The sequence below is a fragment of the Paenibacillus sp. PSB04 genome, from assembly GCF_025809195.1.
Classification (GTDB): domain Bacteria; phylum Bacillota; class Bacilli; order Paenibacillales; family Paenibacillaceae; genus Paenibacillus_AQ; species Paenibacillus_AQ favisporus.
This window is the reverse complement of sequence record NZ_CP081301.1, coordinates 1,425,001-2,347,746: the sequence shown is the minus strand read 5'-3', so window position 1 is coordinate 2,347,746 and position 922,746 is coordinate 1,425,001. Positions and strand designations below refer to the sequence as shown.

General features: G+C 54.7%; 790 protein-coding genes, 13 tRNA genes, 8 rRNA genes, 2 other RNA genes, 5 pseudogenes, 9 riboswitches and 1 other annotated feature (2 of these 828 cut by a window edge). Of the genes and pseudogenes, 230 read left to right on the top strand and 588 right to left on the bottom strand.

Going from position 1 to position 922,746, the window contains the following annotated elements; genetic code table 11:
- Nucleotides 1-142, top strand: partial view of a hypothetical protein gene (locus K2F33_RS10990; protein WP_089548960.1) — the 3' end only. The gene continues 452 nt to the left of window position 1, outside the view; 142 of the gene's 594 nt are visible here — the last part of the coding sequence; its start codon lies off the left edge, out of view; the stop codon is at nt 140-142.
- Nucleotides 143-539: 397 nt separating this feature from the next.
- Here the strand turns inward: K2F33_RS10990 and corA are convergent, their stop codons facing one another.
- The 4 genes from corA to K2F33_RS10970 form a co-directional block, all read right to left on the bottom strand.
- A complete protein-coding gene (corA, locus tag K2F33_RS10985; RefSeq protein ID WP_089548961.1) occupies nt 540-1,499 on the bottom strand; it encodes a magnesium/cobalt transporter CorA in 960 nt (319 codons plus the stop codon).
- Between the two features lie 219 nt (nt 1,500-1,718).
- Nucleotides 1,719-2,708, bottom strand: coding sequence for an inorganic phosphate transporter (locus K2F33_RS10980; RefSeq protein WP_076176784.1), 990 nt, complete (start codon nt 2,706-2,708; stop codon nt 1,719-1,721).
- 16 nt (nt 2,709-2,724) lie between these two features.
- A complete protein-coding gene (locus K2F33_RS10975) occupies nt 2,725-3,339 on the bottom strand; it encodes a DUF47 domain-containing protein (RefSeq protein ID WP_076176785.1) in 615 nt (204 codons plus the stop codon).
- Nucleotides 3,340-3,568: 229 nt separating this feature from the next.
- Nucleotides 3,569-4,681, bottom strand: coding sequence for a DUF3048 domain-containing protein (locus tag K2F33_RS10970; RefSeq protein ID WP_263881648.1), 1,113 nt, complete (start codon nt 4,679-4,681; stop codon nt 3,569-3,571).
- Nucleotides 4,682-5,162: 481 nt separating this feature from the next.
- Between K2F33_RS10970 and K2F33_RS10965 the strand changes: the two genes are divergently transcribed.
- Nucleotides 5,163-5,708, top strand: coding sequence for a DoxX family protein (locus K2F33_RS10965; RefSeq protein ID WP_076176787.1), 546 nt, complete (start codon nt 5,163-5,165; stop codon nt 5,706-5,708).
- Between the two features lie 240 nt (nt 5,709-5,948).
- Here the strand turns inward: K2F33_RS10965 and K2F33_RS10960 are convergent, their stop codons facing one another.
- The 3 genes from K2F33_RS10960 to K2F33_RS10950 form a co-directional block, all read right to left on the bottom strand.
- Nucleotides 5,949-6,731, bottom strand: a complete 783-nt coding sequence (locus K2F33_RS10960) for a DODA-type extradiol aromatic ring-opening family dioxygenase (RefSeq protein WP_076176788.1) — start codon at nt 6,729-6,731, stop codon at nt 5,949-5,951.
- Nucleotides 6,732-6,911: 180 nt separating this feature from the next.
- Nucleotides 6,912-7,742 (bottom strand): alpha/beta hydrolase, encoded by an 831-nt coding sequence (locus K2F33_RS10955; protein WP_076176789.1) that lies wholly within the window; start codon nt 7,740-7,742, stop codon nt 6,912-6,914.
- Between the two features lie 121 nt (nt 7,743-7,863).
- A complete protein-coding gene (locus tag K2F33_RS10950) occupies nt 7,864-8,340 on the bottom strand; it encodes a hypothetical protein (RefSeq protein ID WP_263881646.1) in 477 nt (158 codons plus the stop codon).
- Nucleotides 8,341-8,598: 258 nt separating this feature from the next.
- Here K2F33_RS10950 and K2F33_RS10945 point away from each other — a divergent pair, with 258 nt between their 5' ends.
- A complete protein-coding gene (locus K2F33_RS10945) occupies nt 8,599-8,721 on the top strand; it encodes a hypothetical protein (RefSeq protein WP_256992987.1) in 123 nt (40 codons plus the stop codon).
- A gap of 80 nt (nt 8,722-8,801) precedes the next feature.
- Nucleotides 8,802-9,467, top strand: a complete 666-nt coding sequence (locus K2F33_RS10940) for a DUF1129 domain-containing protein (protein ID WP_263881645.1) — start codon at nt 8,802-8,804, stop codon at nt 9,465-9,467.
- Nucleotides 9,468-9,635: 168 nt separating this feature from the next.
- Here the strand turns inward: K2F33_RS10940 and K2F33_RS10935 are convergent, their stop codons facing one another.
- Nucleotides 9,636-10,847, bottom strand: coding sequence for a chromate transporter (locus tag K2F33_RS10935; RefSeq protein ID WP_263881644.1), 1,212 nt, complete (start codon nt 10,845-10,847; stop codon nt 9,636-9,638).
- A gap of 280 nt (nt 10,848-11,127) precedes the next feature.
- Here K2F33_RS10935 and K2F33_RS10930 point away from each other — a divergent pair, with 280 nt between their 5' ends.
- Nucleotides 11,128-12,069 carry a hypothetical protein gene (locus K2F33_RS10930; RefSeq protein ID WP_263881643.1) on the top strand — a complete coding sequence of 314 codons (942 nt, stop codon included), beginning with the start codon at nt 11,128-11,130 and terminating at the stop codon, nt 12,067-12,069.
- 246 nt (nt 12,070-12,315) lie between these two features.
- On the opposite strand, the gene ilvA is transcribed toward K2F33_RS10930, so the two are convergent.
- The 8 genes from ilvA to K2F33_RS10890 all read right to left on the bottom strand — a co-directional run bounded on the left by ilvA (nt 12,316) and on the right by K2F33_RS10890 (nt 21,419).
- Nucleotides 12,316-13,548 (bottom strand): threonine ammonia-lyase IlvA, encoded by a 1,233-nt coding sequence (gene ilvA / locus K2F33_RS10925; protein ID WP_234489521.1) that lies wholly within the window; start codon nt 13,546-13,548, stop codon nt 12,316-12,318.
- A 432-nt stretch (nt 13,549-13,980) separates the two neighbouring features.
- On the bottom strand, nt 13,981-15,468 hold the full coding sequence (locus K2F33_RS10920) for a PH domain-containing protein (protein WP_263881642.1): 1,488 nt from the start codon (nt 15,466-15,468) through the stop codon (nt 13,981-13,983).
- Nucleotides 15,458-15,922, bottom strand: a complete 465-nt coding sequence (locus K2F33_RS10915) for a PH domain-containing protein (RefSeq protein WP_212985490.1) — start codon at nt 15,920-15,922, stop codon at nt 15,458-15,460. Before K2F33_RS10915 ends, K2F33_RS10920 begins: the two co-directional genes overlap by 11 nt.
- A complete protein-coding gene (locus K2F33_RS10910) occupies nt 15,919-16,551 on the bottom strand; it encodes a TetR/AcrR family transcriptional regulator (protein WP_263881641.1) in 633 nt (210 codons plus the stop codon). Before K2F33_RS10910 ends, K2F33_RS10915 begins: the two co-directional genes overlap by 4 nt.
- A 567-nt stretch (nt 16,552-17,118) precedes the next feature.
- Entirely contained in the window at nt 17,119-17,676 is a 558-nt protein-coding gene (locus tag K2F33_RS10905; RefSeq protein WP_076176797.1) for a flavodoxin family protein, read from the bottom strand.
- A gap of 26 nt (nt 17,677-17,702) precedes the next feature.
- Nucleotides 17,703-18,806: a spore germination protein gene (locus tag K2F33_RS10900; protein ID WP_263881640.1), complete on the bottom strand. Its 1,104-nt coding sequence runs from the start codon at nt 18,804-18,806 to the stop codon at nt 17,703-17,705.
- Between the two features lie 18 nt (nt 18,807-18,824).
- The gene (locus tag K2F33_RS10895) at nt 18,825-19,979 is read right to left on the bottom strand and encodes a Ger(x)C family spore germination protein (protein ID WP_076176799.1); all 1,155 of its coding nucleotides are present in this window, start codon (nt 19,977-19,979) and stop codon (nt 18,825-18,827) included.
- 9 nt (nt 19,980-19,988) lie between these two features.
- On the bottom strand, nt 19,989-21,419 hold the full coding sequence (locus tag K2F33_RS10890) for a spore germination protein (RefSeq protein WP_076176800.1): 1,431 nt from the start codon (nt 21,417-21,419) through the stop codon (nt 19,989-19,991).
- 167 nt (nt 21,420-21,586) lie between these two features.
- Here K2F33_RS10890 and K2F33_RS10885 point away from each other — a divergent pair, with 167 nt between their 5' ends.
- A complete protein-coding gene (locus K2F33_RS10885) occupies nt 21,587-22,012 on the top strand; it encodes a VOC family protein (RefSeq protein ID WP_076176801.1) in 426 nt (141 codons plus the stop codon).
- Nucleotides 22,013-22,093: 81 nt separating this feature from the next.
- Here the strand turns inward: K2F33_RS10885 and K2F33_RS10880 are convergent, their stop codons facing one another.
- From K2F33_RS10880 to K2F33_RS10790, 19 genes are all read right to left on the bottom strand, one after another.
- The gene (locus K2F33_RS10880) at nt 22,094-22,717 is read right to left on the bottom strand and encodes an alpha/beta hydrolase (RefSeq protein WP_212971186.1); all 624 of its coding nucleotides are present in this window, start codon (nt 22,715-22,717) and stop codon (nt 22,094-22,096) included.
- On the bottom strand, nt 22,717-23,661 hold the full coding sequence (locus K2F33_RS10875; RefSeq protein WP_263881639.1) for a ring-cleaving dioxygenase: 945 nt from the start codon (nt 23,659-23,661) through the stop codon (nt 22,717-22,719). Before K2F33_RS10875 ends, K2F33_RS10880 begins: the two co-directional genes overlap by 1 nt.
- Nucleotides 23,662-23,981: 320 nt before the next feature.
- Nucleotides 23,982-25,265 (bottom strand): phosphoribosylamine--glycine ligase, encoded by a 1,284-nt coding sequence (gene purD, locus K2F33_RS10870; protein WP_263881638.1) that lies wholly within the window; start codon nt 25,263-25,265, stop codon nt 23,982-23,984.
- A 320-nt stretch (nt 25,266-25,585) separates the two neighbouring features.
- Nucleotides 25,586-27,133: a bifunctional phosphoribosylaminoimidazolecarboxamide formyltransferase/IMP cyclohydrolase gene (gene purH, locus K2F33_RS10865; protein ID WP_076176805.1), complete on the bottom strand. Its 1,548-nt coding sequence runs from the start codon at nt 27,131-27,133 to the stop codon at nt 25,586-25,588.
- A 512-nt stretch (nt 27,134-27,645) separates the two neighbouring features.
- Nucleotides 27,646-28,263: a phosphoribosylglycinamide formyltransferase gene (gene purN, locus K2F33_RS10860; protein WP_163880686.1), complete on the bottom strand. Its 618-nt coding sequence runs from the start codon at nt 28,261-28,263 to the stop codon at nt 27,646-27,648.
- Nucleotides 28,263-29,303 (bottom strand): phosphoribosylformylglycinamidine cyclo-ligase, encoded by a 1,041-nt coding sequence (gene purM / locus K2F33_RS10855; protein WP_192717201.1) that lies wholly within the window; start codon nt 29,301-29,303, stop codon nt 28,263-28,265. The genes purN and purM overlap by 1 nt, the downstream gene beginning before the upstream one ends.
- Nucleotides 29,304-29,446: 143 nt before the next feature.
- Entirely contained in the window at nt 29,447-30,928 is a 1,482-nt protein-coding gene (gene purF / locus K2F33_RS10850; protein ID WP_076176809.1) for an amidophosphoribosyltransferase, read from the bottom strand.
- Complete coding sequence (gene purL, locus K2F33_RS10845; protein ID WP_089548981.1) at nt 30,913-33,156, bottom strand: phosphoribosylformylglycinamidine synthase subunit PurL; 2,244 nt, start codon at nt 33,154-33,156, stop codon at nt 30,913-30,915. Before purL ends, purF begins: the two co-directional genes overlap by 16 nt.
- Entirely contained in the window at nt 33,134-33,823 is a 690-nt protein-coding gene (purQ, locus tag K2F33_RS10840; protein ID WP_212985500.1) for a phosphoribosylformylglycinamidine synthase subunit PurQ, read from the bottom strand. Before purQ ends, purL begins: the two co-directional genes overlap by 23 nt.
- A gap of 5 nt (nt 33,824-33,828) precedes the next feature.
- Nucleotides 33,829-34,074 carry a phosphoribosylformylglycinamidine synthase subunit PurS gene (purS, locus tag K2F33_RS10835; protein WP_076176812.1) on the bottom strand — a complete coding sequence of 82 codons (246 nt, stop codon included), beginning with the start codon at nt 34,072-34,074 and terminating at the stop codon, nt 33,829-33,831.
- A 114-nt stretch (nt 34,075-34,188) separates the two neighbouring features.
- A complete protein-coding gene (locus K2F33_RS10830; protein ID WP_212970877.1) occupies nt 34,189-35,076 on the bottom strand; it encodes a phosphoribosylaminoimidazolesuccinocarboxamide synthase in 888 nt (295 codons plus the stop codon).
- Nucleotides 35,077-35,365: 289 nt separating this feature from the next.
- Entirely contained in the window at nt 35,366-36,661 is a 1,296-nt protein-coding gene (gene purB / locus K2F33_RS10825; RefSeq protein WP_076176814.1) for an adenylosuccinate lyase, read from the bottom strand.
- A gap of 3 nt (nt 36,662-36,664) precedes the next feature.
- Nucleotides 36,665-37,837: a 5-(carboxyamino)imidazole ribonucleotide synthase gene (gene purK, locus K2F33_RS10820; protein WP_076176815.1), complete on the bottom strand. Its 1,173-nt coding sequence runs from the start codon at nt 37,835-37,837 to the stop codon at nt 36,665-36,667.
- Nucleotides 37,834-38,319, bottom strand: a complete 486-nt coding sequence (gene purE, locus K2F33_RS10815) for a 5-(carboxyamino)imidazole ribonucleotide mutase (protein WP_076176816.1) — start codon at nt 38,317-38,319, stop codon at nt 37,834-37,836. Before purE ends, purK begins: the two co-directional genes overlap by 4 nt.
- 164 nt (nt 38,320-38,483) lie before the next feature.
- A riboswitch (purine riboswitch) is annotated at nt 38,484-38,585 on the bottom strand.
- Nucleotides 38,586-38,804: 219 nt separating this feature from the next.
- Nucleotides 38,805-39,239, bottom strand: coding sequence for a universal stress protein (locus K2F33_RS10810; protein ID WP_076176817.1), 435 nt, complete (start codon nt 39,237-39,239; stop codon nt 38,805-38,807).
- A 99-nt stretch (nt 39,240-39,338) separates the two neighbouring features.
- Entirely contained in the window at nt 39,339-39,602 is a 264-nt protein-coding gene (locus tag K2F33_RS10805) for a DUF1294 domain-containing protein (RefSeq protein ID WP_076176818.1), read from the bottom strand.
- 275 nt (nt 39,603-39,877) lie between these two features.
- A complete protein-coding gene (locus tag K2F33_RS10800; RefSeq protein ID WP_263881636.1) occupies nt 39,878-42,016 on the bottom strand; it encodes a DNA topoisomerase III in 2,139 nt (712 codons plus the stop codon).
- A gap of 169 nt (nt 42,017-42,185) precedes the next feature.
- Nucleotides 42,186-42,326, bottom strand: a complete 141-nt coding sequence (locus K2F33_RS10795; protein WP_163880674.1) for a hypothetical protein — start codon at nt 42,324-42,326, stop codon at nt 42,186-42,188.
- Nucleotides 42,327-42,405: 79 nt separating this feature from the next.
- On the bottom strand, nt 42,406-43,149 hold the full coding sequence (locus K2F33_RS10790) for an acyl-[acyl-carrier-protein] thioesterase (RefSeq protein ID WP_145028296.1): 744 nt from the start codon (nt 43,147-43,149) through the stop codon (nt 42,406-42,408).
- A gap of 275 nt (nt 43,150-43,424) precedes the next feature.
- On the opposite strand from K2F33_RS10790, the gene K2F33_RS10785 reads away from it, so the two are divergent.
- From K2F33_RS10785 to K2F33_RS10755, 7 genes are all read left to right on the top strand, one after another.
- Nucleotides 43,425-44,132, top strand: a complete 708-nt coding sequence (locus tag K2F33_RS10785) for a response regulator transcription factor (protein WP_263881635.1) — start codon at nt 43,425-43,427, stop codon at nt 44,130-44,132.
- A gap of 6 nt (nt 44,133-44,138) precedes the next feature.
- Nucleotides 44,139-45,368, top strand: a complete 1,230-nt coding sequence (locus K2F33_RS10780) for a sensor histidine kinase (RefSeq protein WP_263881634.1) — start codon at nt 44,139-44,141, stop codon at nt 45,366-45,368.
- 237 nt (nt 45,369-45,605) lie between these two features.
- Entirely contained in the window at nt 45,606-46,880 is a 1,275-nt protein-coding gene (locus tag K2F33_RS10775; protein ID WP_263881633.1) for an ArnT family glycosyltransferase, read from the top strand.
- The gene (locus K2F33_RS10770) at nt 46,855-47,607 is read left to right on the top strand and encodes a glycosyltransferase family 2 protein (protein ID WP_263881632.1); all 753 of its coding nucleotides are present in this window, start codon (nt 46,855-46,857) and stop codon (nt 47,605-47,607) included. Before K2F33_RS10775 ends, K2F33_RS10770 begins: the two co-directional genes overlap by 26 nt.
- Nucleotides 47,597-48,265: a DUF2304 family protein gene (locus K2F33_RS10765; RefSeq protein WP_263881631.1), complete on the top strand. Its 669-nt coding sequence runs from the start codon at nt 47,597-47,599 to the stop codon at nt 48,263-48,265. Before K2F33_RS10770 ends, K2F33_RS10765 begins: the two co-directional genes overlap by 11 nt.
- A 1-nt stretch (nt 48,266) precedes the next feature.
- On the top strand, nt 48,267-48,611 hold the full coding sequence (locus K2F33_RS10760) for an EamA family transporter (RefSeq protein ID WP_076176825.1): 345 nt from the start codon (nt 48,267-48,269) through the stop codon (nt 48,609-48,611).
- 51 nt (nt 48,612-48,662) lie between these two features.
- Nucleotides 48,663-50,468, top strand: a complete 1,806-nt coding sequence (locus tag K2F33_RS10755) for a copper amine oxidase N-terminal domain-containing protein (protein WP_263881630.1) — start codon at nt 48,663-48,665, stop codon at nt 50,466-50,468.
- A 71-nt stretch (nt 50,469-50,539) separates the two neighbouring features.
- Here K2F33_RS10755 and K2F33_RS10750 read toward each other — a convergent pair whose 3' ends face one another.
- The 11 genes from K2F33_RS10750 to K2F33_RS10700 form a co-directional block, all read right to left on the bottom strand.
- The gene (locus tag K2F33_RS10750) at nt 50,540-51,892 is read right to left on the bottom strand and encodes an MFS transporter (RefSeq protein WP_244867874.1); all 1,353 of its coding nucleotides are present in this window, start codon (nt 51,890-51,892) and stop codon (nt 50,540-50,542) included.
- A gap of 142 nt (nt 51,893-52,034) precedes the next feature.
- A complete protein-coding gene (locus K2F33_RS10745; protein WP_244867872.1) occupies nt 52,035-53,132 on the bottom strand; it encodes a DUF3626 domain-containing protein in 1,098 nt (365 codons plus the stop codon).
- 360 nt (nt 53,133-53,492) lie between these two features.
- Nucleotides 53,493-53,609, bottom strand: a 5S ribosomal RNA gene (gene rrf / locus K2F33_RS10740).
- A gap of 61 nt (nt 53,610-53,670) precedes the next feature.
- Nucleotides 53,671-56,598, bottom strand: a 23S ribosomal RNA gene (locus tag K2F33_RS10735).
- Nucleotides 56,599-56,879: 281 nt separating this feature from the next.
- Nucleotides 56,880-58,432, bottom strand: a 16S ribosomal RNA gene (locus K2F33_RS10730).
- The 16S, 23S and 5S rRNA genes sit together here, the layout of an rRNA operon.
- Nucleotides 58,433-59,105: 673 nt before the next feature.
- On the bottom strand, nt 59,106-60,476 hold the full coding sequence (locus K2F33_RS10725) for an NCS2 family permease (RefSeq protein WP_076175742.1): 1,371 nt from the start codon (nt 60,474-60,476) through the stop codon (nt 59,106-59,108).
- A gap of 156 nt (nt 60,477-60,632) precedes the next feature.
- Nucleotides 60,633-60,732: riboswitch (purine riboswitch) on the bottom strand.
- Nucleotides 60,733-61,073: 341 nt separating this feature from the next.
- Nucleotides 61,074-62,612 (bottom strand): glutamine-hydrolyzing GMP synthase, encoded by a 1,539-nt coding sequence (gene guaA, locus K2F33_RS10720; RefSeq protein ID WP_076175744.1) that lies wholly within the window; start codon nt 62,610-62,612, stop codon nt 61,074-61,076.
- Between the two features lie 78 nt (nt 62,613-62,690).
- Nucleotides 62,691-64,907: a transglutaminase-like domain-containing protein gene (locus K2F33_RS10715; protein ID WP_263881629.1), complete on the bottom strand. Its 2,217-nt coding sequence runs from the start codon at nt 64,905-64,907 to the stop codon at nt 62,691-62,693.
- Nucleotides 64,908-66,221, bottom strand: a complete 1,314-nt coding sequence (locus K2F33_RS10710) for a DUF58 domain-containing protein (protein WP_263881628.1) — start codon at nt 66,219-66,221, stop codon at nt 64,908-64,910.
- A complete protein-coding gene (locus K2F33_RS10705; RefSeq protein WP_263881627.1) occupies nt 66,218-67,201 on the bottom strand; it encodes an AAA family ATPase in 984 nt (327 codons plus the stop codon). Before K2F33_RS10705 ends, K2F33_RS10710 begins: the two co-directional genes overlap by 4 nt.
- 168 nt (nt 67,202-67,369) lie before the next feature.
- A complete protein-coding gene (locus tag K2F33_RS10700) occupies nt 67,370-68,707 on the bottom strand; it encodes a polysaccharide deacetylase family protein (protein ID WP_263881626.1) in 1,338 nt (445 codons plus the stop codon).
- Nucleotides 68,708-68,914: 207 nt separating this feature from the next.
- Here K2F33_RS10700 and K2F33_RS10695 point away from each other — a divergent pair, with 207 nt between their 5' ends.
- On the top strand, nt 68,915-69,541 hold the full coding sequence (locus K2F33_RS10695; RefSeq protein ID WP_076175754.1) for a DedA family protein: 627 nt from the start codon (nt 68,915-68,917) through the stop codon (nt 69,539-69,541).
- A 147-nt stretch (nt 69,542-69,688) separates the two neighbouring features.
- Here K2F33_RS10695 and K2F33_RS10690 read toward each other — a convergent pair whose 3' ends face one another.
- The 3 genes from K2F33_RS10690 to bcp form a co-directional block, all read right to left on the bottom strand.
- Nucleotides 69,689-71,200 (bottom strand): DHA2 family efflux MFS transporter permease subunit, encoded by a 1,512-nt coding sequence (locus K2F33_RS10690; RefSeq protein ID WP_076175756.1) that lies wholly within the window; start codon nt 71,198-71,200, stop codon nt 69,689-69,691.
- The gene (locus K2F33_RS10685) at nt 71,193-71,648 is read right to left on the bottom strand and encodes a MarR family winged helix-turn-helix transcriptional regulator (protein WP_263881625.1); all 456 of its coding nucleotides are present in this window, start codon (nt 71,646-71,648) and stop codon (nt 71,193-71,195) included. Before K2F33_RS10685 ends, K2F33_RS10690 begins: the two co-directional genes overlap by 8 nt.
- A 304-nt stretch (nt 71,649-71,952) precedes the next feature.
- On the bottom strand, nt 71,953-72,411 hold the full coding sequence (gene bcp, locus K2F33_RS10680; RefSeq protein ID WP_263881624.1) for a thioredoxin-dependent thiol peroxidase: 459 nt from the start codon (nt 72,409-72,411) through the stop codon (nt 71,953-71,955).
- 211 nt (nt 72,412-72,622) lie between these two features.
- Here bcp and K2F33_RS10675 point away from each other — a divergent pair, with 211 nt between their 5' ends.
- Both K2F33_RS10675 and K2F33_RS10670 read left to right on the top strand, forming a co-directional pair.
- Nucleotides 72,623-73,681: an LCP family protein gene (locus K2F33_RS10675; RefSeq protein WP_263881623.1), complete on the top strand. Its 1,059-nt coding sequence runs from the start codon at nt 72,623-72,625 to the stop codon at nt 73,679-73,681.
- Nucleotides 73,682-73,723: 42 nt separating this feature from the next.
- Nucleotides 73,724-75,034: a glutamate-1-semialdehyde 2,1-aminomutase gene (locus K2F33_RS10670; protein ID WP_263881622.1), complete on the top strand. Its 1,311-nt coding sequence runs from the start codon at nt 73,724-73,726 to the stop codon at nt 75,032-75,034.
- A gap of 147 nt (nt 75,035-75,181) precedes the next feature.
- Here the strand turns inward: K2F33_RS10670 and K2F33_RS10665 are convergent, their stop codons facing one another.
- The 5 genes from K2F33_RS10665 to K2F33_RS10645 all read right to left on the bottom strand — a co-directional run bounded on the left by K2F33_RS10665 (nt 75,182) and on the right by K2F33_RS10645 (nt 81,836).
- Complete coding sequence (locus K2F33_RS10665) at nt 75,182-76,642, bottom strand: ABC transporter substrate-binding protein (protein ID WP_263881620.1); 1,461 nt, start codon at nt 76,640-76,642, stop codon at nt 75,182-75,184.
- Nucleotides 76,643-76,758: 116 nt separating this feature from the next.
- On the bottom strand, nt 76,759-77,631 hold the full coding sequence (locus K2F33_RS10660) for a carbohydrate ABC transporter permease (RefSeq protein ID WP_094600071.1): 873 nt from the start codon (nt 77,629-77,631) through the stop codon (nt 76,759-76,761).
- Complete coding sequence (locus K2F33_RS10655; protein WP_240913475.1) at nt 77,632-78,534, bottom strand: carbohydrate ABC transporter permease; 903 nt, start codon at nt 78,532-78,534, stop codon at nt 77,632-77,634.
- 116 nt (nt 78,535-78,650) lie between these two features.
- Nucleotides 78,651-79,976, bottom strand: coding sequence for a response regulator transcription factor (locus K2F33_RS10650; RefSeq protein ID WP_263881619.1), 1,326 nt, complete (start codon nt 79,974-79,976; stop codon nt 78,651-78,653).
- A 51-nt stretch (nt 79,977-80,027) separates the two neighbouring features.
- Nucleotides 80,028-81,836 (bottom strand): sensor histidine kinase, encoded by a 1,809-nt coding sequence (locus K2F33_RS10645; RefSeq protein WP_212969851.1) that lies wholly within the window; start codon nt 81,834-81,836, stop codon nt 80,028-80,030.
- Nucleotides 81,837-82,249: 413 nt separating this feature from the next.
- Nucleotides 82,250-82,560 (top strand) — a binding site (T-box leader).
- 317 nt (nt 82,561-82,877) lie between these two features.
- Between K2F33_RS10645 and trpS the strand changes: the two genes are divergently transcribed.
- Entirely contained in the window at nt 82,878-83,891 is a 1,014-nt protein-coding gene (gene trpS / locus K2F33_RS10640; RefSeq protein WP_263881617.1) for a tryptophan--tRNA ligase, read from the top strand.
- Nucleotides 83,892-84,018: 127 nt separating this feature from the next.
- On the opposite strand, the gene K2F33_RS10635 is transcribed toward trpS, so the two are convergent.
- Nucleotides 84,019-84,885 carry a LysR family transcriptional regulator gene (locus K2F33_RS10635; RefSeq protein ID WP_076175781.1) on the bottom strand — a complete coding sequence of 289 codons (867 nt, stop codon included), beginning with the start codon at nt 84,883-84,885 and terminating at the stop codon, nt 84,019-84,021.
- 204 nt (nt 84,886-85,089) lie between these two features.
- On the opposite strand from K2F33_RS10635, the gene K2F33_RS10630 reads away from it, so the two are divergent.
- Nucleotides 85,090-86,004 carry an NADP-dependent oxidoreductase gene (locus K2F33_RS10630; protein WP_263882336.1) on the top strand — a complete coding sequence of 305 codons (915 nt, stop codon included), beginning with the start codon at nt 85,090-85,092 and terminating at the stop codon, nt 86,002-86,004.
- An 808-nt stretch (nt 86,005-86,812) separates the two neighbouring features.
- On the opposite strand, the gene K2F33_RS10625 is transcribed toward K2F33_RS10630, so the two are convergent.
- The 13 genes from K2F33_RS10625 to K2F33_RS10565 all read right to left on the bottom strand — a co-directional run bounded on the left by K2F33_RS10625 (nt 86,813) and on the right by K2F33_RS10565 (nt 101,737).
- Nucleotides 86,813-88,075 (bottom strand): SGNH/GDSL hydrolase family protein, encoded by a 1,263-nt coding sequence (locus K2F33_RS10625; protein ID WP_263881616.1) that lies wholly within the window; start codon nt 88,073-88,075, stop codon nt 86,813-86,815.
- A gap of 94 nt (nt 88,076-88,169) precedes the next feature.
- Nucleotides 88,170-89,777 carry a response regulator transcription factor gene (locus tag K2F33_RS10620; protein ID WP_263881615.1) on the bottom strand — a complete coding sequence of 536 codons (1,608 nt, stop codon included), beginning with the start codon at nt 89,775-89,777 and terminating at the stop codon, nt 88,170-88,172.
- Between the two features lie 15 nt (nt 89,778-89,792).
- Nucleotides 89,793-91,145: an ABC transporter substrate-binding protein gene (locus K2F33_RS10615; RefSeq protein ID WP_263881614.1), complete on the bottom strand. Its 1,353-nt coding sequence runs from the start codon at nt 91,143-91,145 to the stop codon at nt 89,793-89,795.
- A 30-nt stretch (nt 91,146-91,175) separates the two neighbouring features.
- The gene (locus K2F33_RS10610) at nt 91,176-92,900 is read right to left on the bottom strand and encodes a sensor histidine kinase (protein WP_263881613.1); all 1,725 of its coding nucleotides are present in this window, start codon (nt 92,898-92,900) and stop codon (nt 91,176-91,178) included.
- 99 nt (nt 92,901-92,999) lie between these two features.
- Nucleotides 93,000-93,866: a carbohydrate ABC transporter permease gene (locus K2F33_RS10605; RefSeq protein WP_145138069.1), complete on the bottom strand. Its 867-nt coding sequence runs from the start codon at nt 93,864-93,866 to the stop codon at nt 93,000-93,002.
- Nucleotides 93,863-94,816, bottom strand: a complete 954-nt coding sequence (locus K2F33_RS10600) for a carbohydrate ABC transporter permease (protein ID WP_089549008.1) — start codon at nt 94,814-94,816, stop codon at nt 93,863-93,865. The genes K2F33_RS10605 and K2F33_RS10600 overlap by 4 nt, the downstream gene beginning before the upstream one ends.
- Nucleotides 94,817-94,933: 117 nt before the next feature.
- A complete protein-coding gene (locus tag K2F33_RS10595; protein WP_076175796.1) occupies nt 94,934-96,280 on the bottom strand; it encodes an ABC transporter substrate-binding protein in 1,347 nt (448 codons plus the stop codon).
- Between the two features lie 276 nt (nt 96,281-96,556).
- Nucleotides 96,557-96,829: a hypothetical protein gene (locus K2F33_RS10590; RefSeq protein WP_263881612.1), complete on the bottom strand. Its 273-nt coding sequence runs from the start codon at nt 96,827-96,829 to the stop codon at nt 96,557-96,559.
- Between the two features lie 135 nt (nt 96,830-96,964).
- On the bottom strand, nt 96,965-97,825 hold the full coding sequence (locus K2F33_RS10585) for an inositol monophosphatase family protein (RefSeq protein ID WP_089549009.1): 861 nt from the start codon (nt 97,823-97,825) through the stop codon (nt 96,965-96,967).
- A gap of 239 nt (nt 97,826-98,064) precedes the next feature.
- Nucleotides 98,065-99,066 carry a UV DNA damage repair endonuclease UvsE gene (gene uvsE / locus K2F33_RS10580; protein ID WP_076175991.1) on the bottom strand — a complete coding sequence of 334 codons (1,002 nt, stop codon included), beginning with the start codon at nt 99,064-99,066 and terminating at the stop codon, nt 98,065-98,067.
- 36 nt (nt 99,067-99,102) lie between these two features.
- Nucleotides 99,103-99,423, bottom strand: coding sequence for a hypothetical protein (locus tag K2F33_RS10575; RefSeq protein ID WP_076175803.1), 321 nt, complete (start codon nt 99,421-99,423; stop codon nt 99,103-99,105).
- A gap of 139 nt (nt 99,424-99,562) precedes the next feature.
- Nucleotides 99,563-100,657, bottom strand: coding sequence for a D-alanine--D-alanine ligase (locus K2F33_RS10570; protein WP_263881611.1), 1,095 nt, complete (start codon nt 100,655-100,657; stop codon nt 99,563-99,565).
- Between the two features lie 69 nt (nt 100,658-100,726).
- Nucleotides 100,727-101,737: an amidase domain-containing protein gene (locus tag K2F33_RS10565; RefSeq protein ID WP_373319030.1), complete on the bottom strand. Its 1,011-nt coding sequence runs from the start codon at nt 101,735-101,737 to the stop codon at nt 100,727-100,729.
- A gap of 452 nt (nt 101,738-102,189) precedes the next feature.
- Here K2F33_RS10565 and acnA point away from each other — a divergent pair, with 452 nt between their 5' ends.
- Nucleotides 102,190-104,904, top strand: coding sequence for an aconitate hydratase AcnA (acnA, locus tag K2F33_RS10560; protein WP_076175809.1), 2,715 nt, complete (start codon nt 102,190-102,192; stop codon nt 104,902-104,904).
- A 65-nt stretch (nt 104,905-104,969) separates the two neighbouring features.
- On the opposite strand, the gene K2F33_RS10555 is transcribed toward acnA, so the two are convergent.
- On the bottom strand, nt 104,970-105,527 hold the full coding sequence (locus tag K2F33_RS10555) for a hypothetical protein (RefSeq protein ID WP_263881610.1): 558 nt from the start codon (nt 105,525-105,527) through the stop codon (nt 104,970-104,972).
- A gap of 226 nt (nt 105,528-105,753) precedes the next feature.
- Between K2F33_RS10555 and K2F33_RS10550 the strand changes: the two genes are divergently transcribed.
- The gene (locus K2F33_RS10550) at nt 105,754-105,894 is read left to right on the top strand and encodes a hypothetical protein (RefSeq protein WP_167372933.1); all 141 of its coding nucleotides are present in this window, start codon (nt 105,754-105,756) and stop codon (nt 105,892-105,894) included.
- A 132-nt stretch (nt 105,895-106,026) separates the two neighbouring features.
- On the opposite strand, the gene K2F33_RS10545 is transcribed toward K2F33_RS10550, so the two are convergent.
- Nucleotides 106,027-106,590: a DUF1700 domain-containing protein gene (locus K2F33_RS10545; protein WP_084204204.1), complete on the bottom strand. Its 564-nt coding sequence runs from the start codon at nt 106,588-106,590 to the stop codon at nt 106,027-106,029.
- On the bottom strand, nt 106,587-106,931 hold the full coding sequence (locus K2F33_RS10540) for a PadR family transcriptional regulator (protein WP_076175814.1): 345 nt from the start codon (nt 106,929-106,931) through the stop codon (nt 106,587-106,589). Before K2F33_RS10540 ends, K2F33_RS10545 begins: the two co-directional genes overlap by 4 nt.
- 291 nt (nt 106,932-107,222) lie before the next feature.
- Here K2F33_RS10540 and K2F33_RS10535 point away from each other — a divergent pair, with 291 nt between their 5' ends.
- The 4 genes from K2F33_RS10535 (at nt 107,223) to K2F33_RS10520 (ending at nt 112,749) form a co-directional block, all read left to right on the top strand.
- Nucleotides 107,223-107,621, top strand: a complete 399-nt coding sequence (locus K2F33_RS10535; protein WP_076175816.1) for a GntR family transcriptional regulator — start codon at nt 107,223-107,225, stop codon at nt 107,619-107,621.
- A complete protein-coding gene (locus K2F33_RS10530) occupies nt 107,621-108,724 on the top strand; it encodes a DUF1648 domain-containing protein (RefSeq protein WP_263881609.1) in 1,104 nt (367 codons plus the stop codon). Before K2F33_RS10535 ends, K2F33_RS10530 begins: the two co-directional genes overlap by 1 nt.
- Nucleotides 108,725-108,785: 61 nt before the next feature.
- Nucleotides 108,786-110,411, top strand: a complete 1,626-nt coding sequence (locus K2F33_RS10525; protein ID WP_263881608.1) for an alpha/beta hydrolase family protein — start codon at nt 108,786-108,788, stop codon at nt 110,409-110,411.
- 322 nt (nt 110,412-110,733) lie between these two features.
- Entirely contained in the window at nt 110,734-112,749 is a 2,016-nt protein-coding gene (locus tag K2F33_RS10520; protein WP_263881607.1) for an alpha/beta hydrolase family protein, read from the top strand.
- A gap of 191 nt (nt 112,750-112,940) precedes the next feature.
- Here the strand turns inward: K2F33_RS10520 and K2F33_RS10515 are convergent, their stop codons facing one another.
- A complete protein-coding gene (locus tag K2F33_RS10515) occupies nt 112,941-113,684 on the bottom strand; it encodes an IclR family transcriptional regulator (RefSeq protein WP_263881606.1) in 744 nt (247 codons plus the stop codon).
- Nucleotides 113,685-114,095: 411 nt separating this feature from the next.
- Between K2F33_RS10515 and K2F33_RS10510 the strand changes: the two genes are divergently transcribed.
- Nucleotides 114,096-115,160, top strand: coding sequence for an alpha/beta hydrolase (locus K2F33_RS10510; RefSeq protein WP_263881605.1), 1,065 nt, complete (start codon nt 114,096-114,098; stop codon nt 115,158-115,160).
- A 368-nt stretch (nt 115,161-115,528) separates the two neighbouring features.
- Here K2F33_RS10510 and folE read toward each other — a convergent pair whose 3' ends face one another.
- The 6 genes from folE to K2F33_RS10475 form a co-directional block, all read right to left on the bottom strand.
- Nucleotides 115,529-116,122, bottom strand: a complete 594-nt coding sequence (gene folE / locus K2F33_RS10505) for a GTP cyclohydrolase I FolE (protein WP_076175829.1) — start codon at nt 116,120-116,122, stop codon at nt 115,529-115,531.
- A gap of 57 nt (nt 116,123-116,179) precedes the next feature.
- Nucleotides 116,180-116,428, bottom strand: a complete 249-nt coding sequence (locus K2F33_RS10500; RefSeq protein ID WP_076175831.1) for a YneF family protein — start codon at nt 116,426-116,428, stop codon at nt 116,180-116,182.
- Nucleotides 116,429-116,524: 96 nt separating this feature from the next.
- Complete coding sequence (locus tag K2F33_RS10495) at nt 116,525-117,559, bottom strand: HD-GYP domain-containing protein (protein WP_076175834.1); 1,035 nt, start codon at nt 117,557-117,559, stop codon at nt 116,525-116,527.
- A 22-nt stretch (nt 117,560-117,581) separates the two neighbouring features.
- Entirely contained in the window at nt 117,582-119,357 is a 1,776-nt protein-coding gene (gene queG, locus K2F33_RS33620) for a tRNA epoxyqueuosine(34) reductase QueG (protein ID WP_076175836.1), read from the bottom strand.
- Between the two features lie 45 nt (nt 119,358-119,402).
- Nucleotides 119,403-120,008, bottom strand: a complete 606-nt coding sequence (gene lepB, locus K2F33_RS10480) for a signal peptidase I (protein ID WP_076175838.1) — start codon at nt 120,006-120,008, stop codon at nt 119,403-119,405.
- Nucleotides 120,009-120,163: 155 nt separating this feature from the next.
- Entirely contained in the window at nt 120,164-120,589 is a 426-nt protein-coding gene (locus K2F33_RS10475; protein ID WP_076175840.1) for a GNAT family N-acetyltransferase, read from the bottom strand.
- Between the two features lie 612 nt (nt 120,590-121,201).
- Here K2F33_RS10475 and K2F33_RS10470 point away from each other — a divergent pair.
- A complete protein-coding gene (locus tag K2F33_RS10470; protein WP_076175842.1) occupies nt 121,202-121,819 on the top strand; it encodes a superoxide dismutase in 618 nt (205 codons plus the stop codon).
- Between the two features lie 138 nt (nt 121,820-121,957).
- On the opposite strand, the gene mutY is transcribed toward K2F33_RS10470, so the two are convergent.
- From mutY to K2F33_RS10435, 7 genes are all read right to left on the bottom strand, one after another.
- Nucleotides 121,958-123,127: an A/G-specific adenine glycosylase gene (gene mutY / locus K2F33_RS10465; RefSeq protein WP_263881604.1), complete on the bottom strand. Its 1,170-nt coding sequence runs from the start codon at nt 123,125-123,127 to the stop codon at nt 121,958-121,960.
- Between the two features lie 43 nt (nt 123,128-123,170).
- Nucleotides 123,171-123,566 carry a holo-ACP synthase gene (acpS, locus tag K2F33_RS10460; RefSeq protein ID WP_076175844.1) on the bottom strand — a complete coding sequence of 132 codons (396 nt, stop codon included), beginning with the start codon at nt 123,564-123,566 and terminating at the stop codon, nt 123,171-123,173.
- Nucleotides 123,567-123,763: 197 nt separating this feature from the next.
- On the bottom strand, nt 123,764-125,830 hold the full coding sequence (locus K2F33_RS10455; RefSeq protein WP_263881603.1) for a beta-galactosidase: 2,067 nt from the start codon (nt 125,828-125,830) through the stop codon (nt 123,764-123,766).
- Nucleotides 125,831-125,852: 22 nt separating this feature from the next.
- The gene (locus K2F33_RS10450) at nt 125,853-126,899 is read right to left on the bottom strand and encodes a glycoside hydrolase family 53 protein (protein WP_263881602.1); all 1,047 of its coding nucleotides are present in this window, start codon (nt 126,897-126,899) and stop codon (nt 125,853-125,855) included.
- Nucleotides 126,900-126,909: 10 nt separating this feature from the next.
- Nucleotides 126,910-127,788: a carbohydrate ABC transporter permease gene (locus K2F33_RS10445; RefSeq protein ID WP_076175851.1), complete on the bottom strand. Its 879-nt coding sequence runs from the start codon at nt 127,786-127,788 to the stop codon at nt 126,910-126,912.
- Between the two features lie 18 nt (nt 127,789-127,806).
- The gene (locus K2F33_RS10440; RefSeq protein WP_263881601.1) at nt 127,807-128,703 is read right to left on the bottom strand and encodes an ABC transporter permease; all 897 of its coding nucleotides are present in this window, start codon (nt 128,701-128,703) and stop codon (nt 127,807-127,809) included.
- A 335-nt stretch (nt 128,704-129,038) separates the two neighbouring features.
- On the bottom strand, nt 129,039-129,293 hold the full coding sequence (locus K2F33_RS10435) for a hypothetical protein (protein WP_263881600.1): 255 nt from the start codon (nt 129,291-129,293) through the stop codon (nt 129,039-129,041).
- A 226-nt stretch (nt 129,294-129,519) separates the two neighbouring features.
- Here K2F33_RS10435 and K2F33_RS10430 point away from each other — a divergent pair, with 226 nt between their 5' ends.
- A complete protein-coding gene (locus tag K2F33_RS10430) occupies nt 129,520-129,978 on the top strand; it encodes a WGxxGxxG family protein (RefSeq protein ID WP_084204206.1) in 459 nt (152 codons plus the stop codon).
- A gap of 139 nt (nt 129,979-130,117) precedes the next feature.
- On the opposite strand, the gene K2F33_RS10425 is transcribed toward K2F33_RS10430, so the two are convergent.
- Both K2F33_RS10425 and K2F33_RS10420 read right to left on the bottom strand, forming a co-directional pair.
- A complete protein-coding gene (locus K2F33_RS10425) occupies nt 130,118-131,272 on the bottom strand; it encodes a carboxypeptidase-like regulatory domain-containing protein (RefSeq protein ID WP_076175857.1) in 1,155 nt (384 codons plus the stop codon).
- A 76-nt stretch (nt 131,273-131,348) separates the two neighbouring features.
- A complete protein-coding gene (locus K2F33_RS10420) occupies nt 131,349-133,085 on the bottom strand; it encodes a pyrroloquinoline quinone-dependent dehydrogenase (protein ID WP_212985102.1) in 1,737 nt (578 codons plus the stop codon).
- 223 nt (nt 133,086-133,308) lie between these two features.
- Here K2F33_RS10420 and K2F33_RS10415 point away from each other — a divergent pair, with 223 nt between their 5' ends.
- Nucleotides 133,309-133,707 carry a cupredoxin domain-containing protein gene (locus K2F33_RS10415; protein WP_263881599.1) on the top strand — a complete coding sequence of 133 codons (399 nt, stop codon included), beginning with the start codon at nt 133,309-133,311 and terminating at the stop codon, nt 133,705-133,707.
- 84 nt (nt 133,708-133,791) lie between these two features.
- Here the strand turns inward: K2F33_RS10415 and K2F33_RS10410 are convergent, their stop codons facing one another.
- From K2F33_RS10410 to K2F33_RS10360, 12 genes are all read right to left on the bottom strand, one after another.
- Nucleotides 133,792-134,733, bottom strand: a complete 942-nt coding sequence (locus K2F33_RS10410) for a dipeptidase (protein ID WP_263881598.1) — start codon at nt 134,731-134,733, stop codon at nt 133,792-133,794.
- Entirely contained in the window at nt 134,720-135,865 is a 1,146-nt protein-coding gene (gene pqqE, locus K2F33_RS10405) for a pyrroloquinoline quinone biosynthesis protein PqqE (protein ID WP_076175865.1), read from the bottom strand. Before pqqE ends, K2F33_RS10410 begins: the two co-directional genes overlap by 14 nt.
- A complete protein-coding gene (gene pqqD, locus K2F33_RS10400) occupies nt 135,856-136,134 on the bottom strand; it encodes a pyrroloquinoline quinone biosynthesis peptide chaperone PqqD (RefSeq protein WP_076175868.1) in 279 nt (92 codons plus the stop codon). Before pqqD ends, pqqE begins: the two co-directional genes overlap by 10 nt.
- Complete coding sequence (gene pqqC, locus K2F33_RS10395) at nt 136,131-136,841, bottom strand: pyrroloquinoline-quinone synthase PqqC (protein WP_076175870.1); 711 nt, start codon at nt 136,839-136,841, stop codon at nt 136,131-136,133. The genes pqqD and pqqC overlap by 4 nt, the downstream gene beginning before the upstream one ends.
- Nucleotide 136,842: 1 nt before the next feature.
- Nucleotides 136,843-137,766: a pyrroloquinoline quinone biosynthesis protein PqqB gene (gene pqqB, locus K2F33_RS10390; RefSeq protein WP_263881597.1), complete on the bottom strand. Its 924-nt coding sequence runs from the start codon at nt 137,764-137,766 to the stop codon at nt 136,843-136,845.
- Between the two features lie 51 nt (nt 137,767-137,817).
- Nucleotides 137,818-137,889, bottom strand: coding sequence for a pyrroloquinoline quinone precursor peptide PqqA (gene pqqA, locus K2F33_RS33690; protein WP_354499730.1), 72 nt, complete (start codon nt 137,887-137,889; stop codon nt 137,818-137,820).
- 229 nt (nt 137,890-138,118) lie between these two features.
- Nucleotides 138,119-139,810 (bottom strand): extracellular solute-binding protein, encoded by a 1,692-nt coding sequence (locus tag K2F33_RS10385; RefSeq protein ID WP_263881596.1) that lies wholly within the window; start codon nt 139,808-139,810, stop codon nt 138,119-138,121.
- Nucleotides 139,811-139,916: 106 nt separating this feature from the next.
- Nucleotides 139,917-141,557 (bottom strand): response regulator, encoded by a 1,641-nt coding sequence (locus K2F33_RS10380; protein ID WP_263881595.1) that lies wholly within the window; start codon nt 141,555-141,557, stop codon nt 139,917-139,919.
- A gap of 13 nt (nt 141,558-141,570) precedes the next feature.
- A complete protein-coding gene (locus tag K2F33_RS10375; RefSeq protein WP_263881594.1) occupies nt 141,571-143,322 on the bottom strand; it encodes a sensor histidine kinase in 1,752 nt (583 codons plus the stop codon).
- 373 nt (nt 143,323-143,695) lie between these two features.
- Nucleotides 143,696-144,505 (bottom strand): ammonia-dependent NAD(+) synthetase, encoded by an 810-nt coding sequence (nadE, locus tag K2F33_RS10370; protein ID WP_076175883.1) that lies wholly within the window; start codon nt 144,503-144,505, stop codon nt 143,696-143,698.
- Between the two features lie 116 nt (nt 144,506-144,621).
- Nucleotides 144,622-145,056, bottom strand: coding sequence for a BrxA/BrxB family bacilliredoxin (locus K2F33_RS10365; RefSeq protein WP_076175886.1), 435 nt, complete (start codon nt 145,054-145,056; stop codon nt 144,622-144,624).
- A gap of 121 nt (nt 145,057-145,177) precedes the next feature.
- A complete protein-coding gene (locus K2F33_RS10360) occupies nt 145,178-146,773 on the bottom strand; it encodes an ATP-binding protein (protein WP_244169441.1) in 1,596 nt (531 codons plus the stop codon).
- 393 nt (nt 146,774-147,166) lie between these two features.
- Between K2F33_RS10360 and K2F33_RS10355 the strand changes: the two genes are divergently transcribed.
- The gene (locus K2F33_RS10355) at nt 147,167-148,429 is read left to right on the top strand and encodes a BaiN/RdsA family NAD(P)/FAD-dependent oxidoreductase (RefSeq protein WP_263881593.1); all 1,263 of its coding nucleotides are present in this window, start codon (nt 147,167-147,169) and stop codon (nt 148,427-148,429) included.
- 24 nt (nt 148,430-148,453) lie between these two features.
- A complete protein-coding gene (locus K2F33_RS10350; RefSeq protein ID WP_263882334.1) occupies nt 148,454-149,533 on the top strand; it encodes an NAD(P)H-dependent flavin oxidoreductase in 1,080 nt (359 codons plus the stop codon).
- A gap of 128 nt (nt 149,534-149,661) precedes the next feature.
- Here K2F33_RS10350 and K2F33_RS10345 read toward each other — a convergent pair whose 3' ends face one another.
- The 10 genes from K2F33_RS10345 to K2F33_RS10300 form a co-directional block, all read right to left on the bottom strand.
- Nucleotides 149,662-150,927: an ABC transporter permease gene (locus K2F33_RS10345; protein WP_263881592.1), complete on the bottom strand. Its 1,266-nt coding sequence runs from the start codon at nt 150,925-150,927 to the stop codon at nt 149,662-149,664.
- Nucleotides 150,928-151,010: 83 nt separating this feature from the next.
- On the bottom strand, nt 151,011-151,721 hold the full coding sequence (locus K2F33_RS10340) for an ABC transporter ATP-binding protein (RefSeq protein WP_145138155.1): 711 nt from the start codon (nt 151,719-151,721) through the stop codon (nt 151,011-151,013).
- A 182-nt stretch (nt 151,722-151,903) separates the two neighbouring features.
- A complete protein-coding gene (locus K2F33_RS10335; protein ID WP_263881591.1) occupies nt 151,904-152,917 on the bottom strand; it encodes a S66 family peptidase in 1,014 nt (337 codons plus the stop codon).
- Between the two features lie 157 nt (nt 152,918-153,074).
- Complete coding sequence (locus K2F33_RS10330) at nt 153,075-154,616, bottom strand: MDR family MFS transporter (protein WP_244879416.1); 1,542 nt, start codon at nt 154,614-154,616, stop codon at nt 153,075-153,077.
- Between the two features lie 194 nt (nt 154,617-154,810).
- A complete protein-coding gene (locus K2F33_RS10325; protein ID WP_263881590.1) occupies nt 154,811-156,406 on the bottom strand; it encodes an ABC transporter ATP-binding protein in 1,596 nt (531 codons plus the stop codon).
- Complete coding sequence (locus K2F33_RS10320; RefSeq protein ID WP_089549034.1) at nt 156,387-157,004, bottom strand: ECF transporter S component; 618 nt, start codon at nt 157,002-157,004, stop codon at nt 156,387-156,389. Before K2F33_RS10320 ends, K2F33_RS10325 begins: the two co-directional genes overlap by 20 nt.
- 135 nt (nt 157,005-157,139) lie before the next feature.
- Complete coding sequence (locus K2F33_RS10315; protein WP_263881589.1) at nt 157,140-157,913, bottom strand: energy-coupling factor transporter transmembrane component T family protein; 774 nt, start codon at nt 157,911-157,913, stop codon at nt 157,140-157,142.
- Nucleotides 157,914-157,935: 22 nt separating this feature from the next.
- The gene (locus K2F33_RS10310) at nt 157,936-158,514 is read right to left on the bottom strand and encodes a GNAT family N-acetyltransferase (RefSeq protein ID WP_263881588.1); all 579 of its coding nucleotides are present in this window, start codon (nt 158,512-158,514) and stop codon (nt 157,936-157,938) included.
- Nucleotides 158,515-158,695: 181 nt separating this feature from the next.
- On the bottom strand, nt 158,696-159,133 hold the full coding sequence (locus K2F33_RS10305) for a disulfide oxidoreductase (RefSeq protein ID WP_076175915.1): 438 nt from the start codon (nt 159,131-159,133) through the stop codon (nt 158,696-158,698).
- Nucleotides 159,134-159,145: 12 nt separating this feature from the next.
- On the bottom strand, nt 159,146-159,868 hold the full coding sequence (locus K2F33_RS10300) for a thioredoxin domain-containing protein (protein ID WP_076175918.1): 723 nt from the start codon (nt 159,866-159,868) through the stop codon (nt 159,146-159,148).
- A gap of 304 nt (nt 159,869-160,172) precedes the next feature.
- On the opposite strand from K2F33_RS10300, the gene K2F33_RS10295 reads away from it, so the two are divergent.
- Entirely contained in the window at nt 160,173-161,177 is a 1,005-nt protein-coding gene (locus tag K2F33_RS10295; RefSeq protein ID WP_263881587.1) for an alpha/beta hydrolase, read from the top strand.
- A 116-nt stretch (nt 161,178-161,293) separates the two neighbouring features.
- On the opposite strand, the gene K2F33_RS10290 is transcribed toward K2F33_RS10295, so the two are convergent.
- The gene (locus K2F33_RS10290; protein ID WP_263881586.1) at nt 161,294-161,776 is read right to left on the bottom strand and encodes a hypothetical protein; all 483 of its coding nucleotides are present in this window, start codon (nt 161,774-161,776) and stop codon (nt 161,294-161,296) included.
- A 71-nt stretch (nt 161,777-161,847) separates the two neighbouring features.
- Nucleotides 161,848-162,156: a hypothetical protein gene (locus K2F33_RS10285; RefSeq protein WP_076175925.1), complete on the bottom strand. Its 309-nt coding sequence runs from the start codon at nt 162,154-162,156 to the stop codon at nt 161,848-161,850.
- 247 nt (nt 162,157-162,403) lie between these two features.
- On the opposite strand from K2F33_RS10285, the gene K2F33_RS10280 reads away from it, so the two are divergent.
- The 3 genes from K2F33_RS10280 (at nt 162,404) to K2F33_RS10270 (ending at nt 165,244) form a co-directional block, all read left to right on the top strand.
- A complete protein-coding gene (locus K2F33_RS10280; protein WP_263881585.1) occupies nt 162,404-162,883 on the top strand; it encodes a GAF domain-containing protein in 480 nt (159 codons plus the stop codon).
- 179 nt (nt 162,884-163,062) lie between these two features.
- The gene (locus K2F33_RS10275; protein WP_089549039.1) at nt 163,063-163,629 is read left to right on the top strand and encodes an RNA polymerase sigma factor; all 567 of its coding nucleotides are present in this window, start codon (nt 163,063-163,065) and stop codon (nt 163,627-163,629) included.
- The gene (locus tag K2F33_RS10270) at nt 163,577-165,244 is read left to right on the top strand and encodes a DUF4179 domain-containing protein (protein ID WP_263881584.1); all 1,668 of its coding nucleotides are present in this window, start codon (nt 163,577-163,579) and stop codon (nt 165,242-165,244) included. Before K2F33_RS10275 ends, K2F33_RS10270 begins: the two co-directional genes overlap by 53 nt.
- Before the next feature lie 131 nt (nt 165,245-165,375).
- On the opposite strand, the gene K2F33_RS10265 is transcribed toward K2F33_RS10270, so the two are convergent.
- From K2F33_RS10265 to K2F33_RS10255, 3 genes are all read right to left on the bottom strand, one after another.
- Entirely contained in the window at nt 165,376-165,795 is a 420-nt protein-coding gene (locus K2F33_RS10265) for a TipAS antibiotic-recognition domain-containing protein (protein WP_263881583.1), read from the bottom strand.
- A 173-nt stretch (nt 165,796-165,968) separates the two neighbouring features.
- On the bottom strand, nt 165,969-167,963 hold the full coding sequence (locus tag K2F33_RS10260; RefSeq protein WP_263881582.1) for an endonuclease MutS2: 1,995 nt from the start codon (nt 167,961-167,963) through the stop codon (nt 165,969-165,971).
- A 488-nt stretch (nt 167,964-168,451) separates the two neighbouring features.
- Nucleotides 168,452-170,149: a glycoside hydrolase family 13 protein gene (locus K2F33_RS10255; protein WP_163882902.1), complete on the bottom strand. Its 1,698-nt coding sequence runs from the start codon at nt 170,147-170,149 to the stop codon at nt 168,452-168,454.
- 347 nt (nt 170,150-170,496) lie between these two features.
- Here K2F33_RS10255 and K2F33_RS10250 point away from each other — a divergent pair, with 347 nt between their 5' ends.
- Together K2F33_RS10250 and K2F33_RS10245 are read left to right on the top strand one after the other, a co-directional pair.
- On the top strand, nt 170,497-171,819 hold the full coding sequence (locus K2F33_RS10250; protein WP_076175945.1) for an ArsB/NhaD family transporter: 1,323 nt from the start codon (nt 170,497-170,499) through the stop codon (nt 171,817-171,819).
- A gap of 130 nt (nt 171,820-171,949) precedes the next feature.
- A complete protein-coding gene (locus tag K2F33_RS10245) occupies nt 171,950-172,237 on the top strand; it encodes a hypothetical protein (protein ID WP_076175948.1) in 288 nt (95 codons plus the stop codon).
- A 240-nt stretch (nt 172,238-172,477) separates the two neighbouring features.
- Here the strand turns inward: K2F33_RS10245 and K2F33_RS10240 are convergent, their stop codons facing one another.
- Complete coding sequence (locus K2F33_RS10240; protein ID WP_145026614.1) at nt 172,478-173,407, bottom strand: hypothetical protein; 930 nt, start codon at nt 173,405-173,407, stop codon at nt 172,478-172,480.
- Between the two features lie 190 nt (nt 173,408-173,597).
- On the opposite strand from K2F33_RS10240, the gene K2F33_RS10235 reads away from it, so the two are divergent.
- Both K2F33_RS10235 and K2F33_RS10230 read left to right on the top strand, forming a co-directional pair.
- The gene (locus K2F33_RS10235) at nt 173,598-174,353 is read left to right on the top strand and encodes a peptidylprolyl isomerase (protein WP_076175953.1); all 756 of its coding nucleotides are present in this window, start codon (nt 173,598-173,600) and stop codon (nt 174,351-174,353) included.
- A 240-nt stretch (nt 174,354-174,593) separates the two neighbouring features.
- Nucleotides 174,594-175,328, top strand: a complete 735-nt coding sequence (locus tag K2F33_RS10230; RefSeq protein WP_212985080.1) for a ZIP family metal transporter — start codon at nt 174,594-174,596, stop codon at nt 175,326-175,328.
- Nucleotides 175,329-175,474: 146 nt separating this feature from the next.
- On the opposite strand, the gene K2F33_RS10225 is transcribed toward K2F33_RS10230, so the two are convergent.
- Nucleotides 175,475-175,948 carry a MarR family winged helix-turn-helix transcriptional regulator gene (locus tag K2F33_RS10225; RefSeq protein WP_263881581.1) on the bottom strand — a complete coding sequence of 158 codons (474 nt, stop codon included), beginning with the start codon at nt 175,946-175,948 and terminating at the stop codon, nt 175,475-175,477.
- 244 nt (nt 175,949-176,192) lie between these two features.
- Here K2F33_RS10225 and K2F33_RS10220 point away from each other — a divergent pair.
- Nucleotides 176,193-177,464: pseudogene (locus K2F33_RS10220) on the top strand (serpin family protein).
- 157 nt (nt 177,465-177,621) lie between these two features.
- On the opposite strand, the gene K2F33_RS10215 reads toward K2F33_RS10220, so the two are convergent.
- From K2F33_RS10215 to K2F33_RS10125, 19 genes are all read right to left on the bottom strand, one after another.
- Nucleotides 177,622-179,577 (bottom strand): ATP-dependent DNA helicase, encoded by a 1,956-nt coding sequence (locus K2F33_RS10215; protein WP_263881580.1) that lies wholly within the window; start codon nt 179,575-179,577, stop codon nt 177,622-177,624.
- 259 nt (nt 179,578-179,836) lie between these two features.
- Nucleotides 179,837-181,012 carry an AI-2E family transporter gene (locus K2F33_RS10210; RefSeq protein ID WP_076175973.1) on the bottom strand — a complete coding sequence of 392 codons (1,176 nt, stop codon included), beginning with the start codon at nt 181,010-181,012 and terminating at the stop codon, nt 179,837-179,839.
- Between the two features lie 2 nt (nt 181,013-181,014).
- Entirely contained in the window at nt 181,015-182,325 is a 1,311-nt protein-coding gene (locus K2F33_RS10205) for a hemolysin family protein (protein ID WP_076175976.1), read from the bottom strand.
- Nucleotides 182,326-182,800: 475 nt separating this feature from the next.
- Nucleotides 182,801-183,364, bottom strand: coding sequence for an NADPH-dependent FMN reductase (locus K2F33_RS10200; RefSeq protein WP_076175978.1), 564 nt, complete (start codon nt 183,362-183,364; stop codon nt 182,801-182,803).
- Nucleotides 183,365-183,563: 199 nt separating this feature from the next.
- Nucleotides 183,564-185,045 carry a DHA2 family efflux MFS transporter permease subunit gene (locus tag K2F33_RS10195; RefSeq protein WP_076175981.1) on the bottom strand — a complete coding sequence of 494 codons (1,482 nt, stop codon included), beginning with the start codon at nt 185,043-185,045 and terminating at the stop codon, nt 183,564-183,566.
- Nucleotides 185,046-185,092: 47 nt separating this feature from the next.
- Nucleotides 185,093-185,725, bottom strand: a complete 633-nt coding sequence (locus tag K2F33_RS10190) for a TetR/AcrR family transcriptional regulator (protein WP_084204210.1) — start codon at nt 185,723-185,725, stop codon at nt 185,093-185,095.
- A gap of 389 nt (nt 185,726-186,114) precedes the next feature.
- Nucleotides 186,115-188,415 (bottom strand): glycoside hydrolase family 3 N-terminal domain-containing protein, encoded by a 2,301-nt coding sequence (locus K2F33_RS10185; protein ID WP_412973976.1) that lies wholly within the window; start codon nt 188,413-188,415, stop codon nt 186,115-186,117.
- A gap of 279 nt (nt 188,416-188,694) precedes the next feature.
- The gene (locus K2F33_RS10180) at nt 188,695-190,314 is read right to left on the bottom strand and encodes an extracellular solute-binding protein (protein WP_076175986.1); all 1,620 of its coding nucleotides are present in this window, start codon (nt 190,312-190,314) and stop codon (nt 188,695-188,697) included.
- Between the two features lie 41 nt (nt 190,315-190,355).
- Entirely contained in the window at nt 190,356-191,264 is a 909-nt protein-coding gene (locus tag K2F33_RS10175; RefSeq protein WP_076173532.1) for a carbohydrate ABC transporter permease, read from the bottom strand.
- Between the two features lie 15 nt (nt 191,265-191,279).
- Nucleotides 191,280-192,203: an ABC transporter permease gene (locus tag K2F33_RS10170; RefSeq protein WP_244879424.1), complete on the bottom strand. Its 924-nt coding sequence runs from the start codon at nt 192,201-192,203 to the stop codon at nt 191,280-191,282.
- Between the two features lie 1,215 nt (nt 192,204-193,418).
- Entirely contained in the window at nt 193,419-194,456 is a 1,038-nt protein-coding gene (locus K2F33_RS10165) for a helix-turn-helix domain-containing protein (RefSeq protein WP_263881579.1), read from the bottom strand.
- Nucleotides 194,457-194,648: 192 nt separating this feature from the next.
- Nucleotides 194,649-195,068: a pyridoxamine 5'-phosphate oxidase family protein gene (locus K2F33_RS10160; RefSeq protein WP_076172938.1), complete on the bottom strand. Its 420-nt coding sequence runs from the start codon at nt 195,066-195,068 to the stop codon at nt 194,649-194,651.
- A 76-nt stretch (nt 195,069-195,144) separates the two neighbouring features.
- On the bottom strand, nt 195,145-195,594 hold the full coding sequence (locus tag K2F33_RS10155) for a Dps family protein (RefSeq protein ID WP_263882331.1): 450 nt from the start codon (nt 195,592-195,594) through the stop codon (nt 195,145-195,147).
- Between the two features lie 155 nt (nt 195,595-195,749).
- Nucleotides 195,750-196,862: a GerAB/ArcD/ProY family transporter gene (locus K2F33_RS10150; RefSeq protein ID WP_163880581.1), complete on the bottom strand. Its 1,113-nt coding sequence runs from the start codon at nt 196,860-196,862 to the stop codon at nt 195,750-195,752.
- A 19-nt stretch (nt 196,863-196,881) separates the two neighbouring features.
- Complete coding sequence (locus tag K2F33_RS10145; RefSeq protein ID WP_263881578.1) at nt 196,882-197,964, bottom strand: Ger(x)C family spore germination protein; 1,083 nt, start codon at nt 197,962-197,964, stop codon at nt 196,882-196,884.
- Nucleotides 197,957-199,432: a spore germination protein gene (locus K2F33_RS10140; RefSeq protein ID WP_263881577.1), complete on the bottom strand. Its 1,476-nt coding sequence runs from the start codon at nt 199,430-199,432 to the stop codon at nt 197,957-197,959. The genes K2F33_RS10145 and K2F33_RS10140 overlap by 8 nt, the downstream gene beginning before the upstream one ends.
- Before the next feature lie 158 nt (nt 199,433-199,590).
- Complete coding sequence (locus K2F33_RS10135) at nt 199,591-200,187, bottom strand: TetR/AcrR family transcriptional regulator (protein WP_244169329.1); 597 nt, start codon at nt 200,185-200,187, stop codon at nt 199,591-199,593.
- A gap of 68 nt (nt 200,188-200,255) precedes the next feature.
- The gene (locus K2F33_RS10130; protein WP_076172933.1) at nt 200,256-200,867 is read right to left on the bottom strand and encodes a VC0807 family protein; all 612 of its coding nucleotides are present in this window, start codon (nt 200,865-200,867) and stop codon (nt 200,256-200,258) included.
- Nucleotides 200,868-201,185: 318 nt separating this feature from the next.
- Nucleotides 201,186-201,482 carry a hypothetical protein gene (locus tag K2F33_RS10125; protein ID WP_076172932.1) on the bottom strand — a complete coding sequence of 99 codons (297 nt, stop codon included), beginning with the start codon at nt 201,480-201,482 and terminating at the stop codon, nt 201,186-201,188.
- Nucleotides 201,483-201,588: 106 nt separating this feature from the next.
- On the opposite strand from K2F33_RS10125, the gene K2F33_RS10120 reads away from it, so the two are divergent.
- The 11 genes and pseudogenes from K2F33_RS10120 (at nt 201,589) to K2F33_RS10070 (ending at nt 212,258) form a co-directional block, all read left to right on the top strand.
- Nucleotides 201,589-202,275, top strand: coding sequence for a TetR/AcrR family transcriptional regulator (locus K2F33_RS10120; RefSeq protein ID WP_089549055.1), 687 nt, complete (start codon nt 201,589-201,591; stop codon nt 202,273-202,275).
- Between the two features lie 5 nt (nt 202,276-202,280).
- The gene (locus K2F33_RS10115; protein ID WP_263881576.1) at nt 202,281-202,781 is read left to right on the top strand and encodes a hypothetical protein; all 501 of its coding nucleotides are present in this window, start codon (nt 202,281-202,283) and stop codon (nt 202,779-202,781) included.
- A 354-nt stretch (nt 202,782-203,135) separates the two neighbouring features.
- Entirely contained in the window at nt 203,136-203,864 is a 729-nt protein-coding gene (locus K2F33_RS10110) for an MgtC/SapB family protein (protein WP_263881575.1), read from the top strand.
- Nucleotides 203,865-203,950: 86 nt separating this feature from the next.
- Nucleotides 203,951-204,712 (top strand): DeoR/GlpR family DNA-binding transcription regulator, encoded by a 762-nt coding sequence (locus K2F33_RS10105; protein ID WP_076172929.1) that lies wholly within the window; start codon nt 203,951-203,953, stop codon nt 204,710-204,712.
- 111 nt (nt 204,713-204,823) lie between these two features.
- The gene (locus K2F33_RS10100) at nt 204,824-205,912 is read left to right on the top strand and encodes an alcohol dehydrogenase catalytic domain-containing protein (protein ID WP_263881574.1); all 1,089 of its coding nucleotides are present in this window, start codon (nt 204,824-204,826) and stop codon (nt 205,910-205,912) included.
- Nucleotides 205,913-206,078: 166 nt separating this feature from the next.
- On the top strand, nt 206,079-207,128 hold the full coding sequence (locus tag K2F33_RS10095; RefSeq protein ID WP_263881573.1) for an ABC transporter ATP-binding protein: 1,050 nt from the start codon (nt 206,079-206,081) through the stop codon (nt 207,126-207,128).
- Entirely contained in the window at nt 207,125-208,003 is an 879-nt protein-coding gene (locus K2F33_RS10090; RefSeq protein ID WP_263881572.1) for a carbohydrate ABC transporter permease, read from the top strand. Before K2F33_RS10095 ends, K2F33_RS10090 begins: the two co-directional genes overlap by 4 nt.
- 187 nt (nt 208,004-208,190) lie before the next feature.
- Nucleotides 208,191-208,929, top strand: a pseudogene (locus K2F33_RS10085) (carbohydrate ABC transporter permease).
- 46 nt (nt 208,930-208,975) lie between these two features.
- Nucleotides 208,976-210,310 carry an ABC transporter substrate-binding protein gene (locus tag K2F33_RS10080; protein WP_076172925.1) on the top strand — a complete coding sequence of 445 codons (1,335 nt, stop codon included), beginning with the start codon at nt 208,976-208,978 and terminating at the stop codon, nt 210,308-210,310.
- A gap of 42 nt (nt 210,311-210,352) precedes the next feature.
- The gene (locus tag K2F33_RS10075; RefSeq protein ID WP_089549058.1) at nt 210,353-211,141 is read left to right on the top strand and encodes a glycerophosphodiester phosphodiesterase family protein; all 789 of its coding nucleotides are present in this window, start codon (nt 210,353-210,355) and stop codon (nt 211,139-211,141) included.
- A gap of 43 nt (nt 211,142-211,184) precedes the next feature.
- Nucleotides 211,185-212,258 carry a phage baseplate protein gene (locus K2F33_RS10070; RefSeq protein WP_263881571.1) on the top strand — a complete coding sequence of 358 codons (1,074 nt, stop codon included), beginning with the start codon at nt 211,185-211,187 and terminating at the stop codon, nt 212,256-212,258.
- A 710-nt stretch (nt 212,259-212,968) separates the two neighbouring features.
- Here the strand turns inward: K2F33_RS10070 and K2F33_RS10065 are convergent.
- A complete protein-coding gene (locus K2F33_RS10065) occupies nt 212,969-213,100 on the bottom strand; it encodes a hypothetical protein (protein ID WP_256993005.1) in 132 nt (43 codons plus the stop codon).
- Nucleotides 213,101-213,425: 325 nt separating this feature from the next.
- On the opposite strand from K2F33_RS10065, the gene K2F33_RS10060 reads away from it, so the two are divergent.
- On the top strand, nt 213,426-214,952 hold the full coding sequence (locus K2F33_RS10060) for an FAD-dependent monooxygenase (protein ID WP_263881570.1): 1,527 nt from the start codon (nt 213,426-213,428) through the stop codon (nt 214,950-214,952).
- A gap of 191 nt (nt 214,953-215,143) precedes the next feature.
- Here K2F33_RS10060 and K2F33_RS10055 read toward each other — a convergent pair whose 3' ends face one another.
- Nucleotides 215,144-216,274: a Gfo/Idh/MocA family protein gene (locus K2F33_RS10055; RefSeq protein ID WP_263881569.1), complete on the bottom strand. Its 1,131-nt coding sequence runs from the start codon at nt 216,272-216,274 to the stop codon at nt 215,144-215,146.
- 18 nt (nt 216,275-216,292) lie between these two features.
- A complete protein-coding gene (locus K2F33_RS10050; protein ID WP_094599618.1) occupies nt 216,293-217,048 on the bottom strand; it encodes a sugar phosphate isomerase/epimerase family protein in 756 nt (251 codons plus the stop codon).
- A 155-nt stretch (nt 217,049-217,203) separates the two neighbouring features.
- On the opposite strand from K2F33_RS10050, the gene K2F33_RS10045 reads away from it, so the two are divergent.
- Nucleotides 217,204-218,034, top strand: coding sequence for a helix-turn-helix transcriptional regulator (locus tag K2F33_RS10045; protein WP_089549063.1), 831 nt, complete (start codon nt 217,204-217,206; stop codon nt 218,032-218,034).
- A gap of 24 nt (nt 218,035-218,058) precedes the next feature.
- Here the strand turns inward: K2F33_RS10045 and K2F33_RS10040 are convergent, their stop codons facing one another.
- Nucleotides 218,059-219,030 (bottom strand): alpha-L-fucosidase, encoded by a 972-nt coding sequence (locus K2F33_RS10040; RefSeq protein WP_076172917.1) that lies wholly within the window; start codon nt 219,028-219,030, stop codon nt 218,059-218,061.
- Nucleotides 219,031-219,171: 141 nt separating this feature from the next.
- On the opposite strand from K2F33_RS10040, the gene K2F33_RS10035 reads away from it, so the two are divergent.
- Both K2F33_RS10035 and K2F33_RS10030 read left to right on the top strand, forming a co-directional pair.
- Nucleotides 219,172-220,050 (top strand): AraC family transcriptional regulator, encoded by an 879-nt coding sequence (locus tag K2F33_RS10035; protein ID WP_263881568.1) that lies wholly within the window; start codon nt 219,172-219,174, stop codon nt 220,048-220,050.
- 112 nt (nt 220,051-220,162) lie between these two features.
- A complete protein-coding gene (locus K2F33_RS10030) occupies nt 220,163-221,257 on the top strand; it encodes a GntR family transcriptional regulator (RefSeq protein WP_263881567.1) in 1,095 nt (364 codons plus the stop codon).
- A 131-nt stretch (nt 221,258-221,388) separates the two neighbouring features.
- On the opposite strand, the gene K2F33_RS10025 is transcribed toward K2F33_RS10030, so the two are convergent.
- The 21 genes from K2F33_RS10025 to K2F33_RS09920 all read right to left on the bottom strand — a co-directional run bounded on the left by K2F33_RS10025 (nt 221,389) and on the right by K2F33_RS09920 (nt 257,884).
- A complete protein-coding gene (locus K2F33_RS10025) occupies nt 221,389-222,708 on the bottom strand; it encodes a family 43 glycosylhydrolase (protein WP_263881566.1) in 1,320 nt (439 codons plus the stop codon).
- A 107-nt stretch (nt 222,709-222,815) separates the two neighbouring features.
- The gene (locus K2F33_RS10020) at nt 222,816-224,633 is read right to left on the bottom strand and encodes a cache domain-containing sensor histidine kinase (RefSeq protein ID WP_076172913.1); all 1,818 of its coding nucleotides are present in this window, start codon (nt 224,631-224,633) and stop codon (nt 222,816-222,818) included.
- Complete coding sequence (locus tag K2F33_RS10015; RefSeq protein WP_263881565.1) at nt 224,626-226,263, bottom strand: response regulator transcription factor; 1,638 nt, start codon at nt 226,261-226,263, stop codon at nt 224,626-224,628. The genes K2F33_RS10020 and K2F33_RS10015 overlap by 8 nt, the downstream gene beginning before the upstream one ends.
- 18 nt (nt 226,264-226,281) lie before the next feature.
- Nucleotides 226,282-227,835, bottom strand: a complete 1,554-nt coding sequence (locus K2F33_RS10010) for an extracellular solute-binding protein (RefSeq protein ID WP_263881564.1) — start codon at nt 227,833-227,835, stop codon at nt 226,282-226,284.
- A 264-nt stretch (nt 227,836-228,099) separates the two neighbouring features.
- Complete coding sequence (locus K2F33_RS10005) at nt 228,100-229,467, bottom strand: ABC transporter substrate-binding protein (protein ID WP_076172910.1); 1,368 nt, start codon at nt 229,465-229,467, stop codon at nt 228,100-228,102.
- Nucleotides 229,468-229,587: 120 nt separating this feature from the next.
- Complete coding sequence (locus K2F33_RS10000) at nt 229,588-230,565, bottom strand: carbohydrate ABC transporter permease (RefSeq protein WP_076172909.1); 978 nt, start codon at nt 230,563-230,565, stop codon at nt 229,588-229,590.
- Entirely contained in the window at nt 230,562-231,458 is an 897-nt protein-coding gene (locus K2F33_RS09995) for a carbohydrate ABC transporter permease (RefSeq protein WP_143811899.1), read from the bottom strand. Before K2F33_RS09995 ends, K2F33_RS10000 begins: the two co-directional genes overlap by 4 nt.
- Nucleotides 231,455-233,608 carry a DUF5696 domain-containing protein gene (locus K2F33_RS09990; RefSeq protein WP_263881563.1) on the bottom strand — a complete coding sequence of 718 codons (2,154 nt, stop codon included), beginning with the start codon at nt 233,606-233,608 and terminating at the stop codon, nt 231,455-231,457. The genes K2F33_RS09995 and K2F33_RS09990 overlap by 4 nt, the downstream gene beginning before the upstream one ends.
- A 64-nt stretch (nt 233,609-233,672) precedes the next feature.
- A complete protein-coding gene (locus K2F33_RS09985) occupies nt 233,673-235,688 on the bottom strand; it encodes a YIP1 family protein (RefSeq protein WP_263881562.1) in 2,016 nt (671 codons plus the stop codon).
- Between the two features lie 26 nt (nt 235,689-235,714).
- Complete coding sequence (locus K2F33_RS09980; RefSeq protein WP_076172906.1) at nt 235,715-236,581, bottom strand: carbohydrate ABC transporter permease; 867 nt, start codon at nt 236,579-236,581, stop codon at nt 235,715-235,717.
- 4 nt (nt 236,582-236,585) lie between these two features.
- Nucleotides 236,586-237,557, bottom strand: a complete 972-nt coding sequence (locus tag K2F33_RS09975) for a carbohydrate ABC transporter permease (protein ID WP_244169327.1) — start codon at nt 237,555-237,557, stop codon at nt 236,586-236,588.
- Entirely contained in the window at nt 237,554-240,508 is a 2,955-nt protein-coding gene (locus K2F33_RS09970; protein ID WP_076172905.1) for an extracellular solute-binding protein, read from the bottom strand. Before K2F33_RS09970 ends, K2F33_RS09975 begins: the two co-directional genes overlap by 4 nt.
- Complete coding sequence (locus tag K2F33_RS09965; protein WP_076172904.1) at nt 240,505-241,623, bottom strand: ABC transporter ATP-binding protein; 1,119 nt, start codon at nt 241,621-241,623, stop codon at nt 240,505-240,507. The genes K2F33_RS09970 and K2F33_RS09965 overlap by 4 nt, the downstream gene beginning before the upstream one ends.
- Before the next feature lie 254 nt (nt 241,624-241,877).
- Complete coding sequence (locus K2F33_RS09960; RefSeq protein WP_084203994.1) at nt 241,878-243,560, bottom strand: carbohydrate-binding protein; 1,683 nt, start codon at nt 243,558-243,560, stop codon at nt 241,878-241,880.
- 373 nt (nt 243,561-243,933) lie between these two features.
- Nucleotides 243,934-249,522 carry a glycosyl hydrolase family 28-related protein gene (locus K2F33_RS09955; protein ID WP_144025462.1) on the bottom strand — a complete coding sequence of 1,863 codons (5,589 nt, stop codon included), beginning with the start codon at nt 249,520-249,522 and terminating at the stop codon, nt 243,934-243,936.
- Nucleotides 249,523-249,732: 210 nt separating this feature from the next.
- On the bottom strand, nt 249,733-250,593 hold the full coding sequence (locus tag K2F33_RS09945; RefSeq protein WP_076172901.1) for an NAD-dependent epimerase/dehydratase family protein: 861 nt from the start codon (nt 250,591-250,593) through the stop codon (nt 249,733-249,735).
- A 26-nt stretch (nt 250,594-250,619) separates the two neighbouring features.
- The gene (locus tag K2F33_RS09940) at nt 250,620-251,831 is read right to left on the bottom strand and encodes an enolase C-terminal domain-like protein (protein WP_263881561.1); all 1,212 of its coding nucleotides are present in this window, start codon (nt 251,829-251,831) and stop codon (nt 250,620-250,622) included.
- A gap of 30 nt (nt 251,832-251,861) precedes the next feature.
- Complete coding sequence (locus tag K2F33_RS09935; protein WP_263881560.1) at nt 251,862-254,618, bottom strand: alpha-mannosidase; 2,757 nt, start codon at nt 254,616-254,618, stop codon at nt 251,862-251,864.
- A 65-nt stretch (nt 254,619-254,683) separates the two neighbouring features.
- Entirely contained in the window at nt 254,684-255,502 is an 819-nt protein-coding gene (locus K2F33_RS09930; RefSeq protein ID WP_076172898.1) for a carbohydrate ABC transporter permease, read from the bottom strand.
- A gap of 13 nt (nt 255,503-255,515) precedes the next feature.
- Entirely contained in the window at nt 255,516-256,409 is an 894-nt protein-coding gene (locus K2F33_RS09925; protein WP_116232703.1) for a carbohydrate ABC transporter permease, read from the bottom strand.
- An 89-nt stretch (nt 256,410-256,498) separates the two neighbouring features.
- On the bottom strand, nt 256,499-257,884 hold the full coding sequence (locus K2F33_RS09920) for an ABC transporter substrate-binding protein (protein WP_076172896.1): 1,386 nt from the start codon (nt 257,882-257,884) through the stop codon (nt 256,499-256,501).
- A gap of 434 nt (nt 257,885-258,318) precedes the next feature.
- Here K2F33_RS09920 and K2F33_RS09915 point away from each other — a divergent pair, with 434 nt between their 5' ends.
- Complete coding sequence (locus tag K2F33_RS09915) at nt 258,319-259,458, top strand: GntR family transcriptional regulator (protein WP_263881559.1); 1,140 nt, start codon at nt 258,319-258,321, stop codon at nt 259,456-259,458.
- 88 nt (nt 259,459-259,546) lie between these two features.
- Here K2F33_RS09915 and K2F33_RS09910 read toward each other — a convergent pair whose 3' ends face one another.
- Nucleotides 259,547-261,037 carry a glycoside hydrolase family 43 protein gene (locus K2F33_RS09910; protein ID WP_263881558.1) on the bottom strand — a complete coding sequence of 497 codons (1,491 nt, stop codon included), beginning with the start codon at nt 261,035-261,037 and terminating at the stop codon, nt 259,547-259,549.
- Nucleotides 261,038-261,210: 173 nt separating this feature from the next.
- Here K2F33_RS09910 and K2F33_RS09905 point away from each other — a divergent pair, with 173 nt between their 5' ends.
- The 4 genes from K2F33_RS09905 to K2F33_RS09890 all read left to right on the top strand — a co-directional run bounded on the left by K2F33_RS09905 (nt 261,211) and on the right by K2F33_RS09890 (nt 264,733).
- Complete coding sequence (locus tag K2F33_RS09905) at nt 261,211-262,119, top strand: beta propeller repeat protein (RefSeq protein WP_263881557.1); 909 nt, start codon at nt 261,211-261,213, stop codon at nt 262,117-262,119.
- A gap of 155 nt (nt 262,120-262,274) precedes the next feature.
- Complete coding sequence (locus K2F33_RS09900) at nt 262,275-262,841, top strand: class I SAM-dependent methyltransferase (RefSeq protein ID WP_263881556.1); 567 nt, start codon at nt 262,275-262,277, stop codon at nt 262,839-262,841.
- Nucleotides 262,842-262,965: 124 nt separating this feature from the next.
- The gene (locus tag K2F33_RS09895; protein WP_076172890.1) at nt 262,966-263,646 is read left to right on the top strand and encodes a response regulator transcription factor; all 681 of its coding nucleotides are present in this window, start codon (nt 262,966-262,968) and stop codon (nt 263,644-263,646) included.
- Nucleotides 263,639-264,733, top strand: a complete 1,095-nt coding sequence (locus tag K2F33_RS09890; RefSeq protein ID WP_263881555.1) for a sensor histidine kinase — start codon at nt 263,639-263,641, stop codon at nt 264,731-264,733. The genes K2F33_RS09895 and K2F33_RS09890 overlap by 8 nt, the downstream gene beginning before the upstream one ends.
- Before the next feature lie 126 nt (nt 264,734-264,859).
- Here K2F33_RS09890 and K2F33_RS09885 read toward each other — a convergent pair whose 3' ends face one another.
- The 16 genes from K2F33_RS09885 to K2F33_RS09810 all read right to left on the bottom strand — a co-directional run bounded on the left by K2F33_RS09885 (nt 264,860) and on the right by K2F33_RS09810 (nt 279,156).
- The gene (locus K2F33_RS09885) at nt 264,860-266,065 is read right to left on the bottom strand and encodes a TraB/GumN family protein (RefSeq protein ID WP_263881554.1); all 1,206 of its coding nucleotides are present in this window, start codon (nt 266,063-266,065) and stop codon (nt 264,860-264,862) included.
- A 38-nt stretch (nt 266,066-266,103) separates the two neighbouring features.
- A complete protein-coding gene (locus tag K2F33_RS09880) occupies nt 266,104-266,286 on the bottom strand; it encodes a hypothetical protein (RefSeq protein WP_089549084.1) in 183 nt (60 codons plus the stop codon).
- Nucleotides 266,287-266,320: 34 nt separating this feature from the next.
- Nucleotides 266,321-267,610 carry an ABC transporter permease gene (locus K2F33_RS09875; protein WP_089549085.1) on the bottom strand — a complete coding sequence of 430 codons (1,290 nt, stop codon included), beginning with the start codon at nt 267,608-267,610 and terminating at the stop codon, nt 266,321-266,323.
- A complete protein-coding gene (locus tag K2F33_RS09870) occupies nt 267,603-268,505 on the bottom strand; it encodes an ABC transporter ATP-binding protein (RefSeq protein ID WP_263881553.1) in 903 nt (300 codons plus the stop codon). The genes K2F33_RS09875 and K2F33_RS09870 overlap by 8 nt, the downstream gene beginning before the upstream one ends.
- A complete protein-coding gene (locus tag K2F33_RS09865) occupies nt 268,483-269,421 on the bottom strand; it encodes an ABC transporter ATP-binding protein (RefSeq protein WP_263881552.1) in 939 nt (312 codons plus the stop codon). The genes K2F33_RS09870 and K2F33_RS09865 overlap by 23 nt, the downstream gene beginning before the upstream one ends.
- Nucleotides 269,422-269,832, bottom strand: a complete 411-nt coding sequence (locus K2F33_RS09860) for a GntR family transcriptional regulator (protein ID WP_116232716.1) — start codon at nt 269,830-269,832, stop codon at nt 269,422-269,424. It lies immediately after the preceding gene.
- 52 nt (nt 269,833-269,884) lie between these two features.
- Nucleotides 269,885-270,601, bottom strand: a complete 717-nt coding sequence (locus K2F33_RS09855) for a hypothetical protein (RefSeq protein WP_263881551.1) — start codon at nt 270,599-270,601, stop codon at nt 269,885-269,887.
- A 207-nt stretch (nt 270,602-270,808) separates the two neighbouring features.
- Nucleotides 270,809-271,753, bottom strand: coding sequence for a DUF4850 domain-containing protein (locus K2F33_RS09850; RefSeq protein WP_263881550.1), 945 nt, complete (start codon nt 271,751-271,753; stop codon nt 270,809-270,811).
- A gap of 403 nt (nt 271,754-272,156) precedes the next feature.
- Complete coding sequence (locus K2F33_RS09845; RefSeq protein ID WP_263881549.1) at nt 272,157-272,621, bottom strand: DUF420 domain-containing protein; 465 nt, start codon at nt 272,619-272,621, stop codon at nt 272,157-272,159.
- Between the two features lie 28 nt (nt 272,622-272,649).
- A complete protein-coding gene (ctaG, locus tag K2F33_RS09840; RefSeq protein ID WP_212969771.1) occupies nt 272,650-273,564 on the bottom strand; it encodes a cytochrome c oxidase assembly factor CtaG in 915 nt (304 codons plus the stop codon).
- A 98-nt stretch (nt 273,565-273,662) separates the two neighbouring features.
- The gene (locus K2F33_RS09835) at nt 273,663-273,983 is read right to left on the bottom strand and encodes a cytochrome C oxidase subunit IV family protein (RefSeq protein ID WP_116232720.1); all 321 of its coding nucleotides are present in this window, start codon (nt 273,981-273,983) and stop codon (nt 273,663-273,665) included.
- A gap of 4 nt (nt 273,984-273,987) precedes the next feature.
- Entirely contained in the window at nt 273,988-274,614 is a 627-nt protein-coding gene (locus K2F33_RS09830) for a cytochrome (ubi)quinol oxidase subunit III (RefSeq protein ID WP_116232721.1), read from the bottom strand.
- Nucleotides 274,611-276,461, bottom strand: a complete 1,851-nt coding sequence (ctaD, locus tag K2F33_RS09825; protein ID WP_076172975.1) for a cytochrome c oxidase subunit I — start codon at nt 276,459-276,461, stop codon at nt 274,611-274,613. Before ctaD ends, K2F33_RS09830 begins: the two co-directional genes overlap by 4 nt.
- A gap of 73 nt (nt 276,462-276,534) precedes the next feature.
- Nucleotides 276,535-277,578 carry a cytochrome c oxidase subunit II gene (coxB, locus tag K2F33_RS09820; protein ID WP_076172876.1) on the bottom strand — a complete coding sequence of 348 codons (1,044 nt, stop codon included), beginning with the start codon at nt 277,576-277,578 and terminating at the stop codon, nt 276,535-276,537.
- 414 nt (nt 277,579-277,992) lie between these two features.
- On the bottom strand, nt 277,993-278,745 hold the full coding sequence (gene map, locus K2F33_RS09815) for a type I methionyl aminopeptidase (RefSeq protein ID WP_263881548.1): 753 nt from the start codon (nt 278,743-278,745) through the stop codon (nt 277,993-277,995).
- Between the two features lie 222 nt (nt 278,746-278,967).
- Entirely contained in the window at nt 278,968-279,156 is a 189-nt protein-coding gene (locus K2F33_RS09810) for a hypothetical protein (RefSeq protein ID WP_036651115.1), read from the bottom strand.
- Between the two features lie 381 nt (nt 279,157-279,537).
- Between K2F33_RS09810 and K2F33_RS09805 the strand changes: the two genes are divergently transcribed.
- The 3 genes from K2F33_RS09805 to K2F33_RS09795 all read left to right on the top strand — a co-directional run bounded on the left by K2F33_RS09805 (nt 279,538) and on the right by K2F33_RS09795 (nt 281,454).
- The gene (locus K2F33_RS09805; RefSeq protein ID WP_263881547.1) at nt 279,538-280,557 is read left to right on the top strand and encodes a serine hydrolase domain-containing protein; all 1,020 of its coding nucleotides are present in this window, start codon (nt 279,538-279,540) and stop codon (nt 280,555-280,557) included.
- 94 nt (nt 280,558-280,651) lie between these two features.
- Complete coding sequence (locus tag K2F33_RS09800; RefSeq protein WP_076172873.1) at nt 280,652-280,945, top strand: transposase; 294 nt, start codon at nt 280,652-280,654, stop codon at nt 280,943-280,945.
- A gap of 170 nt (nt 280,946-281,115) precedes the next feature.
- Complete coding sequence (locus K2F33_RS09795) at nt 281,116-281,454, top strand: DUF4870 domain-containing protein (RefSeq protein WP_076172872.1); 339 nt, start codon at nt 281,116-281,118, stop codon at nt 281,452-281,454.
- A 157-nt stretch (nt 281,455-281,611) separates the two neighbouring features.
- Here the strand turns inward: K2F33_RS09795 and K2F33_RS09790 are convergent, their stop codons facing one another.
- Both K2F33_RS09790 and K2F33_RS09785 read right to left on the bottom strand, forming a co-directional pair.
- Nucleotides 281,612-282,970, bottom strand: coding sequence for a nucleobase:cation symporter-2 family protein (locus K2F33_RS09790; protein WP_263881546.1), 1,359 nt, complete (start codon nt 282,968-282,970; stop codon nt 281,612-281,614).
- Nucleotides 282,971-283,008: 38 nt separating this feature from the next.
- Nucleotides 283,009-283,587: a xanthine phosphoribosyltransferase gene (locus tag K2F33_RS09785; protein WP_263881545.1), complete on the bottom strand. Its 579-nt coding sequence runs from the start codon at nt 283,585-283,587 to the stop codon at nt 283,009-283,011.
- A 127-nt stretch (nt 283,588-283,714) separates the two neighbouring features.
- Nucleotides 283,715-283,814, bottom strand: a riboswitch (purine riboswitch).
- A 170-nt stretch (nt 283,815-283,984) separates the two neighbouring features.
- On the opposite strand from K2F33_RS09785, the gene mscL reads away from it, so the two are divergent.
- Nucleotides 283,985-284,476, top strand: coding sequence for a large conductance mechanosensitive channel protein MscL (gene mscL / locus K2F33_RS09780; protein WP_212969767.1), 492 nt, complete (start codon nt 283,985-283,987; stop codon nt 284,474-284,476).
- 128 nt (nt 284,477-284,604) lie between these two features.
- On the opposite strand, the gene K2F33_RS09775 is transcribed toward mscL, so the two are convergent.
- Complete coding sequence (locus tag K2F33_RS09775; protein WP_076172867.1) at nt 284,605-284,910, bottom strand: hypothetical protein; 306 nt, start codon at nt 284,908-284,910, stop codon at nt 284,605-284,607.
- 133 nt (nt 284,911-285,043) lie between these two features.
- Here K2F33_RS09775 and K2F33_RS09770 point away from each other — a divergent pair, with 133 nt between their 5' ends.
- Nucleotides 285,044-285,679: an NUDIX hydrolase gene (locus K2F33_RS09770; protein WP_200633172.1), complete on the top strand. Its 636-nt coding sequence runs from the start codon at nt 285,044-285,046 to the stop codon at nt 285,677-285,679.
- 138 nt (nt 285,680-285,817) lie between these two features.
- Here K2F33_RS09770 and K2F33_RS09765 read toward each other — a convergent pair whose 3' ends face one another.
- Both K2F33_RS09765 and K2F33_RS09760 read right to left on the bottom strand, forming a co-directional pair.
- A complete protein-coding gene (locus K2F33_RS09765; protein WP_089549098.1) occupies nt 285,818-286,678 on the bottom strand; it encodes a TrmB family transcriptional regulator in 861 nt (286 codons plus the stop codon).
- Between the two features lie 86 nt (nt 286,679-286,764).
- Nucleotides 286,765-287,565, bottom strand: coding sequence for a zinc ribbon domain-containing protein (locus K2F33_RS09760; protein ID WP_076172864.1), 801 nt, complete (start codon nt 287,563-287,565; stop codon nt 286,765-286,767).
- A gap of 304 nt (nt 287,566-287,869) precedes the next feature.
- On the opposite strand from K2F33_RS09760, the gene K2F33_RS09755 reads away from it, so the two are divergent.
- From K2F33_RS09755 to K2F33_RS09745, 3 genes are all read left to right on the top strand, one after another.
- The gene (locus K2F33_RS09755; RefSeq protein ID WP_263881544.1) at nt 287,870-289,996 is read left to right on the top strand and encodes an ATP-dependent helicase; all 2,127 of its coding nucleotides are present in this window, start codon (nt 287,870-287,872) and stop codon (nt 289,994-289,996) included.
- A gap of 135 nt (nt 289,997-290,131) precedes the next feature.
- The gene (locus K2F33_RS09750; RefSeq protein ID WP_089549100.1) at nt 290,132-290,500 is read left to right on the top strand and encodes a hypothetical protein; all 369 of its coding nucleotides are present in this window, start codon (nt 290,132-290,134) and stop codon (nt 290,498-290,500) included.
- 245 nt (nt 290,501-290,745) lie between these two features.
- Nucleotides 290,746-291,486: a GTP pyrophosphokinase gene (locus tag K2F33_RS09745; protein WP_076172861.1), complete on the top strand. Its 741-nt coding sequence runs from the start codon at nt 290,746-290,748 to the stop codon at nt 291,484-291,486.
- Nucleotides 291,487-291,621: 135 nt separating this feature from the next.
- Here the strand turns inward: K2F33_RS09745 and K2F33_RS09740 are convergent, their stop codons facing one another.
- The 7 genes from K2F33_RS09740 to K2F33_RS09710 all read right to left on the bottom strand — a co-directional run bounded on the left by K2F33_RS09740 (nt 291,622) and on the right by K2F33_RS09710 (nt 302,528).
- The gene (locus K2F33_RS09740) at nt 291,622-292,464 is read right to left on the bottom strand and encodes a M15 family metallopeptidase (RefSeq protein WP_263882330.1); all 843 of its coding nucleotides are present in this window, start codon (nt 292,462-292,464) and stop codon (nt 291,622-291,624) included.
- Nucleotides 292,461-293,243, bottom strand: coding sequence for a hypothetical protein (locus K2F33_RS09735; protein WP_263881543.1), 783 nt, complete (start codon nt 293,241-293,243; stop codon nt 292,461-292,463). Before K2F33_RS09735 ends, K2F33_RS09740 begins: the two co-directional genes overlap by 4 nt.
- A 102-nt stretch (nt 293,244-293,345) precedes the next feature.
- Entirely contained in the window at nt 293,346-296,438 is a 3,093-nt protein-coding gene (locus tag K2F33_RS09730) for a DEAD/DEAH box helicase (RefSeq protein ID WP_263881542.1), read from the bottom strand.
- Nucleotides 296,439-296,813: 375 nt separating this feature from the next.
- On the bottom strand, nt 296,814-299,264 hold the full coding sequence (locus K2F33_RS09725) for a glycoside hydrolase family 31 protein (protein ID WP_263881541.1): 2,451 nt from the start codon (nt 299,262-299,264) through the stop codon (nt 296,814-296,816).
- Between the two features lie 87 nt (nt 299,265-299,351).
- Nucleotides 299,352-300,638 (bottom strand): ABC transporter substrate-binding protein, encoded by a 1,287-nt coding sequence (locus K2F33_RS09720; RefSeq protein ID WP_076172856.1) that lies wholly within the window; start codon nt 300,636-300,638, stop codon nt 299,352-299,354.
- 172 nt (nt 300,639-300,810) lie between these two features.
- Nucleotides 300,811-301,647, bottom strand: coding sequence for a carbohydrate ABC transporter permease (locus tag K2F33_RS09715; RefSeq protein ID WP_145138380.1), 837 nt, complete (start codon nt 301,645-301,647; stop codon nt 300,811-300,813).
- On the bottom strand, nt 301,647-302,528 hold the full coding sequence (locus K2F33_RS09710) for a carbohydrate ABC transporter permease (RefSeq protein ID WP_076172854.1): 882 nt from the start codon (nt 302,526-302,528) through the stop codon (nt 301,647-301,649). The genes K2F33_RS09715 and K2F33_RS09710 overlap by 1 nt, the downstream gene beginning before the upstream one ends.
- 140 nt (nt 302,529-302,668) lie before the next feature.
- On the opposite strand from K2F33_RS09710, the gene K2F33_RS09705 reads away from it, so the two are divergent.
- Nucleotides 302,669-304,540, top strand: coding sequence for a sensor histidine kinase (locus tag K2F33_RS09705; RefSeq protein WP_263881540.1), 1,872 nt, complete (start codon nt 302,669-302,671; stop codon nt 304,538-304,540).
- Between the two features lie 5 nt (nt 304,541-304,545).
- The gene (locus K2F33_RS09700) at nt 304,546-306,174 is read left to right on the top strand and encodes a response regulator (protein WP_263881539.1); all 1,629 of its coding nucleotides are present in this window, start codon (nt 304,546-304,548) and stop codon (nt 306,172-306,174) included.
- A gap of 12 nt (nt 306,175-306,186) precedes the next feature.
- Here the strand turns inward: K2F33_RS09700 and K2F33_RS09695 are convergent, their stop codons facing one another.
- The 3 genes from K2F33_RS09695 to K2F33_RS09685 form a co-directional block, all read right to left on the bottom strand.
- Nucleotides 306,187-307,464, bottom strand: coding sequence for an ABC transporter substrate-binding protein (locus K2F33_RS09695; protein ID WP_145138389.1), 1,278 nt, complete (start codon nt 307,462-307,464; stop codon nt 306,187-306,189).
- 58 nt (nt 307,465-307,522) lie between these two features.
- Nucleotides 307,523-308,308, bottom strand: coding sequence for a carbohydrate ABC transporter permease (locus K2F33_RS09690; RefSeq protein ID WP_076172973.1), 786 nt, complete (start codon nt 308,306-308,308; stop codon nt 307,523-307,525).
- 104 nt (nt 308,309-308,412) lie between these two features.
- A complete protein-coding gene (locus K2F33_RS09685) occupies nt 308,413-309,294 on the bottom strand; it encodes a carbohydrate ABC transporter permease (RefSeq protein ID WP_116232741.1) in 882 nt (293 codons plus the stop codon).
- 161 nt (nt 309,295-309,455) lie between these two features.
- Here K2F33_RS09685 and K2F33_RS09680 point away from each other — a divergent pair, with 161 nt between their 5' ends.
- On the top strand, nt 309,456-310,217 hold the full coding sequence (locus K2F33_RS09680; protein WP_263881538.1) for a tryptophan-rich sensory protein: 762 nt from the start codon (nt 309,456-309,458) through the stop codon (nt 310,215-310,217).
- A gap of 218 nt (nt 310,218-310,435) precedes the next feature.
- On the opposite strand, the gene K2F33_RS09675 is transcribed toward K2F33_RS09680, so the two are convergent.
- From K2F33_RS09675 to K2F33_RS09665, 3 genes are all read right to left on the bottom strand, one after another.
- Entirely contained in the window at nt 310,436-310,816 is a 381-nt protein-coding gene (locus K2F33_RS09675) for a RidA family protein (RefSeq protein WP_076172848.1), read from the bottom strand.
- Nucleotides 310,817-310,996: 180 nt separating this feature from the next.
- Nucleotides 310,997-312,502 (bottom strand): sensor histidine kinase, encoded by a 1,506-nt coding sequence (locus tag K2F33_RS09670; RefSeq protein ID WP_263881537.1) that lies wholly within the window; start codon nt 312,500-312,502, stop codon nt 310,997-310,999.
- Nucleotides 312,503-312,868: 366 nt separating this feature from the next.
- On the bottom strand, nt 312,869-313,072 hold the full coding sequence (locus tag K2F33_RS09665; RefSeq protein WP_076172846.1) for a CsbD family protein: 204 nt from the start codon (nt 313,070-313,072) through the stop codon (nt 312,869-312,871).
- A 300-nt stretch (nt 313,073-313,372) separates the two neighbouring features.
- Between K2F33_RS09665 and K2F33_RS09660 the strand changes: the two genes are divergently transcribed.
- The 5 genes from K2F33_RS09660 (at nt 313,373) to K2F33_RS09640 (ending at nt 317,827) form a co-directional block, all read left to right on the top strand.
- Nucleotides 313,373-313,780 (top strand): GntR family transcriptional regulator, encoded by a 408-nt coding sequence (locus K2F33_RS09660; protein ID WP_076172845.1) that lies wholly within the window; start codon nt 313,373-313,375, stop codon nt 313,778-313,780.
- The gene (locus K2F33_RS09655; RefSeq protein WP_089549109.1) at nt 313,777-314,490 is read left to right on the top strand and encodes an ABC transporter ATP-binding protein; all 714 of its coding nucleotides are present in this window, start codon (nt 313,777-313,779) and stop codon (nt 314,488-314,490) included. The genes K2F33_RS09660 and K2F33_RS09655 overlap by 4 nt, the downstream gene beginning before the upstream one ends.
- On the top strand, nt 314,490-315,260 hold the full coding sequence (locus K2F33_RS09650; protein ID WP_084203988.1) for an ABC transporter permease subunit: 771 nt from the start codon (nt 314,490-314,492) through the stop codon (nt 315,258-315,260). The genes K2F33_RS09655 and K2F33_RS09650 overlap by 1 nt, the downstream gene beginning before the upstream one ends.
- A 351-nt stretch (nt 315,261-315,611) precedes the next feature.
- A complete protein-coding gene (locus tag K2F33_RS09645) occupies nt 315,612-316,586 on the top strand; it encodes an ABC transporter ATP-binding protein (protein ID WP_263881536.1) in 975 nt (324 codons plus the stop codon).
- A 95-nt stretch (nt 316,587-316,681) separates the two neighbouring features.
- Complete coding sequence (locus K2F33_RS09640; RefSeq protein WP_076172842.1) at nt 316,682-317,827, top strand: ABC transporter permease; 1,146 nt, start codon at nt 316,682-316,684, stop codon at nt 317,825-317,827.
- 97 nt (nt 317,828-317,924) lie between these two features.
- On the opposite strand, the gene K2F33_RS09635 is transcribed toward K2F33_RS09640, so the two are convergent.
- Together K2F33_RS09635 and K2F33_RS09630 are read right to left on the bottom strand one after the other, a co-directional pair.
- Nucleotides 317,925-319,469 carry an HD-GYP domain-containing protein gene (locus tag K2F33_RS09635; RefSeq protein WP_263881535.1) on the bottom strand — a complete coding sequence of 515 codons (1,545 nt, stop codon included), beginning with the start codon at nt 319,467-319,469 and terminating at the stop codon, nt 317,925-317,927.
- A 594-nt stretch (nt 319,470-320,063) separates the two neighbouring features.
- Nucleotides 320,064-321,056, bottom strand: coding sequence for a polysaccharide deacetylase family protein (locus K2F33_RS09630; protein ID WP_263881534.1), 993 nt, complete (start codon nt 321,054-321,056; stop codon nt 320,064-320,066).
- A gap of 92 nt (nt 321,057-321,148) precedes the next feature.
- Between K2F33_RS09630 and K2F33_RS09625 the strand changes: the two genes are divergently transcribed.
- Nucleotides 321,149-321,487 (top strand): L,D-transpeptidase, encoded by a 339-nt coding sequence (locus tag K2F33_RS09625; protein ID WP_076172839.1) that lies wholly within the window; start codon nt 321,149-321,151, stop codon nt 321,485-321,487.
- 15 nt (nt 321,488-321,502) lie between these two features.
- Here the strand turns inward: K2F33_RS09625 and K2F33_RS09620 are convergent, their stop codons facing one another.
- Nucleotides 321,503-322,219, bottom strand: coding sequence for a glycoside hydrolase family 73 protein (locus K2F33_RS09620; RefSeq protein WP_263881533.1), 717 nt, complete (start codon nt 322,217-322,219; stop codon nt 321,503-321,505).
- A 192-nt stretch (nt 322,220-322,411) separates the two neighbouring features.
- Here K2F33_RS09620 and K2F33_RS09615 point away from each other — a divergent pair, with 192 nt between their 5' ends.
- Entirely contained in the window at nt 322,412-322,963 is a 552-nt protein-coding gene (locus K2F33_RS09615) for a GNAT family N-acetyltransferase (protein WP_263881532.1), read from the top strand.
- 94 nt (nt 322,964-323,057) lie between these two features.
- Here the strand turns inward: K2F33_RS09615 and K2F33_RS09610 are convergent, their stop codons facing one another.
- The gene (locus K2F33_RS09610) at nt 323,058-324,512 is read right to left on the bottom strand and encodes a SulP family inorganic anion transporter (RefSeq protein WP_084203987.1); all 1,455 of its coding nucleotides are present in this window, start codon (nt 324,510-324,512) and stop codon (nt 323,058-323,060) included.
- Between the two features lie 343 nt (nt 324,513-324,855).
- Entirely contained in the window at nt 324,856-324,948 is a 93-nt protein-coding gene (locus K2F33_RS09605) for a sporulation protein YjcZ (protein ID WP_084203986.1), read from the bottom strand.
- A 284-nt stretch (nt 324,949-325,232) separates the two neighbouring features.
- Between K2F33_RS09605 and K2F33_RS09600 the strand changes: the two genes are divergently transcribed.
- Nucleotides 325,233-325,922: a class I SAM-dependent methyltransferase gene (locus K2F33_RS09600; protein WP_263881531.1), complete on the top strand. Its 690-nt coding sequence runs from the start codon at nt 325,233-325,235 to the stop codon at nt 325,920-325,922.
- Nucleotides 325,923-325,950: 28 nt separating this feature from the next.
- On the opposite strand, the gene K2F33_RS09595 is transcribed toward K2F33_RS09600, so the two are convergent.
- Nucleotides 325,951-326,661 (bottom strand): TetR/AcrR family transcriptional regulator C-terminal domain-containing protein, encoded by a 711-nt coding sequence (locus K2F33_RS09595; RefSeq protein WP_263881530.1) that lies wholly within the window; start codon nt 326,659-326,661, stop codon nt 325,951-325,953.
- Between the two features lie 154 nt (nt 326,662-326,815).
- On the opposite strand from K2F33_RS09595, the gene K2F33_RS09590 reads away from it, so the two are divergent.
- A complete protein-coding gene (locus tag K2F33_RS09590; protein ID WP_263881529.1) occupies nt 326,816-327,487 on the top strand; it encodes a DUF6022 family protein in 672 nt (223 codons plus the stop codon).
- Nucleotides 327,488-327,558: 71 nt separating this feature from the next.
- Here the strand turns inward: K2F33_RS09590 and K2F33_RS09585 are convergent, their stop codons facing one another.
- From K2F33_RS09585 to K2F33_RS09535, 11 genes and pseudogenes are all read right to left on the bottom strand, one after another.
- A complete protein-coding gene (locus K2F33_RS09585) occupies nt 327,559-328,206 on the bottom strand; it encodes a pyroglutamyl-peptidase I (protein ID WP_263881528.1) in 648 nt (215 codons plus the stop codon).
- 213 nt (nt 328,207-328,419) lie between these two features.
- Nucleotides 328,420-328,647 carry a phage holin gene (locus K2F33_RS09580; RefSeq protein WP_094599702.1) on the bottom strand — a complete coding sequence of 76 codons (228 nt, stop codon included), beginning with the start codon at nt 328,645-328,647 and terminating at the stop codon, nt 328,420-328,422.
- An 87-nt stretch (nt 328,648-328,734) separates the two neighbouring features.
- Nucleotides 328,735-329,206, bottom strand: a pseudogene (locus K2F33_RS09575) (DUF523 domain-containing protein).
- A 221-nt stretch (nt 329,207-329,427) separates the two neighbouring features.
- Nucleotides 329,428-329,874: a spore coat protein gene (locus tag K2F33_RS09570; RefSeq protein ID WP_263882329.1), complete on the bottom strand. Its 447-nt coding sequence runs from the start codon at nt 329,872-329,874 to the stop codon at nt 329,428-329,430.
- Nucleotides 329,875-330,005: 131 nt separating this feature from the next.
- Nucleotides 330,006-331,337 carry a voltage-gated chloride channel family protein gene (locus tag K2F33_RS09565; RefSeq protein WP_412973998.1) on the bottom strand — a complete coding sequence of 444 codons (1,332 nt, stop codon included), beginning with the start codon at nt 331,335-331,337 and terminating at the stop codon, nt 330,006-330,008.
- Between the two features lie 135 nt (nt 331,338-331,472).
- Nucleotides 331,473-331,533: riboswitch (Fluoride riboswitch) on the bottom strand.
- Nucleotides 331,534-331,670: 137 nt separating this feature from the next.
- Nucleotides 331,671-332,093 (bottom strand): CBS domain-containing protein, encoded by a 423-nt coding sequence (locus K2F33_RS09560; RefSeq protein WP_076172830.1) that lies wholly within the window; start codon nt 332,091-332,093, stop codon nt 331,671-331,673.
- A 107-nt stretch (nt 332,094-332,200) separates the two neighbouring features.
- Nucleotides 332,201-332,350: pseudogene (locus tag K2F33_RS09555) on the bottom strand (manganese catalase family protein); the annotation flags it as partial.
- A 105-nt stretch (nt 332,351-332,455) separates the two neighbouring features.
- On the bottom strand, nt 332,456-332,566 hold the full coding sequence (locus K2F33_RS09550; RefSeq protein WP_105445680.1) for a sporulation protein YjcZ: 111 nt from the start codon (nt 332,564-332,566) through the stop codon (nt 332,456-332,458).
- Nucleotides 332,567-332,828: 262 nt separating this feature from the next.
- Nucleotides 332,829-332,945, bottom strand: coding sequence for a YjcZ family sporulation protein (locus K2F33_RS09545; protein ID WP_208837126.1), 117 nt, complete (start codon nt 332,943-332,945; stop codon nt 332,829-332,831).
- Nucleotides 332,946-333,383: 438 nt separating this feature from the next.
- Nucleotides 333,384-333,455: transfer RNA gene (locus tag K2F33_RS09540), tRNA-Thr, on the bottom strand.
- Between the two features lie 81 nt (nt 333,456-333,536).
- On the bottom strand, nt 333,537-333,839 hold the full coding sequence (locus tag K2F33_RS09535; protein ID WP_212985014.1) for an MTH1187 family thiamine-binding protein: 303 nt from the start codon (nt 333,837-333,839) through the stop codon (nt 333,537-333,539).
- Between the two features lie 288 nt (nt 333,840-334,127).
- Nucleotides 334,128-334,351: riboswitch (cobalamin riboswitch) on the top strand.
- Between the two features lie 233 nt (nt 334,352-334,584).
- Between K2F33_RS09535 and K2F33_RS09530 the strand changes: the two genes are divergently transcribed.
- The 3 genes from K2F33_RS09530 to K2F33_RS09520 all read left to right on the top strand — a co-directional run bounded on the left by K2F33_RS09530 (nt 334,585) and on the right by K2F33_RS09520 (nt 339,305).
- Nucleotides 334,585-336,918, top strand: coding sequence for a ribonucleoside-diphosphate reductase subunit alpha (locus tag K2F33_RS09530; RefSeq protein ID WP_076172826.1), 2,334 nt, complete (start codon nt 334,585-334,587; stop codon nt 336,916-336,918).
- Nucleotides 336,919-337,431: 513 nt separating this feature from the next.
- A complete protein-coding gene (locus K2F33_RS09525) occupies nt 337,432-338,463 on the top strand; it encodes a ribonucleotide-diphosphate reductase subunit beta (protein ID WP_076172825.1) in 1,032 nt (343 codons plus the stop codon).
- Between the two features lie 143 nt (nt 338,464-338,606).
- Nucleotides 338,607-339,305: a M50 family metallopeptidase gene (locus tag K2F33_RS09520; RefSeq protein WP_076172968.1), complete on the top strand. Its 699-nt coding sequence runs from the start codon at nt 338,607-338,609 to the stop codon at nt 339,303-339,305.
- A gap of 122 nt (nt 339,306-339,427) precedes the next feature.
- Here K2F33_RS09520 and K2F33_RS09515 read toward each other — a convergent pair whose 3' ends face one another.
- Nucleotides 339,428-339,592 (bottom strand): DUF1328 domain-containing protein, encoded by a 165-nt coding sequence (locus K2F33_RS09515; RefSeq protein ID WP_076172824.1) that lies wholly within the window; start codon nt 339,590-339,592, stop codon nt 339,428-339,430.
- A gap of 154 nt (nt 339,593-339,746) precedes the next feature.
- Between K2F33_RS09515 and K2F33_RS09510 the strand changes: the two genes are divergently transcribed.
- The gene (locus K2F33_RS09510; protein ID WP_076172823.1) at nt 339,747-340,217 is read left to right on the top strand and encodes a MarR family winged helix-turn-helix transcriptional regulator; all 471 of its coding nucleotides are present in this window, start codon (nt 339,747-339,749) and stop codon (nt 340,215-340,217) included.
- A gap of 174 nt (nt 340,218-340,391) precedes the next feature.
- Here the strand turns inward: K2F33_RS09510 and K2F33_RS09505 are convergent, their stop codons facing one another.
- Nucleotides 340,392-340,568 (bottom strand): hypothetical protein, encoded by a 177-nt coding sequence (locus K2F33_RS09505; RefSeq protein WP_167372891.1) that lies wholly within the window; start codon nt 340,566-340,568, stop codon nt 340,392-340,394.
- Here K2F33_RS09505 and serS (K2F33_RS09500) point away from each other — a divergent pair.
- A complete protein-coding gene (gene serS / locus K2F33_RS09500; RefSeq protein ID WP_263881527.1) occupies nt 340,558-341,853 on the top strand; it encodes a serine--tRNA ligase in 1,296 nt (431 codons plus the stop codon). The genes K2F33_RS09505 and serS (K2F33_RS09500) overlap by 11 nt on opposite strands.
- A 167-nt stretch (nt 341,854-342,020) precedes the next feature.
- Nucleotides 342,021-342,527: a DUF1572 family protein gene (locus K2F33_RS09495; RefSeq protein WP_263881526.1), complete on the top strand. Its 507-nt coding sequence runs from the start codon at nt 342,021-342,023 to the stop codon at nt 342,525-342,527.
- 115 nt (nt 342,528-342,642) lie between these two features.
- On the opposite strand, the gene K2F33_RS09490 is transcribed toward K2F33_RS09495, so the two are convergent.
- The 9 genes from K2F33_RS09490 to K2F33_RS09450 all read right to left on the bottom strand — a co-directional run bounded on the left by K2F33_RS09490 (nt 342,643) and on the right by K2F33_RS09450 (nt 349,449).
- The gene (locus K2F33_RS09490) at nt 342,643-343,656 is read right to left on the bottom strand and encodes a HoxN/HupN/NixA family nickel/cobalt transporter (RefSeq protein ID WP_263881525.1); all 1,014 of its coding nucleotides are present in this window, start codon (nt 343,654-343,656) and stop codon (nt 342,643-342,645) included.
- Between the two features lie 27 nt (nt 343,657-343,683).
- Complete coding sequence (locus K2F33_RS09485) at nt 343,684-344,295, bottom strand: PadR family transcriptional regulator (protein ID WP_163880432.1); 612 nt, start codon at nt 344,293-344,295, stop codon at nt 343,684-343,686.
- Between the two features lie 184 nt (nt 344,296-344,479).
- Nucleotides 344,480-345,304 (bottom strand): urease accessory protein UreD, encoded by an 825-nt coding sequence (locus K2F33_RS09480; RefSeq protein ID WP_263881524.1) that lies wholly within the window; start codon nt 345,302-345,304, stop codon nt 344,480-344,482.
- A 3-nt stretch (nt 345,305-345,307) separates the two neighbouring features.
- Nucleotides 345,308-345,919: an urease accessory protein UreG gene (gene ureG, locus K2F33_RS09475; RefSeq protein ID WP_145026839.1), complete on the bottom strand. Its 612-nt coding sequence runs from the start codon at nt 345,917-345,919 to the stop codon at nt 345,308-345,310.
- A 31-nt stretch (nt 345,920-345,950) separates the two neighbouring features.
- Nucleotides 345,951-346,637, bottom strand: coding sequence for an urease accessory protein UreF (locus K2F33_RS09470; RefSeq protein WP_263881523.1), 687 nt, complete (start codon nt 346,635-346,637; stop codon nt 345,951-345,953).
- Entirely contained in the window at nt 346,630-347,085 is a 456-nt protein-coding gene (gene ureE, locus K2F33_RS09465; RefSeq protein WP_145138467.1) for an urease accessory protein UreE, read from the bottom strand. Before ureE ends, K2F33_RS09470 begins: the two co-directional genes overlap by 8 nt.
- A 17-nt stretch (nt 347,086-347,102) precedes the next feature.
- Nucleotides 347,103-348,815, bottom strand: coding sequence for an urease subunit alpha (ureC, locus tag K2F33_RS09460; RefSeq protein WP_263881522.1), 1,713 nt, complete (start codon nt 348,813-348,815; stop codon nt 347,103-347,105).
- On the bottom strand, nt 348,812-349,135 hold the full coding sequence (locus K2F33_RS09455; RefSeq protein ID WP_145138473.1) for an urease subunit beta: 324 nt from the start codon (nt 349,133-349,135) through the stop codon (nt 348,812-348,814). Before K2F33_RS09455 ends, ureC begins: the two co-directional genes overlap by 4 nt.
- An 11-nt stretch (nt 349,136-349,146) precedes the next feature.
- Nucleotides 349,147-349,449 carry an urease subunit gamma gene (locus K2F33_RS09450; protein WP_145026848.1) on the bottom strand — a complete coding sequence of 101 codons (303 nt, stop codon included), beginning with the start codon at nt 349,447-349,449 and terminating at the stop codon, nt 349,147-349,149.
- 235 nt (nt 349,450-349,684) lie between these two features.
- Between K2F33_RS09450 and K2F33_RS09445 the strand changes: the two genes are divergently transcribed.
- Nucleotides 349,685-350,629 (top strand): urea transporter, encoded by a 945-nt coding sequence (locus tag K2F33_RS09445; RefSeq protein WP_263881521.1) that lies wholly within the window; start codon nt 349,685-349,687, stop codon nt 350,627-350,629.
- A 125-nt stretch (nt 350,630-350,754) separates the two neighbouring features.
- Here K2F33_RS09445 and K2F33_RS09440 read toward each other — a convergent pair whose 3' ends face one another.
- The 8 genes from K2F33_RS09440 to K2F33_RS09405 all read right to left on the bottom strand — a co-directional run bounded on the left by K2F33_RS09440 (nt 350,755) and on the right by K2F33_RS09405 (nt 363,744).
- The gene (locus K2F33_RS09440; RefSeq protein ID WP_263881520.1) at nt 350,755-353,295 is read right to left on the bottom strand and encodes a LamG-like jellyroll fold domain-containing protein; all 2,541 of its coding nucleotides are present in this window, start codon (nt 353,293-353,295) and stop codon (nt 350,755-350,757) included.
- A gap of 439 nt (nt 353,296-353,734) precedes the next feature.
- A complete protein-coding gene (locus tag K2F33_RS09435; protein ID WP_263882327.1) occupies nt 353,735-354,874 on the bottom strand; it encodes a glycoside hydrolase family 88 protein in 1,140 nt (379 codons plus the stop codon).
- A 2-nt stretch (nt 354,875-354,876) separates the two neighbouring features.
- Nucleotides 354,877-356,736 carry a heparinase II/III family protein gene (locus tag K2F33_RS09430; protein WP_263881519.1) on the bottom strand — a complete coding sequence of 620 codons (1,860 nt, stop codon included), beginning with the start codon at nt 356,734-356,736 and terminating at the stop codon, nt 354,877-354,879.
- A gap of 33 nt (nt 356,737-356,769) precedes the next feature.
- Entirely contained in the window at nt 356,770-358,413 is a 1,644-nt protein-coding gene (locus tag K2F33_RS09425; protein ID WP_263881518.1) for a response regulator transcription factor, read from the bottom strand.
- Nucleotides 358,406-360,211 (bottom strand): sensor histidine kinase, encoded by a 1,806-nt coding sequence (locus K2F33_RS09420; protein WP_263881517.1) that lies wholly within the window; start codon nt 360,209-360,211, stop codon nt 358,406-358,408. Before K2F33_RS09420 ends, K2F33_RS09425 begins: the two co-directional genes overlap by 8 nt.
- A gap of 71 nt (nt 360,212-360,282) precedes the next feature.
- Nucleotides 360,283-361,674, bottom strand: coding sequence for an ABC transporter substrate-binding protein (locus K2F33_RS09415; protein ID WP_263881516.1), 1,392 nt, complete (start codon nt 361,672-361,674; stop codon nt 360,283-360,285).
- Nucleotides 361,675-361,947: 273 nt separating this feature from the next.
- Nucleotides 361,948-362,787, bottom strand: a complete 840-nt coding sequence (locus K2F33_RS09410) for a carbohydrate ABC transporter permease (protein ID WP_089549131.1) — start codon at nt 362,785-362,787, stop codon at nt 361,948-361,950.
- A 21-nt stretch (nt 362,788-362,808) separates the two neighbouring features.
- Nucleotides 362,809-363,744: a carbohydrate ABC transporter permease gene (locus tag K2F33_RS09405; protein WP_263882326.1), complete on the bottom strand. Its 936-nt coding sequence runs from the start codon at nt 363,742-363,744 to the stop codon at nt 362,809-362,811.
- Nucleotides 363,745-364,106: 362 nt separating this feature from the next.
- On the opposite strand from K2F33_RS09405, the gene K2F33_RS09400 reads away from it, so the two are divergent.
- A complete protein-coding gene (locus K2F33_RS09400; RefSeq protein WP_263881515.1) occupies nt 364,107-364,577 on the top strand; it encodes a hypothetical protein in 471 nt (156 codons plus the stop codon).
- 25 nt (nt 364,578-364,602) lie between these two features.
- Here the strand turns inward: K2F33_RS09400 and K2F33_RS09395 are convergent, their stop codons facing one another.
- The 3 genes from K2F33_RS09395 to K2F33_RS09385 form a co-directional block, all read right to left on the bottom strand.
- A complete protein-coding gene (locus K2F33_RS09395; protein WP_263881514.1) occupies nt 364,603-366,231 on the bottom strand; it encodes an NAD(P)H-hydrate dehydratase in 1,629 nt (542 codons plus the stop codon).
- Nucleotides 366,232-366,391: 160 nt separating this feature from the next.
- A complete protein-coding gene (locus K2F33_RS09390; RefSeq protein WP_263882325.1) occupies nt 366,392-367,024 on the bottom strand; it encodes an NAD(P)-dependent oxidoreductase in 633 nt (210 codons plus the stop codon).
- Nucleotides 367,025-367,103: 79 nt separating this feature from the next.
- Nucleotides 367,104-367,826 (bottom strand): DUF421 domain-containing protein, encoded by a 723-nt coding sequence (locus tag K2F33_RS09385; protein ID WP_089549134.1) that lies wholly within the window; start codon nt 367,824-367,826, stop codon nt 367,104-367,106.
- A 174-nt stretch (nt 367,827-368,000) separates the two neighbouring features.
- Here K2F33_RS09385 and K2F33_RS09380 point away from each other — a divergent pair, with 174 nt between their 5' ends.
- Both K2F33_RS09380 and K2F33_RS09375 read left to right on the top strand, forming a co-directional pair.
- Entirely contained in the window at nt 368,001-368,651 is a 651-nt protein-coding gene (locus K2F33_RS09380) for an MgtC/SapB family protein (RefSeq protein ID WP_145138500.1), read from the top strand.
- A 417-nt stretch (nt 368,652-369,068) separates the two neighbouring features.
- Entirely contained in the window at nt 369,069-369,932 is an 864-nt protein-coding gene (locus K2F33_RS09375; RefSeq protein WP_076172810.1) for a hypothetical protein, read from the top strand.
- Nucleotides 369,933-370,168: 236 nt separating this feature from the next.
- On the opposite strand, the gene K2F33_RS09370 is transcribed toward K2F33_RS09375, so the two are convergent.
- The 13 genes from K2F33_RS09370 to nirB form a co-directional block, all read right to left on the bottom strand.
- The gene (locus K2F33_RS09370) at nt 370,169-370,387 is read right to left on the bottom strand and encodes a YezD family protein (protein WP_076172809.1); all 219 of its coding nucleotides are present in this window, start codon (nt 370,385-370,387) and stop codon (nt 370,169-370,171) included.
- A gap of 125 nt (nt 370,388-370,512) precedes the next feature.
- On the bottom strand, nt 370,513-371,373 hold the full coding sequence (gene cysW / locus K2F33_RS09365; RefSeq protein ID WP_089549136.1) for a sulfate ABC transporter permease subunit CysW: 861 nt from the start codon (nt 371,371-371,373) through the stop codon (nt 370,513-370,515).
- 74 nt (nt 371,374-371,447) lie between these two features.
- A complete protein-coding gene (gene cysT, locus K2F33_RS09360) occupies nt 371,448-372,281 on the bottom strand; it encodes a sulfate ABC transporter permease subunit CysT (protein WP_076172807.1) in 834 nt (277 codons plus the stop codon).
- A gap of 41 nt (nt 372,282-372,322) precedes the next feature.
- The gene (locus K2F33_RS09355; RefSeq protein WP_089549137.1) at nt 372,323-373,447 is read right to left on the bottom strand and encodes a sulfate ABC transporter substrate-binding protein; all 1,125 of its coding nucleotides are present in this window, start codon (nt 373,445-373,447) and stop codon (nt 372,323-372,325) included.
- Nucleotides 373,448-373,725: 278 nt separating this feature from the next.
- The gene (locus K2F33_RS09350; protein ID WP_076172805.1) at nt 373,726-373,914 is read right to left on the bottom strand and encodes a hypothetical protein; all 189 of its coding nucleotides are present in this window, start codon (nt 373,912-373,914) and stop codon (nt 373,726-373,728) included.
- A gap of 128 nt (nt 373,915-374,042) precedes the next feature.
- Nucleotides 374,043-375,101: a lactonase family protein gene (locus K2F33_RS09345; RefSeq protein WP_306433700.1), complete on the bottom strand. Its 1,059-nt coding sequence runs from the start codon at nt 375,099-375,101 to the stop codon at nt 374,043-374,045.
- A 215-nt stretch (nt 375,102-375,316) separates the two neighbouring features.
- Nucleotides 375,317-375,727 carry a DUF4395 domain-containing protein gene (locus K2F33_RS09340; RefSeq protein WP_076172803.1) on the bottom strand — a complete coding sequence of 137 codons (411 nt, stop codon included), beginning with the start codon at nt 375,725-375,727 and terminating at the stop codon, nt 375,317-375,319.
- Between the two features lie 187 nt (nt 375,728-375,914).
- On the bottom strand, nt 375,915-377,312 hold the full coding sequence (locus K2F33_RS09335) for a DUF4179 domain-containing protein (protein WP_263881513.1): 1,398 nt from the start codon (nt 377,310-377,312) through the stop codon (nt 375,915-375,917).
- On the bottom strand, nt 377,305-377,829 hold the full coding sequence (locus K2F33_RS09330) for an RNA polymerase sigma factor (protein WP_263881512.1): 525 nt from the start codon (nt 377,827-377,829) through the stop codon (nt 377,305-377,307). Before K2F33_RS09330 ends, K2F33_RS09335 begins: the two co-directional genes overlap by 8 nt.
- A gap of 385 nt (nt 377,830-378,214) precedes the next feature.
- Nucleotides 378,215-378,982, bottom strand: coding sequence for a uroporphyrinogen-III C-methyltransferase (gene cobA, locus K2F33_RS09325; protein WP_263881511.1), 768 nt, complete (start codon nt 378,980-378,982; stop codon nt 378,215-378,217).
- Nucleotides 378,979-379,848 carry a formate/nitrite transporter family protein gene (locus K2F33_RS09320; RefSeq protein ID WP_263881510.1) on the bottom strand — a complete coding sequence of 290 codons (870 nt, stop codon included), beginning with the start codon at nt 379,846-379,848 and terminating at the stop codon, nt 378,979-378,981. The genes cobA and K2F33_RS09320 overlap by 4 nt, the downstream gene beginning before the upstream one ends.
- 23 nt (nt 379,849-379,871) lie before the next feature.
- Nucleotides 379,872-380,189, bottom strand: a complete 318-nt coding sequence (gene nirD / locus K2F33_RS09315; RefSeq protein ID WP_076172800.1) for a nitrite reductase small subunit NirD — start codon at nt 380,187-380,189, stop codon at nt 379,872-379,874.
- A gap of 12 nt (nt 380,190-380,201) precedes the next feature.
- Nucleotides 380,202-382,637: a nitrite reductase large subunit NirB gene (gene nirB / locus K2F33_RS09310; protein ID WP_076172799.1), complete on the bottom strand. Its 2,436-nt coding sequence runs from the start codon at nt 382,635-382,637 to the stop codon at nt 380,202-380,204.
- Nucleotides 382,638-382,981: 344 nt separating this feature from the next.
- On the opposite strand from nirB, the gene K2F33_RS09305 reads away from it, so the two are divergent.
- Nucleotides 382,982-383,605 (top strand): ANTAR domain-containing response regulator, encoded by a 624-nt coding sequence (locus tag K2F33_RS09305; protein WP_076172798.1) that lies wholly within the window; start codon nt 382,982-382,984, stop codon nt 383,603-383,605.
- Entirely contained in the window at nt 383,602-384,636 is a 1,035-nt protein-coding gene (locus K2F33_RS09300) for an anthranilate phosphoribosyltransferase (protein ID WP_263881509.1), read from the top strand. Before K2F33_RS09305 ends, K2F33_RS09300 begins: the two co-directional genes overlap by 4 nt.
- A gap of 275 nt (nt 384,637-384,911) precedes the next feature.
- Here the strand turns inward: K2F33_RS09300 and K2F33_RS09295 are convergent, their stop codons facing one another.
- The 3 genes from K2F33_RS09295 to K2F33_RS09285 all read right to left on the bottom strand — a co-directional run bounded on the left by K2F33_RS09295 (nt 384,912) and on the right by K2F33_RS09285 (nt 386,707).
- Nucleotides 384,912-385,190: a DUF2277 domain-containing protein gene (locus K2F33_RS09295; protein WP_076172796.1), complete on the bottom strand. Its 279-nt coding sequence runs from the start codon at nt 385,188-385,190 to the stop codon at nt 384,912-384,914.
- A 116-nt stretch (nt 385,191-385,306) separates the two neighbouring features.
- Nucleotides 385,307-386,110, bottom strand: a complete 804-nt coding sequence (locus K2F33_RS09290) for an N-acyl homoserine lactonase family protein (RefSeq protein WP_263881508.1) — start codon at nt 386,108-386,110, stop codon at nt 385,307-385,309.
- 159 nt (nt 386,111-386,269) lie between these two features.
- Nucleotides 386,270-386,707, bottom strand: coding sequence for an RrF2 family transcriptional regulator (locus K2F33_RS09285; RefSeq protein ID WP_076172795.1), 438 nt, complete (start codon nt 386,705-386,707; stop codon nt 386,270-386,272).
- A 446-nt stretch (nt 386,708-387,153) separates the two neighbouring features.
- Between K2F33_RS09285 and K2F33_RS09280 the strand changes: the two genes are divergently transcribed.
- Nucleotides 387,154-388,134 carry a putative RNA methyltransferase gene (locus K2F33_RS09280; RefSeq protein WP_263881507.1) on the top strand — a complete coding sequence of 327 codons (981 nt, stop codon included), beginning with the start codon at nt 387,154-387,156 and terminating at the stop codon, nt 388,132-388,134.
- A gap of 96 nt (nt 388,135-388,230) precedes the next feature.
- Here K2F33_RS09280 and K2F33_RS09275 read toward each other — a convergent pair whose 3' ends face one another.
- Together K2F33_RS09275 and K2F33_RS09270 are read right to left on the bottom strand one after the other, a co-directional pair.
- Nucleotides 388,231-388,704, bottom strand: a complete 474-nt coding sequence (locus K2F33_RS09275) for a hypothetical protein (protein WP_263881506.1) — start codon at nt 388,702-388,704, stop codon at nt 388,231-388,233.
- Nucleotides 388,705-388,726: 22 nt separating this feature from the next.
- Nucleotides 388,727-388,888 (bottom strand): hypothetical protein, encoded by a 162-nt coding sequence (locus K2F33_RS09270; protein WP_263881505.1) that lies wholly within the window; start codon nt 388,886-388,888, stop codon nt 388,727-388,729.
- Between the two features lie 574 nt (nt 388,889-389,462).
- On the opposite strand from K2F33_RS09270, the gene K2F33_RS09265 reads away from it, so the two are divergent.
- The 5 genes from K2F33_RS09265 to K2F33_RS09245 all read left to right on the top strand — a co-directional run bounded on the left by K2F33_RS09265 (nt 389,463) and on the right by K2F33_RS09245 (nt 393,497).
- Entirely contained in the window at nt 389,463-390,188 is a 726-nt protein-coding gene (locus tag K2F33_RS09265; protein WP_263881504.1) for an MBL fold metallo-hydrolase, read from the top strand.
- Nucleotides 390,188-390,754: a TetR/AcrR family transcriptional regulator gene (locus K2F33_RS09260; RefSeq protein ID WP_263881503.1), complete on the top strand. Its 567-nt coding sequence runs from the start codon at nt 390,188-390,190 to the stop codon at nt 390,752-390,754. The genes K2F33_RS09265 and K2F33_RS09260 overlap by 1 nt, the downstream gene beginning before the upstream one ends.
- A 124-nt stretch (nt 390,755-390,878) precedes the next feature.
- Nucleotides 390,879-391,397 carry a CcdC family protein gene (locus tag K2F33_RS09255; RefSeq protein ID WP_152399421.1) on the top strand — a complete coding sequence of 173 codons (519 nt, stop codon included), beginning with the start codon at nt 390,879-390,881 and terminating at the stop codon, nt 391,395-391,397.
- Between the two features lie 450 nt (nt 391,398-391,847).
- A complete protein-coding gene (locus K2F33_RS09250) occupies nt 391,848-392,279 on the top strand; it encodes a helical membrane plugin domain-containing protein (protein WP_076172788.1) in 432 nt (143 codons plus the stop codon).
- Nucleotides 392,280-392,318: 39 nt separating this feature from the next.
- Nucleotides 392,319-393,497, top strand: coding sequence for an NAD(P)/FAD-dependent oxidoreductase (locus K2F33_RS09245; RefSeq protein ID WP_076172787.1), 1,179 nt, complete (start codon nt 392,319-392,321; stop codon nt 393,495-393,497).
- 96 nt (nt 393,498-393,593) lie between these two features.
- Here the strand turns inward: K2F33_RS09245 and K2F33_RS09240 are convergent, their stop codons facing one another.
- Entirely contained in the window at nt 393,594-395,519 is a 1,926-nt protein-coding gene (locus K2F33_RS09240; protein WP_263881502.1) for an FUSC family protein, read from the bottom strand.
- A gap of 302 nt (nt 395,520-395,821) precedes the next feature.
- Between K2F33_RS09240 and K2F33_RS09235 the strand changes: the two genes are divergently transcribed.
- Both K2F33_RS09235 and K2F33_RS09230 read left to right on the top strand, forming a co-directional pair.
- Nucleotides 395,822-396,094 carry a hypothetical protein gene (locus K2F33_RS09235; RefSeq protein WP_076172785.1) on the top strand — a complete coding sequence of 91 codons (273 nt, stop codon included), beginning with the start codon at nt 395,822-395,824 and terminating at the stop codon, nt 396,092-396,094.
- A gap of 44 nt (nt 396,095-396,138) precedes the next feature.
- On the top strand, nt 396,139-397,092 hold the full coding sequence (locus K2F33_RS09230) for an L-lactate dehydrogenase (RefSeq protein ID WP_263881501.1): 954 nt from the start codon (nt 396,139-396,141) through the stop codon (nt 397,090-397,092).
- A 4-nt stretch (nt 397,093-397,096) separates the two neighbouring features.
- Here the strand turns inward: K2F33_RS09230 and K2F33_RS09225 are convergent, their stop codons facing one another.
- Nucleotides 397,097-397,549: a hypothetical protein gene (locus tag K2F33_RS09225; protein ID WP_263881500.1), complete on the bottom strand. Its 453-nt coding sequence runs from the start codon at nt 397,547-397,549 to the stop codon at nt 397,097-397,099.
- A gap of 94 nt (nt 397,550-397,643) precedes the next feature.
- On the opposite strand from K2F33_RS09225, the gene K2F33_RS09220 reads away from it, so the two are divergent.
- Entirely contained in the window at nt 397,644-397,919 is a 276-nt protein-coding gene (locus K2F33_RS09220) for a hypothetical protein (protein WP_263881499.1), read from the top strand.
- Between the two features lie 20 nt (nt 397,920-397,939).
- Here K2F33_RS09220 and K2F33_RS09215 read toward each other — a convergent pair whose 3' ends face one another.
- Nucleotides 397,940-399,427 carry an amidase family protein gene (locus K2F33_RS09215; protein WP_263881498.1) on the bottom strand — a complete coding sequence of 496 codons (1,488 nt, stop codon included), beginning with the start codon at nt 399,425-399,427 and terminating at the stop codon, nt 397,940-397,942.
- A 97-nt stretch (nt 399,428-399,524) separates the two neighbouring features.
- A complete protein-coding gene (locus tag K2F33_RS09210) occupies nt 399,525-399,944 on the bottom strand; it encodes a VOC family protein (RefSeq protein ID WP_076172780.1) in 420 nt (139 codons plus the stop codon).
- Nucleotides 399,945-400,009: 65 nt separating this feature from the next.
- On the opposite strand from K2F33_RS09210, the gene K2F33_RS09205 reads away from it, so the two are divergent.
- Entirely contained in the window at nt 400,010-400,426 is a 417-nt protein-coding gene (locus K2F33_RS09205) for a GNAT family N-acetyltransferase (protein ID WP_318672333.1), read from the top strand.
- 86 nt (nt 400,427-400,512) lie between these two features.
- On the opposite strand, the gene K2F33_RS09200 is transcribed toward K2F33_RS09205, so the two are convergent.
- Complete coding sequence (locus tag K2F33_RS09200) at nt 400,513-401,025, bottom strand: NUDIX domain-containing protein (protein ID WP_244364568.1); 513 nt, start codon at nt 401,023-401,025, stop codon at nt 400,513-400,515.
- Between the two features lie 146 nt (nt 401,026-401,171).
- Here K2F33_RS09200 and K2F33_RS09195 point away from each other — a divergent pair, with 146 nt between their 5' ends.
- Nucleotides 401,172-401,666, top strand: a complete 495-nt coding sequence (locus K2F33_RS09195) for a hypothetical protein (protein WP_263881497.1) — start codon at nt 401,172-401,174, stop codon at nt 401,664-401,666.
- On the opposite strand, the pseudogene K2F33_RS09190 reads toward K2F33_RS09195, so the two are convergent.
- The 9 genes and pseudogenes from K2F33_RS09190 to K2F33_RS09150 all read right to left on the bottom strand — a co-directional run.
- Nucleotides 401,663-401,890, bottom strand: a pseudogene (locus K2F33_RS09190) (GNAT family N-acetyltransferase); the annotation flags it as partial. The gene K2F33_RS09195 and the pseudogene K2F33_RS09190 overlap by 4 nt on opposite strands.
- Before the next feature lie 104 nt (nt 401,891-401,994).
- A complete protein-coding gene (locus K2F33_RS09185; protein WP_412973975.1) occupies nt 401,995-402,972 on the bottom strand; it encodes a potassium channel family protein in 978 nt (325 codons plus the stop codon).
- A gap of 81 nt (nt 402,973-403,053) precedes the next feature.
- On the bottom strand, nt 403,054-403,443 hold the full coding sequence (locus tag K2F33_RS09180; RefSeq protein WP_076172775.1) for a DUF350 domain-containing protein: 390 nt from the start codon (nt 403,441-403,443) through the stop codon (nt 403,054-403,056).
- A complete protein-coding gene (locus tag K2F33_RS09175) occupies nt 403,443-404,072 on the bottom strand; it encodes a hypothetical protein (protein ID WP_089549164.1) in 630 nt (209 codons plus the stop codon). Before K2F33_RS09175 ends, K2F33_RS09180 begins: the two co-directional genes overlap by 1 nt.
- Entirely contained in the window at nt 404,073-405,266 is a 1,194-nt protein-coding gene (locus K2F33_RS09170; RefSeq protein WP_263881496.1) for a glutathionylspermidine synthase family protein, read from the bottom strand.
- On the bottom strand, nt 405,263-405,958 hold the full coding sequence (locus K2F33_RS09165; RefSeq protein WP_076172772.1) for a hypothetical protein: 696 nt from the start codon (nt 405,956-405,958) through the stop codon (nt 405,263-405,265). The genes K2F33_RS09170 and K2F33_RS09165 overlap by 4 nt, the downstream gene beginning before the upstream one ends.
- A 29-nt stretch (nt 405,959-405,987) precedes the next feature.
- Entirely contained in the window at nt 405,988-406,203 is a 216-nt protein-coding gene (locus K2F33_RS09160) for a hypothetical protein (RefSeq protein WP_076172771.1), read from the bottom strand.
- Nucleotides 406,204-406,676: 473 nt separating this feature from the next.
- A complete protein-coding gene (locus tag K2F33_RS09155) occupies nt 406,677-407,534 on the bottom strand; it encodes a MurR/RpiR family transcriptional regulator (RefSeq protein ID WP_263881495.1) in 858 nt (285 codons plus the stop codon).
- A 379-nt stretch (nt 407,535-407,913) separates the two neighbouring features.
- A complete protein-coding gene (locus K2F33_RS09150) occupies nt 407,914-408,579 on the bottom strand; it encodes a GntR family transcriptional regulator (RefSeq protein WP_263881494.1) in 666 nt (221 codons plus the stop codon).
- Between the two features lie 171 nt (nt 408,580-408,750).
- Here K2F33_RS09150 and K2F33_RS09145 point away from each other — a divergent pair, with 171 nt between their 5' ends.
- Nucleotides 408,751-409,278, top strand: a complete 528-nt coding sequence (locus K2F33_RS09145) for a YbhB/YbcL family Raf kinase inhibitor-like protein (RefSeq protein ID WP_263881493.1) — start codon at nt 408,751-408,753, stop codon at nt 409,276-409,278.
- 409 nt (nt 409,279-409,687) lie between these two features.
- Here the strand turns inward: K2F33_RS09145 and K2F33_RS09140 are convergent, their stop codons facing one another.
- The 28 genes from K2F33_RS09140 to K2F33_RS09005 all read right to left on the bottom strand — a co-directional run bounded on the left by K2F33_RS09140 (nt 409,688) and on the right by K2F33_RS09005 (nt 444,582).
- On the bottom strand, nt 409,688-410,431 hold the full coding sequence (locus K2F33_RS09140; RefSeq protein WP_263881492.1) for a hypothetical protein: 744 nt from the start codon (nt 410,429-410,431) through the stop codon (nt 409,688-409,690).
- The gene (locus K2F33_RS09135; protein ID WP_200633128.1) at nt 410,428-411,126 is read right to left on the bottom strand and encodes an ABC transporter ATP-binding protein; all 699 of its coding nucleotides are present in this window, start codon (nt 411,124-411,126) and stop codon (nt 410,428-410,430) included. The genes K2F33_RS09140 and K2F33_RS09135 overlap by 4 nt, the downstream gene beginning before the upstream one ends.
- On the bottom strand, nt 411,104-411,520 hold the full coding sequence (locus K2F33_RS09130) for a GntR family transcriptional regulator (protein WP_076172765.1): 417 nt from the start codon (nt 411,518-411,520) through the stop codon (nt 411,104-411,106). Before K2F33_RS09130 ends, K2F33_RS09135 begins: the two co-directional genes overlap by 23 nt.
- A gap of 43 nt (nt 411,521-411,563) precedes the next feature.
- On the bottom strand, nt 411,564-412,319 hold the full coding sequence (locus K2F33_RS09125; RefSeq protein WP_263881491.1) for an ABC transporter permease: 756 nt from the start codon (nt 412,317-412,319) through the stop codon (nt 411,564-411,566).
- Nucleotides 412,312-413,289 (bottom strand): ABC transporter ATP-binding protein, encoded by a 978-nt coding sequence (locus K2F33_RS09120; protein WP_263881490.1) that lies wholly within the window; start codon nt 413,287-413,289, stop codon nt 412,312-412,314. Before K2F33_RS09120 ends, K2F33_RS09125 begins: the two co-directional genes overlap by 8 nt.
- A gap of 285 nt (nt 413,290-413,574) precedes the next feature.
- On the bottom strand, nt 413,575-414,918 hold the full coding sequence (locus tag K2F33_RS09115; RefSeq protein ID WP_263881489.1) for a glycoside hydrolase family 30 protein: 1,344 nt from the start codon (nt 414,916-414,918) through the stop codon (nt 413,575-413,577).
- A gap of 46 nt (nt 414,919-414,964) precedes the next feature.
- A complete protein-coding gene (locus K2F33_RS09110) occupies nt 414,965-416,611 on the bottom strand; it encodes a type 2 periplasmic-binding domain-containing protein (protein WP_263881488.1) in 1,647 nt (548 codons plus the stop codon).
- Between the two features lie 72 nt (nt 416,612-416,683).
- Nucleotides 416,684-417,568 carry a carbohydrate ABC transporter permease gene (locus K2F33_RS09105; protein WP_076172760.1) on the bottom strand — a complete coding sequence of 295 codons (885 nt, stop codon included), beginning with the start codon at nt 417,566-417,568 and terminating at the stop codon, nt 416,684-416,686.
- 23 nt (nt 417,569-417,591) lie between these two features.
- Nucleotides 417,592-418,581: an ABC transporter permease gene (locus K2F33_RS09100; RefSeq protein ID WP_263881487.1), complete on the bottom strand. Its 990-nt coding sequence runs from the start codon at nt 418,579-418,581 to the stop codon at nt 417,592-417,594.
- 127 nt (nt 418,582-418,708) lie between these two features.
- Nucleotides 418,709-419,728: a LacI family DNA-binding transcriptional regulator gene (locus tag K2F33_RS09095; protein ID WP_076172759.1), complete on the bottom strand. Its 1,020-nt coding sequence runs from the start codon at nt 419,726-419,728 to the stop codon at nt 418,709-418,711.
- Between the two features lie 192 nt (nt 419,729-419,920).
- Nucleotides 419,921-420,976: a glycoside hydrolase family 76 protein gene (locus K2F33_RS09090; RefSeq protein WP_263881486.1), complete on the bottom strand. Its 1,056-nt coding sequence runs from the start codon at nt 420,974-420,976 to the stop codon at nt 419,921-419,923.
- Between the two features lie 53 nt (nt 420,977-421,029).
- Nucleotides 421,030-422,016, bottom strand: a complete 987-nt coding sequence (locus K2F33_RS09085) for a carbohydrate ABC transporter permease (protein ID WP_263881485.1) — start codon at nt 422,014-422,016, stop codon at nt 421,030-421,032.
- 27 nt (nt 422,017-422,043) lie between these two features.
- The gene (locus tag K2F33_RS09080) at nt 422,044-422,913 is read right to left on the bottom strand and encodes a carbohydrate ABC transporter permease (RefSeq protein WP_263881484.1); all 870 of its coding nucleotides are present in this window, start codon (nt 422,911-422,913) and stop codon (nt 422,044-422,046) included.
- Entirely contained in the window at nt 422,910-425,159 is a 2,250-nt protein-coding gene (locus K2F33_RS09075) for a DUF5696 domain-containing protein (protein WP_263881483.1), read from the bottom strand. Before K2F33_RS09075 ends, K2F33_RS09080 begins: the two co-directional genes overlap by 4 nt.
- Nucleotides 425,160-425,169: 10 nt before the next feature.
- On the bottom strand, nt 425,170-425,817 hold the full coding sequence (locus K2F33_RS09070) for a Yip1 family protein (RefSeq protein ID WP_076172755.1): 648 nt from the start codon (nt 425,815-425,817) through the stop codon (nt 425,170-425,172).
- Entirely contained in the window at nt 425,814-427,238 is a 1,425-nt protein-coding gene (locus tag K2F33_RS09065; protein WP_212984981.1) for an NHL repeat-containing protein, read from the bottom strand. The genes K2F33_RS09070 and K2F33_RS09065 overlap by 4 nt, the downstream gene beginning before the upstream one ends.
- Nucleotides 427,239-427,247: 9 nt before the next feature.
- A complete protein-coding gene (locus tag K2F33_RS09060) occupies nt 427,248-428,105 on the bottom strand; it encodes a carbohydrate ABC transporter permease (RefSeq protein WP_089550416.1) in 858 nt (285 codons plus the stop codon).
- Nucleotides 428,106-428,125: 20 nt separating this feature from the next.
- Nucleotides 428,126-429,076, bottom strand: a complete 951-nt coding sequence (locus K2F33_RS09055; protein WP_212984980.1) for a carbohydrate ABC transporter permease — start codon at nt 429,074-429,076, stop codon at nt 428,126-428,128.
- Nucleotides 429,077-429,097: 21 nt separating this feature from the next.
- Entirely contained in the window at nt 429,098-432,070 is a 2,973-nt protein-coding gene (locus K2F33_RS09050; RefSeq protein ID WP_263881482.1) for an extracellular solute-binding protein, read from the bottom strand.
- A 122-nt stretch (nt 432,071-432,192) separates the two neighbouring features.
- Nucleotides 432,193-433,611: an ABC transporter substrate-binding protein gene (locus K2F33_RS09045; protein ID WP_263881481.1), complete on the bottom strand. Its 1,419-nt coding sequence runs from the start codon at nt 433,609-433,611 to the stop codon at nt 432,193-432,195.
- A 397-nt stretch (nt 433,612-434,008) separates the two neighbouring features.
- The gene (locus K2F33_RS09040; RefSeq protein WP_263881480.1) at nt 434,009-435,421 is read right to left on the bottom strand and encodes an ABC transporter substrate-binding protein; all 1,413 of its coding nucleotides are present in this window, start codon (nt 435,419-435,421) and stop codon (nt 434,009-434,011) included.
- Between the two features lie 63 nt (nt 435,422-435,484).
- Nucleotides 435,485-437,290: a cache domain-containing sensor histidine kinase gene (locus tag K2F33_RS09035; protein WP_263881479.1), complete on the bottom strand. Its 1,806-nt coding sequence runs from the start codon at nt 437,288-437,290 to the stop codon at nt 435,485-435,487.
- A gap of 15 nt (nt 437,291-437,305) precedes the next feature.
- Complete coding sequence (locus tag K2F33_RS09030; protein ID WP_263881478.1) at nt 437,306-439,027, bottom strand: response regulator transcription factor; 1,722 nt, start codon at nt 439,025-439,027, stop codon at nt 437,306-437,308.
- 274 nt (nt 439,028-439,301) lie between these two features.
- Nucleotides 439,302-440,543, bottom strand: coding sequence for a glycoside hydrolase family 125 protein (locus K2F33_RS09025; protein WP_263882322.1), 1,242 nt, complete (start codon nt 440,541-440,543; stop codon nt 439,302-439,304).
- 253 nt (nt 440,544-440,796) lie between these two features.
- On the bottom strand, nt 440,797-441,978 hold the full coding sequence (locus K2F33_RS09020; protein ID WP_244169325.1) for a GntR family transcriptional regulator: 1,182 nt from the start codon (nt 441,976-441,978) through the stop codon (nt 440,797-440,799).
- 218 nt (nt 441,979-442,196) lie between these two features.
- Complete coding sequence (locus K2F33_RS09015) at nt 442,197-442,940, bottom strand: ABC transporter permease (RefSeq protein WP_089549184.1); 744 nt, start codon at nt 442,938-442,940, stop codon at nt 442,197-442,199.
- Nucleotides 442,941-442,942: 2 nt separating this feature from the next.
- Nucleotides 442,943-443,662 (bottom strand): ABC transporter permease, encoded by a 720-nt coding sequence (locus K2F33_RS09010; protein ID WP_089550417.1) that lies wholly within the window; start codon nt 443,660-443,662, stop codon nt 442,943-442,945.
- On the bottom strand, nt 443,662-444,582 hold the full coding sequence (locus tag K2F33_RS09005) for an ABC transporter ATP-binding protein (protein ID WP_285855349.1): 921 nt from the start codon (nt 444,580-444,582) through the stop codon (nt 443,662-443,664). The genes K2F33_RS09010 and K2F33_RS09005 overlap by 1 nt, the downstream gene beginning before the upstream one ends.
- Nucleotides 444,583-444,730: 148 nt before the next feature.
- Between K2F33_RS09005 and K2F33_RS09000 the strand changes: the two genes are divergently transcribed.
- Complete coding sequence (locus K2F33_RS09000; RefSeq protein WP_186320250.1) at nt 444,731-445,180, top strand: GNAT family N-acetyltransferase; 450 nt, start codon at nt 444,731-444,733, stop codon at nt 445,178-445,180.
- 110 nt (nt 445,181-445,290) lie between these two features.
- Here the strand turns inward: K2F33_RS09000 and K2F33_RS08995 are convergent, their stop codons facing one another.
- On the bottom strand, nt 445,291-446,721 hold the full coding sequence (locus K2F33_RS08995) for a HAMP domain-containing sensor histidine kinase (protein WP_263881477.1): 1,431 nt from the start codon (nt 446,719-446,721) through the stop codon (nt 445,291-445,293).
- Complete coding sequence (locus tag K2F33_RS08990; RefSeq protein WP_076172743.1) at nt 446,718-447,392, bottom strand: response regulator transcription factor; 675 nt, start codon at nt 447,390-447,392, stop codon at nt 446,718-446,720. The genes K2F33_RS08995 and K2F33_RS08990 overlap by 4 nt, the downstream gene beginning before the upstream one ends.
- A gap of 291 nt (nt 447,393-447,683) precedes the next feature.
- Between K2F33_RS08990 and K2F33_RS08985 the strand changes: the two genes are divergently transcribed.
- Entirely contained in the window at nt 447,684-449,429 is a 1,746-nt protein-coding gene (locus K2F33_RS08985) for an alpha-glycosidase (RefSeq protein WP_263881476.1), read from the top strand.
- Between the two features lie 58 nt (nt 449,430-449,487).
- Here K2F33_RS08985 and K2F33_RS08980 read toward each other — a convergent pair whose 3' ends face one another.
- The 28 genes from K2F33_RS08980 to K2F33_RS08845 all read right to left on the bottom strand — a co-directional run bounded on the left by K2F33_RS08980 (nt 449,488) and on the right by K2F33_RS08845 (nt 475,967).
- Nucleotides 449,488-450,639, bottom strand: coding sequence for an ABC transporter permease (locus K2F33_RS08980; protein WP_263881475.1), 1,152 nt, complete (start codon nt 450,637-450,639; stop codon nt 449,488-449,490).
- A 1-nt stretch (nt 450,640) separates the two neighbouring features.
- On the bottom strand, nt 450,641-451,768 hold the full coding sequence (locus K2F33_RS08975) for an ABC transporter permease (protein ID WP_263881474.1): 1,128 nt from the start codon (nt 451,766-451,768) through the stop codon (nt 450,641-450,643).
- Between the two features lie 28 nt (nt 451,769-451,796).
- A complete protein-coding gene (locus K2F33_RS08970) occupies nt 451,797-452,732 on the bottom strand; it encodes an ABC transporter ATP-binding protein (protein WP_089549190.1) in 936 nt (311 codons plus the stop codon).
- A gap of 189 nt (nt 452,733-452,921) precedes the next feature.
- A complete protein-coding gene (locus K2F33_RS08965; RefSeq protein ID WP_263881473.1) occupies nt 452,922-454,028 on the bottom strand; it encodes a sensor histidine kinase in 1,107 nt (368 codons plus the stop codon).
- 12 nt (nt 454,029-454,040) lie between these two features.
- Nucleotides 454,041-454,853, bottom strand: a complete 813-nt coding sequence (locus K2F33_RS08960; RefSeq protein WP_263881472.1) for a response regulator transcription factor — start codon at nt 454,851-454,853, stop codon at nt 454,041-454,043.
- Nucleotides 454,854-455,126: 273 nt separating this feature from the next.
- A complete protein-coding gene (locus tag K2F33_RS08955) occupies nt 455,127-455,747 on the bottom strand; it encodes a type II toxin-antitoxin system VapC family toxin (RefSeq protein WP_263881471.1) in 621 nt (206 codons plus the stop codon).
- The gene (locus tag K2F33_RS08950; RefSeq protein ID WP_263881470.1) at nt 455,737-456,207 is read right to left on the bottom strand and encodes a helix-turn-helix domain-containing protein; all 471 of its coding nucleotides are present in this window, start codon (nt 456,205-456,207) and stop codon (nt 455,737-455,739) included. Before K2F33_RS08950 ends, K2F33_RS08955 begins: the two co-directional genes overlap by 11 nt.
- Nucleotides 456,208-456,338: 131 nt before the next feature.
- Nucleotides 456,339-457,166 carry an undecaprenyl-diphosphate phosphatase gene (locus K2F33_RS08945; protein WP_263882321.1) on the bottom strand — a complete coding sequence of 276 codons (828 nt, stop codon included), beginning with the start codon at nt 457,164-457,166 and terminating at the stop codon, nt 456,339-456,341.
- 31 nt (nt 457,167-457,197) lie between these two features.
- Complete coding sequence (locus tag K2F33_RS08940) at nt 457,198-457,818, bottom strand: DedA family protein (RefSeq protein WP_089549193.1); 621 nt, start codon at nt 457,816-457,818, stop codon at nt 457,198-457,200.
- A gap of 38 nt (nt 457,819-457,856) precedes the next feature.
- A complete protein-coding gene (locus K2F33_RS08935) occupies nt 457,857-459,806 on the bottom strand; it encodes an ABC transporter permease (protein ID WP_263881469.1) in 1,950 nt (649 codons plus the stop codon).
- Entirely contained in the window at nt 459,781-460,551 is a 771-nt protein-coding gene (locus K2F33_RS08930; RefSeq protein ID WP_212984966.1) for an ABC transporter ATP-binding protein, read from the bottom strand. The genes K2F33_RS08935 and K2F33_RS08930 overlap by 26 nt, the downstream gene beginning before the upstream one ends.
- A 90-nt stretch (nt 460,552-460,641) precedes the next feature.
- On the bottom strand, nt 460,642-461,631 hold the full coding sequence (locus K2F33_RS08925; RefSeq protein WP_263881468.1) for a sensor histidine kinase: 990 nt from the start codon (nt 461,629-461,631) through the stop codon (nt 460,642-460,644).
- On the bottom strand, nt 461,628-462,329 hold the full coding sequence (locus K2F33_RS08920) for a response regulator transcription factor (RefSeq protein WP_076172731.1): 702 nt from the start codon (nt 462,327-462,329) through the stop codon (nt 461,628-461,630). Before K2F33_RS08920 ends, K2F33_RS08925 begins: the two co-directional genes overlap by 4 nt.
- A 321-nt stretch (nt 462,330-462,650) precedes the next feature.
- Complete coding sequence (gene sda, locus K2F33_RS08915; RefSeq protein ID WP_089549197.1) at nt 462,651-462,857, bottom strand: sporulation histidine kinase inhibitor Sda; 207 nt, start codon at nt 462,855-462,857, stop codon at nt 462,651-462,653.
- Nucleotides 462,858-463,088: 231 nt separating this feature from the next.
- The gene (locus tag K2F33_RS08910) at nt 463,089-464,303 is read right to left on the bottom strand and encodes a M24 family metallopeptidase (protein WP_263881467.1); all 1,215 of its coding nucleotides are present in this window, start codon (nt 464,301-464,303) and stop codon (nt 463,089-463,091) included.
- A gap of 85 nt (nt 464,304-464,388) precedes the next feature.
- Nucleotides 464,389-465,141: an amino acid ABC transporter ATP-binding protein gene (locus K2F33_RS08905; RefSeq protein ID WP_105445771.1), complete on the bottom strand. Its 753-nt coding sequence runs from the start codon at nt 465,139-465,141 to the stop codon at nt 464,389-464,391.
- 13 nt (nt 465,142-465,154) lie between these two features.
- Nucleotides 465,155-465,799: an amino acid ABC transporter permease gene (locus tag K2F33_RS08900; protein ID WP_089549199.1), complete on the bottom strand. Its 645-nt coding sequence runs from the start codon at nt 465,797-465,799 to the stop codon at nt 465,155-465,157.
- Nucleotides 465,800-465,834: 35 nt separating this feature from the next.
- Nucleotides 465,835-466,698, bottom strand: coding sequence for a transporter substrate-binding domain-containing protein (locus K2F33_RS08895; protein ID WP_089549200.1), 864 nt, complete (start codon nt 466,696-466,698; stop codon nt 465,835-465,837).
- 33 nt (nt 466,699-466,731) lie between these two features.
- Nucleotides 466,732-467,376 carry a TetR/AcrR family transcriptional regulator gene (locus tag K2F33_RS08890; RefSeq protein WP_076172726.1) on the bottom strand — a complete coding sequence of 215 codons (645 nt, stop codon included), beginning with the start codon at nt 467,374-467,376 and terminating at the stop codon, nt 466,732-466,734.
- 156 nt (nt 467,377-467,532) lie between these two features.
- A complete protein-coding gene (locus K2F33_RS08885) occupies nt 467,533-467,910 on the bottom strand; it encodes a LytTR family transcriptional regulator (RefSeq protein ID WP_163880297.1) in 378 nt (125 codons plus the stop codon).
- A gap of 19 nt (nt 467,911-467,929) precedes the next feature.
- Nucleotides 467,930-468,070: an AgrD family cyclic lactone autoinducer peptide gene (locus tag K2F33_RS08880; RefSeq protein WP_089549203.1), complete on the bottom strand. Its 141-nt coding sequence runs from the start codon at nt 468,068-468,070 to the stop codon at nt 467,930-467,932.
- Nucleotides 468,048-468,596, bottom strand: a complete 549-nt coding sequence (locus tag K2F33_RS08875) for an accessory gene regulator ArgB-like protein (protein WP_263881466.1) — start codon at nt 468,594-468,596, stop codon at nt 468,048-468,050. Before K2F33_RS08875 ends, K2F33_RS08880 begins: the two co-directional genes overlap by 23 nt.
- Nucleotides 468,586-469,215 carry a hypothetical protein gene (locus K2F33_RS08870; protein ID WP_089549204.1) on the bottom strand — a complete coding sequence of 210 codons (630 nt, stop codon included), beginning with the start codon at nt 469,213-469,215 and terminating at the stop codon, nt 468,586-468,588. Before K2F33_RS08870 ends, K2F33_RS08875 begins: the two co-directional genes overlap by 11 nt.
- Before the next feature lie 271 nt (nt 469,216-469,486).
- On the bottom strand, nt 469,487-469,693 hold the full coding sequence (locus tag K2F33_RS08865; protein ID WP_263881465.1) for a hypothetical protein: 207 nt from the start codon (nt 469,691-469,693) through the stop codon (nt 469,487-469,489).
- 279 nt (nt 469,694-469,972) lie between these two features.
- Nucleotides 469,973-470,818: a sugar ABC transporter permease gene (locus K2F33_RS08860; RefSeq protein WP_076172723.1), complete on the bottom strand. Its 846-nt coding sequence runs from the start codon at nt 470,816-470,818 to the stop codon at nt 469,973-469,975.
- On the bottom strand, nt 470,815-472,116 hold the full coding sequence (locus K2F33_RS08855; RefSeq protein WP_076172722.1) for a sugar ABC transporter permease: 1,302 nt from the start codon (nt 472,114-472,116) through the stop codon (nt 470,815-470,817). The genes K2F33_RS08860 and K2F33_RS08855 overlap by 4 nt, the downstream gene beginning before the upstream one ends.
- 230 nt (nt 472,117-472,346) lie before the next feature.
- Nucleotides 472,347-473,669 (bottom strand): sugar ABC transporter substrate-binding protein, encoded by a 1,323-nt coding sequence (locus K2F33_RS08850; RefSeq protein WP_263881464.1) that lies wholly within the window; start codon nt 473,667-473,669, stop codon nt 472,347-472,349.
- 540 nt (nt 473,670-474,209) lie between these two features.
- The gene (locus tag K2F33_RS08845; protein WP_263881463.1) at nt 474,210-475,967 is read right to left on the bottom strand and encodes an alpha-amylase family glycosyl hydrolase; all 1,758 of its coding nucleotides are present in this window, start codon (nt 475,965-475,967) and stop codon (nt 474,210-474,212) included.
- Between the two features lie 459 nt (nt 475,968-476,426).
- Here K2F33_RS08845 and K2F33_RS08840 point away from each other — a divergent pair, with 459 nt between their 5' ends.
- From K2F33_RS08840 to K2F33_RS08820, 5 genes are all read left to right on the top strand, one after another.
- Nucleotides 476,427-477,464: a LacI family DNA-binding transcriptional regulator gene (locus K2F33_RS08840; RefSeq protein WP_089549206.1), complete on the top strand. Its 1,038-nt coding sequence runs from the start codon at nt 476,427-476,429 to the stop codon at nt 477,462-477,464.
- A gap of 92 nt (nt 477,465-477,556) precedes the next feature.
- The gene (gene pgmB / locus K2F33_RS08835; RefSeq protein WP_212969685.1) at nt 477,557-478,228 is read left to right on the top strand and encodes a beta-phosphoglucomutase; all 672 of its coding nucleotides are present in this window, start codon (nt 477,557-477,559) and stop codon (nt 478,226-478,228) included.
- 143 nt (nt 478,229-478,371) lie between these two features.
- Nucleotides 478,372-480,705 (top strand): glycoside hydrolase family 65 protein, encoded by a 2,334-nt coding sequence (locus K2F33_RS08830; RefSeq protein WP_263881462.1) that lies wholly within the window; start codon nt 478,372-478,374, stop codon nt 480,703-480,705.
- 252 nt (nt 480,706-480,957) lie between these two features.
- The gene (locus K2F33_RS08825) at nt 480,958-481,548 is read left to right on the top strand and encodes a TetR/AcrR family transcriptional regulator (protein WP_076172716.1); all 591 of its coding nucleotides are present in this window, start codon (nt 480,958-480,960) and stop codon (nt 481,546-481,548) included.
- Between the two features lie 261 nt (nt 481,549-481,809).
- Complete coding sequence (locus K2F33_RS08820; protein WP_263881461.1) at nt 481,810-483,201, top strand: MFS transporter; 1,392 nt, start codon at nt 481,810-481,812, stop codon at nt 483,199-483,201.
- 178 nt (nt 483,202-483,379) lie between these two features.
- Here the strand turns inward: K2F33_RS08820 and K2F33_RS08815 are convergent, their stop codons facing one another.
- Together K2F33_RS08815 and K2F33_RS08810 are read right to left on the bottom strand one after the other, a co-directional pair.
- Nucleotides 483,380-485,644 carry a bifunctional 2',3'-cyclic-nucleotide 2'-phosphodiesterase/3'-nucleotidase gene (locus K2F33_RS08815; protein WP_076172714.1) on the bottom strand — a complete coding sequence of 755 codons (2,265 nt, stop codon included), beginning with the start codon at nt 485,642-485,644 and terminating at the stop codon, nt 483,380-483,382.
- 241 nt (nt 485,645-485,885) lie between these two features.
- Nucleotides 485,886-486,305, bottom strand: a complete 420-nt coding sequence (locus K2F33_RS08810) for a pyridoxamine 5'-phosphate oxidase family protein (RefSeq protein ID WP_263882320.1) — start codon at nt 486,303-486,305, stop codon at nt 485,886-485,888.
- A gap of 134 nt (nt 486,306-486,439) precedes the next feature.
- Between K2F33_RS08810 and K2F33_RS08805 the strand changes: the two genes are divergently transcribed.
- The 9 genes from K2F33_RS08805 (at nt 486,440) to K2F33_RS08765 (ending at nt 494,472) form a co-directional block, all read left to right on the top strand.
- Nucleotides 486,440-487,747: an MFS transporter gene (locus K2F33_RS08805; RefSeq protein WP_263882319.1), complete on the top strand. Its 1,308-nt coding sequence runs from the start codon at nt 486,440-486,442 to the stop codon at nt 487,745-487,747.
- Nucleotides 487,748-487,898: 151 nt separating this feature from the next.
- Complete coding sequence (locus K2F33_RS08800) at nt 487,899-488,639, top strand: MBL fold metallo-hydrolase (RefSeq protein WP_212984958.1); 741 nt, start codon at nt 487,899-487,901, stop codon at nt 488,637-488,639.
- Between the two features lie 13 nt (nt 488,640-488,652).
- Entirely contained in the window at nt 488,653-489,252 is a 600-nt protein-coding gene (locus tag K2F33_RS08795; protein WP_263881460.1) for a CGNR zinc finger domain-containing protein, read from the top strand.
- 537 nt (nt 489,253-489,789) lie between these two features.
- Nucleotides 489,790-490,176, top strand: a complete 387-nt coding sequence (locus K2F33_RS08790) for a VOC family protein (RefSeq protein ID WP_089549216.1) — start codon at nt 489,790-489,792, stop codon at nt 490,174-490,176.
- Nucleotides 490,177-490,250: 74 nt separating this feature from the next.
- A riboswitch (TPP riboswitch) is annotated at nt 490,251-490,363 on the top strand.
- Nucleotides 490,364-490,580: 217 nt separating this feature from the next.
- The gene (locus K2F33_RS08785) at nt 490,581-491,630 is read left to right on the top strand and encodes an ABC transporter substrate-binding protein (protein ID WP_263881459.1); all 1,050 of its coding nucleotides are present in this window, start codon (nt 490,581-490,583) and stop codon (nt 491,628-491,630) included.
- Between the two features lie 54 nt (nt 491,631-491,684).
- Nucleotides 491,685-491,978, top strand: a complete 294-nt coding sequence (locus K2F33_RS08780) for a thiamine-binding protein (protein ID WP_076172706.1) — start codon at nt 491,685-491,687, stop codon at nt 491,976-491,978.
- On the top strand, nt 491,975-492,733 hold the full coding sequence (locus K2F33_RS08775; protein WP_076172705.1) for an ABC transporter permease: 759 nt from the start codon (nt 491,975-491,977) through the stop codon (nt 492,731-492,733). Before K2F33_RS08780 ends, K2F33_RS08775 begins: the two co-directional genes overlap by 4 nt.
- Before the next feature lie 30 nt (nt 492,734-492,763).
- Complete coding sequence (locus K2F33_RS08770) at nt 492,764-493,576, top strand: ABC transporter ATP-binding protein (RefSeq protein WP_263881458.1); 813 nt, start codon at nt 492,764-492,766, stop codon at nt 493,574-493,576.
- Between the two features lie 41 nt (nt 493,577-493,617).
- On the top strand, nt 493,618-494,472 hold the full coding sequence (locus tag K2F33_RS08765) for a TatD family hydrolase (RefSeq protein ID WP_412973997.1): 855 nt from the start codon (nt 493,618-493,620) through the stop codon (nt 494,470-494,472).
- Nucleotides 494,473-494,550: 78 nt separating this feature from the next.
- Here K2F33_RS08765 and K2F33_RS08760 read toward each other — a convergent pair whose 3' ends face one another.
- Complete coding sequence (locus K2F33_RS08760; RefSeq protein ID WP_263881456.1) at nt 494,551-495,006, bottom strand: SRPBCC domain-containing protein; 456 nt, start codon at nt 495,004-495,006, stop codon at nt 494,551-494,553.
- Nucleotides 495,007-495,111: 105 nt separating this feature from the next.
- Here K2F33_RS08760 and K2F33_RS08755 point away from each other — a divergent pair, with 105 nt between their 5' ends.
- Nucleotides 495,112-495,804 carry a VOC family protein gene (locus K2F33_RS08755; RefSeq protein ID WP_263881455.1) on the top strand — a complete coding sequence of 231 codons (693 nt, stop codon included), beginning with the start codon at nt 495,112-495,114 and terminating at the stop codon, nt 495,802-495,804.
- Between the two features lie 52 nt (nt 495,805-495,856).
- Complete coding sequence (locus K2F33_RS08750) at nt 495,857-496,306, top strand: nuclear transport factor 2 family protein (RefSeq protein ID WP_263881454.1); 450 nt, start codon at nt 495,857-495,859, stop codon at nt 496,304-496,306.
- A gap of 104 nt (nt 496,307-496,410) precedes the next feature.
- On the opposite strand, the gene K2F33_RS08745 is transcribed toward K2F33_RS08750, so the two are convergent.
- Nucleotides 496,411-497,226, bottom strand: a complete 816-nt coding sequence (locus K2F33_RS08745) for a hypothetical protein (protein WP_263881453.1) — start codon at nt 497,224-497,226, stop codon at nt 496,411-496,413.
- Nucleotides 497,227-497,482: 256 nt separating this feature from the next.
- Nucleotides 497,483-498,226, bottom strand: a complete 744-nt coding sequence (nfsA, locus tag K2F33_RS08740; RefSeq protein ID WP_263881452.1) for an oxygen-insensitive NADPH nitroreductase — start codon at nt 498,224-498,226, stop codon at nt 497,483-497,485.
- Between the two features lie 249 nt (nt 498,227-498,475).
- On the opposite strand from nfsA, the gene K2F33_RS08735 reads away from it, so the two are divergent.
- Nucleotides 498,476-499,138: a histidine phosphatase family protein gene (locus K2F33_RS08735; protein WP_263881451.1), complete on the top strand. Its 663-nt coding sequence runs from the start codon at nt 498,476-498,478 to the stop codon at nt 499,136-499,138.
- A 127-nt stretch (nt 499,139-499,265) separates the two neighbouring features.
- Here the strand turns inward: K2F33_RS08735 and K2F33_RS08730 are convergent, their stop codons facing one another.
- Complete coding sequence (locus K2F33_RS08730; RefSeq protein ID WP_263881450.1) at nt 499,266-500,306, bottom strand: NAD(P)-dependent alcohol dehydrogenase; 1,041 nt, start codon at nt 500,304-500,306, stop codon at nt 499,266-499,268.
- A 325-nt stretch (nt 500,307-500,631) separates the two neighbouring features.
- Here K2F33_RS08730 and K2F33_RS08725 point away from each other — a divergent pair, with 325 nt between their 5' ends.
- Complete coding sequence (locus tag K2F33_RS08725; protein ID WP_116232919.1) at nt 500,632-501,015, top strand: MerR family transcriptional regulator; 384 nt, start codon at nt 500,632-500,634, stop codon at nt 501,013-501,015.
- Nucleotides 501,016-501,204: 189 nt separating this feature from the next.
- Here K2F33_RS08725 and K2F33_RS08720 read toward each other — a convergent pair whose 3' ends face one another.
- The 3 genes from K2F33_RS08720 to K2F33_RS08710 form a co-directional block, all read right to left on the bottom strand.
- Nucleotides 501,205-503,643: a heavy metal translocating P-type ATPase gene (locus K2F33_RS08720; RefSeq protein WP_263881449.1), complete on the bottom strand. Its 2,439-nt coding sequence runs from the start codon at nt 503,641-503,643 to the stop codon at nt 501,205-501,207.
- Between the two features lie 186 nt (nt 503,644-503,829).
- Complete coding sequence (locus K2F33_RS08715; RefSeq protein WP_076172696.1) at nt 503,830-504,030, bottom strand: copper ion binding protein; 201 nt, start codon at nt 504,028-504,030, stop codon at nt 503,830-503,832.
- A gap of 47 nt (nt 504,031-504,077) precedes the next feature.
- Entirely contained in the window at nt 504,078-504,419 is a 342-nt protein-coding gene (locus K2F33_RS08710) for a metal-sensitive transcriptional regulator (RefSeq protein ID WP_116233140.1), read from the bottom strand.
- A 218-nt stretch (nt 504,420-504,637) separates the two neighbouring features.
- Here K2F33_RS08710 and K2F33_RS08705 point away from each other — a divergent pair, with 218 nt between their 5' ends.
- Nucleotides 504,638-506,521, top strand: a complete 1,884-nt coding sequence (locus tag K2F33_RS08705) for a bifunctional diguanylate cyclase/phosphohydrolase (RefSeq protein WP_263881448.1) — start codon at nt 504,638-504,640, stop codon at nt 506,519-506,521.
- 150 nt (nt 506,522-506,671) lie between these two features.
- Here K2F33_RS08705 and K2F33_RS08700 read toward each other — a convergent pair whose 3' ends face one another.
- The gene (locus K2F33_RS08700) at nt 506,672-506,842 is read right to left on the bottom strand and encodes a hypothetical protein (RefSeq protein ID WP_163880247.1); all 171 of its coding nucleotides are present in this window, start codon (nt 506,840-506,842) and stop codon (nt 506,672-506,674) included.
- Nucleotides 506,843-507,258: 416 nt separating this feature from the next.
- Between K2F33_RS08700 and K2F33_RS08695 the strand changes: the two genes are divergently transcribed.
- Together K2F33_RS08695 and K2F33_RS08690 are read left to right on the top strand one after the other, a co-directional pair.
- Complete coding sequence (locus K2F33_RS08695; RefSeq protein WP_263881447.1) at nt 507,259-508,926, top strand: copper resistance CopC/CopD family protein; 1,668 nt, start codon at nt 507,259-507,261, stop codon at nt 508,924-508,926.
- 59 nt (nt 508,927-508,985) lie between these two features.
- Nucleotides 508,986-509,687 (top strand): YcnI family copper-binding membrane protein, encoded by a 702-nt coding sequence (locus tag K2F33_RS08690; protein ID WP_263881446.1) that lies wholly within the window; start codon nt 508,986-508,988, stop codon nt 509,685-509,687.
- A 160-nt stretch (nt 509,688-509,847) separates the two neighbouring features.
- On the opposite strand, the gene K2F33_RS08685 is transcribed toward K2F33_RS08690, so the two are convergent.
- The gene (locus K2F33_RS08685) at nt 509,848-510,864 is read right to left on the bottom strand and encodes an ABC transporter substrate-binding protein (RefSeq protein ID WP_263881445.1); all 1,017 of its coding nucleotides are present in this window, start codon (nt 510,862-510,864) and stop codon (nt 509,848-509,850) included.
- 330 nt (nt 510,865-511,194) lie between these two features.
- Between K2F33_RS08685 and K2F33_RS08680 the strand changes: the two genes are divergently transcribed.
- The 3 genes from K2F33_RS08680 (at nt 511,195) to K2F33_RS08670 (ending at nt 514,401) form a co-directional block, all read left to right on the top strand.
- On the top strand, nt 511,195-512,244 hold the full coding sequence (locus K2F33_RS08680; protein ID WP_076172685.1) for a FecCD family ABC transporter permease: 1,050 nt from the start codon (nt 511,195-511,197) through the stop codon (nt 512,242-512,244).
- Nucleotides 512,244-513,281 carry a FecCD family ABC transporter permease gene (locus K2F33_RS08675; RefSeq protein WP_263881444.1) on the top strand — a complete coding sequence of 346 codons (1,038 nt, stop codon included), beginning with the start codon at nt 512,244-512,246 and terminating at the stop codon, nt 513,279-513,281. The genes K2F33_RS08680 and K2F33_RS08675 overlap by 1 nt, the downstream gene beginning before the upstream one ends.
- Before the next feature lie 76 nt (nt 513,282-513,357).
- Nucleotides 513,358-514,401: an NAD(P)/FAD-dependent oxidoreductase gene (locus K2F33_RS08670; RefSeq protein ID WP_076172681.1), complete on the top strand. Its 1,044-nt coding sequence runs from the start codon at nt 513,358-513,360 to the stop codon at nt 514,399-514,401.
- A gap of 191 nt (nt 514,402-514,592) precedes the next feature.
- Here the strand turns inward: K2F33_RS08670 and K2F33_RS08665 are convergent, their stop codons facing one another.
- Nucleotides 514,593-514,826: a cold-shock protein gene (locus K2F33_RS08665; protein WP_076172678.1), complete on the bottom strand. Its 234-nt coding sequence runs from the start codon at nt 514,824-514,826 to the stop codon at nt 514,593-514,595.
- A 156-nt stretch (nt 514,827-514,982) separates the two neighbouring features.
- The gene (locus K2F33_RS08660; protein WP_076172675.1) at nt 514,983-515,183 is read right to left on the bottom strand and encodes a cold-shock protein; all 201 of its coding nucleotides are present in this window, start codon (nt 515,181-515,183) and stop codon (nt 514,983-514,985) included.
- A 558-nt stretch (nt 515,184-515,741) separates the two neighbouring features.
- Here K2F33_RS08660 and K2F33_RS08655 point away from each other — a divergent pair.
- From K2F33_RS08655 to K2F33_RS08640, 4 genes are all read left to right on the top strand, one after another.
- The gene (locus K2F33_RS08655) at nt 515,742-516,470 is read left to right on the top strand and encodes an amino acid ABC transporter ATP-binding protein (protein ID WP_263882318.1); all 729 of its coding nucleotides are present in this window, start codon (nt 515,742-515,744) and stop codon (nt 516,468-516,470) included.
- Between the two features lie 38 nt (nt 516,471-516,508).
- Nucleotides 516,509-517,390: an ABC transporter substrate-binding protein gene (locus K2F33_RS08650; RefSeq protein ID WP_076172670.1), complete on the top strand. Its 882-nt coding sequence runs from the start codon at nt 516,509-516,511 to the stop codon at nt 517,388-517,390.
- A 72-nt stretch (nt 517,391-517,462) separates the two neighbouring features.
- Complete coding sequence (locus tag K2F33_RS08645; protein WP_263881443.1) at nt 517,463-518,128, top strand: amino acid ABC transporter permease; 666 nt, start codon at nt 517,463-517,465, stop codon at nt 518,126-518,128.
- A 36-nt stretch (nt 518,129-518,164) separates the two neighbouring features.
- Nucleotides 518,165-518,815: an amino acid ABC transporter permease gene (locus K2F33_RS08640; protein WP_076172665.1), complete on the top strand. Its 651-nt coding sequence runs from the start codon at nt 518,165-518,167 to the stop codon at nt 518,813-518,815.
- A gap of 108 nt (nt 518,816-518,923) precedes the next feature.
- Here K2F33_RS08640 and K2F33_RS08635 read toward each other — a convergent pair whose 3' ends face one another.
- The 5 genes from K2F33_RS08635 to K2F33_RS08615 all read right to left on the bottom strand — a co-directional run bounded on the left by K2F33_RS08635 (nt 518,924) and on the right by K2F33_RS08615 (nt 526,761).
- Nucleotides 518,924-522,148 (bottom strand): alpha-mannosidase, encoded by a 3,225-nt coding sequence (locus K2F33_RS08635; protein WP_263881442.1) that lies wholly within the window; start codon nt 522,146-522,148, stop codon nt 518,924-518,926.
- 212 nt (nt 522,149-522,360) lie between these two features.
- Nucleotides 522,361-523,485 (bottom strand): GntR family transcriptional regulator, encoded by a 1,125-nt coding sequence (locus K2F33_RS08630; protein ID WP_076172660.1) that lies wholly within the window; start codon nt 523,483-523,485, stop codon nt 522,361-522,363.
- Between the two features lie 96 nt (nt 523,486-523,581).
- Entirely contained in the window at nt 523,582-525,210 is a 1,629-nt protein-coding gene (locus tag K2F33_RS08625) for a YndJ family protein (protein ID WP_076172657.1), read from the bottom strand.
- On the bottom strand, nt 525,200-525,844 hold the full coding sequence (locus K2F33_RS08620) for a DUF4166 domain-containing protein (protein ID WP_076172655.1): 645 nt from the start codon (nt 525,842-525,844) through the stop codon (nt 525,200-525,202). Before K2F33_RS08620 ends, K2F33_RS08625 begins: the two co-directional genes overlap by 11 nt.
- Nucleotides 525,841-526,761, bottom strand: a complete 921-nt coding sequence (locus K2F33_RS08615; protein ID WP_076172654.1) for a DoxX-like family protein — start codon at nt 526,759-526,761, stop codon at nt 525,841-525,843. Before K2F33_RS08615 ends, K2F33_RS08620 begins: the two co-directional genes overlap by 4 nt.
- 206 nt (nt 526,762-526,967) lie before the next feature.
- On the opposite strand from K2F33_RS08615, the gene K2F33_RS08610 reads away from it, so the two are divergent.
- Complete coding sequence (locus K2F33_RS08610) at nt 526,968-528,197, top strand: aminopeptidase (protein WP_076172652.1); 1,230 nt, start codon at nt 526,968-526,970, stop codon at nt 528,195-528,197.
- A gap of 104 nt (nt 528,198-528,301) precedes the next feature.
- Here K2F33_RS08610 and K2F33_RS08605 read toward each other — a convergent pair whose 3' ends face one another.
- On the bottom strand, nt 528,302-528,766 hold the full coding sequence (locus K2F33_RS08605; protein ID WP_263882317.1) for a GlcG/HbpS family heme-binding protein: 465 nt from the start codon (nt 528,764-528,766) through the stop codon (nt 528,302-528,304).
- A 223-nt stretch (nt 528,767-528,989) separates the two neighbouring features.
- On the opposite strand from K2F33_RS08605, the gene K2F33_RS08600 reads away from it, so the two are divergent.
- Complete coding sequence (locus K2F33_RS08600) at nt 528,990-530,243, top strand: peptidase (RefSeq protein ID WP_263881441.1); 1,254 nt, start codon at nt 528,990-528,992, stop codon at nt 530,241-530,243.
- Between the two features lie 189 nt (nt 530,244-530,432).
- Here K2F33_RS08600 and K2F33_RS08595 read toward each other — a convergent pair whose 3' ends face one another.
- Nucleotides 530,433-532,097 (bottom strand): MFS transporter, encoded by a 1,665-nt coding sequence (locus K2F33_RS08595; protein WP_263881440.1) that lies wholly within the window; start codon nt 532,095-532,097, stop codon nt 530,433-530,435.
- Nucleotides 532,098-532,261: 164 nt separating this feature from the next.
- Here K2F33_RS08595 and K2F33_RS08590 point away from each other — a divergent pair, with 164 nt between their 5' ends.
- A complete protein-coding gene (locus tag K2F33_RS08590) occupies nt 532,262-532,861 on the top strand; it encodes a TetR/AcrR family transcriptional regulator (protein WP_263881439.1) in 600 nt (199 codons plus the stop codon).
- A gap of 82 nt (nt 532,862-532,943) precedes the next feature.
- On the opposite strand, the gene K2F33_RS08585 is transcribed toward K2F33_RS08590, so the two are convergent.
- Nucleotides 532,944-533,351, bottom strand: a complete 408-nt coding sequence (locus tag K2F33_RS08585; protein WP_263881438.1) for a nuclear transport factor 2 family protein — start codon at nt 533,349-533,351, stop codon at nt 532,944-532,946.
- Nucleotides 533,352-533,481: 130 nt separating this feature from the next.
- Between K2F33_RS08585 and K2F33_RS08580 the strand changes: the two genes are divergently transcribed.
- Nucleotides 533,482-534,489, top strand: coding sequence for a helix-turn-helix transcriptional regulator (locus K2F33_RS08580; RefSeq protein ID WP_263881437.1), 1,008 nt, complete (start codon nt 533,482-533,484; stop codon nt 534,487-534,489).
- 170 nt (nt 534,490-534,659) lie between these two features.
- The gene (locus tag K2F33_RS08575; protein ID WP_263881436.1) at nt 534,660-536,729 is read left to right on the top strand and encodes a HelD family protein; all 2,070 of its coding nucleotides are present in this window, start codon (nt 534,660-534,662) and stop codon (nt 536,727-536,729) included.
- Nucleotides 536,730-536,747: 18 nt separating this feature from the next.
- Here the strand turns inward: K2F33_RS08575 and K2F33_RS08570 are convergent, their stop codons facing one another.
- From K2F33_RS08570 to K2F33_RS08515, 12 genes are all read right to left on the bottom strand, one after another.
- On the bottom strand, nt 536,748-537,194 hold the full coding sequence (locus K2F33_RS08570; protein WP_089549238.1) for a Dps family protein: 447 nt from the start codon (nt 537,192-537,194) through the stop codon (nt 536,748-536,750).
- Between the two features lie 81 nt (nt 537,195-537,275).
- The gene (locus K2F33_RS08565; protein WP_263881435.1) at nt 537,276-537,719 is read right to left on the bottom strand and encodes a winged helix-turn-helix transcriptional regulator; all 444 of its coding nucleotides are present in this window, start codon (nt 537,717-537,719) and stop codon (nt 537,276-537,278) included.
- A 107-nt stretch (nt 537,720-537,826) separates the two neighbouring features.
- On the bottom strand, nt 537,827-538,864 hold the full coding sequence (locus tag K2F33_RS08560; protein WP_263881434.1) for a zinc-binding alcohol dehydrogenase family protein: 1,038 nt from the start codon (nt 538,862-538,864) through the stop codon (nt 537,827-537,829).
- A 93-nt stretch (nt 538,865-538,957) separates the two neighbouring features.
- Nucleotides 538,958-540,334 (bottom strand): NAD(P)/FAD-dependent oxidoreductase, encoded by a 1,377-nt coding sequence (locus K2F33_RS08555; RefSeq protein ID WP_263881433.1) that lies wholly within the window; start codon nt 540,332-540,334, stop codon nt 538,958-538,960.
- A gap of 325 nt (nt 540,335-540,659) precedes the next feature.
- Nucleotides 540,660-541,055 (bottom strand): VOC family protein, encoded by a 396-nt coding sequence (locus tag K2F33_RS08550; protein ID WP_263882316.1) that lies wholly within the window; start codon nt 541,053-541,055, stop codon nt 540,660-540,662.
- Between the two features lie 186 nt (nt 541,056-541,241).
- On the bottom strand, nt 541,242-541,625 hold the full coding sequence (locus K2F33_RS08545) for a hypothetical protein (protein WP_263881432.1): 384 nt from the start codon (nt 541,623-541,625) through the stop codon (nt 541,242-541,244).
- A gap of 51 nt (nt 541,626-541,676) precedes the next feature.
- A complete protein-coding gene (locus tag K2F33_RS08540) occupies nt 541,677-543,005 on the bottom strand; it encodes an MATE family efflux transporter (protein WP_244867494.1) in 1,329 nt (442 codons plus the stop codon).
- A 154-nt stretch (nt 543,006-543,159) separates the two neighbouring features.
- Nucleotides 543,160-543,639 (bottom strand): DUF6530 family protein, encoded by a 480-nt coding sequence (locus K2F33_RS08535; RefSeq protein WP_076172624.1) that lies wholly within the window; start codon nt 543,637-543,639, stop codon nt 543,160-543,162.
- A 2-nt stretch (nt 543,640-543,641) separates the two neighbouring features.
- Nucleotides 543,642-543,986, bottom strand: a complete 345-nt coding sequence (locus tag K2F33_RS08530) for a GIY-YIG nuclease family protein (protein WP_076172621.1) — start codon at nt 543,984-543,986, stop codon at nt 543,642-543,644.
- Between the two features lie 240 nt (nt 543,987-544,226).
- Nucleotides 544,227-545,777, bottom strand: coding sequence for an extracellular solute-binding protein (locus K2F33_RS08525; protein ID WP_076172618.1), 1,551 nt, complete (start codon nt 545,775-545,777; stop codon nt 544,227-544,229).
- A 37-nt stretch (nt 545,778-545,814) separates the two neighbouring features.
- Nucleotides 545,815-546,705, bottom strand: a complete 891-nt coding sequence (locus K2F33_RS08520) for a carbohydrate ABC transporter permease (RefSeq protein WP_076172615.1) — start codon at nt 546,703-546,705, stop codon at nt 545,815-545,817.
- On the bottom strand, nt 546,699-547,613 hold the full coding sequence (locus K2F33_RS08515; protein WP_089550423.1) for an ABC transporter permease: 915 nt from the start codon (nt 547,611-547,613) through the stop codon (nt 546,699-546,701). Before K2F33_RS08515 ends, K2F33_RS08520 begins: the two co-directional genes overlap by 7 nt.
- Nucleotides 547,614-548,016: 403 nt before the next feature.
- On the opposite strand from K2F33_RS08515, the gene K2F33_RS08510 reads away from it, so the two are divergent.
- Entirely contained in the window at nt 548,017-550,281 is a 2,265-nt protein-coding gene (locus K2F33_RS08510; RefSeq protein WP_263881431.1) for a helix-turn-helix transcriptional regulator, read from the top strand.
- A gap of 1,619 nt (nt 550,282-551,900) precedes the next feature.
- Here K2F33_RS08510 and K2F33_RS08505 read toward each other — a convergent pair.
- From K2F33_RS08505 to K2F33_RS08410, 20 genes are all read right to left on the bottom strand, one after another.
- Complete coding sequence (locus K2F33_RS08505) at nt 551,901-553,148, bottom strand: N-acetylglucosamine-6-phosphate deacetylase (RefSeq protein WP_263881430.1); 1,248 nt, start codon at nt 553,146-553,148, stop codon at nt 551,901-551,903.
- A gap of 10 nt (nt 553,149-553,158) precedes the next feature.
- The gene (locus tag K2F33_RS08500; RefSeq protein WP_263881429.1) at nt 553,159-553,932 is read right to left on the bottom strand and encodes a glucosamine-6-phosphate deaminase; all 774 of its coding nucleotides are present in this window, start codon (nt 553,930-553,932) and stop codon (nt 553,159-553,161) included.
- A 38-nt stretch (nt 553,933-553,970) separates the two neighbouring features.
- The gene (locus K2F33_RS08495; RefSeq protein ID WP_263881428.1) at nt 553,971-554,861 is read right to left on the bottom strand and encodes a sugar phosphate isomerase/epimerase family protein; all 891 of its coding nucleotides are present in this window, start codon (nt 554,859-554,861) and stop codon (nt 553,971-553,973) included.
- A gap of 211 nt (nt 554,862-555,072) precedes the next feature.
- Nucleotides 555,073-556,011, bottom strand: a complete 939-nt coding sequence (locus tag K2F33_RS08490; protein ID WP_263881427.1) for a Gfo/Idh/MocA family protein — start codon at nt 556,009-556,011, stop codon at nt 555,073-555,075.
- Nucleotides 556,012-556,030: 19 nt separating this feature from the next.
- Nucleotides 556,031-557,056: a Gfo/Idh/MocA family protein gene (locus tag K2F33_RS08485; RefSeq protein ID WP_263881426.1), complete on the bottom strand. Its 1,026-nt coding sequence runs from the start codon at nt 557,054-557,056 to the stop codon at nt 556,031-556,033.
- 222 nt (nt 557,057-557,278) lie between these two features.
- The gene (locus K2F33_RS08480; protein WP_145138815.1) at nt 557,279-558,139 is read right to left on the bottom strand and encodes a MurR/RpiR family transcriptional regulator; all 861 of its coding nucleotides are present in this window, start codon (nt 558,137-558,139) and stop codon (nt 557,279-557,281) included.
- A gap of 101 nt (nt 558,140-558,240) precedes the next feature.
- The gene (locus tag K2F33_RS08475) at nt 558,241-559,032 is read right to left on the bottom strand and encodes a hypothetical protein (protein ID WP_263881425.1); all 792 of its coding nucleotides are present in this window, start codon (nt 559,030-559,032) and stop codon (nt 558,241-558,243) included.
- A 60-nt stretch (nt 559,033-559,092) separates the two neighbouring features.
- On the bottom strand, nt 559,093-561,240 hold the full coding sequence (locus K2F33_RS08470) for a hydantoinase/oxoprolinase family protein (protein WP_089549249.1): 2,148 nt from the start codon (nt 561,238-561,240) through the stop codon (nt 559,093-559,095).
- 90 nt (nt 561,241-561,330) lie between these two features.
- Entirely contained in the window at nt 561,331-562,623 is a 1,293-nt protein-coding gene (locus K2F33_RS08465) for a citrate transporter (RefSeq protein ID WP_244169336.1), read from the bottom strand.
- 66 nt (nt 562,624-562,689) lie between these two features.
- Nucleotides 562,690-564,048: an FAD-dependent oxidoreductase gene (locus K2F33_RS08460; protein ID WP_234489547.1), complete on the bottom strand. Its 1,359-nt coding sequence runs from the start codon at nt 564,046-564,048 to the stop codon at nt 562,690-562,692.
- A gap of 438 nt (nt 564,049-564,486) precedes the next feature.
- Nucleotides 564,487-565,110: a flavin reductase family protein gene (locus tag K2F33_RS08455; protein WP_076172988.1), complete on the bottom strand. Its 624-nt coding sequence runs from the start codon at nt 565,108-565,110 to the stop codon at nt 564,487-564,489.
- Nucleotides 565,111-565,472: 362 nt separating this feature from the next.
- The gene (locus K2F33_RS08450; RefSeq protein WP_263881424.1) at nt 565,473-567,305 is read right to left on the bottom strand and encodes a glycoside hydrolase family 127 protein; all 1,833 of its coding nucleotides are present in this window, start codon (nt 567,303-567,305) and stop codon (nt 565,473-565,475) included.
- Between the two features lie 37 nt (nt 567,306-567,342).
- Nucleotides 567,343-568,173, bottom strand: a complete 831-nt coding sequence (locus K2F33_RS08445; RefSeq protein WP_076172990.1) for a carbohydrate ABC transporter permease — start codon at nt 568,171-568,173, stop codon at nt 567,343-567,345.
- The gene (locus K2F33_RS08440) at nt 568,170-569,117 is read right to left on the bottom strand and encodes a carbohydrate ABC transporter permease (RefSeq protein ID WP_373309604.1); all 948 of its coding nucleotides are present in this window, start codon (nt 569,115-569,117) and stop codon (nt 568,170-568,172) included. The genes K2F33_RS08445 and K2F33_RS08440 overlap by 4 nt, the downstream gene beginning before the upstream one ends.
- Before the next feature lie 16 nt (nt 569,118-569,133).
- The gene (locus tag K2F33_RS08435) at nt 569,134-570,549 is read right to left on the bottom strand and encodes an ABC transporter substrate-binding protein (protein ID WP_263881423.1); all 1,416 of its coding nucleotides are present in this window, start codon (nt 570,547-570,549) and stop codon (nt 569,134-569,136) included.
- 95 nt (nt 570,550-570,644) lie between these two features.
- A complete protein-coding gene (locus tag K2F33_RS08430; RefSeq protein ID WP_263881422.1) occupies nt 570,645-572,441 on the bottom strand; it encodes a sensor histidine kinase in 1,797 nt (598 codons plus the stop codon).
- Nucleotides 572,438-574,123, bottom strand: a complete 1,686-nt coding sequence (locus K2F33_RS08425) for a response regulator (protein ID WP_263882315.1) — start codon at nt 574,121-574,123, stop codon at nt 572,438-572,440. Before K2F33_RS08425 ends, K2F33_RS08430 begins: the two co-directional genes overlap by 4 nt.
- 263 nt (nt 574,124-574,386) lie before the next feature.
- The gene (locus K2F33_RS08420) at nt 574,387-576,729 is read right to left on the bottom strand and encodes a FecR domain-containing protein (RefSeq protein ID WP_263881421.1); all 2,343 of its coding nucleotides are present in this window, start codon (nt 576,727-576,729) and stop codon (nt 574,387-574,389) included.
- A gap of 48 nt (nt 576,730-576,777) precedes the next feature.
- Nucleotides 576,778-578,301: a stalk domain-containing protein gene (locus K2F33_RS08415; protein WP_263881420.1), complete on the bottom strand. Its 1,524-nt coding sequence runs from the start codon at nt 578,299-578,301 to the stop codon at nt 576,778-576,780.
- A gap of 207 nt (nt 578,302-578,508) precedes the next feature.
- Nucleotides 578,509-579,945 carry an NAD(P)/FAD-dependent oxidoreductase gene (locus tag K2F33_RS08410; RefSeq protein ID WP_163880177.1) on the bottom strand — a complete coding sequence of 479 codons (1,437 nt, stop codon included), beginning with the start codon at nt 579,943-579,945 and terminating at the stop codon, nt 578,509-578,511.
- 55 nt (nt 579,946-580,000) lie between these two features.
- Nucleotides 580,001-580,100: riboswitch (purine riboswitch) on the bottom strand.
- A 254-nt stretch (nt 580,101-580,354) separates the two neighbouring features.
- Between K2F33_RS08410 and K2F33_RS08405 the strand changes: the two genes are divergently transcribed.
- Nucleotides 580,355-580,762 carry a VOC family protein gene (locus tag K2F33_RS08405; protein WP_076172997.1) on the top strand — a complete coding sequence of 136 codons (408 nt, stop codon included), beginning with the start codon at nt 580,355-580,357 and terminating at the stop codon, nt 580,760-580,762.
- A 102-nt stretch (nt 580,763-580,864) separates the two neighbouring features.
- Here the strand turns inward: K2F33_RS08405 and K2F33_RS08400 are convergent, their stop codons facing one another.
- The 7 genes from K2F33_RS08400 to K2F33_RS08370 all read right to left on the bottom strand — a co-directional run bounded on the left by K2F33_RS08400 (nt 580,865) and on the right by K2F33_RS08370 (nt 596,424).
- On the bottom strand, nt 580,865-584,128 hold the full coding sequence (locus tag K2F33_RS08400) for a GAP1-N2 domain-containing protein (RefSeq protein WP_263881419.1): 3,264 nt from the start codon (nt 584,126-584,128) through the stop codon (nt 580,865-580,867).
- Nucleotides 584,128-585,387, bottom strand: coding sequence for a hypothetical protein (locus K2F33_RS08395; RefSeq protein WP_076172999.1), 1,260 nt, complete (start codon nt 585,385-585,387; stop codon nt 584,128-584,130). Before K2F33_RS08395 ends, K2F33_RS08400 begins: the two co-directional genes overlap by 1 nt.
- A gap of 1,327 nt (nt 585,388-586,714) precedes the next feature.
- The gene (locus K2F33_RS08390) at nt 586,715-587,380 is read right to left on the bottom strand and encodes a beta-mannanase (RefSeq protein ID WP_263881418.1); all 666 of its coding nucleotides are present in this window, start codon (nt 587,378-587,380) and stop codon (nt 586,715-586,717) included.
- 19 nt (nt 587,381-587,399) lie between these two features.
- The gene (locus K2F33_RS08385; protein WP_263881417.1) at nt 587,400-588,680 is read right to left on the bottom strand and encodes a vWA domain-containing protein; all 1,281 of its coding nucleotides are present in this window, start codon (nt 588,678-588,680) and stop codon (nt 587,400-587,402) included.
- Between the two features lie 37 nt (nt 588,681-588,717).
- Nucleotides 588,718-591,204 (bottom strand): transcription initiation factor TFIID, encoded by a 2,487-nt coding sequence (locus tag K2F33_RS08380; protein ID WP_263881416.1) that lies wholly within the window; start codon nt 591,202-591,204, stop codon nt 588,718-588,720.
- 3 nt (nt 591,205-591,207) lie between these two features.
- Nucleotides 591,208-594,597, bottom strand: coding sequence for a tubulin-like doman-containing protein (locus K2F33_RS08375; RefSeq protein WP_263881415.1), 3,390 nt, complete (start codon nt 594,595-594,597; stop codon nt 591,208-591,210).
- 42 nt (nt 594,598-594,639) lie between these two features.
- Nucleotides 594,640-596,424 (bottom strand): vWA domain-containing protein, encoded by a 1,785-nt coding sequence (locus K2F33_RS08370; RefSeq protein WP_076173004.1) that lies wholly within the window; start codon nt 596,422-596,424, stop codon nt 594,640-594,642.
- A gap of 342 nt (nt 596,425-596,766) precedes the next feature.
- On the opposite strand from K2F33_RS08370, the gene K2F33_RS08365 reads away from it, so the two are divergent.
- The 4 genes from K2F33_RS08365 to uvrA all read left to right on the top strand — a co-directional run bounded on the left by K2F33_RS08365 (nt 596,767) and on the right by uvrA (nt 602,372).
- Nucleotides 596,767-596,916 carry a hypothetical protein gene (locus K2F33_RS08365; protein WP_163880163.1) on the top strand — a complete coding sequence of 50 codons (150 nt, stop codon included), beginning with the start codon at nt 596,767-596,769 and terminating at the stop codon, nt 596,914-596,916.
- Nucleotides 596,909-597,844, top strand: coding sequence for a hypothetical protein (locus K2F33_RS08360; protein WP_263881414.1), 936 nt, complete (start codon nt 596,909-596,911; stop codon nt 597,842-597,844). Before K2F33_RS08365 ends, K2F33_RS08360 begins: the two co-directional genes overlap by 8 nt.
- A gap of 15 nt (nt 597,845-597,859) precedes the next feature.
- The gene (locus K2F33_RS08355; RefSeq protein ID WP_263881413.1) at nt 597,860-599,650 is read left to right on the top strand and encodes a hypothetical protein; all 1,791 of its coding nucleotides are present in this window, start codon (nt 597,860-597,862) and stop codon (nt 599,648-599,650) included.
- 178 nt (nt 599,651-599,828) lie between these two features.
- Nucleotides 599,829-602,372 carry an excinuclease ABC subunit UvrA gene (uvrA, locus tag K2F33_RS08350; RefSeq protein ID WP_263881412.1) on the top strand — a complete coding sequence of 848 codons (2,544 nt, stop codon included), beginning with the start codon at nt 599,829-599,831 and terminating at the stop codon, nt 602,370-602,372.
- A 115-nt stretch (nt 602,373-602,487) separates the two neighbouring features.
- Here uvrA and K2F33_RS08345 read toward each other — a convergent pair whose 3' ends face one another.
- Complete coding sequence (locus tag K2F33_RS08345) at nt 602,488-604,872, bottom strand: Ig-like domain-containing protein (protein WP_263881411.1); 2,385 nt, start codon at nt 604,870-604,872, stop codon at nt 602,488-602,490.
- 251 nt (nt 604,873-605,123) lie between these two features.
- On the opposite strand from K2F33_RS08345, the gene K2F33_RS08340 reads away from it, so the two are divergent.
- Nucleotides 605,124-606,179: a serine hydrolase domain-containing protein gene (locus K2F33_RS08340; protein WP_263881410.1), complete on the top strand. Its 1,056-nt coding sequence runs from the start codon at nt 605,124-605,126 to the stop codon at nt 606,177-606,179.
- Between the two features lie 153 nt (nt 606,180-606,332).
- Here the strand turns inward: K2F33_RS08340 and K2F33_RS08335 are convergent, their stop codons facing one another.
- From K2F33_RS08335 to K2F33_RS08325, 3 genes are all read right to left on the bottom strand, one after another.
- The gene (locus K2F33_RS08335) at nt 606,333-607,058 is read right to left on the bottom strand and encodes a DsbA family oxidoreductase (protein ID WP_089549267.1); all 726 of its coding nucleotides are present in this window, start codon (nt 607,056-607,058) and stop codon (nt 606,333-606,335) included.
- Nucleotides 607,059-607,247: 189 nt separating this feature from the next.
- Nucleotides 607,248-608,657, bottom strand: coding sequence for an MATE family efflux transporter (locus K2F33_RS08330; RefSeq protein ID WP_263881409.1), 1,410 nt, complete (start codon nt 608,655-608,657; stop codon nt 607,248-607,250).
- 149 nt (nt 608,658-608,806) lie between these two features.
- Nucleotides 608,807-609,754, bottom strand: a complete 948-nt coding sequence (locus K2F33_RS08325) for a helix-turn-helix transcriptional regulator (protein ID WP_263881408.1) — start codon at nt 609,752-609,754, stop codon at nt 608,807-608,809.
- A 558-nt stretch (nt 609,755-610,312) separates the two neighbouring features.
- Between K2F33_RS08325 and K2F33_RS08320 the strand changes: the two genes are divergently transcribed.
- From K2F33_RS08320 to K2F33_RS08295, 6 genes are all read left to right on the top strand, one after another.
- Complete coding sequence (locus K2F33_RS08320) at nt 610,313-611,203, top strand: carbohydrate ABC transporter permease (protein ID WP_240913327.1); 891 nt, start codon at nt 610,313-610,315, stop codon at nt 611,201-611,203.
- Nucleotides 611,204-612,088 (top strand): carbohydrate ABC transporter permease, encoded by an 885-nt coding sequence (locus tag K2F33_RS08315; protein ID WP_263881407.1) that lies wholly within the window; start codon nt 611,204-611,206, stop codon nt 612,086-612,088.
- Nucleotides 612,089-612,267: 179 nt separating this feature from the next.
- On the top strand, nt 612,268-613,653 hold the full coding sequence (locus tag K2F33_RS08310) for an ABC transporter substrate-binding protein (protein ID WP_076173015.1): 1,386 nt from the start codon (nt 612,268-612,270) through the stop codon (nt 613,651-613,653).
- A gap of 269 nt (nt 613,654-613,922) precedes the next feature.
- Nucleotides 613,923-614,921, top strand: coding sequence for a LacI family DNA-binding transcriptional regulator (locus K2F33_RS08305; RefSeq protein ID WP_076173016.1), 999 nt, complete (start codon nt 613,923-613,925; stop codon nt 614,919-614,921).
- Between the two features lie 70 nt (nt 614,922-614,991).
- Nucleotides 614,992-615,981: an N-acetylglucosamine kinase gene (locus K2F33_RS08300; protein WP_212984912.1), complete on the top strand. Its 990-nt coding sequence runs from the start codon at nt 614,992-614,994 to the stop codon at nt 615,979-615,981.
- 12 nt (nt 615,982-615,993) lie between these two features.
- Entirely contained in the window at nt 615,994-617,319 is a 1,326-nt protein-coding gene (locus K2F33_RS08295; protein WP_076173018.1) for a 6-phospho-beta-glucosidase, read from the top strand.
- Nucleotides 617,320-617,556: 237 nt separating this feature from the next.
- Here the strand turns inward: K2F33_RS08295 and K2F33_RS08290 are convergent, their stop codons facing one another.
- The 11 genes from K2F33_RS08290 to K2F33_RS08240 all read right to left on the bottom strand — a co-directional run bounded on the left by K2F33_RS08290 (nt 617,557) and on the right by K2F33_RS08240 (nt 634,415).
- Complete coding sequence (locus K2F33_RS08290) at nt 617,557-618,840, bottom strand: multidrug effflux MFS transporter (RefSeq protein WP_412973974.1); 1,284 nt, start codon at nt 618,838-618,840, stop codon at nt 617,557-617,559.
- A 414-nt stretch (nt 618,841-619,254) separates the two neighbouring features.
- Complete coding sequence (locus tag K2F33_RS08285) at nt 619,255-620,088, bottom strand: carbohydrate ABC transporter permease (protein WP_076173020.1); 834 nt, start codon at nt 620,086-620,088, stop codon at nt 619,255-619,257.
- 26 nt (nt 620,089-620,114) lie between these two features.
- A complete protein-coding gene (locus tag K2F33_RS08280; RefSeq protein ID WP_076173203.1) occupies nt 620,115-620,993 on the bottom strand; it encodes a carbohydrate ABC transporter permease in 879 nt (292 codons plus the stop codon).
- A 194-nt stretch (nt 620,994-621,187) separates the two neighbouring features.
- The gene (locus K2F33_RS08275; RefSeq protein WP_212984910.1) at nt 621,188-622,522 is read right to left on the bottom strand and encodes an ABC transporter substrate-binding protein; all 1,335 of its coding nucleotides are present in this window, start codon (nt 622,520-622,522) and stop codon (nt 621,188-621,190) included.
- A gap of 148 nt (nt 622,523-622,670) precedes the next feature.
- Entirely contained in the window at nt 622,671-623,489 is an 819-nt protein-coding gene (locus K2F33_RS08270) for a response regulator transcription factor (RefSeq protein WP_076173022.1), read from the bottom strand.
- The gene (locus tag K2F33_RS08265) at nt 623,467-625,152 is read right to left on the bottom strand and encodes a sensor histidine kinase (RefSeq protein ID WP_318672287.1); all 1,686 of its coding nucleotides are present in this window, start codon (nt 625,150-625,152) and stop codon (nt 623,467-623,469) included. Before K2F33_RS08265 ends, K2F33_RS08270 begins: the two co-directional genes overlap by 23 nt.
- A 343-nt stretch (nt 625,153-625,495) precedes the next feature.
- The gene (locus tag K2F33_RS08260) at nt 625,496-625,957 is read right to left on the bottom strand and encodes a pyridoxamine 5'-phosphate oxidase family protein (RefSeq protein ID WP_105445264.1); all 462 of its coding nucleotides are present in this window, start codon (nt 625,955-625,957) and stop codon (nt 625,496-625,498) included.
- A gap of 197 nt (nt 625,958-626,154) precedes the next feature.
- A complete protein-coding gene (locus K2F33_RS08255; RefSeq protein ID WP_076173024.1) occupies nt 626,155-626,568 on the bottom strand; it encodes a YugN-like family protein in 414 nt (137 codons plus the stop codon).
- A gap of 91 nt (nt 626,569-626,659) precedes the next feature.
- The gene (locus K2F33_RS08250) at nt 626,660-627,625 is read right to left on the bottom strand and encodes a LacI family DNA-binding transcriptional regulator (protein WP_263881405.1); all 966 of its coding nucleotides are present in this window, start codon (nt 627,623-627,625) and stop codon (nt 626,660-626,662) included.
- 301 nt (nt 627,626-627,926) lie between these two features.
- Complete coding sequence (locus tag K2F33_RS08245; RefSeq protein WP_263882313.1) at nt 627,927-630,533, bottom strand: xyloglucanase; 2,607 nt, start codon at nt 630,531-630,533, stop codon at nt 627,927-627,929.
- 285 nt (nt 630,534-630,818) lie between these two features.
- Complete coding sequence (locus K2F33_RS08240; RefSeq protein WP_263882312.1) at nt 630,819-634,415, bottom strand: copper amine oxidase N-terminal domain-containing protein; 3,597 nt, start codon at nt 634,413-634,415, stop codon at nt 630,819-630,821.
- A gap of 260 nt (nt 634,416-634,675) precedes the next feature.
- Here K2F33_RS08240 and K2F33_RS08235 point away from each other — a divergent pair, with 260 nt between their 5' ends.
- From K2F33_RS08235 to K2F33_RS08220, 4 genes are all read left to right on the top strand, one after another.
- Entirely contained in the window at nt 634,676-635,371 is a 696-nt protein-coding gene (locus K2F33_RS08235) for a response regulator transcription factor (protein WP_263881404.1), read from the top strand.
- A gap of 2 nt (nt 635,372-635,373) precedes the next feature.
- Complete coding sequence (locus tag K2F33_RS08230; RefSeq protein WP_263882311.1) at nt 635,374-636,378, top strand: sensor histidine kinase; 1,005 nt, start codon at nt 635,374-635,376, stop codon at nt 636,376-636,378.
- A 268-nt stretch (nt 636,379-636,646) separates the two neighbouring features.
- Complete coding sequence (locus K2F33_RS08225; protein ID WP_076173030.1) at nt 636,647-637,420, top strand: ABC transporter ATP-binding protein; 774 nt, start codon at nt 636,647-636,649, stop codon at nt 637,418-637,420.
- Complete coding sequence (locus K2F33_RS08220) at nt 637,395-639,329, top strand: ABC transporter permease (protein ID WP_076173031.1); 1,935 nt, start codon at nt 637,395-637,397, stop codon at nt 639,327-639,329. Before K2F33_RS08225 ends, K2F33_RS08220 begins: the two co-directional genes overlap by 26 nt.
- A gap of 87 nt (nt 639,330-639,416) precedes the next feature.
- Here K2F33_RS08220 and K2F33_RS08215 read toward each other — a convergent pair whose 3' ends face one another.
- Nucleotides 639,417-640,466, bottom strand: coding sequence for a CotH kinase family protein (locus K2F33_RS08215; protein ID WP_263881403.1), 1,050 nt, complete (start codon nt 640,464-640,466; stop codon nt 639,417-639,419).
- Nucleotides 640,467-640,790: 324 nt separating this feature from the next.
- Here K2F33_RS08215 and K2F33_RS08210 point away from each other — a divergent pair, with 324 nt between their 5' ends.
- The 4 genes from K2F33_RS08210 to K2F33_RS08195 all read left to right on the top strand — a co-directional run bounded on the left by K2F33_RS08210 (nt 640,791) and on the right by K2F33_RS08195 (nt 646,814).
- Nucleotides 640,791-641,612 carry a hypothetical protein gene (locus K2F33_RS08210; protein WP_263881402.1) on the top strand — a complete coding sequence of 274 codons (822 nt, stop codon included), beginning with the start codon at nt 640,791-640,793 and terminating at the stop codon, nt 641,610-641,612.
- Between the two features lie 205 nt (nt 641,613-641,817).
- Nucleotides 641,818-643,161: an arsenic transporter gene (locus K2F33_RS08205; RefSeq protein WP_263881401.1), complete on the top strand. Its 1,344-nt coding sequence runs from the start codon at nt 641,818-641,820 to the stop codon at nt 643,159-643,161.
- 13 nt (nt 643,162-643,174) lie between these two features.
- Nucleotides 643,175-643,837: a DUF2642 domain-containing protein gene (locus K2F33_RS08200; RefSeq protein WP_105445215.1), complete on the top strand. Its 663-nt coding sequence runs from the start codon at nt 643,175-643,177 to the stop codon at nt 643,835-643,837.
- A gap of 337 nt (nt 643,838-644,174) precedes the next feature.
- Nucleotides 644,175-646,814 carry a winged helix-turn-helix domain-containing protein gene (locus tag K2F33_RS08195; RefSeq protein ID WP_263881400.1) on the top strand — a complete coding sequence of 880 codons (2,640 nt, stop codon included), beginning with the start codon at nt 644,175-644,177 and terminating at the stop codon, nt 646,812-646,814.
- Here the strand turns inward: K2F33_RS08195 and K2F33_RS08190 are convergent.
- The 4 genes from K2F33_RS08190 to K2F33_RS08175 all read right to left on the bottom strand — a co-directional run bounded on the left by K2F33_RS08190 (nt 646,783) and on the right by K2F33_RS08175 (nt 650,682).
- Nucleotides 646,783-648,132, bottom strand: coding sequence for a sensor histidine kinase (locus K2F33_RS08190; protein ID WP_318672282.1), 1,350 nt, complete (start codon nt 648,130-648,132; stop codon nt 646,783-646,785). The two genes, K2F33_RS08195 and K2F33_RS08190, sit on opposite strands and share 32 nt — an antisense overlap.
- Nucleotides 648,129-648,803, bottom strand: a complete 675-nt coding sequence (locus tag K2F33_RS08185) for a response regulator transcription factor (RefSeq protein WP_076173037.1) — start codon at nt 648,801-648,803, stop codon at nt 648,129-648,131. The genes K2F33_RS08190 and K2F33_RS08185 overlap by 4 nt, the downstream gene beginning before the upstream one ends.
- 112 nt (nt 648,804-648,915) lie before the next feature.
- Complete coding sequence (locus K2F33_RS08180; RefSeq protein ID WP_094598014.1) at nt 648,916-649,713, bottom strand: ABC transporter permease; 798 nt, start codon at nt 649,711-649,713, stop codon at nt 648,916-648,918.
- Nucleotides 649,714-650,682: an ABC transporter ATP-binding protein gene (locus K2F33_RS08175; RefSeq protein WP_263881399.1), complete on the bottom strand. Its 969-nt coding sequence runs from the start codon at nt 650,680-650,682 to the stop codon at nt 649,714-649,716.
- Between the two features lie 446 nt (nt 650,683-651,128).
- Here K2F33_RS08175 and K2F33_RS08170 point away from each other — a divergent pair, with 446 nt between their 5' ends.
- A complete protein-coding gene (locus tag K2F33_RS08170) occupies nt 651,129-652,874 on the top strand; it encodes an ABC transporter ATP-binding protein (protein WP_263881398.1) in 1,746 nt (581 codons plus the stop codon).
- Nucleotides 652,871-654,676: an ABC transporter ATP-binding protein gene (locus tag K2F33_RS08165; protein ID WP_263881397.1), complete on the top strand. Its 1,806-nt coding sequence runs from the start codon at nt 652,871-652,873 to the stop codon at nt 654,674-654,676. The genes K2F33_RS08170 and K2F33_RS08165 overlap by 4 nt, the downstream gene beginning before the upstream one ends.
- 150 nt (nt 654,677-654,826) lie before the next feature.
- Here the strand turns inward: K2F33_RS08165 and K2F33_RS08160 are convergent, their stop codons facing one another.
- Complete coding sequence (locus K2F33_RS08160) at nt 654,827-655,828, bottom strand: NADP-dependent oxidoreductase (protein WP_263881396.1); 1,002 nt, start codon at nt 655,826-655,828, stop codon at nt 654,827-654,829.
- A 97-nt stretch (nt 655,829-655,925) separates the two neighbouring features.
- Here K2F33_RS08160 and K2F33_RS08155 point away from each other — a divergent pair, with 97 nt between their 5' ends.
- Nucleotides 655,926-656,330 (top strand): MerR family transcriptional regulator, encoded by a 405-nt coding sequence (locus K2F33_RS08155; protein WP_076173042.1) that lies wholly within the window; start codon nt 655,926-655,928, stop codon nt 656,328-656,330.
- A gap of 93 nt (nt 656,331-656,423) precedes the next feature.
- Here the strand turns inward: K2F33_RS08155 and K2F33_RS08150 are convergent, their stop codons facing one another.
- The 5 genes from K2F33_RS08150 to K2F33_RS08130 form a co-directional block, all read right to left on the bottom strand.
- Complete coding sequence (locus K2F33_RS08150; protein WP_263882309.1) at nt 656,424-657,653, bottom strand: family 8 glycosyl hydrolase; 1,230 nt, start codon at nt 657,651-657,653, stop codon at nt 656,424-656,426.
- 202 nt (nt 657,654-657,855) lie between these two features.
- Nucleotides 657,856-658,764 carry a phosphotransferase family protein gene (locus tag K2F33_RS08145; protein ID WP_263881395.1) on the bottom strand — a complete coding sequence of 303 codons (909 nt, stop codon included), beginning with the start codon at nt 658,762-658,764 and terminating at the stop codon, nt 657,856-657,858.
- 93 nt (nt 658,765-658,857) lie between these two features.
- Nucleotides 658,858-659,658, bottom strand: coding sequence for an inositol monophosphatase family protein (locus K2F33_RS08140; protein WP_263881394.1), 801 nt, complete (start codon nt 659,656-659,658; stop codon nt 658,858-658,860).
- Between the two features lie 91 nt (nt 659,659-659,749).
- Nucleotides 659,750-660,532 carry a TrmB family transcriptional regulator gene (locus K2F33_RS08135; protein WP_263881393.1) on the bottom strand — a complete coding sequence of 261 codons (783 nt, stop codon included), beginning with the start codon at nt 660,530-660,532 and terminating at the stop codon, nt 659,750-659,752.
- Between the two features lie 168 nt (nt 660,533-660,700).
- Nucleotides 660,701-661,510 carry an AraC family transcriptional regulator gene (locus K2F33_RS08130; protein ID WP_089549298.1) on the bottom strand — a complete coding sequence of 270 codons (810 nt, stop codon included), beginning with the start codon at nt 661,508-661,510 and terminating at the stop codon, nt 660,701-660,703.
- Nucleotides 661,511-661,626: 116 nt separating this feature from the next.
- Between K2F33_RS08130 and K2F33_RS08125 the strand changes: the two genes are divergently transcribed.
- Nucleotides 661,627-662,868 (top strand): MFS transporter, encoded by a 1,242-nt coding sequence (locus tag K2F33_RS08125; protein WP_263881392.1) that lies wholly within the window; start codon nt 661,627-661,629, stop codon nt 662,866-662,868.
- A 235-nt stretch (nt 662,869-663,103) separates the two neighbouring features.
- Here the strand turns inward: K2F33_RS08125 and K2F33_RS08120 are convergent, their stop codons facing one another.
- The 5 genes from K2F33_RS08120 to K2F33_RS08100 all read right to left on the bottom strand — a co-directional run bounded on the left by K2F33_RS08120 (nt 663,104) and on the right by K2F33_RS08100 (nt 671,449).
- Nucleotides 663,104-666,949: a discoidin domain-containing protein gene (locus K2F33_RS08120; protein WP_263881391.1), complete on the bottom strand. Its 3,846-nt coding sequence runs from the start codon at nt 666,947-666,949 to the stop codon at nt 663,104-663,106.
- A 458-nt stretch (nt 666,950-667,407) separates the two neighbouring features.
- Nucleotides 667,408-668,298 (bottom strand): anti-sigma-V factor RsiV, encoded by an 891-nt coding sequence (locus tag K2F33_RS08115; protein ID WP_263881390.1) that lies wholly within the window; start codon nt 668,296-668,298, stop codon nt 667,408-667,410.
- A 1-nt stretch (nt 668,299) separates the two neighbouring features.
- Entirely contained in the window at nt 668,300-668,806 is a 507-nt protein-coding gene (locus K2F33_RS08110) for an RNA polymerase sigma factor SigV (RefSeq protein WP_373309603.1), read from the bottom strand.
- A 119-nt stretch (nt 668,807-668,925) separates the two neighbouring features.
- Nucleotides 668,926-670,884, bottom strand: coding sequence for an acyltransferase family protein (locus tag K2F33_RS08105; RefSeq protein WP_412973973.1), 1,959 nt, complete (start codon nt 670,882-670,884; stop codon nt 668,926-668,928).
- 175 nt (nt 670,885-671,059) lie between these two features.
- The gene (locus K2F33_RS08100) at nt 671,060-671,449 is read right to left on the bottom strand and encodes an RsiV family protein (RefSeq protein ID WP_263881389.1); all 390 of its coding nucleotides are present in this window, start codon (nt 671,447-671,449) and stop codon (nt 671,060-671,062) included.
- Between the two features lie 282 nt (nt 671,450-671,731).
- Between K2F33_RS08100 and K2F33_RS08095 the strand changes: the two genes are divergently transcribed.
- Complete coding sequence (locus tag K2F33_RS08095) at nt 671,732-671,899, top strand: hypothetical protein (protein ID WP_163880096.1); 168 nt, start codon at nt 671,732-671,734, stop codon at nt 671,897-671,899.
- A 144-nt stretch (nt 671,900-672,043) separates the two neighbouring features.
- On the opposite strand, the gene K2F33_RS08090 is transcribed toward K2F33_RS08095, so the two are convergent.
- Entirely contained in the window at nt 672,044-673,342 is a 1,299-nt protein-coding gene (locus K2F33_RS08090; RefSeq protein ID WP_076173052.1) for an alpha-glucosidase/alpha-galactosidase, read from the bottom strand.
- A gap of 598 nt (nt 673,343-673,940) precedes the next feature.
- Here K2F33_RS08090 and K2F33_RS08085 point away from each other — a divergent pair.
- Nucleotides 673,941-674,786 (top strand): AraC family transcriptional regulator, encoded by an 846-nt coding sequence (locus K2F33_RS08085; protein ID WP_116233006.1) that lies wholly within the window; start codon nt 673,941-673,943, stop codon nt 674,784-674,786.
- A gap of 187 nt (nt 674,787-674,973) precedes the next feature.
- On the opposite strand, the gene K2F33_RS08080 is transcribed toward K2F33_RS08085, so the two are convergent.
- The 8 genes from K2F33_RS08080 to K2F33_RS08045 all read right to left on the bottom strand — a co-directional run bounded on the left by K2F33_RS08080 (nt 674,974) and on the right by K2F33_RS08045 (nt 684,227).
- On the bottom strand, nt 674,974-675,468 hold the full coding sequence (locus tag K2F33_RS08080; protein ID WP_256993024.1) for an SRPBCC family protein: 495 nt from the start codon (nt 675,466-675,468) through the stop codon (nt 674,974-674,976).
- 103 nt (nt 675,469-675,571) lie between these two features.
- Entirely contained in the window at nt 675,572-675,886 is a 315-nt protein-coding gene (locus K2F33_RS08075; RefSeq protein WP_263881388.1) for an ArsR/SmtB family transcription factor, read from the bottom strand.
- Nucleotides 675,887-676,094: 208 nt separating this feature from the next.
- Complete coding sequence (locus K2F33_RS08070) at nt 676,095-677,468, bottom strand: alpha-L-fucosidase (RefSeq protein WP_263881387.1); 1,374 nt, start codon at nt 677,466-677,468, stop codon at nt 676,095-676,097.
- Nucleotides 677,469-677,484: 16 nt separating this feature from the next.
- A complete protein-coding gene (locus K2F33_RS08065) occupies nt 677,485-679,158 on the bottom strand; it encodes an ABC transporter substrate-binding protein (RefSeq protein WP_263881386.1) in 1,674 nt (557 codons plus the stop codon).
- A 13-nt stretch (nt 679,159-679,171) separates the two neighbouring features.
- Complete coding sequence (locus K2F33_RS08060) at nt 679,172-680,071, bottom strand: carbohydrate ABC transporter permease (RefSeq protein ID WP_263881385.1); 900 nt, start codon at nt 680,069-680,071, stop codon at nt 679,172-679,174.
- Between the two features lie 12 nt (nt 680,072-680,083).
- Nucleotides 680,084-681,046 carry an ABC transporter permease gene (locus K2F33_RS08055; RefSeq protein WP_084204012.1) on the bottom strand — a complete coding sequence of 321 codons (963 nt, stop codon included), beginning with the start codon at nt 681,044-681,046 and terminating at the stop codon, nt 680,084-680,086.
- A gap of 222 nt (nt 681,047-681,268) precedes the next feature.
- Nucleotides 681,269-683,599, bottom strand: a complete 2,331-nt coding sequence (locus K2F33_RS08050) for a helix-turn-helix domain-containing protein (RefSeq protein WP_263881384.1) — start codon at nt 683,597-683,599, stop codon at nt 681,269-681,271.
- A gap of 175 nt (nt 683,600-683,774) precedes the next feature.
- Entirely contained in the window at nt 683,775-684,227 is a 453-nt protein-coding gene (locus K2F33_RS08045) for a VOC family protein (RefSeq protein WP_263881383.1), read from the bottom strand.
- 165 nt (nt 684,228-684,392) lie between these two features.
- Between K2F33_RS08045 and K2F33_RS08040 the strand changes: the two genes are divergently transcribed.
- Together K2F33_RS08040 and K2F33_RS08035 are read left to right on the top strand one after the other, a co-directional pair.
- Nucleotides 684,393-684,827 (top strand): Lrp/AsnC family transcriptional regulator, encoded by a 435-nt coding sequence (locus tag K2F33_RS08040; RefSeq protein ID WP_144025469.1) that lies wholly within the window; start codon nt 684,393-684,395, stop codon nt 684,825-684,827.
- 153 nt (nt 684,828-684,980) lie between these two features.
- Complete coding sequence (locus tag K2F33_RS08035) at nt 684,981-685,532, top strand: GNAT family N-acetyltransferase (protein ID WP_263881382.1); 552 nt, start codon at nt 684,981-684,983, stop codon at nt 685,530-685,532.
- A 14-nt stretch (nt 685,533-685,546) separates the two neighbouring features.
- On the opposite strand, the gene K2F33_RS08030 is transcribed toward K2F33_RS08035, so the two are convergent.
- The 4 genes from K2F33_RS08030 to K2F33_RS08015 all read right to left on the bottom strand — a co-directional run bounded on the left by K2F33_RS08030 (nt 685,547) and on the right by K2F33_RS08015 (nt 689,719).
- A complete protein-coding gene (locus K2F33_RS08030; protein ID WP_263881381.1) occupies nt 685,547-685,822 on the bottom strand; it encodes a hypothetical protein in 276 nt (91 codons plus the stop codon).
- Between the two features lie 49 nt (nt 685,823-685,871).
- A complete protein-coding gene (locus tag K2F33_RS08025) occupies nt 685,872-687,470 on the bottom strand; it encodes an ATP-binding protein (RefSeq protein ID WP_263881380.1) in 1,599 nt (532 codons plus the stop codon).
- A gap of 196 nt (nt 687,471-687,666) precedes the next feature.
- Nucleotides 687,667-688,515 (bottom strand): MurR/RpiR family transcriptional regulator, encoded by an 849-nt coding sequence (locus tag K2F33_RS08020; RefSeq protein ID WP_076173063.1) that lies wholly within the window; start codon nt 688,513-688,515, stop codon nt 687,667-687,669.
- A gap of 70 nt (nt 688,516-688,585) precedes the next feature.
- Nucleotides 688,586-689,719, bottom strand: a complete 1,134-nt coding sequence (locus tag K2F33_RS08015; RefSeq protein WP_263881379.1) for a serine hydrolase domain-containing protein — start codon at nt 689,717-689,719, stop codon at nt 688,586-688,588.
- Between the two features lie 352 nt (nt 689,720-690,071).
- Between K2F33_RS08015 and K2F33_RS08010 the strand changes: the two genes are divergently transcribed.
- Both K2F33_RS08010 and K2F33_RS08005 read left to right on the top strand, forming a co-directional pair.
- Nucleotides 690,072-690,389, top strand: coding sequence for an LSm family protein (locus K2F33_RS08010; protein WP_076173065.1), 318 nt, complete (start codon nt 690,072-690,074; stop codon nt 690,387-690,389).
- 46 nt (nt 690,390-690,435) lie between these two features.
- Nucleotides 690,436-690,726, top strand: coding sequence for a transporter (locus K2F33_RS08005; protein ID WP_076173066.1), 291 nt, complete (start codon nt 690,436-690,438; stop codon nt 690,724-690,726).
- A gap of 136 nt (nt 690,727-690,862) precedes the next feature.
- Here K2F33_RS08005 and K2F33_RS08000 read toward each other — a convergent pair whose 3' ends face one another.
- The 5 genes from K2F33_RS08000 to K2F33_RS07980 all read right to left on the bottom strand — a co-directional run bounded on the left by K2F33_RS08000 (nt 690,863) and on the right by K2F33_RS07980 (nt 695,946).
- Nucleotides 690,863-692,041, bottom strand: coding sequence for an MFS transporter (locus K2F33_RS08000; protein ID WP_318672271.1), 1,179 nt, complete (start codon nt 692,039-692,041; stop codon nt 690,863-690,865).
- A gap of 324 nt (nt 692,042-692,365) precedes the next feature.
- Complete coding sequence (locus K2F33_RS07995; RefSeq protein WP_263881378.1) at nt 692,366-693,037, bottom strand: peptide-methionine (S)-S-oxide reductase MsrA; 672 nt, start codon at nt 693,035-693,037, stop codon at nt 692,366-692,368.
- Between the two features lie 21 nt (nt 693,038-693,058).
- Complete coding sequence (locus tag K2F33_RS07990; RefSeq protein ID WP_076173067.1) at nt 693,059-693,565, bottom strand: DedA family protein; 507 nt, start codon at nt 693,563-693,565, stop codon at nt 693,059-693,061.
- Nucleotides 693,566-693,704: 139 nt separating this feature from the next.
- Complete coding sequence (locus K2F33_RS07985) at nt 693,705-694,805, bottom strand: threonine aldolase family protein (protein WP_263881377.1); 1,101 nt, start codon at nt 694,803-694,805, stop codon at nt 693,705-693,707.
- A gap of 238 nt (nt 694,806-695,043) precedes the next feature.
- On the bottom strand, nt 695,044-695,946 hold the full coding sequence (locus tag K2F33_RS07980) for a hypothetical protein (RefSeq protein WP_263881376.1): 903 nt from the start codon (nt 695,944-695,946) through the stop codon (nt 695,044-695,046).
- Nucleotides 695,947-696,110: 164 nt separating this feature from the next.
- Between K2F33_RS07980 and K2F33_RS07975 the strand changes: the two genes are divergently transcribed.
- Both K2F33_RS07975 and K2F33_RS07970 read left to right on the top strand, forming a co-directional pair.
- Complete coding sequence (locus K2F33_RS07975; RefSeq protein WP_089549320.1) at nt 696,111-696,848, top strand: response regulator transcription factor; 738 nt, start codon at nt 696,111-696,113, stop codon at nt 696,846-696,848.
- Nucleotides 696,826-698,235, top strand: a complete 1,410-nt coding sequence (locus tag K2F33_RS07970; protein WP_263881375.1) for a sensor histidine kinase — start codon at nt 696,826-696,828, stop codon at nt 698,233-698,235. Before K2F33_RS07975 ends, K2F33_RS07970 begins: the two co-directional genes overlap by 23 nt.
- A 41-nt stretch (nt 698,236-698,276) precedes the next feature.
- On the opposite strand, the gene K2F33_RS07965 is transcribed toward K2F33_RS07970, so the two are convergent.
- The 3 genes from K2F33_RS07965 to K2F33_RS07955 form a co-directional block, all read right to left on the bottom strand.
- The gene (locus K2F33_RS07965) at nt 698,277-698,876 is read right to left on the bottom strand and encodes a response regulator transcription factor (protein ID WP_089549322.1); all 600 of its coding nucleotides are present in this window, start codon (nt 698,874-698,876) and stop codon (nt 698,277-698,279) included.
- Nucleotides 698,873-700,015: a sensor histidine kinase gene (locus tag K2F33_RS07960; RefSeq protein ID WP_244879397.1), complete on the bottom strand. Its 1,143-nt coding sequence runs from the start codon at nt 700,013-700,015 to the stop codon at nt 698,873-698,875. The genes K2F33_RS07965 and K2F33_RS07960 overlap by 4 nt, the downstream gene beginning before the upstream one ends.
- Nucleotides 700,016-700,084: 69 nt before the next feature.
- Complete coding sequence (locus K2F33_RS07955) at nt 700,085-701,143, bottom strand: Delta(5) desaturase DesA (RefSeq protein WP_076173074.1); 1,059 nt, start codon at nt 701,141-701,143, stop codon at nt 700,085-700,087.
- Nucleotides 701,144-701,380: 237 nt separating this feature from the next.
- On the opposite strand from K2F33_RS07955, the gene K2F33_RS07950 reads away from it, so the two are divergent.
- On the top strand, nt 701,381-702,349 hold the full coding sequence (locus tag K2F33_RS07950) for a hypothetical protein (RefSeq protein WP_076173075.1): 969 nt from the start codon (nt 701,381-701,383) through the stop codon (nt 702,347-702,349).
- A 204-nt stretch (nt 702,350-702,553) separates the two neighbouring features.
- Nucleotides 702,554-703,297 (top strand): MBL fold metallo-hydrolase, encoded by a 744-nt coding sequence (locus K2F33_RS07945; protein WP_263881374.1) that lies wholly within the window; start codon nt 702,554-702,556, stop codon nt 703,295-703,297.
- A gap of 77 nt (nt 703,298-703,374) precedes the next feature.
- On the opposite strand, the gene K2F33_RS07940 is transcribed toward K2F33_RS07945, so the two are convergent.
- Both K2F33_RS07940 and K2F33_RS07935 read right to left on the bottom strand, forming a co-directional pair.
- Nucleotides 703,375-706,641: an S-layer homology domain-containing protein gene (locus K2F33_RS07940; protein ID WP_263881373.1), complete on the bottom strand. Its 3,267-nt coding sequence runs from the start codon at nt 706,639-706,641 to the stop codon at nt 703,375-703,377.
- Between the two features lie 463 nt (nt 706,642-707,104).
- Nucleotides 707,105-708,076 carry an acetylxylan esterase gene (locus K2F33_RS07935; RefSeq protein ID WP_076173215.1) on the bottom strand — a complete coding sequence of 324 codons (972 nt, stop codon included), beginning with the start codon at nt 708,074-708,076 and terminating at the stop codon, nt 707,105-707,107.
- A gap of 293 nt (nt 708,077-708,369) precedes the next feature.
- Here K2F33_RS07935 and udk point away from each other — a divergent pair, with 293 nt between their 5' ends.
- Nucleotides 708,370-709,005 (top strand): uridine kinase, encoded by a 636-nt coding sequence (udk, locus tag K2F33_RS07930; protein ID WP_076173077.1) that lies wholly within the window; start codon nt 708,370-708,372, stop codon nt 709,003-709,005.
- A gap of 196 nt (nt 709,006-709,201) precedes the next feature.
- On the opposite strand, the gene K2F33_RS07925 is transcribed toward udk, so the two are convergent.
- Both K2F33_RS07925 and K2F33_RS07920 read right to left on the bottom strand, forming a co-directional pair.
- A complete protein-coding gene (locus tag K2F33_RS07925; RefSeq protein ID WP_263881372.1) occupies nt 709,202-710,116 on the bottom strand; it encodes a polysaccharide deacetylase family protein in 915 nt (304 codons plus the stop codon).
- Complete coding sequence (locus K2F33_RS07920; protein WP_263881371.1) at nt 710,088-711,410, bottom strand: MFS transporter; 1,323 nt, start codon at nt 711,408-711,410, stop codon at nt 710,088-710,090. The genes K2F33_RS07925 and K2F33_RS07920 overlap by 29 nt, the downstream gene beginning before the upstream one ends.
- 244 nt (nt 711,411-711,654) lie before the next feature.
- Here K2F33_RS07920 and K2F33_RS07915 point away from each other — a divergent pair, with 244 nt between their 5' ends.
- Nucleotides 711,655-711,939 carry a hypothetical protein gene (locus K2F33_RS07915; protein WP_089549330.1) on the top strand — a complete coding sequence of 95 codons (285 nt, stop codon included), beginning with the start codon at nt 711,655-711,657 and terminating at the stop codon, nt 711,937-711,939.
- Between the two features lie 179 nt (nt 711,940-712,118).
- Here K2F33_RS07915 and K2F33_RS07910 read toward each other — a convergent pair whose 3' ends face one another.
- The 6 genes from K2F33_RS07910 to zwf all read right to left on the bottom strand — a co-directional run bounded on the left by K2F33_RS07910 (nt 712,119) and on the right by zwf (nt 720,920).
- Nucleotides 712,119-714,326, bottom strand: coding sequence for an ABC transporter ATP-binding protein (locus K2F33_RS07910; protein WP_263881370.1), 2,208 nt, complete (start codon nt 714,324-714,326; stop codon nt 712,119-712,121).
- Between the two features lie 41 nt (nt 714,327-714,367).
- Nucleotides 714,368-714,931: a DUF1854 domain-containing protein gene (locus tag K2F33_RS07905; RefSeq protein ID WP_089549332.1), complete on the bottom strand. Its 564-nt coding sequence runs from the start codon at nt 714,929-714,931 to the stop codon at nt 714,368-714,370.
- On the bottom strand, nt 714,928-717,222 hold the full coding sequence (locus tag K2F33_RS07900) for an ABC transporter ATP-binding protein (RefSeq protein WP_263881369.1): 2,295 nt from the start codon (nt 717,220-717,222) through the stop codon (nt 714,928-714,930). Before K2F33_RS07900 ends, K2F33_RS07905 begins: the two co-directional genes overlap by 4 nt.
- Nucleotides 717,223-717,549: 327 nt before the next feature.
- Nucleotides 717,550-718,215 (bottom strand): fructose-6-phosphate aldolase, encoded by a 666-nt coding sequence (gene fsa / locus K2F33_RS07895; protein ID WP_076173083.1) that lies wholly within the window; start codon nt 718,213-718,215, stop codon nt 717,550-717,552.
- A gap of 232 nt (nt 718,216-718,447) precedes the next feature.
- The gene (gene gnd / locus K2F33_RS07890) at nt 718,448-719,341 is read right to left on the bottom strand and encodes a phosphogluconate dehydrogenase (NAD(+)-dependent, decarboxylating) (protein WP_076173084.1); all 894 of its coding nucleotides are present in this window, start codon (nt 719,339-719,341) and stop codon (nt 718,448-718,450) included.
- Nucleotides 719,342-719,417: 76 nt separating this feature from the next.
- Entirely contained in the window at nt 719,418-720,920 is a 1,503-nt protein-coding gene (gene zwf / locus K2F33_RS07885) for a glucose-6-phosphate dehydrogenase (protein WP_116233160.1), read from the bottom strand.
- A gap of 300 nt (nt 720,921-721,220) precedes the next feature.
- Between zwf and K2F33_RS07880 the strand changes: the two genes are divergently transcribed.
- Nucleotides 721,221-721,538: a winged helix-turn-helix transcriptional regulator gene (locus K2F33_RS07880; RefSeq protein ID WP_076173085.1), complete on the top strand. Its 318-nt coding sequence runs from the start codon at nt 721,221-721,223 to the stop codon at nt 721,536-721,538.
- 190 nt (nt 721,539-721,728) lie between these two features.
- Here the strand turns inward: K2F33_RS07880 and K2F33_RS07875 are convergent, their stop codons facing one another.
- The 4 genes from K2F33_RS07875 to K2F33_RS07860 form a co-directional block, all read right to left on the bottom strand.
- Nucleotides 721,729-722,547, bottom strand: coding sequence for an SDR family oxidoreductase (locus K2F33_RS07875; RefSeq protein WP_263881368.1), 819 nt, complete (start codon nt 722,545-722,547; stop codon nt 721,729-721,731).
- A 75-nt stretch (nt 722,548-722,622) separates the two neighbouring features.
- On the bottom strand, nt 722,623-723,201 hold the full coding sequence (locus tag K2F33_RS07870; protein WP_076173087.1) for a TetR/AcrR family transcriptional regulator: 579 nt from the start codon (nt 723,199-723,201) through the stop codon (nt 722,623-722,625).
- A gap of 205 nt (nt 723,202-723,406) precedes the next feature.
- Nucleotides 723,407-723,982: an NADPH-dependent FMN reductase gene (locus K2F33_RS07865; protein ID WP_116233033.1), complete on the bottom strand. Its 576-nt coding sequence runs from the start codon at nt 723,980-723,982 to the stop codon at nt 723,407-723,409.
- Between the two features lie 172 nt (nt 723,983-724,154).
- Nucleotides 724,155-724,493, bottom strand: a complete 339-nt coding sequence (locus K2F33_RS07860) for an antibiotic biosynthesis monooxygenase family protein (protein WP_263881367.1) — start codon at nt 724,491-724,493, stop codon at nt 724,155-724,157.
- Between the two features lie 262 nt (nt 724,494-724,755).
- Between K2F33_RS07860 and K2F33_RS07855 the strand changes: the two genes are divergently transcribed.
- Nucleotides 724,756-725,832 carry an LCP family protein gene (locus tag K2F33_RS07855; RefSeq protein ID WP_076173090.1) on the top strand — a complete coding sequence of 359 codons (1,077 nt, stop codon included), beginning with the start codon at nt 724,756-724,758 and terminating at the stop codon, nt 725,830-725,832.
- 210 nt (nt 725,833-726,042) lie between these two features.
- Here the strand turns inward: K2F33_RS07855 and K2F33_RS07850 are convergent, their stop codons facing one another.
- The 11 genes from K2F33_RS07850 to K2F33_RS07800 all read right to left on the bottom strand — a co-directional run bounded on the left by K2F33_RS07850 (nt 726,043) and on the right by K2F33_RS07800 (nt 736,045).
- Nucleotides 726,043-726,636 carry a YdhK family protein gene (locus tag K2F33_RS07850; RefSeq protein WP_263882306.1) on the bottom strand — a complete coding sequence of 198 codons (594 nt, stop codon included), beginning with the start codon at nt 726,634-726,636 and terminating at the stop codon, nt 726,043-726,045.
- 311 nt (nt 726,637-726,947) lie between these two features.
- Nucleotides 726,948-727,733: an AraC family transcriptional regulator gene (locus tag K2F33_RS07845; RefSeq protein WP_263881366.1), complete on the bottom strand. Its 786-nt coding sequence runs from the start codon at nt 727,731-727,733 to the stop codon at nt 726,948-726,950.
- 7 nt (nt 727,734-727,740) lie between these two features.
- Nucleotides 727,741-728,337 (bottom strand): LysE family translocator, encoded by a 597-nt coding sequence (locus K2F33_RS07840; RefSeq protein ID WP_076173092.1) that lies wholly within the window; start codon nt 728,335-728,337, stop codon nt 727,741-727,743.
- A gap of 101 nt (nt 728,338-728,438) precedes the next feature.
- The gene (locus K2F33_RS07835; RefSeq protein WP_263881365.1) at nt 728,439-728,822 is read right to left on the bottom strand and encodes a VOC family protein; all 384 of its coding nucleotides are present in this window, start codon (nt 728,820-728,822) and stop codon (nt 728,439-728,441) included.
- Nucleotides 728,823-728,880: 58 nt separating this feature from the next.
- Nucleotides 728,881-729,159, bottom strand: coding sequence for an ArsR/SmtB family transcription factor (locus K2F33_RS07830; protein ID WP_076173094.1), 279 nt, complete (start codon nt 729,157-729,159; stop codon nt 728,881-728,883).
- 132 nt (nt 729,160-729,291) lie between these two features.
- Nucleotides 729,292-730,131: a phosphonoacetaldehyde hydrolase gene (phnX, locus tag K2F33_RS07825; RefSeq protein ID WP_263881364.1), complete on the bottom strand. Its 840-nt coding sequence runs from the start codon at nt 730,129-730,131 to the stop codon at nt 729,292-729,294.
- Nucleotides 730,128-731,225, bottom strand: coding sequence for a 2-aminoethylphosphonate--pyruvate transaminase (gene phnW, locus K2F33_RS07820; RefSeq protein WP_263881363.1), 1,098 nt, complete (start codon nt 731,223-731,225; stop codon nt 730,128-730,130). The genes phnX and phnW overlap by 4 nt, the downstream gene beginning before the upstream one ends.
- 54 nt (nt 731,226-731,279) lie before the next feature.
- Nucleotides 731,280-732,278 carry an extracellular solute-binding protein gene (locus tag K2F33_RS07815; RefSeq protein WP_263881362.1) on the bottom strand — a complete coding sequence of 333 codons (999 nt, stop codon included), beginning with the start codon at nt 732,276-732,278 and terminating at the stop codon, nt 731,280-731,282.
- 295 nt (nt 732,279-732,573) lie between these two features.
- Nucleotides 732,574-734,193, bottom strand: a complete 1,620-nt coding sequence (locus K2F33_RS07810; protein WP_263881361.1) for an ABC transporter permease — start codon at nt 734,191-734,193, stop codon at nt 732,574-732,576.
- A complete protein-coding gene (locus tag K2F33_RS07805) occupies nt 734,186-734,935 on the bottom strand; it encodes an ABC transporter ATP-binding protein (protein ID WP_263882305.1) in 750 nt (249 codons plus the stop codon). The genes K2F33_RS07810 and K2F33_RS07805 overlap by 8 nt, the downstream gene beginning before the upstream one ends.
- 216 nt (nt 734,936-735,151) lie before the next feature.
- Nucleotides 735,152-736,045 (bottom strand): LysR family transcriptional regulator, encoded by an 894-nt coding sequence (locus K2F33_RS07800; protein WP_263882304.1) that lies wholly within the window; start codon nt 736,043-736,045, stop codon nt 735,152-735,154.
- Between the two features lie 159 nt (nt 736,046-736,204).
- Here K2F33_RS07800 and K2F33_RS07795 point away from each other — a divergent pair, with 159 nt between their 5' ends.
- The 3 genes from K2F33_RS07795 to K2F33_RS07785 all read left to right on the top strand — a co-directional run bounded on the left by K2F33_RS07795 (nt 736,205) and on the right by K2F33_RS07785 (nt 739,496).
- The gene (locus K2F33_RS07795) at nt 736,205-737,587 is read left to right on the top strand and encodes an MFS transporter (protein WP_076173100.1); all 1,383 of its coding nucleotides are present in this window, start codon (nt 736,205-736,207) and stop codon (nt 737,585-737,587) included.
- Nucleotides 737,588-737,606: 19 nt separating this feature from the next.
- A complete protein-coding gene (locus K2F33_RS07790) occupies nt 737,607-738,545 on the top strand; it encodes an NADP-dependent oxidoreductase (RefSeq protein WP_084204016.1) in 939 nt (312 codons plus the stop codon).
- 186 nt (nt 738,546-738,731) lie between these two features.
- Nucleotides 738,732-739,496 (top strand): DeoR/GlpR family DNA-binding transcription regulator, encoded by a 765-nt coding sequence (locus K2F33_RS07785; protein WP_076173101.1) that lies wholly within the window; start codon nt 738,732-738,734, stop codon nt 739,494-739,496.
- 111 nt (nt 739,497-739,607) lie between these two features.
- On the opposite strand, the gene K2F33_RS07780 is transcribed toward K2F33_RS07785, so the two are convergent.
- On the bottom strand, nt 739,608-740,999 hold the full coding sequence (locus K2F33_RS07780) for an MATE family efflux transporter (RefSeq protein WP_089549346.1): 1,392 nt from the start codon (nt 740,997-740,999) through the stop codon (nt 739,608-739,610).
- A gap of 371 nt (nt 741,000-741,370) precedes the next feature.
- Between K2F33_RS07780 and K2F33_RS07775 the strand changes: the two genes are divergently transcribed.
- Together K2F33_RS07775 and K2F33_RS07770 are read left to right on the top strand one after the other, a co-directional pair.
- A complete protein-coding gene (locus K2F33_RS07775; RefSeq protein WP_263881360.1) occupies nt 741,371-743,278 on the top strand; it encodes an S-layer homology domain-containing protein in 1,908 nt (635 codons plus the stop codon).
- Nucleotides 743,279-743,422: 144 nt separating this feature from the next.
- Entirely contained in the window at nt 743,423-743,797 is a 375-nt protein-coding gene (locus K2F33_RS07770; protein WP_263881359.1) for a hypothetical protein, read from the top strand.
- Between the two features lie 54 nt (nt 743,798-743,851).
- Here K2F33_RS07770 and vanT read toward each other — a convergent pair whose 3' ends face one another.
- The 4 genes from vanT to K2F33_RS07750 form a co-directional block, all read right to left on the bottom strand.
- Nucleotides 743,852-745,063, bottom strand: a complete 1,212-nt coding sequence (vanT, locus tag K2F33_RS07765) for a serine racemase VanT catalytic subunit (RefSeq protein WP_263881358.1) — start codon at nt 745,061-745,063, stop codon at nt 743,852-743,854.
- Nucleotides 745,060-745,884, bottom strand: coding sequence for a D-alanyl-D-alanine carboxypeptidase family protein (locus tag K2F33_RS07760; RefSeq protein ID WP_244867434.1), 825 nt, complete (start codon nt 745,882-745,884; stop codon nt 745,060-745,062). The genes vanT and K2F33_RS07760 overlap by 4 nt, the downstream gene beginning before the upstream one ends.
- The gene (vanG, locus tag K2F33_RS07755) at nt 745,881-746,942 is read right to left on the bottom strand and encodes a D-alanine--D-serine ligase VanG (protein WP_263881357.1); all 1,062 of its coding nucleotides are present in this window, start codon (nt 746,940-746,942) and stop codon (nt 745,881-745,883) included. Before vanG ends, K2F33_RS07760 begins: the two co-directional genes overlap by 4 nt.
- Nucleotides 746,943-747,113: 171 nt before the next feature.
- Nucleotides 747,114-748,103 carry a zinc-binding dehydrogenase gene (locus K2F33_RS07750; RefSeq protein ID WP_263881356.1) on the bottom strand — a complete coding sequence of 330 codons (990 nt, stop codon included), beginning with the start codon at nt 748,101-748,103 and terminating at the stop codon, nt 747,114-747,116.
- A 132-nt stretch (nt 748,104-748,235) separates the two neighbouring features.
- On the opposite strand from K2F33_RS07750, the gene K2F33_RS07745 reads away from it, so the two are divergent.
- Nucleotides 748,236-749,102, top strand: a complete 867-nt coding sequence (locus tag K2F33_RS07745) for a LysR family transcriptional regulator (protein WP_263881355.1) — start codon at nt 748,236-748,238, stop codon at nt 749,100-749,102.
- A gap of 57 nt (nt 749,103-749,159) precedes the next feature.
- Here the strand turns inward: K2F33_RS07745 and K2F33_RS07740 are convergent, their stop codons facing one another.
- The 5 genes from K2F33_RS07740 to K2F33_RS07720 form a co-directional block, all read right to left on the bottom strand.
- Nucleotides 749,160-749,774: a DUF2812 domain-containing protein gene (locus K2F33_RS07740; protein WP_263881354.1), complete on the bottom strand. Its 615-nt coding sequence runs from the start codon at nt 749,772-749,774 to the stop codon at nt 749,160-749,162.
- Complete coding sequence (locus tag K2F33_RS07735) at nt 749,761-750,099, bottom strand: PadR family transcriptional regulator (RefSeq protein WP_089549353.1); 339 nt, start codon at nt 750,097-750,099, stop codon at nt 749,761-749,763. The genes K2F33_RS07740 and K2F33_RS07735 overlap by 14 nt, the downstream gene beginning before the upstream one ends.
- Nucleotides 750,100-750,301: 202 nt before the next feature.
- On the bottom strand, nt 750,302-751,411 hold the full coding sequence (locus tag K2F33_RS07730) for a hypothetical protein (protein WP_263881353.1): 1,110 nt from the start codon (nt 751,409-751,411) through the stop codon (nt 750,302-750,304).
- A 245-nt stretch (nt 751,412-751,656) separates the two neighbouring features.
- Complete coding sequence (locus K2F33_RS07725) at nt 751,657-752,385, bottom strand: amino acid ABC transporter ATP-binding protein (RefSeq protein WP_263881352.1); 729 nt, start codon at nt 752,383-752,385, stop codon at nt 751,657-751,659.
- The gene (locus K2F33_RS07720; protein ID WP_263881351.1) at nt 752,378-753,829 is read right to left on the bottom strand and encodes an amino acid ABC transporter substrate-binding protein/permease; all 1,452 of its coding nucleotides are present in this window, start codon (nt 753,827-753,829) and stop codon (nt 752,378-752,380) included. The genes K2F33_RS07725 and K2F33_RS07720 overlap by 8 nt, the downstream gene beginning before the upstream one ends.
- A gap of 377 nt (nt 753,830-754,206) precedes the next feature.
- Between K2F33_RS07720 and K2F33_RS07715 the strand changes: the two genes are divergently transcribed.
- The 3 genes from K2F33_RS07715 to K2F33_RS07705 are packed head-to-tail and all read left to right on the top strand — an operon-like array spanning nt 754,207 to nt 757,350.
- The gene (locus K2F33_RS07715) at nt 754,207-754,872 is read left to right on the top strand and encodes an ArsR/SmtB family transcription factor (RefSeq protein ID WP_263881350.1); all 666 of its coding nucleotides are present in this window, start codon (nt 754,207-754,209) and stop codon (nt 754,870-754,872) included.
- Nucleotides 754,845-755,990 (top strand): cysteine desulfurase family protein, encoded by a 1,146-nt coding sequence (locus tag K2F33_RS07710; protein ID WP_263881349.1) that lies wholly within the window; start codon nt 754,845-754,847, stop codon nt 755,988-755,990. The genes K2F33_RS07715 and K2F33_RS07710 overlap by 28 nt, the downstream gene beginning before the upstream one ends.
- Nucleotides 755,991-756,045: 55 nt before the next feature.
- Nucleotides 756,046-757,350, top strand: coding sequence for an MFS transporter (locus K2F33_RS07705; protein ID WP_263881348.1), 1,305 nt, complete (start codon nt 756,046-756,048; stop codon nt 757,348-757,350).
- A gap of 200 nt (nt 757,351-757,550) precedes the next feature.
- Here K2F33_RS07705 and K2F33_RS07700 read toward each other — a convergent pair whose 3' ends face one another.
- From K2F33_RS07700 to K2F33_RS07685, 4 genes are all read right to left on the bottom strand, one after another.
- On the bottom strand, nt 757,551-758,021 hold the full coding sequence (locus K2F33_RS07700) for an SgcJ/EcaC family oxidoreductase (RefSeq protein WP_076173223.1): 471 nt from the start codon (nt 758,019-758,021) through the stop codon (nt 757,551-757,553).
- A gap of 360 nt (nt 758,022-758,381) precedes the next feature.
- Nucleotides 758,382-759,770, bottom strand: coding sequence for an FAD-dependent oxidoreductase (locus tag K2F33_RS07695; RefSeq protein ID WP_263881347.1), 1,389 nt, complete (start codon nt 759,768-759,770; stop codon nt 758,382-758,384).
- 309 nt (nt 759,771-760,079) lie between these two features.
- Complete coding sequence (locus K2F33_RS07690; RefSeq protein WP_263881346.1) at nt 760,080-760,526, bottom strand: Hsp20/alpha crystallin family protein; 447 nt, start codon at nt 760,524-760,526, stop codon at nt 760,080-760,082.
- Nucleotides 760,527-760,724: 198 nt separating this feature from the next.
- Nucleotides 760,725-761,666, bottom strand: a complete 942-nt coding sequence (locus K2F33_RS07685; RefSeq protein ID WP_263881345.1) for a helix-turn-helix transcriptional regulator — start codon at nt 761,664-761,666, stop codon at nt 760,725-760,727.
- A 142-nt stretch (nt 761,667-761,808) separates the two neighbouring features.
- Here K2F33_RS07685 and K2F33_RS07680 point away from each other — a divergent pair, with 142 nt between their 5' ends.
- On the top strand, nt 761,809-762,987 hold the full coding sequence (locus tag K2F33_RS07680) for an epoxide hydrolase family protein (RefSeq protein WP_263881344.1): 1,179 nt from the start codon (nt 761,809-761,811) through the stop codon (nt 762,985-762,987).
- A 72-nt stretch (nt 762,988-763,059) separates the two neighbouring features.
- On the opposite strand, the gene K2F33_RS07675 is transcribed toward K2F33_RS07680, so the two are convergent.
- Entirely contained in the window at nt 763,060-763,947 is an 888-nt protein-coding gene (locus tag K2F33_RS07675; protein ID WP_089549365.1) for an ADP-ribosylglycohydrolase family protein, read from the bottom strand.
- Between the two features lie 252 nt (nt 763,948-764,199).
- Nucleotides 764,200-764,784 (bottom strand): TetR/AcrR family transcriptional regulator, encoded by a 585-nt coding sequence (locus K2F33_RS07670; RefSeq protein WP_089549366.1) that lies wholly within the window; start codon nt 764,782-764,784, stop codon nt 764,200-764,202.
- Between the two features lie 243 nt (nt 764,785-765,027).
- On the opposite strand from K2F33_RS07670, the gene K2F33_RS07665 reads away from it, so the two are divergent.
- The 4 genes from K2F33_RS07665 to K2F33_RS07650 all read left to right on the top strand — a co-directional run bounded on the left by K2F33_RS07665 (nt 765,028) and on the right by K2F33_RS07650 (nt 770,649).
- Nucleotides 765,028-765,462 carry a DUF6526 family protein gene (locus K2F33_RS07665; protein WP_116233065.1) on the top strand — a complete coding sequence of 145 codons (435 nt, stop codon included), beginning with the start codon at nt 765,028-765,030 and terminating at the stop codon, nt 765,460-765,462.
- Nucleotides 765,463-765,487: 25 nt separating this feature from the next.
- The gene (locus tag K2F33_RS07660; RefSeq protein ID WP_263881343.1) at nt 765,488-765,979 is read left to right on the top strand and encodes a DUF6022 family protein; all 492 of its coding nucleotides are present in this window, start codon (nt 765,488-765,490) and stop codon (nt 765,977-765,979) included.
- Nucleotides 765,976-766,386: a DUF6220 domain-containing protein gene (locus K2F33_RS07655; protein ID WP_263881342.1), complete on the top strand. Its 411-nt coding sequence runs from the start codon at nt 765,976-765,978 to the stop codon at nt 766,384-766,386. Before K2F33_RS07660 ends, K2F33_RS07655 begins: the two co-directional genes overlap by 4 nt.
- Before the next feature lie 216 nt (nt 766,387-766,602).
- Nucleotides 766,603-770,649 carry a glycoside hydrolase family 10 protein gene (locus tag K2F33_RS07650; protein WP_263881341.1) on the top strand — a complete coding sequence of 1,349 codons (4,047 nt, stop codon included), beginning with the start codon at nt 766,603-766,605 and terminating at the stop codon, nt 770,647-770,649.
- 79 nt (nt 770,650-770,728) lie between these two features.
- Here the strand turns inward: K2F33_RS07650 and K2F33_RS07645 are convergent, their stop codons facing one another.
- Nucleotides 770,729-771,514 (bottom strand): hypothetical protein, encoded by a 786-nt coding sequence (locus tag K2F33_RS07645; RefSeq protein ID WP_076173124.1) that lies wholly within the window; start codon nt 771,512-771,514, stop codon nt 770,729-770,731.
- Nucleotides 771,515-771,805: 291 nt separating this feature from the next.
- Between K2F33_RS07645 and K2F33_RS07640 the strand changes: the two genes are divergently transcribed.
- A complete protein-coding gene (locus K2F33_RS07640) occupies nt 771,806-772,498 on the top strand; it encodes a hypothetical protein (RefSeq protein ID WP_076173125.1) in 693 nt (230 codons plus the stop codon).
- A 132-nt stretch (nt 772,499-772,630) separates the two neighbouring features.
- On the opposite strand, the gene K2F33_RS07635 is transcribed toward K2F33_RS07640, so the two are convergent.
- From K2F33_RS07635 to K2F33_RS07625, 3 genes are all read right to left on the bottom strand, one after another.
- A complete protein-coding gene (locus K2F33_RS07635) occupies nt 772,631-773,707 on the bottom strand; it encodes a bifunctional glycosyltransferase family 2/GtrA family protein (protein ID WP_076173224.1) in 1,077 nt (358 codons plus the stop codon).
- 31 nt (nt 773,708-773,738) lie between these two features.
- Nucleotides 773,739-774,755, bottom strand: a complete 1,017-nt coding sequence (locus K2F33_RS07630; RefSeq protein WP_076173126.1) for a phosphodiester glycosidase family protein — start codon at nt 774,753-774,755, stop codon at nt 773,739-773,741.
- A gap of 288 nt (nt 774,756-775,043) precedes the next feature.
- Entirely contained in the window at nt 775,044-775,673 is a 630-nt protein-coding gene (locus K2F33_RS07625) for an HD domain-containing protein (RefSeq protein ID WP_076173127.1), read from the bottom strand.
- Between the two features lie 252 nt (nt 775,674-775,925).
- Between K2F33_RS07625 and K2F33_RS07620 the strand changes: the two genes are divergently transcribed.
- Nucleotides 775,926-776,255, top strand: a complete 330-nt coding sequence (locus K2F33_RS07620; protein ID WP_076173128.1) for an ArsR/SmtB family transcription factor — start codon at nt 775,926-775,928, stop codon at nt 776,253-776,255.
- Nucleotides 776,256-776,321: 66 nt separating this feature from the next.
- Here K2F33_RS07620 and K2F33_RS07615 read toward each other — a convergent pair whose 3' ends face one another.
- Complete coding sequence (locus tag K2F33_RS07615; protein ID WP_263881340.1) at nt 776,322-778,907, bottom strand: metallophosphoesterase; 2,586 nt, start codon at nt 778,905-778,907, stop codon at nt 776,322-776,324.
- A gap of 5 nt (nt 778,908-778,912) precedes the next feature.
- Nucleotides 778,913-780,178, bottom strand: coding sequence for a class I SAM-dependent methyltransferase (locus tag K2F33_RS07610; protein WP_076173130.1), 1,266 nt, complete (start codon nt 780,176-780,178; stop codon nt 778,913-778,915).
- A 232-nt stretch (nt 780,179-780,410) separates the two neighbouring features.
- On the opposite strand from K2F33_RS07610, the gene K2F33_RS07605 reads away from it, so the two are divergent.
- Both K2F33_RS07605 and K2F33_RS07600 read left to right on the top strand, forming a co-directional pair.
- Entirely contained in the window at nt 780,411-781,718 is a 1,308-nt protein-coding gene (locus K2F33_RS07605) for a helix-turn-helix transcriptional regulator (protein WP_263881339.1), read from the top strand.
- The gene (locus K2F33_RS07600; RefSeq protein ID WP_076173132.1) at nt 781,705-782,550 is read left to right on the top strand and encodes a WYL domain-containing protein; all 846 of its coding nucleotides are present in this window, start codon (nt 781,705-781,707) and stop codon (nt 782,548-782,550) included. The genes K2F33_RS07605 and K2F33_RS07600 overlap by 14 nt, the downstream gene beginning before the upstream one ends.
- A 22-nt stretch (nt 782,551-782,572) precedes the next feature.
- Here the strand turns inward: K2F33_RS07600 and K2F33_RS07595 are convergent, their stop codons facing one another.
- Nucleotides 782,573-783,463 carry a cation diffusion facilitator family transporter gene (locus K2F33_RS07595; protein ID WP_076173133.1) on the bottom strand — a complete coding sequence of 297 codons (891 nt, stop codon included), beginning with the start codon at nt 783,461-783,463 and terminating at the stop codon, nt 782,573-782,575.
- A 450-nt stretch (nt 783,464-783,913) separates the two neighbouring features.
- On the opposite strand from K2F33_RS07595, the gene K2F33_RS07590 reads away from it, so the two are divergent.
- Complete coding sequence (locus K2F33_RS07590) at nt 783,914-784,033, top strand: YjcZ family sporulation protein (RefSeq protein ID WP_208629353.1); 120 nt, start codon at nt 783,914-783,916, stop codon at nt 784,031-784,033.
- A gap of 365 nt (nt 784,034-784,398) precedes the next feature.
- The gene (locus tag K2F33_RS07585) at nt 784,399-784,635 is read left to right on the top strand and encodes a hypothetical protein (protein ID WP_076173134.1); all 237 of its coding nucleotides are present in this window, start codon (nt 784,399-784,401) and stop codon (nt 784,633-784,635) included.
- Between the two features lie 116 nt (nt 784,636-784,751).
- On the opposite strand, the gene K2F33_RS07580 is transcribed toward K2F33_RS07585, so the two are convergent.
- From K2F33_RS07580 to K2F33_RS07555, 6 genes are all read right to left on the bottom strand, one after another.
- Nucleotides 784,752-786,458 carry an ABC transporter substrate-binding protein gene (locus tag K2F33_RS07580; RefSeq protein ID WP_263881338.1) on the bottom strand — a complete coding sequence of 569 codons (1,707 nt, stop codon included), beginning with the start codon at nt 786,456-786,458 and terminating at the stop codon, nt 784,752-784,754.
- Between the two features lie 84 nt (nt 786,459-786,542).
- The gene (locus K2F33_RS07575; RefSeq protein ID WP_076173136.1) at nt 786,543-787,481 is read right to left on the bottom strand and encodes a carbohydrate ABC transporter permease; all 939 of its coding nucleotides are present in this window, start codon (nt 787,479-787,481) and stop codon (nt 786,543-786,545) included.
- A 10-nt stretch (nt 787,482-787,491) separates the two neighbouring features.
- Nucleotides 787,492-788,457, bottom strand: coding sequence for an ABC transporter permease (locus tag K2F33_RS07570; RefSeq protein WP_263881337.1), 966 nt, complete (start codon nt 788,455-788,457; stop codon nt 787,492-787,494).
- A gap of 85 nt (nt 788,458-788,542) precedes the next feature.
- Nucleotides 788,543-790,099, bottom strand: coding sequence for a response regulator transcription factor (locus K2F33_RS07565; protein ID WP_263881336.1), 1,557 nt, complete (start codon nt 790,097-790,099; stop codon nt 788,543-788,545).
- Complete coding sequence (locus K2F33_RS07560; protein WP_263881335.1) at nt 790,096-791,877, bottom strand: cache domain-containing sensor histidine kinase; 1,782 nt, start codon at nt 791,875-791,877, stop codon at nt 790,096-790,098. The genes K2F33_RS07565 and K2F33_RS07560 overlap by 4 nt, the downstream gene beginning before the upstream one ends.
- Nucleotides 791,878-791,987: 110 nt before the next feature.
- Nucleotides 791,988-794,171 carry an alpha-galactosidase gene (locus K2F33_RS07555; RefSeq protein WP_263881334.1) on the bottom strand — a complete coding sequence of 728 codons (2,184 nt, stop codon included), beginning with the start codon at nt 794,169-794,171 and terminating at the stop codon, nt 791,988-791,990.
- A gap of 387 nt (nt 794,172-794,558) precedes the next feature.
- Between K2F33_RS07555 and K2F33_RS07550 the strand changes: the two genes are divergently transcribed.
- A complete protein-coding gene (locus K2F33_RS07550; RefSeq protein WP_263882303.1) occupies nt 794,559-795,386 on the top strand; it encodes an AraC family transcriptional regulator in 828 nt (275 codons plus the stop codon).
- A 178-nt stretch (nt 795,387-795,564) separates the two neighbouring features.
- Here K2F33_RS07550 and K2F33_RS07545 read toward each other — a convergent pair whose 3' ends face one another.
- Complete coding sequence (locus K2F33_RS07545; protein ID WP_212984840.1) at nt 795,565-796,053, bottom strand: MarR family transcriptional regulator; 489 nt, start codon at nt 796,051-796,053, stop codon at nt 795,565-795,567.
- Between the two features lie 169 nt (nt 796,054-796,222).
- Between K2F33_RS07545 and K2F33_RS07540 the strand changes: the two genes are divergently transcribed.
- Nucleotides 796,223-796,966, top strand: coding sequence for an NADPH-dependent oxidoreductase (locus tag K2F33_RS07540; RefSeq protein ID WP_212984839.1), 744 nt, complete (start codon nt 796,223-796,225; stop codon nt 796,964-796,966).
- A gap of 154 nt (nt 796,967-797,120) precedes the next feature.
- Here the strand turns inward: K2F33_RS07540 and K2F33_RS07535 are convergent, their stop codons facing one another.
- From K2F33_RS07535 to K2F33_RS07505, 7 genes are all read right to left on the bottom strand, one after another.
- On the bottom strand, nt 797,121-797,384 hold the full coding sequence (locus tag K2F33_RS07535; protein WP_373309600.1) for a cold-shock protein: 264 nt from the start codon (nt 797,382-797,384) through the stop codon (nt 797,121-797,123).
- 28 nt (nt 797,385-797,412) lie between these two features.
- The gene (locus tag K2F33_RS07530; protein ID WP_076173149.1) at nt 797,413-797,613 is read right to left on the bottom strand and encodes a cold-shock protein; all 201 of its coding nucleotides are present in this window, start codon (nt 797,611-797,613) and stop codon (nt 797,413-797,415) included.
- A 791-nt stretch (nt 797,614-798,404) separates the two neighbouring features.
- Nucleotides 798,405-799,046, bottom strand: a complete 642-nt coding sequence (locus K2F33_RS07525) for a hypothetical protein (protein WP_212984838.1) — start codon at nt 799,044-799,046, stop codon at nt 798,405-798,407.
- 36 nt (nt 799,047-799,082) lie between these two features.
- Nucleotides 799,083-799,832, bottom strand: a complete 750-nt coding sequence (gene qatD, locus K2F33_RS07520; protein WP_212984837.1) for a Qat anti-phage system TatD family nuclease QatD — start codon at nt 799,830-799,832, stop codon at nt 799,083-799,085.
- 14 nt (nt 799,833-799,846) lie between these two features.
- Entirely contained in the window at nt 799,847-801,190 is a 1,344-nt protein-coding gene (gene qatC, locus K2F33_RS07515; protein WP_212984836.1) for a Qat anti-phage system QueC-like protein QatC, read from the bottom strand.
- A 2-nt stretch (nt 801,191-801,192) separates the two neighbouring features.
- On the bottom strand, nt 801,193-801,918 hold the full coding sequence (locus tag K2F33_RS07510; RefSeq protein ID WP_212984835.1) for a hypothetical protein: 726 nt from the start codon (nt 801,916-801,918) through the stop codon (nt 801,193-801,195).
- Between the two features lie 6 nt (nt 801,919-801,924).
- A complete protein-coding gene (locus K2F33_RS07505) occupies nt 801,925-803,883 on the bottom strand; it encodes a KAP family P-loop NTPase fold protein (protein ID WP_212984834.1) in 1,959 nt (652 codons plus the stop codon).
- Nucleotides 803,884-804,116: 233 nt separating this feature from the next.
- On the opposite strand from K2F33_RS07505, the gene K2F33_RS07500 reads away from it, so the two are divergent.
- The gene (locus K2F33_RS07500) at nt 804,117-805,034 is read left to right on the top strand and encodes a restriction endonuclease (RefSeq protein WP_212984833.1); all 918 of its coding nucleotides are present in this window, start codon (nt 804,117-804,119) and stop codon (nt 805,032-805,034) included.
- Between the two features lie 155 nt (nt 805,035-805,189).
- Here K2F33_RS07500 and ssrA read toward each other — a convergent pair.
- The 10 genes from ssrA to K2F33_RS07450 form a co-directional block, all read right to left on the bottom strand.
- Nucleotides 805,190-805,556, bottom strand: a transfer-messenger RNA (tmRNA) gene (gene ssrA / locus K2F33_RS07495).
- A 233-nt stretch (nt 805,557-805,789) separates the two neighbouring features.
- Nucleotides 805,790-806,272 carry an SsrA-binding protein SmpB gene (gene smpB / locus K2F33_RS07490; RefSeq protein ID WP_076173150.1) on the bottom strand — a complete coding sequence of 161 codons (483 nt, stop codon included), beginning with the start codon at nt 806,270-806,272 and terminating at the stop codon, nt 805,790-805,792.
- Between the two features lie 234 nt (nt 806,273-806,506).
- On the bottom strand, nt 806,507-809,122 hold the full coding sequence (gene rnr, locus K2F33_RS07485) for a ribonuclease R (protein ID WP_076173151.1): 2,616 nt from the start codon (nt 809,120-809,122) through the stop codon (nt 806,507-806,509).
- A 210-nt stretch (nt 809,123-809,332) separates the two neighbouring features.
- Nucleotides 809,333-809,566, bottom strand: coding sequence for a preprotein translocase subunit SecG (secG, locus tag K2F33_RS07480; protein WP_076173152.1), 234 nt, complete (start codon nt 809,564-809,566; stop codon nt 809,333-809,335).
- A gap of 420 nt (nt 809,567-809,986) precedes the next feature.
- Nucleotides 809,987-811,273, bottom strand: coding sequence for a phosphopyruvate hydratase (eno, locus tag K2F33_RS07475; RefSeq protein WP_076173153.1), 1,287 nt, complete (start codon nt 811,271-811,273; stop codon nt 809,987-809,989).
- A gap of 202 nt (nt 811,274-811,475) precedes the next feature.
- A complete protein-coding gene (gene gpmI / locus K2F33_RS07470) occupies nt 811,476-813,020 on the bottom strand; it encodes a 2,3-bisphosphoglycerate-independent phosphoglycerate mutase (RefSeq protein WP_263881333.1) in 1,545 nt (514 codons plus the stop codon).
- A gap of 1 nt (nt 813,021) precedes the next feature.
- Complete coding sequence (gene tpiA, locus K2F33_RS07465) at nt 813,022-813,774, bottom strand: triose-phosphate isomerase (RefSeq protein ID WP_076173155.1); 753 nt, start codon at nt 813,772-813,774, stop codon at nt 813,022-813,024.
- A gap of 63 nt (nt 813,775-813,837) precedes the next feature.
- Complete coding sequence (locus K2F33_RS07460; RefSeq protein WP_263881332.1) at nt 813,838-815,019, bottom strand: phosphoglycerate kinase; 1,182 nt, start codon at nt 815,017-815,019, stop codon at nt 813,838-813,840.
- A gap of 196 nt (nt 815,020-815,215) precedes the next feature.
- The gene (gene gap / locus K2F33_RS07455; protein ID WP_076173156.1) at nt 815,216-816,226 is read right to left on the bottom strand and encodes a type I glyceraldehyde-3-phosphate dehydrogenase; all 1,011 of its coding nucleotides are present in this window, start codon (nt 816,224-816,226) and stop codon (nt 815,216-815,218) included.
- A 79-nt stretch (nt 816,227-816,305) separates the two neighbouring features.
- Nucleotides 816,306-817,343, bottom strand: a complete 1,038-nt coding sequence (locus K2F33_RS07450) for a sugar-binding transcriptional regulator (RefSeq protein ID WP_116233090.1) — start codon at nt 817,341-817,343, stop codon at nt 816,306-816,308.
- A 240-nt stretch (nt 817,344-817,583) separates the two neighbouring features.
- Between K2F33_RS07450 and K2F33_RS07445 the strand changes: the two genes are divergently transcribed.
- The 6 genes from K2F33_RS07445 to K2F33_RS07420 all read left to right on the top strand — a co-directional run bounded on the left by K2F33_RS07445 (nt 817,584) and on the right by K2F33_RS07420 (nt 824,066).
- Nucleotides 817,584-817,658: transfer RNA gene (locus K2F33_RS07445), tRNA-Arg, on the top strand.
- Between the two features lie 208 nt (nt 817,659-817,866).
- On the top strand, nt 817,867-818,463 hold the full coding sequence (gene clpP, locus K2F33_RS07440; RefSeq protein WP_076173158.1) for an ATP-dependent Clp endopeptidase proteolytic subunit ClpP: 597 nt from the start codon (nt 817,867-817,869) through the stop codon (nt 818,461-818,463).
- A 425-nt stretch (nt 818,464-818,888) separates the two neighbouring features.
- Nucleotides 818,889-819,248, top strand: a complete 360-nt coding sequence (nrdI, locus tag K2F33_RS07435) for a class Ib ribonucleoside-diphosphate reductase assembly flavoprotein NrdI (protein ID WP_076173159.1) — start codon at nt 818,889-818,891, stop codon at nt 819,246-819,248.
- Complete coding sequence (nrdE, locus tag K2F33_RS07430; RefSeq protein WP_263881331.1) at nt 819,235-821,319, top strand: class 1b ribonucleoside-diphosphate reductase subunit alpha; 2,085 nt, start codon at nt 819,235-819,237, stop codon at nt 821,317-821,319. The genes nrdI and nrdE overlap by 14 nt, the downstream gene beginning before the upstream one ends.
- Before the next feature lie 78 nt (nt 821,320-821,397).
- A complete protein-coding gene (gene nrdF, locus K2F33_RS07425) occupies nt 821,398-822,354 on the top strand; it encodes a class 1b ribonucleoside-diphosphate reductase subunit beta (protein WP_263881330.1) in 957 nt (318 codons plus the stop codon).
- Between the two features lie 269 nt (nt 822,355-822,623).
- The gene (locus tag K2F33_RS07420) at nt 822,624-824,066 is read left to right on the top strand and encodes an MFS transporter (RefSeq protein ID WP_263881329.1); all 1,443 of its coding nucleotides are present in this window, start codon (nt 822,624-822,626) and stop codon (nt 824,064-824,066) included.
- A 162-nt stretch (nt 824,067-824,228) separates the two neighbouring features.
- Here K2F33_RS07420 and K2F33_RS07415 read toward each other — a convergent pair whose 3' ends face one another.
- The 12 genes from K2F33_RS07415 to K2F33_RS07360 form a co-directional block, all read right to left on the bottom strand.
- On the bottom strand, nt 824,229-825,332 hold the full coding sequence (locus tag K2F33_RS07415; protein ID WP_263881328.1) for a PdaC/SigV domain-containing protein: 1,104 nt from the start codon (nt 825,330-825,332) through the stop codon (nt 824,229-824,231).
- 373 nt (nt 825,333-825,705) lie between these two features.
- Nucleotides 825,706-826,743: a polyamine ABC transporter substrate-binding protein gene (locus tag K2F33_RS07410; protein ID WP_373319031.1), complete on the bottom strand. Its 1,038-nt coding sequence runs from the start codon at nt 826,741-826,743 to the stop codon at nt 825,706-825,708.
- Nucleotides 826,744-826,854: 111 nt separating this feature from the next.
- Nucleotides 826,855-827,661, bottom strand: a complete 807-nt coding sequence (locus tag K2F33_RS07405; RefSeq protein WP_263881327.1) for an ABC transporter permease — start codon at nt 827,659-827,661, stop codon at nt 826,855-826,857.
- Nucleotides 827,658-828,509: an ABC transporter permease gene (locus K2F33_RS07400; RefSeq protein ID WP_263881326.1), complete on the bottom strand. Its 852-nt coding sequence runs from the start codon at nt 828,507-828,509 to the stop codon at nt 827,658-827,660. The genes K2F33_RS07405 and K2F33_RS07400 overlap by 4 nt, the downstream gene beginning before the upstream one ends.
- A complete protein-coding gene (locus K2F33_RS07395) occupies nt 828,506-829,480 on the bottom strand; it encodes an ABC transporter ATP-binding protein (protein WP_280117387.1) in 975 nt (324 codons plus the stop codon). Before K2F33_RS07395 ends, K2F33_RS07400 begins: the two co-directional genes overlap by 4 nt.
- A 284-nt stretch (nt 829,481-829,764) precedes the next feature.
- Nucleotides 829,765-830,520, bottom strand: coding sequence for an SIMPL domain-containing protein (locus K2F33_RS07390; RefSeq protein ID WP_105445128.1), 756 nt, complete (start codon nt 830,518-830,520; stop codon nt 829,765-829,767).
- Nucleotides 830,521-830,706: 186 nt separating this feature from the next.
- Entirely contained in the window at nt 830,707-832,245 is a 1,539-nt protein-coding gene (locus K2F33_RS07385; RefSeq protein ID WP_263881325.1) for a methyl-accepting chemotaxis protein, read from the bottom strand.
- Between the two features lie 241 nt (nt 832,246-832,486).
- The gene (locus tag K2F33_RS07380; protein WP_076173171.1) at nt 832,487-832,756 is read right to left on the bottom strand and encodes an HPr family phosphocarrier protein; all 270 of its coding nucleotides are present in this window, start codon (nt 832,754-832,756) and stop codon (nt 832,487-832,489) included.
- A 100-nt stretch (nt 832,757-832,856) separates the two neighbouring features.
- On the bottom strand, nt 832,857-833,786 hold the full coding sequence (gene whiA / locus K2F33_RS07375; protein ID WP_076173172.1) for a DNA-binding protein WhiA: 930 nt from the start codon (nt 833,784-833,786) through the stop codon (nt 832,857-832,859).
- A 5-nt stretch (nt 833,787-833,791) separates the two neighbouring features.
- Nucleotides 833,792-834,778 (bottom strand): gluconeogenesis factor YvcK family protein, encoded by a 987-nt coding sequence (locus K2F33_RS07370; RefSeq protein WP_076173173.1) that lies wholly within the window; start codon nt 834,776-834,778, stop codon nt 833,792-833,794.
- Between the two features lie 14 nt (nt 834,779-834,792).
- Entirely contained in the window at nt 834,793-835,692 is a 900-nt protein-coding gene (gene rapZ, locus K2F33_RS07365; RefSeq protein WP_076173174.1) for an RNase adapter RapZ, read from the bottom strand.
- Between the two features lie 95 nt (nt 835,693-835,787).
- The gene (locus tag K2F33_RS07360; RefSeq protein WP_076173175.1) at nt 835,788-836,738 is read right to left on the bottom strand and encodes an ROK family glucokinase; all 951 of its coding nucleotides are present in this window, start codon (nt 836,736-836,738) and stop codon (nt 835,788-835,790) included.
- A gap of 288 nt (nt 836,739-837,026) precedes the next feature.
- Between K2F33_RS07360 and K2F33_RS07355 the strand changes: the two genes are divergently transcribed.
- From K2F33_RS07355 to K2F33_RS07340, 4 genes are read left to right on the top strand one after another with little or no spacing between them, the layout of a single operon-like run.
- Entirely contained in the window at nt 837,027-837,980 is a 954-nt protein-coding gene (locus K2F33_RS07355; RefSeq protein WP_212984823.1) for an ABC transporter ATP-binding protein, read from the top strand.
- Nucleotides 837,980-838,717, top strand: a complete 738-nt coding sequence (locus K2F33_RS07350; protein ID WP_263881324.1) for an ABC transporter permease — start codon at nt 837,980-837,982, stop codon at nt 838,715-838,717. Before K2F33_RS07355 ends, K2F33_RS07350 begins: the two co-directional genes overlap by 1 nt.
- A complete protein-coding gene (locus K2F33_RS07345) occupies nt 838,717-839,853 on the top strand; it encodes a sensor histidine kinase (protein ID WP_263881323.1) in 1,137 nt (378 codons plus the stop codon). The genes K2F33_RS07350 and K2F33_RS07345 overlap by 1 nt, the downstream gene beginning before the upstream one ends.
- Nucleotides 839,850-840,452 carry a response regulator transcription factor gene (locus K2F33_RS07340; RefSeq protein ID WP_076173179.1) on the top strand — a complete coding sequence of 201 codons (603 nt, stop codon included), beginning with the start codon at nt 839,850-839,852 and terminating at the stop codon, nt 840,450-840,452. The genes K2F33_RS07345 and K2F33_RS07340 overlap by 4 nt, the downstream gene beginning before the upstream one ends.
- Nucleotides 840,453-840,591: 139 nt before the next feature.
- On the opposite strand, the gene K2F33_RS07335 is transcribed toward K2F33_RS07340, so the two are convergent.
- Entirely contained in the window at nt 840,592-841,146 is a 555-nt protein-coding gene (locus tag K2F33_RS07335) for a helix-turn-helix domain-containing protein (protein ID WP_076173180.1), read from the bottom strand.
- 119 nt (nt 841,147-841,265) lie between these two features.
- On the opposite strand from K2F33_RS07335, the gene K2F33_RS07330 reads away from it, so the two are divergent.
- Nucleotides 841,266-841,850 (top strand): LysE family transporter, encoded by a 585-nt coding sequence (locus tag K2F33_RS07330; protein ID WP_263881322.1) that lies wholly within the window; start codon nt 841,266-841,268, stop codon nt 841,848-841,850.
- A gap of 161 nt (nt 841,851-842,011) precedes the next feature.
- On the opposite strand, the gene trxB is transcribed toward K2F33_RS07330, so the two are convergent.
- The 37 genes from trxB to ffs form a co-directional block, all read right to left on the bottom strand.
- A complete protein-coding gene (gene trxB / locus K2F33_RS07325; protein WP_076173182.1) occupies nt 842,012-842,959 on the bottom strand; it encodes a thioredoxin-disulfide reductase in 948 nt (315 codons plus the stop codon).
- Between the two features lie 40 nt (nt 842,960-842,999).
- On the bottom strand, nt 843,000-844,727 hold the full coding sequence (locus K2F33_RS07320; RefSeq protein WP_263881321.1) for a tetratricopeptide repeat protein: 1,728 nt from the start codon (nt 844,725-844,727) through the stop codon (nt 843,000-843,002).
- A 578-nt stretch (nt 844,728-845,305) separates the two neighbouring features.
- The gene (locus tag K2F33_RS07315) at nt 845,306-846,253 is read right to left on the bottom strand and encodes a ribose-phosphate diphosphokinase (RefSeq protein WP_263881320.1); all 948 of its coding nucleotides are present in this window, start codon (nt 846,251-846,253) and stop codon (nt 845,306-845,308) included.
- A gap of 165 nt (nt 846,254-846,418) precedes the next feature.
- Complete coding sequence (gene hisJ, locus K2F33_RS07310; protein WP_263881319.1) at nt 846,419-847,243, bottom strand: histidinol-phosphatase HisJ; 825 nt, start codon at nt 847,241-847,243, stop codon at nt 846,419-846,421.
- Nucleotides 847,244-847,255: 12 nt separating this feature from the next.
- A complete protein-coding gene (hisIE, locus tag K2F33_RS07305) occupies nt 847,256-847,957 on the bottom strand; it encodes a bifunctional phosphoribosyl-AMP cyclohydrolase/phosphoribosyl-ATP diphosphatase HisIE (protein WP_212984817.1) in 702 nt (233 codons plus the stop codon).
- On the bottom strand, nt 847,954-848,712 hold the full coding sequence (gene hisF / locus K2F33_RS07300; RefSeq protein ID WP_116233108.1) for an imidazole glycerol phosphate synthase subunit HisF: 759 nt from the start codon (nt 848,710-848,712) through the stop codon (nt 847,954-847,956). Before hisF ends, hisIE begins: the two co-directional genes overlap by 4 nt.
- Nucleotides 848,713-848,812: 100 nt before the next feature.
- Nucleotides 848,813-849,553: a 1-(5-phosphoribosyl)-5-[(5-phosphoribosylamino)methylideneamino]imidazole-4-carboxamide isomerase gene (hisA, locus tag K2F33_RS07295; RefSeq protein ID WP_076173188.1), complete on the bottom strand. Its 741-nt coding sequence runs from the start codon at nt 849,551-849,553 to the stop codon at nt 848,813-848,815.
- Nucleotides 849,554-849,597: 44 nt separating this feature from the next.
- Nucleotides 849,598-850,218 carry an imidazole glycerol phosphate synthase subunit HisH gene (gene hisH, locus K2F33_RS07290; protein ID WP_076173189.1) on the bottom strand — a complete coding sequence of 207 codons (621 nt, stop codon included), beginning with the start codon at nt 850,216-850,218 and terminating at the stop codon, nt 849,598-849,600.
- Between the two features lie 2 nt (nt 850,219-850,220).
- Nucleotides 850,221-850,823, bottom strand: a complete 603-nt coding sequence (gene hisB / locus K2F33_RS07285) for an imidazoleglycerol-phosphate dehydratase HisB (RefSeq protein ID WP_076173190.1) — start codon at nt 850,821-850,823, stop codon at nt 850,221-850,223.
- Nucleotides 850,824-850,826: 3 nt separating this feature from the next.
- Entirely contained in the window at nt 850,827-852,122 is a 1,296-nt protein-coding gene (gene hisD, locus K2F33_RS07280) for a histidinol dehydrogenase (protein WP_263881318.1), read from the bottom strand.
- 57 nt (nt 852,123-852,179) lie between these two features.
- Nucleotides 852,180-852,812, bottom strand: coding sequence for an ATP phosphoribosyltransferase (hisG, locus tag K2F33_RS07275; protein WP_076173192.1), 633 nt, complete (start codon nt 852,810-852,812; stop codon nt 852,180-852,182).
- 76 nt (nt 852,813-852,888) lie between these two features.
- Entirely contained in the window at nt 852,889-854,082 is a 1,194-nt protein-coding gene (locus K2F33_RS07270) for an ATP phosphoribosyltransferase regulatory subunit (RefSeq protein WP_263881317.1), read from the bottom strand.
- 205 nt (nt 854,083-854,287) lie between these two features.
- Nucleotides 854,288-854,827, bottom strand: a complete 540-nt coding sequence (locus tag K2F33_RS07265) for an acyltransferase (RefSeq protein ID WP_116233113.1) — start codon at nt 854,825-854,827, stop codon at nt 854,288-854,290.
- A 7-nt stretch (nt 854,828-854,834) separates the two neighbouring features.
- The gene (ppaX, locus tag K2F33_RS07260) at nt 854,835-855,476 is read right to left on the bottom strand and encodes a pyrophosphatase PpaX (RefSeq protein ID WP_076173195.1); all 642 of its coding nucleotides are present in this window, start codon (nt 855,474-855,476) and stop codon (nt 854,835-854,837) included.
- 7 nt (nt 855,477-855,483) lie between these two features.
- Entirely contained in the window at nt 855,484-856,515 is a 1,032-nt protein-coding gene (gene lgt, locus K2F33_RS07255) for a prolipoprotein diacylglyceryl transferase (RefSeq protein WP_089549417.1), read from the bottom strand.
- 12 nt (nt 856,516-856,527) lie between these two features.
- Nucleotides 856,528-857,469, bottom strand: a complete 942-nt coding sequence (hprK, locus tag K2F33_RS07250) for an HPr(Ser) kinase/phosphatase (protein WP_076173197.1) — start codon at nt 857,467-857,469, stop codon at nt 856,528-856,530.
- A 187-nt stretch (nt 857,470-857,656) separates the two neighbouring features.
- Nucleotides 857,657-858,781 (bottom strand): ABC transporter ATP-binding protein, encoded by a 1,125-nt coding sequence (locus K2F33_RS07245; protein WP_076173198.1) that lies wholly within the window; start codon nt 858,779-858,781, stop codon nt 857,657-857,659.
- A 105-nt stretch (nt 858,782-858,886) separates the two neighbouring features.
- On the bottom strand, nt 858,887-860,029 hold the full coding sequence (locus K2F33_RS07240) for a PucR family transcriptional regulator (RefSeq protein ID WP_263881316.1): 1,143 nt from the start codon (nt 860,027-860,029) through the stop codon (nt 858,887-858,889).
- A gap of 155 nt (nt 860,030-860,184) precedes the next feature.
- Nucleotides 860,185-860,257, bottom strand: a tRNA-Lys gene (locus K2F33_RS07235).
- A gap of 7 nt (nt 860,258-860,264) precedes the next feature.
- Nucleotides 860,265-860,350 (bottom strand) — tRNA-Tyr (locus K2F33_RS07230).
- 8 nt (nt 860,351-860,358) lie between these two features.
- Nucleotides 860,359-860,431: transfer RNA gene (locus tag K2F33_RS07225), tRNA-Phe, on the bottom strand.
- A gap of 115 nt (nt 860,432-860,546) precedes the next feature.
- Nucleotides 860,547-860,623, bottom strand: a tRNA-Asp gene (locus tag K2F33_RS07220).
- Between the two features lie 11 nt (nt 860,624-860,634).
- A tRNA-Thr gene (locus K2F33_RS07215) sits at nt 860,635-860,710 on the bottom strand.
- Nucleotides 860,711-860,716: 6 nt separating this feature from the next.
- Nucleotides 860,717-860,792 (bottom strand) — tRNA-Val (locus tag K2F33_RS07210).
- Nucleotides 860,793-860,801: 9 nt separating this feature from the next.
- Nucleotides 860,802-860,878 (bottom strand) — tRNA-Met (locus K2F33_RS07205).
- 30 nt (nt 860,879-860,908) lie between these two features.
- A tRNA-Ser gene (locus K2F33_RS07200) sits at nt 860,909-861,000 on the bottom strand.
- Nucleotides 861,001-861,108: 108 nt separating this feature from the next.
- A 23S ribosomal RNA gene (locus K2F33_RS07195) occupies nt 861,109-864,037 on the bottom strand.
- Nucleotides 864,038-864,227: 190 nt separating this feature from the next.
- Nucleotides 864,228-864,303, bottom strand: a tRNA-Ala gene (locus tag K2F33_RS07190).
- Between the two features lie 44 nt (nt 864,304-864,347).
- A tRNA-Ile gene (locus K2F33_RS07185) sits at nt 864,348-864,424 on the bottom strand.
- Between the two features lie 45 nt (nt 864,425-864,469).
- Nucleotides 864,470-864,586: ribosomal RNA gene (gene rrf / locus K2F33_RS07180) — 5S ribosomal RNA — on the bottom strand.
- A 109-nt stretch (nt 864,587-864,695) separates the two neighbouring features.
- A 16S ribosomal RNA gene (locus K2F33_RS07175) occupies nt 864,696-866,248 on the bottom strand.
- A gap of 290 nt (nt 866,249-866,538) precedes the next feature.
- Nucleotides 866,539-866,811 carry a pro-sigmaK processing inhibitor BofA family protein gene (locus tag K2F33_RS07170; protein ID WP_263881315.1) on the bottom strand — a complete coding sequence of 91 codons (273 nt, stop codon included), beginning with the start codon at nt 866,809-866,811 and terminating at the stop codon, nt 866,539-866,541.
- Between the two features lie 54 nt (nt 866,812-866,865).
- Nucleotides 866,866-867,177, bottom strand: a complete 312-nt coding sequence (locus K2F33_RS07165; RefSeq protein ID WP_076176969.1) for a DUF2508 family protein — start codon at nt 867,175-867,177, stop codon at nt 866,866-866,868.
- Between the two features lie 197 nt (nt 867,178-867,374).
- Complete coding sequence (gene recR / locus K2F33_RS07160; protein ID WP_076176968.1) at nt 867,375-867,974, bottom strand: recombination mediator RecR; 600 nt, start codon at nt 867,972-867,974, stop codon at nt 867,375-867,377.
- Nucleotides 867,975-868,001: 27 nt separating this feature from the next.
- Complete coding sequence (locus K2F33_RS07155) at nt 868,002-868,313, bottom strand: YbaB/EbfC family nucleoid-associated protein (RefSeq protein WP_263881314.1); 312 nt, start codon at nt 868,311-868,313, stop codon at nt 868,002-868,004.
- A 44-nt stretch (nt 868,314-868,357) separates the two neighbouring features.
- Nucleotides 868,358-870,079: a DNA polymerase III subunit gamma/tau gene (gene dnaX, locus K2F33_RS07150; RefSeq protein WP_263881313.1), complete on the bottom strand. Its 1,722-nt coding sequence runs from the start codon at nt 870,077-870,079 to the stop codon at nt 868,358-868,360.
- Nucleotides 870,080-870,303: 224 nt separating this feature from the next.
- An RNA gene (gene ffs, locus K2F33_RS07145) (signal recognition particle sRNA large type) lies at nt 870,304-870,571 on the bottom strand.
- A 181-nt stretch (nt 870,572-870,752) separates the two neighbouring features.
- On the opposite strand from ffs, the gene K2F33_RS07140 reads away from it, so the two are divergent.
- A complete protein-coding gene (locus K2F33_RS07140; protein WP_263881312.1) occupies nt 870,753-872,000 on the top strand; it encodes a stalk domain-containing protein in 1,248 nt (415 codons plus the stop codon).
- A 161-nt stretch (nt 872,001-872,161) separates the two neighbouring features.
- On the opposite strand, the gene rpmE is transcribed toward K2F33_RS07140, so the two are convergent.
- From rpmE to rpoE, 8 genes are all read right to left on the bottom strand, one after another.
- Nucleotides 872,162-872,359: a 50S ribosomal protein L31 gene (gene rpmE / locus K2F33_RS07135; RefSeq protein ID WP_076176964.1), complete on the bottom strand. Its 198-nt coding sequence runs from the start codon at nt 872,357-872,359 to the stop codon at nt 872,162-872,164.
- A gap of 122 nt (nt 872,360-872,481) precedes the next feature.
- Complete coding sequence (locus K2F33_RS07130; protein WP_116234523.1) at nt 872,482-873,756, bottom strand: radical SAM family protein; 1,275 nt, start codon at nt 873,754-873,756, stop codon at nt 872,482-872,484.
- A 24-nt stretch (nt 873,757-873,780) separates the two neighbouring features.
- A complete protein-coding gene (gene rho / locus K2F33_RS07125) occupies nt 873,781-875,127 on the bottom strand; it encodes a transcription termination factor Rho (RefSeq protein WP_076176962.1) in 1,347 nt (448 codons plus the stop codon).
- A gap of 197 nt (nt 875,128-875,324) precedes the next feature.
- Nucleotides 875,325-876,575, bottom strand: coding sequence for a UDP-N-acetylglucosamine 1-carboxyvinyltransferase (locus tag K2F33_RS07120; RefSeq protein WP_076176961.1), 1,251 nt, complete (start codon nt 876,573-876,575; stop codon nt 875,325-875,327).
- 196 nt (nt 876,576-876,771) lie between these two features.
- Nucleotides 876,772-877,626, bottom strand: a complete 855-nt coding sequence (gene fba, locus K2F33_RS07115) for a class II fructose-1,6-bisphosphate aldolase (RefSeq protein ID WP_263881311.1) — start codon at nt 877,624-877,626, stop codon at nt 876,772-876,774.
- A 183-nt stretch (nt 877,627-877,809) separates the two neighbouring features.
- A complete protein-coding gene (locus K2F33_RS07110; protein WP_076176959.1) occupies nt 877,810-878,193 on the bottom strand; it encodes a response regulator in 384 nt (127 codons plus the stop codon).
- A 175-nt stretch (nt 878,194-878,368) separates the two neighbouring features.
- Nucleotides 878,369-879,970 carry a CTP synthase gene (locus tag K2F33_RS07105; RefSeq protein ID WP_076176958.1) on the bottom strand — a complete coding sequence of 534 codons (1,602 nt, stop codon included), beginning with the start codon at nt 879,968-879,970 and terminating at the stop codon, nt 878,369-878,371.
- Nucleotides 879,971-880,389: 419 nt separating this feature from the next.
- Nucleotides 880,390-880,947, bottom strand: coding sequence for a DNA-directed RNA polymerase subunit delta (rpoE, locus tag K2F33_RS07100; RefSeq protein WP_076176957.1), 558 nt, complete (start codon nt 880,945-880,947; stop codon nt 880,390-880,392).
- A 386-nt stretch (nt 880,948-881,333) separates the two neighbouring features.
- Here rpoE and K2F33_RS07095 point away from each other — a divergent pair, with 386 nt between their 5' ends.
- Nucleotides 881,334-882,497, top strand: coding sequence for a S8 family peptidase (locus K2F33_RS07095; RefSeq protein WP_263881310.1), 1,164 nt, complete (start codon nt 881,334-881,336; stop codon nt 882,495-882,497).
- 155 nt (nt 882,498-882,652) lie between these two features.
- On the opposite strand, the gene argS is transcribed toward K2F33_RS07095, so the two are convergent.
- Together argS and K2F33_RS07085 are read right to left on the bottom strand one after the other, a co-directional pair.
- Complete coding sequence (gene argS / locus K2F33_RS07090; protein WP_076176955.1) at nt 882,653-884,332, bottom strand: arginine--tRNA ligase; 1,680 nt, start codon at nt 884,330-884,332, stop codon at nt 882,653-882,655.
- Nucleotides 884,329-884,754, bottom strand: a complete 426-nt coding sequence (locus tag K2F33_RS07085) for a YwiB family protein (RefSeq protein WP_263881309.1) — start codon at nt 884,752-884,754, stop codon at nt 884,329-884,331. Before K2F33_RS07085 ends, argS begins: the two co-directional genes overlap by 4 nt.
- Before the next feature lie 274 nt (nt 884,755-885,028).
- On the opposite strand from K2F33_RS07085, the gene K2F33_RS07080 reads away from it, so the two are divergent.
- Nucleotides 885,029-885,574 carry a GNAT family N-acetyltransferase gene (locus tag K2F33_RS07080; protein WP_089549427.1) on the top strand — a complete coding sequence of 182 codons (546 nt, stop codon included), beginning with the start codon at nt 885,029-885,031 and terminating at the stop codon, nt 885,572-885,574.
- 88 nt (nt 885,575-885,662) lie between these two features.
- Here K2F33_RS07080 and K2F33_RS07075 read toward each other — a convergent pair whose 3' ends face one another.
- Entirely contained in the window at nt 885,663-886,862 is a 1,200-nt protein-coding gene (locus K2F33_RS07075) for a WD40/YVTN/BNR-like repeat-containing protein (RefSeq protein WP_263881308.1), read from the bottom strand.
- A gap of 267 nt (nt 886,863-887,129) precedes the next feature.
- Here K2F33_RS07075 and K2F33_RS07070 point away from each other — a divergent pair, with 267 nt between their 5' ends.
- The 5 genes from K2F33_RS07070 (at nt 887,130) to K2F33_RS07050 (ending at nt 893,942) form a co-directional block, all read left to right on the top strand.
- Nucleotides 887,130-888,095, top strand: a complete 966-nt coding sequence (locus K2F33_RS07070; RefSeq protein ID WP_263881307.1) for a carbohydrate ABC transporter permease — start codon at nt 887,130-887,132, stop codon at nt 888,093-888,095.
- Nucleotides 888,092-888,928 carry a carbohydrate ABC transporter permease gene (locus tag K2F33_RS07065; RefSeq protein ID WP_145142724.1) on the top strand — a complete coding sequence of 279 codons (837 nt, stop codon included), beginning with the start codon at nt 888,092-888,094 and terminating at the stop codon, nt 888,926-888,928. Before K2F33_RS07070 ends, K2F33_RS07065 begins: the two co-directional genes overlap by 4 nt.
- Nucleotides 888,929-889,097: 169 nt before the next feature.
- Nucleotides 889,098-890,885, top strand: coding sequence for a cache domain-containing sensor histidine kinase (locus K2F33_RS07060; protein WP_263881306.1), 1,788 nt, complete (start codon nt 889,098-889,100; stop codon nt 890,883-890,885).
- Nucleotides 890,860-892,479, top strand: a complete 1,620-nt coding sequence (locus tag K2F33_RS07055; RefSeq protein ID WP_263881305.1) for a response regulator transcription factor — start codon at nt 890,860-890,862, stop codon at nt 892,477-892,479. The genes K2F33_RS07060 and K2F33_RS07055 overlap by 26 nt, the downstream gene beginning before the upstream one ends.
- A 173-nt stretch (nt 892,480-892,652) precedes the next feature.
- Nucleotides 892,653-893,942 (top strand): ABC transporter substrate-binding protein, encoded by a 1,290-nt coding sequence (locus K2F33_RS07050; protein ID WP_263881304.1) that lies wholly within the window; start codon nt 892,653-892,655, stop codon nt 893,940-893,942.
- Nucleotides 893,943-894,038: 96 nt separating this feature from the next.
- Here K2F33_RS07050 and speB read toward each other — a convergent pair whose 3' ends face one another.
- Both speB and speE read right to left on the bottom strand, forming a co-directional pair.
- A complete protein-coding gene (speB, locus tag K2F33_RS07045) occupies nt 894,039-894,908 on the bottom strand; it encodes an agmatinase (RefSeq protein ID WP_263881303.1) in 870 nt (289 codons plus the stop codon).
- Nucleotides 894,909-894,922: 14 nt separating this feature from the next.
- Nucleotides 894,923-895,750, bottom strand: a complete 828-nt coding sequence (gene speE, locus K2F33_RS07040; protein WP_076176946.1) for a polyamine aminopropyltransferase — start codon at nt 895,748-895,750, stop codon at nt 894,923-894,925.
- 398 nt (nt 895,751-896,148) lie between these two features.
- Between speE and K2F33_RS07035 the strand changes: the two genes are divergently transcribed.
- Together K2F33_RS07035 and K2F33_RS07030 are read left to right on the top strand one after the other, a co-directional pair.
- A complete protein-coding gene (locus K2F33_RS07035; RefSeq protein ID WP_412973971.1) occupies nt 896,149-898,197 on the top strand; it encodes a transglycosylase domain-containing protein in 2,049 nt (682 codons plus the stop codon).
- A gap of 255 nt (nt 898,198-898,452) precedes the next feature.
- Entirely contained in the window at nt 898,453-899,118 is a 666-nt protein-coding gene (locus K2F33_RS07030; protein ID WP_412973970.1) for a DNA-3-methyladenine glycosylase, read from the top strand.
- 130 nt (nt 899,119-899,248) lie between these two features.
- On the opposite strand, the gene K2F33_RS07025 is transcribed toward K2F33_RS07030, so the two are convergent.
- The gene (locus tag K2F33_RS07025; RefSeq protein ID WP_152399677.1) at nt 899,249-899,758 is read right to left on the bottom strand and encodes a YwhD family protein; all 510 of its coding nucleotides are present in this window, start codon (nt 899,756-899,758) and stop codon (nt 899,249-899,251) included.
- 152 nt (nt 899,759-899,910) lie between these two features.
- Here K2F33_RS07025 and K2F33_RS07020 point away from each other — a divergent pair, with 152 nt between their 5' ends.
- The 6 genes from K2F33_RS07020 to K2F33_RS06995 all read left to right on the top strand — a co-directional run bounded on the left by K2F33_RS07020 (nt 899,911) and on the right by K2F33_RS06995 (nt 905,880).
- Nucleotides 899,911-901,899, top strand: coding sequence for a M1 family metallopeptidase (locus K2F33_RS07020; RefSeq protein WP_263881302.1), 1,989 nt, complete (start codon nt 899,911-899,913; stop codon nt 901,897-901,899).
- A 10-nt stretch (nt 901,900-901,909) separates the two neighbouring features.
- Nucleotides 901,910-902,752, top strand: a complete 843-nt coding sequence (locus tag K2F33_RS07015; RefSeq protein WP_089549438.1) for a hypothetical protein — start codon at nt 901,910-901,912, stop codon at nt 902,750-902,752.
- 273 nt (nt 902,753-903,025) lie between these two features.
- Nucleotides 903,026-903,163: riboswitch (cyclic di-AMP (ydaO/yuaA leader) on the top strand.
- A gap of 4 nt (nt 903,164-903,167) precedes the next feature.
- Entirely contained in the window at nt 903,168-903,635 is a 468-nt protein-coding gene (locus tag K2F33_RS07010; protein ID WP_076176941.1) for a C40 family peptidase, read from the top strand.
- A 376-nt stretch (nt 903,636-904,011) separates the two neighbouring features.
- Nucleotides 904,012-904,151, top strand: a riboswitch (cyclic di-AMP (ydaO/yuaA leader).
- 3 nt (nt 904,152-904,154) lie between these two features.
- Nucleotides 904,155-904,646: a C40 family peptidase gene (locus K2F33_RS07005; protein WP_373309650.1), complete on the top strand. Its 492-nt coding sequence runs from the start codon at nt 904,155-904,157 to the stop codon at nt 904,644-904,646.
- 221 nt (nt 904,647-904,867) lie between these two features.
- Nucleotides 904,868-905,356, top strand: coding sequence for a GNAT family N-acetyltransferase (locus K2F33_RS07000; protein ID WP_263881301.1), 489 nt, complete (start codon nt 904,868-904,870; stop codon nt 905,354-905,356).
- A 164-nt stretch (nt 905,357-905,520) separates the two neighbouring features.
- The gene (locus K2F33_RS06995) at nt 905,521-905,880 is read left to right on the top strand and encodes a c-type cytochrome (RefSeq protein ID WP_089549441.1); all 360 of its coding nucleotides are present in this window, start codon (nt 905,521-905,523) and stop codon (nt 905,878-905,880) included.
- Nucleotides 905,881-905,963: 83 nt separating this feature from the next.
- Here K2F33_RS06995 and K2F33_RS06990 read toward each other — a convergent pair whose 3' ends face one another.
- Both K2F33_RS06990 and K2F33_RS06985 read right to left on the bottom strand, forming a co-directional pair.
- The gene (locus tag K2F33_RS06990; RefSeq protein WP_076176937.1) at nt 905,964-906,269 is read right to left on the bottom strand and encodes a 4a-hydroxytetrahydrobiopterin dehydratase; all 306 of its coding nucleotides are present in this window, start codon (nt 906,267-906,269) and stop codon (nt 905,964-905,966) included.
- 186 nt (nt 906,270-906,455) lie between these two features.
- Nucleotides 906,456-906,749 (bottom strand): hypothetical protein, encoded by a 294-nt coding sequence (locus K2F33_RS06985; protein WP_076176936.1) that lies wholly within the window; start codon nt 906,747-906,749, stop codon nt 906,456-906,458.
- Between the two features lie 346 nt (nt 906,750-907,095).
- On the opposite strand from K2F33_RS06985, the gene motA reads away from it, so the two are divergent.
- Together motA and motB are read left to right on the top strand one after the other, a co-directional pair.
- A complete protein-coding gene (gene motA, locus K2F33_RS06980; RefSeq protein ID WP_076176935.1) occupies nt 907,096-907,896 on the top strand; it encodes a flagellar motor stator protein MotA in 801 nt (266 codons plus the stop codon).
- Nucleotides 907,880-908,695: a flagellar motor protein MotB gene (gene motB / locus K2F33_RS06975; RefSeq protein WP_076176934.1), complete on the top strand. Its 816-nt coding sequence runs from the start codon at nt 907,880-907,882 to the stop codon at nt 908,693-908,695. The genes motA and motB overlap by 17 nt, the downstream gene beginning before the upstream one ends.
- Before the next feature lie 141 nt (nt 908,696-908,836).
- Here the strand turns inward: motB and rluF are convergent, their stop codons facing one another.
- Nucleotides 908,837-909,541, bottom strand: coding sequence for a 23S rRNA pseudouridine(2604) synthase RluF (gene rluF, locus K2F33_RS06970; protein ID WP_089549442.1), 705 nt, complete (start codon nt 909,539-909,541; stop codon nt 908,837-908,839).
- Nucleotides 909,542-909,589: 48 nt separating this feature from the next.
- Nucleotides 909,590-911,890: an ATP-binding protein gene (locus tag K2F33_RS06965; RefSeq protein ID WP_318672240.1), complete on the bottom strand. Its 2,301-nt coding sequence runs from the start codon at nt 911,888-911,890 to the stop codon at nt 909,590-909,592.
- Between the two features lie 298 nt (nt 911,891-912,188).
- On the opposite strand from K2F33_RS06965, the gene tadA reads away from it, so the two are divergent.
- Entirely contained in the window at nt 912,189-912,683 is a 495-nt protein-coding gene (gene tadA, locus K2F33_RS06960) for a tRNA adenosine(34) deaminase TadA (protein ID WP_263882300.1), read from the top strand.
- 61 nt (nt 912,684-912,744) lie between these two features.
- Here the strand turns inward: tadA and K2F33_RS06955 are convergent, their stop codons facing one another.
- The 12 genes from K2F33_RS06955 to K2F33_RS06900 all read right to left on the bottom strand — a co-directional run.
- On the bottom strand, nt 912,745-913,827 hold the full coding sequence (locus K2F33_RS06955; RefSeq protein WP_076176931.1) for a hypothetical protein: 1,083 nt from the start codon (nt 913,825-913,827) through the stop codon (nt 912,745-912,747).
- Nucleotides 913,828-913,997: 170 nt separating this feature from the next.
- Nucleotides 913,998-914,153 (bottom strand): small acid-soluble spore protein P, encoded by a 156-nt coding sequence (locus tag K2F33_RS06950; RefSeq protein WP_076176930.1) that lies wholly within the window; start codon nt 914,151-914,153, stop codon nt 913,998-914,000.
- 29 nt (nt 914,154-914,182) lie between these two features.
- Nucleotides 914,183-914,359 carry a hypothetical protein gene (locus K2F33_RS06945; protein ID WP_163883141.1) on the bottom strand — a complete coding sequence of 59 codons (177 nt, stop codon included), beginning with the start codon at nt 914,357-914,359 and terminating at the stop codon, nt 914,183-914,185.
- 16 nt (nt 914,360-914,375) lie between these two features.
- Nucleotides 914,376-914,720, bottom strand: a complete 345-nt coding sequence (locus K2F33_RS06940) for a hypothetical protein (protein WP_076176929.1) — start codon at nt 914,718-914,720, stop codon at nt 914,376-914,378.
- Nucleotides 914,721-914,851: 131 nt separating this feature from the next.
- Nucleotides 914,852-914,940 (bottom strand) — tRNA-Ser (locus K2F33_RS06935).
- A 67-nt stretch (nt 914,941-915,007) separates the two neighbouring features.
- Nucleotides 915,008-916,297, bottom strand: coding sequence for a serine--tRNA ligase (serS, locus tag K2F33_RS06930; protein ID WP_089549444.1), 1,290 nt, complete (start codon nt 916,295-916,297; stop codon nt 915,008-915,010).
- 225 nt (nt 916,298-916,522) lie between these two features.
- Nucleotides 916,523-917,101: a pyridoxal 5'-phosphate synthase glutaminase subunit PdxT gene (gene pdxT, locus K2F33_RS06925; protein WP_076176927.1), complete on the bottom strand. Its 579-nt coding sequence runs from the start codon at nt 917,099-917,101 to the stop codon at nt 916,523-916,525.
- 19 nt (nt 917,102-917,120) lie between these two features.
- Nucleotides 917,121-918,002: a pyridoxal 5'-phosphate synthase lyase subunit PdxS gene (gene pdxS, locus K2F33_RS06920; RefSeq protein WP_076176926.1), complete on the bottom strand. Its 882-nt coding sequence runs from the start codon at nt 918,000-918,002 to the stop codon at nt 917,121-917,123.
- A gap of 117 nt (nt 918,003-918,119) precedes the next feature.
- Complete coding sequence (locus K2F33_RS06915) at nt 918,120-919,442, bottom strand: D-alanyl-D-alanine carboxypeptidase family protein (RefSeq protein ID WP_263881300.1); 1,323 nt, start codon at nt 919,440-919,442, stop codon at nt 918,120-918,122.
- 223 nt (nt 919,443-919,665) lie between these two features.
- Nucleotides 919,666-921,123 (bottom strand): IMP dehydrogenase, encoded by a 1,458-nt coding sequence (guaB, locus tag K2F33_RS06910; protein ID WP_076176925.1) that lies wholly within the window; start codon nt 921,121-921,123, stop codon nt 919,666-919,668.
- Nucleotides 921,124-921,505: 382 nt separating this feature from the next.
- Nucleotides 921,506-921,622 (bottom strand): 5S ribosomal RNA (gene rrf, locus K2F33_RS06905).
- Between the two features lie 57 nt (nt 921,623-921,679).
- Nucleotides 921,680-922,746, bottom strand: a 23S ribosomal RNA gene (locus K2F33_RS06900); it runs 1,861 nt beyond the window's last position.

Sequence of the window (922,746 nt, the reverse complement as noted above, 5' to 3'; positions counted from 1 at the left end):
CGGTAAAGGCAAAACCAACAGCAGCAATGATGGCGAGTACAGACCGCGCCGGAGAAAGAAGTCCAAGAAATCGTCTTCCAAGAAAAAATCGTCGTCGAAGAAGAGCTCGTCGAAAAAAACATCCAAGAAGAAGCGCAGCTGACGCCAAAAAATCCACTACCATTGCCGTTTAAGTGTCGAACGAAGCCTTCGTTGGTGCGATGAGCCGGTGTCATGAACCGGTGCCATATCGTGTCTCATGCCCTATCGTACCTGATGCCCTATCGTACTCATCATTCACAGTATCGATACCCTCATGACGCCCATTTTACCGGAAGAATAACGATGAATCCCTCTTCGCCACCATATCATGCCCAAAGAACATACAAGCGCCAGGTCCCGGCTCAGAAGTCTCTCCACTTCCGTGCTTGGCCTGGCGCATTCCGTTCTACCATACGTTCTCTTGTCCTGCCGCCCGTTCTACTTTATCCTGCTCTTGGCCGATTGCCCCCGTTCTACCTGCCACACTCTTGGCCTGACGCAATCCCAGATAGTCCTCCCTATTTGAACCATCCGCGCTTCGTGAACCACAGCACCATGCCCGCCCCAAGCACGAACATGAGCAGCATAACAGCGGGGTAGCCGTACTTCCAGTTAAGCTCGGGCATATTGACGAAGTTCATGCCATAGATGCCGGCGATAAGCGTCAACGGCATGAAGATGACGGTAATGACCGTCAGCGTCTTCATGATCGCGTTTGCCCGGTTGGAGTTGAGCGAGATGTAGCTGTCGCGCAGGTCGGCGGTCATTTCGCGGTCGGCCTCGATCATGTCGGTCAGCTTGAGCAGATGGTCGTAAATATCGGCAAAATACACTTTGTGCTCGCTGTTGTTCTGGACATGCTGGGAGTTGACGACCCGGTACAGCAGATCGCGCATCGGCACGATCGTCCGCCGCAGCTTCAGCAGCCGGCCGCGCAGGTCGAACACCTGGTTCATCAGCTCCTCGACCGACTCTTTGCCGCCGCGGTTCTCCAGGTCGGCCAGCTCATCCTCGATTTTGTACAAACTCGGAAAATAGCGGTCCACCAGGTGGTCCATGATCGTATAGGCGCAGGATACCGGGCCGCGCGCCCAGATTTTGCGGTCATGGGCATGCTGGAGGATCTGCTCCCAGGCGTCGTCGACGACCGGCAGCTCTTTGAGATGAAAGGACACGAGCAGGTCGTGCCCGAGGAAAAGGTCCACCTCATCCACCCCGAGCGTATCGGGATCGAGCGCGTGCAGAACGAAGAACTGCAGATCCTCGTACATATCCAGCTTCGGCCGCTGCAGCACATGCATGCAGTCCTCGACCGCCAGCGGGTGAAAATGAAAATACGTATGTAAAAGGGCGGATTCCTCTTCGGTCGGACCGTTGAAATCCACCCACATCCAGGCATAGTCCTCCATCCGGGCTTCTTCCAGCGAAATTCCCGTCAGCACCTCATGGGTATGGGTAATGGCAAGCGTGCGTATCATCGGCGTTCAGCGAAACTCCCCTCTAGCGGCTTATGTTCCGGCTCCGGCAGAAGCGGAGCACTTCTATATGTATGTTCTGATCTATCTTAGTATTGTACAGCATCCGTTCGAATGAAGTCACGCAGTGATGTTTTTGCGCAACAAAAAAGCCAACCCTTTGACGATTGGCCCCCACTCTACTCCAAATGTGTACATCTATATATATGAGATTAACCAAGATTAGAAAAAGATTTTAAAGATAATGCCCGCCAGCACCGCTGAAATCGGAATGGTAATGAACCAAGTGATGACGATTCTTCCGGCCAGCGACCATTTTACTTCGGAAAAACGCTTCGCGCTGCCCACGCCTAAGATCGCAGACGTAATTGCGTGCGTCGTACTGACTGGCAGGTGCAGGAGCGTTGCCGTGAAGATGACGGAAGCGGACGAGAAGTCTGCCGCAAAGCCGTTGATCGGCTCGATTTTGAAAATTTTCGTCCCCATCGTCTTGATGATTTTCCAGCCGCCGATGGACGTGCCGAGCGCCATGGAGGTCGCCGCAGCGATTTTAACCCAGAGCGGAACTTCGAGCGTCTCCAGCCGGCCCGATGTCACCAGCGCCAGGGTGATGATCCCCATCGCCTTCTGCGCATCGTTGGTGCCGTGTGTGAACGACTGCAGCGCCGCCGTAATGATCTGCATAAACCGGAAGCCTTTATTGACCGTATGCGGACTGCGTTTGGCAAAGATCCACTTCAGAATCGTCATGACGATATAGCCGATTACAAATGCAATCAGAGGGGATAACAGCAAGCCTTCCACAATTTCCGTAAAGCCGCTCCACTTGATATGGCTTGAGCCTGCTCCGACGTACACCGCTCCGGCCAGCGCACCGATGAGTGCGTGTGACGAGGAGGACGGAATGCCGAGCCACCAGGTGACGAGGTTCCAAATGATCGCCGCCAGTAGCGTGGCTATGACGACTTCGAGCCCGTTATTCAGCGTCGAGGGGTCGGTGACACTGCCGCCGATTTTCTTCGCGACGCCCGTAAACATAATCGCGCCGACAAAGTTCATGACCGCCGCCAGAAGGATCGCCGTCCGCGGCTTCAGCGCCCGTGTCGATACGGACGTGGCAATCGCGTTCGCGGTATCGTGGAAACCGTTGATGAAGTCAAACGCCAGCGCCAGAATGATGACTATGGTAAGTACAAATAATGATGTCTCCATGTGTCTCCAAAACCCCTTACGAGTTGCTCATAATGATCGATTCCAGCATGTTGGCCACGTCTTCGCAAGCGTCGGTGGTCGTCTCAAGGCGTTCGTAAATTTCCTTGCGCTTGATCAGCTCGATCGGATCGGTCACTTTCGCAAACAGCTCTTTAATACAAATGCGAAGCAGCTCGTCGCCCTGGTTCTCCAGGTCGTTCAGGCGGATCGTATATTCACGCATGGCCAGCAGCTTCTTCTGGGACAGCAGGTGGATCGCTTTCTGAATTTCATAAGCCGACTGACGGAGAATTTCCGCGAATTGCACGATATACTCATCCGGATCCGGGAGATGGTACATGTCGAAACGGGAAGCGCAGGCCTCCAGCCCGTCCATCACATCATCCATGGTGGTTGTCAGGTCCATGATGTCGTCACGTTCGATGGGCGTAATGAATGTCTTGTTGAGTTCTGTAATAATCGTGTGCGTGTAATCGTCACATTGCGACTCGAATCTCTTCATTTCGTTGGCAAAAACAAGCACATCTTGCAGATTGTCCACATGCTGGGCGAAATAATCGGCAGCCTGCACAATCGTATCGGCCATATTCTCCAGGGTTTGGAAAAATATGTCCTTTTTCTTCAATCTCATACGATAACCCCTTTACATAAGTTTGCATAAACACCGCAAAAACATGAGAATGACAACCCTTGTTATCTTATCAATCCGTCCTACGGTTTGTAAAGATAAGCGGCTTTCAATTTTAATGCAATGTAAACTCGCTGCCGAATTTATATATTAAACTTACCCATTCCCTGCCAAAATATCCGGTGGAGTGACAATTCCCGCAAGGATTCTCCATCCTTTCCCTATTTTTCCGTCATTTGAGAAGCTGAAGATGGCTGTCGAAAGATGGCGCATTCGGCACGATGTTAAAATACGTGGTTCCCGGGTACAGCGGCACCTCTTGTCCGTCTTTTACAAAGCGGATGACATCCCCTTTGGCGCGCACCCACTTGCCCTCCAGCACCTTGCCCCGCTGCAGCAGCACGGCCTTCCCGCCGGAAGATACATCGATGTCCAGCCGGCCCACATCGTCCAGCACCTTCTGGTCGGCTCCCAGCACGATGACGTTCGCCGCGGTCAGCTGCTCGTTGTTGTTCAGGTCGATATGCGGCTTGCCGTTAATGAAGCGCTGATAGAGCTTGGTGGCGGTATCATATTTATAGGAAACTTTATAGCTCTGGAGCAAAAAGGTGACGTCGACGCCCGCAGCGTCCTCACCCTCAGGAACGCTGTCGTCCGCCGGATTGTGAAAAGGATACGACTTCAGCTCCACATGCTCCGCGTATCCGCGCTTGTCCGCTCCCTCGCGCAGCTTATCCGCGCTCGAATACAGATTGTGCGGCGCCTTGCGGCTCTTGTCGCGCCAGAAGTACGGACCGGCGTTGCTGATCTCGTCCAGGTCCTCCTTGTGCTGGCGCTGGATGATCGCGTAGGCGTCGTTGCTGCCCCCGGCATGCACCAGCACGCCGCCGTAGCTCTCGCCCAGATCGATCAGATACGGGCGGATGCTGCGGATCGGCCCGATCGTCTCCTCGGCGCCCCGGCTCTGGAAGATGCCGATCAGCCGCGTGATCCCGCCCTCAGCCAGCACTTCATAGACGATGTCGGCCTGGCTCAGGCCCGACTGCGGCCGTGCCGCCGGCGCGTTGTTGATCATCACCGCCAGCGGCCTCTTGTCTGCCGGCTGCTCCACCGGCAGCCCCGTCAGCGGCGCCGTATAGGCCGCCGGCTCCTGCTCCGCCGCATCCGGCGGCGCGGTCTCCTCGGGCGCCGGCTCGTCCTGCGCCGGCTCCTGCTCCCCGGCGGCGGGCGGCTGCGGCGCTTCCGCCGCTTTCTCGGTGCAGGCGGCCAAGAGCGCGCCGCTCAGCGTCAGGCACAGCAGCGTGCCTGCCAGCCTCCTCCAGCCTGTACTCCACGTATCGTTCATTCGCTTGGATTCATCCCTTCATCGTAAACTCCCGGTCATCCCCTGCTGTCTTTGTGCGGCTCGTCCACACATGCTTTTCTTCCATTTAATCACAAAAGGGCGGCATCTGTCTGTGTTTTCAGGCAGATTGGCGGGCCGACGGACTCGCACTAGCGGGCGTTTGATCCTGATCCCAAGCAGATTGACGGACCACATTGCAGCGGACTACAGGCATAACTTGAGAGACACGCGAGGGATTGTACTCCGAGACGGTTACACTGAAGGTTATTAATTCTTTCGACTGCTAAAACATCCCGTTTTTCGGATAAATCCAGCTTAGCGTCCGAATCTTAAACATAACTGAAATCTTTTTTCGTATTTTGTTGGATGTGTGATGTATATCACAGTTATTGTGAAATATTTCACTTATAATAAAGACATCAAAGATGATCATCTTCCAAAAGCAACATAACCTAAAGAAAATAAAGGAGTGGAACAAATCATGTTCAACCATTGGCTTAGAAATCACAAAGTAGCAAGCTGGCTGCTGACCGTCGTCCGGATCTACCTGGGGTACAGCTGGATCAAAGGCGGTATCGAGAAACTGACCGGAGGCTTCGATGCCGGCGGATTCCTGCAGGGGGCCATTGCCAAGAGCACCGGTGATCATCCGGCCGTTCAAGGCTGGTGGGCCGCCTTCCTGGAACACGCGGCCCTGCCGGGCGTCAAATTCTTCAACGTCCTGATCCCGCTCGGCGAAACGCTGGTCGGCTTGGGGCTGATCCTCGGCACCTTCACCACCTTCGCCGCCCTGATGGGTATGGTGATGAACGCGGCGTTCCTCTTCTCGGGCACCGTAAGCACCAACGCACAAATGCTGCTGCTTGAAATGTTCATCGTCGTCGCTGCCGCCAACGCCGGCCGGATCGGTCTGGACCGCTGGGTACTGCCTTACCTCCGCGGCTTGTTCCACCGGCATCATGACGGCATGGATCCCACGCCGGCACCCGCACCAGGCATGAATGGCAAGAGCAAGGGCGCCGCTTAACTTCAGGAGCAAGCGGACGGCCCGCAACCAGCACCGTCCACTCGGCTGAAGCGCGAATCCCGCGGACGGCCGGATGGACGGATGCGGACCGCCGCTTTCCCCATATACTGTTTTTGAACGTTCCCCCGTTCAAACAAGAAACGAGCCGGCAAGGATGCCGGCTCGTTTATATTTTACAGGACTTTCGGCGCTCGCCGGTCCACTTCAATATGCAATCTTGCTGCAAGTCTTCCGATCGGGTCAAGACCCGCCGAACATCCAGCAGTTCAGGCTGAGGCTTCCATATTGATACGTCTGGATCAGCCGTTTGGCCTTCGCCTCGTCGCTCGCTGCGCCCATCGCGTAGAACAGCGGAGCGAAATGCTCGGTCCCGTAGGACGGAACGGCTTCGCGTGCATGCGGTGCTTTTTTGTCATAGTTAAACAGCTCTTTCAGGTTCCAGGTCTCCAGATTCCGGGCAATCCATTCGTCGAATTCGACCGCCCAGGCTTCCGGTTCATCCGTCTGGCTGATCAGCCGCAAGTTATGAACGAGGCCGCCGCTGCCGATGATCAGGACGTTGTCCTGCCGCAGCTCCTTCAGCATCGCGCCAATGGCGTACTGCTCCTCAGGTGACCGCCGTGAATCCACGGACAGCTCGATGACCGGGATGTCCGCGTTCGGGTACATTTTGCTCAGGATGACCCAGGCGCCATGGTCCAAACCGCGTCCCAGAACGGGCTCGTAATGCAGGTTGCCCGCTTCGAACAGGCTGGCGATTCTTTGGGTGACGGCTGCCGACCCCTTAGCCGGGTAGCGGAGCTCGTACATCGCTTCAGGAAATCCGTAAAAGTCATGCATCGTATCGTGAGATTCGTCCACTGTCATCGATTGCTCAGGACTGTCCCAATGTGCCGAGAAGACGACGATGGCTTCCGGGGCAGGCAGCTCCCGTCCCAGTGACTCCAAAAACCGCGAGTACTCGTGATCCTCCAAAGCGAGCATGGGTGAACCGTGGGCTACAAATAGTGCTGGTAATGTCATCGATGTCAACCTCCACACGCCAGTATACGTTGCTGTTTCTATTGTACCGTGTATGCAGAGAGATTTCCAATTTCCGCCCGAACATACGGTCCGCCCGCCTGCCTTGGATCGCCGCCACGCCTCGTTATCCACGCCTACCCTGCCTGGTGTCTGCCTGGGATAACCGATCCTCGTAACGTTCTAGATCATCCAATGCTGCCATTCCTGTTGAACGGCTTCCTGGTCGTTCAGCCACTCCTTCGTGCAGTGGATCACCTGTCTGCGGTGGGGTCCGGAGGAATACGTATGGTCCGCCTGGAAAATGATCTCCTTATCGCAGCGCCCCTCGTTGCGCATCCAGAACACCTTTTGATACAGGAATGCATAGTCCACCGGGATGGTGTCGTCCGACGTTCCATGAATGATGAGCACGTCGCCGCCGAACTTCACCGCTTCCTGCAGCGGCTGATACTGGCCGAGCGAGTCGAAGAATCCCGGGGTGAAGTCATAACCCAGGTAATCCGAGTACCCGGATTTCACCGCGGTATCGTACACGTCTCTGCCGGTGATTTTCAAAATATCGCTGAGCGGATATCCGACCGACGACCACAGCACCAGGCTCTTGACGCGGCGGTCGCGGACAGCCGTCAGGATGGCCACCACGCCTCCCAGGCTGTGCCCGATCAAGGTGACGCGCGTCGGATCGACATCCACGCAGCTCATGCCGTAATCGAGCACCGTCCGGGTCTGGGCGATCATTGACTCCAGCCCTTCCATCCCGTAGCTCCCGCTGCTCTCGCCGCATCCGGCATAGTCAAAGCGCAGCACCATGTATCCTTCCCGCGCCAGCTCGCGCGCGGTCTTCACGAACAGCCGGTCCACGCCGATCCGGCTCCCGACGAACCCGTGGCAGATGATCACCAGCGGGACGCGGTCTTTGCTTCGGCCTTCCTTGCCTTCCTGTTTCACCGGATAATGCAGGCTCGCCGCCAGCTCCTCCTGTTCGTGCCGGATCGTAATATTCCGCTCCATCCTAACTCCCCCGTCCCCATAAAATTTATATATTGATAATTCCGATAAGTTTAATGTGATATCGGAATTTATCTTATCACCGCGGGGTGGAGAGTGTCAATTGAAAAAGCGGCTTATGCCTCTATTCGTAACTGCGGCGGAACATCGAATGGGTTTCCTCCCGGCCTTCCCAATCGGTCAGCAGGCTGTTCTCCGGACTTACTTCCAGCACGTTCTGCGGATGCCAGCTGCCGCGCTCCTCCTTGGACTCGGGTTCATTCAGCCAGCCGTAAGCTTCGATCGGCTCCTCGGCCATTTCGCTCGTGAATTCGCCCGCCGTCCGAGGCCCGATTCCGTTATCTTCGGCTGCCGGACCTACGCCCCGTATGCCGTTGCCGACATCGACCGGGCCAACGCCGCGAAGCTCTTGATCGCTGATGCGATTCGCTTGCCCTGCCTGCTGCCCGGATACAGACGGCTGCCCGCCTTCTTCTCCCTTTGTCCGCGCCTGTTCGGCCGCTGGTTCGGACCCGTTCAGTGACCCCAGCGCGGCCATTTCCACGATCCATCCTCTGCTCTTGCTGTCCCACACATATTTCTGCTTAAAGTTGTCGCTCACGACAAGGTCACCCCCTGGTCAGATAAAATTTTTGATGCATATTGACCTATTGTCACGCGCATCCGGGCGGATTATTCGGGGGTCGTTAAATGTTCACAAAATTGCGAAAGACGGGAGACTACTGCTGGGCTGTGGAGCGTCGCTGTGGAGCGTTGCTATGGACCATCGCTGCGCCTCATATCCCCTTGCCTGCATGGAAAACAGACGCGCGGCAGAAACTAGGTCTACTTATCATTTTCGCGAGGGGATGGATCATCCATGTGGGACCATGTCATGACGTTTGCCCAGGAAAAACCGCTGTCGATCGTCTTGATCGTCTGCGTCATTATCGCCATCATTTATGTGGCGGTGCACTATGAAATGCTCTTTTTCAAGGAATAGAGGGGCGGTATCCCTTGAAGGCTGCCTTGCAAACGGCCGGGGCTGTTCCTATACTTGTGGTATATGGAGGAGCGTACAGAATGACGATCAAGCAAATGATTCAAGAAAATAACCGGCTGCGCGAACGCATGACCCCGGCGAACCGGGATTACGTGGAGGATGTCATCATCGCGGTGCGCAGCACCCGGGCCGATCGGCAGCAGGCCGAGAAGAAGCTGCTCGAAGTGGCTTCGGACGTGCTGAAGGCCCAGGAAGCCGGCCGCACGGCATCCCAGCTGTATGGCGAAGATCCGGCGGCCTGTGCCCGCAGCATCGCGGATGCGCTGCCGAAGCGTAAAGCCATCGAGGGAGCCGCCTATTACATCATGATTCCTTGGGCGGCGTTCACGTTCTTGTTCTTGGTTGAGGCGGTGTTTGGACTGGTCGCCGAATGGAGCGGCTATGCAGGGGAACCGATCAATCGGATCAGCCTGCTGGCGCTGATCGTGTTGGCCGCAGGCTCGATTCTGCTGACCGAGCTCGTCACCAAGACCCTGAATAAACCGGGCAGCGATGAGGGCTCCAGCAAGCCCAAGATCGATTTAAAGGCGATCGGGGTGTACTTGATCATCCTGATCATCGTCATGATCATCGGGTTCTCGATGCGGACCATGCTGCCGGTCTTCACTGTCAACCCATGGGTGAGCCTGGTGATCGGATTGATTGGGCTGGCCGGGCTGCGGTTTATCTTTCTAAGAAGGGGCTGATTCGGCTAACGAGGTTGGCTGGACAAAGCGCCTTGGCCCCATATTTACGGATAGCCCGAACATAGTGAAAATCCCCTTTAAGCAGGCATGTGCTGAATGGCAGCGCTGCGCTTGCTCGAAGGGGATTTTTCGTTTTTGGCTATATATACGGCTGCCTCTAAGATCCACTCATATCCATCCGATAATCATCCCGGCTAACGCGCCGGCAAGAACGACAACCCAAGGCGGGAGCTTCCAGAAGACAAGCAGGATAAATAGCAATAGAGCCAAGGCAAAATCAACCGGTGCCGTAACAGCCGTCGTCCAGATCGGAACATAGAATGCCGCTAACAAGATGCCGACCACGGCAGCGTTAATCCCAATTAGCGCACCTTGCACCCTGGGGCTGTTTCGGAGGCCGTTCCAGAACGGCAGCGCTCCGGCAACCAGCAAAAAAGCAGGCAGGAAAATCGCCACTGTCGCTACAATTGCACCTGTGATTCCGCTGGCCATCGCCCCGAGGTACCCTGCAAAAGTAAACAGCGGTCCGGGAACAGCCTGCGCCGCCCCATAGCCGGCAAGGAAGTCTTCCGGATTCACCCACCCCGTCGGCACCACCTCGCGCTCCAGCAAAGGCAGTACGACATGTCCGCCGCCAAACACCAATGACCCCGAGCGGTAGAAGCTGTCGAACAGGGCAAGCCATTGGATGTCAAACGTTTGTCTTAGGAGCGGCAGCGCAGCGAGCAGGCCGAAAAACAGAACAAGGCAGCCGATCGCGAAAGGTTTGCCCACCGGCATCCGCAGACTTTGGCTGCCAGGATCCGGACCCCTCTTGTACAGCCACAGCCCGAGTATACCCGCGGCGGCAATGATGAGCACTTGTGTATAGGCTGTCGGCCATAGTAACACAAGCGCGGCAGCGCCGACCGCGATCGTGACCCGGGATCGGTCCGGAGTCAGCTTCTGGCCCATCCCCAGCACAGCCTGTGCGACAATAGCGACAGCCACGATTTTAAGCCCATGAATCCAGCCTGCATTTGCGATATCGAAGCCTTGTAGCAATAAGGCGAACAGAACCAACACGATCACGGAAGGCAGCGTAAAGCCTAACCAGGCCATCACACCGCCCCACAGGCCAGCCCGGAGGATGCCAATCCCGATTCCGACCTGGCTGCTTGCCGGACCGGGCAAGAACTGGCAGAGGGCCACAAGATCCGCATAGGCTTTTTCGTCCATCCACTTCCTGCGCCGGACGTATTCGTCATGGAAGTAACCCAGGTGGGCAATCGGACCTCCAAAGGAGGTCAGGCCTAATTTGGTGGAGACGCGAAGCACCTCCCAGAGTGAGCCTGATTTTGCATTAGTAGCTTCTAAGGTTTGTTGTGGTACAGGGTTCAAGCCAATCGCTCCCTAACGTTATTTATACGGTGCTTACTGCCGGCAAATCAAATCCATCATAAACGTTATATGTTGTATGTAGATTAATGGAGTATCAAAAAATTCAAAACACGTGAGTAAAAATACGAATCCCTGATATTTAGTTCTATGGAATACTGTGAAATTCCCCTGTCACCAAAATCAATCGCTAAAAGTTTACAAGTCGGAAACAAGTTGAGATCAAAGCGAAACAACCTTCGGGTAATATGTTCATATACCAAACAGGAGGTTGAACACACCTATGAAAAAAACAGTTACCGCGGCCACAGCCGCTGCCCTTATGATTGCCCTTACCTTGCAAACCGGAGCCGGAGCGGTTCATGCCGCCACCGCGCAGCCTGCCGCTACCAAACCGGCAGTTTCTGCCGCCGTCTCGGCCAAAACGAAGCACGCCAACGCCATTTACAACCACATGATGGAGCTGCTGAAGAAACCGGCGAAGCAGGCGGAAGCACTGGCCTACATGGAGAAAAACATGTATCAAGTAACGCCGTATCAAGCGATGCTGATGGCTCTCAAGATGGAGAATGCCGAAAACGCCAATCTGGAAGCATGGAACCAGAAATTTTACAAAGACAATGTACAGCGCAGCCTCATGAAGCTGATGAAGCAAGGCGACGACCTGACTTCCCTGATCAATAAGACGAGCGACAAAAACCTGAAAACCCTCTTCAAAGGCGCCCGCGACAGCGGCTATCGTCTCGAAACGGCTGAAGGCATGTTCTACCTGGTGCTGGACTACCCGCGTTTCCAGAAGGTTCGCCCTTACGTAACCAACGATATCAAGAGCTATATCGATATCATGACGGCGGAGACGAAAAACCGCTTTGCCAACGACGCGGCGCTGTCGATCAGCTGGCAGGAAGTTATCAAGCGTGCCCAGACCCAGGAAGCATTCGTAAAGTCGTATCCGAAATCCAACCGTGTGACCCAGGTCAAAGCGCTGTACCAGCTGTACCTGTCCATCAGCATGAACGGCCTCAACAACACGCCGATGTTCGACTATGACAGCAAGAAAATCGATCCGAAGGCCAAAGCCGCGCTGGAAGCTGCCGTCAGCAAAGGAAACCCGGCCACGAGCGGCTACCTGAAACGCATCAAGGGATTCCTTGACGTCGTGAACAAAAACAAAGACACCCTGACGCCGGAAGTCCGGAACTACATCAATTCCGCGCTGAAATAATGCCGCTCGTTCATCAGACGAAACTTTTATCGGCTGAATCATCAACCGGATAAAAAATCGTCTATCGACGTACATTCTCCGAAGCTGATCCTTTGTCATATTTAAAAATAGAAAAGGGAGACCGCTGCGATGGTTGCAGGGTCTCCCTTTTTGTAGTTTGGGCGGGCGAAAGCGGATTGCTCCCACGTTGGCACGGTGCACCAAGGGGCGAGCATATCAGCATCCGCCGCCGGGGATCGGCCGCTATTAAATCAGCATGTTATACAGGCTGGAATCCTTGTTCAGCTCCGTATATTTGAGACCTTTCCGGTTCATGCGCTCGATGAGCGGCTCATAATCCTCGCGGCTGTTCAGCTCGATGCCGACGAGCGCCGGTCCGTTCTCTTTGTTGTGCTTTTTCGTATATTCGAAGTTGGTGATGTCATCTCCCGGCCCGAGCACGTCCTCCAGAAATTCGCGGAGCGCGCCGGAGCGCTGCGGGAAATTGATCATAAAGTAGTGCTTGATGCCTTCGTACATGAGCGAACGCTCCTTGATCTCCTGCATCCGGTCGATGTCGTTGTTGCCGCCGCTGATGATGCAGACGACCGTCTTGCCGCGGATTTCATCCCGGTACAGGTCCAGCGCCGCGACCGGCAGCGAGCCTGCGGGCTCAACGACGATTGCATTTTCGTTGTACAGCTCCAGGATGGCCGTGCAGGCTTTGCCTTCCGGCACTTTGACGACGTCGTCCAGCAGGCGGGAGCAGATGTCGTACGGGGTGTCGCCCACCCTTTTCACGGCTGCTCCGTCGACGAACTTGTCGATCTCGTCCAAGGTGACAACGCCCTGCTGAGCCAGCGCCTCGCTCATCGATGCCGCGCCTTCCGGCTCGACGCCGATCACTTTGGTAGCGGGACTGACCGTCTTGATGTACGTCGCCACGCCTGCCGCCAGTCCGCCGCCGCCGATGGTGACAAACACATGATCTGCAGCCGAATCCAGGCTTTCCATCACTTCCATCGCAATCGTGCCGTTCCCTGCAATGATCTTAGGCTCGTCAAACGGATGGATAAACGTCATGCCCTCGCGGTCGCAGGCCTTGATCGCCTCTGCGTAGGCGTCGTCGAACGTGTCTCCGGTCAGAATGACTTCCACGTTGCTGCCGCCAAAGCGCTTGACCTGCTTCACCTTCTGGTTCGGGGTCGTACTTGGCATGTAGATTTTCCCGTGAATATTCAGCGCATGGCAGGAAAAGGCCACACCCTGCGCATGGTTGCCTGCACTCGCGCACACGATTCCCTTCGCCATCTCCTCCGGCGACAGGCTGCGGATCATATTGTAGGCCCCGCGGATCTTGAAGGAACGCACGACCTGCAGATCCTCCCTTTTCAAAAACACGTTGCATTCGTATCTCGCCGACAGGACCGGGTCCCGCTGCAGCGGCGTCCGTACGATAACCTCCCGCAGCACGTGGTGTGCCCGGACGATATCTTCCATGCTGACGGTGCGGGGCTTGTCTGCCGCGCTTTCTCTCTCAGCGTTCACGACAGTGACTCCTTCGGCGCCAGCTGAAGGCTGGGCCTGCGTTTCCTTACCGGTATCTTTCATCTCTTGTTCTCTCCTCACTCCGCTAACCCTCTTTTTAAACGGACGTTTTTATATTACTCAGTAACTTAACGCTTTTGCGGCTTTTTTTCAAGAGGCTCTCTCCCGGCGGGCGCCTATTTTTGAAGATTATAGAATTTATAAAATTCAGCGAAGCTGAACCATTCTATAATCGCAAGAAAAACTTCAGCTAACCGCGGTCTGTCTTCTTTGAAAGTACGTCGATAGACGTTTTTCTTATGGCGTTTTTCCCTAATTGCGCCAACCTTCGGTTTGATCGTAAAAAAAAGCCCTCCCACCCGCTTCGCGGTGGAAGGCCATCAGCTACTGTTTTCCGGAAAGCCAATCGGTGAGCATGTCGACATCGGAGGCCGAGGCATGCCGCAGCGAAACTTTGTCTCCGGATTTACCGGATGCTACCGCCACTTTCAGCGTGGCCAGCTCTTTTCCCGCCTGGAATGGAGTCTGCGAGGTTTTGTGCCACTGTACCTTGGAGATCGGGATCAGCACGGTTTTCTCGGAAAAGCTCCCATAGCGGATGTGAAGCTGGTTCTCCTCCCGGCTCCAGGCCGCCCTCCGGTATTCCATTGATGACGCTGCCCAGGCAAAGAGGGGAAGAACCCATGCAAGCCACCGCCACACGCCGGGCGCGAGCAACCAGGCGGCTGCCGCCAGGATGATACAGATGAGAACAGGCAGCACGGTGTAAGAACGGTAAGATTTACGGCTGACCGGGTTCCAGGTCTGCGGCAGGCGGAAGCCGGGCAAAAAAGCTGCCATCCGCAGAGGAAGCTCGTCATAGCGGACAAGCGGAAACAAATCGACGGCCTTTTTCTCCTCATCCGAGCTGCCTGCGATGACCATTCGAACCGAAGCCCGGCGAAGCAGCTTGTGCAGCGGGTTCTGGGTGATGCGGATCGCCTGAATCCGGTGCGGCTTGATGACGGTTCTTTTTCTTTCCAAAATGCCCCGCTCGATGGTTAACGTACGGCCCTCGGCCTCAACCCGAAAGCCGTACTCCAGTAAGAAGGCGCCTGCAAACGCGAGCAGCCAGGAAAGGATCGCAAGGATGAAGATGAGTCCCGGGATTCCGAAGACCATCAGCCGCGGGGACAGCTGATCCCATACCGGCGTATCCCTCACCCATTCATCCCACAGCTTCAAGCCTCCCCCTACGATCACCATCCAGAGGATCGAGAATTTGCCGCTCGTTGTGCTTAGAATCAGCGTTTGGCCCAGTGACAGCCGCATGCTGTTCAGGGGAGTAGCGTTCGGCTGTTCAGCGTGAACGAGGGAATCGCCGGACGGTTCGGACGCCGCTTTCTCCGGGTTTGCCATGCCGATCTCTCGCTGAATCCGGGCGGCTTCCGCGGCAGAAATCGAACTGAGCACGGCCTCCGGCTCATCTTCACCCCCGGACGTCTCCATTTCCAGGCGAACGAGCCCGAACATTCGATCATACAGGCTGACTGTGATATTCAGAGACTGAATGCGTTCCTTGGTGATCCATAGTTTTCGGCGGACCCACAGCCCGTGTTCCATATAAAGGACGCCGTCCTCCACCCGGTACACAAAACGGCGCCAGCGCAGCCAAGCGAACACGATCAGCATGAGCGCAGCCGCCGCAATCACGCAAGCGGTCAGCATGATGCGGTCGATCTCTTTTCCAAATACGCGATGGATCAGAAAAATACAGAATGGAATTAAAGGCAGCAAGCCCGCCAATTCCTTCCCGGAATGAATCAGAAAGTACAGAATGGATACGGGATGCAGCCGCCGGTTGGCCGGCAAGGGTCCTGGATTAGAGTTCACCGTCCGTCCCTCCTGCCCAATCCGAAATCTGCTTGCGAATATTCTCAGCTTCCTGCTCTGACAATGCAGGAATGCGATGGCTGCCGGCTGCGGTGGAGAACGTGACGGTGGACAGTCCATAAATCTTCTGGATCGGCCCTTGCTTGGAATCCACATGCTGAATACGCACCATCGGGATTAACGTTTTCCTGCGCACCCAGACGCCGTGATTCAGCTCTACGTTCTTTTCCGTAATCTCATATCGCCAGAACCGGTACAGCAAACCGGGCAGCACCGCCAGCTCAAGCACGATAAACAGCAGAACGGCGGCCGCACTCCATCCCGCAATCCAGACGGGCCAGCTGTAAGCCATTGTCAGCCATAGAAGCGCGATAATCAGCACGACACTGATCGCGCTGGCGATCCACCCTTCCATTCTTCGCGCTTTTACCGCCCTCGGATCGATCCGTTTCATGACTGCTCTCCTCCTTCCGCAGACGAATCCACTGGATGAGAGGGACGGTGGACGGCCGATAGAAACAGGTCGGCAAGTTCCGCCGCGTATCCCGAAAGGTCCAGGCCGGGATTGACGAGCAGCTGGCTTGCGACGCCATCAATGGCGCTGCGGATGGCCGCTGCAGTCACACGAGCGGAGCGTTCGGTAAACGGCTTGAACTCCCCGGCCTCCTGCCCCCATCGCAATATTTCGATAAGAGGCTCCAGGATCAAGTCATCGGCGGCTCCTCCGAACCGAAGCTTTCCGTCCGCCGTGCGCGCATTCGTGACAACTTCCGTTAAAGCTACGATATAGTCACGGTGCCCGCCCATAAATTCCAGGTTCGATTCGATATAGGTCTTCAACATATCGCTAGGTGTCGTTTGTCCCTCGACTCGTGGAGACATGAAGCGTGCTCCGGCATCAAAGACCTCATGGACGATTTGCTCCATTAACTCATCCTTGCTGGCGAAGTGGTAGGTGAACACGCCTTTGCTTACACTGGCACGCTTGACGATTTGTCCCACCGAGGCCTGGGCGTAACCAAGCTCGGCAATCGTATGGATTGCGACCTCCACGATTTGCTGCCTTCTCTTCGATTGTTCCATTGACTCCCCCGCCCCCTATTGGAGTTCAGCTGCTTCGTAGATTCTAACAAATCGTACGACTGTACTAATTAGTTTAGTACGTGTGTACTAAGTTGTCAATATCCAAACCGTTGAGGCAGTATGGATCCGCCAGAAAATTGGTGACTGGGGCAACTAAGGGCCTATACTGCTTGAAGACCTCACTATCATGATGCATGAAATGTGTGGATTTGTTTTGATGGGTAAGCATAAAAAAAAGCCCACCTTAAATGGGCCTTTTCTAAGTCTTTTATTCTCAGGTTAAACGTTACGTTAGCTCAGGTGATGCGAATGAACATTTCGTTTGGTGAAGTACTAACCTTCGGGATTTTCCTGGTAGCGTTACTCACTTACATCGATAAACGAAAATAACCCACTCTTAAGGTCGGCACCTAAGTGGGTTATTTTCAAGGTCAAGCTTGATCCTGGAGGGAAATCCCACTCAAGATGTTTGTGCTAGGGAGTAGCCTGGGCCGGCTGCTCCTTATTTATTGTTATCTTAGCATCCGGCAAGATATACCACAAGCTATGCAAAATGAAAAATATGACTTATTCTTGCACCTGCCGGATCAGACGGTCCCGGAGCTCATCCGCCAGCTTGATCGACGGAGTATCATGGATAACTGTCCCAGGCCGATTCCCCTCGCCCAGGATATAGCCCCCAAACTTTGTTCCGAAAAAGCCGAAAATATGCTGAAACTGCTGGATCAGCGGCAGTCCTTTCAGCTGTGGATCGTCGCCGCCGACCGCAATCACATAAGCGGTTTTGGACTTCATCGATTCCCGGAAATGCGGACGCTGATCGTCCCTGAGCGTTTGGGACCAGCGATCGATAAAGTTTTTCATATGGCCCGACATGCCGTACCAATACACCGGCGTGGCAAAAATCACAGTATCCGCGGCCAGCACGCGGTCAATCAGCGCGTTGTAATCGTCGCCCACATCTTGAAACCCCTGCTCGGTATGTCGAAGATCCTCAATCGGTTGAACGGTATACTCTTTCAGCACAATCCGGTCCACGCCGGCAAATCCCCGGACGACCCGCTCGGTCAGAAGCTCCGTATTCCCGTCTGGACGCGTACCCCCATAAATAACAGTGATGCTCATCGTATTTCACTCCTTGACGTTTACATTCAGGTCTGCTCACTCCACCATTTTTTTGACCGTATTCGTAACATGGCCACAATCCCATAATACAACGGAATCAGCTCGATAAATATCCACACCAGCACCGTAATAAAGGAGAAATAATGCTTCTGGTAGGCAGACAAGTGGTAGGCGTAATAAAACGCAATCCCCGCCGAAACGAGCGTCAGCGAAGGGACGATGATTCCCTCTCCTCTACCTTTCGTAAAATAGGACATGCACTTGGTCCCGGCATATATCAAAAAGGAGCAATGGATCAGCATCGAAGCCGTCCATACCCCGATCATAAATGGGGCGGAGTTTTCCAACAGGCCATCGTCTATTTTACCTCGGATAATTTCGAGGAATGGATATTGGATCTGCTTGGCATAATGCGGACTGAAATTAAGCAGCGTAAACATCCAGCCTGACAACAAGACGAAGGAATTTCCAATCGATGCAACCGCCAGCTTGGCGAACGTCCCTTTGCCGAATGTAAATTCCGGAGCAAGAAACAGAAAGACCACCCACTCGCTCACGACCGAAAACGTAGCCATTGTGTTGCTGAAAAAAGTAGGCAGGTCAAAATAATGAAAAAAAGCCGGAAGCATCTGCACACTGGCGTTTTCAGCATAAAAATAGGTGATCAGCAGCGTGGTTGCAAAGATCAGCAAAAAAAGGCCATCCGACATGTAGACAAGCGTCCTTGCCCCCAACCGGACGACGTAGAGGATCACGAGGCTGATAATGAGCTGGATGAACCAGGGCGGGGTTCCTTTCAAGTAATTGGTCCCGAAAAACAACACGAAGCTTTGGATATCGTAGGAGGCGTAGTACACCGTCCATACGAGCAGCATAATAACGAAGGCTCCATGTATCCCTTTACCCATGATTCGGTTTCCGAAAGTGACCCAGGAGGACGCGGGCTGAAGCTTGCCGACATAGACCACATAGAACAAAATGATGAAGCCCAGGAGGGAACCGAACACGATGCCCGCAATTCCTTGATAGCTTGACGTGGATACCAGCTCTGGAATAAGGAAGATGGACGCCTGGGAGTTAAAATAGACAAAGGCAAATCGGGCCAACCTCCAGTTGTTGTTTGAAGTCATTTCGCCTCGCTCCCCTTCTCAATATTCTTTCCCGTAATCGTCCAGGCTCAGCTTGGTAACTACGCGTACCTCGGCATCCTTCTTATAGTGTTCCGGCCATTTGCCTTTCACCTGCTGCCAGTACTGCGGGGCGTTCCACTCCAGAAGAAACCCGAGCTGAAGCACATCAGCTCCGATTTGTTGAGAGTAGGCAATGCTCTTCCGGAAGTCTTCGGAGACGGTTTCTCTCATTTGATTCATGATGGTCCCGCTGACGTCCTTCACGAAGCGGTGAGAAGCGTCCTTTTTGGCTATGATGCTGGCCCTGCCTTTGAGATGAACCGTGAAAACCGGGCCGTTTGGGGTCATTTTGACCGAAGTTTTGCCGTTCGTATAAGTGAATTTAAGATCTGCTTTGCTCTTGCCGTGATCCCATTGAACGGAATAAATCGGAAATTTGAGATGCCCATAGGCCCATGCGATCGTTTTGGCTTCTTCATAGGGAAGCGTGCCTTTCAATCGGCCTTGCTGAAACAAAGCCGCCCCTTTTATTCCCGTCCACGTTTCGCTTTTATGAGCATCGGCGGCGGAATGGATCTTGTCGTTCTGCAATAAGGTGGCGGCGTATCCCAATCCTGCCGCGTCCGCGACGAGACAGTCCTTAATGGTCGTATTCAGCATATAACCTTGGGTGGCGAAGCTTAGCAGCACCGTGGTGGGCAGCTGTTCAAAAATCGGCGTCAGGTGTGCGGCATCATCCAGCTTACCGGAAGCAACTAACAAGTATGCCCCGATCGGGACATCGGGTTCCCTCTTGATCCATTCCAGAAGATCGCCGATGCCCTGCTCGCCGTATTGCTCGCTGATCATCACGACTTTGATTTCGGACAGGCTGAGCTGGCGCGACAAATCTTTGTGGATATATTCCAGCGCCTTGCCGATGCTCGTGGATTGCTTGGTGATCAAGGAGTAGGGCTTATCCTTGCCGCCTCCCCCGCCGCTTAACTGGTCCGAATCCAGGCGGTTGGTCAGAGGGGTGCTGATCGAGACCTTCACCGTTCCGGGTTCTTCGCCGACATCGACAAACACCCCGTTTACGAAAATACGCTGATCCAGCTCGACTTTGGACCAGCATCCAGTGATGCTGCACAACAAGATTACCATCAGCCCAATTTTCATAAGTGTCGTTTTCATAGGAATCGATTATCTCCTCCGATGCCGGATTCTCGAAAAGGCGCTGCTGCGTTTGTTCATCAGAGGTGATGACAGCCGCAACAGCGTATCTTTCCAATCGGACAGGACGAGCGGTGCGACCGGCTGCAAATATGGGGCCCCGAAGGACCTTAAGTGCACCAGATGCGCGTACAGAACGAAAGTACCTGCGAATATGCCGATCAGCCCCATCGAACCACCCAAAATGAGAAACGGGAAACGGAGCATCCGAAAAATAAGCCCCAGCTCCAGATGGGGAATGATATAAGAGGCCACCCCTGTGATCGAAACGACGATGACCATGGGAGCGGAGACGATGCCTGCCTGAACGGCGGCTTGGCCGATGACGATCCCCCCGATGATCGAGACCGTCTGGCCGACAGGCTTCGGAATTCTCATGCCCGCCTCCCGCAGCGCTTCAAAGGTCAGCTCCATCAGCAGCGCTTCCGTTAATGCCGAGAACGGGATGCGTTCACGGGCCGATGCGATCGTAATCAGCAGATGAGCCGGAAGGACTTGAGGGTGGAACGTCGTAATCGCTACGTATAATGAAGGCAATAAAATCGACAGCAGTGAAAAAGCGAATCGGACCGTGCGAATCCAGCTGGCTGCAAAGGGACTCTGAAAATAATCCTCCGAGGCCTGCAATAACGAAAACAAGGTGACCGGAGCGATCACAGCATTGGGTGCCCCATCCATCAAAATGCAGACGCGCCCCTCGAGCAAAGAGGCTGCAACGGCATCAGGCCGCTCCGTATATTGAAATATCGGAAACGGCGTGGAGCTTTCCTTGAAATGCTCCACTACATAGCCAATACCGAAAATCCCATCGATGGATAGGCTTTGCAGCTTGCTGTCGATTTCGGCTAACACTTCGTTTTTGGGCAGGCCCTCGATATAAACCACATAAACCAACGTGTTGGTATAGTCGCCGATTGTATATTCCTTCATCTTCAGCTTCGGATGCCGGATCTTATGGCGCAGCAGGGACAGGTTGCTCTGAATATCCTCGATAAAAGCCTCTTGCGGACCCGTAACGACCAATTCGTTTTGCGATTCCGCAATCGATCTTTTCTGGTACTGTACGGTGTCAAAATAGTAAAAATCGTCCGTTTGATCCACATGCAGGACGGCCTTCCCTTGTACGACCAGGACGGATGCCTCTTCTGGGCCGGAAATGGAATGATAGACGATCGGAAACGCGTTTCCTTGCTGCAGGTTACGGCGAAAAGCATCCCAACTCCCCGTCCGGCTTTCGGCCAGCAAAAAACGGGCGATGTTCTTTTGAAGCATCGCTTGGTCTACAATGGAAGGTATATAAAATAACGTACAAGTTCTACCGTCAATGAGAAATGGCTGGCAAACCAGATCCGGGGAATCCTTCAGCTGCTGTTTGAGGATATCCAGTGCGGTTCCCTTCATAGTTTCCACCTCTTGTGTACGATGATCGGTTCTCATATCATGCCGGAAATGAAGTCAAATTATTCCTTAATGATGACAATCAAGCTGTCACCAATACATTGCTATAATCAAAAGTACCAGCCGAAGACATTGCACACACTTTAATCCAAGAAGGAGGATGTAACACGATGAAGCCAAGTATATCCGTTTTGACCCTGGGGGTAGACGACTTGGAAAGGGCGCTGGCCTTTTACCGGGATGGCTTGGGGCTGCCTACGGAAGGCATTATTGGAACAGAGTTTGAGCACGGCGCGGTCGCGTTCTTTGACCTTCAGGCCGGGGTGAAGCTGGCTGTCTGGAAAAGGGACGACCTTGTCCACGACGCCAACATCGAGCGCACGGCCCCCAGCAGTGCGGAGTTTACGATCGGCCACAACGTTACCAGCAAGGAAGAGGTCGATCAAGTGATGGAACAGGCGCGTCAGGCGGGAGCTACTATCACCTCACCCGCGCACGACACGTTCTGGGGAGGGTACTCCGGTTATTTTCAGGACCCTGACGGGCACCTGTGGGAAATCGTCTGGAATCCCGCTTGGGAGTTTCCGGCGGAGTAAAGAGAACGAAATTCCAACGCAACAAAAAAAGGCTGCCGGGATGAGTCCCAAGCAGCCTTTTCCTTATGTTCGATCAAATCATTATGCTTTGCTGTTAAAATGACGCTCAAACCAGGCGGTCGCCGCATCAATCTCCAGCTTGCTCAGCTGGTGTCCGTAATCTGCCCAATGCAGCTCGGAATCCGCACCGGCGTCTGACAGCAGCGAATGAAGCTCCTCGGTTTCGCTGATGGAGCAGATTGGGTCATTCGTCCCTGCCCCGATAAATACCGGAACGCCGGTTAGATCAGGCAGCTCCTTCCCGCGCAGCGGAACCATCGGATGCAGCAGTACTGCGCCCTGCAGGGCGTCGCTGTAATGGAACAGCAGGCTCGCGGCAATGTTGGCGCCGTTGGAGAAGCCGACAGCCACCATCCGGTTCCGGTCGATGGAATACTGCGCTGCCGCCTCATCCAAAAAGGCCTTCAGCTCATGCGTCCGCGCAATCAAATCTTCCTCATCAAACACCCCTTCGGCCAGTCTCCGGAAGAAACGCGGCATGCCGTGCTCCAGAACGTTTCCCCGCACACCAAGCACGGATGCCCCTGGTGCTATCATGTCTGCGATCGGGAGCAAATCCCGCTCATTCCCACCCGTTCCGTGAAGAAGAACCAATACGGGTGCCTCCGGCCGACTTCCTTGAACAAAAATATGCTTCATACTCATCATTGTACGCCTCCCAACGCACGGACCTGAATGTCCGGCAAAAGTTGTTCTATCACTTCACGCTGCGGCTCATACCACTCGGGCAGCATGAGATGTGTCCCCATTTCCGCTTCCGGCTCATCCCGTGCAAACCCTGGCGGGTCTGTGGCGATCTCAAACAAAATCCCGCCCGGCTCGCGGAAATACACCGCATTAAAATACTGACGGTCGACGATCTGCGTCGGACGAAGACCGGCTTCCTCCACCAGACTTCTCCATGCCTCATGCTCGGCAAAATCCTTGGCACGCCAGGCGATATGATGCACCGTACCGGCACCGGCGGTCCCCCGCTCTTCCTGACCGATATTCACGTCGATGATGTTGCCGATATCGCCGGTGCTGCGGTAACGGACCTGGCCTTGGTCTTCGCCGATTTTGGCCAGTCCGAGGATTTCTTCCAGAACCAGCATCGTCTGCTTAGGGTTATTGCTTCCCAAAACGGCGCCGCCAAATCCCTTAATGGCATGGTCCACTGGAACCCCGCTGAAGGACCAGCGGCTTGGCGCCCCCTCGGCCCGCTCCAGCAATTCAATCTGCAGACCGGAAGGATCTTTGAATTGAATGTACGTTTCTCCGAATCTTTCCGTCGTGCCGTACGCCAAATCCAGAGAGCTCAGACGCTGTATCCAAAAATCCAGGCTTCCCGGAGGAACGGCATACACCGTCGTTTTCACCTGTCCGCCGCCAACGGTACCTGTTCGGCTATTGTCCCTCGGAAAAAACGTAACAATCGTCCCCGGACTGCCGTGCTCGTTACCAAAGTACAGGTGGTACACGTTTGGTGCATCGAAGTTGATCGTCTTTTTCACCAGTCGAAGTCCGAGCACCCCTGCGTAAAAATCAACGTTTTCCTGAGCGTTGTTCACGAATGCGGTAATGTGGTGGATCCCTGTCGTCTGCAGCATGGTTTGAAACCTCCTCTATGCTCTCTGAATTTTAAACCTCTCATTGCGTTTACGACTTGCCAAACCTGATCTGAATTTATTTTAATATTAAGATTTATAAATATATAATATATGATTTCGAGACTTTTGGCAAGGGGGTATACGAAGAGTGATATGCTGAACAACAAAAGGCGCCCCTTCGGTCGTGTGCCGACCTCGGAACGCCTTCTATCTCAGACCCGGCAAAATGTACCGGGCAATATCCCTAGGGACATCCATAGGGACATCCATAGGGACATCCATAGGGACATCCATAGGGATGCATTTCTAGCGAAACATTTTTATTTCCCGCTCTTCACCAACGCCTTGGCGGCGATGTCCGTGCGGTTCTGCTTGCCCTCGAAGGTAATCTTCTCGGCCTGCGCGTATGCCTTCGCGCGGGCTTCGGCGATGTCGGCACCCAGGCCGACGACGCCCAGCACGCGGCCGCCGCTGGTGACGAACTCGCCCTGCCCGTTCTTTGCGGTTCCCGCATGGAACACGAGGGCGTCTGCCGCGTTGACTTGATCCAGCCCCTGTATCGGCAGCCCCTTCGGATACGAAGCGGGATAGCCGCCCGATGCGAGCACGACGCACACGGCGGCCTCATCGCTCCATTCGATGTCGATATCGGCCAGTGTACCGTTCACGACCGCGAGGAAAATGTCGAGCAGATCCGTCTTCAGCCGCGGCAGCACGACCTGGGTCTCCGGGTCGCCGAAGCGGGCGTTGAACTCGATCGTGGTCGGCGTACCATCCGGCTGGATCATCAGCCCGGCGAAGAGCACGCCGCGGAACGGCCGGCCTTCGGCGACCATCGCTTTGGCGGTCGGCTTGATGATATTTTCGACAGCGGCTTCAATAATCGCCGGATCCACATGCGGCAGCGGCGAATAGGTGCCCATACCGCCCGTGTTCGGACCCTTGTCCCCGTCAAACACCGGCTTATGGTCCTGCGCAGCCGCCATCGGCCGCACCGTCTCGCCGTCGACAAAGGACAAAATCGACATTTCCTGCCCCTGCAGGAACTGCTCGATGACGACCTGAGCGCCGGATTCGCCGAATACTTTGGCGACCATGATGTCGCGAAGCGCTTTTTCCGCTTCCTCCATCGTAAACGCCACGGTGACGCCTTTCCCTGCGGCAAGTCCGTCCGCCTTAATGACGATCGGTGCCTGCTGCGACTGCAGATATGCGGATGCTTCTTCGTAATTGTCGAATTTGCGGTAAGCCGCCGTAGGAATGTTGTATTTATGCAGCAGGTCCTTCATGAACGTTTTGCTGCCCTCGATTTCAGCCGCCTTGCGGTTAGGCCCGAATACCGGAATATTTTTCGCCTCAAAAGCATCCACGATGCCGTCTGCCAGCGGATCGTCCGGTCCGACGACGACCAATCCCACTTCTTTCGTCAAAGCAAAGTCCGTCAGCTTGTCGAATTCATTGACCTGAATCGGCACGCATTCGGCGATCTGCCCGATCCCCGCATTTCCCGGGGCGCAGTAGATCTGTCCCGCCTTCGGGCTCTTATGCAGCGCCCATACGATGGCATGCTCGCGGCCCCCGCCGCCAATCACCAAAATATCCATGTCCGCCTCCCGTTTCTTCGTTTATGCACGTTAATTTTTCCTCAGAACTTAAACATCCTGTCGTAATACCGCCGCCAAGATTACGGTGCCGACACCGTTTATAGCAGACAGCCGCGTTCAGCGGAGATTTTGATGACGGGAAGCAGCAGCTGGAGGTGACTTTTCCGACAACAGCCCAACTGTAGTCACCCTTCCCAAACGTTATCCCAAACCTCTTAAACGCGGCTATCTCAGCCTTTTTCACTTTTCAGTGCATAGCGGCAATGACTTTACATATGACGGTATTGACTTTCTCCCAGCCAGACCGGCGAGTTCCCGTCTTAGTGTTTAAAATGTCTGACGCCCGTAAATACCATCGCAATGCCGTACTCGTTGGCGACTTTAATGGACTCCTCGTCCTTGATGGAGCCGCCAGGCTGAATGACCGCCGTGATCCCGGCTTTGGCCGCCAGCTCCAGCGTATCGCCCATCGGGAAAAACGCATCGGATGCGAGCACCGATCCCTTGGCTTTGTCGCCCGCCTGCTCGATGGCGATTTTGGCGGAGCCGACGCGGTTCATCTGACCCGCACCCACACCAACGGTCATGTTGTCCGCGGCCAGTACGATCGCGTTGGACTTCACGTGCTTGACGACCTTCCAGCCGAACAGCAGCTGCTTCAGCTCCTCTTCGCTAGGCGCACGATCAGTTACGACTTTCAGATCGGCTTCGTCCAGCGAATGCACGTCGCTTTCCTGCACGATCATGCCGCCGTCGACCGACGTGACGACAAATTGGCTGGTCCGTTCCTTGGAAGAACCGAATTCGCCCATTTTCAGCAGACGGATGTTCTTCTTCTTCGTCAAAATTTCGAGTGCCTCATCGGTGAAGCCCGGTGCCAGCACGATTTCCAGGAAAATTTCGCTGAGCAGCGCCGCGGTGTCGCTGTCGATAATGCGGTTAGCTGCGACGATGCCGCCAAAAATGGAGGTCGGATCCGCGCTGTATGCTTTTTTATAAGCTTCCAAAATGCTTTCGCCTGTACCTACACCACAAGGGTTCATATGCTTGACAGCCACGACAGCCGGTTCGTCGAATTCTTTGACGATCTGCAGCGCCGCGTTGGCGTCGTTGATGTTGTTGTACGACAATTCCTTGCCGTGCAGCTGCTCGGCGGTTGTAATAGTGCCGGATGGAGCGAGCGGTTTGCGGTAGAACGCCGCTTTCTGGTGCGGATTCTCGCCGTAACGAAGGTCTTGGATCTTCTCGTAAGTAACCGTCAAACGCTCAGGAAGAGGATCGCCTGTGACGTTCGACAAATAATCGGAAATGAGGGCATCGTATGCGCCGGTGTGGCGGAAAACTTTGGCTGCAAGCCGTTTGCGCGTCTCCAGCGTCGTATCTCCGTTCTCGCGGATTTCCGCAAGTACAGTGCCGTAGTCGGCCGAATCGACAACTACGCTGACAAACGCATGATTTTTGGCTGCCGAACGAAGCATGGTCGGACCGCCGATGTCGATATTTTCGATCGCATCTTCATAGGTAACGTCCGGTTTGGCAATCGTCTCCTGGAACGGATACAGGTTTACGACCACCAGATCGATGTAGTCCAGGCCCAGCTCTTTCATCTGCTGCTGATGCTCTTCGCTGTCACGGACAGCCAGAAGGCCGCTGTGTACCGCCGGATGCAGCGTTTTGACGCGTCCATCCAAAATTTCAGGGAACCCGGTTACTTCGGAAATGCCGATGACCGGCACGCCTTCCTGTGCCAGCAGGCTTTTGGTGCCCCCTGTCGAAATGATCTCCACGCCCAATGCAGACAGCTCGCGGCAAAAATCCACGATGCCCTTCTTATCCGATACGCTGACCAGCGCTCTTTTAATACTCACGATATGCTCCTCCTTTATGTGTAAAAACGATAACTTTCGCTCGAAGCTCATTTATTTCCCGAGAAATATCGAAAAGATTCCCCGGCATCCGCCGGAAGCGGGCCGAGCCGACAAAACCGTCAAATCCCTCCACAAAGCGCACTTTTTGCTCGATAACGGCCGAAGTCTTTGCGGAAACACCGAAATTTATCATTTCTTATATAAGTTGAACGATTGAAATGGATGATAGGGGCAAGTACGTAAAACGTTCCTACGATCGCTCTTGTTTTCGTATTTCTTGATTGATGGATCCAACCTAATGGAGAAATCCGAAAGCCAAATGCGAACGCTTCGCTTCTTCAGAATCCTTTTACTCCCTTGCCCTGCATCCTATTCTTTTAATTCAACTTATATTATACGAAAAAGCCGCTGACAGCCGCCGCCATTCGTGTCGGAACCGCAGCAGGTGTCCTTTATCCCCTTACCGTATCTCTATATCTTTGTGTTGTTACATCTCCAACCACATCAAGGCATCATCCCTTAAGCAGCGTAACTTTCCGGCCCTCCAGCTTCACTCTACCCTGGGCAAAAAGAGCAACGACCTGCGGGTACAGCTCCTGTTCTACAGCATGCACCGCCTGCGCAAAAGACTCCTCCGTCTCATGCTCGGCCACCTCGATCGCCCGCTGGGCGATAATCGGTCCGGTATCCATGCCGCCGTCCACAAAATGCACGGTTACGCCGCTCAGCTTGACGCCATAGTCCAGCGCTTGCCCGATCGCGTTTGTCCCGGGAAATGCCGGGAGCAGCGACGGATGAATGTTGATCAGGCGACCTGCATATTTGTCGACGATCACGGAGGTCAGCAGACGCATGTAACCTGCCAGCACGACCAGATCGATGTCCAGCTCCTCGAGCTTGGCGACGATTTCCGCTTCATATTCCTCGCGCGATCCGTACTGTTTGGGAACGAACAGATGCGTGGGAATGCCGAGGCGCTCCGCCCGGCCGACGACAGGGGCCGCCGGTTTGTCGCAGACGAGCAGCTCCACCGTCGCGCCGCCGAGCCTTCCCTCAGCGGCCGCTTCGGCCAATGCCTGAAAGTTGCTTCCCGTTCCGGAAGCAAACACAGCAATCCGGTAGCCGCTCATTAGACATCGGCTCCCGTAAAGGTCACAACCGACTCACCCGGCGTTACCGACCCGATGATGTACGCTTCCTCGCCGCTCGCCTTGAGCAGCTCCAGCGCCTGCTGCGCATCGCCTTCGCTGACGACAAGGACAAGCCCGATACCCATGTTGAATGTGGTGAACATATCGCGGTTGGCAATACTGCCCTTGCTCTGCATCAGCTCAAAGATCGGCAGGATCGGCCAGGAACCGTAACGGATGTCCACGTTGACGTTCGCAGGCAGCATGCGCGGAATGTTCTCGATGAAGCCGCCGCCGGTGATGTGCGCCATGCCTTTCACGTTGACCTTTTCCAGCAGAGCCAGCAGGGGCTTCACATAGATTTTGGTCGGTGTCAGCAGGACGTCGCCCAGCTTGCCGCCCAGTTCAGGGATTTCATCGTGCAGGCTGTAGCCGGACTGCTCAAGCAGGAGCTTGCGCACCAGGGAAAAGCCGTTGCTGTGCACGCCGCTCGACGCGATGCCAATGACCGTATCTCCAGGGGCGATGGACGCGCCGTTGATGATTTTGCTTTTATCGACAACGCCGACGGTAAAGCCCGCGATATCGTATTCGCCTTCAGCATACATACCGGGCATTTCGGCGGTTTCGCCGCCGATCAGCGCGCAGCCGGACTGATGGCAGCCCTCGGCGATGCCGGCCACGATCGCTTCGATCTTCTCCGGCACGACCTTGTCGCATGCCAAGTAGTCAAGGAAAAACAGCGGCTCTGCCCCCTGCACCACGATGTCGTTGACGCACATGGCCACCGCGTCGATCCCGATCGTGTCATGGCGGTCCATGGCGAAGGCGATTTTCAGCTTGGTGCCGACCCCGTCCGTTCCGGAAACGAGCACAGGCTCCTCATATTTGTCCTTGTTCAGGCCGAACAGCGCCCCAAAGCCGCCAAGATCTGTCATCACTTCCGGACGGAACGTCCGTTTCACGTGCTTCTTCATCCGTTCTACCGCTTCATTTCCGGCCGCGATATCCACACCGGCATTTTTATAAGCCTCAGACACTCCAACGACACTCCTTTGTCAAATGCTCCGCCACTTTTTAAGCGGGTAAAGTATTCATATCCTGAATCGATCCACAGACACAGCCCAAACCTTCAGCCCGGCAATGCCATCGCGATCCGTAATCGCCCTGCATTCCAAGTCCATCAGCAGCTGCAGCCAAACTTCTCTTCACCGTTAAAATCCAGATGCGTCGGATAATCGTTGTCGAAACAAGCCAGGCACAGACCGCCCTTATAATCATCCGCATTGTTGCCTGCAATCGCAGTGATCAGACCCTCCGGGCTAAGGAACGCCAGCGAATCGGCGTTAATTTCCCGGCAGATTTCTTCCACCGACTTGCTTGAGGCAATCAGCTCGCGCCGGTCCGGCGTGTCGATGCCGTAAAAGCACGGATTTTTAAAAGGCGGCGACGTAATCCGCACATGCACTTCCACCGCCCCGGCTTCGCGAAGCAGGTTCACGATCCGGCGGGAGGTCGTGCCGCGGACGATCGAATCGTCGATCATGACGACCCGCTGGCCTTCAACCACACGCCGCACAGCGCTGAGCTTCATCTTGACGCCCTGCTCGCGCAGCTCCTGGCTTGGCTGGATAAAGGTGCGGCCCGTGTATTTGTTTTTGATGAGCCCCATCTCGTACGGGATCCCCGTCTGCTCCGCGTAACCAATCGCCGCGGAAATACTGGAATCCGGCACCCCGGTCACGATGTCGGCGTCGACAAACGATTCGATCGCCATCCGGCTGCCCATCCGCTTGCGGGCGGCGTGCTGGTTCGAGCCGTTCATGTCGCTGTCGGGACGGGCAAAATAGATGTACTCCATCGCACACAGCGATTTACGGTGCTTCTTCTCCTCGAACCGGTCTTCATGCAGGCCGTCTTTGTCGAGAATAAGCAGCTCGCCCGGCTCGATGTCGCGGATCAGCTCCGCGCCGATCGTCTCGAGCGCGCAGGTCTCCGAGGCGAAAATATACGCCTCACCGAGCTTGCCCATCGTCAGCGGCCGCAGCCCGTGCGGATCCGACGCGACCAGCAGCCGGTCGTTCGTCATGATCAGGAACGCGTAGCCGCCGACGATGCGGTTGAACGCGTCTTTGGCCGCAGAGACGAGATCCTTCGGCGAACGCGCGATCAGATGCGCGATGACCTCCGTGTCGCTCGTCGTCTGGAATATCGACCCGCCTTCCTCCAGCTCGCGCCGGATTTGCGGGGCGTTCACGATATTGCCGTTGGTCGCCACGGCCAGGTCGCCGTCACGGTACTTGAACACCAGCGGCTGCGCGTTCGTCAGCTTGCTGTCGCCGCTCGTCGAATAGCGCACGTGCCCGATGGAGATGTCCCCGGTCAGGGAAGCCATCATATCTTTGTCGAATACCTCTTTGACGAGACCCATGCCGCGGTGGTAGTGAAATTCCTCGCGGTCGCTGACACACATCCCCGCGCTTTCTTCCCCGCGGTGCTGCAGGGCATGCAGCCCGTAGTAGGACAAAGAAGCGGCGTCCGGGTGTCCATAGACCCCGAACACGCCGCATTCTTCTTTTAATTTGTCGAACAGCCCGTCTTTGCCCGAGCCTTCGTTATAGTAGTCTCCCGTCCACAGCGTTTGCGGTGTTACTTCATGAGACATGGAATCGCATCCTCCCAGACCTGCTTCAAGCCTCCTACACTTTCGTTCACGGCCGAAGCACCGTTGATGTCAACCACCAGACTGTCGCCTTCCACGATGCCGATTTCGGCAACCGGCACGCCTTGACCTTCAATATAAGCTTTCAGCTGCTCTGCCTTGTCCCGGGATGCCGAGAGCAGGATGCGGGATTGGGATTCGCTGAACAGGGCTACGTCCGGACGCAGGCCGGTTTCGACATGCACCTGGGCACCCAGCGAACCGCTGATGCAGGACTCGGCCAGAGCCACTGCAAGACCGCCCTCGGACAAGTCGTGCGCCGACTGTACGAGTCCTTGCTGGATCGCACCAAGCACGGAAGACAGCAGTTTTTTCTCCGTGTCCAGGTCGAGCGCCGGAGGACGTCCTTCCGTTGCCCCATGCACGACGTATTGGAACTCGCTGCCGCCCAGCTCCGCTTTCGTGTCGCCGAGCAGGAAGATGACGTCGCCTTCTTGTTTGAAGCCTTGTGTCGTAATATGATCCGTATCATGCACCAGACCGACCATGCCGACGACCGGCGTCGGGTAGATCGCTCCGCTGGCGTTCTCATTGTACAGGCTGACGTTACCGCCGATGACCGGCGTATCCAGCACGCGGCAGGCTTCGGCCATGCCGTCTACCGCACGCTCCATCTGCCAGAAAATATCCGGCTTCTCCGGACTGCCAAAGTTCAGGTTGTCCGTGATCGCCAGCGGCTCGGCGCCGGAGCAGACGATGTTGCGCGCGGCTTCACTGACCGCGATGCGACCGCCGACTTCCGGATCGAGATACACGTACCGCCCGTTGCAGTCGGTCGTCATCGCGAGGCCTTTGCGCGTGCCTTGGATCGTAACCACTGCCGCGTCGGAACCCGGACGGACCGCCGTGCTCGTGCGGACCATGTAATCGTACTGATTGTATACCCAGGCTTTGCTGGCAACCGTCGGGGAAGCCAAAACTTGCTTCAGGGCGCCGCCCAAGTCTTTCACTTCTTCATAGCGCAGCGTATCGACGCCGGCGTTTGCTTCGTAATAAGCAGGCACGCTCGACGGCTTGTTGTACACCGGGCACTCGTCAACGAGTGCCTTGACCGGCATGTCGCCAACGACTTCGCCATGGTGGAACAGCTTCAGGCGTCCATCGTCGGTCACTTTGCCGACCTTGGCGCAGATAACGCCCCAGCGCTCGAAAATTTCCATTGCCTGCGCTTCGTCCTTCGGCTCGACGACGAACAGCATGCGCTCCTGGGATTCGGAGAGCATCATTTCGTACGGCGTCATGCCTTCTTCACGCTGCGGCACCTGGTCGAGGTACAGCTCCAGGCCGTTGCCCGCCTTGCTCGCCATCTCCGCGCTGGAGCAGGTCAAGCCGGCTGCGCCCATGTCCTGAATGCCGAGCACGATCCCCGAATCGATCAGCTCCAGGGTCGACTCCATCACCAGCTTCTCCATGAACGGGTCGCCGACCTGAACGGCCGTCTTCTTCGCTTCCGACTCTTCGCTGAGCTCAACCGAAGCAAACGTCGCACCGTGGATGCCGTCGCGGCCGGTAGGAGGACCTACGTAAAAGACCGGGTTGCCCACGCCTTTAGCCACGCCGCGCTGAATTTTGTCGTGGTCGATCAGACCGACGCACATCGCGTTGACCAGCGGATTGCCGTCGTAGCTGTTGTCGAACATCACCTCACCGGCCACCGTCGGAATACCGATGCAGTTGCCGTATCCGGCGATGCCGGCTACAACATGCTCAAACAGATACTTCACGCGGTCGCTTTCGAGCTTGCCGAAACGCAGCGAGTTGAGCAGCGCCACCGGTCTTGCACCCATCGAGAAAATGTCGCGGATGATGCCGCCCACGCCGGTCGCGGCGCCTTGGTAAGGCTCTACCGCGGAAGGGTGGTTATGGCTTTCGATTTTGAACACGACCGCCTGGTTGTCGCCGATGTCGACGATCCCCGCGCCTTCGCCCGGTCCCATCAGGACCCGCGGGCCGCTGGTCGGGAAGCGGCGCAGCAGCGGCTTCGAATTTTTGTAGGCACAGTGCTCAGACCACATGACGCTGAACACGCCGATTTCGGTATAGTTCGGCTGACGTCCCATAAAGGAGCAGATCAGCTCGTATTCACTGTCCGATACCCCAAACTGCTGATAGATTTTCTGTTCCGCAATCTGTGCTGCGGTCGGTTCTTTAGCGGACACTTGCTGCGCCATGGGTATCCCTCCAAGCCTTCAAAATGGATGTAAACATACGCTTGCCGTCCTCGGAGCCGAGCAGGGAGTTCACTGCGCGTTCCGGGTGCGGCATCATGCCGACGACGTTGCCGCGCTCATTGCAGATGCCGGCGATATCCAGAACGGAGCCGTTCGGATTGCTGCTGTAGGTGAAGACGATTTGGTTATTATCCTGAAGACGCGCGAGCGTCTCTTCATCACAATAGTAATTCCCTTCGCCGTGGGCGATCGGAATGACGATTTCTTCATTTTCGCTAAAGTCGGTCGTGAACGGCGTGCGGTTGTTCGCCACCTTCAGCACTGTGTCATGACAGCGGAACTTCATGGACGTGTTGCGCAGCAGTGCGCCCGGCAGCAGACCCGCTTCCGTCAGGATTTGGAATCCGTTGCATATGCCCAGAATGTATTTGCCTTGCTCTGCAGCCTTGGCCACTTCACTCATGACTGGAGCAAACCGCGAGATTGCCCCGCAGCGAAGGTAGTCGCCGTAAGAGAAACCGCCAGGAACCAGAATGCAGTCGTAAGCGGACAGGTCTGTTGCGGTATGCCAGACGTAATCGACAGGCTCCCCGAGTGTTTCCTCTACCGCTTTGTAGCAGTCGATATCACAGTTGGAGCCGGGAAAGACGAGAACTGCAAATTTCATGGATGTTAGCCCTCCAATTCGTATCGGTAATCCTCGACCACCGTATTCGCCAGAAGCTTCTCACACATGGCTTTGACGCGTTGTTCCGCCTCAGCACGGTCATTCGTGTCCAGCTGAAGCTCCATGTATTTCCCGATGCGGAGGCTCGACACTTCCTCGAATCCCATCGAATGAAGCGCTCCCTGCACCGCAACCCCCTGCGGATCGAGTACGCCCTGCTTAATAGTGACATAGACCGTAGCTTTCATCATGTTCTTCTAGTTCCTCCTCTAGGAATGAGTGAATGAGTGAATGAATCTTTTTCAGGCCTGCATTAGCTAAAAAATCGTCTAAAACCTAAGTTCATTACTACAGCGGGTTCTATCTTAAACGCGCTTCGTCAGGCGTTCGTAAATATCCACGTATCTGCGGGTCGTTTCGTCTACTACCGGCTGCGGCAGCGGGTCCGGCTGGCTGTTCTTGTCCCATGGTGTTGAGGCAAGGTAGGATCGCACCGGCTCCTTATCCATACTGTCGATCTCGATGTCCAGCGCGTAGTTTTCCTTCGCCCAGAAGCGTGAGGAGTCCGGCGTAAAAATCTCGTCGATCAGGATTACCTTGCCGTCCAGTACGCCGAATTCGAACTTGCAGTCCGCCAAAATGATGCCGCGCTCATCGCAGTACCGCCGCGCGAAGTCGTACAGCTTCAGGCTTTTCTCCTGGAGCTCCTGCGCCAGCTCTGCGCCGATCAATGCCTTCATGCGCTCCATGGAGATGTCCTCGTCATGGCCGACATCGTTTTTGGCCGCCGGCGTGAAGATCGGCTCCGGAAACGCCTCGTTCTTGCGGATGCCCTCCGGCAGCTTGATGCCGTTCACTTCACCGCCCGCCTGGTACTGCCTCCAGCCTCCGCCGGTAATATAACCGCGCACGACGCATTCCATGTCGATACGCTCGGCTTTGCGGACCACCATGATCCGGTCCTTCAAGAGCTCCTTGTTCTTCGCCACGGCGCCCAGGCGCTCGACGTCCGTATGGACAACATGGTTGTCCATGAAGTCCTTCGTCATTTCGAACCAGAACGCGCTCAGCTTGTTCAGCACGTTGCCCTTCTCGGGCACCGGCGGCTCCAGCACATAGTCAAAAGCGGATATGCGGTCGGTGACCACGATCAGCACATGTTCTCCCAAATCGTAAAGCTCGCGTACCTTGCCTTTGTACAGCAGCGGCGCGTCTACCAGTTCGACCGCAGTCGATACAGCCGGTGATGTCATGCGAATCCTCCCCATTTTCTCGGCTCAACACTCGAAAATCCCCTCGTCGCCAGCGGTGCAGCCGCTGCAGTTACGGATCGTTCCGCCGATCGCTGTTGTCTCCAAATTTCTTGATCGGTCGCTCCTAAATAGCGTTGAAATTCGGAGACAAAGGCGAACGCTGTCGCTTCTCTGGATCGATTCCGTCCCTTTCGCTGCAATCGCTGAAGATGTGTGCCATGATGTTGAGTCCATCATTCTCCAAGCCTCTAATACGGGTTACTCACGATTAACTTCAAACCGAACGCTCTTATATCAAGCCAAGCTTTTTGAAAATTGTATCCACGTGCTTCAGATGCCACGACGGATTAAACGCATCTTCGATCTCTTCCGGGCTGAGCGCCTCCGTAATTTCCGGCGTCGCTTCCACGATGTCGCGGAACTGGCGCTGCTCTTCCCACGCCTGCATTGCCCGCGGCTGCACGGTATCGTACGCCTGCTCGCGGCTGAAGCCTTTATCGATCAGTTTCGTCATGACGCGGCCGGAGAACGGCACGCCGTAGGTACGTGCCATGTTGCGCTTCATGTTTTCCGGGAACACGGTCAGGTTCTTCACGATGTTGCCGAAGCGGTTCAGCATGTAGTTCAGCAGCATGGTCGCATCCGGCAGGATGATCCGCTCCACGGAGGAGTGCGAAATATCGCGCTCGTGCCAGAGCGCCACGTCTTCATAGGCGGTCACCATGTGGCCGCGGATGACGCGCGAGAGGCCCGAGATGTTCTCGCAGCCGATCGGGTTGCGCTTGTGCGGCATCGCCGAGGAGCCCTTCTGGCCTTTGGCGAAGGCTTCTTCAACCTCGCGCACTTCGCTCTTCTGCAGCGCGCGGATTTCCGTCGCGAACTTGTCGAGCGACGTCGCGATCAATGCCAGCGTTGCCATGTATTCGGCATGGCGGTCACGCTGCAACGTCTGCGTGGAGATCGGAGCCGGGCTCGTGCCGAGCTTCTTGCAGACGAACTCTTCCACGAACGGGTCGATGTTGGCATAGGTACCCACCGCGCCGGAAATTTTTCCGAACTGGACGCCGTTCGCCGCGTGGCGGAAACGCTCCAGGTTGCGCTTCATTTCTTCGTACCAGAGGGCCATCTTCAGGCCGAAGGTCGTCGGCTCGGCATGAACACCGTGCGTACGTCCCATCATCGGCGTGTCTTTGTAAGCTATAGCCTTGTCTTTCAGGATCTCGATGAAGTTCAAAATATCCTTCTCCAAAATTTCGTTTGCTTGACGAAGAAGATATCCGAGCGCCGTATCCACCACGTCAGTGGAAGTGAGTCCGTAATGCACCCATTTGCGCTCCTGTCCAAGACTCTCCGATACCGCGCGGGTAAAGGCGATGACGTCATGGCGCGTTTCCTGCTCGATTTCGTAAATCCGGTCGATGTCGAATTTGGCGTTCTCGCGAAGCAGCTTCGTGTCTTCCTTCGGAATGACGCCCAGCTCGGCCCAAGCCTCGCATGCGCACAGCTCGACTTCCAGCCATGCCTTGAATTTATTTTCTTCGGTCCAGATGGCCCGCATTTCCGGTCTGCTGTAACGTTCGATCATAAATTATCCTTGCCTCCAGATGTTAGTTTGTTCAACCCAGTCGAGTCCGTCCTGCACGTCCTTGCACAGCAGGTTGATATGTCCCATTTTACGGTCTTTCTTCACGTCGCTCTTGCCATATAAATGAAGCTTCGGCACCACGCCGTATTCGGTGACGGCGATGCTCGGTCTGCCGCTGGCGCGGATCACCTGCTCCAGATGCTGGCCGAGCACGTTGACCATGACGACCGGGGTCAGCAGCGTCGTATCGCCGAGCGGCATGTTGCACACGGCCCGAACATGCTGCTCGAACTGCGAGGTGGCGCAGGCCTCCATCGTGTAGTGGCCGGAGTTGTGCGGACGCGGCGCCAGCTCGTTCACGTACAGCTGCCCGTCCTTCGTCACGAACATTTCCACGGCCAGCAGGCCGACCGCGCCCAGGTGCTCCACGAGCTGCTCCGCCAGCTTGCGGGCTTCCCGCTGAACCTGCTCCTCGACTCTCGCCGGGACGATCGACAGGTGCAAAATGTTGTTCACATGAATATTTTCTGCCACCGGGAAGCTTTTTACTTCCCCTTTTGGACTGCGGGCGGCAATAACTGAAATTTCGCATTGAAAATCAACAAATTTCTCCAGTACCAGCTCGCGGCCGGTGGCAGCCAGTTCCTCGTAAGCCGTCTCGAGCTGATCCTCCGAGCGGAGAACGATCTGGCCTTTGCCGTCGTATCCGCCAGTGGCGGTCTTCAGCACGCCGGGAAGTCCGAGCTCGGCAGCCGCTTCTCTGAGGCTCTCCAGGCTCGTAATTTCGCGGTACGGCGCCACGGGCACGCCCGCAGCTTCGATCGCGCGCTTCTCCCGGAGGCGGTGCTGCGTCGTGTAGAGCAGCGCGCTTCCTTGCGGCACGCTGGATTCCTTCTCCAGCAGCGCCGCGACTTCTGCGTCGACGTTTTCGAATTCGTACGTAATGACATCCGATGCCGCCGCCAGCCGGCGGGCTGCATCAACGTCGTCGTAAGCCGCTTCAATCTGTCCTGCCACCTGCCCGCAGGGCGAATCCTGCGTCGGATCGAGCGTGATGAAGCGGTACCCCATAGCGGTCCCGGCCAGCGCCATCATTCGTCCCAGCTGGCCGCCGCCCAGAATGCCGATGGTGGAACCAGGGAGCCATGTCTGCTGCGATGCCTGATTGCTGCTCATAGCGAATCACTGCTTTCCAGCACTTCGTCGCGGATGGCATCTCTTCGAGCTTGCACCCGCGCTTGAACCTCGCTGTCATAGGCCCCGATGATTTGCGCGGCCAGGAGGCCCGCATTCGTGGCGCCCGCCTTGCCGATCGCCACCGTCGCGACCGGGATGCCGCCCGGCATTTGAACGATCGACAGAAGCGAATCCAGGCCGTTCAGCGCCTTGGACTGCACAGGCACGCCGATGACCGGCAGCGTCGTCTTGGACGCTACCATGCCCGGCAAATGCGCGGCACCGCCGGCTCCGGCGATGATGACCTTGAGGCCGCGCTCCGCCGCCTGCTCCGCAAAGGCGAACATCAGGTCCGGCGTCCGGTGCGCGGACACGACCTTTTTCTCATACGGAATTTGCAGTTCGTCCAGGACGAGACATGCATGCTGCATCGTTTCCCAATCCGATTTGCTGCCCATAATGACAGCGACCGCTGCTGACATGTTTCAACCCACTTTCCAAAAGTTTTTTATTCATTCGGGAGAGACCCAAAAAGGCCCGGTGCCCGAGAAATACGTTGACTTTCAGGATACCGGACCGGGTAAGGAATACCGCTGCCGCAAACGCAGCAAGGAGGGAAGCCTTTCCGTCCATCGGAACCGGCGACTCCTCAGCAGTATTCCCTCGTAGTCCGGACATTTACGGTATCCGGGTAGAAACTTCCGGGCCATATCCCCGGCATTATACGAGATCAATTCATTCGATTATTTGTTCATTCCCTTAACCATCCAGCGATGGTTCTCTGCCTCTTCCAAATCCCTTAAGGCTTTACACCTAACAGTTTAACAATCCCCTACACAACATGTCAACTAAAACACGAACAATTAAAACAGTGTAAAATCGAATGTTCGGATTTTGCCGCTGATCATTCCTAAAACAAAACCAGTGCACCCCATATTCGGGGCACACTGGCTTACAATTCCATCATTTATTTAACGACAAGCACCGGAATGGTCGCATGCTGCACAACGTTGTGGCTGACGCTGCCGAGCACGAACTCCCGGATTCCGCCCAAGCCGCGGCTGCCGATCACGATCAGATCATTGCCTTTTTCCTTGGCATATTCCAGAATGACTTCCGCAGGTCCACCCTGGATCATCTCCGCATTGTAGGCGACGCCTTCGCCGTCGAGGCGTTTCTTCACTTCCGCGACCGTCTGCTCAGCGAGTTCATAGAAGTCCTGGTTGACGGATGCCGGAATCGGAGCCATGCCTTCGCCAATGAATACGCGCGGGAAGTCAAAGACGTGTACGACGTCGATGACCGCGTCAGGCGCCGCTTTCGCCAGTTCGATTGCACGTTCAAGAGCCTTATTGGAAGCTTTGGAACCATCATAAGCTAAAAGAATTTTGGAAAATAACATGTGGACCCACCTGCGCTTTCTCTGTATGAAGTGTGAATTGAGATGTTATTAAACCGAATTAGCAAGAAATGAACCATGTTGTACCATCAAGCGATAAAATCAACTCATGAAAAATGCGTACAGAACTGCGTTGACGAACAGCAGCAGCGGTATCCCGACCCGAAAGCTCAGATGCCTGGTCTTATGGCGTTTGCGGTACATGGCGATCAATACGCCCAGCGCCCCGCCGATGGCGGCAAGCAGAAAGAGCGTTCTTTCCGGCACACGGTCACGCCTGTTTCTTGCCCTTCTTTTATCCTCGGACATGATCAGGTAACCTACCGCGTTGATAAAAATAAACCAGATCAAGAGCGCCGTCCTCACTTACACTACCACCCCCGTTCTACTGCTTGCTTCTATTATAAAACTTTACCAGCCAAGAGACAAACCGCCAGGCATCCGTCTGCCAGTATTCCCAGCAAAAACGCCTACCTGGCGGAGTTTTCCTAAATAAAGATGGAGCAAGTTTCCTCTCCATTATGAGAGATTACTCAGTCCGCTAGCCAGATTCTAGCTGTGCCGGCGATAGGCCAAATAGGTTTAATGCATGTATACTTAGGTCGATCAGCCAGAGCATGCAGCCCGGGTCTTTCAGGCTATTAACCGTTCTTTTTCTCCATCGCCGCTTTCAGCAGCTCGCCGAGGTTCGAGCCCATCGGCTCCTGCTTCTTGGCATACTGCTGCACCAGCTTGCGCTCCTCGCGCTTGTTGACGTGCTTGCTGTCCTTGTTGACTGTCTCCGTGATGCCGCAGGACAGGCACTGTACATACAGGCCGGCTTTGCCTTCCTTCATCTCCATCTTCTTGTGGCACTGCGGGCAGCGGCGGTTGGACAGGCGCTTCTCGTCCGAACGGCGGTAGCCGCAGTCCTCGCTCGGGCAGACGAGCATCTTGCCGCGCTTGCCCTTCTTCTCCAGCAGCCGGGTACCGCAGTCCGGACAGTGGCTGTTCGAGACGTTGTGCGGCTTGTAGTCCGCCTTGCTGTTCTTTACGCCTGCCACCAGATCCTTGGACATGCCGCGGATTCCCTTCAGGAACGGCTCCGGCTGCCCCTGGCCGCGGGCGATCTTCTCCAGCTCGGCTTCCCACTTGGCCGTCAGCTGCGGCGTCCGCAGCTCCGGCGCAACGAGTCCGATCAGCTGCTTGCCTTTGCCCGTCGGATGCAGCGCGTTCCCCTGGCGCTCGATCGTATCGGAGTTCACCAGCTTCTCGATAATGTCCGCGCGCGTCGCCGGGGTGCCGAGGCCGTGCTTCTCCATCTGGGACAGAAGCGTAGCCTCGGTATACCGCTTCGGCGGCAAAGTCCGGCCGCCCTGCATGATGACCCGCTGCACCTTGACGGCTTCGCCCTCGTTCAGCACGGGAAGCTGGGCTCCGCTCTCTTCGCCATCGGTATCAGCCGACGAATCTTCATCCGATTCGTCGGAGACATCTCCGCCGTATACCTCGCGCCAGCCGCTCTCCTTGATCGTCGTCCCTTTCACATGAAGGGACTCGCCTTCCACGTCGATCGTTACCGCGACCGCGTCGTACCGTGCCGGCGGGTAGAACAGGCTGATGAAGCGCCGGACGATCAGGTCGTACAGCTTGCGTTCTTCAGTGTTCAGCTGATTCAAAAGCACTGTCTCTTCCGTCGGGATGATCGCGTGGTGATCGCTGACTTTCGAATCGTCCACGACGCGTTTGGTGATATTCAAATTTTTCCGCAGCAGCGGACGCGCCAGGGAAGCATATGGTCCGATGGCCACGCTCTCCAGGCGTTCCTTCAGCGTGCCGGTCATATCCGACGTCAGATAGCGGCTGTCGGTCCGGGGATAGGTGACGAGCTTGTGCTGCTCATATAAACGCTGAAGCACGCCCGACGTCTGCTTCGCGGAAAAGCCGAACCGGCGGTTCGCATCCCGCTGCAGCTCGGTCAGGTCGTAAGCGAGCGGATGAGGCTCGACCTTCTCCGTCTTCTTCACCTTGACGATCCGGCCGGACGAGCCGTCCAGCTTGCGCTTCAAGGCTTCGGCCGCGCTCTTGTCAAAGATGCGGGCGTCACCATTGTTCCCCCGCCACACCGCGGCAAATCCGCCGAAGTCGGCCTTGATCGTGTCGTACTCCTCCGACCGGAAATTTACGATTTCATTTTCCCGGTCCATGATCATGCCCAGCGTCGGGGTCTGCACCCGTCCTGCGGAGAGCTGCGCCCCGAATTTGACGGTGAGCGCCCGCGTCACGTTCAGGCCGATCATCCAGTCTGCTTCAGCCCGGCAGCGCGCGGATTCGTACAGCCGGTCGAACTGGTTCCCCGGCTTCAACGAAGCAAAACCTTCCTTGATCGCATTGTCTGTCTGTGAAGATATCCAAAGCCGCTTGAACGGCTTGTTCCATTTTCCCATCTTCATGATCCAGCGGGCGAGGAGCTCCCCCTCCCGCGCGGCGTCCGTCGCCACGATCAACTCGCCGACGTCCTGGCGGCGGAGCTGCTGCTGCACAACCTTAAACTGCTGAGCGGATTCACGCAGCACCTTCAGCTTCATCGACTCCGGCAGGATCGGCAGATCCTCCAGGTTCCAGGTTGCGTATTTATTGTCGTAATCCTCGGGCTCCGCGAGTCCGACCAAATGGCCCAGCGCCCAGGTGACGATATATTTCGGACCTTCGATATATCCTTTATGCTTGTCGCGGCTTCCCATGACGCGCGCAATTTCGCGGGCCACGGAAGGCTTTTCGGCTAATACCAATGATTTCATGACGTACCACCCTTTCTTTCCGTCCTATTATAACATTGAATCCGGCAGCGGATGCAAAAGGAAGGTAACCCTGTTTTATCTTATCGCCTGTGCAAAATAAAATCCCCCAGCGGAACCTCGGCAGGAGCCGAGGATGCCACTGAAGGACCTGGGGTGGTGCGGTGAATGCCTAATCCTGTTCCTGCTTCGGAATTTGGTTCAGGCTCGGCGGAAATTTAGCAGCTTTATCCGGATGCAGCGTAGTGTATTCCTGTTTCCGGCTCGCTCTGTTTGGCAGGTTACTGTCTTTAACCGGTTTACGATGCGGCATGCTTATCCCCCCTTATCCTTTAACAATCCCCCGATCGGGACGGAATTATCCATGGGGCCCTTGGGATACCTTCGTTCGTTCAGTTCGTTTCTTTCAATAGTAGATACGCATCAAAATAATGCGACCCGTCCTCGGCTTGACCGCTCACGTACACCCGGCCGCCGGACAGCTCTGACCGTTTCACCACCATGTCATCCCCCAATCGGGCCTCGTGATGGTAGGTGATCCGAAAACCCGCGCAAGAATAACCCGTAAGCTCCTCCTTGGTCAGCGTATCCATACACAGATCGGCATAACGGGAATTGTTCAGATGCAGATTAGCGTCGATCCCGCTGTAGCGTACCACGGAGCGGTACGATTCATGCAGCGGCATATCCTCAGGTATAGTTACTTTATCCGGTGCTTCACCGGCCGAGTCCTCTTCATTAATGTAGACGTCAAAAGGAAACTTGGATGGTCGCAGCATTCTGCGTTTCTGGATATCCACGAGCGCCCAAATGCTGCACGCTTCGCCGAGAATCTCCCCGCCGCTGCCATAAATCACAAAGTCCCGCTGCCACAGGGCCCCTCTCGGGCCTTTGTTCCAGGTCTCGACGTTGATTTGCTCCAGTGCCTTCGGCATCCGGCTGATGCGCAGATCCATTGTAATCAGCATCCAACCCATGCCCGCTTCGATCATCTGGTCCCTCGTTGCCCCAAGCTGCTCCAGATCGGCGTCGGCCGTTCTCTGCGCCAAAGACAGCAGTACCGACAGCCGCGCTTCGGATTTAAAATCGATATCATTGGAATGAATTAAGTAGGTTTCAGTCCACTTGTTGCCCATACTATGCGCTCTCTCCTCTTTTTACGTTAAAATGATACTCGTACGTTGTTAGCCAGCCTTTCCATTTGGTGAAAAAGCCCGATCTTTCATCGGCTGCGCCCTTTCCCTGTATGTATAAGAAGCAGCGGAACGTTCATCCTAAGGCCACAACATCGGCGGAATTTAAGTTAATGTTAAGAAATTCGTGACCATAATGTTAAGGGTTTCGGTTTATAATGCTATACATCAAGCATACTCCTAGTTTCCACAATATTCAAAGAGGTGTGAATGCCCTAATGTCCAGAGAAGCGATCCTGCTCGTCGATGACGAGAAAGAAATTATCGAACTGATTGAAATTTATTTAAAAAATGAAGGATACACCTTATATAAAGCATCCAATGGACTGGAGGCACTCGAAGCGCTGCAGAGCCATCCGATCGACCTCATCATCCTTGATGTGATGATGCCCCAAATGGACGGGATTCAAGCCTGCATGAAAATCCGGAAAAAGAACAACACCCCCATCATCATGCTGTCCGCGAAAAGCCAGGATATCGATAAAATTTCCGGCCTGAGCATCGGTGCCGACGATTACGTCACCAAGCCGTTCAATCCGCTGGAGCTGGTCGCCCGCGTCAAATCACAGCTGCGCCGGTACAAGCTGTTAAATTACCGCGATACCACAGCCGAGGACGAAATCGTAATCGACGATTTGGTCATCAATACCGCCACCCATACGGTGACCGTCGGGGAGCAGGAAGTGAAGCTGACGCCCCGCGAGTTCGACATTTTGAAGCTGCTGGCCGTCAATCAGGGCATCGTGCTCAGCATGGACAAAATTTACGAAGAGGTCTGGAACGAGCCGTTCATGGAATCAAAAAACACGGTGATGGTCCATATCCGGAAGCTCCGCGAAAAGATCGAAAAGGATACTCAGCATCCGGCCTACATCAAGACCGTCTGGGGCATCGGCTACAAAATGAAATCGGCGAAGGAGGTGTAGAGCACCATGACCACCAAGGTATACATCGGCATCCGCTGGAAGTTCCTTGCCGTGTTTCTCGGCTGCACCGGGCTGACGCTGCTGTTCGTGCTGCTCGGCCGCCTGCTCGCCTCTTATATCATTGTGCGCCCGCCTTATAATGTGCCCCTGATTTGGGTGATCAACCATATCGGCTCAAGACCGACGATCGGGGTGTTCGGTGTCGTCTTTTTCCTGTCCCTCTACGTGGCTTCCACCCGGCCCCTCGTTCGTTATGCCAAAGAGCTGGCTGGAGTCCTGGAGGACATGGCCGGCGGCCGGCTCCAAGCTTCCGTTAGTGTGAAAGCTGCCGATGAGCTCGGAACGATCGCGGAAAACATGAACAGCCTGTCCGGGCAAATTCATACGTACCTGGAGGAAATCAGTTACGGGCTGGCGGAGATCGCCAAGGGACATTTCGATTACGAAATTCCGGTTCGGGAAAACCATGAGCTCGGCCGGATTGCCGACAGCATCAACCAGATGAGCGCTCAGCTGAATCGCTCCATTCAAGAGGAGCGTAACGCCGAGAAGACGAAAAACGATCTGATCACCGGCGTATCCCACGACCTGCGGACCCCGCTGACCTCCATTCTCGGATTTTTGGAAATCATCGATAAGGACCGTTATGCCGACGAGGTGGAGCTTCGCTATTACATGAATATCGCTTACGAAAAATCGCTCAGCCTCAAGAAGCTGATCGACGACCTGTTTGAGTATACGCGCATCAACAACGGCATGCCGCTGCACCTGCGCAAGCTGGATGTAACCGGATTGATCCGGCAGCTGGCCGAGGAGTTTGTGCCGAGCCTGGAGCAGGCGAACATGATTCTGCAGATTCACGCGCCGGAGCAGCCGGTCATCATTCAAGCCGACGGCGACCACCTCGTCCGGGCTTACGAAAATCTCATTTCCAATGCCATTAAATATGGAAGCCGCGGCAAATATATCGACGTTTATATCGAAAAGGAAGAAGCTTTTGTCCGCATACGCGTCTGCAATTACGGGGAGCCCATCCCCAAGCGGGATCTACCGTATATCTTCGAACGGTTTTACCGCGTAGAGCAATCGCGTTCCAAAGCGACCGGCGGTACCGGGCTCGGGCTGGCCATCACCAAGAGCATCATTGACGTGCACGGCGGCGACATCTCCGTGGAGAGCTCGACGAACCAGACCGTGTTTGAGACCCGGCTTCCCGATCCGGCTGTGCCGGCATAACCACTTTCCTTTCACCATACAAAAAGCAGATAACCTCATCCCATCTGGGGAGTGCGGCTATCTGCTTTTTTGGTGCACGCTTATACAGAAAAACTTAAGCGTTTGTTAAGCATTTGGGTAGGCTCCCGTTAAGAACTCTCCTGTAATCTTAGATTCAAGTTAGAAGGACAGCAGGCATCGTCCGTGAGGAGAGCTGTTTGTCTCCAATGTCTGTCAAGGAAGGAGCACGAAATCCGTATGTACACCATCACTTCAAAATTGTTTGCCCATAAAAAAACGCTGCTCATCACGATTTTCGTGCTGATCTTCGCGCTGGCTGCCTATGTTCGGCTGGACTTTTTGCTTTCGGTCAACCATAAGGTTTCGCATGACACGCTGAATTACGACATCATGGTCCGGCAGCTGCTTGAAAAAGGGATCTACGCTTACAAGGATACCCAGTCGAACGCCCAGGTCACGCCGGGGTATCCGCTGTTTATGGCGGCCATCTACAAGCTGGTCGATTACCAGCATCATGATCCGTTCCCCTACATCCGTTACATACAGGTCGTGATCAGCCTCGTCACCCTGTGGCTCATATACTCGGTGGCCCGAAAGCTCTCGGGTCGGACCGTTTCGATGATCGTGCTGCTCATCAGCAGCGTGTATCCGCCGTTTATTTGGAGCAACGGTGCGGTTCTGACCGAGACGCTGGCCTGCTTTTTCCTGATGCTGTATATCCGTCTGCAGCTTGAAGCCTTCGAGCGCAGAACACGAACCCTCGCTCTGCTTAGCGGGGCGGCAATGGGCCTGCTGGTGCTGACGCGTCCGGAGTTTTTAATTCTGATCGCGCCGGTGTACGGGCTGTATTGGCTCTGGAAAAAGGAATTCCGCCTCACGCTCAAGCTGCTGCTGTTCACCTGCATCGGAACAGGGATCGTCCTCGCTCCTTGGGTGATCCGCAACATCGTGACCCTGCACGAGGTCGTGATCGCCTCCACCCAGGTCAATCCGTTTGCCGCCGGCACCTATCCGGACAAAAATTACAACGACGGCCTGGTCGACCGGCATGGTAAAACGCAGATGGAAGTCGCCAAAGAGCGGCTGAAGATCGGTTTTACGCAGCACACATGGCAGTTCGTCAAATGGTACACCGTCGGCAAGCTCAAGTACATTTATTCAAATATGTACTTCGGCAGCGGCCACAGCCCGTTATACCGCGTGCTTCCGAGCCCGCTGGGCAGCCTGCTGCATGTGGCGCTCGTGTGGTTCTGTCCCGTGGCCCTGGTCGCATCGCTTCGGAAATGGAAGCAGCCATTAACGCTGATGATGCTGATTGTAGCAGTCATGACGGTTACCCGCCTGGCCTTCGTTCCTGAGTTCCGCTATAACTACACCGCCATGCCGCTGATCATCATGCTGGATGCGGCCGCGGGGATCGCCATCCTCCGTTGGGCGTGGCAGAAATGGACCCGCTCTTCAAATTCACGGAAAGGAGCTGTTACTTATGCTGAATCGACCGGAAAGCCATAACAAGCCGCACAGAGTGCTCGTGATCGTGCCCGCCTATAACGAAGCGGAGGGGATCGGGCAGGTCATCCGCCGGCTCCGCGAAGACGCGCCTTACGCAGAAGTGCTCGTCATCAACGACGGGTCGAGCGACGCCACCAGCCGGATCGCCCGGGACGCCGGGGCCAATGTCATCGACCTGACCTGCAACTTGGGCATCGGCGGCGCGGTGCAAACCGGCTACCGCTACGCGGCGGAGCATCACTACGACTACGCCGTGCAGATCGACGGCGACGGTCAGCACAATCCGTGCGATCTGCGCCGCCTCCTGTCCGCCCAGTTCGATACCGGCGCCGATATGGTGATTGGCTCCCGCTTTATTACCAAAGAGGGCTTCCAGTCGACTTTCGCCCGCAAAATGGGCATCGGTCTGCTGTCCGCCCTCGTGACCCGGCTCACCGGGCAGAACGTGACCGATCCGACCTCCGGCTACCGCCTGTGCGGGCGGCGCGCCATCTCCCTATTCGCCCGCGAGTACCCGACCGACTATCCCGAAGTAGAGGCGCTGATGCTGCTCTACAACCGGGAGCTGTCCTTTACGGAAATTCCCGTCGTGATGAATGAGCGTCAGGGAGGCGTCTCCAGCATCTCGGCCATGAAATCCGTGTATTACATGTCCAAGGTCATCCTGTCGGTCCTGCTCATGAAAACCAAGAAAAAGAGAGCGTGGGAAAACCGCTATGAATCTTAATATTTATCTCATCAGCTTTTGCATGAGCCTTGCCTTTGCCGGCACGATTTTATACTTGATCCGCAAGCACAGGCTGCGCGAGCAGTACGCCCTGCTCTGGCTTTTGATGAGCGTGATCATGATGGCGCTGTCCCTGTTTCCGTCCCTTTTGGACGAGGTCGCGCAGCGGATCCACATTTATTACGCCCCGTCGCTGCTCTACCTGCTAAGCGTAGTCGCGGTGCTGTTCATCCTGCTGCATTTGACGATGGCGGTCTCCACGCTCACGCACCGGGTCATCGTGCTTACCCAAACGCTGGGCTTGCAGGAACAGCGCATTCAAAAGCTTGAAGCCCAGGCGGAGGGAGGCTCAGAGGGCTCTATGGGGCTTGCTGCCGGTCCTGCCTTTGGATCGCGCCCGGGACAGACATCCGACCCGCATTTTGGACAGTCATCCGCGCCTCATGCTGAACAATCATCTAGACCGCATCCTGAGCAGCCATCTAGACCGCATTCTCAACAGCCCCCAGAAGCGCATACCCTGCAGCAATCCGGGATGCCGTCTGGGGAATTCTCCGGACTCCATTCCGTGGAGCCCTGTCAGCGAATTTCTGCGGCGGCTTCTTCCGAAGAGCAAATTATTGTGCCTTCTTCTTCGAGCACGGAGGTGAACCGCTAGTATGGCTTACTTGATGCTGCTTCTCAACATGCTGCTTCTGGTCGCCGGTCAAATCACCTGGAAAATCGGCCTGCAGCAGCAAGGTGGCATCCACCTTGGCAACCTATTGCAGGTATTATTTTCACCGCTGATTCTGCTTGGTATCGTTCTTTATGCAATCGCCACGGGATTGTGGTTCGTTGTGCTGTCCCGGCTGCCGCTCAGCCTTGCCTACCCGCTGCAAAGCCTGGCTTACGCCGCCGGAATTTTCGCCGCGTGGTATTTCTTCGGGGAAAGCGTTCCGCTGAACCGCTGGATCGGGGCCGCGGTCATCGTACTGGGAGCGGTCATCATTGCCGCCAAATAAAGCCCCCTGTTTGATTTTCAAATTTCAGAAAAGGAGTTCCATATCATTCCCATGAAAATACAAAAAACCGCCCTTCTGACTTCCGTTCTGCTTGCCGCCTACGGTGTGGTTCCGGCATCTGCCGCATCCGATCTGGAGCAAGAGCCTACGATCCCGCAGAAAGTGACTACGGCTCAAGCACCCGCAGCTCCTTCCGGAACGACGGTCATCTATTTAAACAGCAGCCGAATCCTGAATAGCGGCACCGAGTCCGCATTAAACCGTTCCACTGTCGTCAAAAAAGGAGTCACCTTTGTCAGCCTCCGCTCGCTTGCCGTCTCTTTGGGCTGTAAAGTGACTTACCAAGCCTCTACGAAAGAGACCACCGTATCCCGAGAAGGTACCGAGGCCAGGTACCGTGTACATACCAAGGCATATCAAGTCAACGGGGAGACAAAAACGATGAAAGGCGAAGCGTACGAGGACCGCGGCGTGTTGATGGTTCCCCTTACTTCGCTGACGGCTGCTTTTCATCTCCCTTATGTGCTCCAGGGAAACCAAATTACGCTATACCCTGGCGGTTCCGGATCTTCGGGGACGGACAAGCCGGAAAGTCCGCTAACGAACGAACCGCCGCAGGCCTATTTTACGACGGACAAAGATCAATACCGGATCGGCGAGCCGGTGACCCTGAGCGATCAAAGCACCGACGACGAAGACGCGATCACGAATCGCGAATGGACGAACAACGAACCGGCCTTTTTCGAGCCGGGTACGGTGGAAATCAAGCTTAAAGTCACCGACAAGCGCGGCCTGACATCCGAATACAGCAAAAAAATCGAAATCACTTCCGAGGTGTTGTACAGCAAAGAAGAATATGCCAAGCGCTTCACTCCGGCAGGCGGCACATTCCAGGTCAGCGGCAAATCGATCCTGTCCTACAAAGCGCTGCCCTACACCTACACGACCGAGCCGTATTTGCTGTTCCGGGCCAGCGGTCCGGAGACGGTCAACTCGGAAGGGAACCTGTACCAGGACATCCTGTCGGGACCGGCCCGGTTTCTGGTCCATCACAAAAACAACCTGGCCACAAAGGCACGCTTCTACCTGGTCGCCACCAATCCGAACGATACCGCGGCATCAATCCAGATCGAGAGCGCGGGCGTGGCGGGGCCCACTCCGTATCCTGAGCTATCCGGCAGACTGGCTGGCGTCCGGTATTTGGAGTCCACCTTGACCGGCAGTGAACAGCGAAGCGTGCAGATCGCCCCCGGCGAGAGCGTGGCCCTCTTTCCCAAGCTGAATGCTACCGCGGCTGCTCCCGGCGATGTCATCACGATGAATGCCGATGTCACCAGCGATGCACCCGTCGAATATACCATGCTGATGGTTCAGGCCGATCATGACCCGATTGCGGTCATGCCGTCTCTGCCTGATTTAAATCCGATCGAGTCCATCGTCCGCGGCACCTTTGCGGATTCGACGCGCGTGTTCGAATACGACGGCACGGTCGGAACGGAAGCGGAGCGCCTGCCGCTCACCGACAACACCACCGATCCTTTTCAGCGGGGGATGGACGGGATGCAGGACAGCGTTGCTATCAACTCCGGCAATTACGGTGTCCTGTATAAAATCATCCTGAACCATGTTGCGCCGGACACGCTCATCGCCTTTAACCCGCGTGGCGGTAGGTACTTCGGCTCGGCGAGGGTGAACGACCGGGTTGTCGAGATCAAGCACGGCGACGGCTCCCAGGACAGCGCCACCGTGCTGTACCGGACGCAGGCCCGGGAGGAGAAGGTGGAACTCTGGCTGTCCCCGGCCGCCGGCAGCAACCTGCCGTTTTCCCTGCTGTTTCTCCCTATTTCGGAAAAATAAAAAAGACCCGCAAAGCGTTTCAGCGCTTTGCGGGTCTTTTAGGCGGATCAAACTGCAGCTCTAACCGCACATTACACATTTTTCTGGACACTTCCCGTATTCGGCGGTCCGCCTGAAGCTGCACTCACCCCGGCTTTTGTATCCGTCCGAATCCACCAAAAAGCGAGCACTCCCGCAGCTAACGCTGCATATGCCGCCAAGCGGAACCCGCCTGCGAGCCCCCATGCCGAACTGATCCAGCCTGCGATAAACGGGCCCATGAACATGCCGATCGCATAGACTGCCTGATAAAAACCCATCGCCGTTGCCCTTTTGGATGGCTCGATGTGGGCCACCGATTTGCCCAAAAGTAGCGGAAAGACCAGTCCTTGTGCCAGTCCATTAAATATTTGCGTTACGCACAGCCAGCCAAAACTCGATGCCGCCGGGATACAAAACGTAAAAACGGCCGTTCCCACATACCCCACGGTTAGCACGGCCCTTGCCCCGAAACGGTTAACGAGGGTCCGTCCGGCAAACAGCGTAGCCGCCGCATGCGGCAGCATGAAAGACAGCGTCAGCCAAGCAAGGTCGTTCTTGCTTGCACCCAGGTCCAGCGCCTGATTCGGCGTATACCCAAACATCGTGATGAACAGAACGCAGTGCGCCAGGATCGACAGAAAAGAAACCCGAAACAGCATCCGGTCACGCATAACCGGTGCCAAATCCTGAAGCGACATGGGGGTGCGCCCGGGATCCGGCTCTTTTTCCCGCAAAAATAAAGCAAGTACAAGGGCTACCACCGCAACGATGCCTCCAAGCCAAAACGGCAGCTGCCAGCTCCAACGCTCCACCAAATATCCGCTGACGAGCATGCTCGTCAATTGGGCGGCCACGGTGGTGAACTGCATCATGCTCATTGCCCGGGTTACTTCATGTTTCGGGAAAAAGCCTGAGAACGCGACGGTGAACACCACCCAGGTCGACGCGGCGATCCCTGCCATGGCTCTTGCAGCCAGCGCCCATCCCAAATGTCCGAACGCAGCAAACATCAGCCCACTTACCGCACTGGCGGCCAACCCCAGCCAAATAAATGGACGGCGCTTTTCCATAAAATCCGATAAAATGCCGAGCGGCAGCCTGAACAAAATTTGCATCAAACCGTAGGAACCGAGAACGATACCCAGATAGGTATAGGATGCCCCCAAATGCTCGATATAAGGCGACAAAATCGGAACATAAATATAAGACGAGAACCAGTACAGGAAAACAACAGAGATAAACAGCACGACCTGTCTCCTGGAGAAGGAGTCGTCCTTTGTTTGAGGTCGCTGTATCTCGTCCAAAGTTTTCGATGCACCACGGGCAACGGATTCATACGAATCCAGAGGTTCGGTGGAACGCATTTTTTTATGTCGCTTGGATTCCTGCTTTTGAATGCTCAACCCGTCACCCTCCTTTCGTTCTTAGAAGTTGGGAGTTTTTTCGAGTATAAAAAGTCTGGAAGACAAAGAAAGTCATCAAATGGATAGAAAGCAATATAAGTCTGATCCTTTTATATGTTCACCGATTCTATATTGCGTGACATTACGTAACAAAATAATGTGGTGAACCAAATCGGACAAGGACATGCCATAACTGCTTCATGTGCTGTAACGTTTCATCGTATGATCCCCAGTCCTGCCACTCTTCGGGATGATTGTGCAGCGATGCCGCTGCCAAGCCTAATACTGCCGCGTCAATCCGCCCCCTATCGTTCCCGAACCTTTGGTCGATCCTGAGTGCAAGCGGCTGCATTGCAGGCCCCCGAAAATCGCCCGGTACCGATCCAACCTCTAACTGAAAACCCGCATGCCAACCAAGCCGCAAATCATATTTATAGCAGGTCTCTTCCAATAGGTTCCCCGTTGGCGTGCCTTTGAACGAGGGATCAGCAATCAGGGCTTCCGCGTCATTCGCCAAATCCACCACAGCATGAACCTGTGCTTCAATGTAGTCATCGAGTGACCTTCCTAAGGCTTCGGGTATAAACTCGCTGGATCTGGTGTTTAGCGATTGAAGCAGCTCCACCAACAGCCGTACGTTGATGTGATCCGAACCGAGCACCTCCTGTGTGCTGACAGCCGCCTCAAACATAGGAGCCAACAATGGAGAAAAAACGTCGATCGTTCCTTTTCGCTCCGGACCCGTAAAGCTATCCCCAAACGTAAAGGTGCAGCGCTCTGAAACATGCGGGCGAAGGACGAGGTGGCACGAGCCAAACCGCGGTGACGCACCGTCCGCATAATTCATCAGGTTAAGCCCACCATACTTCGGCCGTTCTTCGTTGGTTACTCCGGGTGCCTGGTATGCTTTTCCAAATAGATGCTCTTCCCAGCGGTCACGATCACCACCAGCAAATGCCGTTCGGCTCCCGTTGGAGATCGAGGTCTCAAACTGTCCCCGGTACACCCCTTCCTGAAGCAGTCCCTCAACCACCGAACGGCCGGTAGCGAGCAGACGATCGGGATGAAAATTGAGCGTAACCCGAGCAAAACGGCGAATATGATCAATAAGCAAGTCAACATCAATCGCGCTAAGTCCTTCTGCAGCCAAAATCCGGTCAATTACGCTGCGGGAAAGGCACTGCACATCCAAAGCATCCGTACGTACATACTGTACAGCTCGAGCTTGTGCTTCGGTCAAACTTACTCCTCCTTTATCGATCCCGGGGCAATCATACGAAGAGCCCTTGGCATGAACTTACAAACTTATGTACATGTGAATAACATTTAGACAAAAGTCAACTTAACATCACCACATGAATCATTTATGCCATAAAGCACACTTCAATTGTGAGTACTGGGGATGAAACTGTGAATTATGGGAATATAATTTATGATTATAATCCAAATTGCGCGGGGATGGTTCTCTTTTTTGTGCATAACCTTTGGAAAATCGACCAGGGAATATGTATTTGTGGATGAACGGACAAAACGGATGTGTTGTCCACATTGGGGATAAGAAATAAAAAACCACTGTCGATGTTATCAACAGTGGTTCTTCGCTTGGCAACGTCCTACTCTCCCAGGACCCTTCGGTCCAAGTACCATCGGCGCTGGAGGGCTTAACGGTCGTGTTCGGGATGGGTACGCGTGGAACCCCTCCGCTATCGCCACCAAACGTTCAAGTGTTTTGATCACTTGAAAACTAGATACGAAACGAATCTGTGTTTTATATTTTTTTGGATAAGCCCTCGACCGATTAGTATTGGTCAGCTCCATGCATTGCTGCACTTCCACCTCCAACCTATCTACCTCGTCGTCTACAAGGGGTCTTACATACTGGGAAATCTCATCTTGAGGGGGGCTTCACGCTTAGATGCTTTCAGCGCTTATCCCGTCCGTACGTAGCTACCCAGCCATGCTCCTGGCGGAACAACTGGTGCACCAGCGGTACGTCCATCCCGGTCCTCTCGTACTAAGGACAGCTCCTCTCAAATTTCCTACGCCCACGACAGATAGGGACCGAACTGTCTCACGACGTTCTGAACCCAGCTCGCGTACCGCTTTAATGGGCGAACAGCCCAACCCTTGGGACCTACTTCAGCCCCAGGATGCGATGAGCCGACATCGAGGTGCCAAACCTCCCCGTCGATGTGGACTCTTGGGGGAGATAAGCCTGTTATCCCCAGGGTAGCTTTTATCCGTTGAGCGATGGCCCTTCCATGCGGTACCACCGGATCACTAAGCCCGACTTTCGTCCCTGCTCGACTTGTAGGTCTCGCAGTCAAGCTCCCTTCTGCCTTTGCACTCTTCGAATGATTTCCAACCATTCTGAGGGAACCTTGGGGCGCCTCCGTTACTCTTTAGGAGGCGACCGCCCCAGTCAAACTGCCCACCTGACACTGTCCCCATACCGGATTACGGTACCAGGTTAGAACCTAGATACGATCAGGGTGGTATCCCAACGGCGCCTCCACCCAAGCTGGCGCTCAGGTTTCAAAGGCTCCCACCTATCCTGTACAGATCGTACCCAAATCCAATATCAAGCTGCAGTAAAGCTCCATGGGGTCTTTCCGTCTTGTCGCGGGTAACCTGCATCTTCACAGGTATTAAAATTTCACCGGATCTCTCGTTGAGACAGCGCCCAAGTCGTTACGCCATTCGTGCGGGTCAGAATTTACCTGACAAGGAATTTCGCTACCTTAGGACCGTTATAGTTACGGCCGCCGTTTACTGGGGCTTCGGTTCACAGCTTCGGGATTACTCCCTAACCGCTCCCCTTAACCTTCCAGCACCGGGCAGGCGTCAGCCCGTATACTTCGCCTTGCGGCTTCGCACAGACCTGTGTTTTTGCTAAACAGTCGCTTGGGCCTTTTCACTGCGGCCCCCTCGTGCTATTCACACTACCGGGGCACCCCTTCTCCCGAAGTTACGGGGTCATTTTGCCGAGTTCCTTAACGAGAGTTCTTCCGCGCGCCTTAGAATTCTCTTCTCGCCTACCTGTGTCGGTTTGCGGTACGGGCACCTTCACCTGGTTAGAGGCTTTTCTTGGCAGTGTGAGATCATGACCTTCGGTACTATAATTTTCCCTCCCCGTCACAGCCCAGCCTTAAAGTGTGCGGATTTGCCTACACACCAGCCTCACTGCTTGGACGAGCATCCATCAGCTCGCGTCACTACCCTCCTGCGTCACCCCATCACTCATAACGGTTTACGGTGGTACAGGAATTTCAACCTGTTGTCCTTCGATTACGCCTGTCGGCCTCACCTTAGGTCCCGACTTACCCTGAGCGGACGAGCCTTCCTCAGGAAACCTTGGGCTTTCGGCGGATCAGATTCTCACTGATCTTTTCGTTACTCATACCGGCATTCTCACTTGTATACGCTCCAGCACTCCTTACGGTATACCTTCAACGCTGTATACAACGCTCCCCTACCCCTGATGCAAGCATCAAGCCATAGCTTCGGTGGTGTGTTTAGCCCCGTTACATTTTCGGCGCAGAGTCACTCGACCAGTGAGCTATTACGCACTCTTTCAATGGTGGCTGCTTCTAAGCCAACATCCTGGTTGTCTGTGCAACTCCACATCCTTTCCCACTTAACACACACTTGGGGACCTTAGCTGATGGTCTGGGCTGTTTCCCTTTTGACAATGGATCTTAGCACTCACTGTCTGACTCCCGGTCGATCAGTCGATGGCATTCGGAGTTTGACTGAGCTTGGTAACCCTTGCGGGCCCCGCACCCAATCAGTGCTCTACCTCCACGACTGCAAAACCGAGGCTAGCCCTAAAGCTATTTCGGGGAGAACCAGCTATCTCCGAGTTCGATTGGAATTTCTCCGCTACCCCCACCTCATCCCCGAATTTTTCAACATTCGTGGGTTCGGGCCTCCAGTGCGTGTTACCGCACCTTCACCCTGGACAGGGGTAGATCACACGGTTTCGGGTCTACGTCCACGTACTCATTCGCCCTATTCAGACTCGCTTTCGCTGCGGCTCCGGCTTCTCACCTTAACCTTGCACGGGAACGTAACTCGCCGGTTCATTCTACAAAAGGCACGCCATCACCCATAAACAGGGCTCTGACTTCTTGTAAGCACACGGTTTCAGGTTCTATTTCACTCCCCTTCCGGGGTGCTTTTCACCTTTCCCTCACGGTACTGTTTCACTATCGGTCGCTAGGGAGTATTTAGCCTTAGCAGATGGTCCTGCCAGATTCATACGGGGTTTCACGTGCCCCGCACTACTCGGGATCCGTCTCGGAGGGAACTGACTTTCGGCTACAGGGCTTTTACCTTCTATGCCGGGCCTTTCCAGACCTCTTCGCCTAACCAATTCCTTTGTAACTCCATGTGAGACGTCCCACAACCCCGGCCAGCAAGCTGACCGGTTTAGGCTGTTCCGCGTTCGCTCGCCGCTACTGACGGAATCACTCTTGTTTTCTCTTCCTCAGGGTACTTAGATGTTTCAGTTCCCCTGGTATGCCTCAATCTGTCCTATGTATTCAGACAGAAGTGACTGACTATTACATCAGCCGGGTTTCCCCATTCGGACATCCCCGGATCAAAGCTTGCTTACAGCTCCCCGAGGCAGTATCGTTGTTCGCCACGTCCTTCATCGGCTCCTAGCGCCTAGGCATCCTCCGTGTGCTCTTAGTAGCTTAACCATGCTACTTTTTACTTCTTGGTCTTACAATGAAGACACAAGCAGCTAAAAGGATATTTCTAAAACGCAGATTCGTTTCGTTATCTAGTTTTCAAGGATCAAATCATCCAGTCTCGCGACCGGACTTATATCATACCAAATCCTGAATTGCTTGGCTACAAGCAAGTTCTGGAAATCGTATGTGAGAGTTTGAACTCTCAAAACTGACCAACGAGTGAGTAACTAGCCGACCGGCTAGATTTGTATTTGAATGCTTCCATCGCAGGAAGCGATTCTCCATAGAAAGGAGGTGATCCAGCCGCACCTTCCGATACGGCTACCTTGTTACGACTTCACCCCAATCATCTACCCCACCTTCGGCGGCTGGCTCCTTGCGGTTACCTCACCGACTTCGGGTGTTGTAAACTCTCGTGGTGTGACGGGCGGTGTGTACAAGACCCGGGAACGTATTCACCGCGGCATGCTGATCCGCGATTACTAGCAATTCCGACTTCATGCAGGCGAGTTGCAGCCTGCAATCCGAACTGAGACCAGCTTTGATAGGATTGGCTCCACCTCGCGGCTTCGCTTCCCGTTGTACTGGCCATTGTAGTACGTGTGTAGCCCAGGTCATAAGGGGCATGATGATTTGACGTCATCCCCGCCTTCCTCCGGTTTGTCACCGGCAGTCATTCTAGAGTGCCCACCCGAAGTGCTGGCAACTAAAATCAAGGGTTGCGCTCGTTGCGGGACTTAACCCAACATCTCACGACACGAGCTGACGACAACCATGCACCACCTGTCTCCTCTGTCCCGAAGGAAAGGTCTATCTCTAGACCGGTCAGAGGGATGTCAAGACCTGGTAAGGTTCTTCGCGTTGCTTCGAATTAAACCACATACTCCACTGCTTGTGCGGGTCCCCGTCAATTCCTTTGAGTTTCAGTCTTGCGACCGTACTCCCCAGGCGGAATGCTTAATGTGTTAACTTCGGCACCAAGGGTATCGAAACCCCTAACACCTAGCATTCATCGTTTACGGCGTGGACTACCAGGGTATCTAATCCTGTTTGCTCCCCACGCTTTCGCGCCTCAGCGTCAGTTACAGCCCAGAGAGTCGCCTTCGCCACTGGTGTTCCTCCACATATCTACGCATTTCACCGCTACACGTGGAATTCCACTCTCCTCTTCTGCACTCAAGTCACCCAGTTTCCAGTGCGAACCAAGGTTGAGCCTTGGCCTTAAACACCAGACTTAAATGACCGCCTGCGCGCGCTTTACGCCCAATAATTCCGGACAACGCTTGCCCCCTACGTATTACCGCGGCTGCTGGCACGTAGTTAGCCGGGGCTTTCTTCTCAGGTACCGTCACTCCGATAGCAGTTACTCTATCGGACGTTCTTCCCTGGCAACAGAGCTTTACGATCCGAAAACCTTCATCACTCACGCGGCGTTGCTCCGTCAGGCTTTCGCCCATTGCGGAAGATTCCCTACTGCTGCCTCCCGTAGGAGTCTGGGCCGTGTCTCAGTCCCAGTGTGGCCGTTCACCCTCTCAGGTCGGCTACGCATCGTCGCCTTGGTGAGCCGTTACCTCACCAACTAGCTAATGCGCCGCAGGCCCATCCGCAAGTGACAGATTGCTCCGTCTTTCATCATTCCCTCAGGAGAGGAAATGAGATATCCGGTATTAGCTCACGTTTCCGTGGGTTATCCCGGTCTTGCAGGCAGGTTGCCTACGTGTTACTCACCCGTCCGCCGCTAACCATCAGGAGAGCAAGCTCTCCATCAAGTCCGCTCGACTTGCATGTATTAGGCACGCCGCCAGCGTTCGTCCTGAGCCAGGATCAAACTCTCCAAGAAAGTTGGAAGAATCTGCTCACCCGAAGGGAGTAGCTTTCCAACGAAAGTTTGTAGCTCATTTTGAATCTGACGAGATTGATTTAATCTCAATCGCTCCGGTCATAAGACCATCGCGTTTATACTCACTCGTTGTTCAGTTTTCAAAGATCAAACTTCGTTTCATTACCGCCCCGTGTTTCAGCAGCAACTCTTATATTATATCAAGTCCGACTCAGTTTCGCAAGCTTTTTTTAAATCCTTTTTTCAAGCTTGCTGTCCAGCGCTTAAAGCGATGTTTTCTTGGCCGGAATTAGAATATACCATGTTTATAATTCTATTGCAAGCTTTTTCGACAAAAAATATATATTCCCAATTATTCCATTTGCTCTGGTTCTATTCGTGGCACGCTGCAAACCATGCACAACCTTCATATATACTATCAAACTTCTACCCGGTCTCCAAGCACGTCTTAATGGTTAGATTAACTTCCCTCCTTATCATGGTGCGCCTGCTCGCTCGAGCAACAGCGATCCACACAGCATTCCCCAATTATTTTCTACAACATTATATATTCCCCCCATCCACACATTTCTTTGCGTTATATAGATACTTTTCAATTTTGCCATAAATAAAAAAGCCCTCATCCGCTCTAAAGCAGACAAGGGCAAACCATTCAACTCATCCATTCTTTAACTTACTCGGCACCGAGGAATGCGAACCGGCACACCACGATGATGGCTAGCACCCACATCAGCCAGTGAACTTTCTCTTTGCGCTTCCCGAAGATGTTGGAGAAAACCGCAAGGATCACATAGGACAGGATCCCTGCCGAAATCCCGTTGGCGATCCCGCCGGAGAACGGCATCAGGACGATCGTCAGGAAAGCCGGGAAAGCTTCAAAAAAGTCGTCCCACTCGATGTGGCGAACCTGGCTCATCATCAGCACCCCGACGATGATCAGTGCCGGCGCGGTAGCTGCCGAAGGAACCACCAGTGCGAGCGGAGCGATGAACAGGGACAGCAGGAACAGAACGCCTGTGGTAATAGCCGTCAAGCCTGTGCGTCCGCCTTCCTCAACGCCTGCCGTGCTTTCTACAAAGGAAGTGATCGTACTCGTACCCAGAACGGCACCGGCGCTGACGCCGACCGCATCGACGAGCATCGCTTTACCGACGATTTTCTCGCCTTTCTCTTTATCCTTCATGATGCCCATCCGAGTCGTCGTACCCACGAGCGTTCCAAAGGTGTCAAACAGCTCCACGAACGTGAAAATAAAGACGATATCGAACAATCCGATGTGCAGCGCGCCCTTCAGATCCAGATCTCCGACAGCCAGGTTGGAGAACGAAGGCAGCCAGTTGGCATGGGACAAGCCGCTGAGGTCCGTCACGCCCATTGGAATGCCGATCAGCGTCGTTACGATAATGCCGATCAGGAGTGCCCCTCTTACTTTCAGCACCATCAGAATGGCGATAATCAAAAGTCCGATCAAAGCAAGCAGCGCATCTTTATGTGTAAAGAAATCGCTTAGTGCCAGGTTGAAGCTTCCGCCGCCGATCGGCTTGCTGATATCGGTACCAGCGTTCACGGTGATCGAGATCAGGTTGGCGAGCTTGAAGCCGATGATGGCGACGAACAGGCCGATCCCCACCGTAATGGCGGTCTTAATGTTTTTCGGAACGGCGACCATCAGCATTTGCCGGACGCGCGTTACCGTCAGAATGATAAAAATAATCCCCGAAATAAATACGGCGCCCAAAGCAGCCTGCCAGGTAATTTGACCATTGGATCCAAGCACGACGGTCATAAAATAAGCGTTCAGACCCATACCCGGCGCCAAGGCGATCGGGATATTGACAAACAATCCCATCAGGATGGTAACGAGGCCTGCGCCGACTGCGGTGGCGAAAAACACGCCTTCATGAGGGATACCCGCACCGTCCGGCCCGAGAAACAGATTGTTGACGAACAGGATGTACGCCATCGCCATAAACGTCGTGAGACCGGCGATCATTTCTGTTTTTACATTTGTGCCGCGTTCCTTTAATTTAAAGAACCGTTCCATTTTCAAATAATCCCCCTTAGAAATTTGAGTCAGAACGACAAAAAAGCCCGGCAGACCGCAAAGCGACCACCGGACATTATGAATGAAAGAAAGAGATATCCCGCCAGCATCAGCTTGGACTTACCATGGTCAAGGCAAGCTGCGCTGCGAGTTGGACATCATCTCTTCTAAATTCGTAGCCAGATCATTACGGTGATCTCGTAGAGACTCCCGGGCCAATTCCCGGGATTATACGAAAGAACATATGTCGTTTCTCACATCATTCATTGTATGGAGACAAGCTTCACTTGTCAACAGAAAAAACGAATAATCGAGAGTATGACATGATTCAATGTTCGGAAATTTACATATTTCTCCCATGGAACGATGGAGCCTTATACAGAACATTTTCTCTAACTAGATAGATTGAACTAAAGTTTTGCACTGAACTTTCTGTTATAACGGCCCACTGCGGCCCTGTAACGTTCATTTCTTTAGTTCATTCTATATAGGGCTTAGCTTTTGGAATCGACCCGGAAATTATGTAAAAAACAAAAAAGACCCGCACCTGCCTAAGCAGATACGGATCTTGAACCTTGAAAAGGATAACGATTAACCTTACTCCCACTCGATCGTGGCCGGCGGCTTGGAGGTGATATCGTACACGATGCGGTTAACGTTCTCCACCTCGTTGACGATACGCACCGAAATTTTCTCCAATACGTCCCACGGAATGCGGGCCCAGTCGGCGGTCATGCCGTCGATCGAAGTTACCGCGCGGATGCCGACGGTATACGAATACGTACGTGCGTCACCCATGACGCCCACACTCTTCATGTTCGGCAGAGCCGTGAAGTACTGCCAAATTTCCCGGTCAAGCCCGGCTTTGGCGATTTCTTCGCGCAAAATGTAGTCGGAATCCCGAACGATCGTCAGCTTCTCTTCCGTCACTTCGCCCAGCACGCGGATCGCAAGGCCCGGACCCGGGAAAGGCTGGCGATAAACGATTTCATCAGGCAGACCGCATTCCTCGCCGACTTTGCGGACTTCGTCCTTGAAGAGCGTTTTGAGTGGCTCGATCAGTTTAAATTTCATATCCTCCGGAAGGCCGCCCACGTTATGGTGCGACTTGATCGTCTGAGCCGTTGCCGTTCCGCTCTCGACGATATCCGTGTACAGCGTTCCTTGTGCCAGGAAGGCAAAGTCGTCAAAACGCGCAGACTCTTCCTCAAACACGTAAATGAATTCGTTGCCGATGATTTTCCGTTTTTGCTCGGGATCGTCCACGCCGGCCAGCTTGGACAAGAAACGCTCGCGGGCGTCGATTTTGACAACCTTCATATCGAATTTGCCTACAAAGGTATCCATTACGCTCTCGGCTTCGCCCTTGCGCAGCAGGCCGTGGTCGATAAACATACAGGTCAGCTGATCGCCGATCGCCTTGTGGATCAGCATCGCAACGACAGAGGAATCCACGCCGCCGCTCAGCGCGCACAGCACTTTCTGGTCACCGACGGTTTCGCGGATTTCACGAACCTGATCCTCGATAAAGGATTCCATCGTCCAGTTACCCTCACAGCCGCAAACTTCATAAAGGAAGTTGCGGATCATTTCGTTGCCGTTCACGGAGTGGCGTACTTCCGGGTGGAACTGCACCGCATACAGCTTCTTCTCGCCATGGCTCATCGCCGCGATCGGAGCCGACTCCGTACCCGCGTCGAGCTGGAAGCCGGACGGAAGCTCAACGACATGGTCCCCGTGGCTCATCCATACGACCTGACGGTTGTCCAATCCTTGGGTAAGCGTCGTGTTCGGTTTGAACTCAAGCTCTGCTTTTCCGTACTCGCGTTTGTGCGCGCGCTCCACTTTGCCGCCGAGCTGCTGCGCCATCATCTGCATGCCGTAGCAAATGCCGAAGATCGGCAGCCCCAAATCGTACACAGCCGGGTCCACATGGGGTGCGTCTTCCGCATACACGCTAAGCGGTCCGCCAGAGAACACGATACCCTTCGGGTTCAGCTCCCGGATCTTCTCGATTGGCGTGTTAAAAGGCAAGAGCTCGCTATATACTCCCAGATCGCGGATGCGTCTTGCGATTAATTGGTTATATTGTCCCCCGAAATCGAGGACAACGATGATTTCATTTGGCTTATTCATTACCGTGCCTCCCTCAATTAATGAAATCAATTATACGCAACGATAATTCATACCGTCAAGGAAGCCGCAGCACCTAAGTTATGCCAGCCTGCCGGCGATCAAAAGGCATCTTCGCAGGAAAGCGCTCCCTTGGCTGCGGCTTACGGGAACCTGACCATAAGCTATCTTTTCCCATTCCGCAACAAAATCGTACATTTCTTTGCGCATCATTTCATCATCGACCTGTAGGGACTGCACGTATTCCCGAACGGTGGCCCCCGGCGGAGCCGCGCCATAGCGGCGGGTAATGCCCTTCCAGGCCGGAAGCGCCGCCCGGAGCAGCTGCTCCTTGCCCGGAAAGGTCCGCCGCGATAAATACACCAGGCACCACAGCCAAATCAGGCCGCGATACATCCAGACGCAGCGGACGGCGGCGGCCAGCAGCAGAGCGGTGGCAGCTGCTCCAACCGCGATCCACGCATGCTTGGCTATAAAAGACGCGATCCCGAGCGTGATGTTCTTCAACTGGAGGGCGGCGCGAACCCAATCCCAGGTCCCCCCTGAATGAACATCCTGTGCCTGGACCGTTCCGCTGTCAGAAGGCAGCGCGAATCCAGGCGTCGGGTCGAACGGAATCCAGCCGGAGCCGGGGAAATACACCTCGACCCAGGCGTGAGCGTCGCCTTCGCTGATTTGATAGCGTCCCGGGTGGCTGCTGTCCTCTTTTCCCGGGGCAAATCCTCTGACATACCTTGTTGGAATTCCCTCGCTTCGCAGCAGTACCGCCATAGCGGTCGAAAAGTGGTTGCAGTATCCTTTCCTTGTCGTAAACAGGAAGTCATCCACAAAGTCCTCGCCTTGGGGCGGAACGCGGGTATCCATCGTGTAGGCGTAGTAGGTTTTCAAATAGTCTTCCACCGCGACGACCGCGTCATATCGTGTGAGCGACGCCGACGTAATCCGGTCGGCCAGCTGCTTCACGCGTTCGGGCAGCTTGTCCGGCAGCTGAAGGTATTCGTCCTTCACCCGCGCCGGATCCGCGCCCTTCTCTTCCCGCAGCACCTGAGGATCCACGGCGGGAATGTCCGCCTTGATCCGGTAGCCGTTCACCTCCGGCACGCCCGAAATCAGCGGCACCTTGACCGTTCCCGCATCTTCGTCGGCGATCACGGTCAGGGACACCGATTTCCGGCTCGACTCCAGGTCGAGCACCTCGGCGATGGGACCGCCGGCAAAGAGAGGGAAGCTCTCGGTCATGGGCCGGCTGAACATGATTTGCTGGGTAACGGTCCGGTACTCGGCCATCGGAGCGGCCGGCTCCTCTGCTTCCGGGTCTGAGCCTTCAGGCCGGACCGCGCCCGGAATGAACAGGGTGCGGGAATCGGCCTCCTGGCCGGCCCATTTACGGCCGTCATAGAGGCTGAGCGTTTCCCCGCGCCAATATGTAGGGACAGGGCTCTCCGCTTCAAAATAGAGCCTGCCCCCTTGGCTCAGGGGCATTCCCATGTCCTGATCGTCCCCGCTCAGGTTGTAGCCCGTCACGGCTGTGGCTGAGGCGTCGCCGTAATTGTCCCGGATCCAGGATTCCAGCCGGCCGGCCGCCTGCTCCAAGGATAACCTCCCCGGAGGCTTGGCCTCGGCCGCATATCCCAGTCCCCAGCTGCCGCCGAGGACCAGGAGGGACAGCAGGCTGAGCGACACGATCCAGGTGCCGTACACCTTGCCGCCAAACCTCCCCGACGTATCGCTCTCGCGCAGTCCGGACAGATGCAGCATCCCTTGAAGCAGCAGCAGCAAACCGCAGGTGCGGATCATATCGGCGTAAATATGGATGCCGAGCAGCGTCTCAAGGCATATCAGGTAGAGCAGGGTGGCCGCGGCGAACAGAAAAATGCTGCGCCGCGACAGGGCGAGCGATTGCACGGAATAAACCAATAAGGACCAGCCGACAATCAAAACCAGCGTCCGGGTCTCCGAGCTGGTCTCGGCAAAGTGCCCGGTGGACAGCAGCAGCAGAATATCATCGCGGCATTGCGATATCCAGGAAATCAGCCAGCTAAAGGGCTGACCCTCTCCGGAAACGCTATACCAAGCGGCGCCGACCAGCAGGAAGTACACCGGGAGGGTCAACGTCCACCTCGCCAGCAGGGTTCCCCACAGCAGCAGAAGCGCTGTCAGCCACAACAGCGTCGTCATAAATCCGTCGTCCGCGGAACCCGTCAGCGGCCGGAGCGGAATGAGCCATTCGGCGAACAGCCCCATAAAGGGCAGAGAGATGATGAGTCTGTACAGAAGCGGATCCGTACGCTCCTCCATCTATACCGCCCCCTCTCCGGGGAAGTTCGACTCCACGTGACCGACGCGGGATACGCGGCCGCCGTGCACGATAAATACGCCGGCCCCGAGACGCGAAAGCAGCGCCGCCCGGCGGAACAGGCCGGGATCGTGAACCGCCGCAGCGTACGATGCCGAATCGCTGCTGTCATTTCTTTCCGAAGCGCCTGCGCAATAGATATCCACATATCCCCCGGAGGAGATGATTCCGGATACGGCGCGGAGCAGCTCGTCGGTCAGATAGCCGGTGACGACGGCCGTTCTTTTGCCTTTCAAGTTCCCGGCGGCTTCCTGAAGCTGTGCAGGCAGCGGCATGCCGCCGGCCAACGTCAGTCCCGACAAGGCTGCGAGCATGCCGGTGATCTCCGGCCCGGTCTCCTGCCTTGACGCAGGGCCGGTTCCTCCGGCTTCTCCCGGCATATCGGCACGAAGCCCGGAGCCGAGCAGCACCGCCTTCTCGCCGGCACGCCCGGCTTCAACGAGCAGCCCTGCCGCCGTCGATACGGCGGTCTCGAACCCCCGCTGCGCGGCCTCGCCGCTGACGTCGCCTGCCCGGGCGCCGTCCGGCATATAGCCGCTGAAGGAGCGGTCGATCATGACCGCGTAAGAGGACTGCTGCGCCTCCTCCGGCAGGCTCGTATGCAGGCGGCCCCACCGGGCAAGGTGCTTCCAATGGATACGGTTCGGCGGATCCCCCGGAACGTATTCCCGCACCTCCATCCCCTTCATGCCGTCCGCAAACCGGGGAGGCCGGAGACTGGCCTCTTCGCTGTAAGACAGCGAAGCCGCCGGCCGCCATTCCTGTCCGACGGGCAGCGGCTCCGGCAGCACGATAAACCGGCCTTCTCCCTTAACGACCTTCCTTCCCTGGAACCAGCCGAACAAGCCGCCCCATTCCAGCGCACAGGCTTCAAACCCGTAATGCCCCCGCGGAAGAGCGGGAATCTCATAGCGATACGTTAAGGAGCGCCGAAATCCCGGAAAAAGCACGCGGCGTAAGCTCCCGCCGGTATAATAATCCTCCACAGCCATCCAGGGGAGGGGCAGCGGTGAGCGGAAATGAATCCGCAGGGTCACGGGCACCGCCTCCCCCGCCGGAATCAGGCTTTGGGGCAAGCTGCGTTCCACAAGAATTTGCCGGGGGCCGAGCAGCTGAACCAGCATGCCGCCGGCCAGCACCAGGCAGGTCACAAACATCATGAACCATAAGGCCTCGCCTCCGTGCAGCCGGTACATGGCCACCAGACCGCCCAGCACGGCCAGCCCGATCCCCCATTCGAGGACCCGCCGCATCATAAGCGGCCTCCTTTGCGGGAGTGAACGGGCAGCACGAGCTGCTGCAGCAGCTCCCGGACCAGCTCCTCGCCGCCGGCCCCCGCAAGAAGTGCGGCATGGTTCAGCATCAGCCGATGGGCGAGGACCGGCACGGCGGTATCCTTGATGTCATCCGGGATGACATAAGAGCGGCCGGCCATGTAGGCCGAGGCCTGGGATGCGTTCATCCAGGCCAGCGTCCCCCGCGGGCTGATGCCGAGCTGAACGTTCGGATGCCGGCGCGAGGCGTCCGCCACCTGGACGAGGGCCAGCTTGATGGACTCGTCTACGAAGACGCCGCGGACGGCGCGCTGCATGCTCGCCATTTCTTCCGCCAGCATGACCGGCTTTATGGCGTCCAGCGGATGCTCCTGCTGCATTCGCGTCAGCAGCTCCACCTCTTGAGCCGGCTCCGGATACCCCAGGCTCAGCCGCATCATGAACCGGTCCATCTGCGCCTCAGGCAGGCGGTAAGTCCCTTCGAAATGCAGCGGGTTTTGCGTCGCCAGCAGCAGGAACGGGCGCGGAAGCGGATAGGTGGTGCCGTCCACGGTCACCTTCTTCTCTTCCATCGCCTCCAGCAGGGCGGATTGGGTCCGGGGCGAAGCCCGGTTGATTTCGTCAGCCAGCACGATATTGGAGAGAACCGGCCCAGGCCGGAACTCGAAGCTTCCGCTGTGCGGATGGTATATCGAAGTGCCCGTTACGTCGCCGGGCATCAGATCGTATGTGAACTGGATCCGGCCAAACGTGCAGCCAAGGCAAGCGGCGATGGCCCGGACCAGCATTGTTTTACCTACCCCTGGAACATCCTCCAGCAGAATATGGCCGCCGCTAAGCATGGATATTAGGGCCAGGCGTATTTCCTTTTCTTTACCGACGATAACGGATCCGACGCGCGATAAGACGCGGTTCAATAATTCCGGGGCAACATCATCATGAAACACCGATGGAGTCGACATAGTAACAACCTCCGTTTCCAATCATGGCTTGTTCCCGTCAAAACAGGGAATCTATCAATATTCTCTCCATGTAGAAAAGGAAGTAGACCTGCCGCACCGGCTCATTTTTTAAGAGTGACGAAACTCTCTGCAAAAATCGTAGATTCGCTCCATTGGGCACCCAGACCGTTAAAATACTGTGACCCGCCGCTCCTCTTCATTAACCGATGCCGTGATTCCGGCATATCCGGAAGCTTCAAACAAGCTGCGCAGAGGCACCCACAGCGATCCATTGACCGTCAGCACCTGCAGCGTCTCCCTAGAGACCACCTGATTGCCCTCCACCGCCTCCAGCCTGCCCGTGTCCGCATGGATCCGCAGCGAAACCGCGGCGTCTGCCGACAAGGACGCGACCCAGGCCGCCCCGGCCGAATCCCAGACCGTATTGCCCCCAATCCGCTCGGTCAGCGCGCGCAAAGGCACCATGTAATGTCCGTCAACAATGCTGTACTCGCCGGTATCCAGCGTGGTCTCGAGCCCGCCGACATCCAGGCGGAGCGGTTTGCCAGGCTCGAACAATGCGGCATTCTGCGCAATATGCGACTGAATCCAGGCGGCGCTTGGCGCGCTTCGCTTCAGTCCGCGGGCTGTGGCATTCACTTTAAATTGAACCGGCGGGTCTTGCGGTGACAACACACCGAACTGATATCCGCGGGCCTTGTACCAGCTAATTATTTGCGGGAGGGCCTTCACGCTTTCCGAATGGCCGGGACCGTCATGCATAAGAAGAACTACCTTGCCTCCCGGGACATCCGTCGTGGCACCCTTCACGATCTCCGCAGCCGGGACATCACGCCGCTTGGAATCGCCGCTGTCCACGTTCCAATCCGTCACGACGTACCCTGCCTGCTGCAGCAGTTTAAAATACGTGTCGTCAAAATGCCCGGCCGTCCCCCCGGGGGCCCTGACCAGCTGCGGCCTTTCTCCCGTGATCAGGCGTATCTCCTCTTCGGTCTCTTTGATTTGGTCCCAGAACGCAGGAAAAGATTGATAGAGTTCGGTATAATTATGGTCATATGTATGATTGCCAATGGCATGGCCTTCCTCGTAGATCCGCGAAATGAGCTGCGGATATTTCTTTACCTGCTCACCGAGAACAAAGAAGGTTGCGCCAATCTTGTTTTTCTTTAAAATATCCAGCACCTGGCCCGTTAAATCGCTGGGGCCGTCGTCAAAGGTCAGATACACCGTTTTGGGACTGACCGGAGCGGGTTTCTTCGTCGTATTGGAGACAAGCAGCCCCGCTTGGCCCACATGGACCGGATCGGTTTGCCGTCCGATGACAGCAGAACTCTTTTCGCTTGCAGATTCATTGTCCGGAGCCGTCTTGACCGCATTCTGAACCAGGGGCGTCATAGGCTGAAGCAAGGTTCGCCCTTCCCAGACGCTTGCGCAGAATATGAGAGCCATCACCGCCAATACGACCCCGATCGATCCCAGAACAACGCTGAATGTCTTCTTCACCATGTACCTTCTACCTCCACTATTTCTATGAGTTCTGCTTTCTGGTAGATTATATGGTGAGAGAAGTGGAAATAGACTTAAGGAAAGCCGAATCTTTCAAGAGCTTAATCATTCTTGCTTCCGGATGGCATTCCATCGGAGTCCGTTGTAACTCGTTGGAGTCCGGTTGTGTGATCTTTGGGGCCCGACCTGAATTGGAGTGAAAACCTTTTGGAATTGTTAAAATGGATACATTTGATGTTCGAGCAGTACGGCTACCTCGTGCTTTTTCTCGGACTGGCTTTGGAATTTATCGCCCTCCCCTTTCCCGGAGAAACGACGATGGCCTATGCAGGCTTCCTGTCCTACGACGGCATGCTTCATTACGGGTGGCTGCTGATTATTGCATTTGCCGGAACGACCCTGGGGATGACCATTACATACTTTATCGGCCTCAAGGCAGGCCTCCCTTTTCTCCAGCGCTACGGCAAATGGTTCCTGCTCTCCGAGCATAAACTTGAACGGGCCAGCCGCTGGTTTAACAAATACGGGCAAAGCCTGGTCTTTATCGGATACTTCATCCCCGGCGTCCGCCATTTTACCGGCTACTTCGCCGGCATGATTGCCCTGCCCTTCCGCAAGTTTGCGCTGTTCGCCTACAGCGGAGCGCTGGTTTGGGTCTTGTTGTTTATCAGCATCGGCAAAATATTCGGGCCGCAGTGGAAGTTCGCTTTTCACCTGGTGGAAAAGTACTCCTTCTGGATCGTCGGCGCTGTCATTATCGCTGCTGTCGGGTTTCTTGTCTACCGTTACCGCAAAAAAATGCGCTCGCTGCTGTCCAAACTGCATGTCAGCTGACATGCCGGGCAGTGAACGGCCACGGCAAGGAAGCGATCAGCTCCGTCCAGTGACGTCTTCCTCTCCCGTTCCCACAAATAAAAAAAGACGCACGCTGCATGAAATGCAGTGCGCGTCTTTCTTTTACATCCTAAAAATATAAGTTCATTAACCCTCCGCGTTTGCGGTGCTGACGCTTTGTCCTTGAAGCTCGTTCTTGAGCTCGGTGTGCGGCTTCGTTCTCTTAATAAAGAAAGCGAGAGCCAGCGCGGCAACACTCAGCCAAGTGGCCACGATGAACGCATAGTTAATGCCGTGAACCATCGAATCGGCGGTCAGCTTCGCCATAGCGGCTTTGTCGGCCGGATTGACTGTACCCCCGGCAAGAACGTCCTTGACATGACTCTTCGTTTCATTGGTCATGACTGTCACCAGGATCGCCGTACCGATCGAGCCCGAAATCGTACGCAGCGTGTTGGACATCGCCGTACCGTGGGCGTTCATGTTCCGCGGCAGCTGGTTGAGACCGGCGGTCTGAATCGGCATCATCAGCATCGACATACCGAACATCCGAATCGTGTAAATGACGATCAGATGGGTGTACGATGTTTCAACCGTCAAACGGCTGAATTCATAAGTCATGATCACCGTGATGATCAAGCCGACGACGGCCAGCCATCTTGCGCCGATTTTATCAAAGACCGCGCCGGTAATCGGCGACATGATCCCCATCAGAATCGCGCCGGGCAGCATCATGAGGCCCGACTCGAGCGGCGTGAAGCCGCGGATGTTCTGCAGGAAGATCGGCATCAGGATCATGCCCGCGTACATCGCCATCGTGATAATGACGTTAATGATCGTCGTCAGCGTAAACATGTTGTATTTAAAAATCCGGAACTCGAGCATCGGAATCTTGGATACGAGCTGGCGCCATACAAAGAGGATCAGACCTACCGCACCAACAATCAGCGTGGAAATAACGGTCGCGCTTCCCCATCCGTCGGTACCCGCGTCACTGAAGCCATAGAGCAGGCCGCCGAAGCCGATGGTCGACAGAACCACCGACAGGAAGTCGAATTTCGGTTTGGTCACGCTCGTTACGTTCTTCAAGAAAAATACGCCGATTAACGTGGCGATGATCGCTACCGGCAGGATGATGTAGAACAGAACCCGCCAGGAGTGATGTTCAACGATGTACCCCGACAACGTCGGTCCGATAGCCGGAGCCAGGATCATGGCGATCCCCATCATGCCCATCGCAGAGCCCCGTTTTTCGATCGGGAAAATGTTCAGGAACACGACGGTCATCAGCGGCATCAGAATGCCTGCGCCAGCCGCCTGAATGACGCGTCCGGCCATAAGTATCCCAAAATTGGGTGATATCGCGCATATCAGCGTTCCCAGCGAAAACATCGTCATCGCCGAAATAAACAGCTGGCGGGTTGTAAACCGTGCGATCAAAAATGCCGATACTGGAATCAATACGCCGTTAACCAGCATGAAGCCGGTCGTAAGCCATTGGCCTGTCGTCGGCTGAATGCCCAAATCATCCATAATTTTGGGCAGGGCAATATTCATCAAGGTCTGATTCAAAAATGCCACGAATGCGCCGAGGAGCAGTGCGGCAATGATCGGCCCTTTCCGGATATGCTCCATTGATTGAGCTTGACTGCTATTCATAATTTCTTTCTCTCTCTCCCTTTTGGCTGAAAATCTGAATAATTTGCTGGTGTGTCGCTAGTAAATGGCTTCTGTCCTCCTGTTTGATCTGTAAAAGAGGCAGCAGGCAGCCCATGCTGACTTGCTCGGTCTGCTGTCTAAGTTCATCTCCCTTCTCAGTTATCCGCAGCGCGATCGACCGCCGGTCCGACTGGAGCCGTCTGCGTTCAACGAGCCCGGCCTTGACGAGCCGATGGACAACCCCGCTGGTGGCGCTGTTCCCCATAAGAATTAAATCTGCCAGCTCGGAGAGTCCGATGTCCGGATGCTCGCGGAGCGTGTGCAGGACAAGATATTGAATCCAGGTGGTCTCAAGAGCATCGGCATGCTTCCAGAAGATTTGGTAAAACGTGAGATTGACCTGGCGAAAAGAGTACAACAGTTCGAGAATTTCTTCTTGAGGACCCAAAATCATTCTTCACCCTGTTTCTATTTCCATCTCTTAATATTTCGCATACGAATTATTTTAAAACCAACATGTTTACGTGTCAATAAAAACATAAGAATAAATTTACATATATTTTTGCATTTCATTTTCAAAAATATCCATGAAATTTACCGGAATCGCTTTCATTAGAAGAGCGGTACCCGGAGCGGCTGCAGACCAAAACTGGGCCCCCGAACCATTCCGGGCAGCCCAGCTCCTATTCAATGCTTTACTTCCTATAGTTATGATCATGCGTTTTAATATTTGTACGGCGAGCTACATAAAATTAAAGGACTGACACGACGTCGCCGGCATGGCCCGCCACCCGGAGCTTCCGCCATTCCTTGATGAGCCTTCCCTCTTCATCGATCAGGAACGTCGAACGGACGACACCCCAGAACTCGCGCCCGTACATTTTCTTCAGCTGCCATACGCCGTACATTTCGCTCACATTGTGGTCCTTGTCAGACAGCAAAGGAAACGGCAGGCTGTATTTTTCGGCAAATTTGCCATGGGATTTAAGCTCGTCCGGGCTGATCCCGAGCACGACCGCGCCTTTCGCTTCAATCTGAGGAAGTGCGTCGCGGAAATCGCAGGCTTCCTGCGTGCACGCGGGTGTATTGTCCTTCGGGTAAAAATACAGCACCACCTTGCGTCCCCTAAAGCTGCTGAGGGTGATCTCCTCCCCTGTAGAAGCCGGAAGGGTAAAATCGGGAACCATGTCTCCAACTGCAAATTGTGTCATATGTATCACTTTCTCCTTTCAGAGGCCAAGCACTGCATCTATATAAATTGAACACTTTCGTTCATTTTATCTTGGTGAAATGCTTTCCAGAATGTAAAATTGATTGTATTGTCAAAAAAAATTATAATAAATGAATCCTTACTCTACAAATGTCTGAACATGTCGAAGACAAGCACTCTCCTTCAACAGGATAGCGAAAGGAAGAAAAGGAATGACTCCAAGGAAAAAAACAATATTATGGATTGTAGCCATTATCGTATTAGCCATCATCGGTTATGCGGTCTATTATTTCGCATCGATTTATAATGGCCTGCAGGGATTGCAGAAGTCCGCTGAAAACTCTCCTTTTAAATCGGTTACCCCCGTCGAAGTCAAAGTTCCCGATCCTCCCAAATGGGAAGGCACCGAACCGGTCAACATCCTGCTGATGGGCGTGGACGCCCGCGGCATCAAGGAAGGTGAAGTTCCCAGGTCTGACAGCATGATGGTCGCCTCCCTGGATCCCGTCAAGAAGCGCATCAATGTCTTTTCGATCCTCCGCGATACGTACACCGACATTCCCGAACACGGCCAAGACCGCATCAATACAGCGATTACCCATGGACCGAATACGGCAATGAAGGCGGTCGGCGATCTGCTTGGCATTCCTATCCAGTATTATGTCTATACGGACTTTCAAGGATTCATCAAGCTGGTGGACGCCGTCGGCGGCGTAGATTTTTACGTGGAGAAGGATATGTATTATCCGAGCAACGCAGACAACCATGAATACGATATCGACCTGAAAAAGGGCCAGCAGCATCTCGACGGCACAACGGCTTTGCAGTACGTCCGTTTCCGTCATGACGCAACATCGGACTTCACGCGGACGGAGCGGCAACGGGCCTTCCTGAAGGCGGTCGCCCAAAAAATGCAGTCCACGACGTCCATCATGAAGCTGCCGAACATTTTGGAGCAGGTCAGCCCATATATAGATACGAACCTGTCCGTCAATGACATGTGGAAGCTGGCTACGGTCGGTTACCAGAGTCAAATGGCCGGCAGCGAGCAAATTCCGCCGATGAAGCTGCTGAAAGAGGAAAAGATCGGCAGTGCTTCCGTCCTGACCGTTTCCAGCGAAAGCAAGCTGAAGCAGTATATCCAGGACATTATGAACAAGCCGGAGACGGTGCCGGTATCCAGCGAAGGCAAAACAGGCACCCCAACCAATACCAATTCAACAACCTCCGGAGAGACCGGGGAGAACGGCAGTACGGGCAGCAGCAACTAGGCTGCCCGCCTGCTTTTTATTTGAGAAAGGAAGTTATCCGTCATGAATCGAACACGTTCCGAACAATTATATCAGGAAGCACTGCAGCACATCGTCGGCGGCGTCAACAGCCCCTCCCGCTCGTTTAAGGCGGTTGGCGGCGGGGCGCCCGTCTTTATGAAGCGGGCGAACGGAGCCTACTTCTGGGATGAGGACGACAACCGTTATATCGACTACCTCGCCGCTTACGGCCCGATCATTACCGGGCACGCCCACCCGCATATCACGGAAGCCATTACGCGTGCCGCTCAGAACGGCACCTTGTACGGAACGCCGACGCAGCTCGAAATTCAGCTCGCCCGGATGCTGAAGGAAGCGATCCCGTCGATGGACAAGGTCCGCTTCGTCAACTCCGGCACCGAGGCCGTCATGACGACGATCCGCGTCGCGCGTGCCTACACGAAGCGCAACAAGATCATCAAGTTCGCCGGATGCTATCACGGCCATTCGGACCTCGTGCTCGTGGCAGCCGGTTCGGGCCCTTCCACGCTCGGCATCCCAGACAGCGCCGGCATCCCGACGAGCATTGCGCACGAGGTCATTACCGTGCCTTATAATGACCTCGACGCCCTTCAGGCGGCGCTGGCCAAATGGGGCGACGACGTGGCGGCCGTCATGGTCGAGCCGATCGTCGGCAACTTCGGCATGGTTATGCCGAAGGAGGGCTTCCTCGAGGGCCTCTGCCGCATGGCTCGTGACAACGGCTCCCTCGTCATCTATGACGAGGTGATCACCGCCTTCCGCTTCCACTACGGCAGCACGCAGACCTTTGCGGGCCTGCAGAACCATGACGCGATCCGGCCGGATCTGACCGCTCTCGGCAAAATCATCGGCGGCGGGCTGCCGATCGGAGCCTACGGCGGCTCCAAAGAAGTGATGGAGCAGGTCGCGCCGCTCGGCCCAGCCTACCAGGCCGGCACGATGGCGGGCAACCCGGCCTCCATCTCGGCGGGCATCGCCTGCCTTGAAGTGCTTCAAAGCGAGGGCGTCTATGAAGAGATGGACCGTCTCGCTGCGAAGCTCGCGGACGGACTGCAGGCGTCGGCCGGCCGGTACGGCGTGCCGCTGACGATCAACCGCATCCGCGGCTCGCTGTCCACGCATTTCTGCGACCATCCGGTGACTAACTACGACGAAGCGCAGGATACGGACGGTGAAGCTTTCGCCGCCTTCTTCCGCGCCATGCTAAACCGTAATATCAATCTCGCGCCGTCCAAATACGAGGCCTGGTTCCTGACCACGGCCCATACTGAAGCGGACATCGACGCGACGCTGGAAGCGGCAGAAGCCTCCTTCAAGGAGATCAGCAAGTAAAAGAGGATCCGGGGATTATTGGAATCCACCCCGATTATAACGAAAAACCCTGCCTGCGGCTGTTATGCCGTGGACAGGGTCTTTTTTTGTATTTATGATAAGTACCTCTAAGCTAACATCTGGCCACAATCCCGGCCGTCCGCTTCCTTACTGCTGAGGCTTGATCTCATCGAAAAATTTGGTTTGCACCAGTTTGGCCGCGTCGTCCAGCTGCTTCTTGGAATCCGTGTCTTTCTTCGAGAACAGCTCCTGTACGACGTTGGACATCGCGCCATAGTAATCCTGGGTGCCGTACTGGGCTTCAGGCTTGCCGTCCAACAGTCCGAACAGGTTTGGATCGTACTTGTACACGTTGTCGTACTTGTCGTAAATCGCGGCCACCTTTTTGCCGTACTCCGAATCGTCCTTGAAGTAGTTCAGTGGTGCCGGCACGAAATATTTATTGTTGGCCTTACGCTCCTGAATGTTGCCTTCGAGCGCTTCCAGCCCTTTATCCGTAAAGTAGTCGAACGTGATGTAGCGGAACGCCATTTCCTGCTCATCCTTGGTGGCGTTCGGATTAATGACGAGATAGTTGCCGCCGAGAATCCCGTAATGCTTGCCGCCTTTCTCGGCCGCCGGCATCGGATAGGCCAGCACGTTCTCCGGCTTCAGCCCGCCCTGGTTGAGCGCGGCGTCAATGACGTCATACGCGCCTGCGATGACCATCGCCGTCCGTCCCTGCTGGAACGCGTTCAGGGCATCGCTCCAGCCAAGAGCCCAATCCTTCGGAATGGCGTTGGCTTCCCATCTCAGCTTTTTATAGAAATCGAGCGCCTTCACGCCGGCATCCGAATTGAACACCGCCGTATATTTCCCGTTCTCCACCTTCTGAATTTCCCCGCCCGCTTCGAACAGGAAGTTCGTCCAGTTCCATCCGGCTTCATTGCCTTTCCCCATCGGTGCAATGCCGGAGATGCCCTTCTTCACATCAGCCGCGCCTTTGGCCGTGTTGTACATATCGTCCCACGTCCAGTCCAAGGGCGGCACCGGAACCTGCTTGGCGTCAAGCAGCGCTTTGTTGATCATGGTCGACGTGATATATCCGTTCTGGGTGACGCCGTAGACCTTGCCGTCCACCATGAACTGGTTTTGCAGCAGCGGATTCATTTCGTCCTTGTATTCCCACTTGTTGTACAGGTCCGAAATGTCCGCGACCCAGCCGCGTTCCACCAGCATCTGCGCTTCGGTCGCAAACGTGTTGTAGAACGTCGGGGCTTCGTTCGAAGCCATTTTGATGCCGATTTCGTTGACGCTGTACTGCCAGTCATCCTTCACGATCGTCACGTTCGGGTATTTTTCGGTGAACCGTTTGATCTTGTCGTCTTCCTGCGCCCGCAGATCTTTTTGGTCCGGGAGCGGGTAGTGGATCTTGATCGTGATTTTCTTCTGGGTAATATCGTCCTCCGATTTCCCCGCATCCGTCGTCGCCGTCGTTCCCCCAGATCCGGATCCCTCGGACCCGCCGCCCTGATTGTCGCCGCCGGCCGTTCTGCCGCCGCCGCTGCAAGCCGCAAGCACCGAGGCCGACAGCAGGAGGCACATCAGCACCATGGAAAACTTACGCATTGAAACTCCCCTTTTCGTCAAATGGTATGGTTTACCCTCTCATCATAAGAGAGGATGGTTCATCAATCGATGTGTAATCGTATGCCCTTCATGTGCATGCCTACGATGTTGGCCGGTCAGCCTTTGACCGCCGACAAACTGACGCTCCGCATAATGAACCTCTGGAACACGAGGAACACGAAGATCGGCGGGATCATGACCATGAACAAAATCGTGAATTTGATATTGTTGTCCATGCTCCGCGCATTGATAACGTATTTGTAGATCGCCGTGGCCAGCGTATACTTCTCCTCGCTGTGCATCACGAGCGACGGCCAGAACCAATCGTTCCATGCCGTGGAAAAGATAAAGATGGCCAGCGTGGCGAAGATCGGCACGGACAAAGGAACGGCGATCCTGACGTAGCTTGTGAGCTCGGACGCTCCGTCGATACGGGCCGCTTCGAAGATCTCCGGATGAATGCCGTCGAAGAAATTTTTCATCAGCAGAAAATAGTAGGCGCTCGCTCCAGCCGGCAGCCAGAACGCCCAGTACGTATTGAGCAGGCCCAGCTCCTTCAAATTCACGAAGTTCGGAATGATATAGCTCGACGCCGGGATAAACAAGGTCATCAGGATGAAAAAGTAGATTCCCCTGCGGAACGGCACATTCAGCTTCGAGATGCTGAACGAGGCCAAGCCCAGCACCAGCACAGTCATCAGCAGATTGCCGACGAAGATCAAGATGGTGTTCTTCAAAAACATCGGCAGATTGATATAGTCCCAGCCTTCCGAGAAATTGTCCCAATTCCACGTTTGCGGAAAGAAATGCGGCGGGAACGAGTTCACTTCCTGGTTCGTCTTCAGACCGTTAAACATCGTCATCAGAATCGGGTACAGCATCGTGACGACCATCACCGCGATGCCAAGCACCATGATGCCGTACACCACTTTGTTTAGCGGCTTCCTCAAATCGGAAGAAGAAAGGATTCCTCTGTCATGCTGGCTCATCTAGTAATCCTCCTTGTTCATCTTGAATTGAAGCAGTCCGAGCAGGCTGAGTACGATAAACATCAGCATGCCCAGCGCCGTCGCCGAGCCGTAATCCAGCTGGTTGAACGCGTACTTCACGATAAGCAGCGCATAAGTCAGCGTCGTGTTGTTCGGTCCCCCGTCCAGCAGGGCGAGCTGGGATTGGTAGGCTTGGGACGTCCCGATGATTTGCAGGATAAACATCAGCACGATCAGATTCCGTATGGAAGGGATCGTAATGTAGCGGATCCGGTTCCATACGCCGGCCCCATCGATCTCGGCGGCTTCATACCAGTCTCTCGGAATGCTGAGCACGCCGGCCAAATAGATCAGCATCGCCGATCCGAACTGCTGCCACGTCTCCATGAACACGATCGAGATCATGGACCAGCGCCCGTCGGAGATAAAGGACACCGGTTCCACACCGAAGCTGCTGAGCAGCCCATTGATCGGACCGACCGGGTCATACATCCACCGCCACATGCCGTACAGCACCACACCCGGTACGACAAATGGCAGGTAAGCGGCAATCCGGGCAAAGCCCTGAAAAAAACGCAGCTCCGAAATCGCAATCGATGCCACGATCGGCACCCAGAAGCCGATGATGACCGTTAAAAACATGTAATACAGCGTATTTTTAACGGCTGTCCATACATCGGGATCGTGCAGCACCCTGGCGTAATTATCGAAACCGACAAAGGTGTTGCCTTTGACGAAATCAATCGTAAAGAAGCTGTACACCGCTCCTTTGATAATCGGCACCCACAAAAACAAAATGAAAATGACAATGGCCGGCAGGATGAACAGGTATCCCCAAAGATGCTTTTTCCACCTGCTCGTTCGTCTGCCCGCCGGCTCGCTCTTCGCTTCCGGCTTTAACATAGCTGTAGCGGGTTCCCCCATCTGTCTCCCTCTTTCCTCTAATGTTTCTTAAGGATCATTGTAGAAAATCGGGCTGCCCGCGCACATGTCTAGTTCTATGGAAATGATAGCTGTTCTTACTTCTTCATCTCGCTCGGGCTCATGCCGAAATACTTTTTGAATATTTTGCTGAAATGCTCCGGCGACTCGTACCCCACCCGCTCGGCGATTTCATAGCGGCGCAGGTCCGTGTTCTGAAGCAGGTGGCGGCTCTCCTCCATCCGCAGCTTGATGACGTACTCCCACAGGTTATGCCCGGTAATTTTCTTAAACAGGTAGCTCAAATAGTTCGGACTGACATGGTTCTTCTTCGCCACCTCGTGAATGGTCAGCCCCTTCTGGTTGTAGTTCTCTTCGATATAGCGCCTCGTGCTCTCCACAATCCGGTTACTCTGCGTCGACAGCTCTTCTGCAGACGGATCTTCAGCGTAGTTATGCCAATTGAAGTCCCCGTAATAAAAAACGTGGTAGTCCGGGTAGTGCCGGCTCCACAGCATCGCTTTATCGGCCTGGCGGCCGAGTACGGAAAGAAAAGGAATGCCCTTCAGGATCTGGCTGATGGCGACTGTACATTCCAGCTTCAAATATTTGCGGATATGATGGTACACGCTCCGGCCGGCCATTTCGAGCTGGCTGAGCTTGTTCTCGCCGGTTTCGGCATTCGCCGCCTCGCTCCACTGGATAATCGCATGGATGTCGTCATCCGGCGAGTAAAACAGAAGCGCATCCCATTCCTGATCGAGCAGTTCCTTCATAATATTGAGCGAGGCATACCGGAGAAGTCGCCGATCCCTGTCGGTATAGGAAGGACTGCCGGAGGAAAGGTCCAGCCTCATTTTCATGACGGCAAAATACGGACCCTTCAGCCCAAGCGCCCCATATTCACTGCCCGCATCAAGATCCCCCGATTCGTGGCCCGCTTCTTCCGACAGCAGCCGGTTCAGAAGCTCGCTCTTGTAGGGCTTGGGTTCCTCCATGCGAAAATCCTCTTGCGTGGCTGTCAAAAGCTCATTCACCTGCGGTATCCGTTTATCCATCTTGAGCAGCACGCTCCCGACGGAGTCCAGAAACTGCTCGCTGTTCAGCGGCTTCAGCAAATAGTCCTTGGCTCCGAGCCGAATCGCACTTTGCGCGTACTGGAACGTTTCATGCGCTGAAATAATAATCGTCTGCACCCACGGCTTGATGATTTTCGCCTGGTGCATCAGCTCGATTCCGTTCATCTCCCCCATCTGAATATCGGTGACGAGCAGGTCGACCTCCTCCATCCGGACGATATCGAGCGCCTCATGGCCGCTGCCCGCCGTGTAGACTTGACCGATGTCGAGGCCCGATGTGCTCAGCAGCCCGGCTAATCCCTTGCAGATGAGCGGCTCGTCGTCGACGACCAAAATATTGAACATGGATGCTCCCCCTTGTATGTACTTTGTAAATATTTGTTTATCCCCTGTTTGTCATGAACCGCCTGCCGTTTCGACGGGAAGCGTGATCGTGACCAGCGTCCCCCCGCCCGGGCGAACGCTGTAGACAAGGCCGTACTCCTTGCCGTAGTGAAGCTGTATCCGCTGATGGATGTTCCGGACCCCGTAACCGGCCGCAGGATCGTCTGTTTCACTGTTTAAGTTCCGGTTGATGGCTTCGATGTCCACCGGTTTATAGCCGTTATCGGAGATGCGAATGCGCAGGATGCCCCCGGACGCCTCCGCTTCGATGCGGATTTCGCCGTCCTCGCCCATATTTTTAATGCCATGAATGATTCCGTTTTCGATCAAAGGCTGCAGCGTAATTTTCGGAATGCTGAACGGGTGCAGCGATTCCGGGACGTTGATGTCCACCTGGAACACATAATCGTATCGGTTCTGCTGCAGCTTGATATAGGCGGTCGCATGCTCCAGCTCCTCCCCGAGCGTAATCAGCTCCCTCCCGCGGCTCAGGCTGATTTTCATCAGCTTAGACAGGTCCTTGATCATCTCGGCCGACACGTGGTTGCCTTCCATCTTGCTTTTCCAGTAGATGCTCTCCAGCGTGTTGTACAGTAAATGCGGGTTGATCTGCTGGTACAACAGCGACAGCTGCGCTTCCTTTTGCTTTAAGTCCATGTCGTATTTGTAATGAATCAGATCGTTCAGGCGCCGGGCCATTTCGTAAATGGTGGAGATCAGCACGCTGACCTCGTCGTTACGCTTCCGGTGCGGCGTTTCGGGCACGGCATTCCCCGGCTCATAACGCCGGACGAAGGTAACCAGCTTCTGCAGCGGGGTCATCAAGGACCGCCAGAAATATAAAATGATGATCAGACCGGCGGCGAAATACGCGACCGAGATGATCTGGATGACATGCTTCATTTCGTCCTGCTGCTGCAAAAGCGCTTTGACCGGCACTTTGTACACCAGCTTCTGCTGGAGCACATAGTTATAATCCACAACATAGATAAAATCCTTTGTAATGACGTCCTTAACGCCCATGGGCGAATTCCCCGGCTCTACTTCGGGAGGAAGGCTGAGCACGCCCTCGGCATCCGGCTGGGTAGAGGTCAGAATGTGATTGTTCCAATCGGTAAAATACAACTCGCCTTCCGGCAGCGACACGGTCTTCAACGATTCGCCGATCCGCGCGTCGACGTTCGTTACCATCAGCACGCCGATCGTACCGCCCTGATCAATGTTGTTGATTGCGCGGACATAGCCGAGCGTCTTCTGGTCATACTGCCCCTTCGCTGGCGGGGATAAATGATCGGTGAGCCGCAAATAGCCGTTCCCTTTACGGGCTACCGCCTCATCAAACCATTCCGGCTTCTCGGCCTCGTTCGAAAAGAAATAAACCCCGGACTTTTTGGACTCCGGATAATAAGGGGCAAAAAAGTAATGGTTGCCGGGATCGTACACGTACAGCGAATAGTACAGCGGCTCGCGCTCATCGCTCTCCTGCGAGTACGAGCTCAGCATGCGCTCCAGCTTCTCGTAGGTTTTCACCCGCTGCAGCACCGTGTCTTTCCCCGTCGTATCCAGCTGCTGGACCACCGAATTCTGAAACACCGTCGCCGTCACCTTGTTAACGGTTTCAATATCGCGGCTGATCAGTTTGAAATTTTGCTTGTTCAGCTCTATATAAGCATTGGTTACATGGCGTTTTAAAATCTGGCCCGCCCTGTTGTTGCCGTACCCGTTCAGAATAAACACGGGAATGACGAGAACCAGAAACAGCAGGATCATCTGCTGCCTGACGTTCATTCTCGCCAGCGGATTGCGGATCCCCCGCTTCATCAGTCATAACACCTCCGGCTTTCCTTCAATATACCAACAATAAAAATGGGGAAGTATGTGCGTTTCTACGACAATCATTCGCGATTGTAAGATATGCCCCAGTAGACAGGCCCATGGGCGATTAGTCCTAGTGTAATTTATTTTCGACGGCTTGCCAGTAAAATTTTACGGCAGCGTTATTGGCGGGCCGCGGCGGTGGAATAACGACGGGATGACAACGGAATAGCAAAAGGTTAACCACGGTGTCGTGACCGAATAGCACCGGGATTACAATGGGAGTGCAACGGGATGGGAGCGGAACAGCAAAAGGTTAGCAACGGTGTCGTGATCGAAATAGCACCGGGATTGCAACGGAATAACGGCAGATGCCCTCTTTCCTTCCTCGAAAAAATGAGCTACAATAATTCAAATCCATTTTCACGATGATGAAGAAGAGTACGCGCGAATTGCGGCCTCACAGAGAACCGGCGGGTGGTGCAAGCCGGTGGCGGCGCGCGCGGAAGTGGGCTTCGGAGTGCCCCGTCTGAACAGGAACGCTTCCCCAAAGAAGCGGACAGTAGGATGGGCGGCTGGTCCCCACCGTTAACCGGGGCAGGGTATCGAGGAAGGCATACGCAATTTCTTTTCGTTTAGCGCCGAAATCCGTACCTGTTGAGCAGGGCTGCATCCCTAGAGGATGGCGGCCAATCAAGGTGGCACCGCGGGCTAGAGCCCCGTCCTTGGATAGATCTCCGTCTGGAAATTTTTCAGCATGGAGATCCCAAGGGCGGGGCTTTTTTGGCGTTGAAATGCGCATGGGGACTGGAGACTTGTCTTGAGCTTGACCTAAGGAAGGCATGAGCTTAAGACCCAATCCCGAGCGTGGTATCGGCGTCTATCGCCGGTCCTTCTGCCCGATCAACTTAAGCAAAACTGTATGACTGAAGGAGGTGATGGCCATGGATGACGGCTGGTGGTGGCGTCCCGGGAAGACCGGGTTACTAGACATGATCGCAAATGAAGTCCCGTATACAAAACAATTTCAATTCAGGAGGAATAACCATGACAATTTCAACAAACTCACAACCCAAGGACATTGTCCTCACCGGAGACCGGACGACCGGCAAGCTGCATCTGGGCCATTACGTCGGCAGCCTGAAGAACCGGGTGCAGCTTCAGCAGCAGTACGAAACCTATATCATGCTGGCGGATGTGCAGGCGCTGACCACCCATTTTCATACGCCGGAAATGCTGGCCGGAAGCGTGCGGCAGGTGGCGCTGGACTATTTGTCGGTAGGCATTGATCCCGACCAGGCGACGTTGTTCGTGCAGTCGATGATCCCCGAGATCGCCGAGCTGACGGTGTTTTATTCGATGTTCGTGTCAGTCAGCTCGCTGCGCCACAACCCGACGATCAAGAGCGAAGCGGCCGAGCGCGGATACGAGGATCTGTACTACGGTTTCCTCGGATACCCGGTCAGCCAGGCGGCGGACATCACCTTCTGCAAAGCCACCCTGGTTCCCGCCGGCGATGACCAGATCCCCCATATCGAGCAGACGCGCAAAATCGTCCGGCGCTTTAACGAGCTGTACGCCCCCGTCCTGGTGGAACCGCAAATTATCGTGGGTGAGCGGCTGGATGGGCTCGACGGTTCGAGTAAAATGAGCAAAAGCCTCGGCAACGCCATCTCCCTCGATTCCACCACAGACGAGGTCCGCAGCCGGATTCGCAAGGCCCCAACCGATCCGGCGCGCGTGCACAAAACCGATCCCGGTCATCCGGAGGATTGCACGATTTACGGGTATCACCGGATTTTTCGCCCGGAGGACTGCGGCAATATTCATGACATGTGTACCCGGGGCACGCTCGGCTGTGCCGCCTGCAAAGCTAAAATCACCGGTGCGATCGAAGAGGTGCTGGAGCCGATCCGCGAACGCCGCGCCCGGTATGAACAGCGTCCCGGCGACATCGACGACATCCTGATGGCAGGTACCACCAAAGCCCGCGAGGCCGCGCGCCAAACGATGGGCGAAGTGCGGGAGGCTATGGGGATCAACTATTTTGCCCGGAGATAAAATAGCAATAAAAATGGGCTGCCCGGAACCCTCCGGTTAGCCCATAGGAGAATATCCGTCCAAGGTGATACGGCAGAAGCCGTTTCTTGGGCGGTTTTTTTGATTGGTAATAGCGAAGCGGCACACTTTAAAAGCTCTGGACCAAGAAGTCCCGAAATTCGCGCGCAGCTTGGGATAAATAGCGCTCCTTTTGCCATGCGATTTGGTAAGTACGCCGGCAGACCGGTTCCTCGATCCGCAGCACATGAAACGAAAATCCGATCCGGTCTACCAGCGTCTCAGGGATAAAGGCGATGCCTACCCCCGCCCGGATAAAATGGCCAACGGCCGAATGCTCATCCACCTCGCACACAATATCCGGCGCAAACCCGGCCTGCCTGCAAAACTGATCCGTCATTTTCCGAAATGGATTGCTGCTCTGGATGCAAATAAAAGCCTCCCCCGCTGCCTCGCTTAACCGGATGCTGCTGCGGCCCGCAAACCGGTGTGACGAAGGTACCGCCAGCAAAATTTCTTCCGTCAAAAAGGAAATTCCCTCGATGCCCGGCTGCTCGATCGGTGGGAACGTGATGCACAGGTCCAGCTCCCCGCTCAACAGCTTATCCCGCTTCTCCTGCTCTCCCGCCTGGGAAATTTGCAGCCGGATTCCCGGATGCATCCCCAGAAAATCTCCGATCCGGTCGGAGAAGCATTTATGCGTGGTCGTCGCCAGATTCACCCTGCCCTTCTCCGCTCCCGCCAGATCTTCGAGTTCCCTTTTCCCGTCTTCCAGGGCGTTCAGCGCGGTCTCCACCCTGCGCAAATATGCCCGGCCGAAGGCGTTCAGCTGGATCTGCCGCCCCTTCCGGTCAAACAGCGGCACGCCCAGGTCCTCTTCCAGCCGTGAAATCGTCTTGCTGAGGGCAGGCTGGGCAATGCGCAGCTCCTCCGCCGCCCGGGTCATGTGCTCAAGTTCGGCAACTTTGCGAAAATATTGAAGCTGCAGCAGTTCCATCGAAATCCCTCCTTATATACCAAAGGTTATTAATAAATAGCATTATATATATTTTTTATTATTTATGATCGATTATAGAATAAATACAGGCCGAAGGCGAGAGAGGCTGCTCAAACTCACCGCAGGAGGCATGAAATAAAAGCTCTGATATTACTATATTCAATGACCGAAAGGATGATCGATAGCATGACAGAACAACAGACAATGAAAGCGGCGGTGATCCGCGCGTTCGGTCCGCCGGACGTACTGCATACGGCGGATGTGCCGCTCCCCTTACCCGGCCCTGATGAAGTCAGGGTTCGCGTAAAAGCGGCCGGCGTTCAACCGTTCGACCTGGCCGTCCGGGAAAGGGGATGGGTCCCGACTGGTCTAAGCATCCGGTTTCCGCAAATTCTCGGCAATGACTTCGCCGGAACGATCGAGCAGGCTGGAGACCACGTAACGGACTTCGCGGCTGGCGATGACGTGATCGGCTGGGCTCTGCTGGCCAGCTACGCCGAATACGTCGTCGTTCCCGCCAGCCAAATCGTACGTAAGCCGCCGGGCATCCCTTGGACAGAAGCCGGGGCGCTCGCAGCTTCGGGGCAAACCGCCCACACCGCCCTGCAGGAGCTTCGCGTCAGCGAGGGCGATACCGTCCTGATCCATGGCGCCGCCGGCGGGGTCGGCACCATGGCCGTCCAGCTTGCCCGCGCCTTGGGCGCCACGGTTATCGGGACCGCCAGCGAGCGGAACCACGACTACCTGCGCACACTGGGGGCCATCCCCGTCGCCTATGGCCCCGGCCTTGGCGATCGGGTGCGTGCCTTGGCTCCCGGCGGCGTCGATGCGGCCCTCGACGCTGCCGGGAGGGATGCGCTCCGCGTGTCCGTGGACCTCGTCCCGGACAGGGAGCGCATCGGCACGATCGTGGACGGCGAGCTTGCAGCGGAGCTCGGCGTCCGCATGATCCGCAGCCAGCGCTCGGCCGCGCGGCTGGCCGAGCTGGCGGAGCTCTGCGCCGCGGGCAAGCTGAAGGTCCACGTCCGCAGGACCTTCCCGCTGGAAGAGGCCGCCGCGGCGCATCACGAGCTGGCCAGCGGGCATGGCCAAGGCAAGATCGTGCTAGTGATCGGGTAAGGGAGGCTCCTGTTGGAGTCCCCGCCGTTCGCAGCAGACTCGGCCGGCGTTGCCCGGCTGTCCGGCCAATTGGGGTATCCGTCGCATGGGCGTGGGCCAGAGGGTGGTTGGCCGGTGAATCGGTTGGGCGAGGTTAAAGGCCTATGCGCAGATCGGTGTGCATTAGAAGAGAGTAGAAGCGAGTTTTGAGATTACGAGGTGGCAGCAGATGCGATAGCTGATGTGTAGGGGCTCCAGTCGGCTCGCCTTCACAGGTGCCCCCCTTCCCCGATTCCAGCGGGGCTGGCCGGATTCATGCTGGAGAAGCGGCAGCGGCCGCCTTTGTGAGCGAATTTCTTCCTCATCGTCCATTCCCAGAAATTCGCGAGCAACAGCGGCCGGAAGCATGAGCCGGACGCGTAGCGGGCTTACAGGATGGCTTCGGAGCGATGGCATGGATCAGAGATGTGGGCGTCGGAGAAATCCCACCAGAGGTCCGAGCGCCGGAGCCCCGGCCTTCACAGCTTCGAAGTGATGCTCTCCCTGCCATAATTAGGTGCCTTAGCGCAGCAGGCATAGCTACCTCCACTTCCCCGATTTCAGCGGAGCGGCCGGATTCATGCTGGAGAAGCGGCAGCGGCCGCCTTTGTGAGCGAATTTCTTCCTCATCGTCCATTCCCAGAAATTCGCGAGCAACAGCGGTCGGAAGCATGAGCCGGACGCGCAGCGGGCTTGCAAGAAGACTTCGGAGCGACACAACCAGAGGCTAAGCCTCGAAGCGCAATAAACAAGGGCTCCCCCATCACCAGGGAAGCCCTTCTCGTGCTTATTATGGATTGATAAATGCCGTTCTCAGCTTCGCCACGTACTGGACGTCGAAGCCGAGGCCTTGCGCCAGCGCTGCCAGCGGTACGTACGTCTTCGATTCCTTGCCAACCTTGTTCAGGAACGCCGGTGCGCCGACGGCGACCGGTTGGCCGTTCACCTTCACGGAGCTGGCACCGATCGTGATCACGACTGTGTTGCCCGCGTAACTGATCGTCGCGCTGGACGTCTTGCTGTCCCACTTGGAGGTGGCGCTGACCGCGTTCACGATGTCTTGGATGGCCACGAAATTCGCGCCGTTCTTGATGACCGGCTTGTAAGGCGTATTCAGCTCCTTGCCGCCAACGATGATGCCCATCGGCGCGCCCGCCTCGTGAACAACCAGCTTGGTGTAGCCGCCCCAGATCACTTCGGAGAAGACTTTGGCCATCGCCTCATACCCCATCTGGTTCGGGTGGATGTCCCGATCCGCGATGATATGCGTCATCGTGCCCTCGCCGCCGACGAACTCCTTGGCCACATGGGCCACCTTGACATTGACGCCCTGCGACTGATAGGAGGCCGCCATCTTGTCAATGACGTCCGTAAAAGCCTGGGCTGCCTGCCCCAGCTTCGGATACAGCGCCTTGTCGGCGATTTCCGGCATCGGCTGGTACTGGTCGGCGACCACGATCAGCGCGTCCGGATTCAAGCCGTGCAGGTCGTCCAGCACGACCTTCATGCTGTCCGAGTACAGTTTGAACAGCTCCTGTACGCGGTCGGACAGCTGCTGGTCCGTCATTTGGCTCCCGGTCTCAAGCAGCTGGGACATGTCGTTGCCGCCGATCGTGATCGTAATGGCGTCCGCGTCCTTCACGGCCGCTTGGGTCTGTGGAGCCGCTGCGCCGATCTGGGCGGTCCGGGGATCCGGCAGGTTCGGTTGAATCGCCTCGGCACCGATCGGCTGTCCAGCTGTGACGGCTTCCACAAAGTTTTGGAGCCCTTGGCTCTTCAGCCCGGCAATCCCCACGTTCAGCGTTTCCGTCCGGCCGTGAAGCAGCCCCTGCTCCTGCAGGCGGTCCACAAAACCGTAAGGAACGTCCTTCTCTCCCTTGCCGGGCTCATAGCCGACGGTTAACGAATCGCCGAAGGCGACGATCCGGTAGGGCTCTTTCGCCGCCGCTTGCGGTGAAGAAGCGGGTGCCGCTCCCGCCGCGCTCAGCACCAGGGCCGAAGACAGCAGCGCAGCGGACAGCGAGCCTATGTACTTGCGAACAGTTCGAAGCATGTGATCACTCCTTATTCAATGGAACAAGCCTCCGGCAGGACGCCAAAGGCTTGCTTGCTAACTTCAGTTTACCACCATTTACCGGTTTGGGGGATTAGTTTTTCCCCGAAATGGCGGCATGCGATTCCCGGTATTCCGTCGGGGTTTGGCCCGTGGCCTTTTTAAAAACCTGAGTAAAATATTTCGGATCCTGATACCCCACCAGCGGCGCGATTTGATACACTTTTACGCTCGTATGGCTCAGCATGTACTTGGCTTTGTCCATCCGGCACTCCGTTAAATACTCAAGGAATGTATAGCCCGACACCTGCTTGAACAAGGTGCAGAAATGGCTGATGCTCAGGTCTGCGACTTCCGCAACCTCCTCGATGCTGAGATCTTGATGATAATGGTTCGAGATATACTGCTTCGCCTTTTCAACCACGGTTGGCCCGTCTTCACGCTGCTGGCTTTTCAGGTGATCCGTCAGCTGCACCGCAAACGCTTCTTTAAGCAGAGCGATCGCGTCATGCAGGCTTCCCTGGTCATGCAGCTCATGAATCAGGCCGTCCAGGCGCCAATCCATCGGCGGATTTCCCTGCTCCAGCTGGCGGCACAGGACGATCGTCAGCTCGATGAGCAGCCGCTCGGCTCCCTCCTTCGGATAGGCCTGTTCTTCCAGATATCCCTTCAGCTCATCCCAGCATGCGTTCAGGAGCCCCGTATCGAGCGTCCGGATGGCGTCCAGCAGCTGTGATTCCAGATGCTTCGGATATTTTAAATCCGGATGCCCGGCCATATCCTTATGTTCCGTATCGGCAAACACACCCTCCTGCTCGGAGTAAAAGCGCTGGTACAGCGCCCGGGCTGCCCCGTCATAGGCTCGGCTCAGCTGATGGATTCCCCGGGTCGTCCGGCTGAGGCCCACCGAGCACTTCAGCTTGGAATACGTACGGATCCGGTCGATCAGGTCGTGGCCAAGCGTGATTTTCCGCGGCTGCAGCGCATCGGGGAACAGCACGATCCATTCTCCGCTGTGAAAAGGAAATACCGCCAGGCAGCCGTACTGCTGCGACCACTCCTCCAAAATGTTGCGGACCGCAAACAGCCACAGCCGCTTTTCGGCCATCGACCACCGTTCGGTCAGCTGATGGTAATGATCCAGCTGCACAACGGCCATAAAGTAGTCCTCATCCAGTTCGTGGCTCTCCAGCCAATCCAGCGGTCCGCGCGGACGGTCGTTGCCCTCGATCCATTCCGCGTACATCCGCTCGCGGGCCATCACGGACAGCACCTGAACCGAGTGCAGCAGTCTGTCGTCGGCCCGCTGCGCGTCCAGCCGGGCAGCGGCCCGCTTCAGCATCTCTGTCAATTCGTCGTGATCGATGGGCTTCAGCAGATAGTCGAAAGCCCCCTGCCGAAGCGCCTCCCTGGCATATTCAAATTCGCCATAACCGCTGATCACGATGAAAATGCGTCCAGGGTTCTCCGTAAGCACTTCCTTCATCAGCGTAATGCCATCCATGCCGGGCATGCGGATATCGCTGATGATGATGTCCGGCGCATGCTCCCGGATCAAATCGAGAGCCCCTTCCCCGTTCTTCGCCACCCCGGCCACCTCGATGCCCAGCTCCTCCCAAGGGATGGCAGCCTTCAGACTCCGCAGAATAATCGGTTCGTCATCCACCAATATGGCTGTGTAATGCCGGCCTGAACCTTCCACTTCCTATCCCTCCTTTCATTTCACTGCCGTGCTGCGCCTCAGATTCCAGTACTGCTGTGAGGAGACGTCCAGCTCCTGCAATGCGTCTCCTGCCGAAATGCCTCCGTGAATCATCTCTGCGATGACCGCCAGAAACGATTTGTTCACTTCCGGGGACAGCATATTGTCATAAGGAACGAAGGTTTGCGGATCCTGCTCCATTAAGGCGGTCACCTGCGGAAAAACCGGTCCGGTCCGCTCGGCATCAAAAGGAATACGCATGGACGGAATCCGCAGGCCCTCGTACACAATCCGTTCCTGCACTTCGGTCGTGTACAAGCTCTTCATCAGCTCCAAGGCCGCCTTTTTTTGCGCTTCGCTTAAATTGGAAGACAAGCCGATTCCGATCGTATAGCCTCCCGCAAGCGACTTGGAGCCGCCGAGCTCAAGGGACGGGAACGGAATCGCCTTGATATCGTTCTGAAAATCAGCCGGCGCCCGCTCATTATGAAACAGCGTAATGTCCCAGTTGCCGTTTAAATACATGCCCGCTTTGCCATGGCTGAACAGATCAATCGCTTCTTCGGTCGAGATATCGTTGGGATGGGGGCCGAATGCCCCCTTTTCCGCCCAGGCCTCGATCTGGTTAAATGCCTTCAGATAAGCCGCATTTTGAAAAGCGCTGCCGCTGTTTCCCTCGACGAGGTTTTCGATCATTTGCGGATTGCCGTAGCGGTCCATTAAATAATGGGCAAAAATAGCCGCCGGCCAGCGCTCCTCGTTGCCGAGGGCAAACGGGATATAACCGCTTTGCTGCAGCACATCCACCGCTTCGTTTAACTCGCTTAACGTTTCCGGAATGGCGATCCCGAGCTTGCGGAACAGCGCGGCGTTCACATACAGCGGCTCGGCGTTGCCTTCAATCGGCAGGCCGTAGACATGGCGGTCGAAGGTCCACAGCTTCAAATCTTTAAATTCGTTCCCCAGGTGGTTACCTTTCACGAACTCTGTCAAATCGAGCAGCCGGTTCGACCTGACGTACGGTTCGATTTCGGCGCCGCCGAACAGGACGAACATGTCCGGAGGTGTTCCGGTCACCATCTCGCTCTTGAGCTTCTGCTCCCGGTGGATCGTTTGATCCATCCCGTCGAAGTTGACCTTGACGTTGGGATGGGCCTCCTCAAAATCGCGCACGACATCTTCAAAAATGTTCAGCATCGGCCGGTCATGCTCGCTGATCCAAAAATGCCGGAAGGTCAGCGTGACCTTATCGGTGGCGTCCTCCTCGATCGGCTCATGGTTGGCATGCGCCACAACGACGACCGTGCCGGTCAGTACGACCGCATAGAGGAGCACCCAGCCCCAGCTTCGCAGTTTTCTTCTTAACATCCGTTTTTCTCCTCCCCTGACGCACCGGTCCTATGGCATAATCTTCGGCACCCGGATCCGGACGACCGATCCGCCGCCGGGAGAGGAGCATATGAGAATGCCGTAATAGCCTCCGAACCGAATCCGCAGTCGTTCATGGACGTTTTTCAGGCCCACGCCGCTGTCATGGTACTTTTTCGATCCGGCGGACTCCTTGTTCCAAATACGAAGCAGCGATTCCGGGTCAAAGCCCGGCCCGTTGTCCGTCACGTCGATGACGATGTCCCGGCCGGCTTCAATGGCCTGGATGCGGATATATCCTTTGTCCTCCATCGGCTCAATGGCGTGGTACAAAGCGTTTTCAACAATCGGCTGTACGATCAGCTTCTGGGTCATATACGATCGCAGCGTCTCGGGAATGTCGATTTCATAGTCGAACCGGTCTTCGAACCGGTATTTCTGAATGTTCAAGTAATGGCGCACATGCTCGAATTCCATATACAGGGGAATAAGCTCCTGGTTCTCGCTGATGCTGATCCGCAGCAGCTTGCCGAGGGAAATGACCATTTTGCTGATATCCCTGTTCCCGGCCAGCACCGCCATCGAGTTGATCGACTCCAGCGAATTGTAAATAAAATGGGGGTTGATCTGGGCCACCAGCGCCTGCAGCTCGGCTTCCTTCTTACGGGTCTGCTCCGTCTCGACCTGCTGGATCAGCTCCTGGATCTGCGAGCTCATCCGATTAAAGCCGTCGATCAGCAGATCGGTTTCATCATCGCTTTGCGTATGGGATGTGATCGGCACGAAGATGCCCTGCTTAACCCGCTTCATGCCGTTTACGGCGCTGATCAGGCTGCGGACCAGCCTGCGGATAAAAAATTGGTCGAACCAAAGTGCCGACAGCAAAGAAAACAGGCCTAAAATAATGGCAATATTCCGAATGGAAACGGATTCAGAACGAATCAGCTTCAGCGGCGTCACCGCAACCAGATACCACTGTTCGTTGTGGGACGGCAAAAAGGTAATGAGCGATTTTTCATGATGAAAGGAATCTACGTAATAGTCCTTCGTCTTGGTGAACGTGTCTGACAGAAAAGGAAAAGAAATGTTCTCCCCGATCCGGTCTCCGGATTTGTTAAATACGACGCTGCCCTCTTTGTTCACCAGCAGAATGTCCCCGTTCTTCAGCGTCGCGGCTTCCCAGAATACCTGATCCAAAATATCCGGCTTCACATAGATGACCAGATAGCCGATCGTCTCCAGCGAGTAGTAGTCTTTGATGACGCGGGCATGAATCATGACGGGACGGCCCGCTGCCGCCGAACCGTTCTCCCCCGGCCCGGACCATACCGGGCGCCCTTCGGCGCCCAGCATGGACGCATACCAGGTTTGCCGCTTCAAATCGCCGAATGACATCGGCGCATTGTATTGATAAATCAATTGGCTGGTGGAGTACAGGCTGAACGAAGTAATCATCGGGTGGTTGATCAGCAAATTGTTGATCTCCTGCTTGCGGTCGTACGTCACACTTACGTCCGGATTTTTCAGAAACTGCTGAATGACCGGCTGGGTAATCGCCGCATTGGAGACGGAGTTGATCTCATTCAAGGCGAACTTGAGCTTGCGGTCCGTCTCCAGCAGCGAAATCCAGTAGAAATTGTTCGACTTCTTCTCCATGGCACTGGAAAAGTTGTAATAGGTGACCACGCCCATGATGATGACCGGTATGAACACCAGAAGAATAATAGCCAGTAATATTTTGCGGCGGAGCTTCATGGCACTTGGGTCCTCCTGCCTCCTGCTTCTATGTCTTTAGATCTATTCATTCTTCATGGCATGAAATAATTCCTTCGTGTCTGGCAGATTTTAGGGGGATCAGCTTTTGATGGCCCCGGAGGTCAAGCCTGCAATGACCCAGCGGCTGAAGAGCAGGAACACGATCAGAAGGGGCAGCGTCGCCGTAAACGTCGCGGACATGATCATGCCGTAATCGAGCCCGTCGCGGTTGGAGAATAGCTGCTGCAGTGCGATTTGGATCGTAAAGTGCTCACTGTTCTTCAGCACAACGAGCGGCCAGAAGAAGTCGTTCCAAACGTTCATAAAATTAAGAATGCCAAGCGTCGCCATGGCCGGCGTAATGACAGGGACCGCTATGCTCCAGAAAATCCGGAAATGCCCGCCGCCGTCGATCCGTCCGGACTCGATCAGCTCGGAGTGGACCGCCGTGGAAATATACTGCCGCATCCAGAAAATCCCGAAGGCGTTCACCATCGCCGGGACGATCAGCGCCTTGTACGTATCAATCCAGTGCAGCTTCGCCATGATGATGTACGTCGGCAGCACGCTCAGCTGGGTCGGTACGAACAGGGTCGCGATGACGAAGTAAAAGAGCGCATTTTTCAGCGGAAAATCGTACTTGGCAAAGGCGTATCCGGCCAAGGTGCAGAAGAACACCACCGACACGGTCACCATGGAAGAGACAAAAAGCGAATTGAGCAGCGCGCGAAAGAAGTCCGTCCGCTCCAGCACCCGCTGGAAATTGTTCAGAAACTCGCCGCCGATGGACAGCATCGGGGGAATATGAAATACCGCCCCGCGGTCATTCGTCGCAATGACAAACATCCAGTAAAAAGGAAAGATCGAGACCAGCGCCCCGAGCACGAGCAAAATGTAAAAGAGGGTTTTGCCGATGATTCCCGTATCCCCCGGCGTCCGGGAAGAAGCCGTATGAAGTGAACTCATGCCTTACCACCTTCCGTATCTCCGTTCATCCGTCCCGACACCCACATGTTAATCATGGAGAAGATGATCGTAATGATAAACAGCATGACCGCCGTGGCTGCCGCTGTTCCGAAAAATCCGTTCCGGAAAGCCTCGCTGTACAAATAAGTTACCATCGTGATCCCTTCCTGGCGGGTCGATCCCGTTCCGGACTGCCCCAAATAGACGTACGGCTCGGTAAACAGCTGGAGCGCGCCGATGGTCGATATCAGCGTCACGAAGACGATAAACGGCTTGAGCAGCGGCAGCGTAATATAAGCCAGCTGCTGGCGGCGGTTCGCCCCATCGATCCGCGCGGCTTCGTACAGGTCCATCGGAATGCTCTGCAGGCCGGACAAGAAAATGATCGCGTTGTAGCCCGTCCAGCGCCACATGACCATGGTGGAGATGGCGATTTTGACGCCCCACCAGCCGGAGTTAAAGGCCACGCTCTCCAGCCCCAGGCCGTTCAGCATCCAGTTGATCATGCCGTTGTTGCCGAACAGGGTGCTGAATACGAGTGTCACCGCAACGATCGACGTAATGTTGGGCATGAAAAAGAGAACCCGGAACGTCTTCTTGAACCGGGTCATCGCCGAGTTGAGCATGACCGCCAGCAGAAGCGCAATAATCAGCTGCGGGACGGTGCCCATCACGCCCATGATGAGCGTATTGCCGAACGAGATCCAGAAGGTCGGATCGCTCGTGATCAGGTCGTAGTTTTTCATCCCGACGTATTTCATCGGGCCGAGCGCATCCCACTTGTAGAAGGAAAGATAGATCGTAAAGAATATCGGGTACAACCCGAAAATGGCGAACAAAATAAAAAAAGGCGAAATAAACGTATAGGCTGTCATCCGGCTCCGCCTTTGCTCCGTCAGAAAAGGCTTCTTGCTGCTCCGGGCCTGCGAAGCGATTACGGTTTCTGCCATGCTGCACCTCCGCGGTTCTCATAGGATCATCCAAACCCGCCAGGCGCGGCGCTGCGGCCGTCCTGACGAATTTGGATGCAGAATCAATGCTTTAACATTTGAATTTCCGAAAAATGGTTAGCTGCGTTCCGCCAGCGTTTTGGCTTTCTCGACGGCAGCGTCCCATTCTTTGGCTGGGTCGGCTTTTTTCTCAAGGACGTTCTTCAGTGCATCCTTGAAGAACGTATCCGTCTGGTCATGCAGCGGACCGTAGTAGACCGGTTTGACCCGCTGTGCGGCTTTACCGTATTCCACGGCCGTCGCCTGTCCGCCGAAGAAGTCGTCCTTGAAGCCGGTGAAGGCCGCATCCGTATACAACGCAGGAATCGAAGGCATCAAGCCTTTGGATTTAAACGATTCCAGCTGATTCTCCTTGCTGTCTAGCCAGGCGATGAATTCGTAAGCTTCCTTCGAATGCTTGCCCTGCTTCGGCAGCGTCAGGAAGGAACCGCCCCAGTTGCCCGCGCCTTCAGGCAGCTGCGTAATTCTCCACTTGCCGGAGGAGTCCGGTCCGTTGGTCTTGATGTTGCCGGCCATCCAAGCCGGTCCGAGCATGACGCCGAATCCGCCGTCGTTGGTCGCTTGACCCCATTCCGGAGACCACAGCAGCGTATTACCGATCCAGCCTTCCTGAATGCCTTTGACCGTAAAGTCATAGGCTTTCTTCACCATCGGGTTTTTGTCGCCGATGAAGGAGCCGTCCGCCTTGCTGAAATAAATCTCGCCGTCGGATTGGTCACGAACGCCGTTGTAGACCAGATCCGTCAAATCCGCAAACGGCTTGCCGGTTTTCTCTTTGAACTGCTTGGCCACGGCAGCGAATTTATCCCACGTATCGATCGCCTTGCCGAATTCTTCCGGATCGGTCGGCAGCCCCGCCTTCTCCATCAAATCGGTGCGGTAATACACGACGGTCGGGCCGATGTCGGTCGGAAGCCCGATCTGGAAGCTGCCGTCCTTGGACGAGCCCTGCTTCCATTTCCAGTCCAAGTAATTGGCTGCGATATCTTTAGCCCCTAAATCATTCAGGTTGTAAAATTTGTCCTCCGCCGTAATGAACCGCTCCATGAAGCCGATCTCCAGCATGAAGATGTCCGGAGCTCCGGATCCGGCGGACAAAGCCGTCGTCAGGTTGTTATGGTGCGCAGTCTGGTCCGACGTGTTCTGGAATTTGATCGTAATGTTGGGATGCTCTTTGGTGTATTCTTTGCCAAGTTCCTCATAGTTGGTCGTGCCGAGCGACCAGAAGGACAGTTCGATCTTCTCGTCCGAACTTGTCTTTGAGGAATCGTCCGTCGTGGCCGCTGGCTCCGCTGTTCCTTCCGAGGTACCGCTGCCGCTTTTACTGCCCCCGCCGCAGGCGGACAAGGATACCATCAGGATGAGCGCAAGCAGCATGACCGGCCATTTCTTGCCTTTTCTCATTTGTTTAATGCCCCTCTCGAAAATAGGTTGATTTACAAGGATCAGTCTACCGGATCGCTTTCCAAATTTTGAGGAGGCAATATTGCGATTTAGGGTTGAAATTATTACGGTGGGGATGCGCTCTACAAAATGATGGGAAAGTATGTTGGAGAGGAATCTCAGCTTGGAGGTAAATTTCGGAGCCTTAACAAACGACAAAAGACCTGTACGGCCTCTCTGCCGGAACCGGCAGCTGCCACACAGGTCTAATTTGGGCTGATCAAGCGATACTGTTCTCTACGACTTTTCGTCCTCCAGGGATTTGCTATCGGAAGCCCCGTCCCCTTCGGCTCTCTTCATATATTTATCATACCGGTCATCAAGCTCCTTCGCCATGCCCCGGTAAATCTTCGTCTCTTCCACGATCGGGTCCATCTTCGTCTGGATCCGGATTTCATATCTCGGAGAAATGAGCTCGCGCTCCTTCTCCTCACGGTCTTGCTGCTGCTGCAGCTCGCCTTCGGTCAGCATGTCACTGAGCTGCCGCTCCAAATTGTCCTTCTCACTCATGGGTTGACACTCCTTTGCGCTGTACCGGTGGCCTGCCACCGCGTGAATAAGATCGATTACGTCCTTTGTTTGGTTACCCCGATTCAAGCCTAATGAAACAGCCTGACGGTCAGGCTCAGCCTCTGAATCTCCGAACTATTCGCCGGTCCCCTTCGCTTCCTTCAATGCGCCGACCAGCTCCTGCTGGATCAGCCCGTTCGTGGCGACCACATGGCGTACGCCCAGATGATAAGGATTGCCGAGCGTATCGGTGATGCTGCCGCCGGACTCGGTGATCATCAGTGATCCCGCCGCCAGGTCCCAGGCGTTCAAGCCGACTTCCCAGTAACCGGTAAGCCGCCCGCTGGCAACATAAGCCAGATGCAGGGCTGCGGAGCCCCCGGAGCGGATGTTGCGCACCCGCGGCGCAAGGTAATTGAGTCCGGCCATATTTTGCGGAAGCGTCGTATCTCTGCCCACCGGAAAGCCTGTTGCTAGAAGGCTCTCATTCAGCGTTCCCTGCTGGGAAACGGACATGCGCTTGCCATGCACATAAGCGCCCTTGCCCTTCTCGGCCACAAACATTTCATCGCGTGAAGGATCATAAATGACGCCGACGATCACTTCTCCTTTATGCGCCAAGGCAATGGATACGGAAAAGAACGGATACCCGTGAACATAGTTCGTCGTTCCGTCTACCGGATCCACAATCCACAAGTATTCTTCATCCAGCGCCTGCTCAAGCGCTTTCTTGGAAGCCTCCGGTCCGGGCTCGACCCCTTCCTCGCCAAGAAGCGCATGATCCGGAAAATGAGTGAAAATCAGCTTGCGGATCATTTGCTCGGCGCCCTTGTCCACTTCGGTGACCAAATCCGGCGCTCCGGACTTGGTATCCAGCTGTTTTACCGTGCCCAGTTTACTCTTAATCCATTCGCCTGCTTTCGAGGCGGCGTTAATCGCTACAGCCGTAAAGCTCTTGCTGGTTACGACATATGGTACCTTACCCTCTTGGTTCAAAGCATTCACTCTACTTTCTGATTAGATCTGTACTTTGGGGGCCCCGTCCGCGGGCGGAGCCAAGACGACTCATGAACACAGCTCCCGTCCCCGTGTGGATCAGCTTATAACGTCACACCGCTGATTCTATCTCCTAAAACTATACGTATAGACTCCGGCAAAGTTTCGCCCGATTCGGACCGGGAAACCGATTTCCACATTGGCCCCAAAGGTGATGCCCGTAAAGAGATTAGCCTTATCTAGGGTGTAATCTCAATACTCGCACCATCCAGAATACGCACCCCGTCACCCTGATATGCCTGCAAATCCTCCATCAGCTTGAACAGCGCCCCGTCTTTGGCTTTGGCTTCAATCATGACATCCACGGCAGGTGTATCTCCCGCAATCTTCCGTAAAAAGGTCAAGAGCGGCTCCATCTCGACGTGATCGGCATGGCCGCGCGGGTCCGACTCGCTCTTGGGGCTGGACACGTGAATTTTCGGCGGAAGAGGCTTGTCCGCCGCCGCATCGGCCTGCGCCAGCGGCGTCGACCAGGTCTGCAGGATATCAGGCCACAGTTCCCAGGGCTTCTCCCCATCATTATTGACCCATTGGTGGTGAATATCCAGCACCATCGGCAGTCCGACATGCTGACAGACCTCAAGCGTCTCGGCGGCCGTAAACGTCTTGTCGTCGTTTTCCAGCGTCAGCCGCTGCTTGATGTCTTCGTCCAGCGCGGCAAAATGCTCCTCAAACCGCTGCGCCGCAGCGGTTTTGTCACCATAAGCTCCGCCGATATGTATGTTGTTCTTCGCTGTCGCGTTCAGCCCCATCGCCTTCAGCATCGTAACATGGTGGCGGAGGTCGCGAATGGAGCTCTCCAGCACCTCGGCCCGGGGCGTGCTGAGCACCGTGAAATGATCCGGGTGAAAAGACACCCGCATGTCATGCTGCTTGACGTAATGGCCTACCTCGGCAAACGGCTCGCGAAGGGCCTCATATGGGCTCCAATCGCTTAGGTCCGAATGGGTCGCCAGCGGAATCAGTTTGGAAGAAAACCGGTACACATGAATGCCGCTGCCATGGTTATGCTTTAGCAGCCGCAGCGTGTTATGCAAATTTTCGGCCGCAATCCGCTCCAGTTTGCGAATGGCCGCCTCCCGGTCGTTCAGTTTGGTGAAACTGGCCATCGTCATCGTTTTGGAGGGAGACGCATCTTTTATTTCGGTTGACATCGCCACGTATCCGAAACGGACCCTCATCATCGGCTTCTACTCCTCTTGGTTATAAAATCATCCTTAAGAAGTATGTTCCCCAAAAAACATTTCGTAAGCCAAATCGGTCTGAATCCGCGACTCCTCGTCGGTCAGCTTGCGGATGAGCTCCATTTCGACCTCCGTGACCTCCTGCCCCTGAAAATTGATCTCGGCGATGCAGCCGACGATCTTAACGATCGCCACCGCCACGTTGTTTGGGGTATAGGCAATCACTTTCTGGCCTGTCGGGAAGACGCGGAAGCCCTGCTTAACCATTTTGCCGCGTCCGTATTCGAGCAGCTCGTACAGCTCCTGGTCGCTTTTGAACTTGCACACGGAATTAAATTCGGTCTGGAAACCCATCATTTCATCTCCTTCTCCTGATTAAAATGGAAAAGGTACCCGGCCTATACTGCAGAGCCGGCCGGATACCTTATATTGTTGCTATACGTCTAAATCGCTCACGTGGCGGATATCTCACGAAAGCATCTGCCGCGCCAAGTTAAATGTCGTTGGCAAATACCAGCGCCTGCTTGCTGTTGTAGCGCTCCAGCGCCAGCTCGATCATCCGGTCCAGCAGCGCCTGATAGCCGAGACCCGTTTCACGCCAGAGCAGCGGATACATGCTGTACGGAGTGAAGCCCGGCATCGTGTTGACCTCATTGATGAAGATGGCGCCGTCCGATTTGCGGATGAAGAAATCCGCCCGGGTAATGCCGCTGCCTTCGATCGCCTGAAAAGCAATCAGGGCGAGCTCCCGCAGCCGGTCCGCCGTTTCGGCATCCAGCAAAGCCGGAATGACCATTTCGGATTGCCCATCCGTATACTTCGCCGCGTAGTCGTAATAATCGCTGGAGGAAATAATTTCTCCCGGCACAGATGCCATCGGCTCGTCATTGCCGAGCACAGCCACCTCCACTTCGCGCGCGTCCACAAACTCTTCGACGATGACTTTGAGGTCATAGCGGAAAGCGAGCTCAATCGCCTGCTCCAGCTCCTCGCGGTTTCTCGCCTTGGAGATGCCTACGCTCGACCCCAAATTCGCCGGTTTTACAAAGCATGGGTATCCAAGGTCGTCTTCGACGCCCATGATCAGATTGAAGCTGCTGCGCTCCCACTGCGATTTCGTGAAAAAACGGTAGCCGCATTGAGGCAGGCCCGCCTGCGCAAACAGCTTTTTCATTACGGCCTTATCCATTCCGGCTGCGGAAGCCAGAACTCCGGCGCCTACGTAAGGAATGTTCGCCATTTCGAACAGACCCTGGATGGTTCCGTCTTCCCCAAAGGTTCCGTGAAGTAGCGGGAACATCAGGTCGATGCCGGCCTCGCCGCCGTACAATCTGCTGAAAATTGCTCCCAACGCCGCTTCTGTACCTTCCTGGCTCTGTTCCAGCTTCAACTGGTCCAGCTTGCCGAGGGGGGCTTGCAGCGTCGTTCCTTTTCTCCACTCGCCCTGCTTCGTAATATAGAATGGAATAAGTTCGTATTTATCGTAATCAAAGGCGTTCATCACCGCAAAGGCCGTCTGCAGCGATACCTCGTGTTCTCCTGATTTACCGCCGTACACAAGGCCTACGGTTGTTTTGTTGTTCCCCATGCCAAACCTCTCTTTTTCCTCATGATTGCAGGTGTCCTCCTGCCGCTGTTCATATACCATTATAATGGCTTAGAAGTAGTCCGGGATATGTAAAAAACGGTATACGGTGTTCTCCGACCAGGCGTAGGAGTCCTTGTAATCCCAGAAACGGTGCTTGCTGCTGACCGTATGGGCGTTGACCAGCGGGCTGCCGCCGGCATCAAACGCCGTGACGATCGTGCTGTGCTGGAAGGAGCCGTCGCCGTCCCAGTCATAAAAAATGACATCGCCCAGCATCAGCTGCTCGGGCCGCTCCACCAGCTCTCCGCGGAGCCCCCAGCTGCTTGACGACAAAAAGGACTGCAGCGCGTTCGAAACCGCCCAGCTGTAGCTCCACCACTCTTTGCTCCCGACATATCCTTTGTACCACCAGCCCGATTCTCTTTTACCAGTATAGTGGATCGGAGCGCCCCCTGCAAAGAGGCATTGCGAGATGTAATTGGTGCAGTCCACCTCGAATGCGGCAAACTCCGGATTGCTGGTTTCCCACCACTCGTCGGCATAAGCCGCCGCTGCCGCGCGGTTGTAGCGCGATGTTTTGCGGCCAGGGCCACCTTGCAGCACCTCGGCGTTCAGGTATGGCTTCGACCCGCCGCTCGAATAGGCGTAGGCCGGCTGCCCGGTGTGCACGGCAGGGATGCCGGCGGCCGGATGCTTCTCCGGCGTCAGCTGCTCCACCGACACGATCACCCAGGCGTCCCCATCCCGAATCAGGGTCAGCCTCTCCCGCTGGATCATTTCCTCCACATGATTGACGCCGCCCTTTTCGTAGAACAGCTGCACATACAGCTGCACGTCGATGACCGCCTCCTTCGGGGTATCGCGGATCGTCCGCAGCAGCTTGGCCCTCGTCTCGCTGCGAAGCGGCCTTGCCCCCCTTGCGGCATACCATTGTGACAGCCGGGAAGCCCGCTCACTCCTTGCCAATAAATAAGCCGGATCCGTCACGACCTGATCTGTATGTTGTGACCGGTAATCGATCTGATGCTGGTTGTATTGATTTACATAGGCGTACAGCGTCTGCTTCCATTCCTTCTCCATTCCCATGCATTCCCCTTTCACCCGTTTCGTTAACCCGAAATATGTTGTTTCGGCTGCGTATATTCCACTATATGAAAAAAAGGGAGCACCTATGAACCCTGGTCCATTTTCGCGCGGAAGAGGTCCGCCGGAAGGCCGGAAGCGGACAAGCTGCGCACTCCGTCCCGCCAGTGCGCGGAACCAGTCCAGGCGCAGATCGGGGGAACGTTTTCCCGTTCTTTTGCCGCCTCGGTCTCTTCATATAAATAGACGCAAAAAGTACTTTACTCCCCGGCTTGTAAACGGTATACTAAAAGCGAACCTCACTATTTTGAAATTATGTTTCATCTAGTGAAACAAGGAACGGCAAAGTGATCGCCCTTATCGCTCTCACCCAAGCCACCTGAATGATGACTGATTTGATGAACCACAGTAAGCAGAGGAACCGAATTACGATCAAGGAGGTACATGTAATGACAGCAAAGGATCAATTCTCCACGGCCCGCAGTCTGGAAGTCGGAGGCAAAACCTACCGTTACTACAGCCTGCAGGCTCTTGAGGAGCAGGGACTCGGCAGCATTTCCAAGCTTCCGTTCTCCATCAAGGTGCTTCTGGAAGCCGCTGTCCGCCAATTCGACGGACGTGCCATTACCCAGGAGCATGTATCGCAGCTGGCCAAATGGAATGAAGGACGTGACGATAACAAGGAAATCCCGTTCATTCCGGCCCGTATCGTATTGCAGGACTTCACCGGCGTACCGGTCGTCGTCGACCTTGCGGCTATGCGCGACACCGTGAAAAAAGCCGGCGGGGATCCGAAGAAGATCAACCCGCTCGTACCGGTCGATCTCGTTATCGACCACTCCGTTATGGTTGATGCGTTCGGTACCAGCGACGCCCTCAACTACAACATGCAAGTGGAGTTTGAGCGCAACGAGGAACGCTACCGCTTCCTGCGCTGGGCCCAAACGGCATTTAACAATTTCCGCGCCGTTCCTCCGGGAACCGGGATCGTTCACCAGGTCAACCTGGAATATCTCGCATCCGTGGCGGCGACCAAGACAACCGACGGAGAAACGGTCGTATATCCGGACTCCCTCGTTGGTACGGACTCCCATACTACGATGATCAACGGCCTCGGCGTTGTCGGCTGGGGTGTCGGCGGGATCGAAGCCGAAGCGGGCATGCTCGGACAGCCGCTTTACTTCGTAACGCCTGACGTTATCGGCTTTAAACTGACAGGCAGCCTGACGGAAGGCGCTACGGCGACCGACCTTGCGCTGACCGTTACCCAAATGCTCCGCAAAAAAGGCGTTGTCGGCAAATTCGTCGAGTTCTTCGGACCGGGTCTGGCCAACATCAGCCTCGCGGACCGCGCAACGGTAGCCAACATGGCACCGGAATACGGCGCAACCATCGGCTTCTTCCCTGTCGATGACGAGACGCTGGCTTACCTGCGCAACACCGGCCGTACCGATGAGCAGGTTGCTCTGGTAGAAGCCTACTACAAAGCACAGAACATGTTCCGCACCGCGGAAACCGAAGATCCTGAATTTACGGACATCATCGAACTCGACCTGGCCTCGGTCGTACCGAGCCTTGCCGGACCGAAACGCCCGCAGGACCGCATCGAGCTGACTCATATGAAGGACGCCTTCAACGATATCGTCCGCACGCCGATCGAAAAAGGCGGATACGGCCTCAGCGATGCCAAGATTGAAGAAAAAGTGTCCGTGAAGCATAAAGACGGATCCGTCAGCGAAATGGGAACCGGCGCAGTCGTTATCGCGGCGATCACCAGCTGTACGAATACGTCGAACCCAAGCGTTATGCTGGGTGCAGGTCTCCTGGCGAAGAAAGCCGTGGAACGCGGCCTGAAGAAACCGGGATACGTGAAAAGCAGCTTGACGCCGGGCTCCCTCGTCGTTACGGATTACCTGGAAAAAGCCGGTCTGCTTGAGCCGCTGGAAGCCCTTGGCTTCTACGTAGCGGGCTACGGCTGCGCAACATGTATCGGTAACTCCGGTCCGCTTCCGGACGAAGTAAGCCAGGCTATCACCGACAACGACATGACCGTCGCTGCCGTGCTGTCCGGTAACCGTAACTTCGAAGGACGCGTCCATGCGCAGGTTAAAGCCAACTACCTGGCTTCGCCGCCGCTCGTCGTCGCTTACGCGCTGGCAGGTACGGTCAACATTGACCTGCAGAACGATCCGATCGGTTACGATCCGAACAACCAGCCGGTTTATCTGAAAGATATCTGGCCGACTTCCGCGGAAATCAGAGAAGCGATCGGGTTGTCCGTCAGCCCTGAAGCGTTCCGCCGCAAATACGAAAACGTGTTTACTGCCAACGAGCGCTGGAATGCGATTCCGGTTCCGGAAGGCGAGCTGTACGAGTGGGACGACAAGTCCACGTACATTCAGAACCCTCCGTTCTTCGAGAATCTCGCAAACGGCTTGGCCGACATCGAGGATATCAAGTCCGCACGCGTGCTTGCCCTGCTGGGTGACTCCGTCACGACGGACCACATCTCCCCTGCCGGCAACATTTCGCCGACCAGCCCTGCAGGTCTGTACCTGAAGGAGCATGGCGTTGAACGCAAGGACTTCAACTCTTACGGTTCCCGCCGCGGTAACCACGAGGTCATGATGCGCGGTACGTTCGCGAACATCCGCATCCGCAACCAAGTGGCACCGGGCACCGAGGGCGGCGTTACGACTTACCTGCCTACGGACGAAGTCGTGTCCATCTATGATGCTTCCATGAAGTATCAGGATAACGGACAAAACCTGGTCGTTATTGCCGGTAAAGAATACGGTACGGGAAGCTCCCGCGACTGGGCGGCAAAAGGTACGTTCCTGCTCGGCGTCAAAGCCGTTATCGCCGAAAGCTTTGAGCGGATTCACCGCAGCAACCTTGTCGGCATGGGCGTGCTTCCGCTGCAGTTCCAGGAAGGCCATGGCTGGAGCAGCCTGGGCCTCACCGGCCGCGAAACGTTCGACATTGTCGGACTCAGCAACGACATCAAGCCGGGCGAGAGCCTGACCGTCACCGCTACACGCGAAGACGGCACCAAGTTCGAATTCCCGGTAACGGCCCGTCTGGACAGCATGGTCGACGTGGATTACTACCACAACGGCGGCATTCTGCAAACCGTGCTGCGTCAAATGATCGCCAACCAATAATTTAGGTTTAAATAGGAAAGCCCCGCAGTGCCATGGACATGGCCTGCGGGGCTTTTTTATAATACCTATTCTTTGATACCATGGGACGTTGAATAACTGTCGATGATGACGATCGTATCCACGATTCCGTCGTACTCCAGCGCACTGAAGATCAGCAGATTTTTGGCTTCCTTATCGTTCTTGGGCTTGTTCTCCTTCAGAAGCACCTGCTTTTTCATATCAAAAACATACGTTAATTGGGAATCCGGTATGGTCGGCATATGAACATCCCCGTAAATACTTTCAAACTGGTCTTTGTGCATGCCGATCTCGGCATCTAATGCAGTTTTATAATGATTCTTCGCTTCTTCCTCGAGCCGGATAGCGGCAACCTTGCCGTCCCGATAAAATGCGTAGACACCGAAGGCATATTCAAACTCTCCCTTTCTCCTTTCTTTACCTTGGCCCAATACGGCCTCAGCGTCCGCCTGCTTCATTCCATAATACACCTTTCGTCCATCCGCCTTGCTGACGATGCCCAAATCCTCCACGGTGAACTTTTTTTCATCCTTCTTTTCGCTGCTGCTGCAGCCTCCCAATGCCAGGATAAACAAGATCATTAGAGCGCAAGCGGTTCTCATCATTTCCCCCCTCGTTTGGATTTACTAAATTTTACAACAGCTGGGGCGGTTCGCCAATCACGATTCCGGGATGATGACACTACGTCATCTGATGTTTCATTCACCTAGCAACAGGGTAAAAAAGATACAAAAACACTGTGACGGACTTTTGCGTCTTCAGATTAGCTCTTAATTAAACTTGCTTCACGAAAATACGTTTCAAAATCCCTGGCATAAGGAGGCCTGCAGAATGATCCATATGCACGGCATCATACCCTATCACCCGTCTTACCCTAAGCCGCAGCCCGTTAACCGGCCGGTGAAGGAAGATGCGGACAAGAATAGGAGCTTTCAAGAGATTTTGCAGGAGAAAATCAGCCAGAACCGCTGATGCACCAAGGTCGGTGTTAGTCGGGCGCCAGGCGGAATCACAATCACGGCGATCCGCTGTATAAATGAAAAAGACCGTGCGCATGATGCGTACGGTCTTTTTCCGTTCCGGTTAACAATTAATTGCAAATACCTATGCTGACACCCGTCCGCCCGGCAGTGATCTTCGATACTGGGTAGACAAAAAAGCCATATACTTTTTAAGACCTACCCAGCTGAAGTATGCGATCCCTCCAATGATGGCGCCAATGATCGCCGCGACCACCATGCTGTATTCTGTCGGGACCTCCATGCCAGGCACGCCCATATTGATCCAGGTCGCGCCGAAAGTACGTATGGCGCCTGCGATCAGTATCAACAATGTGCAAAAGCCAAAGCCGTAGGCAATCACGGCTAAGACCGGGATGACCATGATGCTCAGCAGCCCTGTCGTGCAGTAGAACAACGCCATAGCCAAAATATCGCGGAAAGATCCGCTCCGATGCCCCTCGACGAAGTGCTGGCTCCGGTACGCCTTGGCGAGCTTGCGGGGATCGCCCAAACGCGACAGGATCGCCGCCTCCGGCTGCCCGTTCGCGATGCCCTCTGCAATATGGCTCTCGATTTCCATAACAGCATCCATCCGCTCTTCATCGGGAAGCTTCTCCAAGTACTTGTTCAATTTCTCCAAATAAGACCTTCCATATGTGCTGATCATAAGATCTCTCCTCCATAGATTTGAATTTGATCGACGCTCCGGCTGATCTTGTTCCACTCCGCAGACATCATCTCCACAAGCTGGTGCCCCGAAGGGGTCAGGCTGTAATATTTGCGCGGCGGACCTGACTCCGATTCCTTCCAGAACGATTCAATGTATTGATCCTTTAGCAGCCGCCGAAGCAGCGGATAGAGCGTTCCCTCCGTCACGGCAAGCGGCTCCCATTGATCCAGCAGCGTCACAAGCTCGTATCCGTATCTCGGCTGCTTGGCGATAAGCTGCAAAATGCAGTATTCCAGGATACCTCTGCGGACCTGTGAAGTCCATTCCGACATTTCCATTTCGTTCGTCCGCTCCCTTCGTCACTATAATAACACCAGGTACTTTGCATTGCAAGGTACTATGTCAAAATAGTTCCGAAAACTAATTACAGTCATGCGTGCAATGGTTCTGCGAACTATTTACAACGATATGTCCATTAGTTTGGCGAACTGATTTCAGTCATACGTCCATTAATTTGGTGAACTATTTACAATCACACGCGCATCTGTTATATTTGTTGTATAACAGTTGTTCATACTCTAACAATAAATATGACCTAAGCAGCATGTTGATGAAAGGAGGGCTCATCATTGATTATCCGGTTGGATATGCAGTCCGACGTGCCCATTTACACACAGCTCATGAATCAGATCATCGAAGGAATCGCCAGCAAACAGCTGGCCCCGGGCGAGTATCTTCCCTCCGTCCGCAGCCTTGCCTCGGATATCGGCGTGAACCTGCACACCGTCAATAAGGCTTACACGCTGCTCAAGCAGGAAGGATTTATTCAAATTCACCGGCAAAAAGGGGTCGTCGTGAACCCGGACGGCATGCCGGGAATCACCCCGGACTATCAGCACAAACAGGAAGCCCAGCTTAGACCCGTCATCGCCGAAGCCATCTGCCGGGGCATGGATAAAGCGGAGCTGCTGCGGATCGTGGAAAGCTTTTACGACGAAATCACCCAAGAACCAAAGGAGAATGCCTAATGTACTGGATATCCGTTTTGTTTCTGATCGCCATGTTCGTTCCCCTGTCGCTGTCTCTGATCTGCATGCCTTATTTGACGCGCGAAACCGTCAGCTTCGGCGTATCGGTCAGCGAAGCCGTGTATCACAGCGCTCCGCTGCGCCGCATGCGCAGGCAGTATGTATGGACCGGTTCAGTCGCATATGGCGTGCTGCTGATCGCCTGCCTCCTCGCCATGCTGACTGTGCCGGAAAAGCAGCAGCCTTCCATCATCTCGGGATTCGTAGTACTGCTGGTAGCTGCTTCGGCAGTTATCAATCTGATTTTTTATACGAAAATGAAACGGTTCAAAGCCACGCTTCCCCCGGAGACGTTGAACCCTTCCGTCGTGGCCGTGGATACGTCATTCCGCAGCGGGAACAAGCTGGTCTGGTCGAATAAATGGTTTCTGATCCATGGAGCCGTTGCATTGATCAGCGCCGCCCTTGCCCTGGCTTACTACGATAAAATTCCCGACACGCTGAACATGAAGTTCAACTGGCAGGGCGAAGTGACCCGAACGGCGGCCAAATCGTACCGGACGGTTCTCGGCCTGAACTTGATGCAGCTGGTAATGATCGGAATCTTTATGACCACGAACTGGTCGATCCTCCGCAGCAAGCAGCAGCTTGACCCGGCCAATCCGCAGCAGTCGGTACGCCGTAACGCCGCCTTCCGCCGCAGATGGTCCATGTTCAACGTCGCGGCCGGCCTCATGATGGTGCTGCTGTTCTCGTTCGTTCAGTACAACATGATCTATCCGCTGAGCCGGGAGGTTATGATGCTTGTCAGCCTGATGATGCCCCTTCTGATCGTCGTGCTGGCCATCGTGCTGGCCTTTTCCACCGGCCAGGGCGGACGGCGGATCGGCGGTCCATCTTCCGGTTCCGGGGCAACACATGTCGTTAATGATGATAAATACTGGAAGCTCGGCAATATTTATTTCAATCCGCAGGACCCCGCCCTGTTCGTGGAAAAACGGATGGGCATCGGCTGGACGGTCAACTTCGGCAGACCCGGCGCCTGGATTTTCCTGGTCGGTATCTTAGCTGTGATCATCATCGCTGCCCGAGTTGCAAGTTAACCCGCCGGAACGCGATATGTCATATTTACATTCGGGGATATCCCCTTTAGGAGGAATGTTTATGAAAAAGAAACGAACCCTAAGCGCGGTGGCTGCTGCTTCCCTGACCGCCATCAGTCTGTCTGTCCCTGCGGCGGCCGCTGCCGAAACTCCGGACGCCGCATCCTACGTCTCCATTCGCGAAACCGCAGTTCGATTGGGCGCCGAAGTCAGCTGGGACCCGAATCAGCGCTCGGTGACCGTCACAAAAGAAGGCACGAAGCTGGTACTGACCATCGGGCGCTCCACCGCCGTACTGAACGGCAAAACCGTGCCAGCCGGAGGAACTGTCCGGATTACCGGCCAACAAGCGATGGCTCCGGCCGCCCTCCTGTCGGCAGCATTGGGCGGCACAGAGAGCGCCGAAGGCCCTTCTGAAGCCGCCGACAATGCCGACTTGTTCCTCCAGGCCTTAAGGGCCGGGAACGGAGCTGAGGCGGCCAAGGTCATGAGCCCCGCCCTGCAGCAGGCCCTGCCCGCTCAAACGCTGAGCGGCCTGTGGAAGAACTACGAGAGCGTCTACGGCCAAGTATCGTCAGTAGGCGGCAAGCAGGAAAGCGACAACGCCGTCCACCATAATGTGGCGTATACGCTGCAGACGGCGGCCGTACCGCTTCAGATCACCCTTCGCCTGAATGCAGACGGCCTGGTGGACGATCTGAACATCGGCCCGGTCTCGGCTGGAGGATACCGGCCTCCGGCTTATGATCGCCCGGAGGCCTATACCGAGCGGGAGGTCCAAATTGGCGAAGGGGAATGGGCTCTTCCCGGAACGCTGACCCTGCCTGTGGGCCAAGGACCGTTCCCTGCCGTCGTGCTCGTTCACGGCTCCGGCCCGAACGACCGGGACACCTCCATCGGCGGAGCCAAGCCGTTCCGCGACCTGGCGGCGGGATTAGCCGCCAATGGCATCGCCGTCCTGCGCTACGACAAGGTCACGTTTGAGCATACCTTTAAAATCGCCGCCAACCCGAAATTAACCGTCAAAGAAGAGACGGTTGACGATGCGCTGTCGGCGGTGAAGCTGCTGACCCAAACACCGGGAGTTGATCCCGCCCGGATTTACGTGGCAGGGCATAGTCAAGGCGGTTATGCGATGCCGCTCATCGTGGATGCCGACGCCAATGCCGGCCGGAACATCGCCGGCACTATCCTGCTGTCCGGCCCGAGCTCTTCATTTATCGACGTTGTCGTGGAGCAGCAGGCGGAATTGGTTTCCCGCGTAAAACAGCTGGGTCAGGATCCTGCGCCTTACGAGCGGCAGGCTGCTGTGTGGACCCAGGCCGCCAAGCTGCTGGACGACCCGCAGTATTCGGTCTCACACCTGCCGGAGAGCTTTCCGATTCCACCGGCTTACTGGTGGTACGATAAGAAGGATTATAAGCCAGCCGAATTAGCTAAAACGCAGAGCGGCCCGATGCTCGTCCTGCAGGGCGAAAACGACTGGCAGGTGCCGATGCATGAATTTAAGCAGTGGAAGGAAGCATTAAAAGGCCGCGCCGATGTGGAGTATAAGTCATTCCCGAAAGTAAACCATCTGCTTGCCGAATATGACGGCCTCTCCACCGGCGCGGAATACGCGCAGCCTTCCAACGTGACACCGGCAATCATCGATACGATCGCAAGCTGGATCGGCAAACAGAAATAGACCGGACGTAATCCGTCGGCCGGCAGCGGGAACCCCGACACTAAATAGCTGAGACGCCTGCCAGCTGATAACGTCACTAAAATACACGGCAAGCCCCTTGAACTAGATCAAGGGGCTTGTTTTTTTTGTCTTCCTATTGAGGTTGCTAAACCCATCGATGTTTGGGATGTTTGGGGTGTGTGGATTTCTGGATTTGTGGTCACGCCCCCCCTCCCCTGCGCGGATTCGCGGATGGATTTCCCGCCGGAACTCTGGGATAATGTGGTTTAGAATCTGATTGCTTCATACCCTATTCCAATTTCATGCTTAGGAGGCCCTGTCCATGAGTGAAAAACGTCCCATTACCGCCGATGACTTGTACCGGATGCATTGGGTCAGCGACCCTGCCGTATCCCCCAAGACCGGCGCTGTCGCGTACATATCGAAAACCGTTAACGACCAGCATGGGGGCTACACCTCCCATATTCGCCTGATCTCGCCGGACGGCCGGGAGGATACCGCCTTTACCGCCGGCGAGCAGGACGCCTCGCCAGCATGGTCTCCCGACGGCTCCAAGCTTGCCTTTCTGCGCAAGAAGGGCGATGCCCGCCAAGTCTGGGTCATGCCCGCGCACGGCGGCGAAGCCCAGGCCGTAACGGAGCTGAAGCACGGCGTCAGCGCCTTCAAATGGGCGCCCGACGGCAGCGCCCTTCTGCTCCGCGCCGAGGCTCCTTCGGCCGATGAGGCCGTCGTTGCGGAGGACCCCGGAGCCCAGGCGGAGAAAGCCGGCAAGGACAAACAGCCGGACGAAAAAATCATTCATCGTATAAAATACAAGGCTGACGGCGCCGGGCTGTGGAATGATCGAAGAACGCATCTGTTCGTTCACGATCTTGCCACTTCCGCATGTACGCCGGTCACTTCAGGCGACTTCGATGTGTCTTCGTTCCATTGGTCGCCGGACGGCAGCCGCATCATCTATACCGCCACACATGCCTCCGCTTCCTTCCCGGATCCGGACCTCCGCCTGACCAACGATTTATTCGTGGCGGAGCGGGACGGCGGAAACGTCCGCCAATTGACGGACGGGCGCCTGAGCATCGGGCCCATCGCCTACACGCCGGACGGCAGCCATATCCTGATGCTGGCCGACGACTTGAACTGCGGCTTTGCCACGCTGACACGCATCTACCTGATTCCCGCTGAGGGCGGCGAGGCACGCGTCTACTATGAGGACCTGGACGTACAGCTCGGACACGCCTGCGTTGGCGATATGCGCGCGGGAGCCGGCAGTCCGCCCGCCTTCAGTGAAGACGGCAAGTACGTCTTCCTGCAGCTGAGCGAGGACGGCGGCGTCAAGGTCGCCCGCTTTGCGCTGGACGGCTCCGATTACGAAATCATCGCCGGCGGCGACCGGGAAATTTACCAGTTCGCCCTGGCACCGGAAGGCAGGCTGATTCTTGCTTCCGCAGATACGCTTCATCCGGGAGATCTGTTTTCCTTTGACATGGCAAACGGTGAGGAGACCCGGCTGACCGACTGCAACAAAGAGCTGTTCAGCGAGCTTGTGCTGAGCGAGCCGGAAGCCTTCCGCTTCGAAGCCTCGGACGGCTGGCCGATCCAGGGCTGGATCATGAAGCCGGTCGGCTTCAAGGAAGGCTCCAAGGTGCCGGCCATCCTGGAAATCCACGGCGGACCGCAGGCGATGTACGGCTGCACGTTCATGCACGAGTTCCAGCTGCTCGCCGCGGCCGGATTTGCCGTGTTCTACACGAACCCGCGCGGCGGCCACGGGTATGGCCAGGTCCATGTCAATACGGTCCGCGGCGATTACGGCGGACGCGACTACCAGGACCTGATGGATGCGGTGGACTATGTCCTGTCCGCCTATGACTACATCGACGACGCCCGGCTCGGCGTCACCGGCGGCAGCTACGGCGGCTTCATGACGAACTGGATCGTCGGGCATACCGACCGGTTCCAAGCCGCCGTCACCCAGCGTTCGATCTGCAACTGGGTGTCGTTCTACGGCGTCAGCGATATCGGGTACTATTTTACCGAGGATCAGATTTGGGGCAATCCGTGGGACGATCTGGAGAAACTGTGGAAGCATTCCCCGATCGCTTACGTGAAGCAGGTGAACACGCCGCTCCTGATCCTGCACGGGGAGCAGGATCTCCGCTGCCCGATCGAGCAGGGAGAGCAGCTGTTCGTGGCGCTCAAGCGCCTTGGCAAGGAAGCGCAGTTCATCCGTTTTCCGGGAGCCGACCATAACCTGTCCCGCAGCGGCAATCCGCATCTGCGCACCCGCCGGCTGACCCATATCGTACGCTGGTTTGAAGAGCATATCGAGCACTGATTTCACTGATTTCACTGACTTCACTGACTTCACTGATGCCACTGATTTCTAATTCATAAATTCTATAATCTAAAACAAGCCCGCCATACCGGATTTCCCCGGTATGGCGGGCTTTCTCTATAACGATGACGCAGACTGTTTGTTTTCTTATTCTCTTCATCCGTTCATAACCTCAGTAGGCTTACTTCCGTTTACGGAATCATCAGCCCCATTTCCCGCGCCGCTTCGATCAGCACGGGAGCGAACTCATTCAGCGTTTCGCTGGACAGCCGGCTCACCGGACCGGATACGGACAGGGCGGCGGCGATGCGGCCGTTCCGGTTCACGATCGGCACCGCCACCGCGGCGGCGCCGGGCTCGCGCTCCTCGATGCTCGTCGCATAGCCCCGCTCGCGGATGTCCTGCAGCTGCCGCACATAGCTGCCGCCCTTCACCAGCTCCGCCCAATCCGGATCGCTCAGGAGCTCCTCCTGATCGGCAGGCGCGGCAAACGCCACCAGCACCTTGCTCGACGCTCCCACCGTAAGCGGCAGGCGCGCTCCGACCTGCGCCACCCTCCGGATGGCCTGGTTGCTCTGCACCGCCTGGATCCGCAGACGGTCCTTCCCGTCCCGCAGGTACAGGCTGACCGTCTCACCCAGCCGGTCACGCAGCCGCTCCATCGCCGGCAGCAGCAGCACCGCCGGATCGTCGCTTTGCGATAAATGTGTGGACAGCTCCCACACTTTAATGCCAAGCCGGTATTTCTCCGTCGCCGCATCGCGGACGACGAAAGCCTTCTCTTCAAGAGTCGTCATCAGCCGATGGACGGTGCTCTTGTGCAGTCCGATCATTCCGGCGATTTCGGTCAGTCCCAGCTCGCTGTTCTGTGTAAAACACATCAATATATCCAGTGCCCGTTCAACGGCACGAACCGTTAATTTGCGGTCTTCCATTCCGATCCCGCCCCTCAAATGTTTCACCACATGAAACATGGTTACATAAATTATAAGAAATTCGCCGGATAAAGTCTATATTTTCTTCTTTGACCCTTTCGCAAGAAGACGCCAATACGTAGCTAGGGCCAATGTCCGGCTTCGCTGCACTCGCGCACCACCGGGTGCCCATCTGCATGTGCAAGTTCATGCCGCCGGGCATTCTATGCTCATGTCCGCATCAGGAGGACAAGGGTAGCCGGCAGGTGAACTATGGAGCGGTTCACTATTACAATTGTCTAACAATTGTCCGCCCCGGATTGACTTTGACCTCAGGCTTGCATAGGATATAGAGTAAAATTTTATATGTTTCGTAAACGAAGCCCGGAAGTTAAACTTAATATAGTAAAGTATTTATAAGGAGGGGCACGCATGAACATGACATCCCGTAACGACATACATCTTCCCCGCCCCCTGCCCGATACACCATTACCGTTATCTACGCGAATGATTCGCTTTAAGCATATTTTGGTGGCACTGCTCTTGTCCGTTATATTTTTCCTGCTCTTCTGTTTCATTGCGCTGCATGCCTACATCGCCTGGGTGTTGTCCAATCCGACAGTCGCCCCCTTGTACTCCAATCCGATGCAGGCCAAGTCCATGAAATACGAGGACGTCACTTTCCCGGCCCATGACGGCAGCCGGATGATGCAGGGCTGGTACATTCCGGCCGCAGGATCAACCAAGACGATCGTGTTCAGTCACGGGTACGGCGCCAACCGGGAGGAAACCTGGATCCCGATGTACGATTTGGCGCATTTCGCCCACCGCTTAAATTTTAACGTCATTATGTTCGATTACGGTTTCGCTTCCCAGAACAGCAAAGCCGTCGCGACGGGCGGCAAGGTGGAAGCCCAGCAGCTGCTGGGGGCCATCGATCTGGCCAAGCAGCGCGGGGCCAAGCAGATCGTGGTATGGGGCTTCTCGATGGGCGCCGGCACGGCCCTTCAGGCCGGACTGCAGACCAAGGATGTCGACGCCATGATTCTCGACAGCACCTTCCTGCTCGAGCCGGATACGCTGTACCATAACATCAAAAATCAGATCGACCTGCCGCGGCATCCGTCGCTGGAAATTCTGCAGCTGCTGTTCCCGGTACTGAACGGCACGAGCCTGAACCAGATTCCATACCAGCAGGTCAAAAAAGAGGATTATCCGTTCCCGATTTTCTTTATCCACGGGACGGAGGACGAGAAGGCGCCTTATCCAATCGCGGAGAAGCTTGCCTCCAACCAGACCAATCCGTATTCGGACGTCTGGATCGTGAAAGGCAGCCACCACGAGCTGATCTTCCGCGAACACTCGCGTGAATACCTGCGCCGGGTGTCCACCTTCCTTGGCAATATCAAGCTGGCTGAGCAGAAGGATATCGACAATGACCCTATGATAAGAAAAACGTCTATCGACGTACCTTCAAAGAAGACAGACCGCGATTAGCTGAAGTTTTTCTTGCGATTATAGAATGGTTCAGCTTTCGCTGAAATTTATAAATTCTATAATCTTAAGAAAAATGTCTATCGACGTACCTTCAAAGAAGACAGACCGCGATTAGCTGAAGTTTTTCTTGCGATTATAGAATGGTTCAGCTTTCGCTGAAATTTATAAATTCTATAATCTTAAGAAAAACGTCTATCGACGTACCTTCAAAGAAGACAGACCGCGTTTAGCTGAAGTTTTTCTTGCGATTATAGAATGGTTCAGCTTTCGCTGAAATTTATAAATTCTATAATCTTCAAAAAATAGCTGGTACAAACAAAAGAGGGCACGCCCCCTTCCGGGCGTGCCCTCTTTCTATGTTGCCGTCATTATTCTTTGATCAAAGACAGAAACTCCGCTCTCGACGCCGGGTCTTCACGGAAAATGCCGCGTACGCCGGAGGTCACCGTCTTGCTGCCCGGCTTCTTCACGCCCCGCGAACACATGCACAGATGCTCGCCTTCCACGACGACCATCACACCATGCGGCTGCAGCACATCGACCATAATGTCGGCTATCTGGGACGTAATCCGCTCCTGTACCTGCAGACGGCGGGTGACCGCCTCGACCAACCGGGCCAACTTGCTGAGTCCGGCAATTTTCCCGCTCGGAATGTAGCCGATATGGACCTTGCCGAAAAACGGCGCCATATGATGCTCGCATTGGCTGTAATACACGATATCCTTGACGATCACCAGTTCCTCATGATTTTCGTCAAAGGTCACGCCCAGCACATCACGCGGGTCTACCTCATATCCGGCAAAAATTTCCTCATACATCCGGGTAACGCGGGCGGGTGTCTCTAGAAGCCCTTCCCGCTCGGGATTTTCACCGATCAGCTTCAAAATTTGCTCGATATGGTACTCGATCTTCTCGCGGTTTTCACCAACCCGCGTGTTCACGTAATCTTTAACGCCAGCCACAGCACTTCCTCCTATCGCTACCCCCTGCTTCTCTGTAGACGTTCTATGCTGAGGGGATTATTTCTTCTTGCGGCCTTGACCTTGTGCCGGGCCCTTCTTGCCGGAAAACTGCTGATTTTTCATCATCTGCTGCGCTTTCTGCATCTGGCGCCCGTTCAGGTTGTAACCCATTTGCTTGGCCATCTTTTGAAGCATTTGCGGGTCATTTTGCATTTTTTCCATTTGCTTGCGCAGATAATACACGCCGATAAAAAACCCGCCGACCAAGCCGACGATCAGCGTAATAATTGGAATTACATATTGCATATTCCGCCACCCCTATAAGTATAAATCGATTCCTTGCGCGTGCCTGAGCAGCACGAACCTATCATAGCATGTCCAAATGCGGCTCGCAAATGAATTCTAGGCCAATACAGCCTCGATAAATACGGTCGTTTCCTGCGCCAAATCCAGCTCTTTAATATCCAAATGACCCGCTTCGCCGCGCACGATCCGGACGACCGGACGTCCCGGCAGCCCCCGGTGCTGACGGACGACAAGCCCCGTCTCCTTGTTCGACAGCCTGACGGCCGTCCCGTTGGGATAGATCGACACCATCCTCGTAAACTGGACCAGCACGCCGTGGTCGAGCTGCTTTTCCGACATGGCCATCATTTGCTCGCAAGCTTCATGCGGCATCAGCCTCCGGCCCGAAGGCTTCAGCGGATGAATCATCCGGTCGTAAGCGTCCGCAGCGGCGACGATTTTGGCATATAAATGAATCTCGTCTCCGGTCAGTCCCCGGGGAATGCCCAAGCCGTCTACCCGCTCATGATGCTGAAGGGCGACGTGGGCGATCAGCAGGCCGAACTCCCTTTTGTTCTTGAGCTTCTCGAAACCGCGCCAGGTGTGATGGCTCTTGGAATCCGGGAACAGCTCGTCTCCCTCCCGCATGCCGTTCTTGCCGATATCATGCAGCAGGGCGCCCGTAGCGAGCTCTTTGACCTGCTGATAATTCAGGCCCATATTGACGCCCATTACCGTGGACAGCAAGCATACATTCATCGCGTGAACATACTGGGCGTTGTCTGCGGTCCGGACATCCGTAAGCTGCACGAGCAGCTCCTTGTTATCCATCACGTCCTCGAGGAGATGGTCCACACTCGCGCCGATCAGCTGGGTGTTCCATTCCTTCCCGGACCGCACCGCTTCAAAAGCGTCACTCATCTCCTGAATCAAGCCCTGTTTGGTTGCCTCGCTGAGAATGTCCTCCGTCTCCACGTCCGCGTACAGCGGATCCTGGATGTAGAGCATCGTGACCCCGATTCGGTTCAGCGTACTGATCATATACACGGTAAGCTGGACTCCCGCCGACAGCAGTACCGTCCCATTCCCGGAATAGATGGTTTTCCCCAAAAATTGCCCGGGCTCCACACTTTCAATGCCTACATACCTCATGAACGTTCCCCCGATTGGTTACTTAATCGGCCCATCCCTTTCTTTCGGGCAGGGAGTTCTCCAAGGTCAAGAGATGGCGCTTGATCTCCATCCCTCCGCCATATCCTACGAGACTGCCGTCGGCGCCGATCACCCGGTGACACGGGACGATCAGCGGTACGGGATTTTTGTTGTTGGCTCCGCCGACGGCACGGACGGCCTTCGGTCTGCCAATCGCATTTGCGATATCTGCATAGGATCGGATCTCTCCATAAGGAATATCGGCAAGCGAGCTCCAAACCTGAAGCTGGAACGGCGTTCCCCGCATATCCAGCTGCACGTCGAACGTCTTGCGTTCCCCGGCAAAGTACTCACCCAGCTGGCGCTTCGCCTCTGCCAAACGCTCGTCGTCCTGAACGAAATCACCGCCGCCGCACCAGGTGCGGGACCATTTCTGGAGAACCGCCTCCTTGACGTTAAACGGTCCGAACTCGATCAGGCACAGCCCTTTCTCCGTTGCGCACAGCGTCAGCGGGCCGATCGGAGAAATCATCTCCGAATAATAGACCGTTTCCTTCTCGCCTCCCAAACCGGGAGAAAAATCATCCGCAGCCATTTCGGCATCTGCGGGTTGTCCGCTTCCAGCGGGCTGAAGCTTTTCCTGCGCTTCGCTCATCATGTCTATCACCTTCTCGTCTTGTTCTGAAGCCAGACCTTTATTCAGCCAATTCAAAGCTTCTTCCCCTCCTATCCGGCCCAAAGACCACGCTGCGGCACCCCGCAGTTCCGGTCTTGGGTCTTCCAGCAGCACCCGGCCGAGGCGGGGCACCGCCGATGTATCCTTGAAGTTGCCGAGCGCAATCACGGCGTTGCGCTGAATCGGCTTGCGGCCGCGCCAGGCGGCTGCGCTTTCCCCAAACTTCTCCTTGAACTCCTTATTGCTCAGATCCAGAATAGGCAGCAGCAGCGGCTTGTCCTTCTCGGGATCCGGCAGCAGATAATCATGATGCGTCCAGTTCTTCCCCTTGTTCTTTGGACAGATGACCTGGCAGGTATCGCATCCATACAGCCGGTTGCCGATCTTGCGCATCACCTCGTCCTCCAGAAAGCCCTTGGTCTGGGTCAAAAAGGAGATGCACCGCTGCGCATTGAGCTGGCCGGGGCCGACCAGCGCTCCCGTCGGGCATGCGTCGATGCACATCGTGCAGTCGCCGCAGTCCTCCGTGACGGGCGTATCCGGCGGAAACGGAATGTTGGTGACCATCTCCCCGAGGTAGATCCATGAGCCCCATTTGGGCGAAATGATGCAGCAGTTCTTCGCGCTGAAGCCGATGCCGGCCCGCTCCGAAACCGCCCGGTCCACCAATGCCCCGGTATCCACCATGCTCTCCATCACCGCATCCGGCACCCGCTCCCGGATGAACGCCTCAAGCTTGCCCATAGCGTCCCGCAGCACCTGATGGTAATCCCGCCCCCACGCGGAACGGGCAAGGATTCCCCGGTATTGTCCGGGCACCTGCTTGGGCTTGTGTTCCATTTTGGATGGATAGGCTACGGCGATAGCAATGAGGGAGGCAGGCTGTGCATCGGGGAGTGCCGGGGTGACGCGTTTGTCCAGATCCGGCTCTTCAAAGCCGGATTCGTAACCAAGCTTGCGGTGGTTCTCGAGAATCGATTTCAGAGAGACAAACGGGTCAGCCGAAGCAAAACCGATATCGTCAATGCCGAACCCGGCCGCAGCCTCTTTAATGTCTTGTTTCAGCTGCTCCCACGGCGAAGCCGAAGGAGCGTACGCAGCCTGTGGTTTACCTGATGTCATTTCTCCTTGCGGCCTCCTTTCCGTTAAGAGTCGTTCCATAATGTCTTACAGCGATCTCGCTTTGGACAACGGCCAGAAAATAAATTCAGCCCGCCCCACGATGGCGCTCGCTTCCACGCTGCCGAAGGAACGGCTGTCCCGGCTTGCGCCGGCATGCCGGTTGTCCCCCATCACAAAATAGTGATCCTTGTCCAGCTTGACCGGGCCGAAATCCGCATCCTGAATTTCCACCTCGGTGTAAGGCTCGCTCTGCTCCTTACCGTTCACGTATAGCTTGTGGCTCTTCACTTCCACGGTGTCACCCGGCACGCCGATGATCCGCTTTACCAGAAATTCCTTTTTCTCCGGACCGTTGCTCGGATCGCGAAGCACGACGACCTCGCCATGCTTCGGTGCGGTAAAATCATATACGATCTTATCGACAAACAGCCGTTCCTGCTCTACAAGCGTCGGCTGCATCGACTGCCCGCGGACCATGGACAGATTAAAAACGAATAAATTCAGCAGCATCATAATGACAAATGCGATAACCAGTGTTTTGGCCCAGTCCCAAAATTCGGACAGCCAGCCGCGCTTGCCTGCCTGCTCTCCCGGCGTTGTAACCGGAACCGGCTCGGGGCGGCCTTGCTCCCGCTGATCGACTTGATTCATGCTACACCTCATTTTTATGACAAATTCCCATATATACAGAAAAGCATATCTTCGGGCCTTTTGCAACGCCACAAAGATATGCTCAAGTATAGTAAATATTGCTTATTAACGATATGGATGTAGGTTTTCTCCATAATACCAAAGGGTCGTTATCTCTATTGCGGCGCGACAATGCTGAGTTTCTGGAATGCCTGCAGCACCTTGTTGGCCCCGTAGCCCATCGCCTCATACAGAGGCATCGCGGCCTTGTTATGCTCGTCTCCTGCAATCATAATTCCGCTGACCTTACGCTGCTGGAACCGGCCTTCCATCATGGTGACCAGTGCCTTGCCAATTCCCTTGCGGCGGTAATCCGGATGGATGGCAATACGATAGTAGAAGCCGTGGTTATGCTCGATCGTGCCGATCAGGGCACCGACGATCTGTTCATCCTCTTCTGCAACCATAATCAGGTCAGAATCCCAGTAGAGCTGCCTGGAGAAAGGTTCGATCGTATTCTCGTAGCATTCTTCGGATAACGCGATTTGCAGCAGCTCGTTGACACGAGTCGCATCACTTAACTGAAAGGAACGAACATGCATGTTTAAATCTCCCTTTTCGTTAGCTTTATAGGATTAAGGGGATTTTCAGGGAAAACAAAAAAACCCTCTAATCCAAGGTATAGTATTACGACAAAAACCGTGAAAATCCTTCTTTATCATCCATTAAACCATAGTTTACTTTAAAAAACACGCGTTTTCTTTTGAAAGCGCTTTATGGCAAGCGTTTTCATTCTATCATCTGTAAATTTCCCATATAATGGACTAGTTTTGCGGCATAATCCTTCGGGATTTGGGTAAAGGATAACAAATGCGTCTTTCGACGTGCCTTCATGGAATCCAAAAAAGTTTTTTTTCTCGCGATGAAAGAATGGCACTTCCCGCCTGGATCATTTGAGGTTCTCACTGGAAAAGGCTGCGGTTAAGTCCGTTCCAATACAGCTGGCAAGCCCGCCTCAGGATTAATTCGACTTTGTAAACATAAATGTTGATTTAATCGAAAAAATACGGTTTAATAGAAATGGAATCACGTTCCATGCTACATACCTATGCCGATAAAGGGCTCTTTTGGACAACAAAAGCGTTCCTTTATTCATATGAATCAACCGCCTGCGTTGATTCTACCCAAAAAAACATTAACAGGAGGTATTTATTATGGCATTTCAATTACCACCACTTCCATACCCGAATGATGCGCTCGAGCCGCACATCGACGCTCAAACGATGGAAATCCATCACGACCGTCACCATAACACTTATGTAACGAACCTGAACGCGGCTCTGGAAAATGCTCCTGAACTGCAAAACAAAAGCCTTGAAGAGCTGATCTCCAACCTGGACAGCGTACCTGAGAACATCCGTACAGCCGTTCGCAACAACGGCGGCGGACACGCTAACCACTCCCTCTTCTGGGAAATCATCGCCCCTAAAGGCGGAGACAAGCCAAACGGCCTTCTGGCTCAAGCGATCGACAGCGAGCTTGGCGGCTTGGACAAATTCAAGGAAGAATTCACCAAAGCGGCTACAACCCGTTTCGGCAGCGGCTGGGCATGGCTCGTCGTGGACAAGAACGGCAAACTGGCTGTAACTAGCACGCCTAACCAAGACAACCCGCTGATGGAAGGTCAAACACCGGTCCTCGGTCTGGACGTTTGGGAGCATGCTTACTACCTGAAATACCAAAACAAACGCCCTGACTACATCGCAGCGTTCTGGAACGTTCTGAACTGGGATGTTGTCAGCAAACGTTACCAGGAAATCGTACAGCCGTAAGCTGTACCTTCCCGGAAATAAAGGGGCTGCCCCCAAGAACTGCATTGCAGTTTCTTGAGGGGCAGCCCCTTTTGCTTGTCTCTCAGCGAGTTGATTCCCGGCTGGAGAACAGCACGCTTTGGTTAACATTTTAAATGATTAATCGGATGAATGTTTGAAATAGTTCTGTAAAATTTTTAAAAACACATTGGGAAAGGCGTAATGCTGCATATCCTGCTCATCGATCCATCGGTACTCCGTCTGGACGGACGGCTCGCCGCTGTCCCCGGCCGCGTACATCGCCTTCAGCTCGGCTGCCTGCGGCAGGTCCTCTTCGCGGCAGCGGTAGACCTGCAGGTTCCAGTGAATATGGCTGAAGGTATGCTCCGCGTCCGTTAAATGCGCGATCGGCCGCGCAGCGATTCCTTCCTCGAGCAGCGCCCCGGCGAGGATATCCATCGCCGGCTCGTCCGGCAGACGCCCACTGCGCGCCGCCGGCGTCTGCAAATGCGGCAGCTCCCACATGCGGGCGAGCAGCCCTTCCTGCGGACGCTGGCGGATCAGAACGCGGCCGCTATGATCGCCGCGGCCCTCCACGAGGGCCACCACCCGGTACTCGGGCCGCGGCGGCTTCGCCTTGGTCTTGATCGGCAGCTGCTCCTCCTTGCCTTCCTGCCTGGCGGAGCAGTGCTCCATCACCGGGCAGGTCAGGCAGTGCGGCGACTTGGGCGTGCACACCAAGGCGCCCAGCTCCATGAGCGCCTGGTTGAAGTCCGATGCCCGGCCGTCCGGGATCAGCTCCACGACCAGGCTTTCCATAAAAGCGCGGGTGCTTCCCTTCATGATATCTTCCTCAATCAGGAAGTATCGCGACAGCACCCGCATCACATTGCCGTCAACGGCCGGTTCCGGCTTGTTGAAGGCAATGCTAAGTATCGCGCCGGCCGTATACGGGCCGACCCCCTTTAAGGCGAACACGGACGCCTTGTCGTCCGGCACTATACCGCCGTGCAGCTCCTTCACCTGCTTGGCCGCAGCCTGCAAATTGCGCGCCCGGGAGTAATACCCCAGGCCTTCCCAGCATTTGAGCACATCCTGCTCAGGGGCGTCGGCCAGGTCCTCCACCGTCGGAAACCGCTCGATGAACCGGTTGAAGAACGGAATGACCGTGTCCACCCGCGTTTGCTGCAGCATAATTTCCGACACCCAAATATAGTAGGGATTGCGGTGGCGCCGCCACGGCAAATCCCGTTTATGCTTGTCGTACCATTCCAGCAGGTTGATGCTGAAATGCCGTTTCTGCTCCATTGAACTTATCGAACTGCTCATGAGGTCCTTCATACCTTTCTGGCTGGCTTGATCATGAGCCGGCCTATTCCCGCTTCTCTACAACAGCGAAGGCGGAAGCCAGCTCGGTCTGGTGGGAGATCGATAGATGGATTACATATTCCGGCTCGCCCGGCAGCTCGAGGCGCTCCCAAGCCTGCTCGTTCAGCACCACGACGGGTTTGCCGCTCTCATCGGGAAGCACTTCCATGTCCACAAAGCCGATTACCCCGCCGATGCCGCAGCCAAAGGCTTTGGAGATAGCCTCCTTTGCGGCGAAGCGCCCGGCGACAAACTCGGTCAGGTTTCCGCCGCGTTTCTTGGCTTCCTCCCTTTCACGGGCCGTCAGCACCCGCTCCATAAAACGGAAGCCCTGACGGCTGCCGAGAAGCAGCCCAACCCGCTTGATTTCCAGCACATCGTGCCCGATTCCGTAAATCAATGCCCCGCACCTTCCCTTCCATGACATACAAATCCTATTGTAACAGGTGCACGTCCCAAAAACGAGCCGCTTGTGAAGAGGCGGCTTTTACCAGCTGTTCTTCCTGGAACGATCCCCGGCAATACCTCAAAAGCTGTAGCGCACACGAAAAATGCGGAGCCCTTCGCCAGGCTCCGCATTCTTGTTACCGTCTACGATTATACGGTGCTCCGCGCCAGCAGCCGCGCACCGTATCCCTCCAGCTTGATGCTTCCGGCGGCGGGCTCGCCGCCAAGCAGATCGCGGTATTCCCGCTCATCCAGATCCACTTGCTTGTCCTCACCCGTGAAGTTCAGGACAAACACATAGTCCGTGCTGCCGTCCGACCTAAGCTGGACCGTAACTCCTTGCGGAAGCTCGGTATCCAGCACCGGGCTGACCCCCGCTTCCCGAATAAGGCGGGCATAGAAATCGCCGTAGAACGGCTCCTTCGCGCGTGAGGCAAGGTAATAGGCCTTGCCTTGTCCGAACGAATGTACCGTCAGCACCGGACGCCCCGCGTAAAAATCGTCACCGTACTCCGCCAGCACCTGGGCGCCTTCAGGATGAATCAGGTCGCACAGGTCGTACAGCTCATAATCGCCTTCGAGGCCCAGGCCGTTGTTCTGGACGGGGATCATCCGGTTGAGCTCGCCCTCATGCAGGCCGTCGATCTCTTCGGACCAGATGCCGAGCGTCTTGCGAAGCGGTCCAGGGAATCCGCCCAGATGGCAGAGGTCGCTCTCATTGACGATGCCGGACCAGTAGGTCGCCACCAAGGTGCCTCCGCTGGCCACAAACGCCTCCAGCGCGGCACCGGCTTCCGCCGTGCACAAATACATCATCGGGGCGACAATCAGCTTATACCGGGAGAAGTCGTCGCCCGAACCGATGACATCCACGGGCACGCCCATGTTCCAGAAGGCGCGGTAATGCTGCATCACCGTTCCTTCGTAGTCAATTCCCCGGTTCAGCGGCCCCTGAGAATCTTTCACGGCCCAGCGGTTGTCCCAATCCGCGATAATGGCCGTCTCCGCTGGCACCCCGGAACCGGTCACCACGGCGATTTGCTCCAGCAGGCCGCCCAGCCGGGCTACATCCTGGAACACCCGCGTGTGCTCGTGCCCGGCGTGGTCGACGACGGCGCCGTGAAACTTCTCGCTGGAGCCGCGGCTCTTGCGCCATTGAAAATACTGCACGGTGTCCGAGCCATGAGCTACAGCCTGCAGCGAGGAGAGCAGATGCATGCCCGGGCGCTTCAGCTTGCTGACCGGCTGCCAGTTCGTCAGGCTCGGCGTGCTCTCCATCAGCATGAACGGCTGCCCGCCTTTCAGTGAACGAAACAGATCGTGGTTAAAGGAGAACCAGGATGCGAGCTTGCCCGGGTCCTGCTTGTCATGCCACGTCGGATAGGCGTCCCAGGAGATGACGTTCAGGATATCCGCGAATTTGCGGTAATCCAGCCCTTCGAACCAGTCCATCATATTCGTGGTCGCAGGAAGGTCCGGCCGGATCGCCTTGAGCGGAGCAATTTCCTGTTTGCAGAAGTCCACGGTTTGGTCCGTGACGAACCTTCTCCAGTCCAGATTGTGGCCGTGGACCATCTTTTCCCCGTGCCGGGCGGGAGATTCGATCTGGGACCAGTCCGTATACGTATGGCTCCAGAACGACGTCCACCAAGCCTGATTCAAAGCCTCCAGCGATCCGTAACGCGCCTTCAGCCACTCGCGGAACGCTTCCTGGCAGTAATTGCAGTGGCACTCTCCGCCGTATTCATTGGAAATATGCCAGCCGATCACGGCCGGATGGTTCGCATACCGCCCCGCCAGCTTCGTATTGATGATCCGGGTCTTCTCCCGGTATACGGGCGAAGAATAGCAGTGGTTATGGCGCCCGCCATGCAGATTGCGCACCCGGTTCTCCTCTACGCGCAGCACTTCGGGATACTTCTGCGACATCCATGCAGGCCTTGCGCCGCTGGGGGTTGCCAGCCATGCATAAATTCCGTTTGCTGCAAACCGGTCCAGCACCTGGTCAAGCCAATCGAACGTAAATACGCCTTCCTCCGGCTCCAGTGCAGCCCAGGCAAAAATGCCGATGGCCATCACGTTGCATTTGGCCAGCTTCATCAGCCGGATGTCCTCTTCAAGCACGTCCGGATCGTGCTGCCATTGGTCCGGGTTATAGTCGGCACCATGCATGAATCCTGAAATTTCAGGGCTGATCGGTGGATAGGATTTCTTCATATGAATACAAGCCTCTTTTCTGTTATGGGATATAAAGCGCCGGGAGCGGATAACCGTCATGATCAAACAGCGTCAGATTGCTCCAATTGTTGGCATGGCCGACAGACCACACCTGCTGCGACGGGATCCAGCACGGCTCCCAATAATAGAAGCCCAAGCCCCGGCCGTCCGGCGTGCGGCGGATGATGTCGGTTAGCGCTTTCAAATAAGCCTGCTGGCCTTCCGGCGAAACGGGGAACGCGGACGGCAATGCTTCATCATTCTCCACGATGAGGGGAAATCCTTCCCTAGTCCGAAAAGTCCAGGGGTAAGCCGTTTCCACGACGACGATGTCCCGCCCAAACCGCAGAGACAAATCCTGCAAATTCCGTTCGAGCTGCTCCAGCGGACCGTGCCACCATGGATAGTACGATAATCCGATCACGTCATGAGGAACCCCCTGCTCCTCCATCCGCTCAAAAAAGGTCAGGCTGCCTTCCGGATCCCCGCCGCGGTCGATGTGCAGCATCACCCGGACTGATCGGTCCACCGCCTGCACAGCGCTTGCACCGGATTTGAGAAGCCCGCACAAGCGGGCCCATGGCTCCTCATCCGCATCGGCCTCCGCTCTCGGATCCACCTTCGCATCCGGCCAGAGCATGCCGTTAGTAATCTCATTTCCGATCTGAACCAGATCCGGCAGGGCACCGCCGGCGCGCAGCACCGCCATCACTTCGTACGTATAATCGTAAACGGCCTGTTCCAGCGCCGCCCCGCGCAGTCCTTCCCAAGCGGCCGGCTTCCACTGGTTCGCCGGGTCGGCCCACTTGTCCGAGTAATGAAAATCCAGCAGCAGATGCATGCCGAGCTCCTTGACCCTTTTGGCCATTATCAGAGTCCGCTCCAGATTGCAGTAGCCTCCCGGCGGGTCGTTCCAGATCCGCAGCCGGATGGAGGTGGTGCCCCTGCGCTGTAAAAGCTCAAGAACGTCCACCTTGTCCGAGCCCTCATGAAACGTGCCTCCCCCCTGTTCGATCTCATCCAGGAAGGACACGTCCATGCCCTTGATCCACATCTTTTCGATTTCCATGCCCTGCCTCCTATTCCTTAACCGAGCCCATGACAAGGCCCTTGACGAAATATTTTTGCAAAAACGGATAAACCAGCAGCACCGGCACCGCGCCGATGAAGATCTGGGCGGCGTTGACCGTTTTCTGCGAGAGCAGCGCCACCTCTTTCGGATCAATGCTCATGGTGCTCATATCCTTCTGCACAATGACCGTCTGCAGGAAGGTCGCCAGCGGAAACTGCTTGGCATTGTTCAGATACAGCAGCCCGTCGAACCACGAGTTCCAGTGGAACACCATACTGAACAGGGCCAGCGTTGCGATCGAAGGAAGCGATACCGGCAGAAAAATCGAGAAGAGGGTGCGGAAATGCCCGGCACCGTCGATAAACGCCGCTTCCTCCAGCTCTTTCGGGATTCCCCGGAAAAAGTTCAGCAGCAATATCGTGAGATACACGTTGACCGCTCCTGGCAGAACGAGCACCCAGAAGGAGTTGATGAGATGCAGCTTCTGGATGACGATATAGAACGGCACCAGCCCGCCGCTGAAGATCATCGTGAACACGAACACCCAGGAGTACACGTTTCTCGCCCGGAAGACCGAAGCTTCCTTCGACAGCGGATAGGCCGCCAGAAAGGCCAGCAGCAGCGTGAGCGCGGTGCCCAGCACCGTTCGCTTTACCGAAACCCAAATGGAGTGCAGGAACACGGGGTTGTCGATCGTTTTTTTGTAGGCCTCCGTCGAGAACTGCACCGGCCAGAGGCCGACCAGATTGGCGTCCGCGGCCGACTTGGCGCTGAACGACACCGCCAGCACATGCAGCAGCGGAATGATGCACATCAGCGACAGGCACAGCAGCACCAGGGTATTGGCGACCGAAAATATGCGGTATGAAGCGGTTTTATGATACATCCTTCTGATATCCCCCTCTTAAAAAATCCGGTAGTTCGCCAGTTTGTAGGCCAGCCGGTACGAAATGAGGATCAGGATCATCGATATGACCGACTTGAACAGACCGATCGCTGTGCCAAGCCCCATCTCTCCGTTCAGAATCGCGGTACGGTACACAAACGTGTCGATGATATCCCCTTTCTGGTACACAAGCGGATTGTACAGGTTGAAAATTTGGTCAAAGCCCGCGTTCAAAATGTTGCCCAGCGCCAGCGTTCCGACGACCACTGCGATCGGCAGCATGGACGGAATCGTAATATGGAGCGTCTGCTTCCAGCGGGTTGCCCCGTCTACCTCCGCCGCTTCGTAAAGGGACGGGTTCACGTTCGCGAGCGCAGCCAGGAATACGATCGTGCCGAAGCCGAACTCCTTCCATACGTCCGAGGCAATGACGGTAAACCGGAACCAGTTGTTATCGCCAAGGAAAAAGATCGGCTGGATGCCGAACCAGGAGCTCAAGATGCGGTTCAGAAACCCGCCGTCCGTGGACAGAAAATCCAGCAGAATGCCGCCCAGAATGACCCATGACAAAAAGTGGGGCAAATAGACCAGCGTCTGCACGAAACGCTTGAAGAACGCCCTGCGCACCTCGTTGAGCAGCAGCGCAAACGTAAACGGCGCCAGCAGGTTCAGCACGATCTTGAGTGCGGAAATGATCAGCGTATTCCAGATCACCTCCATACTGTCCTGCCGTTCAAACAGCATGCGGAAGTTGTCCAGTCCAACCCACTCGGAGTGGGCAAAGCCCAGCCAGGGCTTGAAATTTTGAAAGGCCATGACGATCCCCGCCATCGGCACATAGCTGAAAATGACCAGAAACACCAGCGCCGGCAGCAGCATGACGTGCAGCGGCCAGGTTCTTTTTAGACGGTTCATAAAAGGTCGTTCCCCCTCTTGGAATGCCAATTTCTCTTTTGGTACCGTCATTATAGCAACCGCCCAAATGTCGTCGTAGCTCATAAAACCAACATAAATGGCACTATTGCAACCAATTGCAGGCATGAATTCGCGAAGGGCTTGTCCCTCTGCTGAGCCTTGCCTCCGCCAATGGAGAGTTCATGAAGCCAGGCCTGCCGACTACAAAAAAACCGGCAAAAATCAAATGATTGATTTTCACCGGTTTCCAGGCGACGGACTCTTCCATTGAAACGCCGATACAACGGAGTTACAGCGTATTGTGAGACGGTGATTCCCGCTCATCCATTCTGTTGTTATTGGGACTCCAGGCTGGCCGGGCTGTTGGCATGCGCCGCCTCGCTATGGGTGCCGGCTTCCTGCGTTTCGCGCTGTTCGAACATTCTGCCGATTTTCCAGCCGATGCCTATATTCAAAACCGCCATCGCTCCAAATAAAACCACATCACCCCAGGGCTCCGGCAGCAGCAGATCAGCAAGCAGCCACCCTCCGGTCATGGCAGCCCCCATCACTGCGCCCTTTACGGATGACCTTAAATTGATTTTTCCCATTCGACACACTCCCCCGCCTGATTCCTTATAATCTGAATCGACAAGCAATAGGCCTGCACGCCAAAGTTCTTTGTTTCCTGCCTTTTGTGATATATATGTCGTGGACAAAATCGAATATTCCCGAATAACCGTTAAAAAGCCCCTGGCTCCCTATCTGTATAAGCTCACTTCTTCCGTGACACAATAACGTAAGTTTAAAAACATACTCCGAAGGAAGGTAGCCTCAATGAGACAACAGTTAAGAATCGGTGTATTGATTGCAGGCATGTCTTTGATGCTGGCTGCTCCGGCCTTTGCTTATGGGGCGGCTGGAACGGCGCAAGACGGCGGAAATGGCGGCATGGGCACAGGTATGGGCACGGGGACCCTCGGAACCGAATCCACCGGTGGTTCGCATTACCGGGTGAACAATGTCGGAACGACATCCCACTATCATGTCAGCGTATATGGCACTGGAACAGGAAGCCAATACTTGAATACGAATTACGGAACGAACAACACCGGCCGGATGGGAACAAACAACTACACCGGATCCAATACGAATATGCTGACTGACAATAACCGAATCCGGACGAACGCAGCGACGGACACGAACCGCGGCGGAGGCTGGGGCTGGCTCGGACTGCTGGGTCTAATCGGATTAGCCGGCATGCGCAAAGGAAACCCGGAACGAGACCGCGGTTAGTTTGCCCAAGTGCATGGTCAGCCATCATAAAAATCCCTGACTTACTTCAAATGTAGGTCAGGGATTTTTAGTGCTTCGACTCCCGGTCGATCAATCAACAGCACATTCTGTTGTCTATCGCTATCTAAAATGTCCTATCCTAAATGGCTGTAGAGTGAGCCGGACGTTCATCATATTTAAAAGGGATATGTTTCGGATCTTCAGCGGCAGGCTGAACAAAACCGGCCGGAAGGGTATCGCCCCAAGTTAAGCGCCCCTCGACGAATTTGGACATCCGGGTCTCGAAAAAGGCCGGCCGCTGCTTCCACACCTTTTTGGCAACGGTCACGGTAAATTCCCCTCGCTTGTTCGGAATGGTGACGGAATAAGGGACATCCTTGGGCAAACTCAGTCCGACCAGCACTCCGGTGTACATCGCGCCAGACGATGTCCGGCTCACCAGATACGGTGGACGATCCGTGATGACCGTGCCCTCTTCCGGCAGTGTGATGTCGATCTCCACGCTTGTGTTCTCGGGCATCTTGAATACCCTGCCTTCCGGAAGCGTGTACCTCTTGGTGCCGATCGTGACCGACAGATTTGTTTCTTCATCCTCTGGCCAATAGAAAATGGAATATCTGCCGTCCTGATCGGTCGGCGTCGATTTCCCGAAGCCTTCGCCTTGATCCCGGTCAAACCAGACCACCGCGTTCTCGACCGGTCTGCCGTTCGCGTCTTTGACAACCCCGCCCATCCGGTATTTATCCACTTGAAAATAAGATACGACGTCACCGCTGCCGGCGATGACCCGTCCGTGAACCTGGACCTTGGATGCATCTTCAGGATCGTCTTCCACCTTCAGCACCTCAATCGGATAATTTACGCTGAGCATGGCCGAAGCAGTAAGAAGCCGCTTCGACATTTCCGGCGTTAGATGTTTCCCGGATACGGTGGCGTCCTTAAGGGAAGCGATACTGATTTTAGTCTCAGCCAGGAGGCTCTGGTCAACGGTCAGGGTGAACGATCCGTCCTTCCCTGTGGGAGCGTCAATTTGGCTCTGGCTCGTATGCACCGTGGCGCCGGCCACAGGCTGATTGTCGAGGAGCAGCCTGCCGTGAACGGAGGTCATATGGGACCCGTCCGACTTCCACTGCTTAAGCCGCAAGGACGGCGAATCAACCGTCAGCTGTACGCCTTGGTCCGCCGCTTGCGCCGATGCCGGAGCCTCCGAGGATACCGGCTTCGAGGGCAACCCGGCACATCCGGCAAGACATACCGTCATGATCAAAATGGACAGTCGCTGCAAATACCACATGGATTCGATTCCTCCCCTTTACTTTTGCGCAAATAAACAGGGGCAAAGCCATAGGCTCTGCCCCGCTTCATGAACCTTATTTTTTCTGGTGAGCGTTCGTGTCTTCCGCTGTACCCGCTTTGCCTTGGGTTTTATCGCCGCCAAGACCGAACACGAACACTTTCGGTTTGGGACCGCCGGATGTAAAGGCCATATATTGTTTGTCGTCGACGACGAAAATCGCCGGCGCTGCTTGAATGCTGCTGCCCGTCGTCTGGAAGGTCCAGATGACCTTGCCGCTTTTAATATCCAGGGCGTTGATCTTCCCGTCGAGCTCGCCGTAGAAAGCCAGTCCCGTCGTCGTGCTCGTAAAGCCTCCGCGCATCGGATCCTTCGTCTTGATTTGGTAGGCTTTTTTGCCGGTATTCACGTCCATCGCCGTGATGGTGCCGTACGGTACATCCTTCGCTGGCGCCGAGGTCGTCGTACCGAACGCGGCCGCTCCGGGCATGTCCGGTGTCGAGGCTTCCGTCTGGCTTTTCGCAGACTTGATGACGGCCCCCTGTTCCACGCCCGGAATCAGCACATAATTTGTTGCGGGATCATACGTTTCGGGAGCATAGTTCTCGCCTCCGAGCACGCCCGGGTACACGGTAACCCCCTCCGGTGTCGGCTTCGGATGATCGATCTTGGCAAAAGGAACCCCGTCCCAAACGACAGCTCCGGTCTTGGCGTCCCATGCATACCATTGTCCCGACTTCCCGCCCTGCACGACGATTTTTTGCTGCTTGCCTTTGACGGTGGCATTCAGGATCATCGGCGAAGCCGCGGCGTCATAATCCCAGAGGTCATGGCTGATTTCCTGCTTCGCCCAAATCAGCTTGCCCGTAGCAGCGTCGACGGCAACCACCGAGTCCGTGTGCGGATTGTCTCCCGGCCGGGATTCACCGTAAAAGTCAGGCGCCGGGTTGCCCACGGCAAAGTACATGATCCCTGTCTCCTCATCGATGGCCGGCGGGTTCCATACCGCGCCTCCGCCCTGGAACTTGCTGTTGGCGAGCCAGTCCTGGCCTTTAGGCGGGACCGTGTAGAAAGGAGAAGCCCAGGCCGGCGACAGGTCGCTCGCTTTATACGCGTTGACAAACCCGCGGATGCCGTTGTCCCCGCCGCTGCTGCCGATATAAATGTTGCCTTTGTAATACACAGGCGCGGTCGTTTCGTAATAACCGTTCTCCAGCGTCACACCTTTGATGGACTCGGAGATCGGCACCATTTTGATCAGCTTGCCGGTCTTCTGGTCCAGGGACACAATCTGATTGTCGACCGTCAGCATGAACACTTTGCCTTCCCCAACAGCGACGCCGCGGTTGGCAATGATCCCCGACTTGCTGAATGTCGCAGCTTGCTCTGCGGACGGCTTCCAGTGCCAGATTTGACTGCCGGTTGCGCCGTCGAAGGCGAATACCTGATTCCCGGCGGTCGTAATGTACACGATGCCGTCGACGAACACCGGATAGCACTGATTCCCGTTCTTGACGTCTTTGTCAAGCTCCTTCAGGTCCGCGCTCCAGATCACGCCCAGGTCCTTGACGTTGGCCGCGGTCACCTCTTTATAAGGGACATGGCGGGTATTTTTCAGATCGAATCCATAGGTGCCGAAGTTTTTAAAAGAGGTGCCCGTCACTTTTCCCGGCGTCGTGGAAGGTTTGTTTTCGTTTGTATTTTGCGCCGGAGCCGGTGTCGCTGCGTTATTGTTCTTATTCGTATTACAGCCGCTTAGAGCCAGGCTTGTGCTTAAAAGGGCTGCGCCAATCATCACGTGAGTTTTTCTCATGTTGGAACGATCTCCTCATTTTTTCATTAGAAGCGTTGTAACGTAATATTTCCAGCAAGACCAAAAATCATGCAGAAAAAATATACAGCCCTTCGTACATACACCTGGTTTGCACCCAAGCAGCATTTCCGGCTGATGTCATGCAGGTATAAAAGCGGCTCAAATCGGTCATCTTGAAGGAGAAGAATCACACCACCCAGATTTGCATTCAAGGAGGACGACGATGAAACCGAAATTCCGTTTGATCTTTACGATGGCGCTGCTCTCGATCGTATTGGTATTAAGCGCATGCGGCAAAAGCAATAACGGTACGGCGGCTCCGCCTGCCAACAATACAGCCCCGTCCACCGGCGGCGGACAAACCAAAGAAATTACCGTAACGGCGAAAAACTTCGCTTTCGACCCGCCCAATATCGATCTGAAAGCCGGCGATACGGTCAAGCTGACCTTTAAAAACGCGGACGGCGTACACGGCTTCGAAATTCCTGACCTGAACGTCAATCTTCAGGACGGACAAACGGCCACCTTTACCGTAGACAAGGCCGGGACTTACGACTTCAACTGCTCGATCCAATGCGGCTCAGGCCACGACAATATGACGGGTACGATTACGGTATCCTAAAGACAAAACAAAAAAGGAGCCCATCCCAAGATGGAACTCCTTTTTTTCGATTTATGGCTTGTGGAAAGCTGCAGGAAGCAGACATTAGGTCGCCGGGGGCAGGTGCTTCAAATAAAAACGATACCAGTTGCCGCAGATAAAGCCTTCCACGTCTTCCTCGCTGTAATGCTTCTGCAGTAAATTGACCAGATCATGATATTTACCCGCATGCTCCAGACCGATGATCTTTTCACGGATACCGTCAAAATCCGATCCCAGCCCGATATGCCGGCGGCCCCCAAGGGAGCAGATATGGTCGATGTGCGCGAGCAGCCGGTCCATCGTTACCGGTTCCTCCGCATGGACAAAAGGCGGCACAAAGGTGACCCCGATGACGCCATCCGCCCGGATGATGGAGCCAATCTGCTCATCGCTCAAGTTTCTGCGGCGCGGGCATATTTTACCGGCATTGGAATGGGAGGCGATAAGCGGCTTCGCGGACAGCGACGCCAGCTCCCAGAACGCTTTTTCCGAGAGATGGGACACGTCCAGGATCAAGCCCAGACGGTTGCATTCCTGAATCAGCTGCCGGCCTTTCTCGGTCAATCCCGCTCTCCTGGACTCCATGACGCCGTCCGCCGCCCAATTGGCGTAATTCCAGGTGATGCCGATACTCCGGACGCCCAGATGATGCAGGATCCGCACATAAGCCAGGTTTCCCTGCAGCGCATCGACTCCTTCAAGCGATAGCAGCGCCCCGGTCAAGCCGTTCTTCTCTGTGTATTCGAGGTCCTCCTTGGACCGGATAAAATGGATGGGGCCGCTTGCGAGCACCTTCTCATGAAACAGGTCAATGCTCTCCAGCACATAACGAAACTCTCCGGCATACTTCTCAGGCAAGTAGACGGCAAAATTCTGGAACCCGATGCCGGCTTGTTGCATGCGTTCCAGCGTGACATCCAGCAAATCCTGTTCGTGCACAAAATCCAGCTGCGGATGCTCAAGCAGTTTGCTCAGCACATCGCAGTGGGCGTCAAATATGGTCACCGGTCATTCCTCCGTTCTTCTTGAACCTGCCGCGATAGGAATAAGAAGGCACAGGGCGATGAGGCACAGTAACAGATGGTTCATCGTGGTCTTGATTGAGGGAAGATAAAATATCGGATATCAGTTCGTGATGAGGCGACCACTGGCAGACAGGATCCGCCTGCCGCGCGTCGCCGGCCAACAGGTAAGCTTGGCAGCGGCATCCGCCGAAATCGCGGAAACGGTGTTCACAGCTCCGGCAGGGCTCCGCCATCCAGTCGAAGCCGCGGAAGCTGTTGAATGCTGCGGATTCCCGCCATATCCATTCGAGGCTCCGCTTTTTAACGGATTCGAAGGTCAAGGTATGAATGCTGGATGCCGCGGTGCAGGGCAGCACGGTTCCGTCGGGCGTCACCGTCATCGAAATTTCGCCCCACCCGCCCATGCAGGGTTTTGGGAAATCCTCATAGTAATCCGGGAGAACCCAGATCAGTTCAATCTGGCGGTCAAAGCGCGCTTTGGCCCGAAAAAAAGCTTCCTCAGCCGCCGCGAGCTGCGCTCTGGTCGGCAGCAGATGCTGGCGGTTAAGCAGCGCCCAGCCGTAGTACTGGGTATTCGCCAGCTCCAGCCGAACGGCTCCCCATGACACACACATCTCGATGATTTCCTCTACGAGGTGGATATTTTGCCTGTGCAGGACCACGTTCATATGTAAGGGGATCCCCGCCTCCCGGATCAAGGCAGCCGTTTTCTGTTTGAATTCATGTGCCCGGGAGCCGGCAATCGCATCCGCCAGGCCTGGCTCGGACGCCTGTACGCTGAGCTGCATACTGTCGACCCCCGCGTCCACCAGCTGCTGCATGCGTTTCTCTGTCACGCCAACCCCGCTGGTAATGACATTTACAAAAAAGCCCAGTTCACGGGCCTGCCGGATCAGCTGGTCCACGTCCGGTCTCATGAGCGGCTCGCCGCCTGTCAGGTGAAGCTGCACGACCCCAAGCTCACTGGCTTCCGTGAATACTCTGATCCATTCCTGCGTGCTCAGCTCATGCTCCCTTTTGGCGAGCTCTACCGGATTCGAACAGTAGGCGCAGTGAAGGGGGCACCGGTGGGTAATTTCCGCCGACAGGGCATACGGTATGCTTACGGACACTTTTCGATCCACCCCCGCTCAATGGCTTGCGTGAGAAACTCGAGAACATCCTCCTGCAGATTGGATTGATTGTATTTCGCCTCAAGCTCCCCGATAATTTGGTGAGCCGACCGTGTCCCGTCACACAGCCAAAGAATGGCCCCGGCCGTCGGATTCAGGTTGACGACGCGTTCGGGGAGCAGGAGCATATCGGTTTGCCTGGCTTTATCGAACTTCAGCCGTGCGGGACTTCGCAGCCTGAGCTGCTCCGACTGCCCCCAAGCGATCATCGCTGTGCCTCCGCATCGGGATACGCCAGACTTAACGCATCCAGAATGGCCCAGAGGACATCGCATTTAAAGTGCAGGGCGGATATGACCTGCTCCTGCTCGCCGCGGTCTTTGCATTCACGCAAAACGAGTTCCAGACCGTGGTCCGCGTCACGCGGTGCCTGATGCAGCCTCGCCTGGAAATACTCCAGTCCTTCCGGACGGATCCATGGATACAGCTGTTCAAACACGGCGATTCGCTGGGAGATGAGGACGGGAGCGAACAATTCCGTCAAAGAGGAAGCTACGGCAATGAGCCACGGCTGCAGGCGGCAGAAATTCACGTAGGCATCGACCGCAAACCGGACGGCGGGAAGGACATGGCGCTCATCCAGCATCTCCTCTCTCGGAATGCCGACGGCTTCGCCGAGGCGGATCCATGCTTCGATCCCTCCCTCGCTCCCTTCCGTTCCGTCATGGTCTACAATGCGCTGTATCCAGTGGCGGCGCTCCTCCCTGGAAGGCAGCTTCGAAAGGATGATGGCATCCTTGACGGGGATATTTTTCTGATAATAAAACCGGTTCGCCACCCAAGCCCGAAGCTGCTCGGGACTCAGCTTTCCTTCATGCATGCGTACGTGATAAGGATGCTTGTCGTGATAGCGCTGTTCCCCGACCTGGCGCAGCCTCATCGTTAATTCTTCGTTCGAGAGCAAATGCTGGTTCATGTTAGACCTCCAATTCCAATCCGTCATAACCGACCTCGATCCCCAGCTCCCGAAGGCTGCGATTCTCCGCAGAAGCCTCGTCAAGGATCGGATTGGTATTGTTGATATGGATGTAAATTTTTCGCCCAACCGATATACGGGAAAGGTGCTCCAGGCTTCCACCCGGTCCGGCAATGGGGACATGCCCCATATCGGATGCCACTAATCGGGAAATATCCAGCCGCCGAAGCTCATCCGAATGCCAAAAGGTGCCGTCCACAAGGACGCAGTCGGCTGCTTCCAATTGGGTATGAAGCTCGTTCGACCAGGACTCGACACCGGGCGCGTATACAGCAGTCCCTCCGGTCCGCTGGTCTACCATGCGGTAGCCGACGACCCAAGGGGATGTGGACGCCCCATCCGTAAGGGGATTCCGAAGGACGGACGCATACCTTGGCGGCTTGGAGCCCAGGAAGAACGGATATACCATTACTCTGCCCCCAAATAGTGGAAAAGATTCCTGCGGCCGGACTTCGTGCCACCGGTATGAAGCATAGGGCTCCAGGATTTGCCTGACCGGGAAGGCTTCCATCAGGGCGTCCAATATGGGAGCTGCGGCGTAAACGTCGATTGCCGAAGACTCCCTTAAGTGGAGGAGGCCCATCGTATGATCCAGCTCCCCGTCCGTCAGCAGCACGGTTGAAATAGGCGAATGCCGGATCGTGGAACCCGGAGCAAGCTCGGCATGGGCCTCGATCTGTGCACCGATATCCGGCGTGGCGTTGATGAGAACCCAATCGCAGCCATCATCGCTGACGGCCAGCGAATTATGCAGCCGGGCACGTAATGAGGGATCCTGCATCCGCACGCGGCGGCAGTTCGGACAGCCGCAGTTCCACTGCGGGAAGCCTCCCCCCGCCGCCGATCCCAGCACCTTCAACAGCATGTTCCTGCCCCCCTCAAAAAAATAGATGCCGGATTGCTCCGGCATGGTTCGTCACTTCTGATAAGCGTATGCGGTAACCTCTGCACAAACCTCTATGACTTCAAAATCGGGTTTAACCCACATGCCGCCACCCCCTTTGATGAAATATCCCACCATGCCTGCCAGTAGAGAGCACAAGTCTGTTTAATCATATGTTGTATTTTGGCATTCTATAACACGTAACCATGCGAAGGGGTGTTCTCTTAAGCGTTCTCTCCCAAAGTCAAAATTCGCGAGGTTCGCCAATAGGCTTCGCAGACGGCAGCAAAAAAAGCGGCATGCCTCAGCATGCCGCTTCCCTTCTGTGCGCCGGTTATTGCCCCAGCTTGGAATACCAATCATTCACTTCGTTTGTCATTTGGTCGCCGCCCGAAGACTTCCAGGTCTCGACGAATTTATCAAACGCATCCACGCCTTGCTTGCCGTAGATAATTTCGTTAAAGGTCTGATTTTCGATTTTATTCAAATAGTCCAGCTTGGATTTCATAGTTGCCGTGGTTGGGCCGGTGTACAGGTTCGGATAAGCGATGTCCTTCTGGGACATCAATACCTTGGCCGCTGCCGGCGTATCCAGACCGTAGTTGAGCTTCACTTCTTTTTCCAGGCGGGTTGTCGCTTCCTTGCCGTCCGCCAGGTTCAGCAGCGCCTTCATCTGCGCGTCCGGAATCCGGGCCCCGTCGCGCACCAGCAGGTAGCGCAGGCTGTTCACGAATCCACCGGGAATGTCCTCATACCGGAGCGGTTTGCCGCTGGCGTCCAGATCGTAATCGTATCCCTTGAAGAGGCCGTTGTCGAACACGCCTCCCGGCTGGGAATTGGCCAAATTGTCGAACATGTAGTTCTGGTAGGTAAAGAACGCTTCGGGATGCTTCATGTCCTTGTTGATCAGCGTCACGCCGTTCGTGAACAGGGTGCCGTGGCGCCCGGCTTTCCCGTCCGGCCCAGCCGGCAGGGCAATCGGCTTCCAGACCGCCGTCTTCACGTTCTTCACCGTGTCGCTCAACGGCCATCCGCTCATCCAGTAAGGTCCAGGGATAATTCCGGCTTTGCCGGCGACGGCCGGTTCGGACGTCTTGTTCTCATCCCAGAGCGCCGCTTCCTTCGGAATATAGCCTTTGGTGAACCATTCGTTCAGCTTTTGCAGCCCCGGCTTCATACCCGGGTTGATCGAGCCATACTCCAGTTTCCCGTCCGCGCCTTTGTTCCACTGCTGCGGGATGGTGCCGTAGGCGCCGAAGATCCAGGACGGATCACCCATCCAGGTATTCATCGTGGTCTTGAATCCGATGCTCAGCGGGATGACCTCGTCCGGCTTCAGACCGTCCGGATTGTTGTTTTTGAAGGCGTCCATGACCTTCTCCAGCTCATCGACCGTTTTCGGCGCGGCAAGTCCCAGCTTGTCGAGCCAATCCTGACGGATCCACAGCAAATAATCGTGGTTGTAGGCGTAATCGAGCACCGGGATGCCCATTCTTTTGCCATCGCGGATATAGGGGTTCCATACGTTCTTGTCCTGATCGATCGCCTGCTTCCACGTGTCGTTGGCATACTTGTCGAACAGCGCGCCCGCATCCTGGAACATGCCCGAATCGATCAGGTCCTGCGCCAGCTGCGCATCGCCGACGGTGACCACATCCGGCATTTCCTGGCCGGAAGACATCGCCAGCCGGAGCTTGGTTGCAAATGCGCCGTTCGTGTCGGTCACCGACCACAGCGATTTGATCTCGATGCCCAGCGTGTCCTTGGCCCACTTGGTAGCCACGTTATTTTCGATCGACTCTCCGTTCTTGAACTTCAGCTCCGGATCGACGCCCCACACCGTGCTGATCGTCACCGGCGGGTCGTATTTGTCTTTATAAGCGTTTTCATTTTCGGCTGCAGCCGGCGGGTTCTGGGCCGAATCCGCAGGAGTTCCTCCTTTGGACCCCGAGCATCCGGTGAACAGCGCGCTGACCAGCACCAGGCTGCATGCAAGCGTCAATGCCTTTTTCGTATATGCCTTCATGTCGCTCCCCCTTAAATCTATATTCCTTCTACATGTTTCATTATAGAGGTGCCCCAATCGGCGTCCTATGTCATTCTCCGAACATTTCTGCACCTTTTGCAACCTGTTACTGGTCCCGGAATTCGTTTGGATTCAGCCCGTAATGCTTCTTGAACATTTTGCTGAAGTACTGCGGGTTTTGGTATCCGAGCTCGGCGGTAATCTCGTATATTTTTTTGTTCGTCTTCTTCAGCAGATAGAGCGCACGTTCCATCCGCATCCGGATAATATAATCGCCCAGGCTCTCGCCGGTTTCGGCTTTATAGATTTTGGACAAATAGACCGGATGCAAAAAGACTTTGTCGGCAATCGTCTTCACTGACGTGTCCTGCCCCAGATCGCGGGAGACGAGCTCCTGCACTTGGTGGATAATGTAGCTGCGCGTATATTGATCGCTGGCTGACAGCTCCGCCCGGAGCTTGTCCAGCATCCGCAAGGCCCAGCTTCGCAGCTTGTCCAGCGACAGAATCATTCCCTGGTCATGGACCAGGTCAAAGCCCGACTGGTCGATTTGATAGGCAAACTGGCCCTGCTTGTGCACCATATACATGAACGCATTCGTCATCAGCAAATACACCTCGTACAGATGCTCACGGGAGTAGCTCGTCCCTTCCAAATCGGCAAAAACTTCGTCAAGCTTGTTCCGCGCGGCATCCCACTGCTTGGATTCCAGCAGGTGAATCAGCGTCGGCGGCTTATACAGCGATTCCATCGATTGGACCGGGCTGACAGGCTGTGACCGTACATCATCGAGGTACAGGATGCCCCCGGACTCGCCCCCGCCGGACATCATAAAGGAGCCGAGACCGGCCCGGTAAGCCTGGGCGATGCCATCCGGGAACGGAAACCAGTCGGTGATGACCAGCGTGATATCGCCCTTCAAGTAACTGCTCACCTGCGTGCGGAAGTTTTCCGCAAGCCCATGAAGCTTCGCTTTGCGGCGCTTCTCAAAATCCGGCAGCAGCTCAATGCCCTCTCGGTATGAGATTTTCAATGCGGCCGCCAGCACCAGACAGTCATGGGGCGCCTTGCAGCCCCACACATGAAATGCCTCCGCAAGCGTCTCCTCTGCGATGTTGCCCACCGCGTACTCCATCAGCGCCATCGAATGGTGGTCGTAATGGGCAAACTGCCGTCCGAGCTGGACGAGCAGCAGCACGGCGGGTTCGCCGACCTGCAGCGGAATTTCGTACTGGGCCAGCTTGTCCGCTACGGTCCGGTGCGACCAGCTCCGGCCCAGCACCAGATCGTGCATCAGGCTCGCTTTCAGCACGCCGGAATCCGATTTGATGGCGTACATTAACTGATGCACCTTTTCCGCCGCCTCCCACTCGTCCTTCAAAGATTCGATCGCATTCGACAAGCTGAGAATGAACTCCTCGTCGTTCACGGGCTTTAAAATATAATCAAAAGCCTGCAGCTGCAGTGCCTTCTTCGCATATTGAAAGTCCGAATATCCGGTCAGCACCATGCAGCGGATATGCGGCCAGTCCTGCTGAATCCGCTCAATCAGCTGCAGGCCGTCGGTTTCCGGCATCCGAATATCCGATACGACGATATCGATAGACTGCTCGGACAGAACGGCCAGAGCCGCCTCGGCCGAGTCGGCTTGATAAACCTTGGCAATGCCCAGGTCGTCCCACGGGATCGTGGCTTTAATGCTTTCGGTGACATAGGATTCGTCATCCACCAGTAAAATCTCAATCATTCTATGTTCCCCCTTACCTGCTGCCCGTTCGTATATTGGTATGCTCAATGGGCCAGTGGAGCTCTACCCGGACGCCGCCCAGACCGGACTTTGCGAAGCGGAGCCCGGCGGTGTCGCCGTAATGGATCAGCATGCGCTGCCGCACGTTCCACAGCCCGCAGCCCATATCCTGGCTCATCGGCAGGGTCAAGGAACGGCGCAGCCCCTCCATCTGCTCTTCCGTCATGCCGCGGCCGCCGTCTTCGACGATGATCCGCATTTCACCGGGTCCGACTTCACCGGCGATCCGCACGCTGCCTGCGCCGGACTTCGGCTCGATTCCATGCAGCACCGCATTCTCAACCAGCGGCTGGACGACCAGCAGCGGTACTTCCCATTTGCGCATCACCTCAGGGATATCAACAGCAAATTCGAGCTGAGGCTTGCGCATCTTCTGAATCTCCAAATAGCTGCGGACAAAGTCCAGCTCTTCCTGCAGCGGGACGACATCCCTCTCCTGCCGTGTCGTGTAACGGTAATAGTTCGACAAGTTGTGGGCCATCGCCACCACGGCCTTCATGTTCCCGAGCTTCGCCATGCTGGAAATGAAGGAAAAGCAGTTGTAGAAAAAATGCGGATTGATCTGCGATTGCAGCTGCTTCAGCCGCGCCTCCCTGACGTGGATCCGCTCCATATACACGTTCTCGAACAGCTCCTGAATCTGCCCGACCATCGAGTTGAAGCGCTGGAACACGAAGCCGAATTCATTGTTTCCCTTGGCCTCCAGCCGGACGGAATAATCCTCGTGCTGCAGCTTCTTGAACGCCAAAACAAGGCGCTTCACCGGAACCTGAACCTGGGCATACAGCATATAAGCTGCCAGACAGCTGAGCAGCAGCGTCAAGCCGACGGAAACATAAAACAGCCGGTTCGACTGCTCGATCGGCGCAACGATTTCTTTCAGCGGCACGTAGTCAATCAGGTACCAGCCGGTGGTGTCCGAGGCGGCGATGTTGACCAGATAGGTTTCGCCGTCCAGCACGAGCCTCCGGTTCTCCGCCTTCTTCAGCGGCTCCTGCCGAAGCTGCCGCAGGATGGAGTCTGTCAGCGGCCGATCCGCCGACCGGTTATAGATTACGCCCATGTCCGGCCTGTAGTAGATCGGGTCGCGCCGCCCGTCGCTTTTGAACTTGTCCAGCATGTTCTGGATATTGCTGCTGTCAAACTGCAGCTCGATGATCAGATTGGCGTCTTCGGGATGGCTGAAGGAAGAATACGGATACGCCGTGAACAAGGAGAACGAATAGTACGCCCCGTCTCCTACCCCCATCTTTTTCACCTGCCAGCCGGGCCTCATCCGCTTCTTCAAATCGTCGTTATCGTAGGATTCCACGTCGTTGTCCGACACCATCCGCCCCAGCGACGGGGAAAAAATGTAGAGCTTCGTTTTCCAGTCTGACGAGCTTTCCTGAATGTTCAGCTTCGTCTGGATCCGTTTCACCAGGTTAATCATGTCGAGATTGAAATACTCACTGTTCAAAAAAACGTCCTTAAATCCGAAAATATCGGGATCCTGGATCAGCAGGGTCGGCCACAAGGAAAAGCGCTCGATGTTCGTGTTGACCTGCGTCTGGAAAAAGTTCAGCTGGTTGGCGCTCGATTGGCTGAGCTCCGTCCCCAGCACTTCCGTGCTCGTACGGTTGGAATAGAAGTAAAGGCCCACGATCGGAACAAGCATCATGACGAGCAATAGCACCATTTTACGGAATAATGTATTTCTGGGCACGGCAGTTCACACCTTACGCATATTTTTAAAGTCATGGATCAGCAAGACGTGCATCTTTGTCAGAACATGTCTAAAAGCATCATCATTATACTGGAAACGGATGCATGCGAGTAGCGTTCTTTTCACCAAAGAAGAAGCCCCACCTGCCTTAAGTGAACCCGCCATGGAACGCGTGATCAAATGACCGGATGAATCGGAGAGCCGTTCTCTTATTATTGTAGGGAGCCTGCTCCGCCCCGAAAATGGTTCATTCTTCAACAATTCAGCACTTTTCGCAACCAAACGGATGGAGAACGGCATAGCTACGCCCGATATGAGGTCAAAAAAAAGCAGGCCGCTGTTTGCGGCCTGCCCTTGATTCCCCGGAGTCAGCTTAGATGCCCGGAATCGAATTGCGCTTATGTGCGGTACGCTTATAGTAGCTCTCCAGGCGCTCCTTCGCCTGCGGGCTCACTTCCTTGCCTTCCAGATAGTCGCTGTTCTCGTCATAAGTAATGCCGAGCTCGCCTTCGTCCGTCTGGCCTTCCCACAAACCGGCGGTAGGCGCCTTATCCAGAATCGCCTGCGGCACGCCAAGGTAGCCGGCCAGCTGGCGGACCTGACGCTTGTTGAGCGTGCTGAGCGGCGTAATGTCCACCGCACCGTCGCCCCACTTCGTGTAGAAGCCGGTAATGGCTTCGGAAGCATGGTCCGTTCCCACGACGAGCAGGTTCAGGTCAAATGCCAGCGCATACTGCATCACCATGCGTGTTCTCGCCTTGATATTCCCTTTGCCCTGCGGGGTCAGGTGGCGGTGGATGCCAATTTGCTTGAGCCCATGCTCCGCTTCCAAGGCAATTTCGCCGACGGCATCCTCGATATTGGTCTCGGCCTTATATTTCAGGTTAAAAGCTTCCGCCACCGCGTAGCTGTGCTCGATATCCTCCTGAACCGCATAGGGCTGGAACACGCCCAGCGTCATATATTCCTTGCCTTCCTCCTCGCTGAGCTCGTCGGTCGCCCGTTTGCACAGGCCGGTCGCCACGGCGCTGTCGATCCCCCCGCTGATGGCAATGAGCAGTCCCTTCGCCCCCGCGCTCTTCACATAGGATTTCAGGAAATCCACCCTTTTCCGGACTTCGCTCTCCACATCGATTGCCGGCTTCACGCCAAGGGCCGCAATAATTTCTTCCTGCAAACTCACGATAAGCACCTCTCTTGAACAGAATAGTCGATTAAATACGGTGTGATTGCAAACACAAAAGCCCCGTACGTATCGGATGTCCGAATACCCGGGGCATTATGTACGAGGTGCGCCGATTAACGGCACACCCGGTCAAACGCTTCGATCAGATCGTCGGCAATTTCTTGAGCCGAACGGTCTTCGATTTGGTGACGCTCAATAAAATGAACAAGCTCCCCGTCCTTCATCAGGGCGATGGATGGAGAAGACGGCGGATACGGAGCGAAATACTCGCGTGCTTTCGCGGTCGCTTCTTTATCCTGTCCGGCAAATACCGTAAATAGATTGTCAGGCACGATGTCATGCTGCAAAGCCTGAGCTACGCCGGGACGGCATTGGCCGGCGGCACAGCCGCACACCGAGTTAACGACAACCAGCGTGGTGCCCGGCGCGTCCGGAAGGTGAGTCTCCACTTCTTCCGCGGTTCTAAGTTCCTTAATGCCGAGGCGCGTCAGTTCGTCACGCATCGGTTGAATCATATCCTTCATATATCTGTCAAAAGACATGGCCATTCCCTATCACTCCTTGGATACAAAATATCAATGGACAAGCTCATAACAACATCCGCTGTTAATACTCCTATTATACATCCATAAGGGTCGAAATCAAGAGAAGCAGCGGCCTTGCGGGCTGTCAGATCATTCCCGCCCACGAATCCGTAACGGGGAACTGAATGGTGAAAGCCGTCCCCTTTCCCTCCTCCGATTCTACCGATATTTTGCCGTGATGGCGCTCCACGATGCTGAGACAGAGGGCAAGACCGAGCCCGGTACCTTTGGCTTTGGTCGTAAAAAACGGCTCGAACAGCCGCTCCTGCCTGCTCTTGGCGATCCCCATCCCCGTATCCTTGATGATCAGCTCCACAAAGGAGTCGTTCAGCCTCGTCTCGATCGTCAGCTGCCCTTTTTCCTCCATAGCTTCCATGCCGTTGCGCGACAGGTTCAGCACCAGCTGCTTGATTTCCTTGGCGTTCAGGCTCAGCTCCGGGACCTTCTCGTCCAGGATCAGCTCGATCGTCTGTCCGCGCAGATTCGCATCCGCCCACAACAGCGGGCTTAAATCGCTGATGATCGTATGCAGATGCCATTGTTCTTTCTCGGCGATACGGTTCTGGGCAAGGGATAAAAAGTCGTTGATAATCCCGTTCGCCCGGTCCAGTTCCTCCATGACGATCCGGTAGTAATGGTCGAGCGCTTCCGGGCTCTTCTCCTTCATCAGCTGCAGGAAGCCCCGGACGACGGCCATGGGATTGCGTATTTCATGGGTGATGCTGGCCGCCATCTGACCGACAAGGCTGAGTCTTTCCACATTCTCCAGCTCGCTTCGCAGCCTCGCCAGCTCGGTCACGTCCTGAAAAGCGAGGACCGCTCCGATAATGGCACCTGTATGTGTATTCGTTAATGGTGATGTGCTTATGTAGTAGTTATGCGTTCCGATGCGGATCAGTTCATTGCCCAGCTTCTTGCCCTGAAGCGCCTGAACGATCCGGTAGTTGATGTAGTCTTGACCCATGATATCCACAAACATCGTGACAGGGTAGCCGAGCACGTCCTGCTTAGTAAGGTCGGGGTCCTTCGTCTTGACCAGGTTCATCATCGTGTCGTTGATGCTTGTAATATTGCCGGCATGATCGACCGAAACCATTGAAATGGGCGTAGCATCGATGACCTGCTGCAGCTTCTCCTCTTCCCTGAGATATTTCTCGGAGATGCCCATAACCTGCTCCTTCAGCCGCAGCTTCTCCAGAGCAAATTCAATCATATACACCAGAGTACCCCCGGTGAACATACTGGTTAATATATAGAAGAGAACGATCAGCACCAGCCCTGCATCGGTTAAATTCAGGTTGGGAGATTCGATAATCGGGGCGGCCGTGATCAATAGCATCGCAGGCATAAGGCACAGCCACAGCTTGTTGATCTTCTCCGTGAGCGGCCCTTTCCGGAACTTTGGGGACATCCAGATCAGAAGAGGGTATAGCGGTAATCCGGTATGCAGAAACAAACCGAGTACCGTCCAATTGGGATTAAATATGAAGTCGCACAGAAGGCACAGCCCCGCCAGAGGCAGGCCTGTCTTATATCCTCCATACAGCATCCCGATAAACAGCGGCAGAATGCCCAGGTTTAATGGAATGTAGTTAAAAATGGAGGTGGAAAACATCGAGCAGAGCAAAATCGTCAGAGCGCTGGACAAAATAATGACAAGATCAAAATCCATGGCTTCCATTCGCTTTCTACGCCTAAAAACCCGGACATATTTGTCCAGTCCCATTGGGAAGAGAAAAGCGAAGGAACCGGCCATAAGTACCTGTGTTATAATGTTTTTCAGTGCGTAAATAATCGCCAATCCCTCCTCCCCGCCAGGGCAGGTATGTGTAGTTCCCAATACGAATCTTTAGTGATTGCAGCTGGTTCTTCTTGCCGTTCGAGTGAAAGCGATTCATTACAGGTTTAACGGACTACAAGGAATAGGAAGATGTACCGCTGTTTTATGATGAAAGACGATTTCCTTTTGATTAAATCACAGCCAACACGATATTACAATATATCCTGATATATCCTAAAAAAGGACACACGAAACAGGAAAATAGACTGACGTAAAAATAAAGGAGTTTAACCAGTGAACCGATATGACGTAATTGTTGCCGGAGGCGGATCCGCGGGTCTAATGGCATGTGTCTCGGCCGCCCGGCATGGGGCATCTGTCCTGCTTTTGGACAAAGGAAATAAACTTGGCCGCAAGCTCGGCATTTCCGGAGGAGGCCGCTGCAACGTAACCAATGCTAAAGAAACCGATGACCTGATCGCCCATATCCCGGGCAACGGCCGCTTTTTGTACAGCGCGTTCCAGCATTTTAACAACCGGGATATTATGAGCTTTTTTGAAGGGCTCGGCATTGCCCTGAAGGAAGAGGACAACGGGCGGATGTTTCCGGTATCCGACAAGGCCGCCAGCGTCGTGGGCGCTCTCATTCAGGAGGTGAAGAGGCTCGGCGTGGAGATCAAAACGGACAGCCCGATTGAGGAGGTGCTCTATGAGGATGGAAGAACGGCAGGCGTTCGTCTGAAGTCCGGCCATATTTACAGAGCCCCCAGCGTCATTGTCGCCACCGGCGGCAAATCCGTGCCCCATACTGGATCCACCGGTGACGGTTACCCTTGGGCAGAGGCCGCCGGCCACACCATTACCGAGCTGTACCCTACCGAAGTCCCTATCGTTTCCCATGAAAAGTGGATCCAGTCCAAGGAGCTTCAGGGACTCTCCCTGCGGGACGTGGAGCTCTCCGTGTGGAATCCCAAAGGTAAAAAAGTGATCGGGCACCGCGGGGATATGATCTTTACCCATTTCGGCGTATCCGGTCCGATCGCCCTGCGATGCAGCCAATTTCTGCGGCAGGTCAAAAATAAGTTTCATACGCCCGACGTCGAAATGGCCATCGACTTGTTCCCGGATCTGGACGTTTCGTCACTCGACCAGCTGCTTAGGGACAAACTCGCGTCCGAGCCGAAAAAGGCGATCCGTAACGTGCTCAAGGGCCAGGTCCCCGACCGGCTGCTTCCGCTGCTGTTCGATAAATCCCAGCTGGACGGGGACGCGACCTACGCCCATCTTCCCAAGCAGCAGTGGGGGGATTTTGTCGCCTGCCTGAAGCAGTTCCGTTTCCGCGCGGTCGGCACCAAATCGATCGAGGAGGCGTTTGTCACCGGCGGAGGCGTCAACCTGAAGGAGATCAATCCGAAGACGATGGAATCGAAGCTGATGCCGGGGCTGTTTTTCTGCGGCGAAGTACTCGACATTCACGGATACACCGGCGGCTACAACATTACGGCCGCCTTCTCGACCGGCTATACCGCCGGCATGCACGCAGCGGGTTACCATTAATAATCCAATTTCGAGGTGATCGGTATGAGGATGGAGCTGAACAATGATTTTTGCCGGCAATTCGGCATTCGTTACCCTATTTTTCAGGCGGGCATGGCCGGCGGTCCCACGACGCCTGAACTCGTGGCCGCCGTATCGAATGCCGGCGGCCTCGGCACACTGGGGGCGGCCTACATGGAGCCTGCGGCGATCCGCGCAGCGATCGCGGACATCCGCGGGCGGACAAGCGCCCCATTTGCGGTCAATCTGTTCACCGTCCCGATGGAAGACGACAATCGCCGGACCGCCGAGGTCCAGCGTGTGCTCGACTCCATCCGGGACGATCTGGGATTGCCTCCCGCCCCGCCCCAGGCGGTCCAAACGCCGGATCACTTGGAGCGGCAGTTCGCCGAAGTGCTTGAAGCCGGCGTTCCCGTGATCAGCACCGCTTTTGGCGTGCTGTCCCCGCGGCAAATGGAGCTGGCCAAGACGGCCGGCATGAAGGTGGTCGCCATGGCGACCACCGTGGAGGAGGCGCTGGAAGCCGAGCGCGCCGGCTGCGATGCGGTTGTCGCCCAGGGAAGCGAGGCCGGCGGCCACCGCGGCACGTTCAACGTCGATGCTCACCCAATGGGGGCGAACATCGGCACCTTTGCCCTCGTGCCGCAGATCGCCGACCGGGTGTCCATCCCGGTCATCGCCGCCGGCGGCATCATGGACGGGCGCGGCATGGTCGCCGCCATGGTTCTGGGAGCGCAGGCGGTCCAAATGGGCACCCGCTTCCTGACGGCGGCCGAATCCGGTGCGCATCCCGCCTACCAGGCGGCGCTGCTTGCCAGCACCGAAGAGAGCACGGTGCTGACCAAGGCCTTCTCAGGCCGGCCCGCCCGGGGCATCGCCAACGCCTTCGTCCGGGAGTGGAACCAGAGCGGCGTAGAGCCGCTTCCGTTCCCGACGCAGAACACGGCGACCCGGGATATTCGGAACGCGGCCGCCCGGCAGAATCAAGCCGGTTACATGTCGCTGTGGGCCGGGCAGGCGACAAGAATGCTGAAAGCGGGCCAGAGCGCCGCAGACATCGTGGAGGAAACCGTCCGGCAGGTGCTCGAAATATTGGAATCTTAGCTCCTGCGCGATTCGTACGATTGTGATGCAATGATGTGACGTTATGCTTTCCTACCAAAAAACGCCTGGATCTAAGATCCGGCGTTTTTTTAGATTAAGAACGTATATATTTGGAGCAGAGCTGTTGATCATATCTTTCGCAGCATCAGCAACTGAAGAAGGGTTACCGTGATCCAAACAGCTGCGAGCGCCAGCGGAATCAGCATAACCGCAGCTATCCAGACCGGCAGCATGGAGAACAGCAGCAGCCCTGACGTCACGAGCGCATACGGCGCAAGCAGCATCCGCACGGCCTTCTTCATGGCGCCCAGCTTCACCTCGTCCGCCCAGGGCAGCATCGTAACAAAGCCTTCCTTCATAAAGGCCGCTGCATTCAAATACAGCCAGTAAGCCAGCAGCAAATGAAGCGCGGCGTAGACCAGAATCTTCACCCCGGGGGGCAGCGTCAACAGAATGGCCGCGCTGAGCGACATAACCTGCGCATATCCTGTAAGCTGCTTCGTCTGGCGTACATATGCCTTCACGCATGCCCCGGCCAGGCGATCGACTGGCGTTGTCGATCGGAACAGACGCTGGGACCGCCGGAAAATCCATGGTCTGCTGCGAATTTTCCGCGGTTTGTCCATGGCGCTGCTCAGCACGAGTCCGGTCAGTTTGGTCCGCTGAACCAGCTCTTCCTGGATATCGTTCATAAATGTGCCGCGAGTTCTCATCCGCACCAGGAGCAGCAGCACGTTGATCACCGCCAGCAGGGCGGAAGCGGCAGCCAGCCAGGACGGGCTGTCTATCCACCATACCGACAATGTGACGTATGCTGCGGCCGGAAGCACGACCATGGGCAGATACAGCAGCCATCTCCGCCAGCCGTGAGCCCGGATCCGTGCGAAATGCTTCAGCCAGACCATCAGGCCGCCGGCCATCACCGTGAAGAGCAGCCAACACCAGGCAGCATCAAGGCTGATCCCATATCTGCGGACCATAAAGGGAAGCACCAGCAGAAAGCCCGCTCCCGCCTTCAGGGCTGTGGCGATCATGCTGTAAATGCCTCCCCTCAGCATCAGCCCGCGCAGCCACCGTACGCGCTGATGAATGAAGAGAACGTCGGCCTCCCGAACCATAAGGAACATTTTTCCCGCTGACAGCCACAATAACAGAAATACAGGAATAACGCCGAATATCATATGGCTGCTCCACTGCGGGAGCGGCTCCTTCCATAAACCGTAATACAGCCTTCCCCCCAGCAGCGCGCCCGGAATCAGCATATACAGGAGCACCGTCCAGTCCGCCACTGACCGGATGACGGCGATCGTTTCCTTCCAGTGGGTCCGGAGCCGGTGCCAAAACAATCGCCCGGGGGTTGGGTAGGCATAACCGGTATTGCTTGAGTCCGCCATGTTCATCTCCTTTCCATGGATGTCAGCCAGTCTGCGAAGAAATATCCGGTCCACGAAGACTGGGCTCGTCGAAGCATCCGGCCTCAGGTCAGGGCATCAAAGCAGTCGAACAGCGAGGCGTCCGGCAGCCCGGCCGTCCTGCGGATATCCGTCAAATCCCCTTTGGCCACCATTCGCCCGCCGGAGATCATCACGAACGCATCGCAGATCCGCTCGGCCGTATCCAGCACATGGGTAGACATCAGCACGCCGGCGCCCCTGCCCCGCTCCTCTTCCAGGAGCCGCAAAAAATCCTTGGTCGCCCGCGGATCCAGGCCGATGAAGGGCTCGTCCACGATATAAATATCGGGTTCCGCCAGAAATCCGAGCATGAGCATCATTTTCTGCTTCATCCCTTTGGAAAAACCGGCCGGGAGCTGATGCTTCACCCCGCTCATGCCGAACTGGGCCAGCAGCTCCTCCGCATGGCGGACAAAAGCCTCGTATTCCAATTCGTAAGCAGCCGCAGCCAAATCGAGATGCTCCCAGAGCGTCAAATCGTCATAAAACACCGGCTGCTCGGGGATGTAGGCGTACCGCCCGCTCTCCCCTCCGATCGTTACGGACGCCTTGGAGTACTTCAGCAGACCGAGCAGCGTCTTCAGCGTCGTGCTTTTTCCGGCACCGTTCGGACCGATGACGCCCAGCAGCTCGCCAGGCGCCACTTGAAAAGAAACGTCCCAAATGCGCGGCTGACCTTCTTCATATCCCGCTTCCTCGATATGCACATCGAGCACAGGCAGCAATGGCTCCATGATCCACCTCCAGCAAAAATAATCCGTTTCAGCCATAGAGCTTATGTATATCAACAAAGGCGACCAAAACCATATGGATCGGAACCGCTGCGTCCCGACCCTGCATCATAATTTAACTATATGAAAAGTTCACCCGATAATCCATACGTCCGGGGACTGAAATCCCTCCCCAGCCGGCGTGCTTATTTAAAATACTGGACCAGCGTTCCGCCGCCGCCATCCGCCTTCACTTCGGCATAAGCGCCGTTCACCAGCGTCATTTGCGGCGGCACGTGACCGCAGTCGATATCGTAAATGACGGGTACGCCCAGTTCTTCCGACAGCTCCTGGTATACATCCTCCACCGTGTATCCTTCCATGGGACGGTTGGCCGCGCTCCGGCCGAACATCAGCCCGGCGCAGCCTTCGAACCAGCAGGCATACTTCATCTGAACAAGGGACCTGCGCAGATCGGCCGTGTTCAGCTCGCAGTTCTCCAAATACCAGAGGAGAGGTTCGCCCGGAATATGGCGCTTCCGGAATGCTGCCACATCCCCGTAAGGCGTGCCGATCAAATGGCGGATAACGTCAACGCATCCCCCGAGCAGCCGGCCCTGCATTGACTCCGGCCCGCCCGAAACCGTCTTCCACACCGTCGGCTCCGTCAGATGGAAGACGCACGAGCTCGGATCGTCATGACGCCACTCCTTCTGGTATTTGGCCGATGCCTGCTGAGCAATCCGATCGCCCGGCTTGGCCGTCAGCACGGCCTCCCACATGGCCGAAGTATCATCCGAATACGTCCCCCGCAGGTCGACGAAATTGAGCCCGTGAGCAGTGGCGATTCCCGTCCGCAAAGTAATGGCCAGAAGAAGGACGCTGAGGTCCGAATAGCCGAGAATCCATTTCGACGGCATGTGGTCAAAGTCCATCCGGTCCAACATTTCGATGAGGAGTTCCCCGCCCCACGGAGGAATGATCGCACCAATTTGGCGATCCCCAAGCATCTCGTTCAGCTCCTCGGCACGGACCTTGGCGGGGGCCGACTTGGCCTTGTGCTGCGTCCAGACCGTCTCCCCGACACGTATGTGATAGCCCCTCTCCTCCATACGGCTGACGGCCGTGCGGAACATGTCGTGTAGACCGGGCTCTATGCCCGAGGAGGGAGCCGTCACACCGACGACAGCCCCTTTTTCCATTCGCGGATATTGAATCACTGCCGCATCCCTCCCGTAAGATTTCCCCCTATCTTACTAGAAAAGGACGGCTGGAACAATGACGATGTTACGGTATTGGCGAGCCCCGAGATTCCAAAAAAACAAGGATTCTCCGGACATCGAAGAATCCTTGCTGCGACAGCAACGCTATGATGTTTTAAACCTTCTCGCCCTCCCGCGCTCCTTCCTCCTCTTCCTCCGGCCCGGCCGAAGGAACCGTATTTCGCAGTCCGAGCACGATCAGAAGGCTTACGACGGCGATGACAGCCATCACGACATACAGGGAATGGAGGCTCCCCTCAAGAATATGCCTCAGCTCGCTCCACAGCTCCTTGGGAAGCGACGCGCTTCCTTCCGGAGTCAGCAGCTGGTTGACCTCTTCTTGGCCGACCCGCTCCAGTCCGGGAGTATCGGCGAGCCGCCCGGCCAGCGTCAAGTTGATCAACGATCCAAAGACAGCGACGCCGACCGTCTGGCCCAGCGAGCGGATAAAGGTATTCAGCGCCGTCGACGCGCCGCGAAGCGAGTAACCGACCGAGGACTGTGCAATAATTGTGAACACCGTGTTGGAATATCCGAAGCCGAGGCCGTAGATAAAGGTAAAAATCAAAATCACGTAATGCGGCGTCCCCTCGCCGATCCAGGCTAACCCGAGAGCCCCGATCACGATGCCGGCCAGGCCGATCAGCGTCGTTTTCCGCGAACCGGCGGTAAGAATGAGCCGGCTCCCCGCTACGGAGCCGAACAGCCAGCCGATCGACATCGGTGCCATCGTCAGCCCGGACATCGTGGCATTTTTGCCCATGACCCCTTGAATCCAGAGCGGCGTATACGTCGTGAGGCCGATCAGCAACGCGCTGGTCAGCATGGCGGCGACGGTGGATACGGAAATGTCGCGGATCCTGAACAGCTTCAGCGGCAGCATCGGCTCCTTCGCCCGGGCCTCCACCACGATAAAGGCTGCCAGGAAAACCAGGGCAAGCACGATGCAGAGCACGATCCAAACCGAAGACCAGGCAAAAAACTGCCCGCCGGTCGCCAGCGCAAACAGCAGCGCCGTCATCCCCACCGTAAACGTTCCGGCACCTGCGAAATCGACATGCGTTTCAGCACGCTCCTGCCGCTGTTCGTGGAAATGGCGGGCGATCATCCACATGGACAGCAGCCCGAACGGCACGTTAAAGCCGAAAATCCAGCGCCAATTCAAATAGTCGACAAAGTATCCCCCGATGAGCGGTCCGATCAGGGAGGCAATGCCCCAGACCGAACTGATGAGTCCCTGGATTTTGGCGCGTTCTTCAATCCGGTAGACGTCCCCGATAATCGTAAAAGTGACCGGAATGACCGCCCCCGCTCCGATGCCCTGAATGGCCCGAAACGCGATCAGCTGGCCCATACTTTGCGAGAAGCCGCACAGCAGCGATCCCAGGACAAACAGCAGCGACCCGATTTGAAATACCGGTTTGCGGCCATACAGGTCGCTGATTTTCCCGAAAATCGGAGTGGATACAGCCATGGTCAGCAGGTACGCGGTAAAAATCCAGCTGAGGAGCTTCATGCCGCCAAAGCTGCTGATGATGGCCGGACCGGCCGGTCCCGTTACGGTTCCTTCGATGGCCGACAAGAACGTGGATACGAGGATTCCGGCCAGAATCCAGTTCCGGCTCTGCTTTCCAGGCAAATGGTCAGATCGATTCACGTTATTTGTATCCTTTCTCCCGTTTTGACAAAGTTTCCTTATAACGAAACGTATCCACCCAGTGCACGAAAAATGGCCTCCGGTAAGAGACCGCTTTTCAGACTGGGCGGATGCATAGGGTTTATTAAAATAGAATGGCATGAAGTTTCAGGCGTAGACGATCCTTCGACCGTCGTCAAACGAAATCTTCCTGTCTATGACCGTACATGAATAAGTCCGTGATTCCGGCCCAACTGCCGGTAATCTTCGACCTTGCCTTGATCGAGCCGGAGCACGAAAGAAGCATCCTCCTCCACCAGGCGGGGGTCGTGGGTAATCATGAGCAGGGCAGCGCCCTGGGCGGCGGCACCCCGGCACAGCTTCAGCAGCCGCTGCGCTGCGCGGTAATCGATGCCCGAAGTGGGCTCATCGAGAATGTAGAGTGCTTTCGGCTGGATCAGCTGGCCGATGACGCTGAGCAGCTTCTTCTCACCCTGGCTGAGCAGGTATGGGGAGTCTTGACGACGTCCGCTCAGCCCGGCAGCCGCAAGCAGCGCCTCGGCCGCTTCGGTCTGCTCAGGCGTCAGTTCAGCTTGCCGCCGGCGCCAGCCGCTTCGAATCCGCAAGCCGTACACGAGCTCATCCCACACTGTATGCTCCACGAATTGATGCTCCGGCTGCTGGAACACGTATCCGATGTCCCCGGCCAGCTGATGAACCGGCATCCCGGATACGTCCCGCCCCTTCCAATATACCGAACGGGAAGGAACCGGCAGCAGGCCCATCAGGAGGCGGGTGAGCGTCGTTTTGCCCGAACCGTTCTCACCGGTCAGCATGCCCCACGCTCCCGGATGCATCGCAAACGAGACGTCCCGGAGCGCTTCCTGCCCTCCGGGGTAAGTGTAGCTCAGGTTCCGGACCTCCAGCAGCGGTCCGGAAGCCGAGTCACCGCCGGGGCCATCCGCACCCGGCGGCATCTGCGCCGGCGCCGTCACCATGCCGGCGCTCTGCAGGGGCCCGGCGGCCGGCTCCGCTGCATGCGCGCCGGCTTCCGCTGCCCCCTCCCACGGGGGCAGCACGCCGAGCTGCGCCAGCCGTTCCCGGCTGGTGCGCAGCAGCTCCTGCGGCGCTCCGTCCATCAGGACTGCGCCGCCGTCCAGGACGATGACGCGCTCCGCAGCGCGCGCGGCATCGTCGAAGCGGCCGGACACCGTGACGACGGTCCGGCCCTCGGCGTGCAGCCTGCGGCAGAGCTGCACGAACTGCGCCTGCGCCGCGGGGTCTAGGCTGGCGGATGCATCGTCGAAGACGATCATCCGCGGCGACAGCGACAGCACCGCGGCAATGGCGGTGCGCTGGCGCTGTCCGCCGGACAGCTCGCGCACCGGGGAACGGCGGCGGGCGGTCAGTTTCACCGCCGCCAGCGCTTCGGCCACGCGGGACTCGATCTCCGCCGGCGGCACGCGGAGATTCTCGGGCCCGAACGCGGCCTCATCCTCGACGACGCCCCTCACCAGCTGGGCGTCGGGATCCTGGAACACGATGCCGGCCACCTTGGCGATCTCAGCGATCGGAGCTTCCGCCGGGTCAATCGTGTCCAGCCGTACCTTCCCTTCCCGGCGGCCGCCTCCGCTCCGCGGAAGATAGCCGCTAAGCAGCTGGCACAGGGTAGACTTGCCGCTGCCGCCCGGTCCGATTACCGCCGTAAACTGTCCGGCCGGAATCGTGAGCGACACGCCGCGGAGCGCAGGCTCCTCCACATCTTCGTACCAATAAGAAAGCTCCGTCAGCTCAATGGAAGTTCCCTGCATCCGCAGAAGCCTTTCTGCCAATGGCAAAACGTTTAAGCAGTCCGCTCCGCTGAAGCATATCCCCGAGCACCTTGGTGAGCAGGCCGCACAGCACGATGCCGCTGATGATCCGCACCACCATCGTTATTGCCAGCACCTGAAAGCTCCAGGACGTATACCCGAACATGTTCGCCGCGCAAATGAACCAGATCGGCACCATCGCGCCGCCGACCAGCATCATCGCACCGGCATTCCAGCGTTTGTAGCGAAGCAGAAAAAATACGGCCTCCGCCACAACCAGATAGCACAGTGCCGCCACGATGCTCGCTGCAATCCCGTACGTATTGCCTACGAAGCACTGGATCGCGCCGCCGATTCCGTATGTAATCGCCGCGGTTCCCGGCTTGCGGATAATGTAATAGGCCAGCAGGCCGTACACCATGTACACGCCGACGATGGTAGAGGTCGCCACGGGCCCGCCCAGGCTGTTCAGCATTTTATTAATGTAAGATAAATAAAAGGTCAATACCGCGTTCGCTGTGGCCAGCATCGCCATCAGCACGATGTCCAGCGTCGTAAACGGGACAACACGTCTCTTTGATTGTGATAAAGTTTCCATCTCATGTCAACTCCTAATCAGGAAAATGGTGGGATTTCTCACCCTTGAAGGCTCGCATCGCAAATTCCCTGCGATTGGCCTAGCCTCCCTGCTATTGTGCATGATCGGATTCGAAACGTCAACCTAAAAAATAAATCATAGGTTAACAATGTGGATATACCACCACAATGCCGCGGTAATCAGCACGGCCCCAACCGCCGTGATATGCCCGGCAGCAGACGGTTGCTGCTCCCTTAAAAACGTACGCTCGGGATATGCGCCAAAGCCTTTGGCTTCCATCGCTCCTGCAGTCTGCTGAATCCGGCGCACGGCATTATGCAAAATGGCGGACACAAACACCTTCCACCAGCCTAACCGCTGCTTGACTCCCTTAGGGCGGGCTGCTCCCCTGACCTGATGAGCTGCCGAAATGCTTCTCCCTTCTTCTTGAAGCAAAGGCAAAAACGTGAGCGCCATCGAAATGCCGAAGGCGAACCGGTAAGGAACCCTCATCCGACGGGTTAACGCGGTGACAAGATCGCCGGGATCGGTCGTGACCATGTAGACAAAGGATGAGAGAAACACCGTAAACATGCGCAGCGTCACCGAACCGGCCGCATCAGCTCCCTCCGTCGTGACGTGCAGCATGCCGAACTGCCAAATGGTATGGCTGCCGGGTACGGTCAGCAGGGTCAGTATAAAGTACGGAACCGCAAAACCGATCAGGAAAGCCATCGCTTTCCACTGCCTTCTCCAGCTGACTCCGCCTGCCGTTCGGGCCATGAACGAGGCCGCCAGAAGCAGCAGTGCCTGCCCTGCCGATGTGTGCAAACGCATCGTCAGCACGGCGATGCATAGCAGGACCACGAGCTTGCTGAGTGGGTCGATACGGTGCAGCGGCGAGCCTCCCCCTTGATACGATAGGATCATCGTCTGATCGCTCCTCCTTGATCTAAAACTTGTTATACTCCGCCTGCTCCCATTCTTCACGCAGCAGCGAATGGAGCAGTGCATCGTGAAAGCCTGAAGCCGTATGGCGGTACTGTCTCAGCCGTCCTTCGGCCGTGAATCCGAGGGACCCGAACAGACGGACGGCTCGTTCATTCCGCGGATCGGTCAGCGCTTCAATCCGGTTGAGGCCCATCGTCCGATAGCCATATCCGAGCATCAGGCCGATCGCTTCGCGCATGTAGCCCTTTCCCCAATGGGGCTTCGCAAGCTCGCAGCCGATTTCTCCCCGGTAAGCACCCTCCAGCTGCCACCAATTCAAACCGCAGCTGCCAATGATCCCGGCCCCCGGCAGGAGAATTCCCCAGCGGAGCCCATCCTCGGTGGCCGCCAAACGATTTAGCAGCCGGATGAGTTCCGCTGCCGCCGCTTCGTCCGGCAGGTCCGGAAGATCCGAGTACTTCCGCACCTCCTCGTCGGTCCAGCACGCATACAGCGCCGGGGCGTCGCCTTCCTCGAGCGGACGGAGCCGGATCCGCGGCCCTTCAAGCTCGGGAATGTTCCCGCTGCATTGATAGCTCATCCCAACGCCCCCTTCATGTACTTTGCAATATTATCAATGTACAACGCCTGCCCCCTGCAGCACAAGAGCGCCTCCCCTCCCGGTTTCTGCCATATGAACGCAAAAAACACCCCGGCGCTTACCCTGTGTCCTTGAGGAGGGCTGCAGCCGGAGTGCTTGTCCATCGCTGTATTTTACACCATTATTGCTGTGCTTCCGTTCTTCCCATCAGCAGAAACGCAATGATAAAAATAAAAGCGATCAATGCCAGGAGCGGGATCGTAATGAAGCCAAACCAGTTCAAATAATCGAAATTGCAGGGAATGCCTACCTTGCACGGCAGTGCATTGGCAAGCGCCGGAATTTTCTGCTCCGCATAATGATAGATCGAGATGCAGCCGCCGATCGCGCTGAGGGTCACCGCATAAGGAATGATTTTACGGTCATTTTTATAGCTGGCGATTCCGAGCAGAATCACTTCCGGATACATGAATATCCGCTGGAACCAGCACAGCCTGCACGGTTCATAGTGCATCACTTCGCTTAAATACAGGCTGCCTCCCGTGGCGATAAGGGACACGATCCAGGCAAAATACAGGCTGTAGGGCTTGATGAACGCAATGAAACGGTTGCCTTCCATCCGAAACTCCCCTTACTTGTCGGTGTCAGCCGACTTTTTATCCAAATAGCTCTTGAGTGCGTTGTAATCGAGCGTGACATTCTCCGCTACCTTCTCGCCGTTTACGTACAGCGTTGGCGTGCTGTTCACGCCCAGCTTGTTGCCGGTAGCCATATGGCTGTCCACTTCATCCTGGTACGTCTTCTCCTCGATGTCCTTGCTAAGCTGATCGTAATCCACCTTGATGTTATTGTCGCGGGCCAGCTTCACCAGGAACTCTGGCGTTGCCCACTCGGTTTTTTCATCCTGCTGGTTGTCGAAGAGTACGTGGTAGTACTTCCAAAATTCATCCTTGTTCTGATGGAACACCGATTGCGCGGCCAGTGCAGCCGTGTTGGAGTCCGCATTCGGACTGATGATAAGGTAATTCATGAAATAGAGCGCAGCTTTACCGGAATCGATAAAATCCTTCTGCAGGCTCGGCTCGATGTCCTGACTGAAATACTGGCAGGCCGGGCACTTGTAGTCGCCCATCTCCACGATCTTGATCGGGGCTTCCGGATTTCCCAGCACCGGGAGCGAGCTGTAATCAAACGATGCTTCCTTGGATTGCGGCCGAATGAACACCAGCAGCAGGACCAAGACGACGATACATGCACCTGTAATCCACATGATCCGCTTCATGCGTTTCTCCTGCGCTGCCCGCTGGGCTTTACGTTGGGCCACGGTGTTGACTTGCTTCTTCTTCGGTTTCACGAAGCCTGACGTCTCCTTTCCTGTGAACTAAAGCTGAGGCGCCTTGGCATTTGGGTCTTTAGTTCTTCCTTAATGTAAGTTACTTAACACTTCTTCTCTAGGTTATTCTAGCATCTCCCCCCGCCGATGACCAGAAAGAACCGCTTCCAAAACCGGTCAAATCGGGAATTGTTAAATAAATTGTAACAAAATCAATTACATGACAGCCCGTAGTGAGTTTTTTCATGAAAATATGAGTTGACTTGAAACGTTCCGGTGATACTACTTTTACCTTAACTGTTTGAAAAGAAGGGGGGGGAATATTATGGAGTGGCAGACTGCCGTTATTGTCGTTTTTGCCGCTGTCCTGGCCGCGATAGGAATTACACGTTACGCCTTTTATCAAATGACGCAGATGAAAGCCCTCACGTATGAGCAGACCTTTCAAGCCATGGAGCAGGTCGGGCTGTTCAAGCAGGACTACTTTGAGTCGCTGCCCAAGGAGGAGGTTCAAATTACGAGCTATGACGGGCTGAAGCTGAACGGCATGCTCATACCGCACCCGTCAGGCTCCAACCGTTTCGTCATTCTCGTCCATGGATATACCGCCTCGCTTCCGGCATCGATTCCCTTTATGGACATTTTCCGGGAAGATGGGTTCAACACACTTCTGATCGACCTGCGCCGGCACGGAAAAAGCGAAGGCAAATATACGACCTACGGGTTCCACGAAAAGCACGACATCGACTCATGGATCCGGTGGATACGCGCGACGTACGGCAGCGACTCGGTCGTCGGCCTGCACGGCATGTCGCTTGGGGGAGGCACCGTGCTGGAATACCTGTCGCTGCCTCACACGGACGCCGCCTTTGTCATCGCCGACTGCCCTTATTCCGATCTGACGCGCCTGATGTATCATCAAATGCAGGCGCTGAACCGTATTCCCGCGGCTGTGTTCCTTCCGCTCGTCGACCGCAGACTGTTCCGGAAAGCAGGCTTTACGCTGAATCAGGTCAGCCCCGTCCGCTCCGCCCGGTACAGCCCCGTTCCCGTCATGTTTATCCATGGCACACGGGACCGCTATATCCCGACGGAGATGAGCGAGGAACTGTTTGCCGCCAAAGAAGGAATGAAACGGCTTCTTCTCGTTGAAGGAGCCTCCCACGGCAATGCGCTGGGGGTCAACCCGGAGCTGTATAAAAAAGCCGTGCAGGAATTTGTCCGCGATGTGATGGAAGGGGCCGTTCCTGCCATGCAGCCGGAACAGGCCGAGGAGCTTGTGGAAGAACCTGTTCAGGCGGGGCTTCCTCAGCCGGAATTTAATATGTAAGACTTCTGCACCATCTCACAACATTAATTACAACTCAAAAAAGCCCCTTGGACTCCGGACTCCTCTCCTTCGGACCAAGGGGCTTTTCCATTTTCTGAACATGAAGCCAGACAGCCTTATCGCATCCTGTACTGCTTGCTCTCCTCTGCCGCAATGTCTTCCCGGATGCTCATTTTCTCCGCATTGTAATGACTGATCGCTTGGTTTAATCCCTTCAGGTCGAATACGGAAACATCCAGCTCGCTCAGTTCATCCACATCCGATCTCAGCCGGTCCCTCAAATCCGTCAGCCTGCGGATATGGGACTGCGCATATTGGCCTGCTCTTTCCTCTGTTAATTCCGAGGATTTTTCGGCTACCAGGGTGCCGTTGACCTTTACCAATTCATCCGACAGCGTATGCTTCAAACGACTGAGCTGGCGCTTCAAACGCGCTCCAATCATGACATATATGGCAAATCCGAACACAAGAATCGCCAGCGCATAGGACAACCAATACCATGCTCCATGTGCGCTGTGCTCAGTCCCTGCATCGGGCAGCTCCGCCGCGAGCACCCGCACCGGGCTTGTCGTTAAAACCGTAGTCAACCATTTGTGCATATTCATTCCCTCCATTCTAAGATGCGGTAACGATTCTAGGTGGCAGGAAGTTGATCTTGGAAGCCTGGGCGTTAAGCACCGGCATTCGCGCTCTCCGTTTCTTCAAGTGGTGCCAGTACTTCCCCGCACAGCTTCTGAAGCATGACCTGAATTTCCTTGAACTCCCCGATTCCCGTTCCGGTCAAGCTGTATTCATCGCCGTGAGCCGTCAGAAAGTTCAATTCGGTCAGGCGCTCCAGCTGCTGCTTCACTTCCCGTTCTCCCACCTTGTAGCCGTGCGCCTCCAGCACGGGCTGCATATCACGGATGGTCAAGTCATGGTGATGGGCATGGTAAAGCATGTGGATACTCATGAATAAATTTTGTACGTCTGCACGCATAGATTCCTCTCCTTCCGGCGAACGCCTGTAAAAATGAGCCTGTCATTACCATTGTTTACCCTTCTTCCGCTGCCGGGAAACAATACGAATCCCTGTTTAAGCCATGCCGGACGCCGGAATCAGCAGGCTTCACAGGATATGACCATGACTTTTAGAGGGAGGAATTTCACTTGACGTGGAAGGAATTCCTGTATACTATCTTTTATAATTAACCAACGGTTAAAAGACAGAAATGAGGTGGATCGTCATGTTTCAAGCCCTTCCCTACGAAGGAAACCGGAATGACCAATTTGCAGCCGTCCTCGAACAGCTTAAGTCGCTCATCCATGATGAGCCCAGCTCCATTGCCAATCTAGCCAACGCCTCGGCCCTACTGAACAGCTTCCTTCCTGACATAAATTGGGTTGGTTTCTATCTATTCGATGGAACTGAGCTGGTTCTCGGACCGTTTCAAGGGCTCCCGGCCTGCATCCGCATTCCTTTGGGTAAAGGGGTATGCGGTACAGCGGCAGCCGAGCGGAGAACGATTGTGGTCGATGACGTGCATGAGTTTCCCGGGCATATCTCCTGCGATGCCGCCTCGAACAGCGAAATTGTCGTTCCGCTGGTCCAGGGAGAGCGCCTGATCGGCGTACTCGATATCGACAGCCCGCTGAAGGGGCGGTTTGACCAAGATGAGCGGCAGTTTCTCGAACAGTTTGCCGGTATTTTGACGGCACAGCTGTAATATAGGATCCTGGGAAAATAAAGCGGTCTTCTGCTTATGATGCGGAAGACCGCTTTTTTCCATTCCTGCATGATAAGATAATGAACGAAAACACGGCGTTGTTTGTCTTATGGTCAGATGGAACAACCGCCGGCCGGCATCAGTTCCATGGATCTTTGCATGTCAAGGAAGGTGAAGCAATGACGGACAAAGAGCTGTTCGAGACCTTTAACCGGGATGTCTACAGCTTTTGCTACTATATGATGCAGCGCAGGGAAGATGCCGAAGACCTCTGCCAGGAGACGTTTATCCGGGCACTGCTCGCGGACCGGAGCTCTATTCAGGATATCCGGCGCTGGCTTATTCAAATCGCCGCGAATCTGTGCAAAAACTCGCTTCGCCGCTCGAAAGCGGGCGTCATCAAGGAAAAGCTCTTTTCCTATCGGCATCTGGCGGCTGCCCCGCATTCGGTCGAGGAAACGGTCGAAGGGCGGGAACTGGCCCTGGAGCTGTCCCGGCTGTACGGGCGGCTTCCCGCGAACATACGGATGGTGATGATTCTCCGTTACATTAACGGGCTGTCCCAGCAGGAAATCGCCGACATGATCCGCGTTCCTTTGGGGACCGTCAAATCCAGAATCAATAAGGGGCTTTCGCTCATGAGAAAATATATCGCTAAGCCCTCCTGCCCCCTCATGAAAGGAGAGAACGACGATGAACCGATTCAGCTTGGAACAGATGGAACGGGCCATTTCACGAAAGCCTGAGCCCGCTCCCAATTTTGAAGCGATGTGGAGCACGATCGAGGAAGAGGTTGGACGACGGCGTTCAGGCCAGTCTTCAACTGTAAAAAGGTCATCGGTGACCCGCAAGTGGGTTCCGGCGGCCGCTTCCGCTGTGGTCTTCCTGGCGGTAGCCGTTCCCGTGTTTGCAGCCATAAACCCGGGCTGGGACTTGTGGGGACGGCCGGGTGTGAACAATGCCATTCAGCACGGCTTTGGCGAGCCGCTGGATTTGAGTGCCCGGCAGTCGGGCACAACGATGAAGCTGCACGGCGTCGTGACGGACGGCGAGCAGATGGATGTGCTTTTTACGATGCAGGTTCCGGGCCTTCCGGATTATGACGCCGTCGATTTCGAATCCGTCTCCCTGTCCGATTCTAAGGGGAAAGATGCCAAGCCAAACGTTCTGCTCAAACGCGATGAGGAAAAAGATACACTGAAAGGGATGTTCGAGCTGCAGGATGAGCTGAAGAAGTCTAAACGGAGCATGCACTTGGACGCCAGCAACCTGGTTTTTTACCAATATGACGATCTGCCTCTTGAGGGAGATATTGCCGAAGGCTCCATGCTGGCTCCATCGTCGTCTTCAGACGGCTTCGCGGCTGTGGAGATCCAATCGATCGTCCGGAAAAACGACCAATTGACCATCCGGTATGCCCTGACGTCACCGCTTGAGGATCCAGGCGATCTGGACCCCCACCTGGTGATCACCTCCGGTTCGCACACGTATCAAAGCGTGTCCCGGGCGGTCCTCCCCCCGGACGGTAACGATTTGCTGTGCCAGTCGACCTTCACCATTCCGGAACGGGACTGGAAGGGAGCCAAGCTTCACCTGACCTATTTGCAGGAGGTCAAGAGAGTAGCGGGAACCTGGGCTTTTGACTTCAACGCAGACGGCAGCAAGGCCAGCGAAGCCATTTACAGCAAACCGCTTCCGGCAAATGAGGAACAGGCCGCAAACGTCAATTTGAACCTGAAACAGCTGGTCATCACGCCGCTTCAGATCCGAATCCCATACAGGCAGGATTCCAATGACTGGACTGAGGGCGTGAGACGCTTTACGAACGTATCCCTGCAGCTGGGGGACCAGCGCATCGAAGGCAGTGACTATCATACCGGCATGTACGAGAAGGTCCGGCACCGGGAATATTTGGATGAAGGCTACCTGCGCTTTGAGTCGCCGACATGGTTTAAAGACTGGTCGGGGGAACCGATGAAGCTTATCTTCTCAGGTTTGGAAATTACAAAAAGGGACCTTTCGAAGCATTGGTACGATCTGGCCGCGCCGACTGCCACTGAACAGCAGGTGCAGATGGATCTGGACGGACGGAAGGTCACGTTCACCTACTTTCTGAAGGGCAGCCAGTTGATCGTGAAGTCTTCCTCTGAGGACCCGACCTTTAAAGGGGTATCGCAATCGGTGATCCGTGCCGGCGGAAAAGAGATCCTCCCGGACTACGTCCCTGCGCCGCCTTCGAGCGGGCCGTTTACCAAAGTGGAGACGTATTCGAACCTTCCGGAAGGAACGGCGCTGCAGCTGAACCCGGGCGTGTACGTGCTGCTCGAGCCGGACGAGACGGTTGAAGCGGCCATTAATTAACGCCTTTTGGTAAAGTCAGTTCTCGGATCCGACCCCATGAAATGAACAAATGCTCCCCCGTATACGGCAGAAGCCCGCCCGGCCATTCATCGGCCAGGCGGGCTTGTTGTGCTCACCCTTGTTCATCTTTCTTACATCAGCTCGCGCTCGGCGAATATGATCATCCCGTCCCGTAAAAAAACGGGAAGCTGCGGATGGTATGCCGTAAACAGCTGCTTGTGTTCGGTCTGTTCCACATATAAGTTTCCCAATCCGATATATACCATTGCCGACGGCGTATAATAACGGCTCATCCATTCATAATGCCTGCGGATGATCCGCTGAACCTGCGGAGCACCAGGGTGATGGCCTTCCTCGATGGCCTCCTTTAAATCCCGGTTAATCTGATCGATTTCCCGCTGGGAGCGCAGGTAGTCTTCCTTGGTCCACAGCTGCATTTTATGCTTGCTCTCCTGCGTTTCGGACTCGCCTCCCAGCTGGGTCAGCACGTCCTGCTCGGTCACATTGGATCCGGCCGGGCCTGAGTCCCGGCCTCTTTTGTCTGGTTCCATCGTTTCTCCCTCCACTTGACTTTCTGATCTATATCTTTTGCCTCATGGTCTGCACGATTGATGTCAGGTCTTGTCATCTTCCAATTACCCGTTTCGCAGGAATTTAACCGCTGCTGGAGGGGCATATATCCGCTTTTTTTAACATTTTTTTCTTCCTTAACTCGATTCACAATTTAGGGCTTCGAGTCGGAATCGCGAATGATGGACAGCCCCTCGACATGCTTGCGGTTCATCAGCTTGCTCTTCTTCCGGTTCTCCTTGGACTCAAAAATAATGTCGAAATCGTAGTCCTCAGGGTACAGTTCGCTCTTCTCAATGAACAGCTTGAGCCGCTTCTGGTTGATCCGGATCTTCTCCTTCTGGATCATGACCCCTACCATGCCCATGGCGTCCTCCGGCTCGTAGACGATGCCCGTTCGCCCATAGGAGCTGACATAGACAGCGTCTCCTACCTCAAGTTTGCGCACGGGTGCGGCCGATGCTTGCTCCTGATCCTCATCCGCCTGATCCCGGCTCCCTGCTCCATCGCCCTCATTGGCTTCAAGTGGGTCGGAGGACTGAGCTGCCTCCTCCATCTGCTCAGACTCCGTTTGAACAATGGGATGTTCCTCGGCTGCATCGGGCTGCAGGGCAGGCAGTGGCTTCTGCCTCTGCAAAATTTCCTGCGACCGCTCGATAATGCCTGCTGTCATCCCCAGCTTTGTGGCGATTTGAATCGCGTAGCTCTGCCCCGCCTCCCCGATCGTCAGCCGGTAAAGCGGCTCCAGCGTCTCGACATCAAACTCCATCCGGGCGTTCTGGAAGCCCGGCGTCCGTGCCGCAAACGTCTTCAGCTCGTTAAAATGCGTCGTGACCATGATCATGGCGCCTCTGTTGCTGAGTTCTTCCAGAATGGCGATTGACAGGGACATCCCTTCCCCCGGATCGGTTCCGGCCGCCAGCTCGTCGATCAGCAGCAAGGTATGGCGGTCCGCCGCATCCACCATCCCGATCAGGCGCTTAATTTGGGCGGAAAAGGTGCTGAGCGACTGCTCGATGCTCTGCCCGTCCCCGATGGCCGACAGCACTTTAGTGAATACGGTGAACGTGCTGCCTTCCTCCACCGGCACGAGCAGACCCGACTGCACCATCAGGGTGAGCAGACCGAGCGTCTTGAGCGCCACCGTCTTGCCGCCGGTATTCGGCCCGGTAATGATCAGCGAGCGGTAACTGCCGCCCAGCTCCAGCCGCAGCGGCACCATCGTCTTCAGCATGAACGGATGCCGCGCCCCGCTTACCTGAATGCGCCCGCTGTCGCTAAGAAGAACATTGTTCCCGCCCAAAGTGCGGCTGTATTTCGCTTTGGCAAAAATAAAATCGTACGTTCCCGTGATATCGATGTTCAGCAACAGATCGGCCGAAGCCGCCTCAAGCAGCCCGGTCAACGCGCTCAGCACGATGCCTTCTTCCCGGGCCTCGTCCGCTTCGTGCATGCCAAGCTCGCTTTGAAGATGGGCGACCTCCTCCGGCTCCACAAAGACGGTCTGCCCGCTCGTCGACTGGTCAAGCACTGAGCCCTTGATCGTTTTGTGATACTCCCGCTTGACCGGAATGACGTATCGGCCGCCCCGGACGCTGACCAGATTTTCCTGCAAAATCGAGCCGTGTCTGGACAGAATCGCGGCGATCTTTTTCTGAATGCGCTCCTTAACGATGGCGATCTTCTTGCGGACGCGCTCCAGGTTTTTGCTGGCTTGATCGTCCACCCGGCCAAACCGGATGCAGCGCTCAATTTCGCTCTTCAGCTTTGCCAGCTCCTGCATCGAGGAAGCATAGGAGCTGATGCCCGGCGCGATGTCGCGCTTCCCGGCCATGTACTTACGCAGCTGCCCGCAGCTGTGCAGAAACGTATGGACCGCGGTAAAATCCTGCTCGTCGAACAGGTACCCTGTATGAAGCAGAGAGACAATCCGGTCAATCCCTTCCAGGGATGGCAGCGGGACGCTGGCCCCTTTATCCAGCAGCGCCTTGGCTTCCGCCGTCTCATCCAGCGCCCTGCGGACTGCACTGGCCGTGGTCAGCGGCTCCAATTCATCGATATGCCTGCGTCCTTCATACGAAACCGCATAGTCTCTCAACGCTTCCTTCATTTTGTCGTATTCCAGCATGATCATCGTCGTTTGATCCATTGGTAGTTCATCCTCCTGTTTCTTGTTATATCTTCCTATGGCAACGCAAAAAGGGGCAGAGAATACGCGCATGCGATTCCTGCCCCTGGTCTGCCGGACTGCCTTTGTCTGCTGCCTTTGCTGTACGCAAAAAAACCGTGCTGCAAAGAGCACGGTCCTGTACGCCGGAGAGCCAGCCGCCCATTAGGCGGCGGCCCGTATCCGGCATGACAACGGTCGAGCGGCCAACGCTCCACCGATTCGGATCACAAAGGTTTCAAACAGTCCGCAAGGGATTGTCGTTTGATGCTTCGCGTGTTCTTAACTATTTCCAAGACTGCATTCTGCAAAGAGGCGCATTGAAAGAAAGAGTGCCCTCCTGGGCATTCCCCGCCTGTCTTCACATCATACAGCCGATATGGAGTTTGATTAGTTAAGAACAACCACCGTCATCAAAATCTCTCCCTTGTTATAGGATGAGGTAAATTTACCAAGTTTGCGCCACGAAGTCAAGGGGCTGGTGTCTTCATGAGGTACACTCTCGCTTCATACGGCCGCAGCTTCAAATTCCCGAGATCCTCCTCCCCCTTGATGGGGTAGTTGGAAATCAGCAGCTGCTTGGCCTCCGGCACGAGCTCCGCAGGCAGCTTCAGCACCGGCTCGCCTCCGAAAAAGTTCAGGATGACCAGGAGACACTGGTCCTCCAGCGTCCGGGTATACACATACAGCTCCTTGTCGAGCGGAAGCAGCAGCTTGTATTCGCCGTACACGATCACTTCATGCTGTTTGCGGAGGGCGATAAGCTTTTTATAGTAATGGTAGATTGAATTCGGATCCTTAATCGCATCCTCCACATTGATCAGGGGATAGTTCGAGTTCACCTCGATCCACGGCGTGCCCCGTGTAAAGCCTGCATGCTCCCCATTGGTCCACTGCATCGGCGTACGGGCGTTGTCCCGGCTTTTTTTCCAAATCGCCTGCATGACCTGCTCTTCGGGCACGCCCTGATCCAGCTGCTCCTCATAGTAATTCAGTGTTTCCACGTCACGGTAGTCATCGATCGAGGCGAAGGCGATGTTCGTCATGCCGATCTCCTCGCCTTGGTAAATATACGGCGTGCCTTCGAGCGTGTGCAGGAAGGTCGCCAGCATCTTCGCCGACTCCACCCGGTATTTCTGGTCGTCCCCGAACCGGGACACCGATCTCGGCTGGTCATGGTTGCACCAATAATTCGCGTTCCAGCCCTTGTCGTGCAGCACCGTCTGCCACCCGCTGATGACCTTTTTCAGCTCAAGCAGGTTCCAGGGACGAATATCCCACTTGCCGGAACCGGAAGAACCCGCATCGAGCTGCATATGCTCGAACTGGAACACCATGTTCAGCTCGTTGCGCGTATCCCCGACATAGCTGAGCGCCTGCTCCGGACCCAGACCCGACGTCTCGCCGACGGTCATGATGTCGTAGTGGAACAGTACCCGTTCATACAGGTTGCTCAGCAGGGTGTGCACGTTTTCCAGGTTGGAAAACAGCTCATACGCGCGCACCGTCGGCAGCTGGTCCGGGTTGTCCCCGTCCGGCAGGCCGACCGCCTTGACAATATGCGCGATTGCGTCGAAACGGAAGCCGTCCACGCCTTTTTTGAGCCACCATTCCACCATTTCATGCATGCTGTCGATCACCTTCTGATTTTCCCAGTTCAGGTCCGGCTGGTGCTTGGAGTACAGATGGAGATAATACTCGCCTGTCTTCTCGTCGTATTCCCAAACCGAGCCGCTGAAATAGGACTCCCAGTTGTTCGGCGGGTGTCCGTCTTTGCCTTTGCGCCATATATAAAAATCCCGTTTCGGATTATCCTTGCTCGACCGCGACTCGACAAACCATGGATGCTCGTCCGAGGTATGGTTCAGGACCAGATCCATCATGATTTTGAGACCGCGCGCATGCGCCTCCCGCAGCAGACGGTCAAACTCCTCCATCGTGCCGAACTCGTCCATAATGTCGCAGTAGTCGCTGATATCGTATCCGTTATCGTGATTGGGGGACTTGTAGATCGGGCAAATCCAGATCACGTCGACCCCCAGGTCCTTCAAGTAATCCAGTCTCGATATAATGCCGAGCAGATCCCCCTTGCCATCACCGTTCGTGTCGAGGAAGCTGATCGGATAGATTTGATACACTACGGCTTCTTTCCACCATTTTTTGTTCATAACCTGCTCCTTACGTGCTCCATTTTGTGCCGGATATCCGACGGTTGTTTACAAGATCGCGCGAACACTTTATAATTATTGTAAACCGATTTCCGGTTTACCTTTCAGAATGAGAGCAAGTTTTTACATTTCAATCAAATAGAATTCAATTGGAGGAGCCTGCCATGTGCGGGCTCCTTTTGTCTTTTTTTCCCTCTCATTCGTTGTGCGGGTCCGCCATGCACTCCTCCATCCTGATGTAAAGGAGGATAGACGCGTTGATTTTAAAGTCCCGGTAAAAAATGTAGAGATCTGGATACGCTATACGGCATGGCGATCTCTACTCAAAGAAACCAAACCCGGGCTGCATGATTCAGGATTCGCACATATACAGGATGGGGAGGCACGCTATGGAACAGCAAGCAATACTGGCTATTGGTATTTTTCTCATTGTTTACGCATTTATTATCGCGGAAAAAATTCACCGGACGATCGTGGCGATGATCGGCGGTGCGCTCATGGTCATATTCGGCATCGTGAGCCAGGAAACCGCGATTCATCATATTGATTTCAACACGCTCGGCCTGCTCGTCGGCATGATGATCATCGTCAATATCACAGCTGAGACGGGATTATTCAAATTCATTGCCGTATGGGCCGCGAAAAAGGCCAAGGGCCGGCCCGTCGCCATCATGGTGGCGCTGATTCTGATTACCGCGATCGGATCGGCGTTTCTCGACAACGTGACCACCGTTCTGCTTATGGTGCCCGTCACGCTCAGCATTACCCGGCAGCTGCGGGTTAACCCGACGCCGTTTCTGATCACCCAGATCATGGCGTCCAACGTCGGCGGCACCGCCACCCTGATCGGTGACCCGCCTAACATAATGATCGGCAGCGCGGTGAAGGAGCTGACCTTTGTCGCCTTTATCAATAACTTGACGCCCATTGCGGTGATCATTCTCGCCGTATTTATTCCGCTATTCATTCTCATGTTCCGCAAACAGATCAAGACGACGCCGGAGCTGATGCAGAGCATTATGGATCTGGATGAAAAAGAGCTGCTCACCGACCGCAAGCTCCTGATCAAATGCTTGACGGTGATGGGTCTGACGATCATCGGCTTCTTCCTTCACCAGCTGGTTCACCTTGAGTCGGCCACCGTCGCCCTCGCCGGTGCTTTCCTGCTGCTTCTGCTGACGGGCGAGCATATGCTGGAGGAGGCTTTTGCCAAGGTCGAATGGCCGACGATCTTTTTCTTCGTGGGATTGTTCGTGCTGGTGGCCGGCCTGATCGAAACAGGGGTCATCGCCACCCTGGCGGAAAAAGCTACCGATCTCACCGGCGGCGACGTCGCGGCAACGTCGATGCTCATCCTGTGGATGAGCGCGATCGCGTCCGCTTTTATCGACAACATTCCGTTTGTCGCGACCATGATCCCGATGATCCAGGACATGGGCAGCCTCGGCATCAGCAATTTGGAGCCGCTGTGGTGGAGCTTGGCCCTGGGCGCCTGCCTTGGAGGCAACGGCTCCCTGATCGGTGCGAGCGCCAACCTGATCGTGGCCGGCATGGCTGCCAAGGAAGGATATCCGATCAAGTTCGCCCAGTTTCTGAAGCTCGGTTTTCCGATGATGCTGCTGTCCATCGTTCTGGCCAGCGCATACGTGTATCTTCGGTATTTGATGTAGCGGCCGAAGGCAGTGGGGGCGATGGTGTTGCTGCAGATTGGGGGCAGCTGGTGGCACTGATGCTTCCAGGCAAGGACATGACAGCCCCTGAAAGCAGCGCAAAATGACACGTGCGAAGGAGGATCAACTTATGCTGGAGTATCGTTACGACCCGAGCATCATTCAGATTACGGAAAGCGTCAACGAGCAGGACGCGGAGTTCCGCATCCGGCTGCTGCAGGAAGAGCCTTATCTGGCTCGGCTCAAGCAGATCAGGCGCTTTTTCGAGGACAATGATATCTACACGGACGCCTTGTTTTATGTCTATAAAAATCACGAGTACGGTGCGATCGTACGGAAGGAATACTACGTGGACTTCGTGCTGGCGCTGATGAAGCATCAGCTGCTGCAGAGCGTGGAGTGGAAGCCTTCACCTTAGAGCTTTTAGCGCTGGCGGTGCGTTCGCTGTTGATCTATTCAGGCCATTGGCTGCAGCAAAATAGATGCGCTTCACATTTACTTCTACGTTGGAAATGTGGCAGCGCCATTTATGCCAGGGTTAATACGTTAGTCAAATAAGAAGCCGCCCGGCTTGCTCCTTTCGAGCAGAGACCGGCGGCTTCTTTTCATGCGCTTATGAGGTTTCGTTCAACATCGCGCTCTTTTACAGCGCGTAATGCTACTCCGCCAACTCAATGATCGACTCGTATTTCCGCTTCGTATCCGCCAGCCGGGTATCGAGGCGTGAATACTCCCCCTCCAAGCGGCGGACAATCCGCTCCACCTCGGATATTTTCTCCTGCACGTCGTCCTGGGTATCCCGGATTCTCCCCTGCACGAGCCAGTCGGATATAAAGCCGTCGAAGAAATAATCAGAAAATTTCAGAAAGCTCCCGATCCCGATTTCGATATCCAGCGCCATTTGCACATCCTTCAGCTCTTTGCCGAACCGGCGCAGGCTGAACTGCGCTGATTCAATGTGCTCCATCGCCTCGTCAATACGGCTGTGCTTCATATGCGTGGAGATCATGCCGCCGCCGAGCATGTCGTAGGTGCCCCAATTTCCGGCCGAGCCCAAACTGTCATCCGCCCGCTCCAGATCCTCCAGTACGGCCTCGCCCGCGCGCACCGCTTCTTTCAATTCCTTGAGCTGGACCGACAAGTCGGCCTGTTCTTCGGCGAGCGCCGCCAGCTCGGCGTTGTTCTGTAAAATCACTTTTTCTTTCTCGTCCAGAATCTTCTCATATTCAAACTCCGCGTAACGGACCTCCTGGAACTTTCGCTCCAGCTCCTGCAGTTCGTTTTGGATATCAACCACGCTGCGGGCAGCCATATCGTATTTCGCTTTGACCTCCAGCACTTCCAGCTGCTCCCGCTCCAGCTTCTCCTCTTTCCGGCCGATCATGCTGTAAAACAAACCGGAGAGCGAAGTCCCCGTCAGGCGCTCCACGTCCTTCTCCTCATCGGCAAGCCTGAGCTTCCAGCGCTCGGCTTCGTCCTGCTGCTCTCTCAGCTCCCGCGACAGTTCCTGCATCCGGTTTTCATACTTCGTTTTGTTCCGGATGTCCTCTTTCAGCTTGGTCAACTGACGGTTGGCTTCTTCAAACATAATGTTCCCTCCGTTTCCAGTCTGCGATCTGTTGTTATATGTAATAAACGTCATAGCATGCCGCGAAGTTTCATGGAAAGTTCAGCATGCAGCAAAAGCCTTACGTGATGCAGCTGCTGCCAAAGTGGATTTTATCCGCAAAAATCGCTATGATTAAACCAGATTGCACAAAGGAGTGAACCTCAATTTCATGAAACTGAAGACATTCACGCTTCCGCTCGTGCTCGTGCTGACAGCGGCGCTTGCGCTTGGCGGATGCGGCAAGAAAAACAGCGACGAGGACGCGTCGAAGGACACATCCGGAGGACAAGCTACAGAGCAGACGACGGACCAGACTTCCGGCAATTCGTCATCGTCCGGCACGACAGGATCGGATTCCTCCACGGACAGCTCGACCTCGGCTTCCGGTCAGCAGCAGAAGAGCTGGACAAGCCCGCCTGCCATGCAGATTGACCAGAACAAAAAGTACGAGGCAGAAGTCAAAACGTCCAAAGGCACGTTTACGATTGAGCTGTTCGCCAAGGACGCGCCGAAGACGGTCAACAACTTCGTATTCCTGTCCAAGGAAGGCTTTTACAACGGGGTCATTTTCCACCGGATCATCGAAACGTTCATGGTACAGACCGGGGACCCGACCGGAACAGGCTCCGGCGGACCAGGATACTCTTTCGAGGATGAGAAAACGAATTATAAATACGAGCCGGGCATCGTCGCCATGGCAAACGCCGGACCGGATACGAACGGCAGCCAGTTCTTTATCTGTACCGGTGCGGACAGCGATTATCTGAACCAACAGCCGAACTACACCATTTTCGGTAAAGTCACAAAGGGTATGGATGTCGTGATGAAGATCGCCAAAACACCGGTCACCGTCGGACCTAGCGGCGAGGAAAGCACCCCGACCGAGAAAGTTACGATCGACGGCGTCACGATTACTGAAAAATAAACCAGTGCGAAACCGCACGCTTGTACGGCGCAGCACATCATGATACAACAAATAACCGTTCGCCCCTGAGGGTGGACGGTTCTTTGTTTGACGGCGCATAAATCTCCAGTCCAGGTCATGCTTCAGCAGGCTTGTTCATATTGTAAATTAAACAAGAACAAGCCCGACGGCTGCGGATGTTCACCGGATTAAACTCGGGAGAAAACAAAGCATCTCAGCCGCTGGCAGCAGGAGGCCTGTGTGAACGCAATGATTCTGGGAAGCCTCGCGACTTCCCTATGTACGGCGGCGGGAGCCCTTCCCGCCCTGCTGTTTTCAAATATCAGCCACCGGGGCAGAGACAGCCTGCTCGCTTTCACGGCAGGTATCATGGTCGCCGCCTCAACGTACGGGCTGATCCCGTCCTCCCTCAAGCTGTCGAACCTATGGGTGCTGACGATCGGCATCCTCCTTGGTACGGTGACCTTGACCCTGATGGAGCTGCTCATCCCACACACGGACCCGGCCCATGATATCAAGCGGAGCGACAGCACGCAGACGGGATCCTGGATGTTTCTGTCGGCCATGGCGCTGCACAATTTACCCGAAGGGCTGTCAGTCGGCGTCAGCTATGGCAGTCCCAACCAGGAGCTGGGAACGATCGTGGCGCTGAGCATCGGCCTGCAAAACATCCCCGAAGGCTTTCTGACCGCGCTCTACCTCGTTACCCACGGCATGCGAAGGCGGTACGCCTTCCTTCTCGCCGCGCTTACGGGCGGGCTGGAGTTCCTCTCCTGCTGGGCCGGGCTGAAATTTACCGCTTCCTTTGCCGGTATCGTCCCGTACGGATTGGCTTTTGCTGCTGGCGCCATGCTGTTCGTCGTATACAAAGAGCTCATCCCGGAGAGCCACGGGGATGGCAACGAGCGGGCTTCGACCTTTTCTTTTATTTTCGGCCTGCTCTCCATGATTGCCGTGACGCATTTGCTGGGGTGAGGGACCGGAATGTACCCTCGTGGAAAATAGAACAATACAAACAACCATAAGAGACTGCTAAGCCACCTAGTGGAAGCAGTCTCTCGTTTTGTTTCGTGGTTTTATCCCCTGATCAGCAGCAGCACCGCTCCCCTCTTCGCCATCGCCTACCACACGGGGCGCAGTGGGTGCTGTAGATCCTCTTCGTTGACGTTTTCGATAATGTGCTTCAAATCCTGCTGCAGCGTCTTCATATGGTCGCTTCCGATCATCCGGGCCCAGCGCTGCTCAATCTCTTTGTAGATCTTCTCTTTCGTCCGTACCAGCGACCAGCCGCGTTCGGTCAGGACAACCATCTTGCCCCGGCCGTCGGAAGGATGGGGCTTGCGCGCGACATAGCCGCACTCTTCCAGGTAGTCGAGCATTTGGCTGACCGCCTGCTTCGATATGCCCAGGTGCGCTACGAGCGTCTTGGCCGTCGCCCCATCCGGCATCAAGCCCTGGAACAAAAAGCTGTGCGCCGGCCGCACATCGCCGAACCCCGCCTCCTTCAGGCGGTTATGGAGCTCCTGGTTCATCGCGCTGAAAGAGAGCGATAACAGGGAAGCCAAATCTTGATTATATGGGATCGTTTTGGACATGGTTGTACAACTCCTTGCTGTCTTAAAGGAATAAATTGGTCAGTTAGATTGACTTCAAAGCATTCTCATTATACCGTTCCCGAGATGCGTGAATCAAATTCCGGGAAGTGGCACCGCTTCCATCATGAAATGGGCTTTGGGCGCAACTTCCGCCGGCCCGGAAACGTCTGGTAGGTAACGCCGATTTTTTCCACTTTTTAGCGCAAAGCGTTGCTGATTCCACCGATAAGGAGGCTAACCATCCATGCCAACAACCAAAACGCTGCCGCTGCTGCTCGCCCTGCTCCTGCTGGTATTACCGGCATGCTCGAAGCAGGAAGACGGCAGCCGGAACCAACGCAGCAATCCGACTCCTCCGATCTCGCTAACGGCCCGGAAGCAGGAGGCAGGCAAAATCGATCCTGCCCTCATCTCCGCCCACAACCGCCTGGGGCTGCAGCTCCACCGCGAACTAACCGGGCGGGCCGAAGCCGGAGACAATGTCCTTCTTTCCCCCTACAGCATCTGGACGGCCCTGTCCATCGCATACAACGGCAGTGCCGGCACGACGGCACGCGAAATGGCCTCCGTATTGGGGGTGAAGGACATGCCGCTTAACGAAATGAACGAGGGGAACGCCGTTTTGTCCAGGCTGCTGGAAGGGGAAGACTCCGGCGTCCGGCTGAACATCGCCAATGCGATCTGGCATCAGCAGGGCGTTCCGTTCAAGGACTCTTTTATCCAGGCAGGCAAGGAGAGCTACGGGGCCGAGGTTCAGGAAGTTGATTTCGCTTCCGACAAATCCGTGAACACGATCAACCGCTGGATCAGCAAGGAAACCGGGGGCAAAATCGAGAAAATGCTGGAGCAGCCGCTGTCGCCAACGACCATTGCAGTGCTGGCCAACGCGATTTATTTCAACGGATCATGGAGCGATCCGTTCAATCCGGAATACACAAAAGACGAACCGTTTACGCTGGCTGACGGCGGCGTCCGGACACTGCCGATGATGCATACCGCCAACATGCTGCCGTACAAGGAGACCCCCGATTGACAGGCCGTCCGCCTTCCTTACGGAGACGGCCGCATGGATATGCTGATCATCCTCCCCGCCGCCGGCTCTTCGCTGGACCAATTGGAGCAGCAGCTCTGGGCGGATCCCGCTCCGTGGCAGCAGCCCTTTGACGAGGCATCCGTACAGCTTGGGCTGCCCCGGTTCAAGGCCGAGTACGGCAGCGACTTAAATGATCCGCTCATCCGGCTCGGCATGAAGCAGGCCTTCCAACCGGATGAGGCCGATTTTTCCCATATGGCCGACATTCGCCCCCTCTTCCTGTCCAAGGTCCTGCATCGGATGGTGCTCGACGTCAACGAAAAGGGAACCGAGGCTGCTGCGGCAACAGTCATCAGCGAAGAATCCGGCTCTATGCCGGTAAAAATTCACGAAATGACGGTGAACCGGCCGTTCTTCCTGGCAATTGAGGACACACAGACCCATGCCTGGCTGTTTATCGGCTCGGTGAACGATCCCGAATGACCGGCTCGCGCACAACAAAAAAGCCAACCCCTTCATAGGCTAGGGTTGGCTTTTAAACATGGGCAGTTGGTTCACCTCATGAAAAATTAACGGGATCAACAACATGAGGCAGCTGGCGTTTCCTGAGCGACTTTGAACCCGGCTAAGACTCCGCAGGTTAAGACAACGCATGCAGCGTCACGCCTTCGGGCAGCACCGCCAGCACTTGCTCCCGTACGGGCGTGCTGCCGGCAAGCTCTTCGCCCAGGATGGCGACGATGCCCCGGTCCTCGCGGGAGCGGATCAGCCGGCCAATGCCCTGGCGGAGCCGAAGCAGCATATACGGCATGTCCACTTCTTCGAATGGCGCTGCCGATTCTTTGCGCTTGGCCGTAAACACCGGATCATGCGGCGGGAACGGCAGCGACCAGACGATCACGTTCGAGAGCGCCGGGCCGGGCACGTCCAGTCCCTCCCACAGGCTGACCGCGCACAACACGCTGGTCTCCTCGCGCTGGAAGGCGGAGATCAGATGGCTGATCTCCTGGTCCCCTTCGAAGTAAAACGGAACGTCGGGCACCTGGACGGTGCCTGCGGCCAGCTCCTGCTTAAACCGCCGCAGCTCCTCCCTGCCGTTAAACAGGATCAGTGCCCGGCCCCCGGATTCGCGAAGAAGGCGGGCAGCGGCTTCCAGCTTGCCGTTAAAATCGGCCGTCGACCTGGAGTCCGCCGGGGTCAGCACTTTCATCTGATCCGCGTAATCGTACGGGGAAGGTACGGAGAAGGAGAGAAAGCTCTCGATGCCAAGGCTGTCCGCCACGTAATCGAACGCGCCCTGAACCGACAAGGTAGCTGAGGAGAACACGATCGGCATCTTCGCGCCGAATACCTGCTCCTGCAGTACCTCCTTGACCGTTCTCGGCATGATCGAAAGCGTCAGCCCGTCCGGTCCGTCGACGGCCCAGCAGATCAGCGCCTCGGAGCGCTCGAACAGATGGAGCGCCTTCTGCATCATTTCCAGGTGCTCCTCTACGATCCGAAGCTCGTACTCGTTCAACGTGTACAGCTCGCTCTCAAAGACGAGCTCCTCCTCGATCGAGGTGAGGAGCGAGCGGAACCGGTGCACCTCGGCGAGCAGCGCGCCGTCCAGCACGATTTCCTTCCGGTCGGAGCCGGCCACGCTGCGGCTCTGCCGGCCGAATGCCGCGAACATCGCTTCGCTCTGCACGATCGCCTCGTCGATCAGCACCGCCAGCGATTCGCGGATCTCGCCCTGAAGCAGTCGGGTGATGAGTTCCTCAAACACGACATGCTTCATTTTGTAGCTGAGGGCCTTCATGGCGGCCGATTCGAGCAGATGCCCTTCGTCGAAGACGACGGCGCAGTGCTCCGGCAGCAGGGGCAGCTGCCCCTCCCGCTTCCGGCCCTCGTAAGTCCATACATGCTCCATGTAATAATCATGCGAGCAGATGATCAGGTCCGCCGCCTGGCGGTAGTGATCCCGCGACAGCGTCTGGCCACAGCGGTGGCGGCGGTCGCAGGTGAAGCAGTCCTGGAACGGATCCCAGTTAATCCGGCTCCATTCCTCATCGGTTAACTCCGGGTATCCCTTCCGGTCCCCGTAAGCATGAAAGGACTGCAGCGGCGCGGTAGAATACACGAAATCCGGCAGGCCAGCGGCCAGGTCGTCCCAGCGCACCCCTTCTTCGTCCCGCAGCCGGACGTCGTCCAGTTTGCGCAGGCACAGGTACTGGTCGGGCGACTTGCCCAGCCGGGCATCAATGTGAAGCCCAAGGTGGCGGGCTAATTTCGCAATATCCCCCTCCGGCTTCACCAACTGCTCGATGAGCGATTCGTCGGCGCAGGCGATCACCGCGGGTCTGCGGGTATACCGCGCGTAGCATACGGAATAGAGCAAGTACACCAGCGTCTTGCCCGTCCCGACCCCCGCCTCGGCAAATATCGTTTTCTTCTCGGCAAAAGCCTTCTCCAGCTGAAAAGCCATATAAATCTGCTCGTCACGGATTTCAAATCCCGCTTCCGGCAGCACATCATAAAACACATCGGCGACCCATTCGCCTGCTTGCTGAACGAAAGGCCGCTTTGGATCATACGTAAAAGGATACCGCTCCACGTCTTTTGGTTCCCTCCAAGCTACTCATAAATGCAGCCGCCCCCACTTTCGGGAAGGCGAACAACCCATTATCACATGTTCCCTCCCGAATTACAATGGGGACGGTCAAAAATTAAAGCCGCCCCCTTCGGACCCATTCATCCGGGGGACGGCCAATTTCTTTGATTTAGGCAAGCAAAGTCGTTCCACGCCTTATGACGTACGACATCTGCAGCAAAACCTGATTTTCTCTATAGCGACTCTAAAGCGGCTCTTGCCATCACGGCTCCCGGGAGTCGCCCGCTGCAACCGCCGGCGGGGGTTCGGGCTCGTAAAGCCCCGAGCGCACCCGAAACCAGCGGTACAAATGGGATACGACGACCTTCAGCACGGCATATCCCGGCACCGCAAGCAGAATGCCGACGACGCCAAACAAGTTGCCGCTCGTCAAAATGACGAAGATAATCGTGATCGGATGAATTTTCAGCGTCTTGCCCATAATTTGCGGGGAAATGAACTTCCCTTCGATGAGCTGGACGACGGTCCAGACGATGACCATCTTGAGCAGCATGATCGGCGAGGTGACGACCGCAACGATGAGTGCCGGCGTAATGGCGATCGCCGGTCCCAGATACGGGACGACGCTGGTGCATGCAGCGATGATCGCCAGAATCAGCGAATACTTCAAGCCGATAATGATATACCCGGCAAACAGCAGTACCCCGATACAGCAGCTGACGATGATCTGCCCGCGGATATAAGAGCTGATCTGATGATTCATTTCTTTCATGACCCGCGAGGTTTCCCCGCGCAGCCGCGTCGGCACAAAGTGTAAAATGTAACCCGGCAGCCGTTTGCCGTCCTTCAGCAGGTAGAACAGAATGAACGGCAGTGTCACGATGGCCAGAACCACTTCAATCAGCCCGCCTACGAATCCGCCAAGCCCCGTCCAGGTGCGGTTCAGAAACTCCGAGCCTTTCTCCGAGACGGTTTTCATCAGCTCCTGCGGATCGAACGACACGGTCTCCTGCAGATTGCTGATCAGATTGCTTCCCATCAGTTCTTCGACCTTGATGCGGGCAATCTCGGCGTAGCCCGGGAAATTGTTCACCAAATCCATAATCTGCTCCCGGATGACCGGGATGACCAGCGTCACGAGCGCGGCAAGCATGCCGATAATGAAGACGTACAGCAGCAGAATGGTGTGCAGGCGCTTCACCTTCCGCTTTTCCATAAAATCCACAATCGGATTGAGCAAATAATACGCAATTCCGGCGAGAATGAGCGGCAGCACGACGGTTTTGACCAGGACGATCACCGGCTCGAATACGAATGAAATCTTGGTGAGAACCAGAATATTCAGTCCCAGGAGCAGCAGCACCAGCATAAACAATACAAATCTGTTATTTAGTAAAAACCGCTTAAAACGGCTTGCCCAATTCACCGGATTGTCCATATTTATTCCTCACTCATCTTGATCTTCTTGATTTCGATGCGGCAGTAGCGGTTATGATCCCGCTCCAGCAGGGTGAAGGCCGTTCCTTCGTACACGAACGTCTCGCCTTCCGCCATTTCGCTGATCTGGCTGTACAGCCAGCCGCCGATCGTATCCCATTCCTTTGTATCCAGATCCATAAAGAAATAATCATTGATCATTGAAATCGATACTTTGCCGTCCACAATCAGATGCTGCTCGCCGATCTCCTGGACGTCCTCGACTTCGTCCTTGTCGAACTCGTCGCGAATTTCGCCGACGATCTCTTCAATAATGTCCTCGATCGTGACAAGACCGGAAGTTCCGCCGTATTCATCGATCAGAATCGCCATATGCGTCGCTTCCTTCTGCATCCGCTGCAGCAGCACATTGACCGGTGTCACTTCGGATACCGCCATCACCGGATGGATCAGGCTCGCCACATCCAACTCTTCGTTTTCTTCATAAGCCAGGAAAAATTGCTTCGTATTAATGATGCCGATGACATTATCCTTGCTTCCGTCGATAAGCGGAAACCTGGAGTACTGCTGTTCTTTAATAATTTTCATATTTTCAGACCGCGACTTGTCTTTGTCCAAACAGATCATGTCCGTACGCGGTACCATAATTTCCTTAGCCAGCATGTTGTCGAACGCGAAAATCCGGCTGACATAACCGAATTCGTTATCGTTGATTTTTCCACTCTCATGGCTCTCGCTCAGAATAATCTGAAGCTCCTCCTCGGAGTGGGCCTCCTCATGCTCGGAAGCGGGCTTTACGCCAAACAATCGGACCAGCTGGTTCGCCGATCCATTCAGCAGCCAAATGAACGGGTACATGATTTTGTTAAACCAGATAATGGGTGTCGCCGTCAGCAGGGCAATGGTCTCCGCTTTGCGGATGGCCACTGTTTTCGGCGCCAATTCGCCAATGACGACGTGCAGGTACGTAATGACCGTAAAGGCAATCAGCAGAGACAGAAAATGGCCTAACGCTTCAGGCATATGCCATTTCTCAAACACCGGGGTAAGGATCTTCTCCACGGTCGGCTCCCCGAGGAAACCAAGACAGAGTGATGTAATCGTAATCCCGAGCTGGCACGCTGACAAATATCCGTCCAGATTGTCGATAACCTTCTTCACAGCCTTTGCGCCCTTGCGCCCTTCGGCGATCAGCTGATCGACCCGGCTTCCCCGTACACGGATCACGGCAAACTCTACCGCAACGAAAAAGGCCGACAAACCGATCAGTAATGCAACCAAAACCAAATTTAACACATACCTGTCACTTTCCACTTCAACATCTTCTCCTTATAAAGTAGTCTTGATGATTCCATCCGGCATTTTGCAGGAAGCTCCGCGTTCTGCCGCTAAGGCAGTATACGGGGCAGAGCTAAGCCTTCCCCATTCATTTACCATGTGGCGGCCCGCCGAAACAGGTCCATCGCATATTGCTGGATAACTAGGTAATACGCAGAAGCCCGGGTTCAGGTTTCAACCGACTCCTAAAAAAAGGCTCCAGCCATCACGGCGCTTCCCGTGTACCGAAGCCTTTCCGCCCAGTAAGCGGACGCCCCTACGGCGTGCACGAAGCGATTCATCCATATCCCTTGTTGGACAGGCCTTTGTCAGCGGCAAGTTGTTAAGTATTTCGTTCCCAATGCTTACCGCAGCGTAGAAACCCGAAGCCCCGTTGAACGGGAAGGGCTTACCGGGAATAGGCCGTTATCAAGCTTCCTTGCAATCAACGCGCAAGGCCGGCTGGCTTTACTTACTGCTCGCTGGCATGCTTCTTGATTTTGGTGACCAAATTGTCCACGAGCTGCTGCATAATCTGCTGGGCCATCGGGTCCGTCAGCGCACCGGATTCGTCAAATTTGGTATGCGATTGGGGGAGCAAAAATTCCGGCCGGTTCACCGAATCCATATTGAGCGCAAACAAAAGTGAGCGTATGCCAACCTGGGCTCTGCCCGTACCCCCCATGCCCGGCGTGGCGCCCATAAGCGCTACCGGTTTCTGGGCCAGCGGCGTTTGAAGGGCCGGTCTTGAAGCCCAATCCAGCGCATTCTTCAACGCGCCTGACAGCTGCCCGTTATATTCCGGCGAGCTGATCAAAAAGCCATTCCCCGAATGCAGCAGCTCGGCAAACTGCTTCACCGCTTCCGGCAGTTCACTTTCCAAATCCTGATTGTATAAAGGAAGTACGGAAATGTCGGCAAGCGTGAAGCGAAAATCCTCCGGCAGAAGCGCTGCCGCGTTATGAAGCAGCTGTGTATTGTGGGAATGCTTTCGGAGACTTCCGGAAATCCCCACGATATGAAAACGTTCAGACATGATCGATTTCTCCTTTTTATCGTAAGTATAGAAGTAAGGGATATAGCAGCACGCTCCGTGCCCGTAAAGGCCCTAGCTTCATGATACGACAGAATTCGACGGGTGAACATCAAAATTTTCCAAAAAAGAGGGAACCCGGCCTCTCTCATCAAGAAGGATTCCGGGTTCCCGTATAGACATGTATTCAAAGATTTGCCGATCAGTGGCTGATCATCAGCGACGGATCCGGCTGGCTTCCGTCTGTGGCATCCGCGGCGGCCGGCTTCGGTCTGCGCAGAATGAGGCACAGCACCACGCCGACGATCGCAAAGCAGGAGGCCAGGAAGAACACATCGTCAAAACCCTGCACTGCCGCGTTCAGCGGATTGCCTCCATGGCTCGCATGCGCGGTAGTGCGGCTGATCAGGTATCCTGACATGCCCGCGACCGCAAAGGACACGACGACCTGCTGGGCAGCGGCGGTCAGCGGCGTCACCCGGTTCACCAGCTTGCGCGGTGCGGCGTTCAGCACGTGGGTATTGAGCGGCATCATCGACAAGCCCATGCCGAATCCGAGCATGAAGAGAAGCGGCATAATGCTCCACAGCGACGTGTCAGCCGTAATATGCGACAGGCTGAACAGCGCTGCCGAAATGAGGAGAAGGCCGATAATCGCCACCGGACGGGCGCCGTATTTATCGAAGAACTTCCCGCCGATCGGCATGCCGATCCCGGAAGCCAGCGCCTGCGGCAGCAGGATGAAGCCGGTCTCCAGCGGCGTAAACTGGCGGATCTGCTGCAGGTACAGCGGAACGAACAGCATCGAGCCGAACAAGGCCGCCTGCATGATCCAGGAGAGAATGATGCCCCGGGTAAAATCCGAGGAGCCGAAGACGCGCAGCTCCAGCAGCGGGTTCTTCTGCCGAAGCTCCACAGCGATAAAAATCAGCAGGGCTGCCCCGCCGACGATGAGCCCGGTCAATGCGCCGGTCGAGGACCAGCTCACGCTGCCGCCCTCATTGACGCCGTAAGCCAGCATGGCGAAGGCGATCGGAGCCAGAATCATGCCGATCAAATCGAGGTGCGGAGTCTGCTGCCGATCCGCTGTCGGCAGAAACTTCACGCCCAGGATGACGCCGACGATCCCGATCGGAACGTTAATCAGGAAGATCCAGTGCCAGTTCACATACTCCACCAGCCAGCCCGACAGAATCGGGCCAAGCGCCGGCGCGAGAAGCATCGGAATGCCGAGCAGCCCCATGATCGAGCCGCGGCGCTCCGGAGGAGCGAGCTTAAAGACCAGCGCCATGCCGATCGGCGCGACCATGCCCCCGCCAAGCCCCTGGATAACGCGGTAAATAATCAGCTGGGTCGACGTCTGCGCCATGGAGCAGAGCGCCGATCCGATGACAAACATAATGATGGTGGCCAGGAAGACCTGCTTGGAGCCAAATTTATCGGTCATCCAGCCCGCCAGCGGAATAACAGCCGATAGAGCCAACGTATAGCCGGTAATCGCCCATTGAATGGTCTTCAGATCGGTGTGAAAATAGCTCACCAGGTTCGGCACCGCCACGTTGACCACGGTGCTGTCCAGAATGACCATGATCATACCGACGATAATGGCCAGCATAGGCGGAATGATCTTTTTCAGCGAGAATGGAACTTCTGCGGCGGGATTGCCCGCCAAGGTTTTAGACATAAATCTCTCCACTCATTTCTATATATAGTTTGGTTTCCCGTTCCACTCTAGCTGTATTGGTGAAAATAGTGCTCAAACAACGTGTCAATCTGCTCTTCAAGCGGCGCGATATGGATGGTTGAGGCCATATCCTCGTCGCCTTCGGCCAGAAAGGACTTCATGATGACCGGGAAAAAGATTGCCCCGTACAGCTGCATCAGCATCTTCCGGATGTTATCGTCGTCTTCTTCCCCGGTAATTTCCCGGACCGTCCCGATCAGCCGCCGGGTCTTCATCACCTTGCAGTAATGCGAGTACTCATGCTGCGACTCGAAAATAACGCGGGTCTGATCGATCATCTGTCTCACCAGCCCCGGGTATTCCTGCAGATGGCGGACATAGCGGTAAAAGAACTGCTTCAGTCTTTCCCTCGCCGGCATCGTGTCGTCCTCCAGCGCGTTAAACACGTCCTTAAACGTCAGCACGAGGGAACGGATGGCCTGGGTGATCAGCTTTTCCTTCGAGCCGAAGTGATAATTGACCAGCGCGAGGTTGGTGTCGGCCTTGGTCGCGATCCGGCGCAAGGTGGCACACTCAATGCCTTCATCCCGAATCAGCTCGACGGTGGCTTTTAATATATCGTGTTTGGTGTCGGTTCCTGAGGTATGCCCTGTGGTGTCTTCCTTCATCGGTTCTTTCACCTGCCCCCCCTCTCCTGTCATGCAGCAAATTTAAACAGTGTTTAATACGTTGTTTAATTTACTCTCGGCCGCCCCCCTTTGTCAATATTTATCTGTAAAAAAATACATAAGGATGAACCGGGGATCTCGGGCGCAAAAAAAAGGCCCGGCAGCATCATGCCGCCAGGCCTCTCAACTATTTCATCGTGCGATTGCTTTATTAAGTGACTGCGTTATTGGCAGTGGATCAAGATATCCAGCGGATAACGGCCGGCATTCCGGCCATACAGCGCGATCCCGCCTTCATCGGCCTGAAGCTCCAGCCGGAACCGGCGGCGACACGATCCGGCTCGGCACTTCTGAGAGCTTGGCCGGGTCATTCAGCAAACAAGGGTTTGTTTCCCGCGGCCTTACTCTTTTCCCCGGACCGTCAGTACAGCGGACTGCACGTCTTGGGCATGCCGGCCGATCTGAATTTCAAATTCGCCAGCTTCGACGACCGGATTCAGATCACGGTCAATGAAAGACAGTTCTTCGTGCCCGATTCCGAACTTGACCGTCTTCGTCTCACCCGGCTGCACCCAAATCTTGGCGAAGCCTTTCAGCTCCTTCTTCGGCCGGGTCACCGTGCTGACCTTGTCGGAGATGTACAGCTGGACCGTTTGCGCTCCGGCCCGGCTGCCGGTATTGGTCACCGTTACCGCAGCCTCCGCCCGCCCTTCCGGCGTAATTTCCGCCGGCGAGACGGTGACCGGGCCATACTCGAACTCGGTGTAGCTGAGCCCGAACCCGAAAGGATAGGCCGGCTCCAAATCCGTCTCCAGGTAGCGCCGTCCGGTCGTACGCTTGCTGTTATAGCGGACCGGCAGCTGGCCGACATGCTTCGGAACGGAGACCGTCAGCCGGCCGGAAGGGTTCTCGTCGCCGAATACGATATCGGCAATCGCGTGGCCGCCCTCCTGTCCCGGGTACCATGCCTCCAGGATGGCGTCGGCATGCTCGTCGATCCACGGCTCCGCAACCGGCCGGCCGTTGATGTACACCACGACCAGCGGCTTCCCGAGCTTGGCCAGCTCCTCCGCCAGCTCCCGCTGCACGCCGGACAGCCCCAGCGTGGAGCGGTCGATGCCTTCGCCGCAGTCCATGTCGCTGTGCGGGCGGTCCGTCACGACCGACGCACCCGTGCGCAGGTCGATCGTGCCTTCGCCGAAATCGCGCGCACTCGACCCGCCGAGCACGAGCACGATCGTGTCCGCGGCGGCGGCCGTCTTCAGCGCCAGGTCGAAGCCTTCCCGGCTGTCATCCTTGACCCGGCAGCCCGGCGCGTACAGCACCCGCTCCGGCGCGTGCGCCAGCTTGGCCCGGATGCCGTCCAGCACGGTCGACACCTGCTCCCGCGGTTGCGGAGAGGTATAGTCTCCGAGCTGATTGTACACGTTGTCGGCATTCGGGCCGATGACCGCGACCGTCCCCGACTCCTTGGACAGCGGCAGCGCGTCCCCCTGATTCTTCAGCAGGACGATCCCTTCGACGGCCGCCTGGCGGGCGAGCCGGATGTGCTCCTCGCTGCCGATGACGCGGGCTGCCCGTTCCGGGTCGACGTAAGGCTGCTCGAACAGCCCCAGTTCGAACTTCGCCTTCAGTACGCGAAGTACCGCTTGGTCCAGCGTCTGCATCCGGGTGCGCCCGCTCTGTACAGCCGCTGCCAAGTGCGCACGGAACATGTCGCCGGACATTTCCATATCCACGCCGGCGTTCACCGCCATGGCGGACGCCTCCTGCGGGTCCGCCGCCGTGTCATGCCCCCACACCAGCATATTGATGGCACCGCAATCGGTAATGACGAATCCGTCGAAGCCCCACTCCTTGCGCAGCAGGTCTGTAAGCAGATATTTATCGGAGGTGCACGGCACGCCGTCGATTTCGTTATACGCGGTCATAACCGATTTCGCACCGGCCCGGACTGCCGCCTTGAACGGCCGAAGGTCCACCTCGTGCAGCTCGCGCAGCCCCATATGAACCGGCGCGCTGTTGCGTCCGCCTTCCGAGCTGCCGTAGCCGGCAAAATGCTTCAGCGTCGCAATAACGCTGTCGTCGGCGTCCAGCCGCTTGCCCTGCAGCCCCCGCACCGCCGCTTCCGCCATCACGGAAGCGATCCACGGGTCTTCCCCGTACGTCTCCTCCGTCCGCCCCCACCGGGGGTCCCGGACGACGTCGAGCACCGGGGAATACGTGGCCGCTCCGCCCTGGCTGCGCGTCTCCAGGGCGATCGCCCGGCAGATCTCCTTATACAGCGCCGGGTTCCACATGCTGGCCAGCGTCAGCGGCACCGGAAACACGGTCGCCCCGATCGCCATATGACCGTGCGAGCACTCCTCCCCGAACAGGATCGGGATGCCGAGGCGCGAGTGCTCGATCGCGTACCGCTGGATCGCGTTGATCGTCTCCGCGCCTTCCTTAGGCGACAGTCCTGTCGCCAGCGTCACTTCCGTCCACGGGTCGGCGCGCAGCACGCCGTACAGCGAACCTATGCCGCCGCGTTCGGCGGCATCTTTGAACGCCTCGTCCAGCGCGACGCCGTTTCCCTCCCGCCGGTACGTTTTCCAGCCGAACAGCTGCACAAGCTGTCCGACCTTTTCCTCCAGCGTCATGAGGCTGAGCAGATGCTCCGCCCTCTCCTCGCTGCTCAAAGCAGAATCTTGATAACTCAATGGATTTCCCTCCGTATCCCTTGTTCCCGCTGCACCCTCTGGGTTCCGTACGGTTTACCAAGGGCTGAGCCGAACCCGTAAACGGAATCGTTGGGCCGCAGCTGCAGCGCCTCATTCGCCTTCTTCCAGAAATGCTACGGTTTTTTATGTATTTATATAAGTTAAAAATTGAAATGGATGATGGGGCAAGTTGCCTCATTCCCACCTTAAATGACAATTAGCCAACCCCCGGCCTCTCGGCCGGGATATGTTGGCTCCTTGCACTTGGTATGAATCGGCTTATTTGCCGGTGTTCCACTGGTCGTATGCGGCTTGGTACAGTTCCACGATGCGGTCAGACCCCATCTTTTTCACTTGTGCCAAGTATTTATCCCAGTTGGAAAGCGGCTCCTGTCCGGTAATGAACTTCGCTTCCATCTGCTGCACGTAGGTATCGAGGTCGGACATCAAGGCGGACGCTTCGCTCTGCTGTTCGTTCGTCAGATAGACGTTCGGGAACGGCGATTTGCCGATTGGCGTCAGCTTCTCCGCATTCTCCTTGTCAATCCAGTCGTCGAACTCAGATCTGAGGCCTTTGGTCACTTCCGGATCGTTGACGCCCGGCGTCAGGATGCCGAAGTTCGGCGTAATTTTGCCGCGGTATTCTTCGCGGTCGCCGCCGCCCGGTACCGGCAGCCATTCCTTGACGTGGTTTTCCTTGTCCTTGTACTTCCACAGCACGCCTTCCGGTCCTTGGTTAAACAGCGTCGAACCCTCATAGCTGTACAGATAGTCGATCCAGCGCATCGTCGCTTCCGGCGCTGGGTCCTTGCTTGTGATCGCAAACGTACCGTTAGCCGACATGCCCGGATGTTTGCCGTAAACCGGCGTTCCCGCAATTTCGCTGGCAACCGGTGTCATGAGCGGGTTGTCCGAGCTTGGCTCGCCGCCCAGCGTGAAGTAAGGGAAATAGTCGTTAAACAGGCCGATCTGGTTGTTTTGTCCTTTGGCCTTTTTCTGGTCGGCCGTCTGCGAGAACGTCTCGTGATCCAGTAAGTCTTCCTTCCACAGCTTGTTCATGAAAGTCAAGTAACCCTTGTAACCTTCTTCTTGAGGGGAGTAGTGTACTTTGCCGTCCTTGTCTGCGTAAATCTTCTCGTCATACATGCCCCAGAATCCGAAGAAATACATCCGCAAATCATCCAGCTTAACCGAAGTCAGCGGAATTTCATCCTTCTTGCCGTTGCCGTTCGGGTCTTCATCCTTAAAGCGTTTGAGCAGCGTGTACAGCTCGTCGGTCGTCTTCGGCAGCTCGGTTACGTTCAGCGCCTTCAGGAACTTGCCGTTATACCACATCGGGCTGCGGTACCAGACGGCGGCCGTGTCGATAAACGGCAGGGCATACATATGACCGTCAGGCGTCGTAAACGACTTGCGTACATCCGGATGCTCATCGAGAATTTTCTTGATGTTCGGCGCATAGCCTTCGTCGATGTACTTTTCGAGCGGAATCAGGACGCCCTGGGTTCCGTACGTCACCTGCTCCGACGGCTTCAGGTCAGCCGCATACAGCATATCCGGCAGATCGCCGCTGGCGAACATCAGATTCTTCTTCGTTTCAAAGCTGTCGATCGGCGAAAGCTGGTATTCCAGATGGATGCCCGACAATTTCTCCATCTCTTGCAGCACGGGCATTTTGTTCCAGTCGGCCACGCCCGCGTCCTGGGACATGACTTTCAGCGTGAGCGGCTTATCCACGATCGGAAAGCCTTCCTTCTTGACTCCCTCCACGGTCGCCGAACTATCGGATGATGCGGATCCGCTTCCTCCGTCTCCCTTAGAAGATCCGCAGGCTGCAAGCAGGCTGGCGGAAATCGTCAGGCAGAGCAGAATGGATGATGCTTTGCGAAGATTTTTCATGACAACAACTCCCCTTTTAAAGTTATTGATCTATGGCAAGATCAGCCCTTAACCGAACCGATCATGACACCTTGCACAAAATAACGCTGAAGGAACGGGTAAATGACAATCACCGGAATCGTGGCGACGATAATCACGGAATACTTCACCAGAGCGGCGATTTCCGCCTTATTGTTCATCGCGGCCGCCGTGGAGGCATCGATCGCTCCTCCGCCCTGCGCGGCCATTTCCTGCAGCACCAGAATCTGGCGCAGCACCAGCTGCAGCGGGTATTTCGCCGAGTCGTTCAGGTAAATGAGCGCCGAGAAGTAGCTGTTCCAGTTGCCCACCCCGTAGAACAGGGCCATGACCGCGATGATCGGCATCGACAGCGGCAGGATAATCTTCACGAACAGCCGCATGTTTGTACACCCATCGATCTGCGCCGCTTCCTGCAGCTCCTTCGGAATCGAGCTCTGGAAGAACGTCCGCGAGACGATGATGTTCCAGATCGACGCGGCCGACGGAATGACGATCGCCCACATCGTGTTGACCATGCCCAGCTGCTTCACCAGGAGGTACGTCGGCACCAGGCCGCCCCCAAAAAACATCGTGACCATGAACATGCCCATAAAGAAGTTGCGGCCGACAAAGTCCTTGCGGCTCAGCGCATACGCCGCCGGCAGCGTCACGAGCAGGTTGATCGCGGTCCCGACCACGGTGTACAGAATTGTGTTGCCATACCCCGTCCAGATGCTTGTGTTCTCGAACACCCGCTTGTAGCCGTCAAACGTAATGCCTTTCGGCCACAGCCACATCTCCCCCGACCCGACCGCTTTCGGGTCGCTGATGGAGGCGCTGACCATGTACACCAGCGGGTAGAACACGATTAGAAACGCCAGAAACACATACAGGTAATTGAAGGCGAGAAAAACTTTATCCCGCCGGGTTTCTCTGACTCCGGATAACATCGAAGCCCCTCCTCTCTACCACAAACTGTTCTCGCTCGTACGGCGGACGATCTGATTGACGACGATGAGCAATACCGCATTGATGACCGAGTTGAACAGGCCGATGGCGGTCGAGAAGCTGTACTGCGCATCCACGAGACCCGAGCGGTAGACGAAGGTGGAAATGACGTCCGACGAGCTCATGTTGAGCGGGTTTTGCAGCAGCAGGATTTTCTCAAAGCCGACCCCGAGCAGGCTGCCCATATTCAGGATGAGCAGGATGGTCATCGTCGGGACCAGCACCGGGATGTTGATGTGCCGCAAGCGCTGGAAGCGCGAGGCCCCGTCGATAATCGCCGCCTCATGCAGCCCCGGATCAACGCCCGAGAGCGCGGCGAGATAGATGATCGTGCCCCAGCCGGCGCTCTGCCACACGTCCGAGAAGACGTACATCGTCTTGAACCAGCGCGGGTCGGTGAGGAAGTCCGGTGATTTCAGGCCCAGACCCTCGATCATGTGGGTGACGATCCCCGTCGACGGCGAAAGGAACGTGATAATCATCCCGGCCATAACGACCATGGAAATGAAGTGCGGTGCGTACGTCACCGTCTGGGACAGCTTCTTGAAGAAGCCGTTTCGGACCTCGTTGAAGGCCAGCGCCAGAATGATCGGGATCGGAAACCCGACGACCAGCGAGTACAAGCTGATGCTCAGCGTGTTCCAGAGCAGATCCCAGAAGTAATAGGAATGAAAGAAGCGGATGAAGTGGTCGAAGCCGACCCACGGGCTTCCCGTGATTCCTTTTGTCGGAATGAAGTTTTTGAACGCGATCTGGATGCCGTACATCGGCCCGTAACAGAAAATAAGAAAGTAGAAAAAGGCCGGCGCAATAAACAGGTACAGCTCCCAGTTCAGAATGATGCGCTTCCACAAGCTTTTGTGGGTTTTCTTTCTCGGCATCACAGCCGGCGTACCTGCGATGGCAGCTTTTGTCTCATGCATCGTATCACTCCTTCTCTGGTAGATTCTTTGTTGCCTTTATCTCTCCGTGATGACGGATGTTAAAGCCCGAAAAAGGCGGGTGAACAAGGTTTGTGATCTAAACGTATTCGATCGGTAAAACCTTCGTAAATATGTCATTTTCCACATGAGCCTGAAATTCAGGGCAAAACCCGTACGAACAAGAAGAAAATCGACCGGTTTTGATCAGAGGAATATGTTGTTTTTGCATCGAATTCGGGTGAATCAGGCAATACTTAACACTAAAATGATAACTTAAGTTACACGATTATGTGCGATATATTGCCTGTCCAAGGAAATGTTTTGGTCAAACTTCCTCTTGTGAGCCCTATGACGATGTGCCCTGCCAGCCGACTTACGCTGTTCTTCCTTTTACAAAGGGAACAAAAATTTCAGCTGACCATCATCTAAGCGATGCCCTTCCTCGAAAGGTGAGGGCCGTTCAACCAGTCAAGCAGCTTAGCGCCCCTCGTTTCGAACAGGATCCTGAGAGTTCCTTCGATCGGTTCCGATGGTTTCGTACAATGAAGAAACATCCCTCTTCAATGAAACCTTCTCCTTAAATGAAACATCCTTCTTCGGTGAAGCTTCCATCTTCAACGCATCTATCGGCGGGCCGATCCTCCACCAAATGTCCCTGTTTCTCGGCCACGGTTTTTGATCGTTAGTTAAGCCTGCCCGTTCCCCCGCATCTCGCTTCAGCGGCGTGTGATAACGCTTACACTAAACATATCGGAGCCCCCGCCATGCGTAAATATGTCGTTTTCGCCCCCTCATCAAATCGGCTTGAAATCTGGCTCCGGTGGTTACATTCACTTGTGATTCAGGAGCCGAATATGTCATTTTTGATGATTTGGATAGCCTTTAAGGTATATATATCAAAAATGACAATTCCCGCACGAGCCCTTATGGGGCGCGGTTTTGCGGCAGGTCAAAAATAACATGTATGCGTTTACATCAATTTTGCCGTCACAACCGGCTGACAATGGCGTTTGGTCATTTCACTTCCGCCTTTTGGATGCTGCAGCCCTGCTTTCTCTTTTTCTCGCTTATACTTTCTGATATCTAAAAAAACGTCCAAGCTCAGCCGGTCCTTCTCGGCTTCCCTTGAACGTCTTCATCTTCTGGATTTCATAAGTGCCTTGTGTACTTCGGTCAGGACATATGGCGGATTCCTTCCCTCACCCAGGCGTCAATCCGCTCCCGATCCATGAACGGGAGAATCGGCGCCAAGGCCCCGAGCCCCTCCCTTTCGCAAGCTTTCCTCGCACACTCATCGATTGCATCAATGCTCATAAACGGTGCGATTGGTGCCAGCGCACCAATCCCTTCGTTCTCGTAAGCTTTCCTCGCACACTCATCGATCGCCTCATCGCTCATAAATGGTGCGATCGGCGCCAGCGCACCGATTCCTTCGCTCTCGTAAGCTTTCCTCGCACACTCATCGATTGCTTCATCGCTCATAAACGGTGCGATCGGCGCCAGCGCACCGATCCCTTCGCTCTCGCAAGCTTTCCTCGCACACTCATCGATTGCATCAATGCTCATAAACGGTGCGATCGATGCCAGCGCACCAATCCCTTCGCGCTCGTAAGCTTTCCGCGCACACTCATCGATCGCTTCATCGCTCATAAACGGTGCGATCGGTGACAGTGCACCAATCCCTTCGCGCTCGTAAGCTTTCCGCGCACACTCATCGATCGCTTCATCGCTCATAAACGGTGCGATCGGTGACAGTGCCCCGATTCCTTCGCTCTCGAAGGCTTGCAGCGCGACCTCATCGATCACTTCCTCGCTGACAAACGGAGCGATGGACTGGATGTCCTTCGGTTTGAACTTGTTTTTAATGTGCCCAAACACCTCGTCTACCTGGGCTGACTTGAGAATCGGGGCGATACTCGCGAACTCCTCGACGGATACCTCGTTCGCCTGCAAAAATTCGGACGTCTTGTCCTCGACAATCGTCTGAATGATCTGCGTCCCTTTCGTACTCTCTAAAATACGGTCGATGCTGACGCCGAAAATGTCTGCGAGCTGCGGCAGTTTCGATATATCGGGCATCGTTTCCCCGCGTTCCCAGTTGCTGATCGCCTGATAACTGATTCCCATCCGATCCGCCAGCTCCATTTGCGTAAAACCCTTTTCCTTGCGAAGCCGGGCAATGGTTCTCCCGATCTTGACCATATCAAACATCCTCAACACTCCTTCAAAGGTTATTTGCGCTTAAGTGTATCGGTTCGCCGGGCATTTGTATATCAAGCGCTGCTTGAGTCCGCCAATTCACTGCAGCTCCGTAAGAACAACGGATTGTTGTCAGCACACGAAAAAGCCGCCTTATCAGTTTCAACCTGATAAGGCGGCTCTCACCGCTGCCGCGGGATTCAATCAATAATCGAACCACTCGTGCTTCTGTCCGTCCTTGTCGGTTAACTCTACACGAATGGCCTTAACCTGAAGGATCACATAATCCGGATCATCCGGGCCGGAGAAATCCGCGCTGAACTCTTCCCGCCAAATCTGCTGACGGAGAGCTTCCTCCGTGTTCACGGTTAATTTTCCGTCGATTTCCACCGTTTCCCGGGAGTCGTTCTCCCCATGCCCTACCAGCAGCGACACCGGCGTCTTGCTTTCCAGGTCCCAGGTTTGGCTTTTCCGATTTGCGACAAGATAGATGCTCAGTCCTTTGTTGTACTTCGGCATCCGGCGCAGCCGTGGCTTCTGATTCTCCACCGTCGCAACAGCGGCGTATTCGTGGTGATCCAGAATTTTGGCAACCTCATGCTCCATGGCGAATTTAGCTTCCATTAATAATCACACCCCTTCTCTTCTGACATCATCGGCGAAGGGGCCAGAGCCCCTCGTTCATTGGAAATCGTTGAAATCAGCCAAGGTAGGATTCAAGCATCCATACATGCTTATCCAAGTCCGCCTGCATCGCGATCAGCATATCCGCGGTTGGGTGGTCACCGGCGCTTTCCGCCAAGTTGATGGTGTCATGCAGTTCCTTGCTTACCGCCGAGAAGTCATGGATGAGCGACTGCACCATGCCGCGCGCGTCCTCTTTTCCTGTAGCTTCCGCAATCGTGGCGATTTCCAGATACTCTTTCAAGGTAGCAGACGATCTGCCCTTGATCGCCAGAAGGCGTTCGGCGATTTCGTCCGTTTTTTGCGTAACGTCGTTGTACAGTTCCTCGAATTTCGCATGCAGTGTAAAGAACTGTTCTCCTTTTACATACCAGTGATAGTTATGAATTTTCACGTAAAGGATGCTGAAGTTTGCCACCTGCTGGTTCAATGCCTGTTCCAATGTTAATGTCGTTGTGTTTGTCATCATTTATCCCATCCTTTTTTATCAGTCAGTGAAGGCCTTCGGCAAGCCTTTCGGTTCGTAAACTTTCTTCTGTAACTGAATTGTACACAATTTAGTTACAGTAAATCAATATGCCATTTCTATCATTTTAATCCCAACCAGGCATGGGTACGATTTCACCCCCCTTCCACTGCCGCCCTTCGATTTTGATACCGTTGGACAATATGCACCCAGAGGCACAGCAGCGGAAGATAGACGTACAGCAGGACCAGTCCGGCCCAGGTTACCACAGAATCCAGCTTGTCGATCGTCTTGGGTCCTTGTAATACGGCGATAATGACAAATGACATCCCGCATGTGAACCATACCAGCGGCTTGGATCTCAATGGGGTGACCTGTCTCAAAATTCTGGTTCCCGCCCACATTGCCATACATACCGGCGGCAGAATCACGATAAACCAATTGAATACATACACGTAATCGAACCGGTCGATGAACGGGAGCCGGGCCACCTTCGACAGAATCAGCGTCGGCCAGATCGTATGCTCCAGCTGCTGAACGTTAAAGAACGCCAATGTGACTATAGCGACGATCAAGTAAAGTACTGTGGAATGGGCCACGGCGATATGAGCCCATTTCCGGGACTTTTCTGGATGCTTGATAAAGGGGTGCAGCAGAAGCAGAAACTCCACCCCGTAAAATAAATTGAGCGAATGGAACGCCGACTGGGCATATTCACGCGGCGAATGGTTCAGCAGCGGCAGGAAATTCGTCCAATGGGCATACTGCAGCGGAAAATAAATCGATACCAGGAGCAGGGTGGGAATGACGACGCAGAAAAAGCAGATTCCCGTGATCACCCGCAGCCCCCCGGTCACGATATATACGGCAGTCAGCAAAATGAGCAGGCATACGAACCAGAGCGGCGTCGTGGGAAACGCCCAAATATGGATGACCTCCATGTAAGACCGGATTTGATAGACGATAAACAGCAGCATATAACCGTAGAACAGGAGATTCATCGCTCCTCCCAGCCATTTGCCGAACAACTGCCGATGCAGGTGGAGGATATCGCCTCCATCCGCGTGCTTCATGATCGCATAAATGATCCACACGACCGCGTGCAGGCTGAGGCCGACGAGCAGTAAGGATAACCAGGAGTCCTGCTGCGCCCCCTTAATGTTCCGGCTCTGAAAGCTCAGCATAGCGATGCCGGACTGCGTTCCGTGAATCATGAACCACAGCAAATAAGGGGATACGGTTAAGCTTTCCTTGATCTGTCTGGACATCTTCATTCACCTGTCCTTATTATTCTCCGATTCCCGATTTGGTCAGTTGAAGGTTGATAGCGATATCGAACGCCGTTTTCGGATACAGCCTTTCGTAAAATTCCTTCTCGTCCCAGTCCCGGGAATATGCCCTGACCAGATCCCCTACGCCCAGCGGATCCACACCGCTGTCCCTCAGTTTGGCGAGCAGCGACATCAGGCGTTCCCGTATCTGCTTTTCCAGCTGGCGGTCTACCTCGCGGTCATTGGAGTCCTTCCTTAAGTCCATCCATCTCGGATATTCCTTCACCATTCCGCTGATCGCGAGCTGGACTTGAATATGCAAGCCATCTGCCCTCATGACCGCATGCTTGGATTCCCTTCCATAGCTCACCGAAAAAAGGGCTGTTCCTTCCTGCCCGTGCTTTTTCAGGGTAAACGGAATTTCCCCGCGCATGGAGTATCCCTGAAGAAGCTTATAATAGAACATTTCCTCCGGATTCAAGGTGAGTTTTAACCGGTCCCCCTTGAAAATGCCATAGCCCGATACCTGCAATCTGCCCGCAGCGTTTAACCGAATGACCGGAAGCGAAACGTCCCTCCCCAGGCCATGGTAATCAAACAACATCGTCGAGAGGTTGGATCTCGGAATATTCCCCGATTTCATATTCTGCTCAATGAGATGGTACGGCAGCTCACGGCTGCCCTGCTCGGCTATGACCTTGGCCAGGGACGTGACCGGCTCCTCCGATACAGCCACCGTCAAATAATTGCTGATCAGCGGGTTGCGGCAGATCGAATTGATGAAATACGAAAGGCCGCTCTCCGCGAGCTCCCGGCTGAACAGGAGCAGCCGCAGCTTCTCGATCTTGACCGGCTGGGCTGACTGGCCGTTCATTTCATTCAGGACGAGCTGGGTCTGCCCCGCCCGCCCCTGCAGCGTGCCGACCTTCCCCCTCTGTGTAAAATCGCTGTAGAGAGCGGTCCCGATATAACCTGGGCGGCCGGCGTCAAATCCGAGCACCGTGACGATACGGATCTTATCGACCATTCGGTCGTTGCCGCATCCCCCAAGCGCAAAGACGATACCGAATATCCCCAGCCATCTTACGAGGCTACTCATGCTCAATATCCTCCTGGTCTTCACTCGGGGTGTACCGCTTGGAATCCAGAGGCCTCAGGTAAATGTTCCGGTTGGTGATATACCGGTACGATCGCCGTACGAAGCTGTCACCGAAATTGCCGGTCCGCAGCGGGAACAGCGGCAGCAAGTACGGGGTGCCGAGAGATTTGAGCCGCAGCAGGTGCCCAAGCAGCAAAAAGAGCCCGGCCACAATCCCCAGCCCGCCCCATAGGCCGGCCAGCAGGATCAGCGGGAAACGCAGGAGGCGGATCGTATTGGCCATTTTAAAAATGGGAGTCGTAAACGAGGCCAGCGCCGACAACGCCACAATGATCAGCAGGATGCTGCTCGCCAGGGCGGCTTCCACTGTGGCCTGGCCGATGACGATCCCGCCTACGATGCCGAGCGTCTGGCCGATTTTGGTCGGGAGCCGGGCTCCGGCTTCCCGCAGCAGCTCGATCGTCACTTCCAGGAAGAGCGCCTCCAGCACGGGAGGAAGCGGGACATGGGTTCGGGACATGATCAACGGCTCCAGTATATTTTCCGGAATAACCTCGAAATGATACGTTAATACGGCGACATAGACAGGCGTGACAAAAATGGAGAAGATGACGCTCAGAATGCGGACGATGCGAAAGAAAGACCCGATAATCCAGGGCAAATAATAGTCCTCCGGCGATACGAAAAAGTCCAAAAACGTGGAAGGGCCCGTAAAGACATAGGGTGATCCGTCCGCGAACACTGCGACCTGTCCGGAAGTAATGGCGTAAGCCACCCGGTCTACCCTTTCCGTCGACAGAAAAAGCGGGAACGGGGAGTTGGTATGATCGGATATAATCTGATCGAGAATCGATGTGTCGAATACGACCTCGAAGTCGATCCTGCCGAGCCGCTGTTTCATCGTTTCGATATGCTGCGGATTCGTCACTCCGTCAAGATAAGCAATCATGACCTTCGTATTGGACAGGCTGCCGACCGAAACCTCCTCGATCACCAGCCTCGTGACGGCGATTTGCTGTCTCAGCAAATGGACGTTGACATGAATATTTTCCACAAAGCCGATTTTGGGTCCCACGACGCTGAATTCATTTTCGGTCTCGTTGCTTTGGCGGTGCCCCTGTTCGGTCTGGTTGATATTAACGATCAAAAAAGCCGGCTCTTCCGACGCGATCTGGAGGATCACATACCCTTTGACCAGCCTGGACTCGACTTCCGACGTATCCTCGGTGATTTGCGCTTCATCGAACGGGATGCGGTTCTGAATGTCCGCCAGCCGATGAATATCATCATCATGCTGCTGGATTTCGGCGATAAGATAACGGTTGATCTTCTCCGCATCCACAAGAGAAGAATAGTAGCTGATCCGGATCCGGTCGTTCTCCGCAAAGGGTGAAAACTGCCGAAAATCGCTGGACTTGGCGGCTTGCTCCAATATTTCACGGAGGGTCTTGGGTGCATCAGGCTTCATGACGATTTCCTTTCCTGTGAGAAAATGAGCATGATCCCATTATGTTCGGCGCCCGGTCAAAACATACCTCATTTCCCGGGTGCAGCTCACGGAATAGAACGAAAAGAACCCCCAAGGAAAGCCGGCAGTCCATATCGGCTCATTTGGGGGTCCTTCGATTAGCTCAGCGCATTTTTCATAAACCTAAAAATATCTTCTTCGCTCATTTCCGCGGCATCCGGGGACACGATCTGCTGTACCTGCAGGCCGTTCTTGAAGATGGACAGCAGCCGCGCTGCCTTCTCGGCGTCCACATGGGCCGGGATCACGCCGTGCTCCTGCCCAACCTTGATCCACTCAGCCGAATTTTGAATGGCCGTCTCCTGGTATCGCTTCAGGATGTCGGCCACGGCGGGCTTATCCTTTTGACTCAGCAGGTAAATAAAAATGAGGCTCGAAGCAGTCTCCGTGCTGGACATATGCTGCATCCTTCCCGATAGGGCGGACAGCGGCCCTTGAAGACCCGCATCCTCTCCGACCGCCCGGGATACCGACTCGTAGAAGAGTCGGTTCGTATTCTGCATCCCTGACTGCAGGATCAGGGCGAACAGTTCGTCTTTGCTTTTGACATAATGATAAATGGCTCCTTTGGTCAGACCGCTGCGGTCAGCGATATCCTGAAGCGTCGTCGCCCGGCATCCCCTCTCCAGGATCATCTCTTCGGCCGTGTCCAGCAGCAGCTTCAGGCTGGGATTCATCGACTTGTCGTCCATCATCTATTCCTCCATATCGCTTGGGTTATTATTTGATTCATAAGCTGAATGATTTATGTTGTATTGCTGAATTATTTACGGTTTAAAGCAGCTTCCCGCTTGACCCGTTTCACGTAGGTAACGTTCCACCAGATCGTAAGCGCCAGGATGCCGTAGGTGGCAAACGGGGAAACCGCCAGAAAGGCGGGAATCGACAAAGTGTACACCAACCCTACTTTAACACAAGCTTCGAGCAAAAGCGCGACGCCCCACACCGCCGTCATGCGGCGAAAGGTCTGACGATAGGCGGGCAGGCGGTTCCACTTGTCATGCATTTCCGGATCGCGGCCGGCGAACCGTTCGGCAAAATAAAAGATCAACGGGCGTGCGGCAAGCAGGGAGCCGAGAAATACCAGGCCCATGATCCCTGTGACATAAGACTCCCTCAGCAAAATGAACCGTTCGTCGCCGCCCAGCAGAACCGCAGCAATGCCGAGAACAAGCCCGAGGAAGATGAAGCCGGAAAACATATCGACCTTGCGGGTATGTATTAGGCTGTACACGGTATCGATCAGCGGTACAATGGCGGCGGCCGATAAGGCCACCAGGCTGCTCGTGTGCGGCAGCAGCAAGGTATACACGACGTACGGCAGTACAATGTTGACAATGAGCGTCACGATAATAGCATTTTTCGATTTGGTCATCGGTTGAAACCATCCTCTCCAATAAATAATTCGCTTCGTGTCAGGTTGTGAACTCCAATCCGGAATATTAGAACTGCAATAATATGGCCGCTGCTTCGTCAGTCATACCTTCGGTAGGTATTTTCTATGACTATAATAGTACCTACCTTCGGTAGGTATGTCAACATCAAAATCAAACTTGCAATCTCCCTCCATCCGGTTGATTTCCTTGAACCAATCCGCAGCCCGCAATCCGCAAGATGCATACGAAAAAACCGGTACATGATGCACCGGTCATTTTTAACGCTTTTGTTATGAATTTTTATTTCATCCCCAAGCTCATTCCTCCGGAACCCTCGGCTTATTCACGTCATCCGGAATCCGCTCATCGAAAACGTCCTGGCCCGGGAAATCCCGGACATGGCCTTCGTGCAGCTCATGATTCTCGTAGTCGAATCGGCCTGAGCTCCGCTGGTCCACCCGCCACGGCGTGCTTTTTCCTAACTGCTCGGCGTTGACCGGCGACCCGTAAGGCCCGTCCGGAAACTCCTCGAAGGCCAGATCGTTTCGCTGCGACTCCACGGTCGACAGGTCTGTCGAAAGGGCCCGCTTCTCATCCTTCATTTCTTGACTCATGGGCGATTCCTCCCTGCGTTTTCGGCTCCGTGCTGCGTGGCATACTTGGACCCGATCATTCTCCTTATTATGGATGGAATAGAGCAAAGTATTCTGGTGGAAATCGTTGACAAATGATGCTAAGCGAATTATTATAAAAACAAAAATACAATTTGTTTTTATAGGAGGTTTTAAATTGCCTCAATTCTCTCCAGCTGAAAAAGAAAAACTTCGTCAGGATTTAATCGATGCCGGTAAAAAGTTGTTTGCGGCACAGGGCCTTAAAAAAACTTCACTGGAACAGTTAACCGCCGCAACCGGGATCGCTAAAAGCACCTTTTACGCTTTTTACGACAGCAAGGAAGCTATGTACTTGGATCTGCTGGAGTTGGAATCGGCCGGGATGGAGGAAAGAGTATGGGCTGCTGTAGAGAAACAGTCCGATGCTTATAACGGAATTATCGCATATCTGCGTCAAATGGTTCTTGAGTTAAAAACCAACCCGCTGACCAAAAAGCTCATTATGCATCCCCAAGAAATGGAGCTATTGCGTCGAAGGGTGCCCCCTGAATTCATCGAAAGAAAACTGCAGCGCAACGTTATCCCTTTAATGAATTATATCGAGCAGCAGCAAATCAAAGGAGAAATCATCAACAAAGACTCGGGAGTCATTGTAGGTATGATGCGGGCAGCTATGCTGATCGAAGTCCATAAACAGGAATTTGACGAGAAGCTTTACGCCGAAATTGAAGAAATAATGTTCCATGCGGTTGCCAGTGCTTTAACGATATCGCCAGTATCCACAAAGGAGTGATCCAATTGGAATTCCATCAACTCTTAGATTGGGCTTTCCAAAGACACTTGAATCCGTTAAGTTGGTATATCCGCCCCATTTTTTTAATCGTATTGGCTTTTTTCGCTTACAAACGAAACTGGAAAGGTATGATGATCACTTTCTTACTTATGATGAGCAGCATGGTTTGGTTTCCTGCGCCGAAAACGATCAATCCCCAGATGGAAGCCGTATTGGATTATGAAAAAATGCTTTTGAGTGATCCAGGTTCGGCCGTATTCACGCTGGCATTTATGATGGCTTTTGTCGTATCCATGGGCGTTGCATTCTGGAAGCATTCTTTTAAAATCGGCCTGGTTATTCTGAATGTGACCCTGATTGGAAAGGTCGTATTGTCGCTGATGTTGACCGGAGATAACGGTTGGGCTCCCATTGGCAACACCCTTTTCGGACTGCTGTTAGTCAACGGGATCGGCTTGGTACTGTTAGGGCTTCAAAACAAACAAAGATGGACGAAGATTCATTAGTTATCCGGGAGGCCTTTAACGATCCAGCGGTACGCTATCTACTACAGCGTTCCGCTGTTTTTAGTTGTCAGTTCTCCAATGAACTCGGGCAAATCGAAATTGCTGCTCCTAACCTCAGCTGCCCCACTGTCGCCCACGCCCCTCCTCTAAAAAAATATTTCAAAAATTTCCTCCAGATATATTGTCTTCCGCAAATCCGCGTGTTAATATAGCGACAAATGAACAAATTGTGAACATAAACGAGCATATATTACGCAAATAATACTCATTTATGTTTGGTTTGGGCATTGAATGTTCATTTTCGCTTGAGTTAAGGGGGAATGATGAATCGACAGTGTGTGGCATATCAGCAATATGGATTTGACGCTCCGGCTGCTGTTATCGGTCGCCATGGGCGGATTGATCGGCATGGAACGCGAATGGAACAATCACGCCGCCGGCTTTCGGACCCATATCCTGGTCTGTCTCGGCTCGGCGTCCATCATGATCCTGTCCATGTACGGCTTTGAGGCCTTCGTGGACGAAACGAACGTCCGCCTGGATCCGGCGCGGCTCGCTGCGCAGGTGATCAGCGGGATCGGCTTTCTCGGCGCAGGAGCCATTCTCCGCTCGGGACAGACGGTATCCGGACTGACGACCGCCGCTTCGGTATGGGTCGTGGCCGCGATCGGACTGTCGATCGGCGCCGGATTTCTCTACTCGGCCCTTCTGACGACCGGTCTTGCTTTTATCAGCCTGTTTGCCCTGAACAAATGGGAAAAGCTCATCATGCACCGCAAGAGGAACTTCGACTTCCTCATCCGGGTGCCCGACAAGCCGGGCATGCTTGTGACGGTCGCCAGCGAGCTGGATGTGCTTGGCATCAAGATCAACAATATCGAAATCCGCACGCCCGACGGGCTGGCGGATGCCATGGTCGAACTGAAATTCCATATCCGCTCCCCAAATCCGATGCAGGTGGTTGCCGCCATGGACAAAATATCTTCCCTGCCCGACGTGCTCGGCATTGAATCGTCGGGAATCTCCTCAGAATTCGCACAAAAGTTCTCCGCAAACAACAAGTATTCCAAATTCAAGATGTAATCGAATTGACGGCAAGCCTGGTAAATGAGCAAAAGTGAACAAAAGTAAGCAATCGTATATGCGATTTGGCGGAAAGGATGGTTATATTGCTGGCAGCTGAACGAAAAATGAGAATCGTGGAATTTGTCAGACAGCATCGGTCGGCTTCTGTCGGCACGTTAGCCAAGGAATTCGGCGTTCATGAAGCGACGATCCGGCGCGATCTCGCTGAGGTCGAACAGGAAGGGCTTCTGAAACGGACGCACGGCGGCGTTATTGTGGAACAGCTCACGCATCACGAGCCTTCGTTCAACGAAAGATCAGGCATCCAGCTCGATCAGAAGGAACGTATCGGCCAGAAGGCGGCAAGCTTGGTGGAAGACGGGGATCACATCATTTTGGATTCCGGCACGACCACGCTGCACATCGCCCGCAACCTGGTCCACCGCTCCAACATCACCGTCATTACCAACGACATGAACGTGGCGGCCGAGCTTCGGGACGCTCCCGGCGTCAAAGTGACGGTCACCGGCGGGGAACTGTATCCGTCCAGCTTCATGCTGAACGGCATGTTTACGGATTACGTGCTGCGGTCGGTACACGTATCCAAAGCTTTTATCGCGACCACCGCGATCCATCCCAAATACGGCCTTACACTTCCGGAAGCCCAACTGGTTGTCGCCAAGCAGGGCATGATCGCGGCCGCCCAGGAAGTCATCGTCGTCGCCGACGAAACGAAAATCGGCAAAATATCGCTGTACAACGTCGCTCCCAATAGCTCGATCCATACGCTGATCACGGGCAACGAGGTTGCGGAATACGACATTAAGCAGTTTCAGGACGCCGGCATTCAAATTTTAACCGTCTGACGGAACGCAGCTCCTTTCAGGGGAGCTGACGATGACGTCAGGCCCGAACAAATGATAAGGAAATCCAGTATTAAAAAAACCAAATAACGTCACATGGAGGTGTTCCCTGATTTGAGTACGATTACGCAAACGGTGGACTCCCGGTCGCTCCGGCTCACCCACCCCCACCATGTCGAAGAAATGACGATGGATCGGACCGTCGCGGAAGGATTCGTCGTCATTGAACCCACTTTGGCCAGCATCTGTCATGCCGACCTTCGGTATTTCGGAGGCCTTCGGAAACCCGAAGTCCTTGCCCGCAAGCTGCCGATGGCCCTGCTTCATGAAGGCATCGGGAAAGTCGTCGGCGGCTCCTCCAAGCTTCAAGCGGGACAGCGGGTCGCCATCGTGCCGAACCTGCCGGGCTATCTGCTGAACGGCATCAAGCACGACGAGTGCTGTCCGGCCTGCCGGGGAGACATTCCGGAGAATTACTGCTACAACGGCAAGTTTCTCGGGAGTACGATCGACGGTATCGCGCAGAGCCGGCTCGTCATTCCGGAGGCATGTGCCATTCCGATCCCCGATTCGATTCCAGATGACATTGCTGTGCTGGCAGAGCTGTGCAGCGTATCCTACCGGGCGATCCGCCCCGTGGCCGATCTGCTGGACAGCGCACAGGTCGCCGTATTCGGAGACGGCCCGGTCGGCTTCCTGACCGCCGCCATGCTCCATTATGCCTTTGGTGTCAGCACGGAGCGCCTGACGGTATTCGGCGCCATCCAGGAGAAGCTGGAGCATTTCACGTTTGCCCGGACCGAAATGGTGCAGGAATACGATTTTCAAGGCGGCTGGAAGGTTGATGTCGTGCTGGAATGCACAGGCGGAAGATTTAGTGAAAGCGCCATCAATCAAGGGATCGACTTACTTCTCCCTGGGGGCCATCTGATCGCCATGGGCGTCAGCGAGGAGCTTGTTCCTATCAATACGCGGGATGTGCTGGAGAAAGGCATTACGATCCACGGCAGCAGCCGCAGCTCGCACAGCGATTTTCGGAAGGTGCTTGAAGTGATGAAGCAGGAGGAATGTCAGGAGACGCTCCGGCAGTTGGTGCCGGATGACTATATCCCGGTGAGCAAGGCAGAAGACTTTGCGGGCGCAATGGAATCTGCCCTGGCTCACAGAGACTGGAAAAAGATGTACCTCGATTTTCGCTGGTGAGAGAGCGAAAATCTTGTTCAATAGTGTACCACACAAGCGGGTTGAAGTAAAAACGGCTGGAGGATGCCCAGGCATTCCTCCCTCCGTTCTTCATCATATGAAAGCGCTTGCCGTGGACGATGAACCCAAACAACACATAGCAACCGCTGGTGAAGGAGGAATCCGTGTGGCATCCATTGAGTTGGTCGATGTATCCCAATCGTTTGACAAAAACACCATCATCCCCCGTCTGAACCTGAAGATCGAAGATGGCAAATTCACCGTCCTGGTCGGTCCTTCGGGCTGCGGCAAGACCACCCTGCTCCGCATGATCGCCGGGCTCGACCGCCAGACTTCGGGGTCGGTTCTGATCGGCGGCAGCGACGTATCCGCCATTGCCCCGGGCCAAAGGGGCGTCGCGATGGTGTTTCAGAACTACGCCATTTATCCGACGATGTCCGTACGCGAGAATATCGAATTCGGCCTGAAAAACAACAAAGTACCCAAGGAGGAACGGACACGGCTCGTGGAAAGCATCAGCGAGACGGTCGGACTCCGCCCTTACCTTGACCGCAAGCCCTCCACCCTTTCGGGCGGCCAGCGGCAGCGGGTGGCGCTCGCGCGGGCGATGGTCAAGAAACCTTCGGTGTTTCTGATGGACGAGCCCCTGTCCAACTTAGACGCCAAGCTCCGGGTGCAGATGCGCGTCGAGCTCATTGAGCTGCACAAGAAGCTGGGCTCCACCTTCGTCTACGTCACGCACGATCAGGTCGAAGCGATGTCCATGGCCGACACCATCGTGCTGATGAATCAGGGAGAGATTCAGCAGGAGGCTTCGCCGGCTGAAATTTACCGCGAACCGGATAATCTGTTTGCCGCGCAGTTTATCGGGGTCCCTCCGATGAACGTCGGCGACATGGGGCAGGACGGAGTCCGTTTTGGCTTTCGTCCGGAGCACGGGCTGCTGTCCACCGAGCCGGCGGATGCCCATTTTACGGCCAAGGGCGTCATCTCCATCCGGGAAATGCTCGGCTCAGAGACCATCTACCAGGTCCGTACCCGGGACCATTCCTTTATGATCAAATGCACCGAAGACCTGTTCAGCGTAGACCAGGACATCTATCTCTCCGTGGACGAATCCAAGCTCTTTCTCTTCGGAGCGGACGACAAGCGGATTTACCGCGATGACCGACGGCATAACACCTACCTTCATGCGCTAAGGGGACGTTTCCAATGAACCGGCGCAAAGTATGGGAGACGACCAGGCCGTACGCGCTCATTTTGCCGGCGATGATCGCCTTGTTCCTGTTCGTGGTCTACCCGGTCTTTTACCTCATTAAATTAAGCCTGTATAAATACAACCTGCTCAATAAGGACAAAAGCAAGTTCATCGGACTTGACAACTACCGGGAAATCTTCACCCGGGACGATTTCTATCACGCCCTGGCCAACACCGCCGTCTACACGGTGGGCGTCGTGCTCTGCACCATGCTGCTCTCGCTCGGCGTGGCCGTATGGCTGCGGAAGCGGTCGCGGTTCAACGCCATTCTGCAGGCCGGTCTGTTCACGCCGCATATCATTTCGATCGTCTCCATCGCGCTCGTCTGGATGTGGCTGATGGAGCCGGGGCATGGTCTGCTCAATTATGTGCTGAAGGCCTTCGGACTTCCGGGATCACCCTGGCTGCAGAGCTCGAGCACTTCCATGATCTCCGTGATCCTGGTCTCGGTGTGGCACAGCATCGGCTATTACGCCCTCATTATGGTGGCGGCGCTGCAGAGCATTCCCCCGACCATCTACGAAGCCGCTGCGCTGGACAATGCCAGCAGGTTCAAGGTGTTCTGGAAAATTACGCTGCCGCTGATCTCGCCGCAGTTGTTTTTCATCCTCGTCATCATGACGATCGGCTCCTTCAAGGTGTTCGATACGGTCAAAATCATGACCGGGGGCGGCCCCAACGGCTCAACGACGACGCTCGTGTACTACATCTACGAGTTCAGAACGACCAGCATCGGCTTCGCTTCGGCCACCGGCGTCGTACTGATGGCGATTATCGCGGTGCTGACCTTTGTTTACTTCAAAGTCCTTGCCCAGCGGATTCACTACCAGTGAGCCGCACCATGGGCAGACAACAACCTGAGGGGGTGCTTTTCCCGTGCTGATCCAGGAAAAGAAACAAGTCGGCGGGAAGCTGCGTTACCGGATCCGGGACCATGCGTCCCTCCGGCTTCTGAAACGGCTTCTGGGCTTCGTGGCCAAGCTCGCCGTGCTGATCGTGTTTATTTTTCCGTTCCTGTGGATGATATCCACTTCGCTGCAAACCTTTGAGGAGACGCTGGCCTTTCCGCCGACGTGGATTCCCGCCGCGCCGCAATGGCATAACTTTGCCGAGGCCATGAGGTCGGCTCCCTTCGTGACCTATGCGAAAAACTCGGTCATCATCACCGTCTCCGTCATCGTGCTGCAAATGATCGTGATGATCCCGGCGGCGTATGCATTTGCCAAATACCGCTTCTGGGGCCGGAACCTGCTGTTCGGCATCGTGCTGCTCGCCTTCATGATTCCCGGGCAGGTGACGTTCATTCCCGTCTACCTGATGATGGCGGACTGGGGCATCAACAACCCTTCTGCCCCAGATCATTCCGTTCATGGCCAATGCCTTCGGGATTTTCCTGCTCCGCCAGTATTTTATGCAAATCCCGCAGGAGATTATTGAGTCCGCCCGGCTGGACAATGCCAGCGAGTTCAAAATCATGCAGAAGATCATGATCCCCATGGCCGTTCCCGCCTTGGCCACCGTCGCCTTGTTCAGCTTTGTGAGCCATTGGAACGACTACTTCTGGCCGCTCGTCGTCACTGACTCGACCGCTGTCCGGCCGCTGACGATCGGGATCGCCATGCTCCGGGAATCCGAGGGCGTATCCAACTGGCATATCATCATGGCGGGCAACGTTGTGCTCGTCCTGCCGATCCTGATCGTGTATTTGTTTGCTTCCAAGCAGATCGTCAAGGCTTTTGTATACTCCGGTATTAAATAAACTGTCGCTATTACTATTTAAATCACCTGAAAATGGAGGAGTTTCTGTGAAGAACAAGTTTCCATTCATCGCGCTGACTCTGGCGCTGATCATGACATTATTGGCAGGATGCAGCGGAGGCGGAAGCGGGTCCGGAGGCGAAACGGCAGGCACGGACAGCAAGGCCGCTTCGGGAGAGGCATCCAGCAATGCCGGTAATTCCGGCTCCGGCAAGGAGACCATCCAGTTCTGGCACTCGATCGGCGGCAAGAACGGTGAGTTTCTGGACGCCATGATCAAGCGGTTCAACAGCTCCCAGGACAAAATCGAGGTCGTCGGAACGTTCCAGGGCAGCTACCAGGAAACGGTAACCAAGCTGCAGCAGGCCGTTGCGGCCAAGACCGCGCCGGACGTGACGATGCTTGAGCGTTCCAACGTCCAGCTGTTTGCAGACGCGGAAGTTCTGGAAGACCTGGCCCCCTACATGGAAAAGTCCGGCCTCAGCAAGGACGATTTTGAGGAGGGGCTGATGGGGCATTCCTATTTTAACGATAAGCTGGTCTCCCTTCCGTTTAACCGCTCTACGCCGGTGATGCACATCAACAAGTCAATGCTGGACGAGAAGGGCTTGTCCATCCCGACAACCTGGGACGAATTGAAAAAAACAGCCGAAGCGCTGGTCGTCAAGGAAAACGGCGAGGTGAAACGCTACGGGCTGACGATGCCGTACGATACCTGGTATCCAATCGCCATGATCACACAGGCCGGAGGCAAGTTCTTCAACGATGAGGGCACGTCCGTCGGTTATACGACCGAAGCGTCCAAGACCTTCAAGTATCTGAAGGAGCTGCAAAATGCCGGCGCCCTCTACTATCCGCCTAGCCAGGACTCCGGCAACATTACGAACCAGATGTTTACGAGCGGCAAGGTGGGGATTCTTTTCCAATCGACCGGTTCGATCTCCGGCCTGACTCAAGGTGCGAAGTTCGATTACGTGACGGCATTTCTTCCGCAGGATAAGCAGTACGCTACTCCGACCGGGGGCGGCAACGTGGCCATGATGGCGGCCTCCAAGCATAAGGATGCGGCCTGGGAGTTCATGCACTGGCTGATGACCAGTCCGGAAGGCGCGCAGCAGTTCGTTATCGATACGGGCTACCTTCCTTTCACGAAGCAGATGGTCGATTCGGACGCCATCAAGCAGTTGTGGGAAAAGGAGCCGAACCGGAAGGTGGCTTTTGAGCAGCTCCAATATGCCGTTGATACCAACAAGAGCGTCCAGTGGCCGCAGGTCGAGCAGGAGTTTAACAAGGCGATCCAAGCGATCATGTACGATAACAAGGACGTCGATGCCACGCTGAACAGCTACAAGGAAGAAGTGGACCGGATCTTGAAAAATTAACGTGACCCCATTCCCGCCAATAACAAGGAGGTACACTGTCTTATGCTAGAGCATTTGCAGCAGCTGCAGTCCATCGTGGTGTCCGGACACCGCGGCTGGAAGTCCGCTTATCCGGAAAATACGCTCTTGTCGTTTCAACAGGCGCTGGATCTCGGCGTCGATATGCTGGAGCTGGACCTGCGCATGACCCGCGACGATGTCGTGGTGGTCATCCATGACGCCACCGTCGACCGGACGACGGACGGATCGGGCCCGGTCGGCGATTATACGCTGGAGGAGCTGAAGCGGCTGGATGCCGGCGGCTGGTTCGGCAAAGTGTTCGAGGGACTTAAAGTTCCGACCTTCGAGGAATTCTGCGAGTTGATCGCCCCTTATCCGGACGTCCTGCTGAACGTGGAGATCAAACCGGACGAACGTGCTCTGGAAACCGCGGACGCCGCCATTGTCCAGCTGGCATCCCGCGGGGAGCTTCACCGGTGCGTATTTACCAGCTTTGACGCCACGGTTCTGGCGCATATCCACGACAAGCATGGCCTTAAGACGCAGGGCTTTCCCGGTGAGCAGATGCATAACTATGTGCCGGGACCCGAGGGGACGATTTCGAAAATGTGGGCGGTGGGACTCAGCATGAAGCTGCTGACGCCTGCCCGGGTGAAGGAATACGAGGATCTGGGCATCCTGCCGTGGTGCTACTGCCCGGATGACGATCAGCAGGTCTACTACGCGATTGGCTGCGGTTCCCTGCTGATGACGGTGAACAATCCGCTCCCCGCCATGCGGATTCGGGAGCAGATGGATCTCTCCCCTACAAGTTTCATGCCGCAGCCGTGAATGTCCGGTTTCATCCCAACCCTTGATTGGAGGATTGATGTCCATGGATCATTCGAAATTTAACAGCCGTTGGGCCGTGAAGGGATTGGCCCGCCGCACACTCATGAAATTAACGGCAGGCTTCCTGATCGCCGCCCTCCTGCCTCTCTCCGCTTCCGGCGCTCATGCGCAGCCGTCGCCGCTGAAGTCCAAAATGTTCGACCTGTCGCAGGAGGCGAAGGAAGTGATCCGCGAGAAGCCGCTGCACAACGGGACCGTGCTTCAGTCCTTTGCCATCGATAATGCGAACGGGCGTATTTATACCGTTCAGCTCATGGCCGGCGGACAGCAGCTACCCGGCGAATCCGCGCCGGTCAGCGGATCCGCCCGCTCCAGCAGCGGCGATCTGGCCCTGACCCAGCTGGATATGAACGGAAACGAGCTGGGGCACATGTTCCTGAAGGGATTTGGCCACGGCGTGCAGATCGGTGTGGAGGCAGACGGGTCGCAGGCCTACTTATGGACGGAGACCGACTCGGTGACGGAGTCGGGCAGCGGCTGGGGAACCCAGCTGACCCGGTTCGCCTTCCAGGACGGCGCCATCCTGACGCCGGAGTCGCCGGAGCTTGAGAAGTACCGGCTGATCCCCGGTGCCGACCGGACGACGGTCCATATCGACCAGGCGAACGGGCTGCTGACGATGCGTTACCGTCTGAACGGAGCCTTCCATTTTGGCGTATATGAGCTGGAGAAAGTTAAGCAGCACATCTACGAGCCGGTGGCGGACGTCCTCCAGCCTTCCCTCGGCACGTTCCAGGGCTTCGCCTCCTACGGCGGTTACCTGTATCTCCTGGAGGGCAGCGCCTACGGTTCGGCCGGCTCGGTCGAAGGCACCGGCAATACGTACATCACCGTCGTAAAGCTGAGCACCGGGGAGGTCGTGGACCGGCAGCTGATCCTTACCGCGCCGGAGCTGACTTACCGGGAGCCTGAGGGCATGTCGATCCGGATTCCGGACATCAGGCACCCGCAGAAAGCCGAGCTGTGCTTCGGCTTTGCGTCCGCCTTTACGCCTAACCGGCTCGCCAGCATCTACGCCTTTGACCGGCTCCTGCCCGAGCAGGCACTGCAGGATTAAAGTTCAAATGAGGAAGGCGGCCGTGTATGGCCGCCTTCCTTTTTTATATGAAGCCGTATTCCGGGGAGGTAGCAAATGTATAGGAAATATTCATGTGTTTGATATTTTACGGCTTGAAGGAAATATCAACATACGTCGCGCCATCCTTGGCAGATGCATTGACGGTTGCTCCTAACACTTTACCCCATTTGCTCCATAACATCCCCTAGATGATTCCCGAAATTTTTCAAAGTAAGGAACGCAACGAGCAAGAGGATCACAATAACACTAATTGCCACAACCACTCGTTTTAAGGTCATTTTTATACCCCATTTCTAATTAGGATCATTAACCATAGTCACGAAGGACAGTAGACTTTGACTCACTTTTTCGATTCATATTTAAAACCCCTGTTACTAGAAATAGTTTCATTCATTCGGATTTACCATTTTATATGTACCTGCTCCTACATTGAGAGCGTCTTGAAATTCAGTAGAATAGCCAGGTGGTTGCTCCCAGCCGTTGTTTGTCTGCTATTATCTATGCCCTCCGTTACCTTAAGGCTTACCGTGTAGCGGTCCGCTTTTTGTGGTATACTTGAAATAGATCAAGCGTAAACTAAAAAAGCCACGATGCTGGTAACATCGTGACTTTTGACAAAGGCCGGCGGGCGACCACGGCGAAAATTCAGTTCAAGAACCGAAGAACCACCGGATTGCTAGGCTCCCAACCTAATCCCGGTGGTTTTTCTTGTTATGCCGCGCTTGCTTCCAGGCACTGACCAAAGTTTTCAGGCCAGTAATGATACCGACCAGCTTCAGTAGTCCGTCCAAAAGCTTTAAGGCCACTTCAAGAATGGACACGGCGTCACCCCCTTTCGGGTTTGCTTCGCCGCGTCCTCCCACCGGTTACTTTGTCCTTTAGATTATACCACAATCTACCATTTTCTAATTGCTAATTCTCTCACTTATCCGGACACCGGATCCTCTCATTTCACATGAAAAATGCCTCTCTCTTTCGATATAAACTGATTCAACAGCCCCAGCTTCCAAACCATATTCCCCGGCTCCCTGAACACTCCACCGGTTTGTGCCGCTTACTGATCACAACCAGCCCTTTTGTTGATGGCATTTCGAAGGGTAAAAACTATAATGTACACATAAGCTCCAAAAAAAGGAGGCAGCGATCATGCAACCTCAGGTATTGATTGTCGGCGCCGGTCCGACCGGTCTCGTTTTGGCTCTGGCCCTGGAGAAGCAGGGAATTCCTTTTCGGATCATCGATCAACGCTCCGGACCGGGAGAAGCCTCCAGAGCCATGGTCGTTCATGCCAGAACCCTGGAGTTCTACCAGCAGTTCGGCATAGCGGATTCATTTGTGCAGCGCGGCATCCCCATGCATACCGGCCAAATTATGAAGAACGGAAAGCTTAAGGGAACCATCAACTTTGGTGATTTTGGAGAAGAAATCAGCCCCTATCCCTATGTACTCAGCCTGCCTCAGGACGAGCATGAAGTCCTTCTCATCGAGCATCTCGACTCCAAAGGAATCCATGTGGAGTGGAATACCGGGCTCGTTTCCCTTCAGGAAGGGAATGAAGCGGTGCATGCCGTCACGACCCGGCAAGGGAGCGAAGAGAAACAAGCGTATGCCTATGTGTGCGGGTGCGATGGGGCGCATAGTACAGTCCGCAAGGAGATGGGACTGGAGTTTCCCGGAGGAACGTATGAGCAGATGTTTTTCGTGGCTGATGTGGGGAGTAAAGAGCCCGTGACAAACGTGACAATGAACTTTTTTGAAGAAGGGTTCTGTCTGGTCTTCCCGATCCGCACGAGCGGACAGGTCCGGCTTATCGGACTCATTCCGCCTAAGATCCTGAATCAGGGAGTTCCTGCGGAATTGGAACCTCTGATTCCTTATGTGGAGAGAAATACGGGAGTGCACATCGGCCAGGTAAACTGGTATTCGACTTATAAAAGCCATCACCGGGTATGCGAGCATTTCCGCAAGGGACGAATCTTTATCGCCGGGGATGCGGCCCATGTACACAGCCCGGTCGGAGGGCAAGGCATGAATACCGGTATTGGGGACGCCGTGAATCTGGGCTGGAAGCTTGCCGCGGTTCTTCTGGACAAAGCGGACGCCGGCATTCTCGATTCCTACGAGACGGAGCGGATTGCTTTTGCCCGGACGCTCGTGGCCACCACAGACCGGCTGTTCCAATCGATCGTAGGAGGCGGCATCATGACCTCCCTGGTTCAGGACATGGTCATTCCCCATATCGTTCCCCTGCTTCTGGATGTCCCGCCTATACGAAAAATGGCCTTCCAACGGCTGTCGCAAACGCAAATCCGTTACCGGGACAGCATGCTGAGCAGCGGTGCTTCCGGCTCCGTTCACGGCGGCGACCGTCTGCCCTGGATTCAGACCGCCCATGGGGACAACTTCGAACCGCTGCAATCCGTCGATTGGCAGCTGCAAGTGTACGGCCAGGCATCGCAAAGTCTGCGCCGGCTCAGCGAAACGACAGGCATCCCCTTGCATGAAATGGGGTGGACGCCATCCATGAAAGCAGCCGGCATGCATCCCGATTCGGCATTTCTGGTCCGGCCGGACGGATACGTCGCGCTGGCGGAACCTCACCAGGATACTGGTGCGATTCAGGCGTACCTCGATCGATTTCATATCGCTCCGTTTACACACGAAAAGAGCTGACGTTGGCGTCGGCTCTTTTCGCTTGTTGCTGGATGCGGTTGTATCCAAGACATGCTGAAGCTATGGCGGATTCGCTTATCGCTTGGATATTGCTAGAACTCTTAGCCAGGTACGGCGGCTGGAATTCAGTCCGGATCACAAACATTGTCCAATCCTCCCGCCGTTTTCAACTCGCCATCCCTTATCTATCGTTAGATCCCAGCGGTCACCTTATGTTTCGACGCCGCTATCCGCTTATTCAGCTCCTCCAAAAACAGATCCTCGTCGATGGGGAGCGCTACGGTGTCGCCGATCCAGCTCGACAGATGCATCGCATTGGACAGCATTAAACTGTTGATGCCCTCCTCACCGTCAGCGATCAGCGGCGTGCCGTCCAGGACGGCCTTGGCAAACGAAGCGATGACGCCGGTATGCTGGCTGTTGTCACCTTGCGTCTCGATGACGGACACTTCCACGGGAGGTTTCGCAAAGCCGTCCTTCGTTGTAAAACAGTATTCACGCTCGTTCTGGCTCAGCTTATGCAGCGTCAACGTATTGTTTTCGCACACCAGCTTGCCCATTTCCAGCGTAATTTCCAACCGGTTCGTTCCCGGCAGGTCGGCCGTCGTCGTGACGAATACGCCCGTGGCTCCGTTCGGGAATTCCATATATGCCGTGACGTCATCCTCCACCTCGATGTTATGCCACTTGCCTTCATGGCAGAAAGCGCGAACTTGGGCCGGCATGCCGCAAATCCATTGGAGGAGGTCGATGTTGTGCGGGCATTGGTTGATAAGAACGCCTCCGCCTTCCCCGGCCCAGGTGGCGCGCCAGCTTCCCGAATCATAATAGGCCTGCGACCGGTACCAGTCGGTAATGATCCAGTTCACCCGCTTAATCGCGCCAAGCTCGCCGCTGTGCACGAGCTCATGCATTTTGCGGTACATCGGGTTGGTCCGCTGGTTAAACATCATGCCGAAGATGCGGCCGCTTTCCCGCGCCTTCTCGTTCATTTCCCGCACCTGCTTCGTGTAGACGCCGGCCGGCTTTTCGCATAAAACATGCAGCCCTTTGGTGAAAGCCATAATGGCGAGCCTTGGATGATCGTAGTGCGGCGTCGCAATAATCACGGCATCACATAGGCCGCTGTCCATCAACTCGTCCGGCGTTGCAAAGTAGCCGATGTCGCCTTGCAAATACGTTTTGGCGTCCTCCAGCCGGTTGCCGTCCATTTCCGACACTGCGGTGAGCTCGGCCTCCGGCACGATACCCTTGTTTAATTTTTTGGCATGATCCGACCCCATATTGCCCATCCCGATGACGCCGATCCGTAATTTAGACATCAAGACCCTCCATTCTCCTTAGCGGTAGCCAAGGGAAGCCAAATTGTTGTAACTCGTCTGCAGGCAGTCGAACGGGCTTGTCTGGCATACGTCCTGTTCGACCAGCAGATATTTTGTATTCGCTTGTTCAAGCGCTTTCAAAATTGCCGGAAAATTCATGTTCCCTTCCATGACGGGGGCCATCAGCTGCTGAGTCCCCTGGACGGCCATGTCCTTCAAATGCACGCAGTGAAGACGGTCCTTCAACTTGCCGATCCATTCGCATACGTCGGCGCCGGCCGCCTGTACCCAATATGTATCGAGCGTAATGCCCATCTCCTCCGGCGCGAAGTCCTCCACCAGCCGTTCAATGAGGCGCTTGCCGCCGATTTTTTCGAACTCAAAATGATGGTTGTGGTACATGAACAGCTTGCCTGCCTTGGCGATCCGCCCGGCCGCTTCCCGGAAGTCCTCCGCGAAATACCCGTACCAGTCGAGACCGCGGTATTTATCAGGCATCGATCCAATGCCGATGTAATCGCAGCCCAGAATATGATGCTCCTCGATGACTTGATCCGTTTCGTTCAGGATCCGGTCCGGGCTCGTATGCGTCAGCGCAATTTGAAGCGACAGCTCGTCGCAAATGGCGCGAAGCGTCTCGGGACGGATAGAACCGATAGCCGAAATCTGGACCGACGTATAGCCCATAGCCGCAATTTTTTGCAATGTTCGCCGAATATCTTTTTCCGTCTGGAGAAAGGAACGGACGGTGTACAATTGTGCGCCTAAAATCATGAAATATGGCCCCTCCTTCAAGATTTCCAAAAGTGCATTCTCCCCTTAATTATAGTCCCGGCACCCGGAATCGCCATTGTAAATCGAAGCCATAACATTGCAAATATAGCGGTCATTCGTTAGACTAAACCCAACATTGTTGAGGAGGCGAACGGATGCTGTACGCCAATATCCATACCGACTCATTGAATTTCCACCATGCAGCCGACCGGCGCAAGACGGACCAATATGCGCTGCACTGCCACAATTTTTACGAGGTGTACTATTTTATCGCCGGAGAAGTCAGCTATCTGGTCGAGGGCAAGCGCTACGTACCGGAACCGCACAGCCTGCTGCTCATCGCCCCTCACGTGTTCCACGGCGTAAAAATCGAAAGCGACATCCCTTATGAAAGGATATCGCTCCATTTTGTGCCCGGATTTCTTCCGCCCGAAAACCAGTCCGCCTTATTATCTCCCTTCCATCCCGATGATGGTCCGGCAGGGATCTATTACAAGGATGACGGTAACCGCGTCATGTTTACTTTTTTCAAGCAGCTGATGGATGCCCGGCACGCCGATGCCGCCATTCGCGATCTTGCGCTCCGGGTGCGTCTTGAGGCGCTGCTGTCGCAGATTCTAATCCACAGCTATGCGCTGAAAGGCACCTCGGATGCCTCTTCCTCCGGGCCCTCAGTCCCGCGGATTATTGCTTACGTCAACGACCATATCACCGAATCGGTCTCGCTCGACGATTTGTCCGCCGCCTTTTACATCAGCAAGCATCATTTGAACAAAATGTTCCGCAGAGCGACGGGCACAACCATCGGCAATTATATCATCCATAAACGGGTCGTGATGGCGCAGAACTTGATGCTTCAGGGGCATACCGCGAGTTCGGCGGCCGCCGCCGTCGGCTTCCATGATTATTCTTCCTTTTTCCGTGCGTATAAAAAGGTGCTGGGCTGCGCTCCATCGGCCAAACGTCATCCCATGCTGCTCCATTAAATCGCTTCAAGGGCTTGCAGCAGCTTACCCCCGGGTCAGCCAGCCTTCGGGAATGACGGTCAGGTCTTCCGGTTTCCGGTACCGCTGTCCGATCTCCCGGAAGCGCTCCAGCACGTTCGCGTCCAGCAGTCCCTGCCGGTTGGGAGCTCCGTTCAACAGAAAGGTCACGTTCTGGCGGTTGCAGTCCTGAATCATGTCCAGCGCCCAATCCACTGTTTTCAGCTCCCTGGTCGTATCCGTCGTTCTCCAGAACCAGGTTTTCGTTAACACGTTGCAGCTCGCGCCCGGTCCCACAAAGCCGTCTTCCACTTCCTGCCCTGCGGCATTTTCATAAAACACGACGTCCGTATGATTCAGGTTGGTCTCGCAGCTGATGTTCATCAGCAAGCACTGGGGCTGGAGCTGCTTGACCCATGCATCGATTTCCTCGAACGGAAGATTCTCGTACGAAGGGCCGCCCCAATGGGCGTTCCAGCCGTCAATAATGAGGAATGGAAGCTCGCCGTAGTTCGTCAGCAGCTCCTCAAGCTGGTTTTTAATGAACTGCTTATCCGCTGGCGTGCATTTTCTCCGGCCGATTTGGTGATGCAGGTCCAGCATGGAAAAATACAGCCCCGCCTCGATCCCTTCCGCCCGGAACGCGTCCAGGTATTCCTTGACGACATCCCGCTGACTCGCTGCGTTGCGAACGCAATGCTCCGTATGCTCGGTCGGCCACAAGCTGAAGCCTTCATGATGCTTCGCGGTCAATGCCGCAAAGCTCATCCCCGCCGATTTGGCGGCCTTCGCCCATTGCGAGCAGTCCAGCTGCTCCGGATTCCAGTCCTTCGGGTCGAAAGGGAACCGGCGGGGCTCATCCCCGTTCTCGTGATCGTATTCCCAATCGATAATGTCCGAATCGGCAAACTGAAACGTTGCGCTGTTGAAGTGGATAAACATCCCGAACCGCTGATTCACAAACCACTGCTGCCTCTGGATGAGTGCCTGTTGATCCATAACTCATTGCCTCCCTGACTTCACTTATATCATATAATATCTACCACTCTACAGGATCATTTCCCTTGACACAGCTGACAATGGCGACTTCTTATAGTACAATCTCTACATTCGTTTTTTTCGAAAAGGAGCTTTAGCGATATGCTCGTACTTGAACTCAAGGTGCCGCCGTTCCCGCTGCTGGCCGCGGTCGGCCATACGGTGTGGCAGGCGGGCGTGATGCACGCCGAGCGCCAATTCGAAGCCTTTGACCTGATCGTTTGCGCCAAAGGCACGCTATATATGGAAGAGGATGGGGTTTCGTATGATATCCGTGAGGGAACGATGCTCGTCCTGGAGCCCGGCAAGACGCACCGAGGCTGCCGTCCGACCGATCGCGAGACCGAGGTGTATTGGATCCATTTCGAATACCCGGCGGAGGAGCAGCCGGTTCTGACCGAGAAAAGCCACTGGCAACAGCCGCTGCTGAACCGGTCGGATCAGGATACCCAGGCCCAGCCGGGCCTGGTGGACATCCCCAAATTTGCCGAGGTGGATTTACGCACGATGGTGCCGATCCTGCAGGACATGCTGAAAGTGCACGGTATGCTTACCCCCTACGGAGTCTACGAACTGCACATGTTATTCGGCAGGTTCCTGATCGAGCTGCAGGGAAGCATGAGAAAAGGCAGCCCGCATGCCCGCTCGTTTTTCCTTGGAGAGCAGGTCGCAGCCTATTTGGCGGACAACCTTGAAGCTCCCTTCGACTCCGCCGGCATGGAGCGCGACCTGCATTACCATTTCGACTACTTGGCGCGCTGCCTGAAACAATATTCGGGGATGAGTCCGCTTCAATACCGGCATCATCTGCAGATGGAGCGGGCCAAGCGGCTGCTGGCGCATTCAGAGATGCCCCTGGTCAAAGTGGCCGAACAATGCGGATTTCGGGACAACAACTATTTTACGCGTCTGTTTAAACGCCAAACCTCGTTTACCCCCGGCGAGTACAGGAAACGGTATCAGGTGTTCCGGGTGGATTGAAATATTGGCTTGGTTTGATATACTAAATGAAAGCTGCACAAGGCTTTGCGTGCATATTTCAAAGAACGTTAACGAGAATCGGAGAATAATAATGCCGAAGGACTCAGCAAAATTGTTATATCAAATGATTAAGGACGACATCCTCGCCAGAATTGAAAATCATCAGTTCGAATACGATAAGCCGATTTGTACGGAGAAAAGCTTGTCCGAGCAGTACGGCGTCAGCCGCATTACCTCCAAGCGGGCTATCGAGGATTTGGAGCAGGCCGGCATCCTGTACCGCAAACGCGGGGTGGGGAGCTTCGTGCGGCGTATTCCTCTATCCGCTCAGCCGGCCAGCTCTGTCACTTCCCTTCCGGACGGGCTGCCACCGGGGAGGACCATTCCGGTCATCCTGCCTTTCGCCGTCAACCAGGGCGGTTTCTTCCGGATCGTTGAGGCCGCTACCGCGCGGCTGGACGGCGCCAATGTTCATTTGGCAATCCATATTTGCGAGCCGGATCCGGATAAGATGAGAAGCCTGCTGCTCCGGCTCTTTGCTCAAGACGTGGACACCCTCATACTGTATCCGGCAGGTAACGAGCTGCATTTGGACGTGCTCAGGAAGTTTACCGAGCAGGGCAAGCAGGTCATCATCCTGGATAAGCCGCATGATATTCCTTATTTAAGCAGCGTAGTCTGCGACAATTTCGGGGGCAGCTACCAGCTGACCCGGCATCTGGTCGATTACGGGCACCGCCGGATCGCCTACGTCTCCCGCTTCTCACCCCGTGACATGTCCAGCTTGTCCGCACGCTTCAGCGGGTTTACGAAATGCATGAACGACCACGGGCTCGAAGTGGTCTCCGAGTACGTCAAATTTAATGTCACGCCCGATTACCACATGCTGAAGCATATCATTAACGGGTTTTACCGGTCGGGCGTCACCGCCATCGAGTGCGAGAACGACGAGGTCGCCTTTAATGTGTACATGTGCTGTCTCGGTTTGTCGATCCGGGTACCTGAGCAGATGAGCATTACCGGCTTCGACAATATCGAGTGGGCGGTGACCGGCAGCGCGCAAATCACCACCATCGACCAGAATTTCAGCGTCATCGGCGAAACGATCGCCGACCTCATTCTGAACGGAGACCGTCGCCCCGTTATCACGACCGTCCCCGTAAGCCTCGTTCCCAGGGCATCGACCGGGCCTGCAACGGCGGATTAACGGAAGGAAGGCAGCGCCCAGGAGACGCGGTTTCCTAATCCCTGGCACAACCTTAAACGGCCCCTGCCGCCGATAAGCTTAACAGCTGACCGGTGTACAGGGGCCGTTTGTTTAAGCTAAGCCCAAATCTCTTATTCTTCGAACCGGCTGACCGACAGTCCGCCTACAGCAATGCGGCCGTGCCCGCCCGTCAGCCGGATTGTATTCTGCGTTCCAGGCTGCAGACGGACCGTGAACGACGCGATGCCCACCGCTTCCTCGCCGCTTCCTGTTCCGGGGGCGTTGATCAGCGTGTAATCATGGCCGTTGACCGTTAAGTTCAGCTTGGCCAGGGCTTCTTCCGTGCTGTAATGGATGTACAGTGCGGCCCGTCCACCGCTGCCACCGTCGACGCCGCCGAATTCGCAGTAAGCCCCATCGGCGTCCAGTCCTTGGACGACTGCTTCTGCCCCGGATCTGCCCGTAACTTCAGCACCGCCTCCAGTAGTGCTTACTGACGCCGCATAGTAGGCCGAAATTTCGGTTTCCGGCGCTTCACCGACAGGCTTGACGCTGTTCTTGGTCTGAACCACCGTTTGAATGGTCCCGTCATCGTTAAAATGCAGGCTGTCGATGCACACGCTGCGCAGGTTCCCGTGTCCTGAAATGTCCTGGTTATGATAGAACAAATACCACTGACCTTTGTACTCCACCACCGAGCCATGTGTCGTCGAGCAGCCGGTCGGTTCCAGGAAAATGCCCTGATAAGTCCACGGACCGAGCGGATGCCGGCTTGTCGCGTATCTCATCCGGTTGTTATCCTCCAGATTGTCGGCATAGGTAAGATAGTACAGTCCATTGCGCTTGAACACCCAGGCGGCTTCATGAAAGTCCTCCAGACCCGTCATGTCCTGCATCGAACCTTTGATGGACATCATGTCCTCGCCCAGTTCTCCGCCCTGGCATTTGCTGCCGCCGCCGTAATACATATACGCCCTGCTGTCGTCATCGACGAAGACGCAAGGGTCGATCATGGCGAAGCCGCCGAGCCCTTCGATATATCCTTGGTCGACAAAGCCGCTGGCCGGCTTATCGCTGGTTGCCACGCCGATTTTCCAGGTATCGTTCCAGTCCGATCCGCTCGGATGAGGATAATAGAAATAATACGTGCCGTCCTTGTAAGCGCAGTCAGGAGCCCACATAAATCCGCCTTCCGGGCGCCCCCAGGCCACGTCCCGTGAATGGAGAATCTCGCCTTCGTCGACCCAATTCACCAGGTCATCTGAGGAAAATACGTGATATGCGTCCATTAGATCGCATCCCCGCGGCGGATCGATATCATGGGAGGCGTATATGTATATTCTTCCGTCCTCCCACACATGGGCAGAAGGGTCCGCCGTATAAATGCTGGTGATGACCGGATTATGGCCGGCCGGTTTGATAAAGGCTTTCGGAATTCCCTGAGTGGTCATGGTATGTTCTCCCCTCATCTGTATGATATATCATACTTTGTTATTTGATATATATCTAACCACATTGTACACGGCGCCTCCCCATGCCGCAATACCGGATTTATCGCTCAGCTGACTTCCTGATCCGCACCCCGTTCAGGCGTCGTCCTCTCTTCCCCGCCGGGCGGGAGAATCGGATGACGGATCGTAATTTTGGTTCCCTTGCCTTCCTGGGTCTCGATCCGCAGCTGGTAATCAGGGCCAAAATAAATTTTCAGCCGTTCGTTCACATTGCGCAGTCCGACGCCGGATCTGCCCGCCATTTTTCGATTGCCGGCCGTATCGTTCAACTCCTTCAGCACCTCTTCCGGAATTCCCTTGCCGTTATCGCTAATATCGATGACCAGATCCCCCTCTTCCACGCGGCCGGAGAGGATGACCTTGCCCTTCTCGAAATTGCCGCGGATGCTGTGCTGGATGGCATTCTCGACCAAAGGCTGCAGCAGCAGGCGCATGAATGTCATATCCAGCATCTCTTCGTCAAAAAAATACAGCACGCGCAGCGGCATGCCGATGCGGGCCTGCTCGATCTGAACGTAGGCCTTCACCTGCTCGACCTCGCGTCCGACGGTCGTAATGTCTTTGCCCTGGTTCAAGCTGAGCCGCAGCAAATTACCGAGTGCCGATACCATCTCCCCAATATCGTTGCGCCCGTGGTTTTCCGCTTTCCAGCGAATCGATTCCAGCGTGTTGTAGAGAAAATGCGGGTTGATCTGGTGGCTGAGCACCTGAAATTCCAGCTCCCTTTTCGTTCGCTCGGCGCGCGTGGACTGCAGGATGAGATCTTCAATTTTCCGGACGATGCTGCCAAAGCCGCGGTACAGCCAGCCGATCTCGTCCTTACGGTTCTGATGCGGAATAAGCATGCTGAAATCCCCTTCCTCCAGCTTGCGCATCAGCCGGACCAACTGGAAGACGGGCTGGGTAAAATTCCGTGTGAGATAGATGACCACCCCAACGGCACATAGCATATAAGCGATCAGAAAAAAGATCAGCAGTCTCTGCATCGCCGTAATAGGCTCCGTCAAAGCGTGCATCGGTGTCAGACTGACGATCGTCCAGGGCAGGCTGTCCATGCGGACGAAGGCGATCAAATTTTTCTCGTCATAAATGGACAGCGTCTCGACGCCCTCCTTGCGGACATTCCGCATCGCCAGTAATTTGGGGGACGGCAGCTGCTCTCCGGTCCACTCGCTTCCCGCCGAATCGTATACAATTTTCCCCGTTTCGTCGACGATCAGGAATTTCTGCCCCTGCAGCCGTTTGGTCGGTGAGAAGAAGCGGCTGAAATGGTTATCCGCCAGATCGGCAACCACCAGCCCCCTCGGGGTCCGGTTATGCAGGCTGGTGAACGTTTTGACATAGGAGAGCAGCGGACCGCGGTTCGGCCCTCCATCCACCGACAGATGCCAGATCGGGAGCGTACTGTTCGCCGCGTTCTGAAACCAGTCTTCATTGCGGGTCGATGTCGTAACTTCCAGCGCCCTCAAGTAAGTGGGATAAGCTTCAGAATTCAGCGGATAGACGCGCAGCTGCAGGGCATCCATCTGCTTTTTCTTCTGGTACACAATGTTCAGGAGGTCCACCGAGGCCGACACTTCATCCTGGCTGCTGGCCGGCGGCTGCTCGAGCAAATCTTGCAGCTTCTTGTCTCCGATCAGCTCGTTCATCTGGTCGTTCAATTTTGCCAAGTATGCCTCCAGATTGATCTTGGACTGCTCCAGGTAGCTCATGGAGAAGGTAGCATTGGCCTGCTGGATTCCTTCCACCGACTTGGTATGTGCGTAAGCCGAGAATAAAATGAACGGAACGATCGTAATCGCGAGAAAGATCAGTATCATCCGGTTCCGCAGCGAGGAGGCCAGCCGGAGAAAAGACCTAATCATCCAGAATCCCCTGCAGGCGGCGGAATTCTTTGGGCGTAACGCCGACCAGCTTTTTGAACAGTTTCGTAAAATGGACCGGATCCTTGTACCCCACCTGATGGGAAACCTGATAAATTTTATATTTCGTATCACCCAGCATCTCTTTGGCCCTGGCAATCCGGACGCTCGTCAGTTCCTCGATGAAGGTGCGGCCCTTTTCTTTTTTGTACAGCTTGCTGAGCCAGATCGGCGTCACGTGAACGGCCGCGGCCACCGACTGCAGCGACAGATTTTCGGAGTAGCGGGTACGGATCATCTTTTCGGCCTCCTGGACGATCTGGCTGGAGGAGGTCGCCATTTTACGGAAGTCTCCCGCCAGGGACAGCAGCCGGCTCTCCACCTGATCCTGAAGCGACTGCAGCGTGTCGTACTGCTCCAATTGCTCCCACAGACCGATCGGGTCCTGCTCCCAGGACCGGTCGGGCCACCCGGCCGACGCGGCCGTACGATAAATTCCCATCAGCCATTTGAACAACTGCTGCTGGATATCTTTTAGATTGGGCAGCTCCCACGATTTGACCATATCCTCAAAGTCGCTCATGGATTCCGAAATGTCGGCGTCCGTTCCGTACTTCACCAGGTCAAGCACCGCCCCCGGCTCCCGGATCGTCAGCCTGCCGGCCTCTGCGGCTCCGTCCTCCACGCTGCCGGTGAAGACCCGGTTGCCCCCGCAGACCACCTTTTGCTCCAGGGACTCGGTGCAATCCACGTAGAGCTGATGCAGTTTGTTCAGCTCTTTGGGTGCGGGGCTAATCCCGATGCTGGCCTTGACCTTCACGAATTGGTTGATGCGAAGCAGGCAGGTCTCAGCGATGGTGCGGCATGAATCAAGCATCTCGGGATCGGGGCAGCCGATGACGGCCACCCACCGCTCGTGCGTATCCTTAAACAGGGCCGACGGCATGTTCAATTGCTCGGCAAGCGTATGGCTGACGACATTGCCGATGCCGAACAGGACAAGCTCCTTCTCATCCGGCATGCCCGGCCGGGCGGGAAGCGCTCTTAGGTCGTCCCCTTCAATGGCCATCAGCAGCAGCGGCATCCGGCTCATCCAGTCCAGTCTCAACGACTGCAGGCGGTGGGAGATGCGGGTCTCGCGGTACGGATCGTATTCGTTCTCCGCCATTTCACGCAGCAGCTCCTCCTGAAGCTTCGGCTCCGCAAACTGCACCTGGTACGTGAGGCGGTCTTGCGTTTGCTGCTGCAGCCGTTCCCGTTCGATCGCATCCACCGCTTTACGGACGATCCGCTCCAGTTCATCCAGTTTGATCGGCTTCAGGATATAGTCCATCGCTCCAAGCTGGATCGCCTGCTTGACCAGGCTGAAATCGTCGTAACCGCTGATCAGCACCGCTTTCCACAGGTAATCCGGTAAAGTATGCAGCTCCGCCAGAAACTCAAGTCCCGACATCCGGTTCATCTTGATGTCCGTCACGATCAGATTCGGCTGATGGCGACGGGCCATTTGCAGAGCCTCATCCCCATCCGAAGCGGCCATGACGGCGCTAACGCCGTATTCATTCCAGGGGACCCGCTTGCGGAGCCCCTCGCGAATTTCAAATTCATCGTCCACGATTAATACGCTGATCATAAAGGCATCCTCCCCTTGTCATGAATGTTGATGCTGTGCCGCCAGGAATTGGTCGACCTGACGCTGCACTTCCCGGATAATCGTATCCAGCCCATTATCTTGTTGCAGCATACGGTAATCCGACAGCGCCTTGGCGACATCCGGCACCATGCCGTACTCGATCGATTTGCCGTAGTCCTCATAGATCTGGTCGCGCTCTTCAAGCAGCGGACTGATCGACTGATCGTTCAGGAGCAGTCCCTCCACGGGGGAATCCACATTCACGGGCAGCTCCGCAAAGCGGGCTTCCTCCTTCCAGAAGTCCCCCGGGTACGTTTCGGTGGGGCGCAAAAATTGCGGTTTCCACAGCGCCCACTGTCCTCCCCAGTCCATGTAGTTGCTGGTGGAAAAGTTCAGGTTATCCGGGTACTTGACCTTCCCTCCGTCCAGCTCATAGGTTTTCCCCTGAATCCCATACACGACAAGATCAAACAACCTCTCGTCGGTCTCCAGCATATCAAGAAACCGCAGCACCAGCTCCGGATGCTCGGCATTCCGGTTGATGGCCACGACGTTTGCGATCGGGCTGCGGTTGACCGTTTTTTTGTCGGGGTACAACAGCGACATCTGCTGCCGGTAGCTTGCATCGGCAAAACCCGGATCGGCTGCATAGGCCCACTCGTGGGAAGTGAGCGTGAACAGCATTTTTCCGTTGCGCCATTGATCCGCAGCGTCTTCGGTATCGATCTTTGAATCGGGATTTAGAATCCCGTCCTCGTACCATGCCTTGCTCATGAAGGCGGCATCCGCGTAAAAAGGCTGATCTTCGATCGCCTGCACCTTGTAATGAGGGTCCTTCAGATAAAAACCGAGGCCGTGAAAGCCCAAGTCCACCCATTCGTCCCGGACCACATACAGGGGGAGCGCCGGAATCCGGCTCAGCTTCTGATTGGGATAGGCTTTCTTCAGGTCATGGAGAAGCGAATCGACATCCTCGGCAGTTCTTACCGATTCAGGATCGCGGTAAATTCCCGCCTTCTCCGCCAGGTCCACCCGCCATCCGGCATAGGGCCGCTGATTCATCTTGATCGACCAGGGCAAACCGACGATATCCCCGCCAATCGTGGCAGAGGGCAGGTTATGCTGCTGCCGGTAGCGGTCATATAAGTGGGGCGCGTACACCGGAAGAAGATCATTTAATCTCAAATAGGAACCCCGGGACGCCATTTGCTTAAACGAGCCTTCCGAATCGAAATTCAGGTCCCACCGGTCCCCTGCCGCTGCCATGACCAGCAATTTCCCCGAATATTCCGGCCAGGGAATGAAATTGACGGAAAATTTGACGTTCAATCCTTTGGTTTTGACGTAATCGCTCACGGCCGCCCAAACTTCATCCGTCGCCGCCTTTTTCTCGCCGCCGAAATAAAACTTTAGCGTCGCTTCCGGCTCGCCGGACGTGGCGGCCGGATCGCCGAAAAGAGAGGGGCCGTCCATGCGGACATCGCCGCCGGCCGCGCAGCCCGCCAGTCCGGATGCCAGTGTGATGCACAGCAGACAGGCGGCGAACCATCCCGGAATTCGCCAAAAGGACATAGTTACTCTTCCTTTCCGCATCTATTTTGTAACCGTTTTCACAAAAGAGTCCAAATGTATTGTGCGGCTCTCTCTTCGATCTACAAAGATTAATATAAACGAAGTGCTGTCAATGGACAATGGGACGATATTAAACAATCCCGTCATATATTGGCCGATGTGTCCGCCCACGGCAAATAGCCCCAACAAAGTGGAGCGATCGCTCTCTTATATCTTCAAAAAGAAAGCTGCCGGACTGATGTCTGCCCGGCAGCCTCCCCTCTCTTATTGCTTCAAGGTGGCTCTCACTTCCTGCGTTTTCTTGTTCCATGTCTCCGTTTCCGGAATGATGTCATTGATATCCCGGTCGCCGAAAATAATGTCGTTCAAGATGTTGTTATAGTTGTAGTCGTTCCATCCCGGCACGGTCAGGCCGGATTGGATCTTGGCGTTCTTCTGAGCGATCTTGACCGCCTCGATATTTTTGCCCTGCCAGATCGGAGCCTGATCGTAGTAGCTCGTCAGCTCGGGATCGATGACGGAAGCATTGGCTCCCTGGTCGATTTTCCACTTTTGGGCTTCCGGCGTGAATTGGAAGCTAAGCCACAGGAAGGCTTCCTCCTTATGCTTCGAACCGGACAGAAGTGCCAGCGGTCCGTAAATCGAATACCCCGGCTGGCTGACCTTGCCTTTCGGGAACGGGAGAACGTCCCAGTCGAATGTCGCTTTTTCCTTCAGGGTCGGCAGAACCCAGTCGCCGCCGATGGCGAAGGCCGTTTTCCCGTTGATGAAATCCTTCGTCACGTTGCCGCCTTCTTCCGCGGCTGCGTTGCTCTGCATCGACCCGTCCTTCGTGACCAGCTCCTGGAACCATTTCACGTCGTTCATGACGTCCGGTGTGCTGAGCATGCTCTGGGTCAGGTCTTCGTTCATGTATTGATGGTTCGCCGCATGGCCGTCAGCAATCGCTTTGGAGGACAGCAGGCGCATTTGGATTTCGGGCTGTGTCGTAATGCCGTATTCGCCTGCGCTCGGGTCGGTCACCTGCTTGGCGATGTTACGGAAGTCGTCGTAACTCCAGTCGTTTGCCGGCATATCCACGCCGTGTTTGGCCAGCAGATCCTTGTTCACCAGCACCCACATCGGGACGTCAACCATCGGTACGGCAAGCTTCTTGTTATTAAACATCATCGTTTCGAAGAAGCCGTCAGGGAATTTGGCGTTCTTGAAAATATCGCTCTTCTCGATGTAAGGCGTCAAATCTTCGATGAGATTGTTCTGCTCGAAGGTGATCAGATCGCTGTCGATCTCGGTCACGTCGGCAGGCGTGCCCGCTGCTTCCAGAGATGCGATGATTTCCATGATCGGCTGCGAATTGGTCACCGGTACCTGCTCAATGGTGATCCAGGGGTATTTCTGATGAAACAAGTCGTACAGCTCGTCATAGGTTCCGTTTTTCCAGGAAATGAATTTGAGCGTAACCGGGTCGTGCTTTTCCTCTGCTGCCGGCTGGTTTGGCGCAGGCGTGGGTGCAGGTTCATTGCCTGTTCCGGACGGTGAAGCGCTGTCATTATTGCTGCTGCACCCGGCAAGGGTGAAGGTCATGAGCATGACCATCGATAAAATGGATGACGCGATGCGTTTTCTTTTCAATCCTTATTCCTCCCCAATTTTATTTCATCGGATGCTGACGATACCCCTTCATTCCCAAGCTATACCTGCTAGGTCGGCATTCCCCCTTTCAATGCTTCCGGCAGAACGGCATGCCAAGGCTTATTCCACGATCCCCGTCCGTTCAATACCGGTAATGAACCAGCGCTGCAGAAACATGAAGATCACGAGCGGCGGAAGGATGATCAAGAAGGCGGCACCCATTTTGGTGCCTTCGGTCACCGGATTGCTGACCAGGTCTTTGCTGCCGAGCAGCGACGGGTTCAGCACATCCTCCAGCTGGTCCAGCCGGATGGAGAGCGGCGTGAAGCCCTTGGCTAGGAACATCGAAGGCTCATAGTACATGTTCCAGTACCAGATGAACGAGAACAGAAAGACGACCAGACAGGCCGATTGGGCAAGCGGCAGCATGATCCGGAAATACAGCCTTGCAGCGGAAGCGCCGTCCAGTTTGGCGGCCTCCTCCAGGCTGGGCGGCTGCGCCCTAAAGAACTGGCGGAAAATAAGGATAAACAGCGCCCCCTTCAGCCCCTGCCCGAAAATCGCCGGCACGAGGAAAACAAACAGCGTGTTGAGCAGGCCCAGCTTGCTGAAAATCACATACAGCGGAATAATGATCACCTGCGGCGGGATCAGAAACGTCAGAAGCACCAGCGCCGTGATCAGCCCTTTAAACGGAACAGCCAGCCGGGCGAGCGCATAGCCGGTCATCGAGCATATCAATACCTGGACAATCGAGCAGCTCAGGGCGATAAGAGCGGTGTTCCGGAGGGCTTCCGGATACTGCAGCCCTTTGTAGGCTTTGGTCAGGTTCTCCCAGGTGACGACCCGGGGAATCCATTTGACGCTGGGGTCCAGCAAATCGCTGACCGTCTTCAGCATCGTGCTGATCATATAGAGCAGCGGCTGCAAGTACAGATAGGCCACGATGGACAGCAGCACATAAATGACCATTTTCGCCAGGAGACCGTCCGACAGATTCCTGCCCAGCATGACCATCTTGTATTTCTGCGCCTTACGGCTCCACAAGAAGCTCGTGGCGTAATTTCTGGCCCTTTGAACCCATGGTTCCGTATTCATGGTCTTCCTCCCTTGAGCCGCATGCTGCGGCTGAATAGTCCCGTCACGAGCGCGAGCAGGACGAAAATAAAGCCGAAATAAATCCAAGCGAGCGCACTGGCGTAGCCATATCCGGTGTCGACTTTGAACATGTTGTCCTTAATGTGCTTCAGGACCGGATTCAGCGGGAAGGTGAACAGGTCGATGATGGTATAGAGCACGTTCAGGCTGATAAACGGAACGCTGGCCGGAAGCGTAATCTTCCAGAAGCTCTCCCATGGAGAAGCGCCGTCGATGCGTACTGCTTCGTAAATTGACGGAGAGATCGTCTGGAAGCCAGCGATGAAGATCAGAATCTGCACGCCCGAGTACCAGAGAATAAGAACAACACGCCCAAGCACTTCCATGACCGTTTTGGCCAATTCTCCCCCGACATACTGCCGGACGACAGGCTCCAGATTGTACTGGTCCAGAAACGGTATATCGCCGGCGCCCTGCGTAAACAGCTCGGACAGCACCTGCCCTGTCGCAAAGATGACCGGGAGGAAGAACAGCGCCCTGTACACGAACCGGCCGGGGAACTGCTGGTTCAGCAGCAGGGAAATCAGCAGGGCAAAGATGACGATAATCGGCACCATCAGGATCATTTCCTGAAAGTAGGTGATCAGCTCGATCGGAAACACGTTGTCCTTGAGAAAGGCATCGCGGTAATTTTGCAGACCAAGCCACGTATATTTGAATCCCCCCGGCACCACCGCGACCTTGTGCAGGGACATGAACATGGACCAGCCGATCGGAATCGCCACAAACACGCAGAATCCGATGATCCAAGGGAGCATAAACAGCAGTCCGACGCCGTAGCGCTTCAGATGATATTGGGCCGCTTTTCGTTTAAAATCCGGAACGCTGCTCATTTCCCCGCTCCTTTCTCCACGGTAAAGTCCTTGACTCCGTAATCCACGATAACCCTCGTGCCGTCCTCATAAGTGGTGGCATATTTCTGGCCGGACAGCTTTTCATGGCCGATGATCTTCATGGCATACAGCTGGCTCAGTGAATCGAACTTCGCGTATTCCTCCTCGATCCGTCGTTCCCATTTATCGAAACGGCTGCTGTACAAAAAGTTCGAGGGAGTGTCCTTCAGCTTGCGGGAATCGTCATGGGTCACAAAGAACGAGGGCAGCGCCCCGTATTCGATCGCCCGCAAAAATTCGGCATCCTCATCGTCGCGAAGGTTGCCGTCCCCGAACGTATAAGGAACGAAGCCATGCAGCACGATCGGGTAAAAGGGAACCGTCTCGTCGATCATGAAATCGTAGCTCGATTCGGACGGCAGCCCGTCAATGTAATCCGTTTGGCCGAGCGCATAAGCATCCCCTTGGTTGACCGACGCGCTTCCCAGTGCCTCCCGGGTATATTTCAGCAGCCCGTCGTAGACGGTTTTTGCATATTCCCGGGTTTGGATGCCGGAAGGCTCGTAATCGTTCAGCAGCATCTCGCCGATTCCGCTGAAATGGATGCCGCCCACGCCAAGCTTCTTCAGCCTGTTTACCGTATCTGCCGCCGTTACCGCCGTATAGGCGGGCTTGGCGATATACCAGCCGTCGTCGACATAGGCGGTCCCGTCGATCCCCCGGATGGCGTCTGTCTTGCCGGAAAAGGAGGAATGGCTGTCGACCCAAAGGAAGTCCTCGCTGAAGCTGACAGGGACGCCCCGCTCCTTCATCCCGGAAATGAACGTCTTCGCGGCCGCTTCGCCGCCAAGCGCCGGATCGATCGGAAACCGCTTCTCCATGTTATAGTCGCCTTCATTCTGCCAGCCGTAGAATATGGTGCGTAATGAAGCGATGCCCTTGCTCTGCAAGGTGCTGACGACATCGCCCGCCTGCTCGAAGGTCGTGGCGGCCACATACCGGATTCGGCCAAAGGCCTTTTCATAATTGCCGCCCATAATTTTCAGGTACAGCGGCACATGCTCCACCGGCTTCAGCGCCTCGGTAAGACGGCCGGTCTCCTGCAGGTAGCTCCGGTAAGCTCCCGCCATACCGACATAATCCGCGTCCGCGCCGTTCAGGAACCGGTATTCGACCTCCCGGTCCCGGTTCAGCCGTTCCTTCTGAACGGCCTTGCTCGGCGCGGCCAGCCGGCTCATCCGGTAGAGATATTCTTCGCGATAGATTTGACTGGAAAATACCTGATAGAATGACGACTTGAGTCCGGGCGCCACGGCGGATACGTTGGCGGAATCTTCCCCCTTGGTCATGACGGCCAGAAAGGCATGGTCGCCCTTCTTCAACCCGAACACAGGGTAAGCGATGTCTTCCCTCCGTTCTCCGGTGCGCGTCCCATTCTCCTCATTGGTCACCTCGCTGCCGTAAACCTGATGCGAGTAACCCCGGGTAAGGCTCGCATGCTCCTGATCGAAGCGGATGAGTCCTCCAGGGCCGTCGGGAACGAACACATAACCATTCTCTTTGGCGGGTGCGGCTCCAAAATAAGGCAGCACGTCGAGCGAGAACAGCGCAGACGCTCCTTCCTCCCGAATGCCGGCCGCAGGCACCTTGACCTTGAGGCCGCTGTCCGTCAGCTCATACTGCATGACAAACCCCAGCTGTTTGGCGGGAAACAAGTATTCGATTTGCAGCCCCTCAGGCTTGCGGATCATGGCGATTTGCATGCCGGCCGTCTGGTTGCTCAGCGTCTCCCTGACCGTCTGATCGGCTCCTTGCGTCCGGACATGGGTCAGCAGAAAAGGGGATTGCAGGTTGGCCAGCAGCTGTCCTTTGACCGTTTCACCGGCCAGCTCCTCCTTGGTCGGATTGCTGGTCCAGCGGTAGTCGGATGCCTTATCCAGCACGGCGATCTGGGTGTTATCCGGGCGGACGTACAGCGCATAATGTTCGTTCTCAAGCGCCAGCGCATACCCGTCAGCCTCTGCGGCCGGTTTCCAGGGATCGCCCTCATACAGGGCGTCCGGAGTCGGAAGGTTCGCGGCGATGCCCGTTTGGGAGAATCGTTCGGCTGTCGTTTGCTCCCAAGGCTTGAACACCAGCAGCAGAAGCACGATCAGAAGAGCCAGTACGATGGCGGCAGGCCATTTTGCTTGGCGGAATCGTCGTTTGGCAGCGTTAATGATAGATGTTCACCTCTTTGTAAAGCTCATAGAAAAAGTCATACAGGTTATAGGACAATCCGAAAATGATGAAGCCGAACATCCAGATCGTCAGAATTGCAAACACCGAGATAGCCGAGTTTTTCAGCGTCTCCAGGAAATCGAAGTTGTGGATCACCTGCGTCATCACGATGAACATGACGAGCAGCCATACGGTCATGATCGTGTTCAATGCATGAATGATGACAGCCTCATCCAGCGATGCGATGTTGGACAGAAGCATCGTCGGGACCGAAAAGAACACATAGGGCGACAGCGCATAGACGCTGCCCTGGATGACTTCCCGGAACCGGCCCTCCCCGTCCTTGATGCTGCAGACCAGGTAGTTGGCGATGATCCAGGTGACCCATGGCAGGGCAAACAGGCCGAGTTCCTTCATCAGATTGACTTCCGAGAGGTCGACAGGATGGAACAAAAACCCGGTCAGATAAACTCTGCACAGCTTGATGCCGATGACCAGGAGCAGCAGGGAAATCGTGATCCAGGCGGGAATCCTCGCCTCCTTGATTTTGTAGAACCCCTCGTAAGGATGGATCAGGACGTAGCCCAAATTACGGATGTACGCCAGCGGCTCCTTCCAGGATGCCGGCAGCGGACGCCTGCGCAGGAACCAGCGGATAAGACGATAGCCGAAGTAAAGGGCAAGCATCACCGCGGCCAGTCCGGCCACCAGGGCGACAAAATGGTGCTGAAGCCATTCCATCCGGATCTGCCAAAAAGCCTTCGAATAGCCGTCGGTATCGAAAGCGGCTTTCATGTAGCTCAAGGCTTCGTCATTGCGGTCCTCATGCAAAAACACTTTGCCCAAGCCTTGAAAGGTCCCGTTGTACATATCGTTGCGGGCATAGACCGCCTCCCAGTACGGTTTGCTCTCTTCATATTTCCCTTCGGCATACAGTGCGAGCGCCTGAAGCGCGCTGCTGCCGAAAGCGGTACGGACGTATTTGTGGACCGTATTGGTACCGCTGTCGGATATCCAGATCGCATGATCCGAGTCGATGCCGATCCCGGTCGGATAACCGAGCACGCCGTACTGCTGCGTCTCCTTATCGATGTCGCCGAACTCGAACATGGCTTCACCGCTGCGGTCATAAAGATTGATGCTCATGGAGTCGAGGTCGATATTGTACAGAAAGCCTTCCGGATCAACGGCAACGTCGACGATGCCGTGTCCGTTCACCAGCGTCTTGTTTTTAAAAGCGTCCACCCCGCCCGCATTCAGCTTGCGGATCGCTCCCTTCCCTTCCCCGCCGGCGGTGGCCGTGTACACAAATCCGTCCGGATCAATCGCCACATTCGTAATCGGCTTGGGAAGCGCGCCCTTTTCCTTGGACAGCTGCTCCTTGTTCAGCACCAGCTTCTTCAGCCAGTTCAGCATCGACTGATCCGCCTTGTTCGCACCGAAATAGCCCATGAATTCGCCTTTCGGATTCAGCCTGACCAGCCCCTGGTACGAGGAGTTCAGCTGGATGTACATCACGCCGCGCCGGTCTACGACAAGCTTGACAGGGACAAAATGCTCCGAGCCGAGCAGCGGGGTCTCCGGCTTCTTGTACTCCCTCTGAAACCGTCCGCTCCCGTCAAACATGGCAATCCGCTGATTTCCGGAGTCCGCCACGTACACCTCGTTATCCGGAGTAACGTATACACCTTCCGGTCCCGAGAGCTGACCTTGGCCCTCGGCGTCGCCGATCGTCCGGAGCAGCGTGCCGTCCGGATTCAGCACCGCAATGCGGTCTTTCTTCTTGTCGGCGATATAGACCCGGTCGTCGGCGGCGATATCGAGATCAGCCGGTTCACCGAAATCGGCGGAGATGGCCCCGGCCGGACGGTATATCGGCTGGATGCGGAACCAGGACGACTGGTTCGAGTCATAATAGGATGTCATATATGGAGGTTTGGCCATGGCGGTACCCGGCAGGGACGTCAAGACGGCCATAAAGACTAGCAGTAATGGAAACCATTTTTTCATCGTTCCGACTTCCTTTGCTGATGACATTACTTGATACCGGAATGGACCATCGTCTCAAGCACTCTGCGCTGAAAGAGCAGGAAAATGATCAGATTCGGGATGAAAATAAGCAGCCCGGCCGCCGCCGCCATGTTCTGCCCCGCCACGTTGTTCTGCAGACCGCTCAGCAGGCTGTTGACGTAGAAAGCGAGCGTCCGCATCGTCTCCTTTTGCATGAACAGGGTTGAAGTCTCCACGTCTCCCCATACGCCTTGGAACGTTAAAATCGAGATGGTCGCGATCGCCGGGACGGACAAGGGCAGAATCATGCGCACGAAGATGCCGACATGCCCCGCGCCGTCAATCCGGGCTGCCTCCATCAGATCGCTCGGAATTTGCGAGATGAAGCCGACGAGCATAAACACCGCGACGGGCGATGCAAGCGACGGCAGGATATGCCCGAGATACGTATTGTTCAGCCCGATGCCGTTGATGACGAGATATCTCGGAATGGATACCGTTTCGGGCGCGAACATCAAGGACAGGGTAATCAGCGACATGATGAGCTGTTTGAAATGGAACTGGTATTTGGCCAGAACATAAGCCGCCATCGTACTGACCACCACGACGCTGACCAGTGTCAGCGAAACGACAATTAGGCTGTTGAACAAATACCGTGTGAACGGCACCGTCGCATTGGACGCATGCAGAAAGAGCGTTTCGAAATTGTGCAGGGTCGGATGCCGGACGAAAAACCGCGGCGGAAACAGGAACAGCTCGTTTTGCGGCTTAAACGCATGATTGAAGATGAAGACGATCGGCAGCGACATGAACAAGGCCAAGGCGGTAAAAAGCGTGATCAACATGACCTGAAAGGGCGACGCCGTGCGGAGCCGGCGCAATTTGTGCATCATGGGCTTACAGTTCCTCCTTCGAGTTAAACATCCGGTAGGCAAACCTCATCACGAAGTAACTGAGGAGCAGCAGAATGACCGAAACCGCTGAAGCATAGCCCAGTTCGAACCGGATGAACGCGTAATCGTCGACATGGTTGATGATGAGGTGCCCCGCGTACTGCGGCGTAATCGCCATCCCGGTCAGCTGGGTTGAAATGCTGCCGGCCTTCAGGGTCGAAACGATCGTCATGACGGCGCTGAACAGCATTTGCGGTTTCATGGACGGCACGGTAATGTAGAACACTTCCTGCAGCCGGTTCGATATCCCGTCAATCCGTCCGGCTTCATACAGCTCCCGGTTGACCGTCTGCAGACCCGCCAGCATCGCCAGGAACCCTACGCTGAAGCTCATCCAGAGGGATACCAGAATCATGATGTTCAGCAGGTACTTCGGATCCTGCAGCCAAGTTACCGGGGAATCGATCCAGCCCATATTCAGCAGGAAGTTGTTCAAATAACCGACGCGGTCGCCGCTGAAAGCGGCAATCCAGACGACCGTCAGCGCCACGCTGCCCGCCATCGACGGCGCATAGAACACCAGCGTGTAATAATCGCGAACCTTCATCGGCAGCTGATGAATGAGCCAGGCAAACAGGAAAGACAACAGATACCCGCCTGGTCCAACGATCAGCGCGAACACGAACGTGTTCGGAAGCGCCTTGGTCAGAAAAATAATGTCCTGCGTAAACAGCGCAATAAAGTTGTCAAAGCCGATAAAATGCAGCTTGCTGAATCCGTCGTAGGACGTGAAGCTGAGCGTCGCAGCCATCACGACCGGAATGACGATAAAGACGAGAAAGCAGATGAGAAAAGGAGCCAGGAACGCGTAGCAGAAGGCATCCTTCTTCAAATCCAGCACAAACCGTTTCAGCTTGACCGCTGCCGGGTATGGCGGCTTCGCAGCGGGCAAAGCGGGCGTAACTTCTGGTTTCACAGCTTAGCCTCCTCCCAGTTAAAAGGTTCGGTAATCTGCGGCACGTGCAAGTTTCCTCCCGCAATGCCGAAGTTCCGCTGCCTGCGGTCCATCTCCCGCTGCAGCGACAGGCTGGCCTCTTCCAGCGATTCGCTCGCCGGCACGCCGTCAAATACCGTCTTGTTCCAGGCGAAGTCCATTTCACGGGCCAGGAAGTAGTATCCTGGAACATTGGGCAGGTTCGCCGCCCAGCGGGCCTGTTCCCGGATCGCTTTCAGGTCTTCGGACGGCCAGCTCAGCGATTTCATCGCCTCAACATTGGCTGTATTCCAGCGGTACTCGATGCCGTAGTACGACTCCATGTCCCCGGCATACCTCGACTGGACATCCGCCGAAGTCCACCATTTCAGAAACTGCCAGGCCGCATCCTTCTTGTCGCTCTTCTTCATGATCATGGCCGTGGACAGTCCTTGCGGCGACCAGCGGGCCACTTGACCGTCCGGCTGCTTGATCCCCGGCAGGGGCGCGACTTTCCAGTGCCCCGTAATCTCAGGCGCAGCCACCTGCAGCTGCACGTACGTGTTGAAATCGGATATGCCGATCGGGATATCTCCGTCGCGGAAATGCTGGAAAAAAGCCGGTATGTCGATCGGCAGGTTGAATTTGGTGTACAGCTGCGTCCACTGCTTGAACGCTTTTTGCCCCGAATCGCTGAACAGGCTGGACTTCAGCCCGTCGGGCGTATACGGCGATGCGCCGTTTTCGAGAAAAAGGGTGGCGAAATCCGCCTTCGGAACATTCATCGTCATGCCGTTCTCCTGCAGCGTCGGCAGGATGTCAAACACGTCGTCCCAAGTGTCCGGTGCTTTCAAGCCCAGGCTCTCGAAAATATCCGAGCGGTAAAACAGCAGCTGGAAGTTCTGCACCTCCGGCAGGCCGTAAGTGCCGCCGTTGTAGGTCAGGGCTCTCGACGCTCCCGGGATGAACCGTTTCATGACATCGGCAAATCCCGGATAAGAGGACAGGTCCTGAACGGCGTCCCGCATCGCATAATCAGCCGGTGTGGCCTCTGCCAGCCCGAGCGCCACGTCGGGCACGTCGCCGGCAGCATTGCCCAGAATCAGCATGTTGGGATTCGGCATGAGATTGATGTTGACCTGAATCCCCGTTTTCGGCGTGAAATCCTGGCTCACCAGCTCCCGCAGCTCGTCAACGTAATCGCGGCCGCGGCCGACCCAGATCTCCAGTGCCCCGTCCTTCTTCTCCCCGTCCAGGTCGTAATCCATCGTAAAGGAGCGGGCGAAGTCGGCGATGGAATACGGAATCCGGGAGAGCGCCGTAGGCTCTTTGAGGCCGGTTTTGGCATCCGGCGTCCGTACCACGAAATAATCGAGCATCAACGGCTGCTGGGTCAGTGTGGACATCCAGGTGCCGATGTTGGCCTGGATCGTGGAGAAATCGTTCACCTTGTTCGGAACGTTGTTGACGTCGGCCGCCATCTCTTCCAGCATGCTCACCGCTGAAGCGATCGCTTGCGACAGGTCGGAGCTGCCTTCATTGACGCGGTTAATGTAGTCCCGGATCAGCTTCAGGCGGTCGATCAAGGATTGAAGCGTTTTGCCCGCATTGGGATCGTATTTATTCATATCCCAGGTGCGGCTGGCATCCAGGTTGGCATCCGAGGCGCTTTTGCTGTAATTGCCGGTGATGAGCCGGATATGACGGTCGAAATCCGAAATTTGCTTCAGGGTATCCTTCAACGCGATCAGAATCGGCTGCATCGTGCTTGAATCGGCCGTCATTCGCATCGTGTGGGTCCCTTTGTTCAGGTAAAACTGATAGGGCCTGCCTTCCGCATCCGATATCGCCGAGATTTCAAATTCCTTGTGATACGCCAGACCGTAATGAAGCAGCTCTTCGAACGGGACTTTTCCGTCGATTTCGATCGTCCGATACGCTTTGAACCCCGATCTGTAGTTTTGGAAGTTTTTCAGATCGATGACGTACCAGCCGTCGGCCGGAATTTCAAAGCTCCACTCCACCCACTCGCCCGGCTGCTTCCAACGGTTCCCTCCGAGCACATTATAGGTGATGCGGCCCTTGGGATCCGGTGAAATGTACGGCTCCGACCAGCGGTCCGTCTGAATGGACAGGCTCGACTTGCGCTGGAACTGCTCGGCTTCCGTCTGCTTGAACCAGCTCTCTTGGACCTTCATCGCAGGCTGCTGCTTGACATATTCCGCATAGGCCGGGATCGGCTGCTGGGTCCGGAAATAAATGTCCCGGATCGCGACAGCCCCCCTCTCTCCGGTCAACCGGAGCGTGTGCTGCCCGGGCTCAAGCCGGTACAGAAGCGGCCGGGAAGAAGCCGAATAATCGCTTGCCGCCTTGTCCGTCCATTCGGGGAGTTCAATCTGCTGGGGACGGACCTGCATCCCGATTTCGTTGACTTCGTACGGATATTTCGCGTCCTTCCACATCCGTTCCAGCTCGATGCGCTCTGATTCCGGAAAAGGGTATTGCCCGTCGATCATGGCCCCGCGGATCACGGAGCTTCCGCTGCCCGGCAGCGCCTTATAGTCCAAATGGAGCTCATACCAGCCAGCCTCGCGGACCGTAAAGGTCCATTCTACCCAGCCGGATTCGTTGCTCCAGCTCAGCATGTTTCGACCGCTCTCGGTCTCCTTGGCCAGGTCCGCATCGGTGGATGCCGCCTCGTAATTGACCGGATCGAGCCGAATAGACTTCTCTTCCGCAGCGGCATTTTCGCCTTCCTGCCCCTTCATGAGCTGGGCGTAAGGGAGCTCGCCTTCCTTGCTTGCCAGATCGAGCAGGTCGGCGGCGGTGACGCTGGTGGAGTAAACCACAGGCTCATCGGCTGACAGCCAGCGGACGAGTCCGAACAGAAGCGCTGCAATGATCAGCAGTCTCAGGGAAATGCGCGCGAAGCGGGGCAAGGTGCGTTTCTTCATACCTCACCTCTCCCCACCAATTCCTCCGTACTCTCATCGAAAAAGTGGATTTTGTGCATCTGCAAGCCTACAGAGACTACGTCCCCGGCGGCGTACGTCTGTTCAGGATCGGTACGGGCGATCAATGGATAGGAGCCGATTTGCACGTAAACATAGGAATCCGCGCCGGTGGCTTCCGTCATTTGCACAAGCCCGGTAATGAAACCGGCTTCCTCCGTGCTGCCGCGCTTCAGAATGACGTGTTCCGGCCGCACGCCCAAGATGACGCTGCGGACGGTTTTCGGGGCCCGTTCAAAATTTCTGCCAGTGGCCTCAGGCAGGAGCAGCCTCATCCGTTTGTTGGAAAAATAGTAATCTCCGTCGTTTTTCTCGATGGTGCCGTTTAGAAAGTTCATCTGGGGCGAACCGATGAATCCGGCGACGAAAACATTCGCCGGTTCGTCATACAGCTTGCGCGGCGCGGCCACCTGCTGAATGACCCCGTCTTTCATCACCACGATGCGCGTGCCCATCGTCATCGCTTCGACTTGGTCGTGAGTGACATACACTGTCGTCCGCTTCAAATCGCTCTGCAGCTTGATCAGCTCGGCCCGGGTCTGCGCGCGCAGCTTGGCATCGAGATTGGACAGCGGTTCGTCCATCAGAAACACCTGAGGCTCGCGGGCGATCGCCCTGCCGAGTGCGACCCGCTGCTTCTGGCCGCCGGACAGCTGACTCGGCTTGCGGTCCAGCAGATGGGCGATTTCCAGGATGGACGCCACCCGCTTCACGCGCACATCGATTTCATGCTTCGCCGTCTTGCGGAGCTTTAGGCCGAGGGCGATATTTTCATAAACGGACAGATTGGGATACAGGGCATAATTCTGAAAAACCATCGCGATGTCGCGATCCTTGGGGGAGACATAATTGATGAATCTGCCGTCCAAATACAGCTCGCCGCTGCTGATCTCCTCAAGCCCCGCAAGCATGCGAAGCGTCGTCGATTTGCCGCAGCCGGAAGGTCCGACCAGAACAAGAAATTCCCCTTCTTCAATGGACAAATGGAAGTCGTTCACGGCGGGGCGGGATTCGCCCTTGTACCGTTTGAATACATGATTAAATGTAATGCTTCCCACCGTTCTCACCTCACGCTATCTAACTGCCGTTTCTTCTTTAATGGTAGCGCATTCATCACAGGGCCAAAATGAGGCGGAATTAATGTTTGCAGTCCATTTTTAACGTGTCTGCATTTAGGCTGTAGCTGGCCCACAAATTTGCCGAATGCCGGAACCGCTGCGCCGACCAGGATGCCAAAAAAGCCTGCGCAAGATCGCTCTAAAGCGATCCTTTGCACAGGCATACAAGTACTGTATTGAATATGAATGAGCGGTTACCGGTGGCTTGTCGGATGCTCGGCCGTCAATGGAATCTGGCCTTTAAACAACCGGTTGATGTCGCCGGCCAGCCGCAGGTAAAAGTCCGATGAGACCGATACCCCGTCGGCGTCCAGCGTCAGGAAATACTGATTTGTCGGAATCATGGAGCTGTTCTCGGCCATTTTGGCGATGGCGGTGCCTTCATCGTACTCGTCGAACATCGCGATGTACCCCGTTTGAATCCCGGTGCTCTTGACGTTATACGCCTGCTTCCACATGAAATCGCCGTGCAAGCGGGGGTTTTCGTTCCGCGGTCCGCCGGTCATGTTCGACCAAGCGGATCCGGGCCAGATGACCGGCTGATACGCGATGCCGTTTTGCTGGGTGAAGGTAAAATCCGGGCCCAACGTATCGTTTTTGAAATCATCCGCACCCTGCAGCGTGCCGAACCGCGCGACCGACCAAGGGGAGATCATATCGAACGATTTGTAGACATTCATGAAATCCGGCTTAGAATCCCTATTTCCGGTTCTCCAGTAGGTAGGAACGCCCCCGATCACGTACACGCCCTGATTTTTGAACCATTGGATCAGCTCGGCGGATTCTGCGGCCGTTCCTGGACGATCTGTAAAGCCAATCCCCCAAATGCAGACGACGATTTTTCCATTCTGTTTGGCATAGGCCGGGGAAGAGGTCAGGTGCATCGTATTGACCACGTTCGTTGACCAATCATGCTTAACGGCGTTGACCCAGTTGCCTGCATTCATCCCCGTAATGTCGTACATGACATAAAACTTGCGGTTGTACGTTTCGGCCGCATTTTTGACCTTGACGGCAACGCTGTCCCGGTTGGTCTTCCAGCCGTTTGGAGTATCGCTCTCGTCGGCCCCGAACCGCTGGAGCGCTGCACCGTCAATGTTGTACGTCTTCATCCATTCGAAATGCTTGTTTACCGTGTCCTGATCGTACGAAGAGAACAGCTTGGCCGGGCTGCCGTTGCCCAGATTGGCCAGGTCGGTCTGATACAGCTTCGAATATTCGCGAGTATCCGGATACAGCTCGAAATTCACGTTTCCGCCCGCAGACGGGGCGCTGCTGTTTTTGGACCAATGCACCCAGCCGCTGTTAGGCGACCCGTCCCCCGCTGCATTGAACCAGCCTTGGTAGCCGGCAAAGAGGTGGCCCACGACGTCTCCGTCACCGGAAGAGCCGCTGTTAAACTTAAACCACAGCACATTAAACAGATTGCCTGTCCCACCGGTAAATTTTAAATACAGTGTATGCACCCCGGTGACGGAGCTGACCGGTGCCGAGCGGGTCACCCAGGACTGCCACCCTCCCGTACCCGGAACCGTCACCGTGCCGATCAGCGTTCCGTTCGGATTGTCCAGCCGTACCTCAATCTGCCCCCCGTTATTATTGCTGGCTACCCTCACATCGATGGAGGAAGCGCCGCTTCCGAAGTCCACGTTCGAAAAGGCGATGTAATCGCCGTTATCGATAAACGCCACGTTCTGTCCGCCTTCGGTGGAGTTTTCCAATTGAATGCCGGATTGCGAGCTGAAGCTGGAAGCGGGCGTTTGGCTGAAGGCCGATGCGGCCAAGACCGCCCCGGGGAATAATGACAGCACCATGACAACCAGCATAATGGCAGACAAACTTCTGAAAACATATTTTCGGACTGGCGGAATGTACATCTAATTTCCCTCCTTGATTCATTTGAGCTGCTGTATACGCGCCCCTTGCGCGGACTCAACCTGATGCCGACCTTTCGGCAGCCTGGATCATTCTGTCTTAAACCCCGGAGCTGCGCTGCCGGAACACTTAAGTTGAGCGTCCCTCCTTTCCGTGGATCCGTCTCTCTTTCCTCTCCACTCCCCTAGCATACGATTAGGCGCCACCCGCCTTCCATGAGGCGATTTTAAACTATTCAGGCCTTATGAAAAGAAAACGCGACTCCCGCCTCTTCACCCCCCCCTGAATCCCATCCGATGAAAGGACGCAAAAAAAAGCCTGTGCACGATCGCTCGCAAGCGATGCTGTGCACAGGCATGTCATTGCCAACTTGCCCTAAGGCAGCAGATTATACAAGCGGTACACCAGAACCGCCGTTTCCGCCCGCGTGATCGGTTCTTTCGGATGGAACTTGCCGCCGTCACCCTGCAGCAGCTTCGCATCCGCCAAAGCTTGGACGGCATCGCGGGCATAGGCTGCAATCGCATCCGAGTCGGCGAATCCGCCCGCGGAGGCTTGGCTACCAGCCGCTGCCGGCAGGATGCCTGCCGCATCCATGGCGCGGTAGATCATGACGGCCGCGTCTTCCCGCTTGATCGGGGCGTCCGGCAGGAAAAGGGTCCCGCCCCCCTGAACGATTCCGAGCGCTCTCGCGATGCCGACGGCCTCGTTATAATAAGCATCTTGCGGCACATCCGTAAACCGCTCGGCGCTTTCGGTGTGATTCCGGTTGAGTTCAAAAGCTTGAACCAGAAGAGCCGCAAAGTCCGCTCTTCGGATCATCGCTTGCGGTTGATAGGCCGACTCGGATACGCCGTGAACGATCCCTTTGGCCGCAAGAGCTTCGATGGCCTGACGGGCCCAAGCGAGGTTCCCGATATCCTGAAACGTATGCTCATCGTAACCAACGGCGTACACTCCAGGCTGCCAAGCCTTGAATACGATGTGTCCCAAAGACGGGACGTATTTGCCGCTTGGAACCGGTGTATATTGCCCTTGTTCTCCGGGCAGCCGTACGACGAGCTTCTCCGGATTCTTCGCTTCGCCGGAGCCCGGCTGATAAGGCAGCATGACCTTGATCGGCGCGGGCGCATCCGTCCATTGGAGCGATACTCCCTTGGCAGTAGCGAGCTGCACCGAGACCGCCGGTCTTTCGCCGAAGATGGATGCCGCATCCTTGCCCGTTCCTGCGCGATTCACCTTGCTGATGCTCACGACGACGGATTCGCCAAGCTGTTCCTTGGACGCGGCCAGCAGATCGCCCGGAATCCACAGATTCCCCAATTCCGTATGAATGTCCAGCGAGCGTGCTGCCTGTTTATCCGCAACCAGCTCTGCTGGGAGCTCCAGGGCATACCCTTCGGCCCCGGCAGCAGCCTTCAGCTGCACGACCAGCGTCTTCGTCCCGCCTTGGCCTGCCTGAATTCCGCCGAATGCCTGCTCAGCCTCCTTGCTGTCCAGGCGGACGCTCGCCAGCTTGGACGCTTGATCCAATACCGGCGATAACGTCAAGCTATTCTTTCCGGATGGATCTGGATTGGAGCCTCCGCCGGTTGGTGTACCGCTCCCTGCCGACCCGGAACCAGAGCTGGAGCCGGAACCGGAGTTCCCTCCTCCATTCGATCCCGGTCCTCCGGGATGCTCTTCTCCGCCCGGATCCGTTCCGGGCTTCGTGCCAATGGCAGCGAGCCGGGCCTGCAAGGATTTCTTCAGTCCGCCATCCGGCAGAAGAAGCACGAAATTGGCAGCGGCATCGACGGTGCTGACGTCTTTCTTTTGCTCCGCCGACTTCACGCTGGCCTGAGCCGATTTCTCCAGCAGTTTCACATAATCGTCCTGCAGGAGGTACAGATTGCCGAACAATCCGGCATCCTTGCTTGTGCCGATACCTCCGTTAAACTCCATGAACCCGGACCGGCCGTCCCCGTCATTTTCGTTGACGAGCAGCGCAAGCCCAATCGGTTTATCTGCGCGGAAATCGTAGCCCGCACCGTGAAGCGCCTCAAATGGAAGGGTCAGCTCATAATGCGTTACCTTGGCTGTTTCGTCGCGGGTAACGACTGCCTGAACGGATTCCAGCGGACCCGGCGTTATCCCATCCGGAGCACGCCATCTCCATTTCTGCACGCTGCCGTCCTCGTTCAGCGCAAACCCGAGCTCGTTCACCTGGCGGCTGGCCGCGCCGTCTTCCTTCGCCAGGTCGATACCGACCTGCAGGCTGTCGCCCTGCCATATATCGCCGCCTGTAAACGTCTGGCTGTGGACGTTGTCCTTGACATCTACGTTAACGTACAAGTGGGCTTCATCCCAGGTGACCTTGGAGGTGAGCCCGAGATCATCGGCGCCTCCCCAGCTTCCGCCAACGCTGTAGTAATGCTCCGGACCGGACACTTCAATGGTTGGCGTGTGGTCCGCGGTCTCGCTTCGCGATGCGAAGGACTGGGACAGCTTGACCGACGTTTCATAACGTTCCCCGTTATCCAGCGCAACCCTGAACTTCAGGGAATCGGCTGATAAGTAAGGGATGGCCACACTGCGGGTTTCGCCCTTTTTTAGATTGTCAAAACGGATCGGCTTCAGCGCTTCTTCATACATGCCGGGGCTGACCCATTCGATTTGTCCCTTCAGCGTTCCATCTCCGGCCGCATTGGTTATCGACAGCACCGTTCCTGTATTTTCCGGGTGTGAAGGATCGAAGGGCGCCTTCTCTAACTTCAGCGTCACAGGATAGAGATTGCTTCCCGACACTTTGCCCGGCGCATCGTTCTGAATTTGAAGTCCCCCGCTGGCCAGGTTGTTGGATACGACCATCTTGTCGATGCCCGGCCCTGCATACACATGGGTCGTTTGGGACTGCTGGAAATAGGAATCGTACAGTCCGATGTCACCGCCGACGGCGTTAATGCCGATGTCGCCGACTTTGGTGAAGTTGGCCTGCTGAATCCGCACGGTGCCCCCGAAGATATCGAAGGAACGGTTCGTATCGCCCCACATCGAAGAATTGAAAAACACCGCTTTGGAGCCGAAGTCTTTGCCGACCTCAACGTAGACTTTGTCGGTCGTGCTGATCGAGACCAGCTCCGTGTTGATGAACTGGAGTCCCGCCTTGTCCGCGCCTTCCAGCACGGCTCCTTTTTTGCTTCCGTCCGTGCCGTGGCCGATCACGACGGCTTCAGGGCCCTGCCCGTCCTGTCCTTCGAAATGGATGCCGAACTTCGAACCGAAGACGAAGGTGTTAAAAATGGTCTCCTGTTTCACGTTGCCGATGCGGAAAGCATCCAGATGGTCCTTCTGGTAACTCCAGACCATGTCGGAGTCCGCGCCGGTGGATGGATGGTTCGGGTAATTGCTGCGCCCGTAATAATGCGGATTGAACTGGACGTTCCGCAAGTATCCGCCCTGCGCACCTCCGCCCAGGTAAATCCCTTCCTTCAGCGGGGAACCTGCCACGTAATCGATGTAATGCCCGCTCGTATCGTATGTTCCAAAATCGACGGCCTGGTATGGATTGACCAGCGTCGTATCAATCAGGTAAACGTCCTTCCCTTGGCCTTGAACGGTCCACGGGTAAGGCTTGACCGGATTCGCCTCGGTCCAGGTTTGATGGTCGTAATAAACGGATATCCCACGGAGGCCCGCCGACGCTTTTAACTGGATCAACGCCGGGGCATCCGGTTCATTTTCCCCGTAGTTCGTAAAAATGACCGTACCGCCGCCAATCGTATGATGCGGAACATCAAAGTTGCCGCGCAATTCTACGCCGGCCGGTACAACGAGCGGCTGCTCGACCCGGTAGATCCCGGCCGGCATATACACCGTGCCGCCGCCAGCATCACCGGCATCGCTTAGAGCCTGCTGGATCACCTGAGAGGCATCCTCATTCCCGGTCGGATCGGCGGAGTACGGAGCATTCACCACATTAAACAATCGGCTCGTCGCCGGCTTGGGACGTGCGGCGATATCCACGGATGGCACCTCAGGAAGGCGGTCCAGGACATACTTGTCGTCTTGGCGGATATTCAGGTCCGTCGATTGGCTGTGATTGGTTACGGACAGCTTGCCGTCATATCCCGAGTTGATGGAATTTACCGTTCCGACATTCCCTTCAAGCAGGAGATGCCGATCGGGTTTGGCGAAGCTGGAAGCCCCCAGTATCAGCGATCCGCCGCGGGCGACGATCGCATAGTCTTCGCTGCCGTCCCCCCAGTTTGCGAACGTGCTGTTTTCGAAGGATAAGGTGCCGCTGCCCTCGTTCAGAACCGCCTGATCGGGGTGCCCGCCAACTGTAACGCCGTTAAACTGAACAATAGAATTGAAGCCCTGCGTCGCGTAAATGGCAATCGGATGCTGCCCGGCGCCAGCTTCGAACCGGCTGTCCGAAATCAGCAGGCCGTAATTGTTGACGCCCTCAATCTTGAGCGCGACATGGCAATCCTCGACCTGGATCTTGTACAGCTGCGCATTGGCCGATTCAAGGCTGCCGGTTCTTGTCGTCATCCGCATGCCCGTCTCATATCCGGAAATATGGATGTCCGACATGTATTCCCAATCGGAGCGGCCCATTACGATACCCTCGGCGTGGCCCGTCATGTAATCATGCAGTTCGCCGCGTTCGGGCGATCCCGCGAGGCCCGAGCCGGACCAGAGATCCGGGGACAAATGAATCCCCTCCAGCCGTCCGATATCCGTCGTATAATCGAGGAAAATGCCTGTCTTCAGCGTGGTACCATAGAGATTTTTGACGTAATGCAGTTCGTTCCAGTCCGGTCCGATCTTGATCCCCTGGTAAGCATTGACCAGCGTGACATTCTTGACGGTCGCACTGTCGCCGGGAAGCTGTTCGATCGTCCACGGATATGGTGACGGATCGGATGCGTTTTGTTCCGGATACCAGATGGACAGGTTCGTCACGCCGCTGGAGGGCTGCAGCTTGATGAAGCTCGTGCCTGTCTCCTGTCCCTTACCGGCGTAGACGGCAAGAACGGTGCCCAGAACCTTGCCGCCCTGCGCTTCCGGATTCGCCCAATCGCCGCGGAGCGTGACTCCTGTCGGGACGACAAGCTCGCTTGTCAGCCTGTACATGCCTGAAGGCACGTACACGACGCCCCCACCTTGGCTTCCCGCATCGGCCAGCGCTTCCTGGAAGGCGCGGGTGTCATCCGTGCTCCCATCCCCTTTGGCGCCATAATCCGTCACACTGCGGTCGGCAATGACGATATCGTCCGTCGGATATACCGTGTCATAGACCTTGGTTTCGTGGGTCCCCGACGATTCACGGGGCTGCTTCGTCACGGTCACCTTCGCCAAATACAGCTCGGGATTCTGTGCCTTCGCTCCGGCGCCGGTGACGCCGATCCGGAAATCCGCACCGTTTGTACGGTTCTCAAAGCGCGCGTCGCTCAGCTTGAAGGTATGCGTCTTCCAGGTCCCCGAATTTACGTACGAAAACAGCGGGGCGTCCTTAAAAGCGGACTGCTTGGAATCATACTGAAGCACCATGTCCCCATTGCCTTGGTCATAATATTCGGCCGTTACCAAAACGTCCTGATCGCTAAGATCTCCCGCGAAGTCGTCATCCACATTGAAATAAAAGTAGAGGATGTTCTGTGCCGGATCATTCGGATTTACCGCTTGATTGGTTTTCCAGTACGTTTTACCGTCCATTTCGCCCACCTGCAGGCCTTCCTCCGGACCGTCCCCCGGACGGGCGGTCATGCCTTGCCCTTCCGGCGTTTCCCCGAGCGTAATGTATACGGAATCGGTGACCGTTACCGGGGCGGATGGCGGAAGCTGGCTTCCGCCATCCGCATCCTCACCATCGGCGGCGGCTCTAAGTGGATCCGGGGCCATCCAGAATAAGGAGACGACCATCACGATGACGGTTATTTGCGCGATAAAGCGCCTAAAGCTCCATCGATTGTTCACGATTATTCCTCCCATGCTTGATTTGCTTATCAAGCTGCACGAAAGCAACGCTGCTTCGCTGCGGGATCATGATTGTATTCGCTTTCAATTTTGCAGCAAAAAAACCATCGGCAATACACCCGAGCTTGTCCCGTATCCAATTTAGCTTGCGGCACCTCCCCCTTTCAGCAGGCGGCTTGCTTCATCTATGAACCTTAAGGAATACCGGCCTTAACGGCCGGCGTTCCTCCAGGAATGAGCAGGCTCCCAGTTCAGGACCGACTTCGCCCGGGCGTTGGACACGAGCGCCGTCAACTTACCTGGGTCCTTGCCTGGAAAAGGCACCTGCGGATAATACTTGGCAGCCAGCTCGCTGACGCTTGCATCGCTCAGCAAGTCGCTGGATGTGACGTTCAAACGGCATGCCTCTGCCTGGCCTTGCACGGGTGCTTCCAGCGCAAGCCTGCAGGCGGAAGCGGCGTCGCGCGCGTCGACATAGCTCCATAGAATGCGGTGATGTCTGGCGGTATCGCTGAAGGCAGCAATCTCCCGATCGTATTCATTCGGCGCCAGAATCAAAGAGAAGCGGAGGGCATAGATCTCCATGCCGGTACGGCGGGCGAACATATCGCCCGTCTGTTCGTTCACCTGCTTGGACAGCCCGTAGCTTTCCTGCGGCAGCAGCACATGCTCCTCGTCAACGGGGAGCGTATGCGGCGGAAAGGGATGCTTCGCCCAGCAGAATCCATAGGCCGATTCGCTCGATCCGAATACGACGCGCTGGATGCCGAGCTTCGAAGATGCCTCCAGGATGTTGTATGTCGCCATGACATTGTTGGCGAAGATCCGCTCCGGCGAAAAGTTGATAGGATTCGGCACGGCAGCCAGGTGAACCACCGCATCCGACTCCGCCAAAATACCGTACACCTCGCCAAGCTGGGTCAAATCCCCCTGGACATAGCGGGCATAACGGTTTCTCCCGCTTGCCGGGCGGGCATCCGTTCCGATGACCCGGTATCCTGCATGGTTAAGCTCTTGAACGACGTAGTGGCCCAGTTTTCCTTCCGAGCCGGTCACGACGATTTGTTTCATGATCTTTTCCTCCTTCCAGCCGGACCTTACGGACGAATCAGCGTTCCATCCGGCTTGCGGTCCAGCTTGTATGGGTGATGGTATGCTGCCAGGGAACCTTGATCCTTTACCAGGGCTGCCGCCTTTTGCTCGTCGATATCGATGCCAAGCCCCGGTTTATCGTTCAGCTTCAAATGCCCGTGCTCCAAAACCGCGTGACCCGGGAAGGCCTCCTTCTCCTCGCTGCGGAAATGGTTGATCTCCTGTACGCCAAAGCTCATGATCGCCATGTCCAGATGCGCGGCCGCGATTTGGTTGACCGGGTCGTTCTCCCCGCCTTCCTGCCACGCGGTGCGTACGCCGAAAGCTTCGCAGACGGCGGCAATTTTGCGGCATGGGGTAATGCCGCCGGCCTTGGAGACGCGCATCCGGGCAAAGTCGATCAAGCGCTCCTGCACCAGCGGGAGCCACTCCTGCGGGTGAACAAACAATTCGCCGACGGCCTGCGGCGTGGTGCTCGTTTCTTTGACCCGCCGGTACCATCCCGTATGCTCCGATTGCAGCAAGTCTTCCACGAAGAACAGGCGGTATGGATCCAGCGCTCTCGATAAGCTGACGGCGCCGGAAGGCGTCAAATGCTCGTGAACGTCATGCGTAAAGCCCAGGTTCATGCCGAACCGTACACGCAGCTTCTCGAACATGTCCGGGATCGCCGTGATGTAGCTGGCTTCATCGAATACATTAGCAGGAGGGAATTTCGATACGCCCTGCGGAGTGACGAATCCGCCTCCCCCGTAGCCCCCAAGCTGGCAGCGGATCACGCCGAAGCCCTGCTCCTGAAAGGCATGCACCTCTTCCTCCAGCTGCTCGTAGGTGGCACCGTTAGCATGCGCATAACAAGGAACGGCCGAACGGACCGCGCCGCCCAGAAGCTGGTACACGGGCATCCCCGCTTCCTTCCCCTTGATGTCCCACAGCGCCATGTCGATACCGCCCATGGCGGTATGGAGCGTGGAGCCGTTGCGCCAGTAACCGCTCGTATACATCGTCTGCCACAGGTCCTCGATCTGGCCGGTATCCCGTCCGATAAGCACCGGTGCCAGCAGTTCCTCAATGACACTGACCACAGCTCCCGGCTGGTAAATATCACTGGCCGAGCCGATGCCGTACAATCCGTCCTGGTCCGTCATGACTTTAACGATGACCCAGCTTCCATCATGTCTCGTTCGAATGCAGCGTACTGCCGTTATTTTGGCCATACCGCTTTCCCCTCCCCAAAATGGACTATATTAACGCAGAGCCGGACGAATGCCGACTGTCTGAATTTTTGCCGGCCCCAGTTCTACCGTATACCGGCTTTGCTCGTTTTTCCCCATCTCTTCCCCGCGCTGTTCAATGATGGTGCTCTCATAGACGCCGTTCACCTGGAACGAAGGCGTGACCGACAATGTAGACGGCTCAGCCGTTGAAACGTTAAATACCCGGAACATCAGATCCTCATTCTCCTCGCCAAGCTTAAGAGCGCTGAAGGCAAGGCGATCGCCTTCCCATTCGAGGAACGCATGATTTGCCGGCAGCTTGCCGCCGTGCACGCCCGTCTGCCGAACCGTCCATGCAACCGGGAATTGATAAGCCTCGATAAATGCGCACGATTCAACCACATCGGCATCATGGGAAATCAGCTCCATTTCCAGGACATGCGTTCCCAGGCACTGCGCTTCAGGCGTCGCGAATACGCCCCAATCCCCAAGCTCTCTGACGCCGCGCACGAGCGTGACCGCCATCGTGTTATGCGCCGGAAGCACCTCGTATTCGTTCAGTCCCTGATTCGCGACGGTAAGTCCCGCGATGCCGTCGCTCAAGCTGATGAACGCGTTCTGATGCTGGGCGTTGCTCGGATTGCTCCACGCGGCTTCAGGCTGAATCGGGCGCCGAGCCACTTCATAAATGGAGTCCGCCATCACATGGCCCGTTGCCAGTCCGGTCTTGAACAGCATGCGGATGCGGTGGTCCTTCACCGTGTTGTCGATCATGCTCCGGATGCCGACAGAGCGGCTGTCCTTGCCCAGGGTGAGCTCCGTGACGATCTTCACCCCGGCCGTCTCGCTAACGCGGCGGGATTTGCGGTACCGGAAAGGGACCATGGAGCGAATCTCTTCGTCCAGCAGCGCATCCGCTCCAAGCGGCAGGTTCCAGACGCGCTCGATCCGGTATACGGCGGCCAGCGGCGTATGCTTTACCAGCCGGATATCCGCCGAAAGGCCCTCCGTCGTCAGCGGCGCTTCTCCATCCGGCTGCCGGTACATGTATTCGTTCCCGATGTCACCCGTGTCCTCGTAAATGCCAAGCCCTTCATACTTCCGGCCATTCACTTTATCCAACAGTGTAAAGGAGCCGTCTTCCGAGATCTCCACCCGAAGATAACAGTTCTCCATCGCGTTACCACCTGCATTCACGCCGCCTACAGCAGGCGAAACGGATTCGGATTCGGCCAGGGAATCCTTGCGGACAAGGGCGTAGGTCCGATAACCGATTCCCGGGACGTCCTTGACGTAGAGCTCCACATCCACCTGAAAAGCCCAATAAGGCTGACGGAACCGGTTATCCGGGAGGTCATAGCCGAATACCGGGCCGATCGGCTCGATGTTAGCCTCAACGGGCTTGCCTCCTTCGTCCGTTACGATCCATTCCTCCGGATCAAAAACCCGGTACTCTTCTTTGAACGCTTCGTATTTCTCGTGCGGAGCCTGATGATCGAAATAGCGGCGCTCTATGTCCACCGTCATGCGAACCGCGCCGGAACGGGGGTGGCCCGACGTGTTAAAGACGACGAAAGGCCGCGCCGATTCCGGGTCAAAGCCGGAGGTGTCCACGGCAGCAGCTACCGCCGCGGCGCTGTCGGCAGCGATCGACTCCGCCACCTGCTGCGACTTGGCGAAGCGCGTCATCATCTCGCGGTGCACCTCGTCAACGCTGCAGCCGCAAATGCTGTCATGCGGATGGTTTTGCAGCAGTGTCTTCCACGCATACAGCAGTTCGTGCCGCGGATAGGCCGCGCCGGTCAAATGGGCCATGACGGCGAGCGGCTCGGCCACCTTCTCCAGCAAGGTCTGGCTCCGCACGTTTTGCTGTTTGATGTACACCCGGGCCGACGCGGTATTGACGAGCGTGATCCACCCGTCCGTCCACTGGCTTCGGAGCTCGCCGCGCACGACATCGAGGGCATCCGGGTTCGCCTGACGAAGCGCTTCAATATACTCGGGGAAGCTGGAATGGAGGAACTTCACGTCCGGCAGCATCTCGCCGGCGGTGCGCAGCGCCCTGGACAGATCCTTCTGCAGCGGCTGGTGGTCGCAGCCGTTCATGAAGAGCAGCTCCGGTCCCGAGGCGAACGCTTCGGCGGCTGCCAGCTTTTCCGCCCAATACGCCTTCGCGGCTTCAGGGTCCGTCGGAATCTCCATCCCGTTGTTGTACCAGTTGGCGAACAGGATCGCCAACACCCGGGACCCGTCGGGAGATTCCCAGTACATCTCGGAGTATTTTGACGTATGTTCGTTACCGGACTGGACCTCGTTGTTGAAGCCCACCGGCTTGACGCCGCGCCCGTATACGGCGACATCGATGCCCGCCTGGCGAATAAGCTGGGGTGCCTGCCCCATATTGCCGAAGGAGTCGGGAAAATAACCGATTTTCGCGTATCCCCCCATCTTTTTCGAAGCGAGGATCCCGATCAGCAGGTTGCGCGCATTCGCTTCGCTGCTGACCAGAAATTCGTCCTGCAGAATGTACCAGGGGCCGACGATCAGCTTCCCCTGTTCGACCAGCGAACGCACTTGTTCCGCCCGGTGCGGCATCATCTGCAAATAATCTTCCAGGACGATATATTGGCCGTCCAAATGGAAGCTGGCAAATTCCGGGTCCCGTTCGAAGGCCTCGATCAAATCCTCCATCAGGCGGACCAGCTTCAGCCGGTGTTTTTCGTATGGCAAATACCACTCTCTATCCCAATGCGAATGCGCAATAATATGCGCTGTTTTTATGGTCATCTCTTTCATCCCATTCTTGTATGTTTTCTAGTGCGCTATCGATGGTACGGCATGAATGATGCGTATTACATTTTGACCGAACCGACGGTCATGCCTTTAACGTACATCTTTTGCATAAACGGAAACGCGATCAGGATCGGAATGACGGTGATCAGTGCCCCGGCCATCAGCTCGTTCCATTTTTTAAATGAGGAGGAATCCAGGTACATCAGCCCCATCGGCAGCGTGAACATCTCCTGCTTGTCGACGATAATCATCGGCCACAGAATGTTGTTCCAGCTTCCGATAAAGTTCAGAATGGCGATCGTTCCGATCGCCGGCAGGGCCAGCGGCAGATAGACACGCCAGTAAATCTTGAAGTTGCCGCAGCCGTCCAGAACGGCGCACTCGTACAGCTCATGCGATATGGTCCGGAAATAGCTCGTAAACAGGAAAATGGCAAACGGCGCGGCCCCGTTAATCATCGGCAGGATCATGCCGACGTACGTGTTCTGCAGGCCGAGATTCGTCATGTTGATATACAGCGGAATGAGCGTCGTCACGCCAGGAACGAGCAGCAGCGCGATGAACGTGTAATACACGAATTTTTTGCCTCTAAATCTGAACTTGGCGAACGAATACGCCATCATCGTATAAATCAGAACGACTCCAATAATGACGATGATGCTGACGACCACACTGTTGACGAAAAAGCGGTAAAAGTTCAGCTTGTTCCACACTTCTGCAAACGTGGACCACTCAGGCGCCCCTTTGGGGAGGGGGGACTGCGGATTGGCCAGCGCATCCTGGGATGTTTTCAAAGAGGTGCCGATCATCCACAAGAAAGGATACACGCAGGTCAGCCCGTATAAAACCAGAATGATGTGTTTGATAGTCTTGACCATCTCGGGTCCTCCTCTAAATGTCGACTTTGAACGACCGGATACTGAACATGGCAATGGCTCCGGTAATCAGGAAGGATACCCATCCGATCGCGCTGGCCAGCCCGTAATCGTTATTCAGGAACGCCGTCCGGTACACGAGCGTCCCGATGACCTCCGAGCTGCCCGAGGGTCCGCCGCCGGTCATGATGAACACGTTCTCGAACGCCTGGAACGCGCCGTTGACCATCTGGATGACCGCGATCAGCGTAATCGGCTTCAGAAGCGGCCATGTGATTTTCGTGATCATCGTCAGCTTGCTGGCTCCGTCAACGTTCGCGGCCTCATACAAGGTGGGATCGATCGAGGTTAATCCGGCATAATACAGAATCAGCGTGCCCGGAAGGCCGCCCCATATCGAAGTAATAATGATGCCGATCAGCGACGTGGACGAGCTCCCCAGCATTCCCCCGGGTACGGTCAGAAAGTCGAGTCCGATCGCATGAAACAGGGAGTTAAAAGCGCCGGTAGGCTCAAACAGTCCTTTCCATACATAAAAAATCGCCACGCCCGATGCGATCATCGGCAGGAAGTACACCGTGCGGTACAGCGACGCCATCTTCGTATTCTGCAGGACGAACGCCAGCACGATCGCGATGGGGATGACGATAACGACCTGGGCTGCACCGATCAGGACGTTATGCAGCAGTGAGTTGTAAAAGTTCTGAGTGACAATCGGGTCATCCCCGAGCAGAAACTGCCTGAAGTTAGCAAGGCCTTCGAAGCGGGCCGTCGAAAAGTCAATCCCCGACCAGTTGTAAAAACTGAGCAGGATCGAGAAGCCGACCGAATAGACGCCAACGGCGAGAAACAGGAGAACACCCGGCAGCAAAAACAGATACGGTACCCATTTATTTCTAGTTGTTATCATCTTCCATCACCTTTGGATTTGGATTAAGCAAGCGGCGGAAAGGCGCGTGTCCCTGCCGCCGTTTGCATCATATAGCCAGAGCCGGTTTATCAGTTGCCGCTGGCCTGCAGGCTCTTCATCGTATCGTCGAATTTTTTCGCAGCCTGTTCGGCCGTCATTTTCTTTTCGATCATGGATTGGATGGACTGCGCATACACTTCCCACTCCTTGTTCTTGCCCCGGTAAGCGCTGATCGCCGGCTGCGCTTCCGAATACGGTCCGGGCTCGGTGGCGAACGAGTCAACGATCGCCTTCAGGTTCGGATCGAGATCTTTGGCACGGTCGCCCAAATTCAGGGCCGGAACCGTATAGGCCGCATTCGCGAACGCAACAGCCGCATCCGGATCCGTGGTCATATACTTGATAAAATCAAGCGCGGCATCCTTGTTCTTCGAATCTTTATTCACGGACAGCATCGTCAGCGTGAACGGATCTGTCGTCCAGGAAGTGATCTTCGAGCCGTCAATCGGCGGCACAGGGAACGTGACGATATCCTCCGGTTTCATGCCCATCGCGAGCAGCGTGGACATCGTGAACGAACCGCCAAGGTCAAATGCGGCTTTGCCCGCGGCGAACGCCTGGTCCGCGCCGTCGATATCCGTTGACAAAATGCCCGGCATCAGCAAGTCTTTGTCAGCGAGCGTCTGTACCGCCTGAACAACCGGCAGATGTTCCGGGTCGCTCATTTTCGCTTTTCGTTCGAGCAGGTCAATATACGATTGAGGCCCGCCATACATGATCGCCAGCGCGGATCCGGCCCAGTTCTCCCACAGGTCGGACGTTTTGGCGCCAAAGACAAGTCCCGGTGTTCCCGTCTTGCTCTTGATCGTTTCCATCATCGTGACGAACTCTTCCCACGTTTTCGGAGCTTCGGCGGTAAGCCCCGCCTTCTCGATCAGCTGCTTGTTGCCGTAAAAGGTAAAGAATCCGCCGATATCGAGCGGCAGTCCGTAGAACTGCCCCGCCTTCAACGACTTTTGCACCGTCGTGGCGTTTTTGTCCTTCTGCCAGGAATCGACTTGGCTCTGGGTCACCTTGATCGGATCCATGGCCGTACCGTAATACTTGCTCAGCACGTCGTCGCCGACTTCGCCCGACAGCTCAAGCACGGAGCCTTCGATGGAGTCGCCCGCTGTCGCCCACCAGTTGACGACGTCGGGGAGATTTTTCGAGTTGGCCGCCGCCTGAAACTTTTGTCTGTAAGTATCGTCAGGCGTAAAGGTCTCGACATCCACTTTCACTCCGGTCTTCTCCTCGTACAGCTTGGCTGCCGCTTCGATTCCCGGCGTGTAAGCGACCTTCCAGGTCCACATGGTCAAATGCTTGCTGCCTTCCGCGCTGCTGCCGCCCTCCTGCTTTTGTCCGCCTGAGCAAGCGCTTACAAACAAGCAAAGAACGGACAGCATCGTTACCATCAAGGTTGCTTTTCTTTTCATGGGATAACCACCTTTTCGCTTAATCGGTTAATATGTTTTTTTATTTCTGAAGGATCATACGGATTGCAATCCCTTTCAATATGGCGGATTTGGATACCACCCCCTTGTTAAAATATGACAAGTGCCAACCTTGCCCCGCATCGCTTCCAGCCTTCTTTTCCACGATGCCTTCACGATGTTTGACTCAACTTATGATAACAATATAAACATCTTATTTTTTAATGTAAATGTTTATTTTTTTATTACAAGTTATCTCAGTTAAAGGTCAATATTACGAAAAATCGTTGAAAACACTCGTATTTTTCTCCGACTTATATAGAGTGAGGAAATAAAAAAACATACCATTTGCCATGATTACTTGTATTTTATACTTGTTCGGGTTGGATAATTGTAATATATTTTAAACAGACCTATTCTCGAATGGAGCGCCAAACATGACGAAAAAGTTTACTCCCATGTATAAAAAAATCGAAAATTATATCCTGGAGCAGATCCGCAGCGGGAACTGGAAGCCGATGAACCGGATCCCCTCGGAGAATGAGCTCTCGGATCAATTCGGAGTAAGCCGGATTACGGTCAAGAATGCGCTGTCCGACCTCGTGGACAGAGGCATCGTATACCGCATGCAGGGAAAAGGAACCTTCGTGTCGGAACAAAGAACGGAAGCTCTGTTTTCCCCGCTGTCGACCGAAGCGGCACTGCCGGCAAGCAAGACCGTCGGCTTTTTGCTGCCCCGCTTGGACAACCGTTTTACCGCCAATTTGCTCAGCGGTATTGAGGATTCTTTAGCGGAGAAAGGCTATCATCTGCTCTTTTCCAAAACGAATGACTCCCAGGAGTGTGAAATCCAGAAAATACGCGAGATGAAGCAGGCCGGCGTCGCCGGACTGATCATCTATCCCGTAGAAGGCGAAAATTACAATAACGAAATTCTGTCGCTGACACTGAACCGATTTCCGCTGGTGCTGTTGGACCGGCTGCTGAAAGGAGTGGAGACCAACTCGGTCAGCTCCAACAACTACGAAGCAGGCCAACAGGCCGTTCAGCATTTGTACGATCTGGGGCATCGGCATATCGGATTTATCTCCACCAAATCGGAAGGAACCTCGAGTATTGAGGATCGGCTCGCCGGATACGAGCAGGCACTGGAAGACCGCCACATTCTCATCGACCGCAGCCTGCAGATGACCCGTTTGGGGATGGACAATAGCGACGAAGAGGTCATCGAGATGATCCAGCAGTTTTTGCAGGCCAACCCGCATATGACCGCGGCTCTTTCTTCGAATTTCAGTCCGCATGTCATCCAAGCTGCCTTGGCTATGGGACTGCGGGTACCTGAGGATCTCTCCGTGGTCTTCTTTGATGACGTCGTATACCCCGATTTCAGCATCGTTCCCCCGACAGCCGTGGTGCAGCAGGAACGGGAGTTGGGCCGGGAGGCCGGAAAGCTCATTATCGAGCAGATCGAAAACGACGAACCCGAGTACAGGCAGATCAAGCTGCCGACCCGCCTCATTCCGCGCCGTTCGACGTCGGTGCATTCTGGCGTTTCCGTTGCCCCAAGAGGGCTGTGACGACGCATTTAAAAAGCAAAAAACCGACGTTTTCACGTCGGTTTTTAATAGATAGAGAACCTTACTTCCTTCCCTATCGATTGAAAAATTATAGATATTCGCATGTGAAATTCGTAAATTGGGCAGCAGCGTCTTTGCCGCATGCGTACAAACCGATGATGACACCTGTAAATCCTCCCGCTACTTCAGATGAAAGGTATTTCGTCTGTGCGGTGCCAAGCTGTATTTCCTGGCCGTCCGCTCGCAGAATGAACCGGTAGTGCGTAGGGCTGGCCTGAATCACCAGGGAGGCGCGGCTGCTATTTTTCAAATCGACAGCCTTCTCAATGGACTTAATATCCCCAACATTCAGGCGCTCAATGACCTCATACCCGCTTCCGCCTTGACGTATCGCCAAATCGTAATGATGATTCTCGTCCATATAGAGTGTAATGCCGGCTTCGCCTTGAGTGAGGCTTACGTCGCAGGAAATCACCGCTTCAAAATCCTTTTGGCGAATTCCGATGAAAGTGGGAGAATCCGCTTGATCGAGCGTTATCTCGGTGCCTCTCAGCTCCAGCACGCCTTGCTCATACGAGTAGTTGCCAAGATCCGGATGGCGCAGATAACACCAGTCCTTGTCCCATTCCATATTTTCAAAAGTATAGCGCTTCTTCTCCTGCTGCACGACTTCATCCGGAATGCGGTCGGTTTCAAAGGACGACAGCGTCGTGCCATGATGTCCTGCCGTGAACCAGCCGTCCTCCCCGAACGTAACCGGTGTCAAAAATACCTCGCGCCCCAGATGATGATAAGGAATCCACTGTCCCATCTGCCGGAATCCCAGGTGAAGCAGCCACCAGTTTCCTTTCTCGTCTTGAACGAGATCGCCGTGATCTACCGCCTGCACTTCATAGCCGCCCATATTCCGGTTGGTTAACACAGGGTTATGGGAATACGGTTCAAACGGTCCGGAAGGAGATTCTCCCCGCGCGTAGGTCACCATATGGCCAAACTCGGTGCCCCCTTCTGCGGCTACTAAATAATAGCGTCCGTCGATTTTGTATACATGCGGGGCTTCGAGATAGCGTCCTCCCGTCCCCTGCCAGATGCAGCGGCTTGGCGTCAGCTTCCGTCCGGTTTCGATGTCGATTACACACTGCACGATGCCGCCGATACCATCATCGTCCACACCGTTGCTCATAAAATAAGCTTTGCCGTCTTCAAAATACAAATCCGGATCGATTCCGCCCTGATCCACACCGATCGGGTCCGACCATTCTCCGTAGATGTCGTCCGTCCATATATAGAAGTTTTGGCGCGTCGTATCGTTGGTCGTGGTCATGTAGAACCGTCCGCCGTTATACCGCAGGGTAGGAGCAAATACACCGCCCGAGCTGTTGACCTTGTCCAGCTGAATTTGGCTCTTGCGCGTCAGACAATGGCCGATCTGGGTCCAGTTGATCAAATCCTTGCTTTCAAAAAGAGGGACGCCGGGAAAATACTGCATCGAACTGCAAACGAGATAATAAGTATCGTTCACCTTGCAAACGCTGGGATCGGGATAAAACCCTTTGATGACCGGGTTATCATATTTCATGGGTTCACCTCTGTAGGAGATCTGCATAGATGGTTTGAATTTTACCTTACCGCGAAGAACAAAAATACCCGAAAAATCAGCAGAAAAATCATGTCAAATTAAAACTTTATGATTAACCTGTCACTTGTTCAGAGCATCCATTGGATATAATCGCTAAAAAAGGAGGTTTGTAGATGCTGCGTTTATCCATTCTTGCTCTGACCATGACTCTCCTTTCCGGAATGGTTGGCTGCTCCCAGGGGACGGATGATCCCGGATCTCATCCCCAAGAGGCTGCTGCACACGAAACCGAAGGCAAGCTAAGTGAACAAGGCCCACCTGATTCAAATGCGTTAGAGAATGCCAATTCGGGCACTCCAGATGATCTCACAACAGAAACAAGTACGACAAAAGGCAATCGCAGCAGTGAACCAACAGCTCGAGCGATTGAGGATTTCCCAGAACCAGCCCAAGTGCCGGAGAATGCCGAACGGATTTATGCCCATGGCACAGGCTCTGAAGGGTGGTTTATCTATTCCGCCCTTCTAGGCGGCCGAGCCAGCTTATTGACCTTTTACAGTCCGGATCGGGGAGCAAACTGGAAATCGTCCGCATGGAAGCTGGACCCTGACCTGAATCAAAAAATGACCGACAGTAATATCTTTGTTGCGATGGCTAAAACAGGCGGGAAGAATCAGAACTGGATCTTGCTTACTTCCGATCCTGGCGCGGGGTTAATGACGAAGAAATTGTACCTTTCAGACAACGAATTGCATTCCCTTTCCCTGGTATCCGACGTGTCCGATAAGGTTGAAGGTTATGTATCCGGCGTTACTTTTGCTGATGCCCAGCATGGCTGGATTGCCGCAAGCTACCACGGCAGCGTATCCATCCCTCTATACAGAACCACAAATGGGGGCAAAAGCTGGGCTCTGCAACGCATCGATATCCCCGAAGGCTTTAAATACGGGAACGTGTCCCCGCCTCAATTCGATGCTGCTGACAACAAGACCGGCAGCCTGGCCATAGAATTCGTAAGTGATACGGAGAACCGGACATTCACCTATACAACAAAGGATGCCGGAGAACATTGGGCGAAATAACGCCCTCTATGCAATCTTCAGATTTTCTTTAGATTTCCCCCCATAAAGTCCTCAGATTTTTTCGTTATGATGTTTCATGCCAACAACAAGCGATACAGCTTGATGAATCATGACTTTTCATAACTGTCCGATCACTTTATTGGGGGGAACACCGCTTGAACATCAATGAACATCTGCTATTTTTACAGGGATTCTTTAAAGAGCCCAAACGGGTAGGGAGCGTCATCCCGAGTTCCCGCTTCCTTGCCGCTAAAATGGTTCAGTCCGTGCACTGGAGCGAGGTAAAGGCTGTTGCGGAACTCGGATCAGGTACAGGCGCGATCACACGTTTCATAAAGCCGCAGTTACATGAATCTGCAAAAGTGTTATTGTTCGAAAGAGATAAAAAGATGAGAAATCATTTAAGGATCGAGTACCCGGATTTCCCGTGTTATTCGAATGCCTGCCAGCTCGTTAAAATCATCCATCAAGAAGGCATCGGCCAGCTTGACTGTATTATCAGCGGATTACCCTTTTTTAATTTCACGAGTGAAATGCGCCAAACCTTACTTCATCAAATGGTTGAGGCGCTAAAACCAGGAGGCGTCTTTGTCGCTTTCCAGTACTCCCTGCAAATGAAAAAGCAGTTTGCCAAGGCATTCACCATTGAAAACATCGAGTTTGTCCCCCTCAACTTCCCTCCGGCTTTTGTTTACACCTGCCGCAAAAAGGAGATGCTGTAAAACATCTTGGCGCCGGATCAGCTTGGAAATTGGTTTCGGCCAACCCGTTATGTAGAATAAATATGGGCCGCAAATGTTGAACGGCTGCAGTATCCGTAATCCGAAAATAAAGGAGCAGCATCCCATGAACACTGTGCTTGTCGTAGACGACGATCCGGAAATTCGAGACGTCATCCACGTTTATTTACGCAATGAAGGATACCATGTTCTGGAGGCGGCAGATGGTCTGGAAGCGCTGAGTATCATCCAAACAACCCCGGTTCATCTGGTCATCCTGGATGTGATGATGCCGCGAATGGATGGGATTAAAGCTTGCATGAAAATCAGGGAAATATCCAGCACCCCCATTATCATGCTGTCGGCCAAAGAAGAAGATATCGATAAAATTACGGGGCTGACGACCGGAGCGGATGATTACATGGTCAAGCCCTTTAATCCGCTGGAACTGCTTGCACGGGTCAAAGCTCAACTGCGGCGGCAGTCCTTAATCGGAAAAGAGGAATTTCATTCTCTGATCATCCTTAAAGACCTTGTCATAGATAAGGCTAAGCATGCCGTCACCTTAAAAGGGAACCCCATTTCGCTGACTCCTCTGGAGTTTTCCATTCTGGAGCTGCTCGCGACTCATCCTGGGCAGGTATTCAGCTCCGAGAAGATTTACGAAAGCGTCTGGAAAGAGCCCTACGGCTATTCGGACAATACCGTGATGGTTCATATTCGCAATCTACGGGAGAAGATAGAGGATCGCCCAAGAGAGCCAAAATATATTAAAACCGTTTGGGGAGTTGGCTATAAAATTGAATGAACACGTAAAAGAGCCAAAAAGAAAGAAAAAGATCCAGATCCATATTTTAATCCAAATGGTGCTCAGTTTGATCATCGCTACGGCCATAAACGATCTGTGCATTTTATTATTTTTAAAGATATTGAAATGGAACATTCTCCGAGATATCTTTCCTTACTTTCTTACTCCCCTCTTTTTTATCATCTTTATCCTTACCTTTTTTATGTTGACACGGCGGATCGTGAAAGACCTCGTTTATCTGGAACACGGACTGCAAAAGATCTCTGAGGGCGATTTAAATTATCGAGTAGATGTGAAGCGAAAAGACGAGCTCGGAAGGGTTGCGCACAACATCAATTTGATGGCGCAGCGTTTGCAGCAGCAGATTGAAAAGGAGCGGGAACTGGAGAACTCCAAAATGGAGATGATTACGGGAATTTCCCACGACTTGCGTACGCCGCTTACGAGCATTATCGGCTATATCGAGCTTTTAAGAACAAATTCCTTCCAGGATCAAGACGAGTACACACGGTTTGTGCAAAACACTTATAACAAGGCTGTACATTTGAAAAAGTTACTCGATGATCTGTTTGAATATACCCGGCTGACCTCAACTGAGCCTCGCCTCGACTTAAAGCCGATCGACGTGCTTCAGCTTCTCGATCAGCTGCTTTTTGAATTTGAGCCGATTGCCCAGGAGAATGAAATCACCATCGTGAAAGAGATTGACAGTTCTCCTACTATTACCCTCATTGACAGTGAAAAGCTAGCCAGAGCCATCGATAATCTGCTGATGAACGCCTTGAAATACTCGGAAAAACCGGGGACCGTGCGCGTCATGATGAAGTCGGATCATCGGCATATCATCATTGAAATCGAAAATAAAGGAACCCCCCTTACGGAAGAGCAGGAACATAAACTCTTCGAACGTTTTTATAAAGTAGACCATTCCCGAAGCAGTGAAGGCATTCAATCCGGCGCCGGTCTTGGCCTTTCCATTGCCCGGAACATTGTGGAGCTGCACGGAGGAACTTTGACGCTCCAGCATAGGAATCGATTGTTTACCTTTCATCTGACACTGCCTTTAAGGGATAACACAGATGAATAGGTCCATTAGGTATATAAAAAAACTTAAGCCTGTAGGGACGCAGGAGTCCCCGGCTTAAGTTTTTTCTTTTCCAGACTAACCGGCTAACCGGCAATGCCGCTGCATGAAACACGCATTAAAGGATGATTATTTACGTACAACCGTATAACCTTTATCCTCCAGCAGTTTAATCACGCCATGTTCACCCAGATAGTGGGCTGCGCCGACGACGATGAAGTACTCCGCTTTCTTGTCGCTTTTCAGGTATCCGTCGATTTTATCGGCCATGCCGATGTTGCGGTCGATCAGCATCGCTTTGTTATACTCCGCGTCTCCCGCCATGCTGTTCGTCAGCTCCAGCAGCGCCTTTTCGTCCCCTTTTTTCCACATGTCCGCCATTTGGTCAACGCCGTCGTCCAGGACGTCGAAATTGTCCAGTGCTGCATTGAGGTTCTTCTCCTGCAGCTCTTTGGAGAACTGATCGAACATGCTCAGCTGGGACTCGTAGGATTCCAGTTCCACGATCGGAATTTTGCGCTCCAGCGCCTTTTGAATAAAGTACAGGTCAATGCCTTCCGTTGCCTCGTATCCGGCCATGACCGATTTCAGGCTGCTGATGGTCGTCTCCACGACCCATGGTTTGAAGGCATCCAGTGCATCCCGTTTCATTCCGTTTTGCTCCAGAATGTCCCCCACTTTTGCATAGGTATCCTTGGACACATGGTCCTTTAGCGTCGTGCCGTCCTGGTACATGCCCAGCTTCATGATCATGTTCTGCTGCTCTTCGTCGGCTGCCTTGCTGAGGTCAATCTCAACGCCCAAATAATCGGCTTCGGCAAAGGCCTGCTCGAATTCCGGGCGAAGCGGGTAGAAGCTGTCGTCCGCAATATGCATGGACCCTACCAGGTACACCGTGTTCCCGTTATTTTGCACTTCCCACATGAAGCCGCGGCCGGCTTCCTTCGTTGCTTTCGAGAGCAGGAATACCGTGCGGGTTGCCGGATCCCAATAGACCGTGTAACCGGCGGCTTCACCAATGGTCCGGACCGGCACGTAAGTCACGCCGTTAACCTGTTTCGTCTTGCTGCTCAGCGAGATCTTCTGATCCCCCGCAATGGCATGAATGGTTCCGTTCTCTACATCGGTGAGCTTTACGTTTAGCGCTTCGAGCGTCGTACGCAGCGGAACCAGCGTAGTGCCCTGATCGACAATAGGCGCACTCGTGGCAAAATCGATGGTCTTGTTATTGACCTTGAGTTCCGGCGCAAGCGGAGCAGCCATGGCCGGAGCCGCCGTAGCGAGCATTCCTGCAGAAATCATAAGAGATAAGAGCGTTCGTTTCCAACTTTTCATTCAGAAATTCCCCTTATTGTAGTTTATAGACTGGGCTGTTACTGCTCTGCCGTCTTCCGCGGCATCTTGATCAGCGCCAGCAGCGTACAGCCCATTCCCGCCCCAGTCAGCAGGCCGTCCGCAAAGTCGTTTAATGCCACACCCGTATGCTTCAGGGTCAGCGGACCGACGATCAGCAGCATGCCTGCCGCAATGACGTATGGAAAAGCCTTTTTACTCATGCCGATTCTCTCCTTATCAAGTTAGAATCCGTGCCTAAATCTTGTAAGCTTTCATGGCCTTGCGCAGCTCTTTGATGGATGGGCGCTTGCCGTACATCAGGACGCCGGTGCGGTAGATTTTCGCGGACAGCCATCCAAAAAACAGAATGGACACCAGCAGCAAAACGAGCGATATGAGGATCTGCCAGGTCGGCACCGTCCCCATCCCGATCCGGACGAGCATCGCGGTAGGAGCGGTGAACGGAATGAAGCTCGTCACCTTGATCAGCATGCTGCCCGATGCAGTAATGCTGAACAGTCCGATGTAGAACGAGGCCAGACCCAGCATCGTAATCGGCATTACGGCTTGGCCGAGATCCTCGGTACGGCTGACAATCGATCCGATGGCCGCGTACAGCACCGCATACAGGAAGTATCCCAAGATATAGAACACCAGTCCGTAGAGCAGCACCGGCAGGTTAATATCCGAGATGCTTAGGCTGTATCCTTGCAGAATGTCCTGGTTATGCGGCAGCATCAGGTTCGCCCCGACCACAACGCCAAACACTGCAATTTGCACGATCCCGACCAGGAAAATACCGATCACTTTCCCGAACATCTGGGCCAGCGGCGAAACGCTGGTGATGAGGATTTCCATGATCCGCGAGCTTTTCTCCGACGTTACTTCGGCTGCGATCATGTTGCCTGTCATCATATTGGAGGTAAAGAACAGAATCAGCAGCACATAAACGACCACATAGTTCATGGCTTTCTGCATGTCTTCGCGGTGGGTGTCTCCCCCCGCCTCCGTCTTACCCTCCGCGTTAATCCGCACCGTATCCAGCTTGACCGGTTCGTTCAGAGCGGCGATCTGCTCCGCGGACAGCGCATCCTTGGCGATTACGGTCGTCTTGACCGTCTGCAGCGCGGGCATCAGAAAGCTGCTGATTCCCTGCCCCATGCCGTCTTCACCGCCGGTGAAGGTGACAGCAGGAAATGCCCCTTCCCCGCCGTCAAAAGAGAGGTACCCCTCGATCTTCCCGTCCTCCAGGTCCTTTTTCGCCTGATCCGGAGCGGTCCCTTCGTATTTGACGAACGTATAGTCCTTATTGCCGGACTGCGCGGCATACTTCTCCAGTTCCGCGGCAATGACCGGCTGCGAGCCGTAGAGAATTCCGATCTGCTCGGCCTTGGATGCGTCGTCACCCTTGATCAGCTTAATGATATAAGGCACGTTCATGCCGATCGTAATGAGTAGTGCAAGAATCAGAGTAGTAATCAGAAAAGATTTCGTTCTGGCTTTATTTTTAAACGTAAAGCCGATAATCGTCCCAAGCTTATTCATGCGAATCACCCACCTCTTGAATAAAGATTTGGTTCAGCGTCGGCTCCTTGATTTCAAAGCGCTCCACCGTGGTTTCCTGCATCGCTTTCTGCAGAATGGCCTGTGCCGTTTCCGGCGCAGCGATCCGGATGTGGTATCCCCGATCGATGCGTTCCACTGCCGTCACTCCCGGGATCGCATCCAGGCCGCTGACATCGCCTATCGTATGAAGCAGCACTTCCTCACGCGGATAACGGCTCTTGATATCCCGGATATTTCCCTGAACGACCGTATTGGATTTGTGCAAAATCGTAATGCGCTGGCACAGCTCTTCGACATGCTCCATCCGGTGCGTGGAAAATAGAATGCTGGTTCCCTCGTCCCGCAGTTCCTTGACGGTTGCCTTCAGCAGTTCAACGTTGACCGGGTCCAGTCCGCTGAACGCCTCATCCAAAATGACGATTTGCGGCTTGTGCACGATGGCGGCGATAAAGCCCATTTTCTGCTGATTGCCCTTAGACAGCTCCTCGATCCGCTTATCGTAATACTCCGGAACGTCAAAGCGTTCCAGCCAGTAGCGCAGGCTCTTATCCGCGTCTTGCTGTGACATGCCCCGAAGACGGGCCAGATAGACGATCTGCTCGCTGACCTTGATTTTCGGATACAGCCCTCTTTCTTCCGGCAGGTATCCCATGATTTGCTGAAGCCCCGCATGATAGGGCTTGCCGTTGTACAGAATCTCTCCCCCATCCGGATAAATCAGGCCAAGCACCATACGCATCGTCGTCGTTTTGCCGGCACCGTTCGCCCCAAGCAGCCCGTAAATTTCTCCTCTCCCGACCTCCAGCGAGATTTGGTTGACTGCGGTTTTGTCTCCGTATTGTTTGACCACGTTAACTAGTTTTAATGGTCCCATGTGTCTGCTCCTCCCCCTCCTGCACGCCGGCAGGCTTATATCCTTGCACCCACAACGTTAAAATCTCGTCCAGCTCCAAAGCCCGTGTCTTCAGCACGTTGATACCTGAATCGTACAGGATCTGTTCCAGCTCACGGCAGGACGTCGTCACCACGCGCGTAACGCCATGGGATTCCTGCTGCGTCTGCACCATGTTCGGCAGTTCTTCCAGATCGGACTCGGGGCACCCTGCCCACACTTCCTTCCAGTTATCCAGCAGACTATCCTTCTCTGCCATCCCCATCCACTTGCCGTGGTGAATCAGCATGACGTAGTCCGCCAGCCTTTTCACCTCATCAATAATGTGCGTGGACAGTACAATCGTCGTATCTTCGGTCTGCAGGCATTCCCTAAGCACCTCGATCATCATTTTCCAGGCAAAAGGGTCCAGACCCGAAGATGGTTCATCCAGCAGCAGCAGTTTCGGATGCGGCGCAAGGGCCGCGGCGATTTCGTATTTGCGGCGCTCCCCCTTGGACATTTTGCGCAGCCTCGTCGCTTTCGGTACCTGAAACAGATCGCACAGCTTTTCAAAATAAGGTTGATCCCATTCCGGGTACCAGTACGCCCGAAAGGCGGCGGCCTCCTCGGCGGTCAGGTTATCCTCCTCCAGATTGGATTTTTCCGCCACATACCCGATCTGTCTGCGAACTTCCATAGGAATGCCTTTACTGTAAGCGTGGCCGAACCAGGAAATGCGCCCCGAATCCGGAAACACGGTCTGCAGCAGCATGTGGATCAGCGTGCTCTTGCCGGAGCCGTTCTCCCCAATCAGCCCGTACACATAGCCTTTCGGCAGGGACAGGTCGATCGGTCCGATCGTTTTATGCCGTCTTTGCTTGGTCACGCCTTCCATTCGTATGATGGGCTGTTCCATTTATGCCTCACCTTCTCCCTTCTCCGGATGGTACTTTCTTTTCAGTATCGATAAAAACAGCTCCCTCAGCTCATCTTCCTCGCATTTGACGGACATCCCGACATCAACCGCATGGCTGAGCGCCTCTTCTACCGCCTCCCGCCGGAATACTTCACGCTGTGAAGTACCAACCTTGGCGACAAATGTGCCGGTTCCCTGCTTCGTGCGCAGAAGTCCTTCGCTCTCCAGATCCTGATACACTCTTCGAACCGTAATTACGCTGCAGTTCAGCCCGTTGGCAAACTCTCTAATTGACGGCAAAAGGGTCCCCTCCTCGATCTGTCCGCTGATGATCAGCGATCTTAATTGGGATTCGATTTGATGATAGAGCGGTTCAGCGCTGTTCTCATTCACTTGTATAGGTATCCACACCTTTCGCACCTCACCTTGCTATACTCGTCAATCCTTTTATTGGTTTCAAAGCTTACACCAGATCTCTAGATTCCAGCCTGCGGAGCGTTCCGATTGAGCACAGCACGAGGCTGATGACTCCGGCCAGCAGCATCCCCCACATCGCCGGCGATAGCAGGCTCCATTGTTTGGATACCTCCACCGTGTACACCAGCAGGTTCCCTCCCGCCGCATAAACGGCTGCCGCTGCCACTACGGAGCCAACAAGGAAAATGAGGGTCGACAGCAGATAAGCTTTGCCATGATTGGAAAACTCAAAATAGATATAGGGTCCAGTCATCATAAGCCCGTAACCGATCCATGTCAGCGCAAAGGCCAGGTAATGGTCAAACCGCATATGATCCAGCAAGGTCCCCTGCACGATATACATAATCACGAAGAAAATGATGCCGTTCGCGGCAAAGGCTAACACCGATTGCATCACCCGGTATACCAGGACCACGCCGTTAGAGATCGGAAGCACCCGGAAGAATGCCAGCATTCGCGTATAGGAATCTTCCGTTAAATACTTGAAGGATCTTCGGGAAAAGTAAAACCCCAGCATCGGAACTAACATCAGCAGGATGAAATCAGCTACCGGACCAAGGGATCGTGCCTCTTCGCGCCCCAGCATCATGACCCCTGTAGTTCCTCCCATGTAGGCAGCAAATATGATAGACCACAGGAGGTACCTTTTCTCGCTGCGCAGATCCTTTCGTACCATCATCCAAGCGTCTTTTATGGTGTTCAACAACAATCGCCCTCGCTTTTTCCGTAATCCATAAGGGTGTATATACAGCACAGGTTCACTGTGCTTATTCACCACTCAGTGTGTATACTGTGTATATGTTTATACACAGTATACAGTGTGCTTGCCGGAGATGCAACGGCGAAATGAAAATATTAACAAAAAAAAAGCACCCATTGTCGGGTGCTGCCTGAAGCCGTGCATGTTGAGTTAGGAAACGCTTGGAATTCCCAAGTATGGCTGAACCGAAAGATCGGCGGCAACGGAACTCGGAAAGCGTGCAAAGAAATCCAGCATGACGTTCGCCATATCCAAATCCCCCGGCGGAACGCTGATTTCGTAACGGGTAAACATCGCATCCTGGGGTTCATGGCGCTCAAACGCAGCGCCGACCGTCTTATAAGCCGTGCTGCCCGGTGGTAAAACATACGTAACGACATGGTTCCGGACGTAAGCATGATGCAGGAACTTCATCGTCTTCCCGGGAAAGCCCTTTTCTTCGGCCCAATTCTTTAATGCCGTGAAATAGGAACCGATTAACGCAATGTTGCAGCCCTGACAGGGGCCGCCGTCCAAGTAAACGGCCCTGCGGTCCGGGTGCTGCGGATCAGCAAGCTCAAGGCCCACCGATCCGTTGGCTCCGGTATCGGCCCGGACGACTTCCCAGTGTTTCGGGGCGAGGAGCAGATGCCCCCAGGTTCCGGAAGAATCGCTTAACCAGAACGCTCCCAGATCCGACAGAATCTTCTCCGGGATGACGGTGTCGATCTTCACCTGAAGCGGGCTTGCTGGCTGCATCATGGGTGTGTCTCCGACATGATAGTTCCCTTCGATGCAGTACAGCGGGATTTGATCATCCTGCGGCTTTCGAGCGCCATGTCTCAGCTTCATCACGCCGCATTGAACGCGGCTTGGTTTGAAGCCAGCTTCCTGCTGCTGGCCGGTGGTTCCTCCGCCGGGTCTGCCGGTCCCTTGGCCCGCTGCCGGATCCCTGTCTGTTCCGCCGGCCTGGGCCGTACGGTCACCGTCGGTCACAGCCGGTATGTATTTCGGGATGAGCGAAGTGGTAAACATGACAATGAAGCCGCAAAAGAGGAGCATAATGAAGACCCACACCATTTTTTTACTATGTATAAAATTCCTTCTTCGCCTCATGTCATCCCCATACCTTCTCTTAGCTTCGTTCATTGAACCTTATATATGAATAACGTTTGAAGAAGCACAAAAGTTTCCGCTAGATTGAATGAACTAAAGAAATAATTGTTATAGGGCCGTATGGGACCGTTATAACAAGAAGTTCAATACATAACTCTGGTTCAATCTATATATCTCGTCTTTCTAAAACTTTTTAACCATTTTAACAGTACCTGACGCCAGTGCCCTAAACAATTCAGTACAGCACTTCGGAACTGGCATCCGGCGAAGAAAACTAGGCGTTATTTCACCCTATTAAACAAACACGAAAAACCTTGCCTTTCCAGCGGAATCAGCGGCTTTTCATAAAAAAAAGCCCAGCGGATTAATCCGCCGGACTTTCTTTTTACCCGGTCCACTCGGGTTATGCTCCCAAAATAACATCCCATACCGGCTTCGTATGCCCGCCAGGATACAGGATGTACAGCAGCACGTAAACCACAACACCGGTGATGGCTGTGACAAACCAAATACTTGCCGTAACCCGGCCCCATTTCCGGTGCTTCGCAAACCTTTCCCGGAATGCCAGAACCAGCGTTGTAATCCCGAATACCGCGGCAACCGTCGCCAGAACGATATGGAAGATCAGGAAGATCTGATAGTAGATCTTCATTTCATCCGAGCCGCCCCATGAGGTGTTGCCGACAAAGGCCGTTCTGGACACGTAAATAATGAAAAACAGCAGCGCTGCGATCGCGCCCCAGATCATCACTTTTTTATGGGCGTCCCGTTTGCCTTGAACGATCAAGGCCCATCCGATGGCCACCAGAATCGCACTGATGACGATGAATGAAGTGCTGATCGTAGGGAACAGCGTATACAAATCCATGAAAATCCTCCTTAACGCTTCGACCAACTCATGCCCGGTTCAAAGAACCGTCAGAAAGATCGGTTGGAATGATATCGTCGTCATCCTCTTTATTTTCGCTCTTGTACCAGCGGAAGAATACCCTCGCCAGCATCGAAGCGAATATAAATTCCTGAATGAACTTCATGACGATGCCGCCCAGTTGTTGGTCGACCTTGGTGCTCAGCCCATAGAAAAAGCTTGGTCCGCCGAAAGTCTGCAGCAGAGCCGACGTATCGCCCGATACGCAGTATCCCATCGCTTTGGCCCACATATTGGGATCGCTGTAGGTCGCATACATCGGATGCGTCGAGAAAATGATCAGGCCGCAAGCAGGCGTCAGCAGCACCATGTTCAGAAAAATAAACCCGATCTTCGCAAGGCCCGATGCCTGGTCTTTCTCCGGCAGCGGATTAATGAGCGTCCACCACATAAGCGCGGCAGCGATGAACAAAACAATATAGTACAGCCGGTGCACCGCAAAATGCAGCATGACATAGTCGTGGATCGCAGGGATATGGTAGAACGAAAACAATCCGTTAAATACGACAGCTGCGACCACCGGCTTGGCCAGAAAACCCAGCTTCTTGAACGGGTTGATCCGGTCAAAAGCACGCCACAGCCAGGTCGGAATCCCCAGCATTATAAGCGGCGTAGCCACCAGGTAAGACAAAGCCATCGATGTCATGTGGAACGTAAACATAATGTGGCCCAGCAGACTCACCGGTCCGCCCTGAGCGAGATACAGGAAGAACATACCGCTGACGAACATGATCTTTTTGCCGATCGATACGGGCTCGGCATCCGCGAACTTCTCACTGAGCGGGCCGATAACAACAAAATATGCGGCCGTTACCAGCAGCATAAACGCCAGAAACAACGGACTGAACAAGGCGGCAAAGCTAAAATATTCTAACCCCAGCATATGAAAACCTCCTCCCGCCGGGCGGAATTTCTGTCGATATTGTGACACCTTGATGCCATTTAAAAAAAGAGGGGGCATCCGGCCCGCCTCTTTTTATTTTACCACCAAACCCAATACAATGCTGTGACGATCGCAGTAAATGCGACAAAGCCGCCACCGCACATGAAGATAATCGGCATCAAATGTCCTTTATCCTTCAAGTGCATCCAGTATCCCAACTGAACCAGTGCCTGCAGCACCGCCATCACGACGAGAAGTATAACCGTGAAGGCGACGTTCACCCCGCCAGCCATAACCGAAGCAAAAGCGATGGCGGTCAGGATAATGGAGAAAATAAATACGATGACATGCTTTTGCGGTCCTTCATGACGATGACCGTGTTTTACCGTATCATCTTGATGCTGTTCAACCGTAGTCATAATCTTAGCCCACCTTTCCAAGCAGGTAAACGACCGAGAAGATGAAGACCCATACGACGTCGATAAAGTGCCAGTACATGGCCGACACGTAAACCTTCGGAGCCGTTACGACCGTTAACCCCTTTTTGTACAGCTGGCCGATCAGAATACCGATCCAGCATACACCGAATGCAACGTGAGCTCCGTGGAAACCGACCAGCGTGTAGAACGCCGAACTGAAGGCACTTGTCGTCATGCCGAATTTCTCGGCGGTGACATACTCGTGGAACTCGTAAATCTCGAGGCCAAGGAAGCCAAGGCCCAGAATAACCGTAATGATCAACCACAATCTGAGTGCAGCTGCTTTATGACGGTGCAACGCCTGTACGGCGAATACACTCGTCAAACTGCTGACAAGCAGGATCAACGTGGCTGCAGCCGTCGTTGGCAGCGAGAAGAGCTCATGGGCTGTCGGGCCGTCATTGGTCTGGTTGCGAAGCGCCAGGAACGTGGCGAACAGGGTACCGAAGAGCACGGACTCTCCGCCAAGGAAGAGCCAGAAGCCAAGCACTTTGTTGCGGCCTTCCAGGGTTGCTTTCTCCGGTTCATGCGGCAATGAGCCGTTTACCGATTCTGCGTGTGCCGATGTCATGCTTTAACCCCCTCTTCTTCCAGTTCTTCCGGTTCGATATGCCAGCCATGATCGTCAAACAGCGAACGAAGCAGCATCGATCCGAACGTAATGACAAGTCCGATAATGACGACGATCCAGTTGTTGAAGATCATGCTCATAAAGGAATTGTTGAATTTCTCACTGCTGAACATCAGTCCGAGACCGGCGATGAAAATACCGACGGACATTACAAAAGGCAAAATCGTTGGCGAAGGCATATGGATGGATCCCAGCGGTTCTGCAGGAGTCATCTCTTTGTTGCCTGCCATTTTTTCTTTCCAGTAAGCGTCAAGTCCGCGTACAAGCGGGATTTGTTTAAAGTTGTACTCAGGAGGCGGCGATGGAATCGCCCATTCGAGCGTACGTCCGTCTTCCCAAGGATCGTTGGCCACGCCTTTTGGCTTGGCGGCAGTAATAAAGCAGTTGAACAAGAACAGCAGAACGCCGACAGCCATCAGGAACGCCCCGACCGTACTTACCAAGTTCAATGTATCGAAGTCCTGGTTAGGCAGATACGTAAAGATACGGCGCTGCATCCCCATGAGTCCGAGGAAATGCTGTACGAAGAATGTCAAATGGAAGCCGATTGCAAAGAACCAGAACGTCCATTTACCAATCGTTTCGTTGAGTACGCGGCCGAACATTTTAGGCCACCAGTAGTGCAGACCCGCAAAGAGACCGAATACCAGACCACCTACGATGACGTAGTGGAAGTGGGCAACGACGAAGTAAGTATCATGGAACTGGTAGTCCGCAGGCGCGGATGCCAGCATGACCCCGGTAACACCACCCATGACGAATGTAGGAACGAAACCAATGGCAAACAGGTTTGCGCTCGTAAAGCGGATCTGTCCGCCCCACATCGTAAAGAGCCAGTTGAAAATCTTGATCCCCGTCGGAACGGCGATCAGCATCGTCGCGATCGAGAACAACGCGTTCGCAATCGGTCCAAGACCGGTTGTGAACATGTGGTGAGCCCAAACCATGAAGCCCAGGAAGGCGATCAGGATGGTCGCGAACACCATCGAGCTGTAACCGAAAAGACGTTTGCGTGCAAAAGTCGGAATAACTTCGGAAATGACCCCGAAAGCAGGCAAAATGAGAATATATACTTCAGGGTGACCAAAGATCCAGAAAATATGCTGCCAAAGAACGGGGTTACCGCCATTGGATACTTCAAAGAAATTCGCTCCCAAAATACGGTCAAATGAGAGCAGTACCAGACCTACCGTAATGGCAGGGAAAGCAAACAGGATCATTGCGGAAGTAATGAAAGATGTCCATGTGAACATCGGCATCCGCATAAAAGACATTCCCGGTGCGCGCATCGTAATGATCGTCGCCAGGAAGTTGATGCCGCCGATCAGTGTACCGAGACCGGCGATCTGGAGACCGACCGTATAGAAGTCGACACCGTGCGTTGTACTGTAAGTTGAAGTCGACAACGGCGTATAGGCCGTCCAGCCGGCGTCAGGCGCGCCGCCCATAATCCAGCTCAGGTTCAGCAGGATTCCGCCGAACAGGAACGTCCAGAAGCCAAGTGCGTTGACGAATGGGAAAGCGACGTCACGGGCGCCGATTTGCAGCGGAATTACCGCATTCATCAATGCAAAGATCACTGGCATGACACCAAGGAAGATCATGGTCGTTCCGTGCATCGTGATCAATTCGTTAAAGGTTTGCGCTGATACTAAATCATTCATAGGCTTAATCAATTGCAGACGGATCAGCAAGGCTTCCACGCCGCCGAATCCGAAGAACAAGCCGCCTGCAAGCAAATACAGGATGGCTATCTTCTTGTGGTCCACGGTGGTGAGCCAGTCCATCAAGCCCGTATGACGCTTGACACTGTGAGCATGAGCCAAGGTTGGTACCCCCTCTTATTCAATCTTGCTGTTACTAGTAATTCAATTTATAGTTGGCCAAGTAATCGGCAATACCATCGATTTGTTCGTCAGTCAGACCGAGATCCTTCGGATTAGGCATTTTGTTGCCTGGCTTAACGGCTTGTGGATCCATGAGCCATTCTTTCAGGTTCTCTTTGACTGGTTTCCCGCCATCTTGGCCTTCGTTCAGCAAGATACCTGCAACCGATTCACGGGAACCGATGCCGGTAAGGTTAGGGCCTACAGGTCCGCCTTGGTCGCCAACAGCATGGCAGGACAAGCATTGTTTCTTGAAGGTTTCTGCCAAAGCCGGATCTTCAGGAAGCACAGCCGGTGCCTTCATAGCAGTTACCCAGTTATTGAAGGAATCTCCGTTAACCGCTTTAACCTTGAATTCCATGAAACCGTGGGAAGGTCCGCAGAGCTCCGCACATTTACCACGGTAAACGCCTTCTTTATCGGCGCTGAAGCTGAATCTGTTAATGGTACCATCCGGGTTGGTATCCATCTTACCCGAGAGCGAAGGAACCCAGAACGAGTGGAGTACATCCGCCGTTTTCAGCTCAAACGCAATCTTCTTCCCAGTCGGAATGACCAGGGTTTGGGCCGTTTTCACACCGTACTGCGGATACTCGAACTCCCACCAGTATTGGTGCGACGTAACCTTAACCTGTACGGCGTCCTTATCATTGTAATGATCGTCACCGAAAGCAAAGATCTGCTGTACGGTAGGAACAGCCAAAATAATAACCAGAACGAGCGGAATCACTGTCCAGATGATTTCCAGCTTGAAGTTGCCTTCAACTTGTTCAGGCACACCGTTCTGCCCTTTTCTTCTGCGGAACTTCACAAGCACGTATGCCGCAATCGCGAAAACGATTACGAGTACCACAATCATGATTGAGATTGCGAGCTTCATCAATCCCAGCTGTTCTTGAGCCACCGGTCCCTGTGGTCTCAGAACCGACAAGTCCTCGCGGCCGCACCCGGCTAAAAGCAGAGAAAATACTGCGAGCAAGGGAAGAAGTCGCTTTACAGCCTGCCACCGTTTCATCATTGATCTACCCCACTTTTTCCATTTTCGCAGGCTCCGCTGAAAGCACATTCAACGGCCATTCACCTGCACTATCACGAATGATTTGCTACTGTCAATTAAAACAATCACCTATTAAATATAAGTTTCCAGTACTATTTTGTCAATGTTTCCAACCTAGTTCACAAATTGTTCGAAAAGTGCCGAAAGTCGCGCCACAAAAGCTTTTGCAATCGTTTTCAGCGGGTTTACATCCCGCTTGCCAGCCCCTTTACGTGCAACCCGGTTCATCCTCCTTCGTATACCCAAGTTTCAACGATTACATTCATTTTTACCTGTTATGGAATTTTTGAATCGTCAAATTCAAACAAAAAAGAACCTGGGGACAGGTTCTTTTTGTCGATCGAAATATGACAAATTGTGGCGAATCCTTCCGGGTCACTGCTGCGTTAATATCAACGGGCCGTCCCGGGTGACGGCAACCGTATGCTCAAACTGCACGCCCCTGCTGCCGTCAGCCGTTTGCACGCTCCAGCCGTCATCATTCCAGAGCACCGCCCCCGAAGGCCCGAGGGTAAAAATCGGCTCGATGGTGATGACCAGCCCTTCAACAATCTTTAGCCCCTCGCGGCGATTCCCAAACGCCGGCACGTCCGGCGGCTCATGCAGCGACCGGCCGATGCCGTGGCCTACCAATGGCTTGACGATGCCGTATCGGCTCCGCCTGGCCACCTTCTCCAACGCATAGCCGATATCTCCGATCGTATTGCCCGCGACGGCCTGCGCGATGCCTTTGTACAGCGCCTTTTCGGTGCGCTTCAACAAACGCTCCAGCGGTTTGCTGACCCTGCCGACAGCATAGCTCCATCCGGAGTCGGCGAGCCAGCCGTCTTTGTTGACCACGATGTCGATGGTGACTACGTCCCCTTCCGCCAAGGGAACCTCGTCGGGAAAGCCGTGGCATACGGTATCGTTCACCGAAGCACATGTGGCGTAAGGATATCCTTTAAACCCCTTCTGTTCAGGAACGGCTCCCTGCCTGGCCAAATATTCCTCAACCCAGTCGTTGATCTGCATTGTCGTTATGCCCGGCGTGATTTTGTCCGCAACTCCCCGATGACAGGACGAAAGGATGCGTCCCGCTTCCTGCATGTATCCGATCTCTTCCCTGCTCTTCAGCGTAATCTCCAAGCGCCGCACGTCCTTTCCGATGCTAAAGAATGATGAATCAGACCGTGGTTTAGTATATGCCCGGAGCCATGCAGGCAGGTACAGGAAATACAAAAAACCGTATCCCGCGGAGATTCCGCGGAATACGGTCATGTTATCAGGCTGTTCTTCAGCTTCATCGTAATCGTGTCCAAATCTTCAACTGCAATTCAATAAGCGATACGCTCGTTACGGCCAGCTTTGTCAGGAAACAGACGAATTCATCCGCCCTAACTCATGTTCCACAACCGAGGTTAATTCCTCTTCGTATCCCCCCATAATATGATATTTCCGGACGTACTCCTTAACAAACTTCTTCGGATCCTTGGGCCGGAAAATTCGTGTCATCTCGCGCAGACTTTCTTTAACTTCATTGTGACCTTTCGTTGCCATGATAGTTCCCTCCCAAAACACTTGAATGGATTGCTCCAGTTTGAGAATGCCGAAAAGACCTTACCTGACATCTGTGAAGTCGTCATTTGCAGTTATAGGTTTGGGCTGAACGCTCCCGGCTGCCGCTAAAGGTATCTGACACTAAGAATACCCTAAGAGGATGTTATTGAATCACTCCCTTCATTGTATCATATTCTAATGCCGAAAACAGCTTTCCAAAAAAATGTAAGGAATTACTTTTTTTCGAGTGCAGTCCTGCCGGATTAAAGCACTTTCCAGACTGCCCGTTTATTTGGATATCGGCATTTCGGGTTAAGTTAATGATACCGGTCAACCATCGCCCGTACCGGAGAACGTTCCAGAAGAGAGGAGCCGGTCCCAATGAATCGTCCCGTTCTGCTGCTATCCTCCCGGCCGCTTCACACGCCTGCCTTCCCCACCTCCTCGCCGGAGCAGGAAGACGTCAGGCCTGAACCGCTTGAAGAGGCACACGCCCAGATCTTGAGGCGTTATCCGAAAATGCGCAGCTTTCTCGTCGTCAGGCACGGCAGGCTTGTTTATGAGCGGTACTATAATGAAGCCGGACCCGGCACCCTGCATGATCTCCGCTCAGCAACAAAGAGCTTCACGTCCACCCTCGCAGGGATTGCCGTGAGCAGACGAGAGTTTCCCAGCCTGGACGAACCGCTGATGCCTTATCTACGGGATTATGCGCGGAAAATGACCGACCCACTCTTAGAGGAGGTGCTGACGCTTCGGCGCCTGCTTACAATGTCGACGGGGTTCCGCTGGCAGACGGGCAAAACGCTCGGCGAACCGTTGATCCACCGATTTCACCGCAGCCGTGCCTGGGCATCATTCGCCCTCTCGCTGCCGGTAGATGCGCATATGGCCGGCGTCTTCCAATATAGAAGCATCGATTCGCACTTGATCTCGGTGCTGATCTCGGAATGCTGCGGCACGGACGCATACAGCTACGCCCGCCAGCATCTGTTCGGTCCGCTCGAGATCGAGTATGCTGCCTGGTCTTCCAGCCCCGAAGCCCATACGATGGGCCATATCGGCTTGTATCTGACCGCCCGTGACATGGCCAAGTTCGGTCTGTGCTGCCTGAATAAAGGCCTGTGGCAGAACCGCCCGGTCATTCCCGAAGCATGGCTTGAACAGGCGCTGACCCGGCAGCTCGACGGTTACCCCGCCTTTGGCGACTACGGATATCAGTGGTGGACAGGCCGGATGTGCGGTCAGCCGTTCAGCTGTGCCCATGGTCATGGCGGGCAGCAAATTTACCTTTTTCCAGAACTGGATGCGGTAGTGGTGTTCACTGCGGACAGCAAGGTCAGCCGCTGGAGAAACCCGCGGTCCCTCCTTCAGCAGCATATTCTCGGCAGCATGGAATGATTAGGCCCGGCGGGATAATCCGCTCCCGGTCCGGGTAACTTAAATGAGAATCAGTTCGTTGAAGGATTTCCTATGGAACGAAGGAGGACTTGTCATGACTAATGAAGATAAACGCATGCTGCCGATTTCCCACGATAAGGTTGAGGTCGACGGCGTATATACCAACGAAGCGGGCAGAGAGGAAGTGCTTCACCGGGGCGACGAGTTCCCGGCTGACCTGATTTTGGGCTCGACGGAGTGGAAGCTGAGCGAATTTACATTCGATAACCATCATGAGGGCCGTACGGACCCGCGCCTGGTTCCCAAAGAAAATGACACCAACAAACGCGAGAAAATCGTCGGCCCGCGGCGACAGTTCGGCCAAGGCGGCCACGGAGGCCAGGCGTGAGAGCAACACCACTCGCTTAATGCTCTCTTTTATTAATGGACAGAGTGGATCACTAAGGGCATCCTGCTACCTGAACCCAGGCGGCCGGGTGCCTTTTTCACTGCTCATAACTTGTCTCCGGGGTTCATATGATAGAAGACAATCCTGCCGTATAGAAGGAGTGGTCTATCTTGTCCCCTTTCAAATCATCCACCGGTCTGCCGGAAAATATGGCCGCCACGCTCTGCTACCTGTTCGCTTTTGTCGGAGGCATCGTCTTCCTTGCCGTTGAGAAGCGCAGCCGTTTCGTCCTCTTTCATGCCTTACAGTCCGTTCTGACTTTTGGCGCGATTATGATCGCCCACATTCTGTCCGGACTGATCCCGCTGATCGGCCCGGTTATTGCCGCCCTGCTGTCCATTCTGACGCTCGTCGTGTGGGTGGTCATGCTGTTTACCTCCCTGCAGGGAAAATGGCTGAAACTCCCCTGGATCGGCGACATCGCGGAAAAGCAGCTGCGGCACCTGTAATATGCCCCTTTGCTATGCTAGCCCTATCAGGAAGACCATTCTCCGAAGCTTATATTTTCTGATATCTAAAACAAAACAGTCTATCGACGCACAATCAAAGGCCCGCCCCGTAAGAACACGGGGCGGGCCTTTTGAACTTCTATTTTATTTAGAGGAATTAGGCGGCATGCTCATTCGGGGCGGCTTCTCCCTTTTCCGCTGAGGAGACCCCGCCTTTAAAACCGTTGAACATCAAATTCAGAACAATCGCCGTCACGCTGCCGGCCACGATGCCGTTATCCACGAGGATGCGGAGATCTTCCGGAATAGCCTTGAACAGATCCGGCACCACGCTGACACCCAGCCCCATACCGACGGAGCAGGCAATGACGAACAGATTTTCAAAGCGGTTCAGGTCAACCTGCCCGCCCAGCATGCGAATGCCGGAGGAGACGACCATCCCGAACAGGGCGACCATCGCCCCGCCGAGCACGGATGTCGGCACCAGCTGGGTCAGCGCCGCAATTTTCGGCACAAACCCGATCACGATCAGCAGACCGCCGGCCACGACGATGACATCGCGCGTTTTGACGCGGCTCATTTGAACCAGACCGACGTTTTGCGAGTACGTGGTGTAGGGGAAGGAATTGAAAATACCGCCGAGCACGATCGCCAAGCCTTCGGCGCGGTACCCGCGGGCCAGGTCTTTGGAGGAAATGTCTTTATCGACAATTTTGCCGAGCGCCATAAAGACGCCCGTGGACTCCGCCACGCTGACGATCGCCACCAGAATCATGGTCAGGATCGAGGAGGCATGGAACGTCGGCGTTCCAAAGTTAAACGGCTTGACTGCATGGAACCAGCCGGCTTCCTTCAGCGGGCCCAAATCTACATGGCCGAAAATTGCCGCGGCGGCCGTTCCGGCGATCAGGCCGATCAGCACCGAGATGGAACGCAGAAATCCGGTAGCAAAACGGTTCATTAAAATGATAAAGATCAATACGCCGAAGCCGAGGCACAAATTCAGCGGACTGCCGAAATCGTCGGCTCCCTGGCCGCCGCCCAGATCGTTCAGCGCGACCGGGATGAGCGTCACCCCGATAATCGTGACAACCGAGCCGGTGACCACCGGCGGGAACAGCTTGATCAGCTTGCCGAATATCCCTGAGAACAGAACAACGAAAATCCCCGACGCGATGATCGCGCCGTAAATGGCCGAGACCCCGTCCTTGAGACCGATGGCGATCATCGGCGATACCGCCTGGAACGCACAGCCCAGCATGACCGGCAGCCCGATGCCGAAGAAACGGTTGCCCCATACCTGAAGCAGTGTAGCCACGCCGCAGGCCAGCAGGTCGATCGAGATCAGGTAGGTTAACTGTTCGGTCGTAAAGTCCAGGGCTCCTCCTACAATTAGGGGTACGAGGACTGCACCGGCGTACATCGCAAGCACATGCTGAATCCCGAGCGAAAAGGTTTTAAGCGGATGGCGTTTGCCTGAAAATTGAGTCGTGTCAGCCTGATGATTCTGTTCCATGCCGGTTTCATTCCTCCCGTGTATTGTTTATAAATGAGCTAGTCTTGATCTGCAAAAGTCACTTTGCCGTCATCCAGCGCTGCCACGCGGACCAGCGACTCGACGCGGTAGCCGGCTTCCTTCAGGAGCCGCCCGCCAGGCTGGAACGCCTTCTCGATCACGATGCCGATTCCGGCAACGGCCGCGCCCGCCTGCTCCACGATCCGGGCCAGTCCAAAGGCCGCTTCGCCGTTCGCCAGAAAGTCGTCGATGATCAGCACCCGGTCCCCCGGCTGGATGAACTTTTTGGCCACCGTAATTTCGTTCGTTTCCTGCTTGGTGAAGGAGTATACTTTTTCCACGAAAATATCGTCACGAAGCGTCAATGACTTCTGCTTTCTTGCAAAGATCATCGGCACTTCCAGCTCCAAGGCGGTCATAATTCCGGGGGCAATCCCGGACGATTCGATCGTAAGCACCCGGTTCACGGCCTCCCCGGCAAACCGGCGCGTAAACTCGCGGCCGACTTCCTTCATCAGAACAGGATCCATCTGATGGTTTAGGAACGAATCCACCTTCAGCACCTGATTGCTGAGCACGATCCCTTCATCCAGCACTTTCTGCTTAAGTAATTGCAACTTGCTTCCCCCTTTGATGACGTTCCATTCCTCTGTAAAAATACAAAAAAAGCCCGTCTCTTCCCCTGCCTTGATCGGCGGAAACAGACGGACTCAGGACAAACTCAAACATTCCGGACAAGCGCCCGAAACATATCGTTCATCCCGTAGTCCGATCATTCCGGTGATCGGGTAGAGACATGCAGGCCGATTCCTGCACATATACGAGAAACCTATATTCATGTATAGACTGATGAAATGACAATGCATGAAGTATAACGCATAATGGGCTGAAAAATAAAGAGGTATTTGATGGACAATTTGAAAACATTTCAGAAACAAATACCAGTTTCAATGTTACAATGCCCTATAGAAAATCTGCTAGAATAGATGCATGACACTCAGGAGGTTTGGTGAAATGAAAGGATTTATTCATGAGTTTAAAGAATTTGCAGTACGCGGCAACGTGATCGATCTGGCCGTCGGGGTCATCATAGGGGGAGCGTTCGGGAAAATCGTCTCCTCGATTGTGAGCGACATTATTATGCCGCCGATCGGGGTGCTTCTTGGCGGTGTGAACTTCTCCGATCTCATTATCCGCCTGACCGGAAAAACCTTGAAGGACGGCAGCAAGGTCACCACACTAGCGGAAGCAAAAGAGGTCGGAGCACCCGTCATTGCTTACGGGCAGTTTCTGAACACGGTGATCGATTTTCTGATTATCTCGTTCTGTATTTTTCTGCTCGTTAAGGGCATCAACTGGATCAAAAACCGGGAGCATGAAAAACCCGAGCCGGAGAAAACGACCAAAGAGTGCCCGTACTGCCTGTCGGAAATTCCTGCAGCAGCTACACGCTGTGCGCACTGCACCTCTGTGTTGGATACCGATCCCGAGCCGCAGCAGGCTTGAGGGGGCCCAGCAGGTAGACAGACCGAGACCGAGCGGACTTGATGGAGAGCTTGCTCTCCTGATGGTTTGCAGGTGTTATATTTTTCTATAAAAAGACCGCCAGCCCCTTTCGGAATTCACTTCCGGAATCAGAGGCCGAGCGGTCCTTTTGGCATCAGCGTGCTGATGACGTTTTTCAAATCACGGTCTTCCGTGTACTTCTCTTTTCCGGTGTCCAGCTCCGTGATCCGAATCGACGTATACCCCGCACCCGGGTCGAGCGGAACAAATTGCAGCTGCTCCCGTTCGGATGCCCTCACGTTATATTTCATGTCCTTAAACATCTGAATAAGCTGATCTTCGGTGGGGTGTCCGTCCTCCCCCGTCCAGATCAAGCCTCGCAGCTGCTTGTTCCCTTCCGGATATTTGACCTCAAACCGTACGATGCATTCCATCAATGCTTCCTCCCTTCTCTGTTCATGATCAAAACGCTATACTTAAAAGCTTATTTTCAGCAGCCTTCTCCAGTCTTGCTACTTTTCCGGTAATCCTACATAATTCAAAAATATGAATGGAGGTTTTCGCCACATGAAGAAAGAGTTCTTCGACATTTATAACGACGACCACGAATGGATCGGCACCGCTCCGCGCGAAGAGGTTCATGCCAAGGGTTATCTCCACCATACGTTCCACTGCTGGATCGTGCGCGATACGCCGGATGGACGCAAGGTTCTATTCCAGAAGCGCCAGACGTCCAAAGACACCTTCCCGGGTTATTACGATATTACCGCAGCCGGACATCTGGCGGCTGGAGAAACCGTCGCCGATGCCGTCCGGGAGCTCGAGGAAGAACTCGGCGTGACCGTCAGCCTGGACCAGCTGATCCCGCTCGGAACCGCCGATTATGAGAATCGGGGGACAGCCGGGGGAAAAGCTTTTATCGACAGGGAGAGATGCTTCATCTTCGGCGCCAAACTGGATCTGCCGTTAGCCGCCTACCGGCTTCAGGCCGAGGAACTGACTGGTCTCTACGAAGCCGGCCTGGACGATGCCCTCAAACTGGCGAATGGCGAGATCGGGGAGATGCAGGCAACCGGCATCCTTTCGGAACCGCGGCCTGCTTCCGACGCCGAAACCTTTGCCTGTACGGTGAGCTTACAGCAATTTGTACCGCATAACAGTGATTATTATCACACGGTTTTTATGAAGCTGCGCGAACTGTAACGGGATTAGCACATCCCCAAACCCCGAAACCTCGTTGCGGCCGCTCCGTCGCAGAAAATCGTTCATACGATGAACGATCTAACGCTGGACTTCATAAGACAAAACGGGCCCCGTCTCAACGGTACCCGTTTTCGTGTTTTATACTTCCTCCGAATCCTCAGTACCGTCAAAATCCCCGATGACTTCCGAGTCAGCCTCGCGTGGATCGACTTCCACGTACTTGCGGTAGATCCGCTCGTAAGCCGGACCGTACCGCTCCGCCAGCTCGCCGCCCAAGTCCTGCTCCACCTCGTAGAGCACCATTTCCTGTGTAAAATGATGCAGCAGCAGCTCCACCATCACAGGATGCTCGGTGACCAGCGCCTGCGTCGCGCAGTCCTCCCCGCGCATGCCCAGCATGCACCAGCGGCGGTCAATGACGAAGGAGAACTTGCGGCCTTTTAATGCATGCCGGTCCCCTGCGTCCTGATTCCACGCCGGCCAGGGAAGCAGCCGCTCCATGCCCGTATCGCTGCCGATACAGGACCAGAGCAGCTTCACCCCCCGCTGCTCGGCCTGCTCCAGCTCGCTGCGCATCAAAGCCGCTTCCTCGCGCCAAACGTCGACGACGATTTCGTGCTCCGCCCGCTCAAGCTCTCGGGCCAGCGCCTCCATAACGTTCCGGTCCCCTTCCACGTTATAGAAGGGCTGCTGATCCGGCTCCACCCGCGGCATCCGGTTCTCGATGAACGAAAGCGATTCCTTCATCTGCCCGGCGATCATCCGGGTGAGCTCCTCCGTCTTCAGCATGCTGTAGCGGACCGGATCCCCTTCGCTGCGGTGCAGATATCCCTGCTGGCATAACCGCTGCAGCGTGGAGTACACATTGGAACGGGACACGCCCAGCCCCTTGGCCACCTCATATCCGGAGGACGGGCCCTTGCCCGCCAGCTCCACCATTATTTTCGCTTCCATCTCCGTGAATCCCAGATTCCGCAGATGATGTAGCAGTTGTTCCATTACGTTTTGTCCTCTCAAAGCTGCCTAAAACCGCTGCCCGCCAAAAAAGCTTCTATTAAGCGTAATCGTGTTTGTTTCTCGTACACCTAAATCTGTTCCGCACCGCATCTCGGGCACCACTTCGAGCCCTTAGGCAGGTCTGCACGGCAAATCTGGCATTTGACCGTATCGCGCGGACCTTCTTCACGCGCCCCCGTATCGTCATCTCCGCTGTTTTCCTTCCAATAGCGGATGCGGCGGTCCAGCTCCAGCTGGCGTTCCCGCTCGCGTTCGAGCTCCTCGGCCTGGCGCCGCTCCCGCTCCGCTTCCGGATCATTTTCGTCGGTAAGGTCAAGATCATCCCACGCTTCCCTCATCGGAAACTCATAATCATAGTCCTGTTCCACCGCGGCTGCGGCTTCCTGCTGGCCGGAATATTCCCGCTCCTCCGGTTCTTCCCGGTAGGTTGGCTCATCTTGGGCCTTGCTCCCGAAAATCGCTTCTTCATCAAAAGCAAAACCGACCGGTTTGGCGGGCTCGCTCGGCTTCACCCCATCATCCGCCAGCTTTCTTCCGCAGGACGGACAGAAGTTGGCATCCAGCGTGGCGACGTATCCGCATTTGCACAGCCGCTCGTTTTTCAGCTCGGCAATCCGGGTACGCAGCTCATCGATTTCTTCCTGAAGCAGGTCGCAGGATTTGCACAGGTCGACCATTTCCTTCTCAGCCTTGCTCATATCGCCAATGCGGTAGCCTTCGTAGAACACTTTTCCCATCTCTCTGTAGTGAATGCCCATTTCCCGTTCGATGTCGGCAATCTGGCTGTTCAGCTTGCTGACCTCCAGCGTTCCCTGAGCTTTTTCCGTTGCGCGGTTAGCCCCTTCTTTGAGGCGCTGAATAATGTTCATGAGTTCTCTCCTCCAGTTTCCATGTCATCCCATTTATTCATTCCAAATGATCATTTACAATAGTAATCTGTGCCCTTGAGCCCATATCATCTGCCCAGGCCGCTGCCCGGGCTGCCTATTACCAAGATACCATGCCGGAGCTTTCCTGTGAAATCCGGGCCTGCCGTCAAACGGCCTTGAATCCGGGAGCTTGGAATCGAGCGGCTGCAGGCGCATCCTTTCCGGATGTGCATATATCATACCAAATTTACAGTGCACTTGTGAAAAAGGCAATCCCTTACAGCCATAAAAGGAGGTCCTATCGATGGCTCAGCCCCCCATACATCTGAATGTTTCGATACATAGCGTGCCTGCGAAGGTGCCCTCTTCCTCTCCGGTTCCCCAGGCACGCCCCGCGTCCCTCTCCACCAGCCGGGAGCTGGTGGGCGCAGGCGACGCGGACGCGTTTTTCTTTCGCGAACTGGAGCGGATGGGCATCCTGTTGAACGCGCCGCAGATCGATGCCGTACGCCACGGCGACGGGCCAATGCTGGCCCTGGCGGGTGCCGGCTGCGGCAAAACGACCGTTCTGGCCGCCCGTACGGCTTACCTGATCGCGGTCCGCGGCATTCCGGGTTCCCGGATTTTGCTGGTCACTTTTACGAGCAAGGCCGCCAAGGAGATCAAGGAAAGAATCGGACGCATGCCCGGCATTTCCGCAGCCGCGGCGCGTGCCGTAGAAGCGAGGACGTTCCATTCCTTCGGACTGCTGCTGCTACGCCAGCACGGATATACCGAGCAAATTTTTGGCGAATTCACGGCCCAGCATACCATCATGAAAATGATTTTGCGCCGCCTGGATCACACCGGATCCTATCAGCCCGAGACGCTGCTCGCGGCACTGTCCGCCTGGAAAATGCAGGGCATGTGGCCGGCTGACCTGCCTGAGGCAACCAAAGAAGAATCCGCCGTCAAACGCATTCTGCTCGGTTATGAAGATTGGAAGGCACAGCGGAACCAGTGGGATTTTGACGACATCCTCCTGCATGCCCGTAAGCTGCTCGACAACCCGGCTACGCTGAAACGGCTGCAGGACCGCTTTCATTATTTGATGGTCGACGAATTTCAGGATACCAACGCGATCCAGTACGACCTGGTCCGGCGGCTGGCCGAGCCCCGGCACAATTTGGCGGTCGTCGGGGACGATGACCAGACCATTTATTCGTTTAACGGAGCCCGGCAGGAATCGATCCTTGAGTTCGACCGCGTCTATCCGGGCACCAAAGTCGTGAATCTCAACATCAATTACCGGAGCGACAGCCGGATTCTCGGCTTGGGGAGCGCCCTCGTCCGGCATAACCGGCAGCGCCGGCCCAAGGAGCTGCTCGCAGCAGGAGCACGCGGCTTCAAGCCCGCGTACTTGACCCCCGCAACCCCGGATGAAGAGGCCCGCTGGGTCGTTCAGCATATCCAGGAGCATGTCGGCCGGGACGGGCTGGACTATGGCGATATCGCCATTTTGCACCGGACGTCCGACAGCAGCCGTGCCGTACTGGAGCAGCTGCTGCTGTGCGGGATTCCTTTTGTCCAGTTCGGCAGCGCACCGGTGTTCTACGACCAGACCTTGATCAAACCGCTGATGGATCACCTGCGGCTGAGCCTGACGCCCCGGCGGAAGGAATCGCTGCAGAGCGTGCTAGGCCCGTTGTATGTACCGAAAGAGGACGGTATGGCTTATATCCGGCAGCAGGAGAAGCTCCAGGCCAAAAAGTATCCGCTCATCCATCTCGCCCGGTGGGAACGGCTTCAGTCTTTTCAGCAGGAGGCGGTCAAGGAGCGGATCCGGTTCATCAAGTCGCTGAAATCCCTCAAACCGGCTTATGCCATTCAGGAAATGCGCAGACAGTTCTACGACAAGTACCTTCAGGCAGGCGATCCTCTAATTTATACCCAGTATAAAGAGATGGTGAGCGATACGCTGGAGGAGTTCGAGAGCGCGGCGGGACGCTTTGATACCATTGAGGAGTTCGTGGCTTATGCGGACGAGCTGACGGCCCGCCATGCGCAGATGGAGGCGGCCCGGGAGGAACGCATCGGCAGCGCCGTTCAGCTCATGACGATCCACCGGGCCAAGGGGCTGGAGTTCCGTCAGGTGTATTGGATCGGCGCCAGCGAAGGGATTCTGCCGCACAGCTCCGCCTTGAAGAAGCAGCCTCCGGCCGATATCAAAGCCGGGCAAGCGCTGACGGACGAGCAGCAGCTGGCGGCCGCGGCGCTGGAGGAGGAACGGCGGCTCGCTTATGTCGCGGTCACGCGGGCCAAGGAGAGGCTGTATATCAGCTCGCCCGCGTACTACCACGGCAAGCCGTCGGCGCCTTCCCGCTTTTTGCATGAAGCTTTCGGCATCCTGCCCCATCCGGACTCGCCCAAGCCCGTTTCACCCAAACGCTGAGGTGTTTTCCTGATTCAAACCGGCCGGTCCCGTGTAAAAAAGCAGTAAAAGCGTTCATGCCTGTCCGGAGCATCCACCGGGACTTGCCAATACACGGGATGCGCGGATGCCATGGATAAGGGAGGAATCTGCCTTATGGATACCGATAAGAAGCGTTACTATATTTCTGTGAGCCATCAGCTGATTCAAGATGTGCCCAATGACTCCGCCGAGTATGAGGTCCTGATGACCGAGACGGAAGTGTCAAAGCTGCGGGATCTGCTGGAGGATCTCACCAAGGAAGACGAGTATGCGTTCAAGCGCACCTTTGTTCCGTATAAATCGGCCGACCATGATGATGCGGCTGATGAGTATAACGATAGACTGATCGCCGTGTATGCTTATCTGCATGAGATCGGGGACGAAAAAACGCGGCGCACGATCGAGGATATGAATATTTTAGGTAAAATGCAGCATACCGATTACCACGATGAAGGGTATGAAGGATCTCCTCTGAACAAATAAAGGGATGATCCCTATATCCCTTCCCGGCCCTTGCCCCGCCTGACTTTCCGGTACCCCGGTACATGGAATTCGGGCGGATGGCAGGGGCTTTTGCGGCCTTTACAGAATTGCTGCATTGCCGTCTTGCTTTGCTTCACCCTCCTATTTTCAGGTAAAATGTATACATAAATAGAATGAACTAAAGCAGCCATTTCTTTCATTCATTCTATACAGCAACCCAATTTGCAGATAGGTAGGAGATTGGCATGAACGAACAGCAGAACCAACAGCTCGTCGTAAGTCCCGTAACGTTGAAAGACCTCCATCAGCTCGATATAGATAACAACCTGCTCCGTCAATTTGAAGAGTGGAAGAAGCTTCCGATGCTGTACAAACTGGCCCTGGAGGAGCTTCAGAGCAAAATCAAGCTGATCAAGACCGAACTGAAGCTGCAGGACGGTTACAGCCCCATCGAACATATCAAGGTCCGGATCAAGGAACCCAAGAGCATCATGAACAAAATGGAGCGCAAAGGATATGAGCTGACGATGGATAATATCCTGAATCATATCCACGATATCGCCGGCATGCGGATCGTCTGCGCGTTTGTCCAGGACATTTACCGGCTGCTTGACCATTTAACCCACCGCGACGACATCCGGCTGATCGAGGTTAAGGATTATATCGCCCATCCGAAGCCGAACGGCTACCAGAGCCTGCACGTCATCGTGGCCGTGCCGCTGATTCTGATCGAAGGCACCCGATGGATGAAGGTTGAAATCCAGATGCGGACCTTGGCCATGGATTTCTGGGCGAGCATGGAGCATATTATTTTCTACAAATATGACAAGCAGGTTCCGCCTCATGTGGTGGCCGAACTGAAAGAAGCTTCCCTGGCCGCCGACAAGCTGGATCACCAGATGCTCCGGCTCCGCCAGGAGATTCTTGCGGAGAACGGCGATTTGATCGAGGGAGCCCTGCATGAAATGCACGAGGGAGAAAGCTAATGCCGGGTGAAATTTGAGGTTGCGAATAAGACCAGCGGCCATGGATCGAGTTATATAACGATTGAATAATGAAAATAAGCCGTCCCCTAACTAGGGAGACGGCTTTTTGGCGTAGTATAGCTAGATGGAACGCCATTACAGCTTCATGTTCGCTTCGTCAAAATAGTCCTCGAGCGCAAGCCCGCTCCGGGCGATGTCCGGTGCCAGGTCCGTTCCGATATAGCGGATGTGCCACGGCTCGTACACGTAGCCGGTCACGCTCTCCATTCCGTCGGGATACCGGACGATAAAGCCGTATTCCGCGGCATGCGCCGCAAGCCAGCGCCCTTCCTCGGACGAGCCGAATACAGCCCCCAGCACGTTGCCGACGCTGGGGCTCGAAACGTCCATCGTCAGGCCTGTCTGATGCTCGCTCGTCCCAGGGACGGCGCTGACACGGGCGGCTTCCTCCGCCCCCTTGGTGCGGACATGCTGCCCGTAAACGGCCTGCTGGCGTTCATAAGAGCGGTAACCGGAGACGGCCCGAAGCTCCAGGCCGGCCTGCGACGCCCCGGCGAACAGCCTTTCGAGCGCGGCGGCGGCCTCCTTCCGCAGCTGCCGTTTCTCATGGTGCCCGTCGAACGTAAAGGGCACGTCCGGTTCCACGAGGTCGGGAGGGGCATACCCTTCCGGAAGGCTGCGCTGCTTGTTGACCACCACGGTAACCGCATCCGGATTGGTCACCACCTGCTTCCCGTTCATGGTCCGGGCCGTAGCCTGCAGCGAATTTTCGCTGCGCTTGGCCAGTACGGGATCGGCGACCCGCTCAAGGCCCTCCTGCCCTCCAGCACCCGAATCTCCGGGGGCGTGCAGGGCTTGTCCGCTCTCCCCCCCTGCCCCTTCCGACCGCTCGCAGCCGCTGAGCACGGCGGACGCCGAGAGGATCAGCGCCGCCAGAAGGCAGGCGCCCCGGCTTCCGGCCCGGGATGGCCCGGTCATGTTCTCTTCTCCGAAGCCGGCGCCGGAGCCGGGGCTGGGGCTGAAGCCAGCCCAGCGGCAGCCGATGGTACCCGCTTCAGCTGCTCCTTGGCCCTCGCCGCAGTCTGCGTCTTGATCGAGCGGATCACCTGCCGGGCTGCCGTCACCTTGGGCAGAAGGCCCGACCAATCCTCCTCCGGCATATCCTTGGCGGGCACCGCCTTCAGATGGACGGCCACCTCCCGGTACGGCGCTCCCGGTTCATGCAACATGCCCTGCTGGGCCGCTTCTGCCAGCCATTCGCCGGGAGACGGGCCGCCTTTGCCCTTCTCCTCCAGGGAGGACAGGTCGCCGTCGGCCAGCTTGGCGTCACCCGGGGGCAGGGAATCAGCCCAGTCGCCGAAGACCCGGCCGAGCAGCTCCTCACGGGGAAGCCCCAGCAGTGCCAGCATGAGAAGCGGCTCCTCCGCCAAGCGCTGACGGATGGCCGGCATCGACTCCGAAGCGTGGGAACATCCGTCTGCGCCGCAGCTGCAGACCGCCTTGCCCCAGGTCAGGGCGGTTTGCCCCAGCAGCTCATCCAGCCAAGGCAGCCGGCTATCCTGCAGCAGTAAATAAAGGTCGGCGGGGCAATCGGCCAGCCTCTCCACGATGGTGCCTGCGGGCACAGCTCCGTCTACCGTCACCGGAATGCCGAGGGTCCATTCCTCACGGCCTTCTGCGGTTGTCCCTTGGGCCCGGATCAATCCGGGTTCCGCTTCCACGATCAGATCCGTTCGGTCGTTACCTTGTGCCTTCATCCCTTGTTCCCTCCTTGGAGTGCCCCAAAAAAATCAGAAGTGTCGAATATCAACATGATAGCCGCAGCCTGCTTAAGGAAACCCTAAGCCGCCGGTTTACATTTACATCCAGTCTTCCCCTTGCAGCATGATCAATTCCTTCAGCTCGTGATCCGACATCTCGGTCAGCCACGTTTCTCCCGAACCGACGACCTGCTCGGAGAGCGACTTTTTATGCTCGATCAGCTCGTCGATCCGCTCCTCGAGCGTCCCTTGACAGATCAGCTTGTGAACCTGCACGTTTTTCTGCTGTCCGATCCGGAATACCCGGTCGGTCGCCTGATTCTCCACCGCCGGATTCCACCACCGGTCGTAATGCAGCACATGATTGGCCCGGGTCAGATTCAGACCGACGCCCCCCGCCTTCAGCGACAGTACGAAGAAGGACGGGCCTTCACCCTCCTGAAAGGCCATGACCATGTCGTCGCGCTCCTGTTTGGACACGCCGCCGTGAAGGAAGAAAGGCGCCCTGCCGTAACGCTCCTTCAGCCTGGACACCAGAAGATGTCCCATTGCCACGTATTGCGTGAAGATGAGCGCTGACTCCTGATTTTCCCGGATGTTGTCAAGCAGATCGAGGAGCCGCTCCATTTTCCCGGAAGACTCGGCTTTTGCGCCACGCACGTCTTCCCTGCCGAGCAGAAGCGGCGAGTCGCAAATCTGCTTCAGCTTCGTCAGCGAGGACAGCACGAGCCCTTTCCGGGCGATCCCCGTCTGCTGTCCGATCTGGCCCATCATCTGGTCCACGACCGATTGGTACATCGCTCCCTGCACTTCGGTCAGCGTGCAGTAAGATTTGATTTCCAGCTTTTCCGGCAAATCCTTGCGGATGTCGGGATCGCTCTTCAGGCGTCTCATCATGAAGGGCGATACAAGCTTATGCAGCTCCTGCAGCTTCCCTGGCGCGACCTCCCCTGTCGTGTACCGCTGCCGGAACGATGTGGAAGAACCGAGATAACCCGGATTGAGGAATTGGAAAATCGACCACAGCTCGCCGAGGCGGTTCTCCACCGGCGTCCCGGTCATCGCGATGCGGTGAGGCGCCGACAGCTTCATGACGCTCTGCGCCTGTTTGGTCCGGTAGTTCTTAATGTACTGGGCTTCGTCCAGCACGACGGTGGACCACAGCACTGAGGCCAGGTCGGAGCCGTCCCTTCCGGCCAAATGGTAGGTGGTCAGCACGACGTCATGCCGAAGCGCCTGTTCCAGAAATTCGTCCCCGTGAAGGCGGCGGTTGCCGTGGTGAATGTACAGCTCGAGCCCGGGGGCAAAGCGCTGCATTTCGCGCTGCCAGTTGCCGAGCAGCGAGGTCGGGCACACGATCAGCACGGGAGGATTGCCCTCCTTGTGCTGCTCCAGCAGACAGGTGATCACCTGCACCGTCTTTCCGAGGCCCATGTCATCGGCCAGGCAGACGCCGAAGCCCATGTCCCGCATCGCGGCCAGCCATTGGTAGCCCCGCTCCTGATAAGGGCGGAGTACGCCGTGCAGCGAAGCGGGAACCGGGCGGACAGGCACCTTCTTCGGCCCCTCCTCGCCAAGAAGGGACTGCAGGTAGCCCATTGTCTCCAGCTCCAGCACCGGAATGCCCTTCCAGGTCCGTTCCCCGTCTTCTCCTGCACTGAGATGCATCCAGTCGGACATGTTCATTTCGCCTTCGTCATGCTTCTTGATATAGCGCAGCACCTGGCGGATTTCCTTCAAATCCAGCTCGATCCATTCCCCGCGGAATTTCACATAAGGCAGGGTCGACTCGGCCAGCTCGGCCAATTCCTCCCGGGTAAGGGTGTGGCCCTCAAGGGCGGCTTCCACCCGGAAGGAGACAAGCTGCTCCAGGCCGATGACCGGATGACCGGGCGCGCCTCCGCCTGCATTTTCCGCCAGCATCTTCAGCGACAATCCCACACGGCGGCGCCCCTTCCGGCTCCACCGGGAGGGCATCTGGACCGTGATTCCGGCTTTCGTCAGCTTCGGAACCGAGAGGCGGACAAAGGCGATCATTTCCTCCGTAGTGAGTTCAAGGCTCTCCGGAGCCGGGCCCCTCAGCGCTTCGGCCAGTTCCGGGGACAGCCTCGACGCATCGCCGAGCGCACGGAGCATTTGCTCCTGCACATTCGGAAAGACGCGGCCGCGGCGGCTGATATCCCGTTCCCGATACGACCAGATGGCCCGGACGGGAATCCATGCCCTGAACTCATCCTGAAATTCAGCCCAGAACGAGACGCACCAGCGTTCCTCTTCCTCGGTATGGCAGGGCTCGAGCCGCAGTCCCAGCTGCATCCGGCCCTGTGCCGCAGCATCCCCGTTTTCCACGGCCGGGATCGAGGTCCCCCCCGTCTCACCAACCGCGGACGCCAGCTCCTCCATCTCTTCTGTGCTCCCTTGAATCGGGATCATCCGGCTGGCGGTCAGGGTACTGTTCCACCACAGCTCCGTCACCGGGGAATATCCTCTCCGGTATTCGGCATGGTAACGGGAAAATTTGCTCTCGTTCTCACGGATCACTTCCCGTACCTGTGCATGGATCATGGCGCCCATAAACGAATGCAGCAAAAATGCCCCCGCTTCCTCCTTGGTCATCGCATCCCTGCCGGATAGCACCGGTACTCCAAGCGCCACAGGCGGCATTGCCGCCGCCAGCTGCAGGAACCGCTCCGCGTCCTGCGGCTGGTTCAGGCTCGGCTTCCATTCCGCCGTCAGCGCCTGCTCACCCGATTTGCGGCGGGTGCCGTTTGTCGGCACAGGGGCCGTCCCCGGTGCGATACAGCCGCGCAGCATCAGCTCCAGGGCGAACCGGGCCGCCTGGGCCCAGTACCCCATCTCCGCCCCGGGCTCCATTCCCGCCTGCCGAATATAAGGCTCATCCCATGCGAGAAGCAGGCTGAAGGCGTCTGCGGCGCTCAGGGCAAGTCCCTCCAGCGTTCTGCCCATGAGCTGGCGCCGTTCCCCCCGGCGGCTCGTACGCTGAGCCGCATGCGCGGACGGGTACTTGAGCTCGGCCAGTCTGAGCGCAGCCTGGGCAAAAGGGCGCGTCCCGTCCGTCAGCGTCAGCTGCTTGACCACTTTGCTCCATGCATCCACTCTCGGTTCGGACATCTCTCCTGAAAAACAAAAAAACACATCGCCAAGCCATACGCCATAAAGCGGTTGATTCATGGTAGTCTCCTGTCGTATCCGTAATTACACATATACTTCCATCTTATACGAAAACGCATGAATTTAAAAACGAGATCCGGGTCTTTTTTAGGCATTTTTCACTATTTTTTTATGCTTTTTGCCCACCATGGGACCGCCTGCCCTCTGCCTGACCCGATCATGCAGCCTCAGAGTAGAAGCGTCTCATTGACGAGCATTCAACGAAGCCGGACCGCATTTAACGCCGTTTTTCTGGAAATACCAGAAAGACGACTCTCGGAAAATTAATTTCCTTATATCTAAAATAACTAAAAAAGCCGGAAACCGTCCCGGGAGCATGAATCTCCCTGAACCGGTTTCCGGCTTGAATCCACCATGGATCTGTATATAGGCTGATCAGGCGGAGATGACCGCCCACTGTCCGCCTTCGGGCCGATCCTGGACCTGAATCATCAGGTTGCCGCTCTGGCCATCGACGGCCCAGCCGAGCGCCCCCTGCTCCATTTGCTCAAGCGTCACCTGCCCGAGCCCTTCGACCTCAGCCGGGCGGAACTTCGGACGGCGCAGCACAAAGCGGAGGCGTTCACGCTTCGCTTCATACTGCCGATGCGGGTAAGCATACGACAGGACAAGCCGGCCTTGCTCGGCCCGCACCTTCAGCTCCAGCTCACTGTAAGCTCCGACTTCGTACCCGTAGCTCACCCCGTCATCTTCATACAGGCGGTAAGAAGCCGCAAAGTCACCTTCCGCTTCCGCGCCATACACATGGAATGTCACCGCATCATCCGCTCCGTCTTCCGCATGCTGCTTCAGCGGACCTTCCGCGATCATGCTGCCGGCTTTCACGTAGACCGGCAAAACGGAGAGCGGACTGTGGGCCAGGATATACCGCCCGCCTTCATGCGCTTCGCCAGTCCAGTAGTCCAGCCAAGTCCCTTCGGGCAGGTATACGGCACGATGATCGGTGTCTGGGCGATAGACCGGCGCGATCAACACGTTGTCGCCGAGCAGGAATTGATCGCACAGATTCGTCACGTTCGGATCGTGCGGATACTCCAGAATGAGCGGGCGAATGACCGGCAGCCCGGTCACAGCCGCCTCATGGAACAGGTTGTACAATTGCGGCATCCAGCGGTAACGCAGGCCGATGTACTCCCGCAGGATAGCTTCGGCCTCTTCCCCGAACGACCACGGCTCCTGCCGCACCGTTTCCAGCGCCGAGTGGTTCCGGCAGTACGGGAAGAAGACGCCCATCTGCGTCCAGCGGATCAGAAGCTCCGCGGAGGTATGGTGGGCGAAGCCGCCGATGTCCGGACCCGCGAACGCCAGGCCGGAGAGCCCCATGTTCAGCACCATCGGCATGGCCATGGCCATATGCTCCCAGAAGCTCCGGTTGTCTCCCGTCCAGACGGCCGCATACCGCTGGATGCCCGCGTACCCGGCGCGGGTCAGCACAAACGGACGGCGGCGGTCCACCTGCTCTTTCAACCCTTCAAAGGTCGATTTGGACATGAGCAGTCCGTAGATGTTGTGCAGCTCCTCATGCGTCAGCGGCTTGCCGTTGTTGCGGTGCATCACGTCCAGATCCATCGTCTTGGATTCGTTGAACACCGCCGGCTCGTTCATGTCGTTCCAGATGCCCTCGATGCCGAGTTCGGTATAGAAGGCATGCTGATCCGCCCACCACTTCGCCGTGCGGTCGTCGGTGAAATCCGGGAAAGCGCTTGTCCCCGGCCATACCTCGCCGAAGAACAGATCCCCCTCCAGCTTCCTGCAGAAATGGTCCTCCCGGATACCTTCCTGATAAATCGGGTATTTCGCATCCTTCTTGACGCCGGGATCCACAATCGGCACGATCCGGATCCCCATCTCCCGCAGTTCACGGATCATGCCTGCCGGATCCGGAAACCGCACCGGATCGAACGTAAACACCCGGTATTCGTCCATATAATGAATATCCAAATAAATGACGTCGCACGGAATCTGCTTCGCCCGGAACGTCCGGCCGAGCTCCAGCACCTCCTGCTGGTTCATGTAGCTGTAACGGGACTGATGATACCCGATCGCCCATTTCGGCGGCAGGTTGATCCGCCCGGTCAGTGTTGTGTAACGCTTGACGACATCCTTCAGCTCCGGCCCGTTGATGAAATAGAGGTCGTAGCTGCCGGTCGTGCAGCTGACCGTAAAGGCGACGCCATGGCTGCGCATGTCGAAATCCGAACGTCCCGGATTATCGAGGAACAGTCCGCAGCTGATGCCGCTGTGCATATGAATCAGCAGCGGAATCGATTCGTACAGCGCTTCGATTTCCGGCATATGCGGAGCGTAGACGTCGGTGTTCCAGTTCGTGTACCGCTCGCCACGTTTATCAAGGAAGCTCGATTTCTCCCCGAGTCCGTAGAAATGGGAATCCTGCGGCATGTCGTACACACCGAAGGCCGATCCGTCCGGGCTGAAGGTGATGCTCTTCTGCTCGGCCAGCACGTTTCCTTCCCGGTCTCTTACGGTCATGGACAATCCCAGCTTGTCCAGCGTCACTTCCAGCGACGCCGTGCGGAACCGGACGCCCCCTTCCGTCTCCTCCAGCTGTGCCTGGACCTCGCCCCCTGCCGCAGCGGCCGGATCGATGGCGACCGTAGTCGACATTTCCGGATCATTTCCGAGGAAATATTTAATGCGCAGCATGTCGTCCGTGACGAATTCCACGGCCGCTCCCCCGCGTTCCGTTCGTACCCAGTAGGTTCCTTCTCTTTTTTCCACGCCGGTATAGATACCCAGGTTCTCCCAAGCCTCTTGCACAATGACAGGACCTTCTTTATCCGGCCGGATTGCTTCGCTGCCCTCCATATCCTGCTTCCCTCCTCTAAGATGAAGAGGCTCCCTTTCATTGGTTCAAAAGGAAGCCTCCAGGTCATTCGTATGCTGCTTAAGCTATTATTTTTTCAAATTATCCCACGTTTTTTGGAAGTCCTCGAACAGCTTGGCCTTGTCGGTCTTGCCGGCGATATACCCCTGCATGCTTGCGCCAAATTCGTTCCAGGCGCCTTCCGGGAATCTCGCGAACTGCCAGCTCAGCAGCTTGTTCTCTTTGCTGTATTTCAGCACTTCCGCGCCGAGCGCGCCCAGATCCTCCTCAGTGGCGTTAATGCTCTTGAAGGCCGGAATGAATTTGAATTCCTTGGTGATGTAGTTTTTGCCCTCATCGGAGGTAACGAGCCAGTTCAGGAATTCCTTCGCGTCATCCTTCACCTTGGAGTTTTTGTTGATGACCCAGTTGTTCGGCACGCCGACAAGCAGCTTGTCATTCTCCTCCGCATTGTCGTTGATCGGCATCGGCAGAATCCCGATATTCATGTTCGGCGTGATGCCGTCGATCTGCACCTGCGTCCAGTTGCCCTGCTGCGTCATAGCCGCCTGTCCGTTCGCAAACATCGTCATTTCCGTGTTGTAGTCGGTCGTCAGCGGATTTTTGTTGCTGTATTTCAGCGTCAGGTCAAACAGATTCATGAACTGGTCCATTTGCTCGTTGCCGGCAAACTTGGCCGTTCCGTTGTTGAGGCCCTCAATGTAAGCGCCCGGATCCTTCTGATGGGCAAAGGCCACGTTCAGCGAGTGCTGGCCGAGAATCCAGCCTTCCTGGTATCCGTTGACGAACGGGGTGATGCCCGCGTCTTGAAGCTTTTTGGCGGCTGCCTCAAGCTCGGTTAACGTCTTCGGAATATCGGTAATGCCCGCCTTTTTGAACAAGTCTTTATTGTAGACAAAGCCGTAGCCTTCCAGGTTCATCGGCATGCCGTACACTTTGCCGTCCTTGGAGATTTGGTCCTTGGCGACATCCACCATATCGCTGACCCATTTTTCACCCGACAGGTCTTCCAGCTTGGCCTGCCACGTATCCAGATCGGTATAACCGCCTACGTTGAAAATATCCGGCTCCTCGCCCGATGCGAATTTCGCCTTCAGTGCCGCACCGTAATCCGAACCGCCGCCTACCGTCTGAATGTCAAGCTTCACACCCGGATGGCTGGCTTCATAGTCGGCTTTCAGCTTGTTGAGCGCCTCGGCAATCTCCACCTTGAATTGGAAAATGTGAATCGTCTTGGTGCCGCCGCTGCCGCCGCTCGCGCCTTCGGCGCTTTTATCTGTTTTGGAGCCGCAGCCGGCCAGTACTACGGATAGGGCCAGCACGGAAGCCAACGCCATTTTGGTCCGTTTTTTCATGATCAAGAATCCTCCCTTTTGTTCTTGCATATCAAGCGGAATGCTTCATTGTAAAAGTTCTCTCGTTGAAATCGCTTACTCCCTCATTATAGGGAACAGCCTGTCCCCCCGGCACTTACGATATTGATCAAACAGGGGGACGGGATTGACCTGTTGTTCGCAGCTGAAGGCTTCAGCCTTTGACCGCTCCCTGCGTAATGCCTTCGACGATATATTTTTGCATAGCCAGGAAAAAGACGATGACCGGCAGAATACCCAAGACGAGCGCCGGCAGGGCCAGATCCCACTGTTTTGTGAACTGCCCGAAGAAGGCGAAGGTCGCGATCGGAATCGTCCGCAGGTCCGGGCTTTGCAGCACCAGCGACGGCAGCAGGTAATCGTTCCAGATCCAGAGCGTGTTCAGAATGATAACGGTAACGAACATCGGCTTCATCAGCGGAACGACGATCCGGAAGAACGTGCCGTAAATATTCGTTCCGTCCACCGTGGCGGCTTCCTCGATTTCCAGCGGAATCGATTTGACGAAACCGTGGAACAGGAATACTGTCATCGGCACCCCGAAGCCGAGGTAACAGGCGATCAGTCCGGGAATGCTGTTCATCAGGCCAAGCGTACTGGTGACTTTGACAAGCGGAATCATGATGGATTGGAACGGGATGACCATGGCAGCCACGAAAATCATAAACAGGAAGCGGTTGAACCGCGTATTGTGACGCACCATCCGGTACGAGGCCATGGCGCTGAACAGCGCCAGTAGCACGTTGCTGACCACGGTAATAACCAGCGAGTTCCACAGCGCCGACGGGAAGTTGGTAATGTCCCAGGCCCGGCTGTAATTGTGCCACTCAAAGGTTTGCGGCCAGCTGGCGGAGTTCGTCAGAAGGTCGCCAAATGTTTTCACCGAGTTAACGAACAGAAAGTAGAACGGAACCAGGAAGAGCAGCGCAACCAGCACCATAATGATTTCGGTGACGAGCGTCCCCCAGCGGTATTGTTTGGATGCTTCCATTACGATTCGACCTCCTTGCTTTTCGTGATTTTAACCTGAAGGCTGGTAATGATGGCAACCACGACGAAGAAGATGATCGCTTTGGCGGTTCCAAGCCCGTAACGGTTGTTCTGGAATGCTTCATTATAAATGTTGAGCGCCACCGATTCCGTCGAGCGGAACGGTCCGCCCTTCGTCAGCGACAGGTTCAGGTCAAACATCTTGAACGACCAGGAAATGGCCAGGAACAGACAGACCGTAACGGCAGGCATCACCAGCGGCACGATGACCGATTTCAGAATTTGCAGCTTGCTGGCTCCGTCGATCTCGGCCGCTTCCAGGATATCTTTAGGGATATTATTGATCGAAGAAATGTAAATGACCATCAGGTAGCCCGCGGTTTGCCAGACGAACACGATAACGATGCCCCAGAAGGCGGTCGTTTCGTCCCCCAGCCAAGGCAGGTTGAAGAAGTGCCAGCCGGTAGCGCTGCCGAGCGCCGAGAAACCCTTTACAAAGATAAACTGCCAAATAAAACCAAGCAGCAGCCCGCCGATGACGTTCGGCATAAAGAAAATCGTCCGCAGCACATTGCGCGACTTCAATGGCTTGGTCAGGAAATAGGCAAGGAAAAATCCGAGCACATTGGTTACAATAATGCCGATGACCGTGAACCTTACCGTAAACCAGAAAGCCTTCCCAAAATCGGGATCATTGGTTATGATTTGTTTGAAATTGTCGAATCCGACCCAGGTGACGTCGCCGGATACCCCGTTCCAGTCGGTAAAGGAATAATATAAGCCCAGCAGGAACGGAACGACAATGATGATGAGAAAAAAAATCGTGGATGGCCCCACGAATATTAGCTGCTGGAGCAGCCCGGATGACTTTTGGCGATTCATCCTGATCTCCCCTTTACGATTCGTATATGACTATTTCAGTATGAGGGAAGCGATTCTTCAATAACACGGAGGATCGTGAACCGTTAGGGGGAAAATATTGATATGACATACCTCACGCACCCCGAAAGAGTGGTGGTTCCATGAAATTCCGCAGCATCCGTTCGCGGCTGATTCTGTTTATGCTGCTGGCGACGACCGTCCCGCTGCTGCTCTCCATTACGATCACATACATCCATACCAAGGAGACGATCAAAGAGCAGGCGCTCGAAGAGAATCGAAACCTGATCTACCAAGGGAAGGTCAATTTGACCAACTATCTGAACAGCATCAACCAGGCTTCGCTCACCCTATACACGGACGCCAACTTCCTGCGCAACCTGCGAAAAATCCCGGACGATTACCGGGCGGTGGCCGAGGTGTACACGTCCTTGCAAAATATTTTGAATACGGTGCACGGCATCGAGCGGATTTACCTGCACGCCACCCAGTCCGGACAGTCCACCTTGGTCACCCCTGCGATTTTCCCGAAGCGAGAGTACCGGACCGAGCCCTACATTTCGACCCAAGGGTATGAAAAATATACGACGGCCATCGAGCCGACCCATAAAAGCCATGACTATGGTTTTCCCCCGTCGCCGACCTCCTACTCGGACAAAATGGTCTTCACCTTCCACCGGTCCATTACCAATGTGCCGTCGGAGAAGGTGCTGGCCCTGCTGGCGATCGACGTCAGCCTGGATTCGGTGACGGATATTACCGAGCAGCTGTTCAACAAGGACAAGGAGCAGCTGCTGGTCGTCGACCAGGGCGGTACCGTCGTCTATTCCGGGCGGGACAGCCAGCTCGGCACCCAGATCACGGACAAGGAACTGCTGACGCGGATCAAAGGAACACAGACCGAGGGCTTTTTCGAAAGCGGCGGCGCCATGAACGTATTCGAGAAGATGCAGACGCCTTATACCGAATGGACGATTATTAAAAGAATTCCAAACAGCACGCTGTATGAGCGCGCGCGTCAGCTGACCCAGATCAACGCCGCCATTGCGGTCATCGCCCTGGGAATCATCATCTTTGGCACGCTGTTCATTTCCATCCGGATCACCGAGCCGATCAAGAAGCTGACCAGCTACATGAACCGGATTCAATCCGGCCAGCTCGATGTCGACATATCCTGGAACCGGCAGGATGAGACGGGCATTATGTTCACCCGCTTCATACAGATGATGGATACGATCAACAACCTGATCCTGCGGGAATACCGGCTGGAGCTGGCGAACAAGACCAATCAGCTCAAAGCGCTGCAGGCCCAGATCAATCCCCATTTTCTGTACAACACCCTGCAGTCGATCGGAACGCTGGCGCTGCAAAATAACGTTCCGCGGATTTATGCCCTGCTCTCTTCCCTGGCCAAAATTATGCGCTACAGCATGCGCAATAACGATGTGCTGGTGACGCTGAAGGACGAGGCCGATCACGTCCGGCTCTATCTGGAGCTGCAGAAGGAACGTTTCGGAGACCAGCTCGTCTACACGCTGAACCTGGCGCCGGATACGCTGGATAAGCCCATGCCGAAAATGATTCTTCAGCCGCTGATCGAAAATTACTTCAAGCACGGTATGGATCACGAAGGCCGTCAAGGCACGGTTCGCATCGAAAGCCATATGCGGGAAGACGGCCTGCTGCAGATCGTCATTGAAAATAACGGCAGCCGGATCGAGCCGGAGAAGCTGTCCACGCTGCAGGAACAGCTGGATGGCCGGGGAAACGGCGAACTGGAGGACGAATGGGCAGGCGATAACGGAGAAATCGGCGTGCGCAACGTCCTGCTTCGTCTGCAGCTGTATACGCCGCATGACGTCGGCATGCGGATCGAAAACCTTGAGCCGTATGGAGTCCGTATTTCTTTGGAAATCGATACTGAAGATATGCAAGATATGCACGCCGGAGAAAATAAAACGGCCGAAGCCCGCACAGGGGCCGGGCCGGGGGAAGTTCATACAGAGGAGAATTGACAGCCATGAAAGTGTTAATTGTAGACGATGAGAAGCATGTCCGGGAGGCTATCAAGCTGCTCGGGGAATGGGAGCGCCATGGCATTACGGACATTCTGGAAGCGGCCGACGGGAAGTCAGCGACGGAGATGATCGAGGAGCATGCTCCCCAGATCGTGATGACGGATATGCGCATGCCGCGCATGGACGGCACGCAGCTGATGGAATGGCTGAGCGGAAGCCATTCCGGGATAAAGACGATCGTCATCAGCGGTTATGACGATTTCGATCTGGTCCGCCATGCCATCCGCCACGGCGGGATGGATTACATCCTGAAGCCGGTGGACCCCGCCGCCTTGAACGAGGCGCTTGCCAAAGCCGCGGCCGCCTGCCGGGAGGAGGAGCTGAAGCGGCGGCAGAGCAGCCGCCAGAGCATCGAGATGAACCGGATGCGGCCGCATTATGCCGACAAGCTGCTGTCCGACCTGATCGGCGGGCACGGGCGCCGGGAGGAGATCCTCCAGCAGCTGCGGGAGGAATACGGCCTGCCGGAGCACATCGACCGCTGCGCCGCGGCGGTCATCAGCACGGCGCAGCTGGACGACGAGCTGCTGGAGAAGTTTGCCCAAATGAAGCAGCTGCTCTATTTTACGCTGACGAATATCGGCAACGAGCTGCTATCGGCCAAACGAAAAGGGTTCGCCTTCCATCATCTGGCGAACCCCGAAGAAATCGTGCTGCTCCTATGGGATGACTCCATGCCGATGTCCTCCCTGCTGGAGGACATCCACCGTGGCATCGACGCCACCCTGCACCGCAGCGTGCAAATCGGCGCCGGGTCCTTCCAGCCGTTCCCGGAGGGTCTCGCCCGCTCCTATCAGGAGGCGCATCGGGCGCTCTGGCAGCGCAGCCTGCAGGATCCCGCCGCCTGGCTCCATACGCTGAGCGCCGCCGGCCCGGCAGCTCCCCGGCCCTTGCGCCTGAGCGCGCATGAGGAGCAGTTCCGCCTGGCGGCGCTCAGCGGCAGCCGCGAGCAGATCAGCGCCGCCGTGGACGGCTGGATGCAGGCCGTCCGGCAGCTCGATCGGGTGACGCCCGAGCAGCTGGTGCAGTGGAACGCGGAGTGGGACTGGATGCTGAAGCAGTGGATGGATCAGGGCGCCGAAGCAGCGGCGCCAAGTCCCGACAAGGACGCCCTGCTGGAGCTGCCCCGCTCCCTTCCGCTCGACAAGCAAGGGCGGCTGTCCTATGACCTGTGGACTTCCCAATACGAAGGGCGGCTGACCGCAGCCAGCCGCATTTTGACACAGAAGCACTCGCGGGAGAACCATATCATCCACGACATCGCCGCATACCTGGAAAGCCATTATGCCGAGGATATTTCCCTGCAGGAAATGGCTGCGCGCTTTTTTCTCAGCCGGGAATACATCTCCAGACGCTTCAAGCAGGAATTCCATGTGAACCTCTCAGACTTTCTCGCCCGGATCCGGATTGAGAAGGCCAAGCTGCTTCTGCACAATCCGCAGCTGCGCATCTCCCAGATTGCCGAAATGGTCGGATATCAGGACGAGAAATATTTCAGCAAGGTGTTCAAGAAGCAGGAAGGCCGCACGCCGAACGAATTCCGGAAGGACCTCGCGGCTCAGACGCACTGAGCCCGGCGGTCATTAGCGGACGCTCAAGTTGTCCCAGTTCTGCTGGAACTGCTCAAACATTTCCTGCTTCGTGATTTTGCCGCCGATGTATCCCTGCATGGCCGCGGCGAATTCGGGCTGCATGCCGAACGGGAACCGGAACCAGTTCCAGGTCAGCGTCTTGCCCTCGTCGGTGTATTTCTGCACTTCCATGCCCAGCTGTCCCAGATCTTCGTCCGTACCTTTAATGGACTTGAAGGCCGGAATGAATTTGAACTCCTTCGTAATGTACTTCTTCCCGGTATCAGAGGTCACCAGCCAGTTCAGAAACTCCTTGGCCTCCTCCTTGACCGGTGAATCCTTATAGATGACCCAGTTGTTCGGCACGCCGACGTACAGCTTGTCCCCCAGCTGCGGATCGTCATTGATCGGCATCGGCAGGATGCCCAGGTTCAGTTTCGGATTAATGCCGTCAATCTGCACCTGGGTCCAGTTCCCCTGCTGCATCATGGCGGCTTCCCCGCTGGCGAACATCGTGACCTGGGTGTTGTAGTCCGTCGTAAGCGGGCCTGGATTGCCATATTTCAGCGTCAGGTCGAACAGGTTCGACCACTGCTTCACGACTTCGTTGTCCGCGAACGTTTCCGTCTTGTCATTCAGATGCTGGATAAAAGCGCCAGGGTCCTTCTGGTCGGCAAAAGCCACGTTGATGTTATGGTTGCCGAGCACGAAATTTTCCTGATACCCGTTGGCAAACGGAGTGATTCCGGCGGCCTTCAGCTTCTTGCACGCTTCCTCAAGCTCGCTGAGCGTGGTCGGACGCTGTGTGATGCCCGCCTTCTTGAACAAATCCTTGTTATAAATGAAGCCGTACCCTTCCAGGTTCATCGGCTGCCCGTACAGCTTGCCGTCCTTGGTCATCGGCTCTTTGGCGATGTCCTTCACATCCTTGACCCAAGGCTGATCGGACAAGTCCTCCAAATATTCCTGCCACATGTCCATTTCGGCATAACCGCCGATATTGAAAATGTCCGGCTCTTTCGAAGCTGCAAATTTGGACCGGAGCGAGGCGCCGTAGTCGCTGCCCCCGCCGACGGTCTGTATATCCAGCTTGATCCCCGGATGGGACTGCTCATACTCCGCTTTCAGTTTATTTAATGCATCCGCAATTTCCACCTTGAACTGAAAAATATGAATGGTCTTGACCCCGCCATTGCCACTGCCGCTTCCGCTGCCGCATCCGACCAGCAGGGCGAACGAGGCCAGCAGCACGCCAAGGCGGGCTCCAACGGCATAGGCCTTTTTCTTCATGCCGCATAACCTCCTTTATGGAATATACTTGAGCTGCCGGGACGGACTGAGGCTGGGTTCACCCCTTCACCGATCCCTGGGCGATGCCCTCGATAATGTACTTCTGCATGGCCAGGAAGAAGATGACGATCGGCGTAATGCCGAGCACCAGCGCCGGCAGGGCCAGATCCCACTGCTTCGTAAACTGGCCGAAGAACGCATAGGTCGCGATCGGGATCGTCTGCCGCGACGGGCTCTGCAGAATGAGCGACGGCATCAGGTAATCGTTCCAGATCCACAGCGCGTTCAGGATGATGACGGTGACGATGATCGGCTGCATCAAGGGCAGGACGATGCGGAAGAAAATACCGTACGTGGAGCAGCCGTCGACGCGGCCCGCCTCCTCGATCTCCCGCGGCACCGATTTGACAAAGCCGTGGAACAGAAACACGGACAGCGGCGCGCCGAATCCGAGGTAGCAGATGATCAGCCCGGTTCTCGTGTCCATGAGGCCGAGCGTGCTGACGACCTTAACGAGCGGGATCATGATCGATTGGAACGGAATGACCATCGCGGCGACAAACGCAGCGAACAGCAGCCGGTTGAACACCGTGTCCCTGCGCACCATCCGGTACGCCGCCATCGAGCTGATCAAGGCCAGCAGCACGTTACTGATGACCGCGATCAGCAGGGAATTGCCGAACACTTTCGGGAAGGCGGTAATTTTCCACGCCTGTGCATAGTTGTTCCATAGAAAGGCATGCGGCCAGCCCGCGGAGTTGGTCAGAATATCGCCGAAGGACTTGACCGAATTGACGAGCAGAAAGTAGAACGGCACCAGGAACACCAGGGCCAGCAGAATCATCAGCAGTTCAAGGATCAGCCGTTTGGCGCGATACCCGCGGCTTGTTCTTGCGCCGGCTCTTGGGCTTGTTCCTCGGTTTGTGCCTGTGTTGGTGCTTGTGTGCATCATACTTCCACCTCCTTGCGCTTCGTGGCGCGCACTTGAAGGATCGAAATCAGGGCCACGACGATAAAGAAGATAATCGCCTTCGCCGAGCCCATGCCGAAGCGGCTGATGTTAAACGCTTCATTGTAAATGTTCAGCGCGACGGATTCGGTTGACTTGAACGGACCGCCCTTGGTGAGCGACAGATTCAGGTCAAAGAGCTTGAACGACCAGGATATGGCGAGGAACAGACAGACCGTCACGGCCGGCATGACCAGCGGGACGGTGATCTTCCGGAGAACCTGTCCCCTGGATGCACCATCGATTTGAGCGGCCTCAATGAGGCTTTTCGGCACATTGTTCAGCGAGGAAATGTAGATGACCATCAAATAGCCGGCGTTCTGCCAGACAAAGACGATGACAACCGCCCAGAAGGCCGTCGCCTCGGTGCCGAGCCAGGGCAGCTTGAAGAAGGAGAGCCCGGTTGCCGCACCGACGGAAGAAAACCCTTTCACGAAGATGAACTGCCAGATAAATCCGAGCAGCAGCCCCCCGATGACATGAGGCACAAAAAATACGGTCCGCAGCGCATTTCGCGTCAGCAGCGACCGCGTCAGCACATAGGCGAGAATAAAACCGAGCACATTGGTTAGGATGACTCCAAGTACGGTAAATTTGACGGTAAACCAGAACGAATTCAGAAACGCCGGGTCTTCCGTGAAAATGTGGATATAATTGCGGAAGCCGACCCAGCCCGCATGCCTCGACACCCCGTTCCAGTCGGTAAACGAATAATACAGTCCTAAAAGAAAGGGAACGACAACAATGACGAGGAAGCACAGGGCCGACGGTCCGACAAAAATGAGCTGCTGCAGCAGCTGAGACGATTTTTTCGAGTTCATGCCCTCACTCCTTAAACTTTCATGGTTTTTCATTTAATTACCTATATCGACAAGGATTGAATCTGCATCATTTTGTTCTTTTTGGGACAAATTCGGGTATATTTGTAGGGAAAAGGCCGCTCTGCGGCAAGCCGTAGACATCACTTCAGGAGGCTGGTACGATGCTTAGAAGCAATCCGTATAAATGGTGGAACTGGCTCGCGTTCGTCGCCGCGATGGTGGTCAACGCGCTGGCCAATACTGCTGTGCTCGGGGGAAAAACGACAGGGGAAATATCGGACCAATACCCAACCATGATCACGCCCGAAGGGTATGCTTTTACCATTTGGTCCTTAATTTATGTACTGCTGCTTGGCTTTCTTCTCTATCAGAGCGGACGGGTCACCGAAACCCGGGATTCGGTCCGGTCCATCGGTCCGTGGTTTATCATCTCCTGCGTGCTGAACATCGCGTGGCTGCTCTTGTGGCAGTATGAATATATCGAGCTGTCGCTCGTCGCCATGGTACTGCTGCTGCTCTCGCTGTTTGTCATCTATCGGCGGACGCGCAGCATCTATTATCCGACATCCGGAGAGATGTGGCTGATCAAGCTTCCCTTCAGCCTGTATTTCGGCTGGCTTAGCGTAGCCGTCATTCTTAATATTGCGATCGTGCTGAAAAAGAACGGTTGGAACGGCTTCGGATTGAGCGAGCTGGTGTGGGCCGTGGTTTTCCTGCTCGCCGGTGCACTGATCGCCATTCTGGTCTGCTACCCTTATCGGGACAGCATCTATCCGCTGGTCTTCGTATGGGGCTATGTCGCCATAGCCCTGGAGCAGCAGGATCAGGTGGAGCGGGCGTTTATAGCCGCACTCATCCTGGCGATCATTCTGTTCGTCTATGCGATCTATCTTTTCTTCGCCCGGAGCCGGGATCGGGACTGAATGTAACCCCGCAAAGCGCGGCCTCAGCTTCGGCGTATATCCGGTATTTTGCGGGGAGACCCGAAAATCACCCCACAAAGTGGAGACCTCTACTCAGGCGTATATCAGATACTTTGCGGGGAGACCCGAGATATAAACAACACAAAAAAGCCGGGCTTTGCGAACGGGGCTGCGCCCCGGGCAAAGTCCGGCTTTCTATAGGATATGTAGCTTCCGATCTATTTAACGGCGGCAATCGTCTCGATTTCCACCAAGCCGTCTTTCGGCAAGCGTGCGACCTCAACGGCACTGCGCGCAGGGTAAGGCTCGGTGAAGAAGGAGCTGTAAATCTCGTTGACCGCGGCAAAATCGTTCATGTCTTTCAGGAACACGGTCGTCTTGACCACTTGATCCAGGCTGCTCCCTGCTGCTTCAAGAATCGCCTTCACGTTGTTCAGAGCCAGGCGGGCCTGCTCCTGAACGCCGCTGCCGAACTCACCGGTCGCCGGGTCGAGCCCCAATTGTCCCGATGTGAAAATAAAGTCGCCGACCTGAACGGCCTGGCTGTAAGGTCCGATCGCTCCTGGCGCGGACTCGGTCGAAATCACCTTTTTACTCATGGAAGTCACCCTTTCGTCTTCGTACTATCCTTCTCATTGTAAACAGAGGTTGGCCAAGTTGCAATACGGCACCGCGCTGCTCCAGGCGTGCGGCTGCCTCGATTGCAAGCTGCCCGTCACCCACCTTCTCCAGCTCTGGCTCCAGGGACCGCTCTGCGTATATGAGCAGCGAAAAGACGGTTATTCCAGGCCCGGAACCGTTCCGGTGCGTCCCGGAAGCAGCGCCTTCTGCTCCACTCCACCGGCGGATGGGGTGATTTCCAGGGTGGCACATTCCTCCGCTTCGCTTACCAGCGGCAAATAGAGCGAAAAACAGCTGCCCCTCCCCACTTTGCTCTCCAGCCGGATAAACCCTCCCAGCAGATGCGCCAGGTCCCGGCTGATCGAGAGCCCGAGGCCCGTCCCGCCGTATTTCCGGCTGATGGAGCCGTCCGCCTGGGCGAACGCTTCAAAGATCCGCCGCTGCTGCGGCGGCGAAATGCCGATACCGGTATCTTGAACGTCGAACACGATCCATGAGCCCGCATGCTTTCCCTCCAGGTTATGCTCCGCACGGATGACGAGGCTCACCTTTCCCTGATGGGTAAACTTGAACGCATTGGACAGCAAATTCCTCAAAATCTGCTGCACCCGGCTCGGATCGGTCCGGAACGTTTCCGGCAGCGAGGGATCCAGCTTGATGGAGAAGCCGACGTTTTCTTTTTGGGCGACCAGTTCAAAATGCATTTGCAGCAGCTGCGGAATTTCACTGATATTCATCTCTTCACGCATGATTTCCAGCCGACCGGCCTCCACCTTCGACAAGTCCAGAATGTCGTTGATGATGCGCAGAAGCTCATAGCCCGACTGGTGGATAATTTCACCGTACTCGGCCATTTCCTCCTTGGTGCGGCTGTCGTCGTTGTCGCTGATCAGCTCGGCAAAATTGATGATGCTGTTCAAAGGAGTGCGCAGCTCATGGGACATGTTTGCCAGAAACTCCGTTTTGTAGCGCGAGGACCTCGCCAGCTCTTTGGCCCGTTCCTCCAGCACACGCTTGGCCTGATGCAGCTCTTCGGCCTGGGCCGACAGCAGCACGTTGCTTTGTTTGAGCTGGATGGTGCGGGCTGCTTCAAGCTGAAAATCGCGGAGGATCAAAGAAAAGATCAAACTCAGCAAGAGGGTGAGCGGAAGCGTGGCCGGCATGATCGTTTCAAAATAATGAGCGGCAGGAATAACCCCTAAAAAGGCAATATCGATACAATTCAGTACGTTCAAGACCAGAATGGCCAGGAAGCCGCGGGTCACAAGACTGAACCCCTTGCGTCTCATCCAAATATTGAGCAGTGCCGCCGCAGCGCCCAAAATGCACAGATTGAACAAACCGGCGACCGAGGCCTCGTTCACGCCGAACGTAAGGCGCGCGAATCCGATGCCGATGCCGATAATGACCAGCGTCACCGGCTCAGCGTAAGTAACCGTCGCAATGATAAGGGGGATGATCCGGAGATCGAAAATCACATTTTCGCTAAGCTTGTATCCGAAAACCATGCTCAGCCATCCGCAAAAGATGATCAACAGCACCGAGCAGGTGTATTTCACATGTTTAGGGGCACGGGCAAGTCCATATTTGTAGACTAGGTTGGCCAAGTAGGCAGCCGCTATGAGCAGGGCCGTGTTACCAAGAAATATTTTGCAAAAATCCATGTACTCACTCCTGAAGATGGATATTAGCCGTGCTCTCTTATCATATCATGGCAGATCCATATATCCAGAATTTATATAAACCGATGCCGGGCTAAGCCGTGATTACCGCGGCAGCCCGCCGAAGCTGGGGATTCTCGCTGATGTTGCGGCCCATACCGGGTAAACGGGGAACCTTCTTGTGGGTAAACCGGTCAGACCTTTTGAGGTAAGTCTATGGCGGATGGCGTGCTTGAAGTCATTCAGGTGAGGGCAGGGCGTACTTGGGTTAGGTAGGTGAACACCCGAAAGAAGCGCAGCGCCCCCCGGTTGCCGGAGATTCGCTGCGCCTTTTGTTATTTCCACATGCCGACCGCAGGACGAAGAGGCCTACAACTGACGCGAACGCGTCCAGTCATGGTACTCTTTTTCCGCGGCGTCCTTGGAATGGCCATAGCGCTCCTGAAGCTTGCCGATCAGCTTGTCCTTTTCGCCGCCGATTTTATCCAAATCGTCATCCGTCAGCTCGCCCCACTGCTTTTTGGCTTCGCCTTTCAGTTGATTCCATTTTCCCTTGAATACGTTATGATCCATGAGGATCAGCTCCTCTCGGTATAAGTTGTTGGTCGGCGGAACTATCCGCTCCGCCTGTAGTTCTTTATTACCCGCAGGAACGCGGGCTGAATCCAACGAGCACCAGCAATGCTGCCACAATCTTCATAGCCATAAACCGGTGCGAAAAAAAGATTTTAACCAACATATTGATCGCCTATTGCATTAAGTGTATTAAGTGATATAATACACTTAAATCACATAAGTGACCTGAACGTTTGCGCTTATGCCGAGAAGGAAAGCTGTGCTTCCAGACCAGCAGAGCTTTTAGGAGGGAAGGCCATGGAAGACCAACAGGTTGGCCCGCTGCGGTTCCACATCGACTTCAGCCAACCTTTATATGAACAAATTCTGGATCAGGTGCGAAGCGCCATTGCCAAAGGAGAGATTGGATTGGGAGACAAGATGCCTTCTGTGCGCGAGCTGGCTCAAGAGCTTCGGGTGAACCCGAACACCGTCATGCGGGCTTATCAGGAGCTTGAACGGGACGGACTTACCGAGAAACGGCGGGGTCAAGGAACCTTCGTCACCTCTTCCCCGGAGCATGTCCGGTCGTTCCGAACGGCGCTCGCGGCCAAATATATCGACAGCTTTATGGATCAAATGGAAAGCCTCGGACTAACCTGGAACGATATCCAGTCCTATATTGAACAAAAATACGACGCGGAGGAAGGAGGATCCATGCGATGACGGCACCGATACTGCGATGTGAACAAGTAAGCAAGGCCTATGGGAAGAAGCAGGCGCTAAACGGGCTGAACATCACCGTTCCCGAAGGGCGGATCACCGGTATTCTGGGCCCGAATGGCTGCGGCAAATCCACGTTATTCCGGATGCTTACCGGACTCGTCCGGCCAGACCGGGGCACCGTGGAAGTGCTCGGCTCGAAGCCCGGCTGGGAAACCAACCGCCACATCGCCTACCTCCCCGATCGGGCCCGCTGGTATCCGAACCATACGGTGCGGCAGGCGTTCGAATGGGGAGAGTCCTTCCTGCCTCGCTTCTCGATGGAACAGGCCATCCGCCTGGCGGATTATATGGATGTTGAACTGGATGCGAGAATCGGCGGAATGAGCAAGGGCCAGGAAGCCCGCGTTATGCTGATTCAGTGCCTTGCCCGGGAAGTGTCCCTCATTATTCTCGACGAGCCTTTTACCGGCATCGACGTCATGTCACGGGAGGCGATTGTGGCCGGCATCATCGACTACCTCGAGGACAGCGGGCAGTCCGTCCTGATCAGCACCCATGATATTCAGGAGGTTGAAGGGTTGTTCGATTACACGGTCATGATGAAGCAGGGTCAGGCGATCTGGTCCGGCGATACCGAAAGCTTGAGGGCGGAATACGGTTCACTGCGCGATGTATTCCGTAAAATGTACGCAAAGGAGTGGCAGCGTTGATGTCATCAGGCACGTTTATGGACCTTGTCCAGCATGAGTTTATGGTGCGGGGCAGCTGGAGAAAACTGAACCGCGTCCGCTTATCCAGAAGCTGGTGTGTCTCTTATATCCTGATTGTTGCTGCAGCGGTGGTCATCGTCACCACTTATCTGGCGGCACGCAACGACCTAGAACTGAGCAGCTTCTGGTATATGACGCTGGCGTTCCCTTACTGGATCTTCTTCCTGGGATACGGCGCTGTAAAAAGAGAATGGTCCAACGATACGTACGGCTGGTGGCTGACACTCCCGATCCCGAGATTTCGCCTTATTGCCGCCAAATGGCTCGGTAACTGCTTGAAGGTATGGATCGCAATGATCGCCATTTATATCGCCTTATCGGCGTACGTGCTTATTCTGACCTCGGCCATCGATCATTACACCTACGACATGGCCGTCTCCTTTATGATTACGGGCATTAACTGGCTGACCGTCGTCGCCGGCCTGACCCCATTCATCATAGCCGCAGGCATGCTGACCATTAGCGTCATGTACAGCACCGCCAAGCCGCTGACACCGCTGCTCTGGATTCTGTTTATGGGAGGCTTCAGCATCGTATACTCCAACATGAACGAGTATTTGCTGCCTGAAGGCCGGCTGGAAACCGCAGGACCGGCGACGTTCTTCCCCTTTCCATGGGAGCTTCCGGCAATCATCATCGGCAGCTGGGCGGTAGCCTATGGCCTGATCCGGGCGGTGACATACGTCATGGATAAAAAGCTGGATCTGTAGCAAGTTCAAAACGCTTTTCTTCTATAAACTTAACGGGATATTCAACGTGGCCGCCGGAAGCCTTTCGTTCATCCGCACGAGCCGGTACTGCCGGCGGCCCGTCATTTTGCAAAAATGCCGCTTCACAAAACTTAAAGCCGATGCTTCCGATGCTAGTTTTGCTGCGACGATTTTGCTTTGAGGTTATGCTTCACAAAACTTAAGCTTATGCTTCCGGTGCTAGTTTTGCTGCGACGATTTTACTTTGAGGTTATGCTTCACAAAACTTAAGCTTATGCTTCCGGTGCTAGTTTTGCTGCGACGATTTTGCTTTGAGGTTATGCTTCACAAAACTTTTAGGAGGTTGTCCCTATGATCCAAACGACGGCCCGCAACAACGCCGAATCTAATCAGACTTCTTATAACAACGATTATATGCTAGAGGTTTCCCAGCTCCGCAAATCCTATCCGAAGAAACAGGCGCTCCAGGACGTGAGCTTCTCTCTGAAAGCTGGCACTTCGTTTGGCTTCCTCGGACCGAACGGCGCGGGTAAGTCCACCACGATGAAAATTTTGACCGGCATTGTCCAGGCCGACAGCGGCTCCGTCCGGCTGCTCGGCAAGGAAGCGACCAAAAATCCGGACGCCGTATCGAAATATATCGGCTACGTCCCGCAGGAAATTACGCTGTACGATAAGCTGTCCGCTTATGACAATCTGGAGTTCTTCGGCGAGGCTTACGGCGTCCGGGGCAAGATGCTGAAGCAGCGCATCCACGAGGTGCTGACCCAGACCGGTCTGCTGGACCGGGCCAAAGAGGAAGTCGGCACGTTCTCGGGAGGCATGAAGCGCCGGATTAACATCGCCGCCACGCTCCTCCACCGTCCCAAGCTGCTGATTCTCGACGAGCCGACGGTTGGGATCGATCCGCAGTCGCGGAACCACATCTTCGAAATGATCCGCGATCTGAACCGCGAAGGCGTGACGATCATCTACTCCACCCACTACATGGAGGAAGTCGAAGCGCTGTGCGATGAAGTGGCCATTATGGATCAGGGCACGATCAAGGCGATGGGCCCGCTCGGGGAACTGCTGGAGAATTACGGACAGAAGGCCATTTACGTGGAAATTGCAGGAGCCCATCACCTCCCGGAAGACCCGGATGTAACCGCGGTCCGCAAGGAAGGCTCCGGATACGTGCTGGAAACGGAAAATCTGCATGGCGTGATGCAGCGACTGCTTCGCCTCGCTTCCCAGCACAGCTGGGACGTGAAGCAGCTGGAAATCGTCCGTCCCTCGCTGGAGAACGTATTCCTGCGGGTAACCGGTACCGCGCTCCGGGATTAATTCTTTTTCACAAGCGTCCCTCTCACTCATTAAGGTGATATATCGTTCATCGTATGAAACAAACCAAGAAATGAACAAGCAAAGGAGCAAAACTCATGAGAGCCATGATTATCAAAGAATTGCGGCTGATCCGCAAAGACCGCAAAAGCTTCTTCTTCCTGCTGCTGATGCCGATCCTGTTCATCGCCATGTTCGGTACGATTTTCAACAGTGCCGGAGGTGACAGTTCCTCCGTATCCATCCGCACGATCGACCAGGATCAATCCGCCGCGTCCCAAGCCTTTGTGAAGCAGATGCAGGGGATTATGGACGTGAAGCTGGAATCGGCATCCAGCCTGGACGACCAGGTCGACAGAATGAAGCAGGGCCAGTTCTCGGCCATGCTCGTCATTCCCTCCGGATTCGAAAAAGCCATGAAGGAAGGCAGTCCCGCGGATATCCAGCTGTACCAGGATCCCACCGCACAGACAGAGCTTGCGCCGATTCAGGCGATCCTCAGCAGCATTTCCAGCCAATACCGTGAGCAGAAGCTGACGGATGTCCTGCTGGCCAAGGGAGATTCCAAGGAGCAGGCAGAGCAGGCGCTTGCCTCCCCGATCCAGATTAAGGATGTGGCGACGACGTCCGACCATATCAGCTATATGGACTCCATGGTCCCCAGCATGACCGTCATGTTCGTCTTCTACATTATGATCACGATGGCCCGCCGCTTCTTTGACGAAAAGAAAACCGGCCTTCTGTCCCGCATTCGCAGCACGCGCGTAAAACCGCTGCAGTATCTGGTCGGGATGTGGGTGCCCTTCATCCTGACGGTTATCGCCCAGTGTGTCGTCCTGTTCGCCTTCGGCCACTTCGTCTATGATGTCAAGCTTGGCGACGTCGCCGCCCTTACCTTGATTGTGCTCAGCCTCAGCATCTGCGGAACCGGCATCGGGCTCGGCTTATCCTTCCTGGTGCCCGGCGAGGGAGCTGCCATGGTCATCACCCAGGTCATTGCCATGGGCGGTGCCATGCTGGGGGGCCTGTGGGTACCGTCCTATCTGCTTCCGCAATCCGTACAGACCGTCGGGCACTTTCTGCCGCAGTACTGGGCGCTGCACTCGCTGCAGAACATTATCGCCCATGGCGCCCATCTCGGCGACGTTGCGGGACCTGCCCTTATTCTCCTGACGTTCGGGGCCGCCGGCCTCCTGGTTGCATTCTTCCGTCTGCCAGGGTTCCTGCGCTCGGCTGCCAACTGATTCCTTATCAACGTTCAAAACGACGAAAAAACCTCCCGTCCGGAAGTCATCCTTCACGGCCGGGAGGTTTTCTTGGTTTCCGATCCTTGGTCATCGCTTATGTATCGTCGCCTGCCGCTTTTCCCAACCTTTGATTTCTCATATAGTCGACAAAAATGCGGGCGTATTCCGGATCCCACTGCGTCCCTCCGCCCTCTTCGAGAATGGACAGCGCCTTGGCGACATCCATGCCTTTACGGTATGGCCGATCCGAAGTCATCGCATCAAAGGCGTCGGCTACGGCGATAATTCTCCCGAGCAGCGGGATATCGTCCCCGGCCAGTCCGTCCGGATACCCTTTCCCGTCATATCGCTCATGATGGGACCTTACGCCGGGAAGGAGCGGCGCCATGGCATCCTTCGGCTCGATCTGCTTCAGAATCGTCTCACCAAGCACCGGATGGGCCTTGATTTGGTCGAACTCCTCTTCCGTCAGACGCCCTTCCTTCAACAGGACGGTGTCCCGGATGCCGATTTTCCCGATGTCATGCAGCAGCGCCGACTGGCGGATCACGTTGATATCCTCCTCAGTCATCCTGCTGAGCCGCCCGATCAGCTCCGAATATTCGGCCACCCGCAAGGAATGCCCTGCCGTGTAGGCGTCTCTGGCATCGAGCGCAACGGCGAGGGTCACAAAGTAGCTGTCCAGCATCGCCCGGGTCTGGGCTTCACGCGACTGAAGCGCCCGGACCATCATGTTGAAGCCAGTGGCCAGCCGCGAAAACTCGTCCGAATACACGTTTTGGACCGTCTTCAGCCGGCCGTCCTTGACATGATTCATGGCGTCGTACAGATGGGAGATCGGCCGCTCCACCTCATGGGTCAACAGCCTGGCACCCGTATACGTAAAAATGATGTCGACCAGCAGGATTAGCCCCGCCCAGCCCCAGTACCCTGTCATCATTTCCTCGTTTAAATTGCCCAGCCGAATCTGGGCAGCCAGGGTGAACAGCAGGAGCGGCGAGGTACCGATCAGCATGGCGCTGAGCAGAAACTTCGGACGGATGGACAAGACGACATGCCCCTCCGGATTCAGCTCAATGCGGTGCGTTTCCTGGGCGAGCCGATGAAATTCCTCCATCAGCGGCCGGACCGTCGCCGTCGTCAGAAAAAATTCGATCATCGCATGCATGCTGGCTACGAGGAAGGCGCCGGCTGCCGCAGCCGCAACATAAATCGGCGGGAAATGAAGAAGGCCACGGCTCATCTGCCACAGTGTCAAGCCGGCCGCAGGTACGGCAAGCCCGAGGAAATGCGGTACCAAAATCCGGAACACCGCCAGCTGCGGCAGCTTATGTGCCTGACGGTAGGCTGTTTCAATGGTCTGAACCGTACAGGTCCGGCAGAACAAGCCCTGCCGGATCGGCCGAACGTGCCGCGTGAATACCCAGGATTCCACCGCGACCATGACCGCCATGGAGCAAGCAAAGATGATCGCCAGCCGTTTGATCTCCTGCGGAGAAATGCTGATCGTGGTCAGAACGAGAGCGCTGCCCACGATCCATACCGCGAATAGCGATCCGAAAATATAATTCCGTACCAATTTGTTCCGAAAAGCATAATACAGGGCAACCCCCTGCAAACGGGTAGAATCGGTATCCATAAGCCAGCCTTCCTTTTTCATCAATATAGGCCGTTCGGCGCAGCACTATTAAGAATATCGGTTATTTCATCCCAAAATGTGACATGAACCAGCGACAAAAACCAACTTTTATCATAAAATCCCTTCGTATGAAATGGTGCTTTTGCACATTTATACAAGTCTGGTGGGCGATATAATTTCCTATTGCATTTATAAACAATATGTGATATATTATATGAATATAACTTCATTTAACCCTTTTCGTTCCCCGCAAGAAAGAATAAATCTTCAACCTCGAAGACTTAATTTCCTATTTTGAAATAACCCAATGCGAAGTATGAGATTTAAGATGCTATTTCTGATTCACGCTGGCGCGGTCATCGGAGCCGCAAGGACAAAAGAGAGGCAGGGCTTTTGTTGTTTTGGAAGTCATTATTCTGTTAACGAACTAGAACAAGGAACCAGACTGCAGCCTTGAACGGCTGTCAGGGGTTAAATATATGAGGCGGCCGCAGCGCCGCCAAAGCCAAACCCCCCGGAGAAATGTCCGGGGGGTTATCCATATTGTCCAATGTATTTACGGCCTACTGCCACTTCCTTCTCTCGTCACGAGGCTTAGCCGGCTTTGCTGTATCCGCGGAGCGACTCCGCATGCTTCATCGATTCAATGAGCGCGATCGGGTTATTGTCCATGCCGCCCGCGTTGACCCGGTATCCCATGTACTGCCCGGGGCCGTCGATTCCCGGTTTGACGGTAAAGACTACTTGAATACCGAGATTGCGGCAGAGACCCAGCACTTGCTGCGTATAGCCGCCGTAGGGAAAAGCGAGAATATCGCGGCGGTTGCCGATTTCATTCCGGAGGATTTGATCCGCCCGGGTTAAATCACCCTTCACCCGCCGAATATACTCCTGCTCCGTCTCCACATGCCCGGTGGTTTTGTTATGCTCCGGTCCCATCAGCATCGGCTCCAGCCTGTCATGGGTTTTCCCTTCGGGGCGAACATAAGCATAAGCGTGCGAATCAAACGTATGGCTGTAAAAGTCGATACCGCTCCGGTGCATGAGCTTGACCTGGGCCCAGGTCAGCTTCGGCAGTCCGGGATGCTTCGGATTCCCCACCGTCGACACGATCAGAAAATTCGTTGCCGGCACGTGGTACTTCTTCAGGATCGGGAACACATTGGTATAGAACGTCTCATAGCCGTCGTCAAACGTCATCAGCACGGCGTTGTCCGGCACCGGCTGATGCCGGGTGACGAAGTCGGTGTACTGCTCCATCGTAATCCAATGGAATCCGTTTGCCTTCATGGCCTGGAGCTGCTCCTCGAATACAGCAGTATCCAGACTCTTGTCATTGATCGGACGCGGGGAGACATCGTGGTACATCAGCGTGATGACTTTGTTTTTATAATACACCGCACCTGGCGTCGGCCTGGTCGAAATAAAGCTGTATGCCGGAACACCGCCCTCTTCCTTTTTGATGTGGGGCCTTCCGGGATAACGAACCAGATGATACACATAAGGGCCCTGCCTCCAGACGAAAAATGCCGCGAACAGCACAAGCACGGAAAAGGTGCAGTAGAGGATAATTTTTTTTCTCAGCATTACGTTCCAATCCCCTTCGTTCCATAAATTCACTTGCAGAGGGATGCATCCCCCGCTCTATAAACATACTCTGGAAGCAAGGAGTGATGCAAATGCCAAAATACCGGATCATCGTCGACCTGTCGGAACGCACGTTATATTTGCTGGACGGCGATCAGACCGTCAAATCCTATCCCGTTGGCATCGGAAAAATGGTGACGAAAACCCCGACCGGGGAGTTCACGATTGTCAATAAACAGGAAAATCCCGGCGGACCGTTCGGGGTGCTGTGGATGGGCCTCTCCAAGCCCCATTACGGCATTCACGGAACCAATGATCCCGCCTCTATCGGACGGGAAGTCTCCCACGGCTGCATCCGGATGCACAATGAGGATGTGCTGGATTTGTCTTCCTACGTTCCTGTGAATACAAGGGTGACCATCCGGCCGTAATGGCCGTAAGTGCCGTCAGTCTTGATCTGAAACGACCTTGATTCCCTTCTCTTTGCGGTACTGGATCACCAGCTGCCGCCAGAAATCATAACTTCCCGTTTCATCAGCAATATAAGGCTTGTAATAGCGGTAAGCCTCCTTTGCCCAGTCCGGGCAGGGCATGCTTAACAGCGCCTGCTGCTGCTTGATCCATTCCGCCTGCTTCGCAACCGTGTTCTGCAGCTCGCTAAATACCGCCTTTTCCTCAGGAGTCATATGCGCCCCCTCCTTCCAGGCATCGTATTGGTCCAGGTTATATTGATCAATAATCCGGATTAGCTTATCTGCATACTCCGGGTCCGTGGCATAACCGGCGGCGCCAATCGCGGCGGCGGCCGATCGCCCGTCTGTGCGGAGCGCGCCGGCATACTTGTCACGGTCCCAGGACACGCCGTTCACCAGCAGGCTTGAGTGATCGGCCACCGATTCGGCCCAGCTGTTGTACGCGCGGAAGTCGGCTATCACCCGGCCGGCCACGCCGCGAACGTACTCGGTGGTCTGCAGGCGCATGCTTCCTGCGGTGCCCTGTCCCTTGATGCCGAACAGATTGTTGGCCTTCACCGCCAGCTCGCTCGTGCCCCAGGCGGATTCGAGGGCCGCCTGGGCGATCGTGAGCGATGCCGGCACACCCGACTGCAGCTGGTCGAATTCAGCCAACGGTGCCATGATGGCGATAAAGTTTTGTTTCTTCATAATCCTCCCTCCCAACCCTCGGGTACATACAATGCTGACCGCTTGCTAACGGCCTGGACGCGGCTGCCGCCCCACGTTTTCAGAGCACCTGAGCCTTGTAAAAATTTCCGGACCGCTCCGGTATGAAGCATTTGCCTAATTCTTCACGGCTTCTTACAATAAGAACATATGTAACGCTTGGAGGGTGGATGTATGAAGCAGGCAAATGCAGATCATTTTATCATCAATCAGGAGTGGGTTACCCCGGAAATCCGTGCCATTCAGGCCGGTCCGGATGATGTCACACCCGCGCAGGGACTGCTGTTTCGAACGGCGCAATGGCTTCAGAGCATAGGCTCCAAGCAGTGGAATCAGCTGCTGACCGGCGAGGATCGGCATCATATCGACGAGGCGGTCCTGCGAGGGGACGTCTTCCTGTTCAAAAAGGAGGAGCGCCTTGCCGCCATCGTCATCCTCCAGCAGCATGCAAGCGAATGGGACCGCAACCTGTGGGGAGAGGAGCGCCACGATACCTCTGTCTATCTGCACCGGCTTGCCATTGAACGCGAATTCGGGGGGACGGGTCTTGGCAGCGCCATTCTGCACTGGGCCTTGACTGGAATAAGGTTCCAGGGCAAAGACCGAATCCGTCTCGACTGCATCGCCGACAACCCCGGCTTGAACCGGTTGTACAGCGGGGCCGGCTTTACGCTGAAGGGCCAGCATGAGAGCGGGTTTAATATTTATGAGAAAATGGTGAGATAGCATTCGCTCCTCAAGCATAACTGCGCAAAAAGCCTTCCGGCATGCCGGAAGGCTTTTCTCATATCGTATATAAAATGCAGGTTTTACGAGTTGGTTAATGGGACGATACCGAGGCTACGCCAATCTTGTCGATGATACGCTGGCTCTCCGGATTCAATCCCCGGACGGCCACCTTTTTGTCCAGCGCCTCATACTTGGCCAGCACCTTGGACACAGCGTTCACGCCCGACTGATCCCAAACGTGGGAGTGGGAAAAGTCAATCGCAATCTGCTCGGGATCCTCCTGGTAATGGAAGAGATGCACAAAATGGTTCATCGTTCCGAAAAACATCTGTCCTTTGATTTCGTACACCTTTACCCCATGTTCATCGATATGGGTCTGCGCGTGAATACGCGCCATTTTCCAGCCGAAATTCAGGGCACTCAGAATGACTCCGGTCACAACGCCGATCGCCAGATTGGACGTGGCCACCACGATTACGACGGTCACGACCATGACGATCGTGTCACCCAGCGGCACCTTGTTCATCGTTCGTAAAGAATGCCAGTCGAACGTGCCCACCGACACCATGATCATAACGCCCACCAACGCCGCCATCGGCACCTGCCTGACGACATCGCCGAGCACGAGGATCAGGAACAGCAGAAAGGCGCCGGCAATGAAGGTCGACAGCCGGGAGCGGCCCCCCGACTTCACATTGATGACCGTCTGGCCGATCATGGCGCAGCCTGCCATTCCGCCGAAAAAGCCGGTGAGGATGTTGGCGATGCCCTGCCCCTTGATCTCGCGGTTTTTGTTGCTGCCGGTATCGGTCAGCTCATCCACCAGGTTGGCGGTCAAGAGCGTCTCGGTCATGCCGACGACGGCGAGCGCCAGCGCATAAGGCAAAATCGTCAGGAACATATGAAACGACAAGGGAACGGACGGAACATGAAATGCGGGAAGCGACTGCGTAATAGTACCCATATCGCCTACCGTACGGACATCGGCATGGGTCAGCACCGAAATGATCGTCATGACGATAATGGCGACAAGCGCTGAAGGCACCGCTTTGGTGAGCAGCGGGAACAGATAAATAATCAACAGCGTTGCGGCCACCATCAAGTACATGATCCAGGTTGCCCCTTCAAAATTCGGCAGCTGCGCCATAAAAATAACGATCGCCAGCGCGTTAACAAAGCCCACGATGACCGATTGCGGGATAAATGTGATGAAGCGCCCGAATTTCAGCGCCCCCATGATCCACTGCAGAATGCCGGTCAGCACTGTCGTCGCAAACAAATACTCGATCCCGTACTTGGCAACGATCGGTCCCATCAAGGATGCCATGGCACCGGTGGCCGCTGAAATCATCCCCGGGCGTCCGCCGAAAAACGAAATGCTGACGGCAATCACAAAGGATGCGTAGAGACCGACCATGGGATCCACACCGGCCATAATGGAGAACGCGATGGCTTCAGGAATAAGCGCAAAGGCAACGGTTAGACCGGACAAAATATCTTTTCTGACATTGCTAAAGAAGCCTTGTTTGATCCAGTTCAAAAACAAGAAATAATCCCTCCTGTGGATATATAAAGTTGTATCTGTAGGGCTGATCGTGCTGCTATCCGCTCATGAAATGTTACGGGGTGTTTCAAGCGGGCTCCCCACTCTCAGGTTCGCCGGGTCCGATGGTTCACTGTTTTTCATTATAGCGTTATATCGTCTGAACCCAAAACTGCATGTATGCGCTATTTCCCTCTGTATACTAATCCATTCTCCCATTTACTCGTCTATATTTCCTTTTTCAATCCATATGTATATACTGCGGTATCTGCCTTTCTTATGAAATGGCGAAAGCCCCGCCGGAGGGCGGGAGCTTCGTTGCCCAAGGACCGCTTGGGCCCATGGATTAATAAATAAAGGATTTGGTAATGATGACGAGCAGAATAAACAGAACCAGGATGGCTCCCGTTGAGGTAAATGGGTTTCCTACACCACTCATGGTTTCTCCCCCTCTCTCCTGTTTATACTCTATCGTATGCCGCGTAAGGAGAATCGGTTTGGACAAATATCATTCAAGTCCATTTGCCCTATGAAAATGCGCGATGTTCCCGGGGGTAAAGGACCTTGCCGCCACAACTCTATCGAGCTTATCAATGCTGATCCAAGGAAGGAACGATATAGGAAATACCTATAAGTATAATACAATTTATATATTTCCATAATGAGCGGACTGCCGATACAATGAAGTCAATTCCAACAATCCACGGGTAAAGGAGAATGGTGATGGACAGATCTGTGATCAAGCTTTTTGACGCCAATGCAAAGGACTATGACCGGCAGCGGAGGGGACTGATTCCCTGCTTCGACGACTTTTACGGGATGGCCCTGTCCCTGGTGGAGTGCGGCAATTCTTCTCCAAGTATTTTGGATCTGGGGGCCGGAACAGGCCTGTTCTCCAGCATGGTACTGCTCAAATACCCTGAGGCCCGGCTTACGCTGATGGATTTAAGCGACAGCATGCTGCAGGAGGCCCGCCGGCGGTTCCACGGGGTACCGAATGTAGATTATGTTACCGGGGATTACAGCAGTTATCCGTTTACGCAAACTTACGATGCCGTCGTCTCTTCCCTCTCCATTCATCATCTGTCCCATCCGGAAAAAAGGCAGCTGTTCGCCACGATCCATCGGCTGCTGAACGAAGGCGGCATCTTTGTCAATGCCGATCAGGTGAAAGGCCATACCGACCAGGCGGACGTATATTACCGGAGACGCTGGCTGGAAGAAATCAGGGCAAGCGGTCTGCCGGAAGAAGCCATTCAGGCGTCGATTGAACGCAGAAGCCTGGATATCAACGCTACCGCCGCCGACCAGATGCAGTGGATGGAAGAGGCCGGCTTTGAAGACGTGGACTGTATGTACAAGTATTTGGACTTCGCGGTGTTTTACGGAAAAAAATCAGGGCGGACTTCTTAGTCCCCCTGATTTTCTGTTTAGCGCCGGATCAGTCGGTCAGCCTCTGCCGGAAGCCGTCCATCAGGACGTCCAGCCCGAATTCGAATTCCTCCTGCCATCCGGTATCGGTCGTATGGGAAGCCAGCCGGATCATATTCGGAAACTGCTCGCTTGGCAAACTGCGGAAGAACCGGGCGTACTCCTCGCTGAGCTGAGCCTGTGCTTCCTCGCCGGAACCGGCCATCCCTTTCAGCCGCACCTCCTCGGCCACAAAGCCGAGCACATGGTTCTTCACCATGGATGCCATCCACGGGATGTGACTATCCGCAAATCCGGCCGACGCAAAGATTTGGTACAGTCTTTCAATCTGCAGCAGACGGTGGTACCCCATGGCGATGCCGCCATTGAACAGGTCCACCGCATCACGGTAGCGGTGCAGTACGCGCCGGAATGCATACCCCCACTGGATCAGCTGTTCCTGCCAAGGCAGGTCCGGGTCGGGCCTGTCCATTTCTTCGCTTATTTTATCCCCGATAAGCTGGAGCAGCTGTTCTTTATCCTTCACATGATAATACAGGGAAGCGGTCTTTACCTGGAGCTCATCGGCAATCTTACGCATGCTCAGCTCCTTCAAGCCAAATTCGTTCAACACGCGGAGCGCCGTCCGGACAATCCGGTCACGGTCTAGTGGAATGTGCAGCTCCTCCTGTTCCCCCGTGCCGGAGAAGGGATGCTGGGGCACCGTTCGTTTTCTGGCCATCGAAGAGCCCTCCTTTTCACTTGACAATTATAGCATATGCCATTATTCTAATCCCATTAGATTAATCTAAAACCATTAGATTAATGGGCAGTGGTATTCCGCAACGGAATCAGAACAGCCTAGGCAAAATTTTACGATGTGAAGGGAGTTTTATATGAATCCAATTTATTCGGTAGTCCGGTCCATGAACCGGCACCTGGGCGAAATTTGGGAGGCGATTCTTCAAGAGCATGCAGAGGAACTCAGCAGCATGTTTGCGGAATTCGGCGACCGCGCTTACGGCGTCTATATTCAACAGCTGATGGGTCCGATCTGCGAGGAGGTGCGGAAGTCGGGATACGAGGTCCCCGCCGGATTCCGCTTGTCGGAGTCAGTCGAGAACTGGGGCCCGCCCGAGGAGCGTGAGCGATGCGTATGGTATGTGGTCAGAGACGAAATCGGTAATCCGTGCGGCACGGCAGTGCTGCAAATTTTCCATTCTCACGCCCGGTTTCATTTCCCGCAGCCGCCACGCTTTTTAGCCCTGGAAGAAACGGAGCAAGAAGCCATTCTCCAAGCACTCTGCACCACAGGCGTGCGCCTAAGCGGACTGCCCCAGCGTTACCGTCATTCCGCCGGCGACGAGCCGCGGGAATGGGAATACGGGACGGACGCGGGGCTGCTCGAATACGTGCAATCATACCGCGGCCACACGGCGGTGGACTTTAATTATGCGCTGTCCTCGTGGGGGCGCCATGGCTGGGAGCTCGTACAGATCGTGCCGCATCAGGACCGCCTGATCGGTTTTTTCAAGCGTCCCGTTCAGCAAGCCGGCGAAGGGCAATAACAGCAAAAAACACCCCCGAAGTGCTTGGTTTGAACAAGCACCTGGAGGTGTCAGGCGGTGAGCGATACCCGTTACACCGCGGGCTGCCGCTGCTGCTTTGCCGCATCAATCGTCGCATGGATGATCACGCGCAGCGCCTGCAGCATCATTTCCTGCGGCAGCGAAGGCAGGCCCGGCTTCTGCAGCGCCATTTCCGTGGAGGCCGGAAAATGGACAAATCCCGCCAGCGTGGGCAGCTTCTGCTCACGGATATAATCCAGCACGGCGTACATCGTGTTGTTGCAAATAAACGTGCCGGCCGACTCGGACACGGCAGCCGGAATCCCCTCCGCCTTCAGCCGGTTCACGGCCTCTCGGATCGGCAGCCGCGAGAACAATCCGTCCGGTCCTGCCGGATTAATGGGCAGATCCTGCGGCCTCTCCCCTTTGTTGTCGGCGTATGCCGCTTCCGGCGCCACGTCCTTGACGTTCACCGCGATCCGCTCCGGCGTTACCGCCGTCCGGCCTGCGGCCAGGCCGCAGCAGATTACGGCGTCCGGCTGATAGTCACGCACCGCCTCAAGCAGCCTTTCGGCACATTCGTCATAATGGACCGGAAGCAGAACCGTCCGGATCTCGGCCTCCGCAAACGTCTCCTCCCGGATATCCCGCACGAGCTGCTCCGTCGGATTGACCGCATTTCCGCCAAAGGGCTCAAATCCTGATACCAGTATTTTCATGAAGCTTCTCCTCCCGGCAAGTCTTTCCTTCCATCATATCAAACGGGACAGATCGTTCCTACCCGAAATCGCGCCGCCAAGAAGGGATGCTGCTTCCCCGCGGATTCCGTTCCTTTTTGTCCTGCGATACGTAAGGAATCCAAAGTCTCCGGAGCCTGCATCTCAAAAAAACACCCTGCCCGGCAGCTGGCGGCTGCACGGCAGGGTTCCCATCTACAAATTATATCCGCCGCTGTTCGGCTTGGTCGGATTGGAGATAATCCCCAGCGTCGCCAAAATTCCGAGCACCAGGTCCGCGGCCGCCACAAGCTCTTGCCGCTTCATATCCGACAGTTCAAACGCTCCGGTGAGATGACCAATCAGCTGCACCAGCAGAAGCACCTGCGAGACCATACTGATCCAAAGCGCATAGTTGCGAAACCGTTTCTTCTTGAGCATCATATGACCTCCTTTAAGGTCATATATATTCATCCGCCCCGGCAAACTTGTCCGAAACTTTCACGGGATGGACAAGCGATGCCAGCGATTTTAGAGAAGACCTGAGTCCAGAGCCTCCAGAAACGTCTCTTCGGACATCACCCGAATGCCCTCCCGTTCCAGCAGGGCGGTCGTCACCCCGCTGCCGGCCACCTTCTCATTGGCGAAGGAACCGTTATAAATCATGGCGCTTCCGCAGGAGGGGCTGTACTCTTTGAGTACCACCATGGACGCACCGACTTCACGGGCTTTTTCCAGCGTCCGGTGAGCCCCCTGAATATACATACCGCTGACGTCCCGGCCCGATTTCTCAACAACCCTGGCCCGGCCCTCCAGCACGTCCCTCCCATCCCCGCCTACGATCTCCGCAGGCTCTCTCGGGGGTGACGAATCCCCCCAGCAGTTCGGGGCAGACCGTCACCGCCCTGTTCTGTGCCACCATTTGCTGAATGACTTCATTCAGACTGTCGGTTCCATTATAGCGAACCTTCAGTCCGGCCAGACAAGAACTGACCATAATCATACCCGTTCACCTCCTGAACTGTTAATCCGTTTCACGTAAACTATTTATTTGTCCCACGTAAACTATTTATGACTTTAACGAAAGTATACTGCATAAGCCAACTGCCGGGGAGGCCCGGCTTAATGGTCCAGGATTTCGGCGAAAAAACGAGGAAAGTCCGGGACCAGGCTCCCGGACTTTCCTCGATATCTCTTTTTCCCCTTGCCCCAGGGGTGCAGATGTTACATGCTTAACGCCTTTTTCGCATTTTCCATATCATTGGCCAGGAGCCGCTCCAGATCGTAAGCAGGATACATCGAACGCTCCTCCATAAATTCAAAAACCTTGGCATGGAGTTTAATCGCATTGTTCAGATGCTTAACGAAAACCCCCCTTAAGGCCGGTGTTGCCGTTTCCGTAATCGCAAGCGCGTAATTGCGAACCCAACCTTTTGCCTTGCCCAGCAAATGGCCGGCATAAAAGCCCGTCATGTCTGCCGCTTCGGCTTTGCCGCCTCTCGCTCCCGGGACCGGTGCTTGCGGATAAAACTGCAGCAGGTCCTTTATGTTCTGCTCCAGGCTCATAATAGCCTCTTTATACAGGGCGTGCAGCTGCGGATCGGTGACCTTGCCGATGTCCATTTTCAGGCAAATCAGGTCGTTGGACTGTGCTGCTACCAGCTCATGCATTTCCAATGTTTCATGCCATGCTAAGTGTTTCACTTGAGCTTTCTTTCCAGAAGACAATGCAATCCCTCCAATCGATGATGGGATAGCATATGCCCAGGGCGCCCAGAGGGGAAGATGTCTTGCTAAAAAAATTAGGCGCGCTCCCTTTTCTCCTTCTTTCTTCCCTTCTTCCCTCGGACCGAAGCCAGCGTCGCCTGTTCCGGCAGGCGCAGCAGCCTGGACTTGGACACCCCGATCCGCTGCGACACATAGATGCCGGTATGCCCGGAAAAATAATAACTGACGACGCAGGCGATGAACATGTATACCAAATTCCCCGAACCGAACAGCTCGATCCCCATAATAAAGCAGGCAATCGGGGTATTGGTCGCACCGCTGAACACTGCGATAAAACCGAGGGCTGCCATAAACGGCACCGCTAGATGGAGCAAGTCCGCCAGCGTGCTGCCCAGCGTTGCGCCGATGACGAAGAGCGGAGTCACCTCTCCGCCTTGAAATCCGGCCCCCAGCGTAATCGAAGTGAACACGGTTTTCCAGAGAAACGCCAGCTTTGGCGCCGTCCCTTCAAAAGCATCGCTGATCAGCGGAAGGCCAAGCCCGAGGTACTCCCTTGTGCCGAACGCGTAGACAATGGCAATCAGGATGCAGCCCCCGGCAAAGCTCTTGACCGCCGGATTCCGGAACCAGCCGGTGAACCGCGCCTTCAGCCAATGCGTCAGCTCGCTGAACAAAATGCTGGCCAGGCCGAACACCATCGACGCGAGCACGACCTTCAGCACCGTGATCAGCGTGATCGCCGGAATCGTGTTTACGGAATAATGAATATGATGAATTCCCCAGGCCTTCGTGGTCAGATCCCCGATAAAGCTCGCCACAAAACAGGCAAACAGCGCTTCGTAACGGATCATCCCCAACGCAAGCACCTCCAGCCCGAAGACTGTTCCGGCGAGCGGCGTCCCAAAGACCGAGCCAAAGCCGCTGCTGATGCCGCACATCAGAATGATGCGACGGTCGGCTGGGCTAAGCCGAAGTCTCTTGCCGATCCATTCCGACAAGCTCCCACCCATCTGCACCGCCGTTCCTTCCCGTCCGGCTGAGCCGCCGAACCAATGGGTCAGAATCGTTCCGAACAGGACGAGCGGAGCCATGCGCAGCGGAATAGCTCCGCCGCCGTCATGAATCTGCTCCAGTATCAAGTTGTTGCCCTTGGACACGTCCTTGCCGTATTTCCAATACAGGTAGCTTACCAAGGCTCCCCCAAATGGAAGCAGCCACAGGAGCCACGGGTGCTGCAGACGCTGCTGCGTAACGGCATCCAGCGCTGCCAGAAACAAGGCCGATCCGGAGCCTGTAAGCACCCCCACCAGACTCCCGATGACCGACCACTTCACGATATAGCCAAGCAGCGCGAGATGCATGAATTTGCCTGCGTATACATATAACCTGCGTTTTCCCCTCGTCATCCGTTTTCCCATTACAGCGGTTTCCCCCCAGCTATGATGTATTTCCTATTGTTCCTCATTCAGGGGCAAATTACCGCTCCCCTGCTTGACCCGGTGCAGGAATGTCTGCAAAAAAATAGACTCCTACCAGTGTCTGCACTGGTAGGAGTCATTAGCTCACGGGCGGTTAAAGGCGAACTCCATCGCCTATGTTGTTACAAATTATTGTAATGAGCGATTGGTCTGAAGTCAACAGAAAATCTGAACGCCACAATAGACGAAAAAGCACCCGTATCGCGCTAACGCAATACGGGTGCTTCTGCTGCGAACTAGTTTCCCTGCCGCACCGTCCTCTTAATGGAGAGGTTCAGAAATTTGGCTGAGGGCATCGCCGGCTTCGTTGATGTGGATGTTCATCGTCGCCAGGTCGCCAATGGCGCAGATCCCTACCATTTCTCCGTTCTCTACAACCGGAATGCGGCGGATTTGATGGTCGGCCATCAATTTCGCGCACTCGTGGGCATCGGTGTCCGGCGAGCACGAAATGACATCGCTTGTCATGCAGTCATGGCAGTGTACGCTGCCCGGGTCTTTACCCGCAGCTACGCAGTTCAGCACGATATCGCGGTCGGTAATCATACCTACCACTTTTTTGCCTTCGCAGACCGGAACCGATCCACAGTTGACATCGCGCATGATTTGCGCCGCAGCCGTGATCGAATCATGGGGTGCGCATACCTTTACGTCTTTGGTCATTACGTCGCGAACCATCGTCATTGCTGTTTACCTCCTCTAGGAATGATCCCCCGTATTTTACCCAGGGGTCCCGGGATTATTCAGGATTGGCGCGCTGTGCTAAGAACTGCAGAAATATGGTGCAGCTGTCAGCCTTCTCGATTCATATAAGTGATCCCAGGGCTGTGCTCATCGGCCAGCTCAGGCATCATCGGTATCGGGAAGCCCTCCGGCGGCTAGATCACTCTCAGCTCTCCGCCGTTACGGCTAGGCGTTTGTCCGCTGAAAATTTCACCGATGATAAGATATAAAAAAAGCGCAGGACCCGTAACGGATCACTGCGCTGCGCTTGTGCTGGTCTCATGCCCCCGGATCGATCAGGCGGGCTAAGGACCTTTCAGCAATTAGTATCCCCAAGTTTTAGCGATGATGACAAGCAGAATAAAGAGGACAAGAATGATACCGACGCTCGTCGACCAGCCGCCACCATAACCAACTCCACCAACTTCGCTCATGTGATATTCCCCTTTCTTCATAGGATCAGTTTTATTCTATGAAAGAAACCTTTCAGCGTTGTGGACAGAGTCAGCGGTTTAAAAGACTATTTTTCCTCGGTCCCGAGTGAGCCCACGGCTAGCTGGCGGGATTAGTACAACGCGTGCTACCCTAGTAATCCAACTTGTACGTGCCTAGATAGTGAGAAACTACTTTATTTATAATAAAAAAAGCCCCTGCCAGCACTTAGCCAGCAGGGGCTTCCTCATTCATGACTTTTTATTACCAACAGAATGCCTTAACAATAATTACCAACAAAATAAAGAGCACCAGGATAGCACCTACGTTGCTGTGCAAACCGTAACCGTATCCTACGCCACCAACAACACCGTCGCTCATACATGTACCTCCTTTGTAAGAAAGTTAATATTACAATATGTACATTCCACCATTTGGTATGGGTAAACGCACTTAAGATTTGATTTTTTTCCTGATTGAAAACGCCCGCTTCGAAAGCGGGCTTTGCCTTACATCAAGGAAGTTTTTATGAGCCACCATACTATATGCCCTGTATAGGTAATTGGTTCTTACATATAGGTCTTTATCATTCCTGAATCTTGTCCTAATTTGGAATACCTTGCACGCCTCTGGATTGCTCATGCTGCACGGCTAGGACCTGCGACAGTTGTCAGGGGAAATTCATTTTCTTTTAATTGATGGGAAAAACACGCTTTACTCGACTAAAGGGCAGAAAAATGGTAGAAGATCGCCCAAATCAACAAAAAAGACGCGGTCTCCGAAATCCGGAAACCCGCGTCCTGTAAGGCTTATGAAAGATGCTGGTGAAGGGAATTGAACCCCCGACCTACGCATTACGAGTGCGTTGCTCTACCCCTGAGCTACACCAGCGTGGAAAATGAAATTTTCCGTCAAACAAAAACTATTATACAACTTCTTCTCCAAAATGCAATACTTCATTGCGATTGGAATTTATTTCAATTTGTTGCGGACCGATTGCAGCTTCTGGGCGCTGGTTGAGGCTTTGTCCCGTCTGTCGTCGATTTTGACCGAAGTGGATACGCGCTGCGCGCCGGCCAGGAATGGTGCTTCGTGCAGAGCTGCAATCGCCTGCCATACATCCGGAAGAGCCCCCTCAATGATTGTGCTCATCGACGTCAGCTCGTAGCTGATCCCCTTCTGCTCCGCCAGCACCTGCTGCATCTGTGCCACATAGGAGCTCAGGCTGGTCGTGGCCGTTCCGATCGGAATGACCGTTACCTCTGCAATTGCCATGGTCGTGCGCCTCCTTTATCCTTTTGCAAGCGGATCGAACTTTATTCCTAATTTTATTTTACCCGACCGCCTCCGGAATCGCAAAAGGATGGCCCGCAAAATTTTTTATTCGCGTTTTTCCTGCAAATTCCGCCCGATTTCTACCTTTTCAGCCCCCTCTAGAGGTTAATCTCCAATGGTTCACAGTAGCGCCCCGGGGGTCCATCTGGTATAATTCTCATTGCTCGTCTTTTAAGAGGAACTAGGTTTACAAACACAATATATTGGGTTAAATTAGTATGAAAGCAACCAAATATAGTGGAAACAGGTGAACACGGCTCGATTTGCCAGGCGTTCATAATAGGGAAGCACGGTGTGAATCCGTCACGGTCCCGCCACTGTAACCGGAAGGCCGAGAGCTCCGAGCTTTCGGCACGATATCGGCTGAGGCCACTGTCCGTCACGCGGACGGGAAGGCGCCGAATATCGCATTTTCGGGAGTCAGGAGACCTGCCTGTTTTGTCTCACGAAAGGCCTACGAGGAATAGGTGCGTGATGCCAGTCGATATCTATACATAGGGTGATAGATATTTTTTCCCATGCTCGTAAATAGGGCATACGGGATCTAGCGGCATTTTCGTACCTGTGCTTCAGGTTCTTCGGAAATGCCTTTTGTATGGGCAAGCACAGCAAGAGCTCCCTCTTAACAGCATCGTCCTACTTTCCGTTATACCAAATATACAAACTTTGAAAGGAGATCTGCACCATGCCGCAGCTCGTTACCAAACCGAACAACCGCCAGCTGGCTTTTGATGAAATCCGTCTCTCCGTTTATGCCGACCGAATCCTGGAGGGGCTGGAGACCCTGGACAAGGAGCGCCTCCTCCGGGGCGTGCAGAGCAAACTGCGCCGCGAGGAAGTCACCGGCGACGAAATCAGCAGCGCGTTCACGATGTCGGCGCTTGAGCTGGTCACCAAGGAGGAGCCGAACTGGAAGTTCGCCGCAGCGCGCTCACTGCTGACCTCCCTGTACAAGAAGGCCGCTTACAACCGCCGCTACAAAGCCTATCCTGACGAGCCATATGGTGCGTTCTACCCTCTCATTACCGAGCTGGTGCAAAAAGGAATCTACCGCGAGGAGCTCCTCACCTGCTATACAAAAGAGCAAATTGAAGAATTGGGCCGCTGCATCGATTACAAATGCGACCTGCTGTTCGACTATATCGGTCTGCTGACCCTGTCCGACCGCTACCTGGCGCATGATTTCGACGGACGCGTTATGGAGCTCCCGCAGGAGCGCTACATGGTCATCGCCATGTACCTGATGCATACTGAGCCAGAGGACAAGCGCCTTGAGCTCGTGAAGGAAGCGTATTGGGCCATGAGCAACCTGTACATGACCGCCGCTACGCCAACGATGTCCAACGCCGGCAAGAAGGTCGCCGGACAACTGTCCAGCTGCTTTATCGACACGGTGGACGACTCGTTGGAAGGGATTTTCGACTCCAATACCGACGTGGCCCGTCTCAGCAAAATGGGCGGCGGCATCGGCGTTTACCTCGGTAAAGTCCGGGCGCGCGGCTCCGACATCCGCGGTCACAAGAACACCAGCTCCGGCGTCATTCCTTGGATCCGCCAGTTGAACAACACGGCGGTCAGCGTTGACCAGCTCGGTACCCGTAAAGGTGCGGTTGCGGTCTACCTGGACGTCTTCCACAAAGACATCCTGGCCTTCCTGGATCTGAAGCTGAACAATGGCGACGAACGCATGAGAGCGCATGACGTGTTCCATGGCGTGTGCCTGCCGGATCTGTTCATGGAGGCAGTTGAGGCCCGCAGCGAGTGGAGCCTGTTCTGCCCGCATGAAGTGAAGAAAATCATGGGCTGGAAGGATGCCAACGGCCGTCCTGCGGGTCTTGAGGATTATTATGACGAAACGGTAGGTCAAGGCTCGTTCCGCGAGAAGTACGCCGAAGCGGTTGCCCACCCGCTGCTTCCAAGAATTACGGTGCCTGCGATCGACATCATGAAGCGCATCATGAAATCGCAGCTGGAAACCGGCACGCCGTACATGTTCTACCGGGATACCGTCAACCGTGCGAACCCGAACCGTGCACATGGCATGATCTACTCGTCCAACCTGTGCACCGAAATTATGCAGAACCAATCCGCCACCGTGGTGGAAAAAGAAGAACTCGTGACCAAGGACGGCCAAACCCGGATCGTCATTTCCAAGGTTCCCGGCGACTTCGTCGTCTGCAACCTGAACTCGATTCACCTGGCCCGTGCCGTTCCGGACAATGTGCTGGACCGTCTGGTGCCGATCCAGGTACGCATGCTGGATAACGTCATCGACATTAACAACATTGAAGTCCTGCAAGCCCAATATACGAACAGCCAATACCGCGCGGTTGGACTCGGCACCTTCGGCCTGCATCACCTGCTCGCCCTTGAAGGCATCCGTTGGGAGTCCGACGAAGCGGTTGAATATAACGACAATTTGTACGAAAAAATCAACTACCTGCTCGTCAAATCCAGCATGGAGCTGGCCAAGGAGAAAGGCCACTATCCGAAGTTCAAAGGCTCCGACTGGGAGAACGGCGCTTACTTCACCAGCCGCGGTTATGTCGACGGCGAGCATGAAGGCAAGTTCGTCACCACCGAGCAGTGGAAAGAGCTCCAGCAGGAAGTGCAGCAGAACGGCGTCCGCAACGCCTGGCTGTTCGCCATCGCACCGAACGGCTCGACTTCGATCATTGCCGGCTCCACCGCCAGCATCGATCCGCTGTACGACCTTCTGTCTTACGAGGAAAAAACGACCTACAAAATCGCCAACCCGGCCCCGGACCTGTCCGAGAAGACGATCTGGTATTACAAAACGGCATTCCTGATTGACCAGCATTGGTCCATCAAGATGGCCGCGGCGCGTCAGCGCCACATCGACCAGGCTCAAAGCTTCAACCTGTACGTTCGTCCGGATATCCGGGCGACGGAATTTCTGGAGCTTCACCTTCACGCCTGGAAAGCCGGCATCAAAACGACGTACTACGTCCGCAGCCGTGCGCTGACGATTGAAGAGTGCGAGTCGTGTGCGTCGTAAAAGATATTAAAGCCTAAAACCTTTTTCGATCCCTCCCAAACCCTCCCTTCCAAGGGAGGGCCCCGAGGGCGCTGCCCTCTGGACACCCGGAATGTTGGCGGAAGACCGGCGGGTGGCGGATTTTCTTGATGTGAATATGTGCTGTGAGTCGCTTTCGTCCCCCTCCTGCTTTGCAGGTTATGGGGGACACGCTTTTACGTTTGAGCGGTGCGGGTGGTGGTCTCCTCGATTCTCGGAGACCCCTTGCGTCGCGCGGCTTTGCTCCCTGTTTTGGCTTCGCCAAAATACGGGAGGCTCGCCACGCGTCCGGTAAAACTGCCAACTAAAAACGGGAAAGGGCTACTGTATCAAACCTTATAAATACACTACTGCATGATAAGTACAAAACCATTTAGACAGATTGTTTGGGAAAGAGATGAATGATTTAGATCAACTGATATGGATTACAGCATTCTGCGATGGATGTTGATATAAATGAGCAAGTAAAAACAGAACTACGAGGAGGAATCGAGTATGCAAATGCAAAAGATTTTTAACACCGAAGCGCCGAACCGCTCGACCCGCATCATCGAAGGAGAATGCTCGGGCATCCTGAACTGGAACGATATCCGCATGCCCCATATGTACAAATTGTATAAGGTTCTGCTGCTGAACCACTGGATTGCCGACGAAATTCCGATGGCCAAAGACGCGCAGCAGTTCGTCAACCTCGATCCGGAAGAGCAGCGCACCTTCAAGATCAACATTTCTTTGCTCGCCGTGCTGGACTCGATGCAGACGATGTTCATCGGCGACGTAAAGCGTTATTTTACCGATTCCTCGCTGGAGGCCATCTCGGCTATCATCGGGCAGCAGGAAGTCGTACACAACCAATCCTACTCCTACGTGCTGTCTTCGATCGTATCGGAGCAGGAGCAGAAAGAAATTTTCGAATACTGGAAGCATGATCCGGTGCTGCTCGACCGCAACCGTTTCATCTCGGAAATTTACCAGGAGTTCCGCGACGAGCAGAATCCGCAAACGTTCTTTAGAGCACTTGTGGCCGACTTGATCCTGGAAGGCATTTTCTTCTACAGCACATTCGCCTTCTTCTACAACCTGGCCCGTGACCAGAAGATGATGGCGACCAGCCAAATGATCTCCTACATCCAGCGCGACGAGAACCAGCACTGCTACTTCTTCGGCGAAGTGTTCAAACAGCTGCTCAAGGATTTCCCTGAGCTGAACACGAAGGAGAACATGGACTACGTCTACCGCACGATCGACCGCGCGGTTGAGCTGGAAACGAACTGGGCGCACTACACGCTCAGCGAGGTCAAAGGCATCGATCTGAATGAGCTGTCCGACTACATCAAGTACATCGCCAACAAACGCCTGAAAATGATGGGGATGGAAAAAGGTTACGAAGGCGTGGATTCCAACTGCATGCCATGGATTCGTCCTTTCTCCGACGAGGCGCTCAACGCCACCAAAACGGACTTCTTCGAAGCCAAATCCCGCAACTACGGCAAGGTCGGCGACGACAACGGATTCGACGATCTGTAAGCCGCTCGCCTGCAATATACTAGTTTCGCAACAACCGGGAAGTGCAGCTCCGCTGCGCTTCCCTTTTTTATTGGATCGTGTATGATGGAACAAAAGATATTAGATCCGCATGTTACCGTTTGGAAAGGAGCTGCCCGTTGCCCGTGAATAAATCCTTGAAGGCCGTATTGTTTCTTGTCGCATCCGCGATTCTGACCCGGCTGATCCCGTTTTCCTCCTGGTTCCGCACCCTGGATACGATGATTCATGAGTTCGGCCATGCGGTCGTCACCCTGCTGCTCTCCGGTAGGGTTCTGCGCATTGAACTCAATGCCGATCACAGCGGGACCACCTACTCCTATTTATCCTCCGGCTGGAGCTCCGTGCTCGTCTCGCTGTCGGGGTATACGATCGCTTCCATCTTCGCTGTGCTTCTATTCTACGGGTACGCCAAACGTAAGCAGGCCGCCGGGCTGATCCTGATCACGCTGCTGGCTGCCGTCAACCTGCTCTTTTTTGTCCGGAACAGCTATGGGGTTTGGTGGCTCGTCATCTTTATGGCGCTGAACATCGTGTTTTATTTGCTGGGCAGCACCGTGCGCAATTTCTATTACCTTCTGCTCGCCTTCCTTTGCCTGGAAGAATCGGTTGTTGGGCCGCTTACCCTGGCGATCACTTCCTTGACCAATCCGCGGCAGGCCGGTGACGCGGCCAACCTGGCTCACATGACGGTGCTCCCTGCCATCGCCTGGTCGGTGCTGTTTCTCCTGTTTGCGCTTTGGTGCACCACCCAAAGCCTTACCTTGTTTTGGCGGAAGCCCGCGCGAAAGCCTGCTGCAAACACCAGCATGCGGACCGGATAAAACTTAAACCGTTTCGAATTCTCTCAACCCAAAAAAAGGCTTGTCCCACACGTATGTGGGCGCAAGCCTTTTCTGCTCTTATCGAGTGTTCGTATGAACTGGGATCAGCGGCACAGCATGCGTCAACTGCTACGTCTTCTGCCAAAAATCAGCGACAGAATAAACAGGATCAGGAAGACGAAGAACAGCACCTTTGCGACGCCAACGAGCGCAGAAACGATGCCGAAGAAGCCGAAAATCGCAGCTACGATTGCAATGATCAAAAACAAAATCGCGAGTCCGATCATCGTGATCACCTTTCTTTCGTTAGAATGTGGTACTTGTTTTTAACCCTGAATCGGAGATTTGAACCTTGAAAAATGCCCCAAATCCGCATATAATTTGTCCATATTTGAACTGTTCATCAATGAACAAATTAATAAGCGAAAGGTTGCCTGAGCCATGGATCACCAAGAACGCCAAGATCCTCAAATCAAGCTGGCCGCTGAAGTCGTTCAATCCTTTTCTGGCATTCAAAAACGCCTTCTGGAGTTTACCCGCAGCAACGCGGAGGGACTAGGATTAACCGTGCTGCAGCTCGCCATCCTGAACACGCTGTATACCGCGCCCGGCATGACACTAAGAGAATTAACCGAGCGTCTCTCTTCTCCTAAAAGCACCCTTAGCGTTCAAGTGGAAGGCCTCGTCCAATCGGGATTGGTGGACCGTGTTATCTCCGAGACAGACCGCAGGGAGGTCAAACTGAGCCTTACCGCTGATGGACGGGAGCGTTCCCTTCAGTCGGCGGCTAAGCCCCGCTCCTACCAAGCCATGGCGTTTGCCCTCGAGCAGCTCCCCGCTTCCGATGTGGAGAGCCTGCTCCGCATTCACCAAAACATACAAAAGCTTTTGGAGGAGTACACATCCAGGTAAGGGATGTATGTATATTGTGCTTTTGATCGGTTTACGCTATACTAAACCGCAAAGAACTGAACAGTGACATTACGCCGATGAACAGCATCCAACTGTGAGGCGTTTTCGACCGGAGCGGATGGCGATTCCCGCGTGTACGCAGCATGACAGTGCAGCGGCTCCTCCATTCTCTCTCTAAGTTAACCGGCCTCCGTCCGTTATCGCGGAACCAAGCGGATCGGCACTGCCTTCGGGCAGGCTGGTCAAATTGGGTGGCACCGCGAGCAAGCGCTCCTCGTCCCAAGGGATGAGGGCGCTTTTTGTATTTTTACAGGACAAAAGGACAAAGGAGACGGTATCGATGCTAAACATTCAATTCATCCGTGACCATCAGGAACAGGTACAGCAAGTCGCGGAGCAAAAAAACATTCCCTTTCAGGTGGACGATCTGCTGGAATGGGACGAGAAGCGGAGAAGGCTGCTGCAGGAGACGGAATCGCTAAGGGCTCAGCGCAATGAGCTGACCAAGAGTATCGCGGGACTGCTGAAGCAGGGCAAGGACGAAGCCGCGGAGCAGCTTAAGGGCCAAGTGAAGGAGATTAACCGCAGCCTGGACGGCTGCGAAGCCGGTCTGCGCGAGGCAACCAGCAAATTTGAGGAACTGATGCTGCTCGCCCCCAACGTTGTCTCGGAGGACACGCCCATTGGCAAGGACGACAGCGACAATGTGGAAGTCCGCCGGATCGGGACGCCGCGGCAATTCGATTTTGAGATGAAGGATCATGTCACGCTCGGCGAGCTGCACGATCTGTTCGATATTCCGCGCGGGGTCAAGACGGCGGGCAGCCGCAGCTATTATTTGAAGGGAGCCGGCCTGTTCCTTCATCTGGCCGTGCAGCGGCTGGCGATTGACCTCCTGGCGTCGCGCGGATTTACGCCGATGGACGTGCCGGTCATGGTCCGTCCCGAAGCGCTGGCCCGGTCGGGATTCTTCCCCACCGGGAAGGATCAGACCTATGAGCTGGCCGGTGAGGACAAGTGGCTCGTCGGCACTTCGGAGGTGTCGCTGGTGTCGTACTACAGCGACGAAGTGCTCGACGACGCACTTCCTATCCGGCTCGCGGGCGTGTCGAGCTGCTTCCGCCGGGAAATCGGCTCGGCGGGCCGCGACGTACGCGGCTTGTACCGTGTCCACCAGTTCGCCAAGGTCGAGCAGGTCGTCCTCTGCGAGAACGATCCCGCGGCGTCGGAAGCAATGCTTCAGGAAATTACCGGCCATGCCGAGGAGATCCTGCGGCTGCTGGAGCTTCCTTACCGGGTGATGGCCGTCTGCACCGGAGATATGTCGCAGAAGACGTATAAGCAGTACGACATCGAAACCTGGATGCCGAGCCGCGGAGCCTACGGCGAAACCCATTCGTCGTCGAATCTGCTCGACTTCCAGGCCCGGCGCTCGAACATCCGCTACCGCGATGCGGAAGGCAGGCTGCAGTACTGCCATACGCTGAACAATACGGCCGTGGCCTCGCCCCGCATTCTGATTCCGCTGCTCGAAAACCATCAGCGGGAAGACGGCTCGATTTACATTCCGAATGCCCTCCGGCCTTATATGGGCGGCATCGCCGAGCTGGTGCCCCCTGGCCCCAAAACGGAGTAGCCGCGGACTATTGGGGATATGGGGAGACCAGGAATGGCAGGAGCGGCGATAAAACCGGAAGACCCGAAAATGAAAAGATATTGTTGAGTCACCTCCCTGCTTGCCGGGAAAGAAGGACGGCCCCTATACTGGTGTGAAGAAATCATTTTATAGCGGAGGTGGTTGGAATGAGCGCCCACGACATCGGAACCGAATATTTCCGGGTGGTCAACGATAAATTCGCCGAGCTGAAGCGTTCCGCCGAGAAGGCGATCGCGCAGGTTCCGGACGATAAGCTGAATTGGTCGTTAAACGAAGACTCCAACAGCATTGCGGTTATCGTTCATCATATGAGAGGGAATATGATCTCCCGCTGGACAGACTTCCTCGATTCCGACGGGGAAAAAGAAGGCCGCGACCGGGACAGCGAGTTCGAGGGCACCGTGGCCTCGAGAGAAGAGCTGCTGGACATCTGGAACCGCGGCTGGGACGTCTTTCTGCAGGCGCTCGGCTCCCTCGGCAGGGATGACCTGCTGCGGACCGTCTACATCCGGGAAAAGCCGCATTCGGTGCTGGAAGCGATCGAACGGCAGATGTCGCACTATTCCAGCCATATCGGGCAGATCATTTACATCGCCAAGCAGATTCAATCGGACGCTTGGGAGACGCTGACGATTCCGCGCCGAAAGAACTAGCGGACAAAGAAAAACGCTTATCGACGCCCGTTCATGTGAAGACAGACCGCGTTTATACAAAAACGGGACCCGCCGGCATCACGCCGGGCAGGTCCCGTTTTTGCTTTCACGGTCCTTATAGACTTTTCCCTTTCACCGCATACCGCTCTTCAATCCGGTAAACCTTCCAAATGAGTACAGCTACGCCCCAAATGGCCAGAAACGCCACGACCAGGAAAATGCCCAAATTCCCAAAGTCGATGCCTGCGATCACGTCCCAGATGCCACCGGATAAATGCAGCTTCTCCGTCGTGATCTGCGCCAGTTCCACCGCGCCGACGGCCACGGCGGCGATCACCGAAATCGCCGTGACGATCAGATTGTAGTAGACCTTCCGGACCGGGCGGTCACTGGCCCAGGCATAGCTCTTGGTCATCATGAGGCCGTCCAGCGTGTCGAACAGGCTCATGCCTGCCGCAAACAGCAAAGGCAGCGCAATGATGCCCAGGACCGGAACCTGCTGGTTGGCCGCCCCAGCCGACATGGTAAGCAGCGAAATCTCGGTGGCGGTGTCAAAGCCGAGGCCGAACAGAAAGCCGATCGGGTAAATATGCCAGCTTTTCGTGACCAGCTTGAACCATTTGCCCATAAATCGCGTAAAGAAGCCTTTGGCTTCGAACATCTCCTCAAGCTCCGCTTCCCCGATCCGGTCTTCCCGGATTCGGCGGAACGTGCGCCATAGCTGGGCAAACAGCATGAAATTGAGCACGGCCAGAAACAGCAGGAATACCCCAGACACGGTCACCCCGATGATGCCGCCGATCTCCTGCATGCCGGACATATGCTTGGCGACAAAGCGCACGGAGATGGCCGTCAGCACCGCCAGCAGGAAGACGACCGTCGAGTGCCCCAGGGAAAAGAAGAAGCCAACGCCCCGGGAATCCTTTTTCTGCGCCACCAATTTGCGGATCGTGTTATCCACCGCGGCGATATGGTCGATATCAAAAGCATGGCGGACGCCAAAAACGTATGCCGCAATTCCCATGCCGACAAAAGCCGGATGGGCGGGCGCCACCGTAAATAAGGCAAGCAGCCCCAGGACATGGATGATGACCACGCCCAGCATGTAACGGTTCCAAATGAACTTCATGTTTCCACCTTTCGAGAAAAGAGCCGGTCAGCATTCGGACAGGATCGAAATGCCCCGGATCAATGTATTGAACGTGCCGGCGCCGATGAACCCGATCACAAACTTGACAATCAGCGGATTATCCATCAGATTCAGCACCCACTTGCACCACGAAATCTCTTCCTTGTCGAGAAAATGGCTGCGGTTCAGCAGCACGTACCTCCCGAAATGCTTGGAGGAGGCGCGGGTATGGTCCTTCTCCACCGACGCAATTTTTTTCTCCCGGACTGTCACTCTCAGCTTCAGCTTGGAGATCCTTTCCAGGATCAACTTTCTGGCGTTCTCCTCATCGGTCAGCCACATCGAGTAAACCTTGATGAGGAACTCGTCCCGCACTGCGGGGTCCGCCGGCTTTTCTTCCACCCAGGAACCCAGTGCCTCCCGGCCCTGATCCGTGATGGAATACGTCTTCTTGTCTGGCCGTCCCGTCTGCTCCACATGCTCATATGCCACTAGGCCCTTTTGCTCCATTTTATTCAGCAGCGGATAGATCTGGCTGTGCTTGGCAGGCCACAAAACCTCCAAGTAAGCAGCCAGTTCGTATCCCGAACACGGCGTACGGGCCAGCACGCCGAGTATTGCGTAACCTAATGTGTTCATTTCGTTTCATTCCTTGCGTTCTTATAGATATATACCTCGAACCGGCAGCTTTATCCGGCTTGTATACTACCAGTGTATCCGCAATGATCTCGAAATGGTACCTTTCCGGCTAAAAAAGCTAACAAAGAAGTTTGGCGAAGAGCATGCAGCCGGCGGGACGGATCGCTGCGGCCGGCGGACGAATCTAGTATTTGCGCAGAAAGCTCGGATTTCTACCGAACAGACGGCGGCTGACGAGATGATGGCACTCCGCCTGGATCCGTTCCACCGCCTGGGTGGAGTGAGCTAGGATCCGGACAGCCAGGCCGGGGACATTTAGCAGCGACATGCCGATCCGGACCCCGTCCGGCTCGGGGTGAACAGCGCTGTACAGCTCGTCAAGCAGTCCGGCATCCGCCTCTTCTCCGATGAACAGCATCGATCCCAGATGCGTGTACCCCTCCAGAAACCCCAGCCCATCCACCGGCTGGCCCGCAGGCTGCAGTTTAATATGATCATAGACGGCAAGCTCGCCGTCCATATAGATCTCCGTGCGAAGCCGAAGGGTGTCGTAGCTGAACAGGGTACCTTCGGGCGACCAGCCGGGGGTGACGCTGTCGCAGTACAGCAGCGACGCCCCCTTTTCCATGCGGATCACCGTCTTTTGATCGTACCGGGCATGTTCGTAACCGATCAGCGGATCGGGAATGTATTCGAGATAGCTTCCCTTTTTCAGCGAAATCTCCGTTTCCTGGTACGCTGGCGTGTTCGGCGTTTTGTAGATTTTGGTGGCCGACTGCGTCGTCAGCGTGAGCCGGGCGTTTTCCAGCAGCGATATGCCAAGATGATAGCGGTCCCCATCCAGGTATCCGCCCCCCGGATTCAGCAAATAATAACACGGCTGCCCGGAATCGTCGTGATAGATGGGACGCATCACCTTGAAGGCCCCTTGAAAATAGACGTTCCGCGCGACCGTCCTGCTGTCCCGCTCTTCCGCCTCCAGCCGCAGAATGCCTGTCCAATCCTTCATAACCTAGCTCAGACCGTGGAGGAAGGCGTTATCCTTGATCCAGGCGATGACCTGGTCAAGCCCTTCTTCCTTTTTCAGATTCGTAAAGACGAACGGCTTGTTGCCGCGGAACACCTTCGTATCCGATTCCATCACTTCCAGCCGTGCCCCGACATGAGGCGCCAGATCGGTCTTGTTGATGATAAACAGGTCTGATTTGATCATCCCCTGCCCGCCTTTGCGCGGAATTTTCTCTCCTTGGGCCACGTCGATAATATAGATGGAAAAATCAACGAGCTCCGGGCTGAACGTAGCAGCGAGGTTATCCCCTCCGCTCTCGACGAAGATGAGCTGCACGTCGGGATGTCTTTCCTTCAGTTCATCGATCGCCGCGAAATTCATCGATGCATCCTCGCGGATCGCCGTATGCGGACAGCCTCCAGTCTCCACCCCGATGATCCGGTCGTCTGGGAGCACCCCATTAGCCATCAGAAATTTGGCGTCTTCCTTCGTATAGATATCATTGGTGACTACTGCCATGCTGATTTCTCCGTCAAGATGGCGGGTCAGCTTCTCCACCAGCATCGTTTTTCCGGCCCCTACCGGGCCGCCAATTCCAATACGGATCGGCTCCATCCTCACACACTTCTTTCTATAGATTAATAGTTTAGGACATAAAAATCCGGATATTGACGCGTTCATGCTTCATCTGGGACAGCTCGATTCCCGGCGACAGGACGCCGAAGTCTTCTTCGTCCAAGGCGAGAATCCGGTCGACAGCAGTAGGCAGCGCCTCCTGAACGTCGCGGATGATTCGCTGCCCCGCCGTCTGCCCGAGCGGGATGGCCCGGACCGCATTTTGCACCAGGCCGACCACCACCGAGTACAGATAAAATACAAGCGTATCTTCCCGGCTTGCCCCCAAATGGTGACCCGTCATCGTAAAGACGACGGCGGGATGTCCGAAGCTGGCCTTGCCCCGGATGCGCTGCCGATATTGCGAGAGAAGGGGGAAGCTGTACATCGATTCGATGAGCGCAAGCATCCGGTCCCCCATCTTCTGCGTGCCTTCCCTCGTCTCCCGTGCCAGATTCTGCACGGTAAGCAGCCGGTCCCATTTCCACACCTCGTCAGGCCGGTTCCCCTGTACGGCGTCAAACACGCAGCGCGCGGCGAGCCCGTCGGCATGCACCAGCTGCTGGTTCAAATAAACGCCGAGCCAATTCGCAAAGGTCGCCGGATCATGCACCTGCCCCTCTTGAATGTAGCTCTCCAGGCCGAACGAATGGCTGAACGCCCCGGTCGGAAAGTTGGAGTCGCACAGCTGCAGCAGGGACAACATCGATTTATCCATGGCTGTGGCCGATGTGGCGGAAGGCTTGCTTCACCTTGCGCTCCTCCCGCTGGTACGGGATGCCGAGCTGCATCAGCAGTTCCTCCACCAAATAGTCGTACTGGACAAGCATCTCATCGCCTTCAAATTGTGCCGGAAGATGGCGGTTGCCCAGCTGATGGGCGATCGTCCCCATCTCCTTCAGGCTGCGCGGACGAATTACGATCAGGTCGTCAGAAAGCACATCGATCACGATCATGTTGGTGTCATCCATATATAAAATGTCGCCGGCCACAAGATCGCGAGGGTCTTTCAGCCGAATCCCGATTTCTTTTCCGTGGTCGGTCTTGACACGCTGGATCCGTTTCACGAGATCGGAACTCTCCAGATACACCTTCTCGGTATGGCGTTTCTTGATTTCCTCCGGCTCCAATCGGTCCAGATTGCCTACGATTTGTTCAATGATCAACGCGCTTACCTCCATGCTTAGAATAGGAAATACCTTTGGCCCATCGACACCTCGCTGACCGGATCACAGGTGATCAAATCCCCGTTCACCCGAACCTCGTATGTCTGCGGGTCTACCGTAATTTCTGGCGTTTCGCTGTTGAGCCGCATGTCCTTTTTCGTCAAAGAGCGAATGCCGCGGACGGGCAGGACGATTTTCTGCAGACCCAGCTTTTCGTGGACGCCCAGATCAAAGGCCGATTGCGATATAAACGTAGCGGAGCAGGAAGCCAGAGCTTTGCCGTACTGTGCATACATTGGCCGGTAGATGACCGGCTGCGGCGTCGGAATCGACGCATTGGCATCCCCCATCAGGCTCTGAACCACCATGCCGTTCTTCAGAATCAACTCGGGCTTCACCCCGAAAAAGGCCGGACTCCAAATGACCAGGTCGGCCATCTTGCCGACTTCGACCGAGCCCACATATTCGGAAATGCCATGGGTGATGGCCGGATTGATCGTATATTTGGCGACATATCGTTTCGCGCGGTTGTTGTCCGACCGTTCGCTGTCACCCTGCAGGGAGCCGCGCTGCTTTTTCATTTTGTCAGCGGTTTGCCAGGTACGCAGAATGACTTCCCCAATCCGGCCCATGGCCTGGGCATCGGAGCTGACCATGCTGAATACGCCCATGTCCTGCAAAATATCCTCTGCAGCAATCGTCTCGCGCCGGATCCGCGAATCCGCAAACGCCAAATCCTCCGGAATCGACGGATTGAGATGGTGGCATACCATGAGCATGTCCAGATGCTCGTCGATCGTGTTCACGGTATAGGGCAGCGTCGGATTGGTGGATGAAGGAAGCACGTTAAGGTAGCCGGCGGACTTGATCAAGTCCGGCGCGTGGCCGCCGCCCGCACCCTCGGTATGGTACATGTGGATCACCCGGCCCTTGATCGCGGCCATCGTGTTCTCCATGAAGCCCCCTTCATTGAGGGTATCGGCATGTACCGCTACCTGCACGTCATATTGGTCTGCCACGGTCAGCGCATGATCCAGTGCCGATGCCGTCGCTCCCCAGTCTTCGTGGACCTTCAGCCCGATCACACCCGCCCGTACCTGCTCTGCAAGGGGTTCGACCGCGGCGGCCTGGCCTTTACCGGTAAAGCCGACGTTGACCGGCATCCCTTCCGCAGCTTCCAGCATACGGTGGATGTTCCACTCTCCGGGGGTGACCGTCGTTGCCTTGGAGCCGGCCGTCGGGCCGGTTCCTCCGCCGATCAGCGTCGTCAGGCCGGAGGACAGGGCTGTTTCAATCTGGGAAGGACTGATGAAGTGCACGTGGCTGTCAATGCCGCCGGCCGTGACGATCATGCCTTCCCCGGCGATGATCTCCGTCGATGCCCCGATGACGATGTCCACCTTCTCCATCACCAGCGGATTGCCCGCCTTGCCGATACCGGCGATTTTCCCGTCCCGAATAGCGATATCCGCCTTGTAAATACCGGTATAATCCAGGATTACGGCGTTCGTGATCACGACGTCCGGGACCCCGTCGGCGCGGGTGACGAGCGGATGCTGTCCCATGCCGTCCCGGATGACTTTCCCGCCGCCAAACACCACTTCGTCCCCATAGTGGGTATAGTCTTTCTCGATTTGAATGATCAGGTCCGTATCCGCAAGCCGGATTGAATCGCCGGTTGTCGGGCCGTACATTTGCGAATACTGCGTTCTTGGCATCCGGAAAGTCATGGTCGGGGGCCCCCTTCCACGGAACCGTCGGTTTTATTGTTGAAGCCGTATACGCGTCGCTCTCCGCCGTAACTTACCAGCTCAACTTCCTTCTCATCCCCCGGTTCGAAGCGGACTGCCGCCCCTGCCGGAATATTCAGATGCATGCCGAAGCCGTCTTTGCGATTAAACTGCAGCGCTTCGTTCACTTCATAGAAGTGGAAATGGGACCCGACCTGTACCGGGCGGTCGCCCGTGTTGGTCACCTTCGTCCGGGACACGACCCTTCCCTCATTGCACACAATGTCTTCGTCTTGCAAAAATAATTGCCCTGGGATCATCACGATTCCTCCTATCGTATCGGATTATGTACGGTGACGAGTTTAGTGCCGTCGGGAAAGGTAGCCTCCACCTGAATATCGTGGATCATTTCGGGTACGCCCTCCATGCAATCGGCACGGGTCAGTATGGTCGCCCCATACTCCATCAGTTCGGCAACGGTACGTCCGTCCCTCGCCCCTTCCAATACCTCATAGGTAATGTAGGCAATAGCTTCCGGGTGGTTTAACTTAAGCCCCCTTTCCTTGCGGCGTCTTGCAAGATCCGCGGCGACAACAATCAATAACTTATCAACCTCACGCGGCAGCAGCTGCATTGTGCTTTCGGCCTCCTTATCCATTCGGATACATTTGTGTGCGGATATCTCTTTTCGATTTCCCGTCCGCGGTGCGCTTGTTTAATGGCCTTTCCGGGCCAAAAACTTTGTGATTGATAACCCCGCAGCCTTAATATATCATAAATTATATATATAATAAATTACATATAGCTATCACATGTTGTCATGGAGGGATGCCCGCATATCTCGAAACACTACAAAGGAAATGGGGAATATGATGCTGAAAATCGAACGACATCTCTTCGGGGCTTGGAGACTGCCCGCTTTTGCGGAAGCTGTTCTGAAGGGGATTTCCCAGGTGATCCTGGTCGAAAATGCCGTCTCCGGCCTCCTCATCCTGATCGCCATCCTAATCTCCTCGATTCAGGTTGGCGTCATCGCGCTGCTGTCGGCCTGCATCGCTACGCTGATCGGCTGGTGGGGCGGCGCCGACCGCGATGCGGTCAAGCAGGGACTGCTCGGCTACAACTCGGTGCTGGCCGGCATCTCGTTATCACTCTATCTGGGAGGCTCGGACCGGTGGGTCATCGCGCTGGCCGGTGCCGCAGCCGCCGCCCTCCTCACAGCCGCCATGATGCATGCGATGCGGGGCAGCGGGCTCCCCGTGCTGACGCTCCCTTTCATTGTCGTCACTTGGTTTCTGCTCATGGCATCCTACCGGCTGAGCCTGTTCCGGCTGAGCCCGGACCTTGCTCCGCAGGACCTGTCCCACTGGACGCTTCATCCAGAAGGAGCCATCCACCTGTTCCGCAGTCTCGTGGACGGCGTCGGACAAGTCTACTTCCAGGACGGGATTTGGCCGTGCCTGCTGATTTGGGTCGCCGTGCTGTGGGGGAACTGGCGCCTTGGCATTTATGCAGCCATCGGCTCTATAGCCGGGTGGCTTACCGCATTGGGACTTGGCGCGGAAATATCGCTGATGAACCTCGGCTTGTACGGGTACAACGCCGTCCTGACTATCCTCGCCGTCGGCGCCGTATTTGACGCCAAAAGCCGCTGGGCGCCGTTCACCGGGCTGATTGCCGCCGCGGTAACGGTGCCGGTTACGGCCGGCATCGATACCTGGATTCTGCCTTACGGCCTGCCCGCGCTGACCCTGCCATTTGTGCTCAGCACCTGGTTGTTCCTCGCCGCGCGCAAAGTACTGCCGAACCTGTAACCGCTGCTAAAGAAAATAAATTCTGTAATCTTCAAAAAAGGGACAAAAGAGGGACAAAGCGAAAGGTCATCTTTCGCTTTGTCCCTCTTGTTTGTGGCCAGAATAGAAACTGGCCCCTCCATTGTTTAAGACGGATTCTTGGCCAAATCCGCTGCCTGCGCTGGCGTCAGAGCGCCATCGTACACGCGCAGCTCGTCGATCAGCCCTTTAAACGGCGGATCCCACCAGTTGACGCCCAGGCTAAAGCTTGCCTTCGTGCCGGTAAACCAGTCCGGGAAGTTCGCTCCCTTGAACTTCTGCACCCCATTCACGTACACGGTCAGCGTGCCATTCTCCGCGGAAAAGGCCAGATGCGACCACTCGCCGGTCGGAATGGTCAGTCCGGTCGCCCCGTCATACCAGATCGTGCTGCCCGACCAGACCATCGTATTGTTGGCGACGGCTCCCCGTGGCACGAGGCTCACCCAATGGTCGCCGTCCTTCGCGCCAAAGAAGGCCGTCGTGTACGTCGTCAGCTCCTCCGGTTTGATCCACAGCGCAACCGAATAGGCATTGCTTGAAATCAGTCCGTCCGGCAGCCGGATCCCGGAGGCTCCGTCGAACTTGGCGGCCTGGCCTTGTCTGCCCTCGGCGAAGGTGATGCTGCCGCCGGACTTGTCAATCCGGTCGCCGGTCACCGTACCTGCGGCAAACCGCCCCTGACTGTCCGCAAAGCTGCCCTCAAGTCCGTAATAAGCAGACAGCTTGGCGTCCTGGTACGGCAGAACGGTCACCGTAAAGGACTTCGTCAGCGAAGCGCCGCCTTTGGTGATTGTCGCAGTGAGCACCGCTTGAACCGGGGCGCCGCCCGCCGGACGGTGCACCTCACCTTTGGCCGATACGACCGCTTCGTCCGAGCTCTTCCAGGAAATCGCGGTGTGCCGGGTTCCTTCCGCCGGAAGGGCGAGGTCCGACACGACCTTCGCCGTATCCCCCAGACTCAGATCGTTGTATACGTCCTGAACCAGCGCCTGATCGGTTTTGTCTTCAAGCCGGCTGCCCCAGACCGCCACGCCCTCCCGCGAAGAAGCCGTGAAGGTCATGACATAACGCTCGGACACCGGATCCCAGCCGCTGGCGAAGACGCCCTTGTACACGGAACCGGCAATGACAAGCTCCGCCTCGTTGTGCCCGGTCTTTTTCCAAATGCCGGTCACATCGCCTGAAATCGTGTTGTCCTTGTTCAGCCGGATATACACGGAGGACTGGATATCCGCGGTCGTCCCTTTTCCGTGGTTGATGAATTTATATTCCCCGATCAGGTCCTGACGGTCCACCTTGCTTAACGTTTCTCCTGCATACCGGTATGGGGCAACCACCGGCCAGCCGTCCGCATTCATGTACATTTGATGCACCCGCACCTCATGCGCTTCGCCCATCTGCGGGAAACGGGTATGGAAGACGAGGAACCGCTTGCCGGTCGCATCATCCAGCAGCACGGAGTTATGCCCTGGAGACACATAGCCTACGCCGATGCCGGTTCCCGGATCGCCCACGTCTCTGGCAAACAGGTAGTTCCCCATCAGCTTGTTGCCGTACGGCGCGTTGTCCGTGTCTCCGGGCAGAACGGCGTTCTGGCCCTGGGCATCCACATACGGTCCGTCCGGGTTCTTCGCGCGGAACACCCGCATGTTGTAACCGCCGTCGGCTCCAAGCCAGCCGTAGGTCATGTACAGGTAGTAGTAGCCGGTAGCTTTATCAAACACCACATACGGACCTTCGCCCGATTTGCCGTAACCTCCGGCCACCTTCGTGCCGAAATACCGGTCCACCAGGCGTCCGTCGGCGGTCTTGCCGTCTTTGCCGGGATATTTCACCTTGCCGGTCTTCGGGTCCACGGGAAGGACGAAGATACCACCGGACCAGGAGCCGTAAGACATCCAGAGCTGCCCGTTTTTGTCATAGTACAGGTTCGGATCGATCGCATTCGGATACGTGCCGTTGGCAAACGACCCGTCAGCGTTGAACCAGGCGCCGCTTGCCCCGCTGAGCTGTCCGCCGTCGATCAGCTTCGGAATATTCGTGTTCGTCCACTTTTTATTGATCACGCTGTCCTTATCCGTGGCATCGCCCTCCGTAAAGCCGGAGTACACCAGGGTATCGACATACTGATAAGGCCCCTCGATCTTTGGCGACACAGCAAACCCGATGGCCGACCGGATATACGTCGAGGACGTGCAGTAGTACAGCATATAGGCGCCTTTGGTGCCGTCCGTATTCACATATTCGGGATTCCAGAACACGTCGGGAGCCCACACGGAAAAACCGCCCTTGCTGTCCGAATCATTTTGTCCGGCCCAGGCGAACGACCCGGCCAAATTTTGCGCCAGATCGCCATACAGCACGTTGCCCGGCGTCGTATACCCGTTCGTAAACCGGGTCCAGCTCTGCAGGTCCTTTGATCGGGCCGCTTCAATATGCGAACCGAATACGTAATACGTATCCCCGTCCTTCACGATGGATGGATCGTGTACGGATACGTTTTGATACACCGGCACCTGTCCCTGCTCCTCCTGTGTCTTGCCGCCTTTCTGCGCCGTACTGTCCGGCCCGGTGCCAAATACCTGCCCCGGAACCGTGACGAACAGCATCATCATCAACAATGCCGAAACCCACCTTCTGTTCATGTTTGCTCCCTCCAACAAATAAAATTTTCAAAAAATAAGATCATTCAACCTTTGGCGAAAACGCATTCATTGATCCGCACAGCGCTGCTTCATCGTGACGCCTGCAGCGGCCCGGCGACCGATCCCTCCCTTGTTACCGTTTCATCAACCTGTAAACCGCTTTCAACACGTATTTTATTTAGATAAAACTAAAATGTTTTAAATAATCATATAATGATAATCATTAAATTTCAATCGTCTTCGGAAAATATTTAACTTATCGCTGCTGAAATAACAGTTATCACCCTCATTAAGTTTATAAAAGTATAAAACAAAAAAAAGGAATGAGACCCTAAAGTCCCATTCCTTTCGTCCGTTCAAGTATTCAGCTGTAAAAAACGGCTTTGACCGCTCAACCTTGCACGTTCAAATCGCCCATACGCCGCAATACAACGCCCGCTTATTCCCAATAAAACGGTCCTTTCCCCTGCAGCCGGGCGAGGCCTTCCACGAAGAAAAAGTCGCCGTAAATCAGCGGCACGTCCACATTCGTTTGGTTCGGATAATGGCTTGTCCCATGCAAAATGAGGCCTTCCTGCGCATGATCGTCAAAAGCGCCGTAGTTCGCGTATAGCGACTCCAGCATGCGCACGGCCGGCTCACGGTAGACGGCTGCTTCCAGCTCACCCACCTGGTCCGACAGCAGGAGCAGCCCGCTGGCCGCGCACGCGCCGGCCGAGGAGTCGCGGTACTGCCTTTCTTCCAGCGGCGCCCGGAAGTCCCAGTGCGGCACGTGGTCCTCCGGCAGATTGGCAAGGAAGAAGTGGGCGGCGCGCTTGGCCGTGTCCAGATAGGTTTGCTTGCCGGTATGATGATAGGCCAGCGTCAGGCCGTAGATGGCCCAGGCCGTGCCGCGGGACCAGGCCGACTCCGGCGCATAACCCTGGCCGCCGAGGCCGCCGATGCGCTCGCCCGTGTCCGGGTCGTAGCGCATGATGTGGTACACGGAGCCGTCCGGCCGGACAAAGTCGGCGGCCACCGTGTCCATATGCGCCTCAGCGACGTGGCGGTACCGCGGATCGCCGGTCATGGCGGACGCCTGGAACAGCAGCGGCACGTTCATGGCGCAGTCAATGATGGCGACGCCGGCATTGTCCTCGCCTGCGGACCACGGATTCCAGGCGCGGATGAACCGGCCTTTCAAATTAAAGCGGGCGGCCAGGTAATTCGCCGCCTTGAGCGCCCTCCGCTTCGACTCCTCGCTTCCCGTCAGCTTGTAGGAAGCCAGGCTCGTCAGCGTCCACATAAATCCGAGGTCATGGTCGAGACGGGTGTAGCCGTCCAATACTTCATCGAGCCGGGCCTCGCATTCCTCGGCGATCCCCCGCAGACGCTCGTCCCCGCTGCCGTTATACAGCAGCCAGAGCAGCCCCGGCCAGAAGCCCGCCGTCCACCAGTGCGGGGGTTCCAGCACATACTCGCCGTTTGGGCTGGCATGGGGAAATCCCGCCCCGATGCGCTGGCTCGTGCGCCGGACTTTATCCAGCGCCTTGCCCCAAGCTTCATTTACCCATACCGCTTGCGCGGCCTGTTCCGTCATATTCACTCCCGATCCCCGCTTTCCCTGTCATTTGGCTCAAACTCAAAGGTGACGGCGACCCGGATGGAGGGCTCCGGCTTCCGGACCGTCAAATCGATCGTGTACCATTCGGCTTCGCATCCGTCATGGTCCATAAACATCCGCCGGGTGATCTCCGGCGAGAGCATCCCGCCGTCATAACGCATAATCAGCTTCAAGCCCTGCTCTCCTGATCCTTGGAGCTCGATCCGGTCCCCCGCAAGCCGCGGCCGGACGCGGGTGACAAAACGCTCCACCACCGAGCTTGGCGCTCCTGCAAACCGATACTCGTCCGTAAGGGCCAGACTCGGCAGCCCGCCCTGCATCTCCCAGCGGAGCGCACGGCGCAGGCTTTCCAGCCCCGCGTACCGGTAAGCTTGCGTGAGGTCCACGCCAAACACAGCTCCAGCCTCATCGGCATAAGCCTCTTCGACCACCGCCCGGCTGTCCTCTCCTTCGGCCTGATACTGGCCGCCGACGATCGGCACGCTGTGCCCCTGCGAGCCGTTGCAGTCGTAGGTGTAGCGCTCCGGTCCGAAATACGACTTCGTGTATTCCCCGCTGCCGAGGTCGGCGAGGAAAAACTCGCCGTCCCCGTACAGCATGAACTGCCCGAGGTCGTTATGGTTGTGGGGCTCGGCGTTATGCCCGCCTTTGGCTGCAAAGCCGAACGCGCAGCCGGGGCCGGCATGCCGCCAGATGAGCCACTGTGCGTCGGGCAGGTAGTCGAAGAACGGCCTCCACTCGCTCTGGGCCGGCTCCCCGCTCCGCCACAGCAGATTCCGGATGGCCGGCGCCCAGCGGCTGCAGTGATCCTCCGTAAACGCAGCCCGGAGACGGGCCGGCGGCCGCTGGAACTCCGGATACAGGCCGGCCAAATAATCCGACAGCCCCGGCTGGATGCTGCCGCTTGGCCTGGAGTCGGAGAAGTTCGCCACCGCGCTTCCGCCAAGAAAGCATGTTTGCTGAAACAGCGCGATGCGGCGGACCTTGTCGCTGGCGAACCAGTCCAGCCGTCCTCGGGACCGCTTCCGGAGCAGATCGGCGTAATACGTAAAATAACCGAATCCGTAATTCCAGTACCCGAGCCCCTCCTGACAGGCGCCGTCTTCACCGAACCCCGTCAGGTAGCAGTGCATGCTTCTCTCCGCCTTCGCCAGAACGGCCGCCAAACGGTCCGCATCCTCCAGCAGCAGCAGCGCCGCCGCGCCGATCGAACCGGCGCACACGGCGGACCAATTATGTACGGCCGACTCCCAGTGAAACTCCCGGGCCAAATACGGCTCGAACAGGCGGCGATGCACTTCATCCCGAATTCGGCTCCGGATCAGGGGCGGCAGATCGTCGCCCGCCAGGTACAGCAGCTCGCTGAGCGCAAAGCCGGTTTCGGCACTGAACAAATCGATCTCTCCCCCGGCGTCCCCTTCCCCCAAGTGGGCGGGGAGGCACCAGGTGTACTCCTCCAAAATAAGCCACAGCGTATCGCACAGTGCCTCGCGGTATTCATCCCGCTCCGGCTCAAGCATCGTCAGAATCGCAAAGGTGTTCAGCCGGCGGCGCCGCTCGAAATACACCCGCTCATACCCAAGCCGGCGCCCCGTACGGGCAAAGTCGGCATACAGCGAGTACGTTAATACCGGCAGCGGCAGTCCAAGCAGCCGCTGACCTTCCGCCTGAATTTCACGCCGGTCCGCTTCATACAGGTCCGAGGTCCGGACCTTCTGCCAGAAACGGGCCGCGTCGCCGTCCGGATAATATAGGTCCAACCCGGCGGGAACCATGTCATGAGCCACTTCCTTCAGGGACGGACTTCCTTGCTCATGACGGGATGATGATTCCAGCAATTGCGAATCCTCCTCTCTTATGCGGTCCAAGCCTCACCGCAGCCGGCTCCGGTATTCGACCGGGGTCACGCCGGAATAAGATTTGAATGTCTTAATGAAATAGCTTTGATTGTCATAGCCCAGCTGCTCGCAAATCTCCCCGACGGTCGCTCCCGTCCGGTCCAGCAGCTCCTGGGCCCGCATCATTTTGAGCCGGGTCACGTATTCGATAAAGGTGCTGCCCGTCTCCTTCTTGAACAGCCGGCAGAAGTAGCTGGTGTTCATGTGGAGGTGCTCCGCCACCTCGTCCAGCGAAATCCGGCTGTGCAGCCGCCGCGTGACGTACAAGCAGGCTTCGATAATCTCGGGCCGTCTGCCGGACTTATGTCCGCCAAAATCGGTCGCCGCCCACGACTCCAAATGCCCGTTCAGCCAGGCATGAAGATCTGCAAGCGAATCGATGTCCGCGATTTCCTTGTGGAGCGTATCCGCGGACGATGCCGTCGAAACGGAAGGGATGGCTTGCAGCTTCAGCTTCAAATCGAGCAGCAGCTTGAGGACCCAATCCTTCACCGCCTCCGGCGGATACCGCTCCTTGCGGATCCTCGCGGTCCAGGCGGCCGTCGCCGACCGGATCGCCTGCGGCTCCCGGTCCAGTAAGGCCCCGCGCAGCTCGCCAAGTGCCTCATCGTAGAAGCTGAACAGATCCCGCGGCGGCAGGTCATCCCCTTCCGGCTCCGGCTCCAGCCTCGGCCTTGATGCGCGCAGCTTCACCGTCTCTCCGGGTTCCAGATAGAAACGCGGCCCGCCCGAGGCCAGCAGACCGCCGAGCGCCTGCTTCAAGCTCTCCGGCGAAGCGCAGGGCTCGCTGATGCACAGCGACATGTCAACCTTAAGTACTTTTCGCAGCGCGGACTGGATTTCCTTCAGCATCTGCGCCGTTTCCTCATAAAAATTCCGATGGAGCCCCGGCTTGCCGGAGAAAAACAGCAGCCAGGTTCTGGCATCGTAACCCGTGTGTACCCCGTATGGTGCAAAGTTCTCCAGCACTTCCTTCATGACGTTGCCGACGGCAAAACGCAGCGTTTGATCCGAAAAGAAGCGGTATTTCACCTGCCGGTAGTTCTCCAGAAATCCAGCGACCGGCAGGGTGTGCTCGCCTTCCCGGAGCAGGCCGTACTCGGCTGCTTCCTTCCTCCAGTTCTCCGGGGACAGCAGGGGCAGATCGATGAGGTTTTTCAGACTCTGTTCCTTCCGCAGCTCCTTCGCCTCATCATACATGCGCTTCATCCGGCTGTGCTCCCATCCAGCCTGCTTCTCCTCATCCATCGCCTGCTTGAACCGGGTGAGCCGCTGTACCAGATCCTCCGGGTCAAGGGTGTCCTTCAGCAGATAGTCCTGTACGTTCAGACGGACGGCCTGCTGCGCATACTGAAACTCGCTGTGACAGGACAAAATGGCGATTCGCACGGCGGGATTCAGCTCCCGGATGCGTCCCGACAGCTCCAAGCCGTCCATCTTGGGCATCCCGATATCCGTAATGAGAATATCCGGGGTCTGGCGCTGGGCCTGCTCCCAGGCGCTCCATCCGTTCTCGTGGGTGGACATCAGCCTCAGCCCGAGCTCCTCCCAGCGGATCGTTTCTGACAGCAGCTCAATCACGGGGTAATCATCGTCAGCCAGCATGACATTATACATCCCGCAGACCCTCCTTCCGTGGAATATGCATCTCAATCACGGTTCCGGCCCCCGGCTCGCTGTTCACGCAAGCCTGGAATCCATCGCCGAACATCATGTTCATCCGCTCCGCCACATTGGGCAGGCCAATGCCTGAAAAGGAGCCGCTTGACGGCGAAGGCTCCGCTTCATAGGCGGCTCCGTTCAGGATCCGCATCAGCTCCTGCCTCCGCTCCTCTTCCATTCCCGCGCCGTCGTCAGCGACCGTCAGAATGATCCGCTCCTCCTCCGTCACCGCCCGGATCGATATCGTGCCTGCCTGGCGGCTCAGCCCATGAATCATCGCATTTTCGACCAGGGGCTGCAGGAAGAAGCGCGGCACTTTGATCAGAAACGCCTCCGGGTCAATATCCAGCTGCAGCACGGCCTCCTCCTTCTGCCGCAGGTTCATCAGGGCGACGTAATGGGAAATCAGGTCGATCTCCTCATGCAGCAAAATCTCGTCGTCCTCGCGGCTGATCGTCATGCGGAGCAGGACCGACAGCGAGCCGATCATTTTGGCGCTCTCCGGATCGCCGCGCTTCATCACCTTCATCCGGATGGAATTTAACACGTTGAACAAAAAATGGGGATGAATCTGCGCCTGCAGCATTTTAAGCTCGGCCCTTCGCTTGCGGGCCTGGTGGTCCGACACCTCGGCGATCATCTCTTTGACCCGGTCCAGCATCTGGTCGAACAGCAGTCCGAGCCGCCCGATCTCATCGTTGCCGGCAACGCCTGAACGCACGTCCAGGTTGCCGCGCTGCACCGCGTTCGTTACCTTGCCAAGCCGGACGAGCGGCGTCGTGAACCTGCGCACCAGCACGATCAGCAGCAGAAGGAACACGAAGAACGAGATCATTTCGAACAGAAATACTTTGCTGAAGATGGCATTCAGGTCCACGATTGCGTCCTGATACGGCTGCATCAGCACGAGATGCCAGCCGTTCATCGGAATCTCCTGCTCCACTACCAGGAACTTCTCCCCGTCGATCCGTTCAATCGAATACGGCTTGGTTCCCTCGTTCAGATCAGCATAAGCAAACTTCCTGCCGATTTGGCCGGCCGGTCCCGATACGATCGTGCCCGCGCTGTCTACCATCAGCACCCGGTTTCCCTTGGAGAGCCGGTCAAAGATGCCGCTAACCTGATCCTCCACCCAAGACACCACCACATAGCCGTAAATTTCCGAATTGGCCAGCCGCAGCGACCGGGCTATGGATAGCTGGTAAGGGTGATCGGCTTGATCCTGCACGTAGACGGTTCGCTCAGGCCCGGTCCAATAAGACTCCAGCCCTCTCAGCTCCTTCATCTGTCTGAACCAGGGCTGCCGGGTCAGGTCCGGCGGATTGTAATCGCTTACGGAATAATTCATGTAATACGCCCCGTTTGTCAGCAGCACGGTCACATACGTCTGCTCGCCGACCACCGTTAGGCTGTCGAGCTGCTCCAGCACCCGGTTCGCATCGGTAAACCGGCGGTACGGATCCTTCTCCTCATTGCCTGAGGCGACCTGCTTGAAATAGGTGTTCAAACCGGAATTGACTTGAATGTAATTGGCAATGTTCAGCTTGCTGGACAGCAGGTTCGTGACGGATCCGGCCACCAGCTGCAGCGAATCCCTCGCGTTCGATACGGCCTGCCGCTTCACCGCCTCCCGCGATAAGCCGTTGTACACGATCAGGCTGATGACCGCGGGAACGACGATGCAGACAATCGACGCAAAGATGAGCTTGTGGCGAATCGAGCGCAGCGCCAAGTGCCGCAGCCGGTTGATCATGATGGTCCCCCCAGGGTACAAAAAAGGGACGAAATCGCCGTCCCCCGTTTTTGGATCATATTATACCAAAATTATTTTTGGTTGGATTCGATGATTTTGTTCACGCGCTCCTGCGAGTTTTTCACCGTTGCATCGATATCCTGGTTGCCGAGGATCAGCTTCTCGTATTCCTCGTTGACCGCTTTGAACACTTCGGCCTGGTAGGACGCCGGCGGTACGATCGCCGATGCTTTCGAGGCGACCAGCGTGTCGACCAATGACTTCTTGTCGACCTTCTCCGGGGTTTTCGTGCCGGCGAGGATCGTATCGATAATCCGCTCCACCTGGTCGCTCTTCACCTGACTCCAGGCCGGAATATTTTTACCTTGGACCGTCTGCCCTTCGGTCGTGTACCAGCGCACAAACTTGTAGGCTTCTTCCTTATGCTTCGACTTTGCGGCGACAGCGACATAATCTGTCGTGACCGGGGTGATGCCCGTGGGATCGCCCTCTTTGTTTTTCGGGAACGGCGCCACGGCGACGTTAAACTCCAGCGGTACCTTATCCGTCCCGCCGATTTCGGTATTCATCCAGCTGCCGATCACGATCATGCTCGCCGATTGGTTAAAAAACTGCGTCCGGTAATTGAGCTTCTGCGAAATCATATCGGTATACGGAACGGAGGACTGGTCCTCTTTTTCCATTTTCAGCCGCAGTTCCAGCGTCGCCCGGAAATTGGGATCATCCAGATTCGAGGAGCCGTCGGCCTTGAGAAAGTCGGAGTTTTCCGGCTGATTCTCCATCTTCAGCTTCAGGAATTCCAGCCAGCCCCCGCCCTGCGGGCCATGGAAGTACGTGCCGTAGCGCTTGCTTGCGCCTTCGCCCTTGGTGAGCTTTTTCGCATAATCGGCAAACTGGTCCCACGTCCAATCTGTCGGCACGCTCAAGCCCGCTTCATCCAAATGGTCCTTGTTCAACAGCACATACCACGGGTTGAACTTGCCCGGAAGCGCATACACCTTGCCGTTCAGGCGGGTATCGACTTTATAATCCGTCTCTTCCTTATAACCGTCCTTGGCAATGTAGTCGTCCAGCGGTTCCGCCATGCCCAAAGCTACGCGCTGAGCGTATCCGGCCGGATCGCTGAACATCAGGATGTCCATCTGTGCGGAGGACGCCGCCTCCAGGTCCAGCTTCTTGGAAGCCTCCTGTGTATCGCCTTTTTCACTGAGCTGCACCAGCTCGATCGTGACGCCGGGGTTGGCGTCTTCGTAGGCCTTGAGCGTCTTGCTCCAATTGTAAGCTTCCTCGGTTCCATAGGTGTATAATCTGAGGTTGACCTTGTCCTGGCCGCCGCTTGATCCGCCGGAGCCGGACGCCGCCCCTTCGCTATCCCCGCCGCCGCTGCTTCCCCCGCAGCCTGACAGCAAACTGATCAGCAGCATGCCGGCTGCCGCGCCGGTAAGCCATCTTTTTCTCTTCATCCCTCAATAACCTCCCTTGGATTATGCTTGCCGTGAAAATGCTTCTACCGCCAACTGCCATACAGCTAACAGGACACCGGCCTCGGGCCGTTTGCCCGCTTATCCGCCTGCGTCCGTGTGCCTCCGCATGCCTCGGTGTGCTCCGTATACCTCCTCCGTATGCCCACCGCTTGCCGGCTGCGTTTTCCCGTATCTGACGCTTTGATTATACCGGGGCCACTCCCCCGGCTCATGACGTTAAATTGACCGTTGATCCTGCTATTTTGACGGATGCTAGCCCTTGACTCCACCGAGGGCGATACCTGCGATGACGTTTTTTTGCCCAATGATAAAAATCAGCAATAGCGGGAAAATGGCGGATACCGCCGCGGCCATAATCAGCGAGTAGAACTCCCCGCTTAAAGACGTAAACTTCTGCATCGCCAGCGGAATCGTAAACAGCCGGTCGCTCCGCAGAAAGATCAGCGGATTCTGATAATCGTTCCATGTCCAGATAAAACGCAGAATGGCGTAGGTCGCCACCGCCGGCTTTACGAGCGGCAGCGCGATCGAGGAGAAGATGCGGGGATGGCCCGCGCCGTCGATTTTCGCCGACTCGATGAATTCCTGATGAATGCCCATAAAGAATTGACGAAGCATGAACGTGCCCAGCACGCTGAAGCTGCCCAGAATGATCAGGCCGAAATGGCTGTCGAACAAGCCGATGTTGCGGTATAAAATAAACTGCGGAATCAGGATCGCCTGCCCCGGAATCATGTAGGTGACCAGTACGATCATGAACAGCCAGCGCCCTGCGGCAAACTGGATTTTGGAGAAGCCGTAGGCGGCCAGGGCCGACGCCGTGCAGGAAATCAGCGTCGTCAGCACGCTTACCTTGATCGAGTTCCAGTAATAGAGATAAAAAGGGTAATCGCCGAACCATACTTCTTTATAATTCGCCACCGCGTTCCATTTCCTTGGGATCCACTGGATCGGGTAGACGAAGACGTCCTTTTCGATCTTGAAGGAAGTGACCAGCATCCAGATGAACGGCATCAGAAACAGGATGCTGACCGCCAGCATGACCGCGGTGATGACCAGCCTGCGCCAGTCGGGCCCGGTACGTGTCGTCATTTTCCGCTCAGCTCCTTTCGCTTAGTAATTGACCCATTTCTTCTGGGCGGACCACTGTCCAAGGGTAATCAGCATAACAAAGGCGAACAGAACGGCGGCGATCGCCGAAGCATAGCCCACCTTCAAATTGACGAATGCCGTGTCGTACAGGTACCAGACCATCATCGTCGTAGAGCCCACCGGGCCTCCCTGTGTCATCACTGCAATGATATCGAACACTTTGAACGTCGAAATGATGCCCGTTACCATCAGGAAAAAGGACGTCGGCGACAGCAGCGGCACCGTAATCCGGGTGAATTTTGTCCAACCGTTCGCGCCGTCGATGTCAGCCGCCTCGTACAGGTCGCGCGGGATTGACTGCAGCCCGGCGATATAAATGATCATGTTGAAGCCGATGGAGATCCAGACCGAAATCATCATGATCGACAGCAGCGCAAAATGCGGATCGGCAATCCATTTTGGCGGATGCTCCACCCCAATCGATTTGAGCAATTCGTTGATCGGGCCGTAGGAGGGCTGAAACAGCACCTGCCAGACGACGGCGACCGCGACGACGCTCGAGATATAGGGCATGAAGTAAGCGACTTTGAAGTAGCTCTTCATGTATACGAACCGGTCGATCAGGATGGCGAGCACCATCGAAATGAACATGTACACCGGCACGGTCAGCAGAAAGATGACATTATTGCGGACCGATTTAATAAACATGTCATCATGAAGCAAATTTTGAAAATTTTCAAACCCGACCCAGCGGATGCCGTTCCACCCCTGCACAAAGTTCCAGTCGGCGAATCCGAGCACCATCGTTGCGACGATCGGCAACAGCACAAGGATGAATACCCCGAGCAGCATCGGGCTGACGAACAGCATTCCCCACAGCGTTTCGCCCCGCTGGAGGGAGCCGCTCTTCCGGGTTCGTTTCCCTATGCCCGGCGGCGCTGCCGCGGCTGTTTCCATTCGTTGTTCCAAGCTCCACACCCCGTTTCTTCTGCATTCCTTAAAACCTGATTTGATTAAAAGAAAAACGTCTATCGACGTGCCTTCAAAGAAGACAGACCGCGTATAGCGGAAGTTTTTCTTGCAATCTCAGGAAGCAATGGCTCTGGATTTTATACTTGATATTATAAAAAAAATACCGTCAGCAACTTTGACGGTATTTTGATCATATTCACGCTAATTTTTACTTTTTTCAGCAGCGGAACTCCAAACCTGCACTGCTAAAAACCTCTGCCGTCTGCAGGTGACATTCCCAGTCACCTTTGCTCCGGCATCCGATTATGCTGTACTACGTACTATGGAATCACAAGGAGAGAAACTTGATGAATTCAGACCGCTCCCCCTTTATCTCATCCAGGCTCAAATCGGGGCTGTACGCCCTGAACAAGCTCGCATCGGCCGGCTTGACGCTGCTCCTGCTGGTGATACTCTCCGGCATGATGCCCCTTCAGGATCAGCTTCCTCTGGCATCGGACACCGATCTGCCCATTCCCTTGTCCTACTGGGTCTACGGTTATGCGATGACCGCCTCCATTCTGGCGGATTTTGTGCTGTACGTGCTGCCTCCCCTGTCCAGGGACAAACAAATCTCGATCTACGCGGCGGCCGGTTTTTTGTGCTTCTATGCGCTGTATGTACATGACGCCGCAGGAACGGACCATATCGCCTCCACGGTGGCGGGCATGTGTACGGTGCTGCTGTTTTACATCGGGAAAAAGCTGTTTGTGCGCGATTCGCTCATCACGCTGATTTTCGCCCTACTGGTTCCCCTGCTCTGCTGGGGCTTTCTATAGCGGCTGCTTTTGCCGCTCAAGCCGGCTACAGCGCTTCGATGATATCGCCCGCCACGAGGGATGCCGGATGGGCGCGGCGCCAAGCCGCCGCTTCGCCGGCCAGTCCGTGCAGGTACACGCCGAACGCGGCCGCCTGCGGACCGCTTGCGCCCTGGGCCAGCAGCCCGGCGATGATGCCAGTCAGCACGTCGCCGGCGCCCCCGGTCGCCATGCCCGGGCTGCCGGTCGCGTTCACGAACGCATCGCCGTCCGGCGTGGCGATGACCGTCCGTGCGCCCTTGAGCACCAGCGTCACCCGGTGCGCCTTGGCGTATTCGGACGCCAGGCGAATCCGGTCACGCTGCACCTCGGCGGTGGACAAGCCGGCCAGCCGCGCCATTTCGCCGGGATGGGGTGTCAGCACCGTGTCCGCCTGGCGCGGCTTCCACGCGTCCGGGTCGTCGCTGGCGGCCAGCATGTTGAGCGCGTCGGCGTCGACGACCATCGGGCATGCCGCCTCCTCCCAGAGCGTGCGCAGCCAGCGTCCGTCGCCCTCGAAGCGCCCCAGCCCGGGGCCGACGGCGAGCACATCGCGCCCAGCCAGCAGCTCGAGCACGCGGGCGGCGGAGGCCTCGTGCCAGTCGGCGGCGGTCGCCGAGGCGAGCATGACCTCCGGCGCGGCGCCCGCCATATGCGGCAGCAGCGGACCGGGCAGCGCCCAGGTGACGAGGCCGCTGCCGGCGCGCAGGGCCGCCCGCGAGCAGAGCAGGCCCGCGCCGCTCATCGGCAGGCTGCCCGCCGCTACAAGCACGTGGCCGTACGTGCCTTTATGGCCGTCCGGCGAGCGGCGGCGCGCCGTATCGACCCCAAGCTGCGTGCGCAGCACCTCCTCCGTCAGCAGGAACGTGCTGACGTTCTGCTGCGCGCACAGCAGCGCGGGGATGCCGATGGCGCGCACCACGATCTCCCCGGCGTCTTCCGCGCCGGGAAACTGCGCCAGGCCTCGCTTCAGGAACGCGAGGCATACGGTCCGCCGTGCACGGATGCAGGGATCGTGCACGGCCCCCGTGTCGGCGTCCAGCCCGCTCGGGATGTCCGCCGACACGATGTCCCTGCCGCTGCCGTTCGCCGCGGCAATCAGCTCGGCGTAGGCGCCGCGCGGCGCACCGCGGCTGCCGGTGCCGAGCAGGGCATCCACGATGCCCGTGCAGGCGGTGAAGTCCACGTCGTCCCGGCCGTGGACGAGCAACGGGATGCCCAATGCGCGGGCCGCGTCCCGCTGCAGCGCTGCCTCGCCGTTGAGACTGCCGGGCTCTACGGCGTACACGATCGTGACGCGCATGCCCGCTTCACGCAAGTACCGCGCCGCGACCAGGCCGTCCCCGCCGTTGTTGCCCTTGCCGGCAAGGACGAGCCAATGTTCGCGCTCCGGTTCCTCCAGCCGGAGCGCGGCATCTCCTTGCACCGCCGGCACAAGATCGCCCGGGCTTCCATTCTTGGACTCGGCGCCTTTCCGGCTGCCGCCGCTTGCATCACGGCGCTCCCGGCACCACCGGATCACCTCCTCCGCGATGGCTCTGCCGGCGTTCTCCATCAGCGCTACCGCCGGGATGCCGACCTCCTCGATCGTTCGGCGATCCAGCTCTCTCATTTCGTCGGATGTCACGATATACATCTGCCGTCTCCTCCTTATATGAAACAACCCCACAGATGTGGGGTTGTCTTCGATGTCATCCAGCTGTTTTAAAGGGACCCTCGTATTGTTCAATTCTAAGGCAGCCTCCGCCCGGATGCTTAATATAGAAGCAGCCCGTCCGCGGAGAACCGTCACTAACCTAGTAAGCTACCGTAAACCGGGTGCGGACGAAATACGGGTCTTCCATTTCGTCGATCAGGGCAGCGGCCAGATCTTCGACCGAAATCCGGCTGCTGCCCATCTCATCGGTGATGAGCATGTCCATGCCGATCCGGAAGTTGCCGGTGCGCCGTCCGGTTTCCAGCACCGCCGCCGGGCTGAGATAGCTGTAATCCAGATCTGACAGTCTGTAAATATCGTATGCATCCGCATGCGCCCTGGCCAGCGGCACCAGCTCCTGCGGAAATTCCGGCGTATCCATCAGCAGCGTATCCGGTCCAGTCTTCAGGCTGCCCGCCCCGCCGACGATGAGCAGCCGCTTCACGCCGGCACGCTGTACGCCCTCGATGAGCGAACGCGCGGCTTCCAGCAGCTCCTGCTCCTCGCCAAACGTCGGACCGTACGCGCTGATGACCGCGTCCTGCCCCTCGCATACGCTGGCCACCGATGCAGGGTCCAGAATGTTTCCGGTCACCACGTTCAGCCGTTCATGCTCCTCGGTCAGCTTGGCGGGATCCCGCACGACAGCCGTGACTCCGTGCCCGCGCTTCAGCGCTTCACGAACGATGGCTTTTCCGACCTGTCCACTGGCTCCAAATATCGTAATATGCATTGCATTGATCGTTTCCATAGGTTATTGTCTCCTTCGCTGTTATGCCTGTTATTATTCTACATGACCTGTCTTCCGCATGCTATCCTTCCGCTTTTTGCAGCCGTCCGCTCTCCGTCTGCCCTTCCCGGTTATGCTGCAAAATGTATAATCCTTTCCCTTCCTCCCATTCGACATAGGCCAGCTTGCCGGGATCGCTGAAGCCTTTTTCCTTCAGCATGGCCGCCAGCCAATTCCGGTCTCTGCCGATCTGCTGCAATTTGTCGTCGTTATAATCCCCATCCTCCAGCAGATTATAGGTCAGGCCGGATGGATCCGTATCCAGATCCAGATCCTGTTTTTGGACCGCCTCAAAATCCGCGTTCTTCAGAACGCTGAGCGAGCCGTTCGTTTCAAAGATGGCATAAGCAACCTCGCGCAGGGAAAAAATATCCTTTTGACGCAGCATCATGCGCAGCTGCTCAAAATCCAGCCGGTTCTTTTTCATTTCCCGCATATCCACTTTCCCGTTGTGTATTAATATGGAAGGCGTACCCTCCAAAGGCCCCCTGGTTCGGCGTGCATACTGGGTGACTTTTTCAAATAAATACGATAGGATGAACCAAACCGCCAGTCCGAACAGGAGCTGGCCATAGTGGACGTCCTTCTGGTATACCGTATTCCCCACCAGCTCGCTCAGCATAAGCGAGGAGACGAAGTCGAAGGGGGTCAGCTGGGAAATTTCCTTTTTCCCGAGAATCCGGGTCATCAGCCACAAGCCGATGAATCCCGTAATTAATTTTATGGTGATCATGCCATAATCCATAACCTCCGCCTCCCGTGTCTCATCGTTTGCTCAATACTTACCCAATTCAGGGCGGGGCTGAAAATCCCGATTGGCATCCGCGGGCGGAATGGGTAATGTTACCTGGGGAGCAGTACCTTAGGGACGGTGGATGGTTGCAAAAACATTTGTAGCATGGAGAGGAGCTGTTGTCATATGATTGGTGAATTTATCGTCCGGCTGGCCGTGGCCGGTCTGCTTGGAGCCGTAATCGGCCTTGAGCGGGAGCTGAGGGCCAAGGAGGCGGGGCTGCGCACCCACTTTCTCGTTGCGGTTGGAAGCGCATTAATTATGCTGGTATCCAAGTACGGTTTCTTCGACATTATGGACCACGACCACGTGGCGCTCGACCCGAGCCGGGTCGCCGCCCAAGCCGTCAGCGGCATCGGCTTTTTAGGTGCTGGCATGATCATTATCGAGCGGAAAAGCGTGCGCGGCCTGACGACCGCGGCCGGCGTGTGGGCTACATCCGGCATCGGCCTGACCATCGGCTCGGGCATGTATGCCGCCGGGATCAGCGCCACGATTCTCGTCATGATCGGCCTGGAGCTGCTGAGCATATTCAAAACCGGCAAAGCGCTCAGCATTTCATTTGAGCTGGACGACAAGGAGTCCGTGAAGCCGATTCTAGAGCGCCTGTCGGCGCGTAAAATCGCAGTGACCTCCTACCAGCTCGAACAAGACCCGAGCGACAGCAGCCTGTATCACCTGAACATCAAGGCCAGGGCCAAGCATAACGGGACGCTGCAGGACCTGCTGCGGGAGCTCGATGAGCTGCCCCATATATTATCCGCAAACCTCGAGTAGCGCAGGTTAACCTGTTGAAATCCCGGAAAGGTTATGCAATAGTAAGAAAAACGGCTATTGATGAAACTTCACAGGAGACAGACCACATTTAGCGGAAGCTTTTCTTGCGATCATTGAATTTTATTTCGCTTCGCCTAAAGTTTGAAATTCCATGATCTAAAGAAAAACGGCTATTGATGAAACTTCACAGGAGACAGACCACATTTAGCGGAAGCTTTTCTTGCGATCATTGAATTTTTCTTGCTTCGCCTAAAGTTTGAAATTCCATGATCTAAAGAAAAACAGCTGTTGATGCAAATCCACAGGAGACAGACCACGTTTAGCGGAAGTTTTTCTTGCGATCATTGAATCATTCAGCTTCACCTTTGAAATTCCTGATCTTGATAAAATAATAATGAATGAAGGGAGGTGGCGCTGTTGTCCCTTGCTCTACAGGCCGGCCTTGACCGGCTGACCGGAACGGAGTCGAATTTGATCGTAGCTGGGCTCGCGGTCATCGTCTTCCTCTGGCTGTACATCCGCACATCCCGTTCCTTGAGGGCCGAGGCCGCCGCACGGCTGGAGCTGCTGCAGCGCACCCTTGCCCTGTACAGCCGGGCGCAGGGCGTCCTTGGCGAAGAAGTGGAAGCCGCCCATGTCGGCGCCCAGGAGCCGGACCAGCTTGTCCAGCTGCTCCAGGAATGCAAGGCGGCCCCGCTGATGACTCCGGAGCTGCTGGACATGATCGATGCTTACATACGCGAACGGGATTTCTCCCGGCTCCTGATGCTGCAGAAAATGCTGGACCGGGAAATCCACCGGCGGATTCATGAACAATCGGTGCTGATCCGCAAAATAGACAATCCCGGCTGGGGCACCAGCTTCTGGAGAATGATCCGTCCGGCGGTTCCTTTCGCCGCTCTGGTCCTCACCCTGTATTGGTTCATCCAGCTGTATAACGGCTTTCAGGACAGCGGCGCCGCCGCCTTGTCGTGGACAAGCCTTGAGCTGTGGACGCGGCTCATTTCATGCCTCGCGGCCACGCTCTTCCTGTACTGGGTCATCATGGATACCCGAAGGGATACGCCGGGCATTCTGTACCGGCTGCTCGCCTTGATCATCGCCGCGGTGGCGCTTCTGCATCTGCTCGGTTTGACCGCGGCACCTTACATACTGGCCGTCCAGGTGGTGCTGTTCCTGTTCGGCTTTAACCTGAACCCCAAGCCCAGCCGCCGGAACCGGCCCTATGCTGGCCACCGCGAAGTAACCCAAGACAACGAGGAGAATCCGAAGGATCGCTGAGTCTCCACAGCCTGCGTCCTGCGGCCCTTCCCCCTCGTTCCTCTTGTGGAATAGAGTTGGCGCTTCTTCCGTTGGAAGTTTTTCTTGCGAGATCAGGAAGCAGAAGCTCCGAAACTTATACTTTCTGATCTCTTAAAAAATAACCCCGCTGTCCTGCCCCCTTCCACGATGGAAGGCAAGGCATTCAGCGGGGTTATTTATTGTCCGTTCGTCATGCTGACGGGGGGCGTTCGCGGCTAGCGCAGCCCGGATTCCCTTCCGGTCCTCCGCTCGGCTCTTGCTGCCGCCTTCACGGAGCTGCCCGGCGTGTTCTCGAACCGTTTGCGTTCCGTCCGCTCCATCTGCACGATCTGTCCCTCATGCACAACGATGTGAAGCGAACCGAATTCCATATCGTTCAGCTGACTCGCAATACGTTCCTTCCATACTTCATCAACGATAAGAGGTTTTGCCACAATTGACGCCTCCTTTAGTTCCTGGATTTTAAGGAATATGAGCCATTGGGGATGAATGTAATAATAATCCTTCTTTTCCAACCAAATTAGTATGGTTTAACATTATCACGCGGGTAAAATCGCTGTCAATGAGCATTTTTCCACGACAGCCAACTTTTAAAAAGAAGAGTGACCAGCGCCAGCAGCAGGAGCAGCGACGCCACCGCAAACGACGCCGAGAATTGGTATTCGTTATACAAAATTTCAACATGCAGCGGCAGCGTATTCGTCTGTCCGCGGATATGCCCGGAGACGACCGACACCGCCCCGAATTCCCCCATAGCGCGGGCGTTGCACAGGATCATCCCGTACAGGAGGCCCCATTTGATATTCGGCAGGGTCACCCTGGTAAATACATGCCAGCCGCGTGCGCCCAGCGTTACGGCCGCCTCCTCCTCTTGGGTGCCCTGGTCCTCCATCAGCGGGATTAATTCCCTCGCCACGAAGGGAAAGGTCACGAACAGCGTTGCCAGGATGATGCCCGGCACGGCATAGATGATTTTGATATCGTGGTCGCTCAGCCAGGGGCCGAACCAGCCGTTCGCCCCAAACACGAGCACGAAGATCAGCCCTCCGATGACGGGCGACACCGCAAAGGGCAGGTCGATCAGCGTGATCAGTGCCCCTTTGCCGCGAAACTTGAATTTAGTAATGGCCCAGGCCGCGGCGATGCCGAACACCGTGTTCAGCGGAACGGTCACCAGCGCAACGATGAGCGTCAGTTTCAGAGCGGACAGCGCATCTGGATCGGCGAGAGCTGCGACGTACACATCCCATCCCTTCTTGAGCGCCTCGGTGAGGACGATGAGCAGCGGCAGCACGATCAGCCACAGCATCGCCAGCCCGGCCGCCGCGATTAGCAGCCATTTCACCCAGGCCGCTTCTGTCGTGGCCGGCGAGGCCTGGGCACTCGTTTGAACGGAAGTCATGGGCACGGTACCTGCCATAGGGAAGCCCTCCTTTTCTTAGTGACACTTGAGCATAGGGTATAGTACGGGCCAGGTTAAACCCTGGCGGAGCATTAACGCACCGAGCGCCGTGTCCACCGCTGCAGTGAATTGATGACGAGCAGCAGCAAAAACGAGATCAGCAGCAGCAGGATCGCTACGGCGGCGGCGCCGGCATAATCGTACTGCTCCAGCTTTGACATGATGAGCAGCGGGGCGATCTCGGTCTTCATCGGCATATTGCCGGAAATGAATACGACCGAGCCGTATTCCCCGATGCCGCGTGCGAACGCCAGGGCAAAGCCCGTCAGGAGCGGCGGAATCAGCTCCGGCAAAATGATGGTCCGAAACGTCCGGAATCGCTTCGCCCCGAGCGTGGCGGCTGCTTCTTCAGCGTCCCGCTCCGCGTCCTGCAGCACAGGCTGCACGGTCCGCACAACGAACGGAATGCCGATGAACATCAGCGCGATCGTAATGCCAAGCTGCGTAAAGGCCACCTTGATGCCCAGCGGCTCCAGCAGCGAGCCGATCCAGCCGTTTTGCGAGTAGAGCGCAGTCAGGGCGACCCCCGCTACCGCGGTCGGAAGCGCAAAGGGCAGGTCGATCAGCGCGTCAAACAGCCTTTTACCGGGAAACTCGTAACGCACCAGCACCCAAGCGATCAGCAGCCCCAGGATCGAGTCGATCAGGGCGGCCGCCGCCGAGGTCAAAAAGCTGATCTTGTAAGAGGCCAGCACCCGCGGGTCGGTAGCCACATGCCAAAATTTGTCCCAGCTCAGCCCTGTGGAATTTAGGAGGAGCGCCGACAGCGGGATCAGCACCACCAAGCTCAAATACAGCACGCTGTATCCCAGCGTCAGCCCAAAACCCGGCAGCACCCTCCGCCGGGCTGCATTCACTTGACTCATGACCGTTCATCCTTTCCTGCCTTCGGCCTTGTGTGCGCCGATCAGCTGCCAGGCGTATAAATTTGATCGAAAATGCCTCCGTCGCTAAAATGCTTCTGCTGCGTCTCATCCCATGTTCCGAACACATCCTGCAGCGTAAACAGATTGATGTCGTGGAATTTGTCCTTGAACTTCTCCTTGACGCTATCCAGTGTCGGCCGGTAGAAGTTTTCCGCGGCGATCGTTTGGCCTTCCTCCGAGTACAGGTACTTCAGGTAAGCTTCGGCTACCTCGCGGGTTCCGCGCTTATCCACGACTTTGTCAACGACGGCGACCGGCGGTTCGGCAAGGATGCTGACCGACGGATAGACGATGTCGAATTTGTCCGGACCCAGCTCCTTGACCGACAGCATGGCCTCGTTCTCCCAGGCAAGCAGCACGTCGCCGATGCCGCGCTCTACGAAGGTTGTCGTCGCTCCGCGGGCGCCGGTGTCGAGCACGGGTACGTGCTTGAACAGTTCCTTGACGAACTCCTGCGCTTTGGCCTCGTCGTTATTGTTTTGCTTCAAGGCGTAGCCCCACGCCGCCAGGTAATTCCAGCGGGCGCCGCCCGATGTCTTCGGATTCGGCGTGATGACCTCCACGTCGCCTTTGATCAGATCGCCCCAATCCTTGATGTTCTTCGGGTTTCCCTTTTTTACCAGAAACACGATCGTCGAGCTGTACGGCGTGCTGTTGTGCTCAAATTTGCTTTCCCAGCCTTCGTTGATCAGACCTTTCTTCTGAATCGCATCGATGTCATAGCCGAGTGCCAACGTGACTACATCCGCTTCGAGTCCGTCGATAACGGAACGGCTTTGCGCCCCCGAGCCCCCATGCGACTGCTTAATTGTGACCTTCTGGCCCTTTTCTTTTTCCCAATAGGCCGCAAACGCCTTGTTGTAGTTCTCGTACAGCTCCCGTGTCGGGTCGTAGGAGACGTTCAGCAGTTCAACCGGTTTGGCCGAGCTGTCCGCCTGCGCCTCCGTGCTTTTCCCTTCGGTGGTGCCCCCCGCCTCTTTGTCCGTACTTCCGCTGCCGCTGCCGCTTCCATTTCCGCAGGCTGCCAGCGCAGCAGCCAGCAGCAGGGCCAGCCCTGCGCTCACTCCCCGCCTTACGATTTGTTTTCTTCTCCATACGTGTACCATATGACCCACTCCCCAGTGATAAAATGTACGGCCTGACCATGATTCATCGTGAAATTCTCGGTTTGGCCGGTGTTCGCCAAGCAAAAAAGGACAGAGGAAAATCCGGCACAGCCTGCAGACAAAACGGTCATGAATTGACCTGTCTGCTCCTGTTCCAGAGGTTCCTCCGTCCGTACGGTGAGAACTGCAATTTGTAATTATTCCTACCTGATTAGTATGTTATATGGGTATATTGTAGTGAGCCGAAACGTACCTGTCAAACCTTTTTTTCACAAAAATCAATTTCTCTTTCTGGACCTGAACGCCAGGTTCGTGACGGTGCCGACCACCAGACTGACCAGCATTGCGGATACCGCGAGACTGGCCACAACGGCAGCATAATGGGCCGGCGGGACGATATTGATGATCCCCAGACCAAAAACGAGGACAAACACAATCGCGTAATCGAGCCATCGGAACTTCCTCATCCTATCCCCTCTCATCGCTCCGTCATATCGGAAATGTGCAATGGAGCCTAACCCCAATGTATCACAACAAAAAAACCAGGGGAACCATAAAATGGAACCCTGGTTTTGGTTGTTAAGAAATTAGCCTGCTATTCGCCCTTCACCCACTGCTGAATGCATACCGGCTTCGGCAGCTCCAGCGCAAAGCCGGTCGGGGTCAATCGCCCGGAATCCGAATCGATTTTGTACGACAGCATATTGCCTTTGTTCTGGTTTGCCGCTACAAGGTATCCCGAAATGATCGCGAAATTGCGCGGAAACTCGCCGCCCGTCGACACCCAATCCACCGGGGTCAGCTCACCGGTCGACTCGTTGATATGGAACAGGACGATGCTGTCATCTCCCCGGTTGGACCCGTACAGGAAACGCCCGCAAGGGGAAATATGGATGTCGGCGCAGAAGCTCTCCCCGGTAAAATCCGCTGGCAGCGTAGATACGTTCTGCAGCACTTTCAATTCCCCGGCCTGCCCGTTATAGGCAAACACCGTTACCGTATTGTCGAGCTCGTTAATACCGTACGCCCACTTGCCGGACGGATGAAAATCAAAGTGCCGCGGTCCCGCTCCAGGCGTCGTTTTTACTTCCCCATGGGTCACCAGCTTGCCGTCTTCCAGGCGGTAGAGCACGATTTCATCCAGCCCCAGGTCGCAGACCAGCACAAGCCGGCCTTCCGGATCCTGAAAAATCGAGTGCGGATGCGGCCCCTCCTGCCGGTCGTCCCGGATGCTGCGCCCGCTGTGCTTGACGATGGAGCTCATCTCCGCCAGCCCGCCGGTTTCGCCGATCCGGAACACATTGATATGCCCGCTGGAATAATTGGACACCATCGCAAACTGCCCGTCCCGGGTCAAGGAGACATAGCAGGGGTCCGCCCCTTCCGTCGGCATCCGGTCCAGCAGATGCAGCTCGCCGGTTTCGTTGTCGATCGAATAGGCGAAGATTTCGCCGCTTCCCGTTTCGCTCACCGCATACAGCCGGTCCCCCGCCGCGTTCAGCGTCAGATACGAGGGATTGGCAATGCCGGGCAGGCCGTTCACGACGGCCATCTCTCCGGTTTCCGTGTCGAGGGAACAGAGGAAAATCCCCTTTTCCGCCTCAGGGGCGTATGTACCTGTATAGAAGAAGCTTTTATTTTCCGGGTTCACCATTCACCACTCCTTGTCCATTCAAAAATAGGATCCTCATCTGAATTAATTATAGATTCATTTCTGTTGTTCATTCTATATATTACCCTATTTTATTCTCGGCGACTGCCTGCGGCTGATGAAGAAGAGGCGCAGCAAAAAGGCGCTCCTGCGAGCGCCTGATGGTATGGAAATGAACGGACCGGCGGGCGGCCACTTTCCCTGTATATTAAACCCGTTTATGAATGAATCCGTCTTCTCGCCTTAAACTGCTTGTATTGAAAGTACACCGTACAGCCGATGCAGTAACCGCACAGCGCTACAAATGCCGCCAGAAACAGCATCGCCGCAAAAATATACCCGAACACCGGCAGCTGTAGCGCAAAAAAGAGCAGCGACAGTGTCAGGAACAGCACGGCCAGCACATTGTTGAACCGCTGCAATTCCAGTGCCTGAGTCGGTTTGCCTTGGACACGCAGAAACGGTTTGGCCAGGAGCACGAACGCATTTTTTCCTGTTAGCAGCCCAAGCACCTGAATGATCCATAGTGCCAGCAAAATGTACGGCTGGTTGAACACGGCGGTCAGGATCACAAACAGCACGATGCCGGTCTGATTCGCTTTGACATAGGGTTCCGGAATTTCCTTCATCGGGGTTCACCGTCCTTTAAAGAAGAGATTGGGGTCTTTGACCTTACTATAGAATATTAATCCGATGAGTACAATAGGAATAAAATGCGATGTGGTTCACGTAATTAATCTTTTATAATCTAAAACGTTTACCGACTCCAATGAAAAAAGGCCCTGCGTCGCGGCAGAGCCCTTCTCATCGTGAAGCTTACTTGATCTCGATTTTAAAATCCTGCAGGATTAATCCGCCGGGATAATCACTCAGGTCAAAAGTCAGCGGCTGGGCGTACTGGCGAGCCGGAATATCAAAATAATATTCGCTCCACTCCCCGTTACTGTGCCACTGTTCGTGGATTTCCCCATCCCGCGGAAGGTAATAAGCAGCCCCCGTCGCATCCTTAAAACCGATCTTTGGTCGTGCTACGTAAGCTAGACCTTGCAATGGGGTTTGGATCGCGGTACGTATTCGGATAAAGCTGCCTGACCGTTCGATGCTCTTAAGCTGCAGGCGGCTGTCCGGAGCTTGAATCAATGTCTTCTTCTCGGTGTTGATCACCATCTTCATTTCGCCTTCAAACGCCGTTTCCAGCCCTTTTCCTGTTAAAATGAGCGGATCGCCGCGCTGGTATTCTGGCGCCAGGTAACCCAATTTCCACCCCTCTCCGTTCGAAGCCATCGTAACGAGGTTATACGCGGTGTACCCTCCCTTCCGGTTGTTATACAACATCAGCCCATTTATTCTCTCTGCACGCTTATCGTTAGACGGATCGGCCAGTAAGGAAACCTCCAGCTGCTGAACGGCCTGCTTCACGGTCGTCACCTTGATTTTCTGTCCGTCGAAGTTCAGTGTCCGGTTGACATCAATGTCCCGCTCCAGAACAGCCAGCCGATTGACCTTGACCGGGATCTTTACTTCCAGCCACTCGTCTTGGGGGATCCGACTCCCTTCGTTCCGCCAGCGACCGGCCAAATAAAACTCGGACGGCAGCGTTTCGCCTAAGGGAAGATCAAAAATGATCATGTCGTGATAGATCCCGCCCTCTTCCGTAACACCTTTTAACTGCTGTGAGCCTGCCTTGAACTGGACGGCGTTCAATGGATCATATCCAAGAGTGAACAGCCTTGGCGAATCCGGCGTAATCCGCTCCCCGGCATCGCTGCGGGACGTATAGAACAGGACGACATGGTTCAGGTCCGTCAGCATGCCGTCCACCGTAACCTGGTACCCACCATAGGAAGCCGTCCGCGCGACCGCCTGGTATTTCCCGTCGTCCAGCGCTTCCCGCAAAATCCCCCGGTCCCCGGCCAGCTGCTCGACATAATCGGGGACCTCTTCCCTGCCCAATAGCTTGGCCGCCAAGCCGCTCACCTCGGAAGGGTTGTAGGCCTGCGGAAATGCGATCCCAATCCCAAGTATCACCGCTGCCGCCACCGCCCCAATGAAAAACGCGGATCGGCGCATGATCGTCCGGCTGCGCCTGATCCGCTTGCCGCGGTTCAGGCCGGCCGCCACTGCTTCCTCCAGCAGCGGCTCAGGGATCCGCCGGCTCGCAATGGCCGCGGACTGAAAGTACTGCTCCAGCAGACGCTCCTTTTCCTCACCCATGAAACAACTCGCCTCCCGTCTCCATTTTTCCCCGCAGCTGCTTAAGACCTTGATGCAGCCATGTTTTCACTGTGCCCTCCGGCCGGTCCAGCACCCGGGCTATTTCGGTTAAGGTCATGTCCTCATAATATTTCAGCATCAACACGTGCCTGTACTTCGGTTTCATACGGTCCAGTGCACGCTCCAGATCGATTTTGCTGTCGCTGATCATTTCGTTCGACCGGATGTCCGCATGGTCCGGAAGCGGCTGCACCCTCTTCTTGCGCTTCTGCTCATCCACGCAGCAGTTGATCAGGATCCGGATCAGCCACGGGATAAACGCTCCCGGATCCTTCAGCTTTCCGCACTTGATCCAGGCCCGGCATACCGCTTCCTGCACCGCTTCAAGCGCATCCTGCTCATGATGCAGATAGCTGTAGGCAATGCCATACAAGCGCCTCTGCTGCCCGGACACCAGGATGTGAAAAGCCCGCTCGTCTCCGCGGCATGCTGCGGCGGCCAGCTCGGTTTGTTCCATCGTCAGACCCCTTTCCCTCTCCCCTTCGTTGGCCCTGCCAGCGTCTGTATATACAAGACAAACATCTATCGTCGTACTTTCAAAGAAGACAGACCGCGAAGTTTGTCCTGCGAGTATAGACCTTCAGCTCCGCTGAATATTTAAAATTCTATACTCTAAAAAGACTGCGGAAAGCATGGAACGGTTTTAGTTGAAGTTCACTTTTTTCAAAAAAAGATATCCTGGCTCTCAGGAACGCCCATCCCCCTGAGGCCAAATAAGCAAAAAAAGGACCGTCGTTAAGCAGTCCTTGCCTGCTTAACGACGGTCCTTCCCTGTTTTTCAGTCAGCCGTTCGATTAGACCGGAACCTCCTTCGGTTGTCCCTTCTCACGGCTTTCCTAAAGTTACCCGATCCGCTCCTCAGCCTCCTCGGCCAGGCGGAGCAGCTGCTCCCGCACATGCACCACCTCGCCGAAAATGAGCAAGGCCGGGTTTTTGACGTGCATGAGGGAAGCCAGCTTGTGGATGCTGCCCACCGTGCCGGTAATGACCCGCTCCTGCTCGCTCGTCCCCTGCTCGACGATCGCAGCCGGGGCCGAATGCGGCCGGCCGTGAGCGATCAGCTCGCGGCAGATATCGGCCATGCCGGCGACACCCATGTACACGACCAGGGTGTCGACGCCCTGGGCGAGCAGGTCCCAGCGGGGACCCTGCTCTCGGCCGGCACTGCTCGAGCCGCTGACGAAGGCGACCGAGGCGCTCCGCCCGCGGTGGGTCAGCGGGATACCCGCCGACGAGGCGGCGCCGATCGCCGAGGTAACGCCCGGCACGAACTCGAACGGGATGCCGCGCAGCGCCATCTCCTGTGCCTCTTCGCCGCCGCGGCCGAAGATCAGCGGATCGCCGCCTTTCAGCCGCACGACCTGTTTGCCCTTCATGGCGAACGCGGCGAGCTGCTCATGGATTTCCGCCTGCGGCACCGCATGCTGTCCCGGCGCCTTGCCGACGTAGACGAGCGCCGCGCCTTTCTTCGCATACCCAAGCAGTTCCTTGTTCACCAGGCGGTCATACAAGATGACATCCGCCTCCTGGATCCGCCGGAGCGCCTTTATCGTAATGAGCTCCGGATCACCGGGACCGGCGCCGACGATAGACACCATGCCCGGCTTCATCGGCCGCGTTCGGCAGACACAGCCGCCGCCTCCATGGAGCCGCGGGCTCCGGCCGATCCGATCGCTCCGGATTTACTTCTGCCAAACCCGCGGATGGACACGTAATATGCTACGCCCGTAAACAAAGCGCCGCCAATGAAGTTGCCGATCAGCACAGGGATCTGGTTCCACAGCCACCAATCGGCAAAGCTGACGTTGGCGCCCAGCATCATCCCGGCCGGAATGACGAACATATTGACGACGGCGTGCTCGAATCCCTGGCCGAAGAAGATGAGGATCGGCAGCCACATCGCAGCGATTTTGCCAGCGGTGGACTTGGACGTGAACGCCATGACCACGCCCAGCGTCACCATCCAGTTGCACAGCATCGCCTTGATCACGACCAGCAGCAGGCCTTCGCCGCCGAGCTCCTTATAGGCCAGCGTCTTTGCTTCGCTCGTCTTGATGATCGTCTGGACAAGCGGGCTGCTCATGTCGTGCCCCATTTTGGTAATGGTCAGGCCGTACAGCACCGCATAGACCAGGCAGCCGATCACATGGCCGAGGATGACCCAGCCATAATTGCCGAGCATAGAGCGGACCGAGGCCTTTTTCTGCAGCACCGCCAGCGGAATGAGCGCAAAGCTCCCCGTCACCAGCTCCAGCCTGAGCAGCACGATAATCACAAAGCCTACGGGAAAAATAAGCGCACCGGCCATCGGAATATTCGTTTGGGATGAAGCGGTAAAGGCCAACGTCGTGGCACAGGCCAGAATCGCCCCCGCGAGCATGCTGCGCACCAGCATTTGCCCCGGACTCAGCTTTGCTTTGTTCGCGCCTCCCTCAATCATGTCATTTAGAACCTCGCCTGGTTTTACGTAATCCATCGGCTGCTCCTCCTCCCTCTCGCTTAAGATTCCGTCAGGCAATAAATTGCCCCGCTTACCGGATCCACCTCAACCTCATAGGTGCTGACCTTGCCGGTATCCGGCTCCTGCACGCAACCGCTGCGCAGGTCGATTTTCCAGTCGTGCAGCGGACAATGCACATCCTTGCCGCACACCATGCCCTCGGAGAGCTTTCCCCCTTTGTGCGGGCACTTGTTCTCCACCGCCAAAATATCCCCGTCGCTTAAGCGGAACAAGGCAATCTCCGTTCCCTCCAGCACTACCGTTCGCGATCCTTTCGGATCGATTTCCGCTATATTTCCGATCAGATGTTTAACCATCCCGTTTCCCCCTTAGTTCTTCACAGGCTCTGCATTCGGCAGAGGTTCAAAGTTTTTGCGGAGTTCCTTGTCGGACAAAATCTCCTTCCACGGATCCTTCTGCGTGCTGAGCGCCAGCTTCAGCCGCGCATGGAGAGCCTCGCGGTCTTCCTTCTTCTCCAGCGCCTTCTTCACGCTGTCCAGCCCGACCCGCTCAATCCAGACCGAAGTCCGTTCGTTCCACTGCGCATGCTCGCGGTAATATTGAATAAAGGCACTCGCCCACTCCACTACTTCATCCTCGGTTTTCACGACGCAGAGCAGTTCGGTTGCCCGCACATGCACGCCGCCGTTGCCGCCGACATGAAGCTCCCAGCCGCCATCGATGGCGACCACGCCGAAATCCTTAATCGTCGCTTCCGCGCAGTTCCGCGGACATCCCGATACGGCCAGCTTCACCTTCGCAGGTGTACTCAGACGTTCCAGCTCTTTTTCAAGCCGGATGCCCATGCCGATGGAGTCCTGGGTACCGAACCGGCAAAAGGTTGAACCGACGCAGGTTTTGACCGTGCGGAGCGCTTTGCCGTAAGCATAACCGGAAGGCATGTCGAGCTCCTCCCACATTTTCGGGAGATCCTCCTTTTTGACGCCAAGCAGGTCGATCCGCTGCCCGCCGGTGATCTTGACCATCGGCACGTCGAATTTCTCGGCAACCTCGGCGATTTTCTTCAGCTCGGACGGAGAAGTGACGCCGCCGTAAATCCGCGGCACTACGGAATAGGTTCCGTCCTTCTGAATGTTCCCGTGGTATCTCTCGTTGGTGAACCGGGATTCTTTTTCATCCTTATAAGACTCGGGGAACAGCATGCCCAAATAGTAGTTCAGCGATGGACGGCACTTGGAACAGCCTTCGGGATTGTTCCAGCCCAGCACATTCATCACTTCTTTGATCGACTTCAGTCCCATCCGGGAGATTTCCGCGACGATTTCGTCCCGGTTCAGCGTCGTGCAGCCGCATATGCCTTCTTTGACCGGCTCTCCTGCCGCATCACCCGCATAGAGCTGAACCAGTCCCTCTACGAGCGGCTTGCAGCCGCCGCAGGATCCAGACGCTTTGGTGCAAGCCTTAACCGACGACACGGTCGTGCAATTTTTGTTCAGGATCGCGTCCTTGATCGTCTCTTTGGTGACGCCGTTGCAGCCGCAGATGATCTCGTCATCCGGCAGACTGGCCAGCCGTTCTTCCGGCGATACGGAAGCTCCCGCGCCGACAGCGAAGCCGAGCAGCAGCTCCTTTTCCCGGCCCTTGACCGATTCCCGGCTCTTCATCAGCGAGAACAGCTTGGAGCCGTCGCCCGTGTCCCCGAACAAAACGGCGCCGACGAGCCGGTCGTCGTGGATGACGATCTTTTTATACACACCCTCCACTTCATCTTGGTAGCGCAACGCCCTGGTGCCCTCCGGCTCGGCAAAATGCCCCGCGGAGAATACATCTACACCCGACACCTTCAATTTGGTGGAAGTCACGGAGCCGGCATAACCGGCGGTATCGACGCCCGCAAGCCGTTTGGCGAGCACCGCCCCTTGTTCATACAGGGGAGCGACCAGTCCGTAGGCGATGCCCCGGTGCTCCGCGCACTCGCCGACAGCATAGATGCCGGGAATGTTCGTTTCCATATAATCGTTGACGACGATGCCCCGGTTGACCTCAATTCCGGCGGACTTCGCCAAGGCCACATTCGGCCGGATGCCGACCGCCATAACGATTAAATCGGCGTCGACCCGGGTGCCGTCGGTGAAGCGAAGTTCCTTGACCCGCTTGCGTCCCATAATCGACTCGGAATGCTTGCTCAGCAGAAACGTCATCCCTTGGGCTTCCAACTCCCGCTGCAGCATCCGCGATGCGGTTTCGTCCAGCTGACGCTCCATTAAATAAGGATGGATATGGACGACCGAGACGTCCATGCCGAGGTGCAGCAGCCCTCTCGCCGCTTCGAGTCCCAGCAGCCCGCCGCCGATGACCACAGCTTTTTTGTGCTTCTTGGACGTCTCCATCATCATTTCGCAGTCCTTGATATCCCGGAAGGCGATGACCCCTTCCTTATCTGCGCCCGGAAGCGGGAGCATGAACGGATTGGAGCCCGTCGCCATAATCAGCACGTCATATTTCGCCTCTGCACCTTGATCGGAGTAAACAACGCGGTTTTTCGTATCGATTCGGGTCACCATGTGCCCGGCATATAGTTGAATCCGGTTCTCTTTGTACCAGTCCCAGTCGTTGATCACAATTTCCTGAATATCCGCACCGCCCGCAAGGACCGATGACAGCATGATCCGATTGTAGTTGGGATAAGGCTCCGCCCCGAAAATCGTGATTTCGTACGCATCCGGCGCCAGCTTCAGCAGATGCTCCAGCGCTCTTACCCCCGCCATCCCGTTACCGACCATGACCAGCTTTTTCGTCGCCATGTCTCTTCCGCTCCCCTCAATAGTCCAATCTTCTGAATCTTGTACCAAAAACCAGAAAAGCCCGCCTTCGGGCCCCGGGCAGAGTGGACACACTCTGGTTCAGGAGTCGAAAGCAGGCTTCATTGCCGCTATAAAGGATACACCGTTGTATCCGGCTGTTATCAAGTTCTTGATGGAAATATACACTACCTCGCGAATGTTTGTCAACATATTTAACATGAGAAAACCATTTCGATTTGGTTATCGACATGTCACCTTGTTTTATGTTATATAAATTAACATACAAATCTGTTGCACTCATCTTAAACTCTGACTGGACTGAATTAAGAAGGGAGCGTCTATGCATGCGTTCATTGCTGGTTATCCACCGCCAGACCCCTCCTTCAGAGCGAAGTGATTCAGATAGCAGGACGCTTCTGCCGGAGTACATCCTTCGTTCCTACGGGTACCAAGTCCATCTAGCGCGCAATGAGGAGCAGGCGATCGCCGGAATCGGAGATGCGGACGGTGCGGTGCTTCACCTTCCGGTCTCCGAGATCAAGGCTTGGTGCGGCAAGCTCGAGAAACACAAACAAACGCCAGTTCTTTGGTGGTGCAGCGATACGGCCGCTTCCATGTCCCTCGAGGCATGTGAGGATGATGTTATTATTGACGGGCTTTTATTTCCGACCATGAAAGCGCACGAGCTGCATTGGTCGCTGCATTTCAGCTCCGCCCACTTTTATGAGCGGCAGCAGTGGAAGAATGAGCGCAAGCAGCTTCTCGCCCGCATTGAGGAACGAAAGTGGATCGATATGGCCAAGGGGATTCTGTGCGAACTCAAAAATATATCGGAATCCGAAGCCTATGACGTCCTGCGCAAGCAGGCGATGAATGAACGAAAACGGATGGTGGACGTCGCGACCTCCATCGTCAAGCTGTATCAGCTGCTTCAGGAATCCGGTTCGGGAGGTGCCAAGAAATCATGATCCATTTATTAAAAGAAGTCGGCCGGGGCAAGCGGGGCGCCCGTGACCTGACCTATGAGGAAGCCCTCCAGGCGGCTGAAGCGATCCTCGGTTTAACGGCTACGCCCGCCCAGATCGGGGCGTTTTTTATCGCCGAACGTATCAAAATGGAAAGCGTAGAAGAGCTGGAAGCCTTCGTGTCGGTCCTGCGCAAACACGCCGCCCGTTCGGACCTTCCGCAGGGCATCGACTGCGCCGGCCCGTATGATGGGCGAAAATCGTCTTTTATGTCCATGATTGCCACCTCGTTTGTGCTGGCTGCCGCCGGGCTGCCTGTCACCCTGCACGGGTCGGCGTCCCTTCCGCCGAAGTGGGGGATGACGCTGGCCGATGTTTTTGCCGCAATGGGTATTTCCGATCCGTCGCTGTCCAGGGAGCTGTGCCTGGAAGCAGCGCGCCAGACGGGCGTACTGTACGCCCATGCCGAGACTTGGTGTCCGCCGCTGGCGAAGCTTCGCCCCATTCGCGAGGAGCTTGGCATGCGGACCGTGCTTAACACGGCCGAGAAGTTTGCGGATTACGGGCACTCCCCTTTCTTAACATTCGGGGTGTACCATAACACGGTCTTTGACCGGCTCGGCCGGCTCATCATGAACCTTGGCTATGAGCGGGCCATGATTATCCAGGGAAGCGAAGGCTCGGATGAGCTGTATATCCACCGCCCGACCCGGACCTACCGGATCGAACACGGGGAGGCTTCGCTTCAGATCATCGATCCGGAGAGCTTTGGCCTGGATACGCCGCTGCCGGAGGTCGACTGGACGCCGGCCGAGCAGGCGGCGGTCACCGGCCAGGTGCTGCAGGGCAAGGGCAATATGGCTTTTATGTATCAGGTGCTGCTGAACGCGGCAGTGCGCCTGCATCTGGCGGATCGGGTGCAGTCTGTTGAGGAAGGCCTGTATACGGGCAAGGCGCTGCTGGAATCCGGCAAGCCGCGGGAGCTGTACGAAAAGTGGCAGGCGGTGCTCAAAAACCAGCCGTTAACGGTCTGAATCCCTGTCTTCCTGCTGTCGGTAGAGGAAGAACAAAGAACGTCCCAGAAAATTCCGGTGCGTTCTTCGGTTTGTCTACAGTTTGTCTTTGGTTTGTCTAGTCTTCGGTGCGGCGTCGGTCTACATGGCGGGCTCACTTTGCTTTAGCCAAGGCCGGTTGCTCAGACCATGAGCTTTGGCGTAACCTATGGCTTCTTCAATCCAGCCTGGTCCAAGCATGCGCGCCCATTAGCTGACTACCGCCGCCTAAGACTCGCACTGCCGAACCCCGCCGCTTACGCCTCTGCCGTTCCGAACCGCTTGGCTGACCGCTCTTTCGCCTTCTGAGCCTCGATCTCGCGGTCACGGGGACTGGAGTTTGTAACGAGCGAGTCCAGCAGCTTCCTGGATGCCGCGGCGACCTCCGCTATCGCCAGATTAAAAGCTTCCTCATTCGCTTTCGACGGGCTCTGAAAGCCTGACAGCTTGCGCACATACTGCAGGGATGCAGCCTGAATCTCTTCATCGGTAGCCGGCGGATCAAAATTAAACAGCGTTTTGATATTTCTGCACATAGCCCTTCTCCTTTGGAATGTTTTTCGAATGCGTTTTATGTCCAATATAACGCACCCGCTGCCGTTTTCCAAGAAAAGGGCTACGCTCCCCTGCATCAAGTCTGTTTCCCGGACATTTAAAACCGCATAGGAATCGGCTTCGCCTCATGATGGGCCAGCGCCGCAACGCAGTCCTCTCTCCCGGCGAATTCCCGCACCCACTGCAGCGATTTCATCGCCTGATCCGGATCCGACGTAATCCCCGGCAGAATCATCTCCTGCCAGGATCTTTCCGCATACCCGGCATCGGAAGCCAGGAGCAGCCACCCTTTCTCTACTTTGGCCAAAATAGACAAATGCCCTGGCGTATGTCCCGGGGTATGAACCAGATACAGCAAGCCGTCGCCGAATACATCCAGACCCGCTTGATACGGGCCGTAGGGGATCGGCTCGAGAGCAAATGGCGTTACGAGCACTTCCTGGTGCCATGCCTCCTGGCTCACGGCCGCAAACTCCCATTCCGGCTGGCTGACAAGAAAACGACCCGCCCCCTTCAGCAGCTCAAGGCCGCTGATATGATCGACATCCAGATGGCTGATGACAACAAGGTCAATATCTTTTGGGGTAAGCCCGCGCGCCTGCAGCTGTTCCCTGACAGAGCTGCCGGCAGGCAAATCGTATTCGATGAACTGCCATAAATCGCTGCCCAGGTGCTGTTCCGGCCGGGTTCGTATATCCTCATGCCATCCGGCATCGACGACAACGCGCCGTCCACTGGGATGCTCAATCAAATAGCTGGACAGCGGAACTTCGGACTGGAAGGATTCGCCCCGCTGATTCACCGGAGGTATGCTGTCCAATTCCTTAAATGCGAGCGAGCGGTCATATTTCAATCGGCCTGTATGCAGCACCTCTACCTTAACAAAATCGTTCATCATCATTCGCCTCCTAGATCGGTTAACAGCATTATGCAGCGTTCCCTTCATTTCGTGAAGACGGCACTTTTTAGTGATATACGAACCCGAAGGTTCGTGCTGTACTCCGTAACAGCACAAAAAAGCCCGGCTTACGCCGGACTTCATGTCGTTCCATTCTGTTCATCACGTGGGGTTTGCCGCGCTGCCCGCTTCCTCGATCTGCTTAATGACATCCGTCAGCGTAATGCCATCCAGATACCGCTCCAGCGCGGCTTCTCCGCCGCTGTATATCTGATCCATAATTCCCTCGATATTGGAAGCCACTTCGCAAGGCAGCTCCTCTCCGCCTGAACACCAGCTCGGCTTCAAGGATCCTCTTGCAAGCAGACGGTACAAATCACCCAATGTGACCTTCTCGGTGCCCGGATTCAGCAAATAGCCCCCGCCGACACCTTCCTTGGTCGTTACATACCCCTGTTTGCGCAGCAGTCCAAGCACTTTCCGAATCCGTGCCGGATGCGTGCAGACACTCTTGGCAATCTCTTCACTGTTAGCCATTCGTTCTTCTTTCAAGCTAAGAAGGGTTAAACAATGGACGGCAATGTTGAACTCACTATTCATTTTCGCTCCCCCTTATTACTGTAATTATATGGTTTACAGTTGCTTGTGTCAACCGGATTGCCAGGGTTTGGAACGTTTTCCGCTGAAAAATAAATAAAGGACGTTAACGAGACTCCCGGGGCTGCTTTTCCTCGGGACCAGTATGCTTAGTTTGACTTAATTCCCCTTGGATTAAACCTCCTCTCCTGATAGATCCAGCGATCGTTTTCCCGGCTCTGAAAAGTTTGTTATACTAGAGCGGGATCCTGTCCTTTAGCTCTAAGGCTCCAGGCTCCCTAAATCCTGCGTGAAAGAGGTTGTGTAAACCATGATCATTCAGTTTATTCGTTACCGTTAATGTAAGGTACAGATAACAAAAGCCCCGTTTTTTTAAAAAATACTGACGAGGGTTTATTTGTCTGTGCCTTTTTCATTCAAACGGAATACGAATGAATGGGGTGTTTTTGGTGCACAACGCTAAATTAACCGTGCTCGCCGGACTGATATCCCGGCATGAGCACCTGTTTCGCTGCCCAATCTGCTCCCGCCCATTGAAAATGGACGGATCTCGCAGCATGATCTGCGGCAGTCGGCATTGTTTTGACTTGTCCAAGGACGGTTACATCAACTTGATTCCGCACGCCGTGCGGTCCAAATACAACAAAGATCTGTTTACTTCACGGCGGGAAACCAGCCACCACGGCTTGTTTGACCCGCTGATCGATGCGATTCGCAACAAAATTGAGGATACGGCGCCTTCTCAATCGAGGGAACTGCGCATTTTGGATGCGGGATGCGGCGAGGGCTCCCATTTGGCGGCGATTCTATCTGCCCTGCAGAAGCCGGATGCTCCAGACGTCCTGGGCGTGGGTGTAGATATCGCCAAAGAAGGGATTCGCCTGGCCGCCAAATCGGGCGTACCGGCGATCTGGTGTGCGGCCGACCTGGCCGGCAGCCCGTTTGCCGACCGGCAGTTCGACGTCATCCTGAACATCTTGTCTCCGGCAAACTACCAGGAGTTCCAGCGCCTACTCCGGCATGATGGCCTGGTGATCAAAGTCATCCCAGGGAGCCGATATCTGCAGGAAATCCGAGCCTTGTTCCAAGGTGAGGCTGCAAACCAGCCATCTCCTGCCGAAGGACTCACCAGCGGACACACTATCGGACGCACTATCGACCGCCCATCTCCTGCTGCCGACAGCACTACCCGACGGCCCGTTCCTGCCACCGGACGTACCGCCGAGTTGTTCGGCAGGAATTTTGCCAGCGTGGATGTTCAGCATGTGGCATACGACATGCTCGTCGCCGGGGAAGCCTTGGAGCATCTTCTGCGCATGACCCCGCTCTCCTGGGGCGTGCCGGAAGAAGCGATTCAGCAGGCTGCCGGGCAAGGCCCCCTGCGGGTCACCTTTGATTATGAAATTTTATGTGGCCGTTTGAACGAATAAGTGATCGGTCTTATCGACATCAAAGCCCCTATCGGCCAGGCCGGTAGGGGCTTTTTTCATACAAAGTTTCGGTTATGGGGGTGGGCTGGGAGATCGTCATGGAGCTTCCCAATAATCCTCCGGATTCACGTTTTCCAGTCCCTTGATGGGCTCGCCTTTCGGCAGGTCGAAGGACCAGTTGACGTTGGTGTACCACTTGTCGGTGACCTTGCGGATGAGGGTCGCTTTTTCAGGAAGGGCTGTTAAGCCTTCGACGATGAAGCCGGGGTCGCCGTTGGCTTCCCGGATTTTTCCCATTTGGACCGCACCTCTAAAATCAATAGGATATTCATTCCCGTCTTGATCTCTTAGCACCCACTCATCCTGATTAAATCCATTAGTAAATGTTCCTGTCATGGAAATTAGGCCAGCCACCTTTTTCTCTTGATAGTTAGGGTCTTGGCCGATCTGGAATCCGCTTAGTCGGATCATGTCTCCTTGATCTTTGAAAGTAACGGGATGATCGTTAACCTCCTGTGGCGTAAATGAGATTGCTCCGTCGCTATGGATAGGTATCGTGTAGGTATCCATCACAAATCGAAGCTTCTTTTGATCATATGGCAGGTAAGTAAAGGTGTAAGCCCATCGTACCTGATCCGATTTTAAAGCTCGCTTCGGCGGCGCCATTCCATATGTAGACCAGCTCGGCAAAGACCTCCTTACGCCCCGCCAACACCTGCTCGATCAGCATGCTTTCCCGTTTCGGGTCTATCATGACGATCCTCCCTGCTTTAATAGCCATCTGAATCTATAGACGGCATATGAGGACGAATGCTCTCACTTTCTGGAAAAAACATCTATTAATCGGTCGAACAGATGCCAAAGCGGATTGTCCCAACTCTCCCCGACTACCCGATCAGGCGCAAAAAAGTCCGCCACATTGAACATCACAGCGGCGGACTCGAGAGAGATTTTCGGAGCCAAAATCCCCATAAACAAAAAAATGAGCCCTTCAGCGAAGGAGCTCCAAATCAGATTAGACATATGAAAGGGTTTACAATAGGTATTATAGTATAAATCTTCCTGATTGAAAACGCTTTTTTATCCTTTAATTTCATTTTATCTCATGCGTACTGCGTATCATATATCACTATACCTCATGTCTCGTCTTACCTTCATGTCCTCGTATCCTCATGTCCTAGATTTCACATGTTTCTCATTACATGTTTTTCACCACACATTTACCAAGTTTTTTCACATGTCCGCCAATTATTTTTAAATTGGGCATTGCCAAAACTAATGTCATTAGTTATTATACTAATATGATTAGTCTCGAGGAGGAGTTATCCATGAAAATGACGACCGTTCAGCAAGTAACCCAGGTTACTTTTATGCCCCGCTTGTTCCCCGTTAATGTGTATCTGATTGAAGAAGAAGACGGGTTGACCCTAATCGATGCCGGCATGCCTTTTAGCATAAAAGGCATCCAGCAAGCCGCCGCCCGCCTAGGCAAACCGATCGTAAGGATCGTTCTGACGCATGCGCATGGCGACCATATCGGGGCGTTCGACCTGCTGAAGGCGGCTCTTCCTCAAGTGACGACTTATATTTCCCGCCGCGACAGCCGCCTCCTTGCAGGCAGCAAGGAGCTCGAGCCCGGCGAGCCGCAGGATCAGGTCCGCGGAGACATCCCTGCCCCGGGCAAGGTCACCACGAAGCCTGACGTGCTGCTGGAAGACGGAGACCGCATCGGGTCGCTGCTGGCCGTCGCCTCCCCCGGGCACACGCCGGGACATATGGCGTTCTACGACACGCGCAGCGGCGTCCTTATTGCGGGCGACGCCTTCCAGACCCGCGCGGCCCTGGCCGTATCCGGCCATATGCAGCCGCTGTTCCCTTTCCCGGCGATGGCCACCTGGAGCAAGGCGACATCCATCGCCAGCGCCAAACGACTCGCCGGTCTGAATCCGACCTGGCTGGCGGTCGGCCACGGCAAAATGATTCCGCAGCCGACCGATAAGATGGCTGTCGCCATATCCCGGGCCGAGGAGGCCCTGAAGAAGGGGGCGGTCTAATGGTGCGCCGCATGGGGCTTGACCGCGAAACCCTGCTGATTGCCGCGGCAGAGCTGGCCGATGAGTCCGGATTGGATAACTTGACGCTGTCTGCACTAGCCCAGAAGCTTGGAGTCCGCTCCCCTTCCCTGTATAACCACGTGAACGGACTGCCGGACCTGCGCAGCGCGCTTGCCGCTTACTGCATCCAGCATCTCGTCGATTTGATGCGCGATGCGGTCATCGGCAAATCGGGAGAGGAAGCGATTCTGAGCTTGAGCACAAGCTATTTGACATTTGCCCGCCAGCGTCCCGGCCTCTATGAGGCCTTTTACAAAATCGAAGCGTCGGATTCCCCGGAAACCGCAAAGCTGGGTGAACAGCTGTTGAGCATCTTTATCCGGGTTCTCGAACCCTACGGTCTCGGGGAACAGAACACATTGCATACGATCCGGGGTCTGCGGAGCCTCTTGCACGGCTTCGCCTCCCTGGAACAGAACAACGGCTTCCAGATGAAGCTGGATTTTGACGAGAGCCTGCATTTTGTTATGAGAGCCTTTCTGAAAGGACTGGAATCCGGCGCATAACCGCCCGGCAGGCTTGCCCTCAAGGCCCGGTAAAGATGTCATATGACGTTCAAGTTTACTTCTCTATTTGTGTGATATACTATTAGATGTGATAAATTATATTGACAAGAGGGGAGTCCTTGACGTGCCTCATATCAGTCCCTTGTATTTGCAAATTGGAACGACCGTGGGGACGTTGGTTTTGGCCCTGATGACCATATTCATCCGTCTCAAGGCGAGCCACAGACCCGTTACGATAAAGAAAATATTAATTCCGCCGATGGGCATGGCGACCGGATTCCTGATGTTCGTCGCCCCGGCTGTGAGAATCCCGCTGTGGTGGGCGCTCATCGCCTTTTTAGTCGGCTGGTTCCTGTTCTCCTATCCGCTGATACGCAGCACCAAATTTGAAGTAAGTGGAGGACAGGTCTTCGCACAGCGCTCCAAGAGCTTTATCATTATCCTCTTCGCCCTGCTGGCCGTCCGCATGCTGCTGCACCAGGTGATTGAGGAATATGTATCGATTCCGCAGACCGGCGCCCTGTTCTTCATTCTGGCCTTTGGCATGATCCTCCGCTGGCGGATTTTCATGCTGAGACAGTACCGGAAGTATGCGCCCGCTGCCGTAGATCCGGTATCCGATCCCTTAAATCCGGCGGAATGATCCCATGATCGATACTAAGCCAAATAACGTCTTCCACGCAGGGTTTCCTGCCCGGGGCAAACGATAAGCCAATTTCCTTAAGATAAGGAGATTGGCTTCTTTGATATCAGAAGACTTTCCTCAAAAAATAAACCCGCCAATGCATAGCGCCAGGCCGTTTGGAAAATGCTTAAAACGAATGAAATAAGCGGGTCCGCTGCGCTGGACGCCCGGCCTGCAAGCTCTTTTCCAATCGATGGCGGCGATACCATGTATATTTTTTCACATTTCTTTCGTAAAGTGGTCCTTTTTACGATCATTTATGTTAACATTAGGAGGACGATAGTGACTAGGCCTTTTCGGACGGAAAAGGTCTTGTGGCTTGTAGATACTCCTTCGAAGGGAGTCTATGAGCTCCTTTTCATTATAAAAATACTTAAGCACAACTGCTTACGCAAAGGAGAAATGGACATGTCAGAAGCAATTTCTGAACAAGAGACACAAAACGTGTCTGTCGGCAAGGAACAAAACGACGTGCTGGACCAGCTGCTCAAACCTGAGGTGCAGGAATCCCTTACGATTCTGGTCGACCAGCTTCCAAAGCTGACTGAGCTTGTGAATCTATTGACAAAGTCTTATGACTTCGCTCAAACCGTCGCTACCGACAAAGTGCTGAAGAGCGACACCGTCGGCGCGATCACCGAAATTGTGGAGCCTGTGAAGCATTCGGTGAAGAACATCGCCGCTACTGTCATCGAAGCGAAAGACCGCGCTGAAGACAGCAACGAAGTGATCGGTCTTTTTGGTCTGCTTAAAATGCTGAAGGATCCGCAAGCTCAAAAAATCTTCCGGTTCCTGAACGCTTACCTTCAAATCTCTGCGGAAAAAGCAAAACAACAATAATCTTTTATACATCTAACCAGTAAGGACGGAGGAAAAACCATGTCAAAACATATTGTCATTTTGGGTGCCGGTTACGGCGGCTTGCTTGCCGCTCTGACCGTACGCAAATATATGAACAAAGATCAAGCACGGGTTACGGTCGTGAACCAATACCCTACGCACCAAATCATTACCGAGCTGCACCGTCTGGCTGCAGGCAGCATTGCTGAGAAAGCCATCGCTATGCCGCTCGAAAAACTGTTCAAGGGCAAAGAAGTCGACCTGAAGATCGCAACGGTCAACTCTTTCTCCGTAGACAGCAAAGAAATCAAACTTTCCGACGGTTCCAGCCTGTCTTACGACGCTTTGGTTGTCGCACTCGGAAGTAAAACGGCTTACTTCGGCATTCCAGGGCTCGAGCAGTACAGCTTCGTGCTGAAGTCTGCTGAAGACGCGCTGAACATTCATAAGCACATCGAAGACCGCATCCGTGAATACTCCAAAACCAAAAACGAAGCTGACGCAACGATCCTCATCGGCGGCGGCGGCTTGACCGGCGTTGAGCTTGTCGGCGAAATCGCTGATATCATGCCGGGTCTGGCTAAAAAATACGGCGTAAATCCAGCCGAAGTGAAGCTGCTTCTGGTTGAAGCCGGCCCTAAAATCCTGCCTGTACTGCCTGATCACCTCATCGAGCGCGCGCAAAGCAGTCTGGAAAAACGCGGCGTAACCTTCCTGACAGGATTGCCTGTAACAAACGTGGAAGGCAACGTGGTTGACCTGAAAGACGGTCAAAAGATCGTAACCAACACCTTCGTATGGACAGGCGGCGTGCAAGGCAACCCGCTCGTAGGCGAATCCGGCCTCGAAGTAAACCGCGGACGCGCTACCGTCAACGAATTCCTGCAATCCACTTCCCATCCGGACGTGTTTGTGGCTGGGGACAGCGCCGTTGTATTTGATCCAAGCGGACGTCCACAACCGCCAACCGCGCAAATCGCTTGGCAAATGGGCGAGCTGATCGGCTACAACCTGTATGCCCTGCTCGAAAACCATGCGTTCGAAACATTTGCTCCGGTGAACTCCGGTACGCTTGCAAGCCTGGGCCGTAAAGATGCCGTTGCTACCATCGGCGAAAGCAACACGTCCCTCAAAGGTCTGCCTGCGTCCCTGATGAAGGAAGCAAGTAACATCCGTTACCTGTCCCACATCAAAGCTCTCTACACTTTGGCTTACTAATCTGTAAACCATTGTTTGACGCATTAAACCAAACAGCCCTCTTTCCAAGGCATTTGCCATGGAAGAGGGCTGTTTTTTGTTGGAATTGGTGCCCGCTCACCTGCCGTTCAGCGCATGCCGGAGATCGGCGAGCTCCTGCCCGATATCCGGCACCAGCGGCAGCTCCAGCCCGTCGGTTCCCTCTGGCCCCTCGTCCGTCTCCCGCCGCTGCTCTGCGGACTGGGCCATTTTCTCGAGATGGAGCAGCACCGCTCCCAGCTCCGGGTCGGGCAGGACGGGCCGGAGGGCGCTCAGCTCGTAGGAGTTCAGCACGTACCCGAACTGATCCAGCGACCAGATGACGGGCAGCAGTTTCTCAAGCTCCTCCTCGCTGCGCGGAATCTCGCCGAGTGCGGTCTGGTACACCGTCCTCAGATTGGACAGGTGCCGCCGCATGGAGCGCTGCTGGAGGATGAGGCTCAGCTTCGCTGCGGCACTCGCAGGCTGCCGAATGAACAGCAGCGCCAGAAACTGTGCCTGGCTGCGGATCGTCCGGCCGAGAAGGTACGGAATCCTGCTGGAAGCCGAGCGGCTGCCGACCAGCAGCACGCCGATCAGGCCGATGACGCTGCCGACGAGCACGTCGGTCAGCCTGGCGCCGGCAAAATAGCCGAAGTTATGTATCCGGGTATTGGTCTCCGCCATCAGCAGCGCGTTGGGCGTGATGAACAGCATAGCCAGAGCGTAGTTTCGCACGATGAGCAGCTCTGTAAAAAAAGTGAACAGCATGATCGCAATGGATACGACGAAGCCCTCCGGGTGAGTCCACAATATCGCGCTCGCGATGAGGATGCCAAGTATCGTTCCGAGGGAACGCTGAATCGCCCGGTGAAAGGTGGCGATGACGGTGGCGCCGAGCATCACCGAAGCACAGGAGAGCGGCACCCAGTAGGACCGATTCAGCTGAAACGCATATGCGGCAGCGGCAGCCACCATCAAAATGACGCCAAACCGGATCGCCTGCAGAAATACGATCGAGTCCTTATCCAAATTGCCCTCCAGGATGCTCCGCACTGGAGTGCGCGTCAGCTTGCGGCGGTCCTGCTCCACCTCGGGTTCCGCATCGCTAAAAATAGCATCCAGCTGCCCAACAAGGTCCCTCAGATCCCGGATGCGGGGATCCGGGCCGTCCGGCAGCGGCGTTTGAACCCATACATCCGGCTGCCCGCACGCTTCCCCTGCCCTTCTGACCGCGGCGCTGAGCCCGGGCGGCAGCTTCTCCCCCACGGCCAACGGAATTTTGTCCGTAATCAGATAAATGTGGTGCGCAAGCGAGTACATCCGCGACAACCGGCGAGGTGTTGCGTCGCTTCGCCGATCGAACCCGCCTGTCGCGAGCGTGGTTTCCGCGCTGTACATGGACAGCAGCGTCTGATGCCGGGCCCGGCTGTATTCCCGGGTGCCCGCACCATCCAATAGGGAGCCCAGGTCGAGATACAGCTGGCGGACGGCGCCGACTTCGGGACCGTGCGGCCGAAGCAGCCAGCCGGCCATAGCAAAGCACCAGGCCAGCATTCCGCCTAGAAACACCAAGCCGCCGCGGAGGAACGCCTGGGAAGGATCGGGCGGCATCCCCGTGGCCAGCGTGAAGCTGAGCACGAAGAATAACGCCCCCGGACCTTTAAACTTCAGCACGCCGAACAGGTAGGACGCCGCTGCCCCGATGCAGCCCAGAACAAAGGCGGCAAGAAGCGGGTAAGGAGCCAGCAGCGTTCCAGCTGCCACAGAGAACGTCAGGCCCAGTGCGGCAAACAGAATTTTTTTGGCCCTTAACGCATACGGCTCGCTCGCCACGTACAGATAGGCGAATCCGCCTGTTCCTGCCAGCATCCCGTACGAAAATTGGCCAAGCCAAAACCCGATCAGGGATGGCAGGCCAATGCACAAGCCGGCGCATAAAGCCCGGTTCCACGGGAGCGCAACCTTCTTCATCTCAAAGGCTTGTTTAATGGTTTGCGATAAAAACGGGCGATGCTTTTTCATTATCCCAACTTGGATCCCCCCTTCCGCACCTGATCATGCCAAAAGAGCAGCCCCACATCCTGTAAGGCCGCTCCCGGTTTACCATGTACTATATTTATTGCCAACCGTAATCCGCAATATGCTGACGCCCGCTTGCTCCTCCGCCCATTTTTGATGTCCTCTCGCATTGCGCCCTGCGGCCGAAACTTCCACTCCGCGTGAGGAGCGAATAGCCCAAGCCTGATTTTCCATAAAATAATATGATTCCACGATTCAAAGTGCCGCTTCAAAATTACCCCAGGGCACAGGGCAGGAGGAAAGGAATGAAGAAGGACCTAGGGCGCCCCAGGCGGCGTTCCGAGTTTACGGTTTGGGTCGTGTCCCGATCCGATGTGTTTACGTTTGTGGTCTACGAAATTATTCTCAGCTCTGCGGTGTATGCCGGCCTCAAGCGGGCCAACGGGCATGAGCTGATCGCCATACTGGGAAGTTCGGTCAGCACGACCATGTGCAAAAGGTGGGTACGTCTGGATGCACTGGCCTGGTGGAGGCGCGGTCGGGAGCTCCATATTGTTCCCTGGCCAAATCGCCCTTAGGGAAATTTGAGGAATTCTAGCTCACGGAGACGGAGGTGGCGGAAATGAAAAGAAGAAAGCGCAGGGTCGCCATCGTCGGCTCGGGCATGGTCGGTGCAACTGCGGCCTATTCCATGATCAACCAATCGATCTGCGACGAGATCATGATGGTCGACCGCACTTATGACCGCGCGCTGGCGCAGGCACTCGACTTGTCGCACTGCATTGATTTTACGCATACGCGCACTTCGGTTTATGCTGGAACATACGCGGACTGTTCGGATATGGACGTCGTAATATTGACGGCAGGAGCTAATCCGAAGCCGGGCCAGACCCGGCTGGACGTGCTTGAAGAGGCGGTACTTATCACACGACAGATCGTTACGCCGATTTTGAAGAGCAGCTTTGAGGGCATATTCATCACCGCGGCCAATCCGGTCGATATCGTCACCTATCTGATCCGGCAGTTGTCGGGCTTTCCACGGAACCGGGTCATCGGCACCGGAACGTCCATCGACTCTTCGCGCCTCAAAACGCTGCTGTCGGACATTTTTTCGATCGACCCCCGCAGCGTTCACGGGTATGCTTTGGGTGAACACGGCGAGTCCCAGTTCGTCGCCTGGTCGCATGTCACGATTGGCGGCAAACCGGTTCTGGACATTCTCTCACAACACAAGGAGCGCTTTAAGCACGTGGACCTGACGGACATCGCCCGAAAAACGAAGGACGCCGGCTGGGAGATCTACACCCGCAAAGGATCTACGCATTTTGGCATCGGTAGTGCCATTGCCCACATCACCCGCTCGGTGCTGAACGATGAGCATAAAATAATCGCCGTGTCGGCCATCCTCGAGGGAGAATACAGCGAACACGGCGTGTGTACCGGCGTCCCGGCGATTATTCACAGCGACGGGATCCAAGAAATTATCGAGCTGAATCTGAATGAAGATGAGCGCGGGCTGTTTGCCGCGTCTTGCGGCGTCATCCGCAGCAATTTGGATAAGCTGAATCTGGTCTAGCCGGCTACATCCATCGGATAAAAAATCTCTGTTCCACGGGGATTTCATGCTCCTCCGCCCATTGCAGGAGCTCTGGCTCGCCGGCGGGCTGACGGGGCTGCAGGACAAAGCACAGCTTCATCGGCACGATCCGCCGCTGCTTCAGCTTGATTCCATACCAGCGCTCGTTGATCCACACGCCCTGAATGCCCGCAGCGGATACTTCCTTGCCTTCCAGAACAAGCTTTCCGGGTTCGAGCAGCAGTGACTTGGGTTTGCCTGCTGAGCGGAAGAGAGAAACCGCGATAGCCCCAATAATATATAGAAGCAGCAATATATTCATGACGTAAATGCTTATTTTAAAATTGTCATCCAACGAATTAACAATTAACATTTGAATCGTAATGGCTAGAATCACAACCATGCTGATCAAAAATTTTGCCCGCAGCGGATATTTAATAGCAAGCTGGGAACGCATGAGCTGCCCCCTTTCCGAATAGTTATTTTACATATTATGGGACGCAAGCTATACTGCTATCATACATCACTTTTCTGGAAAGGGGGAAGCGCGTTTGAATTTCGCCTTGATCGGTTTGGCGGCTGTCTTGATGGTGTTGTTTTGGTCCGCTCTAGTGATCGGGGGTATCAAGCTCCTGTTCAGCAAGGGACTAAAACGCAGGCTGGACCCTTTGATCCTGTTGTCACTCGTTCTTGGACTGGCTGCCGTCGCCCGGATCGTCCAATGCTGGATTTACGGCCAACCTATGCCCGCAAGTCTCATCATGCTTTTCGTTTCCAGCCTTCTGGTCGGGTCATCGCGGCGGCGTTACTTGAAAAACCAGCTTTAAGTTTTCACCATCCCCCTTGCCTACTCCAGGACAGGAGGCACCCGGTGCCTGGTGGCCTGTTCATAGCCATAAGCGATCTTGATCAGCGTCGGCTCGCTGAAAGCCCGGCCGATAAAAGTAATCCCCTGAGGCCCTTTGGTGGTATAACCGCCGGGTGCAATGACTCCGCGCTCGGCGAATCCGCCCGGCACCGTAATGACCGGGAAACCGGCCCGTGCCGCCAGGTCATCTCCCCCTTCACTCCCCAGAAACAAGAGGGCATCCAGCTTATGCTCATCGAAAGCCCCGTTCAGCCCCTGCCTTGCCTGACTGACGCTGCGCTTCAGGCTGTCGGTATACTCCTTTTCGGACAGCGTGCCGCTGGTAGCCTCCGAATGGATCAGAACGTCCTGCCCGTAGCGGAGGCAGGTATCCGCATGCTCTTCATTGAACCGGATCACCTCTTCGAGTGAATGCACCGGCACGGTTTCCGGCAAGCGGGACAAGTAGTCATTGACCCCTTTTTTAAATTCATAGGTCAGCACATGCCCATCCCACTCCGCCTGCTCGCAGGATAATTCGACGGGATCGATGATCTCGGCTCCCTTCTCCTTCAGCACCTTGATCGCGGCTTCGATAATATTCAGCCGGTCCTCATCCAGATCCTGATAGTAAAACCTCGGAATCCCGATTCTCGCCTGCGGGAGAAATTCGGCATCCAGAAACGGCGTATAGCCCGTATAAAATTGACCGCTGCTGCCATATGTCACCTCATCCTCCGGGTCTACGCCGGTCAAAGCGCCAAGCAGCACCGCCGCGTCGGCCACCGTTCGGGCCATGGGGCCCGCCGTATCCTGGGTATGCGATATCGGGATAATGCCGGCTCGGCTTACGAGGCCGATCGTCGGTTTGATCCCGACGATATTGTTCTGGCTGGCCGGACTGATGATCGACCCGGAGGTCTCCGTACCGATGGCGGCCGCGGCCAGATTCGCCGCCACCGCGCTGGCCGAGCCGGAGCTCGAGCCGCCGACGAACAGTTCGCCGGGTCCATAAGGGTTTAGACATAACCCGGCACGGCTGCTGTATCCCGACCACATCGTGCTGGACATAAAGTTGGCCCACTCGGTCATATTGGCTTTTCCGAGCAATACCGCCCCGGCGGCCCGCAATTTTTCCGCCACGAAGGAGTCCTTCACGGCTACCGAATCCGCCAGCGCCAGCGCCCCTGCGCTGGTATGCATCGCATCCCGCGTAGCAATGTTGTCCTTCAACAGAATCGGGATGCCGTGCAGCGGCCCGCGGGTGCCGATTTCGTACCGCTCTTCGTCGAGCCCCCGCGCGATATCCAGCGCCTCGGGGTTCACTTCGATAATCGATTTCAGTTTTCCGTCAAACTGCCGGATTCGTTCCAAATACAGCTGGACCAGCTCTTCCGAAGTGATGGTGCCGGTATTCATCGCTTCCTGCATGCCGGCAATATCGGCCTCCACGATCCACTCAGCCGGGTTTATTGGACTGCTGCTCATTATAATCGCCCCCTGGGTAAGCTGCCTTCGTCAGCATGTATCTGCTTACCATTTTTCGTAACACTTGATCTGTATAACCGCTTTTTCCTTTTGTATTCTATAGGCCGCTAGTATTTTGCAGCACGATGCGCCAGCCGTCCGGGTCGCAGATGGTGATGCCGTTAACGTCCCAGTACGGGTTCTCGGCTTTGACAGCCGGGTAACCCATCGCCTGAAGACGCTGCGCGATGGCATTTCGCTTGTCGGCATCCGGTATGTAGAACACCAGCAGATTGTCCTCTGAAGGCGGCGGCACGGGAACCCCGTGTTCATGCTGCGTAAATTCAAGATGATAGGCGGAATCGGGCAAGCCGAACATCACGCCGTCATAGCCTTGATGCTGCTGAAATGAGCCGATGACCGGCAGTCCGAGCCCTTCATGGTAGAACTGTTTGATTTTCTCGATTTGGTGCGTCGGGCGTGCCACCCGGAACTGAACGGCCGGCATCTGCTCCGACCAGACAGGGTTGTTGTCCATGATTGACCTCCTATATAGTAAAGTCATACCAACTCATTTCATTTTCAGGAAAGAAGGTACACTCAATGATTATTTACCAGGACCATCTGCAGGGAATCACGGAGTCGTCGGTTGCTCCCGGCTTTTTCGACGGCTGGCCCAACCCGCCCTCGCCCGCTGTGCTGATCCGGCTGCTTGCGAACTCTACCTTTATCATACTGGCTATCGATTCTGATACCAAGCGAATGATTGGCTTTATTAATTGTTTATCAGACAAAGTATTAACGGCCTATATTCCTTTGCTTGAAGTGATTCCGGAATATCAGGGCCGGGGGATCGGCAAGGAGCTGACGGCACGGATGCTGGAGAGGCTGAAGGGGCTGTATATGGTGGATCTGCTGTGCGATCCGGATGTGCAGGAGTTTTACGCCCGTTTGGGTATGAAAAAAGCGACCGGCATGCTGATGAGGAACTACGAGCATCAATCAGGGGCCGAGCAATAGGAATAGGCGGTTTCCGGGTCTTCCGAACTCGAGGAGGGTGTTCCCCATAGACGACTTCATCCTGATACAGGCGCGTTTACACGCCTTCATCGTTCCCCTCCCGATTCGCCGGCTGGCTGCTTCAGCGCCTCCTCCAGCACCAGTCCCAATAAGGCATGATCAATGACATAACGAAACTCTTCAGGCTCCACCCAAATTCGGGCCAGGCACTCGTTTTCCCGGTTAAACGGCAGGCATTCCTCAATGTCCATCCGGTAAAACAGCTGGTAGCCGACCAGCGGATACTTGCCGTTCGGGTCAAAATGCTCGTTCTCCTCGTGGCTCACTTCCATCATCCCGATGTACACGGCACGGCCGCGGACGCTGCCTTCCTCCAGCACCTCGCGGTGAAACGCCTCCTCCGGCGTCTCGCCCGGCTCGACATGCCCGCCGGGGATATCAAAACCGCGCCCGTCCACATGGACGGCCAGCACGTTGCCCCGCAGCATACAGATGCCGTGAACGCTGGTCACTTTGGCCGGATCCGGCATGTCCTTCGTTGGGATCCAGGTCAGCTTGACCGGCTGGCCGCCCCATTCTACGCGTATCGTTTGACTCACAGATATAATCCTCCTTCATTGCAGTGCACGATGCTTGCCGTCAGCCTCCGCTCATTTCCTCAATACAAAATGATGAGGGCAGCGGGCATTTGATTCTCTTTCCACACTGCCCAAAGTACCTTAATATGGGAATGAATACTTGGGAGGTGACTACTATTCCTCGTAAACCACTATTCATATTATTTCTCCGCCGCCGCGCCCTGATCCTGCCCTCCGCACTCCTGGCCGTTGTTTTGCTGCTCACGACACTGCCGGGATGCGGCAGCCGAGAATCAGGGAACACTGGTGCACACAAGACGGTACAAACCGGCATCTCGCATTCCTGGGCTTTTCCGTTTATCCGCTGGGATAGCCGTCTGTATCGGCTGACCGAGCTGCACTCCGTCAAACTCGGCACCCGCCTCGGTACCGTAGAAACCTACGCCGATGTCGAAGGCCACGAATACCACGGAACCTATTCCAATAAATACGAGGTGGGAACCGGCATATTTTCCATCCAGGGAACGGCTCCTGATCAGGCTATTGCCGTCCAGACCGGGAATGGGATCGATGTGCTGATCGAGTCTACGCTGAAGGATCCCCCCGATTCGCTGAAGCCGGCCGAAACCGCCGATCCAAGCGAGCCGGACCCTTCCCGCTAGTCTTCCGGATTGATGATGGCCAGCACCTGATGATCCTCCCACTTGCCGTTGATCAGCACATTGCTGCGGGCGATGCCTTCATGGTGAAAGCCCGCTTTTTCGAGTACGCGGGTGGATCCCAGGTTGCGTGGCATAACGACGGCTTCGATCCGGTGAAGCTTGAGCTCGGTAAACGCATAGTCGACCATTAGCCGCACGGCTTCGGTCATGTAGCCATTACCATTTTCGCCCGATCCAGAATACCCTTATATCTAAAAAAACCGACAGCCCGCTCTTGCAGGCCATCGGTTCTTTCGGGAAATGATTTCTATTGACCAGTGCTTTGGCTTTATTTCCCGGCAATCCGCCGGTACGTCGCCTCATCGGCAACCACATACAGCCTCGCATCGGCCGGGATCGGCTCGCTTAACCGCCGGTTGATCGACATGTCGTTCCGGTCGGCCAGCAGGGTGGCGCCCTGCCCTAGCAGCGCCTGAAACGCCTCGCCATAGGTTTTCCAGGCCGGATTGCACGGAACTTCGTAGATATCGTCCCCGTGCTCGCGGCTAATGAGCTGGCTGATCACCGCCGAATTTCCCTCCTGCAGCGCAGCCCGCACCGCCAGGCTGGAGATCGCATCGTGGGACAGCACGAATTCGTTGACCTGGACAAACCGGAAGTTCTGAATGTGCTTCTCGTGCATGATTTCCACCGTCGTGTGCACCTCGGGTGCGATCCGTTCGATGCTCGAGGCGATCAGCAGCGACTTGCCGTCGGTCAGCGATGTTTCCTCGATCCGGGTGTCGGCAAAAATAATAGCCGCCCGCGCCCGCTCAATCCCGGCCTTGATCAGCGTCTCCGCGGACGAAGGATCCCCGCTGACAAAATGCACCTGGTGCATCTGCAGCGCCGGATGGCGGTCCGTCTCATCGACGATGACGATCTGCGCCTTCGGGTCGTACGTGAGGATCTCGTCGATAGCGGACTTCGCCTTTCGGCTCCAATTGATTAAGATGACATGATTGCCTCCGTGAAAATTCAACGTTCCCGCCTCCCTTTGGCGCTGAATGCCCGCGATCGAATCGATGATTTTACCGATGACCAAGCTGAGCAGCCCGATACCGAAGATGTATAAAAACAGCGTAAATAGTTTACCGGCTACCGTAGCAGCAAAGAAGTCGCCGTACCCGACCGTGGCCATCGTCGTCATGACCCAGTACAGGGCATTAAACCAGCTGTGAAAGGTAGACGGCTCGAGCAGATAGGCGATCGTTGCACTCACCGTTACAAAAATAACAATAATCAGGCCAATCGTCGTTTTGCGCATCCGCATCATCCGGGCGGATAGCCGGAGGAAAAAATGCAGCGGTCTCACCCTCTCTTCAGCATGGCAGCTTGATCTACAGCTTTATACAATCAGGCTGCTGATGGCAAAAGCCATGCCGACGAACACCATGGACAAGAGGACGGCAACAGCCGTATTTCCCTTTTTCAGCTGCTCTGATATTTTAAAGCCCGGGGTCACCAGCTCGAAAATCCAGTACACGGCGATCAGGCAGACGTACCCGACGGCAAACCACATGGCCAAAAACCAAATGGACGTGTTCGTATAAGCCGCCACGCCGAGAATGATGGCCGTCCCCAAAAATTTGCCCCCAAGCGCGATGCCCACGGCCGTATTACCTTTCTTCAGCTCTTCCATGTCCTTAAACGGCGTCATCCAGCTGAAGATCACCATCCCGAGCAGCTGTAGGATGATGATGACGATGACACTGACAACAATATTAACGACGACCATTAACTGGCCCACCCCCTGAATTTGGCGTATGCCGAATCGTAATCGGCGAAATCATGAACTTCCTCGAGTTTGACGGAAACTTTCTTCTTCTTCTCCAGTTCCTTGTAACGCGCATCGTCGATCGGCTGCTTGATCCGGTTGCCGGAAGGCAGCTCCACGACCGCAAAGTCCCGCGTCTGATCCTTGTATTTTGTTTGGTATACGCCGACCAGGTCGACTTCGGTCGTCACGTTAACTTTCAGATTGGCCAAGTCCTTCTTGGCCTCCTCCTGCGTCTTGAACGTCTTGATCGTGTCCCAGGAGGACAGGCGGACGTCGGTCTTCTGGTTGGCACCGGTCGTCATCTCGGCGTCCATGTACTGCAAAGACCAAATTTTGTCCCCCGTAGCATAGTTGCCGTCGTTAGGCATCAGCTCGTTGTCCGGAAGGACCGTCATGTCGCTGCCGATGAGATCGCCGACCGTTCCTTCGACAATCCGGTAATCCCAAGGAACCCGGGATACGTTCGTATCCTCCGACGTGGTTGTATCGAATACGGAGGGTTCATTGGAGGAGCATGCGCTCAGCAGGAGCGCCGCCAGCAGGAACAGTCCCAGACCCGTCCGGAAGAACTTGTGGTAGGTCTTCATTTATTTCACTCCCATCGCGATAAAATGGCTCGTATTCCCCGTAATCAATCCGCCCGCTCTTCCGAGCAGCCCGCACGGCTGTCCGTTGATCACGAACATACCGGTCAGCAGGTGCCGCGGCCCTGCGGCGGTCTCAATCCGCGGGAGCTCCGCCCGCAGCTGATAGACGGACGGGAACAGGACGCTCGTGTCGAACCCGGCCTCGTCCTGGATATCCATCTCTCCTTGTTCGTTAAACATCCGCACCGATCCGCCCTCGCGGCCGAACATCGATTTGGACACATAGCTTCCCGAGAACACGGGCTTATTGTAGGTTGGCAAAATATATTTCTCCACCGTCTCCTGCTCCTGTTCGTCAAACAGGAGGCCCAGTTCATACAGGCCCCAGGCCGCCGCCAGCAGTCCTTTGGACTGCAGCAGGATGCTGTGTGGTCCGTTAAAAAGCGCAAGCTTGCCGGTCTCGATCGCATAGGCAAGCGCGTCCCCGCCGTCGTCGACGGCCATCCACTCCTTCGGGTACAGCGCGAACATCCGCTTGATTTCCCGGCCCGTCGCGTCCTTGACGATCCCCTCGTCGATCCACAGATCGAGGCAGTCGACGCAGGTCACGGGAAGGCCGCTGTGCTCCACCAGCGCCTCGATCGTTCCCGAGTCCTCGAGGTGGCTGCCGTAGGCGACGCAGGCGGCGGTATCCGGGCGCTCCACGGCCCAGGCTGCCTTCACGAGCTCCTTCATTCGCCCGTTCGGCGTCGGAATTCCCGCTTCGCCGCACAGCCAGGGGGTCGCGATCGACGCTTCCACATAGCCGGTCGGCGTATCGGCGTTCAGCTCATACAGCTTGATGCTTCCGTCATGGCCGACCGCGTAATCGAACCGGGCATAACGGCTGATCAGACCTTGCCCTGGAAGCGGACAGTCGTCCAGCATATCCCACAAAATCTGCGGAATGCCGATCAGCTCATACAGGTCGCGGCGCTTGTGCACATAGCGGACCGTCTTGTCGAGCACGCCCCACAGCCTCGAGGAGGCCTCCTCGAGTTCGCGGTACGTCTCCCCGTTCATGACGACGATTTGGTCCAGCCAGTACTCCTCGTCCTCCAGATCGGCCCAGGCAAAGCCCAACTGCCGCAGCTGCTCCACCCGCTCCGCGCGTTCGCCGGTTCCCGGGGCAAGCACCTCAAATACGCTGCTCATCCGCCAAACCCGCCGCTTCTGGAGCTGGAGTGGGAGCTCGAAGAGGAGCTGAATCCGCTTGACTTGCCGCCGATGCTGCCGGACGAAGACGACGTTCCTCTCCGGGTGATCGATCCGGTCGAAGTCGACGTCTTCGGGCGCACCGTCGAGCCGACGACCGGCTTGTTCTGGAACGTGCCGCTGGTATAGGACCGCGGCTTATACGTTTGGCTGGTGCCGGTGTAGTACGTCGGCCGGCCGTTGTAATAGTTGGTGGTAGAATAGCTGGATCCGCTGTTGAACAGCATGTGGTACAGCAGCAGGTCATCCCAGCCGAATCCGGAATGAGCCGAGCCGTAATTGTTAATGACGGTCGTTCCGCCGCCTGACGATCCGGAGCCTGTCGACGCCGATTGCCCCTCCTGGTCTTCCTCCGGCTTCTCCTTAAGCGGAATGTTCCAGTCCGCGTTTTTATCAAAATACTGTTTAACTTCCTCTGTCGACCAGGAGACCAGGATCGGTTCATCCGCCGCGGTCTGGTCACCTGATGTATTGGCCGACGCTCCGGCCGCTGTCGCTCCCGGGATCAGAAAGGCATTGGCCAGCAGCGCTACGCCCAGGGACGTGGACAATACCCGGGCAGCCTTCCCTTCAACCGGAAAACGTCTTGATCCGGATTCGTCGCTCCGCTTCGCCTTTTCTTCGTTTGCCATGATCGCATCTCCTTTCGCCGAGTTCCCTGTTACTCGTTTCGTATCTGCACCAGCAAAAGCTCAAGCTTGCCGGTATCGACATTCAGCCTTCCCTCAATCGTTTCGTATTCCTTGCCGCCGACGACGATATAGTTGACATGCTCCAGCGCAGCCACCATATTCATGCCCCATCTGCGCTCTTCCATCGTCCGCAGGCTGCCGTTTGACATCTTCTCGACCAAAATGACATCCATCTCATTTCCCATTTTCGTTACACCCCTTATTTCATTGCTTTGTACTTTACAGCATTTTTTTACGTCGGATCTTCCAGCGGGTTCCAAATGATTTTCACTTCCGACTATGAAAGGATGTACATATCCTCCCAAAACGCTCTCCATTCAAGCCTTGATGGCATTTTGTCAAATTTAAGTATAAATTGTCTGCTGCTGGAGGGAAACCAAAAGTTTGGGGTTTTTGCTGTTTTCCGAATCTTACCTGCCGAAGCGATTGGAGAGATCGCAGAACGGTGATATGATTCAAGGCAACGAACACAGCACTCGTGATGGAATAAAAAGTCGTTAGCGAGTCTTTTTGCCCGTGATAAAAGGCTGCCCCGGATTAAACGGAGCAGCCTTTTGCTGCAGCGTTACTCTTATACGTATTGGGCCCGTCCTCGCAGGTGCGGACGCGGTCAAGCGCGGAATGGCACGCTCCAACCGGGGCCAAAGCTCCCTTGAGCTCAGCCTCCCTTTTGTTTCGTCTTGTTGATCATCGCCCGGCTCCTCTCCAGGTAGTCCACCGACTGGTCATAGCTGCGGCTGGCGACACCCAGGTACAGCATGTCGATGATGTTCAGCTGGGTAATCCGGGAGGCGGTGGCCCCGCTGCGGATATCGTTTTCAGTCGATGAAGTATACAGCTGGATGTCGGCAATCTCGCTCAGCGGCGAATTTCCGTATTTCGTAATGCAGATCGTCACCGCCCCCGCCTCCTTGGCGGCTTTCATGCCGGAGATGACATAGTCCGTTTTGCCGGAATACGAAATGCCGACGGCGGCATCCCGCTCTGTGAGCAGCACTGAAGAGGTCAGCTGCAGATGCGGGTCGGCAAACGAAAAGCTTGGCTTGTTGATCCGCAGAAACTTGTGCTGCGCATCCTGGGCGATGAGGTTCGAAGCGCCGATCCCGAAGAAAAAAATCCGCTCCGCCCGGCCGAGCGCCTCGATCGCCCGTTCAACCATGTGCTTGTCCAGCACCTTAACCGTGTTGCGGATCGACTGAATATTGTTATTCGTCACATTATGAATAATGGCATCCACCGAGTCATGCGGGCGGATCTCCTGATACCCTCCGGGCTCCTCCTGGCCTTCCTGCAGATCGCCCGCCACCTTGAGCATCAGCTCCTGGTAGCTCTTAAATCCGGCCGATTTGCACAGTCTGACGACGGCGGCCTGGCTTCCCCCGCTCCGGCGGGACAACTCGGCGATCGAAAGCCCGATCATCTCGCCCGGGTGCTGCAGAATAAAATCGGCCACCTTGCGCTCCGATGGTGTAATGTCATCCAGAATTTCCCGCAGTCGGACTATTCCTCCGTTCATGTCATTCCTCACTTTCGCTGGCTCGAAAATATGGATCCGTTATGATCCGCTGACCTTCACAAAACTGGAAAATGTTCACAGACCTTATCCCTCTATTTTAAAGGAATCATACTCCCGAGATAAAGTGATTTTTTAAAGATATCCGCACGCGTCCGAGGTTCCTCCATCTCCGAGATCCGGCCTGGTTGTCGCCCGATGAGCCTGGTGGTAGAATACACCTGATTTTACCAGTGTGATTTTGGAACGAGCTGAGCCAAGAGAAGGGTGAGATGAGCTGAGATGAGTGTAGACATCATTAAAAAAGGAGCCGTTTGCCATAGCGCAGACTGCTCCCTTTTTTATTTCAGAAAGGTTATGTAGCGGTTTGAAGGATATTTGCTTATCGATGGTCAAACAGAATATCCGCAGTGAGTTGGATGTGTGCCTTAAAAATCTCGACGGCACGATCGCCGTCACGGCTTACTACGGCATCCGCTAATGCCTTATGTTCGGCGCGGCCATCACGAACGGACTGCTGCGGGGGTGAATAATGCCGATAAAATTCGCTTAAATCCCACAGGCGTCTGCAAATATCCAGAAGCACCGGATTGGGACATGCAGCGATAAGTTCGTAATGAAATTGACGATGAATGTCGGACCATTCTTCGCGAACGACGAGCTTTGGATGACCATCCTCGTACTCGGGTGTTTGCGATAATTTATGGTGAACAGCGATGACATTGGATTCCCATGTGAGATCGCCGTGAGCGATGGACAGGCGTAAGGCTGCGGATTCATTGATCAACCGCGCTTCGATGATGCTTTTCAGTTCTTCTTCCGACGCCGTCTTCACGGAAAATCCGTGATTCGGGTTCTGTATGACGAGGCCTTGGGTCGCTAAACGGGTTAGCGCTTCCCGAACGACGGCAACCGAGACTTCGAAACCTTTGGCTAATTCCGAAACGGTTAATGGAGCGCCCGGTTCATATTGTCCGTCCAAAATATCATACCTCAGTTTTTTTGTGACATTTTCACTTAAAGTGGACGAACCATTTCTTTTGGCCATGAAGCCGACACCATCCTTTATGCATATCGGGATTGTACACGTTTAAATAATTTACACCGAAACCTACAAAAATACAAGAACAAGTCGATAATTCACGAATAAAACGATTTATATTTACAGAATCGATTCTTGTGTATATAATCGACTCATACAAAAAAGGAGGAGTTTACAATGAACAACAACCCATTTGCCAAATTGCCGGAAGTTGAAGCCTTTCGGTTAACGAGTCATGATATTGCGGAGGGCCTTCCCCTGCCTCCCCAGCAATTCGCGTCTGGAGTGGAAGGCGGTAAAGATCTTTCGCCCCATTTGAAATGGTCCGGTGCGCCTGAAGGGACGAAGAGCTACGCCGTAACCGCATATGACCCGGATGCCCCAACCGGATCGGGCTTCTGGCACTGGGCCGTCATCAACATCCCTGCCAATGTCACCGAGCTGCCGACTGGCGCAGGCGACGAGCATGGCAGCGGTTTGCCGCAAGGCGCCCTGCAGCTGCCGAACGATGCCCGGCTCGAACGGTTTATCGGTGCGGCGCCTCCAGCGGGACATGGTCCGCATCGGTATTATTTTGTCGTTCATGCGCTGGATGTTGAGGATATCGGCGTTGATCACAGCGCCACGCCGGCCGTCTTAGGATTCACCATGCTGGGTCATACGCTGGGGAGAGCCGTGCTCGTGGCTACAGGGGAAAGCAGGTAACCCAAACCGTTTGTGGATGGAATGAAAAAAAGTTCGTTTGTGTTGTTGCCGGTATAGAGCATCGAGGCAGGAACGGCACGACAAATGCACCAAGCGAAGCCGAGTTAAGTACGGAGGTGGCTGTGAGATTGAACGATCCAATTCATCAAAGCATATGCCCCCTGTGCCATCAGCCAATTAAAGATTTGAAGCACACGATCATATGCGGCTGCGGGAGCAAAATTAAAAACACCATCAAATTCAAATAACCCAGTAAGCAAAAAAGGTACCCGTACACGAAACACTTTTTGAAGTGTCAGTGTACGGGTACCTTTTAAGTTCCCTAACCTTTCTTTCTATAGCAAACGGCGGCAAGGTTTACCCCTGCATTCGGTCTTCAACGTAACGCCGCTCAAGGCCAACCTTTTCCTTATCTCGCTTCGATTTTTTTCTCTATACACCATTTGATCACGTACAAAAAGGCGACGCACAGCAGCCCCTCAAACACGATGGAGCCCCAGGTTTGCCAGGCAGACAGGAGACCCGGCAGCTCCCGGGCCAGCACGCCGGACTGAGAGCTCCACTGCAGATCCACGCTTCCGAACAACGCGGACGAATCCTGGCCGAACAGAAAGTCTTCAACATAAGACAGGACGATGGTCAGGACGATAAAAATCAGCAGTCCGACCCAAAACACGCCCTTGGTTACCAGGCTGCGCGCCATGGCAATCGTCATATAAAAGGTCAAAAAGCCGTATACGAGCAGAAACAGATATTCTACAACGATCAGCACGATGGCCCAGACCGGAATCTGGCCGGCCCAGCTGAATCCGCCCCCTAAGTTGACCACTATATAGGCAGTGAATGCCGCTCCAATTACGGTCAGCACCAGCGAGTTAAGCAATCCGTACAGCAGGGAAGCTCCCACGTAAGACAAGGCACCTACCGGTACGAGCCGGCGGCTGACCGTAGAGATGTTGTAGTCAAACACACGGAGGCTGGAAATGAAGTAAATCACCGAGACTGCGCCGAAGAACAGGACCGAGAGGACAATTTTGACTTCATCCGTGGCCCTGGACCAGAGGAGGACGAACTCGCACAGGAGGAGAATCGCCATCCCGCCGAGCAGCAGCGTCGCGTTGCGCTTTAAATCGTATTTTAACAGCTTGATCATTCGCCAAACACCTCTTTAAACAGATCGTCAATGCCTTTTCCACGGTTGATGCGGATGCTCTCGACTTCCTCGTGCAGGACAATAACGCCGTCTTGGATAAACATGACTTCATCAAAAATCCGCTCCATATCGCGCACCAGATGCGTGCTGACGATCAGGCTGCTGTCTTCGCTGTAGAAGCGGACGATCGCGTCCAGAATTTTACCCCGGGCCACGGGATCCACGCCGCCGATCGGCTCGTCAAGCAGATACAGGTTCACTTGGCGGGAGAGGGCCAGCGTCAGCTGCAGCCGTTCGCCCATGCCCTTGGAAAGAGAGCTGACCCGGTCGTTCTCCTTCAAATTCATAAAGTCGAGCATCTCGCGTGCCTTTTCCAAGTCGAAATCATCATAGAAATCCCGGTAAAAAGCAACCGCATCCTTCACCCGCATCCAGCTCTCCGTCAGCGGAAGGTCCGGCATATAAGAGATCAGGCTGCGTGTCTCCTTGCCCACCGGCTTGCCCAGCACGGAAATGCTTCCCGCGGAAGGCGGCGTCAGCCCGGCGGCGATCCGCATCAGCGTGCTCTTCCCGCTGCCGTTCGACCCGAGCAGGCCGACGATCCGTCCCGGTCCGATGCGCAGTGACACGCTGTTCAGCGCCAGCTTGCCTCCGTATTTCTTGGATACGCCGTCAACTTTGAGCAGTGTTTCCACCCTTAGCCCCCTCCTTTACGCCTTGCTTTCGGTCCTCCGCGACCGCCTCGCTTACGATGGAGACGATGTCTTGATTTTTGAACCCCAGCTCCTGCATGCCATGGATAAACTGGTGAAGCAATTCGCCCGCCATTTCCTTTTTAATCGCCATAATCTTCGATTCCTCGCTTGTCACATATCTTCCCAGCCCGCGCCGGGTCTCTACGACTTCCTCGCGTTCCAGCTCCTGAAACGTGCGCTGGATCGTGTTCGGGTTGATCTGCAGGTCGGCCGCCAGTTCCCTTACGGAAGGGATTTTATCGCCCGGCTGCAGGATGCCTGAGACAATTTGTCTCTTGATATGGTTCATGATTTGCAGATAGATCGGCAAATTGTTGTCGAATTCAATACTCACTTCAGGACAGACTCCTTTCGCCGTCAGCTTACGTTCCCGCGCATCAGGCTATATCACGTTTCTTAAACGTAACAAAGCTGGCGACAAGAAACAAGACGAGATATGCCGCCAGAACGGCGATGGAAAAGCCCAGGCTCATCCCCTGAATCGGTGCGTGACCGCCCTGACTGTACACCGACAGGTCTGCGTTCGGGAACAGCACGTATTTATAGAAGCTTTTCGGAATAACGATTCCGCTGAACATCACCGAGGCCATGCCTACACCCATCGCGGCTCCCGTCGACCGGGTCAGCACCCCCATCATAAAGGCCAGTGTCATGAAAATGATGCTGTACACCAGCGTGCTGCCTCCGGCCACCAGCACATCCCGCCAGCCGGCTTCCCCTGCATCCGTGCCGAAGAAGAACGCACCCGCTGCGAAGCTCAGCACCGTCAGCCATACGGCCAGCGACAGCGTAAACAGGACGGCCGCCGTGTACTTGGATGCCAAAACTGCGGACCGGCTCTGCCCGCGGATCAGCAGGAACTTGATCGTTCCTTGGCCGTGCTCCCCGGATACGATGCCGGCCGTGAAGATAATCGCCAGCATGGCCGTCATTTGGCCAAATCCGCTCATTCCCGACATCAACACCGTATAATCCAGGGCGCTCGCCCCTGTCAGCATCTCGCCACCCCAACGCTTCAGAATCCAGCCCAGGGCGATTGCGGCCACTGCAGCGATGGCATAAGGAATGAAGAAGCTGCGCTTCTTGGCCATCTTGAGCCATTCGTTGACCACCAGCAAAGAAAAACTACGCAATTTGGTTTCCTCCCGTCCATTTCAGGAATTCGTCTTCTAGAGACTGCTTGAGCTCGGTAATGAGGTAAATCGGGATCCGGCCGCTGCCCAGCCGCTCCACTACTCCCGGAATGTCCTTGTACTGCAAGGAAAGAATCAGCTCGCTTTGTTCCGGGTTCACCACGAGTACCTCGGCCAGATCCAGCCCTTCGAGCAGCCTCTTCGCCTCTTCCAGGCGGCCGACGCGGAACATGACGCGAATGGCTTCCTGCTGCCCCGGCTGCTCCGCTTCCCCGCTGCCTCCGCCAATGGAGCGGACCGTCACCAGCTTGCCGTCTTGAATGACGACGACCCGGCTGCACAGCTGCTCCATTTCAAGCAGGAGGTGACTCGACACCAGGATGGAGATGCCTTCTTCGCGGGCGATATTTTTGAGATAGTCGCGCATCTCCCGGATGCCCGCCGGATCCAGGCCGTTCGTCGGCTCATCCAGAATCAGGACCGACGGCTCATGCAGCAGCGCCTGGGCGATGCCGAGCCGCTGGCGCATGCCGAGCGAGTAGGCTTTGACCTTCTTCTTCATGGCCTGCTCCAGTCCTACGAGCCGGACAACCTCGTCGATCCGTTCCCGGCTGATCCAGGGATTCATCCGCTGATACTGCTTCAAATTATCGTATCCGGTCATATACGGGTAGAACTCCGGGTTCTCGATAATTGCCCCGATATGGCGGATCGCCTGCTTCCAGTCGTTGCGGATGCTGCTCCCGCGGACCAGCACATCTCCCTCCGTCATCCCGATCAATCCGGCGATCATGCGGATGGTTGTCGTCTTGCCCGCACCGTTGGGCCCCAGCAGGCCTACCACTTCGCCTTTATGCACATCAAAAGAAAGCTGGCTGACGATCCACTTGCTTCCGATCCGTTTCGATACCCCTTGGAGTGAAAGAACCGGCGCATCGGCGTCCGCCTGCATATTTGTTCGATGGTTCATGCTCACAACTCCCTTGTATTAGTGTTATAGTTGGATAGTACACTAGAACATTGAGATTGTAAAGCCCAATCATGTTGTTTCGGAGTAAATTTTCTTTGTGTCACTCCGACCAAGCCGCGCAGTTTGTAGGAAAATTTGAGAAAAAAAAATTCGGCGACCACTCTCCGGTAAAATACCGGGAAGCGATCGCCGTGCAGTGTGATCCTCTTTTATACTTTTCAATCGGCGCAGGCCGTTTTCTCATGTAACAAACTGGATTTTATTATAAAACGGCCCATCTACTAGCTACCCTTCAAACATTACCGTTAAAGCGCTCTTAGGCGGCATCTCAAGCTGCAATGCCTCTTTTCCGTACAGCTGAACAGCTACACTCTCCGATGCTTCACTGTCGTTAAACATAACGGCTGCAATAGAGCCATCCGTATTTTTAAAGGCAACGGAGCGGATCAGATCATTGCTGGTCGAAGCAATACGCCGCGCTTTCGGACGAATCCCCTTGCTGAAATGCGCCAGCGCATAGTAGTCCAGCGTATAGGTTAGTTCCTTCGTCTGCTGATTCACGGTCACAATACCGCGACAGGTGCTTGTACCAAAGCCGGGTACGGTAGGGCCATTTTTCTCATCCAGTGCCATATTCCATAAGACGTAAGACTTGCTATGATTGCGTAGAATCTCGATACCTGTCCGCATGACATTCGAGAAGGCTTGCTCAAACGGCGGAATCCACTCCCCGCCCGACCCTTCCGTGAAATGGACCTCTTTATCAGGGAAAACTTCGAATACGTCCGATTGGGCTGACGGCTTGCCGCCGTACCAGTGCCAAGCGACACCATCCACCGCATCGCCGGCCTGCTCTAACACCGTCAGCGGGTAGTCGGGTTTATCCCAATTGTGATCATAACAGAGGATTTTCGTATCGATCTGATTCTTCACGAATTGCGGCTTCAGGTGATTCTTAACGAAATCACTTTGTGCCTCAGGCAGCATGATCATGCCGGGATAATGACCTGGTGAATACAAGGCCTCATTTTGCGGTGTCACCGCATAGATAGGCAGACCTTTTGATGCATACTCCTGAATATAACGGACGAAATAATGGGCATAAACCGGATAGCACTCTTGCTTCAGCTCTCCGCCGATCATCGACCCGCTTGTCTTCATCCAGCCAGGCGGGCTCCAGGGCGAACCCATCAGCTTGATATCCGGATTCAATCGCAGCGCTTCCTGCAGGAGTGGAATAATATCGTCCTCATCATGTGCAATGGAAAACTGCTTCAGCTCCATATCGGACTGGCCTTCCGGCAGATCATTATAACTGTAGAAGTCACGTGCATAATCAGATGCGCCCATGGGCTGGCGCAGTACCGACAAACCAATCCCTTCGTTCGGATCGAACAATTGTGTCATAAGCTCCGAACGCTGCTCGGCCCCCAGTACTTGATGAATCAGATAAGCCGCGGAATCCGTGAAGGACGCGCCAAAGCCATCCATCTCCTGATACGTCTGCTCCTCATCGATAACAACCGTATTCAGCGGTGCAGTGGGAGATACAGGCGAAAGCTCCTCCTTCGTTTTCTTAATGAATAATTCCTCTTCCCCATTCGACTGGTAGATTGTCATGTTCAGCATGTTGTTCCCTCCAGATTTCTATATATCGTTTCCTATCCGTGAAAGCCTATTTCAGCCCAAGCTTTTCTTTGTTCGCTTTCATCTTCTCGTTGCGAACCTCCACGATTTTGTCCCAATTGTTACTGTCCAGGAACTTTTTGTATTCATTCAAGAGGCTATCGAACGCAGCATCATCCTTCGAACGAATCATACTGATGAGTGTTGAGTTCCATTTGGTATTGATTGCGGCCAAAGAACGCGCTTCCGGTGTGCCTTGGTCAGGGTTGATATTTTCCAGAATAAAGTGTGGCACCAGCTTCCCTTTACCCCATTCCTGCATTTGCTTGATGGCATCCGGGAATGCGTCACCACTGAGCGCTTTGTGGCGGTCATGGCCAAAGAACATGAATTCGCCCATGCGGTAATCCTTTTTAAAGGAATCCGGGTTGTTCAACTGAAGCTCCTTCACTGCAGGCAGGAACTCGACCTTTCCATCCGCGTTCACTTTATAGGTCTCGCCTTCAATACCATAGTTCATCAGCATTTGTCCTTCTTCGCTTAACAAGTAGGTGAAGAGCTGAATCGATTTAGCGGGATCCACATTATTTTTCGTAATAAAGCTGATCATCCAGCCTGTGATCCCGGATTGGTTCAGAGTCGGTGAATGCCCGACCGTGCTTTGGGGTCCGTCAATCGCGATATACTCTTTGCCTTTATTATTACTGTAGAAGCTTTGCAGGTTGCCGCCCTGCTGCGGTGTTCCATCCAGTAGAATGGTTGCATATTTGCCGGCCTTGACCTTCTCTTCAAAAGCTGTTCCGTCATCGGCAAAGCTGTCATCGCTGATCGCCCCGGCTCTGTATACGGAATTAAGCGTCTTTACCCAAGTTAAATAGTCTTCATCGAGGTTACGGTTATAGAATCCGCCATTCTTGTCTTCCAGCGGCACGCCGATGAAGTCCTGAAGCGTATCGCCAAGCGATCCGGTTCCTTCACCAATGGAATTGAACCCGAATGGAATCAGGTCAGGGAATTTATTCTTGATATCCTGGAGGACAGCCTGAAATTGTTCTGGTGTGCCCATCACCGGCTTACCCAAGGCTTCGTATACATCCTTACGGATGATAAATGCCGTTTTCGCAGGAATATTGCCGCTGTCATAGTCCTTTTGTGTATTGGAATAGTTCGGATATCCGTAGGTTTTGCCGTCCTTGAGCTTGAACCAGTTGAGCGTGTCTTGTGCAGCGACTTTATTGAAGTAGGGATCATATTTCTCAGCCAGATCATTTAACGGCAGCGCCCATGTAGCCGCTTTTTGTACCACCGGGGAGTTAGAGTCAAACGTTGTGATCAAATCCGGCATTTCCCCGCCGGCAAAAAACGTGTTCAATTTGGTATCGTCACCCGTGATGAACTTGATATTGATATTCAGATCTTCCTTGATTTTCTTGGTGACAACGTCCTTGCCGAAATCCGTATTCCACCAATCCGCATTTACATACCAAGTCAGGTTGGTTACCTCTTCTTTTTTATCCAGCTTCCAGGCCGGAGTCTCGGCATCCGGTGTATAACGGTCTTCGATCGAAACCCAATTCTCCTTCTTTGAGCCGGACTTGCCGCCCGATCCGCTGCAGCCGCTCATAACCAATACAACACTCATCAATACAGTTAACAGTGTGAGCCCTTTCTTTCCAAAAGCTTTGTTCGTAAACATCCTATACCCTCCCTTTTAATTAAAGCGCTTTCCTGATAGAGCCTGTGTTTTTACAGCCAGCTTCTTGTCCACTTATTCTTTGACTGCCCCAAGCATCATCCCCGAGATAAAATATCTTTGCAATATCGGATACATCACAACAATCGGCAGTGTTGTTACGACGATTGTTGCTAGTTGGACCCCTTTCGTGGTGGTTTGAATCGCTACGGAACCGATATTTTGCATCGATTGGGTCTGAGACTGCACAATAATTTCATACAGCATCATCTGTAAGGGATATAGCGATTGGTCGGTGATATACAGTTTCGTGGTCATAAAATCATTCCATTGCCCTACCCCGTTAAATAGGGCGATTGTGGCCATGGCCGGCATAGAAAGAGGAATGAATATGCTCAGAAAAACTCTCCAGTCGCCGCCGCCGTCGATCTTTGCCGACTCTTCCAGCGAATCCGGCACATTGCGGAAGAAATTCATCAGAATGATGACATCATAGAAGCTTAAGAGAGCCGGAATAATATAAACCCAGAAGGTGTTCAGCAGGCCCAAGCTTTTAATCAATAAGTAGGTCGGAATCATACCGCCCGAGAAAAACATGGTGATGACACCCATCGCAACGTAGAACTTGCGGCCGCGGACGTATTTTTTGCTCAGGCCGTAACCTACCATGGCACAGAAGAATACATGGGTGATAACCCCGATCACGGTTTTGGCAACCGAGATGAAAAAAGCCTGCCATATGCCTGTATCTCTGAACACAGCCTGATAATTCTCAAGCGATAATTCTTTAGGCCAAAAGATAAACCCGCCCTCGGCAAGGGCCCTGCCCGAACTGAAGGATGAAACGACGACGTTCCATAACGGAACGACAATAATAATCGTAAATACAACCAATAGGATGATGTTGATCGTATCAAAGATCTTGCTATCGAGATCCCCTTTTGCTGCTTTCGAATTCACCGTAATGCCTCCCCCTGCATGGCCTATAGAACGGATTGATTATCATTTAATTTGCTGGTCACCTTATTAGCCGTAACGAGCAGAATGACCGATATGATGGATACACCCAAACCAACCGCGGTGGCATAAGAGAAATCCCCTTGCGTCATCCCCATCCGGTACACGTACGAGTTAATGACTTCTGCCTTTTCCCGGTTCTGTGAATTCATCAGCACCAAGGTTTGATCCAAATTCGACCCCAATAAACCGCTTACAGTCAGGATCAGATTTAAGCTGATAATCATCTTCATGTTAGGCAGTGTGATGTTCCAGATTTGTCTGAGGCGACTCGCACCATCGATTTTTGCGGCCTCATAGTAGGTAGGATCAATCTTGGACATGACCGCCAAGTACAGAATCGTCCCCCATCCAGCTTCCTTCCAGATATCCGATAAGGTCGCAATCCACCAATACTTGCTCGGGTCGAGCAGAATATTTTGCGGCTGCGAGATCAGCCCTAAGCCAAGCAGCACTTCGTTAAGTAAACCGGAGGTGGAGAACCAGGTAATGAGCATTCCGCCCAGCACGATCCATGACAAGAAGTGAGGCAGATACGAAATGGTCTGTACGAACTTTTTGAACCGGCCCATGCTAACCTCGTAAATCATAATGGCCAAAATGATCGGAATGACAAAGCCCACCGCCAATTTCAAAAAGCTGATGCCCAGCGTGTTGACTACGGAATCCCAAAAATACTTGTCCGATATAATAATTTTGAAATTGTCCAGGCCAACCCACGGAGCGGAATCCAGCGTATCAATGACGGTGTAATTTTTAAAAGCAATGGATAAACCATAAATCGGTATGTAGCAAAAAATAAACATAAAGATAACACCGGGAAGAATCATCGATTGAAGCTCCCATTGCCGCTTGAAATCAATGAAAAACTCCTTGACTCTCTGCCCTCGCGGCTTCTTTCCGGTTGGTTGAACCGGGCCTGTGCCGGTTGGCTGAACTAAAACTGTTTTGCCCACCTAGTAAGCCTCCTTTGATCACAAAATGACAGACTCAAATAAAAACGTTTTTATTTTTCGGCAAAAAATATCCTCCTATTTTGTATCATTTTAAAAAAAGAATCGGAATAATCATTGGCCCTTTCACTTAAACCGGTTTATTCCGATTGATCTTCACATGACTGGTGCCGCGAACGACAAGCTCCCCAGGCAATTTCTGAGTCTTGCCTTGCTCTTTCTTCTGAATCATGCGAACCAGGTGATCCACGGCCAGAATGCCTTGTCTGGCAATCTGATTGCGTACGGTCGAGAGAGGCGGTGTAAAATACTGCGCAATATCAATATCATCGAAGCCCACGACGCTTATATCTTGGGGAACCTCGTATCCCAGGGATTTCAAGGCCCGAATACAACCGATGGCACTCACGTCGTTACCGGCAAGAAAAGCATCGGGCACTTTGTCGGGATGCAGGTGAAGAAAGGATTTCACTGCGTTATAGGAGCCTTCTTCCTCAAAATAACCTTGCAGGATATAGTCTCCATCGATGGGAAACTGACACTCGCGCAGAGCAGCCAGATATCCTTCTTTCCGCTGAACGCTGTCAAACATCGTATCCACGCCGGAAATATAGGCAATCTTCTTATGCCCCAGGCTGATCAAATATTTAGTCGCTTCATAACCGGCCTCATAGGAGTCGAAAATGATGCTGCCCATCGTCTCTTTCTGAATCTCGCGATCCAGGAACACGGCATTGATCTTGTCCTTCTCCATAGCGGCGATGTCTTTGTCGTCGATCCTCAGCTCTTCGAATATGATGACGCCATCCACCCGGCCGCCCATAATATTGCTCATGATAACCTGCTTATCCTTCGTAATAAACACATTCAATCCGTAACCCAAACGGTCGCATTCATGTGACATCGACTCAACCAGTGTGTAGAAGTAGGGCCCTGCCACGCTTGTTGTAAAAAAGCCAAGCATCTTGGTCTTCCCCGACTTCAGCAGCTTCCCGTTCAGGTTCGGTACATAATTTAATTGTTCTGCCACCTTCAGAACATGTGATTTGGTCTCCGGGGTCAATACATCCACGTCATTCAATGCATTCGAAACCGTAGAAATGGAGACTCCGGCTGCTTTAGCTACATCCTTGATCGTTACCTTACCCATATAACCATTCTTCCTTTGCTATAAAAACGTTTTTATGTACATAAAATACCATACAAGCGCTTTCAACACAATCCTTTTTTTAATAAGCGGGAAAACAAACCAAAAGACCGCCCACTTTACGTGAGCGGTCCACTGAGCCTGCCTTCCATACCAACGATGAAGTTCTACTGCTTAAGATATCGTTAAACATGCTTATGGTTTATTCTCATAATCGGCAAACCCCAGTTTCTCCAGCACCGCCATGCGCTCCAGCAGCTTCACACCGCTCAGCTGGGTGCTCAGGGATACCGGATCTGCCGGCGCCTGGCTCCAGTCCGTTCCGAACAGGCATGCGGCGCTTCGTCCGGCGTCCCACAGCACGCCGGCATTTGCGGCGAGCATCGGGACGGCAAGCCGGGCTGCCTCCTCCGAGGCCAGGCTCAGCTCAGCCAGGTAGCGGACCAGGATGCCTTTGAACAGGCCGCCGTCCCCGCTTCCTTCGTCCGGGTACACGCCGTCATCCGCGGCAAGCTCCGCCTTGGTGGCCTCGGCCGTGCGCAGAGCATCCACGAGGAAGCCCGGCTCCCCGCTCACCCGCCACAGCTCCACGCCCGCACCGATAAAGACACCCTGGCAGTAGGTAAACTTCCAGTCCTTATCAATGCTTCCGTCCCCGGTCCGGTTCATGCCGTCCCAGACGAAGCCGGTGGCGGGATCGACCAGGGAGCGCTGCTGCCAATCGTATATTTTGCGGGCCCACTCCAAATCCTCCGCGCTGCCAAAGCACCGGTACAGCCTTGCCGCGAGAATGGCGGCGGGCGCATTGGCCGGGGTGTTTTTGTAAGCCAGCTGGGATTTATGCCACGCGATGCCGCCTCCCATATGGTCGTTCCATCCGCTCTGGATGTCCTCCCACAGGATGTGGACGGCTTCCTTGTACTTCTCCTCGCCGGTCGCCTCGTACGCGCGCAGCCAGGCGAGCGCCATCCATTCCATATCGTCGTACAGCTCATTCGGGTACACGCCGCCGTTCCGGCGCCGGATGCCGTCATGCAGCTCCGCGAGCGTCTCCCCGTAAACCGCCTCGCCGGTGCGCAGCAGTCCGTCCACCAACACGTCGGCGGCATGCGCCATCCACCAGTAATGAAAAATCGTGTTGCAATCGCCGTTCGGGCACGGCGTTTCAATATTAAACATGGCGATACCCGGGTTCCAATAATGCCGGCGCAGCGCTTCCTGCGCCGCGTCCGCGCGTTCTGACCACAGCATGGCGGCCTCTCTCCCCTTTCAACGGCACCCGAATGGAGTGCTTTTCATTCCGCTTACTCAACCAGCCCGGAACGCTCCACACCTTGAATGAAATACCGCTGCAGAAAGAGATAGACGACAAGCATCGGAATCAGCGCAAGGAATGTAGCGGCCATGACGACAGGCAGGCTGAACACTTCAAAGCTGCTGCCTGTCAATGTATCCAGAGATTGATAGAGCCGCGGAAGCATCATCGGCAAGGTGAACTTCTCCTCCGACGTCAGGAAGATCGACGGCTCGAAGAAGTCATTCCAGTGCCATACCAAGGACAGCAGGGTCGTTACGACGATCGCAGGCGGTGTAAGCGGGAGAATAATTCTCCAGTATACGCGGAAGCTTCCGCAGCCATCCACCCTCGCCGCATCCTCCAGCTCCCACGGAAGCCCGCGGAACAGCTGGCGGAAGATAAAGATGAACAGGGCGCCCCTAAGCCCATTCGCAAAAAAGGAAGGCACGATCAGCGGCATCACGCTGTCCAGCCAGCCGATCGTCTTGTACTGCATATACAAAGGGACGATGATCGTTTGCGGCGGAATGATCATCGTGAACATGCACAGCACGAACAGGATTTCCCGTCCGGGAAACCTAATGCGGGAGAAACCATAGGCGACGAAAGAGCAGGATAATACCTGGCCGATCACACTCACTACGGAAATGAGGGCCGAGTTATTGAAATGTGTCCAAAATTGCAGCCCTTTCATGCCGTAGTAGAAGTTTTCCCACGCCAGACTCGTCGGAATCCACTTGATCGCGAAGTCGATCAGATCCACCGGATGCTTGAGCGAGGTCGTGATCATATAGATAAACGGATAGAGAAAAACAAAGGCCAAGTCAATCAGAATGACGTACACGAAAATGCGGTAAATGAGCGCGAACCAGCGGCTTTTGCTGCTGATCCGGCTGATGACGCTGTTATTTCTTAACGCTTTCGCCCGGTTAGCGATACTTTCGGGCTGCACAGCCACACGCTGCTTGGTCTTCGACATCGGAATCGGTTTCACGCTGCACCACCTCCTTGCTCCTCATTCTCATTTTTCACCTGTGTATACGACTAAGCGCCTGGTTGTAGCAAATACGATAATGAGCAGCAGGAAGATAAACAAGAAGTAGATCCAGCCCATACCGGACGCGTAGCCCATTTCGATCTTCGTAAAGGCCGTATCTTTGATATAGACCATCATCCTGTTGTTGATATCCGTAAAGGAATCCACGCATGTATAGACGAGATTAAGCAGGATGATCGGTGAGATCAGCGGCAGCGTGATTTTCCAGAACATCTCCCATTCGGTTGCACCGTCGCATCTGGCCGACTCATAGAGCGACAGAGAAATCCCCTGAAGTCCGGCTAAAAAGAGCAGGATCTGCACGCCCGTTTTCCAAAAGATCACGGTAAGCCTGCTCAGCATATCGAAGACGATCTGCGAGAACGTCGGGCCCATATACAGAAATACTTCTTCCGGAACGCCGATGCCGTTCACCAGCGTGTCTTTGCCGACCCCTGCGTAGAGCAGCTGCTGCATCGCAAGGCCGGAGCCGATCAAAACAGGCAGGAAAAATGCTGCCCGGAAGAAGGCGCGCCCGCGGATCTTATGATTCAGCAGGATCGCGATAAACAAAGAGAAGACCAGAATCAGCGGCGTATTGATGACGGCATCCTGCACCACCGAAATGAACAACGGAATAAACTGCGTATCCAGCACGAACGCTTTGTTGAAATTTCCCCAGCCGACAGGCTCCAGATCGAAATTGCCGACGCCGACCACTTCATGAAAGGCCAGCCAAAGGGAGTAAATCAGAGGATACAGCATGAACAATGCGAACCCGATCGCCCATGGAGCGATATAAACATAGCCTGCCAGCATCTTTTTTCGTTCCAGACTCAACTTTTTCCCTGTCATGCTGATCCCCCCTTCGGCACCACGATGAAGTTTTTGCCCGAAACGACATGATGATCGACCGTCACCTCACCCGGCGTATAATTGACAATGACGCGAGTCCCGTCCTCATATACGACCTCATAGACATCATCCTGCAGTTTGCGGTGCTCCTTCATCGTCTGCGACCATACCGGCCTCAGCTTGTCGTTCATCTCTTTGTAGTATTGGACCGCTTGATCCACCCAGTTGCTGTAAGCCGAGCTGAACAAATCGCTGTAGATGGTGTCCTTCAAATCTTCAGAGTGGTTCATCGTTAATTGGTAGTACGGCATATAGCCGTATTCCACCATTTTGAGGTACTGCAGCTGTGGATCGTAGAATAAATTTTGCGGATCGCCCGAGTAAGGAATAATGCCGTGCAGCGCCATCTGGTAGAACGGGATCGTTTCGTCGGTAAAGAAAAAGCCGCTGTCCTCCATCGGGATGCCGAACAGGCGGGAGGAATGCTTCAGGCTGTATCCATTGCCCCCAACCGAGGCCGCACCGCCGAACTGCAGGACCGATTTCTCCATCATTTCCGTCCACTGCTTGGCTGTCCCCCCGCGCTTCAGCGGGTAATCGTCGTTATAATCGTAGTAGAGCTGACTGCCGATGCCGTCGAAGTTAATGCCGGTAATCCCCAGCTTACGCAGCGGATTCAGCACTTTCTTCTGGAAATGCGCATTCTGCTTGCCTGCATTCAAGTAGAAGAGCTCGCTGTAACGGTCGGTCACGACAAAATGATTGGCTCCGACAACGACGTCTTTGCGCGACGAGAACCCGTCGTTGCCCTTCCATGCCTCGACATAGTTGTCCTGCAGAAAAAGCTGGTAGTTCTTCGTCTTCGCATACTCGCTCAGCTTCGCCAGCCCGCTTGTGCCGCCCAGCTTACGGGAAGGCTTATATCCCGACGGATAACTCATGTAACCTTCGCCCGTCCATCCGAGCAGGTTCGCCGAAATCGACTGAACGCCGCGCTGGCTGAGGTCCTCCATCATATCCTGCGCCTCTGAGAACGTCGTATTTTGAATAAAATGATCGATCAGAATCTGGTCCTTCTTAATGCCCATAAGCAGGTCAAGCCCGAAAGGAACCGCCTCCCCTTTCTTCACCTTCGGAACCACGCCCTGCTCGTCGAGCAAATACTCCCTGTAGGCAGTCGCCATATGGCTGTAATCGGCTTCTTTGCCGCTAAAGAACATGTAGCGGATGGTATGATCCTCGCGGATCAGGTCCTTTTCGGGCTTCTTCGTCAGATTGCCGTCTTTCTTAACCGCTTCATACTCGCGCCTGTAAACGAGCTCGGAAGATATTCGGTTCAAATTAATGAGATAGCCGCTCGGCGAATAGAGGATATTCGCGTCGTATTCTCCTTGGGTGATGATCCCCATAAAGGAGTTATTGCCCACTTTCAAGCCGAAGATCGGCAGCATCGCGTTTTGTTCCCGTCCGAAAAAATTGAAGGTAATCGTATCCGCGCCGTAAACGCTCGCACGATAAGGATTCAAATAATTCGGGTGGTTCGTCTTAAAATAAGACAGCGCACCCGGCCCGTCGGGATAGACCGCATAGCCTTGATCGTGATCCGATGCCGCTCCGAAGAAGGGAAGCGGAGCAACCGACATGAGCCAGTTGTCTTCCCCTTCCTGGATCGATTGGCCGGGTACGGTGACTTCGAGGGCGTTCCCCTTCAATTGGAAGCTCATATCGAAGCTGATTTTCAGCCTGGGCAGCTCGTAACGGACCGATATCCCGTTTTCCAGTGAGGTCGTCGTCATCTTCGGCTGCTCAAGTGCAAAGTTCGTCTCCTGCGTTTCCAGCGCAGGCAGATGGGGATCCGTGTAGGTCAGATGAAAAATCGACTGACTGCTGGCGGTCCACAGCTCATTCCCGTCCGTTTCGACATCCTGCAGCGGAACTGCCGATTCCCACCGGTACCCGTTGCTCTTGTCGATCACCGCGATGGCGGAATCGGATGAGCGGAACTGCAGCTCAAGCCGGTCGTTCTCGGCGATCTTCTCATAATTGGTTGGCTTCTGCGGCTGTCCGCTCTCCTCCGGAGCCGGCATCTGCTCACTCTCAACGACCTGGTTCTTATTCGGCCGCATTTCCTCCTTGGCCCGTTCCATGGCCCTTTGCACGGAGGGTAACGCCAGAAGCACGAGCGCAGCAATGATGACGCTGACGGTTAAATAGTAGATCCATCGTTTGGCGAGTCTCGTTTTCATGGTACCCCCCTCAATTTTCCAGTAAGTATCTGACTTCTACGGCCACTTCACGCACAAATTGAAGAACGTGGTTCGTCAAAGCGAAGACAAGCCCTACCGTTCCCCAGAAAATAATAAAAGCAAAGATGGATAAAAGGAGGACGCCGACCGCCTTCTTAAAGGTATAATCGTTCAGCACCTTCAGTTGAATGAAGATGAGCAGGGCCACCCACAGCCATATGATCGAATTGATGCTGTTGTACAGCCCCAGTTCGCCCCTTGACATCACCAAGGAGACGGCAGCCAGCGGGATGGTAAATACGATATAGGGAATCAAGGCATAGGACATTGCGGTCAACACTTGGCTGAAGTAGGCCTCGCCGTCCATAATCGCCGTAATTAAATAACAGGCAATCACGCCCGAGATCAGCGGGACGACGAAGCGGATGATTTCCAAATTTAAATTGGCATCCTTCGGCTGAAGCGACGTCATATGAAAGCTGGTCATATAGATCGATATAATTCTGACGCTGATGGTCAGCAGGATTAAGACGAATGCCGAGATCAAATGCTTGTTTTTCTGCAGTTCCTCAAAACCGTCCACCGGATGGAACAGTATTGCTATGCCCAGCCGCAGTGACCGGAGACCCGACTGTTTGATATCCGCCGTTCTGATCAATAGCCATACCTCCTTATGACGGTATTCGTGACGCGGATCATGAATTTGACGATAAAGTAGATGGCGACCACGATGAGAACGACGGCCAAGATAATCCAGCCCAAATACTCACGCAACAAGCCATGCCGGTACTCGGCAAAAGCGAGTGAATACCCTTCCTGGTCATTGCCCAGCTTAAATTCCCGCATCGCTTCCTTCCATCTCTCTTCCTTCATCAGCGCTTTCGCCACGCCGCGGTGGGCGAGCGGATAGTTCTCGTCGATCTTCAGCACTTCCTTCCAGGGCACCATCGCTTCCTGGTAACGCCCGTTGAAGTGCAGCTGGCTCGCTTGGTGGACCAATTCCGCGAAGCGTGTCGGCTGAAAAATTTGAATGTTATTGCGGTCCCGGTCCAGCACGTAGATTTTGCCCGCCTTATCGACGACGATGCTCGTCGGGTATTCAAAGCGCCCCTTCTCATCGCCTTGTCCGCCGAATACGGCAAGCAGATTTCCTTCCTGATCGTATTGATAGATCTTCCGCGACATCGCGTCGAGCGCGTTCACGACCCCGTATTGATCGACAGCCATATCGATGAAATATGGGTTTTCCAGCGCCCCGCTTTCGATCGAGGCTTCGCCGAAAAATGCCTTCTTGTAGATGTTTTCACCCATGGCATTAAACTTCTTAAGCTGGTCCGCTTCGATCAGAACCGTCGGCGTATAAATAAATCCTTTACCGTCGATTGTGATATTTGAATTTTGCGGAGGAACCGCATTGTTCAGCTGCTCCCGCTGCTCCGGTGTTGCCAGTAACCGGATGAGCAGCTTCTTCCAGTCGAACGGAACGCGGTTGGCGCCGATGTAGCCGCGGAACTGGTTCATCGCGTCGATCATCATGAAGCCGCTGTAGTCATTTTTATTGAGCGCATAGAGATAACCGCGCCGGTCCATGATGACTTTATCCGGGGAAAAATCCAAATCTTCGCTCAGCAAGGAAGATTCCGGCTTGACGAACTCTTCGATCAATTCCCCTTTCGGAGACAGATGAATGATCCTGCCGCTGCCCGTGTCCGCTACGAACATATGACCGAGGCTATCGACATAGATACCGCTCGGACTGCTGAGCTCGACGCCTTGTTCTTTCCCGAAGATGCCCAGCACTTTCCCTTGGCCGTCCAATTTCACAATCCGGTTGTTATCCGTGTCGGCTACGTATAAGAGCCCCTTCTCGTCGATAAACAAGTCGTTCGGTTTATTCAAGCCGGGCTGGCCAACATCCATAATGATCGTGTCTACCGTATAGGTCAGGGGGATCGGCATCCGATGGCCATACATCGGATCGAGCGTATAAGACATTTGCGGGAGCGCATGGGCAGGCAAGCTGCTGATCAGAAACAGCAGACCGCCGAGTATACCCGCCGTTATTCGTTTGTACACCATATCCGCCCCCTATGATTTGATCCCGGAATGAACCATCGTATTCATAATCAGCTTCTGGAACAGCAGGAAGATGAGAATCGGAGGAAGCGTCATCAGGAACGTGCCGGCAGCCAGCGCACCCGTCCGCGCAACGACGCCAGGCCCTCCAGCCAGTGTCTGAATCGCCAGCGGCAGCGTCTTCATCGATTCGCTTGTCGTAAACACGAGCGCCGAAAAGAAATCGTTCCAGTTCCCGATGAAAGAGAAAATAATCAACGTTGCCCAGGCCGGCTTGCTCACCGCCATAATCACCCTCCAGAAGATTTTCCAATCCGATGCTCCGTCGATATGCGCAGCCTCGATCAGGGCATCGGGAATTTGGTCGAAGAACTGTTTCATGAGGAAGATATTGAAGGCCACGGCAATCTTCGGCAGAATTAACGCCCAATACGTATTGACCAATCCTAAGCTCGATACGATCATATAAGTCGGGATCTGGGTCACCTGCGGCGAGAACATCAGAGCGGACAGGATGACGGAGAAGATGAAGCCCGCACCCGGCGGCTTGAACTTGGATAACACGTACGCTCCCAGGCAGCACACAACCAAGCTGGAGAGCACGACCGCAACGGAGACGAACAAGCTGTTGAAGATGTACCGCGAGAAAGGAACGACAGAGCTGTCCGTCGCGGTAAGCAGATCAAAGAAGCTGCGCAGGGTCGGCTTCTGAACGAAAAATCTCGGCGGATAAAGAAACAGCTCATCGAGCGGTTTGAAAGCCGTGGAAATCATATATACGATCGGCAAGGACGTAAATCCGACCAATGCGATCATAAACGCGTATAACAAACCCCTGTTGAAACGGGCGATAAATTTCGTAAAGCTCATCGTCACGTCCTTTAGCCCCCTTATTGATCTTTGGACGATAGTAACCGCATCACGATGCGGCCTAAGCCGAACGTGACTACAAACAGGAAGACGGCGATTGCCGATGCGTATCCCAGCTCGAACCGGATGAAGGCATAGTCGAACAGATGCGCAATAATCGTATGGCCCGCATAGTTCGGGCTCGGCATACCGGAGATGGCCACGGCAATGTCGAACACCCCGAAAGCGCCAACAATGGCGTTGACCGCGCCGAACAGCAGCTGCGGCTTCATCAGCGGCAGCGTAATGAACCACAATTCCTGAAACCGGCTGGAAATCCCGTCAATGGCGCCTGCTTCATACAGCTCTGGCGATACATTCTGCAGCCCCGCCAGGAATACCAGGAATCCCGTACCCATGCTCATCCACAAAGAAACGATGATGATGACCGGCATGATCGTATTCGGATCCGTATTCCAGAGAATCGGTTCGCTGATCATGCCCCAGTTGAGCAGCGCATTGTTTAATAACCCGTAGCGGTCTCCGGAGAATATGTACAGCCAGACGATCGATAAAGCGATTCCGCTCGTAATCGAAGGGACGTAAAAGGCCAACGAGAAGATCATTTTGGCCTTCAGCGTATTGATCACCCACGCGAGTAAAAAGGATAAGCAATAGCTTAGCGGCCCGGCGATCACAGCGAAGATAAACGTATTTTTTAGCGATGTGAGAAAGATGTCGTCTTCCAGAAACAAGACGCTGTAGTTGGATAAGCCTACCCACTTCGCCGGTTGGAGCATGTTGTAGTAGGTGAAGCTGAGATAGACCGACTGCACGACGGGAATGACGGTAAACACGATGAAGAGAATCAGGAACGGGCTGAGAAACAAATAACCGAGCGCAGCCCTCTTTCTCGCGTGAGTCAATTTGAATCGACGTGCCTTCTGCGGTGCCAGCTGGAGCGGCCCTTTAACCTCCACGCTGCTTTGCATACTGCTCCTCCTTCCGCCGCCTTAGTCTTTCGGCGTGAACCCGAATTCCTTCTGCTTGGCGTTAAGCTCTTTGTTAATATCCTTGATGCCCTTCTCCAGCGACTCCCTGATATTCATGCCTCCAAGAACGACGCGGTTCCAGGCGTTATCGATGTTCCGCCCCGTGAAGTAGCCGCCGAGCACGTACGGCTGCTCTTTGTAGTACTTCCATTGGTCCTTCAATGCCTTGAGGTCGTCCTCCGGCCATGGCAGCTGCGATAAAGCGTCTATATTCGCCGTATTCCAGCGGGCCTCGACGCCGAGCAGCGCCTCCAGCTCTTGGCCGAACTGCAGCTGAACCTCTGTACTCGTCCACCATTTCAGGAACTCCCAGGATTCCTGCTGATGCTCCGATTGCTTGAAGATCGCAACGGACTGTACCGCTCCACCGGTCGTGCGGTCAATCGATCCATCGGCCTTCTGATGGCCGGGAGACGGGGCGACGCCCCAGCGTCCGATCAGCTCCGGCGCTGCAGTAGAGAGCTGCACATACGTGAGATAATCCGCGATCCCAATCGGCATTTCCCCAGTACGGAACCTGTTGAAAAAGTTGGCCATGACCGGGAATTTGTAATTGGTATACAGCTCCGTCCATTCCGTGAAGGCCTGGAAGGCTTCCGGTGAATCCAGCGCCGACTTTGTTCCGTTCTCCTTGTAATAGTCGCCGCCATTCTGGTAAAGAAACGGCATGAAGCCAAGCTGCGTGATCGGGTAGTACATCTGCATCCCGTTCTGCTGCAGAATCGGAAGCAGAGCATAGACCTCATCCCATGTCTTCGGGATGCTGACGCCTAGCTCGTTCAAGATATCTTTCCGGAAGACCAGCAAGTTGAAATCCTGCGTTTCCGGAAGCGCATAGTTCCCCCCGTTGTATTTGAAAGGAATGAGCGATCCCGCAAGGAACCGTTTGCTGACTTGTTCATAATCAGGAAACTGCGTTAAATCGACGGAAGCATCCCGGATCGCAAATTCGACAGGCAGATGCGCATCGACGCCTGTTGCGACATCCGGCGCTCTGCCGGAGCTTGCCGCAAGCAGCAGCGTGTTGACGGAGCCCGAGTTCAATTGGCCGGCCGGGAGCGTATTGATGTTGATGCGTATGCCGGTTTTGGGCGTAAAGTCTTCCTCCGCCATTTCCTTCATAATTTCCGCCCACTCTTTGCCCCGGGATACCCAAACCTCGATAACCGGACCCTCTTCCTCCCCCGTTTCGTTGTCGTAGACGCTGCCTACGCCCGTATAGTCCTTCGTAAAGGAAGCCATGAAGTTTTTGAACGTGCTGACCGATTTTTGCAGAACGTTGGATTTTACCTTCGGATATTTCGTATCCGGGGCGCTGATCAGGATGTAATCCAGAACAAGCGGCACATTCTGGAGATCCATCAGCAGTGTGCTGAGGTTCGTTTGGCTGTTGCTGAGCTCTGATAATTGTCTTGGAATCGAATCGGGGTTACGGATCATTTTCTCGAACGTGTGGTTCATCATCCGCAGACTGTTCACCGTGCTCGGCTCTACATCCGACAGAGCCTTGAGCGCATCCATCTGAACGAGCAGATCGTCCGCGATGACCTTCAAGTCCTCAATCAGCTTCGGCACCTTCTTGTTCAGCTCGTATTCGAAGTTCGGATCCGGCGTCGGTCCCGTGATCATAATAATGCGCCTGTACAGATCAGAGAGCTTCTGGGTATCAGCCGTCAAAGCTTCCATGATCGGTTGATACGGCCCGACCTGGGCGGTCATCGTCAGCGTATGCTCGCCTTTCGTTAAGTACACAAGCAGGGGTTCATCTTTTCCTGTTTGTTCATTGTCCTTATGCAGCGTTTCAATCCGCCAGTTGCGCGAGTAGGTAAAAGGGTACAGCTCCAATTCTTTGAACGGAACTTTCCCATCTATAAGAATTTGACGATAGGACGGCAGCCCATCGCCCCACCATTGTCCAAATTTCAGCCCAATCTTATACAACCCGTCCTGCGGAACCGAAAACGCCCACGATGCCTTCTGACCGCCTTTCCTCCAGCGCCAGTCGCCAAATGCGTTCAGCCGGATTCGCCCATCGCCTGCCGGCTCCATTAACGGATCGCCATTCGATTCTCTGCGGATCGTCGGATCGGATTTCGTCGGATTGTTCTCCGCCTGCACTTTCACATTGATCTGCTGGGCGGGTTCATAGCCTTGCGCGGTGTAGGCCTGCTCCACTTCGGCATAGCTGGGCAGCTGCTCCGGTGACGTAATCCGGATCTCGTCGATGGCCATCGGTTCGAGCAAATAATTCATCCGAATGACATGCTTGCCTGCGGTCATATAAAATTGGAAGGGTTCCGGGTACAGACCATTCCCGTCCGAAACCGGAAGGTCCATCCACTGCGGCTTCTCGATTTGCTTGGGTCTGACGTCGTCTCCCTGGTTGTTTTGGGCCGGATCGCCCCGGTCGACCCAGCTGCGGTAGAAATAGATACGCTGCGCCTCGCGAAACGGGCTTTCTCCGTCGATAAGCAGCTCCCGCTGAATCGGCATTCTTTTTCCCGGCATCGGATAATAACTTAGGGCCAGGTTGTAAAGACCGTCCTGCGGGATATCTACCGACCATTCGATCCACGTTGTCTTGCTGTCCCACACAAGAGCGGAATGGCCGTCTACCGTTTCCAAGACCGGCTTCGTGCCTCCAAACGCCGAATGCTGATCGGCTTTCATCACGATGTCCGGTTGATCGGCAGGCGGATAGCCCTCTTTCTTATATCCGGCCAGCGTCTTCGCGTAAGTCGGCTCCAAAATACTGTTCACGGCTAATTGGTCATTCGTCAGCGGAACGCCTTGATTCTGATTCCGGTCCCGTAAACGTTCGTTGTTGGCATAAGAATGAAAGCTCTCACCGAAGGTCAGCGAAAAGACAAGAAAAGTGATCGATATAAGCATGACTCTCTTCCACTTTAGTGCATCATTCCAACGCCATTTCAAGCACCGTCACCTCTTTGTCGTTCAATTCATCAGGATGTCCCTTAAGCGGTTCTCTTCCTTCTGATGAAGAAAGGGGACAGGCGATTCAGCCGCCCCCTCCTTATGAAACCGGTCCACCTTGATTATTTCGATTCCAGTTTTTTGAGCTCGTTATCGACGTTCTTCTTGACTTCGTCCAGCAGCTTCTTCGGCTCGCCCTTTCCGTTCAAGGCCAAATCCTGAACACGGAAGGTTTCATCCCACAGCTTCTGGCCAACAGGCGTAACAGGGCGGTAATGCGCCACAGGCATCAAATCGACGAACACCTTCAGCTTCGGATTCTCGGTAATCTTAATTTCTTCGTTCACCTTCGGCATCGTCGTAATATCGTTGCCTGCATCCGCCCGCTTGGCCCAGAGCAGCGTGCCCTTATAGCCGCCGATAAACTTGAGGAGCTCCCATGCTTCCTGCGGATGCTTGGCTCCCTTCGGCATGACCCAGGAATGGCCGCCTGCCCATGTCGTTTGAGGATAGCCTTCCGCGGAAGGCATCGGCGCGACGCCCCACTCGAAGGTAGGCTTCACCTTCGCATTGCTGGTCAAATCGTTCAGCACCCAGTTGCCGTCCACGACGAATCCGACTTTGCCGGTCCAGAACGAATTGATGCCGGTTTTGCCCATAACATCGTTGAACTTGTTGATTTTGGACATATCGTATTTTTTGGCGTAGCTGACCATCCATTCAAGCGCTTTCACAATTTGCGGGTGGTTTGGCGTCAATTCCTCGCCATTGGTCCATTCTCCGCCGAAGTTCCAGCTTTGCGTGTATAAGTAGGTTTGGTTTGCCCATGGAATAAAGCCGACCTGCTCATAGCCGCTGCCATTGCTTGTTTTCTTGAACATTTTCTCCGCCATCGCGTCCAATTCCGCAATCGTGACCGGCGGCTTCTCCGGGTCGAGACCCGCTTCCTTCATAAGCGTTTTATTATAATAAAGCGCCCGGTTATCTGTGGTGAACGGCATCGCATAGAGCTGGTCCTTATAATTCGCTTCCGCCCAGACGCCCGGATAATAATCGTCGGCGCGTACTTCTTCTCCGGCATCGACGAACGGCTGCAGACTTTCCAGCGATCCCTTTGCTGCCCATTGCCCTACCATGAAGCGGTCGAGCACCGCTACGTCCGGAGGCGTACCGCCGGCAATCAGCGTCGTCAGCTTATCCGTGCCCCCTTGATCGATGATGTATTTCACCTTGATATTCGGGTGCTCTTTCTCAAATTCGCTGATGACAATTTTCGTGTAGTCCGTCTGGAATTTGCCTCCCCAACCCCAGAGCTCAAGTGTTACCTTTTCACCGCCGCCTTTACCCGTATCGGTATTTTTCTTGGCGGTATCGGTCTGTTGATTTGTACTGTCCGTTCCCTTTGTATCCTTGGCTCCATTCTCTCCGCTGGACCCGCCCGAGCCCCCGCAGCCTGTTAATACGAAACATACCGATAATGCGGTAACCAGATACTTGAGCATCGCTCTTCTCAAATGAGTGGCGCCCTTCTTTTTCCTCACTTACATGCCTCCTTTTTGCATATATAAGTTGAAATATTGAACTAGGAATGGGGGCAAGTACGTAAAATGTCCCTACGATCCCTCTTGTTTTCGGATTTCTTGATTTGTTTGAACCCATGTGAGGTAGAAATCCGAAAGCCAAATGTGACCGCTTCGCTTCTTCGGAATCATTTTACTCCCTTGCCTGCATCCTATTCTTTAGTTCATCTTATATAGGTTTTAAATGGTACTAATGAAGTTAGTTCCTTTTTAGTGTAAACGCTTTTATGAGAGGGGATAATGAGACTGCTTTTGTATTTCGTGTACTATCTTTACTATCTTGGAAGGGGAGCCATCGGCTTTGCGTTTCTATTCGAGGCAAGAAAAAAAGAGTGCCTGTCATACATGACAGACACTCTTACGGCTGCTCATCGCGGCCTTGGGGATGCTCCATTTTGCGGTTTCCGTACCCCATGACCTTAGCCAATTCAGCATCGACGTTCTTCTTCATTTCATTCAAGAGCTCTCCCGGTTCCCCCTGCAGATTCATCGCCAGCGTTTGCACACGGAGCATTTCATCCCACATATATCCGCCCACAGGTGTGACGGGCCTGATGTAGGCATTCCCAAGCAGCTCTGTAAACACCTTCATCGGTCCCTTCTGATCCAAGCCGAGCTTGGCATTCACTTCCGGAATGCACATCAGATCATTCCTGCCGCCCTCGCGGCCGGCCCATAGGAGCGAGCCTTCCTTGCCCGCTACGTACTTCATAAACCTCCAAGCTTCCTCTTTATTGTTCGCCCCTTTGGGCATGACGAACGACCACCCCCCTGACCATGTGACCGGCCGGCTGCCATCAATTGTAGGCATCGGCGCCACACCCCACTCGAAATCCAAATCTTCCATCTCATTAAGAAGCCAGTTGCCTTCATAGACAAATCCGACTTTGCCGGACAAAAAGGAGTTTCTTCCGGTTTGTCTCATCATCTCCGAAAATTTCAACAGCTTCTTTACATCGTACTTGTCGGCGTAGCCCTGCACCCACTCCAGCGCTTTAACGTTCCGCGGATCGTTCGGCGTCAGCTTCCCGCCTCGCTCCCATTCGCCGCCAAAGTTCCATCCATGCGTATACAAAAAGCCCTGACCCATCCACGGGACGAATCCGACTTGCTCATATGCGCCGTCCCCGTTCGTTTTGAACATCCTCTCTGCCATGGCATCCAGACCGGCAATGGTTCTCGGGGGATTGTCGGGATTAAAACCCGCCTGCTTCATCATCGTTTTGTTATAATACATGGCGCGGCTGTCCATATTCCAAGGGAGGGCGTACGTTTTGCCGTCGTATTGGGACTCCGCCCACACGCTTTTATAATAAATACTCGCCATATCTTCACGATTCGCATAAGCCGAAATGTCTTCAATGGAGCCCATCGCCGCCCATTCGCCTACAATAAACCGGTCGATCATCGCGACATCCGGCGCCTTCCCTCCGGCAATCGCCGTCAACAGCTTATCCGAGCCTTGTGAATTGTCCGAGTTCTCGATGAAGGTCATTTCAACCTTGATATCCGGGTTTGCCTCTTCGAACGGCTTCACGACCGTATCGTAGAATTCGTCCTGAAATCCGCCGACCCACGAATACCAGAAGCTTATCGTTACAGGGCCGTTATGCCTAATCGAGCTGCTCGCAGCATTTTTGCCTAATAATTCCGAATTAACGTTGAATGTCGCTCCCTTGCTGACATAAGCGTTCCATACCATGATTACGGTGGCCAGGAGTACAAGTATGAAAAGAACAGGCATCTTTCGACGAGTCAAGAACACTTTCATCGTTACCTCCACTTTTAACTTTCTCTTGTAATCATCTACGCACGCTGTCATACGAAACTCGCTTCAACTGACTTGCTGGGCAGGGCTTCGTTTCGTGAGCGGGATCGTCATGGTTACTTTCGTTCCTTCCCCCAGGCTGCTCTCCATCTCGATCCCGTACTGGGCGCCATATGCGATTTTTATTTGTGAATTAATATTTCTCAGCGCGAAGCTGCTTTCCTCCGCAGGCTGTTCTCCGCCCAGAATGTGCTTCAATTCAGCCAGCTTATCCGGCGCAATTCCGGCACCGTCGTCCGTAACGACGAATTTCAGGCAGCTGCCTTCCCGGGTAAAGGCGATATCCAGCCGGCCCTTGCCTGATTTTCGCTCCAGCCCGTGATAAATCGCATTCTCTACGATCGGCTGAAAAATAAATTTGAGCACTCTATAATTCATCAGCGATTCGTCCGCTTGCACATAGAGCGTAAACTTGTCCTTATACCGGACTTTCTGGATCATGATATAGCTCTCGATCAAATGGACGACCTGGCTGACCGGCACTTCATCCCTTCCCTCGCTCAGACTGATCCGCAAATACTTCGACAGTCCGAAGATCATCGTGCTAATGTCGTCAACTTTATGTATGCGGGCAATCCAGTGGACGGAATCGAGCGTATTGTACAGAAAATGAGCGTTAATTTGAGATCCCAGCATTTTCAGCTGAAGATCCCGTTCCAGCAGCTTCTGCACATACAGTTCGTTGATTAATTCTTTGATATGGGCCACCATCTGGTTAAAATGGGTAAACAAATAGCCGAATTCGTCCTCTCGTTTATCGACAATCCGGATGTTGAAATCGCCGTCCCTGGCTCGGCGCATCGCATGCGTCATCTTCTGAAGCGGCCGGTGGACGGCAGAAGCGATAATGATCGCGAGCAGGATACCGATGCAGGAAAAAACAATGCCCAGCGACAGCATATACCAGCGAATATCCATCGCTTCCTTCATCAAATCATCGCTGCGCAGCATGCCGACGAGCCTCCAATGGTTCGTCTCCAATTGGCTGTAGACGACCAGCATCTCTTGCCCGTCTATGGAGTAGCTTAGCGTTCCCTGACGCTCTTCCTTAAACGGAATGTCCAGTTTGCTGGACAATAGGATTCCACCCTTATCCCCTTTGATCTGGCCGGTATCGTCAATCATGACGTTGATTCCCGACCCGTCATAATCGATTTCCGCCAAAATTTCCCGGACCTCCGCCGGATCGACTTCGTACAGCACGACGCCGATAATTTCTCCGCGGCCTTTCATATTTTTCTGGGCACGGCCAAAGGTAAAAACAGGCTCGGAGCTCGGACCTTTTATTAATGAAGGCATGATGCCGAAATAGACGAGCCTGCCGTCAGCCTGACGGATTTGTTGATACCAGGCCTCCGTGAAATATTCATAGGGGTAAGAATTGTAGACCGGAAAGGATTCTTTGGGTGAATAGCGGTAGGAGTAGCCCCTCTCGCTGAGCAGATAAATATTATTCATATCATTCCTGGAGTTTACCAGGTTCGATAGAAAGGCGGTATTCGCGTTATTCGTCTGAATCCTTTCCTTCTCGTCCATAAAATCTCCCATGAGCTGCTTCTGAATATCCTTATTGCCGACGACAAGAAGGGAACGGTCCTCGTATCCCTCCAGAAGGATATCGACCCGCTTGCTCATCTGCTGAACATTCTGAAGCGCCATGCCTCCGATTTTGTTCTCCATCATCTGAGCGGATTTATCATAGGATAGATATCCCATAACGGTAATAATGACGATCATGCTGGCTACGTAGAATCCGAACACCTTCATTCCGACCGAATTGAACTTGATTCTATCGATGAACTGCAGTCTCATGAGGTCCCTCTCTTCTTATGCCCCGTAATTACGGTATTGAGCGGGCGTCATGCCTTCCCATTCCTTAAAGGTTTTGACGAAATGCCGAAAATCCCGATATCCGACCCGGTCTGCGACTTCATATACCTTTAGAGGGGTCTGTTCAAGCAATTCTTTCGCCTTCGCGATTCGGATTCGAATGAGATAGCGGCTGAGCGTTTCGCCAACCTCTTCGTGAAACACTCTGCTGAAGTAAGAGGGATTCATGTAAATTTTTTCGGCCACGTTATGAAGGCTGATGCCAAGGTGGTAGTTATCATGGATATAACGCAGCGCCGTTTCTATCGTTCGCTTATGCGCAATTGAGGGTGCATGAGTATCCTTTATGAGGAAGGTGTCCATGATCATGGCCTTCCAATCGCCAATGGAACACCTGTAGAGCTGAAGCTTGTGTTGATGCGTAATGGTGGAAGCCTTGGAATGATCCTTTGCCTGGAGCAGCTCCTGCCACTTGGACAAAAGGATGCTGATGTGCATATTCATTTCATACCGCACGGCAATGGCCGGCGTCTGCTTGATGAGCTCTTGAAGCAGCCCGGTTTGTACATCGAGCAGTTCGGACAATCTGCCCGCATCCTTCAGCTTCATGGCATGCAGAATCCGATTCGACAATGCCGAGTCAAGGGAGTCCGCTTTGTGATCCGTGAGCAGAACGTCCGCCGCCAATTGCCCCATGCATGCAGCCATGCGGTAGTCCAGCTGCTCAGCCGGGCGGGGCTTGGATCCATGACCTGCTGAACTGCCGTCCATCGGGGCAGTGTGGACCTGCCCGGGTCCGTGAACCAAATAGTTCATGCTTATAGTAAGCGCTTCCCTAAAAGAGGATGCAAGCTGCGTCCGCTCTCTTAAGCCGCTGATCCCTATGCTGATTCGAACGCCTAACACTTGAAGCGCATCTTCAATAACGCCATCCATATAGCGGTACAAGTCCTCGACGCCGAAAGAGGTATCGGGCTCACTTACGGGCTCACTTAGCGAAGCAATCAGCGCAATGTCCGCAAAATCATTCCCTTGTAAAGGACAAGCCAAGCACCGGATGCCCTTTTGGGACAGGATTTCTTCCACCAAATTTCCGAGCGCGTACCTCATGAGCGAGCATCCGCTTTCGTCCATCTCCCGGTCTCCCCACTCGTGGACGACCATCGCCATAACGATCAGCCGTTTCGGATCGAGGTTGATATGAAGGGCTTCCCATGCGGATTGCATCTCTCGCTCTGTCAAAGATCGGGTTAAACACATCTCCAGATGCTTCTGTCTGGCGAGCGGCAAGCTTTCCCGAATGCGGCCCGACAATTCCTGGAGGCGGGAGTTCAGCTCCTGCTTCTGTCTGATTTCGCTGATGCAGCGTTCAATAATTTCAAGCAAAATCGGTTCTTCAACCGGTTTGAGAATATAGTCAAACGCTCCTAGCTTGACCGCCTTCTGCGCATACGCAAAATCGCTGAAGCCGCTAATAAAAATAACCTTTGTATCGATTCCGCGCTTTTTGATTTCTTCCATTAAATCCATACCATCCATTGTGGGCATCTTGATATCCGAAATGATAATTTCCGGAACATGGGCTTCGATTAATTCCAACGCCTTGCAACCATCCTCGGCGTCACCGATAAATTGGATTCCGTGTGAGCTCCAATCAATGGTCCTTTTCAAGCCTTCCCGAATCCAGTGCTCGTCATCGACTACCATGAGTTTTATCACTGTGTATGCCCTCCTTTTCGATCAGCCCAACACAAACCAGGCTGTGTTACACCAATATTACAGAAGCAGCAAAAGTAATATAATGTTTTTATCTTTGGATTAAGTGTAATATTTTTACTTCGCTCTGTCTCCTCACATATGCAACAAGCTCTTGGCCCCTGCCAAGGCGATGAAACAAAAATTCCCCCTACGGAAGTAGGAGGAAAGTAATATCGAGGTGCAGGAAAGCCTTCGTCCAACTCCGCACTTTATTAGATAGCTGGGATTATCTCTCTTAGCGCATCACGCGGATGCCGCAGTAATCCATCAGCAGTTCGCAGAACATCATGTTTGCCCACGAGAACCAAGGTCTCGTATACTCCGCCGGATCGTCGGCCTTAAAGCTTTCGTGCATCAGCCCGGTTCCCGCATCCGTTCGGCTCATCACCTGCAGCAGGCGCAGCTTCTCCTCACGGCTGTCCACGGTCAACCCTTGCATCGCCAGGGCGATATGCCAAATGTAGCCCTGCGGTGTATGCGGGCTGCCGATCCCCTCGGCCGCAGTTCCTTCAAAATAGTAAGGATTGTTCCGGCTCAGAATAAACCGCCGTGTATTCTGGTATACCTCATCCGAAGCGTCCCGGTAACCGAGATACGGAATCGACAGCAGGCTCGGCACGTTGGCGTCGTCCATCAGATTGTGATGGCCCAAGCCATCGGTTTCATAGGCGTAAATCGGCCCGAATTCCGGATGCTGCACGATGCCGTGCTCCCGGATGCCCTGCTCGATCTCCTGGGCAAGCTTGGCGGCCCTGCCCTGCAGTTCTTCATCCTGCAGCACCACGACGGCGATTTCCTGCAAATAGCCGAGCACCACGACGGCGAACATATTGGAAGGAACCAGATAGCCGTATTCGCACGCATCGTCGCTCGGCCGGAATCCGGACCAGGTCATGCCCGTATAAGCCGTCTCCGCGCCTTTGCCGTCCCGCACCAGCGTATCGCTCGGCACGCAGTCCTTCCGCTGGAACCGGTAAGGCGACCGCTCTTCATGGCGCTGCTCCACCGTCCACAAATCCAATATGGCCTCCGCAGCTTGACGGAAGCTGCCCTGGAATTGCGAGGTTCTGCCCGTGTTCTTCCAGAGCAGGTAGCTGAGCTGAAGCGGATAGCAGAGCGAATCGATTTCGTATTTGCGTTCCCATATCCAGGGGGTCATCTCTGTCTCGTCCGCCTGGTGGCCGCGCCCGTTGGCCTCCTCGTTGAAGGCGTTTGCATAAGGGTCCAGCAAAATCGAATCCAGCTGCCGCCGCACCAAGCCTTCGATCATGTCGGCAGCTTCCGGATCCTCCTTCGCCAGCACCAGAAACGGCCGCACCTGCGCAGCCGAGTCGCGCAGCCACATCGCCGGAATATCGCCGGTGATGACGAAAGTCGTTCCGTCCTCCATCCGTTTCAGCGTCGTCCCCCAAGTATTCCGTATCGCATTTTGAAAAATGTCCAGCAAACGCGTCTCTCCGGCCAGCTGTTCGGACATTCTCCCGGCCAACCGTTCCAAAGTAACAGGCTCCGTACCCAGTGATTTCATGCGCTCTCCTCCTTGGTTATGGCATCATAAGCGTCGAAAGTTAATGAATATATCAGCTATGCTACCGTATGAATACACAAAAATTATATTTGTTGGTAAGTTAACATGTCAATATACTTTTTATAACATTTTATCGTTAAATATTATATTATTTAAAAGAAAAACGGCATTCCCGCTGAGGCCTGCCGCTTTGGTTTCAACTCTATTTGTGTTTCATGGCAAGCCCGCCGTTCCGGACAGGTCCCGCCGACAAGCCTTCGACGAGCTCGGCATCCAGCAGAATTTTACCGGGAACGCTCTCGCCGTTTCGCAATTTAAGCACATTTTCAAAGGCGAGCCTCCCCATCTCATTTTGCTTCTGCCGCATATGGGTGAACAAGGAGCCGGCAGCGTCATCCGGACTGTCAAAGCATACAATCGACAGATCTTCCGGCACACGGATCCCCGACTCCAGCGCCGCCTCATAAGCAAGCCTGGCGATGTTGTATTCCATGGCGAACAGAGCGGTAATCTCCGGATGGGCCGCGAGATGGCGCTTGATATGTTCCTTCTCCTTCTTCTTGTTCTCCGGTACAAAGGCAGCCGGCAGCGTCGCCGTAATGTTCTCCATCCACAGGCTCCGGTCGGCGGCAATGCCGCTTTCCGCATGGGCCTGGATAAATCCTTCGATCCGCTCCTCGATGGCGGTCGTATCCCGGGGCGGGGTGGTCATAAGGCCGATATGGGTATGTCCAAGTCCGAACAGATAATGGATCAGCTGCTTGGACGCCGATACGTTGTCCGTGCTGATGGAGCTGGCGGAGACGCCTTTCAGGTGCCGGTCCAGCAGCACGAACGGATACTCGCTGATGACCAGTTTCAAAATTTCGGCATTGAAGTATTCACCTTGCGCCGGGAAAATAATGAGCCCGTCCACCCCAATCTCCAGAAGGCCCTGAATCGCTTCCTGCTCTCTGGCGGTCTCTCCTAATGACCTGCGGAGAATCAAATAGCTGTCATGCTCGCGGGATGCTTCCTCCATGCCGAAGACGAGGCCCGTTCCATAGCTGTCCCCAAAGTCGGTCATGACCAGTCCGATCAGCAGCTTGCCGCTCTCCCGGCGCCGCTTGGACGCTGCCCCCGCGCGGGACGGCGGTGTTCCTCCCCCGCTTTCATAATCCTCGGCCACAAAGGAGCCTCTCCCCGGCTGGCGGACAATGTATCCCTCCTGCGTAAGCATCTCCAGCGCCTTCTTGCTGGTGATCCGGCTGACGCTGTAGGCTTCGCCCAGCTCCTTTTCCGATGGGATCCGCTCCCCCGGCATATATTTTCCGGCTACGATCTGATCGCGCAGTTCTTCAAAAATTTGTTCGTACATCGGCTTCGACGACGATTCATGCGACACGTTGCAACCTCCTCTGACTCTGGGTCCACAAGTTCAGCTCAGCTGAACCATTCTACAATCTCTAAATAATATATCATGTTATATTCGCTTTGTGAATAGCCGCCGGACTGGAACCCCCGTTGAACGGCATCTTCACCCTGCCCCAGCACAAAAAAAGAGCGCCCCCAGCGGGGACGCCCTTATGTTGCTTTACCCTTATTTTCAGCAATCCAAACCTTCTATACTTCCTTCATCCGGAAGTAGATCCACCCGATCAGGAAAAAGACGACAAAGCTGCCGACGACCGTAATCATCAGACTTTCAAACGGCAGGTTCAGCGCCCCGAATCCGCCTCCCTCCATCGTGCCTGCCGGCAGGGTTGCCAGAAACGGCTGCGCCCAGGGATAGTAAGGACCATAGGTGGCCGAGTTCACCACCAGCATATTCGGGATGGTGAACATCACGTTTAGTGCCAGCGGGGCCGCGAAGCTGCTCCACATAAGCGAGGCGGCCAGCTGCAGCGCCGCGAGCGGCAGGCAGGCGACCCAGCCGCCCAGCAGGCTGCGGCCGATCTCCGTCCACGGAATCGGACCGGGCAGGCCCTTCACGGCGCCGACCAGCAGCAATGCGCCGAGAAAGAGCACCTGCATGATCAGCAGCAGAGCGATAATGACCGTATACTTTGCCAGGAACACCCCGGACCGGGTCACCGGCAGGACCAGCAGCTGCTTCCACCCGCCCCCTTGATGTTCGTAGCGGCAGATGAAGGCGGCGAAGATTCCCGACATGATCGGCATGAACAGCAGCGCATGCAGCATGCTCAAGGCACCGAGCAGCACCAGCCATGGCTGCTGCCGGCTATCGACGTCCGACAGCAGCCCGACCAGGACGGAGACGAGCGGACTGACCAGGATAAGCAGCACGATCAGAGAGCGGGACATCTTCAGCCGTTCGGCGGATAACACCCGAAAGTAACTCAGCATCTCTAGTCCACATCCTTTCCGCGGAATTGCCCCATGCCAACCAAATAAATGATAAATGCCAAAATGATGCCTCCGCCTACCGGCAGGGCCGGGGACGCCTTTCCATAGAACGACAGCAGGGGCCAGGCCAGCGGGAACCATTCCGGGTAATTCCCCGCGAACAGCGAAGCGATGGCGGCGGTAATGCCGAGCGTGATCGGCAGCGCCTGATTTTTAAACGTCAGGGACAGCCACAGCTCCAGGGCAAACAGCGGCAGCGCCGCCAGAAAAGGCACAAAGCTGAGCTTCAGAATCGTCAAATACGGAATATGGTCCGGACTGAATTTGAGGGCCAATCCCAGGACGACGGTTCCGCAGGACAAAATCAGGCAGGATGCCGCCAAGGCAATGATCCCCAGCAGATATTTGGCCGTAAACACCGCGCCCCGCGAAATCGGCAGTGCCAGCAGCTGCTTCCAGGAGTTGCTGCCATGCTCGACGTTGGCAATTTGCGAAGCGATCAGCGTCGTGCCCAGGAACAGGGCGATCGGCACGAACGAGAAGATCTCCCCGATCAGCCCGGCCCACGGATCATCCTGATAGCGCTGCAGCAGGTAGTCGTACCGGAGGCCGAAATTCAGCCCCTGCATCGCCAGCAGTCCGACCGAGCCCAGAATAACGAGGAGCCAGATCCCTTTGCGGCGCATTTTCAGAAAGTCGGCCGACAGCGCGCGCGCCACCATCATGAGAATCCCCCCTGCTCGATCACCTGCATGAAAATATCTTCCAGCGAGCGTCGCTTCTCCTCCACACGGTAAATCGCATGGTTGTTGTCTACGAGGCGCTTGACGAGCAGCGCCACTTCCGGATCGCTCAGCTGGTCCAGCTTGATCGCCCCGTCTTCCATCCGGCCGGTATAGCCTTGGCCGATCAGGTGAACCAGCGCCTCCTGCGGCTCCGATACGACCAGGCGGAATCCACCTGAGGCCTGCTGCTTCAGATTGTCGATCGTATCCTGGAACACCATTTCCCCTTCGCGGATAATACCGACGGTCCCGGCCATTTGCTCGACCTCGGAAAGAAGGTGGCTCGAGACGAGCACGGTAATCCCGTGCTGCTTCGGCATGCTGCGGATCAGCTCGCGGATTTCGTGGATCCCGGCCGGATCCAGCCCGTTGGTCGGCTCGTCCAGGATCAGCAGCTCCGGACTTCCGAGCAGAGCGGCGGCAATGCCCAGCCGCTGCTTCATCCCGAGCGAATACCCTTTGACGGGGCGCTTCGCGTCCTTCGTGAGGGACACGATGTCCAGCACTTCGTGGATGCGCGCCTTCGGCACATCGAGGATGCGGCGGATCGCCTCCAGATTTTGCACGGCGGTCAGATGGCCGTAGTTCGAAGGATATTCGACCAGCGACCCGACCTTGCGCAGGATATTCATTTTATCCTTCCTCAGATCCTTGCCGAAAATCTGGATCGAGCCCACGGTCGGGCGAATCAGGCCGAGCAGCATCCGGATCGTCGTCGTCTTCCCGGCCCCGTTCGGTCCGAGAAAGCCGTAAATTTCCCCCTTGGCGATTTCCAAATCCAAATTGCGTACGGCATAGCGGCCGCGGTATTTTTTGTTCAAATTTCTCGTCTGTATCACGAGTTCACTCACGATCATCACCTCGATACCCATCTTACCGGGCCAAGGTTAAAAGACAGGCTGCTCCAAGTTTAAATTTCGTTTAAAACTCCATTGCCAAAATCCGCGCCAGCCTCTACCATAAATGAGAGAAACTTGTCATCTCTTGACGATTGGAGGCGTAACATTGACGGATTGCACGGTTAGGCAGATTGAAGCAGCGGATTACCGCGATATTTACGTATTGAATCAGGATTTCAACCCGGATCTGCGGTTGTTTACCGAGGACCGGGTGAAGAAGAGGATTGAAGCCATCACGGCTCAGACGAAGGATGTCATTTTTGTGTGCGAGCAAAATGAAGAAGTCGTCGGATACATTCACGGCAGTCCTTATGAGCTGCTCTTTTCCGACTCGCTGATCAACGTTCTGGGGTTTGTCGTAAAAAAATCACACCGGAATCAAGGGGTCGGCAGTATGCTGATCAGCCATCTGGAACAATGGGGGAGAAGCCACGGGTTTTCCGGAGTCAAGCTGCTGTCGCATCCGAGCCGCGTCCAGGCCCACCGATTCTACGAACGACGTGGATACGTGTTCACCAAGGATCAGAAAAACTTCATCAAATCCTTTAACAGCTGAAATATTCATCACGTGAAAGTATACAGAAAACCGCTCTGATTAAACTACACCCCCTTGTTAGGCTTCAGCTAACAAGGGGGTGTAAGTTTTCTATGGTCAAAACCAAGGCTTCACTTGATCATCAGTCCCGGTTTCTCCGAGCCCGCAGGGTACAGCAGGACCCTTGTCCCCTGCGAACTGCTCTCGATCAGCATGGACAGCCCCATCTCGCGCGTCAGGAAGCCGATGATCGCGAGGCCAATCCCGGCGCCCTTGCCGCCGGAAGACGACTGCATGCCTTGGCCATGATCGGAAATGACGATGGCCGTCCTGCCCCCGGCCGTCTCAGTTGCGATGCCGATATACAAACCGGAATGGGCATGCCTCAGCACGTTCTGAAACAGGTTATCCAGAATCCGCCGGAACCACTGGATATCGACAAGCCACCACAGCGGCTCTTCCTGCAGCGAGACATCCACCTCGAAGCCTTCCTTTTCCCACAACGGATACCAGGCGGCCGCGCTTTCCCTCACGATCCGGAGCACATCTGCCTGCACCGGCTGCAGGGTGTATCTTCCGCTCGTCAGAAGATTATACGACAGCAGGTTATCGATAAGCCCGCCCAGATCGCCGAGCTTGGATTCGGTCAGCTTCAGCAGCTCCTGTCCCCGATCGGACAGGGGCTCCTTTTGCAGCGTATGGACATGGCCCCGGATGACGGTCAGCGGCGTACGCAGGTCATGCGACAGGTTGGCGATCAGCCGCTTGCGCAGCTCCTCCTCTTCCCGCTCGCGCTTCAAACTTCGGCCCAGCTTGGCCACCATCCCGTTAAATGCGTTTTCCAGCTGTCCGATTTCATCCTCCCTTTTGACCTGGATCGGCTCCGGCAGTCCGTTCTGACCCTGCACCGTCATGGCATACTGCAGGCTCAGCAGCCGCCTTCTCATGTTCACGAAGAACATCCATGAGACGGCGACAAAGGCCAAAAACATCAGCAGAATAAGTACATATACGAAGTAAAATGTCCGGTCTGACACCGAGTCGCTGCGGGTGCTCTGCACTTCCTTCGGCACCTCGATGACCATAAATCCCTTGCCTAGAGACTCTGCATCCCCGATAAAAGCAACCACCGTAAACTTCCCGTAGGATTCCCGGTACTTCTTCATATAGGCCATCGCATCCGACGCGCTCCACCGCTTCGGAAGGTCCAGCTTGCTGTCCCCCGGCTCCCTGAGGTTGCCCTGCCCGTCAACCCAGAACACGGCCGCCTTGTCGTACTTCTGGCTAAGCTTTTTTAGCCTGGCATCGATCTGCTCCGGGGTTTTGTCCTTCAGCTGCTTGGCTTCCTGATGCCACGTTCTCTCAAGGCGCAAGCCGGTGTATGGATTTTCCTGCTCCGGCTCCGAGGGAAACAGCGGATCGATGATATTCAAGTTGACGAGCTGATATCCGATCAGCGCCGCAGGAAACACCACCGGAATAAAAAGCAGCGCGATGACCATAATTAAAAGGTATCTCGACAGCAGCGAACCGCGGAACTTTCCGCTTCTGCCCGTCTTCATGCCTTGATGCGGTAGCCGACACCGCGGATCGTTTCAATGATTTCGGGCGCGGCCGGGTCACGTTCCAGCTTCTCGCGGAGATAGCGGATGTGCACCATCAGCGTTTTGTCTCCGTCGAAATAAGGCTCGCCCCACACGCCCTCATAGATCTGCTCTTTGGTCAGGATCTGGCCCAAATGCCGGAGCATAAACTTGAAAATTTGATACTGCTTGCCGGTCAGGATGATCTCTTCCCCGGTCTCGCGGTTCACAATCCGGTTCTCCCGCTCGTGTACCGACAAGTGCTTCAGTTCCAGCACATCGGACGCGACCGATCCCGACCGGCGGAGCAGCACTTCGATGCGGGCCGCCAGCTCGTCGGGGTGAAAAGGCTTCGTGAGGTAATCGTCGGCAAACTGCAGCCCTTCCAGCTTGTCGTCGATGGACGTCCGCGCGGACAGCATCAGAATCGGCAGCTCCGGGTACGCCTTCTTCAGCCTTTGTCCCACCGTAAATCCGTCCAGGCCCGGCAGCATGACATCGAGAATAACCAGCTTGCTGTTGGCCGCAAGCTCCGCAGCCCTTTCGCCGCTGCGCTGCCATTCCACCTGATATCCGCGTTCGGTCAGGTCCCGGCAGACCCATTCGCCGATCTCGGCGTCGTCTTCGATATATAACAGTGATACGTTCAATGATATCGTTCCTTTCTGTCTGTTTCAGGCCTAAGCTCCCAAGGTAATTTCATTGTGATTATACCCTATTTCGCTGGAAGAGGAGGAGCGTTCACTGATCGGCCGCACAATTTTACAGGTTGAAGCCCAGAAGGAATCATGCTATATTTTAGCTACCTGAGCACGGACGTTTCCTTAACCGATGTTCTCAGTATTTCAATTTAAAGGCTATGTTACCCTAAATGAAGGTACAACCTCGGGCTGAAGTAATGGACCCTGGTTGTGCCTTTTTTGCGTGAGGAGGAAAATGAGATGCTGCTGGAAGCTGTGTACCACCGCCCCAAACTAAACTGGTGTTATGCCTATGACGGACGTACCATCCACCTGAGAATCCGCACCAAACGAGACGACGTGACTTCGGTATCGGCCATGGCCGGAGACAAGTACATTTGGGAGGAGTCGATGGAGTATATCCCGATGATCAAGCTGGTTTCCGACGAACTGTTTGATTACTGGGAATGCGAAGTGACGCCTCCCTACCGCCGGCTGAAATACGGATTTCTGCTCGAGGACGGCAAGGAAAAGTACTGGATGACCGAATACGATTTCCTTCCGGAGCCGCCAGAGACGCCGGACCGTTTGTTCGAGTATCCTTTCATCAATCCGGTCGATATTTTCACCGTGCCGGCATGGGTGAAGGACGCGGTCTTTTATCAAATTTTCCCTGAGCGCTTCGCAAACGGCGATCCGTCGCTGGATCCGAAAGGAACGCTGCCCTGGGGCGGCGAGCCTGAGCGGGACAACTTCTTCGGCGGGGATTTGCAGGGGGTGCTCGACCACCTGGATCATTTAAGCGAGCTGGGCGTCAATGCAATTTATTTCACGCCGCTTTTCAAGGCGACGACCAACCATAAATACGATACCGAAGATTACTTAACGATCGACCCACAATTCGGGGATATGGAGCTGCTGAAGAAGGTCGTGGCCGCCTGCCACGAGCGGGGCATCCGCGTGCTGCTGGATGCGGTGTTCAACCACTCCGGCCGGACGTTCGCCCCTTTCCTGGACCTTCGGGAAAAAGGAGAGCAGTCGCGCTACAAGGACTGGTTCCACATCCGCAAGTTCCCGATCGGCGTGGAGGACGGCGTACCGAGCTACGACACGTTTGCTTTTGAACCGCTCATGCCGAAATTGAATACCGAAAACCCTGAAGTGAAGGAGTACCTCCTGAAGGTCGCGGAATACTGGATCAAGGAAGCCGACATCGACGGCTGGCGCCTGGACGTGGCCAACGAGGTCGACCATCAGTTCTGGCGCGAGTTCCGCCAGGTCGTAAAACAGGCGAAACCGGACGCTTATATTCTCGGCGAAATCTGGCACGAGTCCTCACCTTGGCTGCAGGGAGACCAGTTCGACGCCGTCATGAACTATCCGTTCACCAACGCGGCGCTCGACTTCTTCGTCGACGGAATTACGGATGCCGAAGGATTCGCCAATGCGATCGGCAAGCAGCTCTCCCGCTATCCGCGCCAGGCGAACGAAGTGGCGTTCAACCTGCTGGACAGCCATGATACGCCGCGCCTGCTGACCAAATGCAAAGGGAACAAGCATAAAATGAAGCTGGCCGCCCAGTTCCAGTTCACGTTCCCCGGAACCCCGTGCATTTTCTACGGGGATGAGGTCGGCCTCATCGGCGGTCAGGACCCGGAATGCCGCCAGTGCATGCAGTGGGATGCTGCCAAGCAGGACCAGGACCTGCTGGCGTTCTATAAGGACCTGATCGCTCTGCGTCATCAGTACGGTGCGCTCCGCACCGGAAGACTGACGTTCCTGTCCGCGGAGGAAGGAAGCACGCAGCTGGCTTACTCCCGCGAGGATGAGAACGACAAGATCGTCATTCTCATGAACAATTCGGCCCAGGAGGATACCCTCTCGGTCGACGTGGAGGAATCAAGCTGGACGGATATCCGCACTGGCCAAACCGCGTCTGCCCGCCAGGGCAAGCTTGAAGTAAAGCTGCCGGCATACGGCTGCGCCATGCTTAAAGCGGACAAATAAGAAGCAAGGGACCCCAGGTTTCGTACCTGGGGTCCCTTATTTTTCGCCAAAGCTAGTTTTACACAAAGTTACGCGTATCGTTGTTTCTGCCGAACTTGTAGGTCGCGATGAGGAAAAATACCACCGCGAAGGCAAACAGAATCGACAGGTTGAACCATACGCCGGCGAAGCCTTCGCCGGACTGCAGCTTCTCGATCGACTGCAGCACCCAGTTCTGGGGCAGGAAGTCGGACACCCGGCGGATCGCATCCGGCATGATGCTGATCGGGAAGAAGCAGCCGGAGAGCAGGCATGTCGGTGTGACGATCAGGTTCGAAAGCGCGCCGGCCATGGCGGAGCTCTTCGAGAAGGCCACGATCACCAGGGAGATGCTCACCGATACCAAGGAGAACAGCAGCAGAATGCCGAACATCTGTGCCACCGGCATGCCCGGATCGATCCGGAACACGACGCGCATGAAGAACAGGACGATCACGATCTGCGCCAGCATGACGATCAGATTCATCAAGATGTTGGCCATGACGTACGTCCTGGCGTTAATCGGCGAAGACAGCACCCGGAAGTACGTGCGGTTCTCCCGGTTTTTCAGGATAAGATCCGACAAGCTCACTGCCGAGGTCATCATAAACATCAGCAGAAAGCCGATGGACTGGTAGGACATCTCCTTCGTGGTCGACGTGTCATTGACAGACTCGGAGGTGACCTTGAAGTCCGCCGAACGGTATCGGTCATACAGCTGCTGGAACTTCGCGTCGTTTCCGGCCGAAATTCTGCCCATAGCCGCCACGTTGTCGATATATCCGTACAGCATAGATTTCATATACGCCGTTACCTGGGCGCCCTTCACCGACTGAATCGCGATATGGTCCGGGCTGCCGCTCCGAACGCTCTCCGAGTAGCCGGACTCGATGATCAGCCCGCTGTCGAGATCGCTTGCGGCAAGCTGATCCTGCAGCTCCTGCTGGGTCACGTTCACGACCTTGACATGGTCGAGACCTTGAACAAACTGAACCGTATCGGCTGCGATGGTTTGCCCGTCATCCCCGTTGACTACTCCAACCCGCAGCTCCGTTGTTCCCTGCGATCCATAGAGCAGCAGGGAAGCCAATATGCCAGCGATCGGCAGCCCGAAGTACAGAATCATCGTGCTGCGTTTGCGAAATGTGGCCCGGAGTGTCCGGATCACCAAAAACCAGATATCCTTCCACATGTTACAATCCCTCCCTGCGTCTCATGACGGCGATGGATGCGCCCAGAAACAGTATGGCAAAGCCGATATACAGGCCGACCGCCGGCCAGGCAGCGGATACGTCGTTTCCGTAAATCACCTGGGTCAATCCATGATTTCCCCAGCGGATCGGAGACAAATTCACGAGAAATCCCATGATGCCTCCCCCGGCTTCGTCCCCTATCGGAAAGTACGCTCCCCCAAAGAAGGACATCAGCTGAACGATCAGAGAAACAATGCCCCGCGATGCGCTGCCTTTGAGCAGATAACTGAAGGCAAGGCCCAGGCTCAGCGCCATGATGACTTCCGACAGCAGCACGATCAGGACGATGCCCAAATGTTCCCCCCAATACGCCTTGAAGACGTACTTGCTGAAGACGATAATGACGATCACGAACAGAAAGTTGGTCACGATGCCGCCCAGCACCTTGCCGGCAAATATCTCGCTTTTGCGTACAGGAGCCGTCACCAGCCGCACCGCCGTTCCGCGCAAGATTTCCCTTTGGATCAGCCCTCCGGCCGGCATGGCCGCCCACATACCGACCATTACCGTCAGGGCCAGCGCGTAGTAATCGATCGACCCCGGCGTCCGGTCCGCGTTGATCGAAAGTTCCTTGATGTAGTCCGACCCGGCTCCGCCAGCAAACACCGCCTGAACCTGGGCAGGCTCGGTCTGCGCAACCGCCGCAGCCGCATTGTATTTATCGGCAAAGGATGTCAGCATCCCCTGCACGATATTGCTCTCAATCGTACTGCGACTGCTGCCGTAGAGGGAAATCCCCTGCCCGCTCAGCTCCACATAATCCACGTAGCGGTTGTTCTCCACTTCGGTCCGGCCGTTCTTCCCCTCCGGGAGCGAATCGAATGTGATCCCCGATTTTCCGGCCTCCTTGGTAAAGGCAGTAAACGCTTCGGACAGCGGTCCTCCTCCGGTGGTGTCCTTCACGACCACCTTCAGGTCACCGACGCTCAAATCGCCGCTGAATGCGTTCGTCAGGGCCAGGCCCAGAATCAGCATCAGAATGATCGGAAAGCCAAGCATAAATATCAGTGTGCGCCGATCCCGGAAATCCTGTTTGATTTCTTTAAATGCAATCGATAAAATATTCACCTCATGAACCTCCTCCCCGCTTAAGCGATTAATCCCGTAAATTTCTTCCCGTCAAGGTCAGAAACACCGTCTCCAGATTGGGCTCCTGCTCTTCCACCGAGCGGATTTCCATCCCGTCATCCATGAGCTGCTTCAGAATCCGGTTCAGGTTGTCGACCGCCGCGTCGCTGTGAATCCGGATCATGTTCTCTTCCTGCAGCACCGTCCGCACGCCCGGGATCGCTTTGAGCGCCCCTGCCGCCGCAGGCTGCGCCGATTTCACTTCGATGCGGATGTCTTTCACGTCGGTAATCGTTGACTTCAGCTGCTCCTTCGTGCCCTCGGCGATGATTTTGCCATGATCCACAATGGCGATCCGCGAGCAGATTTCCTCGACTTCTTCCATATAGTGACTCGTATAAATAATCGTGCAGCCCGATTCATTCAAATTCCGCACCGAGGTCAGGATATAGTTCCGCGACTGGGGATCGATGCCGACGGTCGGCTCATCCATAATAATAAGCTTCGGCTTATGAGCGATCGCGCAGGCGATGTTCAAGCGCCGCTTCATTCCGCCTGAGAAGTTCTTCGGCAGGCTCTTCGCCTTGTCACTGAGGCCGACAAATTCGAGCGCTTCCTCCGTCCGTTCTTTGAGCTGGGTGCCGCGCAGACCGTACAATCCGGCAAAGAAGCTCACGTTTTCATATGCCGTCATATCTTCATAGATCGCCAGATCCTGCGGCACGATGCCCAGGTTCAGCTTGGCGAACCGGCTCTGCTTCGTGATGTCCCGGTCCAAAATCCGGATTTCCCCGCTGCTCGGGCGCAGCAGTGAGGATACCATATTGATCGTTGTGCTTTTGCCGGCGCCGTTGGCCCCGAGAAAGCCGAAGATCTCCCCTTCCCTTACCGTCAGCGACATATTGTCCACGGCGACGAATTCGCCGAATTTTTTGGTCAGCCCCCGAATATCGAGCACGTTCATTTCATCCCACTCCGTTTCGTTGTCCTTTTAACAGATCGACAGGGCGCATGCATCTCGCCCGCTCCATCTGTCTTGATGCTCTTATCTTAATAAAAAAGGATGACCTTATGTCAGTGCATAAGTTCATCCTTGATCCATGAGAAAATTCATGTCTTTGCCGTGGGGGCATGACCTGTCATATGAAATTTATCATTCCCTGCCGTACGGAATCAGCGTGGTGACCGTGAAGCCCTGGGAGCCGTCGGCGATGACCGTGCCGTTCACGGATGCCGTCCGCTCTTCCATGCCGATCAGGCCCAGGCCTTTAACGATCTTGGACGAGCCCTGGCCGTTATCAGAGACGACCGCTTTGATGAAGCGGTTCAGCACGCGGATTTCCACATGCACCGACGTAGCCCCGGAATACTTGGCGCTGTTGGTCAGCGCCTCGGTCACATTTTCATAGATGATCTTCCATTGGAGAGGGGTGATGATTTCCATGTTCCCGTCATGAACGACAGAGGTCATCATCCCCGTTTTGCCGCTAAAGGCTTCAACCGCCGTTTTCAGGCGGCTTAGTCCGAGCTGTTCCACCGGGGGTTTATTGTTCTTCAGCGTGAGGCGGATTTCCTCGATGGCCTCCTTCGAGATGCCGATGGCGTTCTGGAGAAGATTCTCCGCGGTATGGGGGTCGCTATGCAGCAGCCGCTTAGCGGCCTCCATCTGGATCAGGGCCCCGGTCATGGCATGCCCGATCCCGTCATGAATCTGCTGGGTTAACCGGCTGCGTTCCTCCAGCTTCACCATATATTCCGAGGCCCTGGCGAAGTCCCTGTTTTCGTTCAAGCTCCGGGCCAGCCGGTGCATATCCTTGCGTATCAGCTCGTTTTCGTCTTCCTGGCGGACGATTCTGCCCATATACTGCCGGACCAGCACATAATTGAAATAGCTCAGCGCGGCCGCGAACATATATAGAACCATCATCGAATCCCGCAGGAAGATCAGCGGAATCAGGATGACGAGAAGCACGACCCCGTTCTTCCGGGGATAAAACGTGGCCAGCTCATAACATCCGAAGGGCAGCAGCAGCGTGAAAAAGGGATGATACACCGCGCAGCCGATCAAAAACAGCTCGATCAGCACGATGGCGCCCTGCTTCAGCCGGCTGCCCTTCACGATATGCAGCACCAGATTCAGCGCCGAGTAAATGAGAAACAGCAGCACGATCCACGGGTCCGGTTGGGCTGCCGTAAAATAGGTGGCGATCACGACAAAGAGCAGCAGTATCGTTTTGTTGCCGACGGTCCACAGTTCCATACAATCCGCCGCCTACCGGACCTTGCCGGTCAAATAATAGATGGCGATCTGGGTGCGGTGCGACAGCGCCGTTTTGTTCAGGATCGATGTAATATAGTTGGCCGTGGTCCCTTCCGAAATAAACAGCTCTTTGGATATTTCCTTATTGGACAGCCCCTGGGCGATCAGGGACATCACTTCCAGCTCGCGCTCGGTGAATACGCTGCGGTCAAACGGGCAATCGGTAGGAGAGGCTCCCTTAGCCTGCGCCGCCGATCCGCCCGATGCTCCCGCTATTCCCCGGCCGGATGTACTCCCCGTGGTCGCAGACGCTCCTTTCCCGCCAGCCTCCTGCACACCCGGTTGCTGAGCTCCGCCATGTTCCTGATGGGCACCCGATTCCGTCCTTCTCCCCTGACCCGCAGGCAGTCCGTCCATCACCGACTTCAGCTTATCCAGCACCACGTCCTGCAGCACGTTATTGCCGCTGTGCACGCTCTTGATCGCATCCCGGATGCGCTCAGGGTCATTGTTCTTCAGCAGATACCCTTTGGCGCCGTAACGGATCGCATCCAGAATGTATTCGTCGTCATCGAAGGTCGTCAGGATCAGCGGCTTGGTTCCGGTCTCTTCGGTCAATATTTTGGTCGCTTCCACCCCGTTCATATTCGGCATCCGCACGTCCAGGAGCGCCACATCCACCTCGTGGGTCCTGCAGTAGTCCACCGCTTCCTGCCCGTCGTTCACCGTAGCCAGCACCTCAAACTCCCCGAACGTATTCAGGATGATCTTCATTCCTTCCCGGATAAACGAATTATCATCCGCAATCAGCACTCTAATTTTCATGCCAGGCCTCCTTGTCGAACCTATTGTACCTGATGGCCGGCCTGGATTGGAAGGAGTTTCTAAGCATCAGCAAAGCACAATCATATCAAATCTCCGTAGGGGGTGAGCTACGAAGATAGACCGATTAGCATTGTGAATCTCGCTGAGGAGGGAGTATTTTACACAGATCAGTTTTTCCGATAATGCCTAAAGCAAAGGAACCCCTCCTATTTCTGAAGGGGTCCCTTTGCTTTAGCCGACTCATAACAAAGCTTAGGCCTAGATAAATAAAAGTTACTCTGCTCTTTTCCTTTTTAAACTAAAAGCCATTAAAATTTGGCTTTTGGATTCTTGATTAACAATGTTAAATAAAGTAGAGGCAAGTTTTCGTAGATCATCTTCATGCATTTTCGAGCAGACCTTTTCAAAGGTTTGCTGCAAATTTTTAACAGGTTTTGCCAAATTATTTTCCTTCATGAAGAAATCTAATTCTGTGCGATCAATAAGCCCAAAGCGATCTACAGCAAAGCTGAAGTCCTTATCGTTATTGCTCAGGAGCTGCGCATTCATTTCGATTGCTGTTGCTGCAATTACGGCGTCCGGAAGGGGGAGCTTCTTCCCCACCTCCTCAGACCACGTTACGCGGAGATCGGCTGCCGTCTTGGCAATCTCATCACTAATATCTATGATGAGTCCTTCTTCCTTGGGATAGCGAATAAATTCATGGATGACTTCCTGATATGCCAGGTCTTTATGCGCTCGTGGAATGGACTGCAGCTCCGTTTGAATGACAGTGGGTAGGAGCAATTCCACTTCCGGATCAAAACGCAATTCATTAATCAATTCCATTGCCGGATTAAACCCCCAGGAAGCATAGATATAAATGTTCGTGTCGCAGATCACCTTATTTAACATCGAGCTCCTCCATATCATCTTCGGCCGTTACCGGGTAAAGATCGGATGGTTCGTCAACGACAGGTTTAACTCGAGCCAAGGCTTCTTTGGTACGTTTTACAGATTCAATCTGCTTTTGATACCTAGGTGCTTTGAATTGTTCCTTCGGTATCAGGTACTTTGTCCCACCAGGAGCCACAAATTGTTCAACATGGATTTTTCCAAGTTTAATCCATTTGTAAACGCTCTGCACACTGATGCCAAACATTTCAGCAACTTCCTCAACAATGTAAAAGTCGCCACTTATAGTCTCCCTTAATTTCTCTACAGAGCTGACCGTTTTCCGAAAATCCTTCTGTATCATGCTCTGAAGAACAGAGATGGTATCTTTGATTGTTTCTCGATCCTGTTCAGGCAGGTATGAATTGTGACTTATATGCTCTAAACGCTTCACCAGCTCATTTTTTTCAATCATCGACATATTTATCACCCACCATTATTATAACACGTCGGTTAAACCTTTAAACTCATTAAACCATTAAACCAAAAGTAAATCCATGTATAATTTCTTATCTCAAAAAAGCCCCTCTGCGAGGGGCTTATAACGGACGTTTACCATATGACGAGAAAAATAATAGCGGCCAGCACGATCCGGTACACGGCGAACGGTACCAGCTTGATGCGGTTGATGAGCTTCAGGAAGAAGCGGATGGCGATCAGCGCCACGATAAACGAGCTGATAAAGCCTGCCAAGAAAAACGGCATCATATCCATCGTAAAATACTCCCAGTTCTTCAGCAGCGACAACCCGCTGGCACCGAGCATAATCGGCACGGCCATAATAAACGTAAAGTCGGAAGCCGCCCGGTAGCTCATGCCCATCAGAACCCCGCCGGAGATGGTGGAACCGGAGCGGGAGAAGCCCGGCCACAGGGACAGGCACTGAACCAGTCCGATGCCAAAGGCCTGCCCGTATGTAATCTGGTCCACCGTCTCGGCTTTCGGACGCTTCGGCCGCCATACGTCGGCCGCGATCATCAGGAGCGCTCCAATGACCAGCCCAATCAGCACCGTCCGCGTCGAAAACAGATGCTCGTCAATATAGTCATCGAACAGCAGGCCGAGCACGCCGGCCGGAATCAGGCCGACGATGACCTGGGTCAGCTTCAGGCGTCCCTGCGCCCGGCTGCCCCCTGCCTCCGGCTTTTTTCTCCGCAGGCCAAGCAGGTCGAGAAACCGGCTCCAGAACACGACGACCACCGCCAGGATTGAGCCCAGCTGAATAACGACTTTAAAGGTATTAGCTACGGGTGAAGCCAGAAACTCCCCGGTCTTCAGCCACATATCGTCCACGATAATCATATGCCCGGTCGATGATACCGGGGCGAACTCCGTCAATCCTTCGACGATCCCGAGGATCACCGCTTTAATGATTTCCATCAAATCCAAAACGTGTCACAACTCCTTCAGTTTACTTTTCAACCCGCATTCCCCGCGCGCGGCGGAGGTACAGGAACAGCACGCATACAATAACCAGGCCGATCACGGCGTATGCGGCATGCGAATACACGTCCATATAGTGCAGAATGCTCTCCCAGGAATCTCCCAGGGCCGCCCCCAAGTACACAAGCACCGTGTTCCAGATCAGCGTCCCGACGGTGGTAAAGAGCAGAAACAGACCAAACTTCATCCGGGCCATCCCGGCCGGAATCGAGATCAGGGACCGCACGAGCGGAATCATCCGGCAGAAGAACACCGTAAAGTAGCCGTAACGGCTGAACCACTTCTCCGACTTGGCGATATCGGAGGATTTGACCCGCAGGATGCGGCCCCATTTGGCCACGATCCGCTCCAGGCGGTTCACATCCAGCAGCAGGCCGATGCCGTACAGAATGACCGCTCCGATCACGGAGCCGACTGTAGCCGCCGCGATGACGCCCGGGATGGCCAGATGCGATTTCGTTGTCATAAAGCCCCCGAACGTAAGGATCAGCTCCGACGGAATCGGGGGAAATATATTTTCAAGGGCAATAATGAGCGCAATACCGACATAACCGAACTGTTCCACGACGCTGGTAATCCACTGCTCCATGGAATTCCCTCCCATACGGTTTATAGTGAAGCCCTGCGTTAAATCAGGGTCTTTCTTACGTTCCGCAAATAGTTGTAACGGATGAAGAAAAAGTACGCCACCTGGGCCGTAACGAAGCACGCCAGCACCGCCCCCATTTCCCAAGCGATGGAGAGATAATAGAAGCTTTGCAGCGCCATAAAAGCGAAAATACTGTGCAGAGCGGCTAGTAATATCGGCACGAAAAAGAGCATCGCGAGCTGTCCGGTTACGATCCGGTTCAGCTCCCGGTCCGTCAGTCCCATCTTGGCGATCGTGTCGTATTGGCGCCGGTCGTAGTCCAGGTCCGCATAGAGGCGGAAATACAAGAAGCTGCCCGCTGCGATAAAAAACACCGTCCCCACCAGCAGCGCTGCAAACAGCATCGCCCGGTAAGACGTCATTTGCGTCACATACAGCGTGCCGCTCACCGTCATCGCGTACGGCTGTCCGGCGTCATACCGGACTTCGCCGCGCGGCGCGAGCCGCTCTCCAAGGCCCAGCGTACGCTCGAAATCGTCCACGTAGAATCCGGTATACCGGTCCACTGACACGGGAGATGTTAGACGGTCAAACAGGCGGTCGCTGACGACGAGGCCGCTGAAATCGCCCTCCCGCTTCCATTTCATCTCCCGCAGGACATGCTCAGGCACGGGTACCCGCGATGTGTACCCGATCTCCCGGATTTGCAGCCTCTCTTCCGCCAGCGTATAGACCTCCATCTCCCGGATCCGGGTGTAGGTACGGTCGCGCTCGGAACTGATCATCACCAAGGCGTCAATGCCCTCCAGCGGCTTCTCCAGGTCGCTGTCCCCGGCGGCTTCCACCGCCTGCTTGTAGCTGGAATAAGAGATGACCGGAAGCAGCGCGCGGTCCCCTTCGCCGGCTGGCAGGCCGACCTGGATGTTTTTGACCGGAAAGCTGACGATCGCTGGACTGAGCCCCTTCGCGCGAAGTTCGTCCTCAAGCTGCTGCACATGCTGCGCTTCCAGAGAATTTCCGCCCTTGGACAGATAGCTGACCGCCGCCGGGTAGTCCTCCCGGAACTGGCCGGAGAGCGTATTAATGGAAGCAAACACGCCGACAGCACAGAACGAGACCGTCGAAATGATCGTCACCATGAACAGCATGTTCGCGTTGTCTTTGAGCCGGTACGCCAGATTGGAGACCGTCACGATATTCGTCTTTTTCCAGAAAAAGAGCCTCCGCTTCTGCAGCAGCCGGACGACCCAAACGCCAAGCTGGGTGTACAGGAAATACGTGCCGGCGATGGTCATGATGACGACCGGTAGCATGCGGATGTAGATCGTATTCACCGTGGTCGTCGCGGCCAATGCATAGGATGCGAGCAACAGTACGGCCGCCAGCAGCGACTGGATGCCGGACGTCCGCGGCGGCGTCTTCGGCCTTTGTCCGGACTGAAACAGCTCGATGAGCGTCCGGTTCCGGAGCATGACGGAGGTGCAGACCGAAATCAGCAGGAACAGCAGTACGAATGCGCCCGCTGTCAGCGCCAGCGCCTGCCAGGGCAAGTAAAACGGAATCGGGGCCATGCCAAAGGCACGGGAACCGATCATCAAAAAGAGCTTGCCGGTGATAAGGCCGGCGGCCATACCGGTCAGGATAGCCCCGAGGCCGATCAGCATGTTCTCCATCAGGACCATCCGGTTCAACTGTCCCTTGGTCATCCCGTGCATCAGCAGGATTCCGATCTCCCGCTTCCGCGAGGTCAGAAAGGAGCCTACCGAATACAGCACGAAGAAAAAGGAGAATAGATACATGATGCATTCGGCAGTGATCATCGTCTGCACTACGATCGGATAGATCAGCTGCCCGCGGATATAGGGGCTGAACAGGAACAGGGCGCAGATGAAGAAGATCATGACCGAGAAGGCGCTGCTGAGAAAATAAGCCGCATAGGTCCGCTTGCTGCGGGCGACGTTTCTATAAACGAACTGTAGAAAGGACACGGCTGTCTCCCCCCAGCAGCGACAGCATGTCGATGATTTTCTGGAAAAACGCCTGCCGGTTGCTGCCCTGATAGATTTCGTTATAGAATTTGCCGTCCTTGATAAAAATGACCCGGTGGCAGAAGCTCGCCGCGACCGGATCATGGGTCACCATCAGCACCGTCGCCTGCTCCTGCCGGTTCATCTGATCCAGCGTCTCCATGACGTCCTTGGACGCCTTGGAGTCGAGATTGCCCGTCGGCTCATCCGCCAGAATCAGCGAAGGCCGGTGGATCAGCGCACGTGCGATGGCCGTCCGCTGCATCTGTCCCCCCGAAATCTCGTAGGTGCGCTTGTCCAGAATCCCGCGAATGCCGAGCTTCTCCGCCACTTCCTCCAGCCTGCGCTCCATCTCCCGTACGGGCACCCCGTCCAGCGACAGGGACAGCACGATGTTCTCCCCGACGCTCAACGTATCGAGCAGGTTGAAGTGCTGGAACACGAAGCCCAGCTCGCGCCTGCGGAACAGCGCGGTCTGTTTGCGGCTCAACTGATGCGGGTTGGTCCCGTTAATCCAGACTTCGCCGGCCGTCGGCTCGTCGATGGTCGCAATCACGTTGAGCAGCGTGGTCTTGCCGCTCCCCGAGGGGCCCATCACACCCACGAATTCGCCTTCGGCCACCGCGAACTGGATATGGTCGAGCGCCTGCAGCGGTACGCGGCCTTCATAGATTTTCGACAAATGCTTCACTTCCAGAATCGTCACGTACTCCAGGCTCCTCCGCTTTGATTTCTGTCATAGGCTTATTATAGGCAGTGCCTGCTTCAGCCTGCCATCGCGCAACATTACACTAGCTTACACATTTGTAAGCTTGAATTTGATCCGGACGGTCGTTCCCCGTCCTTCCTCCGACTCAATCTCGACGCCGTGTCCCATGCGGCTGCAAATCTGCTTGACCAGGTACAGTCCCATCCCGGTCGATTCCTGGTACAACCGGCCGTTCTCGCCGGTAAAATACGGGTCGAACACGCGCGGCAGATCCCCCTGCGGAATGCCGATGCCCTCGTCCTGGATGTCCAGTACCGCCTCGCTGCCGCTTTGGTATCCGCGGAACCGGATTTGCCGGTGCTCCTCCCCTGCGGAATACCGGACCGCGTTCGTGACCAGCTGGGTCATGACAAAGGACAGCCACTTCTCGTCTGAAGTAATCCGAAGCGTCCGTTCAAACTCGATGACAGGAAAGATACGGCTCCTTATAAACAGCCGGCGCTGGGAGGACGTCACCGAACGCACCACCTGCTCCAGATCCAGCTCTTCCACATAAAAATCCTTCTCGAACGTGTCGAGCCGGGCGGTGTACAGCACCATGTCCAGCCCCTTCCGGAGCCGGTCGAGCTCATCGCCGATCGCGGTGAACTCCGGCTTGTCCTGATGCTGAATGATCAGATGGATGACCGACACAGGCGTCTTCATCTGATGCACCCACTGGTTGATGAATTGAATATGGGAATCGAGCTTGTGCTTATACTGCTGTAGCTCGGTTTGATAGCGGCGGTACTGCCCCTTGATCAGACGGTGCAGGCTCAGGGACAAGGGAGTCTGCTGCTTGTTGTTCAGCAGCTCTTCCGTCGTCGGGGACGGCGCGGACAGCCGCGCATAGAAGGTCCGGTTGCGCCAGTACCGGATCAGGAGGTACCCGGCGAACAGGAAGCTGCTGAGCAGCGCCGCATATAGGCTGACCTCGGCGTTCCGGTACCCGTCCAGCCGGTACACCAGCGTGATGAGAAATAATTGCAGAATATAAAGGGCGATAAGCGGGGCTTGGTCTCTCAGATACAGCTTCATGCTTCGTCCTCCCAGTTTGGAAGCAGCCGGTAACCTTGGCCCCTGACGGTCTGGACGGCATCCTGCACGCCGAGCCCCGACAGTTTTTTGCGGACGCGGGTGACGTAAACGTTCAGGGTGTTGTCATCCACGAACGACTGGTCGTCCCAGATCCGGTCCAGCAGCCGGTCGCGGCTGACGACCTGCTCCTGGCGGGTCAGCAGTTCCTCTAATATTTTGGCTTCGGTATGGCTGAGCTCCACCTTTTGCCCGTTCAAGGTCAGAGAGAGCCTGTCCACGTCCAGCGTAAGCCCTGAGACCGTGACGGACCGCGTCTGCTGGGATGCGGCATACGAACCGTACGCCCGGCGAAGCTGGCTGCTGATTTTGGCCACGGCGATTTCATAATCGAACGGCTTGGTCAAATAATCGTCCGCCCCGTTTTCCAGCGCCATCACTTGGTCCATTTTGCCCTCCCGGGCCGATATGAAAATAATCGGGCATGTCGACAGGCCGCGAATTTGCCGGCACCAATAGTATCCGTCGTATTTCGGCAAATTGATGTCGAGCAGCACCAGGTGAGGATCGTAGCTCCGGAAGTCGCTCAGAACCGCAGCGAAATCTGTCACGGAACGTGTATCATATTCGAATTTATGCAAATGCTCCTCCAGCAGGCTGACAAGCTTCTTGTCATCTTCGACAATGAAAATTTTAAACATGACGAAAAATCTCCTTTGGAAAAGTAAAGGTGTCTTCTCACTCCTTTGGTATTGTACCATGTCCGGCCTGCCGGGCCGAATTCCAGACTGGAATGCCATAAAAAAGGAGCCGCAGCCCCAAAGGGCGCAGCTCCTTGTCTCAAACGATCCAATTGCATACATTCACTGAAAGCAGACCGCTTGCAGCGAAAATCTTGTTACCGAATATGGAATGGTCCAGCATCGCTGAGGCCTTTATTCTCTTCAGTCAGGTGCTCAACCGGTGAGCCCGAAGCAAGTGCTGCATCGGCGCTCTCACGGGTCTCATGACGACTCTCCCGATCATGCAAAGTACATTTCAGCTGCATCGAGCTCGCGGTTTCCGGATACCTGATAATCCTCCTGAAGGAGAACACCGTCCTCATCCTGCAGCTCGATTCCCCGGCGCTGCAGCTCCGACATCAGCAGGGCCAGAAATTCAGGGTCCAGTTCCAACTGCTTGGCCAGCATCACGCATTCCAGCAGCTGTTCATCAGACAAGATTTGCATTTCAATCCCCCCGATCTTCCAAGGTTCCCTAAGAATCCTGGAGATCTTCCAGGAGGAAAGGAACCCTTAATGATGAGTAACCGATTTTGCGAGGAAAATGGGCTTACCCTATTTAAAACCAAGTCAGCCGGTTTGTAAACGCACTTTCATCGGGATGAATGTTTTCCACAAAAATATCAATTCGTCAAATTAATCCCTAATCAGACAAAACTTTACTTTCGTTACGCATAATTACAAAGATACCAAATCCGTGCTTAAACGGTTCAGCCGCTCCACGCCGTTCTCCGTAATCAGAAGCATATCCTCAATCATGATGGCTCCAATCCCGTAGCCGTAGTAAGGCGTCTCGATGCAGACGACCATGTTCGGCTCAAAAACCGCCGTCTCGGACGGGCTGATGAACGGCCCTTCCTCCGCGGCAAGGCTCAGCCCTGCGCTGTGTCCCAAATGGCCCCGGTTGTACTGGCCCAGCCCCGCCGCACGGATGACGCTCATCCCCTCTTGGAATGCCGCCTTCATTGGCATCCCGGGCTCGATCGTCTGCAGCAGGCGGTCATGCCCACGCCGGAGCGCCTCATAGATCCGCTTCGTGACATCCGCAGGCTCGCCCAGCACGAAGGTGCGGGCGATGTCCGAGCCGTAGCCGGCCACCTCGACGCCTACGTCAAACTTGATCACGTCCCCCGGCTGGCTTGGCCGGGTATCAAACACTTGTACAGGGGCAAAGTGGTCCCCGACCGAAATCATATGGAACCGCGGCGTCGACCCGTCCGGATTCCGCATCAGCGATCTCCGGAACGCATCCACGATCCCTGCGGCAGAAACGCCCGGCTCGATTTCGCGGACCGCGTACTCGACGCCTGCTTCCGCATAAGCGCATGCCCGGCGCAGCTGCTGAATTTCCCACGGCGTCTTGATCGCCCGCAGCCGCGTGAAGATCGGCCCCGCCTCGGCCAGCTCGGAAATGTCCGGGCACGCCTTGCGCAGCGCCATCACGGAAGAATGCCGCATCACATCCAGCTCGGCCGCAATTCGCCCCCGGGAGATACCGTACTCCTCCAGCACCTGCTGAAGGACGCCGAACATCTCCTCCGCCTGCGGGGACACCGGCCGCTTCCCTTGATAGCTGCCGCCTTTCAAATAAAGCGGATCATCTACATCTACCCAAGTAGGGTAGGTGCGAACCTCATACCGCTCGGAATCCCCGGCAAACCCGGCGGCTTCGAAATCGTTCATGATAACGACTGCCTTCCGCCCGGGATCGCGGAAATGAACCGCCAGCCCAACCTCACTCATGCGCAGGGTATACATAAAGGCACTCTGATACCCTGAGAGATAATAAAAATTTTCGCTGCTGGTCGCGACCAGCGCGTCGATATTTTCACTGTCCATGATCCGCCGTACCCGCTCCGAAATCATGTCCAGATGCTGCTGATGATCATTCATGCTGCGCTTCAACTCCTTCGGATCAGGCCGTCCTGTCTCCGTATTTCCGTTCCTAAGTCCGTGTATCATCGTTTATATTCCAGCCTTAGACCGGCTCCTGCGCCATCTGGCGAAGGAACTTGCGCGCCCGTTCCGTCTTCGGTCCGGCAAAGAAATGCTCCGGCGCCCCTTCTTCCTGAATGATGCCTTCGCTCATAAAGACGATCCGATTCGCCACTTCCTGCGCGAATTTCATCTCATGCGTAACGACGACCATCGTCATTCCTTCTTCCGCCAGCTGCCGCATCACCTGCAGCACCTCGCCGGTCAGCTCCGGATCCAGCGCCGATGTCGGCTCGTCGAACAGCATGATCTTCGGCTCCATCGCCAAAGCGCGGGCGATCGCCACCCGCTGCTGCTGCCCACCGGACAGCCGCGAAGGATACTCGTCCCTCTTCTCTGCTAGACCGACTTTGCCAAGCAGCTTTTCGGCAATGTCAACCGCCTGCTCCTTTGGCATATTTTTCACCGTCATCGGGGCCATGATCACATTGTCCAGGACGGTGAGATGAGGGAACAGATTGAACGACTGAAACACCATGCCCGTCAGGCTGCGCAGCTCGTGGACCGCCTTTTTTCGCTCTTTGGCGCGCATCGCAGCTTCGATGTGGACGCTGTCGATGCGGACCGAGCCGGCATCAGCCTGCTCCAGGCCGTTCAGGCACCGGAGCAAGGTACTTTTGCCCGAGCCGCTGGGTCCCAGGAGCACCACGATTTCGCCCTGCCGAATGTTCAGGCTCACATCCTTCAGAACCGATAACGATCCGAAGCTTTTGCTTAAATGGCTGACTTCGATCATGCCTTCTCCCTCCTTAATAAGCCTTGGACAGCTTCCGCTCAATGACGTTCAAAATCGCCGAAAAGCCTGTGCTCATCACCCAGTACATGACGGCGATAGCAAGGTAGAACGGCATCGCCACGTAATACTGCGCGATCAGCAGCTGCGCCGAACGCAGCAGCTCCGTCACCGTAACGATGGACACCAGCGATGTTTCCTTAAGCATCCCGATGAACGTATTGCCCATCGGCGGAATCGCCGTCCGGGCCGCCTGGGGCAGAACGACCTTGCGCAACGTCTGCCATGGCGTCAGCCCCAGAGACAGCGCCGCTTCGGTCTGCCCTTTATCCACGGACAAGATCGCCCCGCGGATAGTCTCAGACAAATACGCACCAATATTAATGCTAAGCGAAATATAGGCGGCCGTCATCGGCTGCAGTGCAATCCCGTAATCGGGCAAGCCGTAGTAAATGATGAAGATTTGCACGATAATCGGGGTTCCGCGGATGATGGACACATATACCCTGGCGATGCCGGCGATCAGCCGGTTTCCTTTTAACCGGGCGATGGCTGTGAACAGTCCGATAAACAACCCAAAAAACATGGAGACGATCGTGATGAGCAGGGTGTAGTAGGCTCCCGTAAACAGAAAACCCAAATTATCCATTACCAATTTCATTTAAAACGGCCTCCCACAGCTGTAAGACTCATAACTTAGAAGCTTGGATCGACGCCAAACCATTTTTGGTGGATTTCCTTCAGCGTTCCGTCGGTCTTCATTTCGTCCAGCGCTTTGTTGATTGCATCCAGCAGTTCCGGATTGTTCTTGCGCATCGCGACACCGGCATAATCGTCCTTGATGGAATCGCCGACCGCTTTAATCTTCAGATGGTTCTGGTCGATAAGAGGCTTCAGGGCGAACATGTTGTTGATCGTTGCGTCAATCCGGCCTGTGTTCAAATCCATCAGAGACGAAATGACGTCGTTGTATGTCGCGATTTCGAACTTGCCGACTTTCGGCATCGCTTCGTCGCGCAGGTATTTTTCGTCATTGGTGCCAAGTCCGACACCGATCTTCTTGCCTTTAAAATCGTCGATCGACTTGATCGTATCGTTGTCACTCTTCACGACCACATTCACAGAGTTCTTGATGTAAGGCTCCGAGAAGTCCATCGTTTTCTTCCGGTCATCCGTGATCGTCACCTGGCTGATCAGCACGTCGTATTTACCCTGCTGCAGACCCTCGATCAGGCCCGAAAATTCGCCGGTAATGAACTCAGCCTCAACCCCGAGCTTCTTGGCGATCGCTTTGGCGATGTCGGCGTCGTATCCGTCTACTTCCTTCTTGTCGTTCAAGAAGTTATACGGGGCATACGTACCCATCAAACCTACCTTGATTTTTCCGTTCTTCTTGACCTGCTCAAGCAGATTGCCAGCCGACGAAGACGCCTGATTGCCGCTTCCACCGGAAGCATTGCTGCCCGATGACGCCGAATCTTTGCCGCAGCCGGCCAGTACCAAAGCGATAACGGCGATCAGCGACAGCGACATAAATAGTGATTTGACTCTAAACTTCATTTCTATAATCCCCCTTAGAATAGGTTCTAATATTTAACCGAGCAGCCCGCGGAACTCGAACCGGGCCGTTTCTTCGGCAATCTGCGCGGCGGTGTACACCGGCTCGTAGTCCACGTCATGCAGCGGACCGAACAACCATTTGGTCAAAACGCCTGTGATGAGCGACACGAGAATGTTCACGCGCAGCGAAACGTCCGTAAACTGCGGCAGCATACCCAACTCAATAGCGCGAAGCACATTTTTCTTAAAGGCCTCTTCAAAGGCGATCCACACTTCCGATACCGCCGAACGGACCTTGGGATCGGCGCCCTGCCCCTTGATCAGCAGAAAGGCCATCAAATTCCGGTTTTCATTGGCAAACTCGAACAGGTTGGTCAGCAGGTTGGCTGAGGAATTCACCATGTCGTCTACAGATCCCGCATGCTTGCGGTATCCCTGTTCAATGACCTCGACCAGCTTGTCCCGACCGTTCTCCACCAAACGGATGGCCATCTGCTCTTTCCCGTCAAAATACCAGTAGAACGTCCCCTGCGAGACGCCGGCCGCCTTCACCACTTCCGATATCTTTGTATTATGGTAACCTTTGCGTGCAAACAGCTCGAGGGCGGCCTGCCTCAGCTCCTGCTCGCGCTGCGGTTCCTCATTAGTTTGCGATGGCAGAATCAGGACCCCTTTCATCACTTGACTGACGAGTCAGTTAATTTAATTCCGATGGGTTTACTATAGTATATGAAGCCTTTGGGGTCAAGCGTAATTTCTTCCTCGCCAGCAGCTCTGCGCCTATTGAGAAGCGTTGAAGAAGCAAAAAAAAAGAGCTGCTTAGCGCAGCTCCTTTCATACGATCAATATTCCCGGGTTATAGGCTAATAGCTCCTCTTTAATCTTGTTGTACCTTTTAAACGCCATGGTGCAGCATTTGGAGCCTTTATGGATTTCCGGCTCAAAATACGCCTTCTTGTACACGCTGTCGATCAGCATAATTCTGTCCACGTTGACGAGGTTCCGGTCCACGTTGCGGAACGTATACCCGCTCGCGCTCAGCATACCGGACCAGTATTTGAGCGTGCCGTTCATATAAAACTGCTCTTCCATCGTATGAACGACAACCCGGTCTGCCGGAATGCTGAATTCCATGAACAAAATATCGTGTACCCGAAGATTGACGATGCCTGATTCCCCTTCAATATCTCGTGAAACCGTAAGATATTGCATCTGAATCAGCTCCTCCATTTCACTTCAGCAGTTCCTCTGGCGTCTCACCGCTGTAAATATACACAGGACTGGCAACACTTACGAGATACACAGCTACCAGCGTTAATGCCGAAGCAATGGCTGTGAATGTGCTGTGCTTAACTTTGCTGATCAGTGACATGGCGTTTCACCTCCTTTCGGTGGATCAGGCTGAGAGCTTGGACGAAGAAGACGACGGCAAGCGTCTGCGACTGGATCAGGACGTTGGCCAGTACAATGAGGACTCCGATCACCCGCAGCTTGGAGTAATGCCTGCGAGGTATTCTGGATTGTTTTTCGATTTTGCACGGAGAAAATACAGCCACAAGCACCATGCTGAGAACATTCAGTACTTGAACATAGAAGGCGGACAGCTCGATGAACGACACCAGGGTGAACAAGGCGGTGGTGACAAGCACGCACCATTCCCCGGTTTTCAGATGAATACCGCCCGTGAATTGGCGCAGCAGCGCAAATCCGATCAGCGCTGTCGCCGCGCGGTCCATATGCCCTGTGAAGAACGCGATCACCAGCGTGAGGGCGATGATCAACACCACGTTCAGAATGACGGCAATCGCATGTTTGAGGATGTTCACCGAGGATTTATGATCCGGAACCTGCCGCTTGATCCCTTCAGCGATTCGTACGGCGGCCGTTTCAATCAGCATGGATATCCTCCTCCTCCTTGCGGATGGTGTAATACAAAAAGAGGCCGAACGTGCAGGCGAAAAACAGAACGTTGATCCATACCTTGTTGTAATAGAAAATAAATTCCACCGAGACGAGCGTGACCATAATCAGCAGCACCAGCACGATGTGCTCTTTCTTGAAGCGCAGCCTCTCAAAGTCAAAGGCGAACCCGATCCCAAACTTGTACATGAGCCACGATACCCCAAGTCCCGTTAACGCCGAGACAACCTGCAAGCTGTAAGAGTTAACGTCCGTGGCGCTGGCTTCCTGAACCGATCCGAACAACCAGAGCACATAGACGGTCTGGATGAGCGCATACAGCGCATAACCCAGAATTGTGCAGATGGCCGACCAGGCCAGAGGGATCTTCATCACGGTCGTATACAGCAGAATGTAAATCAGAATCGTGATTAACGGTGCTGAAAACGACAGCGACAGCTCGTCCCGCATCACATAGCTCTGCACATTCGCCAGCAGCGTGACACACAGAGCCTGCCACAAGTAATCCGAGGTTTTGAACCTAAACAGCGACATCGTCAGCGAATAGATCGCAAATGTCTCCAGCGTTGAAAAAAACATGAAGCCGAGAGCTTCCACCTAACTTCCTCCTACTACCGTACCATTCCTATGTTTGACTTTTCTTCCGTTATTCTCACGGTTCACAGGCGGCGGCCAGCATCCATACGCCGAGGGACTTCCCCGGTGCATTTCGCTTCCCTAATATATTTTATAAATTGGAATTTTCTACTTACTATAAACATACGACGTTGTCGATAAAAACGAAAGATGGAATTTTATGTTTTAGCGAATTTTTTTACGGCATATTCCTGGTTAAATCGACACAAACCCTTTTTATTTGAATACGCTTTCAAAAAGGGTGGTAGCTTGCCGCTCTGGAGCCCGTCTCATCCGGCAGCAAATTAACGTAATGCGCTCCGCACTCATCGCATCCCGCCGCCAGCCGGTGGGTGTGCATATAGTATCCGGTCTTCAGCACCTGTCTGGCCCGGTGCTCCTTCACGAGCTTGCCGCATCCCATACAGTAAATCCGGTCTTCGAAACATGATTGATTCATATAGGTAAACTCCCTTCGATCTATTTCTTTTCACCTCTATAACATATACTTCATATGAATGCGAATCCCTCCCCATCCGGTACTTTTTATCCAAGGGAAACCTTTCCTGATTGTACGTGAATTGGACCCGGTGCACTCTGGAGCTACAGCCAGCCTCCAAATAAAAAGGCACAGCCTGCATGCATGATGCGAAAGCTGTGCCTTTCTGTTTTTCTTTTGTTCCAAAAAACCAACCCGTCAGGGCAGAGCGCCCGTGGGGAAAAAGCCCCCACGCCCTGCTTACCCTTTGCTCGCTCCCGATGTTAAACCGTCTACCAGCAGGCGCTGCAGGAAAATAAAGAGGATCGTGATCGGCACCGCGATCAGAACCGCCCCTGCGGCGAAGGTGGTGAAATTCGTATTCTGATTTGTGCTGACCATGTCGAACAATCCAACCGCCAGCGTCCAATTTTCTTTCGTCCGCAGCACGAGGCGGGCAAAGATGTAGTCCACCCATGGGCCGACGAACTGCGTCAGCGCCATATAGGTCAGCATCGGCCGGGACAGCGGCAGAATAATCCGGCTGAAAATCGTCCAGTTGCTCGCTCCGTCGATCTTTGCCGCCTCGTCCAGCGTTCGCGGGATCGTGTCAAGAAAGCCCTTGGCGATAAAGGTGCCGCCTAGCGGGGCTCCCGCCGCATACACGATAATTAGCGCAAGATGCGTATCCAGCAAATGCCACTCCTTCAGCAGCAGGTAAATCGCGATCATGCTCATGAATCCCGGGAACATGCCGAGGATGAGCACGGTCGACAAAGCCGTCTTGCGCCACTTGAAGCGGAAACGCGACACCGCATAGCTCGTGAGCAGGGTCAGGAAGACGCCGATGATCATTGAGCACACGGCTATTTTCAGGGTGTTCATGTACCACTGGCCGAACAAAATGCTGCTGGACGTAAACAGCTCCCGATAATGGTCCAGCGTGAACGCTTCCGGAAGAAGCGTCTTGCTGTAAAGCGATTTTCCCGGGCGGAAGGAGCCGAGAATGACCCAGAGGGCCGGATAGATCGAGCCGATGGCCATGATGATGAGAATGATGTAGCTGACCGTTAGCCGAACTGCTTTTCTGCCTTGACGTCCGCTCATTGGATCATATCCTCCTCTTTAAATGATTTGGTCCGCCGGTAATTGTAGATGGAGAATATGGCGATAATCAGGAAGATAATGATGCCGACGGCCGACGCCATATTGTATTTGTTCTGATCCAGCGTCAGTTTGTACAGCCAGGTCACGAGAAGGTCCGTCGCTCCCGCATACTGGTAGTCTCCGACCACCGGGTTCCCGTTTGTCAGCAGGAAAATCATGTTGAAGTTGTTGATGTTTCCGGCAAACTGCATGATCAGTGTCGGTGCTGTCGAGAAGAGGATCATCGGCAGCGTAACGATGCGAAACTTCTGATACGCGCTTGCCCCGTCGACTTCAGCCGCTTCGTACATGTCCTTCGGAATGGTCGTGAGCACGCCCATGATCAGAATCATCGAGACCGGAATACCCACCCACATGTTGACGAGAATAACCGTCACCTTGGCCCAGAACGGATCGGTCAGCCAAGGAAGACCGCCGAGCCCGAAGTAGCCGAGGTACTGGTTGATCGGCCCGAACTGGCCGTTAAACATATTCCGCATGACGAGCAGCGAAATCAGCTGCGGAATGGCATAAGGGATAACCAGGATCGTCCGCCACATGCCCTTGAATTTGATGCCCTGCTGGTTGATCAAAAGCGCAACGAGCAGGCCGCCCAAATACGTGGTCGCCGTGGACAGAACCGCCCAGATAATGGTCCAAGTTAATACGCCGAAAAACGTATGGCTCCAGGTTTTCAGCGACACCAGATCTTTGAAGGTCTGGAATCCGACCCAGTCCACCAGCTTCGCCGGAGGGATATGGTTCGGTGCGGAATAGTTCGTAAAAGCCAGCATGATCATAAACAGGATCGGCATGATCGTAAAGAACAAGATGCCGAGCGCCGGCAGCGTCAAAAAGGCTTGGGCGAATTTATAATCCATCACAAATTTAATGGATTTGGCGAAACTGTTCGGGACTTGCCCGTTTTCCCGTTTGATCGCCGTATGGTACGCGTCTCTGACGTTCATGACATATACGACGATAAAAATCAGCAGAAACAGCAGCGTGATCAAGCTTTGAATCATGATAAAGATGGAGTGGTCGCCATCGATCCACTTGCCTTTCACGAGCAGACGCGGCGTATCCCCGAGCGACGTAATCCCCCAAAGCGCTCTTCCCAAATTGTTGATGAAGTAGTAAATGCCAAAAGCCTCGATCAGCAGGAACAAGATGCCTTTGATCCATTGGCGGTTATAGATTTGTCCCAATCCCATGCTGATAATCGACAGTAAAGCGGCTTTGCCGCGGAGCCTGTTCATCGTATCCTCTTCTCCTCTCCCCGGGTCAACGGAAGCACCCCCGGAGGGTACTGCTTCCAAGAAGACAGGCCGCGCTTTCCCGGCCCTGTTCCTAGGCGATACCGGCAGCCGAAGCGTGCGCGCTTTCCAGCGGTACCGGTATGTCAGGGAATGACCCGCCGCGGTTGATGGCGGCGGGTCATACTTCCATTCATAACATTTGCCTTACCTGACAGCGGTGCGCCGATGCCTTACTTGGTTGCGCCGTTGTTCAGATCTTTGATTTGCTGTGCCGCTTTATCCATCGCCGCCTTCGGATCCGCGTTGTTGTCCCAAATTTCAGGCAGCGCCGCATTCACCGGACTCCATACGTTGCCCATTTCCGGGATGGAAGGCATCGGCTGGGAGTTTTTCGTCTGCTCTGCAAAAGCCGAAATGTACGGATCGTTTTTGATTTGATCGGATTCCAGCGCCTCTTTGTTCGTCGGGATGGAACCAACCTTCGTGTTCAGCAGCAGTTGAGCATCCTTGCCGGAGGCGAAGTTCGCGAACAGTTGGGCTGCATTCGGATATTGCGTAAAGGAGTTGACGTACCAGGCTTTGATGCCGGAGAACGAGATTGCCGCTTTGCCGCCGATCGTAGGGATCGGAGCTACGCCAAGGTTATCGCCCAGCGCCTGCTTGTAGCCGGCAAGCTCCCACGGACCGTTAATGTCCATCGCCACGTCACCCGCGTTGAACAAGCTGCGCTTGATGTCCGGCGAAATGTCGCCGCTCTTCACCGGAAGGATTTCCTTCAGCTGCACATAGGTTTTCAGGCCTTCGACCGCGCCTTCGCTGTTGAGGCCGATATCGTCTTTATCCGTACCGTCTTTACCGAAAATGTATCCGCCGGTCGTTGCGATAAACGGATAGTTGAAGTACATGTTGCCTGTTTCCCACATGATGCCGTATTTCTTCTTGGCTTTGTCGGTGAAGGTTTTGCCGAACGCAATGACGTCATCGAACGTCTTTGGCGCTTCCTTCACAAGGCTCTTATTGTAGTACAGGGCGTACGTTTCGGCCGCTCTCGGGTACCCGTACAGCACGCCGTCATAGGTTACGCCTTGAATCGAGGCTTCCGTGTTGTTTTTCACCGTTTCGTCCTTGAACGCATCGTTGGCGAGCAGCAGTCCCGCTGCCGCGGCTCTGCCCAGGTTATCGTGAGGGAACATCACGATGTCGGCTGCAAGCCCCGACGGACCGTCCTGGGACAGCTTCGTTACCTGATCTGTTGCCGCTACCTCTTCAATCTTGACCGGTACGTTGTACTTTTCGGTAAACTGCTTGGCGATTTCATCCGTAAAAGAGCGCTCTTCTTTGGACTCCCATACGACGAGGGAAGCCCCTTCTTCCGGCTGGAGGCTGTCGCCCGAAGCCGCTGTGTTATCCGACTGGCCGTCTGTAGCCGCCGTTTCGGTTGTTGTCGTCGATGGAGTTTGCTCCTCCGCCTTGCTGCCGGAGCTGCCGCACGCCGTAATCGAGAATGCAATGGTCAACGTTGCGACCAGCGCCATAACCTTTTTCATCTTCATTCCAAAACGAACCCCTCTCTGATCATTTACTTCGTAACACGAGTGCCTTGCTGACTCCCTGTAATACTGCTGCCTTGCTGACTCCCTGTAATACCTGCTCTTGCTGACTCCAATTCATGCCTGATACCTCGCCGATTCCAATGAATACCTGATGCCTGCCGACTGGTGCCCTGCCGACTCTCCTTGAGGACCTGCATACTTGCGCAAACGATTTCATAAACATGCCTAACTTCCCATTTGCAAGCGACTTTCTCGGCACGGCATGATTGAATGCATGTTATGCAGCCCTTCCCGGACAATGATCGAGCACGCAGTCACATGGTAAGATCCGCGTAAATCCGCAGTTTTTTCAAGAATCGTCGGTATTTCCTTTTGCGGAAGTTACCAAGTAAGCGCTTTAAACATGCGTTTATCATACACAAGGTCTATATTTTTGTAAAAACGTTTGCACAATGTGTTTTATCCCATTTATAAAACATAAACAGCAATTCTCTTTATAATTCTTTCTATATCGCATTATTTCTTTAAATTTCGTCAATTTTATTCCAGAACCACACTGGAATATGGAGGGAGGCGAAGCAAGTTTTGCTCTAAAACCATGGATTTACTGCTGTTTTTAAGCACTTTTGCGAATCCTCCTCCCTGCCCTGCCTCGAGCTGAACTTGCTGCTCCTTGCCTGACAAGTTGTGCAACACTAGCACAGTTTGTTGTGCACTACGGCGCAAAAAGAACACCACGGCCGGATTACCGGAGTCATAGCTCTGGATGTCGCCATCCCGCAATGCGGGAACGTCCTCTCTCCAGCGGATCAGGTCCCGATAGGTCGACAGCAGCGAGTTCGGGTCGGCCGTTTCCGACTGGACGCTGATTCCTTTCGCTGCTTCTCCGGCGAGAAGCGGCTGTTCCCACGACGTCTGGCCGGGCTGTGGGGGAAGATCGCTCCACACCATCGGTTCCCGGATCCGCTCGTCGGGCTTCACGCCGCGCATGCCGATTTCCTCGCCGTAATAAATAAACGGGTTGCCCGGCAGCGTCAGCAGCAGCGCCGCGGCCATCCGCGCATGGTCCGGATTTCCGTCCAGCTGGCTCATTACGCGGTCCTGGTCGTGATTCGACAGAAAAATGGCGTCGGTGAACCGCCCCTGCGATTGTTTGCCGTAGAACTGCTGTGTCCGCTGCAGCGTAAAGGCAAGGTTGTTGTCCCTCTCGTCCTTCACCGCGCTCAGCATACTCTCCGCCAAGCTGAAATTAAACCCCGAATCAAAGGCCTGATCCAGATACGGCGCGATGGCGGCGGCCGAATTCTCCCATACCTCACCCACGATATAGGCATCCTTGTTCACCGGATTCATGCCGGTCCGAAATTCCTGCCACCACGCCGTGTTTTTGGCCGTGGCCGCCTGGCCCCGGTCACTCTGCAGGTTCTCGTAAATGTGTTTGGCGCCGTCCACCCGGAATCCATCCATGCCGAGCTTCAGCCAATACTGCCCGATCCGGACGGCTTCCGCCCGAACCGCAGGGTTGTCATAATTCAGATCCGGCATCCCTTCCCAGAACGTAGCCAGATAGTGGCTTCCGTTCAAGGCATGCCACGGACTGCCGCTGCCGGCCGCACTGACCCCGGTGGGACTAAGCTTCTGGTCTTCCGCCCACACGTACCAGTCCCTATATTGGCTGCCCGGATCCTTCGAAGCGCTGACAAACCAAGGGTGCTGCGTGCTGGTGTGGTTCAACACCAAATCCATGATAACCTTGATCCCGCGCTTGTGCGCCTCGGCGATTAGCTCCTGCAGATCTTCCAGCGTCCCGTAATCGGGATTAATGCCCTCGTAGTCGGAAATGTCATACCCATGGTAGCTGGGCGAAGGTTGGATCGGCATCAGCCAGATGCCGCCGACACCGAGATCATCCGTCGTATCCGGATTGCCGTCGTTCAGGTAATCCAGCTTCTGTGTCAGCCCCTTCAAATCGCCAATGCCGTCCCCGTTCGAATCATAGAATGAGCGGACAAACACCTCATAGAACACGGTCGATGGCTGCTCATCGACGGCCGTGGCGGCAGTTCCGCCACGCTGTTCCCCTGCTGTGGTTCCCGTTCCCGGCTGCCCCTGTTGTTCTGCCGTCTGGCTGCCAGCTGCTGCACCGGGCCGGCCTTGAGCCCCGTTGTCATTCGCAGCATGGTTTCCCGCGCTGCTGCATCCCGACAGCAGGGCAACCGCCATGAATACCGCCGTTACGCTTGCTGCCAGCCTCCGCAGTTGTTGTCTTACCGGCATGCCCCATTTGTTTGTTTTCATGACATCCTCCTTTGCTTGATCCGGCATCCTTTGAGCAGAATACTGCCAATCAGCCCCGTCAATCACCTGGAAAGAAAGCGGATACAATTGCTGGCAAACTGGACTGACCCTGGGCAGCTTTCGGACGACACCGGTCTGTATGGAGAATACGACGGCTTAATTTCTATGAAAAGCTGGATCTATACCCGATTTTCCGCAATATATAGCGATACATACTGTATTATCTTTCATTTCCTTGACTATTCTATTTATATCATGGTTTTTTATAATATCGCCGCCTATTCCTGCTTGTAAAAAGTGCCTCAAGCCAGATCCCACCGGCTTCTTTCGCCGCCACAGGTTGGATATTTACAAGCTTGGGGCTTTCGGCTAAGATAGCAATTGTAAAATAGCCAGCGTCTATGAGACGGCCGTTTCTCATTTACGATATAGTGCAAACGGTTCCACAGGAGGTAACAAATGTCTGTAACGATTAAAGATGTCGCCAAACGAGCGGGCGTTTCCCCCTCCACCGTCTCCCGAGTGCTGTCGAATAACTCCAGAATCAGCCGTGAAACGTCGCAGAAGGTACGGGATGTCATGGAGGAGCTCGGATACCACCCCAACATGACGGCCAAAAGTCTGGTTTCCAAGACGACGAGCAGCATTTGCGTCATCTTGCCCAAGCCTGCCGAAGAGCTGTTCCTGAATCTGTTCTTCATGGAATTGATCCGCGGTATCGTCACCCAGGCCAACCGCTCGGGATACGATGTGCTGATCAGTTCCGGAGGCAGTGAGAAGGAGGAGGTCGAGGCCGTCTCCCGGCTGCTGAACGGCAAGCGCGTTGACGGGGCGATCCTGCTCTATTCGCGCAAAGAGGATCCGGTGGTCGATTTTCTGCAGCAGAACGGCCATCCGTTCGTGCTGATCGGACGCAGCGAGAAGTACCCGGACATTCTGTCCGTGGACAATGACAACATTCAGGCCGCTTACGATGCGACCAAACATCTGATATCCCTCGGCCACCAGCGGATTGGTTTTGTCAGCGGGCCTCCGAATCACATCGTCTCGCGCGACCGGCTGAAAGGTTACACGAACGCTCTGAAAGAGGCCGGTCTGGAGATGCGAAAAGACTGGATCGTCGAAGGCGAGTTTCTCCAGGAGAGTGGCTACCGGGCGATGTCGTTTTTCATGAACCTGCCTGAGCGTCCCACTGCCCTTGTGGTCATGGACGATCTCGTCTCGCTTGGCGTCCTGCGTGGACTTCACGAGCTCGGTTACCGTGTTCCGGACGACCTGTGCATCGTCAGCTTCAACAACATTTCCATCGCCGAACTGTCCACGCCGCCCATCAGCAGCATGGATATCGGCATCTATAACTTGGGCTACACCGCAGCCCAGGCGCTGATTCAGTCCATTCAGCACGACGGGGATCGGCAGTTCCAGAAGCGCCACATTATTCCCCACCGGCTGGTGATTCGGGAGTCGTCCATTTTTACGCCGCCTAAACCATCGTAAACGTATCAAAACCATGTGGAGCATCCCGGTGCTTCATTTCTTTTCATCCGTTTGTTCAAACGTTTGCACAACTACATAAGGAGGAATGACAAATGACAGCTGCAGCCCCCATTAAAGCTTGCCTGTTCGATCTGGACGGGGTCCTGGTCGACACAGCCAAATACCACTATCTTGCATGGAAACGCCTGGCCGAAGAGCTCGGCTTTGTATTTACGCCGGAGGATAACGAGCGCCTCAAGGGTGTCAGCCGAATGGCGTCGCTGGACATTTTGCTTGAAGTCGGCGGGCTTGAGCTGGACGATGCGACCAAATCCGTGCTGGCCGACAAGAAGAACCGCTGGTATGTCGAGTATATTTCGCATATGGATGAACAGGAGATCCTTCCAGGGGCGCTCGCCTTCCTGCGAGAGCTGCGGGAGAACGGAATCCGCATTGCCCTGGGGTCGGCCAGCAAAAATGCGATGACCATCCTGAACAACACCGGCCTTGTTCCGTATTTTGACGCAATCATCGACGGAACCAAAACGGCCAGCGCCAAACCCGATCCGGAGGTTTTCCTGCTGGGTGCCCGGGAGCTTGGCGCACAGCCGCAGGAATGCGTCGTGTTCGAGGATGCCGAGGCCGGCATCGAAGCCGCCAAGCGGGCCGGGATGCGCAGCATCGGCATTGGCTCGCCGGAAGTACTGGGCGCGGCGGATGCCGTGGTACCTTCGCTGCAGGACATGACGACAGTCCGCCTGCTTGAGCTCGTTTCTCACCGCTAGGTTCCCCGAACCAGGCGGCGTTCGTGCAGCAGGGAGTCCTGGCAGAGATGAAAACCAGGACTCCCCTGTCCTGCGCAGCACAATGATTATACGTCGCATAACAAAGAGTTAATAACATTTTTTCCCGAAGGAGCCAGTTAACTATGAAACAATATCTAACGTTGGACCCATGGAATATTATCGAGGAGCAGTACGATCCCCAGCAGCAGGAAATATCCGAGAGTGTCTTCAGCATCGGCAACGGATATATGGGCCAGCGCGCCAACTTTGAGGAGGCTTACAGCGGTCCGTCTCTGCAGGGAAGCTACATGGCCGGTGTCTACTATCCCGACAAAACACGGGTGGGCTGGTGGAAAAATGGATACCCCGAGTATTTTGCCAAGGTGCTGAACAGCACCAACTGGATCGGCATCTGCATCTCGGTTAATGGCACCGAGCTTGATCTCGCAGCCTGTCAGGTCAAGTCTTTCAGACGCGTGCTGAACATGAAGGAAGGTACGCTGTCGCGCAGCTTTACCGCCGCCCTGCCGGACGGGAAGGAGATTCGCGTCGAGGCGGTCCGTTTCGTCAGCCTGGCCCGGCATGAGATCGGAGCGATCCGCTATGCGGTAACGCCGCTGAACTTTAGCGGAACGCTGACCGTCACGCCGTACTTGGACGGCGATGTGCAGAACAAAGATTCGAACTATGACGAGAAGTTCTGGGTCGAAGTGCACAAGGAAGTGACCGCGGACAACGCCGCATTAACGGTCCGGACCAAAAAGCTCGATTTTCACGTCACCTCGGTCATGACGTTTGAAATCCATCAGAACGGCGCTAAGCTGGCGCTGGAACTGGAGCAGATCGAGCAGGAGAAGTACGCCGGCTACCGCGTACAGGTGGAAGCCAAGCAGGATGAGGAGACCGTCATCTACAAATACGTAGCGAACGTGACGTCGCGCGACTACGGGTACGCCCAACTGCTGGACGCCGGACGATCGGCGCTTCAGGAAGCTGCTGCTGCCGGTTTCGGGCAGCTCTATGAGGAGCAGGTGCAGGCTTGGGCGGCCAAGTGGCGCGAGAGCGACATCGTGATCGAAGGGGACGTGGCGGCGCAGCAGGCGATCCGATTTAACATTTTTCAGCTGAACCAGACGTACACCGGCGAGGACGACCGGCTGAACATCGGGCCCAAAGGCTTTACCGGGGAAAAATACGGCGGCAGCACATACTGGGACACCGAAGCCTACTGCCTGCCCTTCTATCTGAGCACGGCGGATGCCACGATCGCCCGCAACCTGCTGATTTACCGCTATAAGCACCTCGAGAAGGCGCGCGAGAACGCCCGTAAACTCGGCTTTGCCAAAGGCGCACTCTACCCGATGGTGACGATGAACGGCGAAGAGTGCCATAACGAGTGGGAGATTACATTTGAGGAAATCCACCGTAACGGAGCGATCGCCTACGCCATTTACAACTACGTCAACTACACCGGCGATGACAGCTACCTTGCCCAATACGGCGTGGAGGTGCTCGTTGAAATTTCCCGCTTCTGGGAAGAACGGGTGAACTACGTCCCAGCCAAGGACCAGTACATGATTCTGGGCGTGACCGGGCCGAATGAATACGAAAACAACGTCAACAACAACTGGTACACCAACCGGATCGCCTGCTGGACGATGGAATACACGCTGCAGGTGCTGTCCGACCTTCAGGCAAGCGACCCGGCACACTACGAGGAGCTGGTGGCCAAGCTGGCGCTGGCGCCCGAAGAAACGGCCAAATGGGGCGACATCCTTGCGAAAATGTATTATCCGGTCGATGCGGAGCGCGGCGTTTTCCTTCAGCAGGACGGCTTCCTCGACAAGGATCTGACGCCGGTCAAGGACCTGGCCCCATCGAACCTGCCGTTGAACCAGAACTGGTCCTGGGACCGGATCCTGCGCTCGGCGTACATCAAGCAGGCCGACGTGCTGCAGGGGCTGTTTTTCCTGGGGGACCGATATGACCTCGATACGAAAAAGCGGAACTTCGACTTTTACGAACCGCTGACCGTGCACGAGTCCTCCCTCTCCCCCTGCGTTCACTCGATCATCGCCTGTGAGCTGGGCTACCGGGAGAAGGCGTACGAAATGTACCTGCGCACATCCCGCCTCGATCTGGACAATTACAACAACGACACCGAGGACGGCTGCCACATTACCAGCATGGCCGGCACCTGGATGTCCGTCGTGCACGGGTTCGGCGGACTGCGCGTCAAGGATGGAGTGCTGCACCTGAATCCGTTCAATCCGGGACATTGGAGCGCCTTCTCCTTCAAAGTGATGTTCCGCGGGGCGCGTCTCCAAGTGACGGTAGGCGAACAGGATGTGACCGTGACCAATGAGACCGAAACTCCGGTCAGCATCAGCGTTTACGGGCGCGGCTATCAGCTCGGCGGGCTGGGTCATGTCCAGGTAGGCATCGGCAATCCGAGCAGCAGCGCGATTGTAGGCTGACATGGGCAGCGCAGCGCAGGTGACATTGAGCAATACAGCGTAACTGACATGGAACAGTGCAGATGTAAACTAAAATGAGAATACTGTCTTGGACTAACATCAACTCCACCGCCGAAAAGCGGCCTGGCTTTATGAAGCCGGGCTGCTTTTTCCTATGCAAAGAGCGGGCGTTTGCCCTTGACAAGAGTAAACCCGAAGATTAAGATGACAGTAAGTACTGACAGTCAGATCATGGAAAGTGGGCAGAGTCACATGAACGAAAACAACCAGTTATGCACCCAGGATAAGCTGATGCAGGCCGCGATCGACCTCATCTCTGCCAAAGGCTATGACGGGGTGTCCACACGTGAAATCGCCGCTGAAGCCGGGCTGAGCGAGAAGACGCTCTTCCGTCATTTCGGCAGCAAACAGAACCTGCTGGAGAAGGCGTATGACCGTTATTTGTACGCAGCCGAGATGCAGAAAATCTTCAAGGAAAATCTCACGGGAAATTTACACGAAGACCTGCTTATGATTAGCCGGACCTATCATAAAATTATGAACCGTAACCGGAAGCTGGTGATGATCAGCATGCAGGTCGGAGATCATTTGCCAGGTTTTAGGAATAACACCCAAAACCACCCCCGACAGCTTCATGAAATTTTGACGAATTACTTCAAGCACATGTCCGATCAAGGCAAGCTGTTCACGAAGGATCCGTCACTGACGGCGGTTTCCTTTATGTGGATGAATCTCGGAGCATTCCTCAATACGACCCATGTTGTCCAAACGTTTACGGATATCGAGATAGATGCCTTTATTGAGGAAAGCGTCCGGCTGTTCACCAGGGCGTTAACGCCTTAGCTTTGATCGCGAGAGTGCATCTACTTATCCCGGCGTGGCGTTGCACCCGCTGCTCGACCGCCAATAAGTGCATCTATTTCTTCGAATCGGGCTTATACCTTGGAAATTAGTGCCCTTTTGCAGTCAAAAAAAGGCTTTGAGCTTAAAAAAGCGCATATTACAGCGCTTTTCTGTACTAAATGTCAGTAAGTGCTGACAGACATTTTGTTTGCCGCCGAATGGCTTCTCAGCTAATCACTTATCCGAAAGAAGGGAATAACGATGAAATCTACAGCCGAGTCCGTCCATCAAGGCAACAAACTGATCCAGATTCTCATGTTCACACTGGTTATTTCTGTCATGAACGTCTCCATGTTCAATATCGCGCTGCCCGGCATCCGGGCGGAATTTCACCTGAGCGCCGCCCAGGTCAGCTGGGTGTCCTCCGCCTACATGCTCGTCTATGCGGTCGGCTCAGTGACCTACGGAAAGTTGGCGGACAAATACGCCCTGAAAAAACTGATCACCATCGGGCTGATTGTGTTCGTGCTCGGCTCCGTCTTCGGGCTCGCCGCCGGCGCCTACTGGATGATCGTCATCGGCCGGGTATTTCAGGCGGCCGGATCGTCGGTGATCCCGGCGGCCGCCATGATCATCCCCGTCCGCTATTTCCCGCCGGAGACCCGGGGCCGCGCCCTCGGCAAGTCGGCGATCGGCCTCGCCGTCGGCAATACGCTCGCCCCCGTGGTCTCCGGGCTTATTATGGGCTACGCCGGATGGCGCTGGCTCTTCTGCTTCTCGGTCCTCGTTCTGCTCACCCTGCCCTTTTACCGGAAATACCTTGACGATGCCAAAGAAAGCCGTGGGCGCATGGACGTTCTGGGCGGCGGACTGCTGGCCGCCGCAACCGGCCTGATCCTGTTCGCCTTGACCGGTGGAGGCTGGATTCCGGCAGCCGCCGGAGTGCTGCTGCTTATCCTGTTCGTCATCCGCATCCGCAAAGCAGCCGATCCGTTCGTGCAGCCCCGGCTGTTCCGGAATCTAAACTATACTTTTGGCATCGGCATTGCCTTCGTCATTTCCTGTATCGCGTTCTCGATCCCGTTCCTGATCCCGCAGCTGCTGGCAGGGTCCAATCATCTGGACGCCAGTGTCATCGGCTTGATCATGATTCCGGGTGCCGCAGCTTCCGCGCTGCTCGGCTTCGCGGGAGGAAAGTTCGCCGACCTGAAGGGCAACCTCTTCGTCGTCTGCATCGCAGCCCTTCTTCAAATGATCGGCTTCTTTCTCCTCTCCGCCTTTGCCGGCATCAATGCCTGGATCATCGCCATCGTGCTGATTTTCAGCAATGTCGGCCAGACCTTCATGCAGGTCGCGCTCTCGAACACCGTCTCCCGCACGCTGGCCAAGGAAGAGACCGGCGTCGGGATGGGACTGCTCAGCATGCTGAACTTCATCGGCGCAGCGGTTGCCACGTCCGTGTACAGCAGCATTCTCGACACCGGCTCCTCTGCCCATTGGAACCCGCTGAACACGTATCCGGGCAGCTATTTGTACAGCAGCATTTTCCTGGTGCTGGCCGTCATGATGGTCATCGTCGCCGGCGTCTACCTGCTCCGCTTTGGACGCAGCGCCGCACCGCAGCAGAACACACGCGCCGGTGTCGGCTCATAATCCGTCCCGCTCATGCACTTGGCTCCGCCGCAAACCTCCATGCCGATTCCGGAACCTTGCGGGATTCGCTGGACATTCATAAATTTTCTATTGAACAAAAAAAGGACGAAAAGCAGAACTTTCTCTGCTCTTTCGTCCTTTCGCGGTAAATCCCGAATCGTGCCTATAAATTGAAAGCTTACGGAATCATAATTTGCTGTCCGACCTTCAATCCATGCACGTTCGTAATGCCGTTGACATGGGCGATGGTTTTCCAGTCCACACCGAACTTGATGCCGATGCGGTACAGGTTGTCACCCTTCTTGATGACATATACTTTGCCGGAAGGCTTCGTTTCTGGTGCCGGAGCCGGTTTGGACGGCGTGGACGGTTTCGAAGGCTGCGCCGGCGTCGATGGCTCAGACGGCTTCGAAGGCGTCTCCGGTGTGGTTGCCGGAGGCGTCACTGGTGCCGTACCTGCCGTGCTGACCGACAAATCGAGTCCGTATTTGGCAAAGCCGTCCTCGGCCGCGCCGATGTATTTCATGTTTTTGCTGCTGGCCGCAAGGTCCTTCGCATCCGGAGAAGAGGTAAAGGTCACGTTCAGCTTGGCATCCACCGGCGCAAAGGTCCAGTTGCCGTCAGCGGACGGGTTGATGGTTCCGTTGTCGCGGATGTAGTCGATGATGACCTGACGGTTTTCGTCCGGAGCGGCCATGATGATCCGCTTGCCGTCCGGGTTGGCGAGCTTCGAGGACGAAGCGCGATAGTTGTTGGTCGCTACGACAAACTTCTGCTTCAGATCGATCGGCTTGCCGTCGAACTGCAAATTCTTGATACGGTTTGCCGAAGGATTCACTACCGTGCCCTTTGCATCGTATTTGTTCGGCTGGGTCACATCGATTTGATACGTTACGCCGTCGATGACATCGTAATTGTATGTCGGGAAGTCCATGTTCACGAGCGGCTGCTCGGTCGTCTTGGAAGGATCGATCTGGTTGAACTGGCCTGCGGACCACTCCAGCCATTCCTTCACCTCGGCTCCCGTAACGACAACGGCATGCACGGTGTTCGGGTACACATAGAGGTCGGAGACGTTCTTGATCGCGATCGTTCCGGCCGGAATGTTCGTATAATACGAAGCGCCGTTACGTCCGCCTGCCTTGAAAGGAGCCCCTGCCGACAGCACCGGAAGGTTTTCGTATTCGGTCCCCTTCAGGTTTTTCTCGACGTACCACTTCTGGGCGTTGGTGACGATTTGAATGGACGGATCGTCCTGTACGAGTGCAAAATAGCTGTTGATCGGCGCACTGGTTTTGCCTACCGGTCCGCGTACATAATCGATTGTTGCATCATGCTCCGTTTTAACTGCGTTCACGATTTCTTGATCGGCGTCAACGAGCGCCTTTTTGTTTGCCGTATCGTAGATCGGGCGCGCTTCGGTTTTCGAGTCGACTACTTTCCACTTGCCGTCTACGTTCTCCAGGTTCAGGTCGATGATGCCGAGGTGATCGCCCCAGAATCCAGGTTCGACCGCAGGGACGCCGTTAATCGTGCCTTTCTCCAGGTCGACGCCGGTTTTGCCTTTAAATTCTGCGCTCGGGAACGTTTTATGGGCATGTCCGAACAGGATGGCATCAATACCTTCCACCTTGCTCAGATACAGAACGGTATTCTCCATCAGAGGCGTCTCCGGAATATCCTCAAAGCCGGAATGAGGAATGGCGACGATGACGTCGGCTCCTTCCTTCTTCATCTGCGGAATGAACTTTTTGGCGGTCTCCACCATGTCCTTCACGATGACTTTGCCTTCCAGGTTGGCTTTATCCCATTGGGAAATTTGCGGAGGAACGAATGCGATCACACCGACCTTGATCGTCTGCTCCTTACCGTTCTCGTCCGTAACCTTTTTGTCCAAAATCGTATAAGGGGTAAAATAGTTCACGTCGTTGCTGTCATCCTTGTCCCCGTCATCCTTGTAGACGTTGGCGTTGACAATCGGGAAGTTGGCGCCTTCTTCCGACAGTTTCAGGAAGTCCAGGCCATAGTTGAATTCATGGTTGCCGACGCCGCCGGCATCGTAATCCATCAGGTCCATCGCTTTGTAAACCGGGTGCACTTCGCCCTCTTTAAGCGGTTTCACTTTGGCCACGTAGTCGCCAAGCGGATTCCCTTGGATCAAGTCCCCGTTATCGAACAGCAGGCTGTTCTTCGCTTCGTTTCTGGCTGCCTTGATCAGGCTGGCCGTCTTGGCAAACCCGTATTCGTCAGTGGGCTTGTCCGCATAGTAGTCATAGTTGACCATGTTCACGTGCAAATCGGATGTTTCCATGATCCGCAGCTTCACTTTGGATCCGTTGCTGCTGCTGTCCGCAAATACCGGCACCATTGGAACGGCGAGCACGTTGATCGCAACGGCTGCGGCGGTGATGCCTTTGAGGACTTTTTTACGGGACTTCGACATGTTACCCCTCCTAATAGATGTACATCGAGTACGGTGGGCAGAACAAATTTAACCCCTTTATTTAACTAACCATTGTTAAATTAAGTTCTGTCTACAAGAGTAGTTTATATCGATGTAACCTATGAAATAAAGACAAATACATCCAATTCCCAAAAAATAATGCCCGAGAACAAGGTCTCGAGCATCAGGGCGTATCACGGATCTATGAAAATGGTTCCAATTGCTTATGGACACAGTAAATCTACTCGATCCATTCGTGCTTTTCCCGATCTTTCCCCGTATATTCTACACGGACGGGCGTAATTTCAAGCAAGACGTAATCCGGATCATCGGGACCGGTAAACCGCTTCTTGAATTCTTCCTTCCAGATCTGCTTACGCAGGGAGTCCTCAGCCGTTACTTTGCAGGTTCCTTCAATCTCTACAACCTCCCGCGATCCCCCGATTTCATAGCCCAGCAGTAGGGAAACGTGAGGGTTTTCCTCCAGTTCCTCAACTTTATGCGTCTTGCGGTCGGTGACCAGATGGATGCTGAGGCCCTGATTATATAAAGCCATATACCGCTGCTTCGGCCGGTTGCCTTCCACTGTGGCAAATGAGCAAAACTGGTTGTGATCCAGTATTTTGGCAAGATTTTGTTCCAGAATGATTTTCGCTTCCATCTCTAGATGATCCGCTCCTTTCTGCTTCGTGTTGTCCATCGGCGCAGCCCGTACCCATAGTGTACCCTGTCCGGTATAGGATGAACCTTGGAACACGTCAGCTTTTATCCAAGAATAGGCATGACGTGCCCTGAATACCTTGTTATGATGGAGATACCGGCCGTCATCCGGCTTGTCCGCACCAAGAATTTAATACTGTAAAGGAGTTCCTCATGAAACGACTCATTTGGATAGGATGTCTATCCTATTTTCTGATCGGCCTGGCGCATGTCGTGCTGGGATCGGTCCTTCCCGTGCTGCTGGAGCATTATCACCGCGAATACAGCGAAGGCGGGACGCTGATCTTTACCCAGTTCGCCGGTTTTCTGGCCGGTGTGCTCGTATCCCCGTGGCTGAACCGTCGTTTTGGTAAAAGGGGCGGGCTGCTGATCGCCATCGGCCTGCTTACGGCCGCCGAGCTGGTCTATACCCTGCTGCCGCCTTGGGAATGGCTGTACGCCATTGCCGTGTGCGCAGGCTTTGGTTTCGGCATGATTGAAGCGGTGATCGGGACCATTATTATTGCGGCGATTACTGATAAAACCGCTGTGGCGATGAGCCGCCTGGAGGTCTTTTTCGGGGTCGGGGCCATGGTCATGCCGCTAATCGCAAGCGGATTCATTACGGAAGGATGGTGGAGGTTTTCGTTCCTCGTCATTTCGCTGATCGCCCTCGTCACGCTGCTGTTCTGGTCGAAGGCCTCCTTCGGTGAAATCGATGCCGTGCTGAGCGCCAAAGGGCCTGCCGCTTCCGTATCCGGTCAAGAGCATGCCTCGGCCAAGCGCTTCCCTTATCAAGGCGGAGCTTTCGGCATTCTCGTCCTCTTTATCGTATTCTTCTTTCTGTACGTCGGCACCGAGATGAGCCTGGCCAACTTTATGCCCGCCATCCTGATTGAGAAAATGGGCATGAAGGAAGCCGCCGCGGCGCTCAGCGTCACCTGCTTCTGGATCGCGATGTCCGTCGGCCGGATCTTTGCCGGCGTCGTCGCTGAAAAGATTCATTACCGGGTCTACGTGCTGTTCAGCTGCCTCATCACCCTGGTGCTGCTGATCGTGTTCCCGCTGATGGGCCAGGTATGGTCGGCTTTCGCGATCATCCTGCTGCTCGGGCTGTTCATGTCGGGGATCTTTTCGATTGCGCTCGTATTTGCGAGCAAGCTGCTGCAGGGCAGCGAAGAATCGACACCCAGCATTTTGATCGCCTCCGGCGGCGTCGGCGGAGCCATCCTGCCGCTTATCATGGGCTGGAGCCTGGACCATCTGGAAGTGAACCAGTCGGCATGGATGCTCGCGGTGTTCACTGCCGGCATGGTCGTGCTCAGCTTTGCGGCTTTCCAGCTGCAGCGGCGGAAGCTGGTTCACCAGAGCGGACTGCAGGGGCCATCAGGTGCAGGAAAATAAGCTATTCAAATTAAAAGCGGGCCAGCCGGCCCGCTTTTTTTTATTTTTGTATAACCCCTAAAAATATATTTACAGGTTATAAAAATACGGCTATACTCCAATTATAACTTGTAATACAAATTTTAGGGGTTATACAAAGGAGATGGATGACATGGAACTTCAAAAGCTTCCCTGGGCAGGCATTCGAGTGACGGCAGGAGCCACATCGGTGGTCATTGACCCGCTTTATCATTTTCCGGAAAGATACGCCAAGTCTCACGAACCGCTCTTCCCGCTTAACGAATACGGCCCGGCAGATGCGGTGCTGATTACCCATGAGCATGCGGATCACTTTGATCCCCAGGCCATCATCGATGCCTACGGGGCTGACATTCCCGTGTACCTCCCGCAGGAGAGCGTCCTCCTTGCTGAAAATAGCGGCCTCAACCGCGTAATCGGTGCTTCCGTCGGCGATGCCTTCCAAATCGGTGCGCTGAGCGCAGCCGCCACGTACTCCGTCGACGGGGTCGGAGACGTGCAGATCGCCTGGGCGCTGAGCGACGGCGAGCACCGCCTGCTCCACTGCGGAGATACGCTGTGGCACGGTTACTGGTGGAAGATTGCCGCGGCTCACGGCCCATTCGATGCGGTATGCCTGCCGGTGAACGGTGCCGTTCTGGAACGTCCTGATCGTCAGCCGCCCAGCGGCATGCCGATTACGCTGCTTCCAGAACAAGCGGCCGCGGCCGCACGCGTTCTCGGGGCCAAACGGCTGGTGCCGATCCACCATACCGCCATCCACCATCCGCCTGTATACCTGCAGACTCCCGATTGGCAAAATCGCCTGCGGGCTGCAGTTGGTGATACAATGGACATAGCATTCCTGAACACAAAGGAAACGATTACTCTATAAAGGATGACGCATCATGGATAAATCCCCTTCCCGCAACGTGCTGGGGGGCGCCCTGTGGATCAATCTCGCCAATACGGTGCGCATGCGGGAGCACCGGGTCACGGATATGCTGGAGGAGCCAGGTTATTTAGACGAATGGCTCCACGATAATGAATTGCACGGCTTGAACAATACCGCAGGGGCAGCTTCAGCTGTGACGCGGGAAGACCTGCTGCCCGAACTGCTCCGTCTGCGCGGCGTGTGCCGGCTCGTTCTAGAAGACCTGGACCATGGCGGTACCTTGTCGGATGACGCATTCGCCGCCATGGAGGCCGAAGCTTCGCGGTTAGACGTGGCGCTCCGGGCTGAGCGGGATGCCCAAGGCCTCCCCCATCTCATCACCTACGGACAAACCGCCGTCCAAGGCGTGCTGTACCCCATCGTCCGCTCCCTGTTCGAGACACTGGCAAGCGTATCTTCGGACCGCATCCGGATCTGCGAGCATGACGACTGCATCCTGCATTTTGTGGACACCTCTAAGAGCGGCAAGCGGCGCTGGTGCAGCATGGACACTTGCGGCAACCGCCATAAGGCGGCCGAATTTTATGCGAAGAAGAAGCAGCGCGGGAACTAAAATAAGCCCGGGGATCGTCTGATGGACATCCTGGGCTTTTTTTAGTGGTTCTAATTCGTTGCTGACTGCCCTTCATTGATATGGCGGACACTTTCCAGTTTGGCTCCTTTGTCCAACGACTTGTAGGAGTATGTCGATAGGTACGTTCTTCCGACCTCTAACAAGTTCCAAGTGTTTTCATTATCGACTTTAATTTTAAATGCTCCTTCTTCTTTACTATGGGTGTTCTCGGCGACAATCCAGTATGTCGAGCCAATGAGCTGCTTATCGAGTATCGTTATGTCCCCTCCACTGGATGATGGCCCGGTACATGCTGTCAACATACATATGAAAAGCCATGCCGCAATTATTTTTTTCAGGGCCCTCTCCCCCCGTTCCTGACTATTTCAATACCTAACGATGCCACCAAACAGCCTATCATTTATAAACAATGATGTTTACATAAAGTTGCCTTACACCTCGGATTTAAATGCTATAATGGCCTTAATTTAGGGCAAACCCATTACTTATAAGTACTATGAAAAGGAGCTTATACATATGGCTAATAAACGTTTGGATCATGTCGGCATCGTCGTACGGGATTTGGAGTCAACCATCCGATTTTATACCGAGATCGTGGGCCTGGAGCTGAAAGGCAGGCTGACACACACCAACGGCGTGTTCCAGCTGGCGTTTCTCGGCTTCGGGGGCAGTAACGAGACGGAAATCGAGCTCATTCAAGGCTACAGCTACGACCTGCCGGCTGAGGGCACGGTGCACCATTTTGCGATCCATGTCGACGATATTCAGAAGGAATTTGAGCGGATCCAGGCGCTCGACGGCGTGGAGCTGATCGATCAGGAAATCGTGACCCTGCCGAACGGATACCAATATTTCTTTATCTATGGTCCGGAAAAAGAATGGATCGAATTTTTCCAGAGATAATCTGGAATCGGGCGGATGTCTGGACACCCCCATGGGGATGGACTATAATATGGGAGGAAAACAACCCGAAAACCTTATAGAATCCGGGGTGCTGGAATTGGCCGGCTGAGATTGTATCCCTTCAAGATACTGACCCTTTTAACCTGATCTGGGTAATGCCAGCGTAGGAAACCGTTTGTCACGGCTTACAAGCCGTGCTGATCTTGCGCATATGAAGCGTCCCGTTTACGGGGCGCTTTTTTCATTCATACTAGTGAAAAACGGGATTACGCCTTGCGAATGCTTCGATGATTCAGTCACTCAGATCGGCTTACGATTCTAAATATAACGGGGAGAGGGGATCACCGGTCGATGCTTCCACAGAGAGAATAAGAACGGCCGGACATCAAAGGAGAGAGAAAGCCATGAAGAACAAATCCATCGGCCTGCTGCTGGTCTGCATGCTCGTACTGGCGCTTGCCGGATGCGGCGGCAGCCAGAACAATACGGGCGGCGGAGAAGGAACATCCGCTTCCGACACCACGGCAGGCCAGGACAACACCGCAGCGAAGCCGCTGAAGGACGTCAAAGTCGTCCTCGACTGGACGCCCAACACGAACCATACTGGGCTCTATGCTGCCAAAGACTTGGGCTATTATAAAGAAGAAGGCTTGAACGTCGAGATCGTGCAGCCGGGCTCCACCGGCGCCGACGCCATGGTCGCTTCCGGCAAGGCGCCCTTCGGCGTAAGCTATCAGGAGAGCGTGACCCAGGCCCGCACGCAGGGCGTGCCGCTCGTCTCGATCGCCGCGGTCATCCAGCACAATACGTCGGGCTTTGCCGCACCGGTGGACCGGGGGATCAAGACGCCGAAGGATTTTGAAGGCAAAACCTACGGCGGCTGGGGTTCCCCTGTCGAAGAAGCTGTCATGGGCTCCATCATGGAGATCGACAAGGCGGATGTGAAGAAGGTGAAAATCGTCAACATGGGCGACGCCGATTATTTTACCGCCGTGAAGCGGGACATCGACTTCGCCTGGATCTTCTACGGCTGGACCGGAATCGAGGCGAAGCTGCGCGGCGAGCCGCTGGACATGCTGTATGTCAAAGATTATTCCGAGAAGCTGGACTACTACACGCCGGTTCTCGTAACGAACGAGAAGCAGATCAAGGATGACCCCGAGCTGGTTAAAGCGTTTATGCGCGCGACCGCCAAAGGTTATCAGTACGCGATCGACAAGCCGGAAGAAGCTGCCAACCTGCTGCTGAAGGACGTGCCCGACCTCAATAAGCAGCTGGTGATCGAAAGCCAGAAATGGTTAAGTCCTAAATATCAAGACGACGCAGCCCGCTGGGGCGAGCAGAAGGAACAAATCTGGAAGGGCTATTCCGACTGGATGTACGATCACAAGCTGCTGGACAAGCCGCTGGACGTGAAGAGCGCGTACACGAACGATTTTTTGCCGGAACAATAAGCCACACATAACCTAAGAGATACCGTAACCTATGAAGAGAGGAAGTAGATTCGCATGGCCAATACGCTGTTAAGCATTCAGGTGATCCCGAAGACGCCGGGCAACGAAGACTCTTACGCCTACGTCGACCGTGCCATTGAGGTCATTCAGCAGTCCGGCGTGAAGCATGAGGTGCACCCGCTGGAAACGACGATGGAGGGCGAGCTGGAGGAGCTGCTGGACGTCGTGCGCAAAATGCACGAAGCTCTGGTGGCTGCAGGCAGCCCGAGTATCATCTCCCAGGTCAAAATCGCCCATAATCCCGGCGGAATCAGCATGGACAAGCTGACGGAGAAGTACCGTCCATGAGAAGCTGGTGGAAAAACGTATGGCCGCCCCTCGTGGCGGTCATCTTCTTTTTGCTCGTATGGCAGCTGCTGACCTCCCTGTTCCATATTGAACAATGGATTTTGCCTGCGCCGAGCGACATCGCCCGGGAAGCCGCGGCCGCTTCCGGCGGCTTGTGGGAGCATGTGTGGGCCACGCTGAAGCTGACCGTGTTCGGCTTCGCCATCGGAACCGCCATCGGGCTGGTCATCGCACTGATTCTGCATTTGATTCCTTTTTTGAAGCAGGCGCTGTATCCGCTGCTCATTCTAAGTCAAAATATCCCGACCATCGCCCTCGCCCCCCTGCTGATGATCTGGTTCGGCTTCGGCCTCCTGCCCAAGCTGATCGTCATCACGCTCGTCTGCTTTTTCCCGGTGGCGGTCGCCGCCCTGGGCGGCTTGAAGCAGACCGATCCCGTCATGATGAACTACATGCGCATGATCGGGGCGGGCAAGGGCCAAATTTTCGCCAAGCTGGAGCTGCCCCACGCGCTCCCTTCCATCTTCTCCGGCATTAAAATTGCCGCCACCTACAGTGTCATGGGTGCAATTATCGCCGAGTGGCTGGGGGCCGACAAGGGCATCGGCTATTATATGATGCTGCAAAAATCGGGTTACCGCACCGACCGCATGTTCGTGGCGATCATGATCATCGTCGTGCTGAGCCTGCTGATGTTCGGGCTGATTGCGCTGCTCGAAAAATGGTTCGTCCGCTGGAAGCCAAAGCAGGGCTAACGGGCCTGGCCGGAAAGGAGAAATACCGTGATGAATAAAAAAACCACGCCCGCGCTGGAGATCGTCTCCGTCAGCAAAAGCTTCAAAGAGAAGCGCCGGACGCTGCCGGTACTCAGCGACATCTCGTTGACCGTGGGCCAAGGCGAATTCGTGTCCATCATCGGACCGTCGGGAAGCGGCAAGAGCACGCTGCTGCACGTGATCGGCGGGCTGACCCGCCCGGATGCCGGCACCGTCCGGATGAACGGCGCCGAGGTGACCGGACAGCAGGGGCATATCAGCTACATGCCGCAGCAGCCCGCCCTGTTCCCTTGGCGGACGATCGAAGACAATGTGCTGCTGGCCCAAGAGGTGCACGGCCCCGTCAGCCGTGAGGCCCGTGAGGACGCGCGGCGCTGGCTCGCCAAAGTCGGCCTGGCCGGCTTTGAGAAGGCGCATCCGCATACGCTGTCGGGCGGCATGCAGCAGCGGGCGGCCTTTCTCCGCGCGCTGCTCAGCCCGCAGGAGCTGATGTGCCTGGACGAGCCGTTCAGCGCGCTCGATGCGCTGACCCGCAGCGACATGCAGCGCTGGCTGCTCGACATTTGGGAAGAGAACCGCCGCTCGGTTCTCTTCATTACGCACAACATCGAGGAGGCGCTGCTGCTCTCGAGCCGCATTTACGTCTTCTCGAGCCGGCCGGCCGCGGTGCTGCACGCCATCGACGTGCCGTTTCCGCGCCCGCGGCGCGAGGAAGTGACGGAGGCTCCCGAGTTTCTGCAGTTGAAGCGTCAGCTGAGCGAATGGATGCGCGAGGAGCAGCGAAAAATGCAGGCTGCACAGCAAGGAGGTTCACGCCAATGAGCGGCAACCACAGCGAAGTAAACCCCGCAAACGGCCAAGAGATGGTCCTCGACCGGGCAGCAGCGGCATCCGCATCGCCGGCGGAGGCGAACCTGCCTCCGCTCGCGCCCTTGATCGATGCCCATGTTCATCTCGATACTTATAAGGAGCACGAGACGCAGGCGCTGCTCGGGAGCCTGAAAGATGCAGGCGTCGCAGCCGTCATCGGCGTGTCCATGGATTTGGTATCGAGCCAAGCCAATCTGAGGCTTGCCCAGGCTTGGCCCGGGCAGGTCTATCCCGCCTTCGGCTTCCATCCCGAGCAGCCGCTCCCTGCCGACCGCGAGATCGACGCACTCTTCGGCTGGATGGCGGAGCATGCGGACGACATGGTCGCCGTCGGCGAAGTCGGCCTGCCGTACTACTCGCGGCTGGAGGCTGCCAAAGCCGGGCTTCCTTGGGATAACGGGCCGTACGAGGCGCTGCTTGAGCGCTTCGTCCGTTTTGCCCGGGACCATGACAAGCCGATCGTGCTGCACGCCGTGTACGAGGATGCGGATATCGCCTGCGATCTGCTGGAAAAGCACGGCGTCTCCCGCGCCCATTTTCACTGGTTCAAAGGATCGGCGGACACCGTGCGGCGCATGGCTGATCGCGGATATTACGTTTCGTTTACGCCGGATATCGCCTATGAGGCGGAAATCCAGGAGCTCGCGCGCCGGTATCCCGCCTCCCAGGTGATGACCGAGACCGACGGGCCTTGGCCGTTCGAAGGGCCGTTTGCCGGTCAGATGACCCATCCCCGCATGACCGCAGAGGTGGCCTCGGTATGGAGCAGTCTTCGTGACGTCCCCCTGCCGGAAGCCAGGGCGCTGCTGCATGCCAATGCCTGTCGTTTTTACGGCCTTCCGCGCTAAATCAAAAAAGGGTCTGCCCGCTACGGACAGGCTTTTTTCTTTTCCCTCTCCAAATTCAATTTCACTTATCTTCGGGTGTTATCCGCCAACGAGTGCCTCTCCGGTTTCAAGCAGCGTCTTTAAGCCTGAGAGCACGATCGGAAATCCCCTTTCAACAATTTTTGCGGTTTCAGCGGCTTGTTCCATTTCATCATGCACAACGGTGACGAGGGTTACGCCCTTAAGGTCTTCATGTGAACCGATCTCCCACGTAATGCGTATCGGGGGCTCGTTTTTCACCCCCGGAAACGCAACATACCGCCAACTCATCACGAGTTTACTCGGAGGATCGATGTCGAGAATGATTCCTTCCGCCCTCTTCTCTTCCCCGTTCCATAGTTCGAATGGAGACTCGATTTGCCAATCGGAACGGAAGGCGCAATGGTGCCAAAATTTTGACGTCTTGGCCGGATCCGTAATCGCTTGCCAAACCTGCTCGGGGGTTGCCTGAATCGCGATCCGACTTACATGACGGGGGTTGTTTTCCATTTTCATTCACGCTCCAGTTCAAAAAAATGTTTTGTTTCGCTTGACACGTTACTTTTTGGTAACATATGATGAGGGTATCATAAGTGACTTTATAGTCACATGATAGCGCAAATGGATTTGTTTGTCAGCCGGCGGCATGCAAATCGCATAAAAAATGAATGGGAGCTGATCTTCTATATGACTGAACAGATGATGAACACTCCACAACATGAGGCAGACCGCCTTGATGAGGCAGGGATTCCGCCTATGCAGCTGCACCACATTGGGTTTAAAACGGCAAGGTTTCTGGAGATGCGGGCGTTCTATCGCACCTTCCTCGGGGTCACACCGTCCCTGGAAGTGGAAGGTATCGGTGGTTTTTACACCTTCGATCTGGCTCACCATCGCCTGGTTCTCTTTCATGATCCCGCATGTATCGAACAGGTACCCGCAAGCGCGGGCATGCATCATGTAGCATTCCTCTACAGCATTGACGATCTCATGCGGACGTACCAACGTCTGAAACACATGGGGCTGCTGCCGTACATGGCGATGAACCATGGTCCAAATACGTCATTCTATTACCGCGATCCTGACAACAATGCCCTGGAACTCCAAGTCGACAACTACGGACCTGACTTGCTCAAGGGTCTGGAAGCCATGCGCGCGCTTCAGCAATGTTCCAATCCCGTCGAAGCACTCGGAGTCATGGTGAATCCGGAAACCTTTTTGAAAGCCTGGCAGGAGGGAGCAACACTCACGGAGTTACACGAACGTTCCTACGCGGGCGAATTTGCCGAAGGTACACCTTCGATCCCAATATAAAGGCTGAGGTCTGAGAAAAAAGTACCTGTAGACACAGAGGAGGATAAAAGCAATGAGCAGCATTCAGAGTATTGTTGATCGCTTCGAGATCGAAGCGCTGCGCGGCGAGTTCACCGACTCGGTGATGATGCGCGACCCCGACCGTCTAGCGTCCTTGTTCACAGAGGACGGCTTGTGGCGGATTCCGGGTGCGGGCGTTGAACTCACCGGCCGGGAGCAGATTCGAGACGGAAGCAAGCGGCTGCAAAGCCAGTGGGACTTTTTCGTGCAAACCACACACCCGGGCACGATCCAGATCGATGGCGATGCCGCGGCCGGCCGTGCCTACATCTCTGAGCTCGCCCACCTGCAAGACGGCAGGAGCGGACTGAACTACGCCGTGTACCATGACCGCTACCAGCGCACAGAGGACGGCTGGAAGTTCGCCGAGCGCGTCTACGAGGTCAGATACCTCGACGCCACACCGCTTTCGGGATCGGCGCAAATCGAATCACATGAGTAGAAATCGAAGTTCCCGGCGCCCCTCTGCGGGGCGCCGGCTTTTAAAGTGCAAGTATCCATTCGGGGCGGATTGGCTGATCAAGGGTTGAAGGTGATGGCCTCGTCTTAATACAGCTTCTGCTTGTTTTCAATCCGCTTGGTATCCAGATTCAGTTCCTGATAATAGATCATGTTTTTGTCCACCTTGGTCACGTTGAAGATAACGCCGGTCTTCCGGGACGTTTCGGGACCCTTCACCACGGTGACGGTCTCAGCGAACACTTCGTCCGGATCCGGCACGGCTTTCAAGGAATCTACACTGATCTGGCTTCGGTACGTATTCGGATGCTTATCGAAATACTCCGTAGACCGAATCAGCCTGCCATCCTCGTCCCATCTGGGCTCGCCAAAGGTGTTCAGCACTGCGTAGGGCTTTAAATCTCCGGTATAGTAAAGTTCCGATTTATAACGTTCGGGATTGCGGCTCGTTACCCGGGTGACGATAAAGTAAGGCCCGGTAGGGCTTAGGGATACGCTTGACTCCTTGGCACTGTATGTATGCTTGATGACGAGCTTTTCCGTTTTCGCCTGAAAGTCTCCGAAATAGACCTCGAAGCTGCTGCTGGCCGTCGATTTGATGTATACGAATTTTTGGGTGAGCCGGGAATAGCTCAAGCTTTTCACGGTCCCTGTGTTCGTCAGGGCCTTCATCTGATCGGCAAAAGAGGCGTTACTCCCCTGAACCCCCTGCTCCGCTGTTCCAACTGCCCCACCTGATGAATGCCCGTTCTCCGCATTGCCAGGCTTTCCTGCCTCCTCGCCGGCGCTGATGGGAGCAGGAGTCCTTCCAAGGCCGTCATTCAAGCCGCCCGGTTCCGTACAACCCGCCAAAGCCAGAAGCATACAGCATCCCGGCAGTACCCTTTTGAATCTTGTCCACATGTATGGCTGCTCCTTTTCCATAAAATAAATCATTTCTATATCTTTCAACTGGGATAAGCGATTATAAGCATTATAGAGACCCCTGCTTGTCTATAAAAGGGCGGCTCCGTTACTTTTGGATGAAGGTTTTGTCACCATTCCTAAGTTATTTACCCAGGAAAAGGAAAATTGGCACAACAGAGACAATAAAAAAGAGACCTGCGTCCAAGGACGTAAGCCTCTTTTTCCTCATGATCGAGTTACGGCGGCTGCCGGTTTATTTTTTCATAAAGCCTTTACCGCTCAAAAACTCCCGCATATGCAGCCGGATTGGCTCGGCCAAACGATCGGCCATAATCTGCGACCAAGGCGTATCCCGCTTGCCGCCGGTACGCTCGGACAGGTAGCGCTGCATCGTTTGATCATATGCCTGCACCGGCTCCTGAATCCGCTCCTCGTTGTAACCGTTGCGGTGCAGAACCGCCTCCATCGGCAGACGCGGACGAATGCCCGGCTCCTGATCCGGCACACCCAGGCACATGCCGAATACCGGGTAGACAAGCTCCGGCAGGTTCAGCAGCTCGGACAATTCGGCGATCCGGTTGCGGACGCCGCCGATATAGACGATGCCAAGCCCGAGCGATTCCGCAGCGACCGCCGCCGTCTGGGCCGCCAGAGCCGCATCGACCGTGGCCACGATAAAATTCTCCGTCGAATCCACGTACGACTCCCGGCCGGCCATGTGCCCGGCGGTGACCTGATCCAAACGGTGCAAATCCGCGCACCAGATCAGAAACACCGGGCATTCCTCGATATAGGCCTGATTGCCGGCTAATTCGGCCAGCTGCTTCTTCAGGGCCGGGTCCGTGGCCGCGATAACGCTGTAGGCCTGAACATTGCTGGAAGTGGAAGCGCACTGTGCCGCAGAAATGATCTCGTTCAGCTGCTGCTCCGTGACCGGTTCATTCTTGAACTTGCGGATGGAGCGGTGGTTTTTTATTAAGGATATAACCTCGTTCATCAGTCATACATCTCCTAACGCGAGTGGTTATTGTCTAGCCGCCTCATGACTTGTACCGCACCTGCAATCGCGTGAATACAGGCAGACATGCACCCTTTTATTATAAACCAATCCTCATCCTTTCAAAAAATGGATGCGCTGTGGCTTCCCCTGTTCTATTTTTTATAGAAATCCATTAGAGTGTATTTAGATAAACATCTAATTTCACTTACGCTAAATCAATTATTGTTTGTTAATCACGTTAACGATTTGAACCGCAACACTAACGGTCTATGCCAAGGAGGCCCCTTTATGAATCCGATTGCCACCAGCACCATCTTTTATCTCGTCCGGCACGGCACCAAGGTCCGCGCCATAGGCGATGTCCCGCTTTCCCCCGAGGGAGTACTGGAAGCCCGTCAGACCGCCCGGCATTTAGGCCGGCTGCCCCTGGCCGCGATTGTGTCCAGCCCGCTCCGGCGGGCGGCGGACACGGCCGGATATATCGCTGAAGCGTCCGGCCTTCCCGTGCACACCGATGTGCGCCTGAGGGAGCGCGCCAACTGGGGCGACCTTCCCGGCCAAACCTTCGAAGCGTTTGTGCGCATGTGGGAACGATGCACGGACGACCGGGATTACGTCCCACCCGTCGGCGACTCCGCGCGGCAGGCCGGCGACCGGCTGTCATCGCTGCTGTCGGAGCAGGCTTTGCAGCATCCGGGCAAACATCTCGCCTTGATCACCCACGGCGGACTGATCACGGATTTTCTGCTCAATGCCTTTCCCGAGAGCGTGCTGAACCGCTGGCACCCCTCCTTTGTCTCCAGGCAGAGCGAGCTGGTGCCGGAGTGCTCGATCACGACCGTCCTGTCGAGCGGGCACGGTGGATTCGTTCTGGCCGGGTTCGCCTCCATCCAGCATCTTCAGAAGTAACCGGCAGCACAAAGCCCCGGCAGGGGGATTGTGGCAAAGTCCCTGCCAGGGCTCAGATGGATCCGTCCATGAAGCGCATGGCGATCCGTTATCTGTTGAGCGAGTTCCACATCGAAACATGGCTTCATTACAGTGTAGCTATATCAATGACGAACCGGTACCGCACGTCGCTGCGAAGGACGCGTTCAAAAGCCTCGTCGACCTGGTCGGCGCGGATCACCTCAATTTTAGGAGCAATGCCGTGCTCCGCTGAGAATTCAAGCATCTCCTGCGTTTCCCGAATGCCGCCTACGAGCGATCCGGCAATGCTGCGGCGGCCCATAATTAAGGAGAACACATTGTACTGATCCGGCTTGCCCGGTGCACCGACATTCACAAGCGTACCGTCGACGCGAAGGAGTGATAGATACGCATCAACGTCAAGATTCGCGGATACGGTATTCAGGATGAGATCGAAACGGCCTGCCAGCGTTTTGAACGTATCCAGATCGCTGGTAGAAAAGTAATCGTCTGCGCCGAAGCTCCGGGCTTCGTCTTTTTTACCCATGGAGCGGCTCAAAACCGTGACTTCCGCACCCAGGGCATGCGCATATTGGATCGCCAGGTGGCCGAGTCCGCCCATCCCCAAAATGGCTACTTTTTTGCCGGGACCAGCGTTCCAATGCTTCAATGGGGAATACGTGGTGATGCCGGCGCAGAGCAGCGGGCTTGCCTCGCTCAACTCCAGACCTTCCGGGATCCGGACTACAAATCTTTCCGTAACGACGATCTTTTGGCTGTACCCGCCATAGGTCGGATTGCCGTCATAGTCCAGCGAATTATAGGTCTGAACGACGCCCTTCGTGCAATACTGTTCTTCCCCCATCAGGCAGTATTCGCACGCTCCGCACGAGTCTACAAAGCAGCCCACGCCAACGCGGTCACCCACCGCAAATTGGGTTACTTCCGAACCTACGGCCGCTACGATGCCGGCGATTTCATGACCGGGAACCATCGGGAATATCCCCCCGCCCCACTCATCGTAGGCACTATGTATATCCGAATGGCAAATACCGCTGTAATGAATATCGATTAAAACGTCGTCCGGCCGCAGCTCTCTCCGCTCAATCGTTGTTTTTTCAAAAGGCTTTTTTGCGCCTGGGGCGCTGAGCACGCGTGTTTTACACATGTTTTCTCACTACTCCTTTACTCATGAAATTGGATTGCCTTATGGATTGCATTTTTAGCATAAATCTTAAAGTTCACTTTAAGTCAAGGGTATTTTTCCATCACATCAGAGACCACGATCCTTTGGCATAAACACTTCCTATTCCTGAGTTCTTTACGCAGATTTTGCTCAGGCATCCTCTGCTTTTCATACTGTGTTCCGTTTTCTCCAACAACCTGCTGCCTGTCCCATCGGCATTCGATCCATCCAGCCGCTCATTTCAGTTACCTCTGAACATCATTTATGCTAAAGTTAACTTTAACAACAAATACAGAGAGGTGTATCCATGAACAGTATAAAAGAGGTCACGCAGATGACTGGAATATCGGCTTCCACGCTCCGGTACTATGAAAATGAAGGCCTGCTCCCTCATGTCAAACGCGATGAGAACGGAAAACGCCAATACGATGATGAGGACCTGGAATGGGTCCATTTCATTACCGCACTTCGGGCAACGGGCATGCCCATCGTGCAGATACAGAGATATGTCCAGTTGTATCAAGCGGGCGATTTCACCATTTCGGAACGTAAAGCGATGATGCTCCAGCATAAAAAAGATATTGAAAATAAAATAGCCGATCTCTACCGCAATTTGGATAAAATCAATTATAAATTGGCGCTGTACGACGTGCTCGAAGCTCAAAGGAATCATGCGGACATTAAAATTTGACCGACCCGGGCCATTTTGCCAGGCATCCGTCCTGATCAGGGCAGACGTGGGAATGATTTACACGCAAAAAGCCCAAGGGGCCGGCGTTCATCCGGTTCCCTTGGGCGTATTTGATGTGCAGTATACGCAGTTACACTAGCGACCGGCATAACCCTTGCCACCGCCGTTTAAGTCTAATCGGCGGCAGAGTCACAGCTTCACCCGCTGCAGGCGCAGCGCGTTCAGCACGACCGACACAGAGCTGAACGCCATCGCGGCGCCGGCCAGCCATGGCGCCAGAAAGCCCGCTGCGGCGATCGGGATGCCGACCGTGTTATAGGCGAGCGCCCAGAACAGGTTCTGCTTGATGTTGCCCATCGTCCGGCGGCTCATAAGAATCGCGTCGGCGATTGCGTTCAGATCGCCCCGCATCAAGGTGACGTCGGCAGCTTCCATCGCCACGTCCGTCCCTGTGCCGATCGCCATGCCGATATCGGCCGTAGCCAGGGCCGGGGCGTCGTTAATGCCGTCCCCGACCATCGCGACCTTGCGGCCGGCCTGCTGCAGCTTCTTCACTTCCTCGGCTTTGCCTTCCGGCAGCACCTCCGCCAGCACGCGGCGGATGCCGGCCTGGGCCGCGATCGCCTGCGCCGTCCGCTCGTTGTCGCCGGTGATCATGACGACCTCGATGCCCATCTCCTGCAGGCGGGACACCGCCTCGCGCGACGTCTCCTTGATCGTATCGGCGACGGCTACGAGCCCGGCATATCGGCCGTCCACCGCCACCAGCATCGCCGTCTTCCCGGCCTCCTCCAGCCGATTCATGACCGGAATGGCGCTGTCCAGCGCTACTCCTCGTTCGGCCATCAGCTTCCGGGTGCCGATCAGCACGAAGCGGCCGTCGACCCGGGCGGAGACGCCGTAGCCCGGCAGATTGGCAAAATCCTTCGCTTCCGGCAACGGCAGCCCTTTGCTCCGCTCCTGCGCGCCCGCCACGATGGCTTCCGCCAGCGGATGCTCGGAATGCTTCTCGACCGCGGCAGTCATCCGCAGCAGCGACTGCTCGGTCATGAGCGGCGCGGGCACCACGTCCGTCAGCTGCGGCTTGCCGCTCGTCACGGTGCCGGTTTTGTCCAGCACCACCACTTGGACGTCCTGCGCCGACTCCAGATGCTCCCCGCCCTTAAACAGGATGCCGAACTCCGCGGCCCGGCCGGAGCCGGCCATGATGGAGGTCGGCGTCGCCAGCCCGAGCGCGCACGGGCAGGCAATGACGAGCACCGCGATGGCCTTCTCCAAGGCAGGGGCAAAGTGGCCCGGGTCCACAAGGAAATACCAGGCCAGCCCGGTTACAATCGCTATGCCGACCACGATCGGTACGAAGATGCCGGAAATGACGTCGGCGATCCTCTGGATCGGTGCCTTGGAGCCCTGCGCCTCCTCCACCACCTTGATGATCTGGGCCAGCGCCGTCTCGCTGCCGACCTTCGTCGCCCGGATGCGCAGTACGCCGTTCTTGTTCAGCGTGGCGCCCACTACGTTGTCCCCGGCCCGTTTCTCGACCGGGAGGCTTTCGCCGGTCAGCATCGACTCATCCACAGAGGACGATCCTTCGAGTACCCGCCCGTCCACCGGGATCTTCTCCCCGGGACGGACGATCACGGTATCGCCGGCGGCCACGTCTGCGACCGGGATGCTGACCTCTTTCCCGTCCCTCAGAACGAGCGCCGTTTTGGCCTGCAGCCCCATCAAGCTTTTGATGGCCTCCGAGGACCGGCCTTTGGCCAGCGCCTCAAACCACTTGCCCACCAGAATCAGCGTGATCAGAATGCTGCTCGTCTCATAATACATTTCCACCGAATGGTTCATTCCCATCGCGGCGGAGGCAATTGTCAGATACAGACTGTAAAAATAAGCGGCCGATGTACCCAGAGCGACCAGCACGTCCATGTTGGCGCTCCAATTGCGCAGCGCTTTATAGGCTCCGACATAGAACTGCCCGCCGATGATGAACTGTACCGGCGTAGCCACAATCAGCTGGAACCAAGGGTTCATGAACAGCGAGGGCACCGGGATCCATGCCGTAAAGGAAAAGTGGCCAACCATCGCCCATAGCAGCGGCAGGGATAGAATGGCCGACATCATCCACTTCCACCGCTTGTGCTGGATCTCCTGACGGCGGAGCTCGGCGGTATCCTTGGCTTCCTGCTTCGGAATCGCCTTGTACCCGAGCTGCTCCACCTTATGCATCATGTCCTGCACGGTCACGGTCCCCGGCATGTATTCCACACGGGCCGTTTCCAGCGCCAGATTGACATTCGCCTCCGTCACGCCGGACAGCCGGCCGAGCCCCTTCTCGATCCGGGTCGCGCAGGCTGAACAGGTCATTCCCGTAATGTCAAAATCCATCGTTTCCTTCATCGTACCGTAACCGAGCGATACGATTTTGTCTTCCAGCTGCTTCAGATTGGTCTGCTTCGGATCATAGGTGACGGAGGCCTTCTCCAATGCCAGGTTCACGTTCGCCCGGCTGACGCCCTCCATCCGGCCTAACCCCTTCTCGATCCGGGCTGCGCAGGCCGCACAGGTCATTCCCGTAATGGGCAGGGTCGTATGCTTCTCCGATTGATCCGGCGTATGCTGTTCCATAGCCGCGTCCTCTCCTTTCCCCAAGTCTATGGCATACCCCAGCGGGGTATAAACGGGAGTCAAAAAAGGCAGCGCCCGCAAATCACGTAAATTCGCATCGCTGCCTGGTATAAAGCGGAGGACATCCTCGCCTCCGCCATCTTCTGAAATTCGTATTCGAGGCGTAACATCCGCCTGGTCTAATGTTTAGACAACATCGTAGCCTTGATCCTCAATCGCTGCCTTAATGGTGTCCAGGCTTACCTTGTTCTCGTCGTAGTCCACAGTCACCGTATTGGACGGCAAGTCAACCTTGCCTGCGGCGCCGGCATTCTTCACCGCACCTTCTACCGCATTGACGCAGTGGTTGCACGACATGCCTTGAACGTTAAGCGTAACCTGTTTCATCATATATTCCTCCTTAAGTTGGATAATCCCTGCTTCTCATGCAGGTATTATTTCATTAATTTCTTCACCGTAACCAGCAGTTCGTCAATCACTTCATGGTCCCCGGCTTCGATCCGCTCGACCACGCAGCTCTTCATATGACCCTCCAGGAGCAGCTTGCCTACGCCGTTCAGGGCCGATTGGATCGCCGCGATCTGGTTCAGCACATCATCGCAATAGGTATCCTTCTCGATCAGGCCTTTCACGCCGCGGATCTGTCCTTCAATCCGGTTCAAACGGGTAATCAAATTGTTCTTGGTTTGTTCCGAATGGTGGCTGTGCCGCTCGCTGCATCCCCCTTCGCAGGAGCTGTCAGGACCGGCAGCGGAGAGCAGGGCATCGCCCGTCATTCCTTCGACCTTCATTTCGACCTTCGCCATAAGGACACCTCCTATGCCGCTTTGATACTATCATTATACGATACCCCCCAATAGTATGCAAGCGCAGAACTGTCAGATGATGATTCGTTTTCCATTCCGCCTTGAAAATTAAAGGAATTAAGATTTAACAAGGCGAAATAAACATCTGATTCGAATATCCATTTTTTTGCTGCAGGGAGATAAATCTTATGTTCAAAAAACGTCTTATTACGCAGCAGCAAATTCCCGGGTTGGTCGGCACGATGGTGTTCTGCCTGCTTGGCACCCTTCTGTTCCTGCTCCATATGCGCAGCCTGTCCCTCGAATATACTTCAGCGGACTGGCTTCTTCTCGGCTCCATGCTTGCCGCGTCGCTGGTCCTGTATATGTATACCTTCCAGGTTCCCCCGGACGGGAGCAAGCAGTCGATGGACTCGGTCGTATATCTGGCGTGCATCTTTACTTATGGGAGCGCGGCTTCTCTGGTCATGCTGCTGGTCAGCGCGGTCATCTTCGCCTTCATCGAACGGAAATTGGCATGGTGGAAGCACCTTCTCAACTTCTCCATCTATTCCATCATGATTTCCGGTGCAGGCGGCTTGTTTCATCTGATGGGCGGACGTCTGGGCTACCTTCAGAACGTTCATTTGCCGGCATACGTCGGCGCCCTCGTTGCTTATTTTATACTGAACCTGATATGTATCAGCTTGTACTACTGCTTGATGTACCGCAACCGGGACAACCTGTACGCCCTGCTGAAGGGGTTGCTGCGGGAATCCATGCTTGTCTACTTATGCATCCTGATCCTCTCTCTCGTGCTCACGATCATGGTCGTTCATAACGGCGTGACGGGACTGGGGCTGTTTCTCGGCATAAGCCTGCTGCTGTCCCACCTCTTCCGGATGCAGTTCGGCATGTATCAGCAGGTGCAGGAGCGCGCCAATACGGATCAGCGGACAGGATTGTACAATCACACCTACTTCGAGCAAATTCTCGACGTGCAGCTGCAGCAGGCGAGAAATACCGGCAAGCCGCTGTCCCTGGCCATGGTCGATATCGACGATTTCAAAAAGTACAACGACCACTTCGGTCATCTGAAGGGCGACCGGCTGCTGGGTCTCATGGGCCAAATTTTAAAAGAAGAATCGGAAACGGCCGGCATTTCCGCCTCCCGGTACGGCGGTGAGGAGTTTTCCCTGCTGATGCCCGGTTACGATACGCAGCAAGCCCTTGAGTTTATCAACCGTCTGCGCAAACGGATCAACGATACCCCTTACGAAGGCGTAGAAATTTTTCCGCATGGATGCTTGTCCTTCTCAGCCGGCATTTCCGGATACAAGCCCGACATTCACGACAAATCGCTATTGGTGGATCAGGCGGACCAGGCCCTCTACGGTGCCAAAAAACAGGGTAAAAACACCGTACAAATCTTCGGGGAATCCCAGCCTGTTCAGGATGAGCAGGACATCGCCCAGGACGTCAAAAACATCGAGCAGCTGCTCAGCCTGTTTCTGTACAAGGATATCGATACGTTCAAGCATTCCAAGCGGGTGTTTCGCTACGCCATGGATATGAGCAAAGTACTCGGGCTGGACCCGGTCAGCCGGAAGCAGTTCGTGCTCGGGGCACTCATCCACGATATCGGCAAGCTCGAAATACCGCGCGACATTATCCGGAAGCAGGGCAAGCTGAGCCCTTCGGAATGGGAAACGGTGAAAAAGCACGTCGTTTGGGGCAAGGAAATCGCGCTCATTCAGGAGCCGTTCAAAGCGCTGGTGCCCTATATCGAGCTGCATCATGAACGGTACGACGGCAAGGGATATCCGCACGGGTATCAGAGGGAGGAAATCCCCCTGCTGTGCCGGATGCTCACCGTGATCGATTCCTTTGACGCCATGACCTCGGAGCGCCCATACCAGAACACCAAATCGGTCGAAGATGCAATCCGCGAGCTGCGCGCCTGTGCCGGAACCCAGTTTGACCCGGACCTGACCGAGCTGTTCATCCGGTATATCGAAGCCAGACAGAAGGGCAAAGCCCTCCCTGCTGCGGATGTGAACCTTCTCTATGCGGGTTCGCCAACAACGTTTTGATTTCACACGTATTCTATTTATATGAACGAAAAACCCGGCGCATGTCTGCGAGCATGATCCGGGTTTCTTCAACTTGATTAAATTGCTTTTTTAATCAAAGATACCCTCGCGGGTACCCTTTTTCTCTCCGTCCGGATAAGCCCAGCCGGCTTACCCGCGCTCCGTGTTTAACTCGTATGATGTTTGGTGTAATTCCTTAATCATGTGCTGCAGGAACATGTTCTGTTGACGGCTGATTCCGTACTGGTTATCTTTGATGATCAATTGTTGAATCCGTTTCTTCAGCAGCTCACTCCGACGTTCCAATACAGCCAAACTCATGAATAACATCACTCCTGATTTCAATTTTTTCGTTCATTGGGAACTCCCTTTTTATTATATCGAGACCTGAAACTTATTGAAAATGTGCTGAAAATGGCTGATCCCGGCCCTAGCGGGCTGAACCGCGATGACCGGGGCTCAGAGCCCCCAGCCGGAGAAATCCTGCCGTATCCTCCGGTATCCGGCAAGTCAGCCGCCAAACATCCCATTTTATGGAAAAATTTAGCTTCCGGAAAAAGAAGAATCGCCTAGATCCATCCAGCTTCATGGCGAAAGTTCACGAAATCGATGAATCCTGTGGTCCGCTATAGCCCATTAGGGTCATTTTCATCTCGGAACGATGGCTATACAATTACCAATGTGCCGGCCGCAAGCGGCGGTAACGGCACCGAATTCAAAGTAGGTGAATCCTTGATATGTTCAAACGTAATATGAAACCGCTATGGGTGTGGATGCTGGTGATCTTCATCGGAGTGCTCATTCATCCTGCCTCCAGTTCGGCCCATGCCTATCTGACCAAGTCCAGCCCGTCCGATAATGAGGTGATGACGCAGGCACCAGCCAAAGTGACGCTTCAGTTCAACGAGGCGCTGCAGCCGGCCTTTCACTCCATCATCGTGATGGATTCGTCCGGAACAGAGGTTAACCAGGGCAGCAGCAGAGTTCCGGCCGGACAGCCGGCCGTCCTGGAAGTCGACCTGAAGACCGGTCTTCCGGACGGTATTTATACAGTTCAGTGGAAAGCCGTGTCCGGTGACGGCCATCCGGTGAACGGAACGTTTCCGTTCCAAATCGGCACAGGCAGCCAGGGTACGGCCAGCCACATTGTGTACGCGGGTTATACGCCGGGCGCCGATCTGATCCTGATCCGCTGGGTCTTTTATGTAAGCTTGGCTTTTCTGCTTGGCGTTTTATGCTTTTATCTATATTTGCTGCCTGCGGGCGGAGGGTCCCGGCATCCGGTGTTATCTCCTCGGAGCCGTAAGCTTCTGGGCATATCCTATGCCGCTCTGATCCTCGGTGTGCTCCTGAGCCTGCCGATGCAAACGGCGATCGAAGCCGGAGTCGACTGGAGCGAGGTGTGGAACGCAGAGCTCCTCGGCAAAATGCTGCGCATTACGAGCTTCGGCCATATTTGGCTGGTGCAGGTGATCCTTGTACTGTTCCTGGGCGCACTGCTCTATGCCGCAACCCAGAGCACCGAGCAAAAAGGGCTCCGTGCGTTGTATGCGGGCACGCTGCTCACCGGCGTGGGGCTGCTGCTGTCCAAGGCATTCATCGGGCACGCCGCTTCGGCCGAATCGATATGGATGCCGGTATTTATGGATTTCCTTCATCTCGTGTCGGTTTCCATCTGGCTCGGCTGCCTGCTCGCCCTCGGCTTGATTCTGCCTAGGGAGGCATCGCTGCCAGACGAACCGGATCTTCGTAAAAAGAGTTACTTCGCGGTCATTGAGCGCTTCTCTCTATGGGGCACCACCTTGGTGGCGGCTGTGCTGATCAGCGGCGTGTACGCCTCGCTGACGTATGTACCGACCTGGTATTCGCTCCTTCACACCGCCTACGGACGCATCCTGCTGCTGAAATGCGTGCTGCTGCTGGTGATGCTCGGCTTCGCCGCTGTGCACCTCATCCGCGGGCAGCGCCGCAGCAAGCCGCTTGGCGCCGGCGTATGGATCGAATTCGCGGCCGGCATTGCGGCCCTGGTGCTCGCCGCCGCCCTCTCGAACCTGCCCCCGGCATCTTCCAATCCAGGGCCGGTGAGTGTGCAGCAGACGCTGGATAACCGCACCGTCGTCACGCTGCAGATCAGCCCGAATATCGCGGGCGAGAATACCTTCGAGGTAGGCGTGAAGGATGCCAGCGGCAAGCCGGTGCAGGGCATTCAGCAGATCAAGCTGACGCTGACCTCGCTGGACATGGATATGGGCAAATACGAAATCGAGATTCCCGGCGCCGACAAGACGTATAAAGCCCAGGACCTGATCAGCATGGCAGGCCGCTGGAACGTCCATGTCCATATTTTGACCGAGTCCCTCGACGCCTGGGATACCGACTTCCAGATTACCGTCGGAAGCAGTTGAAGCATGCGGGCAAGTGATATCGGCCTCATCACCAAATACAATATAAAGGGGTATTGAGCATGAAAACATTGTTGAGCAAACGCATCCCGTTCTTGATCACGGCAGCCGCCGGCCTGCTTCTGTTTTCCGGCATCGCCAGCGCCCATGTGACGGTCAAGCCGGCCGCATCGGCTCCGGGAGCCTGGGAAACGTACACGATCAAGATTCCGTCTGAGAAAGAAGTCGCCACTACCAAGGTAACGTTAAAAGTGCCGGAGAACGTGGACCTTAAACAGTACCAGCCGGTGCCGGAGTGGAAAGTCACGACCGAAAAGGATGCCTCGGGTAAAATCAAAACCATTACGTGGAGCGCTACCGGGGCCGGCATTAATGCCGGAGAATTCCAGCAGTTTAACTTCGTTGCGCAGAACCCGGACCAGGATGCCGATGTCGCCTGGGACGCCTACCAATATTACAAAGACGGCAGCATCGTGGAATGGACGGGTGACGAAGGCGCGGATTCGCCTCACTCCATCACCAAAATCACCGCCGTGGAATCCACGGAGCCTGCCGATCACGGCCATGACGACACGGCCTCCACAGATAACGGAGCCGGGGCCGACACGTCCGCTCAGGACCAGGCTGCCGCATCGACTCCTGTCCCGGCCACGACGGATTCCGGAAGCAGCGGCGTTCAGACCCCGACGCTGGTCGCCTCGATTGCCGCCCTGCTGCTGTCCATCGTGTCCTTGATCACTTCGTTTACGAAAAGACGGCAATAACCGACCGGTAAAAACAGCTGATCAGAGGAACTGTCCATGACAGCTTGACAAAGCGATGTTAAAGACAAAAAGAAGCTGCCCGCATCAAAGCGGAGCAGCTTCTTTTTCGTTGCCGGCGGGTATCAAGCGTTGCCGCCTGGGCACCCTATACGCTAAATTCCTATTTCTTACCACTGTGTTCGAGGATCATATCCACGAACAAATCGATTTGGCCCATAATAGCAATCGGATCATAGCGGTAGAACGTGTCAAAGTCGTTATAGAAGATGCGGTCGTTCTTCGCGGCCGCCAGGCTGTTCCATACCGGGGAAGCCTTCAGTTCCTTCAGCTTGTCGCCTTTCTTCTCCGGATCGTAGGTCGTCAGGAACATGTAGTCCGCCGCATACTCGGGCAGGAGTTCCATGGACAGCTGCAGCGTCTGGTTTTCCTTGCTGTTCTTCGCAGGACGTTTCAGCTGGAGCGCATTGTACAGCACCTGGCCGCCGCGGCCGGCATTGTCGCCGAACGTCCACAGCTCGCCCTTGTCCGTCAACTCGTAGATGCCGAAGGTGGCGTTCTCGTCCACGACGCCTTTGAGCTTCTCCCGGGCAGCCGCTGCTTTTTCGTCGAACGCTTTGATGAATTCCTCCGCCTTTTCCTTTTCGCCGGCAATGTCGCCGAACAGGCGCACCGTATCGTCAACGTTAGTTGCTGTGCCGTAAGGAATGTAGATGGTCGGTGCGATTTTGGACAACGCCTCATAATTGTCGTCGTACATGACGACGATCAGGTCGGGCTTGAGCGAGAGCGCCTTCTCGGTATTGATTGGATAGCCTACATCCTCTACTCCGTTCAGCTTATCCTTCAGGAACGGGTTTTGGAAAATGCTCGGTTCCGCGCCCACCACAGGGGCGCCGACGGACAGCAGCTCGCCGCCATAATAATCGGTTACGATGCGCTGCGGCTTTACGGGAATCTCCACGTCGCCTTTTTCTGTCTTGTACGTACGCGTTCCTCCGTCCGACGCCGTTTCCTTTGAATCGGATGCTGCTGTCTCCTTGCCTGTAGTTTCGGCTGCCGTCCCGCCGGATGCCGCTGACCCGCTGCCGCCGCTATTGCCGCCGCAGGCCGTCACCAGCATGGATAGCATGACCACCAGGATCATGACCTTAAACAATGATTTGGACCTCGTAAACATAATAACCCCCCATAGGTATGTAATTCATCAGTAATGATAATCATTATCAATTGAAAACTTAACAGCTCGCCGTTCCCTTGTCAATCTTTATTTTCTTGCCGGGAATTCGGCACCGTCCACAGATTTATTCGATACCTGTAGGGTTTCACCTGGGCACTTCCTTATTGAGAATGGCCTTCTTCCAGTGCATTGCAGAACCAACGCTCAATTGTGCCAGATTTATGCCGATTTCATATTTCTCATTGCCAAGAGGCCTGCTGTTCATATAAAATGAGTAATTGAGAATGAAGTGAGAATGAGAATCAATTTCATGGAAATAGGTGACAATATATGAATCAGCAGGCAGCAGCGAATATGACCCCGGACTCCAAGGAACGCCTCCGTTCCCGTCCGAAGACCGCCAGCCTGATCCTTATCGGCGGCCTTGCCGCGCTCGTTCTGAGCATGGGATTATCGATCTCCTTCGGAGCGGCCAATATCCGGCTGTCTGAAGTATGGTCGGCCGTGTTCAATTTCCATGCGGATGTGGTCAATCACCAAATTATTCGGGATTTGCGCCTGCCGCGGGTCCTTGCCAGCGCGATGATTGGCGCAAGCTTTGCGGTAGCCGGAGCCCTGATGCAAGGGATGACCCGCAATCCGCTCGCTGACTCGGGACTCCTTGGCATTAATGCGGGTGCAGGCTTCGCCCTTGCGCTATGCTTTGCCTTCTTCCCCGGTCTGTCCTTTATGTACTTGATCCTGTACGCCTTTCTCGGCGCGGGGGTTGGTGCCGGGCTCGTCTACGGCGTCGGATCGCTCGCTCCGGGAGGGCTTACCCCGGTACGCCTCGTTCTGGCCGGTGCAGCGCTCAGCTTGCTGCTGACCGCGCTCAGCGAAGGCGTGGCGCTGTACTTTCACATCGGCCAGGATCTGGCCTTCTGGTATGCCGGCGGCGTAGCCGGCACGAAGTGGGTACAGCTCAAGATCATGTTCCCATGGATCGCCGGCGCCCTGATCGGCTCGCTGCTCATTTCGCGGTCGATCACGATGCTGAGTCTCGGCGATGAAGTCGCCAAGGGGCTCGGACAGCGCACCGCCCTAATCAAGCTGGCCGCCGTGCTCATCGTGCTCGTCCTGGCGGGTTCCTCGGTCGCCGTGGTCGGATCGGTGGGCTTCATCGGACTCATTATCCCGCATGTCACCCGTTATCTTGTCGGCGTCGATTACCGCTGGATCGTCCCTTGCTCGGCGGTGCTGGGCAGCCTGCTGGCGGTCCTCGCCGACTTGGCGGCAAGAATGATCAATCCGCCGCATGAAACCCCGATCGGGGCGATCATCTCGCTGATCGGCGTTCCGTTCTTCCTCTATCTTGCACGAAGAGAGGTAGGGGATCTGTAATGTCCGAACGACAAGCGGTTTCTACTTACGAACAGCGGAGAAAGCTTCGCGGTATGACCGTCATGCTGATTCTCGCGCTGCTCATTGTTGCAGTCTTTATTATCAGCATGAACACCGGCTACATACGGTTAAGCCCGATCGACCTGATCCGGACGCTGTTCGGGCAGGGATCGGATCAGGAGAACCTGATTCTCTTCGAATTCCGGCTCCCGCGGATCGTCATTTCGGTACTGATCGGCGCGGGACTGGCGGTGTCCGGAGCGGTCATGCAGGGGATTTTCCGCAATCCGCTGGCCGACCCCGGCATCCTCGGCATCAACTCGGGGGCGGGGCTGATGGTCATGCTGCTCGTCTCGTTCTATCCGACGACACAGGCGATGCCGGTGTTCCTGCTCCCTCTCTTAGCCTTTGTGGGGGCGGGATTGACGGCGGCACTGATCTACTCCCTGTCCTACACGCGGAACAAGGGAATCCGCCCGATCCGGCTGATGCTGACAGGCATCGCCGTCGCCGCCGGCATTCAGGCGGCCATGATCGTGCTGACGCTCCGGCTGAAGCCGGAGCAGTATCAATTCGTCGCGACATGGCTCGCGGGGAGCATCTGGGGAACGAACTGGAAGTTTGTTCTCTCCCTTCTCCCCTGGATCGTCGTCCTGGTGCCGTACATTATTTATCGGGCACGTGTGATGAACGTGCTGCAGATGGGAGAGCAGATGGCGACCAGCCTTGGCGAAAATGTACGCAAAGAGCAGTTCCGCCTGCTCGCCGCTGCCGTCGCCCTTGCGGCGGCAAGTGTAGCCGTCAGCGGCGGCATCGCCTTCGTCGGACTCGTCGGTCCGCATTTGGCCAGACGCCTCGTCGGTCCGAAGCATCAGATGCTGCTGCCGGTCTCGGCGCTCATCGGGGCGCTGCTCGTTATCGCGGCCGACACAATCGGCCGCTGGATTCTGCAGCCTTCCGGCGTACCGACGGGCATCGTAGTCGCCGTCATCGGCGCACCTTATTTTCTGTATCTGCTCGCCAGAGCGAAAAGTTAAACGCCAGTGCTTGATATAGATTATTTTTTCCGACATTTGGATCGGATCATACCTGAATGGACTTGGAGGGAAAACCATGAGTGAATCATTGGAGCTGTACGACGTAACCATCATCGGAGGTGGCCCTGCCGGCATGTATGCGGCTTTTTACAGCGGGATGCGCGACCTGAAGACCAAGCTGATCGAAGCGAAGGACGAACTGGGCGGGCGGATGCTGATTTATCCGGAGAAAATGATCTGGGACGTCGGCGGTACGGGACCGATCCTATGCCGCAACCTGATCGAGCAGTTGAAGCAGCAGGCGCTGACTTTTGATCCGACCGTCGTACTGGGCCAGCAGATCGTCGGCCAGGAGCGCCTGGAAGACGGCACTATTCTGCTTACTTCCTCAACCGGAGAAAAGCACTGGACCCGCACGGTCATCATGGCGATCGGTTACGGCATCCTGGAGATGGCGAAACTCGACATCGAAGGTGCCGACAGGTTCGAAGTGAGCAACCTTCACTATACGGTGCAGGAGCTCGAGCCCTTCCGCGGCAAGCGCGTGCTCATCTCCGGCGGTGGCGATTCCGCCGTGGACTGGGCCAATGAGCTCGAGCCGATCGCAGCCAGCGTCTGTGTAGTACATCGGCGCGAGCAGTTTGGCGGCCATGAGCGCAACGTGGTTCGCATGAAGCAGTCCTCCGTTCAGATCCATGTTCCCTATACCGTCCGCCAGCTGCACAGCAGTGACGGGTGCGCGATCAACCAGGTTTCGATCTGCCATGAAGAGAGCGGCGATACCCTTCGCGTGGACGTTGATGCGGTCATCGTCAACCACGGCATGCGGTATAACTTTGGGGCGATCCGCGACTGGGGCATCGATATGGGCGAATGGACGGCGAACGTCAGCGACAAGCTGGAAACGAATGTGCCGGGAATTTTTGCCGCAGGAGACTTTGTGGATTACAGCAGCAAAGTGAGACTGATCGCAGGCACATTCACCGATGCTGTGCTTGCCACGAACAGCGCCAAGCTCTACATGGATCCCGAAGCGCCCAAGGTTGCTTATGTTTCTTCGCACAATGAGCGGTTCAAAGAGAAAAACCGGGCGCTTGGCGTCATCGACGAAGACCACTAACACCGGGTACCGGCCAGGAAAGACTGTCTAGGGTTCAGGACATGAACCATTAACAAGATAAATTAACTGAACCAGAACCTTCAATGGGGATACTTCAATCCGAATCCCATAGAAAAAAGGCCTGCATGATCGGTGCAGACCTTTTTGCCGTTTATATCGGATTATTCTATGATTTCACACGGGTTCATTGCTTAGGAGTCGATCTTGACGCCCTTCTTGGCCGATTTCTGATCGGCACTCGAATTGTTCAGAACAGGAAGCATTTTCGTATCCCGTACCATCGGGGAATTACACAACCTGCAGGTCGGCTCATGCTCAAAGGCGAAATTGTCGCGCATCCACCCTTTGCACCCTTCCTTCGTACAGGACCAGATCGCTGTATTTTCCTCAGGTATTTCCTCCATCGACTTTTTGCGGTAGTTCATGCTCAGTCCCCCTTTTATGAAGTATAAAACCAAACTGTATAAACGGACGCCCTGCAGCAGTCAACCTCCGCCAAGAACGGATCTTGGACAAGCCTGCTTGGTCTATATGAAAAAACTGCCCTTAACGAATCTGTTAAGGGCAGCCGCTTGTTGATGTTACAGTTTCACTACGTTCTCAGCTTGTGGTCCACGGTTGCCTTCAACCACGTTGAATTGGACGCGTTGTCCTTCGTCCAACGTTTTGAAACCATCACCAGTGATTGCACTGTAGTGTACGAAAACATCGTTTCCGCCTTCAACTTCGATGAATCCGAAGCCTTTATCGGCATTAAACCATTTAACTGTACCTGTTTGCATGGGGCTGTACCTCCAAAATTGAAATTTAATATGATCCTTCTTTTAAATAAAGCTAAAAAAAATTCACACATTGAAAAAAGTTCCATCGTAAACATGATACCCTTTTCAATATGTGAATTGGTTTCAAATTTTAGAACTGAATACAGTGTACCACGGAAATCACCAAAATGCAAGGATTTGGGAAATGTTGATATGCCATGCCAAGATATGACTTCGAGCTGACGGCATTTGGGCAGGTTAATCATTTTATCGGGCTTACAGCAATATAGTGTTACGAGCACGTCGGGCCGACATGCTCCTTAAAGAGGTTGTTCAAAAAGTCCGCTTTTGATCACGAAGTAAATCGGGAAGCTGATTCGGCATCGAATCTTGAATTCAGCCGGGCCTAAGTGGATGCTTGCGTAGTATGTTTCCTTCGGAAACATTTCCGGTGCTTACGTACCCACTACGTACGCTCTGCTCCTCAGTCCCTTGCTTCATTCAATCTTCTCGGTGCTGAAAACCGAACTTTTTGAACACGCACGCACTTAAAGGTTACATAGGAAGGGAGGTATATTTCTGATCGAATTCAAGAACGTCAGTAAATTTTACGGCAGCTTCCATGTCCTCCAGAATATCGACCTTCGGATCGAAGAGGGCGAAGTGGTCGTGATCATCGGGCCGTCCGGTTCCGGCAAGAGCACCCTGCTCCGCTGCATCAATCGGCTGGAAAAAATCTCGTCGGGCGAGCTCTACGTAAACGGAACGCCGCTGCATGACAAAAAGATCGACATTAACCGGTTCCGCCGCGAGATCGGCATCGTCTTTCAGCATTTTAATCTGTATCCCCATAAAACGGTGATCGACAACATTGTGCTTGCGCCGGTCAAGGTGCTTGGCCTCTCCAAAGAAGAAGCGGCCGAGCGTGCGACCTCTTATCTGTCCCGCGTCGGCATTGCGGATAAGGCATCCAGCTACCCTTCCCAGCTCTCGGGGGGACAGCAGCAGCGGGTCGCAATCGCCCGGGGCCTGGCCATGCATCCGAAGATCATGCTGTTCGACGAGCCCACATCGGCTCTCGATCCCGAAATGATCGGCGAAGTGCTGGACGTGATGCGCTCTCTCGCCTACGACGGGATGACGATGGTCATCGTTACGCATGAGATGGGATTCGCCCGCGAGGTTGCCGACCGTGTCGTTTTTATGGACAACGGTCAGATCATTGAGGAAGGCCCGGCGGCAAGCTTCTTTGACCATCCGCGGGAAGAGCGCGCGCGGACGTTTCTCAGCCGGCTGATTCATCATTAAATTCACCGGAAAGCATATGGAAAGGGGTTATTGAATTCATGAAAAAACCTTTGAGGTGGAGTGTTGCGTTTGTCCTGTTGGCGATGTGCCTGGTGTTCACAGCCTGCGGAGGCTCGAAAAGCGAGCCCACGGCCGCGACCGGCGGCGGGTCGACCGACACGACTGCAAGCGGGAACAAGGACGACGGCGGAGACACGGCTGCCAAGGGCGGCACGCTGGAAGCGATCAAGGCCCGCGGCAAGCTTATCGCCGGCGTGAAATACGACACCAAGCTGTTCGGGTTGAAAGACCCGACTTCCGGAAAGGTAGAGGGCTTTGACATCGACATCGCCAAGGCGCTGGCCAAAAAAATACTCGGCGATGAAACCAAGATCGAGCTGAAGGAAGTGACGTCCAAAACCCGCATTCCGCTTCTGCAGAACGGGGACATCGACCTTATCGTCGCCACGATGACCATCACCGAGGAGCGCAAGCAGCAGGTCGACTTCAGCGACGTCTATTTTAAAGCGGGTCAATCCCTGCTCGTGAAGAAAGGCAGCGCCATTCAAGGTCTGGAGGACTTGAAAAAAGGCGTGAAGGTGCTGACCGTCAAAGGCTCCACCTCGGCTAAAAACATCCGCGAAAAGGCGCCGGACGCCACCGTGCTGGAGTTTGAAAACTATCAGGACGCATTTACCGCGCTGAAAGCCGGCCAAGGGGAAGCCCTGACGACCGACAACGCCATCCTGCTCGGCATGCAAAAGCAGGATCCGAACTACGTGCTGGTCGGCGGCACCTTCACCGACGAGCCTTACGGAATCGCCATCAAAAAAGGCGACGCCGAGTTTGTGAAGACCGTCAACGATCTGCTCAAGGAAATGAAGGACAGCGGCGAATACGACAAGCTGTATGAGCAGTGGATGGGTGTCAAACCCGAGTAGGGCCTTGGCTTTCGCTGCCTTTCCCGGCACGCTGCGGGGAGCCCTGAAAACCTTTAAGAAAGGACGAAGGCCATGCCGGGCAAATTTGACATTCACGTCTTGTTTAACCACTGGGACCGTTTTGCTGAAGGCTTTTTCCACACGATCGAAGCCAGCGTCCTCGCCTTGATCGGGAGCTTCGTGCTCGGCGTGATCATCGCCGTGATGCGAATCTCCCCGATCCGGGCCCTGAATGTGATCGGAACGGTGTATGTTGAGTTTATCCGCAACATCCCGCTCCTGCTCGTCGTGTTTTTCTTTTTCCTGGGAATCCCGTCGCTCGGACTGCCGCTGGACGGCTTTACCTCGGGGACGCTTGGGCTGATGGTCTACACCGCCTCTTTCATCGCGGAAGCCATCCGTGCCGGCATCCAGTCCGTACCGGCCGGCCAGACCGAGGCCGCCCGCGCGACGGGACTGTCGTATATCCAGACGATGCTTCACATCGTGCTGCCCCAGGCGATCAAGATTGTGCTGCCGGCTATCGGCAACCAGTTTATTAATCTCGTTAAAAATTCGTCCATTCTGGCCGTCGTGACCGGGATGGACCTGATGTATTATGCCGACCTGATCAACTCCGACACCTTCCTGCCCCTGACCGTGTATACGATCGTCGCCGTCTTTTACCTGGTGCTTACGCTTCCGCTCAGCTTTGCGGTCCATTACATGGAACGCCGATTCCGCTCGGCTGACCGATAAAGGGGCTTTATTCTGGCAAGAGGAGAAGATGCCGCCATGGATTTTATAGGTGCCTATTCCCTACCCAACGTCAAGTTTCTGCTTGAGGGGTTTCTCGTTACGATCGAGGTCGCGGTGTTGTCCATTGTGTTCAGCTTCGTGCTGGGAACCGTTCTCGGGACGCTGCGTTACGCCAAAATCCCCGTATTGTCCCGGATTGTCGCAGCCATCGTCGATATTATCCGGAACCTGCCGCTGCTGCTGATCATCTTCTTCATGTACATCGTGCTTCCCCAGCTCGGCATCAAGATGTCCCCCTTCTGGGCGACGGTCGTCGGCCTGACCTTGTTCGAAGGGGCCATGATTTCGGAGATCGTCCGCGGCGGACTCAATTCCGTGGACCGGGGACAAATCGAGGCGGCCCGCTCTTCGGGGCTGAGCTATATGCAGACGCTCCGGCATATCATTCTGCCGCAGGCGCTGCGCCGCATGGTTCCGCCCTTGGTCAGCCAGTTCATCTCGCTGCTCAAGGATACGTCGCTCGCGGTTATCATTTCGCTTCCCGAGCTCATGCACAACGTGCAGATCCTGCAGGGACACAGCCCGAACTACGTCATCCCGGCCCTCATCTTCGCCGCCGCCCTGTACTTCATCGTGAACTACATTCTCTCGATCATCGCCCGGCGGCTGGAGGCCAAGACGCTCTGATACGGCTGCTCGGCCCGGACAAAGAAAACAAGCCCAGCTCTCCCCTTCATGGGTGAGGCTGGGCTTGCTTGTGCTTCGTGCGTATCGCATCAAATATGGTGCGGGTGGTTAACGCGCCAGCGATACCACCAGCGTTTTGATTTCGTACGGCTTGAAGCGCAGCTCCGTACCGTTGCCCGACACGCTCAACGGCTCGCCGCCTTCTTCCATTAAATTCGTCTCGGCCGCCGCGCTGACCACACCGACCTGCGGGTCCAGCTCGACCCGGGCGCGGGTGCGGATGCCGCCGTATTCGTACATGCGGATGACGATATCGTCGCTGTCTTCGGCCTTTTTGACCGTGTCGATCATAATATTCGGCTGATTCACCTTCACCAGGCCAAGCGCCTCCGGCAGAATGCCTTCCTGTACCGGCACGGCCAGCAGCGGCGTGTTCAGGCCGCAGGCCGCCTGGTGGGTTCCGCCTTCATACCAGCCGCCGCGGTGCGGATACAGCGAATACGTAAATTCATGCTCACCCTGATCGGCGGTTCCGTCCGGATAGACGGCGGACTTGATCAGGCTGAGGCGGATGACGTGGTTGCGGATGTCATGCCCGTATTTACAGTCGTTCAACAGGCTGACGCCGTAACCGCCCTCGGAGAGGTCCACCCAGCGCTGCGCCACGGATTCGAACCGGGCGTAATCCCAGCTCGTGTTCCAGTGGGTCGGACGCTCCACGTTGCCGAACTGGATCTCGTAAGTGGCTTTGGTGGAGCGGATGTCGACCGGAAAAGCGGCCTTGAGCAGCTGCTGGTGCTCGTGCCAATCCACTTTGGTCACAAAATCGATCCGCGGATCGTCCCGGTACACCGTGAACCGCTGCTCGATGGTGGAGTTGTGATACGCATACACCATCTTGATCACGCCGCGCAGCGGCCCTTCCTCCAGGACCGTCAGTTCCTTCAGGTCCTCGACCGTCCGCATTTTTTCCTGGTAGAAAATATCGATGTCCCAGGCGTCGTGCGCCATCGGCTTATCCTCGAACACCTGCAGCACGTTGGCCGGCTCGCCCGGTTTCAGCACTTCGCGGTCCGCCTGCTTATCGTACAGCGATACCAGCTGACCGGCTTCGTTCAGACGGATGCTGTAGAACGGCGTTTCCACGACGTCTCCCGTGATCTGCCAATCCGTCTCACCCGCTGCAGCGGAAGCCGAACCTGGGATGCCCGATCCCCCGCTGCGGCCGTAAATGGTCGTGTAGCCGTAGGCCGGCACATCCTTCACGGTAACCAGCACGCGGGATGATCCATCCTCCTGCGCAGGAATGATCTGGGTCGGCAGCTCTTCTCCGGCTGCAGAATACCACACCAACTGTTCGGCCCCTTCCACGGAAACTTCGCTGACGAAAGAGCGTTCCCAGCCGAGCGGATTGAAAATCCGGACAGGGAGGCCCTTTCCTTCCGCCTTGACGGAATCCGGCTGTGCGCCCGCTTCCCCGCGGCCCTCGGCGGTAAACTGCGACAGCCCCTGTTCCAGCACCTGCACGGCCAGCTGCTCGGCCTCAGCGTACTCGACCCGGCTGTCCTCATACACTTCGTGAATGGACGAGCCCGGGATGATGTCGTGGAACTGGTTGCGCAGCACGATCTCCCAGCTGTCCGCGAGGCCTGCGGCCGGATAGGCATAGCCCGGATTCAGCATCAGCGCCAGCGCGTTCACGAATTCCGCGTTGTGAAGCAGCTGCTCCATTCGGCGGTTCATCCGCTTGTTATAAGCCTGGGACGTGTAGGTGCCGCGATGGTATTCCAGATACAGTTCCCCGTCCCACAAGTGGAGCTGCGGATTATCCTTGACCCGTTCCTCCAGCTGTTCGAAGAATGCTTCCGCTCCGCCCTGCTTCACCTGCGGCGCCGCCGGCATGTCTTCATAACGGCGGGCCGCTTCGAGCATATCCCGGGTCGGACCCCCGCCGCCGTCGCCCCAGCCGTAGGCGAGCAGCAGATTCTCGTTGATGTCCTTCTGCCGGTAGTTATCCCACAGCCCCTGAATCGAGGAGCCGGTGATGTTGCCGTTGTACGTATAAAACCAGCTGCCGTCGTTGTCCGGGGTCGTGATGTAATGCGTCAGCATTTCGGTGCCGTCGATGCCCCGCCACATGAACGTGTCATACGGGAAGCGGTTGTACTGGCTCCAGCTGATTTTGGTCGTCATGAAGTAGTCGATGCCGCTCTTCTTCAAAATTTGCGGCAGCGCCCAGCTGTATCCGAACACGTCCGGCAGCCATAATACGCGGTTGTCGACGCCGAACTCCCTCTTGAAGAAGCGCTTGCCCGTCAGCAGCTGCCGGACCAGCGACTCCCCGGAAGGAATGTTGCAGTCCGACTCCAGCCACATCGCCCCGGTCGCTTCCCAGTTGCCTTCCTTCACGCGATCCTTGATTTTCTCGTACAGCGTCGGAAAATCCTTCTTCAAATAAGCGTACAGCTGCGGCTGGGACTGAAGGAAAACATACTCCGGAAAGCGGTCCATGAGCGTCAGCACCGTCGAGAACGAGCGCCCGGACTTCTCCCGGGTATGCTTCAGCCGCCACAGCCAGGCGACGTCGATATGGCAGTGACCAACCGCGGTGATCTGCGGCCGCGGGCCGCGCGGAATCGCCTCAAGCCGCTCCTTCAGCACGTACAGCGCCTGCTCGGTGGAGGAGTAGAAGCGGTCCGATCCCGGCGCGCTCCAGTCCAGCAGCCGGAACGCCTCCTCCATTGCAGAGGTCATCGCCTGCTTCTCCAAGGCGCGTTCGTCCAGCAGCTTCACCGTCTGCAGCATGTGCAGCGCCGTATAGTACAGATCGTCGGTTGCCGCGTCCAGTACTGCAAGTTCCAGCACATCAACCCGATGATCAAACGGCATATGGCTGCCATTCGGGGGCGTCAGCCCGCTCCATGCGCGGATGGCCAGCTCCACGCGGCCTTCGTCCACAGCCTGCGCCGGGAAGAACAGCTCGGCATGGTTGCGGTCCACGGCCTGCGCCGGTTCCCCGTTCAGATACACCTGGCCTTCATACCCGCTGCAGTTGCCCCCGCCGGTTTCCCCAAGCTTGATCAGTCCTACGACGTCCTGCGCCCGCCACGATGCGGGAAACGTCACGTCGGCGATGAACCAGGCGTAGCGATCCCTTCCTCCCCAGCGGTCCCCTACCTTCACGACCGGCTGGCTGCCTGCGGCGGCCTTCGCTTCCGCCAAACTCTCCACATCCGGTACGATATGCATGTTCTCCAGCGGCTTGCGGTCCCGGTATCTCAGCCCGGCCAGTTCCTGAATGCGCCGCTCCAGCTTTTCAATCATAAATCTCATGGATGATCACCTTTTCCCCTTCTGCATCCTTCCGTCTCCGGCCATGCATGCTCCCGGAATTTCCGGAGTAATAAATTGCTGCTTCGTCGGTTACAGCACATCGGCAATAAGTTTGCTCGTATTAATATATATAATATAGCATTTATGTATAATATAAAACAAAAAAAACAGCATCTCTTGTTTCAAGAAATGCCGTTTCTTGTTTCCTCTGGTTATACCGGGCCTGTCGTATGGTGAATGACGAGACGGGGTTTAAAAATCCGCTTCGTGTACTTGACGTCCTTGATGTTCCCTTCCAAAATATCCAGCAGCAGGCTTGCCGCCTCGCGACCCATTTCTTCCTCGCTTTGATCGATATACGTAAATACGCTGAGCTCTTCGAGCATAGGACTCGGGTTATCAAACGTGACGATGGACAGGTCACCCGGGACATCCAGCCCCAATTCCTTGGCCATGGACCACAGGTTGACCCCAAGCTTGCAGTTCAGCGCGATAAACGCCGTCGCCATCCGGCTCTTGAGGAAGCGGTACAGCGGGTGATCCGTACGGGAAGGCCCCTTTGGGATGCTGAAGTCGGTAAGAATTAAAGCGGGATTGATCATCGCGCCCTTGTTCTTCAGCGCTTCGTTATATCCTTGAATCCGTTCATCGACCGTCACCGTCGGTATTGGAGAATCCGAGCATATCGCAATGTTCCGGTGTCCCAGCTCCCACAGATGATCCACCGCCAGGATGGAACCCAGAGCCGGATCGGACAGGACCACGTTCGTCTCTACGCCGGGCAGATGCCGATCCAGGAGCACAAACGGGTAATTCTGCATCTTCAGCGCGATAATTTCTTCACTGTACACCTCGGCATCCACCGGAAAAATAATCAGCCCGTCCGTCGTGCTGCGGAGCTCGCGGATCGCTTCCTTCTCCAGTTCCTTGGAATTATAAGTGAACATGACGACCAGCGAGTATTTGCTCCCCGACAGCGCGCTGCGGATCCCCCGTACCATTTGGATCGCAAAATAATCTTCAATGGAAGGAAACACGAGCCCGATCTTGGGAGCCGACGACGATTTGGCCTCAGAGACGAGGGAGACCGGATTACCCGATATGTACTTCTCAGGCACGCCCTTGACGTAACTTCCCCGGCCCGGAATCCGGTAGATCCAGCCTTCGCCCGCCAGCTCGGCCAACGCATTGGCCACGGTGATCCGGCTCACCTGAAACTGGTCGATCAGCTCCTTCTCGGTCGGAATCCGGTCGTCTTCCTTCAGCTGCCTGGAAGCAATCAACTGCTTGAAATGGTTTTGTATTTGAATGTACAGCGGCTCCCTGTCCTGGCTCATGACAATAATCCTCCAATACCTGATCTTTCGGTCATCTTCCTTTTAGCATTATATCCCATGGGACATACATGTCAACGCCGCTGCCCAGCCGCAGGCTCATCCGGACCGCTGAATATCGTACCGGATATCCAGGAAACGGAGTCCGAAAATCCACATCCGGTGGCGGGCCGTCAGCCGCTGCCCGGACTCCCCCTCCCGGATCCAGAAGGTTTCCTTCAGGGGCAAACGCATCGTGAACCATGAGGCATGCAGGTAAATGCCCTCATCGCCCCGGTGAGCCGGGCTGTGGGCGCTGGTTAAGACGAGCCCGGAGCCTTCATTATACAGGCGCAGCATCCCGGTCATATTGGTGCCCGGCAGCGGCAGGGCGATATTCATGTAGGGCTCGTCTCCGAACCAATGCAGGGAATAGAGCGCAATGAAAATCGCCTCCCCCTGCCCGTTCAAACGCTGCCAGGCGCGAACCCGCTGCCTGCCGTCCCTGCCCGACGCCACCGGAAGAACCCGGCCGTACATCCCCTGCCACCCTTTAAATGTGCCAAGATGGATCTGCCCGATCCGGCGGCTGATGACTTGATAGACCACAGCCAGCGGCCTAAACCACCCGGCCCAGCGGATGTCGGCCCGCATCGCGTACTGATCGGTATGCTCGTAGAAATCCCGAATGACGGGCGACAGCCTCCGGGCGCGGAACGAGGCGGAGTCAAACCCGTCGATCCGGTCGACCAGCCCTGAGTAGGATGCCGTTTCGTCAAGGAGTCCTTCCCTGCTTAAGAAGTGGCGCCCGATATGCCTTCCGCCGGTGATGGAGCTTACCGGTTTGCCATAATAGCTCTCCTTCGGGAAGTTTCCCTCCAGCAGCCAGCCCGCAAGCGACGGAAGAGCTACGCCTACCGCGTTCATCAAGCCGTGAATCCAGATCATCCGGTTGATCGAGAGACTCCCGAACCCCATCGCCCTTCCGGCTGCGTAAATCAGGGAGAACAGAATCGTCACCATCAATACGAGCGCCGAAAAAGAAATGAGGTATTTGGCCTCCCGCCGGGTAAAGGAAGCTTTGAAAACAAGCAGTCCGTAGCCGTACAGGGCAGCCAGGTACGCCGCCACCAGAATGAACTCAAGGGCGGTGGAAAAAGCAATGCCCAGCGCAATGCCGGCCGGGGCCAGCATGATGATGACGGTCGAGGTTAAGTACAGCTTCCGTCCAACCGTTATTTTTCGCCCCAGCAGTCCGGCCAGGATCGGGATAATAAATGAAGAGTAATGAAAATGAACGGCTGTCAGCATGATGAGCACGTCCGAAAAATCCATTATACGCCAATGCAGCGACGCAGCCAGGAACCAGAAACCGCCACCGGCCAAGTACATCAGTCCGAAATCCACCGCGGTTTCAGCAAGCGGATGCAGTCCCCTCTCCAGCAGCCGTCTCAGCCCATACAGCGCCGTAATCACCGTAAAAGCCACCCAGGGAAGGCATAACAGCGGGATATCTCCCATGAAGGAGAGTGCCGCACAAACAGCAGCCGGGGGGTAAAGGATCGTCATGATTTTGTACAAAGCCATCGTTTTCCCGTTACGCAGGCGAGCATCCACGAGCATTAAGAAACCCGGTACCAGCACCAGCACCGCCAGCATCAGCACCGCTTCAAGCACTTGAAGCTGCCGCCCGCTGACGCCGAGAAACATCACATACAGCAGCAATCCGAACCATGCGTTACGTTTCATCCCGGCTTCCTCCGCTCCCGTCTTTCCTTGTTCCCGTAAAACTCCCCTTATAGGCGAAAAGGGTGCCGAACAGCGGATTGCGCACATGCACCCGAATCCGGAAGCACTGCCGCTCCTCGTCGTAGGACTCCACGATCTGGGCCGCCCCGTGAAAAACCCGGGGAAGCGGGATCCGCATGCCGAACAGGGGCAGCCACTGGCTTCTGGAGGAGATGTGCATGGCTCCTTTGTCGTCCACGTGGAGGGACAGGGAGGAGCCGAGCAGTGCCGGCTTGCCGAACAAGTCTAGGATCTGCTCCTCCTCACTGTCCCATTTCATCACGGCATCGAAATGGCGCTTTTTGCCCCGGAAATCAAACGTCCGATCCCAATGTACCGTCTCCTGGCCCTTTGTATCCCGGGATACTTTGTTGTGGATCACAAAAGGGATGTTCCGGCCCCGCTCGGGAAAGAACAGACGGGCCCGAATGCCCAGCACCATCATGGCCCGTATGGCAAACGAACCGCCGCTGATTTCCTCCATCCGGCCGGCCCCGGTAAACACCGCATCTCCCGTCAGCCGGTAACGCTCCTGCAGCTTGGGATGCAGCAGCTGATAGGTATCGCCGAGCGCCTGTTCATAGATCGATTTCATAGGTCACCTGCCTTCTTTCGGCGGCAGCGGGCGGCGCTGGGCAGATGTCGGCTGTTCCCGTAGCCGATCAGCGACAGGACGATCAGCATACCGTTTAGCGTCACGGGATTAAACGGGGCAACGAAACTGCCGATATCCCCGATCCCCGCAGAGGCGGTCAGACCGCAGATGGCAACGATCTGGAGAATAAACAGAGGGCGCTTCAGCTTATACAGCGGCAGCAGCCACACGAGTCCAAAGAGCATTTCCAGTATGCCGACCATCCGGATCATCGCCACGCCGCTGCCCATGCTCCCGGTTACGGCTTCCATCATGCGAATTTCGTCCGGATGGGCCATGATTAGCTTGGGAACGAGGCCGTGGTACAGCCATACAAAGGCGATCACCCCGCACACGGTCCAGTACGTGAGAAAGCGCTGGAGCAGCAGCTTCGGATGAAATCCCTGCTCCAGCCACATTTTTAACGCGTCAAAGCTCCAAGCCGTCGCCCATCCGAGCAGCGGCCTGAACAGGTAGGCATCGGCAAGACGCCCCGCCGCGCCGAAAGCCGACTCATATTGGTACAGCGTCTCGAAGCCGATACCGCCGTCTTTCTTCGTATACTTCCAATACCCGCTGCCCTTTCGGATGAGCGACAGCCGGTCATGCGTCCAAAACTTCAGCGAGGAGACCCGGTCCCCGGATTCCTTCTCCACTTGTCCCGCCGATTCTCCCTCGCCTGCAATATCGATGCCCATGCCGATCCGGGTTCGGTACCGAAAACGTTGAGGCTCATCCTGTGCCCGCGGCAAATACGAAATTTCCGTAAACCGGGCATCCCATGCGGTATGCAAATCCGGGTTCTGGGTATATTCCCATAGCTTATCCATCGTTGTGTCGATATCGATTTGCACATAGATGGGCCGTTGCTTTTTCATGGCGTCTCCCCCTTGCTTTGCTCCCTTCCTAATTCGCGGAAAAAGCCCGATGTCCTTCTAAATTCCTTCCTGTTTAGACAAGATCATACACCGATGGCATTTGTTCGGAGGCCTCCGGCGGCGCGAAAGCTGGAAGGAACTGGCGAAGAAAGGGCGAATCCTTAATAGATTGTTATAATCTGCCGATGTTGGGGAGGAAAAAGTCCATGAGTTTTTTAGACCGTTTGGAAAAATACGCCGAGCTCGCCGTCCATGTTGCGGTTCATATTCAGCCGGGGCAGTCCTTGTGGATCAGCGCTCCGATCCATGTGCCGGAATTCGTGCGCATGATCGCCAAGCAGGCTTATCAAGCCGGGGCAAAGCTGGTTCATATTGAGTGGCAGGACGAGATCAGCACACAGCTGAAGTATCATCTCGCTCCTGACGAGGCTTTTGAGGAGTACCCGGTGTGGAGAGCAAAGTGGGTTCAGGAATTCGCCGAGAACGACGGGGCATTTCTTTTTATCGAATCGGCCAATCCCGAGCTGCTGAAGGGCGTGGACCCCAAGCGGATCTCAGCCCATTCCAAAGCGGCAAGCGCCGCACTCTCCAAATGGCGGGAATATATGTCCGCAAGCAAAATGACTTGGTCCATTATAGGCGTCCCGTCCGAGGCCTGGGCGAAGCTGGTCTTCCCGGACCTAACACCGGAAGCTGCGGTCGAGGCGCTGTGGGAGGCGATCTTCCAAACCGCCCGTGTGAGCGGCGGCGATCCCATCCAGGCTTGGAACGAGCATAATGCGAATTTGCGCAGCAAGCGCGAATATTTGAACCGTAAGCAGTACAAGCAGCTTCATTATAAAGCTCCGGGCACCGACCTGCTGATCGAGCTTCCGGAGCATCATGTCTGGAACGGCGGTACCGCCCGGAATGAAGCGGGCAATGAGTTCAACCCGAACGTTCCGACGGAAGAAGTGTTCACTTCGCCCCGCAGGGAAGGGACCCGGGGAACCGTCCGCAGCACCAAACCGCTCAGCTACCAGGGAAACTTGATCGAGAACTTCAGCCTGACGTTTGAGGACGGAAAAGTCGTCGATTTTACGGCAGAGAAGGGTTACGAATTTTTAAAAGGCATGCTCGACATGGACGCGTCGGCCCGCTATTTGGGCGAAGCCGCGCTTGTACCGCACCACTCGCCCATTTCGGAGACCGGGCTTATTTTCTTCAATACGCTATTTGACGAAAATGCATCGAACCATCTGGCCCTGGGCGAAGCCTTCCCGACCTGCATCGAGAACGGAACCTCGCTCACCCGGGAAGAGCTCGACCGTGCCGGGCTGAATCACAGCATGATCCACGTGGATTTCATGATCGGCTCTGCGGACATGGACATCGACGGCATCACGGCGGACGGCCAAAGAGAACCTGTATTTCGTAAGGGCAACTGGGCGTTCTGATCTACCATACTAGTTAAGCCAAAGCCCTCCAACCGCCTTACATGCAGGCCGGATGGAGGGTTTTTTTCTTGTCATCGATTCCAGCCGTGCTGCGAGAGCAGCCTTTACGACGGATTCGATCCAATCCGAAACGAGATGCTCCGAAGGTCCGACCGCTGCATCCAGCGCTCAAAAGCCTGCACGGCGGCCTCCGCCACCTGAATATCCTGCTCGCTCGTCCCTCCGCTGACCCCGATGCCCCCAATGATGACATCGCCTGCTTTTAACGGGATTCCTCCCCCCAGGATGACCACCCTGCCCTGATTCGTCGTATTGATCCCGAAGGATGGCTGCCCGGGCTGAGCCGTTCTGGTCAGATTCGAGGTCGGCATCTGCAGGGCCACGCTGGTCCAGGCTTTGTTCTGGGCGATATCGATGCCCCCGATCCGGGCGTGGTCCATCCGGTGAAAGGCGACCAGGTTCGCGCCGTCGTCTACGATGGCGATGTCCTCTGCCAGCCCCATTTCCTTAGCTTTTTTCTCGGCTGCTTCGAGCAGCATTTTGGCAAGATCCAGCGTCATTTTCATGATCAGGCTACCTCCAGCTTCAATGTTCTTTCCCCATTGTATGGCCGCCAGCCCATAAGCGTGTTAATGGACGGAGAACGCTGTGAATTTGCCTGCAATGTGCAACATTTGGCATGACCGCCTCGTCAGAAACTATGAAGAGCAAGCATCATTTACCAATTGCATGCACGGTGAAACATTCCGATCCGCACTCGCAAGAACGCCATATAGAGGAGGAAAATGACAGATGAATAAAATTTACAAAGTATTGGCAACCGCATCAATTTTCGCTCTGGCAGCCGTTCCGGTTGCGGCCAGCGCCCAGGAAGTTCCGCCCGCAGCCGCTCAAAGCGGACAAGGCCAGGTTCAAAATGAGGCCAAAGTGGTTCCTGCCACATGGGGACAAATTACGAACTTCGTGAACGACAAGACCGGCAAATCCGTTACGGTTACGGGACGGGGGCTGGCTCCTAGCGATCAAAGCCAGATCATCCTGGCCATCACGCCGGAGACCAAGATCGTCGATGCCCGCGGGAAAAGCGTTCCTCTAAAAACCGTGATCGATGAGAAAAAAGTCGTGAAGGCGTTCTATGGACCGAATATTACGAAAAGCCTTCCGGCCCGCGGCACGGCGCTGACGCTTGTCGTTCAGGACAAGAGCTTTACCGCCATTGACGGTACCGTAACGGAAGTGAGAGAGAACGGCATCCTGGTCAAAGGAATCGATATTTACACCTCTAATGAGGACACGATTCTTCTGCACCTGGCCGATAAAGCCACCATCCTCAGCCAGGACGGCAAGGCGCTGACCAGCGGCGACATTAAAGAGGGCACGAGCATCCGAGCTTTCTATGGTCCTGAAGTGGCCATGAGCCTGCCGCCTCAAGCCGGAACGAATTATGTGATCGTGAACACGGAAGACACCGGAAGCGGTGAAACCGGTAATACGGATCAGGAACTCAAAGCCGGCACAGACGGCATCGTCACTAATACGGCGGACGGCAAAGTGACGGTCGTCGGCAAGGCGCATGACAAGGGCGGCGTCAACTACGTCATCCTCTCCGTCGATGACAAAACCCAAATCGTCGACGAAGACGGCAAGGCGCTGACCAAGGATGCCCTGAAGGCGGATATCCGCGTGGACGCATACTACAGCGATATCATGACGATGATTTATCCGGCCCAAACGCATGCCGGCAAAATCGTGGTGAAGAAGGCGGAAACGGTCAAAATTGAAGGTACTGTTAAAGCATCGGACCGGGCTTCGGCCGATCAGGTCTATGTAAACGTAGGTTCCGATGATTCCACCGACAACGACGTCATTCTGAACATCTCGAAAGATACGCCGGTCATCCCTACGATGGGCGGCGATACCAAGCTTCTCCCGGGCACCAAAATTATCGCCTATCATTCTCCGATCATGACCAAATCGATTCCCGGCATCACGAGTGCCGAAGCGATCATTGTGACGTCGGACGCCGATACGGTACAGCCTAAGTAATATCAACGTATACGCAGCTTGCATAAAAGCGCCCAAACCCTGCCGATTCTCCTGAAGAATCGGCAGGGTTTTTTGGGAGATAAGAATGTATAACTTAGGGCTGCCGGATTCACGGGCGGGACCCGTTCATCCGATAATTGGCGAGCCTCGGACGATCTTGAAGCCCTTGCCGGATCGTCCACTGCGCCTTCATCTCTTTCGCTTTCTCCCGGCTAGCGCGACCGTCATCGGAATGATCAGCATCGTGTAGAATCCGAGCACCGTCATGCTGAGGATAAAAGCGCTCGTGTAGCTGCGCGCATTCGACTGCGATACGCCGTCCGCCACCAGCCTGTCGGCACCCCCGGCAGCGGAAGCCGTAACCTTGCATGCGCCGGGAGCCGCCTGTGCCTGACCGGCCGCTGCCGGGAAGCAATCGCGCAGCCTGGCCAGCGCCGTCTGCCCCTGCTCCTCCGACAAGGCGTAGGATGTCAGATGCTGCCGCAGTTCAAGCTCGGTCCGCGCCTCCGCCTGATTGGCATAATGGCTTAATGAGCTCATCCAGACAATTCCGATGAGGCCGATACCGATGGCAGAGGCGAGCTGCATCCCCGTCGTCAAAATGCCGGAGCCCGACCCGATATCCTGCTTCTCTACCTTGGACAGCACCACATTGGTCAGCGGCGCGGCGATAAAGCCTTGGCCTATGCCCAGCAGGACCAGAGACGGCAGCCAGAACCATACGTTCGGCGACCACCCGGTGGCCCAGATCGTCAGCGCGACCGCGAAATAGCCGACGGAGGTCAGCACCGAACCGACCGTAAGGACGTGGGCTCCAATTTTGCCCGCCAGCTTCGGTGACAACAGCGAGGCCAGGAAATACCCGATGCCCATGGGCAGGATGATCAATCCGGATTTCAGGGCACTGAATCCATGCCCCATTTGCAGCAAATAGGCCGTGATCAGAAAGAAGGCGGCTTGAGCGGTCATCATGAGAAAGATCACGGCCAGGCCCAAGCTGAATGCTTTCTGGCCGAACAGCCTTACGTTCATAAACGGCCGGCGTCCTTTGGCAAGCAGCCTGCGCTGCGTCCATACGAATACGGCGAGGACAGGGACTGACAGAATCAGGCTGATGACGAGCAGCGCCGGCCACCCCTCCTTCTGCCCCTGGACCAGCGGATACACGAGGAGGAGCAGTCCTGCCGCCGCCACGGCCGCACCGAACCAGTCCATCCGCGAGCGGTCCGAATCCCTCGATTCCGGAACGAACGGAGCCATCGCCAGGATGATCAATCCGATCGGGACGCTGAAGAAAAAGACCAGCCGCCAGTCGAGATGCCACGGATTCCAGCCGAGCAGCAAACCGCCGATCAGCTGGCCGGTCGAAGCGGCCAATCCTTGGGCTGCACCATACAGCCCAAAGATCATTCCCCTCTTCTCCGGCGGGTACTGCGCCTGAATGAGGGACAGCACCTGCGGCGATATCAGCGCCGCACTAAAGCCTTGAAGCACGCGGATGGCCGTAAGCACACCGACACTGCCCGAAATGCCGCATAACAAGGATGTTAATGTAAAGCCGGCCACGCCGATCAGGAGCATCTTCCGCCGTCCGTACCGGTCGCCCAGCCGCCCGCCGATAATCAAGGCCACGGCATAGGACAAGGTATAGGCCGAAACGACGAACTGTACGCCGTAGAAATCGGCGTGAAGCCCCCGCTGAATCGAAGGGGTTGCCACATTGATGATAAAAATGTTCGCTACGGCCATAAATACAGACAGCAGCATCACCGCCAGCATTAAACGCGGCCTCTGGCGCGGCTCAGCCGCCGCCTGCGCAAGAGGCGCGGGAATGGAATTGACCGGTTGGTTCATCGCTTGCTTCATCCTCCTCTGGCGGATCCGGATATTTGACAGCAGCCGGAATCAGCCATTAAAATAAATGAGACAGATCTGTCTCGTTTGATAATCGTATGATACAGACAGATCTGTCTCATGTCAACAGCGAATTTACCTTATTTTAGGAACAGGTGATTAGAATGACTAAGAAGGAATCCGCCAAAGAACGGATACTGAAGGTGGCGTCCGATTTATTTTATAGCGAAGGCGTGCGTGCCGTGGGGATCGACCGAATCATTGAGGAATCGGGGGTCGCAAAGGCCAGCTTTTACCGCAACTTTCCGACCAAGGACCATTTGGTCGTGGCCTATTTGGAGCTGCATTCCAAGACCAGGATGGAAGCATATGAAGAAATAAAGCGGCAGTTCTCCGATTCGCCAAAGGAACAGCTCTACGCCCTCCTGGAGGAATTGGTTGAACGAATGAAGAGTTCCAAGTTCCGCGGCTGTCCTTTTATGAACGCCATCGTCGAGTTTCCTGATGAAGACCATCCCGGACACCAGGCAGCCATGACACACCGCTCCACCCTATGGAAAAATGTTGAGGATATTGCCCGCCAGGCCGGCGCCCGCGACCCGGTTCAGCTCACTTACCAGCTTCAGCTGCTGAAGGAAGGCGCCATGATGAGTGCCTACATGGATAAGGGGTATTACCATGCCGACTATTTTCTGAACGCCTGCCAAGTGCTGATCGACCGGCAGTTTGATGAGCCCACTCCGTCCCGCCGGACAACCGAATAACATGGCGCCGCGGGCAGCAAACATGCGGGCAAGACCGAGGGCACCCTTCGTGCTTATTCCCGGCCTTGCCCGTTTTCATGCCTTACGACTTCGCTATCGCAAGCAGGTGGGAAGTGACGCCCACATACTCCCGGAAGGAGCGGATCCGTTCCTGCTCGAAACGGAACACGATTACCAGCTCATTCGTGTACGGCATTTCGTTAAAGATCCCCTCCGCTTGAAAGATAACGATCCCGGTATCCTCCTGCTCTACGCAGATGACCGGCGTTAGTTTGGCACTCATGCTCGCCCGTTCAAGCTCGACCAATTCCCGGAACCTCTCGGTTCCCTTCTGCTCTCCCTGCCATTCCTCAAAAGGGATCGGGACGATAAAACCAAAATCAGAGGTCACCAGCGCTTCAAACGCCCCCGTATCCCCTTCCTCAATCGCCCGGCGAAATGCATTAAATGCTTGCAGACTGCGCTCGTTTCCCTTTTCCATTGGTTTCATACAGCATCCTCCTCTTTAGGGTTGATTATGCCTTTCCAAATCTTATGAACTCATTATATCGTTTAAACACGACAGGTACTGTCTTGTTTTTGTGATACACTTGAGAAAAAAATGAAAGGACGGGACGCCGATGTATAAATCCCAGCGGTTGATCCGGCTTATCATGCTCGTCAATGCCAAGAAAAACTTTACCCTCCGCGAGCTTGCGGATGAGCTGGGCGTGTCCCAGCGGACCATATCCAGGGACCTCATCGAGCTTGGCGAGCTGGGCATCCCCGTGTACTCCGTTCAAGGACGCGGCGGCGGTTTCCGCCTGTTAAACGAGCGGCTGCTGCCCGCAATCGCTTTTACCGAAAGCGAAGCGACCGCCTTGTTCTTCGCCTCCCAATCGCTGGCTTATTTTGGCTCCGTCCCGTTCGGTAAAGCGGCCGCTTCCGCCCTCGACAAGTTCTATCACTATCTCCCGCCGGACCTGAAAGAGAGAATCAGCCGCTTAACCGGTAAAATGGCGATTTGGAGCCCCCGGCGCAGCATGTCTGCCGAGTGTCTGGAAGTGCTGCTGCAGGCGGTTATGATTCGCAGCGCCGCAACCATTGTCTATCAATCCGGCACATCCGCGGACGAAAGATTCATTCAGCCGATCGGCCTCTACTCGGACCAAGGATACTGGTACTGCCCTGCCTACTGCTTTACCCGTAAAGCTTATCGCCTGTTCCGGGCGGACCGTATCCGCTCAGCCGTGCTGAATGAAGAGGTCTGCTGCCTTGACGAGGTTGATGAGAAAACGGTGTTTAACTGGAATGAGGAGGAACTGAAGAAGGCGCCGAAGACCGACTTCATCGTCCGACTGACTCCGGAAGGCGTCCGAATGCTGGAGGGGAACGGCCGGCTTCAGCCTCATATCGAGTGCGAGCCCGATGGCAGCGGCAGGATCGACATATCCATTCCCCGGAAGGACGTGACGTTCTTTGCCGATATGGTCTGGATGTTGGGGCCCGAAGCGGTCATTATGGAGCCTCCCGAAGCCCGGGAATGGGTTAACGGCCGGCTGGCCGCCATGCAGCGCCAGTACGCGGAGCGCATTCCGGAATCTGAATCCAGGCAGGTAACGGACATACCAAAAAGCCAGGCCCCTTAAGGACCTGGCTGTAGTTTATCCCATTAATTACTTTGGTACTGTAAAGTGGTGACGTATAGGTATTTCTGGACCCACGTGCAAGTTATAATACTACAGCCGGAAGTATAAGTCTATATTTTTGGCGGATTTTTTCTATACTTAGACTTATTCTTTCACAGGGAGGGTCTAAGATGTTGAACCAAAGCGAAGCCGATGAAAGGCGTTATGCCGAGGCGATGACAGACAAGCTGGGACGGGCGCTGGAAGACATCCGCGGGAAAATATCCGCTTCCTACCGCGACGTCATCGAGGCGAAAAAATATATGTGGGAAAACATTTCCCAGCTGGATCCCGCGGAGCGGGCCGCGAACAAGGTCGACATCTCGCTTCAGATCGACTCGGGGGAGAAAGCGATCGACAAGGAGCGGAAGCTGCATAAGCTGTACCAGTCTCCTTATTTCGGCAGGGTAGACTTTCGGGAAAATGGCCTAAAAGAAGCCGATGCCTATTATATCGGGATTCATTCCTTTGCCGGGACGGACGGGCATACGAATCTGATTTATGACTGGCGCTCGCCGGTCGCCAGCATGTTTTACGATTTCGGCGTCGGGCCTGCCTATTTCCTAGCTCCGCTTGGGCGGATCGAGGGCGAGCTGACGGTGAAGCGGCAGTACAAAATCAGGGACGGCCGCATGGAATATATGATCGAAAGCTCGATCAACATCGACGACGACGTCCTTCAGAAGGAGCTCAGCAGCACATCGGACGAAAAGATGAAAAACATCGTCGCCACGATTCAAAAGGAGCAGAACGTCATCATCCGCAATGAAACCTCCGATGTTCTCATCATTCAGGGCGTGGCCGGTTCCGGAAAAACGTCGGTCGCCCTGCACCGTATCGCCTTCCTGCTGTACCGCTACAAGGAAACGCTGACGTCAAGAAACGTGCTGATCATCTCGCCGAACAACGTGTTCTCCGATTATATTTCGAGCGTTCTGCCAGAGCTTGGTGAAGAAAATATGATGGAAATGCGCCTCGAGGAGCTGGCGGAAGCGGAGCTCAAAGGGATCGCCGGTTTCCAGACGTTCTACGAGCAGGTCACCGTGTTGATGGACCAAGAAGACCCGGGCATGGTCGAACGCATCCGGTTTAAGGCGACTGCCGACTTCATCCGGAAGCTGGATGAGTTTGTCGCTTATGCAGAGCAGCATTATTTTGCGCCGGAGGATGTGCAGGTCGACGGACTGCAGATTTCTGCCGCAGAGCTGCGAGCCATCTATGACGGCACCCGCCGGATGCCCGTACAGTCCAGGCTCGAGCGGGCCGCAAACCAGACGGCGGCAAACCTCAGGAACGAGGATGGACAGAGGCTGTCCGCACCCCGGATTCGCAAAATCAAGGCGGCCGTTAAAAAAATGTTCCGTGCCTCCACCCTGCTGGCGCTGTACAAGGATTTTTACGACTGGCTGGGCAGACCGGATCTGCTTCGCATGGCAGGGCCGAAGAAGCTGGAATATTCGGATGTCTTTCCCCTCGTCTACCTTAAAATGTACTGGGAAGGAACGGCGCCATTTGATTTCGTCAAGCATCTGATCGTCGACGAAATGCAGGACTACACGCCCATCCAGTACGCCGTCCTTTCCAAACTGTTCAACTGCCGCAAGACGATCCTCGGCGATGCCGGCCAATCCGTCAATCCCTACTCCTCTTCTTCGCTTACAGAGATCAAAAAGGTGTTCCCGAACGCGGATACGGTAGAGCTGTTAAAGAGCTACCGGTCCACCTATGAAATAACGACCTTTGCCCAGCAGCTCAAAGACAACAGCAGCGTCGTACCCATTGAACGGCACGGCGAGCTGCCGCGGATGATCGCCTGCAAAGACAAGGAGGAGGAAATGGAACGGATCCGGTCTTTCCTCCGGGAATTTGTGCATTCCGAGTCGCGTTCCATGGGGATCGTCTGCAAAACAAAGGCCCAGGCGGACGAGGTCTATCAAAGCCTGAGGGACGCGTTTGACAACCTGTATCTGCTGGATTTCGACAGCGAGGAGTTCCACGAGGGCATCATCATCACGTCCGCCCATCTGGCGAAAGGCCTGGAGTTCGATGAGGTGATCGTTCCTTTCGTGAATAGTGAAGTCTACCGGAACGAGATGGACCGATCGCTGCTCTATATCGCCTGCACCCGGGCGATGCATAGGCTGACGCTGACGCACAGCGGGGAACGGACAACGTTATTAAAAGAGCCCGGGGAGCTTTAGCCCCCGGGCTCTTCCTTTTTATCCAAGATAAGATTCCAGCATCCAGACGTGCTTGTCGAGGTCCGCCTGCATCCCGATCAGCATATCTGCCGTCGGATGGTCGCCAGCGTCTTCCGCCAAACGGATCCCGTCCTGCAGCTCCTTGCTGACCGCAGAAAAGTCATGGATAAGCGACTGCACCATACCGCGCGCATCCTCTTTTCCCGTGGCTTCCGCTACCGTGCCGATTTCAAGATATTCTTTGATCGTCGCGGCCGGTCTTCCCTTGATCGTCAGGAGGCGTTCGGCGATGTCGTCCGCTTTTTGCGTAATGTCGTTGTACAGCTCTTCGAACTTCGCATGGAGCGTGAAGAACTGTTCCCCTTTTACGTACCAATGGTAGTTATGGATTTTTACGTAAAGAATGCTGAAGTTCGCCACCTGCTGATTCAATACCTGTTCCAGCGTGATTGTCGTGTTTGCCATTTGTCATCTATCCCTTCTTTATATGTAATGGACCGCCTTAGGCGATCCGGCTGACTAAGAAGCTTTTGCGGCGGCCGTTCGTTACGGCTGCTTGGCGTCTTCTACGGGGACAACGGTAATGTCATCCACGTTCGATTCGCAGTGCGGGCAATAATGGCGGAGCTCGACTTCGTGGCCGCAGGCGGTATGCTTCAGGCTTTTATAGCATTTATCCAGGTGCTTCTCTCCCCACAGGATAAAAGCATGAAAGATCATTTCCATATCCCGTCCGCTTTCCGTCAATTCATACTCATACCGAGGAGGATGCGCGGAGTACAGGTTGGATACGATCAGCCCATCCTCCTCCAGTTGTCTGAGCCGCTCGGATAACACATTCGCAGAGATCGTCGCCAGCCCCTGTTTGATCTCGTTGAACGTTTTTTTACCGACCAAAATTTCATGTATGATAATCAAAGACCATCGATCGCCAACGATGTTCAATGTCTGCGCAATGTTGCAATCCAGGTTGTAAATATTCTTCGGCATATCCATGACCCCCCCGTGTATCTTTTGCCTCAAATGTGGTACTGCCTTCTAATCCTACAGTGCCACAAATGACCGCTTTACGCAAATTGGCCCCCGCGCGGCTCCCGTCAAAATCCTTCCAGTACGACCTTGCCAACTGTACGGCCGGTCTCCAGCAGAGCATGGGCCTTGCGAAGATTGGCGGCATTGATCGGTGTCAGCGTCTCGCTTGTGGTGGTCCGGATGACGCCCTCGTCCACGAGGCGTGCGACTTCGTCCAGCAGCTTGTGCTGCTCGATCATATCCGGCGTTTGGTACGTGGAACGGGTAAACATGAGCTCCCATACGAACGTGACGCTTTTATTCTTGAGCAGGGTCAGGTTGAGCAGTTCATCCGTCTCTACGATCGAGCAGATCTTGCCTTGCGGCGCGATCGCTTCCGCCATGTTCGCCCAATGCTTCTCCGTGCTGTTCAAGCAGAGGATGTAATCGACCTGCTCGATACCGGCCGCCTTAAGCTGCGGCAGGAACGCTTCAAAATGGTTGATGACGTGGTCCGCCCCCAGCCCTTTCACCCAATCGGCCGATTCCGGCCGGGAAGCCGTGCCGATGACCGTCAGGCCGGAATATTTGGAGAGCTGTGTCGCAATCGATCCGACCCCGCCGGCTGCTCCGATAATCAGGATGGTCTTGCCGGTGTTGTCCGCCTGGTTCTTGGAGACTCCAAGCCGGTCGTATAAGCTTTCCCAGGCTGTAATGGTCGTTAGCGGCAGCGCCGCCGCCTGTGCAAAATCCAGCGTCGATGGCTTCTTGCCTACAATGCGTTCGTCCACCAGATGAAATTCGCTGTTGCCGCCAGGACGCGTAATGCTGCCGGCATAGTACACTTCATCGCCCGGCTTAAACACCGTCACATCCGGGCCTACCTGCTCGACGACGCCTGCGACGTCCCATCCAAGCACTTTCGGTACGCTTTCCACGCGGTCTTTAGGCGAACGGACTTTATAATCGACAGGATTCACCGAGATGGCTTGGACTTTCACCAGCAAATCCTTGCCTGTTGGCACCGGCTTTTCCAGCTCGACGTCAATCAGGCTTTCTTGATGATCAATCGGTAAATACTTATATAGGCCTACGGCTTTCATCGTCTCTTTTACTTTCGTCATGGTTGTTCTCTCCCTTATACATGTGATTTATGGTGTTAAATCTTAAGTGGCGCTGTGTCCGTCAATATGTAAGCGATGAGCTCGTAGAAGAGCTCACTGGATCGCGCCGAGCAAGTCGTTGATCGTCTCCGCCATCGACGGATGCGTAAAAATGGTATCGCGGAGTACGGAGTACGGCTGCCCGGACTGCATGAACACGGACACGATGTTCACAACCTCGCTGGACTCCGCACCGAACATGGTGAACCCGAGCAGACGGTCCGTTTCGGCGTCGACGACCGCCTTCAGCAGACCTTCGGTCTGTTTCAGCTGGCGTGCCCTCGTCGATGCGGTAACAGGTAATTTTGCCGTTTTCACGGTGTGCCCCCGCTTCAGCGCCTCCTGTTCCGTATACCCGACTTGGGCCAGCGGAGGATCGATAAACACGGAGTAAGGAACGAATCGCCGGTCGCCGGTCGTACGCGTCCGGTCGCCGAACAATTGATTCTTGAGAATCCGGTAGTCGTCCAGCGAAATGTACGTAAACTGCGGACCGCCGTTCACGTCGCCGATCGCCCAGATATGCGGCACAGTGGTCTGAAGCGTCTCGTCGACCTGGACGAAACCTCGCTCCGTCACTTCAACGCCTGCGGCTTCAAGATTCAGCCCGTCCGTATTGGCCTGTCTTCCGGTGGCGACCAGTACGGCATCCGCTTGGAGTGTGTCCTCACCGTCAGGTGTGGACAGCAGCAGCTGAACGGATTCCCCTTGTTCCGCAATCCGGGACACCTTGGTCTGCAGCCGGAAGCGGATGCCCTTGGCCTCCAGCACCTTTTTGACCTCTTCGGCAATCTCCCGGTCCTCTCTCGGCATAAATACGCCGCCATTCTCAAGAACGGTCACCTCTGAGCCGAAGCCTGCATAGATGGAGGCGAATTCCAGACCGATATAGCCGCCGCCGATGATAGCCAACCGGGAAGGCAGCTTCGCCAAGTCCAGCATTTCCGTGCTCGTATAGACATGAGCTCCGTCAATCCCGGGAATGTCGGGAAGGACCGGCTTTGCCCCCGTGTTGATGAAAATCCGCTCGGCCTCGGCGAGGATGCTCCCAGCTTCCGTTTCCACCCGAACCTCGTGCGGGGATTGGAACGAAGCCGTCCCGGTCAATACCGTGATCCCCGGATGGCTGTTCAGGTTATTGAAGTTCTTGCCGCGCAGCAGGGTAACCAGCTCATCTTTCTCCTGAAGGGCGCGCGCATACTTCGCCTGCCGGGACTCCGGACCGTTCCCTTCCTCCTGCGAAACGATATGCGACTGATAGGCCAGCGCCTTTGTGGGAATGCAGCCGATATTGATGCAGGTTCCGCCATACATCAGAGGTGACTTTTCCACGACGGCGACTTTCAATCCCTGCTCGGCCAGAAAGGGGGCCAACGTTTTTCCGCCTTTGCCAAAGCCGATAATTAACGCATCGAACGTTTCCTTGATCATCGGATGATCCATCCCTTCTCGAATGAAGCTCTTACTTGTTTTTTTCGCGTCATGATCTGCTTTGCTGAGCGCTCACCAGTTGTGCTCGTTTCTATGTAAGTCATAATACAATACTTAGTTAGTTTTTACAACCCACTAATTTAAAAAAACTTTCTTTTTGGCTTTTGGAACCCATTCGTTCCCTTAACGAAGGGCCGGTTGATCAACGGTTCCCGGCTGTTCACTGCAGCAAAAAAAGACAGCCAATCCTCATGGCGGCTGCCTTCCTTGAACTGCTTTATCTGCTGCTTCCCATCGTTATATTTGCCGGGTTTCGTTCCCGCCATTACATTTTCGTGATCATCCACGTTACACCGAACCGGTCAATGACCTCACCATAATAAGCGCCCCATGGCTGAAGGGCAAAAGGATATTTGCTTTCTCCGCCCTCACTCAGCTTGGCATAGGCCGCTCTGGCTTCCTCCTCATCGGTATATGTTAAAGAAAGACTGACGCTGCGATTATACGAAACCGGTTCAAACGCGTCGGACAGCATCAACGGATTCGTTCCCGCCACCGTTACCGCCAAGTGCATCACTTTATCCTTCATCGCCTCAGGCGCTTCGGGCGCGTCTCCGTATGTACTGACAAACTGGATTTCCCCGCCTAGGGCCTCGATATAGTAATTCGCCTGGCTTCTTGCATCCACCGACATCAGATAAGCGTTCATTTGTGCTCCCATATTGTTCAACAACCTTTCACCTGTTTTTTGTCTTTACATTAATTCGACGAATGCATGTCGGCGAAATCGACACGGAAGCAAAAAAATATTCAAAAAATTTTTTAATACAAAAAAAGAGCTGCTTCCACGGTCATCTTCGCCCCGTTCGAGCAGCCCTTCAATTATAGTTAACCATCTGATTTATTTTTAAGGTTGAATGGATGCACCGGTCGCATACCATTTGCCGGATTTGAGTTGGAGTGTCAGCCCGACCGGCTCCCTGAACCCGAAATGCTCACCGGTATACTGCTGGGTCACATAAGCCAGAGATACGCCGAAGAAATGCAGCGGAAAGACGAAGCCGATGTCGTGAACGGCGGGGTCATACGCATAATCCTTGTCCGTCATGCCTCGCTGGACCGGATGGATGTCATGATAGACAGCCTCATCCATGTATTCGGTATAGCCCGGATCCCCGCTCATGGCTGCCACCAATATCCGTTTCGTATCATGGGCGATCCAAGCCCCAAATCCGATGTACGCAGCCACAAAAGCGATGATCAGCGATAACGCTAGCCTTTTCCCCTTCATGTCGGTCCCCCCTTGGTTATTCCAGGTTCCGTAGTTCTGAAGTACTCCCTGCTAGTGAACGAGCCGCGTAATCTGCTTCTTTTTCCATGAGAAGCGGTAGTAGCTGTACACCAGAATGAAGCTGGCAATGAACGCCGCCGGATACCCGATCCAAATGCCTTCGATGTCAAGGCTTGTGTGGTACGAGAGCACATAGGCCACAGGGACCTCTACGCACCAGATCGACACGATGTTGAAGACCGTCGGCCACAGCACCGTGCCGCTGGACCGCATCGTCGCCCCGTAAATTTGCGTATGGCCGAAGATAAGGTAGCTCCACAGCGTGATCATGAGCAGCCGGTGGGCGATGTCCAGCGTATCGCCGCTCGTAATGAACCAGGACAAAATATGCTCCGAAAACAGGTACACCGGGATAATGATGATGGCCCCAATGATATAGTTGAGCATAATGCCCACGCGGATGACCTGTTTCAGCCGGTCCAGCTGACCGGCCCCGATCGACTGCGCTCCCAGCACCGATACGGTCATGCCCAGGCTGATCGCCGGCATCTGGACGTAGCTCGCCACCTGGTTCCCCGCGCCGTAGGCCGCAGTTGCGTCGGACCCGAACCGGTTGACGAAAATAATGACCGCAATCTCGGACAGCGACACCAGAATCATGCTGATACTGGACGGAATGCCGAGACGAAGCAGCAGCTTCAGCATTTCCCGGTCCATCCCCAGGTGCCTGCGCACCGAAGCGTCGAACTGCAGCGGGTGCTTCTTCCAGCGAAGATACCAGAGCATCGCGATAAAGGTCACGATCGTGGAGACGAGATTCGCGTAAGCCGCGCCGTACAGGCCGAGCTTGGGCAGCCCGATCCAGCCGAAGATCAGCACGGGCAGCAGAATCAGGTTCAGCGCCGTACTGACGATCAGAAAATAAAACGGCGTTTTCGAATCGCCCGTTCCGCGCATAAATGTCGTATAGACTGCATACAGGAACAAAAACGGCAGGCTCCAGAACATGATGCGGGCATAATGTACGGAAATGTCGATGATGTTGGACGGGGTTCCGATTAGAAGCAAAATGTCCTCGGTAAAGATGCCCCCCAGCACCGCCAGGACGATGCCGAGGATGACCGTGAAGGTCAGCGTCGTGCCGACGACCGCCTTAAGCTTCTCCTCGTTGCGGGCACCGTAAGCCTGGCCGATCAGAATGGCACTGCCGGAGCCGATCCCGATCACAAAGGATATGACCAGAAAAAATAACGGGAAAAACGCGGATATCGCTGCCAGTGCCTCAACCCCGATCCAGCGCCCCACGACGATGCTGCCGACCAGCTGGCCGACGGACTGCAGGGCGTTGCTCAGAATAAGGGGGATAAGGAAGGCGATCATGGCCCGCAGTACCGTATCCTTCTTCTCGGGAGCACCCGGCCCCGGCCTCTCGGATGGCACGGCACCGGAGGCGCCTTTTAAACCTTGCTCGGTAGAACTCATGTAAAACCATCTCCTTTAATGATCATCCATTTGAAAGATTTCCGCATGCTCATCAATATCCCATGTCCTTGAGCAGGCGGGACAAAATGCGGAACCGCTCGCCCAGCAGCTCGCCGTCTTCGTTCAGCGCTTGGGCAAACAGCTTGATATCCTCGTCAATCATCGGATTGTCCGTGCATACCGCCACTTCCATGGCGTCCCCCTGCACCCCTACCCGGTCAATGGTCGCCTCTTCCGGGTCATACAGCTTGGGATAGCGGTACGCCTCGCTGAAGTAAGCGCTGCTGCGCAGGATCAGAATCGCCAGATCCAGCACCCGGTGCATCGGAAGCTCTTCGGATTGGCGCGACCATTTCTCGCCGGTATAACGCCATACCTTGGCGGAAATGTCCACCTTCCCGCGCTCGTTCCACTGGGCAAGGCCCAGGGACAATCCCTTGGCATCCGTGCTGTACGCCTTTCTGCCGTCGATGTTTTCGTAATTCTCGGAAACGATGACCGGTTTATGTTTTAACGTTGTTGGGATCCTCATGGTTAGATCATCTCCACATTTTCTAATTTATCTTTCCAGATGTCGCGCAGGAGCTCCAAGTCCTCCGTATAGTCGGTTTTGGACTCATCCTTGTCGTAGGCGAGCGTGTCCACAACCTTCACTTCAAACTGGCTCTCCCCGTATTCGTTCCATTCCCGCTGCAGCTCCTTGCATTTGTGCAGGCCAGATTTCAACATAAACTGATGCCGGTTCAGCATACTTTTCATATCCTGCGTAAAACCCAGATAGATGCGTCCGGAAGGGACACACTTGAGCATATATACGCCCATTTGGGGTTTCATTTCTTTGTATTGGGCGATCAGCTCTGCCCTGCGGCTTTTATCCATCCGATTCATCTCACTTTCCCGATTAACATTTAGTAATTTACTAAATCAGTAATTTACTAAATAACTAGATCATTTATATTACAGATATTGTATCCTGTCAAGGAATTTGGAAAACCTTTGGGATGGAATATCGGCATCCGCCCTTTTATGATGGGTAAATTGCCGTGCATTCAAATGCAGAAAAAAAGCACCCGGCCGTTAGCCAGGTGCCTCAGGGAATCGGCGCAGCCTCGCGCCTTCCTATTTATTTTCCAGCTTCGCCTGCTCCACCCGCTGCTGCGCCGCCGTATAGGTGTCGATCAGCTTTTGGACGCCGAGGCCGTTGATTTCCTCCACATATTTATCCCACTCGCTTAATTTCCGCGTGCCCAGGACGAACTTGGAGAAATTCTCTTCGCGGTATTTCTTCACAGCCTGCCCGGTCACCGACAGCACCTCGTTCTCCGCGTCGGTAAAGGCCGGTTTCGGCTGCATCGCCGGCGGATCGTATTTGGCGGCTTCCTCATAGGCCTTCTTCAAATCGTCCGAGAACAGCGACAAGTGCGCGTTAAAGTCGATCCACGTGTACGTGCCGCTCGTCTGCAGACCGGTCTGCTTCCTCATTTCCGTCACGTCGGTATACTCCGGCTTAAATTTCTTTTCCCCGTTTTCCACCGTATAAGTCTCGCCTTCCTTGCCCCAGCTGCTTAAGTTTCGCCCATCTTCACTGTAGAAAAAGTCCATGTACTTCATAATTTCGTCTTTATGCTTGGAGCTCGAGGCAACGGTCAGACCGCCTTCAAGATAGTGGAAATACGGGTTCAGTTGTTTCATGCCCGGCAGTCCTGCCGGCGGTGCCATGAACTGCAGGCTGTACTCCGGATTATCCTTGCGCATCGCGTTGTTGAAGAAGTCGACGCGGCTGATGTAATCGATTGTCACAAAGGATTGGCCCGTGGACATGACGTCCTGCCACTGCTTCGTCTGGATCGACAGGAAATCCGGCGGAATCAGCCCTTCCTCGTAGAAGGTATGCCACATCTCCACCATTTTCTTGTAGTTGTCCTCGGTCGGTCCGAACTTCCACTTGTTGTCGTCAAAATCGTAATACACGTCCGTGCCCGTATCGAAGTTGGTCGTCAGGTTGGCGTACATCTCATCCGGAATTTGCCCGAAGCGCATCGACAGCGGATAGCTGTCCGGGTACAGCTGCTTCAGCTTTTTCAGTACCTGGTGCAGCTCCTCATAAGTCTTAGGCGGCTGCAGTCCGTTTTTCTTGAACACATCCTCGCGGTACAGCCAGATCATCCGGTTCGTCTCCCCAAAGCCCTGGTTCGGGAACATATACATTTTGCCGTCCGCAGACAGCGCGGCCTTGGCTTCCTCCGGATACTGCTCCATCCACTTTTTCAGGTTCGGCATTTGGTCGACATGGTCCAAAATGTTTTCCAGCGCGCCCTGGTCCCCGTATTTGTTGGAGTCCCTTCGGCTCGACATATACATGAGGTCCGGGAGATTGGCCGAGGCCATGACGAGGTTCAGCGTGTCGCTCAGCTTGCCCGAAGGCGTCTGCACGTTCAGCGTGACCCCGGTTTTCTCCTGAATCCACTTCCAGATCGGCCAATCCTTGCTGTACGGGAAGGTCGCATTGTTGTCGAGGAGAGCCGTTAAGGTGACCGTCTCCTTCTGTCCCCCGGTTCCGGCATTTGGTGTCGTACTCGTCTCTTCCTTCTTCCCGCTGGTGCATCCGGCTGCGGCAATGACGATCAGCAGTGCGGCCAGCAGCGCTGAAGCGATCTTTCTTTTCTTCATTCGTTTCGCCCCTTTGATCAAAATTGGAACATCACAGTTATCCCTTCACCGCGCCGATCATCGATCCTTTCACAAAATATTTCTGGACGAACGGATATATGATCAGGATCGGAATGGTGGATACCATGATCGTCGCAAACTTCAGCGAATCCTCGACCACCATGTTGTCCCCACCGATCTGCGTCACCTGCCCGGAGCTGACGCTTCCGGCAAGCACCAGATTGCGGAGGATGACCTGAAGCGGGAACAGGTCGGGATTGCGTAAATACAGCAGCGGATTCATGAAGTTATTCCAGATGCCTACCGCATAGAACAATGAGATCGTAGCAAACACCGGCTTGGATAACGGCACGATGATGCGGAAGAAGATGCCGATGTCGTTCAGCCCGTCGATCCGCCCCGATTCCTCCAGCTCCTTCGGAATGCCGCTGAAGAACGTCCGCATCAGAATGAGATTCCACGTGCTGACCGCTCCCGGGAGCACCATGCCCCAGATCGTATCGACCAGCCCGAGCGAGCGGACCACCAGAAACGTCGGGATCATGCCCCCGCTGAAGAACATCGTAAACACGATCAATAGCGTAAAGCCCTTGTGAAACGTCATGTCGCTGCGGGACAGCGCATAAGCGCCCATGGACGTAATGATCATCGCAATCGCCGTGCCCAGCACGGTGTAGATGATCGTGTTCCGGTAGGCCGACCAAATTTTTGGGTCTCCCAGCACCAGATCGTACATCCGGAGATTAAAGCCTTTCGGCCACAGCGTGACCTCTCCTTTCATGACGTACACGTCCCCGCTGAGCGAAACCGCAAGCATGTAAACGAACGGATACAGCGTCACGGCGGCGACACCGAGCAGAATCAGCGTATTGACGATGGTAAACAGGCTGATCCTGCGGCGGCCGCGCACCTCCCCTGCACTTACCATAGGCTGGTTCCCCCCAGTCTGCGGCTGATAAAGTTGGCCGAAAAAATAAAGATGAAGCTGATGACCCCCATGAACAGATCGATGGAAGAGGCATAGCTGAAGTTCCCCTGCTCCATCCCGACCCGGTACACATAGGTGCTGATGATGTCCGCCGTATCGTAAATGGCCGGGTTATACATCAGAAATACTTTCTCGAAGCCGATCTCAAGCACCTTCCCGATATCGAGGATCAGGATGATCATGATGGTCGGGGCAATGCCGGGCAGCGTCACATGCCACAGCTTCCGCCACCGATTCGCCCCGTCGATGCTGGCCGCTTCATACAGCTGCGGATCGACCGCGGTCAGCGCCGCCAGGAAAATGATCGTCTCCCATCCGATGTGCTGCCAGATTTCCGACAGGACATAGACCGGCCGGAACCATCCCGGCTCCATCATGAAGTTGACCGGCTTGCCGCCGAGCGCGGTAATCAGCTCATTGATGATCCCCCCATTCGGGGACAGGAACATGATCACCATGCTGGCCACGATGACGTTGGAAATGAAATGCGGAAGATAGCTGACGGTCTGCACCCATTTTTTGAACACGGCATTCCGGACTTCGTTCAGCAGCAGGGCCAGAATGATGGGCGCCGGGAAGCCGAAGACCAGCTTGTAAACGCCGAGCAGCACCGTGTTTTTCATCAGCACCCAGAAATCCGGGTTCTCGAAAAACATCCGGTAATACTTGAAGCCCACCCACTCGCTCGCCCAAATGCCCTTGAACACGTTGTAGTTTTTGAATGTAATCACGAGGCCGAACATCGGTGCATACTTAAAAATCGCGTAATACAGCAGGCACGGGAGAAACAGCAGCCATAAGTATTTGCTTCGTCTCCAGGCCCGCTTCAGCCTGCTCTGCATGGTCATGCCGCTGCGGCGCTTTACGTTCAGGCCCGGCAGGCCTGCTTCAACGATTCCCGACACTTCCGATTGTGCTTGTTTCACCCACATGCGCACCTCCCTCTTTGGTCATGGGCCGTGAAACCCTGTACCCGAATCATACTTGAACGCTTCTCCATAAATAAATCTGCACGTTTGTGAGGATATCCCCTTTTTCCGGGGTCAGCCGGAAGATTGTAGAGATACCCGAAAAGGTGAATATTGTTTGAATGCGAAAATAAATCTTATGATATACATAGATTGAACTAAAGAAAGGAATGTTCTAGGCATCTATTGGGCCGTTATAACAGGAAGTTCAATGCAAAACTTTAGTTCAATCTATATAGGTAACAGAGCGCACACTGCCGGAGGTGTTCAAGAGATGTCACTCATGCTGACGAAAAAACTGGGGTATACGACGCTTTTCACGAAATTGCTGCTTGGATTTCTGGCCGTCATCTTGCTTCTTGCCGCCTTCAACCTGGTTTCCTTCTTCTATTTGAAACGCCAGATCCACCAGGAGATCGTCAAGTACAACGAGCTGAGCATTAATCACGCGGTGGAGGGCTATGAGGATCATTTTCGGCTGACCCGGGAAATGGTGCTCGGTCTGAACCAGAACAGCCTCTGGGCGACCCACATCAATTTGCTCCGGCATGCCAGAGTCAACAAGGCTTACGGCTACGTCAACGACGTCATTGCCGAGATGAAGCAGCTGTACACGAATCCCTTCCTTTATATTGACAACCTCATCATTGACTTCCGAAGCGACGCCTACGTCATCGAGAAGGACGGGACAAGCAGCGCAAATGCGATGTTTAGCACGTATTACATTAGCCCTTCCTACCCGCCGGAGTTTTGGGACCGACAGTTTGACGAATCGTATGCCTACCGCGTGTTTCCGGCTGCCGCCTTTACCGAGAACACAGCGGGCCATACGCTGTCCAAAGGCATACTGATGCCCATGATCATTAAAATGATGCCTTACCGCGACATGTACTTCATCGTCATGATCGATGCCCAAAAGCTGACGCAGGACCTGCACGTTTCGATCAGCGACCAGTTTTATATTTTGAATGCTGACGGGCAACCGCTCTACCAGACGTCGGCCGACATCAATTCGGGTCTCGTCACTTCGTTTGACCCGGGCCGTTCCTATATGCAAACGAAGGATTACTATTATTTTTATAAAAAGGGGGCCGGCACGGGCTTTACCTATGTCAGCCGGGTTCCGGTCCAGAGCATTTCCGGCCAGCTCCTCAATCTGAACCTGATCCTGCTGTCGCTGCTCGCCATCGTCGGCGTCCTGATCGTGCTCACCTTCCTGTTCAGCCGGCGCATGCACCAGCCGATTCGGCTCATCGTCGACGAACTGAAGGGCTACGAGACCGACGCAGGCAGCGGCACGGATAACGAACCCGTTCGCGAAATCGAGCTGATCACGCGAAAGATGCACCACATGCGCATCTCCCACCAAAGCATTTCGCGCGATCTGGCACGCAAAAACTCCATGCTCCGGCATTACGCCTACACCAACAAGCTGAAGAACATCCATATGAACCTGAAGGAGATCCAGGAGCTGACCGATACGAGCCTGCCTTACGTGGTGGTGGTCTACCAGGTGCTGTTTAAGGATGCCTTCGAGCATTATCAGCAGAAAACGGGTAAAGGCTCTTATTACCTCCGCGTGTACGTCGACAATGTATGGCGTCAGGCTTTTCCCGATGCCGTCACGATCCAGACTGAGCCCCATCAGATCCTGACGCTGCTGTTCCTGCCCGATCCGGAAGCGGATCTCACCCCATACATGCAGCGGCTGCTGCAGGTGTTCTCCGTGGACCGTGACAGCTATCTCGTCACGTTGGCCCATGGAGCCGTTCAGCCGGCGGGGGCGGACTTCACGGCTGCGTATGAGCAGGTCCAGGAGCGGCTGAAGCTGCGCCGCCTGGTGGATGAAACGCAGTGGATTCGGCCGGACGCCCCTGACGGCGGAGCGCGAGGCGAGCGCTATCTCAAAGCGATGTGGGAGCAGGAGTTCCAGACCCGCCTGATGAGCGGCAGCGAGGAAGGCATGCAGGAGTGGGTCCGGCGCAGCCTGGACCAGCTCGAGAAGAAGCAGGCGGTGGCCAGCGACTACCGGCAGTTCGCCAAAGATGTGGCGGGCGAGCTGGATAAAGCGCTGCGCCAGCTTCCCGCGGCCGCATCGGCCGATGCCGGCGGCCGCCCGGCGCTCGAGGAGACCCGGCGCTTCTACTGCCGGGCGCAGTACGAGCGCTGGTTCGCGGACCTGCTGCACCCTGTGCTGCAGGGAATCCGGCGCAAGACGGAGGAGCATGATCCGATCACATCGTTCGTGACGGAGTATATGTGCACGCATCTGGACGAGGACATCAACCTCGACATGATGGCCGACAAGCTGAACATTACGTCCGGCTATCTGTCGACGTACTTCAAGGAGAAGACGGGTGTCAATTTCAGCGATTATCTGAACGACCTCCGCATCCGTACTGCCAAGGAGCTGCTGCAGAACCTGGATCTGCGCATCCAGGACGTGGCGGCCCGGGTCGGCTACCGCAACGTGAACTCGTTCATCCGCATGTTCAAGCGCCATGCGGGCATTACGCCTGGGGAGTATCGGCGCAAATATGCATCGTAGAGGGGAGTGATGGCGGGCAGGCGTCCGGTACTTCGGGTGCTCGTGTGGACGCTCCGTGTACGGATCGTTCTTCCGATCGCTGTTGTCTTTGGATTTCTTGACCGGAAACATACCAAGGGTGAAATCCAAAGACAAAGGCGACCGCTTCGCTTCTCCAGATCGATTCCGCCCACTCCGCTGGGTCGAGGTTGGAGTTACGGTGCTAAAGATTAATGGCATGAACGGCCGTCGAACCTCAGCAGGGCCTGCCGCCATCACATGTGGGTAAGTAAAAAACCCCCACCCGGTCTGCGTATCCGGGTGGGGGTTCATGTTTTGGTTCAGCCCGCGCTATGCTTGGGGCTGGATAAGACAAAAGCCACCGCTTCGCTTCTCCAGATCGATTCCGCCCACTCCGCTGGGTCGAGGTTGGAGTTACGGTGCATAAAGATTAATGGCATGAAAGGCAGTTGAACCTCAGCAGGGCCTGCCGCCATCACATGTGGGTAAAGTAAAAACCCCCACCCGAACTGCGTATCCGGGTGGGGGTTCATGTTTTGGTTCAGCCTGCGCTATGCTTGGGGATGTATAAGACAAAAGCCACCGCTTCGCTTCTCCAGATCGATTCCGCCCACTCCGCTGGGTCGAGGTTGGAGTTACGGTGCATAAAGATTAATGGCATGATAGGCCGCCGAACCTCAGCAGGGCCTGCCGCCATCACATGTGGGTAAGTAAAAACCCCCACCCGGTCTGCGTATCCTGGTGGGGGTTAATGGTTTGGTTTAGCGCGCGCCAAGCTTGGGGCTGGATAAGACAAAGGCGACCGCTTCGCTTCTCCAGATCGATTCCGCCCACTCCGCTGGGTCGAGGTTGGAGTTACGATGCATAAAGATTAATGGCATGAACGGCCGCCGAATCTCAGCAGGGCCTGCCGCCATCACATGTGGGTAAGTAAAAACCCACCACCCGGTCTGCGTATCCGGGTGGGGGTTATGTTTTGGTTCAGCCCGCGTTAAGCTTGGGGCTGGATAAGACAAAAGCGACCGCTTCGCTTCTCCAGATCGATTCCGCCCACTCCGCTGGGTCGAGGTTGGAGTTACGGTGCTAAAGATTAATGGCATGAACGGCCGCCGAACCTCAGCAGGGCCTGCCGCCATCAATGTGGTAAGTAAAAACCCCCACCCGGACTGCGTATCCGGGTGGGGGTTCATGTTTTGGTTCAGCCCGCGTTATGCTTGGGACTGAGTATTGGCCTGCGATGCGTGCGTGGTGCGTGGACTAGGGGTATGGTGCGAGGTGAGTACATCGTCGGGAAGAGATGGCCATGACTCATGGTGCGAACGTCATCGGGTGGAGATGGCCGCGATGTGTGGTGTGGGCATATCGTGTGGAGCAGTGCATCGCGTATCGCGCGGGTGTCATCAGGTAGAGAGAGCAGTGCGTATTGTGCGTGCGTCATCGTGTAGAGAGAGCTGCGCGCATCGTGGCGGGTAGCATCATGAGAGAGCAGCGTGCATCCTGCGGGCAGCATCGTGTAGTGAGAGCAGCAGTGTGCATCCTGCTGGCGTTATCGTGTAGAGGCTACGGCGCGTGGTGCTGGAGCTATCGTGTGGCGATGGAGAGCTTGCACCGTGCAGGTCTCATCCCATGGTGCCGGCGTCTTGCGCATCGCGGGCGTCGTACTTCAGCTGCCCGCGCTTGTAAGTGCGAAGGATGCGGATGCCTGCCGCATCCTTCGTGAAGAGCGCCACGTCCGCGGGCGCGCCGGGCGCAAGGCCCTGGGCCGCGGGCAGGCCCAGCAGGCCCGCGGGGCGCACCGAGGCCATCGCCCATGCCTCGCCGAGGCTGGCGATGCCCCGCCCCGCGAGGTGCGCGATGCCGGCGGTCATGGGCAGCGCCGAGCCCGCAAGCAGCGCGGGCTGCCCAGCCAGGTGCAGCCGCCCTGCCGGCGTCAGCGTGACGCGGCCGCCGATATGCGTGTCGTACGTGCCGGACGGCATTCCGCCGAAGCTGACGGCATCGCTGACCAGGATCAGCCGCTCGCCCTTCACCTTGGCGGCAACGCGAAGAAAAGCGTCCGGCAGGTGAAAGCCGTCCGCAATCACGCTCGCCCACAAGGGCTCCTCCGCCAGCTGATCCCATATGTAATTCGGGTGGCGGGGCAGCACCGGGTGGGCGCCGTTGCCCAGATGCGTGGACATGCGCGCCCCGGCTTGAACGGCCGCCTGGATCTGGGCCGAGTTGGCCGCAGTGTGGCCGATCGAGACCAGCACGCCGCTTCCCGTGCACCGCTCGATAAAATCCACGGCCTCCGGCCACTCCGGCGATACCGTGACGATCCGAATCCGCCCTCCGGCAGCCTCCTGCCAGGACTGGAACAATCCCCAATCCGGCGCCCTGACATACTGGGCGTCATGGGCCCCTCTCGGCCCGTCTTCCGGGGAGATAAACGGCCCCTCCAGGTGAATTCCCGCCATATTGTGATTGGGGTCCGTTTCGCACACTTCGGCAATCGTGCCGAGTCCGCTGCGCAGCGCTTCAGCGCTGTTCGTAATCAGCGTGGGCAAATACGAGGTAACGCCCTCCGCCCACAGCCTCTCGTTTAACTGCCGGACGGTGTCCGCCTGCAGCGGATGGGTGTTGAGGTCCAGCCCCGCGTAGCCGTTAATCTGCAGGTCCACAAGTCCCGGTCCGATGAGGGGCAGCTCCTGCCCGCCCCCCTGTGCCTCGGCAACCCGCCGGATCTCCGCCTCCTCCGGTGTCCCGAGCACTTCGTACCCGGCAATCAGCCCGCCTGCCAGGGTGAGCCGGATATGCTCCCCGGTCAGGGCATGAATGCCCTCCAGCCGCGTCAGGGCGTCACGGCCGCCTGCTGCCGTAGGTTCCATGCCGCGGCGGTCAGCCTCCATACGAATCCCGATCCAGGTATAGCGTACAGTTCGGATGCTCCCGCAAAATGGAGGCCGGGCAGGCGGTCGTGATCGGTCCCTCCAGCGTCTGCGTCACCGCGCTGCGCTTCGTCGGGCCCGGCACAATGCAGAACAGGCGGCTGCCGGAGAGAAGCGTAGGGATCGTCAGCGTCATCGCCGTTTCGGGCACCTCCCGGAACCGGTCAAAGCAGCCGTCCCGAACCTGCTGTTCCCGGCACATGTCGTCGAGCTCGACGATTTTTACCGTCTTCGGGTCGTTGAAATCGGCTACCGGCGGATCGTTAAAAGCTAAATGGCCGTTCTCCCCGATGCCGAGGCAGACGATATCGATCGGGGCCTCCTGCAGCAGCGCCGCATACCGTTCGCACTCCGCAGCGGGATCGGCGGAGCCGTCGATCAGGTGGACGGTTCCCGGGCGGACCCGGGAGAACAGCCGAGTATCCAGAAAAGTGCTGAACCGCTGGGGAGCATCTTCGTCCAGTCCGATATATTCGTCCATGTGAAACGCGGTCACCTTGCTCCACTCGATATCTTTATCCGCTGCGAGGTAGTCCAGCAGCTCGTTCTGCGACGGAGCCGCGGCAAACACGATCCGCAGGCTGCCCCGGTCCGCCAGGATCGCCTTCATTGCTTGGGAGACATCGGCTGCCGCCGCTCTTCCCATCTCGTCTCTCGACGCGTACTGCCGGACCTGAAGACGGTCCTTCCACCACTTTTTCTCCGCCAAACGGGGACTGGGCATGATCATTCCTCCTCCATTAATTTACGAACCGCTCTTGCTTATTGCTTGCTTATTGAAATGGAGCTCCGCTCCAGCAGCTCAAACAAGGAATTCAGGCAGTCGATCGTCGCCTCTTCCCCTCCCTCGGAAAAAGCATATCCGGCCGGGCGCTTGAGCTGTTCTTCCGTCAGGCTCGACTGAAGCCTGTAGTGGGTTTCGACCACCAAATAGCCGTCATACCCCTCTTCCACCAGGCGGCGCAGCAGGCCCGCGTAATCCACCTGACCTTTTCCGATCGCCACCGCTTCGGTATGATCTTCCTGCTTGACCGCATCCTTCAGGTGGATGTGACAGATCCGCCCCCGCAAAGCATCGTAGCCGTCAGGATAAGGGACCTCCTGGTCCGGATCCCACAGGTCGTTACCCGGGTCATACAATCCTTGAACATAAGGCGAATCCACCGCCCGGATCAGAGCTGCGGCTTTAGCCGCATTGGAGGCGTAGACCGCCGGATCCGCTTCCAGCGCGTAAATGACGCCATGCTGCTCCAGGATCGGCACCACGCCCTTTAATTCCCGGACAATGTCGTCGAATGCCTCCTCCAGCGGGCCCTCGGCCCAGAAGCTGAAGCCGCGGACATGCCGGGTGCCGAGCCGCTGCGCCAATTCCGCATAACGGGTCAAAATTCCCCGGTGTTCGGCTACTTCTTCCGCATTCCGGAGGTTGCATTTAAACACCGGGGCGGATAAGCCGCTGACCTTCAGGCCAGTTGCCCGGATCGCCGCACCGATCTCCTCTATGCGCGAATCGCTCAGCCGGTACAGCTGCTCTCCGTCCACGGATCGCAGCTCCAGCGCGGCCAGCCCGTATCTGTGGGCAATGCGGATCGCATCGGCGATGTCCTGGGAGATCTCGTCGGTAATGACGCCCAGTTGAAAAGCCGCATTCATGTCGCCCTTCCCCTCCTTTCATCACCATCATTCGTCGTCTATGCAAAATCAGATCATTGCACATCTTCTTGCATGTTTCAGGTAACCCGTTATAGACTCCCAGGGTGCGCTTCGTCCAATCGTCTTAGTCGGGATGCAGCAGCATCTAAGACACCGAGCCGGGAGCGAACCTGGATGGCTTTCACCGTGCCGCACAAAGCAAGCGGCAAAATCAGGAGCTGGCAACCGGGCTGATGCCCGTATCCAGCTTCACGGTTCTGCCGGTCTCCCGGCTTTCGTTGGCCGCCTCCAGAAACGCGATGACTTCCAGCGTCTCCGTCATGTCGATCGGAGCGGCGCCCGTTTGGAACATGCGGATCACTTCCTCCAGCATGCTGGCATAATACGGCTTGCCGTCCGCATACACGTCGACATGTTCGATCCCCTGCTCACGATGAATCAACGCTCCGAAACGGCGGTTGCCCTTCCGGTTGCCGCGCAGCGTTCCGACCCGGCCGTCCTCCCATACACCTACGGCCAGATCATGGTCGGCATTCGTGGTGACCGTGACCTCTTTACACCCTTTGCCCATGCTGCGGTAAAGCATATCGGCGGCATGAATGCCGTACCAGTAAAAGCCCGGCTGCGTGGACTGCAGCTCCATGGGGCCGTAGGTATCCACTCCGATGATGTTCCCCTGATCGGCTGAGTTCAGCGCCCGGCCCAGGCCTTCCGACCAGCGGACGGAGGAGCAGCTCATGAGCGGAATTCCGTGCTCCTGTGCCAGCCGGTACATCGCCTTGGCGTCACGGGTCGTGACGGCAAACGGCTTGTCGATAAAAACCGGCTTTCCATAAGGAACGATCTGCCGGAACTGCTCCAGGTGCACGCGCCCGTCCACGGAGAGCAGCAGGATGGCATCGGCGTTTTCGGCTGCCTCCTGGATGCTCTGGACGATGGGGACGCCGCTGTTGTCCCTGACTTCAGCCGTGAATTTGTCCACCCGCCCGATACTCAGTTCAAAATCCGGCGATCCGCCCGGATAGGCGGCCGTCACTTTCCCGCCGCGCACATGGTGCGGGTGATTCGGGTTGTTCAGCAGCTCGGCAAAGAGCGGCGCATGCGACGTGTCCAGCCCAATGATTGCGATCTTCAGCTCTACTGTACTCATTTCCGTTCATCGCCTCTTCCTACAGTTTGATTTCCTTGCCCGTACGCGAGGACTCGTAAATGGCCAGGATCAGGTCCACCGATTTCCTCGCTTCCTCTCCCGAAATGAGCGGCTCACGATCCTCCCGCACCGCCTGAATCAGGTCGTCGATCAGAATATAGTGCCCGTCGGAAGAAATGGCATTCGGGTCATCCGCACCTTCGGCGGAGCCTTCCGACACGAGCGGGGCTGCATCACCGTCAACCGTTTTCCATACTTTAAAACCGCTGTCTCCGTAAATGATCGTCCCGTGCTCGCCGTGAATTTCAAAACGCGGCTCCTGGCCGGGATTGACCGACGTCGTTCCCTGGATGACCCCAAACGCCCCATTCTTATATTTCAAAACCGCAACCGCTGTATCCTCCACCTCAATGTCATGAATTAATGGAGCCGTGTAGGCAAAGACGCTGTCTACTTCCCCCATCATCCAGCGGATGATGTCGATGCCGTGCACCCCCTGATTCATGAGGGCGCCGCCTCCATCAATGGCCCAAGTTCCGCGCCATCCGGCGCTTTTGTAATATTCCGGGCTGCGGTAGTACTTCAAGTAGGCGTCTCCCAGCACTAATTTACCAAGTTTGCCTTCGTTAATGGCCTTTTTGGTCAGCAGTGCATGCGGCGTGGTGCGTTTCTGGAATACGGTGGCCAGCTTGACGCCATGGCTCCGGCAGGCTTCGATCATCTCGTCCATGTCCGCCTTGGTAATGCCGAGAGGCTTTTCGCACAGCACATGCTTGCCTGCCTCCGCCGCGGCGACGGTTGCATCCCGGTGGCCTCCGCTGGGCACGCAGATGCAGACGATGTCCACGTCACACTCCTGAAGCATTCGCCGGGTATCCGTATATACGTGGGCCGCTCCGAATTCCTCTGCTATTTTTGCCGCTTTTTCCGGAACGGCGTCTACGACCGCCGCCAGCTCCGCTTCCGGATGGCTCACGATGGCTCTCGCATGCAGAGGGGCGATCACGCCGGCTCCAATAATGGCAAAACGCATTTTTTTGCTCATACCAATCTCCTCCCGGTGGGAACCACCTGTAAGTTTACAACCCCATTCTAGTGGGACCCGTCTCCACGGCCAATCGCCCATTCTGCGGCTTTGCGCACAACTTTGGCGTCATCCGCAGGATCGAAGATGAATCCGTAAAGATGTATATGACAGCGCTCTCCGGGACTTGACCGTAAGCCAACAAAAAAAGCGCCCCCTGCCCTCCGGCAGGAAACGCTCTTCTCACAAAAAATAATTTGTGATCGACTGGTCGCTGGCCAGAAGGCCCTCGCTGTCCAGCTTCTTTTTCAAATACTTTTTATCCGAGGAAATAAACACGCTCATGATCAGATCGACCACGAACAGGAACGTAATATGATTGGACATAAAGGCGCTGTTATTGACGGATATTTTATCCGGGACAATAATATCGACGGCCGCGTTCTCCGTAATCGGCGAAGCGTCGTAGCAGGTAATCGCGATCACCTTCGCCTGATTGACCCGCGCGATGGATACCGCATCGATAATTTCCCTCGTTGAACCCGAACGGGAAAAAGCGATGACCACATCGTCCGGACCGCACTGGGAGGCGGCGATCTTCATTTCCCTGCTGTCGTTGATGGCTTCCGCCATCTCGCCGATAATCGCCAGCCGGTTGCGGAGCGCCATTGCCGCCAAAAACGAATCGAACAATCCGATGACCACGATCCGGCGGGCATTCTTCAGCAGATCCACGACCTGGTTCAGCTGCTCCTCCGTCACGAGCGCGGATGTGTTCACGATCAGCTCATTATAATCCAAAGCTAGCGCATCAATGGGATTGATCTCGCGTCTTTCCTTCTTCTTCGCCTGCATATCCCGGTAGAACGCGTCCTGGGCAAAGGCAATCTTGAAGTCGTTGAAGCCTTTGTAGCCGACCTTTTTGCAGAAGCGGTTAATGCTCGTCTCGGACACGCCGATCTCATTCGCAATCGCCGTGATGGTATTGCGGGTAATAAACTCCGGATTATGAATGACAAAGTTGGCGATTTGATTTTCGCCGTAGGTTAACTTTTGGGTTTGCGATACGATTTTGGCGATGACGGCCGGAACCTGTGAAGACATGTGACCTCCTCCTGACCTACCTGTGGGAAAATAGCTAATCCGGTAACCCCCGCTAGCACACCCCATTATATCATACAAGGGAAGGTATTTAGAAAACGATGTCACAACGCCGCCGCATGGCCGCTCTTCCAAGCCTCGACTTCCCGGTAAAAGGCTTCTTCGCTTAAAGAACCGGTTTGGATCAGGAAGGCGTAATCCAGTACGTTCGGCAGGAAAGGCAAGCCCATCATCTCCTTGCAAAAGGCGTGGGCAGCGATTTCGCTGCACTGAACAACGCTCGAGCGCTTCACCAGCCTCCTGCCCAGCCGGAACACCTCGACCGGCTCCAGCATGTCGTTCGTAAACTGCCCGGCCCGGTACTCCACATAGTGAAAAAATTCATGCGCCAGGTGGATATCGACCAGCCGCTCCAGCTCATCTTCCTGAGGGGCGGGTGGGCGCTCCGAATGTGGATCTGGCGTGCGCCCTGACGGCTGCAGCGCATTGCCTGGGCCTGATTTCGCGTCCGCCGAATGATTTGCCTGTTCTCCTGGGCTCATGACCGCCCGGTATGCATCCGCCATACCGCGGAGAGATGCGGCGTAAACGACCACCTCTGGCGGTGTTTTGTTAAAATCGATCTGCGCCCGCAGAGAGAGCTGATGAAACGTACCGGAGCGGTCGGTGATTTCGTAGCGGAGGCCTTCCCTGCGGTACAGCTCGCGGATGGACATGCCCCGGCAGGCCTGTGCCGCTTCCCTGCCCCTTTGAAGCGACCTGTCCACATAATAGGCCAGGCGGTCCTTGGGAATTTTGCGGTACAGCGGGTCCTTGGTGAGCTCCGCATGGGCGAGCAGCTCATCGGTCAGTCCAAGATGTTGAACATTCCAACCGTATCCCTGGAACTCCGGCATGCCTTTCATCCCCCTCCTCGTGTTCTAACCTTGATCTATCTCTTCATCTCTTTAGCTGTTCTATTGGTACGCAATGACGATCATTTCGTCCTCGGACTTCAGCATCTCCGTTTCAAGCGTGAGAATCGACAGCAGTTGCTCCTTCGTCTGCATGCCGGTCAGATCCAGCATTTTCTCTTTATAAAAGGCAAACACCTTCGGGATCGTCGCGTTGGCGTCGGAGTAAATCGTATTGTCGTCCAGAAATTCGTTAAGCCGGTCATCAGCCGCAGCTTTCGTGACTTTCGTAAATTGGACGCCGCTCTTCTTGAAGCGGACAACCCCTTCGCGGTCCAGCACGGCGACGTAGTTGACCTTCTTCTTCATCAGGCCGAACAGGGACTTCTTCGTCTGCTCCGCTTCGAACAGACTCCACCGTCCGCTCTGTGCCGCCAGCCGGGTGTTCTCCGGCGATTGGTCGACCGAGCTGGCCGCGACCGCCGTCATTTCTTCCAGCGGCATCGCCTGCTGTCCGAGGTCTTTGGAGCGCAGCTCGGTCGAGCCGGTTGCGATAGCCCGCAGAATGTTCTTCTGGCTGTCGATTTCAATCGTGACCTCCACCGTCTCCTCGCTGGCTCCCGATTGGACGATCCGCTCCACGATGTCGGCACGGATCCGCTTGATATCCTCTTCCGTCGGATTGACGACGGTCCGCTCCAGCTGCTCTTTGACCATGGCCAGCGCCACCCCGATCGTGGAGACATAAGGCGCGTTGCTGGCGATCTGGCTCTTGAAGCCTTCCCGTTCGGCCATCGCCGGCACCAGCACCGCCCCGCTGCCGCCACCGCCAACGAGCGTAACGAAGGCCCGGTCCAGCTCATAATCCTGAATCATTTCATTTACGGTTTTCATCGTTTTATCGATTGCAATGTCCATCACCTTGCGCGCGGCTTCCTCCACGCTCAGACCGACGTGTGCGGCAAGGGCTTCCCATGCTTTTACCGCCGCTTCCTTGTTACCATATGCATAGTCGCCCTCCGGCACGTAGCCGAGGATGTTGGCTGCACCCGCCAGCGTATACGAGAACTCCCGTCCATTTCCGCACTCGCAGATGGCGTATTCGGCCGGATCGCCTTCCCGGGGGCTGACGAATTTCACCTTCGGACTGACGATTTCGTCCGCCGGTGCAAACGCCTCGTACTCCTTGCCGGCGATGTGCGCGCTCCGCGGACCGACATCAGTAATTTTGCCGCTGGACACCTTGATCATGCTGCCGCCGGCAATGCCGAGCGTGCGGACGTCCAGCGACTGCAGGTACGTGCGGTGGCCGCCGACCTGGGCGTTCTGGATCATGACCTTGCCGTTTTTAATGACGGAAATGTCCACGCTCGTTCCGCCGACCTCGAAGAAAATGCCGTCCGAAATTTTCTCATACATCAAAGCGCCCGCCACCCCGGCCGCGAGGCCTGACAGCATCGTCAGAATCGGGCGCTTCCGTACCTCATCGATGCTCATCACGCCGCCGTCGCAGCGCATGATCATCAACTGGGACTGGATATTGGCGTTTTTGACGGACTTCTCGGTCATGTTGGCCGTTTCCATCATTTTCGGAATCAGGGATGCGTTAACGACCGCCGTCCGCGTCCGCGTCTTCAGCCCGTACAGCTGGGAAATTTCGTGGCCGCCGGTGGCATAGATGCCCTTGCGGTTCGCCAGTTCAATGACCCGCAGCTCATTGGTCGGATCGTCGACGCTGTACGCCTCGGAGGCGACGATGACTTCGGCCCCCTGCTGAACCAGGGCGTCGATGGCGGTTTCAATGTCTGCGTCAGTGAGATTTTTGGAGTCGAGGAACGTATGATATGTTTTCAAAAACTTGCCTGGCGCCAGCTCAATATCCCCCGGATTGGACTCGGACCTTGCGCTCATGCCGTCGAGTCCCGTGCCCATACCGATGATGCCGACTCTGGCCACATCCCCTTCAAGCAGGGCGTTGGTCGCCTGGGTTGTCCCATGGGCGATAAATGTGACATCCTCCGGGAGAATGCCCTGGCTCTCCAGAATCCGGTTCAATATCTGCACGATCCCTTTCGCCACACCGTCCTCATCATGGTGCGTCGTCGGGATTTTCATTTTGCCGATGACTTCAAACGTTTCGTTATCGATGACGGCCGCGTCCGTAAACGTTCCGCCGACGTCGATGCCTACCCTTACTTTTTTTCTCTCCATGTTACCCTCCTGAAGTCAGGACAGGGGAAGGCCCGCATCAAGCCGCGCAGTCCGTTCCCCGTCCGGAATCATCCGTAAAAGCCGTCTTTATCAAAATACCATGAATGCACCGATGACCATCGAGATCAGGACGGCGACCATCATCCAAGGCAGCGTCTTCTTCAAAATTTCGTTGATGTCGGTCTTCGTAAAATCCGAAACCCATACGTTATGCGAGTTCGTCGGGTCGGACACGGCCTGCACGTTGCTGACCACGCGCAGCGCCAGCATGGCAGCGACCGGCGTCATACCTGCCGTCACGAACAGGGCGGCGATGCCGCTGCCTAGACCCCATACGTTGAGCGGACCACGGTAAATCGCCAGCGGCGACAGGATAGTGAAGAAGAGAATGTACATGATCGGATTGCCCGGAAGCACCGCCTCAATGAGCGGGGAAATAAGCGCCGAAACCTGCGGCGCCATAACCGAATTAAGCAGGATGCCGATGCCGATCATCAGTGCCATGGCGCCGGCGACGTCCTGGATGCCTTCGATCAGCGCGCTGGAGAGCACGTGGATCGGGCGCTTCGGCCAGGCCAGCAGGATCGTGACGAGCGCGCCGATGATGACGGCGGGAACGATATCGATTTTAAAAGCGAACACCAGAATAACCGGCACCAGCGGGCTGATCAGCGCATAGGTCGGCACCTTCTTGCCGTCGCCGCCGGTAGCTGCGGGCATCGCCCACGCTCTGCGGCCCTTGCCGTCCTTGCGGATATAGAACACGATCATGGCCAGGGACAGCACGATCAGCGGCAGCGCGGCCACCATCGTGTAGTCCGCGATCTGCTCAACCGAGAGTCCGAGCACATCAACATACACAGCCCAGTTGGATACGTTGAAAAGTGCGCCCACCCCGACCGCGGACAGCACAACGATCGACGCAACGAACTGCGAAATGCCGGCGGTCAGCATGATCGGAATAACGATCGTACCGACCAGGATCACCATGCCCAGCCCGCCTGCGGCGGAGAAAATAATGGACGCGGTCACGAAAAACAGAATCGCGATCAGCATCGGCTTATCCCCGGCCAGCTCGGCGGCTTTGCGGATAATCGATTTGGTAATGCCGACCTTGTTCAGGATTTGTCCGAACCAGGCGCCGAACACGAGGCCGGCAATCGCCCCGGACAGCCGCATCGAGCCGGACGCCAGGATCGTTTTGGCAATGCTTGTCGTATCGGGATTATTCGAGTTCCATGGTACCCCGGCGATGATCGCAAACAGGATCGCCATCAGCGGAAGCGCCAGAATTGCCGGGATTTTGCGCGTCATCATCAGCCCGACGAACACCAAAAACACAATCAAAATACCGATCGCTTGCACCCACATTACACCAGTCACTTTGGTTACCCCTCTCGTCATGAGATTTCTTCACGTGGTTCCTTCATATGCTTAATAATTCATGGGCTATATTTCCAAATGGGCCCCTTGCGCTTTGAGCTGAGCCTGCACTGCTTTGATGTCCACATCCTGCACGTTAACGCCATGTTTGGCCGCGTATGCCGCAGCCACGCCCCCCGCATGGCCGATCGCCCCTGTCGTCGGGGTCGTTCGCATGGCCGCCTGCGCTTCAAACGTCGCCGAAATGCAGCGGCCGATGACGATCAGATTTTTCACAGAATTCGTGATCATGCAGGAGTACGGAATGCTGTACATGCCGCCCCACTCCAGCTTCTGATGCTTCGTCCCTTCCCCGTCCGGGCTGTGAATGTCGATCGGATAGCCGGAATGGGCAATGGTATCGTCAAAAAGCTTCTGTTCCAGCAGGTCCTCGGCGGTCAGCGTGTACACCCCTTTGATCTGGCGGGAGCTGCGCACCCCGATGTTCGGACCGGTGGACTCCACAACTGCGTTCTCGAAGCCCGGAATGTATTTGCGGACAAACAGCTCCAGCTCGCGGCACTGCTTCCGTCCTTCCATCTCGGCCAGGCTAAGGCTGAACGCATCGGTCGGATCGTGGCCCAGTATCCGGGTTGTGTTCAGAATGACCTCGCCCGGATTGTTCGTTTCGAAGAACAGCACGTTCTCGCGCTGGATCGAAATTTCGCCGCGCTCCTTCGCCTTCCGGAACAAGCTGTCAAAGCCGCCGACCGACAGGCGCGGCGCCTTCTCGATGATGGAGGTGTCGCCGTTGTATAGCGGAAAATCCTCCGGATGCGCATGGATGTACTCCTTCACTTTGGGGATGTTCACGTTGTACATTTTCATTTTCAGCGTCATTGGCTGCATTGCCCCGTCGGACTCCCGGCCTTTCGTGAACTCCGCTCCGGCGCCTACGGAAAGGTCACCGTCCCCGGTTCCGTCAATAAACACGGATGCCTCAATGTCGGTCAGGCCCGACTTGTTGCACACCTTGATGCTGACGATGCGTCCGTCTTCCGCCTTCACGCCGGCGAGCATCGTGTGGTATAAAATCTCTCCGCCGCTCTCGGTCACCATCAGCTCCAGTTCATGCTTCATCGCCTCGGCGTCGAACGGGGTTACCGAATACGTAAAGCCGACCGTGTCAAAAATATGCCCCGGCGACTTCCCCTGCCGCTTCAGCCGTTCGATCAGCTGGTCGGTAAAGCCCCGGATCGCCAGCTTATCCCCCGCATGGAAGGTCATCATCGGTCCGACGCCGTTCGCCGTCAGCGTACCGCCGAGAAACCCGTGCGACTCCACGATCAGCGTCTTGGCCCCCGAGCTTGCGGCCGCCACCGCAGCCATCGAGCCGGAAATACCGCCGCCCATAACCACCACATCATACTTCAGCTTGTTCTCCAATTCGTCCTCACTCCTCCGGTAAATGATGTATGATTGCTTCTTGATTCATAGACTATCAAAACCACAGGTTTATGTAAACGCTTTTAAGAAAATATTTTTCTATATATCCGGATTTTTAGTAAATTATTTTCCGACAGTTCTATTGTGCGGTTACACAGCATATAACAATGAGTTTGGAGTGGGAATGAGTGGAGGAGTTTGCGGACATTGTTGGAACGGGAAAGTGGTCAGGGGAAAGTGATAGGAGATAGAGTAATAAGGAAGATTACAGTCACAGTGGTAGTGGATAGTAGTAGGGAAGAAATTAGGTAGCTTGGGGAAGTCAGTCTCGTCTGCCCACGAGTTGCCACCCTTCAAAGGCACACTCGAAACAAAAAAGCACCGGAATCCATCCGATGCTCCCTTCAACAGACCTGCTAACGCTGTTTGTTTTATAGTTTACTTCTCATAGTTTTTCGCCATAAACGGCTCCGCCAGTCTCGACGGGTGCAGCTTGCGGCCGAGGCCGAAAAACTCGCAAAAGCTCATGATCAGCGGGTTCCACCGCTCGGGGTTGATGTAGTTTTTCTCCCCCATCAGCAGCTCCTCGTCGATGTGGATCCGCTTGATCTTCATCTCCATCGCCGCTATGGAGCTAGGCTCCTCAAAGGAGTGGATCTGCACCAGCTCCGCCTCCAATTGAACCGGGCACTCCCCGGCCCGCGGCGCTTTTACCAGGTCCGACGGGACTTGCGTAAACCCGGAAAGACCGAATTTATCCGGTTCGTACCGGTAGCCCATCTCCGCCTTGTGATCAGGGACGGGGTTCACCCCTGTCGTCAGCGCCAGGCGATCCACTTGACTGACCAGATCGGCCGACGGCAGATTCAGCACGCACTCGCGCTCACGTTTGATGTTTTGGACCGTCTTTGATTTGCCGCTCATGCCGAGCATGCAGGACTGATTCAGCCACCAGGCCGAAGACATCGGGGCTAAATTGGCCGAACCGTCCTCATTCAAAGTGCTGATCAGAACTACAGGCGTACCAAAGTAGAGAATATTAGGTTCAATCGTTGTAAGCATCCTCTTACTTCCCCCTATCCATTTGTAAAAAATCGTTGACCAAGGGATATCCTGCAGGGCTGCAGCCACCTCAAGAAATATCTCGGCTTAAGTATACTGCTGCCGGTGAGAGCTTGGAAGGCTTCCCAAGTATAAGCGCAAGATAACAAAATCGCACAAACAGGCGCAGATGCTTGGGGCCCATCCGAAAACCTCAAAACAAAAAGCACCGGAATCTCTTCCGGCGCTCCTTAACCTTATGCGCTCGTGTACAAGCTATCGCAAGGCGGCCCCTATCCGGCCCCCGGCACATTTGGTGAACCTTTGGCACGGCCGCCATAGTAACTGCGCTCACGCTCAGCCCCTTGCCATACGCTTTAACCCTACACCGAATACAGCCGCCTGTCCTCCTCTTCCTTCAGCCAAACCTGCATAAATCCCGGCTCCCGGTTGTCCCACAAATGGTACGGAATGAAGCGGTACTGCTGCTGCCCGTCGAACCCGGTGAGCCCAACCATGCCGCCCAGCTCGTCCCGCTGCTCCATGCCGAAGGAAATGCCCGGCCGGACCGCAAACATGTCATAAACAAGTTCCGGGTTATCCGCCTGCTCCAGGCAGTACACCAGCGGTCCGCGCTGAACCGCGACGCGGTCCCGGTCGGCCTCGACCTCCGGCCGCGCGTGCACCTGCTGAACCGGCATCTCCATCACGTAGTCAATCGTGTCGCCCGGCTGCCAGCGGCGGCTGAGCACGAGGAATCCCCGGTCTATGGTCCAATCCGCAGGAGCCACGCTCTCCCCGTTAATGGACAGCTTCGCCCCGCGGCACCATCCCGGCAGGCGCAGCCGCACCGCGAATTCGGCCTCACGGGCCGGCTCCACCTCGACATGCACATGCCCGTCCCAAGGATAGCGGGTTACGGTCTTCATCAAGACCCGGCTGCCGTCCTTCAGTTCCAGATCGGCCGTGCCGGCGACGAACTGCAGCATGACGGGGCCTTCTTCGTTCACGGCGTAATTGTATCCGCCGATCGAAGGCAGAAACCGCACCAAATTCGTCGGGCAGCAGGACGTGTCGAACCATTCGGTCCGGTGATGATCGCCCTGTGACGCCAGCGGGTTGACGTAGAAGAAACGGTCGCCGGACAGCGAAATCCCCGCCAAAGCCCCGTTGTACATGGCGCGTTCCACGACGTCGGCATACTTCGCATCGCCAAACAGCAGGCTCATCCGGTGGTTCCAGAACACCATCGCGATCGAGGCGCAGGTTTCGCAGTAAGCGCTCTCGTTCGGGAGGTCATAGTCGTGCGTGAACCCTTCATTATGCCGGGACGGCCCGATGCCTCCGGTAATGTACATGTTCCGCTCGACCGTGTGCGCCCACACTTTGCGCAGGGCGTCTTCGTAGGTCCGGTCTCCGGAGGCAAGCACCACGTCCGCCATGGCGGTGTACAAATACATCGCACGGACGGCGTGCCCGGTCACCTTCTCGATGTCGCGGACAGGCACATCGTCCTGGCAGTACGCCGGTCCCCACTCCTCGCGGTCCCATATCGCACCATGGCCATGGCCGTGCCCCCGCTCCTCGAGCAGCCATAGGGCGAGCTTCCAATAACGCTCCTCACCGGTCGCGTGATACAGCTTGATCAGCGCCAGCTCGATCTCCTCATGGCCTTCCACCCAGTGCCGCTTGCCCGGCCCGAACAGGCTGTCGTAATGGTCAGCCAGCTTGCAGGCCACGTCCAGCAGCGTGCGCTTGCCGGTAGCCGCATGGTACGCAACCGCCGCTTCGATCAGGTGGCCGCCGTTATACATTTCGTGCTTCTCCATATCCGTCCACTTCTGGTCCGGGGCTTCGAGCGTGTAATACGTCGTCAGGTATCCATCCGGCTCCTGCGCCGCTGCGATCAAGCTGATGATCCGGTCGATTTCCGCCTCCAGCTCGGGGTCGCGGTCCGCCATCAGCAGGTATGCCGCGCCTTCAAGCACCTTGTACACATCGGAATCGTTAAAATAAATCCCCTCAAATTCCCCTTCCATAAGGCCGGCCGCTTTGGCGAAATTGCTGATCCGCCCGGTCGATTCGCATTTGTCCAGGCAGGTCCGGAGCGTCACCTGCTTGCATACCTCCAGCCTCTGCTTCCACAGTTCATCGTGGATCTTCACTTGAGTAAAAGGCACGCCCTGCCAGCCCTGCTGCGAATGAGTCGTTGTCATCCTGCACCCTCTCCCTTCATGCAATTTCTTGCGATGCTTATCCTTTCAACCCCGTCAGGGTAATTCCTTCCAGAAAATAACGCTGTCCCAGCAAAAAAATGACCACGCACGGGAGGATGACCACCGCAGAGGCTGCCATGAGCAAATCCCACTGGGCCGAGTAGCTGCCCTGGAACATCTGCAGGCCAAGCGCCAGCGTGAAGCGGCTGTCGCTCTTCAAGTAAATGAGCGGTCCCATAAAGTCGTTCCAGGTGCCCAGGAAGGTGAACAAAGCGACGACGATGACCGCGGAGCGGCTGAGCGGCAGAATGATGCGCCAATAGATTTGAAAGTAACCCGCCCCGTCGACAAATGCCGCTTCGTCAAAGTCCTTCGGAATCGACATATAGAATTGCCGCAGCAAAAAGATGTTGAAGATCCCGCCTCCGAAAAAGGAAGGCACGATGAGCGGATAATACGTATCGTAGAACCCAAGCTCCTTCCAGCCGAGAAAGCTCGGGATGAGCGTCACCGCTCCCGGCAGCATCATGCTCGACAGCAGGACGGCGAACACGGCATCCCGCCCTTTCCAGCGGATCCGGGAAAACCCGAACGCCGAGATCGTGCTCGTCAATACCGTTCCGATCAGCACGCTTGCCACAATGACCAGCGTATTGACGAAGTACGTGCCAAACGGGAGGGACGTAAGCGCCCTTTTATAATTGTCCCAGTGGAAAGGATGCGGAATCCATTCCGGCGGCATCACGAAGATCTGCGATAAATCCATCAGCGAGCTTCGGATCAGCCAAATAAACGGAATGATAAACAGCAGCGAGATGACACCAAGCGCCACATAGCCCGCGCCCAGCTTTAGTCTGGATTCCCTCATGACGGTCCGCCTCCTTCGTAATGAACCCAGGATTTCGACGATCGGAACACGAGGAACGTAAACGCCAAAATGATCACGAACAGCACCCAGGCCAGCGCCGAGGCATAACCCATTTCCGTATCCCGGAACGCGGTCCGCCACAGGTAGAACACGAAGAACAAACTTTTGTCGTTCGGTCCCCCCTGGGTCAAAATATACGCCTCGTTAAATACCTGAAAGGAGCTGATAATGGTCATCACCGCATTGAAAAAGATCGTCGGCGTCACCATCGGAATCGTTATATGACGCAGCTTGTGGTACCACCCGCCTCCGTCCACATCAACCGCCTCGTAGTACTGCTTGGGAATGCCGGACAAGCCCGCCAGAAAAATGATGACGGTCCCTCCGATGCCCCACAGCGTCGTCAGCACGATGGAGGGGATAACGCTCTTTTCGGAAAAAATCCAGTCGCTTGTCGGCAGATGAAGCCATTTCAGCATCATGTTGATCAGCCCCAGGTCCGGGTTGAGCAGCCACATCCAAATCATCGCCGAGGCTACCGCCGGCACGATGCTCGGCAGATAAATGATCGTCCGGAACAAGGCGCGTGCCTTAATGTTCATGTTCAGCAGCAGGGCGATAATGAAGGAAATGATGATGCAGGCCGGCACCCGCAGCACGACGAAATAAAACGTGACGCCAAGCGAGCGGTAGAAGCTCTCGTCCTGGCCGGAGAAGAGCCGGGCATAATTGCCGAAGCCGATAAAGGACACCGACTCCTTGAATACGTTGTAATCGGTCAAGCTCAGCACAAAGCTCGCGATCATGGGACCGGCGGTAAACAGAATAAACCCGAGTACCGCCGGAGCCGTAAACAGCAGCCCGTAGAACAGAGCTTTGCGTTCCCGTACGCCCGCCTTGCGGCGCACAGGAACCGGAGCGTTCATCGGAATGTTCGTCTGCATGTGTACTTTAAGCCCCCTATTTTACGTCTCGCCGTCCCTGCACCTGTGCCTGAGCTTTGGCCGCGATGCTGTCCATCGCCTCTTTGGCCGTTGTTTTGCCCAGCCATACGTTATCCATGGCAGGATTGACGATATCCATGATCTTGTTGAAGTTCTTAACGTAACCGGTAGGCGTAGCATGGCTATGATTGAGCACGACGTCAATAACCGCATCTTTGTAGCCTGATGGCCGGGAAGGCTGATTCACCGCCCATTTCGACAGCAGGGCATCATCCGTATACCAGTCCTTCAGCGAAGGCATCCAGGTGCCGTAAGTCAGCATCTCGATTGACGCATCTGGGTCAATAAGCGCCTTGAGCAGCTCCCAGGACTCTTGGGGATGCTTGGTCGATTTAAAGATGGAAAACATCGCGCAAACTACCGTGGTCGCCGGCTTTTTCATGACAGGAAGCACCCCGACGTTAAAGTGAACCTTCGATTCCGCAAGCGTGCTGGTATTCCATTGTCCGTCAATCACCATCGCCACTTTTCTTGTCTGCAGAGCCACATTGGTTGCCGGAATATTCTTGGCCTGCAGCGGCGACGGAGCAACGTGGTACTTATTGATCAGATCGGCGATATTCTGCAGCGCCTCGACGGCTTCCGGCTGATTCAAAGCAAACGTCTTACCGTCCGGGGAGACAAAGTCGCCCCCGTTTGAAAAAATAAAGCTGCTGTACGCTCCCCACCAGTTGCCGGGGTTCACTCCGTATTGCTTAATGTTTTTCGGATCAAAATTCGGATCGTCCGCATTCCGTCCTTTGTTGTCCAAGGTCAGCTTCTTGGCGGTATCCACGAACTGTTCCCAGGTCCACGCTTCCGATACCTTGGAAGGCGGCGGCGTCAACCCAGCCTCCTTGAAAGCATCTTCGTTATAAAAAAGCGTAAACGATTCCGGGCCGGGGGCTATACCGATAATATTGCCGGGCTCCGAGGAATAGGTGATATTCGGAACCAGAGTATCGGTCTTAATTTCGGGGTCCTTGTTCAGGAAATCCTGAAGATTCAGGAATTTCCCCTGTTCCGCAAGCGGAAAGGCGATCGTCGCCGATTCCATCATCGCCACGTCCGGTTCATCGTTGCCGGCAACCATGGTCGTCAGCTTGGTGTCGTAATCGGTAGGAATCTGCTGCAATTCGACCTTCACGTTGGGATGCTCTGCTTCGAACCGGGCGATGACCTTTTTGTTTACGGCAATTTCATTAGGCGCTCCCCATAAGGTGAGGCGGAGCTTGATCTGTTCGCCGGCCGCCGCCTGGGTTCCCCCCTTGTCCGCGCTTCCGGCTGCAGGCCCGCCGCTTTCCTCCGACCGGGTGCAGGCGCTCAGCAGCAATCCTGCCGTGAGCAAAAATGCAATCGCTGCCGTCAGCGGCTTTCGGTGTTTTTTCATCATGAACTGTAACCCCTCTCCTGCTTTACGAATGATTTCATAGCTGCAGCCTATGTTGCCTTTGATTATAGATTTTAGGCAGCGCTTTCAAAACCGGATTATTTTTGGAATGGTGGACTTTGATTAGAAAAGTGGGGCAGTGTGATGATCACGCGTGTTCCCTGGCCTACAGCGGATTCGATATCGATGCCGTACTCGTCCCCATACGCAAGACGAATGCGGGAAATCGTGTTTTTGATGCCGATCGAGGCGGACTCCGCATACAAAATCCGCTGAATCGTTTCCCGGCTCATGCCGCGGCCGTTATCCGACACCTCCAGCACACGAGTCCCGTCCTTGATTTTTCCGGTAACTTCAATGCGTCCCCCTTCCTCCATTTGCTCGAAGCCGTGGAGAATCGCATTTTCGACGAACGGCTGGAACAGCAGTCTCGGCACCGGAGTGTCCAGCAGCTCGGGAGCGATGCCAAAATGAACCGTGAACTTCGATTCAAAGCGGGCCTCCATAATGTAAAAATAGTCCTTCATCCACTCGAGCTCCTCGGCAACCGTTACGGCTCCCCAGTCCTTGCGCGAGGTGTAATGCAGCATATTGGACAGGCGGACGAGCATCCGGTTCAGCTCTCTCTGTCCCGATTCGATGGCCATCCAGTTCATGATGTTCAGCGTATTGTAGAGAAAATGCGGATTCATCTGCATATTGAGCGCCATGATTTCCGCTTCTTTCTCCTTGATCCGGATTTCGTAGTTTTCCTTCACCAGCGTTTCGATGCGCGAATTCATCCGGTTGAACCGCTGCAGCAGCACCCCGAACTCGTCATGGGTTTTGACCTCTACCCGGGTCTGAAAGTCCCCTTCGCCGACCGAGCGCATGGCGGTGAAGAGCTGCCGGATCGGGCCAGTCATTTTGCGGACGATAAAATAAGCAAACAAGTACGCAATCAATGCCAGGAGCGCAGCCAGCAGGATCGTCGACGTGCGGATAGTCGGAATAAAGCCGCGGACGAGCGTGGATTCCGGAATCATGACCACCGAGAGCCAGCCGGTTACGGCAGAGCGGTCGAAGCACAGGATCGTCTTTTGGCCGTCCAGGACCAATCGCTGCGTTCCGCTTCCAGCCTTTCGAATGGCGTTCACCCATTGTTCATTGAACACTCGGGTTACCTGGGAGGCGTCCGAGCTCGCCACGACCTTGTTATCCGGATCAATCACCAAATAGCTCGATCCTGTCGGAATGCTCTGCTCGAATTGGGAGTTGAAAAAGTCCGCTTTAAAGCCAATCGTCAGTACCGGCCGCTCCACGTTCGGCCGCAGCCTGGCAATCGTAGAATTATCGACATAGGAAAATTCCATCAGGCGGGTGGCGGAGAACATATACCGGTATTCGATATCGCTGTTTTGCAGCCAGGGCTGATCGAACATTTGGACAAAATCGTAGGTCGGGTACCAAACCATTTTGCCATGTGCCCTCTCGGCCTCCTGATACAGCGCCGTGCGGGTCGGATCCCCCTGCGGAAGATTCCGCTGCGAACCGAAACTGTAATAGGAGGTCCACAGCTGGTACGTGTACACATCCTCATTTTGCGTAAAATACTTGCTCAGAATGGCGGACACCTGCCTGTCCGCATTCAGCAGCTCCGACGGGACGGAAGGATCCAGCTGGTTGAAGATCCGAAAAAGGTCCCGGTCGACGAACAAGGCCAAGCTGCCCTGGTCTACCTTCCTCAGCTTCGTATCCATCACTTCATTGCTCTTCTTAACGATTTCGAGCACGTTGTTTTGCGCCTGATCCCGCATCGAGCTCAAGCTGTTCCGGTAGTAGATGAAGCTCAGGAGCAGCAGGGGCAGCGCAATGAGAACGACATAGCTGGCCAGAAGCCTGGAGCGGAATTTCATCTGGACCTCCCCTCCCCTGATTTTTGCTGCCCGGCCCAATGACGGTACGCCTCCGGCGTAACGCCGACATGCTTTTTAAAGCTCCGGGAAAAGTATTTCGTATCGCGGAAGCCGCACCTCTCGGCGATCTCGTACACCTTTAGTCCGCTGCCGTCCCGCAGCAGCTCTTCGGCTTTGCGCATCCGGATCTCAATGAGAACATCCGAGAAGGAACGGCCTGTCGCCTCTTTGAACAAGGTGCTGAAATAAGACGGGTTGAAGCGGAACGACTCCGCCACCGATTCCAGCGATAAATCCTCCATGTACCGCTCACGCATCAGCTCCAGGCAGCTGTCGATCACGAGCTCGCGTTTGCTTTTTTTCTGCTCCTTCAGCGTGACGCCCATTCGCTCGAGCACCGAATCCAAAATCTCCAGCAGCTCCGCAAACCGCCGGCAGGTACGGATCTGCTGTACGGCTTCTTCCGTCAGCGGGTTCATCCCCCACCCTGATTTGCTGTCCGCCAGCTTCAGCAGGAGCAGGCAGGTTTGGTCCTTGACGGACTGCGGCTCGGCCATGCCGTCAGCCGACATGGCGGTCACGGCTGTACGGCATAATTCCTTTGCACCTTCCGTATCGCCGGCGTTCAGGAGATCCAACAGTTCTGCGGCAGAGCACATTAAAACCGGATGTACCGGCAGAAGCTCGCTATGAAACAAGATGGCCCCATGCTGGTCGTAAAACAGATACGGCAGCGCAGCCAGAGCCGTCCGGTAAGACTGAGGGCCCCCCTCGGCTAGATCAACGCATTCTTCTCCGATTGCATGCACCCATCTGCCGGAATACCCCACAGCGGTGAGTTCGGCCTGTAGGCTCATCAGCCCCCTGCGGATGTCTTCCCGCTTTTCACCAAAGCTTGTACCCGTGTGTAGGATCGTGACCCACCTCGGCCGCGTCCAATCCGCCGCATCCCAAGCGATCGTCAAGGCCTTGCCGAAGGCAGAGCAGGCGCGCTCCAGCGCGCGGTGCAGCCTATCGGCTGTCAGAGAGGCGGAGCGGGGTTCGGTGTAAGTGTCAGGTGATGGGACTTGGAACCCAGATGACATCCCGCGATCCGAATGTTCCGTGGCAGAGCCGCTCCCGTCCCCGCTGGCCGGCTCCAGCTCCGAAACGATGACCACTCCAGGACCATCCACGACTCCGGCCGAAAGCCAGCTCCGTTCCTCCTCCAAGCTCAGGCTGCCGGACAGCCACTGCTGCATCAAACGCCCTTGATGCGCCAAGGAAGCTGCCGTCATTTGCTGCTCCAGTGCTATGGTTCGAGCCCGTGCCTCAAGCTCTTCACGGTAGATGTGTTCCAGCCGCTCCAGCACTTCCTCCAGCTTGTCGACATCAACCGGCTTTAACAAATAATCAAAAGCCCCGTGCCGCAATGCCTCCTGGGCATATTCGAAAAGGTTGTACGCGGACAGCATCACGATCCGCGGTTTGTAAGGCAAGGCTTCGTTTGCCCGCCGCAGAAACGTAAGCCCGTCCATTTGCGGCATCCGGATATCCGTAAATATGACCTCGGGCCGGTCGATGCCGGCCATTTCAAGCGCCTTGGCTCCGTCCCCGGCCGTAAACACTTCGCAGCCGGGCCGGCTCGCCAGCAGCATCCCGGCCATGCCCCGGCGGTGCCGCGGCTCATCGTCTACAATCATGAATTTCAAGCGGTTCACCCCCAGAATATTCATAGCATTAAATTCAACAACATCGTATCAGATGGGAGAAGAGGTAGGTATATAAAAAAAAACGTCTATCGACGTACCTTCAAAGAAGACAGACCGCGTTTAAAGGAAGTTTTTCTTGCGAGATCCGGAAGCAGAGGCTCCGAATCTTATACCTTCTGATCTCTTAAAAAAACAACCCGGCAGGAGGGATCCTGTCCGGGTTGGTTGGAGTTTATGGTCTCTGTTTGAAATGATCAGAGAGTTGGAGGAACGGTGTAGTGAACCTTGAAAGCCTGCCCAAGCAGGATGAACTGTTCAATGTCACCTGTTTGTCTTACCCACTGCAGTTCTGCAGTGTATTCTCCAGGTATAGGCACATTCCCTTCATCCGCCGGGGCAACCATCCGTAAGGTAAATTCCGTTCCCTCTGGTGTCGGACCGTCTCCATTCACAAGTCCTAAATTTATCGCTGCCAATTGTGGCGGAAGCAAAACGTCAGCGATACCATCGCTATTCGTCTTCCCTTCAGCAACTTCCTTACCATTATGCACCAGTATGAATTGTGCACCGGGTGCTGCCTCGGAGGCTTCGCCACTTCCTCTTCTAAGGTCGATCTTCAGACCTAGGACGGCCTCGGGTGTGATTGCGCCGGCTTTTACTTTCAGCGTTCTATCCAGGTCAGTGCCCTCTATCGGGTTAACCTCCGTTGATAGACCATCAATAACATGGACCTCTTTGGTCACGGTCACGAGCGGATCGCCGGCAGCCTCTTCATCCTTCAGCAGCTCAACCTTTACCAGGTAGTCGCCGACCTCCGGCAACCTGGTTGCAAAAGTAATCGGCGCGCCGTTCAGTTCGCCCAGGGTAAAGTCTTCCCCTTCTTCCTCGTCTGGACCGGCCTCCTTTGTTATGACAATGCCATCAGGGCTGAGTTGGCCCTCTTTGATAGCATCTTCCCCATACCAATAGGTGTAATCCGTCTCGGACAAGTTGATGCCCGTTTTAGAGCTGTACGTCACTCGTACCTTTACTTTCGTTTCTTGATCCGATTGACCGCTGCTAAATCCAAACGTGAACTTGTGTGAAGAATGGAGCGGCACTTGTTCCGGAAAATCCGGGCTGAAAACAGCTTTAATTTCGACAGGCTTCGGATCGACCGGAGGATCCACTGGCGGTTTCACCGGAGGTGTCATCGACCCACTCGGCGAATTTGGCTGCGTAGGGACAATCGGCTGCGTAGGAGCAGCAGGCTGCTGGCCCCCCATTTGAATCCGCTCCTGATTGCGCCGTCGCACTTCTTCTTCAAAACGCTTCATCTCTTCAGTGCTCAGCTGCTGCTGATACTGGATCACGGCCTGCGTAGCTCTTTGCTCTGCTGCCTTTTGGTTGGCCTGCTGCAATTCGGCGATCGTTTTCAGGATATTGTCGATCATAGCCTGAAATTGCTGCTGCATCTGCTGTTGCAGCAATATATCCTGCATCTGTTGCTGCTGCAATACTTCCTGTATCTGCTGCTGCTGTTGCTGAATTTGCTCCTGGATCTTTTTTTGCAGTTCCTGCTGAACCTTCTCCTGCTCTTTGCGTTTAGCCTCCTGTTGCGGGTCCAATCCTACGGTCGGATCAAACGGACGCACATTTCCAAGGTCAATTTTTCCGTTCGGGTCGTCAATCCCGCGGTTCACCTGTTCTATCAACGGATCCAATTTACTTTTTTCGATCTTGCCCTGACTACTCGCCTCCTTGGCTACATTGCCGACCAAGACATTCAAATTTTGCTGGATTTTTTGAAGGTCATCCAGTTGGCTTACCAAAAAGAGGTCGTTTGACCCGTTTGATGCCGAAGAACCGGAGGGTTTGGACTGACCTTGTTCCAATTGCTTCTTCTGCTGCTCAATCAGCTCCTGGTTCTCCCGGTCAATCTGCGCCTTGTTTTGGATGATGGCTTTAATGATGTCCGGTGAAGCCTGATGAACAAGATCCGAAATATCGACGCCGGTCGGCGTTTGAAGGGATGGATCCACGCCGGGCGTTAAGCTGATTTGCTGGGCTGGATATAAAGTGACGGGTGACTCGGCCTTTCCGGCAAAGCTTTGAGGGTTCGTACCCGAAACCTTGACCACACCTGCTCCCGCGACAACATCAGGGGTACCTGTCAATGGATTGATAATGACAAAAAACTGCGTTCCTTTGACCTCCAGCTTCTGCCCGGGCACATCCATCTCGAACACGTCCCGGGACTCACGCAGATCATGGACGCTCGTATACGCCTGGCCCGACATTAGCTCCAGCTTGGTCGTCGACTGTACTGCTCCACCCGTCAGCACCTTGATCCGAATTTCGCTGTTCGGTGCCAGCGTGATTTCGTCCCCTTCGTCCTGAATGGACAGCACCGCGCCGCCGGATTCGGTAACAAGGGTGTCACCCTCATGCAAAAGCATTCCCGTATACGCCTGAATGCGCAGTGCTCCCCCGCTCTGCTGGATATAAGCCGGTCCGTCAATGCGGCTGATGGTCATGCTGCGTGCGCTGTCGGCGGAAGCCTGCGTCGTCCAAGCCGCCGAGCCTGCAAGAAGCAGAATCAGCGCCGAGCTGACCATTTTCCAACATAATTTTCCTCGTCTCACGTTGTTTTCAACTCCTCTCCTTTATTTATCACGGATTACCACGGTTTTCTCCGAAGCCAGCCATTTCACGTCCTTGTCCAGCAGGTCCGTCAGCGTCCGGATCGGCACATACAGCTTTCCGTCGATGGACTGGGCAGTGCTGCCGGCCTCCAGCTGAATCTTGCGGTCTCCCGATTGAACCACGGCAGACTTGGCCGAAGCCGATACCAGCTTCAGTCCAAGCTCGGAAGCGATAGATCGCAGCGGAATCAGCGTCTGTCCGTCTTTGGTTACCCGGGTATCGATCCGCAGCCATTTGGAGTTGTAGGCCACGTAAACGGCACCAGCCGGTTTCATCGGTTTATGATCCGGCTGCCGATACAAGCTCCACTGGCGCAAGCCGTTTCCGGCAATCCAGCCGACACTCCCATCCTGGCTTACAGCAACGCCCTGCGGATAAGAAAGCAAAGAGGTGCTCTCGACACCGTCTGCCTTCCCTTCTTCTCCCTGCAAAGAGCCCACGAGCGTATGGACCTGGCCGTCTTTCAACGTTCGCACAACCTGGTTGAGCGAATCGGCAATGACCAGCTCATGCTGAGAGGAGGACCAAGCCACATCAACGGGATGATTAAATTTCGCCGAAGCTGCCGCGCCATCTTGGTATCCCCCGTCCCGGTAGAGTTTCCCTGATGCCGCCCCTTGGCCATCGCCCGCTACCGATCCGGCGACTGTCGTGACCATACCGGTTTTCAGATTAATATAGCGAATGACCTGGTTGCCGGAGTCACTGACGTAGAGGTTCCCCTCATCGTCCAGCGCCAGCCCTGAAGGCTCGTTAAACCGCGCATCCTTCAGCGTCCCGTCCTTGTAGTCGCCAGCGAATGCCGCCACTCCCGAATAGACTTCTACTACACGGTCGGAAGAGCCAGTTAGCGTGTTGACCGTACCGTCTGCGGCGATTTTCCGAATCACATGATTCAGCGTGTCGGCAACGTATACGGATCCGTCCTTCGCCACCGCCACATCCTCTGGCGTATTCAACGCAGCTGCCGAACCGGTGCCATCCTTGAACCCCTGCACTCCGTTTCCTGCCAGCGTACTGACCTGCCCTGTAGGGGTAACTTTGCGGATCGCATGGTTCCCCGAGTCGGCGACATACAAATTGCCGGCGGCATCCGTATCCATGCCCATCGGCTGATTAAACAGCGCGGTATTCGCAGCCCCGTCCAGCAATCCGCCCAGCGGCTTGTCGTTCCCCTTATAACCCGCAAACCGCATTCCCGCAAAAACAGTCCGCTGCGTGCCGCTGACCTTCCATATCACGTGGTTCACCGTGTCGGACACCAGCACGCTGCCGTCCTTTGCGGCCAGCACCCTGCCGTTTCCAACCCATCCCGCGGTGAGCAAATCCCCTTTCGTGCTGGCGGTAGCATCCGGCTGCCAAGTGCTGACGCTGAGCCATGCCGAGTCCTCTCTGATCCCTGAGCCCCAAGCCAGCGAAGGCACACCGAGTGCCATGCACAGCGTCAACGCGGCGGTAACCCACCTTTTACCGTACCCCTGCAAATTTCATTCCTCCTACATATTTATGAATGGATGTAAGCCTCAACGCTGAATTGTTCTGCATCGATCTTATCCTGATTAAAGATATCCGACTAGTAAAATTTTTCTATTTTAGGGCGCGGGCAGGCAGGGTATCTTCCTTTTGAGTGAAAAAAAGATTCCCGCCTAAACATTCAGGCAGGAATCTCACCAATTTCTATATGCTATTGTTTACCGGGACAGCGACTCCACCACCCCGCGGGCAATCCAAACACCGGCCGCCCCGGCTTGGGCCAGACCGCGCGTGATCCCCGCTCCGTCGCCGCCGCAGTACAGCCCGCGGATTTCCGTCTCCAGTGTCTCCGACAGCTTGGGACGGGCGGAGTAGAACTTGGCTTCGACGCCATAGAAAAGCGTATGCTCCGAAGCGATGCCCGGCGTGACATGGTTCAGCGCCTCAACCATTTCGATCAGGCTTTTCATCGTGTTGTAAGGCAGAACGAGACCCAGGTCCCCCGGTACAGCCTCCTTCAGGGTAGGCTCCAGAAATCCTTCCCGAATCCGCCCTTCGGTCGAGCGCCGTCCGCGCAAAATATCGCCGTACTTCTGGACAATGATCCCGCCATTAGACAAATCGTTGGCCCGTTTGCATATTTCACGCGCATACTCGTTCGGCTTATCAAACGGTTCCGTAAATTTATGTGAAACGAGCAGCGCAAAGTTCGTGTTGGACGAGCCCAGCGCCGGATCCTTGAAAGAATGGCCGTTGGCCGCCATGGCTCCGCTGTGATTCTCGACCACGACGTGGCCGGAAGGGTTGCTGCAGAACGTGCGGACCCGAGTGCCTACGGAGGTGTTAAAGACGAATTTCCCCTCGTACAGATGCTGATTGATTTCCGACATCACCACATCGGAGGTTTCGACGCGAACGCCGACGTCGACCTGGTTGTTGTACATTTTGAGCCGGCGCTTCTTCAGGATGCTTGTCAGCCAGGCTGATCCGTCCCGGCCGGGAGCAATGATGACGCGGTCCGCCTCGTAACTGTCCCCGTTCTTCAGGACGATGCCCTGCACCGTGTGGACGCCGTCTTCCTTGACGGTGAGGATGTCCTCCACCTCGGCCTTGAACATCATGTCGATGCGCGTGTTCAGAAACTCGTAGATCGATTTTAAAATTTCCAGGTTCTGTTCGGTCCCAAGATGCCGTACCTGTGCCCGCAGCAGCTTCAGACCCGCCGCATAACCGCGCTGCTCAATGCCCCGGATGACATCCGTCGTCGGATCGGTAATATTCGTCGTAGCGCCATGCTGCAGGTTCAGCTCGTCAACATAACGGATGAGCTCAAGCACTTTGGATGGTGGCAGATAGTCCGTCATCCAGCCGCCAAATTCGGTTGTAATGTTAAATTTTCCGTCGCTGTAAGCTCCGGCTCCGCCAAAGCCCGCTGTGATCGAGCAGGCGGGTACGCAGCCGGCAAACTCCTTACGGCCGCCGGCGGGCGGACATAACTTGATTTTGTCCTCCAGAATCGGACAGCTGCGGCGGTAAATATCATGTCCTTTATCCACCAAAAGCACCTTCAGATGAGGCGCCTTTAACGCAAATTCATAACAGGCAAAAATACCGGCCGGACCGGCTCCAACGACAATGACATCATATTTACTCATCATGTTCCTCCTGAAATGGGTTAGGTCAACAAATAAATTCCCGGCATAGAATAGGTATGCAAAGCAGCCTATTCGTAGCCAGGGATTTACGGCCCCTAGTAGAAACCCTCAAACCATATCATTGAGGTTATACGAACAATGTATCTGTTATTTATCGTTTACAGGAGTTAGTGTAATGGATAAACACGAATGTGTCAACATCCTTGTTTAATATCGTTCGTATTTTAGTATAATTATTTAGGTTGAAGGCATTTCAATATTACAAATATACCGATAAAAACGAACATTATGGATACTCAAAAATACAAATTGCCAATAGCGCTTTGATTGGATAAGATGAAAGCGTTACCGTCAGACGACGAATCATACCGAATCGGAATTCTAAATCAATCTAAGGGAGGTAGACCGGATGATTAGAGGGATTGGGCACTTGGCCTTTGATGTAGCCGATATGAACAAATCGATCGATTTTTACTGCGGCATTCTCGGATTTAAAAAGGCCTTTTCGATTGAGGATGATCATGGCAACCCTTGGATCGAGTATATCAAGGTGCGTGAAGGCCAGTTTATCGAACTGTTTTATGGGGCTGAAAATAAACCCGAAGCGGTGAAACGCCCCATCGGATTCTCGCATTTGTGCCTGGAAGTGGACAGCATCGAAGAAATCGCCGCCCATCTGAAACGGCATGGTGTCCCGCTGGACGTGGAGCCCCAGCAGGGCAAAGACTCCAATTGGCAGTGCTGGGTGAAGGATCCGGATGGAAACCGCATTGAATTTATGCAGCTCAACCCGAACTCCCCGCAAATGAAGGCTTAAAAAACCCCTTAATCGCACCATTCGTGCGATTAAGGGGTTTCCTTTTATCCATTTATGAATTTCTATCAATGGGCCAATCTGTCCTGCCACTGAAATTTATCCTTATTTCCCATCTGTCGACGGCTGATCGCCGGATGCCTTGTCGTCGGTCGTATCGCCGGTTTCCTGATCCGTGATTCCTTGCCCAGGATTTGCGGTCAAGACAAACGATCCGCCGGCCGCATTAACTTTATCAATCTGGCTAATGTCCAGCTTCTTGCCCAGCTTCACGGTTACGGTGCTGGTGTATTCGTCCGTCAACGTATTACCGGAACCTGGTGCACCTGTAGTTCCCGTAGTTCCTGAACTGTCCGCCGCTCCCCCGGTGCCGCCGTTACTGGTGTCTCCGCTGCCTGAAACCGTACCGTCTTTTCCGCCGGCAGTGCCAGCCGATGCATCCGATAGATCGGCAGCCTTGTCAGACGACTGACCGGCATTCGCTCCCCCGCCGTTCGAGTCCGTTCCCGCCGTTCCATCCGCGGCGTTCGTCTTCCCGGAAGACCCGCCGGTATCCGCCTGTCCGTCCTTCGTCGCATCCGTATCGGACCCGCCAGGCGTTTCGCCGGTCTGGCCGCCTTCCGTCGCATCCGTGCCTGACGTTCCTGCCGAATCGGTGGTCTGCCCGTCGGTTGCCTTGCTGCCTGCCGTATCTCCGGACGTGGAATCCGTTCCCCCGGCCGAATCCGCCGCGCACTGGCTGACCGTCTGCGGATCAATCGCCTCAAACTGGATGTTACCGTCCTTGTCCAGGACGGTCACTTCACCCGCTTTGAAATTCCGGCAGGCCTCCGGCTGCTTGAAGTGGAAAGTAAGCTCCGTCAGTTCCCCTTGCTCCCCATTCTTAACCTGCTCCGCCGTAAGCAGCGGAATTTCCGTTGCCGTCTCCGTCGCCGGAGGCTGGGAAGCGACCGGCGTTTTTGTAACGTCTACCGGGTCCGCCTTCCGATCAAAGGCACCGTTCGCCTGCAGCGTCAGCATCGTGACGCCTGCCGCAATCACGATGACCAGCAGCACCGAGCTGAGCATGATCGGCTTGCGGTTGTTTCTGAAAAATTTCATCCACGATGGCGCCAGTTCCGACCGTGCCCGGGCGTAAGCCGGCTGAAGCGCCGGCGGAGCGGAGTCAAAGTATCTTTTCACCTTGTCTTTGTTCCGGAACGCGCCCGGGTCATTTCTTTTCATAAACGACACGATCGCCGCGGCATACGCAGGAACCAGGCCGCGTGGACGCACAAACAGCGGTTGGTCCGCCGACCATTGGATGTACTCATACACCGTCTCCGGGCTGTCTCCGTATTTATACACGAAATCCAGCAAGGATCCGTAATCCACCGCTCCGGTCTCCACGTCCTGACAGAAGGCCAGAGTAATCCACTCGAACACCTCCGGCTTCACTTCCCGCTGCAGCCAGCCGCGGCCGATATACTGCACCTGATCCCGCTCCGCAAAGGACAGTCCGTCCAGCACGTCCTCCCTTTTCGGATGGTCGGTACCGAACCATTGATAGAGCGCCAGCATGACGTTCGCTTTGGAGCGGATGCGGGCATCGAATCGGGATACCCACGATCTTAATTCCTTCGGCTCCCGCAGAAATCCAATATCCAGCAGCTGCTCTCTCGAAAGACGCTCCAAATCCAGATCCTTCAGCAAAAAGAGATTGGCCGCATACACCAGCCGGTCGACAAACCGCGACCCGCCTTCGATTTGGCCCAGTCCGCGGCCCGGATCCCGCTCGAGATCGTCCAACTGGTCCATCACCGCATTCACGGCGCGGACCGGATCGGACTCCCGGCCCAGCTTGTCCATCAGCTGCGTTTCCGCAAGCTTGGTGAACACCGCGTTCTCCAGCACGATCGGGTGATTCTGCACCCAGACGCCGGCGAGCTCGACCAGATCGCTGGCTGTCGCTGCCTGTTTCAGCCTGTTTTCTATGTAAGGCTCGAACAGCAGGGCGGGCAGCCCTGGGCTGCTCAGCACACGGGCGAAGAAAGTGCGGCTCAAGGCCGGTGTGCTCTCCAGCATGCCGTACGCGGCTTGCGCAATATCCTCACGCTGCTGCGACAGCGCATTGTTGATCGTACGGATGAAATACTCCACGATGCGCAGGCCAAAATTTTTGCCGTCGACGGCATAGTAATCCTTGATGCTTTCGATGATGTCCGTTCCTGGCACCTCGCCCAGCTTCACCCGATCCAGCTCCTTGTCAAAACGCGTCAAGAACAGCTGATTCAGCCGGGCTTTGGCATGAATTGCCCCAGGTGTGGACAGATAATCAAGGATGCAGCGAAGCACCGTGCCGGGTTGCGCCGTATACAGCTCTTCCCGCCCCTGATCGATCTGGTACAGCACGCAAAGCTCATGGTAGCCCGCAACCGAGATCCGCCGGATCGGCTCCATGCCCTCCATCATTTGGTCGGCAAAAGCATAAAAATCCTCCAACCGTTCCGGATTCCGAAGATTCGCCCAGGCAAAATCCAGATACGGCTGCTTGGACCAGTCCAAGTCCACGTTGATGACGCGGCCCGCCGCCAGCTCAAACAAATAATCCTTCTCTACGATGCGGTCGCCGAGGCGCAGGCCCCCTTTTTCCACGAAGTTCAGGTGGATGCCCTTTTTGCTCTGCGGCTCTTTGGCATATGTCAGAAAACCAAGCTCGCTGCGCAGCGCGTAAGGCAGACTGCCGTACAGCACATGCAGCAGTTCGCGCGCCTTGACGGACAACTGCTCCACCGGAACGTCCAAGACGATGTATACCTTCTTTTTGCCCGATACCGACGACATGGCTGCAAACAGCAGCTGTTTGAACACCTTCTCGTCAATATGCAGCTCTTCCAGGAGCGCCATGACCTCGGCCGCCGCCAGATTCTGTCCGTCTTTCGCCACCGGCAAATCCCCCAGTTCGGGGAGGTCCGGGCCCAGCTCAATGTCGTAATGATCGGCAAACTGGGCGTTCAGCAGCCTGCGGTAATCTGTGCCCGTCTGCTCCATCCAGCCCGGAGGGAGTACATAGTTATGGGTAAAAAAGGCGCTGCGCAGCCCGGTAAAATCCGCCGGCTGGTACACGCTTCGCCCTAGAACCGTTTCCCCGGTCTCGGCCCGAAACAGATGCAGGGCATCCGGATAAGCGTCTGCTTCCTTCTCGCTCCGTGCGGTCAGCTCCGCCGGGGCGTCGTATTGGCAGAACGGATGCAGCACCTTTTTAATAAAACCATGCTCCAGCCCCAGCGATCTGGCGATCGTATCAAACCCTTCGGTAGAGCGGAAAATCCCGCGCCGTTCGCGGGTATACATTTGCTGCTGAACCTTTTTGGGAGTGAAATCAGGCACTAGTCTTCTCTCCCCTCAATGTATTTCAGCTTGTACAGCAGCCAGATAAAGGGCTCATCCACCCGGATTGGGCTGACCACGCTCTGCAGCTTCTGCCCCACCGGATTGCTGCCCAGCGCAGACACCGCAAAATAAGCCGTATTGGAAAAGTACACGTCCATCGTCCCCTTAAACGGCCGGTCGACCTTTTCGATGAAGCGGCGGATTTCTCCGTCGATATTTTCGAACTCGGTCAGATTTAAATATTTGCGGTGCACCATGTTGTTAAAAATGTTGCTGTTCGGCTTCACGTACTCGCCGTCCTCGTCCTTCAGCGAGTGGAGCATGTCGCTCTTCGTCAGCACCACCGCTGTCGGTATGTCGGTTTTGCCCTTGTCCTCGTAGGCGATAAAGTCGCCGAACAGGGTCAGCACCACGTCCCGCGGCTCATCGTACTGCGACACCCATTCGCCCGGCTGGTCGCCTAAATTCAGGCGGATCTTCTCGCGGATCGAGCGGATCTGCAGCGGATCGATCATGAACAGAATGCCCGCGGAGTTTTTGATGTGCTGCCCGTGCAGGCCGAGGTAATCCTCGTCAACCATGCCCTCACCGGCCACGTCGAAGAACACCAGCGTGAGCGGCGGCTTCGTCTCGTCCTTGAACACGAATTGGAAAATAAACGGCTCCTGCATCTTCTCCTTCTGCGTGGAAGCAAGCAGGTCCCCTCGTTCAAACAGCGGCTCCTCGTACATCGTGCGGAACTTGCGGCTGATCTCCGCATTCAGCGGCATACAGGCCGCATTGAAATGGTCCGCCGTCATATGCTGAAGTGTATGGATCAGCGAGGTCATATACACCGACTTGCCGACCTGCGAGGCGCCGATGATCGAGATGATGTTGCTCGGCACTTTGCCCGCCGTTACCGGAAGTTCGTTATGGCACTTCGGGCACAGCCGTCTGCGCGTGACCACCCCGTAGCGGTCGTTCAACCCGATCAGTACGTGATCGGAGTAGATCTGATGCTCCTCGGGAATGTCCCGCGGATAGAGGATCGCCTCCATGTCGTACACCGAATCCAGGCCGAAGCGTTCCCGGTAGCGGTTCAGTTCCTCATCCTCGCGGAGCGCGTAATCCTCGTCGTCTTCCCGATGGTGGGCAGCGCGGAACACGACCTCCTCCGGCGAAAATTTGCTGAAGCAGTACGGACATACGATATCGTAAAACAATGGCCGGGGCTCCGGTTCCGGCTTCCTCTTGAACCTGTCAAAAATGCCCATGATGCTGTCATTCCCCCTTTCCCGTACTTCTATGTTCAATAGCTGGCTCGTAGAGCCGCTAGTAATCTCATTGTAAGCTGGCTCGAAGAGCCGCTGATGCCTTTTCGTAAGCCGGCTCCAAGAGCCGCTGATGACCTTTCGTGAGCTGACTCGAAGAGGCGCTGATGACCTTTCGTAAGCTGGCTCGAAGAGCCGCTGATGCTCTTTCGTGAGCTGGCTCGAAGAGGCGCTGATATCTCACGTTTTGCGGAAGCAAAACATCGAGAATAGCTTCCTCCAACCGTGGCAGAGAAGCTAAAGCCCGCTCCGATGCCGGATCATTCTTCCGATCGCTGTTGCCTCCAAATTTCCTGAATTGATTAACCCTATTAAAGGTGGAAATTCCGAGGCAAAGGCGACCGCTGCCGCTTCTCCAGAATGGTTCCTTCCTCTCCGCTGGGTCATCTCCGGCAGCATTTTTATCCCTGGGCCTTGCTCTGCTTTAGGCCAATGGAGTTCTGTTACTTTGGCATTCAGCCGTTCAGGCCAGCCTGCCCTTAGCGCTATGATGGTCCAGGTTGCAAATTCTAATCTCTGCTCATTAAGGTTCCAAGCCCTAATCTTTAAGCTCACTCTTAGGCTCTAAGCTCTTTCTCTCTAAGCATTTCTAGCACTTCTCTCGAAGCACTGCTCCCTTAATGTATACGTCCTGCTCATCTATTCGTTCTGGTCATCTATTATTTCTGCTAATCTATTTGTTCTGCAGGTCTAACGTATAACTCTACCTCGAACCTTCAAACTCCATTCTGCAGCTTTGCAGGTCGATTCCGCAAGCTTGCGCACTTTTAGTTCTGTAATTCGCCCCTCAAAGCTAGTAATCCGCCTGTGAATCCAATTCCGTTCACTCTAACCCTTAATTTCACTAGTTTAATAGTTCATATGTTTAATCTCTATATTTTATCGCACATTCCTGCCCACAAGGTAGCACCGTACGGCATGCCCCGGATCCCTGAATCGGCTTGCACCTGCCATCTTCGAGCTATCCAGCTTCTGCCTTCTCCTCTGAGTCTGCCCACAATGCTCCCAGCCAAGCGAACATAGGGCACCCTGTGTCCGCCAACAAACGCTCCCTGCCATGTCGATATGAAGCATCCTGAGTCCACCCACAAATTGCCCCCTGCCATGTCGATATGGAACATCCTGAGTCTACCCACAAATTGCCCCCTGCCAAGCGGAATATATGGACCGGAGAGTTTACGTGCTTCCTTTGAAACCGTGTTATTCCCTTCCTATCTCATCAAAATAACACGATTTCAACAGAAGCCGGAGGTGCTTATATGGAGCGACCCTAGCGTCCCTGCACCAACTCGAAGAGCTGCCCGTACTTCTTCCCGTCTGTAAAAAACAGGCGCACGTAGTCGTTTTTGCCCACCTCGATGGCGGGCAGCACGTTTTTCCCCGCCGCGAAATCCATGACGAACGGATACACCGTTCCGTCTTCCTTGTGGGCGGGGTAGCTTCCCTGCTTCTTGACATAGCAGAGCGCTTCCTTCGGGATCGGGACCTCGGTCGTCACCCGGATTTCCACGGTCTTGAACTTCTGCAGCCATCCGCCCTTCTCGCGGATGGAGACGGTCACGCGGGCTTTGCCTGTGCTGAAGACGGCACGATTGGCTCCGTCAGGCTGGCGGAACAGGACGGCATCGCCTTGTTCCGTTACCGAAGCATAGACGGTGTAGATGACGCGTCCGACGCCCTCGATCCGGTCGTGATAACCGTTGTTCGCTTTGTATTCGTTTCGGGTATACAGCCTCAGCTTGTCGGAAGGCGAATCGGACGAAGCCGAAGCTCCGCCCTCTCCCGCGTCCTCCGCAAGAATGTCAAAAGCTCTGCCGATGTACACGGCCTGAATCCCCTCCGGCCACTGCCAGCGGAGGGTGCAGCGATCCTCGTCCAGCTGGTGGGATAAGCCGCGGATGACCGGGTCGCCCGGCTGTGCATCGATAAACCGCATAAGTCATGCGCCTCCCTGCTTAGAATCCTCTGCTCGTGTTGTCTTTCTGGCGCCGGTCGAAGCCGGACTGCGTCCGTCCGGCCTGGCCCGGACGCTGAAGACCGGCCGCCAGCTTGCCGTTCTCCTTCACCGGAATGACGCCGGTGAACAAGGCGAGCACGCCGGCCAGGATCAGGCACGACAGCAGGCGGACCATCTCGTCGCCGATGGTGTGGCCCGACAGGCCGAATTCGAGCACGGCTCCGGCGATCAGGCCGGACACCACGCCGCCAATACCAAAGCTGCGGGCCAAATACCGGTTGTCAAAGATCAGGCCGAGGGACAAGCCGATCGCCCCGCCGATGATGGCGATGAAAGCGATGTGCAGCATCCGGTAATAGACGCTGTCCTGCGTTGGGCCGGTCCGTTCGGTCAGAAGCGTCCGGTCGCCTACGTCTTCATAGATTTGCTGGAAGACCGGTGACAGGTCGCCCGCATTGGACACGTCGTAATACTGCCCGCCCGTCTCCCGGGCAATATCCTGCAGCAGCTGCGCCCCATCTGCCTGAACCAGGCTGAGCCCTATCGTGTTGACGGCGATTTGGCGCTGCTTGTACGCCGCGAGGGCGCTGTTCAGGTCCACATCGCTGATGCCGTCCGACAGCAGGATAACCATCGTGTTCCGGCTGGCGTCATTCGTTTCCTCGATATGCTTCATCGTATCCGCCAGCGCCAGGCTGATGTTCGTTCCCCCGTCGGTTGCTTCAAGCCCGTCAATTTCGGAGATGACCTTATGTTTGGCATCCTTATTTTTGACCTTCATAAACGGCTGCAGCAGGGTCGTCTGGTCGTTAAAGACCATCACCGCCACCCGGTTGTCACTGTCCATCCGGTTGATCAGGTTTTTGGCTGCCGTGTAGCGGTCGTTGTCCGGGTCAGTTTCCCCCATGCTTCCGGAGTTGTCGATGACCAAAGCAATGTCCTTGACCGGCTTCGCATGGCCGGGATTGATTTCATAGACGAACTCCAAAACCAAACCAAGCACGAAGACCAGCACCAGTGTGGCCGGCACGAGCAGTTTCCAGGAAGTCCCCATATACCGCTGTCTCCAGGACGGCCCATTCAGGCGGGGTGACATCATCTCCGCGATCAGGCACCCGGTGCCGATGCAGAGAGCCAGTATTCCCAAATATAATCCAATGGCCACGATTCGCGGAAGATCGCTGCCCCACACGTGCAGCACGACCTCTCCGATGACGTAGCCGGCCGCGCCGCCAATCAGGCTGAGGAGCAGCAGAAGCAGATTGATTTTACGCTGCATGATACCATGCTTCCTTTCTTAAGTGGCGCCCGGGCTCTTACCGCAGCTCCGGCAGCTGCCCGGGATCCACACCGTGAAATTCGTAGCCGTTCTGGACGTACGTCTCATAATAGGCTTTGCCGTTGCGGTAATACATTAAGTCCTCCAGATGGAATCCGCCCATCAGGTTCAGCTTCTCGACGCCGCTGCTGCGCTTCTCGTGCACGACCCCGAGCTTGTAGATGCGCGAAGTCTCGTCTGCCCCTAGGGCATACCGGACGAATTCGCTGCTGGCATCGCCAAAGAAATACTTTTCCTCATAGCGGTGCTCCTGCGTGTAGTCGAACAGCCGCACGTTAATGACCGCATGCTCCTCAAGGGTTCGGTACAGCATCTTGAACAGGTCTTCCTTCGACAGCACCTGCTTGTTGCTGTAATCGATCGTTACATTGGCCCGGCGCAGCAATTCATCCTCAAAGGTCTGATCAAAAGGCTCCGCCGTCAGCAAATCACGTGCCACGACAGCAATGAGCCTCTCCAGCAGTCTGTCGGTCCCCGCAGCTGCCAATGCGGACAGGTTCCCGACATAACGGTCCTCGAAAAAGATAAACGGCCCCCTCTTCGCCTCCAGGTCGCGCATGATGTCTTCCGTCACGAGTCCGTAATACTCCATAATGTTCTGCCCGATATAATCGTCGGCAGCCCGAATGCTCTGCTGCGCGGAGCCATGCAGCTCACCCTCCAGCTGCTCCAGCCGCTGCGCCTGCCGTTTGTAGTGGCCGTGCAGACGCTCCAACTCCACCTCGTAGCGGCGGTACAGCTTCAGCTCGGTCTCCAGAAGCAGCAATTCCAGCTTGCGCTGATAGATGGTCTCCAGAAAATAGCGGATAAAGCTCCGCACATTATGCTTGTCCATCAGCGGCCGCTTTGGAAAAGGCAGGTTCCCCACCTGCTCGCCGTAATACCGGTCGAGCTCGGCCCGGTCAGCCTCCAGCTGGCCGGCCATATCGCGGATCCGGGCCCGCAGCGCCTCCAGCACACCGCCTGCCCCGTCTTTCTCGCCGGTCCATGCCGCAATGTGGAACACGCTGATCTCCGGATGCTCCGCCATCTGCTGCCGGATGACGGAATCCAGCTCTTCCGCCCCGTCCAGGCGGCCCAGCGCTTCGCTTGCCTCCTGCTCATAGTTGGCTTGAAAATACCGCCGGCATCCGTCACCGAACAGCGCCTCCTCCGCTTCGCGTACGGACATGCCTTTCAGCGAAGCGAAACCGACCGGCCGGGTCATCATGCCGTTCATTTCCTCGATCCGGCTGCCGTCCGGCATCACATGGTCCACTCGCGACGAAACCGCCGCCGGATCCAGCCCGAAGAACGCCAGGCGTTCCTTGATGCCGAGCTCCCTTCCGGTCTTCATCCGCAGCAGCAGCTGGCTGTAGAAATGGTACAGCACCGTCAGGGCAATCGGCTGGTTCGGCCGCTTGACCCGGGAGAAACCGGCGGAGACATAGCCCTGCCGGCCGGACTCCGTCATGATGTTATTTTTGAAGGAGGTATTGTTATAGCTTCCTGCCTGACCGTCGACCTGATGCTCCTTCTGCTTGCGGTTCTTCAGCAGGCCGAGGTGGCAGATGATCTCATAGTTGTCCTGCATGCCGCCAGGATCGGCGATGCCGCGCTCGTTTTTGTCCGACAGCACGTACACCAGATCGAAGAGCGGCGAAGCCGGATGCGTCACCGGGATGGACAGTCCATCCTCCGTGACGTGCAGCGGCGCAGAGAACGTGTACTCGGGGCGCTGCATCATGTCGAGCTCCCGCAGAAAAGCCATCCCTGCCGAGCTGGCATATCCGAACGACTCCAGCTGCTCCCGTTCGCTGATCAGCGCGTACAGGTCCATCTGAACCGACTTGAAGGACTGGCTGAAGATCGACTGGGTCAGCAGCGAAATTTCCGGTATGAACACATTAAGCGGGTCGTCGACCCGCGTAATGACAGAGAGATGGATCCGGTCGAATGAGGAATACATCCGGCCGTAGCCCGCAATATGAGACTCTAGCCGGCGGATCGCCTTATTCAGCTCGAACAACTGCTTTTCGTTCCGGTAGAACGCCCGGTACAGCTCTTTGCGTATCGTTTTGGGATCACCCGGCACAGCGGAGTCGTCCAACAGAAAGCGGCTCAGCAAGGAACCGCCGTCTTCGGAGCGCACTTCGCCGAACCCGTACCCTTTGGCTTCAAACCGTCCATTCGCATGACTTTCCTGGGAGGCCGTGGACGCCAAAGTGCCGTGGGTCTCGTCTGAAGCGGCGGCCCCCCGGTCGCTGCCGGATGCCGTGCCGACATGGAAATACGTCACTCCGGCGCTGTTATCCCACTTTTGCCGGTGGATCTTCATGATCGGTCCGATGGCGTCCGCCGTCTTGTCGCCGATAAACAGAAGCACCGCCGGGTAATGGATGCTGCTCTGGTCGTCTCCCTTACCCGTCAGGCTCTCCTGGGCCGCGGCATAGCTGGATGCAAACCGCTCTAAAATGCCGTTCATCGCTTACTTCAGCCTTCTGCGGATATCGTTCAGCTTGGAAGAAATCTGTCTGTAGAACTGATAGCGGTCTTCCCCGTCCGCCAGCTCCACCTTCTCGTATTCGAGACGGTCGCGGGCTTCCAGGAAGGTCGCCGACAGCTCCTCCAGCTTGGTGAGCAGCGGGGTGATATCCTCCGAAGCGGTCAGCTCGGCATCCCGGCGGGACGATTTGCGCAGCAGGGTGCTGCGGCTTTTCTCATCCAGCCCGCGGAAATGCTTAAACACTTCGTATTCGACGTAATTGACGCTTTTCAGCAGATTGGCAAACGGCTGCCACGCTTCTTCTTCCGGGTCGCGGTCGTAGACGTACAAGGCGCCCTTCTTGCAGATCGTGCCGGTGTACATCGCTTCGATAAACTGGTCCAGCCATTTCTCCTCATCCTGATGCTGGCTGATGATGTCTTCCAGCTCGGCAGCCTTAGCGGCAATGGCTGTATATTTGGCCAATTCGGCCCGTACCCGGGCGATGAGCTCCGGCGAACGGATCAGGTTCTCCTTGGCCAGCTCCTCATTGATCGAGCCGAAGATATCCTTCGATCCTTCCCGCTCCAATCCCTCGCTCAAGTAACGCTTCAGCTCGGTCAGTGCTCGCTTCACTTCGCCAAGATTCGGCTTGGCGGCATTCAGCTGCATGTCGTACGCGCGCAGCGCAGACTCCACGTCAAACGGCTTCGTAAACACCACCGCGTAGCGGTTGCTGGTGTTCTGGTCGGCATCCTTCAGCTGAACCACCTTCAGCTGCAGCGCCTGGTCGAATTCGGTGCGGACACGGGCGTTATAACTCTGCACCCGCGGGTTTACGTAGGTCTCGCCCCACGATTTTTCCGGAATCGGCGAAGGCAGGTACGTCCAGTTCACACGATCGGTCTGCACCAGGTGGCGGCCGATGCCTTCTTTGTCCAGAATCGTGCGTTCGTAGCTTTCTTCGTACACCTTAAGCGGCGTATACACAAACAGCGGCACGCCATTTTTCGTATTCAGCCAGAAGATCCGGTTCTTCACTTCGCTCTCTTTGACGGTAAAATGCGATTTGCCCACCGAATTGTTCTGATAATTGCGGATCCCCTTCAGGATGCTCGGCGCCTGCACCGGCACGGAGACAAAGCCCCAGGACGGGAAGTACAGATTGCCTGCGCTGTTGCTCAAGTGGAAGACCGGCACGGCCTCTTCGTCCAGCTTGCTGGCGATGTTCCGCTCCACAAACTTCTCGATCGACTCCTCCTGGCCGAACTTCATGATCAGGAAGTCTTCCATCGAGCGGGTAATGAGGTCGCCGAACTTGTCAGTCAGAAACTCCGAAATGGAGCCGACCACGTCGATCTCCTGCTCGCGAATCCAGCGATTGGAATGGTCCAGCAGCTCCTTCGCAAAGTCGCGGATCAGATCGTCAACATCCTTCTGCTCCATCATGCGGTTAATGACCTTCGAGATGTCGGGCACGCTGACCAGATTCCAGTAGTAAGTTTTGTTGCCCTTGTGATCCTGCTGCTCCTCCCCGTTCAGGAGAATGTCTCCGTTTTTGGCGAAAATGGAGTTCAGCGCGTTCAAAATATCGGTATATACGTTATAAATACGGTTGTTTTCCTTGTTCAGCAGATCATACAGATCCTCGTAGAACTCGATCATCTGCTCGGTACGCTCTACGTCCGCCATCAGCCAGTATTCGTTGATTTTGGCCTCGATGTAGACGTTTTTCTTCTTTTCTTTGGATACGAAGGCGCTCTTTGCATCGCCCAGACGCTCATCCGCCTGCTCCCGGGCCACCTCGATATCCCGCGGAATGCGGGTCAGGTTCTCGCGCAGCGTCTCAATATAGGAGAGCAGCATTTTGAGCAGGCTGAACCCCTTCTCTGTGTAGATCAGGCGGGACACGTAGAACGGCCCTTGCTGCGGGTGCAGGAACATGCGGCGGATCTGGTCGCTGAACTGCGCCACGATTTCGCCTGGCAGCTGCTTCTTCGCCTTGATATATTCCTCACGGGCCCGCGCCAGGAAATTTTGTTCCAGCTCGGTGTCCATGTTGATGACCTGATTTTTAACAACGTTCGTGTAGCTCAAGCGCTCGCTGTTCTGGTAGCCGGGCAGCGGCTCCGGCACGCGCGATTCAAACGTCTTCACCATCGTGTCGAGATCGACGCCAAGCTTGCGGGCGAACTTCTCCACGTCTTCCTGATTCGGCGCTTTTTCGAACATCGTCTCCATTTTGCCGAACAGGCGGTACGCCAGGAACGTCGTCATTTCCTCAATCGGAAGCACGGCCGACGAGGCGCCGATGATGTTGTAATCGTAGTTGGCCGGATACGCCTTGTTCATTTGGGCGATATTCGTGCGGATGTTGCTGATATAGTCGTGAATGGCGAATTCTTCGCCCGATTGCTTTTCCTCGCTCGCCATGAAGTTCGTAATGTTCTCGGCGGTGACGTTCATGCAGTAATCATAGGCATTTTCCAACAGCTTGCCTTCCGTGTTGGTCGCCGAAATCAGATGGCACAGGTTAAACGGCGGCAGCGGCGAGTTGACCGTGAGAATGTTGCCGTACTGCTGTTTGAACCGCTCCCCGCGCGCATCAACGTTCATCCAGTAGTCGAGCTCTTTGAGGGCTGCATAGCCGTTCTTCTTGATGTACTCACGCGTATGTTCGCTAAGGCTCTTGTTCGCCAGGTTGATATCCGGCGTGAACAGATAACCGAGCGTGTTGACCCGGTCGATCCCGGCGGAGCCATGGTCGCGCTCGATAATGCCGCGGACGATATAGGCGATGTCCAGGAAGCAGCCGCTTCCGGTACCGCCGGAGAGGCCGGTCAGCAGGAACACCATCAGCTTCTTGTTGGTGCCTACGGACAGCGTCTTGATCTTCTTGTCGATGGCCTGCACGACCTGGTTGATCTTCGTGAAGAGCAGCAAGCGTCCCGCCTGGCGGACGCCCGCCGCGCCGTTCATGCCGTCGGTGATGCTGAGCTCGGGCGACAGCCAGTCCGTAATGTACGGCTCCAAAATGCTGCGGTTCTGCAGCAGTCCGCCGATCTCGGCGTTCGACAGCAGCACGAATTCGTTGATCGGATCGAGACCCACGCCTTTGTAGCGCTTGTTCCGGTCCTGCTCGTTCGTTTCAAAAGCCAGGAACTCGACGTTGTCCGGCTTGTCCATTTTCTTCTTGGAGAGCGGATCTTCAGGCAGCTTAAAGCGCCGGTTGATCTGGTATTTCAGACGCAGCAGCGCATCAATGCCGGTGCCTCCGAGGCCGATGATCAGAATCGGGTTGTCAATCGTGTCCACCCGGATTTTTTCGCTGACGATACCGCCTCCCAGCGACACGTCCAGCTGCTGTATATGTTCTCTAACGACCGGTTTCATAGATTCCCCTCCTGGAAAAGGTGCACGGATATGAATAACCCGTTACACCAAATATTCAAATTGTATCGTTTTGTCGATCTGCTGCAGTGACACGCTCAGGCGGTCACCGCTCTTCAGCTCCACGCCGGCAGAAGCATCCAGCACACGGCCGGACCGCTCAATCGTGCAAGGTGAGGCATTTTTCAGCACCAGGCGGTCGTTCTTGCCCGGCGTAAACATGATTTTGTCGGTTTCCTTCAATTCCGGCGCCAGCTGCAGCAGCTGGTGCAGGTTGAACTTGCCCCGGAATGAGGTCAGCTTCTTATATTGCGGGTACGTCTTCTCCCCGGTATTCTCGTCGCGGATCTCGATGACCATCTGCCCGACAAAGCCCCGATTCGCCTTCTTCACGGCATTTAAAATGAAATACGCCGCGGCCGCGATGATCAAAAGGGCAATAACCCCGATCACGACGAGCATCGTAGGGAACGGTTTATCCTTGGACGCTCCTGAAGCTGCCGTCCCGGCCCCCGTGCCCGCAGCCGCCGGCTTGGCGCTGACGGTAACCGGCTGGGTTTCGCGGTAGAAGCTTTGGTCTTCCGCACGCACCTTCAGTTCGTACTGGTGCTTGTCGGTAATTTTATAAGAACCCTCGAAATGGTCTCCTTGGTTCGTCAGCTTAACTTCCTCGGTCTTGCCCGTATCGAGGTCCTTCACCAGAAGCTTGGCGGCCATGCTGCCATACAGCGCCTGATCCTGAAGCTTCTGGCCGCTGCTGACCAGATACGACTTGATCTCTATCGTGTCACCCGGCTTCACCGATTTGGACGGCAGCGGATCCATCGTCAGGTCCAAATCATAGTTAAAGACGAGATTGATGTCGATTTTGTCCTTCGGAACGCCCTTCACCTGGAGCTTCCAGTCGCCCTGCTTAGGCTTCAGCAGCTTGATCAGGGAGTACGTCTTCGACTTGGAGCTCAGCACGTTCGCCGAAGGAATGGTCTGAGCCGTCCCGGCAGGATCGGTTAATTTCACGTCAACCGGGCTTCCGGACATCATCGAAATGTTCGCTTCCAGCACGTTCGCATTCGGAACGCTGATGGTCACTTCCTGATAGCTGCCGTTCGCGGTGATCGACTGCACCGGAACGATCTTCAGCTTCTGGTGGCTGGCGAAAATTTCGCTCAAAATTTGCGGCAAATCATCCGCCGAGCTGGTGGAGAATGATTTGGCCCCGGTCTGGCTGGCCAGATCCGCCAGGGCAGCCTTGTTCAGCTTGCCGTCGGCGTTCAGCCCGATCGTATAGATCGGGATGCCTGCCTGCTTCGCCTCCTGCACGGCGGCACTCAGCTGCTGGTCGGCCTGCTGCTCCGTCTTGCCCGATTTCGGGTCAAGCTCATTGTTGCCGTCCGCCAGGACGACGATCATCGGCTCGTGGCTCTTGTCCATGCCCTGTTTCAGCACCTTCACCGCTTCATCCACGCCGACCGAAATGTCGGTATAGGCGCCGCGGTCAAGCTGGTCGATGAACTGCTTCAGATCTTCCTTGTCCGCCGCAGACTGGATTTCAAGCAGCGCCTTCTCCCGCTGGATCTTGTCCGTATAGGAGACGATTCCGACCTTGTCCCCCTGGGCGGACAGCATGTCGATGAACATCTTCATCGCCTCGCCGCTGATCCGGTTGGGATCGCTAGCCTTCATCGAATTACTGGCATCCATCACCAGTACAGCGTCAATCTGGGATGACGGCTGCCCGGCAGCCGATACCGCCGGCAGGAAGCCGCACCATGACACAAGCAGCAGCACCCCGGCCAGCAGGCACAGCGTCCATTTATTTTTTAAATGCATAGCGTTTCTCCTTCACAACATTAGTCTTCGGTTTCCAATATTCGAGGCCAGTATTCCGCAAAATTCGACCTTTCCAAGCCGTAAGAGTGCCATTATTAACTCTAGGCAAAAAGTCTTAAATATTCCTTAAGAAACGATAAAAAAACGTGAAGTGACGTTTCTAGTTTCATTCCATATTCAGTAGAAACTTCCATGCCGAGCGCTAAAATATCCCAATCTATAACATTATGATATAATTATACCTGCCAAAGTTCAATGTTTACAGGAGCTCCGCGGATTGTAGGCATTAGGACCTAACTAACAACTTGCATAATTATCCATCCGATAGAAAGGAATATTGATATGATTGCTTACGGATGTCTCGCCGTTTTGTTTCTTTTTGTTTTGATCAAATCCGTCAATTATTTCAGACGCCAGAAGACCGCGCCGCTTCCGGAAGAGCTGGACGAAACGCTGCTCACCATTGCCAACCCGGGAGACCGCCATGGTTAAGAAGAAGCCAGTACGTCTGCGCCCTTATTATAGAACGAGATATGCCTATCAAAAGTTAAGAGTTTGCAAACATTGCCATCATTTTACCGTCCTGTGGGAAGACACTTGCGCCAACTGCGGCCGTCACGCGCTGATCCCAGTCATGGACCAGGCGGCGATTAACGCCAAGCGGTCGATGCAGACGGAAAGGCTGGCCGCCCTTCTGCTGACGCTGGTGGCCGTGCTGCTAAGCCAGACATTCCTGCAGATTGCCGTCTGCCTGGGCGGGGGCCTCCTGCTGACGGTGCTGCTGTGGCTGCTCCAGCGGCGCATGCTGCCGTCCGAGACGCGCCGCCAGCTGGACAAGCTGCTCCACGGCAGCCAGCGCCTGATCCTGGAAGGCATCTATTTGAATCTGTCGACCGCCTCGGCCGCCATTAAGGATGACGAGCAGATCGGGTACGAGATTCTGCGGGAGATTGCCACCATCGTGCATAACGACCGGATCCGGCTGCAGCAAATCGTGCTGCTCCAGTCGTTCGTGCTGCGCAAAGATATGGATCTCGAGCTGGAGCCGCTGCTGATCGAGGACTTCGATTCCGATCTGGCCGCTTATATCGGCGAAATCGCCAAGGTTAAACGCGAGCTGATCAAGGCCAGCGCCATTCGTTATCTGCTCATTCATGAGCGTTACATCCTGCAAATGAAGCAGGGTGCCAGCATTATGACGGCTGCGGCCGGCGCCGCTGTACGGATGAAGAAGTACGTGGATATGTATCCTGATTTCATCCGGCGCTACGCGCGCGGTCTGCCGCGGGAGCGGTTTTTGCGCCTGTACCAGATCGTGCGGCGCAATCCGGACCAGTCCTGGGACGGCTTACGCGACGAGGTATCCGCCATTTATAATGAAAAGTACCGCTGGGACCCGGATTTTCAAAAATGGGAATAAAGAGGCCATAAAGATATGACGATGAAAAACGCGCTAACCCTGCGTAATTTGTATATTTTGCTCTGCGCCGCAGCTTTGGTCCTGATCGGAGTCAAGGGTTATGACATGAACCGGAAGATCGATTGGGTCGCCACAGCGGGTCAGTACTACGACCGTAAAGATCTGATCAATGCAGAGGAATGGTACCAAAAAGCCGCCGCAAACCGGTCCATACGCTATAAGGAAGATTTGGTCGCCTCCCGGCTGAAAGAGCTTGAGCCGATCACCTCCATGAGGCAGTCGCTGTCCCGTTTGGATCAACGCGCGGAAACTGCTGCCAGAAACCGGGATTTTGACGGGCTTATGAATGTATACGCCGACTTGGTTGCCGCCAAGAAGGAGTATATGGCTGCGAGCCAGCCGCTTGCCGCCTACTATCCGAAGATCTCCGCGATGTACGGCATTTCGGAGGATCTGACCAAGGATTTCAAGCAGTTCCAATCCCTCTTTTACCAGCAGGCGAAGGATCAGCTGGCCCAGGGGAACGTTAACGACAACGCCTTTAAATGGAATCTGCTGGCCATTCCGGCGGAATTTTACGGCGGTGCGGAAGCCAAAAGCAAGCAGTTAAGCGGAAAATTTCAATCGTATGACGAGGCTCTGATGGCCCGCATGGCGGGTGCCGGGCAGTATCAGAACATGCTGGACTGGTCGCTGTCCATGATGGCCGAATACAAGAGCCGCAGCTTTAAGGCGAATTGGGTAAAGGAAAAGGCCGACTCCCTCACCCGCACCCTGCTCACAAAGGACGTGCAGGGAGAGCAGGCGGCAAACTTTGCCGCCCACGCCAAGATGTACACCGCCTACATGGCCGGCGCCGGCATGAAGCAGTCCGCCGTCCAGGATTACATCACCCGGCAAATCGGCACCTGGCTGAAGGGCGCAGACCGCAAAGTGAAGAACCATAAGTATGAAGAGGCGATCGCGATTTACCAAGCCTTATCCGGCTACGAGGATACGGAAGACAAGATCAAGGCGGCCCAGCTGGCCTGGACAGTTCACGATCCGGTCCGCCTGCTGCAGAGCGCCGATCCCTCCCCCTCCTACGACTTCGTCAGCGGAGGAGCGGATCGCTTCGGCGGCAAAGCCTATGCCATCGGGGCGGACGGCAGCAACACCGTCTATTTCACCCGGATGAACAGCGATGAGACGGTGCAAGGTTACAGCAGCCACGATTTCCCGCAGGGAGCTGCCATCCGGAAAGTCTCCATCGAACCGTCGCTCAGCACGGGCAGCACGCCGGTCATTCTCGTCGAAGCGGACTCAACGACCCGGAAGGCGCTGTATGCCGCTTATGAAGTCCGGGAGAACGGCATGGTCCAGCTGTTCCAATTCAGCGCGGACGGCTATAGCGTTCAATCGGACAAGTCGCTCCTGGTGACGAATCCGGAGATTGGCGGAGACAGCGTGACCGGCGGGATGGACGCTGCCGGAGGCACGGCACCGGAGGCGATATATGAGCGGCGCGGCGACGCCTATGAGTTTACGGGCTTCCAGCAGGACTTTACGGATATCGTAGCGACCGACCTGCCGTCGCATCTTGGCGAGAAGGTTCGCTTTACGATCTATATCGTCCAAAGCGGCCAGGGCGAGGCGCTCGCGGAAATGGAAGGGTCGTATATCAAACTGAGGGGCAATTTCCAATTCACCGAGGGCAGCGTGACCGTCATCGGAACCTATAACGAGTCCGAGGAGATGTACCCGGACGGCGATCAAACCGTCGAGCCTGTGAACGTACCGGTCGTAGACGTGGAACGGCTGGAGTAGATTCGACGGCCAAAGACCAATTTTAAGAACGTCCGTGAACATTAAAAGGCTTCCGCTTCGGCGTGAGGCCTTTTTTACTATGCCATCCCTCCAATTACGTCATATTTTGTCGTATATATGAATTATTCTAAAACCATCCAGTGTACCGTATAGCAAAACGAAAGAGAGGGATGGATTCGTGGATGAATATATCGAAATCGAAGGGGCCCGGGAGCATAATCTGAAGAATATTTCGCTCCGCATTCCCAAACGCAGGCTGGTCGTGCTGACGGGCTTGTCCGGGTCGGGCAAATCGTCGCTCGCGATGGATACGCTGCAAAAGGAATGCCAACGGCAGTACATGGAGTCCATGGGGATGGTGACGGATTTCATCAGCAAACCACGGGTGGATTCCATCCGCGGCCTGTCCCCTTCCATCAGCGTCAGCCAGCATGTGACCAACAGGAACCCCCGGTCCACCGTCGGGACCGTTACGGAGATCTATACGTACCTGCGCGTGCTGTACGCCAAGCTCGGCGTGCGGGTATGTCCAGCTTGCGGTCAAAGCATTCACCCCGTCTTCGAAGACAGTCCAGCGGTGTCCGAAGAAGTTCTTGAACCATCGGAAGATGCGATTGAAGAGCCCAAGCATATGCCCTGCCCGCACTGCCATGCCTCAATCCCGAAGCTGACGATGGCCCATTTCTCCTTCAACAAGCCTGAAGGAGCCTGCGCGACCTGCACAGGAATCGGCATCGTGACCGATATTGCCGTGGACCGGCTTTTGCAGGAAGACCGCAGTATCTTGGAAGGAGGCGTAACGCTCTGGGACGGCTGGGTTCGCGAATACTATGCGGACGTGCTGTCAGCGGCATCTAAACATTACGGTTTCCCGTACGAGCCGCACCTGCCCATCCGCGATTATGGCGCGATCGCACGCGACATGCTGCTCTACGGCGCAGCCAGTGAGCAGTTCCAGCGCCACTTCCCCGGCGTTAAGCCCCCCAAAACCGTGGGGAAGGGCAATTTTGAAGGCTTGATCACCCATTTGCTGCGCAAGTACAGGGAACATGACGGAGACCCGGAAGAATCGGGCTCTAAAAAATTGGACCCGTATTTTATGAAGCAGATCTGCCCCGATTGCCAGGGATCGCGATTGGGGAGAGAGGGCCGGCTCGTTACCATTAGGGGTACGACTATCATCGAGGCGGCTTCTTACACCCTTCTCCCGCTCTATGCCTGGCTCAAGCAGTTGAAACAGGAGCTTCCAGGCGAAAGCCTGGCTGTATGGGAGCCTATTTTCAACGGATTGGCGGACCGCATCCAGCGGCTGATCGACGTCGGGCTCGAATATTTGTCGCTGGACCGGAAGGCGAGCACGTTGTCCGGCGGGGAAGCCCAGCGGCTCCGGCTCGCTTCGCTGCTCGGATCGGGCCTCACCGGCGTATTGTACGTACTGGACGAGCCAACGGCCGGTCTCCATCCGCGGGATACCCACAAGCTGATCCGGGTGCTGAAGCGGCTCCGCGATTTGGGAAATACCGTGCTGGTCATCGAACATGACACTGAGGTAATGAAGGCCGCGGACCATCTGATCGAGATTGGCCCCGGATCCGGAAAAGAAGGCGGGACCGTCGTCGGCACCGGAACGCTCGAACAGTTGAAAGCAATCCCCGGATCCGCTACCGGGCGGTATCTGCGGGAGGTGGACATCGCCCACCCTCCGGTTACACGGAGAGCGGGCAGCGGCAGCAAGCTTACGATCGAGCAGGCTTCCGCCCATAACCTGAAGCAGCTGACCGTCAGCTTTCCGCTCGGATGCCTGATTACAGTGACGGGAGTTTCAGGTTCGGGCAAATCCACCCTTCTCTTCGATATCCTCGAACCTGCGGCAAAATCCCATCTTCGTTTGTCCGGCGATATGCCAGGCCAATACGGACGCATCACCGGCCTGGAGCTTATCGACAAGGTCATCGCCGTTGACCAAGCCCCGGTCGGGAAGATTTCGCGATCCAATATCGCGACCTACACCGACCTGTTTACCCCGATCCGCAGCTTATTCGCGGAGCTGCCCGAGGCCCGGAAACAACGGCTGAGTCCCAAGCACTTCTCCTTTAACACGCCGGGCGGCCGGTGCGAGAAATGCCGCGGCATGGGCACCCTGCAGCTGGATATGCACTTTCTGCCGGATGTGGAGGTACGCTGCCCCGTTTGCCTGGGAAAACGGTTCAAAGAGAATGTGCTTGCTGTTCAGTACAAGGGATTTAGCATTTCGGACATTCTGAACCTGACCGTCTTTGAGAATGCCGCCCTCTTTGAGGAGCCGGTAATAACCGACATGCTGAACCTGCTGGGTGAAGTGGGGCTCGGCTACCTGCAGCTGGGGCAGCCCACGACGACGCTGTCTGGCGGAGAAGCCCAGCGGATCAAGCTGGCGAAGGAGCTTGGCAAAAAAGCCAGAGGGCATACCTTGTACTTGCTGGATGAGCCCACGACCGGGCTTCATCCCAGTGATGTCCGGCATCTGTGCCGTCTGTTGAACCGGCTCGTGGACGCCGGCAACACGGTCATGGTGATCGAGCACCATCTCGATCTGATCGCCGCGTCCGACTGGATCGCCGATTTCGGACCCGAAGGCGGGGATGCCGGAGGGCAGTTGGTCGCGCAGGGTACGCCGGAAGATGTGGCGGCCGTTCAGGCCTCATATACAGGCCGCTATCTGGCCGAGCATCTGTCACGCTGATCGTGCTTCCCACTCGCCATTGCTCCTGCAGCTTGCGCAAGCAAAAAAGAATCACCCACAGTCACATGGACTATGGGTGATTCTTCATATTCGGATCGCTTTGATCCGATTATGTCTATTGCACCGTCACGACCACCTTGGTCGATTTGCCGCCGAAGCTGACCGTGATCGTCGCTTTGCCTTTGCCGTTAGCCGTGATCTGGCCGTCCTTCACCGTCGCCGTCAAAATTTTGGAAGACTTCCAAAGGGCCGGCTTGGAGACGTCCACATCGGTTCCGTCCATGTAGGTCGCCGTGGCCGCCAGCGTCAGCTTGTCGCCGACGTTCAGCGTCACGCTCACCTTGTCAGTCTGCAAATATTTCAGCGTATCCACTTCGACCGGAATCCGGACCGTCTTGTTACCGTACTTGGCCGTCACAGTCGTTTTGCCGTAAGCAGCAGCGGTAATGACACCGTCGTTAACCGACGCTACTTTATAGTTTCCGGTTTTCCATTCCGCCTTGGATGTCACATCCTTGGTGCTGCCGTCGCTGAACGTCACTTCCAGCTTGACGGTGGCCGTTTTATCCTTGGCTTTGCCTACCGTCTTCAGCGATACTGCGGTCTCGCTCGCCTCAATGGCGGAGATGACGTCGACTTCCACCGGGATCGTTACTTTCTGTCCGCCGTACTCAGCGGTAATGTTGGCTTTCCCGCTCTTCAGACCGGATACCAGGCCATTATTGTCTACCCCGGCAACCGTGGAGCTGCTCGACTTCCAGGACGCTTCCTTGGTCACGTCCACCACCGTACCCGTCGCATCCTTCGCGGTCAAGGTCAGCTGCTTCTTGTCACCGGCGGACATGATCACGATCGTATCCGACGCTTTCAGGTCGCTGACCAATCCGACTTCCACAGCCATCGTGTACGATTTGCCTTCGTACTTGGCCGTAATCGTCGCGGTGCCTGTCGCCACGCCCGTGATGAGTCCATTTTCATCGATGTCGGCAATTTCCTTTTTGTTTGTGCTCCATTCCACCTTGTCCTTGGACGAGATCGTCTCGGCCGGACGGTCCGCACCGTAATCCAGCACGATGCTCGCCTGGTAGGTGGCGTCTACCTTCAGGGACAGCTTCTTCACCGGCAGCGAGATGCTGAGCGGCATGTCGACTGCTACCGATGTCGTTACCGTCACTCCGCCATAGGTGGCGCTGACTTTGGATTCCCCTTTTTTGAAAGCCGTCAAATTCCCGCCGCTGACAAAAACGACGTCCTCATTGCTGGATTTCCACACGGCTTTGCTCTGAACCTTCTCGGTTTCCCCATTCGCATAGGTAGCGATCAGGTCCAGCTGCTTCGTCTTCTCACCTGTCAGGCTCAGTGCAACCTTCTCGACCAGATCGAGGTGGCGCGGCACGTCAACGTCGACATTAATGGCCACGCTCTTGTCCCCGTATTTGGCGGTAATGATCACTGCACCCGGCGCGATGGCCGTGATAACGCCTTTGTTTACATAAGCGACCTTCTCGTCGCTGGAAGACCATACAGCGTCTCCAGTAATATCCACCGGATCCTTGTCCGGATACACCGTTTCAACCTTGATCGGCTGTGTGGTGGAGTCCCCTGCATGAAGGAAAATATCCTGCTTGTCCGCTTTCAGGCGGATCGTCTTGTCGACATCGACCTGAATCGTTGCCGTTTTCGTACCGTACTTCGCCGTAATCGTCGCGGTTCCCGGACCGTAAGGAGTAATCTGCCCCTTGATGACGTCCGCCACGCCTTCGTTGCTCGACGTCCATTCAGCGTCGGCCGCAACATTATCCTTGGTTGTGCCATCCGGATAAGTCGCTTTCAGCGTCACTTGCACCGGTGTCTTCTCGCTCAGCAGCATGGACACCTGCGCAGGGTCCGCATCGAGCCGCTTCACCACTTCTACGCTCACCGGAATCGTTACGGTCTGCTTGCCGTACACCGCCGTCAGCGTAGCCGTACCCGGACCCACCGGCGTCACCGTTCCGTTCACGACCGTCGCCACGCTGGCGTTATCCGTTGACCAGTCCGCTTTGCCGGAAACTTCCTCCGTATTGTTGTCTGTATAGGTTGCGGTCAGCTTGATCTGGGGCTTGTCCCCCAGCTTCAAATCCAGGCTCTGCACATCTTTCGTAAGCGCCTTGACCTTCTTCGTTACAGTCACCGACACCGATTCGGATACGTCCCCGAATACGGCTGTTACCGTTGTCGTACCTTCGCTCTTAGCGGTTACGGTACCGTTATATATGGTGGCAACTACGTTGTTCGAGCTGCTCCAGCTCGCCTTTACCGTCAAATCTGCCGTTGAATTATCCGAATATACACCCGTCGCGGTTACTTTCGCCGTATCGCCGATTTCAAGGGTAAGCTCATTTTTGGACAAAACCAGCTTGGTCAAATCCGCCGTGGCGGCCCAGGTCGTTCCGGCATAGGCCATGCACAGCACCATAACCAGGGACATGACCAGTACCCTTTTTAATCTGATTCGCAATGTAAATTCCCTCCAATTCCCTAATTTTGAGTAGAAACAAAAAAAGACCCTACCTCTCATATCGGTCAGTCCAGCCAAAAATGTTAGTTTTTTGGAGATTTTCTGCATTTTTTCGATAAAAACCGCCGTTTGATTCTAGAATTTGCGCGTCACGCACGCTAAAAAGGGGTAATCCTCTAATTGGTAAACCTTCTAGCGAAACCTGTAAGGGGGTCATGGCGTCTAATTAAGATAGGAGGTGCCATAAGCGCATGATCATTCCTGACCATGAAATCATTGAAGAAGCCAACTACCTGGTGCAGGAGCATTACGGGGAAAGAAACCCGCTGAGCGTCACCATCGGCATTTTGGAGAACGGGGACCATTTTTACACCGGCTGGGGACAACCTCCGGGCTTCGATTACGCATCAGCCATCTATGAAATCGCATCCGTAACGAAAGTTTTTACGACCTCACTTCTGTGTATCCTGCAGCGTCAGGGCAAACTGCAGCTCAAGGATACCGTAGGCCAATACATACCTGAAATCGCCTCTAACGCCAAAGTCGGCGCCATCACGCTGGAACAGCTCGCCACGCATACCTCCGGACTTCCACGGCTGCCGGCCGGTCTCAAGCAGACCGTCACCGACAAACTGAACCCGTACCAAAACTACACCGAGCAGCATCTGCTGCAGGACCTGCTGAAAACCAGACCTTCGTCGAGCGGAAGCTTCGAGTATTCCAATTTGGGCGTAGGCCTACTTGGGCTTATCTTGAGCCGCTGCACCGGCCGGAGTCTGGAACAGCTTATGCGGGAAGAGATCTGCGGACCGTTATTTATGGAGGACACGCTCTTTGAACTGAACGATGAGCAGCAATCCCGTCTCCTCCCGGTGTATACGGCCAACGGCAAGCCGGTTCCCCATTGGGATCTGGGCGTTCTCGCCGGCGCGGGAGGCTTGCGTTCCACGGCGCATGATCTGCTCCAATTTGCCAAAGCGAACGTCGGCATGGGCTCCGCCCCAATCACGGCCGCGCTTCGCGACGGGCAGAAACCCCGCCACCGGGTACGCCGCGGCGAGGATGTCAGCCTCGGATGGATGGTCAAAACCGGCATCTACCACGACCGGATTCACTGGCATAACGGCGGTACGTACGGCTCAAGCAGCTTCCTGGGCTTTCACATGGAAAAAAACACGGCGGTCGTCGTGCTGTCCAACAACGGCAGCTTTGCGATGAAAATGCTGTCCATGATGAGGCAGCAGAAACGGCATGTGGACGAGATCGGCTTCCAGCTGTTCAAGCAGCTGACCAAAACGGTCTATTAACCGGTCTAACCGTATCCTCATGTAAAAAATCCTTAATAAAATATACAGCCAAAAAGGCTGCCTCCCGGATTGCTCGCAAGCCCGGTTGTAGGCAGCCTTTCTTCAGCTAACAGCCTTTATTCAATTTCGGGCGACTTGCGGCAAACGCAGTGTTTACGCCTTTTTATCCGTCGGCACCTGGCAGGAGCCGTCCGTGCAGGAGAGGTCATCCCCGTCAGCACTGTTCCCCAGCAGCGTCAGCGGATGCTCCTCTTTCCAGATATTGTCCAGCGCTTCGGCAAACACCTGTGTCGGCTGGGCGCCGGAAATGCCGTATTTCTGGTTGATGACGAAGAACGGTACCCCGTTGATGCCGAGTCGTCCCGCATCTCCCTCGTCCTTGCGGACATCGTTCGTGTAAGCATCGCTCTCCAGCATGGAGGCTGCCGCAGAGGCGTCCAGCCCGATTTCGCCGGCCAGGCGCGCCAATACCGCACGGTCTCCCAAATGTTCCGAATCGGTGAAGTACGCCTTGAACAGCCGTTCCGTCATCTCATACTTCTTGCCGAACTCCCCGGCCCACTGCGTCAGACGATGCGCATCAAACGTATTGGTCGGGACCAGCGTATCGAAATTGTACGTGAGCCCCACCGTCTTGGCCTGCTCGGTCATATTGTCGTTGGCCGCCTTGGCCTGCTCCCAGCTCATGCCGTACTTGGAGGCCAGGATGCTGTGAATGTCCTTATCGTTGTCTTTCGGTGCGCCCGGGTCCAGCTCGAAGCTGCGGAACACAACCTCGACTTCATCCTTGTGTGCGAACGGCTCGAGGGCAGCCTCAAAACGGCGCTTGCCGATATAGCAGAACGGACAGGCAAAGTCCGACCATACTTCGATTTTCATATGCAAACCTCTCCTTTTCGGGTGATGTTCATTGGTTGGTAAACTGATACTTTTTCCATCACAGTAAGAGTCAAAAGAAAAGCAGTCACTCAGCTGTAACTGCATCAGGTACATTATATCGCGATTACCGGGAGCGCGCAACCTGCCTGCGCCGATCTCCCGTTATATCCAGCTTCCTTAACCTCCCGGTTAACCGGTTGTCGGCACTGTTGCCGGCACGGCCTCCGGTCCGTCCTGCGGTTCGATCAGCGCATGCTTCTCCCACGCCCGGCTCCGCCAGCGGAAATACATGATGACGGCACGGGCCCATTCGTCCGCGGCAATGGCGAGCCACACGCCGGCAAGGCCCATGTGAAGCTTGAATATGAGGAAGTATCCCAGCGGCAGAGACATGCATACCATAGACAATAGCCCCATGTACACAGGGAACCTGGCATCCCCCGAAGCGCGCAGCGAGTTGATGATGACGATGTTGACGGTGCGGCCGGTCTCAAGCACGATGCTGAGCAGGATGACCTGCGCCCCCATTTTGATAATGAGTGCATCGTCCGTAAACAAGCCCATCAGCGGAACGCGGAACAGAATAATGATCAAGTCGATGACGATTGTCGCGGCCAGCGCCCACTTCACGCTCTGGAACACCCGGGTGTAGGCGTCCTGGTTGCGTCTTTCACCGACGTAATGGCCGACCATAATGGCCGTGCCCATGCCGATCGCCATGCTGAACAAATAGATGTACATCGAGATGTTCACGGCATACTGCCGGGTGGCCATCGCTTCTGCCCCAAGGTAGGTGACGTACAGCGTGAAGGTCAGCTGGCACATTTGGTATACGATGCTTTCCAGAGCCGACGGAATGCCGACATTCAAAATTTTAAGCACAAATTTCTTCGACAGACGGATGTAATAACGCCATTCCACGTGCACTTCCATGACCCGGTACAGCAGCCAGAAGAAGATCAGCAGGCAGACCAGGCGGCTGAATACCGTCGAGATCGCCGCCCCCTGTACGCCCAGCGCCGGAAGGCCGAAATGCCCGAAGATCAGCGCGTAGTTCCCTGCCACGTGAATGATGTTCATCAGAAGCGACACGACCATCGTTTCTTTGGTGAACCCGTGGGTCCGGATCGTTGCGGCAAGGGCGTTAATGAGCGCCTGCAGGAAAATGCCGCCTCCGACGATGTGGATGTAGGACTCGGCGTACCCGTAAATTTCCCCAGTGACGTTAAGCAGGCGCAGCATCATTCCGCCGAAGGCGAGAAAAATAACGCTTAGGAGCACCCCCACGGCCAGGTTCAGCGTGATTGCATTTCCGGTCACCTGCGCCGCGTCGCTGAGCTTTTTGGAGCCCAGGTACTGGGCAACCACGATCGCCGCCCCGCTGCCGATCACCTCCAGCACGAGGATGGCGATGGATATAATTTGGTTGGCGGCGCCGACGCCGGAGACGGCATTGTCGGAAACCGAACTGAGCATCAATGTATCGACACTGCCCATCAGCATGAACAGGAACAATTCGAGAAATATAGGCCAGGTGAGGCGGACAAGACTGAGCCGTTTTTCTGACCGTGCAGAAGGCTCTTGAACAGTTGCGGTCATGAGTCAGAATTCACCTTTCTTTCAAACGTATTCTTTGAAACAAAGGTATGTTAGCACAGTTTTCATGAAAATACATGACATTTAACAGAAAAATACTGAAAATTTAATATTCTTTTTTTGGTAAGCCCTTACTTCCCCAAAAATGACCATTATTCGTACCGGGACAGCAGCTCAGCGAGTTTTTCGCGGATCAGACCGACCAGTGCCTGAGGCTCTTTCACAGTCGCATTCGTTCCCAAGCCGATAAAAAATTGGGCGTAAAACGAAAGGTCATGCTCCGGAATCATCCCGTCCACCCAGCCGGTCCCATCCTCGCGGATATGCAGCTTGGACTCCAGCCACAATTCTCCCTCGCACCGTTCCACGCCTTCCGGGGTCAGCTCCACATAGCAGCGAAGCTCCGCCGAGTCCTCCCCGTGAAATGACTTCCGATTCCCAAGATGCACATGGCTGAGGTCGGCCGCTTCAAGGCCGGTTGTATCCTCGGCGGCATCCGTAATCCGGTCGCAGCGGAACAGGCGGAAGTCCTTCCGCTGGAAGCAGTACGCCGGGCAGTACCACAGTCCCTGGCTGGCATAGATGCCGATCGGCTGGATCTGCCGAACCGAGCTGCTGCCGCGGGATTCGTAAACGATGCGCAGCACCCTCTGGTTCACGGCCCCGTCCAGCAGCACGGACAAATGGGGTGCACCCGCCCGTCTGGACGGGGTAATAAAGTCGACCCGGTTCTTCATCCGGTCGATCCGGTCGCGCACATCCCCGGGCATGTAGTGGTAAAATTTCTGAAGCGCGGACGAGCTCTCCGTCTCAAACGGGATATGCACATAATGCCGGAGACCGTGCACCGCGAAAAAAATCGCCACCGCCTCTTCCTCCGTAAAGGCGATCGGGGGCAGGATCCGTTCCTTCAGTACTTGGTAGCCGCCATGCGGCCCCACTTCCGAATATAAAGGGACGCCGAGCTCGCTCAGCTCCTGCAGGTCCCTTAGGATCGTCCGGGTGGACACCCCGAATTCGTCGGCCAGCTCCTTGACTTTAAAACGGCGCATCCGGTTAATCGTCATCATCAGGTCGAGCAGTCTTTTGGATTTGGACATGTCGGCACTCCCGTTACTGGATTTGGCGGTACACACCATCGAAAACAAATAGGGTCGGTGACAAACCTTGTCATTATTATAAACGACTATAGGAATCTGCCCAAAACATCGGCACAGCTCCGATTCCTCGTACCCCGCCAGGATCATGTAAAGGCTGCCCATGTTCCCGTTATATTAATGTTATATTTCATAACACTTTATTGCGCAACAGTGGAGACTGTGGTCTTGGGCAGGGCTAATAAAGTGAAACATGTCTTTTCTCAATCCGAAAATCACATCGCTAACCGACATAAACCCGATTTTTCGCTTGAAACCATGAAGATTTCCATGTCGAATGTAATCTTTTATGACAGGTAACGCTTACAATCCTGAAATTTAGTATTGATTATTTGCAGACCATCCACTATGATAATGGCAACAGGCAGGAGATAAAAGTTAAAGCACTTTAACTTTTAAAATTATATCCCGCTATTATAGATAAATATTTGGGGGTTAATTTGTCCCGTAAGTTAAAGCGTTTAAACTTTTATAAACTTTGTGAGAAAGGTTGATGCACCCGTGACCCATCGCGAAAGCAGGCGGCAGACGCTGTACATGTATCTGTTTATTTCCCCCTGGCTCATCGGCTTTCTGGTTTTTGCCCTGTATCCCATCTTGTCCTCGCTTTATTACAGCTTCACGGACTACGACATCATTCACCCGCCCCAGTTTATCGGCCTGGCCAATTATGCGGAGATGTTCGGCAATGATCTGTTCTGGAAATCCGTCACCGTGACGCTGAGGTATACGCTTATCAGCGTGCCGATCCAGCTGCTGCTGGCCCTTGGATTCGCCCTGCTGCTGAACCAGAAGATCCCGCTGCGCGGATTTTTCCGGACCGCGATGTATTTCCCGAGCATGGTATCCGGCGTGGCGATGTCGCTGCTCTGGTACTGGATTTTCAACCCGCAGATCGGGCTTTTCAACTACATGCTCTCCTGGTTCGGCATCAAAGGTCCGGCCTGGCTCATGAACCCGGACACGGCTCTATACGCCTTGATGATTATGTCCTTCTGGACGGCGGGCTCGGGCATGATCCTCTTTCTGGCGGGACTGCAGGGCGTTCCGGCGAGCCTCGTGGAAGCCGCCAAGCTGGATGGGGCGGGACGCTTCAAAGTTTTTCTCCATGTCACCCTGCCGATGATCTCGCCTGTTCTGCTGTTCCAGCTGATTATGGGCATGATCGATTCCTTCCAGGTGTTTACCCAGGCTTTTGTCATGACCCAGGGCGGCCCGAACTACTCTACCTGGTTCTACGTCTACAACCTGTACACCAGCGCCTTTAAAGAGTACCGCGCCGGCTATTCCTCCGCCTTGGCCTGGGTGCTGCTCGTCGTCGTCATGCTTTTTACCGCGCTCGTGATGAAGCTGTCGAACCGATACGTTCACTACGAAGGAGGCAAACGCTAGATGAGTACCCTTCCTGCCGCCGGCCCGCACGCGGACAACGCCGTCCCCAAGCGGCGGCGCAGCACTGACCCCGTAGGCATTGTCAGCTTTATCGCGCTGGTCGTTACCACCTTTCTGATGCTGCTGCCCCTGTTCTTCATGGTATCGACATCGCTGAAGTCGAAGAAGGAAATGCTGAAGTTTCCGCCGACCTTTCTGCCGGAAAGCTGGCAGTGGAGCAATTACAAGGAGATTTTCGATACACTCTCCTTCGGCACGATGTACATGAACAGCCTGATTATCGGCGTTCTTACCGTGATCGGAACGCTGCTCTCCTCAGCGCTCGCGGCCTACGGCTTTGCCAGATACCGCGGCAAGGGGAGCAACACGTGGTTCCTGCTCATGCTGAGCACGATGATGCTGCCCTACCCGGCCATCATGATTCCCCAGTTTATCCTCTTCTCGAAGCTGAACTGGATCGACACGTTCCTGCCGCTGATCGTCCCGGCGTTCTTCGGCTCAGCGTACAACATCTTCCTGCTGCGCCAATTCTTCTCGACGCTCCCTGAAGAGCTGTTCGACGCCGGGCGCATCGATGGCTGCAGCGAGTTTCGCATGTGGCGTCAAATCGCCCTCCCGCTTTCGGGACCGGCGCTCGCCACCGTAGCGATCTTCGCTTTCATCTACAGCTGGAACGATCTGCTGACGCCGGTGCTGTACCTGAGCTCCACCGAGAAATTCACGCTGCCGGTCGGTATGGCATCCCTAACGTCATCCCGCTTCCGGATTCCGCCGTGGCACCTGCTGATGGTCGCCTCCGTGCTGGCCATGCTGCCGATCGTGACGCTGTTCGCAATAGCCCAGAAGCGGTTCGTCGAGGGCATCGTGCTCACCGGGATCAAGTAATGGCACGGATCTATCGGAAGCCCCGTCGTCCCGGCAGTCATCCTCAAGCCCCACCGGGGCGCCGTCGAAGCCGGCATGCAGCAAGCACCTTCCCCACAGGACTAGCAAGCCGGCTTTTACTTCAACAAGTTCAGACAGCAGCAGCACCCATTACATGAAGGCAATGGAGGTATCGTTTCATGAACAAGAACAGGAAAAGATCAGGTTTTGCCCTTCTTCTGACGACGCTAATGCTGGTTGCCGCCGCGCTGTCCGGCTGCAGCGGCGGCAAATCGGCGGGCGATGTGGTTTCCGGAGGCGAGAGCTCCGCAGGGGGCGATAAAGGCGGCACAGTGACGATTACCCACTACACGATCGACTCGGAGGACCGCACGTTCGTCGAGAAGCTGATTCCCGACTTTGAAGCAAAGCACCCGAATATTAAGGTCAAGGTCGAAAAAGCGCCTTACGAGCAGTTTGACAGCAAGCTGCAGACGCTGATCGCCGGCGGCAAGTCCCCGGACGTCACAAGCCATTACGGCTACGGTGGATTTGCGGAATACTACAACAAGGATATGCTGCTGGATCTGACGGACATCATCCAGGAGGACGGCTTCAAGGCCGGAGATTACGGCATTCCGGACAACCTGATGAGCATCTACAAGGTAAAGGACCGCACTTACGGCATTCCGGTCAATATGTATGTCACGCTGATGCTCTACAACAAGGATATGTTCGACGCGGCGAAGGTGCCTTATCCGCCAAGCGATTATGAGGACAAGAGCTGGACGTTCGACAAAATGGTCGAAGACGCCAAGAAGCTGACCGTTATTTCGGACGACATCGCCAAAACCCAGTACGGCGTGGACTTTACCTGGGCTGAGCGCGATAACCGCCCTCTCTACTTCGGGGCCGAGCCTTATTCGGAAGACACCTGGACCAACGGCGGCGTTCCATCCGCTACCCATTTCGATTCGCCGGAAGTGATGGCGGCGTATAACAAGCTGTTCGGTTTGATTTTCAAAGAGAAGGTCTCCCCGACGACCGAGTGGAGCAAGAGCGTCGCCGGTCAGAACGGTGATCCCTTCGTCGCCGGCAAAATCGGCATGTCCGTCGGCGGTTCGTGGAACCTGGCTGGGGCCAACGATTTTCCGTTCAAAGTGGGCGTAGCGGCTGTGCCTTGGGGCGGCAACGACAAGGTGCGCAGCACGCTGTACGTCGATCCGCTCATGATCCTGAAAGGTTCCAAGCATCCGAAGGAAGCTTTTGAATGGATCAAGTATCTGGTCACCGCCGACGTGCAGGAGAAATCCATCGAGCTCAGCGGAGGCAACCCGCCGGTCAACACGCAGGCAGCAGAAGCTTATTACCAACATTTTGAGGGCGTCGACCCGCAGGATATTAAGAACGTATACGAAGGCGCCATTAAATACGGTTTCGAGTCCTATAACCACCTGATCACGAACTACTCGCAAATCAACGACATGTTCATTAACGAGATGCAGCCGATCGAAAGCGGGCATAAGACGGTGGAAGAAGTCATGCCGACGATTCAGAAGAAGCTGCAGGAGATCATCAAGCGGTAAACGGAAAGTTTGTGGAACATAAATAGAGAAATTTCCCCTTCCATCATAAAAATGTCCTCCTCGGTGGAGTGGGCCATCATTTTATAATGTAGATATTCGATTCAATTCAATTCGGTATACCTTTTTACGGCGTATCGGCGATCGGATGCCGTCCTCTGCGGGGCGGTATCCGGTTTATGCCATCCCATGCTTCGCGGACAGACTTCCGTCCATGTATACTAGGGATAAGTTTATAGGTTCGGAAAAATCTGCCCAAGGAGAAATGAGAGATGAAAGTAAGTATTTTTGACGTTGCCAAAAAATCAGGACTGTCCGTTGTAACGGTATCCCGTGTGTTGAACGGAGCCGAAACCGTCCGGGAAAAAAACCGGCAGAAAGTGCTCGATGCGATCAAAGAGCTGGGATACCACCCGAACGCCGCCGCCCGGAGCCTTGCCCGCGGAAAAACCGGCATCATCGGCCTTATTGTAACGACCCTGCAGGATTCCTTCTTCGATGCCGTTGTCAAAGAGCTGAACGAAGTGTTAGCGCTTCACGGCTACTACCTGGCCATTTCGGTATCGACGGGCATCGGTTCGGACGAGAGCCATTACCTGATTCAGGAGGACCGGGTGGACGGGCTCATTCTGCTCTCCCCCATGGAAGAAGACAACTATATCGTGGAATTGAAAAAACGCGGCATTCCATACGTACTGATCGACAATCAGAAGCCTGAAAACGACAATTTCTCGGTGACGATCGACAACTTCAAGGGCGGCTATGCGGCAGCAAGCCATCTGCTCGATAACGGATATACGTCCATCGCCCATTTGTGCGGACAGGAGATGTTCCGAAGCACCCGGGAGAGACGCGACGGATTTATGCAGGCGCTGTCAGAACGGGGGCTTGCCCCCTTTGAAATCGTAAACGGAGACTTTGAAATCCGGTTCGGCTACGAAACGGCCGTACGGTGGCTGAAGGAAGGGCAGCTTCCGCAAGCGGTCTTCGCCGGCGACGACAATATCGCCCTCGGCGTGGTGAACGCGCTGATGGAAGCGGGCGTTCAGGTGCCCGGCCAGGTAGCCGTCGTTGGCTATGACGACCAGACCATATCCTCCCAGCTTCATCCGTATCTGACGACGGTACGCCAGCCGGCAGACCGGATCGGCATCGCCGCAGCCGACATGCTGCTGAAGCGGATCGACGGTACGATGAAGCGCGGAGCCAACTTAAAAATCGATCCGGAGCTCATCGTCCGGGAGTCGTCCGTTCCTGGGCGTCGAGCCTGACTTTAGTTACCCGGCTCCGGATCATCATGTACAGCAAAAGCATGAATTGATCATATAGGAGTGACGACTATTGGCTTACTATTTGGGAATCGACGGGGGAGGCACCAAAACTTATGCCCTGCTCACCGACGAGCAGGGGCAAGTGCTCGGCAAAGGCCAGAGCGGCAACGGGAATCACCAGATTGACGCCGCCGTGGCCGCCGAGAGCATCCGGAGCGCCGCTTTCGGTGCCATCGCCGACGCCGGGCTGCAGCTTGCGGACATCCGCCACACCTTCTTCGGCCTGGCGGGAGCCGACCGTGAGCCGGACTACCGGATCCTGCATCCCATGATCCGAAATATGGGCTTCACGGATTATTCGGTCGACTGTGATACCGTCATCGGCCTCCGGGCCGGGACGAAGCGGCCGTACGGGGTCGCCCTCATCTGCGGCACAGGCACCAATGCCGCCGGCCGGAATCCGCAAGGCGAGCATGTGCAGTGCGGCGGCTTCGATTACATGTACGGCGATTTTGGCGGAGGCGGAGCCCTGAACATCGAGGTGTTCCGCTCCGTCATCCGCGCTTGGGACGGACGCGAGCAGCCGACGCAGCTGACGGAGCTGCTGTTGTCCCTGCTGGGCTACGATACCGTCGGCGAGATGTTCGACGATTTCTACGACAACCAGCGCAGCGTGCCCGTAGACGCCGCACGTCTGCTGTTTGCAGCTGCTGCCGGCCAGGATGCGGTGGCGCTGGAAATTTTGAACCGCCAAGGTGTGGAGCTCGGCAAATCGGCCGCTGCCGTCATCCGCAGGCTCGGTATGGAGAACGAGGCCTTTGATGTGGTGCTTGCCGGCAGCCTCCTGACGCGGGGTGACCGCGGATGGATCCGCGGCCCGATTGAGCAGGCCGTCCGAGCCGTTGCACCAGCGGCCTCGGTCGTGACGCTCGCGACGGAGCCGGTCGTCGGCGCCGTGTGGGCGGCTATGGAGGCGGACGGTCTAACGATTCCGGAACAGGTCTATGAGCAGATGCGGCTGTTCCGCGATTTTGAACATATTCACCAAACTACCCGATAGGAGTGAAGGATCATGACTTCAAAGCAGGGGTTGAAAATAGCTGTAATCGGCGGGGGCTCCTCGTATACGCCGGAGCTGGTGGAAGGGTTTATCCTGCATCACCGCGAGCTTCCGGTCCGCGAGCTGTGGCTCGTCGATATCGAGCCAGGTCTCCGGAAGCTGAACATCGTCGGCAGCCTGGCGAAGCGGATGGTCGAGAAATCCGGGCTGCCGATTGAGGTGCATCTGACCACCGACCGCCGCAAAGCGATCGAGGGCGCCGACTTCGTCAGCACCCAAATGCGCGTAGGCATGCTGGATGCCCGGGGACGCGACGAATCGATTCCGCTCAAGTACGGGGTCATCGGTCAGGAAACGACCGGTCCCGGCGGCATGATGAAGGCGCTGCGCACGATCCCGGTCCTGCTCGATATTTGCCGGGATATGGAGGAGCTGGCGCCAAACGCCTGGCTGCTTAACTTTACCAACCCGGCCGGCATGGTCACCGAAGCCATCCTGAAGTATTCCAACGTTCGCAGCATTGGGTTATGCAACGCGCCCATCGGCCTGATCAAGCAAACTTCCGCCAAATACCAGGTCGCTCCTGACCGGGTCTACGCTGAGTTTGTGGGTCTGAATCATCTTCACTGGGTCACCCGCGTCGATGTCGAAGGCGAAGACAAACTCGATGAACTGCTCGCCGATACCGCCGGCTACAGCGCTTCGAACGTGCCGGCCCGCGAATGGAATCCCGAGTTCCTGCAGTCGCTGCGCGCCCTGCCTTCCTATTATTTAAAATATTTTTACATGACGGACGCGATGCTGGAGGAGCAGCTCGAGTCCTTCCATCAGGGCATCAACCGCGCCGAGGTCGTGAAGCGGGTCGAAGAGGAGCTGTTCGAGCTGTACAGCGACCCGGATCTGAAGGAGAAGCCGAAGCAGCTGGAACAGCGCGGCGGCGCCTTTTACTCCGAAGCCGCCGTCAACCTGATGCGGTCGCTCTATAACGGCACCAATGACATCCAGACGCTGAATGTGGCCAACCGCGGGACACTGCCGTTCCTGCCCGAGGACGCCAGCATTGAGGTCAACTGCGTCGTAACGAACAACGGGCCGCTCCCGCTGCCTGTGACGCGCATCCCGCGGATGGCCGTCGGCCTGATCCAGGCCGTCAAAACCTATGAGCAGCTCGCCATCGACGCCGCGGTAACCGGTGACCGCGGGCTGGCGATCCAAGCGCTGGCCCATCACCCGCTTGTGCCGTCGGTCGAAGTAGCCATCAAGATGCTGGATGAGATGCTGGAGGCCAACAAAGAATACTTGCCGCAGTTTTTCGGGAAAACACCGGCTCATCCCTAAGGCAGAGGGATGGTCTCAAGGGATGAGGGGATGACCGTGACGCCTGTCTGCGGAAAGCCCCTTCTCCTTTTCCGTGAAAATAAATGCAGATTGGCAATACTGCTGCTGCAAAGCACACAAAAAAACCTTGAACGGCACGTTCCCGTTCAAGGTTTTTTTCAGTCCGCGCCGCGCAGCGGCACGCAGTGAAGGCGGCCCGGTGGCCGCCTCCCAGCCATGCCTGCAGCGATCCCGGCGTCACAGCCCTGCCGAGGCGTCCGCCGAGCCGGCTTGGCTGGCATGCGTGTGCCTGCGCACCAGCAGCACGTAGCACAGCACGGCGCCGACGTCCGCGCAGGCGATGACGATGCCCATCGGCAGGGCCGAAGTGCTGCCTCCGATGCCTACGAGCGGGCTGACGATCCCGCCGAAGATGTAGGAGAGCAGCCCGAGCAGCGCCGAGGCGCTGCCTGCCGAGCGGCCGTAATCCTGCAGAGCCAGCGAGGAACCTGCGGTTCCGACGATGCCGACGCAGGATACGACCACGAACAGCGGCGGCAGGATCGCCGCAAGGCCTGCCCCGGCAGCGAGCAGGATCAGCAGCAGCACGCCGCCGATCGTCGCCAGGGTAATGCCGGTCACGAGCAGCTTTTTCTCGCTGACGCGTCCGGCCAACCGGCCGGTGATCTGCCCCGCGATAATGATCCCGAGCCCGTTCGTGGCGAAGATCACGCTGAACATTTGCGGGGATACCCCGTAGATTTCCTGCAGTACGAACGGCGAGCCGGAAATGTAGGCAAACATCGCGGCCGATATGAAGCCCGAGCTGAGCGCCAGGCCCATGAACTTGCCGTCGCGCAGCAGCTTGCCGAACGTCTTCACCGTGCCCAGCGTCCCGCCGCCGGAGCGGTTGCCGGGCGCCAGCGTTTCCGGCAGCCCGAGCATAACGGCCAGCAGCATGGCGACCCCAATGGCGGTCAGCACGATAAATACGCCGCGCCACGAAGTCACTTGAAGCAGCTGCCCGCCCAGGATCGGCGATAGAATCGGCGCCGCGCCATTCACCAGCATCAGCATGGAGAAAAACTTGGTCAGCTCGCTTCCGGAGTACATGTCCCGGACGATCGCCCTCGAAATGACAATGCCCGCCGAACCGGCAATGCCCTGGATAAACCGCAGCAGAATCAGCAGCTCAATCGACGGGCTGAAGGCGCACAGCAGCGACGAAACCCCGTACACCACCATCCCGATCATCAGCGGCGTGCGGCGTCCCCTCACATCGCTGATGGGCCCCGCCAGCAGCTGGCCTACCGCAAGCCCGATGAGGCAGGACGTCAAGCTGAGCTGGGTCAGCGAGGCCGTCGTGTGCATCGACTTGGCCATTTCCGGCAAAGACGGCAAATACATATCAAGTGAAAACGGACCGAAGGCCGACAGCGCCCCCAGCACAATAATCATCCAGATCCGGTTCGCGCCCGGTCCGGAAGCAGCTGCGGCCGCAGAGCCGCCTGCCTTCGCATCCGTATGTGAACGTTTATTCATAAGTTCTAACTTGTTCCCCCTCTGTGTTCCCTGCTCCGATGCATGACCTTTATAAAGTAAATTCTCTTCACTAGAAAGATTGAACTAAAGTATAGAGTATCATATTTCCCCCGCAAAATGAGCGGCTTGCCTATATTTCCAGAAGCATGCCCTCCCCTTCAACCGTCTCCCCATACCGCTATCCCCATGTCCTTGGCGCTCGTTCACCCCGCCTTTTTGGCATCTTACGTCTACAAAGAAAAACAGCCTGGCCAAAGAAATTTGGCCACGCTGCGGCGACTTGCTAACAAATACGTTTAACGACATCTTTTCTAAGAAGACAGACCGCGTTTAGCGGAAGTTTTTACCTGCGAAATAATGAAGTTTTGCCCAGGAAGTCAATGCTTTCTTATCTCCAACCATGGACACAAACCGTTAACCCTTGATCCCCGACAGCGTTACGCCCTCGATGATATACCGCTGGCCGATAATATACACAATCAGCACCGGAATCAGCGCAATCGAGGCGCCGGCCATCATGAGCGTCCAGTCCGTGGAATACATGCCGCGGTACAGGTTCAGCATCATCGGGACGGTGAATTTTTCGGGAGTGTTCAGGAAAATGAGTGGATAGAAGAAGCTGTTCCACATGCCGAGGAACGTGAAAATGCCGAGCGCCGACAAAGCCGGCTTCACCAGGGGCAGCATGATCCGCGCATAAATCGTCCAGCGGTTGGCACCGTCCACGATGGCGGCCTCCTCCATCTCCTTCGGAATGCCTCTGAAAAACTGACGCAGCAGGAACACGCCAAAGGCGTTAAACAGCGCGGCGGGCACAATGATCGACAAGTGCGAGTCGAGCCAGCCGATGCTTTTCATCATCAAGTACAGGGGAATGATCGTGACTTGCCCCGGCACCATCATCGTCGCCAGAAACAGGACGAAGAGGGGCTCCCGGAAAGGAAAGCGGATCTTGGCAAACGCGTAAGCCGCCATCGAGCAGGTGAACAGCTGTGAAGCAACGACGATGATGTTGATATAGAAGCTGTTGAAATACGCCCTTCCGAAGGGCAAAGCCGTCAACGAGGTTTTGAAATTGGACCACACGAACGGATCGGGAATCCATTTGGGCGGCACGATAAACACTTGAGACAGATCCTTGAGCGAGCTGAGCAGCATCCATACAAACGGCAGTGCCATAATGCACGCGCCGATCAGCAATATAATGTGAAGCAGGACGGTGGACAAACGTAGTCCTCTGGTCTGCATGCGTTCTCCTCCTTATCCGGTCGATTCTAGTCCTCGTAATGGACCCAGCGTTTGGACATTTTCATTTGGAACAGCGTCAGCGCCAAGATCATGATGAACAAAATGACTGCGGTCGCCGTGCTTTTCCCGAACGTAAAGTCCACGAACGCCGAATCGTAAATGTGAAACACGATCGTATAGCTCGCTTTCGCGGGCCCGCCGGAGGTCATGACGAACGACTGGTCGAACACCTGAAACGAACCGATGATCGTCATAATCGTCACGAAAAAGGTCGTCGGAGACAGCAGCGGAACGGTTATATTGACAAACTGCTGCCACTTGCTGGCGCCGTCAATCTGTGCCGCTTCGTAATAGCTGGCGGATATGCCCTGCAGCCCGGCCAGGAACAAGACCATATTCCCGCCAAGCCCCATCCACACGCTGAGCATGGCGATCGACGGCATGACAAACCGCGTGTCGGTCAGCCAGCGGGGACCGTCGATCCCGAACCATTCCTTCAAATACAGGTTGATCAACCCGAAATCGGCGTTAAACAGCCACATAAAGACGACGGCGACCGCCACTGACATCGTAATGTTCGGCATAAAATAAATGAGTCTGTAGATCAGCTTGCCTTGTACCCGGTTCAGGCCCACCGCGATGAGCATCGCCAGAATAATGCCCGTAGGCACGGTTAGCACCGTATAATACAGCGTGTTGACCACGGCGATCCGGAAATCCTCATCCTTGAACGTGTTGATGAAGTTATCCAGTCCGACAAACTGCTTCTCCCCCATCCCGTCCCATTTCATCATGCTGAGCACGAAAGCCGAAATCAGGGGAATTAAGGAGAACAGCAGCAGTCCGACCAATTGGGGGAAAATAAAGACGTAGCCCCATATGCCATCCGATGTCTTGCTCGTCATAGCGGTCTTCCGTTTGTTGTCCGGCTGCAAGGCCGGCGCAGAAGCCGTTCGATCGGCCGTCTGATTCTGCATAAACATCCACCTTCCTCTTGCGAATTACGCCTTATGAAGCGCTGGCCGCCAGCCGCCGGCCGGCATGGAAAGAGGGAAGGAACGCTGCGCTGTGCCCTGCGCTCCTTCCCTCCGGACCTTCGTTATTTTCCGTTTTTATAATCGTCGATTTTTTTGTTGGCCATTTCCTGGATGTCTTTAAGCGATGCGTCCAACTCGCCGTTCTTAAGCCACAATGCCTCGAACTTGGAAGTAATATCCGTGCTCAATCCTGGGATGCCGGCCTCGAACGGAGTCAGCGAATAACCTACCTCACGGGCATCGAGGAACAGCTGCGCATGCTCCGGCAGATTGCCTTCCAGAACGACGTCATCCACGCCTTGAACGGACGGTACGGCATTACCCCCGCCTTGCAGACGGAACTTCTGGCCATCCGAGCTCAGGAATTCGGAGTAGAAGGTATAGGCGGCGTCTTTATGCTTCGATGCGCTGTTCATGACCAGGAATGCCGTCGGAATTCCAGCCGGTTCAATCTTGTTCCCGGTGTTCGTCGGCCAGGTCACGACATCGTACTCCAGGCTGGAGTTTTTCTTGAACAGCGGCAGATACCAGCGTCCGGCTCCGACGAATCCGACTTGGTTGGACATAAACATGGCGTCACCGCCCTGCCCCTTCGGCAGCGTACCGGCAAACGTAATATTTTTCTCCTTCACGTTATCGTACAGGAACTGGAACGCTTCCTTCGACTTTGGATCGTCATAGCCGATGAACTTGCCGTTGTCGTCGTAAACTTTGCCGCCGTTGGACGTTACCCAGCTGTAATAGCTGTTCCAGGAGTTATCCAGCACGTATCCGTACTTTTTCGAGTCGCGGATTTTCTCCACCATGCCTTTGAACGCGTCCCAGGTCCATTGACCCTTCGCCTGAAGATCGGCCGGCATCTCCGTAATTCCCGCGTCGTTCAGCACTTTCTTGTTGTACCACAGCACCATCGGATTGCAGTCGACCGGCACGCCGTAGATTTTGCCGTCACGCTTGGCCGCGCCCCACAGCCCTTCGAAGTAGTCGTCCGGTTTGATTTTGCTGTCTGCCGCCGTCATTCTCGGCGTTACTTCCTCGATGCTTTTGTTCTCGATCAGTTTCACGACGAAGCCATCGCCGGCATAAAACACGTCAGGGGCGGTTCCCCCCGTCAGCTGTGTCAAAATTTTCTGGTCGTATTCTCCCGGAATCGGAATCAGCTCCGCCTCAATGTCCGGATGCCTCGAGTTGAAATCTTTCGTAAACTCTTGGAAGCGGGTCAGCTCTCCGGGGTTCCCCCAGGTCGCCCATTTAATCTTGACCTTCTCCCCGCTGCCTTTGCCGTCTTCCGCCACCGCTCCCTGGTTATCGCTGCTGCCGCCACCCGATCCGCATGCCTGCAGCACAACCGACGCCAACAATACCACCGCTAGCAAGGACTTTCTGAGCTTCTTCATTTCTTTACTCCCCCATTCAAAAGAGTAGTCATCGGATTAGCACCTTGGTGTGAAAACGCTTACGTGATTATTATAAAACGGCGCCCTTCGCCTTTTGAACGGCACATATTTCCGAAATCGTGTCATGTTTTCCTGTGTTTTTGACACCTCACCTGCGCGGCATGCCCTGGAATTCCGCCGGCGTCAGTCCGACGACCTTTTTGAACTGCTTGCTGAAATGCTTGGTATCATTGAAGCCGGACATCTCCGCGACCTCATATACCTTCAGCGTTGGATTTTGCAGAAGCTCCTTGGCCCGGTTCACCCGCAGCGTAATCAAGTAATCGATGAAATTGTGTCCGGTGACCCGCTTGAACATTTCACTGAAGTAGTTGCGGCTGACGCACACCTTGTCGGCAACCTGCTGCAGAGAAATCGACTCTGTAAAATGCTCCGAAATATACTCGACCGCCTGCTGGACGATCCGTTGGTGCAGCGATTTATCCGGAGGCGGACAATCCGCAGGGAGGGGCAGCGGCATCACGGCAACCGCCGGATCTGCGCTGTTTTTTTCTTTGTACTGCTCCAGAATGCGATGATCCTCCTTCTCCTTCTGCAGGCTGTGGCGCATTTCGTACAGCACCGTTTTCAGCGATTCCGCACTCAGCATCGGCTTTAAAATATAGTCAAAGGCACCCAGCCGGATCCCTTCGCGGACGTACTCGAAGTCGCTGTGGCAGCTGAGCAGGAGCACCTTGACCCAAGGACAGATTTCCCTCGTCCTGCGCGCCAGCTCAAGCCCATCCATGACTGGCATGGCAATATCGGTAATCAGAATGTCGATCTCCTTGCTTTCGACCCATTTCATCGCCCGCTGGCCGTTGGAGGCTTCTCCCACCAGCTCGAATCCGTTGACTTCCCATTCAAAAGTAGACCGAATCCCCATTCTTGCGATGGCTTCATCATCAACCAACAGCACTTTGTACATCCTGATCCCCCTTTAAATTTGAAAAAGTAATCGTGACCTCCGTCCCCTGCATGAGCTCGCTGGTCACACTGACCCCGTATCCGCTGCCGTAATACAGCCGAATCGTTTGGTGCACATGGCGCAGCCCGATGTTGGTCATCCCCCGGTGATGATGGGCACGCTCGTCGGCGAAGATGTGGCCCAGCCGCTCTTCGCTCATACCTACACCGTCGTCGGCGATGCTGACGATGATCTCCTCCCCCTCTTGCCGTGCACGGATCTCAATCGTGCCCGGTTCGTCTTTGGGCGCGATGCCGTGGAAGACCGCGTTCTCCACGATCGGCTGCAGCAGCATGCGCGGAATCGGAATTTGCTTCAGCTCATCGGGACAATCGATAAGCAGGGTGATGGCATTGTCATACCGGTACCCTTGAATGACCATGTATTTCTGCAGCAGGTCCAGCTCCTCACCTAACTGGATAAAGACGCCGCTGCGCCCCATACTGACCTCGAGCAGCTGGACGAGCGAGGTGACGGCCTGGTCGACATCGTTCGTACGGTTCAGCTTGGCCAGCCAGCGGATCGAATTCAGCGTGTTGTACAGAAAATGCGGATTGATCTGGTACCGAAGCGCCCGGATTTCGGCCTTCTTCTTCTCGGATTCCTCCTTGGCAATCCGCTCAATGAGCAGCTCGATCTGTTCGATCATCTTGTTGAAGCTGCGGCCCAGCTGGCCGATTTCGTTGCGTCCGACGCTGCGGCTGCGGATGGTCAGGTCGCCGGCTTCCCCTTTGCGCATCAAGCGGCTCAAGTTGACGAGCGGATTTCCGATTCTGCGTGTAACGTAGTAGCCCATACCGATCGCCAGCACGATCGAGCAGAGGGTAATTAACACCGTCAGGTTGCGGATGCTGGCCGAATCGGCTGTCATCTCCTCCAGCGGCACGACGCCGACGACGCGCCAGTCGTTGTCGAGCAGCTCGGGAATCATCAGCGTATTCCGCCGTCCTTCGCGCAGCTGCGTCTTCCGGGCCGGCAGCGGCAGCTTCGACGTTTGGCCGTACTCGTCCGGGTCGGGATGGTAGAAATACTGATTCCGGTCGTTGACGATGTAGACGTATCCCGTATCGCCGAATTGAACGCGGTTCAGCTCATCGATCAGCACGTTCCCCATCACCTCGACAAACATGACGCCGATAATTTCGCCGGTCTCCCAGCTGCGGATGGCCCTGCCGAGACCAAACACCGGGAAGCCCATCCCGGTCTTTTTCAGGTATGAGGTTTCGGAGAGCCCAAACCATACGGTATTGCCGTTCGCCTTCAAAATGGCTTTGTACCAGTCGGAATCCCACTGATTCGGAATCGACATAAGCGAGTCTGCGCTGAGCACCGAGTTTTTGCCTTTGACATCAAAAATATAAATATCGAGAATTTCCGGTGAATTGATCATAATCGAGGTCAGCATATCTTTACCGTCCTTCACCTTGAGCGTCGTTTCATAGGCGTTGTCGCCCTGCCTTTGCTCCAAAATGTTGTGGACGATTTTGCTGTTTAATACCATCATCGAGGAGTCATCCAGTTTCTTGAAAAACATATTCAGCTTGTCGCTGACCTGCACGATCGTTAGCGCGGCCACCTTGCTGACCTGCTGTTCAACGATCAAGGACGATTTGTGGTAGGACAAAAAACCTCCTATAAGGACAGGAAGAGTCATCCCGAAGAAAAAGAAGAGGAAGAGCTGCACGACAATCGAGTGTAGCGGGGGAAAGCGCGTGAGGAGCCAGGATCTCATATGCGAATCACCCTCTTTTTCCAAGTGTGAATTTCGTAATGTTATTGTATATACGAATGATTGCGCTTTCAAAGGCATGTTGCATAAATTCCGAACAAAGCACGAAAGATCAGAAGAAAAGCCCTAACGGCGTAAACTCATGATAGCTGAACCGCGTTATACGGCATCCGCAGACCAGGCAGCTGCCCAGTCCGGGGATGCGCGGAAGCGCCTTTATCGGCATTCGGCTGCCTTTCTACAACCTTAGCTCGGCTAACGTTTCATACCAGCGGGTGAGCACAGCTTCGGGCTCCTTAAAGTCGACCTGGATGCCGGACCTAATGTCCGCATACGCGGCCACGTCCGCTCGTACGGATAGGATGTCCGCCTCAAAACGCTCCCGTGGATGCTTGGCTGCGGGAAGCACCGGCAGAAGTCTCAGCGCAAGCTTTACGTAATAGGCCTTACCGGAGTAGACCAGAACGAGCGTCGCTTTTCCCGTACGAATCATGTTTCGGGTCGTCGCGGTTCCGTTCCACATGGCCAGCCGGACCTGCCCCCGGTCCAGGGCGACGATCTCGCCTACACTGATCATGGCCGTATGCGGCCAGCCCTCCTCCGTTACGGTCATCAGCATCATCGCCTCATGCTGCTTCGTGATCAGCTCCCTGCCGTCCAGCAGCTCGTACAGCTCGTCCGGAAGTTCCGCCGTCTCCATGTATTTCATTGACTGACACCTCCTTTCTTCCCTGTAGTTCTCCTATTGTACTCTATGAAACAAACGATGGCTGTATAAAAAGAAACAACGTAAGCTCAGGCGATCCTCCACCGTTATCGCCCCGCTTTCCTGTACAAAACAAAAAGCAGCCCGGCCAAACGAATTTGACCAAGCTGCTCTAATTTACGGCGAAATCCTTAGGGTAAATACCCCAGCTCCACTTCCTGCAGAACGCTTCTTGCGCGCTGCACCCACTCGTCCTCCAGATGTGCGTCAGGATCGAGCGGTGCCTGAAACTGGTCGAATAAGGCGCCGAGCAGATGGGGCATGGCATGCTTGTCAGTTCCCGTGTTGTATACGTACTTGAATACGAAAGGTCGTCCCAGCTTAACGGTCGCCCGGCAGCCGCCGCATTCGCCGTCCAGGTTGCCTTTGGTTACATGAAAAGGGATCCGCAGCCACACCATTCTTTCCTGGTCAAGGCGCTTATCCAGATAGCCGTGCTTGTAATCCCAGTTGCCGGCCAGCGAAAAATCATGCTTGCATAGGTAGCTGTCAATATTGACGAATTCGTCTTCCACGTTTTCGAGTCTGGACTCCAAATTGATCATTCCTGCATCCTCCCTGTCGGTTTACCTTCAGGATGAGCAGGAATATCTTTCTTTATACTTCAGCGGCCGCCGCCCGGCGGGATTGGACTGATTAGACCGGCTTAACCGATTCCGCCTTGACCAAAGTCACATAAATCCGCTCATTTTCGACCGGCTTGCCTTCAATGATTTTGATCAGCTGCTCGGATGCGAGCGAACCCCATTTTTTCTTGGAATAATCGATCGTCGCAAGCCTTGGGCGGATGTACTCGGACAGCTCGATATTATCGAAACCGATGATGTGGATGTCCTTGCCCATCTCCAAATCCGTTTCGGATATATAATCATACATGCCGATCGCCATTTCGTCATTTAGGCAAAAGACCGCCACCGGACCCTCGAATTCCGCGGCAATCTGTTTGCCGGCGCGCTCGCCGCCCGTGCGGTTAAAGTCACCGGGAATTTCAATGCATTCCACGTCGCTGCTTCGTTCGACCGTTTGTCTGACCGCAGCCATACGCTGCTTCGAGTCGTAAGAGCCCTCGGGACCGGTAACCACGTAAATTTTCCGGTGTCCCAGGTCGATCAGATACTCCATCGCCAGGCTGGCCCCGGCTTTATTATCAAGAAGAACGTGATTGATATTCGGATGCTTAAGCTCGCGGTCCAGCACCACCAGCCGGTGCCCAAGCTCGGCAAAGTTCAGCAGTTGCTCGTCCGAGAACGTGTGGTCGAGGATCAGCGCCCCGTCAAACAGCTTCTCGGCCAGCAACCGGTGCGACTGGGGGCCGCTGCATACGACCAGATCGTATCCTTTTTGAATCAGCGTGCCCTTCATTCCCTGAAGCAGATCTCCGTAGAAACCGCCGCTAAAGTCCGGCAGAAAGGCCCCGATAATTTTCGACTCCTTTTTCTTCAAGCTTCGTGCCGCCGCATTGGGTACATAATTCAGTTCTTTGGCGATGGCCAAAATCCGGGCGCAGGTCTCATCCGTCACCTTCGGGCTTCCGTTCAGCGCGTAGGATACCGTTGATATGGATACGCCGGCTTTTTTGGCGATATCTTTAATGCTGGCCACGGCTTCTCACTCCAATCGTTAGGCTTATCATTTTATTTTATCATTCTGTTTGAATCGTTTCGACACCGGTGCCCCGTTCCCCTGCACAACAGCGCTTTCATACAGGGTGAAATTCATTTCTACCAAAGGCGCTGATCTGTTCTTGAAAAAGAAAAGGACCGCCCGGGCAGCGGATTTGCTGTCCCTGGTCGGCCCCACATTTATAGCGCTTCACAAAGGCAGGATGCCGATCGTTGGCAGTCCTCACCGCATGGACGGCAGCAGGTCCCTTTGAGATGGATCCCCGAGCGCCCTTTTCAAATTACTTCTTGGCGTTGTACTCGACCGTAACCTCAAGGCTTGCCTTGTTCCCTGCCAGGTCGGATGCTTCCAGCACAATCCGGTTTTTCCCGCTGGCCAAGGTCAGCTTATGATTGAACTTGCCGTTCACGACTTTTATGGTAAAAGGCTTTTCGCCATTTAAGGAAACGCTGATCGCGGAATCCTGCAGAGCCTCGTTAACGCGGCCGGAGAGCACATAGTTCCGGTTGTTTTGCGGTTTGCCTTTGTCGTCTACCGTGATGACCGGTGCCGCCGTATCCGGGCTGCCGGCGATATCGCCAAGAACAATGCCGAGGCCGTTGGTCGCCAAATATACGCGGCCGTAAACCCTTGGATCCCCGGTGATCGCCGCGTTGGCCGAACCGAACTGGTGTTGGTCGTCATTGATGCGTGTCCACGTCTTGCCTGCGTCATCGGAGCGGTAAATGCCGTCCACATTGTTGATAGTGGCATGGGCATACAGCGCCATGTATTTCTGGCCGGGAGCGGCTTTGCCGAAACCGATGGCCGCCGCTTCCTGGATCTGTCCCAGCTTCGTAAACGTCCGTCCCGAATCCGTGGAATGCCATAATCCAAAAAGGCTGTCCTGGTTCTTGTTATCCGCGGCAGCGGCCACCCAGATGTCTCCTTCCACGCCAGGTACGGCTTTGAAGTTGCTTGTCAGGTTGGTCGGCAGGCCCGAGGCTGCCTTGGTGAAGGAGGCGCCTCCGTCCTGGCTGACATAGAACGTGCCGTCTGCAATCGCGTAAAACTTATTCGGATTCACCCGGTCCGAGGCTACTCTCGCGCCGCTTGGAACCCCGGACGAGGCCGTCCATGTGGCGCCCAGGTCGCGCGAATAGCTCACCGGCTTCGGAGCGGCCGAGTTGGATGGGCTCCAGACGATGGAAGAGCCGTCTGCACCGACCGCGACATAGCCGCCCTGCGTAGCATCGTCGGATGCCGATGTCCAGGCGTTGGCCGCCGGCTTCCACGTCTTGCCGTTATCCGTCGACACGCCCATTCTCGGGTTCGCCCCGTCGCTGTTGCCGACGCGGACGACGATGTCCGGGTTCAGTTCGGCATAGTCGATGTCCGTGCTTGTCCCGATATACGGATTCGTAATCATGGACGGCGCCTTGGTCAAATCCTCGTGGCGGAAGCCGCCGATATCCCCCATGGCGCTCAGCAGATGGGCACCGCTCGGCGGGCTGATCAAGCCGAGAATCGCCGTCTCTTCGATCCCGTCGGCCATGACGGAGATATTGACGTTTTCTCCTCTGTCCAAGGCAGTCACGTTCTCCGACCCGTACAGCGTCGCACCTGTACCATACATGATCCGATCCGGATTAAACGGATCGATCTCCAGGTCGCCGATCATCCAGCCGAGCTTCGGATTCTGTTCAGGCAGATTCTTTTTTTCGCCCCAATCCAGCCACGGAGACAGGGAGTAGTCAATAGTATAATTGTTCGTCCTTACCGGGTCTTTGGCATAATCCAGCGTCCAGAACGGCTTCCACGTCTTGCCGCCGTCCGTACTCCGGTAGATGAATTCATCCGGCCACCATTTGTTCATCGTGGCGACCATGATCGTATCCGGGTGCTGCGCATCGACGGCAAGGCCGCCGTACGGACTATCCGTAGAACCCGCACCGGTCGGGCTGATATCGGTCCACTGTCCGGTTAACGTATCGTATTTCCACACCGAGCCTTCACCGCCGTTATACGGACCCACTTCCTTGGTGTAAGTCACGTAGAGGCTCCCGTTCTTCGAAAGCACGCCATGGTGCGGGAGGAATCCTTGGTCAGGCTGTCCCGGTACCGGCTCCCAGGTTTGACCGCCGTCGGTGCTCCGATAGATGCTGTGCTCGGTATCGGCGACTCCCACGTAAATGGTCTGGGTGGTTTTCCCTTGGCTCCCCGTCGACGGATCAAACGTTACCCACACGACGCCGACGAGATCATTGGTTGAGTCCTTCACGTTGCCGGCGGCGTTGAAGCTGTCGACTTTGCTCCAGGTGACTCCATAATCGGTGCTGCGCCACAACCCGTTACCGCTGCGGGTACCCATGTAAAGAATGCGGTTATTGTTCGGATCGATCGCCAACCGCTCGCCCATCGACCTTCCCGGCATATTGCCCCCGAGTTTAAAAGGAAGCTCCGTGCGCTGCCACGTCTCCCCTTTATCCGTAGAGCGCAGCAGCACGCCGTTCATGTCGGTCCAGTCGTTGGTGTAGGTTCCGGCCGCTACGTACAAACGGTTCGTTTCCACCGGATCCGTCGCCAGGGTGTCCACGCCAAGCATGTTCCATTCTTTTGCACTGACAAAATCCAGCAGCTGCTTCCAGGTCTTCGTGGCCGGGTCCCAGCGGTAGGCCCCTCCGATATCCGTCCGTGCGTAGATCAGATCCTTTTCGCTCGGGTTGTAGACAATCCCCGGAACAAAACCTCCGCCGACAACCTTGACCCGGTCCCAGCTGTACGTTTGGACAGGTGCCTTGGGTCCTTTACCATGGTTCTCCTTGTCAGCGGACACCGGGCCCACCGCACCGGCCAGCGGCAGCGCGATGGAAGCGGCGAGAACCAAGCTTAACGTCTTCTTGAACATCATTGCCCTCCTCAATCATAAAATGGTCTGGTTTTTCGAAAGCGTTTTCGACAAAATCGATGATGACTGACATGAGGATTGCTGCAGCCGCAGCACTTTATGTAAGCGGTTACCAAGGATGAGTAAATTTATTGTACGGGCAAAGAATCCCGTAAGAATACCCTAATAATTGGATGATTTTTCATGTGCAAATTAGACATACACAAAAAAACAGCCCCTGGAATCAATCATCCAGGAGCTGTGATTTGTGGGCCGATGATCGGCAAGTTAATGCCAATTCCGTTATCAGCCCTTTGTTTTGCTGGAGACGGTTGCCTTAGCTTCCGCCTTCTTCAGCAGTTTATAGTCGCCGGATTTGTCCGGCGTTCCCTGCGGCGAGTCCTTTAACACTTGATAAATGCTGCCTTGATCGCTCACCAGCTGGTTTTTGGTGTAACCCTTCGTGTCCTTCTCATCAAAAGCCGTTACGAACATAAAACCCGTTTCGGAAGAAAGCACGCTTTTGGAAGCCTGGTCCCCTTTCAACACGGACAGGACGTATACCAGGTAGCTGGCATTCTTATCCAGCTCCTGACCGTAAATATCTTTGTCGCCCGCCTGGAAAGCCGTCTCGTAAGAACCCTTGTTGGCCTTATCGACTTTCTTGAAGCTGTCCGGTACCTCCTTGGCGGATTTCGCCGTCATGAACGTAGTCGATCCAACCGGCACGGCGAACACCTTGTAATAATCGATGGTGCTTTCATCCGCTGCCTTCGCAAAGGTAACTTTCACCTCTTCATCTTTTATTTCCGAGGCTGTGACTCGGGTCACCAGGGTCGGGTTGGACTGCAGTTTGATTTCATTGGAAGGTTTCGACAGGACGCTTCCTTTACCGGACGTGGTCATCATAGACAAGACCAGCACCTTATAAGATTTTCCGTTCTCAATCAGTTTATCGTCGATGTCTCTGGCATCCGGACTGAGCGTTTGTTTAAAGTTCTCTCCCTTCCGTGCCTCCGTATAATTCCGGATCTCTGCTGCTGCTTCCGCCTTAAGTCCGTCTGCTTTATCGGCAGGCACGACCAAGACGCGGTATCCGTAAACATCGCTCTCATCCGCCGCTTTGGTAAAGGAAACCTCAAGGTCGCTGCCGTTGTTGTTGTCCCCTACGTCCGACACGCTGACATCCGTTACGGGACTTGCAGACTTCGTGGACAGTGTGATCGGCGCAGATGGTTCAGACAGCGCATTGGTACCGTTCGCTCCTACAGACAGAACGAACACCTTATAGCTGAGGTCATTTTTGATGACATTATTATCGACGGACCGGGCTCCAGTGTTCAGCTTAACACTCAAATTAGAGCCAGTCGTGCTAACGGGCGTGTAGAGCGAACTTGGCACTTTTTCAGCATCGGATAGATCAAAAAATTGTGCCTGAGATTCCTGTACAACGAGAATCCGGTAGCCTTTAACGTTGCTTTCGTCCTTGGCCCGGTTAAACGTAACCTGCAGATCACTCGCATCGCCGTTATCGCCGATATCCGCCGCCTTCACATTCGTTGCCGGGTCGACCTTCACGTTGCCCGACAGTGTGATGGATGGCGAATACGAGGAGAGAGCATTCGTTCCGGCGTAGCTGCCCGTTCCTACCGATAGAATAAATACCCGATAGGAGATGCCGTTCCGGATGGCGTCCCCATCCACATCCCGCGCTCCCGAAGCGAGGGCCTTGCTAATGTTGGCACCATTCGGCGTGACTGCTGTGTAGTTCGAGCTGCGCACCGCGTTGGCGTCATTCAGATCAAAACGTCCGGCATCTCCATTTTTCACGACGAGAATGCGGTACTGGCTGATATATCTTTCGTCGTCGGCACGCTTAAAGTTCACGAGAAGGTCCCGGCCGTCGCCGTAGTCTGAAACGTCAGATACGCTCACGTTGCTTGCCGGTCCTACGTAGCCGTTGGTGCCCAGCGTAATCGCCGGGGAATAGGAAGACAGCGCGTTGCTGCCGGAGTAGCCGCCGGAACCGATCGACAGAACGAACACCCGGTAGCTGGTGCCATTGCGGATATAGTCGCCGTCCACGTCCCTTGCTCCGGAAGACAGCACCTTCGTAATGTTATATCCGGTTTTGTCTACCGTCGTGTAATTCGAGCTGGACACCGAGTTCGCCCAGGACAGATTGAAGCTTCCTGCCTGGTTCGACTTCACGACCATGATCCGGTAGCCGGAAATACGGCTCTCGTCAGATGCCCGGTTAAAGGTAACCCGCAGATCGCGTCCATCGCCGTAATCGCTAATGTCGCTGACATTCACATTGCTTGCCGCATCGACATTACCGTTGCCGTAGAGCACGATGGAAGAAGACGCCGAGGACAGCGCATTGCTGCCGGAATAGCTTCCCGTTCCCACGGCCATGACGAACACGCGGTATACAACGCCGTTCGCGATCAGCGATCCGTCGACGTCACGCGCTCCAGAAGACAGCACCTGGCTGATGTTATAACCGGTTTTGCCCACCTGCGTGTAATAAGCGCTCGGAACATTGTTCGCTGCCGAGAGGCTAAAGCTGCCTGCCTTGCTGTCCTTCACGACAAAGATCCGGTAAGAACCGATACGGGACTCGTCGGATACCCTATTGAAGTTCACGCGCAGATCCCGGCCGTCGCCATAATTGCTGATGTCATCCACGCGGGTAATGACCGGTGCAGATACCGCATTGGCAGCCAGCGTAATGGACGATGAAGCGGCGGACAGCTGCGACGTGTAACTGCCGGTATTGCTGACGGACATCACAAACACCGTGTAAGGAACCCCGTTCCGGATCAGCTCGCCGGAGGTATCCCTTGCCGAAGAAGAAAGATTGCCGGACAAGGTCGTTCCAGCCTTGTTCACCACTGTGAAGTTTGAGGACGACACCTTGTTGGCAGCGGTCAGGTCAAAGCTGTTCTTATCCTTGGTTTTGACCACATAGATGCGGTAATTCGTAATATTGTTCTCGGTTTGGGCCTTGGTAAAGCTGACGGACAGGTCTCGGCCGTCCCCGTAGTCACTCGCATCGGATACTTTGAGGTTCGAAACCGCTCCAACGGATGGAAGGGTCGGGGCCTGAGACAGCGTGATTGTCTGGGATACGCCGGACAGGGCGCTGTTCCCGCGTTTGCCCACGGTCAGAACAAATGCCGCATACGACTGCCCCGACCGGAGCAAATCGCCGTTCACATCCCGGGTTTGGGACGACAGGGTAATCGACACGTCATCCCCGTCCGGGCGGATCGAGGTGTAGCTGCTGGTCGAAATCGCCTGAGCAAGATTGAAATTGTAAGCATTTCCCGATTTGACCATCAGTACCCGGTATTCGCTTACGCCAGACTCCGGCGAAACTTTCGGGAAGCTGACCTCCACATCGCGTCCGTCGCCGTTTTTGGAAATGGTCCGGGCCGAAACATAGGCCACGGCATTAACCGGTCCGCCGGATGTCGTGATCGTTACCGTCTTGTTAGAAGCATTCCAGTCTACCTTTTCACCCAGCGCCTCGCTGACGAACCGGACAGGCACCATCGTGCTTCCCTTGTAGATCTGGCCGGGTACATCAAGGGACAATGTCCGGTTGTTGACGATCGCAGACTTAGAGCCGATCTTCAGTACAATCGTCGTTTGATCCCGTTTCGCGGTGACGGTTTTCGTCTTCGCGTTCCAGTCGATCGTGGCGTCGAGCGCCTCAAAAATGGCTCGCATCGGGAGCATGGCCCTGCCTTTCACCATAATGGGAGCCTGAGGGGAGTACAGCTTCTGGCCGTCAATATAAATCGAGATTTGACTGGCTGCGGCCGCTGCCTGCCCCTGATTGGCGCCGAGGGCGACCGAGAAGATCATCACGGCGGCCATAAGCGTTAACCACATTTTTTTCACAAACGCGCCTCCTTTTGCTTTTCCTGATATAGAAATTATTGACTGTGTAATATCTGACGGAGGAAGACAGCAAAAAGTTATCTGCTCCGAAAAAATATTTTTTCAATGGGATCTCCGGACCCTTATTCGATGTCCCCCGTTTCCCGACCAGAACCTGTGCGCCCTGAATCCCGCAGCGGTTTACGTGTATAATGATACTGAGTTAACGATTATAGGAACACGAGTACTGCTTTCATAAGGAGAATTCGGATATGTATAAAATATTGATCGTCGAGGACGATCCCAAGATCGCCGGTCTGCTTCAGTCCCATATCCAAAAATACGGAGACGAGGCCATCGTCATTCACGATTTCGACCGTGTGCTGGATGAGTTTACGGCGGCCGCCCCCCATATCGTGCTGCTGGATGTCAACCTGCCGAGCTTCGACGGCTACTACTGGTGCCGGCAGATCCGTCAGATGTCGACCTGCCCGATCGTTTTTATTTCGGCCCGCAACGAAAAGATGGATCAGGTCATGGCCCTGGAGAACGGCGGCGACGATTATATCACCAAGCCGTTTCACTACGAAATTGTGATGGCCAAAATTCGCAGCCAGCTCCGGCGCGTCTATGGGGATTATGCCGCCGGCGGTGAGCGGACGGTCGAACAAGCCGGGCTTGTCCTGTATCCCGAACGGATGGAGCTGAAGCTGGGGGACAAGCGGATCTCCCTGACCCGGAAGGAAACGATTCTGATTGAAACCCTGCTGGAACGCAGTCCGCGGCTGGTCTCCCGGGAAACGATCCTCGAGAAGCTGTGGGACGACACGTTCGTGGACGACAACACCTTGAGCGTGAATATTACCCGTGTCCGCAAAAGGCTGGCGGAGCTGGGCATCGGGGAGGCGCTGGAAACGGTGCGCGGCTCGGGCTACCGTCTCAATATGGCATGGAAGGATGAGGCATGACGTTGAAGCTCTTCATTCGCGATCATATTCCGCTGCTGATCTTCACGATGCTGGAACTGCTGGCCGTTGTGGCTGTGTTCTGGTTTGACGGATACGACCATCCGCTCACGGCGCTCTATGGCATTTTTCTCGGCCTGTTTATTTTTGCCGGATATCTCATCTTTCGTTTCTTCAGCCAGCGGCTGCTGTACATGCGCTTATCCCGTCCATTCGAAGCCTTAAACGAGTCGATCGCCGCAGGCGGTACCGCACCAGTGTCCCAAGCCTTCAACCATCTGCTGGAGACGCAGTACCGGCATTACCAGAACCTGCTTCAGACCTGGGAACGCAAGCAGCAGGAACACCTGACCTTCATGAACCAGTGGGTGCATCAGATGAAGACGCCGGTATCCGTCATCGAAATGATTACGCAGGGTGAAGACGATGAGCGTCTGCTCAGCATATCGGAGGAAACCGACCGCATCCGGCGCGGCCTGGAGATGGTGCTGTACGTGTCCCGTCTCGAAACCTTCGAGCAGGACTTCAGCGTGGAGCCCGTAGGGCTCAGGCAGGCCGTAAACGAAACGGTGCATGAGCTCAAGCGGTATTTTATCCGCAATCATGTGTATCCGGAAGTTCAGGTAGACGACGGGGTTATGGTGCAAACCGATGCCAAATGGATGCGGTTCATGCTCGAGCAGCTGCTGTCCAACGCCATCAAATACGCCGCCGGCACCGGCAGCAAAATTACGGTTTCCGCCAGGACTGAAGACGACCGTTCGTTGACCCTGGAAATCCGGGACCGGGGCGTCGGCATTCCGAAGGCGGACCTCGGGCGGGTCTTCCGTCCCTTCTACACGGGCGAGAACGGCCGCAGGTTCAAGGAATCGACGGGTATGGGGCTGTATCTCGTAAAAGAGGTCGCGGACAAGCTGGGCCACGGCATTCGCATCGAATCGGCGCCCGGGGAAGGGACGGCGGTCCGCCTCCATTTTGAGCGCTCACAGGTACAGGTGCGGAATCGTTGATTTCGGCGCCTTTTTGCCGCACGTCCGGACAAGACAAGCCTGCAGGCGGTGACGCAAGCTTACATCCGTGTAAGATTGCTGAAAGGTCCATCCATAGGAGATTTGGGCTCCATCGCTTACACTGGACCTAGATGAATCCCGCAAAGCATCCCTTTACATCGATGCGCCATCACTGATCTTGTGGGGCCCTAAAATTGAACGGACCGCCGGCTCCGCCGCTCTCCCGCGCGCGGGCAGGTGTCCCGGTTGAAGAGAAGGAGTGCTTCGGATGACGGACATTTTATCCGCCAAAAATATAGGCAAAATTTATAAAGGCATGGTTTCCTACGAGGCTCTGTCCAATATCGATTTAACGATTCAGGAAGGCGAGTTTGTCGGCATTATGGGGCCGTCCGGGAGTGGAAAAACGACCCTGCTGAACATCGTGTCGACCATCGACCGCCCGACCTCGGGCGAAATCCGCATCGGCGGAGAGGATCCGTACCGCCTGTCCCAGGATCAGCTGGCACTGTTCCGCCGCCGGGAGCTGGGCTTCGTCTTTCAGTCGTTCAATCTGCTTCATACGCTGACGGTGAAGGAGAACATTATACTGCCGTTAACGCTGGATGGCGTCGGCGTGCAGGAAATGAACGAACGGGTCGCCGCTCTAGCTGAGAAACTTGGCATTACCCCGATCCTGGATAAGCGAACCTACGAGATATCCGGAGGGCAGGCGCAGCGAACCGCGATCGCGCGGGCGCTAATCCACCGGCCCAAGCTGCTGCTGGCCGACGAGCCGACAGGCAACTTGGACTCCAAGGCAGCGCGCGACGTGATGGAAATTCTCGAGAAGCGCAATCAGGAGGACGGGGCCACGATGCTGCTCGTCACCCACGATCCGGTGGCGGCGAGCTACTGTCACCGCGTCATTTTTATCAAAGACGGCCAGCTGTACAACGAAATCCATGACGGGGATAACCGCGCGGCGTTCTACCAAAAGATCATCAACGTGCTGTCGCTGCTGGGAGGGAACGGACATGAATTTTCGCCAGTTCGCCTTTAATAACGTCTTCCGGAACAAGCGGGCGTACGTCGCCCATTTTCTGAGCAGCGCCTTTTCGGTCATGATTTTCTTCATTTATGCCCTGCTGCTCTTTCATCCCGATCTGAAGGGAAACATCGTGTCCTCCAGCGGAACGCTGAGCATGCTCGGCACGATGGGGCTGCGGGTATCCCAATGTATCGTGTTCATTTTCTCGTTCTTTTTCCTGCTGTATTCAGCATCTTCGTTTATCAAGCTGCGTAAAAAGGAATTCGGCATTCTGCTTCTGCTCGGCATGTCACGCAAACAGCTGAACCGGATGCTTTTTATTGAAAATATCGCCATCGGTGTTGCAGCTATTATCGCCGGGATCATCGTCGGAGCCGTGTTCTCGAAGCTGATCCTGCTCATCTCCGCCTCGATGCTGGCGATCGTCGACGGGCTGCCCTTTTACCTGCCGGGAAAAGCGATCCTGCTGACGGCCGGGGCGTACCTGCTTCTGTTTCTGCTGGTCGCTTCCTTCACGTCAGTGATGACCCGGAAGGGCACGCTCATCGAGCTGATCAAAGCGGAGGATAAGCCCAAGCCTGAGCCGAAAGCATCGGTCCTGCTGTCCGTTCTGTCGGCGCTGCTGATCATACTCGGATACGCCTGCGTGTTCCTGTTCGTGCTGCGCCGGATGTTCTCATTCCTGCTGCTGCTCGGCGGCGTGGCGCTGGTCATCGTCGGCACGTACTTCCTGTTCACCCAGCTCAGCGTGTACGTGATGAGAGCGATGAAGAAGCGGCCCCGCATCTTCCTCAAGCGGACAAACCTGCTGACGATTTCCGAGCTGATTTACCGGTTGCGGGACAACGCCGTGATGTTCTTTATGGTTGCGGTCATTTCCGCTACCGCTTTTACCGGGATCGGAACCGCGCTGGCCATTGGCGACCCCGGGCTCGCTTCGATGAAGAACCCGTATGCGTTCACGTATGATTCATATAATGATTCGGACCATAAAAATTCGTTTGAGCAGAAGCATGTCCGCCTGATTGAAGATACGCTGCGGAGGGAGGGTTTTGACTACCGCAAAGTATCTTATATCCCGACTTATTCGGATAACGGGTTCATGCTGATCAAGCTGGACGATTACAACCGACTGGCGCAGGCCCTCGGTTACGAGCAGGAGACGCTTCGTGAAGGGGAAGCGTTCGCCACGCCCTCGACGGTCACGCAAACCAGCGAGTTCAAGCTGGACGGATTAACCCAGGACCGCCTGACCCTGACGAAGGAAGGCTCGGAAATGACCCTGCATCTGCTCAAAGCGCTGCCTCATATCGTCGTACCCAATACCACCAACGTGTATGTCGTGTCCGACGCAGACTATGCGAAGATGAACGCCGGCAATCTGCTCAAGATCGTCTCTGTGCAGTTTGTCGTTCCGGACTGGCACCACACGCTGCGCATCGCGCAGGAGCTCCGCGACACCATTAATAATGACGTCGATGAGTCGGGAAATATGAATTACAACTTCCAGGCGCTCGTCATTGACTGGGTCGAGTCCCGGCAGTTAAACGGCCTGCTGCTGATCGTCAGCGGGCTCGTCGGGATCGTGTTCTTCACCTTTGCTGCGAGCTTCATCTACTTCCGGCTCTATGCCGACCTGGCCCGGGACGAAGAGCAGTACCGGATGATCTCTAAGGTGGGATTAAGCCGGAGGGAATTGGGGCGAACCGTTTCGAGGCAGCTGCTGCTGATGTTCTTCCTGCCAATGCTGGTGGCGGTTATCCACAGCAGCGTCGCCTTTCTGGCCCTGCAGCAGCTGGTCGACTTCTCCGTCGCTTCGCATACGCTGGCCATCTTCGCCACGTTCCTGGCGATCCAGGTCGTTTATTATTGGATCACGCGCTGGCGCTATTTAAATCATTTACATCAGAAAATGATCTGAAGCGGGGTCAAATCCCTGGGAAGCAAGCCCTGGTACGTGTATGCGTGCCAGGGCTTGTGTTATGTAGCCGGGGGAGCCACGGCTCGCTCAAAGCTGCTCCATTTCATTCTTGATATCCCGGCGCCGGTCTTCAATATATTCCCTGATGACATCCGGTTCCGTATCAAATATACCGACATCCCACTTATATTTAGGGTCATCATAGATATCCTGAGCAATGGCACTGTGCATTTTCCTGACCACAGGCATCAGGCGGGATACGGTAAAGGTGGATTCCAGTGCCCGCTCAAGGATTCGCTTATACTTCTGTCTGTTCGCCTTGTAAGCCAGCACTTTTCCAGTCAGCACGTTGTATCCCTTAATCCTGACCAGGTCGGAGTTTACAGCTTTACCATAGCAGTTTCTGCCCCATGTGCCCTCATAATCCCAAGGGATCATTCCATACTTACTGCGTTTGCCGTATTCGAATATCGTATAGTTCTGGAGGAACCCGTCGTAATTTCCGGTCAGCACAGCCCCGCATAACCAGCGCAAGTAATTGTCCATATCCAGTCGCTGCCGAAGATAATCGCTTAGATCGGTCCCTTTTTTTCGGTTAATGCTGCGGATGAAGTCGCTGAGGCGGTTCCTGTCCGTTTCGCCGCCTTTAATGAAAGCGTATCCTGACAGCAATCTGCTCGACTTCGCATTTTTTTCCGGCATGGCAAAGTCAGCATTATCATTGACCGCATAGATGATGCTTCGTGCATGGAGCCCCCTTTTGCGGAAAAAAGCGGACTTCACCGCCTCGATTCTTAAATACACCCCTTCTTTCTTTCCATTCATATAAAGCACGCAGTGTTTCGTCGAGGGGCTGGGAACGCCAAGCACATTAAAATAATGAAATGAAAGGGCGTTTCTCATCAGGGACGGATCATCGTGCTCCGCGTTAAAGTGGTACGTCGCCTTGGCCGTCCGAATCTCATAGGATTTTTTCGGATATTCACGGGTATGGCCCCCGCGGTAACGAATGCGAATCGGAGTCCTCCGGCCATCCATACTCATCGTTCCACTGACAAACGAATCGGACCATATGTTGCTCTCCAGCTTTTTCATCGCCGAATCCTTTAACTCGATCCGGTATACAGGCAGACCCATGCCGTAACCGCCCTTCTAGATTGAATCGCCTGATCTACGGCCTGCCCGGCCCACTGGGGCTGAACACGGCGTGATCATTTGCCCTATTTAGGCTTTGTTCAACCTATGCGGCGCCGGCAGTTCACGTAAGGGCTGACGCCTTTCTAGTGTAAAAACTATTCGGCAGACATAGAAAGATAGACTCCGGTTTGATTTTGGATAATCTAGTATTTTCGGCTAGTCCCCTTTTTTGCAAGACACATATAAATAGATTACAGATAGACTCGAAGGACAAATAAAGCCCTTCATGAGACTATCCAAACTATCTTGGAAGGGGTAATTGGTATGTCGTTAGCAGGTCTTAACACAATGAACTCCATTGGGAGCGAGGTGAAAATCAATCGCGGCGGGCCGGACTCGATCGTAGGTGTTCTGGTGGGGATACAAAACGGTTACCTGGCCGTTGCGACGAAAGAAGGCATCGTCTATGTCAACAGCACCCATATCAAAAGCATCAGCAGCACAGGCAAATCCGGAGGGGCAAAAGCCATGACGGTGAACCCGATTATGGCAGGAAACTTCGCTGGATTGCTGCACGCGCTCCGCTACCAACGCGTACAGATCAACCGCGGCGGCCCTGAAAAAGTCGAAGGTGTGGTTGCGGATGTGAACCAATCCACATTGACGGTGGTAGCCAAAAAAGATGAAGTCATCAGTATTCCGATATTCCATGTAAAATCCGTTATGGTAATCGGCTCAAACACCAGTGGAGGAAACAAGAACAAGAGCGGCGGTAACAAAAATCAATCTAAAGGCAATCAGTCTGGAGGCAACCAAAGCAAAGGTAACCAAACCAAAGGTAACCAAACCAAAGGCAACCAAACCCGTGGTAACCAAACCAAAGGCAACCAAACCCGGGGCAATCAAACTAGAGGTAACAAAACCCGCGGCAACCAAACTCGTGGTAATCAAACCAGAGGCAACCAAACTCGTGGCAACCAAACTCGTGGCAATCAAACTCGTGGCCATCAAACCCGTGGCAACAAAACCCGCGGCAACCATACCAAAGGCAATCTGACAAGAGGGGCCATGGAATGGGCTAACAGATCCTGGAGAAAGACCAAAACGATTAAACGTACGGTACGCAAGCGCAAAATCGGTAAATAAGCCATGACTGCAATCAACCAAATAGACCCTTCGCGTTGAATCCAATCCACAAAGGGGGGAATAAACCATGTATGTATTTATTGCAGTTTTACTTGCCGGAATCCCGTTGTACTGGATGATTCGTCCAGGAAAAGCTACACGGACCGCAGATCCAGTCATTCAGCCAGTATCCAGTGTTCTCCCCCTGGGAGGTGAGTCAAAGTAAATGTCTGACTACCAAATGTGGCTAACAGTCGGCGTATTTGCCATCACCGTCATTTTCTTGATGTGGCGTCCCCGCGGAATCAACGAATCCTTTTCAACCACTGCCGGAGCATTTATTCTGCTCGCCGCCGGGGTCGTCCCTTTAACGGACCTGATCACCATCTTCAACATCGTTTCCGGAGCCGCTGTGACGATTCTGTCTACAATCGTGATGTCCCTGGTGCTGGACAGCGTCGGTGTTTTTCGCTGGGTTGCTCTTAACCTGATTGAACGGGTAAACGGTTCCGGCCGGAAACTGTTCTGGTACGTGATCCTGCTCTGCTTCCTAATGACGATTTTCTTTAATAACGATGGCAGTATCCTGATCACAACGCCCATCATTATTCAAATCTGCTCGATGCTGAAATTAAAGCCGCATCAAAAAATACCGTATCTCCTTTCCGGCGCACTCATCGCAACGGCATCCAGCGCACCGATCGGCGTGAGCAACCTCGCGAATCTCATCGCGCTTAATATCGTAGGCCTGGACCTGAACAGCTATACCCTAATTATGTTCGTCCCCTCCATGATCGGGATCGCAACGATCGCCATGCTGCTCTACCTTTATTTCCGCAAACAGATACCCGTTACCATCTCCCGTAACCCCGCCCGTGATTATTCATTAGTTAACATACACCCGCTTCAACAGCCAACCGAATCCAGAGCCCAAATCGACTGGTGGCTGTTTCGTGTCAGCATCTGCATCGTAGTCCTCTTCCGGGCAGGTTTCTTTCTAGCAGCAAGCTTGGGTATACCGCTCGAGTATGTCGCGATTACCGGGGCTGCCCTCATCGTCTTCGTCCGCTGGTATCGGACAAGAACAGGGATCAAAGACATCGTCACGAAGACGCCTTGGCATATCCTGCTGTTCGCCTTCAGCATCTATATTATCGTCAAAAGCCTGGATAACGCCGGGTTAACCGCTGCTTTAATCAACGGATTACAACCTTTTGCCGGCATGGGTGAAGCCAGTCTGATCGCCGCATTCGGACTTTTGCTGACCCTGTTGTCCAATATCGTGAATAACCTGCCGTCCGTCATGATCGGAACCTTAGCGGTGCTCGGCATGGGACTTGATCCGCAGCATGTCCATCTCGCTTATATGGCAACGATTATCGGAAGTGACATCGGTTCGCTGTTGACGCCCGTCGGAACCCTCGCTACCTTGATATGGATGTTCATGTTAAGAAGCAGCAAAATTCATATCACATGGAAGCAGTATATGCGCGTTACGTTCATTGTGATACCTGTCGGTCTAATCGTCAGCCTCGCCAGCCTTTATCTCTGGACTCAATATGTCATATGAAAGGAGGCAAGCTATGGAGTCCATCCGTTCTCTACTTGGAAAAACAATAGAATTAAAGATCTCGGGCTATAAAATCCCGATCATCGGTGAACTCATTGATGTCGGCAGCGATATTTTGGTCCTCTACTCGGAAAACAAATATATTTACACGCCGGTACACCATCTTCAGCACATGAAGGTCATGGAGGAGGCCGAGGATTCGTCTCAAGCCAACAAAGAGCCCGTTCTTGACCATGCCCATATTTCTTTTCGCAAGATGCTGATGAATGCAAGAGGCATATTTACGGAAATCCATCTTGGCGGTGCCAGCTCGATTCATGGGTATGTAACCAGCATTATGAATGATTATTTCCTTTTCTACTCCCCTGTTCACCATACCATCTATATCCCGCTGCACCATGTAAAATATTTGTCTCCGTACCCTCCGAATATGACCCCCTATGATTTGAGCGATTCGCATTTTCCCGTGCAGCCGGGAACACCGGCCCTATCGCGGAACTTGGAACAGCAGCTTGAAAAATTCCAGAATGGTCTGGTCGTGTTCGATTTGGGTGAATCTCCCCTCAAAGCCGGGCTCCTCAAAAAAGTAGACAGTCATATTATAGAGCTGATCGAGGCGGGAGGCCAAACCATCCTTCTTCACACGGATCATATCAAATCCATTCATCTTCCCTAACCAAAAACAGCCAATGCAGAGCATGCTCTGATTGGCTGTTTTTGCATAACGCCGGAATCCGGCAGGGGGACCGTTTCCGGTTTCCGGGGAGCTTCGCGGCAGAGTTGTGGGGGAGGGGGATCTAGGACCCAGGAGCAGGGACCTTGCGTGGGGAGAATGGCGTTGTTTGGTTAATTGGGGTGACCGGCTCATCGTCTCACGTTCCGATCTGCGCATATTTTAACCGAAGAACAGGCCTTTGGCGATTAACGAAAGTTAACGGATCGGCCGTTTTTTTATATAATGAGAGAAAAAGTACGGAAAAGGCATCCATTTTGTCGGAAATTTGGAGGATACAATGATCACGCGGACCGATGCAATCATCTTAAAAACAAAAATCACCCTGCCCTTTCCGAAGGATGGCTTGGTCGAGAGGGAACGCCTGCTTCAATCTCTGTCGGGTGGAGTTCATGGCAGACTCACCTTGATTTACGCCCCTGCCGGCTCAGGCAAAACCACCCTGTTGACGCAGTGGGCCCGAAGCGAAGGCGTCAACTGCGCCTGGCTGGCGCTGGACGGCCGTGACAACGATCCGGTCCGGTTCTGGCGCTATGCGGCGTTTGCATTGGCGGAAATCCTGCCGGCCCCGGCAGCCCTGCGAATGCTGGAACTGGCCGATGCCCTGCCTTCCCTGTCGGCAGACGCCTTCCTGGATGCGTTAATGAATGAACTTTATGGACTGTCCGAGCCTGTAAAGCTCATATTGGACGATTATCATTGGATAGAGGATGACCGCATCCATAACGGCTTGTCTTACCTGATCGACTATATGCCCCCCACCCTTCATGTGACGGTCGCGAGCCGCAAGGAAGTACCTTTTCCTGCATCAAAATGGCTCTCCAAGCGGGAATGCATCGTCGTTGACGCCGACAGGCTCCAGTTTACCCGGGACGAGTCCGAGCAGTTCTACCACAAGTCCGGCATCATGCGGCTGACCCCGCGGCAGATCGACCGGATTGCGGAACGGACCGAGGGATGGGCAGCCGGTCTGCAGCTGGCCTCGCTCTCTTTAAGAGCGGCGGAAGACGTAGACCGATGGATCGAAGGGTTCTATGGAGACCACCGGGATGTGGCCGATTACCTTTTTCAGGAGGTACTTGCGCAGCTTCCTGCCGACTTGAGATCGTTCGTGCTGACGACGGCCGTTCTCGACCGGATGGATGCAGGCATATGCAGCCTGCTCACGGGCGACCCTGCCAGCGGGGACAAGCTTGACGCGGCCCGCCGGTTCAATTTATTTCTCATCCCGCTGGACCTGAAGCATGAATGGTTCCGCTACCATCATTTATTCGCCGGATTTGTCCGGGAACACCTCAAGCGGCATCAGCCCGATGAGTGGTTGCGGCTGAACCGGCTGGCAAGCCGGGGCTTTGCGTCCCGCGGATTGCTGGACGAAGCCGTAGACCACGCCATGGCTGCCGGTGATTACGCCGAGGCGGGCCGCCTGCTCGAGCAGCATATTCCAGCCGTGCTGGAGCGCGGTGAAGTTTCCGTCCTGCTGCGCTGGTTCGAGGGCTTCCCGCCAGCCTATGAGCTGTCTATGGAGCTGTCACTCCTGTACGCGTTCGTATTGGTGCTCACCGGGCACTTCGGCCAGGCTGAAGCCAGACTCGGATCACTGGAGGCGTCGACCCGAACGCTGAAGGAATCGGAGCGGCTGAAGCAGCTGCAGAGCGGCATCCTGTTCGTCCGTTCCAATCTGATGTTCGCCAGCGGAGACTTCACGAATTGGTTTGCCTTCATCGGGACCATGCTGGACGATATCCTCCCGGCTGACCCGACTTATTATATGTTTAACTACAACAAAACGGAGCCTCTTGTGAGACGGACCGCTCTGGGGCTAAAAGGAGTTCTGTCGGCGGACACGGAAAAAATCGGCACGCTGTTTATGGGTGTGCTCGCCGCCCATGGCTGGCAGGGGGCGCTCATTCATCTCTATGTAAAGCAGTCGCTCGTTGAAGGATATTATGAATGGAACCGTCTCGGCGAGTGCCGCCAGATGCTCCAGGAGATGACAGTTTTGACCGAAAAATTAAACGTACCGGGACTGCTCGTTCCCATGCTGCTCATGAAGGCCCGTCTGCTCATTGCGGACGACCGGACCGCTCTGGCGCATGACGTCATCGACGAAGTGCTGGATGCCCCGCTCTCATCTTCTGCCGGCTGGGGTGCGCCTTGGGTCCATCTGCTGACGGCATTCAAAATCCGCATGCTTCTTGCGGACGGACAAATACCGGCCGCCAAGAAGCTGATGGCCCGGCTGGGGCTGTCCGCCAAGGACAAGCCGACTTTTCAGCGGGAGTATGAAATGATAACGCTTGTGCGCCTGCTTGGCAAGCAGCGGAAGGAGAACGAGGCGCTGCGGATTCTGGAGCACCTGCTGCCCCAATCGGAGCGCGAGCAGCTCGTTTCCGGCATCGTGGAGAACCATATCCTGCAGGCGCTGCTGAAGGAACAGCTGGGGCAAAAAACGGCCGCCCTCCGCCACCTCCATACGGCCCTGCTCCTGGGAGAACGCAGCGGGTATATCCGGAGTTTTGTGGATGAGGGCAAGCCGATGATGTCGCTGCTTGGCCGGTATGAGGCGGCCGTCATTCGCGGAGAGTCCGGTGGAAGCCATGAGGACGTTGGAGCCGGGCTCCCGGGGGAAGTATCCGGGGATTATGTCCGTACGCTTCTAAGGCTATTCCCCGTGGCCATGCTGGAGACGGCGGCTGCGGCTGCAGCTCCGGCGGCCTCGGCCGAGCCGCTGAGCCGCAGCGAATCCGAGCTGCTCCGGCTGATCGGCCAAGGGGCGAGCAATAAGGAGATGGCCGCCGAGCTGGCGTTGTCGGAAGGGACCATTAAGGTCTACTTATCCCGCCTGTATGAAAAGCTTGGCGTATCCTCGCGAACCCAGGCGCTCGTTACGGCCCGGCAGCTCGGTCTGCTGCCTTAGGCAGCCGGACCGTCATCTCCGTGCCTTCTCCCGGAGCGCTTTGGACCGAGACGCTGCCGCCGTGCATCTGCACGATTTTCTGAATAATCGATAGTCCCAGCCCGCTTCCCCCGCCGGAGCGGGTTCTTGATTTATCCGCTTTATAGAATCTTTCAAAAATATGCTCGAGGTCCTCGGCCGATATGCCAATGCCCGAGTCCCTGACGCGCACGACGGCTTCCTGCCCGCTTTCCTCGAGAAAAACCTGGACCGTTCCCCCCTCCGGCGTAAACTTAATCGCATTGTGGAGCAGATTCACCCAGACTTGGCTGAGCAAATCCCGATCCGCCTCGATCGTCACGGGTTCAAACTCTACGGACATATCGAGGTCCTTGCCCTGCCACTGGGGCTCGCAGGCGAGAACGAGCATCTGCAGCTGTTTGTCCAGCCGGACTGGCTCAGCGTGAAACGGATGCTTGTCGGAATCCAGCGACGCCAGGCGCAGCATGTTCTCCGACAGCCGGGAGAGCCGCACGCTCTCTTCCTCAATGATATTTAAGTAATGATCCCGCTGGCCGGGGCTCAGGTTCTCCTCGCGCAGGACGCGGGCAAAGCCGCTGATCGAAGTCAGCGGGGATTGAATCTCGTGGGACACGTTCGATATAAACTCCTGGCGCATATGCTCCAGGTTGTTCAGGTCGGCGGCCATGTTGTTGATCCCCTTCACAATCCCGCCCCAGTGGCCGTTTTCACCGAACACCGGAATTTCCACCTTGAAGTCGCCTTTGGAGATCCGCTTCAGCGCATCGATGACCAATTGGTAAAACTCCGACTGTCTCCGCTTCGCAAACCGCGAAATAATCGAGATGGAAACGCCGAAAATGACGAATCCCAGCACGGAATTCAGCAGCTGCCTCACGAGGGGGGAGATGTGCCAGCGAAGGCCGTGAGTTAAATAGAACGCAGCAGTCCAGCAAACGATGAGCGCTGACAGCACAAGAATCATGAAAAAGATGATCCGGACGCGCAGCCAAAAGTTCGGCGGCTCACCGTCCATGCCCCGAATCTCATCCTCTCTCCGCTTCGCAATTTCCTCCCGCTTTCTTCTCCGCTCCTCCTTCTTGAGCCGGCGGGCCTCCTGCCGGTCCTCCGGCTTCGTCCCCCTCGCGTGATTCATGCGCAGCCACGTTTCGTTCTGCTCCCGATCCAGACGGCGGCGCTGAATCCGTTCCCGCTGTGCGCTGTAACGATCCGGCCCGCTTCGCTCCAGGTTCCCGGAACGGGCATCGGTACCGTCAGCCTGGAACGCATCAACCGGCCCCTGCTCCCGCTCCTTCATGACAGCACCTCGAGCCGGTAGCCGAGGCCACGGATCGTGCGGATCTGAAAGCGGTCCTGCTGGTCGGCAAACCGTTCCCGCAGCCGCTTGATATGCACATCGACGGTCCGTTCGTCACCTTCATAGTCATAGCCCCAAATATGTTCAATGATTTGATCCCGGGAAAACGTCTTGCCCGGGTAGCTGCCGAGCAAAAACAGCAGCTCAAATTCCTTCAGCGGGAGCGTCAGCGCAGCCGATCCTGCGTAGCATTCGTACGTTTTGCGGTTCAGACGCACGTCGCCAAACTGAATTTCCTGCGAGGCCGATATTTTATAACGTTTAAGCAGCGCCTTCACCCGGACGGTCAGCTCGAGCGGGTCAAACGGTTTGACGAGATAGTCGTCGGTCCCGAGCTCAAACCCTTTGACCTTTTGCGAAGTCTCACCTTTGGCCGTCAGCATCAGCAGCGGAATGTCATAGGCCGCATCCAGCTCACGGCACAGCTCCCAGCCGTCCATGCCCGGCATCATAATATCGAGGATGACCAGATCGGCCTTGAACGACTCCATTGCCTCCAAGGCTTCATTTCCGTTCGCCGCCTCCGCTATCGTATAGCCCTCATTTTTCAGCAGATGGCTGACGAGCTCCCGGATATGAGGATCGTCGTCGACAACCAGTATATGAGCCAAGTCGCCCCACTCCTTTCTATAAATAGATATGAAATAAACGCGAACGTTCGCGGTTATGCGTTCCGTGCATCCATGCCCCAACCGGAGGGGCTATTTTCGTCCTACCTGCATTTTACCGATTCCGTTCCGATCTCGTAAACATCAATGTGCCGACGATCGTGAAGACCAGGAAGAATCCTGCCATCACGAGCAAATCTGTCACCGGATGGTACAGCACGACCTGCGAGTAAACCGGCGTCCCGGAATAAAACACCGCCCGGGCTAAATCGATGCAGTACGTCATCGGCATAATATGGGCGAGAAAGCCGAGAATGCCGGTGGAATGCTGGATCGGAATCATCGCTCCCGACAGGAACATCTGCGGCATAACGAGCAGCATCGAACCGATATCCGCCGTCTTACTGTCTTGGACAAACCCGATGAAGAAAATACCCAGCGATCCGCCGATCAGGCAGAACAGCGGCGTAATGAGAAACAGCCATACAATATGCATGCCGCCTAATGGAATTTGCATCAGGAGCGCAACGATTAGAATGCCGATCAGCCCCACGATGCTGGTGAAGCTGGAACCGATCATTTTACCGAGGATAATGGAATACCTGGAGATCGGGGACACATACAGCTCCTGCGTCAAATTCTGGTTCCTTTCCTCGATCAGGGAGCTCATCCCCGTGATAAGGCCCGTGAACACGCTGTTCACGATCATGCCGATCATCATGAACTGCAAATAATTGTAGCCGAGATTGCCGGCCATGTTCTGCGACAGGCTTCCACCGAAGATGCCGATGAAAATGATCGGAAAGACGATGCTCACGATCATCAGTACCGGATTTTTGATTCCCTTCGTAATTTCCCGTGCGGCGATCGCCACGACCGCGTTGCTTTCCTTTTGCGCTTTGGTCATGAGCATTTAGACCGCCCCCTTTCTCGATTCGTTGTTCTGACTCTGCTGCACCAGGCTCAGATAGGCTTCCTCCAGCGTCTGCTGGTGCACTTCCATCCGGCTTAATGGCGTTTGCAGACGGGCTACGAGGGACTGCGGCGTTTTATCCTGAAAACGGACCCGGAAGCATTGTTCCTCTTCGGTAAAAGAAACCTGAAGCTCCTCCAGCTCCGCCCGCAGCGCCTTCCGGTCGCCGGCATCGATCAGCATGCTTTTGTCACCCAGCAGCTTGTGTTTGATCTCTTCCGGCGTTCCGAGCACCGCCACTTTGCCGTGCGTGATCATGCATACCCGGTCGGCTTCCTCCGCTTCTTCCAAATAGTGTGTCGTCAGGAAAATCGTAATGTTTTCCTCCTTGCGGATCTTCTGCAGATAGGCCCACAGCGATTGGCGGGCAGAAGCGTCCAGCCCCTGCGTCGGCTCATCCAAAAATAAAATTTGCGGCTTGTGCATCAAGCTGCGCATGATTTCCAGCTTGCGCTTCATCCCGCCGGAGAAGCCTTTGACCTTCTTGAACAAATTGTCGTGAATGCCGACGATGGCGGCCAGCTCCTCGATCCGCTGCTTGTATTCCTTCGGCATCATGCTGTAGAACGGCCGGTAGGCATAAACGCCATAGATGCTGACATGGAGGCGGATGTTCTCTTCCGCCGTCAAATCGAGGTCCAGGCTCGGGTTTTGAAAAATAATGCCGACATTCCGGCGTACCTTCGCCGCTTCCTTCTCCACGTCATAGCCGGCGATCATAACCGTGCCTTCGGTTTTGGACAGCGTGGTGGTCAGGATCGAAATCGTCGTCGTTTTCCCCGCTCCGTTCGGGCCCAAGAAGGCGAAAAATTCGCCCCGCCCCACCTCGAAACTGATCCCGTCCACGGCCGGACGTTTGCTGTTTTTATATTGTTTTCGCAATTGTTCTACGCGAATGATGGGCTCCATCTTCATACCTCCCTTGATTCTGGGTCACCAGCCAAGGCCTGCAACAAGCAGCGCCAAGCTTGTGAACGGTACTAAGATTAAACCTACATTATGAACTGAATATGAACTGGAGGGGCTCCGCATGCGGATCATGCTTCCGATCCCTGTTATTCCCAGATTTCCATGGAACGGGTAGAAGGTTGAAATCCGGGAATAAAGGGGACCACTTCGTTTCTTCAGCATGAATCCGCCTGCTACGCCTGAAGGCAAGGGGGATGGCACGCACTGCAAGCCTTGCAGCCACCCTGAGACAAAACGCCGATAAAGTTTGGATTTAGTCAAACTTTATCTTGAATCGCTTCCAAATTATTGTATGATGGATATTATTTGCATCCGGTCAATTATGAAAGCCGGGCGAAAGCTAGTCACCATACATAAGGTTTCGTTTGGAATTGGGGGGTTTTACCATGCAACAATCCGCAAAACCATCGATGTCCTGGCTGCTGAAGTATTTGAAGCCGGTCCGGGGGCGGCTGCTCCTGCTGCTTATTCTGCTGCTCGCCTCGACCGGGGCGCAGCTGGTCAATCCGCAGATCGTGCAGCGCTTTATCGACACGGCCGCCGCGAACGGCATCGTCTCGAGCCTGCTCGTGCTGGCAGGGATTTACCTGGTTTTTGCCGTGCTGAACCAGGTCCTGACCGTGGCGATCAGCTATCTCGGCAACGACGTGTCCTGGCGCGCCACCAACCAGCTGCGCGGCGACCTGCTGAAGCACTGCCTGCGGCTCGACATGCGGTTTCACAACTTGAAAACGCCGGGCGAAATGATCGAGCGGATCGACGGGGACGTCACCAACATGTCGAACTTTTTCGCCATGTTTATCATTAAAGTCATTGGCAGCTTCGTGCTTCTTGCCGGCATTCTCGGCTATATGTTTACGATCAATTGGCCGATTGCCTCGGTCATGACCCTGTTCACTTTGGCATCTATTGGGGCCATGGTGTTCATCCGCAATCTGGGCGTCACTTCCTCCAAAGATGAACGCGGTGCCAGCGCGGCCCTGTTCGGTCTGATCGAGGAACGGATCGCCGGCATTGAGGACGTTCAGGCGAACGGCAACGTGCCGTACGTCATGAACCGCTTCTACCGCTCTATGCGAAATGTGTTCCTCAAAGGTCGCAAAGCCTGGATGCTGCGCGTCATTCCCTGGAATACAACGGTCGTGCTGTTCGCCATCGCCGTGACGGCGGTGCTGATGCTCGGTGTTCATTATTTTCTGACCGACCAAATATCGCTCGGCACGCTATTCCTGATCTATCAATACACCCAAATGCTGAACGATCCGATCGAGCAGCTCGGGGATCAGGTTCAGGAATTCCAAAAGGCCAAATCCGGCATGCTGCGCTCCCAGGAGCTGCTGGCGAGCCGCACCGAGATCATGGAAGGGTCACAAACGGCTCTGCCTGACGGAGCGCTTGGTCTGGAATTCGACCATGTCCATTTCAGCTATAACCCGGATAAGCCGGTACTCCACGATATTACGTTCACCGTCCGGCCTGGCGAGCGTCTGGGCATCATCGGACGTACCGGAAGCGGCAAGTCGAGCCTCAGCCGGGTCCTGCTGCGCCTGTACAATATCAACAGCGGCACCGTCCGGGTGGGGGGCGTAGACATCCGCGACCTGAAGCTCGAGGCGCTGTACCGCCGGGTCGGCATGGTCACGCAGGACGTGCAGTTGTTTGACGGCACGCTCCGGGACAATCTGACGCTGTTTGACGGCAGCATATCGGACGACTATATTCTGGGCACGACCGAAAGGCTCGGACTCAAGCAATGGATCGACTCGCAGCCGGAAGGTCTGGATACGCATCTGAAGGCCGGCGGCGCCTCGCTGTCCGCCGGGGAAGCGCAGCTTTTCGCCCTGACACGGGTCTTTCTGACCCAGCCGAGCCTGGTGATTCTGGATGAGCCGTCGTCCCGGCTGGATGCCGCTACCGAAGCGATGCTGCAGTCTGCCGTGGATCAGCTCATGCAGAACTGTACGGGCATCGTGATCGCACACCGGCTCTCCACGCTGGAGCAGGTCGACCACATTATGGTGCTGGGCGACGGCCGGATTCTTGAATTCGGGGAACGGGAGGTATTGGCGAAAGACCCAACCTCACACTACGCCCAGCTGCTGATTACCGGACGAGAGGAGGACTTGGCATGACCGTAACCCGGTTTATCCAGCGCCTGTTTACGTATAACATCTCGCTGTTTATTGTGAACGGCCTCTTGTGGGGGCTGTTCCATTCCATGCCGCTGCTGCTGGGCCTTGGTATGCAGTGGTTTTTCGACCGAGCGACCGGCGAGTCGCATAACTATTTGTGGCTCGTCGCCCCGCTCATTTTTATCGCTATCGTCCGCATATCCCGGACCGGCGTCTTCTTCTGGGCCTTTTTTAAATGGGTCACCTATATTTACGACATCCAGGCGATTCTCCGCACGAATATGCTGAAAGGCATCATGCGCTGGCCCGGACGCAACCTCCCCGCTTCACCGGGCGAAGCCGTGAGCCGGTTCCGCGAAGACGTGGATGAAGTGGTCGAATACGTGGAGTCCTGGGTCGACTTCTGGGGACGGTTTGCGTTTGCGATCATCTCCCTGGTCATCATGGCCCGCATCAACTGGCAGATCACTCTGGTCGCGATTCTGCCGCTGGTTGCGGTGACGCTGCTGAACAATCTGTCCGGCAACCGGGCGAGACGCTACGGCCAGCAGAACCGCGAAGCCACCGGGCGCATCACCAGCTTCATTGCCGAGTCTTTCGGCGCGGTGCAGGCGCTGAAGCTGGGGCAGGCCGAGGAGCATGTCCACCGCCGCTTTGTGGAACTGAATGAATCGCGGCGGCAGGCGGCGCTGAAGGATAACCTGTTCAAGCAGTGGATGCGCTCGCTCAATCAGCATGTGCTCAGCATTTGTACCGGCATTATCCTGCTCATGTGTGCCTCGGCGATGAAGGCCGGACAGTTTACCGTCGGCGATTTCGCCCTGTTTACCTCATACATGACCAATATTGCGTTCAGTATTTCTCTGTTCGGATATATGGTTTTTCAGCATAAAAGACTTAAGGTGTCCCTCGACCGTATGAGTGTTCTCTTCCGGCCAGGGGAGCAGGAGCGGATCATGGATTTCAGCGAAACGTACCTTTACGGCGAACCGCCCGAGCTGCCCGTGGTCGAGCGCAGCTCCGACGACCGGCTGCAAACGCTGGAAATCCGGAACCTTTCCTACACCTATCCGGGCTCGGAGAACGGAATTACTGATGTGAACTTTGCGGTGACAAGAGGCCAGTTCGTCGTGATCACCGGACGGATCGGTTCCGGCAAATCGACCCTCGTCCGCACGCTGCTCGGCCTGCTGCCCAAATCGGGCGGTGATGTGCGCTGGAACGGCCGCGACATCGATCCGGCGGCGTTCTTGGTTCCGCCGCGGTCCGCTTATACGCCGCAGGTTCCGCGGCTGTTCAGCGACACGCTGCAGGAGAACATCGTCCAGGGCAGCCCGCCCGAGGCGGATGCGCTCGCCCGGGCGATCCGGCTGGCCGTCATGGAGAAGGATATCGAGGACCTGGAGAAAGGTCTCGATACCTTCGTCGGCCCGAGAGGCGTTATGCTGTCCGGCGGCCAGATCCAGCGCGCTGCCACAGCGCGTATGATGATGACCGAGTCGGACCTGTTTATTTTCGACGATCTGTCGAGCGCGCTCGACGTCGAAACGGAGAAGAAGCTGTGGGAGGGTCTCTTTGAGGAGCGCGACGTCACCTGCATCGCCGTGTCCCACCGCCGGGCAGCGCTGGCGCAGGCCGACCACATCATCGTGATGAAGGACGGCCGCATCGAAGCGGAAGGCAGCCTTGCCGAACTGCTGGAGTCCAGCACGGAAATGCAGCTGCTGTGGCAGGGCGAACCGACGGATTCATCGGAGTCGGGTGAGCAAACTGACAGCAAAAACGAGACGGTGAAGGTCTGAACCACTTCATCACTTGGTGATAGCCAAACAGCCCCGGCCCAATTGCGGCCGGGGCTGTTCATGTTATTTACCCATAGACGGGTTTCCCCAAGAAGACTATTCCGATTTGTGGTGGATTGAATAATTTTCCATTTCAGATTTCGAACTACATTAGTTACCGGTAGGCAGCAGGACCAGCTTGCCGCGGGCGCGCCCACTCAGGCTGATGTCGAGTGCTGTGCGCCATTTATCGAGCGCGAAAGTCCGAGCAACAGGGACAGTGAACTTGCCGTCCGCTGTGTACTGGGCGAACTCGCCGAGAACATCGTAGTTCTGAGCCTCATCCATGGAGAGCTCTGTGAAGGTGGTGCGGACACCGAGCTCGGCGGCTGCGGTGAAGTCGCTAATGGTTAAGACGCGACGAGGATCACCTTCGACGATTTGGATAAGAGCAGGCAGTGCTCCACTCGGCGGTGCTGTATCCAGAACCATATCCACCGGCTGTCCGGCCAACTCGGCTACGCGCTCAACCATTCCGTCGCCGTACGAGGTCAGCTCCGCTCCCATCGCGCGGAGCTGATCGGCGTAGCTATCCCCGGCGGTAGCGATCACTCGGGCACCTCGCATCAGGGCGATTTGGACGGCGGCAATGCCTAGCATGGTTCCGGCTCCGTGCACAAGGAGGGTATGATCCGACTTCACCCCCAGCACTTCAATGTGTCGATAGGATGTTGCGACTGCGAGCGGCAGTGCCGCAGCCCGCACGAAGTCGAGTCCTTCCGGGATACGTGCCCAATGGTCCAGAATTGCTTGTTCAGCCGCGCCACCGCTCAAGGCACCGGCGTAGTCGGCGATGCCTAGGACGGCGTCGCCGATCGCGACATCATTGACACCCTCACCGACCGCATCCACAATCCCAGACACATCCAGACCAATGCCGCGAGGCAGATCACCGGGAAACAGACCTTTGCATATTCCCCAGTCGGCTGGATTTAGCCCGCAAGCGTGCACTTTCACACGAATACGCCCGAGACCGGGGCTAGGGATCGCAGCCTGTTCCAAGCGCAGTACTTCTGCCGGTTCACCGTATTGATGTAAACGGACCGCGCGCATTGTTGCAGGGGTTGATGTTGAATTGTTCACATCACTACTCGACGAATCAAAACTCCTCATTTCGATTTCCCTCCATTTTGTCTTGGTAGTCTGTGTTACAATGGAATCATAAACTATGAAGTTAACTTGAAGGCAAATCATTTAGAGGGGATTTACATTGAAAATCCATGAGTTAGCAATAAAAACAGGCTTGACAGCCCCTACCATTCGATTTTATGAGAAGGTAGGTTTGTTAGACAGTCGTTATGTTCTTAGGGGGAAAAATAACTATCGTGACTATTCAGAGGAGACAGTCGAACATTTGAAGATCATTAAGAGGCTGCAGAGCGTTGGCTTTTCTCTAGACGAAATGACAGAACTCTTTCAAGAATATACTGTGGATAAGCTTACGATATCAAAAGGAATGGAACTCATTGACCTCTTTCGTGAAAAGATACGTGAGATCGAGCAGAAACAGATCGAATTTGAGCAGATTCACAGAACTCTTAATGACATGTTGGAAGCCAAAATTTCATTGATGAACAACTTAAGAACGGAAACCATGTTTGACGACAAAATATAGAAAAGGCCATTTTGTCGTACCGGTGTGCCTCGAATGGGCACTGGGAGTTGATTTGATTATTTTACCGCTACAAAATCCGAATACCCCCAAAAATCAATACGTCCACCAGTTGCCGGACATCACAAGGAGCGAGAACAGCTTAATGCTGTCTTCATAGTATCCTTCGCTTGAGCTTCCGGCCGTATACGTCCACACGGAGTTCAGCCAGGTTTGGTTCGACGAGGAAGTCATGGCGCTGACGCCGAACGGGGCGAAAAAGGCGCCGCTGTTATACGAACCGATGACGCTTCCGTTCAGCTTGTATCCGTCCTTGACGGCGCCCGGGTTGCTGTTCACCTTGCCTTTGATCCAGCTGTTCATCTGGTTCAGCTGATTCAGCGCCCGGTTGTCGCCAGTCATCAGGTAATCGGTCGTAATCCGCCAAGGCGTACGGCAGGAATTATAGGCGTAGGAGCCGTCGGTCGTATCTTCCAGGAAGTCGGCCGGCGCCGGCTTGTACGCGCCTCCCGAGTAGACGACAAAGTCGGGCAGCAATCCCGTCGATGCACTGTAATTTGTATAAATCGAATTGATAATGGAGTAGGTTTTATCAATGACCTTGGTCCACCGGGTATCACCGGTCGCCTGCTGGAACGCCTTCAGATGGTTCAGCATGAAGTCTGAAGGACGGGTCGCCGTAGCGTAGGAGCCGTCGGTAGCCCAATCGCCAAGCCGGAGGGTCCATTGCGTCTGGTTCACGTCGTTTTGCATAATGGCATTGATGATATTTTTGGCTGCCTGCAAGTAGTTCACTGTGCCGCTGCTGCCCCACTGCTTGTCCGCCAACAGGAGCGAATAAGCGATGTCCATATCGCCGTCGGTGGCGGAATCGGCCCCTTCAACATTCTGAAAGCTGCTGTTCTGTTTCCATGCCATCAAGTACGGATTATTGTCGCTGGGATGCTCGGTGTAGTACTTATACAGTCCGTTAAAATAGGTCTGCGCGCTGCTGTCGTATCCGGCCATCAGCACGGTCAGCAGCATGCCGTAGCCATGCGCTTCTGACACCGTCGCGCCGCTTGAATCGTACTTCACATAATATTTGCCGGTCCCGGCCGGCTTCAGGTAAGCTGATTTCCAGCTGTCCCATTTGGATTTGACTGCATCGTCCATCGTGGTCTGGGTTACATGACTCGGCTTGATCGAGCCGCTGGTGTAAGTCGTATGCTGAGGAAAAGGCTTGTTCGGCGCCGCCAGCGCAAATCCGGCGGGAACCATCAGAAAAGCGAGATAACAGATCAGGACGGCTTTGCCGCTTAATGAAAATCTCTTATTTCTTTTCATCACCCATTACGCTCCTTTAATTTCATAGATTAGGAAACAGGTTATGCCTCGGTTCATCTCAGCTGTAACCGCCCGGAACGCCGTCGGCGCGGGCAGCAGATCACAGGATTAACGCAGTCCCACCCCCTCTGAAAGTTAAAGCGCTTTAATATTAGTTTCTCTATTAGTCTACCTGATTTCCAATTATTTGTAAAATATATTTTTATATGTAATCCAACAGCTGCACGGCATTACGCCGCATATCCTCCGTCCGCTGCCTAAAAGCGCAGTAGGCGATATGGTCCAAGCCAATGTGGAGCAAACAGCAGCGGAGACGCTCCTCCATCTGCGAAGGAAAGCCTCCCTGCCGTTCCCAAACATCATTCAGAACTTGCTGCAGATCGATCTCCTGCCACTGCGGATACCAAGGCCACCAGTATAAAAGCCAGGCCATGTCATACAAGGGATCGCCGTAAATGGCATTTCCCCAATCGATGATGCCGGTCAACCCGCCGCGGTCCACCAATACATTCCGGTTCAAAAGGTCGCAGTGAGCGATACCTCTATACTCGGGAAGACGGGGGGCGAGCCGCCGTAAAGCCGAGACACCGCTATCAAAAATTTTGGACTCCGCGGGGAATACATCCAGCCGCTCCCGCCAGCCGGGAAGCCGGTCCCTCGGTCCGGTCACGGACAGCAGCTCCTCACTCCAGCTTGCGCGACGGCCCCCAAGACGCCACTCTCCACCATGGCTTATACTTCCTGTATCTACCTGTTGAAGTCCCAAGAGCGCATCAATCAGCCCCGGAAGGATCAGCCGCATTTCCCCAGCATCAAGCTCATCCAGATGTCCGCCACGGACCCGCCTCGATACGGCATAAAAACCTTCGGATGTCTCTCCGATCAAGGTAACCTCAGGAACGGGTACCATTGGCGGGGCGAGTGAACCCATGACCTGATCTTTTTGAAAATCTTCCACATGAGCGCCGAAACGGATCACCATTTCCTGGCCGTCCAGCGTGAATCCGTAAGCCGTTGACCAGTCTCCGGCACCCACCGGAGCAATATCCTTGGCCCGGCTGTCGAAACGGCTGTTTATAAACCGGACTGCACCAAGAAGATCTGTGTTCATGGGACTTCCTCCTTTAATTACCAGATTACAAGCAGTCTACCAGCCATGTTCCCCCGCTTCAAGTACTGAAAAGGTACGCATGGCTTCATAGCATTAATAGCCCAGTACCCCCGTAATGCCACTGCATAGTTCCCGGCTCCCCGCAATAACGCCGGATGCCCCCCATCCAAACGGCCCGCCGTCCATATCGGTTGCGATTCCGCCTGCCTCCTCAATCAGAAGAGCTCCGGCCATCCAGTCGTAAACTTCCTGCCCGTGCTCCCAATAAGCATCCATCCGCCCGCAGGCCACATAAGCCATCTGGAGCGCAACCGAACCGAGCATACGGATTGCAGTCGTCTCCGGCAGGAGCTTCCCGGTACTCCAGGCGGTCAGCCGCACGTTCTCGGGCTCCTTCTCCACCTTGTTCGGCGGCGCAGTGACCAGCAGGGCGTCGGCAAGTTTGGTTTTCTGCGCCACGGCCATCCGTTCCCCGTTCAGAAAGGCGCCCTTTCCCCGCATCGCATGAAAAAATTCACGCCGGTTCGCATCATACACTGCCGCAAAAACCGGCTGCCCCTCCTCGATCAGGCACAGCGAGGTCGACCAGAAGGCAAAACCCTGATGCAGATGCACCGCGCCATCCACCGGATCAAGCACCCAATAAGTCCCGCCAAACTCCGGCTCACGCTGCTGATCTGCATCCAATTCGGCCTCCGACCATGGAATATCCGGGTAACGGGATTCGAGTATGCTTCGGATGTTCTTCTCTGCCCACGAGTTCGCCTCCACAAACCGGGCGATCATCGCCTCCCGGTCCGCCGGAGCGGGCCCCTGGCCGTATTTGACCAGCAGCTGTCCGCCGGTCCCTTCAAGAACAGTGCGAATTTCTTCAACATTCAGATTTGTTTTCATCTTTCATCCATCTCCTTTTGATATGAGAATTACTTTTCTAATAGTATTCTTGAATACCACTAATGAGTCTCCGAAAAAAGGGGGACGCCTCCTATTCCAGCATCCCGCGATATGGATCGATTATCCGCTCGTAGTGACGTCCGTATTTCTCTTCCAGCTCCCGGCCGAAGTCCTGCTCAATCCGGTCGGCGATGACATCGTGGAAGAACGCATTGTTCAGCAGCTCGATCACCGACGGGTGGTCTGTCTCCAGTGCAGACAGCTTCAGTGATTTGCCGAAGCTGCCGATCAGGGCTGCCCTGCCGTCGCACAGAACGGAAAATTTACGCGAGATTACCTGCGCCCACTCCTCGCTCCGCTGATGTACGATGACGTTCGAAAGCCTGGTGCCCGCCTCGCCGATCGTGATCAGAATGACGTTAATCCCGCGCTGCTGGGCTTCCATCAGTGCTTCCTCCACCCAGTGGACATCCTCCGACCAAATGTCAACGACAATACTCCTATCCGCATTGGCAATCAGCCGGCGGATGGCGGTCTGCAGCGCTTGTTCCCCTTTCCAGGTGTAAAAGGCAGGTGCCGCCTTCGGCGGCGCATCCAGCTCTTCCACAAGCGCCTTCGCCGTCTGCTCAAACTGAGATTTGAGCATGCGGATGAGCTCCCCGATCGGAACGGCATCGTACAGCACCGGATCCGCTTCGATGGAGCGGCAGAAGCCCTTGTCGGTCAGCACCCGAAGCGCCGCATAGACGTTGGTCCGCGATACCGATACCCTTTTCGCCACTTCATAACCTGACAAATGGGGCTCTTCGTGCAGCACGAGGTAGATGCGCGCTTCCAGATCCGAAAGACCGAGGCTTCGCAGTTGTTCGATCATTTTTAGCTCCTCCTTTCGCTAAAGTACTGTAGTGTTATTTTATAATACTACTTAGATATCTTGTCAAGCGTGTATCGATATATTACGGAGAATCCGTCTCGATGATAAGCTCAAAAAACCGCATCCCTCTCGGATACGGTTCGATTTCACAGCTCCAATTTAAGTTTTTTAGATCAAGCGGCGTCCTTCCGATTTCCGGTACTGCTCCGGCGTCATGCCGGTCATCTTGGCAAAGGCCCGGAAAAATTGGCTCGTGCTCGAGAACCCAAGGTTGAAACTGATAACGGTGACAGTGTCCGCGGACGTCTTCAGCTGTTCCATCGCTTCCCTCACCCGGAGCTGCAGCACATACTGATACGGAGGCACGCCCGTCAGGGACTTGAACGACCGGATAAAATGGTACCGGCTCTGCATCGCCATCGCTGCGAGGCTGCTGACGCTCAACTGTTCCGTGAAATGCGCATGCACATATTCGAGCACCTGTGCCAGATGCCGGTCGGCGGCAGCATGGGCCATCTTGGGGCTGGCCGGAACGGTCCCCTCCCAAATCAGCTCCCGCAGATCGCAGATCATCCGGGCTTCCAGCTCCTCCTCCACGAGCGGATCAGCCATGTCGAGAGCCATCATGTCCGCTGTCCATTGCCGAAACACCCTCGATACCCGGCTCACGTCAAACTGCTTTCTGTGCCGGGGCTCACTGTAAACCGAAGAATCACCCGGGTACAGGCTTTCGGGCCGGATCCGGATCACCACCACGCCCGTTCCGTCGCCGATGTAGAAGGAATGCCGGTCGCTAGGCTGCAGCACAATTCCTTCGCCGGGAGGGAGCGCCAGCTGTTTATACTCATGCGTAAAATGGCAGGTCCCTTGAAGCGGAATCGTGATTTGGAATTGATCGTCGTGTGCATGCGGTGTATTTTCGAACGGGCTGGAGAAGCGGTGAACCTCCAGCTGCGGCATTACGATCTGCATTCTCATGTACCCTCACCCCGCTTCAGTATAGCATATCGTGCTCTGTCCAAAAGGCAATTTTCGCTGCGACAGATGCGTGTTCGATCCGCTATGATGGGTAGAAAAAAAGAGGATGTGGAGAAATGTCACAATCTGAAATGACCGTGGATACGGCGAAAAATACGGCTTTGGCCGTTCTGCTCGGCGTCAGCTGCGCCCACCTGCTGAATGATGCGATGCAGTCGGTCGTTCCCGCAGTGTTTCCGCTCTTTCAGCAGCAGATGCACTTGAGCTATACCGAGATCGGCTGGGTTGCCTTCACGCTCAATATTACGGCTTCCATTCTGCAGCCGGCCATCGGGTACTATACTGACCGCCGCCCGCTGCCGCTGCTCCTTCCGCTTGGCATGTTGTTCACCCTGCTCGGTATGGCAGGTTTAGCCCTGGCACCATCGTTTTGGTACCTGCTGCTATCAGCGGCCCTGATCGGGATCGGTTCCTCGGTGCTCCATCCCGAGTCGTCCCGGGTCGCCCACCTGGCCATGAACCGGCGGAAAGGACTGGCGCAGTCCGTATTCCAGGTCGGGGGCAACACCGGCCAGGCGTTTGCTCCGCTGATGGCCGCGTTCATCATCAGCCCGCAGGGTCAGCTCGGTTTTCTATGGTTTATCGTGCTGGCCGGACTCGGCATCGCGCTGCAGCTCAGCGTCAGCCGCTGGTACAGCCGGCAGACCCGTCCCGCCCGGACCGCAAACCGTACCCATCACCAGGAGCCTAGCCGGTTCAGCAAGCGGTTTATTGTGTATGTGCTCGCGATCTTGATCCTCATGCTGTTTTCCAAGTTCGTATATCTCGCCAGCATGACCGGTTATTACGCCTTCTATTACATGGATCAATACCACCTTCCGCTGACCAGCGCGCAGCTGAGTATTTTTGCCCTGCAGTTCGCCGGCATGGCCGGTACGTTCCTGGGCGGTCCGCTGGCGGACCGGTTCGGGCGTCAAAAAATTATCTGGTTCTCCATCCTTGGCACGTCTCCGTTCTCCCTCCTGCTGCCCTATGCCGGGCCGATCGGGTCGGTGATCCTCTGCGCGGCCATTGGCCTGATCCTGATGTCGGGCTTCTCGGTCATTATCGTGTATGCACAGGAGATGCTGCCGGGACACGTGGGAACCGTTGCCGGGCTGTTCTTCGGACTGGCCTTCGGCATGGGCGGCTTGGGTTCGGTCATCATGGGCTGGCTGATGGACTCACACGGGGTAGCGCTGATGACACAGGTATGCGCTTTTCTCCCGCTGCTCGGCCTGTTCGCGCTGCTTCTGCCTAAAGACTCGGTGATCATGGGCGCAGCCGGTAAGGCCGGCAGCAGCTCAGCTTCGGCTTGAGGTGATATACGCACTTAGCGGAAGTTCTTGCGATATAAGGAAGCAAAGTCACTGATACTGACATGCTCTTTATTACTTAACAAAATCAGCAAAGGACGTACGGCCCCATTCCCAAAGAAACGGGATGGGGCTGTACGTCCTTTTTACTGGCTATATACCTTGAACTAGAGAATACCGATGCAAGCAAGGAGTAGAATGTTTCAATTTCAACTTTTCAACTGATATAGCGTTGATATCAAGGATTCACGTTAATGGTGAAGGTCGACGTATTGTTTTTGATCGGCGTGGCGGTGTTCACAATTTTCAGGTTGTTGAAGGTCACCGAGCCGACCGCTGGCCCCTGATTGGGCTCAGGCATTTCGTTGGCCCAGATCCCAAAGCCCGACTTGGCGTCAAATGCATCGCCGCTCTTCTGTGCGCCGGATATCGTAACGTTCGTGAAGATCGTGTCCTTGATCGGATTTTGCGGCTGTCCGTTAAAATAGTTGGTTTGGAACATAATGCCGTGATAAGTCGGGTCCACGATATCCAAGTCGCTTACCCGAATGCCCTGGAACACTTTCGATGCCGAGAACAGCCACATCGCCGGGAAGGTCTGCTGGCCCCAGAAGTGCCCGCCGGCCCGGACGATCGATATATTCTCGAAATTGGTCGTTGGTGAGGCTCCGAAGCCGTTCATCGGGTAGCCGAAGTCCAGCGAGCTGATCGTCACGCCCGAGTAGCACAGCGTATCGGCAATGTAAATGTTGCGGAAAGTGTTGCCGTATCCGCCGTAGACGGCGAGGCCAGCTGCACGCCAGGTCAAGAGCGAAGTCAGGTTTTCATAGACGTTGTCCTTTTCGTCCGCCCCGCCCGCGTCGATCGCCGAGAACAGCGCGAAGCTGTCGTCGCCGGTAGCCCGCGCTTCGACGTTGCGCACCAGATTGTTCGTGCTGCCGTTGGTCATGTTGATGCCGTCGGCAAACGTGTTGCGGATGCGCGAATTGGTAATCGTCATATAATCGGTGTTGGCTCCCCAATACATGCACACCTGATGCTCCGTCCAGATGTTGTCGATCGTCATGTTCGCCACGTTCGAGAAGTCGAACACCTTGCCCGGACCGTCGATACGTGAGGTATAGTTGCCGAAGTAGGCAAAGTTCGCGAACGTGGAGCCGTTCGCCGTGGAGTTGGCCGTAAATCCGACATCTGTGTTGGATTGGTTCGCCGGGGCCACGAAGCGGGTGTACCATGGGCCGGCGCCGACGATTTTAATTGGCTTGCCGTAGACCTGGAATTTGTTCGAGGTCTGATACGTTCCCGGCGGCAGGTATACTCCAACCAGATTGCCTGTCGTATCCATTCGCACTTTATCCAGCGCATTCTGCACGTCCTGATGCGTGAAGCCGGCCGGCACCGCGTATTTGGCCGGATCCGGATTCGGAATCGGCGCAACCTGCTCCAGGCTGACGAAATCGATCGCATAGTTCGTCGTATTGGCCGCATCCTTCTGGAGCCGGATTGTGCTGCCTTTCGGGATGGTGCTGTCGAACATGATATTGGCCTCGTCATAAATATGCCTTGGCGCACCGGCTCCCGGGCTGTTGCTCGGGTTCGCTTCGTCTCCGTAAAGCCAGGCGTAGCGCGACGTCAGATTGATCGTCTTAGTGAAAGTGCCGTTGACGTACACGTTCAGCGTCGCATCGATACCACCGCCCCCGGGTGCATCCGGAATGGAGAACCGGGTCACCAGCGTGTTCGTATTGGCTTTGGTCGTGAACTCAACGTAGCTGCCCGTGCTGTTTAACGTCACGGCTTTACGTCCCGAAGCCTCGCCGGCGAGGTCGCCGATGTTCCGGTTCGGACCGACGATCGCCGCGCCACCTCCAATAACGCCATCTTCGGCCTCATACATGTCGTACGGCATGTTCGCGCCGCGGCCGACAAAGAAGGACTGCGTTGTGACGTTGTTGCCCTGCTTCACCGGCAGTTCGTTGCCGTCAACGGCGATTTCCGTCTTGACGTTATACTTTCCGTTCGCCGCTGTCCAGCTGCCTAAGCTGACCGGTGCAGCTGAAGCCCCGCTGGCGATGACGCCGCTAACCGAGCCCGTCAAGGATTTGATCACCGCGCCGGTCGTCGCATCGGTTAACGTCAGCTTGATATGATGAGCGCCTCCCGCCGAGGCGGCCGTTCCTTGATTTTTAACCGTCACCGTAAAGTTCACCGTGTTGCCGGCCGAAGGGTTGCCCGGCGTCCAGGTCACCGAAGAAGCTACCAGATCGGAGCTCGATACCGGTGCAATCACCAGCGGCGACGGGTTGGTGAAGGCGTTATTGTCTTCGTTTTGCTCAATGACCGACTTATCTTCATCCACCTTGGAGGTCAATTGGTAGCTTCCGGCGTCTTTGGCACCAATGGACAGGGTTACGTTCGTGGAAGCTCCTGCCGCCAAAGCGCCCACCGGTGCGGAACCGACTTTGGTCGTGCCGAGGTAAAAGTTCACCGTCGTTGCTCCGGAGGAAACCGTCCCCACGTTTTTGACCGTGGACGTCAGCGTGACCGCATCGGTCTCTACCGGAGATGCCGGCGTCCAGGACATGCCCGTGATCGTCAGGTCCGGATTCGGAGCGGGCGTTCCGATGACCTGCAGCTCCGCCACTTGGCCGCCGGTCGAACCCGAGTTGGCGGTGAATTTCAGCTGGATATCGCTGGCGGTAGCCGTCACCGGAATCGTCACGGTGTTGCCGGACGCCGGGCTGAAGCTGTACTGCGCAGAGGAGACCAAATTCGTGAAGCTGGTTGAATTCTGGTCATGGCCCAGCACCTGAAGCGTTTGGGTGCGTGGTCCCCAAGCGCTGTCCGGATTCAGCTTCAGCACGATGGACGAAATATTCGCATTCGCGCCCAGGCTGAGCGACAGCGTATTCGGGTACGCATTGGCAGCTCCTTCCCAATAGGTGGTCAGGCTGCCGTCATTGGCATTGGCCGGCACGTAAATGTATTCGTTCGAGGAAGCGGTGATCGGCTTGTTCAGCGCCAGATTCGTGCCCGTGCCCCCGCCCGTGCCGGTTCGGGTCACGGTGTTGCTGGCGGCGGATACGTTGCCCGCCGCATCCTTGGCTTTGACGTAATAGGAGACGGTGGCCGATGCCGGCTGGTTGTCGGTATACGTCAGAGCACTGCCGGCAACGCTCGCACGCAAGGCGTTATTCGCGTAGATATCATATCCGCTTACGCCCACATTGTCCGTGGAAGCGGTCCACGTCAGCTTGATCTGTCCGGAAGCCGGCTCGGTAAAGGCCAGGTTTCCCGGGGCAGACGGGGACTGCGTGTCGCCACCAGCGGCGGAGCCGTACACCTCAAACTCGGAAATCTGCCCAGCAGGCCAGCCCGTGTTTGCCGTAAAGACCAGCCTGACGTATCTGGCTGGAGCTGCGGTAAAGCTGACCGTCACCGTATTGTTGCCGGCCGGATCGAAGGTGTAGCTCTGCGAGGCGGCCAAATTCGTAAAGTTTGCCCCGTCCGCGCTGCCCTGGACCGACAACGTTTGGGTTCTCTTCTCCCAGCCGCTAACCGGAAGCTTCAGGACCACTTTGTTAACATTGTAGGACCCGCCAAGGTCAACCTGAAGCCACTGCGGAAAAGCGTTATTATTGCTCTCCCAGTATGTAGCCTGATTGGAGTCGCCCGCATTCGCCGGCGCGTAGGTCTGGGTAGAAGAGCTCGCGCTCATGCTCTTGCCCGCCGCCAAATTGCCCGGCTCGGCGGCTGCAGTGGCGCTCTCTGCCGCGACTGCATGCTCTGGGGACTTCAGCCCGCCGGCGGAGCTTCCATCCGGCGTATCCGCAGCTCCATCAGCCGGATTGCCCGCGTCTGCGGAGCCTGCAGCCTCACCCGGAGAATCAGCCTGGCCCTTACCGCCGGCCGGATCCGAAGTGCCATTACCGCCTGGCTGCTGGCTACCGGAGGCAGGTACTGCCTCCGCGGGTTCTGCATAGCTCCAAGACGGGGCATAAAAAAACTGCGAAATGAGAAACACGAAGATCAGCGCATACAGAGCCGCCGTTTTCCGTAAAGCCTGAAATTGGTGAGCCGTCATAATCATCCTCCTGAATGGGATACTTGGACCTGGACTACCTGCGACAGGAACTGCCCCGTCTTTAAAAATAAACCGCTTTCATTTTTCTGGGAACCCGGTAATTTCTGGAGCTCACCTCCTTAGCAGCGTGAACGGATATTGGCGTTTGTTCAGACGCCCTTCTCGGGATGGGATGGTATGGGCAGACAGGCTGGGACGAATTGTTGGAAATGCGAAGGGGTTTTGATTTGCTTGCAGAGTCCACCGCTACAAATGGTTGGGTCTGTGGCCGGGCCTTGGTGCCGGATTTGTGTTTCTGGGAAGGAGATGTCAAGTTACGCATTCACTATACTGGAAAAATCTTACGTATGACGATGCGTGTTTGTAAGCTTTTTGTGTCTGTTCCTATGATTTTGGTGAATTCAACCGTACGGGAAACATAAAGACCGGTAAAAGGCGTCCCTTTACCGGTCTTCGCATTACTTGATATACTTGCGGCTTACCAAAGCGTCTGAAATCACCTCGGTCGGAATGATGAACTCGGGAGAGCCCATATATCCCGGCGCTACTTCATATTTGTTGAACACGATGACGAGCTTGCCGTCGTTGTTGATATAGAAGCTGTGGTCCTTTTGGATTGCCCGGAATTCGTCGGTCGGCAGAACCTCCGCAGACCCCGATACCCAATAGAATTTGTCCGCATCCGTCTTCATCTGCTGTTTCATTTGCTCCTTGATGTTGTCGCTGATCAACTGAATGTATCGATCGTCTTTAAACAGCATTGGCAGCGTAATGAGAATTTCGTTCGTTTTATCAATCGTGTCCAGCTCCAATTTCTCGGACGTCGAGCCTCTGCTTTCGTCGACATAACGTTCGATAGACAGGATATCATTATTGTCCGTCTTGATCTTGTAGCCGGCATCTAAGCCCAGGTGGCCGCCGCCTTGCTGCTTCAACGCTTCTATCTCCGCCATGAACTTGTCGTAGAGCGCTTTGTTTTCTTTCAAATACTTTTCATTCAACCCCTGTTCCAGCGGCTTATTGTCCAGATTGGTGACGGCCGGTACCTTGATGTTGGCATGATAGCCCCCGGGTTCATCGACGGCATATTCCTTCCATGTCAGCACTTTGATGATCCGGTCTACGCCAGGGATGGCCGATAACGCATTGGCCACCGCCGGACTGGCATTGACGGTCGCCAGAAAAAGGAGCACCACCGCGCAAGCTCCGGCAGCCCATGTATATTTAACGCGTTTGCGTCTGCTGCTGTGCAAAGATTTGGCTATCGCCTGATCCACGATCCGATCCAGCTCTTCCGGAACCGGTGTATTCTGATACTCTGTCCGCAGCCGTTCCATATGGTTGTTCATCTCATTTAATCTCCTTTAAAGGTTCAACACCTGTCTTCATTCGCATGATCCGAAGCGCTTGGTACAGCCTCGTCTTGATCGTATTCACATTTTCCCCCAGAACCGCGGCTACTTCATCGATTTTCATATCTTCCAAATATCTCAGCACGACCACGGTCCGGTATTTCTCGGGCAGCTCCTCGAGCACTCTCATCAAATCGAAATTCGTATACTCATCCTCCACACCTGGGGCATGTACCTCGATCATTTCATGGTCCATCGCCTGAACCCTTTTGTTCCTGCGTAGAAAGTCCAGTGCGGTGTGGACCACAATGCGGTAGAACCAGCTTTTGACGGCGTCGGGATCCTTTAACCCTTCGATGTGCGTCATCGCTTTATAAATGGAGTCCTGCACGATATCCAGCGCATCCTCCTTATTTTTCACATAACTGAACGCGAGCCTGTACACATTCGCCTGATGCTCTTTAATGCACTGCGTCAGCACTTTTTCCTTTTTCCTTTTCAGCATGTCGTATTACCCTTCTTATGTTTAATCACCGGCTGACCCGGACAGCTTTGCTTCTGATCGCTTCACAGAAACAAGACGAGCGAAGGGAAGCAAAAAGTTTTGGCGGCAGCATTCATAAATTATTCGTTGTATGCCCTAAGGGCCTTTACAAGCAGGAAAGCGTAGAATTCCGCTCCGCTGCGGTTCAAATGCACGCCATCCCGGGAAAAGAAGCCCTCTTTGCCTTCGCTGGCCGAATACCAGTCTACTACTGCGGCATTGCCGAATTCATTGGCAACTTCTGCTATGTCCCTGTTTACGGTATCCTGCCACTGGCGCGGAACACGTGTATTCACCAACAGGATCCGCTTGTCCGCGCCCAGTGACTTCAGCAGGGATCTTAATTGCTTTTTGTTAAAAGGACCGTTGGTGCCGAGCTCGATGATAATCCGGTCGCCGAGCCGCCCCTGGGCTTTCAACCGGTCGACCGTTTCCCCTGCCTGGCGCATTTGCCGGCCGACCTTGCCGTCCACGACGATACCGGGAAGCATCTTTTCCAGGAAAGGCGCCGCGTCCAGCATGACGGAATCGCCGATGGCGCTAACGCCTTTGCCGGAAGGCACCAGCGGATCAGTGGTCTTGGTTGCGGCTGCAGCCAGCTGCCCGTTTTGTTCTTTGGCCCCAGGGGCCGGAAGCGGCTTATCCGCCGAGTTATTCGGCGAGATCGGCTCGTTGTCGGCCTTTTGATTCTTGTTCTCATCCGTCTCTTCTTCATCGGACTCATATGTATGCTCCACCGGCTGGGCCATTGTTCCCACGGCTTCGACGACCTTCACAGCCGGCTCAGGCTTGTTCCATATGTAGTGACTGCAGGCGGCCGTTATCAGAATCACGGGAATAAGGACACTTAGCAAGATGGGGCGAATAGCTCCCTTTCCGGCGAAAAACGATCGATTTCTTTTCACGCTGAATCCTCCTCTACGTAATGGCTCTTCGATATATTGATAGGAGCATGCCGCTAATAGAAAGCTGGCGGACAGCTGGAGCAGGATGCGCGGCAGGCTTGTCCCTTCCGTCTGGACACTCGGGTTTGTCAGGATAATAACTGGATAATGCCAAATATACAGACTGTAAGACCGGACCCCGATCCAGCGCAGACCCTTGCAGCCCATCCACTGGCCAATCCGGCCGGCAGGATGGGCAAGCACGGCGATGACAACCGCGGACAGGAGCGATATGACCAGGAACCCTCCCCGGTAAAGGAAGTCATCATATTCATTTGTCCGGCAGATGAGAATGAGTAGAACGGTAAGCCCCACAACTCCAATCAAATCCAGCAGGCCGCGAGATCGTGACAATACCTGACCCTTCAGCTTCCCGCTTGGCCATACGACAGCCAAAGCAGCTCCGACCAAGAGCGCGAAAGCCCGGGTATCCGTGCCATAATAGGCCCGGCTTGGGTCCGTACCCGGCACATAGATGATCGCCATGCTGAGCGCAGAGATGGCAGCCAGCCCGAAAATGATAAGCGCCAATTTGCCGCGTCGGGGAAAAACTTTCAAACCGATAACCAGCAGCAGCGGCCAAATCAAGTAGAACTGTTCTTCAATGGACAGCGACCACAAATGCCCGATTGGCGAAGGCGGCCCAAAACTTTCGAAGTAGGATACTTTATGATAGATGAGCCACCAATTATTCACATAAAATAGCGATGATAGAAAAGCTCCCCGCAGAGCCTGCAGTCTGCCGGGCTCAATCCGTAACAGCCATAGGGCAACGAACAATAGCATGGCCAGCATGGCAGGCAGCAATCTGCGGGCTCTGCGTGTCCAGAAGCGGAGCAGATTCAGCCTTCCCTCCCTTTTCCACTCCTGAATGATCTGGTCCGTAATGAGATAACCGGAGATGACGAAAAAGATGCCAACGCCGATCAGCCCTCCCTGCGCCCATTTCGCATTCAGGTGATACGCCAACACAGCAAGGACGGAGACGGCCCTGAGCCCGTCGAGTCCGGGCATATACCGTTTCTCCGCTTCCGGCATTTCACCAGCCGTTCCCCGTGAATTTATACTTCTGCGCAGCCTGATGTTGTCGTTCATTTGAAAATTCACCCTAACCTCGTTTTCTTTGATGTATAGGCAAGACGTTGTAACGGGCGGATAAAGTTGTTTCCACTTATTGGAGATACAAATAAGCCAAAAAAGGCACCTCCGGATGCTTCCGGGATGCCTTTTAAACTCTCGTTATACATTATTTTATTGCTTCATGAACGGATTACCCTTTCAGGTTGAAACGGAATTCCGGCGAACCGACGTAACCCGGTGCGATGCTGTATTTCGGAAACACAATCACCAGCTCACCATTCTCGATATAGAACGTTTGCTCTTGAAGAGTCCCTTTGTAATCCTTCAGAAAGTACTTCTCCGGTTCTTTCTTCATATGGGCGAGAATGTCCGCGTCAAGCCGGTCCTTGTAACCTTCCCCAAGGAGGCCGGACAGCGTTACGCGCGAGGCTGCAGCCGAATTTGACACGTTGTACGTATCGATTCGGGGCATGTCCGTCCCGCCCGTACTGCCCTCAGTAATGACCTCAAGCGAGATCATCCCAGCCGGGCTGCCGGTTCCATCCGACTTCAAATAGTAGGAAACGCCATCCGGTGCCAAATGTTCTTCTTTTTCATATCTTTCAACCTCTTCTCTCTTAAAGTGTCTTTGCCGAGACACCAGCTAGACGCAAAAAGGGAGGCAAAAAGTTTGTGCAGCATAAAATATAGGACATCGCGCACAACCAAATAACCCAGGAGTTAGGAAATCTTCCAACAAAACGGTATCCGGAAACGTTATAATAAATAACAACCGATTGAAAAAATGCCGGATATCCCTTCCCGTCGCCTGAACCAGGCACTAACAAGGGCCGGATCATCTCCAACCGAAAGGAGAATGGTTATGGATTTTCGCAACCCTCCCGGACAGTATGACCCCGACGTTCACAAGAAGCGCCACGATGAAAAGGTAAATCAAGGTGCCGGCCGCGGATTTCTCTGGAACCTGGTCAACCTGCTGATAGGTCTAGCCATTGTGGCCGTGATCATCCTGCTAGTATGGCTGTTTTGATGTACGGAACGAATTGGTGGGAAACGCCGGGCCTGAAGGCCACCCGGACTACCGGAAGGAATACAAAAACGGGCTTACCCCGTCTCTGCCATGAAGCAGCAGAGAGAGGTAAGCCCGTTCATTTTTTACATCACAGCGATGCCTTTATTTGAATTCAGGCAGCCAGCTGCCGTGCGCCTCGATGAGATCGTCGCACAGCGCCACGATATCGTCGATGGACAGCTCCGCGGATGTGTGCGGATCGAGCATGGCCGCGTGGTAGATGTGCTCTTTTTTTCCGGTGACGGCCGCTTCAACGGTGAGCAGCTGCGTATTGATGTTCGTCCGGTTCAGCGCGGCCAGCTGCGGCGGCAGATCGCCCACGTACGTCGGAGTCACGCCGGAGGCATCCACCAGGCACGGCACTTCGACGCAGGCTTCCTTCGGCAGGTTCGTGATCAGGCCGGTGTTCATGACGTTGCCGCCAATTTTGAACGGCTGGTTCGTCTCCATCGCTTCCATGATGTAGGATGCATACTCCTTGGAACGGCTGTGCCCGATGCTTTCGCTCGCAAACAGCTTCTCGCGCATTTCCTTCCACCCGTTGATCTGGTTAACGCAGCGGCGCAGGTATTCGTCGAGCGGAATGTTGTATCTTTCAATGAGTTCGGGATAATTGCGTTTGATGAAATACGGATGGTATTCGGCATTATGCTCGGACGATTCCGTAACATAGTAGCCAAAACGCAGCATCAGTTCGAAGCGCACCATGTCATGATGCTTTTCCTTCTGCTTCTCAGCGGCACGGCGCTTGATTTCGGGGTATAGGTCCACCCCGTCCTTCTTGACCTCGAGCAGCCAGGCCATATGGTTGATGCCCGCGATTTTGGATTCCACGCCGGTCGGATCCATTTCGAGTGTTCTGAACAGGTCGGATACGCAGTGCTGCACGCTGTGGCACAGACCGACCGTTTTCACACCGCCCACGGTGTTCATGACGTTGGTCAGCACCGCCATCGGATTCGTGTAATTGAGGAACCAGGCGTCCGGACAGACTTCCTGAATATCCTTCGCAAAGTCCAGCATGACCGGAATCGTGCGCAGGTTGCGGAAAATCCCGCCGATGCCCAGAGAATCGGCAATCGTTTGGCGCAGGCCGTATTTCTTCGGCACCTCAAAATCGGTGATCGTACAAGGATCGTACCCGCCTACCTGGATCGCGTTAATGACATATTTGGCGCCGCGCAGCGCCTCTTTACGGTCCGTATACGCCTTGATCTGGCATGTGCTGCCCAGCGTCTCCTTGATGCTGTTCAGGAGCCGTTCCGAATCGTTCAGCCGCTCCATGTCGATATCGAAAAGGGCCAGCTCAAACCCCTGCAGCGCCGGAGTTGACATGACGTCTCCAAGCACGTTTTTTACAAATACCGTACTGCCTGCACCGATAAACGTAATTTTGGCCATATTGATTCAATCCCTCCCGTAAATGTTGGCTTTCTTCAAGCCCGTCGCATGACCTAAATATATAGGCCCGGCCTTGGAAATAACATGGAGCAACCCCTGCAATACCTGTCATAATCCCATTTTAGAATTCGCTTTCATCTCGTTTTACAGCCGTTTTACCTGTTATAATGTAAAAAAAACGTCTATCGACGTACCTCCACAGAAGACAGACCACGTTTAAAGGTAATTTTTCTTGCAATATCAGGAAGCCACGGCTCTGGAGTTTATTCTTTCTGATATTATAAAAAAAACGTCTATCGACGTACCTTCACAGAAGACAGACCGCGTTTAAAGGTAATTTTTCTTGCAATATCAGGAAGCCACGGCTCTGGAGTTTATTCTTTCTAATATTATAAAAAAACGTCTATCGACGTACCTTTCAAAGAAGACAGACCGCATTTAAAGGTAATTTTTCTTGCAATATCAGGAAGCCACGGCTCTGGAGTTTATTCTTTCTGATATTATAAAAAAAACGTCTATCGACGTACCTTCATAGAAGACAGACCGCGTTTAGTGGAAGTTTTTCTTGCGAGACAGACGGGAGGGACTCAGAGCACAAATGACCCGGATCAATGTCGACTACTATATGCCCGCCCTGCAGGGCCAAACCGATCTCCGCCTGCACTTTTTCGGCATGGAGGAATGCCTGCCGAACCATTCGTGGGGGCCCGGACTGAGGGACGCCTACATCCTGCACTATGTGCACAGCGGCACGGGGACTTTCACCACCGGCGGGACCACCTATCGGCTCGGCGCGGGGCAGGGCTTCCTGATCGTGCCGGATATGCTGGTGCAATACACGGCCGACGAGTCGGATCCGTGGACGTATACGTGGTTCGGCTTTCAAGGTGTGCTGGCCAAGACGCTCCTGCAGCGCGCCCACCTGAATGCATCTCATCCAGTCTACGAGGCAGGTCCGGACGGGGGCTTTCCGCGGTTTTACGGACAGCTGCGCGCCGCGATGGAAGGGCCCGGCGGCGACGTGCTCAGCCAGGGCATCCTGTACGGGCTGCTGGGCGAACTGATTCGGGACTGCCGTGACAACGGCGAAGCCCCACGGCCTACCACCTCGAAGGAGGCCTACGTCCGCAAGGCCGTCGGCTATATCGAGAGCAGCTACAGCCAGAAGATCAGCATCCAGGACATCGCCCGTTCCGTCGGGCTGGACCGGACATACCTGTCTGGCCTGTTCAAGGACCAGTTCGGCGTGTCGCTGCAGGCGTTCCTGCTGGAGTACCGGATGAAGCGCGCCGCCGTGCTGCTGCACAACCTGGAGCTGTCGGTAAGCGACGTGTCCCGCTCGGTCGGCTACACGGATCCGTTTCTGTTCTCCAAAATGTTCAAAAAAACGATTGGCTGCTCACCCCGATCCTACCGGGAGCAGCAGATTTCCTCTGGCAGCTGAGGAGCAGTTCATTCTGCAAAGACATTGCCGGCTCTGGCTCTCGGCCCGTCGACTGTGCATTTTGAGGTGCCCGAAACGCCGGCTGAAGATCGTCCCCAACGCCAACCGCCACGCCAAAAAAAGCCCTCCAGTCCTATTAGACTGGGGGCTCATTGGCTGTACATCTCGGCTGCCGGCCGCTCATGGCTTATCCCTGACGCAGCTCCGCAAACCGATTGCGGTATCGCTCGTATTTCCCTTCCCAGATGTCCTTCCGGGAAGCAATGGTTCGGCCGTCGAGCAGCGCCTCGATAACGTCCAGGCAGACATCCCATCCGGCAACGTCCTTAGGCGTATGATCGGTGACTCGGACGATCGTCTCGATCAGAACGAGGCGGCAGCCCTGCGGCTCGGGATACAGCTCAAACCGGACGCGGTCCTCCGCCCAGGTATACTCAAGTACCGACAGGGGCTTCAGCTCCAAAATTTCGAACTTTTCATAAGTACCGTCCTGCATATCGAATGAGATGACTCCGCCTTCACGCAAATCTTCGACGCGAAGTTCCGCAAACCACTGCTTCAGCTGGTCATTCTCGGTCAGCGCCGCCCATACCTTTTCCACCGGGTGCTTCAAATGCCGCACGAACCGCACACGGGTTCCCTGCTCGTCCTGCTCAACCACGGCCAATTCATTGGAATTCACGGATGATCCTCCTTTTTCACATGCTCTTTAAAGTTTGTCATTCCGCCAGGATACCCAACAGAATTCAAATTCTGCCATATTCCTGCAAGCAGGTATTTCCTGCTCAGGGTTCTTTTTCATCGAGGAAGCGCTCCAGGTCATCCAGCTTGCCGGACCAGAACCTGCGGTAGGGCCCAAGCCAATCGTCAAGCTGCTCCAGCGGCTTCGCGTTCAGGCTGTACATCCGCTTTTGGGCATCGCTGCGGACGGTCACAAGCCCCGCTTCCCGCAGGATCCGCAAATGCTTGGACACCCCCGGCTGGCTTAGGGACGACAGCTCCACAAGCTCGCCCACAGAACAGTCCCGCACTCGCAAGTATTCCAGAATGCTCCGCCGGTTCGGTTCGGATAACGCTTCAAACAGTTTGTCCGTGTTCATGCTTATTATATTACTATTTGGTTATATAAATGTAAAGGAATATAAAGAATAATGCTGTATCGTTCTTCCACCACAAAAGAGCCATCCCTCCAAAGCTCAGCACATGCTGTCCAGGAAATAAGCTCCCAGGGAAAACATGCGGCTGCCTAGTATGAGATGGCCCTAGGTTACAGGGTCAGGGTTTGCATTTTAGTTAAATCCGGCTGAGCTAACGCTCGGCCCCATCGGCGAATACCGATGTGCCCCGCAAGCGCGCCCAATCAGCTACCCGGGCGGGATCGCCTTCCCACAGCCGCTCCCTGCCCCACTGATTCGCCTCGGGCTTGCCTTCGCATTCCACGCGGATCACCGGGAAGAGTCGCGTCGGCGCCTCCCGCGGCAGCCCATGAATCCACAGCACATCGCCGTTCTGTTCAAATGCGAGCTCCTGCCCTGTGGTCAGGAGCGTGACGCCCTTCACCCGGGTGTTCAAGTCGGCCAGCCTCATGTCCGGGCGGCCATCCCAGAACCGGACGATCAAATACAAGTTATTGCCGCGGGTCGTCTGCCGTCCGCGGGTGATAAACTCGGTGACAGAGCCTCCGTCCGTGCCGTACACCGCCTCGCCGTGTACCTCCAGCCATCGCCCGATCTCCAGCCCCCGCTCCACGAATTCGGGCGGGAGCTGACCGTCCGCCGTCGGGCCGACGTTGAGCAGCAGGTTGCCCCCGTGGCCGCCGCCTTTCTCGGCGCTTTCGCAGAGCATATCAAGCAGCACGTCCGCCGGACGCCACCGCTCGCCGATTACATGGCTCCAGAGCCGCCACGTCGTCACCTGGCATGACTCCCACAGCCGCTTTTGCTCGGCATGGATCACATGCTCCGGGGTACCGAAGTCGCCGAGCGTATCGGAATCGCCGGCACCCACGCCCCCGTCGGCCCGATACCCGTCATGAGCGGCGGAATAACCGAGCCGGTTGTTGATAAGAATATCCGGCTGCAGCGCCCGCATTTCCTCCACCAGCTTCACACTTTGCAGATCGTCCGCATTCCGCGGCCATACCCCATCGAAGAAGAAGTGGTCGATCTTTCCGTAGTTCGTCAGCAGCTCTTTGACTTGGGCGTGAAGATAACCACGGACCTTCTCCCACCCCTCCGGATCCTTGGCCGGGCCGTCGAAATACGCCGGCAGCCGCCAATCGATCCACGAATAGTACAGTCCGATCCGCAGCCCCTCCTTGCGGAAGGCCTCGGTGTATTCACGGACAAAATCTCTTTGCGGAGCCTGCTTGGCGCTGGAGTAGTCCGTATAAGCGCTGTCCCACATGCAATAGCCGTCGTGGTGCCGGGTCGTAAAGCAGGCATATTTAAACCCCGCTTTTCTCGCCGTATAGGCCCACAATTTGGGATCATAATGCTCCGGGTTCCATGCGCAGGCCTGCTCCGCATACTCCTTGTGGTCCAAATGCTCACGGAACAGCACCTGTTCCCCGCGCCCGTACTGCGCGTAAGGCCCCCAATGGATAAACATCCCGTAACGGCTCTCGGTAAACCACTTCCACTTGTCCGGAACGGTAAAGGCGTGCGATTGAATAGCGGTCATGATCGAAGTTTCCTCCTTACGATTGGGTCTCGGATGTCACGGATTTGCGTGCATCATACGCTTCCTGATAGATCTCCAGGTACCGGTCCAGCCCCATGCTCTTCAGCGTCGACTGGTACTCGTTCCACTGGGCGTTGAGGTCGGCGTCGCCGATAATGAACCGCGCCATCATTTCGTTCGTGTAATCGAAGATCGTCTTGGACAGGTCAGCCAGCTCCTGCGATTGGTCCACCGTAAAATTGAGCGGCGGCAGCACCGTCTCCACCTTGACGCGATAAGGCTCGTATTTGGTCTTCGTCTCGTTGTACAGGATCGATTCCAGCGGGTTCTCCTTGTCCTCCACGGCGCCGAGGCGCAGCGAATTCGGACGGTAGGCGATGCCGGTCTGCGCCCAGTGCTTGTTCTGCGTCACCCCGAATTGGGACATGTCTTTATAGACCGCCTGCTTGCCGTTTAAGCCGATTTCGCCGTCTTTGGCCCATCTCCAGTCCTTATCCGGCTCCCCGATCGTTGAGCGCAGCGTCGTTTCCCGGTCGTACAGGGCGTCCGCGAAGCGGAAGGCCGCCGCCGGATTTTTCGCCTTGTTCGTGATCACGAACTGCCCCGGAGCCACCTGGTAAGGATCGTACTGCGTCACCTGAAGCCCTTCCGGGCCTTTCAGCGGAGGTACGGCGACATAATCCTTCCACCGGCCACTAGCACCGCTTAGTTGGGTGAGCACGCTCATATTGGGGCCGGAGGCGGCGCCCAGAATCGGCACGTCCGGATTTTCCCCCAGCTGAACGAGCTGCGCGGGATCCCGGGTCAGCGATTGCGGATCCATCAAGCCTTCGGCGTACAGCTTGTGCAGGAAGGCCAGCCCTTCCTTCCAGCCGTCCTTGACGAACGGAACATCGACTTTACCTTCATCATTCACATACATCCGCGTATACGGTGCATACGTGAAAGAGTTCATCAGAAAGTTTTCTACACTCGTCGTCAGGGTCGAATTTTGCGTCGTTTGCGGCGCTCCCGAGAACGGGATTTCGTCGGCCTTCCCGTTTTTATTCGGGTCTTGGGTCTTGAACGCCTTCAGCACCTTATAAAATTCATCGATCGTGGTCGGCATCTCCAGATTGAGCGCCTTCAGCCACGGTTCGTAGATCCACAGCTTCTGTCGCATGGAGCAGTGGTAGCATTCGTTCGGAGCCGGCAGGGCGTAAATGTTCCCGTCGGCCGAAGTGATCGTCGGTTTGACCAGCGGACTTTCCTCAAACATTTTTTTCGTATTCAGGCCGTATTTCTCAATGTAATCGTTCAGAGGAAGAATGACTCCCTGTTCTCCGTATAGCGCCTGCTGCTCCGGCGTGACGTTCATGCTCATGATGACGTCCGGCAGGTCGCCGCTCGCCAGCGCCAGGTTGAGCTTCTCGGCAGTGGCGATTTCCCACTCCACATGAATATTCGTTTTCTCCTCGAAGTATTTGGTGAATTCGTTCGTGTTAAAATCTTCGACGGCCGGATTAGCGCCGATCATGACCTTGAGCGTCAATTTGTCGTTCACGATCGGGAACACGCCCGCATCGCTCACTGCTTCACCGGCACCCGGCTCCGCCGCCGGCGCACCCCCTGAATCTCCGCTGCCGCATGCGCCGAGCAGGCCGATCATGACAGCGGATAGGAGTAGCAAAGACAGGAACTTTCTTTTCACACCGATCATCTCCTTATCCCTTTAATGAGCCGATCATGACGCCTTTTACCAGAAATTTCTGAACGAAAGGATACACGACCAGAAGCGGAAAGATGGAAATCACAATCAAGGAATACTTCAGTAAAATTTTGAGTGCCTCCCTGCGGGCCGCATCCTGCGGATCAGCCGCCAACATCGCCGTGTCGACATCGTTCTGGATCAGAATATCGCGAAGCACGAGCTGCAGCGGGTAGTGATCCTGGGATTTCAAATAAATCATCGCGTTAAAATACTGGTTCCAGTTGGCCGACGCATAATACAGCGTAATCACGGCGAGAATGGGTCCCGACAGCCGGATGACCACCTTCCACAAAAACTGGAAGTCATTGCATCCGTCCAGCCGTGCCGCCTCCAGCAGCTCATCCGGTATGGACATTTGAAAATACGTCCGGGCGATGATGACATTCCATACGGTCAGCGCTCCCGGAATGATCATGGACCAGATCGTATCGAGCATACCGAGCTCCCGCACCAGCAGATAACTGGGGATCAGTCCCCCCGTAAACATCGTTGTGAACATGAACATAATCATGAATACGTTTTTGCCGTACAGGTCTTTACGGGACAGCGGATAAGCGGCCAGCACCGTCAGGAAGACGTTGAGGGCGGTGCCTGTCACGGTGTAGACGACGGAGTTTTTAAATCCGGTCCATACCATCTTGTAGTCGAACACGGCGGCATAGCCTTCCAGCGTCGGACGAACCGGCCACAGCCATACCTTACCGGACACGACGGCATTGGAGTCGCTGAAAGACGCGCTGACGATGTACACGATCGGATAGAGCACGCTGATAAAAAACAGGGTGACGATGGCGCCGTTCACGAGCGAGAACACCTTGTCCCCCCGGGAATCATTGCGCAAAGTGCCGTTCATGGGCTTCCCTCCTTACCACAGACTTGCCTGCTTCGACTGCTGAGCGATCTTGTTGACCACGATGAGCAGCACCAGGTTAATGACCGACTTGAACAAACCGATGGCGGTTGAGTACGAGTAATTCGCCACCTGCGAGGTCAGACCGACCTTGTACACGTACGTGTCGATAATTTCGGATGCCTTCAGGTTAATGGGGTTCTGGAGAAGGAGCACCTTCTCAAAGCCGACGTCGAGCACATGCCCGGTGCTCAGGATCAGAAGGATGATCGCCATGGGCATGATACCGGGCAGGTCGATATGCCACATCCGGCGCAGCTTGCTGGCCCCGTCGACCACGGCCGCTTCATGCAGGGCAGGGTCGATTGCCGCAAGCGCCGCAATGAAAATGATGCAGTTAAAGCCCGCATGCTGCCAGACATCGGACCAGACATAAATGGAAGAGAACATCGAAATCTCGCCCATAAAATTGACCGGCCCCACACCGATAAAGCCGAGCAGCTTGTTGACGATGCCCGTTCTCGGGTCGAGCAGCTCCCGGATAATCCCGACGATGACGACGATCGAGATGAAATGCGGGGCATACGTGACCATCTGCACCGCCCGCTTGAACACCCGCCCCCGCAAATAGTTGAGGCCGAGCGCCAGCAGAATGGGAAACGGAAAGCTCGCAGCCAGGTTGTAAAAGCTGAGGATCAGGGTGTTTTTCAAAATCCTCCAGAAGTCGTACGAGTGGACAAAGCGCTCAAAGTGCTTCAGCCCGACCCACTCGCTTCCCCAAATGCCTTTGGTCACAATAAAGTTCTTGAAAGCGATTTGTGCGCCATACATGGGTACGTACTTGAAAATGATCAAATACAGGAGCGGCAGCGCCATCAGCACGTATAACTGCCAGCTGTGGATCAGCTTCTTTACGGCGGGTCTCCTTCCCGTCCTGCGCGCTGCCCTGGTCTTTCGCTCGGTCACCGACAAGCTCATTTCACTTTCACCCCCTTGAATGGACCCAGCATAGACCGGGACCGCCCAAGGTGTAAATTGCCTGTTCCCCGGCGGGTTTACCCTCGTTCAGAAAGGCCGTTGACCTTTGCCCGGCTTGTATACATTTGGTTAGATTCGGGCGTATTTGCCTTAGGCAGCCGGCCGCTGGCGAGGTATTCTCGTGAAAGCGAAAAGGCCAGGAAATCCCTGGCCCAAAAACGCTTATGCATCCTGACGGTGAAGAGGGGAAGCCGGTTTCTTATGTGCGATATCGCGGTACGCCGTTGCGCTGATGCCGCTGCCGCGCTTGAAGGCCCGGCAGAAGGTGCTGGACGCGTGGTACCCGACCTGCTGCGCAATATCCCGGATTGGCAGCCTGGTCTCGGACAGCAGCTGCTTGGCTTTGTCCATCCGGAGATTCTCAACGTATTCGGAAAAATTGACCCCTGTCTGCTCTTTGAAAAATTGCGACAGATACCCCTTGGATATATTCAGATGATCCGCCGCGGCATCCAGGCTGAGATCAGCCTGTCCGTACTGGTGATGAATGTAGTCCACCGTATCGCGGATCAATTGGACGTTGCGGCTCTTCTTGCGCTGATCGATGCCGTCCGAAATTTCCGCGAATCTCTCCGTAGCGTTATCAAACGCCTGCTTCGGGTGATTGGCCGTGCCGAGCTGCTGCAGCAGCTGCCTCATGTCCGCCTGCTCCTTCACCATCAGCTGATCCTGCACTTTGACCAGGCAGCCGACCAGGTCAAGAACGAACAGTTGCTGCATCGCCAAGGGAAGGTGCCGCTCCTCGAAATTTTCCCGGTACAGGGAGGCGAGCAGCTTCCGGACCTCCTCCGTCTCGCCTGCTTTGATGTAATTCATCAGGCGGTTTTCCGATTCCGCCGGAAAATAAAAACCACGGTGATCATGGGCCAGATCCTCGAACCAGACAGACTGGCTGGACCCGGCTTCCTGCACCCGGGTGAGCGCCTGCCTCGCTTCTTCAAAGGATTCCGGCACTTCAAGGAGCGAGGTACGGTAGCCTCCGATCGCGAAGCCTGCCTGGAGCCCGTGGCGGCTGATTTCCAGCGTCAGCTGCTGCAACTCCTGTTCCACCGTCTTTCGGAAGGCGCCGGGATCGCCTTGTCCGTTGACGAACAGGACGGCGATTTTATCCTCGGCGACCGGGTAGGTGAAGGGACAGCCCTTCAGTGTCCGGCCCAGCATATCCTGGATGAGCACGCGTTCGATATCGAGCTCGCGCAGCTCCTCCTCCTGAAACCGGTGCCCGCCGCGGTGAAACTGAACGATTCCGACGGCGCAGCCGCTGCCCTGAATATCGGCGTTTTGATGCTTCAGCAGGGATTCGACGTGTTCGGCCATCAGGTATTCACCCTGAAGAAGGCGCCCGAAGAACGACTCCCGCAGCAGCGGAGTCTGCCGCTCGATTTCCTGCTGCAGTTCATCGTTGTTGTCGATCAGGCGCGCGAGCGAGTGCTGGATATAGCCGTACATATCCTTCGGCCGCTTCAATTCCCCGCCGTTCAGCCGGGACGTCAGGGCAGACGTGATGTTCACGATCGGCCTGCCGCTCCGCGTAGCGAACAGATAGGCAAGGATGAGACCAAAAATCAGGAACGCAAGAAGAATGGTTACGGTGGTATGCTTAATGGCCAGCACTTTGCTCAGGACCACATGGGGCGGCTGGGCGACGACATAGGACCATCCGTTATAGGACGAGGTGGTATAGGTCATCATCATGCCGCCGGTAGCCGCTGAAGCTTCGATCACTCCGGATTTCGCTCCCGGCGGCAGGCTTTGCCGGGTCACCATGCCGCCGCTTGACAGGGATGTAACCAGGCGTCCTTTCTCATCCACGATGGATACCCAGCCCCCGTCGGATATGTCGATTCCGCGAAGAAGCGACTGCAGGCGCTGGTTGTCCACCAGAATCATCAGTGCCCCCTGAATATGACCGGGGTACCCGAGAGACTGGACATAGGTCAGCAGATCCGTCGTCTTGCCTTGATACACCGTGGATCCGGACGACATGATTTCCCGGTTGCGGAAATGGCCAAGGAGATCGTTCCTCCAGGTCGTGTAATCCTTGCTGGGTTCAGAGAACATGTAACGATAGAACGAGGGAAGTTCATAAGTGGAGTCCGGGGATAGCGCCAAATCGCTATTTTTGAAGATCAGATAGTAGTTAAGAATAAATCCATTGGCTGCATTGTAGCTGTAGAGGCTTTTTTGCGTCCGGTACACTTTGTACGCCGTCGTGTCCCGGAACGGTTCCTTTACCTGCTGGAAGCTTTGAACGGCCGGATCGCTTTGCAGCTGCAGGGAAATCCGGTTAATCTCGTTGAAGCGGCTGTCGACCGTTTCTTTCACCTGATCCAGCATCTGCAGGTTGCTGTGCGTGACTTCCTTTTTCACCACGTCATAGGTTTGCCTGTAAAACAAAGCCCCTGCAAGCAGGGTAAACAGCATGAACAAGAAATAGGGGATCATGAAGCGAACGAAAATGTACTGGATTTTCCATCCATTGGCCCATCGCATGGATCACTTCTCCTCTCTTTATTCTGGGATGCCGATTCGACAAAACGCAACGCGAAACATGTCTAAATAACCATATTGTAAGTGCTTTCATATTTTTTATCAACGAGTTTGTAAGGTTATATGACATACAAAAAAGCAGCCGAAACCTTCGGCTGCCTCCATCTTACATAGAACCTCAGCGGGTTCCCACGTTAAAATCCACTTCCTCGATCAATTCGATAATTTCGCCGTTCGGGCTGTGCAGGACCGCATTGCGGACCCTAAGCGGCGGCTCACCCAACTCCAGATTCCCCGGCTCCACATAAATTCGCGCCCCGTGAGCGAGCGCCTTGTCCACCATCTCGTCCACGTTATCCACGTAGAATGCCAGATGCAGCAGGGCGCCGTGCTTCACTTCCTCGCGCGAAGGCGCCTTATCCCCCTCGGCCGGAACCTCGGCGCCGCTGTCGAACACCTCAATGCAGGTCCGCCCGTCAGGCGAAACCAGCATCGAGGCCGTCTTAATTTTAAACGCAGACAAGCTCCATGAGTGACCGACCGTAAACCCGAGAACCCGGATATAAAAATCAAGCGTTCCTTCATAATCCTCTGCCTGAATGGCCGCATGGGCCAGTCCTTTCACGCTCATAACCATCTCTCCCTTTGTGTTTTTCGTACCGTTTTTATTTTATAGATCCATTTCCGCGATCGACATGCATGGAATAAGGAATTGGGCCTTCCCGATTTGCATAAAATAAGTTATTTTCGTATGCTTACCTTATCTTTAGATCAAGTTACAGGAGAGATGGCGAATTTGAGCACGGCAGTTGACGAGATCGACCTGAAAATTTTAAAACTTCTGCAGCATGAAGCGCGAATGCCGATCGCCCAGATCAGCAAGCAGATTGCCATGTCCCAGCCTTCCGTGAAGGAGCGGATCGTTAAGCTCGAGGAACGGGGTGTGATCATAGGGTACAGCACGGATCTGAATTTGCGGGAGCTGCAGCGGGGAACGACCTCTTTTATTCTGATGAAAACCGAGCAATGCAGCGAGCTGGTGGAATTTTGCACGCAGTCCAAGCAAGTGACGGGCTTGTTCCGTATCAGCGGGGAGTACAACTATCTCATTCACGTCCAGACGGGGTCCGTCGACGAGGTAGCCGACTTCCAGGATGCCCTGGCAAGGTTCGGCCCGTCGAAATCGCATATCAGCCTGAAAAATATATTGGATCACCGGATTTTGCTGTGATAGAGTCGGTGTGTCCTTATTCTGCCCAATAGGAGGAGAACCGTAATGACGGCACAGCTTGTATTTCGTTAAGTCAGAGCCCCGCCTTCGGATTGCACGGTAACATATTGGCTTATGTTCAAAATCCAACCGCGAATCAGGAGGTTACAATAAATGGATATTCAGATTAGGGAAATGACAGACCGGGACCGCCCGGAGCACATTCAGATCGACGGCAGCTTTACGGTAGATTCCGAGCTCGTCCTGTCCGTTACGGACCAAGGGATCGGTTATACGGTTAAACCCGTCGTGCCTAGTTATCAAAAAAGCTACCCCGACGAGGCGGACCAGGGCGACAGCGGAAATTTGTCGGAGTACATCGGCCGTCCGGACCGTGCCGTCTACCTGGCTTTAGCGGGAAATCGGGCCGTCGGCCGGATCATGCTAGCGAAAAATTGGAACGGATACGCTTATATCGAGGATCTTCGGGTGGATCGGAACGCCCGGGGACACGGCATCGGCCGGAAATTGATCGAGCAGGCGGTGCTTTGGGCCAAAGCCGGCCACACGCCCGGCCTCATGCTGGAGACGCAGAGCAACAACGTGCGGGCGTGCCAATTTTATGAAAGCTGCGGATTTGTTATTGGAGGCTTTGATTCTTATCTATACCGGGGCTTTAAAGAGCATTCGCAGGAAACGGCTGTTTTCTGGTACCTGCTGTTTTAGCGGTCAACGGGATGTCAACTTAGCATATAAACCGCGATGAGGATCAGTACCGCAGCGGTTAATAAATAATTCCTCGTTCTTACGGGAAGTTTATTGGATTTCGGGCCGATGACCTGACGGTGGAAGACGAACAGCAGCATCAGATCTGCAAGCAGCACCAGCAGGATCAGATCCATTCTGCCGTCGATTCTCGCCGTCAGGTTTTTTTCTGCAAACCCGCACACGCATAAACCAAGGAATAAATACACGACATTTCTGACGATTTCCACAAAACTCCAGATGACCTTCATCTCGCGACACCTCGCTTAACTCCATTTCTATCCATCAGGGACTGTTCGATCAGCCGATCGGCAGTCCCATTTCGACCGTCGTCCCCTTGCCGGGCTCGCTTGTAATGTTCAGGATGCCGCGGTGGGAAGCGATAATTTTCTTCACGATCATCATGCCCAGACCGTAACCTTCCAGCTTCGTCGTATGGAATGGCTCCCCGATCCGCTCCAGCACCTCTTCGGGCATGCCGATTCCGTTATCTATGAACCGGATCCGCTGGTAACCGCCGTCTGCCTCGAGCACGATGTCGATCCGGCCCCCGCCGGGCAGCGCTTGAATGGCATTTTTCAGGATGTTCAGAAACACCTGTTTGATCTGATTGCGGTCGCAGGAAATTTTCTCCTCCCGGATGCAGGTGCACCGGATGCGGACATTGTTCTTCGCCGCCTCGATTTCGATCAGGCTCAGCACCTCCTGCAGAATCGTCATGCACCAATCTTCCCGGAAGCGGATTTCCTGCGGTTTGCCTAAAATGAGGAACTCGCCGACGATCAGGTTCATCCGGTCCAGCTCCGACATAATCAGGTCATAATGCCGCAGTCCCGAGGTCGGTCCCGCCAGCTGAATAAGGCCCTTGACGGTAGTCAGGGGATTGCGGATTTCGTGCGCAATGCCGACCGCAAGCTGGCCGGCGAATACCAGCTTCTCCGTATTCCGCAGCACCTCCTCGGTCCTCTTCATTTCCGTAATATCCCGCAGGGTGCCGATAATGCGGCAGAGGCAGCCGCCCATATCAAAAACCGGCAGAACGTCCAGCATATAATAGCTGTCGGAGTTCATCCGGGTGTCCTGCAGCTCCACGCCGATGCATTCCTCCTGTCTGGCCAGCACCCGCTCGAAATAGGGGGAAACCAGGCGATTCTCCAACACCGGCGTGCCCAGGTATAGATGTTTGTCCCCGCCGTCTAAGCGGAGCATTCTCAAGTATTGATCGTTCATGTCGATAATCCGGCCGGCGGCGTCCGTCACGACAACTCCCTGATAATTCGCCTCCAGCAGCACTTGGTTCAACGTGTGAAGGTGGGCGTTGTTCCGGCGAAGCAGCATTTCCCGCTCAACGGAATCAACCATGGTACACAGCAGGGTCAGCAGGTGCGGATGGGCCGAATCGACCCCGGTCATCAGAGAGAGTGTTCCAAGCACCGCCCCGTCCTCCCGGTGGAAAGGGGCCGAGTAGCAGGCCATGCCGTGGAGCGCCTCGAAGAAATGCTCTTCGCCCAAAGTCTGGAACGGACGCTTAAACCGCAGGCACAGCGGGACCGAGCCCGTGCCGGTTTCCTCGTTGTAGCGGACCCCCTTGGTAATGCCCAGTCCCGCGATGGCCTCGAGAAACATCGGCTCACCGTAGCATTCCAGCAGATATCCCCATTGGTCGGTCACCGTGACCAGGATCGGGGTCCCTTGAATGGTCGACAGAAACTTGTTGACGAAAAAAAGAATGATATCAATATATTCCTTATAAAAGGACAACCGTTCCTCCAGTTCCTCTGTGGTGTAGCGCTTGCTGAGAACGGGAAACTTGGCGGGATCGAGGCCCCGCTGCCTGTAATGCGCGTTAAAAGCTGCAATGATCTGCTGATCATCCATTTTGTCTATCTCTTTATCCATTGCCTATACCCCATTTATGCCGATATTCCATCCCAAGATGACGTTCAATTCCCTCTATTCTATCATCCTTTGGGACGAAAGCGTCCGCATAATATGAAGATTTTACCTGAAAATAAATCATCCCCTTCCCGCGGAGCCGTCAATGCCCCAGGAAAGAGGATGTATTAGGATAAGGATAAGCCATAACCTGTTTCGATCAGCGGCCCGTCAGGCGCTTGATAATCTCCCGGCTCTTTTTCAAATACCGGACCGATTGATCGTATTCCCGGCTGGCCACGCCCAAATATAAAATATCGATGACGTTCAGTTGGGTCATCCGCGACGACATCGCGCCGCTGCGGATTTCGTTCTCCGTCGATGACGTGTAGAGCGGATAATCGGCCTGTGCCGACACGGCATTGTTGCCGTACTTGGTGATGGAAATGGTCTTGGCTCCGCAGGCGCGCGCCTCCTTCAGGCATTCGATGACGTGGGCCGTCTCGCCTGAATACGAAATGCCGACCGCCACGTCGCCCGGATTCAGCATGACCGCCGAGGTCAGCTCCAAATGCGGATCGGTAAAGGAATGGCTTGTCTTGTTAATCCGCAAAAATTTGTGATGCGCATCCTGCGCGATCAGATGGGAAGCCCCGAGGCCGTAGAAAAAAATTCGGGAGGCTTGGCTTAACGCCTCCACCGCAAGGTCCACGGTCTTCGGATCAAGAATCGTTACCGTGTCCCGGATCGACTGAATGTTGTTGGCGGACACGGTTTGGATAATTTGCTCCATGGAATCGCCCGGACGAATCTCACGGTACTCATAGCGCTCCTCGTTCTGGTTCAGGTCCCCGGCCACCTTCAGCTTCAGCTCCGGATATCCCTTCACCCCCATGGATTTGCACAAGCGGATGATCGCCGCCTGGCTGCCGCCGCTTTCCGCAGACAGCTGCGCTACGGACATGTCGAGTATGCTGTGCGGATAGCTGATAATGTATTCAGCCACTTTGCGCTCTGAGGGCGTAAGGTCGTCCAAAATCTCTCGCAGTCTGACTAGTCCCCCGTTCATGATGCTCTCTCCTTTGCCCGTATCGTATCGTAGCAGATCTCATCCCTGCTCGTTCTCGTTCGCATCGTTATCAATCTCTAACGGCGGCGGTAATCGCGTTGTGCACCGCCGCCCGCAGCACGCCGACGCTGCCGCTTCGGCCGTAATAGACCCGGTTGGTGAGCAGCACCACCGCCAGGTCCAGATCGGGCTCCATCCACAGGCTGGTCCCGGTAAAGCCGGTGTGCCCGTAGCTGCGCGGGCCCATCCAGTCGCCGGAGGCGTCCCAGCGGTCCCCTTTCAGGACCCAGCCGAGCCCCCGGTTCGCCCCGGCGATGCCGGCGGTATGGGTCCGGGTCGCGGCCCTGACGGCCGCCGCCGACAGGACGCGCTGCGGCTGGCCGCCCGGCGCGGCCGGCTCCGGCACGGCGCCGCCGGCCAGCCACATCCGCGCATAGCGCGCCAGGTCGCCGGCGGTGGCGAACAGGCCGGCGTGCCCGCAGACGCCGCCGAGGGCGCGGGCTTTCTCGTCGTGGACCACCCCCTGGAGATGACCGCCGGCAGCGCGGTCATATTCCGTCGGGGCGGTCCGCGCCCGCAGCCCGGCTGGCGGGGCGAAGACGGCGCCGGCCATGCCGAGCGGCTCCCAAATGCGCTCCTTGGCCGCCTGGTCCAGAGGCATGCCCGCCGCCATCTCGACGATCCGGCCGAGAAGGAGGAAGCCGAGATCGCTGTAGACGGCGGCCGTACCCGGCGGATGCTGCAGCGCCACGCCGGTGACCGCCTCCCACATTTGGGGCTGCGTCCAGCCGTGCGCGTGGATATTTCGATCCGCCGGCAGACCGGAGGTATGGGTGAGCAGCTGCCCGATCGTCACCTCTTCCCGCCCCTCACCGGTAAACTCAGGGATCCAGGCGGCAGCCTTTGTACCAAGCGTCAGGACGCCGTCATCGATCAGTCCGAGCACAAGCGGCAGCGTGACGCTCACCTTGGTCAGCGAAGCACAATCATACAGGACATCCGGCCCGGCCGGGAGCGGATGATCCGGACCCGGGTTTGCGCTCCCCGCTGCATAAACCCATTCCTTCCCGTGCCGGGTGACGGCCAGCACCGCCCCGGGTATTACCCCAGCGGCCATCTCCCGCTCAATGGCACGCCCGGCGGCCTCGAGCCCTTTGGGGTCCAGGCCCAGCGCCTTGGCGCCTTCCGCTATACCAGCGTACATGATCTTCCCTCCCGATTTTCGGCTCCCTCCAGGGTCGTCGGCAGACTCAAAGGCGCAATTGCTCCGAACAGACGGTGCAATCCGCAACCGCCACGCGAATGAGCCGAAAAGCCCTGTATGCTGCCTTGAGATGTTAACATTTCTGGTGCCTATTATATCGCTTGCGAAATTTTATTTCAACACAGGTGGTATATTTAGAAATTTTTATTTAAAAACTCAGCGACATCCATTGATCCACAGCCATTAAGGACCGTCCCTACTGATGTTTATGACATTTCGTTCATTTTAAGACACTTCCGTCTAGGCATCTGCATAGGATACAGCAGGTCAATTCCAAACGGAGGTCAACGTCATGAGTGTGCAATACTCAAGCTATCAGCACCAAACGCTGTACCAGGCAGAGCCTCATATGAGCCAAACGCTTCATTCGGCTCGGGAACGCTTCAAGCAGCTGTGCCGCCAACATGTCAATAAGCATGTCCGGATCGAAACGCTGGACGGCGATGTATTTGAAGGAACCCTCTTGCACTGCGACAAGGGTATCGTGTATATCCAAATTCCGCAGTCATCCGGACACCGGGCTTTCATCCCCGGACGCCCCCCTTTCTTTAACCAAACCATCCTGCCTCTGGTCCTGTACGAACTGCTAGTCATCAGCTTATTAGCGTAAGCTCGCCATAACTATGCTCAAATGAGCAAAGAAAGGAGTCATTCCCATGGCATTCATGCCTCCCTTCGGCCCTCAAGGCCAGGTGCAGCCGCCTTCATCCCCGCCGCCGCAATTTACGCCTGCACAAACCGGCGCATCGGCGCTCGCCGTTGATCCCGGCGCGATCTCCGGCTGCCTTTTCCGCAATACGTTCATTTGGCCCGTACGCGGTCCGGGCTTCTGGTTCTATCCCATCTTCGTCGGCCGGACCTCCGTTGCCGGATTCCGCTGGAACGGATTTTTCTGGATGTACTCGGGGCTCGACCTCAGAACCATCCAATCGTTCACCTGCTTCTAGAAACGCCTGCTGCACGACAGAGCGGCGGTATCCGGAAAGCGTCCCTGACGCTCCAGGCGTACCGTCGCTTTTTCATGGGTCATACACGCTCAGCATGGATCATACACGCTCAGGATGGCAGCCGCAGCCGCAACCGTCACGCCAGCCTCCGGTATGCCTTCCTGCCAAGAAAGAAGCAGACGATAGCGGCTCCCAGGCCCAGCGCTACCACCGGACCCGCGACCCAAGGATTGTACAGCACGGTGGAGGTGGCGCTGATCACGGCTCCTCCCATGCCTGCCCCCGCCGCCAGGCCTAAATGCGTCACCGACGTATTCAAGCTGAGTACGAGATCGGAGGATTCCGGCGCCTGCTGGATAAAGTAAGTTTGAATGGCTGGCGCGGTTACAAACATGGCAAACATCATCACGCCGATCAGAATGAGGTCCGGAACGAGCCAGGAGGAAAAGGCCGGCAGCAGCGCCAGAGCCGCGGCATGGACGAGCAGACCGGCCAGCAGAATACGTACGGCCCCCCACCGGTCCACGGCGTAGCCTCCCAGACGGGAGCCGATCACCCCGAGGATGCCGAAGCCCAGCATGGTCACCGCCACGCCTGCGGCGTTCATGTGAAGTACGCTTTGCAAAAACGGGGTCATATAGGTATACATCACCGAATTCCCGGTCTCCCGGAACAGCGTAATGAACAGAGCACTCACGATAACTCCGCTGCCCAGCAGGCGCAGCTGGCGTCCCAAGGAGACGGGCTCATCACCGTCCACGGCCGGGAGAAGCCGGTAAATCGCCGCCATGATCAGCAGGCTCAGCGCTCCCAGCAGGACGAAGATCATTCGCCAGCCGATCCAGCCGGTAATGGCGATGCCAAGCGGGACCCCCAGCACCATGGCCAAGCTGAAGCCCAGAATAATGGTGCCGATGGCGCTGCCGACCTTCTCCGCCGGGACGAGCTTGGCGGCGGCGCTGAACACGACCACCAGGTACACGCCCGATCCGATGCCCAGAATGATGCGCGACGCGATCAGCAGGACAAAATGGGTGCTGGCGAAGGACAGTCCACAGCCGGCTGCGAAAACCAGCAGCGAACCCAGCATCACCTTTTTTCTCCCGAGACGGGAGGTCAGCGAAATCAAGACCGGCGTGCCGATCGCAAAAGCTAAAGAATACGCCGTAATCAGCTGCCCCGCCGCACCGACGGAAACGTTCATATCACCGGCGATCTCACTGAGCACGCCGCTGACGATCAGCTCCGAAGTGGCCGTCAGGAAAACGCCCAGCGTCAGTAAATAAATATAGAACCGATTCATTCGTTGGATCATGTTCATACCCTCCATATATACGACCGGCAGCCGGTGGATCCAAGGCATGGCCGGCACATGCCTTGGTGCACCCTGAAGCCGATACTCATAGAATCAATGAGCGCAAGACCGGTACAGCGCCGGGCCACGTCTGGCACATCAACGTGCACCGTTCTTTTCGCTTGATTGAATTATATGAAAGGTACAAACAAATCGTAAGAACGCAAATGATTTGGAGATAATCCTACCATTTTGACTAACTAACAATTTGTAAGTGAATCATACGTTTATACAAAAAAACCAAAGGAGCCTGTCCTCCTTCGGTTTTTTTCTGTCCGTTATATATCACCATTTAATCCGCTTGGCCGTTTCCAGTTGCAGGCTTCGCTCCTCTTCCGCGAGTGGCCAGGTATGGATCTCTTTTTGTATTCGCTCCAGGCTCGTGTATCCTTTGGCTAGTCCGTTCAGCCTGGCGGCCAGCGTGGAACTCACCAGCTCTCCATGCGTCGGATAGAGCCGGCTCAACTGCTCGATCGCATCCGGATGCCTTTTCAAGTAGTATTTCTGGTGGCGGTCTTCCGCCGGGTACCAGGCCGTAAGGGGAGCGATTTCCGTATCCGGCCGTCCTTTGCCCTGCTCCCCGCGCCGGGCCAGAACCTGGTGAATCGCCTTCAGCTGTCCATCACCGCGATAGAGGAGCAGCGACAAATACTGCCTGCCTTTGTAATCGTTAATATTAAAAGGGTTATGATTGTCCCAGAACGCGTTCAGCATGTCGGAAAAGGAAATGACGCCAGGGTCATACACGACCTCGACCGTCTCTGTATGATCACCCATGTTGCGGTACGTTGGGTCTGATGTCGTTCCTCCTCCATAGCCAACCCGCGTCCGGATCACCCCAGGCATATGGCCGAACAATGCCTCCGGGCTCCAGAAACAGCCCATCCCCAGCGTCACTATCTCCGGAGCAACACCTGACTCTTGAGAATGATCGGATCCGGAATCCTGTATGCGCAATGGTTTCACCCCCTTCAACATTTAGGCGAACATCGTACTGATATCGTCGACCTGGAGGCCGAGCGTGCTGCCGATCAGAAAATACAGCAGCGTCCACACGAACGCCGTCGTGTAAGAGACCAGGGCAAAACGGCGGTAAGCCATCCCTTTCATGCCGACGGCATACGGCGTCACGTTTCGCAGAACAGGCAGGAATACGCTGATGCACATGGCCATATTGCCGTATTTCCGGTTCAGCAGCTCCGCTTTATCGATATACCTGGCCATCCTCTTGGACCTGGTCAAACGGTCGAGCAGGCGGCTTGCCGCCAGACGGCTGACGACAAAGCCGACAGTCAAACCTGAACAGATCCCCAGGTAAATCGTGATAAACGAAGAGACCGGTGCCAGATGCCCCGTCCCGGCAAGCACCCCGCCGATCATGACCACCACCTCGTTCGGAAGCGGGAGGCCAATAACGCCTAAGCACAATACGAAAAAGAACGCAAAATAACCCACCTGCTCAATGAGTCCCATCAACGTATCCATACTCTTTCGGTTCCTCCCATACCCAGCAAAAATAGTCCATGCTGAAGCCCTGAAGGCACGCTGCCAGACAGGCCCCCCTTTTAACTTATGCCGCCTTCCGGTCCGTTGAGAATCCCATCCTCAACAGTTTGACCCTTTCTTAGCCCAGCTCTTCCTTCAGCTTCCGGTCAAGCGCCCGGAACGCGTCCCGGATCCGTTCTTTGGGCACCTTGGCATACATGTCCCCGATGCTGACTTCATAGGAGGACTCCGAATCCCCGTTATCTTTCACATAATGATTCAATTGAATGCCTGTTTCGCTGATGATATCCACCAAGAGCGCTTCGAGCCGCTCTTTGCCAAGCTGAATATGGACGTGAAACATATTCGAAACGGGAACGGCCGGCCTTGTGCTGACGCCGTGGCATTCGTTATAGTGCGCGGCAAGCTCTTTGGCATCCTCATAATACTGCTCCATTCGTCCAATCCGCCGGTCAAAATAGTAATCGGCGCTGACTACATACGGATACAGGCTGAACAGATCCCCGCCGTGCCGTCTCTTCCATACCTTGGACCGCTCTGTAAAATCCGGGCTTCCCGCCAAGATCGCACCGGAAATGCCTCCGATGCCTTTATAAAAAGAAACATAGACACTGTCGAATAGCGAGCAGATTTCCGCGGCGGTTTTTCCATAGTAAGGCGTAACCTCGAACAGTCTCGCTCCATCGAGATGCAGGCGGATGCCCTTTTCACGGCAATAGGCGGAAATCGCTTCGAGCTCGCCGTAGTCCGGCAGCTGACCGCCGATTTCGCGCTGGGGCAGCTCCAGCAGGAGACAGGAAACGTCCTCCGTCATCCGCTCAACGTCCTCCAGCCGGATCAGGCGATCCTTGTCCGCCAGAAGCACCGGTTCAATATGATGCAGCTCTTTTAAACCGTCCTCTTCGTGGATTTCCAGGTGGCACAGCGGGTGGTATGCGACCTTCTTCACCTGCTTCTCATCGCACCAGATCCGCAGCGCAATCTGCTGGGCCATCGTCCCGCTCGGGAAAAAGACAGCCGATTCCTTGCCCAAATACGCCGCCATTTTGTCCTGAAAATCCTCTATCACCTTGCCTTTGCCGTAGGCATCGCCACCGAGGGACCCGTCCACCTCCCGGAAGGCCTCCTTCAGCACCTCCAGATTTCGGGGACCGTGCCCTCCCAGTACATATTCTGCCTGCTTGCCTGCTTCTGCCAATGATATTTTACCCGTATTCATTCGTCCGGACCGACTCCCTTTCAACTCGCGCATTGCAACCGGACCATTACTTACGTCCGGGCGTTCACGTGACATGTTCAACAACGATCGTTGTTTGCTGTCTTTAGCATACTAAATCTTGAAAGGGAGATGCAAAATTTTTTGCACGCGCAAACAGTCCCAGCTCCAGCCGGGGCTGGAAACAGGGACTGCCTTCATATCTCCTCTATGTGTCTGTACGGACTGCTCAACGAAACAATTAAGATTTAGCCGCCGCTTCAAGCTCCTTGATCTGCGCCTTGTATTGAACGAGCAGCTTGGCGAGCGCGTCCTTGATGGCCGCCTCGTCCTTGGACTCCACGGCGTCATGCAAAGCGATGTGGGCCTTCATAAACGCAATGGCGGACTCGCTTGCTTCCTTGCTGACGGCAATGCTCACAGTTTTGGAATGCTCTGAGTCGCCTGCCGCCGCCGGCTCAGTCTTAGCCGCCTCTACCTTCAGGGCCCCCAGCTTGGAGATGATGACCTTGGCAGGTCCGAGCGCCTTGGCCTCATCCACAGGTTTGGCTTGTTCCGCCGCTTCGGATTTCACCAGCTCCTTGATCTGGCCCAATACCTCAGCTTTGTCCAATTCCAGGATCTGGCCTGGCACCTCGGCTTTATCGAACACCTTGATCTGACCCGGCACATCGGCCAGCTCCAGATCCTTGGCCTGACCCAGCACCTCGGCCGCCTTGTCCTTCAGCTTATCCAGGATTTCGATCCGGATCTTCTCCCCCGGAATTGCCGCTGCCGGCTGAAGCGTCTCCGTAACCGGAGAAGCTTCGCCCGCTTTTACTTTCGCTGCATCTTCCACCGGAACCGCTTTGATTATGCTGAAGAAGCGTTGGCCTTCTCCTGCCACCTTTTTGAACTGCTCCAATGTCTGCTTCCAGTCATCTACGGTGTCCGGCGCATATTTTTGGGCCAGCTCGACCGGATCTGCAATGGCGGATTTCATAACCGCTCCCTTGATTGCCGGTATCGCAGCTACCTTGGCTGGAACATCGGAAGGAACCTGGGGCTGTTCACTCGCGTCTGCATTTGTTACGGCCGGGGCCGCTACGGCGGACATGAGCAGCGCAGAGGCGACCGTCTTTTTAAACCATGCGTTTCGAATCATTGATTCAGCACTCCTTTAATTCGGATATGGTGTTACATGTCCCAGTCTACGGAACGATTGTGGCAGCCCGCGGGTGAAATTATGGAAAAACAATGGCAGAGCTCCATACGCAGGCGCCCGCTTGATATACTGGAGATGAATTTCCAATCCGGGAGGTACATGGGATGAACAACAGTTACGTCATCGCCGTGGTCGATGATGATGTACATATAAGGGATCTGGTCGAGGCGTATTTACAAAAAGAAAACTACCGCACGGTCGGCCTCGGCAGCGCCGAGGAAGCCTGGAATCTGTGGCGGACGTCACCGCCGGACATGTGGGTCCTGGATATCATGCTTCCGGGCATGGACGGCTACGAATTTTGCCGGCGGATCCGGCAGGAGGCGGAAGTGCCGATCATCATGATCTCGGCCAAAGACAACGAGGTCGATAAAATATTGGGCCTGGAGCTGGGCAGCGACGATTACCTCGTCAAGCCATTCAGCCCCCGCGAGCTCGTCGCGCGTATCAGACGGCAGCTCCAGCGCTGGTACAAGCTGAGCGGATCCGGGGATGCCGCAGCGGGACTGTCCCATCCGGCCCGGATCGAAACGGGAGGGCTGCAGCTGATCCCCGACGAACGGCGCGTATTCTGGCACGGGGAAGAAGTGGACATGACCAGCAAGGAGTTCGCGATGCTGCAGGTGCTGGCCGAGCATCCGAACCGCGCTTTCACGCGGGACGAGCTGCTGACCCGGGTCTGGGGCGACGACTATTTCGGCAGCGACCGGGCGGTCGACCACTTGATCAAACGGATGCGTAAAAAGCTGGAGCAGGTGCCGATCGAAGCCATCTGGGGACATGGCTACCGGTTAAGACACGAAGGAGGAGACGCTCACGATGAAGCTCGTGCATCAGATTAATTTGGCCTTCGGGATCGCGCTGCTGCTGGTCCTGTCCGTTACGGCCGTGGTGATCCATTTCGTCCTGCTGGACCACCTGATCGGCTCCCAGAAGGAGGACCTTAAGGCCATGGGCGCCGTCATATCCGCCAAGCTGCGGGTCGACAGCATTCAAACCGTTGCGGCGGAGCTGTCCACAGCCCCTGCCCTGCCGGTTAAAATGGCGGAAACCAGCGGAGTTGCGGCCATTTTTACGGATATCCAGGGAAAAAGCATGCCCGTGACCGCCCCGAATCCCGCCATGAAGATCGCCGAGGCCGTGAAGGGCGTCTCCGGCGAGCAGGCTTTCAAGGACATTGTAGAGGGGACGGACAAAAGGTTTATCACGTCCGTAAGCATCATGCCCCAGGGGACGCTTACCCTGCTTACGCCGGTGAGCCGGGTCAAGTCTATTGAACAAGCGCTGCTGAAACGGCTGCTGATCATTTTTGGCGTCGGGGGGGCATTCATGGTCGCATTCAGCCTGTTTATTACAAAGAAGCTGATCCGACCGCTCATGAGCCTTCAGGAGGAGCTGATCAAGGTCAAGGAGCGCCGGTTTTCCGAGGTCCGCTTCGTCAGAGCCGGAGGCGAGATCGGCTCCGTTGCGGAGTCCGTGTTTGACATGGCCGGGGAGCTGGACCGGTTTAACCATGTGCAGAAGCAGTTTTTCCAAAACGCGTCGCATGAGCTGAAAACCCCGCTGATGTCCATCGCGGGTTATGCGGAAGGCATTCGTGACGGGGTATTTGAAGGTGAGCGCATCCGCAAAGGCCTCGATATCATCATCAGCGAAAGCGGCAGGCTCAAGAAGCTGGTGACGGAGATGACCCTGCTCGCAAAACTGGACAGCGAAGAGGATGTATTCCGCAAAAACGCTGTGTGCCTGCAGGAACTGATCACCGAAGCTTCGGAACGCATGAATCCGCTGCTGGTCAAGAAAGGGATCCGGCTGCAGATCGATTACGCCCCGCCGTCCGGGCCGTTCGAGGTCGTGGCCGACCGGGACAAGCTGCTTCAGGCGCTGCTGAATGTCATGTCCAACGCTGCCCGCTATGCCGTTGAGCAAATGAATGTACACGCCAAGGTCGTGGAGGGTCGGATCGAAATGACCATCAGCGACGACGGGCCCGGCATTCCGGATAAGCTTCTCCCTTTTCTTTTCCATCGGTTCGTAAAGGGCAAGGACGGGGAGTCCGGCCTGGGGCTGGCGATCTCGCGGGCGATTGTGGAGCGTTGCGGCGGGATCATTGCCGCAGGCAACCGGCAGGAAGGCGGGGCTGTGATCTCGATGAGCTTTCCGACAGCTCCAACGGCTGCAGGGTCCAATACAAAAATGCCCCCTGGAAACGGACCCGGTAAACCTTAAGGTTCATCCAAAATCCATTCCAAGGGGCCATCGGGATCGAATCATTTGAACCAGCCCTTCTCTTTAAAACGCGTGATGGCTTCCACCCGATTCGTGACTTGAAGCTTATCCAGAATGACGGAAATGTAGTTCCGGACCGTTCCTTGCGTGATATCCAATTGACTGGAGATTTCCTTTGTGTTCTTGCCATCGGCAATGAGGCCAAGCACGTCCTTTTCCCGTGGGGTAAGCGGGTTCTCTTGCCCGGAAGCATCGTCGACGAGCTCTGTCGCATAAATCCGTCTGCCCGCCACGATACTCCGAATAGAACTTGCCAATTCTTCGCTGGGGCTGTCTTTTAACAAATATCCATAGGCCCCGGCCTTAATGGCCCGCTCGAAATAGCCAAAGCGTGCAAAGGTCGTCAGAATCATCACCTTGCAGCCGCTGCCTTTCAGTTCCTCGGCCGCTTCCAGACCGCTTTTTCCCGGCATTTCAATATCCATGATACAAACATCCGGCTTCAGCTGCTGAACCAGCTTCACGGCATCCTCGCCGTTGCTCGCTTGGCCCACAACCTGCATATCGTGTTCCAGATTGACCAGCGAGGCAAGCGCGCCCCGCACCATTCGTTGGTCCTCGGCTATAACGATTCGGATCATATGATGACCTCCTTATCCGGGTGTTTAACGGCGTTCGGCACTTTAATGATCACCTTCGTGCCCGGATCGATGCCCGAGGCGATTTCCATGCTGCCGTTTACGAACTCCAGCCGTTCTTTCATTCCGCGCAGACCGCTTCCTCTGACCAGGGCCGAGTCCGTCTGGATTCCAATCCCGTTGTCGATGATCTTCATCGTCAGCTCGGTTGCAGACGACTCGATGACAATCGAGCAGACGGTGGCGCCGCTGTGTTTGACTACATTCGTCACCGCTTCTTTCAGGCACATGCTCAGCACATTTTCAACCAGAAGCGAGGTATTGCTGAGTATCGGGTCTCCTGCTATAACAAATTCAATCTCGGCCGCCTTAAGGATCTGCTTGATGCGGAACATCTCATCTTCGAGGCGCGTGCCGCGCATTTGCGTGACCATGTCCCGCACTTCTTTCAAAGCATTTCTTGCCGTTTGACGCACATCGTTGATCTCGGACTGCGCTTGAGCCGGGTCTGTGCTGATTAATCTGCCGGCCAAATCGCTCTTCAGCCCGATAAGGGACAGCTTCTGACCGAGCGTATCATGAAGGTCGCGGGCAATCCTTTGACGTTCCTCCAGCTTCACCAGTTCGGAAATCCGCTTATTCGCATCCTCCAGCTGTACCTCAAGCTTCCCTCGTTTGTTCCGATAGTATGTGGTGACAGGCAGCAGAATCACCGCGATCAGACTGATCAGAACGAACGGGATTTGGGTAATCATGACGGGATCCTGCGTCACATATTCATAATTCACCGTAACCATTGTCGTAACGAGGTGAATCGTATACAGCGTAACGAATCCAACCCGGTGATGAATATTTCCGATAAAGAACGCAACGAAGAGCGCGAAATAGACATATCCAAAGATCAGGGTCATGGCCAAGGATATCAGAATCTGAATGGACGTCCAAAAATACAACCACCAGCCCTTGGATACAAACGACAACACATAGCAGCCGAAAAACGCCAGAATCATCAGGGTGCCAAACACTACATGAACCGTGGACGAAGAACGAAATATGAAGTAAAAAGGGAAAATATAAAAGATGACCCATACATAAGGACTCAGTCCTGTGCTCCTGTGAAAAATTTGGTACCATTTCTGCAAGGCCGATGCCCCCCGACGTGCGAACGATAGTTTTTCCTTGTAGTTTATCATAAACGCCGGATAACAGCGCTATTCCCCTTGTATGCTTGCTCTGCTGGCTTTGATCGGTTTAGCTCCACGCTCGGTTTGCTGCCGACCAAGTTTGATCTGCTTAAAGCTGACAAATGTTTTGTTCTCCTCATCCCACAGCCGGAATTTAAGAGAGGCCAAGCTCGTCGCAAGCGTAATTGTCGTAGCCTTCTGAAGCGGTGGCGTCGAATTATGCGCCTTCTCCAAATTGTAATTGGGCACCTTCGGGCTCAAATGGTGGACATGATGGAAACCGATATTGCCTGTGATCCACTGCAGCACCTTGGGCAGCTTGTAGTACGAGCTTCCTTCCACCGCAGCTTTTACGTAGCTCCATTCGTCCTCATTTTCAAAGTAGGAATCTTCAAACTGATGCTGCACGTAAAACAGCCAAATGCCCAGCATCCCGGATACGAATAAAATCGGGAGCTGTACCATCAGGAACGCCTCCCAGCCTACCGCCCAGCACATCACTGCATACAAACCGACAATCGCTGCATTCGTCACATGGGTGTTGATGCGTTCCTTCCGCTTCGCTCCTTTACGGTTAAAACGGTACGATATGACAAACACGAAGATCGGCCCGAGTCCGAGCATAACAACCGGGTGGCGATAGAAACGGTAAGCGAGTCTCCTCGTCCATGACGCCGCGGCATATTCATCCACGGTCATCACCCACATATCGCCGATCCCCCGTTTATCCAGGTTGCTGCTCGTGGCATGATGAATGGAGTGCTCGTTCTTCCACTGCTGGTACGGAACAAGCGTCAGAATCCCCGTAATCATACCGATGATTTCATTGGCCCGCCGATTCTGAAAGAAAGAATAGTGACAGCAGTCGTGAAAAATAATAAAGGTCCGAATGGCGAATCCGGAAGCAATCAGGGTTATAGGAATCGTTATCCAATATGATACGGATAAGCTTAAATATGCGGCGTACCAGAGTAATAACAGAGGTCCTAAGGTTGTCACGACCTGTATGATGCTCGATTTCGTATTGCTTTTCTCATAGGGGGCCATTTCTTTTTTTAGATTGGTGACCTTGGTTTGTGTTTTCATCTGTCTTCCTCCCTGAATGAAGCATGCCGTCATACTCGGGGCTTCCGAGGACGTCTTCTAGCCTAAGTATAGAAAACCAGACCGTCACCGAGTAGTCATGAACATCAGGTAGGGAGTATGACAAACGTCATATGAAATAGTACATCTCCTCTTGCGAAGAAACGACCTGTAGGCGGGTGTCACCTCGGGCTCCATGTGAATAGGTTATAGTATTAAATTCAAATATGGAGGTTCCCCATGATTACGAATGGACATCCGTACGGGCCGTGCTGGCAGCCATGCGTGGACCCGTATGCTTATGCTTACAACCAGCGATCCTCTTATCCATACGCCCTTCCCTATACGTGGCCCCAGTACGTTTATCCGGTTCCTTATCGCACGTACTACGCATACGACACAAACGGGCAGCTCAACTCCTATCCTTATCCGTTTGCTCCTATCACTCCACAGCCGTTCCCCTATGATTGGAACCGGGTTGAACCTACGCCCCAAGGCTACAAATTCAAGATTAATCCTGCTACCGAGAAAACGGAGCTGGCAAAGCCCGAGAATACGGCAGTCAAACCTGAGGCCGTAAAGGAAGCTCCCGTGAAAAGTGAAGCGGCCAAAAGCGAACCCGTCAAGGAAAAGGCCAAGAAAGAGGAGCCAGTGAAAAGCGAAGCCGTAAAGGGTGAGCAAAAAGCCGAATCCACCAAAGGGATTCAGATGAACACCTCCATGGAAATCGGCGGCAAGCACGGCGTTGGAGTTAGCGCCAGCGGCCAGATGGACAGCACCGGCGTCAGCACCCAAGCTGGCACACATGTCGGCGGCGAATCTTACGGACTTGGCATGCAAGGTGAAGCCGGGGTAAGCGGCAGCCACGGCCTCAGCTTCGATACCGGCGCCCAATTGGGTGGCAAGTACGGCCTTGGCGTCCATGCCGACGGTCATGTCGGCATCAAGCAGGGAATCGGCTTGAATACGGAAGCCCAGCTTGGCGGAGATCACGGCATCGGTGCCTATGTGAACAGCCAGGTTGGCGGCGGGCAGGGGGCCGGCGTCAGCGCAGGTGCGCATGTGGGCGGCGATCACGGTCTCGGGGCGCATGCCGGGGCGCAAGTTGGCGGCGGTAAAGGTGTCAGCTTTAAGGTCGGCGGCAATGTCGGCAGCCATGACGGCGAGCTCGGCCTGAACTTTGGAGGCTCCGACAAGAAAAAATCCTAACGTTTTGCGAGTATAGCGGGAGGCCCATGGGCCTTGCCGCTTTTTTTATGTGGGGTCCGGTCCCTTCGCTGCCTGGTCCGGGAAAGTTTTTTTCGAGCGGCACGCTGTTCACGTATCCTTACGCCCGCTTGGATCGTTATTCTGGTAGGGAGATGTATCTTCTCAGCCCATTCGCTATGAACTGACTATAAAGGAGGTGTTCCCTTGATCATTGAACATGGTGCAATCATGCTGGAACTGCAGATTGACGGATTTGGCGGCCCCCAGACGTTACACCCTACGCTTGTTTGGGACGGACAAGACGCGGTGCTGATCGATACCGGTACGCCCGGCCAGTGGGGGCAGATCCGGAACGAAATGGAGCGGCACGGCGTTCCGGCAGAGCGACTGCGGGCCATATTGCTGACCCATCAGGATATCGATCATATCGGCAGCCTGCCGGAGATTCTGGAGGAAGCCGGATTCAGCATCAACGTATACGCCCACCCATTGGAGAAGCCGTATATCGAAGGCGAGCTCCCACTAATGAAGGCCACAATGGAGCACATGGCCTGGCAGCTGGAAGGCTTGCCGGAAGGTGAGCGCACGCAGATCGTCTCTTTCCTGATCGCTAACCTGCCTAAGGGCAGGGTCGATCACACGCTGGAAGACGGACAGGTGCTGCCCTATTGCGGAGGAATCGAGGTAATCTATACACCGGGACATACGCCGGGACACCTCAGTCTGTATCTGCACCGGAGCCAAACGCTGGTTGCCGGGGATGCGATGTTCAGCGTTAACGGCAAGCTGATGGGACCCCACCGCCCTTCCACGCCGGATATGGACGCGGCGGTACGTTCGCTGCAGAGGTATCTGAATTACGAGATCAAGAACGTCATTTGTTATCATGGCGGATTCGCCCGCGGCGCCATTCGGGCTCAGCTTGAAGCGCTGGTGGGTATGGACTGATCCCCATCGGCTGGAACAAAAAAGCTGCCGGGATATTCCCGGCAGCTGCCTCTGCATGTTCTATAGTGTTAATACGATCAGATGAGGCCTGACTTCTCCAGCAAACGCTGAAGGATCTCGGCCGTTTCCGCTCGGGTGATCTCTTTTTTCGGCTGCAGCTGAGCGCCAAAGCCGTTCAAGAGCTCGTTCTGAGCCGCTTCGGCCACGGCCTGAGCCGCCCAGCCCGACACAGCCTGGCTGTCTGTAAATGCGGACAATGCTTGGCTTAAGCCTTCCTGATCGGCACCGGATTTCAAGCGGGCCAGCTTACCGGCCCGGTTGAACATGACCAGCGCCTCCTCACGGGTGATCGTATGACCGGGACGGAACGTGCCGTCGCTGTAACCGTTCACGATACCGTATCTTTGGGCGAGCGTGACGGCCTCCGTATACCAGTCGCCCGGCTTCACATCGGCATAGCTGCTTGATTGGCCTCCGCCGGCAAGCCCTAACGCGCGGACCAGAATGGCCGCAAATTCTGCGCGGGTAGTCGTATGGTCAGGATTGAATCGACCATCCCCCGTTCCCTGCAAAATCAAGCGGGACGCGAGGTTTTGTACGACTTCTTGGATATGCCCGCTTACATCGCTGAAGCTTGTGCTGTAGCCAACCAAGGCGAACGTACCGCCGGTTAGGCTGCTCACGACCGCACTGCGGCTGCCGTTCTCTCCGGTCAACCGGGTAGGCACCGGATGCACGGTTCCGTTCTCGTCCAGCATGACCCCCGTGGACACCATACCTTCACCTGCTGCCGGAATCGGCAGGACGTGCTGCACATAAGTGCTGTACGGGCTAACGTTCAAGGTTTGACCCTGGAACGAAGCGGCAATCCGGAAATCGACCGGTCCGGTCACCAGCTGCAGCCCCATCTTTTGGGCGGCTGCCTGCAGCTGTGCTGCCTTTGCCGCTTCATACCCGGCGATGGTGATCTGGACGTTCATGCCCGTAACATCACCTGAAGCCTGGAAGAGCCGGGTTAGTCTTGACGTGCTGATCTCAGAAACCGGAATCTGATAACTTCCGTTTGCGGTTTGGATGACCAGCTGACTGGCGCCGTTTTCCAGAGCCCTCAGCGATTCTGCTGTCAGCCCCACCGTCGTTGTATTTGCCGCCTGCATGACCGGAATGGTGACGGATTGCCCCGGCCCGGCCTGGCTCAGCATGGCCTGCAGCTTCGGCGAATCAAGGACCGCCGTTACGGACGTCTGCCCGTTATTGGTAGAAGCCGTCGTTTGAAGCACACCATCGTAAGACTTACCATTCACCACGACCGGCGAAGGAACGCTGGCAGCCGAATTTCCCGTAGACGCTGGCGTGGTTGAGCCGCCAGTGCTGCTGCCGCCGTTATTCGATCCGCCGCTGCCGCCCGAGCTATTGTTGCCACCGTTACTTCCACCGCCCTTAGATCCGCCGTTATTGCCGGAGCCATGATCCCCTCCGCCGGAGCCGCCATCTCCACCGGAGCCGTTATCTCCTCCTCCGCCGTTTCCGTTATCGCCACCGCCACCCGGAGGAGTTACCGGCGCCCATACCGCATAGAGCGTTATATTTTCCGAGCCGACCGAAATGGTGTCGCCTTCCTTATACAGCGTGCCGCTTCCGTCCGAATGCCGGCTCCATCCGGCAAAATCGTACCCATCCTTCTTAAGGCCGCCGGCGTTCCCCTGAACGGTTACGCTATCCTCAGTACCATAAGCTTGCCCGTCCACAGGGACTACGCCTTCTGTGCTGCCATTACCGTTGTAGGTCACTGTGTACTGGCCGGGACCCGGATCGGAGGGATTCTCGTCCGAGACCGTTACCGGACTGAAGCGAATCGCCTGGTTGCTTTCGATCATGGACATGCGATGCGAATAGAGGAGGTAATTTAGGGACAAGCCCCGAGCGGCTTGAATGCCGATCGTCGAAGCCTCGCCGTCATCGTATTCACCGTTTTCTATCGTGATGTTCGGATACTGATATTGCACGTCCCCATTTTCGAATAGAATCGCCTGGAACGTAATCGGGGCATCGGCGTTATAAAAATACATATTGTTCCATTGGACGATAAACTTCCGGTCCCCTTCCTCCCCGATCGTTTTCGTTAGGATTTTGGAGTTTGGGTCGGTAGTATTCAGCCTCAGACCGGATACATAGGCCTGCAGAGCAGGCGGTGCATCTACATCTGGATAATTCTCTGGACCCGGGGTGGAATAATTGTCAAAATAAATTCCTCCGTTGATATCGATCCAGATCTGGCCATGCTTTTTCCCATAGAACGGAAATTCGAACGGAAGTTCGACCTCCTTGGACGTATTGTAGGTTTGCCCGCCAAAATCGACCGCCTGTCCATCGTCCGCATTCAAGCTGTCGTCCATCCCATTCAGTTGTTCTACGGTGTACGGGACAAGAGGATCAGCGTCTACTTCAAAGTAAGTATGGATCTGGTTGCCCTCGAGCAGCGTTTTACTTGGGAAACGGTTCACCCCGGTAACCGGCTTCACCAGAGCCGATCCATAAGGGTCACCGTCAACTGAGGCCTCCACAAGGTAAGGTCCGCCCTTCGGCAGGTTTACCTTATAATGGACCATGTGTGTTTCTTCATCGTATTTAAATCCTTCATCGCCTTCGCCTACGGAGGTCCCGAGGCTGTCTATGCTCGCCACCAGCACTCTCAGGTCGTCCACCGATCCGGGTGCAGCAGGGATATCCCCTTCGACGGTCGCCATTGGGCTCCACGTATAATCGACGCTGTCCACAACCTCTTCGCTGTTTTCATTGCCGGGAGCCGCCGCCACACTTGTGCTATCCTCTTGGGGTACATCGGTGCTAATCGATTCGATACCGATTCCAGGCAAACCCCCAGGCTCCCCGGAGTTCCCGGGAATCGGATCGCCTTGCCCCGCATCTCCGGTTTCACTTTCGCCGCTTTCACTTCCGCCAGTGCCGCCAGAGTCGTCAGGGGATGCTCCATCCCCTTCCGAACCGCTGCCGTTCATTTTAATCGTCTCCACCCGGAATGTAATTGGACGCGGGTCATCCAGATCAACGTGCGGAATCCAGGGATTTTCGTACGGATTAATGGAAATGACGAAAGGCTCATTCGGCGGGTTCTCGCTGGTCTCCTCGTGCAAAAGGTCTTCCTGATCGCTATAGGAGCTAACCCTCAGCTTGTATCCCTCGCCATAATCGTTGTCACTAACATAAAAAACAAACGGGTCCTCCTGCGGCTCCACTGCAATTTCGGCAAATGCCGCCACCGGGTACAGCTGCTGCAGGCAGAACATAAGCACGGCTCCCAGACTTAGCTTTCTTAATCGGTGCATTTCCTATCTCTCCTTGCTCTTTCAGATATGAAAATTGTCCCAACCCCAAGCCAGAATGAGTCTTTCCGTCTAGGTCTTTTGAATCGGGATCAAAAAAGGCATCCCTATCGTAGCAAGGCAAACAGGCACCAACAATTAACGAAAGTTAACTGGGCCGCCAAAATTCGATATTTTTTCTATCCGGTCGTACCCCCATTCTAAAAACTATCCATTTCCGTAACCCGTACCATTAAACAGACGCAAAAAGGCATTCCCTGGCCGATGTTTAGCCTCAAGGAATGCCTTTGATTAAGGAGCATGTAGGTTAGAAAAAGGAGTGCAGAAAAGTCCGCTCAATGACAGCCGGTTGTCGAACGATGCCATGCATCCGATCACAGCAACGCCGGAATGAAACGCAGCCTTTTTTACAGCCTAAGAGCTAGCCAATCAATCCACCGCTATCATCTGCGGCTATGATACGCGACTATTCCTGCTGGAGCCCCTTCATAAACTGCACGATCTTGTCGTTCAGGCCAGGGAGACCTTCGTGGCCGAAATCCGGATAGATTTCAAGCTTCACAGGCGACTTCATTTTGTTAATGGCGGCGAACTGGGTCGATGGCGGGCAGATCGTGTCCATCAGTCCTACGCCAACCATGACATCGGCCTCAATGCGCGAAGCCAGGTTCTGAATGTCAATATAGCCAAGCTTGGTGAAAATTTCGTCTTCGCGCTGATGCTGCGGGTCGAACTTGCGGAAATAGGTACGGAGTTCCTCGTACGCATGAACGCTGAGATCCATTTCCCATACCCGCTTATAATCGCTCAGGAACGGATATACCGGGGCCGCTTTCTTGATTCTTGGCTCCAGCGCGGCGCACGCAATCGTCAGTGCTCCGCCCTGCGACCAGCCCGTCGCCCCCACGCGGTCTGCGTCGACCTCCGGGAAGCCCATCACGATCGCCGCCAGCTGTGCGGTGTCCAGGAACACGTCACGGAAAAGCAGCTTGTGCGGGTCCTTGTCGCTTAGGCCGCGGATAATATGTCCATGGTGCGTGTTGCCGACCACACCGCCCTTATCCTCGGACAAGCCGCCTTGACCGCGGACGTCCAGCGATGCGATGGAGAAGCCCATCGCCGGGTAGACCATTTTATCCATCCAATCCCCGCTGTCTCCCGTATAACCGTGAAATTGCAGCACGGCCGGGTGAGGCTGGGCAGCCCCTTTTGGCCGGGCATACTTGGCATGAATTCTCGCGCCGTTCACCCCGGTGAAATACAGCGAAAAGCATTCGGCAAACGGCACTTCAAAATCCGCTGGAACGAGTTCCACCTGCGAATCAACAGCCCGCATTTCTTCCAGTGCCTGCGACCAGTATGTATCAAAATCATCCGGCTTCGGATTTCTTCCTTCATACTGCTTCAACTGGGACAGCGGCATATCTACGAGTGGCACAATCATCAACCTTTCTTTGTTTACAAAGTCAATTTAGTCATTTTTAATCTTACTTACATTCGCCCGTTACCGTTTTATTTCCTGCCCGTGCCTGCAACCAAAAAGAAGCTATCCTCGACAAGTTTTGCTAACCCATCCTTAACAAGTTTTTTCCACTTGCGCTCGCCTTGCTCACTCAACTACCTTACCATTTTTCTCATAACCCCGATAAGGTGAAAAAAAGCAGCAGCTGTGCTACAATACTTGGGTTATAGTTGCAGGTGGCAATTCATTTAGGGGGTACACGACTCGTCATGCTTATTATTGGTATCGCCGGCGGCACTGGCTCCGGCAAAACGACGGTGGCCCGTTCGGTCATCGATCGTCTCGGTTCGGGAAAGGTCACCTTCATTTCCCAGGACAATTATTACAAGGACAACCCTCATCTTAGCCTGGCGGAACGGGAGCTGATCAACTATGATCATCCGTTCGCCTTTGATAATGAACTACTTATCGAGCATTTGTGCCAGTTAAAAGAAGGCCAAACCGCTTACGCGCCGGTGTACGACTTTACCGTTCACGCCCGCTCCTCGGTCGACAAGGTGGAGCTGACGCCGAACAATATCGTCATCATCGAAGGCCTTCACGTCCTCTCGGACGAGAAGCTTCGCGAGATGCTCGACATCAAGGTGTTCGTCGACACCGATCCGGACGTCCGCATTCTGCGCCGCGTCCTGCGCGACATTGAGGAACGCGGACGCAGCATCCAGTCGATTCACCAGCAGTACCTGGCGACGGTAAAGCCGATGCATGAGGCCTTTATCGAGCCGTCCAAAAAATACGCCGACCTCATCATTCCCGAAGGCGGCGAAAACGAGGTCGGCATTCAGCTGCTGTCGATCCTGACGGAGAAGTTCCTGACGGGCGACCGGAACTGGTCGGACATCTAAACTCGGCTTAAGCGGTTTATAGAACCGTTGATTCTCATCGGGCAGCGAACAATAAACCGGACAAGCCAATACAGCCCTTCGCAATCGTGTGCGAAGGGCTGTTTTTTATACATATGAAAGAATTCATATTTATGCCGAAAAATCGAAGCCTTAGCCTCTCCGTACAACCGGCAGCCGTGCCCTCTAATCCGCCGCCCTATTTCCGCGTCAGCTCCCGGATCAGCCGGAAAGCCGACCTGAAGCGCGGCCGTCTCAGATGCTCATGGACATAGCCGTAATGGGTCAGCTCCACGCCGGCATCCTTCAAGCCGTACGCAAAGTCGTCATCAAAGGACAGCCGGAACTCCCACACCCGCTTCTCCCACTGCGGAATGTTGGCCAGCATCCACACATCCTCCGCGCCGGGATGAATGTAGGTCTCTGATACCCCTTCCGGCAGGGCGTACAGCTTGGCGATGATCGACCGTTTGAAGCTGTCATACGTTTCCCCTTCCACCAATCCGAAGGGATGGGACAGCAGATAGTCGGGGATCGGCACCCCGAAGGTGTCCGCCAGCGCCGCTGCTTTGGCTACCGGGCGTTCAATGCCGCTCAGCGAACGAAGGAGCGGGTCATCAGGGTGGATGTAGCGGAAAAAGCGGGAAGGCAGACCCCAGCGTGAAATTTTCCAAAAGGTCTGGGGCAGCAGGCTGCGCCCCGTCTCCATGCCGTACAGGCTGCCCATGTGGTTGTCGACATGGCTGATTCGGATGCCGGCCTGCTTGACCCGTTCATACTGGGCGTCGATCTCCTTCACGACGGCGCCTGTCTCTGCACCCAGCTCAAATTCCCTGACCGTCCGGTACTGCTTGCCTTCGGCGTCATGCAGCGACGGGTGCCCGGTCAGACTGCTCCAGCGCAGGGCGTCGAACTCGCTCGTCAGGGTCAGGTGCAGCCCCACATTAGGCTGCTGCCGGCGCGCAGCCCAGTCGGCCGCCTCTTCAAAACCGGGCGCCACCGCCATGATCGTCGCCGAGGAGACCTTGCCCTCCTCGAGCAGATGCATGATGGCCCGGTTCATCGCCGGGCTCTGCCCGAAATCGTCACAGTTGATGATGAGCCTCTTGGCCATGCTTCACCTCTCCTTTCCCCGTCATATGAAAATCAAACCGGGCTATAAAAGATATCACAACCGATACGACCAATAAGCATAACGGCACGACACTGATCAGGTAACGAAACGTCGCTTCCGGATTCGATCCCGGATTGTCACCGCTTTCATAACCAAAAATCAGGCCGACCACGTAAAAAGCCAACGCCGAAATCAGCCCGCTTGACCGGGTAATGAACCCGCTGACTGCCGTATAAATGCCCTCGCGCCGCCGTCCGGTCCGCTCCGCATCCTCGTCGATAATACGTCCGCTGACCATCGCCGGCGTGACGAGGAAACCGGCCAAACCAAAACCTACCGCAATGCCGGCCGCCACGCCGCTCACCAGGTTGTAGCCGAACCAGAGCGGAATGACCGACAGACCGTACAGGATGAGCGACAGCCGCCAGGCTTTCACGCCGTCCATCCGGCGGACGATCCAGTACCATACGCCCACGAGCGGAATGACCGATACAAACACGGCCGCCAGCAGAATCGACACCTGGCCCTCCGAAATCCGCAGCACGTATTTGGCGTAGAACGGGATCATGGAGCTAACCAGCCCGTTTACGGTTTGGGCGAACGAGTTCGATACGTTGAAGATCCAAAACTTCTTGTTGCTGAGCGTTTCCTTAAAGGCGGCTCCAAGCTTCATCGGTTCCGCGTTGCCAGGGTCCCGCTGCTCCCGCACGCTAAGCATGCAGATGAGCATGCAGATGCCGAACACGAAAGCATACACGATCGCCATATTGGAGAAGTTGATCGCCGCGTAAATGATAGGCGTCAGGGCAGTGGCGATGAGAAGGGCCAGTACCTGATAGCCCTGCTGGATGGCGGAGGCTTTGGCCCGGATTCGGTCGCCGCGGAACAGCTCGGGAAACAGCGCCCCGTAGTTGACCCACAGAACGGTCGCCACCGCCTCATACAGCACCAGCGTCACCAGAAACCAGGTGAACAGCCCGTTTTGCGATAATCCTCCCGGCGGGGAGAAGACCAACACGAAGGTAAGCATAAACAGCGGAATGGAGGCAAATACCCACGGCCTGCGCCGGCCGTAGCGCGTTTCGGTCCGGTCCGACCAATAGCCGAACAGCGGATTGTTCACCGCATCCCAGATCAGGAAAATGGTTCTGGCGAGCGTGGCGAGCCCGACGCCGAGTCCCAGCTTTTCCACGTAAAAATAGCTGTAAAACGAACTGAATGCCTGACTCGGAACCATCATCGCAAACATCCCCAGCGCAAAGGCGTACGGCGAATTTACCCATCGGCGCGCCATGTGTATTCCTCCCCTACGAGAATAGGCTTCCTGGCCTAAGGCCTTACTGAAATACTATTCAACAAATGGATGATTTTACCTTTGTGATTCAGTGAAAAACCATTTTTTAACCAACCCTTCGGATGTTAAAGCGTTCTATTCATAAGCTATAATTTGGACCAGCAGGTCGTCCTATGCTTTGTCGCCATGCAGTTCACCTATGACAAGCAAAAAATAAGACAATGAACTACCAGGAGGGATACCAATGGCATTAGTCGTCGGAGCGATCATCGTACTCGCTGCGTTAAGCTTAGCCTTTGAACTCAGCAGGGGGAAATCGGCGAAAAGAAAATACATGGTGTGGGGAATCACGACGATGCTGCCGATCGCATTTGTATTTTCGTGGCTCGTTGCGTTGATATACGGGGACTGGATCGCCCATGACGGGTTCGCCGCCATCGGCCTCATGATGCTCCTGATCCCGCTGTTCTTTTTGACCGGGGTGATTCTTTTGCTGATCGGTCTCTTTATGAAGGAGAAACAAAGCTAGATAACTAGCTGTTATCCTTCCTCATTCGGATACATTTGCAATAAGCATAATTGCCAAGACATCCCGTACTAAAACAAAAATACTCCGGCTCTACGTGGTAGAGTCGGAGTGCGATGAACAACTATACATTTTCCACAAACATCAATCTCGGCCCCCCGGCGCAGCCATCCCCCGCCGGTCTACCCCACCGCCTCGGCCTTCTTGGACATGTTGCGCTGCGCGGTGATGAGGTTGTAGTAGATCCCTCTTTTAGCCACAAGCTCGGCGTGCGTGCCGACTTCGGCGATCTCGCCCTTGTCGAGGACGATCAGCCGGTCGGCATGCCGCAGCGTAGACAGGCGATGCGCGATTGCCAGCGTCGTCCGGTTGCGCGTGACCCGCTGCAGCGCCTCCTGGATGGCGCTCTCCGTATCGATATCAAGCGAGGCCGTCGCCTCGTCGAGGATCAGGATCCGCGGGTCGTTCAGCACCGCCCGGGCAATCGCCAGCCGCTGCCGCTCTCCGCCGGACAGGTTGCCGCCGTTCTCCTCCAGGCGTGTATCATAGCCGTCCGGCAGGCGCAGGATAAAATCATGCGCATTGGCGATCTTCGCCGCCTCGAGCACTTCCTCGTACGTCGCTTCCGGCTTCGAGTACCGGATATTGTCCAGAATCGTGCCGCTGAACAGAAATGTCTCCTGCAGCACGACGCCAATCTGCGAGCGCAGATGCGCCTGCTCGATCCGGCGGATGTCCACTCCGTCGATAAGGATCTCGCCTTCATTTACGTCATAGAACCGGGAAACGAGGTTGATCAGCGTCGACTTCCCTGACCCGGAATGCCCAACCAGGCCGATCATTTCCCCCGGCTTGATCTCCACATTAATTTCCTTCAGTACTGGCTCATACGATTTGTAGCCGAATATCACATTCCGGAACGTAATCGTTCCCTGAATCGAATGCTTGACGGACGCCTCGGAGTCCATTACCTCCGGCTGCTCATCGATCACCGAGAAGATTCGGTCCACCGAAATAATGGCATTAGACAGCCATCGCGGCATAAACATCAGCCACGCGATCGGACCGTATATCATCCCTGCGTAGCCGCTGAACTGCACCAGCTCCCCAAGGGACATCTGCTTGCCGAGAATCATATTGCATCCGATGAGGAGCACGAGATACTGCCCCATCTGGATCAAATAGTTCGAGATCGGCGACAGGATACTGAATACTTTCTCGGTCTGGATAGTCGCCGCAGCAAACTCGGCATTGTACTGTTTGAACCGCTTCACCTCGCGCTCCTCTTTGCCGAACGCCTTGACGACGCGGATCCCGCTTAGCACGTCATGCAGGAAGGAGTTCGCCTTGTCGTACACCCTCCACTGCTTGCGGAACAGCTTCCACAGCACGCCTTTCCAAATGTACCGCTGGATGTAGGCGACGAGCGGCGCCGGCAGCAGCACAACGCAAGCCAGGCGCCAATCGGCTGAGAAGAGCAGCACGCTCGCCGACACGAGAATAATGAGCTGAAAGACAGCCGTCGTAAACAGCTCCTGGACCAGATTGCGGATCCGGTCCGTATCCGAGGTGACCCGGTTCATGATGTCCCCGGCCCGCTGCGTGGTCAGAAATCCGAGGGACAAGCTCTGAATCCGCTCATAGACCAGCTTGCGCAGGTCGGCCGCGATTTGCGAGCTGACCCCCGCCATGATCCGCCCTTTGATGATGCCGAGCCCCTCTCCGCCGACGAGGACGAAGAGCAGGCCGAGAATGGCCCAGATGAACACGGGAACGCTCGGTGATTGGCCGGGAGGCGGCTGCAGCGAGGAATTCACCAGCAGCTTTTGAAAGTAAGGGCCGGCCATCGATATGGCGGAAGCCGCCAATGTCACTGCAAGCCCGATCGCGAACGTTTTTTTGTGATTCATCGCCACCGAGACCAGCCGCTTGAAAGCAGCTGCCTTGTTCATGCACTTCGGGCACACCCTCGTTCCCGGAATGAGCGAACCGCCGCAGCTGGCGCAGACCGGCTCCTCCTCATCGTTGTATATGCGGATTGTCCGCTGCCTCGACAGATCGTTCAAAATCTGGGCGATATAACCGTACCTCGCCGCGTGCTTCATGGACAGCCTCGTAAGAATAAATTTGGTGCCGGCCTCGTCCCCTTCCAGCACGGCGCTGCCGATCAGCGGCACCACCTTGTATTCCTTCGCGTCGGTAATCAGACGGCTGTCGACCACACGGCCCTCCAGCAGCAGGGCCCATTTCTGCTCTCCAATTACGAAATAACCTTCCGTCCGCTGCCCGCCCAGCGTCAAATCGACAGGCACGCAGTAACGGATATGCTCCCCCACAGCCTGCGAGGCGACCTCCAGCTCGCGCTCCGGCAGTGTAAAATTAAGGTTCATGAATACCTCCGTCCTTGTATCGACAGGCGTCGAAGTTCAACCTACATGCATACCTCAACCATCTTGTATTCCTTGTCGCTCAGTCGGTCCAGATGCGGGATGATAAACCGGTTGCCATCCACATCCACGATCAGCAGCCGGTTTGCGGTCATCAGTTTGACGCTCCCGCCGCCGCCGCGAACCGTGAAGCGGCAGCGCCCCGATGTGGTTTCCGCATCCCAATACGAATATCCGAACTCCTCTTTGACGGAGAGAACCTTCGAGATTTCAGGGGCAAAATACCGCAGCTCCACCTGCTCCTCCAGCATCCGCTGCGTTTTCTCCGGGAACTCGTCCAGGGAGCGGATCATCCCGATCTCCTCATTCTCGACGGTTCGAATCGATAGGTAGATCCGCTTATTCGTATGCGGAAAAGAGCAGTGCACGTACACTCCGGCGTGCTCCTTGCCCCCCGCCTTCACGTTCAGCATATGGCCTTCCGTCAGGGTAAACACTGTATCGCCCGGGGACAAATAACGGATTTGTGCCGCCTCCGCGAGGCCGGGGCTGCTCCCGCCGTCCTCGGGCCGGAGAATCTCGCTAACACTTACATCCTTAAGCGTCATGCCGTAATCACCTCATTCATCTTCAGCGCCTCGTCATGCTTTTTGACCAGGTCGTAATAAGCCCCTTCCTTCACCAGCAGCTGTTCATGCGTTCCTTCCTCCACGATCTTGCCTTGCTCCAGCACGACCAGATAGTCGGCGTTTCTTAACGTGGACAAGCGGTGCGCAATCGCAATCGTCGTTCTTCCCTTGATCAGCGTATCGAGCGCCTCCTGGATTTGCAGTTCGGTCTTCGTATCGAGCGAGGCGGTGGCCTCATCCAGAATCAGTATTTTCGGATTGTGCAAAATGGCCCGGGCAATGCTGAGCCGCTGCTTCTCTCCCCCGGACAGGTTATGCCCTCCGGTCCCGACAATGGTATCGTAGCCGTCCGGCAGCTTCTCGATGAAGTCGTGTGCGCCGGCCACTTTGGCAGCGTGAATCAAGTCGGCCAAGGTGCAGTCCGGATCGGCATAGGCGATATTTTCCGCGATGCTTCCGGACATGACATAGACGTCCTGGGATACGATGCCGATATGCGTCCGGAGGGACGCCATGGACACATCCTTGATCGGGATACCGTCGATCCGGATCTCTCCTTCATTGACGTCATACAGCCTCGGAATCAGGTTGACCAGCGTCGACTTCCCGGCCCCCGAGTGCCCGACGACGCCAATCATTTGACCGGGCCTTGCATGCAGCGACACCCCTTTCAGGATCGCCTTGTTCGGCTCGTAGCCGAAGGTGACGTTCGATATGCGGATTTCGCCCTGCATTTCCGTAAGCTGCATCGCGTTCGGCTTTTCCACCACGTCGGGCACCGCGTCATGGATTTCAAAAATCCGCTGTGCCGCGGACATACAGTAGGACCACCAGTTCATAATATTGTTCATAAACTGGATCGGACCGTACAACAGGAGCATGTAGTTCATGAAGGTCATCACTTTACCGAACGTAAAATCCCCCTGCATGACCTTCCAGCCGCCAAAGGCCCAAATGAGAATGCCGCCAATCTGCGTCAGAATGTTCAATACGGGAAACAAGGTTACGCCCATTTTGTTAAAAGACTGCTCCGCATCGGAAAAAGCCCCGCTGGCCCGCTGAAAACGGGCATTCTCCATCTGCTCCTTCCCGAATGCCTTCACCACCCGCGTGCCGCGGATCGTGTCGCTGATGATGGCATTCATCGCGCTGACACGCTTATGCCGCCTGATGGACAGCCTCCACAGCTTGGGAAATACTTTGCGGACGAGCAGGAACACGAAGGGGAGAGGAAGCAGGCACAGCAGGGTCAGCTTCCAATCCATGATCAGCAGAACGGTGACGATTCCGATGATATTCATGGCATTGACCACGAAATACGAAATGCCGTCAACGAAAAAATACTGCAGTTCGGTCGCATCATTGTTGATGCGGGTCATCAGCTGCCCCGTCTGCTTCTTCTCAAAGAAGCTTAAGGAAAGCCGCTGCATGGCATGGAACACGCTCGACTTCAGGTCAAAGGCAATATTCGCCGCCATCTTGGCGTTGATGACGCCGAAGATGACCCCAAACAACAGCGAGAGCGTCCGGAACACGATAATAAGTGCGATGACCAGCCCGATTTGGCCTGCGAACGTGCCTTTGCCGCCCAAGGCCTGGTCGAACAGCAGCGTACCTTGAAAATAAGGAATGACCAATCCCGCCGCCGAGTTCAGCAGCATAAACAGCACGATCCAGAACATTGAAACTTTATACTTGCCCGCAAAGGACAGCAGCCTGCCGAAGACGGCGTGCTTCTTCATACATTTGGGGCAAACTTGGCGCCCCTCTTCGGGGTAGATCATACCGCATTTCGGGCATGTGGCCCGCTCCTGGTCGTCCCGCAGCTCTTCCGGACCGAGCTCTTCGCTTTTCTTCAGCTTCTCAAAAATTTTGGCCAGCCTGGCTGCGCTCCGCATGCCGCCGTTCGTGAACGCGGCAACGGCCCTCTCCTCCGGTGCCTTGATGACGACCATGCCGGAGGCTACCAGATTGACGATGCTCAGCGATTCGATGTCCCGAATCTTCAGCGCCTCCAGCTCCCAGTCGGCCTCTTTTTCCGGGGAAAGCCCTTTCAATGGATTGTTTGCCGCATACCCGCTGTATGTCTTCTCCCGCGCTGGCGCCTGGTCATGGGATAAGATCAACAGCTCCTCACGGGTCAAAAGTACATACGTATCCCTGAACCCGTTCTCCAGGGCCCGGTCGCACAGCAGCCAGCAGAGCACGCTTTCACTTGCCACGCCGTGCTGCGCCAATGCGTTCATGATTGCCTTTGGAAGTGTATCCATGAGTCCTCCAAATTCTGTTGTCTTTTCAGTCGTCTTATTAGGTACGAAATATCATACACCCTTTACCCCTCCCAAGAAAGGGAAAATTTACTTATCACAAAAATTTTACACACTGAATTTTGGGCAACACCAGCTCCCTTCGGTTTACACGATTGCTAAATTCCCCATACTAGCGGGAGTTTGCACCGGTTTTGATTCAGATCCTTTAGCGCAGGCCTATTGAGCACATCCATTTCTATAAGCTAAAAAGGCCCCCCTCCGCCGCGGCCCGGCAGGAAGGAAGCCTTTTTATCCTAATATATACTTATTCAGCTGCTCTGCTGAATATTACTTCGTTGCGTTTTTCCAGTCGGCAGCAAATTTCTCGATGCCTTGATCTGTCAACGGGTGTTTTACCAGTTGAGCGATGACGCTGAATGGAACGGTAGCAATATGCGCACCGGCCATCGCTACGCGGGTTACGTGGTCTGGATGGCGAACCGAAGCAGCGATGATTTGAGTGTCCAGGTTATGAACGCGGAACAGCTCAGCGATTTTGGCTACGAGCAGCACGCCGTCTTCCGAGATGTCGTCCAGGCGGCCCAGGAATGGGGATACATACGTTGCGCCTGCGCGTGCAGCCAGCAGAGCCTGGTTCACGGTGAAGATCAGGGTTACGTTCGTTTTTACGCCTTTTTTCGTCAGGTAACGGCAAGCTTCAAGACCAGCAAGCGTCATTGGCAGCTTGATCGTGATGTTCTTGTCTCCGCCGTTGATTTTGATCAGTTCATCGGCTTGCGCGATCATATCTTCCGCAGTTTCCGCATCCGGAGTAACTTCTGCCGATACGGATTCCACTTCAGGAACAGCCTTCAAAATTTCTTCGATGCGGTCTTCGAACTTCACGCCTTCTTTGGCAACCAGAGAAGGGTTTGTCGTCACGCCGGAAAGAACGCCGATTTTATATGCTTTTTTAATGTCGTCCAGGTTTGCAGTGTCGATGAAAAATTTCATGATTTCACTACCTCCACTTATTTTTTCTTTTATATAAGTTGAACCATTAAAATGGATAATGGGGCAAGTACGCAAAATGTTCCTACGATCGCTCTTGTTTTCGGATTTCTTGATTGTAACAGAGCCCATTTAAGGTAGAAATCCGAAAGCCAAATACGAACGCTTCGCTTCTTCGGAATCCTTTTACTCCCTTGCCTGCATCCTATTCATTAGTTCAACTTATTTATTTAGATTAGTTCTTGACTACAGCATGGCCGCCAAATTCGTTACGGAGCGCGGCAACTACTTTACCTGTGAACGTATCGTTCTCCAGGGAACGGTAACGCATCAGCAGGGACAAAGCGATAACCGGTGTAGCGGTCTGCAGGTCAAGAGCTGTTTCCACAGTCCATTTACCTTCGCCGGAAGATTGCATAATTCCTTTAATTTCGTCCAAGTTCGCGTCTTTGGCAAAGGCTTTTTCCGTCAATTCCATCAGCCAGGAACGGATAACGGAGCCGTTGTTCCATACGCGGGCCACTTTTTCGTAGTCAAAATCGAAATCGCTCTTCTCCAATACTTCAAAGCCTTCGCCGATAGCAGCCATAAAGCCGTATTCGACGCCGTTATGCACCATTTTCAGGAAGTGGCCGCTGCCGGATTTGCCAGCATACAGATAGCCGTTCTCTACAGCGGTGTCCTTGAAGATCGGTTCAACGATGTCCCATGCTTCCTGATCTCCGCCGACCATGTAGCAAGCGCCGTTACGAGCGCCTTCCATACCGCCGGAAGTACCTACGTCGAGGTAGCTTACGCCGAATTCCTTCATTTGATTGTATCTTTCAATCGACTCTTTGTAGTGCGAGTTGCCGGCTTCGATCACGATGTCGCCTTTGGACAACAGTGGTTTCAGCTCGTCAAGAACCGAGTCTACAACGGAGTGAGGCACCATGATCCACACGATTCTTGGCGTTTCCAGCTTGGACACAAGCTCTTTGATGCTTGCAGCGCCTTCGGCGCCTTTGCTCTTCATGTCTTCAACAGCGGCTGTGTTCAAATCGAACGCAACGACGCTGTGATTATGATCCATCAAATTTTGTCCCAAATTCAAACCCATTTTGCCTAATCCAATCAATCCGACTTTCATTATAATTCCCTCCACACCATGCATTTTCTCTATTTTTGTTTATTGAAACCTTTACCAGTATGGTTTACAACCTGGATCAAGATTGACCCACAAGTACCTTCTCTTCTTCTTTCACAACTTCAGGCTCTGTATCCAGCCACCATTTGAAGCCGTCCTCGGCCAGCAGCTGGTCAGATGCTTCAGGTCCGTTCGAACCTGCAGGATACTGATGAAGCGGAACGCTGTCCTCCTCGAAAGCATCCAGAATCGGCTGCACGTACTGCCAGGACAATTCGACTTCATCCCAATGGGCAAAGAACGTGGAATCCCCGCGAACCGCATCGAAAATCAGGTTTTCGTAAGCTTCCGGTACGTCCTTTCCATTTTCATGGAAGTGAATGCGCATCGGCTCCAGCTTGGAATCGTTCCGCGGATTCTTTTTGTTCAATTGCATAAAGATGCCTTCGTTCGGATTGATTTCAATCACGAGAAGATTCGGATCGTTGGTGGTATTTTGTCCCTTCAACGGCTCCTTAAATTCAATGACGATCCGCGTAGATTTTTCCTTCATTCTCTTGCCTGTGCGAATATAGAACGGAACGTCGCTCCAGAAGTAGTTATCGATCCAGAGGCGCGTAGCGATAAACGTATCGTTCTTCGAGCCCGCAGGAACGCCAGGCTCATCGAGATAACCGGGAACCGGCTTTCCTTGCATTTGCCCGGCGGCATATTGGCCGCGAATCACGTTCTTCGCGATATCTTCCTTCTGCAGCGGACGAAGGGACTGCATAACGTTCTTCTTCTTCATGCGGACTTCGTTCGCATCGCCTCTGCCTGGAAGACGCATACTAACCATCATCAGCACTTGCAGCAAATGGTTCTGCACCATATCGCGGATTGCGCCCGAGTTGTCGTAGTATCCAGCTCTCTCTTCTACGCCGACGGTCTCACTTGCCGTAATTTGGACGTTGGCAATGTGATGGTTGGACCACAGCGCTTTGAGAATCGGGTTGGAAGACTCGAGGATTTCCAGGTTTTGCACCATCGGCTTACCGAGGTAGTGGTCGATGCGGTACACTTCGCTTTCATCAAACGCTTTGCTCAGCTGCTCGTTCAAATGGCGCGCAGACTGCAGGTCGTGTCCGAAAGGCTTTTCGATAATCAGACGTTTCCATCCGCTTGTCGAACCAAGTCCGCTGTCTTTAATATTTAAGGCGATCACGTCAAAAAACTCCGGCGCCACCGAGAGATAAAACATGCGATTCTGAGGAATGTTCAATTCCTGTTCACGCGACTCTACTAGGCTCCGCAGCTTATGGTAATCCTCCACTTGATTGGCATCAAGGACGGTATACCGGATCGTTTGGAGAAAAGCTTCCAAAGCGGCCGGATCGTTTACGGTTCTTCTTGAAAAAGTTTGCAGCGATTTCGCTACGTTTTGCTGAAAATCTGCACTAGATTGTTCTCTGCGGCCCAAGGCGATAATCGAGAACGCTTCAGGCATCTTTTTATCTATAAACAGATTGTAGAGTGCAGGGTATATTTTTCTCTTTGCCAGGTCCCCTGTTCCTCCAAACAAGACAAATGTCATGTTGTCCACGTATGACTCCTCCATTCCATTCCCACCAAAAACCATGCGCATGCTGGCAGATAAATCCGTTGCAACAAGGTTACTTTTAATAACCTGTTGAATTCACATTGGCAATCATAAACCCATTTAAGCGATTAGTCAACAGATTCTTGTCCAAATTATGAACGGAAATAAAATCCCTTTGATGACAGCGCTTTCTATGATATTATAATGGCAATGTATGACCATTGGCGGCTGGATTTGGGAATCCTGACAGAGATCATAACTTGTTAATATTAAGTAACCAGTGCACACAGGGGGGTCAGCACTATGGATGAGAAACGCGCCAGGCTTTTATGCGAAAAGGTCGAGCTCGCACACCAGATTACGGGAAAGAAGTGGGTCAGCCTGATTGTTCATACCTTAATGGAGGAACCAAAGCGTTTTAGCGAAATTCATGCATACATCCCTGATCTCAGCAAACGCATGCTCAACGAACGCATTAAAGAGCTGGAGGATAACGGGATCATTATCCGCAATGTCATTACCGAGCGGCCGATCCGTACGGAGTATTCTCTGACACGCAAGGGAACCGAACTCGGCAGAGCGCTTCAAGCCGTGGAAGAATGGGCTGAGAAATGGTTCTAACCCGAGCCGGTATCATCATGTCTTATCATTTGCGAAAAGGAAAAAGATCAACCCCACCGGAGTTGATCTTTTTTAGATATGAAATGGCCGCTGTTACCGATAGAATGTTCATTCTAATCTGGTTGGAATAAAGCCGTACAGTTTTGTTTATACATGACATGCCGCATGCGTTGAACAGGGGGATCGATTTTTACAAAAATGTCTTTCGCATCGTCTCCAAGTATTCCTCAATCGTCACGGACTGTCTGAGACGCATCAATTCATGGGCCGCATTCCCCACGAGCGTACGGAACTGCCTGTTCTTGCCGGTGGCCAGATCCGAAATGACATCCACGATCGTTTGAGGATCATCCGCATCGGCCCCCTCCGGCTGTTCCAACCGCTTCTTCAGCCGGGCCGTGAGCTCATCGTAGTCGTGAATGTCGGGATTCGTGCTCCAGACCATATTGTTCATAAAGTTGTTCCCCGACGATCCTCCCTGCTCCACAAGCCTCAGTTCGATATTCAGCGGTTTCAGTTCGTAATAGAGGCCCTCCGTCAGTCCCTCAAGGGCAAACTTGGACATGTTATACAAGGACCCCAGCGGAACCGCGCTTGTCACGCCCATGAAGGAGCTGATATTGATGAACATCCCTCCCCCGTTCGCCCGAAAATGCGGCAGCAACGCCCGGATCACATTAATCGGTCCCCGTGTGTTTACGGCAAACTGCCAGTCAATCGCCTCTTCTTCGGCCAGCTCAAGCGCCCCGTAAGTGCCCATCCCGGCGTTGTTAACGACAACGTCGATGGTGCCGAAGGCATCGATCGCCTGCTTCGCGGCGGTTTGAACCTGGTCTACATCCGTCACATCCATTTTGAACAGTTGAATGTTGCTGTATGCCGTCAGTTCCGTTTCTTTTTCCGGCGTGCGCATCGTTGCCGCTACATTCCAGCCCATTTTCGCAAAATGGATGGCCGTTAATTTACCCAGACCCGAGCTGGTTCCGGTAATTAATATCGTTTTGCTCATTGTATAAGCTCCTTTCGATTACCATATTGAACGTTCATTCTAGCAGGCTGAAAAAACCACACCTATGGTGCGGCGTTATTTGGCGACCGACTTCCAACAGGAGTTAATGACCGTTTCAATCACTTCATCCGTCAGCGTAAAATGCTTTTGTAAATGCCCTTTGACCAGGTAAGCCATCGTGCCGTAATGCATCTGCACCATCATGGCCGGCTCCTGCTCAATGAACAGCTGGTATTCGATCGCTTTCGCGTACAGAGCCGCCATCGGCTTACACCAGCCGCCATCATACGATTCCCTTTTGACGGCATCGTTAATATACGGGGAGAACGAATACTGTTCGATAAACTGAAAACCTTCCGGATGCGTAAGGCTGACTTGGAACACTTTCTCCCAGGCGCGGTTAAACCGGGTCCGGATCGGTTCCTTGGCGTCCATCCCCCGTGTGACATACTCTCCGTTGTATAGAACGATCGCTCGATACAATTCGTTTATAATTTCTTCCTTACTTGAAAAATAATGATAAATGCTTCCGGTAGACACGCCCGATTCCTTGGCGATCAGCGCCATCGACGTCGCCTGAAGCTCTTTTTCGATAATAATACGCAGCGTCGTTTCCAGCACTGCCTGCTGAACTTTGTTATATTTCTCAAACATGATCGGTTTAGCCTCCAGCCTGCTTTCGAAATTTAAATCACGATAGAACGTTCATTCTAATCTTAACGATCCCTGGTCGTCTTGTCAAGGGACACTCGATCGGAGGATAGACACCCTGCTCCAAACCCCATTATATAGTAGAAAAAAAGCCAACCCGGCATCATCCTCCGGATTGGCTTTAAAGAGTATAACATGGAGAGCCCTTTTAGGCGTGGGCTTTCTCCTTCTGCCGAACGGTGTGAAGCGCCTCGCTCCAGGACACAAGCTGATCCAGCATGGCATGAACCGCCGCTTCCTGATGGGCGCCCGGCTTCAGAACCGTGTAATTTTCAAAATCGGTATGCAGGGACAGCCCTACCTGTGCGCGAACATCAGCTACCATCAGCTCGCCAAGGATCAATCGAAGCGCCTCCGCTGCACGCGAGCCTCCTCCGCCGCCATAAGCCACAATGCCTGCCGCCTTGTTGTTCCATTCATGGTACAGGAAATCGATGGCGTTCTTCAGTGCTCCGGGTATGGATTTGTTGTATTCGGGAGTCACGAACACGAAGCCGTCAAACTCGGCGATTTTCTTCGACCATGCCACCGTATGTTCCTTGGAGTACTGCCCCATAATCGGTGACATCGGCTCATCAAACAGCGGCAGCCGGTAATCCGCGATATCGACCAGTTCAAATCTGGCGTCGCTCCGACTGCTTGCGATTTCATGCACCCAGCGGCCGATCGCCTCCCCGTTGCGTCCCGGTCTGGTACTCCCAATAATAATTCCAATATTCATCATGACTTCATAACCCCTTCCATGATTCAAAATAGAGTAGTAGCTCATAAATAGATTAATAGTTTATTCATAGGTTACAGTAAGTACTTAGTACTTACTGTCATTCAGGGTACATTTCATTCACAGGTACTCACTCACAGCCATCCCGTCACCCGGCTCTCGCCGCCCGCCTTGTTTACTCAATGGTTGCCCCGTAGGCGGCCTCAACCGTATAATAATCGCCTTCCGCCCCTTCGATCAGATCCTTGATCTTGTCGTAATGCGCTGAGAAATCCGCCTGTTTAAGCCAGAATTGGTGGGCCTCTACACTCTCGAACAATGCAATGGCTATGGCCCGGTCCCGATGGGATGCGCGCAGAAGGCGGCTCCCAAGCGCTCCGTTTACGGTGTCCTGTTCTGCAAAAGAACGCAGCTCCTCAGACTGAATCCGCATGAATTCGTCCAGCTTGCCCGGCTTCACTTGAAAGGCATTAACCCACACGACCGGTTTTCCGCCCATTTTATCATCTCCCATTTCCATTCCTCCTTTATTTTAAACAATGCCAAGCCATTTATGACTGTCAGTACTTACTGTCATTTATGGAACCATCTTATTCCAGAATATGCCGATTGTCAAGAGAACGAATCATCTTTCCGTTGAAGGTCCATTGCCGGTTGTATTCAACGCTAAGTTTTGTACATTGTATAATGAAACCTATGTAAAGTTGCTCGCTTGTAATAATTATAGTATACATATGTATAGTGCTTTTTTTGATAGAATAGGATTGGAGGATGTTATGCAACCACGTTCCAAAAAAAAGAAGAAAATGAGCCGGCTCCGCAAGTGGATGCTCAGCATCACGGCTGTAATCGCGCTCCTGCTGATCGGAGTAGGCGGATTCCTTGGATTTTTGCATCATAAAGCGATATCAACCTTACATAAAATATCGGCTGCCGCCGAATATTACGCACCCCAGTCCCAGCAGCAGGAACAAGGGGAGGCCGTCAGCGAACCGCCGGTTGAAAGCGTAACCGAGGCCGACATGAAGCCGATGACTTTTCTCCTCGCCGGAATCGACAACCGCGAAGGCAGCGGGGGAACGATCAATACCGATGTGATGATTTTGGGGGCGCTGAATCCTGAAAAGAAATCGGCCAGCTTAATATCCATCCCCCGGGATTTAAAAATCAGCCAATCCCAGCTGGGGACGCACAAAGCCAACTACTATTACGCCCATTACTATATCAAGGACAAAAAGGCGGCCATGGCCGACACGAAGGAGTTCTTTGGCGACTTGTTCCACATTCCGGTCGATTATATGGTTATGATCAACTTTGAAGGATTCCGGCAGATCATCGATGCCGTCGGCGGCGTCGATGTTGACGTCGACATGGACATGCGCTACAAAGATACGGCGGACGGCACGGATATCAATCTGCGCAAGGGTATGCAGCATCTGGACGGCAAACAGGCGCTCGACTTCGTCCGTTACCGGAAGTCCAACGACGGATCGTCGCCGTCTTCGGATTTTGACCGGAACCGGCGTCAGCAGCAGGTGCTGAACCAGGTCCTGGACAAGCTCACTTCATTTAAAGGCATCAGCCAATGGGGGCAGGTGCTGGACATTATCGGGGAACAGGTCCAGACGGATATTCCCGCCAAGAACATGGAACGTTGGCTCCTCAATTACAAAAAAATGAAACCGGACCAAATCCAGATGCAGACCGTCGAGGGCCAGTGGAAAAGCCCATATGTGTATTGGAATGAGCAGCAGCTCAAAGAAGCACTGACCGTCTTGGCCGGTGAGCTGGACCAAAAGCCGAAGAGGCTGTCGACCCTCGGGAACCGTATCGGCTTATATTCCGGAGAGTAACTCATTAGCCTTTCCGGAAAATAGGGATGGGGATCCGCCCCAAATTTACGTGAGCACCCTTAGAGGGTGCTTTTTTATTTTCGATGCTTATCCAATATTGCAAAAGGGCGATGAATCCGTAATAGAAATTCTTCTACGAGCATCGGCCTGGAAAATAACAAAGGGCCACTTGTTTGTGGCCCTGGATGGTATAGGAGGTATTCGGGAAGGTTATTTGGCAGCCGACAGCTCGCTTCCCGTAACCCACATATGGTTTTTGACCGGATCGCCGCCCGTCGTTGGCTCATAATCCACCATATACACCGTCGTTTTCTCGGCGGAATCGATCGTCGCCTTGGCGCCCTTCATTCCCGGCATATGGTCCGCCTCCAGAACGACCTCGTCCCCTGGCTTGAACGGCTCGGCCCCGGCGTTCTCGATCTCCTCGTGGATTACCCACTTGTGGTTCGTCACCTTGGGCCCGCCGGTTGTCGGCGTGTAGGAGACAGCATAGGCCGTCGTGTCATAGGCACCGACAATGGTAGCCTTGGCGCCCTTCATCCCTTTCATGTGGCCGGCCTCGATGATCGCCCGGCTTCCTACTTTGAAAGCCGGATTCGCCGCTTCTTTCACCCCTGCGGGAACTTCCCCGGAACCGGAATGATGCATCTCGTCCATCTGGTCCATGTTCTTGTCCGAATCATCCGCTGCCTGCTCGTGCTGCGACGGGGTCACGGATGCCGGCTCCGACGCGGAGTCATTATTTTGGCACCCTCCAAGCACCAGCATGGCCGCGGCGATGAGCATAAGCCATTGTTTTTTCATCATGCCAGCACTCCTTTTCGTCTTCAGAATGACTGTCCTCTTTTAATATACCCTAGTGCCCTATACTATAATCATGAACATTGCATGACTTCCATTGTGCCCATAACGTTTTCTTTTAAAACTCCGCTCCAATAAGCAGCCGTTCAATCCGAAGATCCATGGGAAATGACGAAAGAACCTCCCTTTCAGACAGGACCACTATCCGGGAGCCAGTCCGGTGTCTCCAACGCAAAACGCAAAACGCAAAAAAGCATGCCATCCTTTCGGATGACATGCCGTATAACGAACTTATTAGAACAAATCTAACGAGGTCAGAGCTTTCCCTCCAAGTAAGACAAAAACTCGAATGCCGTCGTGCCGTACACATGCTTGTAATGGCGGTTCAAATGGGCCAGATCCACAAACCCGCAGCTGCTCACCGCCAGGTAAATGTCCCGGTGCTTTTCAATCAGCTGCCGGGCCCGCTCCAGACGGCAGTTCAGGAAGTACTGGTAGGGTGAGAGCCCGGTATTGGCCTTAAATGCCCGGATGAACTGGTATTTGGACATCCCGAACTCTCCACTGATTTCGTCCAGGCGAAGCACATGCTCCAGGTTCTCGTGGATCCGCTCCTTGGCTTTGCGGGTGAACGACGGGGCCTTGATGTCCATCGGCCGCAAAGTGTCCTGCGAAAAGTGGCCTGCAACCCGAAACAGCAGCTCACTGCATACATCCTCGGATTGGCCGCCGGCAATGGCGGTGGACAGATCGAGAATGCTGCGCCGCAGCCCCGCGTCGTACACGATAGGGTCGGAAAAGCGGAGCACTTCCTTTTTCCCCAAAGCCTCCAGGAATTGATCCGGGTGAATGTAGAGCATGACATAATCGATGCCGGAGCGTTCCTGCGACCAGCCGTCATGCGTCTGCTCGGGATGAAACAGCATCACACCGCTGCGGTGGGAGGATTGCAGGCTCCCTTCCAGGTCGTACTGCTGTACGCCGCGGAGGGTGACGCCGAGCGCGTACTCCTCGTGGCAGTGCTTTTTATACGTAAAATCGGCAATGCTCGCCGACAGCGCGGTAATGCCCGCCGCCTGCTTATACTCGAACCGTTCCATCCTCCGCTCACCCCCTCGCGATATCTGTGATCCCGGATACCATTACGGCCGAGTATACCAGAAGCAGGGCGAAAACGATATTCGAGATTTTTTGGTATTTTTGCAGAATACCCTTGAGCAGCGTGCCGAACAGCCCCCAGGAAAAATAGGCGGCAACGCCGATCAGCGAGACCAATCCCACAAACAGGGCCAAGACCCAACCTGAAGAATAATAGGGCATGACGTAAATGGGAATGACGGTAATGGTGAACAGCACCACTTTCGGGTTCAGAAACTGCATCCAAAATCCCGACATAAAGGACGCCGTCTGCTTGGCTGCCGCCTTGGACACGTCCATGCGGTAAATCTGGTATGCCAGGTACAGAATAAACAAGCTGCCGGCGATCCTTAGCACCGTAAGAACGACGGGCATCCCCGTAGCCAGCTCCCGGTTCACCACGACCGAAGCGGCCACCAGCAAAGAGTAAGCGATAGAAGCCCCGGCAATATATTTGGCCGCCTGCCTGAAGCCCTTCTGCCGGACCGCCGCCAAAATGACGATATTCGATGGCCCCGGCGTAAAGGTAACAATGACACAGTACAGCAGAAAAGAAGCAATGTTCATGTTGGATACTCCTCACACCGTCGTTTTTTAGCATTATAGGGTGCGGGGCCGGCAGGCGGATAGTACATTATTGCAGGGGCTTCTTCAGCCGCCCTCCTGTTTTACTTCTGCACAATCTGAATCAGGTTGCCGCATGTATCGTCGAAGACGGCTATCGTAAGATCGCCCATTGGGGTCGGCTCCATCGTAAACTTCACTCCGTTTTCCAACAGCCGCTTATACTCGGTATGAATATCCTCCACACCAAACATCGCTGCCGGGATGCCATCTGCAAATATCTTCGTTTGATACTCCTTGGCAGCAGGATGGTTATTCGGTTCGAGCAAGAGCTCGGTGCCGTTCTGCTCGTCCGGAGAGACAAGCGTGATCCACCTGTATTCACCGACAGGAACGTCCTCCTTTTTAACAAACCCCAGCTTTTCTGAATAAAACTGAAGTGCCCGGTCCTGGTCTGATACAAATATACTGATCACAACGATTTTCATCCTTTGTGCCTCCTTTGAAATTGGTGTGGGTGCTCTCGTTACAATCGGCACCTTTACATTACTCTACCCATCCCTCCAGCAAATGTTTAAGCGGCTCGTTGTTGAAAATAATGACTCGATATTTTCCCTTCTTTTCTGTCATGACGAGCCCTGCCTCTTCCAATGCAGCAAGATGTTTGGCAATCGCCTGCCGCGAAATGGAGAGCTCATGCTTCATAATGAGACGTACCGTAAGTTCATACAACGTCAGCTCGTTACGCTCGGATAGCTCGTCTAACATAAGCCGTCGAGTCGGGTCGGCAAGAGCTTTGAATATAGCGTCTTTGTCCCAATTCATAAACCCATTATAAGCAACCCCGAGGTTGCATGTCAACAATAAGCAACTGTGAGGTTGCATGAACTCAACAGGGCAAGCCAATATAAAAAACCGCGCCGAAGCGCGGTTAGATAACAGCTGCACTGTATGCGATTAAAGCTCTGCGGTCTGCAGCCACTGTGCTTGGCCGGGACGTTCGCCTTTGGCCAACATCTGGTTGATCGTTCCGATGAGGGCCGGCAGATCGGCCAGCGTATCGATCGTAAAATCGGCCCCGTTCGCCAGGAACGCCCGTCTCGTGCGCTCAATCGCCTCGGCCCGCTCGGCCGCGGACAAGCGGTCGTATTCCTCCTGGCTTAAGCCCATCTCCGAGCTGCCGATGACGACGCCGATCGACCATACACCGGCCTGTATGCCTTCCTGGATATCGGAGGCCGTATCGCCGGCCTTGACCACCTTCCAGGATGCGGACAGCTTTAGATGCTCCATGTTGCGGTAAATCATGTAAGGATACGGTCTCCCGTAAGATCCCGTTTCGTCGGGGGTGACGAGATGGTCGGGAGAATACCCCTTTTCCCGTGCGCCCTGAGTGACGACGTCCATCATGGAACGCGTATACCCTGTAGTGGAGCCGATCTTCAGTCCGTCCGCCCGCAGCGCTTCCACCGCCTCGATCACGCCGGGTATCGGATCCGTATATTCGGTCAGGGAGGCCATCAGCGCAGGCTCAAACGCGGCGTACAGCCGGTGCACATCCTCTTCGCTGGAATCCCGTCCGTACTTGTCCTTCCAGAGAGCAGAAATCCTCGGCATGGACAGCATCGCGCGGATGTGGTCGATTTTGAGCATGCCCATCGGTGCTCTGGCTTCCTCCATCGTAACTTCAATGCCAGCTTGGTTGAAAATATCGACAAAGACGTTCACCGGCGCAAAGCAGCCGAAGTCCACGGCCGTTCCGGCCCAATCCAAAATCACGCCCTCGATCCGGTTCATCGCTTCATCCCTCCCATATATTCCTCGATTATACCGCACAACTGCTCGATGTCTTCCTCATAGATCTCCCCGATGTTGCCGATGCGGAATGTATCGACGTCCGTCAGCTTGCCGGGGTAGATGACGAAGCCCCTTTCTTTCACATAGGCGTAAAAGTCGGCAAAGCTGAAATGCTGCCCCTCAGGGAACAAAAACGTCGTAATGATCGGCGACTGCTTCGCTTCCTCGATATAGGCGTACAGCCCGATGCCGGCCAGCCGGTCGCGAAGCAGCCGGTTGTTCCGGCTGTAGCGTTCAAACCGGGCCGTTACGCCGCCCTCCTCCGCCAGCTCGTCAAGCGCCTTCGCAAAGGCCGCCACGACATGGGTGGGCGAGGTAAACCGCCATTTGCCGTCCATGTCCATACCCTTCCACTGGTCATAGAGATCCAGCGATAGGCTGCGCGCCGTGCCTTGGAGTTCCTTCAGCTTCTCCAGTCTGGCAATGACAAACCCAAAGCCGGGTACGCCTTGAATGCATTTATTGGCGCTGCTGATCAAATAGTCGATTCCGAGGCCCGGCACATCGATGGCGATGCCGCCGAAGCTGCTCATGGCGTCGATGATCAGCGTTTTGCCGTAGGCTTGGGACAGCGCAGATACGGTTTCGAGCGGATTTAATATGCCTGTCGTCGTCTCGCAGTGAACCATCGCGATATGGGTAATGGAAGGATCGGCTTCAAGCAAGCCACGAAGCTCCGATTCGTCGGGATGCCGGTCATAGTCGATACGATATTCCGCATAGTTCAAGCCGATATACCGCGCCATCTGGGCGATCCGCTCGCCGTAGGCGCCGTTCGTGATGATCAGCACCTTATCCTGGTCGGAAATGGCCGAGGTCATGACCGATTCGACCGCAAACGTGCCGCTTCCCTGCATCAGCACGGCGGTATATTCCGCGGGATCGGCGCCGGCGATGCCGAGCAATTGGGACCGGATCCGCTGCGTGATCGATTTATAGTCATCGTCCCAGGTGCAGCGGTCCAGGAGCATTTCCTCTTTCACCGTACGGGTCGTGGTCAGCGGCCCGGGGGTTAACAGCTTGTATTGGTTCATGGGTAAGTCACTCCCTGCGGTGTATTGGGTTCATTCTTGGGTCGTCGCCATTTGTTATTTGGCATCGTTAAAAAACTTCTGGTGCTCCTCAAGGAGCTCCACTGTCAGCGGTTTGGCGAACTTCATCGATTTGGCCGGCTTGTTGATGTCTTCGACCGTCTCCCCTTGGTAGAGGGCGACCGGATAGTTCGTGATCAGGTCCTTGCGCGCATCCTTGATGATCATCTCGGCCATTTTCATGGCGAGGTCGGTCGTGGCGTTCTTCTTATCGACGACCGCGATCGATTCGGTCAGCGAGAAGTTGCCTTCCGACGGGTCGACATAGTCGATTGGCGCGCCCGAAGCCTTGGCTTTGACCGCCTGGTGGCGCAGTCCGAAGCCTGCGGCAACTTCGCCGGCTTCAACCTTCTTGATCGGGCCGGAGCCCGAGCTCTCCAGATGCGGACCGACGTTCGCGATCAGATCGTGCAGCACCTGCTTGCCTTCCTCTTCTCCATACTGCGTGATGACGGCCTGTACGAGCAGCCAGCCGGTGGAGGAGTCCATAATGTTCGGAATCGATACCAGGCCTTTGTATTCCGGCTTCGTCAAATCCTTGATCGATGCCGGCTTCTCCAATCCTTTTTGCTTCAGTACCTCGGTATTCACGAAGATCGATCCGGTATTGGCCAGAATCGGCGTATAGTAGGACGGATAGGAATCCATGGCGTTCGTGGTAAAAGACAGGTCCTTGTACATGTGGTACTTGCTCTGGGAGCTGTCGATAAAATACGAGCTCATCGTAATGAGATCGGCCTCGATATCGCTTCCCTCCGCCATCAGCTTTCCGCCGAGCTCGGAAGTGCCGAGTGACTGCAGCACGTATTTGCCGTCGTAGCCGGCATTCTTCAGCGCGGTCTCCATGGCGGCTACCGCTTCTTCATCACCGTTGGTGTAGATGACGACCTTCTTGGATTCCTCCGCTTTACTGCTGCTGCATCCGACCAGAGCGAATACGAGGCTGATGGCGAGCAGGGTGAGCAGAAGGCCTTTGAACGTTTTGGACTTGGACATGGGTAAATTCCCTCGCTTCAAATAAAATGATGGTAATGCCGGCTTGCTGCTTGCGTGCCTTCTGAGGCCGCTCCGGGTCCGAATCGGGTTTCCGATCGCTGCGCTTCTCCAAACCGATTTCGGCCCCTCCGCTGGGCTTGGCGAAAAGAGTGAATGATAGTGAAAACAAATTCAAAGCCATGTCAATGCGAGTGTAGACTGTGCTCATAGCTAGCCATGTAACCTTCTAGAGCGATACTAAGAAATCGTGAAATACCAGCAGTTAATCCCGCTAGGCGAAGGTCAACCCCCGGGCTCACCGCCGCACCGCCCTCCTTCTCTGCAGTATTTCGCACAGCACCTTGATCATCAGGTTGGTTGCGAAGATCAGCATGGACAGCACGAAAATTTCATTAAACTTGGCGAAATGCTGCAGTTCCTTGATTTTGCTCGCCACCACCGACGTCTGCGCCGATACCAGAAAGATGATTCCGCTGATCGTCACCATCGCGTTGACGAAGAAGTACCCGAACATTTCGATAACCGTGGCGGCCGAATTCGGCAGCACCACCCGCCGGACGGTCCGCAGCCAGCTGTCTCCAAGCAGTTCCCCGGTCGTTTCCCAGGAAGGGTTCATCCGGGAAAGGGCGTTTTTGGCCATCAGGTATGGCGTCGTGAACAGATGGACGATGTTGCACAGCACGAGAATCGTAAACGTCCCCTTCAGACTGCTCCCGTTCAGAAACAGCAGGTACGCAATCCCCAGCACCATGCCCGGCACCGTGTTGGTGATCATCGAAATGGTATCCGTGATTCCCCGCCACCGCAGGTTCGTACGCACATTGAGCAGCGCTGCGGCATAAGCAGCCAGGGTGCCGAAGACGGACGTCAGCAGCGCAACCCACAGCGAATGCTTGTACACCCCTGTGAGATCTCCGGCTTCCAGCACACTCGCCACATGCTTGAAGGTAAACGTGAGATCGTACGGATATCCATTCATCCACGGTGCGATAAACATAACCGCAAAGATAGAGAGCATGCCGAGCACGACCAACAGGGAGAGAATTCCGAAGCCTGTATCCCGTACACGGTGCTTGGGCAGCGGCGTATCGGCCATTTTATCGGCGTGGAAATTGAGCTTCTCCAGCGCCTGCAGCAGCCAGATGCCAAACACCGCCGGGATCAGCATGACGATCGCAACGACCGCCCCCTGGTTGAAATCCGGAATGGAGCCGAGCATCACCTGGTACAATTGCCCTGCAACGACCTCGTAGGTGCCGCCGACCGACGCCGGAATCCCGAAATCGGTAAAGCTCAAAATAAACGACAGGATCAACGCGCCGCCCAGCGCTCCCGCCAGCGGCCGCAGCACCGTATTTTTGAAGCTGCGCAGCGTGCCGTCCCCCATCAGCCTGGACACGATGATGAACTTCCGGTCCACGTAGCGGAACGCATTGTAGATCAGCAGAAAGGCCGGCGGCAGCGTGTAAATGACATAGCCGAGCAGCAGTCCGTTGAATCCGTAAATTTCAAACCAGTTCCGTCCCGTAATCCGGGTGATCAGCCCCTGGTTGCCGAAGGAGTACATGATGGCGAATCCGTAGGTAATCGTGGGCAGGAGCATCGGGAGCGCGACCAATATTCTTACTGCGCCCTTGATGGGCCGATACACGTTGGTACAGTGAATACCATAAGCGAGAATAAAGCCGAGCACCGTCGTGATGAGTGCGGTTAGCGCCGATACTTTGACGCTGTTCAGAATGGAGCGGGTCAGGTCCCGGTTGCTCCACACATCGGTATAGTTTGTGAGCGTAAAGCCCTGATCATTTTCCAAAGAGCGAATGAGCAGCACCACCAGCGGGATGAACAGAAACACGGCGAACAGCAGCACGATCAGGATGAAGATCACCCGCATTTCAGGCTTGACTTTATGCATGGGCCGTACCAAAAAGCTGGTAAATGTTCTGCCGTTTAATCTGCAGCTGCCGGATAATAAACTGTTCCACGAAAGCATCCGCCGGCTGCTGGATGATGTCCTGCGGCGTGCCGTATTGGGCGATTTGGCCCTGGTTGATAATCAGAATTTTGTCCGACAGGGTCAGCGCCTCTTCCGGATCGTGAGTCACAATGATCGTCGTAAGCTTGAACTCCCGCGCGATCGACTGAATCCGCTGCTTGATCGATTCCTTGATCACCCCGTCGAGGGCGCTGAGCGGCTCGTCCAGCAGCAGGATTTTCGGCTTGGTGACCAGCGTTCGGGCCAAAGCCACCCGCTGCTTCTGGCCCCCGGACAGCTCGCTGATTCTTTTTTTCAGATGGGGCCCGAGCTCCAGAAAATCGATCGTTTCCTGAACCTCCTCCTTGCTGATGCCCTTCTTGTTGCGAAGCCCGTATACGATATTGTCGTAAGCGTTCAAATTCGGGAACAGGGCATAATCCTGAAACACGATATTGAATCCGCGCTTGTTCATAGGCACCCGGCTGATGTCGTTGCCATTAAACAGGATCTCGCCTTGATCCATATCGGTTAACCCGAGAATAATGCCGAGAAGGGTCGTCTTCCCGCTTCCACTCGGGCCGAGGAGCGATACAATTTCGCCCGTGCCGATCTCGAGACTGATGTCTTCCAAAACTACCTTTTCGTCGAATTGTTTACGAATATGCTGCAGCTTGAGCAGACGGCTCACCTCCCATAAACACAACCCCAGTATAAAAAGCGAATGTCAATCCAAATCGTCCATTGTGTAAAACCGAAGTAAATTATGCATATGTTGTTCATATATTTTGACTAACTTTATCCTAAATCGACTTCATTGCTTCTCATATATACGTAAAAAAAGCGCCAAACCAGTACTTTGGAGTACCGATTCGGCGCTTTGGCGTTTGACCAAGGCTTACTGTGCTAATTCTGTTGTGAAGTCCGCATAATAGCGGATCAGGAAATCACGAAACGTATGAGCCGCTTTGGATAGGTAATGATGTCTCGACCAGGCCAACAGAAAAGTGCGCTGGCACACAGGCTGTTCAATCGGAAGCAGAACAAGGGAGGGTTCTTTTAATTTCGCAGCCTCGGTTAATAAGGCAACCCCCATACCCGCTTTGACAAAAGCACTCATAACGGTCGTATCGTCCACCTCGCATGAAATCTTTGGTTCAAAACCCGCCGATTTACACAATTGATCGGTTAACACCCGGTAGCTGTGTTTCCTGTCCAAACCGATAAAGGGTTCCCCGGCCAACTCGCTTAAGCAGATACGGGTGCGATTCGATAAAGGATGCCCGGAGGGTACTGCCAGAAAAATCTCCTCCCGCAAAAATTCAATACTTTCGATCTCCTCATGTTCAATCGGCAGTGAAGTAATGCAAAAGTCCAGTTCGCCGTCAAGAAGGAGCTCGATCTTCTCCTCGTGCGAGGTCGTTTGGGTAAGGCGAAGATTGACCTTCGGGTGCGCCGATAAAAATGAACTGATAAACTCCGCGTCACACTTGTGGTTCGTTGTGGCCAACACAATACGTCCCTGCTCAAGCCCAGCCTGATCGACAACCTGGCGTCTCCCCTCTTCCAGCATCGTCAGGGCCGGCTCAACCTGCTGCAAAAACAATCTGCCATACGAATTGAGGCGGATTTTTTGTTTGTGGCGGTCAAATAGCGGAACTCCTATATCCTGCTCCAGCCGGGCGATCGTTTTGCTGAGGGCTGGCTGGGCGATATGCAATTCCTCGGCTGCCTTCGTCATGTGTTCCAGCCGGGCGACGGTTTGAAAATACTTCAATTGCAATAATTCCATGGATTCCACCCTTCCATTCTGATGGACCGAATCAAGTTTATATCTTTAGAGTTATGAACTTATGACCAATTTATATTTTTAACGGTCATTTATCAACTTTATAATGTGGATGAATCTCCATCTTCACGATGGAACGCAAAGGAAAGGGGACTTACGGAGATGGAGGGTCAAAAGGATGCGGCCAATAAGCTGCTTCATATCATGTACTTCACCTTGATCATATCGGTCATGAACGCAACGATTTTTAACGTGGTGCTCACATCCATTCGCGAGGAATTTATGCTGACGGCTTCACAGGTGAGCTGGATGACCACGGGCTATGGAATCATGTATGCGATCGGTTCAGTGACCTACGGTAAATTGGCAGACCGTTACCGGCTGAAGGATTTGCTGACTTTCGGCTTCATCCTTATGGTCACGGGCTCGCTCTTAGGGCTGTTGGCACAGCATTACGGGATGATGGTGGCTGGACGGATGCTGCAGGCTGCCGGAGGAGCGGTGATCCCCGCCGTATCCATGATTATACCGGCCAAATATTTTCCCCCGGAAAACAGAGGCCGGGCCATTGGCACCATGGTAAGCGGGCTGGCTCTTGGGACGGCCATTAGCCCTATAGCGGCTAGTCTGGTGACAGGTATGCTTCATTGGCGTATGCTTTTTTGTTTCTCTTTGTTCATCCTGCTGGTTCTGCCTGTATTCCGCAAATATTTGCAGGAAGAACCGGAGCGGACAGGGAGCAAGCTGGATTGGATCGGCGGATTTCTGCTCGCAGGTACCATTGCGTTAATCCTTCTTGCTATCACTTACAGTTCATGGCTGTTCTTTGGTACCGGCTTCGTCTTCTTTGCTCTATTCATCCTTCGCATCCGGTCCGCAGAGGAGCCATTTGTTCAGCCCGCCTTATTTCATAATCGGCGTTATGTCCTGGGCGTAGGGATTGCTTTGTTAGCGGCGAGCCTGAGTTCAGGAATGCCCTTCATTATGCCGCAGCTGCTCACGAACATAAGCCATGTATCACCCGCATTCATTGGTTTTGTCATGTTTCCGGGAGCCATGGCATCCGCTTTGCTGGGAAGAACAGGCGGGAAACTCGCCGATGAAAGGGGAAATGGCTTTCTCTTCTATCTGGCTGCGGCTCCGCTCTTGGTTTCCTTTGGCATCTTGTCCGTATTCCCCGGGATGCCGCCCGCCTATATATGGATCTTCCTGATTCTAGCCAGCACGGGGCAGACCTTTATCCAGGTAGCTACGTCAAACAGCGTTTCCCTCACTTTGTCACAGGAGCATATGGGTATCGGGATGGGCTTTCTTACCATGATGACATTCATCATCGGAGCGGTCTCTACTTCTTTGATCGGCAAAGTACTTGATTGGGGAGCACCCGTTCAACTGAATCCGCTGCTCTATCACGAGCAAGCGATGAGCTACAGCAACGCGTTTTCCCTGCTGTTCACCGTCCTGGTCGTGGTTGTCGCACTTTATTCTATTCTGATGCGAGCCCGTAAAACCATTGGATCCTCAATATCCAGCACACAAAAATGATTTCGAAGGAGATGGAAGAATGACTTCAAACCTGATGCAAGCTGTTCGTATTCACCAGTATGGAGGACCGGAGGAGCTGAGACTGGAACAACTGCCTGTACCGGTTCCTAAACCGGAGGAAGTTTTGATTCATGTTCATGCCGTCGGCGTACTGCCTGTGGATTGGGCGTATCGTCAAGGACTGATGAAGGAGCATGTCCCGCTGCAGCTTCCTTTCATCTCGGGTTCAGCTGTAGCGGGAGTCGTCGCCGATGTCGGTTCCCGTGTATCGAAATTTCGGAAAGGTCAGGCGGTATTCGGCAGAGCCAGTCAAGGCGCATGCGCGGAGTTCGTCACAACAACGGTGGATACCCTCGCAAGCTTGCCGCCAAATCTCTCCTTCCGCGAAGCAGCCACCATCTCAGGAGGTGCTACCACGGCATGGATGGCGCTGTTCGCTCATGGCCATTTGCAGCCAGGCCAGCGTGTTCTGGTTCATGCGGCGGCCGGAGGGGTCGGGTCGTATGCCGTTCAATTGGCCAAATGGAAAGGCGCCGAAGTCATCGGCACATGTTCGGGGGACCACATTGATTACGTCAAATCGCTGGGTGCCGACACCGTCATCGATTATCGAACAACCCGATTTGAGGACAGAGTGCACGACGTGGACTTGGTTCTGGACGGGGTTGGCAGTGACACGCTGGAGCGCTCCTGGTCCATCGTGAAACGCGGGGGAACCTTGCTCTCGCTTGTAGACGTCCCCTCCACGGAGCGGGCTCAGCAATTGGGCATTACTGCGCGGTTCAGCAATGAGCTCGCACCCGATACCGTTTTCCAGCAAATAGGACAGTTGATCGCGGACGGACAAATAAAGGCACCGGTCGGAAGGGAATTTCCACTGCATGAGATCAGGCAGGCTCACGAGCTATGCCAAACCGGCCATGGACGGGGACGAATCGTGCTTCGGGTCGCGGATTGAATTCAGAAGGGCCGGCAACGGCCTTTTTTAGCTGGAGCAAGACCATGCAGTTTCGGGCAGGATGCTCAACAGAAACCTGTGGCTCCAAGGTATAAACGGTATTGAAGTTGCAAGGTGTAATCAGTACACTGGTATTGACTTAACTTGAATATCTAGGCTTCCACGTCATAAATACAGGTGAAAAACATGCTGCCATTAGAGCGACAAAAGAAAATCATCGATCTGCTGAACGTCCGCAAGGTGCTGAAGATGAACGAGCTGACCGAAGAACTGGGCATCTCCGTGGACACGCTGCGCAGGGACATCAATGTGCTGGCCAATCAGGGGAAAATCGTCAAAATCTATGGCGGCATCAAGCTGGCCGAGCCCAAGTATGGCGAGCCTTCCATGGATGAGCGCATGATCGACCGGCTGGAGGAGAAGGAAACCATCGCCCGGAAATGCTGCGAATACATTCAGGACGGGGATTGTATTTATATCGACAGCGGCTCGACGACATACCATATTGCCAAATACATCAAGGACAAGAAGAAGTTGACGGTCATTACCAACTCCATCCCGGTCATTACCGAGCTGATGAACACCGACATCGAACTGATGATCATCGGGGGAAAAATCCGTAAGGACGAGCAGTCGGTCGTAACGTTTGAGTATATTTTCAACTTTCATGAACTGAACGTCCTCAAGGCGTTTATTTGCTGCAGCGGCATCACAACCGAACGGGGGATTTCCGACTACAACCTGGAGGAAGCGACCACGCGCAAAAAGATGATCGAGCTGTCCAAAGAGGTTTTTGTCGCCGCCGACAGCAGCAAATTCGGCCGGGATGTCACCATTGCGATCGCGCCGCTGGACAAAATCGATGCGATCGTGACAGACAACCTGGTGGACCGCAGTTATGCCGCCAAATTTAAAAAGACGCAGACGAAGCTTATTATTGCGGACGAATAGCGGACGAATAACAGAGCAACCGCCTAACGCAAAAGGACTTTCCCTGATCGGCTGGCAAGCCGGGGAAAGTCCTTTTTTTATCGTAAAATTCGGAATGGATATCGTATATATTCAATCGATCAAGCGGTGCTGATACCACTTCTTGCCCATGAAACGCAGCAGGAAGACGGTGCCGCGCACGCCCCACTCACAGTTCATCGCCAGCCAGACGCCGACGATTCCCCAATGCAGCACAATGCCGAGCACATAGCCCAGGATGACCCGGAACAGCCACATCGACAGCATGGAGACCAGCGAGGTGAACTTGGAGTCCCCGGCGGCCCGCAGCGCCGACGGCATAATAAAGCTGATAGCCCAAAGCGGTACTTGCGCGATCAGGTTGATGAGCAGGACCGTGAAGATGTCCCCGACGATCTCTTTCGGCGGGTGGAACAGGCTGACCAGCGGATGGAACAAGGCCATCATGATCACACCCGTCAGCACGAAGGAGAAGGACGCCAGCCACAGGAACGTCTTGGTGAACTTGCGCGCGTCCTCCACGTTTCTCCGACCGATGCACTGCCCCACTACCGTCACCAGCGTGAGCGAGAGAGCGTTCGCCGGAATTTGGGAGACGCCTGCCAGCGACCCGCTGATCGCATTGGTGGCGATGGCATATGTGCCAAGGCCGACGATGAAGATCTGGGTCAGCATTTTACCGCCGTTAAAGAACATCTGCTCCGCTGCAAACGGGATGCCGATGGAAAAGATTTTGCGGAGCATCTTCAGGTTCACCTGAACGATGGACCGGAGCTGGAAATGCAGATCGGTGTCCCTTTTCACCAGAAAGTACAGCGCGCAGGCGGCCGCCAGGTACCGGGCAATGTTGATCGCGATCGTCATGCCAAGCACGCCCATGTGCAGCAGGTTAATAAACACCAAATTCAGCGCGACGTAGGTCAGGTTCATGAACAGGGACAGCATGAGCGAAGCCCTCGATTTGCCGATCCCGCGCAGCGCCCCGCACACCGCTTCAGTAATGGCGATCCCCACAAAAGACACGCCGCCTCCGAGCAGATATACTTTGGCATTGTCCATGACTTCCGGCGAAGCCGCTCCGAACAGCACGCTGAGCAGCGGTTGGTGGAACAAGACCAGGATCAGACTGAGTGCCAGCGCCAGGATCGCACAGGCGGAGACGGTGCTGGACGCCGCTTTGGAAACCATCAGGTCGTTGCCGCTGCCCTTATACTGCGCGACGACGACCGTTCCGCCCGTCGACATGGCGATAAAGACGCTGACCAGGAAAATATTGAGCGAGTCGACCATATTGACGGCACTGATGGCGGCGACTCCGGCCGAACTGATCATGGCAGCGTTGACCATGTTCAGCGAAATAATAAACGCCTGGTCGATCAGAATCGGAATGAACAGGGAAATAATCTGCCGGTAATCGATCGATTCACCGGTAAGATGTTTGTCTAGCAGGCGCTCGGTGTTCGCCCTAAACTTTAGCTGATACAAGGGATCACTTTCTTTTTGTCGGATTAGGCATCTGGCAGTATGCCCACGTTTTTATAAAATGAAAAAACCCTTCGGAAAGAAGAGTCGGCTTGCCAGGTATGCGGATCTAGGGGTCCACAAAGGACATAACGTCATGAAAAAACGGCTCCTCAAAGGTCTGCCGCGTTAATCAATCTTACATATCGTATAGCAGGTTGGCTTTTTTCCTCTGGTTGAGGTTATCACCGGGGGTGGCCTCTGTCAACGGTTAATTTATGTGTTTTTTCAACGGTATGAAAATATGGTTTATTCCGGTCCGTTAAAAAGGGATTTTGTTGGTCTGCAGCGAATACAATGGAGTTTTCAAACGAATAGGGATGGAGGATTCATCGATGGCAAGAAAAATAAGGCCGGGCATTGTTGCAGCGTGTCTTGCCCTGATCATGCTGCTTACGCTGGCCTTTCCGCAGCGGGCCTTTCTGGAAAGTGGCATGGTCATTTTCATTAAAACGCTGACCGGAAAAACCATTACGCTGAACGTTGAACCGTCGGATTCAATAGAGCAGGTAAAACAGAAGATCCAGGATAAGGAGGGCATTCCACCCGACCAGCAGCGCCTGATTTTTGCTGGAAAGCAGCTTGAGGACGGCCGGACGCTCGCGGATTATAACATTCAGAAGGAATCCACGATCCATTTGGTGCTTAGGTCCTCTCTTCAGGCGAGCGATTTTGATTTGGCGACCACGAAGAATTCGGTTCTAGCGTTTACTGAAAACATGTTTGCAGGCCACATTAGTGGGAGCGGAGAAGACGCTTTGAACAGCGTGCAGATTTCCTCACTGCCTGATCCTGCTATGGGGAAACTGGAGCTTACAGACGGGGACACCTCGAAAGACGTGGTCGAGGCTGAAGAAATTGATGCTTCCGATTTGGGGAATTTGAGATTTGTCCCTGCATCCGATTTCATAGGCACGGCTTCATTCACATGGAGAGCTAAGACCAATGCAGGCCTGGTCTCCACGGAAGCTAAAGTCAACATTACGATCCAAGAAAAACCATTGAGTAATAATGCTAATTTGAGCAGTTTGACTTTTTCGGCGGGACAGTTGAGCCCGGAATTTGATCCTGCCGCCTCGGCTTACAAATTGTCGGTGCCCTGCGGCGTTTCAGAAGTGACGTTGAAAGCCACGGTGGCGGATTCGAAAGCAACCATGACGATCAACGGCAGTCTGGCGGTAAGCGGACAGGAGACTCGTGTCTCGCTAAGACCCCTCACGACGGAGGTTTCCTTGATCGTCACGGCACAGGATGGGACGACAGGTCTGTATTCAGTGGAAGCATCCCATCCGGCCGACTGCACAGCTCCCGCCTGGCCGGCCGATAGCCGCTTGACCTTTTCCGGCGTCACGTCAGGAAGCCTGACCCTGAACTGGCCGGCGGCAACGGACGTCACCGGCGTAGCATCATACCGTGTCGCGTCCGGTTCAGGCGACGCAGTGACGGTCAGCAGCAGCGTCTATGCGTATGACGTTGCCGGGCTGGCTGCCGATACCGCTTATACGTTCAGCGTCACCGCCCTGGATGCAGCCGGCAACGAAAGCCTGCCGCTGAAGGGAAGTGCCGTAACCGCCAGCAAGCCTGGCGGAGGATCCGGCTCCTCGAGCAGTTGGCCTTCTACTACGCCTGCCCAACCTGTTCAGGAGCCGAAACCTCCTGCCGAGCCGGACCCGGAGCCGGAGCCGACGCCTGAACCGGATCCGTTCAGCGATATCGCCGGCCACTGGGCCAGAGCGGATATCCTCCGGGCGGTGAAGCTGGGGCTGGTCCGCGGCTACCCGGACGGTACGTTTGAGCCGAACATGCCGGTTTCGCGGGCAGAATTCACCGTCATGCTGGTGCATACGCTGAATTTGCAGCCTCGTCAGGATAACCCTCCGCACCGGTTTACCGATGAGGGCTCGATCGGGTTCTGGGCCGTTGATGCTGTAAATGCCGCGTACCAATCGGGCGTGACCGCCGGATATCCGGACGGAAAATTCCGGCCCTGGGCACCCATATCCCGGGCGGAGATGGCGGTCATGACCGCCAAGGCACTTGGCCTGGCGCAAGAAGCCGCGGGGCGCACCTCGTATAACGATGACGTTCTGATCCCGGCGTGGGCGAAGCCCGCAGCGGCCGCCCTGGAGGAGCGTAGCCTGACCGTGGGCCGCGACGGCCGGAACTTTGCGGCCGCGGCACGGACGTCTCGAGCCGAGGCCATTGTCCTGCTGCTTCGCCTGATGGACGATCAGCAATCCTAGGGTTCTGCGCTTAAAAATAGTCTAACATGTAAAGAACCACCGTCTGCATTGAACTATTCTCTCGTTGTTAGGCATCAACTAACCGTGGAGGTTCATTCACAAGGCGGTGGGTTTTTTTAGTCACGGAAAAGAAAGGAGAGCCAAATGAAACGGAGTCGAATAAAAGCCAGCCAAATCGTTCTTACTCTGCTCTATCCTATGGCCTTCTTCTGCTTTTTAAATCTGGATCAGCAGTTGGATTCGTGGGCGATCCCTATTGCCGTTTTGATTTTATTTAGCTTGCTGTGGGAAAACCTGACCTATCTGCTGATATCCAACCTATTCAACTGGGTGATCGCAATTCCTCTATGGTTGGTCATCAGAGCACCAAAGGAAGAACAAACCTTCGCTATTTTCACGGCCTCCCTTCCGTTCATCATCCTGCTATATATCGGGTGCGTTCTCATCCCGGAAATGCTGATCATCTCCGCAAAAAACTTCATCATAAAAGCGTTCAAACGCCGAAATACAACGAAGTAACGGCGGTAACCCCGACCACAGCTATAAACGCAAAAAAGCCGCTGTCTCCAGCGGCTATTCAACATATATGCGCTGCACCCGGCTGCCGATCCGGCTCACGATTTCGTTGGTGACCGTATGGCAGCGCGCGGCGATCTCGCCGGCGGTGATCTGCTCATCGCCATCTTGGCCGATCAGCGTGACGGTGTCCCCTAGCATTACGCCGTCGATACCGGTGACGTCGACGGTCAGCTGATCCATGCAGATGCTGCCGATGATGGAGGCCCGCTGCCCGCGGATCAGGACTTGTCCACCCCCGTCCGACAGCATCCTTGGAACACCGTCGGCATAGCCGATGGACACCGTGGCGATCCGGATATCGCGTTCCGGCACGAAGCGGCGGCCGTAGCCGACCGGCTGGCCGGCCTGCACCTCCTTCACCTGCGTCACGGTCGCCTTGAGCGCCAGCACAGGCCGCAATTCGGCTTGGCACCGCACGGCGTCGCCCTCCTGGCTGAGCAGGCCGTACAGCGCGATCCCCGGCCGGGCCCGGTCATAGCGCAGCTCAGGGTAATTCAGCATGCCGTAGCTGCTCTGAAGATGCACAAGGCCTGGATCGATGCCCGCTTCCTTGATTTGCGCGACCACACCATCAAAGTGAGCGATCTGCCGGCGCGTAAATTCGGTCTCCTCCGGTCCAAGTCCGTCCGACATGGACAAATGACTGAATATGCCCGTCACCCGAAGATTGACAAAATCATAGCACCGCAGAATCGACTCCGTATCCTGGTGGGGCACGCCGAGCCGGTTCATGCCGGTATCGATTTTGACATGTACCTCCAGGTCGATACCGAGCGCCTCCAAGGCCTGCCCGTATTCCAAACTTACCATCGTCTGCGTCAGATGGTACCTGGCTAAATCGGCGGCCCTCTCTGGATCGGTGTAGCCAAGGATTAGAATCTCCCCCTGGATGCCTCGTTCCCGCAAAAGGATCCCTTCCCCGATTTCCGCCACAGCGAAGCTATCCATCCCCGAACGGTTCAAATGCCCCGCGATCTCCGTAATACCGTGTCCGTATGCATTAGCTTTAACCACCGCCATCAGGCGGCACCCGGAAGGGAGAAGCCGCTGAAGCTCTGCGGCGTTATGCCGCAAGTGATCCAGGCTGATTTCCGCCCACGCCCGGTGGGATAAGGAAGGCCGGGCCTCTCTCTTTTCGCCTGGAGAAGTAAGCGAGTATCCCCATCTCACAGGAAACGTCTCTGCCCGAAGACGATGCGCCCTCAACCCACCAGCCCCTTCCGCAAATCATGGAAGACGGTGATGATGCAGCCGTCCACATTGTTCCCTGAGCACTCCACCCTCGTTTCGGGGCGGACCTTGATCGTCAGCACCTGCTCTTCTTCATGAACAGGAACATAGTACATCTCCACAAGATGTTCCTTCACCTTTTTGAACAGATGCGGACCATCTAGGGTGAACTGCTTCAAATAGTCCGTGTATTCCTCGAGGCACATCCCATACTGCTCCATGATGATGGCATGCGGCACGCCCACATAGCGAAAATGCCAAGGCTCGCAGGCAATGTGCGTCAGATGCTCTTTGCCCTGCTTGTAACGCTGGATGAAGCCATGCTCCGCTGCCAGCTTCCGGAAAGAGGCATAAACGCCACCCTCCGGAAACGAAGGGCATAAATAGTCGACCCCTGTGTGCTTATCGCCCACATCGGCCGCCAACCCGGTCTGGTGTTCGCTTTCTCCGGGACGAGCCACGTAACTCGCAGTAAAAATCTCCCCGTTCTCCACCAGCGACCGGTCGTAGATGCGCTGCTGCTCCATCGCGGTGCGGTAGCCGCTGACCACTCCGATGCCTCCCCGGCCCCCGCAGGCGTCCAGCAGCGCCTCCAGCTGCTGCAGGCAGCTGCGTTCCAGACGCATCACCCGCTCATGAGTGCTGGCATGAGCGAGTGATTCCACGGGAGCGAGGCTCTTGGAATAAGGCGCCTGGCGGAGCGGATGCTCGCTGTTAATGAGAACCAGGTGACCCCGGTGCACCATGCTCGGCTGGATGTGAATCACGCGGCCTTCCGTGCCTACAACCCCGATCATCGGACCACCTCCATCGCTTCGGCCAGCTGGATCAGCCGGTCCATCAGGTCCGGGTACGGCAGGTGGCTGGCCCGCATCATGTTCGGATAGCGGCTGGCGGCCGTGAAGCCGGGCATCGTGTTCACCTCATTGAATACGATCCGCTCCCCTTCGGTAATGAACATGTCCACCCGGGCCAGGCCGCGGCAGCCGAGCGTCCGGTAGACGCGGCGCGCGGTCTCTTTGACCCGGTTCGCCGTTTCTTCCGAAATCCGCGCAGGCAGATGGATCTTAGACGAAATCAGCTGGTATTTTTCCGTATAGTCAAAAAACTCGCCCTGCAGCTCGATCTCATCGATTTCTCCGATGAACGGTTCCCGATGACCCAGAACCGCGCAGCCCACTTCAAATCCGGCAATGTTCTGCTCGACCACCACCTTGTCGTCATGCTGCAGTGCCTCACGGATGCCGTCCATGAGTGCCAGCATGTCGTACGCCTTCGTAATACCGAAAGAGGAACCGGACTTGGCCGGTTTAACGTAGACGGGATAGCCCAGCGTCTCAGCCGATTTGGCGGCCGCATACAAGTCGTCTCCTGCGAGGACCGTGACCGAACCCGCCACTTCCACTCCGGCCGCTTTGACCAGCTTGCTGGCAACCTCCTTGTCCATACAAAGGGCAGAAGACAGTGTGCCGCAGCCGACAAAAGGAATGCCCGACAGCTCCAGCAGCCCCTGCAGCGTGCCGTCTTCCCCATTTTTGCCGTGAAGAACCGGGAATACGACGTCCACCGGCGTCAGTCGGTATTCCGTCCCGACCAGCTCCACGATTCCGCCCGTTTCCCTGCTTGGCGGCAAAAACGCCGGGATGCACCCCGGATGCTGATGCCAGCGGTCCCTGCGGATTTCCTCGGGATCTCCGTGGTACCTCAGCCAGGCTCCCTCCCGGGTAATGCCGATGAGTACCAGCTCATACTTAGCCTTGTCCAAATGATCTATGACGGAAGCCGCCGATTGCAGCGAGACTTCATATTCCGTTGAGCAGCCGCCAAACAGCACGGCGATCGTTTTTTTCTGCATCTCTTTCTCCCCATTTCCTGTCCGGTGCCCACTCCGCGTGAGCGCCTGAGCGTGAACCTAAGATGCTTTTGATTATAGGGAGAGGATGTTAAGCAAACAGAAATTAATATTAAAGGAAATCTAAAGAAAGATTAAAGAGCCGGTCCCGCTGGCATGAACGGGCATCCATGCTCAACCGATGCAGAGCCCGATGTTGCCAAACTGCTCGCCGGCGGTCATTCTCCGGAACGCAGCCGGCGCTTCGTCCAGCGGATACATCCGGTCGATCAGAGGCCGAATGGCGTGCTCCTCCATGAACCGAAGCATCTCTCCGAACTCCTCTCGGCTTCCCATCGACGTACCGATCCATGACAGCTGCGGAAAAAACAACGCCCTTAGCGGGACCTCCACCGTGTCACCGGAGCTCGCCCCGAAGCTCACGATCCGGCCGTTCGGCTTGATCACCTCCAAGTATTTGGAAAAGGTGGCCGGACCGATGCTGTCGAGGATCACGTCCACCTTCTCCCCTTGCAGCCCCTCGTTCCAGTCTCCATTGCTGGCAAAAGCTCCCCGCACAGCATAACGCCGCGCTTCTTCAAGCTTGGCCTCGCTTCGGGAAGTGACGCTGACGACAGCCCCCGCAGCTTGGGCCATGAGCATGGCGCAGGTTGCAACCCCGCCTCCAATGCCCGGGATGAGCACGTGCTCGCCAGCCTTGATTTGTGCCCTCGTAAACAGCGCCCGGTAGGCCGTGAGCGCGGATAAGGGCAATACTCCCGCCTCCTCCCAGGTCAGGTATGCCGGCTTCCGGAAGGCATTGTCCGCGGGGATGATAACCGTCTCGGCAAACGTCCCGTCCGTAGGCCCGCCCAGGATTTGCGGCACCACCGGTACCTCTTCGGTTCGATCCCAACCGATCGTCGGATGGATGATAACCTCCGTACCGGCGGTCAGAACAACCACTCCATCGCCTACGGCATCGATGACGCCTGCGCCGTCGGAACCCAGGATGAGCGGTGCATCCGCCGCACGGCGTCCCTTCATCAGAAACAGATCACGGTGATTGAGTCCGGCTGTTTTTACAAGGACCCTGATCTCTCCGGGGCCTGGCTGTTTCGTCTCCGCGTCGGTGATCCGCAGTCCGTCCAGACCGCTCCGGCCATGATGAATAGCTGCTCTCAATTGAATCTCTCCCTTTTTTCCGGCCTCTGGGAAGCCGTTTTGGGATTCATTGTATAGGCCGCTTTAGAGCATGTAAAATGATTAGTAGTGAATATGGCGTTCAGTCAAAATGAAGTCAGGAAGGTGAGCCGAATGGAAAGTGGAGATTTGCGTATATTCCGGGCTGTAGCGGAGGAAGGAAGCATTACACGGGCGGCCCAAAGGCTGCAATATGTTCCCTCCAACGTCACCGGCCGGATTCGCCAGCTGGAGGAAGGTTTGCAGACTCCGCTGTTTATCCGGAGCAACCGGGGGATGGAGCTGACCCCGGCTGGCGAGCGCCTGCTTGAATACGCTCGTCAAATTCTGAACTTGCTCGATGAAGCGGAGAAATCCGTGCAGGCGGAGGATGCCCCGCGGGGGCCGCTGCGGATCGGGGCGATTGAATCGGCCGCGGCAGCTCATCTGCCGGGACGTCTGGCCGCTTACTACGCCCGCTACCCTCATGTCAGCCTGTCCCTCGCCACGGGCAATTCCCGCGTGCTCATGCAGCAGGTGCTGGACCGCGAGCTGGACGGCGCTTTTGTGTACGGCCCTGTCCCGCATTCCCAGCTGGAGCAGATTCCTTCCTACGATGAAGAGCTCGTGCTGCTCTCCGAGGCCGGAGCGGCCAGCCTGCAGGAACAGCTGCAGAAGCCGATGCTCATTTTATCGACAGGCTGCACCCACCGCTCCAGAGTGGAGCGCCTGCTGGCCGAAGCCGGAGTTCAGCATCCGCAAATCATGGAGTTCGGTTCGCTTGAAGCCGTGCTTGGGGGTGTGGCTTCAGGCCTCGGCGTAGCGCTTCTCCCAAGGTCCAACACAGTTCAGATCCCCAACGAGAAGAACATTGAAGCCTTGACCCTGCCGGAGTCCTACCGCGAGGTCGTGGTCTATTTTATCTATCGCCGGGATGTACCGCTGAGCAGCGCGCTTCGCGCTTTTCTGGAGCCGGAGAAATACGCCGGGCCGTCTGCCTGAAAAAAAAGGGACGATGGCTGCAAGTGCAGCATCCTCCCTATTGGCTCCCATTCGGCATTACTGCTGCTGGGACTTGTCGTATTCCTTTTTGGCTTTGTAAGCGAAAACCGAGTAGACGATAATCATAACCGGAATGACCATCCAGACAATCCCGCGGAACAGCGCAAACGGCGTCTCGAACAGGAACGCCTGCCAAAATCTTGGGCCGCTCATTTCCCACAATCCCGGCGTGTAATACAGCGATTGGGGCTTCAGGATGACGGATGCATCAATGGCATCGGTCGAAATCAGCGCCGCGAAAATCGGGATAAAGCAGCAGCACAGCGTCATCCACATGTCGGAAATCCGCTTATACCGGGCCGCCTTGGAGTCGGCATCGGAGAAGATATCTTCGTTCCCCTGGTCACCGTTCTGCTTAAAATATTGAGCCCCCGACCCCTTCGTGCCGGCGACATGCGTCCAGCCGCTGTCCTCGAACAGGGCAACATAATCCTCAAAGTCCCGCTGATTCTTGAACGTGCGGAAGTCGATCCGGTAGTTGGCTTCCTCCGGTACGCTTCGCTCGAATTGATAGCCGAAGGACTTCCGGACAAGCGTATAGCCCTGCCGGGCCATGTCGTTCAGCCACTGTTCTTCCTGGTCCAAGTTCGTGAAAAATTTATATTTTTTCATGCAGCAACTCCTCCTTGCCCCACTGCATATTGGTTACTTCGATCATATGGCGCATCCGGTCGTAATCCTGTCTCAGCATTTCCCGTCCCAGCTCGGTGATGACATACACCTTTCTACGGCTGTCCTCGCTCGCGGTCGGCTGGATGAATTTCTGCTTCAGCAGATTGTCCACCGCCCCGTACAGCGTGCCGGCCGCCATCCGGACCTGCCCCGCGCTGAGCTCCTCCACCTTCTGCATAATCAGGTAACCATGCGCCGGCTCCAGCAGCGCCAACAAAATATAATATACCGTTTCGGTCAGCGGTAAATGTTTATCTCTGCTCAATGAAGTGCCTCCCTTTTGCTCAGTCACACTTTATATCGTCCAACTGTATACTTACACTATATACAGTGTAACTGTATATTGCAATAGCAAAAAGACCAAAACCCGGAAGAATCGGGCTTGGCCTTCTTTTTTAAATAATCCAAGTTCTACTTCCAAACCCAAGCCTTCCTGTCGCTCCAAACCAAACGAAGGTGAGGCTTCGTTATTTTACTATCCACCGCACCACTCTAAAAATCACAAACAAAACAGCACTGATGCCCACTAAAAGCAGTCCCTCTACCACGAGGGAGTCAAGCAGCCCGGCGGGCGCATTTCCAATAAGCGCAGCGATGCCCGCACCGGCGAACTGCGCTGCAATCACCAATACCGAATCCAGCAGTGAACGGTACCACCGGACACGTTGGCGCCAGTATGCGCCGGTCAGCACCAACAGCAGGACATTTACCAGCGTAACGGCCGTCGACGCGGAATTGTCCGCGAATGCACCGTCTAAAATGGGCCAGGAAGGCATCCACGCTGCGGCCAAAATCAAGTTAATTGCGGCGACGCCTAGAAAAACAGGCCGGAACAATCGCTTATCCCTTCGTTTTTCTTCTGCTTCCATTCTGGCCTTCATGTCCGGGCTGATCCACGCGGGAATATCTCTCCGCTCACGGCTTCCGATATGCAGCGGGTTGGCACCCGGCTCATACTCGGCCTTCGGCAGCTCGGCATACGCGGTTTGGTAGTTCTCCGCCCTAACAAACTTCACGTTCGCCTCTGTCCCGTACACCGGAATCCCGTGCTTTCGGAACTCCGTTACCCAGGCCTCCAATTCATTGGGATTCTCTAATCCGAAAACGGAATATTGGATATAGCCCTCTCCATCAACCCATTTCATGACGATGTTGGCACCGATCACATAAAACCCGATGCTGCCTTCCCCCTTGGGCTGGTACCTTGTCGTCCTGCCGATCAGCACCTCCTGCATTTGAGTGAACGGCACCAGATGCTCTGACTCTTCGCCGGTCTTGATTTGCTTAACGTATGTATAATAGCCTTCCTCCCGGAGTTCGTACCGGAGCAGCACCTTTTGCGGCATCCGGACGATTCTGAAGATCAGCCACAGCATACCCGTCAAGAATAGTCCAATCACTGTGATAAAGCTGCCTACCACCCAATCTCCCTTGATCAGCCAAAAAACACCGTACCCCATAAATCCAAGAACGAGGGCTCCCATCAATCCAACGAGTCCCCAGTTCAACGCTTTAGCCGTCCGGGACGGCTGGTTGGAATATTTCAGTTGGCCTTCCTCACGAAGCTCTACCATCATCGTCCTCCTGTACGTAAGTGGATTTTCCTGGAATATTTCTACGCTCTAACTGGAGAAAATGTTTCATCGCAACGCTGTACCTTTCGGTTTCGTTTTCAGCGGTTACAGCCAACATATGTGCAGGGACGAATGCAAAAAGCCCGGCCAAGCAGCTAACGCTGCCCGTCCGGGCTTTCATTCAAACCGCTGTGATCACCGAATAACGGTTCATCACGTACGCGGCTTCACTCAAGCTTATAGCGTGCTTACAGTACCTTCTCCAGGAAGCTGATCGTACGCTCGTTTTTCGGCCGGCCGAACACTTCCTCCGGCGGTCCTTCCTCCACGATGTAGCCGCCGTCCATGAAGATGACCCGGTCCGCCACCTCGCGGGCGAAGCCCATCTCGTGCGTGACGATCATCATCGTCATGCCTTCGCGGGCCAGATCCTTCATGACGCCGAGCACCTCGCCGACCATCTCGGGGTCGAGCGCCGACGTCGGCTCGTCGAACAGCATGACATCGGGATTCATCGCGAGCGCGCGGGCGATCGCCACCCGCTGCTTCTGCCCGCCTGACAGCTGGCTCGGAAACGCGTCCGCCTTGTCAGCGAGTCCGACCTGCTCCAGGAGGCGCATCGCCGTTTCGCGCGCCTGCTTCGCGTTCATTTTGCCCAGCTCCATCGGAGCGAACATGATGTTCTTGAGGACGCTGAAATGCGGAAATAGGTTAAAATGCTGGAACACCATGCCAATATTTTCACGCGCTTTGTTGATGTCCGTCTTTGAATCGTTCAGATCCTGGTCATCAACGATGACACGGCCTGCAGTGATGTCCTCAAGCCGATTGATGCAGCGCAGAAACGTACTTTTCCCCGATCCGGAAGGACCGATCACGCACACGACCTCGCCTTCCTTGACCTGCATATCGATTCCCTTCAGCACCTGATTGGCGCCGAAGCTTTTCTTTAATCCTTCAACCCTGATTTTACCCACGGCGCAATCTCCCTTCCAAGAAGCCTGAAAGTTTCGTTAAGATCGTGATCACAATTAAATACATGATGGCTACAGCCAGCCAAATATCAAATGACGAGAACGTTCTTGCGATAATAATTTTGCCGGACTGCGTCAGCTCGACCAAACCGATCGCCGACAGAATCGACGTATCTTTCAGCGTAATGACCAGCTGGTTGATGAACGCCGGAATCATGACGCGGATTGCCTGCGGGATGATGATCTTCATCATCGCCTTGCGGTACGGCAGACCGAGCGAACGGGCCGCTTCCATTTGGCCGCGGTCGATTGACTGAATACCGCCCCGGATGATTTCCGTTACATAAGCGCCGGCATTCAGGGTCAGCGTCAGAATGGCCGCCAGGAACAGCGGCATCGTAAAGCCGAAGGCCTGCGGAATACCAAAGTAAATAAAGAAAGCTAGGACGATCAGCGGAATGCCGCGGAAGACATCGACGAATACCGTTGCCAAACCGCGAAGGAACTTATTGCGACTCACCTTCATAAAGCCGAAGATCAACCCCAGGATAAAGGCGAAGAACAGCGATACGATTGTGTACAGCAGCGTCTTGCCCAGACCGGTTAGCAGCGGCGGCAGCGAATCCTTAATCAGTCCCCAGCGGCTTTGATTTGCCGGTCCGGACGCATTTTCACCCAGATATTTCTCGAGAATCTGGTCATACTCCCCGCTGGCTTTGAGATTGGTCAGGCCGGTATTGAACTTTTGCATCAGCTCTTGGTTCTTGCCTTTGCTGACCGCAAAGCCGTAGGAGCCGCCTGCTTCCTTCTCGGTTACGATCTTGAGTCCGTTGTTCTGGTTCACGCCATAAGCCAGCACGGGATAATCGTCAAAGCAGGCCACGGAGTTTCCAGTTTTGACATCGTCGTACATTTGCGAGGAATCATCAAACGGGACGATGGTAAATCCGTATTTCGAGGCGATGGATTCGGCGAAGCTGTAGCCTTCTGTACCTGTCTTTACGGCTACCTTTTTCCCCTTTAAATCCTCATAGCTCTTGATCGTATCATTGCTCTTGCTAATGGCCATCACCACACCGGATTCGAAATAGGACTCGGAAAAATCGAATTTCTGCTTCCGTTCGTCGGTAATGCTCATCCCTGCGATGACGCCGTCCACCTGGTTCGACTCCAGCGCCTGGACGGCTGCGTTAAAGCCCAGCGGCTTGATCTCATACTTAAAATTCTGATCCTTGGCGATGGCCTCCATCAGATCCATGTCGATCCCTACAAACTTGCCGCTGACGTCCTGAAATTCAAACGGAGCAAACGTAATGTCGGTACCGATGACATAGGTTTTGCCGGAATCCGGCGCAGCTGCGGCGCTACCCGTCCAACCGGACCATCCTGTCACCACGAGGAGCAGCAGCGCTAATGAAAATAATGATGCTTTAAAAGATGATTTCATGTGTCCTCCCCTTCTCGGTCAACGCCGAATGTTGTCCCCTTCATACTTTTTCTTTTTTTGGCAGCAGGTATTCTCCCACCTGGTATCCTATTTTACCAAAAAACCAATCATTCCTAAAAATACATTTTCAACCATTTACTTTAGTTCAATCTAACCATTAACCAAGAAATTTACTACTAAGACTAACACAGTCCGCAGATAAAGGAAGCAAGTTAGCTATCATTCATTACCCATTCAAGACAAGTTTGCCTAACCATCATTAGAACTTTCGTAAAAATAATAGTCAAGCATGGGCTCATTATGATCTTGACGGTCAAAGATAACCGCGACTATAATTCAATCAATTCATTGAATATTATAGCAAGGTGGGAATAGATATGGACCACGATTTTCCCGTTCGTGCTTTCAAAGACGACTTGTACCGGCAGTTTGCCCGAATCGGGAAATGCTTGTCCAGCGATAAACGGCTCGAACTCATGCATTTGTTATCCCAAGGACCTAAGTCTGTTGAAAAACTGGCCGAGGCCACAGAAATGAGCGTAGCCAACGTATCGCGGCATCTCCAAATTTTACTGGATGCCAACCTGGTGAAGAATAGCAAGCGGGGGACGTATGTCATCTACTGCTTGGCTGGTCCCCATATTGAGGGCTTTTTGAATGCTCTATGGCGAATGAGCGAAACGCAGCTGGCCGACATCACCCGGGTGAAAAACGACTTTCTGAGTCAGTGCGAGGATGTACAAACTCTGTCCTTAAATGAAGTATTGCGCAAAATGGACGAAGGCAGCATGATTTTACTGGATGTACGCCCGGCCGATGAATTTGAGGCAGGACACATTCCCGGGGCGATCTCTGTTCCGATGGAGAAGCTTCATCAATATCTGCAAAGTCTGCCCAAGGAAACTCCAATTGCTGCATATTGCCGCGGACCTTACTGCGTTGCAGCGGCCGAGGCGGTTGAGAAATTGCAGCGTGAGGGCTTTACAGCATTCCGGGTGGAGGAAGGAGTTTACGAATGGCGGGAATTTCAAGCACAGAGGTAACGAAACGCATTTATCTGGACTATAACGCCAGCACCCCGTTAGATCCGGAAGTGCTCCAGGAAATGCTGCCGTTTTTTGAGCAGCACTATGGCAATCCTTCTTCGTCGCATTGGGCGGCAGCTTCACTCAAAGAAACGATCGAGCACGTCAGAAGCCGGATCGCCGCAGCGATCGGGGCAAAATCCAGTGAGGTGATTTTTACCAGCGGAGGAACCGAGGCCAACAATCACGCTTTAAAAGGGGTTTACTTTGCCTCCAACCAGCCCCGCAGACATATCATCACTACAACCATTGAGCATCCGGCGATTCTCAATCCCTGTGCCTTCCTCGAAACGCTGGGCGCTGAAGTGACCTACGTTCCCGTTGATCACTGGGGCCGGGTGTCACCAGCAGATATCGAGCGTGCCATCCGCGAGGATACCATCCTCATTTCGGTCATGCATGCCAACAGCGAGGTCGGAACGATTCAGCCCATTGAAGAGGTGGCCAGTATCGCCAAACGCTACGGTATCCTGATGCATACGGATGCTGCACAGTCTTTTGGTAAGATCCCGGTGAACGTCGATGCCTTGGGCGTCGATTTGTTATCTATCGCCGGTCATAAGCTGTACGCGCCCAAGGGTATCGGCGCACTGTATGTGCGTGAAGGCACGACACTCGCCCCGTTTGTGCATGGGGCAGGCCATGAATCCGGCCGGAGGGCAGGAACCGAAAATGTGCCATATATCGTCGGATTGGGCAAAGCCGCAGCACTGGCAGCGCAGAAGGTCGGTTCCCGTAAAATCCGAAACCTCCGGGAGGCATTGAAGGAAGGGCTCAAGGAAGCCTTTGGAGACCAGGTCCGGTTTAATGGCGATCCCGGCAACCATCTGCCCAACACGCTCAACGTAAGCTTCCTTGGGCTGAGCGGGCAGGAGATTTTGGGTCGTTTTCCGGAAATCGCCGCTTCCACCGGATCCGCCTGCCACTCCGGAAGCACAACCCTTTCACCGGTGCTGGGGGCGATGGGCCTTAGCGATTACGAAGGGCTGGGAGCGATCCGGTTCAGCTTGGGCCGGTACACCACCAAAGAAGAAGTGGAGACCGTCATTTCTTTATTCCAGGACCGTCTGCAGTGAGGGGAACAGCAAATCTTTTACGAATCGGTTCGTCTAATATAGGGAGGAACAATAGATGTCAGAGACCACGGTTGTAGAAAGGGTGAATCCCCTCCCTGCACCTCTAAGGCAGTACGTTGAATCGCCTGAGAGGCAGCGGCAGCTCCATAAAAGGACGATGTTGATCGTCATCATTTCGCAAATTTTCGGCGGGGCCGGTTTTGCTGCAGGGGTTACGGTAGGAGCGCTGCTTGCCCAAGACATGCTTGGATCCGACAGCTATGCCGGGGTCCCTTCCGCCTTAATCACGTTAGGATCAGCAGCGTCAGCCCTGATCGTCGGCCGTCTGTCCCAGCGGTTAGGGCGCCGGACGGGACTGGCAGCGGGCTTCCTGGCGGGTGGGCTTGGTGCGCTAGGCGTCGTTCTGGCAGCCCTCATAAGCAATCTGGCACTTCTCTTTATTTCTCTGCTGGTGTACGGCGCCGGTACGGCCACAAACTTACAGGCTCGATATGCCGGAACGGATTTAGCCTTGCCAACGCAGCGGGCTAAAGCGATCAGCGCCGCTATGGTCTTCACCACATTCGGTGCAGTGGCCGGACCGAATCTGGTCAATATCACGGGACGGTTTGCCACTTCCATAGGCTTCCCAGCGCTTTCGGGTCCATTCATGCTGGCTGCTGCAGCATTTATTATAGCCGGCGTCGTCCTCCTCATCTTCCTTCGGCCAGACCCGCTGATCGTGGCCAAAGCCATGGCGGAGGCACAACGGGCAGATGAAAGCCTGAATGGCACGCAGAACACCGGTATAAAGGACGCAGCCATTAATAAAACGGGAATCATGATCGGTGCGACGGTGATGGTGCTGACCCAAATCGTGATGGTAGCCATTATGACCATGACACCGGTCCACATGAAGCATCACGGACACGGGCTGGGCGAGGTCGGCCTCGTCATCGGCATCCATGTCGCTGCGATGTTTCTGCCTTCGTTGATTACCGGCGTTCTAGTCGATAAGTACGGACACACTCTGATGTCCTATGCTTCCGGAATCACCTTGCTTGCGGCAGGCTTGTTGGCTGGGCTCGCGCCCGGAGAATCGATGGTATTTCTTGTTCTTGCGCTTGCCCTCCTTGGGCTGGGCTGGAACTTTGGCCTGATTAGCGGAACGGCAGCCATTGTCGACGCGACGCCTCCCCATACTCGGGCGAAGACCCAAGGCACGGTGGATGTGCTCATTGCCTTAGCCGGGGCTTCGGGAGGAGCGTTATCCGGCATGGTTGTGGCCCAATCCAGCTACTCCGCACTTTCTTTAGCCGGAGGATTCCTGTCCCTGCTTCTAATTCCGGTTATTGTCTGGTCGCGAAAAAAGAAAGCCTGATGCGATCTTCAACCGATACTCCCTCGTGGCTTTAATTAGGAAGCGCCGGGTTTGGGTATTAAGGTGATCATTACAATAGATCCCCCTTTCGTTTGTTTAGGTTTGCTGCAACGGCAGCCGGGCAGGACGAAAGGGGTCATTTCTATGCTTCAATCGTTCCCAGGCTGATGCGCCGATCAGGCCATCCTCCTGTAACTGTCTCAACGAAGCTGCTGCTGAACAGCCCGCCGCGAGCTCATCTTCGTGAATATTTTTTGCATCAGACCCGGTCCGGAAATCCGGCTGTTCTGAAACGCGGCGATGCGCCATTCGCCGTTTTGCTTTACAACCACATTGGTGTTAATGGAGTCACGTTTCTTTGGCGCCTGCTTCTGCCATCTCATTTTGACGGCGCCCAGTCCGTGAAAGATCGCCAGCTCCGGCGTAATAAAATCGATTTTCGCAATCTCCCCGTCCAGCGTAGACCCTCTCAATACGCCGTTCCACAGCTCCTGATGCACATCGGCAATCGCCTTTCTTCCTTTCAGATGCTCGCCTTGAAAAGTAACGTAGTCGGCCTGGTCGGTAAAGCATGCCCCGTAAGCCTCGCCATCCCCTTTTCCCCAAGCCCATTTCAGCTTTTCAAACAGCTGCTCAATTTCCTTCCGGTCTTGCGCCTGATTTGTATTCATGTTCATCATCCTTCATCTCCTTTTATTGAATGGCCGCCTGATTACGCGGATTTCTTTGCTATTCAAGAAACGGTTCGCTGACATTAACTGGACCAACTAATTATCTTGATTTATATAATATCTTGATTAATTAAGATAATATGCGGACGGAGGTGATTTGTCAATAGATCCCTTAAGTTTTTTTAAAAAGAAATGAAGTACATCCCACCCCGTCAGCGAAAAAGCAAAAAAATCCCGGCCCCTTCGGGCCGGAATCAAGCATGATTATGGTGTTGGCAAAAAGCAGGCTGGCAATCCCGCTTCCCGCCGGAATGGAATTCCTCGTGGTTCGAATGATTCATTAAATGACTCGTGATTACATTACACGGCTAATTTCGTTTGGACCGCAGCTTCCGGAGCCGTCTGCTCCTTCTTCATTTCCTCCATGGCGGCCAGTCCGGCCGTATTCAGCACATTCCACGGCTTGTTGTAATGCGGCTGGAAGAAGAAGTCCACAAAAGCCAGCTCCTGCACCGTCATCCGGTTCTGGATGCATACCGACAGCGTATTGGCCGCTTGGGTCATATCCGCCTTCGACATTACCTGGGCCCCGACGATCCGGCCGCCGTCCGCTTCGAAGACCAGCTTCAGCATGACATCATCGTAGGTCGGCATGAACTCCGGACGGTTGTTTTCATGGATCGTTACAGTTTTCACATTCAAGCCTGCAGCAAGTGCGGCGGCCTCGGTCATGCCCGTCGAAGCGATGTTCCAGTCAAACAGCCGGATGGCCGACGTTCCCTGGGTACCCTGGTAGCGCACGGTCGGCTGCACTAAATTCATACCGGCCAGCGTACCCATCCGCACCGCATTGGTAGCCAGCGGAATGTACATCGCCGTTCCCGTCGGATTGTAGCGTACGGCACAGCTGTCGCCAGCGGCCAGTACATCGGGGTTGCTGGTACGCATATAGTCGTCGACGATAATGGCGCCGTTCGGCAGCATGTCGACTTGACCCTTCAGCAGATCCGTGCCGGGACGGAAGCCGATGCACAGCACAACCATATCGGCTTCAAACGTGCCGTCTGTGGTGACGACCTCGCGCACTTTGCCTTCGCTGCCGCGGAAGCCTTCCACCGTCCGGCCCAGCGCCAGCTGCACGCCGCGGTCCTTTAGCGTCTGCTCGGCCAAGTCGGTCAGATCGCGGTCAAGGTACTTGGCCATGACACGATCCATGTTATCGATCAGGGTGACCTGCTTGCCAAGCTCGCGGAACGCTTCGACCAGCTCGATGCCGATATACCCGGCGCCGATGACGGTGATGCGCTCTGCATCCGCAGCGCGGGCAATGATTTCCTGCGCGTGAGCGTAGTTTTTGCACAGCTGGACATTGTCCAGATCGATTCCTTCCATTTTCGGAATAACCGGCCACGAGCCTGTGGTGACCACCAGCTTATCATAGCTGTCCGTAAATTCTTCGCCGGTCACCAGGTTGCGGACATTCAGCGTCTTGGCGTTGGTGTCGACGGCCAGCACTTCGTGCCGCATCCGGGTCACAGTGCCGAGCCCTGCCAGTTCTTCCGGATTGCTGTAGAACAATCCGCCAGCGTCCTTAACGACACCTCCGACGTGAAGGGCGATGCCGCACGACAGGAACGAAATGTTATCGTTGCGTTCGTACACCGTAATTTGGGCTTCCGGGTGCTGCACGGCAATGCTTTTCACAGCGGCGGTTCCGGCATGGGTACATCCAATGACTGCGACTTTCATGGTAATTCCTCCTTATAGGGAATGAAATGGATAATGTGAAACGGAATGGATAACTTAATGGATAAGCAGCGGAATGGAGGACACTGCTCATTTGTGAAATAATGCACAATATACTTCAAAAAAATATTTCCGATGATTTAGCTGCCTTGACTGTTTGTGATTTATATCACAACCTCTTTATGGCTTAATCATACACCTTCCCTTTCACCTTTGCAAGGGGTTTGTGAAAAAAATCTCAAAATTATGATCATAACAAAAAGCACCCCGTCCGGGATGCTACGGGATGCTTCATATCTGTTTACTGTATGATTAGATGTCTTCGCGAATTTGAATACGTTTGGTGCGTTGGTTAGGTTGTTTTGGAATTTCCATGTTCAGTACGCCGTCTTTCAGGGACGCGTTGATTCCGTCTGCATGAATATCGGGAACGTAGAAGCTGCGCGTGTATTCCCCATAGCGGCGTTCTCTGCGGATGACTTGTTCGTCTTGGTTGTCCACGCGATGGTCTTCCTTGCGAACGGCTTTGATCGTCAGGTAAGGCTCAGCGTAGCTGATCTCGATATCTTCTTTTTGAAAACCGGGCAGCTCCGCCTCCACCAGATACGATTGCTCCGTTTCTCGGATATCGGTCTTAAAGGACGTCAACGATCCTTTGAAAGATGTAAACCAATCGTCGCTGAACACGTCGTTAAAGGATTTCACCAATGGTCCAAAGGCATCTTCTCTGCGTTTTCCAAAAGGAATCAAGTCAAACATGCTTCATTTCCCCTTTCGATTTGACCTTGTTTGACCTTACGACTTTATTATATGCCTGTGGGTGTGAAAAGACAAAAACGATGACAGCTGATTACACGCGATTATAGCCTGATTTGACTCGTTTTATGGTGGATTTATCGTAAAAATTATTATTTTGACCTTGTTTGACCTTCGGATAATCGTATGTAAATTTCTGCATTAATCCTTGTAATTCCCCGCCGTTTGCACCGCCATCTGCCGGATCCTCTCGGCTACATAAGCTGGCTCAAGCACCCGCAAATCCGGCCCGTAGCTCAGCAGCATGCCGTACATCCAATGATTATCCGGGTAACTCGCCCGGACCAGCAGCGATCCGTCCGCTTCCATCTCGACGTTCTCAGCGCCAAAAACCTCCTCCACCCGTACGCTCAGCCGCGGCTTAAAACGCAGCAGGAGAGAAACGGCAGGGCCGGTCTCCTGGTTCCCCCACCTTGCATCCAGTTCGTCCATGCGCACGCCGCGGGACGGAAATTGTTCCAGATGAACCTTTAAGCCGCTCAATCGGGAAACCCGAAACGTCCGATAATCCTGACGGGTTCGGCAGTAGGCGTATAAATACCAGGCGTACCCCTTCCAAGCCAGGCCAATGGGCTCGACTTCGCGCTGCTCGGCCGTCCCTTCCGAATTGGTGTATAGGAAGGACACAACCGACCGGTGCTTTGACGCCTGCCTTAGCGAAACGAGGACTGACTTGTCCTTGATTCCTCCTCCATGCCACAGGTTGGTGTCAAACACGAGCGTTTCACCCTCATCCTCCATTTGGTCCTGCTCGGATTTGGCGACAAGCGCCTTGATTTTGGTCAGCAGATCGTCCATTTCCCGGTCATCCAGGGAAGCCTGTACGCCTTTTAAGGCGACGAGGATCGATTTCAGGTCTTCCAGGGTGACAATCTGCCGCTCAATCCGGTACTTCTCCATAATTTCATATCCGCCGTCCGTTCCTGCATAGGACACAATCGGAATCCCCGCAGCGTTAATCGTCTCGAGATCGCGGTAGATCGTGCGCAGCGATACCTCGTACTTATCGGCAAGGGTCTGGGCGTTCACCCTGCGCCGGCTCAGCAGGATCATCGTAATGCCAAGCAGCCGTTCTACTTTCAAGCTACCCCTCTCCTTTGTCAAAGAAATGGCGATTCACAAAAAAGATCACTTTTTATATCCACTGCATTTCTCGCTGACATACTGTTGTCAAGGTGGGGCGCCTACAATAAAGACATAAGAACCCCCAAGGAGGATGTTAAAAATGAAAATGTTCGCTAGTAGCCCAACCAATCCGGGTACGATCCGCCCCTTCCGCTTGGAAACGACGCCGGCAGAGCTCCAGGACCTCAAGCAGCGCTTGAGCATGACCCGCTGGCCGGATGAGCTTCCGGAGGCAGGCTGGAATTACGGAGCGCCGCTCTCTTTTGTGAAGGACATGGCGGCTTACTGGGAGCATTCCTTTGATTGGACCAAGCAGGAACAGCGCCTCAACAGCTATCCTCAGTTCACGACGACGATTGACGGTGCGAACATCCACTTCTTCCATATTCGTTCCTCCGAGCCGGGTGCGGTGCCGCTCATGCTCATTCACGGATGGCCCAGCTCCCCTGTGGAATTCCTGGAGCTGGTCGGTCCGCTGACCGATCCGACATCGTATGGCGGCGATGCCGCAGATGCCTTTCACCTGGTCATCCCCTCGCTGCCGGGCTTTGGCCTGTCAGGCCCGACAACCGAAGCGGGCTGGAGCCCATCCCGGGCAGCCCAAGCACTGGATGCGCTCATGACGCTCCTCGGCTATGAGCAGTACGGCGTGCAGGGCGGGGATATGGGCGCCATGATCGCACCGGAAATCGGCCGCATCGCCGCCGGCCGCGTCATCGGGGTGCATGTCAACGCAGCGACCATGGGCTTTGTGCCGTTCGGGGCTATCGAAGACGATGTATTTGCATCGCTGACCGATGCTGAGAAGGTGCGGGTCGGCCGATTGGGGCATTTTATGAAGGAAAGATTCGGGTTTAACATAATCCAGTCCACCAGACCGCAGACGCTCGCTTACGGGCTTCACGACTCTCCGGCCGGACTTCTGGCCTGGACCTGCGAATTGTTTAACGGTTTTGGCGATACGATCGATGCTGTGGACCGCGATACGTTCCTTACCAACCTTATGCTGTACTGGCTGACGGGAACGGCAAACTCCTCTACGCGCATGTATTACGAAGGCGCACACGACCCGGGTGCCTGGGCTCCGAAAGACTTGTCGCCAACTCCTGTAGGTGTCGCGGTATTCCAATTATCCGATGTGGCGATCCGCCGCTTTGCCGAGCAGGGCAACCGCATCGTGCATTGGAGCGAGTTCGAGCGGGGTACGCATTTTGCCGCGATCGACGCGCCGGAACTGATGATCAAGGACATCCGTACGTTTTTTCGGAATGTGCTGTAACCGTTAAAGTGGATAGATGTAGGGTGGCACCTGAGCGGTGCCCTTTTATCCTTTTATTGCTGCGGCTTCTTTTTACGATGACGATGAATTCCTCAACGCATACAGCTGCGAGACCACCCGGTCTAGCCGATCCTTGATCAGAATGGTATCCGTGTACTTCGCCGGGATCCCCTCATAGCCGTAATAGATGCCCGCCAACCCGCCGGCGATCGCTCCAATCGTATCGGAATCGCCGCCCAGGTTAGCGGCCCGCTGCACCGCATCGCTGAAGTCGGTCGCGTGAAGCAGAATATGCAGCACCCAACGGAATGTATGGACCACGAACCCGCTGGGAGGACAGTCTGGTTCGTCTTCGATCATTCCTTCATACTCACTGCCTTTGATCTCAGCCAAGATGGCTTCGCTTAGGTCCTCTCCCCGCAATAGACGATCGGCAATGCGATTATAAATAACGCAAGCTTCCGCGCACCTTGGATCGTAATGCGTCATTCGTGATTGCATGATCGTTACCCGCTCAACCTCAGCCGGGTCGTTGTAAGCCAGCGCAACCGGGAGGCATCGCATCAATGAGCCGTTCCCGCCGCTTTGACCCATGTCTGCATGAGCAATAAAAGCAGATTCGAGCCAATCCCCCTCATATTTTTCAAACACATGCCGGATGATGTTCCCGATGTCCTTGGGCCGCGATTGATACCATTCGAGAAAATGACGCCCGATCGCCTCCAGCGGCTCCGCGGGATTTTCCAGAATCCCTTCCGCCACGCAGAGCGTCATCATCGTATCGTCGGTTACTTCCCCCGGTTCGAGCTGCCATACCCCGCCGCCGATGATCTCCGTCAAATAGCCATATTGGGCTTTTACTTCCCGGACACTCATAAACTCCGTCGTTCCGCCAAGCGCGTCACCCACGGCCACACCGTAGAGGCCGCCCTTCAAGCGTTCGAGCATTTGATCCTGCATGCCAACACCCCCTGTTCTGAATCATCTGGAAAAGATGTCCAGTCGTTCTAATAGCTATGATTATATTAAAAATATCTATCGACGTACATTCCATGAAGACAGACCGCGTTTAGAGGAAATTTTATTGCGAGATTCAGGATGTTTAGCATAGAAGTTTATACTTTCTGATCTCTAATCCAAAAGAGAGACCTGCCGTTTGGGCATGCAGTTCACAGATAACAAAACCCAGCTTGGGAAGCTGGGTTCGTTCATTTATAATAGGGCAGATAAGGTATCCAAAACGCGGGCCGCAAATTGTGCCCGTTCTTCGGGCGGCTCCTCTTTGCCCAAAAAGTTAATTTGAAACGCATGCTGGAAGCAGCTCCCCAGGAGTAAATCGGCAATCGCTCTCGAATCCGTGCCCTCCCCGACTCTGCCCAGCTGCTTCTCTTGATTCAAATAAGCTTCCACGGCCTCGTTGGCCCTGTGGGGACCTTCATTCCGCAGCTCAAAACCTTCCCGCTGACGAAGCAGCAGACCCGGTTCAGAGAAAATGGAACCGATCAGGGGCATGGAGCTATGAAAATCCTCCAGCGCGGCAAGAGTAACCTGCTCCAGATTGGTTCGCACAGTGTCTTTACCTGCCATGGTTTGCAGCGACGATAAGGTTCTCATCAAATGCTTTAATTGTCCACGGATCACATGAACAAATAAATCTTCTTTGCTGGAAAAGTGGTTATACAGCGATCCTTCCGAACAGCCGGCAGTCCGGGCGATTTCCTTGGTTGTCGTCTTGGCAAGCCCGTTCCTTAATAACACCTGTTCTGCGGCGTCGGCAATTTTATTTTTTAAGTCCAATGGTATCCCTCACTCTATTGACATAGCAGTAATTACTGGTTATGCTTCCATTATGAGTGTGCACTCACTCATTGTCAAGCCAACCAATCTGGCGGTTGAATGGGTTTATTTAGACAAAAATGAGTGTGTACTCACTCATATCGACGGTGAGGATGAATATGCTAGCCTGTTCCATTCCTGGATACTCCGTCCCCCCTCAAGTGAGTGTGCGCTCACTCAAAATACCGAGAAAGGAGGTTTACGATGAAATCACAAAATTATAAAACTCATGTCAGGATGGTTCCGGCGTTCCATTTTTTCCTGGTGCCCCTGGGTATCATTACGCTGGTCGCTTCCATTATCCATTTATTTGTCGCAGAGCTGCGCGGGATATCCTTGTTTTCCTCGCTGCTGTTCGTGTCGGTCTCCCTGATGGCGGTCATGACGATGATCTTCGCCCGGAGGTTCGCCTGCAAGGTGCAGGACCGCGCCATTCGGGCCGAGGAAAACTTACGCAGCTTCGCACTCACCGGCAGGCTGCTTGATCCCCGTCTGTCAATGAATCAAATTCTTGCGCTGCGATTCGCTCCGGATGAGGAATGGATGGCTTTATGCGACAAGGCTGTGAAAGAAAATCTGCCCCCTGAGCGCATCAAGCGGTCCATTAAAGCCTGGAAAGCCGATTTTGAACGCGTATAATCCCCTAATGAATGGAGGACGAAAAGTGAAGCATCTATCCGAAACATTAAGAGAGACGACCCTGCATGTGCTAGCTGCCCATGCCCAGCAATATATCGATAACCAATGGAAGCCGGTATGGGAAAGGCATCTTGAAGAAACGGAACGAATTTTTGCAAAAGGCGGCGATTCCGCTTATGGCTTCTACTGCCTTAAACTGTTTCAGCCCTTGGCTGCGGAAATCGCAGAAGCGGGATGGGTCACCCAGCCGGTTCTGCCGGGGACTTTTCCTCAATCGGAAGAGCACTGGGGACCATGGGAAAACCGGGAAAGGCGATTTTGGAGCGTCATCCAACATGACAGCGGAAAAGCGCTCGGTACGCTGATTACGCGTATTTTTCACGATCATACCCAACTTCGTCTGCCCAGACCGCCGCATATCTACGCGATCCATGAAACGGACCCCTCAGAAATTTCCCACATTCTAATTCACGCCGACCCCAATGTTCTGGATTCGCGGACGGACGGTGAGTCATGATGGTAGACAGACCCTATACGCGGATGGCCCGTATCTGTTTTATGACACTCGCATGGCTGTTCACCATCTCCGTCGCAATCCAGGTGTTTTTCGCTGGACTCGCCCTCTTCGTGAGCCCGGATAACTGGCTAATCCATGCAAATTTCGCCAGGTATTTCTCATTGCTGCCTCTAATTATGGCTGTGTTAGCCTGGACCGCCCGTTTGCCCGGCAAAATGATCCGGAGAAGTTTAGGGCTGCTCGGCATGACAATAGGCATGTTTCTGACCGCAGTGCTGTCATCCCGAATCGGTATGTTATCCGCGCTGCACCCGGTCATTGCGATCATGCTTTTTGGGGGCAGTATTGCCATCCTCCGCCCGCTTCGGGATCAAAAACCCAAAAAACGCATCGTTAATCATGGATAGATAAAAGCGCAAGTAAGGGCACCTTGAAAGGTGCCCGTTTTTCATTCCAGCCGATGCAGCGGATTCATTTATATAAAAAAAGCACGATATCTCCTTTCATTTGCTGTAAGACGCGCGTTTCAGGCGAATGGTATCATCTTGGCGGGAAAGGAGGATTCGCCGAGCAAAAATGTAAGCGCTTAATAAATAACATTTGACGCAGGGGGAGTGCAATGAATGAGTAAATGGATGAAACAAGCCTTTTCGGCCGTAATCGCTGCGGCTCTGATCATGCCATCGGGCTGGCTGGCCTCGGATGTAAGCGCGGATGCAGAGTCGCCGGATGCCGGTACGGTAACGGTGGTATACCATGAAACCTTTGCGAACGGGACTGGCAAAGCCGTTCAATCGGGAGGCGCCAACCTCGCACATGTGTCTGGCAAAGTTTTTGACGGGAATGAGGATGGAGGCGCTCTTTATGTAAGCAACCGAGTCAACAACTGGGACGCGGCTGATTTCAAATTTGCCGATCTGGGGCTCGAAAATGGCAAAACGTACACCGTGACGGCAGCCGTATATGTAGATTCCGGTGCAGCCGTGCCAGCCGATGCCAAAGCAGCGCTCCAAACGGTTGACAGTTACGGGAATTATGCGGAAGCAGATTATGAGGCCGGCAAAGCGGTCACCTTGACCAAAGAGTTCACCGTGGATACGAGCAAAGATAAGGCTCTTCGCATCAACTCTAATGAGGCCGGTGCCACAGTCCCCTTCTACCTAGGCGACATCCTCATCACTGAAAAGGCTGGCTCCGGCGGGGGCGGAAACGAAGAACCGCCTAGAGATCCTGCCTTGCCTTTCAGCACGATCACTTTTGAGGATCAGACCCCCGGTGGCTTTGAAGGCCGATCCGGCACGGAGAAGCTAACCGTCACCGATGAAGCCAACCACACACCGGACGGTGCGTACGCCCTCAAAGTGGAAGGACGGACCGCTACCTGGCATGGACCATCGCTGCGTGTGGAGAAATACGTGGATAAAGGCGCCGAGTATAAAATATCCGCCTGGGTCAAGCTAATCAGCCCCGCCAGCTCACAGATTCAGCTATCCACCCAGATCGGCAGCGGTGGCAGCGCGAATTATGTGACCCTGGCCCCCAAAACGATCAGCACCGATGACGGCTGGGTCCAATTTGAAGGAACGTACCGTTACAACAGCGTGGGTGGCGAATACTTGACCCTTTACGTGGAAAGTTCGAGTAACGCGGAAGCCTCCTTTTATATCGACGATATCAGCTTCGAGAAAACCGGCTCAACGCCAGTCGAAATCCAGAAGGATCTGGTCCCTCTCAAGAACGCGTACCAAAACGATTTTCTGATCGGAAACGCCATCTCGGCGGAGGATCTGGAAGGCGTACGGCTGGAGCTGTTAACCATGCATCACAACGTCGCCACGGCGGGAAACGCCATGAAGCCGGATGCGCTGCAGCCGACGAAGGGCAGCTTCACGTTCACCGCAGCCGATGCAATGGTCGATAAAGTTCGGGCTGCAGGCATGCAGATGCACGGGCATGTGCTGGTATGGCATCAGCAGTCGCCGGCGTGGATGAATACGGCTCAGGACGCGCAGGGTAACACGGTCCCTCTGAGCCGCGAGGAAGCACTGGTCAACCTGCGGACCCATATTCGAACCGTCATGGAGCATTTCGGCGACAAGGTAATTTCCTGGGACGTCGTCAACGAAGCGATGAACGACAACCCGCCAAATCCGGCTGATTGGGAAGCGTCGCTGCGCAAATCCCCTTGGTATAACGCGATCGGGCCAGACTATGTCGAGCAGGCGTTCCTTGCGGCCAGGGAAGTGCTGGACGATCATCCGGATTGGGATATCAAGCTGTATTACAACGATTATAACGAGGACAACCAGAATAAGGCCCAGGCCATTTATAACATGGTCAAAGCCATGAACGACAGATATGCCGAAGCACATCCCGGCAAGAAGCTGGTCGACGGTGTCGGCATGCAGGGGCACTACAATGTGAACACGAATCCGGAAAATGTGAAGCTTTCCCTTGAGAAGTTCATCTCCTTAGGGGTCGAGGTCAGCATCAGCGAGCTGGACATCCAAGCCGGCAGCAACTACGAGCTCCCCGAGAAGCTGGCCAACGCCCAAGGCTACTTGTACGCGCAATTGATGAAGATATTCAAGGACCATGCCGCCGACATCAGCCGGGTCACCTTCTGGGGAATGGACGACGGTACAAGCTGGAGAGCTTCATCAAATCCGCTGTTGTTTGATAAAAATCTTCAAGCCAAGCCGGCATACTACGGCGTCATTGATCCGGACAAATTTATTACGGAGCATCCGCCCGAGTCGGGCAATGCCAACCAATCTATCGCGGCGTACGGCACGCCGGTGATTGACGGGACGGTCGACGCGGTTTGGAACCAAGCGGCCGCCATGCCGGTCAACCGCTATCAGATGGCGTGGCAGGGCGCGACGGGCACAGCCAAAGCGCTCTGGGACGACCACAACCTGTACGTGCTGATCCAGGTCAGCGACACACAGCTGGACAAATCCAGCGCGAACGCATGGGAGCAGGACTCCGTCGAAGTTTTCCTGGACGAGAACAACGCAAAAACTACGTTCTACCAGGATGACGACGGGCAGTTCCGCATTAACTTTGATAACGAAACTTCCTTTAATCCGCCCAAGATCGCAGATGGCTTCGAGTCGGCGACCAAAGCAGCCGGCACAAACTACACGGTAGAAATGAAAATTCCGCTCAAAACAGTAACGCCAGCCAATCAGTTGAAGCTTGGTTTCGACGCCCAGGTCAATGACGCGAAAGACGGCGCCCGCCAAAGCGTCGCCGCCTGGAACGACACGACCGGCAACGGCTACCAGGATCCATCCGTGTTCGGCGTACTGACCCTCACCGGCAAACCCGCCAATCCGGGCGACAATGGCTCGGGCAACGAGGGCGGTGGCGGAAACAACGGTGGTAACGGCGGAAGTAACGGAAACGGCGGCAATAGCGGAAGCGGTAATGGCAGCAACAGCAGCGGCAATAACAGCAACGGCGGCGGCAGCCCGCAAACCGGGATTACCATAAGCACCGATGGTGCCGTTACAATCAAGCCGGAAGCGAAAATCCAAGACGGACGTGCCGTGAGTACCATTTCTGCCGACAACCTGAAAAAGGCGCTGGAGCAAGCGGCCGTACCCGCCAATGGGAAGAAGCTAATCGTGATCGAGGCGGCAAACCCACCCGGTACCGGTTCCGTTGAAGTCCAGCTCCCGGCTCAAAGCCTTAGTGGAAAAGAATCCTTCGAGCTGCTGCTGAAGACGGGTTCCGCTGTTCTTCGAATTCCAAGCGGCATGCTGTCCAATCAGACAGATCTATCCGGGCAAGTATCCGTTCGCATCGGAACCGCCTCGACGGACCATTTGAACCTAACCGCAGCCGATCGTGAACGGATCGGCAGCCGTCCGGTGATCGAGCTGAGCCTTGCAGCAGGCGGCAGAACCTTGGAATGGAGTAATCCTGCAGCGCCTGTGACGGTGGAAATTCCATACAAGCCGACTGCTGAGGAATTAAGCCATCCGGATCAGATTGTAGTTTGGTATGTCGACGGCCAGGGCCAGGCGACCCCTATTCCTAACGGCCGCTATGATGCCGCCACCAGAACGGTGGTTTTCCACACCAACCATTTCAGTACTTATGCGGTCGCCTATGCGTCCACGGCCTTCGCAGACCTGCAAAACGTCCCTTGGGCCAAGCCAGCCATTGACGCCATGGCCGCCCGCGGAGTCATCCATGGAATGTCCGAGGGCCGCTTCTCTCCTGAAGCGATAATCAAAAGGGCCGACTTCGTAGCCCTTCTGGTTCGGGCGCTGGAGCTCCAAGGTACAGGCATCCCGAAAACCGCATTCAGCGATGTCGATCCAATCGCTTATAATCGTAGCGAGTTGAACACTGCCAATGAGCTGGGCATTGCGGTTGGTTTACCAGACCGTACCTTCAAGCCAGACAGCCCGATCACCCGCCAGGAGATGATGGTGCTCACTGCACGCGCGTTAACAGCGGCCGGAAAAACAGTTGAGGGCAGCGGAAGCCTGAGCGCATACGCCGACGCCGCAAGCATTGCCGGCTACGCCAAGGATAGTGCGGCTGCGCTCGTGAAAGCCGGCATCGTTACCGGCAGTAACGGTAAGATTACGCCGCAAGGTCCGCTTACCCGGGCTGAGGCGGCGGTCATTTTGTATCGGATTTGGAAGTTGTAGCATTGGGGAGTCATGTTTTGAAATGGAAAGGAGACACCGGTTAGTTGACCGGTGTCTCCTTTTTTAACCCCAGATCATCTTATCTGTGAACAGGTTCAAATCTGATTTGATCTGCAATCAATTTATTTTCTGCTTGATCGAATTTATAGGTGATCTGAAAATCGCCTACGTATTGCGGAGAAATGCCAACGCTCACACCTAACGTGGTGACGATTTGTTGATTCTTCATCCAATAATAGACGACGCCGCCAAAACTAAGCTTGTCCTGTTTAAAGTTTATACCGGCAACCTGATATTCAAATTGATGTTCTTTTCCCTGTGACTTTATCTTAATGGACAAAGTCTGATCATTTTTCCGGGTAACCCCCGTTTCGATCTGGCCGGCGACAATCTCCTGGTAGCTTTGCACTTGGATTTCGGAGAGATCCGTCCCATTCAGTACATGTAATTCATCAATATTCAGTCCCGTCCCTTTTCCCTTATTAAGGATGATCACCGCTTCTTCCTTCCCGTCGCCCGTAACATCCGTATAGTAAATCCGCGGGTCCTCAATCGTCGAAAAGCTCCAGTCGAATGCCTTGTCCACACCATTCACATCAACGGCTACAGATTCATACGAATATTGCCCTTCCTTAACCGGCGTCAGCTTTACCTCTTTGTTCTCCGAAGACCAAGATTTCGCATCCAGTGACGGATTCGCCGTATTCATATGATTCTCTAGTTGTGAATTCGTTGTTACCCGAGATTCTGTTGTTGCTTCCGTACCTGTTGAGGGACTGTTTATCATCTGATCTTTGCTGCACCCCACAAGAAAACCGAACATTAAAATCGAAGCCGAAAATAATGTGAGCTTGTTAATGACCATCCTCTCACTTTCGCTAGTTGATGCACATCATGATATACGTTCTATTTTCCATATAATTTAAGAAATGGTTGTTATGATTTGAAAATATCGTAACCTCTAATCTATAAACGCTGCTAGTCGTAAGAAGTAACGCCCCGGGAATGCCGAGGACAGAATAATCCGGCTCTTGAAGTCCAGCCACCCGAGCCATGAACGATTGAGTGAGCTAATTGCTCCACGCTCGAAGGAAAAAGCCCCCCGCGTCCAGAATATATCAGCTATGAGCGTATGATGATGGGAGAGTGAGCGCACATGAGCGATGAGCAATGGCTGAAAGTTTCCGATTTGGCGGGACAGCTTGAAATCCCTCAGCCAACAATCAGGCGATACATGGACCGGCACGGACATCACTTGCATACGAAAAAGCAGCATAAAAGTTATCTGATATCTTCCGCGTCTATTCCCGCGCTGGCCCGGATCCGTGACGAATACTCCAAGGGGCTGAACGGGGAGCAGGTCGAGGAGGTGCTGCTGGGCCAGTCATCCACGATCACGACCGTGAGCGATACCAGCGTCCATAAGGATGAGCGCGTGAGCGATAATCTTGCCGAAGCCTTGTCCGAATTGGAGAAATCCATGATCGATCGCTTTAACAACCAGGAGCAATTTAATCAGCATCTGCTCGAACTGCTGCAGCGTGAGCAGGAAAAAGTCGAACGTCTTACCGAGCTCCTTATGAAGCAGACCGAAGCGGCGGCGTCCTTGTCCCCAACGGTTCAGGCCCAGAGCCGGAAACAGGCGGATCACCTAACGGAACGAAGGGTGAAGCGTCAGCTGGAGAGCGAGGCCTTGGAGCTCTGGCTTAACAAGCCTGCGCCGGAACGAACGAAAAGGAACGTGCTGTTTCAAAGGAAAGAGGACAGCGAGGCTAAGGAAAAATTTGTGAGGGACTACGTGCTGGAACATTACGTGAGCCGTTTAAACGAGGAATTTAATAAAAGCTAAACCTGTTCGAAAAAGCATAAATAGACGAAAAAGAGCGGTCCGCATTGGATCGCTCTTTTTTTATAGAAATCCGGTGGCCCGTATTTAGCGGAACTACCTCTTGCGATATGAGGAACCTGAATTTCGCGAGGCTCACACTTTCTTATATCTCTTAACATAAGCTTTGGGCGGCCTGCCCCCGGCTTGCGACCGGGAACGGAACACGAATTTGCGCTGGCACCAGTAGCTGAACACGAACAAGGAGCCCTCGGTGAGCAGCTTGGCGATGAAAAGCGGAATCCCCACCATTTCGTGGAACAATATCAACAACCCGTAATTTAATCCCATAATAAGCGCGACCAGCGCAAAATATTTCGGAGCCGATTCGATCAGCCGGGGGGCGTCCTTTTTCACAAATACATATCGCCGGTTCATGGCGTAATTGAATATGGCGCTGCACAACCGCGAACCGACTACGGCGGCCAGCAGGCTGCCGGTAACGAACTGAAGCACGAAGAGCAGCAGAAAGTCCAGTCCCGCCGAGAGTACGGATGAAGAGCAAAACTTTAGGATAGGGGCATAAATCCGGATGGAGTCCGCAACCGGGCGGAAATGAGACGACTTGTTCTTTTCCAAATAGACGGTATCAATGGGCACCTCATGGATCGGGTAGCCGTCTCCGCGTGCCTGCAGCAGCATGTTCATTTCATACTCAAAACGGTCGCCCGGAATGCTGCACAGCCAGTCCAGCATCGCTGACGAGAAGCCACGAAGGCCGGTCTGCGTATCCATGACGAAGCGGCCGGTCGTCAGGGTGTAAACTAAGCGTGTCGCTTGGTTGCCGAACCGGCTTCGCAGCGGTACCCTGCCGGTAAAATGCCGGCAGCCGAGCACGATATGGTCCGGATGCTCGTCGACCGCCGCGGCAATCCGGACGATATCGGCCGGAAGGTGCTGTCCGTCGCTGTCCGCGCAGACGATCCCTCCCGTCTCACCCGCCTTCTTCAGGAAGGCGAAGCCGGTCTTCAAGGCCCGCCCTTTGCCAAGGTTGTGGTCGTGGGTCAGCACGATGCAGCCGGCCTGGCGAGCCGAATGAAACAGCTCCCCATAGGCCTCACCGCTGCCGTCATCGACCACGACGATCCCGCAGCGGCAAGCCGCTTTTAGGTCAGCAATCAGCTGCAGCAGTCTCTCGTCAGGCTCATAGGCCGGAATCAATACGGTTGTCATGTCGGTAGCCTCCTTCAGCTTCGTCGGTCCGTTATTCGCCAACATAAATAATGTCGCTGACGCCGCGCTCCTGGCCTTTGCCCCCAGGACTGTTGACGACCCGGCCCATAAAGTACATGGTCGATGAACCGCCGCCGTCGAGGTTGTAGGCCTCGGTTGCTCCCAGGTCCTCAAACAGATTCGCAAACTCGTTCAGCGTCACGCCCCGGCTGTAATTCTGCTGCCGCCCGTCCACCACGACAAACACGTAGTGATTCGGCGAAATGATGCCGATCCCCGTCCGCGGATTGGCCTCGTCGATCGTGCGGTTGCCGAAGTTGGTATCGATTTTGACGTTATCGAAGTCCTGCACCGCGGTGCCGTCTTTCACCAGAACCGGTCCAAACGAAAAGGTATTCGTTACCCCTTGGGCAAGCAAATCCTCGGCGGAAACCTCCTCCTCGTTATACGATTTCATCGTGCCGTCACCGAACAGCGCCAGCCCGTCACGCGCAGGCTCATCACGGTATAAGGTGCCGTTACGGATGACGACGCCGTCATTCCGGAACCCGTAATAGTCCCCGTTGATGGCAAGAATGGCATTGTTGGCGGAGGCGATCTCCGAGGTATGCTCGGTAATGTTACGGCCGAAGGAATTATTCGCGAAGGCTGTCCGGAGGTTGGACGCGCTCTTCAGCTGAACATCGGCGACGTAATACGTCATTTTATCTGCACCTGTACCGGTCTCCACTTGCTTGATCGAAATATCGACGTTATCGCTCTTGTAGTTCCAATCGTCAGAGGTTGCGTTTACCGCCGGGGCCGTGGATGCCGCAGATTCTGTATTCGTCGATGTATTCGCAGCAGCTGTTTTCGTTGTACCCGCCGACTGCCTGCCGGAAGCGGTCGACGATACGGCTGCTGCCGTGCTGGGCTGGGCAACAACCTCCTCCACATGCGGGATCAAATACCGGTCGGCCAGCCCGTACAGGATGCCGCCGACTGTGGCAATGGACAGCGTGAGACTGATGAGCAGAATGCGCTTGGACTTCTTTTTCTTATTGTTCATGGATGATTTACTCCTTGTGGCTGTAATGGGATAGCCCTAGAGTAAACCCGAATATTTAAATGGAACTTAAATGGGATATGAAGCTGATGGAATGGTGCAAAAAGCGGGGATCTGACGAAGGTGGCCATAGAGCGGCATGGCCTCATCTTGGTTCGAAGCGTATATGTAGGGAAATATTTTTTTAAAAAGAGAGGAAAAATCTATTGAAGCTGTAAAGCTTGAGAGGATGAACTGAGGTTCAAAAAGATTGAAAGGCAGGAGGATACAACCAATGATGCAAATCATGACTTATGTCGCTAAGGCTTCTTTCGTAATTTTCTCGATATCGATCGGGGATCTGGACCCTTCGCTGACTAAATCGGGGAGAATATGCTGCAAAAAGTAGTCGACGCAATGAAGCTGGATTCCTTTAATTTTGATGAGAGCATCTCTGTACATGACGACGAACTCTTTTTCTGTGTTTCCGCGCTGCAGTTCTGTAAAGGCCTCGTAGATTTGATCCAGTTTATCGGCTACTTCCAGGATTCTGCCTTCGACGGAATCGTCCTTGCCTTCACGCAGTTGCCTGCGAAAAATCGGCTGAAACTCAGACGGAATATGCTCATCAATGAAATGAGCGACCATGCCTTCCTCCACTTGCTGAAGCATTGCACGCAGTTCGAGGGAGTGGTGCTTCACGGGCGTTTTGATATCCCCGATAAAAATCTCGCCGTAATCATGGCTGCTGGTAATTTCGTACAGCTTCTTCCAGTCCACCGTGACTCCGTTGGTTTCCTCAATGTCAGCCAGCGTTTTGGCGTACTGGACAACCTTCCAGGAATGGGCGGAAACGCTGTGCTCCTCAAATTTGAACTTGCCGGGACAACGAATGATCCGTTCGAGGTCGTTCAGCGATTGAAAGTACGTATGAATTCCCATAGCTGCACCCTTTCTTTGTGTAAAATGGTTGATATACTGCTGTATTTCTAGTATACATTCGGTTTGTAAAAGGACCGTAAAGTGACGCAAGAAGTTATTGGAACCAGCGGATGGTTATGCACGGGATACCCCGGTGACGCTCCAACTTCATATTGCAGAACATTGACATGACACCAAATGGTGTCATACAATCTAGTTGTCACCAAAAGGTGTCACATCATGAGACGACAATAAGGCTTAGGAGAGAGTGCTGTGAGCGAGAACAATGAGAACCGGGATGTATTTGACGCCGTTGCAGATCCAACCAGACGCCAACTGATTCGTCTATTATCCGAGGCGGAGGAGCTCCCGCTTCATGAACTGACGCCACATTTCCAGATGGGCCGGACAGCGGTATCCAAGCATTTGACCATCCTGAAAGAGGCCGGACTGGTCGTTGACCGGAAAGTCGGCAGAGAAACGCGATTCAGGCTGAACGCTTCCCCGCTCCAAGAAATTCAAGATTGGGTGGCTTATTATACCCAGTTCTGGAGTACAAATATGCTGCGCTTGAAGCAACTTTTAGAGGAGGAAGAAGAATGAGTTTTTAAAAAGACCACCCGTAGAGGTGGTCTTTCTCATGGATCTGCATGAGGGAGAATCGAACGCCTACAGCCGTGGATCGATCTCTTGCTCCTGGGCCACCTCAAACAGCAGATTGGCAGCCGCTTCCTGGTACGCCGCATGCATCGGTTCGATCTCGTCGTATTTCACGCCGAGCATCCGGAGGCCATGCCGGTATTCGTTCTGCGAGGTCCGCAGCTTGCGGGCGATGCTTTTCTGCTTCAGCAGCTTCCGGTACTTATGCGGGAATCGGTAGTCGTAGCCGTAAATAATGGACAGGTAGTCCGGGTTGCGCACCTTCATGTACGGCACCGTCCGGCCGTCCCAAGCCTCAGGCTTGATAACGACGCCTTCCATGTGCTTCTCCGTCGTCAGCTTGGCAAAGAACCGCTCCGCCTCTGCATAACTCTCCGGTTCGGACAAATCAAGTGAAACCGATTCATCGTCCGACAAGAAGCCGTACATCTCCGATGTCGTCCACTGCGGCAATTCCTCCCCGCCGTTTTCAAAGACGATTTTCAAGATGGCGAACGGTTTATACTCCATCTCCCCTGCTTCCGCATACAGCTCCAGCTGTCTTTTGTACGTTTCGTAAGCTTCGGTATGCTGTGCCAACGATACGGACGTCTCCACAATTTCGTGCATATGCTTGTAGTTCTGGTACACGTTGGCGCCGTATTTGTCGCTTAGGTCTTTTTTAGGCATGCGGTATTGATCCTGCTCGAAGCCGCTGGCCTGATACTGCTCGGTCAATGACTGCAGAGCGGTTTCAAAACCATGGTCCTGCAAAAAGGAAAGCTCGCCCTCCAGCGCCTTCTCGATCGGCTTGAACTGCCGCTGGATCAGCCCTTCGCCGAGGGCGTTCCACGGCATCAGCTCGCCGTCCAGGATGAGCATGCGGATTCCCCGCTCCTGCATATAAGGGCCGAACTTGGCCAGCAGCCGATGGTAGACTACCGTCAGATCCACCTGCTTCACCTTGTAACCGTTGCGGCTTACCGCGAAGCACTGCTCTACGTCGAGATGCAAATAAATGTTGCAGCGCGATCCCATATATTGGGGCTGCAGCGCCACCTTCAGGACACCGTTCTCCTTGAAATAGTCCAAGCCCCGTTTCAGCGACTCCAGCTCATTTCTCTCCATATCTTTATCCGCCGGGGACATCGTACCGGAAATGAAGTTGATTTTATGCCGGGAACAGTAATGCAGCCTGCGGATATCGTCCTCCCCCAAATCCTGTACGGATACCTTCCGCTTTTCCTGGAACAGCGCCGGAAGTTCCTCGGTCAGCACGGATGTGCGCGACTTATGCGACTTCATGAACGGTTTGAACGAAACCGTCACGGACGTCAGCCCGTTTCCATGCACAGCGCCGGTGTCGAGATGGATTTTGTTGCGGATCCGGAAAGCCTGCTTGGCGGCCACATGACCGAAGATATGATACGGGTGGTTTCCGACCGCCTCATCCTTCAGGAAGGACAGCTGTTCCTCCAGCGGCGCCTCCCGGTCGATGCGGAAATTGCGCTGATGGCGGGCCGATTGGGCGTCCAACTTGCCGATGTATTTCTTCTTGCAGGGTGCATGCGTTACATAGTAGGAAGGGCCGTCCGTTCCTACATAGCGGTAAAAGGGCTTTGCCTTTTCCACCAGTTCATTAAATTTCCGGAGCAGCTCATCATCGTTTGCCAGTGTCTCGGTGGAATCAAAATACGTCTGCAGCAGCTCCTGATCCACGCCCTGGATCTCGCCCCGCAGGTATTTGTAGACGAAATTTTCGTGATTCCCCATCACGAACAAGAAATGCTCCTGATTCTCGTACAGAAATTCGATAATTTCACGCGTCTGCTTGCCTTTATCGATCCAGTCACCAGCCAGGATGACCTTCGTAGACCTTAGCTTCTCCCCTGCGAACAGCTTGCCTGCCTCCATCCGGAAGCCGTAGCTCAGCAGCAGACCCTTCAGCTCTTCCACGCACTCATGGACATCCCCCACGATGATGTACTGCGGGCCATGCGGGAGAACCGTCTCCCGGTAAGCCTCCAAATCCTCGATCATCACGCGGTAGTCGGGATTGGCCGTGCTTTCTTCAGGCCGGTAAAAGTCCTTGGCCCGTACCTTATGGATCTTCTCATAGCCATCGCGCGGCAGCGCGCCGAGCACGTCTTTTTTCAGGCGGTTGATATGATTCGTGATGAGCCGTTTGGAGCGCTCCGATGCGTAGTAGTCCTCCCTTTTCCGGTAATCGAAGACGATGATCTCAAGATTGTAGTGATTGCTGCGGGCGATCTCCCGCACCTTTTCGCGAAAATCCTCCGCCAGCCCCGTCGTATCCACCACCACGAAATCGGCATTAACCGGAAACGACGTAACCATCTTCAGCCGCTCAAACAGCAGGTGAAAAGCCTGCTCGCTCGCCTCCAGCATCACTTGATCGTATTTATCGTAATCATATCCGAGCACCTCCTGGCGGATCCGGTCGGAGGACAGATATTGAATGTTTGCTTTTAATTTCGATGTCACATCCTCAAACCGCAGTCCCGGAATCAGCACATCTTGGGCAAACGTCGTTTTGCCGCATTCCGTGGAACCGACGAGCATGAAGATGGTATGCATTTTTGTGCGGATTTCCATGAGCTTTAAGCCCCCTCTTTCTTCAAAATAACGCCCTGCGTCGTCTGGATCTGGTCGACCTCATCCCCGATCGCCGCGAATTCATGCGACAGTCCGAGCCCCTGAATCACATCCAGCATCCACGTCTGGAACTCCTCCTGCCCCATCTCCCACTTATGGTCGTCATGGCGGAAGCCGGACAGCTCGTAATAATGGTTAAAGTCGGCGTTCGGCGTCGTGATCACCAAATGATCAAAATCGACCCCGGCCACAATCTGCCGAATCAGCTGCGCCGCCTCCTCTCTGCTCATATGCTCGATCACTTCCGTCAGGATCACATCGACCCGTTCGCCGTTGTAGTCCTCGAGAAAATGCTCCACCGAGTGGAAGGGCGCAATGTTATCGATTTGCCGGGACTCCGCTTTGCGGGTCAGGGCCGCCAGGCTCTCTTCGTCGATATCGACCGCGTAATAGCTTCCTTCGATTTTGCCGGCAAACGGCAGCGCATAAAAGCCTTCACCGCATCCGACATCGAGAATGGACTTATCGAAAGGCAGCACGCTGCCGATGTAATTTCGGCGCTGCAGCGCCGTACCTCCGTACGCAAATTGGATGCGGTATCGGGCCGACGCTTCAAGCTCCGCCTTGTACTTGTTATACCGCTCCCGGGAAGCCAGGAAATTTCGGACGAACAGGCTGCGGATGTAAAACGGCGCGTCGATCACGTTGATGCTGCGGATGTATTTGTCCAGCACATGCTCGGAAATGTCGATGTATTCGTTGCCGAACATGGACAGGAACAGGCACAGCACGCTCACGGCGTGAAGGAGTTCATAAAGGCTGCGCTGCGTCGTCACCGTGAGCGAGTAGCTCTTATGCGCCTGATGCGTAATCTGAAACGTGAAGTCTTTGAGATGTTTTTCGAAAAAATCGATGTAGCGCGTGAGCTCGATATGAATCATGCCGATCATCAACGTATGCTCATACCCCTCCGTATCACGTTCGTCATGGTGCTTGAGCGGATGAGCGAAAAACTCGCCGATCGCGTTGAGCGGAAATAACGGCGTGTTGTAACGCGACACGTTCAAATATTCAAACTGCTCGTCGGCATGCTGCTTATAGGAAATTTCATTATCGGCGTCTTTGAAATAGACGTTGAACGTCTGCTCATCCGAATACCAGCCGTAGGCCATCCCTTTGCGGATGCTGCGGAGAATCATGCCGGAATGCGGGTTCTTTTTGATCAAAAATGAAAACTGCGGGTTCGTGGACTTGATTTGCACGATCGCCATACTGCACTCTCCTTGCTTGCGGGTTTCAATTCCTTGCTGTCATCATCGCTTATTTTCGTGCGCACGAACATGGCGCAAGTATTACGACCCGGCATAGAAATCTGGTGAAACAGGCGTCATTCGTGTTTCCGCTCACACGATCACGGCACGCTCATGGTAAGGTTCACGTGTTAACCACCCGGTTCGCCTGCTACAATAGAATGAGATCGATACGGAAAAGGAGAACCGCCAGATGGCCAAAGAGAGCTTTGATAAAGAAATCCAGTTTTTGCGCTTGCTGGTGCTGACGAGCGGGGCGTATAACCGGCAGCAGTTCGCCAAGCGGCTGGGGATTTCCGTGAACACGTTCGATAAGACGATCCGCCGCCTCAAGGAAATTGTCCAGGCCACGTACCAGCAGTTGCCGGAGGAACAGGGCAAGGAGTTCAGCGAAGGGCTGCGTTACAACTACTACGATTCGGCCGACCCGATGCTGCTGTTCCTGTTCCGCGCCAAGTCGCTGAAAGAGTCAGAAAGTGAGCGGCTGTCCCTGCTGCTTGGGGCGCTTGGTACGCAGTCCCTTACGGCGCTGGAGCTGCTAGACTGCTGCACGAACGCGATGGCCGCCCATCTCCCGCTCCCGGATGAGAAGACGATCCGCAAGGACCTGAAGTACCTGGAAGAGGTAGGAGTGATCCGCAAAATAGGCGGAGCGCGCCCTTACCGGTACGCCATTCGCGGAGAGCTCGTTCAGGAGCTGACCGAAGATGAGCTGCTGGATTTGTACGATTTTGTGGACGTCATGGCGGGCACCCAAATTCCTTCCGTTCAGGGCTACCTGCTGCGGGACGGACTGAAGAAGCAGCTGATGCGAAGCCATGCGGAGAAGCATGCGGTCGAGCCCTTTTTATATAAATATCACTACCACTCGCGGATTTTGGACGAAGCCCATTTGTTCTCCATTCTGGATGCGATCCGCAAGCACCGGAAGGTCCGGTTCCTGTACTTCTCGCCCAAAGCGGAAAAAAGCTACGCCTCCCAGAATACCAACCCGCTGTTTGAACGGAAAACGCAGGGCAAGCTGGAACAGACGCTGCCGTTAAAGGTCGTGTACGACCATCAGTACGGCCGCTGGTATCTGCTGTCCTATGGCCGGGAAGGCATCCGGAAATACCGGATGGAAGGCATCACGCAGTTTGAGGAGGCAGATGAGGCGGATCCCGTCTGGTTTGCGGAGAGGCAGCAGGAACTGCTGGAGAAGCTCCGCTACAGTTGGCTGATCGACACCGGCGCACCGGTTACGGTCCGGGCTAAATTTTACAATCCCGGCGACGGACCGAATTTCATCAAAGAGCGGGTGCTGCTGCAGGGTCAGTGGGGGCAAATCGTCGATGAAGACGACGAAGCCTTCATCTACGAGATTACCGTAAACGGCACGACGGAAATCAAGCCGTGGCTGCGGAGCTTCGGTTCCAGCTGCGAGGTGCTTGAGCCGATCCGGCTGCGCCGCGAAATGATCGCGGAATGGAAGGAGATACGCGCCTATTATGAATCTGTTTGAAAAGATTTTTAACTACCAGATCATCTCGCGGCTCGACGATTCCGGCACCTTCATGGTCACCGCCCACGAACGCGCTTGGCTGAAAACCGTGCTGGAGCATCCCGCCGCTTCCGAAGCATTTACGCCCGAAACGCTGGCGAAGCTGGCGGCTCTGCTGGCCGAAGATGAAGCGATGGACACCGACGCTCACCTGATCGAGAAAGCGCGGAGCCGGGAAAAGCAGGTATACCACCCCCTCCTGCGGCCCTTGCGCCGCTTGATCATGAACCGGAGCGGTATCCGCGTCACCCACGCCCTGAAAAGCGGGCAAGTCTACTCCAACCAACTGGGCGTGCCCTACCGGCTGGAGTATTCCATGGTAAAGCGGGAATGGTATCTGCTGTGGCACCATATCCGCAATCGCGCCTTCATGAGCACGAAGCTGGATAACATTCTCTCTGTCACCGAGCAGGAGCTGCCGCTTGAGCGGGTGAGCGATATTTTGACGCGGATCAGCGAGACGCTGGAGAACCGCAAAGCCGAGGTGCTCGTCCAGATCATCCCGCAGTATAACCAGGAGATGTCGCGCATTCTGTATGCGCTGTGCTGCTTTGACAAAGAAGTGCAGTATGACGTGCAAACCGATACCTATACGGTCAAGGTATGCGTTATGGGCGATGAGAGGGAATTTCTGCTGTCCAAGCTGCGCTTCCTGGGCAAACGGGTGCGGGTGCTTGAAGGAGAGTATGTGAAGAGACGTATGCTGGAGGCTTCGGTGAAGGCGCTGGAGCGGTACGGCGTGGTGGAGGAAGTTACGGATAAGGATGAGGAAACGTTAAACCCCGCTCAGTGAGCGGGGTTTAGCTATTTGCGGACTACTCTTCATACCATGGGTTTAAATGAACCATAACCTCTCCGACATCGGAGCAATGCTTCATGATCGTTTGTTTAATATTTCGGGAAATATCATGCCCTTCCTGAACACTGAGCTCAGCCGCCACCCCAACTCGAATATCAACAATAATATAATGGCCGTGGTCCCTCGCACGCAGGCGATCCAGACGCTTTACTTCCGGAACCGTTTTGACTAACTCCGTAAGCTCGTTCATTTTCTCCAAGTCCACGTTTTTTTCCATCAAAACATCGACCGAGGATTTTCCCATATGAATCGCCAGCTTTAACACCAAATAAGCGACGACGATTCCGGCAATAGGATCGCCATAGGAGAGAATCGCGATATCGTAATGATCGCCGAGCATGCCCAATGCGATGCCGATGACCGCGGCAATGGAAGCATAGACATCTGCAAGATGATCATAAGCTGTGGCAATGAGCCCGCTGCTTCGGTGACGTTTTCCGATAGCCATGGTATAAACATAGAGAATTTGCTTCAAAATCAAAGAAAAAGCCGCTGCTGCCAGCGCGACGACGGTTGTTTTGTGCGGGGGTTCGAACAGCACCATGACGGAGTGATAGGCCATATATAGAGCGGCCAGCGCTAAAATGATGGCCACGACCCCTGCCCCCAGCACCTCTGCCTTCCCATGACCATAGGGATGATCCTCATCCGGAGGCTGTTTGGAGATTCGCATGGAGCTGAGGGCTGCGCCTGTGGCGACGACGTCTCCTGCATTATGGACACCGTCTGCAATGAGCACTGGACTATTGGATAAGAATCCAACACCGAGTTTAATAGCGGTTAACACGATATTACTTATGAAGCTGAGCCAAATGGCAAATGTCGATTGTTTGTCTTCATGGTTCACGTTTTTAACTCCTTACACATTCAGTAGCATCAGTGTTGAAACGATAGGTTTTAATAGTAGCGTACAAATACCGTGTGGGTCCAGAGAAACAGTTTTTGTGTGTCCCTAAAAAGTATGACTTGGCATAAAGAGTTGTACGGGTGAAAAATATTTTTACATAACAAAAAAAGCCCCCTATCAAGGAGACGTATCTGAAATTCGGTTGACGACCTCGGCCATCGGTAAGCTCGCCTCTTCCCTGTTGGCTATTAGCTGGCAGGGTCGTTTTTTTGATTCATTCTAAATTTATAGTCCGAAACTTAAAAATGAGTGTTTGCCCTTGAGAGGTTTGCCCTTCCCCAAATGCTCATTATCCATAAGATATGATTATCTATTTACCGCTTTGCCCATACCCAATCCTAATTAAATCATAAGATACATTGTACTTTAAACTCAAGGAGGTAGTAAGGGATGAGTGGAGTTGTAGGAGGAGTTGGCGCAGGGTACGGTTACGGCTTGCACAACAATGTTGGTGCTATCCTTGTGTTGTTCATTCTGTTGGTAATTATTTTGGCAGCATTTTGTTGGTAAACCAAATATCAGGATTGACGAAAACCCTGCTGGCTACCTGCTGGCAGGTTTTTTTTGTTTTTTTTGTATTACAGGTGCAAATTAATTTTTGTTATATAATTACAACATATATGGACGCGCCGTTGTGATCTGAAAGCATTAGATCTTTCTTTTTCTGAACAAATAACATTTTTAAACCCTGACAGCTTTGTGCTGCAGGGTTTCATTTATTTCTGAATCTTTTTTAAAGGTTTAAAGGTGCACTTTAACGTTCGTTTCTCAAAATATCGTAAACTAGCGGAATCGGCCTCATTCATTGGTATAACTGCCGTGACCCCTTGTCCAACGCGTTCATATGATGCTTTGTCAAAGAAAGGAATGATGAGATGGATGCCTATTATAGCTGCACGCGATTCATGAGCCAGAGAGTCCGCATTATAACAAGAGACGGTTATGTGCACGAAGGAAGAATCGTAAAAGTGGATCGTGATCATGTGTACTTGGAGACAGATCGAAGAGATGGACCTGTAACGACCTCCGCTTTCCAACCCTTCGGATTCAGGGCTCGCAACTCCATTTTGACGTTAAGCCTGTTCACGCTGCTCGCGATTGCTTTAATCTAAATCCCTAAGCGATAAAAAATCTCTCACCATATTCACAAGGCGACTAACATACTGGCTACTTTTACGTACACTTAGAATCACCCCGATTTTCGGGGTGATTCTTTGCCTTACTCTACTCAATTGGTCGACCAGAGCTCGATCCGGTTCTTGATATGCTTGGTATAAGCCTCTTCCATTTCTTTAACTCCGGCCTTCTCCAGCTCCGCCATATAGGCGTCCCAAATGTTGTCGAAGTCTTCCGGCTTGGACATGACCGCTTCCGGGATGCGTTTCCATGTAATGTCCTTCATCTTGGCTCCCAGAATCACGGCAGGATCGTCGTTAGGCAGCGACATCGTATATGCCGCTCCGTAGGCTCTCGGCTTAAAGTCTTCTTCCTTAGGGAAGAGGTCCTTCCAATGCTCCGCTTTATAAGCCTTCAGGGTCTCCTTCTCGGCCTCGCTGTAGTTCGCAGTCAGCAGTTCCGGGTAATTGCGGGTGAAGTAGTTACCGGTGGAATCCTTGATGCCGTCACCATAATGAACCATCAAGTTCCAGTATAGTCCGAGGCCCGCTTCTTTCTGGAACGCTGCGCCGTCATTGTTCGCCCGCTCCTGCACCTCCGGGATCAGCGTGCGTTTGCCGTTTTCCATCGTGTAATGCTTGCCTTCAATGCCCCAGTTATTCAGGATCTGTCCTTCTTCCGATGCTAAAAAGTCGAGGAACTTGATCGCACGTACCGGATCCTTGCATTTACTGGAGATCGAGATGCCGTATCCTCCGTCAAAGCCGGCGGGCCAGAAGCTCGTATCCTTGTATTCCGTGCTCATCGTGACCGGATAGTGACCATAAGTCTGGTCGAATTTGCCGGCCGCCTTCAGCGCATTTTGTCCGTCGCCATAATCCCATTCCGGATCGGCAAGGCCAAGTACCCGCCCCGAAGCTACTTTCGCCTTAAATTGGTCGGTTTTCTGCACGAAGCTTTCCGGATCAAGCAGTCCGATGGAATTCATGTGGTTCAACCAGCGGAAGAACTCCTTTTCTTCCGGACGGCGGAAATGGTATGTGGCCTGGTGTGTTTCCTGATCGATGTAATACTCGCCGTCATCCGGCCCTCCGGTCGTCTGAAATCCCAAGTTGGTCACTTGGTACATATGCCAATCGTCCGCATTCAGGGACAAGCCGATATTTTTATTGCCGTTTTCGTCCGTCGGATGCTTAGTGATGTAGTCCTGAATGACCTTTTCAAAATCCTTCACTGTGCGAATTTCCGGATATCCCGCTTCTTTGACAACGCGATGCTGTAGCTCAAAGCCTCCGTCGGCTTTAAACTTCTTCTCCTCGACAGCCGACCAGGTCGGGATCGCGTAGATCGCCTGGTCATCCAAGCTGTACTTCGTCCGAACAAGCTTGTCTCCGAGCATTTTCTTAATGTTCGGCGCGTACTTGTCGATCAAATCGGTGAGGTCGATGACGGCGCCGGCGTCGACAAGTTTGCCGACATCCGCTTTGGCTGCGATCAAATCCGGATAGTTGCCGGTGGCCGCAATCAATGAAATTTTCTGTACCGGGTCGCCAACAGCGAACTCCGCATCCAGGGTGACCCCGGTTTTCTCCGTGATCACCTTACCGACCTCGTCTTTCATGTTGTTCCAGTTCGTGCTGGAATCTTCCGAAAAATAAGTGAATGTGATGGGCTTCAGGTCATCACTTTTCGTTCCGGATGCAGCACTTCCCTCTGTCTCGGCTGCAGACGAGCCGCCGTTTCCACCGCACGCTGCGAGCGTTGCCGTCAAAGTCAGCGCCAGTACAGACGCCGCCCATCTCTTTTTACCTGACTTCATGAAGCTTAACCCCCCAAGTCATAATGAATAATGATGAATTTGTATGGAACAGGCGGTGAGGCCTGGACACACCAGCATCTGTCTTTAACTTTTGACCGCTCCAAGCGTCATACCCTTCACAAAATATTTCTGCAAGAAAGGATAGACGACCAGAATCGGTACCGTCACGATAATGGTAATCGCCATTTTGACGGATTCCGGCGATACCTGTGCCATGCGCTGAGCCATATTGGCAGCGTCCTGGGAATTGGTAGCACCCGTTGTCGTGCTCTGCAAAATTTTCATCAGCTCATACTGCAAGGTCGTCAACGATTCGTTGGACCCATTGAACAAATAGGTGTCAAACCATGAATTCCACTGCCCTACCGCCAAAAAGAGCGCCACGGTCGCAAGCGCCGGCTTGCAAAGGGGAAGAATCACGCGCCAGTAAATCGTAAAATCGTTGGCGCCGTCCAGTTTCGCTGATTCCTGCAGCGCATAGGGCAGGCCGTCAATGAAGGAACGAATGACGAAGACGTTAAAGGCGCTCACGAGCCCCGGCAAAATGTAAACGGCAAACGTATTAATTAAATGCAGTTCCTTCAACAGGATAAAGCCCGGAATCATCCCGCCTGAGACATACATGGTGATGGCCAGAAACATGGAGATCCATCGTCTTGCTTGGAAATCGCTGCGGGCCAGCGCGTAAGCCAGCATTGAACCGCTGAGCAGACCCGCTATGGTTCCAATGACCGTCCTCAGGACGGAAATTTTGAATCCGGTGATGAGGCCGCTGTAAGTAAAGATCAAATCGTAATTTTTCAGCGTAAATTGCCTTGGCCAAATCGTAATCCCTCCTCTGACGGTATCCACCGAATCGTTGAAGGAGATCGCAAGCACGTTTAAGAACGGGTAAATCGTCAGGACGGTCACCACGATCATGGACAGATACACGATCGCTTCCAAAATTCGGTCCTGCGGTGATTTTGACTTCAGTTTGCTCTTCATGCGGCCGGCCGGCGCAGTACTATTGGCAGTTCCCATGTCTTCCTCCTTACATAATGCTTTCGTTGGTGAAGCGCTTAAAAATACCGTTAGCCGCAAACAACAGGATCAGGCTGATCACCGAGTTGAAAATATTGATCGCCGTCCCGAAGGAGTAGCGTCCCATGGCCAAACCATAGTTAAGCGCATACAAGTCAAGCACTTCCGAGTAATCGATGACCAGGTGATTGCCTAACAGAAACTGTTTCTCGAAGCCTGTGCCGAGCAGGTGGCCGATGGACATAATCAGAAGCACGATGATTGTCGGCCGGATCCCGGGCAGCGTGATATGCCACATTTGCCTTAGCCGGCTCGCACCGTCAACACGGGCAGCTTCATAGAGCTCAGGGCCAATGCCGGAAATGGCCGCCAGATAAATAATGGCGTTCCACCCGGTTTCCTTCCAAATGTCCGCGCTGGTGACGATCCACCAAAACCAATGACCCTGGGCCATGAACTGAATCGGCTGATCGATGATGTTCAGGCTGAGGAGTATACTGTTTACGACGCCCCCGTCCGTTGACAGCATTTTGGTAACGATGCCTGCAGCAACGACCCACGAAACAAAATGCGGCAGATAAGACACCGTCTGCACGAACCGTTTCATCACCTGAAGCCGAACCTCGTTAAGCATTAAGGCGAAGACGACCGGTACAATAAAGCCTGCAATCAGGCCCATAAAGCTCATGGCCAGCGTATTTCGAAGTACCTGGTAGAAATGGTCATCCTGGAACAAGGTACGGAAATGCTCCAAGCCTACCCACTTCTGTTCAAAAAAGCTTACACCAGGTCTATATTTTTGGAAGGCCATTGTCCAGCCCCATAAAGGCAGGTACTGGAAAACAAAGACCCAAAGAACGAACGGAATGGACATGTAATACAGATATTTTTGGTTTTTCAATACCTTCCACGCACTTTTTCGGGTCCGCGTCGTCTGTTTGTATGCGTTTTCCGTCTTTAATGTTATCGTTTTCATGTTTCCTCCCCTCTCCTGGCTTCCATCATAAATCAGCGGGGAGAAACGGCAAATACAACGGATTTCGGTAAAAATCATCCACAAATTATGGATTTTTAAAGTCGGAAGGTGAACGGCCCTCGTATTTTTTAAATTTGCTGTGAAAATAGTTCACACTCGTGTAGCCGACGCGTTCCGCCACTTCGTATACCTTCATGCCCTGCTCCAGCAGCTCCTTTGCCTTGCGGATCCGGACCTTGTCGAGGTATGTGTTGAAGTACTCCCCTGTCTTATTCTTAAAGAGCTGGCCTAAATAGGCCGTACTGTAGTTCAGCATCCCGGCCAGCGTATCCAGTTTCAAGTTGTCGGCATAGTGCCGGTGAATGATGTTAATCATGATCTTCAGCTCTCTTTCCTTTCCCTCCGGTTCCGCATCCTCTGCTAATGCTAGAAGAAAAGAGTGTGTTTCTTCCAAAAGATCCGCCAGATGCTCATATTCGAAAATCCCCTTCAAAAAACGCGAAGCCTCCTCCGTCCCTTTCCATTCCTTGCGGGAACCCGCGGTCGCGGTCAGCTTATGAATGACGGCATTCGATAAATAGAAAAACGATTCTTTGACAAATCCTTCATTCGCCTTCTGCATGACAAAAAAGGCCGCCGCCTCGTCCAGCAATGGCCGGATCATCGTCTGATTGCCCGCATCCAGACTGTAATAGAGGCGGGAGATGAATTCCTCCATCATTTCTTCCGGACTGCCGCCGGGAAGACGCGGGAATTCCGGTAAAGGATAGCGCGAAGGATGGGGACCCAGCAGCCGTCCCTTCTCGCTGAAGAAAGCCTGTTTTAACGCATCCTGGGCATTTATAAAGGAAATGTTCAGCTCTTCCGGTACCGGCACCGCTCCCCCGGTGGCTGCAACGAACCGGAAATTCCCCAAAGTGTTCCGCAGCAACCGGTACAACTGCTCTCTTCGCTGTCTGCCGCGCAGCGGCTCTTGGAGAAGCAGGATGACGTAAGGGGGTATAACCGTGACCGCTCCGGTACCCCTGCGCTCGATGTCAGGCTTCAGCGCATCCGCAAGCTGCTGCAGCGCATCGGGGCGGGTCGCTTCAGGTCCGCGCAGGAATACAGCCACGACTTCATAGCTGCTCCACAGCAGTCCGGCTGCTTGTGCCAGGTTTCGCAGCTTGGAGGGATCTTCGGTAGTATTCTGCGGTACGAGAAGGCTCTGGAGCAGCCATTCCTGGTTTACACCCTCGATTTGGCGCGGCCCTTTCTTCAGGCGTTCCTCTTCGATCCGCTCTCGGACCCGCGTTAAGGTATGGATCATCTCTTTGATGTCCACCGGCTTGAGGAGATACCCGGCTACCCCGTATTTAATCGCTTGTTTGGCATAGTCGAAGTCGGCATAACCGCTCAGTATGATCACTTGCAGCTCAAGTCCGCTGGATGATACGGATTGCATCAGCTGCAATCCATCCATAAGCGGCATGCGAATATCGACGATGGCGATATTCGGCCGTTCCTGATCAATCACGGCCAGTGCTTCTTGACCATTGGCCGCCGTGGCCGTCACGGTAAGACCCAGACTGTCCCACGGAATCAAGGTTTGCAGGCCTTGGCGCAGCTTCGGTTCATCATCCACAATGATGACCTTCATCATTGGGAATCACCTCCTGGAATGAAAAATGTGATCAAAGTTCCGGCTCCAGGCTCGCTGTCGATCCGTAAAGCACTGGATTCCCCGTACAGCAAGACCAGCCGTTCATTCACGTTGCGCAGGCCGATCCGCTGCTCCCCCTCGTCCTCAGCCGGTGATGCAAGCTCCTGTCGCACGAGATGAAGACGATCCGCCGAAAGGCCGGCACCGTTGTCGCTCACCTTGACTTGAACCCCCCTCTGGAATGCCTTCACTTCCACGCTAATAAACACTCCCTCCGCGCGGTGATCCAGGCCATGAACGACGGCATTCTCCACCAAAGGCTGGATAATCAATGGAGGTACCAGCATCCCTTCCCGGCCTGCATCAACCGTCAATCGATACTGCAAGCGTTCTTCATATCTGAACTTTTGAATATCAAGATAGCAGCGCACCCGCTCAAGCTCCTGGCCCAGCGGAATCTTGCCGCTGCCGGTTTCCAAACTGCTGCGCAGCAGCGTGCTGAGCAGCCACACCGCCTCCGCGATGCCGTCTTGTTTTCGAATATGGGCCTCCATCCGGATCGATTCGAGCGAGTTAAAGAGAAAATGGGGATTGATCTGGCTGGCCAGCATTTTAAATTTCATCTCGTTTTGCCTTTTCTCCACCAGGCTTTTCTGCCGGTTCGTTTCCTGGACTTCATTGAACAAGTGGTTCACCTCTCTGACCAGCGCATTAAATTGCTTGGACAGCAGGCCAATTTCATCTTTCCCGTCGATATGCAGAAAGGTTTCCCAAGAACCCGACCGGACTTTGGACATATGCCTGCTTAACCGGAGGAGCCTTCTGGATAATAAGGATGCGGAGGCATAAATGAGCAGGGCGGCAGCAATCAGACTGGCCGCAATGACGACTACACCGAGACGGATGACTTGATTGGCATCACGGGTGATCTCGGCAACGGAAAAAATCGAAATCGTGCGAAGGCCATTCCAACTGTCCTGCGGTTGCAGACTGGCGATGACTACCTTGGACGCTTTCCCGTTGATGGACGCATTGTAGCTTCCCTCCTGAAGAGACAGTATATTGGGATCGGCATAAATATCCGACAGAGCCTTTCCTGACGCTCCCGCTTCATTGGACGCGACGATCCGGTTCCGGTTATCCACGATCAGGGTCGGGAACGACTCCTGCTCCAGAATGGAGCTTAACCGGCGCTTGTCCACATTGATGACCAATACCCCTTTTCGTCCGGAAGCATCTAAAGGAAACGAACGAATCAAACTTAGATCATCGGAGCCCTTTCGTTCATCTTGAATCAGATTCCAGCCGACCAGCCCCTTCTGCGCCAAGGCTTCTTGGTACCAATCCTGGGCCGTGACCGTTCGGTCCGGCTGGATAAACTCCCAGTTATCGAGTGCCCCCGGATTCTCGGCGTACACGCGGATCCCCGATATCTCCTTGTACAGCTGGAGATAGTCGCGGATATCCGTATAGTCACGGTAAGCCTGAATGACCTCAACGTAGCTGTTGTATTTCTGGCCGGCTACCCTTTTCATTCGATTGTCATTCATCAGCCGGTTCGAAATGTCCAGCGGAACCTTGATCAGCTCTTCCGTACGTTTCCGAACACGCTCCACATTGGTAGAGACCTGCACAAAAGCGTTTTCAATAACGATTTCGCGCAGCTTTCCGGTCAAAAAAAGGCCGCACAGCAGCAAGGGAAGAACGGCCACCGATATAAACGTAACGGCCAGCTTCTTCCTTATTTTCATATCATTCATCATCCGGATAAAAAACATGGCGCTACCTCCCGTGTCATCTGTTCTGCTGCGCGCAAAAAGCCCCTTTTTCGCTTAAAAAAGGGGCTTAAACTCCATCCATGGATGCTCTGTCGGGCTCAGATCAATGGTTACGCCTTGCCGGGCTTGAGGGCCCGCAGTCTAAACCATCGGCTTTGATAATCTTTATGCTCGTAGGCAAGGGGCAAACCGAGCTGCATCAGCCGGTCTCCCCCAAAGATCGAAATCTCCCCGCCGGTTCCGGGCTCCACTTCGTATTCCAGTTCTGGGTCAAGTCCGTCCAGGCGCAAGGTCCGCTGGGGTGCGTTCGGCACGGCCATCACTTGAAAAGCGTAGACCAAGGCATCCTCTTGATCTTCCGAAACAAACATCCACGCCGACTCGTTCCCTTCGAACGGACTTTTCAGACGGTACAAGTCGCCTTGCTGCACCAAGCCGCGAATCTGCTTGTAGGTGGCGACTTGGCGTTTGACCGTCTCCTTTTCGTCATCGGTAAATTTGGTGAGATCCAGCTCATACCCGAAATTTCCCGACATGGCGACATTGCCGCGAAAATCAAGCGGTGTGATCCGTCCGACCTGATGGTTCGGAACCGCCGACACATGCGCTCCGATGGCGCTTACGGGGTAGACGAGGCTGGTCCCGTACTGAATCTTCAGCCGTTCCACCGCATCGGTATTATCGCTGGTCCAGGTTTGGGGCATGTAATACAGCATGCCGGGATCAAAGCGTCCACCGCCGCTGGAGCAACTCTCGAACAAAATATGCGGAAAATCAGTGGTGATGCGCTCAAGCAGCTCGTACAACCCAAGAACATAGCGGTGAGCAGTCTCAGCTTGGCGCTCCGGCGGCAGGGCGGCTGATCCGATTTCCGTCAAAGCGCGGTTCATGTCCCATTTCACGTAAGCAACCGGCACGGTGGAGAAAATCGCAGAGAGCGAGTCATAGATGTAATCTCGCACTTCCTGGCGCGTGTAGTCCAGCACCAGCTGCCACCTTGCTTCGCTGCGTCTACGCCCCGGGACGTGAAGGCACCAGTCCGGATGCTTCCGGTACAGCTCACTGTCCGGCGATATCATCTCGGGCTCGAACCACAGCCCGAATTTCAGGCCCAGCCGGTTGATGCGCTCCGCGACATCCGCCAGTCCGTCCGGCAGCTTCCGGCGGTCCTCGTACCAATCCCCCAGCGACGAATTGTCCGCATCCCGTTTGCCAAACCAGCCGTCATCCAAGACAAACAGCTCAATGCCCAGCTTGGCCCCCTCTTCCGCAATCGAAACCAGCTTGTCCGCATTGAAGTCGAAATAAGTGGCCTCCCAGTTATTGACCAGAATCGGCCGTTCTTCGTCCCGGTATTTCCCCCGGCACAGCCGGGTCCGGTACAGGCGGTGATACGTCCGCGACATCTCTCCCAATCCTTGCGCGGAATACACCATGACCGCTTCCGGCGTTTGGAAACTTTCCCCCGGATTCAGCTGCCACGCGAAATCAAAAGAGTTCACGCCAATGCTAAACCTTGTGGAGCCGAAGGAATCTACTTCCGCCCCTGCTTCAAATCCGCCGCTGTACACCAGGCTAAAGCCAAAAGCTTCCCCATGTCGTTCCGTCGTTTCCGGTGTGACCAGAGCCGCAAAAGGGTTAAACTGGTGGCTGCTCATGCCCCTTTTGCTGTCGATCCGGGTTTCGCCTTGTTCAAGCGGTCTTCGCTTCATATTTCCTTCCCGGGCCCACGCCCCGGAAAGGTACACCATCTCCAAATCGCTATGACCGGAGAAATCGACGCTGGCACTAAGGGCACGGCGAAGCCGAAGCTTCTTGTCCCCTTCGTTGATCAAACGAGCTGACCGAATGATCACATTGCGAGCCGTGAAGATGGAATAAAGCAGGACAACCTTAAGTCCCGAGTAGGCATCTTTTAATACCAGCTCGAGCGTCTCTGCTTCGGACTCGTCCTCCGTATAAACGGCCGGAAGTCCGCTTAATGGCGGCTTTCCCTTTAGGATCCGGTAACCGTCGTACTTGAGCTCCGTAATCCTCGTCCCATCCTCCAGTTCGGCCTGGTACGCCGGATTCCGGAAGTCTCCGCTGCCGTACTGCGGGTATTCCTGCGGCAGCCGGTCAAGCCCGGCCCTCGCGGGAGTGTGTATCAGGAGATCGCCCATCGTTTCCCGATGCTTCAGTCTCCCACCCCAATATCCATGTACAGGATAACCGTCCTCGATCTGAATCAAATAGCTCATGCCGGAAGACTGTAGATGAAACAACCCTGCTTGCTCTTGAACGATTACGCTCATTGGTAAACATCCCTTCTTTCCTGCCCATCGGTACTTCATGCATCGTAGCATGGTCTAGAACATGGTCTAGAACATGGTCTAGAAAATGGCTTGTGCCATATCCGTATCTATGAACCATTACATCTCCGCCGTCCGGGGCAATGCTCCGGCACCTTTGTATTCAACCTATCTTTGAAACATGGTTTTAGGATTGATCTACGATTCCAGAAATACAGGCTTATATACAAAAATCATATATGATTATACGGTAGGTCGTACATGGCATGGTGCTCACTAGTTATGTTATTATGCTAGATATGTTAAACAAATTTAATAAAGGCCAATAACAATCATTTCTTGAGTTCATTCTATATAGCTATTCTATTTTTAAGGGGATGGGATTTGCTTGTGTTAGAGTATCTGCCGCGAAGCAAACAGCACATCGAGCTGCATCTGACGCAATTTGGCATGGAGGATTGTATATCCGGTCATTATTTTGGGCCCGCCGTAAGGACTCACTATTTGCTCCATTATATATTCAAAGGGGAGGGGATTTTTGAGGTAGGGGGAGTGAGGCACCACCTTCGCAAAGGACAGGGGTTTCTGATTTGTCCCCATATCGTTACCTATTATCAAGCCGACGAAGTTAACCCTTGGTCATACGGCTGGGTTGGTTTTAACGGCACGCTGGCTGAACCCCTCCTTATGCAAGCAGGGCTAACCCCTTCATCTCCAATTCTGCATTATGATCGAGATGATATGATCCATCAGTATTTGCAGTTGATGGCCCAGTCAAGACAAAGCCATAAAGCCCGGGAAACCAGACTAACGGGGCTGCTGTATTTGATGTTATCTCTGCTAGTGGAATCCGGTCCGGAAGAGCCTACCGTTCAAAGGGACAGCCGGGCTGAGGTTTACGTGGAGCAAGTGATCGATTTTATCGAAATGAACTTTTCTCAAAAAATAACTATCGAGGACATCGCGCATTTGATTGGGCTTAATCGAAGCTATTTATGCTCGTTATTCAAACAGCAAATGAACATAAGCATTCAGGATTACCTGATCCGCTACAGAATGGATATGGCGGCTAAAATGCTGGGAAACACAGAACTTTCAATCGGCGATATCGCCCGCTCGGTCGGCTATACCGACCCGCTGCTCTTCTCCAAAATGTTCAAAAAGGTGAAGGGGGCCTCGCCGAAACATTATCGGAGCGAGGCTTTTGGTCCAAACTAAGGTGGATCCCATAGGAGAACGTGGATTGAAAAAAGGTGTTCGTTCTCAAGGCGTACGTTTGAGGGGAGTCCCAACCCATTTCAAAAAATATGTCCAAAATCGCCGTCACTGACGGCGATTTCCAATTTTCTTACCGATTTCTTACCAATTTCTTACCGATAGATCTGTAGGGCTCAATCTACCGCAGACGGGCCAGCTTCTCCAGAAAGTCTGCCACGATTTCCAGCGATGCCTCGTCGAAACTAGCCAACAGTTCCATCGCTTTATGATCCTTCTCCTTGTGAAAAACCCGGTGCAGCTCAGCCAGTTCGGCGCCAAGCGGTGTCACAGAGTAATAAATTTCTTTCAGGTTGTCCGGCAGCTGGTTTTTTCGTATCAGGTCCTGCTCCAGCAATTTGCGGGTGATTTTGGAGACGGCGCCTTTTGTTAAACCCATCTCGCGGGCGATATCGATCCCTTTAATGCTGTCATGCGCATAGATGACGTCCAGAACGTGCAGGCTTGAGACGGATAGACGGGGCAGCAGCTTTTTCAGCCGGTCGTCGGAAATGCGCTCCATGAGCCAGAGCCGGTCGCTGTCATCTTCGGCTTCGCTGACGAGGATCTGGTATATGGATTTTTCGATGCGGTTTTTGAGCTGAAGCAAATCATCATTCATATCAGGCATAAGGCAAGCCTACCTTTTTTCTTTTCATTATATCATGGTTTCCACAGAAACCATTTGACAAAGTATCATTTCCTTGTTATTGTGGTTTCCATGGAAACCATTTAATTGGAACGTGGTCTTCATGCAGCTTCTGCAGAAATCACATTACATTGATTCGGAGGGAATTTTTATGAATGAGGTCATTCAATTGATCCACCAGCATCGCTCCATCCGCAAGTTTACAAAAACGCCGTTAACCGGCGAGCAAATCGAAGCTATCGTCGACGCGGCACAAATGGCGCCATCCTCGGCGCACATGCAGCCGTTCTCGATCATCGGCGTCACGGATCGGGAATTGCGCAAGAAAATCGCGTTGCATTCGGAAAATCCATGGATTGATGAATGCGGGTACTTTTTTATCTTTTGCGCCGATTTTCACCGCATGATGCTGGCTGCCGGCCCGGACTACCAGGACAAAATGAGCCGCAATCTGAACTACTCCTATTTTTACCAAACCAGTGTGCTAAGTGCCGCGCTTGCTCTGCAAAACGCCAACTTGGCCGCTCAATCAATGGGTCTCGGGGCCGTTATTATCGGCGGGATTAACAGTGCTCTGCCTGAGCTGGACGAATGGCTGGACCTTCCGGACTTTGTCATTCCTTTGGTCGGTCTTGCGGTAGGCGTCCCCGATGAATTCCCAGAACAAAAGCCGCGCTTGCCACGGTCCGCCGTATTTTTTGAAAACCAGTATGATCGTGCTCTTAAAGCACAGGTCGAAGCGTATGACCGGGAAATAGGAGAATATTATGGCGCTCGAACCAACAACAAGCAGAAGGCCAGCTGGTCGGGGAAATTCATCTCAAAGCTGGATCGGGATTTGCCGCTGGGCGGGTATACGGAGTATGTGAAGAGCAAAGGGTTTGATTTGAAATAGGCTCGTCTGAAATGCAAAATCCACAACCCCATGAGGTTGTGGATTTCATTTACGTGATCGACGAGGGGGAGCCGAGCCCCTGTCGGAACATAGCGCCATCTTTTTTCCGCGTATAGATGGTGACCAACGTGATGAATTGCGGGTCCCGCTTTATTTAATGCTTTGTCTGATTTGGGCTTGTATTGGCTAAAATAGGCAGCATCTTCTCACTTTTCTCCATGAAGGAATTGCATTGGCCACAAATCGGTTGGATCAGAAAAACAAAGTTATCCCTCATCCATCCGTTGCACTTTTCATTGGTGCACGACCATATCGTTGTCATTTCCTCAGGAAGATCGATCATCAGTCTTTTCCGTGAATAGTACAAGCAGCATCCCTCTTTCTCCCCTGGAGTCCTAAGTAAAAAAGGCCCCGACACGATGTGCGGGACCTTTCTAATTACAAACTTACAGTTTTACAACATTCTCGGCCTGTGGGCCACGGTTGCCTTGTACTACATTAAATTCAACTTTTTGACCTTCATCCAACGATTTGAAGCCGTCGCTCACGATTGCACTGAAGTGTACAAATACGTCGTCTCCGCCTTCAACCTCGATAAAACCAAAACCTTTGTCTGCATTAAACCATTTTACTGTTCCTTGTTGCATAGTTCATTACCTCCATAATTCTATTTTTTACATGATCTTCGAGTTTCCAAAAAAAATCACATATTGTACAAGGTTACATCATCAAAATCTAACCCTCTACAATATGTGATCTCAGGTCGAAATTCCAATAAATTAACTATAACACAACTGGAGTTGAATAACAAGTATTTTTTGCTTTTACTTCCAAATCATTGCCCCTAGTGGAGAAAGATAATCGATCAAGAGACATTGCGTAGCCATCGTAATAAATAGAGGAATGTATCGTTTAAACCAAAAGTTTGCCGGAGTTTAAACCAAATATTTGCTTAAAAGACTGCTGATCGGACAGTGTTTTCGTAGTTATAATAAACTATATTAAAGCAGATTCTTGCCGGAAGTTTTTTATTAAACCAATCGATTGCCGAAAGTGCCTCACACCTTCTTTTCCACAAATTTTTATTCTGCTCATGATAATGGATTCATTAATTCTTGTTTAAAGGCTACATGAGAATTTCCCAAGAGTTTTTCTAATTGATATTGTCGGTACTGATCCGTTGGCTTGAAGGACGTCTTGAAGAGGCGTTCAAAAGATAAACGGCTCGTTTAATGAAATAGCACTCACTAAGAATTTTCCTACCGGAATGTAAGTATATCGATTAGAAAAAAAACGGCAGTCTAGACCTTTATTTACTGGTCAAGGCTGCCTCTGGTTTTATATTTATGCCAGTCTATACCTATTTCAATGAACCTGACTTTTTAGTCGTTGAGCCAGCGTAACCAGTACAATCAATCAAACACCACGACCAATTTGTTCACAGTGCTTCCCCAAAAAAAGATTTTTCAATTTTATTCTTGATTAAAGCCTCATTTAATAAATCAAAGCGAAACTTTCGAATCTTGTTATTTTTATTCCGCAACTCATCAAGCATTTGTTGAAGCGTTCGGCCTCCCCTATCCCTTGAAATAATCGTATTGATCGCTTTAATTTGTCTGGGGAGTGGTTCGCGACTTTTATATTTCTCAAGGTCGTTCTTGATTTCTTGCAATGCACTTCCAGGAGCAATTCCCCAACATATGATTAGCAAGTTAATTGCATTAAACAGTTGCTTTGCAGCCGGATGCCATGTTTCATCGAGAACTGTATTTCCATTTGCGCTGCTTGTTCCCGTTCCAGGGGTTTCAGATGCTAATGGGTCAAAAAGTGTTAATTTAGGATGATGAATCAATTCAAGAAAATGATTTGCTGCATAAGTACCGCATAAAAAAGTTCCGGTAACATTACCATTTTTCGCTCGATAAGAAAAGCAATAATAGCTGTCAGTAAGTAAGTCTTTAGTACAACTTCTACGTTCTTGCCCGTTTAACAAACGAACATGAGCAATGGGTTTTATATCATATTCCTGAACCAACTTCTCTCTAACCTCTGGTGATCTGCACGGAAGCACCTCAAACACCTCATTTTTTGTTTCCCTTCCATTATTTACAGTGCATCAACCCCCATTACTGCACTGTTTGATCGGAAGCAAAGTCTGGTTAAAGTTCTCTTTTATTTGTCGTTCAACATCTTCATATGAGCAACTCCAAAGCGAGCTCAAGTATTTCTGAACAAGCGATATATCTTGGGACGTAACAATCTTGTTTTCAATTTTGACAAAAGGCCCATCTGTTTCCGTTAATACTCGGTTTCGAGGAATCTTTGCGATGATTTTACATCCGTTTGACGATTGGAGCATTGCGGGATTAACTGAGAAGTAATGACCTGCTGCAACAATTTCTTTAAGAAAGGACAATGAACCGCTATACCAATGAAAAACGGCTCCCTTTACTGAAAACTCTTCTAACATTTCCAGAACAGTAGGTTCTGCCCTTCTTGAATGCAGCGTAATAAATCGAGGGCGATCACTGATATGAGCCAACACGTGACGGAAACTTTGGATTTGCTTTGTTTTAGTAGCAATGCCTTCTCGTGAAAAGTCTAGTCCTATCTCGCCGATGTATGATGTCTGTTTCGCAAGATCAATGAATCGTTTCATTTCAGTAGGCGTATGTATATTTGCATAGAGTGGGTGTAAGCCTAGAGCCAATCGAATATATTTAAAATCCTTTAAATGGGAATACCCCAATTCATAGTGACTCGGTAAATTTGTAACCGCGATTGTTGAGATACCTTTTTTTTCATTTTCAATCGCTACCACATAGGGATTTTTGTACAAATCTATGTGGCAATGAGCATCAATCATTTTATTTCACATCCTTAAGCAAGACCGATTAATCGTTTGATATCCCTTGTTCCTTTGTCATTAATAAGTTCCTTTACCTCTGCCATCGCTCGAACTACAAGGCTCGAATATTTATCAATTTCTTCGAAAGCCACGCCACTTGAAAGCAATAACCTTTTTATTTCCTCAACATTATAGTTATGCCCAAGAAACGCCAACACAGCCCTAAAATCATAAGTAGAAGTTTTGTTGCCAGTCAAATCGATTTCATCACTACAAATATCTACCCCATAATTTTCAGAATCAGCATTGATTACATGCAATGATGCTCTTCTAAAAATACATGGAACGCATCTCCCACAACCTTTTGCATCTCTTCTAATCCAGCTGGACTTGTGACCGCTTTTTCCACATGAGACTGAATCAGGAATCGCATTTCGTAGTATTTGTTGGTTTTTGCATTGGCTAATTGCCTCTCCTTTTGTTTTCTCACCTAATGGATTTAATATTGGATTAGATATCCCGACGCTTTGAAGAACATTACCCAGCATTCGTAAATAATTCGGATGAGCAGTTCTGGTGCTGCAAGTTCCTCTTCGAGATGGTGTAAGTGGTATGTTTAAAGCGATTGTTCCATTCTCCGGTATCATCAATGGAATATCCTCACCAATACTCGCGGCTGCATAGATACCGATTGCAAGAAACAATATGGAACGACTTCTGAAAGTTGTCTCCTTACCTGACGGATGCTGGCCGGCCCTAATTTGTAATGAATCTATCCTATTAGAGTACTGTGGCACTAAATGATTTAAAAGATTGCTCTGATCCGTCTTTGGTCCACTTACTTGACCATCATAATGCCCTACTAACAAAATATTTTTCTCTGGGTTGCTCTCCAACCAATCAATAGCACCAACTAATGAATCTAATCCACCTGAGAATAAGCAAACCATGTCTGCTTGCACGTGTGGCAAGACTCGCCTTGGCGGACGTCTTCTTTCAGTTGGTCTATGTAAAGGAGAGGTATTAAGATAAAACTCAATATCCCAAACGTCTCCGGTCAAAAATGACATGCACTTCTCCAGATTCTCCTTTGTCATTTTCCACTTCGTCAGCTCATATACAGGAATTCTAAGCTTAATATCACGGGTCCATTTATCCTCTGTTGTTTTTCTTCTAACAAATTTGTCTGTAGCATAAAACACAGAGGCCATAAACAAGAAGTCCAAAACGGTGGAATTTGGGATTCCACATCTTTGGTATACTGTCTTCAAATCAAAATCGAGATTACAGGTTTCTTCAGTATCGGTATTATGAATGCATACTTTCGCCAGTTCGAGTCTAGTTTTCTCCGCCGCGCTTACCATTACATTTATCATAGCTAACCTCCGAATACATCTAGTGTTTTTTCTAACACTTGAACACAAATTGCCTCGCCTTCATGCCCATTCCAGTCGACCTGTGTAATATCTCTATCAAGGGCTAAGACTGTTATTTCGGAATTAATATAATCCAATATATCATTGAGAAAGGCATCAGCTTGAGCATTACCAACTTTAGAAGCCAATCTTTCGTAAAAGGATCGACAAAATTGTTGATACACATAGTACCCAAAAAATCTTTCCAACATCTCGGTAAGGTTGTCAGGTTGAGCAGATGCCTCTAATATCTGACCAATACCATCAATCCCCTCAGACTCACTGAACAACTCATCCATAAGTTGGGAAAGGGCATTTCTAGCATCCACTTGATCAATCGTACTTGCATCTTCTCCGAAATAGTCAATAAGTGAAAGTATAATATCAGATGTGGTCTTACCTTTTAAATGCTCTAGTCCTGTTTGTTTCAGTGCTTCGTCGAGACCAACACGGTTAACTAATGAAAGAAAAGAACCCAAATTTCTCGCGACGGCCTGTGCGCTTTTAGCACCCATGCCACCGTTTCTTGTCACACCTTGCGAGCCGCCATGAGCACGAATAAACTGTCCTACTAATTGCTTGGAGTTATCTAAACCTGGACGGCCTTCTTTAGCCAACCTCGAGACTTTCCCCTTCAAATCTCCCCACTGAGGGGTTGAAGGGGCATCATAACCTTTAGATGTACCCATTTAAGATTACCTCTTTCCTTCAATAGGTCTTAAAGCTCGACCAATTCGTGTTTCGGTCGATCTCAAGTGATTCATAACAGGTTCAAAATACTCTTTCAGCATAGGTTTACTTCTATTTAAGGCGGTCAAATCATTACCAACCGCCGGTGGAATAGCACCAGCAGGAACATTAAATAATGTGCGAGTAAGACTTTCAATACTTTCTACAACATCCTTTTCAATAAGCCCCCTCAATGCGTCATAACCAACTTTTTGATCTGGATTACGCTGAATATGCTTTTCAATCAGATTTAACAATAAAATACGGTCATCTGCGTTTAACTTTAATGCGGACTCAACCGCAGGCCTCATCTTTCCTGCGTTAGAAGAAAGAATATCGTCAAGTATCGTCCTTACAAGTGGCGGAATCATAGATACCCCGGATAAAGTTGAACTCAACTTATCTCTAGCTACCCAGAAATAATCCCTTAAATCTATTTCACTCAATAGCGGTTCCATTGCGATCCAGCGGCGCATAAAAGAAGAAGACCATTGTGAATCAATTTTTTTGGCCTCTTCTTCGTTATCGACATTACCATCAGGTGGTGCCAAAACCGCTTCAAGCTGCTTTAATTCGCTAGACCTTCCTTCTTGTTTAGCCTGCCATTCGAATAAATCCATAAATTGCTTAGAGTGTCCATATTCAAGAACCATCAATTTTACCAGAACGTCATCCCGGATATTTTGCAATCCTGCAACTTTTGCCAATTCCTTTCTCAGAAAATAGGCATTTAAAAATCGCTTAACTTGCCTTGGATTTCCCTTAAGTCCTTCAGTAATAAGTGGGGCAATGCTTGAACTGAAAATTAAACTCTCACTTAGCGCTGTTGGAAGTTCAGCCTCTCCAAATGCTTCTTTCACAGCAGCGTAACCGAATACGGAATAACGATTTGCACACCTTTGATCTTCGCAAGCCTTGTGAACCTTTCCAAGTAAGATATCATCTTCAATGTCCCTAGCACAGAACAACAGTGCCATATAGCTTTCCACCTCTGCCGGTGACAGCTTAGGCAATCTATATGGAATTTGTATCAACTTCTCTAAGTAATCGGTTACAAGCCTCTCTGATGCCTCAGCAGGGTCTCGCTCATCCTTGAATTTCATTTGAGCATACCTAACCTCAATTGCATGACGCACTATCCGAGGATCAGCTCCTATTATAAATGCAGTTCTCTCAACATTTAAAAACAGCTTAATCGCTTCTAAATTTTCTATTATGCGTTCGTTTGAACACCTGTCTAAATCATCGATTAGTACGACTAAGGATTCAATATTTGTATCTTTAAGCAGCTTTTCAAAGTCCTGACGAAATGTTCGCACATCCATGGCACTTGCTTCGCTCTTATCTTCCTTAATCATTTCCTCCCAATTGATTTCAGATTTTGATTCACCTTCACCCCCTTCCTCTTCTTCATCTTTTTTAGGCAGTATTGAACCCAATATTTTTTTGCCAGAGCCCACTAAGCTCGGTACAATACTTGCACCGCCCGTTATATATGCTGCCAGAGTAGGTATACCGATCTCTTTTACACCGAATTTTGCTACACGCATCCAATTAACAGACTTTAATAGCCCAGCGACTTTTTCTTTAACTTTAGGTCCGAACCTCTTGTGTTCCCCAAGCTGTAATAATATTGAGCTTAGCAGCGCAGATTTCGCATCGTCATATCCTTCAAAAAGCCAACCATTGAAATATAAAACTGCGATTTTTTCATATTTCTCTTTTTCGGGTGAATTCGGAGGATAATTTTCTGAATCTAAATCGTGCTCTAACATTTTCATAATACTTGTTTTTCCACTACCCCAATCCCCAAAAACCCCTAATGTAACAGGTAGTAGCTTGGGATTGGTAACAACTGATCTTATTAAGTCAGCATGTACTTTAAAACCCAGCAAGTCTTGCGAAGTTTCATTATCCGCCCACATTGCAGTACACCCCTTTTATTAATTAATATTAAACGTACTCCAGGACATCTCAATAATTCGACATATTCCCTCTTTTTTCCTGCCAATTCCAACTAGTACATCCATTTAAATCGGTTCTAAGGACCTATACTTCACAGGTGCATTTCATCACAATAATCCTACTTCAACCAGGCATGTCTCTGTGATAATATTGGAAGAGAATGTAATGAATTTGCTGAAAAAGAGTGATAACAATGCAGACCTTTCCTAAAGATATTACTGATGCGATGCGGACCTGTATATTGGCTATTTTTTGGCCAAAAGAGCAGATCATCGATTTTTTTAAAAATAATGGTTGTACGAATCGTGACTTAAAAACTGTCTTAAGCCAGGGACTAGAAAATAAGAATCGAGCTGCCATTATTGATGAAGTTTTCGGCCAATTAAATGCACGTGACGATAAAGGAATTGGGCAATTTAGAGCAATGCTAGCTTCCATTATTAACTGGGGTCATTTTGATCCATATTATTTTAAACAGCTAAACCGTTTAGATGAGGCAGAGGCGAAACGTTGCATAAATCACTTGAAACAAGTTCAAGAGATACGTGATGCAAAAACTAAAGAATTAAAGAAGCTAGCTGATGAAAGGAGAGCCGCGGTAGCTCCTAAAATCTCATTAGTCGATTTGGAGGTAGAATTTATTAATTTATACCGAGGGTGTTCTTCAAATCAAAGTAGGGGTTACCAGCTAGAAACTCTTATAAAGAAGCTATCTGATTTCTCAAATTTGCCTTTTTCAGAGCCTTTTAAGATAAACGGGGAACAGTTAGATGGGTCATTGAAATTTGATGGGGAGAATTACTTAGTTGAAGCAAAGTGGCATGATAGTTTAACTGCGAGCGATGCTCTATATCATTTTGCATATAAGGTCGAAGGAAAAATGTATGGTCGAGGATTATTCATTTCAGTAAACGGCTATTCTCGGGATGCTGTAAAGGCCTTAATTGCTGGGAAATCAATTAAAACAATCCTGATTGATGGTGGGGACCTCTCTGTAGTATTCTCCGGAAACATATCCTTTTTTGAAATGCTGGATTCAAAAATTAGAGCTGCTCAAACAAAAGGATTAATTTATGTTGATCCACTGAGTTTAAGGAGCAAGATTGAATAGAAAACTAAAGACGATGCCATGGCCTTACAGTGGGACGAGGCATGGAATCCTCCTAATATATTACAGATATTTGCTCTATTTTTACGCTGAGACACCATTTCGCCCAGAGTGCAAGCAAAAACGGACACCAAAACGGTGTCCGTCGCTGATATTTCGTATGGAGGCGAGGGGAGTCGAACCCCTGTCCGAAGATAACGCCACATAAGCTTCTACGGGTGTAGTGACAGTTTTGATGTCACCCTACCAGGCTCCCCGTCACCGGATCCCGATAGGGTCAGCCTGTTTGTCTTCTTCAGCTAGCCCCAGGCGGAGACTAGACAGCGTATCCCACTAAAGTTGAGCCCTCATCCCGGCACATGGGCGATGCAGAGCGAGAGCACGTGTGCAGGTTATTAAGCTGCTACAGCGTAAGAAGTTTGTTGTTTGCCAGTTATTATTGGCTTTAGCGTTGATGAAGTGGACGCGTCCCCACTACCCGCTACTCATGCTCGAACTATCCCCGTCGAATCCAAGAACGCCCCCTTATTAAAAAGGGCTTCTATTGGATTAGATTAGAACCGTTGAAGCATAAGAAGCAATCTATCCAGCATCCTTCCCCTCCATGAAGAAAGGATGATCAGAAGCATTTGTCACGTAAAAGGCCGGTCAAGCCATAACCTCTTACATACATAGTATATCACACATTCCGGCCAAAATGACACAGAGGTTGAAGGAAACGCAGGTGAAACTTGCCTGTAACTTCACATAACCCCAAATTAACGCGCGATCTTCTGCTTCTCGCGGAGTGCCCGCTGAATGTCGCGCTGCGCGTCGCGTTTGGCGGCCGATTCCCGCTTGTCATACTGCTTCTTACCGCGGCCAAGGCCGAGCAGCAGCTTCGCATAGCCGTTGCGGATATACACCTTAAGCGGAACGATCGTATAACCTTCCTGCTTGGTCTGTCCCAGCAGCTTGTGGATCTGTTCCTTGTGCATCAGCAGTTTGCGGGTCCGTGTCGGATCCGTCGGATTATAACGGTTGCCCTGCTCAAACGGGCTGATATGCATGTTATGAATATGAATTTCCCCATTGCGGATCGTTGCAAACGCATCCCCGATATTGGCCCGTCCGTTCCGGATCGACTTGATCTCGGTCCCGGTCAGCACCATACCGGCTTCGTACGTATCCTCGATGAAGTAATCATGGGAAGCTTTTTTGTTCTGGGCCAGGACCTTCCCGTCACTCTTCTTACCACCCATGCTATCACTCCTCCCACACTTGCTATAACAGCAATGGACTTCCAGTATACAGCACAAGGGGAAGCAGCTCAAGCGCCCTAAAGAGAGCGTCTAGAGGCCGCAAACCCGGCCGGTATACCAGAAATCCATTGTATCAACTGGGCTGGGCAAAATCAAGATTTCGGCGAAAAGGCGCACGGTGTGGCGCCCGTTTCAGGCGAAGCCTGATTTAAGAGAGACTGCCCAGGAACCCTTCTACTTTTTCTTCTTGCGCACGAAGGCGGCTGTGCCATTCTTGGCCGCACCCTTCTTCTTGCGCTTGCGGACGACGCTTTCGCCGCTGCCGGCATTGTCTTCGCGGGCGGCTGCCGCCCCGTCCCCGACAAAAATACCGCTGCGCGACGTTTTCTTCTTGCGGCCGCTGGACGGCTTACTGCCGCTTTGGCTTCCGCCAGGCGCCGGGGCGCCGTAGCCGCCCTTGCCGGAGCCGAAGCCGAAGCTCACCGGCCGCTTGGCTTCGCCGCTGCGGCCGCCTTCCCGCGCGGCGCCCTGCTGCGCTGCGCCGGCACCGCCCTCGCGGGCGCTCTTGCCTGGCCGCGCGCCCTTGCCGCCGCCACGGGCCGCACCGCGCCCGCCGCGGCCATTCTCGCCGCCTTCACGGATGGCGGCGCCTCTGCCCACGCGGCCGCCACCACGGCCGCCAAAGCTTCCGCCGCGCCGGCCTTCGCTGCGCGGCTTCATGTCCACCATCTCGAAGTCGATGGTGTGATCGTCCATGTTCACGCGCTCGACGCGGATCTTCACTTCGTCGCCGATCCGGAACACGCGTGACGTGCGCTCCCCGATGAGGGCCATGGAGGCCTCATCGAAATGATAGTAATCGTCCGTCAGCGCGCTCAGCCGGATCAGGCCCTCGACCGTGTTCTCGAGCTCGATGAACATGCCGAAGCTCGTCACGCTGCTGATGATGCCTTCGAATTCCTCGCCGACCTTGTCGAGCATGTATTCGGCCTTCTTCAGCTGGTCCGTGTCGCGCTCCGCATCCACCGCCACACGCTCACGCTCGGAGGACTGCTGGGCGATGTCCGCCATCCGGGAAGCCAGGTACTCCAGCCGGTTCTCCGGCAGGACGCCCTTGTTCTCCAGCACTTCCCGGATCACCCGGTGAATGACCAGGTCCGGATAGCGGCGGATCGGAGACGTAAAGTGCGAATAGTATTCGGCGGCCAGTCCAAAGTGTCCGGACATTTCCGCATCGTATTTCGCCTGCTTCATCGAGCGCAGCATCACCGTGCTGATGACCTTCTGCTCCTTCGTGCCCTGGATGTCCTCCAGCAGGCTCTGGAGCGCCCGTGGATGCACGGAGTTGCCCCGGCCCTTCACATGGTGACCGAAGTTGGCCGCAAACGCCATGAACGTCTGGAGCTTCTCCGGATCCGGATTTTCGTGAATCCGGTACAGAAAAGGCACCTTCATCCAGTAGAAATGCTCGGCCACTGTTTCGTTGGCCGCCAGCATGAACTCCTCGATGATCTGCTCGGCGATCGAGCGCTCGCGCTTCACGATATCGACCGGCTTGCCGTTCTCATCGACGATCACCTTGGACTCCACGAAGTCGAAGTCCACCGCACCGCGGTTCATCCGTCTCGCCCGCAGGCGCAGCGCCAGCTCCTTCATCAGCTTGAAGGTGTCGACCAGATAGCTGTACCGCTCCGTCACTTCCGGATCCTCGTCGTTCAGGATCTTCCGGACGTTGTTGTACGTCATCCGTTCCTTCGTCTTGATCACGCTCGTAAAAATGTCATGCCTCACGAGCTTCATATGCTCGTCGAATTCCATTTCGCAGGACATCGTAAGGCGGTCCACCTGCGGATTCAGCGAGCAAATGCCGTTGGACAGGCGGTGCGGCAGCATCGGGATGACCCTGTCTACCAAATAGACGCTGCATCCGCGGTTGTACGCCTCTTTATCGAGCTCCGAGTTTTCGCGGACATAGTAGCTGACGTCGGCGATATGAACGCCGAGAAGAAAGTTGCCGTTCGGCAGGCGTTCGACGTTCACCGCGTCGTCGAGGTCTTTTGCATCCTCTCCGTCAATCGTGACGATCGTTTTGCCGCGAAGGTCGCGCCGTCCCTGCTGGACGATTTCCTCCTCGGTGATCGAATCCGGTGCCTGCTCCGCCTCTGCCATCACCTCTTCCGGAAAAGCTTCCGGCAGCTGATGCTTGCGGATAATGGACAGGATATCGACACCCGGATCATCCTTATGCCCGAGAATCTCGACCACTTCGCCTTCCGCGGCGGATCGGCCCTCCGGATAATTGACGATTTTGACGACGACCTTCTCGCCGTCGACCGCCCCGTTAAAGGCATCCTTCGGAATAAAAATATCCCGGTTGATCCGTTTATCGTCAGGCAGCACAAAGCCGTACGCTTCATGCCCTTGGAAGACCCCGACGATCTGGGTAATGGCCCGGTTGACGATCCGCACCACTTCCCCTTCCAGCTTGCCGCCTGCCGGGCTCTTGGCCGTAACCCGCACCAGAACGGTATCCCCGTTCATGGCGCTCTTCATATCATTGGCTCCAATATATACATCCGGATGCTCCCGGTCTTCCGGGATCAGGAATGCAAAGCCCTTCGCATGGGCCTGCAGACGGCCCTTCAGGAGGTCCAGCCGTTCCGGCACGCCGTACCGCTCCGACCGGGTCCGCACGATGGTCCCTGCCTCCTCCATCGCGTTCAGCGTTTTCAGAAAATCCTTGAAATCCAGCGCATCGTCAATCGCGAAATGCTGTTCCAGTTCCTGATACGTCATCGGTTTATATTCGGGATCCTGCATCAAATCAAGTATCATCTGTTCCGTAATCATCGTTTCATCACCTCAGGTGACTTGCAGGAATGCCTTCCGCAAGTGACTATGTAATCGTTCGTTTGTTGTATTTGTCCAGTAATATACACATACCCTAGTATACACGAATTTAATCGGTTGCATCCCTGCCCGTAAGCCTTAATCAACCTAAAAAACCTCCGCTCATCTTCCAATCGAAAAAGAGCGGAGGTTTTGGTGTGCTGCTATTCTTTACTTGACGACGACGGCCACCACAATGGCCAGGATAAAAAAGCATGCCGCGACGACAACCGTCACGCGCTGCAGCACGAGATCCATGCCGCGTGCTTTCGTTTTACCGAATAGATGTTCCGCGCCACCGGAGATGGCCCCGGAAAGACCCGCGCTTTTCCCTTTTTGCAAAAGAACAATCGCGATCAACGCGATGGAGAAAATCACGAGCAGCACCTTCAACAAGATTTCCATTTGTTCCACCTCCCAATGGCTTAACATCTCAATATATGAATGTCAAAATTTCAATTCCGTTATGGCCGGACTTAGACTGCAGCCCAGCGTGCACAAACAGCATTCTTATTGTACCATAGCCTATTTGCGAACACAAGCTAAACCCGCACTGCACCGCTGTTTATGGCATCAATCACAAGTTCAGGGTGGCCCCCCAGACGCATGACCGTTTAAAATCCGAGTCACCGATCTTTGATCACTTTGCTGGGCAGTTCCATCTTGAAATAAAAAACGCCATAAGACGCAACTTTAAAAAAGACAGACCGAGTTTAGCGGAAGTTTTCCTTGCGATGATTGAATCGTTCAACGCCACTGAATTTTTAAATAAAAAAGAGCGCCCCGGAGTTACCCGGAACACTCTTTGCTTAAGGCTGTGCAGCCTTATTTTTTCAGGTTGTAGAACGACTTCAGGCCGTTGTACTGCGCCAGTTCGCCCAATTCGTCCTCGATGCGGAGCAATTGGTTGTACTTCGCGATACGGTCCGTACGCGACGGAGCACCGGTTTTGATTTGGCCGGCATTCGTTGCCACGGCGATGTCAGCGATCGTGCTGTCTTCGGACTCACCGGAACGGTGGGAGACAACTGCTGTGTATCCTGCGCGTTTCGCCATTTCGATCGCATCAAACGTTTCTGTCAGCGTACCGATTTGGTTTACTTTGATCAGGATGGAGTTGCCGATGCCTTCTTCGATACCTTTCTCAAGACGCTCGGTGTTCGTTACGAACAAGTCGTCGCCAACGAGCTGGATCTTGTCGCCGAGTTTCGCGGTAAGGAGTTTCCAACCTTCCCAGTCGTCTTCGGAGCAGCCGTCTTCGATCGTGATGATCGGGTATTTGTCGACCCAGGAAGCGAGCAGCTCAACGAATTCACTGGATGTGTAGGATTTGCCTTCGCCTTCAAGATGGTACTTGCCATCTTTGTAGAATTCAGTGGAAGCGACGTCCATACCGAGGAATACGTCAACGCCTGGCTTGTAGCCAGCTTTTTCGATAGCTTCCATAATGGAGGACAATGCGTCTTCGTTGGACGTGAAGTTCGGAGCAAAGCCGCCTTCGTCGCCTACCGCTGTGTTCAGGCCTTTGCCCTTCAGAACGGATTTCAGGCTGTGGAAGATTTCTGCACCTGTACGGAGAGCTTCCTTGAACGTAGGAGCGCCAACCGGCAGTACCATAAATTCTTGAACGTCCACGTTGTTGTCGGCATGAGCGCCGCCGTTGACGATGTTCATCATTGGTACAGGCAGTTGTTTAGCATTGAATCCGCCGAGGTATACGTAGAGCGGAAGGTCCAGAGCGTCAGCAGCCGCGCGGGCTACGGCCATGGATACAGCCAGGATGGCGTTAGCACCCAGCTTGCCTTTGTTAGGTGTTCCGTCCAGTTTGATCATCAGCTTGTCGATGCCGAGCTGGTCGAGCGCGTCCATGCCGATCACTTCAGGAGCGATGATTTCGTTCACGTTCTTCACCGCGTTCAGAACGCCTTTACCGAGGTAACGGTCTTTGTCGCCGTCGCGAAGCTCTACAGCTTCGTGAGCGCCTGTGGATGCGCCGGATGGTACGATGGCGCGGCCATGGCCGCCGGATTCCAGATATACTTCAACTTCAACCGTAGGGTTACCGCGGGAGTCGAGGACTTCGCGTGCGTACACATCAGAAATAATAGTCATTTTGTGCTAATCTCCTTTTCCACATTCGTAATTGGTTATTCAGACCACATGATATAGATTGAACTCAAGTCTCGAATGGAGAACCCTGTTGTAACGGCCTTATCCAAGCCCTGCAACACGAACTTCTTGAGTTCATTCTATATTGCTTGTCAGCTTCTACAGCCATTATAACGTATCGGATCACCGGAATCGAATTTTCCGCTTATTTACGGGTTGCGATCATCGATTCGCCGGTCATTTCGGCAGGCTTCGGAAGCTGCATCAGATCAAGAATCGTCGGCGCCACGTCGGCCAGAATGCCGCCTTCGCGCAGCGTTACGTTCTCATCGGTCAAAATAAACGGCACCGGGTTCGTCGTATGAGCAGTGAATGGGCGTCCTGCTTCGTCAAATACCATGTCGGCGTTTCCGTGGTCAGCGATAATAATCGCTACCCCGCCTTTGGCAATAACGGCGTCCACTACTTTGCCCATGCACTCGTCGGTGACTTCAACCGCTTTGATCGTCGGTTCCAGCATACCGGAGTGTCCGACCATATCCGGGTTGGCAAAGTTCAGAATGATCGCATCATGCTTCTCGGCTTCGATTTCCTTCACGCAGGCGTCCGCCACTTCATAAGCGCTCATTTCCGGCTTCAGGTCATAAGTGGCGACCTTCGGCGAATTGATCAGAATGCGCGTTTCTCCAGGCAGCTCGACGTCGCGTCCGCCGCTGAAGAAGAAGGTAACGTGCGGATATTTTTCCGTTTCGGCAATGCGCAGCTGCTTCTTGTTATTCTGCACCAGCACTTCGCCCAGCGTGTTGTCCAGGTTCTTCGGCTCGTAGGCTACGTAGCCTTCCACCGTTTCGCTGAACAGCGTCAGGCAGACGAAATGGAGGTTTTCCGGGAACTTCGGCCCGCGGTCGAATCCGCGGAAGTCCTTGTTCGTGAACACCTGGGACAGCTGGATCGCACGGTCCGGGCGGAAGTTCAGAAAGACAACGGAGTCTCCGCTTTCCACCAGCGATACCGGATTGCCCTGCGCGTCAACGATGACGGTCGGCTCCACAAACTCGTCGAATACCGACTTGTTGTAGGATTCCGTTACGGCAACCAGCGGATCAGTGTATTTCGGTCCATCCCCGTATACGATAGCACGGTAGGACTTCTCTACGCGTTCCCAGCGCTTATCGCGGTCCATCGCATAGTAACGGCCTTGTACCGTGGCGATTTTGCCGATGCCAACTTCCTTGATCTTGGCTTGCAGATCCTGGATGAACTTCTTGCCGGAATCCGGAGCCACATCGCGTCCGTCCAAGAAGGCATGGATGTAAACCTCATCCAGTCCTTCTTTTTTCGCAAGGTCCAGCATAGCAAACATATGCTCGATATGGCTATGTACCCCGCCGTCGGACAAGAGGCCGTACAGATGGAGCTTCTTGTTGTTATTCTTTGCAGCTTGTACCGCTTCGACCAGCGTCGGATTGTTGAAAAACTCCCCTTCGCGAATCGATTTCGAAATCCGGGTCAAATCCTGGTACACGATGCGGCCTGCGCCGATGTTCAAATGGCCGACTTCGGAGTTGCCCATTTGCCCTTCCGGCAGGCCTACCGCTTCGCCGGAAGCGGTCAGCGTCGTGTTCGGATACTTCGCCATCAATCGGTCGTAGTTCGGTTTCTTGGCCTGCGCCACTGCGTTGCCTTCGTCCGTGCTGCGCAGCCCGAATCCGTCCATGATGATCAGTGCTACGGGTCTAGGTGCGGTCATCTTACTTCGCCCCCTCAACGAGCTGGATGAACGAAGCCGGCTGCAGGCTGGCACCGCCAACAAGCGCGCCGTCGATGTCGCTTTGGCCCATGTATTCTTTAACGTTTTCCGGCTTCACGCTGCCGCCGTATTGGATACGGACCTGATCCGCTACCTCTTTGCCATACAGGCCTTCAACCAGGCTGCGGATATAAGAGATCACTTCGTTAGCGTCCTGCGCAGTCGAGGACTTGCCGGTTCCGATTGCCCAGATTGGCTCGTAAGCGATAACGACTTGAGCCGCCTGTTCTGCGGACAAGCCTTGGAACGCTGCTTCCGTCTGCACTTTGCAGACGTCTTTCGTTTGGCCGGCTTCTCGCTCTTCCAGCTTCTCGCCGACGCACACGATTGGAGTCAGGTCATGACGGAATGCCGCTTGAACCTTTTTGTTCACGGTCTCGTCGGTTTCGGCAAAATATTGCCGGCGCTCAGAGTGCCCGATAATGACGTAGTCTACGCCAAGGTCTTTCAGCATCACGCCGCTGATTTCCCCGGTGAACGCACCGTTATCTTCAAAATGCAGGTTTTGGGCACCGATTTTGATCGATGTGCCTTTCACAGCTTCCACCAAAGCGGGAAGGTTCGTGAATGGAGCGCAAATGACGCTCTCCACGCCTTCAACTTCAGCTTTGCCTTTGACTTCTTCGATAAACGTTTTGGCTTCCGGAACGGTTTTGAACATTTTCCAGTTGCCGGCGATGATAGGTGTTCTCACACTTTTCACTCCTTTTTTGTCCTTACGGGTCCGTACGTTCCGCGCTCTTTCAGCGCTTCTTGCTTACTTGTCGTTCAGTGCCACGACGCCAGGGAGAGCCTTGCCTTCCATGAACTCGAGGGATGCGCCGCCGCCGGTGGAGATGTGATCCATTTTGTCAGCCAGATGGAATTTCTCTGCCGCTGCCGCCGAGTCGCCGCCGCCGATGATGGTGTAGCCTTCGGTTTGGGCGCAGGCTTCTGCCACTTCACGTGTACCGTTGGAGAAAGGATCGATTTCAAATACGCCCATCGGTCCGTTCCATACCACGAGCTTGGAGTTCTTGATGATCTCCGCATATTTGGCACGGGTTTTCGGCCCGATGTCCACGCCTTCCCATTTCTCTGGGATGTTGCCGACTTCTACGATGTCCACGTTCGCACTGGCGCTGAAATCGTCCGCGATGACGATGTCAACCGGAAGCAGGAAGTTTTTGCCGAGATCCTTCGCTTTTTGGATAAATCCGAGCGCGACATCCAGTTTTTCATTATCGCACAAAGACAGACCGATTTCATAGCCCTGTGCCTTCATGAACGTATAGGACAGGCCGCCGCCAATCAGTACGTTATCCGCGATGTTCAACAGGTTGTCGATCACGTCGATTTTATCCTTAACCTTGGAACCGCCGATGATCGCTGTGAAAGGACGCTCCGGATTGGACAGTGCTTTACCGAGTACGGAAAGCTCCTTCTCCATCAGCAGGCCGGAAACAGCCGGCAGGTAATGGGCGATGCCTTCGGTCGAAGCATGTGCGCGGTGAGCGGCGCCAAACGCATCGTTTACGAACAGGTCAGCCAGCTCAGCGAACTGCTTCGCAAGTTCCGGATCGTTTTTCTCTTCGCCAGGGTAAAAGCGGACATTTTCAAGCAGCAGCACGTCGCCGTTGTTCAGCTTCTCCACTTGCGCTTTGACCGCGTCGCCAACCGCTTCGTCAGCCTTGGCAACCGATTTGCCGAGCAGCTCGGACAGGCGCTCTGCCGCAGGTGTCAGACGCATGGATTCTACCACTTCGCCTTTCGGGCGTCCCATGTGGCTGGCCAGAATCACTTTCGCGCCATGCTCGATCAGGTAGTTGATCGTTGGCAGCGTTTCACGGATCCGTGTATCGTCAGTAATTTTGCCGTCTTCCAATGGCACGTTAAAATCAACGCGCACGAATACGCGCTTGCCGTTTACTTCTACATCACGTACAGACTTCTTGTTCATCGTATTGTTTCCCTCCGCACCCATATTTTTAACGGGACAGTCTCCTCAGCCCCGTGGTTCAGCATGTTAGGACATTTATCTTGCAATTATAGAATGGCTCAGCCCCGCTGAAAATTTATGCATTCTATATTTTAAAGAGCGGAAACATAGGATGCCTGTTTCCGCTCGGGATGTTTTCGCTATGGGATGGCCGATATTACTTAGCGATCTTAGCGAAGTATGCCAATGTGCGAACCAATTGGGAAGTGTAAGACATTTCGTTGTCGTACCAAGCAACGGTTTTAACCAGCTGTTGGTCGCCAACAGTCAACACTTTCGTTTGAGTAGCGTCGAAGAGCGAACCGAACGTGATGCCTTTGATGTCGGAAGATACGATTTCGTCTTCAGTGTAGCCGTAAGTTTCTGGATCGGAAGCTTCTTTCATTGCTGCGTTTACTTCGTCAGCCGTTACTTTGGTGTTCAGAACTGTAACGAGCTCAGTCAGGGAACCTGTTGGTACAGGTACGCGTTGAGCGGCACCGTCCAGTTTGCCTTGCAGTTCTGGAAGAACCAGACCAATCGCTTTTGCAGCGCCAGTGGAGTTAGGAATGATGTTTTCTGCAGCTGCACGCGCACGACGGAAGTCACCTTTTGGATGCGGAGCGTCCAGGGTGTTTTGGTCGCCAGTGTAAGCGTGGATCGTTGTCATCAAGCCTTGAACGATACCGAACTTGTCGTTCAGCGTTTTGGCCATAGGAGCCAGACAGTTCGTTGTGCAAGATGCGCCGGAGATAACTGTCTCAGTTCCGTCCAGTGTCTCATGGTTAACGTTGTATACGATCGTCTTCATGTCGCCTGTAGCCGGAGCGGAGATTACAACTTTCTTAGCGCCGCCTTTCAGGTGTTTCTCAGCAGCTTCTTTCGTTGTGAAGAAGCCTGTGCACTCGAGAACGATGTCTACGCCAAGATCGCCCCAAGGAAGTTCTTCAGGGTTACGGTTCGCCAGAACCTTAACTTCTTTGCCGTTCACTTTGAAGAAGCCGTCGTGAACTTCGATGTCTCCGTTGAAAGTGCCTTGCGTTGTATCATATTTGAGCAGATGGGCCAACATCTTAGCGTCAGTAAGGTCGTTGATGGCTACAACTTCGATGCCTTCCACATTTTGAATACGGCGGAAAGCGAGTCGTCCGATACGTCCAAAACCGTTAATGCCTACTTTTACACTCATTGAATAGTCCTCCCAAAAGTTCGTATTTTATTTATTCAAAACAGGTAAATACCTGTCATGACATCAAAAGGAATGTTGTTTACTCGCTGCCAATTTCCCGGCAGATCTCGATAGCGGCCGCTTCGTCAACCACCAGAATGTCCTCGTGGCCGAACTTGAGCACCGCATGGATCGCTTTGGCCTTGCTTCGGCCGCCCGCAATGCCGATGACGGTCTCGGTCCGCATAATGTCCTCCAGCCGCAGCCCCAAAGTCATCATTTTATGAACGACAACGCCTTGTTCATTGAAATAGTAGCCAAAGGATTCGGCTACGGCTCCTTCCGACCGGATCTCCTCCACGGCGGCGGGATCCAGCCTTCTGCGGCGGGTCATCTCCATCGCGTCCCCGATGCCGTGCATGATGATGCGGCAGTGCCTGATCGCCTGCACGATCTCCTGGATGTTGCGGTCCTGCACCAGCGACTGATACGCTTCATCGCTCAGGAGGTCCGGCACATGCAGCAGCCGGTACTGCGCGCCGACGCGCTTGGCCATGGTGGATGCGATCGTATTCGCCTGAAACTCCACGCTTTCGCCAAGTCCGCCCCTAGCTGGCACGAACCAGCTGTTCTTCATCGGTACGGCCGCCTGCGGCGTCAACTGCTCCGCCACTTCGGCGAGCGTTGAGCCTCCAGTCACCGCTACGGTGTCCCCTTGGTTCATGACGCCAAGCAGCGCTTTGGCACCCGCGCGTCCCAAGTCACGCTTCGTGAGCGGCGACGATTCGCAATCCCCGGGCACGACCACGACTTTGCGCAAGCCGTACGTCTGGCGGATCTTCTCGCCAAGATCATTGAGTCCGAACAGCACTTTCACCATCGGCTCCATCTGTTCGAGCAGCTTGCTTCCCGCCTCACTGACCCTCATCCCAGAGCTCTCGATCTCAATCAGGCCCTGGGACTTGAGAAGATCCGTCTCGGCCCGCAGCACCCGCTCGGTCATATGCAGGGATGCAGCGAGCGTTCTCCGGCCGATCAGCTCCGACAGCATGATCTGATGAAGAATGGTATATCTGGTCTTGAGAACGTCCACGAGATCAGGCAGAAGCTGCTTTTGTATCTCTAATATATCCCGCATTTCTTTCCACTCCTGCAACTTCGCTTCCCTCTCTCCCCTGGCCCCAAAATGTCCCGGGTCAACGTTTTAAGTCCCACCACTATTCTACTCAATAATGGCGCTGGTTGCAAGTAGTCCACTGACTATAATTCACATCAGCCTTTCCTCCTATACAGCATTTTCCTGATTCAAAAATTTTAATAACTTAACCCTTGCATTTTGAGGCAAGCTATCATATAATAACTCTTGCTATTGAATTTTGCGCCCGTGGTCCAATGGATATGACGTAGGCCTCCGAAGCCTGAGATCGAGGTTCAATTCCTCGCGGGCGCGCCATTTTTCTTCAATAGAAGAGAACGCAGAACGGCAACCGTTCTACGTTATGTTTTTAACCAAACGTACCACAGCCAATCAGATGGCTATTTTTTTTACCTTGAGTTTGACTTTCTTTGACTTTTTGTTTGAAATTGTTTATCATGTGGTTAATACGGTAACAGTATGTATAGAATGACCTATTTTGAGCCAATTAAGGGAGGTTTTCCACGTGAGTTATATTCCTATGGTCGTCGAACAAAGCAACCGGGGTGAACGGGCTTACGACATCTATTCCCGTTTGCTGAAAGACCGCATCATTTTCCTGGGCACCGAAGTCAATGACGTGGTCGCCAATTCTATCATCGCCCAGCTGCTGTTCCTTGCAGCCGAAGATCCGGAGAAAGACATCCATTTGTACATTAACAGCCCCGGCGGATCCATTACGGCCGGTATGGCGATTTTCGATACAATGCAGTTCATCAAACCGGACGTATCTACAATCTGCGTAGGCTTGGCCGCTTCCATGGGCGCGTTCCTGCTGAACGCCGGCGCCAAGGGCAAACGCTTCGGCCTGCCGAACAGTGAGATCATGATCCACCAGCCGCTCGGGGGTGCGCAAGGCCAGGCTACGGATATCGAAATCCGCGCCCGCCGCATTCTGAAAATGCGCGACACCTTGAACCGCATCCTGTCCGAACGTACCGGACAGCCGCTGGAGCGCATCGAGAAAGACACCGACCGTGACTACTTCATGAGCGCAGCTGAAGCGCAGGAATACGGACTGATCGATAAAGTTCTGGAAAGCACTCCAATCCAAGGCGTGTAAATATTCGCGGCTTTGGAACCGAAGAAAAACAGGGAATCTCTCCGAATCGATCCGCTTACGGATCGCCGGGAGACTCCCTGTTTTTTTGTTTTTCAAGGCATCAAGCAGGCTGCAAGCGCACCCATGATCATGATTCTCATAGGCTTGACCACATCAATATATTGATGTATTATTCTTACTACATGCCAAATATCATCTACATATTGATTTCCATCGGCATAGTATATATAACATATTTTCCCTCTATCCCAGTCTATCGGTGTAGTTCTGGGATTAAGGGATTTCATGTTCAGCGAAGCTGAACCATTCTGTGATCACAAGAATAACGACCACGATATGTGGTGTGGTTATCTACAATGACGTCAATAGACGTTTTTTTTGCGCCCGTGACCACGGCAGAGAACATTATTCAGGAGTGAAGGATCATGCTAATCGTCTATGATTCCAAGACCGGCAATGTCAGACGCTTTGTCAACAAGCTGAACATGAGAGCCATTCCGATCGAAGAGCAGGAGCAGGTGAATGAGCCTTACGTGCTCGTAACGTATACAACGGGTTTTGGGCAGGTGCCCGAGAAAGTGTCCAACTTCCTGTCGAAGAACAACCGCATGCTTCGCGGCGTGTCGGCCAGCGGCAACCGGAACTGGGGGCCTCGTTTCGCCAAAAGCGCGGATACGATATCGGAGATGTACCATGTGCCGGTCATCACCAAGTTTGAGCTTTCGGGAACGATGCGGGATACGGAGATTTTCAAAGAGAGGGTGCGGAGCATTGAAGCATATTGAACTCAACAACGAAATTATGCAGCGCGGATCGGACGGTTACTTTCAATTGGAAAAGGACCGGGAGGCGGTTGCCGCCTTTATGGAGGAAGTGGAGCGCGATACGATGAAGTTCGGCTCCCTGCGCGAGAAGCTGGATTACCTGATCAGCAACGACTACTACGAGAACGTGTTTGAGCATTATACCTACGACGAAGTCGAGTCCGTGTTCAACCTGACGGGGAGCAGCGACTTCCAATTCCAGTCCTACATGGCGATCTCGAAGTTCTACAAGGACTATGCGATGAGAACCAACGACAAGAAGCAGTACCTGGAGCAGTATCCGGACCGCGTCGCCATCGTGGCGTTGTACTTGGGCGAAGGGAATATCGGTAAAGCGCTCCGTATCGCCGAAGCGATGATCGAGCAGCGGCTGCAGCCAGCTACCCCGACCTTCCTCAACGCCGGCAAAAGCCGCCGCGGTGAGCTGGTCTCCTGCTTCCTGCTGGAAATGGACGATTCACTCAATTCGATCAACTACGTGCTCGGCACCTGCATGCAGCTGTCCAAAATCGGCGGCGGCGTTGCCGTCAATTTGTCCAAGCTGCGTGGGCGCGGCGAACCGATCAAAGGCGTGGCCGGAGCGGCCAAAGGCATCATGCCGGTGTTGAAGCTGATGGAGGACGCGTTCTCCTATGCCGACCAAATGGGCCAGCGCAAAGGCTCGGGTGCCGGATACTATAACATTTTCGGCTGGGATGTCATCGAGTTCCTCGATTCGAAGAAAATCAACGCCGACGAGAAGCTGCGCATCAAGACGCTGTCGATCGGGCTGATTGTCCCAAACAAATTTTACGAGCTCGCCGCCCAGAACAAGCCGCTTGTGGTCTTTGGCCCCTACTCGGTGTATAAAGCCTACGGCAAGCATCTGGACGACCTGGACATGGACGAAATGTACGACGAGCTGCTCGCCAATGACCAGGTGACGAAGAAAACCGTCATGAGCGCCCGCGACATGTTGACGAAAATCGCTTCGATCCAGCTCGAGTCCGGTTATCCGTACATCGTGAACAAATCGAACGCCAACAAGGTGCATGCGCTGAAGGATGTCGGCCAGATCAAAATGTCCAACCTGTGCACGGAAATTTTCCAGCTGCAGGAGACTTCGGAAATTAACGATTACGGTGTCGACGATGTGATTCGCCGGGACATCAGCTGCAACCTGGCCTCGCTGAATATCGTGAACGTAATGGAGCAGGGCAAAATCAAGGAATCGGTCCGTGTCGGCATCGAGGCCCTTACCGTCGTCAGCGATCACTCCCGCGTAGAGAACGCGCCGGGCGTGAGCCTCGCCAACAAGGAGCTGCACTCCGTCGGCCTCGGAGCCATGAACCTGAACGGTTACCTGGCCAAGAACAAAATCGCATACGAGAGCGCGGAAGCGCGCGAGTTTGCGAGCACCTTTTTCATGATGATGAACTACTACTCGCTGGAGCAAAGCATGGAAATCGCGCGCGATCGCGGCGAAACGTTCCGGGACTTCGACAAGTCCGAGTACGCGAAGGGTACCTATTTTGACCGCTATCTCGAAAAGGACTTCCGGCCGCAATCGGAACGCGTGAAGCAGCTGTTTGAAGGCATCGAGATCCCGTCCCCTGAGGACTGGGCGCAGCTCAAGGTGCTTGTTCAGAAGCACGGACTGTACCATGCCTACCGTCTGGCGATCGCGCCGACGCAGAGCATCTCGTACATCCAGAACGCGACGTCCAGCGTCATGCCAATCGTCGAGCATATCGAAACGCGTACCTACGCCAACTCGACGACATATTACCCGATGCCGTTCCTCAGCGCGGAAACGCAGTGGTATTATAAATCGGCCTACAATATCGACCAGTTCCGCCTGATCGACATGATCGCGGAAATCCAGCAGCATGTGGACCAAGGCATTTCCACCGTGCTGCACGTCAACAGCACCGTATCGACCCGGGAATTGTCCCGTTTCTATATTTACGCCGCCCAGAAAGGGCTGAAATCGCTGTACTACACCCGGACGAAAAAATTGTCCATCGAAGAGTGCACCAGCTGCGCCGTCTAAATTCGAATATTACGCAAGGCGACGGCGGGGGCTTGAACAGCCCCTGTCGCCTTCTTCTATAAAAGGAGCAATGGTCTGATGAAAGCAGTAAACTGGAACCGGCCCGATGACGATTTTACGCTCATGTTCTGGCAGCAGAACATCATGCAGTTTTGGACCGACGACGAAATCCCTTTGTCCGACGATAAAATGGACTGGATCAAAATGACTGACGAGGAGCGCACCGCCTACAAGCATGTGCTTGGCGGACTGACGCTGCTGGATACGCTGCAGGGCGGCGTCGGCATGCCGAAAATTTTGGAGCATGTGGAAGGACTGCAGCGCAAAGCCGTGCTCGGCTTCATGTCGATGATGGAGCAAATCCACGCCAAATCGTACAGCAGCATTTTCACCACACTCGCCTCGACGGAGGAGATTGACGCCATTTTCCGCTGGGTGGAGGACAACGAGCAGCTGCAGTTCAAAGCGAAGAGCATCGAATCCTGGTACGTGAACATTCAAACCAAGCGCGATCTCTACAAGGCGATGGCCGCTTCCGTCTTCCTGGAAAGCTATCTGTTCTACAGCGGCTTTTTCTATCCGCTTTACCTGGCCGGCCAGGGCAAAATGACCAGCAGCGGCGAAATCATCGACCTGATCATCCGCGACGAGAGCATCCACGGCCTGTACGTCGGCACGCTGGCCCAGGAGCTGTTCCAGGAGTTCTCTTTCGAAGAGCAGGAGGAGCTGCGCCGGGAGCTGTACGAGCTGCTTGAGACGCTGTATCAGAACGAGGTGAAATATACGGATGACCTGTACAGCCCGATCGGACTGCAGGAGGAAGTGAAAGCCTATGTCCGCTATAACGCCAACAAAGCGCTGATGAATCTCGGCTTCGAGCCGCATTTCCCGGAAGAGCCGATCAACCCGATCGTCTTCAATGGTATCAGCACCCACACCAAGCAGCATGATTTCTTCTCGAAAAAAGGCAACGGTTACGTCCGCGCGATCAACATCGAGCCGCTGTCCGACGACGACTTCGTGTTTGACGTATAAGTTCAGGCAAGTAAACAGAAGGAGCTCCGCTCCATAACAAAATCCCCTTTGAGCAGACAAGTGCAGGAAAGCGCACTGCCGTTTGCTCAGAGGGGATTTTTTCTGGGATTGTCGTACTGCCGTACGTATTGGTCTCCCCTTCTATTCGTTTCAGAATACTCGATTACCTTCGCGGCGTAAATCCTTGTTGACATTTCAAATTATTTTGAAATATAATGTTCCCGATCCAATCATTTCAAAATAATTTGAATTATAGGGGTGAACTACGAATGTCTACCGATCAACAAACTCGGCTAAGCGGCTCTAAATCCGAAATGGCTTCCGTCAAGCAGCGGGGCATGGGATGGAGTTTGGCACTGCTTGCTCTAGCACAGCTGATTTACGGGCTCGACATCAATATCGTTTTCGTCGCTTTGCCTGAGATCGGACATGGCCTTGGCTTCTCGGAACAGTCCCTGCAATGGGTGGTCAGTGCTTACACGGTTTTCTGCGGGGGCTTCCTGCTTCTTGGAGGACGTGCTGCCGATATGCTGGGACAAAAGCGAATGTTTATTTTTGCGTTGGTCCTTTACGCCCTTTCTTCGCTATTGGGAGGCTTGGCTTGGGACCCGCTCGTCATCATTATAGCCCGTGCCATCCAGGGTATCGGAGCGGCGTTCCTGTTTCCGGCCACGTTATCGCTGATCAACCGATTGTTTGAGGAAGGTCCGCGCCGAAACCGCGCTCTTGCCGTATGGGGCGGGGCCGGAGCCAGCGGCCTGACGATTGGCTCGATCCTGGGCGGGGTATTGACCAATGCATTCGGTTGGGAAGCGGTCTTTTTGGTGAATGTTCCATTAGCAGGAATCGTTGCACTAGCCGCGCTGTTCGTCATTCCCCGTGATAAACGGCGGAATCAAAAGCGCTATTTCGATATTCCCGGCGCCGCCACGGTAACCGCAGGCGCCACTCTCTTGGTATATGTTCTTGTCCAGGGGCCCGAATTGGGCTGGGCCTCCACGGAAATGATCATCTGTGCTGCCCTTTCCCTGATCCTCTTGTCGATCTTTGCCCTGATCGAAATACGCAGTACCGCTCCTTTAATGTCGATCCATCTTTTCCGTAACCGCAGCTTGGCTGCCAGCATGGTCATTACATTCATCTACATGGGGACGTTTGGTGCCTTACCTTACTTCCTGACAACCTTATTTCAAAATGTGCACGGATACAGTGCTCTGCAAACCGGGCTTGCCTTCATTATCCCTTCCTTGGCAATTGCCGCGGGCACCCAGCTCGGCGAGCGGCTGGCGTCCCGTTTGGAGGCGCGAAGCACACTGCTTATCGGCATGATCATCGGAATTGTCGGAACCATACTGATTCCATTAGGTGCGTACACGGATAGCAGCTACCTAATGATCGTTCCGGGCCTTGTAATTTCCGGGATCGGCCAGGGCATCACCTGGACTGCCATGTGGATCACGGCTTCAGACGGCGTAGCCCCCGAGGACCAAGGCGTCGCGTCCGGGATGGCCTCGACTACCTTAAACATCGGCAATGCCATCGGGCTTGCCATCTTGATCGCCATCGCGAACTCGGGTACGCATCAACTGACGGGTGAAGCTTTTCGCCAAGCATTAGCTGAGGGGAATCGGACAGCCATTTATCTGGCGGCGCTCGGCATTCTCCTTGGCGCGCTTGTCGCCTTGTTTTTGCCCCGCAAACGAAAAATATGACCGGCTGCCGCCACGCAGCAAAAACAGCCAAACCCCCGTTATAGGTTTAACGGGGGTTTGGCTGCTTAAAGTATCCGCTTGAGGATCGTTGACCGACGCTCGTTGGGATAAATGTTCTATATCATCAGAATCGCTTACATCATCTCAGCTGCATCGGCTCCATTATTTCGCTGCTTCGAACGGATCCGTTCCCTTCGGCAGCAGGTCGCTGAAGTTGAACGTATACGTCGGGAAGCCGGCGGCATACGGCCCGATTTCATACTGTTGGAAAAAGATCGTCAATCCGCTTTCCTTCACATAGAAGTCCGCGTCCTTTTTCAGCCCGTTGAAGCCGTCTGTGAAGCCGTCTTTGGTCGCTTTTTGCTTCAGCAGTTTGTCCAGCTTGGTCTTGGCGTCGGCCGAATTGTGGAGCAGGCTGTCCAGCGTCAGCTGTTTGCCGTCCTTCAGCGAGAACGTAAATCCTTCGCGAGCCGTCATCCCGTGAGCTCCGCCTGTGTATTCATAAGAATCCGTCACGATGCTCAGGACGCCTTGGCGGTTATAAGTAACCAGGAACGTTCCGTCGAACTCATACGGGTGCTCCACCTTCGCGTCGCGCTTTTTCGCCTTGGCCTTGGCTTCTGTGGCGAACGCTTCCGCCTTGTCTTTAAATACTTTGTTGATCGCCTCCTGGGCGTCCGCGTTAGCCAGCCCGCTTAACTGAGGATAACGGATCAGAATCGTTGCATTGGCGTCGCTCGCCTTGATGAGTTCGGTGGAGATTGCCACCTGGTTCATCTGACGCTTGGACAGGCTCAACGTCTTGGAAGACACGTTATACACGCCCTGGAAGCCCATATAGTCGTTCAGCAGCTTGAAAGGGACGTACAGCTTGCCGTCGATCAATTTACCCTCGTAGTTGTTCGAATTGTCCCCGACATAGCTTCCGTTGATATAAGCGCTGACCCCGTAGTCGGAAACCTCCAGGTTCAGCTTCGTTACCCCGGATCCGACAGTGTACGTCTTGATACCCGGATTATAAGACAGCGGCAGACCGGCGGCATCGCGCAAAATGGACACCGGGATCATGGTGACCCCGTCAACCAATTTCCCCTGCAGCGATAGCACCTTGCCGTTATATTTCAACGCCACTCCCGGCTGCGCAGCCGGCTTTACGACCGGCTTTGAGGCTGCAGCCGACACCTGCGATCCCCCAAACACGCCGGCATTTCCGATCAATACGCCTGTGGCCAGTACCGCGGCTCCCCATTTCATTCCCTTGTTCATCCCTATCAAATCTCCTCTCCAAACATTGCTGCTTGTGCTAGTCATATGATTTATTACCCAAATTCACCACTTCCCTATTATAAAAAAGAGCTCCGCCGATTTGTTTACAACCGGGGTTACAGTATTGTCGTTTACGCCAGCCAAAAGTATAACTCTCTTAACCTTTACGTTAACTTTGTGTTTCTTCATCCGATCGGCCACGGGCCTTGCGATCATGTCTTCCCCCTTCATAGAACAACAGCACCGCGCCAGGACTTAAAAAGCTCACGAAATAATAACAATGCCCCGTTCCGAAATCCAGCTTAAGCATGGTTCCCGAAACAGGGCAATTGTTCTTAAACGATATAACGGCCGTTGTAAGGCCTCTGCTTACTTACCGTCCGCTCTTCAGCTCCGTCCAGTAACGGTCATAGAGCTGCAGGGTATCCTTTACGTCGCCGAGCCATTCCGTCCGGCCCAGCTCTTCTTCGGAGAGGTTGATCATATGGTTGTTCCGATATTCCTCGCTGTGGAACTCCATCGCCTTGGCGTTCGGATCGCTGTATCCGATCGATTCATAGTTCTTTGCGCTGACCTGCGGATCGAGCATGTAGTTGATAAACTTCTCGGCAAGCTCTTTATGCTCGGCCCCTTTCGGGATCGCATAGTTATCCGAGAAGATCGTCCCGCCCTCTTTTGGCACGACATATTCCACATCCGGATTGTCCTTCGCGATAAAAGCCGCGTCGCCGGACCATACCGTTCCGATCCAGCCTTCCTCCTGAATCATCTTCTGCTTGATGGTATCCGTGTCGAAAGCAAGAACGCTCGGCAGCAGCTTCTTCAGGTCGTCCACGGCCGACTTGATCTCGCCTTCATCCTGGGAGCTGTTCGAGTGCCCCTGCTTCTTCAAGGCCATGCCAATCACTTCGCGGTTGTCGTCCAGCAGAAGGACCTTGCCCTTGTATTTCGGGTCCCACAGATCCTCCCAGCTGTCGATGGTGTCCTTCACGTATTTTTTGTTATACGCGATACCCGTTACGCCGGAAGTGTATACGATCGAGTATTTATTGCCCGGGTCAAAATCAGGGTTCTTCAGCGATTCCTGAATGTTCTCGAAGTTCGGAATGTTGTTCTTGTCCAGCGGTTCCAGCAAATTGTTCTCGATCATCGTCCGGACCATGTAGTCCGAAGGCTGGATCAGATCGTATCCGCCGCCGCCCGCCTTGATTTTGGCCAGCAAATCCTCGTTGTTCGCATAGTTGTCATACGTAACCTTGACGTTGAATTTACTCTCGAAGTCCTTGAGCACCTGCTCGTCAAAATTGTCAGCCCAGCTGTAAATATGAAGCGTCTCCTTGGAAGATGAGCATCCTCCCAGGGATGCAACCGACACGAGGGCGAGTGCCCCAGCCAGTACGAGACCGGCGATACCCTTTCTTTTCACAGTAACATATCTCCTCTCTTTCTCCTTATAGCGTGTAGTCCATATCCTGTAGTTCAATCAATAGTTCCATCAATAGTTTAATATCTTGCAGCTGCGTTAAATCGGCAGCATTTTATGCTTCTTCTGGCCCTTGCCGCGGTTGAGGAAAAACTGCGCCAGCAAAATCAGCACGACGCTCACCACGATCAGCAGCGTACAAAGTGCGTTAATTTCCGGCGAGATTCCCCGCTTCACCTGGCCGTAGATGTAAATCGGCAGCGTAGTCGAGCTTGGCCCGGCTACGAAGAAGCTGACCATAAAGTCGTCCAGCGACATCGTAAACGCGATCAGCGCCCCCGAGATGACGCCCGGAAAAATTTGCGGCCACGTTACATGGCGGAACGTCTGCCAAGGGGTGGCGCCAAGGTCGGCGGCCGCCTCCTCCAGCTGCTTGCCCATTCCCGCAAGGCGGGCCGTCACGACGACATAGACGTACGACATGCTGAACGTGATATGGGCGATGATAACCGTCGCTTTACCCAGCGGAACATGCATCTGGTTGAACAGCACCAGCAGCGACAGCCCCATGATGATGTCGGGAATAATAACGGGCAGGTACATGAGTCCGTTCATGCTGACCTTCCATCGCCGGCCAAGCCCCCGCAGGGACAAGGCGCCCACGGTTCCTAGCAGCGTCGCTACGATCGTGGATACGATCCCGACGGTCAAGCTGTTCATCAGCGCTTCAAGCACGTGGTCATCGGTCATCAGCGAGGCGTACCAGTCGAACGTAAATCCTTCCCAGTCCCCGCTGAGCCTCGTGTTATTAAATGAATAAATAATAATCAGCATGATCGGCACATAAATAAAGATCATCATCAGCACGGAGTGAATCCCCAGCAGGGGATGACTTTTTTTCTTCATGTTCTCCCCTCCTTCGCTCGGTCCGCCCGGGACTGCATCGCCCGGTTAAACAGCAGGATCAGAATGAGGGACGTGATGACGAAAATCACGGACAGCGCCGAGCCGAACGGCCAGTTGCGTGCCCCCAGATACTGCTGCTGGATGATGTTGCTGATCATCGTCGACTTGGCACCACCAAGAATGTCCGTGACAACGAACATCCCCGTCGTGGAGACATAGACCAGGACACAGCCGGTCATGATCCCGGACTTGCTCTGCGGCAGCGTGATGTGCCGGAACGCTTTCCAGCGGGTAGCCCCCAGGTCGCTGGCCGCATCCAGCAGCCGCTTGTCCATCTGTTCCAGTGCGACGTAAATCGGCAGCACCATGAACGGTATGAAGTTGTAGACCATGCCAAGCAGCACCGCGCCTTTGGTATACAGCATTTGCAGCGGCTCCTGAATCCATCCAAAATGGATCAGCAGCGTATTCACCACACCCTGCGTGCGCAGCAGCAGCACCCAGGCGTACGTCCGGATCAAGAAGTTGATCCAGAACGGAATCGTGATCAGCACCAGTCCCCAGGTCTGCACCCTGGGAGAGGCATTGGCGATAAAATAAGCGAGCGGGTAGCTGACCAACAAGCATACGACGGTCGTCGCCACCGACAGCACTAACGTATCCCAATAGATGCCGAGATACAGAGAGTCGAAAAAGGTTTTATACCCGTTCAGCGAGAAATGAAAGACAACATTGCCCAGTGTGTCGCGACTCATCAATGACATGACCACGACGATCACCATCGGGACGAGCAGAAACAGCGCCAGCCACAGCAGAACCGGCGTAATCAGCAGCTTGGATCGTCTCATGCCCCGATGACCACCTCATCCCGCGGATTCCAGTCCACCCCGATCCGCTGCCCAACCTTCCAAACGATCTCATCTTCGAAGTCCAGAGCGATCGTCACCATCATCGGTTCGCCATCGAGCTGGACGGTTAGCTTATGAACGTTGCCAAGATACAGCACATCCTGAATGACTCCGGTCTTGCGGACCCCTTCGGTTTCCCGTTTTGGACGCAGCTTCTCCGGCCGTACGGCAAACAGCTCCGAACCGGAACTGAAAATGTTGTTCTCCCCGACGAAAGTCGCGGCGAAAAGCGTCTTCGGCGCGGCATAGATGTCCTTCGGCGTGCCGATCTGCTCGACTTTGCCGCTGTTCATGATCACGATCCGGTCGGACAGCATCATTGCTTCCTCCTGGTCGTGCGTGACATACACAAAGGTAATGCCCAGCGAGCGCTGCAGATGCTTCAGCTCAGATTGCAGGCTCTTGCGCAGCTGCAGGTCGAGCGCGCCCAGCGGCTCGTCGAGCAGGAGCACTTTGGGCTTGTTCGCGATAGCCCTCGCGATGGCCACCCGCTGCTGCTGTCCGCCGGACAGCTGATGCGGATAACGCGAAGTAAGCGCGGTTAGCTGCGTCATCTGGACGGCTTCAGCAACCCGTGCTTTTTGCTCTGCCTGGGGCAGCTTTTTCATTTTCAAACCGAAGGCGATATTGTCTCCGACGGTCATATGCGGGAACAGCGCGTAGTGCTGGAACACCAGGTTCAAATCCCGCTGGTTAGGCGGAAGCTTCGTGACGTTCTGCCCTTCCAGGATAATCTCGCCGTGAGTCGGCTGTTCGAATCCGGCAATCATGCGTAGTATGGTCGTCTTACCGCAGCCGCTAGGCCCGAGCAGAGTCAGGAATTCCCCTTCTTCAATGTTCAGTGACAGCGGATGCACGACAACTTGTCCTTCAAATTGCTTCTCAATCTGGACAAGTTCAATCATATGCATCAACCCCTTATCCATTACTAAGAAAAAAGCCATATCCATGGGTATGGCTTTTTCGGTAAATTATTTTTCCCCGTTACGATTCAACGGAAGTTGTTTAAACTGTTGCTGCATGTACAAATTTTCGCATATTCACTATAACGTTTTTTGACCCTTGGTACAATACCTTTCTGTGTTTTCCCGCTGGAAAAGGGGGGATCGGGACCCACATCTGCGCAAAAAGCCGCCGCTTCAAGGGACGTCTGTCCCCGAAACGGCGGCTTGGCTCGGACCAAATCAGCCCGTGCTTATTTCATTTCGTACTGCACGCTCAGCTGCGTCGATACTTTTACTTCGCCAGGCTCCACCGACGTGGCGTTGCCGGCGTTGCTGTCCGCAGCCATTTTGGCCATGGAAGATTCGGCATAAATGATCGGGTTCTGCGCATCGCCCTGGCTCACGACCAGAACCACTCCCAGCTGGCGCTTGGCGGCCTTGGCAATGGCGCCCGCTTTCAGATCAGCGTTAGCCATCGCTTTCTCAATCACTTGTGCCTCATACTGGTCACGGTTCTCAACAGAGAACTGTACGCTTTCAATGTTGTTGGCACCCGCACCGGAAGCGGCGTCAAGCAGCTGTCCAACCTTGGACAGGTCGCGGTACGATACCTGCAGCGTATGGTGGGCCGTATAGCCCGTCACTTTTTGTCCGTCCTTCTCGTTGTAGGTGTAGTTCGGCTGCACATAGAACGTGGTGCTCTTGATATCTTTGTCTTCGATTTTCCACGTCGTCTTCAGCAGCGCGGTGATCTTTTGGATTTTGTCTGCCGTTGCCTTTTGCGCGCTTTGTGCCGTTGCCGCCTGCGAGTCCACACCGATCGACAAGTATGCGATATCCGGCTTGACCGAAATCTCACCTTTGCCCACAACATTGATGACATTGCGCTGTACATCCTGGTCCGCATAGACGGTGGTCGAGCCACCCAGTCCGGTGACGCCCGCACCTCCAGCCAAGAGCGCTCCTGCGATCAACACGGAACCTACCGGTTTCAGCCATGTTTTCATTACCTTCAGCCTCCCTTTATATACTTCCAGTGTATCCATATAGCCGAAAGCGCAAGCACGGACGCAGCCTGTAGGTCAAACCGCCTGCGCAGCCGCCCTCACCTTCCAACTGTATTTGTCTACTAGACGTAGGGGACTGTTAAATGTTGCACATGTTAGAAAAATAATCTTTTGCCTATGAAACGGTCAGCTGACGATCGATTTCAAGTGGCTCTGCGCTTCCTTAATGCCGGCCAGGCTCTGCTCATTGTTGCCGAGGAGGGACTGCAATGTGGCCGACAATTCCTGCAGCGTCGCCGACGTTTGCTCGTTCACCGACGCGAGATGCGAAGTGGACTCGTCAATGGAACCCGAGAACGTCTCCACTTCGTGAAGCAATCCGCGGTACCCGTCGGAAATCTGGAGCAGTCCGGCCACCGATTCTTTTATGGATTCAAAGGCTTCGTACGTCTCATGCGTCATCTCGCTGCTCTTCTGCATCCGCTCCGCAACCTGATCCATCCGCATCAGGGTGTCGCTCATCAGCTCGGAGAAGCTGTGTAGCTGGAGCGATATTTTCTCCGCCGAGTCCGAGGCATTCTCCGCCAGCTTGCGAATTTCCCGGGCCACCACGGCAAAACCTTGTCCATGCTCGCCTGCCCGCGCCGCCTCAATGCTGGCGTTCAGCGACAGCAGGTTGGTCTGGTTCGCAATCTCCTGAATGGTCTGGCTGAACTGCGTCGTTTCATGAACCTTTCCGGTCAAGCTCTGGATATCCTGCGACATGGCGCCGATTTCTTCCTTGAATTCGATAATCGCTTCGTTCAGCTGCTCCACTTTGTCCTTGCCGGATTCCGACAGCCGGTTCGCCGTACCTGTCTGGCTCAGCAGCGTATCCGTCGAGCTGGACATCTGCTTGATCATCTCGTTCATCTGCTTAATGGACTCGTTAATGGCATAGGTGGAATCCACCTGGGATGATGCCCCGCCCGATATCTCCTGAAAGGCGACGTTCATCTGCTGGAACGAGGCGGTATTATCCTCGACGGCCTGCGTCAAGTCGTCGATGCTGCCGGTCACCGCAGCCACACTGCCCAGTACGTGTTCCTTTTGTTCCTTCTGCTCAGCCAGCAGCCGCTCAGTCTGATCGCTTGCCGCTTTCATATTGTTCATCAAGGACCGGGTCACCCGCAGCAGCAGGAACACCATGACGCATACAAGTGCGTACATAATGATGACCGTTAAAGGTCCGTCCTTCGAACCGGTTCCGAGCTGAACCTCATCAGCCTTTTGCAGGCACAGGTAGAGCATCAACCCCAAGCCGTACAGCATCGTGATCGAGGTTAATACAATACGCAAGGTGATCAGCGCCAACACGAGCAAATAGTATATGGAAAACAAGCTGCTCGGGCTGGTGGAATCCAACGCCTGAATGAGGATCGTCAGGGCCACCCCCGTAATGGCAATAACGGCCGCCTGATGAATCAGCTTACGCCGGACTTGGCTGTACACCATTACCAGCAGAACTACCAAATCAATCAAGAAGCTTAAGTTGTTGAGACTCGTCAGATTATCGAGACTTCCCAGCTTGACCGTGGACACAGCCATCAGCGTGGAGATCAGAATCGCGATCAGCAGAATCCGGTTTCTGCCCATTGCGTCCCGCTCCGCGATCGTCAGCCTCCGTAGTTTCCCCGATCCTTCAGCATCATCTGTGTTGGTTGTGGTACTGTTCCATTTCCCCATACGTTGACCCCTCTTTATCAAAATAAATGCATCCGGGCTTCCCCGCTGCCGCCGCTTACATGAACGGCTATAGCTATGATATCGGACGGCAGATTTATTTTTATAAGAGCCAAATCGTCCCAGACCCCGCCAGACAGCAAAAAACAGCCCGCCCTCCCCAAGGAGAAACGGACTGCTTTGTGCAGAAAATGGCCTCCGCGCCGCATATTCGCAGCCGCAGGGCCCATTCTATAATTGTTTATTATTGGTTTTCAAGCTCTTCTTTGCCCACCAAGTTGACTAAAGCGGTTACAGCCTGTTCTGCGTCCGCACCTTCAGCACTGATGTTTACTTCCGTACCCGAGCTAATGGCAAGGCTCATAATTCCCATGATACTCTTGGCATTCACCTTTTTATCATCTTTTTCCACGAAAATTTCAGACGAGTACTTATTCGCTTCTTGGACGAACAATGCTGCCGGTCTGGCATGGAGACCCGTTTTCAAACGGACAACTACCGGGTGCTTTGTCATGGAAACTTACCCCCTATTAGATCAATCTGTATAGCTCACACACAACACATTTTATAACATTATACCATTATACCATGAAGGAAACTAGAAGAAAAAAGGCTCAGCCGCCACGAATCTTCTCGGCCATTTCGTCAATCTTGCGCAGCCGGTGGTTCACACCGGATTTGCTGACGGTGCCCTTCAGCAGTTCACCGACTTCCTTCAGGTTCATATCGGGATGGGCCAATCTCACTTCGGCCACTTCCCGAAGTTTGTCCGGCAGATTATCAAGGCCCACTTCCTTCTGGAGCAGCTTGATGTTATCGATTTGCCGGACGGCGGCCCCGATTGTCTTGTTCAAATTCGCGGTTTCACAGTTCACGATCCGGTTGACCGAATTCCGCATATCCCGCATGATCCGCACGTCCTCGAATTTGAACAAGGCCTGATGGGCCCCAATCAGGCTTAAAAATTCAATGATTTTCTCGCCTTCCTTAATATACAGTATGAACCCCTTCTTGCGCTCTATACAACGGGCGTTCAGATGAAACTCATTGGCGAGGTCTACAAGGGCCTGGCAGTGCTCCTCGTACATCGAGGCAATTTCAAGATGGTATGACGACCCTTCCGGATTGTTCACGGAGCCCCCTGCCATAAAGGCACCGCGTAAATACGCCCCTTTGCAGCATGGTTTGCGGACCAGATCCGGATGGATATCCGAGGTGAACAGGAAGCCCTCGGAGACAATCTTCAGCTCCTTCAGTATTTCCTGAACCTGTGCAGGAATACGTACGATGTACACATTATTTTTCTTCAAACGCATTTTTTTACGCACAAGAAGCTCGGTATGCGCTTGGAAATGCTTTTTGATCAATGTGTAAATGCGTCTTGCGATGGCTGCGTTCTCTGTCGATATATCCAGAATCACCTTTTTATTGGAAAGCTGGACGGCCCCGTTCATCCGGATCAGTGCCGACAATTCAGCCTTTTCGCAGCAGGGCTCTGCTTCGATCATGGTCAGTTCTTTTTTAGTCAGCGCCGCAAACGACACGGGACTCACCTCTTTCGTTTAATCCAATTTTGAACCAGCTGGTAAATATGCCGGCTCAGCTTGTCGGCGTCATGGCGCAGATAGGTCCGGAACAGGACCAGCGTATCGGCGATGACCTTATAGCCAAGACTGGTGACCTCGTCGTAATCGAGCTCCACCGGCTTCGCGCCCTTCTCGGCATATTTGTCCTGCACCTGGGGCGGAATTTCGCCGCTGTTCACGATGACATAATCGAACAAATGCTTGCCGACATGGTCATATACCGCCTGAAGATGGTCGCTTACGGTGTAGCCGTCCGTCTCCCCGGGCTGTGTCATGACGTTGCACACGAAAATCTTGATCGCGTCCGACGACATGACCGCTTCGGCCAGCTTCGGAACGAGCAGATTCGGCAGAATGCTCGTATATAGGCTTCCCGGGCCGATCAGGATGGCATCCGCCTCCCGGATGGCCTCGGTTGCTTCCGGAAGCGGTTCGACATGGGCCGGCTCCAGAAACACCCGCTTGATCCGGCCGCCGGCTTCCGGAATTTTCGACTCACCGGTCACAATGGTGCCGTCCTCCATCTCTGCGTTCAGGATCACGGCTTCGCCCGCCGCCGGAAGCACCCGCCCCCGCACGGCAAAAACGCGGCTGAGCTCGCGCACAGCCGTTACAAAATCGCCGCTGATGTCGGTCATCGCTGCCAAAATCAGGTTCCCCAGGCTGTGCCCGGCCAGGCCTGAGCCGCTGGAGAACCGGTATCTCAGCATTTCCGACAGCAGCGGCTCCACGTCGGCCAGTGCCGTCAGGACGTTCCGAATGTCCCCGGGAGGGGGCATCTGCAGCTCGCTGCGAAGGATGCCCGAACTCCCTCCATCGTCTGCTACGGTGACGACAGCCGTGATGTCTAGCGGCATTTCCTTCAGTCCCCGGAGCATGACCGACAGTCCGGTGCCCCCGCCCATCACGACGATCCGCGGACGGTCACTTCTTTGTTCTGCCACTGTCATCACTTCCACTCTCTTTAATGCCGATCACGTTCGGAATCCCGATGGCTGACGGAGACCGTCTCGGTCTCGCTGGCTCCCAGCATTTTGCCCAGGTACTCGGCAATCGCCACCGAGCGGTGCTTCCCGCCGGTACAGCCGATGCCGATGATCACCTGGCTCTTGCCTTCCTTACGGTATTGGGGAATCAAGAAATGCAGCATATCCAGCAGCTTCGTCAGAAAAGCCTGGGTTTCAGGCCACTTCATGACATAGTCATACACATCGCTGTCCTGACCGGTGTGTGGACGCAGGCTATCCACATAGTGGGGATTCGGAAGAAAGCGGACGTCAAAGATCAGATCGGCATCGATCGGAATACCGTACTTAAATCCGAATGAGGTTACGTTGACCGAAAGGGTATTGCTTTCCAAGTGGGAAAATCTCGAGATAATTTTGTCCTTCAATTGTCCCGGCTTCATATTGCTCGTGTCGAGCACCACTGTAGCCGAGCTCTTGAGCTCCTCCAGCATTTTGCGCTCCAGCCGGATGCCGTCCAGCGGCATGCCCTCCGGCGCAAGCGGATGCCGCCGGCGGGTCTCCTTGTAACGCTGCACGAGGACCGAATCGGTCGCCTCCAGGAACAGAATTTCGCAATGAATCGTGAAATGGTCCTTAATATAATTCAATGATTCGGATAAGGCCGTAAAGAACTCCCGGCCGCGCAGGTCAATGACCAGCGCCACCTTGGCGATTTTCCCCTTCGATTGTTCAATCAGTTCCGCAAATTTGGGAATGAGCACCGGCGGTAAATTATCCACACAGAAAAATCCCAAATCCTCCAAGCTTCGTACGGCCAAGGATTTACCCGCCCCCGACATGCCTGTAATAATAATCAGGGTGGCCATGGCCGACGCAGTATTATTCTCCTCCAGCATCAGCTTTCCCCTCCCTTATGGAATATGGGCCCGTTAATACTTGGTATACCCAGGTCACCCCTCATTTTAACCCATGGGCGACCTCGCAGGATTCATTACGAACGGAGCAGCAAACCGGCCGCACCGACGATACCCGCATCGTTGCCGAGCTCGGCAGGAAGGATCGATACCCCGCGCTGCAGCGGTTCCGGCGTCAGCTTCGCATAAACTTCCCGGACTTCGTTAAACAGGATGTCTCCAGCCTTCGATACGCCGCCGCCGATAATGAATACTTCCGGATTCAGAATCGCCGCAACCGCAGCCATGGACTTGCCCAGGTAGAAGGCGGCGCGGTTCACGATCCGCAGCGCCACTTCGTCGCCTGCTTTGGCTGCATCAAAGACTTCCTTCGCCGCGATGTTCTCAACCATCGACAGGGAAGTGCGGTCCCCGCGCTCAACGGCGTCTTTGGCCATACGGATAATGCCCGTTGCGGAAGAGACGGTCTCCAGGCAGCCCATTTTGCCGCATCCGCATTGAATGGCTTCCAGATCCGGCACGACGGAGATATGTCCCAGCTCACCGGCAAGTCCGGAGAAGCCTTGATAGATTCGGCCGTTAATGATGATGCCGCCGCCAACGCCGGTTCCGAGCGTATAGCATACGCAGTTGTCGATGCCGCGTCCGGCGCCGCTCCAAGCCTCGCCCAGGGCCGCCACGTTCGCGTCATTATCTATTTTGATCGGCTTGCCAATCTTCTGCTCCAGAATGGAACGAATCGGTACATCCCGGAAACCTACGTTCGGCGCGAGGATGATGATCCCTTCACGGACGTTCGTAAATCCGGCAACCCCGGCCCCGACGCCCGCCAGCTGATCCCAGCTGTAAGGGGACTGCTCCACGATATGGCGCACATATTTCTCAATATTGTTGATAACCGTATCGACGCCTTTATCTGTTTCCGTGGGACCTTCATACGTTTGAATCAGCTGTCCCGCTTGATTGCAGATGCCCACTTTAATGGTCGTTCCGCCCAAGTCGACACCGACGTAGATTTGCTCAGACATGTTACAAGCCACCTTTTTCCCTCAATAATAGTTTGCTCCTACTGTACCAACTATAATTGAAGCCCTCTCTCCGGTCAAGAGAAGCGGGCCTTACCCGAAAGTGGGTCCAGCGCTTCTGTCAGAAGGCTTGACGGACCTATCCCCTATATGAAAACCCTGCCAAAAAACATGACAATTGTCACCTCCATTCCATGACAGAGTCCACTAACGAAGGGATGCCCCCTCGTCTATGATAACGATAGATCAATCAAATACGGATTCACCTGATCAATAGGAGGAAATGACAAAATGGAACATATTGCCGAACTGCAGCATGTCACGAAACGTTTTGGAAGCAAAGCCGCGGTCGATGACGTTTCATTCACGATTGATAAAGGATCCATCGTGGCCGTCCTGGGGCCCAACGGAGCCGGGAAAACGACGACGATCTCGATGATGCTGGGGCTTCTCGAGCCGACAAGCGGCTCTGTCCGGCTGTTCGGGCAAACCCCGAAGCAGCCGCAGGTCAAGCAGCGCATCGGGGCGATGCTCCAGGATGTCAGCGTGATCGACGGCCTGAAGGTGCGCGAGGTGCTGGCCTTGATCCGCAGCTATTACCCCCGGCCGATGAGGCTGGAGGAGCTGGCTGCCCTGGCCGGGTTCACCGAGGAGGACCTGGGCAAACGGGCGGAGAAGCTGTCCGGCGGCCAGAAACGGAGGCTCGGGTTCGCGCTGGCGCTGGCGGGCAATCCCGATCTGCTGTTCTTCGACGAGCCGACCGTCGGCCTGGATACACCCGCGCGCCGCTCCTTTTGGGAACAGGTCCGAGCGCTCTCGGACCGGGGCAAGACCATCCTCTTCTCCACGCACTACCTGCAGGAGGCCGAGGACGCCGCGGACCGCGTGATCCTGTTCAATCGCGGCAAAATTGCCGCCGACGGCACGCCGCAGGCGATCACGGCCCAGCTGACGAGCCGCTCCGTGACCTTCACGACCGATACAAGGTCGCTCGAAGGCCATGCTCTGATGAGTGCCGATACCGAACAGCACATCCGCGAGCGCCTGCTCCCGGTTCCCGGTGTCCATGACTGCACCTGTCAGGAAGGACGCTGGACCGTCACGGCGGACAATACCGATACGGTGCTGGCCGCGATTTTCCGATACCAACTTCCGGTCCACGATATCCGGACCCAGCAGGGCCGGCTTGATGACGCTTTTGAAATCATGATTCATAATGACGACACACAGGGGGCTGTTTCCTAATGCACATGTTATTCATGCAGTGCCGGGCCGAAATGCTGCGGATTATCCGCAATCCGTACTACGTCTTTTGGTCTTTGCTGATGCCAATCGTGTTCTATTTCATTTTTACCCGCCTCGTGAATGCCGGCATTGAAGGCGCCTCCGAATGGCAGGCACGTTACCTGATGTCGATGACTTCCTTCAGCGTGATGGGTTCAGCGATCATGACGCTGGGCATCCGCATGGTCCAGGAGCGCATGCACGGGTGGTCGGTCTTTATGCGGATTACCCCGCTGCCCTCCAGCATTTATTTCTTTGGAAAAATGTTTGGCCAGATGGTTATGCATATGTTCTCCATTGTTGTTATTTTTGCTGCAGGCTTTCTTATGAACGGCGTCCATTTGTCAGCCGGCCAGTGGGTCGGCAGCGGCCTGTGGATATGGCTCGCCTCCATCCCCTTCCTGGCCCTGGGCACCCTGGTCGGGACGATGAAAAGGGTCGACACTGCCAGCGGTGTCAGCAACATGGTGTATATGATTCTGGCGATCGTGGGCGGCATGTGGTTTCCGATCGACAGCTTCCCGGCCATCCTGCAGAGCATCGGCAAGTGGCTTCCTTCCTATAACTTCGGAAGCGGAGCCTGGGATATTGCCGCGGGTCATTCCCCCAGCTGGCAGCCGGTATTGATTTTGCTGGGATATCTCATCTTGTTTATGGTATTATCCACCTATATACGAAAGAAACAGGAAGCGGTGTAATGCCATTGGCACGTCGAAAAACAGAAATTTTCCCAAGAGCACTCGGGTTTTCCCCCTATGTATGGCTCGTGTATATGGTCATTCCGCTGTTTAATATGGCCTATGAGCGCGGCATCAAAATGGTGCTTGGCTACGCCATGATTGCGATCTTTATCGTGTCGTATCGTCAGCTCTTTTTCTCCGAAAGGTTAACGGCCTTCTGGCTTGCCGTTCAGATGATTATTATTGTGACGCTGTCTTTGCTCTACCTCCCTTTTTATTCGTTTATGGGCTTTTTTACCGCCAACTTTATCGGCAATTATCAGGATGATCGGAAATTCAGGATCGCCTTCGCTGCCTTCGTGGCGTCCATCCTGCTACCGATCCTGGGAAACATTCGTCATCTGACCGTATCGGATTACTTAACGATCGTTCCCTTTATTATGATTATGTTGATGACCCCCTTCGGCATGCGTTCCATGAATCTGCGAAAGCAGCTGGAGCTGCAGCTGAACGAAGCCCGGGAGCAGATTGAAATTTTGGTCAAAAAGGAAGAGCGGCTGCGTATTGCGCGTGACCTTCATGATACGCTGGGACATACGCTGTCCTTGCTCACCTTAAAAAGCCAGCTGGTCCAGCGGCTGACGGACAAGGATCCGGAGAAGGCACGGCTGGAAGCTCGTGAAATGGAAGAGACCTCCCGGGCGGCCTTAAGACAGGTGCGTGAGCTGGTTTCCGATATGAGGACCTTGACGGTGGCGGAAGAGATCGAAGAAGTGCGCTCGATTTTGCACAGCGCTGACATCACCTTGGAATCCGAGGGGGATACGCGACTGACCGGAATTCCCGATCTGACGCAAAACATCCTCAGCATGTGCCTGAAGGAAGCAGTGACCAATATCATCAAGCACAGCCGGGCCACGGCATGCGCCATTACTATTCGGAAGGGAACTTCCGACGTCCGGATGGTCATTCGGGACAACGGCGTCGGTCTGGAGGACAGCGGGCTGTCTACAAGCCAGGGCAATGGGCTGAAAGGCATGTCCGAGCGGCTGGCGCTGATCGACGGAACGCTGAAGCTGGCCTCTTCCGGCGGGACCGAGCTCATCATTACCGTACCGATTATTATTAAAGGGAAGGAGAGTGTTACGGCATGATCCGTATTCTGATCGCTGAAGACCAGCGTCTGCTGCGAGGCGCTCTCGCTTCGCTGCTCGATATGGAGGAGGATATGGAAGTGGTGGGCCAAGCCGGCGATGGCCAGGAAGCCTTGGACCAGATCCTGTCATTACAGCCGGACGTCTGCCTATTGGACATTGAAATGCCCGTTATTACCGGGCTTGAGGTCGCCGAGAGGCTCAAGGCGCAGATGGCGGCTTGTAAAATCATCATATTAACGACGTTTGCCCGGCCGGGATATTTTGAACGGGCCGTGAAAGCAGGCGCCTGCGGATATTTGCTGAAGGATGAGCCGAGCGAGAAGCTGGCCGAAGCCATCCGGCGGGTCATGGCCGGCCACCGCGAGGTCTCACCCGAGCTCGTCTTTGGCTCGTTCCGCCAGGAAAACCCGCTCACCGCGCGGGAGCGCGACATTTTACGGCTGATTGCGGAAGGCAGGACAGCGAACGAAATTGCGGCAACCCTGCACCTGTCGCACGGCACCGTTCGGAACTACATTTCCGAAACGCTGAACAAATTGTCGGCCAAGAACCGGATCGAAGCGATCGGGATCGCCGAACAGAAGGGTTGGCTCTAGGAAGGACTGAAAGGCCTCATTATTTATAAAAAGGCGAACGGGGACCGGCTCATGCAGCCGGTCTTTTTGCCGTAGGTGTAAGCTTGAGTTCTTCTTTTCGGAACCGAGTGATTTGCGCTGGCGTCACCTTCCTCCAGCTTCAAGCCGGATAATAGATGACCATGCTTAATCTCGTCAGCGAGCCGCCGGAATTATGGTACGTATGCGGCCGGTCGGCCTTGAACCGGATCGAGTCACCGCTCCCGATGGTATGCTCACTGTTGTTCACGCGGATGGTCAATTCCCCCTCGTACACCGTAATGTACTCCTCCGTTCCCTCACCATGCGATTCCGAAGCGAGAAATCCCCCTTTATCGATCTCGACCGCATACATCTCGAAACGCCGCTCTTCATCAAACGGGAAATAAGGATAGACCCGGTATTTGCCGTTGTCTTCAGATAGCTGCTGGACCTCACTTTTCTGAATCACTTTGGTGTCAGGCTGGGGTTGGTTAATCAGCGACGTGAACGAAATTTTGAGACCGTTGGCGATTTTCCAAATGGTTGTGATTGTCGGGCTCGATTCGCCCCTCTCGATTTGGCCGATCATCGTCTTGCTGACCCCGGTGAGCTCGGCTACTTTTTCCAGACTGAGCTTTTTATTGTCACGGATGCTCTTCAAATTTCGCGCGATGATCAGATTGATTTCTTCCATGGGCACACCTCTTCCAATCGATTATGTACAATATAACGATCACAATGTACAATATGAAGTATAAATGCGTTATAGCGTAATTTTCAGACATTATAACATACAAATGGAGGAGACCTAAGATGCCTGTATTTTCGTTTCTGGTCTATATTGTAGTAAGCACCTTTACCCCAGGCCCCAACAACTTTATGGCGATGCTGTTTGCTCACCGGTACGGTTTTCGACGAACGATCCGATTTTGTCTGGGCGTTGGCGCCGGCTTTTTTGTCGTTGCACTGCTGTGCAGTTACTGCAATCTGCTGCTCAAAAATCTCATTCCCGGCATCCGGTGGTGGATGACGATTCTTGGAGCGGCCTACATGCTGTATCTCGCCGTTAAAATCATGTTCCACCACAAGAAGGCCGCGAGCAGCAGGGAGGACAAAAACAACCGCTTTCTGACGGCGGTGCTGCTGCAGTTTATCAATCCCAAAGGCATTTTGTACGCCATAACGGCCGTATCCACCTTTATTCTCCCGTACCATTCTTCCCATCTGGCCTTGATCGGCTTCTCTTTGTTTCTGGCACTCTTGAGCGTGATAAGCACCTTCTGTTGGAGCATGTTCGGCTCCATATTTCAGCGATGGCTGTCAGCATACCAGACCCCGTTTAACGTCGCGATGGGCCTGCTTCTCGCATACAGCGCGGTTTCCATCCTGGTCGAATAAATGTGGAGCCCGGCGAGCGCCTGCCTGCAGATCATTCACAGAAATTAGCACGCATACAGCGGGCACCTTTTCTCGGCAGGATCAGGTAGCGGCACGTTCCCCCATTCTTATGTAAAAAGGAGCCGTCCCCGGCTCCTTTTCTATGTTCGTATTGATCCGCTTTACAGCGTTTCGCTCCAGTCATGCACCATGCTGCCTTCCAGGAACTTCTCGCAGTCCATGGCGGCCATGCATCCGGTACCGGCAGCGGAAATCGCTTGGCGGTAACGCACGTCCTGCACATCGCCGCAGGCGAATACGCCTGGAATGTTCGTTTCGGTCGTTCCCGGCTTCACCTGAATGTAGCCGATTTCGTCGGTCGTAATCTGACCGTCGAGGAACTTGGTGTTCGGCGTATGGCCGATCGCCACGAAGACGCCGTCTGCTTCGATCAGCTCTTCTTCGTTCGTTTCATTGTTGCGGACCTTCAGTCCCTTCACGCCGTGCTCACCGGCCACGATTTCAAGCGGCGTACGGTTAAGCGACCAAATGATCTTTTCGTTCTCGCGGGCGCGGTCCTGCATAATTTTGGACGCTCTCAACTCTTCTCTCCGGTGAACCAGTGTAACGCTGGAACCGAAACGGGTCAGGAAGCTGGCTTCCTCCATCGCGGAGTCCCCGCCGCCGATCACGACGATCTTTTTGCCGCGGAAGAAAAATCCGTCGCAGGTCGCACAAGTGCTGACTCCGCGTCCGACGTTTTCCTGCTCGCCCGGAATGCCCAGGTATTTGGCCGAGGCGCCTGTGGAAATAATTACGGATTCCGCCTCAATCTCTCCCATGCCTTCCACGGATAGCTTGAACGGACGTTTGGAGAAGTCGACTTTGTTGACCCAGCCGGTTTTAAACTCGGCGCCGAAACGTTCCGCCTGCTTGCGCATGTTGTCCATGAGCTCAGGGCCCATAATGCCCTCCGGGAACCCCGGAAAGTTCTCTACCTCAGTCGTGGTGGTCAGCTGTCCGCCGGGCTGCATGCCTTCGATAACCAGCGGCTTCATGTTGGCGCGTGCCAGATAAATCGCGGCCGTCAGGCCGGCAGGTCCTGTTCCGATAACGATGGATTTGTACATGAGAATTGCCTCCTTTTCGAACGGAAATGAATGGGTCTATTTAGATATTCTCCGTAAATGGCCGGAAAATATCATCGCTTTCTTCATCCAGTGAACATACGCTGTCGATCCGCTTGACGTTGCGGCTCACCGTGGAGACCGAAACGCCATAGCGCTGGGCCACCTCCTGGTAAGTCAGGGCGCGTCCGTGCTTCTTGGCCGTCAAGTATTCCAGAGCCGCCGACCAGCCCTCCACCTGCCTGATGAGAGGTGTCTCGGGATACAGCTTATTGATAAACTGGTGCCATAATTGCTGCACATGGTTTTTCTGTGCGCGGTCGGCCACCGTCTCCATGCTCTTCAGAGCCTTGTCGACGACGGACTGCAGCGTCCCGGTCCACTTGGGCAGACCCGCAGCCACTTCACGGTATGCCGCTGCCCCGACGGCCGTGCCAGGAAGTTCGGAGCTCTCAACCCCGAGCTCCCGAAGCACCCGGCGCGCTTCAGCTTTGAGCTCGCTCAGCACGTCCGGGTCTTCGAGGAAGGTCATCAGCGTCTCCTTGACTTCGTCATCAGCAATCCAGGCCAAGGCCCGGATGACCTGCAGCTTGGTACCGGAATCTCCGTACCGGAGCGCCCAGGAGAAGGAAGACCGGATCAGCGGGTTGTTCTTGATCTCCTCGGACATGCCTTCCCCGTCCTTCTCCCACCGCTTCAGCTGCTCTTCAAAGGGCAGATGATATTGATAGCTAAGCTTGACGCTTCCGCCAAAGCCCTCCTTCAGCTGGTCCAGATAAAACCGGGGAATTCCCGATTCCGGGTCCAGCTTCATGGCTGTGCTCCAGTAACGGGCCGCCTCCTTGCTTCTGCCGCTATTATAAGCGGCGACTGCTGTGTAATGGTAGAGGCTCGGATCATCGTTGAGCTCGTCATCCTTCAACAGCCGGCGGAAATGACCGTAGGCCGCTTCATGCCGGCCCAGAATCCCCATCGTCGTCGCAAGCTTGAATACATGTTCCTGATGAAAAGGAACCGTAACCTCCAGCACCCTCATCATGCCATCTAAAGCTTCAGTATCCCCTTCATGCTGGTAAAAAACCGCCAGGTTGCACAGTCCGTGCAAATTTCCCGGCTCCAGGGACAGTACTTCGCCGATGGTCTCCTTGGCTCTACGGAACAAGCCCATGTAATAATAAGCAAGGGACAGGTTGTTGCGCGCCGCAAGAAAGTCGGGGTCTTCCTTCACGATGCCTTCCAGCAGCTCGGCCGCCTGGGCAAACTTCCCTTCTTCCATCAGGGACCGCGCGCGCTCGTGCTCCACGATGCCCCCGCGGCTCTTGATCCGGCTCAGCTTGGTCGGCCGCTTCAGCTCATACTGAAGCAGCTCCATCATTTCTTCCGCTTCGTCCAAAAATTGCCCGGCCGGGTCCTCCTCCAAATACGTGACCAGTGCGCGTTCCGCTTCCTCAAAGTTCTCCATGTTGGCGTAATTGTTGGCCATATAGAAATAACACTCTGTCATGGTCGCATCCACATGCTCCAAAATGTGCGCAAGAACGGCGTTTGATCCTTCATAATCGCCCATCTCTGATAATATACCCGCCATATTGCAATGATTCACCGGATTTTCCGGTTCATATTCAACAGCTTTGCGAAAATATTTTAATGCCTTATCGTATCGGTGCCGATCCAGAGACCGAACCGCTCGTTCAAAAAAGAAATTGGCATCCATTTGAATGGGTATTACTTTTTGGTGTAGGTCCTCCGCCCGCAGATGATAATCGTTCATTCCTAAGCAAGGCACCTCCTTGATTGCTGGATAGAACGAACTGAAGCCACCGCTTCGCCCCTCTGGAATCAGAGAGTACATACGCCGAACTTTAAGTTCAATCTATCCAGAACAGTATACCATAAGATGCAAGGGGCATCTAAGCCATAATCTACTATAAGAAAAAACACCCATCGACGTAATTCTCAGGAGCCAGGCCACGTTTAGCGGTAGTTTTTCTTGCGATATAAGGGGGCAGCATCTTTGAAGCTTAAACTTTCTTATATCTAAAGAAAAATGTACACCGGTGCACTTTCTAAGATGACAGACCACGTTTAGCGGTAGTTTTTCTTGCGATATAAGGGGGCCAGCATCTTTGAAGCTTAAACTTTCTTATATCTAAAGAGAAATCTACAATCGAGGTTTATTCAAGGAAGCCAGACCGCGTTTAGCGGAAATTTCTCTTGCGATATAAGGAGGCCCGTTTCTTCAAAGCTAATCCTTTCTTATATCTAAAGAAAAGTGTACGTCGACGTAAATTCATTGAAGACAGACCGCGTTCATCCCCCCGCGTAAGCGCAAAAAGACCCCGGGGCAGCTTATACCCCGGCGTCCTTGAATAAAGTGGCGATCGACCCGCCCTCGATAATAATCCGTGTGGCCCGCGCCAGCATCGGCGCAATCGTCAAGATGTGCAGCTTCTCCGGCCGCGCTTCCGGGATGGCGATCGAATCCGTCACCACGATCTCCCGGATATGGGGATGATCGAGCCGCTGCAGCGCGTCGCCCGAGAACAGGCCGTGCGTGGCGCATACAATCGCCTCGAACGCCCCGCGCTCCTTCAGGCCCTCGACCACATTGACGATCGTCGATCCCGTATCGATCAAGTCCTCGATGATGATCGGCGTCCGTCCCTTCACATCGCCGATGACATGCGTAATGACGGACTCATTATGCGCAGGTCTCTTCTTGATCATGATCGCGAACGGAGAATCGAGGTGATTCGCCAGCTTCTCCGCGGTGGACGCCCTTCCGGCGTCCGGCGACACGATGACCGGCCGGTCGATTTGAAGCGATTTCAAGTGAGCGCTGATGAGGTCCAGCGCCGTGAGATGGTCGACGGGAATATTAAAAAAGCCCTGAATAGCAGGTGCATGCAAATCAACAGTAATGACCCGGTTCGCCCCGGCCGTCGTCAGCACGTCCGCCACCATTTTGGCCGTAATCGGTTCACGCGGTGCAGACTTGCGTTCCTGGCGGGCATACCCGTAGTAAGGAACGATAATGTTCACCGTACGGGCCGAAGCCCGCTTGGCCGCGTCAATCATGACCAGCAGCTCGACGAACAGTTCATTAATAGGGTGAGACAGGGACTGCACGAGGAAGACGTCGCAGTTGCGGATGCTTTCCTCATAGTTCACATAGATTTCCCCGCTCTTGAAACGGGAAAGCTTAACGCTGCCCAGCTCCGCACCCAGCATGTCGCAAATTTTTTCAGCTAGAACAGGATTCGATGATCCGGAAAAAATACGCAGCTTATGTTGCATACGACCCTCCTGATAACCCGTCTTCTATACTTAGATTATACATCGGTTCGCTCCCGGAATGAAATCGCGCCGATGAGTCCGGCGGAAAAAATGTTTCCGTCCTTATCATCGGCGCCACTTCAGACGGCCCTGAGCCTGCAGCAAACCGTACACTTACAAGCCTGCTTATACTTCCAACGGAATCCGGCTGCGCTTCCGCCCTTCGAAAACAACGAGTTCACGGAAACCAACCTCCCAGAGCATATTCCGGGCGGCTTCCAAATTCTCGCCCAGCTTGAGCGGATCATGAGCGTCTGAGCCCACCGTGAGCGGAATGCCCAACCGGTATGCCTCCTCCAGCATGCGCCGGGACGGGAACATTTCCGCGCAGGGCTTGGACAATCCCGACGCATTCAGCTCCATTGCTACCCCGCTGGCCGCGACAGCGGCAAGGGCGGCGTTTTCCAGCGCTTCTACTTCCCTTGTCGCCTCAGGGCCTGGATGGTATCCGAACCGCTTGATCACGTCCAGATGGCCCATAATGTCGTAAAAGCCGGTGGCAGCCGCCTTTTTCACCGCATCATAATACGTTTCGTATACCTTCAGGACATCCTTGCCTTCCCAGCCTTGCACCTGACGGTGGTCCGTAATGTCCCATTCGCCCAAAAAGTGTACCGAGCCAATAATGTAATCCCAAGGGTATGCGTTTACGATCTTCTCAATTTCCGCCTCATAGCCCTCGATATAGTCGCCCTCCAGGCCGACCCGAATGTCGATTTGGCCGCGGTAGCGCTCCTTCAACGACAAGCACTCCTCCACATATCGCGGAAGCTCCTCCATCGGCATCGCCATCTCCGGGTAATACGAAGCCGGGTCCACATGAAGCAGCGGCATATGGTCGGACAAACCGATCTGTCCCAGCCCGATGTCAACCGCGCGGCGCACATATTCCTCGAGCTCGCCTACGGCGTGGCCGCACCGGACATGGTGGGTATGGTAATCGATGTACATAGCGGTTTCTCCCTAATCCCGGCGGGGACGCTCGTGGCGGCGGTCCAGCTCGGCCATGATATCATCCAGGGGCAGCTTGCGTTCCTGCAGCAGCACCAGAAGGTGATAGATCAGATCGCTGACCTCAAGGCGCAGCTCGTCGTTGTCCTTGTTTTTGGCTGCGATGATCGTCTCGGCGGTTTCCTCGCCGACCTTTTTCAGAATTTTATCGACGCCTTTGTCAAAAAGATAGGTCGTATACGCGCCTTCCGGACGCTCCTTCTCGCGTTCCGCGATCACCTGCTCGAGCTCCTCCAGCACCGCAAAGCGGTGTCTTCCTTCGCCCGCCGCACCGACCCCTTCGGCCGATTGCTCCTGTCCCGGAACGGCAATGCCGCGGTAAAAGCACGTTTCCTCGCCGGTATGGCATGCCGGACCCTTCGGATGGACAAGGAACAGCAGCGTATCCCCGTCGCAGTCATAGCTGGCGGACACAATGCGCTGAGTGTTGCCCGATGTCGCTCCCTTGTTCCACAGCTCCTGCCGCGAGCGGCTCCAGAACCAGGTCTCCCCGGTTTCGATCGACCGCTTGAGCGATTCTTCGTTCATATAAGCCATCATCAGCACATTACGCGTCGTGGCGTCCTGAATAATAGCGGGTACGAGGCCGGCCTCGTCATAACGGATTTGCCCCTGCACCTGCTCCAGGGAGAATTGCTGTATGTTGCTGCTCATCGGATTTCAACCCCTTTTTGCTTTAAGTCCTGCTTTAATTCCGGTATCGATATTTCCTTATAGTGAAAAATGGTAGCTGCCAAGCCCGCATCCGCCTTCCCCTGCGTGAAGACTTCGGCAAAATGCTCCTTCGTCCCCGCGCCGCCTGAAGCGATCACCGGAATCCGGACAGCGTCCGCGACCGCCGCGGTGAGAGGAAGGTCAAAGCCGTCCTTCGTGCCGTCAGCGTCCATGCTCGTCAGCAAAATCTCTCCCGCTCCGAGGGCTTCCGCTTCCTTCACCCAGTTCAGCGCCCGGATGCCAGTGGCTTTCCGTCCGCCGTGCGTGTAGACCTCCCACTCACCCCAAGCCTCGTTATACTTGGCGTCTACAGCCACGACGATACACTGTGAGCCGAACCGGCGCGCCCCTTCCGATACGAGCTGGGGATTCAGGACGGCCGCCGTGTTGATGCCGATTTTGTCCGCGCCTGCGCGCAGAATCCGCTTCATGTCATCGACATGGGAAATGCCGCCGCCTACCGTGAACGGAATCGCGATTTCCCCTGCGGTTTGCCGCACGACCTCCACCATGGTGGCGCGTCCTTCCACCGACGCCGAAATGTCCAGGAATACCAGCTCATCCGCGCCTTCCTTGTCGTACAGCGCCGCGAGTTCCACCGGATCGCCCGCGTCCCGCAAATTTTCAAAATTAACACCCTTCACCACACGGCCGTCCTTAACGTCCAGGCAGGGAATGATTCGTTTTGCCAGCATGGGCCTCGCTCCCTCTCTTTTCGTGCTCACATGGTAGTCTGACTACCGTTTATCCCTTTATATCTGCAAAAGAGAGCTTCCGCTCTCTCTATCCTCACACTTATGCTTGTTCAGCGATCCGCCGCAGCGCATCCGCAAGCTGAATGCTGCCCGTGTACAACGCCTTTCCGACGATAGCTCCGCCCACGCCGTCGCCGCGGTGTCCGCTGAGGTTCAGCAGGTCCTCGGTGACCGTCACGCCGCCCGAAGCGATCACGGTGCGTCCGCTGGCTTTGGCCAGTGACACGATGGCCTCGATGTTCGGCCCCTGCATCATGCCGTCGCGGGAGATATCGGTGAAGATGAATGTTTCCGCTCCTTTGGCCGCCAGCTCTTTAGCCAGTTCCTCTGCCTTAACCTCCGATGTCTCCAGCCAGCCGCGGGTCGCCACATAACCGTTCCGCGCATCGATTCCGATTGCCACGCGGTCTCCGTAAGTGCCGAGCACCGCCTCAGTAAAGGCGCGGTCCTCGATCGCCGCCGTGCCGATAATGACCCGGCTCACGCCAAGGCCAAGCAGGCGCTTCACGTCATCCAGGGTGCGCAGTCCGCCCCCGACTTGAACGGGGACTTGAACGCCTTTGGCAATGGCTCCAATGACCTCGTCGTTCACCGGGCGTCCTGCCTTGGCGCCGTCCAGATCCACCAAATGAATATACGCACCGCCCTGTGCTTCCCAAGCCTTGGCCGCCTCGAGCGGGCTGTCGTTATATACCGTTTCCTGATTGTAATCCCCTTGAACCAGCCGTACGCACTTGCCTCCGCGAATATCGATGGCCGGATAAATGATAAATGAAGACATCGTTCTCCCCGCTTTCCTGTTATTCCACGCCGGTCAAGAAGGCGTTAGACCTTCGCTCCCGTCAGCCGCAAAAAGCTGCGCAGCAGCTGCACGCCCAGCTCACCGCTTTTCTCCGGATGAAACTGCATGCCATACACCGACCCCCGGCCCACGATCGCGGTCACCGGACGGCCGTAATCCGTTACCGCCAGCAAATCGGCGGGTTCGTCCGGCAGCACATGGTACGAGTGGACGAAGTATACATGGCCCTCCGTAAGGCCGCTGAAGAGCGGACTTTCCTTTTGCACAAAGTCCAGCCGGTTCCAGCCCATGTGCGGCACCTTCAGCTCCCCGTCAGGGAAGCGAACCACCCGACCCGGCAAGATGTTGAGCCCTTCGTGATGGCCATGCTCCTCGCTGCTGCCAAACAGCAGCTGCATGCCGAGGCAGATGCCGAGCAGCGGCTTGCCGCCCTCAGCGGCCTCTTGAACTACCCGGTCAAGCCCGGTTTCGCGCAGGTGCTCCATCGCGTCGCCAAACGCGCCAACGCCGGGCAGGATGACGCCGTCAGCCCCAAGAATGGCTTCGCGGTCGCCCGTCACAAGCGCCTCGGTGCCGAGACGTTCGACGGCCTTGCTGACGCTGTGCAGGTTGCCCATGCCGTAATCCACAATGGCGATCGTCACGGTTACAGCACTCCCTTCGTTGATGGAACCCCCGTAACCCGCGGATCGATGCTGGTCGCCTCATCCAGTGCGCGCCCCAGCGCCTTGAACACCGCTTCGATCATGTGGTGCGTGTTCTGGCCATAATGAACGATGACATGCAGCGTGATGCGTGCCTCCAGCGCCAGCTTCCACAGAAACTCATGCACCATTTCGGTGGAGAAGCTTCCGACTTGGCTGGAAGGATACTCCGCCCGGTACTCGAAATGCGGTCGGTTGCTCACGTCGATCACGACCTGCGCGAGCGCCTCGTCCATCGGAATGAACACGTTCGCGTAGCGCTTGATGCCCTTTTTATCGCCGAGGGCTTCCCTTAATGTATGGCCGAGGCAGATGCCGATGTCCTCCACCGTATGGTGGTCGTCAATTTCGATATCGCCTTTGGCCTTCACTTTCAAATCAAACTGGCCGTGCTTCGTAAACAGGTCCAGCATATGGTTCAGAAAAGGCACATCCGTTTCCAGTTCGGATACCCCGGTGCCATCTACGCCAAACGTCAGCTGAATGTCGGTCTCGTTCGTTTTGCGGCTGATGCTTGCACGGCGTTCGCTGCTTTGATTAGTCATGTTCTAGTCTCTCCCTTCGATTTCGCGTTTCAGCCGGACTTCAATGGCCCGGGCATGCGCTTCCAGCCCCTCGCCGCGCGCCAGTTCCATAATCGCTTCGCCGTTTTTCAGGAGCGCTTCCTTGCTGTAGTAGATCATGCTGGACTTTTTAATAAAATCATCGACATCGACCGGCGAAGAAAACCGGGCCGTGCCGTTTGTCGGAATGATGTGGTTGGGCCCGGCAAAATAGTCCCCTACCGGCTCGGAGCTGTATGCTCCGAGAAAAATTGCCCCGGCATTCTCGATCAGCCCGACAATCGCCATCGGATCCTGGACCATCAGCTCCAGGTGCTCCGGCGCCAGCCGGTTGACGACCGATATGCCTTCCTTCAGCGACTCCACCACGATGATGGCTCCGTAGCCCTCCACCGAAGCCGCCGCGATATCCCGGCGGGGCAGGCTCTCCAGCTGCCGCTTCACCTCGGCAGCGACCGCGTCCGCCAGCTGCCGCGAAGGTGTCACCAGAATCGCGGACGCCATCTCGTCATGCTCGGCCTGGGACAACAGGTCGGCCGCCACGAATTCGGGGTCGGCCTGCTCGTCGGCCAGCACGACGATTTCGCTCGGCCCGGCGATGCTGTCGATGTCGACCGCACCGTACACTTCCCGCTTGGCCAGCGCGACATAAATATTGCCCGGCCCGCAGATCTTATCCACCGGCGCGATCGTCTCCGTGCCGTACGCCAGTGCCGCGATGGCCTGGGCGCCGCCAACCCGGTAAATTTCATGGACGCCGGCTTCCGCGGCCGCCACCAGAATATACGGGTTGATGCCCTCTTTTCTGCCCGTCGCCGGCGGTGTCACCATGGCAATCTCCGGAACGCCCGCCACCTGGGCCGGAATGACATTCATCAGCACGGACGACGGATAGGCCGCTTTCCCGCCCGGCACATAGACGCCGACCCGCTTCAGCGGACGGATGATTTGCCCCAAGATGCTGCCGTCAGGCTGCAGATCCATCCAGGAGTTTCTTTTCTCTCTCTCGTGGAACGCGCGAATGTTGCGCGCCGCAGCCGAAATCGCTTCGACGAACGATGGCTCAACCTTTGTGTAGGCCGCCTTCAGCTCCTCTTCGGTCACGCGCAGGCCCGATGCCGTCAGCTTCGTGCGGTCGAGCTCTTCCGTGTACCGGAGCAGCGCTGCATCGCCCTCCTGCTTTACGTCCTGCACGATCCGTTTGGCGGCTGCATTTTGCTCCGGCGTGCCGTACTCGACCTCCCGCCGCAGATCAAAATCCTCAACCGGTACGATTTTCATCCCATTCTCCCCCTCTGCTATCCCTTCGCCATCCACTCTGCTTGGCTTTATCCCGAACTATTCCGAAGCGGAAATCACTTTCTGAAGCCGGTCACAGAGCGACTGGATTTGCCCGTTCTTCATCCGGTAGCTCACCCGGTTGGCCACCAGACGGCTCGTTATTTCAAAGATGCTGTTCATTTCCACCAAACCGTTTTCCCGCAGCGTCTGCCCGGTTTCCACCATATCGACAATCCGGTCGGAAAGCCCGATCAACGGCGCAAGCTCGATGGAGCCATTCAGCTTGATCACCTCGACCTGCTGCCCCTGCTCGCGGAAGTACTGCGACGCCACGTTCGGGTACTTCGTTGCCACGCGCTGCTGAATGCCCGGCTTCCAGTCGGGCAGACCGATCACGGACATCCGGCATCTGGCGATACCTAAGTCCAGCAGCTCGTAGACATCGCGGTTTTCTTCCATCAGTACGTCCTTGCCGACGATGCCGATGTCCGCGGCGCCGTATTCCACGAAGGTCGGCACATCCACCGGTTTGGCCAGAATGAATTCCATGTCCAGCTCCGGCAGCGGAATGACCAGTTTGCGCGACTCATCGACCTCTTCCGGGATCGGAAGACCGGCTTCACGGAACAATGCCGACGCTTTTTTATAGATCCGCCCTTTCGGCATCGCCACTTTTAAAGTTTCTGCCAACGTTCTCCCTCCTGCTTCTAATGTTGATCTATCTCATTCACTGTTTATGTCTTTCTAATCCTGCCCCAGGTTCCCTTTACCCCAAGCTCCCGCCAAAAGTGAAAACCTCTCCATAAGCTTGGCTGGTCGCCCCTGGTTGCGCTGCATCCGGGCCGGTATGATCTCCGTCGATCAACAGCGTAACAACCGATTGTCCCTGCGCACGAAGCCTCGCAGCCTCCGCCAGGCCTTCCTTGCGATGAGCTGCGTCATAACGGACGAGAACAGGCAGCACAGCCGCTTCCTGCACGCCGTTGACGCCATCCAGAATACGGTTCGTTTTCAGCGCGAATCCCGTCGCCGGAACGTCCCGTCCAAACTGCTTCAGCAGATTGTTGTACCGTCCGCCGCTGCAGACCGGGAAGCCAAGCTCGGAGGCGTAGCCTTCAAACGTCATTCCTGTATAATAGGAAAAGTCTCCGATCATCGTCAGATCGATAAGCACGTGCTCCGACACGCCATACGCCTCCAGCACCTCCCATACTTTGCACAAATGGCTGATGGATGCTCTTGCGAGCGGATGACCGCTCAGCTCCAGCGCCTGATCGCAAATTTCCTGGCCTCCGCGCAGACGGAGAAGTCCTTCGAGCCAGTTCCGCTGTTCATCCGTTACACCCAGCTCGCTGATCGTTTTACGGAAACCGACGAAGTCGCGGCTGAGCAGGCCCTCTTTCAGTGATTGCTGAGCTTCGGTTGATCCCGGGAGGATTTCATCAAACAACCCGTTGAGAAACCCGACGTGGCCCATGGCAATTTTAAAAGAGGACACTCCTGCCGCCTTCAAAGATTCGATGGCCAGCGCCACGACCTCGGCATCCGCTTCGGGTGAATCGTCACCGACGAGCTCGACACCGGTCTGAAAAAATTCCGCTTCCCGTCCGGCTTCTTCCTCAATGGCCCGGAACACGTTCGCGTGGTAAGACAGCCGGATGGGCAGAGGCTCTTCCTTCAGCAGCGACGAGACCACCCGGGCGATCGGAGCCGTCATATCCGAACGAAGCACCAGTGTGGTACCCCGGTTATTCAACAATTTAAACAGCTTGCGGTCCGACGTGGAGCTTGCCACGCCTACCGTATCGTAATATTCCATCGTCGGCGTCATGATTTGCCGGTAACCCCAGCGGCTCATGCAGTCAAGCACGTCGCGCTCGATCCGGCGCAGCTTGGAGACCGCATAAGGCACATAATCGCGGACGCCTGAAGGCTTTTCAAAACCTTTCGGCTTGGTCACGTCCCATCACCTCGAACAGTTATATTTCTTCATCACGTTAAAGTGCTACCATACTACCAAAGTAAAGAATAATGGCTATATTAACATGAAAAGGCAGATTCGTCAATTGCCATACGTTTCACTTCCGTGCACTTGCCTCGGCTTGATACAAAAAAAACATTCAAAATCCAAGCTTTTGAATGTTTTCGTATGTGCGGCGCTGCCTTTATTCATCCGATGCCGGCACGGACGAGGAATGCGCCTCCTCCTCCGTTTTCGAATCCGAACGTCTCAGCTCGCGCAGCGGGTTTCCGCCGACAAAGGCACCCGCCGGCACGCTCTTGTGAACGACGGACCCGGCGGCAATGACAGCGCCGTCTCCAATCGTGACTCCCGGCAAAATGGTCGTATTCGCTCCGATCAGCACATTGCTGCCGATCAGGACTTGTCCCAGCCGGTATTCCTTAATCAGATATTCGTGGGCGAGAATCGTCGTGTTGTACCCGATCACCGAATTGTCCCCGATCGTAATGTTCTCTGGAAAGAACACATCCACCATGACCATCAAACCGAATGCGGCATGCTCTCCCACCTTCATCCCTAGCAGGTGCCGGTAGATCCAATTCTTTAGCGGAAGAATCGGGCAGTACCGGGCCGCCTGTATACATATGAAATTTTTAACCCCTTTCCAAGGGCTGACCGTTCTATAGATTTGCCACAGCGCGTTCGGGCCTTCGACCGGGTAACGGGTCACGTTTCTGCTCACAATCGCCTTACTCCTGTTCCACCAAGGAATATAAATCGGTCATATCATGCAGTATGTAATCCGGATTATACTCGCGGAGCACCTTCTCGCCTTTCAGCGACCAAGCGACCCCTGCAGACCGGGCGCCTGCCGCCTTGGCGGATTGAATATCCACCGGGCTGTCCCCGACCATCAGCGTTGCTGCCGGATCCGCTCCAAGCTGGCTGATGGCCATCAGCACCGGCTCCGGATGCGGTTTGGGATGCTCGACGTCCATCACCGTTACAATCGCCTTCATATACTTGTCCAGCCCGAACATCTCCAGCACGCGGAACGTGCCCGGCTTGTTTTTGGTGGTCACAACCCCCATTGTAATGCCGCGCCGGTCCAGTTCCTTGATTACCTCCAGCACATGCGGAAAAGGCTGTACCATCTCGTCGTGATGAGCGTCGTTATACGTTCTGTAAGCCTGGTGAAAATGGGTCACATCCTCGCTCCCCGAGAAAAACTGGAGCTGCTGCTCCAGCGTCATCCCCATTTTTGGAATGATCACTTCCCGGGTCAAGGGAGTCGGCACATGCTTCTCCAGTACATGCATAAACGAGCTGATAATCAATTCATTCGTATCAATAATCGTTCCGTCCAAATCAAACAGTACGGTATCTATCATGCTGTCGTTACTCCTTTTTGTCCTCCACTACGGCGTTCTCCTCGCGGTGCTCAGGGGTAGCAACGGGTTCTACTTTAGCATCATGATCCAGCGCGGTTGCTTCCGGCACCGTATCTTTCGGCGCTTTCGTCGAGACGATCGGATCCAGATAGTGCTCCTTCGCCTGACCAGTTGTACGGCGCACAATAATCAATACAATGGCGACGACGATAATCAGGATGGCCAGGAGCTGGGAAATGCGGACATTTCCGTAATTCGGGTCAAGCGCACCGTGCTCGAATCCCATCCACTCCATCGGTTTCCACAAACCGTTAACCATCGATGCCAGCCATTCCGGACCCTTAAAAGCAAGGCTGTCCGTCCGCAGTCCTTCGATAAAGAACCGCCCGATCGAGTACCAAATAAAATAAGAAAGGAACAATTCAGCCGCGCGCAAAAACTTTTGACGACGGAGAATAAACAAAATGATGATGCCCACCAAGCTCCATAACGATTCGTACAGGAAGGTCGGATGGTGGTAAACGCCCTCGACGTTCATTTGGTCTACGATAAAAGCAGGCAAATGCAGATTGTTCCGCAGGAAAAACTCATTCACCGGACCGCCGTACGCTTCCTGGTTCACATAGTTACCCCAGCGACCGATCATTTGCCCCGTAAGCAGGCTGGGTGCACAAATGTCGGCAATGCGCCAGAAGTTGTACCCTCTGTAACGGAAATAGATGATGGCGCAAATGATCGCTCCGATCAGCGCACCGTAAATGGCGATCCCGCCGTTCCATATTTTAAAAATGTCCAGCAGGTTGTTCTTGTAATCGTCCCACATGAAGGCCACGAAATAGATCCGCGCCCCGATAATAGCCGACGGGACTCCCAGCAGCAGCAAGTCCATGAAAAATTCAGGCATAATGCCGAATCTTCTGCCTTCCCGGATGGCCAGGAGGAGGCCAACCAGCGCCCCCAAGCCCAGGATCAGACCGTACCAGTGAACCGACAGGGATCCAATCGAGAAAGCGATCGGATTAATTAGCAATGTAGCCATGTATCCACTCTCCTAGTCCATATCATCCATATCTTCTGCAATGGTGGCTGTGAGCTTATTCGTAAACTGCAGGGCCGCATTCAGACCCATTTGCTTCAGCCGGTAATTCATGGCCGCCACTTCGATGATGACCGCAAGGTTACGTCCCGGACGTACCGGAATGGTCACGAGAGGAATGTCGGTATCGATGATTTTGGTCGTTTCTTCATCCAGCCCTAGCCGGTCGTACTGTTTATCCTGCTGCCAGGCCTCAAGCTTGACGACAAGCGTAATTCGTTTGTTGTTCCGGATTGCTCCGGCTCCGAACAAGGTCATGACGTTGATGATCCCGACGCCACGGATCTCCAGCAGATGGCGAATCAGCTCAGGAGCCGAACCGTGCAGCTGAAAGTCCGAGGTCTGCCGGATTTCCACCGCATCATCAGCGATCAGCCGGTGGCCCCGTTTGACCAATTCCAGTGCGGTTTCACTCTTCCCGATGCCGCTGCTGCCAGTAATCAGCATGCCTACCCCATAGACGTCGCACAGTACGCCATGAATGGTAGTGGTCGGCGCCAGCTTTCTCTCCAGAAAGCCGGTAATCCGGCTGGACAGGATGGTCGTCGCCATATTGCTCCGCAGGATGGGCAGGTTCTTTTCCTGGCTAAAATGGATCAATTCCTCGGGCACTTCCAACCCTCTCGTGACAACAATACAAGGGGTTTCCTCGCTGCTGCACAGGCGCTCCATCCGTTCTTTCCGTTCTTCTGCCGTAAGCATGGCAAAAAAGGCCAGCTCCGTTCGTCCCAGCAGCTGCACCCGTTCCTCAGGATGATATTCAAAATAACCTGCCATTTCCAGACCCGGTCTGTTTAAATCGTCTGTCGTGATGGCCCGTCTTAGGCCGTGTTCCCCTGAAATGACCTCCAGCTGAAATTGCTGGACCAATTCAGATACTCTTACTTTCTTAGCCATTTCACGTCTCCCTTTCTATCAGCTGGCTCTTCTGTCAGCCGACTGCCGCCGGTCAAACCATGAATTTTCTAATGTACCCATCGTAAATGATATTTCCTATGAATGCAATGTCAGCCGCCTATTCGCTCCAAATACAAAAGAGCCGCCCGAAAGGGCGGCTCTTCATCTTCAGGCATTCCGCCTGGAATTAGTCAGCCAACAATACGTTCAGCTCAGACTCTTTGTCGAAGATATGAATTTTGTTCATGTCGACAGCCAAACGAGCGCTGTTGCCTTCACGAGTCGTCGAACGTCCGTCTACACGGGCGATAACGGTGTCGTTACCCAATCCGCTCAGGTAGAGGAGCATTTCGTGACCAAGGTTTTCTGTTACGTCTACATGGGCCGTGAAGATCGTATTCGGAGAAGCTTCCAAGAATACAGGCTCTTCATGAATATCTTCCGGACGAACGCCCATGATCACTTCTTTGCCGATGTAGCCTTTGCTCTTCAGGATTTGCGCTTTACCGCCTGGAACTTCTACGTCAAGTCCTTGGGATTTGAAGCGTACAGAACCGTTGGACTCGCTGAGTGTTCCGTTAATAAAGTTCATGGTAGGCGATCCGATAAAGCCGGCAACAAACAGGTTGTTTGGATTGTTGTACAGCTCTTCCGGAGAAGCGGCTTGTTGAATAATGCCGTCCTGCATAACCACGATACGGTCACCCATCGTCATGGCTTCCGTCTGGTCATGTGTTACGTAGATACAAGTGGTTTCAAGGCGTTTCACCAGTTTCGTGATTTCCGCACGCATCTGACCACGAAGTTTAGCGTCCAAGTTGGAAAGCGGTTCGTCCATCAGGAAGACTTGAGGATCACGCACGATCGCACGTCCCAAGGCAACACGCTGACGTTGACCACCGGAAAGAGCTTTTGGCTTACGATCCAGCAAATGCTCGATATCGAGGATTTTCGCAGCTTCACGTACACGTTTATCAATTTCATCCTTTTTCACTTTACGCAGCTTCAGACCAAAGGCCATGTTTTGGTATACGTTCATGTGTGGATACAAAGCGTAAGACTGGAACACCATCGCGATATCGCGGTCTTTAGGAGCTACATCGTTCACGACACGGTCGCCAATGTAAAGTTTACCGTCAGAGATTTCTTCCAGACCGGCGATCATACGAAGCGTCGTAGATTTACCGCAACCGGAAGGACCTACCAACACCAGAAACTCCTTATCCTTGATATCAAGGTTGATATCCATAACTGTTGCTTTGTCAGAACCCGGATACTTTTTGAAAATATGCTCTAAACGTACACCTGCCATGTGAATTTGCCCCCTTAGTGTATAGTTATGAAATCGAATACATTATGATAGTTATATATTACCCAACATCTCGCAGACTGGCTATACACAATCTGCACAAAAAACCTATTTTCTTTTCGTCACTTTATACAATAGCATCGTCAGCTTCACCAAAACCGCGTCCCCAAAGCTTCTAACGTCCAGATTAGTCTCTTGTTTGATCTTATCGAGCCGGTATAAAAGAGTGTTCCGGTGAATATATAGTCGCTTCGCCGTCTCGCTGACATTGCAGTCGAGCTGAAAGAAAGTCTCCAGTGTCGACAACGTCTCGTTGTCGCTGAACAATACGCCGTGGTCTCCTGCCTGTTCGAGAAAGCGGCGGCGCTGCTCCATCGGGATGCTGTAGATTAAACGCTCCAGCAGCAGCTCCCATGGGAAGTGAACATGCTCCGACACATGAAACGTCCTTCCCAAGAAAATGGTTTCCCGAAGCATGCCTACCGTGCCCGGCAGTGACTTCAAGGGGATGAACGAAGGCGCGGCGGATAGATGAAAAGCACCAACCCATTCGCTTGCAATCAGCTCATAGAGCCCCATACAGAACGCGGAGAGCATGTCTGTTTCCGATTCGCCGTTATCCTCTTCTTTCTCGTCATTACTGCCGGCCACCAGTTCTTTTCTGGCCAAGATGAGCCACTCGTTGTCGCGGAGAGCCGCAAGCACCACCTCTCCATCGAAGTAGCTGCGCAGCAGCTTTTTCAGCTGGCTCCCCTTAACATCGGAGGCATGGATACTCTCACAAGTCAGTAAAAAGGGAGTCATCTCTGCGGAAAGCAGACGTTTTAGTTCCAAATCGTCAGGCAATTCGGCATCGTCGTGTCCCAGGTCGAGCTGCTCTTGAATCCATTGACTTAGTCTCAGGAGATCCCGTTCCTCATCGCCCTGGGCTTCCACGGCATCACCTGTTTGCTCTCTTACCGCAGACAGCAGTACACCGATCAAGCGGGATACTTCATCATTGACCAGCTCAGAACTGGCTTCAATTACGTGTACCCGCCCGTTCTTGATAAACAGCGGGAACCAAACCTTGTCCTCCACCATCACCACATCCTGGAGGCTTCTATGCTCGGTCTGCTTCCCTTTCTTCGAAGAAGCCTTGCTGGATACCGAAACGGGTAAATAAACCGCCTCCGACTGCTGTTTGCTCAGCTCCTTGATATGTAACGTTCCGCCTACGACCTGCTCCAGCTTGCTTCGTAATGTTTCCATCTCCACCATTGATGTCATCCACCACTTTGCCATTTTTATTAATCATCTTACCATATTCCTATATAAAATCGAAAACCACACTTCTTATGCACACCAGATCGTCAGGCCATAAAAGACAAAAAGACCATCAACCGAAAGGTTAATGGTCTTTGTGATGAGCCATGAAGGACTCGAACCTTCGACACCCTGATTAAAAGTCAGGTGCTCTACCAACTGAGCTAATGGCTCTTACAACTGGTGGAGGCTGATGGATTCGAACCACCGAACTCGTACGAGAACAGATTTACAGTCTGCTGCGTTTGGCCACTTCGCTAAGCCTCCATATAAGGTGGCTCGGGACGGAATCGAACCGCCGACACGAGGATTTTCAGTCCTCTGCTCTACCGACTGAGCTACCGAGCCATACATGCAAAAATAAAGCGGGTGATCTTAATCTTCCCACTTTACGCTGTGGAAATTCACTATGCAATACATCATCTTCAATCTATATCAAGCATATAGATGAAGTAAATAATAATGGCGGGACCGACGGGATTCGAACCCGCGGTCTCCTGCGTGACAGGCAGGCATGTTAGGCCTCTACACCACGGTCCCGCATTATTAGATGGTGCCGGCGAGAGGACTTGAACCCCCAACCTACTGATTACAAGTCAGTTGCTCTACCAATTGAGCTACACCGGCATATGATGGTGGAGGCTGAGGGGATCGAACCCCCGACCCTCTGCTTGTAAGGCAGATGCTCTCCCAGCTGAGCTAAGCCTCCAGGTATGTATGGTAGCGGCGGAGGGGATCGAACCCCCGACCTCACGGGTATGAACCGTACGCTCTAGCCAGCTGAGCTACGCCGCCATACTAAAACTTGCTAAGATGTGATTCAAATGGCGGAGAGAGAGGGATTCGAACCCTCGCACCGCTTACGCAGTCTAACCCCTTAGCAGAGGGTCCCCTTATAGCCACTTGGGTATCTCTCCAAGCATAACCTCGGTATACAAAATGTATAGCCAAGAGTAATTTCAAAACACATCCAGGAATTTGACTCCCTGAAAACTAGATACGAAACGAATCTACGATTTATTTTTTTGGATAAGCCCTCGACCGATTAGTATTGGTCAGCTCCATGCATTGCTGCACTTCCACCTCCAACCTATCTACCTCGTCGTCTACAAGGGGTCTTACATACTGGGAAATCTCATCTTGAGGGGGGCTTCACGCTTAGATGCTTTCAGCGCTTATCCCGTCCGTACGTAGCTACCCAGCCATGCTCCTGGCGGAACAACTGGTGCACCAGCGGTACGTCCATCCCGGTCCTCTCGTACTAAGGACAGCTCCTCTCAAATTTCCTACGCCCACGACAGATAGGGACCGAACTGTCTCACGACGTTCTGAACCCAGCTCGCGTACCGCTTTAATGGGCGAACAGCCCAACCCTTGGGACCTACTTCAGCCCCAGGATGCGATGAGCCGACATCGAGGTGCCAAACCTCCCCGTCGATGTGGACTCTTGGGGGAGATAAGCCTGTTATCCCCAGGGTAGCTTTTATCCGTTGAGCGATGGCCCTTCCATGCGGTACCACCGGATCACTAAGCCCGACTTTCGTCCCTGCTCGACTTGTAGGTCTCGCAGTCAAGCTCCCTTCTGCCTTTGCACTCTTCGAATGATTTCCAACCATTCTGAGGGAACCTTGGGGCGCCTCCGTTACTCTTTAGGAGGCGACCGCCCCAGTCAAACTGCCCACCTGACACTGTCCCCATACCGGATTACGGTACCAGGTTAGAACCTAGATACGATCAGGGTGGTATCCCAACGGCGCCTCCACCCAAGCTGGCGCTCAGGTTTCAAAGGCTCCCACCTATCCTGTACAGATCGTACCCAAATCCAATATCAAGCTGCAGTAAAGCTCCATGGGGTCTTTCCGTCTTGTCGCGGGTAACCTGCATCTTCACAGGTATTAAAATTTCACCGGATCTCTCGTTGAGACAGCGCCCAAGTCGTTACGCCATTCGTGCGGGTCAGAATTTACCTGACAAGGAATTTCGCTACCTTAGGACCGTTATAGTTACGGCCGCCGTTTACTGGGGCTTCGGTTCACAGCTTCGGGGTAAACCCCTAACCGCTCCCCTTAACCTTCCAGCACCGGGCAGGCGTCAGCCCGTATACTTCGCCTTGCGGCTTCGCACAGACCTGTGTTTTTGCTAAACAGTCGCTTGGGCCTTTTCACTGCGGCCCCCTCGTGCTATTCACACTACCGGGGCACCCCTTCTCCCGAAGTTACGGGGTCATTTTGCCGAGTTCCTTAACGAGAGTTCTTCCGCGCGCCTTAGAATTCTCTTCTCGCCTACCTGTGTCGGTTTGCGGTACGGGCACCTTCACCTGGTTAGAGGCTTTTCTTGGCAGTGTGAGATCATGACCTTCGGTACTATAATTTTCCCTCCCCATCACAGCCCAGCCTTAAAGTGTGCGGATTTGCCTACACACCAGCCTCACTGCTTGGACGAGCATCCATCAGCTCGCGTCACTACCCTCCTGCGTCACCCCATCACTCATAACGGTTTACGGTGGTACAGGAATTTCAACCTGTTGTCCTTCGATTACGCCTGTCGGCCTCACCTTAGGTCCCGACTTACCCTGAGCGGACGAGCCTTCCTCAGGAAACCTTGGGCTTTCGGCGGATCAGATTCTCACTGATCTTTTCGTTACTCATACCGGCATTCTCACTTGTATACGCTCCAGCACTCCTTACGGTATACCTTCAACGCTGTATACAACGCTCCCCTACCCCTGATGCAAAGCATCAAGCCATAGCTTCGGTGGTGTGTTTAGCCCCGTTACATTTTCGGCGCAGAGTCACTCGACCAGTGAGCTATTACGCACTCTTTCAATGGTGGCTGCTTCTAAGCCAACATCCTGGTTGTCTGTGCAACTCCACATCCTTTCCCACTTAACACACACTTGGGGACCTTAGCTGATGGTCTGGGCTGTTTCCCTTTTGACAATGGATCTTAGCACTCACTGTCTGACTCCCGGTTACAAGTCGATGGCATTCGGAGTTTGACTGAGCTTGGTAACCCTTGCGGGCCCCGCACCCAATCAGTGCTCTACCTCCACGACTCTATTCACCGAGGCTAGCCCTAAAGCTATTTCGGGGAGAACCAGCTATCTCCGAGTTCGATTGGAATTTCTCCGCTACCCCCACCTCATCCCCGAATTTTTCAACATTCGTGGGTTCGGGCCTCCAGTGCGTGTTACCGCACCTTCACCCTGGACAGGGGTAGATCACACGGTTTCGGGTCTACGTCCACGTACTTAATCGCCCTATTCAGACTCGCTTTCGCTGCGGCTCCGGCTTCTCACCTTAACCTTGCACGGGAACGTAACTCGCCGGTTCATTCTACAAAAGGCACGCCATCACCCATAAACAGGGCTCTGACTTCTTGTAAGCACACGGTTTCAGGTTCTATTTCACTCCCCTTCCGGGGTGCTTTTCACCTTTCCCTCACGGTACTGTTTCACTATCGGTCGCTAGGGAGTATTTAGCCTTAGCAGATGGTCCTGCCAGATTCATACGGGGTTTCACGTGCCCCGCACTACTCGGGATCCGTCTCGGAGGGAACTGACTTTCGGCTACAGGGCTTTTACCTTCTATGCCGGGCCTTTCCAGACCTCTTCGCCTAACCAGTTCCTTTGTAACTCCATGTGAGACGTCCCACAACCCCGGCCAGCAAGCTGACCGGTTTAGGCTGTTCCGCGTTCGCTCGCCGCTACTGACGGAATCACTCTTGTTTTCTCTTCCTCAGGGTACTTAGATGTTTCAGTTCCCCTGGTATGCCTCAATCTGTCCTATGTATTCAGACAGAAGTGACTGACTATTACATCAGCCGGGTTTCCCCATTCGGACATCCCCGGATCAAAGCTTGCTTACAGCTCCCCGAGGCAGTATCGTTGTTCGCCACGTCCTTCATCGGCTCCTAGCGCCTAGGCATCCTCCGTGTGCTCTTAGTAGCTTAACCATAATGACTCCTGTTTTGCCCGATTCGTTTTCTTGTTTTGCGCAAGCGCAAAGCCAAAGGCTCTCATCGTTCAAAACACTCGTCTGCTACTTTTTTACTTCTTGGTCTTACAATGAAGACACAAGCAGCTAAAAGGATATTTCTAAAACGCAGATTCGTTTCGTTATCTAGTTTTCAAGGATCAAATATTTGGTGGAGCTAAGCGGGATCGAACCGCTGACCTCCTGCTTGCAAGGCAGGCGCTCTCCCAGCTGAGCTATAGCCCCATAAATAACCCCAATAAGTGATTTACACTTGAATGAAGTTTATATGGTGGGCCCTAGTGGACTCGAACCACCGACCTCACCCTTATCAGGGGTGCGCTCTAACCAACTGAGCTAAGGGCCCATATCGTGTATGGGAATTATTCATTTGAAACCCATAAGGGTTTGCGCTTGGCAACGTCCTACTCTCCCAGGACCCTTCGGTCCAAGTACCATCGGCGCTGGAGGGCTTAACGGTCGTGTTCGGGATGGGTACGCGTGGAACCCCTCCGCTATCGCCACCAAACGCGTTTGAAAGAGGTTTGCTCTCTCAAAACTGAGCAACGAGTGAGTAACTAGCCGACCGGCTAGATTTGTATTTGAATGCTTCCGTTGCAGGAAGCGATTCTCCATAGAAAGGAGGTGATCCAGCCGCACCTTCCGATACGGCTACCTTGTTACGACTTCACCCCAATCATCTACCCCACCTTCGGCGGCTGGCTCCTTGCGGTTACCTCACCGACTTCGGGTGTTGTAAACTCTCGTGGTGTGACGGGCGGTGTGTACAAGACCCGGGAACGTATTCACCGCGGCATGCTGATCCGCGATTACTAGCAATTCCGACTTCATGCAGGCGAGTTGCAGCCTGCAATCCGAACTGAGACCAGCTTTGATAGGATTGGCTCCACCTCGCGGCTTCGCTTCCCGTTGTACTGGCCATTGTAGTACGTGTGTAGCCCAGGTCATAAGGGGCATGATGATTTGACGTCATCCCCGCCTTCCTCCGGTTTGTCACCGGCAGTCATTCTAGAGTGCCCACCCAAAGTGCTGGCAACTAAAATCAAGGGTTGCGCTCGTTGCGGGACTTAACCCAACATCTCACGACACGAGCTGACGACAACCATGCACCACCTGTCTCCTCTGTCCCGAAGGAAAGGCCTATCTCTAGACCGGTCAGAGGGATGTCAAGACCTGGTAAGGTTCTTCGCGTTGCTTCGAATTAAACCACATACTCCACTGCTTGTGCGGGTCCCCGTCAATTCCTTTGAGTTTCAGTCTTGCGACCGTACTCCCCAGGCGGAATGCTTAATGTGTTAACTTCGGCACCAAGGGTATCGAAACCCCTAACACCTAGCATTCATCGTTTACGGCGTGGACTACCAGGGTATCTAATCCTGTTTGCTCCCCACGCTTTCGCGCCTCAGCGTCAGTTACAGCCCAGAGAGTCGCCTTCGCCACTGGTGTTCCTCCACATATCTACGCATTTCACCGCTACACGTGGAATTCCACTCTCCTCTTCTGCACTCAAGTCACCCAGTTTCCAGTGCGAACCAAGGTTGAGCCTTGGCCTTAAACACCAGACTTAAATGACCGCCTGCGCGCGCTTTACGCCCAATAATTCCGGACAACGCTTGCCCCCTACGTATTACCGCGGCTGCTGGCACGTAGTTAGCCGGGGCTTTCTTCTCAGGTACCGTCACTCCGATAGCAGTTACTCTATCGGACGTTCTTCCCTGGCAACAGAGCTTTACGATCCGAAAACCTTCATCACTCACGCGGCGTTGCTCCGTCAGGCTTTCGCCCATTGCGGAAGATTCCCTACTGCTGCCTCCCGTAGGAGTCTGGGCCGTGTCTCAGTCCCAGTGTGGCCGTTCACCCTCTCAGGTCGGCTACGCATCGTCGCCTTGGTGAGCCGTTACCTCACCAACTAGCTAATGCGCCGCAGGCCCATCCGCAAGTGACAGATTGCTCCGTCTTTCATCATTCCCTCAGGAGAGGAAATGAGATATCCGGTATTAGCTCACGTTTCCGTGGGTTATCCCGGTCTTGCAGGCAGGTTGCCTACGTGTTACTCACCCGTCCGCCGCTAACCATCAGGAGAGCAAGCTCTCCATCAAGTCCGCTCGACTTGCATGTATTAGGCACGCCGCCAGCGTTCGTCCTGAGCCAGGATCAAACTCTCCAAGAAAGTTTGTAGCTCATTTTGAATCTGACGAGATTGATTTAATCTCAATCGCTCCGGTCTTAAGACCATCGCGTTTATACTCACTCGTTGTTCAGTTTTCAAAGATCAAAACTTCTCTTTCAGCACCGCTGTTTTATCTCAGCAGCAACTCTTATAATATATCATGTTGCCCAGCAATTCGTCAAGCACTTTTTTTAATTTCTTTTTTCTTTCGCTTCCTGCCAGTCCGGCAGGCTTGTACCTTTTCGAAAGGGGCGAGAATTAATGTACCACAGAATGCAACCACTCGTCAACTACCCCATTAAAGTTAATTTTAAACCATAAAGAAGCGCAACGCCAGGCAGTCCCAACACCGTTACCGTTCCTATCGTTGCTGGATTAAGCGGAATGTATACTTCGGAGATCAAGCCTGAGAAATTTACCAGGTAAAGTCCCAGTGCCGCCAACACCAAATGCGCTCCGAACATCGTCAACCAGCCAAATCCCAGCTTTTTCTTAAAGACGATGAACAGAAGCAGAAACAGCGAGACGCCAAGCACACCCCAAATCAACATTTTTACGGTCATGGATCGATCTCCTCCTAATCAAATCGTTATAAATACAACATTACCTCCACTAAATTAATGGGACATCGTCCGGGTGCCCATCCCTCTGGCCGCCGCCGATGCTTCCCTTGTTATCATTTGCACTCGGTTGAGGCCGATGTCTTTGGCTTGCTTCAAATGCATTTGATACTTGCGCTCCGCTGCTTCCAGCATATAAATCGCATAGTCGATCTGGTCTTGTCCGAGCGCCTCCTCAAACCGCAGCCTAGCGCGTTCCCATTCCGCATGAGCATTTTGGACATCGTTATAAACGATCCACTTCTCTTCCTGTTCCTCTTTGTACTGCTGTGCAGACATTCCTGATTTATTCCTCTTGAACCAAGTCATGTCCCAGACCCCTCCCTTGTCCACGAAAGTTACGGGCGGCTAAAGTACGGGTGCCTCACACCGCCTCCATTCTCATACTTATTCAGGAAAGGGACAAACTTAGAACAAAAAAAGAAGCCTCCGAAGAGGCTCCTTCTATAAGTGCACGATTCAAATGTAAATGATCTCTTAACAAAACGCTAAACACTAGCACAACTTCAGTTCAATTGACGCCGTCCTTCCAAGGCCTTCGACAAGGTTACCTCATCCGCGTACTCCAGGTCCCCGCCTACCGGCAGACCATGCGCGATACGCGTCACGACGATTTCAAAAGGGCGTACCAGCCGCGAAATGTACATCGCCGTCGCTTCCCCTTCGATATTCGGATTCGTCGCTAAAATAAGCTCCTTGACCCGCTCATCGCTAAGTCGGGTAAGCAGTTCCTTCAGTCGAATATCATCGGGACCGATTCCCTCCATCGGAGAGATGGCTCCCTGAAGAACGTGATAATAACCATTGAATTCCTTGGTCCGCTCCATGGCGACAAGATCTTTGGGATCCTGCACTACGCAAATGACAGACGGATCGCGCGTTTTATCCTGGCAAATCCGGCACGGATCGGTGTCTGTAATATTGCAGCATACGGAACAGTAGGTGAGATTCCGCTTGACGCTGACCAGGGCCTTGGCAAAGTCAATGACGTCGTCCTCTTTCATGTTCAGCACATGAAAAGCAAGCCGGGCCGCGGTTTTCGGCCCGATGCCCGGCAGTCGCGTAAACGCATCGATCAGCTTCGAGATCGGTTCGGGATAATACAAAGCGCAGGATCTCCTTCAGCTCTAAATTTAGAACAAGCCAGGAATTTTCATTCCGCCTGTAAATCTGCCCATGTCGGCATTCGCAATTTCGTCCGCTTTACTCAGCGCATCGTTCACAGCAGTCATCACCAGATCCTGCAGCATTTCCACGTCGTCCGGATCAACAGCTTCCGGCTTAATCGTAATGGAGAGCAGTTTTTTGTGGCCGTTCATTTCCACGGTAACCACGCCGCCACCGGATGTACCTTCAACCTTTTTGTCAGCAAGCTCTTCCTGTGCCTTGAGCATTTGCTCCTGCATTTTTTTCACTTGCTTCATCATTTGATTCATATTATTCATGGGTCATCTCTCCTTTAATTAATTGAGTGCACTTCAAGGTGCGGCTAATCTTTTATGACAACGAGGTCCTCTCCAAACATCTGGAGCGCCTCATCAATCCATGGTTTTGAATTCGGATCTTTCGATTCATGCTCATGCTCGAGCTTCAGCTCTTCTTTGGGCTGCGCAGCCCCTTCCATCGAGGCGCTCCAATCCCGCTGCATCATGGTAACCAAATGATACGGTTTGCCGAGCACGGAGTGCAGCACGCCCTCGATCACCTGCTTATTGGCCGGCTTCTCGGTCGTTTCCCGGTGAATATTATTTTTAAAGGCAACCAGCAAGGCGTCATCAGTCGCGGAAACCGGCTCGCCGTCCATAAACCAGGCATGGACCGTCACCTTCTCCTCCTTGACTCCTTGCAGAATATGAGCCCACTGGCGTTGAATCTCCATGAATTCAGGACTTCCCTTACTTGCTACAAACTGATCCATATTCGCCGGAATCTTCGCGGCCGACGACATGCGCGGGGCCGGCGGAGCTGCAGGCTTGGATGGTCCGCTATTACCAGCGGCCGGAGCCGCACCGGACTTGATGAAGCGCTCGAGCTTCTTCTCCAGAGAGGCAACCTGCTGCTTGAGCTGATTGATCACAGCCGAATCAGCCGCCGCCTCCTGAGGACGATCGCTCTCCCCCGCTTCACGGGGAATGCCACACAGCTTGAGCAGCGCAACCTCGAACAAGGTCTGAGGCTGGGAAGCATATTTCATTTCACTCTGATAATGATTGAGCGTATCGATCATTTGGAACAGCTGCTTGCGGGAAAAGGCAGAAGCCATCTCCTTGTATTCTTCCGGATGAAGGACACGGTCCGTGAGCTTGTCTGCCTGCGGAATCATCTGGATCATCAATAAATCGCGGAAATAATACAGCAGGTTCTCCATGCATTTATCGGCGCTCTTGCCTTCCTGCATAAAACCTTCCACCAGCATGAGCACCTGGCCCACGTCACCTTCCAGAATGGCCTGTGCAAGTTTGCCGAATTGCTCCGAAGCAATCCCACCAGTCATACTCAGCACTTGTTCATAAGATACATGACCGCCGGTAAACGACGCAATCTGATCCAAGATGCTCAGCGCATCCCGCATCCCGCCGTCGGATAGCCTTGCTATATATTGAAGCGCTTCATTCTCCGCTTCAATGCCTTCTTCCTGTGAAATCTGTCTTAACCGATCCGTCTGCTCCTCCAGGGATACCCGGCGGAAATCAAAGCGCTGACAGCGCGATATAATCGTCGCCGGCAGCTTGTGCGGTTCGGTCGTCGCCAAAATAAACATGACGTGTGGAGGGGGTTCCTCCAGCGTCTTCAGAAGCGCATTAAACGCCTCTGTCGTCAGCATATGCACTTCATCAATAATATAAACCTTCTGCCTTACTTCGGTCGGTGCGTACTTCACTTTCTCGCGAAGATCGCGGATTTCTTCCACGCCGCGGTTAGAAGCAGCGTCAATCTCCTGAACGTCCATCACCGCACCCGAAGTAATTCTGCGGCAGGATTCGCATTCATTGCACGGCTCCGCTGCAGGTCCACGCTCGCAGTTTACCGCTTTGGCCAAAATTTTGGCCGCGCTGGTTTTACCGGTTCCGCGCGGGCCGCTGAACAGGTAGGCATGGGAAACCCGCTGTTCGCGGATCGCGTTCTGCAGCGTTTGAATGATATGCTGTTGTCCCACCATGTCCCGGAACGACTGAGGCCGCCAGGCACGGTACAACGCTATATGTTCCACTTCGCTTACCCTCTTTCAACTTCCACAAAGCGTGGGTTCGTTGCCTCATCATTATACTATAATCCGGCGTCATGCAAAACGTCCAACACGCATGTTGCAGCAGGCTTTTACCTGTCCGCCGCCTGCGTCCGTGACTGAAATGCCGCCATGAGAACATCCGGAATAAATAAAAAGCATCTTTACCACCTGATGGCAAAGATGCTGAAATCATTGTCAAGTTTAAGCCGTGCACCTGTTATTGATGATTGCGATCCGAGTGGCACCCCTGCGTAACAACTCGGGCTAGGCTATCCTCCGGCACAAGAGTGGGCTTGCTTATGGCTGCTTCCTTCCGGACCTGACCAGGTTCACAAGTACTCATTGCGGAGGACCCAACCGTCAACATTGCACGCAGGGACCAAACCTCACATCGACAATACCTCTAACAGGAATTCAACCTCGCTACAGCGGATTGCGAGTTACAGGGCACCGCTACCTCCCCATCTAGCACGGTGAAAATAAGTATATCGCATGCCTGTACAAAAAGCAACCACCCGGCAGAAAGTGGATAAACGCTCAAAAATAAATCTATTATTCTCGTTCCATATTCATCTAGCAAACGTTTATTGATATAGTGGTCCTATACCACAACCAATCCTACACATACGATTTTAAACGGAAAGGAACATCGCGCATGAATAAAGCAACCAAAACCGCATTGTGCCTGCTCATAGCAGCCACTGCCTGGAGCGGCATCGGCCAGAAGCCGGCTAGCGCCGCTGCACCCGTCAGCATCGTGCTGGACGGATATCCGCTGCCTTTCCCGGCTGCACCCAAAGTCGTTCAAGGAACGACACTTGTCCCCTTCCGGGCCATCTCCGAAGCGCTGGGCATCAGCGTGCAGTGGAATGCCTCGGCCAAGCAGATCACAGCAGTAAAGACAGACAAAGATTCCACGAAAAAGGTCGTTCTGACCGTCGGAAGCCGCAGCGCGACCGTAGACGGGACCAAAACGGCGCTGACCGTAGCTCCCCAAATGTCCGGAGGAAGCGTCCTAATTCCGCTCAGCTTCTTCAGCCAGCAGTTCGGCGCCGGCGTCAACTGGGATCAGGCGACGCATACCGTTACAATCGTGTCCCCCCAAGAAAAAATGTATACGCTGGCCTTTTACGCCATCTCGTCATTTTCTGAGTCGAGCCTGATTCCAAGCTTCGACGCAGCCGCCTTTGGCTGGAGTCGCATCGACGATCAGGGCCGGTTCACAACGACAGGCCAGGATTTTAAATGGCCGCAAGCGGCCGGCGATGTGACGCCGGAGAGCCTCGTCAGCTCCGCTGCTGCAGCCGGCACCACCCCTTATTTGATGGTATTTTCCGGCGATACCAAGATGGAACTGACGAAGGCGACCCAGGATCCTGAGCTTCAGGCAAGCCTGATTCAACAGATGGTAGATACGGCCAAAACTAACGGATTCCAAGGCATCCTGCTGGACTTGGAAGGACTCGGGCTTACGGGGGACGCAGCGGCTGTACAGGCATCCTTTAATGCTTTCGTTCAAAAAGCAGCTGCCGCCACTCACGCCCAGGGCTTGAAGCTGTCGATCGCCCTGCCGCCGCTGAACGGTTCTTTTCATGGATACGATTATAAAAAGCTTGGCACGCTGGCCGATGAGCTTATCGTTATGGCATATGCCTATACCGATGAGAAAAACCCGCAGCCTAACGACAAAGTGGATGCGGCCATCCAGCTTGCGCTCAAACAGGTGCCTGCCAGCAAACTGGTTCTCGGTGTTAACCTTGCCAGCGAAAACGAAAACACCGTGAACACCAAAATTGGCCTGGCCAAACGGTACAATCTGAAAGGTATCGCCTTATGGCGCCTCGGCTTTAATAAAACCAACGTATGGGCAAAAATCGGCCAATCGATCGACTTGAACAATTAAGACGCGGAATACATGCATGGTACGTTATAAGGAAGGTTCCTACGGAATACAGGATCGGATTTTATTGTAATTATATTTTATTAAAGAAAAAATCCCCGGTTCATCGAACCGGGGATTGTCATTTGTTAAAAATATAACGGATCTATGCTGCCAGGCAGCAATTACATTCCGTATTTCTTCTTAAATCTATCAACACGGCCGCCAGCATCCAGGAATTTCTGTTTACCAGTAAAGAACGGATGGCAGTTGGAGCAGATTTCGACGCGAAGCTCTTCTTTCACCGAACCCGTTTCGAACGTGTTGCCGCATGCGCAAGTTACCGTAGTAACGTGGTATTTTGGTTGAATTTCTGTTTTCATGACTTTCACCTCTTTTTGCCCTGAGCCTCAGGCGGACCCAGAGTTATGTTGACACATAAATTCATTATAGCAGGGACGCGCCTATAAATCAATGGTTTCTTCCCGTTCCAGGCGCTGCCGGATTAAGACAGAATCGGCTTTTTCGGGCGGATCAAGCTTGGAGGCGGAACATGGGTATAAGAACCGATGACCACATCCGGAAGCTCCGCTTGGAAAATTTCAATCGCCTGCTTCATCCCCAAAATTTCGCCTTTGGCCGGCGGGATCAATTCCAAATAGCTCTCCGGATCAATGTTCAGGTTACGCAGCTGAATCAGCTTCAGATTGGTCCGGCGCGCAAACTCCACCATCGCCTCGATTTCCTCTTCACGGTCTGTGACGCCAGGGAAAATCAAATAGTTGATGGACGTGTAAACGCCTTGGTCCGACGCATACTTCAGCGATTTTTCCACATTGGCGAGCGTATAACCACGCGGCTTATAGTAGGCGTTGTAATGGTCGTCCAGCGCGCTGATCGTGCTCACCCGCATCAGGTCGAGACCCGCATCGACGATGCCGCGGATGAAATCCGTCAGGCCGGCATTCGTGTTGATATTAATATATCCCATATCGGTGATCGAACGCACCTCGCGCATCGCTTCAATGATGATTTTGGCCTGTGTGGAGGGTTCGCCTTCGCAGCCTTGTCCGAAGCTGATGATCGACTCCGGCGTTTTTAAATGCTCCAGCATAATTTGAACGAGCTCGTCCACCCTCGGTTTGAAATTCATCCGGGTCTGGGGCGCCACAAATCCGCTGTCATCCGGTTGTTCTGAAATACATCCGAAACAGCCGGCATTACAGGAGTAAGATACCGGAACAGCCCCTTCCCAACGATTCAAAAACGTATTGGATGCGGTCAGACATTCATAACCGAGCGCACAATTGGATAAATGCTGGTACAGCCGGTTCTCCGGATATTTCTCCGTCAGACGCTTCACGCCAAGTTCCAATTCCTCTACATCGCAGTTCAGCGGGTTCCACTTCTCCGGGTCATCCGACAGTCTGCCCGTCGTGTAAAATTGTCCGTCCTTCCACACGACAGCCGAGTAACCAAAGAGCGGCAGCTTGTATTCCTTGTCCGTCTTCACATAGCCGGGCAGGCATAACCGGGTGTAACCCTGCGGGAGCAGTGCCCCCACAGCCTGAGCGTCTCCCGGGAGCGCCGTCATCTCACCCGTTTCCGGATCCATACCGATGGCACGGGTGTTGGGGAGGCCGACCAGCGTCGCGCCTTCCGGCAGGGGAATCAGCTCATCTTCCATAATTTCCACGATCATATCCGCGCTGCGGCCGAGACCGTACAGAGTGGGATGATCAAATACGTTGCCTTTTTCATCGGCATATACCAGATACATGATGTTCTCCTCTTTATGCTAAATTTAAGTCAGCGGCACGGAAGCCGTCGACGGGCGTGAGGTGCGCCGGTTGCTGCTGTGGCTGTTCGAGGACGAGGAGGAACTGCGGCTATGGCCGTTTCCTGCTCCATGCACGTCAAAGGAAGCCAAAAATTCGGCATTGGTTTTGCAGTCACGCAATTTCTTCAAGAATCCCTCCACGAAGTCGGCGGATTCGTTCATATTTTTACGGATCGCCCAAATGGTATCGAGCTCATCCTTCGTTAACAGCACTTCTTCACGACGCGTTCCCGAACGGCGGATATCGATGGCCGGGAAAATGCGGCGCTCGGCCAGCTTGCGGTCCAGGTGCAGCTCCATGTTGCCGGTTCCCTTAAACTCTTCATAAATGATATCGTCCATCCGCGAACCGGTATCAATCAGCGCTGTGGCCAAAATGGTCAGACTGCCGCCTTCCTCCACGTTCCGGGCAGAACCAAAGAACCGCTTCGGACGATGGAATGCCGCCGGATCGATACCACCGCTCAGCGTACGTCCGGATGGCGGGATGACCAGGTTGTAAGCACGGGCCAGACGGGTGATGCTGTCCATCAAAATGACAACGTCCTTCTTATGCTCAACCAGACGCAGCGCGCGTTCAAGTACCAGTTCCGCAACCTTGATGTGGTTCTCCGGCAGCTCATCAAACGTTGACGCAACCACCTCTCCTTTTACGGAACGCTGCATATCCGTCACTTCCTCAGGACGTTCGTCAATCAGCAGTACAAAAAGTTCAATCTCGGGATTGTTGGTGGAAATGCTGTTGGCAATTTCTTTTAAGAGGAGCGTTTTACCTGCTTTTGGAGGTGCAACGATCAAACCGCGCTGTCCCAGACCGACCGGGGCGAGCAAATCCATAATTCGAGTAGACAAATGGTTAGGGGATGTTTCAAGCACAAGTTTCTTTTGCGGATAGAGAGGAGTCAGTGCCGGAAAGTGTAACCGTTCGGATGCCGTCTCCGGGCTCTCCCCGTTGACCGCATTAACTTGCAGCAAACCGAAATACCGCTCGTTCTCCTTCGGTGCGCGGCACTTCCCTGATACCAAGTCTCCCGTACGAAGGTCGAATTTACGAATCTGGGAGGCGGAGATATAAATGTCCTCGGTGCTTGGGAGGTAATTGATCGGCCTTAGGAAGCCGTAACCTTCCGGGAGAATCTCGAGCACACCTTCCATAAACATAAGTCCGCTCTGTTCGGCCTGCGCTCTCAAAATAGCAAAAATCAGTTCTTTCTTCTTCAACTGACCGTAATAAGGGATCTGGTACTTCTTCGCCAGTTTGTACAATTCGGTCAGCTTCATTTCTTCCAAATCGGCAATTTGTAAATCCATGTAATAACCACCTATTCAATTTTATAAGTCCTGACAAGAGCTTAGCATCAAATGGAGGAAGACGCTAATCTATGAGTCTATGAAAATCCTCATTAGGATAGGATTACCCAAATTAGAAGGAGATATGCAGGTCATGACGAAAAAATCAGCTTCATTCAATCTATTTCCCGCATTCTCCTAATATTACAGCACCCTGATTATTGTTCGCGCCAGACATCGGCGCCAAGCATCCGCAGATTGCTGACGAGGTGATCGTAACCCCTGTCGATGTACTCCACGCCAGTCACTTCCGTCACGCCTTCCTCGACTGTAAGGCCGGCGATCACCAGCGCAGCCCCCGCTCGGAGGTCGGAAGCCTTGACTTTGGCCGCATTTAGGCGGCTCTTCTCGATGACGGCCGAACGGCCCTCGACGCGGATTTTAGCGCCCATGCGGACCAGCTCCGGCACATGCTTAAACCGGTTGCTGTAGACAAAATCGCTGAGCACGCTTACGCCTTCAGCCTGGGTTAGCAGACTGGTCATTGGCGATTGTAAATCTGTAGCAAATCCTGGGTATATCAGTGCTTTCACATCGACATGGCCATATGATGGACTCCCCATCACGCGAATGCTCTCGTCGAGCTCCTCGATTTGGACCCCCATCTCCAGCAGCTTGGCTGTAACAGCTTCCAAATGCTTAGGAATAATATTGTCGATCAATACGTCACCGCGCGTTGCCGCGGCGGCAATCATATATGTTCCCGCCTGGATCCGATCCGGGATGATGGAATGGCGGCAGCCGTGCAGCTCGGATACGCCTTCGATACGAATCGTTTCCGTGCCGGCGCCTTTAATAATGGCTCCCATGGAGTTCAGAAGCGTGGCCACATCTATAATTTCAGGCTCTTTCGCCGCATTTTCGATAATTGTGGAGCCTTTGGCTCTGGCAGCCGCCAGCATAATGTTAATCGTCGCGCCTACGCTGGATACGTCGAGGTAAATTTTTGCCCCGCGCAGCTCCTTCGCATGGAGATGAATCGCGCCATGCTCGTTCGTCACGGTCGCGCCCAGCGCTTCAAAACCTTTAATATGCTGATCGATCGGACGGGGCTCGAAATTGCATCCTCCCGGCAGACCGACGACAGCCTCCTTAAACCGGCCAAGCAGCGCACCCATCATATAATAGGAGGCTCTCAGCTTCTTCACCGGCCCGTTGGGCATCGGAATGGATACGATCCGCGAAGGATCGATGTTCATCTGGCTCCCATCCCAAGATACCTTTGCCCCAAGCTCTTCCAGTATTTCTGCATAAACCGCCACATCACTAAGCAGCGGCAGGTTGTCCAGTATTACTTCGGACTCCGCCAAAATAGCCGCGGGAATCAACGCGATGGCGCTGTTCTTCGCCCCACTGATTGAAACGGTGCCTTGCAGTGGGCGTCCACCGCTGATCATCAATTTTTCCATAAGCTAAGGTTCCCCCCACATACTTCGCAGCCGCAAAATAGTTCTGTGTCCATTTTGGTGTATGAAATGGAAAAACACCGGCTAAGCGGTGTGCTTTCCATTCCTTGCTATTCAATTGGGTGCCCCGGAGCGGGGCAGCCCTCTATATCATGAACCACACTGTAGGGCTGGGCCCTACTTCAAACCTTGTGTTACATTAAGCCTGGTTGTTGGATCCAAACTCGCGGATTTTGCCGACAACAGTTGCCTTGATGGCATCGCGGCCTGGAACGATGTATTTACGCGGATCGTATACGTCCGGTTTAGCAGCAAGAACTTCACGCACCGCTTTGGTGAACGAGATTTGGTTCTCTGTGTTGACGTTGATTTTGGATGTGCCCAAAGAGATGGCTTTCTTGATATCATGCGTCGGGATGCCTGTCCCGCCATGAAGAACGAGTGGAAGGTTCACGGCGTCGCGAATCTCTTCCATTTCTTTAAAACCGAGGTTTGGTTCGCCTTTGTAAGGTCCATGAACAGAGCCAAGCGCCGGAGCCAGCGTATCGATTCCGGTTTCTTTGACGATGCGTACGCAGTCATCCAGTTTGGCATACATAACAGATCCGATTACGTCATCTTCCTGACCACCGACCATTCCAACTTCGGCTTCAACGGAAACCCCTTTGGAATGCGCGTATTCAACAACTTTGCGCGTCGTTTCGATGTTGGTGTCGATTGGGCTGTGAGAGTCGTCGATCATGACGGACGTAAATCCAGCGTCGATCGCTTCCTTACATTTGTCGAAGCTTGAACCGTGGTCCAGGTGAATGGCTACGGGAACCGTAATCTTCATATCATGAAGCAGGCCTTCCACCATTTTTACAACGGTATAGAATCCGCCCATATGACGAGCCGCGCCTTCGGATACGCCCAGGATTACCGGGGATTTCTCTTCTTCGGCGGCAGCAAGAATCGCTTGCGTCCACTCAAGGTTGTTGATGTTGAATTGACCAACCGCATACTTCCCTTGAAGTGCTTTGTTTAACATGTCTGTCATGGATACTAATGGCATGGTTCCAATCCTCCTAAAAAGTGTTTGTCTGATCTAAGGGTTTTAAGCCGAAATTCGCATTGCATTCAGCGCTATTATACCACATCATATTGTAAATGCTAAACAAGCATTTGAAATTAAGCAGATATAGGAAGGGCAGGGCAAAAAAAAAGAATTCTGCCGGCTCAGCAGAATTCCATCGCTTTAACCAAATTGAACCGGGCTGTCTTTGAGCTGCATGTTTACTGCCACCCGCATCTCATCGATATCGAACGGCTTCGTAAAGTGCATGAGTGCTCCAAGCTCGGTCGCTTCCTTGATCATATCAAGCTCTCCGTAGGCCGTCATCATGATCACTTTGATGGATGGATTCATTTCCTTGATGTGCTTCAGGATTTCAAGCCCGTCCATTCCGGGAATCTTCATATCGAGCAGAACCAGATCCGGCGATTCCTTCTCCACAATTTCCAGTGCAATCTTGCCGTTGGCCGCCTGAAACGTCGTATAACCTTCACTGTTGAACACTTCCATGAGCAGAATGCGAATACCGTTCTGGTCATCGACGATCAATACCTTTTTGTTATCCACTCAACTTACCTCCCAACAATCAGCTGCGTCCGAATCAAACCCCTAATTCCTAACTAAACTGTTAATTCCATACTCCTGCAATCTCCATTTAAAGGTATTCGCCTTCTAGATACAAATTCCTGCAACTTCATATAAATGAAAAATGGGCCTCCTGAGGGAGACCCATAGCTGTATATTAACGTTCTACTTGCAGCGCAGCCTTCACGAATTCACGGAACAACGGCTGCGGACGATTCGGACGTGACGTGAATTCCGGATGGAACTGCACAGCCAGGAACCAAGGATGGCCCGGAAGTTCCACAATTTCCACCAGACGTCCGTCCGGGGACGTTCCGGAAATGCGCAAGCCCGCTTTTTCAATCTGCTCGCGGTACTCATTGTTGAACTCATAACGATGACGGTGTCTCTCGTAGACGAGCTCGTCATTGTAGCACTGCATCGCCAGGGAGCCCTCGGCCAGCTTGCAAGGATACAATCCAAGGCGCATCGTTCCGCCCAGATCTTCAATATCCTTCTGCTCCGGAAGCAGGTCGATCACCGGATACTCGGTGGATGGGTTGATTTCCGAGCTGTTCGCTCCTTCGAGTCCCAGCACGGAACGGGCGTATTCGATCACAGACACCTGCATGCCGAGGCAAATGCCGAAGAACGGAATTTGCTTCTCACGGGCGTAACGGATCGCCGACACTTTACCCTCAATCCCGCGGTCACCGAAGCCGCCTGGAACCAGAATGCCGCCGATGCCGTGCAGCAGCTCGCCCACGTTCTCATCGGTCACTTCTTCCGCGTTCACCCAGCGGATTTTCACATCGGCGTTTGCGTCAAATCCTGCATGGGAAAGGGACTCAACCACACTCAAATAAGCGTCATGCAGAGCGACATATTTGCCGACGATAGCGATTTCCACCGTTTTCTCCAGCTTGTTAATGCGATCTACCAGGCTTTCCCACTCGGTCATGTCCGGCTTCGGCGTCGTCAGCTTCAAGTAGTTGACCACGATCTCGTCGAGCCCTTCATCGCGAAGGTTCAGCGGTACCTCGTAAAGCGTAGATGCGTCGCGGCACTCCACGACCGCACTTTCGTCGATATCGCAGAACAGTGCGATTTTCGCCTTCATATCCGCAGACAGCTCATGCTCCGTCCGGCATACGATCACATTCGGCTGAATGCCGATGCTGCGAAGTTCCTTCACGCTGTGCTGAGTCGGCTTGGTTTTTACTTCACCTGCAGCTTTAATGTAAGGAATCAGCGTCACGTGGATGTACATCACATTCTCGCGGCCAATTTCACTCTTGATCTGACGGATGGCCTCAAGAAACGGTAAACTTTCAATGTCGCCGACGGTTCCGCCGATTTCCGTAATCACGACGTCAGAGCCTGCTTCGCGGCCTGCACGGAACACCCGCTCCTTAATTTCGTTCGTGATATGTGGAATGACCTGAACCGTTCCGCCCAAATATTCCCCGCGGCGTTCTTTGCTGATCACCGAGGAGTACACCTTCCCCGTCGTGACATTGCTGTTCTTGGACAGGTTGATGTCGATGAATCTTTCGTAGTGCCCCAGATCAAGGTCGGTCTCGGCGCCATCGTCCGTTACGAATACTTCACCGTGCTGGTAAGGACTCATGGTGCCGGGGTCTACGTTCAAATACGGATCGAATTTCTGGATCGTCACCTTTAAACCCCTATTTTTAAGCAGCCTTCCGAGTGAAGCGGCGGTAATCCCTTTACCCAAGGAAGACACGACCCCGCCCGTCACAAAAATATACTTTGTCACTGTAAAAACCCTCCTATTAAAGTCCAGAAATTCAGGCGACATATGATGTTTAGCGTAACCCAATTCACGTTTTTTCATCGGAATCGGGCCGAAACAAGTTTGTTGCTTTCTCTCTCTGTGAACAACAATGCGCCATTTGAAATCAAATGGCACAATTGGGTAATCGACATTATATAGATTGAACTAAAAAAGACGAATCATTTCCATTCCATTCCCAGTTCATCTACCCCCGCGAATATGGTGGAAGGAGAGTTCCGCTTCCATGACATACCGCATTAAAAAACAAAAAAGTGACACCCGTAGTACGGGGCACTTTTTATTATTTTACGCATATTTAAATCTCAATCATAAGCCCATGCAATAGTTTACTCTGTGCCTTGTCCCGTGTCAAGAGAGGATTGGCGATTCTGCGAATGGAATTAATCTTCTTCCTCATCGAGGTCGTCTTCTTCTTCCTCTTCCTCATCCTCTTCAACGGCCTCTTCATCTTCCAGGTCCTCGTCGTCGAGCATCACGTCTTCGTCATCTTCCACTTCTTCCTCGGAATCGTCATCGGAATAGATGTCGTCATGATCCTCGTCGATCCGGTCGAAATCATCGTCGCTGTCCTCAGCAAACGTATCTTCCTCGTCCGTGAAATCGTCATCCTCATCATCGTCGTCATCGTTAATGATGCGCGGACGCTTGGAGCTGCTGATCGGATCTTCGGAGCGGTCGATCGGATACCAGCGCTTCAGTCCCCACAGGTTCGTTCCTACGCAGGCAAACCGGCCGTCGATATTAATTTCTGTATATAGCTGCGCAACGGTCTCTTTAACTTCTTCATCCGTCAAACCGCGAAGCTTGGCTACCTCTTTCATCAGGTCGAGATAATAAAACGGCGTATTAGCCGCCTTCAAAATGGCAAAGGCCAGGTCGACCATTGGCATTTCCCGGATTTTCTCGGGATCCATTTTAAGCTGGAGTGAGTTACTCACTTACGGACACTTCCTCTCACGCAAAGTTCACCTTATATATCGTTACTTATAACAACATATCCATTATCAAAACTAAGTAAAACCTATTTATAAATAAAATGCAAGTTTTAAGTGCATAAAGGAAGGCTGCAAGGTTGTCCCAAAAAAGGCGAATGAAAAGGCGGAGTATCCTCCGCCTTCCGACTGTATCCGCCCACAAAGGAGAAACTCCTCACGGGACTTGGAAAGAGACGCCCATGGCCTCTTCAGTCTATATTATGTCCGCCTCCGGCTTTTGACATCGGGGCAGGGCCTATTTCGTCAAAAAAGGGCATGTTCCCACTCCTGCCGCACTCCCCGCTCATACAATGCAAAAGCAGGGTTCATTATGAGGGGGACTGCCCAACATGGACTACACCGATTTTATCCAGATGCTGCTTGAAGATATGGAGAGTCCCGTATCGTCCGGAGAAAAAAACATTATCAGGTTTCGCGAACCGCGGCATTTCTATGCCTGTCAGGATCGGCTGCAGATGCTTCACCTTCGGTATCCGAACATGCCCGGCATTCAGGTGTCCGATCTCCTCAAGGCCATGATCGCTCCGTTTCCGGTCAGCAGCAGGTTGATGTCCAAGTACCATGACGATCTTATTATTGAAGAAGACACCCAAATGCAGGTCCATACCTTGGTGAACAACAAAGTCAACCAAAGTCCAGGCATCCCGTACGGAGTCAAGCAAATTCAGGCTCCCAAAGCCTGGTCCACTTCGACGGGCTACCGCATCCGGATCGGAGTGATCGATACCGGGGCCGACTACTATCATCCCGATCTGCGCCAGTCGCTGGCCAAAGGGATCAACCTGCTGCACCGGCATCTGCTGCCGCTCGATGACAACGGGCACGGCACCCACATTGCAGGAACCATTGCTGCCGCGAACGGTCCTGACGGCATGATCGGCGTCGCCCCGCGGGCCATGATTTTTCCGGTCAAAGCCTTCGACAATAACGGATCCGCCTATGTCTCGGACATTATCCAGGGAATCGACTGGTGCGTCCGCAACCGCATGCACATCATCAATATGAGTTTCGGCATGAAGACCAAGAGCAAGGCGCTGCTGGACATCGTCGGCAAAGCCTATACGGCCGGGATCTCGATCGTCGCCTCGTCCGGCAATGACGGGAAGCGGCGGAGCATCGATTATCCTGCAAGGTACGGGCAGACCATATCCGTGGGAGCGACCGACCGGAACCGCCGCATCGCCACCTTCAGCAACCGCGGTGACCTCATCGATATTTATGCGCCGGGCGATAAAATCATTTCTTCCTGGACGCGCGGCAAGTACCACGAGATGAGCGGCACCTCCATGGCGACCTCGCATGTCAGCGGATCAATCGCGCTGCTGCTTGCCCAAAATCCCGACCTGTCGCCGGCCGAAATCAAAGAGCTCCTCGTTGCAACCGCCACGCCGCTGCGCCCGAGAAAAGGGCAATCCCGCGTCGTGCACACCGGTGAAATCAACGCCTACCGGCTGCTGCGTGAAGGCATCAAACGCAAAAATAATCCAAGCTAGACGAGAGCGGCTGTACCGCTCAGGGCAAACGGAGCTTCTGCTCACGTACATGCCAAATAACTACAATATTTAGCATTTGTTGAAAAAGGCCGCCTCCGGCAAATACCGGAGACGGCCTTTCATATGTTCGGCGTATTCAAATGGGGAAGAAGGAATTACATCTTCTCCGGGGCGGATACGCCGACGATTCTCAGCACGTTGGCGATAACGGTCCGCACAGCGCCGAGCAGGGCGAAGCGCGCCTGCGTTTGAGCGGCATCCTCGGTGATCACGCGCTGCGCCTTATAGTAGCTGTGGAACAGCGAAGCCAGGTCATACACGTAGCGGATCATCCGGTGCGGCGCGTAGCCCGCCGCTGCAGTGGCGATTTCCTCCGGCAGCTCGCCAATTTTGCGGAGAAGGTCATACTCATGCTCCGTGTTCAGCACCGTGAGGTCCACTTCAGACAGCGGAAGCAGCGCAACGCCCTGCTCTTCTGCCTGACGGTAAATGCTGCAAATCCGCGCGTGCGCGTACTGCACATAGAACACCGGATTTTCGTTAGACGTCGAAATGGCCAAATCCATGTCGAAATCGAGATGGGAGTCCATGCTGCGCATCGTGAAGAAGTAGCGGATGGCATCGATGCCGACCTCTTCCATCAGGTCCTCCATCGTAACGGCTTTCCCCGTACGCTTGGACATCTTGACCTTCTCCCCGTTCTGGAACAGGCTGACCATCTGCGCGATGAGCACGGTCAATTTGTCGGGATCGTTGCCGATGGCCTGCATGGCTGCTTTCATCCGCGGGATATAGCCGTGGTGGTCGGCTCCCCAAATATTGATCATGCGGTCGTAGCCGCGGTTGTATTTGTCCCGGTGATACGCGATATCCGGTGTCAGGTACGTATAGGTGCCGTCATTTTTCACCAATACACGGTCCTTGTCGTCCCCGTATTCGGTCGTCCGCAGCCAAGTGGCTCCGTCCTGCTCGTACACCTGGCCTTTGGCTTTCAGTTCGTCCAGAGATGCTTCAACCAATCCCTTTTCGTACAGGGAAGTCTCGCTGAACCATTCGTCAAAATGTACCCGGAAGCGTGCCAAATCGCGTTTGATTTTGCCAAGCTCTTTCTCCAGGCCATACGAACGGAAGAACGCCGTCCGCTCGCCCGGATCCATGGACAGCAGGGAATCGCCCTTCTCGGCGACGAGCTCCTTGGCAAATCCCTTGATATCCTCGCCATGGTATCCGTCCTCAGGCATTTCCGCATCCTGTCCGAGCGCCTGCAGGTACCGGGCTTCGATCGACTTGCACAGGTTTTCGACCTGATTGCCCGCATCGTTGATATAGTATTCGCGGGTTACTTCATACCCGGCAAAGTCCAAAATGTTGCACAGGGCATCGCCGACGGCGGCTCCCCGGGCATGTCCCAAGTGCAGGCTGCCGGTCGGATTGGCACTGACGAACTCGACCTGCACGCGCTGTCCCTGACCGAGCTGTACGCGTCCATAGTCTTCGCCCTGCGCGTAGACCTGTTCGATCACGGGGTACAGATAGCTTTTGTTCAGCGTAAAGTTAATGAAGCCTGGGCCCGCGATTTCGGCCTTCTCGATGGACGCCTTCTTTACGTCGATATGCTCCAGGATCGCTTCGGCGATCTGGCGCGGGTTTTTCTTCGCGATCCGGGTCAGCTGCATGGCGGCGTTGGTGGCAAGGTCCCCGTGAGATTTATCTTTCGGCACCTCAAGCGTAATGCTGGGGAGCTCTTCACGGCTGGCCAGCCCGGCGGCGACCACCGCGTCCTTGACCGCCTCTAAAACCAGCTGGTGAATCTGTTCGAGTGGATTGAGTGTCATGATTGATTATCCTCCTGTATAAAAAAGCTGATGGTGAAATGCCCTGTGCATTCCTCGTATACATATAGATCGTACGTCCAGCTGATTTCCCCTGTCATTCCGTCCAGGTCCATCTTAAGGGAACGCGTATCCGTCGATAGGTTAAAGGACGTATAAGGCGAACGGTAGAAGCCGGGAAGTCGCTGCCCCTCCTGAAAAGACTGCTCTGACTCCACGGCGCCGTGCCGGATCATTTTCAGGCTGTTTGCGCTGATTTTCACTGTCGTTTTGGTCTTCCGCCCCTGCAAATCCGCTTCCGGCTCCTCGTACATCACATACAGAGCTTGTCCGCGGGCGAATACCTGCGCCGTCATCTCCTGGTTGACCTCCTGGCCGTCATGACGGCTGCGCAGACGGACGGTAGCTTTTCTAGCATCTGGCATTACGCAATACTCCAATCTATTCTTTCCTATTGTACTACTATATCCAGTTCGCTGTATCAATTCAATACAAACCGTGCCTGCCGCAGACTGCCGCTACTGTACAGCTTTCACAGTGCCGGGGATTCGTATTCCGTTATGAAACTCATTTTTGAAAGCCGCTTGATCTCTAATCCATGTTCTTAAAAGTAGGATCTCCAATAAACCGGCAGGATTTGACCCGGCTTGCATGGAAAAGTGCATGTATATTTTCAAATGATACAGGAGGTTTTAAACATTGACGGTTTACCAAGACGAAAATGTGCTCCTCAGACCGGTAAGGGAGGACGACTTGCACCGGCTATGGAGCTTGTCGTTGAAGGAAGAGGCGCCGGAGTGGAAAAAATGGGACGCCCCCTATTATGAGCATACGCCGGTAACCTTTGAAAAATATGTGGAAAACAAGGACAGCCTAGTCGACCGGGATCATTTCTGGGCTATTGAAGTAGATGGCGATCTCATCGGAACGGTCAGCTATTATTGGGAACACCAGCCATCTTATTGGCTTGAAATGGGGATCGTAATCTATGATCCGGCTTACTGGAGCGGTGGTTACGGCACCAAGGCATTGGCTATGTGGATCCGCCGCCTGTTTGACACGCTGCCCCTCGTCAGGGTGGGGTTTACGACATGGTCCGGAAATTACCGAATGATCAAAGTCGGAGAGAAGCTAGGAATGACCATGGAGGCCCGCATAAGGAAAACCCGGTTGTATAACGGTGTTTTCTACGATTCCATTCGTATGGGACTGCTACGGGAAGAATGGGAGGAGAATTTGCGTTAACTGAAAAAAGGCGGGGCCGCCGTTTACATCGGCAGCCCCTCCTTTTGACTTGTTACCTGCAACTTCATTCGTACCTTGTTACTTCCGTTTAAGGATTCAACGCTTCCTTAAATGCGAACTTCCGGTTCCAGCTGGCACCGCCGTCATGGGTGGCATAAATCGACGATTTGGTGGCGCTGGTCACCACAAGCCGGCCCGTCTTGCCGTCCGTAAAGGAGATCCGTGAATCGTAACCATTAATGGACGGCTTAACGTTCTTCCACGTCTTTCCTCCATTATAAGTCACGCCGACAGACACCATGCCGCCCGCCGGAGAGCCGCCGGACAGAAAGGCCGTCTCCTTGCCGATCAGCTGCATGTTGCCGGGGTGTCCGCCTGGCTGGGCTGGCCCCTGATTAATGACAGCTGCCCCACTGCCGGGAGCCGGGCCTCCGCCTGCCGTGGATTGGGCGATGACGCGCTTCCAATGTACGCCTTGATCCGTGCTGCCATACAGCGAATAGGATACCTGGGACATGCCTGATCCGCCATAGAACAGCGCCCAGACCTGATTGTCCTTGCTGTAAATTTGTCCGCCCGCAGGGTACGGGGAGTCAAACTTCACGTTCAGCTTTGTGCTCCAGCTGTGCCCGCCGTCGGCCGTGCCCAGTACTTTATAGCCAGAGCCGGGAACTATAACTAGGACATACCCGTTGTTCTTATCCCGAAACGTGGCATATCTCGTATTGGCCGGCGTAGGGATTTTCACCCAGCTGTTCCCGCCATTCTCGGTCCGGTAGGCGCCATTTTGCGTGTAGCCGTACACCATGTTCTTGCCGAGCGCTTCCAGCCGGTTAAACGGCAGATTGGCCGTATACACCTGTTTCCAATGCGATCCGCCGTCCACCGACTTGAGCAGATGCGTGGTCTGGTGGGAAGGAAGGGTGGCGATGGCCCATCCGTTCACGTTGTCCGTAAATTTAATCTGGGCAAAATTCCACTTCCCCGTGTAAATTTCCTGCCAGTGGCACCCCGCATCCGATGTGCCGATCATAAACCCGGTTCCTGCTGCCCGTCCCGTCGACCCGTTCAGAAATTGAATATCGGTAAAATGAAGCGGGTCCGCGCCTTCCTCCATATGCTGTTTCTGCTCTTGCTGAAGCAGGCCGTGATCGCCGCTTCCGCAGGGAGCAGGCGCCGCGGCGGCGGCCGAGATCTGCGTTGGGGATAATCCCCAGCCCGCCGGCATCATCAGCATAAGCGCAGCGGCAGCCAAGGAAGAGCTTCTAAGCAGCTTTTTCATGATCATAACGACACCTCCATATCGATTACATTACCCTCTTTGGGGACTTGCCACTCGCAAAAAAAGTCCTCTTCCTCATTCCAAAAGTAACATGCGAGTGTTTGGATTAGTGAGCGACTTTGGCTTTGGGCACAGCGCAAAACAAGAGAGCGAAGCAAGCCAAACTGGAGCAAACACCATTCAATAGTGAAAGAATTTGTGCATCCTTCGACTACAGGCAAGGTTCAGCCCACGATACAATGAGAGCTACTAAAAGGCGTGAGGTGATTGATTTTGAATGCACAAACGATACCGGCGGCGGACAAGGCCCAGCCGGGCAAAAACATGAAAACGGTTACCAAAACGTTGAAAGGACGCTGGAACGCTCCGCTGGCCGGCTACCTGTTCATCGCCCCCTGGCTGCTGGGTTTTCTCATATTACAGCTGTGGCCCATTATTCAATCCTTCTACTTATCTTTCACCGAGTTTTCCCTGCTGGAACCAGCCCGCTGGATCGGGCTCAAAAATTATCAGGATATTTCACAGGACAGGCTCTTTTTCAATTCGCTGAAGGTGACCTTCCTGTACGTCATTACTTCGGTTCCCCTGAAGCTGCTGGCGGCGCTGCTGGTCGCTATGCTGCTCAACCGGAATATCCGGGGTATTTCCTTCTACCGCACGATCATTTATCTGCCGTCCCTGATCGGGGGAAGCCTGGCGGTGGCCGTGCTGTGGCGCAACATTTTCGGCCTCAACGGATTTATCAACCATCTAGTGATTCTGGTCGGCATCGCCCCGAAGAACTGGATCGGAACGCCCTCCACTGCTCTCGGAACCCTGGTGCTGCTGACGGCGTGGCAGTTCGGCTCGTCGATGATTATTTTTCTGGCAGGTCTTAAGCAGATTCCCGGGGAGCTGTACGAAGCAGCCTCCGTGGACGGGGCAACACCTTTTCGCAAATTCATCCGGATTACGCTGCCCATGCTGTCGCCCGTCATCCTGTTCAACCTGATCATGGGGATCATCAACGCGTTCCAGATGTTCACCTCGGCGTTTGTCGTTACCAACGGAGGTCCGGTCAATTCGACCGAAATGTTTGCCCTGTACCTGTACAACAAAGCCTTCGGTTCGCTGCAGATGGGCTACGCCTCGGCACTGGCCTGGATCCTGCTGGTCATTATCGGCATCGCCACAGCGATTAATTTTATCGCATCTAAATATTGGGTGTTCTACGAAACGGAAACGGAGGGTCGCAAATGACAGGCGTTCTGAAAAAACAAAATTGGCTGGTTCATATTCTGATGATCGTGTTCTGCTTTGTGATGTTCTACCCCGTACTCTGGTGGATCGGAGCCTCTTTTAAATCGACGGCCGAGATCAGCCTGCCCACCCTGTTCCCCAAAGTATGGCTGTGGCAGAATTATACGGAAGGCTGGAACGCGCTGCCCAAGTATACGTTTACACGCTTCTTCATGAACAGCCTCAAGCTGAACGTGGCGACCACAGTGCTGCACGTCATCTCGGCCAGCTTGGTGGCCTTCGGGTTCGCCAGGCTGACCTTTCCGCTGAAAGGGCTGTGGTTTTCCATCCTGATGATGACCTTGATGCTGCCGGGCCAGGTCACGCTTATTCCGCAGTATACGATGTTCCATTCTTTCGATTGGATCAACACGTATCTGCCTCTGATCGTCCCGTCGGCCATGGGGGGAGCCTTCTTTATTTTTCTGATCGTCCAATTCATCCGGGGCATTCCGCGGGAGCTTGACGAGTCGGCGAAAATCGACGGCTGCACCTGGTTCGGCATCTACCTGCGCATCGTCATGCCGCTGACCCTGCCGGCGCTGATCACGGTCATGATCTTCTCGTTTATTTGGGGCTGGGACGATTACTTCGGTCCGCTGATTTATCTGAATACCGTGGACAAATATACCGTCCCGCTGGCGCTCCGAATGTTCATCGATTCCCAGTCAGCCGTGCCGTGGGGTCAGCTGCTCGCCGTGTCCCTGCTCTCCGTGCTGCCGCCGGTCGTGATCTTCTTCCTGGCGCAGAAGCATTTCGTCGAGGGCATCGCAACATCAGGGCTGAAAGGCTAGTCATCCTGGAGCGCAATAACGGAATCACGGGGACTCGCTCATTCCATGCTTTTCTTCCGGACCGTATCGTCAACGTGAGCCTCTCTCCCGGCGCGCCGTGAACGGCCGCTTTGGGATAGCAGCGCGTTAACGCTATGGCATCGCCGCACCCAAGAGGAGGGGAAAAGCCATGAATCCGTTTCGCATGTTCCGTATCGATTATGTGTTTTTCTTCAGCTTTGCCGCTTTTATCGCGGTCCTGATCACCATCATGATGATCGTCAGCTACCGGTTCTCCGCCAATGAGCAGGCGGACAGCGCCTCCATGTATCAACAGGCGGTGCTGCAGCAGCTCAACAAACAGCTCACCGACCAGATGAGCGCCGTGGAGCAGACCTCGCTCGCCGTGGCCATCAACTCCCCGCTGGTCAATTATTTGACGATGAAAGGAGACTATTATGCCCGCAAAACGGCCAGGGACGAGCTGAACCGGGATTATCTGGCGCCGATGCTGAACAGCTCCCGCTCGATGTTCTCCTTTCAGATTTATATGAGCAATCCGCTGCAAGTCGACCCGAACGCCAACATTCAGTACCTCCCGCTAGCTTACGCCAGCCGGGAAAGCTGGTACCCGGCCGTCGACAAGGCCGACTTCGTCTGGATCGGACAGCGCGAGGTCGGCTCGCCGCAGGGGAAACAGCAGGTCATCAGCTTTATCCGTAAGATCACGACGCCGGACGGGGTGAACCGCGGCATCCTCATTATCAACGTCCGCGTCAAGTTTCTGCAGGATATCCTGACCGAGGACAATTCCTCGGCCAGCCGGCTGCTGCTCGATTCCGGCGGCCGGATGATCATGCACACCCGGATCGCTCCGCCTCCCGGAGAAATCGATGCCATTCTGAAGGAGGTCAGCGGAGATGCCGGCCATGCGCATCAGCTGCTGGAAGCGGCAGGCTCGCTTCCGGAGAAGAACATGCTGACCGTCTGGTCCCGCACGGCCCCCGGCAGCTGGATGCTGGTGGAGCTTACGCCATGGAAGGACATCACAGGCGGAAGTGTCCGCCTGGCATGGACCATGGCTGTGATCGGAGCGGCCGCCATCCTGCTGTCTGTATTCTTCACACTGTTCCTTTCGAGAAATTTCACGGTGCCGATCCGGAAGCTGGTCCAGCTGATGCAGGCATTCAATCCCGGCAAGAAGGGGCTGCCGCTGCCTACGGAATACCGCAACGAATTCGGCAGTCTCTTCAGCGGCTACCGCAAACTGACCGAGCGGATCGAGACGCTGTACCAATCGCTGGAACAGCAGTACAAGGCGCAGCGCGAGGCGGAAATCAAGGCGCTGCAGGCGATGATCAACCCCCATTTTCTCTACAACACTTTGGATCAGCTGAACTGGATGGCGCTGGAGGCCGGCCAGGAGGAGATCAGCCGGGTGCTTGAACTGATGGGGCAAATGTTCCGTATCGGATTGTCCGGCGGCGAATCCTTGATCCCGATGCAGGATGAACTGCTTCACGTCGAATGCTATTTGAAAATTCAGCAGTTCAAAAGGGGCCAGGGTCTGGACTGGGAGATCGACTGTCCGGAGGATCTGCGGCAGCTGCTGATTCCGAAGCTGACCCTGCAGCCCTTCGTGGAAAACGCCATCGTGCACGGCTTTCATGGACGCAGCCATGGCCGAATCGTCCTGAATGCCGTGCAAGAGGACCGCGGCATCCGGATCCGGATCCGGGATGACGGCGTCGGCCTGCGGGACGATTGGAAGACCCGAAGGCGCCATCCGACGGGTGGATACGGCATCCGTAATGTAACCGAGCGCATTCAAGTACTTTTCGGTCCGCCCTTCGGCGTATCGCTCCGGAATCGTACCGGCGGATCAGGCACCAAGGCGGAAATTTATCTTCCGAAGCTGACGCAGCAGCCGGATTTGGAAGGAGGACGAAGTGATGTGGACACTCGCGATCGTGGATGACGACCGGCAGGTGCTTGGGGGGATGTCGCGGCTCATTCCCTGGGAGCAGCTCGGCATCCGACCCATCGGGGAGGCCATGGACGGTGAAGAGGGGCTCCGGCTGATCAGAGCTGCCAAGCCGGATATCGTCATTACGGACATCTATATGCCGGTCATGAACGGGCTGGAAATGATCGAGCAGCTTCGCAAGCAGCAGTTTGACGGCAAAATCATCATCTTAAGCGGCTACTCGGACTTTGATTATGCCCGCAAAGCGCTGCGGCTGCAGGTTGACGATTATTTGCCCAAGCCGGCCTCACCGGCTACGATCCGTGAGGTACTGCAGCGCGTAATCGCCGAATTGTCTGAGAAAAGAGCGGCTGAGAACCGGGAGCAGGAGCTTCAGGACCGGCTGATGCAGTACGAGCCCTACCTGGAGCGGGAATGGGTGAAATCGGTCCTCACGGGCGGGACCTTTTCCCCTCCGACCGGGCCGTACCGGATGCTGGACCGGCTTGGCTGGAAAGGCGCCCAGTTCATGATGCTGGCCCTGGAAATCAAGCGGCAGGGGCGGACGGAGGGCATCTCGGCCCGGGACTGGCACCTGTTCCGCTTTGCCGTCGGTAATACGGTCGAGGAGCTGGCCAGGCAGGATGGACTGAGGAGCTACTTTTTAGAGCTGCATAGTCACCATATGACCCTGCTGCTGTACAAGCCCCTCTCCTGGCCCGCAGAAGCGTTTCGCTCCGAGGTGCTGGCACTGGCCGGGCGCATCATTGAGTCAGTGGACCGCTACCTTCAGGTCAAGCTGCGTATCGGGGCGGGCCTCCGGAAAGACGATTGGACGGCTATTGCGGATTCCACGGAAGAGGCCTTCCAGGCCTTGGCCGAGCGGCGTGAGCCGGATGCAAACCATCCCTGCGTCTACGTCTACACCGAAGCCGGCTTCCGGCATCCGGCAGCGCGAAACGTGCGTCCGGTCCGGTTTTTCCAGGAAATGGCGGATGCGGTTCGGACCTTCGATGAGCCGCGGGCCCTGCTGGCGCTGGAGGATTTCGCAAGCAGCGACAGCGGCGTGGCACAGCTATCTCCCAGCGAGCTGGCAGCCCTCGGGACACAGCTGTTTGCCATCCTCTCCTTCACGCTGTACGATACCGGCCACAAGCTTGACGACGAGCTGCCTCCTGCGGATCTGTCCAAGGAGCTGGGATTGATAGAAAACGCGCAGCAGTGGAAGGCCTGGGTGGCGGAGAAGGTTAAGCGGATCTGCCGCCGGTTTACTCCCAATGAGAACCTGAAGCATAAGGAAACGGTGGAGTTTATCATTCAGTACATTCACGAGCATTACGCCGAAAACATCCACCTCCAGGATGTCGCCGATCAGGTCTATATTTCCAAAAATTATTTAAGCACCCTATTCCGCCAGTTCACCGGCGAGACGTTCGGCGATTATTTGACCCGGGTCCGGATGGAAAAAGCCAAGAGCATGGTCCTGGAGAAAAAGCTGCTTATCGCCGAAATTGCCGAGCGGGTCGGATACCGCAACGTTCCGTACTTTACCACGCTGTTCAAAAAGCATACCGGGCGCAGTCCGACCGAGTTCTACCGGGCCTAACGCAGCTCCAGCCGATCCTGGATCCGCCCAGCATACAGGACAAACGCAGCCGACAGTTCACCGATATTCGTAAAATACTGAAACGATTTGTAGGATCGTCCGCTACGCGGATGTTCCTCGGCTTGGTACCTTAGAGCAAGAAAGAGTTCCGTTACTTAAGGGAGGTTCAACCAATGAGAAAATCATGGCAACGTCTTGCCGCAGGCACTGTGGCCGTCCTTATGCTGTCCCTCGTTCTATCCGCCTGCAGCGGGGTCAAGAAGGAAGAAACCGGAGCTGCGGGCACCGGAAACGGCAAGTCCATCACGCTGCGGATCATGTGGTGGGGCTCGCAGGCCCGTCACGACGCAACCTTGAAAGCGCTTGATTTATACTCCAAAAACAACCCGGGTATCACATTCGAGCCGGAATACCAGTCGTTCGACGGATACCAAGACAAGCTCTCGACCCAGTCCGCAGGGAAAAACACCCCGGATATTTTCCAAATGGATGCCGCCTGGTTCAACGACTGGGCCTCCAGCGGCCGGTTGGAGGATCTCTCGTCCATTCCGACGGATAACATCGACAAGGCCCTGCTCGAAACCGGCACCTATCAAGGCAAGCTGTACGCGATGCCGCTCGGCAACAACGCCTGGGGCATGGTATACAACAAGACGATCATGGACAGCCTCGGGGTTCAGCCTCCCAAAACATGGGATGAGTTCTTCGCGATGGCGCGCGACTTGAAGCCGAAATTGGCCAAAGACCAATACCTGACCCGGGATTTGACGGCAGACGGCGCATCCTACATGTCCTATCAATTGAGCATGGGCAAAGGCTTCTCGATGAGCAAGGACGGGAAGTTCCACTACGACGAAACCACCTGGAAAGATTGGATGAACAAATGGGCACAGCTGCGTAAGGACCATCTTGTGCCTCCGCCGGATGTGACGGTGTCGGATAAATCGCAGGACGCACAGATGGATCTGCTCATTCAGGAGAAAATTCTGCTCCGGGGCGCGCATGCCGCGGAATTCGGCGGAACGGACGCCCTGAAACCGGGCGTTATGGCGCTGACGACCCAGCCGCGAGGAACACAGGCGGGCGGATGGCTCAAAGCCTCCATGTATTGGAGCGTCAGCCCCAACAGCCAGTATAAAGACGAAGCCAAGAAGTTCATCGACTGGTTCGTCAACAGTCAGGAAGCCGGCGATATCCTCGGCACTTCCCGCGGAATCCCGGTCAACAAGACCGTCGCTGATGCGCTCAAGCCTAAGTTCACCGATGTCGACAAAAATGCACTGGGCCTGATCAACGAAGTGTCCAAGGACGGGGCCGCGTTCGACCCGGGTCCCGGCAATAAAGGCGGCTGGGCTAATTTCACGAAGGAGTATGATAACATCACGCAGTCGATCATGTTCGGGAAAATCAGCATCGACGACGGCTGGAACCAAATCGTCAAGCTGAGCAAAAGCTTGGACTAGCTTTGCAGCTCTCTCAATTGCATCTCGGACCATAGTCTTCGTACGAAAGACAACAAAGAAGCACCCGGTTAGCATCGGGTGCTTCTTTACGTCTCTTTATTTTACAAATCCGAGCAGCATTTCGCGAATCAGCTTCGCCGCCACGATCTGGGTCTGCTCCGAATGGTCGTAGATCGGCGCCACTTCCACCAAGTCGCAGCCCACTACGTTGACTTCGGAATTGGCGATCAGGTGCACCGCCTCCAGCAATTCCTTTGAAGTGATACCGCCCGCTTCCGCGGTTCCCGTTCCCGGCGCCGCCGACGGATCGAGCACGTCGATGTCGATCGTGACGTACACTGGACGATTGCCCATTTGCGGCAGGGCTTTCCGAAGCGGAGCCGCCACGTCGAACGGATAGAAGTTAATGTTCTCGCGGGCATACTGGAACTCCTCTCGCGAACCGGAGCGGATGCCGAATTGGTAGATGTTCTTGCCGCCCATCAGCCCGGCTGCTTTGCGGACCGGCGTCGAGTGCGACAGCGGCTCGCCCTCGTACTGCTCGCGAAGGTCGGCATGCGCGTCGATGTGGATCAGGATCAGATCCGGATACTTCGCGTACATTTGCTGGATGACCGGCCAGGTCACCAGGTGCTCGCCGCCGAGCCCGATCGGAAATTTATCGTCGCCGAGCAGTTTGCCCACGTACTCGCCGATCACTTCGAGACTGCGTCCTGCATTGCCGAACGGCAGCAGCAGATCGCCGGCGTCGAAGTATTTGAGATCCAGAATGCTTTTATCCAAGTAAGGGCTGTATTCCTCCAGACCCACGGAAGCCTGGCGGATGTGCGCCGGACCGAACCGGGATCCCGGACGGAAGCTGACCGTGTAGTCCATCGGCATGCCGTAAATGACCGCCTTGGAATTTTCGTAATCGTCCGAGCTGCAAATAAATACGTTGCCCGAATAAGCTTGGTCTAGTTTCATGATGTTGCCTCCCCCTATTTCGTCAGATCTTCCACAAATTTAGGCAATACGAAAGCCGCCTTGTGCAGGCGTGGCGTGTAGTACTTCGTGTCCATCTCCGGAATTTGCGACTCGTCCACCTCAAGCGGATCGTATTTTTTGCTGCCCATCGTAAATGTCCACAAGCCGCTCGGATATGTCGGGATGTTCGCCGCATAAACGCGCACGATCGGGAAAATTTCCTTCACATCCTTGTTCACCTTTTGGATCAAGTCGGCCTTAAACCAAGGGTTGTCCGTTTGTGCCACGAAAATGCCGTCATCCTTCAGCGCTTCATAAATGCCTTGGTAGAAGCCGCGTTCAAACAGAGGAGCAGCCGGGCCTACAGGCTCCGTGGAGTCAACCATAATGACGTCGTATTCGTTCTTGTGCTCGTGGATGTGCATGAAGCCGTCGTTCACCAGGACTTCCACCTTCGGATCTTCCAGTTTGCCCGCGATGGACGGCAGGTACTTCTTCGAGTACTCGATGACTTTGCCGTCGATGTCGACGAGCACGGCTTTTTCCACTTTCGAATGCTTGATGATTTCGCGGATCACGCCGCCGTCTCCCCCGCCTACGACGAGGACATGCTTCGGATTCGGATGCGTATTCAGCACCGGGTGCGCCACCATTTCATGGTATACGAATTCATCCTTCTCGGTCGTCATCACCATTCCGTCAAGCAGCAGCATATTTCCAAACTCTTCAGTCTCTACCATGGCCAGATCCTGAAAATCGGTTTTTTCATTTACATACGTTTGTTTGATTTTGGCAGTAATACCGAATGCGGGCGTCTGTTTCTCCGTAAACCACAATTCCATCGTCATTACCTTCTTTCTTCCCAGGATAAAGGAGGGATTGATCTTCCCTGCCGCATGTTCTCGAGTAGCACGTACATCTTCTTTATTGTACCAAACTGCCGATGTATAAACACATCCTTTGAATTATACGCGATAGAAGAAATTCGTGTAAAGAAACACTTTCCTAACGCTTCGTCCCCTGGCTGAGGCTGCGTCAGCACGGGATTTTTATCCCTCAGGTGGCCCTGTATGCCCCCTCGCCCTGCATGACCGGAAGGCCGAGCGCTTTTCCCGTGAATCCCGGGCCCGGCGTGAATATCTGCTGCCTGCATTTCCCATAATGAAAGTATCAGATTGTTCAGCTCCGCTGAAAAGCTATACATTCCATTCTCTTTAAGTAAGGAAAGGGGCTACAGTACATGGCGAACCTATTCACGCGGCGGCCCAAACGGAAAAACCGGTTCCTGTTGATGCTAAAGCTCTTCACCGGCATGATCGTCCTCCTTCTGATCGCGGGGGGTGTTCTGCTCGGCTGGCTGTATCAAAAAAACCTTCCGCTTGCCGATACGGACCGCAATTCGCGCCTTCTGGACAGTCAAGGCGACATAATCGCCACGTTTTCGGCCAGCGGGCGCAGCTACGAACCTATCAAGCTCAATCAAATTTCACCGCTGCTCGTGAAGGCGACCCTGTCGGTGGAGGACCGCAAGTTCTACGGCCATTTCGGGTTTGACCTGGAGGGCATGGGACGCGCGGCACTCGTCAACCTGGAGCATATGGCCCGGGTTCAGGGAGCAAGCACCCTGACGCAGCAGCTTGCCCGTAATCTATATTTATCCCATGAAAAAACATGGTCCCGCAAAATCAAGGAAGCCATGTACACCGCTCAGCTGGAGATGAAGTATACCAAGGATGAAATCCTTCAAATGTATTTGAATGAAATTTACTATGGTCACGGCGCTTACGGCATCGAAGCAGCCTCCCTGATGTATTTCGGCAAGCCCGCCAAAGATCTCGACCTGGCGGAAAGCGCGATGCTGGCCGGGATTCCCAAGGGGCCGACCTATTACTCGCCCTACACCCATCTGGATAATGCCAAGAAACGGCAGAAGATCGTCCTGGGCACCATGGTGGCCACCGGTGATATCACCCAGAAGGAGGCGGACCAGGCTGCAGCCGAGAAGCTGGCGATCAAACCGCAGGGACAGCAGAAATCCAACCTGACGGCGCCGTATTTTCGGGATTATGTAAAAAATTTGGTGACCAGCCAGCTCGGCATCAGCGAGGACATGCTCGATCATGGCGGTCTTAACATTTATACGACCCTGGACCCGCATGCCCAAGCCGCGGCTGAGGAGGCGGTGGCCAAAGGCATGGATTCGGCCAGCGATTTGGAGACCGCGCTCGTGTCGATCGACCCGCGGAGCGGCTATGTCAAAGCGATGATCGGCGGCAAGAACTACAAGGAGAGCCAGTACAACCATGCGCTGGCCAAGACGCGCCAGCCTGGCTCCTCCTTCAAACCGATTATGTACTTAACGGCATTGTCTTCTAAGACGATGACGGGTCTCACGACGTTTAACAGCGAACCGACCCTGTTTCACTACGACAACAACCGGAAAACGTATCAGCCCAGCAATTATGGAGACAAATATTTGGGCGAGATTAATATGGAGCAGGCCATCGCAGCCTCGGACAACATCTACGCGGTCAATACGATGCTGAAGGTTGGGGCGGATAACGTGATCGCCACGGCGCGCAAGCTGGGCATCGTCAGCCCGCTCGAGTCCGTCCCCTCCTTGGCGCTCGGTACCTCGCCGGTCAGCCCGTTCGAAATGGCGTCCGCCTTTGCGGTGATCAGCAACAACGGCAAGCGGATCCCGCCGGTCGCCGTGCTGAAGATTACCGATGCCGCCGGCGAGGTGATCTACGAGGCTCCCAAGCCCGCCGGCGAGCAGGTCGTCGATCCGGCGGCGGCTTACGTGCTGACGCATCTGATGGAGAGCGTATTTGAATCCGGCGGGACCGGTAACCGTGTATCCTCCATCATGAAGCGTCCCGTGGCCGGCAAAACCGGAACGACCGATACCGACGCTTGGCTGGTCGGATATACGCCGGAGCTTGCGACCGCCGTATGGGTCGGTTTTGACAAGGGCAAAACGATTACGACGACGGACGCCCACCGGGCAGCGCCCATTTTTGCCCAGTACACCGAGAAGGCGCTGGAGAACGTACCGCCCAAAATTTTTACGATTCCGAGCGGCGTCGTCAGTGTCTACATTGATGAAGAATCCGGCAAGCTCGCCACGGCCGATTGTCCCCACAAGAGGCTTGAGGTATTCATCGCAGGTACGGAACCGACCGAATACTGCTCGCTTCACGGCGGAGAGAAGGAACAGCCGGACGTGAAAAACAAGGCCGAAGAACACTCCTGGTGGTCCGATTTTAAGCGGTGGCTGACCGACTAAACGCAGCGCGTTATAAAGGTTCGGGAGCCAGACTAGGGTGAGTGCCGCCGAAAACCATATATGAAAAAGGGAGCCGGTAAAGCCGCTCCCTTTTTTGCCTTCTTCCGAAGTACATCGGTTTGGCGGGCCCCCTCTCCCAGGGAGACCGATACACCGGACCAAGGATTCAAGCCATGCTTGCGGGGTTACCTTTTGCCTTTCGCGCTGAATTCCGGTTATATATATAGAATGAACTAACCCGAAGAGGTGATCCTGATGATGAACCCGGGTAACGAGGGCGGCCGGCTGATCTCCCCCTCGCTTCTCGCCATGACCGCGCTGGAAGCCGCGCCCCGCCTGCTCGGCCAGACGCTGGTCCGGGAGACCGAAGACGGAGAAATCCGCTGCCGGATCGTGGAGACCGAGAGCTACGGCGGCGCCGAAGACAAAGGGAGCCATGCCTACGGCAACCGGCGCACCGCCCGGACCGAGACGATGTTTGCCGCCGGGGGCTTGGCCTACGTGTATTTAATTTACGGCATGTACCACTGCGTTAACGTTGTCGTCGGCGACGCGGACGACCCGCAGGCCGTGCTCATCCGGGCGGTGGAGCCGCTAAGCGAGCATGACGCCGAGCTGATGCGCCGGTACCGGGGCAGCGTCTCCGGCAAAGCCGCCAACTTGTGCAACGGCCCCGGCAAGCTGTGCCGCGCGCTGCGGATCGACCGCAGCCTGAACGGCTGCGCGCTCCGTCATGCGGACAGCCCGCTGCGGCTTGAGTCCGGCGACCGGGCTGATGAGCTCCCGATCATCCAGTCTCCACGGATCAATATTGATTACGCGGAGGAGTACGCCCTCAAGCCGTGGCGGTTTTATATCGACGGCCATCCGTACGTGTCGGTCAAAGCCCCTGAGCCGCTGCCTTTTTCGCTAAGGGGTTAATTCCGTGCTGTACACGAGTCCCTGTCCCTTCATGCCATGCAAAAAAGGACCTGCCCTGCCCACGGATCGATACATCCGTCAGCAGGAACAGGTCCTTTGTTCTTATAATGAGGAGAGCACGCGATTTACGCTATACCTCCAGCGCCTTCTTCAGCTCATCCGGCGAAGCTTCCCACCACTGCTCATTATGCGACACGAGCAGGTTCTTCAGCAGCGTCTTTTCCTCAGATCCCAATTCGTCCAGCATAAATTTCCGCTTCAGCGCGGCATCCATCCGGTTCACGTGATCGGCAAGGACTTTCCAGCCCCGTCTCTCTTCTTCATCGATCCACATCTCACTGGCCGTGGCACCGCCGTAGAATTGTCCATCCTCGTTCCGGTCCACCGCGACCCATACGATCCACACCTGGCGTCCGTTCGGGACTTCCTCCCGGTTCGGCGTAAAGCGAATGCGGCGCTCCGGCTTGCTCTTGGCGTGCATCGCTCCGATATCGATGACGGCTTCGCCGCGGTCGATAATGACCGGAGAAATGTTGTTCAGATCGATAGAGCCTGCCCCAAAACCCATCTTGTGCTTGCTCTTGCCGCTGACGATATTCAGTGCAATGGGCTTCTTGCCTACCTGTTCCTTGTTGTCCATTTCCGATGTTCCTCCTATTTGAAAACAGAAACGCTGCGCTGCGCCTCCGCGATTTGTGGATACCCGTCCAACTTAATTTTATTTTAACTAATAATCGCTGGAAAGCCAACATATACATGCTGTAGATGCTTGTCAACGGGAGGTATTCGTATATGGCCCCAGCACGCGCCAAACTCGTCTTTTTATCCTTTCTCGTTCTTGTACTCCTGATTACGGGAACAATGTGGTTCGTCTTTAAGGATTCGCCCGAGTCCATGCCTTCCTACGCTCCGGATCAGGCCAAGCCTCCAGCGGCTTACAAGCCTCCGTCACCGATGGAGAGCGTCCAGCAGCCGACCGCGGAGGTGCTCAGCAAGCGGGTGGTGGAATATCACATCGATACGACCCTTGATCCGGACAGCCGGGTAATTAAAGGAACCCAGACCCTGACCTGGACCCATCCCGGCAAAAAAACGGTAAACGAGCTGTATTTTCACCTCTATCCAAACGCCTTCGCTTCCATGGACACGACATTTATGAAGGAATCCGGCGGGAAGCTGCGCAATGACACGATGCCTGCCGACGGCTTCGGGTCCATGACCCTGACTGCGATGAAGACTGCCGACGGTCTGTCGCTGATGCACCGGATTCAATACGTGCAGCCGGATGACGGCAATACGAAGGACAAGACCTTGATGAAAGTGCGTCTTCCGCGGCCGGTGAAACCAGGCGAAAGCATCACGCTGACCATGCAATTCGAAGTTCAACTGCCCAAAATCTTCGCCCGAATGGGAACCGCCGGTAACTTTGTCATGGCCGGACAGTGGTTCCCCAAAATCGCCGTCTACGAGCCCGTGGGAACGCGCGGCCGGACGAGCGAGGGCTGGGACCTGCACCAGTACCACGGAAATTCGGAATTCTACTCCGACTTCGGCATTTACAGCGTCCGCATTCACGTGCCGAAGAACTACACGGTGGCCGCAACCGGGTTCCCGGTACAGAACTCACAGATCAAGAACGGCGAGAAGATTTATCAGTTCTACGCCGACGACGTACATGACTTTGCCTGGGCCGCATCCCCCGACTTTATCGTCGCCGAGGAGCCGTTCTCTTCAGCGGAGGTGCCCGGGGTCCGGATCAAGCTGTATCTCGATCCCGCCCACAAGGATTTGAAGGAGCGCTACTTCTACGCCGCCAAGGCCGCGCTTAAATATTTCAGCAAATGGTACGGGAAGTATCCGTATTCCACCCTGTCTATCGTCGTTCCGCCCGAAGCAGGCAATGGGGCAGGCGGCATGGAGTATCCGACGCTGATTACCGCCTTCGGGGCCAAGGACGACTCCCCGGGTTACGATCTCGAGCGGACCGTCATCCACGAAATCGGCCATCAGTACTTCTACGGCATGATCGCCAGCAACGAGTTCGAGGAGGCCTGGCTGGACGAAGGCTTCACCTCCTACGCTGAGGATAAGCTGATGGAGCAGGAATACGGCGTCATCCCCAATCTGCCGATCCAGTCCTCGCTCATCGCTTCGCCTGCGCCGCTGACCCAGGACGCCTGGAAATATACGTCGCAGAATCAATATGCACTGAACGTGTATTACCGCGGCAAGATGGTCCTGAAAGAAATGGAGACGCTGACCGGCGCCCAGACCATGAAGAAAATCATGTCCACCTATGCGAAGAAATACCGTTTCCAACATCCTGCCACGGCGGATTTTCAAAAGGTGGTCGAGCAGGTAACCAGCAAGTCGTGGCAAACCTTCTTCGATCAATATGTATACGGCAGCCAGATGGCCGATTTTTCGGTCGACGAAATTACGGTGCGCAAGGATAAGGAATCGGCGCAGCCCCGGTACGATTCTTTGGTGAAGGTCAGCAAAAAGGGCGGCGATCTGCCGCAGGTGCCGATACTGTTCACGTTTACGGACGGGCATCAGATCAAAAAGGTTTGGGACGTAAAGAACGCCAGCACCCAGTTCAAGCTGACATACAGCTCCCCGCTGGCCTGGGCCATGATCGATCCCGGCTATACGATCGTGCTGGAAAACAAACATGTGAACAACTACCTGAAGGCGGACATGGATCATAAAGTGCTCCTCCGCTGGAACGTAAGCATTACCAAGCTGATTGAAACCCTGCTTGGAAGTCTGTCCTGGTGAGGTGAGAGCAGTGAAATCCTATATTGTTAACGGTTGGAAAAGCGTCAAAGACCAATTTTATGTCATGATCATCATGTTCCTGTACCAGCTGCTCTGGGGCTACTTCCTGTACCGTCTGATCGATTCGGCGGTCGTGCCGCTGCTGATGCGGTATCCCGATCCCCCGCCGACCGAACTCAGCCAGGTCCTCTATTATGTAGAGGGACAGATGAGCTTGACGCAAAGCAGCACCGTGCATACTTACCTTTGGGTTCTCCTGGGAATGGTCGCCCTCCGCATGCTGCTGACCCCATTTATCCACGCGGGCATCTTCTACGGCCTGCACCGGGAGCATCAGGGGGAACGCGGACTGTTTTTCTTCCAGGGCATGAAGCTGCACGGCAAAACGGTATTTCTTTTTCACCTGATCGAATGGGTGCTTATCGCCGCTCCGTTATACTGGATGATCCCGAAGATGTATCCCATCCTGCTCAGCGCGATCCAAAACCATGCCCAGCTGCTTCACTGCATCCCGTACATTGCAGTCTGGCTTCTGTACTGCTACATCGTCCATCAGATGATTCTGTTCATGCAGTTTGGCAAAACCGGTGGAACCAGCATGTTCTCCTCGCTCTGGATCTGCCTGCGAAGCGCGCTGCCGGTCATCGGCATATCCGTTCTGCTGGGCGCGGTCAGCCTGCTCTTGTATGGCATTACCAGCAGCGTCTCTCTGATCTGGGCAGGGCTTGCCACCCTGATTATCCAACAGGGCTACCATATGGTCAGCTGTATCTTTAAATTATGGAATATCTCCTCCCAATATGATTTGTGGCATCAGCAAATGAACCGTACGAAAAAAAATATTTCGGAATAGTTAAAATTTTGTCATCACTTTAATCCGCTGATAAAAGAAGAACCCCGTCTCTTTCTGTTGAAAAGAGGCGGGGTTTTTGTTGTAAAATGATTGTTAACCATTTGCCAAAGTATAAATCCTCTGTTAAAATAATCCGAGTACGAACTTAGTAACAACTTTGTAATCTTTGCTGTAACGATTTTGACTTTGCTGTAACTGATTTCATCATTTGTCCGTTCATTTGATTGGTATGTACGATTATAGGTAACTTGTCAGCATGTCCATTTCCGGTGCAATCATCACGAGCCGAATTCCCGGGCACCAGGAAGCGGGGGATCCAATTTTGGGTGAATTGATCTCGCTACAGAGGGATCATAGGGGACCTTCTACCGAATCCTTAAGCTAACCTCGCAGGCATTGGAAGGGGTTTATTTTTTTGAAGAAGAAGTTGGCAGCCGCAGCGCTGGGCCTTACACTTGCGTTCTCCATGGGCACCGGCAGCGTATTTGCGGATTCATCTCTGAATCACATCGTTAACAACACGATCGGCGTTTCTTACAAAACCGGCGGAACAACTACGAACGGCTTCGATTGCTCCGGTTTTACCCGTTACGTGTACCAAAAGCTGGGGTTAAACCTCCCGCGTGTATCCGCTGCGCAGTATAAAACAGGTACCGCTGTTTCCAAAAGCCAGCTGAGAGCAGGAGACCTGGTTTTCTTTAACACCCTAGGCGCAGGCGTTTCCCATGTCGGCATTTACATCGGCAACGGAAAATTCGCGCACGCGTCCTCTTCGAAAGGCGTTACCATCAGCAAACTGAGCCAAAGCTACTACGCCAACCGCTACGTTGGCGCCAAACGGGTCATGAGTACGGCCAAATATCAAGCTGCGGTTTACAATTGATTATCTCTCGAAAACAATGCATATCCATAACAACCCGCGCCGCTGATTTTTGCCGAAATCGCCCCGCGGGTTTGTTGTTACTTATTAGACGTACGAACCACCGAAAAGGTAACAGCATTTCAAAAATTTTTTTTACACGAGTAAATCCACGGTTTTCTCCTGTTTTTTCCACCCTTGTCATTTCTTTTACCCACTCGTCCAACAAATAAACATCATTTCCTATAAATTTTCCTACAAATCTTCTTTTTCTGTTAGAAACAATTGCCAAAGTCCGATTCCTTTGTTACAATAGTCCCAGCGATAGTAACAACTTTGTAATCTTTACCTGATACAAAGTTGCGAACGAATAAGAAGTAACAGGGAATGATACATAGTGTAAAAGTTCATGCCGAATTTCCTCACACTAAGGAAAGCGGGGGAACCAGTTATGGGTGAATTGATCTTGCTTCAGAGGGATCATAGGGGGCCTTCTACCGAATCCTTAAGCTAACCTCGCAGGCGCCGGAAGGGGTATTTTACTTGAAGAAGAAGCTTGCAGCAGCAGTCATGAGTTTCGCCATCGTGCTCACGGTCGGCACAGGAAGCGCTTTCGCGGATTCCAAGATGGATAAAGTGATCGACAGTGCGATCGGAACCAAGTACAGAACGGGCGGAACCACAACAAGCGGATTTGACTGCTCGGGATTTACAATGTATGTATTTGATCAATTGGGCATCGATCTGCCCCATCAATCTGGTTCCCAGTTCAGCATGGGTTCGGCCGTATCCCGCAGTGATCTGAGAGCAGGCGACTTGGTATTCTTTAATACATCGGGAGCCGGAGTATCCCATGTCGGAATTTACGTCGGCGACGGAAAATTCGCACATGCCTCCACTTCTCGCGGTGTGATCATCAGCTCTCTGAGCGACAGCTACTACGTCAACCGCTACGTTGGCGCCAAACGAATCATGAGTACGGATAAATACAAAACCGCCGCCGTCGATTCCGAGGACGTTGATGACGTCCAGTAATGCAGGTAAAGCAAGGGTACGAGATCCCGTAGAATGAGATTTTTGCCGAAATCTCCTTTTGCGGGATTTTTTGCGGACAGAAATGGGTAACCTTTCCATTCTCGCCCGCTACTCCTCATTTACCCCTCTATTCCGAAATTAAACAGATATCTGGGACAATCCGGAATATTTTTTCTCTAATGTTCAAATCCTACAGGGAGGTCTGGAAGGGAGATCTGCACATGAACCTCCAACATGAGAGCTTCATGATCGTTCCCATGACCCGGGAGCATGCTGAGACCGTCTGCAGCTGGGTGTACGAACCTCCATACGATTTATACGGCTGGCTGCCGTGGGATCAGATGGAGGCGCTTGGCGTCGAATTTGGTGATCCTGAGGTGAGGCAAAGCCAATATGTGTCCGTCCTGGATGCTGAACATACCTTGTGCGGGTTCGCGCAGTTCTTTCCCTTGGCAGGCGTGACCCGGCTTGGTGTTGGCATGCGGCCTGATTTATGCGGCCAGAGGCTGGGTAAGAGCTTTATGCAGGCTGTGATCGGCGCAGCCCGTGAAAAACGGCCTGGGGACGAAATCGACCTTGAAGTGCATACATGGAATAAGCGAGCCATCCGGGCTTACGGGAAGTCGGGGTTTGTCATCGCTGATACCTACCCCAAGCTGACCCCTGAAGGTGAACAGCTGTTTCACTGTATGGTCTATGAAGGGATCTAACTTGAAAATTCCATCATCATAAAAATGGTACAAATTTGTGTATTTTTGGTGGCCCCAAGTTTGGATTCGTTTGCTTTTTTGACACAAACTATTTGATGTGATGGCTTGTTCCGTTATAATGAAGGAATGAAGAATGACAGTTTACATAGAAAGGACGAAAACGGATGCAAAAATGGATCATGAGCGGTGTATTAACGATCGCAGTGGTTATGGCAATTGTGCTCATGTTTACGCTTCCAGGCAAAGAGCAGGTGGCGGAAGAAGAGAAGCCGACCATGCCGGAAGTTACGATGGACGCCGCAGCGGCTGAATCTACGATTAAAGCGCAAGGCTGCATTAGCTGTCACGGGGATCAGCTTCAGGGTGCCGTAGGCCCGAACCTTCAAAAGATCGGAAGCCAACTGTCCGCTGAAGAGATTTACACCATTATCACTAAAGGTAAAGGCGGCATGCCATCCTTTAAAGACAAGTTGAAAGCTGAAGAGATTGCCAATGTGGCCCAGTGGCTGGCTGAGAAGAAATAAAAGTTGTAACGCATACAGAAACACGCTTTGGAAGAACGGGACGTTCATCGCAAAGCGTGTTTTTATTTGCTGCATTATTCTCGTTACCTTTTTTCGCCGGAACGCATTTTTTCGAACAGTTCGTTAAATTGGTGGGCCTCCTTGACATCCAGGGACGTAATCCCGCCTTCATCCCATGAAGTCAAACGCAGCGTCACATTTTTATAATCAATCGTAATAAAGGGGTGGTGGCCAAAAGCCTCTGAAATGGCCGCAACCTCATCCACAAAGGAAATGCCCTTCATGAAATTGGAGAAAACGTATTTGCGCACAATCCAGCGGCCCTCTTCAAGCTCCCAGCCTTCCAGCTTAGACAAATGCGTTTCTACTTCTTCTTGCGTATATACCATTCTTCCGTTCCTCCCTGAAACCTAACATCCCCGAGGTTCACCAGGATGTGTCATTAATGTATGCTCGGGCGAAAAACCTTTACCCATTGTATTCATCCCTGAATGTAATCATGCTTCTCCAAGGAGAGTACATACGAATAATATCTTACCATGGACGGGTTTATAAAATCCATCCGGCCCCAGGGACTATATCAGTGAGACTACGGTCAGCTCCTCGTCGCCGATCAAGAGGTTGATCCGGTGATGGTCCTTGTCATACATCACGACACCGCTTCCAACGGTGATGACAGGTTCGGCTCCCAGCGCATAGAACAAATCCTCCGCCAGCGCCTCATGCACCTCACGCTTCTCTTCGATGCCCAGCTGCATCCAATCCTGCTCCGCCATTTCAAAAAATAAATAACTGTCCGGAATTTCCCCGACAGCTGCCGTCAAATCGGTCAATATGCCGTCATAGTCACGACCATGCTTAACGCCCATGCCATTCCCTCCAATATCGAAGTTTAGTTACTCATACGATCTATAAGCGATGATTGTGAATGGTGAATGCCCTGCTCCATGCGCCCCTGTGTCAGGGTCTCAAGTGGGCCATTCGTCACCCGTTTGTGCTGTGATTATTCCCTTCAGGGTATGGTGCTCGGACTTGATTTTGTAGGACAGATGAACCTTGTCATTTCATTATACCGGAAAATATCCCTTAAAAAAAAAGAGAATGGTGTCGATAAATAATATAAACCGTTTTTTGTGAAAGCGACCATGTTGCAAGGATGTAAACGCGGTCGATTCCGAAAGGATTCAATTCTATTTCTCATGGATGAGGTGTGCAATGGAAATTTCAACGATTGTTGGCCTGATACTCGGTGTGGTTGCCGTCCTAGTCGGCATGGTGCTGAAGGGCGCCCCGATCGTCAGCCTGCTGACGCCCGCCGCTTATGTCATTATTCTCGCCGGAACCGCCGCTACGCTGTTTATCGGCTTTCCGATGTCTGAGATCAAGAAGTTCCCCAAGCTGTTAAAAATGACCTTCGTCAAACAAAAGCTCATGCAGCGTCAAGAGCTCATCACCCTGTTCATGGAGTGGGCCTCCATCACCCGCCGGGAAGGCCTCCTCGCGCTGGAGACCAAGGTCGAAGAAATCGACGACGCCTTCCTGCGCAACGGTATGCGCATGATTATCGACGGTAACGACCAGGAGTTCGTCCGCGACGTCTTGATGGAAGATATTGCGGCGACGGAAGAGCGTCACCGTGCAGGTGCCCTGCTCTTCTCCCAAGCCGGTATGTATGCTCCTTCCCTCGGGGTGCTTGGTGCTGTCGTCGGCCTGATCGCCGCCCTGACCAAGATGGAGAATATGGCCGAGCTGGCTCACGCAATTGGCGCGGCATTTATTGCGACGCTGCTCGGTATCTTTACCGGCTATGTCCTGTGGCACCCGATCGCCAATAAGCTGAAACGCCTGTCCAAAAAAGAAGTGGAGCTCAAGCTCATGATGGTGGAAGGACTGCTGTCGATTCAATCCGGCGTATCCACCATTGCGATCAGTCAGAAGCTCTCCGTCTTCTTAACCCCTTCCGAGCGCGCTCAAATGAATGAGAAGGAGGATGGTTCAGGTGGCCAAGAAGACTAGACATGAACCGCATGAGGAGCATGCCGACGAATCCTGGCTTCTCCCCTATGCCGACCTGCTGACACTGCTGCTGGCCCTGTTTATCGTGCTCTATTCCATGAGCGCCACGGACGCCAAGAAATTCGAGGAAATGAGCCAGGCCTTCAACAATGCCCTCAGCACCGGAAACGGCGTGCTCAACTTCAGGTCGAATTTGCCGATGGATAAAAATATGGACCAGGGCAAAAAAGACTCCCAAGAGAGCATCGTCACGAATAACAATGACAAGAAACAGAAAGCCCAGCTGGCCAAGCAGGAACAGGAAGACCTGGAGAAGCTGAAACAGCAGCTGGATCAATATATCAAGACGAACGGCCTGACGAACCAGCTGGATACCAAACTGAACCAATCGCAGCTTACGATCACGATCAGCGACAACGCCCTGTTTGCTTCCGGCAGCGCTCAGGTGAAGCCTGAGTCACGCCAGCTGGCGCTCGCCATCAGCAGCATGCTGCAGCAGTTCCCTACGTATGACGTCGTTGTGTCCGGCCATACGGACAATATGCCGATCTCGAACAGCGAGTACGCGTCCAACTGGGACCTGAGCTCCAACCGGGCGCTGAACTTCCTGAAGATTCTGCTCACCAACAAGCAGCTCGACCCGGCCAAGTTCACCTCCACCGCCTTTGGCGAGTTCCGGCCCGTGGCTTCCAACGATACCGCAGCCGGCCGTGCTAAAAACCGACGCGTCGAGGTATCCATTATCCGGAAGTACCAGAATATCAGCGAGCAAATCCCGGTAACCACGAATAAAAAATAGCATAGCGATAACTAATGGACAGGCTGCTCCCTTTGGATAAAGGGAGCAGCCTTTTTGATAGTAGACGGCACATGTCTCAGGGAATGGTCTTGCGGCCTTTTATTATTGGTTGAAGCCCTCACCCTGTATCAGGCCTGCCCTCTATCCGAGGCGGTAATTCAGCAGCTGTCCAAGCTCTTCCTTTTCCTGCGGCGTTAAATCGCGCCATTTCCCTTTGCCCAGGGACCCCAGGTGGATATTCATAATCCGGATTCGCTGCAGTCGGCGCACCTCGTAGCCGAAGGCGCTGCACATCCGGCGGATCTGCCGGTTTTTCCCCTCGGTCAGAATGATCTTGAACACCCGCTCCGAGATCCGAGTCACCTTGCAGGGAAGGGTCATTTCACCCAAAATCTTCACCCCGCTGGCCATGCCTGTCAAAAAGGACGGCGTAACCGGCTTGTCCACCGTGACGATGTACTCCTTCTCATGCTTGCCTTCGGCCCGCAGTATTTTATTGACGATGTCGCCATCACTAGTCAGAAGGATGAGCCCCTCGGAATCTTTGTCCAGCCGGCCGATCGGAAAAATCCGCTCCGAATGGCCCACGAAGTCCACAATGTTGCCCTTGATATGCTGCTCCGTCGTACTGGTGATCCCAACCGGTTTATTCAGCGCAATATAGACATGCGTCTCCTTCTTCGCCTGCAGGGGCCGGCCGTTGATGCGGACGTCGTCCCCGTCCTCCGCCTGGCTGCCCAGCACCGCCTGAACGCCGTTGATCGTCACCTTCCCGCTCTCTACCAGCTTATCCGCTTCACGCCGGGAACAATACCCGGTCTCACTGATATATTTGTTAATCCTCAAAGCTTATAACCCCATCTCATTATGGTTTACCTCGGACAAGAGTGCGGTTTATTCCCGTTCTGGTCCTTCCCCATGCTCCGGCTGTGCCGCCGGCAGCGTTAACGTAACCTGAGTGCCCTTGTTAACGGCGCTCTCGATCTGAAGTGATCCTTTATGGCCCTCCACAATCCGCTGGCTGACCATCAGGCCAAGGCCTGTCCCGTTTTCCTTGTTGGTAAAAAACGGTTCTCCTACCTTCTCCATCTGGTGCTCAGGAATCCCTACGCCTTCATCCGTAATCGTAATCCCCAGGTGGTCCGGGTCCGGCCGGAACAGTTCGATATGGATGACGCCGCCTTCAGGCATCGCCTCCATGGCGTTTTTCAGCAGATTGATAAAGACCTGCTTCAGCTGGTTCTCCTCGCAATGAACGTCCGTCTCGGCCGTCTGGGAGGACATGACGAACTCAATCCCGTGAAGATTGGCCTGACTGCTCAGCAGCGACAGCACATCCTCTAAAATATCACGAACATTTTTATTTCGGAAGTGCACAGCCTGGGGCTTGGCCAAAATTAAAAATTCGCTCACGATCAGATTGATTCTCTCCAGCTCAGACAGCATGATCTGGTTGTGCTTCGGATCGACGCGGTTGTTATACTCCTGCAGCTGCAAGAATCCCCGCAGCGTCGTGAGCGGGTTGCGGATCTCATGCGCCACCCCGGCCGCCAACTGCCCGACGGTGGTCAGCTTCTCGGAACGACGGAGCAGCTCGTCCATCCGGTTGCGTTCCGTCATATCTCTTGAGATGCTGATGAACGATACGACCTTCCCTTCCGGGTCCCTGACCGCGGACGTGCTGATGCTGACCTCCACAGGGGTCCCGTCCTTCTTGATTCGGACCGTTTCTACTGCCGGCAGCTGTTCGCCCTGCATTAAAGCGTCGAGCCTTGCCTGCACTTCCCCCTCCAAATGGCCGGGAATCAGATTGATCCGCTTACCGATCACTTCATGGCTTGACCAGCCGTACAGCTTTTCAAAAGCTTGATTGACCTGAATGATATTCCCCTCAAGGTCCGTCGTATGAATCGCATCCGCCGTCTGCTGGATGACAGACTCCAGATGCTCTTTCACCGAGCGGTTCTCTTCCACGGCCTGCTTGAGCTGGTCGGTATAGCTGCTCAGATTATCGGTCATCGTGTTGATTTTGGCGGCAAGCAATCCGAGCTCATCCTTGCTGTTGATGACAAGCGGCGTATCAAAGCGCCCCTGGGCGACGTTTTTCACTTTACCCAGAATCGCATCGATCGGCCGAATGAAGTATCCGGCCTGCTTATAGCTTACAATGACGAACAAAATCAACAGAAAGGCCGAAATCGATATATAAGAGACAAGCTGTTTCTGCAATACCTTGGATATTTGCGCATAATCCATGACGATGCTGATGATGTAGGATGCCTGAGACGCACTGTTCACAGGGATAAAGCTCTTTAACAGCTTTTTACCATCGATGCGCGTTTCATAAACGACATTCGCTCCTGTCTGTGCCGCCTTCTCCACAGCCTGTTTGTCGTTTTCGAGGTCGATATATGTATAGGTACCGTATCGTATCGGCCGATTATGCAGCTTAGTCTTATCATGGACATATCCTTGTCCGGACATTCGGACGCCCGCAAAGGTCTGCGGATTGATGCAGCTGATTTCAAGTATCTCCCCGTTGATTTTCTTCGTTTTGTCGAGCACCTCCTCCGGACTCGGGATATGGGTGCCGATCTGATGGAGAGAATCGGTGCGAATATACGGATCAATGATATAGTTTCGTTTGGCGTCATAATAATAACCCCATTTGTCGATTACATTCGGCTTGGAGTTCGAATATTCAAACGGTCCGGTCCAAAAATGGTCGGCAGCCGCTCCGTACGGAATCGTTACACGTTCTTCCTCAAAGAGCTGCTTAAACGCCTTATACCAGTATCCCCAGTCTTTGGTGGAGAGACCGAGCTCAGCAGGTTCCGAGGACTTGGCAATGATAATATCATCACCGGTTCGGACCAGCAGGGCGATATGGGTGACTCCCACCTGCTTGCTCAGCTTGGCCAGCTGCTCGTTCGTAATGTTCTGGATATCCGGGTCCAGCTCTTTGGCAGCCAATTTGGCAGCCACATGCAGAAGCTCCCCGATCTGGCGTTCGACCATGCCGGCGCTCTCCTGGCTCTGTTCAATAGAGGCGGCCACCTGCCTGGCGGCCAGCAGCATTTTGCGTTCACTTTCCCGGCGTAAACTGGCTTGCGTTGTGTACAAACTAAGAATAATATTTAAAAGTAAAATCAGACAGAGTGAACCGGCCATGGTGAGGGACAGTTTCTTCTTCATTGACACATCGGGTCACCTCTAATCTTGCCTTGGCGATAATTGGAATAATCTATTCCATCATACTCTGTAGGCTGATATTTGAAAAGCTTGTCGAAAATGATCGGCTTAACTCGAAATAACGCAGCATGTCCACAACTTATCAACATATTCACAGCACCATTTAATAAATTGGGGATAATTCTGTGCGTAATCAAATAGTTATCCACAAATTTATGCACAGCATGTTAACAATAGAATGCTTGTTCGCTGAATAAGCCGAAATTCGGTACAGGGAGGCTCTTTTACGTTGGAAAATCAAATGAAACATCCGCTTCATGTGGATGAGTCTGTGGATAATGATCGTCATGAACACTGGATGCGCGAGGCAATCCACCAAGCCAAATTGGCGGAGGAGTTGGGGGAGGTGCCGATCGGCGCGGTCATCGTCCGCAACGGGGAGATCATCGGGCGGGGCTATAACTTAAGGGAAACGTCCCAGGACGCGACAGCCCACGCCGAGATTGTCGCCATCCGGGAAGCCAGTATAGCCGTACAATCGTGGCGCCTGCTGGACTGCACGCTATACGTCACGCTGGAGCCGTGTCCGATGTGCTCCGGCGCGATCGTCCAGTCCCGCATCCCGCGGGTCGTCTACGGCACCTACGATCCCAAGGCAGGATGCGCTGGAACGCTGATGAACCTGCTGCAGGAGCCGCGCTTCAACCACCGCACCGAGGTCATTGCCGATGTGCTGCAGGAGGAATGCGCTGGGCTGCTGACCCAGTTTTTCCGCAAGCTGCGGGGCAAAGCCTGACACAAACAAACAGCCCGGCCAGTAACCCTGGCCGGGCTGTTGTGATTCGTACGGGGCTTGCTTAGTAAGCCGTAGCTCCCATTTTCTCCTGAAGCTGCTCCATCGTAATAACATCCGCTTCTTTTGGAATGCCAATGCTGAAGGTTTGCTTCTCGTTGATCTTGCTGTATTGGCTCGTCGCCTGCAGCGACAGCTTCATGTTGTCCTTCGTTTCCGGATCGTTCATTTCTACGTTCATCACAGCATCCTGATAAGCAGGGAAGTTATCTTTATTGATAGCCGTGTTGACTTCGAACTGGTTGACTTTCAGGTAGTTCTTCAGGTCGTTCAGGCCTTTGCTGATTTCATCCTTGCTGTCCGTCGAGTTCAGATCCTTCTTCATATCGTCGATGTCTTCCTGGTTAACGCCGAGCATTTCACGGTACTCTTCCTTGCTGATAATATCAAGAATTTTCGGCAGCGCTTTGTTCACCAGAATGTCAGCCGCTTCTTTCACGTTGTCATTGGTTACATAGAATTGAACCACCTGCTTGGCATCCACGCCATCCGGGAGGTTAGCATCTTTAACCGCAACGTCTTTAAAATATTTCTTACCATCATATTCGGTAAACAGGGTATTCATAATTTCGCCGGCGAGCTTCTTCGTCTTTTCGGGATTCATCATGTCGGGGTTAAAGGACGTTCCCTGCTGTTCCGCCAGCTCTTTCATATCGAGTACCAGGAATTTACCTACAACGTCTTCAGGCAGCGGCAGCATCGGGATGCTCGGCACTTTGACGTACAATTTATCTTGGGTCATTACCATCGGAATGTTAAAGCTCATGGACATGTCGCCCTTCAGGTTAATTCCGAGCGTCATCTCCGTTTGTTGTGGATCGTTCTGATATACCCCATCGATCGTCAATTCCGCATTTTTCAGCATGCTCATCACTTGGCTGGCTGCGGCGTTATCAGCACTCGCACTGGTAACCTGCAGATCTTTAATCGTTACCTTGCTCTTCATTTCGTACGATGTCATTTTCATCGCGTTGACGGCCGAAGCCTCCAGCGCTTCCTTCGGTTCCTTCTTGCTGCTGCAGCCTGCAAGCACCACGGTCATTGCCAAGACCAGTGTAAGAATCAGGGCTGCCCATTTCTTCTTCATCACAATCTCTCTCTCCTCTCGTCTCTAAAAAGCAAAAAAATACCCCTTGTAATCATAAACGATATCGTCCATTACCGGAACCCTTTTTTGGAAATCTTTTGGTGAATTTTCATTTTTAACGCAAAAAAAGACATCCTGGCTTTTAGCCGGATGCCTTTTTAGACGGGACCTTAGGACCCTTCTCTATTCAAATGACTAACATGATTCCGGTTCTTGACCTTCTTCGATCCGGACAACGGCTCCTGCATGCCTGACCGCTCCCGGTCCCGGTTACGCGGCTGCTGCTCTTGCGCTTCAGGTACCGGAACAGCGTTTGGTTTACTCATCGGCGATTCCCCCGTATACATTAGGATGGTTAAGAATGCGGATGCTCCAGGTCGATCGTGTGCTGATGATTGATTTCATCTTCATGCCTGCGATCGTTTCGCTTCTGCTGCAACTGATTTGCCTGATGGCTGTTCACTGCCGTTTGATCCAAATCCTCGACGACGTTGCTGAGATTTTTGTCGACACCCGGTTTGGCTTTGGTCATCGTTGTCCCTCTCTTCTTAAGAGTGATGCGTCAAATCGTGAAGGGCTTGGGCGCACTCGTGAATTTGGCGGGTGTAATCCTGCGCCATATTCTGAATGACATCCGTGCGTTCGTCTACCGTGCGTCCTTCGCGTTCTACATCCACCAGATCCACTTTAACCTCCCGTGTATCCACGTAGGAGCACTGGAAGTCGAATGAATACTTCGACCGTCCCGCGGTATCGATATGGATCCGCAGAGCCTGGGGATTTGCCTCGTCGGCAAACACCTGTGCCTGGTCGGATGAGTCAAGCGTTTGAGGAAGCTGGGATTGCCAAGCTTGGACCAATTTGTTTTGGTTCAATTCAAAGTCTCGGTTCATAATTGAACACCTCCCCTGCCTTTGTTAATGTGCGGAGGATGCGCTCTTTTTATGCGATAACGGCGTTTGGCAAAAACAAAAAAAGCCGCTCCTGCATAAGCAGAATCGGCTTTGTCATTGGTTTGTTTAAATGGCGGAGGGGATGGGATTCGAACCCATGTGGACTTGCGCCCTAACGGTTTTCAAGACCGCCCCGTTATGACCGCTTCGGTACCCCTCCACGTGGAAAATACATCAGTGTCACGCAACGCGTAACAAAAATATATTACCACAGTTTAATGCTAATATCAACCCTGGCTTTTAGGGACAATAACTTTAACATTGCCCATATAAGGCTGAAGCACATCCGGAACGACCACGCTGCCGTCTGCCTGCTGATAATTCTCCAGAATGGCCGCCACGGTCCGTCCTACGGCAAGTGCCGATCCATTCAACGTATGCACAAACTCAGGCTTGGCCTTAGGCTCAGGACGGAAACGGATATTCGCACGCCGTGCCTGGAAGTCCTCCGTGTTCGAGCAAGAGGAGATTTCCCGGTAAGCACCGCTCTCAGGCAGCCAAACTTCCAGGTCGTACGTTTTTGCCGCCGAGAAGCCCATATCTCCCGTGCTGAGCGCCATCACGCGATACGGCAGCTTCAGCAGCTGAAGAACGCGCTCCGCATTTGCCGTCATTTTCTCAAGCTCTTCATAAGAGGAATCCGGATGCACAAGCTTCACCAGTTCCACTTTATTGAATTGATGCTGGCGGATCAAGCCACGTGTATCACGTCCGGCTGAACCGGCCTCCGAACGGAAGCAGGAGCTGTAAGCGACGAAGTGCTTCGGCAGATCCTCCACCGATAAAATTTCATCACGGTAATAGTTGGTCACCGGCACTTCAGCGGTCGGGATCAAGTAGTAGTCCGTGTCACGGATTTTAAACAGATCCTCTTCAAACTTCGGTAGCTGTCCGGTCCCGCGCAGGCTGTCCCCATTGACGATATAAGGCGGAAGCATTTCTTCGTAGCCATGCTCGCTGCTGTGCAAATCCATCATAAAGTTGATGAGCGCACGCTCCAGACGGGCACCGAGCCCCTTGTAGAACGTAAACCGCGAACCCGTAACCTTGGCTGCCGCTTCAAAATCAAGAATGCCCAGGTCCTGGGCCAGATCCCAGTGGGCTTTTGGCGTAAAATCAAACGTCGTTGGCTCCGACCACCGGCGCAGCTCCACATTGTCTTCTTCGGACTGGCCGACCGGCACCGATTCGTGCGGAATATTCGGAATGGCCATCGTCAGATCAGAAATAGACGCCTCCAGTTCGCGAACTTCCTCGTCCATCGCTTTGATCTGGTCAGAAACCTGACGCATCTCCAGAATAAGCTCGTCGGCGTTCTCCCCGTTCTTTTTGCGCTTGGCTACTTCACCGGAAACGGTGTTGCGGCGGTTTTTCAGCGCCTCGCTCTCCTGCAGCAGCTCCCGGCGGCGGGTATCCAGCTCGGGAAATCCGGCGATCAAATCCAGCGACTTGTTACGGTTTTTGAGCGCCTGCTCCACTCTCGCGAAATCACCGCGCAATATTTTCACATCCAACATTGGACAATTCCTCCTAAAAAGAAAAACGTCTTGTGCGACGTACTTCCATGATGAGACCTGCTTGAATCAAAAAACAACCCTGACCCCTTGAAAGGTATCCTCAGACCGCCGCTAACGCCGCCAGCCGAGGAATACCTTTTACCTAAAGCTTACCCAGGAGGCAGCGTTTAGATATCATCAAAAGAGTCAAGGTGTCATCGTGTTACCATCGTTTATCCTGCTGATTTAAGACGCTTGACTGGCTTTCACCATATCCACAAAATACTGATGGAGCCGGTAATCATCCGTCAGTTCAGGGTGGAACGAAGAGGCGAGCAAATGGCCCTCTCGCGCGGTCACAATCTCGTCGTTATAGGAGGACAGTACGTCGACTCCATCGCCCACACTGCGGATCAGAGGAGCACGGATAAAGACGGCACGAACCGGCTCCTCAATCCCCTTGACGTCCAAATCTGTTTCAAAGCTCTCCCGTTGACGCCCAAAAGCATTGCGCGCCACGGTGATATTCATCAGCCCCAAGTGGGGCTCTTCCTGGCCTTCGATCGACTTCGCCAGAACGATCAATCCGGCACAGGTCCCGAAAATCGGCTTGCCTGCATCCGAAAATTGGCGAATCGCTTCAATAAACCCGTATTTCCGCATCAGTTTGCCGATGGTCGTACTTTCGCCGCCAGGGATAATCAGGCCCTGAACTTGCTCCAGTTCCTCTACCTTTTTAATGGCGATGCCTTCGGCGCCGGCCAGCTCGATGCTGCGAATATGCTCTGCTACGGCACCCTGAAGCGCCAGTACCCCGATTTTCATATGTCCAGCCTTCTCTCTCTTACCAGCCGCGGTCCGACATCCGCTCAGACGGGCTCAGCTTCGAAATCTCAATGCCTTTCATTGGCGCACCCAGGTTTTTGGATACTTCGGCAATCAGCTTGTAGTCTTGATAATGCGTTGTTGCTTCCACGATCGCACGGGCAAACTTCTCTGGATTATCGGATTTGAAAATACCCGATCCCACGAATACCCCGTCGGCTCCCAAATGCATCATCAGCGCCGCGTCGGCTGGAGTAGCCACGCCACCCGCAGCAAAGTTAACGACCGGCAGCTTGCCGCTCTCGTGAACACCAAGCAGAAGGTCGTATGGTACGCCAAGGTTTTTCGCTTCGGCATACAGCTCGTCCTTCGACATGCTTTGCACTTTGCGGATTTGACTGTTGATCAGACGCATATGACGAACGGCTTCAACGATGTTGCCTGTTCCCGGCTCTCCTTTCGTACGGATCATTGATGCGCCTTCGCCGATGCGGCGCAGCGCTTCTCCCAGGTCTTTGGCACCGCAAACAAACGGCACGGTGAAGTCCCATTTGTCGATATGAAATACTTCATCGGCAGGCGTCAGAACTTCGCTCTCGTCGAGGTAGTCGACGCCGAGGGATTCGAGCACTTTCGCTTCCACATAATGACCGATACGGGCTTTCGCCATAACCGGAATCGATACGACTTTCATAACCTCTTCTACGATCGTAGGGTCAGCCATACGCGCCACACCGCCGGCAGCACGAATATCTGAAGGAACGCGTTCCAATGCCATAACGGCCGTTGCGCCCGCAGCTTCAGCGATCTTTGCCTGTTCGGCATTCATGACGTCCATGATGACGCCGCCTTTTTGCATTTCAGCCATACCTCTTTTAACTCTCGAAGTTCCCGTTTCCAATGGTTTACGCCTCCCGAAATATATATCATGTAATCCGCCCTTGCCTATGGATGGCAGGATGGTTGCATACTCTGCAGAGCTGCTTTTGTGGACTAAAGCAAAAATCTTATATTGATCTTAAAAAAGATTTTTGATTCCGTCAAATAAATCACCAAACATTTCCTTAATAGCGCGGAAGAACAGGCGCAGCCAGCTGCCCTTCTCCACTTCGTCCGATGTGATCAAATTGACGGTTTTCGTCTGAGGCTTCTCAATCCCATCTACTTTATAGGTATAAGTGATGGTACCGACCTTGGTTCCCTGCTTGATCGGAGCCACAAGCTTGTCCGCCGGTTCAAGCTGAGTTTTGAAGGTAACGCCTTTGGCATCGGAGCCTTTAGGTACCATAAAGGAGACCGGGGCATCCGTTACGACGCCGACCGAAGTTTTGACGCCTTTTTTGACCTCAACGGAGTCCAGACCTTCAACCTTGGATTTGCCGGCGACGGCCTGCTTGATCTCAAAATTGTTGAAGCCGTAATCAAGCACCTTCCGGGTCTCGGTAAACCGGTGTGCTTCCGAGTCCGTTCCCATGACGACACTGATCAGGCGCATCCCATCGCGTTCGGCCGTTCCTGTAAAGCAGTTGCCAGCGTTATTGGTATGACCCGTCTTAAGGCCGTCCAAGCCTGGGTAGGCGTAAGCCTTAAAGTTCGGAATATTTTTATTCGCTTCCAGCATCCAGTTATAGTTGATAATTGGATTTTTGTCGCGCGGACGGAATTTATAAGATTGGATGGCCGTGAACTCAGCAAAATCCGGATGGTCGAGAACGATATGCTTACCCAGGAGGGCAGCGTCCATCGCGGACATGACCGTCTCCCCTTCGGCCTCCGGTCTAAATTTGGCCGGCATGTCTGCACGGTCAAGCCCTGTGGAATTGATAAAATGGGCTGTCTTCATCCCAAATTTCTTGGCTGTTTCATTCATCAATTTGACGAATTCCTGTTCAGACCCGGCTGCATATTCAGCCAACGCTACGGTAGCATCGTTCGCCGAACCTACCGCCATCGCTATGTACAGTTCTCTTACGGTATGTTGGTCATTAGCATCTAAAAAAATACGCGAGCCGATCGTCTTTGACGCATTTTCACCCACGGTGACGACATCGTCCCATTTAAACTTGCCCTTTTTGACCATATCTGCGATGAGATATTCGGTCATCATCTTGGTCATACTCGCTGGCGGCAGTGGATCATCCGCGTTCACCGACAAGAGGACTTGTCCTGTCGTTGGTTCGATCAACACGGCGGATTTCACTTGAAGCTGCAAAGACGATACGCTTGGCACCTTGCTGGCCGTAGTAGTCGATGCGGTATTCGTAGTGGTTGTTGTTGCTGTTGTTCCCTCCGCCAAAGCCATGGCCGGTAGAGCGGACAGCATTAACATATTCAATAGCATAACCGAGGCTACGCTCTTTTTGACAAAGTGACGTTTGCGTTTGTGCGAAGATGGTTTCCCCAACTTGCTCCATTTCTTACTCAATGAATTGTTAACTCCCCTCTTGCCCTTAAATCTTACTTGTCTATTCTAACACAGGGTATACTGCAAAAAAAGACAGACAGGCCTAATTTAGGCCTGTCTGTACAAGAAGATGTTGGTTTTGTGCAAACCGTGTCGAATATTACAACGAGTAGTTTGGAGCTTCCTTCGTGATCTGCACGTCGTGCGGATGGCTCTCACGAAGACCCGCACCCGTGATGCGGATAAATTGGGTATCTTCACGCAGCTCCTGCAGGTTTTTCGTTCCGCAATAGCCCATGCCCGAGCGGAGACCGCCGATCAGTTGGTGAATCGTGTCGGACAAAGGACCTTTATAAGCGACGCGGCCCTCAATTCCTTCCGGAACGAGCTTCTTATCGTCGTCCTGGAAGTAACGGTCTTTACTGCCTTGTTTCATCGCACTCATGGAGCCCATGCCGCGGTAAACCTTGTAGCGGCGGCCTTGGTAAATTTCCGATTCCCCAGGGCTCTCTTCCGTTCCCGCAAACAAGCTTCCCAGCATAACGGCATGGCCACCGGCTGCCAGTGCTTTTGTAATTTCGCCGGAGTATTTAATACCGCCGTCTGCGATGATCGGCACTCCATACTCTTTAGCTACCGAAGCACAATCGTAAATCGCTGTAACCTGCGGCACGCCGATACCGGCAATAACGCGTGTCGTACAGATCGATCCCGGTCCGATACCGACTTTGACAACCGAAGCACCCGCTTCGATCAGGTCGCGTGTCGCCTCGCCCGTAGCCACGTTGCCTGCAATGATCGTAAGATCCGGGTACAAGCTGCGCAGATGGCGAACCGCATCCAAGATGTTGATATGATGGCCGTGCGCGGAATCAACGACGATGACGTCAACGCCGGCCTTGACCAGAGCTGCGGCCCGATCCAAACCATCCTTGGAAATACCGATAGCCGCACCTACAAGCAGACGTCCTTGCGCATCTTTTGCCGCATTCGGGAACTGAATGGCTTTCTCAATATCTTTAATGGTAATAAGACCTTTTAATGTGTTGTTCTCATCAACCAGCGGCAGCTTTTCGATTTTGTGCTGCTGCAGAATGACTTCGGCTTCTTGAAGCGTCGTACCTACTGGGGCAGTTACCAGGTTTTCACGAGTCATCACTTCGGAGATCTTAATGCTGTAATCATGAACGAAGCGAAGATCGCGGTTTGTAAGAATACCGATCAGTTTGTTATGCTCGTCCACAATCGGAACACCCGAAATCCGGAATTTCGCCATGACCTGTTCGGCATCGGATACGAGGTGATCGGCTGTCAGTGAGAAAGGATTGGTGATAACGCCGCTCTCGGAACGCTTAACCCGATCCACTTCCTCCGCTTGCTGTTCAACCGACATATTTTTGTGAATAATGCCGATGCCGCCTTCACGTGCAATCGCAATGGCCAGGGCAGCCTCCGTCACTGTGTCCATCCCTGCACTGATCAAAGGAATGTTCAGCTTAACCGAATCGCTTAATCTCGTGGACACATCGACTTCCTTTGGCAGCACTTCGGACTTCCGGGGTACCAGCAAAACATCGTCAAACGTAAATCCTTCTTTAGCAAATTTTTGTTCCCACACTTCGTAATTTCCCCCTCATTTGTCATGTAATGTATTTGTTAAAATCCTTATGCAACAAGGCTTGAAAATCGTTTCTGAAAATATATTATTGCCATCTTAGCAAAGCCCACTCGAAGCTGTCAAGGTAATCAGTCTGGTAAAAATGAGAGGAATCGCCCTTGTCTTGCAGAGGCAAATACATGTCCACTTGAAGCGGACAAGATATGCAAAAGACACCCCATAGGTGGGATGTCCAAAATCATTTCGGTTCATACATGAAACTGGAGGAGGAACTACCTTTAGGTTGCCGGGCCCTGAATTGTATCAAAAGCTCAACATTCCATTCCAAGGGTTTGAACAAAACAAAAAAACCACCGTTGATATTCATCAACAGTGGTCCTTCGCTTGGCAACGTCCTACTCTCCCAGGACCCTTCGGTCCAAGTACCATCGGCGCTGGAGGGCTTAACGGTCGTGTTCGGGATGGGTACGCGTGGAACCCCTCCGCTATCGCCACCAAACGTTCAAGTGTTTGATCACTTGAAAACTAGATACGAAACGAATCTGTGTTTTATATTTTGGATAAGCCCTCGACCGATTAGTATTGGTCAGCTCCATGCATTGCTGCACTTCCACCTCCAACCTATCTACCTCGTCGTCTACAAGGGGTCTTACATACTGGGAAATCTCATCTTGAGGGGGGCTTCACGCTTAGATGCTTTCAGCGCTTATCCCGTCCGTACGTAGCTACCCAGCCATGCTCCTGGCGGAACAACTGGTGCACCAGCGGTACGTCCATCCCGGTCCTCTCGTACTAAGGACAGCTCCTCTCAAATTTCCTACGCCCACGACAGATAGGGACCGAACTGTCTCACGACGTTCTGAACCCAGCTCGCGTACCGCTTTAATGGGCGAACAGCCCAACCCTTGGGACCTACTTCAGCCCCAGGATGCGATGAGCCGACATCGAGGTGCCAAACCTCCCCGTCGATGTGGACTCTTGGGGGAGATAAGCCTGTTATCCCCAGGGTAGCTTTTATCCGTTGAGCGATGGCCCTTCCATGCGGTACCACCGGATCACTAAGCCCGACTTTCGTCCCTGCTCGACTTGTAGGTCTCGCAGTCAAGCTCCCTTCTGCCTTTGCACTCTTCGAATGATTTCCAACCATTCTGAGGGAACCTTGGGGCGCCTCCGTTACTCTTTAGGAGGCGACCGCCCCAGTCAAACTGCCCACCTGACACTGTCCCCATACCGGATTACGGTACCAGGTTAGAACCTAGATACGATCAGGGTGGTATCCCAACGGCGCCTCCACCCAAGCTGGCGCTCAGGTTTCAAAGGCTCCCACCTATCCTGTACAGATCGTACCCAAATCCAATATCAAGCTGCAGTAAAGCTCCATGGGGTCTTTCCGTCTTGTCGCGGGTAACCTGCATCTTCACAGGTATTAAAATTTCACCGGATCTCTCGTTGAGACAGCGCCCAAGTCGTTACGCCATTCGTGCGGGTCAGAATTTACCTGACAAGGAATTTCGCTACCTTAGGACCGTTATAGTTACGGCCGCCGTTTACTGGGGCTTCGGTTCACAGCTTCGGGATTACTCCCTAACCGCTCCCCTTAACCTTCCAGCACCGGGCAGGCGT

What these genes read in the sequence shown, in the direction of transcription:
- eno (WP_076173153.1), bottom strand. Translation starts at nt 811,273, where the DNA reads ATGACTATTATTTCTGATGTGTACGCACGCGAAGTCCTCGACTCCCGC.
- K2F33_RS08645 (WP_263881443.1), top strand. Translation starts at nt 517,463, where the DNA reads ATGCCGGGCAAATTTGACATTCACGTCTTGTTTAACCACTGGGACCGT.
- K2F33_RS07860 (WP_263881367.1), bottom strand. Translation starts at nt 724,493, where the DNA reads ATGGGAGATGATAAAATGGGCGGAAAACCGGTCGTGTGGGTTAATGCC.
- K2F33_RS09490 (WP_263881525.1), bottom strand. Translation starts at nt 343,656, where the DNA reads ATGAAGTTCATTTGGAACCGTTACATGCTGGGCGTGGTCATCATCCAT.
- fsa (WP_076173083.1), bottom strand. Translation starts at nt 718,215, where the DNA reads ATGAAATTTTTCATCGACACTGCAAACCTGGACGACATTAAAAAAGCA.
- K2F33_RS06915 (WP_263881300.1), bottom strand. Translation starts at nt 919,442, where the DNA reads ATGCTATTGAATATGTTAATGCTGTCCGCTCTACCGGCCATGGCTTTG.
- K2F33_RS08745 (WP_263881453.1), bottom strand. Translation starts at nt 497,226, where the DNA reads ATGTGGACAAGATTCAAAAGGGTACTGCCGGGATGCTGTATGCTTCTG.
- K2F33_RS10690 (WP_076175756.1), bottom strand. Translation starts at nt 71,200, where the DNA reads ATGAATAGCAGTCAAGCTCAATCAATGGAGCATATCCGGAAAGGGCCG.
- K2F33_RS09645 (WP_263881536.1), top strand. Translation starts at nt 315,612, where the DNA reads ATGATCCAAACGACGGCCCGCAACAACGCCGAATCTAATCAGACTTCT.
- K2F33_RS09250 (WP_076172788.1), top strand. Translation starts at nt 391,848, where the DNA reads ATGTCAGAAGCAATTTCTGAACAAGAGACACAAAACGTGTCTGTCGGC.
- K2F33_RS09400 (WP_263881515.1), top strand. Translation starts at nt 364,107, where the DNA reads ATGAATTCAGACCGCTCCCCCTTTATCTCATCCAGGCTCAAATCGGGG.
- gap (WP_076173156.1), bottom strand. Translation starts at nt 816,226, where the DNA reads ATGAGTGTAAAAGTAGGCATTAACGGTTTTGGACGTATCGGACGACTC.
- K2F33_RS08615 (WP_076172654.1), bottom strand. Translation starts at nt 526,761, where the DNA reads ATGAAAAAGCAACGGCCCATCTATGTGCAAATCGATATCGACACAACG.
- K2F33_RS09390 (WP_263882325.1), bottom strand. Translation starts at nt 367,024, where the DNA reads ATGCATATTACGATATTTGGAGCCAGTGGACAGGTCGGAAAAGCCATC.
- K2F33_RS09160 (WP_076172771.1), bottom strand. Translation starts at nt 406,203, where the DNA reads ATGGGAAATGAGATGGATGTCATTTTGGTCGAGAAGATGTCAAACGGC.
- K2F33_RS09870 (WP_263881553.1), bottom strand. Translation starts at nt 268,505, where the DNA reads ATGGGACCATTAAAACTAGTTAACGTGGTCAAACAATACGGAGACAAA.
- K2F33_RS08610 (WP_076172652.1), top strand. Translation starts at nt 526,968, where the DNA reads ATGAGTTTTTTAGACCGTTTGGAAAAATACGCCGAGCTCGCCGTCCAT.
- K2F33_RS10530 (WP_263881609.1), top strand. Translation starts at nt 107,621, where the DNA reads ATGTACTGGATATCCGTTTTGTTTCTGATCGCCATGTTCGTTCCCCTG.
- K2F33_RS09425 (WP_263881518.1), bottom strand. Translation starts at nt 358,413, where the DNA reads ATGTATAATGTCATGCTGGCTGACGATGATTACCCCGTGATTGAGCTG.
- K2F33_RS08890 (WP_076172726.1), bottom strand. Translation starts at nt 467,376, where the DNA reads ATGAAAGGGGTCCTGATTCTGCCATCGCAAACTAATGAGGAACCGCAG.
- K2F33_RS10245 (WP_076175948.1), top strand. Translation starts at nt 171,950, where the DNA reads ATGCTGGAGTATCGTTACGACCCGAGCATCATTCAGATTACGGAAAGC.
- K2F33_RS08585 (WP_263881438.1), bottom strand. Translation starts at nt 533,351, where the DNA reads ATGAAACCAATGGAAAAGGGAAACGAGCGCAGTCTGCAAGCATTTAAT.
- K2F33_RS08515 (WP_089550423.1), bottom strand. Translation starts at nt 547,613, where the DNA reads ATGACCATGCAGAGCAGGCTGAAGCGGGCCTGGAGACGAAGCAAATAC.
- K2F33_RS09845 (WP_263881549.1), bottom strand. Translation starts at nt 272,621, where the DNA reads ATGGATTTGTATACGCTGTTCCCTACGATCAGCACTTCATTCATCGTC.
- K2F33_RS09745 (WP_076172861.1), top strand. Translation starts at nt 290,746, where the DNA reads ATGAACGAACAGCAGAACCAACAGCTCGTCGTAAGTCCCGTAACGTTG.
- K2F33_RS09505 (WP_167372891.1), bottom strand. Translation starts at nt 340,568, where the DNA reads ATGTTTAGCATCGATACCGTCTCCTTTGTCCTTTTGTCCTGTAAAAAT.
- K2F33_RS06950 (WP_076176930.1), bottom strand. Translation starts at nt 914,153, where the DNA reads ATGAGTAAACCAAACGCTGTTCCGGTACCTGAAGCGCAAGAGCAGCAG.
- K2F33_RS07965 (WP_089549322.1), bottom strand. Translation starts at nt 698,876, where the DNA reads ATGATCCGAATCGTTATAGCCGAGGACCAACGAATGGTGCGGGGCGCG.
- K2F33_RS09175 (WP_089549164.1), bottom strand. Translation starts at nt 404,072, where the DNA reads ATGAAGACCTACCACAAGTTCTTCCGGACGGGTCTGGGACTGTTCCTG.
- K2F33_RS10715 (WP_263881629.1), bottom strand. Translation starts at nt 64,907, where the DNA reads ATGGAGGAGCGTACGGATCCGCTTCTGTACAGACTCATCATCTCTCTG.
- K2F33_RS08115 (WP_263881390.1), bottom strand. Translation starts at nt 668,298, where the DNA reads ATGAACAACCATATGGAACGGCTGCGGACAGAGTATCAGAATACACCG.
- K2F33_RS07980 (WP_263881376.1), bottom strand. Translation starts at nt 695,946, where the DNA reads ATGATTCGAAACGCATGGTTTAAAAAGACGGTCGCCTCTGCGCTGCTC.
- K2F33_RS08305 (WP_076173016.1), top strand. Translation starts at nt 613,923, where the DNA reads ATGAAAGTAAGTATTTTTGACGTTGCCAAAAAATCAGGACTGTCCGTT.
- hprK (WP_076173197.1), bottom strand. Translation starts at nt 857,469, where the DNA reads ATGGCTAAGAAAGTAAGAGTATCTGAATTGGTCCAGCAATTTCAGCTG.
- K2F33_RS09385 (WP_089549134.1), bottom strand. Translation starts at nt 367,826, where the DNA reads ATGGATTATGGCATGATCACCATAAAATTAATTACGGGATTCATCGGC.
- K2F33_RS08450 (WP_263881424.1), bottom strand. Translation starts at nt 567,305, where the DNA reads ATGACAACGACTCATTCGCAGCAGGGCTGGCAGGGCGTGCCTTTTACT.
- K2F33_RS09760 (WP_076172864.1), bottom strand. Translation starts at nt 287,565, where the DNA reads ATGAACATTATTCAGCGCCTCAAAGAAGGGGCTAACCGCGCAACGGAA.
- K2F33_RS10965 (WP_076176787.1), top strand. Translation starts at nt 5,163, where the DNA reads ATGTTCAACCATTGGCTTAGAAATCACAAAGTAGCAAGCTGGCTGCTG.
- K2F33_RS09625 (WP_076172839.1), top strand. Translation starts at nt 321,149, where the DNA reads ATGCCAAAATACCGGATCATCGTCGACCTGTCGGAACGCACGTTATAT.
- K2F33_RS08245 (WP_263882313.1), bottom strand. Translation starts at nt 630,533, where the DNA reads ATGTTCAAGAAGACGTTAAGCTTGGTTCTCGCCGCTTCCATCGCGCTG.
- K2F33_RS08955 (WP_263881471.1), bottom strand. Translation starts at nt 455,747, where the DNA reads ATGTTAAATAAGGTGATCTGCGACACGAACATTTATATCTATGCTTCC.
- K2F33_RS08225 (WP_076173030.1), top strand. Translation starts at nt 636,647, where the DNA reads ATGACGGACATTTTATCCGCCAAAAATATAGGCAAAATTTATAAAGGC.
- K2F33_RS09065 (WP_212984981.1), bottom strand. Translation starts at nt 427,238, where the DNA reads ATGGTGTACAAACGAATAACGGCGGGTATACTCGGCGGTCTGCTGTTT.
- K2F33_RS07815 (WP_263881362.1), bottom strand. Translation starts at nt 732,278, where the DNA reads ATGTCCAAGTCCAAAACGTTCAAAGGCCTTCTGCTCACCCTGCTCGCC.
- K2F33_RS08030 (WP_263881381.1), bottom strand. Translation starts at nt 685,822, where the DNA reads ATGAAGGTCATCTGGAGTTTTGTGGAAATCGTCAGAAATGTCGTGTAT.
- K2F33_RS07240 (WP_263881316.1), bottom strand. Translation starts at nt 860,029, where the DNA reads ATGGAAACATTACGAAGCAAGCTGGAGCAGGTCGTAGGCGGAACGTTA.
- K2F33_RS08625 (WP_076172657.1), bottom strand. Translation starts at nt 525,210, where the DNA reads ATGAAACGTAACGCATGGTTCGGATTGCTGCTGTATGTGATGTTTCTC.
- K2F33_RS09210 (WP_076172780.1), bottom strand. Translation starts at nt 399,944, where the DNA reads ATGGACAACAACCCTGTCTGGTCGGAGCAGATGCCGGCCGTTCAGTTC.
- K2F33_RS08260 (WP_105445264.1), bottom strand. Translation starts at nt 625,957, where the DNA reads ATGGAGACGGCGGAACTTCCGGACGAGCTGTACGAGCTGCTGGACGGC.
- K2F33_RS08410 (WP_163880177.1), bottom strand. Translation starts at nt 579,945, where the DNA reads ATGAGTAAATATGATGTCATTGTCGTTGGAGCCGGTCCGGCCGGTATT.
- K2F33_RS09530 (WP_076172826.1), top strand. Translation starts at nt 334,585, where the DNA reads ATGCCGCAGCTCGTTACCAAACCGAACAACCGCCAGCTGGCTTTTGAT.
- K2F33_RS10570 (WP_263881611.1), bottom strand. Translation starts at nt 100,657, where the DNA reads ATGGGGAACAACAAAACAACCGTAGGCCTTGTGTACGGCGGTAAATCA.
- K2F33_RS08060 (WP_263881385.1), bottom strand. Translation starts at nt 680,071, where the DNA reads ATGAACGGCACTTTGCGCAATGATTCCCGGGGGGACAAGGTGTTCTCG.
- K2F33_RS08760 (WP_263881456.1), bottom strand. Translation starts at nt 495,006, where the DNA reads ATGAAAATGGAAAACAACCCCCGTCATGTAAGTCGGATCGCGATTCAG.
- K2F33_RS09945 (WP_076172901.1), bottom strand. Translation starts at nt 250,593, where the DNA reads ATGAAACAAATCGTCGTGACCGGCTCGGAAGGAAAACTGGGCCACTAC.
- K2F33_RS09790 (WP_263881546.1), bottom strand. Translation starts at nt 282,970, where the DNA reads ATGGAACAGAATCATCAGGCTGACACGACTCAATTTTCAGGCAAACGC.
- uvsE (WP_076175991.1), bottom strand. Translation starts at nt 99,066, where the DNA reads ATGAGGGTCCGTTTCGGATACGTGGCGATGTCAACCGAAATAAAAGAT.
- K2F33_RS08285 (WP_076173020.1), bottom strand. Translation starts at nt 620,088, where the DNA reads ATGCAGACCAGAGGACTACGTTTGTCCACCGTCCTGCTTCACATTATA.
- rnr (WP_076173151.1), bottom strand. Translation starts at nt 809,122, where the DNA reads ATGATTACGGAACAGATGATACTTGATTTGATGCAGGATCCCGAATAT.
- K2F33_RS08830 (WP_263881462.1), top strand. Translation starts at nt 478,372, where the DNA reads ATGAAACAATATCTAACGTTGGACCCATGGAATATTATCGAGGAGCAG.
- K2F33_RS07030 (WP_412973970.1), top strand. Translation starts at nt 898,453, where the DNA reads ATGATGAACCCGGGTAACGAGGGCGGCCGGCTGATCTCCCCCTCGCTT.
- K2F33_RS10455 (WP_263881603.1), bottom strand. Translation starts at nt 125,830, where the DNA reads ATGAAGAAATCCTATCCACCGATCAGCCCTGAAATTTCAGGATTCATG.
- K2F33_RS08405 (WP_076172997.1), top strand. Translation starts at nt 580,355, where the DNA reads ATGATTAGAGGGATTGGGCACTTGGCCTTTGATGTAGCCGATATGAAC.
- K2F33_RS07055 (WP_263881305.1), top strand. Translation starts at nt 890,860, where the DNA reads ATGTGGACACTCGCGATCGTGGATGACGACCGGCAGGTGCTTGGGGGG.
- K2F33_RS10520 (WP_263881607.1), top strand. Translation starts at nt 110,734, where the DNA reads ATGAGTGAAAAACGTCCCATTACCGCCGATGACTTGTACCGGATGCAT.
- K2F33_RS10160 (WP_076172938.1), bottom strand. Translation starts at nt 195,068, where the DNA reads ATGGAAGCTAAATTCGCCATGGAGCATGAGGTTGCCAAAATTCTGGAT.
- K2F33_RS09940 (WP_263881561.1), bottom strand. Translation starts at nt 251,831, where the DNA reads ATGGCCAAAATAACGGCAGTACGCTGCATTCGAACGAGACATGATGGA.
- K2F33_RS10275 (WP_089549039.1), top strand. Translation starts at nt 163,063, where the DNA reads ATGACGGACAAAGAGCTGTTCGAGACCTTTAACCGGGATGTCTACAGC.
- rpmE (WP_076176964.1), bottom strand. Translation starts at nt 872,359, where the DNA reads ATGAAAACAGAAATTCAACCAAAATACCACGTTACTACGGTAACTTGC.
- K2F33_RS10425 (WP_076175857.1), bottom strand. Translation starts at nt 131,272, where the DNA reads ATGTGGTATTTGCAGCGACTGTCCATTTTGATCATGACGGTATGTCTT.
- K2F33_RS07420 (WP_263881329.1), top strand. Translation starts at nt 822,624, where the DNA reads ATGTCTACCGATCAACAAACTCGGCTAAGCGGCTCTAAATCCGAAATG.
- K2F33_RS07840 (WP_076173092.1), bottom strand. Translation starts at nt 728,337, where the DNA reads ATGAACATTGCTTCTTTTCTGCTGTACTGTGTCATTGTTACCTTTACG.
- K2F33_RS09660 (WP_076172845.1), top strand. Translation starts at nt 313,373, where the DNA reads ATGGAAGACCAACAGGTTGGCCCGCTGCGGTTCCACATCGACTTCAGC.
- K2F33_RS08850 (WP_263881464.1), bottom strand. Translation starts at nt 473,669, where the DNA reads ATGAAGATGAAAAAGGTTATGGCGCTGGTCGCAACGTTGACCATTGCA.
- K2F33_RS10110 (WP_263881575.1), top strand. Translation starts at nt 203,136, where the DNA reads ATGGATTTGACGCTCCGGCTGCTGTTATCGGTCGCCATGGGCGGATTG.
- K2F33_RS08575 (WP_263881436.1), top strand. Translation starts at nt 534,660, where the DNA reads ATGTTGAACCAAAGCGAAGCCGATGAAAGGCGTTATGCCGAGGCGATG.
- K2F33_RS08770 (WP_263881458.1), top strand. Translation starts at nt 492,764, where the DNA reads ATGAATAAAAAAACCACGCCCGCGCTGGAGATCGTCTCCGTCAGCAAA.
- K2F33_RS07340 (WP_076173179.1), top strand. Translation starts at nt 839,850, where the DNA reads ATGATCCGTATTCTGATCGCTGAAGACCAGCGTCTGCTGCGAGGCGCT.
- K2F33_RS07880 (WP_076173085.1), top strand. Translation starts at nt 721,221, where the DNA reads ATGGATGAGAAACGCGCCAGGCTTTTATGCGAAAAGGTCGAGCTCGCA.
- K2F33_RS07710 (WP_263881349.1), top strand. Translation starts at nt 754,845, where the DNA reads ATGGCGGGAATTTCAAGCACAGAGGTAACGAAACGCATTTATCTGGAC.
- K2F33_RS09960 (WP_084203994.1), bottom strand. Translation starts at nt 243,560, where the DNA reads ATGTACATTCCGCCAGTCCGAAAATATGTTTTCAGAAGTTTGTCTGCC.
- K2F33_RS10320 (WP_089549034.1), bottom strand. Translation starts at nt 157,004, where the DNA reads ATGGAAACTTTATCACAATCAAAGAGACGTGTTGTCCCGTTTACGACG.
- K2F33_RS10130 (WP_076172933.1), bottom strand. Translation starts at nt 200,867, where the DNA reads ATGACCAAATCGAAAAATGCTATTATCGTGACGCTCATTGTCAACATT.
- K2F33_RS09830 (WP_116232721.1), bottom strand. Translation starts at nt 274,614, where the DNA reads ATGACATCGGCACACGCAGAATCGGTAAACGGCTCATTGCCGCATGAA.
- K2F33_RS08120 (WP_263881391.1), bottom strand. Translation starts at nt 666,949, where the DNA reads ATGACGGCTCACCAATTTCAGGCTTTACGGAAAACGGCGGCTCTGTAT.
- K2F33_RS09570 (WP_263882329.1), bottom strand. Translation starts at nt 329,874, where the DNA reads ATGCATGAGCTGGTAGCAGCACAGTCCAACGACCTGATTTGCCTGAAA.
- K2F33_RS10910 (WP_263881641.1), bottom strand. Translation starts at nt 16,551, where the DNA reads ATGGAACAATCGAAGAGAAGGCAGCAAATCGTGGAGGTCGCAATCCAT.
- hisA (WP_076173188.1), bottom strand. Translation starts at nt 849,553, where the DNA reads ATGTCTTCATTTATCATTTATCCGGCCATCGATATTCGCGGAGGCAAG.
- K2F33_RS08235 (WP_263881404.1), top strand. Translation starts at nt 634,676, where the DNA reads ATGTATAAAATATTGATCGTCGAGGACGATCCCAAGATCGCCGGTCTG.
- K2F33_RS07785 (WP_076173101.1), top strand. Translation starts at nt 738,732, where the DNA reads ATGCTGCCATTAGAGCGACAAAAGAAAATCATCGATCTGCTGAACGTC.
- K2F33_RS10150 (WP_163880581.1), bottom strand. Translation starts at nt 196,862, where the DNA reads ATGTCCAGACAGATCAAGGAAAGCTTAACCGTATCCCCTTATTTGCTG.
- K2F33_RS09445 (WP_263881521.1), top strand. Translation starts at nt 349,685, where the DNA reads ATGATGCTGAAAATCGAACGACATCTCTTCGGGGCTTGGAGACTGCCC.
- K2F33_RS08050 (WP_263881384.1), bottom strand. Translation starts at nt 683,599, where the DNA reads ATGCGATGGGCCAATGGATGGAAAATCCAGTACATTTTCGTTCGCTTC.
- K2F33_RS08480 (WP_145138815.1), bottom strand. Translation starts at nt 558,139, where the DNA reads ATGTCTTCACAGGTTCCGGCCGTCATCGCCAAAATCGTATCGCAAACC.
- K2F33_RS10305 (WP_076175915.1), bottom strand. Translation starts at nt 159,133, where the DNA reads ATGGAAGGCAACCGTTTCATTGCGTTCATCAAGCCCTACAGCCTGTAT.
- K2F33_RS08945 (WP_263882321.1), bottom strand. Translation starts at nt 457,166, where the DNA reads ATGGAAATCATTAAAGCGGTGATCCTCGGGATCGTCGAAGGATTGACG.
- K2F33_RS09615 (WP_263881532.1), top strand. Translation starts at nt 322,412, where the DNA reads ATGAAGCAGGCAAATGCAGATCATTTTATCATCAATCAGGAGTGGGTT.
- K2F33_RS09705 (WP_263881540.1), top strand. Translation starts at nt 302,669, where the DNA reads ATGAAATTCCGCAGCATCCGTTCGCGGCTGATTCTGTTTATGCTGCTG.
- K2F33_RS06990 (WP_076176937.1), bottom strand. Translation starts at nt 906,269, where the DNA reads ATGGTATATACGCAAGAAGAAGTAGAAACGCATTTGTCTAAGCTGGAA.
- K2F33_RS09740 (WP_263882330.1), bottom strand. Translation starts at nt 292,464, where the DNA reads ATGACCGGGCCATCCCGGGCCGGAAGCCGGGGCGCCTGCCTTCTGGCG.
- K2F33_RS10145 (WP_263881578.1), bottom strand. Translation starts at nt 197,964, where the DNA reads ATGAGTAGCCTCGTAAGATGGCTGGGGATATTCGGTATCGTCTTTGCG.
- K2F33_RS08485 (WP_263881426.1), bottom strand. Translation starts at nt 557,056, where the DNA reads ATGAGCAAAAAAATGCGTTTTGCCATTATTGGAGCCGGCGTGATCGCC.
- K2F33_RS09275 (WP_263881506.1), bottom strand. Translation starts at nt 388,704, where the DNA reads ATGGATACCTACACGATACCTATCCATAGCGACGGAGCAATCTCATTT.
- K2F33_RS07645 (WP_076173124.1), bottom strand. Translation starts at nt 771,514, where the DNA reads ATGGTCATTAACAAGCTCACATTATTTTCGGCTTCGATTTTAATGTTC.
- K2F33_RS07035 (WP_412973971.1), top strand. Translation starts at nt 896,149, where the DNA reads ATGGCGAACCTATTCACGCGGCGGCCCAAACGGAAAAACCGGTTCCTG.
- K2F33_RS08920 (WP_076172731.1), bottom strand. Translation starts at nt 462,329, where the DNA reads ATGTTTAAAATTTTCATTGTCGAAGATGACAAGAAGCTTGTCAGCCTG.
- K2F33_RS10660 (WP_094600071.1), bottom strand. Translation starts at nt 77,631, where the DNA reads ATGAGCCAGCATGACAGAGGAATCCTTTCTTCTTCCGATTTGAGGAAG.
- K2F33_RS07605 (WP_263881339.1), top strand. Translation starts at nt 780,411, where the DNA reads ATGGCCAAAGAGAGCTTTGATAAAGAAATCCAGTTTTTGCGCTTGCTG.
- K2F33_RS10895 (WP_076176799.1), bottom strand. Translation starts at nt 19,979, where the DNA reads ATGAAAACGACACTTATGAAAATTGGGCTGATGGTAATCTTGTTGTGC.
- K2F33_RS08660 (WP_076172675.1), bottom strand. Translation starts at nt 515,183, where the DNA reads ATGCAAACAGGTACAGTTAAATGGTTTAATGCCGATAAAGGCTTCGGA.
- K2F33_RS10260 (WP_263881582.1), bottom strand. Translation starts at nt 167,963, where the DNA reads ATGGATCAAACGACGATGATCATGCTGGAATACGACAAAATGAAGGAA.
- K2F33_RS07245 (WP_076173198.1), bottom strand. Translation starts at nt 858,781, where the DNA reads ATGGCAGGTGTACGTTTAGAGCATATTTTCAAAAAGTATCCGGGTTCT.
- K2F33_RS08530 (WP_076172621.1), bottom strand. Translation starts at nt 543,986, where the DNA reads ATGGATAAAAGCCGCAGGGCAGAGCTGATCGCCCAATACAAAGAAATG.
- nrdI (WP_076173159.1), top strand. Translation starts at nt 818,889, where the DNA reads ATGCTAATCGTCTATGATTCCAAGACCGGCAATGTCAGACGCTTTGTC.
- K2F33_RS09590 (WP_263881529.1), top strand. Translation starts at nt 326,816, where the DNA reads ATGAATCCAATTTATTCGGTAGTCCGGTCCATGAACCGGCACCTGGGC.
- K2F33_RS07075 (WP_263881308.1), bottom strand. Translation starts at nt 886,862, where the DNA reads ATGATCATGAAAAAGCTGCTTAGAAGCTCTTCCTTGGCTGCCGCTGCG.
- K2F33_RS07570 (WP_263881337.1), bottom strand. Translation starts at nt 788,457, where the DNA reads ATGAAAACGATAACATTAAAGACGGAAAACGCATACAAACAGACGACG.
- K2F33_RS08140 (WP_263881394.1), bottom strand. Translation starts at nt 659,658, where the DNA reads ATGAAAACAAATCTGAATGTTGAAGAAATTCGCACTGTTCTTGAAGGG.
- K2F33_RS09640 (WP_076172842.1), top strand. Translation starts at nt 316,682, where the DNA reads ATGAGAGCCATGATTATCAAAGAATTGCGGCTGATCCGCAAAGACCGC.
- K2F33_RS10295 (WP_263881587.1), top strand. Translation starts at nt 160,173, where the DNA reads ATGGAGTGGCAGACTGCCGTTATTGTCGTTTTTGCCGCTGTCCTGGCC.
- K2F33_RS08215 (WP_263881403.1), bottom strand. Translation starts at nt 640,466, where the DNA reads ATGGGTCTGCCTGTATACCGGATCGAGTTAAAGGATTCGGCGATGAAA.
- K2F33_RS07065 (WP_145142724.1), top strand. Translation starts at nt 888,092, where the DNA reads ATGACAGGCGTTCTGAAAAAACAAAATTGGCTGGTTCATATTCTGATG.
- K2F33_RS07345 (WP_263881323.1), top strand. Translation starts at nt 838,717, where the DNA reads ATGCCATTGGCACGTCGAAAAACAGAAATTTTCCCAAGAGCACTCGGG.
- K2F33_RS07650 (WP_263881341.1), top strand. Translation starts at nt 766,603, where the DNA reads ATGAGTAAATGGATGAAACAAGCCTTTTCGGCCGTAATCGCTGCGGCT.
- K2F33_RS07085 (WP_263881309.1), bottom strand. Translation starts at nt 884,754, where the DNA reads ATGCCAGATGCTAGAAAAGCTACCGTCCGTCTGCGCAGCCGTCATGAC.
- K2F33_RS10885 (WP_076176801.1), top strand. Translation starts at nt 21,587, where the DNA reads ATGAAGCCAAGTATATCCGTTTTGACCCTGGGGGTAGACGACTTGGAA.
- K2F33_RS07760 (WP_244867434.1), bottom strand. Translation starts at nt 745,884, where the DNA reads ATGATCGGGGTTGTAGGCACGGAAGGCCGCGTGATTCACATCCAGCCG.
- K2F33_RS08280 (WP_076173203.1), bottom strand. Translation starts at nt 620,993, where the DNA reads ATGACGAGCAAGACATCGGATGGCATATGGGGCTACGTCTTTATTTTC.
- K2F33_RS07625 (WP_076173127.1), bottom strand. Translation starts at nt 775,673, where the DNA reads ATGGGAATTCATACGTACTTTCAATCGCTGAACGACCTCGAACGGATC.
- K2F33_RS08420 (WP_263881421.1), bottom strand. Translation starts at nt 576,729, where the DNA reads ATGGTCAGCTCGGCGCTGATTCTGCTTCTTGCAGGCTCGGCGGCTTGG.
- K2F33_RS10240 (WP_145026614.1), bottom strand. Translation starts at nt 173,407, where the DNA reads ATGTTTGAAGAAGCCAACCGTCAGTTGACCAAGCTGAAAGAGGACATC.
- rho (WP_076176962.1), bottom strand. Translation starts at nt 875,127, where the DNA reads ATGGATTTACAAATTGCCGATTTGGAAGAAATGAAGCTGACCGAATTG.
- K2F33_RS10010 (WP_263881564.1), bottom strand. Translation starts at nt 227,835, where the DNA reads ATGTCCTTTTGGCGAATTCCGGGATGGTTCGCCGCCTGTCTGCTGTGC.
- K2F33_RS09935 (WP_263881560.1), bottom strand. Translation starts at nt 254,618, where the DNA reads ATGACCATAAAAACAGCGCATATTATTGCGCATTCGCATTGGGATAGA.
- K2F33_RS09150 (WP_263881494.1), bottom strand. Translation starts at nt 408,579, where the DNA reads ATGGCCAAAAGAAATGGTTCGTCCACTTTAAGTGAAAATGTCACAAAA.
- K2F33_RS07925 (WP_263881372.1), bottom strand. Translation starts at nt 710,116, where the DNA reads ATGGCCAAGAGGCTCATCATCAACTGTGACGATTTCGGGCAGAGCCCG.
- K2F33_RS10015 (WP_263881565.1), bottom strand. Translation starts at nt 226,263, where the DNA reads ATGATCAGCGTATTAATCGTGGACGATGAATTTGAAATTCGCGAGGGG.
- K2F33_RS09635 (WP_263881535.1), bottom strand. Translation starts at nt 319,469, where the DNA reads ATGGATACCGATTCTACCCGTTTGCAGGGGGTTGCCCTGTATTATGCT.
- secG (WP_076173152.1), bottom strand. Translation starts at nt 809,566, where the DNA reads ATGGAAATCTTGTTGAAGGTGCTGCTCGTGATTTTCTCCATCGCGTTG.
- purK (WP_076176815.1), bottom strand. Translation starts at nt 37,837, where the DNA reads ATGAGCAGCAATCAGGCATCGCAGCAGACATGGCTCCCTGGTTCCACC.
- K2F33_RS09330 (WP_263881512.1), bottom strand. Translation starts at nt 377,829, where the DNA reads ATGGAACAAACCGAGCTGGCCGCCGCAGCATGCCGCGGAGACGAGCGG.
- K2F33_RS09305 (WP_076172798.1), top strand. Translation starts at nt 382,982, where the DNA reads ATGCGTTCATTGCTGGTTATCCACCGCCAGACCCCTCCTTCAGAGCGA.
- K2F33_RS09165 (WP_076172772.1), bottom strand. Translation starts at nt 405,958, where the DNA reads ATGGCAAACGAAGAAAAGGCGAAGCGGAGCGACGAATCCGGATCAAGA.
- ureC (WP_263881522.1), bottom strand. Translation starts at nt 348,815, where the DNA reads ATGACTTTCCGGATGCCAAGAACGCAGTATTCGCAAATGTACGGCCCG.
- K2F33_RS08635 (WP_263881442.1), bottom strand. Translation starts at nt 522,148, where the DNA reads ATGAGATTTATGATTGAAAAGCTGGAGCGGCGCATTCAGGAACTGGCC.
- K2F33_RS07390 (WP_105445128.1), bottom strand. Translation starts at nt 830,520, where the DNA reads ATGAAAACATGGCTGAAACCGGTAGGTTCCGTGTTGATCGCAGGAGCG.
- K2F33_RS08875 (WP_263881466.1), bottom strand. Translation starts at nt 468,596, where the DNA reads ATGCTGATTGAAACGGCCGCCGTACGAATCGCTGAAGGGATCAAGCGG.
- K2F33_RS08500 (WP_263881429.1), bottom strand. Translation starts at nt 553,932, where the DNA reads ATGCCCAGTCCCCGTTTGGCGGAGAAAAAGTGGTGGAAGGACCGTCTT.
- K2F33_RS08110 (WP_373309603.1), bottom strand. Translation starts at nt 668,806, where the DNA reads ATGCTGAAAAGGAAAAAGGAAAAAGTGCTGACGCAGTGCATTAAAGAG.
- K2F33_RS08090 (WP_076173052.1), bottom strand. Translation starts at nt 673,342, where the DNA reads ATGGCCAAAATTACGTTTATCGGTGCAGGCAGTACGGTATTTGTAAAA.
- K2F33_RS08715 (WP_076172696.1), bottom strand. Translation starts at nt 504,030, where the DNA reads ATGAAACAGGTTACGCTTAACGTTCAAGGCATGTCGTGCAACCACTGC.
- K2F33_RS09685 (WP_116232741.1), bottom strand. Translation starts at nt 309,294, where the DNA reads ATGAACTCGAAAAAATCGTCTCAGCTGCTGCAGCAGCTCATTTTTGTC.
- K2F33_RS08270 (WP_076173022.1), bottom strand. Translation starts at nt 623,489, where the DNA reads ATGTACAAAGTGCTGTTGGTTGATGATGAAGCCATCGCAAGAATGGGG.
- K2F33_RS09335 (WP_263881513.1), bottom strand. Translation starts at nt 377,312, where the DNA reads ATGGGTGAGGAAAAGGAGCGTCTGCTGGAGCAGTACTTTCAGTCCGCG.
- K2F33_RS09010 (WP_089550417.1), bottom strand. Translation starts at nt 443,662, where the DNA reads ATGGTGGCGCGCGCGCTGTCGGCCGACTTTCTGAAAATGCGCCGCAAA.
- K2F33_RS09120 (WP_263881490.1), bottom strand. Translation starts at nt 413,289, where the DNA reads ATGAACCATCGAACAAATATGCAGGCGGACGCCGATGCGCCGGTTCTT.
- K2F33_RS10600 (WP_089549008.1), bottom strand. Translation starts at nt 94,816, where the DNA reads ATGGCAGAAACCGTAATCGCTTCGCAGGCCCGGAGCAGCAAGAAGCCT.
- K2F33_RS07870 (WP_076173087.1), bottom strand. Translation starts at nt 723,201, where the DNA reads ATGTTTGAGAAATATAACAAAGTTCAGCAGGCAGTGCTGGAAACGACG.
- K2F33_RS08190 (WP_318672282.1), bottom strand. Translation starts at nt 648,132, where the DNA reads ATGAAGGAGCGGGAGCAGGGGCCGGTTGATGCGTTCCAGGCTGACGGT.
- K2F33_RS10280 (WP_263881585.1), top strand. Translation starts at nt 162,404, where the DNA reads ATGTTTCAAGCCCTTCCCTACGAAGGAAACCGGAATGACCAATTTGCA.
- K2F33_RS07630 (WP_076173126.1), bottom strand. Translation starts at nt 774,755, where the DNA reads ATGAACAATAAGAAAAAGAAGTCCAAGCGCATTCTGCTCATCAGTCTC.
- K2F33_RS07835 (WP_263881365.1), bottom strand. Translation starts at nt 728,822, where the DNA reads ATGAAAATCGTTGTGATCAGTATATTTGTATCAGACCAGGACCGGGCA.
- K2F33_RS07700 (WP_076173223.1), bottom strand. Translation starts at nt 758,021, where the DNA reads ATGAATACAAATCAGGCGCAAGACCGGAAGGAAATTGAGCAGCTGTTT.
- K2F33_RS10135 (WP_244169329.1), bottom strand. Translation starts at nt 200,187, where the DNA reads ATGATGGACGACAAGTCGATGAATCCCAGCCTGAAGCTGCTGCTGGAC.
- K2F33_RS10635 (WP_076175781.1), bottom strand. Translation starts at nt 84,885, where the DNA reads ATGGAACTGCTGCAGCTTCAATATTTTCGCAAAGTTGCCGAACTTGAG.
- K2F33_RS08070 (WP_263881387.1), bottom strand. Translation starts at nt 677,468, where the DNA reads ATGACCGCTATTCAATCGCACGCCTTTACCGTTCCGGACAAGTGGAAG.
- K2F33_RS09755 (WP_263881544.1), top strand. Translation starts at nt 287,870, where the DNA reads ATGGCTCAGCCCCCCATACATCTGAATGTTTCGATACATAGCGTGCCT.
- K2F33_RS08795 (WP_263881460.1), top strand. Translation starts at nt 488,653, where the DNA reads ATGGATAAATCCCCTTCCCGCAACGTGCTGGGGGGCGCCCTGTGGATC.
- K2F33_RS10780 (WP_263881634.1), top strand. Translation starts at nt 44,139, where the DNA reads ATGACCACCAAGGTATACATCGGCATCCGCTGGAAGTTCCTTGCCGTG.
- K2F33_RS08275 (WP_212984910.1), bottom strand. Translation starts at nt 622,522, where the DNA reads ATGAAGAAGCTCAGAAAGTCCTTGCTAGCGGTGGTATTGTTGGCGTCG.
- K2F33_RS07360 (WP_076173175.1), bottom strand. Translation starts at nt 836,738, where the DNA reads ATGTCTGAGCAAATCTACGTCGGTGTCGACTTGGGCGGAACGACCATT.
- K2F33_RS10165 (WP_263881579.1), bottom strand. Translation starts at nt 194,456, where the DNA reads ATGTTTGATATGGTCAAGATCGGGAGAACCATTGCCCGGCTTCGCAAG.
- K2F33_RS09265 (WP_263881504.1), top strand. Translation starts at nt 389,463, where the DNA reads ATGAAAATGACGACCGTTCAGCAAGTAACCCAGGTTACTTTTATGCCC.
- K2F33_RS10760 (WP_076176825.1), top strand. Translation starts at nt 48,267, where the DNA reads ATGGCTTACTTGATGCTGCTTCTCAACATGCTGCTTCTGGTCGCCGGT.
- K2F33_RS07460 (WP_263881332.1), bottom strand. Translation starts at nt 815,019, where the DNA reads ATGAACAAGAAGTCTGTACGTGATGTAGAAGTAAACGGCAAGCGCGTA.
- K2F33_RS07405 (WP_263881327.1), bottom strand. Translation starts at nt 827,661, where the DNA reads ATGAAGAAAAAAAGTCATCCCCTGCTGGGGATTCACTCCGTGCTGATG.
- K2F33_RS09730 (WP_263881542.1), bottom strand. Translation starts at nt 296,438, where the DNA reads ATGAATCAACCGCTTTATGGCGTATGGCTTGGCGATGTGTTTTTTTGT.
- K2F33_RS07315 (WP_263881320.1), bottom strand. Translation starts at nt 846,253, where the DNA reads ATGCAACATAAGCTGCGTATTTTTTCCGGATCATCGAATCCTGTTCTA.
- K2F33_RS07415 (WP_263881328.1), bottom strand. Translation starts at nt 825,332, where the DNA reads ATGAACAAGGGAATGAAATGGGGAGCCGCGGTACTGGCCACAGGCGTA.
- purD (WP_263881638.1), bottom strand. Translation starts at nt 25,265, where the DNA reads ATGGATATTTTGGTGATTGGCGGCGGGGGCCGCGAGCATGCCATCGTA.
- K2F33_RS10980 (WP_076176784.1), bottom strand. Translation starts at nt 2,708, where the DNA reads ATGGAGACATCATTATTTGTACTTACCATAGTCATCATTCTGGCGCTG.
- K2F33_RS10415 (WP_263881599.1), top strand. Translation starts at nt 133,309, where the DNA reads ATGAAACCGAAATTCCGTTTGATCTTTACGATGGCGCTGCTCTCGATC.
- K2F33_RS09235 (WP_076172785.1), top strand. Translation starts at nt 395,822, where the DNA reads ATGAAGAAGGACCTAGGGCGCCCCAGGCGGCGTTCCGAGTTTACGGTT.
- K2F33_RS08840 (WP_089549206.1), top strand. Translation starts at nt 476,427, where the DNA reads ATGTCTGTAACGATTAAAGATGTCGCCAAACGAGCGGGCGTTTCCCCC.
- K2F33_RS10360 (WP_244169441.1), bottom strand. Translation starts at nt 146,773, where the DNA reads ATGGAAGCCATGGATTTTGATCTTGTCATTATTTTGTCCAGCGCTCTG.
- K2F33_RS09155 (WP_263881495.1), bottom strand. Translation starts at nt 407,534, where the DNA reads ATGAACGGAGGAATAGTCCGACTGCGGGAAATTCTGGATGACATTACA.
- K2F33_RS09565 (WP_412973998.1), bottom strand. Translation starts at nt 331,337, where the DNA reads ATGACGAGGGGAAAACGCAGGTTATATGTATACGCAGGCAAATTCATG.
- K2F33_RS08170 (WP_263881398.1), top strand. Translation starts at nt 651,129, where the DNA reads ATGCAACAATCCGCAAAACCATCGATGTCCTGGCTGCTGAAGTATTTG.
- K2F33_RS09720 (WP_076172856.1), bottom strand. Translation starts at nt 300,638, where the DNA reads ATGAAAAAACGGACCAAAATGGCGTTGGCTTCCGTGCTGGCCCTATCC.
- K2F33_RS07795 (WP_076173100.1), top strand. Translation starts at nt 736,205, where the DNA reads ATGGAGGGTCAAAAGGATGCGGCCAATAAGCTGCTTCATATCATGTAC.
- K2F33_RS10880 (WP_212971186.1), bottom strand. Translation starts at nt 22,717, where the DNA reads ATGAGTATGAAGCATATTTTTGTTCAAGGAAGTCGGCCGGAGGCACCC.
- hisD (WP_263881318.1), bottom strand. Translation starts at nt 852,122, where the DNA reads ATGAAAATCGTACCGGTTGAGGATTTTGATCTGCGGCGGGAGGTCGAG.
- K2F33_RS07740 (WP_263881354.1), bottom strand. Translation starts at nt 749,774, where the DNA reads ATGAAAAAATATAAATTTTTCACGAACTTGGACCAGGAAGAACAGTGG.
- K2F33_RS10960 (WP_076176788.1), bottom strand. Translation starts at nt 6,731, where the DNA reads ATGACATTACCAGCACTATTTGTAGCCCACGGTTCACCCATGCTCGCT.
- K2F33_RS10515 (WP_263881606.1), bottom strand. Translation starts at nt 113,684, where the DNA reads ATGGAAGACCGCAAATTAACGGTTCGTGCCGTTGAACGGGCACTGGAT.
- K2F33_RS10890 (WP_076176800.1), bottom strand. Translation starts at nt 21,419, where the DNA reads ATGAAGGGAACCGCACTGGATATCCTCAAACAGCAGCTGAAGGATTCC.
- mscL (WP_212969767.1), top strand. Translation starts at nt 283,985, where the DNA reads ATGAAAGGATTTATTCATGAGTTTAAAGAATTTGCAGTACGCGGCAAC.
- sda (WP_089549197.1), bottom strand. Translation starts at nt 462,857, where the DNA reads ATGCAAATCTTGTCTGATGAACAGCTGCTGGAATGCGTGATGCTGGCC.
- K2F33_RS09675 (WP_076172848.1), bottom strand. Translation starts at nt 310,816, where the DNA reads ATGAGTAAAAAGGTGATTTCGACCGAGTCCGCGCCAGGAGCGATCGGA.
- K2F33_RS07915 (WP_089549330.1), top strand. Translation starts at nt 711,655, where the DNA reads ATGGCATTAGTCGTCGGAGCGATCATCGTACTCGCTGCGTTAAGCTTA.
- K2F33_RS10210 (WP_076175973.1), bottom strand. Translation starts at nt 181,012, where the DNA reads ATGGACAATCCGGTGAATTGGGCAAGCCGTTTTAAGCGGTTTTTACTA.
- K2F33_RS10540 (WP_076175814.1), bottom strand. Translation starts at nt 106,931, where the DNA reads ATGGAAATGTCGGAATGGACTTCACAGGTCCGCAGAGGTATCCTGGAA.
- K2F33_RS09925 (WP_116232703.1), bottom strand. Translation starts at nt 256,409, where the DNA reads ATGATAACAACTAGAAATAAATGGGTACCGTATCTGTTTTTGCTGCCG.
- K2F33_RS07635 (WP_076173224.1), bottom strand. Translation starts at nt 773,707, where the DNA reads ATGACAACCGTATTGATTCCGGCCTATGAGCCTGACGAGAGACTGCTG.
- K2F33_RS08590 (WP_263881439.1), top strand. Translation starts at nt 532,262, where the DNA reads ATGACTAAGAAGGAATCCGCCAAAGAACGGATACTGAAGGTGGCGTCC.
- K2F33_RS08045 (WP_263881383.1), bottom strand. Translation starts at nt 684,227, where the DNA reads ATGAGCGTGAAAGGACTGGCCCATGCGGCCATTCAGGCAGAGGATTAT.
- K2F33_RS07850 (WP_263882306.1), bottom strand. Translation starts at nt 726,636, where the DNA reads ATGAAAAAACAATGGCTTATGCTCATCGCCGCGGCCATGCTGGTGCTT.
- K2F33_RS10790 (WP_145028296.1), bottom strand. Translation starts at nt 43,149, where the DNA reads ATGGGCAACAAGTGGACTGAAACCTACTTAATTCATTCCAATGATATC.
- K2F33_RS10800 (WP_263881636.1), bottom strand. Translation starts at nt 42,016, where the DNA reads ATGAAATCATTGGTATTAGCCGAAAAGCCTTCCGTGGCCCGCGAAATT.
- K2F33_RS09055 (WP_212984980.1), bottom strand. Translation starts at nt 429,076, where the DNA reads ATGCAAAGCAGCGTGGAGGTTAAAGGGCCGCTCCAGCTGGCACCGCAG.
- K2F33_RS09560 (WP_076172830.1), bottom strand. Translation starts at nt 332,093, where the DNA reads ATGACGATGGTTCGCGACGTAATGACCAAAGACGTAAAGGTATGCGCA.
- K2F33_RS08325 (WP_263881408.1), bottom strand. Translation starts at nt 609,754, where the DNA reads ATGTCCAAATCCAAAAGACTGCTCGACCTGATGATGACGATTAACCGG.
- K2F33_RS10365 (WP_076175886.1), bottom strand. Translation starts at nt 145,056, where the DNA reads ATGGCCATGTCTTTTGACAGATATATGAAGGATATGATTCAACCGATG.
- K2F33_RS09435 (WP_263882327.1), bottom strand. Translation starts at nt 354,874, where the DNA reads ATGACGGAACAGGCCGCGCAAGCGGTATGGGTAAATGAAGCTTGGGGC.
- K2F33_RS09515 (WP_076172824.1), bottom strand. Translation starts at nt 339,592, where the DNA reads ATGATCGGACTCGCGATTTTGTTTTTGATCATTGCAATCGTAGCTGCG.
- coxB (WP_076172876.1), bottom strand. Translation starts at nt 277,578, where the DNA reads ATGATGAAACGGTGGCAGGCTGTAAAGCGACTTCTTCCCTTGCTCGCA.
- K2F33_RS08395 (WP_076172999.1), bottom strand. Translation starts at nt 585,387, where the DNA reads ATGGGCATTTTTGACAGGTTCAAGAGGAAGCCGGAACCGGAGCCCCGG.
- K2F33_RS08430 (WP_263881422.1), bottom strand. Translation starts at nt 572,441, where the DNA reads ATGAAATTCCGCTCCAGGCTTCTGGCCAGCTATGTCGTTCTCATTGCG.
- K2F33_RS10650 (WP_263881619.1), bottom strand. Translation starts at nt 79,976, where the DNA reads ATGTTCAATATTTTGGTCGTCGACGACGAGCCGCTCATCTGCAAGGGA.
- K2F33_RS09145 (WP_263881493.1), top strand. Translation starts at nt 408,751, where the DNA reads ATGAACAACAACCCATTTGCCAAATTGCCGGAAGTTGAAGCCTTTCGG.
- K2F33_RS10420 (WP_212985102.1), bottom strand. Translation starts at nt 133,085, where the DNA reads ATGAGAAAAACTCACGTGATGATTGGCGCAGCCCTTTTAAGCACAAGC.
- K2F33_RS08330 (WP_263881409.1), bottom strand. Translation starts at nt 608,657, where the DNA reads ATGACCGCAACTGTTCAAGAGCCTTCTGCACGGTCAGAAAAACGGCTC.
- K2F33_RS09810 (WP_036651115.1), bottom strand. Translation starts at nt 279,156, where the DNA reads ATGGCAACGAAAGGTCACAATGAAGTTAAAGAAAGTCTGCGCGAGATG.
- K2F33_RS07705 (WP_263881348.1), top strand. Translation starts at nt 756,046, where the DNA reads ATGTCAGAGACCACGGTTGTAGAAAGGGTGAATCCCCTCCCTGCACCT.
- K2F33_RS08435 (WP_263881423.1), bottom strand. Translation starts at nt 570,549, where the DNA reads ATGATGAAAAAACACCGAAAGCCGCTGACGGCAGCGATTGCATTTTTG.
- K2F33_RS09290 (WP_263881508.1), bottom strand. Translation starts at nt 386,110, where the DNA reads ATGATGATGAACGATTTTGTTAAGGTAGAGGTGCTGCATACAGGCCGA.
- K2F33_RS07615 (WP_263881340.1), bottom strand. Translation starts at nt 778,907, where the DNA reads ATGGAAATCCGCACAAAAATGCATACCATCTTCATGCTCGTCGGTTCC.
- K2F33_RS09185 (WP_412973975.1), bottom strand. Translation starts at nt 402,972, where the DNA reads ATGCGCAAAACGACGATTGGCCTGATTATTGTTATTTTTGTAACGGTG.
- K2F33_RS08900 (WP_089549199.1), bottom strand. Translation starts at nt 465,799, where the DNA reads ATGAAATTGGTAATGGATAATTTGGGTTTTCTGTTTACGGGAGCCTAC.
- K2F33_RS09230 (WP_263881501.1), top strand. Translation starts at nt 396,139, where the DNA reads ATGAAAAGAAGAAAGCGCAGGGTCGCCATCGTCGGCTCGGGCATGGTC.
- K2F33_RS10630 (WP_263882336.1), top strand. Translation starts at nt 85,090, where the DNA reads ATGAAAGCGGCGGTGATCCGCGCGTTCGGTCCGCCGGACGTACTGCAT.
- K2F33_RS08370 (WP_076173004.1), bottom strand. Translation starts at nt 596,424, where the DNA reads ATGCATTTAAAAAATAAATGGACGCTGTGCCTGCTGGCCGGGGTGCTG.
- K2F33_RS07610 (WP_076173130.1), bottom strand. Translation starts at nt 780,178, where the DNA reads ATGGCGATCGTGCAAATCAAGTCCACGAACCCGCAGTTTTCATTTTTG.
- K2F33_RS07545 (WP_212984840.1), bottom strand. Translation starts at nt 796,053, where the DNA reads ATGCCTGATATGAATGATGATTTGCTTCAGCTCAAAAACCGCATCGAA.
- cysW (WP_089549136.1), bottom strand. Translation starts at nt 371,373, where the DNA reads ATGGCAGGTACCGTGCCCATGACTTCCGTTCAAACGAGTGCCCAGGCC.
- K2F33_RS08985 (WP_263881476.1), top strand. Translation starts at nt 447,684, where the DNA reads ATGCTGCTGGAAGCTGTGTACCACCGCCCCAAACTAAACTGGTGTTAT.
- K2F33_RS08200 (WP_105445215.1), top strand. Translation starts at nt 643,175, where the DNA reads ATGGAGTCCATCCGTTCTCTACTTGGAAAAACAATAGAATTAAAGATC.
- K2F33_RS09550 (WP_105445680.1), bottom strand. Translation starts at nt 332,566, where the DNA reads ATGAGCGAAGTTGGTGGAGTTGGTTATGGTGGCGGCTGGTCGACGAGC.
- K2F33_RS09595 (WP_263881530.1), bottom strand. Translation starts at nt 326,661, where the DNA reads ATGGCCAGAAAACGAACGGTGCCCCAGCATCCCTTCTCCGGCACGGGG.
- K2F33_RS08180 (WP_094598014.1), bottom strand. Translation starts at nt 649,713, where the DNA reads ATGCTCATGACCAAAGCGCAAAAGGAAAGCAACGCGGTCGTGGCGATC.
- pqqC (WP_076175870.1), bottom strand. Translation starts at nt 136,841, where the DNA reads ATGAACCAGCATTTGCTCTCGAACGAAGAATTAACGATGAGGCTGCGC.
- K2F33_RS08725 (WP_116232919.1), top strand. Translation starts at nt 500,632, where the DNA reads ATGAACAGTATAAAAGAGGTCACGCAGATGACTGGAATATCGGCTTCC.
- K2F33_RS10385 (WP_263881596.1), bottom strand. Translation starts at nt 139,810, where the DNA reads ATGAAGGCATATACGAAAAAGGCATTGACGCTTGCATGCAGCCTGGTG.
- K2F33_RS07560 (WP_263881335.1), bottom strand. Translation starts at nt 791,877, where the DNA reads ATGTTTTTTATCCGGATGATGAATGATATGAAAATAAGGAAGAAGCTG.
- K2F33_RS09980 (WP_076172906.1), bottom strand. Translation starts at nt 236,581, where the DNA reads ATGATGCACAAATTGCGCCGGCTCCGCACGGCGTCGCCCTTTCAGGTC.
- K2F33_RS09480 (WP_263881524.1), bottom strand. Translation starts at nt 345,304, where the DNA reads ATGAAGGATTGGACAGGCATTCTGCGGCTGGAGGCGGAAGAGCGGGAC.
- K2F33_RS08550 (WP_263882316.1), bottom strand. Translation starts at nt 541,055, where the DNA reads ATGGGAGCACAAATGAACGCTTATCTGATGTCGGTGGATGCAAGAAGC.
- K2F33_RS09355 (WP_089549137.1), bottom strand. Translation starts at nt 373,447, where the DNA reads ATGGTACACGTATGGAGAAGAAAACAAATCGTAAGGCGGGGAGTGAGC.
- K2F33_RS08085 (WP_116233006.1), top strand. Translation starts at nt 673,941, where the DNA reads ATGACCCGGATCAATGTCGACTACTATATGCCCGCCCTGCAGGGCCAA.
- K2F33_RS07400 (WP_263881326.1), bottom strand. Translation starts at nt 828,509, where the DNA reads ATGAGACGATCCAAGCTGCTGATTACGCCGGTTCTGCTGTGGCTGGCG.
- K2F33_RS08845 (WP_263881463.1), bottom strand. Translation starts at nt 475,967, where the DNA reads ATGAAAACAAACAAATGGGGCATGCCGGTAAGACAACAACTGCGGAGG.
- K2F33_RS10830 (WP_212970877.1), bottom strand. Translation starts at nt 35,076, where the DNA reads ATGACATCACCGGCTGTATCGACTGCGGTCGAACTGGTAGACGCGCCG.
- K2F33_RS08730 (WP_263881450.1), bottom strand. Translation starts at nt 500,306, where the DNA reads ATGTGTAAAACACGCGTGCTCAGCGCCCCAGGCGCAAAAAAGCCTTTT.
- K2F33_RS10325 (WP_263881590.1), bottom strand. Translation starts at nt 156,406, where the DNA reads ATGCAGGGAACTTCCATTGAGCTGACGGAGCTTTCTTATTGGTACGAA.
- K2F33_RS08690 (WP_263881446.1), top strand. Translation starts at nt 508,986, where the DNA reads ATGAAAACATTGTTGAGCAAACGCATCCCGTTCTTGATCACGGCAGCC.
- K2F33_RS09800 (WP_076172873.1), top strand. Translation starts at nt 280,652, where the DNA reads ATGACTAATGAAGATAAACGCATGCTGCCGATTTCCCACGATAAGGTT.
- purE (WP_076176816.1), bottom strand. Translation starts at nt 38,319, where the DNA reads ATGTCAGCAGCGGTCGCTGTCATTATGGGCAGCAAATCGGATTGGGAA.
- K2F33_RS08685 (WP_263881445.1), bottom strand. Translation starts at nt 510,864, where the DNA reads ATGTTTACGAGGTCCAAATCATTGTTTAAGGTCATGATCCTGGTGGTC.
- K2F33_RS06940 (WP_076176929.1), bottom strand. Translation starts at nt 914,720, where the DNA reads ATGAACCGAGACTTTGAATTGAACCAAAACAAATTGGTCCAAGCTTGG.
- K2F33_RS08570 (WP_089549238.1), bottom strand. Translation starts at nt 537,194, where the DNA reads ATGGCAAACACGACAATCACGCTGGAACAGGTATTGAATCAGCAGGTG.
- K2F33_RS08765 (WP_412973997.1), top strand. Translation starts at nt 493,618, where the DNA reads ATGGTCCTCGACCGGGCAGCAGCGGCATCCGCATCGCCGGCGGAGGCG.
- K2F33_RS08970 (WP_089549190.1), bottom strand. Translation starts at nt 452,732, where the DNA reads ATGAACGTGCTCGATATTCGGGGGCTGACCAAAAAATTCGGCGAATTC.
- K2F33_RS07900 (WP_263881369.1), bottom strand. Translation starts at nt 717,222, where the DNA reads ATGGATACACTTCCAAAGGCAATCATGAACGCATTGGCGCAGCACGGC.
- K2F33_RS10795 (WP_163880674.1), bottom strand. Translation starts at nt 42,326, where the DNA reads ATGCCGCATCGTAAACCGGTTAAAGACAGTAACCTGCCAAACAGAGCG.
- K2F33_RS07715 (WP_263881350.1), top strand. Translation starts at nt 754,207, where the DNA reads ATGGACCACGATTTTCCCGTTCGTGCTTTCAAAGACGACTTGTACCGG.
- K2F33_RS08520 (WP_076172615.1), bottom strand. Translation starts at nt 546,705, where the DNA reads ATGGTAAGTGCAGGGGAGGTGCGCGGCCGCCGCAGGATCAGCCTGTTT.
- K2F33_RS08220 (WP_076173031.1), top strand. Translation starts at nt 637,395, where the DNA reads ATGAATTTTCGCCAGTTCGCCTTTAATAACGTCTTCCGGAACAAGCGG.
- K2F33_RS07355 (WP_212984823.1), top strand. Translation starts at nt 837,027, where the DNA reads ATGGAACATATTGCCGAACTGCAGCATGTCACGAAACGTTTTGGAAGC.
- K2F33_RS07975 (WP_089549320.1), top strand. Translation starts at nt 696,111, where the DNA reads ATGAACAACAGTTACGTCATCGCCGTGGTCGATGATGATGTACATATA.
- K2F33_RS09170 (WP_263881496.1), bottom strand. Translation starts at nt 405,266, where the DNA reads ATGAGCAGCGTATTTGAGGTGCTTGCCCCGGGAACCGGCGAACGCGCG.
- K2F33_RS08290 (WP_412973974.1), bottom strand. Translation starts at nt 618,840, where the DNA reads ATGAATAAACGTTCACATACGGATGCGAAGGCAGGCGGCTCTGCGGCC.
- K2F33_RS09690 (WP_076172973.1), bottom strand. Translation starts at nt 308,308, where the DNA reads ATGATTCTGCTGGCCCTGGTGTTCCTGGTGCCGTTCTACTTTCTGCTC.
- K2F33_RS08775 (WP_076172705.1), top strand. Translation starts at nt 491,975, where the DNA reads ATGAGAAGCTGGTGGAAAAACGTATGGCCGCCCCTCGTGGCGGTCATC.
- K2F33_RS08490 (WP_263881427.1), bottom strand. Translation starts at nt 556,011, where the DNA reads ATGAGTACAGTAGAGCTGAAGATCGCAATCATTGGGCTGGACACGTCG.
- K2F33_RS10170 (WP_244879424.1), bottom strand. Translation starts at nt 192,203, where the DNA reads ATGCCGAGAAAGAAAACCCACAAAAGCTTGTGGAAGCGCATCATTCTG.
- K2F33_RS10675 (WP_263881623.1), top strand. Translation starts at nt 72,623, where the DNA reads ATGACTCCAAGGAAAAAAACAATATTATGGATTGTAGCCATTATCGTA.
- K2F33_RS08700 (WP_163880247.1), bottom strand. Translation starts at nt 506,842, where the DNA reads ATGAGTTTGGCTGTATTGGAACGTCGGAGTGAGCTGCTGAAGAAACGG.
- K2F33_RS08205 (WP_263881401.1), top strand. Translation starts at nt 641,818, where the DNA reads ATGTCTGACTACCAAATGTGGCTAACAGTCGGCGTATTTGCCATCACC.
- pgmB (WP_212969685.1), top strand. Translation starts at nt 477,557, where the DNA reads ATGACAGCTGCAGCCCCCATTAAAGCTTGCCTGTTCGATCTGGACGGG.
- K2F33_RS08620 (WP_076172655.1), bottom strand. Translation starts at nt 525,844, where the DNA reads ATGAAATCGATCTATGAACAGGCGCTCGGCGATACCTATCAGCTGCTG.
- K2F33_RS07500 (WP_212984833.1), top strand. Translation starts at nt 804,117, where the DNA reads ATGCAGACCTTTCCTAAAGATATTACTGATGCGATGCGGACCTGTATA.
- K2F33_RS10310 (WP_263881588.1), bottom strand. Translation starts at nt 158,514, where the DNA reads ATGAGCTATCAATGCAGCGGGAACATTCCCGAGCTTGAAGGGCCGCGG.
- K2F33_RS09865 (WP_263881552.1), bottom strand. Translation starts at nt 269,421, where the DNA reads ATGGAACAGCCCATCATACGAATGGAAGGCGTGACCAAGCAAAGACGG.
- ctaD (WP_076172975.1), bottom strand. Translation starts at nt 276,461, where the DNA reads ATGGACTGGCTCACCACCGTGGACCACAAGAAGATAGCCATCCTGTAT.
- K2F33_RS09380 (WP_145138500.1), top strand. Translation starts at nt 368,001, where the DNA reads ATGATTGGTGAATTTATCGTCCGGCTGGCCGTGGCCGGTCTGCTTGGA.
- K2F33_RS08425 (WP_263882315.1), bottom strand. Translation starts at nt 574,123, where the DNA reads ATGATTGTAGACGATGAGCCGCGGCACCGCCGGGGCATGGCCGGGATG.
- K2F33_RS10265 (WP_263881583.1), bottom strand. Translation starts at nt 165,795, where the DNA reads ATGGAACCAGACAAAAGAGGCCGGGACTCAGGCCCGGCCGGATCCAAT.
- K2F33_RS09970 (WP_076172905.1), bottom strand. Translation starts at nt 240,508, where the DNA reads ATGAAGAAACGCACCTTGCCCCGCTTCGCGCGCATTTCCCTGAGACTG.
- K2F33_RS09545 (WP_208837126.1), bottom strand. Translation starts at nt 332,945, where the DNA reads ATGAGCGACGGTGTTGTTGGTGGCGTAGGATACGGTTACGGTTTGCAC.
- K2F33_RS07910 (WP_263881370.1), bottom strand. Translation starts at nt 714,326, where the DNA reads ATGAACCTTAATTTTACACTGCCGGAGCGCGAGCTGGAGGTCGCCTCG.
- K2F33_RS10905 (WP_076176797.1), bottom strand. Translation starts at nt 17,676, where the DNA reads ATGAGCATCACTGTTATTTATGGGGGTACGCGTCCAGACGGGAATACG.
- K2F33_RS07775 (WP_263881360.1), top strand. Translation starts at nt 741,371, where the DNA reads ATGGCAAGAAAAATAAGGCCGGGCATTGTTGCAGCGTGTCTTGCCCTG.
- K2F33_RS08035 (WP_263881382.1), top strand. Translation starts at nt 684,981, where the DNA reads ATGGATATTCAGATTAGGGAAATGACAGACCGGGACCGCCCGGAGCAC.
- K2F33_RS09905 (WP_263881557.1), top strand. Translation starts at nt 261,211, where the DNA reads ATGCTGCGTTTATCCATTCTTGCTCTGACCATGACTCTCCTTTCCGGA.
- trpS (WP_263881617.1), top strand. Translation starts at nt 82,878, where the DNA reads ATGACAATTTCAACAAACTCACAACCCAAGGACATTGTCCTCACCGGA.
- K2F33_RS10435 (WP_263881600.1), bottom strand. Translation starts at nt 129,293, where the DNA reads ATGGGAAAAATCAATTTAAGGTCATCCGTAAAGGGCGCAGTGATGGGG.
- K2F33_RS08600 (WP_263881441.1), top strand. Translation starts at nt 528,990, where the DNA reads ATGAATAAAATTTACAAAGTATTGGCAACCGCATCAATTTTCGCTCTG.
- K2F33_RS08340 (WP_263881410.1), top strand. Translation starts at nt 605,124, where the DNA reads ATGATCATTCCTGACCATGAAATCATTGAAGAAGCCAACTACCTGGTG.
- K2F33_RS09455 (WP_145138473.1), bottom strand. Translation starts at nt 349,135, where the DNA reads ATGATCCCAGGGCAATTATTTTTGCAAGACGAAGACATTGTGTGCAAT.
- serS (WP_089549444.1), bottom strand. Translation starts at nt 916,297, where the DNA reads ATGTTGGATGTGAAAATATTGCGCGGTGATTTCGCGAGAGTGGAGCAG.
- K2F33_RS10590 (WP_263881612.1), bottom strand. Translation starts at nt 96,829, where the DNA reads ATGAGTGAGAAGGACAATTTGGAGCGGCAGCTCAGTGACATGCTGACC.
- K2F33_RS08135 (WP_263881393.1), bottom strand. Translation starts at nt 660,532, where the DNA reads ATGATCGAACAACTGCGAAGCCTCGGTCTTTCGGATCTGGAAGCGCGC.
- K2F33_RS07990 (WP_076173067.1), bottom strand. Translation starts at nt 693,565, where the DNA reads ATGGATACGTTGATGGGACTCATTGAGCAGGTGGGTTATTTTGCGTTC.
- K2F33_RS07770 (WP_263881359.1), top strand. Translation starts at nt 743,423, where the DNA reads ATGAAACGGAGTCGAATAAAAGCCAGCCAAATCGTTCTTACTCTGCTC.
- K2F33_RS07830 (WP_076173094.1), bottom strand. Translation starts at nt 729,159, where the DNA reads ATGAATTGGGACAAAGACGCTATATTCAAAGCTCTTGCCGACCCGACT.
- K2F33_RS08755 (WP_263881455.1), top strand. Translation starts at nt 495,112, where the DNA reads ATGGATTTGTTTGTCAGCCGGCGGCATGCAAATCGCATAAAAAATGAA.
- K2F33_RS07320 (WP_263881321.1), bottom strand. Translation starts at nt 844,727, where the DNA reads ATGAACGATTATCATCTGCGGGCGGAGGACCTACACCAAAAAGTAATA.
- K2F33_RS09110 (WP_263881488.1), bottom strand. Translation starts at nt 416,611, where the DNA reads ATGTTTACGAACAAAGCTTTTGGAAAGAAAGGGCTCACACTGTTAACT.
- K2F33_RS07665 (WP_116233065.1), top strand. Translation starts at nt 765,028, where the DNA reads ATGAAATCACAAAATTATAAAACTCATGTCAGGATGGTTCCGGCGTTC.
- purN (WP_163880686.1), bottom strand. Translation starts at nt 28,263, where the DNA reads ATGAGCGGCTACCGGATTGCTGTGTTTGCTTCCGGAACGGGAAGCAAC.
- ilvA (WP_234489521.1), bottom strand. Translation starts at nt 13,548, where the DNA reads ATGGAAGATATCGTCCGGGCACACCACGTGCTGCGGGAGGTTATCGTA.
- K2F33_RS08495 (WP_263881428.1), bottom strand. Translation starts at nt 554,861, where the DNA reads ATGAATGCGGCTTTTCAACTGGGCGTCATTACCGACGAGATCTCCCAG.
- K2F33_RS10200 (WP_076175978.1), bottom strand. Translation starts at nt 183,364, where the DNA reads ATGTCTGAACGTTTTCATATCGTGGGGATTTCCGGAAGTCTCCGAAAG.
- hisIE (WP_212984817.1), bottom strand. Translation starts at nt 847,957, where the DNA reads ATGAGCAGCAACATACAGCAATTCTCCCTGGAGCAGGTGCAGGGGCAA.
- K2F33_RS08015 (WP_263881379.1), bottom strand. Translation starts at nt 689,719, where the DNA reads ATGTACGCTGGTATAGCGGAAGGCGCCAAGGCGCTGGGCCTGGACCCC.
- K2F33_RS09670 (WP_263881537.1), bottom strand. Translation starts at nt 312,502, where the DNA reads ATGGATTTTTGCAAAATATTTCTTGGTAACACGGCCCTGCTCATAGCG.
- K2F33_RS10475 (WP_076175840.1), bottom strand. Translation starts at nt 120,589, where the DNA reads ATGCATGTTCGTTCCTTTCAGTTAAGTGATGCGACTCGTGTCAACGAG.
- K2F33_RS09680 (WP_263881538.1), top strand. Translation starts at nt 309,456, where the DNA reads ATGCTTAGAAGCAATCCGTATAAATGGTGGAACTGGCTCGCGTTCGTC.
- K2F33_RS10315 (WP_263881589.1), bottom strand. Translation starts at nt 157,913, where the DNA reads ATGATCCTATCGTATCAAGGGGGAGGCTCGCCGCTGCACCGTATCGAC.
- K2F33_RS07155 (WP_263881314.1), bottom strand. Translation starts at nt 868,313, where the DNA reads ATGAATAATATGAATCAAATGATGAAGCAAGTGAAAAAAATGCAGGAG.
- K2F33_RS09525 (WP_076172825.1), top strand. Translation starts at nt 337,432, where the DNA reads ATGCAAATGCAAAAGATTTTTAACACCGAAGCGCCGAACCGCTCGACC.
- K2F33_RS10020 (WP_076172913.1), bottom strand. Translation starts at nt 224,633, where the DNA reads ATGATTAGGTCTTTTCTCCGGCTGGCCTCCTCGCTGCGGAACCGGATG.
- K2F33_RS10140 (WP_263881577.1), bottom strand. Translation starts at nt 199,432, where the DNA reads ATGAAGCCTGATGCACCCAAGACCCTCCGTGAAATATTGGAGCAAGCC.
- K2F33_RS09225 (WP_263881500.1), bottom strand. Translation starts at nt 397,549, where the DNA reads ATGCGTTCCCAGCTTGCTATTAAATATCCGCTGCGGGCAAAATTTTTG.
- K2F33_RS07730 (WP_263881353.1), bottom strand. Translation starts at nt 751,411, where the DNA reads ATGATGGTAGAGCTTCGTGAGGAAGGCCAACTGAAATATTCCAACCAG.
- K2F33_RS10705 (WP_263881627.1), bottom strand. Translation starts at nt 67,201, where the DNA reads ATGTCGACTCCATCGGTGTTTCATGATGATGTTGCCCCGGAATTATTG.
- K2F33_RS09205 (WP_318672333.1), top strand. Translation starts at nt 400,010, where the DNA reads ATGATTATTTACCAGGACCATCTGCAGGGAATCACGGAGTCGTCGGTT.
- K2F33_RS07350 (WP_263881324.1), top strand. Translation starts at nt 837,980, where the DNA reads ATGCACATGTTATTCATGCAGTGCCGGGCCGAAATGCTGCGGATTATC.
- K2F33_RS08440 (WP_373309604.1), bottom strand. Translation starts at nt 569,117, where the DNA reads ATGCAGACGAACATTCCGATGAACGCTCCGGTTCCTGTGCGCCGCAAG.
- qatD (WP_212984837.1), bottom strand. Translation starts at nt 799,832, where the DNA reads ATGATTGATGCTCATTGCCACATAGATTTGTACAAAAATCCCTATGTG.
- K2F33_RS09240 (WP_263881502.1), bottom strand. Translation starts at nt 395,519, where the DNA reads ATGAAAAAGCATCGCCCGTTTTTATCGCAAACCATTAAACAAGCCTTT.
- K2F33_RS08000 (WP_318672271.1), bottom strand. Translation starts at nt 692,041, where the DNA reads ATGATCCAACGAATGAATCGGTTCTATATTTATTTACTGACGCTGGGC.
- K2F33_RS09350 (WP_076172805.1), bottom strand. Translation starts at nt 373,914, where the DNA reads ATGAGGAAGTTCCGATGGCTCGATTACGCGATTGTGTTTGTCCTCGTT.
- K2F33_RS09725 (WP_263881541.1), bottom strand. Translation starts at nt 299,264, where the DNA reads ATGGAGGGCAGCGAAGCAATCCGGCCGGATAAAGAAGGTCCTGTCATT.
- K2F33_RS10180 (WP_076175986.1), bottom strand. Translation starts at nt 190,314, where the DNA reads ATGAAAAATCTTCGCAAAGCATCATCCATTCTGCTCTGCCTGACGATT.
- K2F33_RS08905 (WP_105445771.1), bottom strand. Translation starts at nt 465,141, where the DNA reads ATGATCGAAGTCAGCCATTTAAGCAAAAGCTTCGGATCGTTATCGGTT.
- queG (WP_076175836.1), bottom strand. Translation starts at nt 119,357, where the DNA reads ATGACATCAGGTAAACCACAGGCTGCGTACGCTCCTTCGGCTTCGCCG.
- K2F33_RS10510 (WP_263881605.1), top strand. Translation starts at nt 114,096, where the DNA reads ATGAACATGACATCCCGTAACGACATACATCTTCCCCGCCCCCTGCCC.
- K2F33_RS07810 (WP_263881361.1), bottom strand. Translation starts at nt 734,193, where the DNA reads ATGCATAAAGTCAAGCCTGAAATGCGGGTGATCTTCATCCTGATCGTG.
- K2F33_RS10970 (WP_263881648.1), bottom strand. Translation starts at nt 4,681, where the DNA reads ATGAACGATACGTGGAGTACAGGCTGGAGGAGGCTGGCAGGCACGCTG.
- K2F33_RS10625 (WP_263881616.1), bottom strand. Translation starts at nt 88,075, where the DNA reads ATGCTTCGAACTGTTCGCAAGTACATAGGCTCGCTGTCCGCTGCGCTG.
- K2F33_RS07675 (WP_089549365.1), bottom strand. Translation starts at nt 763,947, where the DNA reads ATGCAGGATCAAATGCTCGAACGCTTGAAGGGCGGCCTCTACGGTGTG.
- K2F33_RS06955 (WP_076176931.1), bottom strand. Translation starts at nt 913,827, where the DNA reads ATGAAGAAGAAATGGGCAGCCCTGATTCTTACACTGGTCTTGGCAATG.
- K2F33_RS08750 (WP_263881454.1), top strand. Translation starts at nt 495,857, where the DNA reads ATGAGCAGCATTCAGAGTATTGTTGATCGCTTCGAGATCGAAGCGCTG.
- K2F33_RS08560 (WP_263881434.1), bottom strand. Translation starts at nt 538,864, where the DNA reads ATGACGAAAGTAAAAGAGACGATGAAAGCCGTAGGCCTATATAAGTAT.
- K2F33_RS08710 (WP_116233140.1), bottom strand. Translation starts at nt 504,419, where the DNA reads ATGACGGGCGATGCCCTGCTCTCCGCTGCCGGTCCTGACAGCTCCTGC.
- K2F33_RS10285 (WP_076175925.1), bottom strand. Translation starts at nt 162,156, where the DNA reads ATGCGTGCAGACGTACAAAATTTATTCATGAGTATCCACATGCTTTAC.
- K2F33_RS08160 (WP_263881396.1), bottom strand. Translation starts at nt 655,828, where the DNA reads ATGAGGAGTTTTGATTCGTCGAGTAGTGATGTGAACAATTCAACATCA.
- K2F33_RS07955 (WP_076173074.1), bottom strand. Translation starts at nt 701,143, where the DNA reads ATGAAAACACAAACCAAGGTCACCAATCTAAAAAAAGAAATGGCCCCC.
- K2F33_RS09630 (WP_263881534.1), bottom strand. Translation starts at nt 321,056, where the DNA reads ATGCTGAGAAAAAAAATTATCCTCTACTGCACCTTTTCCGTGCTTGTG.
- K2F33_RS10610 (WP_263881613.1), bottom strand. Translation starts at nt 92,900, where the DNA reads ATGAAGCTCCGCCGCAAAATATTACTGGCTATTATTCTTCTGGTGTTC.
- K2F33_RS08315 (WP_263881407.1), top strand. Translation starts at nt 611,204, where the DNA reads ATGAGTACCCTTCCTGCCGCCGGCCCGCACGCGGACAACGCCGTCCCC.
- K2F33_RS07335 (WP_076173180.1), bottom strand. Translation starts at nt 841,146, where the DNA reads ATGGAAGAAATCAATCTGATCATCGCGCGAAATTTGAAGAGCATCCGT.
- K2F33_RS10940 (WP_263881645.1), top strand. Translation starts at nt 8,802, where the DNA reads ATGACGATCAAGCAAATGATTCAAGAAAATAACCGGCTGCGCGAACGC.
- K2F33_RS09665 (WP_076172846.1), bottom strand. Translation starts at nt 313,072, where the DNA reads ATGGATCATAACGTATTCAAGGGAAAATGGAATCAACTGAAAGGCGAA.
- K2F33_RS07020 (WP_263881302.1), top strand. Translation starts at nt 899,911, where the DNA reads ATGGCCCCAGCACGCGCCAAACTCGTCTTTTTATCCTTTCTCGTTCTT.
- K2F33_RS07370 (WP_076173173.1), bottom strand. Translation starts at nt 834,778, where the DNA reads ATGACAGTGGCAGAACAAAGAAGTGACCGTCCGCGGATCGTCGTGATG.
- K2F33_RS08145 (WP_263881395.1), bottom strand. Translation starts at nt 658,764, where the DNA reads ATGAACACAGATCTTCTTGGTGCAGTCCGGTTTATAAACAGCCGTTTC.
- K2F33_RS08960 (WP_263881472.1), bottom strand. Translation starts at nt 454,853, where the DNA reads ATGAAAATTAGAGTGCTGATTGCGGATGATAATTCGTTTATCCGGGAA.
- ppaX (WP_076173195.1), bottom strand. Translation starts at nt 855,476, where the DNA reads ATGATAGATACCGTACTGTTTGATTTGGACGGAACGATTATTGATACG.
- gnd (WP_076173084.1), bottom strand. Translation starts at nt 719,341, where the DNA reads ATGAAAGTCGGATTGATTGGATTAGGCAAAATGGGTTTGAATTTGGGA.
- K2F33_RS10945 (WP_256992987.1), top strand. Translation starts at nt 8,599, where the DNA reads ATGTGGGACCATGTCATGACGTTTGCCCAGGAAAAACCGCTGTCGATC.
- K2F33_RS10545 (WP_084204204.1), bottom strand. Translation starts at nt 106,590, where the DNA reads ATGATCAGCACATATGGAAGGTCTTATTTGGAGAAATTGAACAAGTAC.
- K2F33_RS08535 (WP_076172624.1), bottom strand. Translation starts at nt 543,639, where the DNA reads ATGAGGATCCCAACAACGTTAAAACATAAACCGGTCATCGTTTCCGAG.
- K2F33_RS10045 (WP_089549063.1), top strand. Translation starts at nt 217,204, where the DNA reads ATGCTGTACGCCAATATCCATACCGACTCATTGAATTTCCACCATGCA.
- K2F33_RS10785 (WP_263881635.1), top strand. Translation starts at nt 43,425, where the DNA reads ATGTCCAGAGAAGCGATCCTGCTCGTCGATGACGAGAAAGAAATTATC.
- K2F33_RS07640 (WP_076173125.1), top strand. Translation starts at nt 771,806, where the DNA reads ATGAGCGATGAGCAATGGCTGAAAGTTTCCGATTTGGCGGGACAGCTT.
- purF (WP_076176809.1), bottom strand. Translation starts at nt 30,928, where the DNA reads ATGTCTCATGAAGTAACACCGCAAACGCTGTGGACGGGAGACTACTAT.
- K2F33_RS09735 (WP_263881543.1), bottom strand. Translation starts at nt 293,243, where the DNA reads ATGAAGGCACAAGGTAACGACCGAACGGATCTGATCGTGGAAGCGGAA.
- K2F33_RS09850 (WP_263881550.1), bottom strand. Translation starts at nt 271,753, where the DNA reads ATGAGGCGAAGAAGGAATTTTATACATAGTAAAAAAATGGTGTGGGTC.
- K2F33_RS10915 (WP_212985490.1), bottom strand. Translation starts at nt 15,922, where the DNA reads ATGAAACGGATCGATCCGAGGGCGGTAAAAGCGCGAAGAATGGAAGGG.
- hisB (WP_076173190.1), bottom strand. Translation starts at nt 850,823, where the DNA reads ATGACTAATCAAAGCAGCGAACGCCGTGCAAGCATCAGCCGCAAAACG.
- K2F33_RS09040 (WP_263881480.1), bottom strand. Translation starts at nt 435,421, where the DNA reads ATGAAAGTGTTCTTGACTCGTCGAAAGATGCCTGTTCTTTTCATACTT.
- K2F33_RS09875 (WP_089549085.1), bottom strand. Translation starts at nt 267,610, where the DNA reads ATGAATAAGCTTGGGACGATTATCGGCTTTACGTTTAAAAATAAAGCC.
- K2F33_RS10055 (WP_263881569.1), bottom strand. Translation starts at nt 216,274, where the DNA reads ATGTCTAAATTACGGATCGGCGTCATCGGGATGGGCAATATGGGGTCG.
- K2F33_RS10175 (WP_076173532.1), bottom strand. Translation starts at nt 191,264, where the DNA reads ATGTTATCCGGAGTCAGAGAAACCCGGCGGGATAAAGTTTTTCTCGCC.
- pdxT (WP_076176927.1), bottom strand. Translation starts at nt 917,101, where the DNA reads ATGAAAATCGGGGTACTGGCGCTTCAGGGTGCCGTAGCAGAGCATATT.
- K2F33_RS09915 (WP_263881559.1), top strand. Translation starts at nt 258,319, where the DNA reads ATGACGAAAAAGTTTACTCCCATGTATAAAAAAATCGAAAATTATATC.
- fba (WP_263881311.1), bottom strand. Translation starts at nt 877,626, where the DNA reads ATGCCATTAGTATCCATGACAGACATGTTAAACAAAGCACTTCAAGGG.
- K2F33_RS09015 (WP_089549184.1), bottom strand. Translation starts at nt 442,940, where the DNA reads ATGCTGAGTTACTTTCGGGTGTTATCCGCCGAACGGCTGAAGATGTCC.
- lgt (WP_089549417.1), bottom strand. Translation starts at nt 856,515, where the DNA reads ATGGCTACATTGCTAATTAATCCGATCGCTTTCTCGATTGGATCCCTG.
- K2F33_RS08780 (WP_076172706.1), top strand. Translation starts at nt 491,685, where the DNA reads ATGGCCAATACGCTGTTAAGCATTCAGGTGATCCCGAAGACGCCGGGC.
- K2F33_RS09080 (WP_263881484.1), bottom strand. Translation starts at nt 422,913, where the DNA reads ATGACAGGGAAAAAGTTGAGTCTGGAACGAAAAAAGATGCTGGCAGGC.
- K2F33_RS09885 (WP_263881554.1), bottom strand. Translation starts at nt 266,065, where the DNA reads ATGAAAAGTTGGAAACGAACGCTCTTATCTCTTATGATTTCTGCAGGA.
- K2F33_RS06985 (WP_076176936.1), bottom strand. Translation starts at nt 906,749, where the DNA reads ATGGGCGTTAAGCATGGTCGTGACTATGACGGCATATTGACCGATTTG.
- K2F33_RS10380 (WP_263881595.1), bottom strand. Translation starts at nt 141,557, where the DNA reads ATGATTGAGATTTTACTGGTGGATGACGAATCCTATGTCACCGAAAGC.
- K2F33_RS09835 (WP_116232720.1), bottom strand. Translation starts at nt 273,983, where the DNA reads ATGACTACGGTTGAACAGCATCAAGATGATACGGTAAAACACGGTCAT.
- K2F33_RS06945 (WP_163883141.1), bottom strand. Translation starts at nt 914,359, where the DNA reads ATGACCAAAGCCAAACCGGGTGTCGACAAAAATCTCAGCAACGTCGTC.
- K2F33_RS10595 (WP_076175796.1), bottom strand. Translation starts at nt 96,280, where the DNA reads ATGAGAAAAGGCAAGAAATGGCCGGTCATGCTGCTTGCGCTCATCCTG.
- guaA (WP_076175744.1), bottom strand. Translation starts at nt 62,612, where the DNA reads ATGAATAAGCCAAATGAAATCATCGTTGTCCTCGATTTCGGGGGACAA.
- K2F33_RS09655 (WP_089549109.1), top strand. Translation starts at nt 313,777, where the DNA reads ATGACGGCACCGATACTGCGATGTGAACAAGTAAGCAAGGCCTATGGG.
- K2F33_RS07140 (WP_263881312.1), top strand. Translation starts at nt 870,753, where the DNA reads ATGAATAAAGCAACCAAAACCGCATTGTGCCTGCTCATAGCAGCCACT.
- qatC (WP_212984836.1), bottom strand. Translation starts at nt 801,190, where the DNA reads ATGATAAATGTAATGGTAAGCGCGGCGGAGAAAACTAGACTCGAACTG.
- K2F33_RS07510 (WP_212984835.1), bottom strand. Translation starts at nt 801,918, where the DNA reads ATGGGTACATCTAAAGGTTATGATGCCCCTTCAACCCCTCAGTGGGGA.
- K2F33_RS08670 (WP_076172681.1), top strand. Translation starts at nt 513,358, where the DNA reads ATGAGTGAATCATTGGAGCTGTACGACGTAACCATCATCGGAGGTGGC.
- ctaG (WP_212969771.1), bottom strand. Translation starts at nt 273,564, where the DNA reads ATGCTGGGGTTAGAATATTTTAGCTTTGCCGCCTTGTTCAGTCCGTTG.
- bcp (WP_263881624.1), bottom strand. Translation starts at nt 72,411, where the DNA reads ATGACACAATTTGCAGTTGGAGACATGGTTCCCGATTTTACCCTTCCG.
- K2F33_RS09580 (WP_094599702.1), bottom strand. Translation starts at nt 328,647, where the DNA reads ATGATGCTCAAGAAGAAACGGTTTCGCAACTATGCGCTTTGGATCAGT.
- K2F33_RS09270 (WP_263881505.1), bottom strand. Translation starts at nt 388,888, where the DNA reads ATGATAGACCCGAAACGGGAAAGCATGCTGATCGAGCAGGTGTTGGCG.
- K2F33_RS09300 (WP_263881509.1), top strand. Translation starts at nt 383,602, where the DNA reads ATGATCCATTTATTAAAAGAAGTCGGCCGGGGCAAGCGGGGCGCCCGT.
- K2F33_RS08130 (WP_089549298.1), bottom strand. Translation starts at nt 661,510, where the DNA reads ATGAGAATGCAGATCGTAATGCCGCAGCTGGAGGTTCACCGCTTCTCC.
- K2F33_RS09585 (WP_263881528.1), bottom strand. Translation starts at nt 328,206, where the DNA reads ATGAAAATACTGGTATCAGGATTTGAGCCCTTTGGCGGAAATGCGGTC.
- K2F33_RS08375 (WP_263881415.1), bottom strand. Translation starts at nt 594,597, where the DNA reads ATGAAACCGGTCGTTAGAGAACATATACAGCAGCTGGACGTGTCGCTG.
- K2F33_RS09095 (WP_076172759.1), bottom strand. Translation starts at nt 419,728, where the DNA reads ATGGGTAAGGTAACGATCAAGGATGTAGCTAAAGCAGCCGGAGTCTCC.
- K2F33_RS08105 (WP_412973973.1), bottom strand. Translation starts at nt 670,884, where the DNA reads ATGAACGACAACATCAGGCTGCGCAGAAGTATAAATTCACGGGGAACG.
- K2F33_RS09620 (WP_263881533.1), bottom strand. Translation starts at nt 322,219, where the DNA reads ATGAAGAAACAAAACTTTATCGCCATCATGGCACCGTTGGCTGAATTC.
- K2F33_RS08950 (WP_263881470.1), bottom strand. Translation starts at nt 456,207, where the DNA reads ATGTCGATGATTGAAAAAAATGAGCTGGTGAAGCGTTTAGAGCATATA.
- phnX (WP_263881364.1), bottom strand. Translation starts at nt 730,131, where the DNA reads ATGAACCGGATCGAGGGCGTGATTTTGGATTGGGCCGGAACGGCCGTG.
- K2F33_RS09650 (WP_084203988.1), top strand. Translation starts at nt 314,490, where the DNA reads ATGTCATCAGGCACGTTTATGGACCTTGTCCAGCATGAGTTTATGGTG.
- K2F33_RS10670 (WP_263881622.1), top strand. Translation starts at nt 73,724, where the DNA reads ATGAATCGAACACGTTCCGAACAATTATATCAGGAAGCACTGCAGCAC.
- udk (WP_076173077.1), top strand. Translation starts at nt 708,370, where the DNA reads ATGCTTATTATTGGTATCGCCGGCGGCACTGGCTCCGGCAAAACGACG.
- K2F33_RS09765 (WP_089549098.1), bottom strand. Translation starts at nt 286,678, where the DNA reads ATGGAACAACTGCTACATCATCTGCGGAATCTGGGATTCACGGAGATG.
- K2F33_RS08470 (WP_089549249.1), bottom strand. Translation starts at nt 561,240, where the DNA reads ATGGAGAGAAAAAAAGTAAGGGTAGGCATCGACGTCGGCGGAACGTTT.
- speE (WP_076176946.1), bottom strand. Translation starts at nt 895,750, where the DNA reads ATGGAATTGTGGTTTACGGAGAAACAGACGCCCGCATTCGGTATTACT.
- K2F33_RS09260 (WP_263881503.1), top strand. Translation starts at nt 390,188, where the DNA reads ATGGTGCGCCGCATGGGGCTTGACCGCGAAACCCTGCTGATTGCCGCG.
- K2F33_RS10775 (WP_263881633.1), top strand. Translation starts at nt 45,606, where the DNA reads ATGTACACCATCACTTCAAAATTGTTTGCCCATAAAAAAACGCTGCTC.
- K2F33_RS08020 (WP_076173063.1), bottom strand. Translation starts at nt 688,515, where the DNA reads ATGAACGGGGGACTAGTCAGACTGCGAGAGATTTTGGACGACCTTACG.
- K2F33_RS07855 (WP_076173090.1), top strand. Translation starts at nt 724,756, where the DNA reads ATGCAACCACGTTCCAAAAAAAAGAAGAAAATGAGCCGGCTCCGCAAG.
- K2F33_RS09715 (WP_145138380.1), bottom strand. Translation starts at nt 301,647, where the DNA reads ATGGAAGCATCCAAACAATACCGCTGGGGGACGCTCGTCACCGAAATC.
- hisF (WP_116233108.1), bottom strand. Translation starts at nt 848,712, where the DNA reads ATGCTGGCAAAACGAATCATTCCCTGCCTGGACGTTAAGGACGGCCGT.
- K2F33_RS08295 (WP_076173018.1), top strand. Translation starts at nt 615,994, where the DNA reads ATGACTTCAAAGCAGGGGTTGAAAATAGCTGTAATCGGCGGGGGCTCC.
- K2F33_RS09025 (WP_263882322.1), bottom strand. Translation starts at nt 440,543, where the DNA reads ATGTCCGAACAGCTGGCCGGAGAGACGCGTTTGCTGGACATTTTTCAA.
- K2F33_RS10025 (WP_263881566.1), bottom strand. Translation starts at nt 222,708, where the DNA reads ATGACCACTCAGGGAATTCCGAAAGCCTTTATCAAACCGGCCGGCCAT.
- K2F33_RS08815 (WP_076172714.1), bottom strand. Translation starts at nt 485,644, where the DNA reads ATGTCGAAGTCCCGTAAAAAAGTCCTCAAAGGCATCACCGCCGCAGCC.
- K2F33_RS10050 (WP_094599618.1), bottom strand. Translation starts at nt 217,048, where the DNA reads ATGATTTTAGGCGCACAATTGTACACCGTCCGTTCCTTTCTCCAGACG.
- K2F33_RS09180 (WP_076172775.1), bottom strand. Translation starts at nt 403,443, where the DNA reads ATGGTCGTCGTTAATATTGTTGTCAGTGTCATCGTCATCATCATCCTA.
- K2F33_RS08880 (WP_089549203.1), bottom strand. Translation starts at nt 468,070, where the DNA reads ATGTCACTGATCAGCAAAGTTAAGCACAGCACATTCACAGCCATTGCT.
- K2F33_RS08510 (WP_263881431.1), top strand. Translation starts at nt 548,017, where the DNA reads ATGCTGACGAAAAAACTGGGGTATACGACGCTTTTCACGAAATTGCTG.
- K2F33_RS10900 (WP_263881640.1), bottom strand. Translation starts at nt 18,806, where the DNA reads ATGACTTCAAACAACAACTGGAGGTTGGCCCGATTTGCCTTTGTCTAT.
- K2F33_RS09535 (WP_212985014.1), bottom strand. Translation starts at nt 333,839, where the DNA reads ATGGCAATTGCAGAGGTAACGGTCATTCCGATCGGAACGGCCACGACC.
- K2F33_RS08210 (WP_263881402.1), top strand. Translation starts at nt 640,791, where the DNA reads ATGTCGTTAGCAGGTCTTAACACAATGAACTCCATTGGGAGCGAGGTG.
- K2F33_RS07050 (WP_263881304.1), top strand. Translation starts at nt 892,653, where the DNA reads ATGAGAAAATCATGGCAACGTCTTGCCGCAGGCACTGTGGCCGTCCTT.
- tadA (WP_263882300.1), top strand. Translation starts at nt 912,189, where the DNA reads ATGAAACATCCGCTTCATGTGGATGAGTCTGTGGATAATGATCGTCAT.
- K2F33_RS07985 (WP_263881377.1), bottom strand. Translation starts at nt 694,805, where the DNA reads ATGAATACGGGTAAAATATCATTGGCAGAAGCAGGCAAGCAGGCAGAA.
- K2F33_RS09710 (WP_076172854.1), bottom strand. Translation starts at nt 302,528, where the DNA reads ATGAATCGCCAAAAGTCATCCGGGCTGCTCCAGCAGCTAATATTCGTG.
- K2F33_RS07565 (WP_263881336.1), bottom strand. Translation starts at nt 790,099, where the DNA reads ATGATGAAGGTCATCATTGTGGATGATGAACCGAAGCTGCGCCAAGGC.
- K2F33_RS09005 (WP_285855349.1), bottom strand. Translation starts at nt 444,582, where the DNA reads ATGATCGTGAGTGAACTCGTGATACAGACGAGAAATTTGAACAAAAAA.
- K2F33_RS08865 (WP_263881465.1), bottom strand. Translation starts at nt 469,693, where the DNA reads ATGAATCAATCATGTTTCGAAGACCGGATTTACTGTATGGGATGCGGC.
- K2F33_RS09415 (WP_263881516.1), bottom strand. Translation starts at nt 361,674, where the DNA reads ATGAAGAGAAAAAGATGGCTTACCGGCGCGGCAGCCGGCATGCTGCTG.
- K2F33_RS08860 (WP_076172723.1), bottom strand. Translation starts at nt 470,818, where the DNA reads ATGAGCGGACGTCAAGGCAGAAAAGCAGTTCGGCTAACGGTCAGCTAC.
- K2F33_RS08095 (WP_163880096.1), top strand. Translation starts at nt 671,732, where the DNA reads ATGGATTTTCGCAACCCTCCCGGACAGTATGACCCCGACGTTCACAAG.
- argS (WP_076176955.1), bottom strand. Translation starts at nt 884,332, where the DNA reads ATGACACTCAATCCACTCGAACAGATTCACCAGCTGGTTTTAGAGGCG.
- K2F33_RS08195 (WP_263881400.1), top strand. Translation starts at nt 644,175, where the DNA reads ATGATCACGCGGACCGATGCAATCATCTTAAAAACAAAAATCACCCTG.
- K2F33_RS09090 (WP_263881486.1), bottom strand. Translation starts at nt 420,976, where the DNA reads ATGCTGTGGTCAGAACGCGCGGACGCGGCGCAGGAAGCGCTGCGCCGG.
- K2F33_RS07745 (WP_263881355.1), top strand. Translation starts at nt 748,236, where the DNA reads ATGGAAAGTGGAGATTTGCGTATATTCCGGGCTGTAGCGGAGGAAGGA.
- K2F33_RS08680 (WP_076172685.1), top strand. Translation starts at nt 511,195, where the DNA reads ATGAATCAGCAGGCAGCAGCGAATATGACCCCGGACTCCAAGGAACGC.
- K2F33_RS10550 (WP_167372933.1), top strand. Translation starts at nt 105,754, where the DNA reads ATGATCCATATGCACGGCATCATACCCTATCACCCGTCTTACCCTAAG.
- K2F33_RS09600 (WP_263881531.1), top strand. Translation starts at nt 325,233, where the DNA reads ATGGACAGATCTGTGATCAAGCTTTTTGACGCCAATGCAAAGGACTAT.
- K2F33_RS07800 (WP_263882304.1), bottom strand. Translation starts at nt 736,045, where the DNA reads ATGGAATTATTGCAATTGAAGTATTTTCAAACCGTCGCCCGGCTGGAA.
- serS (WP_263881527.1), top strand. Translation starts at nt 340,558, where the DNA reads ATGCTAAACATTCAATTCATCCGTGACCATCAGGAACAGGTACAGCAA.
- K2F33_RS10125 (WP_076172932.1), bottom strand. Translation starts at nt 201,482, where the DNA reads ATGAGTCAAGAAATGAAGGATGAGAAGCGGGCCCTTTCGACAGACCTG.
- K2F33_RS08695 (WP_263881447.1), top strand. Translation starts at nt 507,259, where the DNA reads ATGTTCAAACGTAATATGAAACCGCTATGGGTGTGGATGCTGGTGATC.
- K2F33_RS10195 (WP_076175981.1), bottom strand. Translation starts at nt 185,045, where the DNA reads ATGTCTAAAACCTTGGCGGGCAATCCCGCCGCAGAAGTTCCATTCTCG.
- K2F33_RS08255 (WP_076173024.1), bottom strand. Translation starts at nt 626,568, where the DNA reads ATGATCAATTTGGAGTCCAGACTCGAAAACGTGGAAGACGAATTCGTC.
- pqqD (WP_076175868.1), bottom strand. Translation starts at nt 136,134, where the DNA reads ATGATCGCTTGGGGGCAGTCGGAGCAGCTCAGGCTGCGAAGTCCCGCA.
- K2F33_RS10445 (WP_076175851.1), bottom strand. Translation starts at nt 127,788, where the DNA reads ATGTATCATAAAACCGCTTCATACCGCATATTTTCGGTCGCCAATACC.
- K2F33_RS09395 (WP_263881514.1), bottom strand. Translation starts at nt 366,231, where the DNA reads ATGTATATCGTGACATCCGACGAAATGAGAGAGCTGGATCGCCGAACG.
- K2F33_RS08895 (WP_089549200.1), bottom strand. Translation starts at nt 466,698, where the DNA reads ATGAAGTTTAGAGTCAAATCACTATTTATGTCGCTGTCGCTGATCGCC.
- K2F33_RS07875 (WP_263881368.1), bottom strand. Translation starts at nt 722,547, where the DNA reads ATGAGCAAAACGATATTAATTACCGGAACCAGCTCGGGTCTGGGTAAA.
- smpB (WP_076173150.1), bottom strand. Translation starts at nt 806,272, where the DNA reads ATGGGTGGTAAGAAGAGTGACGGGAAGGTCCTGGCCCAGAACAAAAAA.
- K2F33_RS10350 (WP_263882334.1), top strand. Translation starts at nt 148,454, where the DNA reads ATGAGGATGGAGCTGAACAATGATTTTTGCCGGCAATTCGGCATTCGT.
- K2F33_RS08965 (WP_263881473.1), bottom strand. Translation starts at nt 454,028, where the DNA reads ATGGAACTGTGGACCGTCGGCAACAAAACGATACTGCTGCTCTTTGTC.
- K2F33_RS07505 (WP_212984834.1), bottom strand. Translation starts at nt 803,883, where the DNA reads ATGTGGGCGGATAATGAAACTTCGCAAGACTTGCTGGGTTTTAAAGTA.
- K2F33_RS08800 (WP_212984958.1), top strand. Translation starts at nt 487,899, where the DNA reads ATGGAACTTCAAAAGCTTCCCTGGGCAGGCATTCGAGTGACGGCAGGA.
- mutY (WP_263881604.1), bottom strand. Translation starts at nt 123,127, where the DNA reads ATGAGCAGTTCGATAAGTTCAATGGAGCAGAAACGGCATTTCAGCATC.
- vanG (WP_263881357.1), bottom strand. Translation starts at nt 746,942, where the DNA reads ATGCAGAAAAAAACGATCGCCGTGCTGTTTGGCGGCTGCTCAACGGAA.
- K2F33_RS10075 (WP_089549058.1), top strand. Translation starts at nt 210,353, where the DNA reads ATGCTAGAGCATTTGCAGCAGCTGCAGTCCATCGTGGTGTCCGGACAC.
- cysT (WP_076172807.1), bottom strand. Translation starts at nt 372,281, where the DNA reads ATGAGTCAAGTGAATGCAGCCCGGCGGAGGGTGCTGCCGGGTTTTGGG.
- K2F33_RS09750 (WP_089549100.1), top strand. Translation starts at nt 290,132, where the DNA reads ATGGATACCGATAAGAAGCGTTACTATATTTCTGTGAGCCATCAGCTG.
- K2F33_RS10235 (WP_076175953.1), top strand. Translation starts at nt 173,598, where the DNA reads ATGAAACTGAAGACATTCACGCTTCCGCTCGTGCTCGTGCTGACAGCG.
- purL (WP_089548981.1), bottom strand. Translation starts at nt 33,156, where the DNA reads ATGGCGCAGCAAGTGTCCGCTAAAGAACCGACCGCAGCACAGATTGCG.
- K2F33_RS09485 (WP_163880432.1), bottom strand. Translation starts at nt 344,295, where the DNA reads ATGAACACATTAGGTTACGCAATACTCGGCGTGCTGGCCCGTACGCCG.
- K2F33_RS07585 (WP_076173134.1), top strand. Translation starts at nt 784,399, where the DNA reads ATGGATGCCTATTATAGCTGCACGCGATTCATGAGCCAGAGAGTCCGC.
- K2F33_RS09060 (WP_089550416.1), bottom strand. Translation starts at nt 428,105, where the DNA reads ATGAGCTTTACGAAATTTATCGCCCGTTTCAACAGGGGTTTGTTATAC.
- K2F33_RS08355 (WP_263881413.1), top strand. Translation starts at nt 597,860, where the DNA reads ATGACGATGAAAAACGCGCTAACCCTGCGTAATTTGTATATTTTGCTC.
- K2F33_RS07095 (WP_263881310.1), top strand. Translation starts at nt 881,334, where the DNA reads ATGGACTACACCGATTTTATCCAGATGCTGCTTGAAGATATGGAGAGT.
- K2F33_RS08980 (WP_263881475.1), bottom strand. Translation starts at nt 450,639, where the DNA reads ATGTGGAAGGATATCTGGTTTTTGGTGATCCGGACACTCCGGGCCACA.
- K2F33_RS08995 (WP_263881477.1), bottom strand. Translation starts at nt 446,721, where the DNA reads ATGAAGACGGGCAGAAGCGGAAAGTTCCGCGGTTCGCTGCTGTCGAGA.
- K2F33_RS10655 (WP_240913475.1), bottom strand. Translation starts at nt 78,534, where the DNA reads ATGTTAAAGCCGGAAGCGAAGAGCGAGCCGGCGGGCAGACGAACGAGC.
- K2F33_RS08595 (WP_263881440.1), bottom strand. Translation starts at nt 532,097, where the DNA reads ATGAACCAACCGGTCAATTCCATTCCCGCGCCTCTTGCGCAGGCGGCG.
- K2F33_RS08650 (WP_076172670.1), top strand. Translation starts at nt 516,509, where the DNA reads ATGAAAAAACCTTTGAGGTGGAGTGTTGCGTTTGTCCTGTTGGCGATG.
- K2F33_RS09035 (WP_263881479.1), bottom strand. Translation starts at nt 437,290, where the DNA reads ATGAGACTGCAGTTCATCGATAGAATCAAGTTCAATTCGGTCGGAATG.
- K2F33_RS08360 (WP_263881414.1), top strand. Translation starts at nt 596,909, where the DNA reads ATGGTTAAGAAGAAGCCAGTACGTCTGCGCCCTTATTATAGAACGAGA.
- K2F33_RS10430 (WP_084204206.1), top strand. Translation starts at nt 129,520, where the DNA reads ATGAGACAACAGTTAAGAATCGGTGTATTGATTGCAGGCATGTCTTTG.
- K2F33_RS09880 (WP_089549084.1), bottom strand. Translation starts at nt 266,286, where the DNA reads ATGAGTAAAAAGGCTTTTCCATACGTCATTGCGGCAGGCATGCTGCTG.
- K2F33_RS08240 (WP_263882312.1), bottom strand. Translation starts at nt 634,415, where the DNA reads ATGTGGTTAACGCTTATGGCCGCCGTGATGATCTTCTCGGTCGCCCTC.
- K2F33_RS08940 (WP_089549193.1), bottom strand. Translation starts at nt 457,818, where the DNA reads ATGGAGCAGTGGATTACCAGCGTCGTGGAACAGTTCGGTTATGTCGGT.
- purQ (WP_212985500.1), bottom strand. Translation starts at nt 33,823, where the DNA reads ATGAAATTTGCAGTTCTCGTCTTTCCCGGCTCCAACTGTGATATCGAC.
- K2F33_RS08385 (WP_263881417.1), bottom strand. Translation starts at nt 588,680, where the DNA reads ATGCAGCGTAAAATCAATCTGCTTCTGCTGCTCCTCAGCCTGATTGGC.
- K2F33_RS08675 (WP_263881444.1), top strand. Translation starts at nt 512,244, where the DNA reads ATGTCCGAACGACAAGCGGTTTCTACTTACGAACAGCGGAGAAAGCTT.
- K2F33_RS08580 (WP_263881437.1), top strand. Translation starts at nt 533,482, where the DNA reads ATGTATAAATCCCAGCGGTTGATCCGGCTTATCATGCTCGTCAATGCC.
- K2F33_RS10525 (WP_263881608.1), top strand. Translation starts at nt 108,786, where the DNA reads ATGAAAAAGAAACGAACCCTAAGCGCGGTGGCTGCTGCTTCCCTGACC.
- K2F33_RS09245 (WP_076172787.1), top strand. Translation starts at nt 392,319, where the DNA reads ATGTCAAAACATATTGTCATTTTGGGTGCCGGTTACGGCGGCTTGCTT.
- trxB (WP_076173182.1), bottom strand. Translation starts at nt 842,959, where the DNA reads ATGTACAAATCCATCGTTATCGGAACAGGACCTGCCGGCCTGACGGCC.
- K2F33_RS09920 (WP_076172896.1), bottom strand. Translation starts at nt 257,884, where the DNA reads ATGAAAAGAAAAGCAACCTTGATGGTAACGATGCTGTCCGTTCTTTGC.
- K2F33_RS09695 (WP_145138389.1), bottom strand. Translation starts at nt 307,464, where the DNA reads ATGAAGAAAAAGGCCTATGCCGTTGGAGCCCGCCTTGGCGTGCTGCTG.
- K2F33_RS09320 (WP_263881510.1), bottom strand. Translation starts at nt 379,848, where the DNA reads ATGGATTACGTAAAACCAGGCGAGGTTCTAAATGACATGATTGAGGGA.
- K2F33_RS10955 (WP_076176789.1), bottom strand. Translation starts at nt 7,742, where the DNA reads ATGGAGCGGAATATTACGATCCGGCACGAACAGGAGGAGCTGGCGGCG.
- K2F33_RS08150 (WP_263882309.1), bottom strand. Translation starts at nt 657,653, where the DNA reads ATGAAAAGAAATAAGAGATTTTCATTAAGCGGCAAAGCCGTCCTGATC.
- lepB (WP_076175838.1), bottom strand. Translation starts at nt 120,008, where the DNA reads ATGAATCAAGTCGATCAGCGGGAGCAAGGCCGCCCCGAGCCGGTTCCG.
- K2F33_RS09345 (WP_306433700.1), bottom strand. Translation starts at nt 375,101, where the DNA reads ATGGTGAACCCGGAAAATAAAAGCTTCTTCTATACAGGTACATACGCC.
- K2F33_RS07530 (WP_076173149.1), bottom strand. Translation starts at nt 797,613, where the DNA reads ATGCAACAAGGAACAGTAAAATGGTTTAATGCAGACAAAGGTTTTGGT.
- K2F33_RS10040 (WP_076172917.1), bottom strand. Translation starts at nt 219,030, where the DNA reads ATGGATCAACAGGCACTCATCCAGAGGCAGCAGTGGTTTGTGAATCAG.
- K2F33_RS08810 (WP_263882320.1), bottom strand. Translation starts at nt 486,305, where the DNA reads ATGGAAGCGAAAATCATTCTGGAACAAAATCTTGCCAAAATACTGGAT.
- K2F33_RS10700 (WP_263881626.1), bottom strand. Translation starts at nt 68,707, where the DNA reads ATGGTGAAGAAGACATTCAGCGTTGTTCTGGGATCGATCGGGGTCGTA.
- K2F33_RS10765 (WP_263881631.1), top strand. Translation starts at nt 47,597, where the DNA reads ATGAATCTTAATATTTATCTCATCAGCTTTTGCATGAGCCTTGCCTTT.
- K2F33_RS10340 (WP_145138155.1), bottom strand. Translation starts at nt 151,721, where the DNA reads ATGGAGCCATTGCTGCCTGTGCTCGATGTGCATATCGAGGAAGCGGGA.
- K2F33_RS09910 (WP_263881558.1), bottom strand. Translation starts at nt 261,037, where the DNA reads ATGAAATATGATAACCCGGTCATCAAAGGGTTTTATCCCGATCCCAGC.
- K2F33_RS07905 (WP_089549332.1), bottom strand. Translation starts at nt 714,931, where the DNA reads ATGACGCTTAAGGATGTAAGTGTTAGCGAGATTCTCCGGCCCGAGGAC.
- K2F33_RS08665 (WP_076172678.1), bottom strand. Translation starts at nt 514,826, where the DNA reads ATGAACTACCGCAAAAAGTCGATGGAGGAAATACCTGAGGAAAATACA.
- K2F33_RS09115 (WP_263881489.1), bottom strand. Translation starts at nt 414,918, where the DNA reads ATGCTGAACATGACAATCTACCAGTCGAATGGGGAAGAGGAATTATTC.
- K2F33_RS08075 (WP_263881388.1), bottom strand. Translation starts at nt 675,886, where the DNA reads ATGAACACGGACAAACTGTTTGAAGCGTTATCCGAACCGAACCGGCGG.
- K2F33_RS10755 (WP_263881630.1), top strand. Translation starts at nt 48,663, where the DNA reads ATGAAAATACAAAAAACCGCCCTTCTGACTTCCGTTCTGCTTGCCGCC.
- K2F33_RS08825 (WP_076172716.1), top strand. Translation starts at nt 480,958, where the DNA reads ATGAACGAAAACAACCAGTTATGCACCCAGGATAAGCTGATGCAGGCC.
- K2F33_RS09440 (WP_263881520.1), bottom strand. Translation starts at nt 353,295, where the DNA reads ATGAACAGAAGGTGGGTTTCGGCATTGTTGATGATGATGCTGTTCGTC.
- motA (WP_076176935.1), top strand. Translation starts at nt 907,096, where the DNA reads ATGGAAATTTCAACGATTGTTGGCCTGATACTCGGTGTGGTTGCCGTC.
- K2F33_RS08640 (WP_076172665.1), top strand. Translation starts at nt 518,165, where the DNA reads ATGGATTTTATAGGTGCCTATTCCCTACCCAACGTCAAGTTTCTGCTT.
- K2F33_RS10090 (WP_263881572.1), top strand. Translation starts at nt 207,125, where the DNA reads ATGAACCGGCGCAAAGTATGGGAGACGACCAGGCCGTACGCGCTCATT.
- K2F33_RS07395 (WP_280117387.1), bottom strand. Translation starts at nt 829,480, where the DNA reads ATGCATATGATTGAACTTGTCCAGATTGAGAAGCAATTTGAAGGACAA.
- K2F33_RS10440 (WP_263881601.1), bottom strand. Translation starts at nt 128,703, where the DNA reads ATGAACCGTCTAAAAAGAACCTGGCCGCTGCACGTCATGCTGCTGCCG.
- corA (WP_089548961.1), bottom strand. Translation starts at nt 1,499, where the DNA reads ATGATACGCACGCTTGCCATTACCCATACCCATGAGGTGCTGACGGGA.
- K2F33_RS10615 (WP_263881614.1), bottom strand. Translation starts at nt 91,145, where the DNA reads ATGTTAAGAAGAAAACTGCGAAGCTGGGGCTGGGTGCTCCTCTATGCG.
- K2F33_RS08380 (WP_263881416.1), bottom strand. Translation starts at nt 591,204, where the DNA reads ATGAACGGCATTTTAGAGCGGTTTGCATCCAGCTATGCCGCGGCCCAG.
- K2F33_RS07330 (WP_263881322.1), top strand. Translation starts at nt 841,266, where the DNA reads ATGCCTGTATTTTCGTTTCTGGTCTATATTGTAGTAAGCACCTTTACC.
- acnA (WP_076175809.1), top strand. Translation starts at nt 102,190, where the DNA reads ATGACAGCAAAGGATCAATTCTCCACGGCCCGCAGTCTGGAAGTCGGA.
- K2F33_RS09450 (WP_145026848.1), bottom strand. Translation starts at nt 349,449, where the DNA reads ATGCAGCTGCTGCCGCGTGAGGTTGATAAGTTATTGATTGTTGTCGCC.
- K2F33_RS08720 (WP_263881449.1), bottom strand. Translation starts at nt 503,643, where the DNA reads ATGGAACAGCATACGCCGGATCAATCGGAGAAGCATACGACCCTGCCC.
- nfsA (WP_263881452.1), bottom strand. Translation starts at nt 498,226, where the DNA reads ATGAACGAGGTTATATCCTTAATAAAAAACCACCGCTCCATCCGCAAG.
- K2F33_RS08540 (WP_244867494.1), bottom strand. Translation starts at nt 543,005, where the DNA reads ATGATCGCCTTCCTTATCCCCCTTATTCTGAGCAACGCCCTGCAGTCC.
- K2F33_RS07680 (WP_263881344.1), top strand. Translation starts at nt 761,809, where the DNA reads ATGAAAATGTTCGCTAGTAGCCCAACCAATCCGGGTACGATCCGCCCC.
- K2F33_RS07130 (WP_116234523.1), bottom strand. Translation starts at nt 873,756, where the DNA reads ATGTATCTGGTATATGCCGATGAAAAAGGCAACGTATTTGATCATCCC.
- K2F33_RS08555 (WP_263881433.1), bottom strand. Translation starts at nt 540,334, where the DNA reads ATGATCAAGGAAACGTTCGATGCGTTAATTATCGGCTTTGGCAAAGGC.
- K2F33_RS07380 (WP_076173171.1), bottom strand. Translation starts at nt 832,756, where the DNA reads ATGACAAAGCACCCGGTAGTTGTCCGTTTGAAAACGGGTCTCCATGCC.
- K2F33_RS09470 (WP_263881523.1), bottom strand. Translation starts at nt 346,637, where the DNA reads ATGGATAAATCGATGTTGTCCCTGCTGCAGCTGTGCGACTCCAACTTT.
- K2F33_RS10225 (WP_263881581.1), bottom strand. Translation starts at nt 175,948, where the DNA reads ATGTCCAAAACGATCCCATATAATCAAGATTTGGCTTCCCTGTTATCG.
- K2F33_RS10875 (WP_263881639.1), bottom strand. Translation starts at nt 23,661, where the DNA reads ATGCTGCAGACGACAGGGATCCACCACATTACCGCATTCGTGAACAAC.
- K2F33_RS08630 (WP_076172660.1), bottom strand. Translation starts at nt 523,485, where the DNA reads ATGAGCCAGGACAGGGAGCCGCTGTACATTCAAATACAAAACCATTTC.
- K2F33_RS08925 (WP_263881468.1), bottom strand. Translation starts at nt 461,631, where the DNA reads ATGAAGCTGTATCTGAGAGACCAAGCCCCGCTTATCGCCCTTTATATT.
- K2F33_RS06965 (WP_318672240.1), bottom strand. Translation starts at nt 911,890, where the DNA reads ATGAAGAAGAAACTGTCCCTCACCATGGCCGGTTCACTCTGTCTGATT.
- K2F33_RS08705 (WP_263881448.1), top strand. Translation starts at nt 504,638, where the DNA reads ATGTTCAAAAAACGTCTTATTACGCAGCAGCAAATTCCCGGGTTGGTC.
- K2F33_RS09510 (WP_076172823.1), top strand. Translation starts at nt 339,747, where the DNA reads ATGGATCACCAAGAACGCCAAGATCCTCAAATCAAGCTGGCCGCTGAA.
- K2F33_RS07025 (WP_152399677.1), bottom strand. Translation starts at nt 899,758, where the DNA reads ATGGACAACAAGGAACAGGTAGGCAAGAAGCCCATTGCACTGAATATC.
- K2F33_RS07690 (WP_263881346.1), bottom strand. Translation starts at nt 760,526, where the DNA reads ATGTTTGACTTGATTCCTTTTGGAAAACGCAGAGAAGATGCCTTTGGA.
- K2F33_RS10810 (WP_076176817.1), bottom strand. Translation starts at nt 39,239, where the DNA reads ATGTTATTTTCCAAAATTCTTTTAGCTTATGATGGTTCCAAAGCTTCC.
- nirD (WP_076172800.1), bottom strand. Translation starts at nt 380,189, where the DNA reads ATGGTTAAACATCTGATCGGAAATATAGCGGAAATCGATCCGAAAGGA.
- K2F33_RS10575 (WP_076175803.1), bottom strand. Translation starts at nt 99,423, where the DNA reads ATGGGTTTCCAGACCGAATTTAATTCCGTGTGCAAGTTCAAAAGCGAC.
- K2F33_RS10930 (WP_263881643.1), top strand. Translation starts at nt 11,128, where the DNA reads ATGAAAAAAACAGTTACCGCGGCCACAGCCGCTGCCCTTATGATTGCC.
- K2F33_RS10495 (WP_076175834.1), bottom strand. Translation starts at nt 117,559, where the DNA reads ATGAGGTATGTAGGCATTGAAAGTGTGGAGCCCGGGCAATTTTTGGGG.
- K2F33_RS10290 (WP_263881586.1), bottom strand. Translation starts at nt 161,776, where the DNA reads ATGCACAAATGGTTGACTACGGTTTTAACGACAAGCCCGGTGCGGGTG.
- K2F33_RS07165 (WP_076176969.1), bottom strand. Translation starts at nt 867,177, where the DNA reads ATGACTTGGTTCAAGAGGAATAAATCAGGAATGTCTGCACAGCAGTAC.
- K2F33_RS07720 (WP_263881351.1), bottom strand. Translation starts at nt 753,829, where the DNA reads ATGAAATCATCTTTTAAAGCATCATTATTTTCATTAGCGCTGCTGCTC.
- K2F33_RS09140 (WP_263881492.1), bottom strand. Translation starts at nt 410,431, where the DNA reads ATGATCAAGCTGTTAAAATACGATTTAAAGCGCAACGCGACGCTGCTG.
- K2F33_RS09495 (WP_263881526.1), top strand. Translation starts at nt 342,021, where the DNA reads ATGAGCGCCCACGACATCGGAACCGAATATTTCCGGGTGGTCAACGAT.
- K2F33_RS08025 (WP_263881380.1), bottom strand. Translation starts at nt 687,470, where the DNA reads ATGGATAAAGAGATAGACAAAATGGATGATCAGCAGATCATTGCAGCT.
- K2F33_RS10250 (WP_076175945.1), top strand. Translation starts at nt 170,497, where the DNA reads ATGATTCAGGATTCGCACATATACAGGATGGGGAGGCACGCTATGGAA.
- K2F33_RS09285 (WP_076172795.1), bottom strand. Translation starts at nt 386,707, where the DNA reads ATGAATAGTGAGTTCAACATTGCCGTCCATTGTTTAACCCTTCTTAGC.
- K2F33_RS09605 (WP_084203986.1), bottom strand. Translation starts at nt 324,948, where the DNA reads ATGAGTGGTGTAGGAAACCCATTTACCTCAACGGGAGCCATCCTGGTT.
- K2F33_RS08525 (WP_076172618.1), bottom strand. Translation starts at nt 545,777, where the DNA reads ATGAAGAAAAGAAAGATCGCTTCAGCGCTGCTGGCCGCACTGCTGATC.
- K2F33_RS09930 (WP_076172898.1), bottom strand. Translation starts at nt 255,502, where the DNA reads ATGGTCAAGACTATCAAACACATCATTCTGGTTTTATACGGGCTGACC.
- K2F33_RS08785 (WP_263881459.1), top strand. Translation starts at nt 490,581, where the DNA reads ATGAAGAACAAATCCATCGGCCTGCTGCTGGTCTGCATGCTCGTACTG.
- K2F33_RS09410 (WP_089549131.1), bottom strand. Translation starts at nt 362,787, where the DNA reads ATGACGACACGTACCGGGCCCGACTGGCGCAGGCTGGTCATCACCGCG.
- K2F33_RS09775 (WP_076172867.1), bottom strand. Translation starts at nt 284,910, where the DNA reads ATGGAATGCATCGTACGGTTTGAGGTCAAATATCCGGAAGGGAACAAG.
- K2F33_RS06995 (WP_089549441.1), top strand. Translation starts at nt 905,521, where the DNA reads ATGCAAAAATGGATCATGAGCGGTGTATTAACGATCGCAGTGGTTATG.
- K2F33_RS08565 (WP_263881435.1), bottom strand. Translation starts at nt 537,719, where the DNA reads ATGCCGAAGAATATTTACAACCTGGATTGCAACATTGCGCAGACATTG.
- K2F33_RS10975 (WP_076176785.1), bottom strand. Translation starts at nt 3,339, where the DNA reads ATGAGATTGAAGAAAAAGGACATATTTTTCCAAACCCTGGAGAATATG.
- hisJ (WP_263881319.1), bottom strand. Translation starts at nt 847,243, where the DNA reads ATGTACATCGATTACCATACCCACCATGTCCGGTGCGGCCACGCCGTA.
- K2F33_RS08010 (WP_076173065.1), top strand. Translation starts at nt 690,072, where the DNA reads ATGAGTGTGCAATACTCAAGCTATCAGCACCAAACGCTGTACCAGGCA.
- K2F33_RS08910 (WP_263881467.1), bottom strand. Translation starts at nt 464,303, where the DNA reads ATGAATGATCATCAGCAGCATCTGGACATGATTTCGGAGCGGGTACGG.
- K2F33_RS10645 (WP_212969851.1), bottom strand. Translation starts at nt 81,836, where the DNA reads ATGAAGCGGGGGATCCGCAATCCGCTGGCGAGAATGAACGTCAGGCAG.
- K2F33_RS08390 (WP_263881418.1), bottom strand. Translation starts at nt 587,380, where the DNA reads ATGCGGTTTATCGATGCACAGCCGGGCGACCCGGTCATCCGCGGCTTA.
- K2F33_RS07580 (WP_263881338.1), bottom strand. Translation starts at nt 786,458, where the DNA reads ATGAAGTCAGGTAAAAAGAGATGGGCGGCGTCTGTACTGGCGCTGACT.
- K2F33_RS08365 (WP_163880163.1), top strand. Translation starts at nt 596,767, where the DNA reads ATGATTGCTTACGGATGTCTCGCCGTTTTGTTTCTTTTTGTTTTGATC.
- K2F33_RS07385 (WP_263881325.1), bottom strand. Translation starts at nt 832,245, where the DNA reads ATGGGGAAATGGAACAGTACCACAACCAACACAGATGATGCTGAAGGA.
- K2F33_RS07540 (WP_212984839.1), top strand. Translation starts at nt 796,223, where the DNA reads ATGAATGAGGTCATTCAATTGATCCACCAGCATCGCTCCATCCGCAAG.
- K2F33_RS10770 (WP_263881632.1), top strand. Translation starts at nt 46,855, where the DNA reads ATGCTGAATCGACCGGAAAGCCATAACAAGCCGCACAGAGTGCTCGTG.
- K2F33_RS08055 (WP_084204012.1), bottom strand. Translation starts at nt 681,046, where the DNA reads ATGAGCTTGTCGGTGACCGAGCGAAAGACCAGGGCAGCGCGCAGGACG.
- K2F33_RS07950 (WP_076173075.1), top strand. Translation starts at nt 701,381, where the DNA reads ATGATTACGAATGGACATCCGTACGGGCCGTGCTGGCAGCCATGCGTG.
- K2F33_RS10555 (WP_263881610.1), bottom strand. Translation starts at nt 105,527, where the DNA reads ATGATGAGAACCGCTTGCGCTCTAATGATCTTGTTTATCCTGGCATTG.
- K2F33_RS07555 (WP_263881334.1), bottom strand. Translation starts at nt 794,171, where the DNA reads ATGAGCGTAATCGTTCAAGAGCAAGCAGGGTTGTTTCATCTACAGTCT.
- K2F33_RS07940 (WP_263881373.1), bottom strand. Translation starts at nt 706,641, where the DNA reads ATGCACCGATTAAGAAAGCTAAGTCTGGGAGCCGTGCTTATGTTCTGC.
- K2F33_RS10255 (WP_163882902.1), bottom strand. Translation starts at nt 170,149, where the DNA reads ATGAACAAAAAATGGTGGAAAGAAGCCGTAGTGTATCAAATCTATCCG.
- K2F33_RS07600 (WP_076173132.1), top strand. Translation starts at nt 781,705, where the DNA reads ATGAATCTGTTTGAAAAGATTTTTAACTACCAGATCATCTCGCGGCTC.
- rapZ (WP_076173174.1), bottom strand. Translation starts at nt 835,692, where the DNA reads ATGCTGGAGGAGAATAATACTGCGTCGGCCATGGCCACCCTGATTATT.
- K2F33_RS10270 (WP_263881584.1), top strand. Translation starts at nt 163,577, where the DNA reads ATGAACCGATTCAGCTTGGAACAGATGGAACGGGCCATTTCACGAAAG.
- K2F33_RS10000 (WP_076172909.1), bottom strand. Translation starts at nt 230,565, where the DNA reads ATGAATACGGAACCATGGGTTCAAAGGGCCAGAAATTACGCCACGAGC.
- speB (WP_263881303.1), bottom strand. Translation starts at nt 894,908, where the DNA reads ATGAAACTAGACCAAGCTTATTCGGGCAACGTATTTATTTGCAGCTCG.
- K2F33_RS09340 (WP_076172803.1), bottom strand. Translation starts at nt 375,727, where the DNA reads ATGAAGGAAATTCCGGAACCCTATGTCAAAGCGAATCAGACCGGCATC.
- K2F33_RS10155 (WP_263882331.1), bottom strand. Translation starts at nt 195,594, where the DNA reads ATGACAAACACAACGACATTAACATTGGAACAGGCATTGAACCAGCAG.
- K2F33_RS08820 (WP_263881461.1), top strand. Translation starts at nt 481,810, where the DNA reads ATGAAATCTACAGCCGAGTCCGTCCATCAAGGCAACAAACTGATCCAG.
- nrdF (WP_263881330.1), top strand. Translation starts at nt 821,398, where the DNA reads ATGAAAGCAGTAAACTGGAACCGGCCCGATGACGATTTTACGCTCATG.
- K2F33_RS08445 (WP_076172990.1), bottom strand. Translation starts at nt 568,173, where the DNA reads ATGAGGGAATCCAGACTAAAGCTGGGCGCGGGCTATGTGGCGCTTGGT.
- K2F33_RS10500 (WP_076175831.1), bottom strand. Translation starts at nt 116,428, where the DNA reads ATGCAATATGTAATTCCAATTATTACGCTGATCGTCGGCTTGGTCGGC.
- K2F33_RS08505 (WP_263881430.1), bottom strand. Translation starts at nt 553,148, where the DNA reads ATGGAACCTACGGCAGCAGGCGGCCGTGACGCCCTGACGCGGCTGGAG.
- K2F33_RS09985 (WP_263881562.1), bottom strand. Translation starts at nt 235,688, where the DNA reads ATGAAAAAATGGTTTCCATTACTGCTAGTCTTTATGGCCGTCTTGACG.
- K2F33_RS07120 (WP_076176961.1), bottom strand. Translation starts at nt 876,575, where the DNA reads ATGGAAAAATTGATGATCAGCGGTGGACGCCCACTGCAAGGCACCGTT.
- K2F33_RS07575 (WP_076173136.1), bottom strand. Translation starts at nt 787,481, where the DNA reads ATGGGAACTGCCAATAGTACTGCGCCGGCCGGCCGCATGAAGAGCAAA.
- K2F33_RS08545 (WP_263881432.1), bottom strand. Translation starts at nt 541,625, where the DNA reads ATGAAGGGGAAAAGGCTAGCGTTATCGCTGATCATCGCTTTTGTGGCT.
- K2F33_RS09805 (WP_263881547.1), top strand. Translation starts at nt 279,538, where the DNA reads ATGAATCGTCCCGTTCTGCTGCTATCCTCCCGGCCGCTTCACACGCCT.
- K2F33_RS07970 (WP_263881375.1), top strand. Translation starts at nt 696,826, where the DNA reads ATGAAGCTCGTGCATCAGATTAATTTGGCCTTCGGGATCGCGCTGCTG.
- K2F33_RS10710 (WP_263881628.1), bottom strand. Translation starts at nt 66,221, where the DNA reads ATGATGCGGCGGGTCCTCGAATGGGGGATCGGGCTGGCCGTGCTGGGC.
- K2F33_RS08885 (WP_163880297.1), bottom strand. Translation starts at nt 467,910, where the DNA reads ATGCAATATCTTACGGTTTCACGAGATATTGAAGGGGAATCAGGCATC.
- phnW (WP_263881363.1), bottom strand. Translation starts at nt 731,225, where the DNA reads ATGAACCAATACAAGCTGTTAACCCCCGGGCCGCTGACCACGACCCGT.
- K2F33_RS08790 (WP_089549216.1), top strand. Translation starts at nt 489,790, where the DNA reads ATGGCTAATAAACGTTTGGATCATGTCGGCATCGTCGTACGGGATTTG.
- K2F33_RS09995 (WP_143811899.1), bottom strand. Translation starts at nt 231,458, where the DNA reads ATGAGCAGCGTTCCGGATTTTAAACGAAAAGCGGCCCAATATCATCTG.
- K2F33_RS08125 (WP_263881392.1), top strand. Translation starts at nt 661,627, where the DNA reads ATGTCACAATCTGAAATGACCGTGGATACGGCGAAAAATACGGCTTTG.
- K2F33_RS08165 (WP_263881397.1), top strand. Translation starts at nt 652,871, where the DNA reads ATGACCGTAACCCGGTTTATCCAGCGCCTGTTTACGTATAACATCTCG.
- K2F33_RS08005 (WP_076173066.1), top strand. Translation starts at nt 690,436, where the DNA reads ATGGCATTCATGCCTCCCTTCGGCCCTCAAGGCCAGGTGCAGCCGCCT.
- K2F33_RS09770 (WP_200633172.1), top strand. Translation starts at nt 285,044, where the DNA reads ATGAAGAAAGAGTTCTTCGACATTTATAACGACGACCACGAATGGATC.
- K2F33_RS10345 (WP_263881592.1), bottom strand. Translation starts at nt 150,927, where the DNA reads ATGGCGGACTCAAGCAATACCGGTTATGCCTACCCAACCCCCGGGCGA.
- ureG (WP_145026839.1), bottom strand. Translation starts at nt 345,919, where the DNA reads ATGGAGCCGATCCGTATTGGAATTGGCGGCCCGGTAGGGGCCGGAAAA.
- K2F33_RS07060 (WP_263881306.1), top strand. Translation starts at nt 889,098, where the DNA reads ATGAATCCGTTTCGCATGTTCCGTATCGATTATGTGTTTTTCTTCAGC.
- K2F33_RS07170 (WP_263881315.1), bottom strand. Translation starts at nt 866,811, where the DNA reads ATGACCGTAAAAATGTTGATTTGGGGTGTGCTTGGCGTCTCGCTGTTT.
- K2F33_RS08310 (WP_076173015.1), top strand. Translation starts at nt 612,268, where the DNA reads ATGAACAAGAACAGGAAAAGATCAGGTTTTGCCCTTCTTCTGACGACG.
- K2F33_RS10565 (WP_373319030.1), bottom strand. Translation starts at nt 101,737, where the DNA reads ATGGAGAAGGAATGGAAGCAGACGCTGTACGCCTATGTAAATCAATAC.
- K2F33_RS10665 (WP_263881620.1), bottom strand. Translation starts at nt 76,642, where the DNA reads ATGCGTAAGTTTTCCATGGTGCTGATGTGCCTCCTGCTGTCGGCCTCG.
- K2F33_RS07695 (WP_263881347.1), bottom strand. Translation starts at nt 759,770, where the DNA reads ATGAAAGTCGCAGTCATTGGATGTACCCATGCCGGAACCGCCGCTGTG.
- K2F33_RS08335 (WP_089549267.1), bottom strand. Translation starts at nt 607,058, where the DNA reads ATGAAAATCGAAGTATGGTCGGACTTTGCCTGTCCGTTCTGCTATATC.
- K2F33_RS07450 (WP_116233090.1), bottom strand. Translation starts at nt 817,343, where the DNA reads ATGCGGGATATATTAGAGATACAAAAGCAGCTTCTGCCTGATCTCGTG.
- K2F33_RS10060 (WP_263881570.1), top strand. Translation starts at nt 213,426, where the DNA reads ATGCAACCTCAGGTATTGATTGTCGGCGCCGGTCCGACCGGTCTCGTT.
- K2F33_RS07000 (WP_263881301.1), top strand. Translation starts at nt 904,868, where the DNA reads ATGAACCTCCAACATGAGAGCTTCATGATCGTTCCCATGACCCGGGAG.
- K2F33_RS07655 (WP_263881342.1), top strand. Translation starts at nt 765,976, where the DNA reads ATGATGGTAGACAGACCCTATACGCGGATGGCCCGTATCTGTTTTATG.
- K2F33_RS08855 (WP_076172722.1), bottom strand. Translation starts at nt 472,116, where the DNA reads ATGAACAGGCTCCGCGGCAAAGCCGCTTTACTGTCGATTATCAGCATG.
- pqqB (WP_263881597.1), bottom strand. Translation starts at nt 137,766, where the DNA reads ATGCTGTTGAAGGTGCTGGGATCGGCGGCGGGGGGAGGCTTCCCGCAG.
- K2F33_RS10605 (WP_145138069.1), bottom strand. Translation starts at nt 93,866, where the DNA reads ATGAGTTCACTTCATACGGCTTCTTCCCGGACGCCGGGGGATACGGGA.
- K2F33_RS10725 (WP_076175742.1), bottom strand. Translation starts at nt 60,476, where the DNA reads ATGGAACGGTTCTTTAAATTAAAGGAACGCGGCACAAATGTAAAAACA.
- K2F33_RS09295 (WP_076172796.1), bottom strand. Translation starts at nt 385,190, where the DNA reads ATGTGCAGAAATATCAAAACGCTGTTTAATTTTGATCCGCCGGCTACC.
- nirB (WP_076172799.1), bottom strand. Translation starts at nt 382,637, where the DNA reads ATGGCGACGAAAAAGCTGGTCATGGTCGGTAACGGGATGGCGGGGGTA.
- K2F33_RS07920 (WP_263881371.1), bottom strand. Translation starts at nt 711,410, where the DNA reads ATGGCGCGCCGATGGGTAAATTCGCCGTACGCCTTTGCGCTGGGGATG.
- K2F33_RS09075 (WP_263881483.1), bottom strand. Translation starts at nt 425,159, where the DNA reads ATGAAAACGAGACTCGCCAAACGATGGATCTACTATTTAACCGTCAGC.
- purS (WP_076176812.1), bottom strand. Translation starts at nt 34,074, where the DNA reads ATGATGAAAGCTACGGTCTATGTCACTATTAAGCAGGGCGTACTCGAT.
- K2F33_RS08455 (WP_076172988.1), bottom strand. Translation starts at nt 565,110, where the DNA reads ATGCTTACAACGATTGAACCTAATATTCTCTACTTTGGTACGCCTGTA.
- K2F33_RS10035 (WP_263881568.1), top strand. Translation starts at nt 219,172, where the DNA reads ATGCTCGTACTTGAACTCAAGGTGCCGCCGTTCCCGCTGCTGGCCGCG.
- K2F33_RS10070 (WP_263881571.1), top strand. Translation starts at nt 211,185, where the DNA reads ATGGATCATTCGAAATTTAACAGCCGTTGGGCCGTGAAGGGATTGGCC.
- cobA (WP_263881511.1), bottom strand. Translation starts at nt 378,982, where the DNA reads ATGAAGCCGGGCATGGTGTCTATCGTCGGCGCCGGTCCCGGTGATCCG.
- K2F33_RS07790 (WP_084204016.1), top strand. Translation starts at nt 737,607, where the DNA reads ATGACTTCAAACCTGATGCAAGCTGTTCGTATTCACCAGTATGGAGGA.
- K2F33_RS09215 (WP_263881498.1), bottom strand. Translation starts at nt 399,427, where the DNA reads ATGAGCAGCAGTCCAATAAACCCGGCTGAGTGGATCGTGGAGGCCGAT.
- K2F33_RS09895 (WP_076172890.1), top strand. Translation starts at nt 262,966, where the DNA reads ATGAACACTGTGCTTGTCGTAGACGACGATCCGGAAATTCGAGACGTC.
- gpmI (WP_263881333.1), bottom strand. Translation starts at nt 813,020, where the DNA reads ATGACCGCACCTAGACCCGTAGCACTGATCATCATGGACGGATTCGGG.
- K2F33_RS07845 (WP_263881366.1), bottom strand. Translation starts at nt 727,733, where the DNA reads ATGGAACGGTTCGAGTATAAGCAGGCGGCGGGCATTACCGCGCTGTCG.
- K2F33_RS09420 (WP_263881517.1), bottom strand. Translation starts at nt 360,211, where the DNA reads ATGATCAACCGGCTGCGGCACTTGGCGCTGCGCTCGATTCGCCACAAG.
- K2F33_RS08175 (WP_263881399.1), bottom strand. Translation starts at nt 650,682, where the DNA reads ATGGAGCCCATCATTCGCGTAGAACAATTGCGAAAACAATATAAAAAC.
- K2F33_RS07865 (WP_116233033.1), bottom strand. Translation starts at nt 723,982, where the DNA reads ATGATGAATATTGGAATTATTATTGGGAGTACCAGACCGGGACGCAAC.
- K2F33_RS09700 (WP_263881539.1), top strand. Translation starts at nt 304,546, where the DNA reads ATGAAAGTGTTAATTGTAGACGATGAGAAGCATGTCCGGGAGGCTATC.
- K2F33_RS10470 (WP_076175842.1), top strand. Translation starts at nt 121,202, where the DNA reads ATGGCATTTCAATTACCACCACTTCCATACCCGAATGATGCGCTCGAG.
- purB (WP_076176814.1), bottom strand. Translation starts at nt 36,661, where the DNA reads ATGATCGAACGTTACAGCAGACCGGAAATGCGGGCCATCTGGACCGAA.
- K2F33_RS10450 (WP_263881602.1), bottom strand. Translation starts at nt 126,899, where the DNA reads ATGGAAATCGAAAAGATGTGGATCAAGGGCATGGACGTGTCCTTCCTG.
- K2F33_RS09405 (WP_263882326.1), bottom strand. Translation starts at nt 363,744, where the DNA reads ATGGAAACAGCCGCGGCAGCGCCGCCGGGCATAGGGAAACGAACCCGG.
- K2F33_RS08475 (WP_263881425.1), bottom strand. Translation starts at nt 559,032, where the DNA reads ATGCCGGAGTTCCAGGGATACGGTTGGAATGTTCAACATCTTGGACTG.
- K2F33_RS07590 (WP_208629353.1), top strand. Translation starts at nt 783,914, where the DNA reads ATGAGTGGAGTTGTAGGAGGAGTTGGCGCAGGGTACGGTTACGGCTTG.